Origin of the sequence: Marinobacter salinisoli, from assembly GCF_017301335.1 — a bacterium.
GTDB lineage: Bacteria > Pseudomonadota > Gammaproteobacteria > Pseudomonadales > Oleiphilaceae > Marinobacter > Marinobacter salinisoli.
The window spans coordinates 1,498,517-2,421,262 of record NZ_CP071247.1 but is presented as its reverse complement, the minus strand read 5'-3'; the positions used below and the strand labels follow the sequence as shown (position 1 = coordinate 2,421,262).

811 protein-coding genes, 17 tRNA genes, 3 rRNA genes, 2 other RNA genes and 2 pseudogenes (2 of these 835 only partly in view) are annotated in these 922,746 nt (G+C 57.4%); 289 read left to right on the top strand and 546 right to left on the bottom strand.

The window, feature by feature from the left end; all coding sequences use genetic code 11:
• Window positions 1–105, bottom strand: partial view of a DUF3336 domain-containing protein gene (locus tag LPB19_RS10980; RefSeq protein ID WP_266097042.1) — the beginning only. Its footprint begins 1,347 nt before the window's first position; only the first 105 of its 1,452 coding nucleotides appear in the window; its start codon is at window positions 103–105; its stop codon lies beyond the left edge, outside the window.
• 71 nt (window positions 106–176) lie between these two features.
• The gene (locus LPB19_RS10975; RefSeq protein ID WP_206642943.1) at window positions 177–962 is read right to left on the bottom strand and encodes an MlaA family lipoprotein; all 786 of its coding nucleotides are present in this window, start codon (window positions 960–962) and stop codon (window positions 177–179) included.
• Between the two features lie 95 nt (window positions 963–1,057).
• On the opposite strand from LPB19_RS10975, the gene LPB19_RS10970 reads away from it, so the two are divergent.
• Window positions 1,058–1,465, top strand: coding sequence for an acyl-CoA thioesterase (locus tag LPB19_RS10970; protein ID WP_206642942.1), 408 nt, complete (start codon window positions 1,058–1,060; stop codon window positions 1,463–1,465).
• Window positions 1,466–1,472: 7 nt separating this feature from the next.
• Here LPB19_RS10970 and LPB19_RS10965 read toward each other — a convergent pair whose 3' ends face one another.
• From LPB19_RS10965 to LPB19_RS10850, 24 genes are all read right to left on the bottom strand, one after another.
• Entirely contained in the window at window positions 1,473–2,594 is a 1,122-nt protein-coding gene (locus tag LPB19_RS10965; protein WP_206642941.1) for a beta-ketoacyl-ACP synthase III, read from the bottom strand.
• 133 nt (window positions 2,595–2,727) lie between these two features.
• Window positions 2,728–6,663 (bottom strand): ATP-dependent RNA helicase HrpA, encoded by a 3,936-nt coding sequence (hrpA, locus tag LPB19_RS10960; RefSeq protein WP_206642940.1) that lies wholly within the window; start codon window positions 6,661–6,663, stop codon window positions 2,728–2,730.
• A 137-nt stretch (window positions 6,664–6,800) separates the two neighbouring features.
• Complete coding sequence (locus LPB19_RS10955; protein WP_206645779.1) at window positions 6,801–8,474, bottom strand: AMP-binding protein; 1,674 nt, start codon at window positions 8,472–8,474, stop codon at window positions 6,801–6,803.
• 355 nt (window positions 8,475–8,829) lie between these two features.
• Complete coding sequence (locus LPB19_RS10950; RefSeq protein ID WP_206642939.1) at window positions 8,830–9,798, bottom strand: AgmX/PglI C-terminal domain-containing protein; 969 nt, start codon at window positions 9,796–9,798, stop codon at window positions 8,830–8,832.
• Window positions 9,791–10,279: an ExbD/TolR family protein gene (locus LPB19_RS10945; protein ID WP_206642938.1), complete on the bottom strand. Its 489-nt coding sequence runs from the start codon at window positions 10,277–10,279 to the stop codon at window positions 9,791–9,793. The genes LPB19_RS10950 and LPB19_RS10945 overlap by 8 nt, the downstream gene beginning before the upstream one ends.
• Entirely contained in the window at window positions 10,276–10,806 is a 531-nt protein-coding gene (locus LPB19_RS10940) for an ExbD/TolR family protein (RefSeq protein ID WP_206642937.1), read from the bottom strand. The genes LPB19_RS10945 and LPB19_RS10940 overlap by 4 nt, the downstream gene beginning before the upstream one ends.
• Window positions 10,807–10,854: 48 nt before the next feature.
• Window positions 10,855–11,496: a MotA/TolQ/ExbB proton channel family protein gene (locus LPB19_RS10935; RefSeq protein ID WP_228289098.1), complete on the bottom strand. Its 642-nt coding sequence runs from the start codon at window positions 11,494–11,496 to the stop codon at window positions 10,855–10,857.
• An 18-nt stretch (window positions 11,497–11,514) separates the two neighbouring features.
• Window positions 11,515–11,883 (bottom strand): hypothetical protein, encoded by a 369-nt coding sequence (locus LPB19_RS10930; protein WP_228289097.1) that lies wholly within the window; start codon window positions 11,881–11,883, stop codon window positions 11,515–11,517.
• A complete protein-coding gene (locus tag LPB19_RS10925) occupies window positions 11,884–12,363 on the bottom strand; it encodes a hypothetical protein (protein ID WP_206642936.1) in 480 nt (159 codons plus the stop codon).
• A complete protein-coding gene (locus tag LPB19_RS10920) occupies window positions 12,353–15,163 on the bottom strand; it encodes a tetratricopeptide repeat protein (protein WP_228289096.1) in 2,811 nt (936 codons plus the stop codon). The genes LPB19_RS10925 and LPB19_RS10920 overlap by 11 nt, the downstream gene beginning before the upstream one ends.
• The gene (locus tag LPB19_RS10915) at window positions 15,160–16,815 is read right to left on the bottom strand and encodes a tetratricopeptide repeat protein (protein WP_206642935.1); all 1,656 of its coding nucleotides are present in this window, start codon (window positions 16,813–16,815) and stop codon (window positions 15,160–15,162) included. Before LPB19_RS10915 ends, LPB19_RS10920 begins: the two co-directional genes overlap by 4 nt.
• Window positions 16,816–16,821: 6 nt before the next feature.
• Window positions 16,822–17,370, bottom strand: coding sequence for an AraC family transcriptional regulator (locus LPB19_RS10910; protein ID WP_228289095.1), 549 nt, complete (start codon window positions 17,368–17,370; stop codon window positions 16,822–16,824).
• Window positions 17,371–17,714: 344 nt separating this feature from the next.
• Window positions 17,715–18,893, bottom strand: coding sequence for a vWA domain-containing protein (locus LPB19_RS10905; protein WP_206642934.1), 1,179 nt, complete (start codon window positions 18,891–18,893; stop codon window positions 17,715–17,717).
• A gap of 22 nt (window positions 18,894–18,915) precedes the next feature.
• On the bottom strand, window positions 18,916–19,758 hold the full coding sequence (locus LPB19_RS10900; RefSeq protein WP_206642933.1) for an AAA family ATPase: 843 nt from the start codon (window positions 19,756–19,758) through the stop codon (window positions 18,916–18,918).
• An 18-nt stretch (window positions 19,759–19,776) separates the two neighbouring features.
• A complete protein-coding gene (locus tag LPB19_RS10895) occupies window positions 19,777–21,558 on the bottom strand; it encodes a vWA domain-containing protein (RefSeq protein ID WP_206642932.1) in 1,782 nt (593 codons plus the stop codon).
• 49 nt (window positions 21,559–21,607) lie between these two features.
• On the bottom strand, window positions 21,608–21,952 hold the full coding sequence (locus LPB19_RS10890) for a hypothetical protein (RefSeq protein ID WP_206642931.1): 345 nt from the start codon (window positions 21,950–21,952) through the stop codon (window positions 21,608–21,610).
• The gene (locus LPB19_RS10885) at window positions 21,952–22,398 is read right to left on the bottom strand and encodes a YcgN family cysteine cluster protein (protein WP_206642930.1); all 447 of its coding nucleotides are present in this window, start codon (window positions 22,396–22,398) and stop codon (window positions 21,952–21,954) included. Before LPB19_RS10885 ends, LPB19_RS10890 begins: the two co-directional genes overlap by 1 nt.
• Complete coding sequence (locus LPB19_RS10880) at window positions 22,395–22,688, bottom strand: YcgL domain-containing protein (RefSeq protein ID WP_206642929.1); 294 nt, start codon at window positions 22,686–22,688, stop codon at window positions 22,395–22,397. Before LPB19_RS10880 ends, LPB19_RS10885 begins: the two co-directional genes overlap by 4 nt.
• On the bottom strand, window positions 22,685–23,836 hold the full coding sequence (locus LPB19_RS10875) for a ribonuclease D (protein WP_206642928.1): 1,152 nt from the start codon (window positions 23,834–23,836) through the stop codon (window positions 22,685–22,687). Before LPB19_RS10875 ends, LPB19_RS10880 begins: the two co-directional genes overlap by 4 nt.
• 14 nt (window positions 23,837–23,850) lie before the next feature.
• Window positions 23,851–24,453 carry a recombination mediator RecR gene (gene recR, locus LPB19_RS10870; RefSeq protein WP_206642927.1) on the bottom strand — a complete coding sequence of 201 codons (603 nt, stop codon included), beginning with the start codon at window positions 24,451–24,453 and terminating at the stop codon, window positions 23,851–23,853.
• A gap of 41 nt (window positions 24,454–24,494) precedes the next feature.
• Window positions 24,495–24,818 carry a YbaB/EbfC family nucleoid-associated protein gene (locus LPB19_RS10865; protein WP_206642926.1) on the bottom strand — a complete coding sequence of 108 codons (324 nt, stop codon included), beginning with the start codon at window positions 24,816–24,818 and terminating at the stop codon, window positions 24,495–24,497.
• Between the two features lie 14 nt (window positions 24,819–24,832).
• Window positions 24,833–26,758 carry a DNA polymerase III subunit gamma/tau gene (dnaX, locus tag LPB19_RS10860; RefSeq protein WP_206642925.1) on the bottom strand — a complete coding sequence of 642 codons (1,926 nt, stop codon included), beginning with the start codon at window positions 26,756–26,758 and terminating at the stop codon, window positions 24,833–24,835.
• A 155-nt stretch (window positions 26,759–26,913) separates the two neighbouring features.
• Window positions 26,914–27,010: signal recognition particle sRNA small type (gene ffs, locus LPB19_RS10855), an RNA gene on the bottom strand.
• Window positions 27,011–27,120: 110 nt separating this feature from the next.
• Entirely contained in the window at window positions 27,121–27,867 is a 747-nt protein-coding gene (locus LPB19_RS10850; protein ID WP_206642924.1) for a 2OG-Fe(II) oxygenase, read from the bottom strand.
• A gap of 112 nt (window positions 27,868–27,979) precedes the next feature.
• Here LPB19_RS10850 and LPB19_RS10845 point away from each other — a divergent pair, with 112 nt between their 5' ends.
• The 7 genes from LPB19_RS10845 (at window position 27,980) to xrtA (ending at window position 38,728) form a co-directional block, all read left to right on the top strand.
• Window positions 27,980–28,900 (top strand): D-hexose-6-phosphate mutarotase, encoded by a 921-nt coding sequence (locus tag LPB19_RS10845; RefSeq protein ID WP_206642923.1) that lies wholly within the window; start codon window positions 27,980–27,982, stop codon window positions 28,898–28,900.
• 27 nt (window positions 28,901–28,927) lie between these two features.
• Window positions 28,928–29,743, top strand: a complete 816-nt coding sequence (locus LPB19_RS10840) for a lysophospholipid acyltransferase family protein (RefSeq protein WP_206642922.1) — start codon at window positions 28,928–28,930, stop codon at window positions 29,741–29,743.
• Entirely contained in the window at window positions 29,743–30,690 is a 948-nt protein-coding gene (locus LPB19_RS10835; RefSeq protein ID WP_206642921.1) for an SDR family oxidoreductase, read from the top strand. The genes LPB19_RS10840 and LPB19_RS10835 overlap by 1 nt, the downstream gene beginning before the upstream one ends.
• A gap of 50 nt (window positions 30,691–30,740) precedes the next feature.
• A complete protein-coding gene (gene prsK / locus LPB19_RS10830; RefSeq protein WP_206642920.1) occupies window positions 30,741–32,870 on the top strand; it encodes an XrtA/PEP-CTERM system histidine kinase PrsK in 2,130 nt (709 codons plus the stop codon).
• A gap of 187 nt (window positions 32,871–33,057) precedes the next feature.
• A complete protein-coding gene (prsR, locus tag LPB19_RS10825; RefSeq protein WP_266097066.1) occupies window positions 33,058–34,374 on the top strand; it encodes a PEP-CTERM-box response regulator transcription factor in 1,317 nt (438 codons plus the stop codon).
• Between the two features lie 70 nt (window positions 34,375–34,444).
• The gene (locus LPB19_RS10820; RefSeq protein WP_206642918.1) at window positions 34,445–37,141 is read left to right on the top strand and encodes a tetratricopeptide repeat protein; all 2,697 of its coding nucleotides are present in this window, start codon (window positions 34,445–34,447) and stop codon (window positions 37,139–37,141) included.
• Between the two features lie 90 nt (window positions 37,142–37,231).
• A complete protein-coding gene (gene xrtA, locus LPB19_RS10815) occupies window positions 37,232–38,728 on the top strand; it encodes an exosortase A (RefSeq protein ID WP_206642917.1) in 1,497 nt (498 codons plus the stop codon).
• Here xrtA and LPB19_RS10810 read toward each other — a convergent pair.
• From LPB19_RS10810 to LPB19_RS10795, 4 genes are all read right to left on the bottom strand, one after another.
• Window positions 38,710–39,624, bottom strand: coding sequence for a formyl transferase (locus tag LPB19_RS10810; protein ID WP_206642916.1), 915 nt, complete (start codon window positions 39,622–39,624; stop codon window positions 38,710–38,712). The two genes, xrtA and LPB19_RS10810, sit on opposite strands and share 19 nt — an antisense overlap.
• Before the next feature lie 44 nt (window positions 39,625–39,668).
• Entirely contained in the window at window positions 39,669–40,811 is a 1,143-nt protein-coding gene (locus tag LPB19_RS10805; RefSeq protein ID WP_206642915.1) for a GNAT family N-acetyltransferase, read from the bottom strand.
• A 107-nt stretch (window positions 40,812–40,918) separates the two neighbouring features.
• On the bottom strand, window positions 40,919–41,773 hold the full coding sequence (locus tag LPB19_RS10800) for a cupin-like domain-containing protein (protein ID WP_206642914.1): 855 nt from the start codon (window positions 41,771–41,773) through the stop codon (window positions 40,919–40,921).
• A 186-nt stretch (window positions 41,774–41,959) separates the two neighbouring features.
• Complete coding sequence (locus LPB19_RS10795; RefSeq protein ID WP_206642913.1) at window positions 41,960–42,496, bottom strand: GNAT family N-acetyltransferase; 537 nt, start codon at window positions 42,494–42,496, stop codon at window positions 41,960–41,962.
• Window positions 42,497–42,663: 167 nt separating this feature from the next.
• Between LPB19_RS10795 and LPB19_RS10790 the strand changes: the two genes are divergently transcribed.
• The 7 genes from LPB19_RS10790 to LPB19_RS10760 all read left to right on the top strand — a co-directional run bounded on the left by LPB19_RS10790 (window position 42,664) and on the right by LPB19_RS10760 (window position 61,214).
• Window positions 42,664–43,317 carry a 4'-phosphopantetheinyl transferase family protein gene (locus tag LPB19_RS10790; protein ID WP_206642912.1) on the top strand — a complete coding sequence of 218 codons (654 nt, stop codon included), beginning with the start codon at window positions 42,664–42,666 and terminating at the stop codon, window positions 43,315–43,317.
• 192 nt (window positions 43,318–43,509) lie between these two features.
• The gene (locus LPB19_RS10785) at window positions 43,510–50,073 is read left to right on the top strand and encodes a polyketide synthase (protein ID WP_206642911.1); all 6,564 of its coding nucleotides are present in this window, start codon (window positions 43,510–43,512) and stop codon (window positions 50,071–50,073) included.
• Window positions 50,074–50,079: 6 nt separating this feature from the next.
• Window positions 50,080–56,514 carry a non-ribosomal peptide synthetase gene (locus LPB19_RS10780; protein WP_206642910.1) on the top strand — a complete coding sequence of 2,145 codons (6,435 nt, stop codon included), beginning with the start codon at window positions 50,080–50,082 and terminating at the stop codon, window positions 56,512–56,514.
• Between the two features lie 82 nt (window positions 56,515–56,596).
• Window positions 56,597–57,403: an alpha/beta fold hydrolase gene (locus tag LPB19_RS10775; protein WP_206642909.1), complete on the top strand. Its 807-nt coding sequence runs from the start codon at window positions 56,597–56,599 to the stop codon at window positions 57,401–57,403.
• Window positions 57,396–58,295, top strand: a complete 900-nt coding sequence (locus LPB19_RS10770; protein ID WP_206642908.1) for a serine aminopeptidase domain-containing protein — start codon at window positions 57,396–57,398, stop codon at window positions 58,293–58,295. The genes LPB19_RS10775 and LPB19_RS10770 overlap by 8 nt, the downstream gene beginning before the upstream one ends.
• A complete protein-coding gene (locus tag LPB19_RS10765) occupies window positions 58,292–59,452 on the top strand; it encodes an acyltransferase family protein (RefSeq protein ID WP_206642907.1) in 1,161 nt (386 codons plus the stop codon). Before LPB19_RS10770 ends, LPB19_RS10765 begins: the two co-directional genes overlap by 4 nt.
• 214 nt (window positions 59,453–59,666) lie before the next feature.
• Window positions 59,667–61,214 (top strand): golvesin C-terminal-like domain-containing protein, encoded by a 1,548-nt coding sequence (locus LPB19_RS10760; protein ID WP_206642906.1) that lies wholly within the window; start codon window positions 59,667–59,669, stop codon window positions 61,212–61,214.
• 16 nt (window positions 61,215–61,230) lie between these two features.
• Here LPB19_RS10760 and LPB19_RS10755 read toward each other — a convergent pair whose 3' ends face one another.
• Window positions 61,231–62,376: an aminotransferase class V-fold PLP-dependent enzyme gene (locus tag LPB19_RS10755; RefSeq protein ID WP_206642905.1), complete on the bottom strand. Its 1,146-nt coding sequence runs from the start codon at window positions 62,374–62,376 to the stop codon at window positions 61,231–61,233.
• 54 nt (window positions 62,377–62,430) lie between these two features.
• Window positions 62,431–63,564: a glycosyltransferase family 2 protein gene (locus LPB19_RS10750; RefSeq protein WP_206642904.1), complete on the bottom strand. Its 1,134-nt coding sequence runs from the start codon at window positions 63,562–63,564 to the stop codon at window positions 62,431–62,433.
• Window positions 63,565–63,879: 315 nt separating this feature from the next.
• Here LPB19_RS10750 and LPB19_RS10745 point away from each other — a divergent pair, with 315 nt between their 5' ends.
• The 5 genes from LPB19_RS10745 to LPB19_RS10725 all read left to right on the top strand — a co-directional run bounded on the left by LPB19_RS10745 (window position 63,880) and on the right by LPB19_RS10725 (window position 70,042).
• Complete coding sequence (locus tag LPB19_RS10745) at window positions 63,880–64,971, top strand: polysaccharide deacetylase family protein (protein ID WP_228289094.1); 1,092 nt, start codon at window positions 63,880–63,882, stop codon at window positions 64,969–64,971.
• A gap of 95 nt (window positions 64,972–65,066) precedes the next feature.
• Window positions 65,067–66,122: a glycosyltransferase gene (locus tag LPB19_RS10740; RefSeq protein ID WP_206642903.1), complete on the top strand. Its 1,056-nt coding sequence runs from the start codon at window positions 65,067–65,069 to the stop codon at window positions 66,120–66,122.
• Window positions 66,123–66,192: 70 nt separating this feature from the next.
• Window positions 66,193–67,395 carry a polysaccharide pyruvyl transferase family protein gene (locus LPB19_RS10735; RefSeq protein WP_206642902.1) on the top strand — a complete coding sequence of 401 codons (1,203 nt, stop codon included), beginning with the start codon at window positions 66,193–66,195 and terminating at the stop codon, window positions 67,393–67,395.
• Window positions 67,392–68,555: a glycosyltransferase family 4 protein gene (locus LPB19_RS10730; protein WP_206642901.1), complete on the top strand. Its 1,164-nt coding sequence runs from the start codon at window positions 67,392–67,394 to the stop codon at window positions 68,553–68,555. Before LPB19_RS10735 ends, LPB19_RS10730 begins: the two co-directional genes overlap by 4 nt.
• A 77-nt stretch (window positions 68,556–68,632) precedes the next feature.
• Window positions 68,633–70,042, top strand: coding sequence for a lipopolysaccharide biosynthesis protein (locus LPB19_RS10725; protein WP_266097041.1), 1,410 nt, complete (start codon window positions 68,633–68,635; stop codon window positions 70,040–70,042).
• A gap of 19 nt (window positions 70,043–70,061) precedes the next feature.
• On the opposite strand, the gene LPB19_RS10720 is transcribed toward LPB19_RS10725, so the two are convergent.
• Window positions 70,062–70,652 carry a hypothetical protein gene (locus LPB19_RS10720; RefSeq protein ID WP_206642899.1) on the bottom strand — a complete coding sequence of 197 codons (591 nt, stop codon included), beginning with the start codon at window positions 70,650–70,652 and terminating at the stop codon, window positions 70,062–70,064.
• Between the two features lie 794 nt (window positions 70,653–71,446).
• Here LPB19_RS10720 and LPB19_RS10715 point away from each other — a divergent pair.
• A complete protein-coding gene (locus LPB19_RS10715; protein WP_206642898.1) occupies window positions 71,447–72,367 on the top strand; it encodes a hypothetical protein in 921 nt (306 codons plus the stop codon).
• A gap of 105 nt (window positions 72,368–72,472) precedes the next feature.
• On the opposite strand, the gene LPB19_RS10710 is transcribed toward LPB19_RS10715, so the two are convergent.
• The 4 genes from LPB19_RS10710 to LPB19_RS17200 are packed head-to-tail and all read right to left on the bottom strand — an operon-like array spanning window position 72,473 to window position 76,836.
• A complete protein-coding gene (locus LPB19_RS10710) occupies window positions 72,473–73,759 on the bottom strand; it encodes a phenylacetate--CoA ligase family protein (protein ID WP_206642897.1) in 1,287 nt (428 codons plus the stop codon).
• Window positions 73,756–75,018, bottom strand: coding sequence for a glycosyltransferase family 4 protein (locus LPB19_RS10705; RefSeq protein WP_206642896.1), 1,263 nt, complete (start codon window positions 75,016–75,018; stop codon window positions 73,756–73,758). Before LPB19_RS10705 ends, LPB19_RS10710 begins: the two co-directional genes overlap by 4 nt.
• Complete coding sequence (locus tag LPB19_RS10700; RefSeq protein ID WP_206642895.1) at window positions 75,015–76,307, bottom strand: O-antigen ligase family protein; 1,293 nt, start codon at window positions 76,305–76,307, stop codon at window positions 75,015–75,017. The genes LPB19_RS10705 and LPB19_RS10700 overlap by 4 nt, the downstream gene beginning before the upstream one ends.
• Window positions 76,300–76,836, bottom strand: coding sequence for an arsenate reductase/protein-tyrosine-phosphatase family protein (locus LPB19_RS17200; RefSeq protein ID WP_206642894.1), 537 nt, complete (start codon window positions 76,834–76,836; stop codon window positions 76,300–76,302). The genes LPB19_RS10700 and LPB19_RS17200 overlap by 8 nt, the downstream gene beginning before the upstream one ends.
• A 1,132-nt stretch (window positions 76,837–77,968) precedes the next feature.
• On the opposite strand from LPB19_RS17200, the gene LPB19_RS10690 reads away from it, so the two are divergent.
• Together LPB19_RS10690 and LPB19_RS10685 are read left to right on the top strand one after the other, a co-directional pair.
• Window positions 77,969–79,144, top strand: a complete 1,176-nt coding sequence (locus tag LPB19_RS10690) for a carboxylate--amine ligase (protein ID WP_206642893.1) — start codon at window positions 77,969–77,971, stop codon at window positions 79,142–79,144.
• Between the two features lie 7 nt (window positions 79,145–79,151).
• The gene (locus LPB19_RS10685) at window positions 79,152–80,321 is read left to right on the top strand and encodes a carboxylate--amine ligase (protein WP_206642892.1); all 1,170 of its coding nucleotides are present in this window, start codon (window positions 79,152–79,154) and stop codon (window positions 80,319–80,321) included.
• Here the strand turns inward: LPB19_RS10685 and LPB19_RS10680 are convergent.
• The 9 genes from LPB19_RS10680 to LPB19_RS10640 all read right to left on the bottom strand — a co-directional run bounded on the left by LPB19_RS10680 (window position 80,311) and on the right by LPB19_RS10640 (window position 90,659).
• Window positions 80,311–81,327, bottom strand: a complete 1,017-nt coding sequence (locus tag LPB19_RS10680) for a polysaccharide deacetylase family protein (protein WP_206642891.1) — start codon at window positions 81,325–81,327, stop codon at window positions 80,311–80,313. The two genes, LPB19_RS10685 and LPB19_RS10680, sit on opposite strands and share 11 nt — an antisense overlap.
• The gene (locus LPB19_RS10675; protein ID WP_206642890.1) at window positions 81,305–82,456 is read right to left on the bottom strand and encodes a glycosyltransferase family 4 protein; all 1,152 of its coding nucleotides are present in this window, start codon (window positions 82,454–82,456) and stop codon (window positions 81,305–81,307) included. Before LPB19_RS10675 ends, LPB19_RS10680 begins: the two co-directional genes overlap by 23 nt.
• A 95-nt stretch (window positions 82,457–82,551) precedes the next feature.
• Window positions 82,552–83,877, bottom strand: a complete 1,326-nt coding sequence (locus LPB19_RS10670; RefSeq protein ID WP_228289093.1) for a FemAB family XrtA/PEP-CTERM system-associated protein — start codon at window positions 83,875–83,877, stop codon at window positions 82,552–82,554.
• Window positions 83,878–83,890: 13 nt separating this feature from the next.
• Window positions 83,891–84,754 carry an XrtA system polysaccharide deacetylase gene (locus LPB19_RS10665; RefSeq protein ID WP_206645772.1) on the bottom strand — a complete coding sequence of 288 codons (864 nt, stop codon included), beginning with the start codon at window positions 84,752–84,754 and terminating at the stop codon, window positions 83,891–83,893.
• A gap of 46 nt (window positions 84,755–84,800) precedes the next feature.
• A complete protein-coding gene (locus LPB19_RS10660) occupies window positions 84,801–86,084 on the bottom strand; it encodes a porin family protein (RefSeq protein ID WP_206642889.1) in 1,284 nt (427 codons plus the stop codon).
• The gene (locus tag LPB19_RS10655) at window positions 86,077–86,811 is read right to left on the bottom strand and encodes a P-loop NTPase family protein (RefSeq protein WP_228289092.1); all 735 of its coding nucleotides are present in this window, start codon (window positions 86,809–86,811) and stop codon (window positions 86,077–86,079) included. Before LPB19_RS10655 ends, LPB19_RS10660 begins: the two co-directional genes overlap by 8 nt.
• Window positions 86,812–86,972: 161 nt before the next feature.
• Window positions 86,973–88,499: an XrtA system polysaccharide chain length determinant gene (locus LPB19_RS10650; RefSeq protein WP_206642888.1), complete on the bottom strand. Its 1,527-nt coding sequence runs from the start codon at window positions 88,497–88,499 to the stop codon at window positions 86,973–86,975.
• Between the two features lie 50 nt (window positions 88,500–88,549).
• On the bottom strand, window positions 88,550–89,191 hold the full coding sequence (locus tag LPB19_RS10645; RefSeq protein WP_206642887.1) for an XrtA/PEP-CTERM system exopolysaccharide export protein: 642 nt from the start codon (window positions 89,189–89,191) through the stop codon (window positions 88,550–88,552).
• A gap of 55 nt (window positions 89,192–89,246) precedes the next feature.
• Window positions 89,247–90,659 carry a TIGR03013 family XrtA/PEP-CTERM system glycosyltransferase gene (locus LPB19_RS10640; RefSeq protein ID WP_206642886.1) on the bottom strand — a complete coding sequence of 471 codons (1,413 nt, stop codon included), beginning with the start codon at window positions 90,657–90,659 and terminating at the stop codon, window positions 89,247–89,249.
• Window positions 90,660–91,396: 737 nt separating this feature from the next.
• On the opposite strand from LPB19_RS10640, the gene LPB19_RS10635 reads away from it, so the two are divergent.
• Window positions 91,397–92,125 carry a PEP-CTERM sorting domain-containing protein gene (locus tag LPB19_RS10635; protein WP_206642885.1) on the top strand — a complete coding sequence of 243 codons (729 nt, stop codon included), beginning with the start codon at window positions 91,397–91,399 and terminating at the stop codon, window positions 92,123–92,125.
• Window positions 92,126–92,186: 61 nt separating this feature from the next.
• Here the strand turns inward: LPB19_RS10635 and prpF are convergent, their stop codons facing one another.
• The 6 genes from prpF to LPB19_RS10605 all read right to left on the bottom strand — a co-directional run bounded on the left by prpF (window position 92,187) and on the right by LPB19_RS10605 (window position 100,129).
• A complete protein-coding gene (gene prpF / locus LPB19_RS10630; protein ID WP_206642884.1) occupies window positions 92,187–93,365 on the bottom strand; it encodes a 2-methylaconitate cis-trans isomerase PrpF in 1,179 nt (392 codons plus the stop codon).
• Window positions 93,362–95,959: a Fe/S-dependent 2-methylisocitrate dehydratase AcnD gene (gene acnD, locus LPB19_RS10625; protein ID WP_206642883.1), complete on the bottom strand. Its 2,598-nt coding sequence runs from the start codon at window positions 95,957–95,959 to the stop codon at window positions 93,362–93,364. The genes prpF and acnD overlap by 4 nt, the downstream gene beginning before the upstream one ends.
• 75 nt (window positions 95,960–96,034) lie before the next feature.
• Window positions 96,035–97,168: a bifunctional 2-methylcitrate synthase/citrate synthase gene (gene prpC / locus LPB19_RS10620; protein WP_206642882.1), complete on the bottom strand. Its 1,134-nt coding sequence runs from the start codon at window positions 97,166–97,168 to the stop codon at window positions 96,035–96,037.
• A 27-nt stretch (window positions 97,169–97,195) separates the two neighbouring features.
• Window positions 97,196–98,086, bottom strand: a complete 891-nt coding sequence (gene prpB, locus LPB19_RS10615; protein WP_407943959.1) for a methylisocitrate lyase — start codon at window positions 98,084–98,086, stop codon at window positions 97,196–97,198.
• A 58-nt stretch (window positions 98,087–98,144) separates the two neighbouring features.
• Entirely contained in the window at window positions 98,145–98,825 is a 681-nt protein-coding gene (locus LPB19_RS10610) for a GntR family transcriptional regulator (protein WP_206642880.1), read from the bottom strand.
• A gap of 197 nt (window positions 98,826–99,022) precedes the next feature.
• Window positions 99,023–100,129, bottom strand: a complete 1,107-nt coding sequence (locus LPB19_RS10605) for a ShlB/FhaC/HecB family hemolysin secretion/activation protein (RefSeq protein WP_206642879.1) — start codon at window positions 100,127–100,129, stop codon at window positions 99,023–99,025.
• Window positions 100,130–100,419: 290 nt separating this feature from the next.
• Between LPB19_RS10605 and galU the strand changes: the two genes are divergently transcribed.
• Window positions 100,420–101,256 (top strand): UTP--glucose-1-phosphate uridylyltransferase GalU, encoded by an 837-nt coding sequence (galU, locus tag LPB19_RS10600; protein WP_206642878.1) that lies wholly within the window; start codon window positions 100,420–100,422, stop codon window positions 101,254–101,256.
• 14 nt (window positions 101,257–101,270) lie between these two features.
• On the opposite strand, the gene LPB19_RS10595 is transcribed toward galU, so the two are convergent.
• The gene (locus tag LPB19_RS10595) at window positions 101,271–101,687 is read right to left on the bottom strand and encodes a helix-turn-helix transcriptional regulator (protein ID WP_206642877.1); all 417 of its coding nucleotides are present in this window, start codon (window positions 101,685–101,687) and stop codon (window positions 101,271–101,273) included.
• A 218-nt stretch (window positions 101,688–101,905) separates the two neighbouring features.
• Here LPB19_RS10595 and LPB19_RS10590 point away from each other — a divergent pair.
• Both LPB19_RS10590 and LPB19_RS10585 read left to right on the top strand, forming a co-directional pair.
• Window positions 101,906–101,982: transfer RNA gene (locus tag LPB19_RS10590), tRNA-Val, on the top strand.
• Between the two features lie 80 nt (window positions 101,983–102,062).
• Window positions 102,063–102,881 carry an RluA family pseudouridine synthase gene (locus tag LPB19_RS10585; protein WP_206642876.1) on the top strand — a complete coding sequence of 273 codons (819 nt, stop codon included), beginning with the start codon at window positions 102,063–102,065 and terminating at the stop codon, window positions 102,879–102,881.
• 18 nt (window positions 102,882–102,899) lie between these two features.
• On the opposite strand, the gene LPB19_RS10580 is transcribed toward LPB19_RS10585, so the two are convergent.
• From LPB19_RS10580 to dapA, 5 genes are read right to left on the bottom strand one after another with little or no spacing between them, the layout of a single operon-like run.
• On the bottom strand, window positions 102,900–103,907 hold the full coding sequence (locus LPB19_RS10580) for an NAD-dependent epimerase (RefSeq protein ID WP_323127885.1): 1,008 nt from the start codon (window positions 103,905–103,907) through the stop codon (window positions 102,900–102,902).
• A gap of 13 nt (window positions 103,908–103,920) precedes the next feature.
• Entirely contained in the window at window positions 103,921–104,664 is a 744-nt protein-coding gene (locus LPB19_RS10575; RefSeq protein ID WP_206642874.1) for a TIGR04219 family outer membrane beta-barrel protein, read from the bottom strand.
• A 35-nt stretch (window positions 104,665–104,699) separates the two neighbouring features.
• Complete coding sequence (gene purC, locus LPB19_RS10570; protein ID WP_206642873.1) at window positions 104,700–105,413, bottom strand: phosphoribosylaminoimidazolesuccinocarboxamide synthase; 714 nt, start codon at window positions 105,411–105,413, stop codon at window positions 104,700–104,702.
• Window positions 105,414–105,462: 49 nt separating this feature from the next.
• On the bottom strand, window positions 105,463–106,563 hold the full coding sequence (bamC, locus tag LPB19_RS10565; RefSeq protein ID WP_206642872.1) for an outer membrane protein assembly factor BamC: 1,101 nt from the start codon (window positions 106,561–106,563) through the stop codon (window positions 105,463–105,465).
• 37 nt (window positions 106,564–106,600) lie between these two features.
• Window positions 106,601–107,479 (bottom strand): 4-hydroxy-tetrahydrodipicolinate synthase, encoded by an 879-nt coding sequence (gene dapA / locus LPB19_RS10560; RefSeq protein ID WP_206642871.1) that lies wholly within the window; start codon window positions 107,477–107,479, stop codon window positions 106,601–106,603.
• Between the two features lie 74 nt (window positions 107,480–107,553).
• Between dapA and LPB19_RS10555 the strand changes: the two genes are divergently transcribed.
• Window positions 107,554–108,021 carry a peroxiredoxin gene (locus LPB19_RS10555; protein WP_206642870.1) on the top strand — a complete coding sequence of 156 codons (468 nt, stop codon included), beginning with the start codon at window positions 107,554–107,556 and terminating at the stop codon, window positions 108,019–108,021.
• A 7-nt stretch (window positions 108,022–108,028) separates the two neighbouring features.
• On the opposite strand, the gene LPB19_RS10550 is transcribed toward LPB19_RS10555, so the two are convergent.
• Together LPB19_RS10550 and LPB19_RS10545 are read right to left on the bottom strand one after the other, a co-directional pair.
• Window positions 108,029–109,108, bottom strand: coding sequence for an AI-2E family transporter (locus LPB19_RS10550; RefSeq protein ID WP_206642869.1), 1,080 nt, complete (start codon window positions 109,106–109,108; stop codon window positions 108,029–108,031).
• Between the two features lie 16 nt (window positions 109,109–109,124).
• Window positions 109,125–109,352 carry a sulfurtransferase TusA family protein gene (locus LPB19_RS10545; protein ID WP_206642868.1) on the bottom strand — a complete coding sequence of 76 codons (228 nt, stop codon included), beginning with the start codon at window positions 109,350–109,352 and terminating at the stop codon, window positions 109,125–109,127.
• A gap of 198 nt (window positions 109,353–109,550) precedes the next feature.
• Between LPB19_RS10545 and LPB19_RS10540 the strand changes: the two genes are divergently transcribed.
• Entirely contained in the window at window positions 109,551–110,984 is a 1,434-nt protein-coding gene (locus LPB19_RS10540) for a M48 family metalloprotease (RefSeq protein WP_228289268.1), read from the top strand.
• 7 nt (window positions 110,985–110,991) lie between these two features.
• Here the strand turns inward: LPB19_RS10540 and nadA are convergent, their stop codons facing one another.
• The 15 genes from nadA to aspS form a co-directional block, all read right to left on the bottom strand.
• Entirely contained in the window at window positions 110,992–112,053 is a 1,062-nt protein-coding gene (nadA, locus tag LPB19_RS10535; protein ID WP_206642866.1) for a quinolinate synthase NadA, read from the bottom strand.
• A gap of 170 nt (window positions 112,054–112,223) precedes the next feature.
• Window positions 112,224–112,299: transfer RNA gene (locus tag LPB19_RS10530), tRNA-Lys, on the bottom strand.
• 71 nt (window positions 112,300–112,370) lie between these two features.
• Window positions 112,371–112,446, bottom strand: a tRNA-Lys gene (locus tag LPB19_RS10525).
• Between the two features lie 87 nt (window positions 112,447–112,533).
• On the bottom strand, window positions 112,534–113,301 hold the full coding sequence (gene ybgF / locus LPB19_RS10520; RefSeq protein WP_206642865.1) for a tol-pal system protein YbgF: 768 nt from the start codon (window positions 113,299–113,301) through the stop codon (window positions 112,534–112,536).
• A 24-nt stretch (window positions 113,302–113,325) separates the two neighbouring features.
• A complete protein-coding gene (gene pal, locus LPB19_RS10515; protein ID WP_206642864.1) occupies window positions 113,326–113,895 on the bottom strand; it encodes a peptidoglycan-associated lipoprotein Pal in 570 nt (189 codons plus the stop codon).
• Between the two features lie 62 nt (window positions 113,896–113,957).
• Window positions 113,958–115,268 (bottom strand): Tol-Pal system beta propeller repeat protein TolB, encoded by a 1,311-nt coding sequence (gene tolB, locus LPB19_RS10510; protein ID WP_206642863.1) that lies wholly within the window; start codon window positions 115,266–115,268, stop codon window positions 113,958–113,960.
• A 15-nt stretch (window positions 115,269–115,283) separates the two neighbouring features.
• Window positions 115,284–116,207, bottom strand: coding sequence for a cell envelope integrity protein TolA (gene tolA / locus LPB19_RS10505; RefSeq protein WP_206645770.1), 924 nt, complete (start codon window positions 116,205–116,207; stop codon window positions 115,284–115,286).
• A gap of 80 nt (window positions 116,208–116,287) precedes the next feature.
• A complete protein-coding gene (gene tolR, locus LPB19_RS10500; protein WP_206642862.1) occupies window positions 116,288–116,734 on the bottom strand; it encodes a protein TolR in 447 nt (148 codons plus the stop codon).
• A 35-nt stretch (window positions 116,735–116,769) separates the two neighbouring features.
• The gene (gene tolQ / locus LPB19_RS10495; protein WP_206642861.1) at window positions 116,770–117,459 is read right to left on the bottom strand and encodes a protein TolQ; all 690 of its coding nucleotides are present in this window, start codon (window positions 117,457–117,459) and stop codon (window positions 116,770–116,772) included.
• Window positions 117,460–117,473: 14 nt separating this feature from the next.
• Window positions 117,474–117,911, bottom strand: a complete 438-nt coding sequence (locus LPB19_RS10490) for a YbgC/FadM family acyl-CoA thioesterase (protein WP_206642860.1) — start codon at window positions 117,909–117,911, stop codon at window positions 117,474–117,476.
• The gene (gene ruvB, locus LPB19_RS10485) at window positions 117,904–118,935 is read right to left on the bottom strand and encodes a Holliday junction branch migration DNA helicase RuvB (protein ID WP_206642859.1); all 1,032 of its coding nucleotides are present in this window, start codon (window positions 118,933–118,935) and stop codon (window positions 117,904–117,906) included. Before ruvB ends, LPB19_RS10490 begins: the two co-directional genes overlap by 8 nt.
• 151 nt (window positions 118,936–119,086) lie before the next feature.
• Window positions 119,087–119,719 (bottom strand): Holliday junction branch migration protein RuvA, encoded by a 633-nt coding sequence (gene ruvA, locus LPB19_RS10480; RefSeq protein WP_206642858.1) that lies wholly within the window; start codon window positions 119,717–119,719, stop codon window positions 119,087–119,089.
• Window positions 119,720–119,749: 30 nt separating this feature from the next.
• On the bottom strand, window positions 119,750–120,277 hold the full coding sequence (gene ruvC, locus LPB19_RS10475) for a crossover junction endodeoxyribonuclease RuvC (RefSeq protein ID WP_206642857.1): 528 nt from the start codon (window positions 120,275–120,277) through the stop codon (window positions 119,750–119,752).
• An 18-nt stretch (window positions 120,278–120,295) separates the two neighbouring features.
• Window positions 120,296–121,039, bottom strand: coding sequence for a YebC/PmpR family DNA-binding transcriptional regulator (locus LPB19_RS10470; RefSeq protein WP_206642856.1), 744 nt, complete (start codon window positions 121,037–121,039; stop codon window positions 120,296–120,298).
• Between the two features lie 68 nt (window positions 121,040–121,107).
• Complete coding sequence (gene aspS / locus LPB19_RS10465) at window positions 121,108–122,904, bottom strand: aspartate--tRNA ligase (RefSeq protein ID WP_206642855.1); 1,797 nt, start codon at window positions 122,902–122,904, stop codon at window positions 121,108–121,110.
• Window positions 122,905–123,151: 247 nt separating this feature from the next.
• On the opposite strand from aspS, the gene fabR reads away from it, so the two are divergent.
• A complete protein-coding gene (gene fabR / locus LPB19_RS10460; RefSeq protein WP_206642854.1) occupies window positions 123,152–123,784 on the top strand; it encodes an HTH-type transcriptional repressor FabR in 633 nt (210 codons plus the stop codon).
• Here fabR and LPB19_RS10455 read toward each other — a convergent pair.
• The 6 genes from LPB19_RS10455 to guaB form a co-directional block, all read right to left on the bottom strand.
• Complete coding sequence (locus LPB19_RS10455) at window positions 123,781–124,203, bottom strand: HIT domain-containing protein (RefSeq protein WP_206642853.1); 423 nt, start codon at window positions 124,201–124,203, stop codon at window positions 123,781–123,783. The two genes, fabR and LPB19_RS10455, sit on opposite strands and share 4 nt — an antisense overlap.
• Before the next feature lie 5 nt (window positions 124,204–124,208).
• Window positions 124,209–125,552, bottom strand: coding sequence for a UDP-glucose dehydrogenase family protein (locus LPB19_RS10450; protein WP_206642852.1), 1,344 nt, complete (start codon window positions 125,550–125,552; stop codon window positions 124,209–124,211).
• A 50-nt stretch (window positions 125,553–125,602) separates the two neighbouring features.
• Window positions 125,603–126,595, bottom strand: coding sequence for a UDP-glucose 4-epimerase GalE (gene galE / locus LPB19_RS10445; protein WP_206642851.1), 993 nt, complete (start codon window positions 126,593–126,595; stop codon window positions 125,603–125,605).
• Window positions 126,596–126,600: 5 nt separating this feature from the next.
• Entirely contained in the window at window positions 126,601–127,116 is a 516-nt protein-coding gene (gene tadA / locus LPB19_RS10440) for a tRNA adenosine(34) deaminase TadA (RefSeq protein ID WP_228289090.1), read from the bottom strand.
• Between the two features lie 10 nt (window positions 127,117–127,126).
• A complete protein-coding gene (gene guaA, locus LPB19_RS10435; RefSeq protein WP_206642850.1) occupies window positions 127,127–128,704 on the bottom strand; it encodes a glutamine-hydrolyzing GMP synthase in 1,578 nt (525 codons plus the stop codon).
• A 62-nt stretch (window positions 128,705–128,766) separates the two neighbouring features.
• Window positions 128,767–130,230 carry an IMP dehydrogenase gene (gene guaB, locus LPB19_RS10430; RefSeq protein ID WP_206642849.1) on the bottom strand — a complete coding sequence of 488 codons (1,464 nt, stop codon included), beginning with the start codon at window positions 130,228–130,230 and terminating at the stop codon, window positions 128,767–128,769.
• Window positions 130,231–130,420: 190 nt separating this feature from the next.
• Here guaB and xseA point away from each other — a divergent pair, with 190 nt between their 5' ends.
• From xseA to LPB19_RS10415, 3 genes are all read left to right on the top strand, one after another.
• Window positions 130,421–131,818, top strand: a complete 1,398-nt coding sequence (xseA, locus tag LPB19_RS10425) for an exodeoxyribonuclease VII large subunit (protein ID WP_206642848.1) — start codon at window positions 130,421–130,423, stop codon at window positions 131,816–131,818.
• Between the two features lie 106 nt (window positions 131,819–131,924).
• Entirely contained in the window at window positions 131,925–133,796 is a 1,872-nt protein-coding gene (locus LPB19_RS10420) for a propionyl-CoA synthetase (RefSeq protein ID WP_206645768.1), read from the top strand.
• Window positions 133,797–134,110: 314 nt separating this feature from the next.
• Window positions 134,111–134,320: a cold-shock protein gene (locus LPB19_RS10415; protein ID WP_206642847.1), complete on the top strand. Its 210-nt coding sequence runs from the start codon at window positions 134,111–134,113 to the stop codon at window positions 134,318–134,320.
• An 85-nt stretch (window positions 134,321–134,405) separates the two neighbouring features.
• Here the strand turns inward: LPB19_RS10415 and leuA are convergent, their stop codons facing one another.
• A complete protein-coding gene (gene leuA / locus LPB19_RS10410; RefSeq protein ID WP_206642846.1) occupies window positions 134,406–136,100 on the bottom strand; it encodes a 2-isopropylmalate synthase in 1,695 nt (564 codons plus the stop codon).
• 145 nt (window positions 136,101–136,245) lie between these two features.
• Between leuA and LPB19_RS10405 the strand changes: the two genes are divergently transcribed.
• Both LPB19_RS10405 and LPB19_RS10400 read left to right on the top strand, forming a co-directional pair.
• Window positions 136,246–136,743: an Lrp/AsnC family transcriptional regulator gene (locus tag LPB19_RS10405; RefSeq protein WP_228289089.1), complete on the top strand. Its 498-nt coding sequence runs from the start codon at window positions 136,246–136,248 to the stop codon at window positions 136,741–136,743.
• A gap of 172 nt (window positions 136,744–136,915) precedes the next feature.
• Window positions 136,916–138,649 carry a proline--tRNA ligase gene (locus LPB19_RS10400; RefSeq protein ID WP_206642845.1) on the top strand — a complete coding sequence of 578 codons (1,734 nt, stop codon included), beginning with the start codon at window positions 136,916–136,918 and terminating at the stop codon, window positions 138,647–138,649.
• Window positions 138,650–138,699: 50 nt separating this feature from the next.
• Here LPB19_RS10400 and murB read toward each other — a convergent pair whose 3' ends face one another.
• The 9 genes from murB to LPB19_RS10355 form a co-directional block, all read right to left on the bottom strand.
• Window positions 138,700–139,725 carry a UDP-N-acetylmuramate dehydrogenase gene (gene murB, locus LPB19_RS10395; protein ID WP_206642844.1) on the bottom strand — a complete coding sequence of 342 codons (1,026 nt, stop codon included), beginning with the start codon at window positions 139,723–139,725 and terminating at the stop codon, window positions 138,700–138,702.
• A complete protein-coding gene (locus LPB19_RS10390) occupies window positions 139,722–140,201 on the bottom strand; it encodes a low molecular weight protein-tyrosine-phosphatase (protein WP_206642843.1) in 480 nt (159 codons plus the stop codon). Before LPB19_RS10390 ends, murB begins: the two co-directional genes overlap by 4 nt.
• Entirely contained in the window at window positions 140,198–140,986 is a 789-nt protein-coding gene (gene kdsB / locus LPB19_RS10385; protein WP_206642842.1) for a 3-deoxy-manno-octulosonate cytidylyltransferase, read from the bottom strand. The genes LPB19_RS10390 and kdsB overlap by 4 nt, the downstream gene beginning before the upstream one ends.
• Window positions 140,987–141,011: 25 nt before the next feature.
• Complete coding sequence (locus LPB19_RS10380; protein WP_206642841.1) at window positions 141,012–141,200, bottom strand: Trm112 family protein; 189 nt, start codon at window positions 141,198–141,200, stop codon at window positions 141,012–141,014.
• A 40-nt stretch (window positions 141,201–141,240) separates the two neighbouring features.
• Window positions 141,241–142,269, bottom strand: a complete 1,029-nt coding sequence (gene lpxK, locus LPB19_RS10375) for a tetraacyldisaccharide 4'-kinase (protein WP_206642840.1) — start codon at window positions 142,267–142,269, stop codon at window positions 141,241–141,243.
• On the bottom strand, window positions 142,266–144,044 hold the full coding sequence (gene msbA / locus LPB19_RS10370; protein WP_228289088.1) for a lipid A export permease/ATP-binding protein MsbA: 1,779 nt from the start codon (window positions 144,042–144,044) through the stop codon (window positions 142,266–142,268). Before msbA ends, lpxK begins: the two co-directional genes overlap by 4 nt.
• Window positions 144,041–144,466: an ExbD/TolR family protein gene (locus LPB19_RS10365; RefSeq protein ID WP_206642839.1), complete on the bottom strand. Its 426-nt coding sequence runs from the start codon at window positions 144,464–144,466 to the stop codon at window positions 144,041–144,043. The genes msbA and LPB19_RS10365 overlap by 4 nt, the downstream gene beginning before the upstream one ends.
• Window positions 144,467–144,471: 5 nt before the next feature.
• Complete coding sequence (locus tag LPB19_RS10360) at window positions 144,472–145,098, bottom strand: MotA/TolQ/ExbB proton channel family protein (protein ID WP_206642838.1); 627 nt, start codon at window positions 145,096–145,098, stop codon at window positions 144,472–144,474.
• A 72-nt stretch (window positions 145,099–145,170) separates the two neighbouring features.
• On the bottom strand, window positions 145,171–147,423 hold the full coding sequence (locus tag LPB19_RS10355) for a DNA internalization-related competence protein ComEC/Rec2 (protein WP_266097040.1): 2,253 nt from the start codon (window positions 147,421–147,423) through the stop codon (window positions 145,171–145,173).
• 251 nt (window positions 147,424–147,674) lie between these two features.
• On the opposite strand from LPB19_RS10355, the gene LPB19_RS10350 reads away from it, so the two are divergent.
• A complete protein-coding gene (locus LPB19_RS10350) occupies window positions 147,675–148,220 on the top strand; it encodes a DUF2062 domain-containing protein (RefSeq protein WP_206642836.1) in 546 nt (181 codons plus the stop codon).
• On the opposite strand, the gene LPB19_RS10345 is transcribed toward LPB19_RS10350, so the two are convergent.
• Both LPB19_RS10345 and LPB19_RS10340 read right to left on the bottom strand, forming a co-directional pair.
• Window positions 148,208–148,918 (bottom strand): ABC transporter ATP-binding protein, encoded by a 711-nt coding sequence (locus LPB19_RS10345; RefSeq protein WP_228289087.1) that lies wholly within the window; start codon window positions 148,916–148,918, stop codon window positions 148,208–148,210. The two genes, LPB19_RS10350 and LPB19_RS10345, sit on opposite strands and share 13 nt — an antisense overlap.
• On the bottom strand, window positions 148,911–150,152 hold the full coding sequence (locus LPB19_RS10340; protein ID WP_206642835.1) for a lipoprotein-releasing ABC transporter permease subunit: 1,242 nt from the start codon (window positions 150,150–150,152) through the stop codon (window positions 148,911–148,913). Before LPB19_RS10340 ends, LPB19_RS10345 begins: the two co-directional genes overlap by 8 nt.
• 119 nt (window positions 150,153–150,271) lie before the next feature.
• Between LPB19_RS10340 and LPB19_RS10335 the strand changes: the two genes are divergently transcribed.
• From LPB19_RS10335 to infA, 9 genes are all read left to right on the top strand, one after another.
• Window positions 150,272–150,859, top strand: a complete 588-nt coding sequence (locus LPB19_RS10335) for a PilZ domain-containing protein (protein WP_206642834.1) — start codon at window positions 150,272–150,274, stop codon at window positions 150,857–150,859.
• Between the two features lie 107 nt (window positions 150,860–150,966).
• Complete coding sequence (locus LPB19_RS10330; RefSeq protein ID WP_206642833.1) at window positions 150,967–151,269, top strand: hypothetical protein; 303 nt, start codon at window positions 150,967–150,969, stop codon at window positions 151,267–151,269.
• Window positions 151,270–151,426: 157 nt separating this feature from the next.
• Window positions 151,427–152,428 (top strand): agmatine deiminase family protein, encoded by a 1,002-nt coding sequence (locus tag LPB19_RS10325; RefSeq protein ID WP_266097063.1) that lies wholly within the window; start codon window positions 151,427–151,429, stop codon window positions 152,426–152,428.
• Window positions 152,425–153,336, top strand: a complete 912-nt coding sequence (locus tag LPB19_RS10320) for a carbon-nitrogen hydrolase (RefSeq protein WP_323127884.1) — start codon at window positions 152,425–152,427, stop codon at window positions 153,334–153,336. The genes LPB19_RS10325 and LPB19_RS10320 overlap by 4 nt, the downstream gene beginning before the upstream one ends.
• A 7-nt stretch (window positions 153,337–153,343) precedes the next feature.
• The gene (locus LPB19_RS10315) at window positions 153,344–154,255 is read left to right on the top strand and encodes an AAA family ATPase (RefSeq protein WP_206642831.1); all 912 of its coding nucleotides are present in this window, start codon (window positions 153,344–153,346) and stop codon (window positions 154,253–154,255) included.
• Between the two features lie 133 nt (window positions 154,256–154,388).
• Window positions 154,389–155,342: a thioredoxin-disulfide reductase gene (trxB, locus tag LPB19_RS10310; protein ID WP_206642830.1), complete on the top strand. Its 954-nt coding sequence runs from the start codon at window positions 154,389–154,391 to the stop codon at window positions 155,340–155,342.
• A gap of 157 nt (window positions 155,343–155,499) precedes the next feature.
• Complete coding sequence (gene aat / locus LPB19_RS10305) at window positions 155,500–156,213, top strand: leucyl/phenylalanyl-tRNA--protein transferase (protein WP_206642829.1); 714 nt, start codon at window positions 155,500–155,502, stop codon at window positions 156,211–156,213.
• Window positions 156,214–156,927: an arginyltransferase gene (locus tag LPB19_RS10300; protein ID WP_206642828.1), complete on the top strand. Its 714-nt coding sequence runs from the start codon at window positions 156,214–156,216 to the stop codon at window positions 156,925–156,927.
• 80 nt (window positions 156,928–157,007) lie between these two features.
• Window positions 157,008–157,226: a translation initiation factor IF-1 gene (gene infA, locus LPB19_RS10295; protein WP_014421226.1), complete on the top strand. Its 219-nt coding sequence runs from the start codon at window positions 157,008–157,010 to the stop codon at window positions 157,224–157,226.
• A gap of 271 nt (window positions 157,227–157,497) precedes the next feature.
• On the opposite strand, the gene clpA is transcribed toward infA, so the two are convergent.
• A complete protein-coding gene (clpA, locus tag LPB19_RS10290; RefSeq protein WP_206642827.1) occupies window positions 157,498–159,768 on the bottom strand; it encodes an ATP-dependent Clp protease ATP-binding subunit ClpA in 2,271 nt (756 codons plus the stop codon).
• An 18-nt stretch (window positions 159,769–159,786) separates the two neighbouring features.
• On the bottom strand, window positions 159,787–160,146 hold the full coding sequence (gene clpS / locus LPB19_RS10285) for an ATP-dependent Clp protease adapter ClpS (RefSeq protein WP_206645763.1): 360 nt from the start codon (window positions 160,144–160,146) through the stop codon (window positions 159,787–159,789).
• Between the two features lie 312 nt (window positions 160,147–160,458).
• Between clpS and LPB19_RS17175 the strand changes: the two genes are divergently transcribed.
• The 8 genes from LPB19_RS17175 to LPB19_RS10245 all read left to right on the top strand — a co-directional run bounded on the left by LPB19_RS17175 (window position 160,459) and on the right by LPB19_RS10245 (window position 167,513).
• On the top strand, window positions 160,459–160,755 hold the full coding sequence (locus tag LPB19_RS17175; RefSeq protein ID WP_206642826.1) for a cold shock domain-containing protein: 297 nt from the start codon (window positions 160,459–160,461) through the stop codon (window positions 160,753–160,755).
• Window positions 160,756–160,959: 204 nt separating this feature from the next.
• Window positions 160,960–161,601 (top strand): pseudouridine synthase, encoded by a 642-nt coding sequence (locus LPB19_RS10275; RefSeq protein ID WP_206642825.1) that lies wholly within the window; start codon window positions 160,960–160,962, stop codon window positions 161,599–161,601.
• Entirely contained in the window at window positions 161,598–162,047 is a 450-nt protein-coding gene (locus LPB19_RS10270) for an NUDIX hydrolase (protein ID WP_206642824.1), read from the top strand. The genes LPB19_RS10275 and LPB19_RS10270 overlap by 4 nt, the downstream gene beginning before the upstream one ends.
• 50 nt (window positions 162,048–162,097) lie before the next feature.
• Complete coding sequence (mnmA, locus tag LPB19_RS10265; protein WP_206642823.1) at window positions 162,098–163,276, top strand: tRNA 2-thiouridine(34) synthase MnmA; 1,179 nt, start codon at window positions 162,098–162,100, stop codon at window positions 163,274–163,276.
• A complete protein-coding gene (hflD, locus tag LPB19_RS10260; RefSeq protein WP_206642822.1) occupies window positions 163,273–163,905 on the top strand; it encodes a high frequency lysogenization protein HflD in 633 nt (210 codons plus the stop codon). The genes mnmA and hflD overlap by 4 nt, the downstream gene beginning before the upstream one ends.
• Before the next feature lie 97 nt (window positions 163,906–164,002).
• The gene (purB, locus tag LPB19_RS10255; RefSeq protein ID WP_206642821.1) at window positions 164,003–165,370 is read left to right on the top strand and encodes an adenylosuccinate lyase; all 1,368 of its coding nucleotides are present in this window, start codon (window positions 164,003–164,005) and stop codon (window positions 165,368–165,370) included.
• A 16-nt stretch (window positions 165,371–165,386) separates the two neighbouring features.
• A complete protein-coding gene (locus LPB19_RS10250; RefSeq protein WP_206642820.1) occupies window positions 165,387–166,538 on the top strand; it encodes a cupin domain-containing protein in 1,152 nt (383 codons plus the stop codon).
• 9 nt (window positions 166,539–166,547) lie between these two features.
• Window positions 166,548–167,513 (top strand): GNAT family N-acetyltransferase, encoded by a 966-nt coding sequence (locus LPB19_RS10245; protein WP_206642819.1) that lies wholly within the window; start codon window positions 166,548–166,550, stop codon window positions 167,511–167,513.
• Here LPB19_RS10245 and LPB19_RS10240 read toward each other — a convergent pair.
• The gene (locus tag LPB19_RS10240; RefSeq protein WP_206642818.1) at window positions 167,502–168,509 is read right to left on the bottom strand and encodes a LysR family transcriptional regulator; all 1,008 of its coding nucleotides are present in this window, start codon (window positions 168,507–168,509) and stop codon (window positions 167,502–167,504) included. The genes LPB19_RS10245 and LPB19_RS10240 overlap by 12 nt on opposite strands.
• 241 nt (window positions 168,510–168,750) lie before the next feature.
• Here LPB19_RS10240 and LPB19_RS10235 point away from each other — a divergent pair, with 241 nt between their 5' ends.
• The gene (locus LPB19_RS10235) at window positions 168,751–169,524 is read left to right on the top strand and encodes a hypothetical protein (protein ID WP_206642817.1); all 774 of its coding nucleotides are present in this window, start codon (window positions 168,751–168,753) and stop codon (window positions 169,522–169,524) included.
• 41 nt (window positions 169,525–169,565) lie between these two features.
• Window positions 169,566–171,911, top strand: coding sequence for an ATP-binding protein (locus tag LPB19_RS10230; protein ID WP_228289086.1), 2,346 nt, complete (start codon window positions 169,566–169,568; stop codon window positions 171,909–171,911).
• On the opposite strand, the gene LPB19_RS10225 is transcribed toward LPB19_RS10230, so the two are convergent.
• Together LPB19_RS10225 and LPB19_RS10220 are read right to left on the bottom strand one after the other, a co-directional pair.
• Entirely contained in the window at window positions 171,865–172,329 is a 465-nt protein-coding gene (locus LPB19_RS10225) for a MarR family winged helix-turn-helix transcriptional regulator (RefSeq protein ID WP_206642816.1), read from the bottom strand. The two genes, LPB19_RS10230 and LPB19_RS10225, sit on opposite strands and share 47 nt — an antisense overlap.
• Window positions 172,330–172,331: 2 nt before the next feature.
• Window positions 172,332–172,757, bottom strand: a complete 426-nt coding sequence (locus tag LPB19_RS10220) for a glutathione peroxidase (protein ID WP_266097062.1) — start codon at window positions 172,755–172,757, stop codon at window positions 172,332–172,334.
• 319 nt (window positions 172,758–173,076) lie between these two features.
• Between LPB19_RS10220 and LPB19_RS10215 the strand changes: the two genes are divergently transcribed.
• The 3 genes from LPB19_RS10215 (at window position 173,077) to htpX (ending at window position 175,723) form a co-directional block, all read left to right on the top strand.
• On the top strand, window positions 173,077–174,291 hold the full coding sequence (locus LPB19_RS10215) for a pyridoxal phosphate-dependent aminotransferase (RefSeq protein ID WP_206642814.1): 1,215 nt from the start codon (window positions 173,077–173,079) through the stop codon (window positions 174,289–174,291).
• Between the two features lie 10 nt (window positions 174,292–174,301).
• Entirely contained in the window at window positions 174,302–174,745 is a 444-nt protein-coding gene (locus LPB19_RS10210; protein ID WP_206642813.1) for a hypothetical protein, read from the top strand.
• Between the two features lie 96 nt (window positions 174,746–174,841).
• Window positions 174,842–175,723, top strand: a complete 882-nt coding sequence (gene htpX / locus LPB19_RS10205) for a protease HtpX (protein ID WP_206642812.1) — start codon at window positions 174,842–174,844, stop codon at window positions 175,721–175,723.
• Between the two features lie 49 nt (window positions 175,724–175,772).
• Here htpX and pdxB read toward each other — a convergent pair whose 3' ends face one another.
• Genes pdxB through LPB19_RS10190 form a run of 3 tightly spaced genes read right to left on the bottom strand, consistent with a single transcriptional unit; the run spans window position 175,773 to window position 178,797 of the window.
• Window positions 175,773–176,927 carry a 4-phosphoerythronate dehydrogenase PdxB gene (pdxB, locus tag LPB19_RS10200; protein ID WP_206642811.1) on the bottom strand — a complete coding sequence of 385 codons (1,155 nt, stop codon included), beginning with the start codon at window positions 176,925–176,927 and terminating at the stop codon, window positions 175,773–175,775.
• A gap of 17 nt (window positions 176,928–176,944) precedes the next feature.
• Window positions 176,945–178,210: a DEAD/DEAH box helicase gene (locus LPB19_RS10195; protein ID WP_206642810.1), complete on the bottom strand. Its 1,266-nt coding sequence runs from the start codon at window positions 178,208–178,210 to the stop codon at window positions 176,945–176,947.
• On the bottom strand, window positions 178,207–178,797 hold the full coding sequence (locus LPB19_RS10190; RefSeq protein WP_206642809.1) for an elongation factor P hydroxylase: 591 nt from the start codon (window positions 178,795–178,797) through the stop codon (window positions 178,207–178,209). The genes LPB19_RS10195 and LPB19_RS10190 overlap by 4 nt, the downstream gene beginning before the upstream one ends.
• 163 nt (window positions 178,798–178,960) lie before the next feature.
• On the opposite strand from LPB19_RS10190, the gene dsbD reads away from it, so the two are divergent.
• A complete protein-coding gene (gene dsbD, locus LPB19_RS10185) occupies window positions 178,961–180,868 on the top strand; it encodes a protein-disulfide reductase DsbD (RefSeq protein WP_206642808.1) in 1,908 nt (635 codons plus the stop codon).
• Between the two features lie 7 nt (window positions 180,869–180,875).
• On the opposite strand, the gene LPB19_RS10180 is transcribed toward dsbD, so the two are convergent.
• The gene (locus tag LPB19_RS10180) at window positions 180,876–181,055 is read right to left on the bottom strand and encodes a sulfurtransferase TusA family protein (protein WP_266097061.1); all 180 of its coding nucleotides are present in this window, start codon (window positions 181,053–181,055) and stop codon (window positions 180,876–180,878) included.
• 146 nt (window positions 181,056–181,201) lie between these two features.
• Between LPB19_RS10180 and LPB19_RS10175 the strand changes: the two genes are divergently transcribed.
• On the top strand, window positions 181,202–181,492 hold the full coding sequence (locus LPB19_RS10175; RefSeq protein WP_206642806.1) for an antibiotic biosynthesis monooxygenase family protein: 291 nt from the start codon (window positions 181,202–181,204) through the stop codon (window positions 181,490–181,492).
• Window positions 181,493–181,512: 20 nt separating this feature from the next.
• Here the strand turns inward: LPB19_RS10175 and rlmM are convergent, their stop codons facing one another.
• Window positions 181,513–182,589, bottom strand: coding sequence for a 23S rRNA (cytidine(2498)-2'-O)-methyltransferase RlmM (rlmM, locus tag LPB19_RS10170; protein WP_206642805.1), 1,077 nt, complete (start codon window positions 182,587–182,589; stop codon window positions 181,513–181,515).
• Between the two features lie 117 nt (window positions 182,590–182,706).
• Between rlmM and LPB19_RS10165 the strand changes: the two genes are divergently transcribed.
• Window positions 182,707–184,554, top strand: coding sequence for a sensor domain-containing diguanylate cyclase (locus tag LPB19_RS10165; RefSeq protein ID WP_206642804.1), 1,848 nt, complete (start codon window positions 182,707–182,709; stop codon window positions 184,552–184,554).
• On the opposite strand, the gene LPB19_RS10160 is transcribed toward LPB19_RS10165, so the two are convergent.
• Window positions 184,551–185,189 (bottom strand): alpha/beta family hydrolase, encoded by a 639-nt coding sequence (locus LPB19_RS10160; protein WP_323127910.1) that lies wholly within the window; start codon window positions 185,187–185,189, stop codon window positions 184,551–184,553. The genes LPB19_RS10165 and LPB19_RS10160 overlap by 4 nt on opposite strands.
• A gap of 232 nt (window positions 185,190–185,421) precedes the next feature.
• Here LPB19_RS10160 and ccoN point away from each other — a divergent pair, with 232 nt between their 5' ends.
• From ccoN to LPB19_RS10115, 9 genes are all read left to right on the top strand, one after another.
• Window positions 185,422–186,849 carry a cytochrome-c oxidase, cbb3-type subunit I gene (gene ccoN / locus LPB19_RS10155; protein WP_206642802.1) on the top strand — a complete coding sequence of 476 codons (1,428 nt, stop codon included), beginning with the start codon at window positions 185,422–185,424 and terminating at the stop codon, window positions 186,847–186,849.
• 15 nt (window positions 186,850–186,864) lie between these two features.
• The gene (gene ccoO, locus LPB19_RS10150; protein WP_206642801.1) at window positions 186,865–187,476 is read left to right on the top strand and encodes a cytochrome-c oxidase, cbb3-type subunit II; all 612 of its coding nucleotides are present in this window, start codon (window positions 186,865–186,867) and stop codon (window positions 187,474–187,476) included.
• Window positions 187,477–187,481: 5 nt separating this feature from the next.
• Window positions 187,482–187,667: a cbb3-type cytochrome oxidase subunit 3 gene (locus LPB19_RS10145; protein WP_206642800.1), complete on the top strand. Its 186-nt coding sequence runs from the start codon at window positions 187,482–187,484 to the stop codon at window positions 187,665–187,667.
• Window positions 187,664–188,557, top strand: coding sequence for a cytochrome-c oxidase, cbb3-type subunit III (ccoP, locus tag LPB19_RS10140; protein WP_206642799.1), 894 nt, complete (start codon window positions 187,664–187,666; stop codon window positions 188,555–188,557). Before LPB19_RS10145 ends, ccoP begins: the two co-directional genes overlap by 4 nt.
• A 133-nt stretch (window positions 188,558–188,690) precedes the next feature.
• Complete coding sequence (ccoG, locus tag LPB19_RS10135) at window positions 188,691–190,121, top strand: cytochrome c oxidase accessory protein CcoG (RefSeq protein ID WP_206642798.1); 1,431 nt, start codon at window positions 188,691–188,693, stop codon at window positions 190,119–190,121.
• 46 nt (window positions 190,122–190,167) lie between these two features.
• Window positions 190,168–190,680, top strand: a complete 513-nt coding sequence (locus LPB19_RS10130) for a FixH family protein (protein WP_206642797.1) — start codon at window positions 190,168–190,170, stop codon at window positions 190,678–190,680.
• Complete coding sequence (locus LPB19_RS10125; RefSeq protein WP_206642796.1) at window positions 190,677–193,127, top strand: heavy metal translocating P-type ATPase; 2,451 nt, start codon at window positions 190,677–190,679, stop codon at window positions 193,125–193,127. The genes LPB19_RS10130 and LPB19_RS10125 overlap by 4 nt, the downstream gene beginning before the upstream one ends.
• Before the next feature lie 34 nt (window positions 193,128–193,161).
• Entirely contained in the window at window positions 193,162–193,410 is a 249-nt protein-coding gene (gene ccoS, locus LPB19_RS10120) for a cbb3-type cytochrome oxidase assembly protein CcoS (RefSeq protein ID WP_206642795.1), read from the top strand.
• Window positions 193,407–194,096 carry a sulfite exporter TauE/SafE family protein gene (locus LPB19_RS10115; RefSeq protein ID WP_206642794.1) on the top strand — a complete coding sequence of 230 codons (690 nt, stop codon included), beginning with the start codon at window positions 193,407–193,409 and terminating at the stop codon, window positions 194,094–194,096. Before ccoS ends, LPB19_RS10115 begins: the two co-directional genes overlap by 4 nt.
• A gap of 6 nt (window positions 194,097–194,102) precedes the next feature.
• On the opposite strand, the gene ttcA is transcribed toward LPB19_RS10115, so the two are convergent.
• Complete coding sequence (ttcA, locus tag LPB19_RS10110; RefSeq protein ID WP_206642793.1) at window positions 194,103–195,038, bottom strand: tRNA 2-thiocytidine(32) synthetase TtcA; 936 nt, start codon at window positions 195,036–195,038, stop codon at window positions 194,103–194,105.
• Between the two features lie 75 nt (window positions 195,039–195,113).
• Between ttcA and LPB19_RS10105 the strand changes: the two genes are divergently transcribed.
• The 3 genes from LPB19_RS10105 to LPB19_RS10095 are packed head-to-tail and all read left to right on the top strand — an operon-like array spanning window position 195,114 to window position 197,520.
• A complete protein-coding gene (locus LPB19_RS10105) occupies window positions 195,114–195,758 on the top strand; it encodes a TetR/AcrR family transcriptional regulator (protein WP_206642792.1) in 645 nt (214 codons plus the stop codon).
• Between the two features lie 19 nt (window positions 195,759–195,777).
• Window positions 195,778–196,452, top strand: a complete 675-nt coding sequence (locus LPB19_RS10100; protein ID WP_228289083.1) for a DNA-J related domain-containing protein — start codon at window positions 195,778–195,780, stop codon at window positions 196,450–196,452.
• Between the two features lie 36 nt (window positions 196,453–196,488).
• Entirely contained in the window at window positions 196,489–197,520 is a 1,032-nt protein-coding gene (locus LPB19_RS10095; RefSeq protein ID WP_206642791.1) for a polysaccharide deacetylase family protein, read from the top strand.
• Between the two features lie 9 nt (window positions 197,521–197,529).
• On the opposite strand, the gene LPB19_RS10090 is transcribed toward LPB19_RS10095, so the two are convergent.
• The 12 genes from LPB19_RS10090 to LPB19_RS10035 form a co-directional block, all read right to left on the bottom strand.
• Complete coding sequence (locus tag LPB19_RS10090; protein WP_206642790.1) at window positions 197,530–198,564, bottom strand: MalM family protein; 1,035 nt, start codon at window positions 198,562–198,564, stop codon at window positions 197,530–197,532.
• A gap of 30 nt (window positions 198,565–198,594) precedes the next feature.
• On the bottom strand, window positions 198,595–200,220 hold the full coding sequence (locus tag LPB19_RS10085) for an OmpP1/FadL family transporter (protein ID WP_206642789.1): 1,626 nt from the start codon (window positions 200,218–200,220) through the stop codon (window positions 198,595–198,597).
• A 36-nt stretch (window positions 200,221–200,256) separates the two neighbouring features.
• Window positions 200,257–201,267 carry a transporter gene (locus LPB19_RS10080; RefSeq protein WP_206642788.1) on the bottom strand — a complete coding sequence of 337 codons (1,011 nt, stop codon included), beginning with the start codon at window positions 201,265–201,267 and terminating at the stop codon, window positions 200,257–200,259.
• Window positions 201,268–201,319: 52 nt separating this feature from the next.
• Complete coding sequence (locus LPB19_RS10075) at window positions 201,320–202,120, bottom strand: C39 family peptidase (protein WP_206642787.1); 801 nt, start codon at window positions 202,118–202,120, stop codon at window positions 201,320–201,322.
• A gap of 269 nt (window positions 202,121–202,389) precedes the next feature.
• Entirely contained in the window at window positions 202,390–203,013 is a 624-nt protein-coding gene (locus LPB19_RS10070; protein WP_206642786.1) for a DUF2238 domain-containing protein, read from the bottom strand.
• Window positions 203,014–203,052: 39 nt separating this feature from the next.
• On the bottom strand, window positions 203,053–204,264 hold the full coding sequence (locus LPB19_RS10065) for an efflux RND transporter periplasmic adaptor subunit (protein WP_206642785.1): 1,212 nt from the start codon (window positions 204,262–204,264) through the stop codon (window positions 203,053–203,055).
• 49 nt (window positions 204,265–204,313) lie between these two features.
• Window positions 204,314–206,689: an ABC transporter permease gene (locus tag LPB19_RS10060; RefSeq protein WP_206642784.1), complete on the bottom strand. Its 2,376-nt coding sequence runs from the start codon at window positions 206,687–206,689 to the stop codon at window positions 204,314–204,316.
• A 5-nt stretch (window positions 206,690–206,694) separates the two neighbouring features.
• Complete coding sequence (locus LPB19_RS10055) at window positions 206,695–207,405, bottom strand: ABC transporter ATP-binding protein (RefSeq protein ID WP_206642783.1); 711 nt, start codon at window positions 207,403–207,405, stop codon at window positions 206,695–206,697.
• A 27-nt stretch (window positions 207,406–207,432) separates the two neighbouring features.
• Complete coding sequence (locus LPB19_RS10050) at window positions 207,433–207,753, bottom strand: TraR/DksA family transcriptional regulator (protein WP_206642782.1); 321 nt, start codon at window positions 207,751–207,753, stop codon at window positions 207,433–207,435.
• Between the two features lie 118 nt (window positions 207,754–207,871).
• Window positions 207,872–208,405 carry a methylated-DNA--[protein]-cysteine S-methyltransferase gene (locus tag LPB19_RS10045; RefSeq protein ID WP_228289082.1) on the bottom strand — a complete coding sequence of 178 codons (534 nt, stop codon included), beginning with the start codon at window positions 208,403–208,405 and terminating at the stop codon, window positions 207,872–207,874.
• A 185-nt stretch (window positions 208,406–208,590) separates the two neighbouring features.
• Complete coding sequence (locus LPB19_RS10040) at window positions 208,591–209,715, bottom strand: acetyltransferase (protein ID WP_206642781.1); 1,125 nt, start codon at window positions 209,713–209,715, stop codon at window positions 208,591–208,593.
• Window positions 209,716–210,090: 375 nt separating this feature from the next.
• Window positions 210,091–211,215, bottom strand: coding sequence for an esterase/lipase family protein (locus LPB19_RS10035; protein WP_206642780.1), 1,125 nt, complete (start codon window positions 211,213–211,215; stop codon window positions 210,091–210,093).
• A gap of 345 nt (window positions 211,216–211,560) precedes the next feature.
• Here LPB19_RS10035 and LPB19_RS10030 point away from each other — a divergent pair, with 345 nt between their 5' ends.
• Window positions 211,561–212,598 carry a hypothetical protein gene (locus tag LPB19_RS10030; RefSeq protein ID WP_206642779.1) on the top strand — a complete coding sequence of 346 codons (1,038 nt, stop codon included), beginning with the start codon at window positions 211,561–211,563 and terminating at the stop codon, window positions 212,596–212,598.
• A gap of 92 nt (window positions 212,599–212,690) precedes the next feature.
• On the opposite strand, the gene LPB19_RS10025 is transcribed toward LPB19_RS10030, so the two are convergent.
• From LPB19_RS10025 to LPB19_RS10000, 6 genes are all read right to left on the bottom strand, one after another.
• Window positions 212,691–214,439, bottom strand: a complete 1,749-nt coding sequence (locus LPB19_RS10025; protein WP_206642778.1) for an ABC transporter substrate-binding protein — start codon at window positions 214,437–214,439, stop codon at window positions 212,691–212,693.
• Window positions 214,440–214,597: 158 nt separating this feature from the next.
• Window positions 214,598–214,873 carry a DUF2160 domain-containing protein gene (locus tag LPB19_RS10020; protein ID WP_206642777.1) on the bottom strand — a complete coding sequence of 92 codons (276 nt, stop codon included), beginning with the start codon at window positions 214,871–214,873 and terminating at the stop codon, window positions 214,598–214,600.
• A 12-nt stretch (window positions 214,874–214,885) separates the two neighbouring features.
• Complete coding sequence (locus tag LPB19_RS10015; protein WP_206642776.1) at window positions 214,886–215,692, bottom strand: carbohydrate ABC transporter permease; 807 nt, start codon at window positions 215,690–215,692, stop codon at window positions 214,886–214,888.
• 9 nt (window positions 215,693–215,701) lie between these two features.
• Window positions 215,702–216,568 (bottom strand): carbohydrate ABC transporter permease, encoded by an 867-nt coding sequence (locus tag LPB19_RS10010; protein WP_206642775.1) that lies wholly within the window; start codon window positions 216,566–216,568, stop codon window positions 215,702–215,704.
• A complete protein-coding gene (locus tag LPB19_RS10005; RefSeq protein ID WP_206642774.1) occupies window positions 216,568–217,668 on the bottom strand; it encodes an ABC transporter ATP-binding protein in 1,101 nt (366 codons plus the stop codon). The genes LPB19_RS10010 and LPB19_RS10005 overlap by 1 nt, the downstream gene beginning before the upstream one ends.
• Window positions 217,668–218,759, bottom strand: a complete 1,092-nt coding sequence (locus tag LPB19_RS10000; protein ID WP_206642773.1) for an ABC transporter ATP-binding protein — start codon at window positions 218,757–218,759, stop codon at window positions 217,668–217,670. Before LPB19_RS10000 ends, LPB19_RS10005 begins: the two co-directional genes overlap by 1 nt.
• 339 nt (window positions 218,760–219,098) lie before the next feature.
• Here LPB19_RS10000 and LPB19_RS09995 point away from each other — a divergent pair, with 339 nt between their 5' ends.
• The 3 genes from LPB19_RS09995 to glpD all read left to right on the top strand — a co-directional run bounded on the left by LPB19_RS09995 (window position 219,099) and on the right by glpD (window position 223,619).
• Window positions 219,099–220,985: a sigma-54-dependent Fis family transcriptional regulator gene (locus tag LPB19_RS09995; protein WP_206642772.1), complete on the top strand. Its 1,887-nt coding sequence runs from the start codon at window positions 219,099–219,101 to the stop codon at window positions 220,983–220,985.
• A 188-nt stretch (window positions 220,986–221,173) separates the two neighbouring features.
• Entirely contained in the window at window positions 221,174–221,932 is a 759-nt protein-coding gene (locus LPB19_RS09990) for a DeoR/GlpR family transcriptional regulator (protein WP_206642771.1), read from the top strand.
• A 157-nt stretch (window positions 221,933–222,089) separates the two neighbouring features.
• Window positions 222,090–223,619: a glycerol-3-phosphate dehydrogenase gene (gene glpD / locus LPB19_RS09985; protein ID WP_206642770.1), complete on the top strand. Its 1,530-nt coding sequence runs from the start codon at window positions 222,090–222,092 to the stop codon at window positions 223,617–223,619.
• A 5-nt stretch (window positions 223,620–223,624) separates the two neighbouring features.
• Here the strand turns inward: glpD and LPB19_RS09980 are convergent, their stop codons facing one another.
• Window positions 223,625–224,227: a uracil-DNA glycosylase family protein gene (locus LPB19_RS09980; protein ID WP_206642769.1), complete on the bottom strand. Its 603-nt coding sequence runs from the start codon at window positions 224,225–224,227 to the stop codon at window positions 223,625–223,627.
• Between the two features lie 120 nt (window positions 224,228–224,347).
• Between LPB19_RS09980 and LPB19_RS09975 the strand changes: the two genes are divergently transcribed.
• Window positions 224,348–225,082, top strand: a complete 735-nt coding sequence (locus LPB19_RS09975) for a nitroreductase family protein (protein ID WP_206642768.1) — start codon at window positions 224,348–224,350, stop codon at window positions 225,080–225,082.
• Window positions 225,083–225,096: 14 nt separating this feature from the next.
• Here the strand turns inward: LPB19_RS09975 and glk are convergent, their stop codons facing one another.
• Window positions 225,097–226,080, bottom strand: a complete 984-nt coding sequence (glk, locus tag LPB19_RS09970) for a glucokinase (protein ID WP_206642767.1) — start codon at window positions 226,078–226,080, stop codon at window positions 225,097–225,099.
• On the bottom strand, window positions 226,077–227,897 hold the full coding sequence (gene edd, locus LPB19_RS09965) for a phosphogluconate dehydratase (protein ID WP_206642766.1): 1,821 nt from the start codon (window positions 227,895–227,897) through the stop codon (window positions 226,077–226,079). The genes glk and edd overlap by 4 nt, the downstream gene beginning before the upstream one ends.
• A 150-nt stretch (window positions 227,898–228,047) precedes the next feature.
• On the opposite strand from edd, the gene gap reads away from it, so the two are divergent.
• Window positions 228,048–229,058 carry a type I glyceraldehyde-3-phosphate dehydrogenase gene (gap, locus tag LPB19_RS09960; protein ID WP_206642765.1) on the top strand — a complete coding sequence of 337 codons (1,011 nt, stop codon included), beginning with the start codon at window positions 228,048–228,050 and terminating at the stop codon, window positions 229,056–229,058.
• Window positions 229,059–229,116: 58 nt separating this feature from the next.
• Window positions 229,117–230,565: a pyruvate kinase gene (gene pyk, locus LPB19_RS09955; RefSeq protein WP_206642764.1), complete on the top strand. Its 1,449-nt coding sequence runs from the start codon at window positions 229,117–229,119 to the stop codon at window positions 230,563–230,565.
• A gap of 65 nt (window positions 230,566–230,630) precedes the next feature.
• On the opposite strand, the gene LPB19_RS09950 is transcribed toward pyk, so the two are convergent.
• From LPB19_RS09950 to zwf, 3 genes are read right to left on the bottom strand one after another with little or no spacing between them, the layout of a single operon-like run.
• The gene (locus LPB19_RS09950) at window positions 230,631–231,281 is read right to left on the bottom strand and encodes a bifunctional 4-hydroxy-2-oxoglutarate aldolase/2-dehydro-3-deoxy-phosphogluconate aldolase (RefSeq protein ID WP_206642763.1); all 651 of its coding nucleotides are present in this window, start codon (window positions 231,279–231,281) and stop codon (window positions 230,631–230,633) included.
• A gap of 34 nt (window positions 231,282–231,315) precedes the next feature.
• Window positions 231,316–232,035, bottom strand: a complete 720-nt coding sequence (pgl, locus tag LPB19_RS09945) for a 6-phosphogluconolactonase (RefSeq protein ID WP_206642762.1) — start codon at window positions 232,033–232,035, stop codon at window positions 231,316–231,318.
• A complete protein-coding gene (zwf, locus tag LPB19_RS09940; protein ID WP_206642761.1) occupies window positions 232,022–233,497 on the bottom strand; it encodes a glucose-6-phosphate dehydrogenase in 1,476 nt (491 codons plus the stop codon). The genes pgl and zwf overlap by 14 nt, the downstream gene beginning before the upstream one ends.
• Window positions 233,498–233,701: 204 nt before the next feature.
• Between zwf and LPB19_RS09935 the strand changes: the two genes are divergently transcribed.
• Window positions 233,702–234,577: a MurR/RpiR family transcriptional regulator gene (locus LPB19_RS09935; protein ID WP_206642760.1), complete on the top strand. Its 876-nt coding sequence runs from the start codon at window positions 233,702–233,704 to the stop codon at window positions 234,575–234,577.
• A gap of 80 nt (window positions 234,578–234,657) precedes the next feature.
• Here LPB19_RS09935 and LPB19_RS09930 read toward each other — a convergent pair whose 3' ends face one another.
• From LPB19_RS09930 to LPB19_RS09885, 10 genes are all read right to left on the bottom strand, one after another.
• Entirely contained in the window at window positions 234,658–236,514 is a 1,857-nt protein-coding gene (locus LPB19_RS09930; RefSeq protein WP_206642759.1) for a SurA N-terminal domain-containing protein, read from the bottom strand.
• A gap of 141 nt (window positions 236,515–236,655) precedes the next feature.
• On the bottom strand, window positions 236,656–236,928 hold the full coding sequence (locus tag LPB19_RS09925; protein ID WP_206645759.1) for an HU family DNA-binding protein: 273 nt from the start codon (window positions 236,926–236,928) through the stop codon (window positions 236,656–236,658).
• 240 nt (window positions 236,929–237,168) lie between these two features.
• Window positions 237,169–239,586, bottom strand: a complete 2,418-nt coding sequence (gene lon / locus LPB19_RS09920) for an endopeptidase La (RefSeq protein ID WP_206642758.1) — start codon at window positions 239,584–239,586, stop codon at window positions 237,169–237,171.
• A 164-nt stretch (window positions 239,587–239,750) separates the two neighbouring features.
• Window positions 239,751–241,034, bottom strand: a complete 1,284-nt coding sequence (gene clpX / locus LPB19_RS09915; RefSeq protein ID WP_206642757.1) for an ATP-dependent Clp protease ATP-binding subunit ClpX — start codon at window positions 241,032–241,034, stop codon at window positions 239,751–239,753.
• Between the two features lie 76 nt (window positions 241,035–241,110).
• The gene (clpP, locus tag LPB19_RS09910; protein ID WP_206642756.1) at window positions 241,111–241,746 is read right to left on the bottom strand and encodes an ATP-dependent Clp endopeptidase proteolytic subunit ClpP; all 636 of its coding nucleotides are present in this window, start codon (window positions 241,744–241,746) and stop codon (window positions 241,111–241,113) included.
• A gap of 171 nt (window positions 241,747–241,917) precedes the next feature.
• Window positions 241,918–243,222, bottom strand: coding sequence for a trigger factor (tig, locus tag LPB19_RS09905; protein ID WP_206642755.1), 1,305 nt, complete (start codon window positions 243,220–243,222; stop codon window positions 241,918–241,920).
• Window positions 243,223–243,786: 564 nt separating this feature from the next.
• A tRNA-Leu gene (locus LPB19_RS09900) sits at window positions 243,787–243,871 on the bottom strand.
• Between the two features lie 68 nt (window positions 243,872–243,939).
• Window positions 243,940–244,015: transfer RNA gene (locus LPB19_RS09895), tRNA-His, on the bottom strand.
• A gap of 85 nt (window positions 244,016–244,100) precedes the next feature.
• Window positions 244,101–244,177 (bottom strand) — tRNA-Arg (locus tag LPB19_RS09890).
• Between the two features lie 33 nt (window positions 244,178–244,210).
• A tRNA-Pro gene (locus tag LPB19_RS09885) sits at window positions 244,211–244,287 on the bottom strand.
• Between the two features lie 218 nt (window positions 244,288–244,505).
• On the opposite strand from LPB19_RS09885, the gene folD reads away from it, so the two are divergent.
• The 3 genes from folD (at window position 244,506) to LPB19_RS09870 (ending at window position 248,097) form a co-directional block, all read left to right on the top strand.
• Window positions 244,506–245,363 (top strand): bifunctional methylenetetrahydrofolate dehydrogenase/methenyltetrahydrofolate cyclohydrolase FolD, encoded by an 858-nt coding sequence (gene folD, locus LPB19_RS09880; protein WP_206642754.1) that lies wholly within the window; start codon window positions 244,506–244,508, stop codon window positions 245,361–245,363.
• A gap of 145 nt (window positions 245,364–245,508) precedes the next feature.
• A complete protein-coding gene (locus tag LPB19_RS09875) occupies window positions 245,509–246,930 on the top strand; it encodes an exosortase/archaeosortase family protein (RefSeq protein ID WP_206642753.1) in 1,422 nt (473 codons plus the stop codon).
• A 3-nt stretch (window positions 246,931–246,933) separates the two neighbouring features.
• Window positions 246,934–248,097 (top strand): glycosyltransferase, encoded by a 1,164-nt coding sequence (locus tag LPB19_RS09870; protein ID WP_228289081.1) that lies wholly within the window; start codon window positions 246,934–246,936, stop codon window positions 248,095–248,097.
• A gap of 33 nt (window positions 248,098–248,130) precedes the next feature.
• Here LPB19_RS09870 and LPB19_RS09865 read toward each other — a convergent pair whose 3' ends face one another.
• The 3 genes from LPB19_RS09865 to LPB19_RS09855 all read right to left on the bottom strand — a co-directional run bounded on the left by LPB19_RS09865 (window position 248,131) and on the right by LPB19_RS09855 (window position 250,528).
• Window positions 248,131–248,415, bottom strand: a complete 285-nt coding sequence (locus tag LPB19_RS09865) for a hypothetical protein (protein ID WP_206642752.1) — start codon at window positions 248,413–248,415, stop codon at window positions 248,131–248,133.
• A 163-nt stretch (window positions 248,416–248,578) separates the two neighbouring features.
• Complete coding sequence (locus LPB19_RS09860) at window positions 248,579–248,890, bottom strand: class I SAM-dependent methyltransferase (RefSeq protein WP_206642751.1); 312 nt, start codon at window positions 248,888–248,890, stop codon at window positions 248,579–248,581.
• Window positions 248,891–249,217: 327 nt separating this feature from the next.
• Window positions 249,218–250,528, bottom strand: coding sequence for a hypothetical protein (locus tag LPB19_RS09855; RefSeq protein ID WP_206642750.1), 1,311 nt, complete (start codon window positions 250,526–250,528; stop codon window positions 249,218–249,220).
• A gap of 1,387 nt (window positions 250,529–251,915) precedes the next feature.
• On the opposite strand from LPB19_RS09855, the gene LPB19_RS09850 reads away from it, so the two are divergent.
• From LPB19_RS09850 to LPB19_RS09840, 3 genes are all read left to right on the top strand, one after another.
• On the top strand, window positions 251,916–252,836 hold the full coding sequence (locus LPB19_RS09850; protein WP_206642749.1) for a sulfotransferase family protein: 921 nt from the start codon (window positions 251,916–251,918) through the stop codon (window positions 252,834–252,836).
• A gap of 129 nt (window positions 252,837–252,965) precedes the next feature.
• Window positions 252,966–254,423 (top strand): oligosaccharide flippase family protein, encoded by a 1,458-nt coding sequence (locus tag LPB19_RS09845; RefSeq protein WP_206642748.1) that lies wholly within the window; start codon window positions 252,966–252,968, stop codon window positions 254,421–254,423.
• 220 nt (window positions 254,424–254,643) lie between these two features.
• On the top strand, window positions 254,644–255,561 hold the full coding sequence (locus tag LPB19_RS09840; RefSeq protein ID WP_206642747.1) for a glycosyltransferase family 2 protein: 918 nt from the start codon (window positions 254,644–254,646) through the stop codon (window positions 255,559–255,561).
• Here the strand turns inward: LPB19_RS09840 and LPB19_RS09835 are convergent.
• The 10 genes from LPB19_RS09835 to LPB19_RS09790 form a co-directional block, all read right to left on the bottom strand.
• Window positions 255,529–256,794: an O-antigen ligase family protein gene (locus tag LPB19_RS09835; RefSeq protein WP_206642746.1), complete on the bottom strand. Its 1,266-nt coding sequence runs from the start codon at window positions 256,792–256,794 to the stop codon at window positions 255,529–255,531. The two genes, LPB19_RS09840 and LPB19_RS09835, sit on opposite strands and share 33 nt — an antisense overlap.
• A 51-nt stretch (window positions 256,795–256,845) precedes the next feature.
• Window positions 256,846–258,732 (bottom strand): asparagine synthase (glutamine-hydrolyzing), encoded by a 1,887-nt coding sequence (gene asnB, locus LPB19_RS09830; protein ID WP_206642745.1) that lies wholly within the window; start codon window positions 258,730–258,732, stop codon window positions 256,846–256,848.
• A complete protein-coding gene (locus LPB19_RS09825; protein WP_228289080.1) occupies window positions 258,720–259,763 on the bottom strand; it encodes a polysaccharide deacetylase family protein in 1,044 nt (347 codons plus the stop codon). Before LPB19_RS09825 ends, asnB begins: the two co-directional genes overlap by 13 nt.
• Window positions 259,756–260,883 carry a glycosyltransferase gene (locus tag LPB19_RS09820; protein WP_206642744.1) on the bottom strand — a complete coding sequence of 376 codons (1,128 nt, stop codon included), beginning with the start codon at window positions 260,881–260,883 and terminating at the stop codon, window positions 259,756–259,758. The genes LPB19_RS09825 and LPB19_RS09820 overlap by 8 nt, the downstream gene beginning before the upstream one ends.
• Complete coding sequence (locus LPB19_RS09815; protein ID WP_266097039.1) at window positions 260,880–261,779, bottom strand: glycosyltransferase; 900 nt, start codon at window positions 261,777–261,779, stop codon at window positions 260,880–260,882. Before LPB19_RS09815 ends, LPB19_RS09820 begins: the two co-directional genes overlap by 4 nt.
• Window positions 261,780–261,958: 179 nt before the next feature.
• Window positions 261,959–262,576, bottom strand: coding sequence for an acyltransferase (locus LPB19_RS09810; protein WP_206642742.1), 618 nt, complete (start codon window positions 262,574–262,576; stop codon window positions 261,959–261,961).
• Window positions 262,573–263,793: a TIGR03087 family PEP-CTERM/XrtA system glycosyltransferase gene (locus tag LPB19_RS09805; protein WP_206642741.1), complete on the bottom strand. Its 1,221-nt coding sequence runs from the start codon at window positions 263,791–263,793 to the stop codon at window positions 262,573–262,575. The genes LPB19_RS09810 and LPB19_RS09805 overlap by 4 nt, the downstream gene beginning before the upstream one ends.
• The gene (locus LPB19_RS09800; RefSeq protein ID WP_206642740.1) at window positions 263,790–264,896 is read right to left on the bottom strand and encodes a GNAT family N-acetyltransferase; all 1,107 of its coding nucleotides are present in this window, start codon (window positions 264,894–264,896) and stop codon (window positions 263,790–263,792) included. The genes LPB19_RS09805 and LPB19_RS09800 overlap by 4 nt, the downstream gene beginning before the upstream one ends.
• A gap of 87 nt (window positions 264,897–264,983) precedes the next feature.
• Complete coding sequence (locus LPB19_RS09795) at window positions 264,984–265,868, bottom strand: P-loop NTPase family protein (RefSeq protein ID WP_206642739.1); 885 nt, start codon at window positions 265,866–265,868, stop codon at window positions 264,984–264,986.
• On the bottom strand, window positions 265,868–267,439 hold the full coding sequence (locus LPB19_RS09790) for an XrtA system polysaccharide chain length determinant (protein ID WP_206642738.1): 1,572 nt from the start codon (window positions 267,437–267,439) through the stop codon (window positions 265,868–265,870). The genes LPB19_RS09795 and LPB19_RS09790 overlap by 1 nt, the downstream gene beginning before the upstream one ends.
• A gap of 717 nt (window positions 267,440–268,156) precedes the next feature.
• Between LPB19_RS09790 and LPB19_RS09785 the strand changes: the two genes are divergently transcribed.
• Together LPB19_RS09785 and LPB19_RS09780 are read left to right on the top strand one after the other, a co-directional pair.
• A complete protein-coding gene (locus tag LPB19_RS09785; RefSeq protein ID WP_206642737.1) occupies window positions 268,157–269,188 on the top strand; it encodes an ExeA family protein in 1,032 nt (343 codons plus the stop codon).
• A gap of 152 nt (window positions 269,189–269,340) precedes the next feature.
• Window positions 269,341–271,974, top strand: coding sequence for a tetratricopeptide repeat protein (locus tag LPB19_RS09780; protein WP_206642736.1), 2,634 nt, complete (start codon window positions 269,341–269,343; stop codon window positions 271,972–271,974).
• 135 nt (window positions 271,975–272,109) lie between these two features.
• Here the strand turns inward: LPB19_RS09780 and LPB19_RS09775 are convergent, their stop codons facing one another.
• The 3 genes from LPB19_RS09775 to LPB19_RS09765 form a co-directional block, all read right to left on the bottom strand.
• Window positions 272,110–274,290, bottom strand: a complete 2,181-nt coding sequence (locus tag LPB19_RS09775; protein WP_206642735.1) for a malate synthase G — start codon at window positions 274,288–274,290, stop codon at window positions 272,110–272,112.
• 154 nt (window positions 274,291–274,444) lie between these two features.
• Entirely contained in the window at window positions 274,445–275,833 is a 1,389-nt protein-coding gene (cysS, locus tag LPB19_RS09770; protein WP_206642734.1) for a cysteine--tRNA ligase, read from the bottom strand.
• Window positions 275,830–277,509, bottom strand: coding sequence for a glutamine--tRNA ligase/YqeY domain fusion protein (locus LPB19_RS09765; protein WP_206642733.1), 1,680 nt, complete (start codon window positions 277,507–277,509; stop codon window positions 275,830–275,832). The genes cysS and LPB19_RS09765 overlap by 4 nt, the downstream gene beginning before the upstream one ends.
• A gap of 137 nt (window positions 277,510–277,646) precedes the next feature.
• Between LPB19_RS09765 and LPB19_RS09760 the strand changes: the two genes are divergently transcribed.
• Together LPB19_RS09760 and lpxH are read left to right on the top strand one after the other, a co-directional pair.
• Window positions 277,647–278,156 (top strand): peptidylprolyl isomerase, encoded by a 510-nt coding sequence (locus LPB19_RS09760; protein ID WP_206642732.1) that lies wholly within the window; start codon window positions 277,647–277,649, stop codon window positions 278,154–278,156.
• Entirely contained in the window at window positions 278,153–278,881 is a 729-nt protein-coding gene (gene lpxH, locus LPB19_RS09755) for a UDP-2,3-diacylglucosamine diphosphatase (RefSeq protein WP_206642731.1), read from the top strand. The genes LPB19_RS09760 and lpxH overlap by 4 nt, the downstream gene beginning before the upstream one ends.
• 46 nt (window positions 278,882–278,927) lie before the next feature.
• Here the strand turns inward: lpxH and LPB19_RS09750 are convergent, their stop codons facing one another.
• The 5 genes from LPB19_RS09750 to LPB19_RS09730 form a co-directional block, all read right to left on the bottom strand.
• Window positions 278,928–279,638: an amino acid ABC transporter ATP-binding protein gene (locus LPB19_RS09750; protein WP_206645757.1), complete on the bottom strand. Its 711-nt coding sequence runs from the start codon at window positions 279,636–279,638 to the stop codon at window positions 278,928–278,930.
• Between the two features lie 98 nt (window positions 279,639–279,736).
• Complete coding sequence (locus LPB19_RS09745; RefSeq protein ID WP_206642730.1) at window positions 279,737–280,822, bottom strand: amino acid ABC transporter permease; 1,086 nt, start codon at window positions 280,820–280,822, stop codon at window positions 279,737–279,739.
• Window positions 280,822–282,021: an amino acid ABC transporter permease gene (locus LPB19_RS09740; RefSeq protein ID WP_206642729.1), complete on the bottom strand. Its 1,200-nt coding sequence runs from the start codon at window positions 282,019–282,021 to the stop codon at window positions 280,822–280,824. The genes LPB19_RS09745 and LPB19_RS09740 overlap by 1 nt, the downstream gene beginning before the upstream one ends.
• Window positions 282,022–282,112: 91 nt before the next feature.
• Window positions 282,113–283,138, bottom strand: coding sequence for an amino acid ABC transporter substrate-binding protein (locus LPB19_RS09735; protein WP_206642728.1), 1,026 nt, complete (start codon window positions 283,136–283,138; stop codon window positions 282,113–282,115).
• Between the two features lie 265 nt (window positions 283,139–283,403).
• Window positions 283,404–284,279, bottom strand: coding sequence for a hypothetical protein (locus LPB19_RS09730; protein WP_206645756.1), 876 nt, complete (start codon window positions 284,277–284,279; stop codon window positions 283,404–283,406).
• 198 nt (window positions 284,280–284,477) lie between these two features.
• On the opposite strand from LPB19_RS09730, the gene LPB19_RS09725 reads away from it, so the two are divergent.
• Window positions 284,478–285,521, top strand: a complete 1,044-nt coding sequence (locus tag LPB19_RS09725; protein ID WP_206642727.1) for a 2-dehydropantoate 2-reductase — start codon at window positions 284,478–284,480, stop codon at window positions 285,519–285,521.
• Between the two features lie 21 nt (window positions 285,522–285,542).
• On the opposite strand, the gene LPB19_RS09720 is transcribed toward LPB19_RS09725, so the two are convergent.
• Window positions 285,543–285,935, bottom strand: coding sequence for an acyl-CoA thioesterase (locus LPB19_RS09720; RefSeq protein WP_206642726.1), 393 nt, complete (start codon window positions 285,933–285,935; stop codon window positions 285,543–285,545).
• A gap of 260 nt (window positions 285,936–286,195) precedes the next feature.
• Here LPB19_RS09720 and LPB19_RS09715 point away from each other — a divergent pair, with 260 nt between their 5' ends.
• Complete coding sequence (locus tag LPB19_RS09715) at window positions 286,196–287,971, top strand: sensor domain-containing diguanylate cyclase (RefSeq protein ID WP_206642725.1); 1,776 nt, start codon at window positions 286,196–286,198, stop codon at window positions 287,969–287,971.
• Between the two features lie 6 nt (window positions 287,972–287,977).
• On the opposite strand, the gene LPB19_RS09710 is transcribed toward LPB19_RS09715, so the two are convergent.
• Complete coding sequence (locus tag LPB19_RS09710; RefSeq protein ID WP_206642724.1) at window positions 287,978–288,748, bottom strand: ferredoxin--NADP reductase; 771 nt, start codon at window positions 288,746–288,748, stop codon at window positions 287,978–287,980.
• 158 nt (window positions 288,749–288,906) lie between these two features.
• Between LPB19_RS09710 and LPB19_RS09705 the strand changes: the two genes are divergently transcribed.
• Complete coding sequence (locus LPB19_RS09705; RefSeq protein ID WP_206642723.1) at window positions 288,907–289,788, top strand: LysR family transcriptional regulator; 882 nt, start codon at window positions 288,907–288,909, stop codon at window positions 289,786–289,788.
• 1 nt (window position 289,789) lies between these two features.
• Here LPB19_RS09705 and miaE read toward each other — a convergent pair whose 3' ends face one another.
• Window positions 289,790–290,395: a tRNA-(ms[2]io[6]A)-hydroxylase gene (miaE, locus tag LPB19_RS09700; protein ID WP_206642722.1), complete on the bottom strand. Its 606-nt coding sequence runs from the start codon at window positions 290,393–290,395 to the stop codon at window positions 289,790–289,792.
• Between the two features lie 195 nt (window positions 290,396–290,590).
• On the opposite strand from miaE, the gene LPB19_RS09695 reads away from it, so the two are divergent.
• On the top strand, window positions 290,591–293,185 hold the full coding sequence (locus tag LPB19_RS09695) for a bifunctional aconitate hydratase 2/2-methylisocitrate dehydratase (protein WP_206642721.1): 2,595 nt from the start codon (window positions 290,591–290,593) through the stop codon (window positions 293,183–293,185).
• A 59-nt stretch (window positions 293,186–293,244) separates the two neighbouring features.
• Here the strand turns inward: LPB19_RS09695 and LPB19_RS09690 are convergent, their stop codons facing one another.
• From LPB19_RS09690 to LPB19_RS09630, 13 genes are all read right to left on the bottom strand, one after another.
• Window positions 293,245–293,991, bottom strand: a complete 747-nt coding sequence (locus LPB19_RS09690; RefSeq protein ID WP_206642720.1) for a sulfite exporter TauE/SafE family protein — start codon at window positions 293,989–293,991, stop codon at window positions 293,245–293,247.
• 142 nt (window positions 293,992–294,133) lie between these two features.
• Window positions 294,134–295,627, bottom strand: coding sequence for a sodium/proline symporter PutP (gene putP, locus LPB19_RS09685; protein ID WP_206642719.1), 1,494 nt, complete (start codon window positions 295,625–295,627; stop codon window positions 294,134–294,136).
• A gap of 373 nt (window positions 295,628–296,000) precedes the next feature.
• Window positions 296,001–296,780 carry an AraC family transcriptional regulator gene (locus LPB19_RS09680; RefSeq protein WP_206642718.1) on the bottom strand — a complete coding sequence of 260 codons (780 nt, stop codon included), beginning with the start codon at window positions 296,778–296,780 and terminating at the stop codon, window positions 296,001–296,003.
• 39 nt (window positions 296,781–296,819) lie between these two features.
• Window positions 296,820–297,455 (bottom strand): dTMP kinase, encoded by a 636-nt coding sequence (gene tmk / locus LPB19_RS09675; RefSeq protein ID WP_206642717.1) that lies wholly within the window; start codon window positions 297,453–297,455, stop codon window positions 296,820–296,822.
• Complete coding sequence (gene mltG / locus LPB19_RS09670; protein WP_206642716.1) at window positions 297,452–298,519, bottom strand: endolytic transglycosylase MltG; 1,068 nt, start codon at window positions 298,517–298,519, stop codon at window positions 297,452–297,454. The genes tmk and mltG overlap by 4 nt, the downstream gene beginning before the upstream one ends.
• Before the next feature lie 5 nt (window positions 298,520–298,524).
• Window positions 298,525–299,343, bottom strand: coding sequence for an aminotransferase class IV (locus LPB19_RS09665; protein WP_206642715.1), 819 nt, complete (start codon window positions 299,341–299,343; stop codon window positions 298,525–298,527).
• Window positions 299,344–299,351: 8 nt separating this feature from the next.
• Window positions 299,352–300,599: a beta-ketoacyl-ACP synthase II gene (gene fabF / locus LPB19_RS09660; protein ID WP_206642714.1), complete on the bottom strand. Its 1,248-nt coding sequence runs from the start codon at window positions 300,597–300,599 to the stop codon at window positions 299,352–299,354.
• Between the two features lie 130 nt (window positions 300,600–300,729).
• Window positions 300,730–300,963: an acyl carrier protein gene (gene acpP, locus LPB19_RS09655; protein ID WP_097461099.1), complete on the bottom strand. Its 234-nt coding sequence runs from the start codon at window positions 300,961–300,963 to the stop codon at window positions 300,730–300,732.
• A gap of 126 nt (window positions 300,964–301,089) precedes the next feature.
• On the bottom strand, window positions 301,090–301,833 hold the full coding sequence (gene fabG, locus LPB19_RS09650) for a 3-oxoacyl-ACP reductase FabG (RefSeq protein ID WP_206642713.1): 744 nt from the start codon (window positions 301,831–301,833) through the stop codon (window positions 301,090–301,092).
• Window positions 301,834–301,848: 15 nt separating this feature from the next.
• Window positions 301,849–302,784, bottom strand: a complete 936-nt coding sequence (fabD, locus tag LPB19_RS09645) for an ACP S-malonyltransferase (protein WP_206642712.1) — start codon at window positions 302,782–302,784, stop codon at window positions 301,849–301,851.
• 111 nt (window positions 302,785–302,895) lie between these two features.
• Window positions 302,896–303,867, bottom strand: a complete 972-nt coding sequence (plsX, locus tag LPB19_RS09640; RefSeq protein WP_266097060.1) for a phosphate acyltransferase PlsX — start codon at window positions 303,865–303,867, stop codon at window positions 302,896–302,898.
• A 72-nt stretch (window positions 303,868–303,939) separates the two neighbouring features.
• On the bottom strand, window positions 303,940–304,119 hold the full coding sequence (gene rpmF / locus LPB19_RS09635) for a 50S ribosomal protein L32 (RefSeq protein ID WP_092021471.1): 180 nt from the start codon (window positions 304,117–304,119) through the stop codon (window positions 303,940–303,942).
• 81 nt (window positions 304,120–304,200) lie between these two features.
• Window positions 304,201–304,755: a YceD family protein gene (locus LPB19_RS09630; protein ID WP_206642710.1), complete on the bottom strand. Its 555-nt coding sequence runs from the start codon at window positions 304,753–304,755 to the stop codon at window positions 304,201–304,203.
• Window positions 304,756–304,884: 129 nt separating this feature from the next.
• Between LPB19_RS09630 and LPB19_RS09625 the strand changes: the two genes are divergently transcribed.
• Entirely contained in the window at window positions 304,885–305,496 is a 612-nt protein-coding gene (locus tag LPB19_RS09625) for a Maf family protein (RefSeq protein ID WP_206645755.1), read from the top strand.
• Here the strand turns inward: LPB19_RS09625 and LPB19_RS09620 are convergent.
• From LPB19_RS09620 to rluC, 3 genes are read right to left on the bottom strand one after another with little or no spacing between them, the layout of a single operon-like run.
• On the bottom strand, window positions 305,493–306,524 hold the full coding sequence (locus LPB19_RS09620) for a S49 family peptidase (protein WP_206642709.1): 1,032 nt from the start codon (window positions 306,522–306,524) through the stop codon (window positions 305,493–305,495). The two genes, LPB19_RS09625 and LPB19_RS09620, sit on opposite strands and share 4 nt — an antisense overlap.
• A gap of 34 nt (window positions 306,525–306,558) precedes the next feature.
• Entirely contained in the window at window positions 306,559–307,206 is a 648-nt protein-coding gene (locus tag LPB19_RS09615) for an HAD family hydrolase (protein WP_206642708.1), read from the bottom strand.
• A complete protein-coding gene (gene rluC / locus LPB19_RS09610) occupies window positions 307,207–308,139 on the bottom strand; it encodes a 23S rRNA pseudouridine(955/2504/2580) synthase RluC (protein ID WP_407943958.1) in 933 nt (310 codons plus the stop codon).
• 741 nt (window positions 308,140–308,880) lie between these two features.
• Here rluC and rne point away from each other — a divergent pair.
• Together rne and LPB19_RS09600 are read left to right on the top strand one after the other, a co-directional pair.
• Complete coding sequence (rne, locus tag LPB19_RS09605) at window positions 308,881–312,141, top strand: ribonuclease E (RefSeq protein WP_206642706.1); 3,261 nt, start codon at window positions 308,881–308,883, stop codon at window positions 312,139–312,141.
• A 2-nt stretch (window positions 312,142–312,143) separates the two neighbouring features.
• Complete coding sequence (locus tag LPB19_RS09600; RefSeq protein WP_206642705.1) at window positions 312,144–312,686, top strand: YecA/YgfB family protein; 543 nt, start codon at window positions 312,144–312,146, stop codon at window positions 312,684–312,686.
• Here LPB19_RS09600 and LPB19_RS09595 read toward each other — a convergent pair.
• Window positions 312,683–313,561 carry a PHP domain-containing protein gene (locus tag LPB19_RS09595; protein WP_206642704.1) on the bottom strand — a complete coding sequence of 293 codons (879 nt, stop codon included), beginning with the start codon at window positions 313,559–313,561 and terminating at the stop codon, window positions 312,683–312,685. The two genes, LPB19_RS09600 and LPB19_RS09595, sit on opposite strands and share 4 nt — an antisense overlap.
• A 118-nt stretch (window positions 313,562–313,679) precedes the next feature.
• Between LPB19_RS09595 and LPB19_RS09590 the strand changes: the two genes are divergently transcribed.
• The 3 genes from LPB19_RS09590 to LPB19_RS09580 all read left to right on the top strand — a co-directional run bounded on the left by LPB19_RS09590 (window position 313,680) and on the right by LPB19_RS09580 (window position 315,066).
• On the top strand, window positions 313,680–313,979 hold the full coding sequence (locus LPB19_RS09590) for a YciI family protein (protein ID WP_206642703.1): 300 nt from the start codon (window positions 313,680–313,682) through the stop codon (window positions 313,977–313,979).
• 123 nt (window positions 313,980–314,102) lie between these two features.
• Complete coding sequence (locus LPB19_RS09585; protein WP_206642702.1) at window positions 314,103–314,774, top strand: TIGR04211 family SH3 domain-containing protein; 672 nt, start codon at window positions 314,103–314,105, stop codon at window positions 314,772–314,774.
• A gap of 4 nt (window positions 314,775–314,778) precedes the next feature.
• Window positions 314,779–315,066, top strand: coding sequence for a PilZ domain-containing protein (locus tag LPB19_RS09580; protein ID WP_206642701.1), 288 nt, complete (start codon window positions 314,779–314,781; stop codon window positions 315,064–315,066).
• A 50-nt stretch (window positions 315,067–315,116) separates the two neighbouring features.
• On the opposite strand, the gene rraA is transcribed toward LPB19_RS09580, so the two are convergent.
• Both rraA and ppsA read right to left on the bottom strand, forming a co-directional pair.
• Window positions 315,117–315,596, bottom strand: coding sequence for a ribonuclease E activity regulator RraA (rraA, locus tag LPB19_RS09575; protein ID WP_206642700.1), 480 nt, complete (start codon window positions 315,594–315,596; stop codon window positions 315,117–315,119).
• Window positions 315,597–315,624: 28 nt separating this feature from the next.
• Window positions 315,625–317,961, bottom strand: a complete 2,337-nt coding sequence (gene ppsA, locus LPB19_RS09570; RefSeq protein ID WP_407943957.1) for a phosphoenolpyruvate synthase — start codon at window positions 317,959–317,961, stop codon at window positions 315,625–315,627.
• A 202-nt stretch (window positions 317,962–318,163) separates the two neighbouring features.
• On the opposite strand from ppsA, the gene ppsR reads away from it, so the two are divergent.
• Window positions 318,164–318,979, top strand: coding sequence for a posphoenolpyruvate synthetase regulatory kinase/phosphorylase PpsR (gene ppsR, locus LPB19_RS09565; protein WP_206642698.1), 816 nt, complete (start codon window positions 318,164–318,166; stop codon window positions 318,977–318,979).
• A 61-nt stretch (window positions 318,980–319,040) separates the two neighbouring features.
• Here the strand turns inward: ppsR and LPB19_RS09560 are convergent, their stop codons facing one another.
• Window positions 319,041–321,965 (bottom strand): insulinase family protein, encoded by a 2,925-nt coding sequence (locus LPB19_RS09560; protein ID WP_206642697.1) that lies wholly within the window; start codon window positions 321,963–321,965, stop codon window positions 319,041–319,043.
• Window positions 321,966–322,062: 97 nt separating this feature from the next.
• Between LPB19_RS09560 and LPB19_RS09555 the strand changes: the two genes are divergently transcribed.
• The 3 genes from LPB19_RS09555 (at window position 322,063) to LPB19_RS09545 (ending at window position 325,171) form a co-directional block, all read left to right on the top strand.
• Window positions 322,063–322,524, top strand: a complete 462-nt coding sequence (locus LPB19_RS09555) for a hypothetical protein (RefSeq protein ID WP_206642696.1) — start codon at window positions 322,063–322,065, stop codon at window positions 322,522–322,524.
• Window positions 322,525–322,634: 110 nt separating this feature from the next.
• Window positions 322,635–324,014: an MORN repeat-containing protein gene (locus tag LPB19_RS09550; RefSeq protein WP_206642695.1), complete on the top strand. Its 1,380-nt coding sequence runs from the start codon at window positions 322,635–322,637 to the stop codon at window positions 324,012–324,014.
• A 50-nt stretch (window positions 324,015–324,064) separates the two neighbouring features.
• Complete coding sequence (locus LPB19_RS09545; protein WP_206642694.1) at window positions 324,065–325,171, top strand: response regulator; 1,107 nt, start codon at window positions 324,065–324,067, stop codon at window positions 325,169–325,171.
• On the opposite strand, the gene LPB19_RS09540 is transcribed toward LPB19_RS09545, so the two are convergent.
• Window positions 325,143–325,673, bottom strand: a complete 531-nt coding sequence (locus LPB19_RS09540) for a nucleotidyltransferase family protein (protein WP_266097059.1) — start codon at window positions 325,671–325,673, stop codon at window positions 325,143–325,145. The two genes, LPB19_RS09545 and LPB19_RS09540, sit on opposite strands and share 29 nt — an antisense overlap.
• A gap of 212 nt (window positions 325,674–325,885) precedes the next feature.
• Here LPB19_RS09540 and LPB19_RS09535 point away from each other — a divergent pair, with 212 nt between their 5' ends.
• Window positions 325,886–326,737, top strand: coding sequence for a 6-carboxytetrahydropterin synthase (locus tag LPB19_RS09535; protein WP_206642692.1), 852 nt, complete (start codon window positions 325,886–325,888; stop codon window positions 326,735–326,737).
• A 111-nt stretch (window positions 326,738–326,848) separates the two neighbouring features.
• Here the strand turns inward: LPB19_RS09535 and LPB19_RS09530 are convergent.
• The 3 genes from LPB19_RS09530 to gltX all read right to left on the bottom strand — a co-directional run bounded on the left by LPB19_RS09530 (window position 326,849) and on the right by gltX (window position 328,605).
• Window positions 326,849–326,924, bottom strand: a tRNA-Glu gene (locus LPB19_RS09530).
• A gap of 7 nt (window positions 326,925–326,931) precedes the next feature.
• Window positions 326,932–327,007 (bottom strand) — tRNA-Ala (locus LPB19_RS09525).
• Window positions 327,008–327,120: 113 nt separating this feature from the next.
• Complete coding sequence (gltX, locus tag LPB19_RS09520; protein ID WP_206642691.1) at window positions 327,121–328,605, bottom strand: glutamate--tRNA ligase; 1,485 nt, start codon at window positions 328,603–328,605, stop codon at window positions 327,121–327,123.
• Between the two features lie 181 nt (window positions 328,606–328,786).
• On the opposite strand from gltX, the gene LPB19_RS09515 reads away from it, so the two are divergent.
• A complete protein-coding gene (locus tag LPB19_RS09515; protein WP_206642690.1) occupies window positions 328,787–329,719 on the top strand; it encodes a zinc ABC transporter substrate-binding protein in 933 nt (310 codons plus the stop codon).
• Here LPB19_RS09515 and LPB19_RS09510 read toward each other — a convergent pair.
• Entirely contained in the window at window positions 329,687–330,601 is a 915-nt protein-coding gene (locus LPB19_RS09510; protein ID WP_206642689.1) for an AEC family transporter, read from the bottom strand. The two genes, LPB19_RS09515 and LPB19_RS09510, sit on opposite strands and share 33 nt — an antisense overlap.
• Before the next feature lie 223 nt (window positions 330,602–330,824).
• Window positions 330,825–331,766 carry a hypothetical protein gene (locus LPB19_RS09505; protein WP_206642688.1) on the bottom strand — a complete coding sequence of 314 codons (942 nt, stop codon included), beginning with the start codon at window positions 331,764–331,766 and terminating at the stop codon, window positions 330,825–330,827.
• A gap of 270 nt (window positions 331,767–332,036) precedes the next feature.
• On the opposite strand from LPB19_RS09505, the gene LPB19_RS09500 reads away from it, so the two are divergent.
• Both LPB19_RS09500 and LPB19_RS09495 read left to right on the top strand, forming a co-directional pair.
• Complete coding sequence (locus LPB19_RS09500) at window positions 332,037–332,678, top strand: MBL fold metallo-hydrolase (RefSeq protein ID WP_206642687.1); 642 nt, start codon at window positions 332,037–332,039, stop codon at window positions 332,676–332,678.
• Between the two features lie 97 nt (window positions 332,679–332,775).
• The gene (locus LPB19_RS09495) at window positions 332,776–333,429 is read left to right on the top strand and encodes a hypothetical protein (protein ID WP_206642686.1); all 654 of its coding nucleotides are present in this window, start codon (window positions 332,776–332,778) and stop codon (window positions 333,427–333,429) included.
• Window positions 333,430–333,431: 2 nt separating this feature from the next.
• On the opposite strand, the gene LPB19_RS09490 is transcribed toward LPB19_RS09495, so the two are convergent.
• Window positions 333,432–334,055 (bottom strand): L-threonylcarbamoyladenylate synthase, encoded by a 624-nt coding sequence (locus tag LPB19_RS09490; RefSeq protein ID WP_206642685.1) that lies wholly within the window; start codon window positions 334,053–334,055, stop codon window positions 333,432–333,434.
• Complete coding sequence (locus tag LPB19_RS09485; protein ID WP_206642684.1) at window positions 334,052–334,408, bottom strand: BolA family protein; 357 nt, start codon at window positions 334,406–334,408, stop codon at window positions 334,052–334,054. The genes LPB19_RS09490 and LPB19_RS09485 overlap by 4 nt, the downstream gene beginning before the upstream one ends.
• 126 nt (window positions 334,409–334,534) lie before the next feature.
• Between LPB19_RS09485 and LPB19_RS09480 the strand changes: the two genes are divergently transcribed.
• The 6 genes from LPB19_RS09480 (at window position 334,535) to LPB19_RS09455 (ending at window position 344,365) form a co-directional block, all read left to right on the top strand.
• A complete protein-coding gene (locus LPB19_RS09480) occupies window positions 334,535–336,700 on the top strand; it encodes a DNA topoisomerase III (RefSeq protein ID WP_206642683.1) in 2,166 nt (721 codons plus the stop codon).
• Between the two features lie 114 nt (window positions 336,701–336,814).
• Window positions 336,815–337,555, top strand: a complete 741-nt coding sequence (locus LPB19_RS09475) for a response regulator transcription factor (protein ID WP_206642682.1) — start codon at window positions 336,815–336,817, stop codon at window positions 337,553–337,555.
• On the top strand, window positions 337,548–339,185 hold the full coding sequence (locus LPB19_RS09470) for a FecR domain-containing protein (protein WP_206642681.1): 1,638 nt from the start codon (window positions 337,548–337,550) through the stop codon (window positions 339,183–339,185). The genes LPB19_RS09475 and LPB19_RS09470 overlap by 8 nt, the downstream gene beginning before the upstream one ends.
• A gap of 30 nt (window positions 339,186–339,215) precedes the next feature.
• Window positions 339,216–341,783 (top strand): CHASE2 domain-containing protein, encoded by a 2,568-nt coding sequence (locus tag LPB19_RS09465; protein WP_206642680.1) that lies wholly within the window; start codon window positions 339,216–339,218, stop codon window positions 341,781–341,783.
• A gap of 227 nt (window positions 341,784–342,010) precedes the next feature.
• On the top strand, window positions 342,011–343,987 hold the full coding sequence (locus tag LPB19_RS09460; protein ID WP_206642679.1) for a PA14 domain-containing protein: 1,977 nt from the start codon (window positions 342,011–342,013) through the stop codon (window positions 343,985–343,987).
• A gap of 54 nt (window positions 343,988–344,041) precedes the next feature.
• Entirely contained in the window at window positions 344,042–344,365 is a 324-nt protein-coding gene (locus tag LPB19_RS09455) for a hypothetical protein (RefSeq protein ID WP_206642678.1), read from the top strand.
• Between the two features lie 165 nt (window positions 344,366–344,530).
• On the opposite strand, the gene LPB19_RS09450 is transcribed toward LPB19_RS09455, so the two are convergent.
• The 16 genes from LPB19_RS09450 to rpsB all read right to left on the bottom strand — a co-directional run bounded on the left by LPB19_RS09450 (window position 344,531) and on the right by rpsB (window position 359,343).
• Window positions 344,531–344,607: transfer RNA gene (locus LPB19_RS09450), tRNA-Met, on the bottom strand.
• Window positions 344,608–344,678: 71 nt separating this feature from the next.
• A complete protein-coding gene (gene rnhB / locus LPB19_RS09445) occupies window positions 344,679–345,377 on the bottom strand; it encodes a ribonuclease HII (protein WP_206642677.1) in 699 nt (232 codons plus the stop codon).
• Between the two features lie 5 nt (window positions 345,378–345,382).
• On the bottom strand, window positions 345,383–346,564 hold the full coding sequence (lpxB, locus tag LPB19_RS09440) for a lipid-A-disaccharide synthase (RefSeq protein WP_228289078.1): 1,182 nt from the start codon (window positions 346,562–346,564) through the stop codon (window positions 345,383–345,385).
• 18 nt (window positions 346,565–346,582) lie between these two features.
• Complete coding sequence (lpxA, locus tag LPB19_RS09435) at window positions 346,583–347,374, bottom strand: acyl-ACP--UDP-N-acetylglucosamine O-acyltransferase (RefSeq protein WP_206642676.1); 792 nt, start codon at window positions 347,372–347,374, stop codon at window positions 346,583–346,585.
• Window positions 347,374–347,811, bottom strand: a complete 438-nt coding sequence (gene fabZ / locus LPB19_RS09430; protein WP_206642675.1) for a 3-hydroxyacyl-ACP dehydratase FabZ — start codon at window positions 347,809–347,811, stop codon at window positions 347,374–347,376. The genes lpxA and fabZ overlap by 1 nt, the downstream gene beginning before the upstream one ends.
• Before the next feature lie 11 nt (window positions 347,812–347,822).
• Window positions 347,823–348,848 (bottom strand): UDP-3-O-(3-hydroxymyristoyl)glucosamine N-acyltransferase, encoded by a 1,026-nt coding sequence (gene lpxD / locus LPB19_RS09425; RefSeq protein ID WP_206642674.1) that lies wholly within the window; start codon window positions 348,846–348,848, stop codon window positions 347,823–347,825.
• Between the two features lie 38 nt (window positions 348,849–348,886).
• On the bottom strand, window positions 348,887–349,384 hold the full coding sequence (locus LPB19_RS09420; RefSeq protein WP_206642673.1) for an OmpH family outer membrane protein: 498 nt from the start codon (window positions 349,382–349,384) through the stop codon (window positions 348,887–348,889).
• 42 nt (window positions 349,385–349,426) lie between these two features.
• On the bottom strand, window positions 349,427–351,745 hold the full coding sequence (gene bamA, locus LPB19_RS09415; RefSeq protein WP_206642672.1) for an outer membrane protein assembly factor BamA: 2,319 nt from the start codon (window positions 351,743–351,745) through the stop codon (window positions 349,427–349,429).
• 44 nt (window positions 351,746–351,789) lie between these two features.
• A complete protein-coding gene (rseP, locus tag LPB19_RS09410) occupies window positions 351,790–353,139 on the bottom strand; it encodes an RIP metalloprotease RseP (RefSeq protein ID WP_206642671.1) in 1,350 nt (449 codons plus the stop codon).
• A gap of 45 nt (window positions 353,140–353,184) precedes the next feature.
• Window positions 353,185–354,369 carry a 1-deoxy-D-xylulose-5-phosphate reductoisomerase gene (ispC, locus tag LPB19_RS09405; protein WP_206642670.1) on the bottom strand — a complete coding sequence of 395 codons (1,185 nt, stop codon included), beginning with the start codon at window positions 354,367–354,369 and terminating at the stop codon, window positions 353,185–353,187.
• 6 nt (window positions 354,370–354,375) lie between these two features.
• Window positions 354,376–355,215 (bottom strand): phosphatidate cytidylyltransferase, encoded by an 840-nt coding sequence (locus LPB19_RS09400; RefSeq protein WP_206642669.1) that lies wholly within the window; start codon window positions 355,213–355,215, stop codon window positions 354,376–354,378.
• Window positions 355,216–355,239: 24 nt separating this feature from the next.
• Window positions 355,240–356,013 carry a polyprenyl diphosphate synthase gene (gene uppS / locus LPB19_RS09395; RefSeq protein WP_206642668.1) on the bottom strand — a complete coding sequence of 258 codons (774 nt, stop codon included), beginning with the start codon at window positions 356,011–356,013 and terminating at the stop codon, window positions 355,240–355,242.
• A 68-nt stretch (window positions 356,014–356,081) separates the two neighbouring features.
• Entirely contained in the window at window positions 356,082–356,639 is a 558-nt protein-coding gene (gene frr, locus LPB19_RS09390; protein ID WP_228289266.1) for a ribosome recycling factor, read from the bottom strand.
• 77 nt (window positions 356,640–356,716) lie between these two features.
• Entirely contained in the window at window positions 356,717–357,445 is a 729-nt protein-coding gene (gene pyrH, locus LPB19_RS09385; protein ID WP_206642666.1) for a UMP kinase, read from the bottom strand.
• Between the two features lie 183 nt (window positions 357,446–357,628).
• Entirely contained in the window at window positions 357,629–358,498 is an 870-nt protein-coding gene (tsf, locus tag LPB19_RS09380) for a translation elongation factor Ts (RefSeq protein ID WP_206642665.1), read from the bottom strand.
• Between the two features lie 92 nt (window positions 358,499–358,590).
• Complete coding sequence (gene rpsB / locus LPB19_RS09375) at window positions 358,591–359,343, bottom strand: 30S ribosomal protein S2 (RefSeq protein ID WP_206642664.1); 753 nt, start codon at window positions 359,341–359,343, stop codon at window positions 358,591–358,593.
• 257 nt (window positions 359,344–359,600) lie between these two features.
• On the opposite strand from rpsB, the gene map reads away from it, so the two are divergent.
• The 6 genes from map to dapE are packed head-to-tail and all read left to right on the top strand — an operon-like array spanning window position 359,601 to window position 366,741.
• Window positions 359,601–360,371: a type I methionyl aminopeptidase gene (gene map, locus LPB19_RS09370; protein ID WP_206642663.1), complete on the top strand. Its 771-nt coding sequence runs from the start codon at window positions 359,601–359,603 to the stop codon at window positions 360,369–360,371.
• Window positions 360,372–363,017, top strand: a complete 2,646-nt coding sequence (locus LPB19_RS09365; RefSeq protein WP_206642662.1) for a [protein-PII] uridylyltransferase — start codon at window positions 360,372–360,374, stop codon at window positions 363,015–363,017.
• Entirely contained in the window at window positions 363,014–364,216 is a 1,203-nt protein-coding gene (gene dapC, locus LPB19_RS09360) for a succinyldiaminopimelate transaminase (RefSeq protein ID WP_206642661.1), read from the top strand. The genes LPB19_RS09365 and dapC overlap by 4 nt, the downstream gene beginning before the upstream one ends.
• Window positions 364,213–364,560 carry an ArsC family reductase gene (locus tag LPB19_RS09355; RefSeq protein WP_206642660.1) on the top strand — a complete coding sequence of 116 codons (348 nt, stop codon included), beginning with the start codon at window positions 364,213–364,215 and terminating at the stop codon, window positions 364,558–364,560. The genes dapC and LPB19_RS09355 overlap by 4 nt, the downstream gene beginning before the upstream one ends.
• A 29-nt stretch (window positions 364,561–364,589) precedes the next feature.
• Window positions 364,590–365,618: a 2,3,4,5-tetrahydropyridine-2,6-dicarboxylate N-succinyltransferase gene (gene dapD, locus LPB19_RS09350; RefSeq protein ID WP_206642659.1), complete on the top strand. Its 1,029-nt coding sequence runs from the start codon at window positions 364,590–364,592 to the stop codon at window positions 365,616–365,618.
• Window positions 365,605–366,741, top strand: a complete 1,137-nt coding sequence (gene dapE / locus LPB19_RS09345) for a succinyl-diaminopimelate desuccinylase (protein WP_206642658.1) — start codon at window positions 365,605–365,607, stop codon at window positions 366,739–366,741. Before dapD ends, dapE begins: the two co-directional genes overlap by 14 nt.
• Before the next feature lie 7 nt (window positions 366,742–366,748).
• Here dapE and LPB19_RS09340 read toward each other — a convergent pair whose 3' ends face one another.
• Window positions 366,749–366,973: a SlyX family protein gene (locus LPB19_RS09340; protein ID WP_206642657.1), complete on the bottom strand. Its 225-nt coding sequence runs from the start codon at window positions 366,971–366,973 to the stop codon at window positions 366,749–366,751.
• Between the two features lie 221 nt (window positions 366,974–367,194).
• On the opposite strand from LPB19_RS09340, the gene LPB19_RS17170 reads away from it, so the two are divergent.
• Window positions 367,195–367,713, top strand: a complete 519-nt coding sequence (locus tag LPB19_RS17170) for a cold-shock protein (protein WP_206642656.1) — start codon at window positions 367,195–367,197, stop codon at window positions 367,711–367,713.
• A 44-nt stretch (window positions 367,714–367,757) separates the two neighbouring features.
• On the opposite strand, the gene LPB19_RS09330 is transcribed toward LPB19_RS17170, so the two are convergent.
• The 3 genes from LPB19_RS09330 to LPB19_RS09320 form a co-directional block, all read right to left on the bottom strand.
• Complete coding sequence (locus LPB19_RS09330) at window positions 367,758–368,132, bottom strand: hypothetical protein (protein ID WP_206642655.1); 375 nt, start codon at window positions 368,130–368,132, stop codon at window positions 367,758–367,760.
• A gap of 50 nt (window positions 368,133–368,182) precedes the next feature.
• Window positions 368,183–369,520: a P-loop NTPase family protein gene (locus LPB19_RS09325; RefSeq protein WP_228289077.1), complete on the bottom strand. Its 1,338-nt coding sequence runs from the start codon at window positions 369,518–369,520 to the stop codon at window positions 368,183–368,185.
• 72 nt (window positions 369,521–369,592) lie between these two features.
• Window positions 369,593–370,033 (bottom strand): VOC family protein, encoded by a 441-nt coding sequence (locus tag LPB19_RS09320; RefSeq protein ID WP_206642654.1) that lies wholly within the window; start codon window positions 370,031–370,033, stop codon window positions 369,593–369,595.
• An 80-nt stretch (window positions 370,034–370,113) separates the two neighbouring features.
• Between LPB19_RS09320 and LPB19_RS09315 the strand changes: the two genes are divergently transcribed.
• Window positions 370,114–371,043 carry a DUF1853 family protein gene (locus tag LPB19_RS09315; RefSeq protein WP_206642653.1) on the top strand — a complete coding sequence of 310 codons (930 nt, stop codon included), beginning with the start codon at window positions 370,114–370,116 and terminating at the stop codon, window positions 371,041–371,043.
• Window positions 371,044–371,110: 67 nt separating this feature from the next.
• Here LPB19_RS09315 and LPB19_RS09310 read toward each other — a convergent pair whose 3' ends face one another.
• From LPB19_RS09310 to LPB19_RS09285, 6 genes are read right to left on the bottom strand one after another with little or no spacing between them, the layout of a single operon-like run.
• On the bottom strand, window positions 371,111–372,079 hold the full coding sequence (locus LPB19_RS09310; RefSeq protein WP_228289265.1) for an NAD(P)H-quinone oxidoreductase: 969 nt from the start codon (window positions 372,077–372,079) through the stop codon (window positions 371,111–371,113).
• 33 nt (window positions 372,080–372,112) lie between these two features.
• Window positions 372,113–373,234: a tRNA-queuosine alpha-mannosyltransferase domain-containing protein gene (locus LPB19_RS09305; RefSeq protein ID WP_206642651.1), complete on the bottom strand. Its 1,122-nt coding sequence runs from the start codon at window positions 373,232–373,234 to the stop codon at window positions 372,113–372,115.
• Window positions 373,235–373,248: 14 nt separating this feature from the next.
• Entirely contained in the window at window positions 373,249–374,979 is a 1,731-nt protein-coding gene (locus tag LPB19_RS09300) for a sugar phosphorylase (RefSeq protein ID WP_206642650.1), read from the bottom strand.
• Window positions 374,976–376,202, bottom strand: a complete 1,227-nt coding sequence (locus LPB19_RS09295) for a glycosyltransferase family protein (RefSeq protein WP_206642649.1) — start codon at window positions 376,200–376,202, stop codon at window positions 374,976–374,978. The genes LPB19_RS09300 and LPB19_RS09295 overlap by 4 nt, the downstream gene beginning before the upstream one ends.
• A gap of 15 nt (window positions 376,203–376,217) precedes the next feature.
• Entirely contained in the window at window positions 376,218–377,021 is an 804-nt protein-coding gene (locus LPB19_RS09290; protein ID WP_206642648.1) for an HAD-IIB family hydrolase, read from the bottom strand.
• On the bottom strand, window positions 377,021–377,977 hold the full coding sequence (locus tag LPB19_RS09285; RefSeq protein WP_206642647.1) for a hypothetical protein: 957 nt from the start codon (window positions 377,975–377,977) through the stop codon (window positions 377,021–377,023). The genes LPB19_RS09290 and LPB19_RS09285 overlap by 1 nt, the downstream gene beginning before the upstream one ends.
• A 70-nt stretch (window positions 377,978–378,047) precedes the next feature.
• Here LPB19_RS09285 and LPB19_RS09280 point away from each other — a divergent pair, with 70 nt between their 5' ends.
• The gene (locus LPB19_RS09280) at window positions 378,048–379,502 is read left to right on the top strand and encodes a protein adenylyltransferase SelO (protein WP_206642646.1); all 1,455 of its coding nucleotides are present in this window, start codon (window positions 378,048–378,050) and stop codon (window positions 379,500–379,502) included.
• 58 nt (window positions 379,503–379,560) lie between these two features.
• On the opposite strand, the gene LPB19_RS09275 is transcribed toward LPB19_RS09280, so the two are convergent.
• Entirely contained in the window at window positions 379,561–381,075 is a 1,515-nt protein-coding gene (locus tag LPB19_RS09275) for a fumarate hydratase (RefSeq protein WP_206642645.1), read from the bottom strand.
• Window positions 381,076–381,415: 340 nt separating this feature from the next.
• On the opposite strand from LPB19_RS09275, the gene LPB19_RS09270 reads away from it, so the two are divergent.
• On the top strand, window positions 381,416–384,547 hold the full coding sequence (locus LPB19_RS09270) for a hypothetical protein (protein ID WP_206642644.1): 3,132 nt from the start codon (window positions 381,416–381,418) through the stop codon (window positions 384,545–384,547).
• 412 nt (window positions 384,548–384,959) lie between these two features.
• Here LPB19_RS09270 and LPB19_RS09265 read toward each other — a convergent pair whose 3' ends face one another.
• Window positions 384,960–387,644, bottom strand: a complete 2,685-nt coding sequence (locus tag LPB19_RS09265; RefSeq protein ID WP_206642643.1) for a penicillin acylase family protein — start codon at window positions 387,642–387,644, stop codon at window positions 384,960–384,962.
• 131 nt (window positions 387,645–387,775) lie between these two features.
• A complete protein-coding gene (locus LPB19_RS09260; protein WP_206642642.1) occupies window positions 387,776–388,855 on the bottom strand; it encodes a CaiB/BaiF CoA transferase family protein in 1,080 nt (359 codons plus the stop codon).
• 188 nt (window positions 388,856–389,043) lie between these two features.
• Between LPB19_RS09260 and LPB19_RS09255 the strand changes: the two genes are divergently transcribed.
• Entirely contained in the window at window positions 389,044–390,063 is a 1,020-nt protein-coding gene (locus LPB19_RS09255) for an AraC family transcriptional regulator (protein WP_206642641.1), read from the top strand.
• A gap of 7 nt (window positions 390,064–390,070) precedes the next feature.
• Here LPB19_RS09255 and LPB19_RS09250 read toward each other — a convergent pair whose 3' ends face one another.
• Complete coding sequence (locus LPB19_RS09250) at window positions 390,071–390,925, bottom strand: hypothetical protein (protein WP_206642640.1); 855 nt, start codon at window positions 390,923–390,925, stop codon at window positions 390,071–390,073.
• 5 nt (window positions 390,926–390,930) lie between these two features.
• Window positions 390,931–392,250: a DNA recombination protein RmuC gene (locus LPB19_RS09245; RefSeq protein WP_206645753.1), complete on the bottom strand. Its 1,320-nt coding sequence runs from the start codon at window positions 392,248–392,250 to the stop codon at window positions 390,931–390,933.
• Between the two features lie 603 nt (window positions 392,251–392,853).
• Here LPB19_RS09245 and LPB19_RS09240 point away from each other — a divergent pair.
• From LPB19_RS09240 to LPB19_RS09225, 4 genes are all read left to right on the top strand, one after another.
• On the top strand, window positions 392,854–393,243 hold the full coding sequence (locus tag LPB19_RS09240) for a hypothetical protein (RefSeq protein WP_206642639.1): 390 nt from the start codon (window positions 392,854–392,856) through the stop codon (window positions 393,241–393,243).
• 174 nt (window positions 393,244–393,417) lie between these two features.
• Window positions 393,418–394,215: an ATP-dependent zinc protease family protein gene (locus LPB19_RS09235; RefSeq protein WP_206642638.1), complete on the top strand. Its 798-nt coding sequence runs from the start codon at window positions 393,418–393,420 to the stop codon at window positions 394,213–394,215.
• Complete coding sequence (locus tag LPB19_RS09230; protein WP_206642637.1) at window positions 394,212–395,729, top strand: inactive transglutaminase family protein; 1,518 nt, start codon at window positions 394,212–394,214, stop codon at window positions 395,727–395,729. Before LPB19_RS09235 ends, LPB19_RS09230 begins: the two co-directional genes overlap by 4 nt.
• Before the next feature lies 1 nt (window position 395,730).
• Entirely contained in the window at window positions 395,731–396,678 is a 948-nt protein-coding gene (locus LPB19_RS09225; RefSeq protein ID WP_206642636.1) for an alpha-L-glutamate ligase-like protein, read from the top strand.
• Window positions 396,679–396,737: 59 nt separating this feature from the next.
• Here the strand turns inward: LPB19_RS09225 and LPB19_RS09220 are convergent, their stop codons facing one another.
• Window positions 396,738–398,327: a BCCT family transporter gene (locus tag LPB19_RS09220; protein ID WP_206642635.1), complete on the bottom strand. Its 1,590-nt coding sequence runs from the start codon at window positions 398,325–398,327 to the stop codon at window positions 396,738–396,740.
• Between the two features lie 346 nt (window positions 398,328–398,673).
• On the opposite strand from LPB19_RS09220, the gene LPB19_RS09215 reads away from it, so the two are divergent.
• Window positions 398,674–398,750, top strand: a tRNA-Pro gene (locus LPB19_RS09215).
• 510 nt (window positions 398,751–399,260) lie between these two features.
• Window positions 399,261–399,779, top strand: a complete 519-nt coding sequence (locus LPB19_RS09210; RefSeq protein ID WP_228289076.1) for an HNH endonuclease family protein — start codon at window positions 399,261–399,263, stop codon at window positions 399,777–399,779.
• Window positions 399,780–399,878: 99 nt separating this feature from the next.
• Here LPB19_RS09210 and LPB19_RS09205 read toward each other — a convergent pair whose 3' ends face one another.
• From LPB19_RS09205 to LPB19_RS09105, 21 genes are all read right to left on the bottom strand, one after another.
• A complete protein-coding gene (locus LPB19_RS09205) occupies window positions 399,879–400,244 on the bottom strand; it encodes a MerR family transcriptional regulator (protein WP_206642634.1) in 366 nt (121 codons plus the stop codon).
• Window positions 400,225–400,527 (bottom strand): integration host factor subunit alpha, encoded by a 303-nt coding sequence (gene ihfA / locus LPB19_RS09200; RefSeq protein WP_206642633.1) that lies wholly within the window; start codon window positions 400,525–400,527, stop codon window positions 400,225–400,227. The genes LPB19_RS09205 and ihfA overlap by 20 nt, the downstream gene beginning before the upstream one ends.
• A 3-nt stretch (window positions 400,528–400,530) precedes the next feature.
• Window positions 400,531–402,903 (bottom strand): phenylalanine--tRNA ligase subunit beta, encoded by a 2,373-nt coding sequence (gene pheT / locus LPB19_RS09195; protein WP_206642632.1) that lies wholly within the window; start codon window positions 402,901–402,903, stop codon window positions 400,531–400,533.
• Between the two features lie 60 nt (window positions 402,904–402,963).
• A complete protein-coding gene (gene pheS, locus LPB19_RS09190; protein WP_206642631.1) occupies window positions 402,964–403,962 on the bottom strand; it encodes a phenylalanine--tRNA ligase subunit alpha in 999 nt (332 codons plus the stop codon).
• 150 nt (window positions 403,963–404,112) lie between these two features.
• The gene (gene rplT / locus LPB19_RS09185; protein WP_206642630.1) at window positions 404,113–404,466 is read right to left on the bottom strand and encodes a 50S ribosomal protein L20; all 354 of its coding nucleotides are present in this window, start codon (window positions 404,464–404,466) and stop codon (window positions 404,113–404,115) included.
• 49 nt (window positions 404,467–404,515) lie between these two features.
• Window positions 404,516–404,707: a 50S ribosomal protein L35 gene (rpmI, locus tag LPB19_RS09180; protein ID WP_206642629.1), complete on the bottom strand. Its 192-nt coding sequence runs from the start codon at window positions 404,705–404,707 to the stop codon at window positions 404,516–404,518.
• Between the two features lie 91 nt (window positions 404,708–404,798).
• Window positions 404,799–405,338, bottom strand: a complete 540-nt coding sequence (gene infC, locus LPB19_RS09175) for a translation initiation factor IF-3 (RefSeq protein WP_206645751.1) — start codon at window positions 405,336–405,338, stop codon at window positions 404,799–404,801.
• A gap of 2 nt (window positions 405,339–405,340) precedes the next feature.
• On the bottom strand, window positions 405,341–407,266 hold the full coding sequence (gene thrS, locus LPB19_RS09170; protein WP_206642628.1) for a threonine--tRNA ligase: 1,926 nt from the start codon (window positions 407,264–407,266) through the stop codon (window positions 405,341–405,343).
• Window positions 407,267–407,419: 153 nt separating this feature from the next.
• Window positions 407,420–410,020 (bottom strand): TRAP transporter permease, encoded by a 2,601-nt coding sequence (locus tag LPB19_RS09165; RefSeq protein WP_206642627.1) that lies wholly within the window; start codon window positions 410,018–410,020, stop codon window positions 407,420–407,422.
• Between the two features lie 93 nt (window positions 410,021–410,113).
• Window positions 410,114–411,097: a TAXI family TRAP transporter solute-binding subunit gene (locus LPB19_RS09160; protein ID WP_206642626.1), complete on the bottom strand. Its 984-nt coding sequence runs from the start codon at window positions 411,095–411,097 to the stop codon at window positions 410,114–410,116.
• Between the two features lie 185 nt (window positions 411,098–411,282).
• Window positions 411,283–413,667 (bottom strand): efflux RND transporter permease subunit, encoded by a 2,385-nt coding sequence (locus LPB19_RS09155; protein WP_206642625.1) that lies wholly within the window; start codon window positions 413,665–413,667, stop codon window positions 411,283–411,285.
• 49 nt (window positions 413,668–413,716) lie between these two features.
• Window positions 413,717–414,862: a WD40/YVTN/BNR-like repeat-containing protein gene (locus tag LPB19_RS09150; protein WP_228289075.1), complete on the bottom strand. Its 1,146-nt coding sequence runs from the start codon at window positions 414,860–414,862 to the stop codon at window positions 413,717–413,719.
• 144 nt (window positions 414,863–415,006) lie between these two features.
• Window positions 415,007–416,395 carry a DUF1329 domain-containing protein gene (locus LPB19_RS09145; protein WP_206642624.1) on the bottom strand — a complete coding sequence of 463 codons (1,389 nt, stop codon included), beginning with the start codon at window positions 416,393–416,395 and terminating at the stop codon, window positions 415,007–415,009.
• 176 nt (window positions 416,396–416,571) lie between these two features.
• Window positions 416,572–419,214: an aminopeptidase N gene (gene pepN / locus LPB19_RS09140; RefSeq protein WP_206642623.1), complete on the bottom strand. Its 2,643-nt coding sequence runs from the start codon at window positions 419,212–419,214 to the stop codon at window positions 416,572–416,574.
• 79 nt (window positions 419,215–419,293) lie between these two features.
• Window positions 419,294–420,094, bottom strand: coding sequence for a DUF2797 domain-containing protein (locus LPB19_RS09135; protein WP_407943956.1), 801 nt, complete (start codon window positions 420,092–420,094; stop codon window positions 419,294–419,296).
• 35 nt (window positions 420,095–420,129) lie between these two features.
• Window positions 420,130–420,438, bottom strand: coding sequence for a YeaC family protein (locus LPB19_RS09130; RefSeq protein ID WP_206642621.1), 309 nt, complete (start codon window positions 420,436–420,438; stop codon window positions 420,130–420,132).
• 156 nt (window positions 420,439–420,594) lie between these two features.
• Entirely contained in the window at window positions 420,595–421,446 is an 852-nt protein-coding gene (locus tag LPB19_RS09125) for a rhomboid family intramembrane serine protease (RefSeq protein WP_206642620.1), read from the bottom strand.
• 38 nt (window positions 421,447–421,484) lie between these two features.
• Entirely contained in the window at window positions 421,485–422,498 is a 1,014-nt protein-coding gene (locus LPB19_RS09120; RefSeq protein ID WP_206642619.1) for a metallophosphoesterase, read from the bottom strand.
• A gap of 2 nt (window positions 422,499–422,500) precedes the next feature.
• Complete coding sequence (locus tag LPB19_RS09115; RefSeq protein WP_206642618.1) at window positions 422,501–423,385, bottom strand: NAD(+) kinase; 885 nt, start codon at window positions 423,383–423,385, stop codon at window positions 422,501–422,503.
• Between the two features lie 112 nt (window positions 423,386–423,497).
• Entirely contained in the window at window positions 423,498–424,745 is a 1,248-nt protein-coding gene (locus LPB19_RS09110; RefSeq protein ID WP_206642617.1) for a DNA repair protein, read from the bottom strand.
• 209 nt (window positions 424,746–424,954) lie between these two features.
• Entirely contained in the window at window positions 424,955–427,024 is a 2,070-nt protein-coding gene (locus LPB19_RS09105; protein ID WP_206642616.1) for an oxidoreductase, read from the bottom strand.
• 149 nt (window positions 427,025–427,173) lie between these two features.
• Here LPB19_RS09105 and LPB19_RS09100 point away from each other — a divergent pair, with 149 nt between their 5' ends.
• Window positions 427,174–428,226, top strand: a complete 1,053-nt coding sequence (locus tag LPB19_RS09100) for an AraC family transcriptional regulator (RefSeq protein WP_206642615.1) — start codon at window positions 427,174–427,176, stop codon at window positions 428,224–428,226.
• A gap of 217 nt (window positions 428,227–428,443) precedes the next feature.
• Here LPB19_RS09100 and LPB19_RS09095 read toward each other — a convergent pair.
• Window positions 428,444–428,520: transfer RNA gene (locus LPB19_RS09095), tRNA-Asp, on the bottom strand.
• 146 nt (window positions 428,521–428,666) lie between these two features.
• Window positions 428,667–429,698, bottom strand: coding sequence for an AraC family transcriptional regulator (locus LPB19_RS09090; RefSeq protein WP_206642614.1), 1,032 nt, complete (start codon window positions 429,696–429,698; stop codon window positions 428,667–428,669).
• A 256-nt stretch (window positions 429,699–429,954) separates the two neighbouring features.
• Here LPB19_RS09090 and LPB19_RS09085 point away from each other — a divergent pair, with 256 nt between their 5' ends.
• Window positions 429,955–430,839, top strand: coding sequence for a MaoC/PaaZ C-terminal domain-containing protein (locus LPB19_RS09085; protein ID WP_206642613.1), 885 nt, complete (start codon window positions 429,955–429,957; stop codon window positions 430,837–430,839).
• 17 nt (window positions 430,840–430,856) lie between these two features.
• Here LPB19_RS09085 and LPB19_RS09080 read toward each other — a convergent pair whose 3' ends face one another.
• Genes LPB19_RS09080 through LPB19_RS09070 form a run of 3 tightly spaced genes read right to left on the bottom strand, consistent with a single transcriptional unit; the run spans window position 430,857 to window position 435,552 of the window.
• Window positions 430,857–432,431: an ATP-binding response regulator gene (locus LPB19_RS09080; RefSeq protein WP_206642612.1), complete on the bottom strand. Its 1,575-nt coding sequence runs from the start codon at window positions 432,429–432,431 to the stop codon at window positions 430,857–430,859.
• A 47-nt stretch (window positions 432,432–432,478) separates the two neighbouring features.
• Entirely contained in the window at window positions 432,479–433,105 is a 627-nt protein-coding gene (fixJ, locus tag LPB19_RS09075; protein ID WP_206642611.1) for a response regulator FixJ, read from the bottom strand.
• A 38-nt stretch (window positions 433,106–433,143) separates the two neighbouring features.
• Complete coding sequence (locus LPB19_RS09070; protein ID WP_206642610.1) at window positions 433,144–435,552, bottom strand: Lon protease family protein; 2,409 nt, start codon at window positions 435,550–435,552, stop codon at window positions 433,144–433,146.
• A gap of 212 nt (window positions 435,553–435,764) precedes the next feature.
• Between LPB19_RS09070 and LPB19_RS09065 the strand changes: the two genes are divergently transcribed.
• A complete protein-coding gene (locus tag LPB19_RS09065) occupies window positions 435,765–436,175 on the top strand; it encodes a PilZ domain-containing protein (RefSeq protein WP_228289074.1) in 411 nt (136 codons plus the stop codon).
• A gap of 7 nt (window positions 436,176–436,182) precedes the next feature.
• Here the strand turns inward: LPB19_RS09065 and LPB19_RS09060 are convergent, their stop codons facing one another.
• The 9 genes from LPB19_RS09060 to pncC form a co-directional block, all read right to left on the bottom strand.
• Window positions 436,183–436,653, bottom strand: a complete 471-nt coding sequence (locus LPB19_RS09060) for a flavodoxin family protein (protein WP_206642609.1) — start codon at window positions 436,651–436,653, stop codon at window positions 436,183–436,185.
• A 92-nt stretch (window positions 436,654–436,745) separates the two neighbouring features.
• Window positions 436,746–437,030, bottom strand: a complete 285-nt coding sequence (locus LPB19_RS09055; protein ID WP_206642608.1) for a hypothetical protein — start codon at window positions 437,028–437,030, stop codon at window positions 436,746–436,748.
• A 48-nt stretch (window positions 437,031–437,078) separates the two neighbouring features.
• Window positions 437,079–438,845 carry an alkaline phosphatase family protein gene (locus LPB19_RS09050; protein WP_228289073.1) on the bottom strand — a complete coding sequence of 589 codons (1,767 nt, stop codon included), beginning with the start codon at window positions 438,843–438,845 and terminating at the stop codon, window positions 437,079–437,081.
• 95 nt (window positions 438,846–438,940) lie between these two features.
• Window positions 438,941–439,876 carry a LysR family transcriptional regulator gene (locus LPB19_RS09045; RefSeq protein WP_206642607.1) on the bottom strand — a complete coding sequence of 312 codons (936 nt, stop codon included), beginning with the start codon at window positions 439,874–439,876 and terminating at the stop codon, window positions 438,941–438,943.
• Between the two features lie 6 nt (window positions 439,877–439,882).
• Window positions 439,883–441,526 (bottom strand): acyl-CoA synthetase, encoded by a 1,644-nt coding sequence (locus tag LPB19_RS09040; RefSeq protein WP_206642606.1) that lies wholly within the window; start codon window positions 441,524–441,526, stop codon window positions 439,883–439,885.
• Between the two features lie 38 nt (window positions 441,527–441,564).
• On the bottom strand, window positions 441,565–442,365 hold the full coding sequence (locus LPB19_RS09035) for an enoyl-CoA hydratase (RefSeq protein ID WP_206642605.1): 801 nt from the start codon (window positions 442,363–442,365) through the stop codon (window positions 441,565–441,567).
• Window positions 442,366–442,420: 55 nt separating this feature from the next.
• Window positions 442,421–442,870 (bottom strand): OsmC family protein, encoded by a 450-nt coding sequence (locus LPB19_RS09030; RefSeq protein ID WP_206642604.1) that lies wholly within the window; start codon window positions 442,868–442,870, stop codon window positions 442,421–442,423.
• Window positions 442,871–443,068: 198 nt separating this feature from the next.
• Window positions 443,069–444,112: a recombinase RecA gene (recA, locus tag LPB19_RS09025; RefSeq protein WP_206642603.1), complete on the bottom strand. Its 1,044-nt coding sequence runs from the start codon at window positions 444,110–444,112 to the stop codon at window positions 443,069–443,071.
• Window positions 444,113–444,300: 188 nt separating this feature from the next.
• Complete coding sequence (gene pncC, locus LPB19_RS09020) at window positions 444,301–444,801, bottom strand: nicotinamide-nucleotide amidase (RefSeq protein WP_206645747.1); 501 nt, start codon at window positions 444,799–444,801, stop codon at window positions 444,301–444,303.
• Between the two features lie 80 nt (window positions 444,802–444,881).
• On the opposite strand from pncC, the gene mutS reads away from it, so the two are divergent.
• Both mutS and fdxA read left to right on the top strand, forming a co-directional pair.
• Window positions 444,882–447,515, top strand: coding sequence for a DNA mismatch repair protein MutS (gene mutS / locus LPB19_RS09015; RefSeq protein ID WP_206642602.1), 2,634 nt, complete (start codon window positions 444,882–444,884; stop codon window positions 447,513–447,515).
• A gap of 158 nt (window positions 447,516–447,673) precedes the next feature.
• Complete coding sequence (fdxA, locus tag LPB19_RS09010) at window positions 447,674–447,997, top strand: ferredoxin FdxA (protein ID WP_206642601.1); 324 nt, start codon at window positions 447,674–447,676, stop codon at window positions 447,995–447,997.
• 100 nt (window positions 447,998–448,097) lie between these two features.
• On the opposite strand, the gene LPB19_RS09005 is transcribed toward fdxA, so the two are convergent.
• A complete protein-coding gene (locus LPB19_RS09005; protein WP_206642600.1) occupies window positions 448,098–448,568 on the bottom strand; it encodes a phosphate-starvation-inducible protein PsiE in 471 nt (156 codons plus the stop codon).
• 125 nt (window positions 448,569–448,693) lie between these two features.
• Between LPB19_RS09005 and LPB19_RS09000 the strand changes: the two genes are divergently transcribed.
• Window positions 448,694–449,155 carry a hypothetical protein gene (locus LPB19_RS09000; protein ID WP_206642599.1) on the top strand — a complete coding sequence of 154 codons (462 nt, stop codon included), beginning with the start codon at window positions 448,694–448,696 and terminating at the stop codon, window positions 449,153–449,155.
• Window positions 449,156–449,206: 51 nt separating this feature from the next.
• Here LPB19_RS09000 and LPB19_RS08995 read toward each other — a convergent pair whose 3' ends face one another.
• Window positions 449,207–449,707, bottom strand: coding sequence for a lactoylglutathione lyase family protein (locus tag LPB19_RS08995; protein ID WP_206642598.1), 501 nt, complete (start codon window positions 449,705–449,707; stop codon window positions 449,207–449,209).
• A gap of 94 nt (window positions 449,708–449,801) precedes the next feature.
• Here LPB19_RS08995 and LPB19_RS08990 point away from each other — a divergent pair, with 94 nt between their 5' ends.
• Entirely contained in the window at window positions 449,802–450,671 is an 870-nt protein-coding gene (locus tag LPB19_RS08990; protein ID WP_206642597.1) for a LysR family transcriptional regulator, read from the top strand.
• Between the two features lie 42 nt (window positions 450,672–450,713).
• Window positions 450,714–451,271: a YqhA family protein gene (locus tag LPB19_RS08985; protein ID WP_206642596.1), complete on the top strand. Its 558-nt coding sequence runs from the start codon at window positions 450,714–450,716 to the stop codon at window positions 451,269–451,271.
• Between the two features lie 48 nt (window positions 451,272–451,319).
• Here LPB19_RS08985 and LPB19_RS08980 read toward each other — a convergent pair whose 3' ends face one another.
• The 8 genes from LPB19_RS08980 to LPB19_RS08945 form a co-directional block, all read right to left on the bottom strand.
• Entirely contained in the window at window positions 451,320–452,486 is a 1,167-nt protein-coding gene (locus tag LPB19_RS08980; RefSeq protein ID WP_206642595.1) for an ADP-ribosylglycohydrolase family protein, read from the bottom strand.
• Between the two features lie 125 nt (window positions 452,487–452,611).
• Window positions 452,612–455,518, bottom strand: a complete 2,907-nt coding sequence (locus LPB19_RS08975; protein WP_206642594.1) for a transporter substrate-binding domain-containing diguanylate cyclase — start codon at window positions 455,516–455,518, stop codon at window positions 452,612–452,614.
• Between the two features lie 176 nt (window positions 455,519–455,694).
• Window positions 455,695–458,397, bottom strand: coding sequence for an HAD-IC family P-type ATPase (locus LPB19_RS08970; RefSeq protein ID WP_206642593.1), 2,703 nt, complete (start codon window positions 458,395–458,397; stop codon window positions 455,695–455,697).
• Window positions 458,398–458,440: 43 nt separating this feature from the next.
• A complete protein-coding gene (locus LPB19_RS08965) occupies window positions 458,441–459,079 on the bottom strand; it encodes a LysE family translocator (protein ID WP_206642592.1) in 639 nt (212 codons plus the stop codon).
• Window positions 459,080–459,120: 41 nt separating this feature from the next.
• Complete coding sequence (locus LPB19_RS08960; RefSeq protein WP_206642591.1) at window positions 459,121–460,155, bottom strand: hypothetical protein; 1,035 nt, start codon at window positions 460,153–460,155, stop codon at window positions 459,121–459,123.
• Window positions 460,156–460,294: 139 nt separating this feature from the next.
• On the bottom strand, window positions 460,295–461,245 hold the full coding sequence (locus LPB19_RS08955) for a DegV family protein (protein ID WP_206642590.1): 951 nt from the start codon (window positions 461,243–461,245) through the stop codon (window positions 460,295–460,297).
• 137 nt (window positions 461,246–461,382) lie between these two features.
• On the bottom strand, window positions 461,383–462,216 hold the full coding sequence (locus tag LPB19_RS08950; protein ID WP_206642589.1) for a metal-dependent hydrolase: 834 nt from the start codon (window positions 462,214–462,216) through the stop codon (window positions 461,383–461,385).
• Window positions 462,217–462,371: 155 nt separating this feature from the next.
• On the bottom strand, window positions 462,372–463,784 hold the full coding sequence (locus LPB19_RS08945; protein ID WP_206642588.1) for an aminotransferase-like domain-containing protein: 1,413 nt from the start codon (window positions 463,782–463,784) through the stop codon (window positions 462,372–462,374).
• A 178-nt stretch (window positions 463,785–463,962) separates the two neighbouring features.
• On the opposite strand from LPB19_RS08945, the gene LPB19_RS08940 reads away from it, so the two are divergent.
• From LPB19_RS08940 to LPB19_RS08925, 4 genes are all read left to right on the top strand, one after another.
• Window positions 463,963–464,280 carry a hypothetical protein gene (locus LPB19_RS08940; RefSeq protein ID WP_206642587.1) on the top strand — a complete coding sequence of 106 codons (318 nt, stop codon included), beginning with the start codon at window positions 463,963–463,965 and terminating at the stop codon, window positions 464,278–464,280.
• Window positions 464,277–465,083, top strand: a complete 807-nt coding sequence (locus LPB19_RS08935) for a PhzF family phenazine biosynthesis protein (protein WP_206642586.1) — start codon at window positions 464,277–464,279, stop codon at window positions 465,081–465,083. Before LPB19_RS08940 ends, LPB19_RS08935 begins: the two co-directional genes overlap by 4 nt.
• 105 nt (window positions 465,084–465,188) lie before the next feature.
• On the top strand, window positions 465,189–466,244 hold the full coding sequence (locus tag LPB19_RS08930; protein ID WP_206642585.1) for an NAD(P)-dependent alcohol dehydrogenase: 1,056 nt from the start codon (window positions 465,189–465,191) through the stop codon (window positions 466,242–466,244).
• A 102-nt stretch (window positions 466,245–466,346) separates the two neighbouring features.
• Window positions 466,347–467,528, top strand: coding sequence for a BaiN/RdsA family NAD(P)/FAD-dependent oxidoreductase (locus LPB19_RS08925; protein WP_206642584.1), 1,182 nt, complete (start codon window positions 466,347–466,349; stop codon window positions 467,526–467,528).
• Between the two features lie 79 nt (window positions 467,529–467,607).
• Here LPB19_RS08925 and LPB19_RS08920 read toward each other — a convergent pair whose 3' ends face one another.
• Together LPB19_RS08920 and LPB19_RS08915 are read right to left on the bottom strand one after the other, a co-directional pair.
• Window positions 467,608–468,459, bottom strand: a complete 852-nt coding sequence (locus tag LPB19_RS08920; protein WP_407943955.1) for a universal stress protein — start codon at window positions 468,457–468,459, stop codon at window positions 467,608–467,610.
• 76 nt (window positions 468,460–468,535) lie between these two features.
• Entirely contained in the window at window positions 468,536–470,023 is a 1,488-nt protein-coding gene (locus LPB19_RS08915; RefSeq protein WP_206642582.1) for a SulP family inorganic anion transporter, read from the bottom strand.
• 292 nt (window positions 470,024–470,315) lie between these two features.
• Between LPB19_RS08915 and LPB19_RS08910 the strand changes: the two genes are divergently transcribed.
• A complete protein-coding gene (locus LPB19_RS08910) occupies window positions 470,316–471,596 on the top strand; it encodes an MgtC/SapB family protein (protein ID WP_206642581.1) in 1,281 nt (426 codons plus the stop codon).
• Here LPB19_RS08910 and alkB read toward each other — a convergent pair whose 3' ends face one another.
• The gene (alkB, locus tag LPB19_RS08905) at window positions 471,597–472,247 is read right to left on the bottom strand and encodes a DNA oxidative demethylase AlkB (protein WP_206642580.1); all 651 of its coding nucleotides are present in this window, start codon (window positions 472,245–472,247) and stop codon (window positions 471,597–471,599) included.
• A gap of 113 nt (window positions 472,248–472,360) precedes the next feature.
• Here alkB and LPB19_RS08900 point away from each other — a divergent pair, with 113 nt between their 5' ends.
• Together LPB19_RS08900 and djlA are read left to right on the top strand one after the other, a co-directional pair.
• Window positions 472,361–475,174: an HD domain-containing phosphohydrolase gene (locus LPB19_RS08900; protein ID WP_206642579.1), complete on the top strand. Its 2,814-nt coding sequence runs from the start codon at window positions 472,361–472,363 to the stop codon at window positions 475,172–475,174.
• A gap of 50 nt (window positions 475,175–475,224) precedes the next feature.
• A complete protein-coding gene (gene djlA, locus LPB19_RS08895) occupies window positions 475,225–476,010 on the top strand; it encodes a co-chaperone DjlA (protein WP_206642578.1) in 786 nt (261 codons plus the stop codon).
• Window positions 476,011–476,031: 21 nt separating this feature from the next.
• Here the strand turns inward: djlA and LPB19_RS08890 are convergent, their stop codons facing one another.
• Window positions 476,032–476,640, bottom strand: coding sequence for a methyltransferase family protein (locus LPB19_RS08890; RefSeq protein ID WP_206642577.1), 609 nt, complete (start codon window positions 476,638–476,640; stop codon window positions 476,032–476,034).
• 199 nt (window positions 476,641–476,839) lie between these two features.
• Here LPB19_RS08890 and LPB19_RS08885 point away from each other — a divergent pair, with 199 nt between their 5' ends.
• A complete protein-coding gene (locus LPB19_RS08885) occupies window positions 476,840–478,315 on the top strand; it encodes an amidase (protein WP_206642576.1) in 1,476 nt (491 codons plus the stop codon).
• Here LPB19_RS08885 and LPB19_RS08880 read toward each other — a convergent pair.
• Window positions 478,279–480,165: a sensor domain-containing diguanylate cyclase gene (locus tag LPB19_RS08880; RefSeq protein WP_228289072.1), complete on the bottom strand. Its 1,887-nt coding sequence runs from the start codon at window positions 480,163–480,165 to the stop codon at window positions 478,279–478,281. The genes LPB19_RS08885 and LPB19_RS08880 overlap by 37 nt on opposite strands.
• Window positions 480,166–480,455: 290 nt before the next feature.
• Between LPB19_RS08880 and LPB19_RS08875 the strand changes: the two genes are divergently transcribed.
• The gene (locus LPB19_RS08875) at window positions 480,456–482,333 is read left to right on the top strand and encodes a sensor domain-containing phosphodiesterase (protein WP_206642574.1); all 1,878 of its coding nucleotides are present in this window, start codon (window positions 480,456–480,458) and stop codon (window positions 482,331–482,333) included.
• On the opposite strand, the gene LPB19_RS08870 is transcribed toward LPB19_RS08875, so the two are convergent.
• Window positions 482,302–483,075, bottom strand: coding sequence for a pseudouridine synthase (locus tag LPB19_RS08870; protein WP_206642573.1), 774 nt, complete (start codon window positions 483,073–483,075; stop codon window positions 482,302–482,304). The two genes, LPB19_RS08875 and LPB19_RS08870, sit on opposite strands and share 32 nt — an antisense overlap.
• Window positions 483,076–483,188: 113 nt before the next feature.
• On the opposite strand from LPB19_RS08870, the gene LPB19_RS08865 reads away from it, so the two are divergent.
• The 4 genes from LPB19_RS08865 (at window position 483,189) to LPB19_RS08850 (ending at window position 488,931) form a co-directional block, all read left to right on the top strand.
• Entirely contained in the window at window positions 483,189–484,814 is a 1,626-nt protein-coding gene (locus LPB19_RS08865; protein ID WP_206642572.1) for a methyl-accepting chemotaxis protein, read from the top strand.
• A gap of 228 nt (window positions 484,815–485,042) precedes the next feature.
• Entirely contained in the window at window positions 485,043–486,668 is a 1,626-nt protein-coding gene (locus tag LPB19_RS08860; RefSeq protein ID WP_206642571.1) for a methyl-accepting chemotaxis protein, read from the top strand.
• A gap of 284 nt (window positions 486,669–486,952) precedes the next feature.
• The gene (ilvG, locus tag LPB19_RS08855; RefSeq protein WP_206642570.1) at window positions 486,953–488,656 is read left to right on the top strand and encodes an acetolactate synthase 2 catalytic subunit; all 1,704 of its coding nucleotides are present in this window, start codon (window positions 486,953–486,955) and stop codon (window positions 488,654–488,656) included.
• Window positions 488,653–488,931 carry an ACT domain-containing protein gene (locus tag LPB19_RS08850; protein WP_206642569.1) on the top strand — a complete coding sequence of 93 codons (279 nt, stop codon included), beginning with the start codon at window positions 488,653–488,655 and terminating at the stop codon, window positions 488,929–488,931. Before ilvG ends, LPB19_RS08850 begins: the two co-directional genes overlap by 4 nt.
• Before the next feature lie 159 nt (window positions 488,932–489,090).
• On the opposite strand, the gene cynS is transcribed toward LPB19_RS08850, so the two are convergent.
• From cynS to LPB19_RS08830, 4 genes are read right to left on the bottom strand one after another with little or no spacing between them, the layout of a single operon-like run.
• Window positions 489,091–489,534, bottom strand: a complete 444-nt coding sequence (cynS, locus tag LPB19_RS08845; RefSeq protein WP_206642568.1) for a cyanase — start codon at window positions 489,532–489,534, stop codon at window positions 489,091–489,093.
• 27 nt (window positions 489,535–489,561) lie between these two features.
• Entirely contained in the window at window positions 489,562–490,458 is an 897-nt protein-coding gene (locus tag LPB19_RS08840) for an ABC transporter ATP-binding protein (RefSeq protein WP_206642567.1), read from the bottom strand.
• A 51-nt stretch (window positions 490,459–490,509) separates the two neighbouring features.
• On the bottom strand, window positions 490,510–491,337 hold the full coding sequence (gene ntrB, locus LPB19_RS08835) for a nitrate ABC transporter permease (RefSeq protein WP_206642566.1): 828 nt from the start codon (window positions 491,335–491,337) through the stop codon (window positions 490,510–490,512).
• A gap of 2 nt (window positions 491,338–491,339) precedes the next feature.
• Window positions 491,340–492,758 (bottom strand): ABC transporter substrate-binding protein, encoded by a 1,419-nt coding sequence (locus LPB19_RS08830; RefSeq protein WP_206642565.1) that lies wholly within the window; start codon window positions 492,756–492,758, stop codon window positions 491,340–491,342.
• 328 nt (window positions 492,759–493,086) lie between these two features.
• Between LPB19_RS08830 and LPB19_RS08825 the strand changes: the two genes are divergently transcribed.
• Both LPB19_RS08825 and ilvD (LPB19_RS08820) read left to right on the top strand, forming a co-directional pair.
• Window positions 493,087–495,021, top strand: coding sequence for a sigma 54-interacting transcriptional regulator (locus LPB19_RS08825; protein ID WP_206642564.1), 1,935 nt, complete (start codon window positions 493,087–493,089; stop codon window positions 495,019–495,021).
• A gap of 228 nt (window positions 495,022–495,249) precedes the next feature.
• Window positions 495,250–496,926 (top strand): dihydroxy-acid dehydratase, encoded by a 1,677-nt coding sequence (gene ilvD / locus LPB19_RS08820; protein ID WP_206642563.1) that lies wholly within the window; start codon window positions 495,250–495,252, stop codon window positions 496,924–496,926.
• A 170-nt stretch (window positions 496,927–497,096) separates the two neighbouring features.
• Here ilvD (LPB19_RS08820) and LPB19_RS08815 read toward each other — a convergent pair whose 3' ends face one another.
• The 3 genes from LPB19_RS08815 to LPB19_RS08805 form a co-directional block, all read right to left on the bottom strand.
• Entirely contained in the window at window positions 497,097–498,278 is a 1,182-nt protein-coding gene (locus LPB19_RS08815) for an acetyl-CoA C-acyltransferase (RefSeq protein WP_206642562.1), read from the bottom strand.
• 160 nt (window positions 498,279–498,438) lie between these two features.
• Window positions 498,439–499,590 (bottom strand): acyl-CoA dehydrogenase family protein, encoded by a 1,152-nt coding sequence (locus LPB19_RS08810; protein ID WP_206642561.1) that lies wholly within the window; start codon window positions 499,588–499,590, stop codon window positions 498,439–498,441.
• Window positions 499,591–499,615: 25 nt separating this feature from the next.
• Window positions 499,616–500,377, bottom strand: a complete 762-nt coding sequence (locus LPB19_RS08805; RefSeq protein ID WP_206642560.1) for a 3-hydroxyacyl-CoA dehydrogenase — start codon at window positions 500,375–500,377, stop codon at window positions 499,616–499,618.
• Window positions 500,378–500,481: 104 nt separating this feature from the next.
• On the opposite strand from LPB19_RS08805, the gene LPB19_RS08800 reads away from it, so the two are divergent.
• The 8 genes from LPB19_RS08800 to LPB19_RS08765 all read left to right on the top strand — a co-directional run bounded on the left by LPB19_RS08800 (window position 500,482) and on the right by LPB19_RS08765 (window position 510,007).
• Entirely contained in the window at window positions 500,482–500,925 is a 444-nt protein-coding gene (locus LPB19_RS08800; RefSeq protein ID WP_206642559.1) for a MerR family transcriptional regulator, read from the top strand.
• Between the two features lie 78 nt (window positions 500,926–501,003).
• On the top strand, window positions 501,004–502,170 hold the full coding sequence (locus LPB19_RS08795; RefSeq protein WP_206642558.1) for an isovaleryl-CoA dehydrogenase: 1,167 nt from the start codon (window positions 501,004–501,006) through the stop codon (window positions 502,168–502,170).
• 169 nt (window positions 502,171–502,339) lie between these two features.
• Window positions 502,340–503,947, top strand: a complete 1,608-nt coding sequence (locus LPB19_RS08790) for a carboxyl transferase domain-containing protein (protein WP_206645746.1) — start codon at window positions 502,340–502,342, stop codon at window positions 503,945–503,947.
• A 15-nt stretch (window positions 503,948–503,962) separates the two neighbouring features.
• Window positions 503,963–504,766 (top strand): enoyl-CoA hydratase-related protein, encoded by an 804-nt coding sequence (locus tag LPB19_RS08785; protein WP_206642557.1) that lies wholly within the window; start codon window positions 503,963–503,965, stop codon window positions 504,764–504,766.
• 5 nt (window positions 504,767–504,771) lie between these two features.
• Entirely contained in the window at window positions 504,772–506,766 is a 1,995-nt protein-coding gene (locus LPB19_RS08780) for an acetyl/propionyl/methylcrotonyl-CoA carboxylase subunit alpha (RefSeq protein WP_206642556.1), read from the top strand.
• Complete coding sequence (locus tag LPB19_RS08775; RefSeq protein ID WP_206642555.1) at window positions 506,766–507,692, top strand: hydroxymethylglutaryl-CoA lyase; 927 nt, start codon at window positions 506,766–506,768, stop codon at window positions 507,690–507,692. Before LPB19_RS08780 ends, LPB19_RS08775 begins: the two co-directional genes overlap by 1 nt.
• The gene (locus LPB19_RS08770; protein ID WP_206642554.1) at window positions 507,689–508,267 is read left to right on the top strand and encodes a peroxidase-related enzyme; all 579 of its coding nucleotides are present in this window, start codon (window positions 507,689–507,691) and stop codon (window positions 508,265–508,267) included. Before LPB19_RS08775 ends, LPB19_RS08770 begins: the two co-directional genes overlap by 4 nt.
• Before the next feature lie 57 nt (window positions 508,268–508,324).
• The gene (locus tag LPB19_RS08765) at window positions 508,325–510,007 is read left to right on the top strand and encodes an AMP-binding protein (RefSeq protein WP_228289264.1); all 1,683 of its coding nucleotides are present in this window, start codon (window positions 508,325–508,327) and stop codon (window positions 510,005–510,007) included.
• Between the two features lie 140 nt (window positions 510,008–510,147).
• Here LPB19_RS08765 and LPB19_RS08760 read toward each other — a convergent pair whose 3' ends face one another.
• The 4 genes from LPB19_RS08760 to LPB19_RS08745 form a co-directional block, all read right to left on the bottom strand.
• Window positions 510,148–510,354, bottom strand: a complete 207-nt coding sequence (locus LPB19_RS08760) for a hypothetical protein (RefSeq protein ID WP_206642552.1) — start codon at window positions 510,352–510,354, stop codon at window positions 510,148–510,150.
• 109 nt (window positions 510,355–510,463) lie between these two features.
• Window positions 510,464–510,865 carry a hypothetical protein gene (locus LPB19_RS08755; protein ID WP_206642551.1) on the bottom strand — a complete coding sequence of 134 codons (402 nt, stop codon included), beginning with the start codon at window positions 510,863–510,865 and terminating at the stop codon, window positions 510,464–510,466.
• A 188-nt stretch (window positions 510,866–511,053) separates the two neighbouring features.
• Entirely contained in the window at window positions 511,054–511,518 is a 465-nt protein-coding gene (locus LPB19_RS08750; protein WP_206642550.1) for a hypothetical protein, read from the bottom strand.
• A 290-nt stretch (window positions 511,519–511,808) separates the two neighbouring features.
• A complete protein-coding gene (locus LPB19_RS08745) occupies window positions 511,809–512,555 on the bottom strand; it encodes a TrmH family RNA methyltransferase (protein WP_206642549.1) in 747 nt (248 codons plus the stop codon).
• A 191-nt stretch (window positions 512,556–512,746) separates the two neighbouring features.
• On the opposite strand from LPB19_RS08745, the gene rlmE reads away from it, so the two are divergent.
• Window positions 512,747–513,367 carry a 23S rRNA (uridine(2552)-2'-O)-methyltransferase RlmE gene (rlmE, locus tag LPB19_RS08740; protein WP_206642548.1) on the top strand — a complete coding sequence of 207 codons (621 nt, stop codon included), beginning with the start codon at window positions 512,747–512,749 and terminating at the stop codon, window positions 513,365–513,367.
• A 31-nt stretch (window positions 513,368–513,398) separates the two neighbouring features.
• Here rlmE and rluF read toward each other — a convergent pair whose 3' ends face one another.
• From rluF to LPB19_RS08670, 14 genes and pseudogenes are all read right to left on the bottom strand, one after another.
• A complete protein-coding gene (rluF, locus tag LPB19_RS08735; protein ID WP_206642547.1) occupies window positions 513,399–514,451 on the bottom strand; it encodes a 23S rRNA pseudouridine(2604) synthase RluF in 1,053 nt (350 codons plus the stop codon).
• A gap of 524 nt (window positions 514,452–514,975) precedes the next feature.
• Window positions 514,976–515,539: a dihydrofolate reductase family protein gene (locus LPB19_RS08730; protein WP_206642546.1), complete on the bottom strand. Its 564-nt coding sequence runs from the start codon at window positions 515,537–515,539 to the stop codon at window positions 514,976–514,978.
• A 137-nt stretch (window positions 515,540–515,676) separates the two neighbouring features.
• On the bottom strand, window positions 515,677–517,209 hold the full coding sequence (locus LPB19_RS08725; protein ID WP_206642545.1) for a hypothetical protein: 1,533 nt from the start codon (window positions 517,207–517,209) through the stop codon (window positions 515,677–515,679).
• Window positions 517,210–517,388: 179 nt separating this feature from the next.
• Window positions 517,389–517,628 (bottom strand): annotated as a pseudogene (locus tag LPB19_RS08720) (NIPSNAP family protein); the annotation flags it as partial.
• 106 nt (window positions 517,629–517,734) lie between these two features.
• On the bottom strand, window positions 517,735–518,730 hold the full coding sequence (locus LPB19_RS08715) for a branched-chain amino acid ABC transporter permease (RefSeq protein ID WP_206642544.1): 996 nt from the start codon (window positions 518,728–518,730) through the stop codon (window positions 517,735–517,737).
• Between the two features lie 2 nt (window positions 518,731–518,732).
• Window positions 518,733–519,620, bottom strand: a complete 888-nt coding sequence (locus LPB19_RS08710; protein ID WP_206642543.1) for a branched-chain amino acid ABC transporter permease — start codon at window positions 519,618–519,620, stop codon at window positions 518,733–518,735.
• 104 nt (window positions 519,621–519,724) lie between these two features.
• A complete protein-coding gene (locus tag LPB19_RS08705; protein WP_206642542.1) occupies window positions 519,725–520,939 on the bottom strand; it encodes an ABC transporter substrate-binding protein in 1,215 nt (404 codons plus the stop codon).
• Between the two features lie 78 nt (window positions 520,940–521,017).
• A complete protein-coding gene (locus tag LPB19_RS08700) occupies window positions 521,018–521,740 on the bottom strand; it encodes an ABC transporter ATP-binding protein (protein ID WP_206642541.1) in 723 nt (240 codons plus the stop codon).
• A complete protein-coding gene (locus tag LPB19_RS08695) occupies window positions 521,737–522,540 on the bottom strand; it encodes an ABC transporter ATP-binding protein (RefSeq protein ID WP_206642540.1) in 804 nt (267 codons plus the stop codon). Before LPB19_RS08695 ends, LPB19_RS08700 begins: the two co-directional genes overlap by 4 nt.
• A gap of 71 nt (window positions 522,541–522,611) precedes the next feature.
• Window positions 522,612–523,421, bottom strand: a complete 810-nt coding sequence (locus LPB19_RS08690) for an alpha/beta fold hydrolase (protein WP_206642539.1) — start codon at window positions 523,419–523,421, stop codon at window positions 522,612–522,614.
• 6 nt (window positions 523,422–523,427) lie between these two features.
• Complete coding sequence (locus tag LPB19_RS08685; RefSeq protein WP_206642538.1) at window positions 523,428–523,844, bottom strand: PaaI family thioesterase; 417 nt, start codon at window positions 523,842–523,844, stop codon at window positions 523,428–523,430.
• Window positions 523,841–525,479: pseudogene (locus LPB19_RS08680) on the bottom strand (AMP-binding protein). Before LPB19_RS08680 ends, LPB19_RS08685 begins: the two are co-directional and overlap by 4 nt.
• A gap of 371 nt (window positions 525,480–525,850) precedes the next feature.
• Entirely contained in the window at window positions 525,851–526,807 is a 957-nt protein-coding gene (locus LPB19_RS08675; RefSeq protein WP_206642537.1) for an adenosine deaminase, read from the bottom strand.
• Window positions 526,808–526,962: 155 nt separating this feature from the next.
• Window positions 526,963–527,730 (bottom strand): DUF5020 family protein, encoded by a 768-nt coding sequence (locus LPB19_RS08670; RefSeq protein WP_228289071.1) that lies wholly within the window; start codon window positions 527,728–527,730, stop codon window positions 526,963–526,965.
• 460 nt (window positions 527,731–528,190) lie between these two features.
• Here LPB19_RS08670 and LPB19_RS08665 point away from each other — a divergent pair, with 460 nt between their 5' ends.
• From LPB19_RS08665 to LPB19_RS08655, 3 genes are all read left to right on the top strand, one after another.
• Entirely contained in the window at window positions 528,191–528,808 is a 618-nt protein-coding gene (locus LPB19_RS08665; RefSeq protein WP_206642536.1) for a TetR/AcrR family transcriptional regulator, read from the top strand.
• A 17-nt stretch (window positions 528,809–528,825) separates the two neighbouring features.
• Window positions 528,826–530,451 carry a phytoene desaturase family protein gene (locus LPB19_RS08660; protein WP_206642535.1) on the top strand — a complete coding sequence of 542 codons (1,626 nt, stop codon included), beginning with the start codon at window positions 528,826–528,828 and terminating at the stop codon, window positions 530,449–530,451.
• 95 nt (window positions 530,452–530,546) lie between these two features.
• On the top strand, window positions 530,547–530,894 hold the full coding sequence (locus LPB19_RS08655; protein ID WP_206642534.1) for a potassium channel family protein: 348 nt from the start codon (window positions 530,547–530,549) through the stop codon (window positions 530,892–530,894).
• Here LPB19_RS08655 and LPB19_RS08650 read toward each other — a convergent pair.
• Both LPB19_RS08650 and LPB19_RS08645 read right to left on the bottom strand, forming a co-directional pair.
• Window positions 530,872–533,967, bottom strand: coding sequence for an efflux RND transporter permease subunit (locus tag LPB19_RS08650; RefSeq protein WP_206642533.1), 3,096 nt, complete (start codon window positions 533,965–533,967; stop codon window positions 530,872–530,874). The genes LPB19_RS08655 and LPB19_RS08650 overlap by 23 nt on opposite strands.
• Window positions 533,964–535,142 (bottom strand): efflux RND transporter periplasmic adaptor subunit, encoded by a 1,179-nt coding sequence (locus LPB19_RS08645; protein ID WP_228289070.1) that lies wholly within the window; start codon window positions 535,140–535,142, stop codon window positions 533,964–533,966. The genes LPB19_RS08650 and LPB19_RS08645 overlap by 4 nt, the downstream gene beginning before the upstream one ends.
• 226 nt (window positions 535,143–535,368) lie before the next feature.
• Here LPB19_RS08645 and LPB19_RS08640 point away from each other — a divergent pair, with 226 nt between their 5' ends.
• Together LPB19_RS08640 and LPB19_RS08635 are read left to right on the top strand one after the other, a co-directional pair.
• The gene (locus tag LPB19_RS08640) at window positions 535,369–536,169 is read left to right on the top strand and encodes a bestrophin-like domain (protein WP_206642531.1); all 801 of its coding nucleotides are present in this window, start codon (window positions 535,369–535,371) and stop codon (window positions 536,167–536,169) included.
• 166 nt (window positions 536,170–536,335) lie between these two features.
• Window positions 536,336–536,902 (top strand): outer membrane protein, encoded by a 567-nt coding sequence (locus LPB19_RS08635; protein WP_206642530.1) that lies wholly within the window; start codon window positions 536,336–536,338, stop codon window positions 536,900–536,902.
• A 200-nt stretch (window positions 536,903–537,102) separates the two neighbouring features.
• On the opposite strand, the gene LPB19_RS08630 is transcribed toward LPB19_RS08635, so the two are convergent.
• The 3 genes from LPB19_RS08630 to LPB19_RS08620 all read right to left on the bottom strand — a co-directional run bounded on the left by LPB19_RS08630 (window position 537,103) and on the right by LPB19_RS08620 (window position 541,146).
• Window positions 537,103–538,755, bottom strand: coding sequence for an asparagine synthase-related protein (locus LPB19_RS08630; RefSeq protein WP_206642529.1), 1,653 nt, complete (start codon window positions 538,753–538,755; stop codon window positions 537,103–537,105).
• 214 nt (window positions 538,756–538,969) lie between these two features.
• The gene (locus LPB19_RS08625; protein ID WP_206642528.1) at window positions 538,970–540,004 is read right to left on the bottom strand and encodes a proline racemase family protein; all 1,035 of its coding nucleotides are present in this window, start codon (window positions 540,002–540,004) and stop codon (window positions 538,970–538,972) included.
• Window positions 540,001–541,146, bottom strand: coding sequence for an alcohol dehydrogenase catalytic domain-containing protein (locus tag LPB19_RS08620; RefSeq protein WP_206642527.1), 1,146 nt, complete (start codon window positions 541,144–541,146; stop codon window positions 540,001–540,003). Before LPB19_RS08620 ends, LPB19_RS08625 begins: the two co-directional genes overlap by 4 nt.
• 247 nt (window positions 541,147–541,393) lie before the next feature.
• On the opposite strand from LPB19_RS08620, the gene LPB19_RS08615 reads away from it, so the two are divergent.
• The 3 genes from LPB19_RS08615 to LPB19_RS08605 are packed head-to-tail and all read left to right on the top strand — an operon-like array spanning window position 541,394 to window position 545,111.
• Window positions 541,394–543,250, top strand: coding sequence for a DUF3604 domain-containing protein (locus tag LPB19_RS08615; RefSeq protein WP_206642526.1), 1,857 nt, complete (start codon window positions 541,394–541,396; stop codon window positions 543,248–543,250).
• A gap of 22 nt (window positions 543,251–543,272) precedes the next feature.
• Window positions 543,273–544,118, top strand: coding sequence for a peptidyl-prolyl cis-trans isomerase (locus LPB19_RS08610; RefSeq protein ID WP_206642525.1), 846 nt, complete (start codon window positions 543,273–543,275; stop codon window positions 544,116–544,118).
• A gap of 15 nt (window positions 544,119–544,133) precedes the next feature.
• Window positions 544,134–545,111, top strand: a complete 978-nt coding sequence (locus tag LPB19_RS08605; RefSeq protein ID WP_206642524.1) for a HupE/UreJ family protein — start codon at window positions 544,134–544,136, stop codon at window positions 545,109–545,111.
• Between the two features lie 30 nt (window positions 545,112–545,141).
• On the opposite strand, the gene LPB19_RS08600 is transcribed toward LPB19_RS08605, so the two are convergent.
• A complete protein-coding gene (locus LPB19_RS08600; protein WP_206642523.1) occupies window positions 545,142–545,624 on the bottom strand; it encodes an NADAR family protein in 483 nt (160 codons plus the stop codon).
• A 307-nt stretch (window positions 545,625–545,931) separates the two neighbouring features.
• Between LPB19_RS08600 and LPB19_RS08595 the strand changes: the two genes are divergently transcribed.
• The 9 genes from LPB19_RS08595 (at window position 545,932) to LPB19_RS08555 (ending at window position 556,057) form a co-directional block, all read left to right on the top strand.
• Window positions 545,932–547,485 carry a phytoene desaturase family protein gene (locus LPB19_RS08595; RefSeq protein WP_206642522.1) on the top strand — a complete coding sequence of 518 codons (1,554 nt, stop codon included), beginning with the start codon at window positions 545,932–545,934 and terminating at the stop codon, window positions 547,483–547,485.
• Window positions 547,486–547,590: 105 nt separating this feature from the next.
• Window positions 547,591–547,998, top strand: coding sequence for a VOC family protein (locus LPB19_RS08590; RefSeq protein WP_228289069.1), 408 nt, complete (start codon window positions 547,591–547,593; stop codon window positions 547,996–547,998).
• A gap of 78 nt (window positions 547,999–548,076) precedes the next feature.
• Window positions 548,077–548,412, top strand: coding sequence for a zinc ribbon domain-containing protein YjdM (locus LPB19_RS08585; RefSeq protein ID WP_206642520.1), 336 nt, complete (start codon window positions 548,077–548,079; stop codon window positions 548,410–548,412).
• 266 nt (window positions 548,413–548,678) lie between these two features.
• Window positions 548,679–550,208: a phospholipase D-like domain-containing protein gene (locus LPB19_RS08580; RefSeq protein WP_206642519.1), complete on the top strand. Its 1,530-nt coding sequence runs from the start codon at window positions 548,679–548,681 to the stop codon at window positions 550,206–550,208.
• 31 nt (window positions 550,209–550,239) lie between these two features.
• The gene (locus LPB19_RS08575; protein ID WP_206642518.1) at window positions 550,240–550,404 is read left to right on the top strand and encodes a hypothetical protein; all 165 of its coding nucleotides are present in this window, start codon (window positions 550,240–550,242) and stop codon (window positions 550,402–550,404) included.
• A gap of 269 nt (window positions 550,405–550,673) precedes the next feature.
• Window positions 550,674–551,498, top strand: a complete 825-nt coding sequence (locus LPB19_RS08570; protein WP_206642517.1) for a MipA/OmpV family protein — start codon at window positions 550,674–550,676, stop codon at window positions 551,496–551,498.
• 638 nt (window positions 551,499–552,136) lie between these two features.
• On the top strand, window positions 552,137–554,059 hold the full coding sequence (locus LPB19_RS08565) for an alkyl sulfatase dimerization domain-containing protein (RefSeq protein WP_206642516.1): 1,923 nt from the start codon (window positions 552,137–552,139) through the stop codon (window positions 554,057–554,059).
• A 35-nt stretch (window positions 554,060–554,094) separates the two neighbouring features.
• The gene (locus LPB19_RS08560) at window positions 554,095–554,724 is read left to right on the top strand and encodes a hypothetical protein (protein WP_206642515.1); all 630 of its coding nucleotides are present in this window, start codon (window positions 554,095–554,097) and stop codon (window positions 554,722–554,724) included.
• Window positions 554,725–555,178: 454 nt separating this feature from the next.
• Window positions 555,179–556,057 (top strand): mechanosensitive ion channel family protein, encoded by an 879-nt coding sequence (locus tag LPB19_RS08555; RefSeq protein WP_206642514.1) that lies wholly within the window; start codon window positions 555,179–555,181, stop codon window positions 556,055–556,057.
• 52 nt (window positions 556,058–556,109) lie between these two features.
• Here the strand turns inward: LPB19_RS08555 and mmsB are convergent, their stop codons facing one another.
• From mmsB to LPB19_RS08530, 5 genes are read right to left on the bottom strand one after another with little or no spacing between them, the layout of a single operon-like run.
• On the bottom strand, window positions 556,110–557,003 hold the full coding sequence (mmsB, locus tag LPB19_RS08550; RefSeq protein ID WP_206642513.1) for a 3-hydroxyisobutyrate dehydrogenase: 894 nt from the start codon (window positions 557,001–557,003) through the stop codon (window positions 556,110–556,112).
• A gap of 36 nt (window positions 557,004–557,039) precedes the next feature.
• On the bottom strand, window positions 557,040–558,113 hold the full coding sequence (locus tag LPB19_RS08545; RefSeq protein ID WP_206642512.1) for an enoyl-CoA hydratase/isomerase family protein: 1,074 nt from the start codon (window positions 558,111–558,113) through the stop codon (window positions 557,040–557,042).
• 33 nt (window positions 558,114–558,146) lie between these two features.
• Complete coding sequence (locus LPB19_RS08540; RefSeq protein WP_206642511.1) at window positions 558,147–558,926, bottom strand: enoyl-CoA hydratase; 780 nt, start codon at window positions 558,924–558,926, stop codon at window positions 558,147–558,149.
• Window positions 558,927–558,964: 38 nt separating this feature from the next.
• Window positions 558,965–560,131 (bottom strand): acyl-CoA dehydrogenase family protein, encoded by a 1,167-nt coding sequence (locus LPB19_RS08535; RefSeq protein WP_206642510.1) that lies wholly within the window; start codon window positions 560,129–560,131, stop codon window positions 558,965–558,967.
• A gap of 60 nt (window positions 560,132–560,191) precedes the next feature.
• Window positions 560,192–561,685: a CoA-acylating methylmalonate-semialdehyde dehydrogenase gene (locus LPB19_RS08530; RefSeq protein WP_206642509.1), complete on the bottom strand. Its 1,494-nt coding sequence runs from the start codon at window positions 561,683–561,685 to the stop codon at window positions 560,192–560,194.
• A gap of 164 nt (window positions 561,686–561,849) precedes the next feature.
• On the opposite strand from LPB19_RS08530, the gene LPB19_RS08525 reads away from it, so the two are divergent.
• Complete coding sequence (locus LPB19_RS08525; protein ID WP_323127882.1) at window positions 561,850–562,725, top strand: AraC family transcriptional regulator; 876 nt, start codon at window positions 561,850–561,852, stop codon at window positions 562,723–562,725.
• 105 nt (window positions 562,726–562,830) lie between these two features.
• Window positions 562,831–563,259: an SRPBCC family protein gene (locus LPB19_RS08520; RefSeq protein ID WP_206645627.1), complete on the top strand. Its 429-nt coding sequence runs from the start codon at window positions 562,831–562,833 to the stop codon at window positions 563,257–563,259.
• A gap of 67 nt (window positions 563,260–563,326) precedes the next feature.
• Here LPB19_RS08520 and LPB19_RS08515 read toward each other — a convergent pair whose 3' ends face one another.
• The 3 genes from LPB19_RS08515 to LPB19_RS08505 all read right to left on the bottom strand — a co-directional run bounded on the left by LPB19_RS08515 (window position 563,327) and on the right by LPB19_RS08505 (window position 564,899).
• Complete coding sequence (locus tag LPB19_RS08515; protein WP_206645626.1) at window positions 563,327–563,665, bottom strand: hypothetical protein; 339 nt, start codon at window positions 563,663–563,665, stop codon at window positions 563,327–563,329.
• A gap of 288 nt (window positions 563,666–563,953) precedes the next feature.
• Window positions 563,954–564,271 (bottom strand): hypothetical protein, encoded by a 318-nt coding sequence (locus LPB19_RS08510; protein WP_206645625.1) that lies wholly within the window; start codon window positions 564,269–564,271, stop codon window positions 563,954–563,956.
• A 319-nt stretch (window positions 564,272–564,590) separates the two neighbouring features.
• Window positions 564,591–564,899, bottom strand: a complete 309-nt coding sequence (locus LPB19_RS08505) for a hypothetical protein (protein ID WP_206645624.1) — start codon at window positions 564,897–564,899, stop codon at window positions 564,591–564,593.
• Window positions 564,900–565,173: 274 nt separating this feature from the next.
• Between LPB19_RS08505 and LPB19_RS08500 the strand changes: the two genes are divergently transcribed.
• Window positions 565,174–565,908: a YebC/PmpR family DNA-binding transcriptional regulator gene (locus LPB19_RS08500; protein ID WP_206645623.1), complete on the top strand. Its 735-nt coding sequence runs from the start codon at window positions 565,174–565,176 to the stop codon at window positions 565,906–565,908.
• A gap of 205 nt (window positions 565,909–566,113) precedes the next feature.
• Here LPB19_RS08500 and LPB19_RS08495 read toward each other — a convergent pair whose 3' ends face one another.
• The 3 genes from LPB19_RS08495 to LPB19_RS08485 are packed head-to-tail and all read right to left on the bottom strand — an operon-like array spanning window position 566,114 to window position 568,889.
• Window positions 566,114–566,464, bottom strand: coding sequence for an FHA domain-containing protein (locus LPB19_RS08495; RefSeq protein ID WP_206645622.1), 351 nt, complete (start codon window positions 566,462–566,464; stop codon window positions 566,114–566,116).
• A 26-nt stretch (window positions 566,465–566,490) separates the two neighbouring features.
• On the bottom strand, window positions 566,491–567,243 hold the full coding sequence (locus LPB19_RS08490; RefSeq protein WP_206645621.1) for a PP2C family protein-serine/threonine phosphatase: 753 nt from the start codon (window positions 567,241–567,243) through the stop codon (window positions 566,491–566,493).
• Complete coding sequence (locus LPB19_RS08485) at window positions 567,243–568,889, bottom strand: serine/threonine-protein kinase (protein ID WP_228289247.1); 1,647 nt, start codon at window positions 568,887–568,889, stop codon at window positions 567,243–567,245. The genes LPB19_RS08490 and LPB19_RS08485 overlap by 1 nt, the downstream gene beginning before the upstream one ends.
• A gap of 155 nt (window positions 568,890–569,044) precedes the next feature.
• On the opposite strand from LPB19_RS08485, the gene LPB19_RS08480 reads away from it, so the two are divergent.
• The 3 genes from LPB19_RS08480 (at window position 569,045) to LPB19_RS08470 (ending at window position 572,013) form a co-directional block, all read left to right on the top strand.
• On the top strand, window positions 569,045–570,505 hold the full coding sequence (locus LPB19_RS08480) for a phospholipase D family protein (protein ID WP_206645620.1): 1,461 nt from the start codon (window positions 569,045–569,047) through the stop codon (window positions 570,503–570,505).
• 104 nt (window positions 570,506–570,609) lie between these two features.
• The gene (locus tag LPB19_RS08475) at window positions 570,610–571,011 is read left to right on the top strand and encodes a PA2779 family protein (RefSeq protein ID WP_206645619.1); all 402 of its coding nucleotides are present in this window, start codon (window positions 570,610–570,612) and stop codon (window positions 571,009–571,011) included.
• Window positions 571,012–572,013 (top strand): PA2778 family cysteine peptidase, encoded by a 1,002-nt coding sequence (locus tag LPB19_RS08470; protein ID WP_228289246.1) that lies wholly within the window; start codon window positions 571,012–571,014, stop codon window positions 572,011–572,013.
• On the opposite strand, the gene LPB19_RS08465 is transcribed toward LPB19_RS08470, so the two are convergent.
• The 8 genes from LPB19_RS08465 to LPB19_RS08430 form a co-directional block, all read right to left on the bottom strand.
• Window positions 572,000–572,548, bottom strand: a complete 549-nt coding sequence (locus LPB19_RS08465) for a class I SAM-dependent methyltransferase (protein WP_206645742.1) — start codon at window positions 572,546–572,548, stop codon at window positions 572,000–572,002. The genes LPB19_RS08470 and LPB19_RS08465 overlap by 14 nt on opposite strands.
• Before the next feature lie 208 nt (window positions 572,549–572,756).
• Window positions 572,757–573,563 carry an ABC transporter permease gene (locus LPB19_RS08460; protein ID WP_206645618.1) on the bottom strand — a complete coding sequence of 269 codons (807 nt, stop codon included), beginning with the start codon at window positions 573,561–573,563 and terminating at the stop codon, window positions 572,757–572,759.
• The gene (locus LPB19_RS08455) at window positions 573,550–574,155 is read right to left on the bottom strand and encodes an ABC transporter ATP-binding protein (RefSeq protein WP_206645617.1); all 606 of its coding nucleotides are present in this window, start codon (window positions 574,153–574,155) and stop codon (window positions 573,550–573,552) included. Before LPB19_RS08455 ends, LPB19_RS08460 begins: the two co-directional genes overlap by 14 nt.
• Before the next feature lie 18 nt (window positions 574,156–574,173).
• The gene (locus tag LPB19_RS08450) at window positions 574,174–574,566 is read right to left on the bottom strand and encodes a hypothetical protein (RefSeq protein ID WP_206645616.1); all 393 of its coding nucleotides are present in this window, start codon (window positions 574,564–574,566) and stop codon (window positions 574,174–574,176) included.
• A gap of 97 nt (window positions 574,567–574,663) precedes the next feature.
• Window positions 574,664–575,200, bottom strand: coding sequence for an RNA 2',3'-cyclic phosphodiesterase (gene thpR, locus LPB19_RS08445; protein ID WP_206645615.1), 537 nt, complete (start codon window positions 575,198–575,200; stop codon window positions 574,664–574,666).
• Window positions 575,201–575,205: 5 nt separating this feature from the next.
• On the bottom strand, window positions 575,206–575,964 hold the full coding sequence (locus LPB19_RS08440; protein ID WP_206645614.1) for an SDR family oxidoreductase: 759 nt from the start codon (window positions 575,962–575,964) through the stop codon (window positions 575,206–575,208).
• Window positions 575,965–576,093: 129 nt separating this feature from the next.
• Window positions 576,094–576,522, bottom strand: a complete 429-nt coding sequence (locus LPB19_RS08435; protein WP_206645613.1) for an organic hydroperoxide resistance protein — start codon at window positions 576,520–576,522, stop codon at window positions 576,094–576,096.
• A gap of 118 nt (window positions 576,523–576,640) precedes the next feature.
• Window positions 576,641–576,964, bottom strand: a complete 324-nt coding sequence (locus LPB19_RS08430) for a putative signal transducing protein (RefSeq protein WP_206645612.1) — start codon at window positions 576,962–576,964, stop codon at window positions 576,641–576,643.
• Window positions 576,965–577,071: 107 nt separating this feature from the next.
• On the opposite strand from LPB19_RS08430, the gene LPB19_RS08425 reads away from it, so the two are divergent.
• Window positions 577,072–578,154: an alpha/beta hydrolase gene (locus LPB19_RS08425; RefSeq protein ID WP_206645611.1), complete on the top strand. Its 1,083-nt coding sequence runs from the start codon at window positions 577,072–577,074 to the stop codon at window positions 578,152–578,154.
• Here LPB19_RS08425 and arfB read toward each other — a convergent pair.
• Window positions 578,145–578,558, bottom strand: a complete 414-nt coding sequence (gene arfB / locus LPB19_RS08420) for an alternative ribosome rescue aminoacyl-tRNA hydrolase ArfB (RefSeq protein WP_206645610.1) — start codon at window positions 578,556–578,558, stop codon at window positions 578,145–578,147. The two genes, LPB19_RS08425 and arfB, sit on opposite strands and share 10 nt — an antisense overlap.
• A 24-nt stretch (window positions 578,559–578,582) precedes the next feature.
• Between arfB and LPB19_RS08415 the strand changes: the two genes are divergently transcribed.
• Window positions 578,583–579,299: an SOS response-associated peptidase gene (locus tag LPB19_RS08415; protein ID WP_228289245.1), complete on the top strand. Its 717-nt coding sequence runs from the start codon at window positions 578,583–578,585 to the stop codon at window positions 579,297–579,299.
• Between the two features lie 13 nt (window positions 579,300–579,312).
• Here the strand turns inward: LPB19_RS08415 and LPB19_RS08410 are convergent, their stop codons facing one another.
• Both LPB19_RS08410 and LPB19_RS08405 read right to left on the bottom strand, forming a co-directional pair.
• Entirely contained in the window at window positions 579,313–579,783 is a 471-nt protein-coding gene (locus LPB19_RS08410) for a DUF4442 domain-containing protein (RefSeq protein WP_206645609.1), read from the bottom strand.
• A gap of 116 nt (window positions 579,784–579,899) precedes the next feature.
• Window positions 579,900–580,505: a LysE/ArgO family amino acid transporter gene (locus tag LPB19_RS08405; RefSeq protein ID WP_206645608.1), complete on the bottom strand. Its 606-nt coding sequence runs from the start codon at window positions 580,503–580,505 to the stop codon at window positions 579,900–579,902.
• Window positions 580,506–580,593: 88 nt separating this feature from the next.
• On the opposite strand from LPB19_RS08405, the gene LPB19_RS08400 reads away from it, so the two are divergent.
• The 3 genes from LPB19_RS08400 to LPB19_RS08390 are packed head-to-tail and all read left to right on the top strand — an operon-like array spanning window position 580,594 to window position 582,410.
• Window positions 580,594–581,469 carry a LysR family transcriptional regulator ArgP gene (locus LPB19_RS08400; RefSeq protein ID WP_206645607.1) on the top strand — a complete coding sequence of 292 codons (876 nt, stop codon included), beginning with the start codon at window positions 580,594–580,596 and terminating at the stop codon, window positions 581,467–581,469.
• An 11-nt stretch (window positions 581,470–581,480) separates the two neighbouring features.
• Window positions 581,481–582,050, top strand: a complete 570-nt coding sequence (locus LPB19_RS08395) for an NnrU family protein (protein ID WP_206645606.1) — start codon at window positions 581,481–581,483, stop codon at window positions 582,048–582,050.
• 6 nt (window positions 582,051–582,056) lie between these two features.
• Entirely contained in the window at window positions 582,057–582,410 is a 354-nt protein-coding gene (locus LPB19_RS08390; RefSeq protein WP_206645605.1) for a gamma-glutamylcyclotransferase family protein, read from the top strand.
• A 22-nt stretch (window positions 582,411–582,432) separates the two neighbouring features.
• Here the strand turns inward: LPB19_RS08390 and LPB19_RS08385 are convergent, their stop codons facing one another.
• The 3 genes from LPB19_RS08385 to LPB19_RS08375 all read right to left on the bottom strand — a co-directional run bounded on the left by LPB19_RS08385 (window position 582,433) and on the right by LPB19_RS08375 (window position 584,919).
• Window positions 582,433–583,032: a CPBP family intramembrane glutamic endopeptidase gene (locus LPB19_RS08385; protein ID WP_228289244.1), complete on the bottom strand. Its 600-nt coding sequence runs from the start codon at window positions 583,030–583,032 to the stop codon at window positions 582,433–582,435.
• Complete coding sequence (locus LPB19_RS08380; protein ID WP_206645604.1) at window positions 583,033–583,887, bottom strand: crotonase/enoyl-CoA hydratase family protein; 855 nt, start codon at window positions 583,885–583,887, stop codon at window positions 583,033–583,035.
• 135 nt (window positions 583,888–584,022) lie between these two features.
• On the bottom strand, window positions 584,023–584,919 hold the full coding sequence (locus LPB19_RS08375) for a LysR family transcriptional regulator (RefSeq protein WP_206645603.1): 897 nt from the start codon (window positions 584,917–584,919) through the stop codon (window positions 584,023–584,025).
• A gap of 116 nt (window positions 584,920–585,035) precedes the next feature.
• On the opposite strand from LPB19_RS08375, the gene LPB19_RS08370 reads away from it, so the two are divergent.
• On the top strand, window positions 585,036–585,482 hold the full coding sequence (locus LPB19_RS08370; protein WP_206645602.1) for a DoxX family protein: 447 nt from the start codon (window positions 585,036–585,038) through the stop codon (window positions 585,480–585,482).
• A gap of 45 nt (window positions 585,483–585,527) precedes the next feature.
• Complete coding sequence (locus LPB19_RS08365; RefSeq protein WP_206645601.1) at window positions 585,528–586,400, top strand: pirin family protein; 873 nt, start codon at window positions 585,528–585,530, stop codon at window positions 586,398–586,400.
• Here LPB19_RS08365 and LPB19_RS08360 read toward each other — a convergent pair.
• The gene (locus LPB19_RS08360; RefSeq protein WP_206645600.1) at window positions 586,397–587,464 is read right to left on the bottom strand and encodes a mechanosensitive ion channel family protein; all 1,068 of its coding nucleotides are present in this window, start codon (window positions 587,462–587,464) and stop codon (window positions 586,397–586,399) included. The two genes, LPB19_RS08365 and LPB19_RS08360, sit on opposite strands and share 4 nt — an antisense overlap.
• A 179-nt stretch (window positions 587,465–587,643) precedes the next feature.
• Here LPB19_RS08360 and LPB19_RS08355 point away from each other — a divergent pair, with 179 nt between their 5' ends.
• Window positions 587,644–588,063, top strand: a complete 420-nt coding sequence (locus LPB19_RS08355) for a universal stress protein (RefSeq protein WP_206645599.1) — start codon at window positions 587,644–587,646, stop codon at window positions 588,061–588,063.
• 37 nt (window positions 588,064–588,100) lie between these two features.
• On the opposite strand, the gene LPB19_RS08350 is transcribed toward LPB19_RS08355, so the two are convergent.
• From LPB19_RS08350 to LPB19_RS08340, 3 genes are all read right to left on the bottom strand, one after another.
• A complete protein-coding gene (locus LPB19_RS08350) occupies window positions 588,101–588,772 on the bottom strand; it encodes an SDR family oxidoreductase (protein ID WP_206645598.1) in 672 nt (223 codons plus the stop codon).
• An 18-nt stretch (window positions 588,773–588,790) separates the two neighbouring features.
• Window positions 588,791–589,183: a DUF2784 domain-containing protein gene (locus tag LPB19_RS08345; RefSeq protein WP_206645597.1), complete on the bottom strand. Its 393-nt coding sequence runs from the start codon at window positions 589,181–589,183 to the stop codon at window positions 588,791–588,793.
• 209 nt (window positions 589,184–589,392) lie between these two features.
• Window positions 589,393–589,797 (bottom strand): hypothetical protein, encoded by a 405-nt coding sequence (locus LPB19_RS08340; protein WP_206645596.1) that lies wholly within the window; start codon window positions 589,795–589,797, stop codon window positions 589,393–589,395.
• A gap of 189 nt (window positions 589,798–589,986) precedes the next feature.
• Here LPB19_RS08340 and LPB19_RS08335 point away from each other — a divergent pair, with 189 nt between their 5' ends.
• Both LPB19_RS08335 and LPB19_RS08330 read left to right on the top strand, forming a co-directional pair.
• Window positions 589,987–591,696, top strand: a complete 1,710-nt coding sequence (locus LPB19_RS08335; RefSeq protein WP_206645595.1) for a hypothetical protein — start codon at window positions 589,987–589,989, stop codon at window positions 591,694–591,696.
• A gap of 196 nt (window positions 591,697–591,892) precedes the next feature.
• A complete protein-coding gene (locus LPB19_RS08330; protein WP_206645594.1) occupies window positions 591,893–592,882 on the top strand; it encodes an SGNH/GDSL hydrolase family protein in 990 nt (329 codons plus the stop codon).
• Window positions 592,883–592,942: 60 nt separating this feature from the next.
• On the opposite strand, the gene LPB19_RS08325 is transcribed toward LPB19_RS08330, so the two are convergent.
• From LPB19_RS08325 to LPB19_RS08310, 4 genes are all read right to left on the bottom strand, one after another.
• Window positions 592,943–594,004, bottom strand: a complete 1,062-nt coding sequence (locus tag LPB19_RS08325) for a hypothetical protein (protein ID WP_206645593.1) — start codon at window positions 594,002–594,004, stop codon at window positions 592,943–592,945.
• Between the two features lie 115 nt (window positions 594,005–594,119).
• Window positions 594,120–595,256, bottom strand: a complete 1,137-nt coding sequence (locus LPB19_RS08320) for a hypothetical protein (protein ID WP_206645592.1) — start codon at window positions 595,254–595,256, stop codon at window positions 594,120–594,122.
• A 224-nt stretch (window positions 595,257–595,480) separates the two neighbouring features.
• On the bottom strand, window positions 595,481–596,176 hold the full coding sequence (locus LPB19_RS08315; protein WP_206645591.1) for an aspartate/glutamate racemase family protein: 696 nt from the start codon (window positions 596,174–596,176) through the stop codon (window positions 595,481–595,483).
• A 195-nt stretch (window positions 596,177–596,371) separates the two neighbouring features.
• Window positions 596,372–597,052, bottom strand: a complete 681-nt coding sequence (locus LPB19_RS08310) for a glutathione S-transferase family protein (protein WP_206645590.1) — start codon at window positions 597,050–597,052, stop codon at window positions 596,372–596,374.
• A gap of 102 nt (window positions 597,053–597,154) precedes the next feature.
• Here LPB19_RS08310 and LPB19_RS08305 point away from each other — a divergent pair, with 102 nt between their 5' ends.
• A complete protein-coding gene (locus tag LPB19_RS08305; protein ID WP_206645589.1) occupies window positions 597,155–598,033 on the top strand; it encodes a hypothetical protein in 879 nt (292 codons plus the stop codon).
• Window positions 598,034–598,063: 30 nt separating this feature from the next.
• Here LPB19_RS08305 and LPB19_RS08300 read toward each other — a convergent pair whose 3' ends face one another.
• From LPB19_RS08300 to pdhA, 5 genes are all read right to left on the bottom strand, one after another.
• Entirely contained in the window at window positions 598,064–598,564 is a 501-nt protein-coding gene (locus tag LPB19_RS08300; RefSeq protein ID WP_228289243.1) for a copper chaperone PCu(A)C, read from the bottom strand.
• Window positions 598,565–598,632: 68 nt separating this feature from the next.
• Window positions 598,633–600,927, bottom strand: a complete 2,295-nt coding sequence (locus LPB19_RS08295; protein WP_206645588.1) for a putative bifunctional diguanylate cyclase/phosphodiesterase — start codon at window positions 600,925–600,927, stop codon at window positions 598,633–598,635.
• Window positions 600,928–601,045: 118 nt separating this feature from the next.
• Complete coding sequence (locus LPB19_RS08290; protein WP_206645587.1) at window positions 601,046–602,167, bottom strand: dihydrolipoamide acetyltransferase family protein; 1,122 nt, start codon at window positions 602,165–602,167, stop codon at window positions 601,046–601,048.
• Window positions 602,164–603,156 carry an alpha-ketoacid dehydrogenase subunit beta gene (locus tag LPB19_RS08285; RefSeq protein WP_206645586.1) on the bottom strand — a complete coding sequence of 331 codons (993 nt, stop codon included), beginning with the start codon at window positions 603,154–603,156 and terminating at the stop codon, window positions 602,164–602,166. Before LPB19_RS08285 ends, LPB19_RS08290 begins: the two co-directional genes overlap by 4 nt.
• Window positions 603,153–604,244, bottom strand: coding sequence for a pyruvate dehydrogenase (acetyl-transferring) E1 component subunit alpha (gene pdhA / locus LPB19_RS08280; RefSeq protein WP_206645585.1), 1,092 nt, complete (start codon window positions 604,242–604,244; stop codon window positions 603,153–603,155). The genes LPB19_RS08285 and pdhA overlap by 4 nt, the downstream gene beginning before the upstream one ends.
• A gap of 201 nt (window positions 604,245–604,445) precedes the next feature.
• On the opposite strand from pdhA, the gene LPB19_RS08275 reads away from it, so the two are divergent.
• On the top strand, window positions 604,446–605,216 hold the full coding sequence (locus LPB19_RS08275) for a tellurite resistance TerB family protein (protein ID WP_206645584.1): 771 nt from the start codon (window positions 604,446–604,448) through the stop codon (window positions 605,214–605,216).
• A 188-nt stretch (window positions 605,217–605,404) separates the two neighbouring features.
• On the opposite strand, the gene LPB19_RS08270 is transcribed toward LPB19_RS08275, so the two are convergent.
• Window positions 605,405–605,977, bottom strand: a complete 573-nt coding sequence (locus LPB19_RS08270) for a histidine phosphatase family protein (protein ID WP_206645738.1) — start codon at window positions 605,975–605,977, stop codon at window positions 605,405–605,407.
• A gap of 161 nt (window positions 605,978–606,138) precedes the next feature.
• Here LPB19_RS08270 and LPB19_RS08265 point away from each other — a divergent pair, with 161 nt between their 5' ends.
• From LPB19_RS08265 to LPB19_RS08255, 3 genes are all read left to right on the top strand, one after another.
• On the top strand, window positions 606,139–606,591 hold the full coding sequence (locus LPB19_RS08265) for a YaiI/YqxD family protein (RefSeq protein WP_206645583.1): 453 nt from the start codon (window positions 606,139–606,141) through the stop codon (window positions 606,589–606,591).
• Window positions 606,592–606,690: 99 nt separating this feature from the next.
• Window positions 606,691–607,794: a PQQ-dependent sugar dehydrogenase gene (locus tag LPB19_RS08260; protein ID WP_206645737.1), complete on the top strand. Its 1,104-nt coding sequence runs from the start codon at window positions 606,691–606,693 to the stop codon at window positions 607,792–607,794.
• Window positions 607,795–607,914: 120 nt separating this feature from the next.
• Window positions 607,915–609,048, top strand: a complete 1,134-nt coding sequence (locus LPB19_RS08255) for a PQQ-dependent sugar dehydrogenase (RefSeq protein ID WP_407943946.1) — start codon at window positions 607,915–607,917, stop codon at window positions 609,046–609,048.
• Between the two features lie 3 nt (window positions 609,049–609,051).
• Here the strand turns inward: LPB19_RS08255 and LPB19_RS08250 are convergent, their stop codons facing one another.
• Window positions 609,052–609,465 (bottom strand): GFA family protein, encoded by a 414-nt coding sequence (locus LPB19_RS08250; RefSeq protein WP_206645582.1) that lies wholly within the window; start codon window positions 609,463–609,465, stop codon window positions 609,052–609,054.
• A 121-nt stretch (window positions 609,466–609,586) separates the two neighbouring features.
• On the opposite strand from LPB19_RS08250, the gene dkgB reads away from it, so the two are divergent.
• Complete coding sequence (gene dkgB / locus LPB19_RS08245) at window positions 609,587–610,396, top strand: 2,5-didehydrogluconate reductase DkgB (protein WP_206645581.1); 810 nt, start codon at window positions 609,587–609,589, stop codon at window positions 610,394–610,396.
• On the opposite strand, the gene LPB19_RS08240 is transcribed toward dkgB, so the two are convergent.
• A complete protein-coding gene (locus tag LPB19_RS08240) occupies window positions 610,332–611,048 on the bottom strand; it encodes a DUF6064 family protein (RefSeq protein ID WP_206645580.1) in 717 nt (238 codons plus the stop codon). The genes dkgB and LPB19_RS08240 overlap by 65 nt on opposite strands.
• Window positions 611,045–611,977, bottom strand: coding sequence for an aldo/keto reductase (locus tag LPB19_RS08235; protein WP_206645579.1), 933 nt, complete (start codon window positions 611,975–611,977; stop codon window positions 611,045–611,047). Before LPB19_RS08235 ends, LPB19_RS08240 begins: the two co-directional genes overlap by 4 nt.
• 265 nt (window positions 611,978–612,242) lie before the next feature.
• Here LPB19_RS08235 and dacB point away from each other — a divergent pair, with 265 nt between their 5' ends.
• On the top strand, window positions 612,243–613,814 hold the full coding sequence (dacB, locus tag LPB19_RS08230) for a D-alanyl-D-alanine carboxypeptidase/D-alanyl-D-alanine endopeptidase (protein WP_206645578.1): 1,572 nt from the start codon (window positions 612,243–612,245) through the stop codon (window positions 613,812–613,814).
• A gap of 64 nt (window positions 613,815–613,878) precedes the next feature.
• On the opposite strand, the gene LPB19_RS08225 is transcribed toward dacB, so the two are convergent.
• Both LPB19_RS08225 and LPB19_RS08220 read right to left on the bottom strand, forming a co-directional pair.
• Window positions 613,879–615,279, bottom strand: coding sequence for a DUF4397 domain-containing protein (locus tag LPB19_RS08225; RefSeq protein ID WP_206645577.1), 1,401 nt, complete (start codon window positions 615,277–615,279; stop codon window positions 613,879–613,881).
• 252 nt (window positions 615,280–615,531) lie between these two features.
• Complete coding sequence (locus LPB19_RS08220) at window positions 615,532–616,929, bottom strand: DUF4397 domain-containing protein (protein WP_206645576.1); 1,398 nt, start codon at window positions 616,927–616,929, stop codon at window positions 615,532–615,534.
• 284 nt (window positions 616,930–617,213) lie between these two features.
• Between LPB19_RS08220 and LPB19_RS08215 the strand changes: the two genes are divergently transcribed.
• Complete coding sequence (locus LPB19_RS08215; RefSeq protein WP_206645575.1) at window positions 617,214–618,107, top strand: DUF6279 family lipoprotein; 894 nt, start codon at window positions 617,214–617,216, stop codon at window positions 618,105–618,107.
• 6 nt (window positions 618,108–618,113) lie between these two features.
• On the opposite strand, the gene LPB19_RS08210 is transcribed toward LPB19_RS08215, so the two are convergent.
• Genes LPB19_RS08210 through LPB19_RS08190 form a run of 5 tightly spaced genes read right to left on the bottom strand, consistent with a single transcriptional unit; the run spans window position 618,114 to window position 622,767 of the window.
• The gene (locus LPB19_RS08210) at window positions 618,114–618,884 is read right to left on the bottom strand and encodes an SDR family oxidoreductase (RefSeq protein ID WP_206645574.1); all 771 of its coding nucleotides are present in this window, start codon (window positions 618,882–618,884) and stop codon (window positions 618,114–618,116) included.
• Window positions 618,885–618,903: 19 nt separating this feature from the next.
• A complete protein-coding gene (locus LPB19_RS08205) occupies window positions 618,904–619,593 on the bottom strand; it encodes a histidine phosphatase family protein (protein WP_206645573.1) in 690 nt (229 codons plus the stop codon).
• Window positions 619,593–620,657, bottom strand: coding sequence for a phosphotransferase family protein (locus tag LPB19_RS08200; protein ID WP_206645572.1), 1,065 nt, complete (start codon window positions 620,655–620,657; stop codon window positions 619,593–619,595). Before LPB19_RS08200 ends, LPB19_RS08205 begins: the two co-directional genes overlap by 1 nt.
• 28 nt (window positions 620,658–620,685) lie before the next feature.
• A complete protein-coding gene (locus LPB19_RS08195) occupies window positions 620,686–621,507 on the bottom strand; it encodes an SDR family oxidoreductase (protein ID WP_206645571.1) in 822 nt (273 codons plus the stop codon).
• A gap of 48 nt (window positions 621,508–621,555) precedes the next feature.
• A complete protein-coding gene (locus tag LPB19_RS08190) occupies window positions 621,556–622,767 on the bottom strand; it encodes an acyl-CoA dehydrogenase family protein (protein WP_206645570.1) in 1,212 nt (403 codons plus the stop codon).
• A gap of 147 nt (window positions 622,768–622,914) precedes the next feature.
• Between LPB19_RS08190 and LPB19_RS08185 the strand changes: the two genes are divergently transcribed.
• Window positions 622,915–623,808, top strand: a complete 894-nt coding sequence (locus LPB19_RS08185; RefSeq protein WP_206645569.1) for a LysR family transcriptional regulator — start codon at window positions 622,915–622,917, stop codon at window positions 623,806–623,808.
• 7 nt (window positions 623,809–623,815) lie between these two features.
• Here the strand turns inward: LPB19_RS08185 and LPB19_RS08180 are convergent, their stop codons facing one another.
• A complete protein-coding gene (locus LPB19_RS08180; protein WP_206645568.1) occupies window positions 623,816–624,172 on the bottom strand; it encodes a hypothetical protein in 357 nt (118 codons plus the stop codon).
• A 164-nt stretch (window positions 624,173–624,336) separates the two neighbouring features.
• Here LPB19_RS08180 and LPB19_RS08175 point away from each other — a divergent pair, with 164 nt between their 5' ends.
• The gene (locus tag LPB19_RS08175; protein WP_206645567.1) at window positions 624,337–625,491 is read left to right on the top strand and encodes an isocitrate/isopropylmalate dehydrogenase family protein; all 1,155 of its coding nucleotides are present in this window, start codon (window positions 624,337–624,339) and stop codon (window positions 625,489–625,491) included.
• Between the two features lie 38 nt (window positions 625,492–625,529).
• Here the strand turns inward: LPB19_RS08175 and LPB19_RS08170 are convergent, their stop codons facing one another.
• From LPB19_RS08170 to LPB19_RS08160, 3 genes are all read right to left on the bottom strand, one after another.
• Entirely contained in the window at window positions 625,530–626,099 is a 570-nt protein-coding gene (locus LPB19_RS08170; protein ID WP_206645566.1) for a DUF1439 domain-containing protein, read from the bottom strand.
• A 77-nt stretch (window positions 626,100–626,176) separates the two neighbouring features.
• Window positions 626,177–626,368, bottom strand: a complete 192-nt coding sequence (locus LPB19_RS08165) for a CPXCG motif-containing cysteine-rich protein (protein WP_206645565.1) — start codon at window positions 626,366–626,368, stop codon at window positions 626,177–626,179.
• Between the two features lie 9 nt (window positions 626,369–626,377).
• Window positions 626,378–627,604, bottom strand: a complete 1,227-nt coding sequence (locus LPB19_RS08160) for a pyridoxal phosphate-dependent aminotransferase (protein ID WP_206645564.1) — start codon at window positions 627,602–627,604, stop codon at window positions 626,378–626,380.
• Window positions 627,605–627,831: 227 nt separating this feature from the next.
• Here LPB19_RS08160 and LPB19_RS08155 point away from each other — a divergent pair, with 227 nt between their 5' ends.
• Together LPB19_RS08155 and LPB19_RS08150 are read left to right on the top strand one after the other, a co-directional pair.
• A complete protein-coding gene (locus LPB19_RS08155) occupies window positions 627,832–628,827 on the top strand; it encodes a D-2-hydroxyacid dehydrogenase (RefSeq protein WP_206645563.1) in 996 nt (331 codons plus the stop codon).
• A gap of 19 nt (window positions 628,828–628,846) precedes the next feature.
• Window positions 628,847–630,475: an FAD-binding oxidoreductase gene (locus LPB19_RS08150; protein ID WP_206645562.1), complete on the top strand. Its 1,629-nt coding sequence runs from the start codon at window positions 628,847–628,849 to the stop codon at window positions 630,473–630,475.
• Between the two features lie 85 nt (window positions 630,476–630,560).
• Here the strand turns inward: LPB19_RS08150 and LPB19_RS08145 are convergent, their stop codons facing one another.
• From LPB19_RS08145 to LPB19_RS08125, 5 genes are all read right to left on the bottom strand, one after another.
• Entirely contained in the window at window positions 630,561–631,646 is a 1,086-nt protein-coding gene (locus LPB19_RS08145; protein WP_206645561.1) for a fatty acid desaturase family protein, read from the bottom strand.
• Window positions 631,647–631,922: 276 nt separating this feature from the next.
• Window positions 631,923–632,588 (bottom strand): LuxR C-terminal-related transcriptional regulator, encoded by a 666-nt coding sequence (locus LPB19_RS08140; protein ID WP_206645560.1) that lies wholly within the window; start codon window positions 632,586–632,588, stop codon window positions 631,923–631,925.
• Between the two features lie 39 nt (window positions 632,589–632,627).
• The gene (gene acs / locus LPB19_RS08135) at window positions 632,628–634,577 is read right to left on the bottom strand and encodes an acetate--CoA ligase (protein ID WP_206645559.1); all 1,950 of its coding nucleotides are present in this window, start codon (window positions 634,575–634,577) and stop codon (window positions 632,628–632,630) included.
• A gap of 309 nt (window positions 634,578–634,886) precedes the next feature.
• Entirely contained in the window at window positions 634,887–636,425 is a 1,539-nt protein-coding gene (locus LPB19_RS08130; protein ID WP_206645558.1) for a fatty acyl-CoA reductase, read from the bottom strand.
• A 229-nt stretch (window positions 636,426–636,654) separates the two neighbouring features.
• A complete protein-coding gene (locus LPB19_RS08125; protein WP_206645557.1) occupies window positions 636,655–637,134 on the bottom strand; it encodes a hypothetical protein in 480 nt (159 codons plus the stop codon).
• A gap of 333 nt (window positions 637,135–637,467) precedes the next feature.
• On the opposite strand from LPB19_RS08125, the gene LPB19_RS08120 reads away from it, so the two are divergent.
• The 4 genes from LPB19_RS08120 to LPB19_RS08105 all read left to right on the top strand — a co-directional run bounded on the left by LPB19_RS08120 (window position 637,468) and on the right by LPB19_RS08105 (window position 643,572).
• The gene (locus LPB19_RS08120) at window positions 637,468–639,504 is read left to right on the top strand and encodes an HDOD domain-containing protein (RefSeq protein WP_206645556.1); all 2,037 of its coding nucleotides are present in this window, start codon (window positions 637,468–637,470) and stop codon (window positions 639,502–639,504) included.
• Complete coding sequence (locus LPB19_RS08115; RefSeq protein WP_206645555.1) at window positions 639,462–641,636, top strand: putative bifunctional diguanylate cyclase/phosphodiesterase; 2,175 nt, start codon at window positions 639,462–639,464, stop codon at window positions 641,634–641,636. The genes LPB19_RS08120 and LPB19_RS08115 overlap by 43 nt, the downstream gene beginning before the upstream one ends.
• Before the next feature lie 236 nt (window positions 641,637–641,872).
• On the top strand, window positions 641,873–642,526 hold the full coding sequence (locus LPB19_RS08110) for a class I SAM-dependent methyltransferase (RefSeq protein WP_206645554.1): 654 nt from the start codon (window positions 641,873–641,875) through the stop codon (window positions 642,524–642,526).
• Window positions 642,527–642,564: 38 nt separating this feature from the next.
• Window positions 642,565–643,572, top strand: a complete 1,008-nt coding sequence (locus tag LPB19_RS08105) for a DUF2156 domain-containing protein (RefSeq protein ID WP_206645553.1) — start codon at window positions 642,565–642,567, stop codon at window positions 643,570–643,572.
• Here the strand turns inward: LPB19_RS08105 and murI are convergent.
• Both murI and nudC read right to left on the bottom strand, forming a co-directional pair.
• A complete protein-coding gene (gene murI / locus LPB19_RS08100; protein ID WP_206645552.1) occupies window positions 643,550–644,410 on the bottom strand; it encodes a glutamate racemase in 861 nt (286 codons plus the stop codon). The genes LPB19_RS08105 and murI overlap by 23 nt on opposite strands.
• The gene (gene nudC / locus LPB19_RS08095) at window positions 644,407–645,234 is read right to left on the bottom strand and encodes an NAD(+) diphosphatase (protein WP_206645551.1); all 828 of its coding nucleotides are present in this window, start codon (window positions 645,232–645,234) and stop codon (window positions 644,407–644,409) included. Before nudC ends, murI begins: the two co-directional genes overlap by 4 nt.
• Before the next feature lie 140 nt (window positions 645,235–645,374).
• Between nudC and plsB the strand changes: the two genes are divergently transcribed.
• Window positions 645,375–647,843, top strand: coding sequence for a glycerol-3-phosphate 1-O-acyltransferase PlsB (plsB, locus tag LPB19_RS08090; RefSeq protein WP_206645550.1), 2,469 nt, complete (start codon window positions 645,375–645,377; stop codon window positions 647,841–647,843).
• A 2-nt stretch (window positions 647,844–647,845) separates the two neighbouring features.
• Here the strand turns inward: plsB and LPB19_RS08085 are convergent, their stop codons facing one another.
• The 5 genes from LPB19_RS08085 to ppc form a co-directional block, all read right to left on the bottom strand.
• On the bottom strand, window positions 647,846–648,670 hold the full coding sequence (locus LPB19_RS08085) for a class I SAM-dependent methyltransferase (RefSeq protein ID WP_206645549.1): 825 nt from the start codon (window positions 648,668–648,670) through the stop codon (window positions 647,846–647,848).
• Window positions 648,670–649,017 (bottom strand): UDP pyrophosphate phosphatase, encoded by a 348-nt coding sequence (locus LPB19_RS08080; RefSeq protein ID WP_206645735.1) that lies wholly within the window; start codon window positions 649,015–649,017, stop codon window positions 648,670–648,672. Before LPB19_RS08080 ends, LPB19_RS08085 begins: the two co-directional genes overlap by 1 nt.
• Before the next feature lie 78 nt (window positions 649,018–649,095).
• Window positions 649,096–649,794 (bottom strand): tRNA (adenosine(37)-N6)-threonylcarbamoyltransferase complex dimerization subunit type 1 TsaB, encoded by a 699-nt coding sequence (gene tsaB, locus LPB19_RS08075; protein ID WP_206645548.1) that lies wholly within the window; start codon window positions 649,792–649,794, stop codon window positions 649,096–649,098.
• A 20-nt stretch (window positions 649,795–649,814) separates the two neighbouring features.
• Window positions 649,815–650,468 (bottom strand): adenylate kinase, encoded by a 654-nt coding sequence (gene adk / locus LPB19_RS08070; protein WP_206645547.1) that lies wholly within the window; start codon window positions 650,466–650,468, stop codon window positions 649,815–649,817.
• Between the two features lie 419 nt (window positions 650,469–650,887).
• Complete coding sequence (gene ppc, locus LPB19_RS08065) at window positions 650,888–653,533, bottom strand: phosphoenolpyruvate carboxylase (RefSeq protein ID WP_206645546.1); 2,646 nt, start codon at window positions 653,531–653,533, stop codon at window positions 650,888–650,890.
• 102 nt (window positions 653,534–653,635) lie between these two features.
• Here ppc and LPB19_RS08060 point away from each other — a divergent pair, with 102 nt between their 5' ends.
• Entirely contained in the window at window positions 653,636–653,872 is a 237-nt protein-coding gene (locus LPB19_RS08060; RefSeq protein WP_206645545.1) for a hypothetical protein, read from the top strand.
• A gap of 102 nt (window positions 653,873–653,974) precedes the next feature.
• On the opposite strand, the gene LPB19_RS08055 is transcribed toward LPB19_RS08060, so the two are convergent.
• The 5 genes from LPB19_RS08055 to cysM all read right to left on the bottom strand — a co-directional run bounded on the left by LPB19_RS08055 (window position 653,975) and on the right by cysM (window position 659,866).
• Window positions 653,975–654,319: a pilin assembly protein gene (locus LPB19_RS08055; RefSeq protein WP_206645544.1), complete on the bottom strand. Its 345-nt coding sequence runs from the start codon at window positions 654,317–654,319 to the stop codon at window positions 653,975–653,977.
• A 135-nt stretch (window positions 654,320–654,454) separates the two neighbouring features.
• Window positions 654,455–655,306, bottom strand: coding sequence for a nucleoside triphosphate pyrophosphohydrolase (mazG, locus tag LPB19_RS08050; protein ID WP_206645543.1), 852 nt, complete (start codon window positions 655,304–655,306; stop codon window positions 654,455–654,457).
• Entirely contained in the window at window positions 655,303–657,540 is a 2,238-nt protein-coding gene (relA, locus tag LPB19_RS08045) for a GTP diphosphokinase (protein WP_206645734.1), read from the bottom strand. Before relA ends, mazG begins: the two co-directional genes overlap by 4 nt.
• Window positions 657,541–657,596: 56 nt before the next feature.
• Window positions 657,597–658,946, bottom strand: a complete 1,350-nt coding sequence (rlmD, locus tag LPB19_RS08040; protein ID WP_206645542.1) for a 23S rRNA (uracil(1939)-C(5))-methyltransferase RlmD — start codon at window positions 658,944–658,946, stop codon at window positions 657,597–657,599.
• 26 nt (window positions 658,947–658,972) lie between these two features.
• Window positions 658,973–659,866 (bottom strand): cysteine synthase CysM, encoded by an 894-nt coding sequence (gene cysM, locus LPB19_RS08035; RefSeq protein ID WP_206645541.1) that lies wholly within the window; start codon window positions 659,864–659,866, stop codon window positions 658,973–658,975.
• Window positions 659,867–660,090: 224 nt separating this feature from the next.
• Here cysM and LPB19_RS08030 point away from each other — a divergent pair, with 224 nt between their 5' ends.
• Both LPB19_RS08030 and LPB19_RS17210 read left to right on the top strand, forming a co-directional pair.
• Window positions 660,091–662,550, top strand: coding sequence for an ATP-binding protein (locus LPB19_RS08030; RefSeq protein ID WP_456319471.1), 2,460 nt, complete (start codon window positions 660,091–660,093; stop codon window positions 662,548–662,550).
• Window positions 662,447–662,974 (top strand): Hpt domain-containing protein, encoded by a 528-nt coding sequence (locus LPB19_RS17210; protein ID WP_456319470.1) that lies wholly within the window; start codon window positions 662,447–662,449, stop codon window positions 662,972–662,974. Before LPB19_RS08030 ends, LPB19_RS17210 begins: the two co-directional genes overlap by 104 nt.
• Window positions 662,975–662,991: 17 nt before the next feature.
• Here the strand turns inward: LPB19_RS17210 and pdxJ are convergent, their stop codons facing one another.
• From pdxJ to rpoE, 13 genes are all read right to left on the bottom strand, one after another.
• Window positions 662,992–663,732, bottom strand: a complete 741-nt coding sequence (gene pdxJ, locus LPB19_RS08025) for a pyridoxine 5'-phosphate synthase (RefSeq protein WP_206645540.1) — start codon at window positions 663,730–663,732, stop codon at window positions 662,992–662,994.
• A complete protein-coding gene (gene recO, locus LPB19_RS08020) occupies window positions 663,722–664,450 on the bottom strand; it encodes a DNA repair protein RecO (RefSeq protein WP_206645539.1) in 729 nt (242 codons plus the stop codon). Before recO ends, pdxJ begins: the two co-directional genes overlap by 11 nt.
• A 7-nt stretch (window positions 664,451–664,457) precedes the next feature.
• Window positions 664,458–665,375, bottom strand: a complete 918-nt coding sequence (gene era / locus LPB19_RS08015; protein ID WP_206645538.1) for a GTPase Era — start codon at window positions 665,373–665,375, stop codon at window positions 664,458–664,460.
• On the bottom strand, window positions 665,375–666,064 hold the full coding sequence (gene rnc, locus LPB19_RS08010) for a ribonuclease III (RefSeq protein WP_206645537.1): 690 nt from the start codon (window positions 666,062–666,064) through the stop codon (window positions 665,375–665,377). Before rnc ends, era begins: the two co-directional genes overlap by 1 nt.
• Window positions 666,061–666,450 (bottom strand): DUF4845 domain-containing protein, encoded by a 390-nt coding sequence (locus LPB19_RS08005; protein ID WP_206645536.1) that lies wholly within the window; start codon window positions 666,448–666,450, stop codon window positions 666,061–666,063. The genes rnc and LPB19_RS08005 overlap by 4 nt, the downstream gene beginning before the upstream one ends.
• A gap of 27 nt (window positions 666,451–666,477) precedes the next feature.
• Window positions 666,478–667,278: a signal peptidase I gene (gene lepB / locus LPB19_RS08000; protein WP_206645535.1), complete on the bottom strand. Its 801-nt coding sequence runs from the start codon at window positions 667,276–667,278 to the stop codon at window positions 666,478–666,480.
• A 14-nt stretch (window positions 667,279–667,292) separates the two neighbouring features.
• A complete protein-coding gene (lepA, locus tag LPB19_RS07995) occupies window positions 667,293–669,095 on the bottom strand; it encodes a translation elongation factor 4 (RefSeq protein WP_206645534.1) in 1,803 nt (600 codons plus the stop codon).
• 105 nt (window positions 669,096–669,200) lie between these two features.
• Complete coding sequence (locus LPB19_RS07990; RefSeq protein ID WP_206645533.1) at window positions 669,201–671,927, bottom strand: bifunctional diguanylate cyclase/phosphodiesterase; 2,727 nt, start codon at window positions 671,925–671,927, stop codon at window positions 669,201–669,203.
• A gap of 124 nt (window positions 671,928–672,051) precedes the next feature.
• Window positions 672,052–673,524: a DegQ family serine endoprotease gene (locus LPB19_RS07985; protein WP_206645532.1), complete on the bottom strand. Its 1,473-nt coding sequence runs from the start codon at window positions 673,522–673,524 to the stop codon at window positions 672,052–672,054.
• Between the two features lie 91 nt (window positions 673,525–673,615).
• Complete coding sequence (locus LPB19_RS07980) at window positions 673,616–674,065, bottom strand: SoxR reducing system RseC family protein (protein WP_206645531.1); 450 nt, start codon at window positions 674,063–674,065, stop codon at window positions 673,616–673,618.
• Complete coding sequence (locus LPB19_RS07975) at window positions 674,062–674,979, bottom strand: MucB/RseB C-terminal domain-containing protein (RefSeq protein ID WP_228289241.1); 918 nt, start codon at window positions 674,977–674,979, stop codon at window positions 674,062–674,064. Before LPB19_RS07975 ends, LPB19_RS07980 begins: the two co-directional genes overlap by 4 nt.
• Before the next feature lie 119 nt (window positions 674,980–675,098).
• The gene (locus LPB19_RS07970; protein WP_206645529.1) at window positions 675,099–675,647 is read right to left on the bottom strand and encodes a sigma-E factor negative regulatory protein; all 549 of its coding nucleotides are present in this window, start codon (window positions 675,645–675,647) and stop codon (window positions 675,099–675,101) included.
• A gap of 15 nt (window positions 675,648–675,662) precedes the next feature.
• Complete coding sequence (gene rpoE / locus LPB19_RS07965) at window positions 675,663–676,349, bottom strand: RNA polymerase sigma factor RpoE (protein WP_206645528.1); 687 nt, start codon at window positions 676,347–676,349, stop codon at window positions 675,663–675,665.
• Between the two features lie 134 nt (window positions 676,350–676,483).
• Here rpoE and nadB point away from each other — a divergent pair, with 134 nt between their 5' ends.
• The 5 genes from nadB (at window position 676,484) to LPB19_RS07940 (ending at window position 680,828) form a co-directional block, all read left to right on the top strand.
• Window positions 676,484–678,088 (top strand): L-aspartate oxidase, encoded by a 1,605-nt coding sequence (nadB, locus tag LPB19_RS07960; protein ID WP_206645733.1) that lies wholly within the window; start codon window positions 676,484–676,486, stop codon window positions 678,086–678,088.
• A gap of 47 nt (window positions 678,089–678,135) precedes the next feature.
• Window positions 678,136–678,399, top strand: a complete 264-nt coding sequence (locus tag LPB19_RS07955) for an FAD assembly factor SdhE (RefSeq protein ID WP_206645527.1) — start codon at window positions 678,136–678,138, stop codon at window positions 678,397–678,399.
• Window positions 678,383–678,844 carry a hypothetical protein gene (locus LPB19_RS07950; RefSeq protein ID WP_206645526.1) on the top strand — a complete coding sequence of 154 codons (462 nt, stop codon included), beginning with the start codon at window positions 678,383–678,385 and terminating at the stop codon, window positions 678,842–678,844. Before LPB19_RS07955 ends, LPB19_RS07950 begins: the two co-directional genes overlap by 17 nt.
• 21 nt (window positions 678,845–678,865) lie before the next feature.
• The gene (gene ygfZ / locus LPB19_RS07945) at window positions 678,866–679,879 is read left to right on the top strand and encodes a CAF17-like 4Fe-4S cluster assembly/insertion protein YgfZ (RefSeq protein WP_206645525.1); all 1,014 of its coding nucleotides are present in this window, start codon (window positions 678,866–678,868) and stop codon (window positions 679,877–679,879) included.
• 115 nt (window positions 679,880–679,994) lie between these two features.
• On the top strand, window positions 679,995–680,828 hold the full coding sequence (locus LPB19_RS07940) for an HDOD domain-containing protein (protein ID WP_206645524.1): 834 nt from the start codon (window positions 679,995–679,997) through the stop codon (window positions 680,826–680,828).
• A gap of 3 nt (window positions 680,829–680,831) precedes the next feature.
• Here LPB19_RS07940 and ung read toward each other — a convergent pair whose 3' ends face one another.
• From ung to ffh, 13 genes are all read right to left on the bottom strand, one after another.
• Complete coding sequence (gene ung / locus LPB19_RS07935) at window positions 680,832–681,563, bottom strand: uracil-DNA glycosylase (protein ID WP_206645523.1); 732 nt, start codon at window positions 681,561–681,563, stop codon at window positions 680,832–680,834.
• 2 nt (window positions 681,564–681,565) lie between these two features.
• On the bottom strand, window positions 681,566–683,098 hold the full coding sequence (gene lysS / locus LPB19_RS07930; RefSeq protein WP_206645522.1) for a lysine--tRNA ligase: 1,533 nt from the start codon (window positions 683,096–683,098) through the stop codon (window positions 681,566–681,568).
• Window positions 683,099–683,147: 49 nt separating this feature from the next.
• Window positions 683,148–684,243 (bottom strand): peptide chain release factor 2 gene (gene prfB, locus LPB19_RS07925; RefSeq protein WP_206645521.1). Its coding sequence is split into 2 segments (ribosomal slippage): window positions 683,148–684,170 and window positions 684,172–684,243, totalling 1,095 coding nucleotides; the frame shifts between segments, so codons are not numbered across the junction.
• A 99-nt stretch (window positions 684,244–684,342) separates the two neighbouring features.
• On the bottom strand, window positions 684,343–686,088 hold the full coding sequence (recJ, locus tag LPB19_RS07920; RefSeq protein ID WP_206645520.1) for a single-stranded-DNA-specific exonuclease RecJ: 1,746 nt from the start codon (window positions 686,086–686,088) through the stop codon (window positions 684,343–684,345).
• Window positions 686,089–686,094: 6 nt separating this feature from the next.
• Window positions 686,095–687,495: a threonine synthase gene (gene thrC / locus LPB19_RS07915; protein ID WP_206645519.1), complete on the bottom strand. Its 1,401-nt coding sequence runs from the start codon at window positions 687,493–687,495 to the stop codon at window positions 686,095–686,097.
• A gap of 11 nt (window positions 687,496–687,506) precedes the next feature.
• A complete protein-coding gene (locus LPB19_RS07910; RefSeq protein ID WP_206645518.1) occupies window positions 687,507–688,808 on the bottom strand; it encodes a homoserine dehydrogenase in 1,302 nt (433 codons plus the stop codon).
• Window positions 688,809–688,957: 149 nt separating this feature from the next.
• The gene (locus LPB19_RS07905; protein ID WP_206645517.1) at window positions 688,958–689,686 is read right to left on the bottom strand and encodes a thioredoxin fold domain-containing protein; all 729 of its coding nucleotides are present in this window, start codon (window positions 689,684–689,686) and stop codon (window positions 688,958–688,960) included.
• Window positions 689,687–689,819: 133 nt separating this feature from the next.
• Window positions 689,820–690,722: a site-specific tyrosine recombinase XerD gene (xerD, locus tag LPB19_RS07900; RefSeq protein ID WP_206645516.1), complete on the bottom strand. Its 903-nt coding sequence runs from the start codon at window positions 690,720–690,722 to the stop codon at window positions 689,820–689,822.
• Window positions 690,723–690,837: 115 nt separating this feature from the next.
• The gene (rplS, locus tag LPB19_RS07895; RefSeq protein ID WP_206645515.1) at window positions 690,838–691,194 is read right to left on the bottom strand and encodes a 50S ribosomal protein L19; all 357 of its coding nucleotides are present in this window, start codon (window positions 691,192–691,194) and stop codon (window positions 690,838–690,840) included.
• A 37-nt stretch (window positions 691,195–691,231) separates the two neighbouring features.
• Window positions 691,232–691,978, bottom strand: a complete 747-nt coding sequence (gene trmD / locus LPB19_RS07890; protein WP_206645514.1) for a tRNA (guanosine(37)-N1)-methyltransferase TrmD — start codon at window positions 691,976–691,978, stop codon at window positions 691,232–691,234.
• A gap of 3 nt (window positions 691,979–691,981) precedes the next feature.
• Entirely contained in the window at window positions 691,982–692,509 is a 528-nt protein-coding gene (gene rimM / locus LPB19_RS07885; protein WP_206645513.1) for a ribosome maturation factor RimM, read from the bottom strand.
• Between the two features lie 26 nt (window positions 692,510–692,535).
• Window positions 692,536–692,775: a 30S ribosomal protein S16 gene (gene rpsP, locus LPB19_RS07880; protein ID WP_206645512.1), complete on the bottom strand. Its 240-nt coding sequence runs from the start codon at window positions 692,773–692,775 to the stop codon at window positions 692,536–692,538.
• 163 nt (window positions 692,776–692,938) lie between these two features.
• Window positions 692,939–694,324, bottom strand: a complete 1,386-nt coding sequence (gene ffh / locus LPB19_RS07875; RefSeq protein WP_206645511.1) for a signal recognition particle protein — start codon at window positions 694,322–694,324, stop codon at window positions 692,939–692,941.
• A 183-nt stretch (window positions 694,325–694,507) separates the two neighbouring features.
• Here ffh and LPB19_RS07870 point away from each other — a divergent pair, with 183 nt between their 5' ends.
• From LPB19_RS07870 to LPB19_RS07855, 4 genes are all read left to right on the top strand, one after another.
• Window positions 694,508–695,314, top strand: coding sequence for a cytochrome C assembly family protein (locus LPB19_RS07870; protein ID WP_206645510.1), 807 nt, complete (start codon window positions 694,508–694,510; stop codon window positions 695,312–695,314).
• A 79-nt stretch (window positions 695,315–695,393) separates the two neighbouring features.
• Window positions 695,394–696,674, top strand: a complete 1,281-nt coding sequence (locus LPB19_RS07865; protein ID WP_206645509.1) for an HlyC/CorC family transporter — start codon at window positions 695,394–695,396, stop codon at window positions 696,672–696,674.
• A 227-nt stretch (window positions 696,675–696,901) separates the two neighbouring features.
• On the top strand, window positions 696,902–699,118 hold the full coding sequence (locus tag LPB19_RS07860; RefSeq protein WP_206645508.1) for a DUF1631 domain-containing protein: 2,217 nt from the start codon (window positions 696,902–696,904) through the stop codon (window positions 699,116–699,118).
• A 364-nt stretch (window positions 699,119–699,482) separates the two neighbouring features.
• Window positions 699,483–699,911, top strand: coding sequence for a TonB family protein (locus LPB19_RS07855; RefSeq protein WP_206645507.1), 429 nt, complete (start codon window positions 699,483–699,485; stop codon window positions 699,909–699,911).
• A 12-nt stretch (window positions 699,912–699,923) separates the two neighbouring features.
• On the opposite strand, the gene grxD is transcribed toward LPB19_RS07855, so the two are convergent.
• Window positions 699,924–700,250: a Grx4 family monothiol glutaredoxin gene (gene grxD / locus LPB19_RS07850; RefSeq protein ID WP_206645506.1), complete on the bottom strand. Its 327-nt coding sequence runs from the start codon at window positions 700,248–700,250 to the stop codon at window positions 699,924–699,926.
• Window positions 700,251–700,475: 225 nt separating this feature from the next.
• On the opposite strand from grxD, the gene argF reads away from it, so the two are divergent.
• A complete protein-coding gene (gene argF / locus LPB19_RS07845; RefSeq protein ID WP_206645505.1) occupies window positions 700,476–701,390 on the top strand; it encodes an ornithine carbamoyltransferase in 915 nt (304 codons plus the stop codon).
• Window positions 701,391–701,394: 4 nt separating this feature from the next.
• Window positions 701,395–702,468, top strand: coding sequence for an ABC transporter ATP-binding protein (locus LPB19_RS07840; RefSeq protein ID WP_206645504.1), 1,074 nt, complete (start codon window positions 701,395–701,397; stop codon window positions 702,466–702,468).
• An 8-nt stretch (window positions 702,469–702,476) separates the two neighbouring features.
• Here LPB19_RS07840 and glpK read toward each other — a convergent pair whose 3' ends face one another.
• The 8 genes from glpK to dinB all read right to left on the bottom strand — a co-directional run bounded on the left by glpK (window position 702,477) and on the right by dinB (window position 712,301).
• The gene (gene glpK / locus LPB19_RS07835) at window positions 702,477–703,958 is read right to left on the bottom strand and encodes a glycerol kinase GlpK (protein ID WP_206645503.1); all 1,482 of its coding nucleotides are present in this window, start codon (window positions 703,956–703,958) and stop codon (window positions 702,477–702,479) included.
• A gap of 259 nt (window positions 703,959–704,217) precedes the next feature.
• Complete coding sequence (locus LPB19_RS07830; RefSeq protein ID WP_206645502.1) at window positions 704,218–705,792, bottom strand: ATP-binding protein; 1,575 nt, start codon at window positions 705,790–705,792, stop codon at window positions 704,218–704,220.
• Window positions 705,793–705,858: 66 nt separating this feature from the next.
• Window positions 705,859–706,587 (bottom strand): response regulator, encoded by a 729-nt coding sequence (locus LPB19_RS07825; RefSeq protein ID WP_206645501.1) that lies wholly within the window; start codon window positions 706,585–706,587, stop codon window positions 705,859–705,861.
• 227 nt (window positions 706,588–706,814) lie between these two features.
• A complete protein-coding gene (locus LPB19_RS07820; RefSeq protein WP_206645500.1) occupies window positions 706,815–707,285 on the bottom strand; it encodes an FKBP-type peptidyl-prolyl cis-trans isomerase in 471 nt (156 codons plus the stop codon).
• Complete coding sequence (locus LPB19_RS07815) at window positions 707,285–709,495, bottom strand: acetyl-CoA hydrolase/transferase C-terminal domain-containing protein (protein WP_206645499.1); 2,211 nt, start codon at window positions 709,493–709,495, stop codon at window positions 707,285–707,287. The genes LPB19_RS07820 and LPB19_RS07815 overlap by 1 nt, the downstream gene beginning before the upstream one ends.
• Before the next feature lie 131 nt (window positions 709,496–709,626).
• Complete coding sequence (locus LPB19_RS07810) at window positions 709,627–709,947, bottom strand: hypothetical protein (RefSeq protein WP_206645498.1); 321 nt, start codon at window positions 709,945–709,947, stop codon at window positions 709,627–709,629.
• Window positions 709,948–710,170: 223 nt separating this feature from the next.
• On the bottom strand, window positions 710,171–711,208 hold the full coding sequence (locus LPB19_RS07805) for an NADP(H)-dependent aldo-keto reductase (protein WP_206645497.1): 1,038 nt from the start codon (window positions 711,206–711,208) through the stop codon (window positions 710,171–710,173).
• A 28-nt stretch (window positions 711,209–711,236) separates the two neighbouring features.
• Window positions 711,237–712,301: a DNA polymerase IV gene (gene dinB, locus LPB19_RS07800; protein ID WP_206645496.1), complete on the bottom strand. Its 1,065-nt coding sequence runs from the start codon at window positions 712,299–712,301 to the stop codon at window positions 711,237–711,239.
• Between the two features lie 116 nt (window positions 712,302–712,417).
• Here dinB and LPB19_RS07795 point away from each other — a divergent pair, with 116 nt between their 5' ends.
• The 5 genes from LPB19_RS07795 to minE all read left to right on the top strand — a co-directional run bounded on the left by LPB19_RS07795 (window position 712,418) and on the right by minE (window position 714,987).
• Window positions 712,418–712,699, top strand: coding sequence for a DUF1244 domain-containing protein (locus tag LPB19_RS07795; RefSeq protein ID WP_206645495.1), 282 nt, complete (start codon window positions 712,418–712,420; stop codon window positions 712,697–712,699).
• On the top strand, window positions 712,696–713,076 hold the full coding sequence (locus LPB19_RS07790; protein ID WP_206645494.1) for a HopJ type III effector protein: 381 nt from the start codon (window positions 712,696–712,698) through the stop codon (window positions 713,074–713,076). Before LPB19_RS07795 ends, LPB19_RS07790 begins: the two co-directional genes overlap by 4 nt.
• Window positions 713,073–713,843 (top strand): septum site-determining protein MinC, encoded by a 771-nt coding sequence (minC, locus tag LPB19_RS07785; protein WP_206645493.1) that lies wholly within the window; start codon window positions 713,073–713,075, stop codon window positions 713,841–713,843. The genes LPB19_RS07790 and minC overlap by 4 nt, the downstream gene beginning before the upstream one ends.
• A 76-nt stretch (window positions 713,844–713,919) precedes the next feature.
• Window positions 713,920–714,732, top strand: a complete 813-nt coding sequence (gene minD / locus LPB19_RS07780) for a septum site-determining protein MinD (RefSeq protein WP_206645492.1) — start codon at window positions 713,920–713,922, stop codon at window positions 714,730–714,732.
• A 3-nt stretch (window positions 714,733–714,735) separates the two neighbouring features.
• Entirely contained in the window at window positions 714,736–714,987 is a 252-nt protein-coding gene (gene minE, locus LPB19_RS07775; RefSeq protein ID WP_206645491.1) for a cell division topological specificity factor MinE, read from the top strand.
• Window positions 714,988–715,029: 42 nt separating this feature from the next.
• On the opposite strand, the gene LPB19_RS07770 is transcribed toward minE, so the two are convergent.
• A complete protein-coding gene (locus LPB19_RS07770) occupies window positions 715,030–716,037 on the bottom strand; it encodes a DUF2804 domain-containing protein (RefSeq protein WP_206645490.1) in 1,008 nt (335 codons plus the stop codon).
• A 137-nt stretch (window positions 716,038–716,174) separates the two neighbouring features.
• Here LPB19_RS07770 and LPB19_RS07765 point away from each other — a divergent pair, with 137 nt between their 5' ends.
• The 3 genes from LPB19_RS07765 (at window position 716,175) to LPB19_RS07755 (ending at window position 718,884) form a co-directional block, all read left to right on the top strand.
• Entirely contained in the window at window positions 716,175–716,903 is a 729-nt protein-coding gene (locus LPB19_RS07765) for an START domain-containing protein (RefSeq protein ID WP_206645489.1), read from the top strand.
• Window positions 716,904–716,977: 74 nt separating this feature from the next.
• Window positions 716,978–717,463 (top strand): CBS domain-containing protein, encoded by a 486-nt coding sequence (locus tag LPB19_RS07760; protein ID WP_206645488.1) that lies wholly within the window; start codon window positions 716,978–716,980, stop codon window positions 717,461–717,463.
• A 65-nt stretch (window positions 717,464–717,528) separates the two neighbouring features.
• The gene (locus tag LPB19_RS07755) at window positions 717,529–718,884 is read left to right on the top strand and encodes a PhoH family protein (RefSeq protein WP_206645732.1); all 1,356 of its coding nucleotides are present in this window, start codon (window positions 717,529–717,531) and stop codon (window positions 718,882–718,884) included.
• Between the two features lie 86 nt (window positions 718,885–718,970).
• Here LPB19_RS07755 and LPB19_RS07750 read toward each other — a convergent pair whose 3' ends face one another.
• From LPB19_RS07750 to LPB19_RS07715, 8 genes are all read right to left on the bottom strand, one after another.
• Window positions 718,971–721,154 (bottom strand): TRAP transporter permease, encoded by a 2,184-nt coding sequence (locus tag LPB19_RS07750; protein WP_206645487.1) that lies wholly within the window; start codon window positions 721,152–721,154, stop codon window positions 718,971–718,973.
• A gap of 74 nt (window positions 721,155–721,228) precedes the next feature.
• Window positions 721,229–722,206, bottom strand: a complete 978-nt coding sequence (locus tag LPB19_RS07745; protein ID WP_206645486.1) for a TAXI family TRAP transporter solute-binding subunit — start codon at window positions 722,204–722,206, stop codon at window positions 721,229–721,231.
• Between the two features lie 111 nt (window positions 722,207–722,317).
• Window positions 722,318–722,743, bottom strand: a complete 426-nt coding sequence (locus tag LPB19_RS07740) for a secondary thiamine-phosphate synthase enzyme YjbQ (protein ID WP_206645485.1) — start codon at window positions 722,741–722,743, stop codon at window positions 722,318–722,320.
• A gap of 32 nt (window positions 722,744–722,775) precedes the next feature.
• Window positions 722,776–723,840 carry a succinylglutamate desuccinylase/aspartoacylase family protein gene (locus tag LPB19_RS07735; protein WP_206645484.1) on the bottom strand — a complete coding sequence of 355 codons (1,065 nt, stop codon included), beginning with the start codon at window positions 723,838–723,840 and terminating at the stop codon, window positions 722,776–722,778.
• Between the two features lie 3 nt (window positions 723,841–723,843).
• A complete protein-coding gene (gene rimK, locus LPB19_RS07730; protein WP_206645483.1) occupies window positions 723,844–724,749 on the bottom strand; it encodes a 30S ribosomal protein S6--L-glutamate ligase in 906 nt (301 codons plus the stop codon).
• On the bottom strand, window positions 724,746–725,243 hold the full coding sequence (locus LPB19_RS07725; protein ID WP_206645482.1) for an ATP-dependent zinc protease family protein: 498 nt from the start codon (window positions 725,241–725,243) through the stop codon (window positions 724,746–724,748). The genes rimK and LPB19_RS07725 overlap by 4 nt, the downstream gene beginning before the upstream one ends.
• Complete coding sequence (locus LPB19_RS07720; RefSeq protein ID WP_407943954.1) at window positions 725,224–726,084, bottom strand: mechanosensitive ion channel family protein; 861 nt, start codon at window positions 726,082–726,084, stop codon at window positions 725,224–725,226. Before LPB19_RS07720 ends, LPB19_RS07725 begins: the two co-directional genes overlap by 20 nt.
• A gap of 45 nt (window positions 726,085–726,129) precedes the next feature.
• Window positions 726,130–726,945: a hypothetical protein gene (locus tag LPB19_RS07715; RefSeq protein WP_206645480.1), complete on the bottom strand. Its 816-nt coding sequence runs from the start codon at window positions 726,943–726,945 to the stop codon at window positions 726,130–726,132.
• Window positions 726,946–727,099: 154 nt separating this feature from the next.
• Between LPB19_RS07715 and phrB the strand changes: the two genes are divergently transcribed.
• Window positions 727,100–728,500: a deoxyribodipyrimidine photo-lyase gene (gene phrB, locus LPB19_RS07710; protein ID WP_206645479.1), complete on the top strand. Its 1,401-nt coding sequence runs from the start codon at window positions 727,100–727,102 to the stop codon at window positions 728,498–728,500.
• Window positions 728,501–728,546: 46 nt separating this feature from the next.
• Here phrB and LPB19_RS07705 read toward each other — a convergent pair whose 3' ends face one another.
• From LPB19_RS07705 to hemA, 4 genes are read right to left on the bottom strand one after another with little or no spacing between them, the layout of a single operon-like run.
• Window positions 728,547–729,296 carry a HesA/MoeB/ThiF family protein gene (locus LPB19_RS07705; protein ID WP_206645478.1) on the bottom strand — a complete coding sequence of 250 codons (750 nt, stop codon included), beginning with the start codon at window positions 729,294–729,296 and terminating at the stop codon, window positions 728,547–728,549.
• 16 nt (window positions 729,297–729,312) lie between these two features.
• Entirely contained in the window at window positions 729,313–730,173 is an 861-nt protein-coding gene (gene prmC, locus LPB19_RS07700) for a peptide chain release factor N(5)-glutamine methyltransferase (RefSeq protein WP_206645477.1), read from the bottom strand.
• Window positions 730,163–731,251 (bottom strand): peptide chain release factor 1, encoded by a 1,089-nt coding sequence (gene prfA, locus LPB19_RS07695; RefSeq protein ID WP_206645476.1) that lies wholly within the window; start codon window positions 731,249–731,251, stop codon window positions 730,163–730,165. The genes prmC and prfA overlap by 11 nt, the downstream gene beginning before the upstream one ends.
• Window positions 731,248–732,537, bottom strand: coding sequence for a glutamyl-tRNA reductase (gene hemA, locus LPB19_RS07690; RefSeq protein WP_206645475.1), 1,290 nt, complete (start codon window positions 732,535–732,537; stop codon window positions 731,248–731,250). The genes prfA and hemA overlap by 4 nt, the downstream gene beginning before the upstream one ends.
• Window positions 732,538–732,773: 236 nt before the next feature.
• Here hemA and LPB19_RS07685 point away from each other — a divergent pair, with 236 nt between their 5' ends.
• The 10 genes from LPB19_RS07685 (at window position 732,774) to LPB19_RS07640 (ending at window position 741,063) form a co-directional block, all read left to right on the top strand.
• Window positions 732,774–734,522, top strand: a complete 1,749-nt coding sequence (locus LPB19_RS07685; protein WP_206645474.1) for a tetratricopeptide repeat protein — start codon at window positions 732,774–732,776, stop codon at window positions 734,520–734,522.
• Between the two features lie 2 nt (window positions 734,523–734,524).
• Window positions 734,525–735,163: a lipoprotein insertase outer membrane protein LolB gene (gene lolB, locus LPB19_RS07680; protein ID WP_206645473.1), complete on the top strand. Its 639-nt coding sequence runs from the start codon at window positions 734,525–734,527 to the stop codon at window positions 735,161–735,163.
• A complete protein-coding gene (gene ispE / locus LPB19_RS07675; RefSeq protein WP_206645472.1) occupies window positions 735,160–736,023 on the top strand; it encodes a 4-(cytidine 5'-diphospho)-2-C-methyl-D-erythritol kinase in 864 nt (287 codons plus the stop codon). Before lolB ends, ispE begins: the two co-directional genes overlap by 4 nt.
• A 19-nt stretch (window positions 736,024–736,042) precedes the next feature.
• Window positions 736,043–736,117 (top strand) — tRNA-Gln (locus LPB19_RS07670).
• A 52-nt stretch (window positions 736,118–736,169) separates the two neighbouring features.
• The gene (locus tag LPB19_RS07665) at window positions 736,170–737,120 is read left to right on the top strand and encodes a ribose-phosphate pyrophosphokinase (protein ID WP_206645471.1); all 951 of its coding nucleotides are present in this window, start codon (window positions 736,170–736,172) and stop codon (window positions 737,118–737,120) included.
• A 169-nt stretch (window positions 737,121–737,289) separates the two neighbouring features.
• Window positions 737,290–737,934: a 50S ribosomal protein L25/general stress protein Ctc gene (locus LPB19_RS07660; RefSeq protein ID WP_206645470.1), complete on the top strand. Its 645-nt coding sequence runs from the start codon at window positions 737,290–737,292 to the stop codon at window positions 737,932–737,934.
• A gap of 21 nt (window positions 737,935–737,955) precedes the next feature.
• Window positions 737,956–738,543 carry an aminoacyl-tRNA hydrolase gene (gene pth / locus LPB19_RS07655; protein WP_206645469.1) on the top strand — a complete coding sequence of 196 codons (588 nt, stop codon included), beginning with the start codon at window positions 737,956–737,958 and terminating at the stop codon, window positions 738,541–738,543.
• 107 nt (window positions 738,544–738,650) lie between these two features.
• Window positions 738,651–739,742, top strand: coding sequence for a redox-regulated ATPase YchF (ychF, locus tag LPB19_RS07650; protein WP_206645468.1), 1,092 nt, complete (start codon window positions 738,651–738,653; stop codon window positions 739,740–739,742).
• 92 nt (window positions 739,743–739,834) lie between these two features.
• Window positions 739,835–739,911, top strand: a tRNA-Met gene (locus tag LPB19_RS07645).
• Between the two features lie 201 nt (window positions 739,912–740,112).
• Window positions 740,113–741,063, top strand: a complete 951-nt coding sequence (locus LPB19_RS07640; protein ID WP_206645467.1) for an alpha/beta fold hydrolase — start codon at window positions 740,113–740,115, stop codon at window positions 741,061–741,063.
• 50 nt (window positions 741,064–741,113) lie between these two features.
• Here LPB19_RS07640 and LPB19_RS07635 read toward each other — a convergent pair whose 3' ends face one another.
• Window positions 741,114–742,811 (bottom strand): Ig-like domain-containing protein, encoded by a 1,698-nt coding sequence (locus tag LPB19_RS07635; protein WP_206645466.1) that lies wholly within the window; start codon window positions 742,809–742,811, stop codon window positions 741,114–741,116.
• 216 nt (window positions 742,812–743,027) lie between these two features.
• Window positions 743,028–744,590 carry an Ig-like domain-containing protein gene (locus LPB19_RS07630; protein WP_206645465.1) on the bottom strand — a complete coding sequence of 521 codons (1,563 nt, stop codon included), beginning with the start codon at window positions 744,588–744,590 and terminating at the stop codon, window positions 743,028–743,030.
• Window positions 744,591–744,628: 38 nt separating this feature from the next.
• On the opposite strand from LPB19_RS07630, the gene LPB19_RS07625 reads away from it, so the two are divergent.
• From LPB19_RS07625 to LPB19_RS07605, 5 genes are all read left to right on the top strand, one after another.
• Window positions 744,629–744,967 (top strand): hypothetical protein, encoded by a 339-nt coding sequence (locus LPB19_RS07625; protein WP_206645464.1) that lies wholly within the window; start codon window positions 744,629–744,631, stop codon window positions 744,965–744,967.
• 621 nt (window positions 744,968–745,588) lie between these two features.
• A complete protein-coding gene (locus tag LPB19_RS07620) occupies window positions 745,589–746,803 on the top strand; it encodes a serine hydrolase domain-containing protein (protein WP_206645463.1) in 1,215 nt (404 codons plus the stop codon).
• Between the two features lie 81 nt (window positions 746,804–746,884).
• Window positions 746,885–748,162 carry an O-acetylhomoserine aminocarboxypropyltransferase/cysteine synthase family protein gene (locus LPB19_RS07615; protein ID WP_206645462.1) on the top strand — a complete coding sequence of 426 codons (1,278 nt, stop codon included), beginning with the start codon at window positions 746,885–746,887 and terminating at the stop codon, window positions 748,160–748,162.
• A 143-nt stretch (window positions 748,163–748,305) separates the two neighbouring features.
• Window positions 748,306–749,355, top strand: a complete 1,050-nt coding sequence (gene lipA / locus LPB19_RS07610) for a lipoyl synthase (protein ID WP_206645461.1) — start codon at window positions 748,306–748,308, stop codon at window positions 749,353–749,355.
• Window positions 749,356–749,451: 96 nt separating this feature from the next.
• Entirely contained in the window at window positions 749,452–751,968 is a 2,517-nt protein-coding gene (locus tag LPB19_RS07605; RefSeq protein WP_206645460.1) for an efflux RND transporter permease subunit, read from the top strand.
• 63 nt (window positions 751,969–752,031) lie between these two features.
• Here the strand turns inward: LPB19_RS07605 and LPB19_RS07600 are convergent, their stop codons facing one another.
• Window positions 752,032–752,475: a Spy/CpxP family protein refolding chaperone gene (locus LPB19_RS07600; RefSeq protein WP_228289240.1), complete on the bottom strand. Its 444-nt coding sequence runs from the start codon at window positions 752,473–752,475 to the stop codon at window positions 752,032–752,034.
• Between the two features lie 251 nt (window positions 752,476–752,726).
• Here LPB19_RS07600 and ylqF point away from each other — a divergent pair, with 251 nt between their 5' ends.
• On the top strand, window positions 752,727–753,665 hold the full coding sequence (ylqF, locus tag LPB19_RS07595) for a ribosome biogenesis GTPase YlqF (RefSeq protein ID WP_206645458.1): 939 nt from the start codon (window positions 752,727–752,729) through the stop codon (window positions 753,663–753,665).
• Here ylqF and LPB19_RS07590 read toward each other — a convergent pair.
• Both LPB19_RS07590 and LPB19_RS07585 read right to left on the bottom strand, forming a co-directional pair.
• Complete coding sequence (locus LPB19_RS07590) at window positions 753,628–754,389, bottom strand: helix-turn-helix domain-containing protein (protein ID WP_206645457.1); 762 nt, start codon at window positions 754,387–754,389, stop codon at window positions 753,628–753,630. The genes ylqF and LPB19_RS07590 overlap by 38 nt on opposite strands.
• Before the next feature lie 85 nt (window positions 754,390–754,474).
• Complete coding sequence (locus LPB19_RS07585; protein WP_206645456.1) at window positions 754,475–754,996, bottom strand: Mpo1 family 2-hydroxy fatty acid dioxygenase; 522 nt, start codon at window positions 754,994–754,996, stop codon at window positions 754,475–754,477.
• A gap of 214 nt (window positions 754,997–755,210) precedes the next feature.
• Here LPB19_RS07585 and fabB point away from each other — a divergent pair, with 214 nt between their 5' ends.
• Together fabB and fnr are read left to right on the top strand one after the other, a co-directional pair.
• Window positions 755,211–756,425: a beta-ketoacyl-ACP synthase I gene (gene fabB / locus LPB19_RS07580; protein WP_206645455.1), complete on the top strand. Its 1,215-nt coding sequence runs from the start codon at window positions 755,211–755,213 to the stop codon at window positions 756,423–756,425.
• 128 nt (window positions 756,426–756,553) lie between these two features.
• Window positions 756,554–757,300: a fumarate/nitrate reduction transcriptional regulator Fnr gene (fnr, locus tag LPB19_RS07575; protein ID WP_206645454.1), complete on the top strand. Its 747-nt coding sequence runs from the start codon at window positions 756,554–756,556 to the stop codon at window positions 757,298–757,300.
• 8 nt (window positions 757,301–757,308) lie between these two features.
• Here the strand turns inward: fnr and LPB19_RS07570 are convergent, their stop codons facing one another.
• Window positions 757,309–758,184: a sugar nucleotide-binding protein gene (locus tag LPB19_RS07570; RefSeq protein ID WP_206645453.1), complete on the bottom strand. Its 876-nt coding sequence runs from the start codon at window positions 758,182–758,184 to the stop codon at window positions 757,309–757,311.
• A 156-nt stretch (window positions 758,185–758,340) separates the two neighbouring features.
• Here LPB19_RS07570 and LPB19_RS07565 point away from each other — a divergent pair, with 156 nt between their 5' ends.
• Entirely contained in the window at window positions 758,341–758,697 is a 357-nt protein-coding gene (locus LPB19_RS07565) for a hypothetical protein (RefSeq protein WP_206645452.1), read from the top strand.
• A gap of 8 nt (window positions 758,698–758,705) precedes the next feature.
• On the opposite strand, the gene alr is transcribed toward LPB19_RS07565, so the two are convergent.
• The 8 genes from alr to rnr form a co-directional block, all read right to left on the bottom strand.
• Window positions 758,706–759,785 carry an alanine racemase gene (gene alr / locus LPB19_RS07560; protein ID WP_206645451.1) on the bottom strand — a complete coding sequence of 360 codons (1,080 nt, stop codon included), beginning with the start codon at window positions 759,783–759,785 and terminating at the stop codon, window positions 758,706–758,708.
• On the bottom strand, window positions 759,785–761,191 hold the full coding sequence (gene dnaB, locus LPB19_RS07555) for a replicative DNA helicase (protein WP_206645450.1): 1,407 nt from the start codon (window positions 761,189–761,191) through the stop codon (window positions 759,785–759,787). Before dnaB ends, alr begins: the two co-directional genes overlap by 1 nt.
• Window positions 761,192–761,369: 178 nt before the next feature.
• Window positions 761,370–761,816: a 50S ribosomal protein L9 gene (gene rplI, locus LPB19_RS07550; protein WP_206645449.1), complete on the bottom strand. Its 447-nt coding sequence runs from the start codon at window positions 761,814–761,816 to the stop codon at window positions 761,370–761,372.
• A gap of 20 nt (window positions 761,817–761,836) precedes the next feature.
• On the bottom strand, window positions 761,837–762,703 hold the full coding sequence (locus LPB19_RS07545) for a YybS family protein (RefSeq protein ID WP_206645448.1): 867 nt from the start codon (window positions 762,701–762,703) through the stop codon (window positions 761,837–761,839).
• A gap of 25 nt (window positions 762,704–762,728) precedes the next feature.
• Entirely contained in the window at window positions 762,729–762,959 is a 231-nt protein-coding gene (gene rpsR, locus LPB19_RS07540; RefSeq protein ID WP_206645447.1) for a 30S ribosomal protein S18, read from the bottom strand.
• 26 nt (window positions 762,960–762,985) lie between these two features.
• A complete protein-coding gene (gene rpsF, locus LPB19_RS07535) occupies window positions 762,986–763,402 on the bottom strand; it encodes a 30S ribosomal protein S6 (protein WP_206645446.1) in 417 nt (138 codons plus the stop codon).
• A 243-nt stretch (window positions 763,403–763,645) separates the two neighbouring features.
• Window positions 763,646–764,383 (bottom strand): 23S rRNA (guanosine(2251)-2'-O)-methyltransferase RlmB, encoded by a 738-nt coding sequence (gene rlmB, locus LPB19_RS07530; protein ID WP_206645445.1) that lies wholly within the window; start codon window positions 764,381–764,383, stop codon window positions 763,646–763,648.
• 15 nt (window positions 764,384–764,398) lie between these two features.
• Complete coding sequence (gene rnr / locus LPB19_RS07525; protein ID WP_206645444.1) at window positions 764,399–766,912, bottom strand: ribonuclease R; 2,514 nt, start codon at window positions 766,910–766,912, stop codon at window positions 764,399–764,401.
• A gap of 247 nt (window positions 766,913–767,159) precedes the next feature.
• On the opposite strand from rnr, the gene LPB19_RS07520 reads away from it, so the two are divergent.
• Window positions 767,160–767,246 (top strand) — tRNA-Leu (locus LPB19_RS07520).
• Between the two features lie 119 nt (window positions 767,247–767,365).
• Here LPB19_RS07520 and LPB19_RS07515 read toward each other — a convergent pair.
• From LPB19_RS07515 to mpl, 4 genes are all read right to left on the bottom strand, one after another.
• The gene (locus LPB19_RS07515) at window positions 767,366–769,255 is read right to left on the bottom strand and encodes a hypothetical protein (RefSeq protein WP_206645443.1); all 1,890 of its coding nucleotides are present in this window, start codon (window positions 769,253–769,255) and stop codon (window positions 767,366–767,368) included.
• A 142-nt stretch (window positions 769,256–769,397) separates the two neighbouring features.
• A complete protein-coding gene (locus LPB19_RS07510; RefSeq protein ID WP_206645442.1) occupies window positions 769,398–770,537 on the bottom strand; it encodes an acyl-CoA dehydrogenase family protein in 1,140 nt (379 codons plus the stop codon).
• A gap of 125 nt (window positions 770,538–770,662) precedes the next feature.
• Window positions 770,663–771,301 carry a flavin prenyltransferase UbiX gene (locus tag LPB19_RS07505; RefSeq protein ID WP_206645441.1) on the bottom strand — a complete coding sequence of 213 codons (639 nt, stop codon included), beginning with the start codon at window positions 771,299–771,301 and terminating at the stop codon, window positions 770,663–770,665.
• A gap of 27 nt (window positions 771,302–771,328) precedes the next feature.
• Window positions 771,329–772,723: a UDP-N-acetylmuramate:L-alanyl-gamma-D-glutamyl-meso-diaminopimelate ligase gene (gene mpl, locus LPB19_RS07500; RefSeq protein ID WP_206645440.1), complete on the bottom strand. Its 1,395-nt coding sequence runs from the start codon at window positions 772,721–772,723 to the stop codon at window positions 771,329–771,331.
• A gap of 156 nt (window positions 772,724–772,879) precedes the next feature.
• On the opposite strand from mpl, the gene LPB19_RS07495 reads away from it, so the two are divergent.
• The gene (locus LPB19_RS07495; protein ID WP_206645439.1) at window positions 772,880–774,142 is read left to right on the top strand and encodes a 6-phosphofructokinase; all 1,263 of its coding nucleotides are present in this window, start codon (window positions 772,880–772,882) and stop codon (window positions 774,140–774,142) included.
• Between the two features lie 236 nt (window positions 774,143–774,378).
• On the opposite strand, the gene LPB19_RS07490 is transcribed toward LPB19_RS07495, so the two are convergent.
• The 3 genes from LPB19_RS07490 to LPB19_RS07480 form a co-directional block, all read right to left on the bottom strand.
• The gene (locus LPB19_RS07490; RefSeq protein ID WP_206645438.1) at window positions 774,379–774,516 is read right to left on the bottom strand and encodes a hypothetical protein; all 138 of its coding nucleotides are present in this window, start codon (window positions 774,514–774,516) and stop codon (window positions 774,379–774,381) included.
• Between the two features lie 294 nt (window positions 774,517–774,810).
• A complete protein-coding gene (locus LPB19_RS07485) occupies window positions 774,811–775,065 on the bottom strand; it encodes a GrxA family glutaredoxin (RefSeq protein WP_206645437.1) in 255 nt (84 codons plus the stop codon).
• Between the two features lie 153 nt (window positions 775,066–775,218).
• Window positions 775,219–777,345 carry a methyl-accepting chemotaxis protein gene (locus LPB19_RS07480; protein WP_206645436.1) on the bottom strand — a complete coding sequence of 709 codons (2,127 nt, stop codon included), beginning with the start codon at window positions 777,343–777,345 and terminating at the stop codon, window positions 775,219–775,221.
• Window positions 777,346–777,399: 54 nt separating this feature from the next.
• On the opposite strand from LPB19_RS07480, the gene LPB19_RS07475 reads away from it, so the two are divergent.
• Window positions 777,400–777,834: a YqaA family protein gene (locus tag LPB19_RS07475; RefSeq protein ID WP_206645435.1), complete on the top strand. Its 435-nt coding sequence runs from the start codon at window positions 777,400–777,402 to the stop codon at window positions 777,832–777,834.
• Here the strand turns inward: LPB19_RS07475 and LPB19_RS07470 are convergent.
• The gene (locus LPB19_RS07470) at window positions 777,783–779,222 is read right to left on the bottom strand and encodes an ABC1 kinase family protein (RefSeq protein ID WP_206645434.1); all 1,440 of its coding nucleotides are present in this window, start codon (window positions 779,220–779,222) and stop codon (window positions 777,783–777,785) included. The genes LPB19_RS07475 and LPB19_RS07470 overlap by 52 nt on opposite strands.
• A gap of 254 nt (window positions 779,223–779,476) precedes the next feature.
• Between LPB19_RS07470 and LPB19_RS07465 the strand changes: the two genes are divergently transcribed.
• Window positions 779,477–780,562, top strand: a complete 1,086-nt coding sequence (locus LPB19_RS07465; protein WP_206645433.1) for a GGDEF domain-containing protein — start codon at window positions 779,477–779,479, stop codon at window positions 780,560–780,562.
• Window positions 780,563–780,565: 3 nt separating this feature from the next.
• Here LPB19_RS07465 and lipB read toward each other — a convergent pair whose 3' ends face one another.
• The 10 genes from lipB to LPB19_RS07415 form a co-directional block, all read right to left on the bottom strand.
• Entirely contained in the window at window positions 780,566–781,204 is a 639-nt protein-coding gene (gene lipB / locus LPB19_RS07460; protein WP_206645731.1) for a lipoyl(octanoyl) transferase LipB, read from the bottom strand.
• Window positions 781,205–781,378: 174 nt separating this feature from the next.
• Complete coding sequence (locus tag LPB19_RS07455) at window positions 781,379–781,648, bottom strand: HP0495 family protein (RefSeq protein WP_206645432.1); 270 nt, start codon at window positions 781,646–781,648, stop codon at window positions 781,379–781,381.
• Between the two features lie 33 nt (window positions 781,649–781,681).
• Window positions 781,682–782,842 (bottom strand): D-alanyl-D-alanine carboxypeptidase family protein, encoded by a 1,161-nt coding sequence (locus LPB19_RS07450; RefSeq protein ID WP_206645431.1) that lies wholly within the window; start codon window positions 782,840–782,842, stop codon window positions 781,682–781,684.
• A gap of 46 nt (window positions 782,843–782,888) precedes the next feature.
• Window positions 782,889–783,779 carry a septal ring lytic transglycosylase RlpA family protein gene (locus LPB19_RS07445; RefSeq protein WP_206645430.1) on the bottom strand — a complete coding sequence of 297 codons (891 nt, stop codon included), beginning with the start codon at window positions 783,777–783,779 and terminating at the stop codon, window positions 782,889–782,891.
• Window positions 783,780–783,895: 116 nt separating this feature from the next.
• The gene (gene rodA, locus LPB19_RS07440) at window positions 783,896–785,038 is read right to left on the bottom strand and encodes a rod shape-determining protein RodA (RefSeq protein ID WP_206645429.1); all 1,143 of its coding nucleotides are present in this window, start codon (window positions 785,036–785,038) and stop codon (window positions 783,896–783,898) included.
• The gene (gene mrdA, locus LPB19_RS07435) at window positions 785,038–786,933 is read right to left on the bottom strand and encodes a penicillin-binding protein 2 (RefSeq protein ID WP_206645428.1); all 1,896 of its coding nucleotides are present in this window, start codon (window positions 786,931–786,933) and stop codon (window positions 785,038–785,040) included. The genes rodA and mrdA overlap by 1 nt, the downstream gene beginning before the upstream one ends.
• Before the next feature lie 9 nt (window positions 786,934–786,942).
• Window positions 786,943–787,413, bottom strand: a complete 471-nt coding sequence (gene rlmH, locus LPB19_RS07430) for a 23S rRNA (pseudouridine(1915)-N(3))-methyltransferase RlmH (protein WP_206645427.1) — start codon at window positions 787,411–787,413, stop codon at window positions 786,943–786,945.
• A 2-nt stretch (window positions 787,414–787,415) separates the two neighbouring features.
• On the bottom strand, window positions 787,416–787,766 hold the full coding sequence (rsfS, locus tag LPB19_RS07425) for a ribosome silencing factor (RefSeq protein ID WP_206645426.1): 351 nt from the start codon (window positions 787,764–787,766) through the stop codon (window positions 787,416–787,418).
• A 69-nt stretch (window positions 787,767–787,835) separates the two neighbouring features.
• Window positions 787,836–788,486, bottom strand: coding sequence for a nicotinate-nucleotide adenylyltransferase (gene nadD / locus LPB19_RS07420; RefSeq protein ID WP_206645730.1), 651 nt, complete (start codon window positions 788,484–788,486; stop codon window positions 787,836–787,838).
• A 5-nt stretch (window positions 788,487–788,491) separates the two neighbouring features.
• The gene (locus LPB19_RS07415) at window positions 788,492–789,745 is read right to left on the bottom strand and encodes a glutamate-5-semialdehyde dehydrogenase (protein ID WP_206645425.1); all 1,254 of its coding nucleotides are present in this window, start codon (window positions 789,743–789,745) and stop codon (window positions 788,492–788,494) included.
• Window positions 789,746–789,883: 138 nt separating this feature from the next.
• On the opposite strand from LPB19_RS07415, the gene LPB19_RS07410 reads away from it, so the two are divergent.
• The 3 genes from LPB19_RS07410 to LPB19_RS07400 are packed head-to-tail and all read left to right on the top strand — an operon-like array spanning window position 789,884 to window position 793,343.
• Window positions 789,884–790,900, top strand: a complete 1,017-nt coding sequence (locus LPB19_RS07410; RefSeq protein ID WP_206645424.1) for a GGDEF domain-containing protein — start codon at window positions 789,884–789,886, stop codon at window positions 790,898–790,900.
• On the top strand, window positions 790,900–791,898 hold the full coding sequence (locus LPB19_RS07405; RefSeq protein WP_206645423.1) for a GGDEF domain-containing protein: 999 nt from the start codon (window positions 790,900–790,902) through the stop codon (window positions 791,896–791,898). Before LPB19_RS07410 ends, LPB19_RS07405 begins: the two co-directional genes overlap by 1 nt.
• Window positions 791,895–793,343: a bifunctional DedA family/phosphatase PAP2 family protein gene (locus LPB19_RS07400; RefSeq protein WP_206645422.1), complete on the top strand. Its 1,449-nt coding sequence runs from the start codon at window positions 791,895–791,897 to the stop codon at window positions 793,341–793,343. Before LPB19_RS07405 ends, LPB19_RS07400 begins: the two co-directional genes overlap by 4 nt.
• Here the strand turns inward: LPB19_RS07400 and LPB19_RS07395 are convergent.
• Both LPB19_RS07395 and LPB19_RS07390 read right to left on the bottom strand, forming a co-directional pair.
• Window positions 793,340–793,918 carry an LON peptidase substrate-binding domain-containing protein gene (locus tag LPB19_RS07395; protein ID WP_206645421.1) on the bottom strand — a complete coding sequence of 193 codons (579 nt, stop codon included), beginning with the start codon at window positions 793,916–793,918 and terminating at the stop codon, window positions 793,340–793,342. The genes LPB19_RS07400 and LPB19_RS07395 overlap by 4 nt on opposite strands.
• Window positions 793,919–793,969: 51 nt before the next feature.
• Window positions 793,970–795,223, bottom strand: coding sequence for an HDOD domain-containing protein (locus LPB19_RS07390; protein ID WP_206645729.1), 1,254 nt, complete (start codon window positions 795,221–795,223; stop codon window positions 793,970–793,972).
• A 171-nt stretch (window positions 795,224–795,394) separates the two neighbouring features.
• On the opposite strand from LPB19_RS07390, the gene ilvD (LPB19_RS07385) reads away from it, so the two are divergent.
• A complete protein-coding gene (ilvD, locus tag LPB19_RS07385) occupies window positions 795,395–797,230 on the top strand; it encodes a dihydroxy-acid dehydratase (RefSeq protein WP_206645420.1) in 1,836 nt (611 codons plus the stop codon).
• Window positions 797,231–797,289: 59 nt separating this feature from the next.
• Here ilvD (LPB19_RS07385) and LPB19_RS07380 read toward each other — a convergent pair whose 3' ends face one another.
• On the bottom strand, window positions 797,290–797,694 hold the full coding sequence (locus LPB19_RS07380; RefSeq protein WP_206645419.1) for a peptidoglycan-binding domain-containing protein: 405 nt from the start codon (window positions 797,692–797,694) through the stop codon (window positions 797,290–797,292).
• Between the two features lie 121 nt (window positions 797,695–797,815).
• Window positions 797,816–798,913 carry an AI-2E family transporter gene (locus LPB19_RS07375; protein ID WP_206645418.1) on the bottom strand — a complete coding sequence of 366 codons (1,098 nt, stop codon included), beginning with the start codon at window positions 798,911–798,913 and terminating at the stop codon, window positions 797,816–797,818.
• Between the two features lie 137 nt (window positions 798,914–799,050).
• Between LPB19_RS07375 and LPB19_RS07370 the strand changes: the two genes are divergently transcribed.
• From LPB19_RS07370 to LPB19_RS07360, 3 genes are all read left to right on the top strand, one after another.
• Window positions 799,051–799,419, top strand: a complete 369-nt coding sequence (locus LPB19_RS07370) for a hypothetical protein (protein WP_407943945.1) — start codon at window positions 799,051–799,053, stop codon at window positions 799,417–799,419.
• Window positions 799,420–799,490: 71 nt separating this feature from the next.
• Complete coding sequence (locus LPB19_RS07365; protein ID WP_228289238.1) at window positions 799,491–799,745, top strand: hypothetical protein; 255 nt, start codon at window positions 799,491–799,493, stop codon at window positions 799,743–799,745.
• A gap of 147 nt (window positions 799,746–799,892) precedes the next feature.
• Complete coding sequence (locus LPB19_RS07360) at window positions 799,893–800,792, top strand: haloalkane dehalogenase (RefSeq protein WP_206645417.1); 900 nt, start codon at window positions 799,893–799,895, stop codon at window positions 800,790–800,792.
• A 19-nt stretch (window positions 800,793–800,811) separates the two neighbouring features.
• On the opposite strand, the gene LPB19_RS07355 is transcribed toward LPB19_RS07360, so the two are convergent.
• Window positions 800,812–801,600 carry an acyl-CoA thioesterase gene (locus LPB19_RS07355; RefSeq protein WP_206645416.1) on the bottom strand — a complete coding sequence of 263 codons (789 nt, stop codon included), beginning with the start codon at window positions 801,598–801,600 and terminating at the stop codon, window positions 800,812–800,814.
• Between the two features lie 197 nt (window positions 801,601–801,797).
• Between LPB19_RS07355 and LPB19_RS07350 the strand changes: the two genes are divergently transcribed.
• The gene (locus LPB19_RS07350; RefSeq protein ID WP_206645415.1) at window positions 801,798–803,306 is read left to right on the top strand and encodes a DEAD/DEAH box helicase; all 1,509 of its coding nucleotides are present in this window, start codon (window positions 801,798–801,800) and stop codon (window positions 803,304–803,306) included.
• Here the strand turns inward: LPB19_RS07350 and LPB19_RS07345 are convergent.
• From LPB19_RS07345 to LPB19_RS07330, 4 genes are all read right to left on the bottom strand, one after another.
• Window positions 803,303–803,812: a dihydrofolate reductase gene (locus tag LPB19_RS07345; protein ID WP_206645414.1), complete on the bottom strand. Its 510-nt coding sequence runs from the start codon at window positions 803,810–803,812 to the stop codon at window positions 803,303–803,305. The genes LPB19_RS07350 and LPB19_RS07345 overlap by 4 nt on opposite strands.
• A 61-nt stretch (window positions 803,813–803,873) precedes the next feature.
• On the bottom strand, window positions 803,874–804,713 hold the full coding sequence (locus LPB19_RS07340) for a thymidylate synthase (RefSeq protein ID WP_206645413.1): 840 nt from the start codon (window positions 804,711–804,713) through the stop codon (window positions 803,874–803,876).
• Window positions 804,710–805,498, bottom strand: coding sequence for a prolipoprotein diacylglyceryl transferase (gene lgt / locus LPB19_RS07335; protein ID WP_206645412.1), 789 nt, complete (start codon window positions 805,496–805,498; stop codon window positions 804,710–804,712). Before lgt ends, LPB19_RS07340 begins: the two co-directional genes overlap by 4 nt.
• Before the next feature lie 10 nt (window positions 805,499–805,508).
• Entirely contained in the window at window positions 805,509–806,306 is a 798-nt protein-coding gene (locus LPB19_RS07330) for a sulfite exporter TauE/SafE family protein (protein ID WP_206645411.1), read from the bottom strand.
• Window positions 806,307–806,395: 89 nt separating this feature from the next.
• On the opposite strand from LPB19_RS07330, the gene LPB19_RS07325 reads away from it, so the two are divergent.
• From LPB19_RS07325 to dxs, 4 genes are all read left to right on the top strand, one after another.
• Window positions 806,396–807,169 carry an NRDE family protein gene (locus tag LPB19_RS07325; RefSeq protein ID WP_206645410.1) on the top strand — a complete coding sequence of 258 codons (774 nt, stop codon included), beginning with the start codon at window positions 806,396–806,398 and terminating at the stop codon, window positions 807,167–807,169.
• A gap of 68 nt (window positions 807,170–807,237) precedes the next feature.
• Window positions 807,238–807,495, top strand: a complete 258-nt coding sequence (locus LPB19_RS07320) for an exodeoxyribonuclease VII small subunit (RefSeq protein WP_206645409.1) — start codon at window positions 807,238–807,240, stop codon at window positions 807,493–807,495.
• Window positions 807,492–808,388 (top strand): (2E,6E)-farnesyl diphosphate synthase, encoded by an 897-nt coding sequence (gene ispA / locus LPB19_RS07315; RefSeq protein ID WP_206645408.1) that lies wholly within the window; start codon window positions 807,492–807,494, stop codon window positions 808,386–808,388. The genes LPB19_RS07320 and ispA overlap by 4 nt, the downstream gene beginning before the upstream one ends.
• A 133-nt stretch (window positions 808,389–808,521) precedes the next feature.
• On the top strand, window positions 808,522–810,453 hold the full coding sequence (gene dxs, locus LPB19_RS07310; RefSeq protein WP_206645407.1) for a 1-deoxy-D-xylulose-5-phosphate synthase: 1,932 nt from the start codon (window positions 808,522–808,524) through the stop codon (window positions 810,451–810,453).
• A gap of 72 nt (window positions 810,454–810,525) precedes the next feature.
• On the opposite strand, the gene ribA is transcribed toward dxs, so the two are convergent.
• The 6 genes from ribA to LPB19_RS07280 form a co-directional block, all read right to left on the bottom strand.
• Complete coding sequence (ribA, locus tag LPB19_RS07305; RefSeq protein ID WP_206645406.1) at window positions 810,526–811,140, bottom strand: GTP cyclohydrolase II; 615 nt, start codon at window positions 811,138–811,140, stop codon at window positions 810,526–810,528.
• A gap of 133 nt (window positions 811,141–811,273) precedes the next feature.
• Window positions 811,274–811,753 carry a cyclic pyranopterin monophosphate synthase MoaC gene (gene moaC / locus LPB19_RS07300; RefSeq protein ID WP_206645405.1) on the bottom strand — a complete coding sequence of 160 codons (480 nt, stop codon included), beginning with the start codon at window positions 811,751–811,753 and terminating at the stop codon, window positions 811,274–811,276.
• Window positions 811,754–811,831: 78 nt separating this feature from the next.
• The gene (locus LPB19_RS07295; protein ID WP_206645404.1) at window positions 811,832–812,803 is read right to left on the bottom strand and encodes a Nudix family hydrolase; all 972 of its coding nucleotides are present in this window, start codon (window positions 812,801–812,803) and stop codon (window positions 811,832–811,834) included.
• Between the two features lie 2 nt (window positions 812,804–812,805).
• On the bottom strand, window positions 812,806–814,023 hold the full coding sequence (gene argJ / locus LPB19_RS07290) for a bifunctional glutamate N-acetyltransferase/amino-acid acetyltransferase ArgJ (RefSeq protein WP_206645403.1): 1,218 nt from the start codon (window positions 814,021–814,023) through the stop codon (window positions 812,806–812,808).
• Window positions 814,024–814,128: 105 nt separating this feature from the next.
• A complete protein-coding gene (gene secA / locus LPB19_RS07285; protein WP_206645402.1) occupies window positions 814,129–816,873 on the bottom strand; it encodes a preprotein translocase subunit SecA in 2,745 nt (914 codons plus the stop codon).
• A 194-nt stretch (window positions 816,874–817,067) separates the two neighbouring features.
• Window positions 817,068–818,003, bottom strand: a complete 936-nt coding sequence (locus LPB19_RS07280; protein ID WP_206645726.1) for a M23 family metallopeptidase — start codon at window positions 818,001–818,003, stop codon at window positions 817,068–817,070.
• Window positions 818,004–818,233: 230 nt separating this feature from the next.
• On the opposite strand from LPB19_RS07280, the gene LPB19_RS07275 reads away from it, so the two are divergent.
• Complete coding sequence (locus tag LPB19_RS07275) at window positions 818,234–818,680, top strand: DUF721 domain-containing protein (protein ID WP_206645401.1); 447 nt, start codon at window positions 818,234–818,236, stop codon at window positions 818,678–818,680.
• A gap of 15 nt (window positions 818,681–818,695) precedes the next feature.
• Here LPB19_RS07275 and lpxC read toward each other — a convergent pair whose 3' ends face one another.
• The 18 genes from lpxC to rsmI all read right to left on the bottom strand — a co-directional run bounded on the left by lpxC (window position 818,696) and on the right by rsmI (window position 838,389).
• Window positions 818,696–819,613, bottom strand: coding sequence for a UDP-3-O-acyl-N-acetylglucosamine deacetylase (gene lpxC, locus LPB19_RS07270; protein WP_206645400.1), 918 nt, complete (start codon window positions 819,611–819,613; stop codon window positions 818,696–818,698).
• 210 nt (window positions 819,614–819,823) lie between these two features.
• Entirely contained in the window at window positions 819,824–820,981 is a 1,158-nt protein-coding gene (gene ftsZ / locus LPB19_RS07265) for a cell division protein FtsZ (RefSeq protein ID WP_206645399.1), read from the bottom strand.
• A gap of 106 nt (window positions 820,982–821,087) precedes the next feature.
• The gene (gene ftsA / locus LPB19_RS07260; RefSeq protein WP_206645398.1) at window positions 821,088–822,323 is read right to left on the bottom strand and encodes a cell division protein FtsA; all 1,236 of its coding nucleotides are present in this window, start codon (window positions 822,321–822,323) and stop codon (window positions 821,088–821,090) included.
• Window positions 822,324–822,357: 34 nt separating this feature from the next.
• Entirely contained in the window at window positions 822,358–823,197 is an 840-nt protein-coding gene (locus tag LPB19_RS07255) for a cell division protein FtsQ/DivIB (protein WP_206645397.1), read from the bottom strand.
• Window positions 823,190–824,155 (bottom strand): D-alanine--D-alanine ligase, encoded by a 966-nt coding sequence (locus tag LPB19_RS07250; protein ID WP_206645725.1) that lies wholly within the window; start codon window positions 824,153–824,155, stop codon window positions 823,190–823,192. The genes LPB19_RS07255 and LPB19_RS07250 overlap by 8 nt, the downstream gene beginning before the upstream one ends.
• A gap of 1 nt (window position 824,156) precedes the next feature.
• Window positions 824,157–825,602: a UDP-N-acetylmuramate--L-alanine ligase gene (murC, locus tag LPB19_RS07245; RefSeq protein ID WP_206645396.1), complete on the bottom strand. Its 1,446-nt coding sequence runs from the start codon at window positions 825,600–825,602 to the stop codon at window positions 824,157–824,159.
• Window positions 825,595–826,680, bottom strand: coding sequence for an undecaprenyldiphospho-muramoylpentapeptide beta-N-acetylglucosaminyltransferase (gene murG / locus LPB19_RS07240; protein ID WP_206645395.1), 1,086 nt, complete (start codon window positions 826,678–826,680; stop codon window positions 825,595–825,597). The genes murC and murG overlap by 8 nt, the downstream gene beginning before the upstream one ends.
• Entirely contained in the window at window positions 826,673–827,854 is a 1,182-nt protein-coding gene (gene ftsW / locus LPB19_RS07235) for a putative lipid II flippase FtsW (protein WP_407943944.1), read from the bottom strand. Before ftsW ends, murG begins: the two co-directional genes overlap by 8 nt.
• A 17-nt stretch (window positions 827,855–827,871) precedes the next feature.
• Complete coding sequence (murD, locus tag LPB19_RS07230; RefSeq protein WP_206645393.1) at window positions 827,872–829,212, bottom strand: UDP-N-acetylmuramoyl-L-alanine--D-glutamate ligase; 1,341 nt, start codon at window positions 829,210–829,212, stop codon at window positions 827,872–827,874.
• 15 nt (window positions 829,213–829,227) lie between these two features.
• Window positions 829,228–830,313 carry a phospho-N-acetylmuramoyl-pentapeptide-transferase gene (mraY, locus tag LPB19_RS07225; protein ID WP_206645392.1) on the bottom strand — a complete coding sequence of 362 codons (1,086 nt, stop codon included), beginning with the start codon at window positions 830,311–830,313 and terminating at the stop codon, window positions 829,228–829,230.
• Entirely contained in the window at window positions 830,298–831,689 is a 1,392-nt protein-coding gene (locus LPB19_RS07220) for a UDP-N-acetylmuramoyl-tripeptide--D-alanyl-D-alanine ligase (RefSeq protein ID WP_206645391.1), read from the bottom strand. The genes mraY and LPB19_RS07220 overlap by 16 nt, the downstream gene beginning before the upstream one ends.
• Window positions 831,686–833,170, bottom strand: a complete 1,485-nt coding sequence (locus LPB19_RS07215) for a UDP-N-acetylmuramoyl-L-alanyl-D-glutamate--2,6-diaminopimelate ligase (RefSeq protein ID WP_206645390.1) — start codon at window positions 833,168–833,170, stop codon at window positions 831,686–831,688. The genes LPB19_RS07220 and LPB19_RS07215 overlap by 4 nt, the downstream gene beginning before the upstream one ends.
• Before the next feature lie 4 nt (window positions 833,171–833,174).
• On the bottom strand, window positions 833,175–834,914 hold the full coding sequence (locus LPB19_RS07210) for a peptidoglycan D,D-transpeptidase FtsI family protein (protein ID WP_206645389.1): 1,740 nt from the start codon (window positions 834,912–834,914) through the stop codon (window positions 833,175–833,177).
• A gap of 33 nt (window positions 834,915–834,947) precedes the next feature.
• The gene (ftsL, locus tag LPB19_RS07205) at window positions 834,948–835,352 is read right to left on the bottom strand and encodes a cell division protein FtsL (protein ID WP_206645388.1); all 405 of its coding nucleotides are present in this window, start codon (window positions 835,350–835,352) and stop codon (window positions 834,948–834,950) included.
• The gene (rsmH, locus tag LPB19_RS07200; protein ID WP_206645387.1) at window positions 835,352–836,335 is read right to left on the bottom strand and encodes a 16S rRNA (cytosine(1402)-N(4))-methyltransferase RsmH; all 984 of its coding nucleotides are present in this window, start codon (window positions 836,333–836,335) and stop codon (window positions 835,352–835,354) included. Before rsmH ends, ftsL begins: the two co-directional genes overlap by 1 nt.
• A complete protein-coding gene (mraZ, locus tag LPB19_RS07195) occupies window positions 836,332–836,784 on the bottom strand; it encodes a division/cell wall cluster transcriptional repressor MraZ (protein ID WP_206645386.1) in 453 nt (150 codons plus the stop codon). Before mraZ ends, rsmH begins: the two co-directional genes overlap by 4 nt.
• Before the next feature lie 312 nt (window positions 836,785–837,096).
• Window positions 837,097–837,447, bottom strand: an RNA gene (gene rnpB, locus LPB19_RS07190) — RNase P RNA component class A.
• Window positions 837,448–837,501: 54 nt separating this feature from the next.
• Window positions 837,502–838,389 (bottom strand): 16S rRNA (cytidine(1402)-2'-O)-methyltransferase, encoded by an 888-nt coding sequence (gene rsmI / locus LPB19_RS07185; protein ID WP_206645385.1) that lies wholly within the window; start codon window positions 838,387–838,389, stop codon window positions 837,502–837,504.
• 132 nt (window positions 838,390–838,521) lie between these two features.
• Between rsmI and LPB19_RS07180 the strand changes: the two genes are divergently transcribed.
• Genes LPB19_RS07180 through LPB19_RS07170 form a run of 3 tightly spaced genes read left to right on the top strand, consistent with a single transcriptional unit; the run spans window position 838,522 to window position 841,378 of the window.
• Entirely contained in the window at window positions 838,522–840,390 is a 1,869-nt protein-coding gene (locus tag LPB19_RS07180) for a penicillin-binding protein activator (RefSeq protein WP_206645384.1), read from the top strand.
• Window positions 840,391–840,406: 16 nt separating this feature from the next.
• Window positions 840,407–840,778: a YraN family protein gene (locus tag LPB19_RS07175; protein WP_206645383.1), complete on the top strand. Its 372-nt coding sequence runs from the start codon at window positions 840,407–840,409 to the stop codon at window positions 840,776–840,778.
• Window positions 840,779–840,787: 9 nt separating this feature from the next.
• The gene (locus tag LPB19_RS07170; protein ID WP_206645382.1) at window positions 840,788–841,378 is read left to right on the top strand and encodes a D-sedoheptulose-7-phosphate isomerase; all 591 of its coding nucleotides are present in this window, start codon (window positions 840,788–840,790) and stop codon (window positions 841,376–841,378) included.
• Window positions 841,379–841,433: 55 nt separating this feature from the next.
• Here LPB19_RS07170 and LPB19_RS07165 read toward each other — a convergent pair whose 3' ends face one another.
• The 12 genes from LPB19_RS07165 to LPB19_RS07110 form a co-directional block, all read right to left on the bottom strand.
• The gene (locus LPB19_RS07165) at window positions 841,434–841,841 is read right to left on the bottom strand and encodes a ClpXP protease specificity-enhancing factor (RefSeq protein ID WP_228289260.1); all 408 of its coding nucleotides are present in this window, start codon (window positions 841,839–841,841) and stop codon (window positions 841,434–841,436) included.
• A 57-nt stretch (window positions 841,842–841,898) separates the two neighbouring features.
• Entirely contained in the window at window positions 841,899–842,528 is a 630-nt protein-coding gene (locus LPB19_RS07160; RefSeq protein WP_206645380.1) for a glutathione S-transferase N-terminal domain-containing protein, read from the bottom strand.
• A gap of 109 nt (window positions 842,529–842,637) precedes the next feature.
• Window positions 842,638–843,393: a cytochrome c1 gene (locus tag LPB19_RS07155; RefSeq protein WP_206645379.1), complete on the bottom strand. Its 756-nt coding sequence runs from the start codon at window positions 843,391–843,393 to the stop codon at window positions 842,638–842,640.
• Window positions 843,393–844,625 carry a cytochrome b gene (locus LPB19_RS07150; RefSeq protein ID WP_206645378.1) on the bottom strand — a complete coding sequence of 411 codons (1,233 nt, stop codon included), beginning with the start codon at window positions 844,623–844,625 and terminating at the stop codon, window positions 843,393–843,395. The genes LPB19_RS07155 and LPB19_RS07150 overlap by 1 nt, the downstream gene beginning before the upstream one ends.
• Window positions 844,625–845,218 (bottom strand): ubiquinol-cytochrome c reductase iron-sulfur subunit, encoded by a 594-nt coding sequence (gene petA / locus LPB19_RS07145; protein WP_206645377.1) that lies wholly within the window; start codon window positions 845,216–845,218, stop codon window positions 844,625–844,627. Before petA ends, LPB19_RS07150 begins: the two co-directional genes overlap by 1 nt.
• Before the next feature lie 241 nt (window positions 845,219–845,459).
• A complete protein-coding gene (gene rpsI, locus LPB19_RS07140) occupies window positions 845,460–845,852 on the bottom strand; it encodes a 30S ribosomal protein S9 (RefSeq protein WP_206645376.1) in 393 nt (130 codons plus the stop codon).
• Window positions 845,853–845,864: 12 nt separating this feature from the next.
• Window positions 845,865–846,293: a 50S ribosomal protein L13 gene (gene rplM, locus LPB19_RS07135; protein WP_206645375.1), complete on the bottom strand. Its 429-nt coding sequence runs from the start codon at window positions 846,291–846,293 to the stop codon at window positions 845,865–845,867.
• A gap of 204 nt (window positions 846,294–846,497) precedes the next feature.
• Entirely contained in the window at window positions 846,498–847,283 is a 786-nt protein-coding gene (locus LPB19_RS07130; RefSeq protein WP_206645374.1) for a TatD family hydrolase, read from the bottom strand.
• Window positions 847,284–847,304: 21 nt separating this feature from the next.
• The gene (prfC, locus tag LPB19_RS07125; RefSeq protein WP_206645373.1) at window positions 847,305–848,885 is read right to left on the bottom strand and encodes a peptide chain release factor 3; all 1,581 of its coding nucleotides are present in this window, start codon (window positions 848,883–848,885) and stop codon (window positions 847,305–847,307) included.
• A gap of 85 nt (window positions 848,886–848,970) precedes the next feature.
• Window positions 848,971–849,441 (bottom strand): ribosomal protein S18-alanine N-acetyltransferase, encoded by a 471-nt coding sequence (gene rimI, locus LPB19_RS07120; RefSeq protein ID WP_407943943.1) that lies wholly within the window; start codon window positions 849,439–849,441, stop codon window positions 848,971–848,973.
• Window positions 849,442–849,448: 7 nt separating this feature from the next.
• Window positions 849,449–850,261 carry a 2-isopropylmalate synthase gene (locus LPB19_RS07115; protein WP_206645372.1) on the bottom strand — a complete coding sequence of 271 codons (813 nt, stop codon included), beginning with the start codon at window positions 850,259–850,261 and terminating at the stop codon, window positions 849,449–849,451.
• Between the two features lie 30 nt (window positions 850,262–850,291).
• On the bottom strand, window positions 850,292–851,842 hold the full coding sequence (locus LPB19_RS07110) for a 2-isopropylmalate synthase (protein ID WP_206645371.1): 1,551 nt from the start codon (window positions 851,840–851,842) through the stop codon (window positions 850,292–850,294).
• Between the two features lie 441 nt (window positions 851,843–852,283).
• Between LPB19_RS07110 and LPB19_RS07105 the strand changes: the two genes are divergently transcribed.
• Window positions 852,284–852,928, top strand: a complete 645-nt coding sequence (locus LPB19_RS07105; protein WP_206645370.1) for a PEP-CTERM sorting domain-containing protein — start codon at window positions 852,284–852,286, stop codon at window positions 852,926–852,928.
• An 80-nt stretch (window positions 852,929–853,008) separates the two neighbouring features.
• Here the strand turns inward: LPB19_RS07105 and rrf are convergent.
• The 11 genes from rrf to LPB19_RS07050 all read right to left on the bottom strand — a co-directional run bounded on the left by rrf (window position 853,009) and on the right by LPB19_RS07050 (window position 864,749).
• Window positions 853,009–853,123 (bottom strand): 5S ribosomal RNA (gene rrf, locus LPB19_RS07100).
• Window positions 853,124–853,202: 79 nt separating this feature from the next.
• Window positions 853,203–856,095, bottom strand: a 23S ribosomal RNA gene (locus LPB19_RS07095).
• A gap of 304 nt (window positions 856,096–856,399) precedes the next feature.
• Window positions 856,400–856,475 (bottom strand) — tRNA-Ala (locus LPB19_RS07090).
• Window positions 856,476–856,571: 96 nt separating this feature from the next.
• Window positions 856,572–856,648 (bottom strand) — tRNA-Ile (locus LPB19_RS07085).
• Window positions 856,649–856,737: 89 nt separating this feature from the next.
• Window positions 856,738–858,277: ribosomal RNA gene (locus LPB19_RS07080) — 16S ribosomal RNA — on the bottom strand.
• The 16S, 23S and 5S rRNA genes sit together here with 2 tRNA genes alongside, the layout of an rRNA operon.
• Before the next feature lie 512 nt (window positions 858,278–858,789).
• Entirely contained in the window at window positions 858,790–859,341 is a 552-nt protein-coding gene (locus LPB19_RS07075) for a protein-methionine-sulfoxide reductase heme-binding subunit MsrQ (RefSeq protein ID WP_228289236.1), read from the bottom strand.
• A 101-nt stretch (window positions 859,342–859,442) separates the two neighbouring features.
• Window positions 859,443–860,417 (bottom strand): protein-methionine-sulfoxide reductase catalytic subunit MsrP, encoded by a 975-nt coding sequence (msrP, locus tag LPB19_RS07070; protein ID WP_206645368.1) that lies wholly within the window; start codon window positions 860,415–860,417, stop codon window positions 859,443–859,445.
• Window positions 860,418–860,523: 106 nt separating this feature from the next.
• On the bottom strand, window positions 860,524–861,369 hold the full coding sequence (gene pssA, locus LPB19_RS07065; RefSeq protein WP_206645367.1) for a CDP-diacylglycerol--serine O-phosphatidyltransferase: 846 nt from the start codon (window positions 861,367–861,369) through the stop codon (window positions 860,524–860,526).
• A gap of 89 nt (window positions 861,370–861,458) precedes the next feature.
• Window positions 861,459–862,475 carry a ketol-acid reductoisomerase gene (gene ilvC, locus LPB19_RS07060; RefSeq protein ID WP_206645366.1) on the bottom strand — a complete coding sequence of 339 codons (1,017 nt, stop codon included), beginning with the start codon at window positions 862,473–862,475 and terminating at the stop codon, window positions 861,459–861,461.
• 61 nt (window positions 862,476–862,536) lie between these two features.
• Window positions 862,537–863,028 carry an acetolactate synthase small subunit gene (gene ilvN, locus LPB19_RS07055; RefSeq protein WP_206645365.1) on the bottom strand — a complete coding sequence of 164 codons (492 nt, stop codon included), beginning with the start codon at window positions 863,026–863,028 and terminating at the stop codon, window positions 862,537–862,539.
• 2 nt (window positions 863,029–863,030) lie between these two features.
• Window positions 863,031–864,749, bottom strand: a complete 1,719-nt coding sequence (locus LPB19_RS07050; protein WP_206645364.1) for an acetolactate synthase 3 large subunit — start codon at window positions 864,747–864,749, stop codon at window positions 863,031–863,033.
• A 520-nt stretch (window positions 864,750–865,269) separates the two neighbouring features.
• On the opposite strand from LPB19_RS07050, the gene LPB19_RS07045 reads away from it, so the two are divergent.
• Complete coding sequence (locus LPB19_RS07045) at window positions 865,270–865,743, top strand: DUF4124 domain-containing protein (protein WP_206645363.1); 474 nt, start codon at window positions 865,270–865,272, stop codon at window positions 865,741–865,743.
• Between the two features lie 70 nt (window positions 865,744–865,813).
• Here LPB19_RS07045 and clpB read toward each other — a convergent pair whose 3' ends face one another.
• The 3 genes from clpB to rluD form a co-directional block, all read right to left on the bottom strand.
• Window positions 865,814–868,390, bottom strand: a complete 2,577-nt coding sequence (gene clpB, locus LPB19_RS07040) for an ATP-dependent chaperone ClpB (protein ID WP_206645362.1) — start codon at window positions 868,388–868,390, stop codon at window positions 865,814–865,816.
• 165 nt (window positions 868,391–868,555) lie between these two features.
• A complete protein-coding gene (gene pgeF / locus LPB19_RS07035) occupies window positions 868,556–869,308 on the bottom strand; it encodes a peptidoglycan editing factor PgeF (RefSeq protein ID WP_323127909.1) in 753 nt (250 codons plus the stop codon).
• Window positions 869,295–870,272, bottom strand: a complete 978-nt coding sequence (gene rluD / locus LPB19_RS07030; RefSeq protein ID WP_206645361.1) for a 23S rRNA pseudouridine(1911/1915/1917) synthase RluD — start codon at window positions 870,270–870,272, stop codon at window positions 869,295–869,297. The genes pgeF and rluD overlap by 14 nt, the downstream gene beginning before the upstream one ends.
• 128 nt (window positions 870,273–870,400) lie before the next feature.
• Between rluD and LPB19_RS07025 the strand changes: the two genes are divergently transcribed.
• Window positions 870,401–871,234, top strand: coding sequence for an outer membrane protein assembly factor BamD (locus LPB19_RS07025; RefSeq protein WP_206645360.1), 834 nt, complete (start codon window positions 870,401–870,403; stop codon window positions 871,232–871,234).
• A gap of 19 nt (window positions 871,235–871,253) precedes the next feature.
• Here the strand turns inward: LPB19_RS07025 and LPB19_RS07020 are convergent, their stop codons facing one another.
• The gene (locus LPB19_RS07020) at window positions 871,254–872,918 is read right to left on the bottom strand and encodes an NAD+ synthase (RefSeq protein ID WP_206645359.1); all 1,665 of its coding nucleotides are present in this window, start codon (window positions 872,916–872,918) and stop codon (window positions 871,254–871,256) included.
• 92 nt (window positions 872,919–873,010) lie between these two features.
• On the opposite strand from LPB19_RS07020, the gene LPB19_RS07015 reads away from it, so the two are divergent.
• From LPB19_RS07015 to LPB19_RS17195, 3 genes are all read left to right on the top strand, one after another.
• Entirely contained in the window at window positions 873,011–874,654 is a 1,644-nt protein-coding gene (locus tag LPB19_RS07015; protein WP_206645358.1) for a sensor histidine kinase, read from the top strand.
• Between the two features lie 56 nt (window positions 874,655–874,710).
• On the top strand, window positions 874,711–876,096 hold the full coding sequence (locus tag LPB19_RS07010) for a sigma-54-dependent transcriptional regulator (RefSeq protein WP_206645357.1): 1,386 nt from the start codon (window positions 874,711–874,713) through the stop codon (window positions 876,094–876,096).
• 107 nt (window positions 876,097–876,203) lie between these two features.
• Window positions 876,204–876,788: a GspH/FimT family pseudopilin gene (locus tag LPB19_RS17195; protein WP_407943942.1), complete on the top strand. Its 585-nt coding sequence runs from the start codon at window positions 876,204–876,206 to the stop codon at window positions 876,786–876,788.
• 7 nt (window positions 876,789–876,795) lie between these two features.
• Here the strand turns inward: LPB19_RS17195 and LPB19_RS07000 are convergent, their stop codons facing one another.
• From LPB19_RS07000 to murJ, 12 genes are all read right to left on the bottom strand, one after another.
• Window positions 876,796–877,281 (bottom strand): type IV pilin protein, encoded by a 486-nt coding sequence (locus LPB19_RS07000; protein ID WP_323127908.1) that lies wholly within the window; start codon window positions 877,279–877,281, stop codon window positions 876,796–876,798.
• A 20-nt stretch (window positions 877,282–877,301) separates the two neighbouring features.
• Window positions 877,302–880,895, bottom strand: a complete 3,594-nt coding sequence (locus LPB19_RS06995; RefSeq protein ID WP_206645355.1) for a pilus assembly protein — start codon at window positions 880,893–880,895, stop codon at window positions 877,302–877,304.
• Window positions 880,896–880,916: 21 nt separating this feature from the next.
• Window positions 880,917–881,483, bottom strand: a complete 567-nt coding sequence (locus LPB19_RS06990) for a pilus assembly PilX family protein (RefSeq protein WP_206645354.1) — start codon at window positions 881,481–881,483, stop codon at window positions 880,917–880,919.
• The gene (locus LPB19_RS06985) at window positions 881,480–882,598 is read right to left on the bottom strand and encodes a PilW family protein (protein WP_206645353.1); all 1,119 of its coding nucleotides are present in this window, start codon (window positions 882,596–882,598) and stop codon (window positions 881,480–881,482) included. The genes LPB19_RS06990 and LPB19_RS06985 overlap by 4 nt, the downstream gene beginning before the upstream one ends.
• Window positions 882,595–883,032, bottom strand: coding sequence for a type IV pilus modification protein PilV (pilV, locus tag LPB19_RS06980; RefSeq protein ID WP_206645352.1), 438 nt, complete (start codon window positions 883,030–883,032; stop codon window positions 882,595–882,597). Before pilV ends, LPB19_RS06985 begins: the two co-directional genes overlap by 4 nt.
• The gene (locus LPB19_RS06975) at window positions 883,023–883,514 is read right to left on the bottom strand and encodes a GspH/FimT family pseudopilin (protein ID WP_206645351.1); all 492 of its coding nucleotides are present in this window, start codon (window positions 883,512–883,514) and stop codon (window positions 883,023–883,025) included. Before LPB19_RS06975 ends, pilV begins: the two co-directional genes overlap by 10 nt.
• 210 nt (window positions 883,515–883,724) lie before the next feature.
• A complete protein-coding gene (ispH, locus tag LPB19_RS06970) occupies window positions 883,725–884,678 on the bottom strand; it encodes a 4-hydroxy-3-methylbut-2-enyl diphosphate reductase (protein ID WP_206645350.1) in 954 nt (317 codons plus the stop codon).
• A 38-nt stretch (window positions 884,679–884,716) separates the two neighbouring features.
• Entirely contained in the window at window positions 884,717–885,169 is a 453-nt protein-coding gene (gene fkpB, locus LPB19_RS06965) for an FKBP-type peptidyl-prolyl cis-trans isomerase (RefSeq protein ID WP_206645349.1), read from the bottom strand.
• Window positions 885,166–885,705, bottom strand: a complete 540-nt coding sequence (gene lspA, locus LPB19_RS06960) for a signal peptidase II (protein ID WP_206645348.1) — start codon at window positions 885,703–885,705, stop codon at window positions 885,166–885,168. The genes fkpB and lspA overlap by 4 nt, the downstream gene beginning before the upstream one ends.
• A complete protein-coding gene (gene ileS, locus LPB19_RS06955) occupies window positions 885,705–888,524 on the bottom strand; it encodes an isoleucine--tRNA ligase (protein ID WP_206645347.1) in 2,820 nt (939 codons plus the stop codon). The genes lspA and ileS overlap by 1 nt, the downstream gene beginning before the upstream one ends.
• Window positions 888,525–888,594: 70 nt before the next feature.
• Window positions 888,595–889,566 (bottom strand): bifunctional riboflavin kinase/FAD synthetase, encoded by a 972-nt coding sequence (ribF, locus tag LPB19_RS06950; protein WP_206645346.1) that lies wholly within the window; start codon window positions 889,564–889,566, stop codon window positions 888,595–888,597.
• A 102-nt stretch (window positions 889,567–889,668) separates the two neighbouring features.
• Window positions 889,669–891,249: a murein biosynthesis integral membrane protein MurJ gene (gene murJ / locus LPB19_RS06945; RefSeq protein WP_206645345.1), complete on the bottom strand. Its 1,581-nt coding sequence runs from the start codon at window positions 891,247–891,249 to the stop codon at window positions 889,669–889,671.
• Between the two features lie 270 nt (window positions 891,250–891,519).
• On the opposite strand from murJ, the gene rpsT reads away from it, so the two are divergent.
• The gene (gene rpsT / locus LPB19_RS06940; protein WP_206645344.1) at window positions 891,520–891,789 is read left to right on the top strand and encodes a 30S ribosomal protein S20; all 270 of its coding nucleotides are present in this window, start codon (window positions 891,520–891,522) and stop codon (window positions 891,787–891,789) included.
• 75 nt (window positions 891,790–891,864) lie between these two features.
• On the opposite strand, the gene LPB19_RS06935 is transcribed toward rpsT, so the two are convergent.
• From LPB19_RS06935 to rplU, 5 genes are all read right to left on the bottom strand, one after another.
• Complete coding sequence (locus tag LPB19_RS06935; RefSeq protein WP_206645343.1) at window positions 891,865–897,075, bottom strand: hypothetical protein; 5,211 nt, start codon at window positions 897,073–897,075, stop codon at window positions 891,865–891,867.
• A gap of 464 nt (window positions 897,076–897,539) precedes the next feature.
• A complete protein-coding gene (gene proB / locus LPB19_RS06930) occupies window positions 897,540–898,664 on the bottom strand; it encodes a glutamate 5-kinase (RefSeq protein ID WP_206645342.1) in 1,125 nt (374 codons plus the stop codon).
• A 21-nt stretch (window positions 898,665–898,685) separates the two neighbouring features.
• On the bottom strand, window positions 898,686–899,888 hold the full coding sequence (gene cgtA, locus LPB19_RS06925; protein WP_206645341.1) for an Obg family GTPase CgtA: 1,203 nt from the start codon (window positions 899,886–899,888) through the stop codon (window positions 898,686–898,688).
• 142 nt (window positions 899,889–900,030) lie between these two features.
• Window positions 900,031–900,291 carry a 50S ribosomal protein L27 gene (gene rpmA / locus LPB19_RS06920; RefSeq protein WP_206645340.1) on the bottom strand — a complete coding sequence of 87 codons (261 nt, stop codon included), beginning with the start codon at window positions 900,289–900,291 and terminating at the stop codon, window positions 900,031–900,033.
• 36 nt (window positions 900,292–900,327) lie between these two features.
• On the bottom strand, window positions 900,328–900,639 hold the full coding sequence (rplU, locus tag LPB19_RS06915; RefSeq protein WP_206645339.1) for a 50S ribosomal protein L21: 312 nt from the start codon (window positions 900,637–900,639) through the stop codon (window positions 900,328–900,330).
• A 244-nt stretch (window positions 900,640–900,883) separates the two neighbouring features.
• Between rplU and LPB19_RS06910 the strand changes: the two genes are divergently transcribed.
• Window positions 900,884–901,852: a polyprenyl synthetase family protein gene (locus LPB19_RS06910; RefSeq protein WP_206645338.1), complete on the top strand. Its 969-nt coding sequence runs from the start codon at window positions 900,884–900,886 to the stop codon at window positions 901,850–901,852.
• On the opposite strand, the gene LPB19_RS06905 is transcribed toward LPB19_RS06910, so the two are convergent.
• The gene (locus tag LPB19_RS06905; RefSeq protein WP_206645337.1) at window positions 901,845–902,831 is read right to left on the bottom strand and encodes a glutathione S-transferase family protein; all 987 of its coding nucleotides are present in this window, start codon (window positions 902,829–902,831) and stop codon (window positions 901,845–901,847) included. The genes LPB19_RS06910 and LPB19_RS06905 overlap by 8 nt on opposite strands.
• Before the next feature lie 107 nt (window positions 902,832–902,938).
• Here LPB19_RS06905 and LPB19_RS06900 point away from each other — a divergent pair, with 107 nt between their 5' ends.
• Window positions 902,939–903,850, top strand: a complete 912-nt coding sequence (locus LPB19_RS06900; RefSeq protein ID WP_206645336.1) for a LysR substrate-binding domain-containing protein — start codon at window positions 902,939–902,941, stop codon at window positions 903,848–903,850.
• Window positions 903,851–903,956: 106 nt separating this feature from the next.
• Window positions 903,957–905,483, top strand: a complete 1,527-nt coding sequence (locus tag LPB19_RS06895) for a wax ester/triacylglycerol synthase family O-acyltransferase (protein ID WP_206645335.1) — start codon at window positions 903,957–903,959, stop codon at window positions 905,481–905,483.
• Between the two features lie 46 nt (window positions 905,484–905,529).
• On the opposite strand, the gene LPB19_RS06890 is transcribed toward LPB19_RS06895, so the two are convergent.
• Entirely contained in the window at window positions 905,530–906,210 is a 681-nt protein-coding gene (locus LPB19_RS06890) for a DUF2057 family protein (protein WP_206645334.1), read from the bottom strand.
• A gap of 261 nt (window positions 906,211–906,471) precedes the next feature.
• Between LPB19_RS06890 and LPB19_RS06885 the strand changes: the two genes are divergently transcribed.
• Window positions 906,472–906,675, top strand: a complete 204-nt coding sequence (locus LPB19_RS06885) for a DUF6316 family protein (RefSeq protein WP_206645333.1) — start codon at window positions 906,472–906,474, stop codon at window positions 906,673–906,675.
• 17 nt (window positions 906,676–906,692) lie between these two features.
• Here LPB19_RS06885 and LPB19_RS06880 read toward each other — a convergent pair whose 3' ends face one another.
• The 8 genes from LPB19_RS06880 to glyA all read right to left on the bottom strand — a co-directional run bounded on the left by LPB19_RS06880 (window position 906,693) and on the right by glyA (window position 913,305).
• Window positions 906,693–907,220 (bottom strand): phosphatidylglycerophosphatase A family protein, encoded by a 528-nt coding sequence (locus LPB19_RS06880; protein ID WP_206645332.1) that lies wholly within the window; start codon window positions 907,218–907,220, stop codon window positions 906,693–906,695.
• A complete protein-coding gene (gene thiL / locus LPB19_RS06875; protein ID WP_206645721.1) occupies window positions 907,217–908,167 on the bottom strand; it encodes a thiamine-phosphate kinase in 951 nt (316 codons plus the stop codon). Before thiL ends, LPB19_RS06880 begins: the two co-directional genes overlap by 4 nt.
• 3 nt (window positions 908,168–908,170) lie before the next feature.
• Window positions 908,171–908,647 (bottom strand): transcription antitermination factor NusB, encoded by a 477-nt coding sequence (nusB, locus tag LPB19_RS06870; protein WP_206645720.1) that lies wholly within the window; start codon window positions 908,645–908,647, stop codon window positions 908,171–908,173.
• Window positions 908,647–909,123 carry a 6,7-dimethyl-8-ribityllumazine synthase gene (ribH, locus tag LPB19_RS06865; RefSeq protein WP_206645331.1) on the bottom strand — a complete coding sequence of 159 codons (477 nt, stop codon included), beginning with the start codon at window positions 909,121–909,123 and terminating at the stop codon, window positions 908,647–908,649. Before ribH ends, nusB begins: the two co-directional genes overlap by 1 nt.
• 45 nt (window positions 909,124–909,168) lie before the next feature.
• A complete protein-coding gene (gene ribBA / locus LPB19_RS06860) occupies window positions 909,169–910,284 on the bottom strand; it encodes a bifunctional 3,4-dihydroxy-2-butanone-4-phosphate synthase/GTP cyclohydrolase II (RefSeq protein WP_206645330.1) in 1,116 nt (371 codons plus the stop codon).
• 62 nt (window positions 910,285–910,346) lie between these two features.
• A complete protein-coding gene (ribD, locus tag LPB19_RS06855) occupies window positions 910,347–911,462 on the bottom strand; it encodes a bifunctional diaminohydroxyphosphoribosylaminopyrimidine deaminase/5-amino-6-(5-phosphoribosylamino)uracil reductase RibD (RefSeq protein WP_206645329.1) in 1,116 nt (371 codons plus the stop codon).
• A complete protein-coding gene (nrdR, locus tag LPB19_RS06850; RefSeq protein ID WP_206645328.1) occupies window positions 911,459–911,977 on the bottom strand; it encodes a transcriptional regulator NrdR in 519 nt (172 codons plus the stop codon). The genes ribD and nrdR overlap by 4 nt, the downstream gene beginning before the upstream one ends.
• 74 nt (window positions 911,978–912,051) lie before the next feature.
• Window positions 912,052–913,305, bottom strand: coding sequence for a serine hydroxymethyltransferase (gene glyA, locus LPB19_RS06845; RefSeq protein WP_206645327.1), 1,254 nt, complete (start codon window positions 913,303–913,305; stop codon window positions 912,052–912,054).
• A 262-nt stretch (window positions 913,306–913,567) separates the two neighbouring features.
• Here glyA and ettA point away from each other — a divergent pair, with 262 nt between their 5' ends.
• Both ettA and radA read left to right on the top strand, forming a co-directional pair.
• Entirely contained in the window at window positions 913,568–915,229 is a 1,662-nt protein-coding gene (gene ettA / locus LPB19_RS06840; RefSeq protein WP_206645326.1) for an energy-dependent translational throttle protein EttA, read from the top strand.
• Window positions 915,229–916,608, top strand: a complete 1,380-nt coding sequence (radA, locus tag LPB19_RS06835) for a DNA repair protein RadA (protein ID WP_206645325.1) — start codon at window positions 915,229–915,231, stop codon at window positions 916,606–916,608. The genes ettA and radA overlap by 1 nt, the downstream gene beginning before the upstream one ends.
• 40 nt (window positions 916,609–916,648) lie before the next feature.
• On the opposite strand, the gene LPB19_RS06830 is transcribed toward radA, so the two are convergent.
• From LPB19_RS06830 to gltB, 4 genes are all read right to left on the bottom strand, one after another.
• Window positions 916,649–917,017 (bottom strand): PilZ domain-containing protein, encoded by a 369-nt coding sequence (locus LPB19_RS06830; RefSeq protein ID WP_206645324.1) that lies wholly within the window; start codon window positions 917,015–917,017, stop codon window positions 916,649–916,651.
• A 129-nt stretch (window positions 917,018–917,146) separates the two neighbouring features.
• Entirely contained in the window at window positions 917,147–918,211 is a 1,065-nt protein-coding gene (hemE, locus tag LPB19_RS06825) for a uroporphyrinogen decarboxylase (protein ID WP_206645323.1), read from the bottom strand.
• A gap of 128 nt (window positions 918,212–918,339) precedes the next feature.
• Window positions 918,340–919,758, bottom strand: a complete 1,419-nt coding sequence (locus tag LPB19_RS06820; protein WP_206645322.1) for an FAD-dependent oxidoreductase — start codon at window positions 919,756–919,758, stop codon at window positions 918,340–918,342.
• A gap of 80 nt (window positions 919,759–919,838) precedes the next feature.
• On the bottom strand, window positions 919,839–922,746 hold the 3' portion of the coding sequence (gene gltB, locus LPB19_RS06815) for a glutamate synthase large subunit (protein ID WP_206645321.1). The gene runs 1,541 nt beyond the window's last position; the window shows 2,908 of its 4,449 coding nt (coding positions 1,542–4,449); its start codon lies off the right edge, out of view; the stop codon is at window positions 919,839–919,841.

Here is a 922,746-nt window from a genome sequence, read left to right as displayed (position 1 = left end):
GAGATCAGAGGCGAAATCCTCTTTCCAGTCGGCGTTGCCCTCAAGGATATCGAGCTCCAGCGCGGCGGCCTTCCATGCCTCGTAGTTCGGTGCTTCAGCCAGCATTTTTCTGTACTTTTTGACCCTGGGATCTCTAAACACCGAAGCCCTCCTCCATCAATTATGTCAGACACACGCTAGAAGTCTTCCAGCATGAAGTCTTCGTCGTCACCGCTGGCGAACGGATCTTCCACCACCTTGCCATCGTTGATCAGGAATTCCCTGCGCTGAAGGTAGGCGTTCCGGACGAAGGTATAGCTATCACCGGAGATAAAGCTCTCGGCAGGAATCAGGTCCGCCCGCTGGTCAATGAGCTGGACACTTCGAGCGTAGTAGTTATCAGGACTGTCTACGTTGTCCCATAACGAAGGAAACACCAGTAAATCCGTGGCGTATGCACCCAATCGCCTCGGAGTGGACGGGCCCAGCAAGGGCACCACCAGGTAAGGACCGGAGCCCACGCCCCAGTAACCGAGTGTCTGGCCGAAATCCTCAGGCCGCGCGGGCAGGTCAAAGGCCGTAGCGACGTCGAAGAAACCTGCAAGTCCGAACACCGTGTTGTAAGTGAAACGTCCGGCCGCCACCACGGCGGATTCACCCTTGAGCTGCAGCACGCTATTGATGAAGTTACGCACTTCGTTAATGTTGCCGAAGAAATTGGTAATGCCGCGATCCACGAAATCCGGTGTAACCGTGCGATAGGTTTGTGCCACGGGCTTCAGAAACCATCGATCAAGGGTGTCGTTGAACCGGTAGACCTTTCGGTTCCAGTTTTCATAGGGATCAGTGGCGTTATAGGCCAGCACTTTTTCGGTGTCTGTTTCGGCCACCCGCTGAGCATTCGCCTGAGTGGCAGCCAACATCACGCAGACGCTCAACGCGACAGACAGCAGACTCCAACGCCGCAGAAATGCTTGTTTCATTCGTTACTCTTGGGTTGTTTGGTTGGTCTCAATTCGTTGAGAATACCCGCGCCTGCTATCTGGCGGGCGTCAATCAGCTATTCGAGAGGTTAGCCATGACAATTCCCGGCAAGAAGGTCGCTACGCTTGAGGTTCCCCTGCGTTGGGGCGACATGGACGCATACGGCCACGCCAACAATACCGTCTATTTTCGATTATTTGAGGAAGCCCGGATTGCCTGGTTCAACTCCCTGCAACTGGGCGGCCCGGAAGAACCCACTGGTCCGGTTATTATAAAGACCAGCGCCACCTTTCTGAAGGAACTGTGCCATCCCGCGACTCTCTTGGTGGAAACATACGTGGGCAAGGCCGGAAATACCAGTCTTGACACCTATTACCGTCTCCGGGATGCGAATTCGGGCGAGATATATTCGGAGGGGGACGCAAAGGTGGTGTGGTTTGACCGAACAGCACGCGCCTCTGCGCCGCTGCCAGACGCACTTAGGGCACTGGCAGCGGGCTGAAGCTTATTCAACGGCGGCGAATGACCACGCTGCCGATGGAGTAACCGGCACCGAAGGAGCAGATAACGCCGATATCGCCGTGCTCAAGGTCCGCCTTGAATTTATGAAAGGCAATAATGGACCCTGCGGAGCTGGTATTGGCGTATTCATCCAGAATGACCGGAGCTTCGTCGGTCGTGGCGTCGCGCCCGAGAACCCGGCGCGCAATCAACTGGTTCATATTCAGGTTGGCCTGATGCAGCCACATCCGGCGCAGGTCATCTGGGCTCAACGACAGCGACGCCAGCTGCTTCTGGATGGTTTCAGCTACCAGCGGTGATACTTCCTTGAACACCTTGCGGCCTTGCTGGATAAACAGTTTGTCCGGTTGTCCAATTCCGGATTCATCCGCCCGGTTCAGGAAACCGAAGTTGTTCCGGATATTGTTGGAGAACTGGGTCTTCAGGCGCGTGCCGAGAATTTCGAATCCCGCACCTTCGGCCGTATCTTCCTCGCGCTCCACCAGAATGGCCGTGCAGGCATCACCGAAAATAAAGTGACTGTCGCGGTCACGGAAATTCAGATGCCCGGAACAAATCTCCGGGCTGACAACCAGTACAGCACGGGCGGAGCCGTTCTCGACCGAATTGACGGCGGCCTGCAGACCGAAAGTGGCCGAACTGCAGGCAACGTTCATATCGTAAGCAAAGCCGTCAATGCCCAGCGCCTGCTGCACCTCAATGGCGACGGCCGGGTAGGCTCGCTGCAGGTTTGAGCAGGCCACGATGACGGCATCCACATCACCCGCCGTCTTGCCGGCCTGTTCCAGCGCTTCCTTACAGGCAGCCACGGCCATTTCACACTGTACGGACGGCTCGTCATTGCTCCGCTCCGGAATAGACGGGACCATGCGCTTCGGATCCAGGATTCCTTCCCGATCAACAACGTGGCGGCGCTTTATGCCGGATGCCTTTTCAATAAAGGCCGAGGAGGACGGCTGGAGAGGCTCCAGATCGCCTCGGGCAATCTCTTCCGCATGTTCTGAGTTGAACAGTTCAACGTACTGGTTAAATGCCTCAACCAGCTCGTCGTTATCAATCGATGCGGGCGGTGTATAAAGACCGGTTCCGCTAATGACGGCTTTAATCACGCTTACTCCACGTCATGGTCATTGGAACTGAAAGCTTGGGTTTTACAGTGGCAAGAATACTAACACACTCTCCATGGATTGCCCGGCGGAACACCCCCTGCCTACGCCTAAGGTCGAAGGCGTTGCCGGGCGATTACACCCGGGTTAATTGCCACTGCTTATCGAGGCGTTTGACCGACACCGTCATCTTTGTTCCCAGCTGCTGGGCAAAGAACGATACCCGGAATTCCTCCAGCATCCACCGATACAACACCAAGGCCGGATCACGGATGCCCTGTCGCTCCTGCGCCGCGAGCTTGCTGGCATAGCGGGACCATAGTGGCTCGATAGCGTGCAAAAACTCACGTTCACGTCCCATTTCCCGCGGCATTTTCTCCATCCGAATCAGCGCCGCCTCGAAATACCGACCGTATTCAGCGAGCCATTCCGGCGGAGTGGCGACCAAAAATCCGGGATAGACAAGGTGCTGCAGCTGAAACTTGAGGTCGGCCATGCTATTGGCCAGCGCCAGATTAATCTTGCCTTTCAGCTGCTTGGCCACCTTTTGATAACCACTCATGGCCTGATACAGGTGGGTGTCTGCCTCTTCCAGGGCCGGGATGAAATCCCCGCGATGATGATTAAACATTCGCTCAAAGGCCTCGGCCGTACGAGGCACGCCTTCCCTCAAAAAATGAGCCATCGCAGTCGCGAGCAACAGGTCATCCAACAGGACCCTGGCCTGGCCGACAGGTGCGAACAACAACGCCGATTGCTTGAAATGCGGCAATTTACGTTCAAGGTCGTCGAGGGTTTTCCCAAATCGATTGATGATCAGTCGAGCCACTGCTTTTCGGGTCGTATCGTCCGCAGTGAGCGGATCGAGACAGCGAATCTGGCGGACCTTGCCCCCCAGATCCTCCAGCGCGGGGTAGACGGTTACCTGCATGCCACCCTTTTCGGTCTGTACTTCCGATGCCAGCTCGCCAAACTGCCAGTCTTCCGCTTCCGGCGTTGCAGGGCCCGATTTATCTTCATTGGATGCGCTCACCAGCGCCTGTTCCGCCTTCCCTTCCAGCTGGTCCTGAATCACCGTGGTATCACGACCTTCAGCGAGTACCTTGCCCTTGTCACCCAGCACCCGAAGCCCCATCCGCAAATGCCGGGGCAACTCGCTTTCGGGCCAGGCTTGAGGGTCGATCTGCACGCCCGTCATACGGCGCAACTGTTCACCCAACTGCAGTGCCAGGGGTTCGTTGCATGGCTCCATATTTGCCAGTACAGCATCGACAAAATCCGGTACCGGTACAAAATTTCGACGCAGGGATTTGGGCAGCCCCTTCACCAGCGCGATGCATTTTTCGCGGAGTAAACCGGGCACCAACCATTCAAGACGCCGCGCCGGAATCTGCTTCAAGGCCATCAAGGGAACTTGCAGCGTGACGCCGTCGCGCTCACTGGTGGGCTCAAACTCATACGCCAGCGGGTACCGGACACCTTCCCACTCCAGGTAATCCGGATACAGCTCACCGGCGCCTGCATCCAGGGGGCGCTGAAGAACGTCCTGCTCGGTCAATTCGAGTCGCTTCAATTCTTCGGCGGATAACCCCTTCCACCAGGTTTCAAAATGCCGTCCGCTGACGATGTCCGCTGGCAGGCGCTCGTCGTAAAAGGCCACCAGCACCTCATCATCGACCAGCAGGTCCCGACGACGGGTTTTCTTCTCGAGATTCTCAACCGTGTCCAGCATTGCGCGGTTTCTGGCAATAAACGGTGCCTTGGAGCGGAAATCCCCTTCCACCAACGCCCGGCGGATAAACAGGTTTCGGCATTCGACCGGATCGACCTTGCTGTAGGCAATTCTGCGCTTGGCCACAATGTCCAGGCCATACAGGCTCACTTTCTCGTAGCCCATCACCTGAGCACGTTTCTGCTCCCAGTGCGGCTCGAAATAATGCTGCTTAACCACGTGTCCGGCCAGCGGCTCGATCCACTCCGGTTGAATCGATGCCACCATCCGGGCAAATACCCGGCTGGTCTCTACGATCTCAGCCGCCACAATCCACTTGGGTGCGCTCTTGGCGACCTTCGATCCCGGAAAAATAAGCACTTTCCGGTTGCGGGTGGCCAGATATTCTTTTTTCTCGAATTTCACCGCCACCTGGCCCAGTAGCCCGGCGAGGATTGCTTTGTGCAGCGCTTCATAACTGGCCGCATCTGAGTTAAATGCAAACTTTTGTTCGCGACAGAGCAACGTCAGTTGGCGGTGAATGTCGCGCCACTCGCGCATCCGCATCCAGCTCAGAAAATGCTTCTGGCAGACCTTTTTCATCTGGTTCTGCGAAAGTTCCTGCCTCTGCTCTTCGTAAAAATTCCAGATATTCAGCAGCGTGACAAAATCCGACTCCTTGTCATTGAATGGCGCGTGGGCCTGATCCGCGGCCTGCTGTTTTTCCTGCGGCCGCTCGCGCGGATCCTGCACACTCAGACCGGCAATGATAACGAGGGTCTCCACCAGACTGCCCTGCTCTGCGGCGGTGATCAGCATCCGGGCAAGACGCGGGTCCAGTGGCAGTCGCGCCATGCTGCGGCCCACTGCCGTGACTCGCCGTTTGCTGTCGACAGCACCCAGCTCCTCCAGCAGTTTGTAACCATCATTCACCTGCCGGCCTTCGGGCGCTTCCAGGAACGGGAACTTGCGAATGTCGCCCAGTCCGGAGGTCGCCATCTGCAAAATGACCGACGCCAGGTTGGTTCGCAGAATTTCAGGGTCGGTATATTCCGGCCGGCTGATGAAATCGGACTCGTCATAAAGCCGATAGCAGATACCCGGTGCCACTCGACCGCAGCGACCGGCCCGTTGGTTCGCGCTGGCCTGAGAGATGGGCTCGATGGGAAGTCGCTGGATTTTCGAGCGGACACTGTAACGGCTGATTCGGGCAACGCCCGTATCGATCACATAGCGAATACCGGGCACCGTCAGGGACGTTTCAGCGACGTTGGTCGAGAGCACGATTCGTCGGCCACGATGATTCTGAAACACCCGATTCTGTTCCTGTGCACTCAAGCGCGAATAGAGCGGCAGCACTTCGGTGTGTTTCAGATCCGCATGCCGGAGCACTTTACTCATCGCCCGGATCTCTCGTTCTCCAGGCAGGAAAACCAGCACATCCCCTGGCGGTTGCTTGGCGCTCCGCTCATGCTGCTCGATTTCATCGAGCGCGCCAAGCACGCCATCCGTCCAGCCCTGATCGCGGTCATCCTCATCCCCAATCAAAGGCCGGTACTGAATATCCACCGGGAAGGTTCGACCACTCACCTCGATGACCGGGGCCTGGTCGAAAAACGAGCTGAAACGATCCACTTCTATGGTTGCTGACGTGATAATGACTTTCAGATCCGGGCGCTTGGGCAACAGCTGCCGCAGGTAGCCGAGCAAGAAGTCGATGTTCAGACTGCGTTCGTGGGCCTCATCAATAATCAGTGTGTCGTAGCGGTCCAGAAACCGGTCATTCTGCACCTCCGCCAGCAGGATACCGTCAGTCATCACTTTGACCCGGGTCTGATCCGAGGTGGCGTCGGTAAACCGCACCTGGTAGCCCACCTGCTGGCCGATCTGCTCCCCCAATTCCTCGGAAATACGTGTCGCGACACTGCGCGCCGCAATCCGGCGCGGCTGGGTATGGCCGATTAATCCACGAATACCACGGCCACCATCCAGACAGATTTTCGGAATCTGAGTGGTTTTACCCGACCCGGTTTCCCCGGCAATGATCACAACCTGGTGCTGATCGATAGCCGCGCGGATATCGTCGACCCGCTCCGAGACAGGCAAGCCTTCGGGATACCGGACAGGTTTATGCAACGAACGACGATGCTCAACAACCTGTTTGCCTCTGTCCAGCCAACGGCTCATTTTCTCCAGATCTTTCTGGCCAGGGCTGCCTTTATATCGGGCCGCCAGACGGATAATGCGCGCCGCCTCTTGCTGGTTACACGCATCCAGCTGTCCGGTGATCGCCCTGACCAACGCTTTACGGTCTGACGGTTCGCGGGAATCTTGCTTGGAATCGGCTCTGGTGCTTGTCATTTGTCCGGTGTCAGTTCAAAGATGATCGGATAGTCTATCGGCAATCGCGCCCCATACAAACGCAAAACCCCGCCGAAGCGGGGTTAGCATGCTCTGGCTCTGCCGGGCGTTACCCGGGCAGAACCGGCCTGCATGGATTACTTGCTGGCCTCGTCGCGCAGTTCACGGCGCAGGATCTTGCCAACGTTGGTTTTCGGCAATTCCTCACGGAACTCAAAGTGCTTCGGCACCTTGTAAGCGGTCAGACGCTCGCGGCAGAATTCGCGCAGTTCGTTATCGGTAACGCCGTCTTCAGCAGGCACCAGGAAGACTTTGACAGCTTCACCGCTCTTGGCATCCGGGATGCCGACAGCGGCACACTCAATTACCTTCGGGTGGCTGGTTACCACATCCTCGATTTCGTTCGGGAACACGTTGAAACCGGACACGATGATCATGTCCTTCTTGCGATCCACGATCCTCAGGTAGCCGTCTTCCTGAATCAGCGCCACGTCGCCGGTGCGCAGGTAGCCATCCTCGGTGAAGGACTTCTGAGTATCTTCCGGGCGCTGCCAGTAGCCGCGCATGACCTGTGGCCCTTTCACGCACAGTTCACCCGGCTCACCGAGCGGAGTCTCGTTCCCATCGTCATCAATGGTCTTGATTAGGGTATTGGGAACCGGCAAACCGATGGTACCGAGCTGAACCGAACCGTAGGGGTTGAAGGTAACAACCGGTGAGGTTTCGGTCATGCCGTAGCCCTCGGAAATCTCGCAACCGGTCACCCGCTCCCAGGTTTTTGCCGTGTCGCTGGTCAGTGCCATACCACCGGAAGAAGTCAGCTTCAGGTTGCTGAAATCGAGACGGCAAAACTCTTCGTTGTTGCACAGCGCCACGAACAGAGTGTTGAGTCCCAGGAACGCCGTGAAGCGGTGATTCTTCAGTTCCTTGACAAAGCCCGGGATGTCACGGGGATTCGGAATCAACACGTTGTGACCACCGGCTTCAAACATGATCCCGCAGTTCAGTGTGAAGGAGTAAATGTGGTACAGCGGCAGAGGCGCAATAACAACTTCCTGCCCCTCGACCAGCACGTCGCCCATCATTGTCCGGGTCTGAAGCAGGTTAGCGACCAGGTTTCCGTGGGTGAGCATGGCACCCTTGGCCACACCAGTGGTGCCGCCGGTGTATTGCAGAACGGCGATATCATCCTTCTTGCACTCAACCGGCGAAAACTTCTCACGCGCCCCGGCACTCAGCACGGCCGGCAGTTTGTGGGCACCGGGAATGTTGAACGGAGGAACCATCTTCTTGACGTGCTTGATCACCGCGTTCATCAATGTTCGCTTAACCGGGGAATGCAGATCGGCGATCTCGGTCACGATAACGTGTTCAATACCGGTATGAGGAACGACTTTCTCAGCGTTCTCGGCCATGTTCGCCAGCACCACCAGCGCCTTGGCACCGGAGTCATTGAACTGGTGTTCCATTTCCCGGGTGGTGTACAGCGGGTTGGTATTGACCACGATCAGGCCGGCACGCATGGCACCGAAAACGACAACAGGATACTGACACACGTTGGGCATTTGAACCGCGATGCGGTCGCCCGGTTTCAGGTCCGTTTTATTCTGAAGCCAAGCAGCAAAATTACGGCTCTGGGTGTCGAGATCACGATAGGTGAGAGTTACCCCAACAGCACTAAAAGCAGGACGGTCGGCGTATTTTTTTACTGCTTGTTCAAATACATCCACCATGCTGGTGTACTTGTCCATGTCAACGTCGCGGGATACACCAGCCGGGTATTTGTCCTGATAGAACTGCTCAAAATCCATCACAATCTCCTGTTCGGCGTTTTTATTTGTCATGCTTTTCGTGTGCCACACTGATCAAAAATCAACCCTACCAAAGTATGGGTTCGAAAAATTTGGGGAGAGAATAGCAGTTTTGTGAACGATGAGGTAGTTCTACGGATAGCCCTCTTTTCGTGCTGGTGTATCACAGAAAAGTGACGCTTTTCATGGCGCGCGAAGGCAACCGGGGAGCTCAGAGCGGGGGTTGCTGGGGACTCGTCACCATCAGTGGGCGCCGGGAATTCTGATGAAGTAAAGGGCGAAACGCAATTGCAAAGATTCGTAAATTCAACGCACCAGCCGGAGCTTAACGAGCAGACGTCGGCTGGTGATCGAATTAACCCGGAAGGAAGTCCAGAGGGAAACGGACTCGGCGTGTCTCCACATTGGCGGAGCCGAAATTGAACAAACGTACCCGCATGGCAATCCGCTTCTCCAGCGCAGGGTTGTCCAGTTCCGAACTTACCACCTGGCAATCAGAAACCGAACCGTCCGGTTCGATGACCAGTTCCAGCAGCACCGTGCCCTCAAGCGTCGGGTCTTGACGCAGCTCACGACGATACAGGGAATACAGGGCCGACTGCTGAGCGTAGAACTTCTGGCGAATACCGCTCATGGCCCGTTCGCCTCCGCCAGATTTCGAGGCCTTTGGCGTGGGCGCTGACGAAGCCGCGGCTTTGGCCACCTGCACCTTTTTAACGTCATGCCCTTCAACCCTAACCTGGGTATTCGGCAAGGCAGAATCCTGAACGCCGCCGCTGCCTTTCAGTGCGCCGACCGGTTCTGCTGGAGGCTCAGACGCATAGGCACTGCCCTCGGTATTGGCTGTCAGTTGTTGAACAGGCTCATCGTCTGCGCTTCGGAGCGAGGCCAACCGATCTTTCATCGCCAGTAGCCCGGATTGCGATGCCTTCTGTCGCGCCTGCTCAACAGTTTGCGCGGGCGCTGGCTTCGGCGTGGGCTGTGGCTCAGGTTTGGGTTCCGGCTTCGCCACCGGCTGAACTGGCTCTGGCTGGGGCGGGCTTACGTCAACCGGCTCTGGTTCGGGTTCCGGCTTGGCGGTTTCAGGCAGCGGCGGCGGGGAAATTGGCTTGGCCCGTTCGACCAGACGGGCCAGTTGGGGCGGAATTTTTTCCGCCTCCGAGCGCTCTATTTCCGGAACCTCTAGCATCGGAATCATCAGCGCTGGCGGCACCGCGAGCAACAACAAGAGCCCAAGAATAAGGCCGAAACGGCGGTTTTCGCGGCTCGAAGAACTCCAGGGCAATCCACTGGCCTGCTTGATGATCTCGCGGGAGTTAGCCACTGCTCACCTCCGGCTCAACGGCCAGCCGAACCTGGCGGAATTCTTCATCGACGCAGGTTTGCATGACTTTTCTAAGCAAGCGGTAGTCGGTGTCCTTGCCGGCCATGATCGTGACCTCGAGTCCCTGTTCGGGCACCTCTTGCCACTTTTGCCTGCGATAGGCCAACTCTTCGGACAGACCTCCAATTCGAGCGTCCGCCTCAGCGATACTATCGATCTGAGCCACCTCCCGCCCTTCCACCAGAATCGCGCCGCCAACAATCTGCAAGGTCAGATTCTCAACGGCTTGCTGTTGCGCTGTTGACTTGGGCAAAGGGACATCAGCGGTGTTTTTCATCACTTTGACGTCCGAGGAATTCACCATCAGGAAGAAAACCAGAATCGTGAAGATATCCATCAGGGAGACCAGATTAAGGCCGCCCGCCCTGTGCATCCGGCCGTAATGCCGCTGCATTCTTCGGGCTCTGCGTGACGTCTTCATGCCCCCTCCCCGGTCGCCAATCCAGCCGTAGCGGCCAGAGTGCGATCTTCCTGAGCGTCCATGAGAGCGACATCCGGGAACAACTCCCCTTCAACAACACTCGCGGCAACGACTGCAGGGTAGGAACGGACGGTATCCATCGTGCGCACCAGGGTCTGGTAATCAATATCGGGTCCGACTTCCAGAATGAGGTCGGTTTTATCGGGCATGCGCGCTTTTATCTGTCTAAGGACCAGTTGCAACTCCGGGTAATTCTGCTGTCCATCCTGGACCGGCAGGACCTTGATAACACCACGCTCACTGTCTCCGATTTCGATACCCTGGGGTATCAGCGTCACCACAAGCTTGAACTCGTCCGGGGAAAGCGTGTCGCCGGCCTGTGTTCCTGGAAAATTAAGCTCAATCATACGAACCTGACTGAACACCATGCCCAGCAGGAGGACAGGCACCAGAACAATCATCAGGTTCATAAACGCAGTGATATCGAGATCGGGGGAGCCGGTAATTCGTCGATGTCGGCGTCTCATAACTGCTTACTCATGTTGCGTGAGTTCAGTGGGCAAGCGGACTGCCGGTCAAGCGACCGCAGGCTGCTTTTGATCGGCAATCATGTTGAGCAGTTTGACGCCTGCCATTTCAAAGCTGTCGACAATTTCGTTGGTTTTGGTCTGCAGCACCGCATGGAACATGAGCAAAGGAATCGCAGACATCAGGCCGAAGGCGGTGGTGTTCATGGCAACCGAAATACTCTCGGAAAGCAGGCTGGCCTTTTGTGAAGGATCTGCGGCAGCAACTGCGGTGAAGGCTGCGATCAGACCAATAATGGTACCCAGCAGGCCCAGGAGCGTAGCAACATTGGCAAGTGTCGCCAGATACTGCGTTCGCTTTTCGAGTCGGGGCAGGACTTCCATAAGCCCCTCTTCCATCGCGTACTCAATGTCCTCCCGGCGGCTGTTATTAAGGAGGCGCCCGAGGCCCGCTCCCATGATGGCGGCAATGGCACTGTCGGAGTTGGACGCGGCCTTCATTGCCCGCTGGTAATCCCCCTTGCGGAGCAACGGAAGAATCCCAAGTTCAAAGGCCACCTTGTTGCGATGTCGCATGGAGGCCAGGTAAACGAACCGCTCGAGGGTGATGGCCAGACCAATCACCAACACCACCGCGATGGGGTACATGAACGGGCCGCCTTCCTGAAAAAAACGCACGATAGTATCCATTAACTTAACTCTCCGTTATTACTGCTTGCTCACGGCAGATTCCCGGCCGGGAATCAGTGTCAGGGGGTTGAGGGATTCCCGGAATGCTCGCTGTCGTTCGAGCGCTTCGGCATCCACAGGTTGAATCAACGCAGGTGCAGCGCTTTCCAGCTCCTGCCGCTGTCGGCGTGGCAACGTGGGAGGCTGCCAGGGCAGGATGTATAGCACCCTGGGGTTATCCTCACCCACGCTGGTCGAGATACCTTCCACCGTTAAGCCGAATTCCGCTGTCCGGGGGGCCGCTCCATCCGGGGCCGCCATGGCGGCGGGCGAAAGCAGGAACACGGCGGGTATTGCCAACCATGCACCCCGGCCAATGCCCATTGCCCTGGGCTTGCTGCTCGTCATTCAGTCCAGCCTCCGTTCCAGATCGGCAATCCAGCCGGCCACACGCTTATCTTCCTGCTCCGCCAACTCGCGATAACGTTGGTAATGCGAAAGGGCTTTCTTCAGATCCAGCAAATACAGCTCAGCGATGACAGCCAGGTTGTAATGCAGCTCCGCCACGTTGGGTGAATGCCGAATACCGGTTTCCAGCAATGTCACGGCTTCGTTGAAGTTTTTGGTTTCTTTTTTCAATAGCGCAAGGTTATTCACCACTGCGGCATCGGCAGGATTCAGCCGCACAGCCTGCTGCCAGGCCAACTCTGCAGCCTGCTTTCGGCCTTCATCAAAAGCCAGCTTTCCTTCCCTGGCATACTGAGAAGCCAACTCAGGGTTCTCCGGCTCTCGCTCGGGGGCGTGCACAGCCGGCCCCGCGCATCCGGTAGCCACGGTGATAAGCAAGGCCATCAATCCGGCCGTTAAACACTCTCGCTTAAGCACCATCGTTTGTCTCCACTGTCCAGGTCATCCAGCGGACTGTCCGGTCGTAGCGACCGGGATTCATCTGCGCCAGCGCGTCAAGACTCTTGCCTATCCAGGCGTCGTATCCGAGCGCCGTGATCCTCTGATGATTGTCCGCGTGCAACTGAATCGCTTTTTCCTCGAAAGGAAACGCTTCCTCCTCGAGAAGCATCTGATACTGCAGGGCTTCCATTTCGTTCAGATCCGCCGGAACCGCCGATGCCATCAGGTCCTGCGCGAGCGCCCGGTAAAGTTCAGCGCGACGAAAAAGCGATTCCGAACGGACAAGTTCATCACCCAGCTTTTCAGCCTCGATAAAGCGCTTGCGAGCGGCCTCCAGCGCACTCTGTTTCCGGTCCAGCGATTGCGCCAGCGGGTGCGTTAAACGGATTGCGGTAAAGGTTGCCGCGGCTCTAGCCCCTAACATCAGCGCGCTGCGCGCTGCCCAGCCCAGGGTCTCTTCGGAGTGCCACTGACTGGCAAGTTCTTTGTCCACGAGTGCTTGCTGAAGGTCCGGGGAACTGTCGCCCGACTCCATCAGTCGTTGGCGCATGGTTTGGTGCAGGATGTGTTGGTCGGCACTGTTGGCCACTGGATTTGTACCCAGATAAGCTCTGTACAGCTGATTTCGCGGCCCGGTCTCGCCGCCCTCGTGATAGAGCGCGGCGGCCTTAAGGCGAGCTGGCCATGGATTCACTTCGGTTGTTGCCGCAGACAGCAATTCCTCTGCCGCACTCGATGGGTCGCCGGCAGAGACATGGGCGTAAACCAGTTTGTCACTGATGTCTTCGGCAAGCGCATGTCGCGGGAAATCTCGCCGGAAACGAGTCAGTGCATCGATGGCGGCGGGGTATTGAAGTGCCAGCAACAGGGTATTGGCGGCATCGTAACGCCCTTTAATCGCTATCTCTGAATGTGGCAGAACGGTTTCAATCCGCTCGAAGTGCCTCACCGCAGCGTCCGTGTTTCGGGTTTCCGCCGCTTTCTCGCCCTGACGGTAGATCACTGTCGCCAACTGATTTTTTGCAGCTGATGCGGCTCCCGGTTCGGCCGCAGTCACCTCTCCGCCGGCAAGCGCCCCTAGAACACTGTTCCAGGCTTGCTCAGCAAGCTCGAATTCACCCCTCTGCTGACGTGCCTTGGCCATCACCTGCCACGCCGCGTATCGTTCCGAGCCAGTGGCAGCGTCACGGGCAACGACGTTCTGGGCATTGCCAATCGCCCGCTCAAGATTGCCTTTGTTGAACCACCGAACCGCCAGATCCGCCAGCAAACCAGTCAATCGAGGGTCGCCAACGAAATTGACTCCAAAGCGTTCGGCTTCGTGGGCCAGGGCATCGATATTGGTCACAAATCCTGGTGCCTGACGACGCCCATCCAGACCCTCGCGCAGCAGAACAATCGCGGCCCAGCCAGCATCGGCGGCCTCCGGATGACCTCCAAACTTGTAGGCCGACTGCTGAAAATCGATCAGGGCAGCGCGGTACTGACCCGACTGAAGCCGTGCGTCGCCTGCAAGACGCAACACCTCACCGGAGGCATCCGTGCGCCCCGCCAACGCCTCGTAAAAGCTCGCCGCGGTAGAAAAGGCTTCCTGCGCACGGGCATGGTCACCTGCTGCCAGCGCCTGGGATCCGACATGATAGTTAAAGTCGCCGAGTTGCCGGCTGAACTCTACCCAGCGCGACTGCTCAGCACCGGACAGTGAGTGATACAGTTCCGGAGCAGCGAACTGGGCGACGTAGTCGGCTTTTGCAGCCCTCACCTTCGCTGGCTTACCGGCCATCTGCCAGACATCGGCTACTTGTGCCATGAACGCCGGATTATGTGGATGATTGGGGAAATAACGCACAAAGGCATGATTGGCGGCAACGCTGGCTTCGTATTGGCCAAGCACCGCGTAATAATCTGCCAGACGGTCAAATACTATGTACGTCCAATGACGCTTGTCGCTGGCGTTCAGCCATGCATAAAGCCGTTCAGCGCCGTCGGTACGGGCAGCCATCATGGCCAGTACGCGCAAGGTATCGTCAATGGTGTCGATGCTGGACCTGTCCACCGTTTGCAAGCTTTCCTGGTTTGGCAGGAAACCATCCAACACGGTGATGAAATTGCCTGCGGCACGATCCCATGCGCCGACGCCCTGCTTGAATTGACTCCAACCGAGCATGAATCTGGCTTTCGAACTCAACGGGGAATCGCCGTCGACGATTTCAAGAACTGATTGATATTGGGCTTCGGCATCCCGATAGTTACCATCGGAAAATGCCGACTCCGCAACCCGGAACCTGGCTTCCGGCGCCAGTGGCGATTCTGGATAAAGCCCGGCCAGTTGCTTGAGTCGCATGATCGATTGTTCGGGCTGCCCGGTCAGCGCGTGGGCTTTGGCCATCTGGTACAGCAGTTCGTCGAGGCGTCCACTGAAGGAGCCGCGAGCGAGAATAGACTCGTAACTGACGATTGCCTCCCGATAAATGGTCGTTTCTTCCTCTGGCGTAAAGCCAATGTCTTCTCCGGATAAACTCTGGATATTGCTCAGCCGGTTCAGCGCATCTATGCGAACCTCGGGCTCATCGGAGGAACGGAACAGCTTCTGATAACGTCGCGCAACTTCTGCCGGCGAGATAGCAGGCATCGGGCGGGCTTCAAACGGCAGAAACACCGGGCGCATGTCACCAATGGTTTCACCATCCCGCCCCAGCTCAACACGGAAAGTTTCCTGCGCCAACGCGGTCACGGAAATACAAAAAGTACAGATAGAAGCCGTCAGCAGGTATTTCACGGAGCACGCCCCTCCAGCTTACTGACTGCCAGGTACTCGTACAGATGCGCAATCTGTTGCTCCGCTTTGTCCTGCACAATAACCATTCTGCGGTCCTGCTCCGCGACATACGCCAGCGCAAGACGATCAAGTTGATCCGCCGCCTCTCGCCTTAGAACGGCCAGCTTCCCGAGAAGCTTTCGAGTCGAACTTTCCTGGGAACGCGCGTTGGCAAGCTGCCGCTCAAGCATCGCAGGCTGGCTTTTGACGGATTTCCCGAAGGACTTCAGATCGGTGGCAGTCGCCGTCAGGATTTCGGTCATTGCCACAACCTGAGCCCTTTGGCCCGGCGACAATGCCATTGAAGACAGCGCCGACAGCTCTTTGTACAGCGACTTCTGACGGGCCAGCGCGCCGCTGATGACGTCGGGTGACTGCTGGGCGAGTGTGTTCAGCTGCGAACGCAGAGCGTCGGTGAATACACCCAGATCATTCGCTTGCCGATCGAGGTGACGCTCCAGCTCAGCCAACTCCACCATTCGCGCAACGGCTTTTTGGGCGTCCTCTCGCTGCAGGAATTCATGCAGGTAAGCCAATCGTGGCTGGGTTTTGATCCGGTTATCGGCAAGGAACCACTCCACCCCCTTGTCTCGGGCTTCTTCAACGAACGTAGCGTAAGCGCCGTTCTGTCGAATTTGTCCGGCGAGGTTACGCAGGGTGACCCGTTCACTCTCGAAGGCAGACGTCGCGGCCAGAAAGGCCTCACCGGCCTGGCCGAGGTAGCCCGAAAGATCGTAGCCGCGCCCCATGCCAATCCAGGCATCGGCGACCCCGGGGTAAGCCAACGGGTACTTTTTCGCCCGGTGCCAGCTTTGCATTGATGCTCGGTGACTTCCCTTCGCCGCCATTGCCAGGCCATGCAGATAAAGTGCCTGCGCGGTGTAGTTGTTGCTGCCTTCCAGCGATACTCGCTCCAGAAAGCTGATGGCCTTGTCATACTCGCCATTTTTGAACGCCAGATACCCTGCGCGAACCAACAACTCCCCTTTCAGATGTTCTCGGCGCTCTTGCAGCGGATCAGCATCGGCCATCGCCAGCGCGACACGAAGCGCCACCAGGGCACGAACCGGATTGACGTCTTCCCGGGCGTAGTCGCTGGCCAGATTCAAGTAACCCACGGCCGCCCAGTAACCCGGATCAATCTTGCCCAACACCTCACCGGCTTTATCAACACGGCCACTGGTGCGATAGCGCTCAGCAAGATAAAAGCTGGCTTCGGTTTTTGTCTCGCCCCGCCCCGTGCGGGCGACCAGTTCAAGCCACTTCGTCGCATCCGCCGCGTTGTCCTCCATAAGCGTTCGACCAAGGAGCAACGCTGCTTCCGCTCGGTGGAAATCCCCTTCGACTACTGCACCCAAGCGATGAACGGCCGCCTCGGTTTGTCCCGTTGCCAGCAAGACTTGAGCTCGATGAAAATCCGCCGAGTGCCCCTCCAGACTACCGACCTGGGCCAGAACGGGGGCCAGTTGATTACTCGCCAGAGCGAACCGAACCAGGCCATTCACTAGATTTTCAGGGGAGCTCCCTTTTGCTTGAATACTGGCCGGAGCGGCCAGAGCAAAGGCTGCCCCCAGTAGCCCGAGAACCAGTTTTTTACCGACCGAACCTTTCATGGGCAATTACTTCCACTCACGGAACACAACACGGGGCTCAAAATCGGGCGCCTGCGCTTGCAGGTTCAGTTCGACACTCAGTGAGCCCGGTTTCTTGATGAACCGAAAATCCGATTCCCGCCGGACGTATCGATCATTGGCGGCCTGACCTGCAACGACAGCCTTGAGTTCATGCTCGCCGTTAGCCAGGTTTCCGGTGAAGAGTTGCTGGACACCGCCGTTTTCAAGCGAGCCCAGTTCACGAGAGGTATAAAGGTGAGAGGCCACTGGCTTGCCATCGAGATAGAGCTCGACGGAGTCAAGATCCAGGGAAGCACTCGTTCCAAGTGTCAGAAAAACTGCCAGTTTGGTATTGGCGGGGTGCAGAACATTCTGTTGCAGGGCGAAAACATCGGCGCTGTGCTGGTAAATCTGACTTTTCAGGGCATCTATACGGGCATCCAGATCGGATGCCTGGCCTGCGGTCGAAGCAGAAATAACCAACACGAAAATAATGGACACGATACTGTGCCGCTTGGCGTAACTGGCCGTCCAATTCCAATGCGCGCCGAACATTCTCTGCCTGCCTCCCGCCTTCCTGGTGAAGGTCGTTATTTTTATGTAACGCTTCGGCAGAAATCGTAACACCTGGTAACTGGCAAGAACGGTATACAGATCACCAATTGGAAATCTACCCGTCCAAACCACGGCAGAAGTGTCGGTTAATTTGACATATCAAAAAGAAAGACGAGGAATCGATCTGGAAAGAATTACAGAAAACAGCGCTACCGAACTGTTTATTAGAGAATTTTATGCGGTGGCCTTGTAATTGCTACATCTTAGATGCGGGACTACCCATTCGGGCAACCCCGTTTGAAATGCCGAGCTTTGCCGATGCCCTCAACCGCATCGGCTTTTTTTCATTTACTCAGGTACCTCATGGCCGACTCGAGGCCGTCAATGGTCAGAGGGTGCATCTGATCATTGACCAGCTGCTTGGTCATTCCAAGAGAACCTCCGGTTCCCCAATAGCTTTCAGGCAGAGGGTTCAGCCAGACCACTTTGCGGAAATGTTCCTGAATGCGCCGGAACCAGGTCGCACCGGCTTCCTCGTTCCAGTGCTCGATGGAGCCACCGGGATGGGAAATCTCGTACGGTGCCATCGTGGCATCTCCAACAAAGATCACCTTGTAGTCAGGCGAGTACTTGTGAAGGATGTCATAGGTGCTGGTGGTTTCGTTCATCCGGCGGATGTTGTTCGTCCATACGCTCTCGTAGATGAAGTTATGGAAGTAGAAATATTCCATATGCTTGAACTCAAGGCGGGCAGCTGAAAACAGCTCCTCACATACCCGGATATGAGGATCCATCGATCCCCCGACATCAAAAAAGATCAGCACCTTAACCGCGTTATGGCGTTCCGGAACCATTTTCAGGTCCAGGTACCCTGCATTGCGCGCCGTGGAGCGGATGGTGTCGTCCATGTCGAGCTGGTCTGCAGCCCCCTGCCGGGCAAATTTTCGAAGCCGGCGCAGGGCCACTTTGATGTTTCGAATGCCCAGAGTCAGGCTGTCATCCAGATCCTTGAAAGCGCGTTTTTCCCAAACTTTTACAGCACGACCGTGGCGCCCATTCTTCTGGCCAATCCGGAACCCTTCCGGGTTATAGCCATTGGCGCCAAAGGGAGACGTCCCGCCCGTGCCGATCCATTTGTTGCCACCGGCATGGCGTTCGTTCTGCTCTTCCATACGCTTCTTGAACGTCTCGATCAGTTCCTCAAGCCCGCCCAGGGAGTCGATCTTGGCCTTGTCTTCCTCGGACAAATGCTTCTCAAATTCTGCTCGCAGCCAGTCATCCGGAATCAGCTGTTCCATGAGGTCATCCAGATTTTCAATGCCCTCAAAATAAGCCTGGAACGCTCTGTCGAACTTATCGAAATGTCGCTCGTCCTTTACCAGACAAAGCCGGGCCAGGTAGTAGAACTCCTCCATGTCGGCAAATGCCAGCCGGTTGCGCAGCGCCTCCAACAGGTCCAGGAATTCGCGCAAGCTGGCAGGCACTTTTGCCCGACGAACCTCAAGAAAAAAATCAATCAACATAACGCGAGACTCTTACTGAGTTTCAGCTGCGGCGGCGAGCCATGAATGCCAGTTTCTGCAGCAGGTGAACGTCCTGTTCGTTTTTGACAAGCGCTCCGTACAAAGGTGGCAACGCACTGCTGGCATCCTTCTCCTGCAAGAGTTTGGCGGACAGCTCGTCGGCCATCAGCAGTTTTAGCCAATCAATCAGCTCGGAAGTCGAAGGCTTCTTCTTCAGGCCAGGCACTCTGCGAACGTCAAAAAACACTTCCAGAGCATCCCGGACGATTTCCTGCTGCAGACCGGGGAAATGCACATCGACAATGTCCTGCATGGTGTTGTGATCGGGGAAACTGATGTAGTGGAAGAAACAACGGCGCAGAAAGGCATCGGGCAGCTCTTTCTCGTTATTACTGGTAATGACCACAATTGGGCGGCGCTTCGCCTTCACAAATTCCTGGGTTTCATAAACAAAGAACTCCATGCGATCAAGCTCAAGTAACAGATCGTTCGGAAATTCGATATCAGCCTTGTCGATTTCATCAATCAGCAGCACGACTTGCTCGTCGGCCTCAAAAGCTTCCCAGAGCTTTCCTTTCACAATGTAGTTGCGAATGTCATTTACTTTCTCATCGCCCAACTGGGAATCGCGAAGACGAGATACGGCATCGTATTCGTAAAGCCCTTGCTGAGCCTTGGTGGTGGACTTGATGTGCCATGGGATCAGCTTCATGCCCAGCGCCGCAGCCATTTCTTCGGCAAGGAGCGTCTTACCGGTGCCCGGCTCGCCTTTAATCAACAGCGGGCGCTGAAGCGAGATGGCTGCGTTAACGGCCATTTGCAGGTCGTCGGTGGCTACGTAATTTTCGGTACCGGTAAACTTCATGTCTCACGTTCCTGTCAGTTACTTTTTCTCAGACTCGGCGGGCTCTTCGGTCACATCGCCGGTCGGGGTTGAAGTGCGGTTTTGTTCAGGGAAATCATCAAAGTCGGACAGATCGAAATCCGCCATCCCGAACGACTCTTCAGCGTGGTTCGAATCACGTTCAGGCGAGCCCGACTGCAGATCGTCCACGGTCTCCCGTTCCGCTGCCGCCCGGGCCAGCGCGGCTTTGCGCGAACGGTGAGTTTTCACCGCCAGCAAGCCGACCACCAGTGCTGCCAGCCCGCCCAATCCGGCCGCAATCCACCAGTTTGGCCTGGTTAGTTCCGCCTTCTGATTTGAGGCCGACATCTCTCCAAGCGGCGCTGTGTCGACCACCCGTGGCTGTTCAGCCATCGAGGTATCGATTGGGTTTTCGATCACCGGGGCGGGAGCGACTTCAGGCTCTTTCGGGGCAGAAACTATCTCCTCGATGGCGTTACCTTCTTCCTGTTTTACCGGGGCTGCGCGACCGGCTTGTTCGGCGGCTCCGCCATCAACGGCTGCATCGAAGACTGCGGTAGCGCTGAATTTTCGGCCGAACGTTTTGCCGTCCGCGTGCACCTCCATAAGGTACTGGCCTGACACCGGAAGCTGGCCTATTTCGTCAGTAAACACCCCATCCTCGGGCACAGCTCCTTCTGAAAGCGTTTTGGTCCCACTGCGACCGTCCTCTGCCGTGATTTTCAGCTGAACGTCCAACACCTGAAGAAACTCAGGGTTGGTGACCTTTTCGCCTTCTTCAAAGAAGGCAATCTTAAGACTGATGGGAGACTCCGCCGAAAAGCGAGCCGGCACCGGACTCACAACCATCTTTAGATCGCTTACGACAGTGACGCGGCTACCATTTCCCAGCTCGCCGTTGATACGCCACTCACCCGCCATCGGTTCTGCCACGGTCATCAGATCGTAGCCAGCTTCCCTGGCCCAGCGCATATTGCCTGCAGCACGTTCCAGTGTGTACGTCTGCCCATCAGGGCGGACCAGCTCCAGGGTACGGGTTTCTCGGGTCTCCTGGGCACCCCAGAACACCAGAGCGGTAAACTCCTCAACCCCCTGATCCACGGTGAAGGCATTGCCTTTCAGTGGTATCTGTTCTTGCGGAACCGCGGCGTTCAGTGCGGTCAGGAAGGCGAAATTCAGCTCAGTTGCATTCTGAGCCACCTGAAAGTGTCCGCCAGAATCCGCAGCAAGCTGGCCCAGGAATTCGGTGTCGGCCTGCTCGGAAAGCGCAACCGGATAAAGAGTGGCGCCCTGCTCAACAAGTCGCGGCAGGAGGGTTTCGAGAATTCGTTTTTCCTCTGCCGCATTGGCGGAAGGGGTGTCGGAGACGTCGACTTTGCCGTCAGTCAATATAATGAAATGGGTGTTTTTCAGCGTACCCTCGCTGTAGTAAGCGTCGCTGGCCACGTCGATGGCCTCGCCCAGATTGGTGCGCAGAGCCACGGAATTGATCTGCTCAGAACGGGCCACCATCTGTTCACGCCACTGATCCGTCACCTCACGATGCGGCACCAGCATGTTCACATACTGCCCAAAGGTCCAGAGGCCTGCGCTAGCGCCATCTGGCAGCATTCTCGCCAGCAAGCGAACCGCAGGACGCCGCAGATTATCCGGGTCGTTCTCTTTCATGGAGCCGGAGATATCAACCACGATGCGGACGTCCGACTGCCCAGGAAGCGCCAACTCAGCCGCTTCCTGGGCCTGGCTCCAAACCGGCAGCAGCGCCAGGCAGCATGACGCAAGCATCAGGAATCGGCGCATAGTCGCTTCAGCGTCCTCAGTAGACAGGAATAACCCGGCGTTTCGCCGATCAGCGGCTGGTCAGCCGGTAGCGAACCAGGTCGAGGATCCAGATCAGCGCCATGATCAAGCCGGCAATGGACAGGTTAAACAGTGCCCGACCCGCCTCATCACTGTTACCAAGAATCATTTCATAGCCACCGTACAGCCAGGCCGGGATCCACCAGCCGGCGAGCTCCTGTGACTCAACCGGAGTCAGGAGGAGTGCCACAAGAGCCGCCAACAGCAACGTTTGTACAGCGTACAGCGGAACAATCCGGAACAGCCTCTTCATCATGTAAAAGAAAATGACGAAAGCGACGGCATACGCCGTCCAAAAAATGCCATAGGCAAATTGCGCATCGGTATCGATCATTAGAGAATCCAGTGAATTATGTGTTCTTCCCAGTCGTCTTCGGGCACTTGGTCATCGGGTATGACTTTCGCTCGGACGGACACTCCGGCGTTGTGAACCGATTCCGGGTCGCCGCTTCGCAACGGGTGCCAGTCCGCCAGTGGTCGCCCCTCGGCGAGGGTCCGGTACGCACAGGTGACCGGCAGCCACTGATAGTCACCAATCGTGTCCGGCGTCAGCACCGTGCAGCCGGGTACGTTCTTCAACCGCTCGGAGTATACGGTGCATTGGCAACTCTGTTCATCCATGTACCTGCACACGATGTCGGTATGATAAACCTCGCCCGTTTCTTCGTCCTCAAGCTTCAGGAGACAGCACTTGCCGCAGCCGTCGCATAAGGATTCCCATTCGGCAGGCGTCATCTCGTCCAGACGTTTCCTCTGCCAGAAGGGGATTTGCGCGATCATGGCCGATCACGCTCCAGCTTTTTACGGAATTCCATCACGTAGCCCTCCTGCTCTTCCGGCATCTGGAGGAAAAAACCTCGGTCGTCCAGCGCTTCAAGCACCTGCTTGCCGGTGGTGCGGGCCAGTTTGCGATCCGGTGTGAGTACCAGGTCCATGGAATGCACGGGGTTACCGAAAATCTCTTTCAGTGCGTCCGGCAATTCTGCCCACTCCTGTCCGCGGCGCACGAACAGGTAGGTGTCGTCTTTTTTGCTGCTTCGGAAAACAGACACGAATGCTTTGTCGGTCATGATCTTAGTAATTCCTCGATATCTCCCCGGAGCGGCGCCAGGATCTCTGCGCGCCAGCCCTGGAAAAAGTCCTGCTTTGCGATGGTCCCGTCCTGTATCACTTTTTCCAGCCGTTTTCTGGGCGCCAGGAGTTCGATCGGAACATCCGCATTTTCTGCCGACTTTTTGAAATGTTGTTTAACTTTCTTGAACAATCCCTGCTGTTCCCGTGTGAGTGGCGGAGCGATACGTTCAAAGCCCGGCTCCATTGCCACATCCCGGTCCTGATTCACCAGCTCCAGGAAAATGTCCCCGTATTTTCGCACCACCACCGCCGGTAACCCCTCGATGCTTGAGAGCGCCCGCTGGTTCGTCGGCATTTGCTCGGCAATCGTGATCAGCACCGAGTCCGCCAGCACCCGGTTTCGAGGTCGATCCAGTTTCTGACACTGTGCCTCCCGCCACAGGACCAGATCCCTGAGCACAAGCTGCTGCGACAGATTAAGCGTCCAGCCGGCGCGCAGCTTCAGATAGTGCCGGGCCGGATTGTCCAGGAGCGACTGCTCCTCGGCAAAACGCGAGGATTCCTCCTTCAATGCCTGTTCCAAACCCCTCTGCTGCAGGTGACCGACCACCCATCGATGCAACGGCTCAAGGAAGCGGATGTCTTCAATGGCATAACGCTGCTGGGCCTCGGACAACGGGCGTTTGAGCCAGTCCGAACGTGTTGCCGATTTATCCAGCGTCTCTCCAAACAACGCCTCAACTAACCGGGCATAGCCCACAGAGAACCCCTCACCAGCCATGGCCGCACCAATCTGCAAATCGATGACACCACGCGGCTCCACGCCAAGCCAATGACGAAACAACTCCAGATCTTCGCTCATGGCGTAGAGCAGTTTGGGCACTGCGGGATCGGCAAGCACGTCACGGAAGCGTGCCGAGTTCTCCGCCACTTCCGGGTCCACGAGATAAAAATCCGAGCCTGCACCGAGCTGGACAAGTCCAGGCACGGGGTAAAAGGTGTTAACCCGCTCAAACTCCGTATCGAGTGCCAGGGGTTGGCCGGACACCCGCTCGAGCCATTGATCCAGTTGCTCGGCGGAGGTCAGCCAAAGAATGCTCTCGGGGGCCGGAGGCAGGTCAACGGCCGCAGTGGTGGACACCATAGTAATTCCTGAGGCTATTCAGAGAGTGGTTTACGGCCCCGGAAGGCGTGGGTAAGGGTGAATCCGTCTACGTAGCCCAGCTCACCCCCGACCGGTATACCATGGGCAAGGCGGGTGATCAGGACGTCCTTGCCGTCCAGCCGATCCGCAATGTAATGGGCTGTGGCCTCACCTTCAACGGTTGGATTGGTCGCCAGGATGACTTCACTGACGCCCTGATGAACCACTCGATTGATCAGGCGCTCGACACCGATTTCCTCGGGACCAACACCGTCAATCGGCGAAAGGTGACCCATCAGGACGAAGTAGCCTCCGCGATAATCGCCGGACTGTTCGATCGCCAGCAAATCGGACGGACTCTCAACGACACAGAGCGTGCCATTGTTGCGCCCCGGATTTTCGCAGATGCCACAGGTTTCGGTATCGGAAAAGTTCTGGCAACTTTCGCAGCGGCGCACGCCGTCCATCGCATTGCCAAGGGCACCAGCCAGCCGAACACCCCCTGACCGGCCCCGCTCCAAAAGGTGGAAGGCCATTCGTTGCGCAGTTTTCTGACCAACGCCCGGCAAACACCGAAGCGATTCGACAAGTTCATCAACCAGTGGGCTGAACGCCATGAATGTTCCTCAAACTTCTTGATTGAGCACAGACCAAACCGTCAAAACGGCATTTTGAAGCCGGGAGGCATGCCCATTCCGGACATCATTCCGGCCATTTTATCCTTCTGGTTGGCTTCAACCCGGCGCACAGCATCATTCACCGCTGCAGCCAGCAGATCTTCCAGGATTTCCTTGTCTTCGCTCAGCAACGATGAATCGATGTCGACCTTACGCACATCGTGACGCCCGTTCATGGTTACCTTAACCAACCCCGCGCCGGCCTCACCGGTCACTTCGGCCTTGGCGATTTCTTCCTGGGCTTTCTGCATCTCTTCCTGCATCTTCTGGGCCTTTTTCATCAAATCGCCCATGTTGTTCATCATGCCCTATCTCCTGCTTAGCTCTCTGTAGGCCGGATGGTTTCTTCGACTACCCGCCCTTCAAATCGTTCAACAATGGCCTGCACTGCCGGATCCTGGCGTATCGCCTGTTCCGCAGCCTGCTGGCGTGCGATGCGCTGGCGTTCCTCGTAGGCGGCAGGCGTATGAACGCCGGTTTTACCGACCTCTACCTGCAACTGAATGGCATCTCCAAAGCGATTTCTCAAGCCCGCCAGGATCTTTTCTTCATGGCGTTCATTGAGCAACCGGAAATGCCCTTCATCAATGATCAATACGGCGGTCTGGTTCTGCCAGGTCAACGCGGACTGGCTGGCGAGATTCCCGGGCATGCCAACAATGCCGAGCGAGCGGAAGTCACGCTCCCAGACGAACTCACCATCGTTTGGGCGCTCAGGCTCAACCGCCATTGAGCCAAGGTCGTCGACCTTTTCGACGGCCGGTTCAGGAGCCGGCTCTGCAACCGCCTCAGCGTAATCCTCCTCGACCGGGTCGGCATCCGCTTGCGCGTCCAGGCTTGCGAGCCAGGCATCGTCACTGGCCTGCTCCGCGGGCAAGGACTCGACCGGATCAGACTCGGCCGACACGGGACTTTCCTCAGGCGCGGATTCCTGCGGCATTTCCTCAACCGTTGCATCCGGTGCAGCCGACGTATTTGAACCGGTTGTCTCAGCCCCATCGTTCGCGTTTGAGACTGGGCTTTCTGTCTCTATCTGAGGGGGCTCTGCCCCAACATCCACCGACGAGGCTGGCTCGATGCTGGCAGGGTCAGGCTCATCTTTGGTCTCCGGGTTGGCCGCCGGGGTAGTCGAACTCAGTTTCGGAGGCTCACGCCGTTCGGCGCCCGGCCGAAACGCAAGCATCCGAAGCAAGGTCATTTCGAAGCCCATCCGCGCATCGGGTGTGATCGACAAATCCTTTCTTCCGGTGAGCGCCACCTGATAAAACAGCTGGGCATCTTCGGCGCTCAGTTTGCGGGCCAGAGTCTGAACTTGCCGAGCGTCTCCCAGCGCATTGTCTGCGGTTCCGGGCACCACCTGCTCCGTGGTCACCCGGTGGAACAGTGACAGCAGATCCGCGAGAATCACGCTGTAATCCGGAGCAAAATCGGAAATTCTATTAATTTCAGTGAGCAGTCCCGGCCCGTCGCGCTGAACCAGTGCGTCGACCAAACGCTCAATGTCGCGTTGATCGATGGTGCCCAACATGTTGCTGACATCACTCGCTGCCAGATTCTGGTTGCCAAAGGCGATCGCCTGATCGGTAAGGCTCAGCGCGTCACGCATACTGCCATCAGCCGCGCGGGCCAGCAGCCAGAGTGCCGGCTCCTCGAATGGGATCTGCTCTTCGGTCAGAACGTGCTGAAGATGCCCGACGATATGCTCCGGGGTCATTCGCTTCAGATTGAACTGGAGACAACGGGACAGAACCGTAACCGGCAGCTTCTGGGGATCGGTAGTGGCGAGCAGGAACTTGACGTGTTCCGGCGGCTCCTCAAGCGTTTTCAGAAACGCGTTAAAGGACTGGTTGGTCAGCATGTGTACCTCATCAATGAGGTACACCTTGTAACGTCCGCGAGTCGGAGCGTACTGAACGTTGTCGGTCAATTCCCGCATGTCGTCAACACCGGTGCGGGATGCGGCATCGATCTCAATCAGATCGACAAATCGACCGTCCTGAATCTCGATGCAGCTGGAACATTCACCACAGGGCGTTGCGGTGATGCCGGTTTCACAGTTCAGGCATCGGGCCAGAAGCCTTCCGATGGTGGTCTTACCGACGCCGCGGGTGCCGGTAAACAGATAGGCATGGTGCAATCGCTGACTTTCCAGTGCATGAATAAGTGCCTGGAGCACGTGTTCCTGGCCCACCATGTCCTGGAAGGTGCGAGGGCGCCATTTTCGGGCAAGTACCTGATAGCTCATGATCCGTAAACTGCAGTGAAAAACGGGGCTTAACCATAGCACGGACCGGCCTCGATAAGAAGCAAGCTCAGCGCATGTCACCGTCGGGCCAAGGCACCCAGAAGCATTGATAAAGTCGTTGGAAAGAAGACAAAAAGAGGGGAATCTGGGGGTGACCCCACCAGCGACACTCCGGCACACAATTCCACCGCTGCGGCTGCTCCCTTCCGGGCCTGACCGGGTTCACGGTTTCATGTTGCGGAGGCACCAATGGGGCCACCATAACGCGCTTCGGGTCTGAACCCCGAAAACGGCGCGCATATTAGCAAATGGGTTTGCCGACTACAACGACATTTCATCTAACAGACCAAAAAGCACGTCAATCAGAGCGGCAATGGCACCTCGTCTTGCCTGAACCAGCACGCCAGACTGTACCGGGTCCGATTGGCAGGCAGGACCTCGTGGGGAACTTCTTCACTCAGGAAAACCGCCACACGCCCCATCTCCGGCAACACCAACCCGCATACTTCACGCTCGCTTTCGCGGTTAAAGATGCGAAGTTCGCCACCATCCTCCGGGCGCCAGTTATCATTCAGGTACAGCACGAGGCTCACCACCCGCGAAGAGCGCCCCTGGAAACTGTCCAGATGCCTACGGTAAAAGTCTCCGGAGCGAAAGGTCGCGTAATGGGTTTCAAATCGCTTCAGGCCAAGGAATAAACGCCGATTCAAGCCAGCGCGGATGGCGTCAAAGTGCTCGAACAGTGCTTTCTGAGGCTCGGTAATGCCCTGAAGCCAGGCAATTTTATCCCGGCGAATGGAGCGATCCTGAACATGGTCAGCCCCGCGCCCCACACCCGCCTTCTTGAGAGCATCCGCGCGCTCCAGCGCCTCCACTTCAGACGCAAGGGCATGCAGCAGCGGCCTACCGAGGCGATCGCTGACGTCCAACGTCGTCCAACCGTGCTCTGCCAACGCATCCGCCAAGCTGTCCAACCAGCAATCAACTTGCGGCTCGGGATCTGAGACAGCATCAAGACCAGCAAATCTGGCGCCAATCGCTTGCTCAATCACGCACGCTTCCGCCTTGTCCAGACCGGCGTCAATCGCCGTCACAATTTCCCCAGCCATCGGGCACTCCAAAAAATATTGTCTTATTTTAGGCATAGTTCTCGCGGCAGCGTGAGATTTAATTTACTCTCTTTGTACGCATGTACGCTTAACTTTTGCAGACCGAAAAAGCATGTCTGAGAGCAGTAACCGGCCTCCCCTCTCGCTGTCGCCGGGCCAATGGTCCTTCACGAGATGGAGCACAATCGGGCAACTGGAAGCCCTGAAGGTTCATCATCCTCTCTTTAAGGCAGTAATCTGCCTTCAGGGTGCCCACCTCACTCAGTTCACCCCTCAGGATGAGAAGGGCTGGCTCTGGCTGAGCAATGCGGCGCGCTTTGAATCCGAGAGAGCCATCCGGGGAGGGATCCCTGTATGCTGGCCATGGTTTGGCGACCCGAAACGCAACGCGCCGGAAGTACGCAAGCGCATTCTTTCCGATAAAGCCCATGGCTTCGCGCGTACCGCGCTGTGGAAGCTGGAAGATGTTCGGGAAAACGCTCACGAAGTGGAGATCAGCTTGTCGCTGGATGCCACTGAGGATTTTTCCGACCAATGGAGTGGTCACGCCATAGCGTTAATCACCTTCAACTTTTCCGTGCGCGGCTGTCAAATTGCCTTGACTACCACCAATCTCAGCCCGGATCCGCTGGCGTTCAGCCAGGCCTTGCACTCCTATTTCCCCACATCGGACATCACCCGAACGCGTATTTTGGGCCTCGGCAACAGCGACTACATAGACACCCTTGACCATTGGCAATACCGGAATCAGGAAGGTGCCGTTTATTTTGACGGCGAAACCGACAGGATCTACGAAAGCGGAGAACCCCTGACAATTGTGACCCCGGGTGGAAGCCGCCGGCTCAGAACCGTGGGCAGCGATTCCACCGTGGTCTGGAACCCCGGGGCGGAAAAAGCAGCCCGGCTGTCGGATTTCCCGAACCTCGCCTGGAAGAATATGCTTTGCGTTGAAACCGCCAACGCCGGCGGCGACTACCGGGTACTGAGCGAGGGCCAGAGTCACACGCTGGGCGTTCTGATAGGACGCATGTAACGGACTTTAAAGCAACAGGGAGTAGGCATGGGCCTGACGTCGTTGATCAAATCGAAACTGGTGCCTCGGGCACTTGAGCAACACATCGATCGCATTCAAAAGCCCATAGGTAGCCTCGGTTACGACCCCTGGGGTTACAACAACAATGCCATCAAATATGGCCTCGGCCTGCTCAAACCCATCTATGAACGCTATTTTCGCGTTCAGGCCCACGGAGTCGAGAACGTCCCGGCCGACGGGCCAGTCCTGCTGATCGCCAACCACAGCGGCCAGCTGCCGATTGACGGCCTGCTGATTGGCTATGCCCTCGCCGCCCGGGAAGAAAGTCCGCGCATCCCCCGCGCCATGATTGAGCGCTTTTTTCCAACCGTTCCCTGGCTTGGCAACCTGCTGAACGAAGTCGGGGCAGTGCTTGGAGACCCGGTAAACTGTGCCAAGATGCTCGCCAACAACGAGGCAATTATCGTTTTTCCCGAGGGCATTCGCGGCTCCGGCAAGCTCTACCATGATCGCTATGAACTCAAGCGGTTCGGAAATGGCTTCATGCATTTGGCCATGAAATACAAAGCGCCGATTGTGCCCGTAGGTGTTGTAGGTTGCGAGGAAACCATTCCGGCCATTGCCAACATCAAACCACTGGCCAAGGCCTTGGGTGTGCCCTACGTTCCCGTCGCGCTGCCAGTGGTTCTGCCCGCAAAGGTACACCTGAACTTCGGTGCCCCCATGTACTTTGACGATCTTGAGATTCCGGAAGAACAGGTCACAGAACGTGTTGAAACGGTCAAGGCTGAAATCAACCGCCTGATAGACAAAGGACTGAGTGAACGGACAAGGCTCTTCTGATGACAAAGCACCAAAGACCCCACATCCTGGTTACTGGCGCCGCTGGCGCGCTGGCACAACAGGTCATCGAGCGCCTCAAAGAAGACTGCGACCTGGTCGCCATTGATTTCCGCGAACAGGTGTACCTCGGCGACGATATTCCAAGTTACTGCATCGATTTCAACAAGCGCGTCTTCGAGGACCTTTTCCGGCGCTATGAATTTGATGGCGTGATCCACCTTGGGCGCATTTTATCCAGCGAAATGACGCGCATGCGTCGATACAACGCCAACGTGCTCGGCACCCAGAAACTACTGGATTTGAGCCACAAGTACGGCGTCCGGCGTGTGGTTGTTTTGTCGACGTTCCATGTCTACGGTGCGGTTGCCTACAATCCCGCTCTGATCGACGAATCGGCACCGCTGAAGAGCGCTGGCCTGAGCGCCGACCTGATCGATTCGGTGGAACTGGAAAACCTGGCCAACATTTATCTCTGGCGCTACCCGGACCTGAACATCTCAATTCTCCGGCCCTGCAATATTGTTGGCCCCGGAGTACGCAACGGCATCAGTACGCTACTCGCCGGCGAACGCGCGCCAGCGCTCGCCGGGTTTTCGCCCATGATGCAGTTCATTCACATTGACGACATGGCCGACGCGATCGTGCTGGCATACAAGAAGCCAACGCGCGGCATCTTCAACGTCGCACCGGAGGACTGGGTGGCCTACCAGCATGCGCTCAAGCTCGCGGGCTGCCGGCGAATCCCAATACCCTCAGTGCCGCCAATCCTGCCTACACTCATTCTGAGGGCCCTGAAGCTTAGAAGCTTTCCGTCTTACCTGATGGCGTTTTTCAAGTATCCTGTCGTTATCGATGGGAGAGCCTTTGCCAAAGAATTCGACTTCAAGCCGAAGCGGCCGCTCAAGGAAATATTCCGGTTCTACCGGGATAACAAGAAACCCGTTTGAGGCCCTGACGCCCGACAGGGTGATGGGCCACTTAACGCAGGAAGCGATGAATGCTAAGTGATTTTAGCGCCATCAGTTATATAGCCGCCGCCGTGACCTTCGGTCTGTTGACCGGATTGGTTGCGGCCCGCTACCTGCGGAGGGACGTTGACCGGGCGCTGCTTCTTGCCGCAAGCGTAACTGCCATCTGGGCGGGCGTGCTGGCCTCCCAGACGCTGTTTGGCACGCCTGGCTTCTTCACCCGCTATCTGCTGGAGCTACTCCGCTACGCCGCATGGATCACCCTGCTGTTTGCCATGCTGAGAAACGCTGCCCGACACGGAAAGCTGAAAGGACAGATAAAAAGAGTCCTCGGTATCTCCACCGCCCTTCTTCTGTCCCTTCTGCTCGGGGTCGGCCTGCTGGAGCTGGTCCTCGACGAATCCCTGCTGACAGGAAAAGCCCGGATTCTCGGCCAGATTGCCCTGGCACTGCTGGGTTTGTCGTTGGTAGAGCAAATCTGGCGAAACTCCCCCGGATTTGGGCGATCCAGCATCAAGTATCTGTGTATTGGCATTGCCACTCTGTTTGCCTTTGACTTTTTCATGTACGCCGACGCTTTGCTGTTCGGTCAAATTGCAGAGTCTTTCTGGAATGCCCGAGGCTTCGCAAATGCCCTTCTGGTGCCGCTTTTTGCTATCAACGTGATCAATACCCGGAAACAGCCCGTTGACTTCCAGCTGTCCCGATCGGCGGTGTTTCATGCCGGCACCCTGGTCTTTGCGGGCGCCTACCTGCTGTGCCTTGCGGTCGGTGGCTATTACGTCCGAATACTTGGCGGTAGCATCGGAGATGCGCTTCAGGTTCTGTTCTTCACCGCAGCCCTGATTTTCCTGGCCACACTGATACTTTCTCGCCGCATTCGGTCAAAGTTAATGGTGCTGATCAGCCAGAACTTCTTTGACTACAAATACGATTATCGCGAAGAGTGGCTGAAAATGACCCGGGAACTGGCCAACCTCAGCGACGACCCGCCCTTGCCCGAGCGCGTCACCCGGATTTTGGCTGGCCTGGTGGAAAGTAACTCGGGTGCTATCTGGCTCAAAAATGACCAGGGAGCCTATGTATTGCAAGCGTCGGTCAACCTTCCAGCATCTCGACACACTCTCATTGATGCCGATTCTGATCTCGTTCAGTTTTTCAAGCGCCGGGAATGGATCGTGAATCTTAACGAATACAGGGCTGATCCGGTTCGTTACGATTTGCTTGAAATACCCGATGCCATCGCAGACATACAGGGTGCCTGGCTGCTGATTCCGATGTATCTGGGCAACGAACTGTATGGCATCACTCTGATTGGCATCCCCTACGCCAAGGTAGAACTTAACTGGGAAAACTTCGATCTGGTCAAGGTTGTCGCCCGGCAAACCTGCAATCTATTGGCTCAGGCAGATGCCCAGAACCGCCTGTCCCGCGCCATGCAGTTTGAAGCGGTTAGCAAAGCCTCGGCATTCATGATTCATGACCTGAAAACAGTGATCGCACAGCTCTCGTTGCTTGTTACAAATGCTCCCAAACACCGGAATAACCCGGCCTTTATCGATGACATGATTAAGACCACCGACCACGCGGTCCGGAAAATGTCACGCCTCGTGAGCCACCTGCGCCGTCCCTCGGGTGACAATCCCGGACAACGCAGTACCCTGGACCTCACCGCGCTCACCAAAAACCTCCTTGAGCACTACATTCGGCAAGAACCAGCGCCCCAACTGGAAGGCAACCCGCCGACAGCCATCATCCAGGCGGACGAGGAACAGCTCCGGAGTGTCCTTGGGCACCTGATTCAGAATGCTCAGGACGCCACTCCTGCTGAGGGAGAAGTCACCTTGAATATCAAAATTGCCAAGGGCAACGTTGTACTTTTCATTCAGGACTCTGGCTGCGGGATGTCGGAGGAATTTATCAATGATCAGCTATTCAAACCCTTCGAGAGCACCAAAGGGTTAACGGGCATGGGCATTGGCGCTTTTCAGGCGCGCGAATACATTCAGGAACTCGGCGGAACAATCGACGTCACCAGTAAACCGGGCGTCGGCTCCTGTTTTTCTGTCATGATTCCCTTGGCCAGCGATCAGGGGGCTTCGAAAAAAGTATCGCAGGCCGACTCTCAGGCGCAGCAGGACCAGCAAAAGGTCAATTGATAGACTTTTCTGGACGATCAGCTATCAGGAACATTGCAATGAGCCTATGTTCAGTTAAGAATCATCTTTAAGGCTGTCACGGAACCGTGAGGTCTAAAGGACAAAAAAGCACACAAACAAGGGAATTGTTTCTGTCGTGACTAGACGACTCTTAATCGTAGAGGATGACCCGGGCCTGCAAAGTCAGATGCGCTGGTGTTTTAGTGACGATCTTGAGGTGACCGTCGCCTCCGATCGAGATTCAGCCCTGACCGCGCTGCGTCGCGTTGAGCCAGACGTTGTCACATTGGATCTGGGGCTTCCGCCCGATCCCGGCGGCGCCACCGAGGGTTTCAGTCTTCTTGAGGAGATTCTGCGCCTGTCCCCGACCACCAAAGTCATTGTTGTTACCGGCCGGGAAGACAAAGAAAACGCGGTGAAAGCCATCGGCATGGGTGCCTGCGATTTCTATCAAAAACCCCTCGACGCAGACATCTTGACGTTTGTCGTCAACCGGGCATTTCGGCTGGCGGAGCTGGAACGCGAAAACGAATACCTTGCGACCCAACGCAGCGGCACCAGTATTAAAGGCATTGTAGCTGCCAGCCCCCAGATGCTCGCCATCTGCAGAACCCTCGAAAAAGTTGCGCCGACCGACGTCACTACCCTGATTTCGGGGGAAACCGGAACCGGCAAGGAATTGCTGGCCCGCGCGTTACACGACTTGAGCCACCGTGCCGACAAGTCATTTGCCGCCATCAACTGTGCAGCGATTCCCGAGAACCTTCTTGAGAGCGAACTGTTCGGTTTTGAAAAAGGCTCATTCACCGGCGCGACTCATACCAAGAAAGGCAAGATCGAAAGCGCCAACGGCGGCACCCTGTTTCTGGACGAAATCGGCGACATGCCGATGGCACTGCAGGCCAAGCTGTTGCGATTCCTTCAGGAGCGCGTCGTTGATCGGGTAGGCTCGGTGCAGCCAATTCCGGTCGACGTTCGGGTCGTGTGTGCAACGCATCGAGACGTCCGCGCACTCATTGACGCCGGAGAGTTCCGAGAGGATCTTTACTATCGGATCAGCGAAATTACACTGGATGTCCCTCCGGTCAGAGAACGAGACGGGGATGCCCTGGTGATTGCCCAGTCCCTGCTCAAGTCGCTCGGAAAACAAATGGATCGGCCGAGTCTCACGTTTTCTGAGGATGCCGCAAACGCCATCAACACATACGCCTGGCCCGGCAACGTCCGGGAGATGATCAATAAGGTCAAGCGGGCCACGATAATGGCCGATGGCAAACGGGTAACGGCTGAAGATCTTGAACTGGTGAGCACAGACACGCCGGCAGGCCAAACCCAGCTCAATCTGAGACAGGTTCGCGAAACGGCAGAACGTCAGGCCATTTTGCAGGCTCTGCGGGCGTGCAATTTTAATATCGCGCAAACGTCAAGACTGCTGGGTATTACCCGCCCAACCTTATACAACCTGACCGACAAATACCGGATTAACACGTCACAGGAAACCTGATCGGATACCTGAACATACAAATCGCTTTCAGACTGTAAAGAAGGATCAGGAAAGCTAAAGGAATCGGGCTATGACACCAGCTGCTGCGTTACGCTCCGCCCTTATCTCTATCGCCCTACTCTTTTCCCTGGCGGGCTGTGGCGGCGAGAAAGAAATGAGCCAGCAAGAGATCCAGTATTTGAGTCACATGGATCAGGCACGATTTTACCAGCGACAAGGAGAGCTCAGAGCAAGCACGCTGGAAGCCAGGAGCGCCATCGAAATGCAGCCAGGCAAGGCTGACCCCTACTTCCTTATGATTAACAACCTGCTGATCGCCGGTGACGCCATCAACGCCGAGCGACAGGCGAAACAGCTGCTGCAACAAATTTCAGACAAAGATGTCAGCCCGACGGTAAACAACCAGGCAAATCTGATTCTGGCTGAGGCTTTCCTGAAACAAGAGAAATATGACGAAACCCTCGCAGCACTCAAGGGCATTACCTCGGCGGACAACCCAACCAAACTCAAGGCTGCGCTCCTGAAAGCCCGGACCCATCTTTTATCGGGTAATCTGAGTCAAGCCGAGGACATCTACAATCGGGCTTTAACGATGGATCCCGGCTCTGTTCAGGCTTTGATAGGCTTATCCAAAGTCGCCATGTTTGCCGGTGACAAGAAAAAAGCCACCGCTCATGTATCCCGGGCAGATGAGATCGATCGAAACAACGCCGAACTCTGGCTCTGGAAAGCGGAAATTGCCCAACTAGACGAGCGTTGGGAGGCAGCAGAGGAATCCTACATCCGGGCGCTGGAAGACATCGGCCAATACGATGTCATGACGGCTCAAAAGTACACCACCATCACGGCACTCATTCGGGTTCTCCGGGCCCAGAGCAAGTTCTCAGAGGCCTACGTTTATGAAGAAATTCTCGCCAAATCGCCACCTGGCCAGGTCAAAAGTAACCTTGTCGCTGCCAACAAAGCGTTTGAGGCCGGCAATTTGCGAGAAGCCGAGCGCTACCTCGAAGAGGCGTTGAAGCAAGCACCAGACCACCAACCGAGCACGTTGATGCTTGCTCTCGTGCGTTTCGAACAGGGCCGGGCCGACGACGCGCAGAAGTTACTTGCCCCCATCGTTCAACGTGGGGGATCGCCCCTGGCCAGCAAGATGTTGGCGGCCTCCATGCTCCAGCAGGGTAATCCCAAGGGAGCCCAGTCCACGCTTGCTGCGCTCGAATCGAACGACACCGATCCAGAAATCCTGACACTGGTAGCCATTGCCGCTCTTGAAAACGGTGATTGGGAAATCGGCGAGGCGCTGATGGAAAAAGCACTATTGCTGACGCCAGATAATCATGACCTCAGACTGAGATACGCCAGTTACCTGGGTGAGCATGGTGCCCACGACAGAGCCCTTGCCCAAATAGGGCTGGTCCGCTCGAAAGCTCCGGATCTGGATAAAGCCCGCAGCCTCGAAATCCAGAGCCATCTGAGGGCGCGGGACACCTCATCGGCCATCGCAGCGGCTGATTTGTGGATCACGGAAGAACCGGACAGTATCGCTGGGCTGCTCGCACGAGGTAATCTCGCCATCGCTCTCGGCGCGTCACAAGAAGCAAAGAAATACTTCACCGAAGCTCAGCAAAAAGACCCGAAGTCGGTTGCTCCGCTCATTTCTCTGGGTAGACTCTCTCTCCTGCAACAAGACCACACCCAGGCCAAGCGCGAATTCCGCCAAGCTGTGCAGATGTCACCAGACAATCCGGCTGCACTGCAGGGGTTCATCGCTGCATTTGGCAAGGAAGAAACAACAGCATTCATGCGCGCCATTGCCGGAGAACATCCCGACGCCATTGGTCCCAGACTCATCCTGTTAGAGATCGCCCTGCTTGATAGCAATATTAAAGAAGCCGAACACCTAACGGACGAGCTGCTCGAAAGAAAGGATGAAGACACACCAGCGCCAGCAACCGATCTGGTCGCAGACCTCTATACCAACGCAGTCGAAAACCTTGCTGGCGCTGCCAAACACGAGCAGGCGCGCACGATTCTGAACCGTGCCCTGGTGCTGTTCCCAGACCATGAAGGAGTCGCGATTCAGGCCGCCAAAGCTGAATTTTCGAGAGGCAGGCCGGATGAGGCGCAAGCCATTCTCGAACGGGCCAGGGAGCAACACCCTTTCTCAGCTTCATTCTACGTGATCGAAGCCGATTACTTCGAACAACAAGGCGATTACCGTAAGGCTGCTGAGCGATACAAAACGGGCCTCGACAAGCAACCCGATGAGACGCTTGTGGCCGGCTACGTACGGAATTTACAGCTTTCTGGCCAGGTGGATGAGGCGCTTTCCTATCTTGAAGCAGAGCTCAACGATCACCCACGCAACCTGAAACTTCGTCTGACCCTGGCCATGTTGCAGCAGTCCGTCGGTAAGGAAGGGGACGCCAAAGCCAACTATGAAACATTGCTGGACCATGTTCCTCATAACACTGTCATCCTGAATAACCTGGCCTGGATTTATCACAAAGAAGGTGATGACAGGGCCATTGAAATGGCCCAGAAGGCGTACGAACTTACGCCGGATAATGCGGCCGTTGCAGACACCTACGGCTGGATACTTTTAAAGTCCGGAAATCCTCAAAGCAGCGTTCCGATTCTTGAAAAAGCCTATGAATTGGAACCGGATTCCGAGGAAATTGCCAGGCATCTTGCCGAGGCTTACCAGACAGCTGGCATGGACGCAGAGGCGGACCGCATTCTGAAAAGAATTGACGAACAAGGCTGACCAACCAGAACAATAGACCTCAGCCAGTTGCAACGGACAAACGCGGTGTGAGTATAGGGCCCAGCGGTGACGTGTGGCCATAAGGACTATATGAGCAGCACTCACTCAATTTCACGCCAGGTTCTGTGGATACTTTCCATCCCCCTTATCGCTGTTGGTTTTTGGGCAGAGTGGCGGGACTTTCTGGCCCTTTGGCGCGATTCCATTGTCTATAACCATGGGTATCTCGTGCTTGCGGGCGTGGCGTATCTGCTTGTCCTCCAGAGAGATAAACTCGCCAGTTTGAATATTGTCGGCTCGCCCCTGGCGCTGACTCTGCTTACCGCCGCCAGCGTGCTGCTGGTTCTGGCTCAGGCCGCCGACATCCGAGTCATACGCCTTCTCCTTGTACCGATTGTCATCATCTTATGGGGGTGGTCTATCTGGGGGCTGCCATTCGTGAAAATAGCGGGTGGCCCACTGCTGATGCTGATCTTTGCCGTGCCCATCTGGGACGATCTGTCCCCTTGGCTGCAATTCATCACCGTATTCTTCAATAATCTATTACTGAACCTGTTCGATATTGAAGCCACCATCAACGAGTTTCTCATCGTGCTCGATGTGGGTGTGTTCCACGTTGAGAATGGTTGTAGTGGTGTCCGTTACTTGATGGTCGCCATGTTCCTCGCCGCATTCTATGGTCAGATCTACTACCAGAGCTTCACATCCAAAACCCTTCTCATCTTGATCGCAGCGCTGCTTTCCATGGTATCGAACTGGATCAGGGTGTTCGGCATTATCGTTGCCGGACACTACACGAACATGGAAACAGAACTGGTCGAGGATCACGAGTTGTTCGGCTGGGCGATATTCGTCCTCTTCACCCTGATTCCAATGTTCTTCATCACTGGCGTCCTGGCGCCACCTGCCTCGGCCTCCCGTGAACAACCGCGTAGCGTGGCGCAGAGCAAAAAGTGGGCGACCAATATCTGCCCGATTATCGCGTCGTTACTGCTCCTCTGGCCCGCCATTCTCGCTCAGGCACTGGAAACGCAAACAGAAGAACTCGCGAAGAGCTGGAATCCGTCGCTGGTGGAGCCCCCCAGGGGATGGCGGGGACCTCTGCCCCATGCATCAATTTGGAGGCCCCGATACACCAACCCGGACATTGATCTGAGTGGTGTCTATGTCTCCGATGACCTGAAGCAGGTTCAGCTCCAGATCATCGGTTACCGCCGTCAGCTTCAGAACAAGGAGCTCATCTTTCACCGAAACCGACTTTTCGATTCCAGAACCTGGCGTTTGGTATCGAGCGAAAAACGGCCTTTGGCAGGGGCGTCGACTCAAAGTCCTCCGACGGTTAACGAGACCATCCTTCAACACCGCGAGGATGATTCAACGGTGATACTCTGGTCTTGGTACGCAGTGGGTGGGTATCTCACCGACTCCAGAACGGAGGCTAAGATTGCCGGTGCGTTGAAGAAGCTGTCGGGCGACAACCGCGGTGCGCTGTGGGCGCTGGCAGGTCGGTGTTCAAGCCAAGGCGAAACGAATTGCGAGCCCCAGCGAACGGCCTTTGAACGCTTTCTTCACACGGTGCTCAATTGATCAGATCGCGGCTTAGGGGAATCCAGCTCCTGAAACTCGTTGATCAACGCCGTCTTTACTCTCTGGTCCCGCTCGGACTTGTGAGCAATGTAGTCAGCCAGCACACCGTCCTTGATCTGCTGCCACGTTCGCCGTTTGGCCTGCACATCGAACATATGGTTCAAGTACAAGTCGCCCTTTTTAACCAGAGCCGTGGCATGGCAAGACGCCTGCTCAAGGTCAGAAATCGCCTGAATCATCATACGTACCCCAAGCCTCACGACTTTCTCGTAGAGGCTGTTAGGGTTGTCTGAGCCTGAAATGGAAGGCCGTCCCTGATAAATCACGTCGCCATCGTCCACCCCCGGGGAGACGAAGTGGACGGTGGCCCCGACACACTCGGGCTCGCCGTTATGAATCGCCCAGTCCGTAGGGAACAAACCGCGATAAAATTGCGATAGGCCTCCGTGCAGATTCAACACGCCATACGTTGGTATCGCGAGCAACTCGTCCCGCATAATCGAGGCGCCGCACACGGCGATCACGTCAGGTCGCTTGTGCTTGATCCAGCTGCAGTTTTCAGCTTCGTTTATGTCATTAACGCCGCGGGTATACAGCACCTCCACCCCTTCGCGTGGGATCAGCTCCCGGTCCTCTTCACCAAAACTCAATGCGAATTCTGGGTTATTGTAGCTCTGGTGCCGATCAATGAACTTTCGATCAAGAACCTCGCCAACCTTCTTTAAAAAAACCGGCGGGTTACCTACGTATTTCATGGCTTTTTTCGCGAGCGAAGACTGGTCCTTCTCCGGTGTCTGGTTTTCGACAACTACCCCAACTACGTGCAACGCCTTCATGAGTTGATTGGCGAAAAAAATGTCCGACTTGTCCTTACTTACCACCACAACCACTCGCATAATTCCAGTCTCCGTCTCGGAACCCTACCCGGCCCTGGGGAAAGCTATGCCGCACGGACCTTTGGCCGCCTTTCAGATCCGTGTGGCCTGAACACACGCTTCAACATCGGGATGATTCGGTATTCGAGAAAGTACAGGGCCTTTAGCTTGAGGCTATCGCCGAACAATTCAATTGAGCAGAAATCCTTGTACTCCGTCGTCCAGTTACTCAAATACCAGTAGTCATCGGCACAGGTGTAATACTGCTGGTAACGGCCTTGCTCAAAGAGATGCTTGAGCGCGGAGCACTCCAGCACCGACCCCGGTGAGTAAGCTTTGTACTCACTGTCGTAGTCCGCACGAATGGGATACACCACGTTGTCGAATATGAGGTGTAATTCAAAAGCGACAGGCCGCTCTTTGTCTCGGATGACCCAGGCACTCAAACTTTCTGATGGCCCCAAAACCTTGATCAGGTTGACCAGAAATTGTCTGCTTCTGGTGTTGGATTTCAGGTCATTGCCAACGGTAGACTTCCAACTGCGGGCAGACACCGTTATCAGATCCTCCACAATCGGCTGATCCGTCGACCTGATCTTTTCTTCATGAATCGTAAATCCACCATATTTTCGAAACCGATTCATTTTGTGATTCAGGCTTTTTTTCAGGCTGCGAGGCCGGGAACGGTAGAAGTCTTCCCAGCTCTGGTTGATGTTAACCACCGGTGTCCGAAGGCTTGGTTTTTGTCCCACGCGTTTATGGGCTTTACCTCTCCCGGGATCATCCAATAAAAAATGCTGTAGCTCGCTGTCCTGTTCCACCTTCAAGAACAGACCAATCTCTCCAGCTCCCACCTGGGTCAACAGTGAAAAAGCCCTATTTCGGGCAGCTGGACTCAAGGCCGTATCGACAATGACGGACGAATACGGGGAGTGTCCGTTCGCCGCCAATTTTAAAAGCGTGACGGTAACACCCCGATACCGGTGTTTAAGGCGAACCAGTGGAGCGACCCCAACCAGTTCCGGGCCTTGATACACACATCGGAATTCCATCTCCATGCCACCTTCCAGCGAGAAGGCCTTCCACCACGACCACAACCAGGCAAAGGTCATAGGCAGAGGTACCGGGTTCACCTTCCCTACGAAGCTGTCCCACTGCTCCCTGATGCACTCAAACTCTGTTGCTGACCTGACCACGATTAATTTCACGCGGATGAATGTCCCTTTAGGTTGGATGAATAACAAGTCCGCGACCAAGTGGAGCTGTTGGAAAAGGCCAGCCAACGATGCCGACCGCATGACTGTCCCAACTTAGCTCACGCTGCGGAGACCTTGTGCTTCACTTTGCGCAGCACATCCAAGACATCAATCGCCCGTCGCTTGATCCAGAAATTCAGCAAGGGTTGATGCAACCAGTCCTTAAGGCTGTTTTGCATCCAAAAATAATTCACCGACACATTCCGTCCTTCCGCCTGGATGTAATGCCAGGTTCCGGCCGGAATGAAAAGCGCCTGCCCCTCCTCTAGCCACCCGGCCAAACCACGGGCTTGCCCTAACTTGGGAAAACTTTTGAGATCTGGTTCTACGCAGTTCACCTGACTGTCGACAACACGATTTTCCCGAATCGCTCGGAGACTGAACGGGCTGTAGGCGTACATGCAGTCGCTTTGCTCGGGCGAAAACAGAATGAATCGTTTGCGCCCCTCAAGCATCATTAGCAAACTGTGCGTTTCGTCGTAATGCAGCAGGGAGGTGTTCTTTCCAGGACCGACGTAGAGGTTGGAAACCCGAAACCCGGTTTCAGGCACAAAGCGCGGCAAGCTGACCTGGATTTCAGAGGGCAAATCGCCGGAAACACCACGCCCCTTCAGCGGTTCCAACGCATAACCATCATGAGTCGTTTCCATGATGTCGTTGAAATCGCCGATCGGAATACGCTCAAAGCCGAGATAATGAAAAATACCGTCATCGGACTTTCGCTGGATCCGGATCGTCTTCAGGTGTTTTCTGAAATAGTCGTAGCTCCATTCCCGGGTAAAGGGCAGCGCTTCACGAACACCATTCAACAGGACCGGCTGCCGGCCTCGAATGTACGGAAGCAGCCCATCTTCAGTCGTGGGAAAAGGAATAGATTCAATATCTTCTGGGCCTGCCAGATCAAACAAGTTCATATTTACGTCCCTTTGCTACGAACTGTCCTGACTATTACTGTGACGGCAGGAAACACAAGACACAACGTGACCAAAATCACAGTTCCAAATTTTCTTAAGGGTATAGGCCATGCCCCAAAAAGCTGCAAGAAGCATCGCCCGGGAAATCCCGGCGTTTAAGCTTGTGAAGCCTCGATAGCACCGGATTCACAAACCGTATTCAAGTCTGTCGAACTGCGGCTGGGCCCAGGTGAGTTTTCCATCCCTGAAGGCCATGCTCAGAATGACTCGGCCAAATACCCGACAACTCCAATAGGTAAAAAGGGGTTGGAATCCCACCCTTTTCAGGGCCGCTTTCGAGGCAGTATTGTGGCTATCGACAGCCACCAGCGCGAACCGTGTTTCCGGGCCTTTCGCCTGCATCATCATCTGTAGCAGGCTTTGAAAGTAGCCTTTTCCACGGTGTTCCTCAGGAGTCGCGCAATCCCAGATGTACAGCGAATGATCGGGCACACGCATATTCAATTCGTGCAGAATACCCACCTTTGCCCCGGGCCCAGCCATCCAGCCATAACAGACCGGAACATCGTCGACGAACAGTTCATACAGAAAGTTTCCCTGCTTACCGCGTTTCTCGAATTCATTTTTTGAGAAGGGTAAGCGCTGCCGGTACTCGTCCGTCAAAACCAGATGTCGGCCCTTGTCTTCTGCGGGACCATCGTGCCTGACCGGTTGCTGAAGCATTATTCCTATCTTGAACTCAACACGCCGGTTCAGCCAACGCTTGCCTGTCCCTAGCCAACGCCTTAATGTGCTCAATGTTCCTGCATCCTCTGGATTCTGTTGCAGTTACGGCTCAATAGTCTCAGGAGCCGAGCGTGCATACGGTGTGAACATGTCACAGACTAACTATGGCCCCTATGAGCAGCTATAGCACAGAAAACCTCGAAAAGCGTCTCACCGACTTCACTGGCACACACGTTTTCGTCGCCTCTGGGCCGCTGAACTTCGTGGAATCGCCTTACCAAGAAGAGCGAGATCTGGTGTCGCTGGCGGTTGAAAAACGCCAGATGGAGTTTTTCACCGGCAGGAAGCTGGCGCGACAAGCCTTGAGCAAGGCTAATGCGGCTGAAGGCCCAATACTCCGGGGACCAACCGGAAACCCCATCTGGCCTGACGGCATCGTCGGTTCAATCACCCACGACCGCAGCTATGCTCTGGCTGTCGTGGCGCAATCCCCCCCGCTGAAGGGTCTCGGCATAGACCTTGTCGAGAACACAGCCACCGTTACCAGTGACGTTGGTCCGCTCGTCATGCATGATGCTGAGTTCAGGCTGTTAACGGAGCTTTTTCCGAGCCAGAACATCGGCGCAGTGGCTTTCTCCATCAAGGAGTCCGTCGTCAAAGCGCTGTCGCCCCACCTAGACCGCTATCTGGACATGCTCGATATTCATCTGGCCGGTGACGGCAATGCCCTCGTCGCCACCTTATCCAACAGCCCCTACCGCTGCCGCTGCCTCGCTGTTTTCGGACCCCACGGCCTTTTTACCGCCAGTTTCTTCTGAGCACTTGCTCCAAATCAGATTTTTTCCTCTGGCAACGCCATTCTCAGCCATGCGAAATGGTCGCTTACACAGCAATGTGCTAACTTAACACGATGTAACACTCAGGCCGTTCTGCAGGGGTGGAACACGGAGTCTCGGTATGGAGTTTCGCCGGGTTGGAATCGGTATTCTCTATCTATGGAAGGCGACGAGATGAGCCCAGAAGTGTCTTCCCGCGGTGCAGCCAGTTTTCTGGCACAGTTCGAACACAACGCCGGGGCACTGGCCAGCGAGCCAGCACTTTGGCACCAAGGCAGGCCTGTAAGCTACGCGGAGCTGGATCGTAACGCTCGGATCATTCAGGCTCGCATCGAGCAAAAAGGAGCCAGCCAGGGCTCGCCGATTGCCATCCATGCACAAAATCGTGAATGGGCAATCACCGCCATCGTGGCCATTCTGCGCCACGGCTGTCCTTATCTTCCCCTCGACCCGGTCTATCCCAAGGAGAGACTGGATTACATGGCCAGCCATGCTCAGGTTGCCCTGACCATTACCGACAATGACGATTTTCGGTCTCCGGTGGGCGATCATCTGGACCTGCGCGACATTTCGTTCGCCTCGGCCCCGAGCCCCTGCCCGCAAACGAGCAAGCTCAGCGCTGAATCAAATGCCTATGTAATCTACACCTCCGGCTCTACCGGTCAGCCGAAGGGTGTCCTGATGAATCACGGTACTCTGGACAACCTGATTCAATGGCAGAATCAACGATACCCGCCCGGCACCCGCTACCGGACGCTTCAGTTCTCTGCCCTGAGCTTTGACGTCTCGTTTCAGGAGATTTTTTCTACCCTCGGCCAGGGAGGAACCCTTTACCTGATTGATGACACCATCAAACAGGATTTCCGGTTATTACTGGAGTTCATCGAAGCGCACGAGATCGAACGGGTTTTCCTGCCCTACATTGCCCTCTTGCAACTGGTCATGTGGGCCAACCGCCTGGAGCTTTACCCGGCATCTCTCAAAGAGATCATCACAGCCGGAGAGCAACTGGTAATCAGTAACGAACTCCGCTGTGCGTTCAACCAACTCAAAGGCGTGACTCTGTGCAACCAGTATGGTCCCTGCGAATCCCACGTAGTAACAGAGCACCAACTGCACTGGCCGGCCGACGCGTGGCCAGCCCTGCCGCCCATCGGTACCCCCATAACGGCGGCAGAGCTACTGGTGATGGATGAACAGCAGCAGCCTGTGTCCCCGGGTGAAGTCGGTGAACTCTTTATTTCCGGGCCGGTTCTGGCCCACGGCTACATCAACAGCCCCGAACAGACCGCCCAGCGCTTCATCGAACTGCCTGAGAAAGAAACCAAACGTGGCTATCGCACCGGTGACCTGGTCAGCGTCAATCAAGCGGGTGAGTACACGTATCACGGCCGCATCGATAACCAGGTGAAAATCAATGGATATCGGGTCGAACTCAGCGAGGTGGAAGCGCGCCTGCTGGACACGGGCAAACTCTCAGAGGCCGCGGCAGCAGTTCAGGACATCGCCGGCCAAAAGAAGCTGGTGGCTTTCGTCACCGCCCCATCCGGAAACGAGTACGACGAAGCCAGCATCAGGCAGATCCTCAGTAAAGACATGCCTGATTACATGATTCCGGCACGCTTCTACCGGGTTGAGGCACTGAAAAAGACGCCCTCGGGAAAAATCGATCGTAAATCCATGCTGGAGGCGCTCGCCCTAAACGAGCAAGGTGCCACCGTCCAAGCAAACGGCGAATCCCTGTCGGATAACTTGCTGGCCATCATCCGTGACGAGCTCAGTCACCCGGGCCTGAACCGGGATCATAACCTTCAGGATCAGGGGATGGATTCACTGGCAGCAAACCGGATTGCCGCCGCATTTTTGGCTAAAGCGGGGCTTTCGATTCCGGTCTACTCGCTTTTTCAATATCGCACCGCAGGCCAATTCCTCGAGTACGCCAGTGCCAGATACAGTGCATCTGAAGCGACCGCAATCAAACAGGACGGCGCGCCATCGTCAGCGCAGGCAGGCCGTGATATCGCCATCATCGGGATGTCAGCCCGTGTGCCCGGTGCCAACTCTGTCGAGCAGTTCTGGCACAACCTGCTGGAAGGCAAGGAAAGCGTTACCTTTTTCGAACCTGAGAACAACGCTGCGAACGTGGTGAACGCCCGGGGTGTGCTTGATGATCCGTTAGGATTTGACGCCCGTTTTTTCGGTATCAATCCGATCGAAGCCGAGTTCGTTGATCCGCAGCAGCGGCTCCTGCTGGAGTTGGCCTGGCACGCGCTGGAAAATGCCGGCATAGACCCCGAACAGTTTGCCGGCAGAATCGGCGTATTCTGCGGGGTTGGCAACAACACCTACTATCTCAACAACGTCCTGAAGAACCCCGAAAAACTGGACGATTATGGTGCGCTTCAGGCTATGGTCGCCAACGAAAAGGACTACGCCGCCACGCGTCTCGCTCACAAGCTGAATCTGGTCGGTCCCGCACTGAGCATCCATACCGCCTGCTCTACGTCCCTGGTTGCCGTTGCCGAGGCGGTTGAGGCCGTTCGTCACGGACGTTGTGATATTGCTATTGCGGGAGGGGCGGCTTTGTCATTCCCCCAGCAGCAACCCCACACCCATGAAGAAGGCAGCATTTACACCAGGGACGGACACACTCGACCATTCGATAAAAGCAGTTCCGGCACCGTGTTCAGCGACGGTGGCGGCATGGTGGTTCTGAAGCGACTCGACGAAGCCCAAAAAGATCGGGATTATGTCTACGCGGCGATTAGCGGCGTCGGCGTCAACAACGATGGCGCCGAGAAAGGCAGCTTCTCCGGCCCCAGCGTGGAAGGCCAGAAATCCGTCATCCTCTCCGCCATTAAAGATGCCAGACAAGCCCCAGGCGACATTGGTTACATCGAAGCCCACGGCACTGCAACGCCCATTGGCGATCCTATTGAGGTCTCGGCGCTGAGCGCTGCCTTTTCCCAATTCACACCGAACAAGCAGTTCTGCAAGCTTGGTTCCGTCAAAAGCAATTTCGGCCACCTGACCGCCGCCGCAGGCGTCATCGGACTTATCAAATCGGCTCTGGCGGTAGATCGCGGGATTATTCCGCAATCCATTAACTTCGAGACCGCCAATCCAGAGCTATCGTTAGACCAGACGCCTTTCATGGTCGCAAGCTCGACCAGTGAGTGGGCAGTCGAACGGGAAAATCGGGTTGCCGGGATCAGTTCCTTTGGTATCGGCGGCACCAATGCCCACGTGTTGCTCAGAGGTGTCAAAGACCCGCAGGTTGGGGATGAGCCCGATACTCCAACTTGGGTGCCTCTTTGTTTCAGCGCCCATTCCGGGGATGCTCTGGCCGACCTTATCCGCTCCCACGGGCGCCTGATCAGGGACTCTCAGACGCCCGGTTCGCGAGCCGATCTCGCCGCGGGCCTTATCCGTTTGCGGCGGTCGTTCCGCTACAGAGAAGTTCTGCCGCAGGCGGTAGACGCTGAACGTTTGCAAACCACCGCAGATGATGCGGCCGACAACGATCCGGCATTTAACGCGCCAACCATCGTCCTGGCGTTTCCGGGCCAAGGCAGCCAGGTGGCAGGCATGGGACTTCAGCTCTATGAATCCGTGCCGGCGTTCAGAACCGCCATCGACCAGTGTGCAGAATTTCTTGAGCAACAACACGCGTTTGAGCTGAAGGAACTCTTGTTCCATTCAGGCGATCCGTTGAAAGACACCCAGAAGACACAGGTTACCCTTTTCTGTATCGGCTATGCACTGGCAGAAACACTCCGTGAACTGGGGGTGCAGCCCAACGCCGGGATTGGGCACAGCATCGGCGAACTGGTCGCGGCCACCGTGGCAGGTGTCTTTGAGCTTCCCACCGCCCTTCGGATCGTCCTGACTCGTGGCGCGGTAATGCAGGCCCAGCCCTCTGGCTCTATGTTGGCTGCTCGCGCCACGATTAACGAAATTAAGCGCTTGCTGCCGACAGGCGTGGTAATTGCGGCAGAGAATACCGAGGACAGTGTCACCCTTTCCGGAGCGTCAGAAGCCGTCGAAGCCTGCGGCGAGGTGCTCGATCAGCAGGGCATCAAGTTCAGGGCGCTGAATACGTCCCACGCCTTCCACTCACCGTCCATGGATGCCGCCAGCGACTCCTTTGCTGAACAACTGGCAGACGCAGAGCTACACCCGCCCCGCTTCCGGTTCATATCCTGTGTCACAGGCGACTGGATAACCGATGCGCAGGCAACCGACATTCGGTACTGGGCGCAACAGATACGTCAACCGGTGCAATTCCGCAAAGGCTGCCAGACACTGAACGAACTCAAAGAGCTGGTCCTTCTTGAGTGTGGGCCTCAAAGCACGGTATGCGGAATGGTCATGCAGAACCTCTGCGACAAGTCCGACATTAGGCTCGCGCCCCTTGTCTCGGGTGCAGGTGATAACGAAAAGGAACTGGAATCCTTTTCTGAAGGGCTGGGAAAAGCCTGGTGTGCCGGAATCGAACTGGACTGGCCGTGCTCAGCGCCCAGTCCCGCGCTGCGGCCGAGGTTGCCCCCATACCCCTTCCAACACAAAACATACGTTATTGAACCATGGGCAGAACAGGCGGCCACGCGGGCCTCGCATGGGGTCCCGCAGGCCGACACTACGACCTTTACTTCTATTCCCGATTCTTCGAGTTTGGCTGGACAAAACATGAATGACGCCGTTCAGGAACAATTGCGCACGCTGTTTTCAGACATTTCCGGGATCGACCTGAGCAAGGCCGACGGCGATGCCACTTTCTTCGAGCTGGGGCTGGATTCGCTGCTGCTGACCCAATCAACGCTCAAGCTGAAGAAGAAGTTCAAGGTGAACCTCACATTCCGCCAGCTTCTGAATGACTGCGGAAACTTGAATAAACTGGCCGACTACCTGCTGAAAGAAGGCGTTACCACTGATGTTCCCCCTGCACCGCCGGCGGAACAGAGAGCAGCCGGAGCTCCTCAAAGCGCCCCCGGAGCAGCCCCGATGCCGCCGCAGAACACTGCCGCACTGGCCATGCCGCAGGCGCCTTCTGGCGATATCCAGGCGTTATTGCAGCAGCAGATGCAGATCATGCAGGGGCAGCTGGCGTTGCTGTCTTCCATGTCTGCACACACCCCAACCGCCTCTGCGCCTCACGCGGTCCCCGTCCCGGATCAAAAACCTCAGGAACGGACGGGCTTGAAACCGTTTGGCGCGGGCACCCGAATCAATGTCAAGCGCAGTAACGACATGACCCCCACCCAGAAGGCGAATTTCGAAAAGCTGGCGACGAGCTACAACAACCGGTTCGCGAGTTCGAAAAAATTCGCTCAGGACAACCGGAAACAACTGGCCGATCCAAGGGTGGTTTCGGGCTTCAGAACAGTCATCAAAGAAGTTATCTATCCCCTCGTGGTAGAGCGTTCCGACGGCCCCTACCTGTGGGATATCGATGGCGGGAAGCTGATCGATGTGACCTGCGGGTTTGGTTCGAACTTCTTTGGCAATTCAGCGCCGTTCATCAAAGAAGCCATCGCACGACAGCTGGAAACCGGCTACGAGATCGGTCCGCAGCATCCGCTCGTGGCCGATGCTTCCCGACTGTTCTGTCAGGTTACTGGCAACGAGCGGGTCGCGTTCTGCAACACCGGCTCCGAGGCAGTGCTTGGCGCCATGCGCCTGGCTAGAACGGTAACGGCGAAAGAAAAAGTTGTTCTATTCGAAAATGATTATCACGGCATTCACGACGATGTGATCGTCACCCGTGGCAGCAACGGTTTTGCCGTTCCCGCCGCTGCCGGCATACCCGACGCCGCTGTCGAAAACATGGTTGTCCTGGATTATGGCAGTGATGCGTCACTGGACTACATCCGCGAACACGCAGACGACATTGCAGCCATTCTGGTAGAGCCGGTGCAAAGCCGGAATCCTAACCTGCAGCCCAAGGCCTTTCTGCAAAAAGCGCGTGCGCTGTGCTCAGAGCACCAGATTGCACTGATTTTCGACGAAGTAATCACCGGGTTCCGGATCCACCCACGCGGTGCGCAGGGCTATTACGGCATTGATGCGGATATCTGTACCTATGGAAAAATCGTAGGTGGGGGGCTCCCCATTGGCGCCATTTCGGGCAAGGCACGCTTTATGGACGCGCTGGATGGTGGCCAATGGCAGTTCGGCGATGACTCGGCACCGGAAGTCGGGGTGACCTATTTTGCAGGCACCTTCGTTCGCCATCCACTGGTGCTCTCCGCCGCCGTCGCCGTGTTACAGCGACTTGTCGATGAGCCTGACCTGCAAGCCAACCTGAACGACCGTGCCAATGCGATGGTTGCGGAAATCAACCAACACGCACAGCTTGTGGGCGCGCCTCTGAAAGTCGAAAACTGCGGCTCGATGTGCAAGATCAAGATCCCCCAGGACATACCGTTTGAGGAGCTGATCTACATTATGTTGCGGGAACGCGGCATCCACGTTTGGGATGCCAGGCCTATGTTTATCACCACAGCGCACAGCGACGAGGACATTCAACGCATTGTACAGGCCTTCAAGGAATCCATGGATGACATGATTGCCATGGGATTTTTCCCCGTTACTGAAAACACGACTAAAGTCAGTAATAGCGCAAGCGTGAAGCCCCCTGTAGAAGGCGCTCGTCTGGGAAGAGACGAAAATGGCAAGGCCGCTTGGTTCGTCCCTTCCAAAACGAATAAGAATCAGTTTGAGAAATGGGCAGGGTAAGCACCTATGAACAGTGCCGTTTTCGGTTTTGCTGATCGCCACGATCCCTTTGAGTTCGGGGAGCTGGAGTGCACCATTGAAAGCACCGAGTCCCAGCGGGAGGTCTGGCTTGCAGCCCAGTTTGGCGAGGGTGCCAGCGCGGCGTTCAATGAATCTGTCTTTATTACGCTTCGGGGCAGCGTTCAGCAGGCCGCGCTCCATCAAGCCCTGAATCAACTGTGGCTGCGCCACCAGTCCGTTCGTGGATGCTTCAGTAACGATGGCGAGGAAATGGTGGTTTACCGTGACCGCCCTGCCCCCATTGAATCGCACGATTTAGCATCGCTCGCCCCAAACGAAGCCGAACGCCGGATCGAGCAGCTGTTCCGCAGCGCCGTCACAGACCCTTTCGACCTGTTCAACGGCCCCCTGGCCAGGTTTGATATCCTTCAATGCAAAGCATCAGAAACCAAAGTGTTGCTGACGCTGCACCACTCGGTTTGCGATGGTTGGTCACTGTACATTCTGGCCAGTGAACTGGGGGCACTGTACAGTCAGGCGTCCGGTCATACGAGCGCAACGGAGCTGGAGCCTGCGCCACTTTTCAGCGCTTACGCAGACTGGGAACGCGGTGAAGACATGCGCCCGCTCCGGGAGCAGAGCCTGGCTTACTGGACTCACCGGTTCGCCAAAGGAATCCCGGCCCTCGATCTGCCCTACGATCGCCCTCGGCCTGTCAGTCGTACCTTCGATGCCTTTCGCCTGGATAAAGATCTGCCACTGGCTTTACTGAGTGACATGAGAGGGCTGGCGGCTCGCAACGCCAGCACCATCACCACGACCCTGATGGCGGCCTTCGTCGCCTATCTCCACCGTATTTCCGGCTCCGAGGACATCGTTCTTGGTATTCCGTTCTCAGGCCAGATGGCCAAGGAAGAGCACAGTCTTGTCGGGCACTGCGTCAATATCATTCCTTTGTACATCAGTGTGTCCGAGTCGGATACGTTCACGTCTCTCTTGCGCAAAACCCAGCAAGCCATGCTGGAGGCGTTTGACAACCAGTACCTGACCTACGGCACCTTGTTACAGACCCTGGGAGTGGAAAGAGATCCTTCCAAACCGCCCCTGGTGTCCGTGATTTTCAACGTGGATCAGGCCAACGAATCCGATTTCGAGTTTGCCGGGCTGGAAGCCGCTTTCGACTCCAACCCCAGGGCCTTCGAGAACTTTGACCTGAACCTGAATATAACGCTTTCCGACCAGTCCGCCGTCATGGAGTGCACCCACAACCTCCAGCTCTGGAACACGGAGACCATGGACCGTCGGATGGATGAGCTTCTGATTCTGATGCGAAGCGTTCTGGCGGATCCGGAAGCCTCCATCCGGGCGCATGATCTGCTGAGGGACGAGGATCGTGCTCTGTATCAGGAACAATGGCGTCTGGGGCACCGCAACTATGAACTTGAAAACACCAGCCTGCATGGCCTGGTGGAGGCAACGGCGGACCAGTTCCCCGAACGCACCGCGCTGGTTTTCGGTGAAGACAGCCTCACCTATAGCGAGCTGGAGACCAGGGCAAATCAGCTTGCGCACTGGTTGATGGAACAGGGCGCATCATCTGAAACGATCGTTCCAATCCTGATGGATCGTTCCTTCGAGATGCTGATAGCAATCAATGGCGTGCTGAAATCCGGGGCCGCTTACCTGCCTCTGGATCCAGAGCACCCTCACGATCGCCTGGCCTTTATCGTCAATGAAGTGCAGTCGGAATTCGTACTCACCCAGAGTCACCTCGCCAATCGCGTACCGGAAGGTGCCAAACCGGTCCGGCTGGATGGTCAGGATGTGGACTTTGAGCGCTACGATAGCCATCGCCCGAAGGTGACATTCACGGCTACCCAGCTTGCTTATGTCATTTACACCTCGGGCTCTACCGGCACACCGAAGGGCGTCATGCTCGAGCACCGCTCCATTTGCAACCACATGCTGTGGTTGAAGGAGACTTTCCCACTCGGGGATGCCGATGCTGTGATGCTGAAAACACCCTATACGTTCGACGTTTCGCTCTGTGAGCTTTTCCTGCCCCTGATGTGCGGCAGCAAACTCGTCATCGCCCGGCCCGGTGGTCACAAAGATCCCAACTACATGGTGGACCTGATCAATCAGCATCAGATCTCACACATGCATTTTGTGCCCTCCATGGCGTATATGTTCCTGAATGCCTGCAGCCAGGCTCAGTGCCCCAGCCTGCGCCGCCTGATTCTGGCTGGTGAGGCGGTGAGCACCGAACTTGAGCAGCGGATCAGCACGTCCTTTCCTGACGCCGAATGCTGGAACCTTTACGGCCCCACAGAGGCAGCGGTGCACGCCAGTTTGTGGCGTTGTGGTCAGGAATCGAATCCACACACGGTCCCGATGGGAAAGGCGCCGCCGAACACCCGTCTGTATGTCGTCAATGATCAGATGCAACTGGTTGGGCCGGGCCTGATTGGAGAGCTTTTGATCGCCGGTGTTCAGGTGGCCAGGGGCTACATCAACCGTCCGGAAATGACCGCCGAGCGGTTTATCAGGGACCCGTTCTACAGTGACGCCGCAACCGCCTACCGAACCGGTGATCTCGTCAAGATGCGCTCCGATGGTGCCCTTGAATACATCGGCCGGAATGATTTTCAGGTCAAACTCAGAGGCCTGCGAATCGAGCTGGGGGAAATTGAATCCGTCATTCTGCGCTATCCAGCGATATCCCAATGCGCCGTGTTGGCCCGGGAAGACCGCAAGAACGATCAGAGACTGGTTGCCTACATCATTTCTGACCGGCCCCTGGATGAGCATCTTGCCGCGCTGAAAACGCACATCAAAGCGCACCTTCCCGACTACATGTTGCCGCAACATTTCGTGCAGCTGCAGGAAATGCCGCTAACCTCCAGCGGAAAAGTGGATCGCAAGGCTCTGCCTGCCCCTGACTTGAACCTGCCTCAGGCTGAGGAGTTCGAGGCGCCGGAATCGCGACTGGAGCAAGAACTCAGCGACATCTGGAGCAACGTTTTAGGGGTCTCCAATCTCAGCGTCACCGCCAATTTCTTCGACCTCGGAGGGCATTCCCTGCTTGGCACACAGATGCTGGCTCAGGTGAAAAGCAAGTACGGAGTGAGATTAGGGCTCGGAAAACTGTTTGAAGCACCGACCGTTCGCTCGTTGTCGCGCCTGATCGAAACAGAGCGTCAAAACGGCGAGGACATGCCCCCCATTTGCAAACATCCAAGCAATGAGCCGGTGTACGCCATTCCCCAACAACAGGTTTGGTATTTGTATGAAAAAATCGTACCCGATTCCTACGCTTTCAACCTGCCGGCCGTGTTCCGATTCTCCGGTGACCTCGATACAGCCGCCCTAGATCAAGCGCTGAATACCATTCTCTTACGCCATGAAATACTCAGGGCCAACTTTCGGGAAATCGATGGTGAAGTACAGCTGGTCATCAATGCCGACCGGAGGATTGATCTGACACCGAAACCGGTTTCAGACTACGGTGCCAGTGATATCCACACCTTGGAAGCGGCTCTCGAGGCCGAAGTAGCCGAGCCTTTTGACGTTTCTGCGGGACCGCTATTCAAAGCCTCGCTGATCAGGATGGACTCCCAAGACCACGTGCTGTTCTTCATGATCCACCATCTGGTTTTCGATGGCTGGTCGTTTGATCTGCTGTTGAAAGAGCTATGTACCCTCTATAACGCCTATGCCAAAGGGCAAGCCAATCCCCTTCCGGAACTGAATTATCAGTTCAAGGATTTCGCGTTCTGGCAACGAAGCTGGCTTCAGAGTGACGTCATGGAGGAGCACCTGGACTACTGGAGGGGAAAACTTGCGGGAGACTTGCCGGTTCTGAATCTGCCTACGGATTTCGACAGGCCGGACCAGCAGCCGCACCGATCACAGGGTATCAAGTTTGATATTGAGCAAACCAGCGTCGAGAAACTGGAGGCGCTGGCTGCGAGCAATCAAACAACCCTGTTCATGGTCATCATGTCTCTGTATGTGCTCATGCTGCACCGTTACAGCCGGCAAAACGAAATCGTCATCAATGTGCCGGTTTATGGTCGCCATCAAGACGAGCTTAAAGGCGTCATGGGGCCGATGATCAATGTAATGGTTTGCCGGTTCAGGCTTTCCGGGGTCCGGTCATTCAGCAGCCTGGTGCGCCACGTAAAAGAAACCATTCTGGAGGCCATGGACCATCAATTCGTCCCCTTCGATCTGCTGGTCCGCACCGTCAATCCTCAACGCGATCCTTCCCGAAATCCGATCGCGCAGACCTTGTTTAACTACCAGGACGTACGAAACAGACAGGATGAAATGGATGGCATCCAGCGGTCCCAGATCAACCTTGACCGTGTAGGTGTAGAGACCGACCTGGATGTCTGGTTCAAACGTCACAGTGCCGGAATCCAGTGCGGCTTCGAATACCCGGTCGAACTGTTTGAACGCGAGACCGTCGAACAGTTCGTGTCCGGCTTTCAGGAGAGCGTAAAGGCTCTTCAGGAACAGCAGGACGTCTTTGACCTGATTGTAAGCGCATCTCAGGAAGAGCAGCGCTGGATTGAACGCTGGAACGACAACCGCATCGAGTGGCCATTTGACAATGGCTTTTTATCGCAGCTTGGCCATCAGGTGTCAGCACGCCCGACAGAGACTGGATGCATCGATGCTCAGCAAAGCCTCACCTATCTTCAGCTCAATGAGAGAGCCAATAAACTGGCACGACATTTTGCTGCCCAGGGCATTGCTCGCGGAGATATTGTCGCGATTCTACTGGACCGGACGGTGGATCTCCCGCTCACTATCATTGCTCTTTGGAAGCTGGGGGCAGCCTATGTTCCGCTCGATGCGCTATTCCCTGCAGAGCGTATCAGAGCCATCCTGGCGGTCGCAGGTGCTCAGCACCTGATCACCACGTCAGGCTTTGGCAGCGCGATCAACGCCCATGAGGGAATGACGCTGCTGATTGATCAGGATGAGCAACGCATTACGCAACAGAGCAGTGAGGATATCCCACTCTCAGTGAGTCCCGAACAACTGGCCTACGTGATCTTTACTTCCGGTTCCACGGGGGTTCCCAAAGGTGTTGAGATCAGTCATGGCGCGCTGCACAACTTCTTGAAAGCGGTTGCGAAGGACCCCGGACTGGCGGCGGAGGATCGTTTGCTGGCGATCACCACCCCGGCGTTTGATATCTCCATTCTGGAGCTGTTTTTGCCTTTGAGCGTTGGAGCAACCGTGATCATTGCCTCCGGCACGCAGAACAAAGATCCGCACCAGTTAACCGCACTGCTTGAACAGCATTCGATAACCGTGCTGCAGGCTACGCCCGCGACATGGAGAATACTGCTCAATGCCGGGCTCAAAACCACGGCGGGCCTGAAGGGACTGGTCGGCGGCGAAAAGCTCCCCGCTGATCTGGCCTCAGCCCTGGTTCACAGCGGCATAGAACTCTGGAACATGTACGGCCCTACTGAGGCAACTGTCTGGACAAGTTGCTACCGGGTTGACCGCCCCAGTGAACAAGCGGCCCCACGGGTGTTGATTGGCCGTCCACTGGCGAATACCCAGCTTTACGTTCTCGACGACGATAGAAACCCATTACCTCCGGGCGTGTACGGAGAACTGTGGATTGGTGGACAGGGCCTCGCCGAGGGCTACCGCGGAAACCCCGAGCAGACGGCAGAACGCTTCGTCCCCTTTCCCGATGGACGACGGCTCTATCGTACTGGCGATTTCGCCAGATGGACCAAGGATGGCCAGGTAGAATTCGGCGATCGCCTCGATAATCAGGTGAAAATCCGAGGCTATCGCATTGAGCTCGAGGAAATTGAGATCCAGCTGAGGGCACACCCGGATGTGGCCGACGCGGCTGTCGTTGTTCAGACGCTCGGTGTCGACGACCACCGGCTCTGCGCACACGTTGTTTATCGTGACGAGCACCAGCCAACAGGCAGCGAGCTTCGCAAACACCTGCGGAATTTCTTGCCGGATTACATGATTCCTCAGCAGTTCGTTGCGCATCAGGCCCTACCACTGCTGGCTTCTGGCAAGGTCGATCGTAAATCCCTATCCCAAACCCATGGGGCGGTGGAGACACGTAAGCCGGTTCGACCACCCACCCCAACGGAGCAAAAACTGATTGAAATCTGGAAGACCCTGTTGAAACGAGAGCAGATCTCGGTTGAGGACCAGTTCCTCGACGTCGGCGGGCACTCTCTGCTGGCACTGAAGGTTATCGTTTCGATCGAACAGAGGTTTGGGGTCAGTCTCATGCCTCAGGACTTGTGGGTAAATACCCTTGAGCAGCTGGCTAACCTGGTTGACCAGAGGGCTCGTGTGGATGAAACAGCCGCTCAAAAACCAGACGACAAGAAGACGAAGAAAGTGGGAAAAACCGTATTCAAACGGCTTTTCGGTTCTTAACCCGTGATTTAATCAACTATCATGACAGTGAGAGAGGTCTGTCAAACCTCCGTTCAGGATGAGCGAATGCCAGGAGAGTCGATTGGAAGCGTTCTTTTTCGGACCATCAAAAAGCTACCTTTTTGGTGCATTTCACCCCAGGCACACCAACTTTCAGGACGAAGGGGTTGTACTATGCAACCCGTTTGGGCAGGAGTATTTAAGGGCCCATAAGTCCATTCGCCGGCTGGCCATTAATCTTGCCGAGCTGGGTTACCCGGTGCTCCGCTTTGATTACCGTGGTACGGGAGATTCCGCGGGCGATCTGACGGGGGTAACATCGCAAGACTGGATTGACGACATTGGCCATGCAATTCAGGAATTACGCGACATCGCCTCGGTTTCCAGGGTAGCGGTGGTCGGGCTTCGATTAGGCGGGCTTCTGGCGGCGAAAGCGGCCGCAGAAAATGAGGACATTTCACGGTTAATTTTGTGGGATCCCATCATTGATGGTGACGGGTACATTGAGGAAATCAAATCCGTCATCGAACGGGCCCAACACTTTGGCAGTCGTTCCAAAATTCTCGAGCAAGACGGAACCATTCATTTCAACGGCTTTTGTATGCCCAAGCTTTTCCAGGAGTCGCTGGCCAGACTCAGGCTGAACGAAACAACGTCGGACGTAACCTCGCCTATTGCCCAGTTCGTGTCCCATGAATCCGACGACTTTGCCAGCATTCAACAACATCTTGGGCAACGCCAAACCTTCCACTCGGAGCTTGCGCCAGCGCCACACGACTGGAATTACGTCGATCATGTAGGTGGAATCCTATGGCCGAAGCCCGTCATCGACGCCATCTCGCGCTATTTCAGTACCATGACCCATCAGAAGATGAGCCATTATGCGTGAACAGGTAGTCACGGTCGGGCACGAAAGGCCACTGGTTGGCATTTTCTGTGAGCCATCTTCCGCTGATATGACGGACTCCAGAACGGCCGTCATTCTTCTCAATTCGGGCGTCATTCACCGTGTCGGATCGTGCCGGCTGACGGTAACGTTGGCCAGAGCCATTGCGCAAACATCAGGCCTGAGCACGTTTCGCTTTGATTTCTCGGGTATTGGGGATAGTGAAGCCCGGCGAGGCACGCTCACCGCCGAGCAGGCTGCCGTCGAGGAGGTGCAGGAAGTGATGGACCACCTCAGCAGCTGGAAGCAATACGACCGTTTCATTCTTTATGGTCTGTGCTCCGGGGCGTTTGCTGCCTATCGAACCGCTCTTGAAGATCCGAGGGTTTCAGCGACGGTGCAATTGGACGGGTACTGCTACATGACGCCCAAGAGCTACCTGCTTCACTACTCGCGCCGACTTAGCTCTCCTGGGCGTTGGATTAAATTTTTACTGCGCAAACTGGGTCTCTTCAAAATCAAGAGAGGCGCTGAGCTGTCCGGCATTGACGAACAGTTTTTTGAGGTACCAGATTTCGCGAGTTACCCGCCAAAAGAGGACGTCGCCAAGGGGCTTGAGCAGCTGAATCTCCGGAACCTTCAAATGCTGTACGTGTTCATGGGGAATGAGCACTACAAGTACGAAACGCAGTTCCTGGACTGCTTCAGCTCGGTGCCTTTTAAAGACAACCTCAAAATTATTCACCAGCCCCTGGCGAGTCACATCCTCTCCGAGCCGGCGGATCGGCAGACGGTTGTAGAGGCGATCGCGGCTTGGGTTAAATCAACGTCAAGGAAACTCGAGTCGCATCAGGCTCCAAGAGAGCTGGATTCCCCGGTTTCCCATGGGCCATGACCACCTGGGGGGAGCTTAAAGCACTCACGTCCCTCCGCGGCATCGCTGCACTTTTTGTGGTTTTCCACCACGGCATGTATGTCACTTTTGTCGACATAGGAGCATCCATTCCCACCAAGCTTTTTTTAAACTCCTACCTGTGGGTCGATTTGTTCTTCATCCTCAGTGGCTTTGTCCTGGCCTATGTGTACGACAACCAATTCTGTGATGGCGTATCCGCTGCCCGTTATCGGCAGTTCATACGATCACGCTTTGCACGAATTTATCCCCTCCATCTTTTTACGTTAAGCCTGTTCGTGGCGTTTGAGGGCATTCAGTGGGCCTTGCATACCCTGAATGTCGAGGGCAGTGGAAAGCTGGGGACACCGTTCACCGGCAATCAGAGTATTGAAAGCCTCATAACCAATATCCTGTTGGTTCAAACGTTTCACTGGGAGGCTTACTGGAATGAGCCCTCCTGGTCAATCAGCGCCGAGTGGATCATCTATTTCATCATTCCAGCGGTCATCGCGGGGATGGCGGGCCTGACGCTCCGAAGCCAACTAGTGCTGGCATTTATTGCATTTATTCCCCTGGTGCTCATTGAGCTCTACTTTGGTGATTTGGGCCTGCTGTTCGCGGGCTGGCCGATGCTGTTTCGCTGTTTGTCCGGCGCTGTACTGGGCATACTCGTTTTCAAATGCTTCCGGCAAGATCGCCTCAAGCTCATCGGCTCGGCGAATCTGGTTTTACCAGTGTTGGTGTTGAACCTGACGATGCTGCATCTGGGCCTCCCCGATGTCGTGGCTGTCGCGGGCTTCGCCTGGTTAACGCTCTGCGCATCCCGGGTTCCAAACAACGCGCCGCATATCCTCCATCATCCCTGGCTCCATTATCTGGGCCAGATATCCTATTCCATCTATCTGATCCACTGGCTGTTTCTCGATATCATCCGCGACACGGCCATTTTCTTTACCGGGAAGCCAATCGTTGGTTTGCTAAACCTTGGGGGCCAGTGGGTCACGCTGTTTCTCATCATCGGGATGGTGGTCGCTACCTCGCACTGGACCTATCGGGCTGTTGAAGTCCCGATGAGGACAAGGCTAAAACGCCCCAGCGATCATCGCAGGTTGACCGGACACGCAAAGCCCATCAAGCAAAGGAATGAGCGTTCGTAAGCCGAAGACGATTCACCGGCCATGCGGATAGCCTCGGTTTTGCGACAGGCCCCTTCCGTCCTAACAGCTTGAGCATTTCAAATGCTTTTTGCTTATCAACGCCCGTTTTATAAAAGCAGAAAACCTAAAGCACCAAGTGCTTTATTGGCCTCATGTGCCATGCTTTCGATGTTCTCGTTACCTGCCCAGATCAAACCGTTACGAGGCTCTTCAAATGGCCAGGAATAAGAATCTTTTGCTTCTGTCTATATCAAGCTCCTTCGTCGTCGGTTGTGCAACACAGATGCCGGAGGACCTTGAGGAGTTCGAACCCACCGCAAGCGGTTTTCCGGAGCATGTGATCGACCGGGAGGACATTGGCTTTTTCTCGGACGGGGACTGGCGCATCTCAGACTCTATTTCTGGATATCAGGGAAGCGACTATCTGATCGTGAGCCCCGGCACGGGCACAAACACAGCGACCTGGAACCTCAATATCATTCGACAGTTTGATGTATTCGTTAAATGGACCTCGACACCGAGACGGGGCTCAAACGTCAAGTACACCGTCCATCACCTCGATCAGAACAACAACCTTGTCACGGAAACGGTGGTCATCGACCAGACACAGAATGGCGGGGAGTGGTTCAAGCTCGGCACTTACAAAATGTCCACCCTGACAGGCCGGGTTACCATCAATGATGATGCGGACGGCTGGGTCGTTGCCGATGCTGTCATGTTCCAGGAGCTCGGGTTCGCAGGTGATGAAGCCGAGCCCACTGGAGATTCCGATGGCGACGGCATGAGCGATGAATGGGAACTTCAGTACGGGCTTGATCCCAACGACCCATCGGACGCTGGGCAAGACTCGGACGGCGATGGCCTGTCCAATCTGGATGAATTCCTGGCTCTTACCAGCCCGATCATGCTCGATACGGATGGCGACGGAAGCCCTGACGGGTACGAGGTCGAAAGCGGACTGAATCCAACCGCGGATGATTCGACAGAGGATCCCGACCAGGATGGATACACCAACGAACAGGAATATGCCGCAGGCACAGACCCGAACGACAGCGCCAGTGCTCCCGGTGTGCAGGGCGTTTTTCTTACCTGGACTACCCCCACCCAACGCACAGATGGCAGCGCATTAGCTGAAAGTGACATCGCGCAGTACGAACTCTCCTATCGACCAGCCAGCACCGCATCTTCAGGCCAAGAAACCATTGTGGACAATGACGCCCAGGCTTTTGTTGCCTATGGCGGAGGCAGAAGCTCCTCGGGCTATGAGGGGTTCATTGGATCCGATTACTTTCTGATGGATCCGGGCACTGGTGAGGTTGTTGCGGAGTGGTCAGCCTCAGAGCTTGCGAACGGAGTGACCTATACCCTCTTTGCCCACTGGGTGTCATCTGGATTGAGGGCCTCAAACGCAACCTACGAATACACCTACACTGATAGCGCAGGCAATGAAACAACGGAGCGTTCATCGGTGGATCAGCGCAGTAACGGCGGTTCGTGGCAGGAAATTGGCACGTTCACTTCCAGTGACGGCCGGGTGGTCGTCCGAATTAACAACGATGCCGATGGGTATGTCGTCGCAGACGCGATAAAGCTATCCCCTGAGGCGGCGGCTGAAACCACTGAAACTATCGATGCCGATGGCAAAAACTCGTATTTCGTCAGAGATCTGAATGCCGGCGAGTGGCAGTTCAAGATCAGGGCGATAGACACTGACGGACTGGCGGGTGAGTATTCGGAACCGAAAACCCGTACGGTTGAGTAGACATCCGAAACAGATTCTAAGAGGCGCGATCCGCCCCACGCGGCCATTCGACCAGATACAGCTCTTTCATGATCCGCGCAATCTTGTGAATGTCGCTCTGACGAACGTCCTCGTGGCATGGGAGTGTCAGTAACCTTGACGAAAAGTCCTTCGCCACCGGGAAGTTTTTGTGGTCAAAGAGACCTTCCATGCCGTCCAGCTCTGGCAGAATTCCGCCATAGAAATTGCTGACCCCTACTCCGGCGCGATTCAGTACCAACTCTGCCTCCTCTCGGACAGCGCTGCTGGGTGCCAATACGGCGAACCTCAGCTTGGAACGCCTGGGATCCATGCCATCAGATTTGAGAAAACGCCAACCGCTGCCCCGCAGATCGCTTAATGCCTTGCGGTATTCCTCGCTCACACAAGGTCGCCAATAAAACTCACGAATACCTGCCGCCACCAACCCCGCTGGCATGACGGCTCGTCGAATACCGCGACATTCCTGGAAGCGTGTCTCGCCTATATGGAGGAATGGAACCTTTTCAACAAACCAGTAGGGCGTACGGCCCATCATCCAGTTAAAAAGTAACCGCTTAATCTTCCAGACAAATCCTACCGATCTGTGGACAAAGGGAACGCCGTCAAAGACCTTCTTTGCATGCTGCTGGAGGTCGTTTCGATAAATCAGTGCGCCTCCACCCATCAGGTTGATCGGTTTTCCACGACCGAAGCTCAGCACGATCGCATCCGCCAGAGCGGCGTTACTGCCCGAAGGCGGGAAACACTGAGCCGCATCTTCGATGAGGAAAATGTCATGCTGCCGGCATATCTCAGACAACACATCCAGTCGTTCGGGTATACCAAGAAAGCCCACAGCAATGACGGCGACACAGGCGGGACTGATGGCGTGGCGAACCTGCGCATCATCAAGCTGAGCAGTATCCGGCAAAAGATCCACAAGCACTGGTTTTGCACCCTGTGCCAGAACCGCGGCGACAAGATCAGGGCACCCATAGGCTGGCAGAATGACCTCGGGAACGGAACTGACCTGTTTGTTTTCGATAGCCATGGCAATGGCCAGTGAAAGGGCGTGTGTGCCACTCTCGAGGAATTCAGTGCGGTAGTCGTTGGTCGCCCAGGGATACCTGAAGGTTTTTTCCGTCGGTTGTGGGCGTGGCACGTGACTACCTACAGGTCTGAGCTTATTCAACATCCGCTAGTCCCTCCCTGGCTCTCAGCGCCTTGACGGTGTCCAAACCGTCATGCGCTTTCCACTGAGAAACGACACCGTTGCATGTGCTATAGCGATATTTACCTGAACGAAGAAGTACGGGATTTTTACCAGCGCCAGTTGCCGGACACTGGGCATCAGTCGGCCGATACAAACCAAGGCGTAAAAACCAAGCTGACCGAGGAGCACCAAAAAATAGAACGAGCCGGAACTGGCCAAGGCAACGGACGTGACAAATAAAAGTATCTGGAACCAGGGAACCGCCCAACGCATCAGTTTGTGGCTAAAAACCTGGAACGCGAACACTCCGTATTTAAACGGGTTCAGAACCTCTGGATGCCGGCTCAGGGCGGTCAGCCCCCGGATCACCGTTCTGATCTTCCTCTGATACTCCTTGGACGCATCGCTCACATCCTGATAGAAACCCAGAACATCCGGTGCGGTAACCGCAACAAGTCCGTTTCGAGCACAACTCAGGGCGGTGTTGAAATCACTTGGCGAAAAAATATCCCAGTCGTCCTCGCAAACTGCTCGACGGGCCGCAAAAAATGATCCAGACAGCCCTACGATTCCATCCCGTTGAGATTCAAGGCTGCGCAACCACATCTCGTAGCGAACATAAGCGCCCTCTCCCACAACCTGGCCATCACGACTGATAAAACGATCCTCACTGGAGACCGCACCGATCCTTGGATTCTCGAAGTACCGTACGAGATTGCGAATGCCGTCCTCGGGAATGGTTGTCGCCACGTCCGAGAAGATAAGAATGTCGCCGCTCGCCCGCATGATGGCCTGGAGTTGGGCATGCTCCTTACCTTTCCTTTCCTCGGCGCGAGCCAGAAAGACCTGTTCGGACGCGTATTCCCTGACGATATCGTCGGTTGAGTCCGTAGACGCATCCGACGCGACAATGATTTCCATATCCGGGTAATCAAGCTGCAGGCAGTTTTCGATCTTGGCGCGAATTCTGAGTTCCTCATTGTGAGCGGTCACAATGAGCGAAACCTTGGGCAGAGGGGCATTAGGGTCGACTGAGAACCGGTCTTTGCGCTTAGGAATAATCGAAAGAATTAGAGGGTATAAGAAATAGCTGAACACCACGCCAAAGAGTGCCAACCAAAACAGAATCACCGTCATAACCGACCGTCCATGTGAAAGGTTCTACCCGGTTACTGCGGACACTTCCAATAGACGCGCAATGTGCCGAAGGCCTATTAAAGACCGAACACTGCAAATATAGACCAGAAATGAGACGTAACCAGCACTTTGATCCGCTTATCCCCAAAAAATCTATCGGCTCGTAGCCTTACGCGGCATTTTGGGCCAGAAACAGGTGCGGTCACACCATCATTTGGAGCCGTTGGTCATCGGCTATTCCCTCACGGCTTCCGATGAAAAGCGCCTTTCCCGGAACTAGAATCAGGAAAATTTCATCGCCAACCGCACGGATTCATGGATACCAGCGGCAGGAAAGCTACAATCAAACAAAGCCATCAGGACTATCAAGGAGGCATGGTCTTGGCCCATCTACGCGCTGGATTGAAGTATTGTGCCACGGCAGTGCTCGCCTCGATGGCCTGGCTTCGAATCAAACTGTCTTCCCAGCCTGCGCTAATTATCCTGACCTATCACAGGGTTCTGCCGCCAAACGATCCCGAACGAAAGTTCGAGCAACCCGGTATGGTTACCGATCCTCAGGCTTTGCAGCGCCACATCAATTTGATGAAATCGATCGGGGCCGTACCCATTCACCTCGACGAGTGGCTCAGCAAAAGAAACCAGCAGCAGCGGCTCCCTCGCTTGTCCGTGGCCTTTACCTTCGATGACGGTTGGCAGGACAACTTCCAGCACGCGTATCCGGTGCTGAAAAAACATCGGATTCCCGCAACGATTTTCCTGGTGACACGGCTTCTCGACACAACGGAGACCTTCTGGCCGGAGCAGGTACTGAGACTGCTCACCACCGGTCATCAGCAAGCCGATAAGCCCGAGTTCCAGTGGCTGGCACCGTATCTACCCGAGGGCCATCCATCGGGAACGCCCCTGACGCTCGAGGCTGCAGACGAGGTCATTGTCCGTCTAAAACAACTCGATGACCGGACTATCCTTCGAAATCTCAGAACCATGGCAGAATCAGGCCTGTTATCGGCTTTTGCCCCTGAACGTCGCTCTATCCTCTCCGAGGAAGAGGTTAATGAAATGGCGTCTGACGGACTCATCAGGTTTGGCGCTCACACGCGTCACCATTATCGCCTGAACCGACTCGACAGCCAGGCAGCCCTTGAAGAGGAAATCAGTGGCTGCCTGAATGATTTACATACCCTGCCGCAAGGGGTTGTTCCCATATTTTGCTATCCCAACGGCGATATCACCACGGACGGAGAACAATTGGTGCGGAGGATCTACCAGGCTGCCTGTACAACGAAAACGGGATGGAACCGCTCGAACCGCAACCGCTATGACTTGCACCGCTTCAATTTGCACGATGGCAACAGCGGCAATTCCCGGTCTCTGCTGTCAACAATTGGGCGCGGTCTGCTGTGAACAGCCATCACTCGAAGACCGTGGTCACGCAGGTGATATCTGGCGATCTGTGGGCGGGAGCCGAAGTTCAGGTTTACAACCTCTGCAAAGCCTTAATGGAGTCTGCGAAGGTTGAGGTGACGGCCGTCACGTTCAATGACGGCATGCTGAGCCAAAAGCTTCGCGAACTCGGCGTAGATATTGATGTAGCGGACGAAACGGCACTCACCCCACCGCAGATGATAGGCATCATTCGCTCCCACTGTCGCCGACACAACACCACCGTGCTGCATACCCACGGCTTCAAGGAAAATGTGCTGGGTATTATTGCAAAAGTGCTGGCCAGGGTTCCCCGCTCTATCAGAACCGTTCACGGGAATCCTGAAACCCCGGCCTCCCCGAGCCAGCCTCTGAAATGGCTGATTCACCAGGCCGACCTATTTTTGGGCAGGAACATGCAACAGGCCGTCGTGGCGGTGTCTTCCCAGCTCGAAGCAGTGCTCACGCCAAGGTTTCCGGGCCAGGTCCAAAAAATATTCAACTTTGTTGACGTCGACCAAATCCGTCAGCAACCCCCTGAGCAACGCCGAAACCATCGCTCGCGTCCCAGCATTGGCCTGGTTGGACGCCTGGTTCCGGTCAAGCGCGGTGATATCTTTCTTCGAACCATCGCCCTCCTGCACCAGAAAGGGATCAGCTGCTCGGGCATCGTAGTAGGCACCGGCCCCCTTGAATCGGATCTGCGACAACTCGCCTCTGAGCTGAAAATCACCGACCGCCTGGAGTTCCACGGATTTGTTCAGCCCGTGCTCGGCGTTTTAAAGGACCTCGACGTACTCGTCATGCCATCGGATCACGAAGGCCTACCCATGGTCCTGCTCGAAGCCCTGGCACTGAAAATCCCCATCGTAGCCCATCGGGTCGGAGGTATTTCCGAGGTTCTGGCCGATGGCCGCTGTGGATGGCTGGTGGAGGATCATTCACCAGAGGGTTATGCAAAGGTTATCGCGGATGCGCTCCAGCAACCGGAACAGATGATGGAAAAATCCAGCACAGGGCTGAGACACGTACAAAAACTATTCGGAGCAAGGGCTAATATTAAATTGTACGAGGAGCTATACGGAGCATCCTATACCGGTTCGGAAGTTGGCGAACTGGGGCCCCATAGCTGAGCAATACCAGGGACGGCATTGGCTTGCTGCCCGCTGTAAATCTTCACGCACTAATTTAGGTATACGGAACATGCCAAAAATCTTGATGTTATCGGACATTACCGGGTTGGGCCCAGATTATCACGTCGGCGACGAAGCGATGGCGGAGGTCGCCATCGAACGCCTCGGAGTGATGGTGGGAAAAGATAACCTGATCCTTGGATGCACCAGCCCGGAAAGAATCCCCGCGACGTATGGTGTCAGATCCTTCGCCTTCTACCATATTCCAGACGCCAAATTCAGGAAAATGCTCTGGACCCAGCCACTGTCCTATCTTAAGAGCATCTTTACCAACATCTACCAGGTTCTGCGTTGCGACAAAGTCGTGGTGTGCGGGGGCGGAAATATGACAAGCGTATGGCCTGGGGTGTTGGAAGCACGCCTGCGATTACTCAGAGTCGCAAACTTCTTCGGCAGGGACATTGTTCTTGTCAGCCAGACAATTGGCCCCTATGAAGAACACCACCGGCGGCGTGTCGACCAGATTCTGGGGAACGCGAAATGGATTGGCGTCAGGGATTTGAATTTTTCTCACACGCAAATAAGTGCTCCAGTGAACTTTGCGCTGGATGATGCGTGCTTTCTTGAGCATCACCACAGCGACTACAGCCGCGCCATCAGCGAAAAACAGAAGCATTTTGCCTGTATTTCCATGCGTAAATTCGGCGGCATGAACGACGCGGATGTACTTCACGCTGCCAAAGCAATTGAACAGGTTGTCCGAAAGGCAGGGGTGAACACGGTATTCATTCCGCATCATGCCCCACGTGGGACCGAGGGCGACATCAAGCTTGGCAACAACGTGTCTCATCTCTGGCCGGAAGATCAGTTTCACCTGGTTGATCCCATTCCACTGGCCTCCGAGCTCAAGGCGCTGACGGCTGACAGTCAGTTCGTTGTCTCAATGCGATACCACCAGCTCATTTTTGCGTTGTCCATTGGCATTCCGGCCGTTGGCATCTACGTAGATCAGTATACCCAGGCAAAGCTAACCGGCGCGTTTGAAGCGATCGGTCTCGAACCCATGGTCACCTCCGTGAAGGAAATCGACGAAAATCTTCAAGCCCTTGTGGACAAGGCTCTGGAGGCCCGAGATAAGTTCGAGGCTGCGGCGCAGAGAATCCAGAGCAAAGAGCGGCACACCAGCCTCCGGCCCTACTATCTGTTGAAAGACGAGGACGAGACCCGTCGAATCGACCAACCTGAGCGCGTGGGCGAGGCGAAGGGTTTATGACCGCAATCCTGGTGCTCTTCCATTGCGAATCAAATCCGGGCTACGCAGCATCGAGTCATGAACACACATTTCTCGATGTTGCCCTGAAACTGGTCGGTGACTACTCCCGTGTGCATTACGCCTATTCACGCCTGGATGGCGGTATGACCCCCTCGCTGCCGAAGGCGCTGACCAACGTCATCCAGCTGGATACTCAGTGGTCGGCGCCCAGCCAGTTGGCGGATGCCGAACAATACATTCGCCAGCACAAGATAAAATACCTGCTGGGCTTCGATCAGCCTGTCTCCCGCCCGATGTACCAGGCATTACGCCGTGGCGGCGTCGAGACCTTCGTGTCGTACTGGGGCGCTCCGATGAGTTCCGTTAATACAGGGCTGAAGTTGCTCCTGAAAAAGCTTGAAGTGTCGACCAAGAAATTCGGCCCCGATCACTACATTTTCCAGTCCGCTGGCATGAGGGATACCGCCGTCAAGGGACGCGGAATTCCCAAGTGGAAAACGTCCATCGTTAAGACCGGTATCGACACCGACAAATACGCGCCTGATGAGCACCAGCACGACTATGCACACCAGGCCTTTGACATTCCCCGCAACCGTAAAATCATCGTGTTCTCGGGACACATGGAGCGAAGGAAAGGCGTTCACGTCATTCTGCAAGCCGCACAATACCTGACCCAGAAACTGGGACGCCAGGACGTTCATTTCCTCATCCTTGGTAACCGACCGGGAGAAAAGGAGCGTTTCGAGGAATTCCTGACGGATGAGAAGACGAATGACCACATAACGTTTGGCGGGTACCGGACTGACATCCCGAAGCTTTTGAAAAGCTGCACGATTGGAATGATCGCCTCAGTGGAGTGGGACTCGTTCCCAATGTCGTCCCTGGAGATGGCTTCGTCCGGTTTACCGCTGCTCGTATCAGATCTCCCCGGCCTCAACGAAGCCGTAACGCAGCAAACCGGTTTGCGCTTCCCTGTGGGGGATTACGTCCACGCGGCTAACGCGTTAAACGAACTTCTGAACAATCCAGATCAAATCAAGCTGATGGGAACACGCGGACGCCAGCGCGTGAAAAAACACTTTTCCCGGCAATCTCAGTCTCAGGGTATTACAGACATATTCGAAGAGATGAAGGAACAAAAATTGGAGCACGCAAATTGAGCAATGCTCGTCAAATGGTGACCCACTCGACGATCTATGCCATATCCAACATCTCTCGCCAGATAGTTGGATTTGTCATGCTGCCGGTTTATACCAACTATTTAACCCCGGCAGATTATGGAGTTGTCGGCCTTTTAATATTTGCTGTAAGTCTTTTTGAAATGCTGTTGGGTGCACAGATGTTCCAGGCGGTGCCAAAATTTTACCACCAGGAGACGAGCCTTTCCTCAAAAAACGCCGTGGTAACTAGTGCCCTCGTTGTCACGGGTTTATTCAGCATACTAGCGGCCGCCGCAATGGCCCTCAATTCACGGACCGTTTCATCACAGCTTTTTGGCACAATCGACTATAGGGTATATGTGGAAATCTTTTCAATACTCATACTTACCCATTCATTGGAGCAGTACGGGCTAGCGTACATTAGAATAATCCGAAAGCCCTGGACGTTTTTTTGCTTTAGTATGGCCAAGCTATTTCTTCAATTAACACTCAGCATTACAACAATCGTAATCCTTGAAATGGGCCTGATGGGATTGGCAATTAGCAGCCTTGCGTCATCACTCATTATCGCACTCATCTTAGCACTTTATACTGTGCACAAAACTGGTCTGAATATCAGTTCAGAAATAACCAAGAGAATGTTACGATTTTCTTGGCCTCTCTGGCTGACAGGGCTTATCGGGCTCTATATAGGCTCTTCAAATAGGTACTTTATAAGAGTTTTCTCATCGATTGACGACGTTGGGCTTTTTGAGCTTGCATCAAAATTTGGCTCAATCGTTGGGCTATTAATCTGGATGCCTTTTTCCCAATATTGGCAAACTGAAAGATTTTCCGTTGCTCAAAAAGAAAATCCTTATCCAGAATATTCGTTAGCATTCCGGACAATAGCCTCCCTTCTTTTAATCGGGGGGACGTTTGTGAATATTTTCTCGGACATCACAATCTCCATAATGTCAGCGCCGGAGTTCCACCCATCTGCCAGTGCTGTTCCGTATCTAACAATCTGCGGAATACTGCAGTGCATGATTTTCTTTAACAACTTCAGCTTCATGCACAAGAGTGAAACCCTCAAAATGACAAAACATAATGCCATTGCCGCCGCCATAATCACTTTATTTTATCTTATTTTGATACCTTATTTTGGCTTCGTTGGTGCCGCCGTGGCACTGATGGTTAGCACATTCATCCAATACAACTACGTTCTATCAGCAGCAAATAAAATTTACCCACTTAAGATCCCGCAAAGACCCTTCATTCTTTCTTGCGTATTACTCTTAGCAGCCTCCTTGATAAATTATCAGTTTTTGGGCACCACAATCTCATTATCGACGTTCTCAGAAAAACTGGCGCTTTCATTTATCACATCAACTATAATAGTATTCTTAATGTTCAATAAAAATGAAATAAGCACAGCAATTCGTGAATTAATGAAACTAGCAATAAAATTTAGAAAACCTCACAAAAATATAGGAAGATCGAATTAGCACTTAGTTTTGACACAAGTTAATTATACGCCCTGTCAATGCTGAGCTTTTCTTTGCACCTTTGGTAGGAGTACTCTGCTTCTTGCAATACTTGGGGAGGAATACTGAGTTCGGGGTATCCATTGGTCTCAACAATTTTTCTAGTTCGAATCTTTTCTGATCGATCACCATAGCCTGCCTTTCCGGTATTATTAAATAGATCATAACAATTAACCAGAGGCAACCTTAGTTCTAGCCAATCACTTAATTCCCTCAAAACACTATCCGTGTTATTAACCAAATCGTCGGATTCTAAGAAAAAATATTTTCCTTTCACGACTTGAGCGTACTTAACAAGATTCGTCAATCTTGAGCAATAATATACTAAGGCCTTTTGGGGATCCAAGTAGCCTTCCATACCTGGCATACGTGCCATATTTAGGATGCTCTTAAGCGTGCTTTCCGGTCTTCTTAAAAGAAAGATAACTTTAGGACAGGCAGTTTCTAATATCTCTTTTGATACTTTATGATCATCATGCAATATTTTATCTAACAAATATTTACCTCTCAGATCAACCCTCAAATCATGATACAGACCGATTCTCATTTTTAGCAGATCCATCTGGTTCATATAGGATCTATGCAACTCGCTGTACCCACACACATCAGTGTTGCTGCCCAAGATATGAGACAGGACCGACGACCTGCTCCTCATGTGACTGAAAATAAACAAATAATGCACTTGCCCACTAATTACACTAGGTTTTAATGCAACTTCGGTTAGCTTTTTAACTCTGATCAAAATAGACATCTGAGCCTCTCTTAAATAATGACGCCATCATCATCAGCGGCAGATTTTGCCGGCCGGTCGAGATTCCCAGGGCCGCAACTGACATTCCCAAAGCGAGTGGACACTTCGAGCCCAGAGTTACAGCATAGAGTGGCGTGCCCAGAGCAGCCACCGCCACACCAAGAATTCATCGTTTTGGAGGCAAGACAGGCACCACGCCGCAGGCCTCTGGATTGCGGGAAAGAAAAAACTTTAGCTCTACAGTGATCCTAGACTTCAGACTATGTCTCGTGGAACGCGAGTGGGAGCGAGTCAAATCATCAGGCGCTTCAAGATCCAGCTCGACAAACGCTGGGGCGGCCGACGCACGCAAAAGCTATTTCCCGGACTCACATTCGAATGTATGCCAGATGTGGATTATCGGAACCTGCATGAAACCGAGCGGATGTGCACCACTTCAGAGATAGCGAAACTGACCAAAATTTCATGCACGCAGGGGGGCAATTTGGCCCTTTCCGACCGATAAAATCGCTAAAGTACGGTTCGCAATTAGTTGGCTATTCCGACACACCTGAGCAGGAGCGCTCGCGAGGAAACCGACTATACTACTCGATGCACGCTTTAGGAGATACGTTATGGCCTCCCCTCTTAAGATGAGGCGTTCAAGCGCCTCTGTGTTGTTCGCTGCTTTGATCACAAGCACAGTTTCAGCAGCCCCTTTACTCGTTGACTCTTTTGAATCAGGCGATCTGTCAGCTACGAACGCTGATGGATTTCAGTGGTCATCGACAAACCGAACAGGTGTCGTCACAGAAAACGCTCTCATTTACAACAAAGGCCCCACTAATGAGGTTCCGGCATACGATTTTGACTGGGCCCCCAAACATGGCGCGCATAGCTTGAGATTTGAGTATCCTCCGGGCAAGGCATGGTCTGAACAACGTTTCAAGCTTGGAGATGCCTATCGCGACATTTGGTTCCAATATTGGGTGAGGGTTCCGGTAAATTATTATCATGGCCAAAAAAGCCCTACTAACAACAAATTCTTCTCTCTGTGGATGGACGGATACTCTTCGAAAGGAAACGGGCCCAGTATTGCTTGGGAATTTTGGGGGGATCCAGATGGGTCGAGCCGAATAGCATTTCACTACAGCTCCGGCGGCTACACCATTATGGGATCTCACCGTCAAATCAAGCCATTTATATCCGTCCCCAGAGATCGCGGACGATGGATGGAAGTTACCATTCATGTGAAGGCGGCCTCCTCCAGTTCTTCAAACGATGGCGTTATCGAGTTCTGGCGGCGGTGGGAGGACGAATCCCCGGATGCTCGGGAATTACTACATAGAACAACGAGTGCCGACATTGCGGCGCCACCAGGGGGACCGAACGGGTGGGCCGCTGGTTACCTCATGGGTTGGGCCAATGCTGAATACGCAGAGCAAACAGACTGGCTTATAGATTATTTCACCATCTCTACCGAGAGCCTCATCAACTCCCAAGGTATTGGTCCAACAGAGGCACCACCAGAGCCACCTACTTTGCGATTGCAATGAGATAAAAATCCCAACTCATTACCCGAACGACGGGCACCAAAAAATAGAGCAAGACCTGGGGGCCTGCGGTACCGAAAAGCCCCCAGGCCTCAAATAAACTTCTGCTCAAATCTGGCTCTCGAAGTACTGACGTTTCTGTTGTTTAATTTCAAACTGTTTAACAAAGTTCAGTTCAAAGGAAATATCATCGGCAAAATATCTGCGCAATTGCTGGCAGACCAAATCGCAAATATTTTTCTCATACGATCCTTCTATAAAAATTTCGACCTTCCCTTTTTCTTTTTGAACTGCCTTATAGTTCAAAAGCACACTCTCTTCCAACGCTAAATTCTTAAACACGTAATAAAATGTAAGCGCTGGATACTCCCTTTCTAGACCAAGAACTTTGCTCCCTCTTCTTCCCACAATATTCTTAATCAATGGGTGGCTTCGACCACAGGAACATGTAGCAGAATCTAATTCGACGACATCACCCAAATTGTACCGGATAATCGGAAAGGAACGAGAGGCAAGGTTAGTTACTAGAATTTCACTACTATCATTAGTTTCTACTATCAGATTTTCAATATTTATGTGAAGCCCGCCGACGGGACACTCAAACGCTATGATACCTGATTCCGCGGCCCCGTACTCACTTACAATCTTTGAGCCAAAAGCCTTGAAAGACTCTTTTTGATAAGAATCCAAAATCATTTCTGACGTTCCTTTAACCATTTTCAAAGGAACAGGCCCTAAACCAAGTTCATTAATTCTCTTAGCGACCTCAAACACCATTGAAGAGTAGCCAGATATGAATTCAGCTTGCTTCAGTTTCTTGCAGAAATCAACAATGTCATTTTCGGAGTAGTTGAAAAGCCTGAATCTATTCTGCATATAATCCAAGGCTCTAATCTTGGTCGCCTGCCGAGGTTTTATATTAAAACCCCATAAATAGCCATTTCTTTGCCATACCTTTACACCGTACCAATCGTAAGAGCGCATCATCGTGGCTCTGTTTAGGGAGTCCCAACGCTCATTCCTAAAAAACTCCAAGCCTTCACCAGAAGTTCCTGACGTCTCCGCTAGTCGCATCTTTTCTTCGTTAAAAAATATCTGAATCGCGTCTTTATTTGACACCAAGATGCTTTTATTGAGCTCAGGTAGCTTTCTCAATTCAGTAGAGCAAAAATCGCCAGAAAAATTAAAACCTGAGCTCTTGAGAATATTATTGTAAAATTTTGAATTCTCAGAAACGAATCGAAAAAACTTTTCAGCTTTCTTAGCCTGAAGTGCTCGCAATTTTTCAAGCGACCACCACTCAGTTTCTTTCAAAAAATCGTACTGCTCATTCAAGCTCGGGTTTCTTAGGCGGATCCCGGCGTGATAAATACTCTTGGCGATATTTTCATTCATTGAGACCCACCTGAAAGCCCTGCACAAGACGAATATTCTTGAATATACCTACAATAGTCTTTTCCAATTTTTTCATAATCGTATCTATCGGCTATCAATCTAGGTCCATTTTCCGTAATCGCTTCCATTAAACTTTGTCTCGCCCTCAGTTCCAGGATCTTGTCAACATAGCCTTCTGCCGTTTCAGCAAAAATCACGTTTACACTATCGGTAACATTTATTCCTTTGCACGCAAACGGGTCGGCGATAATACAACAGCCAGTAGCCAGCGCATCGAGGATTTTTAGTTTCGTGCCCCCACCAACTTTTATTGGGCAAAGATAGAATTCAGATTCCCAAAGGTATTTCCTAACATCGTCTACAAAACCGTGCACATGAATATTATTTTCTTTCTTAGAAAGCTCAACCATCTCTTTAGTTGGGTCCCTTCCAATTATGTCCACCCTGAACTCCGGAATCCTCTCTTTTAAAATTGGCCAAATATCGCTTATGAAAAACTCTACGGCTTTTCGGTTCGGGTACCATGAAAGACCACCAACAATAACTGCAGTATTCGGTTTTTTGGTCACATCTTGGGATGAATAAAAATACGAAATATCTACGCCATTCGGTATTGTTACAAATGAGCCTTTGGGAAATATATTTTTCATATCCTCCGCATCATCGTCAGAACAGCAAATATTCAGGCACGCCAACTCGCAATAGGCTCGCTCAGACGCAGATAGTCGCCTTCCCTCCTCTCGGAAATATATTTTTTTCAGGGGGTTAGACTCGGATTTCGAGCGTTCGAGTAGCATTCTCGATTCGAAGTTATGGTGATTTAGGAACACCGGCAGGTGAGAAACAATATCCCAGTAAACACATAGGCTTATGGTGTCAATATGCACCGCGTCGAACGCCCTGTTTTCAACTAACTCTGAGAGCGCTTCTGCTGCTTCCCTGGATCTTAGCCATGCCATATTGTAGGAATTGCCAGAAAATAGGGCCTTCAGAGCGGTCCGGTACCGGCCAAATTTCAACTGCTCCTCTGGAATCGTCATCACCGTTACGGACTCAACAAAGGTCTTGAGCTCCAATACGGCTGCGCCAACGGGGTCGCTTTCAACAGGCAGACTCTTTCTAAGAAAATCTGACTGATTAAAAGCAAAGAGCGTTACCTCATGCTGCTTACATACTTCTTTAAGTAAATTATAAGACCGCTGAAGAACACCACCCTTGGGCGGGTATGGAATAAGGTGTGAAAGCCAAAGAATTCTCATGCCGGCCTCTTCTTTGATGTCTTCTTCGTTTGTACACATTGTGTTAGCGCGACAAAAAGGGCGAGATGAATCCATAGGAAGGGATAGTACACGACCGAAACAAACTGGCCCGCGAATATAAATCCAAGAAGCGATATATTTAAATAAGAAAAAATATAGTAAAAAAATCCGTGCTCACCCTCTTCTTTTAGCTTCTTTCTTATGGAATTCGTCTTCCAAAAGCAATAAGCAAGCATGAGAACATAGACAATAAGGCCGGAATAACCAAGTTCAGAACCGACCTGTATAAAAATGTTGTGGGGTAATTCCGCATACTCATAGAGCATATCCTCCCTGTAAACTCGCTCATAGTATGGAATAAAATTAAAATACCCCACACCTAAGAACGGGTGGTCGTTTAACATGTCTATGCCATGCTCCCAATACAGCAACCTCTGTATAGAGGTTCTGTCGCTACCGATATTCTCAAAACGTTCTTTTTGCTCATCAGGTAAGATCGCCCATAAAACAGATACAGCCAGAGCACAAGAGATGAGAATGCGAGGCCTGAATACTGCTTTGGCATTCGAAACTATAAGCTGCAAAAAGAGGGCGATTTGTCCACCTCTAGAGCTCGCGCCGATAACGACCATAACGGCCGTTATCGGCATCATGAGAAGCACTGAATACCATTTTTTACTTACTTTCTGTTTTAAAAAATGTGCAAAAGCCCAGGCCAAGGGCCAAAAAACCAGCATCTGAATAGCAAGCTCTCCGGAATTCTGAAAAAATCCCCTTGGTCCCATCAACCCCCAGTCCGTGAAGGAAAATCCTCGAGCAGCCCACTTTAAAGTGAGTGAAAGGGAAAGCTTGAATGAGGCTAGAAAAAATATACATAGAAAAATAAAAAATCGCTTTTCGGTATTTACGATATTTATAATTAAAAAATAAATGATAAACCACGTATACGAAAATTCGAGCTGCTCATAAGAAAAAGACGGCCAGTAAGCAAAATAACTTGACAAAAGCACAATTAAAAAAAAGGCTATTATAAGTATATTGATCGGCGAAGAAACCCAGCGGACCGTTTTATCGGTGAAGCATCCTATAAGTGCCCCCAAGACAGTCAACTGCGTCCAAGGCAGAAAATCAAGCCATGTGTAGATAGATTGTGGTCGAAAATATTCAAAGAAGAAATAACCGCAAATCATCCAGAAGGCAAAAGATTCGCCTCTAAAATAACGCCATATGCGAAGTAGCTGGAGGTGATAAAAATCTTCAATAGTAACGGACTTACTTTTTTTACTCACACAGTTTCCCCACCGCTTCCATGACTTTCTGTTCACATCGAACAAAGAATTCGTCACTACAATTGAAGGGGTCGTGTATATAGGGATTTGGTGGCGAGCAATAGGAACCGGCTAGAACCAGGGCATGCTGCGGACCAATTTTTCTGTTAAAAGAATCTATGTGTGCCGGTTCCATCAAAACGATCAGATCATTTTCATAGAACTCAAAATTTTTGGCATTCACTGTTTCATGTTCATCGAGATTTAGGCCCCTGGAAGCCGCAAATTTCCGGGCCCTCGGGTCCGCGGGATGCCCCTCAGTGCAGTCCAATCCACAGGATCTTGCCTCTCTCCCGAGACTCTTTGCATATACTTCGGCTAAAGGACTGCGACATATGTTTCCGCTGCATATGAAGACCAGACGCTGGTTCTCTGCAGGTTTTTCAGCGGAATACCGACGGTATGCTCCGAGAGTTGCCAATACCCAGTGGCCAACAAAACGCAAAAGGCCATTCTTCGATCCGAAGTACTCGTAGACAAACCGGCTCACAAAACAATCTCCATATCTTCAACCTCCCGGTCCCTGAGATCAGGCTCGCTATCAAATACCAAGATGCGATCTATATCAAAAGCACTTTGACGGCCTTTGGCGTCCCGCCATGCTTTCTACTTGTCCTGACAACCTTAATTCGCTAAACCATCATAAATTTGATCAAAGTATAGTAAAGGAAATACACCAAGTTAGGCCTATAACACCTTGCTTGAAACTAATGTGATGGATTCCAATGCAATTCCACCTACACGTACTTCCCGGTAGCGCTCCACGAGTGTTTTATATACTTCCAAAAAAGCGTTACAAACCCCGCCATGCCTGCTATCAGAGAGTCAATATTTTGTAGCTTCAATAAAGAACCCGCCGGAAGAGTCTTCGTTGGCAAGGCAAAGGCACTGGTTGAATGGCAATGAACTTTATTGTGCGGGCCCGGGGTTCGCGAACACATCGGCGCAGCAATGGCCGCCATGCTTATCCTGTCGAAGCCCGACTCGGTGCTTATGGAGCGCTTCTTGAACAGCAATTGCGGAATGCGAGGATTTAACGAAGGAAATTTGGTGAGATCTGACTCAAAGACCAGTTCAATCCGACGCAGTTCCAAAAGCGATAGAAGCTTCGTTCTGGAGAGGCAAAATTTCGGGGGGACATTAGCAAGCCCACTGCCATCGTTCATCAATTCATTGAGGAGTCGGAGCACTTGTTTTTCGGCAATACAAAGCTTTCTCTTGATCCGAGTACCGAAGCGAAGGCGATTAAATCGACTCCCCGCACTATTAAGTAGTCTTATCACTAACTCCTGTGACCCATGCACCCGAGACTCCCTCCTCTTCGTTGACCGACTGATCATCCCAATCAATCAACGATCAATATAGCCTTATTCCCGGCTTTGTGCATGGAAACTCGACTGCCCGCCAACTAAAAGCGCAACCGACTGGTCGTGCCTGCATCATCCAGGGCAACCTACCAGCAAACTGAACGATTTTTCGCTATCGCAGGGGGGGGAAGATGCGTCTGCACCAACACTTTCGGGTGCAAGGCTTTCAGTTGACTTCGGTTGGTATTTCCTACGTTTTTGAAAGATAATGAAAGGGCTGCTTTAGCGATGGAACAACACAGGACGTTGCGATCCATGGAACCCAGAATTCTGGTGCTTGACGGAAACCAGAGAGCCTCTCTCGCAGCGGTCCGGTCCCTCGGAGAAAAGAAATTGTGGGTGGCGGCTGGTGATAGCTCTGACCGTTGCATGGCTGGACTATCCCGGTTTTGCCAAACGTCGATCACCTACCCCGATCCTTTTGAGTCTCCTCGCGCCTTTTTTGATGACATTCTTAGGCAAATCCGAGAACTAAACATTTCTTTCCTTCTACCCATATCGGAGGCGACTACTTACGTTATTCTTCAATATCGCGATGAACTGCCGACTAACCTGACACTCCCGTTCCCTCAAACGGAAGCTGTAGAGCAACTGGCAAACAAGAATAAACTGTTCAAATTTGCCAGCGAACAGGGAATCCCAACTCCAGACACTATCTTTTGTGAAAGCGTCGAGGATGGCCTCCAAGCAATAATGAGCATCCACGTCTACCCTATTGTTTTAAAGCCTGCAAAGTCACGAATTCTGCTGTCAGACCAAATTGTTTCGACCCGCGTCATAACCGCGTATTCTCGAGAGCAGGCGGCGTCGCTTTTGAAAGAAAACAAGTTCTTTGCTTTCCCTTATTCCATCCAATCCTTCGTAGAAGGTGAAGGTCAGGGAGTATTCGCGCTGTTCAACCAGGGCTCGCCGGTCTGCTATTTTTCCCACCGTAGATTGCGAGAAAAACCACCCTCTGGCGGTGTCAGTGTACTGAGCGAATCAGCTCCTCTTAACGAGAGTTTGAGGGCATCCGCGGAAAAGCTTCTCAGCAAGGCTAACTGGCATGGAGTGGCAATGGTTGAGTATCGAGTCTCGGAGGACGGAGTTGGTTATTTGATGGAGGTGAACCCAAGGTTTTGGGGCTCCCTGCAATTGGCCATAGACTCGGGTATCGATTTCCCATGGTGGCTTTACTTGGTCAGTACCGGGAACGCGGTACCCCAGGTTGAATATCGATACCGGCGCCTACGTTGGATACTTGGAGATCTGGACAGATTGTTGATCATCCTTAAATCACCAAGGAGCAAATATCCTAACAGAAACAAACTTATAGAAATCATGCGGTTTTTAAAACCAAACCTCACGACACGCCACGAGGTTAATCGCATTCGTGATCTAAAACCATTTCTATTCGAAGTAAAGCAATACCTTAGAGCGCTGAGAGGCTAAGCACTTCATGGAACAGGCCTATGTCATTATTCTCGCAAATGGCTTGAACGGTCTAGGCGCAGTGCGCTCAGCCGTACACGCGGGAATTAAGGCATATACGCTTGTCGCAAATGCGAAGGATTTATCCGCCTACAGCAGATACAGCAGGCCTTTTGAGCTTATCCCTAGAAATCCCACCGTTTCTGAAATCAAGCCAATATTGGACAGGATACGCGATGTTGAAGGAACGCCAGGAGTCGTTTTGGCTTGCTCGGATCCCTCAGCAGAGTTAATCGGTCAGCTGAAGGATATGGGCTACACAGCTCACCACCTTATCGGCCCAACCTCGGAAGCGACAAACATTCTCAATGACAAGAGGCGGGAATGCCTTGTCATGGAATCCGGTGGCGTTACGTTACCAAAGACTTACTATCTATTGGATGAAGAGCGCCCGGAATCATACCCTGTACTCATCAAGCCAAGATCGTTTCGCGAATATGAGGCCTTAGGCTCGAAGAACTTGGTCTTGAATGATTCGAGAGAGGCTGATGAGTTTAGAGAAAAGTTCAGGGACCAGCTGGACAAGTTCATCGCACAAGAAATCATTCCCGGCGCTGACGATAACCTCTGGGTCTGCAACGTAACTTTTGATTTGAACCAGGAATTAAGCGCTTGTTTTGTATTCAATCGGCTCGGCACTATGCCTTCTCATTACGGCGTGACATCACTGGCTATCAGCCGAGACAACCAAATTCTTCGAGAAGAGTGCGAACGCATCGGGAAGGCTCTTGGCTACACAGGCCCGGCGATGATTGAGTTCAAAAGAGACCCCAGATCGGGCAAATATTACTACATTGAGACAAATCCCCGCCTCGGTATGTGTAATTGGTTCGATACACGCTGTGGCATCAATAACGTTCTGGCATCGGCCCGAGTTGCCAATGGCGACCCGGTTGATTTCCAGCCACAAAAAAATGATCGAATCTACTGGAATTTCTTCGGAGACCTCATCGCCCGGTTAGAAAATCGTGAGAAGATTCTTACCATAGCAAGGCTTTATCTCGGGTTACTCAGACGTCACCGGGTTGGCGCTATTTTCTACTGGAGAGACCCCCTTCCGGCACTCAAGTATTCTTGGGACACGGTTCAAAATGTCATGATCCGGGTAGTCAGAGTAATCCGTAAGGCTATGGCCTGACAGCCCGAATCCGTTCCTTAAATGCCTCGAACCGGTTTACGATCTGTTTGAACTGATCGTGGCTCTCAGGTAACGAAAATCTCGGTATTTCATAAGGATTCACACCTTCCTTGACGTACCCGGGAGTGGTAGTGAAGGACATATCCGCTTCTGTGCGTTTAAGACAGTCGATAGCGGTTGAGTCGTAATCTGATTTTCGTCCCGTTGGATAGGCAAATACTCTCACCGGACCACCGATTTCGTCACTCACTCGACTAAAGGACTCCCTGATTTCAAATAGCTGTTCCTCAGGCTCCAGTGATGCCAAGATTCTGTGTGAGTATGTGTGGGGATAAACGCCATGCCCTTGTCGAACCAGGGCTCTTGCGTCTTCCCAAGACATAGGGGCGTAGTCCGCAGGAATATCCTCAGGAAACGGAACGCCCAGCTCGCTGAACAGCTCTGACTTTAACCAGGGGTAAACATCGGATTGGCACTCCTGTTTCAAACAATTTCGTAGCGCCCGGACCTGCTGACCTCGGGTCTTCACTCTCAGGTCAATACAGTACAAATCCCCTGATGGAAGTCGTAACTTTGCTTTTCTTCGCTTTGCATGCGCCAAACCAAAAGCAAGCTGGTCGTCCCAAGGCCAGAGTTTCCTATCAAGGAAGCCAGTAATAACAAAAAAATTGAGAACAAACCCAAATTCGTCGAACACCTTGGCGGCTAGGTCCGAGTGATCTGAAAACCCATCATCTATTGTAAAAGCCACAGACTTAGGCGGAACTGCCTGTCCTTCAGAGATAAATCGCCACAGTTCTCCCATTGAAAGAACGTGAAACCCGTTATCCCGCAAGTAGCTCAAATGACGCCGTAATGTATTTACCGACAACCTACCCACTGCATTTGAATCTTCCGTCGTCATCCGATGAATCATGAACACCGGTACTGACTGTGGGCAAAAAAAACGAAAAACGCCGGTTTCGGCAAGTATATTGGCAGCTTTAAGTGCGACACTTTTCATCATAGGCTCGGTACCCAAGGAGTTCCCTGTAAAGGCTCTCATATTCACGCAACATATTAGGGAGCCCGAATTTTTCCTTTGCCACTTCGGCTGCCTGTCGGGTTATCTTCTCCTTGGTATCCTGGTTTCTTAACTCCAGTAATGCAGAGTTAATCGCCTTCGGGTTCCTGATGGGGACAAGTATCCCGGTTTGATGATCGGCAATGATTTCCTCCGGCCCACCACTTCGAGTTGCAACCACCGGTGTACCTGCCATCATGGCTTCAACTGTTGATATCGAAAACCCCTCCGATACAGAAGGAAGCAGGAATACATCGGCCTGCAGGAGAATCTCTCGTATGTCTTCTCGGAAACCAAGCCAATGGATATTTGGTTGCTTTCCGGTAGACGATTCCGCTCTCTTCCGAAGTTTTTCGAATAACTCCTGTCGTTGGTGACCGACTACCACAAAATGCATTTTGGGTTCGCGAGAAGCCATATCCAAGGCAGCATCAATCAGATATTCATACCCTTTGGCAGGGCGAATATTCCCCACCGATACAATGAGGATGGAATCTTGGCCCAGTCCCAATTCCGTTCTAAGGTTTTTCTGGGGGGGGCCGAGGAATAAATCAGGATCTACACCGTTGTAGATGAGCCTTAACTTGCTCCTAGGAAGCTTGCATCGGCCTGTAAGCTCTTGCTGAAGTCGCTTCGATACACAGACGATTCGCGAAGCTCCCAAGCCAATGCAGAAAAATTTAGCACGGAGAAATCGCTCCTTCGCGGCAACATCGACCGCCCCATGGAACGTTGCAATCATGGGTTTTCTGCAAATTAACGCAAGCAGCGCGCCGTAGACATTGGAGCCAAGCAGATGCGAATGGATCAGGCTCACGTTTTCCTGCGACACAACCCTTCTGAGGGTATGAATGTAATTGAGGTTGAAGCTGCCCTTTGAGTCGATAATATGTGGCTGAATACCAATGTCACGGACTTTGTCAGCAACCCAACCCTCACCTCTCAATACAACGAGGTTGCGCTGATTGGCATTCTGAAATTGTCGAAGAAGGTTGATAAAGACGGTCTCCGCTCCTCCCGGCCCTGTGGTATCGATGAGATGCAAAACAGTCCTCTGGGAATACTCCTTCATTCCAACAACCCTCAATGGCCCCGCTAGGATAGGCCTCTTTGACCCACGGTCAACGATGCTGTTAAAGCAGTTGCAGCCTTAACCCACCAATAAGATTAGGGTAATGACTTCACGATTTTTGGACCAACGCACTTTGTGACCCAGAGCGGCAGACGCTTCCAAACTTGTATAAGCAACTTGAATTTAGGGTTATCTGGATTTAATGCCGGCAAACCGCCGGTATCTGGCACAACGTAATCCCAGTGCATAGGGATCTCCTGAGCCCCCCACTGCCTTTTGAAATTGTATGTTCCAGATTCGGGCGAACAACGACCAAAATCAAAATAGCGATATCCCTGCTGTCCGGCAAACTCAAGGATGCGCCAATACATAGCCATATTTGCACCGGTCTGGCCTACCTGGCGAAGACTGGATGCCCATGGAATCTCCATTCTGTCGCCAAAACCCGTCAGTAATGCACAGGTGACGGCCTGACCATCAATCCTGCCAATAACCAGCCAAGCTTTGTCACCAAGACTATCAAGAAGATTGTGGAAAAAATGTCTACCATAGACCGGCGTTCCCAAATCGCGCATGTTGATTGCAAACACCCGATAAAATTCATCCAGCAATTCTAATCCACCGATACTTAAGTCGTTTAAATCCCTTTGGCCACGGCGGATTTGCGCTCTCAGCTTAGGTTTGAAACTCCGCCAAAGGTCCGCAACATCATCGGGTATTGGCAGCCAGAACGTAACCTTATGACTACGTTTACGAAGACCTAGCCCACTCTCTGCCAAATGGCGCAACTCTATATGCTCAGACTGCTCGGCTACTCGCCAGGACTCAGCAGCCAAGATTAGCTTCTGCGCAACATCTCGGTTTTCTGACAATATTCCCCCGTAGTTAAAGTACGGAACAGACAACATAAAATTTCCGAACAACGCGCTCTTCAACTGAACAACCGGGAGGACTCCGACGATTTGATCACTTTTATCGGCGGCGAAAAAATAGCGCACTTTATGTCGATAAGTTGACTCAATGAACGACGTAACAGCAGGAAGATGCCATATAGATCCCGCCGGGTGACTAGCCACATACTGCTCAATAGCACCCGAATGATCGTGATTTGCAATTCCAACCTCTACAGATTCTGCAAGATCACGATCGCGGATTGCGGGAGGAACAACAATTTGCGGCGGAGACCAAGGCTTCTCAACAGTCCGGTTTTGTGTCTTTTTTACACGTTTTTTAAGAGATTTAATTTGCTTGATATTTCTCTGCAACTCGCAAAGCAGTTCGTCAGCGGGCGCCATCGACTTTCGGGCCTCATCAACCAACCGGCTAAGCCGCTTGTTCTCCTTCTGGAGGAGCGAAAGACGTGATTCCAAGTCCTCGCAAGGAATTGATGCACTCTCCAATTGCACACACTTTCCCATCATGAAATCGAAATCCTCAGACGGCAATTGGCTCTAGGGGAATGGTTGAATCTGACAACACCGACGAAACCGGAGCGAAGCTGAAGTCTCCCAATAACCGCTCCAGTCGACCATAGCAACGCTCGAGGTTGTTATAGTGCCTGAAACGCGATAGCGCCTTAACTGCCAGCCTTGGTTGAGACGGGTCGATCTCCCAGGGGTGTAAATAGAAGATAAATGGCTGTCCGAGCCTGTTGATTTGGCCTAGCCCCCATCGACTCAACCAATACGGAAACAGCCGAAAATAGCCACCACCGGCTATCGGTAAGCGATAGTTACCAATAGCGCAGGTTGAGAGAGGAAATTCCGTTAATTGGCCACCGTTCGGTGCCTGAAGTCGATACGGAGTGAAGGGAGTTCCGGGCATACCGTAACGATCATGGTGGACAGGAAAAATCGAAGAATCCCAGGTAAACCCTTCATCACACAGCACATCAAGCGCCCAGCGCGACTTCGCCGTGATGGAATAACTGGCGGCCCTATAACCGCTAACGAAAGCGCCGGTTATATCCTCCAGTATGGTCTTGGATTTCCTAGTTTCCTCACGAAAAACCTTTTCTGTCTGGGAGTAAACCAGCTGATGACTGTATCCGTGGCTCGCAATTTCGTGCCCGGCTTGCTGTATCCGCCGAACAAGACCTGGCGAACGTTCAGCTACCCATCCAAGAACGAAAAAGGTTGCTTTGGTATCAAAACGTTCGAAAAGTTCAAGCAGGCGATCGGTGTTTGATTCAACCCGGTACTCCATCTTTGGCCAGTCACTGCGTTCAACAGCTTCCGCCAAAGCGGCAACCTGAAAATAATCCTCAACATCAATAGTGAGCGCATTCTTTATATCCATACTCACGGCACGTTTCCTACCTTTGACCTTTGGGGGTCAACGAGTGTTAGAGGTTATATTCCAGTCCGAACAGGAACCAAGCTTCATCATATCCACGAGTTTCGACATCACTTGTACGTCGTTCGAATCCAAACTGGCTGATCATTTCCAGTTGACTGTTCAAGCGGAAATCAATGCCTGCTACGCCCCGAAACCCCTGATCCTCTGTCTCGTCCACGGTATAGCTTCTAGCGTCATAGGTGCCTTCAAATCGGGCGTCCATCTGTCGTGTGATGGGCTGTATATATTCAATTCGTGCGCCTTCCCCGGTTTCCTGGTTACCAATATCAAGGTAATCGGTCTGATTGGCGAACAAAACGCCCGCAAGCGAAGAGCCTGCCCCGAAACGTTTTTCCAGTTTGACCTGTATCGCGGACACTTCAACGGCACTCGTTTCCTCGAGGTCAAAAATGACCTCGCCAAAACGAACGTCAAAGTCTGATGTTTGGTCCGTCAACTCCCTGCTCGCCTCAATCGATAGAGTTGAGGTCGGATTAATATCCCTGAGTAAACTGAAGCTTCCGACGACTCCATCACTTTCCTGTACGCGATCAACAAAAGAGGTCTCTAGCTGGCTGTATCCTATCGATCCGGCTATCCGGGTGGCTGCCCACTCCTTTGTGATGGGAACCGAAACCGTGATTTTGTCGATTTCTTCATCAGTATCGAGACTTGCACGTTCGGCACTGGCGCCAAGGCCAGCAGTGAAGGATTGGCTGAACGCGTGATTCCAACCAATGTTGGCGGTGTACCTTTCCCCATCGGTGAACGAAGGTTCTCTGTACTCCGTATTTTCGTAGAACGCAGATAAGACCAGATCATCGACTGAGGTCAGCCTGAAGGTGGCGATTGGCCCGGTGCGAAAGATGTTCTTTTGGCTACGATCATCCGGTGTACCGGCAGACTGGCTACTCTGGAGTACGTCATCGAGATAGTCTTCGATACGCCAAACGACATTGCTCCCAAGACTGCAGTCGGCAATAAAATTTACATAACCCACTGTCTCAGGATCAAAAGTCTCATCGAGCCAGTACTCGTAACGAGCCTGGGCAAGAAGGTCTGAATTGCACCGCCCCGTGTCCGAGCTATGGCCTATGCCCAATAGCAATCGAGATTCAACATCGACTTCCTCGTCCTGAAAACTTTTTCGGGCGTTATTCGTCAACCTGGAATCGAAACCCAGTGATACGTTTACAGGGGCAGCGATCGCTATACCTGCCGGAACCGTGAAATACAGCAGCAAGGCCGGTACAAAACCAATGCCCCCCAAACGAATTAGCGGTTTACCCATTGATCACCGCCCCGACAAATTTTTTCGGATTGAACGCCGCTGCGGCATCTTCGACCAGGCTTGGTGTAACGCCTCCGTGCGGCACCACTAGCATCGCGTAGTCACAGATTTCAGATAATATCCGCGCATCCGGAGACTCGGTCACCGGTGCGGTGTCGAGGATAATGAAACGATCGGGATACCGTCTCCGAACAGCCATAAGAAACTGCTTCATGCGAAATGACGTAAAGAATTCCCCCGGGTTTTCCCGGCGGCTGCCTGCGGGGATAAGGCGAAGCCGAGGTATGCCCGTTGGGTAGAGGATTCTGGAGATATCCAGATCAGGCTCGTCCAGAAAATCAGTGAGTCCGGCCTCAGGCAAAACGTCGAGTGTCGAGTGAAGGGACGGCTCCCGGAGGTTGCAGTCAATAATGACCGCGGTCTTGGCCTGATCGAAGGCAAACGCAGCTCCCAAATTCAACGCGACAAAAGATGCTCCAGCTCCAGCCTTTGTTCCGCTGACAACCATCGTAAAATTATTACCGCCAGATTTCTCGAGCAGACGCGTGCGCAAATCGCGGAACCGGTTGACCAAGGCCCGGTTGTTGGATTCTGGATAGACTATACGCCGCTCATCCATTTCGTCCGGGGAAAGTCTGCGAGTTTCCTGCATCCGAACGATCTGTTTGCTGATGACATAGCGATCGACAGCCCCCGGGCCTAACTCCAAAGAGCTGGGAACAAGCATCCGGGAATCGTCCCACTCTCCGTACGGCAGGCCGTCTTTGCTCAGTTCGCCTTTTTTCCTCAACCAGGAACTACCACCCGCATTCGCTGGGCTCTCATTCCGGGGTTCTGTGGGGTCTTCGTTGATATCCCTCAGGGGGCCGGTGTTGCTTTTTCCCTCGCTCATCCGATCACTCCCATCATTCCCGCGATAGCCACAGCCAAGTATGCGACAACCGCAACGACGGCCAACAAGCCGACCATCACGGTCACGCGGCTGTCACGCCGTTTTTCAAAAGGTGTTTTGATCTCCGGTAACTGGACAAGAACAGGGATGTCTACGTCTTCCTCCAACTGCTCCCTCGCCCTGACTCTGGGATCGATTTGCAGGAGGCCGGCAATCAAGCCAAAAGGTGCGGCCAAGCCCAAAAAGATTCCCGCTACCGCAAACATGGAGAATTGAGGCCCGGTCGCAGACAGCGGAAATTGGGCCTTCTCGGTAATCCGATAATTCAGGCCCTGGCCCTCAACATCAAGATGCATGGACACCCGGGCTCTCTCTCGCCGCTTCAAAAGGTCATCGTATATTTCTTTATTGACCTCCATATCTCGAGTGAGCTCGGCGTACTGAGCATTGTTGCCCTGGATTCTCTCCATGCGATCAGCCTGCTCCTCGAGCAGACGACGGTAAGACAGGATCCGGGTATTCACGGTTTGTATATTTGCCCGTGTCGACGAGAGCTCAGACTGAATTTCCTGATAAACAGGATTGGCCACGGCTTCCCCCGCAAGCGATTGGGTCGGCTCGCCTTGCTCAATTGCCCTTGTCCGTTGTTTGCGCAGCTCCGCAAGCTGTTCGCGCAGGATAACGATGTCTGGATAGGTGTCGTGGTATTTGAGGCGCAGATTATCTAACTGTTCTTCGAGGGCGCTTATTCTGTTCTGGTAGGCGTCTGCCGACTGCCCCTGCACGATCATAGGGTTCAACCGGCCAAGTTCACTTTCAAGGCTCCGAGCCCGGGTCTCTAGCTCGGACTTCTCCATTTCCGCCAATTCCAACTGGGACCTGAGGTTCGCCATTCGGTCATTAGCTTCATCATCGGTTCCCTCAACATTTTCGGAAAGAAACTGCTTTAAACGCTCTTCCGCGGCCGCGAGTTGGACTTCATAGCTCTTCACCTGCTTGTTGATGAAGTCGTAAGCATTTCTGCTCTCGGTCCGCTTCCGTTCACTCGTTTCTTCGATAAAGAGCTGCCCGGTTTTCTGTGCAATTTGAAATGCGCGCATTGGGGATTGGGACTTGTAGGCAATTGAGAAGTAGCTGTCACCCCTCGACTCAACCGAAATATTGGTTCGCAAAGCCGCGACTCGGTCTTCCAGTTTGTCTTGGCCAACGCTGGCTGCGCCTTCCCCAAAGATATCCTCATCTCTGGCAATCTTTTCGACGACACTTCGACTCCAAAGCAGTTCCTCCGCAGCGGAGGCCCGGTCATTAATCTCCGTGGTTACCGCACTGCCCTCCATCAAGGGCTGAATGATGTTCTTGTCATCAATGAAAATAACGGTCTCAGACGTGTATTTGTAAGGCCAAAGAAAACCGGCCAACAGGACACCGAAACTCACGAGTACAAATATCAGCAGCGCAAGCCATTTTCGACTACCGACTTCCCGAAAAACTTCGCTTGGCAACTTGGAGAGAGGCATTGCCATAAGCCATTCACCCACTGTTGATTGTCTTGAAGTCGCCTGACTTTAGACGATTAAAAGCTCCGCTCAGGAATACTGAGGATATCGCCGGGACGGATTGCATAATTGGTAGACACGTCCCCATCGCTGAGGATGTCCTCTAGCCGGATAGGAATGGCAACGATTTCTCCACCCACTTTCCTGTACAGCATGGATTTGTTCAGCGCGGCGAACGGTGTTGTTCCACCCGCACTAAGGACGATATCGAGCACCGTCATGCCAGCTCGGTGAGGCATAGACACCGGCTGTTCAACCGCACCAGTAACCCTTACCCGATGGCTGAACTCGTGGCTTCCCATGGACGTTACGACAATGCTGACTTGTGGCTGGCGAATGTACCTGGCGAGGCTGCCTTCAATGTCTTCCGCCAAGGCCTGCGGCGTGCGACCGCTCGCCTGGACATCACCGACCAGTGGAACACTGATCTTCCCGTCGGGCCTTACCGGCACTTCGATACTCAGATCTTCGTTGCGCCAAACGGAAACCCGCACCACATCACTGGCACCAAGCAGATATTCATCAACGCTTGTGGTGGTATTTACACTGAGGGCTCTCTGAATTTGATCCCGAGAAGAGGCCGAGGGACCGACACAACCTGATGCCAGCGCAACCGACAACAGGACGACAGCAGCTGCGAGAGGGAACTTCCGTGACATTGATCATCCTCTTTATCAATCCTTGCTTTTCGCGATGAGAAGGTTTTCCTCCTAACTACCGCGATCCTTTTTTGAACAGTACCACTTCCACTGTTTGAATTATAATCAATAAATCAAGCAGCAGACTTTGATTCTTTATGTAGTAAAGGTCATATCGAAGCTTTTCTTTGGTGTCTTCTTCATTATCCGCATAAGCAAAACATAGCTGCGCCCAACCCGTTACACCAGGCTTGACCCTGTGACGCTCGCTGTAAAACGGGATTTTTTCTGACAGCTGCTGGACAAAGACCGGTCTTTCCGGGCGCGGGCCCACAAACGCCATGGTGCCATTCAGAACATTGAAAATCTGAGGCAACTCATCGATCCGCACCTTACGGATAAACTCGCCAACGCGCGTAACCCGGGTATCGTTCTGTCTGGCCCAAACCGCACCATCTTTCTCGGCATCGGTGACCATGGATCTGAACTTATGCACCTTGAAAACCTTTCCATTCAAGCCGACGCGCTCCTGGCTGTAGAAAATAGGAGCCTTGAGGCCATCTTCGATCTTGATAGCGATAGCGGTAAGAATCATCAGGGGTAGCGACACGCTTAGCAGTGCCAAGGACGCCAAGATATCCAATGACCTCTTACCAAATCCAAACACCGAGGACACGGTAAAGCCGTCCGTGAAAACCAGCCAGCCGTGGGTTAGCATCTCAAGCGCGACCTTCCTCGACTCACGCTCGTAGAACGACATTGCGTCAACGATTCGAACCCCCTCCATCTTGCATTCAAGGAGGTCTTCCATGGGAAGCCCCTTCCGGCGATCGTCCACCGCGACAACAATTTCACTGACCGGGTGCTTTTGGATATATCGCTGCAACGTGGTTGCAGGACAGATCAAAAACTCATCTGGCACTTCCGTTCGTTCATCCGGCAACGGAACGAAACCCGTGAGGGTAAAGCCCTTGCGGTTAAAAGGCGTCTTCAGGTCCTCAAGCAATTGGTGAGCGCGGAAACCCGAGCCCAACACCAGCACCTTGCGTTTGAATGCATCCTTGCCAGCCAGAGCGAAGAAAACATAACGCACGATACCAAGCAGAAAGAAGCCGAAGACCGAAGCTGCGGTCAGGACACCGCTAGACCCCAGGTACCAGAGCCAATCACTGGCGAGCAGATAGGAAAATCCAGACGCAGGAATACCGATGACCAGGGCCATGATGGTCCGCAGCATCATTCCGGACATCCCTTCCTCAAGCCGCGACTGGTGCACCCCAACAGCAATCATGGTCAAAAGATTGACCGATGAGAAAACCGTGGCAGAAGGAAGGATCAGTGAGAGGTTTTCGAAGAAATACCCATCGTCACCAAAATACCGAAAGAAAGTGGCAAGCAGGAAGCTGCAGATCAAGACCGAGAAATCGATCAGGCCCAGAACGACAAATGGAACGTGTATGTAATGCCTGAACAATCTGACGTGAGCCACGTCGACTCCTTTTGTAATTTCGCCACTCCGTTCGTCCGCTGCAACAGAGCTTTTTTACAGAAGTTGAGTGTAATGCAATTTTTTGTAACTGCAACAACCTGTATCACAGTTGGTACGCCGCTTCTCTAAAAGGCTAGCGTAGCTTTTCCGGGCGGGCCAGATATCGGACGGAATAACAGTAAGAAAGCTCGTCAACAAAGATTTGCTAGCGCCTGAAACAGGTTGGTTATCCCTAACAAACACCGCGTAGATAGCGCGTCCGTTGACAGAATTTCACCACCTTTTGAGCTGTAAACTTTCCTGACACCTTACTTTGAAAACATCGAATTTGCCCCGACCAGCGATGTCGAGAGGCAAAATCTGCCGCCAAAAGAGACCCAAGCCAATCCTCAGCAACCGGTTGATGTTGGCGTGGTCACTTTCGTTCTTTCACATCGCGGAAATGCAGCGAAATCAACCCACTTTTCGGTTATCAAATTAGACCGCCGCTCATCGTCTCGCCCAGAGAACCGCTCCGCGATTCAGACTCAACCGCCGAGACAGCCGTAAACCAAGAAGAACGAGAACTGCGTCACACTTTTTTACACACCCAACCAACCGCTGATCAATGGAGCACGCCGTTGAAGCCCCAACTTTCTGATTCCTAGTCACAAACTTCTCGCTGGCGTCTCACTTGCTGACAATCCCGCAGTGCGGCAGTGGCTAAACCATTGAGAACTCCAAGACGGAAGTCCAGTATGCGTCAGTTTGTTGTTAACGTATTTCTCTTCGGAACGTTGCTTACTTCAGGTGCCTATGCAGAACCCATTGAGTTAACGGACACGCTCAGCGCGTGGTCCAGCGATTCGACTGCTTCGACCAGGTTATCGGTTGGCGGCGCTGAAGCCCTTTGTGGGGAGAACGGCCCGAATAATCGCTACAGTTCAGATGCCCCGCTGTTTGCCGCTCAAGAACCGGAGCGTTGCGCCTCTCGCATCGGTCATATCAGTAGTGACAGGCAGTCTATTGATGACCCAGCTGACACGTTTATGAAACAGGCGGACCTTGTGGTTTCGACGAAGACGATTCTCGATCGGGTACCCACTATGCTTGGTTCAAGCTTCACAATCGAGAAGCGGGCTGCAGTAAATACCATCGCTCCCGAGGGATCTCTGTGCGACACCGGTACAACTCGACTGGCGCGTCCTGAGTCTCTCGGTTGCGGGGATCGCATGATGCCGCCTTTGCATCAAGCGACGTTCATTCCGTTCGAATTAGGCAGTGACAAGGATTACTTCCGTGATAGCGGATTTTTTTATGGCGGAGCGCTGGTCAGCGACGTCAAAACGGATCAGAAAAATGCAACCAAATCGGCGCTTGCGGGGATCATCAGCGTGAAAGATGTGCCGGAGCCGTCGGCCCTCGCCCTTGTGGCCTTGGGCGCCTTTGGCCTGTTAGCCCGGAGCCGGTTTAAAAACAGCGCTTGAAAAAACCAACGCCCAACCTTGCCGATCGGTCTCGGCTAGGCTGGGCGTCTTTCGTTTGTGCCTAGATCTGGCCGGCAGGTACTCTGACCCAGCCTTCCATCAGGATACGCGCACTCCGGCTCATCGACGCCTTTGCAGCGACCCATCTACCATTTTCCAGCCTGGCTGCCGCACCGACCTTTAAGGTGCCAGACGGGTGGCCAAACGTCACTTCATTGCGTTCCCCTCCGCCGGCGGCCAGATTGACAAGAGTGCCCGGCACGGCCGCGGCAGTTGCGATGGCGACCGCCGCCGTCCCCATCATGGCATGATGAAGCTTACCCATAGAGAGCGCACGAACCAGTACGTTGACGTCTGAATTTCCTATCGCTTTCCCGCTTGACGAAACATAATCCCTTGGCGGCGCGACAAACGCGACCTTCGGCGTATGCTGGCGGGTGGCCGCCTCGTCCGGGCTCTGAATAAGCCCCATTTTCACGGCACCATGGGCTCGAATGGTCTCGAACATGGCCAGTGCCTTGGGGTCTCCGTTGATGTCCTCCTGCAACTCAGTGCCCTGGTAACCGACATCCCGGGCATTGATGAAAATGGTCGGAATACCGGCATTGATCATCGTTGCACTTAACTTCCCAAGCCCCGGAACCTCCAGTTCATCAACCGCATTGCCTGTCGGAAACATCGAACCCTCACCATCGGCGGGGTCCATAAAGTCGATCAGAACCTCGGCGGCCGGGAAAGTCACCCCGTCCAGTTCAAAATCTCCCGTTTCCTGAACCTCACCATTGGCCATCGGCACATGAGCGACGATGGTTTTGCGGATGTTGGCCTGCCAGATACGAACAGTACAAATGCCATTGTCAGGAACCCTGTCAGCGTCGACAAATCCACTGTGAATGGCGAAGGCACCCACTGCAGCCGTCAGATTGCCGCAATTCCCACTCCAATCGACAAAAGGCGTGTCGATGGACACCTGACCGAACAGATAGTCGACGTCATGGTCTGGCTGGGCAGACTTCGACAGGATGACCGTTTTACTGGTGCTGGACGTCGCACCGCCCATGCCATCGATTTGCTTCTGGTACGGGTCCGGGCTGCCAATCACTCTGAGCAATAACTTGTCCCGGGCTTCGCCCGGGGCTTGAGCGGCTTCGGGCAAATCCTGCAGCCGGAAGAAAACCCCTTTGCTGGTACCTCCGCGCATATAGGTGGCAGGGACCTTGATCTGAGGTGCGTGGGTCATGCCGCACCCTCAGCTTCCAGGAAGTCCTTGGCAAAACGCTGCAAAACCCCACCCGCTGAATAGATGGATACCTCTTCGGCAGTGTCCAGGCGGCAAATCACGGGCACGTGCTCAGTGCTGCCGTTCTTGCGATGGATGACCAGGGTGAGCATCGCCTGCGGAGCGGGCGTGCCTTCCACATCGTAGGTCTCAGTGCCGTCCAGTGACAGGGTTCGGCGCGTAGTGCCCTCCTCAAACTGAAGCGGCATCACCCCCATGCCGACCAGGTTGGTTCGGTGAATGCGTTCAAACCCTTCGGCCACAATGGCTTCCACGCCAGCCAACGCAACACCCTTGGCCGCCCAGTCACGGGAGGAGCCCTGGCCGTAGTCAGCACCGGCAATGACGATCAACGGCTGTTTGCGCTCCATGTAAGTTTCAATCGCTTCCCACATCCGGGTGACCTTGCCCTCCGGCTCGATGCGGGCGAGGGAACCCTGCTTCACGTTGCCGTTTTCGTCCGTCACCATCTCATTAAACAGCTTGGGGTTGGCGAAGGTTGCCCGCTGCGCCGTCAGATGATCACCACGGTGCGTTGCGTAGGAGTTGAAGTCCTCCTCGGGCAGGCCCATCTTCGCCAGGTATTCCCCTGCCGCGCTGCTCGCGAGGATCGCATTGGACGGCGACAGATGATCCGTCGTTATGTTGTCCGGCAGAATCGCCAGCGGACGCATGCCTTTGAGCGATTTCTCACCAGCCAACGCGCCCTCCCAGTACGGCGGGCGACGGATATACGTGCTCTGCGGGCGCCACTCATACAATGGATTACTGGCGGCCTGAGCCTCCTTGGTCACGTCGAACATCGGAATATAAGTCTGACGGAACTGCTCCGGCTTGACCGAACTTTTCACGATGGCATCAATTTCTTCATCACTCGGCCAGATGTCCTTCAGAGTGACCGGATTGCCCTCCATGTCATAACCCAGAGCATCTTTTTCAATATCAAAGCGGATGGTTCCGGCAATGGCGTAAGCCACCACCAGTGGCGGAGATGCGAGAAACGCCTGCTTGGCATAGGGATGGATACGACCATCAAAGTTCCGGTTGCCCGACAGCACCGCCACCGAATAGAGGTCACGGTCGATGATTTCCTGCTGAATCTTTGGATCCAGTGCACCACTCATCCCGTTACAGGTCGTACAGGCAAACGCCACCACGCCAAAGCCCATGTTTTCCAGCTCGGGCAGCAGGTTGGCTTCTTCCAGATACATCTTGACGGTCTTGGAGCCCGGTGCCAGGGAAGATTTCACCCAGGGCTTTCGGGTCAGCCCCAGCTTATTGGCGTTGCGAGCGATCAGTCCCGCGGCCACCATGTTGCGGGGGTTCGAGGTGTTGGTACAGCTGGTGATCGCGGCGATAATCACCGCACCATCCGGCATTTTGCCTTCTTCCTGCTGCCATTCACCGGCGATGCCGCGCTGTGCCAGTTCAGACGTCGGCAAGTGTGCATGGGGGTTGGACGGGCCTGCCAGCGTGCGCTCAACGGACGAAAGATCAAACTTCAGAACGCGCTCATATTCCGCTCTGTTCAGGCTATCCGCCCAGAGACCTGTGTGCTTGGCGTACTTCTCAACCAGCTCTACCTGCTCATCATCACGGCCAGTGAGCTTCAGGTAATCAATGGTCTGGCCATCGATATAGAACATAGCAGCGGTAGCACCGTATTCGGGTGTCATATTGGAAATGGTGGCACGGTCGCCAACGCTCAGGCTGTCGGCACCCTCGCCAAAGAACTCCAGATAGGCACCAACCACGCGTTCCTTGCGCAGGAACTCGGTCAGCGCCAGTACCATATCGGTACTGGTAATGCCCGGCTTCAGCTTGCCCGTGAGCTCCACGCCAACAATATCCGGCAGACGCATCATGGAAGCGCGGCCCAGCATCACGCTTTCCGCCTCAAGGCCACCAACGCCGACGGATATGACACCCAGCGCGTCCACCATGGGAGTATGACTATCGGTGCCAACACAGGTGTCGGGGAAAGCCACGCCGTCACGCACCTGCACCACCGGGGACATTTTCTCCAGGTTGATCTGATGCATGATGCCGTTGCCCGGCGGAATGACGTCCACGTTCTTGAACGCCGTTTTGGTCCAGTTGATGAAGTGGAACCGGTCGTCGTTCCGACGGTCCTCAATCGCCCGGTTCTTCTCGAATGCGTCCTCTTCGAAACCGGCGTGCTCAACCGCCAGCGAGTGATCCACGATCAACTGAGTCGGCACCACCGGATTCACTTTCGCCGGATCACCACCCTGCTCATCAATGGCGTCACGCAGGCCGGCCAGATCCACCAGCGCCGTTTGGCCAAGGATATCGTGACAAACGACACGCGCCGGATACCAGGGAAAATCCAGATCGCGACGGCGCTCGATCAGCTGTCTGAGCGCGTCGGCCAGCATGTCGGGATTGCAGCGGCGAACCAGTTGCTCTGCCAGAACCCGGGAAGTGTATGGCAGTTTCTCGTAAGCCCCCGGCTGTAGGTCCTCAACAGCTTGTTGAGTATCGAAGTAATCCAGATCGGTTCCGGGAAGCGGTTTGCGGTATTGGGTATTCATGATCAAAACTCGTCGAAGAATTCGGTGGCAGAAAGAAGTCGGGCACCCGTATCAGAGGGGTGCCCCGTTAACCCATCAGGCCCGCTTTTCAATTGGCAGCCACTCGCAGGACTCAGGCCCGGTGTAATCCGCGCTCGGGCGGATGATGCGATTATTCGCCCGCTGCTCTTTGACGTGAGCAGCCCAACCAGAAACCCGCGACATCACAAAGATTGGCGTAAACAGCTCAGTGGGAATGCCCATGAAGTGATAAGCGGATGCGTGGAAGAAATCGGCATTACAGAACAGCTTTTTCTCACGCCACATCACTTCTTCACAGCGCACGGAGACCGGATAGAGGACGGTATCACCCACTTCCTCAGCCAATTGCTCAGACCATTTCTTGATGATCGCGTTGCGAGGGTCTGACTCACTGTAAATGGCATGGCCGAAGCCCATGATCTTTTCTTTGCGCTCCAGCATGCCGAGCAGGCCCTGCTCGGCCTCGTCCGCGGTCTGGAACTTCTGAATCAGCGCCATGGCCGCTTCGTTCGCCCCACCATGCAGAGGGCCGCGCAAAGAGCCGATGGCGCCCGTTACACAGCTGTGAATATCCGACAGCGTCGACGCGCAAACCCGAGCGGTAAACGTGGATGCGTTGAACTCATGCTCTGCGTACAGGATCAGGGAGACGTTCATCACCCGCTCATGCAACTCGCTTGGCTTTTTGCCATGCAACAGCTCCAGGAACACACCACCAATGGAATCGCTTTCGGTCTGAGCGGTATCGATTCGAACCCCCTCATGCGCAAATCGATACCAGTAGGTAATGATTGATGGGAAAACCGCCAGCATGCGGTCGATCTTGTCATCTTGCTCGCTGAAGTCATTCTCAGTTTCGAGGTTACCCAGCACGGAGCAGCCAGTCCGCATCACATCCATCGGGTGGGCGTCCTTGGGGATTTGCTCCAGCACCAGCTTCAACGCATCGGGAAGGCCACGCAGGCCCTGCAGCTTGGTTTTATAGGCATCCAGCTCCTGCTGATTGGGCAATTTTCCGCGCAGCAACAGGTACGCAACTTCCTCAAATTGGGCGTTGTCCGCCAGATCTTTGATGTCGTAACCGCGATAGGTCAGCCCGGCACCGGTTTTTCCCACCGTACACAGCGCCGTTTCACCGGCAACCTGGCCACGCAGCCCGGCACCGCCCAGTTTCTTTGCTTCTGCCATCGTCTCTCTCCCTCAATCTTTCGTGGTTTACGACTTGTTCTGTGCAAACAACTGATCCAGCTTCTGCTCGAATTCGTGGTAGTTCAGGAAATCATAAAGTTCCATACGGGTCTGCATCAGATCGACCACGTCTTTTTGATCGCCTTTTTCCAGAATGTTCTGATACACCGTCAGTGCCGCTTTGTTCATCGCCCGGAACGCACTGAGCGGATACAGCACCATACCGGCACCGGCCTCTGCCAGTTCTTTGCGGTTATACAGCGGTGTGGCACCAAACTCGGTGATATTGGCGAGGATGGGCACATCCAGCGCATCCGCGAACGCCCGGTAATCGGTTAGCTCATGCACCGCTTCGGCGAAAATGCCGTCGGCACCGGCTTCAATACAGGCTTTAGCCCGGTCAATCGCGGCTTCGAGCCCTTCCTTCTGAAACGCGTCAGTGCGAGCCATGATGAAAAAGTCCTGATCTTGCCGGGCATCGGCTGCGGCCTTGATCCGGTCAACCATTTCTTCTTTCGACACAATCTCTTTATTCGGTCGATGCCCGCAACGCTTCTGCGCCACTTGGTCTTCAATGTGAACGGCAGCCGCGCCGGCACGCTCCATCTCGCGAATGGTTCTGGCAATATTGAACGCACCACCCCAACCGGTGTCGATATCCACCAACAGCGGCAAATCCGTGGCGGCCGTGATACGGCGAACATCCTCAACAACATCGTTCATGGTGGTCATACCCAGATCCGGCAGGCCGTAAGAGGCATTGGCCACCCCACCGCCAGACAGATAAATCGCCTGATGACCAACCCGTTCGGCCATCATGGCGGCGTAGGCGTTGATGGTTCCCACAATCTGCAGGGGCTGATTGTCTTTCAGCGCCTGCCGAAAGCGGGCGCCCGGAGTCAGTGTATTTGACATGATGTAAGCCTCTTGTTTGTTCTGTGGTCAAATCGGATCCCTGTGAGCGAATCCAACCCCTCTATATGGTTAAGACACCTTCTTCGATTTTCTGCTCAATATTCTGGCGCGCGGCATTGATATGGCGCTTCATCAGGAACTCCGCCAGTTCGCCGTCCCGCTGGGCAATCGCCTCTGCAATGCGACGATGTTCTCCCAGCGCCAGATGCGGCCGCCCTGCGGAAGTACTTAACCGATAACGGTACATGCGCACCATGTAATAGAGATCGCCCAACAGCATTTGGGCCAGCTTGGTGTTTCGGCTGCCGGTTGCAATTCGGTGGTGGAAATCGTAATCGCCCTCAGCCTGGTAGTAAGCCTGCCCCTGGGCTTCGTCAATCATCCGCTCATGGCTGTCCAAGGTAGCCTGAAGGCCCGAGATTTCATCATCGGTCATCCTCTCGGCCGCCTGACGCGCCGCCAGCCCTTCCATAGCCTCACGAATCCGGTAAAGCTCGAGCAATTCACCGGCACTGAGGGAGACGACTTTAACGCCGGCGTGAGGCCGACGAACAAGAAGCCCACGAGATTCGAGCCGCCCCAGGGCCTCCCGAAGCGGACCACGAGTGAGATTGAAGCGAGAACAGAGCTCGACCTCCCCGATCTTTTCACCCGGTGCGAGATCCCCTTTTACGATGGCCGTTTGCAGACAATCAAAGGCTTCATCTGCGCGCGTTTGAGACTGAATCGCTGACTGAGACATTTTTTGTTAACAATTATGGCAAATCCAGACTGAAAACTACGCTTGGGATGTGTTTTTGTCAACAAATCACGGGAAGCAGAAATCAGCTTGTCAACAAATGGGTCGACAAGCGCGAACAAGGGCGGGAAAAGTATAGATGAAGAATGAGGCACAGACGCCGCCATAGGGCGGCGCCAGCCGGAATATAAAAAAACAACTTAGAGAGCGACGCGAACCGAGAAGGAAACGTCTGGAGACTCTGGCCGCTCGACGGAATCGCCGGTTGTCTCAACCAAACGACCCACAGACAGGTTGGTCTGAACGCTGCGCGTTTCAAACTGCAGCGAGGCTTCAACCGCGCTGGCCCGGCCAAATTCACCGGAGTTGGCCTCTTTACCCGGAACCCAGCCGCGCAGCGCAGCCAGCTGCACCCGACTTTGAACCCCTTCAGCGCCGGGAAGCCGGAACTGTGGACTATCCGCCTTCAGTTTCAGCCAACCGCCATCCGGACTCGACAACGAACTGCCGTTGAATCCGGAGATCATAGACGACGATGCCACCACAACATTTTCACTGGCTGGCAACTCAGACGGCGCGAACTGGTAATGACCATCAAGCGCAAACAACCAGTTGCGCAGCGGGCGACGAATTGAGGAAGACAAGGACGCTTTCTGAAACACCGCAGATGACTCGTCCACCCCAGCAGTGTCTTCAACCTGGTGGAACTCGGAACCAGCCGACAAGGCAAGACGCGCACTGGCTTCAAATCCGGCCGCAAGCTCCCGCTTCCCACTGGCATCCAACGTCATGGATGAGCGCTCCTCGCTGGCGCTTTCGTCCCAGTGCCCTGCCTCGAATCGCTCCTCGTATTCACTGGCATGACGAATAATGGTCTTGAAGCGAACATCCCTCCAGGAGAACAAAGAACGGGACACAGACACTGCAAGCGCTTTCTTGTCCTGACTCTGGTTAAAACGCTCACCACCGGAGGTGGTATCGCCCCGATGGTCACGCCGAAGCATCTCAACGCCAACCCGCGTATCGCCCACCGGAAAGCCATAACTGAAGCCGAGGTTATCGGAATCCTGATCCGCCAGGCGGCTGACACCGTTCTGGAACTTAACCCCGAACACATGATCGGTGAAAAAGAGACCTCGAGTATTCAGTTTAACGTGACCATTAAACTCGTCGCTGTTTTTCTCGGAGGCGCCGGAAAGCTCGATCCGGGACTGCAGCCACTTTGGGAGACCGTCGTTTGACGGCGTCGCCCATGCCTGCCCCGAGATGATGCACCAAACAAGTGCCATGACTGCAACTGTCTTCACACGCCTTCCTGATTTAGCGACCTGCCTGCACGAGTTCGCGCAGAACTGTTCAAAAACCAACCAGGCTGCAATCTATTGGCTGCACGGTCGCAAAACCAGAGCTGCTTTCCAAAAATAACAAATTGATTAACTTGGCATTATTTGCGCAAAGTTCAGCCATGATTCGACATAAAAAGATGCAGCGGTCCACATCCGGAACCAACTTGGCTACACTCGGCACAATTCGTGAATGAATTTCAGAAAAGCAGTTTTGCTGCTTACTCACTGACAAGGACCAGAGGGATATTCAGATGATTAAGAAATGCCTGTTTCCGGTAGCCGGCTACGGCACACGCTTTCTTCCTGCCACCAAGGCCATGCCCAAGGAAATACTCCCGATTGTGAACAAACCGCTGGTGCAATACGGGGTGGAAGAAGCCTCGGAAGCAGGCGTTCATGAATTCGGCTTTGTGACCGGGCGTGGCAAGCGGGCCATTGAGGATCACTTCGACATCAGCTACGAGCTTGAGCACCAGATTGCGGGCTCCGGCAAGGAAGACCTCCTGTCCTCAATCCGGGATCTGATTAACCACAACTCCTTCGCCTTTACCCGTCAAAACGAGATGAAAGGCCTCGGACACGCCATTCTCACTGGACGCAACCTGATCGGTGACAACCCTTTTGCCGTGGTGCTGGCCGATGACTTCTGCATGGGTCCCGAAGGTGAGGACGGTGTTCTGGCCCAGATGGTCAAGCTCTACAACCAGTTCCGCTGCTCGATTGTCGCTATTGAAGAAGTACCAGAGGATGAGACGCACAAGTATGGCGTGATCGCCGGCGAGCCGATGAAAGACGGCCTGTACCGCATCACCGATATGGTGGAAAAGCCCGCGCCAGAGGACGCGCCCAGCAACCTGGCGATCATTGGGCGATACATCCTGACACCGGATATTTTCGAGATTATCGAAAACACCCCAGCAGGTAAGAATGGCGAAGTTCAAATTACCGACGCCCTGCTCCAGCAAGCCAAAAACGGATGCGTGCTGGCGTACCAGTTCAAAGGTCGTCGGTTTGACTGCGGAAGCATTGATGGCTTCGTAGAGGCCACCAACTACGTGTACGAAAACGTGTACAAGAAAGGAAAGTAGATCGCCAGGGCGCTCTAACGCCCCAGTAGTTGCAAAACTTGGCGCCGGTTCTTGTCAGAAGCTTTACGGAACCGGCGCACCAACGCCGCCTCCTCGTCGGTCAGCTGAACCCGATTGATTTCCAGCTCCAGCTCTTTGAGCGCCTCGAACAGATCGTCGCTGTTACTGAACGCCAGGCCCGGCAATTCAAGCTGACCATCTCCGCCTGGTTCCTCAAGATCCAGCACGTCTTCAAGTGGCGTTTCGGTCTTGATACAGAAATCCAGTAACTCTGTGACCCCAGGATAGCTGCGTTGCCGAGCATCACCCGATTCCCAGCTCTTCACCCGAGCCTCGTCGACGCCGCACAGCTGGGCCACATCCCAGTGAGAAAGCCGGCCAGATTCCCGAACCTGACGAAGACGGCGATTGAAGGTTTGCAGGTAGCGCATTTCTACTGCCTCTCAAAGTTCGCGGACCCGGGCAGGTCCGCTCGATCATTCGATCCTGTATCCACAACATACTGAATTCTGAACCAAATGTAACCTCGCCGCGCAATTTACCCTCAGCCCATGGTGGATCGAAAGCAGCTAGCCCGTCAGCGCCAATGAGCCAAAAAGTTGTTGACCGAAAAATGGAGAATCAGTATAGTGCGTCCGCGTTACGGGATAGGACCATAGCTCAGTTGGTTAGAGCGCTACCTTGACATGGTAGAGGTCCCCAGTTCGAATCTGGGTGGTCCTACCAATCCCGCATCGAAAGTCAGTGAACTACGGAAACGTAGGAGCTGGCTTTTTTTATGTCCGGCCCCTTTCCGGAACCCGCCCATGAAAACCATCATCGATGTTACCGCCGACCACACTCAGCCAGCGGTTGACGTACTCAGCGCTGCCTCCGACCTCCCTAAACAGCGGATCAAGGACGCGATGGCCAAAGGTGCCTGCTGGTGGACGCACAAAGGCAAACGCGTTCGACTACGGAAGGCAAAGCGGGAAGTGACAGCCGGCACGCGCCTGGAACTCTTCTACGACGCGCAAGTCCTTGCTCGGACACCACCCCCGGCGCAGCTGATCGCGGATTACAAACGCTACTCCGCCTGGTTCAAGCCTCACGGGATGTTGTCACAGGGCTCGGAATGGGGCGACCACTGCAGCCTGCTTCGCTGGGCGGAAAAGGAACTGCAGCGAGACTGCTATCTGATTCACCGACTGGACGCTGACGCCTCCGGGCTGATGCTGATTGCCCACGACGGCAAATCGGCAGGCGCATTATCCAAACGCTTTTCGGAGCGGCAGATGACCAAGCGCTATCAAGCCAGGGTTGCCGGCCACCTCATCGCAGATGACCTTCTTATTGATCAGAAAATTGACGGTAAAGCAGCTATCAGCCGCGTGAGCACGCTGTCAGTGGACGACGCAGATCAAACAACCCTGGTGAGCGTGGACATAGAGACCGGGAGAAAACATCAGATAAGAAAGCACCTGGCCTCCCTCGGCCATCCAATTATTGGCGACCGGCTGTATGGCAAGGCTGCCGACCGTTGCCTGCAACTGACCGCCTGCTACCTCGAATTTGACTGCCCGCTGACGCGCAAGCGTGTGGCGCTGGCATTACCCAGCCATCTGAGTAGCACCAGCGAAAGCTGAGAGCATGGCTCTGAACGATCAGAGCTTATAGAAGTCGCGATACCAGTCGACGAACTTCGCTATCCCATCTTCAACCGATGTGTCGGGCTTGTACCCCACATCCGTAATGAGATCGTCGACATTCGCGTAAGTAGCTGGGACATCACCGGGCTGCATGGGCAGCAGGTTTTTCTGAGCCTTTTTGCCCACCCGCTCCTCTATGATTTCGATAAAGCGGGATAGCTCGACCGGGTTGTTACTGCCGATATTGTAAAGCCGGTAAGGCGCTTTTGATGTACCCGGATCAGGCGTTTCGCCAGACCAGTCCAGGTTCGGCTCCGCCACATGGTCCAGCGTCCGCACCACGCCCTCAACGATATCGTCGATATAGGTGAAGTCCCGCTTATGGTGGCCATGGTTAAACACGTCGATGGGCTCCCCGGCCAGTATCTTCTTGGTGAAGATGAACAGGGCCATATCCGGCCGCCCCCAGGGTCCGTAGACGGTGAAGAAACGCAAACCGGTGGTAGGGAGGTTATACAGATGGCTGTATGTGTGTGCCATCAGTTCATTGGCCTTCTTGGAGGCCGCGTACAGACTCAGGGGATGGTCGACGTTGTCGTGCACGGAAAACGGCATGGACTCGTTCGCACCGTAGACCGAACTGCTGGATGCATAGACCAGATGCTTTACGCCATGGTGACGACAACCTTCCAGGATGTTCATAAAGCCTACAAGGTTGGCGTCAACATAGGCATGAGGATTCTCCAGGGAGTAGCGAACCCCGGCCTGTGCGGCCAGGTGAACCACCCGCTCCGGCTTATGTTCCGCAAACAGCGCGTCCATGACACTTCGATCCGCCACATCCTGACGCACCTCGGTGAATCCGGACCGGCACGTTAACCGCGCCAATCGGGCCTCTTTCAGGCTAACGTCATAGTAGTCATTGACGTTATCAACACCGATAACCTCATCACCCCGGTCTAATAACCGGTGCGCAAGGTGTGAGCCAATGAAGCCCGCTGTTCCCGTAACGAGAATCTTCAACGTTTCTCTCTCCTCAGAACACAACGCCGGCGCTGAAAAATGGCCCATCCAGCTCTACATCCAGCCTATCGCCGCCATCTTCGTAATCGATCGCCATGTTACGGTAGCCTGCTCTGAACTGAAGCACCGCGATCTCGTACTGACCGTAGGCGTTAAAATCATGTACAGAGTCGCCATCGTAGCTAATGATATTGCCTTCAGCGCCCACGGAAACGCCACTAAACGGCAGGTCGAAGCGCGCAGCCAGGTAACCCATTGGGATTACAGCATCTATCTCGGTTTCACTGACGCCGGTACCCGCAACCTGCTGAACCAGCAGTTCACCGGAGAGATCCCGTGCGGTGATACCCAGGTCAAGGTTTACCCAGTTATCCAACACCTCGTAATACAAGGTCAGATCCAACTGTTCGAGATCAAGTTCCGACCGCACATCCGCGCCACCCACACCACCGATATCGATACCATCGAAATCTGCAGACAGACTTCCTCGCCCATCAAGCTGTATTAAAGTGTAGTTCAGACGAACGTTTGGAAGAACAGGGATCGGATGTTCCAAATACAGAGAGGTATTTGCATTGGAATCACTCTCAAGATTGAGGTCATTCTCAACGTCAACCAGATCATTTCCGCTCGCAGCCTGGCCGGAAAGCCCTGAATCCCAGTAACTCACGTTTGCGCCAAGTCCGACAACGTCCGCATGGACCTGATGAGACGCCAGAAGAACCGTTCCGGCCGCCACTACCATCAACTTACGCATAACAAATCCTTTTCGCTTGTTTTTAATTGCGAGGTTCAGTCGAACTGAATACCCAGACGGCGTCCAACCTCCTCGTAGGTCTCAATGACTTCACCAAGTCCCTGGCGAAAACGATCCTTATCCATTTTTTTCCGGGTCTCTTTGTCCCAGATTCGACACCCATCAGGGCTGAACTCATCTCCCAGCACGACCTTGCCAGCGCTGCGACCAAACTCGAGCTTGTAGTCAACCAGCAGCATTCCGGCCTGGTCGAACAAAGCTTTGAGCACATCATTCACCTGGTAGGTTAACTCTTTCATACGAGCCAGCTCGTCAGCGGAGGCCCAGCCAAAACTGACCGCCAGCGACTCGTTGACCATCGGGTCATGCAGAGCATCATCTTTCAGGAAGAGCTCGAAGGTGGGAGGCGTCAATTCCTTGCCTTCTTCGACGCCCAGGCGACGACACAGGCTACCGGCGGAAATATTTCTCACCACGCATTCAACCGGAATCATATCCAGATTTTTGACCAGCGATTCGGTATCCGACAGCAGACCCTCAAAATGGGTAGGAACCCCCGCTGCCTCAAGCTTCTCCATAATGAAGGCATTGAACTTGTTGTTCACCATGCCCTTTCGTTGCAGCTGCTCCTTCTTTTCACCGTCAAACGCTGACGTATCGTCCCTGAACTCGAGAACGAACAGGTTTGGATCATCGGTCTTGAACACAGACTTGGCTTTGCCGGCGTATAGCTCTTCGCGCTTTTCCATCGAAAATCTCCAGTGCCCCGAGTTCGCATCGGGCACGCAGTAACTGAATCTAATAAAGGTATTCGAACAGCTGACCCAACAGATCGGCGGCGTCTCGCTCGCCATCAAAGTTCGCTTCCTGAGCAGCCGTCACGACCACCACTTCAGGCGCTTCATCCAGCCTGAGCGTGTGGGTATGCTCCGGTTCGCTGCTGTCACCGAACCAGCCGAACCAACCGGAGTCACGCTCGTCCTCAGTACGGAAATCGACATGGAACCACCCGTCGCTTCGGTTCAGATCGACAACATCAACACCCGCTTCGGACAGGGCCCGGCGCATTTCTGCCCAGGAACGCCCGTAGTCCAGATCCATCCGGATCGCGACCGCTTGCTCGCCTTCAGACACAAGCTTAACCCGAGGCTCACTGACGATGCCCGACGCCGCCCTTGAGAAGGACTTTTGCTCGTCCCTACCCTTCAGGAAATCGGCCATATCGGCTAACACACGTTTCTGCACGGCCAGCTCTTCGTCCGACGGTGCCGCGGCCTGGCTCCACGGGATCAGGGTACCAGCTTCGGACCCCGCCTCCAGTCTCCGCACCTGGATTTCCGTTGTCTTGCGGCGTACACCCGGAATCATTCTGACCTGCAGTACAAGCCTTGCCTCGTCGGCGCCGGCGTCGTCTGAGAGCTCAGCCAGTTCACGGGCACGCTTGCTGAAGTTCAGCAGCTCGCTTTGCAACAGCCCCTGTTGCGGATCATCAACGCTCACACCCAGCCCGCGATCAATCATATAGGCGTTGGTCGCCGGCCAAAGCCGACCGGGAACATCATTCACCAGCAGCCAGGCCCGTCCATCAAGCTCTTCGACCACATAGTTTTCCTCCAGGATTTCGGAGGTCATATCGGGAGGCTCAGGGAGGTCGGACGGGTAGAACTTGCTGGCGTCAGCCACACTGACATCCCGAATCGGCATCGTCTGGCTGATACGCGATGAATCGGCGCCCTCTGGCAACTGCAGCGGCGGCAGCTCCTGCGCAGATACGTATTGTTCGGAACGGTCATCCATCAGACCGCAACCGGAAAGCGCCACGCTGGTCAGCAGCATTCCGGTCACGAGCGTCCTGGATTTTGGCAATAGATCGTTACGGGTTCCAGAAAGAACCGACATCAAATTACTCCGGAGATAAAGGGCCAAGTCAGACAGCTCAGAGCGCGCCTGAGGCTCTCATTGCGTCTTCCACCTCACTGTGGAATTTTTCGCTCAGCGGTGTCAGTGGAAGACGAATGCCAGCACTGATCATGCCCATGCGGCCAAGGGCCCATTTGACAGGGATCGGGTTGGCCTCGAGAAACAATTTCCGATTCAGCGGCATCAGCAACTCATTGAGGCGCTCGGTCTCTTCACGATTACCCGCAATCGCGGCCTCACACAGCTGAGCCATCGCCCGTGGCGCCACGTTGGCGGTAACGGACACATTACCCTTGGCTCCGGCCAGCATCAGTTCCGCAGCGGTCGCATCATCCCCGGAATACACCGCCAGGCGGCCATCAAGGGCTTCGATCAGCTCGGCGCCGCGCGGGATGTTGCCCGTCGCATCCTTGATGCCAACGATGTTCGGAATATCGGCCAGACGCAGAACTGTCTCGTTCAGCATGTCGCAGGCGGTGCGACCCGGAACGTTGTACAGCATCTGGCTAATACCCGGCACCGCTTCCGCGATGGTTTTGAAATGCTGATACAGGCCTTCCTGAGTCGGCTTGTTGTAGTAAGGCACGACCAGCAAGCATGCGTCTGCCCCCAGTTTGTGGGCCTCGGTCGTCAGCTCGATTGCTTCACGAGTGCTGTTACCACCGGTTCCGGCGATAACAGGAATGCGTTTATCGACACGTTTTATGATGTGGCCAATGACCCGACAATGTTCTTTCGGATCCAGGGTTGCAGATTCACCGGTGGTGCCCACAGCCACGATGCCATGGGTGCCATTTTCGATATGGAAGTCCACCAGCCTGTCCAGCTCCTCCCAGTGAATTTCACCGTCCGGAAACATGGGCGTGACCAGTGCAACAAGGCTACCCGTAATCATAAAAGCTCCGTCTCAATAAAAGCGATATGGTAATGTTGGGCTCGTACTGACACAAGGGAATTCAAGGAGAAGTCATGTCATCCGTTGAACTGGGAAACCCTGTACCAGATTTTGAAGTCCAAGCTACAGGAAACCAGACCATTCGCCTGTCCGATTTCCAGGGAAAAAACGTAATTCTTTATTTCTACCCAAAGGATAACACCCCCGGCTGCACAACCGAGGGTCAGGATTTTCGGGACCGCATGTCGGCGTTTGCCGAGCTTAACACTGAAATTCTGGGCGTCTCCAGAGACGGGCTTCGGGCTCACGAAAATTTCCGCGCCAAGCACGATTTCCCGTTCCACCTGATTTCAGACAAGGACGAAACACTGTGCAAGCTGTTCGACGTCATCAAGCTCAAAAAACTTTACGGCAAAGAGTACCTCGGGATCGACCGCAGCACGTTCCTTATTGACGGCGCCGGCGTTCTTCGGAAGGCCTGGCGCAGCGTCAAGGTCAAAGGTCACGCTGACGAGGTTCTGGAGGCCACCAAGGCGCTCTAGGACCCGGTCAGGAGTGCTCAGGTTCCGGTGGAGGCACAAAGTCCTTCACCGGCCAGGCCGCAAAAACGGCTTTCAGCATGGTTGCCAGAGGAATGGCAAAGAAAACTCCCCACAAGCCCCAGATACCACCGAAAAACAGCACCGCCACGATAATCGCCACCGGATGAAGATTATTCACCTCGGAAAACAGGATCGGCACCAGCACGTTGCCGTCCAACCCCTGGATAACGCCATAAACCACCATCACCCAGATAAAGTGACTGCCCCAGCCAAACGCAAACAAGGCAATCATCGCTACCGGGATGGTTACCACCGCTGCGCCAATGTAGGGAATCACCACACTCAACCCTACCAAAAGTGACAACAGGGCCGCATACGGCATACCAAGGAACTTGAACGCCACATAGGTGGCACCGCCCACAATCAGAATCTCGACCGCCTTACCTCGAACATAATTGGCACACTGAAGGTTCACTTCATGCCAGATGCGAAGCATCATCGGGCGTTGAGGCGGAAGCAGCCTGCCCACGGCGCCCAGCAACACCTCCCGGTCCTTCAAGAAGAAAAACACCAGAATCGGCACCAGAACCATATATATAAGCAGTGCCACCAGATCGGGAATACTGGACAGCGAAAACGACACCAACCACTGCGTCATATGACCAACCTCGGTTGATACCTGCTGATAGACGGTATTGACTGCGTCGGCGGAAATGAGATGGGGATACTCATCCGGAAGCAGCTCTAGATAAGACTGCATTTCCCGGATGATTCTCGGTGTTTCACCGGCAAGGTTGCTTACCTGTGTCCAGATCAGCGGGAGCAAGCCGAAGATGAAACCGACCAGAACGCCGAGGAAAACCAGGAAAACCCCCAGAATAGCCGCCATTTCAGGCACACCCATTTTGACCAGCTTGGTCACCAGACCCTGAAGAATAAAGGCGATAATCAGTGAGGCTATGGCCGGCGCCAACATGGCCCCAAACCAGATAACAAAGATGGTCCCCGTCACCAGGATGAGGAACAGGATTACCGCCTCCTCATCCGAAAAATACTTGTGCGCAAGACCCCGTAAAACTGTGATCATGTATGTCTCCGAAAACCTAGCCGCCGCACTTTATCACAAACCGATACTCACCCCCGGCTTCCGCCGTGCTCACCAGCGAATGCCTGGAGAGCTTGATAAAGGCAGGGATATCCCGGGCCGAGCCCGAGTCAGTGGCAACCACCTCTAACTCCTGGCCAGCTTCCATGGAATTGAGCTCCAGCTTGGTTTTCAGCAAGGGCATCGGGCACTGAAGACCCGACGCATCCAACGTACGATCAGCCATAAAACGGAAACACCATGTCTGAAATCAATGTAAAAACATTCATGCAGGCATTATGCCGAGAGTGTTAATGTATTTCACTACAATAGTATTTAATGCAACCGAACGAACTTTTCGTTGTATATGCCTGTCATTATGGCCACCGGACCAGGGGATACTTTGCAGTACATGAATCGGAAGAGACGCCTCAAATCCAGTCTGATGCCAGCCGGCCTGTGCCTGCTACTCGCCCTCCCTTTCGGCAACCCCACGGCACAGGAAAGCCAGCTACCCACGATCGGCGGCGCGGGCGGAGGATTGATTTCGGGCAAACTGGAGTCTGACATTGGCGAGCAGGTAATGATTTCTATTCGCCGATCAACCCCCAGAATCACCGACCCCCTGGTCTACGATTACCTGACTGCCATCATCTATCGTCTGGTGCCTTCTGCGCCGCTCCAAGACCGAAACCTTACCCTGACACTGATCGACAACCCCGGGATTAACGCCTTCGCGGTTCCGGGGGGTATTGTTGGCGTGAATGGCGGCCTGTTTCTCAGCGCAGCGACCGAACAACAGTTCGCCTCGGTTCTGGCGCACGAACTTGCACACCTCAGTCAGCGCCACTTCGCGCGTCGGATGGAGCAGCAGGAAGCCAACGCACCGTTGGCAATGGCCGGAATGATTGCGGGTATCATCCTGTCGGCGGCCACACAGTCAGACATCGGCATTGCCGCGATTGCCGGTTCACAGGCCATGGCCGTGCAGAACATGCTGGCCTACAGCCGCGCTCACGAACAGGAAGCGGACCGAGTCGGCCTGGATATTCTTGCCAACGCTGGCATGGACCCACGCGGCATGCCGGAAATGTTTGAAATCCTGATGCGCGAGAATCGCCTTCAGGGCAACCGGGTACCGGAGTACCTGTCGACCCACCCGCTCACCCAGAGCCGGGTGTCGGACACCCTGAACCGGGCCGAGCAGTATCCGAAGAAAACCATTGGCGACAGCCTGGAATACCATCTGATCCGCAGCCGCCTGCAGGCACGGTATACCTCGTCACCCCAGGTCGCCATTGACACCTTCGAAGCCTATCTGGAAAAGAGCAACCCTGCGCGAAGCGAGGCTATTCGCTATGGCCTTGCCGTTGCCTACCTGCGAAACAATCAACCAGAAAAGGCCATTAACCTCCTTCAAGAGCTGTTGGAACAGCAACCGGAGAGAATTACGTTCCAGGTAACACTGGCCGAAGCCCTTCTGGGTAACAACCAGATCGAAGAAGCCCGAAAACTGCTGAAAAGTGCGCTGGGCAGGAATCCCGGCAACTATCCCATAAGCTATCAACTCGCAGAAACGGAATTGGCGGCCGGCAGGGGTTCAGCCGCAGCTCAATTATTGAAAGACCTGACCCGGGATATGCCCAAACAGGAGCACCTGTGGCTGAAACTGGCTGACGCCGAGGGACTTGCAAGGAATATTGTGGGAGTACACAGGGCACGGGCAGAATACGACGTACTGATGGGAGACCTGGAAGCCGCTCAGCGACAACTCAGGCAAGCCCAGGAAAAGCTATCCGCTGGCTCTCCCGAGCGGCAGATAGTCACCGAGCGGCTGGCAGAGATCACCCGACGCCTTAACTCCCGACGCAACGGCTGACGCCCCGTCAGCCGTTGCCTGCAACCTGCAGGTCCATGTTCGCCGTGAAGTCCAACATGCGCCGCAGAGGCATCAGCGCGCGTTCACGAAGTGCATCACTCACCGAGACTTCCTGATCCCCCGCCTCAAGCACATGCAAAAGATTTTCCAGACCGTTCATTGCCATCCAAGGACAATGGGCGCAGCTGCGACAGGTAGCCCCGTTGCCTGCGGTCGGTGCCTCAAGCAGCGTCTTGTTCGGCGCCAGCTGCTGCATTTTGTAGAAAATGCCGTTATCGGTCGCAACAATAAACTTGTCGTTCGCCATGGTCTGCACAGCATGAATCAGCTGGGAGGTCGAGCCCACCACGTCCGCCATTTCCACAACAGCATGGGGAGACTCCGGGTGAACCAGGACGGCCGCCTCCGGATACAGAGCCTTCAGATCTTCCAGACCGCGATACTTGAATTCTTCGTGGACTATGCAGGAACCATCCCAAAGCAGCATGTCTGCGCCTGTCGTCTTCTGCACGTAATGCCCAAGATGCTTATCCGGTGCCCACAGAATCTTCTCGCCACGGGCATCCAGGTGCTCGACAATGGCTTGTGCGCAACTGGATGTCACCACCCAGTCGGCCCTGGCCTTTACCGCCGCTGAGGTGTTGGCATACACCACCACGGTGCGGTCAGGGTGCTGATCACAAAATGCCGAGAACTCATCCGCCGGGCACCCGACATCAAGGGAGCAGGTCGCCTCCAGCGTCGGCATGAGCACGGTTTTTTCGGGATTGAGGATTTTCGCGGTTTCTCCCATGAAGCGCACACCGGCAACCACCACGGTGGAGGCTGGATGCTCATTACCAAAACGCGCCATTTCGAGCGAGTCTGCCACGCAGCCGCCGGTCTCCTCGGCCAGTTGCTGCAGCTCTGGATCGGTATAGTAATGCGCCACCAGAACAGCGTCTTTTTCCTGCAACGCTGCTTTTATCTTCGCAATAAGACCGGCTTTCTCGTCAGCACTCAGCGGCTTGGGCTCGGCAGCGTGGGCGAGATGTTCCTGGACAAGAATGCGGTCTTCGGTACGTGTCATTACTGCGTCTCTATGTTGCGTTCAATGTGCAGATTATATCACTGCAATCCCGATTTTCGTGATCAACAGTGAGTCTCCCCGCGGAAGAGCCAACACCCTATTTGGGATCTTATACGCAAAAAAAAAGAGCCCGGAGGCTCTTTTTTTCGAACCCTTTCGGATCCGATATATGGTGGGTCGTGATGGATTCGAACCATCGACCAATTGGTTAAAAGCCAACTGCTCTACCAACTGAGCTAACGACCCATAAACAGTGACCAGCGCTCATACTGATCTGCCCAAACACAAAAATGCGACTTCGCATCCGGACTCTAATTTGGTGGGTCGTGATGGACTCGAACCATCGACCAATTGGTTAAAAGCCAACTGCTCTACCAACTGAGCTAACGACCCAAACGAGGCGCATATAGTAACGATTTTTTTTTGCTGATCAACCCCCTTTTGAAAGTTTCTCAACATTTTTTCTTCGCCGGTTAAGCTTTACCCTGCGCCAAGGAACTTGCGCGCCAACTTGGCGGCACTGCTATCCGGATAACTGTCTACAACGTTCTGCATGCGGCCCCGGGCCTGCTCGGTCTCACCCAGCTTGTCCAGGGTCACACCCAGCTTATACAACGCATCCGGCGCCTTGCGGTGGTCCGGATAGCGGGTGGCGACGATCGTAAACGCCTGCTTCGCCTGCTCCAACTGCGGCTTCACCAGATACACCTCACCCAACCAATAATAGGCGTTTACCGTCAAATCGCCTTCGGGATAGGTATCAATGAACGCGTATATCTTGTTGATGGCCGTGTCGTAATCCTTTTGATTCCGGATCAAATCCTGAATCTCAGCGTAGGCCGCACGCTCCTCGGCGTCAGGCTGGCGGTATTCTTTCTCCTCAATCACCGGTGCCGAAGCTCCGCCTGAGGACGATGCCGACGACGAGCTCCCGACCGGCTGCTCCGCCATTTTTTCCGACAGTGCCAAAATTCGCTGATCCAGATCAATGTATCGATCACGACCCTGTTTCTGGAGCCGATCAATCTGGTAACCCTGCTCTTCCACCTGCCCCCGGAGACGACGGACCTCTTCCTGCAGTTGCTGGATCATATAAAACAGCTCGGCCGAAGCCTGACTATTACCCGCGCCACGCTGAGCGGCAGAGCCACTGTTCTGGAAAGCGGGGGTAGATGATTGCGCCAGAGCCGCTCCCGCCTGCCCGAGAGCAAGCGGAAGCACCACTGTCGCCATGAGTATTTTTCTCATGGACATACCTGTCATCTTGGTTTTTTATTCGAAAACCAGCTCCACACGACGGTTCTGAGCCCAGGAGCTTTCGCTGGAACCCATAACAGCCGGCTTCTCTTCACCGTAGCTTACGGTTTCGATCTGGCCACGTGAAGCGCCGTTCACGATCAGGAAACGCTGTACCGCATTGGCACGACGCTCGCCCAGCGCGAGGTTGTATTCCTTGGTGCCGCGCTCGTCACCGTGACCTTCCAGGCGAACCTGCTGGCCAGGGTTTGAGGCCAGGAACAAAGCGTGAGCCACCAGCACGTCGCGAGCTTCAGGCTTGATTTCGGCAGTATCGAAATCAAAGTAGAAAGTGGTGATTTCGCGCAGCGCTTCCTGCTGAGCCTGCTGCTCTGCAGCCATACGCTCTTCTTCAGTCATCGAGGAAGAGGAAATTCCGCCCTCGTCGCCACCACCGTAAACAGTGGCACCACCTTCCTGGTCAATTGCCGCCACGTCAGAGCCGTACGCTCCCTCATCTACTGTTTCGCCAGTAGAGCTACATCCGGCGAAGAGGCCGACAGACAACATAACTGCAAAAGCCTTGGATTGGGCTGACAACTTCATAGTACTTTCCTTTCGGTTGGTTGACTTAATGTGTGAATCATTGAGCAGGTTTTGCGCACCTGCTACCGCACCAGCGGCCCCCACGCGGGCTCGCGCACATCGCCTTCAGACGCCGGGAGGCTATAAGCCGCGCCGCCGTCCGCAGAAATGACGGTGAGTACGCTGCTGCCCTGCTTGGTGGCATAAATCAGCATACGCCCATTCGGGGACACACTTGGGGATTCGTCGGATTCTGTCCTGGTCAGTATGGTTTCCTCACCAGTTTCTAAATCGGTTCTGGCTATATTGAACGCCCTGTCGCGCTGATGCACATAGTATACATAACGCCCACTGCTGTCCGGCCTGGGCCGGGCGTTATAACGGCTACCAAACGTAATGCGCCTGGGTGCGGCATCGAGATTTTGCTTGTAGTAGATCTGGGGGCCGCCGGAGCGATCGGAGGTGAAGAATAGCCCTTGTCCACGGGCATCCCAGCTTGGCTCGGTATCAATCGCCCAATGGTTGGTGACCTTTTTCAGTTGTCGACTGGCCAGATCCATGCGGTAAATCTCCGCGTTCCCATCCTTAGATAAGGTCATCAACAGGGAACGGCCATCATCAGACCAGGCCGGCGCGGAATTGAGCCCCGGAAAGTCAGCAACTTTTGTCCGCTGGCCGGTGGCGAGTTCATGCACAAAGATTACGGGCTTGCCGGTCTCGAAGGAGACATACGCAAGGCGCTTGCCGTCAGGCGACCAAGCAGGCGACAGGATAGGCTCCCGGCTTTCCAGCCGTATGGAAGCCCGCTTGCCATCGACGTCACTCACCTGCAACCTGTATCGCGGCTGGCCATTGGCGGTGTCAAGTGTGATATAAGCCAGCTTCGTGGAAAAAGCCCCGGGCACCCCAGTAATCGCCTCGTATACCTGGTCACTGATGGCATGCGCCAGAGTGCGGATGTTCGATGCCGAAGCCGAGCTTGTTCGCCCAAGCAGGCGCTCCTCGGTGCTTACATCAAACAGTTCATAGCGGGCGCTGACCCGGTCAGCCTGCCGTGTCATCTCGCCCACCAGCACGTAGCGCTGGCCCAGCAAACGCCAGTCCCGGAAAAACACTTCAGCCCGTTTGGACGGCAAACTGAGCATTTGCTCTGGCGGCAAAGGCTTGAACTCACCGCTCATCGCCAGGTCGCTCTGCACAATGGCGCTGACCTTATCACCGGGTGGAAATGCACCGCTTTCCGCAAAAGGCACTACCGCAATGGGAATGGCAGCATCCGCACCTTCGGTAATACGAATAACCAGCTCGGCTCTTGCCACGCCGCTGCCCAGTGCCAACAGGCACAGGACGGTAACGAAGCCACGTAAAGAGGTTGTCCAGATCCGTTGTCTCATAGAGTCATCCGTTCTTTATTGCAGCCCACCCGGGGTGAATTCGAGGGTGAACTGACGAAAATATTTTTCAAATGTCTGCCGGTCATTTGGAATCGGGTATCGTCCGACCGCCCGCGCTGCACTCAGTGCCGTGTTATCAAATGCGGCATTGCCACTGCTTCCGACCATCCGGACACTGGCCAACTCTCCGGTCGGCAACAGCGTTATACTCAGAGTAGTCTTGAGGCCCTCGGTTGCCGATGACGGTTTGTACCACTCTCGCCTCACCCGCTCATAAATCAGCGCCCGGTATTTCTCGGCTTCCGTCAGCATCTGGGCTTCTTTTGCCCTGGCAGCGGCAGCTTCCGCCTGACGGCGCGCCTCCGATTCTTCCGCTTTCCGAGCCTGCTCAGCCAAGGCCTCCAATTGCTGCTCTCTGAGCTTTCGCTCGGCCTCCTTTCTGGCCTCTTCCTCGCGTCTGCGCTGCTCTTCCTGGCGACGCTTCTCTTCTTCTGCTTTGCGCCGGGCCTCTTCTTTTCGCTTCTCTTCCTCAGCCTTCCGGCGCTCTCGCTCTTTAGCTTCCGCCTCGGCCTTCAAGCGAGCCGCTTCCTTCGCCCGCGCAGCCTCTTCTTCACGCTTGCGACGCTCCGCTTCCTGTTTTTTGCGCTCGGCTTCCTTTCGGGCGGCCTCTTCCTTGCGCTGTCTCTCTGCCTCGGCTTTGCGTCGCTCTTCCTCCCGACGCTTCGCTTCTGCTTCGCGCTTCTGCTCTTCGAGCTTGCGCTCTTGCTCACGATCAACTTGCTCAACAGGTTCCACAATCTCACTGGGAACTGGCTGTTGCTGAGTGATCAACCGGGCCGAAATGCTTCTGGGCGGCGGTTCCTCCTTCGGACTGGTCCAGGACCAGCCTGCCAGAGCCACGCCGATAATGAGCACATGCAGGCCCACCGACAGCGCGATCGGCGATTTCCACGGGGCATGACCAGTGCTGATTTCTTCGCGTTCGTGACCTATCAAAACGTTTCTGTCCGCGCCTTTTATCACTTATCCGTGGAGGGAGCTTCGGTAATCAAGCCAACACTTGATGCTCCTGCCGCCTGGAGTTCAGCCATAAGCCGAACGACAACCCCGTACTCGACATGCTCATCCCCGCGCACCAGCACCTCACTATTGGTTCGCTGAGAGAGGATTTTGGTGATCTGTTCACGGATTTCCGGCAACGACATCGGGTCACCGCCCTCATCACCGATCTCCATGTAATAGGCGCCGTTGGTATCCACCGAAACAACAATCGACTCTACGTCCTTATCGGCTTGAATCGGCTCAGACGTCGTTTCGGGAAGCTCTACTTTCACTCCCTGGGTCAGCATGGGCGCCGTGACCATAAAGATGATCAGAAGCACCAACATCACATCGATATAGGGGACGACGTTGATTTCTGACATCGGTTTGCGCCGATGTTGCGGCATCATTCCCATGCCCTTCATCGCATCACCTCAGTAAATAATCCGGAACAACTCACTTATACGCCGCTCGCGTCACTGCTGTGTACGCGCCGATGCAGGATGCTGGAAAACTCTTCCGCGAAGGTCTCATAATTCTTGAGCAACGCATCGGACATGGCCGAGAACCGGTTGTAGGCAATAACGGCGGGAATCGCGGCAAACAGGCCCATGGCGGTGGCGATCAACGCCTCCGAGATGCCCGGAGCTACGGTAGCCAGCGTCGCCTGTTGAACCTGAGCCAGGCCACGAAACGAATTCATGATCCCCCAAACGGTGCCGAACAGGCCGACGTATGGACTGGTGGAGCCCACCGTTGCCAGAAATGGCAGGTGCGTCTCCAGCCGCTCTTGCTCCCGTGAAAAAGCCACGCGCATAGCGCGTTGAGCGCCTTCCATGACGGCGTCCGGGTCCCGGCTTTGCTGGCGCAAGCGAGAAAACTCTTTGAAACCGGCACGGAATACGGACTCCATACCCGAAAACGGAGTCGGTTCGGCGCTCACCTCACGGTAGAGCTGCCCCAGATCCATGCCGGACCAGAAGCGCTCTTCAAACTCATATTGGGATTGCTTGGCCTGCCGGAATACCTTGATGCGCTGAAATATCAGCGCCCACGAAATGATGGATGCCAGTGCGAGCAACAGCATAACGAGCTGCACCAGCACACCGGCATTGGCGATGAGGTACCAAACTGAAACTTCCGATTCCACCTTTTGCTCCTGGCTTATTGTTCAATCTGAATGTGATTGTTCAGTACGTTCTGCATATCTTCAGGAAAGCGCCGCGGACGCCCGGTGTCCAGCGCTACGCAGGCCACACGGACATCCGCAGAGCAAAGCAGCTGCCGGTCCTCTGCCCGCAACACTTCCTGGCGCAGATCCATCCAGGCCCGCCCAAAACCAACGGGCTCGGCGGTCGCCAGCAACTGATCATCCAGTCTGGCCGGCCTGGCGTAACTGATGTTCATACGACTGACAACATAACTGATGTTTTGCGTCAGCCCGGCCCTCAGACCCACCCCACAACTGCGCACCCATTCGGTACGGGCACGTTCCATGTAGTGCAGATACTTGGCATGAAAAACGATGCCCCCTGCATCCGTGTCCTCAATATAAACACGCAGGGGCAATTCGAACGATTTAGCCGGGCCCCGATCAACCAAAAAGGTCGTCCTCCGCACCCGGCTTGGGTGCCACCACGCCGAAATGCTGGTAGGCACTCGAGGTCACCATCCGCCCACGGGGCGTCCGAACCATGAAGCCCTGCTGGATCAAAAACGGCTCCAGCACGTCTTCGATCGTGCCTCGCTCCTCACTAATCGCGGCAGCCAGACTATCAACTCCCACCGGCCCACCGTCGAATTTCTCAATCATTGCCAGCAGCAATCGCCGGTCCATATGATCGAATCCTTCGCCATCCACCTTTAACAGGTTGAGCGCCTGATCCGCCACTTCAGCACTGATGTGGCCGTCTGCGCGCACCTCTGCAAAATCCCTGACCCGGCGCAACAGCCGATTGGCAATTCGTGGCGTGCCGCGTGAGCGGCGTGCAATCTCAAACGCACCGGCCTGATCAATATCAACCGAAGACAGCCGTCCGGACCGCTGGATGATATGGGTCAGATCGGCCGTATTGTAAAACTCAAGCCGCTGAACAATGCCAAACCTGTCCCGTAAGGGTGATGTCAGCAAACCCGCGCGGGTTGTTGCGCCCACCAGCGTGAAGGGCGGCAAATCGAGCTTGATCGAACGAGCGGCCGGCCCTTCACCAATCATGATATCCAGCTGGTAGTCCTCCATCGCCGGATACAGCACCTCTTCCACAGCCGCACTGAGCCGGTGGATTTCATCGATGAAAAGCACATCGCCTTCTTCGAGGTTGGTCAGCATGGCGGCGAGGTCGCCCGCCTTTTCCAGTACCGGGCCGGACGTTGTCTTGATTGACACGCCCATCTCGTTGGCAATGATGTTCGCCAGCGTGGTTTTGCCCAACCCTGGCGGGCCGAAGATCAGCACGTGATCGAGGGCTTCCTGACGCCCACGGGCGGCGGAGATGAAGATCTCCATCTGCTCACGCACCGTAGGCTGCCCGACGTATTCGTTCAGGAGAGTAGGACGTATCGCCCGATCCTGTACCTCTTCGTAATCACCGGCCTGGGCTGAAATCAGTCGGTCGGATTCGATCATGGCATTGTCCGATTGGAAAAAAACAAGTAATCGCCGCCTTCGTGCTTACCTGAACGATAACCTATTGCGCCAATTGTACAAACCGGCCACTCAGTGTCACGTTACGCTCTATACAGGTTTGGCACCACAAAGGCGACATAGCAAGGAACTGCTACTTGGTTGGAATCATGCTCCGAAGGGCCAGCCGTATCAGGTCTTCGCTCGACATCCCCTCCTCAGCAATACGGCTGATAGCCCTGGCAGCTTCCTGCGGCTTGTACCCGAGCGCGATCAGAGCGGACTCTGCCTCGTCCTGCGCGTCAGCCACTGGCTCCTGATGGCTCGTTGGCGATCCCTCGGGAACAGCACCTCCGGCAGCCATAGGCACGAACTGCCCCTCTAGCTGACTGATCCGATCCGCCATATCAATCAAGAGGCGCTCGGCGGTTTTCTTGCCCACGCCCGGCAACTTCACCAGCGCATTCACATCCCGTGCTTCCACACAGCGGATGAATTGATGGGCATCCAGACCAGACAGGATGCCGACGGCCAGTTTAGGTCCGACCCCATTAACCTTGATCAGCAGGCGAAAAAGATCGCGATCGAGCCGGGAAGCAAAGCCGAACAGACTCTGGGCATCCTCCCTGACAGCGAAGTGGGTGTGCAGCGTCACTTCCTGCCCAGATTCCGGAAGGTGAAAGAAGGTGGTATAGGGTATGTCGATTTCGTAACCCAAGCCGGAACATTCAACCAACGCCTGGCCTGGCGTCTTTTCCACCAGCATTCCTCGAATACGACCAATCAACGGGAATCTCCTGTCGCTCTGCGGAGCGGTTTATTGTTGTCTTACTCGCCCACCCCGGGCGCGACCTTCGCCGCCAGCCACCTTCAGGATGCCAGCGTTCATGTGAGCATGACAGAGCGCAATCGCCAATGCATCCGCTGCATCCGCCTGGGGCTTTCGGGATAGCCCCAAAAGGGCCTGAACCATATGCTGAACCTGGGCCTTGTCTGCGCCGCCCTTCCCTACAACCGCCTGCTTTACCTGACGGGCCGAGTACTCATGCACCGGAAGTCCGCTGTTGGCTGCGCTGACAATAGCGGCGCCCCTGGCCTGCCCAAGCTTGAGAGCTGAGTCGGGATTGCGCGCCATGAACACCTGCTCAATGGCAAACTGGTCCGGCCGGTACTCGCCAATCAGGGTTGCGAGACCATGGAAAATGGCCTGCAGGCGTTCCGACATAACCTTTTCACCAACCCGGATGCACCCGCTGTCGATGTATTCGATGCGCCGACCTTCCGAGCGGATAATGCCGTAGCCAGTTATGCGGGAACCGGGATCCACGCCCAAAATTATCGCCAAGCTGGTACCCCGGCCAAGTTAGAGTGATTCCATGATGTCGGTGGATATCTCAGCGTTATGATAAACGCTCTGGACGTCGTCCAGATCTTCCAGCATATCGACAAGTCTGAGAATGGTTTCGGCGCCATCCCGGTCCAGCGGTACCTGCGTAGACGACACCCAGGTGACCTCGGCGTTATCCGGTTTCAGGCCAGCCTCAACCAGCGATTCTTTCACATCAAGGTACTGATCTGGCGTGGTGACGATCTCGAAAGAGCCGTCCTCCTGCTCTGCCAAATCATCCGCCCCGGCATTAACCGCCGCTTCCATCAGCTTATCTTCGGCCACATCCGGGCCGTAGCTGATCACACCCTGCTTCGTGAACAAATAGGCAACCGAACCATCGGTACCGAGGTTTCCGCCCATCTTATTAAAGGCATGGCGTACTTCAGCCACGGTTCGATTCCGGTTATCGGTCATCGCCTCGACGAAAATGGCAACTCCGCCGGGACCGTAGCCCTCATAAGTAAGCTCTTCGTAGTTGCTGTCGTCACCACCGCCAGCGCCTCGTTCGATAGCGCGCTCGATGGTGTCCTTCTTCATATTTGCGTTCAGTGCTTTATCGATCACCGCCCGCAAACGAGGATTATCCTCGGGATTACCGCCACCGTGCCGGGCGGCAACGGTGATCTCCCGGATAATTTTGGTGAAGATTTTGCCCCGCTTGGCATCCTGAGCCGCCTTGCGGTGTTTGATGTTGGCCCACTTGCTGTGACCCGCCATGAAACGCCTCCATCTTCTGGAAAAGCCGGCGCGCTGCCAAGCACCCCGGCTCTCCTGCCACTCTCAGCTTACTCGTCGTCGGCCTTGTTGCCCTCAGCAGGCTTTGCAGACTTGCGCAGCCGAATGTTGAGCTCACGCAGTTGTTTCTCGTCGACCTCGCCAGGTGCCTGGGTCATCAGGCACGTTGCGCTCTGGGTTTTCGGGAACGCAATAACATCCCGAATGGACGACGAACCGGTCATCAACATAACCAGACGATCCAGACCAAAGGCCAAACCACCGTGTGGCGGGCAACCGAACTTGAGTGCATCCAGCAGGAAGCCGAACTTGGCCCGGGCTTCAGTCTCACCGATACCGAGAATACGGAATACCGTTTCCTGCATGGTTTCGTCGTGGATACGGATGGAACCGCCACCAAGCTCGGTACCGTTCAGAACCATGTCGTACGCACGCGACAGGGAACCAGCCGGGTTGGCCTCCAGCTCTTCAGGCGAGCAGGATGGCGCGGTAAACGGGTGATGGATTGCGGTCAGACCACCGTCCGGGGTTTCTTCAAACATCGGGAAGTCGACAACCCACAACGGCGCCCACTCACTGGTCAGCATGCCGAGATCGTGACCCAGCTTGACCCGCAGCGCGCCGAGCGCTTCGTTGACCACAGTCGTCTTGTCAGCACCAAAGAACACAATGTCGCCATCTTCGGCACCAACACGCTCCATCATTGCCATGGCGATGTCATCACCAAGGAACTTGATGATCGGTGACTGCAGGCCATTTGCCCCGGCAGACAGATCATTGACCTTGATGTACGCCAGCCCCTTGGCACCGTAGATGCCCACAAACTTGGTGTAATCGTCGATCTGCTTCCGCGTCAGCTCGCCACCCTTGGGTACACGCAGCGCGGCAACACGGCCTTTCGGATCTTTTGCCGGGCCTGCGAACACCTTGAAGTCCACACCCTCGACCAGATCGGCAACATCCACCAGCTCCAGCGGGATACGAAGGTCCGGCTTATCGCTACCAAAACGCTGCATCGCCTCGGAATACGGCATGCGCGGGAATGCAGGAAGATCAACTTCCAGAACGTCTTTGAACAGGGAACGAATCATGTCTTCGTTCAGGGCCATCAAAGAGGCCTCGTCCACAAATGACGCCTCAATATCAACCTGGGTGAACTCCGGCTGACGATCCGCGCGCAGGTCTTCATCCCGGAAGCACTTGGCAATTTGATAATAACGATCGACGCCGGACACCATCAGCAACTGCTTGAACAGCTGAGGAGACTGCGGAAGTGCGAAGAACGACCCCTGGTGCGTGCGGCTTGGCACCAGATAATCCCGGGCACCTTCCGGTGTGGCACGGGTCAGTATGGGTGTTTCCACATCCATGAACCCGTTGGCATCGAGGTAGTTACGAATGTAGCTGGTAATCCGTGAGCGGAAACGCAGGCGATTTATCATCTCCGGACGACGCAGATCCACGAAACGGTAGCGAAGACGAACATCCTCACCCACATCCACATGCTCATCCAACGGGAACGGGGGTGTCGCAGCGGCGTTCAGAATGCTCAGGTCTTTGCACAGAAGTTCAACCTGCCCGGTCGGCATGTTGTTGTTCTCGGTGCCTGCAGGTCGACGACGCACCCGCCCAGTCACCTTGATAACAAACTCACTGCGAACCTTCTCCGCCAACCCAAAACTTTCTGGGGTGTCAGGATCCACAACCACCTGGGACATGCCATCCCGATCCCGCAGATCAAGGAAAATCACGCCACCATGGTCACGGCGGCGGTGTACCCATCCGCATAGAGTGACTTCTTGATCGATGTGGGATTCATTGATCCCACCGCAATAATGACTGCGCATACCGGTTCCCGTTGTTTCTGATATGTACTTGGTTTCTAGCAGGCAAAAAAGGACGGTGGCCTGCTTTTCGAAAACGACTCGGCCGCAATATGACGAGCAACGCGGCCTCCAGCTACTGGAAAAGCGGCCCATTATAAACACAATGACAATGAAAATCAGGCGTGATTCTACCCATCAGCCTGCGCAGGTGACTCACTAACGACAGATCGCTAAAATGCCCGCTTAATGCAGTCAACGGAGTCCCATTTTGTCGTCCAGAGCCGAACAAAAATTACGTACCCGACGGTCACTTATGGACGCGGCGCTTGCGCAGCTCAGCGCAGACCGTGGATTTGGCAGTCTGAGCCTGCGCGAGGTTGCGCGGGAGGCTGGCATTGCGCCAACGTCGTTTTATCGCCACTTTGCCGAACTGGATGAACTGGGACTTGCCCTCGTGGATGAGGGAGGGGTCGCCTTACGGCAGCTGATGCGCCAGGCCCGCAAACGCATTGCCAGCCATGGCAGCGCGATCTCGACCTCGGTAGACACTTTCATGGAATACCTGGGCAATAACGCCAACCTGTTCCGACTGATGCTTCGGGAACGCACCGGGGTATCCAAGCCCTTCCGTACTGCTGTAAAGGCGGAAATTGAGCACTTTGTAACCGAACTAACGGACGACCTCCGGCGCGTTGCCGAGGAACGGCAACGACCGCTGGCCAATGCCAGAATGGCGGCGGAAGCGATGGTTACTCTGGTATTTAATCAGGGTGCCGAGGCGCTCGACGCCACACCGAAGGAAAAAGAAGAACTGAAGGAAAAGCTTAAGGTCGAGCTACGAATGATCCTGGTTGGCGCCCAGACTCTGGCCAGAAAAAATAACCAGAAAACCCCGGGCTAACGCAGTACGCCGATAACCGGTTGCAGGGACCGCTGCATGCGATCCAATTCTGAGCTGTCGTATGGCACCGGTGGCTGCTTGCCCCAGACCGGTCCCGGCCAGGCGGGGTCGCCTTCGTGACGCACAATGTGGTGAAGATGGAGCTGGGGCACCATATTTCCAAGCGCCGCCACATTCATCTTATCGCCGGAAAACAGATCCATCATGCCCCGACTCAGCGCCGAAGACTCCCAAAGCAGCCTTTTCTGCTGAGTTTCCGAGAGCTCATAAATCTCACGGATACCAGCCACAGCCGGCACCAGGATGATCCAGGGCCAGGTTCGATCATTCATCAGGCGAATGTCACAAAGCTGGCTGCGACCCAGATCGATAGTGTCAGCCGATAACCTTTTGTGCAGAACATACCCGGCGCTGGTCATAGCCTTTACACCTGACTGAACTGATTAGTACCACGACCGATCGCGTAGTAAATCAGGTCGTAGCGGTCCAGCATTTCCGGCTCATAGAGATTCCGCCCATCGAACACCACCGGCTCGCGCAGCGCAGAGGCCACAAGCTCAAAGTCCGGCGAACGGAACTCCTTCCACTCGGTGCAAATCACCAGGACATCGGCGCCTTTGAGCGCCTGTTCCTTGGTTCCGCAAAGCACCAGGTCGTCTCGGTCACCATAGATACGCTGGGTTTCCTCCATAGCCTCCGGATCAAACGCCTGAACTTTGGCGCCCGCCTTCCAGAGATCCTCCATCAGCGTCCGTGACGAGGCCTCGCGCATGTCATCGGTATTTGGCTTGAACGCCAACCCCCACAGAGCCACAACCTTGCCGTCGAGATTGCCCTGAAAATAATGACTGACTTTATCGAACAGCACGTGCTTCTGCGCATAATTCACGGACTCAACCGCATTGAGCAGTTTCGCGTCGTAACCCACACCACTCGCCGTCCGGGCCAGCGCCTGAACATCCTTGGGGAAACACGAGCCGCCGTAGCCACAGCCCGGGTAGATGAAGTGATAACCAATACGAGGGTCAGAGCCAATCCCCTGCCGAACAGCCTCGACATCCGCACCAAGGCGCTCCGCCAGGTTGGCAATTTCATTCATGAAGCTGATCTTCGTCGCCAACATGGCGTTGGCCGCGTATTTCGTCAGCTCAGCCGACCGGATATCCATGAAGACCATCCGATCCCGCGACCGATTGAAAGGGTAATAAACCTCTTGCAGCAATTCCGCTGCCTTTTCGCTGTCCGTTCCTACCACAATGCGATCGGGCTTCATAAAGTCCTGAATGGCGGCACCTTCTTTGAGGAACTCAGGATTGGACACCACATCGAAATCGTGATCGAGCCCGCGTCGGTCGAGCTCGGCCTGAACCGCCGCCCGGACCTTGTCCGCCGTGCCCACCGGCACCGTGGATTTATCAATAACAACCTTGTAGCCGTCCATGAACTGACCGATGGAACGGGCCACGGCCGTGACGTACTGCAAATCAGCTGAGCCGTCCTCGTCTGGCGGGGTGCCAACGGCAATAAACTGCAGAACACCGTGGGCAACGGCCTCTTCGACATTGGTGGTGAATGACAGACGGCCGGCCTCGACCGTATGGCTGACGATACCCGCAAGCCCGGGCTCGTAGATGGGAATCTGACCGTTCTTCAACCGTTCGATTTTGCCCTCATCCACATCCATGCAAAGGACTTCATGGCCAACATCGGCAAGACAAGCACCGGTGACAAGACCAACATATCCCGTACCAAAAATCGTAATTTTCATGCGTTAAACCTTACAACCTTCCCTGATAGGAGCCAGACCCATTCGATGGATCAGTGATTCGAGGATTTCTTCTTCTGCCAGATGGCTTCCCACGCCAGCGCGGTGCTGACGATGGTATCGAGATCATCGTAATCCGATGACCAACCGAGCACTTCCCTGATTCGGGCGTTGTCTGCCATCAGCGCCGCCGGGTCGCCTGCCCGCCGCTCAGTCTCGGTCACCGGAAAATTGATGCCGGATTTCTGCTTCACCACGTCAATGACTTCGCGCACGGTAAAACCACGGCCATATCCGCAGTTCAGAACCTGGGATTCACCACCTTTGGCCATGTAATCCAGCGCCATGACGTGTGCCTTGGCCAGGTCTTCGACATGAATGTAATCGCGAATGCAGGTGCCGTCCCGGGTATCGTAATCGGTACCGAAAATATTCATACCCTCACGCTGACCGGTGACGCATTCGCAGGCCACCTTGATCAGATGGGTTGCTTCCGGCGTGGCCTGTCCGAGCAAGCCATCCGGATTGGCGCCCGCCACATTGAAGTAGCGCAGGATGACGTAGTTCAGACTGGATGCGGCGGACAGATCCATAATCATCCGCTCGCTCATCATCTTGGACGCACCGTAGGGGTTAATCGGCGCCAGGGGCAAGTCTTCGGTCAGCACAGTCTGCTCCGGCATACCGTAAACGGCAGCAGTCGAGGAAAAGACCATGTAGGGAACCCCATGAGCCTCCACCGCTTTCAGCAGATTCAGTGTATTACGAGTATTGTTGCTGTAGTACTTCAGCGGGTTTGCGACGGACTCGGGCACCACGATGTTGGCCGCGAAGTGAAGAACTGCCTCGAACTTATGGGCTGCGAACAAATCGTTCAGGGCCGCATCATCCGCGAGATCGCCAACAACCAGCTCGCCCGCGGTTACGGCCCACCGGTATCCGGTAGATAAATTGTCATACACGACAATGTCGTGACCCGCCTGCGCCAGCTGCCTGACTACATGGCTTCCGATATATCCGGCACCGCCGGTAACGAGAACTTTCATGAGCTTTACCACTCCTTCCCTGAGGTTCTTTTGCGCCTCTGCCGGATTTCCTTGCGCCGTGCACTAAAAAAATCGCTCAGCATCTGGCTACACCGCTGCTGCAGCACACCGCCTGCAGTCGACACCTTCCAGTTGAGATGCGGCTCTTCCAGTGTACGACGGGTCGATTCTACCGCACCCGCCTTGGGTTCTATAGCACCGTACACCAGCCGGCTTACACGACTGTGAACCACTGCGCCAACACACATGGTGCAAGGCTCCAGTGTTACATACAGTGTGGCACCAGAAAGCCGATAATTCCCGACTCTTGCCGCCGCATCCCGAAGAGCGCGAATTTCAGCGTGGGCAGTGGGATCGCACCCGGAGATCGGTGCGTTGAAGCCAGCACCGATCTCGCGCCCATCAAGCACCACCACGGCACCAACAGGAACTTCCCCGAAGCTGGCCGCCTGGGCAGCCAGTTCGAGGGCGCGCTCCATCCAACGCTGATCAGCACCAGATGAGATGGATGACGAGGTCATCGGCGCCTGATTACTCCCACTCGATCGTGGCAGGCGGCTTGGAGGATATGTCGTAGGTGACGCGGGAAACGCCCGTTATTTCATTGATAATCCGGTTGGAAACGGTCTCGAGAAGATCGTATGGCAGGTGCGCCCACCGGGCGGTCATGAAATCAATGGTTTCCACGGCCCGCAGTGCAATAACGTATTCGTATCGCCGTGCATCACCGACAACACCGACAGACTTCACCGGCAGGAAAACCGCAAAAGCCTGACTGGTCTTGTGGTAAAGATCGGCCCGGTGCAGTTCTTCAAGGAAGATCGCATCAGCCCGGCGAAGAATATCGGCGTACTCTTTCTTCACCTCGCCCAGAATCCGAACACCCAGCCCGGGCCCCGGGAACGGATGACGGTAGACCATGTCATACGGCAGGCCCAGCTCCAGACCAATCTTGCGCACCTCATCCTTGAACAGCTCACGCAGCGGCTCAACCAGCTTGAGTTTCATGGTCTCGGGCAGACCACCCACATTGTGATGCGATTTGATCACATGAGCCTTGCCGGTTTTCGAAGCGGCAGATTCGATCACATCCGGGTAGATGGTGCCCTGAGCCAGCCAATCCACGTCCGTGATCCGCGCCGCTTCGTCGTCGAACACATCGATGAAGGTGTTGCCGATGACCTTGCGCTTATCTTCAGGATCAGACACACCCTTCAGCTTGGACAGGAACAGGTCCTCGGCCTCTGCCTTGATCACCTTGACCCCCATATTGCGGGAGAACATGTCCATCACCTGCTCGCCCTCATTGAGACGCAGCAGGCCGTTGTCGACGAAGACGCAGGTGAGCTGGTCACCAATCGCCTTGTGCAGCAGGGCCGCGGTTACCGAGGAATCCACGCCACCGGACAATCCCAGCAAAACCTTGTCGGAACCCACCTGTTCGCGAATTTTTTCGACCGCATCTTCAACAATCTTGGCCGGCGTCCACAGCACTTCGCACTTGCAGATATTGAGCGCAAAGTGCTCCAGAATCCGCTTACCCTGGAGCGTATGCGTGACTTCCGGGTGGAACTGCACGCCATAGAGGTGTCGGCTGACGTCCTGCATGGCTGCAATCGGCGCACTTTCTGTGGCGGCCAGCAACTCAAAGCCTTCCGGCATGCTGACCACTTTGTCGCCATGGCTCATCCAGACATCTAGCAGCGAGGTGCCATTGGCGTCGAGATGATCCTTGATATCCTTCAGCAACGGTCCTTCGGCACGCACCTTAACCTGCGCATAACCGAACTCGCGCTTCTCAGAACTTGCCACTCGCCCGCCCAGTTGCTCGGCCATGGTCTGCATGCCGTAGCAGATTCCCAGAACTGGAATGCCTCGCTCGAACAACCCCTCTGGAGCGCGCGGCCCACCCAGCTGAGTCACAGATTCCGGTCCGCCAGCCAGAATAATCCCTTTCGGGTTGAAGTCGTTCAGCTCGTCGTCGGTAATGTCGAACGGCTTGATTTCACAATAAACGCCGATTTCCCGAACGCGGCGCGCAATCAGCTGCGTGTATTGCGAGCCGAAATCGAGAATCAGGATGCGATGTTCATGAATGTTCTGGGCCATGGATTCCTCGGGTACAGAATGAACAACGCGGCTCAGTGAGCCGCGCTTGGATGTTTCATTGATTAACCAATACGGTAGTTCGGAGCTTCCTTGGTGATGGTCACGTCATGGACGTGACTCTCACGCATACCGGCAGCGGTAATCCGCACGAATTCGGGCTTGGTCCGCATTTCATCCATCGTCGCACTGCCCGTGTAACCCATAGAGGCGCGCAAGCCACCCACAAGCTGGTGCACGATGTTGCGCATCGGGCCCTTGCAGGCCACGCGACCTTCAATACCCTCTGGAACCAGCTTCTCGATGCCTTTGCTGGCATCCTGGAAGTACCGGTCACTGGAGCCCTGCCCCATGGCGCCGAGGGACCCCATACCGCGGTAGGCCTTGTAGCTCCGGCCCTGATACAGTTCAACCTCGCCCGGCGCCTCGTCTGTGCCAGCCAGCAAGCTGCCGATCATGACGCTGTGGGCGCCCGCGGCGATGGCTTTGGCGATATCGCCGGAGAACCGGATACCACCGTCGGCAATCAGCGGAACACCGCGATCCTTGAGGGCGGCAGCGACATTGGAAACAGCCGAGATCTGCGGCACACCGATACCGGCGACGATCCGGGTGGTGCAGATTGAGCCGGGGCCGATCCCCACTTTCACCGCATCAGCGCCGGCATCTGCCAGCGCAATGGCGGCTTCGGAGGTGGCGATATTGCCACCGATGACCTGTACGTCCGGGAAGTTCTGTTTCACCCAGCGCACACGCTCCAACACACCACGGGAATGGCCATGGGCCGTATCCACGACAATGACGTCGACACCGGCTTCGGCCAGTGCTGTCACGCGTGCATCGGTGTCACCACCAGTGCTGACCGCGGCACCAACCCGCAGACGACCCTGCTCATCTTTACAGGCCAGCGGGTAGTCTTTCGCTTTCTGAATATCTTTAACGGTGATCAGCCCGCGCAGCTCGAAGTTGTCGTTAACGACCAGCACCTTCTCGATGCGGTGACGATGGAGCAACTCTTTGACATGCTCCAGGCTCGCGCCCTCTTTGACGGTCACCAGTTTTTCCTTGGGCGTCATGATGTCCCTGACCAGGGTATCCATCCGGCTTTCGAAACGGATGTCACGGCCAGTCACGATGCCCACCAGATCGTTACCATCAACCACCGGCAAGCCGGAAATGTTGTTGGCCATGGTGATATCAACCAGCTCACGCACGGTGGTGTCCGGCGCAACGGTGATCGGGTCTTTGACGACACCGCTCTCAAACTTTTTGACCTTTCGAACTGCGGCTGCCTGTTGCTCCACGGTCATGTTCTTGTGCATGATGCCGATGCCGCCTTCCTGAGCCATGGCAATCGCCAGCTCGGCTTCGGTCACCGTATCCATGGCCGATGAGAGCAGCGGGATATTCAGGGTAATGTCCCGGGTCAATTGGGTCTGGAGACTGACCTCGTGCGGCAGCACTTCGGAGTATCCGGGAACCAGCAGAACGTCATCAAACGTGAGGCCTTCTTCGGCAATTCGCAGCATTGGGATCCGCCTTTTGAACATGCTAATTTGGAAATTTCCATGCTGTCTCTGCGGCGTGACAGCAAAGCAAAAACCTTAATCGAGCTATTATAAAGTGGCTCCACGGGTCAGTAAACCGCGAAGAAACCGTCGCATCACGCTATCCTTCTGAAATAAAAGATTTTTTACTCACAAGTCTCGGCTATTGCTTATGAATCGATCCGGCTCAACCCCCCTTACACCCTCAACGACGGACACCAGACCACGCGCCCTGACCGTCAGCGAGCTGAACCATCAGGCCCGACACCTGCTGGAATCCAGCTTTATGCAGGTCTGGGTGGAGGGTGAGCTGTCCGGGTTCTCTCGCCCGTCGTCCGGGCATTGGTACTTCTCGCTCAAGGATGCCCGGTGTCAGATCCGGTGCGCCATGTTCCGGGGTTTCAATCAGCGTATCCGGAATATCCCCAAAGAAGGCGACCAGGTCAGAATCCGCGGGAAAGTTACGCTGTACGAGAACCGAGGTGATTTTCAGATCATCGTCGAACACATCGAGCCGGCAGGACTGGGCGCCCTTCAACAGGCATTCGAGCAACTGAAGGCAAAGCTCCAGGCCGAAGGATTGTTCGACGCCGGCCGGAAGAAGCCCATCCCGGCCATGCCCCGGCACATCGGCGTCGTCACCTCGCCCACGGGGGCGGCGATTCACGACATCCTGACCGTCCTCGCCCGGCGCTGCCCGGCGATTCCAGTGACACTCTACCCGACCGCGGTTCAGGGCAAAGAAGCCACGGCTGATATCGTGCGGGCTATTGATAGAGCACAAGCTCACGGCAAGGCCGATGTACTCATCGTGGGCCGTGGCGGCGGGTCTCTGGAAGACCTCTGGTGCTTCAACGAAGAAGCGGTAGCTCGGGCCATTGCCGGCTGCACGATTCCCACCGTGAGCGCGGTCGGGCACGAAGTGGACGTTACCATCGCCGACTTTATTGCCGACCTGAGGGCTCCCACCCCCTCCGCTGCCGCGGAAAAAATTTCTCCGGATCAGAGCCACTGGCTAAGACAAATTCGCGACCAGGAATTGCGGCTTGGCAACGCAGCAAGGCGATCCATCAAGCGCCTGGAGACCCAGCTCGGACATCTGAGCGCCCGACTGAGAGACCCGAGACGCAGCCTACTTGAGAAAGCCCAGCGCCTGGATGAGCTGGAGTTGCGACTGAGCAAAGGTCTGACCCAGCGTCTCGATCAACAGAACGTGCGCATGGAGCACCTCCGTCAGCGCCTCGCCATGCAGTCGCCCGCGCGCCAGCTCACCGGCTGCCAGGAGACCCTGATGAGGCAGAGCCAGAGCCTGCATCAGGCACTGCACCAGCAACTTGATCGTTACCGCAACCGGCTTGAGCACACCGCGCAGACACTCCATGTCGTCAGCCCGCTGGCAACTCTTGGCCGCGGCTACGCCATTGTTCGCGATGACCAGGGGCGCATCCTGCGCGACGCAGCCGGTCTTTCCGAGGGCGACCGCATCCGGGCCCGGCTGGCCAGCGGATCATTTGCTGCGACCGTGACCAGCGTCGACGACCAGAACGGAGCCTCCCGCCTGAAAGACTAAGCCAATGGTCTACTAGTCGCCGATTTCAAACAGCCTAGAGTTGGAGTTGTACAAGGGTTGTACAACAACAAGAAAGATAAAAGCAGGCTGAATGAAGGTGGAATGTATGGGCTATTACACGGAGTTTCGACGGTCTATCGACCATCCGGAAGACTTCTGGCGCGAACAGGCAGGAAAGATCGACTGGATAAAGCCGCCGAAAACCATATGGCAAGCAACGAGTAACGGTCACGGCGTCTGGTTTCCGGATGGCGAACTCAACTCCTCGCAAATTGCTCTGGATGCCAACATCAACGCCGGCCGGGGTGATCAGGCCGCGCTGATCTACGACTCACCGGTCACGGACACAAAGCGCTCGTACACCTACCGCGAACTGACCGAAGCGGTTGCCCTATTCGCCGGCGCGCTCAAGAATCAGGGCATCGCCAAGGGCGACCGGGTCATCATCTATATGCCGATGATTCCCGAAGCCGTTATCGGCATGCTGGCTTGCGCCAGAATTGGCGCCGTTCACTCGGTGGTCTTCGGTGGATTCGCGTCTCACGAACTGGCCGTGCGCATCGATGACGCCAAGCCCAAGGCCGTGCTGACCGCCTCTTGCGGCATTGAAGTCAATCGAGTGATCGCCTATAAGCCATTGGTCGACAGAGCCATCGACCAATCCGAACACAAGCCCGACTGCTGCATTGTCTTCCAGCGCCCGGAAGTAACGGCCGAATTCAATTCCGACCGCGATGTCGACTGGCAGGCCGCAACGGAAGCCGCCGAACCGGCCGACCCGGTGCCCGTCAAAGCAACCGATCCACTGTATATCCTGTATACCTCCGGCACCACCGGTAAGCCGAAAGGTGTGGTCCGCGATAATGGCGGGCATGCCGTCGCCATTACCTACAGCATGAAACTGGTGTACGACGCCAACCCCGGCGATGTCTACTGGGCGGCGTCGGATGTGGGCTGGGTAGTCGGCCACAGCTACATTGTCTACGGCCCACTCTTTGCCGGCTGTACGACCATTCTTTATGAGGGTAAGCCGGTAAAAACTCCTGACGCCGGTGCGTTCTGGCGCGTCGTTCAGGACCACGGCGTGAACCTGCTGTTCACCGCTCCTACCGCGTTCCGGGCAATTCGCAAAGAAGATCCGGAGGCGGACCAGCTGGCCCGTTACAACATCAACTCCCTGAAACGCCTCTTCCTGGCCGGCGAACGCCTCGACCCGCCAACATACGATTGGCTCAAGGAGCACACTAATCTCCCGGTCCTGGATCATTGGTGGCAAACGGAGACCGGCTGGGCCATCTGCTGCAACCCGGTGGGTCTTGAGATGATGAAAACCAAAGCCGGCTCCGCCACTGTGCCGTCGCCGGGCTTCAATGTTCAGATCGTCGACAGCCGAGGCCACCAGACGCCGGCCGGCCAACAGGGTCAGGTGGTGGTCAAGCTGCCCCTGCCTCCCGGTTGCCTGCTGACAGTATGGGGCGATGACCAGCGGTTTCAGCACAGCTATCTCGACCCGGTGCCGGGCTACTACACCTCCGGCGACGGCGGCTACATTGACGAAGATGGCTACGTATTCATTATGGGGCGCACCGACGACGTCATTAACGTCGCAGGCCACCGCTTGTCTACCGGGGAAATGGAAGAAGTTCTGGCATCCCATCCGGCCGTTGCCGAATGCTGCGTGGTGGGCGCCCACGACGAGCTCAAGGGCCAGATACCGATCGGACTGGTGCTCATCAAGGACGGCGCCACCATCAACCATGACGAACTGGAGGATGAGCTGGTCGAGATGGTGCGGGAGAAAATCGGTGCAATTGCCTGCTTCCGACGGGCGCTGGTGGTCGAGCGGCTGCCCAAAACACGCTCGGGAAAAATTCTACGCCGAGTCATTCGTCAGATCGCCGACGGTGAAGAGTACACCGTTCCCAGCACAATTGACGACCCCGCCATCCTGACGGAAATCAAAGAACAGCTTGGCTAATTAGTGACCATTAACCTGCCAGCCGGCTGCCAGAAGGCAGCTGGCCATTTTCCAACCATGGGAGTGGCAAATAGCTGTTTTAAATGGTGAATTTTAATGAACAAAGGAGTGAAAAATGCGTTGACGCGTAATGAAGTCGGTCTATACTGAAAATTGCTGTGAAAATACAGCGGTATTTTGTGAATGTGATTTGACGTCCTGCCGAAGTGCTTTTCGTTACTCCTTCCTCAGTACTCCCTGGTTTTCCAGCACGCGTTCCGAAAGGAATCATGAAGGTCCCCGTGAGGGAAAGATTGAAAAATACAGGAAAGATCATGTCCGATACAAAAACAGGCCACGTTAAGTGGTTCAACGACTCCAAGGGCTTTGGATTTATCGCTCAGGACGGCGGCAGTGACGTTTTCGTTCACTACAGTGCAATCAACGCTTCCGGTTTCCGCTCCCTGGCTGAAGGCCAGCAGGTGCAATTCACAATCACGCAGGGACCCAAAGGTCCGCAGGCGGAGAATGTGACCCCGGTGTGAGGTTGCCAGACCCGTCCACTGCCCCTCACGGGCATTGGAAAACCAGAAAGCCGGCATCTCTGCCGGCTTTTTTTATGCGCCCTGTTCAGGCTCCGACAGCCACCGGATCCTGCTTCTGCACGCCATAACGCTCACCCGCCACTTGGGCAACCGCTGACAGCAGGGCCTGTAACGTCGCGGACGTGGTGTCTTCGGCCAGCGCAGCGGCGCTGCAGTGCTGGTCATTCACCGTTACGCGAATGCACGCCATGGCGTTAGCCTTGGTACCCTCGCCCAAGGCAAACTCATCGTAGGCCTCGACGGCAATAGTCAGCCCGAACTGTCGTTCCAGCGCATCTGAGACAGCCTCCACCGCACCAAGGCCCTGCCCTGCCAACGACAAACAGATGTCAGGACTACCAACGGAGACCTCTGCCTTTACGCCGGAATCATCGCGCCGAAGGTCATAGGACGACAGCGCCCAGCCCGACGGAACGTTCAGATAGCGCGACTCGAAAAGACGGTGGATTGTCAGTGAGTCGATTTCGCCGCCGTTGGTCTCGGCTTCCTGCTGAACCACTTTACTGAATTCAATTTGCAGCCAGCGCGGCAGAGAGATGTCGTAATCCCGTTCCAGAACGTAAGCCACTCCTCCTTTACCCGACTGGCTGTTGATGCGCACAACTTCTTCATACCGGCGGCCCACATCAAACGGATCAATCGGCAGATACGCCACGTTCCAGGTATCGTCCGGCTTGCGGCGCGCCAGACACTTGCGAATGGCGTCCTGATGGCTGCCGGAAAACGCCGTGAAGACCAGTTCGCCCGCGTAGGGGTGGCGCGGGTGGGTAGAGATTTCGGTACAGGCTTCAACCACTTCGGTGATCTCGGCCATGCATGACAGGTCCAGCATCGGATCCACCCCCTGGGAGTAGAGGTTCATGGCCATGGTGACCAGATCCATGTTGCCGGTGCGCTCACCGTTGCCCATCAACGTGCCTTCCACACGGTCAGCCCCGGCCATCACCGCCAATTCAGCGGCCGCCACACCGCAACCGCGGTCGTTGTGGGTATGCACACTGATGCTCAAGTGCTCGCGGCGCTGAATGTTGTCGCAGATCCACTCAATCTGGTCTGCGAAAACGTTCGGGGTCGCCATCTCCACCGTTGCTGGCAGGTTAATGATTACGGGCTGCCCCTGGTCCGGGCGCCACACCTCGGTGACGGCGTTCACTACCTCTGCGGCAAAATCGAGTTCGGTACCGGTGAAGCTTTCCGGCGAATACTGGAAGGTCCACTCCGTTTCCGGGTACTTCTGGGCAAACTCACGAACCACCCGGGCACCGTTAACGGCTATGTCACGAATACCTGCACGGTCCAGACCGAAAACCTGCTCTCTTTGCACCGTCGATGTGGAGTTGTAGACATGCACGATAGCCCGCTTCGCACCCTTCAACGCCTCATAGGTACGCTCGATCAACTCCGGCCGGGCCTGGGTCAAGACCTGAATTGTGACGTCATCCGGAATCCGGTTTTCTTCGATCAACCTACGGCAGAAATCAAAATCAGGCTGGCTGGCTGACGGAAAGCCGATCTCAATTTCCTTGAAACCGAGCTTGACGAGCAAATCGAACAGACGCTGCTTCTGCTGAACATTCATGGGCTTGACCAGCGCCTGGTTGCCGTCTCGCAGGTCCACCGCACACCACATCGGAGCCTTCTCGATAACCTGATCCGGCCAGCGGCGATCGGTCTTTCGAATGGGTTTGAATGCTGCGTACTTACGGTGATCAAAAGCCATGTGAAAGATCCTTGCATGAGCGATGGCTGAATTATTCCTACTGCACTAGGTTAACCCCAAATCAGCAGAATTTGATTGCTATTTTCGTCTGATAAATCTATTTTTGGCAATACTATTCCTAATAAAGCCTAATTTGCACAATAATATGCCTTCTAAAACCGAGACCCTGGTGAAAATCGACAACACCGATCGTCGAATCCTGGAGCAGCTCCAGCAAAATGGCGCCCTGACCAATCAGGAGCTCGCGGAAAAGGTGGGGCTCTCGCCCTCCCCCTGCCTGAGACGAGTCAGGGCACTGGAGGACGCGGGCATTCTGCTCCGTACGGTGACGGTGCTCGACCACAAAAAGCTTGGTCTGTCTCTCACCGCCATCATTCTGATCGGCATGGACCGGCATACCCCGGAGCGCTTCGCGGCATTCGAGGAACAGGTATCGGAGTATCCGGAGGTTCAGGAATGCTACCTGATCACCGGGCAGGATGCGGATTACATGCTGAAGGTCGTGGTTCCGGATATGGACCACTATCATCACTTTCTGCTGAACCGAATTACCAGGATTCCCGGCGTCAGTGGCGTCCACTCCAGCTTTGTTCTTCGTCGGGTTATCGACAGCACAACCCTGCCCCTGGGATATCTGTCCTGACCGGGCTGGCAATATAACCGGACGGTTAAGAGATTCCGTCACCGTCGTCTGTACCTTGGCATACAGCCTCCGTACAATATCGCCCACACAAATTTCAGGTACAGGCCCGGCGGCACCATGTCAGCCTGTCCACGAATCCAGACACTCCTGAATTGAGCATACGGAAAACAAAATGCGAGCTAGCCGTTATCTGATTGCAACCCTGAAAGAAACGCCGGCGGATGCCGAGGTGATCAGCCACCAGCTCATGCTGCGTGCCGGGATGATCCGCAAGCTAGCGGCCGGCTTGTACACATGGCTGCCCATGGGCCTGCGCACCCTGCGAAAGGTAGAGCGCATTGTTCGCGAAGAAATGGACAAGAGTGGCGGACAGGAAGTACTGATGCCCGCGGTTCAGCCCTCGGAACTGTGGGAAGAATCCGGTCGCTGGGACCAGTACGGCGGTGAACTGCTCAGGCTCAATGACCGTCATGGCCGCGACTTCTGCTTCGGGCCGACGCACGAAGAAGTGATTACCGATCTGATCCGCAACGAATTGAAGAGCTATAAGGAACTGCCCGCCAACTTCTACCAGATTCAGACCAAGTTCCGCGATGAGCGGCGCCCTCGCTTTGGTGTGATGCGTGCCCGCGAATTCGTGATGAAGGATGCCTACTCGTTTCACCTGAACACTGAGTCACTGGGTGAAACCTACGACATCATGCACCAGACTTATTGCGCCATATTCGACCGACTGGGACTGGATTATCGCCCGGTTCAGGCCGATTCCGGCGCCATTGGCGGCAGCGCGTCCCACGAATTCCACGTGCTGGCCTCCTCCGGTGAAGACGACATCGTGTTCAGCACGGAAAGCAGCTACGCCGCCAACATTGAAAAGGCTGAAGCCGTTGCCCCTGCCGGTGAGCGTCCTGCGCCGTCCGAAGAACTGAAAGAAGTAGCCACCCCGGACCAACGCACCATCGAGGACGTGTCTAAGTTCCTGGGCGTAGACACAACCCGCACCGTGAAGACGCTTTTGGTCAAAGGCGAAGAGGACGAGAACGGCCAGGCCGGACTGGTCGCGCTCATCCTGCGGGGTGATCACACCCTGAACGAAATCAAAGCCGAGAAACTGGAAGGTGTAGCAGAGCCGCTGACCATGGCAACCGATGAGGAAATCGAGAAGGCCACCGGCTGCAAGCCCGGCTCTATCGGCCCTGTGAAGCTCAACATCCCGGTAATTGTCGATCGTAGTGCAGCCCAGCTCGCCAATTTCGTATGCGGCGCTAACAAGGAGGGCTACCACCTGACCGGCGTGAACTGGGAACGGGACGCGGTGCCAGGCCAGGTTGCGGATCTTCGTAACGTCGTGGAAGGCGATCCAAGTCCGGATGGTAAAGGTACTCTGGAAATCCGTCGCGGCATCGAAGTGGGCCATATCTTCAAGCTTGGCGACAAATACAGCCAGGCCATGAACGCCACGGTTCTCGATGAGCATGGAAAGAGCGTGGTGATGCAGATGGGCTGCTACGGTATCGGGGTTTCGCGCATCGTGGCCGCATCCATCGAGCAGAACCACGACGACAAAGGCATCATCTGGCCGGATGCCATCGCCCCCTTCGAAGTGGCGATTGTTACCCTCAATGCCCATAAATCGCCGACAGTTGCGGAAGCTGGCGACAAGCTATACGAGCAGCTGCGTCAGGCTGGTTTCGATGTGCTTCTGGATGACCGGAACGAACGCCCAGGAGTTAAGTTTGCCGACATGGAATTGATCGGCATCCCACACCGCTTTGTGGTATCCGACCGGGGGCTGACTGCGGGAACTCTGGAATACAAGGGTCGTCGCGACGAGGAAAAGCAGGATGTCGCGATCGAAGAAGCACTGAGCTTCCTGTTGAATCAGTCGCCACGCAAAGGGCTGTAAGCCTCTACCAGAAGGGCGGCCGGCAACGGCCGCTCCTGAAACCCTGCCGCCTAGCTTACAACGCCGGGTTCCATCTCCAGTTCCACGCCAAACTTCGCCTTCACTGACGCACGAATCTCGGCCGCCAGCGCCAGAATATCGGCCCCTGTACCGTTGGAATGGTTGATCAGCACCAGTGCCTGGCGGTTGTGCACCCCCACTCGGGCATTGCGGAATCCTTTCCAGCCACTCTGGTCGATCAGCCAGGCAGCCGCAAGCTTGACCCCCTGAGACTGGGGATAACCGACGATACCGGGGAACAGCGCCCTCAGGCGATCGTATTCACTGGCATCCACCACCGGGTTTTTGAAAAAGCTGCCTGCATTGGGCAGCGTGGCGGGATCCGGCAGCTTTCTTCGGCGAATCGCCATCACTGCCTCCACCACATCCATGACCTGGCACTCCGGATTCGCCTTATCGCCCAGGTACTCCTCAAGGTCTTTGTAACCGAGCTGAAGCGGCTTGGTGCGCGAAAGCCGCAACCGAATGTCGGTGATCACGTAGCGCCCGGGAACTTCCTTGAACAGGCTGTCTCGGTAGGCAAAACGGCAGTCGTCGTTGGTCAGCTCGACCATGGCACCGGAGCGACGATCCAGCGCCGATACCGATACCAGGGTGTCGCACAGCTCTACCCCATACGCACCAATGTTCTGCACCGGGGCAGCACCTGCGGTTCCGGGAATCAGCGCCAGGTTCTCAATTCCGCGGTATCCGGCCCCTGCCGCGTATAACACAGCGTCATGCCAGTTTTCACCCGCACCCAGAACCAGAGTCGCCTCACTGTCACAGAGGTCTTGCCAGTACCTTGCCCGGATACAAATGCGGATAACCAGACCTTCAAAATTTCCATCGAACACCAGATTACTGCCGCCACCCAGGATCAGTACCCTGACTCCCTTGCCTGAGGCCCACTCCAGCGCCGACTGCAGGCCTTCGGCATCCCGTGCCTCAAAGTAATAACGGGCAACCGAGCCAACATGCAGAGTATTCAGGTCTTGGAGTTCAACCTGCTCCAGCAGTCCGTTCAACTGACTCAAGACAGGCGCTCCCGGATTTCAGCCAACAAGCCCTCACCGGCCTCGTGAATCAGATCCAACACCAGCTCAAAACCGTCCTCACCGCCGTAATAGGGGTCAGGCACCTCCTGATGGCCGGAGCGCCCATAGTCAAGAAACAGGACCGGACGGGTTCCCCCTGTCTGATGCCAGACGTCGGTGACATCCGCCAGATTTTGACGATCCATGACCAGTACGTGGTCAAAACGCACGAGGTCGTCGGTCACGAACTGCCGGGCCCGAAGCCGGGTGATATCAACACCCCGCTTTCTGGCCGCCTGGACGGCCCTAGAGTCTGGTGACTTACCCACATGCCAATGACCGGTGCCGCAGGAATCCACCTCAATTTGATCCCCCAGACCAGACTGATCCACCAGTGCCTGGAAGACACCCTCAGCACTTGGCGAACGACAAATGTTGCCGAGACAGACAAACAGCACACGAACCTTGTCGGTCATTGATGCCCCCTTCCCTGCATCCATTCACGAAGCCGCGACAGGTCTGCCTCGGTATCGACACCCGCGGGCGGTGTTTCCAGTGCCACATCCACGTGAATCTGCGCGCCGTTATACAGCGCCCTTAGCTGCTCAAGCGCCTCGACCTGCTCCAGAGGCGCGGGCGGCCAGCTGACGAACTGCTCCAGAACGCTGGCCCGGTAGCCATAAATGCCGATGTGACGGAAGTACCCGATATTTTCCGGCAGGGAGACTCCGGCGCCTGGCAGTGGCGAGCCTTCCTGCCACAAATCCCGCGCCCAGGGGATGGGCGCCCGGCTGAAATAATGCGCCATGCCCTGATGGTCAAAAACCACCTTGACTACGTTCGGGTTAAAAACCTGCTCCGCATCGTGCAGCCTTTCGCACAAAGTGGCGATGGCAGCGTCCGGGTAAAGCTCAAGATTATCGGCAACCTGATTGATGACGGCCGGGGGAATCAGAGGTTCGTCCCCCTGCACGTTCACGACCCGGTGGTCGGGCTCGAACTCCAGCAAACGGGCCACTTCCTCCAGTCGGTCGGTGCCACTGGCGTGGTCCGGAGATGTCATCACCACATCCGCACCAAAGGCTTCGCAGGCGGATTGGACGCGATCATCATCGGTCGCGATAACGACCCGTTCGGCTCGACTTTCCTGTGCCCGCTCAAACACATGCTGAATCATGGGCTTGCCGGCAATATCCGCCAACGGTTTGCCCGGAAGCCGGGTTGACGCATAACGTGCGGGGATTACAACGGTAAAAGACATGGGCGCGGTATCCTGATTCGACGTTTTAACGCTTATCGAGACGTTCGTCCGTGCTGAGGGTCCGGGCCTCTCCTGCAAGCATCACCGGGATGCCTTCGCGGATCGGGAACGCCATGGCGTCCTGGTAACAGATGAGCTCGGTCCGCGGCTCATTCAGTTTCAGATCACCCTTGCACACAGGGCAGGACAGCATTGCCAGCAGTTTCTTATCCATAATCACTCTCAATAGGCTCTGTGGGTACTGATACCCGGGATTACCCTTTCAGTTTACGGGCGTTTTCGCGGATTCTCGCCATAACCGCCCCGGCGAAATCTTCTGACAATGTCGCTTGCACCGAGAAAACCCAGGCATTGTCCGGGGCAAAGCTTCGGCATTTCACGGCGTCTTTGGCCGTCATGACAATCCACTGGCTGGCACCGGACTCCAGGTCCGCAGCCTTGAACTGGTGATGGTCCGCAAACGGCGCTTCCGTCACCTCTGCCCCGAGGGCTCTCAGTGTATCGAAAAACCGCCCGGGGTTTCCGATTCCAGCAACCGCTCGCACGGACCGGCCTTGCAGGTCCGCCAGCGGACGCGACTCTCCAGTATTGAGATTAGTCAGTGACGACGGCTCCAGGGCCATCGCGTAGATATCCGGATGCTTGATGTCCTGAAACGACTCGAGTTTTTCGCCGGCTGCGAATGGACCGCCATTGATTACCATGAAATCAACCGACGATAATCGGGACACCGGCTCCCGCAGTGGCCCAACGGGAATAATAGCGCCATTGCCGATACCCCGGGCACCATCAAACACAGCCAACTCAAGGTCGCGCGGTAATTGGTAATGCTGGAGGCCATCGTCACACACCAGGACATCACCCAGCCCCTTCTCCAGCGCCCAGGCAGCCCCCCGACGACGCTGTGGATCCACCACGACGGGCATTGCCGTGGTCTGAGCCAGCATCACCGGCTCATCGCCGACCACCCGAGGATCGGAATCCGCAGTAACCAGAAGAGGGTATTGAGAAGACTTGCCGCCATAGCCACGGCTCAGAACAACGGGACGCCAGCCAGCATTTTTCAGCTCGGATACCAACCAGGCCGTCAGAGGTGATTTGCCCGTGCCTCCGGCGGTGATATTTCCCACCACAATCACCGGCACAGGCAAGTCATCGTCTTTCACGTCCCAGGCCTTTCTGCGCCGGGTACCGGACACCGCCTGGAATAGCCAGGAAAAAGGCGCCAGAAACCAGAGAGGACGACCCTCTCCGTACCAGAGCCTGTCAACCAGTGAAATCATGCCTGCTCGCTAAATTGCATCTGATGCAACTGGGCGTAGGCTCCCCCTGCGGCCAGGAGTTCGTCGTGGCGCCCGGATTCAACGATGCCGCCGTTGTCCATCACCAGAATGCGGTCAGCCTTCTCGATGGTGGACAACCTGTGCGCAATCACCAGTGTGGTGCGGCCCTGCATAACGGTCTCCAGCGCTTCCTGAATATGGCGCTCAGACTCGGTATCCAGTGCCGAGGTTGCTTCATCGAGAATCAGAATCGGTGCGTCCTTGAGCAGCGCCCTGGCGATGGCCAGTCGTTGGCGCTGCCCCCCGGAAAGCATCACGCCGTTATCACCAATCATGGTGTCCAGCCCCTCTGGCATGCGCTCAATGAATTCCAGCGCGTGGGCTTTTCTTGCCGCCTGCCGGATTTCCTCACGACTGCAGTCCCTCAATGCGCCATAGGCGATATTGGCTGCAATCGTGTCGTTAAACAGCACAACGTTCTGGGTCACCAGCGCAATCTGAGCGCGAAGCGCCTTCAGTGTGTAATCACGCAGGGCGTGGTCGTCGATAAAGATCTCGCCACCGGTGTATTCGTAAAACCGGGGCAGAAGACTGACCAGGGTGGATTTACCACTGCCGGACTTGCCAACCAGCGCCACGCTCTGGCCCTCGGGTATCTCAATCGAGATCCCTTCCAGCACATTGTCGAGCTGGTTCCGATAACGAAACGAGACATCGTCGAAGCGGATATTGCCTTTGACCCGCTCAGGGGCAAACGTGCCCGGGTCCTGCTCCGGTTGTTCATCAATGGTTTCAAACACATCGTACGCGGCGGCAACGCCTTTCTGAATCTTGGCGTGCACCGAGGTGACCTGCCTGATGGGCTTGGCCATGGTTGCGGCCGCGGTGATGAATGCCACCAGTTGCCCGGTGGTCATGCCATCACGGATGTCTGGCGCCAGCATAGTCCAGACCAGCGCGGCGATGGCGATGGCCACCAATACCTGAATCACCGGCACGCTGATGGCCTGCGTTGAGGCCATTTTCAGGCTCTGCAGGAGATTGCGATCGTTGACCTCTTCGAAACGCTGGCGTTCGTAGTCTTCGCCGCCGAAGGTTCGAACCACCCGGTAACCGGCAATAGACTCGGAAGCTACGTGGGTAATATCCCCCATCGAGCCCTGGATCCGCTTACTGATGCGCCGGAAGCGCTTACTGGCGTAACTGACCACGGCACCGATCAACGGGCCAACCGCCAGAAAGATCAGGGTGAGTTTCCAGTTGGTATACAGCATAAAGCCGAGCAAGCCGACCACCGTCAAGCCTTCCCTCAGGGTGATGGTCACGGCGCTGGTCGTGGCCTCCGCCACCTGTTCGACATTAAAGGTCAGTTTCGAGACAAGGCGCCCGGAAGCGTTGTCGTCAAAATAACGGGACGGGAGTGTCAGCAGGCGATTGAAGACATCACTGCGCAGGGCATTGATCACATGCCGTCCGACGTAGTTGATGAAATACTGGCTCATGAAGGTGCCAACGCCACGCAGGGCAAACACCGCCACAATGATCGAGGTCAGCAGTATCCGGTTGCCGTCCGTGGGGTTTTCGATGGCCTGGATGACGTATTCCATGGCCGCAGCCATGCCGGTAGACGCGCCTGCATAGATAACGTTGCCGACAATAGCCAGCGAAAACGCCAGCCAGAATGGCTTCACGTAGGCCAGCAGGCGTTTATAGGTTTCCCAGCTGCCGGGCGACACCTCCTGGCCCGCAGTGGGTAGAGGATCGCTGCTGCTCACTGAGTCTCAGTCTCCCGCTCGGTCGTGATGCTGAGTTTAGCAAACCCGAGACGGCCGGCAACGTCCATGGCCCGGACCACAAACTCGTGGGCCGTGCGGGCATCGGCCGTGATGATGTATGGCAGGGAGCTATCCCCACCGGACAATTCCTTGACCCCACGCTCCAGCGTTTCCCGACGGTTGTTCACCAGCGAGCGGCCATTCAGCATGTACTGGCCCTCAGCGTTGATGACAACATCAATCTGCTCCGCTTCGGCAGGCGACGCCGGCTCAGCGCTGGCTTCGGGCAATTCCACCTGAAGATGGCTTTCCCGGGTGAAAGTGGTTGAGACCATAAAAAAGATCAGCAACAGGAACACCACGTCAATCAAGGGCGTGAGATCGACACCGACTTCCTGACTTCTCTGGCGCTTGAACTTCACGGTGTTCAGGCTCCCTCTACGTCGATTTCACGGTCCCCGTGAACCACCTCGACCAGTTTAATGGCCTCCTGTTCCATACCAACCACCAGTTCATCCACTCGGCGGATAAAATAACGGTGGGCAATCAGGGCCGGGATGGCAACACTCAGACCGGCCGCGGTGGTAATCAGAGCTTCAGAGATACCGCCGGCCAGGTTTCCGGCATTACCGACGCCGGAAAGCTGAATTTCGGCGAACACTTTGATCATACCGATCACAGTGCCCAAAAGACCAAGCAAAGGCGTCACGGTGGCCACGGTGCCGAGCGGGTTCAGGAAGCGTTCGAGATCGTGGATCACCTGGCTGGCTTCGTGCTCGATGCTTTCTTTCATGATCTCCCGACCATGTTTGGCGTTGAGCAAACCACCAGCAAGAATGCGACCCATCGGAGATGATGCCTGCAACGCCTTCAGCTTGCGGCCGTTGAGCTCCTTCTTTTTGATCCAGCGCCAGAGTTCATTGACGGACTGGTTAGGTGCCACTCTGGAAGGACGAAGGGTCCAGAACCGCTCCAGGATAATCGCAAGTGCCAGAATGGAACAGGCAACAATCGGCACCATCAAAATGCCACCGGCTTTTAACAGCTCAAACACGCTCGGTCTCCCTGATTAATAACAAGCGGCGCTACTTTAGCATAGCTGTCACGGGAGGCCACACCCGGAATGTCACGGTATTTTACAGTCCCCGCGGGTTTGGCCTTCGCCGCCAATCCAGAACGGGGTACCTGGCCATGCCTCGCTGATCTGCAGGCCATCCTCATCAACAGAAAAGGTCAACGCGCCGGAACACGCCGTGCTGAACAGCCTTGCGCCAAATTCCCGGTAGCGGGCCGTCACCGCGCGATGGGGGTGCCCGAACCGATGCCGGTAGCCGGCCGAAAAAATCACTGCGTCGGGCCGACTGTAAGCCACCCATTCCCGGGACGACGAGGTCTTGCTGCCATGGTGAGGCGCAATCATTATCCGGGCTGCGGCGTTATCCCACGTGCCTTGTGACTGCGCCAGGTACTCCTGCTCTACCTGACGACTGATGTCCCCCGGTAAGATCCACTCAACACGCCGGTCGGGACTGCGCACCCGTAAAACACAGGACGCATCGTTCCCCTCCTGCGTCCCGGGCGAACGCCAGAATTCGACCGCCAGCTCGCCAACCCTTGCCTGCCCGGGGTCGCACCGCAGCACACGGAGACCGGGGCCCAGTTTCTCTCGGACCTCTTCGGGCTCGCCGCTCACTACTGCGCCCACATCAAACGCTTTCGCCAGCGTTGAAAGACCACCAGCATGATCACTGTCGGCATGGCTAACCACCAACGTGTCAACACGGACCACACCCAGCGCACGCAGGTTGGGCAAAATCACCGATTCAACCGCGGAAAACACACCGGGAACCTCCGGCCCGGTGTCGTACAACAACACATCGTTCTGATGACGCACCAGAATCGACATGCCTTGCCCCACGTCCCAGACACGCACTTCGGGCACCAACACCGATGCGTTAACCGTTGGTGATTGGTTTTGACAGAACCAGAGCAATGCAATGAAACCTGCCGCCAAACGGCTCGAAAGAAAAGGGCTGTGCACGACGCTCAGGATCATGAGCGCGAACAGCCCCACGACCACAATACCCGGACGAACGTCCGGAAAAGGCAGTTCAGACACCCGGCTCAGCCACCACCAGAACACGCCCAAAACCCCATCAAGCAGAGGCACAAACAGTTCAGCCAGCTCAGGTAGTAATGCCGCCGATACCCCGGCAATCATTAACAGGGGCATTACCACAAGGGATATCCAGGGAATGGCGACAAGATTCGCCAGCGCCCCTGCCAGCGGCTGGGCCTGACCAACCAGAATCAATGCAGGCCAGAGACCGGCAAACACGGCCACCTGGGCCATCAGCAAGGAGCGCACCCAGCCGAGCCGCCCCACCCGTCCGGAAAACACCCCGATAAGCACCGCCACGGCGGCGAAAGACAGCCAGAAGCCCTGATCCAGCGGAGCAAAGGGGTCCATCACCAGGGTCAGCCCCAGCGCATAAATCAGAGGCCGCCAGACGCCATCTGCCCGGGCCAGCAACAAACTCCACCCGCCTACCAGCACCATGATCAAAGCTCGTTGCGTGGGCACCGTAAATCCGGCGACCAGTGCGTAGAGCAGGCAACTCACGGCAATGGCGCTGTAAATCCATCCACGACGCGCCGATTCAGTCATCCAGGCGACTGGCACACGTCGGATCAGCCTACCCGCAATCAAATTCACGCCCACGGCGATCAGCCCGAGATGAAGCCCGGATATGGCAACAAGATGGATAGTGCCGGTGGCGCGCAGCAGCGACCACTGCGCCGGTTCCAGCTCGCCCCGATACCCGACAAGCAGCGAACCGATCAGTGAAACCTGCCGGGCCCCGGCAAATTGGTGCTGAACCCACCGGACCACCTGACCATGCTGTTTCGCGTAATGACACCGAAGGCCGCAAGGCACCTGTGTATCCGGCTCAATGGAGCGAACACTGCCAGTTGCCCGGTATCCATGCCGAAACAGCCAATCCTCGTAACGAAATCCTTCTGGGTTCAGAGCGCCGTGAGGGCGCTTCAATACAACCGTCAGGCGCAGCCGGTGATCCGGCAACCACCGCCGGTCAGCGCCATACCAGGCCAGCCGCAACCTGTCCGGCAAGGACGTTCCACTCAGCTCATCATCCGGTCGATGCCAGTGAGTCACACAGAAACTGAACTTCAGACTGTCAAAACTTCCGGGCGCCGGAACATCACAAACGTAGCCGGACACCGATACTGGAACGCCTTCAAGCTCAGCCGGCAGTCGCTGATTGAGCCGCAGCTCCGCGTGCCAGGCAACCCACGCCATACCGGCACAAAACGCCCCGACGACAAAGAGCGCCTGCCGGACCAAGCGGGAACGCACCCAGAGCAGAATGCAAAAAGCTGTGATAGAGCCCGCCAAGGCACTGACCAGAGGTGGTAACGCTGACTGCCAATACAGTATGATTGCGCCACAAGAAAAGGCGATAACGCCAAGAAGCGAAGAAAAGCGTTCAGACGCTGGCCAGACTGGGCCGAAAGAGCTTCCGGACACTCCATGTCCTCCCGGGTAAACGAACGACCGGCCGCATCCTTGCCGCCGGGGAAAGATTCTCAAGACACGCAGAGCTTCCGATGCCGAAGAAGTTCATGAAACGATATCTGCCAACCCCTGAAAGGGTTAAGGCCATGAAGTCCCTGCACTTTCTGGGCGATATCCTGCATGAACCAAACCTCTGGCACATCAATCGACACAGCGTCGCGAGGGCCTTTCTGGTCGGCATCTGGTTTTGCTTTATCCCCATGCCCTTTCAGATGGTGGCCGCCGCGTTCTTCGCGATCTGGTTCAACGCCAACCTGCCGCTGTCGGTCATGCTGGTCTGGATCAGTAACCCGATCACCATGCCACCCATGTTCTACTTCAACTATAAAGTGGGCGCATGGATCTTGGACCGACCGGTGCTGAACTTTGAACTCGAGCTCACCTGGCAGTGGATCAGCGAACGGCTACTGGACATCGGAATCCCGCTATTTCTGGGGTCACTGATCGTTGCAACCGTGTCAGCCTGCGTCGCCTACCTGAGCATTCAGTACCTGTGGCGCCGTAAAGTCCGCTCCAGCTGGCGACTCAGACAGCTAAGCCGATTGAAGCGCGGCCAGCCTGCCGATCAGACTTCCTGAACCAGGGTACCCTGCTCCAGCCTCAGCACGCGGCCCAGACTCCGCGCCATATCCATATCATGGGTCACCATTACAAACGAGATCGCCAACTGGTCCCGCAGTGATTCAATCAGCTCCCGGACACCTCTGGCGGTCTGCTCGTCCAGGTTCCCAGTGGGCTCATCCATCAATACGCAATCCGGCTCGTTGACCAGGGCCCGGGCGATCGCCACACGCTGACGTTCTCCGCCCGACAATTCACCCGGTTTGTGCTCCAGCCGGCCACCCAGGCCGACACGCTCCAGCAACGCCACAGCCTTTTGTCGGGCAGCACGGACCGACAGACCGCCCAGGGCACAGGGCATCATGACGTTCTCAACGGCAGTGAATTCTGGCAGCAGATGGTGAAACTGGTACACAAAGCCCAGATGTCCGTTTCGAAAACGCGCCCGCCCCGCCTCGGACATGCCGTGAATGTCCTGACCACAAATCAGGATATGGCCAGAGGATGGCCGGTCGAGACCTCCCAGCAGGTTCAGCAAGGTGGTTTTGCCCGCCCCGCTGCTGCCAACAATCGCGACGGTTTCACCCTTGGTAACCTGCAAGGAAATATCAGAAAAGATCGTCAACGACCCGGGCCCCTCGCTGTAGGTGCGAGTTACCTGCCGACAGTCGATGACGGTGGATGGATTCTCCATAGCTGTCTTACTCTCACTCATACCGCAGTGCCTCCGCCGGATCGACTCTGGACGCACGCCAGGCCGGGTAAACCGTTGCCAGCAAGCTCATAACAAGGCCGGAACCACTGATGATCAGTACATCCTCCCACTGAAGCTGAGACGGCAGGTAACTGATGAAGTAAACGTCTGCACTCAGGAACTGGTGGCCAAGCACCGCTTCCAGCCAGGAGATAAAGTCACTGATATTCAGGGCGCCAAGGACACCCAGAGCGGTTCCCACGAGCGTTCCGAAAATACCAATCACCGCTCCCTGAACAATGAAGATCCGCATGATACGGCCCGGTGTCGCCCCCATAGTCCGAAGGATCGCAATATCGGCGGTCTTATCGGTCACGACCATGACCAGCGTGGAAACGATGTTAAACGCAGCGACAGCAACAATGAACATCAGCAGCAGGCCGATCATGGTTTTCTCCATCCGGATGGCCTGGAACAGGTTGCCATGCGTGCGGGTCCAATCGGAGATGTAATAACGACCATCCAGCGTACGGGCGGTCTGCTCGACGACCCTTGGCGCCGCAAACAAATCATCCACCAGCAGCCGAACGCCCATGGCCTTGCCGCCCGTGCGCATCAGTTTGGAGGCATCGTCCATGTGAACGATGGTGTAGTTGCCATCCAACTCGGCCCCCACACTGAAAATACCTTTCACAGTGAACCGTTTCAGCCGTGGCAGAACGCCGGCCGGAGTAACCGACGCCTCGGGCAGAACGACGGTGACCCGGTCCCCCACCTTCAAGCGCAGGCTTGCCGCCATAAGCCGGCCAATAATAATGCCGAACTCGCCGGACTTCAGATTGTCCAGGCTCCCTTCGACCATGTGGTCTTCGAGGATCGAAACCGTCTTTTCCTCACTGGGCAGCACACCATTGAGCAAAACGCCCCGGACATTCCCTCCGCCGGTCACCATACCCTGCCCCTTGATGAACGGGGCGGCTGCCAGAACCCGGGGATGTTGCTGAACTTCCCGATCAATCGACTCCCAGTCGTCAAGGGGTCCCGCCCCCTCAATGACCGCATGGGGCACCATGCCGAGGATTCGCTGCTTGAGTTCCCGATCAAACCCATTCATGACGGAGAGCACAATTATCAGCACGGCGACGCCCAGCGTCAGGCCAATCATGGAGGTAAGTGATATAAAGGAAATGAAGTGATTACGACGCTTGGCCGCGGTGTACCGCAAACCAATGTAAAACGATAAGGGTCTGAACATATGGAGAGGCGCCTACGCTACCTTCAGATCTGTCGTGGCTGTTATTCCCCGCTGCCTTCAGGCAGCCTGGGAAACTGATAAACTTTTTCTGACAACAAAAACCCAACCCCGGAGTCAGGATGCCTTCCAACAGCTCTCATCCCGAACCAGAGCAAAGCGTCCCCGAACGCAGGGACTATTACCGGATCAATGATCGCATCGGACTGGAACTCAACAAGCTCCCATCTGCGGACATCGGTTTGAATGACGCCTTCGGCAGCGATCAATTCGACGTTCTGAAAACCGAGTTCCGTCGTCTGGACCTGGAAGTCCGCTCCCAACTTACCGTGCTTGCGGAGCGGGACAGAGCCCTGGCTGGATTAATCAAGTCATTGAACGGCAAGCTGGACACGCTGGAGCGCATTATGGCCTGTGTGCAAAATCCGTTGCAACCGGAGGACTGGCAGGAAGTGACTCTGAGCGAGGGTGGGCTGGCCTTCTCTACCGCCACCCCGGTGTGGCAGCCGGGTGACAACCTGGCCATTCAGATGACCTTGTCAACCCATCTCTATCAGCCCCGAGCAATCGCCGAGGTCCTGGAAACCGTTCCAGATCAGGCCGGTGGCACTCGAGTGCATGTTCATTTCAGCCAGATTACAGACGGTGACCGTCAGCAGATTGCAAGACACGTCATGCGCTGGCAAATTCAACAAAGGCAAAACGATTAAACTTAGGAAAGCTGGTGACTTTTACCAGAGGTTTTAAGATATTAGCATTTTCCATATCTGCCTGCGGTGTCCAGGCAGGCAGAACCCTGTATTAATGGAGCGTAGTAATGAAGAAAAACAAAATCCTGCTGAGTTCACTGGCCTTAGCCGCCGCACTGACATTGGCTCCGGCTGGCAGCGCTGTGGCGGAACAAGTGACGGTTCCGGTGGGCACCCAGGCAGACCGCTCTGGCATCAGCACCCCGTCGACAGGCATGACCCAGGCGTCCGTGCGTGCACAGTGGGGATCTCCCCTGCAAATTCAGGGTCCGGTGGGAGAACCGCCCATCAGCCAGTGGCACTATCAGAATTTTGTCGTCTATTTCGAGCACGACCGCGTACTTCATTCTGTACTGAAACCCAACCGCTAACGTCCGGCAATACATCACCAGACGATTCGTATACCTTAGGGATGGAACGCTCTATCGAAGACTTTGGCAGATTAGCGGCCAGTAAAACAAGAAAGGTGCATGTACAGTGACTTTCAGACGCACACTACCGGCTGAATGGGCACCGCAAAGCGCGGTGATGCTCACCTGGCCCCACTCCGGTACTGACTGGGCGGATTGCCTCCCGGAGGTCGAGCCGGTCTTTCGAGCGATCGCCAGAGCCGTCATTCGATTCGAACACCTGATCATCAGCTGTGAAGACGAGGCGTGCCTGCATCGTGAAGCGCAACGGCTCACTGACCACGCGCAGGAACATGGCCTGCCGGGCCGCGTGATCGGCGTTGTTGCGCCAGCTGACGACACCTGGGCGCGGGACCACGGACCACTCACCGTTAAAACGGATAGCCAGGTCCAACTACTGGACTTCGGTTTCAACGCGTGGGGCGGAAAATTCCACTGGCAGAAAGATAACGAACTGAATCGGCGGTTGAGCGAGGCTGGTGCCTTTGGTTCCGTACCGATTGAGCCCATCGATTTCATCCTCGAAGGTGGGTCCATCGAATCCGACGGGCGCGGAACCCTGCTGACGACTAGCGAATGCCTGCTGACGCCCAGCCGGAATCCGTCCTGCGACCGGACAGACATCGAGAAACTTCTCGCCAACACCCTGGGCGCGGACCGGATTCTCTGGCTTAATCACGGCTACCTCGCCGGGGATGACACCGACAGCCACATAGATACTCTGGCCCGTTTTTGCGCGCCCGATCATATATGCTACGTCGCATGCCACGACGTCGCCGATGAGCATTACAGTGCGCTGGCCGCCATGGAAGAAGAACTCCAGGAGTTTCGTCAAAGCAACGGGAAACCCTACCGGCTAACCCCGCTGCCCTGGCCTGATCCGATTTACGACGACGATGGCGAACGCCTCCCGGCCACTTACGCCAACTTCCTCATTGTGAACGGAGCCGTGCTCCTGCCGACTTACGGCGTTCCACAAGACGAAGAAGCCATTGCGGTGCTGACGGAAATATTTCCCGACCGGGAAATCATACCCATCGATTGCCGAGCCCTCATTCATCAACACGGAAGCCTGCACTGTGTCACCATGCAGCTTCCCGCCGGAGTTGTCGAACGATGACCCAGAACTTTCTGAAGCTCGCTGCCATCCAGCAATCCTGCAGCGACGACAAGGAAACAAGCCTCGCAAAAAGCGAAACACTGGTGCGGCAGGCCGCCTCGGATGGCGCCGAGCTGGTGGTACTGCAGGAACTGCACGCCACGTCTTATTTCTGCCAGACTGAAGACACCTCCGTTTTCGAACTGGCGGAACCCATTCCCGGCCCGACCAGCGAACGACTGGGCGATTTAGCCCGGGAACTGAACATCGTTCTCGTGGGTTCCATCTTTGAACGGCGGATGAATGGCGTATACCACAACACCGCCGTTGTCTTTGAAAAAGACGGCTCGATCGCCGGACTCTACCGCAAGATGCACATACCCGATGACCCGGGCTTCTATGAAAAATTCTACTTCACCCCGGGCGATGCCGAGTTCAACAATGGCAGTAGCGGTTTCAGCCCAATCCAGACCTCGGTCGGCAAGCTGGGCGTTCTGGTTTGCTGGGATCAGTGGTATCCCGAAGCCGCGAGGCTGATGGCGCTGGCCGGTGCGGAAATACTGATCTATCCCACAGCAATTGGCTGGGACGTGACCGATAGCCGGGAGGAGCAGGCGCGCCAACTGGATGCCTGGATCACCGTCCAACGCGGCCACGCGGTCGCAAACAATTTGCCAGTCATAGCACCCAACCGGGTCGGAAGCGAGCCCGACCCTTCTGGCCACAGTGAGGGCATCAGGTTCTGGGGAAACAGTTTCATTTGCGGCCCACAGGGTGAGTTTCTGGCCCGCGCTGACAATACCGGCGACAGCGTAATCAGCGCCACGCTCGATCGAACACGAACCGAGTCGGTCAGGCGTATATGGCCTTACCTGAGAGACCGCCGCATCGACGCCTACCGCGACCTGTTAAAACGAGTGAGAGACTGACTTAACCATGAAGCAACTGGTCGATTCCGTTGTCCGCGAACTGAACCAGATCCTTCTCGGCAAGGAACAGCAGGTAAGGCTGGCTGTCTGCTGCCTGCTGGCCAGGGGACACTTGCTGATTGAAGATATACCCGGCATGGGCAAGACCACCCTGTCGCACGCCCTTGCCCGAATCATGGGGTTGAGCTACCAGCGCATCCAGTTTACCAACGACCTGCTCCCGGCCGATGTGCTTGGCTATTCCATGTTCGACAAGGAAGCCGGCAGCCTGGTATTCCATCCCGGGCCCATTTTTGCGCAGGTCGTTCTTGCCGATGAGATCAACCGCGCGTCACCGCGCACCCAAAGCGCCCTTCTCGAAGCCATGGAAGAGCGACAGGTTTCAATTGAGGGCGAAACCCGCCCACTGCCCCATCCGTTTTTTGTCATCGCCACCCAGAACCCGATTGAGCAGGGCGGCACTTACCCACTGCCGGAGTCACAACTCGACCGATTCCTGATGCGGCTTCGCCTCGGCTACCCGGATCCACAAGCCGAGCGAGAATTGCTGGAAGGCGAGGACCGACGCGCCATGACCGAAAAGCTGGCGTCGATCCTCCCGCAGAAGGAACTGACCAGCTTGCAGGAAGCGGTCGAGCGGGTGTCCGCAAGCCCAGCCCTGCTCGATTATGTCCAGCGCTTGCTGGAGCAGAGCCGCCGAATGCCCGGTGTTATGTATGGCCTGTCGCCCCGGGCAGGGCTGGGCCTGCTCAGAGCCGCCAAGTCCTGGGCGATGATGCACGGCCGGCATCATGCGCTTCCCGACGACATTCAGGCAGTGTTACCCTCGGTCGCAGAACACCGCCTCGAGCAGGGCCAGTCAGGCAAAGGCGCGGAGCGGGTTCGGCAGCTGCTGAGCTCGGTTTCGGTGCTTCAGTAAATAGCGAACATTTATACAGAGAATTAACCAAAACGAATGGCACAGATAGGCTTTCATGGTAGCCTTCTGCGGTTTATTCGCAGACTGGGATATCAAGCCCCCAGCGTCGCACAGTTCGAAGGAAGAAAGACACATGAGCGAAACCCAACACTCCCGACTGATCATTCTGGGCTCCGGGCCTGCCGGTTACACGGCGGCTGTCTACGCTGCGCGGGCCAACCTTAACCCGACCCTCATCACCGGTATCGAAGTTGGCGGTCAGCTCACCACCACCACCGATGTAGACAACTGGCCCGGCGACAACGACGGCGTTCAGGGCCCAGAACTGATGCAGAGGATGCAGAAGCACGCTGAACGCTTCGAGACCAAAATTGTTTACGACACCATCAACGAAGCTGATCTGCACAACCGCCCCTTCCGCCTCAAAGGTGACGGTGGCGAATACACCTGTGATGCACTGATTATCGCCACCGGTGCCTCAGCCATGTACCTGGGCCTGGAGTCGGAAGAAAAGTTCAAGGGCCAGGGCGTTTCCGCCTGCGCCACCTGTGACGGTTTTTTCTATCGCAAGAAAAAAGTGGCCGTGATCGGCGGCGGCAATACCGCGGTTGAAGAAGCACTTTACCTGGCCAACATCGCCGAGGAAGTCACCCTGGTTCACCGCCGCGACAGCCTGCGCGCCGAAAAGATTCTGCAGGACAAGTTATTCGACAAGGCCGAAAACGGCAACGTCAACATTGTCTGGGACCACACCCTGGACGAGGTGCTTGGTGACGGAACGGGCGTAACCGGCATGCGGATCAAGAGCACCAAAGACGGCACAACTCAAGACCTGGACCTTGCAGGTGTTTTTATCGCCATTGGCCACAAGCCGAACACCGACCTGTTCGAAGGTCAGCTGGAGATGAAAAACGGTTACATCCAGATCCGATCGGGTCTGCAAGGCATGGCTACCGAGAGCAGCGTTCCCGGTGTGTTCGCAGCGGGCGATGTGGCCGATCAGGTTTACCGGCAGGCCGTCACATCAGCCGGATTTGGCTGCATGGCCGCACTGGATGCCGAAAAATTCCTGGACGAACAGGACTGAACCAAACTGACGCAGGCGAATCAATAACCTGCAGCACAGTCACAGCTCGCGGCCTTGGCAATGCGCCAAAGCCAGCAAGGCAGCCATCGGAGGTTGCGAGCTGTTTTCCCGACGGAGGCATCAGGATCACAAGTCCCTTACCAAGTTATGGAACAGGATGACTTCTCTACCCTGGCTTGATCCGGACCAGCTCTGGTTCCCCCCTGCTGAGGAGGCGCTCGACGACCCGGATGGACTTCTCGCTCTTGGCGGTGACCTGTCCACCGACAGAATCCTGCTCGCCTATCGAAACGGCATCTTCCCCTGGTACAGCGATGACCAGCCTATTTTATGGTGGTCCCCCAACCCCCGTTGCGTGCTCATTCCCGAAGAAGTTCATGTATCCCGAAGCCTGCGACGTACCCTGAACCAGCAATACTTTCGTATCACCTCGAACAAGGCATTTGGCCGCATCATCCGCCTTTGCGCCACGACCCGGGCAGAGGGCACATGGATTACCGAGGACATGATCGAAAGCTATTCGGAACTGCATCACCAAGGTATCGCCCACTCCATCGAGGCCTGGAACCCGGAGGGAGAGCTCGCCGGAGGCATGTACGGCCTGGCCATCGGGCAATGTTTTTTCGGTGAGTCCATGTTCTCACTGGAAACCAACGCATCCAAAGCAATCATGGTTCATTTGGCCAACCAGTTACGGGAGTGGAATTACCAGTTGATGGACTGTCAGGTTGAAAGCCCTCACCTGCTGACAATGGGTGCCAGAAGCATTCCCCGCCGCGAGTTTTTATCTATACTCCGGGATTGTGTAGATCAGCCACCTAGCCAACAGGATTGGGAGCTCCGCTGGCGGTGGTCAGCGCCGGAGGTGTGAATGAGCAACTTGAGAACGCTGGTTTTTTTCGCCACGCCACCACACGACTGCAGCTACCTCACAGACCGCGAAGCAACGACCATGTTTGTGGATCCGAGGGCGCGAATCGACAAAAAACTATACAGCCAACTGACAGCCCTTGGCTTTCGCCGCAGCGGCTCACATTATTATCGTCCCCACTGCGAGCAGTGCAACGCGTGCATACCGGTTCGACTCAAGATCAACCAGTTTCAGCCAGACCGGAGCCAGAAACGTATCCTGAAGAAAAACCAGGACCTCAGCTGCACACTGGTGCCTGCCCAATTCAGTGAACAGTATTACGAGCTGTACGCCGAATACATCAGCCAGCGCCACAGTGACGGCGACATGTATCCTCCCTCCCGGGAGCAGTTCAACTCGTTTCTGGTGGACGGAGCCACCGACTCCTGGTTCCTGGAGATCCGGCTAGGCAATGAATTAGTGGCGCTGGCTGCAGTTGATGTGCTGGACGATGGGCTGTCAGCGATCTACACCGTATTTAAGCCGGAACTGGAACACCGCAGTCTGGGCACCTTCGCGATCCTTTGGCAGATCGAAGACGCGGCCCGGCGCGGCCTTGCGCATCTGTACCTGGGTTACTGGATTAAAGAATGCCGTAAAATGAATTACAAGACCCGCTTCCAACCCATCGAGTTGCTTCGTAACGGCCACTGGCAGAGGATGAACCCAAACTGATTTTTGCCAAATGGCAGCAATTCAGGCAGAATTGCGCAATTTAAAATCACAGGAAACACCCCAAGCGAGGTTTCTACTTAATGGCGAAATCAGATGTCATTGAAATGGAAGGCGTTATTATCGACACCCTTCCCAATACCATGTTCCGTGTTGAGCTCAGCAACGGTCACGTGGTGACTGCACACATTTCGGGCAAGATGCGGAAAAACTACATTCGCATCCTCACCGGCGACAAGGTAAAGGTCGAGCTTACCCCTTACGACCTGAGCAAGGGCCGAATCGTTTACCGCGCCCGCTGAGTTGTCGAAGACATCTGTAAAAGTCCCGGAATTCGGGACTTTTTTCATGGCAGACAGCAACTCTGCTTACTCCCCTTAACGCTCCATCCTTCATTAGCCTGGGATGCCATTCCGCCCGAGAATGCGCTCGCACGGCGCCAATGAACAGACTGAAAACCATCTGACGTCAGCGCCAAGTGCTCAACCCCAGACCCAGGGGCAACAAAGCTCAGGCAAAAAAAAGCCACACCCCTCAGGTGTGGCTTTTCCGCGTTATGGGCCGCTACCCAAATTACAGAACCTCTGCAGGCTCATCCTCGTATTCAAAAACCAGATCATCATCCCGCAGATGAACAAACACATCGCCGCCATTTTCAGATAGGCGACCGAACAAAATCTGCTCAGCAAGCGGGCGCTTGATCTTATCCTGAATCAGGCGCGACATTGGGCGGGCACCCATGGTTACGTCGTAGCCCTTCTCTGCAAGCCACTGTTTGGCCGCATCTTCCACGTGCAGAACAACATGCTTCTCGTCCAGCTGAGCCTGCAGTTCGGTGAGGAACTTATCCACCACATGCGTGATGGTTTCTTTTTGCAGGTCGGCAAACTGGATGATGCCGTCCAACCGGTTACGGAACTCGGGCGTGAAGGTCTTACTGATAATCTCCATGCCATCGGTGCTGTGATCCTGCTCATTGAAGCCAATGGAGCGGCGCGCCATGCTCTCTGCACCGGCATTCGTGGTCATAACCAGAATGACGTGCCGGAAATCAGCCTTGCGACCGTTGTTATCGGTAAGTGTTCCATGATCCATCACCTGCAGCAGCAGATTGAAGACCTCCGGATGCGCTTTTTCAATCTCATCCAGAAGAAGCACACAGTGCGGGTGCTTATTCACCGCCTCTGTCAGCAGGCCACCCTGGTCATAACCCACATAGCCGGGAGGAGCCCCAATGAGACGAGATACAGTATGCCGCTCCATATACTCGGACATATCGAACCGCACCAGTTCAATACCCAGTACCTTGGCAAGCTGCTTAGTAACCTCGGTTTTACCAACACCCGTGGGCCCTGCAAACAGGAAAGCGCCCTCCGGCTTTTCCGGTGCCTTCAGACCAGCCCGCGCAAGCTTGATGGCAGTGGCCAGTGACTCAATGGCAGGATCCTGACCAAAGACCACCATCTTCAGATCCCGCTCCAGATTGCGGAGCAGGTCTTTGTCACTGGTAGACACGTTCTTCGGCGGAATCCGGGCGATATTGGCCACGACATCCTCGATGTCGCCAATTTCCACCACCTTTTTCCGCTTATCCTCGGGCTGGAGCCGCTGGCGAGCACCGGCTTCATCGATCACATCAATAGCTTTATCGGGCAAATGACGATCCGTGATATAGCGGTCGGCCAACTCTGCCGCTACGCGCAGGGCTTCGTCGGTGTACGTCAGTTCGTGGTGTTTCTCAAAGTTCGGCTTGAGCCCTTTGAGTATCTTGTAAGTGTCATCAACACTCGGCTCGTTGACGTCGATTTTCTGGAATCGACGCGCCAGCGCACTGTCTTTCTCGAAAATGCCACGAAATTCCTGGAAGGTGGTTGAACCAATGCAACGGATTTCTCCGGAACTCAGCATTGGCTTGAGCAGATTTGACGCGTCCATTACGCCACCGGATGCGGAGCCCGCACCAATGATGGTATGAATCTCGTCAATAAAGAGTATTGCGTGGGCCTCTTTCTTCAACTCGGCCAATAACCCTTTCAGGCGCTTCTCGAAATCACCGCGATATTTGGTGCCAGCCAGCAAAGCCCCCAAATCCAGAGAGTACACCACGGCGTCGGAGATGATCTCAGGCACCTGGCCGTCAACGATTCGCTTGGCCAAGCCTTCGGCAATGGCCGTTTTACCTACGCCAGCCTCACCCACCAACAGTGGGTTGTTTTTTCGCCGGCGCACAAGAATCTGAACGACGCGCTCCACTTCGTGCTCACGTCCAATCAGCGGGTCGATGCGTCCCTGACGCGCCTGCTCGTTCAGATTGGTCGCGTAGCTTTCCAACGGCTTGGAATGACCACCCTCTTCACCCGGTTCGTCCGGAGATACCTGATCGTGGCCATCCTGCTCCTCAGCACCCTGAACGCGGGAAATACCGTGAGACACGAAATTAACCACATCAATCCGGGCAATGTTCTGTTTTTTCAGAACATAGACCGCTTGGCTCTCCTGCTCACTAAAGATCGCCACCAGCACATTGGCGCCGGTCACCTCTTTCTTACCAGAAGACTGGACATGGAAGACCGCGCGCTGGAGAACCCGCTGGAAGCCGAGTGTCGGCTGGGTTTCCCGCTCACTGTCAGTGCTTGGAATCAATGGTGTGGTTGAGTCAACAAACTCTACCAGTTCGTCCTGCAGCCGCTGGAGGTCGGCCCCGCAGGCCTTCAGAACGCCCACCGCAGAATCGTTATCCAGAAGTGCCAGTAACAGGTGCTCCACGGTCATAAATTCGTGGCGCTTGTCACGGGCACTTTTAAAAGCGGTGTTAAGCGTTATTTCTAGATCTTTGCTCAGCATGGGCCACCCCAACGTCTGTCAGTCCGCACGTTCAATCTCGCAAAGGAGCGGATGCTCGCATTCCGAGGAATACTGGTTCACCTGGGCCGCCTTGGTTTCAGCGATATCACGGGTGTAAACACCACACACGGCTTTGCCCTGAGTATGTACGAGTAACATCACCTGTGTCGCTTTCTCCTCATTCATTGCGAAGAATTTCATGAGAACTTCAACAACAAAATCCATCGGTGTGTAATCGTCATTCAGAAGCACCACTCGATATCTCGCTGGTCGCTTCAAGGCGGGCTTTTCGGGCACAACCGTCAGGTCTTCCTGACGCCCTGGCTGATCATCCTCCCTTTGATTCAATACTAGTAGAGAATCTTCGATAGTCCGCATCATTTGTTACCGGTCTTTTTCAAAGCCCTTGATACAAGAAGGTGGTTGGCAGATACCCGGATTTCAAGTCTTTCCTGCGCCGGGCGTGAGTTAGCTATTGATACGAGCATCATACCGGTTCCGGACCGTAGAGAACCACACATTCTCGGGACGGAAATATTGACTCGGCGCCGAGTTTGGTCGAAAGTTAGGCTATATTGTTAAAAATTGTAAAGTTCGGTTTCAGTAGCGTTAACAAATCCACGTCAATTGGCTCCGGCGGAGCCATGAAAACAGTAATAATAAGACAGCACATGAACAGGGGAGTTCATCATGCCTAAAGGCAAGGTCAAATGGTTCAACAATGCCAAGGGTTACGGTTTCATTATTGAGGATGGCTGCAGTGACGACCTGTTTGCCCATTTTTCTTCAGTGCAGATGGAAGGATACAAGACACTGAAGGCCGGCCAAGCCGTCACCTTTGATAAAAAGCCAAGCGACAAAGGTGTTCACGCGATCAACATCGTTCCAGACGAGGCTGCACAGAAGCAGTCCGAGGATGGTGAAAACGCGTCAGCATCGCAGGACTCGGATAGCGAAGGATATTCTTCCCACGCCGCAAACGCCTGATTTCTGCTCCATCGCCGTTAAGACACCTGCCCACCCACCGGTGGGTCGGTTGTGGCTGTGTTCGCACGAACGTTCGTCGCCGCGCACCAAGTGCCACCAACTCGGCAGGATTGCTTGGCGAAATGCTTATTTATGGTTTGCCTGAACCATTCCATTGCGTACCCTTGCGACCCAAAATCCAAACGCCCGGGACAACCCACAGGAATGGCAAAACTGATTTTGTTCAACAAACCCTTTCGAGTGCTCAGCCAGTTCACAGATCAACAGGCCGATGCTCAAAGGTCACCCACCAGAGCAACCCTCGCCGACTGGATTACTGTTCCTCATGTTTATCCTGCGGGGCGCCTTGATTACGATTCGGAAGGTCTGCTGCTACTGACCGACAACGGCGATCTCCAGCATCGCATTGCTTCGCCCACTCAGAAGATGCCCAAAACCTATTGGGTTCAGGTAGAGGGCGATATCACGGACGCAGCGATAAGCCAGCTCGAAAAAGGCGTCCAGTTGAAAGACGGCATGACATCTCCGGCACAGGTCAATCGAATAACTCCCCCCCAGATCTGGGAGCGTGTGCCTCCGGTGCGTTTCCGCGCTTCAGTACCGACGAGTTGGCTGCAAATGACAATTACGGAAGGCCGGAATCGGCAGGTTCGACGGATGACAGCCGCAGTGAGTTTCCCTACTCTGCGACTGATTCGCTATCAAATTGGCGATTGGAACATCAACGGGATGGCACCCGGCGAATACAAAGTTACCCAGGTCCACCTTCCTGAGACAACTCCCCAGCGTCGCCGCGCATCCCCCAAAAATTCAATGAAATCGTCAAGGAGATGGCCGAAGCGATGACTTGGAAACCCCACGCAACGGTGGCCGTGATTATTGAGGACGACCAGGGACGCTTCTTGCTCGTGGAAGAAATAAGCAATGGAAAGGTTGTCTTTAATCAGCCGGCCGGGCACATCGAAGAAGACGAGGCGGTGCTGGATGCAGTTCGCCGCGAAACCCTCGAGGAAACCGGCTGGCGGGTTGAGCCTGAGTACTTTTTGGGCGTTTATACCTATAAAGCACCCGCAAACGGAGCAACCTACTACCGTTTCTGCTATTCCGCACGTGCCCTGACGCAGGAAACCGACGAGTTGGATACCGGCATCATTGCGGCCCACTGGCTCGACCTGGAGTCGGTGCGCAGCCTTGGCGACCGCTTGCGGAGCCCGATGGTGCTCCAATGTATAGAAGATTACCGAAAGGGCCGGCGCTTCCCGCTTGATGTGGTCGTTGATGAACAGACGTAACGGGCACGAAATGCTATGATTCTGGGCTTTTACGGCAAATTGAAGCAGTCATGGATAACGTAGCTAACGCATCTCTCCCAGAAAATACTCGAGTCATCGTCGGCATGTCCGGTGGTGTCGATTCCTCCGTCGCGGCGTGGCTGCTGAAGGATCAGGGCTATAACGTTGAAGGCCTGTTCATGAAGAACTGGGACGAAGACGACGGTACCGAGTACTGCACGGCGATGACCGACCTTGCTGACGCGCAGGCCGTTGCTGATGCCATCGGTATTAGGCTCCATACCGCCAGTTTTGCCGACGAATACTGGGATCGGGTATTCGAGCATTTCTTGTCCGAGTACAGAGCCGGCCGCACTCCCAATCCGGACATTCTGTGCAACAAGGAGGTCAAGTTCCGGGCTTTTTTGGACTACGCCACAACCCTGGGCGCCGATTATATTGCCACTGGTCACTACACGCGCAGACGCCCGGGCAAGACCCCATCCGACCCCGCGCTGCTCTTGAAGGGGCTCGATGGAAACAAGGATCAAAGCTATTTCCTGCACGCGGTATCCGGCGAACGGATCGCACGAACGCTTTTCCCCGTTGGCGAACTGGAGAAACCCGAAGTTCGTCGTATCGCTGAAGAACAGGGGTTTGTCACCTACGACAAAAAGGACTCCACCGGCATCTGTTTCATTGGCGAGCGCAAGTTCAAGGACTTTCTGAGCCAGTATTTGCCCGCTCAACCGGGTAACATTGAAACGCCGGACGGACAGGTCATTGGCAAGCACCAGGGGCTCATGTACCACACCATTGGCCAGCGTCAGGGTTTGGGTATCGGAGGCTTGAGCAACTTCAGCGACGACCCCTGGTATGTCGCACAGAAAGACCTGAGCCGAAACGTGCTTGTTGCCGTTCAGGGCAAGCAACACCCGCTGCTGTTTTCCCGCGGGCTCCTGTCCGGCCCCATCGATTGGGTGGCTGGAAAACCGCCCGCCACAACATTCCGCTGCACAGCCAAAACACGCTACCGCCAGCCGGACCAGGACTGCACCGTTGAAGTCTTTCCGCATGGCGTGAAAGTTGTCTTTGACGAAGCCCAGCGTGCTGTAACGCCCGGCCAGTCGGTGGTTTTTTACGACGGTGACATCTGCCTTGGCGGGGGCGTTATTGAGTACACATGGCGCGACGACGAAGCCGAGCCTGCCGGCCTGCAATCCCTTGCATCAGAGGAAACCGGGGCATGAGCCAAGCTTCCAGCGACAAGGTATTTGCTCTGGCAGGTATTTTTCAGGCTGCCAACCTTGTGCATCAAGTGGCCACCCAGGGCGAGTGCCCTGAGGAAGCCCTGGAAACCTGCGTACGCTCGCTGTTTGCGACGGATCCCGCATCCGCGCTGGATGTCTACGGTGGCGAACTGGCTGACATCCAGAATGGTCTCAGCGTTCTCGCCTCGGTGCTCAGCCGGACGGGCAGCCAGCGGGATGCCAACGTCCTGCGATACGCGCTGAATCTGATTCAGCTCGAATCCATGCTGAACCGGCGCAGCGACATGCTGGATGTCATTGGCAGTCGAATTGATCAGGCCCGCCATACCGCCAGCCATTTTGGTTACACTCACAGCAACCTGATCAGCAACCTTGCTTCGATCTACTCCGACACAATCAGCACCTTCAATCTGCGCATTCAGGTAACCGGCAACCCCACCTTGCTTCAGCAGGACGAGATTGCCAACAAGGTTCGCGCGCTGTTACTGGCCGGCATTCGCTCTGCGGTGCTCTGGCGGCAGACTGGAGGGCGTCGCTGGCAACTCATCTTTTCCCGCGGCAAAGTTGTCCGGCAAGCAAAAGCCCTGGCCAGCAAAGCCAACGCCTAAAGCTCACCCTCGCGGGACTGAATCGGACGCCTAGCTGGTGTATCATGTGGCCCCCGATTTTTTTGGCCCGATTCTTTGACGATACGAGAGGTTTTCGATGGAACTCACCGCACTGACCGCCATTTCCCCGGTGGATGGACGTTATGGCAGCAAAGTCAGCGTCTTCCGCAACATTTTCAGCGAATATGGGCTGATCAGGAACCGGGTAACCGTCGAAATCCGCTGGCTCCAGAAGCTGGCCGCACACCCGCAGATTGCGGAGGTGCCCGCGCTTTCTGCAGACGCCTCGGCATTTCTCGATCAGCTGGTCAGCCAGTTCAGCCTGGACGACGCCGAGCGCATCAAGGAAATCGAGCGCACCACCAATCACGACGTCAAAGCAGTCGAGTACTTTATCAAGGAAAAAATTGCCGGCGTGCCTGAGCTTCAGGCCATCACCGAGTTTGTCCACTTTGCCTGCACCTCGGAAGACATCAACAACCTCTCTCACGCTCTGATGCTGCGCGAAGGCCTGGACGAGGGTCTGTTGCCGGCAATGGTTCGTGTCGTCGATAAACTGGCTGACCTGGCCAAGGCGCACGCACAGCAGCCCATGCTGTCCCGCACGCACGGTCAAACGGCCTCACCCACCACGGTGGGCAAGGAGCTGGCCAACGTGGTTTTCCGCCTGCAGCGTCAGGTGAAGCAAATCCGCGCTATCGAGTTGCTGGGCAAGATAAACGGTGCCGTGGGCAACTACAACGCCCACCTGTCGGCCTACCCCCAGATTGACTGGGCAACCAACGCCCGGGAGTTTGTCGAAAGTCTGGGCCTGGACTGGAACGCCTACACCACCCAGATCGAGCCGCACGACTATATCGCCGAACTCTACGATGCCATTGCTCGCTTCAACACCATCCTGATCGACCTGGACCGGGATATCTGGGGCTACATTTCCCTTGGCTACTTCAAGCAGAAGACCGTAGAAGGTGAAGTGGGATCGTCCACCATGCCCCATAAGGTAAACCCGATCGACTTCGAGAACTCCGAGGGTAACCTGGGCATTGCCAACGCTCTGTTCAGCCATCTGTCGGCAAAGCTTCCCATTTCCCGCTGGCAGCGTGATCTCACCGATTCCACCGTGCTGCGCAACCTCGGGGTAGGTTTCGCCCACAGCCTTATTGCCTACGAGGCCACACTGAAAGGGCTCGGCAAGCTCGAAATCAACCCGGCTCGCCTCGACGAAGACCTGAATCAGGCATGGGAAGTTCTGGCAGAACCGATCCAGACCGTGATGCGCCGCTACAATATCGAGAAGCCTTACGAAAAACTCAAGGCACTGACCCGCGGCAAAGCCATGACACCGGAACTCATTCGCGACTTCGTTGAGACACTGGATATTCCGGAGGCCGCGAAACAGGACCTGATGGCTCTTACACCAGGCAATTACATTGGCAATGCCATCGATCAGGCAAACAACATCTGATGTCGGGGACACACCCATGAACATGCTTGGCGGACTTACAGCTTCGGAATTTCTGCGCGACTACTGGCAGAAGAAACCTCTGGTTATCCGTCAGGCATTTCCCGGCCTGGAGTGTCCGGTGAGCGCCGATGAACTGGCCGGTCTTGCCTGCGAGGAAGGCGTGGAATCCCGCATCGTGATAGAGAACGACAAGGGAAAGCCCTGGCAGCTCCACAACGGCCCCTTCACTGCAGATCGTTTCAGCCAGCTGCCGGAGCAGGACTGGACACTGTTGATCCAGGGTCTGGATCACTGGGTCCCCGATATCGCCGATCTGCTGGAGAATTTCCGCTTCGTTCCCAACTGGCGCCTGGACGACATCATGGCCAGTTACGCGCCCAAGGGCGGCAGTGTCGGCCCCCATTACGATCAGTACGATGTCTTTCTGCTGCAGGCACAGGGCCATCGCCGCTGGACCTTTGGCGGCCACTGCGATCATACCTCGCCCCGGGTTGAAGGCACCCCGCTGCGGATTCTCAGCAGCTGGGAAGGCCAGGAAACCGTCACGCTTGAGCCGGGGGACATGCTGTACCTGCCACCCGGAGTTGGGCATCACGGAGTGGCGGAAGACGACTGCATCACCCTGTCCGTTGGCTTCCGCGCACCCACGGTGGACGACATCCTGACCGGATACACCGATTATCTCTGCAATCAGTCAGGCGCCGACGCCCACCTGGCCGATCCTGACCTTCAGGTACAAGATAACCCGGGCTCCATTGGCCCGGGCGTCATCGACAAGCTGGAAACCATCCTGCGGCAGCAGCTCAGCGACCGTCGCCAGCTGTCCCTCTGGTTTGGCCAGTACACCACCGCTCCAAAAAACATGGACATTGTGGTTCCGACGGAAGAGCCCCTGAAGCCAGACCAACTGGCGGCGTTGATTCAGGATCAGCAGCCACTTCGCTGGAATGAAGGATCGCGGTTTGCCTACCACGACCTGGACGACGAAACCGCGCTGTTCGTGGATGGCGAACAATACCTGTTGCGTGGCGACGCGCGGCCGCTTGCGCCCGTGCTATGCGCCGGGTCCCGGCCAGACATGTCGCGGCTTGCCTCTTTTGCCGGAGACGAGGCACTGCAGGGACTGCTTTGCACCCTGTACAATCAGGGCTCTTTATATTTCGAATAAGCAGGCAGCATGAAGGTCAAGTTCAGGAAGTACAGCTGGCAACTGGCTCCGGGACACATCCGGGACATCCGTGAGCAGGTATTTATCCAGGAGCAAGACGTCCCGCCGGAACTCGAGTGGGACGATACCGACGAGATCGCCGATCACTACCTGGCCGTCATGCCGGATAACACCCCTGTCGGCGTGGCCCGTCTGTTCGGAACCTTGGGTGAAACGGCTCACATTGGCAGGATGGCGATTCTTCCTGACTTCCGCGACCAGGGTATTGGCGAGGCCCTCTTGCGACACGTCATGACCGACGCTGCCAGCTCTCACGATCAGATCATGCTTTCCGCCCAGGAATACGCCATCCCTTTTTACCAGCGCTCGGGCTTCCATGTCTGCTCTGATCTTTACGATGATGCCGGCATTCCCCACGCGGATATGCGCTGCCTGTCGCCGGATATGGTCATCAAGGCACTGGCGGAGCGCAGAAACCCTCAGGTGCTTGGCAGGGACGACCAGAGCTGGCTGTTTTCCGATGAGCACGACATGATCAGCCTGATGGATTCCGTGGCCGGCCAGGCCCGGCAACGAATCTGGCTTTATGACCGTTTCCTCGAGCACGATCTGTACGATCGCTTCCGGTTTCGTGAGCTGGTGTCATCGTTGGCACGGCGTCACCGCCAGAGTGAGGTCCGGCTGCTGATTCACGATGACAAGCCGTTGGTGAAACGCCGCCACCGACTGGTGGAACTGATGCGACGGCTGCCCAGCAAAATCGAACTGCGACTGGCCAGCGAAGACTACCCGGCGGAGGAACAACCGTTTCTGCTCGCCGACCGGGAAGGCGTGGTGTACCGGCATGATTTTTACAACCCCCAGGGCTTTGCCAAGTTTGCGGACGGGGGGCGCGTCAAGCTGCTATCGGAACGCTTTCAGAGGATGTGGGATACCGGCCGCACTTCGCTGGAATTGAGGGAGCTACCGCTCTGAGTGATAGGTAGCCACGTCACTGGATTCAAATTGCGCACCAAAGGGCACAAACTCCGCATCCACCTCTTCGGCAACTTCAACGATCAGCTTGCGCAACCATTGATGATCCGTGTTGTGTTGCAGCAATGGGCTCCAGGCCATCTTGAGCTCAAAGGGCGGGATTTCAAATGGCGGCACCTTCATCACCAGATCCTTGTTATCCCGCTGCAACCAAGCCGCACGGGACGGCAGGGTCGCAATCAGATCGTGCTGTTCGGCAAGCAACATCGCTACCTGGTAATGCCGGGTAAACACCGAAATCTGCCGTTTACGCCCCATGCGGGCCAAGGCCTCATCCACCCAGCCTAACCTCTGAACGTCTTTCGGGTTCACCCCGACCCCAACCCCGAAACCGGTTTTACTGACCCAGATATGACTGGCGTCCAGATAGGTGTCTAGGGTGAATGGCTGTGTCGCCACCGGATTCCGCGCGCTCATCAGGCAAGCGAAATATTCGGTCCAGAGGATTTTCTGATGAAATGACTGGGGAATTTTGTCGAACCGGTTAATCGCCATGTCCAGCCGGCCCTGTTCGACATCCAGAAAACTCACGTCGCTCGGCGTCAGGACATCCAGCGTTACATGGGGGGCCTCCTGGCGAATCCGGCGCAGCACCCGCGGCATCAGGCAAGACTCAGCGTAATCACTGGCCATGATCCGGAACACCCGATGGCTGTTCTGGGCGGAAAAAGGCGTTTTCTCCTGCACCGCCTGCTCAATATCCGACAGAATACCACGCACCGCCGGCTGCAGTTCCCGGCCCCGCTCTGTGGCCGTCATCCCCTCGCTCGTGCGCACCAGCAAGGGATCGCCGAACAGGTCCCGCAACCGCCTCAGACCATTGCTCATCGCTGGCTGGGTTATGCCCAGATGATTCGCGGCCTTGGTGACGTTGCGCTCCCTCAAAAGCACATCCAGATAAACCAGCAGGTTCAGATCGACTCGGGAAAGATCCATTCACTACTCCGCTTCGAGGGCCGCCAATAACCGGCGCCTGGCCCAAACACTATTCACCCGACCAATATACACAAGACTCCCAATTCACAACATCAATAACCATGCGTGGAAATGACAATTCCAAACAGATTCAGGCCGGCATTTCTGATAGCCTTTGAGCCAGTTACTGAATACTATCGGTACCCTCAAGGCCATGATGGGCACCCGCTATTTTTCTGAGTCCGGAGTTTGTGACTGACCGATGAGCACAACAACCATCGTATTCATCCTTGCCGCAGTGGTTACCGCATCCATTGTTATTATTGTCATCGCTCAAATGCGCGAGCGCGCCCGAATCGAGCGGGCCAGAAAAATCACCGCCCACGAAAACGCCTACAACCGGGCGCATCGCCTGCTGGCCGAAATCCCGGGACAGTATCTCAACACGGATCTCAAGCTGATTCTGGTCAATCAGATGGAATACGCCTGCAGGCAGCTCGGTGGTCTGAAATCCGATCTGCCGGTGCAACGGTGGCTTGAGTCGACCCTGCGGCTAAAGCATCAGGTCCTTGAAAACGAGGACCATCGCAAACCGGTCAAGATCGACTCTCCGGAACGGGCGAGCCAGGTGAAAGAGCTTCTACAGAACCTGTTCAACCTCATTGAGAGCACACACAAGAGTGGCCAGATTGATTCCGCAACGGCGAAGAAAAACCTGAAGTACGTTTTGTTCCTGGTCCACAAAACCCATGCCGACCTGCACGTGTTTCAGGCCAGGGATTTCGTCAAACAAAACCAGATCCGCAAGGCGATCCACGCCTACCATCTGGCCAGCACCGAGCTGGGTAAATCCCGTGACAACCCCAGGGCCCTGCGCGCCATCAAGAGCTTCCGGACCCGCATCAAGGAGCTGGAGTCGCTGAACGCCGAGGGCAAAGAAACCGCCAACTCGGAACTGCAGGCCAAGCTGGATCGAGAGTGGGATAACTTCCTCCACGACAACGAGTGGAAGAAGCGAGCCGATTACGACAGCTGAAGCACCTTTGAGCTGTTGCCAACCAGGGGCTGAGTAGTGCGGTGATCAAGGGATTCAAGCAACATCTGTCACACCGTCTAACCCGGGACACGGTTCTGGTCGCCATGGCCCTTGGCCTGATACTGAACCTCATTCAGATCAATCTCGAGTACTTCAAGGCGCGGGACTCCATGGAGGAGGAAATCCACGCCCTGATCGACATCAGCATCAGCCCGGCTTCCCAGATCGCCTACAACATAGACATCACGCTGGCCAACGAACTGCTGGATGGCCTACTCAAGCACCCTGCGATCATCGATGCGCGCATCATCGACAACGAGGGCTTCACGATGGCGGCTTCAACCCGAAGCAGCCCCGACTCGCCCTACCGCTGGGCCAGCGATTTCCTGTTCGAGGACATCCGGGGGTTCAGCCAGGAACTGCTGACGCCTCAACACGATGATCTGGACCTCGGGCGACTCATTCTCACCATCGACACCTATCACTACGGCATCCAGTTTCTTGAGCGCGCCACTTATACGCTCATCAGCGGATTGCTGAAAAGTCTCGCGCTTTCTGCCGCCTTGCTGGCCATCTTCTTTTTAGTCCTCACACGACCGCTGCTCAACGTCATTGGCGTCCTGAGCAAGGTCGATACCGACTCGCCGGAGAGAACCCGACTGCCAGTGCCTAAAGGCCACGAAGAGGACGAAATTGGCACCCTGGTGGACATCATCAATCAGCACCTGGACGCGATCGACTCAAGCCTGGCCCAGTTGCGGACGGCGGAAATCGTCATGAAGGACTACTCGAACGAGCTTGAGCACGAGGTCCGGGACCGCACCCGGGAAATTTCCGAGAAAAACGAGGCCCTGCAACGTGGCAACCGCGCTCTCGTGAAGGCCAAGGAAGACGCCGTGCAACGGGCTCGGGCCCGGGCCAACTTTCTCGCCAACATGAGTCACGAGATCCGCACGCCACTGAACGGTCTGCTCGGCATGCTGGCACTTACCCTCAAAGGCGACCTCGAAGCCGGCCAGCGAGAGCGGTTGGATATTGCCTTAACCGCCGGCGAAAGCCTGCTGTCGCTGCTCAATGACATTCTCGATATATCCAAGGTGGAAGCGGGCAAACTCAACCTGGAGAACATACCGTTCAGCCCCCGCGGCCTCATCGAGGAAGCGGCGGCGCTGCACGCCCAACAAGCACATGAGAAGCAGATTGAGCTGGTGTGCAGTATCGATCCCAACCTGCCAGAACACCTGATCGGAGACCCAACACGGGTCCGTCAGGTACTCAATAATCTGCTCAACAATGCGGTCAAGTTTACCGACCAGGGCTCGGTTCAGATTCAGGCCAGCCACGCCAGGGGCAGCCTGACCCTGGACATTCGGGATACGGGAATTGGCATTTCGGAAGACAGTCTTGACCGGATCTTTTCAGCCTTTTCCCAGGCCGATGCAGAAACCACCCGCCTATACGGTGGCACCGGACTCGGGCTGACTTTGTGCCAGCAGTTGGTCGAACGTATGCACGGGCGCATTCAGGTTGAATCGCAGCAAGGGCAAGGCACCCACTTTCAGGTCAGCCTGCCGCTGGCCATTCATGGACCGCATACGCCACACGAGCTACCGGACAGCGCCGCCAGACTGCGCGAACTCGGCGTCACTCTGGCGATCCCCGAAGCTAACCCGCACCGCCGCCCGATCGAACGGCAACTGCAAGCCTGGGGTATTCCGGTGCAGGATGTTCGTCAGTCCAAACAAGGGGTGCTTATCGCCCTCATCGCCGAGGGCTATTCCGGCGGTATGACCATTGCCAAGCACTGGAAAGGTAAAGGGGTGGTATTGGCGGACCGACTCGGCACACATGCGTCGGTATTGGCTGATGCTGCCATCCTTAACCTGCCTCTGCGCCGCGATGAGCTTTTGCGCTGCCTATGCCACGCCACAGGCCTGCCCTGGCATGAGCCCGATGAACCCGGCAGCAGTGAAGCGGAATCACCGGCAGCCGCGCCGTCGCTCGACATCCTTCTGGTGGAAGATAACCGGGTCAATCAGCTGGTGGCCGCCAACATACTCAAGGGCCTCGGCCACCGCGTGGTGCCAGCCCAGAATGGACGGGAGGCGATCGATGCGCTCAACGCAAAACGGTATGACCTGGTGCTGATGGATTGCCAGATGCCGGTCATGGATGGCTATGAGGCCACCCGAAAAATCCGACAGAATCCAGAATGGAAAGACCTGCCCATTGTGGCGGTAACCGCCAATGTCATGGACGGCGACAAAGAGGCCTGCCTGGCCTGTGGCATGGACGACTACCTGACCAAGCCCTACAACCGCGCCCGGCTGCAGGAAATCGTCAATCGCTGGGCGCCAGCGTCTCCAGCGATTTCAGAACATCCCTGAGCTCCTGCCGCAGGGCCTTGAGCCGGTTTTCATCGACGCCAAGACCACACATTAGTCGCTCGGGCACGGACTTCGCCTGATTCCTGAGCGCCCGGCCATGGTCGGTCAACAACACCGTCACAACCCGCTCATCCTGCTCGCTTCGCCGCCGCTCAATGAGCCCGCGGTCTGCCAGCCGCTTGAGCAGGGGCGTGAGCGTGCCCGAATCCAACCGCAACCGATGCCCCAGATCAGACACCCGGATGACATCACCTGCGCCCTCACCTTCCCATAGCACCAGCATCACCAGATACTGGGGATAGGTCAGATTCAGCTCCACCAGCAATGGGCGATAGCGGGCCGTCATTGCGCGATTAGCCGCATACAACGCGAAGCAGATCTGATTGTCCAGCGCGAGGGGGTTATCGGATTCAGCCATGTTTACAGTAACTTCTCGATATCTTCTCGAATGTCTTCAGGCTTGGTAGTGGGCGGATAGCGACGAATGACCTCACCGTCACGGCCAACCAGGAACTTGGTGAAATTCCATTTTACTTTCTCTGTTCCCATCAGGCCCTTGGCTTCCTTTTTAAGGAACTGATACAGAGGGTGGGCGCCATCACCGTTCACCTCAATCTTGCTGAACATCGGGAAGTTCACGCCAAAATTCAGGCTGCAAAACTCGCTGATGGATTCGTTGTTACCCGGGTCTTGGTTCATGAACTGGTTGCAGGGAAAACCCAGAACCTCAAGGCCCCTCTCCTGCAAATCCGAATACAGAGCCTGGAGCCCCTCAAACTGGGGTGTGAAGCCACACTTGCTGGCGGTGTTGACGATGAGCAGCACCTTTCCGCGATAATCCGCCATGCTTTTCTCATTTCCCTGAATATCACTTACGGTGAAATCATAAATACTGGATCCGGACACGTAACTCTCCTTGCAGTTGGCCGAACATTAATTTACTCCAATTAAATTGTGCACGATTAGTAAACTAAAACAACCCTGGCGAGCTCCCCACGCTCCCAGAAGCCGGCGATCATCTAATCCAAACTTTGCGCCAGACCGCACGGAATACGCCACAATTCATCATAATCGCCCTGTTGTCGGGCGCCTGTGCTCCGCTAGAATAAGGGCCTCAAATCAATAACATTGATCACAGCACACGAACCAAGGAATTGAACCTCCCATGCAGAACTACCACAAGTCCGCCAAGCTGGATAACGTATGTTACGAAATACGCGGAGTGGTTCTGCGTGAGGCGCGCCGGCTCGAAGAAGAAGGCCACCGCGTGCTCAAACTCAACATTGGTAATCCAGCGGCGTTTGAGCTGGATGTGCCGGAAGAAATCCAGCAGGACGTGATTTACAACATGCACCAGGCCCAGGGCTACGTAGAGTCCAAGGGGCTGTTTTCCGCCCGTAAAGCGGTCATGCATTACTGCCAGCAGCGAGGCATCGACAAGGTCGACATCGATGACATTTTCCTGGGCAACGGTGTCAGTGAGCTGATTGTCATGTCGATGCAGGCCCTGCTGAACACCGGCGACGAGGTTCTGATCCCGGCCCCGGACTACCCCCTGTGGACCGCAGCCGTCACCCTCTCCAGCGGTAAACCAGTGCATTACCGCTGTGACGAACAGCAGGACTGGTTCCCCGACCTGGACGACATTCGCAAGAAGATCACGCCCCGAACCCGGGCCATCGTACTGATCAACCCCAACAACCCGACCGGTGCTGTCTATTCGCGGGAGCTGCTGGAACAGGTGATTGAGCTGGCCCGCCAGCACAACCTGATTATTCTCTCCGACGAGATCTACGACAAAATTCTCTACGATGGTACCCAGCACATCTCCACGGCCGCCCTGGCCGACGATGTGCTGTTCCTCACCTACAACGGGCTGTCCAAAAACTATCGTGCTGCCGGTTACCGCTCGGGCTGGATGATTGTCAGCGGAGCCAAGCACCGGGCCCGGGATTTTATCGAGGGCATCGAGATGCTTTCCAACATGCGCCTCTGCGCCAACGTACCGGCGCAGCTTGCCATCCAGACGGCGTTGGGCGGCTATCAGTCCATCAATGATCTGGTCGCTCCCGAAGGCCGGTTGTACCAGCAGCGCGAGACGGCCTGGCGCATGCTCAACGACATCCCCGGAGTCAGTTGCGTGAAACCGCAGGGCGCGCTTTACCTGTTCCCCAAACTGGATCCGAAGCATTTCCCGATCGCCAACGACGAGAAGCTGGTGCTGGACCTGTTGCTGCAGGAAAAAATACTGCTGGTGCAAGGCTCCGCCTTCAACATTGACGACAAGCAGCACCTGCGGGTCGTTTTCCTGCCCCGCGAAGATGCCCTTGAGGACGCAATGTTCCGGCTCGGTCGATTCCTCGGCAACTATCAGCAATAACGGAGACCCCATGGCCGATATTCACGTGGAGGAATTTTACAAAGACGTTGCCATCGCGCTGGTTCAGCTGTATGGCTCGTTTCCCCGCCGGGTCAACGTGTTTGTGGAAGACATTGCCGGGCCGGATGAGCCGGACGAATTCGGGCTGCACAGCAAGCGTCACATGGCGTGTTTCAGCGCCCTGTTGTGGCTTGAGGAGGAAGGTTTGCTGCGCTATGTCGATACCATTCGGCAGGAAGCCCTGGACCAGGCGGTCCTCACTCAAAAGGCTTTTGTGCGCCTGAGCAGCCCGGCACCTGAGGCCCGGCTAAGCAATGCGGACCGCCTGCCGGAGTCGGTTCAGAAAGATTTATCCACTCACGTTCACCGCATTCGCGCGGCCATCAAAAGCGGCCACTCCAGCCGCATCAGCCAGGCCGTGCAGTCGGCTTTTTTCGAAGACACCGCTGGCTGAAACACCGCTGCAAACATTGAACAAACACGCTGCGCCCTCATATAGCAATCTGGACTTCACCCCTTCAGTGTTCGTCTAACAGTACGGAGACACGACATGCGAATTCTGTTGTTCCTGGCCACTAACCTGGCGGTTATTCTCGTCGCAAGCTTTACGTTGCGACTTCTCGGTGTGGATAGTTACCTGTCCGAGTACGGCATACAGTATGGCCCGCTGCTGGCATTTGCGGCAGTGTTCGGTTTTGCTGGCGCCATCATTTCCCTGCTGATTTCAAAACCGATGGCGAAGTGGAGCACGCGCGCCAAGGTGATTGAATCACCCCGCACCCCGGCTGAGCGCTGGTTAGTGGAGACGGTTGCTGAACTCGCGAAGAATGCCGGTATCGGGATGCCGGAGGTCGCGGTTTTCCCCGCCAGCCAATCCAACGCTTTTGCCACCGGCTGGAACAAGAACGATGCACTGGTTGCCGTCAGTGAGGGGCTCCTCACCCGCTTCGACAAAGACGAAATCAGGGCCGTTCTGGGCCACGAAATTGGGCATGTGGCCAATGGAGACATGGTGACACTGGCGTTGATTCAGGGCGTGGTGAACACCTTCGTTATCTTCGCTGCACGGGTCATTGGCTCTTTCGTTGATCGCGCCGTGTTCAAAAACGAAAGTGGCCACGGCGTGGGCTTTTTCGTCGTCAGCATCGTCGCCGAAATCGTACTGGGGATTCTCGCCAGCACCATCGTGTTCTGGTTCTCTCGGCGGCGAGAGTTCCGGGCCGATATCGCCGGCGCCCAGCTGGCAGGCCGGTCGGCAATGATCAAGGCGCTGGCGCGGCTCAAACAGGAAAGCGAGGTTCCGGACCAAATGCCGGATACTCTTCAGGCCTTCGGCATCAATCGGGGTGCCAGGGGTGGTCTCAGCGCCCTGTTCATGACTCATCCACCGCTGGAGGATCGCATTCAGGCGCTTCAGCAGGCCAAGCTCTAAACAAAAAAGCCGGGGACTCTACCCCGGCTTTTTTGATTCCCACCTGGACTCAGATCTTAAGCTTGAACCCCACGGCCCGAAAGCTGTCCTGCAGGGATTTGCTGCTACCCTTGAGCTGAACGGTCACGCTCGAGCACTCCCGACGCACCGGATAATTTCTCCGCAAGCGGTCAAACCCCGCCGCCCGTTCCTCAGCGCTACCCGTCATGATGGTTCGCAATCGGCCATCGTCCGGACGGGGGTCGTAGCAGAGTCGCAACGCGACACGAATGGCGTCGGCCTCTTCAGCTGCGCTGGTGAAAGCAACTTTGCTCAAAGCTGGCTCCGGCAGAAACTGGCCCGATTTCTTGCGTACCGGCAGGCCCAGATATTTGCTCAAAGCCTGGTAGATCATCTCGGTGCCCTGAACCTTACCCTCGAGGCTGTAGCCGGCAATGTGCGGCGTAGCGATCCAGATCCGATCCACCAAACTTGGGTCAATGCGAGGCTCCCGCTCCCAGACATCCAGCGCCACCAGAGGTGGATTTGGCTCGTCCAGCCGTGCCCGTAGCGCTTCAGTGTCAATGACTTCGCCACGACCGGCGTTGACCAGCAACTGATCGCTAGTGAGACCGGCCAACTGTTCAGCCCCAACCATATGGTAGGTGGCATGTTGCTGATCACGAGTCAGGGGCGTGTGCAGTGTGACCACATCACATGCCAGTGCCTGCTCCAGCGACACAAATTCGGGTCCGTCTTCGCCCTCAAGGTCAGCGCGGGGCGGATCGCACAACCGGACCTCGAACCCCAGCCGCTCGAGCTTGTGAGCCAGTTCACCACCCACATTGCCAACGCCGACAATGCCGACGGTCAGTTCGGTCCAGTCCTCAAGCCCTCGCTTTTCCGCGTAAGCCGACAGCACCGACAGAACGTACTCGGCAACACTGTTGGCGTTGCAACCAGGGGCAGAGGCGAAGCGGATGCCCGCCTGTTCCAACCAGTCGACATCAATGTGATCGGTGCCGATGGTCGCCGTGCCAACGAACCTGACCCGGCTACCTTCCAGCAACTCCCGCCCTACCCGGGTCACAGAGCGAACCAGTAACACATCCGCATCCCGAACCTCGGCGGCGCTCAAACCTCGCCCGGACACTCGCCGTATTTCACCGAAATCTCCGAAGAACGAATCCACTAAGGGGATATTTTCATCTGCCACGATTAACATGCTGACACCTGTCCCGATCAATTCCTTCTGGGGCGTGGGCCGCCACGCCCACCATGGCCACGACGACCGCGCTTGCGGGCGATAGGCGGATTCCCCATCGGCTCCATCAGCGATTCATCCGGCACGGTCGTTTTCAGCTTCTGGCTGATGTAGGTTTCAATAGCCGGCAAAGCGAAGGAGTCTTCCTCACCGGCGAAGCTGACGGAAACACCGCTGGTTCCGGCACGCCCTGTCCGACCGATCCGGTGTACGTAATCCTCGGCGTTCTCCGGCAAGTTGTAGTTAAAGACGTGGGTCACGCCGTTAACGTGGATGCCACGGCCCGCCACGTCAGTGGCGACCAGAACCTGAATGGAGCCCTTCTTGAACTGATCCAGGGTTTTCAGGCGCTTGTTCTGGGCAATTTCACCGGACATCAGCGCCACCTTGACGCCCTGATTGCGGAGATCTTCTTCCAGGTCCCGACACTGATCCCGCCGGTTGGCGAACACAATGGCCTTATCCACTTCCGGACGCTTGAGGTAATTCACCAGCACCTGAACCTTGTCATCGTCACCAACCAGGAACACTGTCTGTTCCACACGCTCAGCGGTTTTCTGTTCCGGCTCGATCTCCACAAATTCGGCGTTCTTGGTCCACATGGAGGCAAGGTTCAAGACGTCCTGGTTGAAGGTTGCGCTGAACAGCAAGGTCTGGCGATCCTCCTTAAGCGGACACTTGCGGATGATGCGCTTTACATCAGGAATGAACCCCATATCCAGCATGCGATCCGCTTCGTCCAAAATCAGAATATCCAGCTGATCCAGGAATACATCCTGCGACCCGAGGAAATCAATCAGGCGCCCCGGTGTAGCGACCAGAATATCAACGACCTGATTCTGCAACTGATCCCGCTGCTTGTCGTAGTCCATGCCCCCTACCACGGTTACCACGTTGTGGCCGGTGTACTGGCACAGCTGCTCGGCATCCTTGGCAATCTGCATAGCCAGCTCCCGCGTGGGCGCCAACGCCAAAACCCGAGGCTCGGATGCGAACCGCTCCTTTTCCGGAATCGGGATTTCCAGAAGCGCCTGAACCGCGGTAATCAGAAAGGCCGCCGTTTTTCCGGTGCCGGTCTGGGCCTGGCCAATCAAATCTTCGCAGGCCAGGGTCCAGGGCAGGGTTTCCGCCTGGATGGGTGTGCAGTACTCGAAACCAATCGAGGTAATGGCGTCCAGAAGGCGCTTGTCCAGATTCAGGTCACGGAAACGCAGGTCGCCGGTGTGCTTTGGGTCAGATGTCATACAGTCTCAATTTTCCTCGAAAAATTCGATGCGCACGTCAGAGGCGCTATTCGGTCGGCGTCTTGTCGCCAATCCTTAATGATGCTCTCCCTCGTGCCGTAAAATGATTGTAATGCATTAAAAAATTCGTTCGCCCGCTCAGGCAGTCCCTGAAACAGGTAACGCTCGGCCTGCGCCCTGACCTTTTGCCGGAATCCGGCTTCATCGCTTGCCCCGTCTCCGGACAAGTTATCGACGCTGATGTGGAATCGCGCACCTGCGGCAAGGGCAAACAGCCACTCAATGGCCTGAGGCTTCACCTCGACCTGTTCAAACGCGTGCTGCTGCTCTGCGGTTCGGCCATCGGGACAATACCAGTAACCGTAGTCGTGAAGTGTGCGTCGATGCGCACCGGCAATACACCAGTGACTGATTTCATGCAGCGCACTGGAAAAATAGCCGTGCGCAAACACAATCCTTGCAAACGCCTCAGGGCTCTGGGCAGGAATGTATTCAGGTTCGTAACTGCCCTTGACGAGAATTGTCCGGTATCTTTCCCGGAACACGTCATTGAACAGCATGATAAGATCGTTTGGACTGAGATTCATAGTGGATCGCTATTGTGCGGCTTTAAGCCGCTCAATACCAGAGGGAACTTAACCTGTAACCGGTTGTCCCTCGCTGCAAAATCAGGCCACTTTCCAGGCGGCCATTGCATTGGCCAAACCCCAACGGCCAATAAACAGGAACAATGAGGATCCGGAACCCTTTATGACAGCCGTACCCCAGGCACTACGACACTCTTCGTTGACCCCACTTGTGACGCTGCTGGCCGGCCTTCTGATGTTGATGGGGGTATCCACTCCCGCATCGGCCCTCGGCTCAAGCGTCAGCAGTCTATTTGGTTCCGATGACACCGGTTTTCTGCCGGTCGATGAGGCCCTGCCCTTCAGCTTCCGCACAGAAGAACAGGCCGTCGTGCTGTTCTGGGATGTCACGCCGGGGCATTACCTGTATCGCGGCCGGATAAGCATCGACTCGACGGACGACAGCGTAAAGATGGGCACGCCATCCTTTTCACAGGACGGCGAGCGCATCGAAGACGAGTTTTTTGGCGAGGTGGAGGTTTTCTACGATCCCGTGGAAGCCCGCATCCCCGTGACCTTGCCAGCCGGCGTTAGAGAGGCCCAGCTGCAAGTGACCTACCAAGGCTGTGCCAGCGCCGGACTTTGCTACCCGCCGCAAACCCGCGAGGTGTTTTTCTACCCGGGTAAGGGCGTAACGACTGCAACCAGCCAGGCGCCGGACACGCAACTGGGCAACTCCGGTGGCGACGGAACAGTCCGCGACGCAGCGACATTACCTGACACCGAGTCTGCCACCGGGCTTGCCGGCTTTCTCGAAAGCCAGTCGATCGCCGTGATAGCGGCGCTGTTCTTTCTGCTGGGGCTCGGGCTTACGTTCACTCCGTGCGTGCTCCCCATGGTGCCCATCATTTCTTCTCTGGTGTCGCACCGAAACACCCAGACCACCGGCCATGCGCTCGTGCTTTCCTGCAGCTACGTCCTGGGCATGGCGCTGACGTATGCCGCAGCCGGTGTACTCACCGGGCTCGCGGGCGCCAGCTTCAACCTGCAGGCACAATTGCAATCGCCCTGGGTGCTGAGCATTTTTGCCAGCCTGTTCGTGCTCTTCGCGCTCTCTATGTTTGACGTGTTCGAACTTCAGTTACCCCGTTTTATCCGGGAGCCTCTCAATCAGGCCAGCCACCGCATCACCGGCACCCGGGTGTTCAGCCTGTTCGGCATCGGCGCCATTTCAGCCCTTATTGTGTCACCCTGCGTGTCCGCCCCTCTGGCCGGCAGCCTGCTGTACATTTCAACCACACAGGATGCGGTCATCGGCGGTGTCGCCTTGCTTTCTCTGGGGCTCGGGATGGGTGTACCGCTGATTCTTGTGGCCGTTGGCGGCCGGAAATTCCTACCTTCCACCGGTCAGTGGATGACGGCAGTCAAACACCTTTATGGGGTGATGCTGATGGCCGTTGCCATCTGGCTGATAGAGCGCCTCGTTCCCGCATGGCTGGCACTGACACTCTGGGCTTTGCTGGTGGCCATCACCGGTGTGCAGCTGGGAGCCTTTGATGCCGCGAAAGCGGGCTGGGAGCGAACGCGAAAAGGTCTGGGGCTGCTGCTCTTTGCCTACGGCCTGGCACTACTGGCCGGTGCTATGGGCGGTGCGAGTGACCCTCTCAAACCACTTACCCCTTTCACCGCCGCAACCCAGGCAGCGATCGGTAGTAAGGTAGCCGAGCATGCAGGATTCAACCGGGTTGAGTCGCCGGCTGAAATGCAAGCCATACTGAACCAGGCCAGAAACCAGAACCGGCCCGTCATTCTCGATTTCTATGCCGACTGGTGCATCAGTTGCAAGGTAATGGAGCGCAACGTGTTCAGCGATCCCCAGGTGGCCCGGGCGATGTCCGATTTCACGCTGCTTCAGATCGATATGACCGACAACACCACCGCCCAGCAGGCGCTGCTAGACGAACTCGGCCTGTTCGGCCCGCCTGCGATTCTGTTCTTCAACCCTGACGGGCAGGAAATGACGGATCGCAGAGTGCTTGGCGAAATGGATCGTGACCAGTTCCTCAGGCATCTGCAACAACTGGGCAGCTGATTTCGCGTCAGGCCTCGCCCTTGCGAATCAGGTAGGTGAACACACCGTTCTGCTCCTGTTCGCGCACCAGCTCATGACCAAGGAACTGACAGAAACGCGGGATGTCCCGAGTAGTTGAGGGATCCGTTGCCAGCACTCTCAGCAGCTGACCCTCGGCTACATCGTTGATCCGGTTATGAAGCAACATGACCGGCTCGGGACAAACAAGTCCGCGCGCATCCAGTTCGGCGTCGTAGTGGTCAGCTGTCAAGGCAATCTCCTGTTGTTTACCTGATTGTTCAGGGAAATGTGCTAGTTTTTTCATCAAGTAAAGACGAAAAATCGAGGTGATTCATGATCCGGGTACTGATTGAACGTCACATTGCCGAAACCCTTGAATCTGCCTACGAAGAGCGCGCCCGAAAGGTCCTCCAGCAGGCGGTCAGCGCCCCCGGATTTATCTCTGGCGAAACTCTGGCAGACAGCCACGACCCCAATCATCGCATCACCCTGGCGAACTGGCGCTCCGAAGCAGACTGGGATCGCTGGTACCACTCCGATGAACGACGCGAGCTGATGGCTGAACTGGTGCCGATGATGGATCGGGAAGAAACGATTACCGTGTTGGAGCAGAGCGCTATATAAGCCAGTTTTCGGGCATTGATTCAGCCCGTGCGCTCAATGAAACAGGTGATTTCTTCCCGGTCGTGGTACAGGTGCCGGGCCCTGAAATGGAATCCCAGGTTCGCCTCCGCCAAGCCCTGCAAAATCATATCACGACAAATCAGCCATTCCTCGTAACGCTTCTTCATCGGTAATTTCAGGTTGAACACCGTGTAACGGCAGTGCCCAGCGACCAGCCAGTCGACCACCATGCGCGCCGTTTTTCGGGGCTTATCGACAATGTCACACACCATCCAGTCGACCGGGCGCTTGGGCCGCCAGCCGTAACCATCCGCCCTCACGTGTTCGACGTGGCCCGAGGCCATAAGCTCCTCGTTCATGGGCCCGTTATCCACCGCTGCCACCATCATGCCCTGACGCACCAGCTGCCAGGTCCAGCCCCCGGGGGCCGCTCCCAGATCAGCCGCTTTCTTGGCACCACCCAGGTAGTCCAGCTCCTGCTCCGGAGGCAAGAACACCTTCCACGCTTCTTCCAGCTTGAGCGCAGAACGACTCGGCGCTGACGCAGGAAGACGCAGCCGAGGAATGCCGCCGACATACCGGGCGCGGTTATCCTTCAGGCTGATGCCAATCACCACCTCCGAAAAACTGCGCAACAACACCTCGAAGCGTGCGGGTGCGGAGGCGCTCCGGTCGGCGAGCAACAGGCCGGCACCGCGCATTGCCTTCGACAAGGGCGCGACCCACTTGCGGGCGAAATTCCCCAGATCACGATCATCGTTGTTTTCAGGCAGGCGAACTTCTAACCGGGCGCACCCCGGATAGCCACGGCCCAACCCTCGAACAGCCTCGAGAACAGCACCCACCCGGTCCTGCTGAGGCAGTTCGATCCGGTCCAGCACAATCATCCAGTCCCGGACAAACACCAGTGACTGCAAGTCCAGTCGGGACATGAACGTGTCCGCCGAAAACTGGTCCACCAGGGTAAACCAGACTAAGCCTTCGCCTGTTTCCGGCTCAAAAAAGCCAAACATCCCGTGTTCAGCGGACTGGTCCATCAGTTCGCGACCGGCCTCAGCCTCAAATCCCGGTCGGCAAAATGCAAGAATCTGTTCCATGGGATACCCGTCGATTTGCAGGCAGCCTACAACTGCCCAAATTTTTGAAACTATTTAACAGTTAAATGCGCGTACTTTAGTTACACTTTGGCATCGATACGTTTTCGGGGACCAAGGATGTCGTCGGTATTGCGCCTTATCATTGCCTTTGGCCTGTGTTTTCTCCCGGCCAAGGCTCTGCCAAGCACAACCATGCCAGGAACTCACTGCCCTACCCTTGAGGTCAGTGATGGCAAAGCCCGTCAGTCCCTTATGCACTATGTGTGCTACCACACCTCTCCTCCGGGCGATCCGGCATACCAGGCCCAATCCCCAGCCGAATTACCAACTGACCTGACATGGACACCCGCCAGAGGTAACGATCTCGTATTCACCCAGACCGATTCGGTCTACTGGATACAGCTGGACCTGCAAAATTCCGCTGCAAAGACCGGATTCTGGTACCTTCGCCTGAGCTACCCACTTCTGGACGATGTCACTTTCTGGCAATCAGGCGCCAGCGAACATGCCCGAGTCGCTACCGGCGATCGCCACTCGTTTGACTCGCGGCCGGTAGATTACCGGTATTTCCTTCTGCCCGTCACCCTTGAGCAGGGCCAGAGCCGAACGATCACGTTGCGCATCAAGAGTAGTGGCGCACTTAACGTTCCGCTGAGTCTGGTGTCCGCCGATCAGGCGATTGCGCAAAGCAACCGGTTCACCATGACCCACGGCATGTTCTACGGCGCGCTGCTGGTGCTGGCGCTGTTTAACCTGCTGCTGTTTTTAAGCTCCCGCACCATTTATTACTTACACTGCGCGTTCTATATCACCACCATGGGCATGTTCATGTTCGCGATGGGCGGCTTCGCCAACCAGTACCTATGGCCTGACAGCCCGAATCTCGCCAATAACGTCATACCCATCAGCCTGGCATTGTGCGCCCTGGCCATGCTCCTGTTCAGCCGTTCCTTCCTGGAGGCCGGCCAGAACACCTGGGCCGACCGTACCATGACGACGCAAGTCTGGATCTCCGTCGGTTTTCTCAGTTTGACCATGATCCTGCCATACAGCCTGACCATTGCTATGAACACCGTGCTGGGGATTGCGGTTATCTCCAGCATGATGGCCATTGCGGTCGTTCGTTGCCGGCAGGGTTATCAGCCCGCGGTCTGGTACCTGACTGCCTGGGTCGCCATGTTGGCAGGGGTGCTGATATACGCTCTCGCCGCTTTTGGCCATATCACCCACTTCCTGGCCACGGAAGCCATGATGCAAACGGCGGTTGGCGGCCAGGTAGTGCTTCTGAACTACGCCATGGTCCAGCGCTGGCGTCTGCTGAACGAAAAACTGCTGGCCGTTGAGCACAACGCCCGAACCGAACTGGAGTCGAAAGTACATGAGCGCACGGCTCAGCTCAGAAACACCATGAAAGAACTGGAGCAAGCCAACCGACAACTGGCCGTGCTGAGCATGAACGATTCGCTGACCGGTTTGAGCAACCGGCGACACATGGACAACCGGCTGTCAGAACTCCACGCGGAAGCGCTTCGAACCGGTCATCCACTGACGATCGCCCTGATCGATGCGGATCACTTCAAGAAGATCAACGACACCTGGGGCCACAGCTTCGGCGACAACTTCCTGCAAATGATCGCCGAGATTCTGAAGCAACACGTCAAGCGCCCCAGAGACATGGCCGTTCGCTTTGGCGGGGAAGAATTTGCCCTGCTGCTTCCGGACACAGACTGCTCCGGCGCAAAGCGGGTTTGCGAGGCCATCCTCAGTGAAGTTCGGAAATCTCAGCTGGAAACGCCAGAGGGCGGAACCGCTGCCATCACTCTTAGCGCCGGCATCGCCTCACTGGCGCCCGGCGAAAGTACTGCAGATCTGTTCAAGCGAGCCGACAAAGCGCTGTACCAAGCCAAGGCATCCGGACGCGACCGCATCAATCTGGCGGAAAAACCAGTGTTGAGTGAAGCCTAAGACGCGACGATACGTTCGGCAAACCGACCGGCGGCAGTGGCTGCCTCCTTAATGAGCGCGTGCTGGCTGCTCTGTTGCTTCACCGGAGGCTGAAAATCATGGTTGCCGCCTTCAAGCCAGTAAAGCTCCGCTCCTCCCGGAAGCTGGCCTCTGGCCTCGAGCTCCTCACGCTTGCCAAACGGGTCCCGGGTGCCCTGCACCACCAGAAACGGACAGGAAACGTCGGTAAAATGCTCTACCCGCCACCTGTCGAGCTTTCCGGGTGGATGAAACGGGTACCCAAACGCAATCACGCCATCGATTCCGTCACGCTCGGATGCCAGAATGCTGGCCATGCGCCCGCCCATGGACTTGCCTCCCACCAGTAAACGGCAGTCGGCGCCCAGACTCTCCCGAAGTTCATCGACCACACTGGCATAGTATTCCAGCAACTTTGGCTGCCGGTCCGGTGGGCGTTTCCTGCCATCCTGGCGCCGCTTCTGCATGTAGGGAAACTCGAACCGAACGGTGGCCACGTTTTGTTGTGCCAGTGACTCAGAAAGGGCTTCCATGAACAGCGAGTCTGCCGGTGCGCCCGCGCCATGGGCCAGAACGAGCACAGCCTTCAAATCGCGTTCAAAACCCTGTTTTTTCATCCACTCCACAATTTTCACCTTCGCCGTTTGAGGGTCTATCATTACAGGTCACGCAGCGGCCTTTCGCCCTGAAGGCATTCTGCTTTCGAGCCTGTCTCGCCAAGGATGCCATGTTGCTGATTTGCGCGCATTTAACGGGGTTCCGGAGTTGACCTGTGTCATTGCAAAGAGCTAACGGTTTCTCCATACTTGCGCCCGCAGATTCCCTCACTCGAAACCCATTGGTAAGGCTATGAGCACAGTAAATGCAAACCTGACATACAACTATAAGGTGGTGAGACAGTTCGCCATCATGACAGTGGTATGGGGTATTGTAGGAATGGCTATGGGTGTGCTAATTGCAGCGCAACTTTACTGGCCAGCCCTCAACCTCGACCTGCCCTTTACCCACTTCGGCCGACTGAGGCCGTTACACACCAACGCCGTCATCTTCGGCTTTGGTGGATGTGCCTTGTTCGCGACCTCATATTATGTGGTCCAGCGCACCTGTCAGGCACGTCTGATTTCCGATAGCCTGGCCGCCTTTACCTTCTGGGGTTGGCAAGCCATCATTGTTTCTGCTGCCATCACACTGCCGATGGGTTTGACCACATCCAAGGAGTATGCCGAACTGGAGTGGCCGATTGACATCGCCATTGCCGTAGTGTGGGTCACCTACGCACTGGTGTTCTTCGGCACAGTGATGAAGCGCAGTACACCGCACATTTACGTGGCTAACTGGTTCTACGGCGCTTTCATCATCACCGTGGCGTGTCTGCACATCGGTAACAACCTGGCTCTGCCGGCCAGTGCTTTCAAATCTTACTCTGCCTACGCAGGGGTCACGGACGCCATGATGCAGTGGTGGTACGGCCACAACGCCGTTGGTTTCTTCCTGACCGCCGGCTTCCTGGGCATGATGTACTACTTCGTACCCAAGCAGGCGAACCGACCGGTTTACTCCTACCGCCTGTCGATCGTTCACTTCTGGGCGCTGATTGCGACCTACGTGTGGGCCGGCGGCCATCACCTGCACTACTCTGCCCTGCCAGACTGGGCCCAGACCGCGGGCATGGTGATGTCTCTGATTCTGCTCGCGCCTTCCTGGGGCGGCATGATCAACGGCATGATGACTCTGTCCGGTGCATGGCACAAACTCCGCACCGACCCGATCCTGCGTTTCCTGGTGGTTTCCCTGTCCTTCTACGGCATGTCTACGTTTGAAGGTCCGATGATGTCCATCAAGACCGTAAACGCTCTGTCCCACAATACTGACTGGACCATCGGCCACGTACACTCCGGTGCGCTGGGCTGGGTTGCCATGATCAGTATCGGTGCGGTTTACCACCTGATTCCGAAGCTCTGGGGCCTTCAGAGCATGTACAGCACCGCGCTGATCAATGTTCACTTCTGGCTCGCAACCGTCGGTACCGTGCTGTATATCGTTGCCATGTGGGTCAACGGCATCATGCAGGGGCTGATGTGGCGCGCTGTAAACGAAGACGGCTCCCTGACCTACAGTTTTGTTGAGTCCCTCGAAGCGTCATACCCGGGCTACCTGGTTCGTTTCCTTGGTGGCGTTATCTTCCTGAGCGGCATGCTGATCATGGCCTACAACGTTTATATGACCGTTCGCAAAAAGCAGCCGGCCGCCGACAACGCGGCAGCTCAGGCAGCGTAACGGGAGAGATACCAGATGCATAAACACGAAATAGTTGAAAAGAACCTTGGCCTGATGATCGTACTGATCATCCTGGCCATTAGTGGTGGCTTCCTGGTGGAAGTCGTTCCCCTGTTTTTCCTGAAAGAGACCAATGAGCCGATAGAAGGCCTTGAGCCCTATTCCGCTCTGGAACTGGAAGGACGTGACATCTACATCCGTGAAGGGTGCCACGTGTGCCACACACAGCAGATTCGTCCTTTCCGTGCGGAAACCGAGCGCTATGGCCATTACTCCGTTGCGGGCGAGTTTGTGTACGACCGCCCGTTCCTGTGGGGTTCCAAGCGCACCGGGCCGGACCTGGCACGTGTTGGCGGCCGTTATTCCGATGCCTGGCAGCGTCAGCACCTGTACGACCCGCGCAGCGTGGTACCGGAATCCAACATGCCTGCCTTCCCGTGGCTGTTTGAGAATCGCGTAGATCACACCAAGACCGCGGGTAAGCTGGAAACCCTGCAGACCCTCGGCGTGCCCTACACCGATGAACAGATCGCCAATGCGGCTGACGAGGTCAAAGGCAAGTTTGAAATCGAAGCTCTGGTCGCGTACCTGCAACAGCTGGGTACTGTGATTACAGAGAAACGGTGATTCCCATGGATTTGAACGAGTTTCGCGGAATTCACACCCTTGTGGTCATGGCCATCTTCCTTGGTATCGTCTGGTGGGCGTACAGCGCCCACCGCAAAAAGGCCAACGATGAAGCGGCGCACCTGCCCTTTGATGACGAAGACGCGGACCAGCGGACTCTTGATCAGGAAAAAACGGAGAAAAAGCAATGAGTACCTTCTGGAGCATCTGGATCAGCGTGATCGTGCTCGGTACGATTTTCGGCTGCGCGTGGCTGTTGTGGTCGGTTCGAAAGAGCCAGACAAGCGATGTCGAAACCGACCGTACCATGGGTCACTCCTTTGACGGCATTGAGGAATACGACAACCCGATGCCTAAGTGGTGGCTCTACCTGTTCCTCGCCACCTGCATCTTCGGCCTCTGCTATCTGGCCCTCTACCCGGGTCTGGGCAACTGGAAAGGCCTGCTTGGCTGGACCTCCCACAACCAGTGGGAAGCGGAAGTTGCCGAAGCAGATGAAAAGTTTGGTGAGATCTACGCCCAGTACGGCAACACACCGGTGGCAGAACTGGCCAACAACGAAGACGCGCTGAAGATCGGTCAGCGTTTGTTCGCCAACAACTGCGCCGTGTGCCATGGCACAGCCGCTCGCGGCCAGGTCGGTTTCCCGAACCTGACCGACGACGACTGGCTGTATGGCGGCACACCGGATGCAATCCTTGAGACCCTGTACAACGGTCGGATGGGTAACATGCCTGCCAAAGGCGTCATGCCCAACATGACCAACGAACAGGTTGATCAGGTCGTCAATTACGTGCTGAGCTTCAGTGGTCGTGAAAAAGACGCCGACGCAGCAGAAGCCGGCAAAGCCGTCTTCGCTCAGGCCTGCGCTGCGTGCCATGGCGCGGAAGGCAAAGGCATGGAATCGGTGGGTGCCCCCAACCTGACCGACGATGTCTGGCTCTATGGCTCGGACTACGACTGGATCAAGGATACCGTCATCAATGGTCGACAGAACCAGATGCCAGCCCAGAGCGGACGTCTGACCGACGACCAGATTCAGATTCTGGCGGCTTACGTGTACAGCTTGTCCAACGACTGATTGATCCGGCCGGGGCACCGCCCCGGCCTGGTCTTCTCCCGCCTGTATCCGAGCGTGTATCGGGTCCAGACTGGAGCGGATCAGGGCCCCTTCCCCACCTGCACCGCGCTTTGTCTTTCATTGGGAGGTTTTGATGAGCAGTGAGATACCGGTCAAACAGGTTGACCCATCTTCTGACCCCTCCAATAACAACAAAAAGACCGGAAGCGTAGACCTCTACGCCAGTCGCAAGAAGATCTACGTCAAGGAAGTCAAAGGCTTCTTCCAACGCATTCGCAACGTCAGCCTGACCTTGCTGATGGGCATGTATTTTCTGTTCGTCTGGCTTACCCTCGACGGTCAACCACTCATACACTTCGACCTTCCGGCACGGGAATTCCACCTGTATGGCGCGACCTTCTATCCGAAGGACTTCATCCTGTTATCCGGCATGCTCATTATCTGTGCTTTCGGACTGTTCTTTATAACCACTCTTTTCGGACGCGTCTGGTGTGGCTATACCTGCCCGCAAACGGTGTGGACCTTCATTTTCATGTGGGTCGAGGAGCGTATTGAAGGCAGCCGCAACAAGCGCATGAAGCTCGACAAGGCCCCGCTGTCCGGGGAAAAGCTGGCCCGCAAGTCTGCCAAGCACACGGTCTGGGTCTTGATTGCACTGGCCACAGGCCTGACCTTTGTTGGGTACTTCTACCCCATTCGTGAACTGATTGCCGATCTGTTTACCTTTCAGGCCAGTGGCTGGGCGTATTTCTGGGTGTTGTTTTTTACCGTGGCCACCTACCTGAACGCGGGCTGGATGCGGGAGCAGGTGTGCCTGTATATGTGCCCCTACGCACGATTCCAGTCCGTGATGTTTGACCCCAACACCCGGGTGGTCTCCTACGACCCGAATCGGGGCGAGCCGCGAGGGGGGCGAAAGAAAGGCGTCACCCCATCCGAAGCCGGCCTGGGCGATTGCATTGATTGCGGGCAGTGTGTGCAGGTTTGCCCAACCGGCATCGATATTCGCGATGGGCTTCAGTACGAGTGCATTGGCTGTGCCCTGTGTATTGATGCCTGTGACGAGATCATGGAGAAAATGGACTATCCGAAAGGGCTGATTCGCTACACCACTGAGAATGAGCTTGAAGGCCGGACATCCAAACTGCTCCGCCCCCGAACCTTCGGTTACGGCGCCGTGTTGGCGCTCATGATCTCAGCCGTGGTGATCACCATTGCCACCCGGGTTCCGGCACAACTGGATGTGCTTCGCGATCGGGGAGCCCTATACAGCTTCAACGGCCAGGGCCGGGTTGAAAATTCCTACACGCTGAAAATCGCCAACATGACTGAAGTACCGCAAACGTTCAGCCTTTCGGTGCGCGGACTGGAAGACATTCAGATCCTCACCCAGACCTCGCTGACCGTCGAGAGTGGCGAGAACCGCTCACTCCCTACGGTGGTGGATGTCCCGCCCGACTCGGTTGAGGCCAACAACAGCACCATTTATTTCCAGGCCAGGTCTGAAACCGACGCCACATTAGTACTGGAAACCGAAAGCCGGTTTGTCGGTCCAACCCGCTGAGTTTCCAGTTTCAAGATCTCAATGCACTTCCACGAGAACGAGCAATATGTCTGAACAAACTCCGATTGCACCCTGGTATCGCCAGCCATGGTTCTGGTTCCTGACCATCTTCCCGCTGGCCGCCATTATCTGGTGCACCGTGATGATCACCGTGGCCATGAACCTGGAAGACACCATGGTCACCGACGATTATTCCAAACAGGGACGGGGTATTAACTTTGAAATCGCTCGCGATCAGAAGGCCACGGACATGGGTCTTGAAGCAGAGCTGTCGTTCAGTGGCCGGCACGTTGCCCTGACACTGGAGGCTGACCAAGAGGCGGCAAACTTCGATTACCTGATTCTGAATCTGTTCCACCCCACGCTCTCCAAGCATGACCGTACCTTGCAGTTTCGCTCGATTGGCAACGGTAAGTACGAAGGTCAGTTGCTGGAGGACATTGACGGTCGTTGGTATTTCGATCTGCGCGGGCCGGACAACCAGTGGCGCCTGAAAGGTGAAGCCTGGCTTCCGAGTGATTCCCTGAGCATTCAGGCCAAGGGTACTGACCAGGAGTGAGCTCACCGGCGTGCTTCCACTGCGGTGAGCCGGCTATCGGCGAGCCGCCCATAACCCTTGAGCTGGATGGACAACCGCGCAAGTTCTGTTGCCAGGGCTGCAAAGCGGTCTGTGAAACCATCCACGCCGAGGGTCTGACGGGCTTCTACAACTTCCGCACCGAGCCTGCGGTCACGCCTAAACAGCTGACCACATCGGAGCTTGAGCGCATCCGTGAGCTGGACCACCCGCTGATTCAGCAAGCGTTTGTGTCTCCGGTAAAGGGCGGACAGGAAGCACAGCTACTGATTGGCGGCATCACGTGCGCTGCATGCATCTGGCTGCTTGAAAACCACATGAAAAAGCAGCCCGGTGTGCTGTCATTTTCGGTCAACCACAGCACCCAGAGAGCCCGCCTCGTCTGGGCCCAAGACCAGACGCGCCTCAGTGATTTGCTGATTGCCATTCACGAACTTGGCTACACCGCCCGGCCCTATCAGGCCGACGAAGTCGAGCAACAGGTGCGCACGGAACATCGCTCCATGCTGATCCGGCTGGCTCTCGCCGGCATCGGATCGTTTCAAAGCATGATGCTGGCGTTCCCGCTCTACTTCGAGATGGTGAACGACATTTCCCCGCAGTTCATCACCTTCTTTCGATGGTTCAGCCTTCTGATTGCCACGCCCGTTGTGTTTTACAGTGCTGCACCTTTTTTCCGCAATGCACTGCGAGATATGCAGGCCCGACACCTGACCATGGATGTACCTGTGGCCATCGCGATCGGACTGGCTTACCTGGCCAGCGCCTGGGTCACGGTCTTCGGTGGCGAGGAAGTGTATTTTGAGTCGGTTTGCATGTTTACCTTTTTCCTGCTGCTCGGGCGTTATGTGGAAGTCCGGGCCCGCTTCAGGGCCGGCCTGACCGGCAACGCGCTCGCCGGTTTCCAGCCCACCGTGGCTACTCGCGTTGTTAACGGCGAGGCCAGCGTGGTTCCGGCGCACGAAATACAGCCCGGTGAAACCGTTCGCATACGGCCCGGGGAAACCCTGCCGGTCGACGGTGTGATTGTCAGCGGCCAGTCCACCCTCAACGAGGCCGCGCTGACGGGTGAATACCTGCCGGAGACTCGGATTGCGGGAGACACGGTTCATGCGGGCAGCATCAACGGCGAAAACCCGATCGATGTTGAAGTAAGCCGCTCGGGCTCCCAAACCCGACTTTCCGGCATTCTCAGGGTTCTTGACCGGGTTCAGTCCGAAAAACCGCCGGTGGCCCGCATGGCGGATGAGATGGCAGGCAAATTCGTCGGGCGCGTTCTCATTTTGGCCCCGGTGGTCTGGATTGGCTGGTGGCTGGCCGGCGCAGACAACGCTTTCGACATTACCCTGTCCGTCCTCGTCGTAACTTGCCCGTGCGCCCTGTCGCTGGCAACACCAACCGCCATCACCGCTGCCACCATGAAGCTACGGCGCCTGGGCTTTCTGCCAACCCGTGGACACACGCTGGAATTCATGAACGCCATCGACACGGTGATATTCGACAAAACCGGCACCTTGACCGAAGGCCAGCTCAGACTTGCCTCGATACGGGTGATGGGAAGCCAGAGTGAATCCAGCTGCCTGAAGCTGGCAGCCGGGCTTGAGCAGCATTCCGAGCACCCCATCGCACGGGTTTTCCACGACCGGGCAGGCGCCCACGTGACTGGCGTCCAGAACCACCTCGGTGGCGGGCTTTCAGGCACGCAAGGCGATCTCGCGCTGTTCATCGGCCACAAAGATTTTGTGCAATCCCAAACTGGCCTGCCCAGCCCAGATATTGGCGAGTCACAGGGTATGGAAATCTGGCTGGCCTCCGAGAACGAATGGCTGGCCTGCTTCCGGCTGGACGATCAGCCCAGAGACGACGCGCAGCAAGCCATCAAAGCCCTGAAGAGCCTTGGCATTCGAATTGTGCTGCTCAGTGGTGACCGATCGAGCCATGTACAGCACGTGGCCAATACCCTCGGTATTGACGAAGCGATTGGCCAGGCATCGCCCGAGCGGAAACTCGAGGTGCTGCGGGATCTGACTGACCAGGGCCATAAGGTTATGATGGTCGGGGACGGAATCAATGACCTCCCCTCAATGGCAGGCGCGGGCATTTCAGTTGCCATGGGCTCGGCCGCGGATCTCACCCAGTTGCACGCGGATGCCGTTTTGCTGAACGGCCAACTGAGGCAAGTCGCCGAAGCAATCAAAACCAGCCAGAATACGCGCAAGGTCATTCGGCAGAACCTTATCTGGGCACTGGTTTACAACGTGACGGCGCTGCCCCTGGCCGCCGCCGGTCTTGTCCCGCCCTGGCTGGCGGCCCTCGGCATGTCCGCCAGCTCGCTGGTGGTGGTACTGAACACCCTGCGCCTGGCCCGGTCACCGGCCAATCAGCCCCCGGAGTCCAGTACCAGAGTTGGCGCACAGCTTGTGTCCTGATACCTTAGCCGGATAGCGTCCAAGAGGTTAGCTCGTGCAGATAGTCCTTATTCTCGTTCCCCTGGTGCTGCTTGTGGTGGCCATCGGAATCCTGCTTTTTTCCTGGGCGGTGAAGAGCGGGCAGTACGATGACCTTGAAGGCCCCGCACACCGCATCCTCTACGACGACGATGAGGACCGTATTCCCGACGAGGCCCGCGTCGACAAGCCATCGTCCGGGTCAGCGGCCAGCGCCGGTGACAACGCCCCCCCAGAAAAATCGGACACGCGACAAGGCGAATGAGCCCGGAGCTTTTCCTCAGTTACCCCAGTGCGTTTCTGATCGGGCTGCTTGGCAGCGCCCATTGCCTTGGTATGTGCGGAGGTATCAGTGCATCGCTCTCCATGGCACTGCCGGTTGGGCCGGGCTTTCGTGGTCGCCAAACCCTGATGCTGCTCGCGTTTAACGGCGGTCGTATAGCCAGCTATGCACTGATTGCGGCGCTGATCGCCCTGGTGAGCACATCGGCCGCCGAGCATTGGTCGCAGCTTGCTCCCCTGCTCCGAACCCTGGCAGGTGTTCTGCTGATACTGATGGGTTTATCAATGGGGCAATGGTGGCAAGGGATCCGATATATCGAGCGCGTGGGCGCACCAGTATGGAAAGGCCTGTCGCCACTCACACGGAGCCTCCTGCCCGTGCACCAGGCCCGACAGGCCCTCGCGCTTGGCGCGCTCTGGGGCTGGTTGCCCTGCGGCCTGATCTACAGCACGCTGGGCTGGGCCGCACTGCAGCCCTCGGTGGGTTCGGCCGCATTGACCATGGTGTTTTTCGGGCTGGGCACCCTTCCCTCCATGCTGGCGACGGGCTACGCCGCCGGATGGATCAAAGAACTGCAGGGGCGCACCGGCCTGCGCCAGGCCGCGGGCGTTTTTCTGGTTGTTTTCGGCCTGTGGACCCTACCGATTCCCTGGTTTGCAGGCCACTGATCCCGGCTAAATGTTGAGCACATCCAGACGCCCGAAATCGGACGTTTCGCTTCCATCAACACTTTCGCTTCCATCAACACTTTGAACCGCCGCCTGGCGCTTGCCGCCCAATCGTTTACCCTCACGGAAATCGTACAGATCGTTATCTGCCAGGTGCGAGGGTTCTACGTTGCACAGTGCACGGAACATGGTTTCCAGCCTTCCGGGATGCTGCTTGTCCCAGGTCTGGAACATCTCCTTGATCACCTGCCGCTGCAGGTTTTCCTGAGAGCCGCACAAGTTACAAGGAATAATCGGAAATTGCCGCAGGGCCGCATAACGGGCGATATCCTTCTCACGGGCGTACGCCAGAGGCCGAATAACCGTGTTCCGGCCATCATCGCTATGCAGGACCGGAGGCATGGATTTGAGCTTTCCGCCGTAGAACATATTCAGGAACAGGGTTTCCAGAAGGTCATCGCGGTGATGGCCCAGGGCAATCTTGGTAACCCCGTGCTCCTCGGCAAAATTATAGAGAATTCCGCGACGTAGACGAGAACAAAGGCCGCAGGTGGTCTTCCCTTCGGGCACTTTTTCCTTAACAATACTGTAGGTGTCTTTCTCGATGATGTGGTATTCGATTCCCAGCGTTTCCAGATACCCTGGCAAGACGTCTTCCGGAAATCCCGGCTGTTTCTGGTCGAGGTTTACGGCGATGAGCTCGAAGGAGACCGGCGCGCTTTTTTGCAGGTTCAGCAGAATGTCCAGCATGGCATAGGAATCCTTGCCTCCAGACAGACAACACATGACTTTGTCGCCGGCCTCAATCATCGAGAAATCGGCAATGGCCTGCCCCATCTCGCGGCGCAGACGCTTTTGAAGTTTGTTGAGCTCCAGCTTTTGTCGGCGCTCCAGCTCGGAGCCCTGCGTAGTTTCGGGACTGGCAATCATTGCTTTGGACATACCCAATAGATTCAGAATTTGACGAGCGACGGATTATACTCGTCACAAGGATGCAGTGACATACAGGAAAACAACATGGATATGTTGCCAGTAAGCAGGAAGCTGCCAGGGAAGCGGGAGCTGAACCGGATTCGAAACAGAAAAGCCATTCTGAATGCCGCTCGGGAGTGCTTCAGCGAGCTTGGCTACGATAATGCCACCATTCGGGATATCATCAAACGCACCCAGCTCGCCGCCGGCACTTTCTACAATTACTTTGCGAGCAAACAGGACATTTTCGTCGCCCTGCTGACTGATTTCCTGTCCCAGATGAACCGGGATCTCACCCACAGCCGACGCTCCGCCGACACCACCATAGACTTTATCCACCAGGCTTACCTGGCGCTTTATTCCGCCACAGCCAGAGACCCTCTCATTTACGAACTCGCCCATAAGAACGACCAGGCACTGCAAAAGCTGTTCGGCTCCGGACTGCTCAGGCTGAGCATGTTGTCGCTGGAAGAAGATGTTCGCGAAGCCAAGGAGCGAGGCCTACTCCCCGATGTTGATACCGAGTACCTGTGTGCCGCCTTTTTTGGTGTTGCCTACGAGCTGAGCCTGAAAGTGGCCAGGCGGGCGCATCAGAAACCGGAAGCCGGGGAGGCCGAAGCGCAACGAGCCGCCCAATTCTCGACGGCTCTTTTCCTGGGAGGTATTCCGGAATTAACCAAGGTTCCCTGACGAGCCCAAGTGCCCTAACATGGGCGCCATGAACGAACCCTGCCAGCTCACAACATGCCGCGCTACTAGAACGAGCGCTCAGCATCACGCACTGGAACAGCAGATTCAGCACCTGATGGTGGCGGTCGAACACGAATTACGACAGGCGCCAGAGGGACTGAGCGAACTGTACCTGCTCAAAGCCCTTCAGGCCGAGCCCTGGAAACTCTTTGGCGAGATCAGTTTCAGTGAACCGGAAAAACTGTATCCGGTTCATTTTTTGCTGTTCCATGTCCTATATCGACTGCGTGACACTCTGTCTGGAGCGGGCTTAGCTCTGGAAATATCACCGCTGACGATCCGGCTGGAACTCTGTCCAGTGGTGAGTTCAACCGGGCTGCCGCAGGGTAACGACAAGCTGCGTGCGTTCTATCTGGATCTGTCCCATTACCAGCTTGATGACGCCGTCATCCTTCAGATGATGGATAATTTCTGGGCGGGACAATCGGGCACCGCCCCGGCAGAAGCTGACGTCCGGGAAGCGTCCGAGCTTCTGGGCTTTGACTCCATTCCGCAAACCTTTGCCGAGGTGAAGCAGCGTTTCCGCAGAGCCGTCATGCAGGCCCACCCTGATCGTGGCGGAGACACCGGGGAAATCCAGCGGCTGAACCAGGCATTCGCCGTTTTCAAAAACCATTTCAAGCTCGCCAACTGATCAAGCTCCATTGCTCAGCCAATTCGAGGAAGCTCCATGTCCCTTCGATCGATTTCTCAACGCATCCTGTTTTCCGGATCTCTACTGATTTCACCCTATCTGGCGGCGGATCTTGTGGTCCTTCAGTATCACCACGTCAGCGATCGCACACCTCCTGCCACCAGCACCTCGGTTGCGCTCTTTGACGCTCAAATGGACATGATCTCGCGTCTGGAGATGACGGTCGTGCCTTTAGAGGAGGGCACCCGGGATGCCCTTTCAGGCAGTCTGGGTGAACAAAATCAAATCGCCCTGAGTTTTGATGACGCCTACGAGTCCGTTTATACCAATGCCGCCCCAATCCTGTCGGCACACGGCTATCCGTTCACCATATTCGTGAACACCAATGCTGTAGGCTCACCTGGCTACATGACCTGGGAACAGCTGGAGGATCTGGCCGCCAATGACCAGGTGACGCTGGCCAATCACAGCACCGACCACGGCCATCTTGCCCGCAGACCGGATGAACCGAAGGCCACATGGCGCCAACGTATCGAAGTCAGCCTGGATCAGGCGCAAGAAACACTGGCGACTGAGCTTGGTACCACCGAACCGCTGTTCGCCTACCCCTATGGAGAATTCGATCAGGCACTGGAAAAGGAAATTGCGCACAGGGGTTGGTTTGGCTATGGGCAACAGTCCGGAGCCATTGGCCCCGCGTCATCATCCACGCGCCTGCCACGATTTCCCATGGCTGATGCCTATGGCCAGTTGAACGGGCTGAAAGACAAATTGATGAGTCGAGCGCTTCCGGTGCCTGCCGATCAGCTCCCTGACGGAGTGATCGGCCAGAACCCGCCCGCACTGACATTCGACCTGCCGCCATCCATCAGCGCCGATCGCTTGAACTGCTTTGCTTCGGGGATGGGAAGGATCGATTTCGAGGTGAAAAATGGCCGGGCGAAAATTCAGGCGCCCAGGGCTTTTAACAGCCGGCGGTTCCGATACAACTGCACTCACCCGGCGGGAAACGGCCGCTTTTACTGGTTATCGCAGCAATGGCTGGACCTCAGCAAACCCGAGGATTAACCGGGTTGGTCAATCCTCTTCCACCATCATCAAGCCCAATTCGCCTTCGCCCACGTGGGGTATGGCGCGCGGACCTCGCCGGTCTTCGACAACGGTCTGGCCGTCCAGATCCTGTTTGCGCGTGAAAATGACCATCCAGCGCTCACCCTCGCCGGGGAATACCGGTATCCAGGCCTCCAGAAATCCCCGGCGACTCCAGGATTCGGGGGTGTAGGCACTGACGATATCGGTCACCAGGCGGAGCGGCCGAAAATCCCGATCCAGAAAGAGTAATGATGGGACAAAGACGCCATCGGACTCGTAAGATCTCAGTCGCATGATGAAATCGGGCACACTGAACACACTGGACAGGGCGATCAGGTGGTAGGGGCTCCTTCCCGACAGAAACGGATGCGCCGGCGATTCGTCCGTGATGTCGACGCCAAATTCCCTGCCCTGCTGCCACTCGGAAAATTCCTGGCTTTTCAGCTCAACACAGCAGGATTCGGCAAAACGCGCCAGATAATCCTCTTCGCTGTCGGCGATCCCAAGGATGGCAAATGCCTCGGGATCTGCCCCCTCAACAGGAGCTTCGGAAACAGTTGCCAGGGCTCCCGCCTGGTAAATACTCGAAGGAGACAGCTCAACCGGCGGCGCGGCTTTGCCTCTTTCGATGTCGGTGCGTGTGTCAGGGCGAAAATAACTGACCCGAATATTTCCTTCGGCATCGCGCCAGGTGAAATAGGGCAAAGGCTCTCCCGGACGAATGTAGCCGTCCCGCTCCAGCTGATTGCCATCCGGATAGTTTTCGAGGGTGTACTCGGTTTCTTCGTCGAGCGACTGGGAGCTGGACTCGGTGCCATGAGCCGTCGTCGATTCGTCGATTGCATCGGCCCCCGTATCCGGATCTTTCACGATCCGTGAGTACTGGACCCGACCCATCTCATCGACCCAAGTGAAATACCCGTCTTGCTCAGCGACAGGAGCCCCACCAAGCTGGCAACCCGAGAGAAGAATACCGATGAAAGGCGCCAAACCCGCTTTTTTAACCACTGCTGACCTCATTATGCCACCCGGAAACGCCAGCCCTTCCGATCAGAACTTGGTTCGGAAACTGAGGCCGGCGATCACAACCCTGAACGAAGTCTTAATGTCTAATCCCGCGTAGGGGTTATAGATGATGTTCGTGAGATTGTCGCAGTTTACGTTACAACTGGTATCGGCCGGGATGGTTTCGATGCTTTGCATATAGCTCAGGTTCAGATCCACTTCGGTGTCCCTGTCCCACCTATACCCCATACCGACGCTGTACAGTTTGGCACCGCCCAGCGGGGCAAGAACCTGCATCTGATCCCCGGGTATTGCCGAATCCCGAATTTCCACACCAGCCCTCAGATCGAGACGGCTGGAAGCGTGGAATTCTGCGCCGAACCCCCAATTCCACTGACTCGTGAAGCCCAAAGGCAAGCGGAGCGAATTGGGCGTCGCATTGTCTGGCGAGAGAATTCGGGCAGCGCTCAGGAACTCCAGGTTCCGGTCAAAGGTGAATTCAAAGGCATCCCACTGCGCGTAATCGGTCCAGCCGATGTCGGCGTTCAACGTCAGTTTCGGATGAACGTCTACGCTGATGCCTGTCTGAAAGTGCTGCGGATAAACCAGATCCAGGCTGACGTTGCCGGCTTCTCGCGGGGCACCAGACGGCAGACTAAGAATCGCAGCGCTGATTGCCCCCAGCACCGAACTGTTGAGCCCCTGCCAGAAACCCGACCAGTCTTCGGTATACTGAATCTCAAAGGTGCCTTTGAGATTCATATCCGCTTCCGACGAGTAGCTGGCGCCCCAGGTGAACCAGTCCGTGGGCTCCCACATCACACCCAGTGTGTAGGTGGGCGATATGGTTTCCTGGACCTGAATGCTCAAGGCACCGATATCATCCCAGGGGCCGATGTTACCGCCACACAGTGCAATCCAAGGCGCAAGCGGCTCATTGCCGCTTTCGCAATTGAACGCATCCTGCAAAATTTCGGCGACGCCCAGCAACATATTGGGAGCCCGCATGAATTGATCGGCGGCAACCCCCATGTGAGACAAATGGATACCGGCACCCACCGACCACTCATCGTTGATCTCATAGCCAACGGTCGGTGAGAGATAGGTGACGCGCTGAAGAGCGTTGGCCTGAGCCTGATACCGGCCAGGGTCGTCTTTATCCCTGTAGTAGCCCGCGGCGAAAGGCAGGTAAAAGGCGTTCCCGAATGTCAGCTTGGACCCCGGGGGATTGATGCTGATGCCCGTTGAGGGCAAAACACCAGGCCCAGGCGGCATCCTCAAAATCCCATACCCGGGAACAAAAATGGCGAGGTTATTGGTGTGACTGTGTGTATTGGCTACCGGGTCTTTTTGCTTACCCGTCGCCGGATCGATTTCCAAGCCGTCAATGCCGAAAATCTCATAGCCCTCTGGCGCGAAAAAATCCGCGTCTATGTCGAGGTATACGTTCAGAAGGTTCACTTCCAGCTGACGATCATCCAGCTTGGTCAAGCCTGCAGGATTGTAGTGAATCGCCATCATCCCCGGGGGATCGGCAGTCACCGCATTGCCCAGTGCCAGTGCCTTTGGATGGATCGTAAGGTTCTGCGCAAGCTGAGCATCGGCACCGCCCGAGATGGACGCAGCCACCAGAGCCGCGAGTACCTTCCGCTTGTGGCTAAAGTTTCCCATGAAGTCCTTCCCTTTCCCTTAAAACGTCGGAGCTCATCACTCTTTGAGGCCAGAGAAATCAATGGGCAGAGACACCCCTAGGGAGAAGTCCGGCGCATCTTCGGTCAAGCCGATCCCTACGCTGGTATTTACAATGGTTGTGTCGCTCACCCGTGTTCCGAGCGACATACTGAGGAAGCCGGACATTTGATCCTGAGCGACGGCCCGGCCACCCTGGCTGAAGGTAAGCACGGTTTCGTCGCTGTAGCTGAACTGGGTAGAAACGCTGAGCGAGATATCGTAGGACAGGGAGTAGGCAAATCCGGCCGAGCCAGAAAGGCTGAAGCCTGGATCGACAGCGATCAAGCGGCGGGCACCTCGCACCTGATCGAGGCCGTCCACGGAGAAATTGTAAGTCACACTGAGAGAGCCAAAAATAACAACGGGATCCAGTACCTTAGAAACACTGGCACCACCAGCAATGGAATAATAGCCACTGCCGGTAGACAACTGTTCCTTGATATCAATTTCGTACGGGCTTACCCCTGTCTTGGTGGTGAAGGTGCCAAAGAAGGTTGTCGACATCCGCCCCGGCACGTACGCAAACGGCTGCCAGCGAGCAGTAACGGAAATGTCGCCGAAATCGTAAACGGAAAGTTCATCCTGCGTATCGTACTTGACCACCAACGGGATACGGGTTCCGATCGTAATATTGTTCAGTAGCCCGTAGTCGTATGAAAAGGAATTCGTGAAACTGTGGGTCGCAGAGGGAACGACATCAAGATTTCTGATTGAACCGTCAATCAGATCCAGATCCAGACGCTGATCGCCGGTGTAGGAGTAATCAAACGAGTAATTGAGTGAGTGAGTTCCCTTCTGCTGGAGCGAGTAGTTCTTCTCGGCAGCCTGAAATACCTCCTCGAGCTGGCTTGAAGAATCCTCATCCCCCTCCTGTTTGGCCAGAGCCTCACGGGCCTGATCGACACTGGATTCCTGCGCCAGTGCCACACACGGAAGCAAGCCTGCCGTGGAAACAAGGATAACGCCTCGCACAAACCAACGATTCATCCTGACTCCCTTTCCTTATGATTTTCCTGATCCGGATGCGCGACCCGGCAAATTAATGGCGACGGTAATGCAATTGTTTTCGGGTGTTTTCAACAGTACCGTCCGGATTATTCTTCTGCCGCTCCAGCAAGTTCTGGATGCGCCGTTCTGTCGCCTCATGAAATTCGGGTATCTGCTCCCAGGCCAGCAGAGTTAGTGTCTGGTCATCCACGAAGCGAAGGTCTTCTTCTTTGAGTTCGAGGTTATCGAGGGGCTTGTCGCTGCCGGGGAACACGATGAACAGGACGTTGTCGTCCCACTTTTCTTCAAATTCAGCCAACGGAAAGGAGATATTCCCAACCGAGGGATCCGCGAGGAATACCCGCCCGTCACGAATGGTCCTGAGCACAACGAAATGTTTGAAACCGGCGTGGTTGATCGGAACGATCGCCGGGTGATCGAGGTCTTTCAGGTCTTCGATTCCAGCCCGGAACCCGCCTGCCGGGTAACCAAGGGCGGTGACCAGCCGTTTCATGTCCAGCATGGAAAAGGCGCGGCGCTCAACGATTCGCTCACTTTCACCATAATGGAGCAGGCCTTCCATGACCTGCCGTTCTGTCAGCTGCCGTCCGATGTAGTAATTCAACACGGTGGTCAGGGCCGCGCTGCCGCAACTGTAGTCGTAGGCCTGACGCACAATGTTTCGGTATTTCTGTTCCACCAGGGGCTCAACCCGAACATCGGAGCGCAATTCGACAGGGCCCGAATCCACATTTTGCTCAATCACAACCACCCCTTTCTCGAAGGGTTCAACCACGGTCGCTTCCTGGACTATGGTGAATGTGAGGATGGATCCGGCGAGCACCAGCAGCATGTGAAAAGACGTCCCTGTTTGTTATTCGCCAAGCGATTTATGGGGTTACACGTTGTTACGGTAAGATACCGAAAAGGCAGTGCGCTTAAAGATAACTGTGCCTCAAATCTGTCCCTGCAGAAGGGGCCTGAAAAAGCAGCGATGAGAACTGGTTCAAGGGTTGCCGGAGATTTGCAGAAGGGCACCAGAATGGCCAGAGGAAACGGTCCGCTCTGACCGGGGAGGAAGTTCAGTCCCAAGCGGTTGCGCCGCTGTTCAGGGTGGTTGGTTTACCTGATTGCTGGTCGTAATGAGGCCAACTGCTGGTCGTGCACACGGGCGAGAACGAGCAGCGCAATGACTGCACCGGAGAGCGCCCACGCCATGTCCGACTGGGTATCCCAGACATAACCCTGGGTTCCCAGAAACGCATCCGCAGCCTCGTCGCTGGCCAGTGCAACCCACCATTCGATCAGCTCGTAAAATGCGCTCAAGGCCAGGCAGAAACACACCACGAAAAAAGACATCCAGCCCCTGCCATGGAACACGTCGAATCGGATCACCAGCTCGCGGGCAATGAGCGCAGGCACAAAGCCCTGAGCAAAATGCCCCAGCTTGTCATAGTTATTGCGTTGCCAGCCGAACCAGTCGCGGAACCAATCAAACAGCGGTACTTCCGCGTAAGTGTAATGACCGCCGACCATCAGAATGACGGCGTGAATCAATATCAGCCAGTAAACGAGCGGCGTGAGGGGAAAACGGACAACACACCAGGCCACCAGGCACAAACCAATCACCGCAGGCAGCACTTCCAACATCCAGGTCACCCGGTCTTTGGGTTCAATAGCCGACCACATCAGCACGGCAAGAAAAATCACTGCCCAGACAATCCCTGAAACCGATACCCGCGTCATAACCGCCCCCCCTTCCCTGTCTGAATAATTGTTCGAAGCTTAACGCGAGCGGTAACGGACCCGGTCGCCGTGTTCAAGTTGACGATCCGGATGACGAATGACCAGATTCCCTTCCCCAAGTCCCTCTTCGATAACCGTGTGCAGGCCATTGCTCTTGCCCACCGTCACCGGCACTAACCGTGCAGTTGCATCGTCTGCCCTGAAGACATAAGTGCCCTCATCAGCATAAAAAACCGACGAAGCCGGGACCTGTAACACCTTATCCGCCGACCAGAGTACAAAGGTGGCATCGACACGGTAGCCATCCCCGAGGGTATCCCAGTGTTCGGCAGGGCTCACGATATCCGCCACCACCTGGACACGCTGTTCCTTGACGCCCAGGGCCGACACATCCTCAAAACCAACCGGTTCCACCCGCTGCACCACAGCCTGCAACGATGACCCGCCCCAGCCGTCAAGCCGGACCTGCACGCCCTCAGACAAGTTGACGGCATCAAAACTCAGCACATCAACAACGACCTCCAGAGCTGTCGGATCACCCACTTCAAGAATGGGCTCGCCGGCCTGAATGACCCCCTCGCTGGTGCGCACGATCCCAAGCACCGCACCCTTGACCGGCGAACGTACGCCAACACGGTCAAAGGCCTCGCCACCGTTTGACTGGGCAGCGGACACTTCAAGCCGTGTACGGGCTGCAGCCAGCTCGTGGGCCATCACTTCTTCATCGAAGCGGGCTGAATTGAGGAAAGCCTGAGCCCGATTTTTTGCCGCCAATGCCTGTTGCAGGCGATCCTCGGAGATAAAGTGCTTGCTGCTCAGCGACTGCAGGCGGACCAGTTCGTCGGCCGTAAACTGGGCCTCAGCCTCCGCTGCGGCCACCTTCTGCCGTGCCGAATTCAGTGCCGACCGGGCTGCCCCCACACGTGCCTGCGCTTCGGCACGGCTTCGGGCATCGAGGATCCCCGCCGGCATGGGCTCCACCTCGGTGAGCAGCTGGCCAGGCTCTACAGGGTCGCCGATCTCGAGGCTTACCCGATGCAGGTACCCTGCAACCGGGGACGACACCAGGTACCGGTCTTTCACTCGTGTCTTGCCCTCCTCGGTGATCGAAACCTCAAAGCTGCCAGTGACGACCGGCGCCAGATCAACCCAGACCGGCTCCGGGCGGGCCGCCCAATAGACGGCGCCGATAACGAGTCCGGCAAACAGTGTCCAGAATATCCATTTTCCGACAGAACGCTGATCAGTCATGCTTTACCCATTTCGCTGTTTGTTGCCTCCGGGCAGGCCGCTCCCGGAGTTACTCCCTCGTTTTCAAGACCGCTACCAGATCCAGCGTTTGCAGCCGCCGCCAGGCGATGGCACCGGAAACCAGAGCGGACACCAGCACTACCGCTGCAGATATACCGAACGTCTGCCCCGTGATAATCAGGGGCACCCGGTACAACTCCGTTTGCATAGCCGTCGTCAACCAGTAGGCAAGCCCCTGCCCGATCAGCCATCCAGCGCCAATCCCTGCGATCAGCAACACGGCGACCTCGCCGAAGAGAATATGAGCCGTCTCCTGGCGGGTATACCCCAGCACTCTGAGGCTGGCCAATTCCCGCCCTTTTTCCGCCAGCGAGATCCGGATGGTGTTGTAGATCACCCCAAAGGCAATGACGCCACCCAACAGGCTATTGAAGAAGGTAAAAGTCAGAAATGTCTTTCCCAATGTTTCGTAGAAGCTTTCCAGCATGGCATGGCGTTTCGCCACTCCAAGCACACCAGGGGTGTCTTTGAGCTCACGAAAGATCTGCAATTCCTGATCCGGATGATTTGTCAGCAGCACCTGATTGATGAGTGGTCCGTCCCGCAGCACACGATTCAGCGCATCCAGTCTCATATAGGCGCCGGTGCCGAGAAACTCTCCGGTCACAGCAGCAACCGGGATCGATACCCTGCGCCGCTCTCCCTCCAGTATCTCAACCGTTAAGCGATCGCCGGGCTGAACCTGCAGTTCACGAGCGAGATAATCCGTCAGCAGCAAGCCGCCGGCCGGCAAGCCGACGGGCATGAGTCTCTCGTTCAGCACAAACTGCAAAGATGCGTCCTCGGGAATGCCCATCAACGCGCTACGCCATTGACGGTGTCCGTTGATCAGCTTGGCCGGCACCACCCGACGCCCTTCGGCATAGCGCACCCCTGGCTGACGCTGCAGCCCGTAAAGCGCAGCCGCATTGACGGGCTCCACCAGCGTTGCGGTCATGTCCTGCTGCTGAATGGAGGCAAACTGGGTCTGAACCATCAGGGCGACGGAATCGAACTGAAAGTTGCCTACCAGCACTGTTGCCGTTGCCATCGCAATCCCGATGACCGACAGGAAAGCGCGTATGGGACGTCGGGCGAGCTGCCGCACGATCATCCGTGACGGCTGGCTCCACCGAAACCCAGAGAACCAGGTTTCTACGGTCGTTACCGTATAGGCGGCCGGCCCTTCCGGTCGCATGGCTTCGGCAGGAGGCCGCGCCGTCCCCTGCCGGATGGCCCGCCAGCCACCCAGTAAAGACACCACAAAGGTCAGCAAGACCAGCAATACCAGCCAGACGGCCGGGAGCTGAAAAGTAAGCCCCGGGAACCGGTAAAACTCCATGTACAGTTCGCTGAGGGCTCGCCCGAGCCATAGACCGAGCCCGATTCCAAGTGCCAGGCCCAGGGCGGCAATCACCAATACCAGCTTGCTGTAGTGAATGGCGATCTGGCGTGTGGTATACCCGAACGCCTTCAGAACCGCGATGATATCGCGCTGAGTATTCACCAATCGTGAAATAACGACGTTAAGAAGGAACATCGCAACGCTCATGAAGATAGCCGGCAGCATCGTTGCCATGATTTTGAGCTGCTCGAGATCGTCGTTGAGGAATCGGTGGGAGGTCTGGTCCTCCCGGGCAAAAGCCCCTGTTGTGCCAAACCGGGCAAAAACACGGTCCAGCGCATCAATCACACCATTCTGCGAAGACCCCGGCTGAATCCGGACTACCAGACTATTGAACGCCCCCTCCATATCCAGGGCCGCAGCGAGATCAGCACGACTCATCCAGAGCACGCCAAAGCGCTGAAAGTCCGGTAACAGACCACCGGGGGGAATCACAAAGATGAACTCGGGTGATTCCACCACGCCAGTCAGTGTAAGCATCTGCTCCCTGCCGTTGATGATGGCCGGAAAACGGTCACCGGGTTCTAGCTTGTGAGCTTCCGCAAAAGACCCGATCACTGCCACTTCGGCACTGCGTCCAGGCGCTGGCAGACGCCCCCGGTGAACGAACAGTCGGTTGAGCGAGGGCTGCCCGGTTTCGGGCAACGAAATGACCCGGGCTGACACGGGCTCATCAAAGCCCGCCATGCGCAATTTGGCGCCACCTTCAACGCGATCACTGACGTCAGCGATACCCGGAATCTCTGCCACTCGTTCCAACAAGTGACGCGGCGCCCGCTTGAGCGTGGTGAATACTTCGGCAAACCGATACTCGTCGTAATATTGAGCACGGGTGGTCGAGAGGGTGCTGTAGGACAGAATGGACATCACGCACACGGCCACACCACCGGCGATAACAAAGGCAATCGCCAGAACCGGACCCTTCATCTGCCACAATTCCCGGAACACCTTTTTATTCAGGACACTGGGTAACGGACGCATCGGAGTTACCAGTTCAACGATCGCGGATCGGCCCGTGTGGCATTGCGTGTCTCACCACTAATCATGCCATCAGAAAGCGTGATGACCCGATCCGCCATCTGGGCGATCGAGGCATTGTGCGTGATGATAACCGTTGTGGTTCCGGTTTCACGGTTGGCGGTTTCCAGTGCTTCAAGCACCAGTATGCCGGTACTGGAATCCAGGGCTCCGGTGGGCTCATCACACAAAAGCACCTCAGGGCATTTCGCGATAGCCCGCGCAATCGCAACGCGCTGCTGCTCACCCCCCGACAGCTGGGCAGGGAAATGATGCATGCGTTCTTTCAGCCCGACGAGGCCCAAGGCGTCTCCCGGCGGCATGGGATGTTCGGCAATCTCGGTGACAACAGCCACGTTTTCCCACGCCGTGAGACTGGGTATGAGGTTATAAAACTGAAAGACAAAGCCGACATAGTCCCGTCGGTAGGCGGTGAGCGCCCGGTCGTCGGCCTTGCTGAGGTCAATGTCCCGGTACCAAACCTCGCCGGATGCAGGGACATCCAGCCCACCGAGGATATTCAGTAAAGTCGACTTTCCGGATCCGGAGGCGCCCAGCAGTACCACCAACTCGCCGGCATACAGGTCGAGGTCGACGCCCCTCAAGGCCCAGATGCGGACGTCGCCTTCACCATAGGATTTGGTGAGGCTGCGGGTACGAAAAACCGATTCGGCAACCATCGGCACCGTCCGTGGCCAGAGGGGCGGTCAGTCTTCGGCGCAATCCACACAAACGGTCGTGTAAGGCAACACCTGCAAACGGCGGGGATCTATGGGCTCTCCACAGGACTCGCACTCATCTCCGATGCCATGGGCGATGCGCTCAAGCGCGCGCTCAATCTGGACCAGCTCCACCCGGACTTCGGATTCCAGGGAATCAACCACCTCGTCGTTCTGGGTTTGAGTGGCCTGCTCTTCAAAATCCTTGTCCAACGCGCCGTCTTCCCGATGCTGATGAGCCTCATAGCGCGCCAATCGGGCTTGCAGGTCTGCCCTGAGGGTTTCAAGCTCTGCCTTGCGGTTACTCATAAAACGCCTCCTGCCTGTCAAAGTGTCCGGACAATCCGATCTTGCATATCACCCTAAAGCATAAGCCTAACCCGGGCTTGATGCTTATCAAGTTTAAGCCCAGATAAAGAAAGGAAGATCAGCGCTCGGACAGCGACTGCTCATGATCCAGAAGCGCTTTTTTGCGCTGCAGACCCCAGCGGTATCCGGAAAGGCTTCCATCACTTCGGAGCACTCTGTGGCACGGGACCAGCACGGCGACAGGATTGGCGGCACAGGCACCGGCAACGGCCCGGGAACCCGACGGAAGGCCGACGCGACGGGCCACCTCGCTGTAACTGGCGCAACTGCCCGACGGAATTTCCCGTAAGGTATGCCAGACCCGGCACTGGAAATCGGTACCTCGCAGATCAAGACGAACGCTCGGCTGCTTTCGGCTATCTACCAGATAGTCCATCACCCCCTGAAACCAGTCCTCCCGGTGGCTGTCGCAATGCTCAAAGGTTGCCCCCGGAAAGCGATCAGCCAACTCCGTCAACAATTCCTCGGTGGAATCTCCTGGAAGAACCGCGCAAATTCCCTTGGACGTTCGGGCCACCATGACAGTACCCAGATAACAGCGGCCTACCTGCCACACAATTGGTTCACCCTGGAATTCGCGTTTTCTCATCATTGCTCTGCCCTCATAAGCTCCCGACTGCCGCCAGCCAAACCAGTCAGTTGCGGGCAAGATTGAACACAACTGGGTAGCCTAGTATGAACCAAAGATGACGCCGGTGTGAAATCAAAGGTGACACATAAAGAAAAGGCCGGCACCCAAAGGGCCGGCCTTGTTTACTGCGGGTTATTCCAGGAACTTCAGTGCCCGCGATCGGCTATGTAGTCCGTGATAGCGGCGTAAAACTCCATTTCATCAAAGGTATCCGGACCCACCCCAATCACATCCAGATGGTCCTGATTAATGACGTAAGTGGAGGACGTCGCCTGGGTGCTGTTGGGGTGACTGATATCAGATACGTAGCCCAGCTCAGTCCGTTCCCAAACGTAATCCAGACAGCCTAAACATTCATAGTACTGCAGGCGATAGCCCTGCTGCTGGCTGTTGATACCGACGAGACCGTCATCATCACGCTCGTTCGGATTCCCATCACCTTGGCCCGCGGCACCATCGTTGTTGCAGTCTTCGTAACAGTAACCGTCACCATCAATGTCGTAAATCAGTTCGCTCAGCAGCCACAGCGCAGGGTTCACGCTGGCACCATCCTGCGCCGTGAGGAGAGACGCAGAATGCTCTATGTAACTACTGCTCACCGGATATTTCTGATTGAACGCCTTCAACCCCGTGGTCACGCCATCGTTCGGGTCGTAATCGTTGAACACCAGCTGTTTGGCACCCGCGATGGCGTCGTTGCCATTGTTATAGATGATGTTGCCAAAGTAATTCGCCAGTGTCTCAGTGACCTGATTGGCGTAATGGTCCAGGATGTATTTTGCGACGGGTGAACCGCGGTGTGGCGAGGATACGCTGACGTGGGTTTTCACCACACGATAGCCCTTGCGTTCACGCAGCAGCCGGGCGGCCTTACGGGCATCAATTCCCCCCTGGGAGTGCGACACGATGTTTACGTAACTCTGGCCCGACGTGGCCATATAGCTTTCGATGTTGTTGGCGAGCTGAAATCCACGAACTTCAGAACTCTCAAACGGCGTTACTGCGGAAACATAGCTTTTCTGATTGTTATTGATGTTGCCGTTGCAATTGGATTCCAGGAATTTGTCACATTGATCCAGCACGTAGGTTCCATAATCGTCTCCCCAGTAGTCGTAACCGAGGATGTCATCGAAACCGGCCATGCCATGAGCAAACACAATCGGGAATTGGGTCAGATTTGCATCGCGTGCGAGGGCGTGCGAAGAAGTCGCTGCAGCGCCGACGAAGCAGGCTGCCAGCCCAAGGGATTTCAGGGTTTTCAGATTTTTCACGGTTGTTAGCCTCTTGTTTTTTTTGTGAGCCTAACCACGGTACTAACTGACTGGGATGGTCTCCCCTCGGCATCCCCCGGGATTCAAACGTCCTTATTCAGTGATGGCCTCTTCCGTAAGTACCCCGACGATGCAAAAGGAACGTACGAGCATCCAGCCAACCGGGCTGTCTAAAAAATAGACAGACCTTTTTGTATCGCATTTGCACACATATTTTTGAGACGCCCATCACATGTGCACTTTTTGACCGATGCTCGCTCACTCGCCGGCCGGGGGAACCAGAGATTAAGTGCATGTGAAATCACGGGCGACAGTGAAAGAAAAGGCCGACACCCGCAGGGTCGGCCTTGTTTGCAGCTAAAGATCGGCCACTGATCAGTGACCGCGATCGGCTATGTAGTCGGTAATTGCGGCGTAAAACTCCATTTCGTCAAAGGTATCCGGGCCAACACCAATCACATCCAGGTGATCCTGGTTGATCACGTAGGACGAGGACGTGGCTTGTGTGCTATTTGGATGATTGAGATCGGATACGTAACCGAACTCCGTCCGATCCCATACGTAGTCAAGACAGCCAAAGCACTCGAAGTATTGCAGGCGGGTACCCTGCTGTTGACTGTTGATACCGACCAGACCATCGTCATCTCGATCGTCCGGATTGCCGTCACCCTGACCGGCCGCGCCATCATTATTGCAATCTTCGTAGCAGTAACCGTCGCCATCGATGTCGTAAATCGCCTCTTTGAGCAGCCAAAGAGCGGGGTTCACACTGCCTCCCCTCTGCGCCGTCATCAGCGCAGCCGAATGCTCGATATACGATGGGCTAACCGGGTACTTCTGATTGAATGCCTTCAAGCCGGTAGTGACGCCATCGTTGGGGTCATAGTCGTTGAAGACCAGCTGTTTGGCACCGGCAATGGCGTCATTTCCGTTGTTGTAGATCACATCGCCAACGTAGTTTGCCAGGGTCTCAGTGACCGCATTGGCGTAGTGATCCAGGATGAATTTTGCGACGGGTGAACCGCGGTGTGGCGAAGAGACACTGACGTGGGTTTTCACCACACGGTAGCCCTTGCGCTCACGCAACACCCGGGCGGCTTTGCGGGCATCAATTCCCCCCTGGGAGTGCGACACGATGTTCACGTAACTCTCCCCTGAGGTCGCCATATAGCTTTCGATGTTATTGGCAAGCTGGTGTCCGCGAACTTCAGAGCTCTCAAAGGGGGTCACGGCGGAAACATAGCTTCGCTGATATCTATTGATGTCGACATTGCAGTTGACTTCGAGGAACCGGTTGCATGCGTCCAGAACGTAGGTTCCGTAGTCATCCCCCCAATAATCATATCCGAGGATGTCGTCAAATCCGGCCATGCCATGCGCAAACACGATCGGGAACTGCGTTCGGTTTGCGTCGCGGGCCAGGGCTTGCGATGCGGTCATTGAAGCACCAACAAAGCAGGCAGCCAGCCCTACTACTTTCAGGGTTTTCAGATGATTCATGGTTGTTAGCCTCTTGTTTTTTTTGTGAGCCTAACCACGGTAACTACTGACTGGAACCGATCTCCCCTCGACATCCCTCAGGCGTCAGAACTGCTGTTTCAGACGACGTCTTTCCTGAGTCCCCCAAGAATTCGGGAGTAACTCACGGGTATCCAGATAACCGGGTTGTCTAAATTTTAGACAGCCCATTTGTATCGCATCCGCACATATAATTTTGTGATACAAATCACACATGAACCTTTTAACCGGTCACTTTTTATTCTGCTGTCTTGGCATACAAAGGTGCTCACGGCACCCTTAAAGCCAACCACTTAAGAAGTACAACAATAAAGGGAGATTCCCCGCGTGAACAAAAAAAAGCTTCACGGACTGGCGCTTGCCGGTTTGGTCACTGCCACCGCCGCCTATCTTTGGTACAACGCCCAACCCGTTGAACCACCCCAGCAGGCAGCTGCACCGGCCGATAAGGCAGAGCCACCCCAGGCCTCTGCTCCCATCACAGCGACCACCTCCGTCCCGAAGCCGACAGCCACCGACGACGCACTGCAAGAAGTAAGGCAGACTTTGCAGGATCGCTACGGCGACCGTCTGAACCAACCCACGGCCCAGATCAAGTTGCTCGAAGAGATGATGCGTTACCTCTCCGGCATTGACCCCGAGCACTGGCAGGAAAACCTCCTGGCACTGCTGGAGCTGTGGTTCCCGGATCACAGCAGCGCGCTGACCGATAAACTCACCGCCCTGCTGGCGTATCGGGATTTTATGGAGCAGGAACGCTACACCCTGCGCACGATGGGACCGGAAGAGCGCCGGGACTTCCTCTGGGCCAAACGGCAGGAACTCTTTGGTGACGATGCCGAGCTTATCTGGCAGGCGGAAATCCGGAATCACGCTCTGGCCCAATCCCTGAAGCAAATCAATGCGGCCAACGGTTCCCCGGTCGATAAAGCCCGCTCCTACACCGATGCCATCCAACAAACCTACGGCGATCAGGCCAGCAGTGTTCTCGAGCAGCGCCGGCAGGAACTGACCGATCGCTTCCTGATCCAGCCATCCATTCAGGCAACGTTGAGCCAACAATCTGAGTCAGAGCGCTATCGCACCTTGCGGACCATTCGCTCGGAACTGGGTATGGACGAAGAGGCTCTTGAACGATGGACCGAGCTCGACCAAACCCGGGACCAGCGCTGGAGCAAAGGCGAGCAATACCAGGCCCAGCGCAACGCCATTGTTCAGAGCTACGAAGCAGGGCCTGAGCGTGATGCAGCGCTCGACCAGGCGGCCAAGGACATTTTTGGCGATGGGATGGCGGAAGTGATTCGGTCGGAAGAAGCCACCGGTTACTACCGGTTTGATCAGGAACGCGTGTACGGCCAAAACTGAAGCGAGAGTCTTGCAGGCTGCTATGCAGCCACCAATAAAAAGGCCCGCAACTCCGAATAAACCACTGGAGTTGCGGGCCTTTTCCCAGTGGATTAGCTCTGGCGAGCGTCCTCCCAGGTTTTCAGCAGTTCCTGATACGGCACGGTCTTGCCCTGAGGCTTTTCATTGTCCAGCTTGGCCTTGGGTGATCCCGGCTGATCCAGCCAGTACTGGGGGTCCCGCGGCTCGTTCAGTTTCGGACCACAGGTCGCCATCACGTTGGCACGTTCCAGGCGCTCCAGCACACGATCCTGCGCCTTGGCCAGTCCATCCAGGGCTTCCTGTGGGGTCGCCTCACCACTGGCGGCCTGGGCAATATACTGCCACCACAGCTGAGCCAACTTCGGATAATCCGGTACGTTGGTGCCCGTTGGCGACCACTGGACCCGGGCAGGGCTGCGGTAAAACTCAACCAGCCCCCCGAGCCGTGGTGCGGCCTCGGTCATCTCTTCCGAATTGATGTCAGATTCGCGAATTGGCGTCAGGCCCGCCAGCGTTTTTTCCAGCGATACGGTCTTGGACACCGTGAACTGGGCATACAGCCAGGCCGCCAGCCGACGCTTTTCAGGTGTCGAATCGAAGAACGTCCAGGAGCCAACGTCCTGATACCCAAGCTTCATGCCTTCTTCCCAGTAAGGGCCACGGGGAGACGGCGCCATTCGCCACTTGGGCGTACCATCGTCGTTCACCACGGGCAAGCCGTCTTTCACCATGCTGGCGGTAAAGGCGGTGTACCAGAAGATTTGCTGCGCCACATTGCCCTGAGCCGGCACCGGCCCGGCCTCAGAGAACGTCATCCCCTGAGCTTCGGGTGGGGCGTATTTCTCCAGCCAGTCAACGTACTTGGTGGTGGCGTAGACTGCGGCCGGACCGTTGGTGGCACCGCCACGGCTCACGCTGGAACCCACCGGGTGACACTCATCCACACGAATACCCCACTCATCTACCGGCAAGCCATTGGGCAAGCCCTTGTCGCCGGCACCCGCCATGGAGAACCAGGCGTCGGTAAAGCGCCAGCCCAGTGACGGGTCTTTTTTGCCGTAATCCATGTGGCCGTAGACACGTTCACCGTCAATCTCTTTCACGTGAACGGAGAAGAACTCGGCAATGTCCTCGTAGGCGGACCAGTTCACCGGTACACCGAGGTCATAACCGTAGATTTCCTTGAACTGCTGCTTCAGGTCATCCCGCTCGAACCAGTCGGCGCGGAACCAGTACAGGTTGGCGAACTGCTGGTCCGGCAACTGGTAGAGGGTGCCGTCCGGTGCGGTAACAAAGTCCAGGCCAATAAAGTCGTCCAGGTCCAGGGTTGGCAGAGTCAGGTCCTTGCCCGCCCCTTCCATGATCGACTGCACCGGCACCACCTTACCGTACCGGAAGTGGGTACCGATCAGGTCGGAATCGTTGACGTAAGCATCGTAGATGTTACGTCCCGACTGCATCTGTGTTTGCAGTTTCTCAATCACATCCCCTTCCTGAATCAGGGTGTGAGTCAGGTTGATGCCTGTGATCTCGGTAAAGGCCTTGGCCAGGACATTGGCTTCGTACTCGTGGGTCGCGATGGTTTCCGAGACCACGTTGATATCCATACCCCGGAACTGCTCAGCGGCTTTGGTAAACCAGGCAAGCTCTTCAAGCTGCTCTTCCTTGCTCAACGTCGACCGTTTAAACGACTCATTCACCCACTTCTCGGCTGCATCCGAGTACTGGTCAGCACTGGCGGGCAAGCTGGTTGCAAGCCCCGCAGCGCCGACGGCAGCGCTGAGCAAAAGAGCGCTCGGATAGTTATTGTTCTTGAACATATCCAACCTCATTTTTCGTCTATTGGATGGAACGAAACAGTCTCCATTTCGTTTCCCTGTCATAGCGTTTTAACGCTATCCCTCACTCCAAAACCGGCGAACCACCGGTTCCGAATTCTTAAACCTCTGTCGCGCATTCCGATCGTCTTGTCACCCGGCTAGCCCCAGCGCAACAGCACCAGCAACCAGATCACGGAAATGGCCAGGGCGACCCACAGGCTGACCTCGCTGACTGCCAGAAACGCCAGGTGGATGTACGCCGCCGACAGAAGGCCAATGAACAGGCGGTCGCCACGGGTGGTGGCAATGGGCAGGAAGCCCTTGCGCTCAACGCAGGGCGACACCAGTTCGTAGATGGTCATGACCAGCAGAATGGCGGCGATGACACCAAAGAAGGTGGCAACCGCCGGCGTCCAGTTCATCCATGCAAGCATCTCAGTTCTCCCTCAAACCCGTCCGAGGGCAAAGCCCTTGGCCACGTGATTGCGCACAAACCAGATCACCAGCAGGCCGGGCACAATGGTCAGCGTTCCGGCTGCTGCCAACACGCCCCAGTCAATACCGCTGGCGCCTACCGTTCGGGTCATGATGGCGGCGATCGGTTGGGCGTCGACTGACGTCAGCGTGCGGGCCAGCAACAGCTCCACCCAGGAAAACATGAAAGCGAAAAAGGCGGTCACCCCGATGCCGGAGCGGATCATCGGCAGGAAGATCTTCACGAAAAACTTCGGGAAGCTGTAACCATCGATGTAAGCCATTTCGTCGTATTCCCGTGGCACGCCGGACATAAAGCCCTCAAGAATCCAAACCGCCAGTGGCACGTTGAACAGGCAATGGGCCAGCGCCACGGCAATGTGAGTATCGAACAAGCCTATGGAGGAATAGAGCTGGAAGAACGGCAGCAGGAAGACCGCCGGTGGTGCCATGCGGTTACTGAGCAGCCAGAAGAACAGGTGCTTGTCGCCCAGAAACTTGTAACGGCTGAAGGCATAGGCCGCGGGCAGGGCCACGGTCAGGGTAATGACTACGTTCATGGACACGTAGATCATCGAGTTGATGTAGCCGTTGTACCAGCTGGGATCGGTGAAGATGACCTCATAGTTGTGCAGGGTGAAGTTCTCCGGCCACAGCGTCAGCCCGCCCAGGATCTCCTGGTTGGTCTTGAAGGACATGTTCAGCAACCAGTAAATCGGCGTCAGCAACAACACGATGAAGATGGTGATGCCAATGTTCTTGCCTCGACTGTTATCCATCATGGCCTCCTATTGTTTCTTGTCCGCGTGGGTGATGGCGGTGAAGAACAACCAGGACACCAGCAACACGATCAGGAAATAGATCAACGAGAAGGCCGCTGCCCGGCCCAGATCAAACTGGCCGATGGCCATGGTGGTCAGGGTCTGGCTCAGGAAGGTCGTAGAGCTGCCCGGGCCGCCGCCAGTCAGAACAAACGGCTCGGTGTAGATCATGAAACTGTCCATGAACCGCAGCAGCACGGCGATGATCAGCACGTTCTTCAGGCGCGGAAGCTGGATATACCGGAACACCGCCCACTTGGAGGCGCGGTCAATTTCCGCCGCCTGGTAAAAGGCCTCCGGAATCGCCCGCAGACCGGAGTAACACAGCAACGCCACCAGCGGAGTCCAGTGCCAGACATCCATCAGCAGCACGGTGAACCAGGCATCCCCGGTATCGCCGGTGTAGTTGTAGTCAAACCCCAGTTCGTTCAGGCCCCAGCCGAACAACCCGATATCGCCACGGCCAAAGATCTGCCAGATGGTACCGACTACGTTCCAGGGAATGAGCAGCGGAATCGCCAACAGAATCAGGCACAGGGACGCCTTGATACCGGATTTCGGCATCATCAGTGCCACCGCAATACCGAGCGGAATTTGAATCAGCAACACCGCACCGGAAAAGATAAACTGCCGTATCAGGGAGTCCTGCAGCCGCTCGTTGGTCAGCACCTCACGAAACCATTCGGTACCGACGAAGTACGCCTGACCTGGCCCGAAAATGTCCTGCACCGAGTAGTTCACCACCGTCATCAGCGGCACCAGGGCGGAAAACGCCACCAGAATGAACACCGGCAGCACCAGCCACCAGGCGCGGTTATTGGGTATCTTGTCCATCACCCGTGCTCCTGTACCAGAAATTCATCCACGTACAGCTTCAGCCATTGCCGCGGAAAAGCGACGTGGGTCGTCCCGCCGACCCGAACCTCAAACTCCTCGTTCTGGCGGACCTTGATCTGAGCAGAGCCCAGTTGCACCGTCACAATCTTGTAGGTGCCAAGATCCTCCACATCCAGCACTTCGGATGCGTAGGTGTCATCTGCCGGCTGGGCTGAAAGTTCCACGAACTCCGGCCGGATGCCGATCTTGACGTTGTTGGTCTTCAGCCGTTGCAGCACCTCAATCTGCCAGGGCTCCAGCGGGATCACCGTATCGCCAAAACGCCCACCCTGCTCGCAGCGGGATACCTCGATGAGGTTCATACCGGGGCTGCCGATGAAAAAGCCAACGAAGGTGTGGTTGGGCTGCTCGAACAGCTCGGTTGGAGTGCCGAACTGGACAATCTGGCCGTCATACATCACCGCGATCTTGTCGGCGAAGGTGGATGCCTCCAGCTGATCGTGGGTGACATACACCATGGTGATGTCGAACTGTTCGTGGATTTGCTTCAGCTTTCGGCGCAGCCGCCATTTGAGCTGGGGATCAATGACCGTCAGCGGCTCGTCAAACAAAATGGCAGACACATCCTCACGGACCAGTCCCCGGCCCATGGACACCTTCTGCTTTTCATCGGCGGTCAGGTTCTTCGCTTTTCGATAAAGCTTGTCCTCAATTTCCAGAACCTCGGCGATTTCGTGCACCCGGGCCTTTATTTTCGACGCAGCCACCTTGTTGTTCTTGAGCGGGAATGCCAGGTTGTCGTACACCGTCATGGAGTCGTAGACCACCGGGAACTGGAACACCTGGGCAATGTTGCGCTCCCGCGGCGACAGTTCGTTCACCCGGCGCCCATCGAACAAGACCTCACCCTCCGAAGGCTCCACCAGACCGGAAATGATGTTGAGCATGGTGCTCTTGCCACAGCCTGAGGGCCCCAGTAACGCATAGGCACCACCCCGTTCCCAGACATGGTCCAGTTGGCGGATGGCATAGTCTGCCGGGCCAGTGGGTGTGGAGCTGTAGCTGTGCGCCAGTGATTTCAGCTCAATCTCAGCCATCAGTTGCCTCCTGCGGCCTGGGCGGGGGTCAGCACCAATTGCTCGTGGTCATCGAACACAAACAGTTTGTTGATGGGCAGGTAAACCTTGACCGGCGCCCCGGTGTGGTACTGATGCACGCCCATCAACTGAAGCACCATTTCGAAATACCGGTTCTGCACGTGCATGAAGGTTTCCGAACCGCTGATTTCGCTGAGCGCCACCTCCATGGCCATTTCCAGGTCATCGTCATTGGCGGGTACCAGGCCAATGTGACTGGGACGAATGCCAAACCAGTAATCACCGGGCTTCAGAGCGGCCAGTTCCTGAGTCAGGGCATGGTGGGAATATTCATCGAAGGTGACCTCGGTATCGGTCACCCGGCCGCGGATCAGATTCATCGGCGGCTCGCTGAACAGCTGTGCCGCCAGGGTACTGACCGGTGCCCGATAGACATCCATCACCGGCCCGGTCTGGACCACCCGGCCTTCGTGCAACAAGGTTGTGGTGCCGCCCAACGCCAGCGCCTCATTCGGTTCTGTGGTGGCATACACTGCGATGCACTGACGTTCGCGGAACAGGCTTCTTAATTCGGCCCGCAACTCCTCCCGCAGCTTGTAGTCCAGATTGACCAGCGGCTCGTCAAACAGAATCAGAGTGGCATCCTTGACCAGTGCCCGGGCCATGGCCGTGCGCTGTTGTTGCCCGCCGGACAACTCCAGAGGGTGGCGTTTCAGCAACGGCTCAATGTGCAGCATCGAGGCGGTTTCTTTCACCCGACGGTCGATCTCGCTGTCCGACATCTTCGCCAGCCTCAGAGGAGAGGCAATATTCTCGTACACCGTCAGGTTTGGATAATTAATGAACTGCTGATAAATCATCGAGATGTTGCGCTGTTGAACGGACTGACCAGTGACATCGTCACCCCGGTACAACAACCGGCCGGTGGTCGGCGTATCCAGCCCGGCCATCAGGCGCATCAGTGACGTCTTGCCCGCCAGGGTTCGGCCCAGCAGCACATTGAACGAACCTGCCTCGAACGTCAGATTGGCGTCACGGATATAGTCCACGCCATCAGCGACACGGGAGATGTTCTCCAGTGTTAGGGACATAGGCTTTCCTTGTTATTTTTTTCGTCTGTCTACAGGGCACCGAGTGCCAACATCCACCCCTGCAAATGACGTCGGTGCCTCCCAACGCGTCGCAAAGCTCATACCATCTTTGTCACAACTGCGCTGCGGCGAATCGCAACACTCTGTTTTCAATCCAACTTTTTTTGGCCAGAGCGCCAATACAGAGGCAATGCCAATACTTTCGTTTCCGCAAACCTTGTCTAGACTGAACACAACAATGAACAGTGCCTGAACAACGGATTGAACACTTCTGGTGTTTCGAATGAGCACAGATCTGATAACGGGCAATAACAACAACCCACCCGAAAAAGGCTGTCCATGGGAAGCAACGACGGTTTGAACGAGAGCCAGGTCATACAGGAATCATGGAATCGATGCATCGCCTGGGGACTGGAACACAACTCCCGCCCATCCCCCGCTCTGGGTCAGTCACTTGGCGAAAGGGTCGACCATGGAACACTCACCAACCTCATCGCCGCTGCCGATGCGGAGGTGGCACCCTACTACCGGAATGTTCTTTCCAGTAGTCGCTGCCTGATCCTTCTGACCGACGCTCAAGGCACCGTCGTGCGGCGCTGGGGCGATGACGCCATGGCGGGCCACCATTTGAAAGCCTGGTTTCAGAACGGCGCCAACTGGCGGGAACAAACGTGCGGCACCAATGCCATTGGCACCGCCATCACCACAGGCTTCGCGGTTCAGGTGCAGCGCAACGACCACTTCCTCAAACTGCACCGGCAACTCATAGGCTCCGCCGCCCCGATTTACGATGCAAATAACGAACTGATGGGAGTCCTGAGCGTGTTCACCGATGCCTACCTGCCCCAGGCTCACACCCTGGGTATGGTGCGGCTGCTGTCGCAATCGGTGGAAAACCGGCTGATCTGCAAGCGATTCGAACACAGCCACTGCTTGATCACGCTGAATACCAACGCCGACAATTTTGATAGCCCATGGTCCGGTATTCTGGTGTGTGATGATCGGGGAACGGTGATCGCGAGCAACCAGCGTGCTGGCCAGTTGCTCGGTCGGAATCCATTGAACCACTCGCTCGATTCACTGATGACCACGCCAGGAAAGCGGGTTTTGCAGCATCCGGAGCGAACACCACTGACTTTGATCACGCTCAATAAAGTGCGCCTGAGCGCGCGGGTAACCCATCCGAACGCTGCTGATCACGAGCTTTCCGTTGGCAAATCCGCCCGACAGGAACCGCGCCCAAACAGCCGTGAGTCCAATCTACCGGTGCTTGAGCTGGGCGACAGCGCCGTTCGCCGGTGTGCCGATCAGGCGGCCAAGGTTCTGAGACGCAAGGTGCCGCTGATTATTACCGGCGAAACCGGCGTGGGTAAGGAGGTGTTGGTCAAAGCCTTGCACCAGTCCAGCGAACGCCGCAATCAGCCGTTGGTTTCAGTGAATTGTGCGGCGATTCCGTCCGAACTGGTGGAATCCGAACTGTTCGGGTACCAGCAAGGGGCCTTTACCGGCGCCCGCGCCCAGGGTTCGGTGGGGCTGATTCGCAAAGCCGACAAAGGCATTTTGTTTCTCGATGAAATCGGTGAAATGCCTATGGCCGCACAATCCCGTTTGCTCCGGGTGCTGCAGGAACGGGAAGTGACGCCGGTCGGCTCCACGGAAAGCCTGCCGGTGGACATTCTTCTTGTCACCGCCACCAACCGCTCACTGCAGTCGCGCATCGAACTGGGCCAGTTCAGGAGCGATCTGTTCTACCGGATCAATGGCCTGAGCGTCGCTTTGCCCCCCTTGAGGGAGCGTTCCGACAAGCAGGAACTGATTCAGCACATCTACCGCGAGCATCGGGACCCGGAGCAACCCGAAACACTGTCCGCCCCGGTGCTGTCCGCGCTGATCAATCACCCCTGGCCGGGCAATATCAGGCAACTGGTGAACGTGATCAGCGTTGCCGTGGCCATCGCAGATGGCGAACCGATTCAACTCTGGCACTTACCCGAAGATTTTCTGTCGCAAATTGATCAAGCTGGATCCCACCCGGACCCTGTGTCGGTCGCGAAACAGCCAGGATCTAATCCTTCGGCACACGAATCGCCCGCCATTTCCGATGGCCTGTCTCAAACGTTAAAGGCCTACCGCCAGTGCATGGGCAACATTTCCCGCACCGCCCGGGCATTGAGCATCAGCCGGAACACCGTTTATAAGCGGCTTCGGGAACTTGGCGTGCGCTAGAGCCTGGCCACGCCAGTGTCCAGAATACAGAAGGTTGCTTCTGACAACGTTCCCGCCTGACATTCAGGCCTATGCGACCGCTTCGAAAATCTGACACTGTATAAGCCATTGAAAAACGGTACACTCAAGTTCGTTTTCGCATCACGAACATTCGTTTCATACCAAACGAACATCAATGGGGCACAGCAATGGCGCAGCGGCATCGCAAGGACCTGATTCTGGAGCTGATTCAGGAAACCGGATTCGCAACCACCGATGAACTGGTTGAGCGTTTCAACGTGACGCCACAAACCATCCGCCGCGACCTGAATGAACTCGCCCGCGAAAAGAAGCTGCGCCGTCATCACGGTGGCGCGGGCATTGATTCCAGCACCATGAACACCGCCTACCAGGCGCGCAAAATCATGGACCTCGAAGCCAAGGAACGCATTGCCAAGGCACTGGTGAACATGGTCCCGGACGGCTCATCCATGTTCATCAACATCGGCACCACCACCGAAACCATTGCCCGGGCGCTGCTGATCAAAAACAACCTGCAAATCGTTACCAATAACCTGCACGTGGCGTCCATCCTGTCGGCCAAAGAGGATTTTCGTGTCATCGTTGCCGGCGGTGAGGTCCGGACCCGGGATGGCGGTATCGTCGGTGAGGCCACCCGGGACTTCATCAATCAGTTCAAGATGGACTTCGGCATTATCGGCATCAGCGGCATCCACGAGGACGGTTCCCTGCTGGACTTCGACTACCGGGAAGTCCGGGTGGCCCAGGCCATTATTGCCAATTCCGGCCAGGTCCTGCTGGCTGCCGACCACACCAAGTTTGGCCGTAACGCGATGGTCAGGCTGGGCAATATCACCCAGGCTGACCATGTCTTCACCGATCAGCCGCCACCTGCCCCGATCAAGCGCCTGCTGGGCGAGCACAACGTCGAACTGCACATCGTTTAAGACCCGATCGGGCATGTTGTGACATGCCCTTGCATTTTCGGTTTTATTCGTTTTGTTCCTTTACGAACTTTCGCTTCTTTCGCATAATGCTCTGTATCGCTCAAAAAGCACCCAATCACGGACGATATTTTCGAAATCAATCAGGAGATGACTCGCCATGGGCAAGGGGCAAGATCAGTATGACGTTGTGGTCGTCGGTGGTGGCGTAAATGGCACCGGCATCGCCATGGACGCCGCCGGCCGAGGTCTGAAGGTGTTGTTGTGTGAGATGAACGATCTCGCCTCAGCGACCTCATCAAGCAGCAGCAAGCTCATTCATGGCGGACTGCGCTACCTGGAGCATTACGAGTTCCGCCTTGTGAGGGAGGCACTGGCGGAGCGGGAATCCCTGCTACGCAATTCGCCACACATCATGTGGCCGATGCGGTTCCGCCTGCCCCACCGCCCTCACCTGAGGCCCGCCTGGATGATCCGCACGGGGCTGTTCCTGTACGACCACCTGGCCAAGCGCGAACTGCTGCCCGGTTCCCGTTCCATCCGGTTTGACTCAACCGATCCATTGAAGCCGGAACTCACCAAAGGTTTTGAGTATTCCGATGGCTGGGTGGACGATGCCCGGCTCGTGGTGCTGACCGCCAAGAAGGCGGAACAATGCGGTGCAACGATTCTGACGCGGACCAAATGCGTCAAGGCAGACCGGGGCGCCGATGAATGGAGGGTGACCCTGCGCGATATGCAAAACCAATCCGAGCGCACCATCAGTACCAGGGCAATCGTCAATGCCTCCGGCCCCTGGGTAAGCAAGCTGTTCGGTGAGGCACTGGAAATGCCGGCCCCCAAGATGATTCGCATGGTCAAGGGCAGTCACATTGTGGTGCCGCGACTCAATAAAGAGAAGGAAGCCTACATTCTGCAGAATGAAGATCAGCGCATCGTGTTCGTGATCCCCTATGAAGACGAGTTTTCCCTCGTGGGCACCACGGACGTGGAGTATGAGGGTGATCCCAGGAAGGCAAAAATCTCTCCGGAAGAAACCGCGTATCTGCTGAACATCGTCAACGCCCACTTCCGGCGGCAACTGGCCGAAGACGATGTGGTCTGGTCATACTCCGGTGTTCGCCCGTTAATGGACGGTGAAGAACAAAACGCCCAGAAGGCGTCGAGGGATTACTCCTTCGATATCAGTGCCGAACCGGGCAAAGCACCCCTGCTTTCAATTTTCGGGGGCAAAATAACCACGTACCGGAAACTCGCCGAATCCGCCACGAACACCCTGTGCAAGTTCTTTCCAGACGCCCGCGGTCCGTGGACCAAAACAGCCGAATTGCCCGGCGGCGATTTCGCGAACCAGGAAGACCTGACAGCGCAGTTGCAAAACGACTTCCCATGGCTCCCGGACTCCATCATCAGTCGTTATGTCCGCACTTACGGCACTTGCGCCTACGAACTGCTTGCCGGCTGTCAGTCCGTTGCTGATCTCGGCCAGCACTTTGGCGGCACTCTGTACGAAGCAGAAGCCGCGTACCTGAGGGATGCCGAGTGGGCAGCGGAGGCAGAAGACATTCTATGGCGCCGGACCAAGCAGGGTTTGTACGTTGATGAAGACGGCGCTCAGAGGCTGCAGGCGTTTCTTCACCCCGCGGGCATCGGGCAAAGCTCAGCATCGGCCACTACCCGACACGCCTGAGCACGTCAGCTTCCGGAAAGAACCGCAGCAACCCGCTCACGCAGGGCGGGTACCGCCTCTGTCTCGAACCACGGGTGGCGTCTCAGCCACAAATTATTGCGCGGACTGGGATGCGGCATCGGCATTACCTCCGGCCAGTATCTGCGCCACTGACTGACATTCTCGGCCACCGTTTTGCCGCCAGCCGGCAAATGCCAGTTCTGGGCGTACTGGCCGATTAACAGTGTCAGCTCGATATTGGGCAACCTGTCCAGAAGCACCTGACGCCAGGCCGGGGCACACTCGGGGCGCGGTGGAAGATCGCCGGATTTGCCCGTGCCAGGGTAACAAAACCCCATGGGCAGGATGGCCAGTTGCTGCTCGTCGTAAAAGGTATCTCGGGTGATGCCCATCCACTCACGCAAACGATCGCCACTGGGGTCGTTAAAGGGCAACCCGGTTTCATGCACCCTTCGTCCCGGGGCCTGGCCGACCACCAGAATGCGCGCAGCCTCGGACAGCTGGATTACGGGCCTCGGGCTGTGCGGCAGCACCTCACGGCACAGGGTGCAGGCACGGACCCTGCGCACCAGCTCATCAAACGCCAATTGACCAGGATCGTCCGCCATTACCAGCCACCTGAAGGTTGCATAGCCCCATGATTCCCGTAACCATAAGGCGTCTGAACACACTCAACAAGCCAGAGTCATCAGCAACAGACGCCGGTCTTCGGCGCCCAAGGACAGAGCATGAACGCAAAGGCCGGTGCGTTACCGGATATCAATCTGGAAGAATTTCGCAAGGTGGTTCGCAGCCGCCGCTCAATCCGCCGATTCAAAGACGAACCGGTGCCAAAGGAAGTGCTGGACGACTGCCTGGAACTGGCTACTCTGGCGCCCAACTCCAGCAACCTGCAGCCCTGGGAGTTCTACGTGGTGAAGACCCCCAAGCTGAAAACCAAGCTGGCCGATGCCTGTCTGGGGCAAAATGCGGCCAAGACCGCCCCGGTGCTGATTGCCATCGTCGCCCGCCCCGACACCTGGCGCGAAAACGCCCGGCTTGCGCTGGAGGAGTGGCCCGAAAACAAGATGCCCTCCATCGTCGACAAGTACTATCGCAAGATTGCACCAATCCACTACAACCAGGGCCCCTTTGGCGTTCTGGGGATGGCCAAAAAAGCGGCCGGTCTGGTCGTTGGTCTGTCGCGACCAGTGCCCCGCGGGCCTTATTCACCTAATGAAATGAAAATCTGGGCAACCAAGTCCACCGCGCTGGCCGCCGAAAACCTCATGCTGGCGCTCCGGGCTCATGGCTACGATTCGTGCCCGATGGAGGGCTTCGATGAGTGCCGGGTACGGAAGCTGTTACGCCTGCCCCGAAAAGGCCTGGTCACCATGGTACTGGCTGTCGGTAAACGCGCCGAGGATGGCGTTTATAACCAGCAGTACCGGTTCGATCAGTCTCGTTTCGTGCATTACCTGTGAACAGCGCATGAACTTCAGGAGGTACTGTCTGGCGCTCCCCTCAGGGCCGCGGCAGCGCCTCGCAAGCCCGTGTATTTGTCGGTGATGACATACACGGGCATTTGCTCGACCAGGGCCCGCATTCGCCCCTTGTCTGCAAAGGCAAGCTGGAACCCACTGGCCGACAGGAATTCCAGCATCCGCGGCAATATACCGCCACACAAATAAACCCCACCGGTGCTTCCCATCGTCAACACCGCATCACCCGCCACCCGGCCAAGGATTTGGCAAAAGCGGTTCAACGTGTCCACCGCAAGCGCATCACTGCGTGCCAGCGCGGCTTCGACAATCTGCTCGGGGGCGCCAAAGCGCGCGGCCGTGCGACGGATGTGCGCCATGGCCTGATACAAATTGACCAGCCCAGGCCCACTGAGAATCCTCTCCACAGACACTCGGTGGAAGCGTGCTTGCAATACCTCGAGCACAGCGATGTCGGTTTCATCCGAGGGAGAGAACCCAACATGACCACCCTCGCTTGGCAGGGTAACCCAGCCACCACCGGCCGGCACCAGCCCGGCCATTCCCAACCCGGTTCCCGGCCCCATGACCAGCCTCGGCGCACGGGGGTCGACCTGGCGGCCTCGCCCGGCAGACAACTGCCAACAATGATCGGCGTCAATGTCCAGGGAACCGAGCGCCTGGGCCGAAAAGTCGTTGATCAGCTGGAACTCCCGCCAGCCGAATCGGCGTCGCACGTCCTCAACACCAAAGCGCCAGGCGTTGTTCGTCATCTGAATGTGTGAACCACCCACCATCGCGGCCACGGCGAAACAAGCTATCTCTACGCGCTTACCCTCGATACCCCCAAGATAATCCGCAATGGCATCTTCGATGCAACGGTAGTCCGCGCAAGGCAGGCTGCGGATCAGGCACAGCGGCCCACCATTCAGCGCCGCCAGCCCGAAGCGCGCATTGGTCCCGCCAATGTCACCAACCAGTGCGTACGGGGGCTCGCTCATGCATCGTGATTCCAGAAGAAACTGGCGCCTTCTTCCGGTGTGCTCACCGCCCTGCGCATCCAGCCGAACAGCTCCCGGCCGTATCCGTGACGATTGCCAGAAAGGTCGGGCTGTTGTGGTTCTCGCTCGGCCAATTCAACCTCAGATAACGCAACGCTCAGGCTACCGCTGCTGGCATCCAGACAAATCAGGTCGCCGTCCCGGAGCTTTGCCAGCGTTCCGCCATCCAGCGCTTCCGGGTACAGGTGGATGGCCGCCGGCACCTTCCCTGAAGCACCAGACATCCGACCATCCGTAACCAGCCCGACTTTGAATCCCCGATCCTGCAGCACGCCCAAATACGGCGTGAGCTTGTGCAATTCCGGCATCCCGTTAGCCCGCGGGCCCTGAAAGCGCACCACGACCACGCAGTCCCGATCTAGGTTTCCGGCTTCAAATGCCGCCTTTAATTCATCCTGGTCATTGAATATCACCGCCGGTGCTTCCACTTTGTGATGCTCCGCGGCCACCGCCGAGACTTTGATTACCCCGCGGCCCAGGTTGCCATCCAGCACTCTCAGGCCTCCGTCAGGCGCAAAGGGCTCGGAGGCGGCACTCAACACTTCCGGGTTGCCGCTTGTCGCCGGGGCCGGCATCCAGGTCAGCGAATTGCCATCCATAACGGGGGTGTTGGTGTAGCGCTCCAGCCCGGCGCCCACGACCGTTTGCACCTCGTTGTGCAGATATCCGCCTGCCAGCAACTCTCTGATCAGGAAAGGCGTGCCGCCCGCCTCGTGGAAAGCATTCACATCTTCCTGGCCGTTCGGGTAAATGCGGGTCATGGAAGGCACCACCGAGGACAGATCGGCAAAGTCGTTCCAGTCGATGATGATGCCAGCCGCCCGGGCAATGGCGATCCAGTGCATGGTGTGGTTGGTGGAGCCCCCGGTTACCAGCAACGCAACAAGGGCATTCACGATGCTCTTCTCATCCACCATGTCCGCCAGCCCCAGATTACCGCCATTGGGCCTGGACAGGCGAATCACCTGCTCGGTGGCCTCGCGGGTGAGTTCTTCCCGAAGCGTCGTGCCGGGATTGACGAATGCCGCGCCGGGCAAGTGCAGGCCCATCACTTCTACCAGTAACTGGTTACTGTTCGCTGTGCCATAAAAGGTGCAGGTGCCCGGGCTATGATACGACTTGCTCTCCGCCTCGAGGAGTTCATCCTTGCCGATCTTGCCTTCGGCAAACAGCTGTCGAATGCGCTGCTTTTCCTTATTCGGCAGCCCGGAAGGCATCGGGCCGGCTGGAACCAGAATGGTCGGCAGATAGCCAAAGCTCAGGGCACCGATCAGCAAACCCGGAACGATCTTGTCGCAGATACCCAGCAACAGTGTGGCATCAAACATGTTGTGACTGAGCGCCACTGCCGTGCCCATGGCAATGGTGTCACGGGAGAACAGGCTCAGCTCCATACCCGGCTGGCCCTGGGTCACACCGTCACACATGGCCGGCGTACCGCCTGCAACCTGGGCAACCGAGCCCATCCCCCGGGCCGCCTCCCGAATCATATCGGGGAACTTTTCATAGGGCTGGTGGGCCGAAAGCATATCGTTGTAGGCTGTTACGATCGCCACATTAGCCTTGTTCATAAACCTCAGCGTGTCTTTGTCGCCGGGGCTACAGGCGGCAAATCCATGGGCCAGGTTGCCGCACGACAGGCGGCTACGGTGCGGCGACTGCTCCTTCAGCGCAGCCATTCGGTTCAGGTAGTCTGCCCGAGTTGCCCGACTTCGTTCGATGATCCGCTGAGTAACTTTCTCAACCACTGGCTGCATTGGTGAACTCCCTTCAATCGCTGGCAGAAATCGTACTTTTACAACATTTAATCGATCAGGACACGAATAAAGCCACCAAAAACCGTATCATGTTAGTATGTTTACTACATAGATACGGATAAGAGCGCAAGAACGCCAAGGAGGCCGATCATGACAATCCGCGTAGCCATCAACGGTTTTGGCCGAATCGGCCGAAACATCGTGCGGGCATTGTACGAGAACCAATACCGGAAACATCTTCAGGTTGTCGCAATCAATGATCTGGCCGACGCCAGCGCCAACGCCCATTTGCTCAAATACGACAGTGTCCACGGCCGTTTTGCTGGCGACGTATCCGCCGACAACGAATCACTGACCGTCAACGGTGACCGAATCTCGGTATCCGCCATCACCAATCCCGAGCAGCTTCCCTGGCAGTCGCACGGCGTGGACATCGTTTTCGAGTGCACGGGGCTCTTCACCACCCGCGCCGATGCCGCGGCACACTTAAAGGCCGGGGCGAAGAAAGTGATTATCTCCGCACCATCCCCGGACGCCGACGCCACGATCGTCTTCGGTGTAAACGAGCATACCCTGTCACCCCGACACGACATCATTTCCAGCGCCTCCTGCACCACCAACTGCCTGGCGCCGGTGGCCTTGGCGCTGCATAACGCCGTTGGCATCAAGAGCGGACTGATGACAACCATTCACGCCTACACGAACGACCAGAAGCTCAGCGACGTCTACCACCCGGACCCTTACCGCGCCCGCTCGGCCACGCAATCGATGATCCCGACAAAAACCGGCGCTGCCGCCGCCATTGGCCAGGTCATCCCAGAGCTGGATGGCAAGCTCGACGGCCTGGCGGTTCGGGTGCCCACCATTAACGTATCACTGGTGGATTTTGGCTTTGTGACCAACCGAGACACCACTGTTCAAGAAATAAACAACGCAGTCAAGGCGGCGGCGGATTCCTGTCCGGTACTGGGGTACAACACCGAAAAACTGGTCAGCATTGATTTCAATCACAACCAACTGTCCAGCATTTTCGATGCCAACCACACGCGGGTGCGTGGGCGTCATGCAAAAGTCATGGCCTGGTACGATAATGAGTGGGGCTTCTCCAACCGTATGCTGGATAACGCCATCGCCCTGCAGCGGGCCAGCCGAGAAAGCTGACTGCCCGGAGCAATTCCATTAACCTGAGAAAGACACACGCACAATTAAGGACCCCAACATGCTAAGGCGCACCAAAATCGTCGCAACACTCGGGCCAGCAACTGACTCGCCGGAATCGCTATCCGCCATTATTGCCGCCGGTGTTGATGTAACGCGACTGAACTTCTCCCACGGAAGCGCCGAAGAACACATCAACCGGGCCAGACTGGTTCGCGAAGCCGCCGCCGCCAATGGCCGCGTCGTCGCGATTCTCGCCGACCTGCAGGGGCCCAAGCTCCGCATCGCCCGCTTCACCGATAATAAGGTGACCCTGACTGCGGGACAGACCTTCGTTCTCGACGCCAACATGGACAAAGAGGCCGGAACCGCCGAACGGGTCGGCATCGATTACGAACAGTTGATCGATGACGTCAAACCCGGCGACATTCTGGTGCTGGACGATGGCCGGATCGAGATGGAAGTTCAATCGGTTGACGACCACAGCATCACGTCAACAGTCCTGATCGGTGGCCCGCTGTCCAACAACAAGGGCCTCAACAAGCGCGGTGGCGGCCTATCGGCCGATGCACTCACCGAAAAAGACAAGCAGGATATCGTCACCGCCGCGCGCCTGGATGCGGATTATGTCGCCGTCTCCTTCGTCCGCACCGCCGAGGACATGCACATCGCCCGCCGCCTTCTCAGCGATGCTGGGTCGAGCGCCGGGCTGGTCGCCAAGATCGAGCGGGCGGAACTCGCTCACGACGATGCCGCCCTGGATGCCGTGATTGAAGCATCAGATGCGGTCATGGTGGCCCGTGGCGACCTCGCGGTGGAAATCGGAGACGCCGAACTGGTGGGCGTGCAGAAGCACATCATTGCCCGCGCACGAACCCTCAACCGCGCCGTGATCACAGCCACACAGATGATGGAGTCGATGATCACCAACCCCATGCCCACGCGGGCAGAAGTATCCGACGTGGCAAATGCGGTGATGGACTACACGGATGCGGTCATGCTGTCGGCGGAAACGGCTGTGGGCGATTACCCCAGGGAAGCGGTAGAGGCCATGGTGCGAATCTGCCTCGGCGCCGAAAAACACCCGTCCATGCACCAGTCCAAGCACCGCATCCACGAGAGCATGGAAAAAGTAGACGAGGCCATCGCTCTGTCTGCCATGTATGCCGCCAACCACCTCGAAGGCGTCGCAGCCATCATCTGCATGTCAGAGACTGGCGCCACCCCGCGCCTGATGTCCCGCATCAAATCGAGCCTGCCCATTTTCTCCTTCTCCCGCCATCACTCCACCCAGCACCGGGTTGTGCTGTTCCGGGGGGTGCAAACCGTACCGTTCGATTCAGCGACCGTTCCGAACGAGCGCACCAACGCCCTGGCCATATCGGAACTGGTGAATCGGGAAATCGTGAAGGACGGAGATCTGGTGGTGATCACCAAGGGCGACTACGTCAATGCCCAGGGCGGCACCAACACCATGAAAATCGTTCGGGTCGGCACCGACATACGCTGATCGTTTTGTCCGGCGCCCTCTGCGGGCGCCGGCACCGAAGCCTGTAATTGCAATTGCGATAAAGGCTATTTGAGATCGCCCAGACTTCCCCGGGCAATGTCGGTTATTCGGCCCCAATCCCGGGACGCAACAACATCCTCCGGCGTCAGCCAGGACCCTCCTACAGCCTGAACATTCGCCAGCCGCAGATAGTTCGCCGCGGTATCCCGGCGAATGCCCCCCGTGGGGCAAAAAGTCACATCCGGGAAAGGCCCACGAAATGCATTCAGGGCGGGCACCCCACCGGCCACTTCTGCCGGAAAGAACTTGAACTGCCGGTACCCAAGCACATACCCCATCATAAGCTCAGACACCGTTGCCACTCCGGGCAGCAACGGCGATTCAGAGGTCACGCCGAATTCAAGGATAGATTCGGTCACCCCGGGGGTGATCACAAACTGTGCGCCGGCACTTTCCGCCTGACGGTACTGCGCCACACTGGTCACCGTCCCTGCCCCCACCCAGGCGTCTGGCAGCGCTTGTCGCACCTTCTCAATCGCTTTCAGTCCGTGCCGGGTGCGCAGGGTAATTTCCAGCACCCGAATACCACCGTCGACCAGCGCCTGACACAAAGGAACCGCGTCATCCAGCTCGTTAACCGAGATGACCGGCACCAGCGGTGAGGCTTGCAACACGCTCTGAATGCGCTCGCGATGAAAATCGGAAAGTTGAGTCATGATTGCTCTCCATAGCAAATAAATCGAACCAGTTTCAGGGACTCCAGAACACCTGAAGCCCTGGTTTCAGAAACGCACGTATTGGCATCGCGAGCACATCGTCAGTATCGGACAAGGCACGCTGCAGTGTTTCGAGCTTGTCTCGCCCCTTCAGGTGCAGAGCCGTAAAGCGGGCAGTTCCGAGCACCGGACGGGACAGAGAAATTCTTGGATGAGGTTGCGATGGGGGCGTCATAGCCACCACGAGCTCGGACAACAGAGCATTCATTCCCCGGGCAAGCTCCGGGGCATCGGGAAAGAGTGACGCCGTGTGACCGTCATTGCCCATACCCAGAATCACTACATCCAGCGGCAACGTGAGACCCTGAAGGCCAGCCAGTACCTCAGCAAGCCCATCGACCGGTGTTCGACCACCCCGCTTCAACGGCAGAAAGCGCGCAGCAGAGGCTTGCCCGGTGAGCAGGCGCTCGCGAACCACCCGAGTGTTACTGGCCGGATCATCTTCCTCTACCCAGCGCTCATCGGCGAGTAATACGTCCACCCGCTCCCAGTCAAGCTCTTGTTCAGACAGAGCGGCAAAGAACGGCACCGGCGTAGAGCCTCCGGAGACCACCAAACTGACCCGGTCGGCGCTGACCAGCCGCTGACGCAGGAAAGCCGCCACCGCGACCGCCAGCGATTGGGCAACGGATTCCGGGGTTTCACCAAAATGGCGTTCAACACCCTCAGGCAGATCAATATCAGGCGTCTTCATACCAGCTCCTTCCGTCCCGGGTAATCATGGCGATGGACGCCACCGGCCCCCAGGTGCCCGCCGCGTATCGTTTTGGGGGCTCGTTGCTGTCCTGCCAGTTTTGAATAACCTGATCCACCCAGCGCCAGGCGTGCTCCACCTCATCCCGGCGGACAAACAGGTATTGATTACCCTTCATCACCTCCCACAACAGCCGCTCATACGCGTCGGGGATACGGTCGGTATCGAAGGTTTCAGAGAAGGTGAGTTCCAGAGGCCCCTGCCGCAACCGCATCCCCTTATCGAGCCCCTGATCCTTGGTCAGGATTTTCAGCGCCATACCTTCATCAGGCTGCAGCCGGATAATCAATTTATTGTTGGCCAGATGCTTCTGGTCCGGATCAAAGATGTAATGGGGCGCGGGCTTGAAGTGAATGATGATCTGCGACAGCTTCTCGGGAAGCCGCTTGCCGGTGCGAATGTAAAACGGCACACCAGACCATCGCCAGTTATCGATTTCGACCTTGAGGGCTACGAAGGTTTCCGTACCGCTCCCCTTGTTGGCGCCCTCCTCCTCTAAATAACCCGGCACGGGCCGGCCATTACTGGTGCCCGCGACATACTGGCCACGCACCACATACTGCTCCATCATGTCGGGCGTGATTCGGCGCAGCGCCTTGAGAATCTTTACCTTTTCATCCCGGATGCTATCGGCTGACAGATCGGAGGGCGGATCCATCGCAATCAGGCACAACAGCTGCAGCAGGTGATTCTGGATCATATCCCGTATCTGACCCGCTTTATCGAAATAGCCCCACCGGCCTTCGATGCCGACACTCTCAGCCACGGTGATTTCAACGTGGGAAATATGATTCTGATCCCACTGCGACGCAAACAGGTTATTTGCAAAGCGAAGCGCGATCAGGTTCTGCACCGTTTCCTTGCCAAGGTAATGGTCAATCCGGAACAGCTGGCTTTCGTGGTACACCTCCCCCAGCTCATCGTTGATGACCCGGGAGGACTCCAGATCGTGACCAATCGGCTTCTCGACCACCACCCGGGTTTTTTCGATGCAGCAATCCGCCGATCGTAAATTCCGGGCAATCACGCCATACATGGCCGGTGGCGTCGCCATGTAGACAATCAATTGGTTATGGGCGCTGTTCCGCCAGTCATTGAGCTCTGAAAAGCCGCCCGGGTCCGTAAAATCCAGCTGCTTGTATTCGACCCTGGCAAGAAACGCCTGCGCCACCGACTCATCAAACTCAGAGGCCTTGATCTGCTGCTGAAGCTTTTCCAGCAGCCGGTTCCGGACCTCAGGCGTGTCGGCCTCCGTGCGGGCGATGGCGAGGATCCGGCTACCCTCTGCAAGCAGATTGGCGCGCTCGAGCTGATACAGCGCGGGGAACAGCTTTCGTTGCGCAAGGTCACCCAAAGCGCCGAATAGCATCAGGTCACAACGGGTGTCGATATGGTCAGCCATCGAAGCCTCTCTCCTTGAGATCTGGCGAGCGTAAGGGTGTTTGCCCCGGCATGCGTAGTAATTTTAGGAAAAACAGCGCAAGCGAGAACCGACAGAGCCAGGTCATTGGGGCACACTTGATACGTTTACTACACATTGGCCCCAAAAAACACGGTATACTGCCGATATTCTCATAATAATGCGCCAAGCTTTGGAGTACCTGCAATGGCCGGGAACCGGGCACATCGTGACGACAACCTGCTCGAAGACATACAGGCCCGACTGGATGGTCTGAACAAATCAGAACGCAAGGTGGCCGAAGCCATTCTTCGCGACCCCAGTGCAGCAACCCGCTACAGCATAGCGGCCCTGGCCCGCGCCGCCGATGTCAGCGAGCCCACCGTCAACCGGTTTTGCCGTGGCTTCTCGGCCACCGGCTTCCCGGACTTCAAAATCCGGCTGGCTCAGAGCATCGCCACCGGAACGCCTTACGTGGGCCAGAACGTCGAGCCGGACGATACTGTCGCTGAGTTCTCTGACAAAATCATGCTGAGCACCATCGCAAGCCTCGACAAAGCCCGGCAAGCGCTGGATCCAAGGGCACTGTCGCAGGCCATCGACTATCTGATTCAGGCCAAGCAGATCAACTTTTTCGGCATGGGCGGATCCGCCTCAGTCGCACTGGACGCCCAGCACAAGTTCTTCCGGTTCAACATCCCGGTGATGTCTTATGATGACGCGCTCATGCAGCGCATGGTGGCAGCCGGCTCAACCGTCGGTGACGTGATCGTCGTAATATCCTATACGGGCCGCACCAAAGAAGCGGTGGAAGTCGCTCAGGCCGCCCGCGCAAACGGCGCGACCGTCATCGGTATCACCAATCCAGACTCGCCGCTCGCAGCGACCTGCAGCGTGGTGCTGGGGGTCACCGCCGAGGAAGACACCGAGGTGTACATGCCCATGTCCTCGCGCATTATTCATCTGACCGTGATCGACATTCTGGCGACAGGCGTCACCCTGAAGCGAGGTACCGACTTCCTCGACCACCTGAAAAAGATCAAGGAAAGCCTGAAGCCGACCCGCTTCCCCCCTGCCGAGTGACCCTCGCCAACAAAAAAGCCCGGGACCAGGCCCGGGCTTTTTTGTTGGCGGGAAGCATAACCCGCCAACCAACACAGACTTTATGGACGCTCTACGTCGGCCTTGTCGCGCAGAAGCTGCTGATAAGCCGCGTATTCACGCTGACCTTCCAGGGACGCCAGGAACTGACTGAGCTGCTTGAACTCAGCGCCCTGCTCGGCAACATCGCCGTCGTTCACCGCATCCAGCGCAATCACCGTTGCGGTATCGCCACTGACAGAGTGAGCATAAACCACGCCATCCGAATCCGGACGCTGCATGGAGAAGGCTTTCTGCACAACACCAAGCTCAAACCCGGATGCGCTACGGGCGACAGACTCATTCGTCACCCAGTCATCAGAAGCCCCCAGATCTTCCAGAGACTGCCCGGACTCCAGCCCTGCAATAAGCTGCTCGGCCCGGGCTTCCAGCGCCTCACGGGTCTTCTGGGCAACCAGCTGGGCGCGGATTTCATCCGCCACGTCGTCCAGTGCCAGTTGCTGGGCTTCACGGTAGTCGCGAACCCGGGCAACCACAGAAACACTGTCGCCCACATCAATCAGCTCGGTATTGTAGCTGTCTTCCAGCACATCGGTAGAGAACAGCTGACGCACCAGACCCTGGTGATCGAAGGGCGCGGGGCCGCCATTACGCGTCACACCTTCCGCGACACGAATCTCCAAACCCAGCTCTTGCGCCGGGCCGGCCAGGTCGTCGGCGGCGTATGCCGCATCGGCCAGACGAGTCCGCACTTCAATAAACTTGTCTTCGGCACGTTCACGGGCCAGCTCATCGCGCAATTGCGACTCGATCTCAGCCAGCGCCGGCACCTCGGAACGACGGATATCCTCCAGTTTGATCAGGTGCACACCGAAACTGGTTTCAACCGGCTCCGACACTTCCCCCTCTTCCAACGCGAACAGTGCGTCCTCGAAGGCCTCGTCATAAACGCCACGACCGGCATACCCCAGGTCACCGCCGTCTTTTGCAGACACGGTGTCGGCCGAAAACTCCTGCGCCAGATCGGCAAAAGACTCGCCCGCGGCCAGCCGCTCCTGAATAGTTGCCATGGTTGCGTCAGCCGAGTCACCATCCTCAATCAGGATATGAGCTGCACGACGCTCCTCTCGGGCCAGATCGCCGGAGCGCTGCTCATAATAGGCTTGAAGGTCCTCATCGCTGACTTCAATACCTTCTGCCAGGGCGCCAAGTGACAGCGTGATATACGCAGCATCTACCTGCTCTGGCTGCTGGAAGGCCTGACGGTTCGCCTCATAGAAGTCTTCAATTTCAGCCTCTGTGACCTCAACGTCATCCGCCACGGCATCACCCGCAATACTCAGAGTGCGGAAATCGCGAGTCTGATTCTGAATGCGCATCAGCTGCTCAACGTTTTCGTTCGGCACCATGCCACTCTGAACAATGCCCGCGCGGATCTGATTGATCACATACTGCGTGCGCAGGGCCTCGCGGAATTCCTGAACGCCCATTCCCATGTTACGCACGGTTGAAGTGAAGCGTTCGGCATTAAACTCGCCGTCCACCTGAAACTGAGGCATTTGGGTAATCAGCGCATCGATGTCGGCCTTGCTCAGCGCCAAGCCCTGCTCGTCGGCATCCTGGGTGAGCACCTGCTGCTGGATTAATGACTCCAGCACGTCCTGGCGAATCCGATCCTCGTTAAGCAATGAGGGATCCGGCGTTTCCATACCGGACAGACGGCGCTGGCTTTCCATCTGGACAACGCGCATGAATTCCCGCTCTGTAATGTCCTCACCGTTAACTGTGGCCACCTCTGGCTCACCAACGAAGCCGCCGATGATGGCATCCACACCCCAGAGGGACAGCGTCACTATCAACAGGCCGACAATAACCTTGGCAATGGTGCTCTGGGCGTTCTCGCGAATATCTTGAAGCATGTTTCTCCCGAATCCCCGTTCAAGGACGTGCAGTGTCTTTCATTTATTGTTCGGCTGAACGTAAAAAGGCGCACCCTGTTCGGAATGCGCCTCGAATTCTTCTCAGCAGACCCGGAGCCGGGACTGCCTTAGAAAGAACCGTTACTTAACGGCGTCTTTCAGGGCCTTGCCTGCTTTGAAACCAGGCACTTTAGAGGCCGGAATCTTGATCTCGGCACCGGTCTGCGGGTTGCGGCCAGTACGAGCAGCACGCTCTTTAACAGAGAATGTACCGAAGCCGATCAGGGTTACCTGATCACCTTGCTTCAGTGCATCGGTGATGGAGTTGGTCATCGCGTCCAGAGCACGACCAGCGGCTGCCTTGGAAATGTCTGCGGACTCTGCAATTGCATCGATAAGTTCGGACTTATTCACACTAAACCCCTTCGATTTCAGGTTGAAGATGTTATAGGTTGGTTTGTTTTTTCTTGGAAGTTCCCGACTATCGCACAAGCGACCCGAGAATTCCATTTTCACTTTTTTTATTTCCTGACGGTGTCTAACCAGTGAACGGAAAAAACACTCTTACTGCGCGGGAGCCCTTGGTATTGGCTGCTTCACGGCGAAACAGTTATACCAACGGGCTCTCAGGCATGTCAACAACTCATCCGGGCTTTAATGTGTATTTATGCGTTCTGCAGCCTCGCCCTCATCATCGCGAGGCTTTCCGCTGGCCGACGAACCAGCCTTATCTTCCGCCCGGGGCTCAGGTGGATAGGCCAGGGCAAGATCCAGGACCTCATCGATCCATTTCACCGGCCGGATCTCCAGAGACTCCTTGATATTTTCAGGTATCTCTTTGAGATCACGAACATTTTCATCCGGAATCAGGACCGTCTTAATGCCACCCCGATGAGCCGCAAGGAGCTTTTCCTTGAGCCCGCCGATGGCCAGAACACGACCACGCAGCGTGATCTCCCCGGTCATGGCGACATCAGCACGAACCGGAATCTTGGTCAGCGCAGAAACCAGCGCGGTGCACATTCCGATACCGGCACTGGGGCCATCTTTCGGGGTCGCGCCCTCAGGCACGTGAACGTGCAGGTCGTGTTTTTCATGGAAATCGTCGGCCACACCAAGGCCGGCCGCACGACTACGAACCACCGTCAACGCGGTCTGAATAGATTCCTGCATGACATCACCGAGGGACCCGGTCTTGACCACGCGTCCCTTACCCGGGGTCAGCGCGCACTCGATGGTCAGCAGTTCGCCGCCCACCTGGGTCCACGCCAGGCCAGTCACCTGGCCGATCTGGTTCTTTTCCTCCGCAAGCCCGTACTTGAACCTCTTCACGCCGGAGTACTCCTCCAGCATGTCGGGCTTCAGGGTCACGGCCGCCTTGCTATCGACTTCCACGTGCTCGCGAACCACCTTGCGGCAGATCTTCGCAATCTCCCTCTCAAGGCCACGGACACCGGCCTCGCGGGTGTAGTAACGAATCAGATCCCGCAGGGTTTCTTCGGGCATTTCCAGTTCGTCTTTACGCAGCCCGTTGGCCTTGATCTGCTTCGGCAGCAGGTAGCGCAGGGCGATGTTTACCTTTTCATCCTCGGTGTAGCCCGGAATGCGAATGATCTCCATCCGATCCAGCAGCGCCGGCGGTATATCCATGGAGTTAGACGTACACACGAACATCACATCCGACAGGTCGTAATCCACTTCCAGATAGTGATCGTTGAAGGTGTGGTTCTGTTCCGGATCGAGCACTTCCAGCAGCGCCGAAGCCGGGTCGCCACGGTGATCCATACCCATCTTGTCGATTTCATCAAATAGGAACAGCGGGTTTTTCACCCCTACCTTAGACAGCTTCTGCAGCAACTTGCCCGGCAGTGCGCCAATGTAGGTCTTGCGGTGGCCACGGATTTCCGCCTCATCACGGACACCACCCAACGCCATACGCGTGTACTTGCGGTTGGTTGCCTTGGCGATGGACTGCCCCAGAGAGGTTTTACCAACACCAGGCGGCCCCACCAGGCAAAGCACCGGCCCTTTCACCTTTTTCACGCGGCTCTGCACGGCTAGATATTCAAGAATGCGCTTCTTGACTTCGTCCAGACCGTAATGATCCCGATCGAGGATTTCACGAGCTTTCTCGATGTCATGACGGACCCTGCTGCGCTTTTTCCAGGGGATAGCGAGCATCCAGTCAATATAGCCGCGAACGACCGTCGCCTCGGCGGACATGGGCGACATCATCTTTAACTTGTTCAGTTCCGCTTCGGTTTTCTTGCGGGCCTCTTCGGGCAAACCGGCTTCTTCCAGCTTCTGCTCGAGTTCTTCGAAATCGTTATTACCCTCCCCGAGCTGGCCCATTTCTTTCTGGATGGCCTTCATTTGCTCGTTCAGGTAGTACTCGCGCTGGCTCCGCTCCATCTGCTTCTTAACCCGGCCGCGGATGCGCTTCTCGACCTCAATCAGATCGATTTCGCCATCGAGTTTGCCGAGCAGAAGATCAACACGCTTGCCAACGTCCAGCGCCTCCAGCAATTCCTGCTTTTCCGGAATGCGCATTTCGAGGTGCGCTGCCATGGTATCCGCGAGGCGCTCGAGCTCTTCGATGCCATTCAGCGAATTGGACACCTCGGACGGGACTTTCTTGGACAGCTTGACGTACTTTTCAAACTCGTCCATCAGAGACTTCACCAGCACTTCCTGCTCACGCTCAGGCAGGTTTTCCTCTTCAAGCATGGTCGCCCGGCCTGTGAGGTAGTCCCCTTCTTCAATCTGCTCGATGCCAGCCCGAGCGTTGCCTTCGACCAGTACCTTTACCGTGCCGTCCGGCAGGCGCAGCATCTGAAGGACGGTCGCCAGCGTGCCCATGTCGAAGACATCTTCAGGGCCAGGCTCATCGGTGGACGCATCGCGCTGGGCTACCAGGAGGATTTCCTTACTTCCTTCCATTGCCGCTTCGAGGGCCTGAATGGACTTTTCTCGCCCCACAAACAGCGGGACCACCATGTGCGGAAATACCACCACATCACGCAACGGCAACAGCGGGTAGTCTTGCACAGAATTCTCGGGTATGCGGGTCATAGGGAATCCTCAGACGGTGTTTCTTTCAGCATATCATTCTTCATTGGGGCGCCCGCAAAAAATGCAATCGTTCCGCCGGCGCGCCGACACGAAATATCCAGACACGAAAAACGCGAAAAGGGGCGAAATCGCCCCTTTTCCCTGGTCGGAATTCCGAACGCCTTTCAGTCCTCCGGAACCGCCTTGGCATGATCGCTGCTCGCGTAAATCTTGAAGGGCTCGGAGTCACCCTCGATCACGCTCTCATCGATGACCACCTTGGAAACATCGTGCTCGGACGGAATCTGATACATGGTGTCCAGCAGTGTGGCCTCCATGATCGATCTCAAACCACGAGCGCCGGTTTTCCGCTCCATGGCCTTGCGCGCTACTGCACGCAACGCATCATCACGGAAGTCCAGCTCAACACCTTCCATATCAAACAGCTTCTGGTACTGCTTGGTCAGTGCGTTCTTCGGTTCGGTCAGAATCTGCACCAGCGCGGCTTCGTCCAATTCGGTCAGCGTCGCCACAACCGGCAAACGGCCAACAAACTCAGGTATCAAGCCGAACTTAACCAGGTCTTCGGTCTCGACTTCCTGAATCATGTCAGCAGCGCTCTTGCTGTCATCCTGACTGACCACGGAGGCGGAGAAACCAATCGAGCTACGCTCGGTGCGCTCCTGGATTACGCGCTCAAGGCCCGCAAACGCACCACCACAGATGAACAGGATATTGCTGGTATCAACCTGCAGGAACTCCTGCTGCGGATGCTTGCGCCCGCCTTGCGGCGGCACCGACGCGACCGTTCCCTCAATCAGCTTCAGCAGTGCCTGCTGAACGCCCTCACCCGACACGTCACGCGTGATCGAGGGGTTGTCTGACTTACGGGAGATCTTGTCAATCTCATCGATATAGACAATGCCTCGCTGGGCCTTGTCGACATCGTAATCGCATTTCTGCAGGAGCTTCTGGATGATGTTCTCGACATCCTCACCCACGTAGCCGGCCTCGGTCAGCGTGGTGGCGTCTGCAATCGTGAACGGCACATTCAGCATGCGCGCCAGGGTTTCGGCCAGCAGGGTTTTACCACTACCGGTCGGCCCGATCAGCAAAATGTTGCTCTTGCCCAGTTCCACATCAGCCTTGCCTTCGCCGTAGCGGAGGCGCTTGTAGTGGTTGTAAACAGCAACGGACAGCACCACCTTGGCCCGGTCTTGGCCAATCACGTACTCGTTCAGAGTGTCACGGATCTCGGCCGGTGCCGGGAGGCGATCACTGGCCTCTTCCTGCGCGTTATCCTGAATTTCTTCGCGGATGATGTCGTTACACAGATCGACACACTCGTCGCAGATGAACACCGAGGGCCCTGCGATGAGCTTACGGACTTCATGCTGGCTCTTTCCGCAAAACGAGCAGTAGAGCAACTTGCCGTTATCGTCGCCTCTGCCGTTTCTTTCATCAGCCATTGAATTACCTCTGATCCTGGAAAGCCGTCGTTATTGGCTTCTACGACGGCCAAGAATGATGCGATTACTGCAAGTATTATTTATTCGGTACGCGCTTATCAAGTATCGAATCGATGAGCCCGTAGTCTTTTGCCTGGGCCGGGTCCATGAAGTTGTCACGGTCGGTATCCTTGGCAATCGTCTCGATGTCCTGCCCCGTATGATGCGCCAGGATCGAATTCAGCGTGTGACGAATTTTCAGAATTTCACGGGTGTGAATTTCGATATCCGTCGCCTGGCCCTGATAGCCACCCAGCGGCTGATGAATCATCACCCGGGAGTTCGGCAGGCAAGCACGCTTACCTTCGGCACCGCCGGCCAGCAAAAACGCACCCATGCTGGCCGCCTGACCGATGCACAGGGTCGCCACGTCCGGCTTGACGAACTGCATGGTGTCGTAGATCGACATACCGGCCGTTACCGACCCACCTGGACTGTTGATGTACAGGTGAATGTCCTTATCGGGATTTTCTGATTCCAGGAACAGCAGCTGGGCCACGACGAGATTGGCCATGTGGTCCTCGACGGGACCCACGAGAAAGATCACCCGCTCCTTGAGCAGTCGTGAATAGATATCAAACGAGCGCTCGCCACGAGCAGTCTGTTCGATAACAATCGGCACCAGACCGGAACTGGTTACCATTGCGGGGCCATCAATCGGTTTCTGCGTCATCTGCGCCTGAACTCCTTCTGGACAGTAGGTCGTGGACTCGCACCACGGCTTTCATTGTAGGTGTTATTGCACCCTATACTTTGCCAGCACCGGACCCAGAAGAAAACAGCCGGACAAGCCGGCTGTATTCGGGGTCACCAGTAGAGCCGGCGATCACACCGGCTTGCCTACTCAGCGCTGGGGCTGACCAGCCTGAACCGCTTCTTCGTACTTAACCTTCTTCTCCTTGACCTTGGCCTGCTCGAGGACAAAATCAACGACAGCATCTTCCAGTACAGAGGACTCAATCTGAGCCTTCTGCTCGGCGTTGCTGTTGAAGTGGGCAATCACCTCTTCAGGCTGTTCATACGTAGAAGCGATCTCCTGGATCTTTTCCTCTACCTTGGACTCGTCCGCCTTCAGGTCGTTCTTCTTGACCACTTCCTGGAACAGCAGACCGGTCTTAACGCGACGCTCAGCCTGCTCCTGGAAAATTTCCTTGGGCAGCTGCTGGAAGTCGACCTGACCGCCGAAACGCTGAACGGCGTCCTGACGCAGACGATCGATTTCTTGGTCAACCAGAGCCGCCGGAACGTCCAGCTCAGTGCTCTCGAGCAGACCGTCAACAACATCGTTCTTGACCTTGTTGGAAATCGCCTGCTTCAGCTCGCGCTCCATGTTCTTCTTCACTTCCTCGCGGAAGCCAGCTTCATCTTCGGCCTCAATGCCGAACTTCTGGAAGAACTCGGCATCCAGCTCAGGCAGCTGCGGCTCTTCAACCTTGTGGATCTTGATTTCGAACTTGGCAGGCTTACCGGCCAGATCTTCGTTGTGGTAATCCTCCGGGAAGGTTACCTCGATTTCCATGTCTTCACCGGCCTTACCGCCCTGAATGGCTTTCTCGAAGCCCGGGATCATCTGACCAGAGCCCAGAGTCAGGCGGTGACCTTCAGCCGCACCACCTTCGAACTCTTCACCGTCGATGAAGCCCTTGAAGTCAATGGTCAGCACGTCCTTGTTTTTGGACTTGCGCTTCACTTCTTTCATGGTGGCCTGCTGACGACGCAGATTGTCCACCATATTGTCGATGTCTTTTTCGCCGATTTCGGAAGTCAGTTTCTCGATGGAAACCTTGCTCAGGTCACCCAGCTCGATTTCCGGCAGCACTTCAAAAACAGCCACGAACTCAAGGTCTTTGCCCTCTTCCATTGTCTTGGGCTCAAACTTCGGCCAGCCTGCAGGGTTGATGTCCTGCTCCTGAAGTGCCTTGATGTACTGGTCGCGCATTACCTCTCCGACCACTTCCTGGCGAACGCTGTCACCGAAACGACGCTTGACCACGCTCATGGGCACCTTACCCGGGCGGAAACCATTCAAACGCACGGTGCGTGCAGTTTCCTGCAGGCGTTTCTGAACCGCCTGGTCAATTTCCTGGGCGGGCACACCAATCGTCATGCGACGCTCGATGTTGGAGGTCGTTTCAACAGACACTTGCATGGAAGATCCTCAAATTACACGTTCGGTATGTGAATGAAATAAAAGTAAAAGTCCTGTTCCGGACGGTTCCTCACGGGGCGACCGAAATTTTAAAAGCCCGTAGTTTATCACGGTTTGCACTGCCGAGAGAATCACCTGTAGGGCTGCATTCCAGCACTCCTAAGCTACTCCCGGTGCATGAAAACAGATATGCGGGTAAACCGCTAAATTGAAAGGCCAAAAAAACGACGACCGAACAGAAACAACGACGACACCGTTACGGCGCCTGCATGACAAATGGAGGGCTCTCGTAAGTCCCAACGGGTTACGTGCGCGACGCCGCACCTGACGGCAGCATGACCAGAACCGCGAAAAGCAAAAGCAACCTGAGCACCAGCTGACACTTCCGATGCGCGAACCATACTCACTCCCCCACGCAAATGGGCCAGACCCGCTCAACCCTGCAAAGGTTAGTTCAGGCCGAACTAAAAGGAGAACGCCACGTGTGCGGAGAGCAACAGATCAATTAAGCGAGAAGCCCGAGCCGGGAGAACAAACAGGGAGAGAAAATCAAAAGGAAGAAAATGGTGCGAGCGGAGAGACTCGAACTCTCACGGGTTGCCCCACTGGAACCTAAATCCAGCGCGTCTACCAGTTCCGCCACGCTCGCATACTGCGCACTGAATACAAAGAGCCACCAAGGGCGCAAAGTTCAGCAAAATGGAGTACAGAGAAAAGTGGGGTGGACGAAGGGGTTCGAACCCTCGACCGCAGGAGTCACAATCCTGAGCTCTACCAACTGAGCTACGTCCACCACATCGGGACATACCTTTCGGTATTTCGATCACTTAACCTTGCTGATTTGATCGACACTGGAGAAATCCAAACCGACCGCTTAATGGCACGCCCGGCAGGACTCGAACCTGCGACCCACGGCTTAGAAGGCCGTTGCTCTATCCAGCTGAGCTACGGGCGCATTACCGTTCACCCACCTGAACATTCAGAAAAATGGTCGGGGTAGAGAGATTCGAACTCCCGACATCCTGCTCCCAAAGCAGGCGCGCTACCAGACTGCGCTATACCCCGATTCGACTGAACAACAAGTGCCTCAGCAAAGTTGGCGCGCATATTACCGGCGCTTCGGCACCGCGTCAACACACAATTCCAAATTCGCTCAAAAGGCATTCCCAGCTTTGTTCCAGAACCACACCAAAAGTTCCCGCCGCACAGGAATTGGCCTTCACCCGGAAGCATGAGACAATTCGCAACCTTCATTTACTCACGCCCAACCGACAAGACGAAACATGAGCGCCAAACTGATTAACGGAAAAGAAATTGCTGCGAAGGTTCGTCAGCAAGTGGCTGCCGGCGTTGAAGCCCGCAAGGAACAGGGCTTGCGCGCTCCGGGGCTGGCTGTAGTTCTGGTAGGTAACGACCCAGCGTCCGAAGTGTATGTTGGCAACAAGCGCAAGGCCTGTGACGAAGTCGGATTCCTGTCACTGTCTTACGACCTGCCCGAAGATACCACCCAGGAAGCGCTGGAAGCGCTGATTGACGAGTTAAACGAGAACCAAAGTGTGGATGGCATTCTGGTTCAACTTCCCCTACCCCCACATCTGGATGCCGACCCCATCCTGCTGAAAATCAGACCCGACAAAGACGTGGACGGCTTCCACCCGTACAACGTCGGCCGACTGACCCAGCGGTCGCCGACACTGAGGCCCTGCACCCCTGCGGGCATCATCACCCTGCTCGACAGCATCGATACGCCCTATAAAGGGCAGCACGCTGTCATTGTCGGTGCCTCCAATATTGTGGGCCGGCCAATGGCGATGGAATTGCTCCTGAAAGGTGCCACTATCTCCATATGCCACCGATTCACCCCCGATTTGGAAAAGTTTGTTCGCGACGCGGATATTCTGGTGGCAGCTGCGGGCAAGCCTGGCCTGATCAAAGGAGAATGGATTAAGCCTGGCGCCACAGTGATTGATGTCGGTATCAATCGCATGGACAACGGCAAACTGACTGGTGACGTGGAATTCGAAACTGCCGCAGAGCGTGCAACTTACATCACGCCGGTTCCCGGGGGTGTAGGCCCGATGACCATCGCTACGTTGCTGGAGAACACCCTGCATTCGGCGAATGTTTTGCACAAGGACTGAGCCACCGACAGCTTAAGCCGTTCAATCTTTTTTTGCCGAACGGCTTAACCAGTCCACAATAAACGCCGCTTAACAGAAACGCCTATTTTCCGATCATGTAATAAATTGTATCCTGCCTAATATATAAGCAGTTGGCGGATGCAAGATGTTAAGGAAGACGCTAGACAACCTACCGGGATCCAGGCCCTACCTCATCGTCACGGCGATGGTCGCCCTCCTTTTTTACCCGACTTCGGTCAGGCTAGGAAAAGCGTGGCTTGAGTTTGAGCAAGTTCTGGCTCACGGTCTGGCAACAGCAGCCATCTTTCTAGCATTGCTACTTATCCACCCCCCAAAGTTCTCGAACGACCAAGAATCCACTAAGCCCTATCGTCCTGCCGGCGCACTGATGCTGATTGCCACAACGATGATCTGGGCCCTTCTGGAACTGGTTCGGCTCGACACCCTTACCTACCTGATGCTGCCAACCGGCCTCGCGGCAATGGCCTGGGCCCTTCTTGGACTGCCGGCAGCGCTTGCCTTTATACCCCACGTTCTACTCTTTTCCCTGTCACTGCCCATATGGGCAGATATCGTTCCATTCCTTGTTGAGCTCGCAAGCATCGTTGTAGGTTCCTGGGTGAACTTGCTGGGCATGACTGCCCTCATAGAAGGCAACAGCATCACCCTACCCTATGGCCGAATGGTTATTGCAGATGGCTGTTCCGGCATCCGTTATTTCGCCATCTCCATCTTGCTCGCCATGATGACATCCATCCTGAACGACTACCGCTGGCGTGGGTGGCTGATCACCTTGGTGATCGCCGCAACCATCGGCCTTGTCGCTAACTGGGTCCGAATAACCATCCTTGTGGCGGTTGGCTATGAAACCCACATGCAAAGCGAACTGGTAAGAGATCACGAAACCATGGGGTGGATAGTCTATGGCTGCTTCATCCTGCCAGCACTTTACTTCTCGCCGGTACAGAGAAGAGCGTCCGCCACTACCCTCACACCCCAATCACCAATATTCACCAGCACCAGCTTCATCGCCGTCGCCCTGGCTATTGCATTCGGCCCACTTGCCCTGTCCATCGTCCAAAGACCCAGCCAACCGGCCACCCCCTGGACGCTTGAGCTACCTCGGGCCATGCCAACAAATGCCTCAAACTTCCCGATAGTGCTCGACCTTCCGCAATCACTGAGTCAGAAAGCCTGGCGCGCAGGCGATCTATGGATACTGCTGGCGCAGAGCCAGAAATCCACAGCAGATGAAAAGCTCGTACCTTACCTGCCCCGGATGTTTGACACCTCGAAGTGGCAGTTGCAGGAAACTGTTGAGCCGGGCCTCCGCCGCTATCGCAACATAAAGACCAACGAACAGGTCATCGCCGGCCAGTGGTTCCAGATTGGATCCCATCGTGGATGGACTTATAAGGAAGCCAAGCTCCTGCAGATTCCCGCACTCCTGGCACAAGAAAAACAATTTGGGCTCATCGCCCTCCAGAATAAGTGCGCGCCAAGGAACTGCGATATGGCCACGGAAAGCGTCCAACACGCCATGACCTCGATTCGATTGGCCAGATGACCCGTGAACACATTAAACGACACGCCGCAAAAAGACATTAGCCCAAGCGCGGGGCACCAAAAGCCGATCCGAATTCTTCACGTCACGTTCAATATGGGCTTCGGCGGGACGGAACAGGTAATTCGCCAAGTGGCGACCAACCTGGACAAAGACCGCTTCGAGTGCGAAATCGCCTGTATTGACGGAGAGATTGGCGCCATTGGCCGGGCTATGGAAGCCGAGAACGGGACAATCATCCATTTCCGACAGCGGCGACCTGGCCTGGACTGGAAAATCATTTACTGGCTAAGGCAACTAATCAAACATCGCCACTTCGATATCGTCCATTGCCACCAGTATTCACCATACACGTACGGCTGGTTTGCGCATTGGGGGACCGGAGCAAAAGTGGTATTTACGGAGCACGGCCGCTTCCACCCAGACCGATATCGCAAGAAAGCTCGGCTCATAAATCCCCTCATTGCACATACCACGCACGCTTTGGTCGCGATCTCCAGCGCAACAAGGGACGCACTCGTTGAATACGAGTATTTTCCGAGAAAAAAGATCGACGTTATCTACAACGGAATTGCGCCGTTAACCGTAAACCCTGAAAGGCGAGAGTCACTCGCCAACGAACTTGGCATCCAACCAGGGGAAATCGTCATCGGCACCGTGGCCAGACTCGATCCCGTAAAAAATCAGGCGCTAATCCTGAAGGCGACGCGCGCTCTTTTGGACGAAGGTTACCCCATCCGCTTACTGTTAGTAGGTGACGGCCCGGAACGAAGAAACCTCGAATCCCTGACTAAAGATCTAAAGCTGGATGAGGCTGTTATTTTTGCAGGATTCCAAGAGAATCCAGCTGATTTCCTGAGCTTGATGGATATATTTCTTTTACCGTCCTTCACGGAAGGCACATCCATGACGCTACTAGAGGCAATGAGCCTTGGCATACCAACTGTGGCCACTCGCGTAGGGGGAACACCGGAAATAGTCGCAGAGGATAAAACAGGGATCTTAGTGGAGAGCAATGACTTAAGTGAATTTGCCATCGCTATCAGAACTCTGCTCGACCACCCCGGTAAGAAGAAACGAGCAGAAATGGGCGCCAAAGCCCGGTTTGAAAACAAATTTTCAGCGAAGGAGATGGTTAAGCAGTATCAATTCATTTACACAGTACCCTAAAGCCTGTCGCTGACGGAACGACTCTATTCGTCACTATTCTGCTTTCTCGAAAAGAATGTGAATCCAGTTTGGGTGCGGCTTAGCTAAAGGCTTTTGTGCTCTCTGTAGATACGATGCCACCCTCGTAAATATCTTCTGAGCTAAATTACGCTCTGGCGGAATCTTTAACATTTCACCACAATGGATACACGCTTCTTCCTGATCATAAGTACCGTATGGATTGCCAGCTAGATCCATAAAAAATACCGCCATCGCATTTGTACTCGCATCTGCTTCACCGACATACGTTACTTCTCTGCAGCTGAACAACGGAAACATATTAATCAACCTTTGTTTATCAAAGCTATTGACATGCCCCCAAGGCGGGTTCCGCTCACCACAAGAGGGACATGTCGTCCGCCCAACTCGAATGTCTTGCTTATAGGGAACACCAACTAGCAAGTATTTCCGCGACACCCGGCTCAATTCGGAAGCAGCGGTATCAAGTAGATGAGGGGGGAATGTGTTCAAGCACCTCTGCACACAACACCAAATCAAAAGTGTCGTCGTCGAAGCTCAAACCAGAGAGATCACCCTCGACACAACTAACTTTATCATTTTGTATTTCTGGTTTTTTTAAATCTAGTGCAGTTACCTCATCGAAATACCCTGTCATCAGCAAAGAGAAATAGCCATCTCTCGCACCGATATCAAGCGCCTTCCCCCCACCTGCAGCTATTTTTTTTATATGGTCCACCAAATCCTCTGCTCTCTGTCGCTCTGAATCACTTTCTCTGTACTGTGACAAATCCATTGATAAACCAACCTATTATAATTTTGGCCATATATAAGGGCGGACTCAAGCACCGACGCGAGCGGCCAACCCAGCTCGTTAGGTCGAGGGCCATATGAAGTTCCGAGCCCCCTTGCATACTTCCAGTTAGGATTCTTTGCTAGACGCAACTGGATTGCTCGGAGTTTCTGGAACTGCCAAGCAAATGCCCCTCCCAACCAATGGCTTTGTTAAAGAAATAACCTCCGCACCGAGACGAAAAGGCTCACTGCCCGTGTAGCACGCCGCTTCCCGCCGCGCGCACCTAATAACAAAACGCCTACTTTACCGAGCATGGCCAAATCAATATCACTGAACATCTACGCTGCTTGGCGCGCCTGGGGGGCTTTCGGAGCCAGCCCCCTCGCCCCGTAAACTTATTCGATATGCTATTAACAACGGAGCAGCCTCGTAATTGCTTTGTAGGGTATCTGCTTTACCAAGCATAAAGAAAACAGTGCTAGTGGCTGGATTAAAATCGGCACCAATTATAAGCTTCGGCTTCCCCCCTTGATCTTGGAAAGGCAGCAAAAGCTCGCCATACTCGTACGGACGGACATCATGAGGGAGCATTTTTCCCTGAAACACGGATATCATATCGTTGATGTCGTACAGCCAGTAATAATTGTATATATCTGAAGCTTTGTAGGGGCAGAATCCCGGGCAGACGGTTCCATCATCTTGAGTTATTTTGTAACCAACACCTGAGTTGTGCCCCCCGCTAGTGCCGAAAACAGCATATGTTTCGGTACCGGGAACTATAAACCCCAAAAATGCTCTCGACTCTTCAGTCCAAAGATTGTTTTCTCCCGTTTCGTTATTTGAATCTTCTGCCAGAGGGTTAGCTAAAGAGTAGTCGATTAGCGAGGTGGTTGGTATTTCATCGCCCGGATTTGAATTAATTATAGATGCAAGACCAACTCCGAATGCCGACGGACCGATACTATGCCGACTATTGATTGGCGTGTTGTTTGCGTAACCAAATATATATTCCTTCTCAAATAAACCATATAATTCTTGCGGTACCTCTGTCATCCAGCCTGACACATGGACTCGCGCCTCAAGCTTTCTAAAACCAGAAACCGAACTTGAACCTAACTGGCTCGCATCTTGAATAAAAAATGTTGTATCAGTATTGTCTGCCGCCGCGTCATAATACTCAATTCCGTTTACAATTAGCCGTTCCTCAATAAACAACAGCCCTGTTATACGATTTATTCCCTGCGGATTTCCATCGGGAATCCGGTCAAATACAGTAACAAATGGCTGCTTGTTTTGCGCCATCGGCAATTCCGATATCTCCTTGGCAAGCGAAAAGGGAGGCAATGAGAATTCAGCGACCGCTTGATCTTTGGTATGCCCGACCATAAAGGAGGATGACTCATCATCCATAACCTCAAATGGCCCCTGAGCATACCCCATACGACTATCTCCATAGGTTCCGATAGGAACTCTGATTGCTCCCTTATAAACCATATCATTAGTCGAGAACATCGTCTGAGCCCCCACCAATTGGGGCGTGACTAGCACTAACAAACCAGCACATAACTTCTTGGATATCATTGCACCCCTCCTTTGAACCATCGCGACTTGCGCAAAAATCTTAATCGCGTTCGTCACGCCCTATCTCCAACAGAAAGTTCAGTCTCCAGAGAAAATTAAGCATTCTTTTCCGCAATCACGCGCTTCGCCATTCATCCCTCGAATCAAGTTGCAGAATCCTATGCCCCACAGCATCCAATTGATTTCTTGCAAGAAGCACGAAAAAACTAAGCAATAGCAAATCCGAGCCGCGCCCCCAACAAAAATAAAGCATAGGAAGAACTCCTTTAAGTGGCCAGCCATAGTGATGCGGACCGTCAAAGCAATCCCGCCCTTCATCGCAAAATCGCAGTCCATTTGTTGCTGTGTTTGTCGAGAAGCCTGATGCTTATCCCGGAGTCCAGGTATTTCTCAACACACATACCGATTGAGTTAGTGCTTGGTCCTGCCCACCCCAACGCTGGCATTCTCTGTGACACTCACCACTCCCGGGATGAGCTCTCGTGACGCACCCGTCAGTGAGCTTACCGAATGAGACACACCATCAACCTATCGCGGGTGAATGTGCACGGAGTGAAGAAGCAGATTATGTAACCGCGCTCCCAACCCCAGCAGTCGCAACCTTTTGACTGAACTCAGCCCCGCCTTTTATCTGCAAGCATTCGAATATAGTCTAAAGCGTGCTAACACGATCAGGATTCACTGAAGATATCTGCGCTGTTAGCTCCGCCCCTCTGATAGCCCAAAGCAAACTCAGATTAATAGAAAGCGAAGCCGGCGGACATCCATCTCTACACCCGAGGCGAAAACCTACCCTCCTTCCGAATGCGCAGCAAACCTCTTCGAGGGTCCTCTACTGTTGGCCACTGCGTTTCTCCCAGCACGCCTCGGAAAAGTGACTGCAGTGTATAGGACCGAGCCATCCTCACTTACTCGTCGACGTTGAAAAAATTTGCCCCCCCCCTTACAAGGCCAACTTTGTCTGGAACTCAGATACCTGCGCACCCAATCCAGTTTAGTGCAACACTAAGACTTCATGCTCCTGAGTCCACCGAAATCTCCTATGTCAGCATGATCGCGAATTATGCGTTGACCATGCGCCAATTTTTGATTTTCTGCATGAACCTCAATCCACGAAGTGCCCAATAGCCACCGATACGACACAGGCTCATGCATCCTTAGCAAGCCCCCTTCCCTAGATCCTACAGAGAAGCTAAAGTGAGGATCGGCCCGCATATTTGTTGCCACCAACGAAATAAACTGTTTCCTAATTAACGCGGCGCACTACCTTTGGTGCTTAAAGTTGCTCCATAATCAATTGAAATCGGTTTTTCCAATCGAAAAGGCGGCCCAATACACCCCTTTCCGAGAATTCCACTACAAGGTGAGAATTTCTACCACCATCCTTTCAACAGCCTGCCAATAGCGTAAGAGGCCTATTCATTCAGCCATCACGAGGAAAGACATGGAAAGCAAACAGCTATTTATCCTTGGAGCGCCCCGATCTGGAACAACATTTTTAGCGTCAATACTGGCCGATACGTCTTTTGGTTCGCCAATCGAAACACACTTCATAACAAAGTATTTTAAGAAACTAGAAAGATATGGAGAGCTTTGTGAAAGAAGTAATTTCAAAAAACTGATCAAAGACATTTTGGCAGAACGCCCCATCCAGCAATGGAAACTCGCTCTTGATATCGATCAGTTCTTTGATGATCTATCGCCTGACTACTCTTATGCCACCATCGTCCATGCATTAATGACGCGTTTCAGATTGGCAGATCCTGACGCAAGCTGGGGAGACAAAACACCACACTATCTTGGCGATGTGGAAATTCTATTGGAGCTTTTCCCAAATGCCAGATTTATCTACATTGTCCGGGATGGTAGAGACGTAGCACTATCTCTCTTGAAAAAACCATGGGGGCCAAACAACGTTGTCTCTTGCGCCGAGTATTGGAAGATACTCAATAGCAAAGAACTTGAACTGTCAGAAATCGCCAAGAAATCGAATCTATTTTCTCTAACCTACGAAGAACTTCTAAATAATCCCACCGAACTAATTAGAGAAATTTACCAGTATTTAGGAGAGGAACTTCCGAAATCACGGATTATAAAAGTTCAGAAAAACACAAAAATAGGAAATAAAGAAAAATGGCGAACAGAGTTGACAATAGACCAAATACGCCAATTTGAAGCGATTGCCGGAAATAAGCTAATGGAGCTCGGCTACCCGGTATTAACTTCGAGCCCGAAGATTTCTCTAATGGAGAGATTTTATTTCAAAACGCATGAGTTTATTTCAAAAAACATTTTCCTCTTCCACACAAACGTAATTGACGGAATTTTAATTAAATTAGGAAAAAAGGAGCCATTTTCTGACTAGAGTATAAAAAACCATCAAATTATTTGTTAAAATACGTGCAAGAACTTACAAGCCAGACCCATAATAATTCAAACCTTAAAACCGAAGACTCAATCCTTAATACTACAGCACCACCTAGCCGAGAAAACTATGAGCGGAATTAGAAAGGCACTTCTGCACGCCAACTTAATGCACTACTCGCTACGTTTTATCGGTCTAATATCGACCATGGTGATTTCCCGGCTACTTACGCCGTCGGAAGTTGGAACATTTGCGATCGCAAGCGCTAGTGCTTTTATGCTTAACGAGTTTAAGCTTCTAGGCGCCAATGCTTGGTTAATTCGGGAGAAAAATTTATCTTCCGATAAAATTGGCCAAGCGCTAGCACTAACGATCTTAGTATCCTGGGCAATAGGTTTAGGCATGTTTGGCTTTGCTCAAAAATTGTCTGAGTATTTTAATATAGGTGCTCTTGAACAACTTTTCAAAATACTTTCTATTGGCTTCTTCTTAGCGCCGTACATAAGTATTCCGATGGCTCTATTGTCGAGAAATTATGAATACAAGCAACAGATGATAATTACAGTTTCCGGAAACATAGCAGGGTTATTTATTGTTGTAATACTTATCAAGAACGGCTTTAGTTATTATTCTTTAGCCTGGGGATACAGCGCGAGCATGATCATTCAGTTTATGCTAGTCCGCTTTTACATACCCGAAGATTTTACTCCCATTCCCAATTTCAAGGGCATTTCGACCGTAGCGAGATTTGGGATCATAAACTCGCTATCAGGAATGATGATGCGTGCAAGCACAAGTATTTCCGATATTATAATCGGAAAGCTAGGGACGACATACCAAGTTGGTATCTTTTCGAGGGGCCTTGGTTTTGTCGATTTCGTAACCAGTACACTTGTAAATGGACTAAGCTCCGTAGCTCTTCCCTACTTATCGGCCGAAAAAAGAGCAGGCGGTGACATCGGCGATGCGTATATCAGAGCCAGCACGCTCACGGGCGCTTTAGTATGGCCAGTGCTAGCAGTTATAAGTATTGCTTCACTCCCAGCAATTCGTCTTTTTTTCGGCGACCAATGGGATTTTGCAGCTACACTGTCTTCTGCACTGGCAATTTGGGCGATGCTTAAAACGCCCCACTGGTTTGCCAATCAGCTCCTAATAGCAAGTGGAAAAGAAGGAATGATGCTGCTCAAAGAATCGTGCCTATTCGTACTACTAGGATTTGGAATAGCAACCCTCCATGAACGAGGTCTGATTTACATAGCATATGTTTTTATTTTTATAGGATTTTTAGATTTCACCCTAAGCTCGATTATCTTGAAGATCACAAATAACATACTATTTTGGAAGTTCGTTGGCTCGTGGTGGAAGAACATTATCCTTACGACAGTTTGCTCAATAGCAACCCTAGTAATCGGAACCTTTATCCAGCTCGACGACACACAGGCATGGAAACCAATCATCTGCATCACTCTATTAGTACCATTTATTTGGCTGGCCACCTTACACCTTATAAAGCATCATCTCTATAACGAATTGTTTACCTTATTTAACGGCATACTTCCCTTGCCTCGGCGACGAAATTTATGACACACCATGGCCAATGCACATAGTGCCCAGGCCACCTAGAACAACCGAACTTCGGCGATGATAAAACAGATACTTACATCCCATTTTATCATCCAACCTATATGCATCTTTTTCTATTAGACCCCGAATTTTTCACTTTAAATTACACCCCATCACATTGATTCCGATTCAATTACGTATCATAATAAAAAAGCCGTCCTCCAACCTTCGGTTAGTCACAATGAAACACCTTCCCTTAGTTTCAGTCGTAATGCCTGTATACAACAACGAGAGATTTATCAGTGAATCGATTTTAAGCGCTCTCAATCAATCGCATAGAAACATTGAGATCATTGTCGTTGATGATGGCTCCACGGATCTAAGCGCAAAAAAAGCTGAAGCTTTTGGCGAAAAAGTAAGAGTTGTAACACAAAAGAATTCTGGAGCCGCAGCGGCTCGCAATCGGGGGGTTTTAGAAAGTCAGGGCGAGTTTGTTGCTTTCTTGGACTCTGACGATATATGGGAGCCGGAAAAGCTAGAATCACAGCTCAAAAACATGAAAGACTTTAGGTGGTCATACACCGATGCTATTTTTTATGGTGGTATTAATGACGGTTTAACTGATAGCCATTTCACAAAAAAGTATGACGGAGTTATTTTAGATAAAATTATTACCTGCAACTTCATTGGAACTTCTAGCGTTTTATTAACCAAAGAGCTTTTCCTAGAAGCCGGCGGCTTTGATGAATCCTTACGTAGCATTCAAGATTGGGATTTTTGGTGTAGAGTGTCGGCTATATGCGCAGTTAAACACATCTCTGAACCCTTGGTAAAATATCGAGTTCACTCTTCGTCAATCTCTCGAAATGCCAGAAAAAATATAGTTAACCATATAAAAGTTATTGAAAAAATATTTGGCCAAGAAGGCCCTGGCAGTCACTTTACCCACTTAAAACGTGTAGCTAAATACAACTCTTACTCAATAGTTTCTCATATTGCAGAAGAGGAAAATGATTATTTATTTTCTTTTTTCTGCCGTTCACATGCGCTTAAGTGTCAACCCTTAAAACCCGAAGCCATAAAATCTGCGATTAAGTCTTTAATAAAATTACCCCTTGCCATGAATTCAATTTTTTTTAATACGATCCCAAGAAACTAAATTAATTAAAAATGCCAAATATAGCGGCTCAAAAATTATCAAATCCAAAAAGATAGAGCAGACGAAACAGCCAAGAATTGCTATAGATGACGACAGCAAGGCGTAATAGGCTGGATCTCTGAAATGAATCTCTTTTCGGCCAACCGACCAAACTCTTTTAATAACCCAATACACTAAGAGCAAAAACAAAAAACCCGACAACAAACCTGAATTAACTGAAAAATTAAGAAACGTATTGTGCGCGACGTGCGAGGTTTCTCCCGAGAAATAAGCATTAGAGGCAGCTTCGAATTTTTGAACTCCAACCCCAATAAACGGATGAAGTGAAATTATCTTAAGACCAACCTTCCATGACAATATCCGCGGATCTATGGGCTCGTGTTCGACCGCTGCGCTATCAACCGTTTCACTAGTCCGCTCAATTAGGGTTGCGCCCTGAACAACAACAAAGATTAGAAATGAAACAAAAATCATCGCACTGAATATTTTTGACTTGATTAAGTACGAAATCGAGAGTAAGCAAACAGCAGTCGCAAGAAATGCACCTCTCGAACTAAACAAAACTAAGGCATGCCAAAGAAATATTATGATGACCACCACTCCAATGGTCACCCACTTATTGTCTTTATATAGTGCAAAAAATATAAAAAAAGGCATACTCATGACGAGCAACACTGATAAGATATTCCCGTCGCGATAGGGCCCGTCAACTGGCCCCTCCAGCCTACCATTTCTGAAAAGGTACCAGTCCTGACCAAAATATGCAGAATTTGCCCATAAAATATAAAAAACACCAGAAAACATAAACCCAAAACACAAGAACAATATTGATTTATTAGAATTAAACATCGGCAATGCTACAAAGTACATTATTACTATTACATTTATCGTATCTAACACGACCGTCGGTGGTACTGAAGCCCACTCATCTGGAAAAGGCGTCAGTTGATGAGAAATGTGCATTAATATTAAAATCCCCAGTATTGCCAAGCTTTGCTTTGACTTATATAAACTGAAGTTAGCCTTCCCACTAATGATGCTTATTCCGAGCCCAATAATTGATAATGCGGCCGTAATTTTAAACACTGGAATTTCGGGAAATGTCCACGGGTAAACATATTGAGGCTGGACAATACTATTCAAAAAATATATAAAAGCTGAAACCCACGGGGCGAGAGGCAAACTTAATGCAGCAACAGCTATTAAAATATAAACTAGGGCGGTCAACTTCATATTACTTAACCCTTAATTTAAGTGCGTAAATTTTTTCTCAAGAGTCAGAATTTAATATTCCAAAGCGACTACTCGCTTCCACCATATCTCATAAATTAGCATTCCCCATAGGATTGCAGCGTGGTCGAACACTCCGCTCTGGTGCTGATCCCATACATACTTCACAGACTCCTTACGAAATAACTGGGCCAAACCGTGACCATTTTTGAAAATATATATCTCGGCGATATCTTTAAGCTCGCCGCGAAGCCATTGCGCCAGCGGAGTAGAAAACCCCATTTTCTTTCTATTCAATATTTCCTTGGGTAATAAAGGACTGAGCGCTTCACGCAACACAATTTTCTTTTCACCCTTGTCGAACTTGAGGTGGGATGGAAGTCGGTTAGCGAATTCAATTATTCGGTAGTCCAGCAATGGCGACCGGAGTTCCAGGGAGTTCGCCATACTCATGCGGTCCGCCTTTACCAGAATGTCGCCCGGCAAATAAGTGTGCATATCTGTATATAACAGGCGGGACAAGTGGTCCTTCGAGTCGCACTGGTGATAGGCACGTTCCGTCAGTTGGCTTGGGTGGTAATCCCCTAGCGTTTGGCGAAAATCATCGTTCAGCAACAGTTGCCAGATGTGGTCATCCAGTGATGTATTGGTGACATAAAACGCTTTGGCCGGGTCCAAGCTGAGGCTGTGCATCAATGAGCCAGCCCGGCGGAGATGTTTGTTGGGAACCCTGCGTAACGCGGGTGCAAGCTGGCCCATGACTGTTCGGAACGCGGAAGGGAATTTGTTGCGAAGCTGGTTCTCCCGCCAGTCCGTAGCGTACTTTTGATATCCGGCGAAGATTTCGTCTCCACCGTCTCCGGTTAAGGCAACAGTTACGTCCTGTCGGGCGAGCTCAGACACGAGGAACGTGGGCACCAGGCTGGAATCCGCAAAGGGCTCATCCAGAAAACGGCAAATGTCCAGCAAGCGCTCGGCCACGCCATCTCTCACCGTGTGGACACGGTGATCAGTGAGGTATTGATCCGCCACCGCCTGAGCGAATTCAGTCTCATTAAAGTCTTTTTCTTTGAAGCCTATGGAACAGGTGGTAACGGTTTGGCCACCTTTGGCCATCATGGCTACAACGCCACTGGAGTCCACTCCACCACTCAAAAACGCGCCGAGGGGAACGTCGCTGATCATGCGTTGCTTCGTGGCGTCTTCAATCAATTCCAGTAACTGGGCCTTGGCGTTTTCCATGCTTATTGGCTCGGGCTCACCTATCTCCGGTGACCAGTAACGCCTCGTTTTGATCAGACCAGCCCTGGTGCGGTGTAAATGGCTTCCAGGCTCCAGTTTAAAGACATCCTTGAAGATGGTTTTCGGGTCCGGCACGTACTGGTAGGCAAAGAAATCGTAAACGGCGTCCGGCCGGATCTCCCGGGGTACATTAGGGCATTCCAGAATCGCCTTCAGTTCTGAAGCAAAGATCAGTTGTCCGTCCTGCTCGGTGTAATACAGGGGCTTCTTGCCAATTCTGTCCCGGATGAGATCCAGGGTGCCGGCCTCGTTATCCCAGAACGCGATGGCAAACATGCCATTAAGTTTTTCGATTGCGTTCACACCCTCATGGATCAGCAGTGCCAACACCACTTCGGTGTCGGTTTGTGTTCGGAAACGGATACCCTGCTCTTCCATCTGCTTGCGCAAGATTTGGAAATTGTAGATTTCACCGTTGAACACCAGGGCATAGCGCCCATCCTCCGATACGAAAGGCTGATTACCGGCTTCTGAGAGGTCAATGATGCTCAACCGTGCATGGCCCATTACGGCGCCGTGCAGCAGCAACGCGCCTTGAGCGTCGGGACCGCGATGATGCATGGCGCTAACCATCGACTTGACCATGTCGAGTTCGGCTTCGGACGGGTTATTGGTTGTAAAACCAGCTATTCCGCACACGCTGATGGTCCCTTTAATCGGCTGGATTCACGCTCGGAGCACAGCGGTTTGGCATGGTCTTTTATTACCCCCTGATTCCGGAGCGCGACGGCAGCAGAAGTAATCGTCTCCGCGTTCAAATTGCATTGCGTACGGAGAAAACTCACGACCTTGTCAATTCGTCTCATAAGCCGGGCCTTGTCACTCTCCGATCTCACATACCGCGTTGAACCCGGCAGCAAACTGGAACTGTGCAGGTACATATGAATCACAGGGCAGTCCATCTGCAGAATCTGCTTGCACAAGGCGATCATGTCTCTGGACGATGATAGCTCCGGGCTGAGATAGATCTTTCTGTGCATTCTGAGCGCCCACAACGCACCAATTACCCGGAAGCGTGCCCAGGACGGATGCTCGAGCTTCTGGTGCAGGCGCTGTGCCCTGGAAAACGGCCTGTGATTGAAGCCCGCAGACACAGGGAGTTCGATCAACTCTGGTGAGGTTCCAAGGTGCGACATGGCCAATGGCCAACTGTCGTAATCGGTACAGCTGAACCATTCCGTTTCATAGAACGGGTAAATACTGGAATCAACCAGATAGCCCTGATCAGAAAGAGCTCGCAGTATTTCATCAGTGATGCCCCATCGCCCTGAGCGGAACGACGTTGGTTTTTGGGCTGTTACGTCTTCAATCGCTTGGGTCAGAGTTCGGAGTTGCGCAGCCACCGTGCCGATCGGCAAGTTCACGATGTGTGAATTGGCCTCAGATCCGGCCGGCACAACAGGCGGCGTAACCCAGGGATGCAGGTGGGCACCGTATTCGATTGCTGGTTCAGCCTGGTAAAGGTCGGTCAGAATCCCCCTCGAAACCGGATTTTCAAGAACGGCGTAATCGAGGAAATAGGTCGTGCGCAGGCCCAGGCCTTTCATTTGCTGCTGGAAAGCCGGCAGGTGATTGACGTTTTCCACAGAGACAGAGCGGTTTGGAAAGGGGCCTTCCCAGTCCCATTCCTCTTCAGTGTCAACGCTGAGTACGAACTTGATCTCACGCATCTTGGGCCACGGTTCTTCTTGTTAGTTCGTGAAAAAGTGCTGCGTATTCTTCCGCCATCGCCTCGGCAGAGAATTTACGGTAAACCCAGGACTGGCCTGCTTCAGCCAGGCCCGTTCTCAACTCCCTGCTCTGCAAAAGATCCGACCATGCCTGCGCCAAGGCCTCGCTATCACCAAAAGGAACCAACACCCCCGTCTGGCCCGGTTTCACCAGCGCGTCCACCCCCGGGATGTCGAACGCGGTCACGCAAACCCCCGCCGCCATGGCTTCCATTAAGCATCTTGGAATGCCTTCAAGCGAAGAAGTCAACGCGAAGGCATCAAAGGTGGGAAGAAATGCAAGCCGGTCGTCGCGAAACCCGAGGAACTCCACCGAACCGGAAAGGCCCCGCCGTTCAACCCGGCTCTGCAGCGGTGCTCTTTCCTCACCATCGCCGATAATGACCAGCCGGGCGCTGGCATATTGGTGCTGAAAACGCTCGAACGCGTCAATGGTGGCGGCAAGGTTCTTTCGGCTGATTAACTGGCCGATATAACCGATGGTAAAATCCGATGCGTCGCGGGTTTTGGGCTCCGATATGGCCCTTTCAACCTCCGTGAGATCCACGCCATTATTGATCATCCGCACTTTGCGATGGTTAACCCGGTAGCCGTCGACTACCGTCCTCTCAATTCCTTCAGACAGTGGGCATACCCGGTCAAACCAGCGAAAAGCCTTGCCACCGAGCCACATGTACGCTCTCAGGCGTGTATCGTCGGCATTTTCGAAACCGTGTGGGGTGCAGACCGAGCGGACACCTGCAAGCTTTGCCGCAGCAATGCCCAGAATATCGGATTTGTAGCCATGGCTGTGGAGCGCATCAATCTGATGTTGCTTTAGCAGTCTGGCAAGAGCGACGATCGCCCGGAGGTCAAATTTTGAACCCATTGGCAAACGGTGCTGCCGACTTTCGGGCAGTTTGGATCGTCTAAGTATTTCGTCGGAAGAGCCGGGCTCTTCAGTGATGGCGATGTGATATTCCACATCAGAATCGGTGTTTGCAGATATCAGCGCATTGATCCATCTTTCGGCACCGTAGTAGCCGGTAGGACAGATAAACTGCAGCACTCTGATACTCATTCCGTGAGATTCCTTCTCAACAAAAGCCTCGCTCCCTTTACGGTGCCTGCAGCACGAGCCACAAAGTACACCGAATAAAACAGCACGAGAAAATGCAGTGGCTCATGGTTGGACTGTTGAACATACAGCCTCCCGCCATAAAGAAGTATGGGCAACAACAGCATAATGAGGCCAATCAGGAAGGCTGTCTGTGAATAGAAGCCCAATACAGTCACGACAAGCCCCAGAAGCATCCACACAGGCAGCAGGATGCTGGGCCATTCCCGCAGTGGCAAGGTGCGGCCAGAGATGGAAGAGAGATTAGACTCCGAGCGCCAGATTTCCTTGGTAAACGTTTGCCTGAGCGTCCTGTCTTCGCCCAGGTGCACATAGTAGGTTTGGGAGGTGTAATAGAGCTCCCCTAACCGGGAGAGTTTTTCCGTGTAGACATAGTCTTCGCAGGTTTGCAGGTGCTCGGGGAAACCTCCCACTTTGTCGTGGGCTGAGCGTGTTACCAGCAGATTCCGGCCCGGGAGAAATTGAACCGGTTTATCGAGGCTTACGTTACTGAGCGCCGTCCTGAGTCGCTCTACCCGCCCGGCATTGTCGGACGACTTCTGCATCGCGCTGACCAAAACTCGCCCTGACTTCTCCGCCAGCAAGGCTGTGCAGGTTTCCAGCCAGTCTCCGGCCAACCGTATATCGGCGTCGAGAAATGCGATCAGCGGCGCGCGCCCGGCCGCGACCCCAATATTCCGTTGTTCGGAAATCGTTGCGGCGCCGGGCACCTGAATAATGGTGAGCTTTTCGTGTCGCGAAACGGGCAGCCGGCTCTCGTTCTTTGTTACCACGGTAATCGTGGCAATTCGCTCGGGGCAGTTTTGCGCGAATATGGAGTCAAGCGTCGCTACCAGCATCTCCGGCCTGCCCATGTGTGGTATTACAAAATCAACAGCATCCATACTGAACCTCACCGACCACTCGAGCGCCTCTGTCTTCACCGGTTTTCAACGTGAAACAAGAGGAACGCACGTCGTTCAGGGCTTTCTGTCGTCCGATTTATCTGTGCGCTTTGTCATAAACGAAAAGCCGCTTATCATGTCTCTGAACTCGTCGGTTCTCCGGCGTATCGCGACCGCACGACAACACCAGGATTACCTACCACGATTGAACCAGCCGGAATTTCATTCGTCACAACCGCGCCGGCACCGATGATACTGTCCCTGCCTATGCTCGCCATGATGATCGCCCCGTTGCCTACCCAGGAATTTTCCCCCAGCGATATCTGCTGATACTCGCCCCCCTGCAATCGCAGCGGTGTTTGGAGATCATCAAACCGATGCTGCCCTTTCCCACTCAGAACGTGCACACCGCTGCCGATGAGACAGTTAGTTTCGATGGTCGACAAACCGATGTTGCACTGAGGGCCAATGTAAACGCCGCTATATATTTCCGTACCGCGATGGGAAAAAACGCTACCAAAACCAATAACGCTGTCCGTCGCGCAGTGCTTCATGATGCACCGGTAGAACGCCACCCTCAGATAACTGCCGGATAGGCCCGGTATTAGGGAAAAAAGTTGCGAAAACCCTGAAAACAAATGGTCCTCACGACTAAACGGTTTTAACGCCCAGAAAAGCAATAGAAGCGGGCTAACGAAAAGCTGCGAGAGCCACGTTACTGCCCTCTTCGTAACTTCCCTGAGATCGGTCAAACGAAATCCCTTGTCTCCAGGGCGGCAGCCAGATCCGCAAGAATCCGCTCCCAGCTGTGATTACGCTCGATATACTTCGGGCTCCGCTCGGAAAAGCGTTTTGACAATTCCTCATCCTGCAGTAACAGTCGAATCGCCTCGGAAAACTCTTCATCGGTGTTAGCGACAAGAACTTCCTCGCCGGGCTTCGCATTGATGCCTTCAAGCCCAAGCTGGGTCGTAATAACCGGCAAGCCACAGGCAAGAGCCTGCAAAATTTTGTTTTGTACCCCCCGGGCAAACCGGAACGGAGACACGAACACATCGGCTTGCTGGTAATAGGGCACGATATCCTCGACGAAGCCGGTTACGACAATGCCCGGCTTCTTGCCTAACTCCTTAATTTTGGGCGATGGATCCATGCCCGCAACCACAAATTGGGCGTCCGGCCATTCCGCTTTTATGTCGTCCCAAATGGAATCGACGAACCATTGGACGGCGTCTTCATTTGGTTTGTAGTTCATTACGCCAGTAAACAGGAATACCGGTTTGTTGGGCCGGTCGGCACGGCGGCGCGGGAAGAAGAGATCGGTATCTATGCCGTTTCCCAACACCCTCAACCTGCTGCTCTCGGGCAGCTGTGCAGAAAACAGATCGATTTCGTTGGCCGAGACAAAAAAGCACTCGTCAAACACCTCGTAGCTTTGCTTTTCGATTTCGCTGACCAGTTTTGCTTCTCGTCCATATATAACACTCATTGGCGGGGCCGAACTCGCCTGGTACTGCTTCCATTTATCTGAATCCAGATCCATGAAGTCCATAAGCAACCGGGGGCGGGATTGCGGACCAGATTGCTGTAGCTCCGGATTACGGAATACGTAGGGAGCCATCGCAGAGCCCGTGCAGAGCACCGCATCAAAGCTTCCCGAACCGATCAGTTCATCAAATGCTTCTTGCAATTTCCTGCTGTAAAAGCACGAAGCAGTCAGTGCCTGATTCGTAGTGAATCCTCGAGCCAGCCGAAACCATTTGCTTTCAAGAGGAAACATTTGAACTTCTATTGGCAGTTTTTTTTCCAAGGCTGCGGCGTGCTCCAGTTCCTCCGCACACTCGTAGGGCGAGAGCACAACCACGTTGTGCCCGCGAGAGGCAAGATACTGAATCTGATGAAACGTCCGGATCTTTTCACCCTTGTTGGGGGGGAATGGGACCCGGTGCGACAGAATGATAATCTTCACGTTCGACACCATCCGTTTTTAATGGTCCGTACTGCACGCTCTACCCTGAATTTCACGCGGTTTCTTTGTAATTCCAGCTGAACCAATTGTTGATGTGGCTCAGCCAGCTGGACTTTGTAGCGATCCTGACCACCCATGAAATCGTAAAAATCTGCGCCCCGATCGGCGTAATCCTCTATGCACAGGCTATGGCCGAGCAATCCTGGCTTTAACTTGTTATCTTGCTCCGCCCGAATACCTGCCAGATAGAAATAAACGCGGTTCTGATAAACGAGGTTGTAGAACACTGCAATCACCTCGCCTCCGGCCTTCATTGACACAAGATCCGCACCCCCTTGCTGCCAATACTTCCGGATGTAGGCCTTGTGAAAGCGCAGGAATTCAGGGTTTGCAAAACCGCTCTCGCCGGGGCCACTGCCCCAGCGCAACAGGTGCAACGGTGCGATAGACTCGAAAACGGATTCTGCCTCGTCCACCGACGCCGGCCGCTCCAGAACCACCGGCCCCAACATTTCGTACCGTCGAAGCGAGCGACGAATCTGGTGACGGGTATTGCGTGACATCGTATCGAGGTAATTCCGGCCCGTGGATCGTAACGCCCGCAAATCAACCCCATAACACGGCACATCCCAGATAATATGGGGAGTCAGAGCAGATGCCCGGGTCAGCCTGTGCGCGTATTCGGTTTCTACCCCTCCAAACACGACCTCATCCCAGCCCGTCCGTGTTCGTTTCAGGTAGTCAATACCAGCCTTGGCAATCTCGGCCTCCAGGCCTTTTTCAGCCAGAAACCCGTTGTATTCAATCCAGATCTGATCCTCTGATGGACATCCTGTCTGGTGCAGACGAAGGCGGCGCGATCGCAGTATTCGGTGTCTGCGCTCCGCGGACTCCGTCAGCAACCCTAAACCCACCAGCTTGCCGCGGTTTTTTACTCTCAGCACAATGAGCTTCGGCTCATAAACCGACAACCAGGTGCCTATCCACTGCCACGACAAAAAAACCTTCGGCTGAGCAAGCGTTTCCAGGGATTGCCAATCGTCGGCGAGAAGCCCCTGATCTATATCGGCTTCTTCACAGTGAACTTCTAGAACCACAACCATAATTCCGGTTCGGGAAAACCATGGTTGACGCACAGCTTGGGAATAAGATGGTCATTTCCCACATATGCTGACCTGTTTTCCATAGGGTTATTCCTGAAAAACCAGCCCGGAGAATTTGTCAGACCCAAGTGCGCCTACCGAGTCAGTAATCACTTGTCCGGTGACTTCTCCGAATGGAACACCGAAAACAATCTGATCGGCAAAACGCTCCAGAATCCGAGCTTCCGCATTAGTACGAAACGGTGGCGCATTTAGCACAATGCAACGATCTGGATATCGATCTTTTAATTCAGCGATCAGGTCTCGCATGCGCACTGACGCAAACAGCTCAACCGCCGAAGATGCCTGAGTCCCAGCGGGTATAACGGACAGGCGCTCGACGCCACTGGGATAAATGATGGACTTGATGGCTTGCGATCGATCGGCAACAAAATCCGTTACGCCTGCATCCATCGGCACGGAGACCAGGTCCGTCAACTCATGATGATAAGGGTCGCAATCAACAAATAACGCCGAGGTGTGAGAATCCAGAGCGAAGGCAGTCGCAAGGTTAAAGGCTGTCAGAAGTCCACCGGGAGCGTTGCCCAGGCTACTGAACATCACCGTGAAATTGCCTTCCCCGGCCCGCTTACGGAGCTGAATACGAAGCTCGCGGTAGGCGTCCATCACTTCCTTGTCGGGCATACCAGAATAGATGATTTTCCGTTCGCGGAGTTGCTCGCGTGACCAGGGCTTCGGGTTGCGAATGAGCGCCAGAGAGACCGAGGGATCATAGATTTCCGGGGGGTGTGCGCGCTCTTGATCGCCCTTATCGACCCGCACCCAATTCGGTTTACCGTCCTCAGACGAAGAATAGTGACGCTCTTTGCGCGGCTCCTCTTTGACAACTGCGGGGCGCTCGCGGTCGTGACTGGACTGCCGCCGCTCATCCCGGCTTTTCAATAACGCATTATAAAGTTTGCTGTCGTCCATCAGTTGCCCCCGAATCCGGCGAATGCGCTCACTTGCTCCATAAACTGTTCAGGAGCCATACCCAGTACGCTAAAGAGCAGAACGGCAATGTACCCGGCCATGAATACACCGAGAAAGACCCATGTGAAGAGAACATCCTTGCGGAACAAACTGTCCTTCCAGGTACTGCGATAATGGGGAATCGTTGTCAAAACTGAAATGGACTCAGGCACAGCCAGTTGCAGCGCCCGGGGCGAGCGTACTCGTTGATCAAACATCACTAGCATTACCAGCAAGCCCAGCACAGCGGCGCTCCCCAGGAAGGGGCCCGCTATGCCAATTTCATAGAGCTGCAGACCATCCCAGGTCGTGGGGTAAGAAGCCGGCTCCTGGATCTTGTAACTGACGCCTTCACCCTGCACGTCCAGGGTCATTGATAACCGGGCCTTTTCCCGCCTTTGCAGCATGTCTTCATAAACTTCACGGGTGACATCGTAGTCCCGGGTGAGTTCTGCCAGTTCTGCCTCGTTCTCGGCAACTCGTTCTGAGCGCGCGTATTCTTCGTTAAGAAGACGCTCAAGCGAAGCCAGGCGGTTTTTCTGAACGGCCAACTGAGTGGTGCTGTCGGAGAGCTGAATTTTCAGGTTTTCGTAGACCGGGTTTTCCAGCACCTCGACAATGCTGCCCTCCCGATCCTCATCGGTTTGTGTGGAAATTCGTTTTTCCAGATCGGCAATCTGGGCCCGGATGTTGATCACATCCGGGTGGTATTCACTGTACTTTAGTAATGCCGAGTCCAATGCCTGACGCATCATTACCAACTGCTGCTCAGCGGCAGACTTCCCTGGGTCCACTGTGATGCGCAGCACCGGCTCTTCGTTGTTGAGCTGACGACGCGTAAGCTGAACTTCGGATTCTGTTTGCTGAATTTCCAGCTTGAGATTTTCAATATCATCACGAAGTTTTTCTATCCGCGACAGCACGCTACTTTCGGTACCGTCCTGATTGGCCGTTTTGAACTCTTTTAGTCGCTGCTCAGCGGCTTCCAGCTGGCGCTGATAGGATTTAACCTGAGAATCGATAAACTGAAATGCGCCCTGGCTTTCCGACCGCTTCTTTTGCACCGTGCGCTCCACAAAACGATCAAGCACAGCACTGAGAACTTCGAAAGATTTGTCGGGGCTATCACTGGTGTAGCTCAGTTCCAGGAAGTTCTGGTTTGACACCCGGATACGCACCTGATCACGCAGGTCGCTTATCTTTCTGTTTTGTGCAGCGTCGGTTTCTCCGCCATTGATTAGCCCGGTATCCATCGACACACGTTTCAAAAACGAACGGCTTTGAAGCATCTCTCTGGCTTCGTTTATCCGATCAATCTGAGTAACTTCGGCCTTGCCACGAAGCAGCGGCTGCAAAATATTGGATTGATCGGCGTAAAGAACGGCTTGAGAGGTATAGGTCTTCGGCGTTATGTAGCCGAGCGCCAGAACACTTGCAGTCACAACCATGAATATTATGGCGACAACAAATTTGTGCCGGTATAACTCAAGCTTTACAGCGCGGAGCGTATCGAGAATGAATTGAATGTCCATCTAGGTTCGTCCCTGAACAGTGACTTGCAGTGAATGCCGGTGCTGACAGTAAGACTGGTAAGCAAGCAGATGCCATTCACGCCGCGCAAGCCACAACAGCAAACCAGTTCGAATGCGTTTCAGGGGGGCGGTCCACACAGCGAACTTGCAGACGGGCACGACTTCGATAGCCAAAAAGCCGCGAGCAGCCACCGGGCAAACTGCCAAGGACAAGGAGCCACGGATGGGAGTGAGCGTGCCTGGCCCCTGGCGAGGACTGGTGACACCTTCGCTTTTGAACCCGCTGCACGACACACCAAACATCCTTGTCGTCATGTTCTTCCCCATGGCCTTTGCGCTAAATGAGCACTAAGCCAGCGTTCAGCCAACACCGAGCTGAAAGAGAAAAAAGTATTTTCCGCTTCTATTCTGATAGCAGACATCTTGCGCCCGGTCCAAACTAACCTCAAACACAATGTATACTTTTGTGACACCAATTACACTACTTTACGTACTTGCACTATTTTCGATACAGAAGCATTGTGTTTCTCTTTACAGTGAGTGAGACTCAAAGCATAGGAATCGCATGGGACAGGAAGGTCAATGTTGCGCCCGATTCCTACGGACACCAAGAGATGGCGTCACCGCCGACCGCTCCGGCTACCAATAGCAGGGCCTGTTGGGCGCGCAGCCACAACGTGAGCTCATAGGCGTAAAGCTCCGTCGAAGGAAATGACGATGTACTTGGAATTCTTCGGCCTGCACAGGCACCCCTTCCGAATAACGCCGGAAGATGACTTCATCTACATGAGCCGGCAACACTCCCGGGCTTATGTGTACATGTCCTCGGCGATCTGGACGTCGGAGGGCTTTGTGGTTATCAGTGGCGAAATTGGTTCCGGAAAGACCACGCTGCTAAAGAAAACCATTCGCAGTCTCGAAGCTGATCTCCAACTCCTCAACATTTCTTATACCAACCTGGAATCCAAGGATCTGTTTAGCCTGATTCTGAGAAAGGCTGGCGTAAAGGTCGAAGACGACAGCAAGGTGGCCATGCTGTTCCAGATTACCGAATATCTTGAACGGATGGCTGCTGCGGGCACCCCGGTTGTCCTGGCGATTGATGAAGCGCAAAACCTGACTCGGGAAAACCTGGAAGATGTCCGCATGCTGACCGCGATGGATAACATGGGCGGTCCTGCGATGCGTGTCATTCTGCTTGGTCAGCCAGAACTCAAACAGGCTGTCACCGCTATTCCCCAGCTTGCCCAGCGAGTCAAACTGTTCTTTCACCTCCAAGGGTTAACGCTGACAGAGACTGCCGAGTACATCGACTACCGCCTGCTCGTCTCCGGGCACGGTGGCAATAAGTTGTTTGATGAAGACACCGTGCGCGAGATTCACAAACTCAGCCATGGCATCCCACGCCTCATCAACAAGCTCTGTGATGGCATGATGATGTGCGCCTATGCCGAGGACCGACCCTTCATAGATCCTCATGACTTGGAAGGTATCCGCAAGGATCTGCTTGGAGAGGAAGATCTCTTAGAAGTGCCTCCCGTGCTCATTGCAGACCAGGAAAAAGCCGCCAGTACATCGCTATGGAGCCCCGAAAAGCCTCACTACGATATGGCCAAGGCGCTGTCACGCATCGCCGATGCCTTGGAAAGAATTGATTCCAGACTGGAAAAAGCATTTCCAGAAGAAGCACCCGAGCGCAGCGACGCCGAGGTACCCCGTGAGAACGTAAAGCCGCTGGGCAAACGCTGATCACGCAAGCTCAATCGCCTGGCAGGACGCTCATTTGGAAACCCATCCGGACAGAAAACAGTTACACGGGCGTCAATATGCCAACAAAAACCCAGAACCAGAGGCCAAAAAGCCAGATAATCTCAGAAGATGCAGTCCAAGGAGTAGGATAAATGAAAACAAAAAACAGGTCCTTCAACTTGCTACCAAGGATCATCCTGTTTGGCAGTCTGCTATTGACTGTACTGCACCTTACTGGGTGTAAAGACCAGGTTACGACATCGGATGCCAGCTCTCACATAACACGGGCGGAAACCTACGCAAAACAGGGACAGTACCGCTCTGCGTTTATTGAAGTGAGAAACGCTATCCAGGCAGAGCCGGACAATGTTGACCACGTCACCCGACTTGCAAGCCTGTATCTTGATGTCGGAGCAGCGAAAGAAGCGGCGGACCTGCTTGAGCCATGGCTTGAAGACCATTCAGAGGCGGTTGCCCTGATCCTTGCTCGCGCCTACGTGCAGCAGGGAAAGCATTTATCAGCAACCGAGACGCTGGCCAAGCAAACACCGACGTCAGGAACCGAACAACTCGATGCGTCTCTCATTCGCGCCGAAGCGCGCCGCCAGTCGGGCGAATTCGCAGAAGCCCTGGCGATGTTCGAACAGATAGCCGAGAGCCACCCGTCCAACGTTGAAGCCATCGAAGGCCAGCTTAAAACCCAGCTAGGCCTCGAACAGCCGGCAGAAGCAACCCGTACTGCCGACGGCTGGCTTGAATCCAATGAAGCTGCGCCGGAAGTCCTCTACTGGAAAGGTATCGCCCAATACCAACAAGGCGAGCTTGAGCAGGCAGCGGCGACCCTGACCGATGCGGTAACTGTCGTTCCGACTTCCGACTTATTGCTCCCCATTCGCAGAAGTATCCTGACAGCTCTCTCGCAGGTTTTAACCGCTCAGGGACGAACCACAGAAGCTCAGATCTACAATCGCATTCTTGCCGAGAACACCGATACCGAATCAAAACAACAATTCGAGGCGGCCATGTCTGCCCTCAAAGAAGGGGAAATTGAAACGGCCAAGGGCAAATTGCGAGACTTGCTGGCTGCGAGCCCGGACAACGAACAGGTCGCACTGATGCTTGGCGCATTGAGCGCAAGCACTGGAGAGCTTGACGAAGGCGTGCAACTTTTGACAGCGAATCTGGACCCTGAAACAGCTTCTGCCCCCCTGCTCAGAGCGGCCACGATTGCTCAGGTAGACGCAGGGGAACGCGAAGCGGCCCTGAAAAACCTGGAGCGATCCATCGAAGCGCGCCCCAAAGCCCCGGAACTCCTGGCAATGCATGGCATTCTGGCCCTGAACGTGCCCGGCCAGGAGGAAGCAGGTGTCGAAAGCCTGAACAAAGCCATCGATATCGACCCGACCAATACCCGCCTGCACCTTGCTCTGGCCCGGCACTTTCGCCAGAACGCCCAAAAGGACCAGGCCCTGAGTCACCTGCGCACAGCCTTTACCAAGGCCCCGGACGACTGGCTTACCACCGCCTATTACCTGGACTCTCTGGTAGAAGCTGAAGCCCGCCCCGAGGCAGAAGAAATCCGCGACTCTTTGCTCAACGGCTATCCCAACGATCGCCAAGCGGTGCTGCTTGCTAGCATGACGGACGCGCGCCTCGATAATCACGCTATAGCCAGTGAGCGGCTGGAGGCCTTGGTAGAAAACAATCCAGACTGGCAACCGGGGCTACGAGCCCTGGGTAGCACCTATCTGAATAACGGCGAACGCGAGAAAGCGCTGAAAACCATGATCGAGGTTGCCCGCTTGAATCCGGACGATGTCACGCCGTTGATGCAAGCCGCGAGTCTCTATGCCCGGGATCACTCGACAGCCGAGGTGCAGGACTGGCTGGCGAAGGTAGGCCAACAGCATAGCGAGCTGGAACCCCTGGCCACTGGGCTCGCCGCGCAGGTTAATATTCGCGAGGGCAATCTGGACGTTGCGGCCAGGCAACTCGAAAGCCAACCCGATAGCCATGCGTTCATTCGGGACGTAACCGCCAACCTGTTAGCCGCCGAAACCAGGCGGGCATTAATGGCAAAGGACTTCGAGACAGCCCATCAAAAGATTACTGAGGCCCTCGCCCTCCAGCCTGAAAACCTCAACCTGGCCCTGATCCCGGTCCGCATCGCCGAACTGGAAAAAGGCAACCAGCATGCGCTGGATACCCTGGATGAAGTAGAGGACACATTCGGCGAACAGAGCATCACCGTACGCGCACGGGCCGGTTTATTGCTCAGAAGTGAACGTCCGGATGAGGCTATCGAGCTACTGTCATCCTATTACGACAAAACCAAGGATATTCCGACGCTGTCTTATCTTGTAAGTGTTGGTCAGGCAACCGGATCAGACAGAACCGATGAATGGACCGAAGAATGGGTCTCGAAGGCGCCAGATAGCCCGGCCGCCCATCTGAAGCGGGGTGATATCCTTCTGCAGCACGGCAACGAGGCCGAGGCGGAGACCCACTACGAAAAAGTCCTGGAACTACGAGCCGGCAATGTTACCGCCCTGAACAATCTTGCATGGCTATTACGTGAGCGCGACCGCAAACGAGCCCTGGAGCTGGCGGGAAAAGCGGTCGAACTGGCCCCCCAGAGCGCTGCGATTCTGGACACCTACGGCTGGATACTTCATCTGGATGGACAGCACCAGGCCGCTGCCGAACAGCTGGAAAAAGCGGTTATGCTGGATCCCGAACAGGAAGAGATTGCTGAGCACCTGGAACAAGTACGAAAAGTTCTCTGAGGCCCAGCATACTCTCTGAGCTGGCGATTAAGCGCCGAAGCGGGGCCTACAACCAGCCACGCAGACAAAAAAGGCCGGTGGAAAATTCCACCGGCCTTTTTTCAGCCCTGTCCAGGTGTCGCGACAGGCTTAACTTTAACCGCCGAACTTGGCCTTCGCCTTCAGGCGGTAGGCATGGAGCAGCGGCTCCGTGTAGCCGTTGGGCTGCGCACGACCCTTAAGAACCAGATCCATCGCGGCCTGGAAGGCAACGCTGTCATCGAAGTTCGGGGCCATGTTGCGGTAGGCAGGATCGCCGGCATTCTGCTGATCAACCACAGCCGCCATACGCTTCATGGTTTCTTCGATCTGCGCTTCGGAGCAGATACCGTGGTACAGCCAGTTGGTCAGCAGCTGGGAAGAGATACGCAGGGTCGCGCGGTCTTCCATCAGGCCAACGTTGTTGATGTCCGGCACCTTGGAACAGCCCACGCCCTGGTCTACCCAGCGAACCACGTAGCCCAGAATACCCTGTGCGTTGTTGTCCAGCTCCTGCTGAATATCTTCGGCACTCAGGGCGCTCGGGTCTTCCATCACAGGCACGGTCAGGATGTCATCGAGACTTGCGCGCGCGCGGCTTTCAAACTCTTTCTGCACGTCAGCCACATTCACCTGGTGGTAATGGGTGGCATGCAGGGTGGCCGCAGTCGGGGACGGAACCCACGCGGTGTTGGCACCCGACTTCGGATGGCCAATTTTGGCTTCGAGCATGCCGGCCATCAGATCCGGCATCGCCCACATACCTTTACCAATCTGGGCAACGCCACGGAAACCGGTTTCCAGACCGATATCCACGTTCCACTGCTCGTAGGCATTGATCCACGCAGCTTGCTTCATTTCTCCCTTGCGAATGAACGGCCCCAGCTCCATGGAGGTATGCATTTCATCGCCGGTACGATCCAGGAAGCCGGTGTTGATGAACACGGCGCGTTCCTTGGCGGCATGGATGCAGGCTTTCAGGTTAACCGTGGTGCGACGCTCTTCGTCCATGATACCCACTTTCAGGGTAAAGCGCGGCAGACCCAGAGCGTCCTCGACGCGTCCGAAGAACTCATTGGTGAAAGCGACTTCTTCAGGGCCATGCTGTTTGGGCTTAACGATGTAGACAGAACCCTTGGTGCTGTTCTGGAACTTGCTGTCGCCCTTCAGATCGTGAATGGCGATCAGTGAGGTGATCAGGCCGTCCAGCAGACCTTCAGGTACCTCAGCGCCATCTTCCAGCAGGATAGCCGGATTGGTCATCAGGTGGCCGACATTACGGATGAACATCAGGCTGCGACCTTTCAGGGTCAGCTCGCTACCGTCAGCACCCGTGTAGGAGCGGTCAGCATTCATCTTCCGGGTCAACTGCTTGCCACCCTTTTCGAAGGTTTCCTGCAGATCGCCCTTCATGAGGCCCAGCCAGTTGCGGTAGGCCAGCGCCTTATCATCGGCATCAACTGCAGCAACGGAATCCTCGCAATCCATGATGGTGGTCAGCGCGGACTCCATCAAGACGTCCTTGACGTTGGCTCCGTCATCTTTACCGATTGGATGGCTGGCATCGATCTGAATTTCAAAGTGCATGCCGTTCTTAACCAGCAGAACGCCGGTGGGCGCATCCGCAGCACCGGTGTAACCCACAAAGCCCGACTCATCCTTCAGACCAGTTGTTTCGCCGTTCTGCAGCTTAACAACCAGCTTGCCACCATCAACGGAGTACTTGGCGGCGTCTTTATGACTGCCCGAGGCCAGCGGCGCAGAGCTATCCAGCAGGTTGCGCGCCCACTCAATAACCTTGGCACCGCGAACCGGATTGTAACCGGCACCCTTGTCGGCACCACCTTCTTCTGAAATCGCATCAGTGCCGTACAAGGCGTCGTAAAGGCTGCCCCAGCGAGCGTTCGCTGCGTTCAGCGCGAAACGGGCGTTCATGATAGGCACAACCAGCTGCGGACCGGCCAGAGTGCCCACTTCCGGATCCACATTGGAGGTGGAGATCTTGAAGTCGGCCGGCTCTTCCACCAGATAGCCGATGTCTTTCAGGAACGACTTGTACTCGGCCATATCGAGCTTCTGGCCTTTGTGGTCACGGTTCCAGCTGTCCAGTTTTTCCTGAATCGCGTCACGCTTCGCCAGCAGCTCCCGGTTGCGCGGAGCAAGTTCGTTCACAATCTTGTCGAACTCGGCCCAGAATTTGTCCGCATCGACACCGGTTCCCGGAATCGCTTCGTTATTCACGAAATCATACAGATTCTTCGCGACCTGAATGCCGCCGATTTGTACGCGTTCTGTCATCGTTGTCTGCCTCAATGGGTTACGTTTTCCGACCACCGCTGGTTGCCAAGGGGGTCTTCCAGTTCTAATTTGAGGGCCGCATTGTAAGGGAAAATGCCTACCAGGTCATGTCCACAGGTTCAATGCAGCTGTACGAGCCCTGGCGCGGGGGCAACTAGCCCCGACGCCAGGTGGTTCCTTCTCGGGAGTCATCCAGAATGATGCCGTTGTCCGCCAGCTCATCGCGAATGCGGTCCGCCTCTGCGAAGTTCTTCCCCTTACGGGCGTCATTCCGCGCCTGAATCATTTGTTCAATGTCATCAGCACTGAGTTCACCGCCAGTATCGGCCTGAAAAAACGCTTCGGGATCCTGCTGAAGCAGTCCCAGGATCGCTCCAAGGCGCACCAGCACGGCGGCGCTGACCTTCGCCTCATCCTCCCGCCCTTCACGACGGTGCTGGTTGATATCGTTCGCTACCGCATGGAGTACGGAAATCGCGCCCGCTGTGTTGAAGTCATCATCCATCATTTCAATGAAGCGGCGGTCGTGCTCAGTTTCCGGGACCTCGTTTTCTTTGGCCGGCATCACGCCACGCAGCGCCAGGTAAAGCTTGGTCAGCGTCCGCCCTGCCTCAGCAAGGTTTTCCTCGGAGTAGTCCACCTGACTCCGGTAGTGACTGGACACCAGGAAATAGCGAACCACTTCGGCCGGATAACTCTCCAGGATCTCGCGAATGGTGAAGAAATTGCCCAGGGATTTGGACATTTTTTCTTTATTCACTCGAATGGCGCCGGCGTGCATCCAGGCCCGGGCAAACTCATGACCGGTGGCGCATTCTGACTGTGCGATCTCGTTTTCGTGGTGGGGAAACAGCAGATCCGGACCACCACCGTGGATATCAAAGGTATCCCCCAGGCAGCAGGTGGACATGGCGGAGCACTCAATGTGCCAGCCAGGCCGCCCTTCGCCCCAGGGCGAGGGCCAGCTCACCTCGCCTTCCCCGGCCGCCTTCCAGAGCGCAAAATCCGCCGGGCTGCGCTTGGTCTCGCGCACATCAATACGGGCGCCGGCGACCAGATCTTCCAGCTTCTTCTTGCTCAGCTTGCCGTAATCCTCAAACGAATCCACGGCAAAATAAACATCACCGTTGTCCGCCGCGTAGGCGTGTCCGCTGGCCACGAGCTTATGGATCATGGCGATGATTTCATCAATGTAGGCGGTCGCCCTCGGTTCTTCGGAGGGCGAGAGCACGCCCAACCGGGCCTCGTCCTCGTGCATGGCTGCGATCATCCGATCAGTCAGATCGGTAAAAACCTCGCCATTTTCGTCGGCACGACGCAGGATCTTGTCATCAATATCGGTGATATTGCGCACGTAGTGCACATCGTAGCCCCGGTGGCGCAGATAACGGGTGATCACGTCGAACGCCACCAGCACCCGGGCGTGGCCCAGGTGGCAGTAGTCGTAGACCGTCATGCCACACACATACATGCGCACCTTGCCGGGCTCGATGGGCTGGAACTCTTCCTTCTGCTGCGTGAGCGTATTGTAGATGCGAATCACTTGCCCCCCTTACCCCAGGAATCGCGCAAAGTAACGGTGCGGTTAAACACCGGGTGCCCGGAACTGGCCGTGAGCGCCTGGTCGCAAAAGAAATAGCCCTCACGCTCGAACTGGTAAGGGATGTCGGTGCGCGGCTCTGCCAGTCCTTTCTCGACGCGAGCACCCTTGAGCACAACCAGGGACTCGGGATTCAGGTGATCGACGAAGTTACCCTCTTTGTCGCTGTCCGGGGATTCGTGGTTGAACAGGCGATCGTACAGATTGATGTCTGCCTCGACACTGTCGGTAGCCGATACCCAGTGAATTACCCCGTTGGGCTTGTAGCCTTCCGGATTAACACCGAGGGTGTTGGGATCGTATTCGCACTTGAGTTCAACAATGTCGCCACGTTCATCACGGATGATTTCACGACAGGTCATCACGTAACCACCGCGCAGACGCACCGCCTGATCCGGAGCCAGGCGCTTCCACTTGCGCGGCGCTTCCTCGACGAAATCTTCGCGGTCGATGTACAGCGTCTGGCTCCAGGTCACTTCCCGCTCACCCATTTCCGGGTTCTGGGGATGAACCGGAAGCACCAGCGTTTCGCTCTTGTCCGCCGGATAATTGGTCAGCGTCACCTTCAATGGGCGCATCACGCACATAGCCCGGGGTGCGCGAACATTGAGGTCTTCGCGAATCGCATACTCCAGCATGCCCACATCGACGGTACCGCCGGCCTTGTTCACGCCCACCATATCGCAGAAGGTGCGGATGGATTCGGGCGTGTAACCGCGGTGACGCATTCCGGAAATGGTCGGCATCCGGGGATCGTTCCAGCCATCCACATGACCTTCATCCACCAGCCGCTTGAGTTTGCGCTTGCTGGTGATGGTGTAATTCAGGTTCAGGCGCGCAAATTCGATCTGACGCGGCTGGCACGGCACGGACACGTTTTCCAGAACCCAATCGTACAAGGGCCGATGGTCCTCGAACTCCAGAGTACACAGGGAATGGGTGATTCCCTCCATGGCATCCGAGATCGGGTGGGTGAAGTCGTACATCGGGTAGATACACCACTTGTCGCCCGTCTGGTGATGGTCCGCGTAACGGATGCGATACAGGATCGGATCACGCAGGTTGATGTTAGGGGACGCCATATCGATCTTGGCCCGCAAGACCAGTTCGCCGTTCTGGTATTTGCCCGCCCGCATGTCGCGGAACAGCTGCAGGCTTTCCTCCACCGGGCGATCCCGGTGCGGGCTGTTGCGGCCGGGCTCTTTCAGGGAGCCGCGATACGCAGCCATCTCATCGGCGGTCAGGGCGCAAACGTAGGCCTTGTCCTTTTCGATGAGTTCCTCCGCGAAGTTGTAGAGGACGTCAAAGTAATCCGAGGCAAAGCGAATATCACCGGCCCACTCGTAACCCAGCCATTCAACATCCTTCTTGATGGAGTCAATGTATTCCTGGCTCTCTTTCTCGGGGTTGGTGTCGTCGAACCTCAGGTTGCATTCGCCGTCGAACGTGTCCGCAATCCCAAAGTTCAGACAAATGGACTTGGCGTGACCAATATGCAGATATCCATTTGGCTCCGGTGGAAAACGGGTAACGACCTTTCCGGTGTGCTCGCCCTTGGCGATGGCGTCTTCGATCAGGCTCTGAATAAAGTTATGGGCTTTCTTCGATTCGGCGCTCATACGGTCTCTGTTAAACGAAGGTGGATCAGAAACCGGCTATTATACTCACAAATCCCGGCCGGACTCATGCATCGCCGAAAACTCTTAAGTACAATAGGCGCCTCAACTCACACCCCCCTTCTGGACAGGTACTCCTGATGATTCTGCTGCAAACCAATCTCGGTAACATCAAGCTTGAGCTCAATTACGACAAGGCACCGGAAACCGCAAAGAATTTCGAACAGTATGTCCGCGACGGTTTTTACGACGGCCTTATTTTTCATCGTGTAATCAGTAACTTCATGGTCCAGGGTGGCGGCTTTGAGCCGGGCATGCAGCCCCGGAAGACCCGCGATCCCATTCAGAACGAAGCCGATAACGGCCTGAGCAACATGCAGGGCACCATTGCCATGGCCCGCACTATGGACCCCCATTCGGCCACCGCTCAGTTCTTCATCAACGTTGAAAACAACGGCTTTCTGGACCATACCGCCAAGAACATGGAAGGCTGGGGTTACTGTGTGTTCGGCAAGGTCGTCGACGGCATGGACACCGTGAACAAGATTCGTGCGGTACCAACCACCATGCGTGCAGGCCATCAGGACGTTCCCCACGACGACGTCGTGATTGAGAAAGCGGAAGTCCTGGAGGACGGAGGCGCGGCGTGACTACGCTGTTCATCTCTGATCTGCATCTGGAGGAGTCCCGCCCGGACATCACCGATGCCTTCCTGGCATTCCTCAAAGACAGAACCTTCGGCATTGACCGGCTGTTTATCCTCGGCGATTTCTTCGAGGCCTGGATTGGTGACGACGAACGCACCCCGCTTCAGGAGCTGGTGGCCGGTGCGCTGCGTGAGGTTGGCGAGAGTGGCACCGAGATCTTCCTGATGCATGGCAACCGGGACTTTCTGATAGGCGAGGATTTCTGCAAGCGGGCCAGCGCCACTCTGCTGGATGATCCAACAGTCGTTGACCTGTATGGCACTCCGACCCTGCTGATGCACGGTGACAGCCTGTGTACCGCAGACGTCGAGTACCAGAAGTTCCGCGCCAACATGCGCAACCCGCAGTATCAGAAAATGATTCTGCAACGACCCCTGAAAGACCGGCAAACCATGGCCCGGCAGCTCCGCGAAATCAGCATGGCGAAGAATCAGGGCAAAGAGGAAAGCATTATGGACGTGACGCCGGAAGAGGTGGTTCGGGAGATGGAAGCGCACAAAGTTCAGCGCCTGATCCACGGTCACACCCACCGGCCGGCGATTCATGACCTGGAAGCAAATGGCGAGGCCGCCAGAAGGATCGTGCTGGGCGACTGGCACAGCCACGCTTGGTGGCTCACTGCTGAGGCCGGCAAAGAGCCGGTTCTGGACAGCTACCCATTGCCGTAGCGCACCCTGAAACGCAAAAGGCCGGGCAAATGCCCGGCCTTTTTATTCAGTGCTGCAGTATTTGCTGCAGGAACTTCTGGGTTCGCGGTTCCTGCGGATTGTTGAAGAACTCCTGCGGTGGAGCCTCTTCCACAATCTCTCCCGCATCCATAAAGATCACGCGGTCGGCCACGGTCTTGGCAAAGCCCATTTCGTGGGTCACACACAGCATGGTCATACCACTACCAGCCAGTTCGACCATGACATCCAGCACTTCCTTGATCATTTCAGGGTCGAGAGCCGAAGTCGGCTCATCAAACAGCATGATCTTCGGTTTCATACACAGCGCGCGCGCAATGGCCACACGCTGCTGCTGACCACCGGAGAGCTGGCCGGGGAACTTGTGCGCCTGGTCCGGAATTTTCACCCGCTCCAGATACTCCATTGCTGTCGCTTCAGCTTCCTTGCGCGGAACCTTGCGCACCCAGATGGGTGACAGACAGCAGTTCTCCAGCACAGTCAGATGCGGGAACAGGTTAAAGTGCTGGAACACCATACCCACTTCACGGCGCACGGTGTCGATGTGACGAACGTCGTCGGTCAGTTCGACATTATCAACGATGATCTTGCCTTGCTGGTGTTCTTCCAGCCGGTTGATACAGCGGATGAAGGTGGACTTACCCGAGCCAGAAGGGCCACAGATAACGATACGTTCGCCCTGCTTTACGTTGAGATTCAGATCCCTCAGTACGTGGAAATCCCCGTACCACTTGTGCATGCCCTCAACCCGGATGATTGCCGGATTCTGACCTTTGTCGTCCTGAGAAGAAGCCTGAGCTTCAGGAGTTTGGGATTGTTCTGTCATTGGATTACCCATCAGGTTTTATGACCGGTGTCGAGTTTTCGTTCAAGATTCTGGCTGTAACGGGACATGCCGAAGCAGAAGACCCAGAAACAGAAAGCCACGAAGACATAACCCTCACTGGCGACGTTTTGCCACGCCGGGTCGGTGACCGTGGACTGGACCGTGCCCAGCACATCGAACAGGCCGATAATCAACACCAGTGTTGTGTCCTTGAACAGAGAAATAAAGGTATTCACGATGCCCGGAATAACCAGTTTCAGGGCTTGCGGCAAAATTACCAGCCCCATCTTCTTCCAGTATCCGAGACCCAGCGCGTCAGCCGCCTCGTACTGCCCTCGAGGTATAGCCTGCAGGCCACCACGGATCACTTCCGCCATGTAAGCAGACTGCCAGAGCGTGATACCAATCAGCGCACGGGACAGCTTTTCGAAGTTTACGCCCTCAGGCAGGAACAACGGCAGCATCACCGAAGCCATGAACAGAACGGTAATCAACGGAACCGCCCGCCAGACTTCGATAAACACCACACACAAGCCACGAATAATCGGCATTTCTGACCGGCGCCCCAGCGCCAGCAAGGTACCGATTGGCAGTGACGCCAGTATCCCGATGTAAGCCAGGATAAGGGTCAGCATCAACCCACCCCACTTGGTGCTCGGAACCTCTTCAAGGCCGAACGAACCGCCAGGGATCAGGAAGTAGCCAATCAGTGGCAAGCCGGTCATGCCGAAAATGCCAAGCCACTTGCGACCCGGGAAGCCCTCAATGAACTGGGGCACGAAGGCAATGGCCAGCAGTGCAAACATTACGTCCACACGCCATTGCAGCTCATCCGGGTAAAACCCGTAGATAAAGAAGTTCAGGCGCTGGCTGACGAACAGCCAACAGGCGCCGGCACCGGTGCAGTCGTCCGGCCCGCTGCCGGTGAAATTGGCCTCAAAGAAAAGCCAGTTCAGCAGCGGCCCCATGGAAGTCAACAGCACGTAGCCAATCACGGCGGTCAACAGGGTGTTGTACCAGGAGGAAAACAGATGCTCCCGCATCCAGGCGATCGGACCGAGAGTCTTCTTGGGTGGTTTCATCATTGCCTCAGCCATCATCGCTCCTTAATCGCCACAGCTCGGTTGTATATATTCATGAACAGGGAGATCAGCAGACTGATGGTGAGATAAACCGCCATGGTAATGGCAACGACCTCAACGGCCTGACCCGTCTGATTGAGGGTTGTCCCCATGAATACCGCGACCAGATCGGGATAACCGATGGCGGTTGCAAGCGAAGAGTTCTTGACCAGGTTCAGGTACTGACTGGTCAGCGGCGGAATGATCACACGCATGGCCTGGGGAATGACCACCAGACGCAGGGTCAGCCCGTTCGGCAAACCAAGCGCATGGGATGCCTCAGTCTGACCTTTACTCACGGACAAAATCCCTGAACGGACGATTTCAGCGATGAAGCTGGCCGTGTACAGAGACAGCGCAAGCCAAAGTGCCGCAAGTTCCGGAATGATGGTGATACCACCACGGAAGTTGAAGCCTTTCAGAGCCGGCACGTCCCATTCCAGCGGGCTTCCGGCCACGAAATAGGCCAACACGGGCAGCAGCACCAGGATAGAAACCCCAACTTTAAACGTGGGGAATATCTTGCCTGTGGCGAGCTGGCGCTTCTTGGCCCAGAGACGAAGGCCGATGACAGAGGCAATTGCGATCGCGATCGCACCCCACACCAGGCCGAAGCCGTCCTGCGTAACCGGATCGGGCACATAGAGGCCCCGGTTATTCAAAAAGGCGGATCCGCCTACCTCGATGCTCTGCCGGGGAGTCGGCAGCGCAGCCAGGACAGCGAAATACCAGAAAAAGATCTGCAGCAGCAGAGGAATGTTACGAATTACCTCGACGTACACCAGTGCAATCTTCGCCACCAGCCAGTTGCTGGACAAACGAGCGACGCCGATGATGAATCCGAGGATAGTCGCGGCAACCACACCCATTGCGGAAACAAGGAGGGTGTTGGTCAGACCGACCCAGAAGGTACGGCCGTAGGACATGGTGGCATCATAAGGCACCAGGCTCATGATAATGCCGAAACCGGCAGATTCTTCGAGGAATCCAAAACCGGTGCTGATTCCGCGGCTCTCCATGTTGGAAAGCGTGTTATCAACCAGCGTGTAACCACCCCAAAATACCAGGGCAATCGCTACGATCTGGAAGAAGATGGATCGAACCCTGGGATCATACCAAGGCTTTGGCCCAGCGGGCCTCGAATCATTTGATTGAGTAATTGTTTCAGTCTTCATGGGAGTTCCTGGAAAGCGTCCCTGCGGCTCACTACTCAGAGATAACAAAGGGCGCCCCCTCATGAGGAGCGCCCTACCGTGCTTTCAGGTTTTAGCGAACGGGGGGAGCGTACAGAACGCCGCCGTTGTTCCACAGGTTGTTAACGCCACGCTCAAGACCCAGCGGGGTGTCCGGACCTACGTTGCGGTCGTACATTTCACCGTAGTTACCTACGTGCTTGATCACCTCGTAGCCGAAGTCGTGTGCCAGCCCCAGCATCTCACCCAGGTTACCGTCTGAACCCAGCAGACGCTGGATGTTCGGGTTATCCGACTTCAGCATGTCGTCAACGTTTTCACTGGTAACGCCCAGCTCTTCCGCGTTGATCTGCACGTTCAGAACCCACTTAACGACGTTGAACCACTGGTCGTCACCCTGACGAACCACCGGGCCCAGCGGCTCTTTGGAGATGGTGTTCGGCAGGATTACCGCGGAGGCAGGATCGGCCAGCTTGGAGCGCAGAGCGGCCAACTGGGAACGGTCGGAGGTCAGCACGTCACAACGACCCGCAGAGAAGCCCTGTACGGTCTGCTCAGAGGTATCGAATACGATTGGCTTGAACTCCATGCCCTTGGCACGGAAGTAGTCAGACAGGTTCAGCTCGGTAGTGGTACCAGACTGAATACATACAGTGGCGCCGTCCAGCTCGGTTGCATCGGAAACACCGATGTCCTTGTTCACCATGAAGCCCTGACCGTCGTAGTAGTTTACGCCAGCAAAGTTCAGACCCAGGGAGGCGTCACGTGTCAAAGTCCAGGTAGTGTTCCGGGACAGTACGTCGATTTCGCCAGACTGCAGCGCGGTGAAACGCTCTTTGGCAGTCAGCGGAGTGAATTCTACGGATTTCGCATCGCCAAATATCGCGGCTGAAATTGCGCGGCAAGTATCGACATCAATGCCCGTCCAGTTACCATCTTCATCTGGCTGGGAAAAGCCTGGCAGACCGTTGGTCACGCCACACTGCAGATGACCTTTTTCCTTGACGTTCTCAAGGGTAGTCGCAGCCATCGCATTGCTCGCTGCAAACGTACCAGCGGCAAGCGCCATCCCCAGGGCAATCGATTTCGTTTTCTTCATTATTGGATCTCCAAACTTGAGTTTGTTTTGCGCCATCGCCCAAAGCAGATAGCGGGCCAAACTCTATAAGTTTATGATTATATTGATTTATTCTTATCAGTGCCGGTCTAAATCATTGCTCAGACTGGCACATCCGTACAATAACGCACTCATTCAGTGCGTTGTGCGGGGTACCATGCCTTGTTATGAGCCAAAATGAAAGACCACTTCTACAAGGTAGAACAAAATCGGGAATAAAAACCAGTTTTTTAGAATTCAGAGCTGGCTAGAACATCTTCGAAGGTTCCCGATAGGTCATCAGACGCTTGCGCCAGCCAGTTAGCCAGCGCTCTTTTTCGATGGACTTGGGCGCATTTTCCGCCCGGCGGGTGAGGACCTGGTCGGCAGCGTCACGAAATTGCACCAACGCGGGCAGGCTCTGATTCTGCTCTTCCATTGCCAGTAGTACCTGAAGCAGTCCCCAGCGTTGCCCTTTATATTGCTCGTCGGGAGACAACCCCTCCCCTTTGAAATTTACGTAGTCAATTACGGCGTAGAGACCGCCCGGTGTCGCAGCGAGGGCCTTCAGACGCGCCATCACAGAGCGCCGCTGACTTTCCGGCGCGCTTGCCACCACCGCAGCCAGTGACTGATCGGCGCGGGCGACAATAAACTCGGCCTGAAGCCCTTGCGTGCCGGCCAGGAACTCCCGCAGTTCGGCCACCTCGGGTGAGTCCTGCGCGGCCATAAACGCTTCCCGGGTCGGCCACGGCGCGTCGAACTCCTCCAGCCGGCGTAACCAGTCCGGAACCGAGGCCTGCCGTTGCTTCATGTATTGAATCAATGCTGGAAAGCTCTCAACGAAACGCTCATCCACGCCTTCCGGATACCAGATGAAATGCCCGATCCCAAGGGACGGGAAGCGCTCCCCCTCATTCCAGTGCACGAGGCACTTCAACTGCCCCGCACATTCGTTCTGAAAAATCTGGGCGCCAATCCAGTCCATCTGATTCGCCTCGAGATCAATGGAAAGTTCTAGTGCATCGACATCCAGTCCCGCCCCGGATTGGTGCGCGCCGAGATTCACCTCCCCCTCACCTTCCGAGTCGCACCCGGCCACCGCCAAGACGATCAGAAACAAAACTACCAAACGACGGAACATTGCCACGCCAACTACCTCCTTTTGGAATCAGGGGACTGAAACTCCTGAAAATTCACCTGCATTGGGAATGCGTCAAGTATGGGTCAACAAGTAATGAATAAAAGGCTGATTTGACTTACAAAATGGACAGAAACGGCACCTACGTATCAGAATCAGGTTGTGCAACTGCCACCCACAACCACAACGGACCTTACGCTCATGGCCACTGAAGCCCCCGAAAGCTCACCGAAATCCCCGCGAATCCTGGTATTCGGAGCCGGCAGCGTGGGCTGTTATGTCGGTGGCCGGTTGATGTCAGCGGGCGCGGACGTTGTCATGGTGGGGCGCGCCCGTTTGCGCAAAGTTTTTGACGAATCACCGCTGGTGCTCACAGACTACGAAGGCTTTCACTTCGAAACCCGATTGGCGCCGGATACCTTTACTGAGGATCCTGCAGCGGCTGCAGACGCCGACCTGGTTTTGATCACAGTGAAATCGGCCGCCACCGCAGAAGCTGCCGAACACCTGGCCAAATACCTGCGCCCGGGCACACCGGTCGTCAGCCTGCAAAATGGCATCTCAAACGCTGAGACACTTCGAACCAGGCTACCTCAAACCCGGGTGTTAGCCGGGATGATTCCGTTCAACGTGCTACAGAAAAGCCCCGGAAACTTCCACCACGGCACCGAGGGCCACCTGGTGGCGGAACAGCACCCCGGGCTCGAGCCCTTCCTTCCCGCATTCGAGCGCTGCGGGTTGCCATTCGAACTACGGGAGGACATGACCGCGGTCATGTGGTCCAAGCTGCTGCTCAACCTCAACAATCCCATCAACGCCCTGTCCAACGTGCCATTGCTGGAAGAGTTGTCAGACCGTAATTACCGGCTCTGCCTGGCGCTGGCGCAACAGGAAACACTGGGATTACTGAAACAGGCCGGAATACCCACCGTGCAGCTGACCGCCATTCCGACGCCGCTGATCCCCAAAGTCATGAGCCTGCCGAACTGGCTTTTTAAACGGCTGGCCCAGAAGATGCTCGCGATCGACCCCATTGCCCGTTCCTCCATGTGGGAGGATCTTGAGGCCGGCCGTCCTACCGAAGTGGACTGGATTAACGGAGAAGTCGTGCAACTGGCCTTGAGCCAGAATCGCAAGGCACCCGTGAACCAGCGCCTGACCGAGCTGGTGCACGATTGCGAACAGTCACGGCGACGCTGGGCGGGCGACGAATTGCTGGCCGAATTGCGCTCTGCCAGCAAGTAACAGGAAGACGGCCGCCCGCCGTCAGTCAATCAGTTGCTGGGCAAGCTTTTCGCGTATGTCAGCAGGGATCGGCAGCGCCTGTTCATTGGCGTAATCGAAATGAATCAACACTGCAGTTCCACGGGCGACCTGCTTTCCACCCTGCCAGGCTTCCTGAACCACGTGGAATGACGAGTTCCCGATCTTGCCCACGCCCGTGCGAACCTCAACCGGCATGTTCCAGTAACTCTGGGCGAGCAGATCCACCTCGATCCGGGCGATGATCAGCGGCCAGGTTTTCACGTCCAGACTGGGATGAAAGATCTGAAAAATGGGTTTTCGGGCTTGCTCGAACCACACGGGGAAAGCGGTATTACTGATATGCCCCAGCGCATCGGTATCGCAGAAACGAGGCTCTATCTCGAGTTTGAACATCAGGGCTCTCCAATCGTTGAAAGCGCCCAATCATACACGTCCGATGCACCGGAAAAACTAAGACTTCCCGCTGCCAGCGCGCCGGAAAATTAAAAACATTGTGTAATTTTTGTTTCAGGCGTGACGCGAAAGGCGAAAACTGGATTAGGATATCGGCTCTAATATCCGCGGTAGTCTGGGCCTAAGGCCTTCAAATGACATGTAAGACACGATCTGGCTGTACGTTTTTTACTTGCTTGCTGCTTCTGGCAACCCTCGTTATGGCGCCTTGGCTCCATGCCGAAGACGCGGTGATCGAGCAGCCGGACTTTGGCTCTCTCGAGCTCGGCATCCACGGCGAGTTTCTGGAAGACCCTTCCGGAACGCTCAAGATTGAGTCGCTTCACCGGGCCTCGCAGCCCTGGGAACCATTAGGCTCAGCCCACCTGAACGCCCGCTTCTCATCCGGTTCGCTCTGGCTCAGAGCCAGCCTTATCAACCAGAGTGACGATCGCCTGTCCACCGTACTCGATTCGGGCAGCGCACTGGCGGATTACATGGACATCCATGTCGTCCGCAATGACGAGACCACCGAAACAGTTCTGTCTGGCGATCGCCGGCCTTTTCACGACCGGCCAATCAATACCCGCACCGTGACCCTGCCTCTTGACCTCAAGCCGGGAGAACGTGTCACCGTCTATATGCGCCAGTCCAACTACGATGGCCTGCACGAAACCCTTACCCCAACACTCTGGGCGGCCGAAACCTATGACGCCGAGCTGCAAAAAGACGGACTGGTATTCGGTTTTCTGTACGGAACCCTGGGCGCACTGCTGCTTTACAACCTGTTCCTCGCGTTTTCCACCCGGCAACGAGGATTTGTACGATATGCGCTACTGGTTGCCTGCATTCTGGGCTGGAGTTTTATTTTTCGGGGTTACGCCTTCCAGTACCTCTGGCCGGACGCGCCGGACCTGAACAATCAGATGCTGGCGATCTTTGCCCTCGCAGGCCACGCCGCATTCGGTCTGTTTGCCATCGAGTACATGAACATCCGGCGGCTGGCGCCCCGATGGATGTACCTCGCCAATTGCATCCCGGTGCTTCTCAATACATTGCTGATACTGTTTCCGTTACTGGGTTTCTACGCCGTCAGTTTTGCCAGCTGGTTCCTTGTCGGCGCCCTCACCCAGATCACGGTAGCAGCAACCGGCATCCGGCTGATCAAACGGGGATCCCGGCCGGCCGCCTACTTTATGCTGGCGTTCGGAGCGCTTGGAGCAGGCATTGCCATCTACTACCTGCATCTCGCCGGCTGGCTTGAGGCAAACCTTCTGACTCAGTACGGCATACAGGTCGGCGCAAGCCTGCAAGTACTGCTGCTTAGCCTCGGCCTGGCTGACCAGATGAACACCCTCAGAGCCGACAAACTGAAAGCTGAGCAGGCGGCACGCGCGGCCCAGCTGGCACTGAACTCGAAGCTCACGGAAGAAGTAAAACGGCGGACGCTGGAGCTGGAGGAGCTGAACCAAAAACTGAGAGAACTGTCGATCACAGACGAACTGACCGGCTGCTTCAATCGCCGTCATTTTAATCAGGTGTTCGAGGAGGAGCTGACCCACCACTTGCGACAGGCCCTACCGCTGGCGTTCTGCATAATCGACATAGACAACTTCAAAGCCTACAACGACGCCCTCGGACACCCTGCAGGCGATCAAGTGCTACAGCGAGTCGTCCGCTGTCTGCAGGAAAACCTCAAAAGAAGACAGGATCGTTTGTTCCGGCTAGGCGGGGAAGAGTTTGGTGTACTGCTCCATATGGACCAACCGGTTGAAAAGGCGGTGCCGTTTATCGAGCAATTGCGAAGAGCCATAGCCGACCTCGGCCTGCCCCACCCGGGCAACCCCGATGGCGTGGTAACCGCCAGCTTCGGTCTCGTTCTGCGCAGACCCGGCTCTGCAATTACCACGTCGGAGGATATCTATGCCCGTGCGGATAGCCTTCTGTACCACGCCAAATCCGAGGGTCGGAACCGGGTTGTTTACGCCATTGAATGAGCCGACTTACTGCTCAACGAACGCCCGCTCGATCACGTAGTGACCCATGTCGCCACCGCGGGCTTCTTTGAAGCCCATGTTGTTGAGAATGGCGCAGGTGTCTTTGAGCATGCTCGGGCTGCCACAGATCATGAATCGGTCTGTATCCAGGTTGAACTCGGGCAAACCGAGATCCCGGGTGATCTTGCCGCTCTCCATGGCGTCAGTCAGGCGGCCTTCGGTGCGGAAGGGTTCCCGGGTCACCGTCGGGTAATACAGCAGCTTGCCGTCGACCATCTCACCAAAGAACTCATTGCGTGGCAGCTCCTCGATTTCCTGCTGATACGCCAGTTCGGAGACATACCGGACGCCGTGAGTCAGGATGACCTTATCAAAAGCCTCGTAGACATCCGGATCTTTGATGATACTCATGAACGGGGCCAATCCGGTGCCGGTGCTGATCAGCCACAGGTTTTTACCCGGGAGAAGGTTATCCAGAACCAACGTCCCCGTCGGCTTACGACTCACCAGGATTTCATCACCCACCTGGATTTTCTGCAGGCGCGACGTCAGGGGGCCATCCGGGACCTTGATGGAGAAGAACTCGAGCTCCTCTTCATAGTTCGCGCTGGCAATACTGTAAGCGCGCATCAGCGGCTTACCGTCAGTCTCCAGGCCAATCATCACAAAGTGGCCGTTCTTGAACCGGAAACCGGGATCCCGACTGGTTTTGAAACTGAACAGGGTGTCGTTCCAGTGATGTACGCTGGTGACGGTTTCTTTCATCAGGTTGCTCATGTAAGCCCCTTGCCTGTCCGGATCGCTTGTTGCGAAAGAGTGGTAACTTTGAATTGCTTAAAGTTTAACGCACCGCTAACCTATCCATAAAATGGGATATTCACATAACCTTATTCGCTTTTATCGATATAAGGTGCTTTCGGATCAATAGGCGCTTCATGAGATACAGCTTTCGGCAACTGGAGGTCTTCCTGGCTGCCGCACACTTCCAGAATATCACCCGGGCTGCGGAATCTCTGGCAATGTCCCAATCAGCGGCCAGCAGCGCCCTGAAGGAGCTGGAGAATCAGTTTGATATTCAACTGTTTGACCGGGTGGGCAAGCGCCTCCAGCTCAACGAGCTGGGGCGCCTTTACCGCCCCAAAGTGGAGGCGGTGCTGGCGCAGGCAACCGAGCTGGAGCAAGCGTTCAGCAAGCACTCCGAAGTCGGCGCCCTGAAGGTGGGCGCCACTCTCACCATTGGCAACTATCTGGCTGTGGGGGTAATGGCCCAGTATATGAACACCCCCACGCACCCAAAGGTATCGCTGGAAGTGGCCAACACCCGAACGATTGCGCAGAGGGTCAGCGATTTCGAGCTCGACATCGGTCTGATCGAGGGCGAACTTCACGCCTCGGAACTGGAAGTACTGCCCTGGCGCGACGATGAGCTGGTGATCTTCTGCTCCCCTGCCCACCCCTTGGCCAGCAAAGGGACACTGACCGACGACGACCTGCGTCAGGCGACCTGGATCATGCGGGAACAGGGTTCCGGAACGCGTCAGAGCTTCGAGCGCGGCATGCACGGGTTGCTGTCAGACCTGAACATCCTCTTGGAGCTCGAGCATACCGAAGCCATCAAACGGGCGGTGGAAACCAACCTGGGCATTGGCTGTCTGTCGCGAGTTGTTCTCGAAGACGCCTTCAAACGCGGCAGCCTGATCGAGCTGACGGCACCGGAACATCGCCACTTTGACCGGCAGTTCTATTTCATACTCCACAAACAGAAATACCGCAGCGCCGGCATTGATGCCTGGATGGAGCTCTGCCGCCAGCTCTGACCTAATTCACCGGCCCACTGTGGAAACGGAATTCCGCATCCGGTTCAGTAATCAGACGCTGCTCAATGGCCAGGAACTCGGCCACACGATCGTCGACAGCTGCCCTGTTGGCCTGCTCCGCGAGTTTGAGGTAATCCTGGTAATGACGCGCCTCTGACTTGAGCAGGCTGTTGTAAAAATCCGCCAGTTTTTCATCCAGATGCGGGGCCAGCGCGGCAAAGCGCTCGCAAGAACGTGCCTCGATGATCGCCCCGACGATCAAGACATCCACCAGACGACCGGGATCCTCACTCCGAACCAGCTGCCTCAAACCAGCCGCATAACGGGCAGGCGTGAGATGGTCATAGGTGACTCCGCGCGTCTTCATGATCGCCAGCACTTGTTCGAAATGGCGCAATTCTTCCCGGGCCAGTCTGGACATCTTGTTCAGCAGGTCCGTGTTATCCACATAGCGGTACATCAGGCTGAGCGCCGTTGATGCGGCTTTCTTCTCACAGTGAGCGTGATCGATAAGAAGCAGGTCCTGATGGGCCAGCGCGTTCTCGATCCATTGCTGCGGCGTCCTGCAGGGCAGAAAGTCGTGAATCTCTTGCAGTGCGGTGTTCATGGTCATTCCCGGGCGATCTAACAGGGTGCCGGATTATAACGCACATAGCAGAGGAGTCCGACCGCTGTCCAACTTAACTTTATAAGGGGTTTCCTATAGAATGCGGCGCCAGTTTACGGCTTTTCTGCCATATAAACTCCCGCCAGGCATGGCTGCCGCGAATGCGGGACATTTCAACTGATGAGGGTCCAAATCGTGTTAGAAGCATATCGTGAACACGTTGCCGAACGTGAAGCCTTGGGTATTCCTCCCAAGCCCCTGAATGCGGAACAGACTGCCGCTCTGGTTGAGCTGCTGAAGAACCCGCCCGCAGGCGAAGAGGAAACCCTGGTTTACCTTCTCGAAAACCGTATCCCGCCGGGCGTAGACGAAGCGGCTTACGTAAAAGCAGCTTTCCTGACCGCCATCGTTAAAGGCGAAGCCACCTCTCCTCTGGTGGACAAGCAGAAAGCGGTTGAGCTTCTGGGCATGATGCAGGGCGGCTACAACATCGCCACTCTGGTTGACCTGCTGGACGACGCCGACCTGGCCGAACTGGCCGGCAAGCAGCTGAAGAAAACCCTGCTGATGTTTGACGCCTTCAACGATGTGAAGGACAAGATGGACGCCGGCAACGCCGTAGCCAAGTCCGTGATGGAGTCCTGGGCCAACGCCGAGTGGTTCACGAACAAGAAAGCTGTGCCTGAAAGCATGAAGATGGTCGTGTTCAAGGTCACTGGCGAAACCAACACCGACGACCTGTCCCCGGCTCCGGATGCCTGGTCCCGCCCGGACATCCCGCTGCACGCCCGCGCCATGTACAAGATGGAGCGTGACGGCCTGACCCCGGAAGAGCAAGGCGTCACCGGCCCGATCAAGCAGATCGAAGAAATCCAGTCCAAGGGCCTGCCGGTTGCCTTCGTGGGTGACGTTGTAGGTACCGGTTCTTCCCGTAAGTCCGGCACCAACTCCGTACTGTGGTACTTCGGTGAAGATATCCCGGGCGTGCCCAACAAGCGTGCCGGCGGTGTCTGTATCGGTAACAAGGTTGCCCCGATCTTCTTCAACACCATGGAAGACGCCGGCGCCCTGGTATTCGAAGCCCCCGTCGACGATATGAACATGGGCGATGTAATCGAAATCCGTCCATACGACGGCAAGATCCTGAACGAAGCCGGTGAAACTATCTCCGAGTTCTCCTTCAAGTCCGAAGTCATCCTGGACGAAGTTCAGGCTGGTGGCCGTATCCCGCTGATCATCGGTCGTGGCCTGACCAACAAGGCCCGCGAAGCACTGGGTCTGGGCGCGACTGACACCTTCCGTCTGCCGAAGGATCCGGAAGCTGGCACCAAGGGCTTCACCCTGGCCCAGAAGATGGTTGGTAAAGCCTGCGGCCTGGAAGAAGACCAGGGCGTTCGTCCGGGCACCTACTGCGAGCCTGAGATGACCACCGTGGGTTCCCAGGACACCACTGGCCCGATGACCCGTGACGAGCTGAAAGACCTGGCCTGCCTGGGCTTCCAGTCTGACCTGGTCATGCAGTCTTTCTGTCACACCGCCGCCTATCCGAAGCCGGTTGACGTTGAAATGCAGCACACCATGCCGGACTTCATCCAGACCCGCGGCGGTGTTGCCCTGCGTCCGGGTGACGGCATCATCCACTCCTGGCTGAACCGTATGCTGCTGCCGGACACCGTGGGTACCGGTGGTGACTCCCACACCCGCTTCCCGATGGGTATCTCCTTCCCGGCCGGCTCTGGCCTGGTTGCCTTCGCAGCCGCCACTGGCGTTATGCCGCTGGATATGCCGGAATCCGTTCTGGTTCGTTTCAAGGGCGAAATGCAGCCGGGCATCACCCTGCGTGACCTGGTACACGCGATCCCGCTGTACGGCATCAAGCAGGGCATGCTGACCGTTGAGAAGAAAGGCAAGATCAACGAGTTCTCTGGCCGCATCCTGGAAATCGAAGGCCTTGAGCACCTGACCGTTGAGCAGGCGTTCGAGCTGTCTGACGCGTCCGCTGAGCGCTCTGCGGCCGGTTGTACCATCAACCTGTCGGAAGAGTCCGTGGCCGAGTACCTGCGTTCCAACATCACCATGCTGCGCTGGATGATTGCCGAAGGTTACGGCGATCCGCGCACTCTGGAGCGTCGCGCCCAGAAGATGGAAGAGTGGCTGAAGGATCCGAAGCTGATGCGTGCCGACAAGGACGCAGAATACGCTCACGTGATCGAAATCGACCTGGCCGACATCAAAGAGCCGATCGTGTGCTGCCCGAACGATCCGGACGACGCCAAGTTCCTGTCCGAAGTGGCTGGCGACAAGGTCGACGAAGTGTTCATCGGCTCCTGCATGACCAACATCGGTCACTTCCGTGCCGCGGGCAAGCTGCTGGAGCAGCACAAGGGCGCCCTGAGCACCCGTCTGTGGATGTCTCCGCCTACCAAGATGGACCAGGCGCAGCTGATGGAAGAGGGTTACTTCAACACCTACGGCACCGCCGGTGTTCGCACCGAGATGCCGGGCTGCTCACTGTGCATGGGTAACCAGGCACGTGTGGCGCCGAAGTCGACCGTTCTGTCCACCTCCACCCGTAACTTCCCGAACCGTCTGGGCGATGGTGCCAACGTGTACCTGACCTCTGCCGAACTGGCTGCGGTAGGCGCAGTACTGGGTAAGCTGCCGAGCCCGGCAGAGTACATGGAGTACGCGAAGGACCTGAACAGCATGTCGAAAGAGATCTACAAGTATCTCAACTTCGACCAGATGGAGGAATACACCAAGAAGGCGGCTGAAGCCACTGTCGCTTAAGCTCCTTCCGGGTTAAACCTCGAAAACGCCAGCCTCCGGGCTGGCGTTTTTTTATGGCCTCAGTACAGCAGTAGTCTGAGCAGAATCAACGACACCATCAGCAGCGTCAGATACTTTACCCACTGTGCACCCTGCTCGCTAAGATTCACTTTCACCGCCACGTAAGCCCCCGTGACATTACCGGCGGCGAGCGTCAGACCCACCAACCACCGCACCTGCCCGTTTACGGCAAACACCAGCAGGGCGACGGACGTGAACAACAACACTATGGTCACCTTCAGCACGTTCACCTGGGGCAGGTCCACTTTCAGCATGTGGTACAGCACCACAATGAACAAGACCCCGACCCCCACCTGTATGAAACCGCCATACAACCCCACCACAAACATGGCGAGGTAAATCGCCGGCCCCAGACGTTCGGGAGTCAGCGGACGAGTGTCCAGCTTTGGCTGAGGCAGCAGCATAAAGACCGACGCCCCCACCATCGCCATAACAAGCACCAGCTCAAACACCGCATCAGGCACACCGGTGGCAATCCAGGCACCGATAACGGCGCCGAGCACCGCCGGTATCGACAACAACCCACTGACCACCAGATTGCCATGCCCCATGCGATAGAAACTGCCGACGGCAGTGATGCTCTGCAATGTGATCGCAACACGATTGGTACCATTGGCCACCTGCGGGGGTAACCCCAGGAACATCAGCATGGGCAGCGTCAGCATGGAGCCTCCGGCCGACAGCACGTTAATAAATCCCGCTATACCACCGATGAACAATAACGCCAGAACTTCGTTTAACGTCACCTGGACACATCCTCGAAAAGGCGCTGAACGCGCTCACCACTCGTAAACGGCCTCTCGTCTGAGGCGCCGAACAAAAAAAGGGCTCCACTAAGGAGCCCTTTTCAAAACGGAACGCCGATCAGCGACCGGCGCCTGACCCGTTTTAGGGAAGGTTATGATAGCGGGCCTTAATGGCCTTATCGAAGCCTTCCAGGATCTTCGCATGCGGCTCATCACCAAATTTGGAGACAACCACGATAGCGATGGTAGCGAACAGGAAGCCCGGGATGATCTCATACAGATCAAGGATACCGCCGGACATATTGCCCCAGATCACCACGGTCGCACCACCGATAATGATCCCGGCCAACGCGCCGTTACGGGTCATGCCACGCCAGAACAGGGACAGGATCAGCGCCGGACCGAAGGCGGCACCAAAGCCGGCCCAGGCGTAGGACACCAGTTCCAGCACCTTGCTGTCCGGGTTCAGGCCGAGAATACAAGCCACGATCGCAATACCCACTACCGCAAGGCGACCGACCCATACCAGCTCTTCCTGAGACGCTTCCTTGCGGAACAGCGCCTTGTAGAAATCTTCCGCCAGAGCCGACGAAGATACCAGCAACTGGGAATCCGCAGTACTCATGATCGCTGCCAGAATAGCTGCCAGCAGAACCCCTGCAATCACCGGGTGGAACAGGGCGTCCACCAGCAGCATGAAGGCACGTTCGCCGTCTTCAAGCGGGGTTTCGAAGTAGCCGATGGCGGCAAAACCACACAGCAACGCACCCAGCAGACCCAGACCACTCCAGGTTACGGCGATACGACGCGCCGTCGGAACGTCGTCTTCGCTGCGAATCGCCTTGAAGCGCGCCAGAATGTGCGGCTGACCGAAGTAACCAAGACCCCAGCCCAGCAGGGACAGGATAGCCAGAACACCCAGCGCGTTGCCGTCGGTGTCGGTCCAGGCACTCAGGAACTCGGGGTTCTTGGCCTCCATCGCCGCGGTTGTCGCGGCCCAGCCACCATCGGCGTTGATCGCCATGATGGGCACCAGAAGCAATGCTGCGAACATCAGCAAACCCTGGATTACGTCGGTCCAGGTCACCGCGAGGAAGCCGCCGAAGAAGGTGTAGGAAACCACGGCGATGGTGCCCACAATGACTGCCACGGTGTAATCCAGACCGAAGACCGTTTCAAACAGCTTGCCACCTGCAACCAGGCCGGAGCTGGTATAGAACAGGAAGAAAAGCAGGATAAAGAACGCGCAGACCACCCGCAGGATGCGGCTGGTATCGTGGAAGCGGTTCTCGAAATAGGACGGCAGGGTCAGCGAATCACCCGCTGCCAGCGAGTAAGTGCGCAGACGGCTCGCTACGAACAGCCAGTTCAGCCAGGTACCTGCCAGCAGGCCCACGGCAATCCAGATGGCTTCGTAACCGGCAGCGTATGCGTAGCCCGGAAGGCCAAGCAACAACCAGCCACTCATGTCGGACGCGCCGGCACTGATTGCCGACGGCATGGGACCAAGACTCCGGCCACCAAGAATATAATCCGACAGGTTTGACGTGCGTTTCCACGCCACATAACCCACACCCAGCATCAGCAGGATGTAGGCTATAAAGGTGATACTTATTCCAACACTGTTTCCAATCATTTTGATTATCTCCCCATGCGCTAGTCTGGGTTGGGTTTTTGTTGGCGTTTAGAGGGCTCTCCGCCTGCACCCTGCGAACAGGATGAGAGGGACAACCTGAAACCAGCCACCGGTAAAACCAGGCGCAAGACGCCGGGATTTTTCCACGTCCATGTTCACTGTGACTGACTGTCCACGGTCAGAGGCGACACACAGCCAGCCTCAACTGCCTGCCCGGATTCTTTCCTGAGCCCAAACCGGGCAAGGCATGACACACACCGGGTCATCCTGACATGCTCAGGATCGACTAACTTATTACTACTGCAAAACAACGGCTTACAAATTCCTACGATTCTTTTGCAAATTCATCCAGAAAACCTGAAACCTTGTCAAATCAGGCTACTTTTTCACCAAATCGTAATTTTGTCGGGGTTATACCCCTGTGTTTGCGCAGAGCATTGGTGAGCGCGCTATGGGATGAAAATCCCGTGCGGTAACTGACTTCCGAAACGGAAAGAGATGAAGAGGCCAGCAGTTTGCAAGCCTGGTCGAGGCGAGTCTGCAACAGGAACTGGTACGGGGTCACACCGGTGACCTCCCGGAAAATTTCATGAAAGCGACTTACGCTGAGACACGCCACGCTCGCAAGATCACTGACGGTGATCTTGTGGTGTAGATTGTCGAGGATGTACCGGCGAATGATGCCCGGATGCAGCACGTTACGATTACTCGTGACGTCTCGTTCCTCCTGCAGGCGATCGGCCATGCAGTGCAGGATACCCGCGGCCAGGTGGCGCTGCATGGGCGCGTTGTCCGGAGACCGGTCGAACTCTCCGGCGACGAACTGAACCAACCCCTGCATCTTGCTGTCCATTGCCAGGGTTCGGGGTTTTTCAAAGAGTGGAGCAAGACGATCATAGTCGCCGTGAGCCGGGGAACTGAGCTCAGGCAAGGAGGGATCAAGGTTGATAACCAGGACATGGTTGCGGTCGTCACCACAATAATCATGAGTGGCTTCGGTGGGCACCATGCACGCATTCCAGTTATCCAGACGCGCATCGGTTCCCTCAACAGTCAGGTCAGCCGTCCCCTGTACGCCCACAACCACCTGATGATGCTGGTGGTTGTGCTGGTGAGCAGCGACCGGCAGTTTGAGCAGTTGAGCATCCAGCATAAATGTCGCATCACCCTAAATCCCGAGAATATGGGGAAATTAAAGCAGATTAGAGTGAAACTTGCACATCAGGGCCCGGATCTGCTCCGAAACGTTTTCCAGCGAGTCGACCGCATTCACCACATGATATCGGCGCGGGTCAGTGTTCGCCCGCTGCAAATAACAATCCCGGATTCGCTGGAAAAACGACACAGCCTCCTGCTCGAACCGGTCCAGCTCACCGCGGTTCTTCGCCCTCGCCATTCCGGTTTCCACCGGTGCGTCGAGCAGCACCACGTGGTCCGGACGAATCTCGCCCTGAACCAGTGTTTCCAGCTGGGCGATGCGGTCTTCACTTACGCCGCGGCCACCGCCCTGATAAGCAAAGGTTGCGTCTGTGAAGCGATCGCACAGCACCCATTGCCCGCGCGCCAGCGCCGGCAATATCCGCGTGTGCAGATGCTGGGCCCGGGCCGCAAACATCAGAAGCAGCTCGGTGGTTTCGTTCACCGATTCCTCACGAGGCGTCAGCAGAAGCTCCCGGATGGACTCCGCCATTGGGGTGCCGCCGGGCTCCCGCGTCTGGATGAAGTCGACACCCAGGGAAGCCAGGGTGTCAGCAGCGGTGGCCAGCTGGGTCGACTTGCCAACGCCTTCGGTTCCCTCGAAGGTAATGAACAGACCGCGCTGAGTCATCCGGCGCCCCCATTTCCACCGTCGGCTTCCTGCACCGGCGGTGAAGAACGGTAATCCTTGCGGCGATTGAGCTGGTATTCCCGCACGGCTTTCTGGTGCTCATTCAGGGTTTTGGAGAACTTGTGAGTACCGTCGCCACGGGCCACGAAATACAGCGCCTCGCCTTCAGCCGGATTGAGCGCCGCATGAATCGCGCCCCGGCCCGGCAGGGCAATCGGCGTCGGCGGAAGCCCGTTGATGCGGTAGGTGTTATACGGCGTGTACTCGCGCAGATCGCGGCTTCTGATCCGGCCATCGTACTTATCCCCCATGCCGTAGATCACGGTTGGGTCCGTCTGCAGGCGCATGCCCTTTTGCAGACGCCGGACAAACACGCCCGCCACCTGATCCCGCTCATAAGGCACACCGGTTTCGCGCTCCACAATGGAGGCCATGATCAGAGCCTCGTAAGCCGAATCGTAAGGCAATCCTTCTTCCCGAGCCGCCCACTCCTTCGCCAGCACGTCTGACATGGTGTCAAAGGCGCGCTGGAGCAGATCAAGATCCGATTCGGAGCTGGTAAACAGATAGGTATCCGGGAAGAAGCGGCCTTCTGGGTGCTCACCTTCAGCTCCCACTGCCTCCATGATCTGCTCATCCGTCCAGTCCGTGGTTTCTTTTTTCAGGCGCTCGTGGCTGGCCAGTGCCGCACGCATGTCCGCGAAGGTCCACCCTTCAATAAACTGGACCGCCCACTGTTTGGTATCGCCGGCCACCATGGCCGACAGCATCTCCCGGGGTGTCATGCCAGAGGTGAATTCATACTCACCGGCCTTGATCTGCGCCTGATCGGGGTTCAGTCGTCCGTGTACCCGCAACCAGAGCCCCCGCTCTATCAACCCCTCACTCTCGAGCTTGCGGGCAACCTGAACAAACGCAGCGCCTTTGGGAACGTTGAACAGAACCGGCTCGTCGAGAACGACGGGCTGTTCGAGTGTGTTTAACCCCTGTGATAGCCACAGGCCGGTTCCGGTTACGGCAAGAATGACCGCACTGACTAAGCCAATAAGTAACTTCTTAAACAAAAGATTTATTCCAGTAATTCGTTGAGGTCGAAGATTGTCGCAAGTCCGCTATATACAGGCAACTCGTGGTCTGCGACGCCGCGCACCGGTACCACTCCCAGCACGCTGTTGAGCAAAAACAGGCCGCGGCAATCCGGGCCAACCACGTCGGACACAGCCAGCGGGCGCTCGGCCACCGTCTCACCCCGACTGCGAAGCTGCTCCAGAAGCCATTCACGCAAGACTCCGGCGACCGCCAGTGACGTGCGCGGGGGCGTCACCCAGCCCTGATCAAACCGTACAAGAAGGTTGGTTCGGGTCCCTTCCACCAGCTGCCCTTCACTATCGAGCATGAGCATTTCAAACCGATCATCGGTGAGATCCCGGGCGGCCATCACCTGCTCAAGACGATTCAGGGATTTAATGCCCGCCAACAGCGGGTTCACCGTCAGCTTCACGGGTGAAAAGTCCGCCCAGACACCCTCGGGCGAAGGAATCGGCGGGAGACCGGATGCCGCAACCAGAAGATTGGGTTGTGCCGTGGGTTCAGGGCGGTAGCCCCGCCCTCCGGTGCCTCGGGTGAGGGTCAGTTTGAGCACCCAGCCCTGATCATCAGGACCGGCTCCAAACCGGTCTGCGGCTTGTCGGCAGACCGAGATAAGTTCTTGACGGGTAACCGGTATAGCCAGGCGGCCGGCATCTCTGACCATACGCTCGACATGGCGCCCGAGCAGTACGCCTTGCCGACCTTTCATGCGGATCGTTTCGAACAGGCCATCACCGTAGGCAAGCCCACGATCACCGGCGGGCAGACCGGATTCGTCTGCCCAGTAAAGCTTGAGCATCGGAGGGGTCAGTCCTCGTAACGCTTGAAGATCAGCGTTCCGTTAGTTCCGCCAAAGCCGAACGAATTCGACAGCGCAACGCGGACATCCGACTTGCGGCTCTGATTGGCCACAAAATCCAGATCGCAACCCTCGTCTGGGTTATCCAGATTAATGGTGGGCGGCAACACGCCATCCCGAACTGCCAGCACCGAGAAAATACCCTCGACGGCGCCCGCGGCACCCAACAAGTGACCGGTCATCGACTTGGTACTGCTCATCGCCAGCTTGTCCGCGTGGCCACCGAATACACTCTTGACCGCCTTGACCTCGGCCACATCGCCAACTTGTGTTGAGGTTCCGTGCGCGTTGATGTAATCCACCTCATCCGCACTCATGCCGGCATCTCGCAGTGCGCACTGCATTGAGCGGGCTGCACCCTCGCCGTTTTCCGGAGGCGCGGTGATGTGATGTGCGTCATCACTCATGCCGAAACCAACCACCTCACCGTAGATTGTCGCGCCACGCTTCCTGGCATGCTCGAGTTCTTCAAGCACCAGAACACCGGCACCATCGCTCAGAACAAACCCGTCACGGTCTTTATCCCACGGACGGCTGGCTTTTTCTGGCTCGTCGTTGCGCGTCGACAGCGCCCGTGCTGCCGAAAATGCCGCAATACCGGTGCGGGTGGTGGCCATTTCAGAGCCGCCTGCCAGCATTACATCGGCGTCGCCGTAGGCAATGGTACGCGCGGCGTAGCCGATATTATGCGTGCCGGTGGTACAGGCCGTGACGATCGCAATATTGGGCCCCTGAAAGCCAAAACGAATCCCAGCATTGCCTGAAATCATATTGATCACGGACGCGGGCACAAAGAACGGCGACACTTTGCGTGGCCCGGACTTGTCCATACTCAGGACGTTCTTCTCGATAAATTCCAGCCCGCCAATCCCCGAACCGATAGCGATACCTGCGCGCTGCTTGTCGAGCTGGTCGTAATCGCTCAGCCCGCTATCATCCACTGCCTGCTGGGCCGCGATCAGACCATAATGAATAAAGGCATCCAGCTTTCTCGCATCCTTGGGCGACAGCCACGGTTCCAGATCGAGATTCTTCACGGCGCCGCCGATTCGCGTGCTGTATTCGGAAGCGTCGAAGCGATCGATCATGCCGATGCCACTGCGCCCAGCCTGAATACCGGCCCAGGAGCTCTCAACGTCATTTCCCAGAGGGGACAGCATGCCCATTCCCGTAATGACAACCCGTCGTTTACTCATAACCCATTTCACCTGAAGTTCTGTGTCGATGCGGCCACTGATTGAACCGGATTTCAAACCAATAAAAAAGCCGCCCTTTAGTCTAACGAAAGGACGGCTTTATGCCTGGCTCTAGTAAAGCAGCGGGATATCAGGTATGGGCGACGATGTAGTCAATCGCGTCCTGAACGGTCGCCAGCTTTTCGGCTTCTTCGTCAGGAATCTCAGTCTCGAATTCCTCTTCCAGAGCCATAACCAGCTCAACGGTGTCCAGTGAGTCAGCGCCAAGATCTTCAACAAAAGAAGAGGTGTTCTGAACTTCGGACTCTTTCACGCCCAGCTGTTCACAAACAATCTTCTTCACGCGCTCTTCAACTGTACTCATAATGTCCTCACTTTGTGTTTCTACCAAGCAACTTTAGTGCTGCAAGTTTAGATTAAACCCTACCCGCAAACAAGCAGGGAGCCGGTTAAACATCTTGTGCGACAAGGGCTTGCGCCCTGGTCGAAATTATCCCATGTACATTCCGCCGTTCACGTGAATGGTTTCACCACTCACATAGCCGGCTGCGTTCGAAGCCAGGAAAGCCACCACAGCCGCGACTTCGTCCGGTTCACCGAGACGCCCCGCTGGTATGATTTCCAGCATAGCCTCACGCTGCTTGTCGTCCAGTTTTTTTGTCATGTCGGTGTCAATAAAGCCCGGAGCCACACAGTTTGCGGTAATTCCCCGGTTTGACATCTCCTTGGCGAGGCTTCGGGTAAAACCTTCAACCCCTGCCTTGGCTGCGCAGTAGTTGCCCTGCCCCGGGTTCCCCATGCCGGCAACCACCGAACTGATATTGATGATCCGCCCCCAGCGAGCCTTCGCCATCCCGCGCAACACAGCCTTGCTGGTGCGATAGACACTGGACAGGTTGGTGTCGAGCACCGAGGTCCAGTCATCGTCTTTCAGGCGCATCAGCAGATTATCACGGGTAATCCCTGCGTTATTGACCAGGATCACCGGAGCGCCGGATCTCTCGGCAACCTCCTTCAACCCGGCATCGATACTCGCCGGATCTGCGACATCCATAACGATACCGTAGCCCTTCAGGCCAGCATCACGCAGCGCCTTGGAAATGTTCTGGGCGCCCTCTTCACTGGTGGCCGTGCCGATCACCTCTGCACCCTGGCTGGCCAGCGCGTGAACAATCGCCTTGCCAATCCCCCGGGTTCCTCCGGTGACCAGTGCGGTTTTACCTTCAAGCGTCATGTATTGCTCCACCCGTTATGACTTGTTGAATGCGCCCAGCGCGCCATCAAACGCCTCCGGATTTTCCAGGCCGTGCACAGCCAGGCTGCGGTCTATACGCTTGGCAAGTCCGGCTAGTACCTTTCCGGTACCGCACTCCGCTGCAACCGTGACGCCCTCTTGCACCAGCCTGCGAACCGAATCGGTCCAGAGCACCGGAGAGTACAGCTGTTTCACGAGATTCGCACGGAGCGCTGCCGCGTCGGTTTCTGGCGCTGCGTGGACATTCTGGACAACAGGTATGACAGCGTCATTAAACGAGACGCCCTCAAGAGCTTCGGCCAGCTGTTCGGCCGCGTCCTTCATCAAGGCACAGTGAGACGGCACACTCACTGGCAACGGCATAGCCTTGCGCGCGCCCTTCTCCCGACAGGCGTCGATGGCACGATCCACTGCTGCCGCAGAACCGGCTACCACGACCTGACCGGGCGCGTTGAAATTAACCGCTGACACCACGTCGCCCTGTGCCGCGCCTTCACAAGCGGCAATCACGTCCTGGTCTTCCAGCCCGAGAATCGCCGCCATTTTTCCTTCACCGGCGGGTACTGCGCCCTGCATCAGCTCGCCACGAAGACGAACGAGCTTGACTGCTTCGGCAAACCCCAGACTTTCAGCCACCACCAGAGCACTGTACTCGCCAAGACTATGCCCGGCCACCAAGTCTGGCCTCGGACCGCCCGCCTGGCACCACTGACGCCAGAGCGCAACACTGGCTGTCAGCAATGCCGGTTGCGTAACGGTGGTCTGGTTGAGTTCTTCAGCGGGGCCATTCTGGCATACCTGCCAGAGATCAAAACCCAGCGCTGACGATGCCTCGGCAAACGTCTCGGTCACCACCGGCCATGCCGCAGCGTCCGATAACATACCAACAGACTGGGAACCCTGTCCTGGAAAGATAAATGCAGATTTCATAAGCGAGATCTTAACGTGAATGGGGATTTCAGAGGATTAGCGATTAGTAAAAGTTGGCGCAATTATGCTCAAAATAAGGCGCGGAGCCAGACAGACTTTAGTCTCAGTAGGCTATATCAACAGGTCGTCAAGACGCTCATTGATGCGCCGGGGAACCTCCATATCCACCTCCCTGACGGCCTGACGGATGGCCGCCAGCATGGCGCGCTCATTGGCGTTTCCGTGACTCTTGATAACCACCCCCTGCAAACCGAGAAGACTGGCTCCGTTGTGGCGCGCCGGATCCATCAACCTCAGCAGCCGGCCAATTATCGGGCGGGCCAGAAATCCGACAAATCGCCCGTAGAGGCCGCGACTGAAGGCCTGCTCTATCAAATCAATCAACAAACCGGCGACGCCTTCGCCGGTTTTCAGGGCAATGTTGCCGACAAAGCCATCACACACCACGACATCGGCGACATCCCGGAACAAGTCGCTGCCCTCAACGTACCCGATGTAATTGACAGTATCGCATTGGGCGAGAAGGTGAGATGCCAGGCGCACCTGCTCGTTACCCTTGATCTCCTCTTCACCGACATTCAGCAACGCCACACGCGGTTCGGATTGACCCGAGATGGCGGACGCCATCAGAGATCCCATCAAGGCGAACTGGTACAGATTCTCGGCGCTGGCATCGACATTGGCACCAAGATCAAGGACGTGGCAACGACCACGCAGGGAGGGAATCAGCTTGCAGATCGCCGGACGCTCGATACCTGGATGCATCCGGATCACGGACCGCCCGAAGGCCATCAAGGCTCCGGTGTTGCCGGCACTGACACAGCCCTGGGCCTCGCCATCACGAACCAGCCCAAGCGCAATCGCCATCGAGGAGTTTTTCTTGTGGCGAAGAGCATGAGACGGACGCTCATTCATCTGCACCACATCGGCCGCCTCCACAATACGGATACGACTGTGCTCTCCAGACAACAAAGCCTCGAGTTCACTCCGGACACCTACCAGAATGAGACTCAAGGCTTCATTTTCGCGGACCGCATCCAGCGCTGCAGTTACCACAACGCCGGCGCCGCGATCACCACTCATGGCATCTAATGCGATGGTAACCGGTTTCACCGTTTATCCATCCGATACCGGGCGGCGCAACTCATACGGGACTTACTCGTCGCGCGCTTCTACTACCTGCTTGCCACGGTAAAAACCGTCCGGAGAGACGTGGTGACGACGATGCACTTCACCAGTTGTCGCATCGGTGGACAGAGTGGCGGCGCTCAGAGCGTCGTGGGAACGGCGCATGCCACGCTTGGAACGGGTCTTTCGGTTTTGCTGTACAGCCATGATTTTGCTCCTGACCTTTTATTACGTAAAGCTAGTGTGTGTTCGTACCGATGCGCGCCCCACTGAGGAGCACACACCTGCTCAATGTTTCGTTTTCTTGAGATCCGCCAGCACGCTGAAAGGATTCTCCTTGGCCGGGGCGTCGCCTTGCTCAGGCGCTCCCTTGGGCTCCAAGGCCTCCAGATCTTCATCAGCCGGGCATTCAGCCCGTTCGTGCAGCGGAAACGGCGGCAGAACCAGCAACAGCTCGTCTTCCACCATCGACCACAGATCCGCACTGAAGTCATCCGTCAGAAACGGCTCGAGATCCTTCGGCAACCGTTGCGCCTGCTCGTCGCTGGTAACCAGCCCGAGCGTGAACCGAGAAGTCAGCGTGGTCTGCATGTGCCCCATGCACCGCTGACATTCCAAGGTTGCTGGCGCTTCCAGCTCACCCGAAACAATACGTCTTCGCTCGCCATCCATATAAAAAGACAGTTTGACGCTGCACACAGCCGCTTCCCCCACTTCCAGGACAGCTTCCCGGAAACGAGACAAAGCACTGAGAGGAATCTCTCCCTCCAGAGTGCTGTTCTGTTCCGCCAACTTGTAAGGGTCGACAGATTTTGGCAAACCGGCGCAAGACGCTTTTGACATAGGCGCGCAATTTTAGGGGGGTGATCCCCCGGTGTCAAAGACTTCGTTATGTTTTCACCGGGGTTTTCGCGTGGGTAGGTGTATTCTACGATGACGCCATCCCCGTTAACGACCGAAGAGCCATTCACCATGACCGAACGCCCATTAATGCTGGCCTCCTCCTCACCTTACCGCAGGGCCTTGCTTGCTCGCCTGGAACTTCCCTTCCAGTGCGCCAGCCCGGATATTGACGAGACCCCGCAGCCCGGCGAAAACGCCGAACAATTGGCCACCCGACTGGCGGAAAGCAAAGCCCGGGCGCTGGCCGCCCACTACGACAACCACTGGATTATCGGATCTGACCAGGTAGCCTGCTTACCCGATGGCACACTTTTGAACAAGCCCGGCTCACACCAAAGCGCTGTCGAACAGCTAAGGCAAAGCAGCGGCCAATGCGTTCAATTCATGACCGGGCTGGCCCTGCTGGACACCAGCACCAGCAGTCTTCAGGTGCATTGCGAAACCTTCTCGGTAAACTTCCGAGATCTCAGCGAAGCGGAAATAGAGGCTTACCTCCGAAGGGAAGAGCCTTACGACTGCGCGGGAAGTTTCCGAATGGAAGGACTCGGCATCACGCTTTTCAAGTCAATGGCCGGACGCGACCCCAACAGCCTGATCGGGCTGCCACTGATCGCCCTGATCGATATGCTGAGACAATGGGGCCGCAACCCTCTGCTGGAGCCAACAGCAATCCAGCGTTAACGCAATTCCAAGCGGGAATCCAGAATCCGGGCCGCGAATCCCTCACCAAAAGCGACACCCAACTGGTCAACCAGGTTCTGCAGCGGGGATTTACGGTGGCTGTAATCCACCAACTCCTCCTCCCCCACCAACTGGCGCGCCACCCACGACGTACTCCCCAAGCCATCGACCAGACCTAATTCCACGGCCTGCTCACCCGACCACACCAGACCACTGAACAGACGCTCGTCCTCCGCAAGACGCTCACCGCGGCCGGTTTTCACCGCATCAATAAACTGCTGATGGGTGTTTTCAAGCACATCCTTCCAGAATGACACCTCCTCTTGCCGCTCAGGCGAGAAGGGGTCCAGAAACGCCTTGTTCTCGCCCGCAGTGTACAAGCGACGCTCAACACCGATTTTGTCCATTACATCCGTAAAACCAAAGCCGCCGGCCACCACACCGATAGACCCGACCAGGCTGGCGCGATTGGCGTAGATTTCATCCGCGGCAGAGGCAATGTAATAGGCACCCGAGGCACCAATATCGGAGATAACCGCGTACACCTTTTTGTCCGGGTACTCCTCACGTAGGCGGCGAATTTCATCGTATATGTAGCCGGACTGGACCGGGCTTCCACCAGGACTGTTTATGCGCAGTACCACGGCTGCTGAATTCTCCGCCTCAAACGCAGTGCGCAAGGACCCGACGATGTTGTCAGCACTGGCCAATTCATCGGCAGCTATGGGCCCATCCACCTGAACCACAGCGGTATGCTGCCCCGTTGCCCCCTCGATCGTGTCACTTACCGGCAATTTAAACAGCAGGAGCAAGCCAAACAGGTATGCAAAGGTCAGGAACTTGAAGAAGATTCCCCAGCGGCGACTCTTGCGCTGCTCCGCCTGCATTGACAGCACCAGCTTTTCGATCAGCTTCCAGTCACGACTAGATTCCGGCGACACTCTTCCACCATCAGATGCCCCCGAACGCCCAGAAGCAACAGGCTTATCCCCCCACTCCGGCGACTTTTCAGATTCCCAATCACTCATGCACTCACTCCATCAACCACAAAGTAGGGGTTTCTTATAATCCAAGTGCCACTCTCAGATCCGGCACGCTACTCACGATCGCGTGTGGGTCGTAGGCGCCCAAGACATCACGCTTATGCACGCCCCACTCCACGCCGATAGCAGGCATACCGATTCGCTGCGCCATTTCAAGATCGTAACGCGTATCTCCAATCATCACAGCATCCGCCGGCTCAAGCCCATAAAATTCAAGAATTTCCTCAAGCATTTTGGGATCCGGCTTGGAACGCGTCTCGTCAGCACAGCGGGTAATATCAAAATGCGCCCCCAGACCACTGGAGGTAAGCGCACTCTCGAGCCCACGGCGACTTTTTCCGGTCGCCACCGAACAGCCCAGCCCAGACCGGCGGATGTCCGACACGACATCCGCCATGCCCTCGAACACATTCTGCGGCGTTGTCACCTTGCTGAAAAAATAGGCTGCGTAACGCTCGCGGATCGCCAGCATTTCGTCCCGATCAATCCCGGGGTAGAGCCGCCCCAGCGCCTCTATCATCCCAAGCCCGATGATATCCCGGTAGGCCTCCCGCTCAAGCTCAGGGTAACCGAGCTCGGTCGCCGCCTGGTGCAGGCTGTCCGCAATGTGATCGACGGAGTCCACGAGCGTACCGTCCCAATCGAAAATAACTGCCTTAATATCCATTCACTGATTCCTGTTGCGCGCCTCGAGCAGACGCAACATCTGCTCGAACGCCTCATCGTAAGGCGCCTCTAATTTCAGAGCCTCCCCGCTATCGGGCAACCTGAACTCCAGCGCCCGGGCGTGAAGCATTAACCGCTGGCCACCAGCTCCGCGAAACGCTTTTAAACTGACATCATCCATATACTTGTCATCACCGGCGATTGGATGACCTTCGAAAGCGCAGTGTACGCGAATCTGGTGGGTTCGGCCGGTGACCGGAGAAGCTTCCACCAGACTGTAACCAGCGAACCGGCGCAGACACCGGAAGGTGGTCAGCGAAGCCTTACCCCCCTCATCGACCTTTACCCGCCGCTCCCCGTTGGGCATTTCGTAGCGCAGCAAGGGGGCATCCACCTTGCGGATTTCCTGCGACCAATCCCCGGCCACCAGGGCATGATAGGTCTTCTGAATCCGCTTCTGGCGCAGCTCATCCTGCAGAAACCGGAGTGCAGAGCGTTTTTTTGCGACCATCACCAGACCCGACGTATCGCGATCCAACCGGTGAACCAACTCGAGAAACCGCGCCTCCGGCCGCGCCGAACGGAGCACTTCGATCAACCCAAAGCTCAGCCCGCTTCCACCATGCACCGCAATGCCGGACGGCTTATTGACCACAAGCATCTGCTCATTCTCAAAAACAACCGCCTGCTCCATAACACCCTGGACCCGATTGCCGGGAGCCACCTGCGGTGCTTTTTCCTTCCGGATCACCGGAGGGATTCGTACCTGATCCCCCTGCTTCAGGCGGGTGTCCGGCTTGACCCGCCCTTTATTGACCCGGACCTCCCCCTTTCGGACAACACGGTAAATGATGCTCTTTGGCACGCCGCGCAGCTGCGCCAGCAAAAAATTATCCACTCGCTGTCCTGCGGCATCCTCATCAACCGTTACCATCTGCACACCCTGATGCACCTCACCCCCTTTGCGGGGTTCTTGACGCCCCGCAGATGCAACCGCTTGCCGGGGTTCGCGCGAGATCGGAGCGGCCTTTTCAGGGCGTTTGTGGGCAGGCTTTTTCGGCCGGGGATGGCGAGCCATGAAATTCCTTTATTGACAAATAAATGCAGGATTGATCAGCACCTGGAATACTGTTATATTCCGGCGTGCTTTGCCGAATGTCTACGGGCTGGAAACACACACCAGAAACCGCAGCGGCAGAAGTATACAGAGACTACTCGAGAGTTTGAACGCCGCGCCCCATTCGCTATCGGGGCCCGGCAAAGGAAGTACCCCCGGTATTTCAGGTTGGACCAGCAAGAGCCGTCCCCCTGCCCCGGGTGGAAGACACAACCGTGCGGAAAACCGACGGGCAACATAGCGAAGAATCATTGTCGCGCAGGGCCGGGCCGTCCAGAGATGAAATACGACGTGAGACCCAGGCACCTGAGTGAACCTGAAAACGGATAACATGCGTCAACAGACAAGCAGTTCTATCGACCTCTCACTGCCACAGGGCAGTCGAACCGTCGGCGGTGGTTTAACACCAACGGAATCAACGGCCCAGGGGGCCTGATTCGTCTGGCCGCCGACCCGCGCCCAAAGGGCGCGTTCGTCCGCGGCACGCACATCCCGCTTCGCTGATGCGAGCCCCTCCGGTTTTCTGTCAACACTAAACGACAGGAATCCGTTCTCTCCATGAAAAGAATGCTCATTAATGCAACTCACCCCGAAGAGTTGCGCGTTGCACTGGTTGACGGCCAGCGCCTGTTTGATCTCGACATCGAGTCCAGCTCCCGCGAGCAGAAAAAGGCCAACATCTACAAGGGTCGCATCACCCGCGTGGAACCCAGCCTGGAAGCCGCTTTTGTCGACTTCGGTGCTGAACGGCACGGCTTTCTGCCCCTGAAAGAAATCTCCAAAGAGTATTTCAAGAAATCGCCGGGCCAGATCGAAGGCAAGATCAACATCAAAGACGCGGTTTCCGAAGGCCAGGAAGTGATTGTCCAGGTCGACAAGGAAGAGCGCGGCAACAAAGGTGCAGCACTCACCACGTTCATTTCACTCGCCGGGCGTTACCTGGTACTGATGCCCAACAACCCGCGGGCCGGAGGCATTTCCCGCAGGATCGAAGGCGAAGAACGCACGCAACTGAAGGAAGCCATGAACGACGTGCAAGTCCCTAAATCCATGGGGATCATTGTGCGCACGGCGGGTATCGGCCGGAATACCGAAGAACTTCAGTGGGATCTGGACTACCTGGTGCAGTTCTGGGAAGCCATTACCCAGGCTGCCAGCGAGCGCAAGGCACCTTTCCTGATTCACCAGGAAAGCAACGTCATTATCCGTGCGGTGCGCGATTACCTTCGCCAGGATATCGGCGAAGTTCTGATTGACGCCGCCAACGTGTACGAAGACGTACTGAGTTTCGTCCGTGCGGTGATGCCCACCTTCGAGAACAAGATCAAGCTCTACAAGGACGAGATCCCGCTGTTCAGCCGGTACCAGATCGAAGGCCAGATCGAAACCGCTTTCGAGCGCGAAGTAAAACTTCCGTCCGGCGGCTCGATCGTCATCGACCCGACAGAAGCCTTGGTGTCCATCGACATCAACTCCTCCCGCGCCACCAAGGGCCAGGACATCGAAGAAACCGCCCTGCAAACCAATCTGGAAGCAGCCGAAGAGATTGCCCGTCAGTTGCGCCTGCGGGACATGGGCGGCCTCATCGTGATCGATTTCATCGATATGACGCCTGCCAAGCATCAGCGCGAAGTGGAACAGAAAATCCGCGAAGCCCTGGAGATTGACCGGGCACGAGTGCAAGTTGGCAAGATTTCTCGCTTCGGCCTGCTCGAAATGTCCCGTCAGCGCTTGCGCCCGTCTCTTGGCGAAACCCGCAGCGAAGTCTGCCCCCGCTGTGAAGGCCAGGGCACAATCCGCGGCATTGAATCACTCGCGCTGAGCATCATGCGCCTGATTTACGAAGAGTCCTCCAAAGAGAAAACCGGCGAAGTCCGCGCGGTCGTTCCAGTCTCTGTCGCCACCTTCCTGCTGAACGAAAAACGCAAACAGCTCGCCGATATAGAGAGCCTGCAAAAAGTCAGCGTTGTGGTTGTACCAGTACCGAACATGGAAACGCCACATTTCGAGGTACTTCGTCTTCGCGAAGACGAAACAACACCCGAGCACGTTTCCAGTCACCAGGTAGCCCTGGAATACAACGAGCGCGAAGAAGAAACCTTAGTTACTGCATCGCCTGAGCGCCCGGTACGCGAACAAGCTGCCGTTAAGGCCATTCGCCCCAAGGCACCAGCACCGGCAGCAACCGCAAGCGAGGCAGCGCCGGCACAGGCCGCAGAACAGGAAACCGGCCTGTTCCGTCGTCTTGGTCGCAAGATCGCCAACTTCTTCGGGGCTGAAGATGAACAGCCCCAAGAGGCTCAGCAGCAAGGCAGTGCTAGCCGGGAAGACCGTCGGAACCAGCACCGCCAAGACCGTCGGAAAACCCGTGTAGCACGAGACGACCAACGCTCGGGTGGTAAGCGGAGCGGCAGTGAGCGTCGCCAGGGCGGACAGCAAAGCCGCACCGATGACAGCCGTGAGCGCAACCGCAATCGCAGCGAAGATCAGAGTCGCAAGCCACAGAGCCGTCAAAGCGCGGAAAAGGGTCCCGAATCCAAGAGTGCGGACGGTCGCAAGGACGGCCAAAGTCGCGGACGTAACCGCAACAAGCAGCAGCGGGAACAGAAAGACAACCGCGAGCAGAAGGGCCAGCAGGAAACTGCCAAGAAGCCCGCAAGTGGCGAAAAGCAGGGCGCTGAAAATAAGCAGCGCAAGCCGCGACGCCAGCGCGGACGCGATGGCACGCCGAGCGAAGCGCCCTCCACAACGCCAGCGGAGCGTAAAAACGCACGCAGCGAAAAGCATCAGCGCGACACTCAGCCAGAAAAACCTCGCAGTTCAGACGAGACTGCCCAGACTGCCGTGAATGAGGCCCCACAGCCGCAACAAGCGCAGGCACCTGCGCCGCAGGAAAAACCCGCGGCAAAAGAGCCAGCCAAGGCCGAAAAAACGGAAAAAACAGAAAAGCCCGAACAGACACCGACTCAGAAGCCATCCGACCAGGCCCCGGAGGCCAAGCCGGCGAACACGGCCGAGAGCGGCGAACAGAAGGCAGCCAAAACCGACGAGACGACAAAAGCGCCCGAACGTGCTGAGAAACCTCGTGCTCAACGCAGAGCCAAATCCGAGGCGACCGGCAAAAACGCCAGCCAGCCGAAAGACGGCGGAGACACCAAGCCCAGACGGAGTGACGATAAGGCACAGGACGGCGCAGTAGCCCCAGAGGCACCCGTGAAAGCCGAAGCGCCGAAGACGTCAGAGCGCGTCGACGGGAACAAGGCTCGGGACGAGGCGGCAGCGTCGAAGACAGCGACGGACAAGGCGAAGACTCCCGCCAAATCTGAGGGCGACACAGACGCCTCCGCGGCAACGGCAAAAACCCCTGCCGCCGAGGCCAAGGCACCGGCCAGAGAACAGGCTCCTGAAGCCAAGCAGCAGCCCGCCCCGGCTCCCAAGCAGGAACCGGTCAGCGATAAAGCACCCTCGAAACCGACTGCTGAGACCGATAAGACGGGGGCCGCTGAAGCCACACAAACGGTCGACACTGCGAAACCGGCTGAAGGGCAAACCAAGGAAGCGCCGGCTAAATCTTCGGCACCCGAGCCAAAGCCGACAGCCCAGGAAAAGCCGGCGGCCCAGGAAAAGCCTGACCCGAAGCCCGAAAAGCAGGAACCGGCTGAAAAACAGCAAGCGAAATCAGCCGAAAAGCCCACTGAAACGTCGAAGCCAGCAGAGCCCGACGTTCCAGTGACGCCGGGGCGGGCCTACAATGACCCAAGGGAAGTTCGCAAACGCCAACGGGCCGCAGAAGCGGCGAAAAAGGCCGGGAGCAACTGAGCATGCTATCCAATTCCGACATCGAAGCACTGGAAGACATTCTGTTTGCTGAGCCCTGGGGCGAAGACGCCCTCGACTTCTTTGGCCTGCACGGGGTGGTATGTGCCAGTGTCGTCGGCCCGGTGACGCTATCAGCAGAAGACACCTTCCGGCTCGCCACGGGCAGTGAACACGTGCCCGACAATGGCGTTCCGGAAACCTTCAAGCGGTGCGCTGAGCAGCTCAGCCAGGGTATGGCCCATGCCCTTGATATGGGCCAATCACTGGAACTGCCGGAGCCCGAAGACGGTGATCCGATGAACGCACTGGAGAACTGGTGCGCGGGCTTTGTTGACACCTTCCTGGAATACGAGGAGGAGTGGCTGGAAGTTGCATCCGAAGAGGAAATCGCGGATCTGCTGGTGCCAATGCTGACACTGTCAGGGTTGTTCGAGGACGAAGACTTTGAGAACGCCCGCAAGAGCGAAAAGCTGTCGCAGCAGATGGCCGATGCGATTCCTGACGCTCTGACCGACCTCTACCTGCAATTCCACGCCCCGGATTAAACCGGTTCGGGTACTCCCACAGGCGCTTTGAAATAATGCCAGACCGGCTCCAGCCCGTCTGGCATTTTCATTATCCGGCCCAGCTCACACCAGGGCGCGCCGGGAAAGTGAAAGTCACTGCCCTGAGAAGCCAGCATACCCTCGCGACGGCACAGCTCTGCCAGGAAACCCAGATCACCGCTCGACTGACCCGAGGTGGACACCTCGAGTGCGCGACCACCAGCCCGACGGAAATCACCCGTTAACTGCCGCAATTTGGTTGCGGTCATCTGGTACTTCCTCGGATGGGCCAACACCGCGATTCCCCCGGCTGCGCTGATCCAGCTCACCACTTCTTCCAGCTCAGGCCAAAACGCCTTCACATCGCCCGGCTTACCAGCCCCGAGGTGGCGCTTGAACGCCTGAGCCTGATTACTCACCACACCGGCCGCAACCAGGGCTTGCGCAAAATGAGGGCGGCCCGGCACGTCGCCAGCGGAGAACTCCGTGGCGCAGCCGAGAAGATCGGTAACCCCGAGCTTGCTCAGCCGATCAGCAATCTGGCGGGCCCGGGCCCAGCGATTGGACTTCTGCGTTTCCATGGCCTTGAGGAACAACTCGTTCGACGGATCAAAATCCAGGCCCACAATGTGGATCGTCCGACTCTTCCAGATACAGGAGAGCTCAACCCCGGGCACCAGCCTGACCCCAAGCCGGCTGGCCGCCGCCTGAGCCTCTTCAAGTCCATCAATGGTGTCGTGGTCAGTGAGCGCCAGATGAGTGACACCCCTACCCGCCGCACGCTCAACCAGATCGGCCGGGTGCAAAGCGCCATCCGAGGCCGTGCTGTGGCAGTGCAGATCAATGCACAACTGGGGGTCTTGCGGTATAGTCACAAACAGTCCTGAATCAGTTGGAAAAGCGCACCGAGCGCGCACTAGTCGTCATCCTGCCGGCTCGGGGCACCGCCTGTAAAGTCAATTCCACTGCAAATACCACCAAACGGAGACCCGCATGTACTACGCCATTATCAGCGAGGATATTGAGAACAGCCTCCCTCTCCGCCAGACAGCACGGCCAGCGCACCTTGACCGGCTCAACCTGCTGAAGAACGAAGGCCGCCTGCTGGTTGCGGGCCCCCACCCAGCCATTGATACACCCGATCCCGGCGAAGCGGGATTCACCGGCAGCCTCGTTATTGCAGATTTCGACTCACTGGAGGATGCCCAGGCCTGGGCCGATGCTGACCCCTACATTGAAGCCGGTGTTTACAAGCACGTTGTTGTGAAGCCTTTCAAGGCCGTTCTGCCTTAAAACGGCGCAGGCTCCATGAGCTTATCGTAATGGCGGCAATATTGATCATGCCGCCATCTGTGACAGAATTGCAGGCTGTTGATCTGTCATATTTAACTCTGTTCACATTAGGGAAACGAACCAGTGACAACCTTCCGCGTCTTCTTCAGTGTGCTTCTTGTCCTAGCTTGTACGGCACAGGCCCAGGCGAAAACTGCATGGGTTGATGACCAGATTTATCTGCCAGTCCGCGCTGGCGCAGGCACTCAGTTCCGCATTATCGAAAATGCCGTTCCCAGCGGCACCCCTCTGGAAGTGCTTGAAACGACCGACAGCGGTTACACACGGGTCCGCACTCCCAAGGGCACGGAAGGCTGGGTTTCCAGCCAGTACTTGAGCGACACCCCGATCGCCGCAGACCTGCTACGCCGGGCGAATCAGGAGCTGGAACAGGCTCGCAACGAACTGAATCAGGTCAAGGAACAGCTCGCCACCACCACCAAAGAGCGGAATGCTCTGGAATCGTCTGAAGCCTCTCTGTCTGACCAGTCTCAGAACCTGAAAGAAGAGCTTCAGCGCATCAAAAGCATTGCCTCGGACTCCATAAATCTGGAGCGCCGTAATAAAGAATTACTGCAAGAGAACCAAAAAATCCGGAACGACCTTGAAGTGCTGACGGCCGAAAATGAACGGCTCGAAGCCGGCAAGGAATCAGACTTCATGCTCTTGGGAGCAGGCCTCGTGCTGGCTGGTGTGGTGCTCGCACTGCTTATCCCGATGCTCAAACCGACACGAAAAACCGACAACTGGGCCTAACCGCATGAAGGACTACTCGGAGAAACGGGACTTTCACCGCATGCAGGTGAACTCTGAGATCGAGATTTCCGATGCGTACGGCAACCGCTTCACCGGGGTCTGCCGGGACCTGAGCGCCGCAGGGATGAAGGCTCAGGTAGAACGCGAGGTAAAAGTCGGAGAGGAACTGACGACAGTCCTGCGCTCGAATGGCGACACAATCCCGGCGCTGGAAACTGTCTGTGAAGTGCTTTGGTGTGAGCAAAGCGATCAAGGCTACATGTTGGGGCTGACCATTCAGGAAGTAAGCTAATCAAGAATTAGCGACCCGAAGCGGGTGGTCAGCCGCTTCGGGTTTATGGTTCACACCAGAGGCTTCTCGGACACAATAATCCCATTGTTGTCCGCGTAGACGTACTGACCCGGCTCGAAGGTAACACCTCCAAAAGTCAGGGTTACATTCAAGTCCCCCAACCCCCGCTTTTCGCTCTTTCTTGGCTGAGTACCCAACGCCTGAACGCCCAGGGGCGTCTTGCGAATCTCGTCCACGTCTCGGATACAGCCGTAGATGATAATGCCTGCCCAGCCGTTGTTCGCGGCTTTCTCTGCCAGCATATCGCCCAGCAGGGCATGGCGCTTGGAAGCGCCACCATCCACCACCATCACGCGGCCGTTTCCGGGCAGGCCTACCTGCTCCTTGACGACCGAATTATCCTCATAGCACTTCACGGTGACGATCTCACCGCCAAAGGCACGGTTACCACCGTAGTTGATGAAGCCGGGCTCTACGACCTTGACCTCGGGAAACTCATCACACAGGTCCGGAGTAATAATGTCTGCCACGTCTTGCTCTCCTTTTCTTGATACAGACTCAGTCGATTTTTTCGTCCGCGAGGAAGAACCAGGTATCCAGCACGGAGTCCGGATTCAGCGACACGGTATCGATACCCTGATCCATCAGCCACTTGGCCAGATCCGGATGATCTGAAGGCCCCTGTCCGCAAATGCCGATGTATTTCCCGGCCTTCTTGCACGCCTGAATGGCATTGGACAGCAGCGCTTTAACGGCGTCGTTCCGCTCGTCAAACAGGTGCGCGATGATTCCAGAGTCGCGGTCCAGCCCCAGAGTCAGCTGAGTCAAATCGTTAGAGCCAATGGAGAAGCCGTCAAAGTGCTCCAGGAACTGATCTGCCAGCAAGGCGTTCGCCGGAAGTTCGCACATCATAATCACACGGAGGCCGTTGTCTCCGCGCTTCAAACCGTTTTCAGCCAGCAGGTTCACGACCTGCTCAGCCTCACCCACGGTGCGTACAAACGGAACCATCACCTCAACGTTGGTCAGGCCCATCTCGTCACGTACCTTCTTCAGTGCACGGCACTCAAGCTCGAAGCAATCGCGGAAGGTATCGGAGATGTAGCGGGAAGCCCCGCGGAAACCGAGCATGGGGTTTTCTTCATCCGGCTCGTACAGGGTGCCGCCAATCAGATTCGCATATTCATTGGATTTAAAGTCGGACAGGCGCACGATGACTTTTTTCGGGGCGAACGCCGCAGCCAATGTGGAAATGCCCTCGACGAGCTTGTCGACATAGAAATCAACCGGAGAGCTGTATCCGGAAATTCGCTTTTCTACCGTCTGCTTGACATCCCTCGGCAGACTGTCGAAGTTCAGCAACGCCTTGGGATGCACGCCGATCATTCGATTAATGATGAATTCCAGGCGGGCAAGACCCACACCTTCATTCGGCAGAGCCTGAAAATCGAACGCCCGGTCCGGGTTGCCCACGTTCATCATGATTTTGAACGGAATGTTGGGCATGGAGTCGACAGTATTTTCCCGCAGCTCAAAGTCCAGAGCGCCCTCATAGATCATTCCGGTGTCGCCTTCGGCACAGGATACCGTGACGTCTTGACCATCTTTCAGGATCTCGGTCGCATCGCCGCATCCAACCACAGCGGGAATACCCAACTCACGGGCGATAATGGCCGCGTGACAAGTACGCCCGCCACGGTCGGTCACAATGGCCGACGCCCTTTTCATGACGGGTTCCCAATCCGGGTCAGTCATGTCGGTGACCAGCACATCCCCGGGCTGTACCCGATCCATTTCGTTAATGCTGGTAATAATTTTGACCGGCCCGCTGCCAATCTTGTGGCCAATACTCCGCCCTTCCACGAGCACCTTGCCAGTCTCTTTCAGCAGGTAGCGCTCCATAACGTTGGCCGAGGCCCGGCTCTTGACGGTTTCCGGTCGGGCCTGAACGATGTAGATCTTGCCGTCGTCACCGTCTTTCGCCCACTCAATGTCCATCGGACGCTGGTAATGCTGTTCGATGATCATGGCCTGCTTGGCCAGTTCTTCAACCTCGGCATCATTGATGCTGAAACGGTTACGGTCTTCCTGCTCGACTTTGACAGTTTCAACAAACTCACCGGCATTGGGATCGGTATGGTAAACCATCTTGATGGCTTTGCTGCCCAGATTGCGGCGCAACACGGACGGCCGACCGGCTTGCAGAGTCGGCTTGTGAACGTAGAACTCGTCCGGATTCACCGCACCCTGCACCACCGTTTCACCCAATCCATAGGACGCGGTAACGAAAACCACGTCCCGGAAACCGGATTCGGTATCCAACGTGAACATCACGCCACTGGCAGCGGTCTCGCTACGAACCATTTTCTGAATGCCGGCGGACAGCGCCACCAGCTTGTGATCAAAACCGTGGTGTACACGATAGGAAATGGCGCGATCGTTGAACAAGGATGCAAACACTTCCTTTACGGAGGTCCGGACCTGCTCCAGGCCAACCACGTTCAGGAAGGTTTCCTGCTGTCCGGCAAATGACGCATCGGGGAGATCTTCCGCCGTCGCAGATGAGCGCACGGCAACGGCCATGTTCTCGTTACCGGCCTGAAGCATGGCGTAAGACTCTTTCAGGGCTTGCTCCAGTGGCTCGGGGAAATCGGTGTCAATCACCCACTGCCGGATCTGGGCCCCGACCCGGGCCAGCTCGTTAACGTCATCGACGTCGAGCGCATCCAGGGCACTGTCGATTTTGTCCTTCAGCCCGTCGGTGGCCAGAAATTCGCGGTAGGCGTAGGCTGTTGTGGCGAAACCTCCCGGGACCGTAACACCTGCGTTGGCGAGATTACTGATCATTTCACCGAGAGAAGCATTCTTGCCACCAACCCGGTCTACGTCGGACATTCCCAGGTGATCAAACCAGATGATGTAATCTTCCAAAGCGCATCTCCCTTAAGTCTGTGAAGCGAAGAATAAACCGGGCCAGCGGTAACCAGCAAAAAAACGGGTGAAATCCACTGCGGAGCCTCTAAGTTGGCGTGTATGATACTGTAACCTGCGCTGATTACCTAGGGAACCTGTCAAATCGGGAACGGGATATTACCCCATGAAACGTACCGCTTTTTTCATATCCGACGGCACCGGTCTGACCGCCGAGGCACTCGGACATAGTTTGTTGGCTCAGTTTGAAAAAATCGAATTCGAGCGTGTCACCGTGCCTTACATCGCGGATGAAGATAAGGCCCGGGACATGGTCAAACGAATCAACAAAGCCGCTGAGGTGGATGGCGCCCGGCCACTGGTATTCGACACCATTGTGAACAGCGACATCCGCGACATCATCTCCACTGCCGACGGCTTCATGGTGGATATCTTCGGAACCTTCCTGAGCCCCATGGAGCAGGAGCTGAACTCATCCTCGTCTTACACCGTCGGCAAGTCCCACTCGATCAATCATACCGGCAGCTACGAGCGCCGTATCGATGCGGTCAATTTCGCTCTCGACAACGACGATGGCGCGCGCACCCGCCAGTACGATGAGGCTGACCTGATTCTCGTGGGCGCATCACGCAGCGGGAAAACACCGACCTGCCTCTACCTGGCGTTACAGTACGGTATCAAGGCGGCCAACTACCCCATCACAGAAGAAGACCTGGAAGACCAGAAGCTGCCCAAGGCATTGAAACCGCACAAGGAAAAAATCTTTGGGCTCACCATCGAACCAGAGCGCCTGGCTACGATCCGAAACGAACGGCGACCCAATTCCCGTTACTCCTCGATGAAACAGTGCATGCACGAAATCGAAGAAATTGAACTGATGTACCGGCGCGAGCGCATCCCCTTCTTGAACACCACGGCTTATTCGGTCGAGGAGATTTCCACCCGCATCATGTTGGCTACCGGGCTGAAGCGAAATCGCTAAGCCGATCTGCAGATACAAAAACGGAGGGCCGAAGCCCTCCGTTTTTTGTTTTCATCAATGCCTACATTTCTTCGATGGCCAAGCCCAGGTCCCCAACTACCTTACGGTTGTCCGGACTGGTGACCACGGCCACGCTGGCCTTCTCCGGCACCAGCCAGGTACTGGCCACGCGCTTGAGATCTTCTAGCGTGGTAGCCAACACGCGCTCCCGGAAGCGGGCGCGCTGTTCCGGACTGCGGCCAAAGAGCTTGTTGTGGAAGGCATGGCGGGCAGCGCCGGCCGGTGAACGGGGCTTATCCAACTGACCAATCACACCGAGGATGGACTCCTCCAGTTCCTGATCGCCATGCTCTGCGGTATGCAGCCACTCCAGCGCCTTATCGAAGTCGTCCAGGGTTTCCGCCAGACGGGGGTCTCGATAGGAGAAGAAGCGGAACGCGCCATTCACGCTGTCCTGCCCGGCACCGCCACCGTAGGCGCCGCCTTTTTCACGGATGGCCCGATGCAGGTAACCGTTGCGCAGGAAGCCGCCAAGGACCGTCAGGGCGGCCGCATCCGGGTGATCCACCGATACCGTCTTGTAGGCCTTGGCGCAGAAGTTCACCTGGGTTGAGGTCAGCCAGGCTTCACGGGCGGTGTAATCCACCGGAGCCATGACCCAGCTTGAGGATCCGGCACTGCCCACGTCCTTCCAGCAGGATTTCAGGTCATCCACCATAGCCGGCAGCTGCTCTTCTTCGCCAATCACCAGGAACTGCCGTGCCTGCTCACTCACCTTGGTGTGAAGATTGGCCAGCTTGTCACACAACGCCGTCAACGCCTTGGGGTCCTTCAGGGAGCTGTCCAACTCTTTGGTACCCCGAATACCGGCCAGGCCGCCGAGCCGGAACGACAGCCAGCCACCCACGCTCATGCCCTGAGAGGCCGCCCCCATCGCCAGGGCGTGACCACTGCCGGTGACCGCCTGTTCTCGACGAGCACGAATCTGTGCGATGATTTCCCGCACCCGCTCTTTCTCATCAAACCGGGCTCCGGTGAATACGTCCCTGAGCAGGCGGGTCAAGGCAGAGCGGTTGCGCGCCAGAGCCTTGCCGTTGAACACGATATAGCCAGACACATCCTGTACGTCGTCGATGCGCCCCTTTGCACTAAAAGAGGCGCCAATTCCGCCGGATTCGGCGGAAATCCGATCCTGCATCTGCAGGTAATCCAGATCACCGCAACCGACCTCGGAAATAAGGGCGGTGTAATACGGCAGCAGAAGCAACTCTTCTTCGGTCAGTTCCGGTACCGGCACCACAATCTGCTCGTAAATCAGGCCGTTGGTGCCCCGGGCGTAAATCGCGGCAGACAAATCACCATCAAACCGGCACTCCGGCTCCGGCATTTGCAGCGGCACGTCGGACAGGTCCACCTTGGGCAGAATGGAATCGTCGTCCTTGCGCATCTGGCGCTCTTCCAGCGCCGCCGCCCGCTCAACGAGGTGCTGAACCTCCTCTGCGGTCAGGCTGGCCTTCTTCTTGGCCAGCGCCTGATGAATCGCTTCCTGCCGGCGAGCTTCAAGCTGCTCATCGGGGCGCAGAGTTAAAGTCACCCGATGCGGATTGTCGAGAAGGTTGCGGCGAATCAGGTCAGGCACAAACTGCGGATCACGAATTTTCTCCCGCAGCTTGGCCAGCACCGGTTCGAGATCCAGCAGTTCTACCGGATCGCCACCATGAACCATGGGTGAGATGGCGCTCATGATCAGCTGAAGGCCATAGGGGAAATGGTCGCCCGCGATCTCGCGCTGATGCAGCTCGAGCTGGTGCAGAATCGCTTCCAGACGTTCCTCGCTCACACCTTCCTCGGCAACCTTGGCCAGCGTCGATTCGATCAACGCTTCAAGTTCTTGCTGTTTCTCCGGCTCACTGCCCTCGATGCCGCACACAAACGTCATCTCGCGGTTGGAATCTTCCAGCCCGCACATGGGAGACGGCGCATGCCCCAGGTCGGTAGTTTCCAGCGCATGCATCAAAGGCGACGCACTGTTTTCCAGAAGAATGGCTGAGAGCAATTGGGCCTCAAGATTGGACTGAAGATCGAAGCTCTGACCCAGCAACCAGCCCATCACGATGTGAGTTTTGCGCTCGGAACCCTCACCTTCGTTAATCGCATAGGCCTCTTCGACGCGAACGGGAGCAAAGATGCGCTTCTCATCATGCACCGGAAGATCGATGTCCAGATGATCAAACCGCTTGAGTGCGAGCTCTTCAAAACGCTCGTGATGCTCTTGGGCCGGAATGTTGCCGTAGGTGGCAAAAATCGCGTTACTCGGGTGGTAGTGGCGACGGTAAAACGCCATCAGCTCGTCGTAACTGAGATCGACAATGTGATCGGGTTCACCACCGCTGTTGTAGTGGTAGGTGGTGGTCTGGAAAAGGTGACTGCTAAGGCGCTGCCACAGCTGCGAGGTCGGCGAACTCATCGCTCCTTTCATTTCGTTGTACACCACGCCCCGGTATACCAGGTCGGTGTCGGGGTTATCCGGCGTGTCGAACTCCAGCCGGTGACCTTCCTGGGCAAAATCCAGGGGATCCAGCTTTGAAAAGAACACCGAATCCAGATAAACCGACAGCAGATTGTCGAAATCCTTGCGATTCATGCTGGCAAAGGGATATGCAGTCCAGTCGCTACTGGTGAATGCGTTCATGAAGGTATTCAGGGAACGACGGATCATCATGAAGAAAGGATCACGCACCGGAAACCGCTCACTGCCACAGAGCGCGGTGTGTTCGAGAATATGGGCAACCCCGGTAGAGTCCATCGGAAAGGTGCGAAGCGCCACGAAAAACACATTCTCGTCATTGTCCGCCGCCAGGTGCAGATGCCTCGCTCCGGTCTTGCGGTGCCGATACTCCTCCACCTCCAGATTGAGAGTGTCGATCCGGTGACTGCGAAGCTTTTCAAAGGCCGGATGGGTTGCGTTGTCGATCACTGCAGCCATTCACACTATCCTGTCGTTAACAAATGAGAATTGTAGGGTAACACGTAGTATCGATTATCATGCATTGTCCAGACGCCACAAGGTAGTGCACCTATCCATGAGCATATACACACCACCGGTAAAACACGTCGATGCCCCAGAAGTCGCGGCCTATTGGGCAGAGCGCAGAAGATACCTGGAACGGGTTCGCAAGGTTCCGGAAATCAGACAGCGTTTCTGGAAGGAAGTTGCCATGTACCTGCTCCGGCGCCTGCTGTGGTCATTTGGCTTCTTTCCGGTTTTCATTGCGTTCTGGATTCCGCTGGTCCTTTCCAGCTTCAATCCAGTGGTCATGGCCTCTGACTTCATTCCCATGCTGCAGGATTTCGTGAATTCGAATCCGGAAGTGCAGGCAACCACGATCAGCACACTGACCATTGCCTGGGCGTCCATTGGCTTCATCTTTCTGGTGTTCGATTTCGTGCTGACTCCGTTCCGGTCACCCTATGAATATGAAGCCGATGTGTACATGAGATCATGGGAACAACTTAACCATGAACAACTTCCGGACAAAGTGTGATTTGGCCAGCAATCTGGTTAACTTCAGACACTTTATGTTACATACGGCCACATCCACTGGGTAATATGAGGAGCTAGACAGGAATCGAAGAACAAGAAAGGGATTGAACCATGGTCGATGTCAGACCACTTCTGTTCGCCAACGCACTGGCTTTTATGCTTCTGGTTACCGCGGGCTTTGCCTCTGTACGTGAAGACACCGAACAGACAATCACCGACCAGGTGCCCAGCATGGAAGCAACGGTCGCGGCCGTTACCGAGGAAGCCCGGATAGCCCAGTGGGATTCAACCGTCTTTGCCGAAGCGCCCGTATTTGCCGAGCCGGCTCTGGAACAAACGGCAACCGTAAATCAGGCTCCCGACTCTGGTTCCGATGCCGCCGACGAATCCACGCGGGATACCTCATCCGCTCTCTCGGCCCCTGCTCCCTTTGAACTGCTCCCGATGCAGGAAGAGCCTTCCTTGCTGGCTTACGCCGAGCCCGTCATGGCAATGAATTCCGGTACAGATATCGCCCCGGCACCGGAAACCCGGAAAGAGCCCGAACCCGAACCTCCTGCCACGGGCAAACTGATTCTCCGCTCCAACGTGGTTGGTGATGACGTCACTATCAACGGCAAGCATTACGGCCAGACCCGACTGGACCTCGAAATGAAACCCGGCCGCTACGCCATAACCATCAGTAAGCCGGGCTACCAGGACTGGAGCCAGACCGTCAGGCTGGAAGCCGGAAAAGAAATGACGCTGATTGGCAGGCTCAAGGCGTTCACCAACGTGGACTTCCGCAAAGGCACCTGGGTTGGCGGCGTAAAAACCGGTGACGGAACCTATCAGGGCAAAGATGGGCTGCGTTACGAAGGGCACTTCATCAATGGCAAATTCCACGGCGAGGGCACGGCCTGGTATCCGGACGGCACCCGCTACGATGGCCAGTGGAATAACGGCCTGCGGCACGGTGACGGCACCTGGAGAAGCGCTGATGGTTCTATCTACAGCGGCGAGTTCGCCGCCGACCAGTTCAACGGCAAAGGCACTCTGACCATGGCCAGCGGCGACATCCTGACTGGCCACTGGCAGGACGGACGCCTGAACGGCCAGGGCTCACTGACCACCGCAGAAGGCATGCTTTACGTCGGTGGTTTCCGCAGCGACGAATTCCACGGCCAGGGCGCCCTGACCTATCCGGACGGTCGTCACTACGAGGGCCAGTTTTCCAATGGCACCTTCCACGGCACAGGCACGGAAGTGTTCGCCGATGGCAAGAAATACGAAGGCCAGTACATAGACGGAAAGTTTCACGGCAAAGGGCTGCTGCTTAATCCAAATGGCAGCTCTATTGAGGCAACTTTCCGCCACGGCGAACCCTATGGACAGGTTCGCCTGACCACGGCGGCCGGTGAGATCTTCACCGCCCGCACGTCCGAGCCCGGCGTCTGTTATCGGGACAAAAGCTATCGGGCCACTCAGTGCCCGAAATTGGAAGGCTGGTAATACACAAGCCCGACACATTTATATTTGCTGTACACAGTTGAGGTAGTGACATGGCGATCAAAAACGCGCTGCTGGTAGACGACTCCAAGGTGGCCAGGTTTGCTCTGAGCAAACTGCTTGAGAGTCGCGACATGGAAGTCAACATGGCGGGTTCGGCCGAAGAGGCACTGGACTACCTGAGCAAATCCGAGCGTCCCGATGTGATCTTCATGGATCACCTGATGCCCGGCATGAATGGCGTGGAAGCCACCAAGGCCATCAAGGGCGACCCGACAACGGCCGGCATTCCGATCATCATGTGCACCTCCAAGAAATCGTCCAGCTTCACGGAAGAAGCGAAGAACTTCGGTGTCTACAACATTCTCACCAAGCCGCCCCATAATGAGGGGCTGAACCAGGTGCTGGACGACCTGGCGCGAGACGTGACCGAGGGCACCCTGCCCGATTCGCCGCTGACTGACCCTGTCCAGGCAGCCAATCAGGAAGACGAAGAGCCTTTCAACATTCCGACCAATGCCGCCGTCGATATGGCACCAAAATCCGGTGAGACCGACATGCTGAATGGCCACACCGCGTCCTCCAACCTGGTGCCCCTGACCAGCGATCTGATCGAGCAGATCTCACGATCGGCAGTGAAGACCCATATCAACAACCGCCTGCACGAACTGCTTAGCTCCCTCTTCGACGAACAGTTCGATCACCTCAAACGCGCACTCGACGAAACCCGCAACAAGCAGGAAGCGGTCCTTGACGAGCGGTTGGATGCGATGTCCAAGATGCTTGAGGATCGGACCAAGAACCTGCGCGATGAGATTGCGGCCGAGGTCAACCTGCACGTGGGCCTGGAACTCAAAGAGCTGAAAAGCGAACTGAAGAAAAATTCCGGTTTCACATCCGATCACATGGCGGAACTGAAGGATCACATCACCAGCGTTCAAACCATTGATACCGAGTTCTGGCAAACCCTGCAGTCCGAAGCCATACAGCAGGCCCACGAAATCTCCAGAGAAACAGCGGAAGACATTGCCCAACGAACGATTGACCTGTTCATCGCGCAACAACGGGCGGCTACGTCCCGCATCTACACCATCGGGCTGGCCGTCAGCCTCGGCATCTTCAGCGCCGGCGTCATCTGGCTGTCGGGCCTGTTTGGCTGAGCCTGTCCCGAAGCACGAGCCAATCTTCAACGGTGTCCACATCCTCGTGGACACCGGGAATCTCCACTTTTGTCGCTCCCGCCTCTGCCAACAACTTGCCCGCGCCCTGATCTCCCTCTAGCGCCATGATGCCCGGCCACAGGGCTCGTGGCAGATACGCAGGCACCCCCGGGCGCCCATCGTAATCGGCGGCAATAGGCATCCTGGGCAGAGCCCTGGCCGCTTGTGCCAAGGCGTGGAGCGCACTCTCGCCGAGTCGTGGCTGATCCGCCAGCAATATAAAAACGCCTTGCGCCGCAGGCCCCACACTTTCCAGCCCCGCCTGCAGCGACGCGGACAGTCCGGCCCGCCAGTCCGGGGATTCAACCCACAAGGAAGGCTGTTCTCGACACCTGAACCGTATCAACGGGTACCTGGCTCCGTGAACAACCCGAACATCCGGGCTCAAAATTCTGCCCAAGCGAATTGCCCTATCGAGAAGAGTTCCCTGGTTGCCCGGCATCGGAACCAGCAGTTTGGAACGTCCGTAGCGGCTGGACGCGCCCGCTGCCATAACCAGAACAGGAATAGCCGGTTTTTCATGCACTGCATTTAAGACGATGATAACGCCTCCTCGAAACTCCTGAATGCACCGGCCTGAATGCCGAACTGCCTATAACGGTGATTTTTGCTAGAATTCTGGCGTCAATCAACTTCACCCTCCCCGGATGTTCAATGAATCACCTTTTTGTCGATAACCTGACTGTCATCGATTTCGCCTACCTCGACCCCGTCCGCGGACTGGTAGGCGAGAGCTGGATTGCCGACGTCGTCCTTGGTGGCGAGCTGGATGAACAGGGGATGGTGTTTGATTTCAGCAATGTGAAGCGCACCATCAAGCAGGTCATTGATGAACGCGTCGATCATCGACTGGTCATTCCACGAGGCTACTCCGGCCTGTCCTGGGATGAGGATCAGCCCGACACCTTCCAATGGCTACTGCAGGACGGTTCAACCATCGTTCACCGCTCCCCTGACGAGGCGGTTGTCTGGCTTTCCAGCGAACGGGTGCTTCCTTCTGCCGTGGCAACACTGCTGGAGAATGAACTGAAAGCAGTACTGCCTGCCAACGTTATTTCGGTCGAGCTGAACCTGCGAGAAGAAGTTATCCAGGGTGCCTACTACCACTATGTTCACGGACTGAAGAAACACCTGGGCAACTGTCAGCGTATTGCCCACGGCCACCGCTCACCGATTCGTATCGATCGCAACGGCCTGCGCGACGAAGCCCTGGAGCAACGCTGGGCGAAGCTGTGGCAGGATATTTATGTAGGGTCGGAGGAAGATGTGGTCCGGCGGCATGTGGGCGAAGACGGCGTGTCGTACGTGACCTTCGAGTACGAAGCCAATCAGGGTGAATTCGAACTGACCCTTCCGGAAGTCCGCGTCTACATGCTCGATACCGACACAACCGTTGAGCTGATTGCTGCGCACATCGCAGACGAACTCAAGAAGGAGTTCCCGACGGACTCCATTCGAGTGAAGGCATTCGAAGGCGTGGGAAAAGGCGCTATCGCCGCCCGGTAAACCAATACCGGGCCCAATCCCATCCAGCCAACATTTCTTCCAGACACAAAAAAACCGCCCGAAGGCGGTTTTTTTGATGGCTTTCCGGTGGACTAAACCGTCAAGCCGTATTGGCGTCCCCTAGGGGGTTCGAACCCCTGTTGCCGCCGTGAAAGGGCGGAGTCCTAGGCCACTAGACGAAGGGGACTAGAAATTGGTGGAGCCAGGCGGGATCGAACCGCCGACCTCAACACTGCCAGTGTTGCGCTCTCCCAGCTGAGCTATGGCCCCTCAACGGCTGCGTATATTAAGGATCCGACCTATGGGCGTCAACCACTAAAATGCACTTTTTTTCAGTTTTCTGAACATCCCTGTTCACGCCGTTCAATCCGTGATCAAAACGGTTATTCGGCGCTCAATTGGGCGTATTCTTTTTCCAGCCGCTTGGTCTCTTTCTTGGACACGCCGCCCAGAACTTCCAACGCATGGCGCAACCGGGAGCGGGTCATGTCCGGCCCCAACAGCGCCATGGAGTCCATCACCGACCAGGAGTTGGGTGTACCGGCAATGGCCACGAAGATCGAGAACATGAAGTCCCCCATCTTCAGCTCCATGGCCTTGGCCAGGAACTTGATGTCGGCAAAAATGTTGTCCTTGCTCCAGTGACGCTGGGCCTCCAGCTTCCATAGTGCAAACTGCAACACCCGCTTGATCTGGGCGTGGTCCAGCTTGTTGTGCTCGAAGTCTTCGGCAGTCAGGTCGAGCATGCCCGAGAACATGAACTGAGCCATCGGTGCGACATCGGAAAACACCTCCGCCCTGCCCTTGATATGAGGAATCAGCGCCGCAAGAGCATCTGGATTGAACCACCACTGCCCCATACGCGCCATGAACTGCTCATCAGAGAGCTCTTCCCGAAGCCACTGCCCGTTCAGCCAGCGCAGCTTTTCCACATCAAACACGGGCCCGCCGAGGGATACGCGCTGAATGTCGAAGTTTTCGATCATCTCATCCAGCGAGAATTTTTCCCGCTCGTCGGGCATCGACCAGCCCATGCGGCCCAGATAGTTGGTCACCGCTTCGGGCAGAAACCCCATCCGCTCATAGAAGTTGATGCTGGTGGGGTTCTTGCGCTTGGACAACTTGCTCTTGTCTGGATTGCGCAACAACGGCAGGTGACACAGCTCCGGCATCGCCCAGCCGAAGTATTCATACAGCAGCTTGTGCTTGGGTGCCGAGTTGATCCACTCTTCACCACGCAAGACATGGGTAATGCCCATCAGGTGGTCATCCACCACGTTGGCGAGGTGATAAGTCGGCATACCATCGGATTTCAGCAGGATCTGGCAATCCACCTGGGCCCAATCAATCTCGATGGTGCCACGGAGCATATCCTGAATCTCGCAGACACCCTCATCAGGAACCTTCATCCGAATAACATACGCCTCCCCGGCGTCCAGACGACGCTTCACCTCTTCGTCGGGCAATTCGAGATCACCCTTGATACCCGGATTCAACCCCTGCGCCTTGCGTTCCTCCCGGATTGCGTCCAACTCCTCTGGGGTCCGGAAGCAGTAAAACGCATGACCGGCAGTCACCAGATCTTCCGCGTACTGACGATACATATCCTTGCGCTCTGACTGCCGGTATGGCCCGTGGGGCCCGCCAACATCCGGACCCTCGTCCCAGTTCAGCCCAAGCCAACGCAGCGCCGTCAGAATATCCTGCTCCGATTCGGCGGTACTCCGCGCCTGATCGGTATCCTCAATGCGCAGGATAAACTGTCCGCCGTGCTGGCGCGCAAAGCAAAGGTTGAAAAGGGCCACGTAGGCGGTACCAACGTGAGGATCACCTGTGGGTGACGGAGCAATTCGGGTACGTACAGTCATGAAACCTTCCTGAAAAATCGGTGGCCGTTGAATAAAGGCGGCATTATAGCGGCCTGATTGTAATTTCGCATGAGTGGCACGGGGCAAATGGCGTCTATCTGGCCCGCGAAAACGAGGTGCTTTTGCCCAGCCCCAAAAATGTTATATTATAACGTTTCAATTAATCCGTTTTGGACTTCCCATGCCCCAACGCAACGCTTTTCTCCTGAGCGCAATAATGGCCTTCGCCAGCCTGGCCATTGCCCCGAGCCATTCCGCAGCCACCGAAGTGGTCACCTCAATCAAGCCGCTCACCCTTCTGGTACACGCAGTAGCGGGTGACACGGTAGAGATCACAACCCTGGTTCCCGAAGGGTCCAGTCCGCACACCTATACCATGCGCCCATCACAACGGAGGGCTCTGGAGAGCGCCGATGCCATTTTCTGGGTGGGGCCGAGCATGGAAAGCTTTCTCACTCGTCTGTTAGACAGCGAAGATTTCCATGGCCGGGTAACCGCCCTGTCCACCGAAGAGGTCGGTGACGACCACCACCATGGACATCACGCCGAGCACGGGGATGGCCACCACCACGAAGCCGGAGAGGATCCGCACATCTGGATTGATCCCGCACTGGCGCTGGAAATGGCGCACACCATCCGTGACACACTGGCCAATCTCGAGGGCATGGATTCCCAGCGCCTCGATCAGAACCTGGCCGATTTCGAAGCGAGCCTGGCCGAGACCGAAGCGGACATCCAGTCGCGCCTGGCGGTTTTGGAGGGCGTCAGTCTCTTCGCCTACCACGATGCATTCACCCGGTTTGCCGAACATTTTGACCTCGACCTTCAGGGTGTACTTACACTTAACCCCGCTCTTTCGCCGGGCGCGAGGCACATTCAAGAAGTTCAATCCAAGCTTGAGGCCGCAGGCAACGCGTGCATTCTGACCGAGCCCCAATTCAATCAACAATGGTGGTCATCCATTACCGACGGGCTGGACGTGCGTTTCAGCAGCTGGGACCCCCTCGCCAGCGATATCGAGCCTGGTGCGGATGGGTATGAAGCATTCCTCGCAGGCATTGCCGAGGCCGCAATCCATTGCCTACCAAAGGATGCCGAGCATCAGGGGAATTGACGCCATCGCCAGCAGGGTTTGGCCACTGATGATCCCCGCCATCAGCGGCGCATCCCCACCCAGCTGGCGAGCCAGAATGTAAGCCGAGGTAGCGGTCGGCAGGCTCGCCAGCAACACCACCACCTGCACCAGAGTTCCTTCAAGGCCGAGCGCCAGTGCCAAGCCGGCTGTCATCAAAGGAAACGCCAGCAACTTCAGGACGGAAGCAACCAGGAATGGCGTTGTGCCGCCGCGCAGCGCCTTCAACTGCAACCCGGCGCCTACGGTCATCAATCCCATCGGCAGAGCCAGATTACTCAGTGGCGACAAGATGCCGGCTAGCAAGGGATGAAAGCCAATCTGAAAAAAACTCCAGAGCACGCCGAGCACCGATCCGACAATTAATGGATTGGTCGCTATGGCCTTCAGTACCGGCCGCAAACGCACCGATCCCTCGGTGGCCACCAGCGAAAACATCAGGATGCACATCAGATTTAGCAACGGCACCATGACCGCGACGGCGATTGCGGTCAGTGACAGCCCCTCATCACCCAGCAACATGCCCCCGGCCGCCAACCCCACGTAGGAATTGAAGCGAATCGCCCCCTGATACACCGATGAAAAAACAGGACCACTCCAGCGCCAGAACCACTGGGCGACGGCCAACATGGCGGTCATGGACAGCAGCATAGCGATGATGATCATTGCTATGTCGGCATAAGCCGATGGCGGCAGCTTTGCTTGCCCAAGCTTAAACACCAGCATGGCCGGGAACAGCACGTAATAGGTAAAACGCTCGGCCTGCGGCCAGAAATCCACGCTGGGAAATTCAAGGCGCCGGAACAGGTGCCCCAACATGATCAACGCGAATACAGGCACCAGGGCCTGAACCATGACTGGCATTCAACAAAACTCCAAGAAGAGGGATCGCCCGTAACAAGAACGCAATCATCGTTGGCCAGGAGGCCAAGTTCAAGGGAGCGTCAGGAGAATGATGGGCGAGGCCATCTTGAGTCGTCGAAACCGGAGGGGCAATTTGTCTCAGAATAGCCAGTGGTGAGACGATTCGAAAGACGAAGGGGCCGGCGATTTGCAGACGCCAGCCCCAATTCACTGGAAGCAGAATCTAGAACGGAAGGTAGGAACTGCAGCTGTCAACGTACGCGACTTCACTGCCGTTCAATAACACTTCGACGCCAACGCCACGACCAGAACTCGCGCCATAGCGAATCTCGAGCGTGCCATCCCCTTCCAGCATCAGATGTCCATCACTCGGGCAACTCTCGCCTTCACCACGAATCAACGTCGACGGTGTAGTGAAGGAGAGCGATCCACCCTGAACAGAACTGATCACGTCGGCATTCCAGGCAAGCCAAATCTGGCCATCAATTTCGAGATAGTCATAATACGAATCCCGCAGCGCGAAATAGTCGTCTCCGACTATCACCTCAAGCGCCGGCCAGTAGACGCTCACGTCTACCTGCGTCTCGCTCCGGTAATCACTCTCGTTGACCAAGCTGCCGTACACCTTGAAATCCCGGCTCTCACCCTCCGAGTTCAACTGTTGGCCGGACAGGTCGAATTGCAACGTGATATCGATCTCGCTGCCGGTGCTCGACACGGTATAGCTGCCACTTTGTATGCCATTGAGCACATAGGTACCGTAAGAGGACGTATCGACCCGGCAATTATCGAAAGAGTACTGGTAACTGCCCCTGGCCTGATCACCGCTCTCGCTGTACGTGACGCCTCCCTCTGGATTGGCGCAAGCAACCGCCCCGGCGTCAGTAGACTGCGCGCTCAGAGAGCTCTCGATGTCCTCGAATAAAACCACAATACTGCTGACCACCGAATACGTCTCCATTGTGACGGAAAAGTCCGACTCTTCCCGGAGCGCAACTTTCTGATCAGCCAGCCCGCTAGTGTCCAGAGTAAGTGGTGTCGATGTCTGTACCGTCTGATTCTGAGTACTTGCGCCATCATTACCACCGCCACCGCCGCCGCCACAACCCATCACCATCAGGGCCGCTAACGCCATCGGGTATAAACCCGGTTTCGCCATATCCATATGAACCACCTCTCCGCAGGATACATCCTTGAGGTCCGCTGAATTGGCCAGCGAACGGCAACTCTTGCGTACCTCTAATTCCAAGAAGTAATAGCTTTCATTTCAATTATCGGCCAGATGGATGTGCCGGTATGAGGGGTAAGTCACAGCCTTCGCCCTTTTTTCCATACCCACAAAGCACCGTTGCGCGTGCCCCATTGGTTCTCTGCTTGCATGAACCGCTCCAAGCATTACCCTGTGCCATTATTTTTTTCAGAAAGGCGACAACTGATGAAATACCGCATTGTTCCTGTCACCCCATTTCAGCAAAACTGCTCCCTGCTCTGGTGCGAGGACACCAGAAAAGCGGCCGTGGTAGATCCTGGCGGTGATCTGGAGCGTATCCGGGCGGCGATTGAGGAGGAAGGGCTTACCGTTGAGACGATCCTGTTGACCCACGCCCACATTGATCATGCCGGCGGTACCGCCGAACTGGCAAGGGCACTGGGCATTTCCATCGTCGGGCCTCATGAGGGCGACAACTTCTGGATCGTTGGCTTGCCACAACAGGCGCAGATGTTTGGCTTTCCAGCGCCGGAATCCTTCACCCCCGACCGCTGGTTGCATGAAGGCGATCAGGTCACCATCGGCAACCAGACGCTTGAGGTGCTCCATTGCCCCGGGCACACGCCTGGCCACGTTGTCTTCTACCACGCACCCAGCCAGCTCGCTATCGTGGGCGACGTGCTGTTCCAGGGCTCCATTGGCAGAACAGATTTCCCCAAGGGCGACCACGCCACTCTGGTTCGCTCTATTCAGGAAAAGCTGTTCCCTCTGGGCGATGAAGTCGCCTTCATTCCCGGCCATGGCCCTATGTCCACCTTTGGACAGGAGCGCAAAACCAATCCGTTTGTCTCTGACCATCGAGGCTAAGACAAGACCGCGACGAATCTGGCCCAAAACCTGCTTTCAGAGTCCTGACCATTCAATTTGGCAAACGAGAACGTAAGCCGCTGGAGGACTCTCAGTTATGTCTCTGCTGACATCCCTGATCCGGGCAGGCGCCCAGTTTCAGCAAGCGTTGGAAAAGCGACCGGCCAATCAAGCCAACGCCCGTCCCGTGCCGTCGAAAGCGCCCGACGCGGTGACGGGCCCCGGCGATGACCGCTTCACGCCTTCCGGTAACGACATTGCCGACCTGGCGAAAGTTAAATCCCGGAAGCTGACGGTTGACGAATACAAGCAGAACGTGGGGCAGGACCTTGCCATGCTGCGAGAAACCCTGCGGCACAAACTTGCCGAGTTCGACCTGCACCCGGCCACCAAGCTGGATGTCGGCAAAGGAGAGCAAGGCACTATTCAGCTCAGCGGCGATGCGCCGCAAGACAAACTGAAGCAGATCGGCCGCGATCTGAATCTGAACAAGCCATTCAAAGAGGCATTCAACCGGCTGAGCATCAATGAACCTACCTTACACTTCGTCGATAACGCCATGAAACTAAGCCAGGCCTACGGGGTGAATAATCACCTGCTGGAGACCCTGGTCAGCGATCAGGAGCAGTTCAACGGACTACAGGACCTGGTCCACCGTTACGACAACCTGCGTCGTTCGGTAGCCAGCGGACCGCTTGAGAACGCCAGCGAGCAACGCGGCTACGCATTCAGCCTGAACGCCCGGGCCTGAGGCTAGATTTCAAAGGGAGATGGATCGCCCTTGCCGACCCTCGTAACGACCGGAGCATCTCCCGTAAAGTCGACCACGGTCGTCGCTTCCATGCCGCAGAACCCGCCATCGATAATCAGATCGAGCTCATGCTCCAAAGTCTCACGAATGTCGTAGGGATCCGTCATCGGCTCGGTTTCGCCCGGCAGGATCAGCGTGCTGCTCATAATCGGTTCACCCAACTCCCCCAGTAACGCCTGAACGATAGCGTTATCCGGAACCCGGACCCCGACGGAACGACGTTTGGGATGCAGCAAGCGCCGCGGCACCTCTCCGGTGGCATCCAGAATGAAAGTGTACGGCCCCGGGGTGAAGTTCTTGAGCAACCGATACTGGGTGTTATCCACCTTGGCGTACACGCCGATATCCGACAGATCCCGGCAAACCAGCGTGAAGTTGTGTTTGTCATCCAGCTTCCGCAGGCGTTTGATGCGATCCGCCGCTTGTTTGTCGCCCAGATGGCATCCAACTGCATAGGCGGAATCGGTCGGATAGACGACAACGCCGCCGCGGCGAAGAATTTCCACCGCCTGGTTGATCAGCCGCTTCTGGGGCGTCTCAGGATGAATCTGAAAAAACTGACTCATACGCTTTCCCCCTGATCAGCCCGGGACGCCATCGCAGGGTCCTTTTTGGAACCTCCCAGACAATTGGGCGAGTCTGGGGCGGCCTGACCTGCGGCTTGCCACTCTGCCGGTGAATACAGGTGCAGCGCCAGCGCATGGACCTCTCCCGCCAACTCCTCGGCCAGTACTTGGTAAATAGCCTGGTGACGTTTCACTTTCATCTGGCCCTCAAAGTCAGGGCAAACGAGCGTGACCTTGAAGTGCGTCTCCGAATTGGGCGGCACGCTGTGCTTGTGGCTTTCATTTTCCACCTGCAAGACTTGGGCGCTGAACGCCTGCTTTAGTTTCGTCTCAATGGAATTCTGGATTTTCATGGCCCGACGGCTCCCCTACTGGTGCACTTTCCCCTCAGTCTACTACACAACCGACAGGCACCCGAGCCTTGACACCAAACTGGCAAGGGGCCACATTCCCAAGCCGATTCACACGCACGATGTACCATGCAGCTTTATATTGCCGAAAAACCCAGTCTTGGTCGCGCCATCGCTGCCGCCCTGCCCGGCCCCTATCACAAGGGCCAGGGATGGATCCGATGCGGTCAGGGGGAAAGTGCCACCGTTGTCAGCTGGTGTATTGGACACCTGCTGGAGCCGGCAGAACCGGCCAACTACAACCCAGCGTGGAAGAAATGGAGGCGGGAAGACCTGCCGTTGTTTCCCGAGCAGTGGGAGACATCGCCAAAGGACGGAGTACGCCAGCAGCTGAAGGTGCTTGAGTCGCTGGTTGAAAAAGCTCAAACCATTGTTCACGCCGGAGACCCGGACCGGGAAGGGCAACTTCTGGTCGATGAAGTGCTGCGATACTTTGGCACCAACGTGCCAGTGCAACGAGTACTGATCAACGACCTCACGCCCGCAGCCGTGGCCAAGGCCATCCAGAGCCCCCGGGATAACCGTGAATTTCGCAGACTGTCCCACTCCGCCCTCGCCCGGCAACGAGCCGACTGGCTGTACGGAATCAACCTGACCCGATTTTATACCCTGAGCTATCAGCAACAGGGCGAAAAGGAAGTCTATTCGGTGGGGCGGGTGCAAACCCCGGTTCTCGGCCTGGTGGTTGAGCGGGACAACACCATTGAGAACTTCGAGCCGAAACCCTACTTCCGAGTTGAGGCTGTCTTTACCGCGCAGGACGAGGACGCGGATCAAAGCCCCTTCAAAGCCACCTGGTTGCCGGACGAGTCGCTCGGGGATCACCTGGATGACGACAACCGGCTTCTGGACCGTGCCGTTGCGGAGCAGATTGCCAGCAGTGTGCAAGGGCGCCCCGGCAGCATCACCGAAGCCCGATTCCGGGACCGCCCCGAAGCGCCGCCTCTGCCGTTGTCGTTGTCAGCACTTCAAATTGAAGCCGGGCGGCTGTTCCGCATGGGCGCAAAAGCGGTACTGGATACCGCCCAGGCACTCTACGAACGGCACCAGCTCATTACCTATCCGCGTTCCGATTGCCGGCACCTTCCCGAAGGTCACTATGAGCAACGGGAAAAGGTCGTGCGCGCCATCGGCCGAGTGCAGCCTGACCTCGCCGATGCCTGTGACCAGGCCAATCTCAACCGGCGAACCGCAGCGTGGAACGACAAGAATGTAGACGCTCACCATGCCATCATCCCGACCTCGCGCCCTTCGCCCAATGGCAAGCTCACGCCGGCAGAGGAAAACATATACGGGCTGATCAGTCGTTACTACCTGATGCAGTTCGCCGAAGACGCCGTTCACCGGGAGGGCAAACTCACGGTTAAGGTCGGTGAACATCGGTTCCGCGCAACGGAGACGGCCATCCTGACACCCGGATGGAAATTCCTGGAACTGAAGCTTCGGGAAAGCCGGAGCGAAGCACCAAAGGCACCGCTGCCTCGCCTCGCTACCGGTGACCCAGTCCTGTGCAATGACACATCGATTGCCGAACGCAAAACGCAGCCGCCCCAGCACTTCACGGACGCCACCTTGCTATCGGCGATGACCAATATCGCCCGATTCGTGACCGACACGGAATTGCGCAAAACCCTGCGGGAAACCGACGGTCTGGGCACCGAGGCCACCAGAGCGGCCATCATCGACACCCTGTTCAAGCGCAATTACCTCTACCGGGAAAGCCGTTTCATCCGTGCTACCGACAAAGGCAAAGCACTCATCGAGGCCTTGCCGGACTCGGTGAGCAAACCGGATCGAACCGCCGTATGGGAAGCCACGCTGGAGAGCATTCGCCAGGGCGAGGCAGATCCACGGGCGTTTCTGGATACACTGAAAGACGAAATCCGTGGTTTTATTGATCACCTGAGCCCGGCCCCGGCGGATTCAACCGAAGCCCCGCAGCACGTGCACTGCCCCAAGTGCCGCGCCCCGATGACCGAGCGGGATGGGAAATTCGGCCGCTTCTTCGCCTGTACACGTTACCCAGAATGCAAGGGAACCCGCCCGCTGGAAGACGCCACCCCGCAGGATGGAACCAGCCAGGCGCCGATTCCCTGCCCGCACTGTTTTGCCCCGCTGGTCAGGCGGAAGGGCAAAAAGGGTTGGTTCTGGGGCTGCAGCAGCTTTCCGGGCTGTCGCCATACGGTTGACGACGTCGACGGGCAACCTGCAACTCGTTTACGCAACTCTACATAACGAAACGGTAATACGTTTTTACATTTGCGAGAATCGGCCAGTGACAGTCAGTAGTTCGCTCAACGCTCAGGTTTTCGAATGATCATACCCGCCACTACATCACGGAGCAGTTTTATGCGAATCGCCCTGCTTGAAGATGAATACGAGCAAGCACAGCGCGTGCAAACGATCCTCTGTGAACGCGGGCATCACTGCGACACCTTTCCGACCGGCCAGGGATTTCTGAGCGCCGTACTGCATCGCAGCTATGACCTTTTGATTCTCGACTGGCAGATACCGGACATGACCGGCATTGATGTGCTGGCCAGTGTCCGGGCCCAACTGAACTGGCAGATTCCGGTGGTTTTTCTGACCCAGCGAGACAGCGAACAAGACATCGTCCGGGCACTCGATGCCGGCGCCGATGACTTTCTTGCCAAACCGGCACGGGCGGCCGAACTGGTCGCCCGAATCAACGCCCTGGCGCGCCGCAGCAACCCGGATGCAGAAAAAGAAGTGCTCCGGTACGGCCCCTTCGAGGTCAACACCCAGCAACGCTCGATTATTCTGCATGGCGAAGAACTGACGCTGACCGACAAAGACTTTGACCTGACCCTGTTCCTGTTCCAGAACCAGGGTCGGCTCCTGACCCGCGAAATGCTGCTGGAGCGGGTATGGGGGCTGGCGAGGGACATCAACACCCGCACCGTCGACACCCACATGAGCCGTCTGCGCCGGCGCCTCGGGCTGAATCCCGAGAATGGCTTCCGGATCAAGACGATCTATCAGCGCGGGTACCGGCTCGAGGCCATAGAGGCCACAGATTCGGGATCGGTCGTTGAAACACTCAATCCAGACCGGGCGGCTAATGGCTAATAACGGTGTGACCCAGCTTCTTCGAACCCTTGGCGCGCCACTGCTTCTGATGACGGCTCTCGGGGCACAGGCAGAGCTGTCCATCACCCACGGGTCGGAGCCATCGCGAGCTGGCCAGCCAACTGCCACCACCTCGGACTGGATTTACACCCTGCGCTCTGGCGACACTTTCAACCAGGTCGCCAGCGAATTACTCACCGCGAACGTAAGCGCAAACCGACTCCGGCAATACAATAACCTTGCAGACGATACCCCTCTTGCCGAGGGCGACCGGCTGCGAATTCCGCTGTCCTGGCTCAAACGCCAACCGGAACCGGCGCGCATCAGCAGCGTGTCTGGCATGGTTCAGGTAATCTCCGGCGCAGACGGGCGTAAACAGCCAGTGACCCGCGATACCCTTATCCGGGTTGGTGACGAAATACTGTCCGGCAACGGCAGTGCAACCGTTCGTCTGGCAGACGGGTCCGAGATCCGGATCTCGCCGGATTCACGCCTGACCTTCAACCGCCTGACTCAGTTCGGCAAGTCCGGCATGGTGGATACCCGGTTGCGTCTGAATCGTGGCGAAATCCACACCCGGGTGAAGCCGGTGATGGAGGGCGGTGCCCGGTTTGAAATCGAGACCCCTTCAGCGGTGGCCGCCGTACGGGGAACCGTATTCGCACTGCAAACCTCCGGTGAGGCCACCAGCCTCCAGGTGACGCACGGTGCCGTCGATTTCGGCAAGCCCGGACTGACCCAGCGCATTCCTGCCGGCTACGGCGCTGCGGTCTCCACTGGTGGCACCTCGGGCATGAGCATCCGCCGCCTGCCCCCGGCCCCGGAAATCCAGCCGCTACCGACCAAGCTCACCCAACTGCCGACGACCCTGAAATGGGTCGATAATCAGGCCCCCAGCTATCAGCTCGATATCTTTGATGCCGAAAACGGACGCTGGGTAGAAAGCAGACAAGTGAGAGAAAACCAGCACAAGCTCAGTCTGCTGGATAACGGCAAGTATGACGTGCATGTGGCCGCCGTTGGCTATGACGGTGTGGCAGGCATGCCAGCGGTGACCAGGATCGACATCGACCTGCAGGCCCAGGTTGCCAACCTGGTGGCGCCGGCCGACGGCGCCGCTGCCAACGACGACATGCCGGAATTCCAGTGGTCACTGAACGGCAAGAACGAATTGGCCCGGGTAGAAATCGCCGAGGACGAAAGCTTCAACAACCTCATCACCACCAGTGAGTGGGCGCCCGAAAACGCGGCCCTGCCCTCTCGCCCGCTGGGTCCCGGCCACTATTATTGGCGCGTGGTTACCGAAGCCGGCGGCAACTCGGTCGCAATCAGCAAGCCCCGAAAACTGACGGTTAATGGCAGTCTGCCACCGGCGCGCATCATCAGCGTGAACTACCTGGACAGCCAGGTCAGGGTGTTCTGGGAGCGCGTGGCCACCGCAAACCAGTACCTGCTGCAATTGTCCGAAGAACCGGACTTCGACAACGTAATCAAGGAAGCCACTCTGGCAGATACGTCCGCGGCCTTGCGCCTCATTCCCGGTAGACGGTATTTTGTGCGGCTGAAAGCTCTTTCTGAGGGCCCCCTCACCAGCCGCTGGGGACCAGGTAGGGAGCTCTACCTGGAATAACCCCAACCACAGGACACCACCGCAAAGCCCATGAACCGGGACTGGCTGCACATAAAAACAACGCCGTGGACTCTGGCCCTGATTCTGCTGTCATGCACTCTGCTGCTTGAGCTTTCCAGCCTGCCCAGACACCTGGATTACTGGCTCTACGATCAAACCATCACCACCTTTCCCGGCGAACCGGCTGACGATGTAGCCATCGTGGCGATCGACGAGTTGAGCCTGGACCGGCTGGGCCGCTGGCCCTGGCCCCGTTCCAATCACGCCGCACTGATTCGCAGCCTCACGGAAGCCGGCGCCGAAACCATAGTTTTTGACATCCTGTTTCCAGAACCATCGCCGGATGACGCAGACCTGGCGAACGCCATGGAAGCGCACGGCAACGTCATTCTGCCCGTTTACCTGGCGCCTTCGGAATCCCGCCAGTTGCTTAGCGAGCAACTCCCTGCCCGCGCGCTAGCAAACACGGCCGCCCGTATCGGACATGCCCATGTCGAACTGGACAGTGACGGCGTCGCCCGCGGGCTGTATCTGTACAACGGACTCGGCCAGCAGCTCTGGCCGAGCCTCAGCCTCGCCGCCTTCGCCCCTGAGGCCACGCCGCCCAATTACGAACAGGCGCCGGCATTTATGAACATTCGAGACGAATACCGGGCAGTACCCCTGGCTGGGGGAGCGGGAACCGTAGCAACCTACTCCTACACCCGCGTTCTGGAGCAAACCACGCCTGCCGAGGCGTTTCGGGACAAGACGGTATTTGTCGGCGCGACGGCGGCAGGATTCGGTGACGTTTTGCCAACACCGTTTTCCGGCTTGAGCCGCCCCATGTCGGGCGTGGAATTTCACGCCAGTACCTTTTCAGCGCTCGCACAAAACCAGCTGGTTGAGCCAGCCCCCCGATGGTTATCTTCAGTGATCACCCTATGCGTCATTCTGGGCCTGGCGCTGAGCCTTCCCCGCATGCGCCCATCACACACCCTGTTTACCTGCCTGCTCAGTACTGCGGTGCTGTTTGTAGCCTTTGTTTTGGCGCTGCAGATCGGGCGAATCTGGGTGCCGGTCATTGATGCCGCTTTGATAGCGCTGCTGGCTCTGCCTATTTCCAGTGGATTCCGACTATCCCAGACCAACCGGTTTCTCAACCGTCAACTCGATAACCTGGCGCAAAGCCCCTATGTGACCATGCCGGATCACGGCACATACCACCCACGCCTGCTGCTGGAACACATTCAGGAGCTGTTTGAGCCAGAAGGCTGGATCCTGTGTGACGGAGCTCACTGTCTGACTTCGCGCTTTCTCAGCCCACAGGATGTGCCATCCGACCTTACCCCCCGGCAATGGGATCACAGGCTCAATGACAGCTGGCTGAAGCTCGAACAGGGCGACAAGACCTTTGTCCTTGGACTTCAACTCTCCAACGATCTTCAGGGCCAGGCTATTCAGCGTTACCTCAACCACCTCCGGCTGGAAATTCCGGACTCCATACAACAGGCCCGCAGTCCGAAAGAAAACATCTCGGCCCGCATTCAGAAAGTGCGCTTCGCCACCGAACGACTGAACCAGATGCAACAGTTCATCCGGCGCAGCTTCGAGCACATGCCTGACGGCATCATCGTGACCGACGAACTGGGCGTGATCCGTTTCGCCAACCGGCATATTGAACACTGGTTCCGGGAGCCCATGCCGAGCCTTAACGGCCTACCTTTGCCACGCTTGCTGGAAGGCTACGACCCCAGGGAATCGCCGCGCTGGAACGAGATCATTGCCGAAACGCTCACGCTTCAACAGAGCCGGACCATTGACCTGCAAATCCATGGCAAGGATTTCCTCATTCATATCGCCCCCTTCTCGCTGCCAGACAACGAGCAGTCGGGCCTCATCGCCAATATCTCTGACATCTCGGAGCTGAGGGAGCAGCAACGTCAGCACCGGGAAGCGGTGGACTTCATCTCCCACGATGTTCGCTCACCTCTGGTATCCCAACTGGCGCTGATTGAACAGCTCAAGCGCGATCCGGCCAACATTGCCCCGCAACAGCTGGAGCAACTGGGCCGACTGGCGCGGCGGAGTTACAACCTGGCCGAAGAATTCGTGCAGCTGGCCCGCGCAGAACAGTTAACGGAAACCCGTTTTTACGAATGCGAATTGCTCGCTATCGCAGAGAACGCCCGGGACAGCGTGATTGAACAAGCGGTGGAAAAAGGCATCGATCTTCAGCTGCAGGGCACCGAGGACCTGTGGCTGAAAGGTAATCCGGAGCTGCTGGAAAGGGCCCTGATCAACCTGCTCACCAATGCTGTGCAATACAGCCCGAGCGGCTCGGAGGTGGATATTCAGGTGTATCAGGCGGGGCATCAGGCCGTGGTCACCATCAGCGATGAAGGCAGCGGCATTGACCCCGAGGAACTGCCCCACCTGTTCGACCGCTACCGCCGTCAACGGCGAACCGAGCTGTCCGGGGTGCAGGGAACGGGCCTGGGCCTGTCGTTTGTAAAAACCGTTGTAGAGAAGCACTTCGGCACCATCGCGGTAGCCTCAATACCAGACCAGGGCTCCACCTTCACCCTGAAACTCCCGATCCTCGACCCGCTTCCCTGAGCCAAACCGGCAACGAGGCATAGCGACCCCGGAGCAAATGACTGTACCCACAACGTTGGCCGAAGGCTCGCGACGGCGGTATCTGTTGCGCTGATAAGAATAAAAAGCTCCCTGATATAAATACCTGAACTAGAGTAGTTCTTTGCTTATCCGCAATATCTGCCATTCTTAACCCTGACTCGCACGCGGTACGGCATTCAAACACTACGCTCCTCAAGGGTATGGTCATGGCAAAGACCCAAACGGTTCTAATTCTGGCTGTGGTGGTTTCCTTTCTCGCTGGCTGCTCCTCAGTAGCCATAGATCTGCAGGATCTGCCGCCTACCGCCGTGGTACCTTCAACCAGTGAGCCGGGCGTTGTCGAACTGCGTTACTACGACAATATCAGTGGCTCCAGCGTGTCCGACCTGACGGGCAGCGCCGCGTTTCCGGACAACCCGGACGTGGTCACGTCCCTCACATCACTGCAAACCGGGACATCCCGGGGCGACAACTATGGCGCCTGGGTTCGGGGCTTCATTGTCCCGCAGGTAACGGGTGACTACCGCTTTTTCGTCAGTGGCGACGACCAAGCCCAGCTCCTCCTGAGCCCCACCGATCAACCCGACCAGGCTGCAGTAATCGCGTCAGTGACCGGGAGCACACTCCCCAACGAGTACGGAAAATACAGCGCCCAGACCTCCGCTTACCAGAGACTCAGCGAAGGGCAGCCCTACTATTTCGAAATTCGCTTCAAAGAAGGCGGAGGTAATGATCATTTCAGCGTTGCCTGGGAAGGACCGGGCGTGGCACAGCAGGTGATCGGCGCGGACTACCTGTACAGCTGGGCCCAATCCGGCTTTGGCAACGGCGAGACCACGCAGGAGGCATACTCACTGGGTTACCGCGTCGGGTACACCGACGGCAGCGAAAACCTTGCATTTAATCAGCTTTACCCGCCTCTGGACGGGGACGGGGACGGGCTCTATGACAACTGGGAGGTCGCCAATGGCCTGGATCCAAACAACCCGAACGACAGCAACAACGATCCTGACGGCGACCTAATCTCTGCGGCGGACGAATTCCTGATCGGAACCCGGGAAAACAATCCCGACACGGACAACGACGGCATTACCGACGGCTATGAATACGCTGCCGGGCTCGACCCGCTGGATTCCGCGGATGCCAGCCTCGATTTGGATAACGACGGTTACTCCAACCTTGAGGAATACCAGGCCGGCACCTCTGTGGTTGATCCGGACAGCTCCCCAGCGCCACAGGAATCCATGGTTGCCGGGTTTATTGGCCAGTACTTCGATGGCATGAACTTCGAGCGGTTTGTTGGTTACCGCGAAGACAGCAACATACAGTTTGACTGGTCTGGTGGCACACCACACCCAGACCTTGCGTCAGACAGGTTCAGCGTACGCTGGAGTGGCACCTTCACAGCCCCCCACAGCAGTGGAGCGCGAAGCTATCAATTCGACGCTCGCTATGACGATGGTGTTCGCATGTCACTGAACGGCCAAACCGTCGTGAATGACTGGAGAAATGGAGGAACCAGGACAACCGGCGGCGCCCTGACGCTGCAGCCACAAGAGACCGTGAACATCTCCCTGGAATTTTATGAGAACGGCGGGAAAGCGGTTGCCATGCTTATGATTACCGATACCGCCTCCGGAGCGTCGGTGGCCGCTGACCGCACGGTGACCGCACTCAGCCCGGATGCCGACTCCACACAAGACACTGACGTAGACGGGATTCCAGATACCTGGGAGCTTAGGTACGGCCTCAACGCCTTCAGTGACGATGCCAGTGCCGTCAATAACAACAGTGGTGTTACCAACATAGAAGCCTATAACTCCGGCCTTCACCCCTTCACGCTGGCAACGGTGTCCGTTGTTGGCGCGGGCGGGGGCGGTGATGGCGATGGCTCGTCTACGGTTGATCCTGAACCTTCCACCGGAACCGCTATCGTAAGCTGGACAGCGCCCACCACCCGCGTTGATGGCAGCTCCATTGCCTTAAGCGAAATCAAATCCTACGTAATTAACTACGGGACAAACGAAACCGCCCTTGACCAGTCCGTTACCGTCCCGGGAGATCAAACTTCCGTAACGATCGATGGCCTGAGTACCGGCACCTGGTATTTCACCGTGCAGACAGAGGACATGAACGGACTACTCAGCCCGGCATCGGAAGTGGTGGCAACAACATACAACTAGCAGCTTAAAGCCCTGCCTGCCCGGGCCGCTGACATCACAGTCGAGGAGATAGAAATGAAAACGCATTCGACGCACCTCGCCCAGCTCATCGGTTCCGGCGCAGCCGTCCTGCTGATGAGAGGTACCGCACCCGCCCTGGCCAAGGACGATACGGCCTTCAACTGGTCGATCACGCCCTATCTCTGGGGCACCGATACTGCGGGCGACCTGACGTTCAGAGACAGCAATACTGGCTCTGGCAAGGTCAGTTTCGGCGAATCAAAGGGCACCTCGCTTGCGCGCGCGCATTTCGGCTACGCCGTCGGCGAACGCAAACAAACCGTATTCTGTTTGGCTGCCAGTTCAAGCAAGCCGAATTTAAAAGCGGCGATCTCGTGAGCGACTTCACCTATAAAGCGGCAATAGCGGGAGTCAACCTTCACTTGTCCACTTCTGAGACTGACTCCGGCAATCCCGGGCGCCACTTCCGAGTATGATCGACCCCGCCGTGCGCACAAACGAAAAAAGCCAGATCAGTGTCCACTGATCTGGCTTTCTCTTATGTGGTAGCGGGGGCTGGATTCGAACCAACGACCTTCGGGTTATGAGCCCGACGAGCTACCAGACTGCTCCACCCCGCATCAAAACTGGTTGTTGTCCGGGGCAACCCCGATCAACGTGGCGCGTATCTTAAGGATTGGAGGAATGGGTGTCAATCTCTATTTTCAAATAGATCGACCGAAAAATGAAGATACTCTTCGCCGTCAGCATTTTCGTCCGGTTGCGCCTTCCAGTAACCTGCCTGATCAATGGCTTCCCGTACCGGGCGAAATGATTTGCGGTGCTCAGGCGTGGCGCCCAGCCTCATCAGCGCTTCCAGGTGCACCGGAGTTGGGTAGCCCTTGTGCTTTGCCAGGCCGTAACCGGGAAACTCCAAGTCCAGGGCTTCCATTTCGCGATCCCGCACGACCTTGGCCAGAATGGATGCCGCACTGATCGCCGCTACCCGGCTATCGCCTTTTACCACCGGCTCTGACCGCCAGCGCCATTTCGGGCACCGGTTTCCGTCCACCAGCACATACTCCGGCTCTACACTCAGGCCGGCCACCGCGCGCTCCATGGCAATCATCGTGGCCTGGTAGATATTGAACCGGTCAATTTCATGGGCTTCACAGCGGCCCAGACTCCAGGCCATGGCGTTCTCGATGATTTCATCGAACAGGGCCAGGCGTTTTTTTTCAGTGAGTTTTTTGGAATCGGCCAATCCGGCGATGGGCTTGTCCGGATCGAGAATCACCGCCGCAGTGACCACCGCACCGATCAGCGGCCCTCGCCCAACCTCATCGACTCCAGCCAGGAGGTGCCCCTGATAGGCGCACTCAAATGGAGGCAACGCTTTTTTGCCAGCCATAATCTCTATCGACTCTCCAGCAGACCGGATATCGCCGTGGCTGCCTTTTCATCTGCGTCTTGCCTGAGGGTCTCATGCAACTCAGAAAAGGCATCCACCAGCCGCTGTCTCTCGCTGTCATTTTCCAGTCGCTCCAGGACCGCGCCGCCCAGGCTTTCAGGCGTGGCATTATCCTGCAGCAACTCGGGGACCAACTCCTGGCGAGCGAGCAGGTTTGGCAGAGCGACATAAGGTACTTTCACCAAACGGGACAATAATTTGTAGCTGAAGTTACTCAGCCGGTAACCCACTACCATCGGCTTCTTTAGCAGCATGGCCTCCAGCGTGGCCGTCCCGGAGGCCAACAGCACAACATCCGAAGCGGCCATCACATCCCGGGACCGGCCACGGACAATGGTCACCGGAAGTTTTACGTCCAGCGTTTCGACCAACTCACGGACCTGCCTTTCCCGCTCACTATTGACGCAGGGAATCACCAGCTGAACATCCGGACGCCGCGTCTGGATCCACCGGGCCGCTTCCAGAAACAGTGTCCCCAGTCGCTCGATTTCTCCGGCCCGGCTGCCTGGCAACACCGCCAGCAGAGGTGCCTTTTCGTCCAGGCCCAAATCCCGGCGAGCCTTACCGGTTTCAGGAGTCATCGGAATACGATCTGCCAAAGGATGCCCCACAAAAGCAACGGGCACCTGATGCTCCTGGTAAAAACGGGCTTCAAACGGAAAGAGTGTCAGCATCAGGTCAACCGACTTGGCGATTTTGAAAATACGCTTCTGCCGCCACGCCCAGACCGATGGACTGACGTAGTGAACGGTGGGAATTCCCGCTTCACGACAACGACGTTCCACGGTGAGCGTAAAATCAGGGGAGTCGATACCAATGACCACATCAGGAGGCGTGGCGAAGAAGTAGTCAAACAACCGGGCACGGATGTCGAACAGTTCGCGAATTCTGCCCAGCACCTCGACCAGCCCCATCACGGATAGCCGCTCCATGGGCACCAGGGAGTGAAAGCCTTCGGCAATCATCTCGTCGCCACCGATACCGACAAAACGGGCGTGTGGGTAACGGATACGAAGGGAACGAATCAGGCCGGCACCCAGTATGTCACCGGACGCCTCACCGGCCACTATGCCAAAGGTAATGTTGCGGGTGCTGACAACACCCGCCTGTAACGCAGTTTCTGACACCAAGTGGCTCCCGCCGGATTAGCGGATAATGCCGCGATGGGCGTGCCGCAGAGAATCAATGAGCGGCTGGACTTCGACCACGTCACCATAACTCTTGCTGAGCTCTTCGACAGCCTGCTCAGTTGTCAGCCCTTGTCTGTATATCACTTTGTAGGCGCGGCGCAGGGTCAGCAATACCTCTTTACTGAAGCCTCGACGCTTGAGGCCTTCGACGTTCAGGCCATGAGGCTGGGCCGACTGTCCGCTCGCCATCACGTAGGCCGGGACATCCTTGAGCACGATGCTGCCACCGGCCGACATGCTGTGCTGACCGATGTTGCAGAACTGATGCACCATGGTGCCGCCACCAAGAATGGCGAAATCACCGACGCTGACGTGCCCTGCCAGGGTCGCGCAGTTCGCCAGAATGGTGTTGTCGCCAACCATGCAGTCATGGGCCACGTGAACATAGGCCATCAGCAGATTACCGCTGCCAATGCAGGTTCGCCCTTCATCCTGAATGGTGCCGCGATGAATGGTGCAGTTCTCACGAATCACATTGTTGTCGCCAATCGTCAGGGTCGTCGGCTCGCCGGCGTATTTCTTGTCCTGGCATTCCTCGCCAACGCTGGAGAACTGGAAGATCCGATTATTCCGGCCGATCACGGTGGGACCCTTGACCACCACATGGGACATGATTTCCGTGCCCTCACCGATTTCCACGTCCGGCCCGATATAGCTCCAGGGGCCAACCGTCACACCTTCAGCCAGCTTGGCAGAAGGGTGAACAATCGCTTGGGGATGAATACCTGACCAGTCACTCGTCGACATCAAACTTCTCTCTCAGCGGTCATGATCTCAGCCACGCACACGACATCACCGTCGACCAGTGCCCGGCAGTTAAACTTCCAGATTCCCTGCTTGCCTGAGACAAACTCCGATTCCATGCACAGTTGATCCCCGGGTAACACGGGACGCTTGAACCGGACTTTGCTGGAACCAGCCAGATACTGCACCACACCATCGGCGGGCTTACGGTCAACCGTGATAAAGCCGAGGATTCCGGACAATTGGGCCATGGCCTCGATAATCAGCACACCAGGCATGATGGGGTTGCCTGGGAAGTGCCCCTGAAAGAACGGCTCGTTGAACGAGACATTCTTGTAGCCCTTGATGGTTTTGCCTTTCTCGACTTCCGTTACGCGGTCGACCAGCAGAAACGGGTAACGATGGGGAAGGTATTCCAGAATCTCGTGAATCTTCATCATAGCGACAAGCCTCAGCCCTCTAATTTCTTTTCAAGTTCCTTCACCCGTCGGGCCAACACATCAAGCTGACGGAACCGCACGGCGTTCTTGCGCCACTGTTTGTTGGTATCGGTCCCGGTGCCGGAGGAATATACACCCGGCTCTTTGATGTCGCCGGTAACCAGGGTCATACCGGTCAGGTGAACCTGATCCGCAATGTTCAGGTGACCGGCAATACCGGATGCGCCACCGAAAATGCAGTGCCGGCCAATGGTGGTACTGCCAGCAATGCCGACCATGGCGGCCATCGCACTGTGATCACCGATCTGAACGTTGTGGGCAATCTGAATCAGGTTGTCCAGCTTGACGCCATCGCCAATAACCGTGTCATCCAGAGCGCCACGATCGATGGTGGTGTTAGCGCCCACTTCCACGTCATTGCCCAGAACCACACGCCCGATCTGTGCAATGCGATGCCAGACACCTTTCTCGTTGGCGAACCCGAAGCCGTCCGAACCAATAACCGCACCACTGAGGATGTGGCAACGCTCACCAACAACAACATCGTGTGCCAGCGTTACCCGCGGCCGGATCACGGTGCCCGCGCCAATACGGACCCGGGCACCGACAACCGTTCCAGCGCCGATCACTACGCTGTCCGCAATCTCTGCACCCGCTTCCACAACCACGTTGGGGCCTACAGAGGCGGTATCAGCAATACAGGCCGTTTCATCAACCACTGCCGAAGGGTGAACCCCGGGCGGCGCCACCGGCTCGGGGTTGAACCAGTGGCTCAAGCGGGCATAGCCCAGATAGGGGTTATCCAAAATCAGAACGTTGGTATCGGCCTGGTCTGCCACCGTAGGCGACAGGATGACGGCCGACGCCTCGGTTTCAGCAAGGTATTTGGCATAGGAAGGGTTGGCCAGAAAACTGATCTGGCCCGGGCCAGCGGCCTGCAGCGTCGCCAGGCCGTTGATGCGCGTATCGGGGTCACCCCGGAAGTCGGCGCCCAGCGCCTCCGCTATTTCTTCGAGTCGGTAGAGCCTGTCTGGCATTACGCACTCCAAACGTTTCCGGGCATGCCCCGTGGCGATTAACGGTTCAGTTTTTCAAGCAGCTGCTGCGTCAGATTCATTTCCGGCTTGACGTACACCACGGCCTCGCTCGGGAGAATCAGATCCAGGTCGTTCTCTTTCAGAAGCTCTTGAACCGCCGCATCCACTTCCGGGCGGGCCTGCTCAAGAAATGCCTGCTTGCGCTGGGCCACGGTGCTGTCCAAGCGTTGCTTCATAAAATTGAACTCTTTGACCTTTTCCTGGAACTCACCCGCCAGCTTGTTGCGCTCAGTCTCGTTCATCATAGCGCCATCTTTTTCCAGACGCTCTTTGAGCTTGCGGGCTTCCTCCTGTACTTCCCGCACCTGGGCCTCGTCTCCGGCAAAATCCTTCTGAAGCTTTTCGCTAAAGCTCTGGGCGTCGTTAGAGGAAAACAGCGCCTGACGCAGGTCAACCACACCAATCCGGGTTTCGGCCATAGCCGGCAAGGAAAGGGCCATCATGGCCGCAGCAATTACCACTAGCAATCGGGACATCGTGTTTCTCCTATTGTTCATCCATTAATCATACGGTTCTTATCAGAATGTTTGCCCGAGCGAGAACTGGAAGACTTGGGTTTCATCTTCAGGCTTTTCATTAAGCGGTTTTGCCAGGCTGAAAGCCAGGGGACCCACGGCTGTGATCCACTGGAACCCAACACCCGCCGACAGCCGAACCTCGTTCAGCGCCGGATCAAAGCCCCGGTCGGTATCAAACACTTGGCCGGCATCCATAAAGAACGCCGTGCGCATGGTCCGGCTATCGCCTGCAAACGGCACCGGGAAGATCAGCTCAAGGCTGCCTTCGGTCAGCAGATTACCGCCAAACGGATCCGGATCCGAAAAATCATTTTCCGCGTTGGTTGCCCGCGCACCCAGCGAGTTGGCTTCGTAGCCGCGGACCGAGCCGTAGCCACCGGCATAGAAGTGTTCATAAAACGGCATCTGCGTGCGATCGCCATAACCGTCACCGAACCCAAGCTCGGTGCGGGCTCTCACAACCCAGCTACCGGTGCTGGTGACCGGGAAATAGAAATCGGTCTTGTGGGTTGCCTTGTAAAAGGTCAAATCACTGCCGGGGACCGCGACATCGAGATTCAAAGAGTGGCTGTAGCCGTCGGTGGGCAGAACCCCCCGATTAAGCGTGCTGCGGCGCCAGCTACCAAACAGGAAGTAGTTATCGAACGAGTCACCCTCGTCGAGAATGAAATCCCGGACTTCCTGAGAGGTAAACACCCCCTCTTTAATGTTCGAGCGCGTGTAACCCACACCAAAGTTCAACCGCGTCACACTGTCAGTCGGGTAACCGAAGGTAAGACGTCCGCCATACTCATCCAGCAGGTAAGAGGAAATGTCCTCTTCCTCGTAATCCGTTTCGCGGGCAAACAGACTAAACCCCCGGCTCACACCATCCACGGTGTAGTATGGGTCCAGGTAGGACACGTTCGCGCTCTTGACCGAATCACTGACGTTCACGCCAAACGACACGCGCTTGCCGCTGCCGAAGAAGTTGTTCTCCGACACGTTCACGCCGAGGATCACCCCGGAATCCTGAGAGAAGCCAACGGATGCAGACAGGCTGCCGGTTGGCTGCTCTTCAACCGAGTAGTTCACGTCCACCAGGTCGTCGGTGCCCGGCACCGGCACCGTCTCAACATCTACTGACTTGAAGAAACCAAGCCGTTCCAGCCTTGTCTTGGAGAATTCGATCCGATCGGACGAGGCGATGCCGCCTTCCATCTGGGTCATTTCCTGACGCAGAACATCATCGCGGGTGGAAACATTGCCGTCGAAGTTGATGCGCCGGACGTAGGCTCGCTTGCCCGGTTCCACGAAGAAAGTCACTGCCGCAGTGTTACCTTCGCCGGGCTCTGGAACCGCGTTCACGTTCGCGAAGGCATACCCTTCCCGACCGAGCCGGAACGACAACGCTTCAGAAATAGCTGTCGTGGTCGCACGGGAAAAAACATCGCCTTCTTCGATGGGGATCAGCTTACGCAGCTCCTCCTCACCCACAATCAGATCGCCACGCAGGTTTACCTCGGAAATGGTGTACTGAGGGCCTTCGTTCAGGGCAATGGAGATGAACACCTGCTGCTTGTCCGGGGAGATCGATACCTGGCTGGAGTCTACGTTGAAATCCAGGTAGCCACGGTCGAGGTAAAACGAACGCAGGGTCTCGAGATCGCCGCTCAAGCGCTCACGGGCGTACTTGTCGGCACTGGTCAGCGAAGTCCACCAGCTGCTGGTCTGGAGTTCGAACAGATCCAGCAAGGCCTCATCGGAGAAGTCCCGGTTGCCGACAATATTGATGTGCTGGATTGCGGCCACCGAGCCCTCGTTGATATCCAGCTGAATAGCCACACGGTTACGGGGCAACTCCTCAGCGCTCGCCTTGACCCGTGCGTTATAGCGGCCCTGAGCGATGTAGGATCGCAGGATTTCCAGTTCGAGACGCTCGAGGGTAGCCCTGCGGAATACCTGCCCTTCCTGCAGCCCGGCGCCGGACAGGGCGTCCATGAGCATGTCGGTCTCGATGTTTTTGTTGCCTTCGATATCGATGGAACTGATGGAGGGCCGCTCGCGCACGGTCACGATCAGGACATTGCCATCGCGGCTGGCCTGAATATCCGTAAACAGTCCGGTCCGGAACAGAGATTTCAGGGCATCGGCAAGATCACCCTCATCGATCTGCTCACCAATGTTGACCGGCAACGCCGAAAACACGGTTCCGGCAGAAACGCGCTGCAAACCTTCTACTTCGATATCCGCAACCGAAAATTCATCCGCAATTGCTGGCCCCATGCCGGTTGCGGCAACAGCAAGGCCAACGGCCATACTCAGAAGAGAACGTCTCATTCAGTTATTTCGCCTGGTTAATGCGCGTAAAGAGCCCGCAATTCTCACAACCGCATCAGGTCGTTGTAAAGGGCAAAGATCATTAATGTCAGAATCAGTGTCATTCCAATCCGCAAGCCAAAGAGCTGAGCCTGCTCTGAGAGCGGCTTCCCGCGGATTGCTTCAATGGTGTAATAAACAATGTGGCCGCCATCGAGTACCGGGACGGGCAACAAATTAAGCACACCGAGGCTGATACTCAGGTATGCGAGAAAACGAATAAAATCTTCAAACCCTGAACTCACACTGGCTTCGGCGACACGGGCGATAGTGATCGGCCCGCTCAGGTTACTGGGTGAGAGCAGCCCGGTGACCATTTTCTTGATGGCGACCAGCGTCAGGCGCGTATCGGCCCAGGTTTCGTTCAGGGCGTTGGGAATAGCTGAAAAGGGGCCATAGCTCACATCCCTGAGGACTTCCTCCGGCCAGGAGAACGGCTCCACGCCAGCGCCCACAAAGCCAATGGTCTCGCCATTTTCCAACGTTTTCGCTTCGGGCCGGACCTGAATCGTGCGCTCACTCCCCTCACGCGCAATGGTCAGTGACAATACCTCTTCCGGTGCGGCCTTGACCGCTTCCACTAACTCGAACCAGGAACCAATCGCCTCGCCGTCAATGGCCAGAATTTCGTCGCCAGGCCGGAGGCCGGCTTGCATGGCGCGGCCGGAATCAACGACCTGCCCAAGAATCGGGGGCACGTCTGGGCGCCAGGGCGTGATGCCGAATTCGCCCAATGGATTGGGCGCTTCGTTGCTCAGCCGCCAGCCTCCGAGCTCACCGGTAATGGAGCCCTTCGCCCCCTGATCCGACACTTCCATCGATACCGGCCCGTGCTCGCCGGCACGCTCCAGAAGCCGCATATTCACATCGCGCCAGGACGTCACCTGATAACCATCCACGCCATGGATTTCCATGCCTTCCTGCAGTCCCATCTGCTCCGCGATACTGCCCTGCCCCACCTGACCGACAATGGGGGCAACATGAGTCACACCGACAATGCCCAGCAGCCAATAGGCAAAGACCGCAAAGATGAAGTTGGCAGCAGGCCCGGCAGCGGCGATGGCAATACGTTGCGAGGGGGGCTTTGACGTAAACGCCTGGCCTTTCAGATGGTCGGGTACCGGCGCTTCACGCTCGTCCAGCATCTTGACGTAGCCACCCAGCGGAATGGCGGCAATGGCAAACTCGGTTCCGTGACGGTCATACCAGGAAAACATGGGCTTGCCGAAACCAACTGAAAATCGCAGCACCTTCACGCCACAACGACGAGCCACCCAGAAGTGACCGTACTCATGAAGCGTCACCAGAATGCCCAGGGTCAGTGCCAGTGCCAGTATGGTTTCTATCAATTGCATAGCTTTCCCGATTGGTCGTTCAGCGGCCGCCTCGCGTCAGGCGATTCAGACCGCCAACAGACTTATCTGTTCCCGGGCACGGGTTCGTGCTTCCGAGTCTTTCGCAAAGATGGTGTCAAAGCTGTCTGCCGGCACCACGGCCGTCCCAGACAGCGTTCGCTCTATAATAACGGGGATATCGGCGAAACACAGGTTACCCGCAAGAAATGCCGCTACCGCCTCTTCATTGGCGGCATTGAGCACCGCCGGCGCCGTTCCTCCGGCCTCAAACGCCTCCGCCGCCAGCCTCAGGCACGGGAAGCGCACCAGGTCGGGACGTTCAAAATGGAACCGGCCGATGGAGAACAGGTCCAGAGGCGGCACGCCTGCCTCAATACGCTCCGGCCAGGCCAGGCCATTGGCAATCGGCGTTCTCATGTCCGGACTTCCCAGCTGGGCCAGCACCGAGCCATCGGCGTACTCAACCATGGAATGGATGATACTTTCCGGGTGCACGTGCACCTCAACTTTATCTGGCATGATGTTAAACAGCCAGCAGGCTTCGATGAGCTCCAGCCCCTTGTTCATCAAGGTGGCAGAATCCACGGAAATCTTCTGCCCCATGGACCAGTTCGGGTGGGCACAGGCTTCCTCCGGCGTGACATCGCGCAAAGCATCCGCACTGTGCTCCCGGAAAGGCCCGCCTGATGCGGTGAGCAGGATACGGCTTACCCCGGCACCATCCGGATCACGGATTTTGTCGGCAGGCATGCACTGAAAAATCGCATTATGCTCGGAATCAATGGGCAAGAGCTCCGCGCCGGAATCCGCCACAGCGTCCATAAACAGCTTACCTGACATCACCAGCGCTTCCTTGTTCGCCAGCAACACGCGCTTGCCGGCACGGACTGCCGCCAACGTCGGCGACAGACCGGCCGCGCCAACAATCGAGGCCATGACGGTATCCGCTGCGGCAGCCTCAGCGACTTCGCACAGCGCGCCGGGTCCTCCCAGAACCCGGATATCAGGCATATCGGAAAGCAGATGTGACAGCTCTGTAGCAGCCTCAGCACTGGCCATGACCGCCACCTGGGGCCGGAACTCGCGGCACAGAACGGCAAGCTCGGAGGCCCGGGTGCCCGCTGTCAGAGCATAAACACGGAAACGCTCAGGGTGACGCCGGACAACATCGAGCGTGCTCAGGCCAATGGAGCCGGTTGCTCCGAGAATAGTGAGATGACGCATCGGCATACTAACTCACCAGTGTCCGCCGGTGAGCCAGCCCGCCAGAGTGATGATGAGCGCAAACACCGGGATAGCGGCGGTCAGGCTGTCGATCCGGTCGAGGATACCGCCGTGCCCCGGCAACAACTGACTGCTGTCTTTGACGCCCCGAAAACGCTTGAGCATGCTTTCAAACAGATCGCCCAAGACCGAAACGAAGCCGGTGAACAGACTGGCGAGGATCAACAAAACCGTCTCTGAAGCGGACGCCGCGGCAGCCAGGCTCACCAGCAGGGCAAACAAGCCCACCGCCGCGAGGCCACCCCACACGCCGGCCCAGGATTTCCCCGGGCTGACTCTCGGGGCTAACTTGGCTTTGCCAAAGGCACGACCGGCAAAATACGCACCGATATCCGCAACCCAGACCACGCAGAAAATATACAGAATGGCCCACAGGCTGTTGCTTACTTCGCCGAAGGCCAGGGTGCCCGTTCTCAGGTAATTCAGGCCAACCCACGCCGGCACCAGAACCAGAAGCCCCATCAATGCCCTTGCGGGCAAGTTACCCCAGGTCTCTGAACCCCTCGGATACGCTCTGACCAGCAAAAAGCAGGCAACCCACCAGATCAGTGCCAGCCAGAACACCGCCACCGCAGGGACGTTGAGCAGGCCGTACAGAATCAGCGCGACCACACCCGCGTAAATCACGCGCCCCACCTGCCCCGAGATGCCAGACAGATTCGCCCACTCCCAGGCGCCAAGGGTAATAATCAGCCCGGTGAACAGAGCAAAGCCCAGAGGCGGCAAAAAGAAGATCCCGCCGATCGCGATGGGAGCAAGGATGAGCGCGGTAATTATTCTGGTTCTGAGCACGGCTGAAAATCGCTTTTGAGGTCGTTAGGAGTGGGAGGACGCCTGGGCGGCAATCTGGTCATCGGTCTGACCAAACCGGCGCTGACGTCCGGCATACGCCGCGAGCGCCTTGCGCATCTCGTCTTCTTTGAAATCCGGCCAGTAGACCGGTGCAAAATACAACTCGGAATAAGCCAGGTGCCAGAGCATGAAGTTGCTGATGCGCTGCTCACCGGCGGTACGGATCATCAGATCCGGCATGGGCAGATCGCCAATGCTCAGGTGCTGCTGCAGCAGGTCATCGTTGATGTCACCCGGCTCGAGCTCGCCGGCACGCACCTTCGCCGCGACCTGACGGGTCGCCTGAGTAATATCCCAGTGCCCGCCGTAATTGGCGGCAATGACCAGGGTCATCAGGGTGTTGTTCTTGGTCAGCTCTTCCGCCTCGGCCATTCGTTCTTGCAGCGTGGCGTTGAAGGCCGACCGGTCACCAATAATTCGAAGCCGGATATTATTGCGGTGCAGCTTCCTCACCTCCCGTTCCAGGGCGAACAGGAACAGTTTCATGAGAGCGGAGACCTCATCTTCCGGACGCCGCCAGTTCTCACTGGAAAACGCGAACAGGGTCAGCACCTCGACACCCTCCCGGGCGCAGGTTTCGACGACCGCCTTTACCGCATCTACGCCGGCCTTGTGGCCAGCAACGCCTTTTTGCCGACGCTCTTTGGCCCACCGATTATTGCCATCCATGATGATGGCGACGTGCCGGGGCCTACTCTCTGCAGACACCGGAATTTCTGCGGATACGGTTTCCGTCATGAAATCCTCTACTCGGGCCGGACAAAGTGCGGCCGACCCTCTATGACTCACTGCAAACTCAATGTCGGTTACACCGACATCAAATCCTCTTCTTTCGACTTCAGGGCCTTGTCCACTTCTGCAATGTAGCGGTCAGTCAGCTTCTGAATTTCATCCTCACCGCGACGCTCGTCGTCTTCGGTGATTTCCTTTTCTTTCAGCAGATCCTTGATCATGCTGTTGGCATCGCGACGGACGCTGCGGATAGACACCCGGCCCTGTTCAGCGTCGGCCTTCGCCTGCTTGACCATTTCCCGACGGGTTTCTTCGGTCAACATCGGCATGGGAACCCGGATGACGTCGCCACTGGTTGCAGGGTTCAGCCCCAGATCGGAGGTCATGATGGCCTTTTCGATGGTCGGAACCAGGTTCTTCTCCCAAGGCGAAACCATCAAGGTCCGGTTGTCTTCTACGGTGATGCCGGCAACTTGCTTCAGCGGTGTTTCCTGGCCGTAGTAATTGACCATCACGCTGTCGAGGATCGCGGGATGCGCCCGACCGGTGCGAATTTTGTTAAAGGCCGCATGCAGAGCCTCCAGGCTCTTTTGCATTCTCTTCTCGGCGTCAGCTTTGATGTCGTTAATCACTTCAGCACCCTCAATTCGTTCCAGAAAACAGTCCATTCGTTTCCGGGGCATGGCAACGGGCCGCGCCCCGGCATCAATTATTCAATCAGTGTACCTTCTTTTTCGCCGGTGACGATGCGGGTCAGCACACCCGGGCTATTCATATCAAAAACCCGCAGCGGCATACCATGGTCACGAGCCAGACAGATTGCGGTCAGGTCCATAACACCCAGTTTTTTATCCAGCACTTCATCGTAGGTCAGGTGGTCATACTTCTCAGCTGAGCTGTCCAGCTTCGGATCAGCCGAATAGACACCATCAACCTTGGTTCCTTTAAGCACGGCATCCGCTTCGATTTCAATCCCTCGCAGGCAGGCTGCCGAATCGGTTGTAAAGAAGGGATTGCCGGTGCCGGCACAGAAGATGACCACGTCGCCGTCCTTGAGGTCACGAACCGCTCGACGGCGATCATAGTGCTCCACGATGCCACTCATGGGGATCGCAGACATAACCCGAGTACGGATGTTGGAACGCTCGAGCGCGTCACGCATCCCCAGAGCATTCATCACGGTGGCAAGCATCCCCATGTGATCGCCGGTGACCCTGTCCAGTCCAGCGGCACTCAGGGCCGCGCCACGGAACAGGTTGCCACCACCGATGACCAGTCCCACCTGAACACCAATGCCGATCAGGGCACCAATCTCCAGCGCCATACGATCGAGGACTTTGGGATCAATACCGAAATCGTGCTCCCCCATCAGGGCTTCACCGCTCAGTTTGAGGAGAACGCGCTTATATCTGGGCTGGGTTTTGGAAGAAGTCGGCATGATGATCCCCTTTTCGTCTGTTGGCGGCGATGCGGCGTGTTGCGCGCCGCAGGCTTGTATCTGACATACTCCTCAAAAAGGGGTATCTCAGATACAAACCCGCCACGAAAGCCAGGAAAACCTGACTGACGTGGCAGACTGAGATGGCGCGACAAGCCCGAGGCTGTCGCGCCTGACGAAGAATCAGGCCTTGCCAGTGCCGGCTGCGGCAGCAACCTCGGCGGCGAAGTCCACTTCTTCCTTCTCGATACCTTCACCCACTTCCAGGCGAACGAAACCAACCAGCTCACCACCGGCAGACTTGATCAGTTCGCCTACGGTCTGATCCGGGTTCTTGACGAACGGCTGTTCAACAAGGCTGTTTTCCTTGAGGAACTTCTTGATGCGGCCGCCCATCATTTTCTCAATGATTTCGGCAGGCTTGCCTTCCATGTCCGGCTGAGCCTTGATGATTTCCTTTTCTTTTTCCACCTCTTCTTCCGGCATTTCTTCCGGCTTGCCAACACGCGGGTTTACCGCAGCAGCGTGCATAGCCACATCGCGCGCCACCTCTGCATCACCGGCAGAAATCGCTACGACCGAAGCGATCTTGTTGGTGCTGTGAACGTAACCGCCAACTACCGGGCCTTCTACCTTCACGATGCGACGAACAGTGATGTTCTCGCCGATCTTCTGAACCAGCGCTTCGCGCTTGGCTTCCAGATCGCCTTCCATCAGCTTGGCAACGTCAGCCTCGCCTTTCTCGAAAGCAACTTCCAAAACGTTGTTGGCGAATGCGAGGAAGTTGTCATCGCGGGCAACGAAGTCAGTCTCGGAGTTCACTTCCAGAATGTAAGCAACGGTGTTGTCGTCTGAAATCTTGATCAGAGACACGCCTTCTGCAGCAGTACGACCAGCCTTCTTTGCGGCTTTCAGGCCAGAAGACTTACGCAGCTCTTCAATCGCAGCATCAACATCGCCGCCAGCCTCAACCAGTGCCTTCTTGCACTCCATCATGCCAAGGCCGGTACGCTCGCGCAGCTCTTTGACCATTGCAGCGGTAATTGCAGCCATGTTCAATCCTCTCAATAATTACGAATTCGGTAGGACAAGTGTGCCCGAATCAGATCCGGGCACACCTTAACTTCAAAGCGTGGTTCTGACGCTTATTCGGCAGCCGGAGCGGCGCCTTCCGCGTCTTCGCTGACTTCAACAAACTCGTCAGCGCCTGCACCAGCAGACTGAGCTGCTTCAAGGCAGGTGTCGGCAACGGCCTTCACGTAGATCTGGATCGCGCGGATGGCGTCATCGTTACCCGGGATAACGTAGTCAACACCGTCAGGATCGCTGTTGGTATCAACAACACCGATAACCGGGATACCCAGCTTGTTGGCTTCCTTAATCGCGATGCGCTCGTGGTCAACGTCGATCACGAACAGTGCGTCCGGCAGGCCACCCATGTCCTTGATACCGCCGATGGAACGCTCAAGCTTCTCCATCTCACGGGTGCGCTCAAGCGCTTCCTTCTTGGTCAACTTGTCGAAGGTACCGTCTTTGCTCTGGGCATCCAGGTCACGGTAGCGACGAATTGACTGACGGATGGTCTTGTAGTTGGTCAGCATCCCGCCCAACCAGCGATGGTTAACGAACGGCTGGCCGGAGCGCTCTGCTTCTTCCTTGATGATTTTGGCCGCGGCACGCTTGGTGCCTACGAACAGAATCTTGTTCTTGCTCCCTGCCAGCTGCTGAATGAAATTCAGCGCATCGTTCATGGCAGGAACAGTCTGCTCCAGGTTGATGATATGAATCTTGTTGCGGGCGCCGAAGATGAACTTCGACATTTTTGGGTTCCAGTAGCGAGTCTGGTGACCGAAGTGAGCACCTGCCTTCAGCAGGTCGCGCATATTTACCTGAGCCATGTAGTTACCTTTTTAGCTTCGGGTTAGTCCTCCACGTATCCGATTGCCCCAACCCACTTCCATGCGTTTGTTGATGGAAGGGAGCACCCTGGGACAACGTGCCGATACGTGTGCGAATTTGCCGGATTCGTTTCCGGCGGCCGCGTTTATACCACAAACGCCTTCCCAAAAGCCATAATTTTTGCGCCAACCGTTCCTTGTACCGCGGCACTCAGCCCCTTAAAATGCCGGGCTGATGCAATTTAATGGGAAGCCCGATGCAAGTATCGATTAAGACACCGGAAGAAATCGAAAAAATGCGCGTTGCCGGCCGCCTGGCCGCCGAAGTTCTCGAGTTGCTTGATGAGCACATCAAGCCCGGAATCACCACCGAGGACATCAACCGCATCTGTCACGATCACATCGTGAACGTCCAGAAGGCAATCCCGGCTCCCCTCAATTACAAGGGATTTCCGAAATCCGTCTGCACGTCGGTCAATCACGTAATTTGCCACGGCATTCCGACCGAGAAAAAAGTGCTCAAAGAAGGTGACATCATCAACGTCGACGTCACCGTCATCAAGGATGAGTACCACGGTGACACGAGCAAGATGTGGATTGTGGGAAAGCCCAAGCCTGGCAGCGAACGCCTGATCAACATCACCCAGGAGTGCCTGTACAAAGGTATTGAACTGGTGAAACCCGGCACACGACTGGGCGATATCGGCCACGCCATCCAGCAGCACGCTGAAAAGCATCGCTATTCCGTGGTTCGCGACTATTGCGGCCACGGAATCGGAAAAGTGTTCCATGAAGAGCCGCAAGTAATGCATTACGGCAAACCCGGCACCGGCATGGAACTGCAGGAAGGCATGACCTTCACCATTGAGCCGATGATCAATCAGGGCAAATACCAGACCAAGCTGCTGCCCGATGGCTGGACCGTTGTCACCAAGGACCACAAATTGTCGGCGCAGTGGGAACACACCATCCTCTGCACCGCTGATGGGTACGAAGTTCTGACCAAGCGATCGGAAGAGCCGTTTTAAGTGGACTTAAACCAACTGGAGTCCCGCATAAGCAAGGACGTCTCGCCGGTATCCGCCGCCAGAGCACTGCTGGAAACCCGCTATCAGGCCGATGCCGAAGCTTTCCGCCAGGGCGCCGATGTACGCGCCCTGGTGCACGCCCGCGCCGACACCGTCGACACGGTCCTGAGGCTGATCTGGCAACGGTACCCTTTTGCTGACTCGGCAGACATCTCGCTCATCGCGGTGGGTGGCTATGGCCGTGGGGAACTTCACCCCCATTCCGACATTGATCTACTGATTCTGACCCGAGCCGGGGTCGAGGATAGCTGGCACGAAGACCTCAGCGCCTTCGTAACCCTACTCTGGGATCTCAAGCTGGATATCGGACACAGCGTCCGGAGCATTAACGAAGGCATAGAGGCTGCCCGGGAAGACATCACCATCCTGACCAACCTGCTGGAAACCCGGACTATTGCCGGCCCTGACAGCCTGCGCCAGGAACTGACCGAGCAAATCTATTCCGACGACGTCAGCACCGATCGGGAATACTTCATCGCCAAACGCCAGGAACAGCAGGCCAGGCACCAGAAGTATGGCGACACCGAATACAACCTTGAGCCGAACGTAAAGGGCTCTCCGGGCGCCCTGCGCGACATCCAGACCATCGGATGGATCACCAAACGGCATTTCGGCCTGCAGGATATTTCCGACCTGGTGCGCTCCAACATCCTGATGGAAGAGGAGTATCAGATCCTCTACCAGGGTGAAACCTTCCTGTGGCAATTGCGGTACGGCCTGCAACTGATCGCTGACCGGAACGAAAACCGGCTGCTGTTTGACCATCAACGTGCCCTTGCCCAGATGCTGGGCTACAAAGATGAAGGCAAGCGCCTGGGCGTAGAGCTGATGATGCAGTCCTATTACCGGACTGTGCTGGCCCTGGCCGAATTGACGGACGTCATCCTTCAGTACTATGACGAGGCCATCCTCGTCTCCGGGCAGTCAGATGAGATTTGCCCCCTGAACAAACGCTTCCAGATTCGCAACCGCTATATCGAGGCGGTCAACAACCAGGTCTTTGCCTGGGCGCCCTACGCCATCATGGAAATCTTTGTCCTGATGGCCCAGCACCCGGAAATCAAAGGTATCCGAGCAACGACCATCCGCTCACTCAGGGCACACCGGCACCTGATTGACGACGCGTTCCGTTCAGACCTGGGGGTCACTACTCTGTTCATGGAGCTGCTGAGAACCCCTCACGCCCTGGAGCAGACCCTGTCTGCGATGAAGAAGTACAACGTGCTGGGGCGCTACCTGCCGGAGTTCGGCCAGATCATCGGGCAGATGCAGCACGACTTGTTTCATATCTACACGGTTGATGCCCACACGCTCCGCGTCATTCGCAACATGACCCGCCTCCGCAGCTCTGACGCAAAAACCGAGTATCCGCTCGCTTGCCGCCTGATTCACCAGTTACCGAAACTGGAAAACCTGTTTATCGCAGGCCTGTACCACGACGTGGCCAAAGGCCGTGGCGGCGACCACTCAGAACTGGGCGCCATCGATGCGGAAGATTTCTGCGAGCGGCATCACCTGAGCGAACGGGACACCAAGCTCATCTCGTGGCTGGTGGAGAATCACCTGCTGATGTCCATGACCGCCCAACGCAAGGACATCTCAGACCCGCACATCATTCACAATTTCGCTCAGGCGGTGCCGAGCCAGACTCACCTGGACTACCTGTATGTCCTGACGGTGTGCGACATCAGCGCGACCAATCCGAAGCTCTGGAACACCTGGCGCGCCTCTTTGCTGCGCCAGCTGTATATCGAAGCCAAGCGAGCCCTGCGCCGCGGCACGGAAACCCCGATCAATCGCGATGAGTGGATTCAGGCCACCAAATCCGAAGCACGGGAAATACTCCAGGCCCAGAACATGACGAACGAGCAGATCGACCAGCTCTGGGACACCGTTGACGAAGATTATTTCCTTCAGGATTCCACCGTTGATATCGCCTGGCAGACGGCGGCCATTATTCGTCACGGTGACAACCCGGACCCGATGGTACTCATCCGGGACACCCGGGGCGGCCCGACCGACGGATACTCGCAAATCACCATTTACCTGAAAGACCGGGTCGCGCTGTTCGCTGCCACCACGGCGGTACTCGAGCAACTGAACCTGAACATCGTGGATGCACGGATCAGCTCAGGCAGCGGCGACTACGCCATCAGTTCGTACGTGGTTCTCGATGAAAGGGGTAAGCCCCTGGGTACCGATCCGGCCCGGAAAGAGCGGGTTCGCAAACGACTGATTGAGGAACTGGACGATCCGGAGGATTACCCGGACATCATTCATCGCCGGACACCACGACAGCTGAAGCACTTTGCCTTCCCAACGGAAGTCACCTTCTCCAACGACACCATCAATCAGCGTACCGTGATGGAAGTCATCACCCCGGACAGGCCGGGGCTTCTGGCCCGTATCGGACAGGTACTTCTGGACCACCGGGTTCGCCTGACAAACGCCAAGATCGCCACGCTGGGCGAGCGGGTCGAAGACGTATTCTTTATCACCGACGAACAAGGCGATCCGATAAGCGACGCTGCCCTGTGCCGGGATTTGCAGCAGGGACTCTGTAAAGCGCTGGACGACATCCAATGAACCCCAATCTGAACAAACTGCATCCTTACCCGTTCGAAAAACTCGCCAAGCTTAAAGAAGGCATTGAGCCCCCGGCTGGCATTCGCCCTATCTCACTGGGCATAGGTGAGCCGAAGCATCCCTCACCCGAATTCGTCAAACGGGTCATCGCGGACAACCTCGAAAAGCTGGCGAACTACCCCACCACCAAAGGCACCGACGAGCTTCGCCAGGCCATCAGCGCCTGGGCAACGACTCGCTTCGAGCTCGCCGAAGGCGCACTGGATCCCGCCCGCCATGTCGTGCCGGTCAACGGCACCCGGGAAGCCATTTTTTCGCTGGTTCAGGCGGTGATCGACAGTGACCGCCCGGCTACCGTGGTCAGCCCAAATCCGTTTTACCAGGTCTACGAAGGCGCTGCTCTTCTGGCCGGCGCGACACCGGTGTACCTGCCCTGCGACGGCACCAACAACTTCATTCCGGATTTCGATGCCGTGCCTGAATCGGTCTGGCGGGACTGCCAGATCCTGTTCCTGTGCTCGCCGGGCAATCCCAGTGGTGCGGTGATTCCGAGAGCAACGCTGACCCGGGTTATCGAGCTGGCTGACAAGCACGACTTCATCGTTGCATCAGACGAGTGCTACTCAGAACTCTACCCGGACGAAGCCCAACCACCGGAAGGGCTGCTTCAGACCTGCGCAGCGATCGGCCGAGACGATTTCGCCCGCTGCATTGTGTTCCACAGCCTGTCCAAGCGCAGCAATCTGCCCGGGCTCAGGTCCGGCTTTGTGGCCGGCGATGCGAATGTCATCCAGGGTTACCTCAAATACCGCACCTACCACGGCTGTGCCATGCCCATTCAGAACCAGTTGGCCAGTATCGCTGCCTGGCAGGATGAGGATCATGTAAAGGAAAACCGGGCAGCGTACCGGGCCAAGTTCGAAGCGGTGGTGCCCATTCTTCGTGAAATCATGACCGTGGACTTTCCGGATGCCGGATTCTACCTCTGGCCCCAAACTCCGATGGACGACGAAACCTTTGCCCGGGAACTGTCGGCCCAGCAAAACGTGCACGTGCTGCCCGGCCGTTACTTGTCACGTACAGTCGCTGGCCACAATCCGGGCGAGAACCGGGTACGGATGGCTCTGGTAGCCCCCATCGAAGAATGCGTGGAAGCCGCGCATCGCATCGTTGACTTCGTTAAGGCAAATACCCGATGAAACTCTACGGCATCAAAAACTGTGACACGGTGAAGAAAGCCCGCAAATGGCTGGACGAAAGAACCATCGCCTACGACTTTCACGACTTCAAGAAAGACGGACTCGATGACGCGCTTCTGACCCGCTGGGAACAAGCGGTGGGCTGGGAGGCCCTGATCAACCGCCGCGGCACCACCTGGCGAAAACTTCCAGACGAGGTTCGTGATAACATTGGCGCCCAATCTGCCCATGAGATCATGCTGGACAACCCCTCTATCATCAAACGACCGGTTGTGGAGCATCGAGGGTCCGTCTCTGTCGGATTCAAGGACGACGACTGGGCACAACAATTCGCTGACGCTTAAGCCTCACCAGACAAAGGAGCAATCACCTGATGAGTTTCGCATTCGGAATCGGTATCGGCAGCCAGAACAAAAAGGGCGACTGGCTGGAAGTGTTCTACCAGCAGCCGGTCATGGCGCCCGGCAGTGTTCTGATGGAAGTGGTGAGCAACACCCTGGGCTACCAGGGGGGCAACCAGGCCATTCACGCCAAAGCAGAACAGCTTTCCCAGCTGGCAACCGCCTTGCGTCAGGCTGGCGAAACTGAGCAGGCGATTCTCGCGGAGAAAGCCACACAGAGCTCACGCCCTGTTGCCGTAACCATCCTCGATACGGACGATGCCGCATCCAGCACCCCCGAGGTGTACCTCAAGCTGCATTTGATCTCCCATCGCTTTGCCAAGCCCCACAGCCTGAAACTGGACGGTATTTTTGGTTTGCTGCCCAATATGGCATGGACCAGCGAAGGCGCCATCGATCTGGACGAACTGCCTGCCCGCCAGCTGCAGGCCCGGATTGAAGGCCGCACCCTGGAAGTGAAATCGGTCGACAAGTTCCCTCAGATGACCGATTACGTTGTACCCAAGGGCGTGCGTATTGCTGACACCGCCCGCGTGCGCCTGGGTGCTTACGTGGGAGAAGGCACCACCGTCATGCACGAAGGCTTCATCAACTTCAACGCCGGCACCGAAGGCACCAGCATGATCGAGGGCCGGATTTCCGCCGGCGTGATCATCGGCAAAGGCTCCGACCTTGGCGGTGGCTGCTCCACCATGGGCACCCTCTCTGGTGGCGGCAACATCATCATTTCGGTGGGCGAGAATTGCCTGATCGGCGCGAACGCCGGCATCGGCATTCCGCTGGGCGACCGCTGCACCGTGGAAGCAGGCCTGTACATCACCGCCGGAACCAAAGTCGCCCTGCTGGACGACCACAACGAACTGGTGGAGATCATCAAGGCCCGCGATCTGGCCAACAAGCCCGACCTGCTCTTCCGCCGCAACAGCCAGACCGGTGCGGTGGAATGCAAAACCAACAAGTCTGCCATCGAGCTAAACGAAGAGCTGCATGCAAACAACTGATTCCCCCACCCTCGAGCTCGCCAAGGACCTGATCAGCCGGCCATCGGTCACCCCCGAAGACGCCGGTTGCCAGGACCTCATGATGTCACAACTGGCGCCCCTGGGCTTCGCCGAGGAAAAACTGCGCTTCGGTGACGTCGATAACCTTTGGGCCCGCAAAGGCAAAGACAGCCCCGTGCTGGCCTTTGCCGGGCATACCGACGTGGTTCCCACCGGCCCGGAGAAAAACTGGGATCACTCACCCTTCGACCCAGTGGTTGAGGACGGCTATCTCTGGGGCCGCGGCGCTGCAGACATGAAGGGCAGCCTGGCAGCCTTTGTCACCGCCTGTGAGCGTTTCATCGCCGCCTATCCGGATCATCGGGGCTCCATTGCCCTGCTCATCACCAGCGATGAGGAAGGTCCTGCGCTGGATGGCACCGTCAAAGTGGTGAAAGCACTGGAAGATCGGAATGAGAAGATCGACTGGTGCCTGATTGGCGAACCGTCCAGCACCAAGGTTGTCGGGGATGTGATCAAGACCGGCCGCCGCGGCTCATTGCACGGGCACCTCACCGTGCATGGAGTTCAGGGCCATGTCGCTTACCCGCACCTGGCGGAAAACCCCGTTCACTCGGTTGCCCCGGCCCTTGATGCCTTGGCGAACGAATTCTGGGACGGCGGAAACGACTTCTTCCCACCGACGACCTTCCAGATCACCAGGGTAGAGGCCGGCACCGGCAGCAACGTTATTCCAGGCGAATGCCTGGTGCACTTCAACTTCCGCTACTGTACCGAAAGCACGGCGGAAAGCCTTGAAGAGCGGGTAGTGGCCATACTCGATCGCCACAACCTGAAATACGACCTGACGTGGCAGCTCAGCGGACGCCCATTCCTGACCGACAAAGGCGCTCTGGTGTCCGCCACACAGGCGGCCATCAGTAAGGTCACCGGCCGGGACACCGAACTATCCACGTCCGGCGGCACCTCGGATGGTCGGTTCATCGCGCCGACCGGAGCCCAGGTGGTGGAGCTGGGCCCGATCAATGCCACCATTCACAAGGTAAACGAATGCGTGAGCATTGACGATCTGGACACGCTTTCGAAGATCTACGAGCAGATCCTGATCGAACTTCTGGCCTGAGCCAGGCTCAATAGTGGGGAGGCGGCGTTTCGTCTTCCTCACTCTTGATGTTCGACGGCGATAACTCCTTAACCTGTTTGTGCAGTAACTGCTTGGCTTCCCATAACTCGCGCAGCTCCAGTTCCTGTTTCGCCAGCTGATCACTCAGCGTGTTGATGAGGTCATCCTGAAAGGCCAGACGCACTTCCAGTTCGTCCATTCGGGTTTCAAGGTTTTTATCAGTCGTAGCCATACAAACACTCACTGGAAAGGATCGATGGGTAACGTAATCGCTTATAACAGCAGCGATTATCCCCTTGGTCAGCGCTCGGAATAATCTGGTATCATGCCGCTTTTGCCCGCCAGTGTCTCCAAGGTTCGGATGGCCGGCGGTTTCCACCGACCGAGTGTCAAAGTTTACCCGACATCCGGTTTTTTATCGTTAGCGTTACAAAAATGGAGAAAGTTCAGTCAATGCGTAATCCAGCCAAAGCGATCCTCGTTGCCATCCTGATCGCCATTCCAGCACCACTGATCCTGGCTACCCTGCTTTCCTTTACCCCCGAACCCCTTCGACTGATTGCCGCCGGCGACCTCGTCGAGGCACTGGGCAGCAACCGGGGCATCGTAGCCTACCTGATTGGTTTTGTTCTTTTTGGCATTGCCGGTTTCCTCGCGGTTGCCCTTACTGGCAGGCAATCAGCCGGACGCAAAACTACATCCCGAGACGCACAGCAAAGCTATCAGGATGACGACGACGACTACGACGACAGCACCCCCGAGGGTGACGAGGAAGGCACTGTTAAGTGGTTTAACGTGAAAAAAGGCTTCGGTTTCATCGTGCGCGACAGCGGCGACGAGGTTTTTGTCCATTTCCGCGCCATTCGTGGCCGTGGTCGACGCGTTCTGCGCCAGGGCCAGTTGGTTCGCTTTAACGTGGTTGAGGCGGACAAAGGTTTGCAGGCAGACAACGTGTCTATTCTGAGCGACTGATCGCTCGAGGCACCACGAAAAAGGCAGCCCCTGGGCTGCCTTTTTCAGTTCCAGACGACTTTATGTTCCCCTCGGTGGTCGAGGCGCCACCACTGGCCATCCTCGACGGGATCCCCTTCCCTCCACTCTCCTGGACTGCATCGTATTTCCGTCGCCATCGCCCGCCAGGCGCTGCGCGCGCATTCCAGATCGGAGGCCCACGGCAGGGCCGCCCCCTCAATAACCAGAGAGGTAAAACGCTTGCCAAACGCGCCGGGGTAAAGGGTTATCCGCAAACGCGCTCCTTCAAACCGGGCGCTTCCCTTGACCACGGTCTCCACCTGGCTGTCATCCAATTCCAGCTGATCCACCTGCCCTTCCAGCCATTCGGACACCGCGCCTGCCTTGAGGTCGCGAACATAGATTTCCAGATCGTTCACCGGTTAAATCTCCAACCTGAATCGTTTTAATGCCGGCAATACTGAACCGGTCAATGCTTCGCTGCAACCCATCGTTCAAGCTCAGCGCGCAAATCGGCCACACAAAGTTGCCTCAGCGCTCCAGCTGCCTGACGCTCATGCCACGCAACTTCAACAGCGGTTTTCTGCAAGTGTAAATCGTCAAGAGAGGCCGCGGCGGCACCCTCCGACTCCCCGCGAGCCAACGCGACGAGACTTTGACGATGTATGGTTGCCGCTTGTCCGGCAAGCGCCAGTGCCTGCGTGGGGCCGCGTCGGGCGAACAGGTTCAACCGGGCAGCCGCCTTCTCGACCCACCGCAAAAGGCCGCCAGGCGTATCCAACCCCGGCGCCCGGCAATGCGCCGCAAAACGAATCACGGAGACGGGAATTTCTACCTGCCAGCGTTTTTCGATAACCGGCTGGTGGGCCGTAAGAATGGCCTCTTTCTGGCCCTCACTGGTATCCGGCATATCGACGATGTCGAGCGATCGCCCCAGCCAGTGCTCAAGATGCGCGCATTCCTGATGACTCGCCTGATCACCCACCAGCAGGATCGCACCGGCCCAGCTTGAAAGCATCTCCGGCAATCCTGACGACTCGCGAGTGATCAAAAGCAGGACATCGGCAGGCGTACAATTGTCCAGAACCAGCACCGTTGTTTCCGAATCGTGGCATACGGCTTCCTCCCGGGATGACTGCACGCCCCCCGGATCGAGCCCGCCGGCCAGATTTCTTGGATCGACTACACGGTAGTTGTGCTCCAGCGCCGCTAGAGTGAGCCTGAGAAGACTCGATTTCCCGGCACCTCGCTTGCCCCTTAACCAGACCAGTGCGTTCGCTGACGCTGCGACACTGATGGCAATGTCTTCCGCCACCGACAGCCAGTCACTGTCCGTGACCACCAGTGGCATGCTCTGAAGCTCACTCTGGGAAACCGGTAACAGCGGCGGGGTATCTGGCCAGCTGGCAACGAGCTCGAGCACGGCCACGTAGGCCTTGTCACGCAGACGCTCCATGCCAGAGGCCAGTACACGGAGCAAGTCACTCCAATCCAGCCACGGCTTGTCACAGACTTCACGCGCGGCTGATAACCAGGAAAGTAACTGGGAGGAGAGAATACCCTCGCTACCGACTTCGGTCACCACTGGCTGCTCGCACTGAACGGTTCTGATCAGCTCGTCCAGATCCACACCAGCACTTTGCAGAAAACCGGTGGTTGCGGCACACGAATCGAGTAGCGCAAGCAGGTAATCTTCGACGGTGACGACCGTACCGCCCCGTTCGTGCACTCTGTCCCTGGCCTGTACCAATGCCAGCTGGCATTCGGGGGACAGGCATCCTTGCCAGTCTTCCAGAAAACGTTCCATGTTTTTAACGCATCTCCCTGATGTTGCGTTGTCCGTTGAAAAGAACCGCAGCCGCCCAACGCGCGCGATTGCTTACCAGGTGCCGGTATTGTCCATACTGGCCCAGGACTCTTTGGGCGGTAATGCATCGCCTTTTTGAAGTAGCTCTATCGAAATATTATCCGGCGTACGCACAAACGCCATGTGCCCGTCCCGGGGAGGACGGTTGATGGTGACGCCATTAGCCTGCAAATGCTCGCACAGTGCGTAGATATCATCGACGCGATAGGCCAGATGACCAAAGTTGCGGCCACCCGAGTACTCCTCCGGATCCCAATTGTAGGTTAACTCGATCATCGGTGCCTTATCCTGCCGGGCTCGTTCTTCATCGTCCGGCGTGGCAAGAAAGACCAGCGTAAACCGGCCTTTTTCACTGCTCTTCCGACTGATCTCCTTCATGCCCAGAAGGTCGCAGAAAAAGTGTAGCGTGTCCTCGAGGTTCGATACTCGGATCATGGTGTGAAGGTATTGCATATCACTACGCCCCATCGTTGGCTTTGTTCCGGACTTTAAACGCCCCTTACCAACACCACAGTTTAGGGTATTCTGAAGGCATGGACACGCGCGATCAGCCCCTGAACCTCTTCGATTTTCATCACCCAGCCGTCCGGCATCTGGCATGGCTGTGCACAGCGCCGCAGCTGATTGCGGGGCCATCTGTCTTTAGACCGGCAGAGCACCTGCCCCCGGGCTACGACAAAATGCTCAGACGCTGGGATCAGAGCCTTTCAAGCATGCCCGAATTACTGCGCATGGAATCGCCGCCCAAACGTCTGGGTTACTACTTCGAACGCCTCTACGAAGTGCTGCTGACCGACCTGCTCGGCTGGAAGGTCCTGCTCAAGAATCTGCAAATCCAATCGGAAGGCCGAACCCTGGGCGAGCTGGATTTTGTGGTCCACAACATCGTCGACGACCGGATCGAGCACCACGAAATTGCCATCAAATACTATCTGGGGGTTCCGAATGGGGATAGCGATACCAAGTGGTTTGGGCCAAACGCCAAAGACCGCCTGGACCTGAAGCGGGATTTGCTGCTCAATCACCAGAGCAAGCGCACGGACGCGCCCGAGGCGATAGCAACTCTGGCCACACACGGCATAGCAGGGCCCCTGCCGTGCCGCATCTTCATGCCAGGCTATCTGTTTTACCCGCTGGGGCTGTCCCTGGCGCCACCCGGAGACGCACCGACGGATCACCTGAGAGGCTGGTGGGTCTACGCCAACGACGCGCAAACGATGGATACATCAAACTGGATCGAGTTGCGCAAGCCGCATTGGGTGGGCCCCTGGCGGCAAAAACAGGCACCTTGCCCTGCCGAAACCACCAAACGGCTTGACTCGATCAACGAACTCCGTGTGCCACGGTTATTTGCACAGCTCGAAAGAGCCGAGACGACAGGTGAGTGGCGCGAGATCCGGCGAATTTTTGTGGTTCCACAAACCTGGCTCAGCCAGGATTGCCCAGAGCTTGCAGTTGGCTGAGAAAGCCCTCCCGTGTTCGTGGCTGGCAAGCATGACTGAGCCACCCCCGGAAGGCGCATTACCCTGGCTAATCGGACACTTTCAGCAGTACTTTGCCTGTGTTGCGATTTTCGGTGACATAAGCCATTGCCTGCTCGGCCTCGGTAATCGGCCAGTCGCAGTCGATCACAGGCTCAATCTGTCCGGCACTCAGCAGAGGCCAGACCCGCTTGTGCAGTTCCTGCATAACCCGGCCTTTATCTTCCACTGTCCGCGACCTGAGGGTCGACCCAATCAATTGGTGGCGTTTTACCAGCATCAGGCCCAGATCCACTTCGGCCATCCGGCCACCCATCAAGCCGATGAGGACAATCCGGCCATCCACATTGAGCACTTTTTGATCCTCGGCGATGTACTTGCCACCGACCGGATCGAGCACCATGTCGACACCGCCTCCCCAGGCTTTCACCGCATCCACAAAGGAACCCTCATTGCGGTTCCACAGGCCCGAGGCACCCAACTGCTTACACACCTCGAGCTTCTCGCTCCCGCCTGCGGTCGCGAATACCGGGTTACCGAACGCGGTAGCCAGCTGAATGACGGCGGTTCCCAGCCCACTCGCTGCGGCATGCAACAGAACCCGTTCCCCCGGTTTCAAGCCCGCTTCCATGTACAGGTTGAGCCAGGCCGTGGCAAAGACTTCCGGAATTGCAGCCGCCTGCCTGAGGGTGTAGCCCTTGGGAACGGGCAGCACCTGCACCGCAGGCACCACAACTCGCGTGGCGTAACCGCCACCGGTAAGCAGTGCACACACCTCATCACCCACGGCAAATTCACTGACAGAATCGCCCACCGCCGCAATACGACCACTGACCTCCAGCCCCAGTATGTCGGAGGCGCCGGGCGGAGGGGGATAGAGTCCTGCGCGCTGCATCAGGTCGGCCCGATTGATGGCGGTCCAGACAACCTCGATTTCCACATGGTCGGCGGGTAATTCGCTCTGGGCTTCGCAGTCCTCCCAGCTCAATTGTCCGTCAGTTACCCTGATTGCTTTCATCATGTCTGAGTTCTCGGATTTTGAGACGTTGGTTCAGGATACCCGATGTTTTTCCAGCGTTGTATTGATGGCTTTCTCATAGGTTGTCAGTAACCGGCTCATCCGCCATTTTTCGGGCACCGCGGCGGCACTTCCCGACCCCAGTAAGGTCCGCAGGCACCGGGCGGCGCCCCGGGATTCCTCATCGGGCCGATCCGGCGCACTCGGGTAGAGCTGCCCCTGAGGAACATACTCCGGATACGCAAGGCGCCCGGGTGCCAGCGCCAGACAACCTGACGCCATCGCCTCAAGCATCGACAGGCCCTGAAAATCATGCACTGCGGTGGACAACACCACATCGGCGTCCTGCAGCAGGCGATCATACTCGCCACGGTCCGGCAAGAACCCCCAGTGCACGACCCGGTGCCTGTGCCGCTCAAGAATAGCCTTGAATTCATCGGGCTGCTGCCTGAACTGCTCCCCCACCACACTCAACCGGAAATCCTGCCCGTGGGCCGCCAGCTCATCCAGTAGCATAAGCAACCGATCCGGGCCTTTGTCGTATTCCCAGCGATGGTTCCAAAGCAAGTGCGGGCAAGCAGAATTCAGCGCGCGGCGCTCGGTCATGAACAAGCGATCCTCAACCGGAACCGGCACAACTGAGGACTTACTCGCAAGCTGCTCGTAAACGCCGGCGGGGATCTCGTCCGGGAGTTTTCGAAAAAGCCCCTGCACACCGGCCAGAAAACTGCGCCGGTTCCAGTCACTGTTAAACAGAACAGTGGTGGCCGCAATGGCGCTGAAAAGATTGACCACCTGAGGGTCCACGCTTGCGTGCTGCCCTTGCGATTCGGGATAGGCAAACTGGTTCTCATGCATGTACAGGATGGCCGGGGTAGATGCCAAATGGGCGTGAAAGCCCCGGAGGGAGGCGAGATCCACCATGGACGTGGCAACAAGCAGATCCCAATGCTGTTGCAGAAGCGGTTCGTTCAGCCAGGACAATGCGTTACCCCGAATCCGCCAGCGGAAATAGCGCGGCGGTAACACCAGACTGTGCCATTCAAATGACTCGAGACCAGTGATCAGCTGCTCCCGCCAACGCCGGTGGCTACCGGCGTCGTAGGCAGATAAAACAAGTATTCTGGGTTTGCGATGGGCGGTCGAATCGGACATGCGGGCATTGTGCCCTAGTCCCGATTCGACAACCAAACGCACTGATACGGTTTCAGGGTGATGGTGCCGGACTGATCATCGATGGTCATACCGGAAATCAGGTCCTGCCAATGATCTGTACCGATCAGGTTGATGGAACTCAGAGGTACCTGCTGCACCTCGTCACTGATGTTGTGGATGCAGAAAATGGACTGATCCCGGCGCATGCTCTGGCGCCAGAACCCGAACAACTGCAAGCCAAGATGCAGGGTGAACTGGGTGGCATTGGGATGGAAGGCCGATTGCCTGCGGCGGATGTCGATCAGGCGGGTCAGCTCATGATAAGCCTTGCTGTGGTGGCTCAGAGGATTTTCCAGCTCGGTCTCCAGTTTGTCGATCTCCCACTGGCTGCGGTTGATCGAACGCAACCGGCCGGTGTTTTCCATCCGCTCAAGATCGTTTTCCGACGCCAGCAGACTGTGCATATAGAACGCCGGAATGCCCTCCAGGGCCAGCATGATCGTATGGGCGCAGATAAACCGCTGCAGCTGCCAGTGGTCCGCGCCGCCCTCAACGGTTCCTTTCAGCGCATCGTAAAGCGAGATATTGATCTCGTAAGGCTGATCGCGGCCGTCCGAAGTTCGACGATAGGATACCTTGCCACCAAATGACTCCATGGCATTGATCAGGTGCTGTTTCTCTTCCTCATCCAGCAAACCGTCCGTCGGGCGCATCCCCACGCCGTCGTGGGAGGCAATGAAATTCAGGTAGGTGGTGCCAAGCTGAGCCGGTGGCATGCTCATCAGCCAGGTTTTCAGGTGCCGACAATCACCAGTGACCAGAGTGTTAATCAACAACGGCGGCAATGAGAAGTTATAGATCACATGGGCTTCGTTGGCGTTACCGAAATAGGTCAGGTTTTCCCGGTTGGGCACGTTGGTTTCCGTGATGATCACGGCATCGGGCGAGTAATGCTCGATGAGCAGGCGCAGAATCTTGATCAGCTCGTGGGTTTGTTGCAGATGGATGCAGGGAGTCCCCGGCTCTTTCCACAAAAACGCCACCGCATCCAGCCGGAACAAGAGCACGCCACGCTCAAGGTAATAGCGGATGATCGCAGCAAATTCGATCAGCACCTGCGGGTTGGCGAAGTTCAGGTCAACCTGGTCCTCACTGAAGGTACACCAGACATAACGCTCGCCGTCATCGGTCTGCACCGGGGTGAGTAGCGGCGAGGTGCGCGGGCGAACCACGGCACTCAGGTCGTCCCTGGGATTGCCCTGAAAAAAGTAATCCTTGCCCGGATCCACTCGCTTCTTGAAGTTTTCGAACCACCGGCTGCGCGCGGACATATGGTTGATCACCAGGTCCGCCATCAGCTTGTACTCCCGGGCGATGGCTTCAATGTCCTCCCAGCTGCCATGGGATTCATTGACGGCCAGGTAGTCCATCACGGAAAAGCCATCGTCAGAGCTGTAGGGGAAGAACGGCAGGATATGCACCGCCGAGATGGTGTCTGACAGGCAGTCGTTCAGGAACTGACGCAGCGTCACCAGGGGCTTCTGCCCTTCCTTCTGGACTGTGTCGGCGTAGGTAATGAGAATAATGTCCGACTCATCCCAATTGTTCTGATGGGCCGGCGGGGGCGGCATGTCCGGCTCCAGGCCCATCGTCGATAGCAGTTGATCGGCCAGGAACTGACAATCCAGCGCGGGATAAACGACGTCCAGCATGGCCACCAGTTTGTCCCTGAGGGGCTGAGTCATGGGCGGAACTCCTCGTTATCCCGCTCAACCGCCTCGAACAGCTGCTCCTTGATGTCCGGAATCGCACTGGTGACCCGGTTCCAGCTCGGGATGAACGGTGTATCCATGGGGTTATCCAGAAAATACGCGCCCGCCCGCATCACGTTCTGGGCGAACAGCTCCACCGCTTTCTCTTCTTTGTGTCGATCGAAGGTGAGGCCGTTAATGATGGCGTCATTCTGGTAAGTTTCGACAAAGTCTAGTGCAATCCGGAAATAGGTTGCCTTGATGGTGCGGAATTTTTCACTGGAGAAGATCTCACCATTGGTGGCCAGTTTTCGGAACAGGGCCTTGGCGATATCCATGCTCATCTTCGACAGGCCGCGGCTGGCGTCTTCCGGCGACAACTCCTGATGCTTGTGATCGTAGACATCGGCGATGTCCACCTGGCACAGGCGGTTGGTGGCGTAATTGCGCTTCATTTCTGAGAGCACGCCAATTTCCAGGCCCCAGTCGCTGGGGATGCGCAGGTCGTTGATGACGTCGGTCCGGAAGGAGAATTCCCCGGCCAGCGGGTATCGGTAGCTATCCAGATAATCCAGGAAGTCGTTGGCGCCGCATACCTTTTTCAGCGCCCGGATCAGCGGCGTCACCAACAGACGGCTGACCCGGCCATTCATCCGGTTATCCGCCACGCGGGCGTAATAGCCTTTACAGAACATGTAGTTAAAGCCCGGATTGGCCACCGGGTAAATCAAGCGGGCAACCAGATCACGGGAGTACGTCAGAATGTCGCAGTCGTGCAGCGCCACGGACTTGCTCAGGCCGGCGGCCAGCACATAACCAAAGCAGTACCAGACATTCCTGCCCTTCCCCATTTCCGTCGGTGCCAGGTTCTGTTCGCGCAACGCCAGGTCGATGGCGCGCAGGCGCGGACCGTCGTTCCAGAGCACTTTGACATCGCTTTGCGGCAACTCTGAAAAGTATTCCAGTGCATGCCGGTACTGCTCTTCATCGGCACGGTCCAAACCAATGACGACCTGTTGCAGATACGGGACCTTGGTAAGCTCATGAACGATATTCTTCAGCGCCGGCCCTTCCAGCTCGGAATAGAGCGACGGCAGGACCAGGGACATGGGCCGCTCCTTGCTGAACCTCATCAGGTCACTTTCAAGGTCTTCCACCGGCCGCTCGACCAGGTTATGCAGTGTTGTAATTATTCCGTTCTGGTAAAAATCGCCCACGGTGGCTCTCCTGTATCAATACCCGTACTCAAAGAGAAGATTCAGTACGCACTCGTTCCAGCCCTCCGGGCCAGGCTTGATCGAGCGCATGGCGTGTCGGGCCGAGGGCAGCTGCACCTCGTCGCTGTGAACGCCCCGAATCACCACCGGAATGTCAGCGGATTCCAACATGTGCTGATCGTTCGGGCTGTCTCCGAGGGCAATGGCAACCAAAGGCTGGTCGCCATACTGCTCACGATATTTGTCCAGCAAAAAGCGGGCCCCATCCGCTTTATCGAAGACGCCCATGGCGTGAAAGAAGCGCCCACCCTGCACCAGGCGAAGGTTTTCCGCCTCCAGGCCCGCACGAAACGCTTCCAGCTCGGCATCGGTGCCGTCCCACAGCAGAGGTTCAGTGCCCAGCCGGTCTTTGGCCCGCTCCGCAGACGCAACATCGAGCCCCGTGATGTCTGCCAGAGCCTCGGCGGACAGATCATTAAAGCCCCGGAATTGGGCACCACCCTGGCGAAGGCTACCCAATACGGCCAGTACCCGCGCCCGGGATGCCCCAAAATTCATCACTTCTTCATCCGGGTTACCGAAGGTCTGTGGCGGAATGACTACAGCGGCCCCATTTTCGACAATAAACGGCGCCTGATTGCCAAGATCCGCCCTTACCTGCCGCACCTCCGGCGCCGTCTTGCTGGAGTTGAGGACCAGCGGAATATCTGCCTGTCGCAACCGCTCAAGCGCTGGTCCTGCGGCTTCCCAGCGGTAGTTGTCATGATTGAGCAAGGTGCCATCCAGGTCTGAAATGACCACGAGTCTGGGCTTGTTCATCAAGTTCTCCCTTCCTGATCGTTAAAGTGGGGCAGGCTGAGGCTGTGATCCTCAGCCACATCAATCAGCGCATCCGCCCGGGCCGGCATCTCGCTCAGGCAGAACCGGGTCACCCGCTCGTAGTGCATGATGAAACGCTGCACCTCTTTGTCGCTCATAATGCGCAGAGTCTGTGCGCCGCCAGATGCACTGCCCATCTTTGGTGCATTTTTCAGCTTTTCAGCCAGCTTGTGTTCCTGCAAAGTGCGCCATTCAAGCACGCTTTCCATCGATGGCGCCTTCAACATCACCAGAAAGTCCATCGGATCAAAGAACCGGTGGTATGCCCCTTTCAGACACTCATTCACGTAGCGCCGCCAGATCCCCTCCGGATCCTCGACAGCTTCCAGCGAATTGATCGGCTCCTCGAGCGCTTCTTCAGGTTGCGGGCGCGCCCCCAGGCACCAGCCCTCCACCAGAATCACGCGGGCCGGCCCCTCATACAGCGGCCACTGCTCACGGGGAACGCGATCATCAATAGACTTGTCAAAGCTGGGAATCGGGGTAACGTCGCCGGTATCGGCGGCCCGCAGCTGGGCAATCACCCGCTGCCCGAGCGCGATGTCGTGGGTTCCCGGCACGCCCCGGGTGATGAACAGAGGATGCACCGACTGCGCGAGCTGTTGCCGCTCAGCCCGCGTCAGGTACATATCGTCCAGTGAAAAACTGGCGGTCGGGCACTGGTGATGGCGGGTCAGAATTTCCCTCAGGAACAGCGTCAGCGTGGACTTTCCGGTACCCTGAGCCCCGTGAATACCAATGACCACGCTGGCCTGTGTCTGCGATTGCAGGGCCACGATATGCTGCACCAGCGGCATGATGGTCCGTTCGACCGTATCGGCGTAGGTACTGGGGAGGGCCTCCTGCGTGATCAGGCCGGTGACGGTTTGCTTCAGCGATGAGTCTGACACGTGCATTTCCCGGTTGCGTGGTTTCCTGATTAAACAGTAGCAGCAGTTTTCATACCAAAGGGAGAACGGGTACTTTATGAGCGGTAACGAATGGCAAGTGGAACATCGCTATCTGGACCTTCCGGAACGCTTCTATACCCGCGTCCATCCTACCCCGCTACGCGGCGCCAGGCTCGTCTGCTTCAACCACACGCTGGCAGACCAGATGGGCTTTAGCACCCGCGATCAAGACGAATGGGCTCAGGTAGGTGCCGGCGCAGAGCTGCTGGAGGGCATGGAACCGGTGGCGATGAAGTACACCGGCCATCAGTTCGGTGCTTACAATCCGGACCTGGGCGATGGCCGCGGCCTGCTGCTCTGGGAAACCATCGGGCCCGATGGCCGCCGCTGGGACTGGCACCTCAAAGGTGCCGGGCAGACCCCCTACTCCCGTTTTGGTGACGGCCGCGCGGTATTACGCTCGACCATCCGGGAATACCTGTGCAGCGAAGCCATGGCGGGCCTCGGCATTGCCACCACCCGAGCGCTGTTCATGACCGCCGCATCCGACCCGGTGCAGCGCGAGACGGTGGAAACCGCCGCCACGCTGATGCGCGTCACCCCGAGCCACATCCGGTTCGGCCACTTCGAATTTGCCTCCTATCACTTGGGGGCCGGCGCAGTGAAAACCTTGCTGGACCATGTCATCAGCCTGCATTTCCCGGAGCTGGAAGAACTTCCGGAACAAGAGCGCTACCTGCGCTGGCTTGAAACCGTGGCGCAGCGCACCGCCCGACTCATCGCCGACTGGCAGGCCGTGGGTTTCTGCCACGGGGTGATGAACAGCGACAACATGTCCATCCTTGGCGAAACCTTCGACTATGGCCCCTTCGCCTTCCTGGACGACTTCAACGCCGGCTACATCTGCAACCGGACCGATCAGGGCGGACGCTACGCGTACAACCGACAGCCCCAGATCGGTTTCACCAACTGCCAGTACCTGGCCAACGCGCTGCTGCCGATCATGGACGAAGACGCGCTTCGCCGAAGCCTGCGCCACTACGAAACCGCCTACAACGAACGATTCATGCGGAACATGCGCGACAAACTCGGACTTTTGATGGCACAGGAAGACGACCTGCAGCTGGTGATGGACACCTTTAACTTGTTGCACCAGCACAGTGTCGACTACACCGGATTCTTCCGGGCACTGTCACACCTGCACAGCCGCGGCCCATCCCCAATACGGGATCTGTTTGTAGAGCGGGAAACGGCCGATAGCTGGCTCGAAGCCTACCAGCAGAGACTGGAACGCGAGGAGCAATCGGCCGAGGACCGCGAACAGGCGATGCTTTCGGTGAACCCGAAATTCATCCTGCGTAACTACCTGGCACAACAAATCATCGATGCCGCGAAGAATGAGGACTACCAACCCATGCAGGATCTGCTCAAGGTTCTGGCCAAACCATTTGATGAGTGGACGGAGTTCGAGCATCTGGCCGCACCACCGCCGGATTCCGGGAAAGGATTGGCGCTGAGCTGCTCGTCCTGAGCCAAAAAGAAAAAGGGGAAGCCGAAGCTTCCCCTTTTTTGATCATCAAGCCAGAGACTTAAACGGCTTTGGCCGCGATGATCTTCTCATGCCATTCGGCAGGGCCAGTCTGGTGCACGGAGGAACCGCGAGAATCCACGGCCACGGTTACCGGCATGTCTTCCACTTCAAACTCGTAGATCGCTTCCATACCCAGTTCCGGGAAGGCGACAACTTCGGCATCCTTGATCGCCTTGGACACCAGGTACGCGGCGCCGCCAACGGCCATCAGGTACACCGCGCCGAATTCCTTGATGGCATCGATCGCCACCTGGCCGCGCTCAGCCTTGCCGATCATCCCGGCCAGACCGGTCTTTTCCAGCATGGTGTGGGTGAACTTATCCATCCGGGTTGCGGTCGTCGGGCCGGCAGGGCCAACCACTTCTTCGCGCACCGGATCAACCGGGCCCACGTAATAGATGAAGCGGCCTTTCAGATCGACCGGCAGCTCTTCGCCCTTCTCGATCATATCCACCATCTTCTTGTGCGCCGCATCGCGGCCTGTCAGCATCTTGCCGGACAGCAGAACGGTTTCCCCCGGCTGCCATTCTCTCGCTTCTTCCGGAGTCACCGTATCCAGGTTCACCCGGCGCACGTTTTCGCCCACTTCCCAGGTAATTTCCGGCCAGTCGTCCAGGCTCGGCGGCGTCTGCAGGGAAGGCCCTGTGCCGTCGAGGGTAAAGTGCGCATGACGGGTGGCCGCGCAGTTCGGGATGATTGCCACCGGCTTGTTAGCGGCGTGCGTCGGGTAATCTTTGACCTTCACATCCAGAACGGTGGTCAGGCCGCCCAGGCCCTGGGCGCCAATGCCCAGGTCATTAACCTTCTCGAACAGCTCCAGACGCAGCTCTTCCGAGCGGTCGGACGCGCCGCGCTCCTGCAGCTCGTGGATATCAATCGGGTCCAGCAGCGCTTCCTTGGCCAGCTCCATCGCTTTCTCCGCGGTGCCACCAATGCCGATACCCAGCATGCCCGGCGGACACCAGCCAGCGCCCATCTGCGGCACCATCTTCAGCACCCAGTCCACCACCGAGTCAGACGGGTTCAGCATGGCAAACTTGGACTTGGCTTCAGAACCACCACCCTTGGCGGCCACGTGCACTTCAACCGTATCGCCCGGCACCAGTTTGTAGTGAATGATGGCCGGCGTGTTGTCCTTGGTGTTCTGACGCTTGCCGTCCGGGTCAGCCAATACCGACGCTCGCAATACGTTGTCCGGGTGGGTGTAAGCACGGCGAACACCTTCGTTGATCACGTCGTCCAACGGCATGTCGCAATCCCACTGCACGTTCATGCCCACGTTCACGAACACGGTGACAATCCCGGTGTCCTGGCAGATCGGGCGGTGGCCCTGGGCGCACATGCGCGAGTTGATCAGAATCTGAGCCATGGCATCTTTGGCCGCCTGAGACTCTTCTTTCTTATAAGCCTCATAGACACCCTGGATAAAATCCTTCGGGTGGTAATAGGAAATGAACTGCAACGCGTCCGCGACGCTTTCAATCAGGTCGTCCTGGCGGATTACGGTGGTCATAGGCCCCTCATCAAGCTTGAATTCGATCTGTTCTTTGAGTGATCAGAAAAATAAGAGGCGAGAGTTTAGCAGAAATTCCACGAAACGAGTGAGCCGCCCGGGATAAGCCCGCGTTCTGGGAAGGACCAGCGGGGTGCAGAATCACACTTTCGGCTGATCAACACTTTGTACTTGTCTCGCTATAGTCGAGGATACAGAAATTGGATTTAGCGCTGGCTACATTCTGAACTTCCGACAACCAATTTGATCAGAACAGGCCGCTGGCAAAGGGCTTACCGGGTAAGACCGGCCCCGTTAGCAGCCGACAATAACGACACAACAACAGGAAAAGGTTCCACACATGTTTAAGAAAACACTAATAAGCGTTGCCGTGGCATCTTCCCTTGGACTCACCGGCTGCTTTGACAGCGCCGACTCAGGGGCGAATGCGAATCCGGATTATAAGATTAACAACCCGGCTATCGATGGTAAGACCTGGCCGCAGTTCAATCCTGTTACCGGTCAGCTTCCACTTCCGAACGACCTTATCTTTGATTCCGAGCAGGGTGACGGAACCTTTGGTGTAGCGGACACCACACCTCCTGTAACAAGCGCGCTTAACGAGCTGAGCGGAGCATCCACCGTTGCTCCAGCTGTGATTCAGTTTAACGGCATGATTGACGCCGATTCGGTTGACTCCCGCGAGTTTATTCTTGCGAATCCGGAAGATCCGACAAGCCTAATTCCAAACCCGAATCAAAACGTATTCCTGATTGAGCTTGATTACGCGAGTGGCGACCCACTGCGCGGACTGAGCAACAGCGAACCACCCACTATTCCGCTGGCGCTTACCGCTCAAACAGCCCTTGGCGGTGACGAGACCGCATTTGGTGAGCTGCTGGGCCGCGTGTCATCTCCTGCATACCGAGCTGATGTCGTCGAACTGGACGGCCAGTCCGCCATCCGCATCCTGCCTCTGAAGCCTCTCGATCCGCAAAAGCGTTACGTTGTTGTGGTGACCAACGAGGTTCTGGACATCAACGGTGATCCGATCGCACAGTCTCCGTCCTACGCCAACATCACCGACGAAAATCAGCCACTGGGAAGCTCATCACTAGCGCCGGTTCGCGCTATTATGAACGGGCTGTGGGAAGCCATTGCGACAAATTACTTCCAGGTTACGAACGGTGCACGCCCGGACAACAAACTGACGGCCGAAAATATCGCATTGTCATACAGCTTCACCACCTCAAACGATGAAAAGGTACTGCAATACATTGCAGAGCCTGCTGCATGGTTCGCTGATCAGTTGACTGCCTCGGTGAAAGTCGAGACCGCCAAAAAGACTGTTGGCGCAGCCAAGTTCGCCGCGAACCCTAAAGACCCATCACTAACGGTTGAAGCCGGCTACGATTTCAATGGCGACGGCGAGATCACAGCAGCCGACTTTGACGTCAACGCCGATGGCGAATTTAACGCCAGCGACTTTGACTGGAATGGGGATGGAAAATTTGATTATGCAGATACCACCGCATCCACAACTTTCGCCGTCCAGGCTTTCCCTATCGTAGCCGGTCCGGCAGTAGACCCTGAAGGAAACTGCCCAATCAGCCCTGGAGAAGATTTCATTAACTGCGTGGCAACAGGTGTCGCAGCACAGCTTTCGGCAGCCCTACCCACACCAACTCCGGACAATCGGGACGCAGAAGACTTTGTTTTCGGTGACAATACTCCAAAGCCTGTTGCTCTGGTTTCATCTGCGGCCGCTTCTGTATATCAAAGCGTTGCTGGTCAGATTGCCGCCGCAGGTGGCACCCCCCCGACAGTACTGGCCTTAGAAGGCACCGTATCCCTGCCCTACTACCTGGGTACCTCAGGTAGCGACATCCTGACCAACTCGTGGAAAGCGGATAATGCTCTTGCAGCTGGCTTGAACGCTGTGTTTGAGGACCTGGGTCTCAGCATCCCGCAAGCCGACCCCACCAACAGCACAGCCGTTAACTACATCTTCCCGTTCCCGAAGAAGACAACGGACGTTGATGTACCTGCGCTGTTCATTTACCCGCAGAGCGCAAGCACCAAGGGCGTTATCATGTTCCAGCATGGCATTACGACCGATCGGAGTGCTGCTCTGACGTTCGGTACCGCCATGGCGACACTTGGCTACACCGTAGTCGCAATCGATCAACCGCTGCATGGTGTTGCTGCCTTCACCACTGAAGATCAGCAAGAGTGGGCGGAACGCATTCTTGCAGGTGGCCAGAACGTGAACCCTGCACTGCCGGCCCCAACCGAACAAAACATTGCGGCTTTAATTGAGGGACAACTCAACGTTGGCTTTGTCATTGCGGCAACAACTACCGACCCTGCATCTCCGACTCCGGCTGAAACAGCCCAGGCAATCATTGACGCCGTTCTGGGCGGTGGCACTAGCGCGAGCTTTGGTGTACCAACAGACGATGGAATGGGAGGTAACCCTGCAGCTAACCTAGACTCTGCTATCCAGTTCCTCGAAGGCGCCGAGAACTCGGTTGCAAATGCAGGAAGCACCATCCCTGGCCTGGCACCACAGGAAGGTAACGAGCGTCACTTCGGCGTCTACGCGCCGGCGCCTGGCCAAATCGCAGCGATTGACTACGAGGCTGGCAAAGGCGATTCGGGCAGCCTGTTTATTAACTTGCTCAACTTCCTGAACACCCGTGATAACAACCGTCAGAGTGTCGTGGACCAGATGAACCTGCGAGTCAGCCTGAACGATCTGGACCTGACCGGGTTCGGTGGTGCAAACTTGAGCACTGCTCAGTTCAACTTCGCTGGTCACTCTCTGGGCACTATCACCGGCGCTCCGTTTGTTGCAAGCGTTAACGCAAACCAGCTTCCGGTCATTCAGACATCAGTAGGTCTGGCACCGTCCTCCTACAATGACATTTCTGCCGTAAACATGCTCACGCCGGGCGGTGGCATTGTGCGCTTGCTGGAGAACTCTCCGACCTTTGCACCGCAGATCCTGGCAGGGCTTGGAGGAAATGGCCTAGCACAGGGCGACGCGAACCTGGAGACTTTCTTGAATGTGTTCCAGGCAGCTGTTGATACAGTTGACCCGATCAACTTCGCTGACAACCTGAACTTAAGCACCCCTGCCTACCTGATCTCTGAGGTAGAGGGTGATACGGTCATCCCGAACGCGGCCGACGAGGCGCTCTGGGGCATTGCTTCTCTGACTGGCACCTTCAACGTGGAAGGCCCAGATGGAACCGAGTTCCCTGTTACCGTGGATAGTTTCAACGCACCGCTGGCAGGTTCTCGCCCACTCAGCCTGATCTTTGAAGAAGGCGTAGAGAGCGATCTGTTCTTTACCTACACTCAGGAAGCTTTCCCAGCGCAGGAAGGCGAAGACCAAGTGAACCACGGCACGCCAGTGTCTGGTGCACCGGCAAGCGCGTTTAGCCGGATGGTTGGAGAAGCAGACGTGCTATTCACTCCAGTACCGTAATTACACAGCCCGCTGTGTAGCCAAAAGCAAAAGCCCCCGCCCCGGCGGGGGCTTTTCTTATTGCCCTATCTAAACACTTGTTCAAGCCCTCTCCCGCGCACTCACTTTTTACCCAATCCAAGATACAGAGATAGACATTCAATCATGGTTACGTGATGCTAATCCGTTATTGCCCCCTACTTTAATGGCGTGAGTTAATGAGGCTTAGGCAAACAGTTAGCCCTCTGATCTGGCAGGCACAAGGCTTCGAACGAAAGCACTCTTGATCGTGCTGAGTATCCAGCGATGCACTGGTAGTTCGGGATGTCACTCAGGAGCCAACGCATCTTAAGCGCCGCAACAATCAAGAGAAAAAAGAATCACCTAAGAAAAAGGGCCCCGAAGGACCCTTTTCAATCTATGAGACGAGTTTTTACTGAACTTCGCCAGTAAGTTGCAACTCATCAATCACATTTGCCTCAATTTCTGCCTGATCAAGGTACAGCTTCCGATAATCTTTGCTCGAGTAGCGCTCGGACTGGTTTGTAAAAAACTTAGAAAGGCTATCCGTCGACTGAGAATAACTTACCAAGCCATAGGCCTCTGGGCCATTATCAGTAAACTCCAGCCCAAAATGCCAACTGGTACCCCGAGCAATCAACCAGCCATCAATGTTGTTCACATTGGCCGCACTGTTGACGTCAGCAAGCCCCGCAGTATTGGGAATGACCACATCTGTTGACGGCCCAATTCGAGGAAAGACCGTGTCTTCCATGACTTGCGAAGTCACAACCCCAATGGCGTTGAATGCCCCATCAATATTGCCATCACCGCCATGCCAGGGAATTCGCTCACTCTGAAACAGAGGGTCACCACCCGGGGGCACATCACCGGATGGCCGATAATATTGAATACTTCCAAGCTCGGCTTCAGGCGCAATCCCCTGCCCTTCAAGAGCAGTTACACCCGCTGCCAATGCTCTGAGCATGCGATCCCCGGCCGTTCCTCGGTCAACCTCCGAAGGACCTGTCGGTGTATTAACAGGGTCAGCTGGGTCGAAATCTACGGTCAGATCAGAATCGGTCGGGTCAGAATCGATAAAGTCGGCCTGATAGTTAGCGATGAATACCCGGAAAATATGAGCCCCCACGCTATCGAGGTCATAGAGACTGTCCCAAGTCTGAAGCTGCGCGCACCAGGGTGTAAGATCAACATCGTCCACCAAAACCAGCGGATCAGTAATCAATGAACAGCGCTCGCGAAGTTCGGGAAGGAACTCTTCGGCATACCACGCACGGTTGTTCCAGATTACGTTGATGAGGTCCACGGCACCAAATTTCCCGTCATCTCCCGCTGGCGCCAAGGCATCTCCCAAGCCCTGATCCATTGGATCCTGCAACATCTTTATACCAAGCCTGGTTCGCGGATTCAGCTGCGCATTCTCAGCCCCGAACATGGGTGAATACCCCGTCAGAAATTCTGCAGGGTTAGTAGCCCAGTAACTGGAATTTGAATTCTGAACCCAATCAGTTCTTAGTAGCTTGGGCCTCTGGTCGTAGGTAACGAGTCCACCACATTCGGTCTCGACCCAGTCATCACGAGAGGTATTGCCATCAAGCAAGGTCAGCCCTGCACTGAATAGTGTGTCGTATTCAGGACTAAGCTTACGCTTGAACTCGATTAAACCGAGGGCCTCGGGCGATAAATTTGGAACAGAGCTACTGTCGATATAAAAGGCATTCCCATCTGCATCTGCATATGTGGAGTTTGTCCACAGGGTTGACCCACAGTTTTTGAAAACCTCTTGGAACTCTTGCAGGTTAGAGGCCCGACTCATACCCAACCAGGTATCCAGCAGTCCGCTTGTGTTGGCGTTTGCATCTCGGTAGGTGTAGGCGGTGTTCGCCTCTCCCCATTTAGGTAAACCTTCGATGCCTTCATCCGGATTAGCTGTGATGGCATTGCCAGAAAGCATGGGACCGTACTCAGAAAAATAGAAAGTTCTCTCCAAGACCACTGGGGCGGGCCCACCCAGGTTTGCTTCAATCTGGAACTTCTCCTGAGTGATCGGAACCTCTTCGCCATCTTTGATATAAGTCAGAGGATCCCCATCTTTCAGTGTCAGTTCATAAACGGTAAACCTTCGACTTGTAGTTACAGTGTGGGACCAGGCGAGATTTTCGTTGAAGTTGATTAACGGAATCGCAGTGCCCAGCAAACCTGCACCGTTAATGTTGAGATAACCCGGCACGGTCATCTGCACCTGATAAAGGCGCCTGTGACCGGTGTATGGGAAGTGCGGATTTGCCAGTAGGGCTCCGCGCCCTTGTTCTGTCATATCCTTACCAATACCCCAAGCGTTACTGGCGAGCCCCATATCCTTAAAGTTGGTCCGGGAAGTTGCGAGAATACGCGCACTCTCAGCTACACCGCGAGGCAACGGCTCATTCGTCTGGGCAATGACAGGCTCTGGTTCAGCTGCAACCGGATCCTCCCCGGGAATGGCGATGAAAATAGCGCCGGTAGCAAACAGAGCACCGCTGGCGTACTGACCGACGATGCGATAGTGAGCAAGCAGGTCAGTTGGCTCAATCTCGGTAACCCAAGGCTGATTTCGACACTCCTGAGGAAGATCTGCCGGATCCGTTTCAGCCACATACTTATTGTAACCGGCGGTAAAACCCTCAACCAAGGCCTTGGATTCGTCGCTCAGAGAGTCAAACTCCGCTTCTGCACCACTGAGAATCTTTTGGGCCTTATAACTGAAGTCGTTGATGATGTTGATGCTGCCGGGGCCAGGCCCGAAGTATTTAGCCCGCTCACTGCGGGCCTTTACAATGGCCTCTGCGAGCAAACAAACGTTATCTTGTGCCTGAGCGTAGCCATTGCCGAACGCGGCTGATTGTAGGTTATCTGCAGTGATGTGAGGCACACCATCAGTAGTGCGGCGAATGTTGGCCTCAAGCTTCCCATCTTTCGGGAACAGGTTTGGGTTTTCCAGGGCGTCCGGATTGACGGTGATTTCGCCGTCAGAACAGCCACCCAGGACTGCAGCTCCCACCAAGGCCAAGGCGAGGCCTCGCATTCGGTGCCCCGCGGGAGAGGTCAATAATTTCATAAGGTCATCCTTATTGTTGTTTATGTCGGGCGTTTGGCCCACTGGAAATATAGCACCCTTACTTGCACAAGTTTCGCTTCGGTATGTCCGTTCCGAATGAATACGGTTTCAGAACGTAACCGTCGTCGGTTTTATTCGCTTGAACCATCAGCCGGGCGGAATTTGATCGGCACTCCCAACTGGCTCTGCGGCTTGCCATCCCCCCGATCCACCTCAACCACCATGGCCCTGGCCCTCAGTTGGGGATGCTCCGCGGCTTCGGAGAGGCTCAGCACGGGCTCAACACAGGCGTCCTGTTCGCCAAACACCGCCTGCCAATGCGCGAGGCTCTGCTGCGCGATTTTTTCCTTCAGGGCGGCTTTGAGGGTTTGCTGCTGTGCTGGGTTCTGGCTCAGCGCCAGGCTTTTCATCTCCGCCAACCCCAGGGCATCGAGCAGTCGGGCGGAAAACTGGGGTTCCAGGCTGCCGACCGACAACCATCGGCCATCACTGGTCTGGTAGTAATCGTAGAAAGAGCCCCCGTTCAGCAACGCCCCTTCCCGCTCCTGCTCCTGACCACCCGCCAGGCAAGCCGCGCCGGCCATGGCGTTCAGGGCAAAGGCAGCGTCGGTCATGCTGATATCCACGAAACAGCCCTTGCCGGTTTGCTGGCGCTGAATGACGGCGGCAAGAATACCCATGACGGCGTGGTGCGAGCCTCCGGCCACGTCGGCCACCTGAATGCCCATTGGTGGCGGGCCGCTGTCGGCCCGGCCGCAATGGCTGGCCACACCGGACAAGGCCAGATAGTTGATGTCGTGTCCCGCTCTGTCCCGGTAGGGCCCGGTCTGCCCGTAGCCAGTAATGGCGCAGTAGATCAGCGCAGGGTTGCATGCTTTCAGCACGTCATACCCGATACCCAGGCGATCCATCACGCCCGGTCGGAACTGTTCGACCACGATGTCGTAGTCCTGAACCAATGCCTTCACCCGCTCCACGGCCCCCGGCTCTTTGAGGTTAAGTGTCAGGGTTTGTTTGCCGCGGCTCAGATAAGAAAAGGTGGTACTGAATTTGCCGTCATACGGTGGCATTACCTTGGCCAGATCCACCCTGTCCGGCGCCTCTACCCTGAGCACCTCCGCACCCATATCGGCAAGCATCATCGTGGCGTAGGGTCCGGGCAACAGGGTACTGAAATCGAGCACTCGCAATGAGCTCAAGGGGCCAGGCATCGTTCTCTCCTTCGCGTCCAGGCAGTTATCTTTGTTGGTATTTCATGCTGCCCGCTTTCCGAGTCCGGGCCAACTGCCAGAGCGTTCAAACCAGTTGGCCGATTCTTCCATTCCGCCAGTCTTCCAGACATTGCATTGTTCTTTCAGGGGCTTATGATGGGTTTCGGCTTTATTGAATGGCGAGCGGGATGTCCAACCTCACGGTTTCAAAGCACTTTGTTCAGGCGGCGCTGGGCGGGGCGCAATCTTTGGGATTCGACACGACACAGCTGCTCCGGGAAGCCGGCATCTCACCGGAACTCCTGCGCATCGACATGGCGCGAGTCAGTAGCGACCAGTTCAGCGAACTGATGCGGGTCATCTGGCATCGCCTCGACGATGAATGCATGGGCATGGGCCCCCGCCGGGCCCGCGTGGGTACCTTTGCCACCATGTGCGCTCTGGTGATCGATTGCCCCACTCTGGAGGCGGTTTACCGCCGGGCCTACCAGTTTTCCCGTCTGTTCGAGCCGATGATTGCCATGGAGTTGATCGTCAACGGCGATCAGGCGCGTCTGGTAACCCGGATCGAGGGGGAACTGCGGGATCCTGACTATTTCCTGCGGGAGAGTCTGCTGGTGATCTGGCACCGCCTGGGAAGCTGGCTGATCGGCCAACCGGTGGAACTGGAACTCGCGGAGTTTGACTACCACAAACCTGAACACGCCGATGAGTACCGGCACATTTTCCGTTGCCCGCTATCGTTCGACGCTGGGCACACCGCTATCACCTTCGACACTCGCTTTCTATCGGCACCGGTGATTCGCGACAAATCGGAGATGCGGCAGTTCCTGAAGACATCCCCCGCAGACCTTCTGTCACGGCCAGATGAAAGCAACACCTTTACCGGCCGGATCCGTGCCCTGATCGGCCGTGACTTCTCCAGCCCGATGCCCGATTTCGAATGGATTGCAGCCGAACTGCACACCAGCCCCCAGACCCTGCGCCGCAGGCTGAAGCAAGAGAATACGTCGTTTCAGGAGATCAAGGATTTGCTGAGGCGGGACATGGCCATTTACTACCTGAGCCGGCAGGAACTGCCCATCAACGAAATTGCCGGCATGGTGGGCTTCACCGAGCCCTCGACCTTCCACAGGGCGTTCAAAAAGTGGACCGGCGTCACCCCCGGTGCGTACCGGGAGGGTGAACGCGGTAATCTGTCGAACTAGGGGCTGATCAGGAACCCGTCGGGGTCTGCAGGTTACGAATCAATTGCCCCAGAGTACGGGCAATCTCGCGGGTCTGATCCCGGTTCTGGGACAGCTGAAGCAGCCGTGAGCCGTCACGCGGGTCATACACCCAGCACGCGCCCACTGTTGATTCACAGCCCCACTGTATCTGCGGGTTAACGCCAAACACCGGTAGCGACTGGGCTTTACGGACCACCTGATCGTCAGCGTTGCGACGAATTTCCTGGATACTGACCGCATCGGCGCTTGCGCCAATCCGGTACTGCACATCCGCAGGCTGATCAACTTTCACAATGGTCTGGTCTTCACGCCAGCCCGCCACTTCCAGCAGGCTGTTCAGGTGCATGACCAAGGCTTCCCGATCGGAATCCACTAGGTAAAGTTCTCGCAGCGAGTTGATTCTCTGTCCGCCGGCGGGCTCGATTACGGCGATCTTACCGGCTTCGCCGCCTCCTGCACCGTTTGCCGGTGTCTGGCTACGGGCTTTTTCAACTTCCGTGATCAGCTTCAGGGCTTGCTGATAGTTATCGCCGTCAGTGCCCGCGTTGTTGACGTAAGTTTCCAGCGCCGACTGCGCCTCGTTTAGGTGCTTGGCCTGATACATCACCAGGCCACGGAAGTAGAAATAGTCTGCGGGCTTGTTGCCCTCGAGCTGCTGCAGGCGGTTCAGGTACTCGCCGGCATCGCCCCAATTTTCCGATTCCACCGCCTCTTCGGTTGCCAGCATCAGGCGGCGCATTTCATGCTCCGGAGCCAACGCAAAGGCTTGCCCAGCCATCAATGCGGTTATTAGAACCAACCCCCGCAGCGGGTGCCGACTTTTCCGTTTCGCTACTGCCATGACATTCACTCCTGCTGATTATCCGCGCCTATCGCCTGCGCTTCTGCTTCCGGTCGCTCAACGTTTCCTGGTTCGGAATCATCCTCTCCGGCATCCACATCGGCCCGCTCGGTGACGGACCTGGGCAACTCCTTCTTGACCCTCACACCCAACTCCACAAACCGGTTGGCCTGTGAAATCAGGTTGCCCTTTCCACGGGTCAGGGTGTTCATTGCTGAATCGTAAGTGCCCTGAGCTGTCTGCAACTGATTGCCCAGTTTTTCCATCGCATCCACAAACACCCTAAGTTTGTCATAGACCGCGCCGGCACGATCCGCAATAAGGCGGGCATTCTGGCTCTGCCGCTCGTAGCGCCAGATGTTCTCGATGGTTCTGAGCGTGGCCAGCAAAGTGGTGGGTGTTACCACGATAATCTTTCGCTCAAAGGCTTCTGCGAATAGGTTCTCGTCCTGCTGAAATGCCGCCACGAACGCCGGTTCGATCGGCATAAAGAGCAGAACAAAATCCGGTGACCGAAGGCCGTTCAGCTGGCTGTAATCCTTCTCGCTGAGGGTGCGGATGTGGTTGCGAACGGCCTCGACGTGTTCCTTCAGAGCCAACGCGCGAACGTCTTCCTCGGTTTCATTCACCCATCTCTGATAGGCCAGTAGCGACACTTTGGAATCGATGATGAGGTTGCGTTCGTCGGGCAGGTGTACCACAACGTCCGGACGCAGCAACTGGTTATTCGCGTCCCGATAGCTTCCCTGGGTTTCGTATTCGTCACCTTTGCGCAAACCGGATTTTTCCAGCACCCGTTCAAGGATCAGCTCGCCCCAGTTACCCTGAATTTTCTTGTCCCCTTTCAGGGCCTTGGTGAGGTTGGAGGCCTCTTCAGTAATCTGGCGATTAAGCTCCTGCAAGGACTTGATTTCGCTTCGCAGTGCCTGCCGGTCCCGGGTTTCGGTGGTATAAACATCTTCCACCCGTTTGCGGAAATCCTGCAACTGATCGCGGAACGGGTTCAGCAAGGTGTCGAGGCTGGTTCGGGTCTGCTGAGTGAAGCGTTCGCTCTTCTGCTCGAAAATCTTGTTGGCCAGGTTTTCGAACTCCTGCTTCAGCGCGTCGCGATTGCGCTCGAGCAAGTCCAGTTTTTCCGACGTCGCGCGACGCTCTTCATCGAGCGTCACTTCCTGTTCGCGCAGGGCGATTCGGGCAGCGTGCAGATCCTGGCTCAGCTGGTCCGCTTGCTGCTTCTGAATCCGGTAGTCGCCCTCCAGCTCCTCGGAGCGACGCTTACGGCCCTCGATATCGGATTCGAGGCCTGCAACGCGCGTCTCCAGCATGGTTGAACGTTGCCGCCATTGCTCCAGATCCTGCTCATAGCGGGCGATACGCTGATGCTGCTCTTCAAGCGATTGCGCCAGATGCTCCGCCTGCTGCTGATCCAGTGCAAGCTGATGGTTGGCATCCTGCAATTCGCGTTCGGCTTCCTTCCGGTAGAACGCCTGATCTTCCACCTCGGCCGTCAGCTCACGCGCGACGGATTTCGTTCGCGCCAGCATAGCCGCCAGAAAAACAATCAGGAACAACGCGAGCGAGGTGAGTCCAGCCATCAACTGGGGGTTAGCTACGATCCATCCGGTGACAGCTTCGGGCACTGCGTTTTCTCCTGAAGTCGGTAAATGTCTCAACGGCCAATAAAAATGTCTGTGCGGGTATCAGTCTACCTCATCAGGGATGCTTTTTTCGCGCCAAGCCACGATTCGCCGTTGCAGATCACTGCGCAAATCTCGACCAGGTTGCAAAACCACCAATCCAGCGAATCTGCTTATGGACTGCCCACGTAAGATCAACTAAAACGGACCTAGGTCGCTCCCTCGAAGTGTGCTGTGTTTACAACCGGCCTTAGAATTCCACTGAACAAGACGGACAACGGACTGCAGAACATGCTGAAAGAACTCTGGAGAAGACTGGGGACTGACTTTGCGTCCCCGGACTGCAGCGACTCGGATTATGAGGGGTTCCGGTCGTTTGGCGATGGCGGCCATAACAGTTCAGACCGATTCAATGTCTGGGCGCAGATTACCCATACCGGCCACTTTCACCTTGAGCGCCTGACAGGTTTACTCCAGTCCCGCTACGGAAAATCCTATCAGCTTGATCACCAAAAAGGCCGCAACCACAGGCTCGGAGAGCTGATCAGTTACGCCGCCCGCATTCAGGATCAGGATATTCAGAGAGAACTCCTGCTGTTTTACCTCAACTGCTCGCCGGCCGTTCAGGATTTTCTTCGCAGTGAGACAATGCTCGGCAAAGGGCCACTGCTGCCCGGCTAGCTGTCGGACTGTCCGATCACCAGAGCAAAATTTATTCCTTTTAACCATCTGTAAAGCAACGTCACACGTTGCTTGTTGTATACTTCTGCTCCACATACCTTCAGTAACACTCACACAGATCGCCGCGCAATTTAATGCCTTCGGCGTGACCGGCTGCCATCTCAGGGGTATTTGATGAGCTTACGACCGATGCGGGCCAACGTCCCGTTCCGTCAAGTGTTGTTGGTTTTCGGCATGATTTCCGTGCTGACAGGCTGCTCCTTTAACCGGTATCTGATGGTGCCGAAACAGGACATGAACGAATTAAGCAGTTCCATTCAGACACAGCGGGTCACTCTGGTGACCATGGAAAACAATGCCGGTATAAGACACGAAACTACGCTGGAGCGGCAGGAAGAATCCACTCAAGCCATTCTGGACGCCATCCAGACCCAGGTTCAAAAACCCCAGTGTCCGCCGGTGCGGCCGGAGAAGGTCTGCCCCGCTACCGAGGCATCTGGCGGCCTGACCGAACGCATGCAAGGCAAGCTCATTGTCGGCGAACTGGAGAGGATCTTTCTGGCCGAACCCGGGCAGGTCTATACCGCACGGATTGACAGCGGTGCCGAGACATCCTCCCTGGATGCCCGCAACATCACGCGCTTCGAACGGGATGGCAACAACTGGGTGCGCTTTGATGTGCCCATTCCGGGCACAGACGAACTCATCACCCTGGAAAAAGAAGTCGCCCGGCGGGTGAAGGTCTTTCAGGCCAGCGCTGAAGATGCTGAGCGTCGGTTGGTGGTGGAGCTCCAGTTCGCGATTGGCGACCACCAACAAGTTGCAGAGTTCACCTTGACGGACCGGGCAGACCTGACCTACGAAGTATTAATAGGCCGTAATATCCTTCGCGACGTGATGTTGATTGATATAGGCAGGGAATTCGCCACCAAATTACCGGAATCAATTCTCCAGAACAGGAATGACTCGTGACGTCCCGATCGCGCCTGCCGTTTTTCATTGGCGTTTTTCTTCTCATTGCAGCAGGGATTGCTCTGGCTGTATGGCGACATATTGAACTGGGCATTCCCTGGCTGGCCGGGGAGCAACGCCCGGTCTGGATGATTGAAGCCCGAGTCGATTTTGAAGGCAATGAAGACCCTGTTGTTGCCAGCCTTCATGTACCAGAACAGCCACCGGGATTCCGCGTGCTGAGCGAACAGGCCGCCTCCCCGGGCTACGGTTTCTCCATTCTGGGAAAATCCGGCAGTCGGCGCGCGGAGTGGACCAAGCGCGCCGTGTCCGGACCGCAGACGCTCTACTTCAAGGCACAGTTCATCCCGGACGATACCGCCAAGAGCCCGCCCCCGGATCGTGAGCCCAAAGCGCGCCGAGTGTTCTGGGAAGAGCCCCAGGCAACCGCCGTGCGCGAGATTCTGGAACGCGCTGAAGCGCGCTCCAGCACGCCGGAAAGCATGACCCGGGAACTGATTCGCCTGATGCAGCCGGATACCCGCACTCAGAACACCACGCTGCTGGTTGCCGAGGAAGACTACCTCAACCTGCTGGTGGACATGCTGAACCATTCGGGCATCCCGGCCCGAACCGCGGACGGATTAAAGCTAAGGGACGCGCGGCGGCGCCAATCGCTGATGCCATTCCTGCAAATTTATGATGGTTCGGAGTGGCTGACCTTTGACCCGGAGTCGGCGAACCAGGGCATTCCGGACAACCTCCTGTTGTGGCGCCAGGGCTCGGACTCCCTGCTTGATGTGATTGGCGGCGACAATTCCGAGGTCAGCTTTTCCATGCTCCGACAGACCGTTCCGGCCCTGCAGCTGATGACCATGGAACTTGAAACCAACGGCCTTGGGCTGATCAGCTTCTATGAACTGCCCATCGAAGAGCAAAGCATGTTCCGCATGCTTCTGTTGCTGCCTCTGGGCGCCTTGATCGTTGCCTTCATGCGGATCGTGATCGGGATTCGAACATCGGGCACGTTTATGCCCGTGCTCATTGCCGTAGCCTTTGTGCAAACCACGCTGATTCCCGGCCTGATTGCCTTCCTATCTGTGGTAAGCATCGGCCTTGTCATGCGGGGCTATCTGTCGAGCCTGAATCTGCTGTTGGTCTCGAGAATCTCCGCTCTGATCATTCTGGTTATCTTCATCACTGCGGGCTTGAGCATCCTTGGCTATCAAATGGGTTTCAACACTGGCATGACCGTTACCTTCTTCCCCATGGTCATCATCGCGTGGACCATTGAGCGGATGTCGATTCTCTGGGAAGAGGAAGGTGCCCGGGAAGTTATCATCCAGGGTGCGGGCAGCCTGTTTGTCGCCATCTGCGCTTACCTCGCCATGAGCGCACCACTGGCCGGCCACCTGACCTTCAACTTTCCCGAGCTGCACCTGACCATCCTCGGGATCATCCTGCTCATGGGTCAGTACACCGGCTACAAGCTTACCGAGCTGACACGCTTCCACCCTATGAAGGTGTACGACTGACATGGGCTGGATATCCCCCAGGCGCCTGAACCGGCTTGGCATGCTCAACATGAACCGGCGCAACGTGGATTACATTGCCCGCTATAACGAGCGTGCCTCCTATCCTCTGGTCGATAACAAGCTGAAGACCAAGCTCGCAGTGGCCGAATATGGCGTAAAAACCCCCAGCCTGCTGCAAGTGGTACGTCAGCAACACGAGATTTCTCATTTCCGGGAAATGGCGGAGGATCTCGGCGGCTTCGCCATCAAACCGGCGAAAGGCTCAGGCGGTAAAGGTATTACGGTGATTACGGGGCGCGATGAAGATCAATACATCAAAGCCTCCGGGGCCCGTCTGGCCGGTGCCGAGCTGGAACGGCACCTGACGAACATTCTGGCCGGACTCTACTCGTTAGCCGGAACGCCCGACGTCGCGATTGTCGAGAGCCTCGTGGAGTCCGCGCCATCGCTGGCAAAATACTCCTATCAGGGCGTACCTGATATCCGGATCGTGGTATTTCAGGGCTATCCGGTAATGGCGATGCTGAGGCTCGCCACGAAAGCCTCTGACGGCAAAGCCAACCTGCACCAGGGGGCCATTGGCGTTGGCCTCGATGTGGGCACAGGAAAGAGTCTGAACGCCGTTCAGTTCAACCGCCCGGTCGCCCTGCACCCAGACACCGGACTGGCCATTGATAACATCAAGATCGATGCCTGGGACCAGATGCTCGAAATGGCTTCCCGCTGCTACGAAGCCACTGGGCTTGGCTATATGGGCGTAGATCTCGTGGTGGACGCGAATCAGGGCCCGCTGCTTCTGGAACTCAACGCCCGCCCCGGGCTCGCCATCCAGATGGCCAATGGGCTCGGCCTGCTTCCCCGCCTGCGAACCATCGAAGATCTCAAGCGCCCCCACTTCACGCCCTGGGAACGCGCAGCTTTTGCCATGGATACCTTCTCGGCCGCCTGAAAATCACGCAAAAAAAAAGCCGGGCACAAAGGCCCGGCTTGGTTTTCAGCGCACTAAGCTCAGAGTTCGCCCTTGGCGATCAGTAGCTTGCGCTCATGAGCGAGGCCCTTCAGCAGCCCCCAGGTCATGATCAGCAGGATCGCCGTGAAGGGCAAGCCGGCACTGATTGCAGTCGCCTGGATGGCCCCAAGGGCATCTTCACCACCACCAAAGATCAGCGCGGCAGCGATGGCGCCTTCCATTACAACCCAGAACACCCGCTGGGAAGTCGGTGCATCAGTTTTACCGCCGGCGGTGATGCTGTCGATCACGAGAGAGCCGGAGTCCGAGGACGTTACGAAGAACACCAGCACCAGAATAATTCCGACAAACGAAATGATGCCGGTGAGCGGCAGGTTCTCGAACATCTGGAACATGGCCAGAGACACATCTGTCAGGCCATTTTCAGCCAGTGCACCGATACCGTCGCGGATTTGCTCCAGGGCGGAACCACCAAACGCACTCATCCACACAACGGTAATCAGGGTCGGAATGATCAGCACTGCAGTCACGAACTCCCGCACGGTACGACCTCGCGATACACGCGCGATGAACATGCCAACGAACGGTGACCAGGAAATCCACCAGGCCCAGTAGAACACAGTCCAGCCCTGGAACCAGGCTTCATCTTCCCGGCCGAACGGATTGCTCAGTGGCACCACATTGGCAACATAGCTGGAAGAGGTCACCCACAGGGTCTCCAGTATCGACATGGTTGGCCCTGCGAAGATAATGAAGAACAACAGCAGTCCAGCCAGAGCCATGTTGATGTTACTGAGCACTTTTACCCCGCCATCGAGGCCCCGCAACACGGAAATCAGAGCAACCGCTGTCACACCGACGATGATGGCCATCTGGACGTTAACACCGGCCGACGTATCAAACAGGTAATTCAGGCCGGAGGCCGCCTGCTGAGCCCCGAAACCAAGTGATGTCGCCAGACCGAAGATAGTAGCGACCACCGCCAGGATGTCGATGATGTGGCCCGGCCACCCCCAGACTTTGTCCTTCAGAAGCGGAAAGAAGGCCGAGCGAATGGTCAGTGGCATATTCTTGTTAAACGCAAAGAACGCCAACGACAGCGCGACCACCGCATAAATCGCCCAAGGATGCAGGCCCCAGTGAAACATGGTGGCGCCCATGGCCATATCCGCCGCCGCTGGCGAATTTGCCTCTACGTTAAATGGCGTCTCGTACCAGCCCGTGTAATACGCCACCGGCTCCGCCACCGCCCAGAACATCAGGCCGATACCCATACCTGCGGCGAACAGCATGGCAAACCAGGACATGGTCGAAAATTCCGGTTTGGCATCCATTCCGCCCAACCGGATTTTTCCAACCGGCATAAAGATCAGTGCCAGGCATACAACCACGAAAATGTTGGCACTGAGCAGGAAAAACCAGTCGAAGGTGGCAATAATGTCCCACTTGGCGCCATCCAGCATGGATTTTGCCTCGTTGGGGAACATCATCGTACCCACCACGAAGAGAGTCACCAGTATCGCCGTGATCGGAAATACCGGTGCGTGAATGTCCAGACCTAAAGGATGAATATTATCCTGGCCTGCGACGTAATCCGTTTGATATTCGTCTTTGACTACCTCGCCCACGTTCGAAGTCTCCTTAGTTGGAAAGTCCCATTTCGTATCGGTGCTCAAACGTTACAAGCGCGACATGATATTGCTTTGAGTTCTAAACATCAAAAACGGCGCACATCGCCAAAACCTTTCCTTCAGCATAGACCATGCTCACACTCTAGAAAGTTCCGTTGTCACAACCGGCTACAGGGGCCTAATCGCCTACCGAATTCATCTTGAAACAGGGCTAACCCAGGCCCGGTCGAAGAAACCGAAACGACGATTAAAATGCCTGTTTATTTTTTTCTAGGCCTGGTGTAGACTCGCTCCCGCTAAGCCAGTGAGGAAACCGTCCGGTTCCCTTTGGCCCAGCGTAAGTCGGGGCGTAGCGCAGTCTGGTAGCGCACCTGTATGGGGTGCAGGTGGTCGCAGGTTCAAATCCTGCCGTCCCGACCACTTTTCTTTCCTTATCTCATTATTATTCGCTGGCAAGCGCCCGATCGCAGGCGTCTGTTCTGCACATTTTCGGCCTTCACGACCAACCCGCTTCTACTGCAATAATTGAAATATTACCTGTTGGCCCGACCGGCTTTCCGGCTCCTCGCAGCTCATTCAACAAGTACGATTTTTCGAACAACTTAAAACGCCATTCCCGCGCTTACCATCGCTGACAGAAACGCTACAAAAAGCCTGAATCAGCCAACCATCCCCGTTTGCAATAATTCTCTCGTTTTCCATTCAAAATCCGTCCCTTAGGCGATTACCATCATGCAAATGCTGTATAACCGATCCTTATCGGTTTTATTTGCGGTTTTACTTCTCGGTGCCAGCCAGACCGCAGTTTCGGATCTGGTCAAAAAATCCAGTTCAGGTATCTGCCACCCGCCCGAAAGCGCCCATTACTCCCGGACCAAAGCTTTCACAGGTTTTGAATCGGTCGCCTCGTGCCTCGCAAGCGGCGGTCGAATGCCAAAAGGACTCAGCGCCCCGCTGTCCCTGGAGAACAGTACAGACTACCAGCGCAAAAAGTTCGGTCACGGCTGGGACGACTCCGACGGGGACTGTCAGAACAGTCGTGCGGAAGCCCTGATTGCGTCATCAACAACCAGCGTTCGATTCTCAGACCCGCGTCGATGCCGGGTCACCTCGGGCCGCTGGATCAGCCCGTTTACCGGCAAGGTGATCCAGAACGCAGCAGAGATCGACATCGATCATGTGGTGCCACTGAAGTGGGCCTGGAAATACGGCGCAAAGAGCTGGAGCGACAACAAGCGAGAAAGCTTTGCCAACGACATGAATAACCTGTGGAGCGTAGAGCTGTCTCTGAACCGCCAGAAAGGCGCAAAGGGCCCCGAAGAGTGGCTACCGCCGGCCGGACAGTGCCAGTATGTCAGCCGCTTTGTACGACTGATCAAAACCTACGACCTGCAGCCCCCGTCCGACAAACTCACGACTTACCGGAATCTGCTGAAGCAGCACTGCTAGATCCCATCGAGGCTTGAGCAACATCCGGGCACGCACAAAAAAACCGAGACGGGAAACGTCTCGGTTTTTTTATTTCGGACAGCAGTCCAGCGAGGAAGGTTATTTTGCCGGAGCGTTCAACACCTCAAGAACCTCTTCCAGCTCCGCAATCATCTGGCGGATGAGCTGTTTGTACTGAGACGTGTCTTCTTTCGCCTCACTACTGCTCAACTTCTGCTTGGCACCACCAATGGTGTAACCCTGCTCGTAGAGCAAGCTGCGTATCTGACGGATGGTGATAACATCTGCGCGCTGGTAATAGCGCCGGTTTCCGCGTCGCTTCACCGGTGACAGCTGGGGAAATTCCTGTTCCCAATAGCGCAGAACGTGAGCCTTGACCGCACACAGATCGGCTACCTCACCAATGGTGAAATAGCGCTTTCCGGGGATCGCAGGGAGTTCGTTGTTATGACTCGGTTCCAGCATAGGCTTCCACTTTCTGTTTCAGTTTCTGTCCCGGCCGGAAGGTCACCACACGACGAGCGCTGATAGGAATTTCTTCCCCAGTTTTCGGGTTCCGTCCCGGTCTTTGTTTTTTATCGCGCAGGTCAAAGTTGCCAAAACCTGACAACTTCACCTGCTCGTTGTGGCTGAGCGCGTCTCTGATTTCGTCAAAAAAAGCTTCTACCATCTCTTTGGCTTCCCGCTTGTTGAGGCCCAACTCCTCGTACAAACGCTCCGCCATGTCCGCTTTCGTTAACGCCGCCATGTCTCAGCTCCTTAATGTTGCCCCCAGCTCTTCTTTCAAAGCGTCGATGACGCCGTTGAAGAGCGAATGCACTTCATCCTCGTTAAGCGTGCGTTTGGGGTGCTGCCAGAACAGACTGAGCGCAAGGCTTCGATTTCCCTCACCGATGCTCTCACCCTCGTAGACATCAAACGCACGCAAATCTGTCAGGCATTCTCCGGCATGCTTTCTGGCTACACGCTCTACGTCGGCAAATGCCACGTCACTTCCGATAATGATAGCCAAATCCCTACGAACTTCAGGGAATTTTGAAATTTCTTTGAAATTAGGCACATATCCGGTGACGATTGAATCCAAGAATAGCTCAAACATCAGGGTTGTGCCATTAAGTTCAAGCTTTTTCTGCACTTGCGGGTGCAAGGTACCCAGCCAGCCAATGTGCTCCCCATTGCGAACGAGCTCAGCAGTCTGACCCGGGTGCAACGCCGGATGCTTTCCGGGCAAAAACTGAACATCGATACCGAGCAATCGGAAAAGGCTTTCCAACTCGCCTTTAGCATCGAAGAAGTCTGCGGCCCTGCGACCGTTCACCCAGTTTTCCGGGTACTGTCCGCCAACGATGACGCCGGCCAACATAGGCTGCTGATCTATGCGCTGACCGTCCTTTTCGAACCGAAGGCCGGTCTCAAACAGACGAATACGCCCCTGCTGACGGTTCTGGTTGTAGGCGACCGTCTTCAGGAGCCCACTCCACAACGTGGTCCGCATGACGGAAAGATCTGAGGAGATCGGGTTCGCCAGGGCAATACCATCACGCTCGGGATCAACCAATTTCTGAACTTTGGGGTCCACGAAGCTATAGGTGATCGCTTCCTGGTATCCCTGACCGACGAAGAAATTTCGGATCAGCGACACCGGACGCTGAGCCTCGCTCTGAGGACGAAGTCCCAGGGCCCCCTCGGGCTCGGTGACTGGAAGGTTGTTGTAGCCAAAAATTCGACCAACTTCCTCAATCACGTCTTCTTCAATGGAAATGTCCGGTCGGTAGCTGGGGACGCTCACCTGCCAGCCATTCTTGAGCAACTTATCGATCTGCAGACCAAGCCGGGTCAGGATCTCTTCAACCGTGGTGCGATCGATCTCCATGCCCAGCACGCTCGCAAGGCGGTCAGCGCGCAGAACGACGACTTGATCCTCTGGCAAGGAATCGCTGCTCATCACTTCCACAATCTCGCCGGGTTCACCACCAACGATATCCATCAGCAGCTGGGTCGCACGCTCCATGGCGTCCCGCGCCAGCTTGAAGTCAACACCACGTTCAAAGCGATGGGAGGCATCGGTGTGCAGGCCATAGTGGCGGGCCTTACCGGCCAGGGTAATCGGATCGAAGTAGGCGGATTCCAGCACCAGGTCCCGGGTCTTATCACTGACGCCAGAATGCTCACCACCCATAACACCGGCAATGGCAATGGGCTTCTGATGATCGGCGATCACCAGCGTCTGATCGGTCAGTTCGACTTCCTGGCCATCCAGCAGGACCAGCTTTTCACCGGCCTTGGCCATACGCACAACGATACCGCCCTTGATCTCTTCACGATCAAACGCGTGCATCGGCTGGCCCAGTTCCAGCATGACGTAGTTGGTGACATCGACCGCCGGGTCGATGGACCGGATACCACAACGGCGCAGCTTCTCACGCATCCACAGTGGCGTTTCCGCCTGCAGGTTCACGTTACGCAGCACACGGCCCAGGTAACGCGGGCAGCCGGCCGGATCCTCAACCCGGATATCGGGCACCTCGGAGTGCTGCGCTTCAACAGCGGCGATTTCGGGCGCTTCAACAACCTGGCTATTCAGAACGCCCACTTCCCGGGCAATGCCCTTGATAGACAGGCAGTCACTGCGGTTTGGAGTCAGGTCCACATCAATAGTAACGTCATTAAGGTGGAGGTATTCACGCAAATCCTGGCCAACCGGTGCATCTGATGGCAACTCCATCAGGCCATCGCTGGCATCAGACAGGCCCAGCTCGGACTCGGCACACAACATACCTTCGGAAGGCTGGCCACGGAGCTTGGCCTTCTTGATTTTAAGATCCCCCGGCAGAACGGCCCCAACCACAGCAAAGGGTACCTTCAGACCATCACGCACGTTGGGTGCGCCACACACCACCTGCACGGTTTTATGACCATCATTGACCTGGCAGACACGGAGCTTGTCGGCATCGGGATGTGGCTCAACCGTCACCACTTCACCTACGATCACGCCGTTGAAGTCGCCAGCCACTGGCTCAAAGCCATCCACTTCCAGACCAGCCATGGTGACCTGATCCATCAATTCCTGGGTACCGATTTCCGGGTTTACCCACTCGCGCAGCCACTGTTCACTGAATTTCATGCTTGTTGCCTTGTCCTGATGCGGTTTCGCCTGATGATTTGAATTCCTGAAAGCGCCGGATTAACGGAACTGGCGCAGGAAACGCAGATCGTTCTCGAAGAACATCCGCAGGTCGTTGACGCCGTAACGCAGCATAGCCAGACGCTCCACGCCCAGGCCAAATGCAAAGCCACGATACTCTTCGGCATCAATACCGCAATATTCAAATACTTTTGGGTGCACCATGCCGCAACCCATCACTTCAAGCCATTTGATGCTGCCATCAGCTTCCCGGCCCCATTCAATATCCACCTCGGCGGAGGGCTCGGTAAACGGGAAGTACGATGGACGAAATCGAACTTTCAGATCTCGCTCAAAAAAGACACGGAGAAACTCTTCAACGGTGCTCTTCAGATCGGCGAAGCTGACGTCTTTCTCGACCAGCAACCCCTCAACCTGGTGAAACATAGGGGTGTGCGTCATATCAGAGTCGCACCGATAGACACGCCCTGGGCAGATCATGCGAAATGGCGGCTTACCCGCTTCCATGGTGCGGATCTGGACCGGTGAGGTATGGGTCCGCAGCAACGTGCCCGGATTAAAATAGAAAGTGTCGTGCATGGCACGGGCCGGGTGGTGCCCTGGAATGTTAAGGGCTTCGAAGTTGTGATAGTCATCTTCGATTTCCGGCCCCTGTTCGACGGTGTAACCCGCCCGCGCAAAGAACTGTTCGATACGCTCAAGGGTACGGGTTACCGGGTGCAGGCCACCCAGATCCTGACCTCGCCCCGGCAGCGTGACATCAATGGATTCGCTTGCCAGTTTCTGCTCAATGGCAACGCGCTCCAGATCGGCCCGGCGAGCATTGATGGCCTGCTCTACCCGCCCTTTGGCTTCATTAATCTTCTGGCCTGCAGCGGGACGCTCTTCGGCAGAAAGCTTGCCCAGCGTCTTGGCCTGCTGGGTGATAACACCTTTTTTACCAAGGTACTCAACACGAATTTGATCAAGCGCCTGCAGGCTGTCTGCACTGCCTACCGCAGCCAACCCGTCCTGAACCAGTTGCTCCAGGTTTTCCATTGACCCTGCTCCAAACCAGAAATGGGAGTAGTAATACGAATTCTTGAAACAAAAATAGGGGAAGAGCATGCCCTTCCCCTATTGAAAGAGCGTCAACATGATGCCATGAGACGCCCTGATCGATCAGCAATCGATGAAGAGCTTAAGCGATCACAGAGACGCTTTGGCTTTCTCGACAACAGCGGCGAACGCCTGCTGCTCGTTCATGGCCAGATCGGCCAGAACTTTACGATCGATTTCTACGTTCGCCTTCTTCAGGCCAGCAATCAGACGGCTGTAGGACAGACCGTTTGCACGCGCGCCAGCGTTGATACGGGCAATCCACAGAGCGCGGAATGCACGCTTGCGGTTACGACGGTCACGGTAGGCATACTGCCCGGCCTTGATAACCGCCTGCTTGGCAACGCGAAACACACGACTGCGGGCACCGTAGTAACCTTTAGCCTGCTTGAGAACCTTCTTGTGACGACGGCGTGCGATCACACCACGTTTTACACGAGCCATAACTTAATCCTTCTACCTTAAAAACCTTTGCAAGAATGTTCGCGGTGCCTTAGCACGCGGTCATACGCTTGATGGACGCCACGTCAGACTTGGCGATCATCTTGGTGCCACGCAGCTGACGCTTACGCTTGGGGCTCTTCTTGGTCAGGATGTGACTGGTGAAGGACTGCTTGTGCTTAAAGCCGTTGGCGGTTTTCTTAAACCGTTTAGTGGCTCCGCTTTTGGTTTTCATCTTGGACATTTTTTAAAACTCCGCATTCTATTATGGAAAAACAATATGCCCCTGAACGACAAATCCCCCGCATACGCGGGGGACCATCACCCGGTCAGGTTCACTTCTTCTTGCGGGGCGCCACCAACATGGTCATTTGACGGCCCTCCATCTTGGGCCTCATCTCAACCGTTGCCAGCTCTTCAATATCTGCTTCAATTCGGTTCATGAGTTTCATACCAATTTCTTGGTGTGCCATCTCACGCCCACGGAAGCGGATAGTGATTTTGCCGCGGTCCCCGTTTTCAAGGAAACGTATCAGGTTGCGTAGTTTGACCTGATAATCCCCTTCTTCAGTTCCGGGACGGAACTTCAGCTCTTTGACCTGCGTCTGCTTCTGTTTCTTTTTAGCAGCCGCCTTGGCCTTCTTCTCGTCGAAGATTTTCTTCCCGTAGTCCATTATCTTACAGACGATCGGATCGGAATCCGTAACCTGGACCAGGTCAAGGGACGCTTCTTCTGCCTGCTTCAAGGCATCCGCAATAGGAACCACTCCTACCTGATTGCCTTCCGCGTCAATCAGCCGGACTTCTGTTGCGTCAATATTCTCATTGATCGGCGCCTTAGGAGCGCGCCCACCCCGATTCGTTCGCTGTTTGATAATTAGATCTCCGTCTTGGTTTTGCCTTTACGTTCAACCTCTTCAGCCAGAAGCTGTTCGAACGCGTCAAGCGAAAGGGTTCCCAGATCCTCACCTTTGCGGGTACGTACCGCTACGGCGTTGTTCTCGACCTCTTTGTCGCCTACGACGACCAGATAGGGAACCTTGTTTAAAGTATGCTCGCGGATTTTAAAGCCGATCTTCTCGTTTCTCAAGTCAGCATTAACCCGATATCCAGAAGATTCCAGTTTTCTGGTCAGATTCTCACAATATTCACGCTGATTATCCGTGATATTGAGGACCGCTACCTGCACCGGAGCCAGCCAGGTCGGAAACGCGCCTTCGTATTCTTCGATCAGAATTCCGATGAAGCGCTCGAAGGAACCGAGAACTGCACGATGCAGCATGACCGGCGTCTTTCGCTCGGAATCCGCCGCAACGTACTGGGCACCCAAACGACCGGGCATGGAGAAATCCACCTGAATGGTACCGCATTGCCATACCCGGCCAATACAGTCTTTCAGAGAGAACTCGATCTTAGGCCCATAGAAGGCGCCTTCGCCGGGCAACAACTCCCAGTCGACGCCTTCGCGGTTCAGGGCTTCTTCCAGTGCGGCCTCCGCCTTATCCCAGACTTCGTCCGAACCGACCCGCTTTTCCGGGCGGGTAGACAGTTTGTACAGGATTTCGTCAAATCCGAAGTCCTGGTAGACCTCGTGCAACAGATCAATAAAGCGTGACACCTCTGCCTGGATGGCGTCCTCTTCACAGAAAATATGCGCGTCATCCTGGGTAAAACCACGCACCCGCATGATGCCATGCAAGGCACCCGAGGCTTCGTTACGGTGACACGAGCCAAACTCGGCCAGACGCAGCGGGAGATCCTTGTAGCTCTTGAGCCCCTGATTGAAGACCTGAATGTGGCATGGACAGTTCATCGGCTTGATCGCGAAATCGTGTTTCTCAGACTCCGTGGTGAACATGTCATCGTGGAACTTGTCCCAGTGACCAGACCGCTCCCAAAGCGTTCTGGATACCACCTGCGGCGTTTTGATTTCCTGATAGCCATGCTTGCGGAGCTTGTCGCGCATGTACTGCTCGATGCTTTGATAGACCTCCCAGCCATTGGGATGCCAGAACACCATGCCCGGCGCCTCTTCCTGCATGTGGAACAGGTCCAGCTTCTTGCCAATCTTGCGGTGATCCCGCTTCTCGGCCTCTTCCAGCCGGTGCAGATAGGCCTTCAGATCTTTCTTGTTGCCCCAGGCGGTACCGTAAACACGCTGCAATTGCTCGTTAGAGGTGTCACCACGCCAGTAAGCTCCGGCCACCTTGGTCAACTTGAAGGCCTTGAGTTTGCCGGTGCTGGGCACATGCGGCCCACGGCACAGGTCAATAAAATCGCCCTGCTGATAAAAGGAGAGGTCTTCTGCGCCCGGGATATCTTCAATAATCCGAACCTTGTACTCCTCACCCATTTCGTCGAACAGCTTCACGGCCTCATCGCGGGACAGAACCGAGCGTGAGACCGGGATGTCCTGCTTGGCCAGTTCTTCCATGCGCTTTTCGATTCGGGCAAGGTCTTCGTTGGTGAACGGGCGCTCGAACTTGAAATCGTAGTAGAACCCGTTATCAATCACCGGACCAATCGTAACCTGAGCAGACGGGAACAGTTCTTTGACGGCCATCGCCAACAGATGCGCAGTCGAGTGACGAATGATGTCGACACCATCCTCATCTCGGTCGGTCACAATCGCGAGGTCGATGTCTTCCTCAATCCGGTAGCTGGTATCCACCAACTGACCATTCACACGGCCGGCCAGGGCAGCCTTGGCCAGACCAGCGCCGATATCAGCGGCCACATCATGAACGGTAACGGCTTCGGCAAAACTGCGATGACTGCCATCAGGCAGGGTTACGACGGGCATAAACACACTCCGGTTGGTTACTCAGCGGTGATCTATACCAGAGATCACTTGTGACGGCTCATCACGATACAAACCGTGGGCCTGTTGGAGCGGGAGTCTACCAGAAAAAAACCCGGCGGGTTAATGCCGGGTTTCCTCATACTCATCAGCTACTCAGGCAGGTTGAGCAGCGGCGTTTTCGCGGGCTCGCCTGCGATACTGCCCAACCCCGAGCACCACGAGCAACGCAAGGGCCGGTATAAACATCAGCTCCTTGGGCGGCCGATCAGTGCCGACCTGAACACTGTCAATCGTCCAGCCAAAACTGATGCCCGCCTGTTCGGCCACGCTGCCGAAGTTGACGAAGTCCACCACCATCTGATCGCCCTGAGGTGATACCTCCAGCCCAGCCTGTGCCAGCCGCTGCTCGGGCGACTCGCCGGCGGGCAACATCAGCTGCAGATACTTGGACACCTCGTCACCGTCAAGCGACATGCCGGAGGCCTGGATAACGATAGGGTCCCCGGTCGGGACATCGTCCACATGCTGGAACAGCTCGGAGCCCGGACGATCCTGAGTGGGCGGATACACCATATCCCACCAGAAACCCGGCCGGAACAGTGTGAACGAGATCAGCAGAAGCGCGACGGTCTCCCACCACCGGGTCCGGGTCATCCAGAATCCCTGCGTGGCAGCAGAAAACACCAGCATCGCCATCACGGCACTGAAGATGGTCACCAGCAGATCAAACCACCCGGTCAGCCCGATCAGCAGAAGCTGCGTGTTGAAGATAAACATGAACGGCAGGATGGCGGTCCGGATATCGTAGGTGAACCCCTGAATCCCCGTTCGGATCGGGTCCGCACCGGATATGGCCGCCGCCGCATAGGCGGCAAGCCCCACCGGGGGGGTGTCGTCGGCCAGAATCCCGAAATAGAACACGAACAGATGAACGGCAATCAAAGGCACCAGCAAGCCATTTTCGGCCCCCAATGTCACGATGACGGGCGCCATCAGAGTGGACACCACAATGTAGTTGGCGGTCGTGGGTAGCCCCATACCAAGAATCAGACTGATCAGGGCGGTGAAGATCAACATCAGCAGGAGGTTACCGCCGGAGATAAACTCAACAAACTGCGTCATCACCAGTCCGATACCGGTCAGCGTAACAGTGCCCACCACGATACCCGCCGTGGCAGTGGCCACCCCGATCCCCACCATGTTCCTGGCACCCGTGACCAGAGAGTGGGCAAGATCGACCACTCCCTGCTTGAGCTTCGCACCGTATTGCCCGTGCCCGTGGAAAAAGGCCTTCAGTGGTTGCTGGGTAATAACGATAAAGATCATGAATACCGTCGCCCAGAACGCTGACAACTGGGGCGAAAACCGTTCGACGGTCAGACACCAGACCAACAGCACCACGGGCAACAGGAAATACAACCCGGTCTTGACGGTGGGACCGACCGGCGGCAGTTCGTCCATGGACTTGTCCGGGCTGTCCTCTTCCAGTGCAGGGAAGCGTGTGGCGTAGCCCACCAACCCGATATAAACCAGCACCAACAAGGGGCCAAGCACCCAGATCGCAGCGGCACCCAACCAGTCTTTCATCCAGCCAATGCCGTAATAAACCGCGAAGGTCAGTACACACAAGCCCAACAGGATCACCACCCAGTTGAGCATGCGCTGGGCCAGGGTTGGGCGATCGAGGCGCTCAATGCCCTGCATGTTCAGTTTGCAGGCTTCGAGATGAACGATGTAAATCAGCGCCACGTAGGAAATCATGGCCGGCAGGATGGCGTGCTTGATGACCTCCAGATAGGAGATCCCCACGTACTCCACCATCAAAAATGCCGCCGCGCCCATGATGGGCGGGGTTAGCTGGCCATTGGTGGAAGCGGCCACTTCAACAGCGCCGGCCTTGGTCGCCGGGAAGCCAACCCGTTTCATCAACGGGATGGTGAAGGTCCCCGTGGTAACAACGTTGGCGATTGACGACCCGGAAATGACACCGCTCAGGCCGCTGGACACGACGGCAGCTTTTGCTGGCCCACCGCGCATGTGACCAAGCAAGGCGTAGGCGACCTGGATGAAGTAGTTACCTGCACCCGCCCGTTCAAGCAAAGCCCCGAAGAGCACGAACAGGAACACAAAGCTGGTGGAGACTCCCAACGCAACACCGAACACACCTTCCGTACCCAACCACTGGTGCGACGCAAGCTTGCTCAGACTCGCCCCCTTGTGGGAGATCACATCCGGCATGTACGGGCCGGCCAGGGAGTAGATAATGAAAACGCCGGCGACAATCGTCAGTGGCAACCCCAGCGCACGGCGGGTCGCCTCCAGAAGCAGCACCAGGCCACCCAGCGCGACAATCAGATCCTGAGTATTGGGCGCACCGGGGCGAGACGCCAACTCTTCGTAGAACACGAACAGGTAAGAGGCCGCAAAGGCCGCAGCCAGCGCCAGCACCCAGTCATAAATGGGCACATGGTCCAGATGCTTTCCGCGAATCATCGGGAATGCCGAAAATGCCAGGAAGGTGGCAAAGGCCAGATGAATGGAGCGGGATTCGGTGGAGTTAAATACCCCGATTTCGAAGATATAAGGGAGCGGTGAAGCTATCCAGAGCTGAAACAGGGACCAAAGCAGTGGTACCACGAACAGAACGACAGCGGCGGCCCCTGATGCGGCCCTCCCGCCGGACTCAGTCTGCACAAACTCTTCGACCTTCGCACGGTCGACACTATCCCCTGCTCGCGGGTCGCTATCGCTCATAACGTAGTCCTTCAAGAAAACGAGGGGTAAGGCAGTAAAAACAAATGCAATGCCGCGGGCATACTCTGCCCGCGGCGTCACTACACCAGCAGATCAGTCGATCAGGCCGGCCTCTTTATAGTACTTGGCGGCGCCAGGGTGCAGGGGTGCACTCAGGGCGTCAGATACCATCTCTTCCTTCTTCAGGTTGGCGAAGGCCGGATGCAGTCGCTTGAAGCTATCGAAGTTTTCAAACACCGCTTTGACTACTTCGTAAACCACTTCGTCCGGGACTTCGGTGGAGGATACAAAGGTGGCAGCTACACCAAAGGTGGTCACATCCTGATCGGAACCACGATACATGCCGCCCGGGATGGTCGCCTCCCGGTAATACGGGTTGTCGGAGATCAGCTTCTGCGTGGCAGCATTATCGACATTCACGATCACACTGTCACAGGATGTGGTTGCTTCCTTGATGGCTCCAGATGGGTGGCCAACGGTGTAGAAGAAGGCATCGATGTTGCCATCACACAGGGCCTGGGACTGCTCGGCAGCTTTCAGCTCTGCAGCCAGGGAGAACTTGTCCATGCCCCAGCCCATTTCCTCCATCAGCACCTCGGCCGTGGCGCGCTGGCCTGAGCCCGGATTGCCGACAGATACACGCTTGCCTGCCAGATCTTCAAAGGAAGTGATGTTCGATCCCTTGCTGGCGACAACGGTGAAGGGCTCGGGGTGCAGGGAGAAAACCGCACGCAAGTCCTTGTTGGCGCCATCGCTTTCAAACTGGCTGGAACCGTTATAGGCATGGTACTGCCAGTCCGACTGTGCCACAGCCAAATCCAGCTCACCCTGACGAATCGCATTCAGGTTGTAAACAGAGCCACCGGTACTCTCTACCGAACAGCGAATACCATGCTCTTTACGATCCATATTTACCAGACGACAAATAGCACCGCCGGCCGGGTAGTAAACACCGGTCACACCACCCGTACCAATTGTCACGAAACGCTGTTCCTGGGCCAATACTGACGTGGACGCAGCACCAACACTGACTGCCGCAGCAACAGCGAGAGCAGATACCTTGGATTTTAGTGTCATGTTTTTTATTCCTTATTTCGACCGTTAGGTTTGATAGCCCGTCTGTTCCCGAGGGCTAATTTTGGCTCGTATTAGAACATAGACCACAATACGCCATAAATAAAGTTGCGGAAGATCAGCTAACCAATTGACCTTAAAAACAAAAAAGCCCGCGAAGCGGGCCTTTTTGCGAAACCTTGAAAGGTTTACTTGGCGGCGCGGGCCTTCGCCAGCATGCGGTCCGGCCGCAGCAGGAAGCGAGCCAGTGCCGGCAGCAGCCAGATGGCTCCTACCATGTTCCACAAGAACATGAAGAACAACAGCAGCCCCATATCGGCCTGGAACTTGATCGGCGAGAAGATCCAGGTCACAACACCCAGGCCTAGCGTAATGCCGGTAAAGATAACGGCCTTACCTGTGGACTTCAGGGTTTCAAAATACGCATCCTGAAGCGTCTTGCCTTCCAGCAGGAACTTCTCCAGTTTGCTGTAAATGTAGATACCGTAGTCAACCCCGATACCGACACCCAGCGCGATCACAGGCAGCGTAGCCACTTTGATGCCGATGCCAGATACCGCCATGATCGCTTCACACAGGATCGAAGTCAGACCCAGAGGCACCACGATACACAGAACCGCACGGATCGAACGGAATGTGAGCAAGCAAAGCAAACTCACCACACCGTAAACCATGATCAGCATCTTGTCCTTGGCGGTGGAAATGACCTCGTTGGTGGCCGCTTCCACACCGGCGTTACCGGCTGCCAGCAGGAACGTGTGCTGATCGCTGCTGTTGTTGCTCGCGAATTCCTCGACCCGGTCAACCACAGTCTGCAGGGTTTCTGCTTTATGGTCTTCCAGGAACACCAGTACCGGTGTCAGGCTACAGTCCGTGTTGATCAGACCAGACGGTGCGTTGCGGATCGACGCATTGATGATGGTTTGGTTGCGGGAGATCTCGAACCACTTCCAGTTACCCTCGTTCAGGGCCTTGGTCACGATCTTGGACACGTCCGCCAGAGAAGCGGAGGACTGCACACCCGGAGTGTTCTGAAGTTCCCACTGGAGGTTGTCCATGGCACGCAGAACGCTGTACTGGGTACACTCTTCCTGGGGCGTCTTCACCATGACCACGAGCACGTCTGCACTGGTGGAATAGTTGTCGATGATGAAGGCGTTGTCCTTGTTGTAACGGGAGTCCGGACGCAGCTCCGGTGCACCCTGATCCAGGTCACCAACCTTCAGGTCCTGCTTGTAATACAGGCCCAGACCCAGGCCGATCACCGCAATCAGCAGGGAAATCGGCGCAACACTCGGGTGCGAGAAGTAAGACAGGGTACGCCACTTGCGATCCTGTTTTTCACTGCGATTCTGCACATGACGCACGCCACCTTTGGAGATGCCCAGGTAAGACATGATCAGTACGTGCATCACCAGGTTGGTGATGATCACAAACGCCACACCGATACCGGCAGCAATCGCCAGATCACGGATGACGTCGATCTCGATGAAGAACAGCGTCAGGAAGCCGAACGCATCAGAAATCAGCGCCAGCATGCCCGGGATGTAGAGGGCCCGGAAGGCCAGACGGGCCGCGGTCACGGAATCGAAGCCCTTGGCAGCCTCCACCGCCATCGCGTTGACGATCTGAACCCCGTGACTGATACCGATCGCGAACACCAGGAACGGAACCAGTACGGAATACGGATCCAGACCATAGCCCAGCAGGCGCAGAGTACCCAGCTGCCAGAACACCGCCACGATGGACGTGAACACTGGCACCAGGGTGCCGGTCAGGGAACGCGAGTACCAGAACAGGAGCAGTGTGGTCAGGCCAATAGTGATCGCGGCGAAGTAAGCGATAGAGCCAATGCCTTCGATCAGGTCACCCACTTTCTTGGCAAAGCCGACAATGTGGATGTCTACGTTGGCGTTCTGATCTTCGTACTTCTGACGGATCTTTTCTTCCAGCTGACGGGAGAACTCTCCGTAATCCAGCGGTTCGCCGGTCTCGGGGTTTTTCTCGTAAAGCGGCGCATAAACAATCGTGGACCGGAAATTGTCAGCAATCAGGCGACCCACCTCGTTGGAGCGCAGAACGTTCTGGCGCAGCTGTTCCAGGCTGGGTTCGGAACCATCGTAGTTATCCGGAATCACCGTACCGCCCTGGAAGCCCTGCTCGGTCACTTCCACCCAGCGAACGTTCGAAGTCCAAAGCGACTTCAGCCCGGAGCGATCGACCCCGTTCAGATAGAACACCTCATCAGTGATCTGCTTGAGGGTTTCCATGTACTCGGGGGTAAAGATATCCCCTTCTTTTGTTTCTACCGCAATACGAACGAAGTTACCGAGGTTCTGCAGATCGTCCCGGTGTTCGAGCATGTTCACGATGTACGGGTGCTCAAGCGGAATCATCCGCTCGAAACTGGCATCTGGCTGAATCTTCACCGCGTTGTAACCAAGGAACACGGTTACCAGCAGGAAGAAAAACAGGATGCCAGCGCGATTGTTGAAAATCAGGCGTTCCAGAAACGGTTCAGCCTTTGGCGTTGTTATGTAGTGCTCGCCCTTGTCATGCATAGGGTTGGACATTCAAAAAGCCCCTCTATCTTCAATGTTCCGTTGATGCCGCGTCAGGGCGTTACTGAATATTTTTGCCTTTGGCATCGGTCAGCTCTGCGCCGCCTTCACCAACCAGCAGGAGATCCGTACCTGACACTGGCACGACGCTCATGACGCCCTGCCGGTCACCGCGAACATAGGCGCGGAACGTATCACCGGCATTACCACTGACCAGCACAGCGCCTCCGGTCCCAACCAGAACGATGCGAGAATCATCCGCGAAGCCGTCGTTCAGAGTTGCCGTCGTACCGCTGTTGAGCACAGTCCAGTTTTTTCCAAGATCCGTCGACATCAGCAGAGTGCCGCGCAGGCCGAAGGCCAGGATTTCATTCACGCGACCGGTGCCGATAACGCCGAAAAGCGAGCCGGGATAGGGCCCCTCGCGACTCTCCCAGGTCTCACCATCGTCGACAGAGACGTGAATCTGGCCAGCTTCACCGACAATCACCATGGCTCCGCCGGCGATTTCAGCGATACCGTTCAGGTGGAAGTTCTGGGGATTCTCCATTCGAGGCGACCAGTCCTGCCAGCTTTCACCACCATCAGCAGTGTGGAACAGCATGCCGTAGGCGCCGATGACGAATCCACGGTCTTCATCAAGAAAGAGGACATCCAGGAACGGATTCACCGGGCCAATGTCCAGATCTGCCTGCATGTTCTCCAGTGAGAAATACAGATCATCCAGAGCCCATTCCAGGTCTGATTTCTCATCACCGGATGCAGCCTCTACCTTCTCTTCCATTTCCGCGATGGCTTCTTCCTGGCTTTCGATAGCCAACTCGGCGGCCTGAATACCGGTAAACTGCACCTCCCAGCTGGAACCGGAATCATCTGAGTGCAGCACAACTCCGCTGTGGCCAACCGCCCAACCATGGGTTTCGGATGCGAAATCAAGCGCGGTCAGGGTCACGGACACGGGCACCTCTGCCTGAGTCCAGCTCTGGCCCTGATCATCAGAGACAATGATATGGCCACGTTCGCCAATGGCCACCATACGGTCGCCAGCCCGTTCAACGTCAGTCAGAAGATTCTCGGGTGCCAGATCGGTTGCCCGCGCCGGTGTCTCGATCACGTCCGCAAGCGCAAATGCAACGGGGGACGCACAGGCCATGGAAAGCCCAAGGCTCGCAGCGCCCAGGGTTTTACACATTAAGCTTGTAGCCATTCGAATTGCCTATAAGTTGTTTTTACTGGGTGACTCTGGCCAGCAAAGCTGGCTCCAACTGTGAACATACCGGCAACCTCACGGCAGCCGGTATGTCTAGCGCCAACTCCGTCTGGCGCGGAATAATGCATTAAAACCTGGTTGTTAGCGAACACTCCGACGACGCAGAGATGCCGGGGAGAAGTAGCGCTTGTTCGGAACTTCGTCGGTGAAGATCCGGGTGTTTGGCTCTTCGTTGTCCAGACCAAGTACGTGGTAGCGACGGGCCTGAAGGTCATGGAACACTTCCAGACCGGTCCAGACGCCCGGCAGCTCGTAGTAGTTTTTCAGGATACCGTGGGTAATCCGCCACAGCTCGCCACGACCGTCGTACTGGTCAACCAGTGCCACGTTCCAGCTGTCGGCATCGACATAGAAGCGACGCTTGCCATAAATGTGGCGCTCACCACCTTTCAGGGTTGCGGTGACCACGTGCACGCGGTGCAGTTCCCAGCGCATGTAGTCCGGGTTCAGGTGCGCCAGACCCAGAACGTCGTCATAGGAGAGCTTGTTACTGGTGATCTCGTAGTTGTTATACGGGATGTACACCTCACGCATGCCTTCGTACGTCCAGTTGTAACGATCCAGAGCACCGTTGAAGATATCGGTGTCATCCGCGGTACGCAGGTTATCCGCTGCCGCAACCGGGCTGTCGTAACCCAGGTTGGGAGCACGGCGCACCCGCCGCTGACCAGCGTTGTAACCCCAGCCGTTACGCGGATTGATGATCTGGTTCAGGGTTTCGTGAACGAGGATCGCACCACCGGCGAGACGGGGCGGAGACTGGGTGAAAGACAGGTAGTAGAAGATAACGTTATCAAGGTCTTTCTCGTTGCCTTCTGGATTGTAGAAGTTAAAGAAGGCCTCTTGCTGGGAAGTAACCAGCGTGTAATCGCCGTTCTGCTGGACAGCCACCTCACTGGAGCGACGCGTGAGGTAGACACCGCGCCAGCGGGTCAGGTGGTTCCAGATCACCTGCCATGCTTTTTGTTCGTCATTGCCGTGCAGGATCGGGAACGGATAACCACCGAAAGCGCCGTCCAGGCCTTCCCCTTGACCCACAACTTCAGCGTTTGTGGCGTTCTTGCGAATATTCTTTTCAACCCAGGTCGGCAGCGCATGGGTACGACGCGACTGGTAAACCGGGATTTCGAAAGTGGTCGGGTATGCCTTCAGCAGTGCATTGAGGCCATCGGTCAGATGCTCGGAGAACTGATCGGCGTTAGCCCCATTAATGGTAAACAGTACTTCATCATCCGGGAACGGATTGATGTGGTGCTGGCCACTGCCTTCGTAGCCAACTGGCGGCTCGGTCAAACCACCGTCCCACGCAGGAATGGTGCCGGAAGCGTTGCCTGCTTTCACCGAACCGAAAGGCGTCAGATCCTGACCAAGACGATTCGCCTCATTTTGAGAGACTGCTGCCGAGAGCGGAGTAGCAGCGACAGAAAGGGCCATAAGCCCGCCGAGAATAGCGTTCTTGTTGTATTTCATATCCAACCTTAATCCGTCTGGAGGCCTTTGATGGGCTCTTTATTATTGCCTGATGGGAGTTCAGACTTTCAGACAGATTAACGTCTCGCGCTAACAAGTCTATCGACCGAAAGTGCGATTTTGTATCCGGCTGTCACGCAAGATTACAAAGACAGCCGGATAGACAAGAACTTAGCTCAATCCGCAAGGCTCTTGTGGACGACTTCATAAACGTCCTTGGACAATCCGGACTTATCCCGAACCTGTTCCAGAGCTGATTTCATCTGGCTGCGATAGGCCGGCGCAAACTTTTTCCAGCGGGTCAGCGGAGTGACCAGTCGCGCAGCAATCTGCGGGTTAATGTCATCCAGTCGACACACCTGCTCGGCAAGGAAATCGTACCCGGAGCCATCGACTGCATGAAATCCGGGCAGATTCTGGCCAGCAAAAGCACCGATGACCGACCGCACCTTGTTCGGGTTGCGCCAGTCAAAGGCCTCGTGCTCAAGCAGTGCTCGAACCTTGGGCAACTGCCCCGCAACCGGGCTGGAAGCCTGAACCGAGAGCCACTGCTCCACCACCTGTGGATCGGTCTGGAAACGCTGGTAAAAGTCGTCCAGTACCTGCTCACGATCCGACTCGTAGTCGGAGTTCACCAGCGCCCGAAGCGCACCCATGCGGTCGGTCATGTTGTCAGCTTCGCGGTACTGCCGCAGGGCCAATTCGCGCCCTTCTTCGTCATTAATCACCAGCAGCCAGGCCAACGCGGTATTCCGCAAACTGCGGCGCGCGACCTGTTCCGGCGTTACTGCGTAATCCTCGCCACTCGCGTTGCGGCGGTAACAGGCCACCAGATCGTCCCGCAGTGCAATGGCCAGATGCTTCAGGACCCGCTCGCGGGCGGCATGGATTGCCGGCACGTCGGCCTCACGGGCAAGTTCAATCAGGTACGCTTCGGATGGCAACTGCAGCATCTTGGCAACAAGCGCCTGATCCAGCGAGGAATCCGTCACCAGGTGGCGATAAGCAGTCACCAGCCGGGAATCCAGAGGCGTATCTTTCGGCTCGCCGACCAGAGACTGAATCACATCCACCGCCAGCCGCTGACCAGCGTCCCAGCGGTTGAAACCGTCAGGGTCGTGGCTCATGAGGAACAACAACTGCTCACGGGTCCAGGGGTAATGCACACGCACCGGTGCCGAGAAGTGACGCAGCAGTGACGGCGTCGGTTTCTGCGCCAGGCCGTGGAACTCAAACACATGGGATTCGTCCGTCAGTTCCAGCACGCGTTCAACGGGCGCATCCTGCTCATTGGCGGACAGACGCAACGGCAGAGCTTTGCCGTGCTCATCCAGCAGGCCCAGGGCGAACGGTGTGTGTTGGGGCTGTTTGTCAGTTTGTCCCGGGGTGTCCGGAATGCTCTGGCGAACAGTCAGGCGGTATACTCCCCGCTCTGCGTCAAACTCATCCGCTACGTCCAGTACCGGCGTCCCGGCCTGCTCGTACCACAGACGGAACTGGGACAGATCGCGTCCAGACGCATCCTCCATCGCTTTGACAAAATCATCGGTGGTAACCGCCTGGCCGTCGTGGCGCTCGAAGTAGAGGTCACTGCCCTTGCGGAACAGGTCTTCGCCCAGCAAGGTGCGAATCATGCGCACCACTTCCGCGCCCTTTTCGTAGATGGTCAGGGTGTAGAAGTTGGAAATCTCGATGTAAGAAGACGGGCGCACCGGATGCGACATGGGCCCGGCATCCTCCGCGAACTGCGCAGTGCGCATCAGGGTAGCATCTTCAATGCGCTTGACCGTATCGGACCCCATATCCGCCGAGAACTGGGCATCCCGCAGCACGGTAAACCCTTCTTTCAAGCTGAGCTGGAACCAGTCACGACAGGTAACGCGGTTCCCGGACCAGTTGTGGAAGTACTCGTGGGCGACAATGGCTTCGATGCGCTGGAATGCCACATCCGTGGCGGTCTCCTTGCTGGCCAGCACGCAGGACGAATTGAAAATGTTCAACCCCTTGTTCTCCATGGCACCCATGTTGAAGTCGTCCACGGCCACGATCATAAAGATGTCGAGATCGTACTCACGACCGTACACGTCTTCATCCCAGCGCATGGAACGCTTGAGCGAATCCATGGCATGGGCACACTTGTCAGCGTTGCGGGGCTCGACATACATCCTCAGGTCGATGTCACGACCCGAGCAGGTGGTAAACGTATCGCGTTTTTCCACCAGGTCACCGGCAACCAGGGCAAACAGATAGCAGGGTTTGGGAAAAGGGTCTTCCCAGGTAACGAAGTGGCGGTCATTGTCCAGATCGCCGGACTCAACGGGGTTACCGTTGGACAACAGCACCGGGTAGGCGGTTTTATCGGCCTCGACACGGGTCCGGAATCGAGCCATGACATCCGGCCGATCCGGGAAGAAGGTAATGCACCGGAAGCCTTCGGCCTCGCACTGGGTACAGAACATACCAGAAGACTTGTACAGCCCTTCAAGACGGGTGTTGTTCTGGGGCTCAATCCAGGTCACCACGGATAGCTTGAACTGCTCTGGTACCGAGTTAACGATGAGCCTGTCGCCACGATCCTCAAACGCGTCGTCCGCCAGGACCTCACCATTCAGGGCAACGGATTCCAGTACCAGGCTGTCACCATCCAGTTCAAGCGGAGCTGCGCCGGCATCGGACTCGGGATTACGGCGGATGGCCAGAGTGCTGTGTACCCGCGCGCCGTCTTCAAACAGTTCAAACCGGAGATCGACGTTATCCACCAGATACGCTGGAACACGATACTCACTCAGGTAAATAGTCTGTGGCTGGTTGGTGCGCATACTTTTCTCCAGATGGCGCTGCCGCAGATGAGATACAGTGCGGCAGCCGAGTCATTCATTCACCCAACACAAGGTCGTTTCAGTTGTCCATGACGCGAAAACGAACTTCGTAACCGGTGAATTTACGAATATTGATCACGCCGGTGTCGAGAATCAGATACTGGCCTTTTACCCCCTCCAGCACACCCTCGACCTCCGGATTCTTGTCCAGATTGTGGGTTTTCACCTTGGCCGGCCAAACCTCAACCGGATAGCTCAAGCCGAGCCCTTTCTCACCCACTTCGCGGATGGAGTCCTCGCCGTGAGTCGCTCTCAGGGATGCCAGATCGTCGCCTATCAGCGACAGCATCCGGCGCCGCTCCGCCTGAAGATCCAATTCAGGAACGTCGCCCTTGAGCATGGCTCGCCAGTTGGTGCGATCCGCGACATGGCTTTTGCAGGCGACTTCCACCAGCCCGGCCAGGTATCGAGAAGAGACCCGGACCATTGGAATGGCATCCACCGCACCCTGGTCAATCCAGCGCGTCGGCACCTGCGTCGCCCGCGTGATGCCCACTTTCAGGCCCGAAGAGTTGGCGAGGTAGACCACATGCTCCACCATGCAGTGAGTTTCGCCCCACTCCGGCTCGCGACAGGTGCCCAGATGAAAATGACATTTTTCCGGGCTCATGATGCAGCTGTCGCAGGCCGCCAGCTTACGGAAGCAGGGATAGCAGTAACCCTGGTTGAAGCTTTTCTTGGTGCTGCGATCGCAGTGGATACAACGAATGACACCCTCAAAATCAATCCGTATGGCCTTGCCCAGCAGGTCATTCAGCGGTAAGCGGCTGTCACCGACGGCCAACTGGTAGGCCACTGGCTCCCCGGCTTCAGCCGGCATCTTGCGCAGGCGGCCGGTCAGATCCACGGAAGTGCTCAAGACTTGACCTCAAAGAACTGATCCGAATCAGCTGACTCGCCTTCATTGCCGGCGCTTTGCCCTCCCATCATGCCGACGGTAGGATCACAGGCCGTGCCTGCTTTGCTGCCCCGATCAATGTAGCCGGTTCGCTCCTGCGCAGGCACCCCGTGAAGGTCCTCGTAGTGGATAATCGCCTGCAGGCTGATTTCCCGCTGCTCACGTGTCAGCGGGCGCCCATCCGGCCACTTCCCGAGCTCAACGGACTGACGCAGGTTCCGGTATACCATTGGATCCAGCCGCTCAATCAGCTCATCGTAAGTCATTCGACTCCCCCACAATAGAAAACGTCATAAACCGTTTGACAAACGCAAACGATAATAATTATCATTTAACCACCAAATGACACAGGTCGTATCATTTGGTCTCTCTCATCAGGAGCAATACGCTTCTTTTATGCCCCGCCATCTGGCGGGGTCTTTTTACTTTCTTACGGGCAGCACCAAAGCTGCGACCACTCCAGCCAAAAACCCGCCCAGATGCGCTTCGTTCGCCATCCGGCCCAGCCCAACCATTTCAGTCAGCGGGGTAAAACCGACCACCATCCAGATCACAGCGAAGGTCACCAGAGCGGGCGGAAAATGGAACCGCGGAGCCTTACGCTGGCTCAGCCAGCAGTAGCCAAGGATACCGTAGACCACACCCGACAATCCTCCGAACAAGGGTCCGGAAACCAGATACTGAAGTCCATTCGAGAAAATACTGGTAGCGAGGAACAGCGTGATCAGCCGACCCCGGCCATCAAACCACTCTACCTGGCTTCCCAGAAACCACATCATGACCCCGTTAAAAATAATGTGGGTCCAGCTGAAGTGCAGAAAATCCGGTGTAATCAGGCGCCAGACCTGCCCCTGGCCGAGGCTTTGCGCCAGGGCGCTGACCCGATCCGACATACTCATCCAGTCAAAGGCCCGGGGATCGACGACCATCATGGCAGCGGCAAACTCGTTACGCCCCATGGCTGTGAGCCAGACCATGACAACGGCCATCACGACAATGCCCAGTACGACAGGCGCATGCCGGGGAGACGGTTGCCAGCGCCCCCCGACGAAAACCGGTGAACGGTCCATTCGGTTGACCGCCTCTCGCAATTCCGGCTCCGTCAGAAATCGCTCCAGCGCCACCAGCACCGGCTCGGCATGTTCAGGATTCTCGAGCCAGAGCACCTGGGAGCCGCCCTCTTCCGTGATTTGGTGACGCACGCCCTGGCCAGTCAGCCAGCGGCTGAAGCCCTCCAGGTTTTCCGTGGTTTCAAGCTGTTTAACGCGGTACACAAACGTCCTCGCTGAAGAAATGCCGCAGACCGGACTGGTCAGCGGGCAACGCTGTCTTCCATTCCGGGATAGCCGGGCGCTTCCGGCCGCTCCACATCCACCCAGACAAACTTGTCCGGCGACAGCACCGTTTCGCCGTCCATGCGGTACGCCACCAGCTTGCCGTATTTCACCGCGCTGTAATCAATACACGCTACATTGTGTTTCAAAGGCGCTGGCGCCCCTTCCATCCAGTAGTGCCCAACAAACACCGGGGGCGCGTCCAGCGGATAGCTGATCAACTGAGCCCTTTCGTGCTCACGAAGCGGCCGGCGAGCCACTTCCTCAGGCAGCGGATCGGGCTGGAACACCACATCGGCATAGGTCTCCGGCTCGTCGGCCCAGAATTTGGTTCGAAAGAATTCCCGGACATAGCCATCGCTGCCTGTAATGGACATCCCTTCCGGCAGCCTCAGATCGGTGCCCCTGAGCAGGGTATCCATCACCTGTCCGGCAAAGGAATCCAGGGCGGCCGACGCATGAAGAAAGTCCTCGTCAATGCAGGCGCCGCCCTGGGACTGTTTGAACTTCTCGATCAGATCGCCATCCCAACAGGCGTGCACGACCCGAAAGCCGTCTTCATCAATAAACAAAGGAATGGTGTAGAACCACTCGAGGAAGTCATTCCACTCGTGGGGATGAGCATCGAACTGATCCAGGGTTTCCCGGATCAGGCGATCGTGGCGGGCGTTGTGCTCGCGCAACCATTTTTTCCCACTGCCCGGGCGGGCACGGGTGCAGTACCCCAGCGCGTTGTATTCATGATTCCCCATGACAATACGCGCCGAGCCATGCTCGACCATATCACGTACCAGGTGCAGGGCCTCCCGGATGCGCGGCCCGCGATCAATGATATCCCCGATAAACACGGCCTGGCGGCGGGTGTGCTGGTATACACCGTTTACTTTCCGGTAGCCCATCTGCTCCAGCAACCGGATCAGCGTATTGGCGCAACCATGGATATCCCCAATAACGTCGTAACCGCGATTCGCGGCCTGAGTACCAACAGCCATGATCAACCCGCCGAAATCTCGCTCGCCCAGCCAAGTTTGTCACGGCAGGTAGCGTAAAAATTGTGATCCGTTGGGTGAATCAGACGAATCTTGAACGGCTTTTTCGTAATTCGGATGATATCCCCCGGCGCGCACGCAATGTTCATCTGGCCATCGAACGAGATCTGCGGATAGGTTTCGTTGGTTTCACCGATCACCAGTTTGATTTCGCTCTGGCCATCTACAACGATCGGGCGGCTACTCAGGGTATGGGGAAACATGGGCACCAATACAATGGCATCCAGCTTGGGATGCATGATGGGGCCACCGGCAGACAGGGAATAGGCGGTTGAACCGGTTGGCGTAGCGACAATCAGGCCATCCGATCGCTGGCTGTAGACAAAATGCCCGTCGATGAAGAGATCGAACCCGATCATTCGCGTTGATTTACCGGGATGCAACACCACATCGTTCAGAGCGGTACCAAACCCCAGCGGCTGACCGTTGCGCTCAACGTTGCCATCCAGCAGGAAGCGGGTTTCCTCAATGTAGTCCCCCTCAAGCACACGGCCCAGACGCTCCTCGAGGTCGGAGGGTGCGATATCGGTGAGGAACCCCAAGCGCCCGCGGTTCACCCCAAGCAAAGGAATCTTGGATTTGGCCAGTTCTCTTGCCGCCCCGAGCAAGCTACCGTCACCGCCCACCACGATCACCAGATCACAGATCTCGCCCAGCAGTTTCTTGCTGGCCACCTGAAGGCCATGGCCGGGCAGCATGCCTGCTGTGTCTTCTTCAAGAATGACGTGATAGTTATTGGATATGAGGTATTGCTTGAGCTGGCGCAGCGACTCGACCACCTTGACGCTGCCCAGCCGGCCGATGACGCCGATATTCCTGAACTGATCCATGAGGCTTCCTGTGGTGTCTGGGTGCCAAGGGGAGTGACCTGTCCGCTGGCTCCCTAGGGTTTGGCACTCAGTTTAACGAAACTTCGCCCGATTCTGAAAAAAGTTCGCTACTTCAGGCCGGATGCAGCTCGCATCGGTCGTCGATACCGGCCCGGAATTCCCCGGGCTGACTGACGCGCATGATCGGTTCGCCACAGGCTTGGCCGCCATCGCCCAGATGCTGGCAGGTTGGATTTTCGTAGTGCTCCAGCCACTCGCGGTAGGCAGGCTCATTCATGCCACAACGGTCTGCGGCGTAGGCCACCGGGTTGTCGAAATAACCCTCAATGTCGTCAAACGGAAGGGTGACGTGACCGATGCCGTGGTGGTACGCCACCAGAAACACCGACTGCTTCCGGAGCTGTTCCATGAGGGTGCCCTCAGTGGGTTCACGATGACGGAGTTCGTGATTTTCCTGCTCCAGGGCAACGATTTTCTCATCCCGGCTCTCCAGTTCCCGCTGCCGGCGCTCCAGTTGCTCGCGCAACAGAACCAGCTCGGCCCCCGATTTGGCGTCATCGCGCTGCTGGGCCTCCCCCTCGGACGCCACCTGTTCCTGCAGGGAAAGATACTGCTCATTGCGCTCCGACAAGCGCTTCTTGAGTTGCTCGTTGTTCAGGCGCATGCGCTCGAACTTCTGTTCGAGTTCAGTAATTTCGTTGCGCAGGGTTTGCAGTTCAACCCGATGCTCACGCTGAACGTCCGCCAGCGAGTCGCGATGAACACTCTGAAGGGTCTTGATCCGCAGGCGCTGCTCGCGAATCAACTGAGCAAGGCGGGCCCGCTCTTTTGCACTGGCATCGTCTTTGGGTTCCGGCTTGGGCTCGGGAGCTGCAGCCAGAACCGGGATTTCTTCGGCTTCTACCGGTTCGATCTTTCTGAATTTCAGCGAGTTGGCGTCAACAGCCTTGCGAATAGACTGGAAGTGATTGTTGCCGGGCGTCATATCAGGGTCCCACAGCTCCTCCGCGAAATGAGGCTCCGGACACTGACTGCGACATACCAGACGAATCGATCCGCCACCAAGGTCCGGGCCTTTGGCACCGCGCCTGGCAAGATCTTCGATGGGAACATTCCAGCTCGAATCGGCCCGACCTTCCTCATCGAACCAGATACGGAAAAACACCAGCGCCTGAACGGTGAGCTCACCGCTCAGTTCAACCAACACGGCTTTGACGTCAGATTCGGCCAGATCAGACAGACCGACATATCCGTCCAGGAAAGCGCCGAACTCTGTCGCGCGCATCTGCCGCGCCACCCGGCTTCCGTCCATGAAAAATACCGCCGAATACCCCTCTGTTGCCTGGTCGGCAGATACCATCTGTAACTCCCCTCACGCCGAAATCTTGGACACTCACACGACGAACACCCTGGTAGTGTTCCATCCATTACAAGAGCCGACGGGCCGCCCCGGGCGGCATACACCAGGAGAAGCCCGTCGCTGGCTATTTCTTTGAGTACTAGTCTAGCCAGTCCGCTGTCTGTGCACAGGAGAAAACTGCAACGTTTTGTGTCACGCGGAACCGCGTCTCACAGCTCCGCTGCCAACTGCGTGCCCTGACTGATAGCTCGCTTGGCGTCCAGCTCTGCAGCCACGTCGGCGCCACCGATCAGGTGCACCGGCACGCCAGCTGACTCAAGGCCCGCCTGCAGCTCGCGCAACGGTTCCTGGCCCGCACAGATAATGATGGTATCCACCGGCAGCACCCGATCCTCACCCAACTCCGCGCCTTTGGGCGTGATGGTGATATGCAGGCCTTGATCGTCGATTTTCCGATAGGTCACACCCGGCACCATTTGAACGTTGCGATGCTTCAGCGACGTCCGGTGAATCCAGCCGGTAGTTTTCCCGAGGTTTTTACCAACCTTGGATGCCTTGCGCTGCAGCAGGTAAACCTCGCGCGCCGGCTCAGGCACTTCCGCCTGCACACCTTTGATGCCACCGCGGTGCCCGACGCTCAGGTCGACACCCCACTCCCGCATGAAGTGGTCGGTATCCAGAGACGGTGACTCGCCTTTGTGAACGATGAACTCGGACACGTCGAAGCCGATACCGCCGGCGCCGATAACCGCAACTTTCTGCCCAACCGGCTTGCGACCGAGCAGAGCATCCAGGTAGCCAATCACCTTCGGATGGTCGACACCCTCAATATCCGGCGTGCGGGGCTCGACACCAGTGGCCAGAACCACCTGATCGAATCCGCCGCTTTTCAGGTCTTCCACACCAACGCGGGTATTCAGGCGAACGTCCACGCCGTACTTGTCGAGCATTACGCGGAAGTAGCGCAGGGTTTCGTAAAACTCTTCCTTGCCCGGAATGCGCTTGGCCACGTTGAACTGACCGCCCACCTCGCTCCCGGCGTCAAACAGGGTCACCTTGTGCCCACGCTCAGCCGCCGTGGTGGCAAACGCAAGCCCCGCAGGACCAGCACCCACCACAGCAAAGGACTTCGGATTGGCGGTTTTCACCCAGGTGAGTTCGGTTTCGTGACAGGCACGGGGGTTAACCAGGCAGGACGTCAGCTTGCCGCTGAAGGTATGGTCCAGACAGGCTTGGTTACAGCCAATGCAGGTGTTGATTTCGTCAGCGCGATCTTCCGCGGCTTTCAGGACCAGATCGGCATCGGCCAGGAACGGACGCGCCATGGACACCATGTCAGCATCCCCTTCGGCAAGAATCTTCTCAGCCACATCGGGCATATTGATGCGGTTGGTTGTCACCAGAGGGATGCTTACCTCACCCTTGAGACGCGCGGTGACCTTGGTGAAAGCCCCGCGCGGCACAGAGGTGGCAATCGTCGGCACCCGCGCCTCATGCCAGCCGATGCCGGTATTGATGATGGTCGCGCCGGCCTTTTCGATCTCTTTGGCGAGGTGGACCACCTCCTCCCAGGTGCTGCCATCCTCAATCAGATCCAGCATGGACAGGCGGTAAACCAGAATAAAGTTCTCGCCCACTTCCTCACGGACACGACGGACGATTTCCAGCGGCAGACGAATCCTGTTTTCGTAACTGCCTCCCCAGCGGTCGGTACGCTGGTTGGTATGGGACACGATAAACTGGTTAATAAAGTAGCCTTCCGAGCCCATGATCTCTACGCCATCGTAACCGGCTTTCTGGGCCAGGGCCGCGCAGGTCACGTAATCCTGAATCTGCTTTTCGATCCCCTCTTCATCCAGCTCTTTGGGCTTGAACGGATTGATCGGCGCCTGAATGGCAGAAGGCGCGACCAGCTCCGGTGAGTAGGCGTATCGACCGGCATGCAGAATCTGCATGCAGATCTTGCCGTCGGCCTGGTGAACGGCGCGAGTGATGACCTTGTGCTTTTCCACCTCGTCGTCGGTGGTCATCTTGGCGGCATGCTGAAACACTCCACCCTCAACGTTCGGCGCAATACCACCGGTGACAATCAGACCGGCTCCGCCACGAGCACGCTCGGCGTAAAAGGCGGCCAGGCGCTCGAAACCGTTCTTGGCTTCTTCCAGCCCCGTGTGCATGGAACCCATCAGGGTGCGGTTACGCAGCGTGGTAAAGCCAAGATCCAGTGGCTTCAGCAAGTTCGGGTACTTGGCAACGCCCGGTGTGGTGGTATCGGTCATGTTTGGTCTCCTTTATTGTCGTATCCCCCGCGCGCCGAAGCACCTGCGGGGGCCGGAATGTCGATTAAATTACTCGGCTTACCGGCAACCAACAATATCCCGAAATAACAAATTGCTATCCCTGACCAACTTGTCTGACAATACCACCCATGACGGACACACTTTTGAAGCCACCCACACCACGCAACGCACTTGGTGACATCAGCGTTTTTTACGCCTCGGTCCTGCTGCGCGCGGCCGCCGCAGAGGGCGTGAACACCAAAGCGCTCATGGACGAATTCAGCCTGAGCGAACAGACGCTGAATTCGTCGGCCGCCAGGATCAGCATCCCCCGCTTCATGCGCCTGGGGCAGGCTGCAATAGCACGCAGTGGCAACCACGCCCTGGGCTTGCGCATGGGCGCGCTGACACGCCCGCTTGACGCAGGCATTGCCGGCCTGGCTGGCCAGTCCGCCAGCACCGTGGGTGACGGCCTCCAAACACTGATCCGCTACGCACTTCTGACCAGCCAGAACAGTCGCGGACGGCCATCAGTTCGGGTGGGGAACCATCAAGCCGCGTTTTATTCCATCCGCCCCTACAACGCATTTAACTACTTTGTGGTGGATTCGGTGTTGGCGGGCTGGACCCAGTTTGTCCGCACCATCACCGGCCGATATGAAGTTCTGGAGAGGGTCGACATCGAATATCGCTCAATCGGCCAGGACGAGGTGTTTGAAAGCTGGTTCCGGTGTCCTGTTCTGTTCGGTGCGGAAGAAAACGCCATCACCCTGAAACCCGAGATCTGGAGCACGCCCTCGCTCCAGGCCCAGCCAGCCATGCACGCATATCTGATTGACAACTGTGAGCGCGAACTGGCTCTGATTGAACGGGGCTGGAGCATGGCCGACCGGGTTCAGCATTTGCTGACCCCTCTGATGCAGGGTGAGACACCGGACCTGGACACCATCGCCACCAAACTTGGCCTGACGCCGTGGACACTGCAACGCCACCTGGCGGCAGAAGGTACCGGATTCCGGGAGTTGGTGAACCGCACGAGAAAGCAACTGGCGGCCGATTACATTCGGGAAACCAACACGTCGCTGGCCGAGATTGCCTGGCTACTGGGTTTCGCCAACCCGCCGGCATTCCACAAGGCTTACCGGCGCTGGTACGGCATCAGCCCCGGTGAGCATCGGAATCGATTGGAAAGGAAAATCTAGATTTCGACGGCATCATCACAGCCTTCGTCGTCATCAAACTCTTCAAATTGACTTTCGAGCAACTCCTCAATGTAGTCGGACATGCCTTGTCTCCTGACGCTTTGTACACAGGAAAGTCTAGACAAAGATCATGACGATAGCGTGACGTTTTGAGGAAATGCTCAAGAAAAATTGACCTGGGCCAATTGAGCAAGAAAAGAAATTCGGGAAGTAAAAATGGCGGAGCGGACGGGACTCGAACCCGCGACCCCCGGCGTGACAGGCCGGTATTCTAACCAACTGAACTACCGCTCCGCGTTGATCACCACCGTGCCCCTGTCCGGGCCTGCAATCTCGGGCGAGAGTGCTCGGTGACAACGAGGGCGCATTATAAAGACGCCCTTAATTATGTCAACGCTTTTCCAGAAAAAAATTCTCACGCGCTGTTTGCGGCCGTGTTGTTACATGGCATCTACCAGCGCGTCTTTCCCCTGCGCGGTTTTACGGTACTCGATCGGTGTCATGTTTGACCACCGCTTGAACGCACGATAGAAGGTGCTGGGCTCGGAAAATCCGGTCAGGTAGACAATCTCGTCAATGGACTCGTCGGTAGTCGCCAGCAGCTGTCGCGCAAGCCGGTAGCGAAACTCCGCCAACACCTGGTTGAAGCTGGTTTCTGCTTCGGTCAGCCGGGTGCGCAGGGTCCGGGCCTTGATACCCAAGCGCTCCGCGACCGCATCGAGCGTCACCTCACCGCTATCGAGCAGCTCCGCAACAATGCGCTCCACCTGCCCGACAATATCTTTCTTCTCCAGACGGGCCACCTGCTCGCTGGCAAAGCGCTCGTGCAGGTCCAGAAGCTCCGGCTCAGCATGGGGCGACGGATGGGCCAGCGCACTGGCCGGGAAATACAGGCGATTTTCCGGGGCGCCAAACGTCACCTCACAACCGAGTACTTCGGCGACGTGGTCCTGACGTTCATCCCGGTCGTGTTCAAACTCAACGCGCGAGGGCTGGAAGGAACCGTCGGTGATGGAGCGGAAGAAGGTGATCAGCCCCAGAACGAAGCATTCGTTGAAGTGTTTCAGACGCCGGACATCTTCCGAGGCTGTGTCCAGCACCATGCAGGCGTTTTCACCCTCAATAAAGAAGTCAGTTTTTGCCGCGTCACTTAACAGGCGTTGATAGTTCTGGGCCCGACGCAATCCCTCGCCAAAATTGGGGCTACTCAGGAAAAGATACTCGAGCACCTGGCCTTTGTAGGCCGGCAATCGCTGACCGAGGTGAAGACCGATGTCGGGATCGCCAGACACGTCCTCAACCACCTGCCAGAAGTAGAGCTGCGCGCTGTGGGGGGTACGCAAATGCTCGGTATAAACATAATTTTCGTCCACGCCCAGGCGTGTGAAAATCGCATCGGTATCCACACCGTGCTTTTTCATCGCCTCGTAAATCAGGCGCAACATCACTCCTGCGTCACGAAGTTCCTGCATAAGATCCCGCTTTTTTTTGTTTAATTCCACTTTGACCCGACAGACCTATGCCGGGGCACGCCAAGTCAATGCTCGGCCTGACAACCTTTGCCAGACTGAAGGTCATTTGCTTTGAAGCTTTCAGGACTCACGCCCGATATTAGAGCATATCAGGCCACAGACGCACAGTTGTACCAGAATAACAACACGACCGGTACTGAGTGGTCAGCACAGCCCGCACAGTTTGGAGAAAACCCGCAACCCGGAGAACATGGCCATGCCTGATACCCGCACTTACCAGTTCACCTCGCCCGGCCTCCTGCCCCTCTACACCAGGGCCCTGAGGCCGGGCCGCAGTGCTCCCAGCAGTGACATTCAACTGCCCCGGCTGTCCGCCTCGCTGGTCGGCGCACGCAGCGCGGGCTACAACCTCACCCGCTATGCCCGAGTTTGCGGTTTCGCCCCGAGCCTGAATCTGCCGATCACCTGGCCTCACGTCATGGCCTTTCCGCTGCAGATGAAGGTGCTGACGGAAAAGGAATTTCCGCTTCCCCTGCTGGGCTTGGTTCACCTGCGCAACAGCATTACTCAGCACCGGGCAATCGGAACCGGAGAGCCCCTGGATCTGCGTGTCTGCCTCGGCGAACAGAGCAGAACCAGCCGCGGTATCGAATTTGAATTGCTCACTGAGGCCATCGCCTGCGGTGACAAGGTGTGGGAGGAGTGCAGCACACTCCTGTTCCGGATTGCGAACCAGGACTCGCGCAAAGCCTCATCCACTCGCCACCCCCCCGAAATGCCAGATTACCCGCATCAGCAGACAATCAACGCACCGGCGGATACTGGACGGCAATACGCCCGGGTATCGAGCGACAGCAACCCGATACATCTGTACGCCATGACCGCAAAAGCCTTTGGATTCCCGCGGGCCATCGCCCACGGCATGTGGAGCAAGGCCAGGGTGCTGGCAACGCTTCAAAGTCAGGAAGGCTGGAAAGAGGGTCCGGTACGGGTGAACTGCCACTTCAAGAAACCGCTGTTCTTACCGGGGCAGGCACAACTCCAATGGCAAGCCGGCCCTTCGGAATGGCCATTTCAGCTGGTAAACGAGAAAGGCGACGCTCCGCACCTGAGCGGGAGCATCGAATGGCTGCAGGCCTGAGGCTGTGAAGGGCAGCCTTAACGCGCGCCGTCTGCGGCCGCGCTACCAGTGCCCTCGCCTGCTACAGGAAGCGTGAAGTAAAAACAGGCACCGCCGTCTTCCGGGCGATCGAATCCGATATCACCGCCCTGGGCCTGAATCAGGGACCGACAGGTTGCCAGACCAATACCCATGCCATCGGACTTTGTGGTGTAGAACGGCAGAAAAAGATTGTCCTCGGCATCCGGTGGCAAGCCGACTCCGTGATCCCGCACCTGAACCCGCACAGTACCGGCTCCATCCAGGCTGGCGCTGACTTTCACAGGCTCGGCCACATCGGCACTTCGGGTCGCCTCAAGGGCGTTACGGATCAGGTTAAGCGCCACCTGCTGGACCTGAACGGGGTCCGCCATGACGTCCGGCAGAGACTCCGGCAACAGCAGCTCAATGCCACCTTCATTATTTCGCATGTCAACTTCGGCAAACTGCCGGGTGTCCTCAAGCAACGCCGGCACGGAGAGCACTTCCTTGCCCGTCGCAGGCTTTTTCACGAACCGTCGGATACGACGAATAATCTCGCTTGCCCGGTGCGACTGCGCCTCGATCTTGTCCATCGTTTCGCCCAGCAGAGTGATGTCCGGCGCATCCTGCTTGCTCATGATGCGCTTCGCGACACGAGCGTAGTTAGTGATGGCGGTCAGAGGCTGGTTCACCTCATGGGCGAATCCGGCCGCCATTTCCCCCATGGTGGTTAACCGCGAGGTATGAGCCAACTGGTCCCGCTGCTCCTGCACCAGCGCCTGGGCTTCTTCCAGCGCGGCTTCGTTTTCGAGGTCCGCAGTGATATCCCGGAACACCACCACAGCCCCATGCAATTCTTCATTGTCCAGCTTCGGGGTAGCGCGATATTCCGCCGGGAAGCTGGTGCCATCAGCCCGGGACATAGGAATGTTGCGCTGATTTTCTGCCACACCCTGTTGGCAGGTAGCGTGCACGGGAAGGTCTGCAGCCTCGGATGCATCCGGGAAATGTAGCTCGAAGAAGTTCCGCCCGATCAGCTCATCTACCGAACTGCGGACAATCAGTGCTGCGGCCGGGTTTACGAATTCGATATTACCGCGCTCATCCAGACCATAAATGCCCTCACTGATTGAGTTCAGTATGCGGGTCTGATCACTCTGGAGTTCACGATTGCGGGCCTGGAGCTGGCGCTCAAGCCGGATGACCTGGGCGTGGGTTTTCACCCGGGCAATGACTTCCAGAGACTGGAACGGCTTGGAGATGTAATCGGCCCCTCCCAGCGAGAAGCCTTTTACCTTGGCTTGCAGATCATCAAGGGCAGAAAGGAACACGACGGCACAGTCGGCGGTTTCCGGATTGGCTTTCAGGCGCTGACACACCTCATAGCCGTCCATTTCCGGCATCATGATGTCCAGCAGAATGACTTCCGGATGGTGGCGGTGCGCGAGATCCAGAGCTTTCTCGCCTTCATTGGCGATTAGCAGGCGATAGCCTTTGTCTTTCAGGGTCTCATAGAGAACTTTGAGGTTCTGTGGGTTGTCGTCCACCAACAGAACCGTGATCTCCGAGTTCGCACTGTCAGATTCAGTCATATTAACGGGGGCCGGATTAGAAACGTCTCCGTATCATGACGGCAACATTACCGCGCGTCGATAAGGTCCTTTACGGACAATACCATACGAACCAAATGCGCTAGCGAATGAGTCCCCATTTTGTGCATCACACGGGAACGGTGAATCTCAACCGTGCGCTGACTGATTTCCAGCTCAATGGCAATAACCTTGTTCGCCTGACCGGCGATCATTCGATCCATGATCTCGTGCTCACGCGGCGTGAGGGTTTTGATCCGGCGGATGATTTCCTGTTTTTCGTCGAGGGATTTGCGCTGCTCGCGATCCTGCGCCAGTGCTGCCTCAATCTTTTCCAGCAGAGCTTCCTCCCGGTAGGGCTTCTGGATGAAGTCCACCGCGCCCTCTTTCATGGCATCCACCGCCATGGGCACATCGCCGTGTCCGGTCACAAAGATAATGGGCAGTATGGAGTGCTTGTCGTTAAGCTTTTTCTGAAGCTCCATACCATCCATGCCTGGCATACGAATATCCAGCACGATACACCCGGCCATTTTGTCGGAGTACTCTTTGAGAAATGCGGTCGCATTCTCGAAGGTTTCTACCGATTTTCCGTCGGATTTCAGCAGCAGCTCCAGTGAATCACGAACCGCTTCATCGTCCTCTACTACGTATACCGTCTGCTGGATATCAGTCATCTGTGTGATCTCTCCTGTCCCTTTTTTTATTGGGTCCCTCAATGAATAGAGGGATCCTTGTGTTCATCACGGGCGTTTTCCTGCCGTTCATGTTCGCGCATTTTTTCCAGCCGCTGCTGAATGATGCCAAACACACTCTGTTTCGGATACCGCCCGTTCTCGTCGGCCTTACCCGCCGGTTTGCCGAGCATCAGGCTAACGGCCTCCTCCAGATGGCTGACCGCATACACCACAAACTTCCCTTCGCGAACCGCCTGCACCACCTCGCGATCCAGCATGAGATTCTGCACGTTACTGTGCGGAACAATGACGCCCTGCGTACCGGTGAGCCCGCCTTTTAACTCACAGGTGGCGAAAAAGCCTTCCACTTTCTCGTTCACACCGCCGATGGGCTGGACATCACCAAACTGGTTTACGGAGCCGGTCATCGCCAGATCCTGCCTGACCGGAATACCCGCCAGCGAGGAGATCAGGGCACACAATTCAGCCATCGAGGCGCTGTCGCCATCGACCTCACCATAGTTCTGCTCAAAGGTGATACTTGCCGAGAGATGCATAGGATCATTAACGGCAAAATGCGACGCCAGCCAGGAAGTGAGTATCATCACCCCCTTGGAATGGATGTTACCACCCAGCTTTGCATCCCGCTCAATATCCATCACTGCCCCATCTCCATAGTAGCAGGTTGCAGTGATACGGTTTGGCAGGCCAAATTCGAAACCTCCGGTGGACAGCACCGACAGCGCATTGACCTGCCCAATGCGGGTTCCGGCGGTATCCACCAGCGTCGACCCATCCCGGATCGAATCGTAAAGCTGATCGCGGATCCGGCTGCTGCGGTAACGGGCACTTTCCAGCGCCTGTTCCACATGCTGGTCACCGATCAGCTTCGCGCCGGCCTGGCGCGCCCAGAAATCAGACTCCCGCAACAGGTTGGCGATATCGGCCGCATGCAGCGAGAGCCGGTCCTGGTGCTCGGCGACCCGGGCACTGTATTCGATCACCCGGGCCACGGCCTTGTTGTTGCAGTGCAACAGTTTTTTCTCACTCACCAGGCTGGCAATGAACTTTGAGTACAGCAGCTGGCTCTCATCGGAGCGGTGCATTTCGTTTTCAAAATCCGCCGTCACCCGGAACAACTCGGAGAACTCAGAATCGTATTCCTGCAACAGCATCCAGGTTTCCCGGTCACCGAACAGAACAATTTTGACATCCAGGGGCACCGCCTCGGGCTCAATCGAGATGGTGCCCGACAGGGTCATCTCACGCTCAAGGGAGTTGATCTGCAGGGAACGGGAGCGCAGGGCCCGCTTGAGCCCGTCCCAGACATAAGGCTGCTCAAGTACCTTAATGGCATCCATCAGCAGGTAGCCGCCGTTGGCCCGGTGCAGGCTGCCGGGACGAATCAACGAGTAATCGGTAAACACCGTGCCTTTGTAGGTCACGTTCTCCACGTAACCGAACAGGTTGTGGTAGTTAGGATTGTCCTCCACCACCACAGGCACTTCGTTGGTCTTCTGATGCACCAGCAGGTTGATCAGATAGCGCCGGGGCATTTTCTTGTCGAGCGATGCGTAGGCGATGGCCGCCTGCTCGTCGTTCTCGTCGAGAAAAACATCGAGGTTTTCGACCAAATCTTCCCGAACGGATTCGAAAAAGGCACCAACATCCGGGAGATCACGGTATTTTTCAATCAGCTCATCAATCTGGTGCCCGGAAACACTTTCCAGGGTTTCCTTATTCAGCGCCTGGTACTTGTCGGCGTACTCCTGTTCCCAGTCCGCCAATTTCCGCAGGCACTGACGGAGCTTCTTTTCCAGGTTGTTGATGTCGTCTTCGAACTTGGCACGCTGCTCGTCGGTCAGCGCCTGAAAGCTTTCCGCGGTATGGGGCTCATCACCGTTCATCGCCACCAGACGGTACCCGCCGGGCGTCGTCACCGTCAGGCTGACTTTCTTGCGTTTGGCCTGGGCGGCGATCTTTTCCAGTTCGTCTTCCTGCTTCTTGGCCAGCTCGTTTTTGAGCTGTTCCGAGCGTTCGAGAAAGCTGTCGCTGTCAAAGGTTTGCGGAATCACCTTGACCAGCCGGCTCATCAACTTTTCCATGTCCTGCCTGAGTTGAGCGCCCTTGCCGGCGGGCAGCTTGAGCAGGCGCGGAACCCTGGGGTCTTCAAAGTTAGCCACATAGCACCAGTCATGAGCCATCTGGTCGGTGTCGACGTGGTGCTCGAGATAGCGCAGCATCATTGTGCGCTTACCCAACCCGTTCCGTCCGACCGCGTAGACGTTGTATCCGCCTTGCGGCATCGCAAGAGCGAATCGCACCGCCTCCTGAGCACGGTTCTGCCCGACAATCTCGGACAACGGCTCTAACTGCCGGGTGGTTTTGAAAGGCAGGTCTTTGAGAACGCAGGCTTTATACAGCTGGTGCAGGGGCAATGACTTCAAGGTTTGATCCTGTAACGTTTGTCGCTTTGGCCGGACATTGTAGAGTCTGCAACGGCTTGTGTCGCGTGTGGCCGGGTAATTCAGGCTTGGTTAGCCTGCTCATCATAAATGACAAGTGTTTCACACTTTCAGCAAGACGCATTTTCAGACAAATGTTCCAGATCTACACTTTGATTTCGGTCTCCGTTTCAACTCCGGGAGGGCTCCTGCCGGTGAGAACAACAACGAGCAATGGAATCGCCGTGATGACCAAGGACACCAAGGATCGCAGAATCAAGCAGCGCTATCCGGCATCCTGCCTGAAAGTTCAGCTGCGCGAACGGAGTTTTTTCGGCCGAAGCAAAGCGCCGACGGCCGTTACCTGCCTGGATCTGAATCGCTACGGCATGGCCGTCCTCTGCCCTCGGCCCATTGACGCGGGTGTTCGCTTAAGCCTCGATTTTGACGGCAAATACATCAACGAGTCCCGCGTTTCTGCCAGGGTTGTACGGTGCCAGCGCTTCCAGACCGGCTACCGGTTAAGCCTGCAATTCAGCTACTGCCTTGAGCAGAAGAGCTATTCCCGGGCGGTCGACAACGCCCTGTCCCGGATCGAAGCGTTCTATAACCGCTACGCCAGTTGATTGACGATCAAATCAGGCCAGCGTCCAGGCTGGCGGCCATGTACAGGCCCAGTTCCCGGCACTGGTCTTCGAACTCGTCCCGATATTCGCCCCGACAGATCAATGGCTCCTGCATCCGCTTCCAGCGCAATCCGGTTGCGATACTCTCTATAGCGCGACGGGTACCGGTTCCGTCATGCCCGGCTCGAATGTAATAGGCAAAAGGCAGGGCCTGGGTCTGCTCCAGACAGGGGTAATAGCTGCGGTCGAAAAAGTCTTTCAGCGCGCCACTCATGTACCCCAGGTTCTCGCTCGTTCCGAGAATAATGGCGTCGCAAGCGAGCACGTCTTCCGGTCCGGCATCAAGGGGGGCCAGAACGGTCACATCGACGTTCTCAATGTCTTGGTGGCGAGCGCCTTGCTCTACTGCCTCGCGGAGTTTGAGCGTATTCGGGGAAGGCGCATGGGCCACGACCAGAAGCTTTCTGCGATTTCCCATGGTGACTCCTGAAGTCCTCGTGATGCCAGTACCCTACGCCGTAGATCAGTGCGTTACAACGGCCCCTGACAGCCCCATAAGCCTTTGGGTTCTCAGACCAGCTGTCCGATCAGATCGCCAAAGGCCCAGATAATCGTGCCGTAACAGGTCAGAGAGATGGTCACCCGGGTGGAGGTGTGTATGGATTGCCGGAATTCCCGCGACACCGTCTCGACCGATGGGGTTCGCAACAGGGGCCAGTACTCCACAAGAAGCCCCATGACAACGATGATCGCTCCGGCCCGGGGCAGCAGGGTCCAGTCGTCGTAATAGACGCTGGCGGCGGCAAACCCCATGGTCAGCGCCGCCGCCATCACGATACAGAGTAAATGCCGCACGGTTGTGCCCTCCGATCGCTGTGCATTAAATACCGAAATTCGCTCTTTTTACTGACCCAGAACTTCCGCCAGTGTTTCACCCGTCGCCCCGGACGGCTGTTTGGCGCCAATCAGAGCGGAAAGCGTGGGCGCAATGTCGTAGGGTGTGATCGCCCGGCTGATGGTCGCGGGCTTCAAGCCATAGCCGGCAAAAATCACCGGGACGTGGGTATCGTAACGCCAGGGGGAGCCGTGCACCGACGCCACTTCCAGGCCATCAAAATCATTGATGAACACATTGGGCTCGAACACCACGTAGATATCGCCGGAGCGTTTCGGGTGGTAGTTATGAAGCACGGAATCGATCACCGGAATACCGGGAAAGGCGCCTGTGCGCAGCGCCGAACTGGGTATGGCCGCCGCAATTCCATCAAGCTGCATCAGCGCAGAGGCGAACGCTTGCTCAACCCGCCCCCTATCCACACCCTGCTCCGCCATGAGCTGCTGATCGAGGTAAATGTACGGTTGGAAAAACGCTTCCACCAACTGACCTTCGATGCCCAGAGTTTTTTTCAACTCTGAGAAGACCGGCAACTTGTCCACGCCCTCGACATCGAAATAGGCCGCCCCCTGGAAACCCCGGGCATGGAGGTGTCCGGGCACCTCTGGCTGGCCGTGGTCCGCAGACAGCACAATCAGCGTGCGCTCAAGACCAACCGCATCATCCACGAAGGCCAGCAGGTCTGATAAGGTCCGGTCCAACCTGGCCAGGTTGTCTTCCGATTCCAGACTCGACGCGCCAAAAACGTGGCCCACGTAGTCGGTGGACGAAAAGCTCACCGACAGGTAATCGGTAAGACGATCCTGGCCAAGCGCTTCGGCGCGGATCAGCGCCTTGGTGAAATCCAGTGTGAGCTCATCACCGGCAGGGCTTAGGGTCAGGCGGGTGGTGAAATACTTGTCATCGCCCTCCCCCCATGGGTGCGGGAAGGTGCGGCCGAAACCCGGGAAATCGGTTTCATAATCCTGATCGTCGGCCTTGCCGAACAGGTATTCGCTCGCGCTGTGAAGCAGGCTCCAGGACTTACCTGCGTAGGTTTGCGCGAGCTGCTTTTCGTTCCACTCCCGTACCCAATCGGGGTATGCGTCGTAGTAATAATTGCTGGTAACGAACTCGCCGCTGGCCTTGGAAAACCAGAACGCCTTGCCGGTTTGCCCCGCCAGGGACACGGCTCCACGGTCTTTGACCGACACTCCGAAGATCCTCGACTGACCATTGAAGTGCAGCGCCAGCTCGTCACTGAATGTCGACGTCAGAATCGCCTTGGGAGAACGGCCATCTGCCGAGGCCGCCTTCTGTGTCGGATCAATTTCCGTTTGGTCGTCTACGTCTGCCCCGGCCGTCAGCAGCCGGTAGTCTGCATCCTCTATGTTGTATACCAGACGTTCCTGCTCACGATCGAACCAGACATTGCCGATCATGCCATGACGCGAAGGCGTGGTACCGGTGGCCAACGACACATGGCCGACGATGGTTTCGGTGTTGGCGTGCTGGTAGTTGGCGTTGTTGTAGGTGATGCCGTTATCCCAAAGCCACCGGAATCCGCTTTCGCCAAGTACTGCCCGATACCGCTCAGGCATATCGGCCCGCAAGGCATCCACTGTGATTTGCAGGATCAACCTCGGCGGTTCGCGCTCTTCTGCCAGAACAGGCGCCAAGGGGAAAGCACTGAAAAGACAGCTGATCAGAGCTGCCTGTGAGAGAAGACGGTGTGACCGAATCATGCGGATACCCTGCGTGGTGAAGCGTCCCTTGAACGCAATCGCTACCACCACTCCCCCTACCAGACGGAAACACCAACGCGATGCGTGTATTCAGTAAATCAGAGAATGACCGACATTCAAGTAACCCCCAAAGCCTGCCGACAGGTTCAGGCTAAGCATGGCTGGTCCGCCTCTTCCAGCAACCAATCGCGGAACAGTGTCGCTATGGGCCGCTCGGTCCCGGCGCCGGCACTGACCGCGTAGTATGCTTGGCCGCAGCTGAGTCGCTGATCCAGGGCGACCACCAGTTTTCCGGCAGCCAGCTCGGCCTGGTGGAGTTCCGGGCTGCCCAGCAATACACCTTGACCGGCAATGGCGGCTTCCAGCGTCAGCAATCCGTTTCCGAAGCGCAGCTCCCGAAACGGGCCACTCTCGCTGCCTTGCTGAGCAAACCAGGCCTTCCAGCCGCAGGGCTGATCCAGCCGGGTGAGCGTGCTGTCACTGAGTAACGGCAAACCGCCCAATTCATCGATTCTCGCGACCTTGCTGGCAAGTTCGGGCGCGCACATGGGGCTCAGTTCCACGTCCATCAGATGCTGGACCGAGAGCCCGCTGTACCGGCCAAAGCCGAGGCGAACCGAGACGTCGATGCCCGCGCGTTTGAGATCGTTCACACCAAAGCTGGTATCCACTCCCCGGTCAACGGTGTGGAGGCTCGCCTGCAGGCGCACTTCAGCCTCGGGGCAACGGGCGTAGAACCGGTGCAAACGCGGCACAATCCACTTTGTGGCAAACAGGGGCTCGGAACAGACGGTGACAACCAGGCTTTGCTCGCCATGGGAACGAATCCGGTCTACTGCCCGGCCCAGGGCCTGAAATCCCTCCTGCAGATCGGGCAGAGCCACTCGCGCGGCTGAGGTCAGGGTGACCCGGCGGTGGTGGCGAACAAACAGCTCTATGCCCAGATAGTCTTCCAGTGCCTTGATCTGATGGCTGATGGCTGCCGGCGTGACGTTGAGTTCCTTGGCCGCCGCAGCGAAACTGCCGGTTCGCGCAGCGACTTCAAAGTAAGACAGCGCTATCAGTGGCGGGAGTCGGGACAAAACCAATCAGCCCGGCGAGGTCCCAGTGCCAAGCTGCTGGCGCAACAGGAACTTCTGGATTTTGCCCGTCGAGGTGGTCGGCAGCGGGCCGAAGATGACTTTTTTGGGCACCTTGAACCGGCTGATGTTGTCCCTGCAGAAGGCAATCAGCTGCGCTTCGTTCAGTTCTGCGTCAGGGCGCAGCTGCACAAAGGCGGCAGGAACCTCTCCCCACTTGGCGTCCTCCATGGCAACCACCGCGGCGAGGGCAACATCCGGGTGCCGGAGAATGACCTCCTCTACCTCAAGGGACGAGATGTTCTCCCCGCCTGAGATGATGACATCTTTCAAGCGATCACGAATCTTGATGTAGCCGTCCGGTTCCATCACGGCCAGGTCGCCGGAGTGAAACCAGCCACCGGCGAATGCTTCTTTGGTGGCCGCCGGGTTGCGAAGATAGCCCTTCATAACGATATTGCCCCGGAACATCACCTCGCCCATGGTTTGCCCGTCGGCAGGGACCGGTTCCATGGTCGCCGGGTCGAGGACTGCGACGTCTTCTTCCAGCGGATAGGTCACCCCCTGACGTCCGTTGAGCCGGACTTGTTCGTCGAGCGGGCGTTGCGCCCAATCATCCTGCTTCGCACAGACCGTAGCCGGGCCATAGGTTTCTGTCAGCCCGTATACATGGGTGAGCGCCACACCGATTTTCTCCATACGCTCCAGCACCGTGGCAGGCGGCGCAGCGCCTGCGATCAACCCGGCAACCGGACGATCGAAGGTGGTGCCCGCGGCACGGGCGGCATCGGCAATCATGGCATGGACAATGGGAGCACCGCAGTAATGGCTGACCTGGTGTTGTGGAATCAGCTCAAGGATAAGCTCGGGGTCAACGCGCCGCAGGCAGACGCTGGTACCCCCGATGGCCGCGAGGGTCCAGGGAAAACACCAGCCATTGCAATGGAACATCGGCAGCGTCCAGAGATAGGTAACGCTGGCGGGCAGGGTCCAGGACAGCACGTTGCTGACGGCGTTCAGGTAGGCACCACGATGATGAGTAACCACGCCTTTGGGATTGCCGGTAGTGCCCGAGGTGTAGCCCAGCGCAATGGCGTCCCATTCGTCGGCGGGCAGGCGCCAGTCGAGTGTCTCGGGCTGGCCGGCCAGCAGCGTTTCATACTCGTGGTTGCCAATGAGCGTCTGCGCACCCTGGCTGGCGTCAGGCACATTGATAATGACCGGAGCGGCCCCGTTCATCCGGGCAAGGGCCATCTCGACAACATCGGCATACTCCGGGTCGACCAGCAGAAACCGTGCGCGACTGTGATCCAGGATAAAGGCCACGGTTGCCGCATCAAGCCGGATATTGATGGCATTGAGCACAGCCCCGGTCATCGGCACGCCAAAATGAGCCTCATACATCGCCGGGACATTGGGCAACATCACGGCCACCGTATCGCCCCGCGAAACGCCGAAATCCTGCAGCAGCGACGCCAGCTGGCAACAGCGAGCGTAGGTCTGTTGCCAGGTGTAGCGTGTGTCGCCGTATATCAGAGCTGTTCTGTGGGGATAAACGGCAGCGGCGCGCCTTATGAAACTCAGGGGGGACAGAGGTACATGGTTGGCGGCGTTTTTACCCAAGCCCTCATCGAACTGACTGACGTCATTCATCACTTATGCTCCCACCTTGACCGCGCCGCACGCCATCGCTATCGGCCCGGCTGCTCCCACGTTGGTTTACGCTTTTCAAGAAACGCGTCGATGCCTTCTCCGGCATCAGGACTCATCATGTTGTCCGCCATCACGGCGCCTGCCAGCTCATAGGCATCAGCCAGCGGCATTTGCAGTTGGCGGTAGAACATCGTCTTGCCAAATCGAACCGCTGCCGGGCTCTTGCTCAGGATCACCTCAACCTTTTCAGCGACGGCGGCATCCAGATCGGAGTCCTCCGCCACACCGCTCAGGAGGCCCCAGCCCATCGCGGTGTCCGCATCGATAAAATCCGCCGTAACCAGCATGTCAAACGCGCGCTTCGCGTTGATATTGCGGGACAGGGCCACCGCGGGGGTTGAACAGAACAGCCCGACGTTGATGCCAGACACCCCGAAAGTGGCCGATCGGGCCGCAATAGCCAGATCACAGCTGGCCACGAGCTGACAGCCGGCCGCCGTGGCCATGCCCTGAACCCTGGCAATCACGGGCACCGGCAGGTTGACCAGGCCCTGCATCACCCGACTGCAGCGCCGGAATAACCCCTGGTAATAGTCGTGATCGGGATGGGCGCGCATTTGCCGCAGGTCGTGTCCCGCACAGAAACCTCGGCCATTGGCGCCGATGACCACACATCGCACCGAGGGATCGGACGCGATGTTATCCAACTCGTGTTGCAATGCATCCAGCAAGGACTCGGAGAGCGTGTTGAATTTGTCCGGGCGATTTAACGTCAGATAGACCGCGCCCTCCTTATCCTCTCGGAGAAGCTCGGCCGCCACTGACTGGGTGTCACTCATAAGTTATCTCCGCCAAGCGCCCCCTGGTAGCGACGCCTGATTAAGAATAATTGTTCTAAAGATAGTTGATTTTGACGTCCGCAGTGATGGAGTTGCGAATGAAACAGTTGCTGTGAGCACTGCTGTGCATTCGTTCGAGCGCCTTCTGGTCAGGCATCTTGTCACCACCGAACGTGATTCGCGGTGACAGCTCAATGCGGGTCACCGCCTTCCCCTTCTTTTCCATGTTTTCCAGGTAGCCTTTGGGGTCGTCCTCATAGGATTCCACCCGATAGCCCTGAAAATCCGCGATGGCGAGGAAAAACAGCATGTGGCAACTGGATACCGCGCTCACCAGCATTTGCTCCGGGTCCGCGCATTGCGGATCACCCTTGAATTCTTCGGAGGCCGAAACACAGATTTGCTGGCCGCCGTTCAAGATGACGTGGTGGTTGCGAGAGTAGGTGTCTGACTCTGATTCGTGGTCAGCACGCTGCCAGCGGATAGCGGCCTGATGGGTGGACATGACGTCGGCTCCTGTGGGTTCTGAGCCTTCATCATAGAAACGGTTAAGCCGGGCGTAAAACGAGGATTACTATCCGGTTGCATTAGCCAGGCTAATGCAAATCAACTGACAGGGGGGGGCAGACAACTGGTGCCATGCGGATGTGCGCCCTGCGCATCGCCCCTCAGACGGAACGAATACGCAGGGTTGATCACGATTTTAGAGTAACTCGCCGTTCGCTTCGGCCGGCGCCTCGGCCACTTTCTTTTCCGTCTTCGGCATCAGCTTGTCACGGACCTTGGCTTCGATTTCGGTGGCCAGATCCATGTTTTCTTCCAGGAACTTGCAGGCATTCGCCTTGCCCTGGCCGATCTTGTCGCCGTTGTAGGAATACCAGGCGCCGGACTTGTCCACAAAGCCCTCTTTCACGCCCATGTCCAGAACTTCGGCCATGTGATAGATGCCCTTGCCGTACATGATCTGGAACTCGGCCTGACGGAACGGAGGGGATACCTTGTTCTTAACCACCTTCACGCGGGTTTCGTTACCCACCACTTCGTCGCCTTCCTTCACAGCACCGATGCGACGGATATCCAGACGAACGGAGGAGTAAAACTTCAGCGCGTTACCACCGGTGGTGGTTTCCGGCGAACCGAACATGACACCGATCTTCATACGGATCTGGTTGATAAACACCATCAGGCAGTTGGCGTTCTTGACGTTGCTGGTCAGCTTACGCAGCGCCTGGGACATCAAACGCGCCTGCAGGCCCACGTGGCTGTCACCCATCTCGCCTTCGATTTCCGCCTTCGGCGTCAGTGCCGCAACCGAGTCCACGATGATCACGTCTACCGCGTTGGAGCGCACCAGCATGTCGGCGATTTCCAGCGCCTGCTCACCGGTGTCCGGCTGGGATACCAGCAGGTCGTCCACGTTTACGCCCAGTTTTTCGGCGTAGATCGGGTCAAGCGCGTGCTCGGCGTCGACGAAGGCACAGGTCTTGCCCTGCTTCTGGGCTTCCGCAATTACTTGCAGTGTCAGCGTGGTTTTACCGGAGCTTTCCGGTCCGTAGATTTCTACGATACGACCATAAGGCAGGCCACCAATACCCAGCGCCACATCCAGCCCCAGAGAGCCGGTGGATACCGCAGGAATGGCCTCGCGGGGCTGATCGCCCATTTTCATCACGGCGCCCTTGCCAAACTGGCGCTCGATCTGGCCCAGTGCTGCGCTTAATGCTTTCTTGCGGTTATCGTCAGACATCAGTGCAAAACCCTCTGTTGCTGTTACCACCTGTCAACCAGCCGGACCGGTAGTGGATTCCAATGGTGGGGAAGCTGTACAGCAGATACAGTAATTCCCTGTATATTTGAACAGTATTAAAACACAACCCGAAAAAGAGACCAACCCCCTTTGCGTGTCTTCCTGTATATCCTTTTTCAAAATCGGTATCAGGCATCCTGTAAATAGCCGTGCACCTGCTGAAGGCCATACACGACAGCCTGCCGACGCACCTGATCGCGATCTCCGGAAAACTGTTTCAATGCTGTCTGTGTAGACTCGGCATTAGACCCCCAGGCGAACCACACTGTCCCTACGGGCTTGTCCGGACTTCCACCCCCGGGGCCTGCTACACCGCTAATAGCCACCGCGACGCTGGCACCTGACTTGGCAAGGGCGCCGGCCACCATCTCTCGCACCACCGGCTCACTAACGGCACCGTGCATCTGTAACGACTCGCTGGTAACTCCCAGCCAACCGTGCTTGGCCTCGTTGCTGTAGGTCACCAGCCCGCCAAGCACATAGGCCGACGAGCCTGCCCGATCGGTCAGAACCTTGGCCACCCAGCCACCGGTGCAGCTTTCCGCGGTGACAATGGTTCGCCCCTTCGACTCCAGCAGCTCTCCCAGCCTTGCAGCCGCCTGGTTCAGTTCCTGATCGCTGGTCACCATCATGCTCTCCTCATTTCATCCCGACGGTTATTTTCTTACAATTGCCCACCTCATCCAAAGCAGTCAATCCGGAAGCCTCCATGTCAGCAGCTCAAACCGACCTGTCCCAGCACACGCCCATGATGCGGCAATACCTCAAGATCAAGGGTGAACATCCAAACGAGATGGTGTTTTACCGCATGGGGGACTTCTACGAGCTGTTTTATGACGACGCCAAGAAAGCCGCGGAGCTCTTGGATATTACGCTGACGGCCCGGGGCCAGTCCGGCGGCAATCCGGTCCCCATGGCCGGCATTCCGTTCCACGCAGCCGAAGGCTACATCGCCCGCCTGGTGCGCGCCGGCGTGTCCATTGCCGTTGCTGAGCAGATTGGCGACCCGGCCACCAGCAAAGGACCTGTCGAACGCCAGGTCGTGCGCGTCGTAACACCGGGCACCCTGAGTGACGACGCCTTTCTGGAAGACCGGCGTGACAACCTTCTGGTGGCGATTTACAGCCACCGGGAACAGTTTGGCTTTGCCTCACTGGATATCTCCAGCGGCCGTTTTTCGGTTTCTGAACTGGAAAACCTGGAGGCCCTGCAGGGCGAATTGCAGCGCCTGCGCCCGGCCGAAATCCTGATCAGCGAAGACTTCCCTTATGAGGAAATCCTTGAGGGCTTCACCGGCATCCGCCGTCAGGGGCCGTGGCTGTTCGAAGCCGACACGGCGCGCCGGGTGATTACCTCGCAGTTGCAGGTTCGCGACCTGACTGGTTTCGGCTGCGAGGACCTCAACCTCGCCATTTGCGCTGCCGGCTGCCTGCTGCAATACGCCAAGGAAACCCAGCGTACCGCCCTGCCGCATATCCGCAAACTGACCCGCGAACGTCGGGACGAAGCGGTGATTCTGGATGCGGCCAGCCGGCGCAATCTGGAAATCGACACCAACCTCATGGGCGGGCACCAGTACACGCTGGCCTGGGTGATGGACCGCACCGCAACCGCCATGGGTGGACGGGAACTCAAGCGCTGGCTGAACCGCCCCCTGCGCGATGTGACCATAGTCAAGCAACGCCAGCAGGCGGTTTCGGCACTGCTGGATGGTTTCCATTACGAACCCGTTCATGACCACCTGAAAGCCGTCGGCGATATCGAACGGGTGCTGTCCCGTGTGGCCCTGCGCTCGGCCCGCCCGAGGGACCTGGCCCGCCTGCGCGACGCGTTTCAGGTGCTTCCGGACCTGCAGGAAACGCTCAAGCCGGTGAACTCCCACCACATTGTCAAGCTAGCGACGATCGTCAGCGAGTACCCACAGCTGGCCGATCTGTTGGAGCGGGCGGTGATCGACAACCCGCCCGTGGTGATCCGCGACGGTGGCGTTATTCGTGAGGGCTTCGATGAAGAACTGGACGAACTGCGCAACATCAGTGAAAACGCCGGCCAGTACCTGCTCGATGTGGAAACCCGCGAGCGCGAACGCACTGGCATCAGTACTCTGAAAGTCGGTTACAACCGGGTCCACGGCTACTACATCGAAATCAGCCGGGCCCAGTCCGACCAGGCGCCGGCGGACTATATCCGCCGACAGACCCTGAAAAACGCCGAGCGCTTCATCACCCCGGAGCTGAAAGAATTCGAAGACAAGGCGCTCAGCGCCAAAAGCCGGGCACTGGCCCGGGAAAAGGCTCTGTACGACGAGGTTCTGGAAACCGTGGCGGCCGAACTGGCGCCGCTGCAGGATGCCGCCCAGGCGCTGTCAGAACTGGATGTGCTGGCCAACTTTGCCGAGCGCGCCACCAGCCTGCGCTTTACCCCGCCGGAATTCACTGAAACTCCGGGCTTCGACATCGAGGAAGGCCGTCACCCGGTGGTGGAGCAACTGCTGGATGAGCCATTTGTGCCCAACAACCTGCTGATGGACACCAAACGCCGCATGCTGGTGATCACCGGCCCGAACATGGGCGGTAAGTCGACCTACATGCGCCAGGCGGCACTGATTGCCCTGCTGGCCTACACCGGCAGCTTCGTCCCGGCCAACCGGGCGGTGCTGGGGCCGGTAGACCGGATTTTCACCCGGATGGGTTCCTCCGATGACATCGCCGGCGGACGCTCCACCTTCATGGTAGAGATGACCGAAACCGCTAATATCCTGCACAACGCCACCGAATACAGTCTGGTGTTGATGGACGAAGTCGGCCGTGGCACGAGCACCTTCGATGGTTTGTCACTGGCATGGGCCACGGCCGAACACCTGGCGAAGAACATCCGTTGCTACACCTTGTTCGCGACCCACTATTTCGAGCTGACCCAGCTGGCTGACGACCTCGAACACGCCGTGAACGTTCACCTGACCGCCACCGAGCATGATGACAACATCGTGTTCCTGCATAACGTGCACGAAGGCCCCGCCAGCCAGAGTTACGGGCTTCAGGTCGCCAAGCTGGCCGGTGTTCCCCAGGACGTCATCCGGAACGCCAAGGACCAGCTGGCACACCTCGAAAGCAGCACCGTGCCGGCCAGTGGCGAGTCGTCTGCCGGGCAGCCCGTTCCAAGCGTGGAAGCGGCCACAGCGAAACAACCGGCAGCGTCCGAGCCCGCCTTCCAGGGCGACATGTTCGCCTCACTGGAGCCGAGCGCTGTCGAGGAAGCACTGAAGAGCGTCGATGTCGACGGGCTAAGCCCCAGAGAAGCGCTCAACCAGCTCTATGAGCTGAAACAACTGCTGCGCAAATAGCGGTGCGCCACACAGTTTTCGGGCCAGGCATAAACATATGCCGGCCCGGCGCTTGCGGCCCTTGAAGCCGCTCCCTACAATATCGCGCAGAAAAACATAACCTTGGAGCCTGTTTTCAAGCTCCCGATGAGATAGACCACTGGACCAGGGATCTGATTATGGCGTTTATCGTTACTGATAACTGCATCAAGTGTAAGTACACCGACTGCGTAGAAGTGTGCCCGGTAGACTGTTTCTACGAAGGCCCGAACTTTCTGGTAATAGACCCGGACGAGTGCATCGACTGCGCCCTGTGTGAGCCGGAGTGCCCGGCGGAAGCAATCTTCTCTGAAGATGAATTGCCGGCAGATCAGGCCCAGTTCGTGGAAATCAACGCGGATTTGGCCGGCAAGTGGCCGAACATCACCGAGAAGAAAGACCCGTTGCCTGATGCCGAGGAATGGGATGGCAAGCCGGACAAGCTTCAGTATCTGGAGCGCTGAGTCCGCACCAGCATCGGCGCAGAAAAAGGGAAGCCTCGGCTTCCCTTTTTTAATGGCGGGTCTGCGAACGCTATGTCTGGGACAGACCGGCTGCCCGGGGTTACTCGTTGGCGCCTTTCGAATCCAGCTTGGGTATCGGCGGCGACGGATAGCGATGGGAACCGAACCGGACAGCGAGATTGGCCAACGCCAGCAAGAGAATGGAACCGGTGATGTACAGGAGCTCGATACCGGGATCGTGATGGTGAGCCTGGATATCGCCGATCAGCATTCGGGTTAATGCCGTGATGCCCACATAAATCAAAAACCGGGTCGGCATGTGGTTGGTCTTGAAGTAGATTCCAACCATGGCACCCAGTTCGAGATAGATGAACAGCAACAGGATATCCGAAATCGACGCGCCACCCTCACTCGCCATGTCGATAAAGGCCATGACCGCAGACCAGAAGATGGCGCCGCCGATGGCAAACAGGGCAATGTAGTGAAACAGGTCCACCATGAGGTTGCCGAACGGATCCGTTACCCGGCGCAGCTTGTTGTCGATTTCCTCGGATTTTTGTTCGTAGCTCATCTCTATCCCTTCATTCAACACGCAACACGCCTGAATTCAGGCCCCGGGCCACAGATCATGATTAAACGCAGTATAGGCAACGGCACAGCCCTTGGGTGGATTCCAGCTGGCACCCGGAGCACACCATGAGAAAATCGATAGCACTGGCAACGCTCATCGCTCTGTTGCTGACAGGAATCGCATTCCAGCACTACATCACGTCGCTACCTGACCTGGAAGAGCCGGTCACCATCAGCCAGGCGAGGTTCAGTCCGGATGGAAGCTCGATATCGGTTTCATTCAGGGATAAAGACGGCACGGTTTTCCAGTTTGGCATCCGGGGCAGTACCGGCGACAACCCCGAGTCGTTTCCTGTGTTTTATATCCGCAATCCAGAGCTGGTGCCCTACGTTTACTGGCCCGGCATCGGCGGCCCCGATGAAAGAGCCCTGTTACGGATTCTGGACGGCTGGATCGAACGACATCTGGCGCCGGAACTGAGGGCCAGGCTCGAGCAGAACGACACTGAAGGCTTCGACCAGTCCGAGATGGAACTGGCGGCGGTGTATGAAATCTATGACATTCTGCGGCAAAGGCACCCCCGCTGATCGGTGGGCTGGCCGTGGCCGGCAGCCCACCCCGTGCTGTTACGCAACGGATCAGTACGCGCCCTCGCTGTAAATCAGCTCATAGCTGTGGCTGTAGATTTCCAGGATGTTGCCAAACGGGTCTTCCATGTAAATCATGCGATAAGGCTTCTCGCCAGGGTAGTAGTAACGAGGCTTTTCCATGCGCTTCTTGCCACCGGCGGCGACAATGCGCTCAGCCAGCTCTTCCACGTTCGGGTCCTGTACGCAGAAATGGAAAACACCGGTTTTCCAGTATTCGAAGTTGTCTTCCGGGTTGGTCTGGTTTTTGAACTGAAACAGCTCGACACCGATCCGGTCCCCGGTCGAGAGGTGAGCAATTCGGAAGCTGCCCCAACCGGGGCCAAACACGTCCGTGCACATTTCCCCGATGGCACTGTCGTCTTCCTCGATGTCGGTGGGCTCCATAATCAGGTACCACCCCATTACCCCGGTATAGAACTCAACCGCTTTTTCCAGATCCGGAACGGAAATACCGATGTGTGAAAAGTTGCGCGGGTACACGTTGCTCATGACTTCTCCTCCTGTGTGAACGTTGGGAGGAGCTTACAAAGCACAGATAATTACGTAAAATTATCATTTGTCATTTAAATGAGTATTTTTTGTGATGTTTAATACCACATGGTTGCGAACCTTCTGCACCCTGATCGATGTTGGAAATTTCACCAGAACGGCGCAGCGGCTTCACATGACGCAATCGGGGGTCAGTCAGCACATCCGCAAGCTGGAGGAGCAACTCGGTGTGGAGCTGCTGGTCAGGCAGGGCAAACAGTTTTCCCTCTCCGATGCCGGTGAACGACTCTTCCGTGAAGCCAGTGATGTCCTGTTGGCGCTTTCTAACCTGGAGCACAAAGTCACCGATGACCCCGCCTATGAGGGCCGTGTGCGGCTGATGTCGCCGGGTAGCGTGGGGCTCAAGCTTTACCCCCACCTGCTTGCTTTGCAGGGCAAGCATCCTGAACTCATCATCGATTACCGCTTTGCCCCCAATTCGGATGTAGAGAACGCCATTGCCGATGCCGCTGTCGACATTGGCTTTATGACCGCCCCTTCCACACTGGCTGACGTGGAGTGCCAACCGGTTGCCGAGGAACCGCTGCTGCTGGTCACCCCTGCGACTGTAGAAGACCCGAGCTGGGACACCCTCGCCGCGCTCGGTTTCATCGACCACCCGGACGGCAGCCATCATGCGAATTTGCTTCTGGGCGCCAACTATCCGGAGTTCCAGCACAGCGATCTGCTTACCCACAAAGGCTTTTCAAACCAGATCAGCTTGATTCTGGAACCGGTGAGCATGGGATTGGGGTTTACCGTGTTACCGTTGTACGCTGTAGAAGCATTCCAGAAGCGCGAGCGGATCAAGGTACAGCAACTGTCAAACCCAGTTCGTGAAACGCTTTATCTCTGTACTCATCGCAAAAGGGCGCTGCTGCGCCGGATGAATACGGTCATCGCTGAAGCCCGGAAGTGGCTGTAAAGTGACGGCAACGAACCACGTCATATCCAGAGGTTATGCGGCATGAAAAAGGACGAAACGCCGAACAAGGCTCGCCACCAGGACATTGAAACCCGCTTCGAGTCGTTTCTCTGGCGCTCACGATTACTGGTGATGCTGGCCGTCGTGCCCAGCCTGCTTGGCGCGGTAATACTTTTCCTGATCGGCACGATCGATATTATCAAGGTGTTTCTCGATGCCTTTGCCTACTATTTCTCCAGCGGCGCCGGGGATATTCACGACACCGTTGTGCCCAATATCATTCTGGCCGTGGATATCTACCTGATTGCGATCGTTCTGTTGATTTTTGGCTCCGGCGTTTACCGGTTATTTGTGTCCCCGATTGATCAGGCCGAAGCGTCTGAACCCAGCCACCCCTTTAACGTGCAGTCCTTTGACCAGCTCAAAGACAAGATTGCCCGTGTCGTTATCCTGGCGGTCATCATCGAATTCTTCCGGGCGGTCGTGGACATCCGGTTCCAGACGCCCCTGGATGCCATTTACCTCGCCCTGTCCGTGCTGGTTCTGGCCGGCGGCCTGTACCTGATGAGCCATGCCCAGCGCAAAGACAGCGGCCACTGACGCCCTACCGATACCCTCGCATCAACGGAGGGCTTACCGGAAGTCCTGCTACACCAGGGCTTCCAGATCTGCATAAAGGTCTGCCGCATCCGTCACACGGGCCAGCCAGCTCAGCGGTATGCCCTGCTTGAAACCGACACCATGGATAGCCGCCATGACCGGGCCAATGATCCAGGCCCGCCCGCAGGAATCACCCCCACACTGAATGTTGGCCCGGATGGCCTCGGTGTAGGACTTGGCCTGGCTGACGATATGAAAGATGACCGGCATGGCCTCGTGGAGATAGCAGGTGCGGCCGAAGGTGTCTCCGGCCTTGATCGGATCGAGGGCTGAGTCCGCGCAGGCCAGATCGATGTTGCGCCGATCTGGCGCCTTTTTCGCAGCGCTCTCCATCGCCTCCGACAGTGGACGCCCCAGAAACACTCCTTCCAGAAGCTGCGCTGCACAATGGGCCCAGGCGACCGCCTCATCGCTGTTATTGGTCACCCGCACTGCCGCTTCGACACGCTTCATCAAATCAGCGTGTCCGGCACAGCAGGCAACCAGAGGCGCCAGCTTGGAGACCGCAGGCAACTGAGTGTCGTCCGCGCCGCTCTCCGGCGACAGTTCCCGATCAATGGTTTCCGCGAGAAACACGCCCGCGTCCTGAATCCGGGTTTCCTGATAGGTCAGATTGATGGCTTCACGAACGGGCGCCGCCAGCTCACTGCCACTGAGACGCCGGACATAGGGCATGACCTTCTGCACAAGAACGCGTTTCTGCTTATCCGTCAGCTCCGTATCGAGGGACGAATAGGCCTGCTCGATCGCTTTCTGCTCGTTGGTGGCGAGATTGATGAGTGTCCATCGGGTCGGGTTATCGATAAAACCCTGCCACTGCCCGCCCGGGCCAAAATGGTTCACGAAGCGACGCTGGTAATCCCGGGTGTTCAGTTCGCCATGATTGGCAAGTAGGCTGTCGGTGAGCACTTTGGTTGCCGCACCGTAATGACTCACATCACCGGCCGTCTTGCCTTCGTGGGCGAAGAAGCCGAACACACCTTCGAAGTAGTCCGCCCGGGGCGGGAGGAACTCGGGTTCCTGACCGCCCACCTCCAGAATGCGATTGCTGTTGTAGAGCCAGTGCAGGCCCAGGCTTGCGGCGTCCGCCACCCAACCTCCGGCTACCGCAGCAATCATTCGGGTTCGCCTGTCTTCACGCTGTTCTTCGTTCATCAGGAGCTCCCTTCAGGTTCAAAACCACACGTCACACACCATAACGCAGCCAGGCGTTGTGCTTCGACTGTTCTTCGCCGGCTGGCCGAACACCGGAAACCGATCTGCCGTGCAGGCTTGGGTGTCTAGTTCAGTTGATGCCACTCCAGCCGGTTTCTTCCGTTCTGTTTGGCCTCATACAGTGCCTCATCCGCCCGCTTCACATACTCCTCGGGAGACTCGTCTTGAGAGGGCTTTCCGAACGCCACCCCCATGCTGACGGTAAAGCGTATTTCTGCGTCTTCGGTCACCACCGTGTGCTTTTCGATCGCTTTTCGCAGTTGTTCCAGGCGCGCCAGAACCTCATCGCAGTTCCGGCACGCCGTGAAAATCACGAATTCTTCGCCACCAAACCGCGCCAACCCGTCGACTTCTCTGCGGAAGTTCTCCTTCATCAGGCTGGCAATCGCAATCAGGCACTTGTCCCCGGCGTCATGGCCATAGGTGTCGTTGATCGACTTGAAAAAATCGGCGTCTATCATCGCGACCGCGAAACCCTGGCGGTCGCGCTTGCACCACTCGAAGCTCTTGACCAGTTCCTCATCAAAATAATTCCGGTTACCGACCTGGGTCAGGGGATCGGTGGCGCTCATCCGCTCCAGTTTTCCGTTGGCCTCGGCCAGTTTTGCGTTCACGCGCCCCAGCTTCCGATTCCAGTAGGTCAGCGCCAAACCGATCAACAGGGCCACACCGAAGACCTGCAGCAACAGGGAGTAATCGACCGACTGCTCGATACGAATATTGCGCCAATAGTCTTCCAGACGAGTCCTTTCCTCCTCGGTGAGGCTGGCCACCAGTTTTTCCATGATACCCAGTTCAACCCAGTGGCCCTTCGATACCGCGACGGAAAAGAACCATTGTTCGGAAATAGAACCCAGCACTTTCGCCCCCATGATTCCTTCCTGGTGCAGAACATGGCCCAGGCGGGCCAGGGACATGATGTACCCGTCCAGTTCCTGTTCCTGCATCATCTCCAGGCCCTGCTGCTCATTCTCGACTTCCACAAAATTCACCCGTGGATACCGGTATTGAAACAGTTCCAACAGCGCATAGGATTTCACCAGTCCCAACCGCTTTCCGCGAAAGTCGCCAAGGCTGTCGATATACCGGGCGTCCGAGGGCCCGACAACAACGTTTGGCACCTGAAGATAGGGCTCGGTAAAACTCAGGAAGCTGGTCCGGCTGGGGGTTTTCATCGCCATGGGCAGAATATCGCACTGACCTTCACGCACGGCTTCCAGGCTCGCGGCCCAGGATTCTGTGGGAATAAACTTGAATTTGACGTCCGACTTGCGGCCAAACAGAAGCAGCAACTCTGCTGCTACCCCCGTGGGCACGTTGTCATCGTTGACGCCTTCGAGTGGCAAGGCATCGGGCGCAATGCAGTAAGTGATTTGCCACTGGTTATCCTCCAGCCACTCTCGCTCCCGGGCGCTGAATTCCAGCCCAGATCCGACACGCACGTTGGTCAAAGAAACCGGCCCAAACCAATGGTTTTCGATCATCCTTCGTTCGATGGGGCTGATCGCCGCGAGCGCCTGATCGAGAATGTCAGCCAGTTTTGCGTACCGCTCCGGCACGCCGAATCTCAGGTCATCACTGGTTTCCCCGGCAATCTCCACCTCACCGACGATTGTCACACCAGTAATGCCCAGTTCGTTGACCCAGTAATTCCCCCCATGCAAATCGGCCAGTGCGAAGTCGATTTCCCGGTCCGACAGGGCCTGAAACATCGCCTCCTGAGTGTCGTACAGGGCCGCCTGACCACCCAGGATAGCAACCGCCCGGTTCAGGTAACTGGCGTCCGATTGCATACCGACCCGGTGTTCTCTGAGACTTGCCAGGTTGCTGAAACCAGACCGACCAAGCCGACTGAACACCACCTGCGGGATGTGGTGATAGGGCTCGGTGAATTTGATCGCCGAGAGGCTGTCATCCGAGGTGGACGCATCGACGAGTAGTTCAATCTCCGAATTCTGAAACATTTCCTTGAGGTCGGACATCTGGCCGGTCACCGGAATAATCCGGAGGTCGGTGAGTTCCGCCAGGCGATTGAGAATATCGACCGACAGACCACGCAACGCGCCGCCATCCTTGAAACTGAACGGCGCGCCATCGGTTCTGAAGCCTACCCGCACAGGCCCGAGCCGGGCGAGGAAGATCCGGTCGGTGTCGCTCAGCCGCAGTCCCGGCGAGCGGCCATAGACGGAGCCGCCATAATCCGCCCACCGTCGCTGCAACTGGTCCTTCCGAGCGTCAGGAATGGCTTTCAGCCCTTCCTGAAGCTTGCGGAAGAGTTCCGGTTTGTCCCGGCGCACGCCAATTCTCAGTTCCTCCCTCCCCCGCTCGCCAAGCGGGGCCCGTCCGTTCACGTTCAAAAAGTGGAAGCCCGCTTCATTGGCGTGAAAACTCATGCTCAGCCGGGGCCCGAAAATAACGTCCACCCAGCCAAAAGCCAGTGCCTCCACCATGCGCGGAACCGACGGGTAAACAACTACCTGTATGCCCTGATCCTTCAGAAAGGGGATGTAGGAGCGGCCTTCTTCCACGCCGACAATCAGACCCTCCAGTTGCTGCAGAGACTCAATGGCGCCCACAGGATCGCTGCCATCCTCCATCATGTACGTCTGTCTGATGTGGTAGGGATCGGTGAAAAACAGTTCGCCGGCGAGATTGTCGGTAGCGGAGATTTCGTCGATGGCATCAATGCTTCCGCTCAGCAAGGCATTGACCAGCTCGCGCCGACTGCCTCCGCGGAAATCGACACTGATCAAACTGTTCGACACGATATCGTTGACCAGATCCACGGCATAGCCGGATGCTGTACGCCCCTCGAAAAACGAAAAAGGTTCGTGACCAACGGTAATTCCGATCACGGCCGTGTCGGAATCGCGGAGGCCCTCTGCGGGCTGGGCAGCCAATGCAGTGTGCACGATCAGGAGCGCACAGGCGCTGATCCGCGTGAGAAAACGAACAGTACGCCATCGAATCATGTTTTGGGCCGTCTGCCTGAGTTATGTCCTGTTAATCCTAGTTGTCGACTCGGGTATTTCCATCCGACGGCAGGCCAGGCGCCCGAAAATGAAGCCTAGACACTTTTCCATGGCAGCTGCCAAGGTTTCAGGCGTCAACATTGACCGGGGCTTTGCCGGCCCGCGACTCTGCCCAGTCAGGGACGATCGCCACGAACGCGAAACCTCACCTGCTTTTCAATCTCCAGGATCACCAACAGGACCACCCCCACCAGAGCAACCAAAGCAACATCCACCAACGCCAGCGCTTCGGTATGGAAAACCGCCTGGGCCACCGGCCAGTAGGTGATGACACACTGCCCGATCACCACGCTGACTACCGCAAGCCAGACCACCGGCGTGCCGCGCACCATGGACCAGTTCAACGTCCGCACATCCATGTTCCGGATGAAGAACAGGTAGAAAATTTCCAAGGCAACCAGGGTGTTCATTGCCATGGTGCGGGCAAGCTCCACGGTATAACCGGATTCGATGGCAAAGGTATAGATACCGAATACCCCGCACAGGAACAGCAGCGACACCAGGATGATATGCCACAGCACCCCGGCGCCAATCAGCGGATCGTTACGGGGTCGTGGCTTGCGCTGCATGGTGTTGTCACTGGTGGGTTCAAAGGCCAGGGCCAGCCCGAGCGAGACGGTGGTGATGAAATTGATCCACAGGATCTGAACCGGCGTTACCGGCAGAGCCACGCCCACCAGCAATGCGACAATAATGGCAAAGGCTTCTCCGCTGCTGGTGGGCAGCGTCCAGGCAATCACCTTGCGGATATTGTCGCGCACGGTTCGCCCTTCACGGACAGCGGCGACGATGGAGGCAAAGTTGTCATCCGCTAACACCAGATCCGAGACCTCCTTGGCCGCCTCGGTACCCTTGCAGCCCATGGCGATTCCGATATCCGCCCGGCGCAGAGCGGGCGCGTCGTTCACACCATCTCCGGTCATGGCGACGGTCATGCCTTCTGACTGCAGGGCCTTGACCAGCCTCAGCTTGTGCTCCGGGCTGGTTCGGGCGAATACGCTGACTTCCCGGGCGGCGACGGCCAATGCGTCATCGCTCAGCTTGTCCAGCTCGGCCCCGGTGAGGGTTCGCTCATGGTTGGCCAGGCCAATCAGCCCCCCGATGGCCGAGGCGGTGCTGGCGTGATCGCCGGTGATCATTTTGACCCGTATTCCGGCAGCCTGACACTCGGCAACGGCCTTGACGGCCTCTTCCCGTGGCGGATCCATCAAACCGACAATGCCAACGAACACCATTTCATGAGTGACATCATCCAGGTTGATCACGGTTTTGTTCGCAGGCACCTGACGGCAGGCGAACGCCAGCACCCGCTGCCCCTGCGCTGCAATCGTATCCGAGCGCTGCTTCCAGAAGCTGGCATCCAGCGGCACCGGTTCTCCGTCATCCCCCATCTGTGTTGCGCACAAACCAATAACGGTCTCCGGGGCGCCTTTGAGGAAGACCATGCCATGGCCCTGATGGTCGTGATTCAGGGTCGCCATAAACCGGTTGGCGGTATCAAACGGGATAACGTCGGTTCGCGGCCAGGCTTGCCTGAGCTCTGCCGGTGCCTCGTCCACCTTTCCTGCCAGTGCCAGCAGCGCGCCTTCCATGGGATCACCCTGTACGTCCCAATCCTGACCCTGCTTCGATAGTTCCGCGTCATTGCAGAGGGCGGCACTCCGGACCAGCATGTTCAGGGGCGCGGGCACCGACTCGGAGCCAACAGGTTCTCCGTTGAGTCTCACGGTACCGAACGGGGCGTAACCCGAATCATCGACGGTGTAGGACGCCCGATCCGCCACCACACTGACCACGCTCATCTCATTGCGCGTCAGGGTGCCGGTCTTGTCGGTACAGATTACCGAGACCGAGCCCACCGTTTCGATAGCGGGCAGGCGGCGAACGATGGCATGGCGGCGCGCCATGGTCTGCACGCCGACGGCGAGGGTAATGGTCAGAACTGCGGGCAGGCCCTCGGGAATGGCCGCCACCGACAAGCCCACCACCGCCATAAACACCTCGGCAAAAGGCTGCTGCAGAACAAAGTAGCCGTAGAGCAGAATCAGCCCGGCCACCACACCAATCAACAAGGTCAGCCAGCGAGCCAGTTCGGACATCTGTTCGATCAGCGGTGTCGTGAGGGTGGCAACGTCGGTCAACATCCCGCTGATACGTCCGACTTCCGTCGCCTGGCCAGTGGCCACTGCCACACCGGTGCCCTGCCCTCCGGTCACGGTGGTACCGCTGAAGGCCATGCAATCCCGCTCCGCCAGCAAGGTGTCGCCCGCGACCGGTTCGGTCTGCTTGCTCACTGCGACCGACTCACCCGTCAGGATGGCTTCCTGTATCTGCAAGCTGTGCACTTTGATCAGTCGCAGGTCTGCGGGTACGCGATCCCCGGCGTCCAGCAGGACAATATCACCGGGAACCACGTGTTCACCGGCAATGGACAACCGCTTCCCATCGCGGATGACTGTCGCCTGTGGCGCCAGCATGTGGCGAATGGCGGAAATGGCCCGGGCGGCTTTGCCCTCCTGAACGTAACCAACCACCGCATTCAGCAGGACCACCGCCACAATGACTGCGGTATCCAGCCCGTGCCCGAGCAGAAAAGTGATAGACGCCGCCGCCAGCAACACGTAGATGAGTATGTTATGAAATTGCCGAAGAAAACGGATCACGGGGCTCTGAGGCCGCTGTTCCGGCAAGCGGTTCGGCCCGAAACGCGCCAGCCGTGCCTCGGCTTCGGCGTTGTCCAGGCCAGAGCGGCCTGAAGTCAGGGCGCGTAAGACTGCTTCCGTGCCTTGCTGATGGAAACCGGTTCCCTGTTGTTCCATACCGGAGATCTCCCTGGCTCCTGTCATCAGGCCATGTCAGTGTTCAGGCCTGGGTCATTGCCACCTTGGCACCAATGCCTACAAAGATGCCACCGGTTATTCCGTGCATCATCCGGGCCACCCATGGTGGCGCGTTCCAGTGCCGGGACCGGGATACCGCCGCGGCCACCGCACACTGCCAGAGCATGGCCAGAACAAAATGAACCCCGGCCAGTAACAGTGACTGCGACAACACATGCCCCTGGGGGTCAACAAATTGCGGCAACAACGCCATGTAGAAGAGCGCGGCCTTGGGGTTGAACAGGTTGGAAAGCAATCCCTCACGAAAATCCCGCCAGCGGCCGGGCGATTGCGTTACGGCATCGCTCATCACCGGTCGGGCCGGGGAACGACGACTAGCCAGGCGAAGGCTGGATAGCCCCAGCCAAATCAGGTAGCAGGCGCCGGCCCACTTCAGCAGGGTGAACGCCCAGGCGGTCTGCACCAGAATCAGTGAAATGCCGACCGCAGAGAGTGCCGCATGCAGGAAAAGACCACTGCAGATACCCAGGCTGGTCACACACCCCGCCTGCAGATCGGTACGCGTGGTATTACGAATTACCAGTAAGGTATCGACGCCGGGGGTAATGGTCAGTAGCGTAATGGCGACCAGAAACGCCCAGAAAAGCTCGCCGGTTGGCATGACACACCTGAAATGTCCGGGGAAGCCTGGGCAACAGCGGTTCAGGCTTCCGGTTCAAGGATCTTTTTCACCGCTGCCGACCGGTAGAATGACGACAACCGGCGCCGCAGTGCCTCCTCAAGATAACCTTCCTCCCGGAGAACGTCTACCAGGGGCAGCACCAGGGTTTCCACTTCCGCCACAACCATGGTTTCTGTGACCCCCACATCCTGCAACAGCTCAGCAATGGGCCTGTCACCGTATTGCTCAAACAGGTGATTCACCACCGCTGCACAACAGGCTTCAAAATAAGGGGTTTCGCGGAAACTGAGCCAGAATTCGTAACCCAGCACGACAAATTCCTGCAGCTGAATATCGCCGAGCCCTTCGTTGAGTTCCTGAATGCTGAGATCTTCGACGCCAATCCAGGCGGCCATGACCGTATCCCGCACCTCGTCATCGGTGAGCGCCCGATGCAGAAAGGCTTCACTGCGGCTGATCAGCCCGGGCAGGCTGTCGGATAACCAGGTCTTGATGCGGCGTTCGAAGCTTTCGTCCAGCCCTGGCACCGCTTTATTGGCCATCTTCTTGCCGAACTTCATCATCGAGCCGACACCCGGGACCGACTTGGTGATCAGATTATCCTCGTAGAGATACGTCACCAGCCCCTGATACACCACATTGGCAACCAACTCCTGATACACCGGGTGAGCCATGATGCCACTGATCATTCGTTCACGGTGCTGCTTGAGTTCCAGCGCCTCCTCAACGAATCCCGTGACCTGATCGCGACTGAGAATTTCCTTCAGCCGGGTGTGAGATTGCATCGGAGCGTTGAGCACCTGCGCCGCCATCTCGCCCGCGATCTCGGGGATACCGGCATCCAGATCCATATCGATCACCAGCCGGCGAATCACACCCAGAATCTGGTCCGGTGAACTGAGCCGGTTCAATGTCACCCGGTCCGCGTAGGTAAACAGGGCCGCCACCTCGCGCGCCAGATACTTCTGGAGCTTGGCACCTTTAAAATGGGCCAGCTCATGCTTTACGTGTTGCTCAAGAAGGGCATTCGCCAGGTCGGTGACGGCGGTGGTCATGATTCGGTGTCCTGAACGTTGGAGAGGCTTGATGGGATACAGCACAGGCTAACACGAAGCCGCACCGCTCCGAATTGCCCCAGCGGCTGATTTCTGTCGCGGTGCGGCCAAGTGATGATGGTCGGGCTGCGTGCAGGGGTTACTGAAAGTCGCTGAAGGTATGGGGCTCAGCACCGAGGGCCAGGCACAGACTCCCCTGCCCAATATAGATACTGCTGGTTATTCCCATCTGGGACAGCAAGAGTTCTACACCGTGCTGGTCACAGGTTTCCCGCAACCGGTCCAGGCCCGGAAGTGTGTCGATCTCTTGCCAGGATAAGCCACAGGACAAACAGACATAGGGCGTCAGCAGGCCGGCCTCAATTCGGCCAATGGCGTAGTTCATGACCTTTTCCACCGCCAGTTCGAAACTTCGCGTTTTCGCGACCGGTTTCGCGTCGGCGCCCCGACCGAACAGCACGGGTGTAATGTTCAGCGCCTTACCGAGAAACGCGACCAGGGCCGATACACTTTTGTCACCGCGCATGCGGGCACGCTCACGGATGTAGTGCAGGTCCCGCGGGATGACACAGGTGTAGATCTTATCGGTGAAGGTTTCGATTTCGTGCCGCAGTGCGTTCTTGGACAGCTTCTTGTCGAGCAGGGTCAGCGTGTGGGCGGCGAGCAATCCCTGGCCCGCGAAGAGCTGCTTACTGTCAACCACCCTCATGGTGAAATTACCTTGCACACCGGCCGCTTCGCGTGCCGTGTGGTAATGCACCATGACGCTGTTCATGGCTTCGGTGGCATTCTGATACACCAGGCTGCGGGATCGGGTGACCGTTTCACAAATGGCAAAATCATACTGGGTGACGATTTTCTCCATGAACAGGTCATGGATCTGGGCCGGGGTAAACGCCTGGGTTTCAGCGTGGTGGCCCTTTTGCAGCAACCCGTTGTGGTAAAACTCCCGGGTCTGTTCGGGATTGTGGTCGTCAATGTAGGTGTGGTGGTCGATGGTTGCCGTCACCGGCAGGATGAATACATCGTTCTTTTTGCTGAATTCATGCGGTAAATCACAGGCCGAATCCACGATCAGACCAACTCGCATAACTGCCTCCGAACGTCGGCGTTCCCTGGACGGTCGCACTGTTGTCATTATTTTCAGTGATATGTGATAGCCAAACATGTAATTTTTGGCAACACTTCAAACCCAAAACTGCTGACTGGTGCATATTTAACCAGTCATCAGGCCGACGACACTCCCCCATCAAGCTCTGCCAGATTTTGGCTCAGCAAATCGCGGTTGTCCTGCTGCCAGGGATGGAAGCCCTTGCGGAAATAAGCCAGAAAATCCGGCAGGCACCGGCGAAGAACTCCGGGCCGGCCCCAGAGGAAATTAAGGCCGCCCAGCCAGGTCCGAAGGCTCCACAATTTGCCGTCGGTCTTCAGCAGGCTACAGGTGTTAATCAAGGTGTATTTGAAGAAGTTGTAGGTGACAAACACGAACACAATTCGCCGCAGCCGCTCATTTCCTACGCAGTGCCGGTAGACGTCAAAGGCCACGGATTTGTGCTCAGTTTCCTCAATCGCATGCCAGCGCCAGAGCAGCTGCATCTGTGGCGAGGCACCGGCCATCCACTCAGGATGCCGGAGGATGGCATTGGCCAGCACCGCCGTGTAATGCTCAGCCGCGCAGGTGCCAGCTAACTGACGATCTCTGGGCAGTGAACCTACCCACTGCATGTGCTTTTGGAATCGGGCATCCAGAGTGTCAATCTCGTAGCCACGGGCTTTCAGGGCCTCGTTGTAGTGGCGATGTTCCCGGCTGTGCAAGCCTTCTTGCCCGATAAATCCGCGGATTTCCTCTTTCAGCTTCGGGTCGTCAATCTGGTCGCGATAATGACGCACCGCATTGATGAACTGTTGCTCACCGTCAGGGAACTGCAATGAAAGGGCATTGAAGAACGCGGTGCGGAACGCATCGTTGCCGTGCCACCAGGTTTTCAGATCCTCGGACACATCGAAATGCATATGCCGGGGTTGGACAGACACATCCTCGGGGGTGTGGCTGATGGTCATCACTGCCTCCTGCCTTTGTTCTGGTTATTCACAGAGGTCCATGTGTCAGTGCTAACGGTAGAGTAGCCACCAACAGACTGTACATAAGTTAACCAGTTAACGGCCCAAATTGACAGGGGGTTGGCCCCAGCACCCCGAGCAGCGCGCAACTTGGCCTAAGAGCCCTTCAACATCTCGCTGGCCAGGGTTCCCAGGCGCCGGATGGCAAACTCGACTCGCTCGGTCCAGGGATTGGCGGCGTTCAATCGCAGGTAGTTTTCATACTTGTCGCTGATGGAGAACATCCTTCCGGGTGCGATATTGATGCCTTCTTCCAGCGCCTTCCGGTAAAGCTGGGTGCCGGACACATTCACCGGCAACTGCACCCAGAGCACAAAGCCCCCCTGCGGCCGGCTGACCGCCGTTCCCTCGGGGAAAGCGTGGCCCACGGCCACACGCATGCGCTCCACCGCATCCCGGTATTGTTGTCGGGCAACCCGCAAATAACGCTCGTAGCCACCCTGCTCCAGAAAGCGGGAGACGGCCAGCTGCGGCAGGCTCGCGGTCGCCAGATTGCTGAAGTATTTCTGTTGTTTCGCCTGCGGAAAGTAGCGCCCGGGCAGCATCCAGCCCAGGCGCAACCCTGGCGAGATGGTCTTGGAGAACGAGCTGCAGTAGATCACGTTGCCGGAGCGATCGAAGGCCTTGGCGGGCCTGGGCCGATGATCACCGAAATAGAGGTCGCCATAGATATCGTCATCGATCAACGGCACGCCCGCCGCATTGAGCATGGTCACCAGCGCCTGCTTGCGCTCGTCGCTCAGTTTTGCTCCCAGGGGGTTGCTGTGATTGGTAACCACCAAACAGGCCTTAACCGGCCACTGCTCCAGAGCCAGTTGCAGACCCTCGAGACTGAGGCCGTCAGTGGGGTGGGAGGGAATCTCGATCACCTGCAACCCCACCACTTCCAGTGCCTGGAGAATACCCGGGAAGCACGGCGACTCGATCGCCACGATATCCCCCGGCGAGGTCACCGAGCGCAGGCCAAGAATCATCGCTTCCTGCGCCCCGTTGGTGGTCAGTACATCGTCGGCGGTGCACAGGCAGCCCAGTCCGTTCATCCGTTGGGCAATCTGGCGCCGGAATTCGGCCTTGCCCGGAAAGGCATAGTCCAGAACCTCGGTTCCGTGGCGGGCCGCCCACAAGGTCGCCTGCTGTATCTGCCTGACGGGCAGAAAATCGGGATGGGGTATGGCCGCGGCCAGGGGAACCGAACGGGTTCGCTCGTCGGAGCAAAGCTCCAGGGCCATTTCCCGGGCGGTGGCGGGCATCGGCTCGGCGCGAGTCAGCTCCATCTTCGGCTCTGGCGTGTCCAGCCTTGGCAAACGCACAAAGTAGCCACTGCGTTCGCGCGCCTCCAGATAACCCCGGCCTTCCAGGGTCTGGTGAGCCTGCAGAATTGTGGACACACTGACACCGAATTGCCGGCTCAGAACGCGAACGCCGGGCAGCCGCTCGCCTTCCCGGTAAACGCCCTCGTGAATCAGCGTCTGAAGCTGGTCTGCCAGGTGGTTGTATAACATTCCCATAGCGCCATCCTGCCATAAGCCCGGCGCATGGCTGCAGCACAGTTACCGGGCGATCGATGCAGTACAGTTGGCAAAACTTTAAAACTGTACCGGTTCAATCTAATAGTAACTGAATCTGTATCGATATACCCGGCAGCGCGACAATGGTGTCACGATAACCGGAGAAGGAATCCCGATCATGAACACCCATGACATCCCCGCAAACCGTCCTCGGGACAGGCACGTATCCCGCAAAGACGTTCTTGGCCTGTCCCAGGCGAATGCGGAAACACAGGGAAGCTGGGCCGCAATTACCAGGAGCCTCAAACTTTTGCATGAGCTCGGTTTCGAGGTACTTCTGGCGGAGCCTCACCACTGGATTTTGCGCTGCAATGGTGCACTGCCGGAATACCATCTCTACAGTACTGAGGAACTCGCCGTTTTTGCCCAACGCAGGCTCGCCGAATCGAGCAGACAGGCAAACCAACAACACGGAATCATGAGGAAAGAAGCATGAGCACCTACCCGATCTACCAAGTCGATGCATTCACTAGCAAAGTCTTCGGTGGCAACCCGGCAGCCGTGATGCCGCTCACCAAGTGGCTGCCGGACGACGTCATGCAGCAACTGGCGAAAGAAAACAATCTGGCGGAAACCGCCTTTATCGTTCCGGAGCCCGAGGGTGCGGAACAGGATTTCCATATCCGCTGGTTTACGCCCGGAGCCGAAGTGCCGCTGTGCGGCCATGCCACACTGGCCACGGCCTGGGTGCTGTTCAACAAACTGGGATTCCCCCGTGCGCAGGTCAGCTTCCGCTCCAAGAGCGGCCCCCTGGGTGTAAGCCAGCAGGACGATGGCTGGCTGGAACTGGACTTCCCGAATCTGGCCTTTGAGGAGCGCCCGACGCCTGCCCTGCTGCGCGACGCCATGCCCGAAGCGGGGGATACGGTGCTCTTTGTGCCCAACGACACCAACTACCTGGTTCTGGTTGAGGACGAGACCACCGTACGCAACGCCAACCCGGATTTGCGGTTACTAAAGCAGCTGGGCAACCAGGGCGTGATCATCAGTGCGCCGGGCCAGAGCGCCGACTTCGTTTCCCGTTATTTCGTGCCGGCCGTGGGCATCGACGAAGACCCGGTCACCGGCTCGATTCACAGCGTGCTCACGCCCTACTGGGCGAACAAGCTGGGGCGCAGCACACTGCTGGCGCATCAGCTGTCCGATCGGGGCGGCGTCTTGAAGTGCGAGCTACGGGGCGACCGGGTCGGCATTGCGGGTCAGGCCGCCTTTTACATGGAAGGCACTGTTCACCTGTGACCACCCTCGTTCGGCAAGATTACGAAATGGCAACTCGCTGAAGTGATAGCTGCAACATGAACGTGCGTATGGGTCTGATTGGATCTGAACTTCAGGAGGAATCCCATGACAGCTACAAAAGCATTCGCAGCACAATCCGCCACATCCGGAATGGGGCCTCATGACATCGAGCGCAGGCCATTGCGCAAAGACGATGTTGCCATTGAAATCGATTACTGCGGGGTCTGCCATACCGACATTCATTTCGTCGAAAACGATTGGGGAGTAACCGTCTATCCCGTTGTTCCCGGCCATGAAATTGTGGGTAGGGTGACCGCGGTCGGGCCGGATGTGCGGGCATACAAAGAAGGCGATGTGGTTGGTGTGGGTTGCATGGTCGATTCCTGCCGGACCTGCTCGGCCTGTGAAGCGGGGCTGGAGCAATATTGCTCGGGGGGCATGACGGCCACTTACAACGGTGAAGACCGCCATGATCACTCCGTCACCTATGGTGGTTACTCCGAACGTATCATTGTCAGCGAGCGCTTTGTGGTTCGGATTCCGGAAAAGCTGGACACGAAAAAGGCAGCGCCCCTGCTCTGTGCCGGCATCACCACTTACTCGCCCCTGAGGCACTATGGCGTAAAGCCGGGCCACAAAGTCGGTGTCATCGGCATGGGCGGCCTCGGCCACATGGGCGTCAAGTTCGCCAAGGCCCTGGGTGCAGAGGTCACCATCTTCACACGGTCGGAAAGCAAGGTAGCCGAAGCCAAAAACCAAGGTGCGGACCACGTGGTCATTTCCTCCGACGAGGACCAGATGGCCGGGGTCGCCGAAACCTTCGACTTCATGCTTGATACCGTTCCGGTACAGCACGACCTCAATCCTTACCTCAATTGCCTCAAGTTCGATGGCACCCACATCATCGTGGGCCTGCTGGAGCCCATCGAGCCAGCGCTGGAGGCCGGAGCCCTGGTGTTCAAGCGTCGCGTACTGGCCGGCTCGCTGATTGGCGGTATGCCGGAAACCCAGGAAGTGCTCGATTTCTGCGCTGAACACGACATCAGCTGTGATGTTGAGATGCTCGACATTCACAACATCAACGAGGCGTACAAGCGGATGAAGAAAGGTGACGTCAAATACCGCTTTGTCATCGACATGAAATCACTGAAGGACAGCTGACGAACCACCTGCCCGGTACCGTTTTATAGGTGCCGGGCACGATTTCTCTCACCTTCGCAGCCACGTATAATGCGCGATCCATTCCAACCGCTGCGATGATTCATGGCCTCGGACTTCGACGTAATAATTATTGGTGCCGGCGCCGCCGGCTTGATGTGCGCGGCCACTGCGGGCTATCGCGGCCGCCGGGTACTGGTCATCGACCACGCCAACAAACCGGGCAAGAAAATCCTGATGTCCGGCGGCGGGCGGTGTAACTTCACCAACCTGAACAGCACACCGGCCAACTTCCTGTCTGATAACCCGCATTTCTGTATCTCGGCGCTCAGACGTTACACCCCCCAGCACTTTCTGGAACTGGTTGACCGGCACGGCGTGGAGTATGTGGAAAAGGCCCCGGGGCAGTTGTTCTGCGAAGACAGTGCCAAAGACATCCTGAACCTGCTGATCACCGAGTGTGAATGGGCCGGTGCCGAAATCCGGATGCGCACCTCGGTGTCATCGGTCACCGAAAGCGATGAGGGCTACCGGCTGGCCACCAGCTCTGGCCCACTCACCTGTCGGTCTCTGGTCATCGCCACCGGAGGGCTGTCCATTCCCACCATGGGCGCCACCGGCTTCGGGTATCAGATTGCCGAGCAATTCGGGCTGCAAGTGCTGCCGACACGGGCGGGCTTGGTGCCATTTACCCTTCAGCCGGAACTCAAGGACCAGTTATCGCCGTTGTCCGGCGTCAGCTGTCCGGTGGAAGCCAGCTGCAACAACCAGCATTTCCGCGAACCCATGCTGGTGACCCACCGGGGGCTAAGCGGCCCCAGCATGTTGCAGATCTCCAGTTTCTGGAACCCAGGCGATGAACTGGCCATCAACCTCCTGCCAGCGCAGCGCGTGATGGAAGATCTGCTGGCCCTGCGTCGGGATAGGCCGCAAAGCACCCTCGCGCACTACCTGGCCCAGCACCTGCCCAAGCGATTCGCGCAGGCCTTCAACGAGCTGCAAGGCTGGAGCGGCCCGTTGCAGGGCCACAAGAACAGCGACCTCGAACAGATCGCGCGTACGTTGGAGCAGTGGACTATCAAGCCAGCTGGCACGGAAGGCTACCGGACGGCGGAAGTGACGCTCGGCGGTGTCGACACCCGTCAGCTGTCATCCAAAACCATGGCCACCATTGACCGCCCCGACCTGTACTTCATCGGTGAAGTGGTGGACGTTACCGGTCATTTGGGCGGACATAATTTCCAGTGGGCATGGGCGTCTGGCGTGGCCGCGGGGAACGCAGCCTGAAGACGCCAGAAGGGGTGATTCCGGCGACAACGCAGGAGGGCAACCACGAGTAGATTGCCCCCGCCACCAGAAGTCCGGGTCAGCGCAGAATCACCAACGGCGTCGTTGCCGTCCTGAGCATCTGGGTGGTCGTGCTTCCGACCAGGAACTGACGGATTCGTGAGTGCCCGTAAGCCCCCATCACCAGCACATCGATATTGTGCTCCCGCTGATACTCGTGCAGCGCCGGCTCGACATCCCCGGCACGGATGGCCATGGTGATCTCGGACCCGAGCGGCTCAAGCATTTTCTTGGCCTGTTTCAGTTGCTCCCAGCGATCATTGGTATCAGCCCCGATCATCACCAGATGCAGAGGCATTCCCTTCACCACTGGACTATCGGCCAGGATCTCGACGCCTTTGAACGCCGTTGCACTGCCATCGAACGCCAGCATGGCGCTCTTCGGTGCGGTGAATTCATCCGGCACCAGCAAGATCGGCCGGTGCACACTGCGGATCACCGTTTCCAGCTGGCTGCCGATGTGAACGTCGCGGTCGGAGCTGCTCTCACCATGCAGCCCCATCACCAACAGCCGGGTCTGGCTTTCCAGTGCCAGCAGCGACGCGGTCAGGTCGTCGTGACGCTGGCGCTGCGTCACGTCTTCAACACCCGCTTCCCGAACCCGGCGCTCGGCCTCATCCAGCATGTTATGGCCATGCTCAAGGGCCAGCTTGGCGCGCTTGCGATCGAGCTCGGCGAGTTCTTCCAGTAACTGCTCCCGGCTGCCCAGGCCGATGTTACCGGCCAGATCCGGCTCTGCCGGGTAGCGTTCTTCATCCAAAACGTGCAGTAGCGTCAGGGGCGCTTGCATGTGCCGGCTCGCCCAGGACGCATAGTCACAGACGGCGGGCGCAGCGCGGGAACCGTCGATACAGGCCACAACTCGTTGCATGTTCACCTCACCTTGCTGATCGTTCTGATTATTATTCTGGCTGCGATCTTCCGCGGATTCCTTGGCGTGGGTCATATCAGTGCCCCATCAGTTGATCAATGGCATCCGGCTTGTCGTGGACCCCAAAGCGATCGATGATGGTGGCGCTGGCCTCGTTCAGCCCTTTCACCTCAACATCCGCGCCTTCCCGACGGAACTTGATGACGGCCTTGTCCAGCGACCCCACCGCCGTAATATCCCAGAAATGGGCACGACTCAGATCAATCACCACCTTATCGACTGCTTCCTTGAAGTCAAAGGACTGAAGGAATTTTTCCGACGAACTGAAGAACACCTGGCCGATCACCTTGTAGGTGCGGGTGTTGGTCTGATCGTCCAGCTCGGAACGGACCACCATGTAGTGGCCGATCTTGTTGGCAAAGAACAGGGCCGCCAGCAGAACGCCGGCCAGCACACCATAGGCCAGGTTGTGGGTAGCCACCACGACAATCACGGTCACCAGCATCACCACGTTGGTGGAAACCGGATGTTCCTTGAGGTTGCGGATAGAGTCCCAGGAGAAGGTGCCGATGGACACCATGATCATCACCGCCACCAGCGCAGCCATGGGGATCTGAACCAGCACGCTGTCCAGCACCAGTACCATGATGAGCAGAAACACACCGGCGATCAGCGTCGACAAGCGGGTACGACCGCCGGACTTCACGTTGATCACCGACTGGCCAATCATCGCACAGCCGGCCATGCCGCCGATCAGGCCGGAACCGATGTTGGCGATGCCCTGACCTTTGCACTCGCGGTTACGGTCACTTTCGGTATCCGTCAGATCATCGACGATGGTGGCCGTCATCATCGATTCCAGCAGGCCCACAATGGCCAGCGGAATGGAGTACGGCAGGATGATCATCAGGGTTTCCATATTCAGTGGCACGTCCGGCCACAGGAAAATCGGCAGGGTATCCGGCAGCGCCCCCATGTCGCCAACGGTGCGGATATCCAGCCCCATCAGTACGGAGACCAGCGTGAGTACCACGATACACACCAGTGGCGATGGAATGGTCTTGCCCACCTTGGGCAACAGCGGGAACAGGTAGATGATGCCGAGGCCGGCCGCCGTCATGGCGTAGACGTGCCAGGTTACGTTGGTCAACTCCGGCAACTGGGCCATGAAAATCAGAATCGCCAGCGCGTTCACGAACCCGGTCACCACTGATCGGGAGACAAACCGCATCAGGCTGCCCAGCTTCAGGTAACCGGCAACAATCTGGATCACACCGGTCAGAATGGTGGCCGCCAGCAGGTACTCAAGCCCGTGTTCCTTCACCAGCGTCACCATCAGGACCGCCATGGCCGCGGTGGCTGCCGAGATCATACCCGGACGACCGCCCACAAAGGCGATGATGACCGCAATACAGAATGAGGCGTACAGGCCGACCTTGGGATCAACGCCGGCGATGATGGAAAAGGCGATGGCCTCCGGAATCAGCGCCAGCGCCACCACGATACCGGAGAGAATGTCGCCTCGAATGTTGGATAACCATTCGTTTTTCAGTGTATTAACCATGTCGGGTTCCGTTTTTTGGTAAAGCGGGTCAAAACTCGCTCGCCGAGCGGGCCGGAGAATCGCAACGAAGATCCGAAGACAGGGAAAGCGGCAATAGGTTACGCGCCGGAACAACGGGAGCTTCGGGATGCCGGTGGGCTTTGACCTTACAGGATAGTAAGCAAGGGCGGCGAAGCTTATCAGATTCACTAATGGCGCGTAAGGTAAGGGATGACCGGTGGGTTTATGATTGCAGCCACAGGGCGCTACAATAAAAACAGTTTTTTCCAACACTTAGGGAAGCCCCGCGCCCATGGATGAGGTTACCAGCCAGTTCATTACCACCAACCAGACCACGATCAACCTGGCGGTGGCCCTGTTGCTGGGTGCCATCATCGGGCTGGAACGGGGATGGGATGCCCGGGACCAAAAATCCGGTGAGCGCATTGCCGGCATCCGGACGTTTGCCCTGGTCGGGCTGCTGGGCGGGGTGTCCGCCGTTCTTTCGGACGCCATTACTGTCTGGGCATTTCCCGTGTTACTGGCCAGTGTGGTGGCCATGAACGTGGTTGGCTACAGTCAGCGCCTGTCCCATATCCGCAACTTCAGTATCACCAGCATGGTGGGCATGGTACTCACGTTCTGTTTCGGCGCCATTGCCGTGGCGGTTGATCCGGTGATGGCCACCGCCGCTGCGGTGGTCACTGCGGTTATTCTGGACAACAAGGAAGACATTCACGGCTGGGTCAGCAAACTCAAGGAGCACGAACTGGATGCGGCCCTCAAGCTGCTGCTCATTTCCGTGGTGCTCCTGCCACTCCTGCCCAATGAGAAGATGGGGCCCGGTGGCGTGCTCAACCCGCGGGAAATCTGGTGGATGGTGGTGCTGATTGCCTCGATTTCCTTCGTTGGATACTTCGCGATGCGCGTCGCCGGCACGCGCAAGGGTATCCTGTTTACCAGCCTGTTTGCCGGGCTAAGCTCGTCCACCGCGCTGACCCTGAACTTTGCCCGCCAGTCTGCCGACAACCCCCAGCTTGGGCCCCAGCTGGCTGCGGGCATCCTGATCGCCTGCGGCACCATGTTTCCCCGCATTCTGATGTACGGCTTCGTGATTAATCGCGACTTGCTGCCGTTGCTGGTGGCGCCGGTCATCACCATGGCAGCGCTGCTGTACATCCCCGCCTGGCTTATCTGGCGACAGCACTCAGACAAGCCAGCCCTGAGCCAGATGGAACTCAAACAGAACCCGCTGGACCTGCCTTCAGCGATGGTTTTTGGCCTACTGCTCACGGCTATTCTGCTGCTGGGCGAACTCTTGAAGGAGTGGCTGGGTACCGCGGGTGTTTACATGCTCGCCTTCGCCTCCGGCATTGCCGACGTGGACGCCATCACCCTGTCCCTGACCCGCATGTCCCACGACCGGCTGGCGCTGGATGTCGCCGCATTGGCGATTGTGATCGCAGCAGCGACCAATAATCTGATGAAATCCGCCATGGCCTGGGGCCTTGGCGATCGCAAGGCTGGCAAGCTGGTGGCCGCGCCCATGCTGCTGTCCATGGCAGCAGGGCTCGCAGTCGCCTGGTTTCAGTAATTACCGGGCGCGCCGGAACGTCAGGTTGTACCGGCAGCGGCCGGTCAGTGGGTGTTCACCTTCTTTCAGGCGCAGAACGCCGTGGTAGAACAAGCGGGAGGGGCCGCCCCATACCACCACGTCACCATGCCCGAGCGGAATATTCACCGGTCGCTCATTCCGCCTCGCCCCGCCAAACTGAAATACCTGAGGCAAGCCCAACGAAACCGACACAATCGGCTGACCGAAGTCCTGCTCGTCCTTGTCCTGATGCAAGCCCATCTTCGCCCCGGGCTGATAACGGTTGATCAGGCAGGCATCCGGCCGGAAATCCGGATAACCGGCCTCGGCGGCCGCCTCTTGTGCAAGCCCCAGCATGGGTTCGGGAATCGCCGGCCAGAGTTCGCCGCTCAGCGGATCCTCCTGTTGGTAGCGGTAACCGCGTGCGTCGGTCACCCAGCCCAGCTGCCCACAACAGGTCATGGCGGCCGACATGGTATGGCCACTGGGGGTTTGCATATGCCTGAACGGAGCCTGCCGGGCCACCCGCGTGATGGCGTTGAGCAAGGCCTGGTCCGAGTCGCAGGCCAGCCCCCGCAGCACCCGAGCGCCCTCGCCGACCTCTTCGGTGAAGCGCGCCACAGGCTGATTCTGAAACAGATCCATGGTCATGATGGTGCACCCTGCGCTATGCCAGAAAAATACCCGGTCTGGGTCTACCCTTTCTAAGGTAATACCAATCAACGGCAGGCCCAACCCCAGCCCCGGCCTCACAGGATTACCACATGCCTCAACGCCACCCTGCTTCCCGAATTTCGCTGGCGCTGCTGATCGCCGGCATGGTCAGTTTGGGTATGCTGCTGTTAACTCTTGTCATGGTCGGGCAGAGCTTTCTGGGTATGGAGCGGGCCAAGGTCACTGCCGCCAGCTCAGCCGCGCACCAGTTGCTGATAAACGTCGACGATCGGCTGCGCACGTTGACCACCCCGTCCGCCGCCACCATGGCGCTGTTAAGTCATGATCCACTGGGCCGGGCCGTCACCCTGGCCGAGCGGCTCGAGCGGTTGCCGGCCATCAGCAGCATCCTGCAGGCCAGCGATGTCGCCAGCGCGATCTACGTCGGCTATCCGAACGGCGAGTTCTTTCAATTACGTAAAGTCAAAAGCTCAGGTTCCGTTCAATTCCCTGACGCACCACCCGGCGCGGCCTATTTTGTACAGGGATCGGCCGCCCACGGCAGCAGCGAACAGAGCCTGCGACGATTCTACGATGCACAGATGCGCCCCCTGGCAGATCGCAAGCTTGAGGGCCAGATTTACGACCCCCGCACCCGGGATTGGTTCAGGAACGCCATCCGATCCACCCAGTCCGAACTCGCCCCACCCTACGTCTTTTTCACCACGGGAGAAACCGGCATCACCTTCTCCCACATGGCCAGCGAAGGTGGCGCGGTGTTTGGCATGGACGCCTCCGTCAGCGATATCACGGACCAGTTATCCGAACTCAAACCTACGCCCAATACCCACGTTGCCATCTTGAATGATGACGACAAGATTCTGGCCCACACCGGCCAAGGCGAAACCAACCACCCGGTCCTGCTGGCCGCCGTCCATCAACAAGGACAGACCATTGCCGACAGCTCGGTGCGGCGTTTCAAGGTAAATGACCAGCACTGGTATGGCACCACACGAACGTCCTCTCTGCTTCCGGGAGAACAGCTGACCGTTGCCGTGGTGATACCTGCCGAGGAAATTCTGAAACAGGTCTGGGAGCTATTGACCCGACAAGCGCTGATTGCCGGTTTGATCGGGCTGGTCATGACCATTCTTGGCTGGATCCTTGGCCGGCGAGTGGCCAAGCCGCTGGAGGCGCTGACCGATCACGTGAGCCAGTTGTCGCAGTTTCGTTTCGATACCTGGGAAGCGCCTGCCTCAAAAGTTCGCGAGGCCCACAAACTGGGCTCGGCCCTGGATAATATGGCCAGTTCCATCAGCAGCTTTCAGCGTATTGCCAATGTCCTGAACCGGGGCCAAAACCTCGACGGGCTGTTACACGACATCCTGACCCAGATCATCAGCATCGTTGGGGAGGAGCGCGGCGGTGTCTATCTCTTTCGCCGGCAGTCGGAAACCCTGGGCCTCGCCGTCGACAAAGACCCAAATCTGCCGAGACAGATCGGCGGTATTGCCGCGACACAGGACGATGCCAGCGTTATCCAAAACCTGCGCCAACGGCTGTCCGGCAACCCCCTCGTGACCATACTGCGAAACCGGGACGGGAAGCTGGTCGGGGCGCTGGTGATTGAAATGGAACGTGGCGATCACGAACGCCTGAGCGATGAGCTCATTGCCTTTGTCCAGCAGATCTCCGGCTCCGCCGCGGTGGCTATCGAGACGCAGGAACTGATCGAAAGCCAGCAGGCCATGCTGGACGGCACCATCCAACTGGTGGCCAATGCCATTGACTCGAAGTCCCGACACACCGCAGCGCACTGTTCCCGGGTTCCGCAACTGGCCGAAATGCTGGTAGACGCCGCAACCGCCAGCAATAAGGGTGTTTTCGCTGACTTTACGATGAGCGATGAGGAACGTTACGAGTTCAGGCTGGCAGCATGGCTGCACGACTGCGGAAAGATCACCAGCCCCGAGTATGTGATCAACAAGGCGGTCAAGCTGGAAACCATTCACAATCGCATACACGAGATTCGCACCCGCTTTGAGGTCCTGCATCGGGACGCTGACATTCGCTACCTCAAGCGGCAACTCAAGGGCGATGACGAAGCCGCCGCCCGACAGGAACGCAACGCCACCCAAAAGCGACTGCAGCAGGAGTTTGCTTTCATCGCCAGCATCAACCACGGCAGCGAAGCCCTGTCCGCCTCCGACATCGATCGCATCCACAACATTGGCCGGCAAACCTGGCAACGCCACTTCAGCGACCGCCTCGGACTGTCCTGGGACGAAGAGCAGGCTGCCGCCGAACACCCGGAGCCCATCCTGCCAGCGGCCGAACCCCTGCTCAGCGACAAACCCGAACACACGCGCCCCTGGGGTGAACACCGCCCGCCCGTTCAGCGCGACGATCCCCGTAACCGCTGGGGCTTCGACATGACACTGCCGGATTTCGCCGCCAACAAGGGCGAACTGCATAACCTGACCGTTGCCCGGGGCACGCTGACCCCCGAGGAACGCTTCCGGGTGAACGAGCACATTGTGCAGACCATCTGCATGCTCGACGCCCTGCCCCTGCCGGATCGGCTGGCAAACGTGCCCCGGTTGGCGGGCACCCACCACGAACGCATGGACGGCCAGGGATATCCGCGCCGGCTGACCCGAGACCAGTTGAGCATTCCAGAACGCATTATGGTGCTGGCCGACGTATTCGAAGCTCTGACGGCCTCCGATCGCCCCTACAAGGAAGCCAAGTCTCTCACCGAATCACTGGGCATCGTGGCCAGAATGGTCAGTAACGGCCATATCGATCGGGACGTTTTCGAACTGTTCATCCGCTCCGGCACCTACCGGCGGTACGCCCAACGGTTTCTTGATCCGGAACAGATCGACCGGGTGGATGAACGGCTGTTCATGACCCCGGACTGAAAACCCCGTATATTGAACAGACACTTAAACGACATATTGAGGAATTGCTGATGCTCGTTGCGCTGTTTTTCGGCGGCATGATTGGCTACGCGTTCGGCCGGTTTCCAGGCCTTCTGATTGGTGCCGCTCTGGGTGCCTTCGCCTTCAACCTTCTGAAAAGTCGCCTGCTGGGCAAACTTCAGGATATCCAGGCCGGATTCGTGGAGTCGGTCTTTGCCGTTATGGGGGCTCTGTGCAAGGCCGATGGCCAGGTCACCCGCGATGAAATCCAGGTGGCCGAAGCCATGTTCGTGCGGTTTCGACTGAATGAAGCGGCCAAGGCGAAAGCGAAGGACGCGTTCAGCCGCGGCAAATCACCGGATTTTGATCTGGACGCCGAACTGGCGCACTTTCTGAAAATCAGTGGCCGACAACCCGCGCTGTTACAGATGTTCCTGCAGGTTCAGGTCTCTGCGGTGGCGGCCGACGGCGTTATTCACCCGGCGGAACACGCCATGCTGGTTCGGATTGCCCGCGGGCTGGGGCTGCCAGAGAGCCAGGTGGATCAGCTCGAAGCCATGTTGCGCGGCTCCTTCAGCGGGCACGCCGGCGGTGGCGCAGCGCAGCGTTCAAGTTCCCAGCAACTGGAAGACGCCTACAAGGTTCTGGGCGTTTCGCCGACCGCCTCTGACGACGAGCTCAAAAAGGCTTACCGTAAACTGATGAGCGAAAACCACCCGGACAAACTGGCCGGAAAAGGCCTGCCGGAAACCATGCGGGAAATGGCGGAAGAACGGACCCGGGAAATCAGCCACGCCTACGACATCATCAAGGACGCACGCAAAAAGGCCAGCTGATGGGCGGTTGATGGGCGCGGCTCAGAACCAGCGGGGCACACGGGCGCGATACTGCTCGTAGGCCTCGCCGAACTTTTGCAGCAGGTCTTTCTCTTCCTCCCGCGCCTGGCGCGAAACCACCAGCATTCCCACCACCAGACACACCAGTGAAAACACACTGGGCAGTGCCAGGAAAAAGCCCCATTGTCCGGTCATCACGGCCAGAAACAGCGGGTTCCGGGATTTTTCGAAAGGACCACAGGTAATCAGGGTGCGTTTGTCCTGGCGCGGATCGATGCCGGATCGCCACTCTTCGTGCATGAACGCCTGCAGATAGTTCACCGAGGTATAAGACACCAGCATCAGCGCGAGCCCCAACAGGAGCACTGGCCACTGGTAGAGGGCATCGAAAACTCCGAGCCAGTCATCAATATCAACAAATATCCGGGTCAGACAGACCGCCAGAATGAGCGCCCGAAACACATTGAATGTGTGCCGGTGCCACCAGCTCGCCGCGCCCCGGGCGCCGTAATTGATATGGGAAAACCCCATACGCCGGAACAGCCCTATGCTGCGACTGGAAAACTGCAAGCCGATCATCAGAAAGAAGATACCCAGAAAATGGCGTACCAGCGGTTCGATCACATCCATGGAAGTCGTATCCGGTTTCAGTCGTGTTTTGAGTTTATTGTCATTATTCCCTTGTGCAACGGGTCTGGGAACCAGGCACACCTGGATTATTGACACCATCTGTGCGCTCTTTCCCCAAATGACATACTCCTGGCGAACCCGATGCACTACAGTACGGAAACGCAGCGATCCGCCTGCTTCAAACACCACAGGAGTTTGCATGTCCGAGCCGGTTCACGCTTTCACAGACGATGCTCTGCAGACCGATGACGCAACCGCTCTGGCCCAGCGCATCCGCCAGGGCGAGCTGTCCGCCACCGAGCTGACGAAGGCCGCCATCGACAGGGCTCGGGCAGTCGATGGCCAGCTGGGCACGTTCGCAAGCACCGCCTTTGAACAGGCCGAAGCCGTCGCGCTGCGCATAGACTCAGGTTCTGACAGTAAGGGACAGACGTTCTTTCGCGGGGTTCCAATCGCCATCAAGGACAACACCGACATCAAAGGGCTGCCAACCCAACACGGCTCCGATGCCGTGCCTGCGTGCCCCGCATCCCGCACCAGCCCCGTGGCCAAACAGCTGCTGGCACAGGGAATGATCTGCCTGGGCAAGAGCAGCATGCCCGAATTTGGATTCAATGCAACCACCGAACCACCGAATCAGCCCGTCGCCCGCAATCCCTGGAACCCGGATTATTCCACCGGCGCATCCTCGGGAGGCTCCGCCGCGCTGGTGGCTGCAGGGGTGGTTCCCATGGCCCACGCCAACGATGGTGGCGGTTCCATACGAATTCCGGCCGCCTGCTGTGGACTGGTCGGGCTGAAACCGTCACGGGGGCGCCTTGTCAACAATGACGCCGCGACTGCGCTGCCCATTAACATTTTGAGCGATGGCATCGTCAGCCGGTCAGTTCGGGATACGGCCAATTTCTACCGTGAGGCAGAGCGTTACTTTCGCCGGCGCAGGCTTCCGGCAATCGGCACCGTCAGCGGGCCGTCAGGCAAGCCCCTTCGAATCGGCGTGGTGGAAGATTCCATCACCGGCCACCCCACCGATCAGGAAGCCCGGGAGGCGGTTGCGAGCACCGCCCGCCTGCTGGAAAAGCTGGGACACAGGATCGTGCCTATGGAGGTGCCTGTCGCGGCCACCTTCGCTCAGGACTTCGCCCTGTACTGGGCCTTCCTGGCGTTTGGCGTCACCACCAACGGCCGGCTGATGTTTCATCGCGAATTCGACCGGCGAAAAGTCGACGGCCTGACTCGTGGACTGGCGAAAAAGTTCAGGAAGGAATTCCACCGATTACCCTTGGCCCTGTGGCGGCTTCGCCGCTCTGCACAGGAGTACGAAACGGCCATGGCCGGGCTGGATGCTTCCCTGACGCCGGTACTCGGCCACGCCACTCCGCCCCTCGGGCACCTGAGTCCGAACGTGCCCTTCGATGACCTGTTCGATCGCCTGATCCGTTATGTGGGATTTACTCCGCTGGCCAACACCACCGGGGCTCCGGCCATCTCACTCCCGGCGGGTCTGGGCAGCAACGGGCTGCCGCTGTCGGTTCATTTCATGGCCCGTCACGGCGACGAACGCACCTTGCTGGACCTTGCCTATACGCTCGAGGCAGAGCGACCCTGGGCAATTCTCCCGGGCCGCGCGCCAACGCGTTATGCGGGGGTTAAAGGGGGATTGTCGACGGGCTGACCCGAGGCCCGCCAGGGAACTACGCGGTTCCGGCCGTCGCCCTTGGCTTCGTAAAGCGCCTCGTCCGCCAGACGGAACAGTTCCTTGGTGGCGTCGGCCTCCGTGGGCAGCATCGTGCAAACGCCGATGCTGACCGTCAGATGGACCGTTTCCCCGGACACCCGAAAGCCCGTGTTTTCTACCTCGGCACGAATCCGCTCCGCCACTCGCAGGGCACCTTCCTCGGGAGTATTCGGCAACAGGATGACAAATTCCTCGCCACCATAGCGAGCCGCCAGATCCTGTGGCCGGGTCACGTGCTGACGGATGGTACTGGCAACCATCTTCAGGCAATCATCGCCCACCAGGTGGCCATAGGTGTCGTTAAACTTCTTGAAGTGGTCGATATCCAGCACCAGCAGAGACACCGGTTCCTCAAACCGGAAACCATGCACCACCGCGGACTGGAAGGCCGTGTCGAAATGCGCCCGGTTTTTCAGGCTGGTCAGGCCGTCGGTGGCGCTCAGCTCAAGCAGTTGAGCGTTCAGTTTTTCCAGGTCACGGGTCCGCTCCTGAACCCGTGCTTCCAGCTGCGCGTTGGCTTCCTGCTGGACGTGAAGGGATTTTTCCTGCGCCAGCCGGACTTTACGCTCCTCCCGCAATAACCGCTGCTGGGCCAGGAAAGCCGCGCGCTTTTCTTTGTTCAGGCGATCCGCCAGCGCGATCGACAGCAGGATGACACCCAACGCAGAACCAATCTGGGTTGCGTTTTCGGTAAAGAAATTACGCGGCAGGAGCGTGAATTTACTCAATCCCAGAATCACCCCTCCGGACAACCAGAATACCCACGCCACTGTGTAGAAACGCGCCGCGGGGTGCTTCTGATACCAGCGGATGCAACCGAACACCAGCATCAACACGCAGTAAACGAAAGCCATGATGATGGTCGGAACAATCAGGCCACTGTACGGAAGCACCAGACCCGCCAGGGCCATCAGGCCGGACAGGACGGTAAGCGGCAACGAAACCCGGTACATCACGGGCGTGGACGTCGCTCTGATCGACAGGAAACGGACGGTAAAGACGGCTCCGAAACACATGGTCAGATTAAGGAACACAATGATCGCCTGGTCATTCCACCAGGTGGCCTCGGGCCACAGGTACTGGAATCCGGTGCCACGCAGGCTGGCCATGAACAGCGGCATGGCGGTGATGTAGCACACGTAGTACAGGAAGCTGCGTTCCCCCATCGCCATGTAGACGAACAGGTTGTACAGAATCATCACCAGGAAGATCCCGTAATACACACCTTCAAAGATGTTCACTGACTGGTCCGAGGTGTAAAACGCATCCTCGCTCCAGAGCGTCAACGGCACCTGCATCGAACTGGTGGTATCAACCCGCAGGTAGACCGTGGTTGTCTCTCCTGGCCAGAGTTCGAGCGGAATAACGAAGTTACGGTGGTTGATCGGGCGGTCATAGAAGGGCTTCTTGTCGCCCATCGTGTATTGCCCGGCGACGCTCTGGCCCTGAACCACGTATGCCTGGACGTCATCCAGCACCGCGTAAGCGATTTCAAGGAAGGTTGGGACAATCGTCGGCGTTCTGGAAACAACACTCAGCCGGAACCAGTAAACGTCGCTGCCATAACCCAGACTGACAGTATCCGCGGTATTTTCCGTCCAGGTCTGTTCCGGCAGTTGCCGGACCTCAGCAAAGGACAGGCCAGCCGGGGGTTCCTGCACGTAATACACGTGCTCCGCGACATTCAGGCGCTGATTATGGACCTGCCAGTCCACCGTTCCCGCCCAGGCATAACTTACAACGAGCCAGCCGAAGAGCACCCACACCGCCGCCAGAAGTTGTCTCACACTCAACACCATTACTTTGTTGTAATTTTTCAGTTTGAGTATCGCCCACTTCCGTGGCGCAGGTCCGCACGAACAATAAAAAACAGCATTTTAATACAAACGGATACAGTGCCCCTCTCCTACACTGTTCCATAGATGCTGACTCGAAATACGGTTGGACAGGACGGGCACAAATTGCCATCATTAGCCGACCATTTTTCAAGTACTTACAAGCACCTATCGTGCCAGACGTGCCATGAGAAGGAATTCTTGAGCCAGGTTCGGCGTACCCGGAACAGAAAACGAGAGCGATGTCAGAGAACCGATTGTTTACGGATTTTCACGAGCGACTGATGAAGCTCAGCCACAGCCCCGAATTCATTCAGGATGAGCGGGAGCAGAAACTGGCTGCGCTGACCGAACTGTGTGCGTCAGCGCTTGAGGTAGAGCGGGTCAGTATCTGGCAACTCAGTCACGGTCACGAACAGCTCACCTGCGAATACCTGCATGATGCGAAAGCCGAGGCATCCGGCGCTCCGCGCTACGATTCAACCCATCCTCTGGTCCTGCTCGGCGACGAGCATCCGCGCTACTTTGAAGCGCTGTGCAATGCCCGCGTGATTGACGCCTCTGATGCGCAAACGGATGAACGAACCAACACCTTCTCCAAGGGCTACCTGACGGCGCTTGGCATCCAGTCCATGCTCGACGCGCCCATTTTTGACGGCTCACGCCCAAGTGGTGTCATCTGCCTGGAAGCCATGCATCGCCGGACCTGGACCTTGCCCGAGCTGTCCTTTGTTGCAGCACTGGCAGACACCGTCAGCCTTATCAACACCCACGAAGCGTGGGTGGAATCCAAGCGCAAGCTGGATTACGTGACCCACTTCGACACATTGACTGGCCTGGCCAATCTCAACACCCTGCGCGAGCGCATGGGATACCAGATCAGCAAGGCGCGCCGACACGGGCACCATCATTTCCTGCTGATCTGGACCGACCTGGACCGGCTGAAAACCATCAATGACGGCCTGGGCCCCCAGATTGGCGATGCCGTCATTGCAGAGATTGGCCGGCGCCTCGGTGAAATGCACGTACCTGGCAAGGATGTACTCGCCCGTATCGGCGGCGACGAATTTGCCCTGCTGCTGACCACCGTGCCCAGGGGTCAGGAGTTAGACAAGCTGAACAGGCGCATTCTGGAAACGATCAGTCAGCCGATCGAAACACAGGGTCAGAGCATCAATGTGACGGCCAGCCTGGGCACCTGTCGATTCCCCGGCGATGGCCGCGATGTCGACGACCTGCTCCGAAGCGCTGAAGCGGCGATGTACCATGCCAAGAGCCAGGGGCCGAATCAGGCCCGCCCGTTCGACAACTCGATTCAGGCAACGGCGCGCTCAAGATTCGCCCTGGAACGGGAGCTGAGACTGGCGATTCATGAACGAAAACTGGACGTCTTCTACCAGCCCATCTTCGACAATTCCGGCAAGCAGATGGTCGGTGCCGAGGCGCTGGTACGGTGGCACCACCCGGAACGAGGGCTGTTGCCACCCATTGAGTTCCTTGAGGTGGCCCGGGGTGCGGGATTGATGCGGGAACTGGGCGAGTGCGTGCTGCACCGGGTATGCCAGGATATCCAGCATGCCAGCCGGCAAAAACTGAACCTGCCCGTGATCAGCGTTAACTTGGCTTCGGAGCAGGTCCTGGCGCCCAACCTGCCCGAAGACATCCAGGCCATCTGCGCCGAATATCGGGTGTCACCGGGCCGACTGCACTTCGAAGTGACCGAGGACGCCATCCAGGGCGACTCCCAGATCCTGCGCAACACCCTCACAAAACTGGTGGAAGCCGGCTCAGCCCTCTCGATCGATGACTTCGGCACCGGCTACTCCTCGCTCTCGCGGCTCAAGTCACTGCCATTCTCACGCATCAAGGTGGATCGCTCATTCATTCGCGACATCCCCGGCGACGAGGACGACTGCGCCATTACCTTATCGATTATCGGTCTGGCCCGCGGGCTGGGGCTGGATATCGTGGCCGAAGGTGTGGAGTCCGAGGAACATGAACGCTGGCTGCGGGCCCACGACTGCCAGTTTCTTCAAGGCTTTAAATACAGCAAACCGGTTCCTTTCAACGAATTGGTCAGCAAATTCCTCAGTCCTGCGAACGCCCCGGCACACCACTGATCCGGTGCATCAGTTCGTCAATCGCTTCACGATCCGGAAAAATTGAAAGCACCTGCCTGAACGATTCCTCAGGCGGGGCTGAAATCGACAGCCACGCACCCGTTTCAGGGTGAGGAAACCGGATGCAGGTCGCGGCCAGCATCAGCCGCGCTGCGCCAAACCGGTCCGCGAAGTACCGGTTGTGCCGCCCTCTCCCATGGTTCGCATCCCCGATGATCGGGTGGCTGATGTGCTTCATGTGGCGGCGCAACTGATGCTTTCGACCGGTCTTCGGTTCCAGTTCCACCAGGGCGTAGCGGCTGGTGGGGTATTTCTCGATGGTCACATCCAGCTGTGTCGTGGCCAGGGTTCTGTACTGCGTTAGCGCATCCCGAACGGTCTGCTCTTCGCCTTTCCGGCGCCGATCTTCCGGCTCGTCCCGCAATGGATGGTCAATGGTCCCCTGCCCTGCCGGCCAGCCCCGCACAACCGCCAGATACTGTTTCTGTATGTCCCCCGCCATCATCCTTAAGCCCAACGTTCGGGCGACATCCGGGTCACGTGCAAACACCAGCACTCCGGAGGTGGGCCGATCCAGCCGGTGTAACGGGTAAACGTGTCTGCCACCGTTGATTGCCCGGGCATATTGCAGGGCAAACTCGGTTTCATGCTTATCGATAGGGCTTCGGTGCACCAGCAGCCCTGCGGGCTTGTGGACGGCCAGCAGGGCATTGTCTTGGTATAGCGGTACGAGAGGGTTCATTGCTTAAAGCCCGAAGAGAAAACTACAAAATTTAACAAAAACAAGGACATAAAAACCGAAAAACTGTAATAAATTTGAAACAAAATGGTAAACAAGGTACAGGGACGTCTTATATGAAGTGGTATTCACGAAGTATATTAAGCAAAGTACTCACCTGCGTTTTACTGACCAACCTCATCATCGCAATCTCCGCGGTATTATATCTCCAACCTTCGATCGACACCCAAAAGGGTTATCAGGAGCTGATTCAGAACGAAGCCCGGCACTCGCTTGAGTCACTGGATATCCTCGTCAACTTCAAGACCCAGGTTCAGGAGTGGAAAAACGTTCTGATTCGGGGTTCAGACAACAGCCAGCTGGACAAATACTGGGGCCGCTTTCAGCAACGGGAGGCCGACATCCAGGCCAGCCTGGACCGCCTCATTCCGCAACTGCAGGATACCGAAGCCAAAAATCTGCTGACCCAGTTCCGCGATGCTCACCAGCGCATGGGAGCCGCCTATCGCCGAGGCTATCAGAGTTTTGTCAGCGCCGGTTTCGACTCGGGCGCGGGCGATCGGGCAGTATCCGGCATCGACCGGGAGCCAGCCGAACTCATTGAGCGGGCAACGCAAAGAATCCGAGAGCGCACGGCGATCGACGCCAATGCGTTGGCGTCATCGATGACCGACAGTGTCTGGCTGATCGGCGGACTGATGTTTGCGGCCATTATTTTCGGCACCCTGGCGTGCGTCATCATCCTGATCCGTGCGGTGGTCGAGCCTGCGAAACGTCTCGCCCAGCAACTCAACAAACTCAGCCGAGGCGACCTGTCCGAACCGATTGCCCTGAACCGGCACGATGAGCTTGGCCAGGTTGCCGACAACGCGAGGATTCTGCACGGCTTCCTGTCAGAAATCGCGGACCTGCTGCAGAACAACTCGACCCAGCTTGATCGGACCGGTCAGGTTTTCCGGACCAACAGCAACCGAGTGGCTTCCCAGTCACAAGAAGCCCACCAGCGAATCGACCAGATTGTCGCCGCGATGGAAGAAATGTCCGCCACCTCTCTGGAAGTGGCCAGGCATGCGGCGGGGGTGGCCACCGAAATTGAAAAAATTACGGTAGAAACAAAAACAGCGGACAGCCAGATCAACCTGGCGGCGGAAAGTGCCGAACGCCTGACGTCCCAGATCCGTAACTCTGCCCAGACGGTCAATCAGTTGGCCAGTGACGGACGCCGGGTCGGTGATGTCATGCGGGTCATCCGCGAAATTGCCGATCAGACCAACCTGCTGGCGCTCAATGCCGCCATTGAAGCGGCCCGGGCTGGCGAAGCCGGACGCGGCTTCGCGGTGGTGGCCGACGAAGTGCGCACCCTCGCAGCCAAGACTCAGGAAGCGACGGTTGAGATCGACCAGATCATCGGCGCCATTGGCTCGGCCTCCGAAGTCGCCACCGAGTACATGGAACAATCCGAGACGATCGCCCGCTCGAGCAGCGAATCCGTTGAAGCGGTGCGTCGCACTCTCGCAGAAATCACCCGCCGCATGGTCAGTGTAAACGACGCCACCACGCAGGTGGCCACCGCAGCCGACCAACAAACCAGCGTGACCGAAGACGTCAATCGAAACGTCACAGAGATTGCCCGGATGTCTGAGTCGATGAATCAGGCGGCCAGCGAAAATATGCAACGTATTCCTGAACTCGACCGTATGGCGAGCCAGGCCAGCGAACTGGCGAGCCGGGTCCGCGCCTAGTCCGGCACAGGGTACCCGTCGCCAGACCGGTACCCATTCCTTCCCCTTCTCCTGTCCTCGCGTTACCAGCGCAAACGTCCTTCAAACCGTTACCCTGCTCGGTACCGAGGGCGGCAAGCCATGACCCTCTTTCTGTCACGCGTACGACCGCCCCGGTAAAGAAATTAAACATTATTAATGGGGCATCTGTGGATAATGCCGGAATACCCCACTAGCAGGACGACAACAATGAAGTGGTATGCACGCAGCATTCTGAACCGGATACTGACCGCCGTTCTGGTCACCAACCTGATCATTGCCGTCGCGGCAGTACTTTTCTTCCAGACATCGTTATCTACCCAGAACGGCTACCAGGACCTCATCAGCATCGAGGCCAGGCATTCCCTGGAAGCTCAGGACATCCTCATCAGCTTCAAGACCCAGGTTCAGGAATGGAAAAACGTGCTGATTCGCGGCGCGGACGATAGCCAGCGTGAAAAATACTGGGAGCGTTTCCAACAGCGGGAAGCCGACATTCAGGCGAGCCTGGACCGCCTCATTCCGGAACTTCAGGACCCCGAGGCCCGAAAACTGCTGGCGCAGTTCCGCGACTCCCATGCACGCATGGGCACCGCGTATCGCAAGGGCTTCCAGCATTTCGTTGAGGCGGACTACGACCACGAAGCGGGTGATCGAGCGGTGAAGGGCATTGACCGAGAGCCCGCCAAATTGATTGAAGCGGCGGCGACTCAAATCCGAGAACAAACGACGGCCCATGCCAGCGAACTGGACACCACCATGGCAAGCAGCTCGTGGTCTATTGGCGGCCTGATGTTCGCGGCGATCATCATCGGCACTGCGGCCTGTGTCGTCATCCTCATCCGTTCGGTGGTCACGCCAGCCAAGGTGCTGGCCCGCCAGTTGCACAAACTGAGCAAGGGCGACCTGTCCGAACCGGTTTCTTTGCGGCGGGAAGATGAACTCGGCTGGGTCGCTGAAAATGCCCGCGTGTTGCACGGTTTCCTGACCGAAATTGCCACGCTCCTGCAACACAACGCGAACCAGCTTCAGCAAACGGGGCAAATTTTCCGTACCAACACCAGCACAGTTTCCAGTCAATCCGGCGAGGCACATCAGCGCATTGATCAGATTGCAGCGGCCATGAATGAAATGTCTGCCACCTCGGTGGAAGTGGCCAATCATGCCGCGGCAGTGGCCACACAGATCAAGGAGACCACGGAAGAAACCAGGATGGCAGACCGACAAATCAATCAGGCGGTGGAGAACGTCGAACTTCTCACCGGCCAGATCCGCTCATCGGCCGAAACCGTCAATCAACTGGCCAGTGACGGGCGCCGCGTCGGTGGTGTCATGCAAGTCATCCGGGAAATTGCCGATCAAACCAACCTGCTGGCGCTGAACGCTGCAATTGAGGCCGCCCGTGCTGGCGAGGCTGGCCGTGGTTTTGCCGTGGTGGCCGACGAAGTGCGCACCCTCGCGGCCAAGACTCAGGAAGCCACGATTGAGATTGATCAGATCATCGAAGCCATTGGCTCTGCCTCGCAAGTGGCCACCGAGTACATGGAAGAATCTGAATCCATTGCCAAATCAAGCAGCGAATCGGTTGAAGCCGTGCGCCACACTCTCGCGGAAATCACCCGCCGCATGGTCAATGTAAACGACGCCACCACGCAGGTAGCCACGGCGGCAGAGCAGCAAACCAGCGTGAGCGAGGAAGTGAACAGGAATGTCACCGAGATTGCCCAGATCTCGGAATCCATGAATCAAGCGGCTCACGAAAACCTGCTGTCGATCCCGGAACTGGATAGCATGGCCGCTAAAGCGGGCGAACTTGCAAGTCGCGTTCGTGCCTGAGTTTAAAAAACTTTCGGTAAACGCTTGCGCCCCACTTAACGGGTGGGGTAGATTTTGGCCATACGATTTATTTCGAACTCAGAGCAGATTGTTCAACGCATGAATCTCAACGCTGTAATCGTCCTAGTGAAGCTTGTCCTGGTGGTCGTGGTGCCATCCGGGGGCTTCTGCGTGGACAAGCAGGTGAGATAGAACAACCAACCTGACAAGACACCAAAAGCCCCCGGCACCGAAAGGTCCCGGGGGTTTTTCTTTATTGGGCAAAGCAAAAGGACACATCGACCATGAACGGCGCACAACACATTCTGGACGCGTTCCACCAGCACAACATCAGCACGGTGTTTGGCTACCCCGGCGGCTGCATCATGCCGCTCTATGATGCGCTAGTGGACGACGGGAATGTGGAGCACGCGCTGTGCCGCCATGAACAAGCCTGTGCCCTGGCCGCCGACGGCTACGCTCGTGCCAGTGGCGAGATCGGTGTCTGCATCGCCACCTCGGGCCCCGGTGCCACCAACCTGATCACCGGCGTTGCCAACGCCCACCGCGACTCCATCCCCATGCTGGTGATCACCGGCCAGGTGCCTTCCGGCCTGATTGGCACCGATGCGTTCCAGGAAACCGACGTTCTGGGCATGACCCTGGGAATCGTCAAACATTCCTACCTGGTCGACTCTGCCGACGAACTGCCCGGCATCATGGCAGAAGCTATTGAATTGGCTCAGACCGGCCGCCCCGGGCCGGTGTGGATCGACATTCCCAAAGACGTCTTACTGACCGAAGCCAAGCCAGTCGCGACACAACATCCGGCGCCACCGGTCCAGACCGTACCGCCGGATCTGTCCACGGCGGTTACTATGCTGCGCAACGCGAAGAAGCCGCTGTTGTACAGCGGGGGCGGCGTCAGTCTGGCCCACTGTGAAGACGTTTTTCGACGGTTTGCCGACGCCTCCGCTTTGCCCAGCGTGGTCACGCTCAAGGGCATAGGCAACGGCGGCAAACACGACCCGAACCATCTGGGCATGCTGGGTATGCACGGCTCCCGTGCTGCCAACCGGGCGGTGGATGAATGCGACCTGTTACTGATCATCGGCGCGCGCCTCGATGACCGCGCCACGGGCAAGCTGGATACCTTTGCCCCCAACGCCCGCGTGATTCACATCGATGCTGACGCGGCCGAGATCAGCAAACTGAGACCAGCCGACCTCGCCTTGCGCGGTGACCTGAATGGCATCCTGTCGGAGTTCGCCAGAGAGTTCCGGGCAAAGCCCCTGTCGATTGAAGGCTGGCGTAAACAGTGCCGGACCTGGCACGCCACCGGCGGCTTCAACACCGCCGACAACGAAGAACCCCTGGCCCCGATTACCGGCCCTGCCTTCGTCCGCCAGCTGTCCCGCATCGCACCGGATGACACCGTCATTGCCTGTGATGTGGGCCAGCACCAGATGTGGGTCGCCCAGTACTACCAGTTCGACCACCCCCGCCACCACCTGTCCAGCGGTGGTTTGGGCACCATGGGCTTTGGCCTGCCTGCGGCTATCGGTGCCCAGTTTGCCAGTCCCGGCAGCACCGTGATCAACGTCGCCGGCGACGGCTCCTTCATGATGAATGCTCAGGAGCTGGCCACCATTCGCCGGTATCGGCTGCCGCTGAAACTGATCATTCTGGACAACCAGTGCCTGGGCATGGTTCGCCAGCAGCAGGAGCTGTTCTACAACAACCGGGAAAGCCACATTGATCTGGACGATAACCCGGATTTCGTTGCCATGGCCCGCGCCTTCGACATTCCTGCCCTGCACATTGACCGCACCGACCAGATCCGCCGCGGCATCGAAACCATCCTGGCCTACGACGGCCCCATGCTGTTGCACGTCGCCATTGCCCGGGAAGAGAACGTCTGGCCGATCGTGAAACCCGGCGCCAGCAACCGCGACATGATTGATGAATCCCAGCGCAACCGAAACGCCAACAAGGAGCACGTTGCATGAATCCGACCACGCACCCAAGCACCAACGGCAGCTACGCCATCGCCTGCACCATGACCCACGAAGCCGCTGCCATGGAGCGGCTCTGCCAGGTGATTCGTATTCGGGGTTTCCGGATTGTTCAGATGGCCGTGGATGCAGCGGGCGAGCAGCTGAACATTGCCATGACCCTGGAAGGCACCAGGCCAATAAGCATGCTCAAATCACAGCTGGAGAAGCTGCATACGGTAGCGGAAGTGGTACTGCAGGAGCCGATGGCAAGGACCAAAACCGCCTGAGGTTTTTCAGGAGGAAACGTCCTCCGGTCTGCAAGCGAAAGCAAACCTCTGCAGGGTGTGGGTAGGTCGGTCTTTTCTGCCGGGAAAAGCTGTCCGAGCGCAGCGAGTTTCTTTTCCCAAAAGAAAAGACCGACCTCCCCGCACCCGGACTCCGTCAAATCACCATGCTTTGTAAGGCAAGAACTTCCCGTTCATGGTCACCACCACCCGGTCCCCCTTCGGATTCTCTTCCTTATCCACCTCCATTGAGAAATCGATCGCACTCATGATGCCGTCACCAAATTTCTCATGAATGATTTCTTTCAGGGTATCCCCGTAAACCCCCACGATTTCGTACAGGCGGTAAATGAGCGGGTCCTGCGGGACGGCACCGTCCCACGCCTTCTTCGGACAACTCTGCAAGGCTTCCGCCACCTGCTTGTCGAGCCCGAGGGTCTCGCACAGCGCGAAGGCCTTGTCCTCCGCCATGCTGTTCATGCCAAGGCACGCCGAGGTGGTGAATACCGGCGACATATCAACCGCCTCGGCAATCGCTTCCCAGGTCATTCCCTTGGTGACTTTTGCTTCCAGAATCTTCGCCGTCATCAGTTCCTTGTTCATCATGCTTGTATCCTCACTTGTTGCGATGGTTCAGGCATTGACCGCTTTGGCGGGCGATGCAGATTGAGCGTTGTCATCCGGGCTCGGGGTGACGCCGCTGGCAGGCGCTACAGCACGGGGCGCGCCGTTCTTCTCAGGCAGCGCGGTACTGCTTCTGTTCACCAGGAAGTCCACCAGGTAATCCCGGATCTTGTGATAAGCAGGGTTCTGGAAAATCGTCGCCCGGGCCCGAGGATGAGGCAGCTCGACACTGACACTCTCGGCAATGCGGGCATTGGGGCCGTTGGACATCAGGAAAATGCGGTCCGACAGCAGGATCGCCTCGTCCACATCGTGGGTAATCATGAATACCGTCTGACGGGTTTCTTCCCAGATCTTCACCAACTCATCCTGAATAACACCCCGGGTCAGCGCATCCAGCGCGCCGAAGGGTTCATCCAGCAACAGCAGTTCCGGCTGAGTGGCGAAGGCCCGGGCGATACTCACCCGCTGGCGCATACCGCCGGACAACTGTGACGGTTTGCGGTGCATGGCGTGATCGAGCCCAACCATTTTCAGGTAACGTTCGCTGTGTTCACGTACCTGGTCCTTCGACCAGGCGGGCCAGCGAGCCTGCACGGCAAAGGTGATGTTCTTCAGGGCCGACTTCCAGGGCAGCAGACTGTAGTTCTGGAACACCACGCCCCGGTCCAGACTCGGCCCTTTGACCTCTTTGCCACTCATCACGAGGTTGCCCTCGGAGGCTTCGTCCAGGCCGGCAAGCACATTCAGGATGGTGGATTTTCCGCACCCCGAGTGCCCGATAATGCAGACAAACTCGCCCTTCTCCAGGCTGAAGCGAATGTCCTCGAATACCGTCAGCTCGCCGCCCTGCCCGTCCGGATATACCCTGGACAAGCCATCGACTTCCAGAAAGGACTTACTCATAACTGTTCTCCCTCAGGAGGATTGGGGACGACCCATGGCCGCCCCACCCGTTCATTCCTTGTACTCCACCAGGCGCTGCGCCCGGCCCAGAATCAGATCCAGCACCATGCCGACCACCCCGATCATCAGGATGGAGAAGATCACACTCGCCAGATCCAGGTTGTTCCACTCGTTCCACACGTAGTAGCCAATGCCAGTGCCACCCACGAGCATTTCGGCGGCCACAATCACCAGCCAGGCAATACCGATGGAGATGCGCATGCCGGTGAGAATCGTCGGCGCCGCTGCGGGCAGGATCACGGTGAGCGCGGTGCGTAGCGGCCCCAACTCGTGGGTGCGCGCCACGTTGATCCAGTCCTCCCGCACGTTGGCCACACCAAAAGCGGTATTGAGCAACATGGGCCAGATGGAGCAGATGAAAATCACGAAGATGGCCGAGGCATCGGAATCCTGAATGATGAACAGGGCCAGTGGCATCCAGGCCAGCGGCGAGATGGGCCGCAAGACCTGGATGTAGGGATTCAGCGCCTTGTACATCAGCGGCGACATGCCGATCAGAAATCCAATTGGCAAGGCGATAGCCATGGCCGCCAGATACCCGGTCAACACCCGATAGATCGAGTAGGCCAACTGAATGCCGATGCCCTTGTCGTTGGCACCCGCATCGTAGAAGGGGTCAGACAATTCCTCCCACGCCAAGGCAATCACCTTGGACGGGGGTGGCACCCGGGACTCCTGATCAGCCCCGCCCATCAGACGCTCGTACTCGGTCATCGCCGTTTCGGCTTCCGGTGCCTGGGCAGACATCTCCCACATGCCCAGCACCAGAATCAGGAACGTGATGGAAACGACAGCAGCCCGAACGTTCAGGGACGCCATGGTTACACCCTCCCGATGGCAAAGCTGCGGGCATACTCTTCCGGTTTGGCCGGATCAAAGGTTTTGCCCATGATGGTGTGGGTCTTGTAGGTTTCGCTCGGCGCGGAGTAGCCCATCTCCTGCATCAGCTTGCCAGTCTCGCCGGCCAGATAGACCTGCTCCGCAATGGCCTTGTAGTCCACGTCGCCCTCGATATAACCCCAACGCTTCATCTGGGTCAGTATCCACACGCCCATCGAGTGCCAGGGGAACGGATCGAAATCGATGCGATCGGGCACGTTCTGCACCTCGCCCAGGCCATCGGCGTAGTAACCGGTCAGCACCTGCTGAATCACCGGCACCGGCTGGTTCAGGTAATTCTTCGGGGCAATAGCCTCGGCGATTTCCTTACGGTTTTCGGTGCTCTGGGAGTACTGGGTGGCGTCGATGATTGCACGCAGCAGGGCGCCGTAGGTATTCGGGTTCTCGGTCGCGAACTTCTGGCTGCAGGCGAAGGCGCAGCACGGATGGCCTTCCCAGATGTCCTTGGTCAGGATGTGGATGAAGCCGACTTTCTCCCACACCGCACGCTGGTTGAACGGGTCTGGCGACAGATAGCCATCCAGATTACCGGCGCGCAGGTTGGCCACCATCTCGGGCGGTGGAACCACCCGAATCTGCACGTCTTTGTCCGGATCCACTCCGTTCTCGGCCAGGTAGTACCGCAGCAGGAAGTTGTGCATGGAGTATTCGAACGGCACACCGAACTTGAAGCCTTTCCAGTCTTTCGGATCTCGCTTGTCCTTGTGGTCAACGTGCAGCACGATGGCCTGACCGTTGATGTTCTCAACCGCCGGCATGATGTAAGGCTCGGGGGTGGAACCGGCGCCCATGGTCATCGCCAGGGGCATGGGGGTCAGCATGTGCGAGGCGTCGTATTCGCCGGCCAGGGATTTATCCCGGGCGACCGCCCAACCGGCGGTTTTGGTAACGGTGACATCAAGGCCGTAGCGCTCATAGAAGCCCATCGGGTGGGCCATGATGATGGGCGTGGCGCAGGTGATCGGCACGAATCCGACGTTCAGTTTGGTTTTCTCCAGCTTCCCCAGGGATTCCTTCACAGCCGCCTTGGCCTTGTCCATCGGGAAAACGCTGCCCAGCAACGCAGCGGCGGAACCGGCGCCCATCATTTTCATGAAACTGCGGCGATCAAAATCGTTGTGGCCGAATACCGAACGAACCACCGCGCTCTCAATGGCACGATCCAGCATGGCCTCCGAATCGGTCGGCGCATCCGAGGCTTTGGCTTCCTGCACCTTTTCGGTTGCTGGCATCAACAAGCTTGCACCGGTGCCTGGCTGGCAGGTCGGGCATTCGCAGGTTTTCGAGTGAATCAGGGACTGATCACCATCGAACGGGTTTCCGAGGCTGTTCATGGTCATGGGCACGCTCCTTTATCTTTTTGGTCATTCACCGCGCCATTTCGGTGCAACTGACAGGTTTCGCCCCAATGCGAGCAACACTCGCGTTCAGGCATACCCGCCAAAGCTTCCGGCGCTCCTTCTGAGGTTCTCTAACGCAGAGTTCGTGCCAGCGAACCAGAAAACACATAGAAAACTGTTTTTATTAACTTATTTTTTAAACTCGGAAGGTCACGCCAACTACGATTTTTCGTACTCGACGATTTTTCGTAGTCAATGGAACGAATTTTCGTAGTTGGCACGCCCCTTGTTTCTATCTCACTGATTCGTACTCAGGGAAGGACAAGCGATGCAGCCCACACAGCCGACACCCGTTCGCCATCAGCCGGTAACCCGTGCGCCATCCTCGGGCTGGATCGAGCAGTTGCCCGAGGCAGCTTTACTGGTCGATGCAGACAATGACCGGATTCTTGCCGCCAACAGCGCCATGGCCCGCCTGGCAGGCATTGACCGGCAGTCATTGATTGGCAGTGCCTGCACCGGCCTTTTCCCGGGACAACGGCCCTCGCTCATCGCGTTCACGGAAGAAACCCTGTTCCGCAACCAGGGCTGGAGCCGGGATTTCAGTCTCCGGCACCGGGACGGTCACTCCGTGGACCTGGAAATCTCTGCCGCCCGTACCGGCGGCGGGGAGTCGCTCACCCTGCTGCTGTTGCTGCGGGACAGTCAGCAGCTGCGCACCCTTCGCGAACGCCACGAGGTGAATCGCTACCATCAGGGCGGCCTGCTCGAGTGGCGTCGGGTGGAGGAACTGTTCCGGGATATGGAGCGGGAGAACCAGCTGATTCTTCATGCGGTCGGCGAAGGCATCTACGGTGTCGACGCCGAGGGCCGGACCACCTTCGTGAATCCTGCCGCTGAACGGATGCTGGGGTGGCGGGCGGATGAGCTGATGGGCCGGGTGATGCACCGGGTCGCCCACCATTCCCACGAAGACGGTTCCCTGTATCCGCTTAAGGACTGTCCGATCTATGGCGCTTTCCGCGAAGCTGCGGTGCGGCGGGTCGATGAGGATTATTTCTGGCGCAAAGACGGCACCGGGTTTCCGGTGGAATACACCAGCACCCCGATTCTGGACAGCGGACACCCCATTGGCGCGGTGGTCGTGTTTCGGGATATTTCGGCCCGGCTGGAGGCCAGAGACGAACTGAAACAGGCGCTGGAAGAAGTAGAGAGTCTCAAGCGCCGCCTGGAAATGGAGAACGCTTATCTTCAGGAAGAGCTGAGCGCCGAGCACCATTTCCATGAGCTGGTGGGCCAGAGCGAAGCCATCAAAGGCATTGTCCGGCGGATCGGACTGGTGGCGCCCACCGACGCCAACGTGCTGATTACCGGCGAATCCGGCACCGGCAAAGAGCTGATCGCCCGGGCTATCCACCAGGCCAGCGAACGGCGGGATCGTCCGCTTATCCGGGTAAACTGTGCCGCTATTCCCAAGGACTTGTTTGAAAGTGAGTTTTTCGGGCACATCAAAGGGGCATTTACCGGCGCCGTCAGCGATCGGGTCGGCCGCTTCGAGCTGGCCGACGGCGGCACCCTGTTCCTCGACGAAGTAGGCGAAATCCCTCTGGAGCTTCAGGGCAAGCTATTGCGGGTTTTGCAGGATCAGCAATTCGAACGCGTGGGCGAGAACCGCACTCGTGCGGTGGACGTGCGGGTGATTGCCGCCACCAACAGGGACCTCAAAGCCGAGAGCCGGGAGCGCACGTTCCGGGAAGACCTCTACTTCCGGCTCAACGTCTTCCCCATCGAATCGGTGCCTCTGCGCCGCCGTGTGGAAGACATTCCCCTGCTGGCGCAGGAGTTTGTGAACCGTGCCAGCCAGAAGTTTAACCGGCCCTATTTTCAGCTGCGCAACCGCGATGTGGAACTGCTGTCAGCCTACAGCTGGCCGGGCAATGTCCGTGAGCTGGAAAACGTGATTGAACGCCTGGTGATTACCGGGGACACCAAGCTGGATGTCGAGCTTTCCGGCGCTGACGAGGATTCAGCGTCCACCCCCACGCGCCCCCCGGCCCGTCATTTCAGCGGCGAACTGATGACAGAACAGGAGCTGCGACGACTGGAAAAGGACAACCTGATACGGGCCCTGCAAATGACCGGAGGCCGTGTTTTCGGCGACGATGGCGCCGCTGTTCTGCTGGGGGTCAAACCCACCACACTGACCTCACGCCTGAAGAAAATGAAAGTCGACTGTCGGGCTTTCCGTGACGCAGCTGAGTGACTCTTCGGATCACTTCTGAGAACACGGATGCGCGGTCTCCGTGTCTCGGCAACGGTATGGGACTCACTCGCTGAGCATCTACACCGGATGCGAACATTGGAGGGTTCACGGCCAGTTGCTATGCTTCAGTTTCAGTTGGAAAAACTGCATGCCGGGGCAGGTGTTGAGCTGATGCCAGTAGCTGTGACACCGCTCCGGACAGCTTGAACGGACCACGAGGAATTGACCATGACGACGGACAAACGGCGCCAGCATTCCGCACCGGTAGTAGATGGCATCAACAAGTCCGCCAGCCGGGCCATGTTGCGGGCGGTCGGCTTTACCGATGAGGATTTCCAGAAACCCCAGATCGGTATCGCCTCGACCTGGAGTAACCTCACACCGTGCAATATGCACATCGATGGCCTCGCCCGCGAAGCCTCCAAAGGTGCCGATGCGGCCGGTGGCAAAAGCCTGATTTTCAACACCATCACCATCTCAGACGGCATCGCCAACGGCACCGAGGGCATGAAATATTCCCTGGTTTCCCGTGAAGTGATTGCCGATTCCATCGAAACCGTCGCCGGCTGCGAGGGCTTCGATGGCCTGGTGGCCATCGGCGGCTGTGACAAGAACATGCCCGGCTGCATCATGGGCCTGGCCCGCTTGAACCGGCCCGCAGTGTTTGTCTACGGCGGCACCATCATGCCCGGCGACAACCATACCGACATCATTTCGGTATTCGAGGCAGTGGGTGCTCACGCCCGCGGCAACATGGATCTGATCGAAGTCAAACAGATCGAGGAAACCGCGATCCCCGGGCCCGGCTCCTGTGGCGGCATGTACACCGCCAACACCATGGCCTCCGCCATCGAAGCCATGGGCATGAGCCTGCCCGGCAGTTCGGCGCAGAATGCCGTCTCCGACAGCAAGCTGGCCGACTGCGAAGCCGCCGGTGCCGCCGTGCTCAAACTGCTCGACGCAGATATCAAACCCTCGGACATCATGACCCGGGAAGCCTTCGAGAACGCGATTACCGTGGTCATTGCACTTGGGGGCTCAACCAATGCGGTGCTGCACCTTCTGGGCATGGCGAGCACCATGGGCGTGGAGTTGTCGCTGGACGATTTCGTGCGCATCGGTAAACAGGTACCGGTACTCGCAGACCTTCGCCCGTCCGGGCATTACATGATGTCGGAACTGGTGGCCATCGGCGGCATCCAGCCACTGATGAAAATGCTGCTCGACAGGGGCCTGCTGCATGGCGACTGCCTGACAGTGACCGGCAAAACCCTGGCCGAGAATCTGGCCGATGTGACGCCCTACCCCGAAGACCAGCAGATCATTCATGCCTTCGACAACCCCATCAAAGCCGACAGCCATTTGCGCATTCTCTATGGCAATCTGGCGCCGGAAGGCGCGGTCGCCAAGATTACCGGGAAAGAAGGCACTCATTTCTCTGGCCGGGCACGGGTGTTTCATTCCGAAGAGGAAGCCCAGGAACGCATCCTGGACGGCACCGTGGTAGCCGGCGATGTACTGGTCATTCGCTATGAAGGCCCGAAAGGTGGCCCCGGCATGCGGGAAATGCTGAGCCCCACATCCGCCATTATGGGCAAGGGTCTGGGCAGCGACGTGGCACTGATTACCGACGGCCGCTTCTCTGGCGGCAGTCATGGCTTCGTGGTTGGGCACATCACGCCGGAAGCCGCGGTGGGTGGGCCGATTGCACTGGTGGAAGATGGCGACAGCATCACTATTGATGCCGTGAACAACACCATCTCCGTGGACGTTCCCGAGGCGGAAATGGAACAGCGCCGGAAGGCGTGGCAGCCCCCCGAACCCCGGTTTACCCGAGGCGTGCTGGCGAAATACGCCCGCACCGTCAGTTCGGCCTCCACCGGGGCGGTGACGGATTTGCCCTGACCTTCGAGATGCATCCAGATCGTCTGGTTTGAATCCGACCTGGCTCTATCAGTGACGGAAAAGTGGGGAGGTCGGTCTTTTCTGCCGGGAAAAGCTGTCTGAGCGCAGCGAGTTCCTTTTCCCAGAAGAAAAGACCTACCTCCCCGCGCCAAGCACCCTGTTTCCGGCGACTACAGCAACTCGATTGCCACGGCAGTCCCCTCACCACCGCCAATACACAGCGACGCAATACCCCGCTTCAGGCCACGCTGTTTCAGCGCATTGATCAGGGTCACGATGATCCGGGAACCGGAGGAGCCAATCGGGTGCCCCAGCGCACAAGCGCCGCCGTAAACGTTCACCTTCTCTTCCGGCAGATCCAGCGCCTGCATGGCGGCCAGAGTGACCACGGCGAAGGCTTCGTTGATCTCGAACAGATCCACATCTTTGACCGACCAGTTGGCCTTTTCCAAGACCTTCTCAATAGCGCCAATGGGCGCCAGAGTGAACTCCGACGGCAAGCGAGCGTGGGTGGCATGGGCCACGATACGGGCCTGCGGGGTCAGGCCGCGGGACTCGGCTTCGGCGGCAGAAGCCAGCACCAGAGCCGAGGCACCATCGCTGATGGAGCTGGAGTTGGCCGCAGTCACGGAACCGTCTTTCGCAAAGGCCGGTTTCAAGTGAGGAATCTTGTCCGGACGGGCGTTGCCCGGCTGTTCGTCGGTATCGACCACCGTTTCACCACCACGACCAGAGACCGTCACCGGTGCCATTTCATCCCGGAACCAGCCATTCTCGATGGCCGCGAGGGACTTGTTCAGTGAGCCGATGGCGAACTCGTCCATGGTCTCGCGGCTGATATTCAGCTTGTCCGCCGTGCGCTGGGCGAACACCCCCATCAGGCCGCCTTCGTAGGCATCTTCCAGCCCGTCCAGGAACATGCTGTCCATGACCTGTCCGTGGCCCATGCGCATGCCGGCGCGGGCCTTAGGCAGCAGATACGGCGCCTGGCTCATGTTTTCCATGCCACCGGCAATCATGATGTCGTTGGTGCCGGCTTTGATCTGGTCATGAGCCATGATCAGGGCCTGCATGCCAGAGCCGCACATTTTGTTGATGGTGGTGCAGCCGGTGCTGTCGGGAATGCCAGATGCCCGGGAAGCCTGTCGCGCCGGTGCCTGGCCAAGGCCCGCGGGGAGTACGCAGCCCATGACCACATCCTGCACGTCAGCCGGCTGGAGGCCGGCCTTTTCGATAGCCGCCTTGATGGCTACCGCGCCGAGGTCCGGCGAGCGCACGGAGTTGAGGGCGCCCATCATGCCGCCCATGGGGGTTCTTGCGGAGCCTGCGATGACTACGTCGATTTTATTCATCTCTCTGTCCTCAAATCTTGGTGCTTGAGGGCGCGGAAAGGTCATTCAGGCACTCGCTGTGAATACGTCCGTGTACGCTCGACCAAAACATCCATGTTTTGGACGGTCCCTGAATGACCTTTCCACGCCCTCGGCATAGTGTGGAGTTGGCCGTCCTTACTCAGGCCTTACCCAGTACTGAGCGCGCAATAATTTCCTTCATGACCTCGGAGGTGCCGCCATAAATCCGCTGTACCCGGGCATCCATGAACGCCCGCGAAATCGGGTACTCAGTGGTGTAGCCGTAGCCACCGAACAGCTGCAGGCAACCATCGGCCACCCGGCACTGCATTTCGGTGGCGCTGTACTTGGCCATGGAGGCAGTGGGGGCATCCAGCTCGCCGCGTTCGTAGGCTTCCACGCACTCCTGTACAAAGGCCCGGTTTACCCGGTAATCGGTTTCCATGCGGGCGATTTCAAACCGGGTGTTCTGAAGCTGGGCGAGCTTCTGGCCGAACAGTTCGCGTTCCTGGGCGTAGGCAATGGTCAGATCGAGCGCGCCTCGGGCCGCCGCAACGCCAAGGGCACCGATCACCAGCCGCTCACGGGGCAGCTCACGCATCAGGTACATGAAGCCCTGTCCCTCTTCACCCAGCAGGGCGGAGGCCGGAACCCGCATGTCGGAGAAAAACAGTTCGGAGGTATCGCCGGAGTGCTGGCCGATTTTGTCCAGGTTGCGGCCCTTGCTATAACCCGGCAGCGAGGTATCCACCAGGAACAGGCTGATGCCCCGGGCGCCGGCACTCGGGTCGGTTTTGGCGGCGACAATCACCATGTCGGCATGCTGGCCGTTGGTGATGAAGGTCTTGGAGCCATTCAGGATGTAGTCGTCGCCATCTTTCACCGCGCTGGTGCGGATGGCCTGCAGGTCACTGCCAGCCCCTGGCTCAGTCATCGCGATGGCGCCCACGGCCTCGCCGGAGACCATCTTCGGCAGCCATTGCTGGCGCTGTTCGTCGTTACCGATGTGCGTCAGGTAGGGGGCGACGATGTCGGAATGCACCATCACGTTGGTGGACAGCGCGCCGAAGCCCAGACGGGCCATTTCCTCGCCCACCACCACCGAATACTGAAACGGTGCGCCGCAGCCCCCGAGGTCTTCGGGCACATCCACACACAGCATGCCGGCGTTGCCCAGGATGTTCCACAGCTCCCGGGGCACCAGGCCGGACTTCTCCCAGGCCTCATAGTGAGGCGCCACTTCGGTTTCCAGCGCCTTGATAACGGAATCCCGGAACAGGGCCAGCTCTTCTTGATCAACAGAGGTTGTCATTGTTGTCTCCTGCCGCTCGCGGCTGTCACTTTGGGGCCATGCGCAGGGCACAGTCCAGGCGGATCACTTCGCCGTTCAGGATGGGGTTGCGCACCATCTGGTCCACCATCATGCCGAATTCTTCCGGCTTACCCAGGCGCTTGGGGAACGGCAGTGTGTTGGCCAGGCTCTGCTGAACCTCCTCCGGCATGCCCGCCATCATCGGGGTCATGAACAGCCCCGGAGCGATGGTGTTCACCCGAATACCTTCGCGGGCCAGTTCACGGGCGGCCTGCAAAGTCAGCGACACCACTCCACCCTTGGAAGCACTGTATGCCGCCTGCCCGATCTGCCCTTCATAAGCGGCCACGGATGCGGTGTTAATAACCACACCCCGCTCACCATCAGCGTTGGGCTCGCGCTGGGCCATCTCCGCCGCCGCCAGCCGAAGCATGTTGAAGGTGCCAATCAGGTTGACCTCAATCACCTTGCTGAAGTTCTCCAGCGGCATCACACCGTCGCGCCCCAGAATCTTCGCCGCTGGCGCAATGCCGGCGCAGTTCACCAGAATGCCACAGGGGCCGTGCGCTTCACGGGCGTTAGCAAAGGCGGCCTCTGCACTGCTGGTGGAGGCGACATCGCACTGGGCAAATACCCCACCAATCTCGGCGGCAACCTGTTCTCCACGCTCGGCGTTCATGTCGAAAATCGCGACCTTACAGCCTGCTGCAGCCAGTGTGCGGGCTGCGCCTTCGCCAAGCCCGGAAGCACCGCCGGTAACGATGGCGGGTACGTTTTTGAATTCCATCATCTTCTCCTGTTTTCGCTATTTGTTTTTGTGCTCAAGATGGCCCAAAAATTCTTTACGTTTACGTAAACTTTATCTAACCTAGACAAAAAAAGGAACTCAACATGACCACCAAAGACACCTACAGCATCAGCGAACTCGCGAAAGAATTTGACGTGACAACCCGGACCATCCGTTTTTACGAGGCGGAGGAACTCCTGAAGCCCGCCCGCCGCGGCCAAACCCGCATCTTCAGCAAAGGTGACCGGGTCCGGCTGAAACTGATCCTCCGGGGTAAGCGCATGGGGTTTTCGCTGGCAGAAACCCGGGAACTGTTCGACCTCTACGACAACAGTCTGAAAGGCAGCGAGAACCAGCTTTTACTCATGCTGGAAACCCTGGCACGCAAACGTGAGCAGATCGAACAGCAGAAGAAAGACATCGAAATGATGGAGCAGGAAATGGACGCCGCCGAAGCGCGGTGCCGTGATGCACTGGCGGAACTCCGCGGAAAAACCGACCGGAAACCGGGTGCCTCCAGGAAATCGAAAACAATTGAGGCGGGCTAAGCGACACACCACGCGGTGAGCACACCCGCCCGGACCGATCAACGTTTTTTGAAGATACAGAACAAGAAGGTAAGCCCGATGAAATCACAGTACTCAGAGCTCAACTTTGGCCTTGGCGAAACCCCGGACATGCTGCGCGAACAGGTGAACGCCTTCGCCGCCGCCGAAATTGCGCCCCGCGCCGAAGAAATCGACCGCACGAACGAGTTCCCCATGGACCTGTGGCGGAAATTTGGTGACATGGGCCTGCTGGGCATTACCGTTAAAGAAGAATACGGCGGTTCCGACATGGGCTACCTGGCCCATGTGATCGCCATGGAAGAAATCAGCCGGGCCTCGGCCTCCGTGGGCCTGTCCTACGGCGCTCACTCCAACCTGTGTGTGAACCAGATTCACCGCAACGGCACCGAAGAGCAGAAGCAGAAATACCTGCCCAAGCTGGTGAGTGGCGAGCACGTCGGCGCCCTGGCCATGTCCGAACCCAACGCCGGTTCCGACGTTATCTCCATGAAGCTGCACGCCCGCGACGAAGGCGACCACTACGTGCTGAACGGCAACAAAATGTGGATCACCAACGGCCCGGACGCGCATACCTTCGTCATCTACGCCAAGACCGACCCGAAGGGCGGCTCCAAGGGCGTGACCGCCTTCATCGTTGAGCGCGACTACCCCGGCTTCAGCCGCCACCAGAAGCTGGACAAACTCGGCATGCGCGGCTCCAACACCTGCGAACTGGTATTCCAGGACTGCAAAGTGCCCAGGGAAAATGTACTGGGCGGTGTCGGCAACGGTGCCAAGGTTCTGATGAGCGGCCTCGACTACGAACGCCTGGTGCTGTCCGGCGGCCCGCTGGGCCTGATGCAGGCCGCCATGGACGTGGTGGTGCCATACATCCGCGAGCGCAAACAGTTTGGCCAGGCCATCGGCGAGTTCGAGCTGGTACAGGGCAAAGTGGCGGACATGTACACGTTCATGAACACCGCCAAGTCCTACGTCTACATGGTCGCCCAGTCGGCAGATCGCGGCGAAACCACCCGCAAAGACGCCGCCGGCGCCATCCTCTACTCCGCGGAAATGGCCACCAAACTGGCGCTGGACGCTATCCAGTTGCTGGGCGGCAACGGCTACATCAACGACTACCCGACAGGCCGGCTGCTACGGGACGCAAAACTGTATGAGATCGGCGCGGGCACTTCCGAAATTCGCCGCATGCTGATTGGTCGGGAACTCTTCCTGAACAAGTAAGGCTCCAGGACTTTAACTCCCAAGTACGTCGAGGGGGTGGTGAACGGAACTCGCGGGAATGTTTAAGGCCAGGGATGGCCTGAATCAAGCGCACATGGATGTGCCCGAAGCGTTTCCCGCGAGTTCCGTTCACCAGCCCCGGATGCCCGAATCAAAGAAGGCCGGGAAAATGACCATACTCCAGAACAAAATAAACCCAAGATCGGAAGAGTTTCAGGCCAACCATGACTCCATGGCGGCCGCCGTCGCAGACCTGCGGGAAAAAGTCGGCACCATCCAGCAAGGTGGCGGCCCCACCTACCAGGAACGCCACACCGCCCGGGGCAAGCTGCTACCGCGCGAGCGCATCAACCGCCTGCTCGACGACGGCTCCCCGTTCCTCGAAATCGGCCAGTTCGCCGCCTACAACGTTTACAAAGACGAAGTCCCAGCCGCAGGCGCCATCGCCGGCATAGGGAGAGTCTCCGGCGTTGAGTGCATGATCGTCGCCAACGACGCCACGGTCAAAGGCGGCAGCTACTACCCGCTGACGGTTAAAAAGCACCTGCGGGCCCAGGAAATCGCCCACCAGAACCGCCTGCCCTGCATCTATCTGGTGGACTCCGGCGGCGCCAACCTGCCCCATCAGGACGAAGTCTTCCCGGACCGGGACCACTTCGGCCGCATCTTCTACAACCAGGCCCGCATGTCCGCCGAAGGCATTCCCCAGATTGCCGTGGTCATGGGCCTGTGTACCGCCGGCGGCGCCTATGTCCCGGCCATGGCCGACGAATCCATCATCGTTCGCAACCAGGGCACCATCTTCCTGGCCGGCCCGCCCCTGGTGAAAGCCGCCACCGGCGAAGTGGTCACTGCCGAAGAGCTGGGCGGTGCCGACGTGCACTGCAAAACCTCCGGCGTGGCCGACCACTACGCGGAAAACGACGCCCACGCGCTGGAAATCGCCCGCCGCTGTGTGTCCAACCTGAACCTGCGCAAGCCGGTGCCGGTGGAAGTGAAGAAGCCCAGCGAGCCACTGTACGACGCCAAAGAACTGTACGGCATTGTCGGCACCGATCTGCGCAAGCCGTTCGATGTGCGCGATGTCATCTCCCGCATTGTCGATGGTTCCGAGTTCGACGAATTCAAACGCTACTACGGCCAGACCCTGGTCACCGGCTTTGCCCACATTCACGGCTACCCGGTGGGTATCATTGCCAACAACGGCATCCTGTTCAGCGAAGCCGCCCAAAAAGGCGCGCACTTCATCGAACTGTGCTGCCAGCGCAACATTCCCCTGCTGTTCCTGCAGAACATCACCGGCTTCATGGTGGGCCAGAAATACGAGGCCGAAGGCATCGCCAAGCACGGCGCCAAGATGGTGATGGCGGTGGCCTGCGCCAACGTGCCGAAGATTACCGTACTGATCGGCGGCTCATTCGGTGCCGGCAACTACGGCATGTGTGGCCGCGCCTACAACCCGGACTTCCTGTGGATGTGGCCGAACGCCCGCATCTCCGTGATGGGCGGCGAACAGGCCGCCGGCGTGCTGGCGCAGGTGAAGCGTGAGGGCATGGAGCGCAAGGGCGAGCAATGGAGCGCCGACGAAGAAGCCGAATTCAAGCAGCCCATCGTCGACAAGTACGAGGAACAGGGCCACCCCTACTACGCCAGCGCCCGCCTGTGGGACGACGGCGTGATTGACCCGGCCCAAACCCGGGAAGTCGTCGCCCTGAGCCTGTCGGCCACCATGAACCGTCCCGCCGAGCCGACGCGCTTCGGCGTGTTCCGCATGTAATCGAGGAGACATCCTATGTCAGAACAAGAAACAGCGGTTCTGCTCAGACGTCGGGACGCGGGTGTCACCGAAATCGTGCTGAACCGCCCGGACAAGCGCAATGCCTTTGACGATGTGATCATCCAGCAGCTCATCAGCGCGCTGGAAGAAACCAACGCTGACCCGGACACCCGGGTAGTCATCCTTCGCTCCGAGGGCAAGCATTTCTCCGCCGGCGCCGACCTGGGCTGGATGCGCCGCATGGCCGACAACAGCCATCAGGAAAACCTGGATGACTCGCGGGAACTGGCGCGGCTGATGAACGTGCTGAACCACCTGTCCAAGCCGGTCATCGGTCTGGTCCAGGGCGCCGCCTTCGGCGGAGCAGTCGGCCTGGCGGCCTGCTGCGACATCGTCATTGCCACCGAGAAATCCAGCTTCTGCCTGAGCGAAGTGAAGCTCGGCCTGATTCCTGCCGTGATCAGCCCCTATGTGGTCCGGGCCATCGGCGAGCGTCAGGCCCGCCGGTACTTCCTGTCCGCCGAAATATTCTCCGCCCGACAGGCACAGGATTACGGCCTGGTGCATATCGTCTGCAACGACGTGGACGCCATGGATCAGCACTGCAACGAGCTGATCCAGCAACTCGCCCACAACGGCCCCAACGCCATGACCGCCGCCAAGGATCTGATCTTCGCGGTCAGCCAGAAACCGATTGACGCCGCCGTGATTGACGACACCGCCCATCGCATCGCCGACATCCGCGTGAGCGACGAAGGCCAGGAAGGCCTGGGCGCCTTCCTCAACAAGCGCAAGGCCAACTGGGTTCCGGAGGTATAGCAACCATGTTCAGCAAAATCCTGATAGCCAACCGGGGCGAAATCGCCTGCCGGATCATCCAGACCGCCCACCGCATGGGTATCCGCTGCGTCGCGGTCTATTCCGACGCCGACGCCAACGCCCGCCATGTCGCCATGGCCGACGAAGCCTTCCACATCGGCCCGGCACCCAGCTCGGACAGCTACCTGCGCAGCGAAAAGATCATCGACGTCGCCAAGCAAAGCGGCGCCCAGGCAATTCACCCGGGTTACGGCTTCCTGTCGGAAAACACCGAATTCGCTGAAGCCTGCGAAGCCAACGATCTGGTGTTCATCGGCCCACCCTCCTCCGCCATCGCCGCCATGGGCTCCAAATCCGCCGCCAAGGCGATCATGGAAAAAGCCGGCGTGCCGCTGGTGCCGGGTTACCACGGTGATGATCAGTCACCGGATACCCTGCGCAGCGAAGCCGAGAAGTGCGGTTTTCCATTGCTGCTCAAGGCCGTCGCCGGCGGCGGTGGGAAGGGTATGCGAGTGGTTGAAAGCCTGTCCGAGTTCGATGACGCACTGGCCGCTGCCCAGCGGGAAGCGCGCAATGCCTTCGGCAACCCGGACATGCTGATCGAGCGCTACCTGACCCAGCCACGGCACGTGGAGATTCAGGTGTTCTGCGACCAGCAGGGTAATGGCGTTTATCTGGCCGAGCGGGACTGTTCTGTTCAGCGCCGCCACCAGAAGGTTCTGGAAGAAGCACCCGCGCCCGGGCTGAGCGATGAAACCCGCCAGGCCATGGGCGAAGCCGCCGTGCGCGCGGCCCAGGCCATCAATTACGTGGGCGCAGGCACCGTCGAATTTCTCTACGACGTGGACGGTTCGTTCTTCTTCATGGAGATGAATACCCGCCTGCAGGTGGAGCACCCGGTGACGGAAATGGTGACCGGCCAGGATCTGGTGCAGTGGCAGCTGAAGGTGGCGTGGGGCGAGCCCCTGCCCCTGGCTCAGGAAGACGTCAAAACCCGTGGCCATGCCCTGGAAGCGCGCATCTACGCGGAAGATCCGGACCACGACTTCCTGCCCGCCACCGGCCATCTGCGTTACCTGCGCACCCCCGATGAAAACACCCATGTGCGGGTGGACACGGGCGTGACCGAAGGCGATGACATCAGCATCCATTACGACCCCATGATCGCCAAACTGATCGTCTGGGACGAGAACCGGGATCAGGCCATCAACCGCATGGTTCAGGCCCTGGAGAACTACCGGATTGCCGGCGTGAAAACCAACGTTCGCTTCCTGCACGCACTGGCCGATGCCCAGCCATTCCGTGAAGCGGACCTGACCACCGGCTTTATCGAAGACCACCGCACACTGCTGTTCCCGGCACCGAAACTGGATGCCCACAAGGCGCTGGTGCTGGCCGCGGGCTTCATTCAGGAGCACCGCAAGCCCAGCGAGTCAGGCACCACCGATCCTTTCTCACCGTTCGGCCGTCGTAACAGCTGGCGCATGAACTCCGAATACGCCCAGCCGCTGCAGTTGCAGGTGGGTGACGACATTCATGAGCTCAAGATTCTGGAGCGTGGCGACGACTATCAGGTGTTTGTCGGCGGCAGCGTCTACACGCTGACGGCAAAGCTGGACGACGACTACCTGCAGGCGGTGATCAACGGCCATCGCATCAGCGTTCATGGCAACCTGCACAACGGCCAGCTGGTGCTGTTCTGCGAGGGTGAAACCTTTCAGTGCACGCTTTACCGGGAAACCTACCAGCTGGAAGACGCGGCCGGCGAAGGCAGCCTGGCAGCGCCCATGAACGGCGCCATTGTTGCGGTTCAGGCGGAAGTGGGTGATGCCGTGACCGCGGGCCAGACCCTGGTCATCATGGAAGCCATGAAAATGGAACACGCCATCAAGGCCCCGGCCGACGGCGTGGTCAGTGAGATCTTCTTCGCCGAGGGCGATCAGGTGTCCGAGGGTGCTGAACTCATCGCCATCGACATTCAGGAAGAGGAGGCAGAGTAATGGCCCTACCCCAGAAAGTCAGACTGGTGGAAATGAGCCCCCGGGACGGACTGCAGAATGAACCCGGCCCGGTGATCGCCACCGACATCAAAACCGGGCTGATCGACCGGCTGGCCGGCTGCGGGCTGACCCACATCGAGTCCGCCAGTTTTGTGTCCCCGAAGTGGGTTCCGCAGATGGGCGACGCGGCCGAAGTGATGGCCGGCATCCAGCGCAAGCCCGGCGTCTGCTATTCCGCCCTGACGCCAAATCTGAAGGGCTTTGAGAATGCACTGGCTGCCGGAGTGAACGAGGTAGCCGTCTTTGCCGCCGCCTCCGAATCCTTCAGCCAGAAGAACATCAACTGCTCCATCGCCGACAGCCTGGAGCGGTTTGTACCGGTGATCGAACAGGCCCGGGCGAACGGCATGCCCGTGCGCGGCTACGTATCCACCGTGCTGGGCTGTCCTTACGAGGGTGACATCGCGCCGGAGCAAGTCGCCGAAGTGGCCCGGGACCTTTACCAGATGGGTTGCCACGAAATTTCCCTCGGCGACACCATCGGCGTGGGCACACCGCTGAAGGCCAAGCGCATGATCGATGCGGTCGCCCGGCACGTTCCCGTCGAGCATCTGGCCGCCCACTTCCACGACACCTACGGCCAGGCCCTGGCCAATCTGTATGCCGTGCTGGAACAGGGCGTAGCAGTAATTGATGCCTCCGTGGCCGGCCTGGGCGGCTGTCCTTACGCCAAGGGCGCGTCCGGTAATGTCGCCACCGAGGATGTGCTCTACCTGCTGCAGGGTCTGGGTATCGAAACCGGCGTCGATCTGGACAAACTGGTCGCCACCGGCAATTGGATCTGCGGCCAGCTGAATCGGCACAACGGCTCGAAAGTGGGCCAGGCACTCGGCGGCAAAGGCAAACAGCAAGGAGAAACGGCATGAAGCTGAACAAGGACGTCGTCGCCCTCGATCTTCCGATCCCGGAATATTCTGACCTGCCCGAGGACACCCGGAAGTACTTCGATATCTGCCAGGAAAAGCTGGGCATGATCCCGAACGTGCTGACCGCTTACAGCCAGAATCTAGGTCAGCTAGACGGCTTTAGTCGCCTATACAACGAGCTGATGCTGGGCGAGAGTGAACTCAGCAAGCTTGAGCGGGAAATGATCGCGGTGGTGGTCTCGTCCGAGAACAAATGCTTCTACTGCCTGGTAGCCCACGGCGCTGCCGTGCGGGTACTCAGCGGCGATCCGGCCCTGGGCGAGCACCTGGTGATGAATTACCGGAGCGCCAAGTTGAACGACCGCCAGCGGGCGATGCTGGACTTTGCATCGGAACTGACCCGCGCACCCGCAGGCGTGAGCGAAGAGCATGTCCAGGCCCTGCGCGACGCCGGTCTGAGCGACCGTGCCATCTGGGACCTGAGCAATCTGATCGGTTTTTACAACATGTCCAATCGCGTTGCGATTGCCAGTGATATGCAACCCAATCCTGAATATCACAGCCAGAGTCGCTAGCAGGCCCAGCCCTGCTTGCCCTCGACTACAACAACAATGGAGGCAAAGACAATGAGCATGACGTTACCAAGCTACACCAGCGGCATTTCCGAAGCTCCGCTGCTGGGCATGACCATCGGCGAAATGCTGGACCGCACCGCCGAGCAATATCCGGACACCGAAGCCCTGGTGTGCCTGCACCAGGACATCCGGTGGACCTACAAAGAGTTCGTTGAAAAAGTCAACGAGGCTGCCCGGGCATTCCTCGCCATTGGCGTCAAGCGTGGTGACCGTGTGGGTATCTGGTCACCCAACCGGTATGAGTGGACAGTCACCCAGTTCGCCACTGCCAAGGTCGGGGCGATTCTGGTCAACATCAATCCCGCCTACGGCATGCACGAGCTCGAATACGCCATGAACCTGGCGGGCATCAGCGTGCTGGTCACGGCTGACTGCTTCAAAGCCTCCGATTACCGCAAGACGCTTTATGAACTGGCACCGGAGCTGAAAACCGCTCAGTCTGGCGAACTCAAGTCCAGCCGCCTGCCGGACCTGCGTGCAGTGATCAATCTCGATACCGAAAGACACGACGGCATGTGGACCTGGAACGAGTTTGTCCAGCTCGCCCACGATGTCAGTCAGGACGAACTGGACAAAGTTCAGGGCCAGCTCCAGTTCGATGATCCGATCAACATCCAGTTCACCTCGGGTACCACGGGCAACCCCAAAGGCGCCACCCTGACCCATCACAACATCCTGAACAACGGCTACTTCGTGGCCAAGAGCCAGCGCTTCACCCATGAAGACCGGCTGGTCATTCCGGTGCCGCTGTACCACTGTTTCGGCATGGTGATGGGCAACCTCGGCTGCATTACCCACGGTGCGACCATGATCTACGCGGGCGAAGCCTTCGAGCCCAAGTCCGTGCTGCAGGCCGTCCACCAGGAAAAGGCCACGGCCCTGTACGGCGTGCCCACCATGTTCATCGCCGAACTGGCGGAGCCGGAATTCGAAACCTATGACCTGTCTACCCTGCGCACCGGCATCATGGCGGGCTCCATCTGCCCGGCCGAGGTCATGAAGAAGGTCAATGGCAAGATGCACATGAAAGAGGTTCAGATTGCCTACGGCATGACCGAAACCAGCCCGGTGTCGACCCAGACCAGCTCCCTCGACCCGTTCGAGAAGCAGGTCACCACCGTGGGGCGGACCCAGCCGCATCTGGAAAGCAAGATCGTCGACCCGGCCACCGGCAACGTGGTGCCACGGGGTGAAATCGGTGAGCTGTGTACCCGCGGCTACAGCGTGATGCTGAAGTACTGGAACAACGATGAGAAGACCCGCGAAGCCATCGACGACGCTGGCTGGATGCACACCGGCGACCTGGCCACCATGGACGAGGACGGCTACATCCAGATTGTTGGCCGCATCAAGGACATGGTCATTCGCGGCGGCGAGAACATCTACCCGAAGGAGATCGAGGAGTTCCTTTACACCCACCCGTCCATCGAGGAAGTCCAGGTGACCGGCATTCCCGATGAGAAATACGGCGAGGAACTGATTGCCTGGGTGAAGCTGCGCCCGGAGGCTGAACAAGTCAGCGCAGACGACCTGATCGCCTTCTGCAAGGGCCAGATCGCCCACTTCAAAATCCCCAAGAACTACAAGTTCGTGGACGAATTCCCGATGACCGTCACCGGCAAGATCCAGAAGTTCAAAATGCGGGAAATTTCCATCGAGGAGATGGGGCTTAGCAAATAACGCCTGCCATCAATCCGCAAACAAACCCCGGCACCGTCCGGGGTTTGTTATTTGGAAGTCACACCACGATAAGGTCGGAGTGGTCGCAAAGAGGACATTGGATCTGAGGGCCACCGCACTTGTTAAATGACCCTATGGAATTACTTAAAACTCAAAACCCGATATTCAGAAGCTTCTGAGAGCAACAAACCTACCTGCTCGGAAGCTGTAGGCTTTAGGTCGGGATACTCCTCGTTCAGATAATCCACAGTTTCCTGAATACCCCAAGGCCCAAGAGAAGAAGTGTAACCATGAAATTCATCCTGAACTTCCCGCCAAGACTGGTATTGCTTTTTGGAAATCAGCATCGAATTTTGCGTGTAGATGATGAAGATGCACATTTTCTCTTTGCCACTTAAAAGCTGATCGCACAGGCGCCTGCGTTATGGCCGTCTGAGCTCCGTAAGCCGCTATTAATTACATGCGCTTGATGGTTTCGAGTGTATACACATTTACATCATACACACCGGCATTTTCACTATTCACATCGATCAGAATACGCACCGTCTCATCGTCTACTTGAACAATCGCTTCCGGGAACATATTCAGGGATTTGTTAGGATACCAGAGCGTCTTCCACTGGAGAGACTCTTCCGCCAATCGATGGGGCTCAAATGGAGGCTTCAGGTAATAAATAACGATTCCTTGACCGCCCGTAACGACCCATTTCTCATGAAAATCGATGCACCCGCACTCCAATGGGAAAGGAAACTCCGCGACGACCAAAGGCTTTTCGAATTGGCCACCTTCTAACGTCGCTGACTCATACCGAAAGCAAAGTTTGTAAGAGTCGGAACCAGCCAATACCGCCTTTTTCATACTACGCCCTGCATAACCTCTTATTATTTGAATCCGCATTAAACCCCAAGCGGTTCTGGGGAGCAAAGAAGGAAGCGCCGGTCGCAAAGCGGACATTCAGGCGTCGCGACCACAGCCTTGGTAAGCCGCCGCTTGGAGCTCCAGGGCAAACCGGTCGATTTGACTCATTCGAGTGCAAAAAGAGAGCATTAATCGGATACTAAAATCCATTCCGCTCCAAAGAAAACTATGGAGGGGATAACAACCTCAACATCACTGTCAGGAAACGCCACGGTGAATTCAAACCCACCTCGATTCCATGATTTGAAGAGGACCCATCTTTCAAAAATAGAACCTTCTTTCGGGCTCGAATATTGTGTTTCTCGCTCAAAGTAGCCAAGCCAGTTTTGGTAATCCAACGTACTTTCCGTTGACGCATTGGGCGAAACAAATTTCAGGTAGGTTCCGGGACCTATGACGAAATCAGTTCTTATAGACCGACCATTACTACCACCGAAAATTCTTCTCATAAGTTTGGTCTTTGGTTTCCAAAACTGCTTTCCATTTTGAAAGTCGATAGGAGCCATTCCGTCCACGAAGGCCATATGATTCCAGCCGTATTTATCCTGGAGTATCTGTCGAATTGACTTCGCCTCAGTACCAATCTCGTCCATAGAGCAGCATTCCTTCTTTCCAGCCTTCTTGAATTGATCTTAACGCTTAACGATTTACATCTTAACCATAGAATAGCCTTCAGGGTGGCTCTACAGCGTAACTTTTGACTGAATCCGAACGCCGCGGCAGATCATGATTACCGACATACCAAAAGATGGGAGGCCTGAAGTACATTGCAGGGAAAATGAGCGAAACGTGAGCAGCGCGAATACCCGCTTTTGTTCAAGGATCCTGAGAGGCTGCGCGGGTCGCAAAGCGGACATTCAGGACGCTCGAACCATGACCGGTGCTAGCGGTTCAGTTCGTACGCACAAATATTAACGGCCGTGGCTAGATTCAGGGATTCCAGAACGCCCCCGCCGTGAATGGAGTAGGCCGTCACATCGAGCCTGGCCAGTTCTTCATGGGGTACACCGCGCGCTTCATTACCGAAGACAAAGCACTGTTGTTTGTTAAAGCCTTCACTGGCAATCGGTGCGCCTTCAATATCCAAACACGCAAAGCGATCAAAGCGCGTTTGTAACTCGGCGATGCTCACATCCAGCTCAATGGGCAAATGAAAAATCGCCCCCATGCTGGCGCGCACTACTTTCGGGTTATACGGGTCCACACTATTCGGGCTTAATACACAGCGGAAACCACCGAACCAGGCCAACGTGCGCAAAATAGTGCCCAGGTTGCCCGGGTCCTGCACTTCGTATAGATAGATGGTTTTTTCTTTCGCCGTTGCACCCTTTTCAGCAGCAGGCGCATGCAGTGGCTCAGCTGAGTGAAACGGCACCACCGCGATAATGCCCTGCGGGGTTTGCGTATCGGCAATCTTCTGCATTTGCTTGTCGGTGATACGCACCTGCTCGAGCTGTGTATGCACGTCGCCATAGCTGTCACTGACATAGACTTTGGCCTGCCGGAATGCTGGGACGTTTCTAGCCGCCTTTTCGAGCTCTAGAATCAGGTGTTCACCCTCCACCAAAAAGCAGCCAAATTCATTGCGGCCCTTTTTTTTGTGCAGTTTTTTTATGTCATCTAATTTCATAGTGCATTACTCAACAGACAAAGTGCGCATCACTCAATGCCGTGCTATTCACCCGCCAGCATGGCCAATCAGAGGCAATTGTACCTGCAAAGCAAGCGAGTACTAGCCTGTCTGGGGCTTACCCGTGTTACAGGCACGCCCCTGAGCAGGTATAATCAGCGCATCCTTCGGGCCCGATTCAGAGCAAAGACATGGCAAGATCCAAAAGCAGCAAACAATGGCTTAACGAACACGTCAATGATGTGTATGTGAAGCGCGCGCAGAACGAAGGCTATCGTTCCCGCGCCAGCTACAAGCTGCTTGAGCTGATTGACAAGGACAAGCTGGTCCGCCCCGGCATGGTGACCATGGACCTTGGCAGTGCACCGGGTGGCTGGTCACAGGTGTTGGCGTCGATTGTCGGCGATAAGGGCCGTGTCATCGCGTCCGATATATTGCCCATGGATGCCATGGCCGGCGTGGACTTCATTCAGGGCGACTTCACCGAAGATGACGTCTTTGATGAGATCATGGCCATCTTAGACAACGCCCCGGTGGACTTGGTGGTATCGGACATGGCACCCAACATCAGCGGCATCAACGCCGCCGACCAAGCATCCTCGATGTATCTGGTGGAATTGGCGCTGGATATGGCCCGTCAGGTCCTGAAACCCGGTGGCAGTTTCGTTGCCAAGGTGTTTCAGGGCGCTGGCTATGATGAGTATTTAAAAGACGTGCGCTCATCCTTTGATAAAGTATTGATCCGTAAGCCTGATGCATCACGTCCTCGCTCCCGCGAGGTGTACCTGGTGGCCAAAGGTTTCAAAGGCTAGCAGGCCGCCTGGCATGCCGGAAAACTGGCCGCTAGTGGCGGCCTTTCTTCACACTTGGCTTACCCGGCCGTTTTGACTTTGGCCCTGTCCTTTTACCGACGGGTTTACCGCCAGGTTTGCCACCCGGTCTATTCTTATCGCCGCCCTTACCGGGTTTCGCAGGTTTGCCTGATGGTTTTCTGGGCGCATGTTTCGTATTCGGGTCACCGCCTGGCTTTTTGCCTTTAGGTGGGCCACCGCGTTTGGGGCCATTCTTGCTGTTGCCGGCTTTGGCACCGGCCGCGTTACCGCCCGAAGCGGATTTCTGACCGGGCTTTTTACTGGGTTTTTTCTGCGTGGTTTTATGCCCGGCAGGCGCCTCAGACGATGAGTCTTTGATGGCGTCAAAAATACCGTTCAGCTCTTTTTGCGTGAGATCACGCCAATCGCCAACGGCCAGGCCTTTTATATCCACGTTCATGATGCGAACGCGCTCCAGTGCCACCACATCATAACCAAAGTGCTCACACATACGGCGAATCTGCCGATTTAAGCCTTGCACCAAGGTAATTCTAAAGACATTGGGTGCTTCCTTCTGCACCTTACACTTTTTGGTCATGGTGCCCAGAATCGGCACGCCATTGGCCATGCCCTCAATAAAACTATTGGTAATGGGCTTGTCCACTTCCACGAGATATTCCTTTTCGTGGTCATTGCCTGCGCGCAAGATCTTGTTCACCAAGTCGCCGTTATTGGTTAAAAAGATCAAGCCCTGGGAATCCTTATCCAGGCGACCAATGGGGAAGATGCGGGTACTGTGGCCAACAAAGCGCACGATATTGCTGGGCTCGCTGCTGTCCGTCGTACTGACTACCCCCACCGGTTTATTCAGTGCAATGAAAACAAAATCTTCGGGCTCTGGCGGCTCAATGAGTTGCCCATTAACCTTCACCGTATCGCCGGGCATCACACGGTCGCCCACCTGAGCACGCTTGCCATTCAGATACACGTTACCCTGCTCTATATACCGGTCCGCTTCGCGGCGCGAACACATACCGCTCTCGCTGATGTACTTGTTGAGACGGGTCGATGAGGTATTCAACATAGGTAATGGCTTATCCGAATGATTTGGACAACAAAATAACACGGAGCACGGGCACGCAGCGACCGCAGCAAAAAGCTCGCAATGTTGCGCCCATTAATCGTGGGGTATTCGCGCATTCGGCTCGGCGTTTAGCTCGCTGGTTTCAAGCGCCAGGCTGGAGCCGGGAAGCGGCGCGTGTCACGCATCCGCCTTCCGTGACTTGTCAGGCCCACCCCAAAACCAAGTCATCAGAAAGGGCCACGTATACCTGATGATGGGAGGAATTCACCAATGCTTGGAGCCTCTCAAGAATTTCGGACTCGCTTGCTTGATAGCCCCACTCAAGAACTAATTCGTGGACCCACTTCAGATGTTCTCTAATTGCAGCGTTCATCGAAACTTCCATATTCACTTGGGAGCCCTAACGCCTTGCACACGGGCGAAGGGCAGCCAGATCGATTTGCTCAAGGATTGGCGAAGCCAAGCACAAATAGAACTGGCGGAACGGAATCCGAGCACCCAAGGTTCGTTTGTGCTGCAACTTGTTATAGGTAATCGACATCGTACCTCACCTGAACAAAGTCGTTGGGGAATGCTGTTGCTTTAGCGTTTGTGAGTTTTACTTCTTTGAAAATATCACCAAACAATGGCTTGCCAGACCCCAGTAATAAAGGAGCTTGAGTGATGGTTATTTCATTAATAAGTTGCTCATTAAGGAAAGAGGTAATGGTTTCGCCGCCATCTATGTAAGCGTGTTTAAAGTTTGAACTTTCAAGCTCCTTAATGAGTTGACGAATATCACCTGAATACATTTCGATTTTACCTGCCAGATTTTTCGGGGGCTCGGTGACTGTTTTACTTAGCGCAATAATTCGAATGTCTTTATAAGGCCACTGGTCATCGGTAAGGTTAAAGCTAGCTAGCTTTTCCATGCAGTTACGACCCATGATCATGCAATCGACTGAAGCAATATAATCGTTGAAGCCCATGTCAGCCTGACCACCAAGGTCGACATTAGGTTTTCCAGCTGTTTCAAGCCACTCAACACTATCGTCAGCGGTTGCGATGTAACCGTCAGCACTTGTAGCGATGAATACTGAGCATTTCATTTAGATGACCTATAACGTTAGCGGCAGGGGCGCGACCTCAGGAGGGGGGCTGAACGCCCGTATAACACGGGCGCTGCCAATGCTTTGCGTCCTTCACGTTGGGGTGGACCGTTCTTTGAACTCAGGTTGTTGTCAACCTATCTCGCCGGCGCGGCGATACGTACCGGGCCGAAAAAGCCATTGATATACAGGCCGCCATCGGACAAAGGGGTCACGAAGGTTCCGCCGGTGTTGAACTTGACGCTCTTTCCAAGCGTGATCGTGCCGATTACCTTACCCGTGTCCCAATCAAGACCAGTCAGCGAGTACAGGCCGTCCTTGGCTGTGTTGAGATAGACGGCGTTATCGACGGTGGAGATGGGGGACAGCTGCCACGCCAATCCTTTGTCGTTGTACACCCAGGCACTTTCGAGACGGTTGGTTTCGGTGTTCCACTGGAACTTCTCGGCGCCCCGCGGGCCCGGCACCGTGGTGCCCATGGTCATAACGGTAGAGAGAAGGTCCAGACCTTTGTCCGCCGGAATCACTCTCGGGAACTCGGATCCCATCACCATGGTGCCGTAGCCATAAACATGCGGAGACCATTCGATGGTGGTCTTGACCGGAAAGGAGATCGCCGCTGATCCCGCGGTGCGTTTGCTTGGAGCGCCTTGCACCGCTACTGCGTCATCCGGAATCTCATCCCGCCAGAACGCCACCACCTTTACCGGGTCGCCCTGATCCACCGTCAACACCAGCCGGTCGTTGCCCTCACCAAAGCCCATCAACGTCGGTGTGGTTCCCGATCCACGGGACAATGAACCCTTTTTCTTGACCCAGTCGTAGGGCTCCTTCCAGGCACCGTCGGCCTCATCCAGAGAAAGCTCATCGCCTTTCCACACCAGCTTGCGCATGAACTTGTCGGTGACTACGTAAATGCCATTGTTTTCGTCAGCAATAACGCCATTGTCGAGGGCCTCACCGGGAATTGGCGCCAACCAAGACTTGGTGAGATCCCGGTCGAGGATGCCAATCACACCCGAGAGCGCCACCACCACATGACCGTCGTAAGTCATGTTCACGCCAAGAAAGCGGCTGACCTCTGCGGCCAATTCCTCGGGCAGGTCATTCTTGATGTCACGCTTGGCGACGACCACAAGCTCCGACCCTGCATCTCCTGGAGTCTTGTCGCCAAACTTGTACAGAACCGTCCCGAAGCCGGCATAGAAGTAACCATCCCGATCCATCATCCCGTACATGCCATTTGGCCAACTCTCCGAGGAAATCCCGGTCTTCTTGGCGACCGCCTGGGTGATGGCCAGGAACTCTTCGTCATTGGTACCGACCGCGTCGAGTTTCGCAACCAGTTCGGCCAGCTCCTTGCCTGACATGTAGTCGGACTCATGCCCGGGGATCTTGATTTCATTGATCAGTTCGAGTCGCCCCTCGTCGAAACGATACTTGGCCACCCGGCCGGGGCCCGAAACGCAGATGGCCTCCCGACCATCCTGATAGCGACGGTGGGCCAAGCCGGGATTCCCCATCCCACCGGGTTGGAAATTGACCTCCTCGGGCTTCACCACCCGGCCACCACCTCCGTAGCTATTCTCCACCACATCCGTCTGGGCCGAATTGTAATGAACCATCGGGAAGAAGCTGTCTTGAATGAGGAAGGGGTTCTTGGGTGGCATTTGGTTGTTTTGCTGGGCATGGGCCCCTGCTGAAACGAGTAACACAGCGATTAGTGCCCCACCGATGGGGTTTAAAAATGCTGTTAGTTTCACGGTTTAGCTCTCTCCTGGCAGTTGGGCTGATGTGCTCTCATCAGCTAACCCTTGGCCGGAGCAGACTTAATGCACTTGTTACAAGTTCACTCAAAAACCGGCCTCATAAAACTGCGCTTACAGCTTAGTACACAACGAGTTTCTCCGGCGTATTTGAAGGCGGCTTGTCAGGCTGAGTCGTGCAACGAGGCCTCACGGTATTCTTCATAGGCTGCCAGCGACTCGAACGTGAATAGTGCGATAGCGATCTTGTTGGCACCTTCCGACGGCAGAAAATACCCATGATGCTGACCGCCGAATTTCTCGACTAGGGGTATCCACACCTTCGGCATCGTCGTTCTCCTGTTTCGGTGGACTTTCCCCCGAGGCATCGGACACGCACAAAAAAGCCGCTACGGACAGCGGCTTTTTTGACCCTGGCAGGCTTTGGGCCTAGCCCATGTTTTTCCGGAGGAACTTCTGGATCTCGCCGACGATACCGCTGCGGAAGGCCAGCACCGTCAGGATGAAGATGCCCCCCAGAATCGGGTCGACCCAGTCGCGCAGGGAGCCCTGCGACAACTGGTACTCCACGTTCACCACGAAGGTGGCGCCAACGACGGGGCCGAGCAAGGTGCCCATGCCGCCCACCAGCGTCATCAGGATCACCTCGCCTGACATGTGCCAGTGGGCATCGTTCAACGAGGTCAGCTGGAACACCACTGACTTCATTGACCCGGCCAGGCCCGCCAGGGCGGCCGAGATCACGAACGCCAGTATTTTATAGCGGTCGACGTTGTAACCCAGCGAGACCGCACGGGGTTCATTCTGCTTGATGGACTTGAGCACCTGACCATACGGGCTGCTCACGATCCGCTGGACCAGCAGATAACAGCCCAGGAACACCGCCAGCACGAAGTAGTACATGTTCAGGTTATCCTCGAGATTGATCACCCCGAACAGGTGGCCCCGGGGAATACCGTGCATGCCGTCTTCACCGCCAGTGAACTCGGACTGAACGAAGAAGAAGAACACCAGCTGCGCCAGTGCCAGGGTGACCATGGCGAAATAGATGCCCTGCCGGCGAATAGACAGCAGGGCAAAGGCCAGGCCCAGGCCCGTGGCCACCGCGGTCCCCGCGAGAATGCCAACTTCGGTGGTCAAACCGGAATAGTTACTGAGCAAATACCCCGTGGTGTAGCCACCGGTAGCCAGAAAAGCGGCGTGGCCGAAGGACAACAACCCGGTAAAGCCAAACAGCAGGTTAAAGGCCACCGCGAACAGGGCGAAGCACAGGATCTTCATCAGGAAGACCGGATACATGACGAATGGTGCTGCCATCAGCAGCAGCACCAGCACCCCGTTGAGCAGCATTTTCTTGCGGTCCTGAACCTTCTGCTGTTCGAGGATTGCGTTATGGATATCGGCCGGATTGAACGACTGGCTCATGGTTAAGCCTCCTTACCAAACAGACCCGCAGGCCGGAACATCAGCACCACCACCATGACCAGGAAGATCACGGCGGATGAGGCCGGCGGATAGAAGGTTTTGGTGAGACCTTCAATCACCCCCATCAGGATACCGGTGATGATCGCGCCCCCGATGGAACCCATGCCGCCGATAACAACAACCGCGAACACGGTAATCAGTATGTGGGAGCCCATCACCGGCGTAACGGAATAAATCGGCGCCGCCAGAACCCCGGCGAAGGCCGCCAGCATGACCCCGAAGCCGTAGGTAAGGCTGACCAGCAAAGGCACGTTGATGCCGAAACCCTGCATAAGCTCGGCATCTTCTGTGCCGGCCCGCAGGTATGAGCCCAGCTTGGTCTTCTCAATCATGAACCAGGTACCGAAACAGACCAGCAGGGCAATCACGATAACCCAGGCCCGGTAGTACGGCAGGAACATGAAGCCCAGATTGACCCCGCCCTTGAACAGATCCGGCATGGAGTAACGCATACCCGACACGCCATAGATGTTGGTCAGTACCCCTTGCAGCAGCAGGGCGATACCGAAGGTCAGCAACAGGCTGTAAATGTGGTCCTGTCCGGCAATGCGACGCAGCAGGAAGTATTCGATCAGCACCCCGACTACACCGACAAGCAGCGGCGCCATGATGAGCGCAACCCAGTAGCTGACACCCAGAACGTCGAACAGGATGACGGTGGCCATGGCACCGAGCATGTACATCGCCCCGTGGGCGAAGTTGATAATCTTGAGCAAACCAAAAATAACGGCCAGCCCGAGACTCAACAGCGCATAGAACGCGCCGTTAATGACCCCGATCAGAAGCTGGCCGGACAGCACGGCAAGGGGGACACCGAAAATCATCGACATGTTGCTAACTCCAAAAGCAGCGCAGACGTATTCGCTAAGAGCGCCGTTGCGGATTCCGGAAGCTCGCCGGCCATGCGGGCCGGAGAGCCCCGGAGGTTACGCTCTTACTTGCTGGTTACCAGTGGGCACTTGCTCTCAGAAAGCGGACGATAGGCTTCATCGGCCGGGATGGTCCGCAGAATCTTGTACAGATCCCACTCGCTTTTCGACTCATCCGGAGTTTTCACCTCGGCCAGGTACATGTCGTGCACCATCCGGCCGTCTTCGCGGATTTTGCCGTTGCTGGCGAACATATCGTTGATCGGGGTAGCCATCATCTGCTTGCGCACGGTCTGGGCATCGTCGGAACCGGTTTCTTCAACCGCCTTCAGATACTGCATGGTGCTGGAGTAGATACCCGCGTGAACCATGGTCGGACGCACGCCGGTCTGCTCCATGAAGCGATCCGACCATTCGCGGGTCTCGTCGTTCATGTCCCAGTACCAGCCCGTAGTGAGCTGGATGCCCTGGGCCGCTTCGACGCCCAGAGCGTTAACGTCGGTCAGGAACAGAAGCAGCGCCGCCAGCGTCTGGCCGGACTGGGTCAGCCCGAATTCGCCAGCGGTGTTGATGGCGTTGGTGGTGTCGGCGCCGGCGTTGGCCAGTGCCACGACGTCAGCGCCGGAGGCCTGGGCCTGCAGGATGAAGGAAGAGAAGTCCGGAGTCGGGAACGGATGGCGCAGCGTGTCAACCACTTCGCCACCGTTCTCCTGAACCACGCTGGATACATCACCCTCAAGGGCATGGCCGAAGGCGTAATCGGCGGTCAGGATGAACCAGCTTTTGCCACCCTCTTTGACCACTGCACTGGCGGTACCGTTAGCCAGCGGATAGGTGTCGTACACATAGTGGATATGGTTCGGGGTGCAGTGCTCGTTGGTGATGCTGGAGGCTGCGGAGCCGGAAATGATCCCCAGCTTGTCGTTCTCTTCAAGGATATCGCTGACGGCAATGGATACAGAGGAGGCTACAAGCCCGGCCACCAGATCGACCTCGTCGTTTTCAACCCAGCGGCGCACGGTGCTGGAGGCCACGTCCGCGCTGTTGCGGTCGTCAGCGCTGACCACTTCAATCTTGGCGCCATTTACCTTGCCACCGAAGTCGGCAATGGCCATTTCCATCGCTTTCAGACCGTTGGGGCCCGCCAGATCCCGGTAGGTGCCTGACATGTCCGCCAGGTAACCGATCTTGACGGTATCGCCGGAAATGGCGGCCTGGGCACCACCGGCCATCATGGCTGAGGCAACGGCTGAAGTCAGAAGCTTTTTCATCATTGTCATTGTTGTATCTCCGCTACTGTTTTTGCGTTGGTTCGGGTTTGTTGTTGCTCTTGTTCTCTCGGTCTTGCCTGGCTGGGATCACACCCCCAGATAGCTGTCCAGCACTGACTGCTTGGCGCTCAGTTCGCCAGCGCTGATTTCCTCCACAATCTGCCCGTGTTCCACCACGTAATGGCGGTCGGCCAGCGGCGCTGCGAAGTGGAAATTCTGTTCGACCAGTACGATGGTCAAGCCCTTTTCCTTGAGCCTGACCAGCACCTCACCCAGTTTCTCGACAATCACCGGGGCCAGGCCTTCGGTGATTTCGTCCAGCAACAGCATATTGGCGCCGGTGCGCAGAATGCGGGCCATGGCCAGCATCTGCTGTTCACCACCGGAGAGCTTGGTGCCTTGGCTGAAGCGCCGTTCGTAAAGGTTGGGGAACATCTCGTAGATTTCTTCGAGGCTCATGCCGCCGCTGCGCACCACCGGTGGCAGGGTGAGATTTTCCTGCACGTTGAGGGCGGAAAAGATGCCCCGATGCTCGGGGCAATACCCGACACCCAGCCGGGCGATGTGGTGCGGGGCACACGACATCGTCTCTTCCCCGTTGATCATGATGGAGCCGGTGCGGCGGCCCACCATGTTCATGATTGACTTGAGCGTGGTGCTGCGCCCCGCCCCGTTGCGGCCCAGCAGCGTCACCAGCTCGCCGCGGTTCACCACCAGATCGATGCCATGCAGGATGTGGGATTCGCCGTAAAAGGCGTGCAACCCGGACACCCGCAGCTGTTCGTATTCTCGGTCCGCACGCTGGCTCATTGGGCGGCCTCCTTCTGGCTTTCCACCGCGCCCGTGCCGCGCTCACCGCTGTCACTGCTGCCCATATAGACTTCCCGGACGCGCGGGTCGGCCGACACCGTGTCGTAATCGCCTTCGGTAAGCACCGCCCCCTGGGCCAGCACCGTAATCCGGTCACACAGTTTGCTCACCACGCTGAGGTTGTGCTCGACCATCAGCACCGTGCGCCCCTGTGCGGCCTTGCGCACCAGTTCGACAACACGGTCAACATCCTCGGCGCCCATGCCCTGGGTCGGCTCGTCAAGCAGCAACAGCTCGGGCTCCATGGCCAGGGTTGTCGCCAGCTCGAGCGCTCGCTTGCGGCCATAGGCAAGCTCCACCGTGGTGGTATTGGCGTACTCAGCCAGGCCCACGGCATCGAGCAGTTCCATACAGCGTTCGTTGAGCTTGTTCAGCGAATTCCCCGATTTCCAGAAACTGAAGGACGTACCTTCGAAGCTCTGCAAGGCAACACGGATGTTCTCCAGCGCCGTCATGTGCGGGAACACCGCCGAGATCTGAAAGGAGCGCACCACCCCTTTACGGGCAATGGCGGCCGACTTCATGGCAGTGATGTCCTGGCCATTGAACAGGATCTGGCCACGGGTCGGGATGAGGAATTTGGTGAGCAGATTAAAGACCGTGGTCTTGCCTGCACCGTTGGGGCCGATCAGGGCATGGATATGGCCCTTCTGAATCTTCAGATTCACGTCGTCGACCGCAACAAACCCCTTGAATTCTTTGACAAGGTTGCGGGTCTCCAGAACGTACTGTTCACTCATGAGCCAGTCTACCTTTGTTATTGTTGTACATTAAAACTACTTCACAGACTAGTTTGACGTACACGTAAACGTCAACTCATTACTGCACTTTTTCGGGCCAGTTCACTAGGCAAAAAGTCGCATATCAAATCCCCAACCTGAGCTGGTTTTTCCAGATGCGGAGCGTGGCCCGTGTCCGCCATGAACACCGCCCGGGCCGTGTCCCCGATGCCTTCGGCAATGTCCGTCACCTGCTGCGGCAGCCCGTATTCGTCGTTGTCACCCTGAATGATCAGAGACGGACACGTGATTGCCGCCAGCGCCCCACTGAAATCCAGATGGCGCTGAAACGCCTCATCCAGCCATACGGTGTGCCAGGCGGTGAACAGCTCGTCAGTGCGGGCACCGTGGTAGCGCCACAGCTTGTCGCGCAGATCGGTTTCCCGGTACTTCACTGTCATGTCCCGGATGCCTTTTAGGGTCAGGTGATCGGCGTAGGTGTGCGCCGCCATGGTCACCAGCGCCCGGACACGCTCCCCAAGCGCGCCCGCGGCAAACAGCGCGATAGAGCCCCCGTCGCTGTGCCCGACAAGCACCACCTGATCGATCGCCAGGGTGTCCAGAAGGCGGGGCAGCCAATGTTCGCCATGCTGTTGCAGGTAGTCGTAGGGCCGCGGCAGGACTTCATCCGACGACCGCCCATAGCCAAGACGGTTGAAGACCAGGGCATCCAATCCGGTGGCCTCAGCCAGCTGTTCCGGGAACCGGCGCCACAGGGCAATGCTGCCCAGGGATTCGTGCAGGAAAACCAGCGTTGGCCCCGAAGGCTTGTTGTGGCGGATACGTCGCGCCTCGACCGAGACGCCGTCGCCAAGAGAGACCATCGTGTCTTGGATCTGCATGAGGCCTTACCGCCTGGGTGGAATCGAGTAGGTCATGGTGGAATGGGCAACCGGCGCTTCGGCACCTTCGGAGTAAACGAACACTTCGCCGACAGCCATGGTCCGGCCCACCTTCAGCATCGTTGCCTTGGCCCAGATGGGCTTATGGGCGACCGGTTTGCGCAGGAAGTTGATGTTCAGGTTGGTGGTGACCGCCAGCGGCACGAGACCAATCTGGCTCAGGAGTGCGGCGTAGAGGGTGACATCGGCAAGCCCCATCATCGCCGGCCCCGAGACGGTTCCGCCCGGCCTGAGGTGCTCTTCATCCACCTCCAGCTTCATTTCCGCCCAGCCGTCTCCGAGCTTCTGCAGGGTGCCGAACGCGGCGCCCTGCGGAAACTGCTCATCGAGAAAAGCCTGCAGCTCTTCAAAGGTGATGATCATGGATTTTGTTCATCCTGTGCCCGGTTGCGAAGAACAAAACGCTGGATCTTGCCACTCGGCGTTTTCGGCAACTCGTCGACAAACTCGATTTCGCGCGGGAACGCGTGAGTGGACAACCGGCGACGAACCAGCTCCTGCAGTTCATCTTTCAGCGTCTCGTCATCCGCCGCAGCCTGATCGCCTTTGATCACCACGTAGGCCTTGATAATGGAGCCGCGCTTTTCGTCCGGCTTGCCCACCACGCCGGACTCGGCCACAGCGGCATGCTCCAGCAGAGTGCTTTCCACATCTGCCGGCCCGACGCGGTAGCCCGCGGTGGTGATGATGTCGTCATCCCGGCCGCTGAAGGAGAAGCTGCCATCACCGTGGCAGATCACCATGTCGCCGGTGAGGTAGTAGCCGTTCACGAACGGGTCTTTCTCACCCCAGGTGTAACCATCGAAATGGAACAGCGGCGATGCCGCCACATCGACCGCCAGCTGCCCTACTTGACCAGCGCCGACTTCTTGGTTTTTCTCGTTCAGCGCAACCACCTTGTGGCCGGGGGCAGCGTAGCCCATGGAGCCCTCGCGAACCGGATGCTCAAGGCCGTGAAAATTGCAGCAGGTCATGCCGGTTTCGGTCTGGCCGTAATGGTCTTTCACCGGGCAGAAATGACGATTTTTGATCCAGTTCACCACCTCGGGATTCAGCGGCTCACCCGCACTGCTGGCAACCCGGAGGCCCAGGTTCTCGCCCTCGGGCAGAACATCGTCGTTGGCCTTGAGCAGGCGGTAGGCCGTGGGCGCCGCGGCAAGGTTGGTGATCTTGTACTTGCGGATCATGTCGTAGGTGGATTCAGGGGTGAAGCCGCCGGGATTGAAGTGGGTGGCATGCCCCATCAGCAACGGCCCGACCACCGCGTAATACAGGCCATAGGCCCAGCCGGGATCCGCCACGTTCCAGTACCGGTCGTCTGCGCGCAGATCGATGGCGTGCTTCATATAGACATAGAACGCCAGCAGAGCCCGCACCGGCACGGCCACACCCTTGGACTTGCCAACCGTGCCGGAGGTAAACATCTGCAGGAAAGGGTCATCCCCGGTTACCAGCACCGGCTCAAAGTCACTGGACTGCTCCGCCAGAATAGCCCCGAAATCGGCCACATCAGCGGCGATTGCACCGGCATTCAGCCCCACCACCGGCGGACATTCCCTGACCTCTCTGAGCTTGGGGTAGTTTTCCGGGTTGGTGACAACCAGCTTGGTATCGGCGCGCTCAAACCGGTATTCGATGGCACCGGACCCGAACGCGGTAAACAGTGGCTGGTAGACCGCACCGGCACGCAGTGTCCCGGCGATAACGATCAGCAATTCAGGAGTACGCGGCAACAGGGCGCCCCTTGCCGATGCCTTGCGAGGTCAGGTAGTTGGCAAACCGGGCAGAGGCGTCCTTCAGTTCGGCAAACGTCAATGCGCCCTCGCCACCCTCTTCTTTCTCGTAAAAGAGCGCGACTTTCTGAGGGTCGCCCGCCCACTTGTCACAAATCTCGTGGCAGACGTTCAGACCGCTATCAAGACGCCCGTCCAGGACCTCCGCTTCCAGTGCGGCGGGGTCGAAGCTGTTGTACACGGCGGTGTATTCCGGAAGGCTCATGTTCAACTCCTGTTGTTGTTATTTCGTGAAGTACCTAGCAATGAGTAGCACACGATTTCACTTTACGTAAAGGTAAACTTTAGGCCAATACGGTGGGATCAGCGGAGTTTCCGGGCCACCCAGTCAACGGAGAAACAGAAAGCGTTCGGTGTGAAAAGTACCTGAGCGGAAGCGGGCGCCAACGAGAGCCCAAAAGGCAGCCACAACCACCCCCGTGATGAACCCGAGGTGATGGGCCTGGTGAACAACCCGAAAGTCCTGTGTCGATCCGCCGCCCACAAAAACAACATCCTTGCAGGCTCGCGGAGCTTCATCCTATACCGATCACCTGCCTGCCTCAGCGGCAAAAGCCAGACCAGCGCACAGAAACGTTACGACGTCGGCACCAGCGCCGCATCAAACCCGTTTTGTGCCAGACGCCGGGCCTGATCGTCGGTCATTGCCAGATCCTTGCGCAGCGCCTCGAAGTTTTCCGTCATATAACCGCCGAAATACGCCGGGTCGTCGGAATTGACCGTCACTTTCAGGCCATCTTCCAGCAGCTTCAGGATCGGGTGCTGGCTCATGTGGTCGTACACTTTCAGCCGAACGTTGGACAACGGACACACCGTGAGCGGGATCTGCTCGCTGCGCAGGCGCGCCATCAACGTCGCGTCCTCGGTGGCGCGGACACCATGGTCTACCCTTACCACGCCCAGCTCATCAAGCGCCTGCCAGATGTACTCGGGCGGCCCTTCTTCACCAGCGTGCGCAACCGGCAGCAGCCCCATGTCCCGGGCGCGGCCGAATACCCGCTTGAACTTGGTCGGCGGGTGTCCCATCTCGCTGCTGTCCAGCCCTACCCCGATAAAGTGATCGCGGAACGGCAACGCCTCATCCAGGGTGCGCTGGGCCTCATCCTCGGACAGGTGCCTGAGGAAACACAGAATCAGGCCGTAGCTCAGCCCCCATTCGGCCTTCGCTTCACTCAATGCCCGGGTGATGCCGTTGACCACCGTGGTCATCGCAACGCCGCGATCGGTGTGGGTCTGGGGATCGAAGAACGGCTCCACATGGGTCACGTTCTGCGCGCGGCAGCGATCCAGGTAAGCCCGGGTCAGATCGTAAAAATCTTCCTCCTGCAACAGCACCTTGGCGCCACTGTAATAAATATCCAGAAAATCCTGGAGACTCCCAAAGTCATAAGCCTTGCGCAGGGCGTCCACGCTGTCGTAGGGAAGCTCGATGCCATTCCGTTCGGCCAGACGGAACATCAGCTCCGGCTCCAGGCTGCCTTCCAGGTGAATGTGCAGTTCCGCCTTGTTCAAAGCGTTAAGATCGAGGGACATGTTGAACTCTCTTCGCTGAAGGATTGACCGTTACAGAGGGGCACAACCTTACCGGGTACCGCCGCTACCACAGGGTAACCTGACTATAGCCGCTGCCGCATCAGGGATTGACCGGAGAAAGGGGAGCCGGGCGGATGCCAGGCTCCCAGACAGGATCAGAAGTGGAACTTCACCAGTGCGCTGACGACGTTTTCCGTACCGTCGACCAGCGGGAGGTTGCGATCCAGACCGAACTTGTTGCGCCAGTAGGAATACTCGACACCGGCATAGAGCACGCCCGGGTTATTGGAGAAGGCACCCAGATCCAGTTTCAGCTGCGGGTTGATGTGCATTTCCGCCTTGTGGTCGCTGGCCGCAGAGGAGTAATCCATAAAGCCATCAAACAGGAAAGCCGCCTGACCAACACTGAACGGCAGGCCCCAGGTGACGGTCAGCTGCCAGTCGTCAGCGGTTTCGTCGTTGTTGGCGTAGTAGACGTTGGTGTCGACATACTGGAAGCCCGGCACATCCCAGCTCAGGCCAATACCGGCGAGGTGGTTGTCGAACGCGGATACGAACGGGTTGTCGTTAACGCCGAACTCGTAGGTGTAAGCGAACAATACGTCCTTCACCGGCCCGAACGTCATCGGCTGTCCGGTCAGCCACCCCATGCTGACACGCGGTGAGAACTCACCGTAGGTTTCCTTCAGCCGCTCACCGTCACCGCGGGACTGCAGGCGATCGATGAAGAAGAACGTATCACCCCAGTTGTGGGCGGTGACGTTTTCGAAAGTGAAGGTCACCAGCTCTTCAGGCGTTACCTTGTAGTTGGTGCCATACAGCGCCGAAACGCTGGAGCTGCTGAAAAATTTCTCCGCGTGGGCAGCAGGTGCCATTGCGCTCGCAACAAAAGCGGCGGCAACCGCTTTACCGAATGTATTCAAGACCAGGTCCTCACAAAGTTCATTGTCAGGCAGTGATGCGCCTTCCTGGACCCATCCCTTCCGGCATGACCGGGCTGTTCCGCTGACCAACAACAGCGCTGCCGTCACCGGACGCACGGCGGCTGTCGGCGTGTTTCAGCGGAAAAAGCAAAGCCACAGCTCTCGACCAAGAACTGGCTCAGGATCAATCTGGGGAAGGTGCAACTGCCTGGGGTATCAGTACCGCGTGGTTTATCGGGGTTTCCTCCGACACCGCCCCGGATGGGACGACGCTCATCAGCTTCCGGTCGGTGCCCGCATCCGTCATTCAGAACGGCGCCGGCCCGGAGCGGCGCGGATTCTAGCACACCCGGTTCGCCCATCGCGAGGTCCGCTGCCGCCTTCCTGAACAACAAATTCGTTGACTATCACACGCACGCTGCTATGTTATCACCGTAAACATTGTTATCGGCGTTAACTTATGAAGCCAGAAGCCTCCTCGCGAGCAGCCTCTTATCACCACGGCAACCTGCCCGAACAGGCACTTCAACTGGGGCTGGAGACCGTGCGCGAGCAGGGCGACACGGCCATCGCGTTGCGGGCCCTGGCCAAGCAACTGGGTGTCAGCGCCCCCGCGCTCTACCGGCATTTTTCCGACCGCGACAGCCTGCTGGCCGAACTGGCCATTTTCGGCTTCAAAGCACTCCGCCGGCGCCTTCAAACCGTAGACCAAACAGACCCTGAACAGGCGCTGGTGAATATCGGCCTGGTGTACGTTGCCTTTGCCCAGGACGAACCCAATCTGTACCGACTGATGTTTGGCGGCCGTGTACTGCCCAAAGGTGCCCACCCGGGGCTCGATCAGGCCGGTCGCGATGCGTTTCAGGTACTCGAAGACACCATTGCCGGTGCCCAGAGCCTGGGCTTGCTCAAGCCCCTGCCGCTGTCACTGATGACAGCCGCAGCCTGGTCGCTGGTACACGGACTTTCCCAACTCACCATTGACGGCCATCTGCCGCTGGCCGACGCAGAACCACAACTGGCAGAGGGCGTGCTTGGCCTCCTGCTGGACGGTTCCCGAAACCGACACCAACAATAACCCCAAGGACCCCTGATATGAGCAGCCCCAAACCCAGCACCATCCGAGTCGGCCGACGCTACCGCGCCAACCGCCTTGAAGGCCCTTACGATGCCATCGTGATCGGCTCGGGCATCGGCGGCCTGACTGCCGCCGCCTGCCTGAGCAAGATGGGCAAGAAAGTGGTGGTCTTCGAACAGCACTACACCGCCGGTGGTTTCACCCACAGCTACGACCGCAACGGCTACGAATGGGATGTCGGGGTGCACTACATCGGCGACATGGGGGCCGACCACACCTTGGGCAAACGGCTGTTCGATTACATCACCGATGGCCAGCTGCACTGGGCGCCGATGGACAACCATTTCGACCGTATCTTCCTGGCCGACCGGCACGTGGATCTGGTGGCCGGCCCGGACGCCTTCAAAGCCGAACTGCTCAAGGCCTTTCCCGGCGAAGAAGCCGCCATCGACACCTACCTTGATTATCTGCGTAAGGTCTCCAAAGCCATGCCCGGGCTGGTGCTCGGCAAGGTCCTGCCGGACATTGCGTCAGGCCCGCTGCGTAAACTGGTCAGCAAAGCGGCCCCGGATTACCTGAACAAGCCCACCCGGGACGTGCTGGAAAGCCTGACCAGCAACCAGGAACTGATTGCGGTCCTCACCGGCCAGTGGGGCGATAACGGCCTGCCACCGGCCGAATCCAGCTTCATCATCCACGCCCTGATCGCCCGGCATTACCTTTATGGCGGCTACTACCCCATTGGCGGGGCGTCAGAAATGGCCAAAACCATCATTCCCGTTATTCAGGAGAGCGGCGGCGAAGTCTTCACCTACGCGGATGTAAAAGAAATCCTGATCGAGAAAAACAAGGCCGTTGGCGTGCGGATGGCGGACGGCGAGGAAGTTCGTGCGCCGCTGGTAATCAGCAATGCCGGGGTGTTCAATACCTTTGGTCCCCTACTGCCGGATTCCGCCAAGGAAAAGCTCCACTACCTGGACAAGCTACAGACTGTAGAGCGGTCGATGGCCAGCAATTGCCTGTACATTGGCCTGAAAGACACGGCAGAAAACCTGCAACTGCCCAAGACCAACTACTGGATCTATCCGGGCGCGGATTACGAGAAGCACCTGGCCGACTTTATGGCAGACCCCGCCAACAGCGATATCCCCCTCACCTACATCTCCTTCCCCTCGGCCAAGGACCCGAGTTTTGCCGAACGCTACCCCGGGCGGGCCACCATCGAGATCGTCGCTCCGGGCCCCTACGAGTGGTACGCCCAATGGGCCGACAAGCCCTGGGGCAAGCGCGGTGAAGAGTACGAGGCAGAGAAGGAAGCCTACGCCCAGCGCCTGCTGGCCAAGCTGTACGAGAAATTCCCGCATCTGGAAGGAAAGGTAGATTACTACGAGCTGTCTACGCCGCTGTCCACCGATTACTTCTGCCGGTACAGCAAGGGCGAGATCTATGGCCTGAACCATACGCCAGACCGTTTCGAACAGGACTGGCTGAAGCCGAAAACCCGCATCCCCGGGCTCTACCTCACGGGTCAGGACATCATGACCTGTGGTGTGGTGGGCGCGATGATTGGTGGCCTGCTAACCACCATCGCCGTCAGTGGGCTGAAGGGATTACCACTGGCCAAGAAAATGTTCGTTGGCTAAAGGCCCCGCGCATGCGACCCAGGTGACCGATGGTTGATGCGAGGATGGTTTACACTGATTTTGATCGGTAAACCATTCTCAACCATCGGTTATCTATGAAATTCACGCTCGATTTTCTGGACGCCTTCCTCACTATCGCCTGGCTAACGCTGCCGCTGCTGGGATCTTTCACCTGCGTGGTTGCCGGGCTTGGGCTGGTGGTGGGCCGCATCGAGAACTGGACGCCATTCAACGCCCTCTACTGGTCCTTCATCACCGCCTCTACCGTTGGCTTTGGCGATATTCGGCCGAGCCAAAAGCCGTCCAAAATCCTTGCCGTCGTGATTGCCTTTGTCGGCCTGATGTTTACCGGCATTGTCATTGCCATCGCGGTAGAGTCGGCCACATACGCGTTTGACAGGAACGTGGATATCCACAAACTCACGCGGCCCGTCGGTCCCTGACCGCCTGAATCCAGCGGTAGAAAACCGGCACCAGCAAGGTCCCCAGAATGGTGGCGGTTATCATGCCACTCAGCACCGTGATACCCAGGCTAATCCGACTGGCTGCACCCGCGCCGCTGGCAAACACCAGAGGGAGAACGCCCAACACAAACGAGAAAGCCGTCATCAGGACGGCCCGGAAGCGCATAACCGCCGCTTTATGGGCGGCATCAACGGCCGCCAGGCCAGATGCCCGCAGCTGCATGGCGAACTCCACGATCAGAATCGCCGTTTTGGTCGACAACCCTACCAGCAGCACCAGGCCCACCTGAGCGTAGATGTTGTTCGCCAGCCCCACCAGCCAGAGCCCCCCCATCGCGCCCAGCAACGCCAATGGCACCGCGCCAATGACCGCGAAGGGCAAGCTCCAGCTTTCATACTGTGCTACCAGGAAAAGATACACGAACACAATCGCCAGCAGGAAAATGGCGGTCGCAAGATTGCCGGCCTGTAGCTCCTGAAGACTCTGCCCTGCCCAACTGAACTCGTACCCCTGAGGCAAGGTTTCAGACAATTCCTCCATGGCTCCCAGGGCATCGCCACTGGCAAATCCAGCCGCTGCCTCACCGGTGATCGTCACCGACCGTTTGAGATTGAAATGCTGGATGCTGGACGGCCCAAGCACCGGCCGCAGCGTAGCCAGTGTCGTCAGCGGCACCATTTCCCCGTCCCGGTTACGGACAAAGTAGTGAGACAGGTCTTCGGGCCGTTGCCGGAACTCACCTTCGGCCTGCAGAAGCACCCGGTAGTTCCGGCCAAACCGGGTGAACTCATTGACGAACAGAGAGCCCAGCTGGGTCTGAAGCGTTGAGAAGATATCCGACAACTCGATACCCAGTACCTTGGCCTTATTGCGATCGACTTCCAGCAGGTACTGGGGAATATTGGCGCGATAGGTACTGTAGACTCGTGCAAGCTCCGGGCGCTGGTTCGCTTCGAAGATCACGCCATTCATGACCTGCGCCAGCTCCGACACGTCGCGCCCCAGATTGTCCTGAAGGCGATAATCGAAACCAGCAGATGTGCCCAGGCCCGGAATCGGCGGTGGGTTGAACACCATAATCTGAGCTTCCGGAATGGACCATAATCCGCCATACAGCCGTGGCAACACCTCACGAAGCCCCAAGCCGGGTTCGGTCCGCTCTTCCCAATCTTTCAACATGGCGATGCCTAAACCGTTGTTCGAGGCCGCACCACCAAGCAGGGAAAAACCGGACACAGTAATAATATCCGTGACCGCCTCATCCTCCAGAATCCGTTCAGTTACCTTGGCCAATACGGCATCGGTGCGCTCCAGAGACGACGCATCAGGCAACTGAACATCCACGAACAGGAATCCCTGATCCTCCGGCGGTACGAACGCATTGGGAACTGCCCGAAAAAGTCCGAAAATGGCAGCGACCACCAACAACAGCAGAAGGGCAACCACCAGGCTCTTGCGCAGGAGCCGCCCCACCACCTTCGCATAGCCGCCGGTGCTGGCGTCGATGGCTTTTTCGAACGGCCTCAACCAACCGATCGTGCTGCTCCCCCTGCCAAGCAGAGAGACGCACAACGCCGGGCTCAGGGTCAGCGCGTTAATGGAAGAGATGATGACGGCCACGGAAATCGTCACGGAAAACTGCTGGTAGAGAGTGCCTGTAATGCCGGGCATAAAGCCCACCGGCACAAACACCGCCAGCAACACCAGCGTGGTGGCAATCACCGGGCCGGAAACCTCCTCCATGGCTTTGGTCACCGCCTCCTGGATAGACAGCTGCTCCTCTTTCAGGATTCGCTCCACGTTCTCGATGACCACAATCGCATCGTCCACCACGATGCCGATGGCCAACACCAAACCAAACAGCGTGATGGTATTGATGGAATACCCCAGCAGCGCCATCACCGCGAACGTGCCGATCAGGGACACCGGAATGGCGATGGAGGGAATCAGCGTCGCCCGCCAGTTCTGCAGGAACAGGAACACCACCAGAATGACCAGCCCGATCGCCTGGTAGAGCGTGATGATCACTTCATCAATGGAACGGGTAATGAACTCGGTGGTGTCATACAGGATCGCGTGGGAAACGCCGTCAGGGAAGCTCTCGGCTACAGCGTCCACAACCCGTTTTACCTCGGTCGCCACATCAAGAGCGTTGGCATCAGGCAACTGGTAAATAACCACGAACGCCGTATCACGATTATTGAGTTTGGCGGTGGATGTGTAGGAACGGGACCCCAATTCAATTCGACCAACATCCCTCAACCGCAGGAAACCACCATCTGGAGTGGCCCGGAGAATCGTATTGGCAAATTCCTCGGGATCCGACAGCCGTTCCCGGCTCTGGATGGTGTAAACAAACTGCTGTCCCTTGGGCACGGGTGCCTGCCCCAGCTTGCCGGCCGCCACAATCTGGTTTTGCTCCCGAATGGCAGCCGCCACCTCTGATACCGTGACCCCCAGTGACGCCATACGCCGGGGATCCAGCCATACCCGCATGCTGTAATCCTTGGCACCCATCACCTCGGCAGACGCGACGCCAGGCACCCGGCCAAGAGTATCCACGAGATTGTTGGAGGCATAGTTGCTCAGGAAAATACCGTCCAGATCATCCCGCTCAGAGATCAGGTTAATGCCCATCAGCATATTGCCGGACTGCTTGCTGACCACCACACCTTGTCTGCGAACCTCATCAGGCAGGAAGGGCTCGGCCAACGCCACCCGGTTCTGGACATTCACCTGAGCGATATCGGTATCGGTGCCGCTCTCAAACGTCAGAGTTATGTTGGCCGTGCCATCACTGGAGGCCGTGGACTCGATATAAATCATGTCCTCGACACCATTGAGCTGCTGCTCAATAGGTCGGGTTACCGCCTCTTCCACCACCTCGGCACTGGCGCCGGGAAGCGTCGCCGTTACCTGAACCTGCGGTGGAGCCATGTCCGGGTACATATTGACCGGCAGAATCCGCAATGCCAGCAGGCCCGCCAAGGTAATCAGAATGGAAATAACAAAGGCGAATTTGGGGCGGTAAATGAAGACCCGACTGATCATTGAGCCGCCTCTTCCTGATCCATCAGAGCGCCGGTCTGAGTATCAATCTGCTTCTGTACCGGGCTCACCTTTGTTCCGGTCCGAACCTTCTGAAGCCCTTCAACGATCACCTGATCACCAGCGTCCAGACCTGCCTCCACAGCGACCATCGCACCTTTTGGAGCACCCACCTGCACGAATCGCTGTGCGACTTCCTGGTCCTCATTCACCACCAGTACAAACTTGCCCTCAAGGGTCTCCTGCAAGGCCATTTGAGGGACCAGAACCTGCATAGCACCAGACTGGCCTTCAATCCGGAGCGTCACGTACAGTCCGGGCAGAAGCAGTGCATCCGGATTGGGAAAAACAGCCCGGATGGCTACCGTGCCCGTGTTGCCCTCGGTTCGAACATCGGCGAAATCCAGGGTTCCGTCGTACGGGTAGGTTTCGCCGTCGGGCAGAGTCAGGGCAAGGTCTAGCTGATCAGATGCCACCTGGGGGGATGTTCGATAAGTTCGCCGGAATGCCACGTAATCGGCCTCATTGACCTCGAACTGCACGTAGATCGGGTCAGTTACAAGAACTTCTGCAATCGGACCACTGACCGGTTTAACCACCGCGCCCACATCAAAATTGAGCTTGCCGATCCAGCCATCAAACGGCGCCTTGATCTCTGCATAATCAAGATTCGTCGACGCCTTATCGACGGCCGCCTTCGCGGTTTTCAGCCGCCCCTCGGCGGCACTGAACCGGTCTTTCAGTTGGTCAAGATCTGCATCTGACAAAAAGCCCTTGCTGGCCACTTCCTCTCCACGACGCAGATTCTTTCGGGCAGACTCCAGTTCCGCTCTGGCTGCGGCCAGCTCGGCCTCCGCCTGATCAAGGTTGGCCTTTACGGTGGTATCTTCCAGGCGCACCAGTACATCGCCCTTCTCCACTCGCGCCCCCTCCTGGAACAGCACTTCCTGAATCTCTGCTTCGATTCGCGCCGTCAGATCCGCCGTGGCTGACGCTTCCGTTCTGGCAACGAACTGCCGGCCGGGCCGAACCTCGGCCTCTTCAACCGCAATCACCGACACAGAGGCAGGTTCAGCGGGCGCGGATTGTTCGGGTTCGGAACAGGCCGACAGAAAAGCCATCACAATCAGACAAAAGACCGGGAGCCATCCCGGCCGTTGGGAAAGTTTAACGGGCACCATCTTCGTCCTTTTCTGGCGACGTTAACGAACCCAGCCCTCACGGCTGGACAGGTGTTTTAAGACTAGACGAGCATCGCTAACACGCCACGAGCAGGCGCATTTTTTGGTGACTTCCGGCTTCCCCTGCGGACGAAATCACCGGGCTGAAAAAATAATCCGGAATGTCTATTTGCGCTACAGAGAGTGACTATACTTCTTGAGGTCACGCACAGGGGGTACTCAGATGCAGTTCCAGGCACTGCTCGACTCGGTCCCGCTCTCGATACTTTTCTTGATGTTTGTCCTCTCAGCGATGCTGATATCGGAGGCAGGCTACCGCGTCGGACACTGGTGGCAGAGAGAAACGCCGGAGGAAAAAGAAGGGCCGACCAACATGATTGTTGGCTCGCTGCTGGGGCTATTGGCCTTTATGCTGGCCGTGACCATGGGGATGTCGTCAGATCGCTTCGATACCCGACGCGCCATGACGCTCGCCGAGGCCAACAGCATCGGAACCACCTACATGCGTGCGGGCTACCTGGCAGAGCCAGCCGCCACTCAGTCACGAACCCTGCTCAGTGAATACGCCCCATTGCGGGTCGTCTCTAAAAACCCCGATCCCAATGACATCATCGCGGGAATCGCCCGGTCGCAGGAAATACATACAGAACTCTGGTCCATCGCCGAGGAACTGGCGCGGGAAAATCCCAACTCCCCGCTGATTGCCCTGTACATTCACTCCCTGAATGAAACCATCGACCTGCACGAAACACGAGTCACTGCGGGCATCTACGCGCGCCTGCCGATCACCGTGTTCATCCTGCTGCTGGCCACCTTCGTGCTGACCCTGGGCATGGTAGGCTACAGCGCCGGCCTTACTGGGCGCCGAAGTCCGCCCACCGCGGTGGTGCTGATCGTTGTGCTTGGCGGCGTACTCAGCCTGCTAGTGGACCTGGACCGTCCGGCCCAGGGACTGGTCATCGTTAACCAGCAACCACTGATTGATCTGCTTGAGCAGATCAATACCCAGACCCTCAGTGAATAATGCCCCCGGCTCTCAGGAGACCGCGCTGAAACCCCGTCCCAAAAAAGCTAATCAATTGACAAATAACATTATTTTACCAACAAACGCTTACTCTCCGAGCACACGACCGATAGAATTCTGCCTCCAGTTCAGGAGTGCCTGAAATTCAAAAAATAAGGGTCGTACCATGAAAAAAGTTCTGATCGCATCCGCCATCGCCTCTGCACTTGCCGCAGCTCCCGTTTCTGCGCAAGAGGCACAAAACACCGTCGATTTCCTGAAGCAGGATAGCTATTTCAAAGCCTTGATTGGTTTTGCCGACCTGGGACTGGACGACGCTGCCCTGGCGGTAACCGGCACCTACGGTAAACGCCTGCCACAGGTGCATCAGAACTTCCGTTTTGAAGCGGATCTCGGATTCAGCCTGAGCGATGCGGAAAGCTCCTTCAACGACGGTTTCGGTAACAACGTCAAGACATCCGCCAGCTACTTCCTGCTGGGCGGTTACGGCGTGTACGAGCACCCGCTGGACGACAAGATCTCCGTTTACGGTCGCGGTGGCCTCGTTTACGTGTCGTCTGACGTGGAAGTCAAATCCGCTGGCCTGAACTCAAGCGGGTCGGATTCCTCCATTGAGCTGGGTATCGGTGCCGGTGCCAAGTACCAGTACACCCAGAAAACAGCCTTTATTGTCGACCTGTCCAAGATCGACGACTACGAGGCCTTTTCTGTCGGCGCTCAGTTTGAATTCTGAGGCCTGAGCCAGTAAGGCTGGCCATTGACGGCGCCAGCCAGCCCGCGCCAAACCAGCGCGCACGAAAAAGGGAGTCCGAAGACTCCCTTTTTTCTGCCTTTCAAAACGCCAACGTTCATCGGGCACCAATGAGAACCAAAGCCAGCACCATGGCTGCGCCCATCGCCGCGACGACATTCAGTGCCAGAACAAACATCGACTCACCCGCAGCCGGGAACCGAATCAAACATCTGCTGGTCGGAGTCAGCAGCCGCCGCAACGCGATTCGCAAGGTAAGCCAGATTGATCGATGACCAAATTTGTTCCGCGCCCTTCGCGCCAGGGTAGCGTTGAATGCCAGAAACCGCGTCGACATGGCTTACCCACTTCCTGAAGGGAATAGAAAACCCAAGCTTTTTCAGGTAGATGGCATCAGGCTCGATAAATTCACACGCCAGCGCCTTTAACAATGGCTTCACGTCGCCGTCCGTCCGTTGCCTGAAGTTTCTCCGAACACTTACACCACTGGCGCCAAACATCTGGCGGGTTGAGAGACGGTTTGATAACGCCATCATTCGTCCGTTGTAGAAAGGCGTTACCACGGTTTTGCCCAGTAAAAGCGCGCTTGTTTCAATTTCAACCATGTGCTGACAGCAGTCATTTCTCAGGTTGCATTCGATACCCGAAATCCGACTGAACGAGGCGGCTGATTCAGTGTTCGGTTTTTTCGCCATGCCAACCCCGAGGTGCGCCAGGCACCTCTCTACAAACCCTTCATCCATCCCCGAGATATCAACCAGCTTGTTCGTCGTCACACGCTCAATGCTCGGTGCGATCTCCCGGATCCGCCGGGGTAGGAGAATTCCGGGAATCCATCGGAGCATCGCGGAGTACGTCTGGTCGATCATCCCTGACTTGATGGCGAAGCTGCCAAACAAGGTGTCTGCGTACTCGCCATAAATGATCTGACGCTCGGAAATCGCCTTGAACAAGGCGTGAATTGTCAGTGAGCTGTAGTTTCGGACCGGGACTCCGTTCGCTTCGATCATCTCGAAAAAACAGGTTTCGAAATCTTCTGCTGCAACGGTAATGACCCGGTGTTCAATATCCAGTTGCCGGGCAAAGCGAACAGCCCGTTGCAACTCGGGGTTCGGCTCATCAGCCCATGTTGGCGTGTAGGCAATCAGTCGGGGAATAGATTGTTTTGCCAGTGCCGTCAGAACGAACGAATCGACTCCCCCGCTCAGCAAAATGGCAACAGGTTGTTCTGTGTCGAGCTGCTGATAGGATTCCAATATGCTCGCTTTGATCTGGCTGATTGCCTCGCCATCGCTGAGCCTGCACCGGGACTCCCTGACCGTGAGCTCCTCAGCACCCGTTGCAATTTCCACCAATCCCACCGTCTGATCGAAGGTTAACCCGTGCCACAGTGGCAGCACCGAAACCCCCTCTTCCAGTGCCGCCTCCGTGAGCATCCGGGAGATGATCGCCTGACGAACCACTTCCGGATTCCAGCGCGTGCTCTGATCTCGCACCAGCCAGGGATTGGTTGTTACCAAGAGGCCGTGTTTTGTGGTTGTCATCAGAACTCGCTGGCTGCCGTAGCGATCACGCACCAGGGTCCAGCTTTGGCCCTCGCCTCGCCCGGTCACAAACACGGCAATAAAGTTTTGTTCCGCGTTAACAACAAAGCGCCAGTCCCGCCTGACGATATGGTCGACCACGTCGTCGGCAGACATATTTGCCGGCAATCGCGTGTAATAAAGTACCCCCGGGTTTGAGCCTTCAGACCGGTACTGGAAGGGGGCGTCCACCATGACAGAGGCACCCTGTTCACTTGCCGGCCCCCTTTCAACCCTAACGGTAAGGTACATACATGCCACTCCATCACTATGGTTCGGCGGGAACCATTCAGGCACGCAGTCCTGGTCAGAAAAGAAACTGTGCCTGGTCCCTGGCAATTCAAAAACCGCCCGTGTCGTTACCAGTTTGGACCACAGAGGTGCAACGCACTGTGAACCAGGCCACTGATTCGATGCATGCAGCGGTGCTCAGAATTAGCAGCCCGGGCAACCCTGGCAGTGCTGCTCACGACTCGCCGAGAATCGACAGCAGCGCCCCGCACTCCACCATCGGATCCTCGCAGTTCACCACGATATCGGATCGTGCGATGACATAGCTCCTTCCGGTGATGGTGTTCTTCACCACCGAATAGTCTCCCTGCGGTTCGGCACGGGTAAACCGGCCAATAAAGCGGGTCTGTCTCAGGGAAACGGTTTCCAGCTGGTCGCCGGGCTGGATCCGGCCCTCATAGTGCATCAGCGCAAGACGGGCGGAAGTACCGGTGCCAGTGGTGCTGCGGCAGATGACACCGGGGTGTACGTAGGTCGCGGAGCGGGAGCGGTACTGGCCGGGAGCCACCTGCTCCACTGGCCCCATAAAGTGCAGGAACGGCAGTGGCCCGACGTCGCCCAGGGAATAATGGGAAAAACTGCGCTCGGCCCGAATCGCTTCCACGATAGCATGGGCGGTGTCCGCCAGCCGCCGTTCCTCGGTTAGATTCAGCGCAAAACCAAGCTCTGCTGCCTCCACCAGCGCGTAGAATCCACCGCTGTAGGCAATGCTGTAGTCCACGTCACCCAGGCCTGGCACATGCACTCTGGCCCGGTAGGTATCGATGTAGCTGGGCAAGCCCTCACAGGTAACGCTTTCCACCACGTTATCCCGCACCTCCGCCTCAATCTGCACCAGTCCGGCGGGTGATTCCAGGAGGAACGTCTGGTGGCCCTCCTGCTTGGCGACGATGCCGCTTTCCAGCACCGCTGTCGCGGTACACAGGGTGTTGGACCCTGAATAGATCGGATACCCCATGACTTCCATGATGATGTAACCGGCCGCAGCTTGTGGATCGGTGGCGGGCACGAGCAGATCCACCGACATTTCCGGGATGCCATAGGGTTCCTCAAGCAGCAGCCGACGCAGCCCGTCTGCCTGGTCACGCAGGTACTCCATCTGGGCCCGGACCGTAGCCCCGGGTAGCGGCGCAATACCACCGGTGACGATCCGGCTCACATCGCCACCGGCATGGGTGTCCATTAACTGAATGACTGGCGCGTTAGTCATGCTGCCCCCTCGATCGCATAGGGCTTGCCATGCTCGTCCCATTGCGCATCGGGAACGATGACGATCTTGCCCAGATAGTTGCTGCCCCGGTTCACGAAATAACGCTCGGCCGCGTGCAGCTCGGAGAGCCGGAAGGCACCATGCAGCACCGGCTTGAGCTGGCCTTCGCGAATCCAGGCAATCAGCTGTTCGGCCTCTGCACGGGTGCCATGAGAAACCCCGAAAATCTGCACCTGATACAGATAGATGCGAGTCCACAAAATTTCACTGATGTTACCGCCACTGGCCCCGGCGATACTCAATCTCGGGTAGGTAGACCGGGCGTTCATGTCGAAAATCATGGTGTCGATGAACTGATCGGTCATGTCTCCGCCCACCAGATCCATCACCGCATCCATGGGTTTGCCCCCGGTGGCTGCGCGAACCTGCTGCTGGAACTGATCCATATCGGACCGGTCCAGCACCGCTTCAGCCCCCAAATCCAGCAGGGCATCGGCCTTGTCAGGCTGGCTGAGCGCATAGGGAACGGCGCCGATAATCCGGCACAACTGGATCAGAGCGGTGCCCACGCCGCCACTGGCTCCGCTCACCAGCACCCGCTCACCCGCAGCGAGGCTGGCAGAGGTGACCATATGCATGGCGGTTTGATAGGAACACATGCCCATGGACGCCACTTCGGCATCGCTCAGCTCCGGATTCGGGATGTGATGAAACTGGTCCGAGGGCAGAACCACGTACTCGGCAAAGCCGCCATCGGCGCCGTGGCCGTAATAGTCCGGCGTCAGATTGATATCGCGCCGGTCACTGGCATAGAGGTTAAAATCCAGCAGCCCCCGCTGGCCGACACGCGCCCGATCAACGCCCTCACCTGCCGCAACAATCCGGCCGGCGATGTCGGCCCCCTGAATCCTAGGAAACGTCAGCGTCGGCTTGCCGCCCATCATGAACGATTTCACCTCACCTTTTTTGGTGGGGTACAAACCTTCCCGTGCTTTACGGTCGGTGTTGTTCTTGGCGGTCGCCGTTACCTGCACCAGCACCTCGCCTGGCCCTGGCCGGGGCGTGGCAACCTCCTGGTACTTGAGCATGTCCACACCGCCGTGGCCGGTCAGGACCATCGCTTTCATGCTGTCTGGAATCATGGCTGGCTTACCTCCCGTTGGCATTCGGATCCCTGCACTCAGGATAGGTCAGTTTCATCGCTTTCAAAGACCGGGCTGGCCTGCTATACCTTTTAGGATCTTTCTCGCCTCAGGCCAGACTTACGAGGCGACGAGTCCAGGCCATGGAACGGTGTTCGAATCCGCCCTGAACCACGCCGGTGCTTTCCGTCACTTCTTTGTCGTCAGCCCAAATGACGGGACTTACACCATTGAAGCGGAGTCGCCAATGAGCACCCATCACACCCTCTGCCTGGCAGTTCTGGCCTCAGCCCTTGCGCTGACCGCCAACGCCAGCTCCCATTCAGAAATGGAATCAGGCACCGACTACCCCCGCCAGGCCCTGTTCGGTGACACCCATGTTCACACCGGCTGGTCCGCTGATGCGGGTATGGACGGCGCGATCACCTCACCCGAAGATGCCTACCGCTTTGCCCTTGGCCAGGAGGTAGAGTCCAACTCCGGGCTGAAAGCCAAGCTATCGCGCCCCTTTGATTGGTTCATGGTGACCGACCACTCCGATGGCATGGGCACCATCAATGAAATCGTCGCCGGCAATCCGGAAATGATGGAAAACGACATTTTGAAGCGCTTCAAAGCCGCGATCGAGGAAGGTGGCGAAGCCGCTGCCTCCGCCAAGAGCGAGCTGATCCGTATGCAATCCAACGGTGAGTTGCCGGAAGAGATCATGGACCCCAAGTGGATGAAATCCGCCTGGGAAAAAACCATAGAAGCCGCTGAGAAATACAATGAGCCCGGACAATTCAGCACCTTCATTGCCTATGAGTGGACGGTGAATTCCGACGGCGGTGACAACCTGCACCGCAATGTGATCTTCCGGGATGGCGCCGACAAAGCCGGGCAAGTACTGCCACTCACCACCTTTGTGACACAGGATTCCTACAAGCTCTGGCAATGGATGGCGGAATACGAAAAGAAAACCGGTGGCCAGGTGCTGGCCATTCCCCACAACGGCAATATGTCCAACGGTCGCATGTTTGAACTGCAGCAGTTCGACGGTTCCGCCATGACCAAGGAATGGGCTGAAATGCGGGCGAAATACGAACCACTTTACGAACTCACCCAGATCAAGGGCCAGAGTGAATCCCACCCGAGCCTGTCCCCCAACGATGAGTTCGCTGACTGGGACCTGTGGGATCGGGGCAACCTGATTCTCAAGCCCAAACCCGAAGGCGCAATCCAGTATGAGTACTGGCGTGAAGCCCTGAAAAACGGGCTTCGCATCAAGGAGGAGCTGGGTGTTAACCCCTTCCAGCAAGGCGCTAATGCAGCCACCGATACCCATACCGGGCTCTCCACTCCGGACGAAGACAACTTCTACGGTAAGTTCAAGACCGTGGAGCCCCGGGCAGAGCGCTGGGATTTCCCGCTGCTGGAAGGCATCGACAGCAACTACATGGGCTGGGAGCAGGCGGCATCTGGCGTGATGGGTGTGTGGGCAACGGAGAACACCCGGGAAGCCATCTGGGATGCCATGGCCCGCAAAGAAACCTTTGCCACCTCCGGCCCGCGCATGGAAGTGCGTTTCTTCGGTGGATTTGATTATTCCGAAGAGGATCTCACCGGTGATCTGGTCGCGGCAGGCTACGACAAAGGCGTGCCCATGGGCGCCAACCTATCCGCTAACGGAAACAACAAAGCCCCAACCTTCCTCATCGCTGCCAAAAAAGATCCGGAGAGCGGCAACCTGGACAGGGCTCAGGTGATCAAGGGCTGGGTCGATGACAGCGGCGAAACTCATGAGAAGGTCTTTGATGTGGTCTGGTCCGGCGAGCGCAAAATCGGCGACGACGGCAAACTGCCTGCGGTAGGCAATACCGTTAACATGGAAACCGCCGAGTACAGCAACTCCATTGGCGCCGCGGAACTCATGGGCTACTTCACAGACCCATCGTTCGACCCGGACCAGCCCGCGTTCTACTACGTGCGGGTGCTGGAAATTCCAACACCACGCTGGACGCTGTACGACAAGGTTCGGTTCGATGTCTCCATGCCAGATGAGGTACCGCTGGTGCATCAGGAGCGCGCCTTCTCCTCGCCCATCTGGTACACCCCGGAAGATTAATCAACACAGAGGACGTTGAAACATGGCCATGCCCCATCGGCTGACAACCCTGGCGAAGGAACCGCTTATCCAGATTCTTCTGATTGGCGCGCTGTTGTTCGCACTCTACAGCGCGCTCAATCCGCAAGCCATGCAGGACGACAAACGCATCCTGGTTGACCAGGGCCAGATCAACAGCCTGGAGCAGCAGTTCGCCCGGGCCTGGCAGCGCAAACCCACCGAGGAGGAACTGCAGGGCCTAATTGAAAACTTCGTGATCGAAGAGATTTACTACCGCGAAGCACTGGCCCTCGGCATTGACAAGAACGATCCGGTGATCCGTCGCCGGCTGCGCCAGAAGATGGAAATCTACACCGACAACCTGGCCAACGCGCTGGCCCCCAGCGACGAACAGCTTACCGAATATCTGGAGCAGCACCCGGACAAATTCCGCACCGATGACCACTACTCCTTCCGCCAGGTGTACCTGAGTATCGACCAGCCACAGCCTGAACTGCGAAAGCGAGTGGCGGAAGCAGAACGGGCACTGGCCGAGGGAGAGTCCGTGTCGGGCGATCCGTCACTGCTGCCCACGGAATTTGAGAACGTGAGCGGGCGCATGCTGGACAAAACCTTCGGCCAGGGATTTGCGTTACAGCTGGAGGGGCTGGGTAAAAAAGCCTGGCAAGGGCCTATTCGATCCAGCATGGGAATTCATTTCATCCGGCTTGAGGAGCACACTCCGGGTGGTCTACCGGAACTCGCCAGCATCCGTGGGAAAGTCGAACGGGAGTGGCGTTTCGATCGGGCGCAGGCGCTGGACGCATCCTTCCGGGAAGGCCTGCTGGCCAACTACGACATCACCGTTGTCACCGACAAAAACCAGTAAACCGGAGCGGCACCCATGAGAATCTGGCTACTTTTGTTGGCTCTGATGGCGGTTTCCTTCGCCCGGGCCGACGAACTGCGCCCAGCCTACCTGCAACTGACCGAACAGTCTCCGGGCACCTACACCGTTTTGTGGAAGGTTCCGGCCAGAGGCGAGCAACGGCTCGCCCTGCAGGTCCGCTTTGAACCCGCGCCCGCTGACACTTCAGAGCCGGTTGAAGGTTTTCTGAACGGCGCCCACCTGCAGCAGTGGTCACTCACCCGCGAGCAAGGCCTGGCCGGCACCAGGGTAAGCATCGAAGGATTGCCACGCACCTCCACCGAAGCACTGCTGCGGGTGGAATACCTGGACGGCTCCAGCGTCACCCATCGGCTGACTCCTGCTGCGCCAGAGGTCACCCTGGCCGCCCAGCCGACCCTGCTGGACACCGCCCAGACCTACCTGGTGCTCGGCATCGAGCATATTCTGCTGGGCATTGACCACCTCCTGTTCGTGCTGGCCCTGCTGCTCCTGATCAACAGCACCCGCAAGCTGATCCTGACCATCACGGCATTCACCATCGCCCACAGCATCACCCTGTCGCTGGCCTCTCTGGGCATCATTCGTATTCCGGTCCCACCGGTTGAGGCTGTGATCGCGCTGAGCATTGTGTTTGTGGCGGCCGAAATACTGCGTGCCCAGCGCGGGCAGCCGGGCATCACCCAGCGCAATCCCTGGCTGGTGGCGTTCAGTTTTGGTTTGCTGCACGGGCTGGGTTTCGCAGCGGCATTGGGCGAGATCGGACTGCCCCAGAACGCGGTGGCACTGGCACTGGTGTTCTTTAACGTGGGCGTTGAGGTGGGCAATTTGCTGTTTGTCTTTGCCTTTCTGGCGTTGACGGCCCTGGCCAGGAAGCTCGCCTTTCAGCCAGGACGGATTCTGCAGAAGGTGCCGCCCTATTTCATCGGTTCCCTGGCCTCATTCTGGCTGTTCGAGCGGGTAGCGGCGTTCTAGCATCAGCCCGCCGCTGCAGAAACGGCGCAATCAGCCGGCTTCGGCCGCCTGCTCCTGCCGCAGCTTGGTGCGAACGTTCATCAGCACCTTGCCGTAGCGGTTTTCACCGCGCCGGTCCCGGCCGCAGCCCCAGAAGTAATCGTAATTGCTGTTTTCCATGATGATCTGGTCGCCGGTGGTGAGCAGGGCTTCCGCCAGCTCACCGTGGGTGCGGGCACGAATATAGACACCGCGCGTCATCACTGTTTCACGCACTTTCTTCCAGTCTTTCCGGAAACTCTTGTGGCGCTTCCGACCGAGCTTGCGGGCCCTTTCCGGCGAACTGGCGTTACGCACCTCTTCCTGCCGCGCCTCATCGGTGAATTTCATGCCCTGGAAGTAATGCTCCACCGTGGGCCAGTGTTTGCCCTCCAGCTCGAATCCATAAGGGGCATAGGTGCCCAGCAGGTTGTCCAACTCTGAACGGGTTACGTACAGGTTGCTTTCGCCATTGTCATCGGGGAATAAAGCCATAGTCACCGTCGAAAAAAATAAGGGTTGTCACGCGCTTCTGATCTGCCTCTGGGGCAACGCTGTGGCGCCAGATGCTGGCGCCAGCTGGCACCGCCACGCCAATTTAGCACGAATTCAGTAACCTGAATGCCCTTTGCGCCAACGTACCCTGATGTAGCGGCTCTCGCGCCCTGCTTTGCGGCTACACTTCGTGGGTGGGGATAGCCTGCCTATCCGTGCTGGTCACGCGAGCGGTGACCGGATACACGTCGATACCATTTAGCGTTCATATCGGCAAACGTCAGAGCCGACGAAAGAGGCTGAAACCATGACAGCCAAATCCTCTACCCACCCGTTCGATGTCATCGTTATCGGGTCCGGCATTGGCGAAATGACAACCGCCGCAGCCCTTTCCCAACTGGGCCACAGCGTCCTGTTACTCGAGCAGGCGCAACAGATTGGCGGGCTCACCCACACCTTCACGCGCGAGGGATTCACCTGGGATGTCGGCCTCCACTATTGCGGCACATTCGGCCATGACCAGCTTGCAGGCCGGATACTGGACTGGCTGAGCGACGGAACGATCGAGTTTCGCTCGGTCGGCACAGTTTATGACACCCTGCACTTCCCGGATGATTTCGAGATCTCCGTCGGGCGTCCGGCCGACGCCTACAAGATGGAGCTGAAAGAACGCTTTCCCGACAACGCGGCCGAAATCGATGCCTACTTCGAGGCGTTGCTGTCAGCGGAGGAAGCCGGTCACATGGCCGGCGCCGAGCGAGCCATGCCCGAGCCCTTTCGTTCCGCCCATCGCTGGTGGAACAAAAAGAAACTTCAGCGTTGGTGCAACCGCACGACGGGCGAGGTTATCGCGGAACTGATCAGCAACCCGCAGCTGGCCGCCGTATTATCGGCGCAATGGGGCACCTACGGCGGCAAGCCGAAAGACGCCAGCTTTGCCATTCATGCCACAATCATCGGCCACTACCTTGAGGGCGCCGGTTATCCCGTTGGCGGTGCCGCCGCCCTGGCCCGGGGACTTGTTCCGGTGATCGAAGCGGCGGGAGGCAGCGCGCGGGCCGGCACAGCGGTTGATGAGATCTTGCTTGAAAATGGCACAGCCGTGGGTGTGCGCACGAAAGCCGGTGAAGTATTCCACGCACAGACCATTGTTTCGGCCATCGGCGCCGGTGAAACCGTGAAGCACTTGCTGCCGGAGGAGATTCGGCGGCAGGACTGGGCTCGTCAGATTGCCAGTTTCAGGCCATCGATCTGCCACTTCGATCTGTTTCTCGGCTTTGAGGGCGACATCAACCAACACGGAGCGACGCGTTCAAACCACTGGTTCTACGAAAGCTGGGATACCAGCGATGCCATCTGGGGTGCGAAAGACGGCGAGCCGATTCAGATGATGTTTGTGTCGTTTGCCTCCCTCAAAGACCCGGCGCACGATCCCGGCCCGAGAAACAAGCACACCGGTGACGTGCTGATCTGGGCCGATTGGTCCTCGGTGGCCGACTTCGCGGATGGCGGTGCGGCCAAGCGCCCGGACGAGTGGGCATCGTTCAAGCAGCGCGTCGAGGCCAGGATACTGGATTTCTTCAAACAGAAGTTTCCGGACCTGGCTCCGCTTATCACCTACCATGAACTGGGCACGCCACTGGCCACCGCCTTGTTTACCGGCCATGAAAAAGGCGCCTTCTATGGTATCGAAACCAGCCCACGCCGGCTTTTGTCCGAGGCGCTGAGTGCCCGAACCCCCGTGCCGGGCCTGTTTCTGTCCGGCCAGGACGTCCTTATTCCCGGCATCGCCGGAGCGCTGACAGGAGCCATGCTGGCCGCGGCGGCAATTGACCCGCACGTGTTCCTGAAATTGAAATAAACCCGCAAATTCCACCTGTGCGGGAAGCGGGCGTTGCGGTTTAATACCACACCAAATGAATGAGCCGCCCGGCGTCAGATGGAAGGGCCTCCGATGAAACCAAGAATGAGCATGATCACATTGGGCGTGGACGACCTGAATCGCTCGATTGAATTCTATGAGCAAGGATTGGGTTTCCCCCGTTACGGACATGAAGAGAACGTCGCTTTCTTCAATCTGAATGGAACCTGGCTTGGACTTTACGGCCGACAAGCGCTCGCTGAGGACGCGGGTGTGCCAGCGGAAGGCAGTGGCTTTAACGCTTTCGCGATCGCCCACAACGTAGAGTCGCCAGCGGAGGTCGAAGCTGTCATGAACGAGGCACTCAGAGCTGGCGCGACTCTGGTCAAGAGACCCCAGAAGGTGTTCTGGGGTGGTTTCAGCGGTTACTTCAAGGATCCCGATGGGCACCTGTGGGAAATTGCACACAACCCATTCGCCTGGATAGGCCCTACCGATGACACAGACGCCTAGCAAGCCGATCAAGCCGCACTGCATTTCCGCAGATACAGCACCACCAATCACACCACATGAATTCAGAGATCCAACGCCATGTCACATCCCCCTTGCCCCAAGTGCAAATCCGAATACGTCTATGAAGACCAGTCGAACCTTATCTGCCCCGAGTGCGCCTACGAGTGGAATCCTTCGGAAGTAGCCGGGGAAGATACGTTCGAAGTCAGGGATGCCAACGGCACGGTTCTGGAAGTTGGCGATAAAATCACTCTGATCAAGGACCTCAAAGTAAAGGGCAGCTCGCAGGTGCTCAAAATTGGAACCAAGACTGCGATACGGAGAATTGTGGAAGGAAAGGACCACGAACTTGACTGCAAACTCCCCGGGGTGGGCGAAATGATGGTCACCGCCAAATTTGTGAAGAAGGTTTAGCCCTTCACGAAAAACGGTCAGCAATAGCGGCAGGCTTGGCTGGGAGCCCTCTTCGCAGCCTGCCGCGACTCCCCGGCTCTTCCTAAACAGAAAGCGGACATTCGAGTCTGACTAAACCTTCAGTGACTTCGGGCCAACTGACGATACTTCATAACGTGCGCCTGCTGGAGCAAACCACAAACGTCAGACGATTACATGTAAACGAAGCCAGGCCTTGGATAGGCTAATGTTTTAGAGACACCAGGAAAACGAAATCGAAGTTAAGTATGAATATTCATCTGACTTTTCTCTCACGACGATGGTGTTGCCTGGGCCTTTTGATTCTGATTGGGGCGGGTTGTTCCTCGCTAAAACCCATTGAGCGTCCACCGGAGTACACGGCTCCGCCAGCACACACCGCATTTTGGGACGCGGTCGACCCCACGGCCTCTGTGAACTGGCACTCCTTGCTTGATCATGGGCCGAGGGCATTAGACGTGCGACTTAAAGCGATCGATAGTGCGGCTGAAAGCATCGATTTCCAGACCTTTCTTTGGTTCTTCGATACCGCAGGTGCGATGGTTCTGGATCATATTGTCCGAGCGGCGGATCGTAATGTCACTGTGCGGATTCTTGTCGACGATACGTTTCTGGTTCACGAAAACGAACTGCTTTTGGCGCTCGCGGAGCACCCGAATATAGAGTATCGCGTTTTTAATCCTTTCAAGCGTCGCTCGGGTGGGCTGGTAACACGCCAACTACTGAACCTATCAGAGTTCCGACGGCTCGATCACCGTATGCACAACAAAGCGATGGTGGTTGATAACCGTATTGCAATCGTAGGCGGTCGGAATATCGCCGATGAGTATTTTGGTCTCAGCGATACATTTAACTTTCGCGATTTGGAGTTGCTGCTTGGCGGCCCAATCGTTCAGGAAATCAGCGCTACTTTTGATGACTACTGGAACGACCAATGGTCGTTTCCGATCGAGACACTGAGCCACAAGAAGGCATCACAGGAACAACTCGCCGAAGCCCGGCGCGTGACCGACTTGTCGCAGCATCTGCATGTCGAAAAGCCGGCTGAAGATCTGATGGTTATGTGGCGCGAGATTATCAGGCAGGCAGATACGGGCAAGACACTTCTCTATTCGGACGACCCGCCCGACGGTAACCCCAAGAACCGGGAGGAGGAACCGATTCAGGTAGCGAATGAACTGGTCCATCTTTTCGACAATGCGGAATCGGAGATTTTGATTGTTTCGGCTTATCTAATACCGACGCCGGATCTTCAGGGGGCAGTTAAACGCGCTCTCGATCGCGGCGTTCGCGTGCGGATACTGACCAATTCAATCGGTTCTAACAATCATTTGGCCGCGCACAGCGCCTATCGCAATCATATCTACACGCTGCTCGACATGGGGGCGGAACTGAGCGAGGTGCGCACAAATGCTCGTGACCGACAACGATACATGCTGACACCGATAGGCCGGAAAAAGCTTGCTTTGCATGCGAAGGCATTAGTTATCGACGATGACAAAGTATTCATCGGCAGCGCAAACCTGGATCCACGTTCATTGCGCATCAATACTGAAATGGGGTTGCTTGTCATAAGCAATCAGTTCAACAAAACAGTTCGTGACGCGGTGGAAGGTGATTTCTTAACCGCAAACGCGTGGCATTTGGAACTGCGGGAAAATGGCAAGATCTACTGGGTAGCCGATGACCGGACACTTGAATTTCAGCCAGCTACATCGTTCATGCAGCGCATCGAAGATTGGTTCTTCTCGCATTTGCCAATTGAGGGCGCGCTTTGATGTTCGAGACAAGTTTCCCCGCAACCAGCACATGCATACGCTCGGAGAAATTCTGACCGAATACGTGCCGAACAGTTTCAAGCTGCAGAAATTTACGGAGCATCCGCACCTGAATCGCGGGGTGGAGTACAAGGTTTACGAAAACCGCCCAGCGCAAATTCCCATGTGCTATACGCTGACCGCTCAAGCGGTTTGAGACCTCTGCGACCGTCGAGGCCTCCAAGTTTTCTAAACAAAAGCGGACCTTTCACAGCCAGAAAAAGTCTTCTTGGATTCGATCAATGTCCAACGCGGTCTCGACATCGGGTGTCCCGGCCGCTGTTAAATGAAAATTTGAGTATTTTCGTTTGCGATGGGGTCACAGAACGATGGTGGCGCAGGCGCTTTAGAGCAAATGAAAGCCAGTGATCTATGATGTAGGTGAGTGAGTCGGATCACCACTTGCCGGTTCATAGGAAAGACACAATGAAAAAAATCGTCTTCCAAGTCGCCCCATTTCTTGGCGCTCTTTCGTGTTTTGGATCGGTACATGCGACAGAGACGAGAACCCCTCTCGTTCCGCTTCCTTCTATCGTCGATTTTACAGATGGCGATGGTTGGGGTGTTGGGTTGGGCCTCGGCATTGAATATGAGTCTGCCTATGAGGGTTCAGAAGAATTCGAGCGTGAGGTCGATCCGGCTGGGGGTGTTCAGTGGCGAACTGGCGACAACGTTTTTTTCTGGGCAGGTGAAGCCATTGGCTGGCGAACAGTTGCCAGGGATCCCTGGTTGTTTCAAACCTCTTTAGGCTACGAAGAAGGCCGTGAAGAGGGCGATTCAGAAGATGGCAGACTGGATGGGTTAGGCGAATCGAATTCCGGGGTGACAGTGCTGCTGGAAGTGCGTCGTGCCCTTGCAGAAAACTGGCGTTACTTTCTGGATGGCCGTGTATTGGCCGGAGAAATCGGTACGCTCGGGATTTTCGGCGCAGGAACGTGTTTGGGTTGCCAGCCCAACGGCACTGGCTGGGAAGTAGGCGCTGCTGTCACTTTCCACGATGGTAAACTAGCCAACCGGGACTTTGGTGTGAACACACAGCAGTCCATCGACTCAGGCCTTCCAGAAACCGATATTGATAGCGGGTACAGGTCAACCGGTTTCAACGTTAACTATCGGAATTACCTGAACGAGAGCTGGCAGATCTTCGGTGAAGCTCTTTACGAAATCTACGGCAGTGATGTCAGAGACAGCCCGATATCTCGAAACGATTATGAAGCGGAAATCGGGGTTGGCTTCATTTATGTTTTTTGATGTTCCTGCCTGAGTTCCTTTTGATTTTTCTTTGATGGCAAGCATGGCCCTGCTTTTTGCAGGCCTCCAAGTCAGAGTGTCTCTTTTCCGGGGGATGCTTGGATTATTGACAGCTTACTGGCTCCCAACTTCACATGACTTCCGTGTCCGCTTTGCGACCGTCGAGGCCTCCGAGGTTTCTCAACAAAAGCGGACATTGGCGTGCCTCGATTTCTCCCTTGATTTAATAGTATGTGAACTATAGTAATCGATACGTCTGCAATCTTGACGGCCAAGGAAGGCTGTCTGGTCGAGCCAACACCAGATACTGGACTAGGCGGTCTACGATGACCAGAGCGCCTTGCCTCCGATTTTCTGGATCTTTGGTGTTGGCGTTATTTGCACTGAGCGTCAATGGCTAGAACCTCCTGAATTCCAGAGAAGAAGCAAACGCCCAAAATTCCAAACCAACCGCAACTTGGTTACCTGCAATCCAACAGAACAACGCATCAGATGCTAGATTCATATTTACTGCCGGCTTTTGGGGCTTTTGATGTGCCGCCCTCTGACGTGTGGTTTTGTACGCTTCCGGCGCAAGACCGTAAACCTGCCCTTGGCCGCCGGCCAATGTAGGCAATACCAATCACGGAATGAAAACAATGCCAAAGAATGTGTCCCGCCTTTCTTTATTCATTGCTTCCGCTTTTTTGCTTCAAGGGTGTCAAAGTCTGAACTCGGCGCGAACCGCCAATGTTGATGAATCACTTCTAGCGCCAGAGGTGCTTCAAATGAATGTGGCTCTGAAGGTTGAGCCTTATGCGGATCCCGAAATTCTCAAAAATCTCGCGCCGATTCGTGCTCGTTTCGATAACCTCGCGGTTACTGAGCCAGCGGACACAATCAATCCGCGAATGACGAGTTTTGCCCAACAGCAAGCGAAAACCATTTATGAGCCGGTAAAAGATAAAGCATTCTTGATGTCTGGCTGGCAGCTCACATCAACGCTCATTGTCGTCGGGGACGACGGCCTGATTGTGGTTGACCCGGGAGAGAGTGATGAAGCTTCTGAACGGATACTCGCGGATTTTCGGGCGACTACAGGCATTAATCTACCGGTCACCGCGATCATTTACAGTCACCGCCATCCAGATCACTCCTTTGGCTCGGCGGGAATGGGGGTCACGAAGGAGGATGTGGAAAGCGGAAAAGTGCGTGTTTTCGCCCACCATCAATTCATGGAGTATTTGGCGAACGATGCCAGTGTCGTGGGTGAAATTCTCACGGAACGCACTGCATATGGCGGTGCCAGCTATCTAGGACAAAACCCAGAAGGGTTGGTTCATGCCGGTCTTGGGCCGACCTTCGCTGGTGGAAAAATTTCTTTCTATGCCCCCACCGACCTCGTTGATGACAAACTGGAAGTCAATGTTTCTGGCGTAGACATGGTGCTTTTCGAAGGGTACGGAGATGCCGAGGACGAGATTGACGTTTTCTTTCCAGGGCTGAAGCTAGTTCATGGGTCTGAGACGATCCAGGGTGAATCCTTCCCAAACCTTTACACGCTGAGAGGAACCAAGTACCGGGACCTCGTCAAGTGGTACAAGGGTGTTGATCGCTTGCTCGAGTACGCGAAACAAAGTGACGCGTACACTCATTCACACATGCGTTCATGGGTTGGAAACGACTTCATTGTTGAGCGAATTCAGAACTACAGGGATGCCATCCAGTACGTTCATGACCAGTCTATCCGCTACATGAACAAGGGCGCGACTCGTGAGGAGCTGGTCGGTCTCGTAAAGCTGCCGGAAAATCTGCAAAACGATCCCTGGCTTCAAGAGTTTTATGGCAGCGTCGCGCACGTTGTTCGAAACGTTTATAACGGCTATTTAGGTTGGTATTCAGGTGATGCGACTGAACTCGCTACGCCAGAGTTCCAACGTAAAGCCAAGCTGTACGTTTCGGCAATGGGGGGCAGGGACAGCGTGCTTGAACTGGCCCGCCAGGCGATCGAGGCAGAGGACTATGGCTGGGCGATGGAAGTGCTTACTCATGCGGTGCGCAGCAATCCTGACGACCAGGCCGCAAAGCTGCTGAAGTCGCAAGCCATGCGCGAATGGGGGTACGACCAGGCGAACATTTATTATCGGAATTTTGCATTAAGTGGTGCAGCAGAGCTCGATGGTAGCCTGGACCGCTCTGGTGCATTCGATTTTGCGAACCCGGTTATCATTGAACAATTCGGCATTGGCACCATTCTCGAAAATCTACGAGTGAAGGTCGATGCAGCCAAAGCGGTTGATGCCAATTTGCGGGTGGGCTTCATCATCGAAGACCGAGATGAGAGCTATGGCTATCATGTTCGCAACGGAATCGCAGCCTTTTACGAGCAAGTCCCGGAACGATCTGACGTTGTTCTGAGGTTGCCCAGCCAAGTGATTTACGATTTTGTGCTCGGCAGATCAACGTTGCGCCAGTCTATCGAAGACGGCGTGACGACCGTAGAGGGTGATCCCGATGCGCTCGGAGCTTTCGCCTCGATTTTCGATTTCTCGAAACCGGAAATCAAACTGTCAGGTCGATGAGTTGAGGACCGATGCTTCTCCACAGAGCTGCCAGCATGCGTAAGAATCAATTCGATGTCGGGTCATTGCTTGATAACCATCGAAAGGTTTTCTTGCCTAGCATTAACTCAATCCCTGAAAAAATCGTTTACCTGGCAGCCGTTGTCATATTCTCATTCGCCTCCTTCTATCACCCGAATGGCAGGGCTTGCGCATTGGAGGCACCCCTCGGCCTTGATGCTTTCTCGGTGAGTCACAAAGGCGTTATATCCGTCGCAATCGCCACGAGAGAAGCGGTTGAACGCAACATATTATCGGGTTTGCCTCAACACGAGGTAGCGCGGCGGTGGGTTCTCACCAAGATAAGCCACAGAGCTGCAGCGCATATGTCTGCGCTTTCCAAGCAGGCGGCGTCAGGGCCAACGATTTCGGTGCTCTTGACGCAGACTGGGGCGTGGATGCGCTTGAATGATCCGACCAATGGCGCTGAATATCACACCTCTCGGCCCTCTGAAGACGAACTAACCGTGCTTATCCCAGATCTTGCTTACGCAGAATTGCTGGATGGCAAGCTTACGATAGAGGACTTGTTAAAACTCAAGTTGCTTAAGCTTTACGGCAATAGCGAGAATTCTGAAGCCGAGGCTTTAGAGGTGTTTAGATCAGCTTTCCAGCAACGTAGCTGACTGAAATTCAGAAGAGTCGCGTATGTCTGTGTCTCGATTTGTTCCTCAGATCAGCGATTTGTTTAACGACGAATGGACTGTTCATTATTTCCTTGGAGATATCGAGGAAGGGATCTGATTAATAATTCAGCCTGGGCAAACTGACGCTGAACGCACAGCTCACCCCGTCGCTTGCGTTTTAAGTCGACAAAAGTTCGCACTCTCAATGTCCGCTTTGCGACCTGAACAGCCAGAATTGGAAGCCCATATTAGCCACTTAATGAGTGCGGTGATTCCCTGATCTCCAGCTGTTCCCTGCTCAGATAAAAAACCTACTGAGTCATTGGCAGGCATCACACGCGCCTCGGAACTGGCTCAGTTCTCCAACCGGTATCAACAGCCAAACAGCGCAACGCCGAGCCTCTCCTCGCGCCTGACTGGGCTACATTGATGAGATTCACCGAGGAGACCCTGGATGGACATCAACGTCGCACCGCTCGACATCATTGAATCCCGCATTGAAGGCATATCCCAGCAGTTTGTCCAAGCCCTTCCCAACCTGGTCGCAGCACTGTTTTTTCTGGCTCTGGTCTGGGTGGTCAACAGGCTGGTGATCATGCTCTACCGCAGGGTTCTGGCGAAGACCAGACTGCGCCCTTCCCTGCAAAGCGCGCTGCTCACCCTGACCAAGGTCGGCATCTGGATCAGCGGCATCTTGATTGCCGCTACCATCGCGATGCCCAACCTGACTCCCACCAAACTGCTGGCCGGGCTTGGGTTGGGTTCACTGGCTATCGGGCTGGCGTTCAAAGACATCTTTGAGAACTTCATGGCGGGCGTGATGGTGCTGCTCAGAGAACCCATGCGAATCGGTGACTTTATTGAAGTGGAAGGCATCGAGGGGGAAGTCACCCAGATTACGCTTCGGGATACCTACATCAGGCAGGTGAACGGTGATCTGGTTCTGCTTCCGAATTCGACGCTGTATAAGAATGCGGTCTTCATTCACACCGATCGCACCAAAAGGCGCATCACCGTCATTTGTGGCATCGCTTACGGCGAAGACATAGCGCAAGGCCGCGAGATTATACGAACTGCACTGACGGGTCTTGAGTCGGTTGACGCCTCAAAAGGTGTAGAGGTCTTCGCAAGGGAATTTGGAAGCAGTTCGATTAATTTTGAAATCACCTGGTGGACCGGCTCACGCCCCATCGATATTCGGACATCCAAAGACGAAGTGATTGAAGCCGTCAAAGCCGCACTCGACAAGGCCGGCATAGAAATCCCTTTCCCCTATCGCACGCTGACCTTCAAAGAGCCCTTGCCCGTGACGCAAACCAAGTCAGCCAGTTGAGAACCCCGGGGAAACCGGGGTCCATCAGGCATTGACCGCAGTTGAAGGCTGCTTACTTGTCTTCCGGGCAGTAAAACCGCTGGATGCTGGAGAAATCCAGCTCCCCATTGCCCTGCCCTGCGTGCAATTCGAACAGGTTTCGGGCCAGCGCGCCCATGGGAATCGGAGCGTGGTTTTTCACGGCATTGTCGAAGGCCAGGCCCAGATCTTTGTTCATCAGGTTCACCAGGAAGCCACCCTGGTAATCCCGTGAGGCCGGCACACCATCCATCACACCCGGCCAGGGGTTATAGACGTTCAGCGCCCAGTTGCCACCGGAGCTCTGTTTCATGATCTCTGACAGCACCGCCGGATCCAGCCCGTTTTTCACCCCCAGCGCGAGGGCTTCGCTGGTGCCGGCCATAAGAATCGCCAGCATCATGTTGTTGCAGATCTTGGCCACCTGCCCTGAGCCATGATCACCGGCGTGGAAGATGTTTTTGCCCATGCCTTCGAGGATCGGTTTTGCCTTATTGAAGGTATCCTCGCCTCCGCCACAGATGAACGTCAGGATGCCGGCCTTGGCGCCACCCACCCCGCCGGAAACAGGCGCATCGAGGAACGGAATGTTCCGTGCGCGGGCCGCTTCGGCCACACCACGGGCAGTTTCCGGCGCTATGGTGGAGGAGTCGATCACCAGCGTGCCTTCCGGCAGATGCGCCAGCAGTCCACCCTCACCCAGGTAAACGGATTCAACGTGCTGGCCGGCAGGCAGCATGGTAATCACGCACTCGGCGCCTCCAGCGGCCGCCCTAGCGGTGCCGGCGGAGCTTGCGCCGTCTGCTTCCAGCGCCTTCACCGCGGCGTCGGACAGATCAAATACGGTGACGTCGTGCCCGGCTTTCACCAGGTTGGCGGCCATCGGGCCACCCATGTTGCCCAGGCCAATAAATGCAATCTTCGCCATATCTGTGCTCCTTGTTGTTGTGTCTGGCTTTAACAATCAGGCGGTAAAGAAATCTTCCAGCCAGGCGTCGTCGATTTCACGCAGCGTGGCGTAGTGCCAGCGGGGCTGCTGGTCTTTATCGATCAGTAACGCCCGGATGCCTTCGGCAAACTCCCCCTTGCTCAGTCCTTTTCTGGACATCGCCAGCTCCTTCTCGAACACCTCGGTCAGGCTGTCGCGCCGGCACCGTTCAAGGTGGCGCCAGAACAAGGCCAGAGACGTCGGGGATGCATTGCCCAGAGAAGCAACCGACGTGGCCAGCCACCCCTGGCCACCGGCCAGTTCGCCGAGCTGACTCACTATGGCTTCCAGCGAGTCACCGTCCGTTGCCCGGTTAATTTCATCAAGATGGGTCCGTACCGGGGATTCTGGCAGGGCGTCGCTGCTTTGCTGCTCAAACTGGCGCAGCACGCTGCCAACCACTGCGCTGGGCTGTTCACCCTGCCAGTGGCGCTGGCACAGTTCGCCGATCACCTCCGCCTTCAGCTGATGCTTGATAAAGCGGTCGGCCAGGCCGGTAAACAGGGCATCTGCGGCGTTCATGCGGGCACCGGTAAGGCCCAGGAACAGGCCAGTGCGGCCGGGCGTTCGATTCAGAAACCAGCCCGCCCCAACATCGGGGTACAGGCCGATGGAAACTTCCGGCATGGCCAGTTTCGAGCCTTCTGTCACCACCCGGTGAGAAGCCCCCTGGAACAGCCCCATGCCACCGCCCATGACAATGCCATGGCCCCAGCACACAATGGGCTTCGGGAAGCTGTGGATCAGCTGGTCCAGCTCGTATTCCTCCGCGAAAAAGGCCTCGCCCTCGCTCGCCGCATCGGGCTCGGTCATGCTGCGGTACAGGGCAACAATGTCGCCGCCGGCACAGAATGCCTTGTCACCCTCAGCCTCAAGCCATACCGCGCACACCCGGGCGTCGTCGGCCCAGCGCCGGAACTGGGGCGTGAGCAAACGGATCATCTCAATCGACAGGGAGTTCAGCGCCTTGGGTGTATTCAGGCGGGCAACGGCGATCAGGCCGCCGTCCGCGGTGCTCCACTCTTCAAATACAATCGGGTGGTCAGTCATACAAAGTCCTTGTCCCGGTGCCCTGCCGGGAAATTATCGGTTTTTCCACTCGGGCGAACGCTTTTCAAGGAAGGCATTCACGCCTTCTTTCTGGTCTTCCGTGGAGAACAGCTCCACAAAGAGTTCCCGCTCCATACGCCAGCCATCTTCATGGCTGCGCCCGTCCCGGGCACTCATGATCAGCTGTTTGCAGCGAGCGGTCGACGACGGGCTCTGCTTGCAGGCACCCTCCGCCAGCTTCAGGGCCGCGTCGAGACTGGCACCGGAGGGCACAACTTCTTCCACCAGGCCGATTTCCAGAGCCTTATCGGCTTTCACCCGCTCGCCGCACAGAATCATGCGCTTGGCCCAGCCCTCGCCCACCAGCCAGGGCAGATTCTGGGTTCCACCGGCACAGGGCAGAAGGCCAACCGTGGCTTCCGGCAGGGCCATCTGAGCGTGCTCTTCAGCGATGCGGATATCGCAGGCCATGGCACATTCAAGGCCACCGCCCATGGCGTAACCGTTAATGGCGGCGATCGACACACCCCGGAATTCGCTCAGGGTGGCGAAGGCTTCGCCGAACAGCTGGGCCATGTCGTTGGCGCGGGCCTTGTCGCCGTCGGCAAAGGTTTTCAGATCAGCACCGGCGGAGAAGAACTTCTCACCCTGCCCGGTCACCACCAGGGCGAAGATGTTGGTGTCGGCGTTGAGTTCCCGCACGAGATCGCGCAGGGCCGGCAAGGATTCCGCCGTCCAGGTGTTGGCCGGCGGGTTGTTGATGGTCAGTACCGCAATGTGTCTGCGTTTTTCGATCTGGATCAGATCACTCATGGTTGGTCTCCCCTGTTCCTTGCGGTGTTATTGATTATTTACTGTATGGCCTCGGCCACGCCGTCCTCGAGAATGCGACGGGCGACGATCAGGCGCATGATTTCATTGGTGCCTTCAAGAATCTGATGCACCCGCAGGTCACGCAGGTATCGCTCCAGCGGGTATTCCCGGATGTAGCCATAGCCACCGTGCAGTTGCAGGGCGTCGTTCACCACTTCGAAACAGGCGTCGGTGGCGAAGCGCTTGGCCATGGCACAGTGCAGCGTGGCTTCCGGGTCGCGGTTGTCGAGCTTGTAAGCACCCAACCGGACCATTTGCCGGGCGGCGACCAGGTTGGTGGCCATGTCGGCGATTTTGAACTGCAGGGCCTGGAAAGCAGCCAGGGGCTTGCCGAACTGTTCCCGCTCGTGCAGGTAGTTCCGGGCCCGCAACAGAGCTGCCTGGGCGCCACCGAGCGAACAGGTGGCGATATTCAGGCGGCCACCATCAAGGCCTTTCATGGCAATGGCAAAACCCTCGCCCTCGGCACCGATGCGGTTGGATGCCGGGATACGAACGTTTTCCAGGCTCACCATGCGGGTCGGCTGGCTGTGCCAGCCCATCTTGTCTTCGTTCTTGCCATAGGAGATGCCGTCGACGTCGGCCGGCACCACAAAAGCGGTAATCCCTTTGGAGCCGCTGTCGGCATCGCCGGTTCGAGCCATCAGCACCAGCACGTCGGTGCTGCCGGCGCCGGAGATAAACATTTTGCTGCCATTGATCACGTAGCTGTCGCCATCGCGAACGGCCTTGGTTCGCAGGCTCGCGGCATCGGAGCCGGCGCCCGGCTCGGTCAGGCAGTAGGATGCAAGCCACTCGCCGCTGGCCAGCTTGGGCACGATTTCCTGCTTCAGGTCATCGGAGGCGAAGCTCGCCACCATCCAGGTGGCCATGTTGTGGATGGTGATAAACGCCGCTGTAGATGGGCAGGCCGCGGCCAGCTCCTCAACAATCACCGAGGTATCCAGGCGGGACAGCCCCATGCCGCCATAGGCTTCCGGGGTATACATGCCCATGAAGCCCATTGCGCCGGCTTCTTTGAGCACATCGACCGGAAAGATATGTTCGTCATCCCAGTGCGCTGCATAAGGCGCCATGGATTTTTCGGCGAAGGCCCGGGCGGCGTCGCGAAACGCCAACTGATCTTCATTCAGGTCAAAATTCATGCTTTTACTCCCGGAAGCGGGAACCGGGCCGGGCTGGCCCTGCCCCGCTCCCCAGGTCTATCAACGCAACTGGATGGAGAAGTTGGCTTCGGTGGACGCCACCTCGTTGGAGAACCAGCGTGAGGTGACGGTCTTGGTTTCGGTGTAGAAACGAACCGCCTGCTTGCCGTAGGCGTGCTGGTCACCGTAGAAAGAGCCCTTCCAGCCGGTGAAGGAGAAGAACGGCAGGGGTACCGGAATGGGTACGTTCACACCCACCTGACCCACGTCGATCTCGTGCTGGAAGCGACGGGCACAGCCACCGGAGGAGGTAAAGATGGAGGTGCCATTGCCGTACGGGCTTTCGTTGATCAGCTCGATGGCGTCACCCAGGGTATCCAGTTCCATGCAGGACAGGACCGGGCCGAAGATTTCTTCCTGGTAGATGTCCATGTCGGTGGTTACGCCGGAGAACAGGGTCGGCCCGACCCAGTTACCATCGGGATAGCCCTCCACGGTGCAACCGCGGCCATCCAGCAGCAGGTTGGCACCCTGGGCCTCGCCGGCAGCGATCAGTGATTCAATTCGGTCCTTGGCCTGCGGGCTGATCACCGGGCCGTAGCTGGCGCCGGCATCATCCCAGGCACCCGGGCGTACCTTGGCCATGGCTTCTTTCAGCTCCGGGATCCACTCCTGGGCCTGGCCCACGAACACGGCCACGGAGATGGCCATGCAGCGCTGGCCGGCGGCACCCACAGAGGCGCCGACCAGAGCGTTGATCACCTGCTGTTTGTCCGCATCCGGCATGATCACCATGTGATTTTTGGCGCCGGCGAAGCTCTGGACCCGCTTCATGTTGCGCGTGCCGGTCTCGTAGATGTAGCGGCCGACCGGCACTGAGCCCACAAACGACACCGCTTTGATAGCGGGATCGGTCAGCAGGGTATCGACCTGCTCTTTACCACCGTGAACCACCTGCAGGACGCCTTTGGGTGCGCCGGCCTCTTCAAACAGCTCGGCCAGCCGCATCGGTGTCAGCGGATCCTGTTCGGACGGTTTGAGAATAAAGGTGTTGCCGCAGGCAATGGCCATCGGGAACATCCACAGCGGAATCATCGCCGGGAAGTTGAATGGCGTGATACCGGCGCACACGCCCAACGGCTGGGTCCAGGAGTGGGTATCCACGCTACGGGCGACGTTTTCGACGGTTTCACCCATCATCAGGGAGGCTACGTTGGCGGCGTGCTCGACCACTTCGATACCGCGCCAGACATCGCCTTTGGCATCTTCGAAGGTCTTGCCGGTTTCCTGGGCGAGGATCTCAGCGATGTCGTCATGATGCTCTTTCAGCAGCGCCTGGTAACGCAGCATGACGCGGGCACGTTCGGACACCGGCACTTCTTTCCAGGTTTTGAACACTTCACCGGCGTATTTGATGGCCTGCTCCATCTCGGCATGGGTGGCGCAGGGTGCTTTGGCAATCACTTCGCTGGTGGCGGGATTGGTGACGTCAATCCACTCACTGGTCTGGCTCTGAACGAACTCGCCAGCAAGGTACAGAGGTACGTTTTTCATGTTAATGATCCCTGTTTGTTGTTGTGCGGGAATGAAGCCGAAACCGATTCCGGTTTCGTCCACGATTGAAAACAGACTAGCACGGGCTACCCGCACCGATGATTGACTAAATTTCGCTCGTAATGGACTATCTTTCGATTCAACAGCAAGACTTTGGTCGAACTATGATTAAAACATCACAATGGCCGGTGCCTCGGGACAGCGTGCGTTATGTGGTTCCAGAGCCCACAATAAAGCGGCTGGCCGCCCACCCGCTCACCCGGGATCTGTACCCACTGGCGTTTGGCCACTATCGTCGGGCGGCCGGACACCACATGCACCGCGAGCATCATAGCGACAATCTTTTGATTTACTGCACGGAAGGGAAAGCCTTTCTGAGTGTTGGCGGAGAACCCTACACGGTGGGTGCCGGAGACCTGCTCCTGCTGCCCGCCGGGGCAGAACATCGCTACACCGCCGACCCGGACAACCCCTGGACCATCCACTGGGTGCACTACACCGGCCCGCTGGCCGAGGACTTCCGGCACTACATGGGCTTCGCCGGCACCACCCGCATCCGGCATCTGGGCCGACAGCCACGCCTGCTGGTCGACTTCAACGGGCTCTTGTCCGTCCGGCAGACCGGGTTCCGAACCGCCGGCCTGATCCACGCCGCCAACCGCCTGCGCCAGCTGATGACCGCCATCCCGCTGACGATCGACGACGCCAGCCAGCGGCGCAGCGAAGAACTGGACACGATTCATAACTATATGCGCGAACATCTGGACGAACGGCTGTCGCTGGAACAGCTGGCGGAACTCACCGGGCTCTCGCCTGCCCACTTCGCCACCCGCTACCGCCAGCAGACCGGCACCTCCCCGATTCAACATTTCCTGCATCTGAAGGTGGAACGCGCCTGCCAGCTGCTGGACAGCACGGATGTGAGCTTTGCCGAGATCAGCCGGCGGCTGGGCTACGATGACGCCTACTACTTTTCCCGATTGTTCAAGAAAGTGATGGGGCAGTCGCCGCGCGATTACCGGCATACCGCCAGACACTGACCGGGCAGCTCGGGCCAAGCCCCGGGTGTGTCTATACTTACGACTGTTGTTGCCGTTGGGAAAGGGATACCCTTGGCATTCATAACGTATAAAAAGAGCAACCTCATGGCCGCCTATAACATTGAAATCATAGAGACTATCAACGCCCCCCGGGACAGGGTGTTTGCGTTGTTTGCCGATCACTACACGTTCGGGAAATTGCTGGGCGCCCCCATCAAACGGGTCAAGGACAGCGATCAGGCCGACCCCAACGGCATCGGTTCGGTAAGGAAGATTGGCTTTGGCCCGGTTGGGCTTGAAGAGACGGTTCTCAACTTCGAGCCGGATTCATTGATTGAGTACAGCATCACCAGCATCAGCCCGATCAAGAATCACGTTGGCCGTATCTGCTTTGCCGATACGCCGGAAGGCCAAACCCGCATCAACTACACCATCAGCTTTGAAGACGTCGTCCCGTTCACCGGGAAGATGCTGAGCTCTGCGCTGGAACAGGCGATTCGCAGGGGCATCAAAAAGGCGCCAAGTCTGGCGTAGACGCGCCAGACAAACCCTCTCACGGGTAGCCATCAGCTACCCGGGCGAGGCAGGCCTGGAGGCATGGTTAATGGTAAAAACCACGTTCCAGCTGCATCCTGCGAGTGTCTTCAACCGCATCCCAGTCCATACTTGCCGGCCTTACCGATGCGTCAGTTTCCGGGCTGCCAGCTGCGGTCGGCGGCAGGCTTTCGATATCAAACTCCTGATACAGCCCCCGTTCCAACTGCATCCGGCGGTCATTTTCCACCATGCCTGGATTCAGGCCGACCGGGTTGGTTCCACCCATGCCCTGTTCGGTCATCACCGCTTCTACGCTTGGGTGCTCCTCCCAGTACTCGCCGTAAGACGGCGATACCGCCAGCAGCAACGTCAGGGATGCGGAATAAGTGAATAGACGTTTCATGATGTGTCCTCCTCAACTTCTTCCCGATGGGTATCACCGGGTCAGACTGAGCAGGCGGACATATTGTAATTGATCGGGCCCGCCACCTCGTTTACTCGCGTTTCCCTGACTGATAACGCTAAGTGTTAGAGACACGGCGGCAGGAAAAGTTACAGGCCATCGGAAAAATAGCCGGAGCTCCCGAATTCGGAGCAAGGAATACAGAGGGGCAGCACAAGCAAAGTGTTTGAAGTTTTGAGAGAAAGGCGACGGCCGACCGGGTAGGCCCGCCGTCGGAGTTGGGAATAATCAGTATTCCGAATCCGATTCTTCCTGGCTCAGGTCCTCGGGATCCGTTTCGTCGGGCGGTATGCCCGGGCCGTCAAACAGCTCATCGTCGATGCTACCCTCGGACTCATCTCCCGCAGCCGTTGGCGGTAGGTCCTCGACATCAATGCCCTGCTCCGTACCGCGGTCCATCGCCTCTTTACGTTGCTCCTCCAGAGCCGCGCCATCCTTGTCCATGGAGTCCATGCCTTCGTCATGCCCGTGGCTGGACCCGTAGGCCGGCATAAAAGCCAGCGCGAGAGTCAACGATGCCGCAGAAATCAGCAAGCGTTTCATCATGCGTTCTCCCACAATCAATAACAGCTCCATACTGGGCTGTCAGTCGGTTGGAAAAGGCAGGCACCGCTTCGAACCACACCTACCCATGAGCACAGCTTCTGCCGGTGTAACTCGCGATTCGTGTGAGGGACGTGGACACGATTAGTTTCATCGGTTTGCGTTATTGGATGAGGCTAGCCAATCACCCAAAGCTATTTACCGTGGCGACCGTTTCACTGTCCCCAGCCCGGCAATTCCATGGGCTTGCCGGGATTGCGCGGAACAGCAGCAGGTCCATGGATGGCAGTGGGCGACCTGCCCACTGCCGCGTTAAAACCAGTTACATCTCTGAGCCCGGCTCCTCCATGTCCATCCGGGGATCACCTTCACCGTGCTCTTCCATGCTGTCCTGCATGGTGTCATCCATTTCGCCCCCAGACTCAGGCCCTGCTTCCGTTGGCGGGAGGGCCTCAACATCAACACCTTCCTCAGTGCCACGATCCATCGCTTCTTGCCGATGCTCCTCGAGCGCCTCACCATCCTTATCCATGGAATCCATGCCTTCGTCATGCCCGTGGCTGGACCCGTAAGCCGGCGTGAAAGCCAGCGCTAATGCCAGAGATGCCGCAGAAATCAGTACTCGCTTCATCGTGAATTCCTCTCAAAAAGTCGGCTCTGCACAGAGCCTTCTGGATTTCGTGAACGAAACAGGCTGAATTCAGGACCACCTGTGCGATTAAGTTCAGCACTTCCCGCGATTACGTCAAGTTGGTACTCATTCCAGCCTGTAACGGGCGGAGGGCGGCGATGCTTTCCGGCCCGGGATCGCCAGGTGGACCTCCATGCCAGCAATCAGGCCTGTCCCGAACGCCGATTGTTGAGTAAAATCCCGCACTTTCCGTATCAAACAAGAGGCAGCGAAGATGGGCAGAGCCTACCAGAATCGCAAAGAATCCATGGCCAAGACGGCCGCAGCGAAAACCAAGGTGTACAGTCGATTTGGCCGTGAAATATACATGTGCGCGAAGTCCGGCGGCATTGACCCGGATGGCAACCTGGCGCTGCGGGGCCTGATCGACCGGGCCAAGAAAGCACAGGTACCGGCCCATGTCATCGAGAAGGCCATCGACAAGGCCAAAGGTGGTGGCGGGGAAGACTACGCAGCCGCTCGCTACGAAGGCTACGGCCCGGGTAACTGCATGGTGATCGTCGACTGCCTGACCGACAACCCGAACCGCACCTTCGGCGACGTTCGCTTCGCCTTCACCAAGACCAAGAGCAAGATCGGCACTCCGGGCGCTGTGGCCCATATGTTCGATCACTGCGCGATTTTTGCTTTCAAGGGCGAAGATGAAGAAGCGGTTCTGGAAGCCTTGATGGAAGCCGATGTCGATGTCACCGATATCGAAAGCGAAGACGGCACAATCACGGTGTTCACCCCGAATACCGAATACGCCAAGGCCCGCGAAGCCCTGGTGAACACCTTCGAAGGCATCGACTTCGACACTGACGAAATCCAGTTCCTGCCCAAAACCACCACCCCGGTGGAAGGCGACGACATTCCCATGTTCGAGAAGTTTCTCGACATGCTGAACGAGCTGGACGACGTACAGAACGTCTTCCACAACGCCGAACTGCCGGAACAGGCGGAGCAGTAACCGCCAGCCGGAGAGCCAGCATGAGCGAACCACGCCCTGCCCGTCGTCCAGCCCGGGTGGTCATCCTCAAGACAGGCACCACCTACCCGTCTATCCGGGCCCAATATGGTGACTTCGAGGACTGGTTCGTTCGTGGCCTCCGGGCTGCTGCAGCGTTTTTCGGATCTGGTGGTGGGCAGGCTGAACTGAGCCGGCAGCGGCTGGCTCAATCCAGAATGTACGCGGTTTTTTCCAGTGCGTTTTCTTCTTCGTCCACGAACCGGAACTCGTTCCAGCCGACCCGGACCATGTCGTTGCTGTTGAGCCTCTGGCGGGCACCAATGCGAATGTCGTTCACGAAGGTGCCGTTGGTGCTATCCAGATCAGTAATGTAGTAATCCACCGTACCTTCGAGATACGCATTGGGCACACTCTCAATGATGGCGTGCTGACCGCTGACCGAGATTTCATCAATCTGGATATCGTTGCCGGCAGCACGGCCGATACGGATTTCGGACCGGTCTAATTCAAACGTGTTCACGACCACGCTATCAACCAGTTGGGAAAACGATGCCATATCAGGCTCCTATGTTGCGAAAAGGGTTACTTCAGAGTCAGTAAAACAACCGACACATTGTCGGAGGCCTGGTGCTCCAGGGCCGCTTCGATCAATGCGTTCACTGCGCTCTCCCTGCTGTCACATTCCTTCAAAATCTGCTCCCACTCGGCTTCGGGCACGGAATGGGTGAGCCCATCCGAGCACAGAAGCAAGCTATCGCCGCGGCGCACGGGGTGGCTGCAGAACGTCAGTTCCAGCGGTTCCATCGCCCCGATTGCCCGGGTCAACACATTGCGAAACGGCACATTGGCCACATCGGCCTCGTTGATGCTGCCATCCTCAAGCATGTTCTGGACCACGGTGTCATCCCGGGTCAGGCAGGTCAGTTGGCCGTCACGAACCAGGTAACAACGCGAGTCCCCGGCGTGGGTGATGTGCGCTGCCCCGTTTTCCACCCAGGCCACCACCAGCGTGGTGCCCATTTTGTCCAGACGTTCATCGGTTCGGCGCCGTTCCAGAATCCGGTCATTCGCCAGTGCGAAGGCCGTCTCAAGGCAGTCGCCCGGGTCAGACTCGCGTTTTGCTTCCTCACTCTGAAACAGCACGGGAATCAGCACTTCCATAACCGTATCCGCCGCCAGCCGGCTGGCTATTTCACCGCCCTGATAGCCGCCCATGCCGTCCGCCACGAGTAACACCGCGGCGTTGCCGTCATCCGTGAGCTGCCAGGCCACCACGTCCTGGTTGGACTCCCTGACGGCACCGGTGTGACTGATACCAGCGACTTCCATCTTCATCAGGACAACTCCTTGGCTTCCTTTTCGGCCAGTCTGCGGATGGATTCAGCGAAATTGGTTGCGGAGGAAAACCGCTTGTCTGGCTCCCGCTGTATCGCTTTGTTGATCAGCCGCACCAGCCCGCCAGGCAAGTCAGCGTTGAACTCGCGCACACTGCGGGGGCGCTTGTTGAGGATCTGGTAGGTCAGGTTCGCCAGGGTATCGCCCTGGTAGGGAGTCTCGCCACTCACCAGCTTGTACAGCGTGACCCCGAGGCTGTAGATATCCGATGATCCGGTTACCTTCTGCCCCTTCAGCTGTTCGGGGGACATATAGAGCGGGCTGCCCATGACGCTCCCGGTGCGGGTGCGGGAGTCGTCGGAAATCTTGGCAATACCGAAGTCCGTGATCTTGATCCCCCCGGTATCCGGGTTATAGATGATGTTTCCGGGCTTGATGTCGCGATGCACGATTTTCTGGCTGTGGGCATACGCCAGCGCCTCGGCAACCCGGGCGACCAGTTCCAGCACCGTCGACAGGGGCAGCAGCTTGCCTTTCCTGGCAAACTCGCTCAGTGGCCGGCCCTGGACATAGTCCATCGCGATGTACGCCAGATCAGCTTCTTCGCCCACGTCGTACACGGTCACGATGTCCGGATGACTGAGCCGTCCGGCCGCCTCGGCCTCGCGGAAAAAGCGGGCTTTCAGCTCCTGGAGCTGGCCCTCATCGAAGGCCTCATAGCTGAGGGTTTTGATCGCCACGGTGCGGGCTATTTTCGGATCAGTTCCCAGATACACCACACCCATGGCGCCGCGGCCGATTTCGCGCTCAATCTCGTAGCGGCCCAGCGTTGGCCGACTGACCGATTGCTGGGGCATCAGCAAGGTGCGAGTGGCATCCAGGCTGCTGGCCGGGGCAGAAGGAGCGCTGGCAGACAGTTTCTCCAGGGCCGCCAGCCGCTCCTCGGTATCGCGATAACGTTTCTTCCGCGCCAGGATGCTGCGGTAGGTGCGCACTGCTTTGTCGTACTGGCGCTTGCGCTCCTGCTGTATGGCCACCTCGTGACGCACGCCCAGGGCGTCATCGCAGGCCGGACAGGCATCAATGGCCTCCAGTGCCTCATCGGTCTGGCCCTGCTGCAGCAGCAGTTTGGCCAGTCGTACGCGAGCCGCCCGGGCGTTGTCGGTCAGGGCGCGTATTTCCCGGTGCGGCTGCAACCAGAACAGCATCACCACAAAGCCGGCTGCCAGCATCAAGACCACTTCGCCCAGCGGCAGCCATTCGTGCCGGGTAACCGACAGCGCAGCCTGCAGAACCACCAGAGAACCGCCAATCAGCAGCGTCACCGGTAGAGCCACGGCTGCGCCCATCCGGGGAACGGCCAGCATCAGATAGCCAGCCGCCAGCAGCAGCCCAGAATGGACCGCGAGGTCAGACCACAGCGGTTCCGACCAGCCCTGGCTGCCCAGCAAAGCCGGTACGACGTATGCCGGTACCGGCATAGCGGCCAGATTGGGGTCGCCCGCGGCCATCCAACCGAGCAGCACGCGATCCACCCAGCCCAGAAAGGCCAGGCTTTCGCCGTACACCACAGCCAGCACGGAGGCCACCAGAATGAGCAGCCTGAGACTGAATAAATGGGACAATAAAAATGATATAAGCTTCACGAGCAACTTTGTTCTAAACCTTTGATCTTGCTAGTTTAGAAACACGCGTCTCGCGGAGATACACGTTACTGATTGTTTTTTGTAAGGGTTTGTTGACCTGCGAAAGGGCGCACGCCGCGAGACTGCCCCAGCCACCGAATGATGGACCCACCGGGATGATGCTGAAGTTACTGTTCACACTGGCCGGCGTGTTTCTGCTGGGCACCGGGATTTACCACAGCCACAAGGCACTGCCCTCTGGCATCAGCTATCAGGGCAAGCCAGTACCGCTGGTCGATCCGACCCTGCATACCGACACCACCGAACACTATCCGGATGGCACGGAAGTTCGCCAGCACGAAATCTTCGATGAGGTATTCCGGCTCATTGCCGGCGCGAAACAGTTCGTTCTGCTGGATATGTTTCTGTACAACAGCACCAAACCGGAAGGCGTCCCCCACCGGCCACTGGCGCAGCAGTTGACCGACGCCCTGATAGCCCGGAAACAGGCGTTGCCAGACATCGAGATGATCGTTATCTCAGACCCACTGAACACCATGTACGGCGGCACCAGCTCGGACTGGTTCGAACAGCTTCGACAAGCCGGCATCACGGTGGTGGTGACCGACCTGCGCCCGCTCCGGGACAGCAACCCCACCTGGTCGGCACTGTGGCGGGTTGTCTTCCAGTGGTTTGGCAATAACGCCGAGAATGGCTGGCTGGGCAACGCACTGGGCGAGCAGCCGGTTACGCTGCGAAGCTACCTGGCGCTGCCGAACTTCAAAGCCAATCACCGGAAACTGCTGGTGACGGACCAGGCCGAAGGCTTTCGGGCCCTGGTCACCTCAGCCAACCCACACGATGGCAGCAGCCGGCACAGTAACCTTGGCGTCAGCTTTAGTGGCGCTGCGGTCGCCGATGTTCTGCTGAGCGAGCAGGCGGTCATGGCGATGTCGGGTGCTGACGCTTCAGTCCTGAATCCCTGGATTGACCGCGCCCGGGCACTCGGAGCCAAAGCGAGTGCAGGAGACGCCACACCGGACCAAGGCGTGATCCGCCTGCTAACCGAATCTGCCATCCGGGACCAAGCGCTGGACATGATCAACCGCGCCGGCAACGGTGACCGGATCGATCTGGCAATGTTTTATCTGGCCCACCGGCCGGTCGTGCAAAGCCTGTTGTCTGCCCGGGCGCGAGGCGCCCGGCTTCGGGTGCTGCTGGACCCTAACAACGAAGCATTCGGCCACGACAAAAGCGGCATCCCCAATCGACAGGTGGCGATGGAGTTGCATCGGGCCGGGGTACCGGTTCGCTGGTGCAACACAAAGGGGGAGCAATGCCACAGCAAGCTCCTGATACTGCGACCGGCGGCGGGCAATACCGAGGTGCTGCTGGGCTCGGCCAACTTTACCCGTCGTAATCTGGACGATTTCAACCTGGAAACGAATGTCTGGATATCGGCATCATCAGCCACACCCACCGCCCGAAAGGCTGTAGACTTCGTTGAACGCCAGTGGCAACACGGCCCGGATGCGGCGCCCGTGCTCAGCCTGCCCTACGAGGTCGGCGCAGACGAATCGCGCCTCAAGTACTGGCGTTATCGACTGATGGAAGCCAGCGGGCTGTCAACGTTCTGAGCCGTAGCAGGAGCACGCCCGCCAACCATGAACGCTTTTTATGTTGAACCATCAACAGCCTGTGATTTATTGTTTTCAGTCAACCAGTTAAAAGGGAGCTCCCGATGTCCGGCATAAGACAACATCTGAAACACATTTCATTCGTCATGACCCTCGTACTGGCCCTCGGGACAGTCTGGTCCTCCGCCGCCACCGCGGCCATGGTGGGCACCGGGGAGATGATTCATGGCCAGCAACAGGAGCTGGACCGCCAACAGCTGATGGAGATGCTCGACACCCAGGCCGTTCAGGACAAGCTGGTGGAGTTGGGCGTCAGTGACGATCAGGTGCGGGAACGTATCCAGAACCTGACCCCATCGGAACTGGCCGATTTTGAACAGCAACTGGCCGAGGCGCCCGCCGGTCAGGACGTGGTCGGTATTATCGTGCTGTTCCTGCTGGTGTTCATTGTCACGGATATGCTGTGCGCCACCAACATCTTCAGTTTCATAAACTGCATCCGGTAAGTGCTCGTCCTGTTCCCCAGTAAACAGCTCAAGAACATCGCCGGCGTCCTGCTGGCGATGTTTTTAACCGGGTGTGCCTCAAACAACCTCTGGCCCGAACCGGGCGCCGGGACATCTGCCCTGCCCTCGCGAGTGTTGCTGGACGACGTCCCGTTTTACCCTCAGGAGCGTTTTCAGTGTGGCCCCGCGTCACTGGCCATGACATTGAACAGCCAGGGGCTGACGACGCACCCGGACATACTGCGCGAACTGGTTTACATCCCCGGCCGTGAAGGTACCTTGCAGGTAGAGCTGGTGGCCGCAGGCCGGGCTCACAACCTGCTGGTCTATAAGCTTGATGGCAGCCTCGACAGCCTGTTGCAGGAACTGGCAGCGGGCCACCCGGTTCTGGTGATGCAGAACCTGCGTTTCGGCTGGTGGCCGCAGTGGCACTTTGCGGTCGCGGTGGGCTTCGACGCCGACGAGCGCACCCTGATCCTCAACACCGATACCCGGCAACACTACGAGGCTCCCATTCGGGCGTTCGCCAACACCTGGGGCCGCGCCGATAACTGGGCGGTAGTCATGCTGCAACCGGATCAGGTGCCGGCCACCGCAGAGCCACTCAGGTTCCTGGCTTCCGCAAACGACCTGGAAACCACCGGGCAAACCCGTGCCGCCATGACGGCCTACCAGACTGCCGAGCAGCAGTGGCCGGATCAGCCGGCCGCCATTTTCGGACAAGGCAACCTGTCGTATGACCTGGGCAACCGGAAGGAAGCGGTACGCCATTTCAGCCGCATGGTCGGGCGCTTTCCCGGCATTGCCGAGGGTTGGAACAACCTCGGCCACACGTTGTCGGAACTGGGCTGCGGCCAACAGGCCAGGAACGCTCAGCTCTGCGCATCCCGCCTGGCACCGCTGCGGTTTTCGGCGCCTGCCGACGTGGAGCCACCCGATGAGATTGCCCCGGGTTACTGCGCCATCCCCGCTTGCCCGCCTCCCCCGGTTACGCCTGAGTAGGCGGCTTGCGCATCAGCGCCACGTCTTTTCGGGGAATGTCCAGTTGCCAGCCGAGCTGGCTGGCAACAACGCCGAGCGTTTTTTCCCGATAGAACACCACGTGGGTGGGGTCGCGGCGATAGTGCCAGTTGGCAAAGCGGTCGTCGTCGGTCTGAAAGCAGGTCATCACGCCAAGCCAGCCACCGGGTTTCAGCAGCGCGTCCAGGCGTCGAAAGACCTCGGCTGGCTGATGCAGGTGCTCCACCACTTCGGTACAGGTGATGAAATCGTAGGTGCGTGACAGCGCATCGGTGTCCGGGCAGAAAAACGGATCGTACAGCGACATCGACATACCCGCTTCAGTCAGCATGTCCGCCAGCGCCGGCCCGGGGCCACAGCCGAAATCAAGGCCCGACAGGCCCGGTTCCAGGCGGGCCAGCAGCGGGTCAAGGAGTTTGGCCAGGAAGCGCCGGTATCCCGGGTCTGCGGCGTCGTTTTCGTGGCAGTCGTAAATACCCCGTTCCTCATCTGGCGTGAGCCGGCAGTGTTCCGCCATGACCGTGGCCTCGCAAACCGGGCACCGCAGATAGGTGTGTTGCTTGATGGTTTGGAACCTCACCAGCTGTGTTTGCTCACATACCGGACAGTCACTCACGCGTCACTCCTGCTAGAAAACCAGTGCTTAATTCTGTGCCATCAACGAACCCGATGCCGGCTCGCTACAACGGATTCTCTGTAAGGTCTCAGGCCGCCCCTGTCGGGACCTAGCGCCCGCCAACGCGGATCAAGCGGTCAAGCCTGAGCCGCTCGCGTTCATCGAAGAGTCGCCGGCCACCCCAGGAGACGGCCATCAAAGTGCCGAATCCGGTTCCAACGGTAATGGTCAGCATCACCAGTATCTGGTACTTGACCGCCACCGCCGGCGGGCTGCCCGCCAGAATCTGGCCGGTCATCATGCCGGGCAGACTGACAATACCCGCTGCCGCCATGGCATTGATGGCGGGCATCATACCGCTTCGCATGGCATGGCGACGGATATCCTCAAGCGCTTCGCGCCAGGTTTCGCCCAGCATCAACCGGTTTTCGATCACCGCGCGCTGATCCCAGACCGACTCGGTGAGCCGGTCAAGGCTCAGCGCCACGCCGGTCATGGTGTTGCCGAGCATCATGCCCAGCAGCGGTATCGCATACTGAGGGGCATACCAGGGCTCGGGGCCGATCACCACCACCAGGGTCAAAACCGTCACGGTAAACGAGGACACAAACATCGCCCCGGTACCGATACCGAAAGACCATATCCCCCTCAGGCGCCGCTGCTGCCGCGCCATGACTTCCCGACCAGCCACCAGCAGCATGATCAGCGCAAGCAAAGCGATCCAGTAAAATTCAGCCGAGGCAAATAGCGCTTCCAGCACCAGGCCAATCAGTGCCAGCTGGATCACGGTGCGGCTGGCGGCAATCAGCAGGCTGCGCGTAATGCCGAGCCGGGCGGCAAGACTGACACCGGCCAGTGCCAGAACAAGGAGCGCCACAAGGGCGAGTTTCCACCAGGCCAGATCAATGACTTCCATGCGCCACCTCCAGTTGGTGACCCACCAGCCGGTAGTGGCGGTCGGCCACCCGAAGAATCTGTGCCGAATCGTGCGCGACCCAGAACACGATGATATTGCGCCGTCGGATCTCGGCCTTCAGCCAGGCCTCCACCCGCTCGACCATTTCTTCGTCCAGATTGGCCGTGGGCTCATCCAGCAGCAGAACGGCGGGTTTACGGGCCAGCGCCCGCAGCAATGCCAGACGCTGTCGCTCACCGGATGATAACCGGACGACCGGCCAGGCCAGCACATCCGCAGGAAAGCCAAGGGCATCGGGCACTTGCGGTAGCGTCGGCTGAAAGTGCTCGCCAACCTGCTCGAACCACCACTGGCTGTCCGCCGGCACCATCATGACCCGCTGACGCCAGCGATGCCCTGGCACAGTTCCCTGCTCCATATCGTCCAGCCGAACCTGCCCCTGGTGAGGATCAAGATCGGCTATTGCCCGCAACAGGCGGCTCTTGCCACTTCCAGACGGGCCGGACAGGCATAGGATTTCGCCACCCTGCACCGCCAGACTCACGTCCCGCAGGGCGCCAACCGAAACCTGTTCCAGCGTCAATGTTGACAAGGGATTCCTCCCTGGTGGTCAGGACAGATCGTCCTGCCCCAGAAACAGTCGGATCATGCGGTCCGACAGAAAGACATGAGCAAAAGCGGGATAGGGCAAATAGTGAGACAACAACGTGGCGATGGCCAGCGTGTCGAGACCACTGACCGAATAGACCCAGGCGCCAAAAGCGGCAAATAACGCAGCCAGGAAACCACCGTAAATCCAGAGCATTCGTGATCGCTCTTCGGCGGTCGGCTCCCGCTTCAGTAGCCTGGCCACTGAAAACCCCATGTAGGCGGCAATCATCAGCGCGATGAGCACGGAGGCCAGCACGCCGGAGAATCCAAGCAGATAACGGCACAGATAGTTGGCCAAAAAGAACAGGACAACACCCGTTGCCGCGATCAGTGTGATTCGTGTTGTTTCCATAGCACCCTGCGTCATGAAGAGATCGACCCCACCAAAAATTCGCCTGTTAACGGTAAGTTACCAGCACGCTATCAGCCGAAGAATGGCAAAATCGAGGCTAACCTTCCAGCGCAAATCGCTCCAGAACGGTATACACGGAACCGCCACCGCCCTGTGTGCTCTGATACAGCACAAACTCCTGCACCGGAAAGGCACCAAAATTGGTGCTCTGGTGATCATCCAGCAGCGCCGCCACCGAACCACGCTGTTTCTTGAATCGGGCCAGGGTGACGTGGGGCCGAAAGGCACGTTGATCGAACTCGAACCCGAGCCCTCCAAGCACATCTTTTAACGCGGCCTGTAGTGCCAGCAGTGAGTCGCACGGGCTCACCCCCGCCCACAGATTGCGGGGTGACGCCGGTTGTCCGAAACACCCTATCCCGGATACCTCCAGATCAAATGCGGGCATCGCCAAGGCACGGACTTCGGCACAGACCTCAGCCACCCTGTCATCAGAAACCGGCCCCAGGAACAGCAGGGTCAGATGCAACTGCGCCGCGCTCTGCCAGCGGGCACCAGCCACGGGGGCCCTGACTTGCAGCAGGCGCTGCTTGATCTGGACAGGTATTTCGATCGAGAAGAACAGCCTCGGCACCGGGCTCACTCCTCGTAAATCATTTTGCGAACCATGCCGCCGTCAATGACAAAGTTCTGGCCGGTCACAAAGCCTGCCTGCGGGGAAATCAGAAAGCTCACCAGTGCCGCGACGTCGTAAGGCGTCCCCACACGACCCGCCGGATGCTGCTGATGATCAGGCTTGGTCAGCGGCTCAACAGGCTCGGAACCGCCCTGAAAGGCACGGGTGTCAATCCACCCGGGGCTGATGCAGTTGACCCGGATGTCGGGGCCAAGACTGATGGCCAGACTGTGTGTCAGCGCCACAATTCCGCCCTTGGTGGCGGCATAGGCTTCCGTGTTGGGCTCGGACTGTAACGCACGGGTGGAGGCCATATTTACGATGGCACCTCGGTGCTTGCGGAGCAGCGGCACCGAATGCTTGGCCACGAGAAAGGGCCCCGTGAGATTCACGTCCAGGCGTCGCTGCCAGCGATCCAGCGCCAGCTCCTCCACCGGCCCGGTTTCCGGATCGGCAATACCGGCGTTGTTGATTACCGCATCCAGACGGCCACCCCATTGATGCGCCAGCCGAACCATCTGCTCGACATCCGTCTCGCTGGCCACATCGCCGTGAATGAATTTCAGCCTGCCCTCGCCGGTTTCGGCCAGAGCTTCGCCCACCGGCGCATCGACATCGCTGAACGCCACCTTCCAGCCGTCGTCGGCCAGATGGCGCACAATCCCCCGTCCGATACCTTTGGCACCGCCGGTAACCAGCGCTACGCGTTCAGAGTGATTCATGGCAACTCCCACGGATTCATAGCGACGTATCTATCGTCGCGGCTTGTCGCCTGGCTGGCAAGCGATGACAGGAAATGAAGACAGGAAGGGTAAGCCAGCCGGGCGTGCGACTGGCTAATGGCGCTGACTTCAGTCGACGCGAGTGAGGGTCACATCGATGTTGCCACGGGTGGCGTTGGAGTAAGGGCATACCTTGTGCGCCTCATCGATAACCTTCTGGGCATCACCGTCGTCCATGCCCGGGAGGCTGATCTTCAGCTCCACTTCAATACCAAAGCCGGCTGGAATCTGGCCGATGCCGACAACCCCTTCGACGGACACCTCTTCAGGCAGCTTGATGCTGTCACGGCCGGCAACGAACTTCATGGCACCGATAAAGCACGCCGAATAACCCGCGGCAAACAATTGCTCGGGATTGGTTCCCTTACCGCCGGCACCACCCAGTTCCTTTGGTGTTGTCAGCTCAACATCAAGAATGCCGTCAGAGGAAATGGCGCGTCCGTCGCGGCCACCGGTGGCTTCGGCATAGGCACGATACAGAACCTGTTCAATCGACATGTCTTTCTCCTTTTCGCTTTGATTAATTCAACAACGCTCAAAAAAATTACGCACAACTAAATTGTCCACAACTTAAAAATAACAATGCGGCAGCCATTGTGCAAACAAAACCGCGGAATCATCCGCCGGCGTGGATCGCCGCGATGGCCAGAACCACGAGGGCGAACAGGAACCACCGGGCGTAAAAATCAGCCCTGCCCTCCCCGTCGCTTGCGGAAACCAGAGCCTGAGGTGCGCCCGTTTCGTACTCGCGAACCAGCTCCCGGGCACGGAACAGGTCCTCATCGTTGACGTGTACGTTGCTAAAACCGGCTGCCCCAATCTCCCCCATGGCGCCCTGAAGGTAATGACCGCCCACAAATGCCTCCACGCCATGGGCGCCGAGGAAACCGGCAACAATATGCGCTTCGGTAATGTCGCGGGCCCGATAGGCTATTTGCATGCAGCGGCTCCTTCTGTGATCTTTAAAGGCACCACCCTTTGTATGCCGGGTGTGCTTTTCAGCATAGTTCGCCCCATCACGAGGGGCCAATTCAACGAGGACCGCCCATGCTCTGGTTCCTTCTCGCACTGCTGCTGTTAGTGATCGCCGCCACCTATTTCCTGTTCCGGGTCGAGGACCTGTCGCACCTGGACGACCCACACCAACCCTTTCGGGGCGGGCCACCCAGTGACGAGCATCGGTACGTGCTTGGCCGCATACGCGAACTCGGGCAAAGTTCACGCGGGCTGCGGGGAAAGGCAAGGTTGCAGGCCCTGCGCACACACATGGACGCACTCAGCGACGGCCTGACGCTGGAATCGGAGTTCCGCCCGGTATCCCATCCACGGGGCGAGTGGGTTATCGCGCCCGGTGTGGATACCCGCCGACGGGCGCTGTACATCCATGGCGGGGCCTGGGCCGCCGGCAGCCCGAAGAGTCACCGCGCCATCACTGACCGTTTTTCCCGCATCGCCAATGCAGCGGTGTTTGCCGTGGATTACCGCCTGATGCCGGAACACCGCTACATGGATGGGGTACGCGACTGCCGGAAGGCCTATCGCTGGCTGCTGGAGAACGGGCCGGATGGTGAGTCGCCCGCGTCTTATTTGCTGATTGCCGGCGATTCTGCCGGCGGCAGCCACACCCTCGGGCTGCTGGGCTGGATCAAACACAAAGGGTTGCGTCAGGCAGACGCGGCGGTTGCCTTGTGCCCATCCACCGATCTGACCCTGACCGCCCCCAGCAATCGCGCCAACATCCAGACCGATCCCCTGTTAGGCCCCGCCTTCGGTGGCTTGTCGAAGGTGCCCCTGCCGGTAATCTGGTGGGCAACCCTGGCGGCGTTCCGGGTCTCGCCTCTGAGCCCGGTGGCCTCACCCTTGCGGGGCGATCTGCACAACCTGCCGCCGGTGCTGATTCACGCCAGTGATTCAGAAATGCTGCTTGATAATGCCCGACGCTACGCCGCCAAGGCGCGAGCCGAGGGATCGCCGGTGACCCTGCATACCTGGTCTGGCATGGTGCATGTGTGGCACATTTTTGTCCCGAAGCTGCCCGAGGCCGAGGAAGCCTTCGAGGACATTCAGGCATTCCTGCAGGAAGCGAAGTCTGACCAATCGGCCAACGAGGCGCGTGCGGCTCAGAGCTGAACCTTGCCGCGTAACGCCTTGGTTCTGCCTTTCTGGGTTTTCTTATCCAGGCGCTTTTTCTTCGCCGATTTGGAGGGTTTGGTGGGACGCCGGACCTTCTCGGTTTTGACCGCGTCCAGAATCAGTGCTTTCAGGCGTCGTAGCGCATCGTCCTTGTTCTTCTCGAGCGTGCGAAAGGTTTGCGCTTTAATAATGATGACGCCTTCTTTGCTGACGCGCTGATCGCTCAGCGCCATCAGGCGCTCCTTGTAAAACGGCGGCAGGCTGGAATGCAGCACATCAAATCTCAGGTGCACGGCAGAGGCGACTTTATTGACGTTCTGGCCGCCCGCGCCCTGGGCACGAATCTGGGTGATCTGGAGCTCCCAGTCCGGAATGGCAACGTTGTTGGATAATTTCAGCATTCGGACAGGGTACCAGAACCCGCAATGCAACGCCCTGAAACCAAGGAAGAAACCACAATGTGCGGACGTTTTACCTTCTACACGCCACCCGAAACCCTGATCGCGCGTTTCTTCCCCGACGGGCTGGACGTGGATGGTCATTTTGAGCCCAGCTACAACATCCCGCCCGGCGTCGCGATCCCGATGATTCGGATGACCATGGGCGGTCACCCCATCCTGGTAAAATCCCACTGGGGCTTCCAACCCGCCTGGGCCACCGGCAAAGCGCCGGCGCCGATCAACGCGCGGGCCGAAACTGTGGCGACATCACGGTATTTCCGGGACGCCTTCGCTCATCACCGCTGCCTGATTCCCGCCAACGGCTGGTACGAATGGCTTCAGACCGAGCACGGCAAGGAGCCGCACTATATCACGCCGGTGGATGCTGAGCAAAACCCGGCGATTTTCTTGGCAGGCCTGTGGACGCCCCGCGAAGGCGACGAAACCTCCACCTGCGCCATCATCACCGAGCCGGCCTGCGATTCCCTCAAGCACATCCACGACCGGCAACCGGTGGTGCTGGACCCGGGGTGTCTGCACGGCTGGCTGGATCCATCAACGACCTCTCGCGAGGCGATCCGGGCTGTCACGCAGCGGCTGCCCATGGAGCAGTTGAGAGAGTTTCCGGTGTCGGATGCGGTCAATAACCCCAGGCACAATTCCGAAGAGCTGATCGGCGGTGCCGGCGAACCGGCGTCCTGAACTAAACGTCGGATCAGCGCTTCTTGCGCACGTACAGCACCTTATGCACCCGGGCCACCACCTCTCCGTCTTCGTTCAGGACATCGACGTCCCATTCCGGCAGGTGTTTGTCGCCGCCTGCGGTGGCCTCACGAATCTCGTTAAGTCGTTCGTCGGTGAGTGAGAACCTGGCCGTGACGGTACCGGTTCCCGGGCGGATGAAGTCGATGCTCGCGAACTTGTCCCACACGATGTAATCGTTGCCCAGGCGCCGCATCAGCAGCAACATGTACATGGGGTCCACCATGCTGTAGAGGGAGCCGCCGAAGTGAGTGCCGACATAGTTGGTGTTGAACCGGTACTTGCGCATCTCGACGGTGGCAGAACTGAAATCCTCAGCGATGTGGGTGACTCGGATACCCGCGCCACGGTAGGGAATAAACGTTGCCAGCAGCAGGCGCATCCCCTTCGCACTGGAAAACCATTGGCGGATGTTTCGATTCATGGGTGGCTCCGACACACGGGGAAAATCAGGCATTTCAATCAGCAGCCTATGTTCCTCAAGCCGGACGCCCGTTGCAATGAAAACTTAAACGACCGTTTGAATTATCCGCACGCCTGTCACAAGCCGCTGACAGCCAACTGAATGGCAATGGCGGCCATCATCAGGCCAATCGCGCCATCAATGATGCGCCACGCCTTGGGACGCGACAGGATGGGAGCCAGGGCCGAGCCGCCCCACGCCACTAACGAGAACCAGAGCACAGAGGCGCTGCTTGCGCCCGCCACGAAGGTGGCCGGGTTCTCCTGCTGTGCCCCGATGGCCGGAATCAGCAGTAACGTATCCAGATACACCTGAGGATTCATCAAGGTCACGGCCAGGGTGGTAAAAAGCACGCCTCTGAGGCTGCGTTTGGTAATTTCACCCGCCTCCAGTGCCGCCCGCCCCCGACTTGCGCGGGTCAGCGCCTGCACCGCCATCCAGGCAAGAAACGCCACCCCGAGCCAGCGCATGATCTCAAGGGCCTCAGGCATGGCCAGCAGCGCGGCGCTGACACCAAACATGCCTAACGTCAGCAGCGCCACATCGGCCACCATGCAGAAGCCGGCCGACCACCAATGATGCTCACGGCGAATCGCCTGCCCCAGGATATAAGCATTCTGGGCGCCAATCGCCACGATGATGCCACCACACACAATCAAACCCGTCAGATAACTTTCCAGCACTGCGCAACCTCCCATTCAGAGGGCGCCAGCATATCGATTTCCCGGTATACTAAAAATTCATATTGATTATGCTGCATAAGATTATCTAATGATCGATTACAAACTGCTTGAAGCGCTGACAACGGTGATCGAGTGTGAGGGATTTGAGCGTGCCGGTGTGGTTCTGGGTATCAGCCAGTCTGCCGTATCACAGCGCATCAAAACGCTGGAAATCCGGCTCGGGCAACCGGTGCTGGTGCGCAGCCCTGCCCTCCGGGCAACCCCCGCTGGCCAAAGGCTGCTGAACCACGTTCAACAGGTCCAGCTACTGGAACGGGACCTGGCCAAATCGCTGCCCGCCATTTCTGAGCCCTCTGCCCGGCTGCGTGTCGCACTCAATGCCGACAGCCTGGCCACCTGGTGGGCCGACGTGGTCGGAGCATTCTGCAGTGACGAAGATGTGTTGCTTGACCTCGTCATCGAAGATCAGGATGTCGGCCTGCGACGCATGCGTGAGGGCGACGTCGCTGCCTGCCTGTGCAGCGCACCGCAACCGGTTGCCGGCGCCCGCAGTGTGCACCTGGGCAGCATGATCTACCGGCCGCTGGCCACCCCGGGGTATGTCCGGCGCCACTTTCCCCGGGGGTTCAATACCCGCGAGCTGGCGGAGGCCCCCGCTATTGTCTTTGGCCCCAACGATCAACTGCAGAACCGGTTTCTGTCTCAATGCGGATACCACGGCAGCGTTCCGCACCACCTGTGCCCGTCCTCTGAAGGTTTTGTAAAACTGGCCCTGGCGGGGATGGGATATGGCATGATTCCGGAAATGCAGGCGCAACAGGAACTTGAAGCAGGTACACTGGTAAGTATCACACCGGATCAGCCGCTGCAGGTTGAACTGTACTGGCACTTCTGGCGCCACAGCGGCGGCGTGATGGATCGCCTGACCCAGACACTGACAAGCGCAAACAGACTGAACTCATAAGGAGCCACGGAATGCTGACACTCATTGCCGGCCTGATCCTGTTTTTCGGGGTCCACTCGCTTTCGATCATCAACGAGCCCCAGCGGGATCGCTGGTGCGCCAAGCTGGGCGAAAACGCCTTCAAGGGGATAGTTTCCCTGCTGTCGCTGGCCGGACTGGTATTGATTGTGATCGGCTACGGCGCGGCCCGCATGGATCCGACCGTACTCTACACCCCGCCCACGGGGCTGCGGCACCTGGCCATGCTGCTGCTTGTGCCCGTCTTTCCGCTGCTGGTGGCCACCTATGTGCCCGGCCGCATCAAAGCCGCGGTAAAGCATCCGATGCTGGTGGCAGTCAAGCTGTGGGCACTGGCGCACCTGCTGGCCAATGGCATGCTGCACGATGTGCTGCTGTTCGGTTCGTTCCTGGCCTGGGCGGTGGTCGATCGTATTTCCATGAAGCGCCGCACCCAGCGGCAGGTGACCAAAGTAGCCGCCAGCAACAAGAACGACATCATCGCGGTGGTGGTTGGTCTCGCGCTGTACGTGCTCACCGTCATGTGGGCGCACCAGTGGCTGATCGGTGTGGCACCGGTCTAATCCGCGATGGATCATCTGGTCGCTGTCTACGGAACCCTCAAGCGTGGCCACTACAACAGCCACCTGCTTGAGGATGCAGTCTTTTTGGGAGAGGACACCCTTACCGCGCTGACGCTTTATGATCTTGGCGCCTTCCCCGGGGCATTGCTGCATCCCTCGTCAGGGGTGCAGGTGGAGGTCTATTCCGTTACCCGGGGCATCCTGTGGCAACTGGATGCCCTTGAAGTTTTTCTCCCGGACGCCCCGGAACAGAGTCTGTACTTGCGTGAGCAACTGCCGACACGCCATGGCACCGCCTGGACGTATATCTACAACCGGCCGGTGGAGAACCATCAGCGGATTGTGTCAGGCCTCTGGTGACTGGCCGGAACACTCCGGTTATTCAGTTGGGGTGCTTGGGTGCGAGGCCGAACCAGTGCGGGAAGCGCAGCAAACAGAACAGCGCAATCATGTCGTACACCGCATGCCAGACCATCACCAGCGACAGGCTGCCGGACACCACATACACGCTGCCGAGCAAAAGGCCCAGCCCGGTGGCGACCAGGAAATAGCTGAAGGACACGTAGTGGGCCAGGCCGAACAGAACCGAGGCGAGCCCCACCGCGGGATAAAGGCCAAGCTCGCCGGCCAGCCAGCCCTGCAAGGCAGCTCGGAACAGCAGCTCCTCGCCCACCCCGGCAAGAATACACAAAGCCAGAAGGGTCGGAGCGCCCAGCCCAAGCGCGAACGCACGGAGGGCGCGCATCTGCCGTTCCAGGTCATCTGGAAACAGGCCGGGGACTCGGGTGAGCAGGATCAGAAAAAGATAGGTGGCCAGGGCGCCCAGACAGCCCCAGAAAACACTGGCCGTGCCAGCGAGGCCATCGTTCTGCACGGGAATGTCGAGGATCAGAATAGCCAGCAGCCCCACGACACCGATACCGCCCTGAAACACCAGGGCGGTGCGCGATGACATGGCGCCGCGGGACTTACCGGCCGACATTCAGGACTCGAACAGACCCTTCACCGGGAACAGGTCGTCGTATTCCGGCTGCTGTTTCTGAGCCTTGGCCTGGAACGTTTTCATCATATCCCCCGGGCGGAACATGCCCGCTTGCCAGGTGGCCATGTAGCGCAGGCTGTCTTCCACCGAATGGTCACGGGTGAAGTTGATCATTTCCTTGCAGCCCGTCACCGCCAGCGGCGAATTGGCCGCGATCTGACGGGCAATGCCCATCACCGCATCCAGCAGCGCTTCCTGAGACGGATACACAGCATTGACGAAGCCCAGGTTCCGGGCTTCCTGGGCAGAAAACTTGCGGCCGGTATACGCCAGCTCACGCACCACGCCCTCGGGCATCAATTTGGGCAGCCGCTGCAGCGTGCCCACGTCGGCGGTCATGCCCAGTTCGGTTTCCTTGATGGTGAAGTAGGCGTCGTCGGTGCAGTAACGGCTGTCGGCCGCACACACCAGATCCAGCGCGCCACCAATACAGCCACCGTGAATGGCCGCCAGAACCGGCAGGCGGACTTTTTCCAGAGAGCTCACGGTGTCCTGAATCTGCAGCACCACCCGACGCAGGTTCTCGGCCATGCGGCCGGGATCGCCGGTCATGGGAATAGATTTGGTATCGCTGAACACGCCCAGATCCATACCCGCAGAGAAATGCTTGCCAGTGCTTGAAATCACAATGACCCGCGCGTCGGTGTTGGCCTCGATGTCCTGCATGCAGCGCGGCAGCTCAAGCCAGAACGCCTTGTTCATGGTGTTCAGCTTATCCGGACGGCTGAACTGAACGTGCGCGATGTAATCGTTCACTTCGACGTTGAAGCTTTCGTAGGTAGCGAGCTCAGACAAGACAGGACTCCTTATCGATGATGTTGTTTCCGCCAGGGCACCCCGGCCTTTTTGGCAATACCGCATGATGTCCCAGCCAGTGGCCCACTAACAAGCCGGGCCGATCAATTTTTTCCGCCGCTATCGTCGCGACCGTCAGTCTGAGGCCGCCGCGCACGCCGACAGAATTTCATCGGCCAGAGCCCGGGTGGCAGGCCCGGCGCTGTCCCTGTCGGCAAACACCAGAAACAGCGGTTCGGTCCGTCGGGCGCCTTCGGCGAGAGGAATTGGGCGCAAAGCGCCGCTGGCCAGTTCTTCCCGGATGTGCTCCTGCGGTAACCACGCGAACCCCAACCCCTGTTTCACAAACTGAATAGAGGTTTTCAGATGGGACACGGTCCAGCGCTGCTCGGCACCAAGCCAGCCGCTGTCCTGGCTGCGCTTGAGTCCGGAATCGCGAACCACAAACTGACGATAACGCGCCAGGTCTTGATGGGTAAGGCGCCCTTTCAGCTCAAACAGCTCGTGATCGGGGCTGGCCACAGCCACAAATTCCAGATTGAGAATTTCGGTCCCCCAGAACCCCACAGGGGGCCGGTGCACCACGGCGAGATCAGCCTGCCCGTTCATCAACGCCTCCTGGGTGCCGGACAATACAGATTCGGTCAACTGAACCCGGGTAGGGTTGTCGCGGGTGACAAACCGCTCCATGGCCGACGCCAGCCTGGCCGGAGGAAACACCACGTCGACGGCCAGGCGAACCTCTGGCTCCCACCCCTGATCAATGCCCGCGGCCAGTCGCTCGAGGCTGTCCATTTCCGTCAGCAAGGCCCGGGCACGGCGCAACAAAACCTCGCCGGCGCTGGTCAGTCGGGCGCGTCGCCCCTGCTGCTCCAGCACGTCTGCGGGCAACTGTTCCTGCATGGTTTTCAGGGCGTAACTGACCGACGACTGGCTTCGGTTTAACGCCTCGGCAGCTCGGGCAAAACTGCCCTCATCCACCACGGCAGCCAGGATCGCCCATTGCTCAAGCGTGGTTTTTGGTAGTCGCACAGCTCATCCCATCGGATTTTTTGATATTTATAACGCAATAATAGCGCCATTCAATCCGTTTTTTACAGATATTCTAGCTGCATCTTCCCTATGAATGAGCAAGCAGGAGTTGAGAAATGACCAACGCAATGATTCAGAAAACCCTTTCTACCTCGGCCGGCTTTGCGCCCCTGGCCCTCAGAGTTCCGGCCGGCATTATCTTCATGGCCCACGGTGCCCAGAAGCTGTTCGGCTGGTTCGACGGTTACGGGCTGGAGGGCACCGGGCAGTGGATGGCGTCGATTGGCCTGGAGCCCGGCTGGTTGATGGCACTCGGTGCAGGTAGTGCGGAATTTTTTGGTGGCCTGGCCCTGTTGCTGGGCCTGCTGGTCCGCCCCGCTGCAGCCGTTCTGGCGCTAACCATGCTGGTGGCCATTTTTGCCGTACACATTGGCAATGGACTCTTCATGAGCAACAACGGCTACGAGTTCGGTCTGGCTCTGCTGGCGGTCTCTGTTTCCCTGCTGCTCTCCGGTGCGGGCCGGCTGTCGGTAGACCGAACACTGGACAAACTTGCCGTATAACGGGGGCCGGCCCATGCTAAGGAGACACCTGATGGATGCAGCGCGATGGCACAGCTTTTAAAGGCAAGAAACGGAGAAGTGGGCGGCATTCCCGTCGCCCGCTGCCTCCCCACGGTCGGGCGGCGGCAGATTGGCGCCTGGTGCTTTCTCGACCACATCGGGCCCGTGACTTTTGGCGAAGCCGAAACCGGGCTTCGAGTGGCGCCTCATCCCCACATCGGCCTGCAGACCTTTACCTGGATGATTGAAGGCGAGCTGCTGCACCGGGACAGCTTGGGCACCACCCAACCCATTCGCCCGGGTCAGGTGAACCTGATGACCGCCGGGCACGGCGTCAGCCACACCGAAGAGTCCTTGTTCGGGGAGCGCGCCCTGCACGCCGCGCAACTCTGGATTGCCCTGCCCGAGGCCGACCGCAATATCCCGGCACGCTTCGACCACTACGACTCTCTGCCATCCTGGCAGGCTCAGGGGGCGAGCTGGACCCTGCTGACCGGACAATATGGATCCCGCTGCGCTGACACACTCCAGTATTCGCCCCTGATCGGCTTGGACATCGACTGCGAACTGGCGCAGGAGATCGATTTAATCCTGGAACCGGGTTTCGAGTACGGCATCGTGCCCCTGACCGGTGCCTGCACCATCAACGATGAACGCTTCAACACCGACGAACTCGCCTATATCGAAGGCAATCTTGACCAACTGAGGGTAACCTGCGAGCCACTGACCCGCCTTTTGCTGATTGGCGGCCTGCCGCTTCGAAAGGAGGTCGTCATGTGGTGGAATTACGTGGGTTATGAAAGAGCGGAAATTGTTGAAGCGGAAACCGACTGGGAAAACCAGAGCCCCCGCTTCGGCGAGATTCCCGACTGGCCGGGAGAACGCACCGAGGGGCCGCCATCGCCCTGGCGTCGCTAGGCCTCGCTGGGTTCCTCGGTATCCACGAGCCGGGCACGCACCCGCGGGAGGTATTCGGGGTAGTGCTCCTGCACAAAGGTGATCAGTCCTTCCCGGACGGCGCATCGCAGGTCCCAGGTCTGGCTGGAGTTCCGGGCGCTCATCAGAAAACGCACCTGCATGGTCCGATCGTCGGTATCCGTGACCTGGACCGTTTCCACCTGGCCATCCCACTCCGAGGTCTGGCGTAGCAATCGGCCAAACTCCTCCCGCAGCGGATGTATTGGCATGTGATAATCCACCCGGATAAACACTGTTCCCAGCAACTCTGAGGAATTCCGGGACCAGTTCTGGAACGGGTTTTCGATGAACCACTGCAGCGGCACCACCAGCCGGCGCAGGTCCCACACCCGAAGCACGACGTAGGTAGCCGTTACCTCCTCGACCCAGCACCACTCCCCCTGCACGTAGAGCACATCGTCAATCCGAAAGGGTTGCGTCAGGGCGATCTGCATACCCGCCAGCAGGTTACCCAGCACCGGCCTGGCCGCGAAGCCCAGAATGATGCCACCAACACCGGCCGACGCCAGCAGAGAACCGCCCACATGCCGGACCGGCTCGAAGGTCATCAGCGCGGCGCCCAGCCCGACAATGACGATCAGTATGTTCAGCGCGCGCACCAGAAAGCGGGTCTGGGTTTCGACTTTCCTGGCCCGCTTCCACTCCCCCTCAAGCACGGGGTTGAGCATGACGATAACGTCCCCGATCGCCGAGGTGCACCGAACCAGAGCCCAGGTCACAGCCAGAATAAGCAGCAGTGTGGTGATGTGCAGTATCTGGGACAGCCAGATCAGTTCCGGCGGCGATGACCCCAGCACCACGTTGAGGACGAGCAGGCAAACCACCACACTGAGCGCGCGGGATGAGGCATCCAGAAACAGGCGGGGCACGGTTTTCCGGTGGGTGAGCCGGTGGATAAGCGCCAGCGTCAGGTGAAACAGCCCGTAGGTGACGATGACAGATAATACCGCCGTCAAAGCGGGATAGAACCACGCGGTCGCACCCGCCTCAAAGTAATCCAGCATATCTTCTTCCGTCCGCCTGCTTTGTTGTTGAAGATAGCAGCCAGCGCACTGCGCTGTAGCCAAAACCCGGGTAAGATTTCACTCAAGCCCTTAATTTTTGGCAGACTTCACAATCCACTGCCATGCTTAAGGCACACAGTGAATAAAATGAAACCAACAGGGATCACGCGGGGGAGCTCATGTACAGCAAGATACTGGTACCAGTGGATCTGGAACACTTGGACAAGCTATCCAAAGCTCTGAGCACAGCCATTGATATCGCCAAGCACTACAACGCGGCGCTTTGTTACCTCTCCATTACCAACACAACGCCCTCGGCTGTCGCGCACAATCCCGAGGAGCTGGCCGAAAAAATGGAAGAATTTGCCGAAGAACAGGGCAAGTCCCATGGCGTTCGGACCAGCAGCATGGTGATCACGACACCAGACACCGCGGTGGAGCTGGACAAAAAACTGCACCAGGCTGTGAAGGACACCGGTGTCGACCTGGTGGTGATGGCCTCCCACCCGCCGGGCCCTGGTGATCGTCTACACGTGCTGCATTCCAATGCCGCTAATCTGGTCAAGCATACGGACGTCTCGGTATTTGTCGTACGCTGAAGGCACCTATTCGGCTTTAAACCGGCCCTGGTAGCGATTACCAGGGCAGCTCCTCACCGTTGCTGTGCCAGAATGAGCCGGAATTTTCCAGGTCCAGCTGTCCGATGCGCTCGGCCAGACCTTTAGCCGCCTCTTCTGGCGTAATCAAACCACCGAAGTTCACCATCCGGGTCTTCACATAGCCCGGGTGCAGCTGTGCGACAGCGATGCCCTTCGGTTTCAGATCGACCGCCAGGGACTTCCCAAAGGCGTTCAGCGCCGCCTTGGACGCCCGGTAGCCGTAGCGGCCGCCCGAATCGTTGTCGGCGATGGAGCCCATACGGCTGGTGATGTTGGCGATTTTGCCGCCGGAAGGGATCTGGGAAACCAGGGCTTGTGCAACCCGAAGCGGTGCGTAGGCATTGATTTCCATCTGGGTTCGAATGGAGTCGAAATCGATGCTGCCGAGCTGCTCATCCTGCAACAAGCCCGCGTTGTTGATCAGCAAATCAATCTGCTCACCTTCGAGCGCGGTCTTCAGTGTATTGATGCCGTTTTCGGTGGTTACATCCACGCCATCGATCACTCGATCGGCAACCTCCGAAAGCTCATCCGATGGCGACCGGCAAACGCCGATCACGGCGCAGCCGGCACCTGCGTAATGCCGCGCCAGCTCCAAACCAATCCCCCGATTGGCCCCTGTAATCACGACTGTTTTGTTCTCGGACACAACAACCTCCTTCCGTTTTCAGCGGGGCCGAACCAGAAACCAGCTGGCCAGAACCAGCGCCCCGAACAGTGAATAGACGACGATGAACACCCACTCTGGCGCATCGTAATAAAGAATGGCGTGCAGCCAATGCTGGACGAACGAGCCGTCGTAGGTGGCGGCCCCCGCCTTCCGGCGCAGAGCCATTTCCCAGGTGGTCAGCGGGCAGATAACACCAAGCCAGGACTGCAGCACTACCACGCCGATGGCGACAAGATGGGCCCGTCGAAACCAGACGTTTCGTACCCAGTGCCAACGAAGCGCACCACCAAGCAGAATCAGCACCAGTCCGAGCACAACAAACGCCACGAACAACACATGCAACACCAGCAGCGCATCCGCCAGAATCAGGTAAAACTGCTCAGTTACCATCTCAACCACACCCGCGTCGGGTCAATAAGGGATCGGACGATTGTCAGGCATCGGATACCCCCGCCCTCACCGAAATGCGTACGTTGGCCAACAGATACGAACGCTGGCGACCGGTCACAGGCCTGAACCTGTCCCGACACACCCAAGTGTAGTTGATGACCGGATTGCGCCGCCGGCGGCTGTCAGGGGATATCCGGGCAGGGGCTGCGTCAGCGGTGGGAAATCTCGGCTTCAAGGGAACGGGCCAATTGCTCCATCCGCTCCAGGCTGATGTCGGCCTTCTCGATAAAGTCCGGTTCAAACTGGGAAGCATCGGCCCAGTAGCGGCCGGAAATATCGCACCGCTTGGCCAGCTTGATCAGCCCAAGGTCGCGCAACTCGAATCCGAGGCGGGTCCACTGTTCCGACAGCCTGGCCTCGGTGTCATGGGACGGTTGGCCGGTTTCACGAACCTGACGCAGGTAGGTTGCGGTGCTTCGGGACGCGACGATCACAGATCTCAGCGCATCCACCGACTGCTGCTTCCGTTGCTCACCCGCCCGGTTGAGATTCGCCAGCCAATGCCGGAGATGTTTGATCAGTTCCCAGAGACTGCGCCCGGTTAACGGCTCCATCCAAACTCCCTTTGATTTCCTGAGGTAACCGTCAGGCAGTGTACCTCGAACCGCCGGAAAATGGCGGCGACGAGTCACGCTTGCCTGCCAATCACTCAGACCGTGAGCCACGCCATGGAACGGTTGTGCAGTTTTCACTATTTTTGTCGGACAATTAAGGATTCAACACCAACAATAACGATGGATCGAATGCGCAGAATCAACCGCCGGCGTTTACTTTCGGCCGCGGTGTGCACATGCCTTCTGGTGCTGGCCACGGGCGTGGCGCAGGTTTCAGGAGCCGAACCCGCGCCGGATTTTGACCTCCGTGACAAGCGCTGGGGTGCGGGCGAGGTGCATACCCTGGATGGCCACTGGCAGTTCTCGCGGGGAGCCTTTATTGATCCGTCGGCCCCGCACCGTGATCCGCAGGCAAGACCCACTGATTTTGCGGTACCGGGGTTCTGGAATGAGCCCCCTCTGAATCAGGAAACCTTCGGCTTCGGCACTCTGCACACACGGGTCCAGGTGCCACCTGACCAAACGCTTTACCTCGCTGTATCGGATATTCCCGCGGCCTACCGGCTGTTCGTCAATGGTGAACTCCTCACCGCCGTGGGGCGACCTGCGCGCACGAAAGAACAGGAAATCCCCCAGTTTCTGCCCCGTGTGGTCCCACTGGAAACCGGCGAAGGGCTTCTGGATATCGTCATCCACCTGTCCAATCACCATTACAAACAGGGCGGCATCCGCCGAAGCGTGCAGATCACGGACGAAAGCGGGTATCTCTGGCTCAAAGACTGGCCGCTGGTTTTCGACCTGTTTCTGAGCAGTTCCCTGATCACCATCGGGCTGGTTCTGCTGGCCCTGCGGCTCAGGGGCAACGGGGCCAGGGCCGCGCCGCTGCTCGGGTTATTCAGCATTGTGATTGGCACCCGGGCCTTGCTGGTGGGCGAACGGATTCTGTACCGGGTGGACTGGCTGTCGTGGCAATGGTTGCAGAAGCTGGAACACGTGTTGCTGTATTTTGGTGTCTCCGCCTTTACCGGCTACCTGTTCCTGCTGTACGCCGGACATATGCACCGGGCCCTGCCAAGAGTGACCCTTCTGTGCTGCGGCGTGCTGGCCTTGTTTACCATCGCACTACCAACCCACCTGGCCACACAGACGGTTACGCCCTTCAAGTGGGGCGCACTGGCGCTTTGCGGCTGGTTTATCGCAGTCTACCTGCCCCGCCTGCGTGAACTGGGCCCCGGCTGGCCGTGGTTTTACCTCAGCATGGCCGTACTGACCCTGACGCTTCCTCTGGATCTGATCATGAACCACTGGCAGATCCATAATCGCCCGGTCATGCACTGGAGCCTGATTCTGTTTGTCGTGTTCCAGGTGGTTTACCTCTGGCGTTTGCAGGATGCTGCGCTGCGCCCATCGCGTTTGCCGTCCGGAAACGTCATGTCATGGCTCGATCCAGTGCTGCCCCGCCCGGCACTTCAGACCAGCGCCCTGGCCGGACAACATCCGGAACAGCCGCAACGCGATACCACTCCGGCAGCAGACGCCCGCTCGTCGGTCGCGCCCGGCGCCGCCGCCCGAAAAGCACCATCGAACACGCCAGAGGATACCCGGGCGGTGCTCGTGGAGCTGCTGCGCAGGTCGCTCAACCTGTGGGAACGACACAGTGGCAAAAGCAAAATCCAGTTGGCTGAAGACAGCGGTTGCTGGCGCGTGTACCTGGACGGCAGCACCCCGAAAACCCGCACACTCGACAAATACCTGAACGAACGCACCCTGCCCCGAAACCCACGATGGCGGCTGGTGGTTCGAACCGCCAACCACGTCATTGCCCAGTGCCCACTCGCCCCGCAGGAGCGCTCCGAACTGGAACGCCTGATCGCCAGAGTCGAGCACAACCTGAACTGAGCAACCGCCTGGCGCACCGTGAACAGGATCACAGCGCCCGTTGAATTTGACCTGTTTTTGCCCTTTTTTGACCGGTTTTCCCAGTGCCGTTGCGGCTCCCAGACCAGACACTGGCATTGCGCCCTAGCAATCAACAGGGCCGTCCCGCCCAGCGGGACCAACCTCTAAGACCGTTCACAATAAAAGGACACGATTCATGAAAACGGCCATTGAACGCCTGACGTATGCTGCCATCCTGTGGTTTTTCGTGCTCAGCGGCAGTGCCCATGCCCAATACAGCCAGATCTTTGTATTTGGCGACAGCCTGTCGGATAACGGCAACCTGAAAGCCTTCCTGCAATCACCCACCCTTCCGGAGCGCTTCACCAATGGCCCGGTCGCGATGGAACTGGTCGCCGCGCAGCTGGGCCTGAGCCTCAAGCCCTCGTTCCATCTGCTGCCACCTGCAGCAGTTGGCGGACAATACGGCAACAACTACGCCGTTGCTGGCGCAATTGCCATTGACGAAGATGGCGACGAAAGCACCTTTGATATCAACCTGCCCACCCAGGTGAACCTGTTCCTCGCCCTGAACGGCAATTACGCACCAAGTGATGCTCTGTATGTGGTGTTCATTGGTGGTAACGATCTGTTCGACATTCAGGACCTCTTGCTCACCGAAGGCTTCAACGGCCCGGCCAAGGCTCTGGAACGCCTGGATGAAGCCGCCCGTTCGGTAGACAGCCAGATCCGCAAGCTCGCCAGCGCCGGTGCCCGTCACTTCCTGCTGGTCAACGCTCCGGATGTCGGCGCCACCCCGCTGACCGACATCAAGGTTGCCCAGGCTCTGCCGCTGGCGACCAACAAGTATCAGCGCCGGTATATTGAGAAGCTTCCGTCAATCAGCCGCCTGGTCGCTCAGATCTACAACACCGGCCTGGCCTACATTGCGGAATCCGCCCGCTACGATCTTGGCGTTCAGGTAACCGAATTCAGCCTGTTTGGATTCCTCGATGACACCATCGCCAACGCGGTTGAGTACGGTTACACCAATACCGAAGACGCCTGCATCTTCCTCAACACCCAGGGTGGTGCCCCCAACCCGATGTGCGACGTCAACAGCTTTGTGTTCTTCGATGAGATCCACCCAACGGCCGTCACCCATCAGCGTGCAGCCGCGGCGGTTCTGGAAGCCCTCGCCAACTGAGTATTGCCCGCAAACAAAAAGCGGCGCCCGGGGCGCCGCTTTTTTTTGCTCCATCTGTTATCAGTTATTCAGCGTTTCATACACCACCCGTGACAGGTTGTAGCGAGAGCCCCACTGGCCGTTGAACCGCACCCAGCGGACCTTGGTGCCCCAACTCCACCACTTGGACTCGGTCTTGGTCTGGAAGTCCACAGTGATGCCATTGCGGCTGAAGTTGTTCTTCACCGTGGTGAACTCGCTGCCGGTGTCATTATTGATCACGCCACTGTGGTTGGTTTTCTCGCCCATGATTACCGGGAAGTGGTTGTACCAGATACCGGCCGGCGACTTGCTCACGGTTTTCAGCTCGCCGTTATTGGCAACGTTCCGGTCACAGGTGTCGTAGGCGCCTGCTGTGGTTGCACCACAAGCGCTGTGCAACGGCACGACGCTGTCATCCATGCCTGACAGAAAAGGCTTGGTGGCACCCGCGTACTGCCAGCCGGTACCCACAAAACGCATTCTGGGCACACCGCTGTTTGCGGTGGCGAGATTCCGGGCCCGGCTGGGCTGCAGGTCGTACAGCACCCCCAGCTGGCCTCTCTGAGGATCAAAGCCCAGGAAGGTGCGAATGGCTGAGCGCTGGGCACTGTTCACCCAGCCTTCGCCTTCAGACACTCCAACGGCCACATCCGCCAGTTCGGTACCACCACCTGCGCCAGCAAAATCCAGTACCGCCAGCACCTTGATCTTGGAGCTCAACCCCCAGGCCCCAAGGTTACGGATGGCATAGCGCGTCACAAGATCGCCCGTGGAGTGCGTGACAAACACGCAACCATTAGCGCAGGTGCCCGCGTTGGCGATGCCGGTCAGCTGACGGCGAATGTCGTCCTTGATGCCGCCGGTAACCCGCTCGGCGGATGACCAGTAAAGCACCTTCTCGGCACGTCCGGACTGGTTCCAGTATTCCGACCAGTAACTGTTGGCCAAGGACTGCAAGCTGCTGTCGCTGGGCCGGTTTTCGATGTCACTGGCGCGAAATCCATGAACCAGTACAACGTTCTTCCCGGCAAGCTTGGCTTGGGAGAGACTGGCCATGGCCAGCAAAATGGTAAAAACGCATAGTCGTTTTATTGTTCTCATTAACGGTTCCCTGTGTGGTAACTATTGGCTTTGTTGTTCGCGCATCCTGCGCACTACCACTTCCCTTGGGGACCAATGAGCGTTATTGGAACAGATTAATCAGCAATAACCGCCTCTACAGCCGGCCCAGCGACCTGAGGAATTCCAGGCGCTCCTGCTGCAACGGATCTTCATAGGGCACATCCTTGAACGCCCCAAATTCAAAACCCTCAACAGCAAAACTACTGCGGTCAGGCATTCCATACAGATCAAATGCCTCCCCGATTTCTGCGGCACGAGTGATCGAAACATCGTTCAACAAGTAAGGCCCCTCATCGCCGGCCACTTTCAAAGCAGCGATATGGGCTTTCAGCGATAGCTGGGCAGACGGCGACCCAAGCGGGCCTTCGGCCTCCAGGTGCACCAGCGGTTCACCGGTGCTCTGGCTGTAAAGGTTGACGCCGATGAAGTAATAACCGGGGCGCTGCACACTGAAATCCAGGGGAATCACCAGGTACTCCCCGCTGACCCGGCTGGGCTGAACCCCGGTTAGGCGTGCAACGGCGGACTGGTAGCGAATGGGGGTGGAGACAAACAACTGCTCGCCGGAAACGGTCACCACCGCCTGTACCTGCAGCTCCTCGGGCCATTCGTCATTACGCACTCGCCGCGTGTCCAGCGCCGTCAGCCACTGGCCCCGGTAGTCGGTCACTTCCTTGCTCATCAACACATTGCCCTGACGGTCCGCCAGCCGCACGGTCATGGCGGAGGCTTCCACGCCCTTGTCTGATATCACCGTGACCGCCACGGGAATCAGCTCATCGGAGAAGTACACGTACTTGTCCAGATCAATGCTCAGGCGCACGGTTTCGTCATTCATCAACTCGAACGGCAACGCGGTACTGGAGGGGCTTCGATCAGCGCGGAATTCGTTGAGATCGGCACCTTTGGGAATGGGCCGGGAAAACGGCGGGAAAGCCATATTCTGCGCGTACAAATCCGCCACCTGCATGAGATGGGCTTTCAAGGCCTCATCCTCATAAGGGTTGGCCTCTTCCTCAGGGTCGGTTCCAGCGGTTTGCGGCGCGCCCGGCTGTGAAGCGGGGGCGTCAGGCTGGTTTTTGGCGGGCGCAGCGGAAGCGGCCGGTGTGGGCGCGGTCATCGTTTGATGGGACGTTGGGGAAGAATCGGCAGCGAAGTAAAACGTTGCAGCCACCAACAGGCACAGAGAGCACACTGCAGTCGCCAGAAATTGCCATTTCCGTCTGGTCATGGGAGTCCGCCTTTTCGTTGTTTTTGTATTCCCTTACAACAGGCCATCTCACCTGCTGGCAGGTGGACTCCGTGTGGCGCTTACAGCAGTTTGACGCTAGGGCAAAGCGCCCTACCCATCAAGGTCAAAATAGGTAAATTCCCCGAACTCAGTTTAGAAACAAGAAGATAAAAAGAGCCGACAGTGATGGAAGCAAGGCCTGAGCCGACTGATTGTCACCGACCTCACGATCGCAGAGCCCACTCCACCGCCTTGGCGGCATGAATTCTGGCGGTGTCATACAGCGGGATGTCGGTATCGTCCGGTGTAACCAGCAGACCGATTTCAGTGCAGCCGAGAACAATGGCCTCGGCACCGGACTCAGTGAGTCTTTCCATAATGCCCAGGTACTGCTGACGGGACTCCTCCCGAATCCTGCCCTGGCATAACTCCTGAAAAATAATCCCGTGCACCAGCTTCCGATCCGCAGGCTCCGGCGTGAGAACCTCGAGCCCGTGTCGGGCTGCCAGGCGCCCTTTGTAGAATGACTGTTCCATGGTGAAGGAGGTACCCAGCAGGCCAACGCGCCGGACCCCCTCCGCCAGAAGCACCTCCGCCGTGGCATCGGCGATGTGCAACACGGGCACCCGAACCGACTGTTCAACCTCGGAAAATACCCGGTGCATGGTGTTGGTGCCCATCAGGATAAAATCCGCACCGCCCTGCTCCAGTCGGCCTGCCGCCTGGGCCAGTTCCTCTGCGATACCGTCCCAGTTTCCCTCGCGCTGCATTACTTCCAGCGGCGCAAAGTCCAGGCTATTCAGCAGCACGCGGGCGGAGTGAAGCCCGCCCAGAGCAGACTTCACCAGCTCATTCATCACCCGGTAATAACTCGCCGTGCTTTCCCAGCTCATGCCGCCAATCAGGCCAATGGTTTTCATGACTGCTCCCTATGCTCGATCCACCCGAGGATCACCACGTTATACAACCTGCGCAGGCAGACGCATACCCATCGGCACACCCCTGGCCCCGGCATCCGGGACCTGGATATTCTTGTTAACAACCTCGGTATTTTCAATCCGACGCCGTTCGCAGACATAGACGACGCAACGTGGCCAGGGCATCGCCCCCGCTGCTTATTGGCGAAAGTCGGCGGTAATCCGGCCGAGGGCATTTAGCTCGGCCTCGTGCGGCTCATCCCTGAAGGTTTCCTGCAGGGCGTCCTCGTACCAGGCGACCATCGCCGGGTGCGCCAGCATTCGCTCAACGTAGGCCGTGGCTTGCGGACTCACAGAGATACCAAAGGTTTGAAAACGAAAGACCACCGGCGCATAGAAGGCATCCACCGCCGAAAACTCCGGGCCAGCCAGGAACGGGCCGCCAAACCGGCTCAGCCCCTCCTGCCAGAGCGCATCGATTCTGGCGATATCGCGGCTCAGAGCCGGCGTCACCTCATGCAGCTCAACCCGTTGGCCGCAGGTCATGGTGCATTTGCTACGCAGCTCCGCAAACCCCGAGTGCATTTCCGCACTGGCGCTGCGTGCCCAGGCCCGGGCTTGTGAATCGGCTGGCCAGACACCCTCGTGTTTTTCGGCAAGATACTCGATGATGGCCAGCGAATCCCACACCACCAGATCGCCATCAAACAGGCACGGTACCAGCCCAGAGGCATTGAGCTTGCGGTATTCCGCCCAGTCCTCTTCCATGCCAAACCGGTGCAGTACCTCTTCAAACGGAATGCCCAGCGCTTTCACCAGTAGCCACGGGCGAAGTGACCAGGAGGAGTAATTCTTGTTTCCGATGTGCAAGGTGTACATTAAGGTGATCCTTTCCCTGTTCGATGGCTGTAAATAGTAGGCCCGGACGCATACCGGCACCTACCCTTGACTCAAGAGACGAGACGATTCATGGAGAATCCCGTGCTCAACCGCAAAGCTTCCCTCAGGCTGAATGTCTGCACCTCATTATTGGCCCTTCTGCTTTCAGTCGCCGTCGCGACCGAAGCCAGCACTGCCTGCCAAACAGGCGACCCCATGCCGTCGGAAATGGCCGGCGGTATGGTCAACGATGGTTCCTGCCCGGAGGGTAGTATCGCGCACATAGGTACCAACGAAGTCTGGGATCGCGACGGCCAGGACATCCGCATCCGCCGACCCTCCGCGAGCACGACCGGTGACCTGCTGATACTCGTTCTGCACCGCACGGACGATATCCTGCCGTTCGCCGTCAACGGATGGCAGAGGGCCGCCGAATGCTACAAAGAAAACAACGGCTACGACTGCCTGACGGTGGCTGACTGCACCGAGATCAAGGGCTCCTACTGTTATCGCTTCGAGAATAAATACCGTGGCCGTGATCTGGCTCAGGTGGTGTTTATCCGCCAAGTAAGCTCCAGCGAGCCTGACACCTACACCTTCGACCTGGACACGGATGCCGGCGGCCAGCCTGGCTGGGCTATCCTCACCGCCGTTCGCGGTGCTGATCCCAGAAACCCGGTGCGGGACTGGTCCCACGAAGGTTGTGACCAGAACGCAGACAGCGCCTTTCCATCGGTCTATGGCCTCAAAGGCGACATGGTGCTGCTGTCCCAGTCCTTTGACGACGCTGTCAGCCAACGTCGATTTGGCGCACCCCGCGGCACGACAAGCTTTGGGTACGTCAGCAACAGCGATGAGGCCGGCTTCCTGTTTGGCGGTATTCTGTCTTCCGATGGACCCACCGGCGTCATGAAAACCCGTGGCGACGGCGCGTCCGACTGTAAAGACGCTCTGGTGTCACTGACCATCCGGCCGCAGTGATTCCTGCGCCGACCATGATCACCGGGTGGATCAGTGCATGGAGTGATCCATCTCCTGATCCATGCTTTGCTTATCGCCCATCGGCTCTTCATCGAGGGATTCCACGGACAGCTCGACGTCCATGGTGTCCGCTCCCTTGAAGTGCAGTTTCAGCGGTAAACGCTCCCCTTCTGCCAACGGCGCGTTCAGCTGTTCCAGCATCAAGTGGTGACCGTGCGGTTTCAGCTCAACCGTCGTGCCGGCCGGAATCACCAGCCCGCCATCAACCGGCTGCATCTTCATCATGCCGTCTTTCATGGTGGTTTGGTGAATGGAAACACGCGCCGCCCGTGGCGTTTCAGCACCCGTCAATGTGATGTTTGCTGAACCGGTGTTGGTGATCACCAGATAACCCACCCCTATCGGGGTGCCCGGCGGTGTTGGCCGGCTCCAGGGGTGATCGATACGAAGCGCGTCAGCCTGGTACTCATGGGCGTGGGCAAAAGTGGCAAGCAACATCAACAATACAGCGGCGATGGGTTTGGCAGTCACGGGCACAGAATCCTTGGTGTCGGGAATTGGTCTGAGCCTAATGCAAGTGCCTGAAAAGAACAAAGCTTTTAGCGGTGCTGCTCACTCATGGAATCGGATAACGAAGTAAGCAGGGCCTGCACCTTGTCCATACTGACCGGCCGGCTGTAGTAATAGCCCTGTAAGCGCCCGCACCCCATGTCGATCAGCCTGTCAGCCTGGTCTTTCTGCTCGACCCCTTCGGCCACCAGGTCCATGCTGTGCGTGCGCGCGATGGCGACAATGCTCTCAATCATGTTGCAGGCTTTGATGTCGTCATTGATGTGATCAACAAAGCTTTTGTCCACCTTTAACTCGTCGATGGGCAGGGCCCTTAACAGACTCAGAGACGAATAGCCGGTACCGAAATCATCCATCGCCAACCGAATGCCCATGGCACGAAGCCGGTTCAACACCGGGAGTATCTGGTTCCGGCGCGACATAAACAGCGACTCGGTGATTTCCAGCGTCAGATCGGACGGCGACACCTGATGTTCCCTGAGCTTTTCCATCACTGTGTCGGCAAAATCCGGCTGCATGAACTGAAGCACCGAGATATTCACCGCCAGTTCGCAGGCGGGAAGATTCGCCCGCAACAGCTGGCTGAACTGCTTCAGGCTCCTGTCGAGAATGTAGTTACCCAGCTGAACCATAAGCCCGGAGGACTCCGCCACTTCCACGAACTCGCTGGGCGGGACATCACCCAGCTCCTCATCATGCCAGCGGGCCAGCGCCTCCACCGCCAGCACATTGCCTTCGGCATCGAACTGGGGTTGATACGCCATCACGATTTCGTTTCGTTCCAGCGCCCCCCTGAGCCGCTGTTCGATATGGACACGGCGCAGGTAGCTGGATTCAATATCAGGCTGAAACAGGCAGATATCGTTGCGGTTCTTCTTGGCCCGGTACAGCGCCAGGTGCGCGTTGCGAAGAATGGCGTCAAAGGAATCACCATGTTCCGGAAAGATCGCGGCCCCGGCACTGGCACCCAGCTGAAGTTCAAGCCGCCCCTTCGCCATCAGCAGACCCGTTTCCACCAGCAGGTTTCGGCAAAACGCATCAAGGTCGTCAGGGCGGGTCAGTTCTGTGACCACCGCAAACTCATCGCCGCTGAGCCGGTTGACCAGGTTACCCTCGCCGGCGGCCTCACAGAGGCAGCGGGCCATCTCGATCAGCACCGCGTCACCGAACTCCTGCCCAAATCGGTCGTTAACGCCGCGGAAATTGTCGATATCAACCAGTATCAGGCTGAACCTTCGCTCGTCATCCACTTTCCGCTGGATGGAATCCATCAGCCCCAGCCGGTTTTTCAGGCCGGTCAGTTCGTCGCTGCGCGAGCTTCGGAACAGGCTATCAATCCGCTTCTTCTCAATCCGGTCAATCAGGCTGAACAGGTAATAGAGCAGTGCCGTCAGGCAGAGGAATAGAATCAGGTGGACCATTAATTTGTTCAGATACGTCTGAAGGACACGCTGAGATTCGGTTTCCGAGATAATCCACAGCTCGAAGCGAGGCTCGAAGACCGCGGCCCCAATGTAACGACCACTATCCCTGCTGGAAAAATAAGTGACCGCGTCACCACTGCTGCGCACTTCCGAAATGGACTTGCCGCTGTTCTCGACTAACAGCTGGACGTCGCCATGAACCTCCTCCTGAGTACGGCGGATGGTGGTATAGATTTCCGGTCCAACCCCGGCCCTGGAGACATACTGCAGATAGCCATCACGTTCACGGAAGAGCATGATGCTGTCGTTCTCGCCTTCATGCAGCACGCTCCGGAAAATGCCGCTTTCGCCGTCAATCCGCACGCCGCCGGTCATGACCGCCAGCACTTCGCCCTCGCGATTCCGCAGGGCTTTGCGAACGGGAATCACCCATTCCTGAATGGACTCGACGAAATACGTCCGGCCCAGAACCATTTTTTTCTCGTCCAGGGCCCGCTCGAAGTCAGCCCGGGTTTGCTCGAATTCGCGCAGGTTGGGTACCCGTTCCGGGTCCAGATTGGAGCTCAGCGCCACCAGCTCACCGTCCACGTTTGCAAGCCCAAGCCCGACAAGGGAAGCGCTGGACGCGACGATGCTGTCCAGCAGCGGCATGGTGTGAGGCTCGCGCTCGAGTTCGCCGTGCCGTATCAGTTCACGGCCGATGACATCCAGTGCCATCTCCTGCGTGGTAAAAATGCTGTCGACGGCCTGGGCAAACAGCTCGGCACGGGACTCGTGTCGACGCTCGTACTCTGAAACCGTGTTTTTCCAGGATGCAAAAAGAAGCACCAGCAGGAACACGAAGGCAACCGCATAGACCAGTAAAAACAGTTTCCAGATATTGCGTTTGGGTATCGCCACGCTCACTCCCGGGCCGTTCCCGAGTCCACCAATCAAGCCGGATGATTGTGTGATTATAGGCGGAGCCTGACGTGAACTCCGCCAGATTGACCCGATTTAATGCTCTGAACAGGTTTGCTCAGGGCTCGGAAAGCGCCTCGACCAGGCCACCGAGAAAGCGCGATGCCTCGCCGCCCGTAGCGGCCCGGTGATCAAAGGTCAGTGACAGGGGCAGTATCCGCCGGATGTCGGGCCGGCCCTGCCAGGGCACGACTTTCTCACGGATAGTTCCGGCCCCGACGATGGCTACTTGAGGAGGAGTTACGATGGGATTGGCATATTGGCCCGTCATTGTGCCGAAATTGGACAGGGTAATGGTCGCGCCCTGCATTTCCTTCGGCGGGATCTTGCGGGTCGCCACGGCCTCACGGAGGTTTTCCAGCCCCCGGCGCAGATCTTTCTGGCTGCGATGGTTTACATCCCGCAACACCGGTACAAAAAGTCCCTCGGGCGTATCGACCGCAATCCCAACGTGCACCTCATTCAGCAGACGCCGGCTGAGGTTGTCGCCGTCAAACCAGGCATTGAGTTCCGGTACGTTGTCACACGCCGATGCGATGGCCTGAACCAGGCGCATGGTGATGTCGGTTCCGGCTTTCCAGTCGCCAATGTCTGCGTCTTCGTAGATGGACACCGGCACCACCTGGGCGTGCGACAGGGCCATATTCTTGGCCATGGTACGACGTGGTCCCCGCAGCATCTCCGCCTCGCCCAACTGCTTCTGGTGGCTGGCCTGGCGGTGCACATCGTCGTTGGTGATCAGCCCCCCGGGGCCGCTGCCTTTGATGGTTTCCAGGCTTACCCCGAGTCGCTCGGCCAGTGCTCTTACACCCGGCGTTGCCCGGTTGGCCCGGGCCCGCTTGCTGGACGCAGCGGCACCGACGATAAATTGATCCTGCTGCGATTTTCCGCCCTTGCCGGCACCGGAGGTTTTCAGCTCGCCGACTACCGTTCCGCTGTCTCCGCCCTCACCCTCGAACGCCAGCAAGGGTTCGCCAGTGTGGATGATGTCGCCCGGCTCACCAAACAGTTTGGCGATGGTGCCCGCGTCCGGTGACGGCACTTCCACGATGGCCTTGGCGGTTTCAACGGACACCAGCACCTGATCCACTGCCACGGTATCGCCGACCTTGACGTGCCACTCCACAATTTCGGCTTCCGGCAGGCCTTCCCCCAGATCTGGCAACTTGAAGTTCTTCATAGCGCGATCACCTGTTCCACGGCCTCGACAATGTCCTGCACCTGAGGCAGATAGGCCTGTTCGTTCCGGTAGTAGGGCATGATGGTGTCGTAACCGGTCACCCTGACCACCGGGGCCTGCAGGTCCAGAAAGGCACCTTCGGCGATCGACGCGGCGATCTCCGCCCCCACGCCGCCGTTGCGACAGGCCTCGTGCACAATCACCGCCCGGCCGGTCTTGGCGACGGAACATAGCAGCGTTTCCCGGTCCAGCGGGCTCACCGTCGCCACATCAATAACCTCGGCCAGCACCCCCTGTTGCGCCAGCGTGTCAGCGGCCTGCAGGGTTTCCATGACGCAGGCACCCCAGGTAACCAGGGTGACATCGTCGCCCTCGCGCAGGGTGTAACAGGTATCCAGAGGAAGTGACTCACCGTTATTCACCACGCTCTGGGTCACCGCCCGATAGATGCGCTTGGGCTCCAGAAACAACACCGGGTCGGGATTGCGGATTGCCGCCAGCAAAAGCCCGTAGGCCCGCTGGGGAGAGCTGGGCACCACCACACGCAGGCCGGGAATGTGCGCAAACAGGGCTTCGGTGCTCTCGGAATGGTGCTCGGGTGCGTGTATCCCCCCGCCGAAGGGAGCCCGGTAAACAATCTGACAATGCAGGCGCCCACGGGTTCGATTTCGCATGCGTGCAGCGTGGCTGATGATTTGTTCCATGCCGGCGTAGATAAACCCCATGAACTGGAATTCCGCCACCGGCTTGAGGCCCTGGGTTGCCATGCCGATGGCGGTTCCGGCTATCAGGTTCTCCGCCAGCGGGGTATCCATAACTCGCTTGTAGCCGAAACGCTCTCTGAGCCCCACCGTGGCGCGGAAGACACCGCCATTGGTCGCGACATCTTCCCCCAGCACAATGACCGACTCGTCCTGCGCCATTTCCCACGCCAGAGCCATGTTGACGGCTTCCACCAGAGTGACTTCACGAACATCGGCACGGCTCATAACGCGCTCCCATCAGCGCCGGTTGCCGATTTTCGGACAATGCGCTCCCGCTGCTCCTGCAAAGAAGCGGGCAGGGACTCAAACAGATAGTCCACCATGGCTGTATGAGGCTCCGGCTCTGTGGCCAGGTACTCGGCAACCGCCGAGTCGACCGCGGCCTTGCACTCGGCCTGCAAGGCCTGTTCTTTGTCGGCAGCCCACAAGCCGCTGTGATGCAGGTAGCTCTGCAGCCGCTTGATGCCATCGGCCTCCCAGGCTTTCTTTAGCGCCTCGGCAGTTCGGTAACGGGTGGCATCGTCGGCCGTGGTGTGGTCCCCGAGCCGGTAGGTCACCGCCTCGATAATGGTGGCGCCCTTCCCGCCCCGGGCCCGCTCCAGGGCGGTATCCATGGCCTCGATGCTGGCAAAGTAGTCGTTACCGTCGACAATGTGCCCGGGCAGCCCGGCACTGATGGCTTTCTGCGCAAGGGTTTCGGCCCCGCTCTGCAGGTTTCGGGGTGTCGAGATCGCCCACTGGTTATTGATCACCACAAACACCACCGGCAAGTGCCAGGCACCGGCGAGGTTAATGCTTTCCAGGAAATCGCCCTTGGATGTCCCTCCGTCGCCGACGCAACAGACAACGGCCCGGTCCTCGCCTCGTATTTTCATTGCCGACGCGACCCCTACCGCGTGGCAACACTGGGTGGCGATGGGCACCGCAATGGGCAGATCCTGCGGGCAGTTTTGCCACGCACTGCCCCGCTCATCTCCGCCCCAATAGAGCAGCATGTCACACAGTGCAACGCCCCGGAGGATATGAGCCGCCTGATCTCGGTAATAAGGAACAAACACATCGGATGGGGCAAGGCTCTGGCCGATGGCCGTACCAATCACCTCATGGCCCAGGACAGAAGGATAGGTTCCGCATTTTCCGGTGCGCTGAAGGGCAATGGCTTTTGCATCGAAGGTGCGGGCCAGCACCGTGTTTCGGTAAGCCGACAGGATTCGTTCAACATCATTGGCCTGGGCAGGGAGGTCATCGAGCGGCCGGCCCTGCTCATCCAGATAGCGGGCGCTATCTACATGAAATTCCTGGCGTTGCTTCATTCAGTCCTCCTGCTACTGCTGTTGGAAAGCACCGAAGGCCTTTCTGTCTAATACTTAGTCGATGCCGAAAGAATGAGCAAAGGAACTAACCGCCCCGTCTCGGGAACCAAGGGTATCCGAGATACGCGTCAATACAGCCGGAATGGACGACCAAACGGCCCCGGGGCACCCCTTTCAGAGTCCAGTTACAGGAGCTCAGCAATGAACGTGACATCGATTCTCAACGAAATCATGAAGCAGGCTCAGGGCGCTTCACCGCAAGCCAGAGGCAGAGGCGGAAGCGGAGTCGATCTGGGTAGAATGATGCAGGATCTCGGCAACCAGATGCGAGGCGGCGCGGGGAAAAGCGGCGTGGACCTGAAGAGCATGCTTGGCGGCGGCCTGCTGGGCATGCTTCTGGGTTCCGGCCGGGGCAGAAAGATGGGAGGCAAGGCGCTCAAATACGGCGCACTGGCTGGCATTGGCGCGCTGGCCTGGAAGGCCTATCAGAACCATCAGGCCCAGGCGCAAGGCCAGGGCAACACCCAGGGTTCTTCGTCTTCCCTGGGCGCCTCGCTGGGGCCCTCTTCCATGGCGTCCGAGCAGGGTCAGCCGATCGAACAGCTCCACGGCCGTGAACAGGAACAACGGGGGCTGGAAATATTGCAGGCCATGATCATGGCCGCCCGAGCCGATGGCCACATCGACGAAAACGAACAGGTATTGCTGGTGCAGGAAATCGAAAAACTGGGAGCAGACGCAGAGCTGCAGGAATGGATTCAGCAGCAGCTGCGGGCCCCGCTGGATGCGCAGGCGGTAGCGCGCAACGCCGATTCTCCGCAGGCCGCGCGGGAAATCTATCTGGTCAGTGCCGCCATGATCGACGAGCAGAATGATCTGGAGCGGGCCTGGCTGAACCAGCTGGGTGCGGCGCTGCAACTGGAACCAGCGATGACAGAGGAACTTGAGCGGCAGGTTCAGGCCGCCGCCTGACAAACGCGGCGGGGCTCGGGTGATCAACTGCCCGAGCCCCGCCAATAACAAGCCTGGTCAGGCTTTCGTTACCACCTCCGACTTGTGCTCCACCGCACCCACTGCCCGGAGCCCGCAATCGCAGGGCCGTACGGTGGCTCGGAGGAAGCCGGGACATGTCGAGTTACCGTGTAACCGGCTCTGACCGGCTACTCCCCGGGCGACACCCTTGCCAGCACCCGGGCCGGCTCGGAGAGAGGCAAAGCAAGGATCACCCCTTCATTCGAGGCGGGATAAACGCCCGTCAGGCCAGTGATATTGACTTGATGGGAAACCAGAACGACCGGCGCACCGGCGGGCATAGCGTTAACAGCCTCGATGGTTTCCCGGGTTTGGCCCGGTCCGTCCGAGCGGTTCCGGAAGAACGAGTTGATCGGTGGCAAGGGGGTCACCTCGCCCATCGCCATTTCCCGCGCCGTATCCATGCAGCGGCACCACTGACTGGCGTATAAGCGCACTTCCGCAATGCCCTGCTCCGCCAGGAACGGTTTCCATGAACGGGCCTGAGCCCGCCCCTCGTCGTTCAGATTCCGCTGCGTACTGCAGTCACCCAGTTGAAAATTCGCCGGATCGCCCGTTCCGGGCGCCAGGGCGTGTCGCATCATCAGCACCGCCTCGCCATTGCGCAGCGCAGCCCAGGCTGCCTGATCCGACTCGTCGGCCACTGCCAAACCACTGATCAACAGGACCGACAGAACAGAAACCAGAAACCGGATGGCCATCATCTTTTCCCCCGTTGTCGCCACCTTGGTGCCACAGCAATTCCCATGCACGCCAGGGACACCTCGCTTTTTGGTACTAACCGATACGCCCCAGGCATCTATCGGGCTCACACCAACCCCGGGTAAACTTCGATCTGGAAAACCACCAACAGGACTTCAACATGCCAATCTGGGTCGACGCCGACGCCTGCCCCGTTCCCATCCGCGAGATTCTGTGCCGGGCCGCCGAGCGCTGGCAGATTCAGACCACCTTCATCGCGAACCACGCAATCAACCTGCCGCCGAGCCCGTTCATTCAGCGCCGCCAGGTGCCGCAAGGCTTTGATGTGGCCGACAATGAAATCGTGGACCAACTGACGTCCGGCGACCTGGTCATTACCCAGGATATTCCGCTGGCCGCCGAAGCCATTGAGCAAGGGGCCGACGTGTTCAATCCCCGGGGGCAGGCCTTTACTAAAGAGAATATCCGCCAGCGCCTGGCCATGCGCAACTTCATGGAAGAAATGCGAAACGCTGGCCAGGTCACCGGTGGGCCGCCGCCGTTCAGCAAGCAGGACAGGAAAGAATTCGCGGACAAGCTCGACCGGTGGCTGCAGCGCAACCACAAGCGCTGAGCCGGCCACGGCAACCACACGTCCGCGCTGCTATCCTGAAGTCACTAGTCTGACTCCATCCTTTGCTGCCGAGAGGTTGTTGTGCCCGTATTCAAATACATGCTGATTCTGGGCACTCTGATCCTTGGCACCAGTGAACTGACCATAGCCCAGACCTTCTCGTCACAGCGGGCCGATTTTAAACTGGAAGAGGTGGCGTCCGGGCTTTCCAATCCCTGGAGCCTTGCCTTCCTGCCCGACGGCTCCATGCTGGTCACGGAGCGGGCCGGTCGCCTGAGGATCATCCGGAACGGCGAGCTGGACCCGACCCCGATAGCGGGCACACCGGAACTGGTTGCCAGCGGCGAGGGCGGCCTGCTTGATGTTCTGCTTCACCCCGACTTCGCACAAAACCAGACCCTGTTCCTGAGCTATGCCCACCGGAACAGCGAGGGCATGACCACCCGAGTCGCCCGCAGCCGGTTCGTTGATGGCCGGCTTCAGGATACGCAGGTCATTTTCGAGGCCCTGCCACGCTACGGCTCCAGCAACCACTTCGCCGGTCGGCTGGTGATGGACGCCGACGGTCTGGTCTACATTTCGGTGGGCGACCGACTGGACAGGGACCAGGCCCAGGATACCGCCGATGACGTCGGAGGGATCCACCGTATCACCCAGGAGGGAGAGCCCGCCCCTGACAATCCCGGGCTGGGCAACAGCGCCATCAACGATACCCTGTTTACCTGGGGCCACCGGAACCCTCAGGGCCTGACCGTGCATCCAAGCACCGGGGAGGTATGGAGCCACGAGCACGGCCCCCAGGGTGGCGACGAAATCAATATTCTGCACGGCGGCACCAACTACGGCTGGCCCGAGATCAGCTACGGCATTGCCGATTCCGGCGAGCTCATCACGCCCTATACCCACAGGAAGGGCATGGCCCAGCCACTGTACTACTGGACCCCTTCCATCGCGCCCTCAGGCATGGCTTTCTATACGGGCACCCTGTTTCCGGGCTGGAGGGGGGACCTGTTCATCGGCGCACTCAAGATGAGACGACTGGTGCGGTTGCGCATCCTCAATGGTGTGGTCATTGAAACGGAAGACCTGCTGACCGATCTGGGCCAGCGCATCCGGGATGTCCGCATGGGCCCGGATGGCGCTCTCTGGATTCTGACCGACACCAAAAAAGGCGGGGTCTATCGGCTCGCGTCTCCGTATTAAACGGCACGCCCTCGTAACCAACTCACCTGCAGGCACCGGCGATCCGAACACGGCAGTGCTATGCTGATGGCTCCCCCACGCCAGGGATCACGTGACTGGTTCAAACCCCGGAGACTAGCCGTGCCGTTACTCAGACACCTGACCGTCGCTACCAGCCTGGTTGTCGCTGGCCTGCTCAGTTTCGGTTGCAGTGCCGAGCGCCAGCTCTTTTCGTCCGATAAGACAGACTTTCAGCTCAAGACAGTGGTTCAGGGGCTGGAGCATCCCTGGAGTCTGGCCTTTCTGCCCGATGGCTCCATGCTGGTGACCGAACGCGACGGACGGCTTCGAATCATCCGCAACGGGGAACTGGTGCCGGAACCGGTCCGGGGTGTGCCCGAGCACGTGGTAGCCGGCCAGGGCGGCCTGCTGGATATGGTGCTGCACCCCGAGTTTACGGACAATCGGACCTTGTTCCTGAGCTACGCCCACAGAAATGACGACGGCATGACCACCCGGGTTGCCCGGGCAACCTTGAGTGACGATCAACTGGAAAACGTGGCAGTGATCTTCGAAGCCCTGCCCCGATCCGGCACTAGCCGCCACTTTGCCGGCCGCATGGCCTTCGATGCTGACGGTTTTCTGTATGTCGCGGTGGGTGATCGAGGCAATCGCCCGCGAGCCCAGGATACCGCCGACGACGCGGGAGGCGTGCACCGAATCACCATCGCTGGCGACCCGGCGCCCGGTAATCCAGGCCTGCAAGACGACGACATCCGCGACACCCTGTTTACCTGGGGCAATCGCAACATTCAGGGCATGACGGTCCACCCGGATACCGGTGAAGTCTGGAGCCACGAGCACGGCCCACGGGGCGGCGATGAAATCAATATTCTGCGCGCAGGCACCAACTACGGCTGGCCAGAAATCACCTATGGCATCGCCTATTCCGGCGCCGAGATTACCCCCTACACCGAAAAACCGGGGATGGCACAACCTCTGCACCACTGGGATCCGTCCATCGCGCCCTCGGGCATGGCCTTTTACAGCGGCTCACTGTTTCCTGACTGGCAGGGAGATCTGTTTGTCGGCGCCCTGAAACTGCAGAAGCTGGTGCGGCTGAGGATTCGCAACGAACAAGTGATGGAGGAAGAAGACCTGCTCGCCGATCATGGCGAGCGTATCCGGGATGTGCGGATGGGGCCCGACGGTGCCCTGTGGCTACTGACCGATGACTCTGACGGCAAAATCTACCGGATCGTGCCTGGCCAGTAGCTATCAGTGCGGGTCGTTGGTGCGCTCGGTTTTCTGAAACTGGGGCAGGTCGTCGGTGATTTCGTACCAGTCGGATTTGGAGCCCACGAACTCGTGGCGGGATGCGCTTTTACCAAGCGGCTCGTTGATGACACCGGCCAGCAGGCGCAGGATGCCGGGAATGGCGTCGACACGGCTGAAGAGATGGCTGCCGCAGTGGCTGCAGAAGGCCCGGTATTTGCCCGGTCGTGATTCAAACTCGGTGACCAGCGACTCGCCGGTCAGAAAACGGAAGCGAACACGCTGCACCGGCGCGCTGGCCGAAAACGCGCTGCCGTGAGCGCGGCGGCACTGGCTGCAATGGCACAGGGTAATCGGGCCAATCGGACCATCGTATTCGAACGTAATGTCACCACACAGACACTGACCTGTATACATAGCTCTCACTCGGGCTGGCATGTCGGATGAATCGAGTCAGCGGGGCATGATACGCCGCGGCCACTTGAAGAACCAGCCGACAGGCTCTATCTAAGATACAGGCATCGAGCAGGAGGAACGTATGTCATTCAGCTCAATTCCCAGAATCGGCATGGGTACATTCCGTCTCAAAGACAATGACGCGCGGGATGCCGTGAAAAGCGCCCTGTCACTCGGATATCGCCATATCGACACCGCCCAGATGTACGAGAACGAGGCGGCGGTGGGTGATGGCATCACCTCCAGCGGTATTCCCCGGCGGGAAGTCTTCCTGACCACCAAGATCTGGCACGACCAGCTTCACGCCAGCGATCTGATCAACAGCCTGCACGACAGCCTGACACGCCTGAAAACCGACCACGTGGACCTGTCACTCATCCACTGGCCATCGCCGGATGGCGAAGTGCCCATGGAAGAATACCTGGGCGCCCTGCGGGACGCACAGCGAGAGGGCCTGACCGAGCACATAGGCGTGTCCAATTTCACCTGTGCCCAGATGGATCAGGCGGTGGATATCCTTGGCCGGGACGCCCTGCTTACCAACCAAGTTGAAGTACATCCGTTCCTGGCCAACCGGAAGGTCGTGGAGCATGCACAGTCTCTGGGAATCACCGTGACCGGCTACATGCCCCTCGCCGTTGGCAAAGTGATGGAAGACGAGACGCTGCTGCGCATTGCTCAGCAACGTAACGTGACACCGGCCCACATTGCGATTGCCTGGGTGGCCTCCCGAGGCGTTGTACCGATTCCGTCATCGACCCGTCCGTCGCACCAGAGAGCAAACATCGAAGCCCTCGACATTGAACTGGGCGAGGAGGAAATCCGGGCTATCGACGCGCTGGATCGTGGCGAGCGGATCGCAGACCCGGGCTTTGCGCCGGACTGGGACTGAGCCAGAATCCCAATACCAGCATCAGCAGGCCGGCAACGGGCACAGCCAGTAACCAGTAGGTCTGTAAAACCCAGAAGGTCGCAGCACTGAAGGCCATCCACAACAGTGGAATCGGGACAAGCAGCCAGCTCAGGCGTTGGTTCAGCAGGCCCGGCAAGAGGTTAGTGGCGGCCACCGTCACTCCCGGTGCCAGCCCGAACAGGGCCACGGCCCTTGCACTGCCGTATTCCAGCACCGTCACACCGGGCAGCAGCAGAATCGCCAGCCACCACAGCGAAGCGAAAGCCCCCCGCCGCTGAACCTTTGACACGGGCTCGCCCGCACGGAGTCCAATGAACGCGAACAGCACACCCTGCGCAACAAATGCCCACCCGAAGCCCATTGCCGGCCAGTTGATCTGGCTGTAGTACTCCATAAGAAAGCCGACACCACTGCAGCACCAGGCTCCGGCGATCGTGAACCAGGCCAGGCGACGTAAACCGCGCTCCGGCCTTTGCAGCAGGACAGGAACCAGCAGCCCCAGTAACAGAACCGGCCACTGCCAGGGCCAGAAATCTTGGTTGATACGGACGTACAGCCGGAGGTACGCCTCCGGACCGAACATCAGAAGGTCCTGCAGGGAATAGCTCAGCCAGACACTGGACGTGCTCACAGGGCCCTCACGTGGGCCGCCAGTTGTTGCCGCTGGGATGGAGTCGGCAGGTTGCCGTACAGGGCCGCCATATTCTCTTTCATATGCTCGACCTTCGAGGTGGCCGGAATGGCGCAGGTCACCGCGGGATGGGAAATGACATACTTGAGGAACAGTTCCGCCCAGCTGTTAATGCCCGCCTCAGGTGCCCATTCCGGTAGCGGCTCTGCGTCATAACGCCGGAACAGCTGGCCGCCCTGGAAGGGCCGATTAACCAGAACCGCAATACCGCGCTCCTGCGCGACAGGTAACAGCCGCTCTTCTGCCTCCCGGTCCAGAACGTTGTAGGTCAACTGCACAAAGTCCAGTTCCTCTGTTTCCATGATGCGGACGAGGTCCTGGTGGCGCCTGCCATGGGAGGTGGTGATTCCCAGATAGCGTATGTCGCCACTGGCCTTCATTTCCCTGAGGCGGTCGAGGTGGCCCTGCCAGCCCACCAGATTGTGAATCTGCTGAAGATCAAAGCGGTCCACGCCCCACTTTCCAAGCGACATCTCCGTTTGCTTGCGGGTTGCCGACTCGTCGGCCGTCCAGACTTTCGATGCTGAGAACACTCTGTCGTGCGCCTGCAGTGCTTCCAGCGCCCTGCCCACCACCTGCGCGGAAGAGCCATACATGGGCGAACAATCGACAACACTGCCGCCGGTATCCAGGAAGGCTTCCAGGACCCGGGTACGCTGGTCGATCAGGTAAGGGTCGCTGCCGACATTGAAAGTAATCCAGGTTCCCATACCGATGACAGGTATCTTTTCGCCAGACGAGGGAATCGCCCGCATTATCGTGGCTGCCGGGGCAGAACCCTGTTGATTCGCCAGCACCGGACAGGTCGTCAGCGCCAACCCGGAGAGTGCGGTGCCGATGACAAATTGCCGCCGGGTCATTCCTGCCATACATCCTCCTTCACGTGGCTGAACTCTGGGTAAAGACAGACGCCAAACAAGACAGTTCCAGAGACCGGTTTCGCGCTTTGCCAACGCTTTCAGAACGGCATTTTCAACCGCTGCTTACAGGCCGTCACAAAGGTGCCTACAAAATTGCGTGCGAACTGCCATTTTTTAACGTCATGTATATCGTTTCTGCATAGTACGCCGTCTGAAAGTGGGCTATGTTCTATGTATAACAACTTAACGAACATTCTTGATGGTAGTTTGGGGTATGCGACGGGTTCATAAATCAGCTGGCAATGGGCAGGTTTCACGGCCATCTTTTTTCCGACGGTCCGCATTAGCTGTTTGTACGGCACTGGCGATTGCCGGCAGCCCTGCATTGCAAGCGGAAAACAGTGAAAAAAGCGGGCTCTCCGGCAGCAAAGTCTGGAGCACAAAAGTGCGGGACTATGCCCAGAAGTCGCTGCATGATGAAAAAGCCCTGAGCGTAGCAGCCATTCCGCTGAATGGCCCTGGCATCGAACAGTACATTAATGCCGATGCACTGATGAGCCCCGGCTCCATCATGAAGCTGGTCACCACCTTTGCCGCTCTGGAAATTCTTGGTCCAACCCACAGCTGGGACACGGACTTCCTGACCGATGGCGACATGGTCGGTGACACCCTGACCGGAAACCTCTACGTGCGCTTTGGCGGCGACCCCAAGCTGTCCATTGAGCGCCTGTGGAGTACCCTGCGCGAGCTTCGCGGCATGGGAATCACCCGGATTGACGGAAACCTGGTACTCGACGGTCAGTATTTCCGGGTCGATGGCGGTTTCCCCACCTTCGAGGACAATGGCGATAACCCCCATGCGCCCTTCCTGGTGGAACCCTCAGCCTATCTGACCAACCTGAACCTGCTGCACTTCCAGGTTCGCGCCGATGAACGCGGCACCCAGGCCTGGAGTACGCCAGCGCTGGACGAAGTCATCATCGATAATCGGGTTATCGCAACCGAAGAGGGCTCCTGCCCCGGCCGTCGTCGGTTTGAGTGGCAACCCATCTTCCACGATGACAACAGGGTGACCATCCGGGTAACGGGCGAGCTGCCTCAGGGCTGCCGCACCACGCGCTACCTGTCACTGCTGCCTCACCAGCAGTACAGCGCCTCGCTGATCCGCTCCATTCTTCAGGAAGTCGGGGTAACCGTGACCGGTGAAGACCTTACCGGTGCGACACCGGAAACGGCTCGCCTGGTGATGAAAACCACCTCTCCAGACCTTGTATCCATGGTGCGCGACATCAATAAGTGGAGCAATAACGCCATGGCGCGTCAGTTGCTGCTGACCATTGGCGCCGAGAACCGCCTGGAAGACGAAACCGATGACCGGGTTGCCGGCATCCGGGTGATCTACGAGTGGATGGAGCGCAAGGGCATCAATACCACAGGCATGGTGATCGACAACGGTGCCGGCCTGACCCGCCACGGCCGCGTCACCGCCCGTCAGGGTGTGCAACTCCTGCAACACGCCTGGAACAGCCCATTTGCCATGGATCTGCTCGCTTCCATGCCGATTATCGCAATGGATGGCACCATGGCCCGCCGCCTGAGAAACAGTGGTATGGATGGCACGGGCCGGATCAAGACCGGTTATCTGGAAAACGTCCGCTCCATCGCGGGCTTCACCCGGGACGAACACAACACCACCTGGGCGGTGGTGGGCATGGTGAATAACGATCCGGCCTGGAATGGCCAGGCCGTGCTCGATCGCGTGCTTTACTCCCTGCACTACCGACCGCCGACGGGAACCGCCATTTCCAGGGCTGACTCTGGTTCGTCTAGTACAGCCGTTCAGTAATCGGCAAGAAAAAACCCCGGCGATTGCCGGGGTTTTGGTTTTAAGCCCACGTGATGCCGGGGACTTAGGGAGTTAAGAAATCATCCAACAGTGTCAGCCCTGCGACGTTGTTATCGTCTTCCGGAGCCGCTCTCGCAATCGCCGTGTATACGCTGCCTGCGGTGAGCGTAATACTGCCGGTTTTCAGAAACTCACTGCCGTCGGTGCTTGTGATGAACACCACGTAGTCGCCTTCGGGCACTTCCACATAACCGGAGGACTGGCCAAATTCGAAGTCATCCAGCGCCGGCTCGGCACTGTTGATCTCAGTAGCCGCCGCACCGCCTTCGGCCGTTGGCAGAAGATACACATCGACCGTGTCTGCTTCCTCGGCACCATGGATAACCCGAAGTTTCGCAGCCGTTACAACGCTCCGGCTGTCATCCTCGAACACCAGAGCCTGAACACTACCCTGTGCGACCGTGCCCGCAGCAACAATCGTTGTAGCCGATCCGACCGCCAGATCAAGGGTGGCGTCAATGACCGGAACGGTGCCGTCAGCGCCGGTTACGGCCACCTGATTCTCACCAGCCTCCAGCGCCACGTATGCGCCTGTTACCGCAGCTTCCGGGACTGTATCTGTAAACGCAATGTCCTCGACGGTTGCCGGATCTGAACCCGGTGTCGCGTTGACATAGAGATCCACCAGTCCAGCGTCAGAGGAGTTATGCACTGCCCGAATGCCCGAACCTGCACTGGCATCGACAATTTCGCTGACGTCAGCACCATTAATGGCCAGCAAACTGATCGGCGACTCCCCAAAAACAGTGTTGTCTACCGCCGCGACAAGCAAATCAGCACCGGCCGGCAGTGGCACTGTTCCGCTGTCATACACAATGGTGTCGGTTCCGGCCGGGGTGACCCTCACCTGATATTCGCCTGCGGGCACTTCCAGGGGGCCAACGCTTTCTTTGAAGCTAAAGCTGAAGGTCGCCTCTTCCGGCAACTCGGCCCCGGCGGCGGTCACATACACGTCAACGGGACCGCCCGCTGCTTCCTGCGCATCCGGGGACAGGTGCGCAACGCGCAGACGGACCGAATCTGCCGAATCGCGCTGTCCGTCGTCAGTCAGCACGAGTGGTTCGATGGTCTCATCGCCCACTTTGCCCACAGCAATGACGTCATAACTGGTGTCGAAACGCAGAGCCGCGTCTGTGTCTATAACGGTGGCTGTTTCACCGCCGGGCAGTAAACCATCGATGGACAGAGAGGCCTGGCCGGCATTGGGCGTCAACACAGCCGCTTGCTTGTAGTCGGCGCCTGACACAACAGTCTGGCCGTTAACATTCACGTTAACGGCTGGCGCGTCAGAAGACGCATGAATAACCCTGACATTGGATTTCTGCGGATCATCATCGTCATCAAAGCAGCCAGTGAGCGCAAAGCCACTGACAACCACTAGGGGTAATGCGAGTAAGTTTTTCATTGTGTTATTTCCTCAATCTTTGGCCTTGGTGACCTGATTACCTGAGCGTAGTGGTTCGAACCCGCATCTGTTCATTCCCTGAACGATGCAACACTTGTTCCTACGGGCTGCTGATGAAAACGGATTATCGGCGTCGCACAATCAGCGCACACTTGTGCGCTCTATCTCCAAAACCGGTAAAAAGTGGGTGGCCAAGACCAAGAAAACCCCGGACATGCCGGGGTGAAGGGATGGTGCATCAGAAGCTGTCTGTCAGGGCAAAGGCGCAGGGTTGTCATCCAGCTCGATAAGCAGCGCGCGATCACCGGCGGCGGTATCCGTCACGAAGAACGTATGGATGCCACCTGCCCGGAGTCCAATCAGCACGGGCCCGATCCTGACGTTGCCATCCGCATCCCGAACAAACAGGTTATAGTTTTCCGGGGTGATGGCCAGGTAGCCGGATTCTGTACCGAACGGCACATCCCGCAGGATCGGTACTGCAGACGACACATTGGTCCTGTCCTCTGGGAGCAGGTAAATATTAACGGGGCCGGCGATCCCGGCAACGCGGGAGCCGTGCACGACTCTCAGGCTTGCCTGAGAGGCTATCGAGCGCACCGAATCGTCCAGAACCAGTGACTTGACCACCCCTGGACGGTCGTACGCGATAACAGTCTTGCCCTCGCCTGTGCCGAGGCTGAGACTCTCGCTGATGAGTTCCCGGGAGCGATCACCGGCAACGGTTACAGTCACGTTCTGCGTACCTGGTGCCACCGTTGCGTAACTGTCACGCTCTGCGGAGGGGGCAACGCTTGCGAAAGCCAACTCAGACACTGCCTGTTGATCGTTTGCAAAAACATCAACCGGTGGCGCGCCGGGGGAGCCGTGAACAACGCGCAGCCCGGAACGCTGGTTAACGTCGTAGACGTCGGAGACATCGTCGTCGTTGATTACCATCAAACTGACCGGACTGCGGCCTGCTGACCCAGCGCTGTTACTGACGGCGGTGTTATCGACCGCTGCAATGAGTAGATCCGAGCCTTCGGGTAATGACAGCCCCCTGCTCTCGAATACAACATCAGCGGTGCCGGCTCGGGCGACCCGAATCTTGTATTGACCCCCGCTAACCTGGGTTGGCCCCTCGACATCCTGCAGCCCCAACCTGAAGGCGGGCCCAGCCGCAAGCCAGTCGTCGTCATCGACCTCGCTCAGGTAAATGTCGACATTCCGGGACACCGCCTGAGCATCAGGTGACAGATGCACAACCCGCAGTCGAACCGAAGCGCCGATCTCAAGCTCTTCGTTGTCGGCCAACAAGATGGGTTTGATGGAGCCGTCCGCGACCCTGCCGGCCGCTATAAAGTCATACCGGGTGTCCTGCCGAAAGGAGTAGCTGGAGGTCAGAATGGTTTCACGCGCGCTACCTGGAAGATCCGCGTTGATCGATAACTGGGCAGTGCCAGCGTTGGGGATGAAGCGAACGGCCTGCTTGTAATCCAATCCCTCTCTCTCAAAGCTCCGGCCAAGTCTCACATCAACGGGCGGAGCATCTGACGAAGCGTGAATCACACGAACGTAACTTTTGCTCGGATCATCCTCTTCAAAGAAACAGCCCGACAGGGCAACCGTTCCCGCCAATAGCAGCGGCAACACACGTGTCATTTCCATGGTTATGTCCTCGAATCCTGAGGTTACTTTCCTGTTTGTAAGCTCTCCGTACCCACGCAAATGCACGCTCCGGCCGACGCATTACCGGAGTCTGCGGGAATCGAATCCAATCCAGATCAACAGTCAGCGCCGTCGGGCACTCACCGTGAAATCCCTGTTTAAAAACCAAGTATGGCCAAACCGAGCGCTTTTTGCTCATTTTCGTGCGACCAAACGACGTCCACAGCGCGAGAATTATCGTAGGCTAAACTGTCACTGTGGTTGTGGTTCGATGACGGCGGATTATGAACATTCTTCCCACATTGCTTGGTCGCGCTTTCAAAACCAGCCTGGTCGCCTTGGCTCTCCTGGCGCTCGCTGCCTGCAGTTCCAATAAAATGGCCTATCGCTACGCGGACTGGGGGATCGTCTGGTGGGTCGATGACTTCATCCCCCTTACCGGTGACCAGCGTGCGCAACTCAGCCGCGATATCGAAGAATTTCGTCAGTGGCACTGCAGCAGTGAACTGCCGCGCTATCAGGCGTGGCTGGACAGCCTGATGCTCGATGTGAGCGAGCGGGATCTTGCCTATCGGGATGTCGAGCTTCACCAGCAGGACTTGTTTGAGCTGTTCCCTCCGTTACTCGACCGTGTCGTTCCGATCGCCACACGCTTGCTGTCCAGCTTATCGGAGCAGCAGGTGGAGGAACTTGCACGCAACTTGCGGGATAACCAGCAAGAATACCGGGAGAAATATCTGGGGGATTCGCCGGTTCGGACCGTTGAAGCGCGGGCGGAGCGGGCGGAGAAACGCATCGAACGCTGGTTCGGCGATTTGAATGACGAGCAGAAGACCATCGTCAGGCGCTGGGCGGAAAACCGGGGTCGGCAGACCGAGATCTGGTTACAGGGCCGAAGAAACTGGCAGGAGGCACTGCTGGCAGCGCTGGACCGGCGGAATGATCCCGGGTTCGATCAGGAGGTGGCACGGCTGATCAAGCAATCCGAACAGGTTCGCGGAACCGCCTATGAATCTATGATGGAAGACGGCCGATCAGCCCTGACTGCCTTGCTGCACGAGCTGATCGAAGCATCCGGGCCCCAGCACCTGGCCCACTTGCAGCAGCAAGCGGCCAGCCTGGATGGCGACCTGGAGGCGCTGACCTGCACACCCAGCTCCAACGTCGCTTCCGGTTAATGGCGTTTACACCGTCAGGTAACCACCATCGGCGTTGATGCAGGCGCCAGTGGTGTAACTGGAGGCATCAGACACCAGGTACAGAACCGTCCCAGCCATTTCGTCAGGATCGGCGACCCGCTTCATCGGAATGTGAGCCATCGCCTGTTTCTTGATCGCTTCGTTGGTGGTCAGTGCGCTGGCGAACTTGGTGTCTGTCAGCCCCGGTAACAGGGCATTCACGCGGATGTTCTGCTGCCCCAGCTCCATTGCAAACGACTTGGTCATAGAAATGACCGCGGCCTTGGTAACGGAGTAGATCCCCTGGAAGTGGCCCGGAATAACACCGTTGACCGATGCCACGTTCACGATCGCGCCACCACCGCTCTTTTTCATCAGCTTCGTGCCCTCGGCACACATGAAAAAGTAGCCGCGAATGTTCACATCCACCGTCTTGTTAAACGCCGCCAGGTCGGTGTCCTCCACCGGGCCAAAGTACGGATTCGATGCGGCATTGTTCACCAGGATATCCAACTTGCCGTGGGTCGTTTCGATATGCGCCCAGATGGCTTCGATCTGGTCCATTTCGCCGATATGGCAGGCAAAGGCCTCGGCACTGCCGCCGGCTTCACGAATACTGCTGGCGACCGCCTCGCAGCCATCGATTTTCCGGCTGCTGACGATCACGTGGGCACCCTTGCCGGCCAGGGTGCGGGCAATGCTTTCACCGATCCCGCGGCTGGCGCCGGTCACCAGGGCAACCTTACCGGTCAGGTCAAACAGGTCTTTGCTACTCATGGATTCACCTCAAACACGATTATCGGAATGTCACCAGGGCAGGGTTTTCCGCCTCCAGGTGGCTGTAATTATTGAAAACGGACAGGCTGCGCCGCGCGCCCGAGTACAACACCCGGCTAACGCTGGTGTTGGCAATGACCTCGTTCAGTGACAGCGCCCGCGCATCGTCCAGATCCAGCAGGTGCTGGCAGATCACCGAAATCGGACCGCCCGAGGTGGCAACCAGAACATCGCCGCCATCGGCATACTCGATCACGTCCTCAAAGGCTTGCAGAACGCGGTTGCGAAACGCCGGCCAGGTTTCGTCGTAGTCCTGGTCATGGTCTCCGGCAACCCAGCGTTGAACCGCGTGCACGAAGGACTCCTGAAATGCCCTGGCAGGCTTTGGGAAGGCTTGAAGGTCCCGGGCCATCACGCTGCGGTCTGCCCATTCCGGGCGGAACCGGGTCAGTACGGCGTTGTGGTCGAACTCATTGAATCCGGGCGCAACCTGCATGTCCGGAAACTGGCTGCCGAAACCCGAAGCAATGGCCTCGACGGTCTCCCGGTGGCGTTCCAGATCCCCACCGTACACCACGTCCGGCGTGATTCTGCCCACCATCCAGCGCCCGAGCACTCGCCCCTGTTGCCAGCCAGTCTGCGACAGCTGGTCGTAGTTTTCCTTGCCAAAACTGGCCTGTCCGTGACGCACCAGGTAAATGGTTGCCATCAGAGCGTGCTCGCTTCAATAAGTTTCAGGCAACGCTGCTCCAGATAGTTGGCCGCATGGCCGAAAGCCGCGAAACGCGTGTCTTTGGTCTGGCCGTGGTAGAAACGGTAGTAAATCTGCTGGATGATGACCGCGAGTCGGAACAGTCCGTAGATCTCATAGAAATCGAAGTTATCGACGCGGAAACCGGATTTCTCCATGTAATACGCAACCACCTCGTTCCGGGTAAGCATGCCCGGACGGTGGGTCGGCTGGCGGCGTAACATCTGGAACGGGCCCTCGTCGTCGGCCTGAATCCAGTAGGCCAGACTGTTGCCCAGGTCCATCAGGGGGTCGCCAATGGTGGCCATTTCCCAATCCAGCACGCCAATCACTTCGAACGGGTTGTCCGGGTTGAGGACCACGTTGTCAAAACGGTAGTCATTGTGAATGACCACCTGCGCCACGTCCTCGGGCATCTTGTCGTTCAGCCAGGTCATCACGGTTTCAAAGTCACCGACGTCTTCAGTGCGCGACTTGCGAAACCGATCACTCCAGCCACCAATCTGACGCTGGACATAACCCGCGCCCTTGCCCAGCGAATCCAAGCCCGCTGCCTTGGCATCCACGCGGTGCAGATCCACCAGTTTGTCGATCACACTCAGGCACAGCTTGCGGGTGTCCTGCTCGCTCAGATCGAACCCTTCGGGAAAGTCCTGACGCAGAATAATGCCCTTGAGGCGCTCCATGACGTAGAAATCACAACCCAGGACGTCATGGTCGTCGCAGACAGCGATGATGTCAGGCACGTACGGGTAGACGGGCTTGAGTGCCTGCATGACCCGGGCTTCACGCAACATGTCGTGGGCAGATTTGGCAATCTTGCCGAAGGGTGGCCGGCGCAGAACGAAAGACCGACCGCCGTAATCCACCTGGTACGTCAGGTTTGAAGCCCCACCCGGGTACTGACGAATCGTCGGCTCACCGGCCAGATCCGGAATGGCCTGTTTCATGAACCGATCGACGGCCGCTGCATCCAGCTCCTCACCCTCGCGAACCCCCTTCGCCTGGTCAATCTGCGTCATCTCGGTATTTCCTCCTCGTTGCAGGCGATCAGGCCTTGGCCTTGCCACCCATTTTGCTCATCCAACGTTTGCTTTCCTGATGCATAAGCCAGTCAAAGGCTTTTGGCGCATGGCGCTTGAGCATCCACATCCGGCGCTCCTTGGCGTGGGGCAATACCCAGAAACTCTTGTTGTCGACGGAACGCACGATGTCCTCCGCCACATCCTCAGCGGTGATGGACGAACGCTTCATCAGCTTGTTCACGTTTTGCTGGACGCCGGGAATGTCCGAACGCATGGTGGACGCCAGATTGGTCTGGAAAAAGGCCGGGCAGACACAGCTCACATGAATGCCATCATCCCGCAATTCCTGGCTCAGGGTTTCCGACAACGCAATCACCCCGGCTTTGGACACATTGTAGCTATCCATCAGCGGTGCAAGCATCAATCCGGCCATGGAAGCGATGTTCACGAAGGCACCGGACCCCTGCTCTTTGAACTGGGGGGTAAACGCTTTGCAGCCCCGAACAACCCCCAGCACGTTGATATCCAGAATCCACTCCCAGTCCGCTATGGAGGTTTCTTCAATGGAACCGGCCGAGGCCACGCCTGCGTTGTTGATCACTACATCCACGCCGCCCCACTTCTCGACCACGGCATCACGAGCCTTCTCAAGATCGGTCAGACGGCGGACATTACACTCGATGAAAAAGCCTTCACCGCCGGCTGTATTGATCTCCTGCTCGACACCCGCACCCTGTTCCGGGTTGATGTCACCAATACAAACCCTGGCACCGTCTTTGGCATAGCGCAGCGCCAAAGCGCGCCCCAACCCACTTGCACCGCCTGTGATGAATACTCTCTGTGTCATGGTGTTTCCCGTTGTTCTGTTGAATTTTTTCGCCTGACTACATCCGCCTCACTGCTTGTACTTGCGCATCTCAAGACGCGCCACCATCGCACGATGCACCTCATCCGGCCCATCCGCCAGGCGAAGAACCCGCGCATAGGCAAACAGCTGGGTCAGCGGGAAATCGTCATCACTGACTCCGGCGCCACCATGAATCTGAATGGCCTGATCCACGATGGTCTGCAGCATGGAGGGAATCACAGCCTTGATCATCGAGACTTCCTGCAACGCCCCCATGATGCCCTTGGTATCCAGCGCCCAGGCGCATTTCAGAGTAAGCAGTCGCGCCTGTTCGATGGCCATACGGGCGTTGGCAATAATGTCTGGATTACCGCCCAGCTTGGCGATTGGCCGGCCGAAGGCTTCTCGGGTCATTGCCCGCTTGATGAGGATTTCCAGAGTGCGCTCGGCAGCGCCAATCGCCCGCATGCAATGATGGACACGTCCCGGCCCAAGACGTCCCTGGGCGATTTCAAAACCCCGACCCGGGCCTGCTATGAAGGCACTCTTGGGCAGGCGAACATTGTCGAACACCACTTCACCGTGACCGTAAGGCTCATCGTACGCGCCGAACACCGGCAGCATGCGCTCGACCTTCACCCCCGGGGTATCCATCGGCACCAGCACCATGGAATGCCGGCGGTGCTTGTGGGCATCCGGATCCGTCAGCCCCATGAAAATGGCAACCTTGCAGTCCGGGTGACCAACGCCGGTGCTCCACCATTTGCGACCGTTGAGGACCACTTCCTCGCCTTCGACGATGGCCGTTGCTTCCATATTGGTTGCATCGGAAGACGCCACGGCGGGCTCGGTCATGCAGAAGGCTGAGCGGATTTCACCACTGAGCAAACGCGGCAGCCACTCGGCTTTCTGCTCTTCGGAGCCATAATGAATGAGCACTTCCATGTTGCCGGTGTCTGGCGCATTGCAGTTGAAAATTTCCGGCGCAATGAAGCTTCGGCCGGTCTCTTCGGCGATCAGGGCATAGTCGGAATTGAGCAGACCACAGCCATACTTGTCGTCCGGAAAAAACATGTTCCAAAGGCCCTGCGCCCTGGCCTTCTCTTTCAGCTCCCGAATGACGGGTAACTCTACCCAGCGATTGTCCAGAGCAGCCATGTCTTTGTAGTACTGCTCCTCAATGGGAAAAATCTCCTCCGCCATAAACTTTTTCACGCGGTTGAGATAGTCCTGACCTTTCTCGGAAATATTGAAGTCCATTGCCGTGTCCTCACTGAATCGGCACTTCGGGAGTGCGCCTTTATCTTCACGTTGAGACCAGTCTAGGTGGCGTACATCTATTACGCGACTGAATTTTACTTATCGTTTATCATCAATAATTCTTATGCGTATTAACTGGAGCTTCCCGTGGCACTGAACCGACTGGACCTGAACCTGCTGCACGTGTTTGACACCATTTACCGGGAAGGAAGCCTTACCCGCGCCGCGCAGGCCCTGAACCTGACACAACCGGCGGTCAGCCACTCGCTGTCACGCCTGCGGGACCACTTCGACGATCCGCTGTTTACCCGTCAGGGCCATCAAATGGTGCCAACGCCGCTGGCGCGCCGCTTTCGGGACTCCATGCGGCCAGGCCTGACCCAGATTCAGACCGCCGTGAATCAGTTTCATGCCTTCGATCCGGCCAACCATCGGAAAACCTACGCGCTCGGATTGCGGGATATTCTGGAATCAACATTCCTGCCGCCACTGATGCAGCGCCTGGAACCGTTCAGAGAACTGGAGATCGTCAGCCAGCGGGTGGCCAGGCGGGAGATGGAGAGCCAACTGGCAGCTGGCAAGCTGGACTTTGCGGTGGATGTGCTGTTACCGGTCAGCGACCAGACCGCTCATCAGCTGTTACGGAAGGATCGCCTGGTGGTGCTGGCGCGAACCGGCCACCCGTTTGTTTCATCGCCCATGACCATGGCCGACTACCTGCGCCATCAGCATGTGCTCGTGTCCTCACGCTCTGAAGGCCCGGGCATTGAGGACTTTGAGTTATCCCGGTTGGGAGTACAACGCAACATCCGGCTCCGCTGCCAGCATTATTACGCCGCCTGCCGGGTAGTTGAACAGAGCGACCTGCTGCTGACCATGCCCGAAGCCTACGCCCGGATCATTGCCGAGCGCGCGGATATCCACATTCTGAAGCCGCCGGCGGATATGCCTTCCATCGATGTGTACCTTTACTGGCACAAGGCCTACGAACGGGAGCCGGCGCTGGTGTGGTTTCGCGATCAATTGCAGGCCATCTCCTAGGCCAGGCTCAGTAAGCGCCGACGGCTTTGAGAAACAGCAGAAAGCCAATTGAAGTAATGCCCAACGAGGCCACGACAATTCCGAATCCCCACCAGATGGCGGCGCCATCTGACACCGGCACATCGTGCCCCCGCAGAGTACGGTAGAACGCCCAGGGGCCGACAATGAAGGCGCCAACCACCGCCAGCAGCAGCCCCACACTGATGCCGGCAAAGGTCCAGGAGGCTAAAACGGTTGCCCGGTCAGAGACCTGGTCGGTGACGCCATGATGCTGCAGGAACTTTTTACAGAAGAACCACAACAGCCCGAACAGGGCCACGACAAACACCAGCGCGCCAATCACGGTAATGATACGGTAGAGCAAGGCAACCATCCTGTTTGTTGTCTCTGGAACCGTCACTATAACGCCCGGGAAAGGGCTGGTAAAACAGGCATCAACACGCGGACCTGGTGGTGGCATAGATACTTGAGATGACTACACTGGGGTTGTCATTTATCGACGCGCCAATTCAGAAAAGGAGTACCAGAATGGCCGACAATACCCGTATCGCTGTCACACCGGGCGATGGCATTGGCCCCGAAGTCATCGGCGAAGCCATTCACTGCCTTGAAGCCCTCCGAGCCAAACATGGGCTGGCTGTGGAATGGACCCGTTTTCCCTGGCCATCCCATGCCTGGCATGAGGCGCACGGCGAGTCCATGCCCGCCGACGCGCTGGAACAACTCAGGGCTTACGACGCCATTCTTCTTGGAGCGCTTGGGGATCCAGGCCCTGTGGATGACAAAGACCGCTATCTGCTGCCAGACAGCATCTCCCTCGCCCCCCTGCTGGACATGCGCAAGGGATTTGACCAGTGGGTGTGCGAACGGCCTGCGCGCCTGCTACCCGGCGCTCGCCAGTATCTGGCGGATGAGCGCGCCCGTGACATCGACATGCTCGTAATCCGCGAAAACTCTGAAGGTGAGTACGTCAGCCAGGGTGGCCGGCTGCGCAAAGGCACATCCGACGAAGTGGCGACACAAATGGAGGTGTTCACCCGCAAAGCCACCGATCGCATCATCCGGTACGGTTTTGAGCAAGCCCGGCTAAGGGCCGCCGAACGGGTGAAAGAAGGCCGAACCCGAAGCTTCCGGACACTCGACGGGCGTACCTGTGAGAGCCAGGTGTGCCTGATCACCAAGCGCAACGCCCTGCGTCATTGGGGTGACATGTATACCGAAGCGTTCGAGGAAATCAGCGAGGAGTTTCCGGATGTGGCCATCCATCACGAACTGGTGGATGCCGCGTGCATGAAGTTCGTGCAGAGCCCCTGGGCCTTTGACGTGGTGGTGGCCAGCAATCTGCAGGGCGACATTCTCACTGATCTGGCGGCGGTGCTTTCCGGTGGCATGGGCGTCGCGCCGTCCTGCAACCTGAACCCGACCGATCCGGATGTTCCGTCCATGTTCGAACCCACCCACGGCAGCGCGCCAGACATTGCGGGGCAGGGACTGGCAGACCCCACGGCGATGCTGTTCACGACCGCTCGTATGCTGGAATGGTTGGGCCGGAAAGATCCCGCCCTGGCCGCAGCAGGCAAGGAGTTGCACGACGCCGTTGCGGCCGATCTCGCGGAGAGTGGCGAAAGCCAGCGAGGCACCCAGGAAATTGGTGCCGCCATTCGTCGCAGAATTTCAGGATAGGCGGGCGCGCTCAGGAGGCGGCCACCGCGTGGGCCGCCTTACTCACCGTCCATGATGAATTCCAGACGCCCCGGCGCAACCCGCACATCCACCGGCATGGCGCCAAACATGCGTTGCGCAAAATCGGTTTCATCCAGCCGGTAGACCGGCATGACCTCGAGCATCTGCGCCACGGCACGCATCACGTTATCGGTCACGGGTTTCAGATCGCCCTTGAACAGTGGGGAATCAATCTCGCTCTCCAGCAGCTGGAGCCGGCGCAAATAAATCGCCTTTTCGGTGCTGTCGTACACCGGCGCCCCTTCCACCTTGAGGGAAATATCCACTGGCAATCGCGCCAGAAGTGCGTTTAACGACACCTGCCCTTTCACATCTATCACCGCCACATCGCGGCCGTCGGGGCCGAGCGTAATATCCGCGTCATCAAGACTCAGACTTAGCGGAGAACCTGCTCTGAGTTGTTCGCGATCGAAATCTCGCACCGCCTCTTTCAGATGCTTTTCGATCTCACGCTCGGAAACGGAGTAAGGCGAAAAACTCGCGCACCCACTGGTGAGGGCCAGAATGGCCAGCAGCAAAAATGAAAGCCCTCTGAAGGCGTGGAACATGTTGCGTCTCCATATAAATTGCAGATGGCCACAACCCGGCGGCCATCCCGGGGCGCGTGGCGTAAATCGGGCGCGGATTAATCGTTTTCGGCCCGAACGTCCACGTGGGGCGTCAGGTCAACATCAATGGTTATTGAGAGTACGATCGGACGACAGCACACCTGGCAGTCTTCAACATACTCCTGCTCTGAAACCGAGGGATCAATGGCTATCTCTTGCGTCTCCCAGCAATAGGGGCACTGGATGAGCATCAATTCCAGAGCAGGCATGGCAATCCCCTAGAACTTCTGTTTCGCCATCCAGGGAATAATACGATCAAACGCTTCTTCCAGTTTCTCGCAGGTTGTTGAGAAACTGATACGCAACGCATGCGTCGACTCTTCACCGAAGGCGTCTCCCGGCACCACACACACGCCAGTTTCTTTCAGCATGCGCAAGGCCAGATCAGACCCATCGACATGTCTGGGCAGATCCGGAAATACGAAGAAGGCTCCACCAGGCTTGTATCCCTGCATATGAGGCGTCTGTGCCACCAGCTCAACCACCTTGTCGCGGCGTTCCCGATAGATATCAACCATATCCCGGACGCACTGCTGATCCCCGGTCAGCGCGGCAACCCCCGCATACTGAGACGGCGTGTTGGCAACGGATGTGGTGAACATGTGATAGCGTCGCAGGGACTTGATGGTCGCCTGGTTGGAAATCACCCAGCCAACGCGAAGACCCGCCATGCTGTAGGTTTTCGAGAAGCTGCTGATGCACATGATGTTGTCCAGGTCGACCGAACAGTTCAGGACGCTGGCAAAATCATCGTCGTCAAAAATCAGGTGGTCGTAGACCTCGTCGGCATAAACCTGAATGCCGCGAAAGGCACACTCTTCCAGAATGGTTTCCACGGTGCTGCGCGGATAGACCGCTCCGGTCGGGTTGTTGGGGTTGTTCAGTATGATCGCAAACGTACGCGGTCCCATGGCCGCGATCACTTCCTCCGGGTCGAGCTGATGGTCGTTCTCCACCCGGGTGGGAACGAATTTCACCTCGCCGCCGTTCATCCGGATCAGCGGCGCGTAGAGCAGAAACGAAGGATCAGTAACGATGAACTGGCGGCCGGGGGCAGAGGTTGCCGAAATGGCCAGGTACATCGCCTCTGTTGCACCGCTGGTGATCAGGATGTTGTCCCGGGTGAGCTTTCGGTTGTAGCGCTTGCTGTAGTAGTCCCTCAGTGCCACCAGCAACTCGGGCAGCCCTGCATCCATGGTGTACCCGGTTTGCCCGGCGTTGAGCGCATCGATATAGGCATCCACGATGTGCCGGGGCGTTGGCAGATCTGGCTGGCCAATGGAAAGATGCAGAACATCTTTCATGGTCGCCGCCATATTCACCATACGGCGAATGCCTGGCACCGGGATGGAGTGCATGGCAGGGTTCCAGCTGGCCTTCGTCTTCCGATATTTCACTTTCCGGGGTATCGACTGACCGGTTTCCTGATTAGCACTCTCTGCCATAAACACCTCCTGCATACAGGTCAGAAATGAACCGTTTCATGCAGAGTAGCTAGTTCGCCAAGGCCACACAAGGCAAAAGATCACAAAGATTTTTTGCTCCGGAAACGCCGGTTCCAACAACAAGAATCTGCCGGCGCGACGGCCAGTTGACCCGAGCGCGCCGGCAGACCAGACTGTTTTCAAGCCTAGCGGCATGCCCGACAGTCACATTATCAGGTGGAGGTTTAATGACACAGCCAAGCAAGCCCGTCGTAACGGTCCTGACAGCCCCCGGCGAGCAGGAACCACCCGGCATGGATGCAGTCAGATCCCGTGCCGAAGTTCGCTTTGCCTGCGACGAACAGACGCTCAGGGACACCCTGCCCGGCACCGATATAATGATGGTGACCGACTTCCGGACCGAAGCCCTGAAAGCCGCCTGGGGCTCAGCCGATAAGTTACGCTGGATCCATGCCACCAGCGCCGGTGTCGATGCCCTGATGTTCGATGAACTGGTCAGCAGCGATGTCGTGGTGACCAACGCCCGGGGCATCTTTGACCGTTCCATCGCCGAGTATGTGCTGTGCACGATCCTGATGTTCGCCAAGGATTTCCCCGGCTCTTTCCGTCTGCAAACGCGGCACCATTGGAAACATCGGGATACCGAAAGGGCCCAGGGCAACCAGGTACTGGTGGTTGGCGCGGGCTCCATTGGCCGCCAGATCGGCCGACTGGTCACCGCTATTGGCATGACCGCCCACGGTATCGCCCGCACACCGCGTAACGACGACCCTGACTTTGTTGCTGTCCATGGCCACGACAGCCTTTATGAGCAGCTTGGCCACGCCGATTTCGTTGTCATCGCCGCGCCGCTCACCCCCCAGACGGAAGGGCTGTTCGACGCCAAGGCATTCCGCGCCATGAAGAGCACCGCACGCCTGATCAACATCGGCCGCGGGCCCATCGTGAAAACCGACGATCTCATCCTCGCACTCAGAAACGGTGACATCGCCGGCGCAGGATTGGATGTGTTCGAAAAGGAGCCGCTGCCAGAGGATCACCCACTATGGGATATGGAAAACGTCATCATGACGGCCCACATGGCTGGCGATTTCATCGGCTGGAAACGCGCCCTGACTGACCAGTTCCTCGAAAACTTTGACCGTTGGCACAGCGGGCTGGAGCTGTTCAATGGCGTGGATAAAACCCTGGGGTATGCCGGATCGCCAACCACGCCGGCCTGATACTTAAGGGACAGCCAATTTGGAAACAGTAGCGGACTTCCTTCGGCGCAAGTATTGGGGCTGGGGGTATCAGAAAGGCCCTTTGGACGCGTCCCTGACTGATACCCTGATCGCGTTCTTGAGGGCGGGCTTTGGCATAGAGGCGGAAGCGCCTCTGGCACTGCCCGATCAGAACAGCATCACCCTGCCCGAGCCACGATTTCCGCTACCTGCGGCCTTGGCAAACTGGATCACCAGCGAACAAGAAATCCGGTTACATCATTGCTTTGGCAAGTCGTACCGGGATGCCTGGCGATGCGCCCATGGGCAGTTTGATAACCCTCCCGATTACGTGGCGTTTCCCACCAGCGAAGAGCAGCTCATTGAGTTAATGGCGTTTGCCGGTGCGAACCGGATTAAGCTCATCCCCTACGGTGGCGGCTCCAGCGTGGTGGGCGGTATTGAACCACCGGCAAGAAGCCGCTCGGGTGGGGTCATCACGGTTAACATGCTGCACTTCAACAAGGTGCTGGAAGTCGACACCGAGTCACGCTGTGCCCGCATTCAGGCCGGCACCTACGGCCCGGACCTGGAACAGCAATTAAAACCCCACGGCCTCACCCTCAGACACTTCCCGCAAAGCTTTGAGTTCTCCACTCTCGGCGGCTGGATTGCGACCCGAGCGGGCGGCCATTACGCCATGCAGTACACCCACATCGATGACTTCGTTGAATCGGTTCGCGTGGTTACCCCCAAGGGGGTTGTTCAAACCCGCCGCCTGCCCGGCAGCGGCGCCGGCCCCAGTGAAGAGCGTTTGTTTTTGGGCTCAGAAGGCACCCTGGGCATCATTACCGAGGCCTGGGTCAGGCTTCAGTCCATTCCGAAGTACAAGGCTTCTGCCACGGTCGGTTTTCAAGACTATGGCGACGGGGTCGAAGCCTGCCGGCAACTCAGCCAATCCGGCCTGCAACCGTCCAACGCCAGGTTCATTGGCCGTGGCGAAGCCCTGTTCATGGGACTGGGGGACGGCAGTCTGGACATCCTGATTCTGGGCTGTGAATCCAGCACCTTCCCGGTCAGTCAGAAACTGAACGACTGTCTCTCGATCACCACGGCGTGCGGCGGCATTAACCTGTCCGCCCCAGCCCCCGAAACTGGTAACCAACGGGACGATAAGGCCGATACCTGGAAGCAGGCCTTTATTACCGTGCCTTACCTCCGGGATGAACTGGTCCGCCGCGGCCTGATTGTCGAGACCTTTGAAACCGCAATCACCTGGGACAAATTTGAGCACTTCAATACGCAGATCCTGACTGCCGCCAATCGTGCAATCGAAAGGTTGTGTGGCAAGGGGTTTATTACCTGTCGATTCACTCACCTTTATCCGGACGGCCCTGCGCCCTATTACACGGTGATGGCTCAGGGCAATGGCAAGGATGATTTGCAGCGCTGGGATGAGATCAAACGTGCGATTTCGGATGTCATCATCAACGAAGGCGGCACGATTACGCACCATCACGCTGTGGGCAAAGATCACCGGGAACACTATCTGCGTCAGGCGTCGCCGCTGTTTGTCGCCATGCTGGAAAGTGCAAAAACGTCGGTCGATCCGGACCAGATTCTGAATCCCGGCGTGCTGCTGAAAAGCCCGGGAAGCCAGGCGGATTGAACCGGAAAGCAACACGGGGAGGCCGAAGCCTCCCCGATTAGGGGCATTCCCTGCCGAGGATGTCAGACTCGTCCGTTCCCCAGGCTTAACGCGTACTGGCGGCGAACTGTTTCTGCAGCGGCAACAAATCAAACACCCGCTCCGGACGATTCGGATCCACCAGTTCGGTCGGGGACTTGTAAACCCGGGGTGTGGTGTAAAGCAGCTTGAGCGCCGTGCTGTGGGGCATGGCCATGTAGCGCTCGCCGTGATGTTGTTCCAGCCATTCCCGTACCCGCGGCGCCATATTGGACGACATCTTCGGGAAGAAATGGTGCTCGATATGGTGGCTGAACCGGAAGTGCAGACGATCCAGCACCGGCCCCACCCGCAAGCTCATGGAGTTATCCAGAGGATTATTGGTCGGCGTTTGCGGGCGCAGGAAGTGATTGGTCAGGATGTAGCCCTGCCCCAGCGCATTGGCCACCATGAACGGAATCAGCACGGTGAACACCGCCAGCGGCCCGGACAACACTGCCAAAACACCCCAGACGGCAACACACGCGAAAGACTGCACGATTGCCTTCGTCCGGTTAAAGCCCTTGAACTGTTTGCGACGTTTGGCCTGGAACCAGAGCACCAGCTGCGCATGGAAAGTGAAGGAGTAAAACAGAAAAAGGTAGCTGTACCAGGTGCCTGACCCGGGAGCCAGCTTGGTGAACTTTTTCTGTTTCGGGTCCACCTTGTAGCGGCGAAGTGTACCGAAGCTGTCCGGGTCGGTGTCACCGGAATTGGTGTTCCCGTGGTGCACCACATTATGCCACTTGCGCCAGAACTCGGGCGGCACGATCAGAGGCCCGAAACCCAGCCAGCCGAAAAAGTTCTGCCAGCCCTTACTCATACCCAGCGCCCCGTGCATCACCTCGTGAGCAAGCAACGCCTGACAACCCAAGGTGTGCCCCACCAGTAATGCCAGCCCCAGGTTCGCGTACCAGGGCAAACCGGCCATCAGGATGGTGGCGATACCGCCCCAGATAACCAGTTGCAGAGGCAAGAACCAGATCACCCGCCAAGGCTTGGCCTTGAAGGTATCCGCAGGCAAATCCTTTTTCATTTGATCCCTGAGCTCACGCTCATCGGCCTGTCCAAACACGACCTTTTCCAGCGGTTCGGGCTTCACAGCTGCATTCATCTTTCACCTATTTGCTTCTTCAGCGTCTCGCACGAATTTTAGAGTACATGTGTACGCTGAAACTTACATCACCGACGAACAAATAACAACCGAAACCTATAGGTAACGGCCCCTAAGGACACCGATTGCGCACAGCCGTAATCTTTAGCCAGTGACAGAAGCGATAGTAAGCGGCCAGAAACACACAATGAGAACGCGATGCCCACCGGCCACGAACGCAAAAAAAACGGGAGCACAAGGCTCCCGTTTCTTCACAGACGCTAACCAGCGTTGTAACTACCCCCCGGACAAGGACTGATCCGTGGGATCAATCTCCATCTGCTGGATCGCAATGACCGCCTGAGTGCGATTTCTGACTCCGAGTTTGCGAAAGACCGCAGTGATATGAGCTTTGATGGTTGCTTCGGATACATCCAGATCGTAGGCAATCTGCTTGTTCAGCAATCCTTCGGCAAGCATGCCCAGAACCCGGAACTGCTGAGGCGTCAGGGACGCAAGCCGCTCCGAGAAGTCGGTAGTTTCAGAGTCCATGCGTTCGATTTTGTCCGCGACGCCGTCCGGCAACCAGACATCGCCCTCCAATACCGCCTGAATTGCTTCAGTGATGGTGGGCAGGGGTGCAGACTTTGGAATAAAACCGGACGCACCGTAATCAATGGAACGACGCATTACCTGGAGCTCTTCGGAACCCGAAACGACCACCACGGGCAATCCGGGATACTGGCCCCGCATAAAGACCAGTCCGGAAAACCCGTGGGCACCCGGCATATTGAGATCCAGCAACACCAGATCCGCATCCGGGTGCGACTCCACCGCCGCCTGCAGGGCCTTGATGCTATCGACTTCAACGGTTTCGGCATCCGGCACTGCCTGACTGACCGCCTGCTTCAATGCAGCTCGAAACAGCGGATGGTCATCAGCGACGATGATTGTCTGTGCCATTCAATTCCTTCCTCTCTGGTTCAAGGCCCTTGCCAGGCCCTACTTAAACTCACGGTTACTGATCAGCTCGTCCACCACCCCTGGATCGGCCAGAGTGGAGGTGTCACCCAGCTGTTCATGCTCATTCGCAGCAATCTTACGCAAAATCCGACGCATTATCTTACCAGAGCGGGTCTTAGGTAGCCCGGGCGCCCACTGTATTACATCCGGAGAAGCAATCGGGCCGATCTCCTTGCGCACCCACTGAACCAACTCCTTCTTGAGCTCATCAGACGGGTCCTGCCCCTGAACCAGGGTCACGTAGACATAAATACCCTGCCCTTTGATCTCGTGCGGGTATCCGACCACGGCAGCCTCAGCCACCTGACTATGAGCCACCAGCGCGCTCTCCACCTCGGCGGTGCCCAAGCGGTGGCCGGACACGTTCAGCACGTCATCCACCCGGCCGGTGATCCAGTAGTAACCATCCTCATCACGTCGGGCGCCGTCACCGGTGAAATAGCGGCCCTTGTAGGTGCTGAAATAGGTCTGCTTGAAGCGCTCGTGATCCCCGTAGATGGTGCGCATCTGTCCGGGCCAGCTGTCGAGAATCACCAGATTGCCCTCAGCAGCGCCCTCGAGAATGTTGCCATCGTTGTCCACCAGCGCCGGCTGGACGCCAAAGAATGGCAAGGTAGCTGAACCGGGCTTCAGATCAACAGCGCCAGGCAACGGCGTAATCAGGATACCGCCGGTCTCCGTCTGCCACCAGGTATCGACGATCGGGCACTTGCTGTTACCGATCACCCGGTAATACCACTCCCAGGCCTCCGGATTGATCGGCTCGCCCACCGACCCCATCAGTTTCAGGGAGTCCCGTGAACTGTCATCCATGCAGGAATCGCCCACCGCCATCAGTGCACGGATGGCCGTCGGCGCAGTGTAGAGGATACTGACCTTGTGCTTATCGACCACCTTGCCAATCCGGGACGCGTCCGGGTAATTCGGCACGCCCTCGAACAGCAGCGTTACCGCACCGTTGCACAGCGGCCCGTACAGGATGTAACTGTGGCCAGTGATCCAGCCAAAGTCAGCCGTGCACCAGTACACATCACCGTCATGGTAATCGAACACATATTCGTGGGTCATCGAGGCGTAGACCAGGTAGCCACCGGTGGTGTGCAGCACCCCTTTCGGCGCCCCCGTGGAACCCGAGGTGTAGAGCATGAATAACGGATCTTCAGCATTCATGGGCTCTGGCGGGCAATCGGCGGAGGCCGATGCCATCAAGTCCTCGTAACGTTCGTCACGACCATCGTTCCAGGGCACACCCTTGTTTCCAGTGCGAGTTACAACAACCACTTTGTCCACGTGACCGGCACTCTCGTTCTTCAGGGCGGCATCGACGTTCTTCTTCAACGGGATCACGCGGCCACCGCGAACTCCTTCATCGGCCGTGATCACGAAATGCGACTTGCCGTTCGCGATCCGGGCGGCCAGTGCTTCCGGCGAGAAGCCACCAAAAACCACGGAGTGGATGGCACCGATTCGGGCGCAAGCCAGCATGGCAACTGCAGTTTCAACAATCATGGGCATGTAGATCGTCACCACATCCCCTTTCTTGACCCCAAGCCCTTTCAGGACATTGGCGAACTTGCAGGTCTCTTCGTACAGTTCCCGGTAGGTAACGTTGCGGGAATCTGAAGGCTCATCGCCTTCAAAGATAATGGCGGTCTGATCGCCCCTCTCTTTGAGATGACGATCCAGACAATTGGCCGAGGCATTCAGTTCCCCGTCCTCAAACCACTTGATTGACAGGTTATCAAAGTCGTAGGTGGTGTTTTTCACCTTGGTGTAGGGCTTACTCCAATCCACACGCTTGCCGTGTTCACCCCAAAAGCTGTCCGGATCCTCAACTGACTGACGGTACATATCCTCGTACTGTTGCCGGTTGATCAGTGCCCTATCGGCAACCTCGGGGCTTACCGGAAAAATGTGTTTCTCAGTCATGGTGCTCTCCCTTTCGTTGGCATCTCTTGTCATTGTCATTTCACGCAATACGGGGCATCAGACCTGGCGATCTTTTCCTGCGAATAGTCTTAGTTCACCATGTGTTCAAAGGAACAATGAATTAGACCAACGTCCAAACTGCGGGCAAGCCAGCCCCACCATCAGGCGCCGTACATCTCTGCGGGCACACATGGATACAGCATAGAACAGACACAACGAAACACAGCCGGGGAACCAACCCACCCGACCGTGTTGTTTGACGTGCAGAAAAGGCGCCCGACCGGAATGCGCAGCCGGCCGGGTCGAGGATCAGGCTGCGGCTTTGCGAGCCTTTGCAGAGCGCAGGCTATACACCTTCCGCTTTTTGAGGGCATACCGGTTGAGCCCGGCAAGATGGATGTCACGCAGATAGGTGCGCCAGTCGATGGCTCGTGCGTCGACAGGGAACAACGTCTGGTCAACGCTACCCATACGCCGGGCCAGCGCTTGCAGACGGTCGCTATGGAAAACATAGTCCGGCGCGGTATAAAACCCGAAAATGGTGGCCAGCGAGCGGGTGGTGTCGAGATTTCGAAGCACCTTTAGCTCACGGCTGTTGCCCAGCATCTTGAGCACCCGATCAGTCACGCTGAGGGGCAAGCGTGCACCACCAACCACCAGATCGAAGAGTTTGCGATCCACCGCAAAGAAGGGCTTGGACGGCTCGCGATAGAAGAGATGATCGTACTTGGCGTAGTTTTCCCTGGCTTCGTCCATGACATGGTCAATGAACTCACCCAGACGGATCGGATTGGTGCCACCGCTGCACGACTGATAAATGCGCTGCTCTCCAGGCTCGGCAAGTGCTTCCGCCAATGACAGAATGATGGCGTTGGCCACCAGATCCACCGGAATCACATCGATAATGCCCGATCGCTTTCCGGGGAACAGAGTGACCTTCTCGCGGGCGTAGGCCAGGATAATGGCGTCAGCCACTTTCACACCCTCAATCCAGCCTCTTACAGGCTCTTCCAGCGCACTTTCGATGATGGAGGGGCGCACAATCGTCAGAGAGCGACCGGACAAGGCTTTCATCAGCAACTGCTCACCCAACCACTTGGTAAAGGTGTAGGTGTCGCTCCAGCCATAATGGTTGGCTTCCCGAATCCCCAGATCCACCAGTTTCTTCTGCAGGGCGCTACCGGAATACCGCGAGCGCACATCAGCAATCTTGTCTTCGAGAAGCCGGACCAGCTCCTCAATTTCAAAGTAACCTTCATCGCTTTGCGGGATTGCAGCACCGGCTGGCTTGATCACCGCCTCACCGACGTTTCCGGCATTCTTGCCATTCACATAGCAGGTGGATACCTGAATGACACCCAGATGGTGATTGCGGAATGCCAGCTCAGCAATGTTGTACAGACACAGTGTGTTGATGGATAACGCTTTGTCGAGTTCTTCCCGGAAGTTCACGCTGGCAGCGGAGTTGATGACAGCATCCAGCGTGCCCGCGAGCTGGTCAAAAGCCTGTTCCGAAAGGCCAAACATGGGCTCGGTGACTTCACCGGTAATGCAGTGGATGCGTTCCTCGAGAAAGGTCTCAAACGCTTCGTTGTCATCGTGACGCAGTCGCTCGAACACCGATGAGGTAGCAATTTCTTCCAGGAATCGGCCGCGAGCCTCCGGATGACTCTTGTTGCCCCGGATAAGAAGGTGAATGCCGGCTATATCGGGGACGGCCCGGATAAGCTTCTCAAGAACCACTTTTCCCAGAAACCCGGTTGTACCGGTGATCAGTACATGCTTGCCTCGGAGCTGTTCAAGAACTTTTGATGACGTCTCTCCGGACTTCAACTGCTGTGTTGCCATGGGCGAACTCCTTCTCATAACTTTTCAAACATCGGCCACTTACTTCCTGTGGCCCTAAGTCGGCGTAAAATGTGTACACAGATGCCTTTGCATAATGCGGGCCACGATCACACCTTTTCGATCAATAATTGCACAACCATCGTGACAGCAAGGTGACAGTGAGCATAGTTACGGGACCGTAACTGCCCGATGAGAATTGCAAAAGGCAAAGACTTTTGGCCTTCGCGTGCTAAGACCGATCGCCCGAGCCGTGCATCAGGGAGTCCAGCAATCGCTGCAAGGACATATCGGCGGGCGTCTCCTTCAACGCCTCAACGAGGCGCGACTGCTCTCCGAAGCGCTGCTGGTCGTAAGCCTCATCGGCAGGCGGTATCTGGCGGGTGTATTCGGGCGCGGAAACCTGCCCGTGAGAGGCAGACTGCTCGGGCGCATCCGGCTTCAGGCCTGCAATGACCGGAGGGGGCGGATCGACCGGCAGGGGCGAAACCTGATCCGCCAGATGCCGCAGGTGGTCAGCAAAGCGTTCCCGGTCCTCGGGTAGCAACTGCTCCCATTGGAGCTCGCCCAGCCCTGTCTGAATGATTTCAACAGTGTCTCCGTCAGGCATGCTCCCGAGCAGTGCAAGCAACCGGGTGAATGCCTCATAACGCAGCATGCTGTTGCTCGCGATAGTGGGGAGCACCGTTTCCAGCTCCCGGACGGCGGTCATACAACGATCTCCCGGACGCGCCGAGGGCTGACTCGATGTATCTGTGTTCCGGCTTTCGGCGTCAGCAGTGCCATGCGACCGGTGGGCCGACGATGCCCGCGACTGATTCCCTGTCATTTCAAACTCCCTGCATCCATTCAGCAAAGCGGTGGCTTACATGCCTCCAAAATTCAACGCGTTTCACAAGTCCGACAAGACGGGGCCGGAAATGCGCTCTGTGCGGTTTAATCGACATCGATTATTGTCTAAGCTCGAGCCTCGTTACAAAAGTAAACAATCCGTTAAGCATTAACTGCTTCTCAAAATCTCTGAAATACAGCGGCAGGCAAGCGTATGGATCTAGCTCCAGATCTTCAGTTACCGAGTCTTCCTGAGATCATTCTGCGTGTACTGGAAGCCTGTCGCCAGAACGACAGTCAACGCTCGATCAGCGAACTGGTGTGTATGGACACTGGGTTGGTGGCCCGCATACTTTCCCTGGCCAACGCCTCCAGCCAACCGCCTGCAAGCATTACCTCGATCGAGCAGGCTCTGGCACGCCTGGGTAGTCGACGGTTCCGCAACCTTGTTCTGACCGCCGCGCTGCAGCAACTACCCCTGCAACTGGGGCGTGAAGAGTGGCTCCAACTCAGGGATTTCTGGCGGCATTCGCTGAGCACCGCGCTGACTGCCCGCGCCCTCGCGACCCTGACCCAATACCAGGAACCCGACCTGGCCTTTGTTCTGGGCATGCTGCACAACGTGGGCGAACTGCTCGCCATCAAGACCCCCACGCCCGAGGGCAAGCAATACTACTTCAACAACCTGGCCACGATCGCTGCCAAGCTGACAACAGACTGGGGACTGGGCGTCGTCCCGGCCGATGCCATGCGTTACCAGCAGGCATTACCGGACGAACTCAGGGATGCCGGACATCTGGTCAAACTGATCAGCGTAGCCACCCGGCTGGCTTTATCGGATGCCGCCGGCATCAAAGCGGCGTCAACCGTTTTTGGGCTTACCGAGGAACTGGTCAGGGAGCTGAACCGTCGCATTGCGCATGAGGTCGCCACCGCCGCAACCCGGTTTGGCATCACACTCGATGGCGACTATCACGGCGATGAGACCGCTCGACAACTGCAGGCAACCGTGCTGCGCGAGAGCATGGCCAACCAGGTTCTCCGCCTGTCGGACCTGAATAGCACCATGGACGAGATTCTGTCCGATACAGTCCAGAGCCTGGCCATGGTGACCGGCCGCCCCGCCCTGTGTTTTACCCATCGCAACGAGACCCTTGAATTGCTGGCCGGCACAATCGGTGCGCTTCCCGCGCTTTCGGTGTCCAGCAAGCCCGGTGGCAGCGTGCTAACAGAAGCCTGCAATACCGGAGGCCTGGCCCAGCTTCATGATCGTGCACTCACGGTTCTGGACCGACAGATCCTTGCCATACTTCGGACCCCGTCTTTGGTTGCCATTCCGCTGCTCACAAACAGTGGTTGCGTAGCGGTCTACATCCTGGGCACCGATAATCAGACCCCGGATGACACATCAGAGCTGGCAACACTGTTCACCAGCCTGCTCGCAACAGCGCTCAATGAACAGCCTGGCAACAGCGGCCAAGGCATGCCCTTCGCTGCCGAACTTGTCAGAGACCAGATCCGCAAACAGGTGCATGAAATTAACAACCCCCTGACGATTGTTCGCCAGTACTTGCACCAACTGGGTCGCCAGGTCCAAACCGATAGTGTTCGTGAGAACCTGGCCGTCATCAAAGAAGAACTCCATCGGGCCGGACAGCTTCTGGACCAGTTGGGCCGCGCGGAAGAGTACCCTCACGAAACCGTCGAGATCGAACTAAACAGCGAACTCAGAAGTGTGGCACGAATTCTGGACGACACCCTGTTCGCCAATACCAAGCACCAACTCCAGGTTCACCTCTGCGAATACCCGGCCCACCTCTCCGCAGACGCGTCGGCCATAAGACAGGTGGTGATCAATCTGGTTCGTAACGCGGCCGAAAGCTTGCCGGAGGAAGGCGGCAAAGTTGAGATCCGAACAGCGTCCCCGGTTTGGCATGACCACCGCACCTGGGTGGAGCTGGAGATTTCAGATACAGGCCTAGGCATCCCGATTGACGTTCGAGAAACGTTGTTCAAGCCCGTGCAAAGCACAAAAGGAGAAGGCCACAGCGGATTGGGCCTGAGTATCGTGAAAAACGTCATTGATGACATGGAGGGCATCATTGCGTGTCGCACGGGTCTGGAGGGCACGTCCTTCCGGATCCTGCTGCCAACGATAAGCCGCGAAAAACCCATTACTGATGATGCAAAAACAACGGAAACAGCCCAATGGCATCTGACTTCACTGCCGAGCAACTCAGCGGTCAACTGACGGCACACATTCTGCTGGCCGACGACGAACCCAGGCTGCTGAACATGCTGGCCCACCTCCTGCGCGAGGCAGGCTACCAGGTTACCGAAGCACAGGGCGGCAAAGAGGCCTGCGACCTCGTGTTGAAGCAGGCCTTTGATTTAGCCCTGCTGGACCTCAGGATGCCCGAGATCGACGGTTTCGACACCATGGCGCACATTGCCAGGGTTCAGCCTGATTGCGGCGTTGTCGTTGTCAGCGGCGAAAGCTCGTTCAGCGCCGTCAGCCGGGCGCTGCGACACGGCGCCTTGGATTACCTCCGTAAGCCCTACGACCCGGACGAATTACTCACGACCGTCGCTCGAGTGCTCAAAAAACGTTCATTACTGCGCGCCCACGAACAAATTCAGCAACGGCTGGAAAAGTCCGAGGCCCTGCACCGCTATATAGTTAACAACTCCCCAGACATCGTGTTCATGCTCGATGCCGATGGGCGATTCTGCTTTATCAACCGAAAGGTTGAGGGGCTACTGGGCTACGACCCGAGCGAACTCTGCGGCGAGCATTTTCGTCACCTCATCGACGACCGGGACTTCGCCTGGGACAAATACTCCCTCGCGGATCCCCATATCTCAGCCGATAACCCGAAAACTCTTGAGCTACGGCTAAAAGCCCGCGGCGGCCGCCGCGCTACGCGGCATTTTGAAGTGACCGCCTTCCCCATCGATCCACAAAGCTGGCCACACGCCGACGACGCCCAGACCAATCTGAGCAGCAAGAGTGCACGCTATTACGGAACCGCCCGCGACGTAACCGAACGCAAGGAGGCCGCCGAATTCATCAATTATCAGGCCTACCACGATTTACTGACCCGGCTGCCAAACCGCACGCTGTTCCAGGATCGACTCGACCTCGCCATTACCCACGCCCGGCGGGACGGAACCCGACTGGCTGTGATGTTCCTCGACCTTGACCGGTTCAAGGTGATCAACGACACACTTGGTCACGGCATGGGCGACCGCCTATTGCAGGCGGTTGCCCACCGACTGGAGCAGTGCTTGCGCAAGGGCGACACGCTGTCCCGGTTTGGTGGCGACGAGTTCACCCTGCTACTACCGTCGATTCATGACGAGGAAGACGTCCGGGGAATCGCCAGAAAACTCATTGACGCCATGCGGGCACCATTCCAACTGGGCGACCATGAAGTATTTGTTGGCATCAGCATTGGCATCTCAATATACCCCGATGTGGGGTCGAGTATCGCCCAGCTGATCCAGAGTGCGGACATTGCCATGTACCACGTCAAAGCGTCCGGAAAAGACGGCTACCGTTTTTACAAAGCCGACATGAGCATCGATGCCACCAGCCGTCTGCAGATGGAACGGGATCTCCGGCTGGCACTGAAGCGGAATGAATTGAAGGTGTTTTACCAACCCCAGGTCTGCTCAAAAAGCAATCAAATCGTTGGCTTTGAAGCGCTGGTACGCTGGCAGCATCCGAAACGCGGCCTGCTTTACCCGGGCGAATTCCTGCCACTGGCAGAGGAAACTCGGCTCATCAGTCAGCTCAGTGAGCGGGTACTGGATCAGGCCTTTCAGGACGCCGGCCGATGGATCCGCGGCGGACACCCGGATTTGCGCCTGGCAGTCAATTTGTCGCCGGTGCAGGTTGAGCACCCCAGGTTCGTCGAGACCCTGCTTGAAAAGGTGAAAACTCATGACTTCCCGACCAGAAACCTGGAAATCGAGATTACCGAAAACGCCATCATGAGCGATCTCGATCAGATCAGTGAAAAGCTCCGGGAACTGGCCGCAACGGGCATTCGCATTGCTATTGATGATTTTGGCACCGGCTATTCATCGCTGAACTATCTGCACAAACTTCCGATCCACACCCTCAAGGTGGACCAATCCTTCGTTAAAGCGATCCGCAGCGGAGAGGACGGCGCCTGTATCGTCAACGCCATCGTTGCCATGGCACATGGTCTGAAACTTGAGATCATTGCCGAAGGCGTGGAAACCGGGGAACAGCTTTCCTACTTGCGTCGTCTTGGCTGCCATCAGGTCCAGGGTTTTTACTATGGCCCTGCCAGACCACCCGCGAAAATTACCCGCTCCCTTGGCGACACACGAACTCGCGCCGAAGCCATCTAGTTATCCTTTATCGATTGTCGAACACTCAGTTTCAGAATATTGATAAGGTTTGCAAAGCTTGTTTTTGCGTTACCGTTTGTATACCGAAATGCGGATTCCTGCACATCTTTCAGCCACCCTGTTCTCTAAGCTCGAATGTACCAGGCGTTGATCACCGAAACCGATACAGCTGTCAGGCCAACAATGACAAGAAACGGTGACAACAACCCGAGAAACAAGAACAGGCAGCAGTCATCATGCGCGATAAATACAAGTACATCGGACCGGCATACGATTTTCTGAGCAACCTCTACAGCGGCAAAAATATCCATCGATGCAAGACGGCGATGCTGGATGTGGAAACGGTGAAACCCGGCGATCGAATTCTGTTTGCCGGTGTCGGTCATGGTCGTGATGCAATCCGCGCCGCCGAGCTGGGCGCGGATGTGACGGTCGTCGACCTGTCCGAAACCATGCTCCGCAAATTCGCTGCCGCCCAGCAGAAGGAAGCCCCGCTGCTGAAGATTCGTCGCATCCACAGCGACATCATGAAAGTCGAGGAATTCGAGCAATACGACATGGTCATTGCCAACTTCTTCCTCAATGTGTTCGACGAGGACATGATGCTGCGAGTACTCGAACACCTGATTCGTCTTGGCAAACCGGAAGCACGCGTGGTGGTCGGGGACTTCTGTTATCCCAGTGGCAATCCTCTCGCCCGCCTGTTCAAGAAAATGTATTGGTATTTCGCGGTGTTTATTTTCTGGGTCTTTGCCAACAACGCCTTCCACAAAATCTACAACTACCCCGAGCACATGCAGCGCCTGGGTCTGCAAGTGACCGAGAAGAAACACTTCAAGCTGCTCAACATGGACTGCTACTGGTCCATCCTCGGTCGGAAGCAGGCCTGAGCTGGCCACCCTACGAACAAACATCGGGAAGCAGACCCATGTCGGATCAGACTCTTGCCCTGGATGGGCTCCAATCACTGGCCAGCGGCTCTTTCACCTTTGCTGAGCGGGTAAATTACCTGAAAAAATACGGGGTACACTCCCAGGCTTTTTCCACCCTCCAGCCGGGCATGCAGTATTTCGACATGCCCGGAGTCGGGTACATCGCTTACATGCGCAAATGGGGAGGAACGTTCGTGCTGTCTGACCCGGTGTGTGCTCCGGACCAGTTCGCGGTCATTCTGGAACAGTTTCACAACCGGTTCCCGAACGCCTCGTACATCCAGGTGTCAAAGGCTGTTGTAGACGTCCTTCACCTGCGTTTTGGCCTCTACGGCACCCAGTTCGGCTGCGAGTCCCGTATCGACCTTCGCAAATGGTCCCTGAGCGGCAAGAAGAAACAGATTCTGCGCACCGCACTGAACCAGGCCAAGAAGAAGAACATTACCGTCAAGGAACGCTTCAGCGACGACCACACCCGGGAAATTTCCGAAGCCTGGATTCGCACCCGCAAGTGCAAGAGCAACGAAATTCGCTTCCTGATCCGACCGATGGAAATGGATTACCGGGAAAACGAGCGGCACTTTTACGCCTACGAGGACGGCAAGGCCGTTGGCTTCATCTATTTTGACCCGATTTACCTGAACAACGAGATCATCAGTTACGTGCCCAACATCTCCCGGGCCAATGCAGATTTCAAACAGGGTATTTTCTACACCCTCATGCTGCGCGCGATGGAGGTGTTCAAAGCGGAGGGCGTTCCCTTCATTGACTTGGGGCTGATCCCCATGTCTCTCGATCGGGCCATCGAACACCAGGAAAGCCGGATGCTTAAGAAGCTCGAGCATCTGGTGTATGAGAAAGGGAACTTCCTTTACAACTTCAAGGGCCTTGAGTTCACCAAGTCACGCTTCCGTGGCGAGCAGTTCAAAACCTATTGCTGTCACAAGCGGGCCATACCGGCGCTTGAGTTTCTTGCCATGTTCAAGCTAACCCGACTGATCTGACCCGACCGTCCCGGCTCGGCCAGTTCGCCAGAATACTGCGGGCTGGCAAGCCAAGCCCAGCCATGAAACCCGCCACACCCTCGGGGGCCGGGCCGGAGAACAGCGCACAGCGCACCGGCCACGGGATTCCCTGCTCTGGCGCCAATGCCCGCTCAATGCCTCCCAGCTCGGTCAGCCAGTAAGCTACACGTCGAGCGATGGCCTGACCGGAATCCACCCAGTGGTGCACACCCGGTAACACTTCACGAAGCGCCGCGCCAAGCAGCGGGTAGTGGGTGCATCCCAGCACTACGGTATCGACATCGACTCGCCGGAAGCCGGCGACCGAGGCGGCCAGCGCCTCCATCGGTACCGGGACACCGCGAACCAGGTCTTCGGCCCAGCGCACGAGTCCGGAGTGGCCAATACGCTCAACCTGACAATGGGCCGCGAACTCGTTCACCAGACTGTCCAGATAAGGGCGCCGAATGGTGGCTGGCGTTGCGAGCACACCAATACGTCCGTTCTCGGTCTTGGCCGCAGCCGGCTTGATCGCTGGCACCACGCCCACGACCGGCACATCAGTCATGGCCCGAAGGTGCGGTAAAACAACGGTACTGGCGGTATTGCAGGCCACAACGATCACATCACAGGGTACTGTCTCAAGTACTGCGGCAATCAGGCTCAGGCACCGTTCCACCACCACCGATTCTGGCTTGTCACCATAAGGGAAGCCGAGGTTGTCAGCGAGATACACCAGCTCGATGCCCGGCAGCTCCTCCACAATGCAGGACGCGACACTGAGGCCTCCAACACCGGAATCAAAAACAAGCACTCTGGGTGCCGGTTGATCACTCACAAGCTGGCTCCTTTGCGAGCTATTTCGCACGCCATGGCCTGAATCAGGCGACCAGCAATGGTAGTGTCCGGCGGCACCGGTGGCATTTGCCCGGGCACAAACCAGTCTGCATCCACCAGCTCATCCTCCTGCAGAATCAGCTCGCCGCCGGCATAGTCTGCAAAAAAACCCACCATCAGTTGATGAGGAAATGGCCAGGGCTGCGAGGAAAAATACCGAATATTGGTGACATCCAGCCCGGTTTCTTCTTTGACCTCCCGGCCAACGGCAGACTCGAGGCTCTCCCCGGGCTCGACAAAACCCGCAATCAGACTGTAGAAGTGCCGCTTTACCCGGGATGACTTGGCGAGCAGCATGCGATCGTCTTTCCGAATCACCACGATCACACAGGGCGCCAACCTGGGGTACCAGGGAATGGCGCAGGGCTCGCACCACTTCGCTCGCTCCGTCGCGTGCATCCCGGTTTCTGTTCCACACCGACCGCAATAGCGATGGTCGTGCCACCACTGCCAAAGCTGGAATCCGGTGCTTAACAGGCCGGCTGGCACGTCCTCAGCCATAAGCAGTGCATCACGCAGGCTCACGGCCTCAAGCTCGGGGCTGACACCCGCCTGATTCCCGGCAACGAACACCGGCTGCCCGCCCAGAGTACCCAGCGAAACCGCTGCTCCCTGCTCGGCAGAAAACTCGGGCTTACTGACGGGAACGAGCCACCCCTCTGCCGGTTTCAGGATCTCCGTCCCGGACACCAGCAGGAGCCAGTCACCCGGTGCAGGAGAATCGGTAGTCCAGCCCGGAAGCCATTCGTTGTCGAGGGTTGCCATATCCGCCTTTCAAATACTTTAGGGATGCGCCACGCTGAAATGTATCATACCGGGCGGAAAACCAAGTATTGCCTCTGGCTTTCCGCACCGAACGCAACCAAGTAAAATTAGCCCCTTTACGTTCACCGGAGCACGAATGTATGCGATTTTTCCAGGGCATTCATAGCCTGATACTGGCCTTTTTCAGGAAGATCCTGTTTCTCTGGGTCAGAACCGATGCCAGTGGTAACAGCGTTGAGGCGCTGGGGCTGGATCTGGAAAAACCGGTGTGTTACGTACTCCCAACCAGCTCCCTGTCCAGCCGGCTGGTACTCGAACACGAAGTCATCCGCGCCGACCTGCCCGGGGCCACAGAGTCCCTCCCGGTCAAGAATGGTCCGGCTCATTCCTTCTTCTTTCTTTACGATCGCCCGGGCGGTCTGTTCCGGCGCCGGCCAACGCCAACAGTCACGTCTGAATTTGAGGCCTTGATTCAATACGGCCTGGCGCACCCCGATCAGGACGTCCAGATTGTGCCCGTTTCCCTGTTTTGGGGCCGCTCCCCCGACAAGGAAAAATCCCTGGTCAAACTGCTGCTGTCGGACACCTGGAACGTCGCCGGACGACTTCAAAAGTTTCTGATCATCATGGTTCATGGCCGCAGCACCTACGTTCAATTCAACCAGCCGCTGTCCCTCAAGCAGGTGATCGACGAATATCGCCACTCCGAGGAGCGGGCCCAGCGTAAGCTGGCAAGGATTCTGCGCACTCATTTCGGTCGCGTGCGACAAGCGGTACTCGGACCTGACCTGTCTCACCGGCGGACCCTGGTAGGCAGCCTGGTACGAACGACTGCGGTGAAAGAAGCGATACGGGAAACGGCTGCCAAAGAGGGTGTTGCGCCGGAAAAAGTGCGCGCCAAAGCCTGGAAGTACGCGGATGAAATCGCCGCCAACATGTCCATCGTCACCATCCGCTTTCTGGAAGTCATTCTGTCCTGGTTGTGGAACCGGATTTACAACGGCATCGCTGTCAATAACATCAAGGTGGTGAAAGAGGTGGCGCAGGAAAGTGCCGTCGTCTACGTGCCTTGCCACCGGTCGCACATCGACTATTTGCTGCTGTCTTACGTGTTGTATAAAAACGGCCTGATGCCGCCGCACATCGCCGCCGGGATTAACCTGAACATGCCGGTCGTCGGCCCGATTTTGCGCCGCGGCGGAGCCTTCTTCATGCGCCGGAGCTTCAAGGACAACCCCCTCTACGCCACCGTTTTCAACGAGTACATGCACGTGATGTTTTCCCGTGGGTACTCGGTCGAATACTTTGTCGAGGGCGGACGCAGCCGGACCGGGCGAATGCTGCAGCCGCGCCCGGGCATGCTCGCCATGACCGTGCGCAGTTTCCTGCGCAACCATCGAAAGCCCATCGTGTTTGTACCTGTCTACATCGGGTATGAGAAAGTCATGGAAGGCCGAACCTATCTGGGCGAACTCCGGGGCAAGAAAAAGCAGAAGGAGAGCATCTTCACACTGGCCAGAACCGCCCGTAAGCTGAGCAATTCGTTCGGCCGGGTTGCGCTGAATTTCGGCGATGCCATTCCGCTAACGGAAGTGCTGGATGACGTTCACGACAGCTGGCGTGAGGAAGCCTACGACTCCGAGTACCGTCCAGCCTGGCTCAACACCGTGGTGGATCGGCTGGCCCAGCGTGTGGCCTCGAATATAAACGCGGCCGTGGCGGTAAACCCTATTGGCATGACCGCCACGGTTTTGCTGGGTACGGAACGGCTGGCGATGGACGAGAAACAACTGATCCGGCTGATGGATCAGTACGCCGACCTGCTCAAGGCTTACCCCTACGCCGACACCGTTACCCTGCCCGAAGGCAGCGGTAAAGACTGGGTCGCCTACTGCGAAAACATGGGCCTGGTGGAGCGCCAACCCCAGAAACTGGGTGATATAATCGCCCTTGAAGGCAGCAATGCCATCCTGATGACCTACTATCGGAACAACATCCAGCACCTGTTCGCCCTGCCCGCCCTCGTCGCCAGCCTGTTCGAAAACAAGGATGCCCTTCGCAGGGATAAGATCCTGTTCCTGGCCGGCGTCGCCTACCCCTATCTGCAGGCCGAGCTGTTCCTCCAGTACGATGCCGACGACGTCGAAAAGGTCATCAGTCGCTGGGTTGATGTGCTGATTGATCAGGGCCTGCTGACCGAGCTGGACGATGGCCGCATCGCCCGGCCGGCAGAAGGCACCGAGGAAATGCTACGACTGCGGGTGCTGTCACGCTTCATCATCCAGACCCTGGAGCGCTACCACATTGCCCTGGGCATCCTCCGCAAGAACGGCTCGGGCAAGCTCACCGCCGTAGAACTGGAAGAACAGAGCACCCTGCTGGCCGAGCGCATGTCGATTCTGTTCGGCCTGAACGCTCCGGAGTTCTTCGACAAATCCCTGTTCCGTAACTTCATCGCCCATCTCAAGAAGAATGGCGTGATCACCACGGACGAAAACGGATTGATCAGTTACGGAGACGGTCTGGATGAGGTCGCAGAAGATGCCCGGCTGGTTCTGGGCCTTGAGAAACGCCAGGCCATTCAGCAAGTCACCATGATGGACGCCTGAGTTTACTGGGCCGGCAGCGCCTTGACCGGGTAGATGTCGTAACGACTGCTTTTACCCTCAACCACCGTTGCCGGCGCCGTCCCTTCGATCGCAGGAGCCTTCCGCGGGCGTTTCACTACGACCCGGTAACGGACACACTTAAGAGCAGCATGCAGTAGTTCGGCCGAGTCGTCGTCATCACCTACGATGCGCCGAAAGACCTGCATTTCCTTTTTGACCAGAGCAGACTTATCCCGGTGCGGGAACATCGGATCCAGATACACCACATCCACCGACTCCGGGTCTGCTTCGGCCAGCCACTTTATGCTGCTGCCCGATTTCAGCGTCATACGCCGAATGATCGGCGCACAATCCACGTTTAGCGCCGCTCGAGCAAGGCCATCTGCCAGCAAGGCATGAATCACCGGGTTTCGCTCGAATAACGTCACCGTGCAACCCAGACTGGCCAGCACAAACGCGTCCTGACCCAGGCCAGCCGTGGCATCCAGAACATGCAGTGCCGCCCTGGTTTTCTGCAAGCCCACCGCTTTGGCCACCAACTGCCCCACACCCCCGCCGTGCTCACGACGATACCCCATTTTCCCGGCCACGAAATCAACACGAACCGGGCCCGGAGCCCCCTTGCCCGTTATTTGCAGGCAAAGCCCCTGATCGTCGGAATAGAGCAGGACTGCACAATCACGCACATCTTTGGGCCGGACCACACCAAGATCAGGCAGCCCCAGAGTGTCCCGAAGCGAGGCAGTGAGCGCGGCATCGCCGAGTGGACTGCGCCCAAGGGCCAGTTCAGCGAGTTTTTTGTCCAGATCAGACGTTGCTGGTGCCATCAAACCAGTATATCAATGCCGGCTAAGGGGGCTTCGTTTTCGAAACCCTGCCCGGCGGCGGCAACCACCGCAAAGGTGGACAGCGCCTGGGCAGCAGGGAGGGGGATCTGGTCTGCGCGGAAACGCTCAAGACGGACATCTTCGGCGGCACGGCGCGCTTCGATTCGGCGTTCCGCGTTATCAGTCAGAACCGGCTCCGGTGCCTGCTTTGCCATATCCTGGCGAGCGGCGGCCGGATTCTTGTCCGGCATCAAGGCGGGCGCACCAACCGCATCGGAGCGCTCCCTGACGGGACCGCCTTTGCCAGGCTGAACGTTGTGGGTACCGGGCTGAATGCCACCAATCATGGACAAGAACCAAAACCTGAGAGAGAAGGATTCGCTAGCGGCAAGTATGGTCGATGCGAGGACAGAAGCAAAGTCGTGTTATTCCCGTCCCGGCAGCTTCTTCCAGGCCACTTCATCGCGGATATACACCGGCTGGGCCTGGTGTGCTGGAACCCCTTGCCCCTGGCGGGCGCCATGCTCTGCCAGCCGGGCTACCCAGGCAGCCCGCGGCACCAGGGTTTCATCGGTCGCATGAACCTGACTGGCCACCGCCTCCGGCATCTGCTGCCGGAACTTCCAGCCCGCGCCGGCACCAAACCACCGCCCTGCGTTTCCTTCAAGGTCGACCAAGGAAGGCGGACAAACCCGCTCTTCACCCTGCAGTATCGGCAAGCCTTGCTGACACGCAAAGCAGCCCCAGTAGACCTCGCTCATGCGCGCATCGAAGGCCACGGCAACAGCGTCTCCCTCACCAAGCTTGCCGGCGTCAATCGCAGCCATCGCCACCGCCTGCAGGGAGGATACCGGAACAACCGGCACCTCGAGTCCCCAGGCCAGCCCCTGAATAACGCCCGTGGCGATGCGCAGGCCGGTAAACGATCCCGGTCCGCGAGCAAACGCCAGCGCATCAAGATCCGACGGGGACAGATTGGCCTCTGCCAACAGCTCACGAACCATGGGCATCAAAAGGCGGGTATGGCCTCTGGGCGCTATCTCAAATCGTTCAGACAGCGCGCCATCGACCAAGAGGGCTGCCGAGCAGCCCTCCGAGGAAGTGTCCAGTGCCAGCAGTTTCACGTGGGTCAAATTCCGAAGTATTACTTGAGTTCAGACAGGATCTGATCGCGGATGCTGTCGAGGCTGCCAACACCTTCCACACGAACGTAGCGGGGCGCGGCTTCAGCATCCCTGGCTGCCCAATCCTGGTAGTAGCCCACCAGAGGAGCGGTTTGGTCATGGTAGATGCTCAGACGCTTGCGCACGGTGTCTTCTTTGTCGTCTTCGCGCTGAACCAGAGGCTCTCCGGTTTCATCATCCTTGCCCTCCACCTTGGGCGGATCGTATTTAACGTGGTAAATCCGCCCGCTGCCCTCGTGCACACGGCGGCCCGACAGACGGCTGACGATTTCTTCGTCATCAACGGCGATTTCAACGACGTAATCAATGGCGATGCCCTGATCTTTCAGAGCCTCAGCCTGAGGGATGGTGCGCGGAAAGCCGTCCAGCAGGAAGCCGTTCTTGCAGTCCGGCTGCTGGATGCGTTCTTCGATCAGGGCAATGATGATGTCATCGGACACCAGACCACCGGTCGCCATCACTTCCTTCACCTGCTTGCCAAGGTCGGACTCGGCCTTGACCGCAGCTCGCAGCATGTCACCGGTAGAAATCTGGGGAATGTCGAAGCGCTCGGTAATAAACTGGGCCTGAGTCCCTTTACCCGCGCCCGGCGCGCCTAACATGATGATCCGCATAACGTTGTGCTCCCATTTAAGTCATATCGTGTGAAAAGTTGTTGCAAAAGCCCGAGCCTTTGCGACAACTTCTCCATCAGCAGACACCGGCTGACCTCGGGATTCAGAGAACGCGCATTATACGAAGTCAGCCTCCATAGAGAAAGTCGACCTCCGTACCATATCCGGGCGAGCAAGGGTTCGCCGGGGCAGCCGCGAGTTCAGGGGAAAGGGAAGACGCCAGTGCATCCAGGTCAGCCGGCTCTGGAATGAGCCGCTGGAGCGGGCGTGCGGACACGGACTCAATAGCCCGCATCCAGTTCTGCACCGAACTCACGAACCACGAGTACGACACCGCCAGGGTCCATCAGCAAGCCGGCCGGAAGTGCGTCCGAGGTGGGTAGGCCGGAATTCAGCACGAGCGCTGCAAAACGCGCCGCCTAGCCGGTGTTTCTCATGCCGGCCGAAATACCGGCCATAGTGACCTTCAGGGCCCGCTCGACCAGTTCGGGAACCTCGCCCTTATCCTCCCCTTCCCGGCTGCGGCGAAGCAGCTCTGCCTGCAGGAAGTGAAGCGGATCTGTGTAAGGGTTACGTACCCGCATGGAATGGGCGAATACCGGCTCCGCTTCCAGCAGCTCTTGCTGTTGCTTCAGCTCCAGGAGACGCTGGATACAGCGTTGCAGACGATTGCGGAGGTCGGCGCCCAGTTGCCTGAGTTCGTCATCATCCACCAGTGTCTGCTCGTAGTAGCTGGCGATACGCAGATCAGCCTTGGCCACCACCATTTCCAGCATATCCACGTAGGTCCGGAAGAATGGCCAACCCCGCATCATTTCCCGCAGTGCAGGCAGTCGCTTGTCCTTAGCCGCTGCCTCAAGGGCGACATCACTGCCCAGCCAACTGGGTAGCATCAGCCGCATCTGGGTCCAGGCAAAAATCCACGGGATGGCACGCAAACTTTCCACCCCGCCTGTTGCCTTGCGTCTCGCCGGCCGGCTGCCGAGCGCCAGCTTGCCCAACGCCTGTTCCGGCGTCACCTGCCGGAAGTAAGGCACGAAATCCGGGCGTTCCCGAACCACTTCACGATAGGCTTTCAGCGACCGTTCTGTCAGCCAGTCCATAGTGTCCCGCCAGTCGGGTTCCGGCTGGGGCGGTGGCGCCAGCGTGGCCTCAATCACCGCAGTGGTATAGAGCGTCAGGCTCTGAACCGCCAGATCGGGCAGGCCGAACTTGAAGCGGATCATTTCCCCCTGCTCGGTAATCCTGAAACTGCCATTCACCGATCCCGGAGGCTGCGACAGAATCGCCCGGTTAGCCGGCCCGCCACCGCGACCGACAGTACCGCCACGACCATGGAACAAGGTCAAATGCACGCCGTACTGACTGGCGACCTCGGTCAGTTTTTCCTGCGCCTGGTACTGCGCCCAGGCCGCCATCAACTGCCCTGCATCCTTGGAAGAATCGGAGTAACCGATCATCACTTCCTGGCGCCCCTGAGCATACTGCCGATACCAGTCCACCTGATACAGCGCCGCCATGCTCTCCGGCGCGCCCCGCAAGTCGTCGAGGGTCTCGAACAGGGGCACCACCCGCATGGGGTGCTTCATGCCGGCTTCGCGCAACAACAGAATGACGCTCAGCACATCCGACGGCTTACTGGCCATGGAGATAACGTAGGAGCCCAGTGCTTCCGGTGTCTGGCCGGCGACCACCTCGCAGGTGGCCAGCACTTCCCGGACGTTGTCGGACGCTTCCCAGTTGCGGGGAATCAGCGGACGGCGCCCCTGCAATTCCTTGATCAGAAAGGCTTGCCGTTGCTCTTCCGGCCAGGACAGGTAATCCCCGAGACCGAGGTAACTGACCATCTCGGCCACCGCCTCCGCATGGCGGGAGGCCTCCTGCCGGATATCAAGGCGGATCAGCGGCAGGCCGAAGGTGTGTGCCCGACGAATGGTATCCAGCAGCGGCCCATCTGCGATGCTCTCCAGACCACAGGCCACCAGCGACCGGTAACACAATTCCAGCGGTGCCGTCAGATCTTCGTTTTCGAACAGGATGTCGGTGGTGTCTGCGGGCTCGCCGCTGATTCGAGCTTCTGCCCACTTGCGGGTTTTCAACAGGCGCTCGCGCAGGGTCCCGAGTACCTCACGGTAAGGTTCCCTGGCGTCGCCCACCACGTTCTTCAGTTCATCGCTGGCCTGCCACATGGACAGTTCTGCCCGCAGCACCTTGATGTCGCGCAGGAACAAATCGGCGGCCATCCAGCGCCCGAGCAGAAACACCTGGCGTGTCACATCGTGGGTCACGTTGGGATTACCATCCCGGTCGCCCCCCATCCACGAGGCAATGCGAATGGGTGAAACCTGCATCGGCAGGCCGGTACCCGTTGCCTCCTCCAGGGAAGCGTCAAGGCTGCGCAAGAAGCGGGGCAATGCGTGCCACAGACTGTTCTCGATAACGGCAAATCCCCACTTGGCCTCGTCCACCGCCGTTGGACGCTCATGACGAATCTCGTCGGTATGCCAGGCTTCGGTAATCAAGCGCGACAGACGCTCGATCAGTTCCTCCCGCTCCGCGGGCAAAAGATCATCGTGATCCAGTTGCGCCAGGCACTGGGACATCTCGTCGTATTTCAGGATCAGGGTGCGGCGGGCCACTTCCGTGGGGTGCGCGGTTAACACGAATTCGATCCTCAGATCCGAGACACGCTCGTGCAACTCGGCCGGACTGACACCACCGGCTTTCAGTCGGCCGAACACCTCGCTTAGAGACTCAACAATCAGGTCCGACTGATGGCCTCGTTTACGGCGGATGCCATGATACTGCTCGGCCAGGTTAGCCAGGTTCAGGAACTGGTTGAAAGCGCGAGTCACCGGCAGAAGCTCATCGTCACTCAGCTTGCGCAACAGGTTGACCAGGCGCTGGCCGGAGTCATCTTCCTGCAGTCGATCGCTCTTGGCCGCTGCGCGGATTTCTTCAATCAGCTCAAAACAGTCCTGGCCCGGCGATCTGCGGATACTCTGGCCCAGCAGTTCGCCCAGCAGGCGGACATTCTCACGAAGGTCGGGGTGAAGTTCGGTCACGGTTACGTCCTTTTAATTGACGGAGGCGAACGAAACTTACGATACTAAGGTTTGGTTCAGAAAGTCTATTGGCGAAGCGCGCCAGCGGTCACAGGAGTCCAAATGAAAGTCACTGATCTGCCGAAGCATTGGGAAAACGACAAGCAAACTGTTGAGCGTACTCATGACTACAATCTGAGGCTTCCGCTGGAGGACGCAGCAAGGATTGCGGCGCTGGCAGAGATTTATCCCGACCGCAGCGAAAGTGACATCCTGAACGACATGATCAGCGCAGCGCTGGATGATCTGGTGCGCCAGACGCCACTGAAGGATCGCCTGGAAGGCAAGAAATCGAAGTAAGGATGCGTGCACTGCCGAAGTTCGGCTTCAGAGCGCAGCAAACAGGAGCGTCTCAACGACGCTCCTGACTCGGGAGCCAGGAATTACCTCAAACCTGATCCGTCAGGCGACGGATTCTATCTGGCGAGCCTTGAGGCGCTGAATGTGCTTCTGGCTCAGGCTGACAAACTTCGGGGTCAGGCCCTGATCCTCGTAGATCTCGAAGCCATCCTCGTCGTAAGCCACCACCTTGGTGCCCTGAACGTAGGGAAAACTGGTTTCCATCTCATCCAGAGCTGCAGAGATCAGGTCTCGCATCAGGTCCTGCGGGGATTTCATCGGGTAAAGTGCCGCCAGTTTTTCGAGGCGGCTGTGATGCTGGTCAGACAGTGCCAGAAAATAGGCGTCGCGAGTTAACCTTCCCCGCGCATGTTTATCCCAGTAATTGACCAGATCCTTAATTTTCATCGTGCCCTCACTTCTGCATCTTTTTGGTCGCTAACGACATCTGCACGCCGTTGCGAAGAAGTTTAGACGAACCAGCAATTCAGGGGGCCATGAAATTGGTAACGGATTGTACTTACCGCATTTTTTCAGCCTGCCTTAGGTGCCGGCGCTGCCGTTTTCGACACCCTTGACCGACTGCCAGACAGCGTCCAGGGCTTCCAGAGTTTCGCCATCCATGTTGCGACCCTCCCGCTCCAGCACCTGCTCGATTGCCCGGAACCGGGCTTCAAACTTGTGATTGGTGCGTTTCAGAGCCTGCTCAGGATTTACGCCAAGAAAACGCGCGAGGTTCACACACACAAACAGAAGATCGCCCAGCTCATCTTCAACGGCATCGATGTCACCCGAGCCATCCTGCGCGGCTGAAAAAGCCTCCTTCAGCTCGTCGATTTCCTCATGCAGCTTGTCAAATACCGGTGCGATATCCGGCCAGTCGAAACCGTGCCGGGCAGCTCTTTTCTGAAGCTTCTCCGCCCGGGCCATGGCCGGAAGAGTTCGGGCAATGCCATCCAGCCGGCTTGGCGTCTCATCGGACGGCGGCGCTGAAGCGCGCTCCTCCGCTTTGATGCGTTCCCAGCTTTCCTTGATCCAGGCTTCATCGGGTCGGTTATCCGGATCGACGCGGCTGTCCAGCGAACCGTCCGGAAACACGTGGGGGTGGCGGCGAAGCAGCTTGCGAACCAGGTTGTCCACCACCTCCTCGAATTCGAATCGGTTTTCCTCACGGGCAATCTGGGCGTAGAAGATCACCTGGAACAACAGGTCGCCGAGCTCATCCTTGAGATGGCCGTAGTCGCCACGCTCGATGGCATCAGCGACCTCGTAGGCTTCCTCAATGGTATGGGGCACGATGCTGCCGTAGGTTTGCCGGGCGTCCCAGGGACAACCGGTGTCCGGGTCACGGAGGCGGGCCATCAGTGTCTTGAGATCGTCAATTGAATAACTCATCCGCGCCTGCGCCTTACGTCGATAATATTCGGTAGATTACGAATCTGGGCCAGCAATCGGGCCAACTGCTCAAGACTCGATATCTCCACAGACACGGTCATGGTGGCTGTGTTTTCGTCTTTGTTGGTCTGGGTATGGAGCGCCAGAACGTCGGTCTTGGAGGCCGACAGAACCTGGGTGATGTCTCGCAACAGGCCCGATCGGTCGTAGGCCTCGATCTCGATGTCGACCGGATAGACCGCCCTGGGCTGGCCGCCCCAGCTGACTTCAATGATACGGTTCGGTTCATACTCCCGCAGATGCAGAAAGGTCAGGCAATCCAACCGGTGCACGGTAACGCCTCGACCAACGGTGATGTACCCGCCGATGGGATCGCCCGGCAGCGGCTTGCAGCACTTGGCCACCTGGGTCTTGAGCTTGCCAACGCCGACAATGTGGATGTCAGAATCCGCCGGAATCGGCGCGCGACGCTGAGGAGTCAGCTTCAGGTCCAGCTGCTCGGACTTGGGCTCCAGCAACTGCTGGGCAACGTTTGCAACATGAGCAGGACGAAGATCGCCGGCACCAATGGCGGCGAACATGTCATCGGCGCACAGATAGTTCACCCGCTGAGCCAACTCGTTCAGACTCACGTCGTAAAGCGAAAGGCGCTTGAACTCGTCCTCCAGGATGGCCCGACCATCGACAATATTCCGGTCACGATCCTGCTGCTTAAACCAATGGGTCACCTTGGCCCGCGCGCGCGAGGTCTGAATGTACCCCAGACTCGGGTTGAGCCAGTCCCGGCTTGGCGCCGGATTATTCGAGGTGAGGATAAAAATCTGATCGCCGGTTTTCAGCGGGTACGTCAGCGGTACGATGCGGTTATTCACCCGGGCGCCCCGACAGGCATGACCGATCTCAGTGTGAACCCGATAAGCAAAATCCACTGGCGTCGCGCCCTGGGGCAAATCGACCACATGTCCCTCTGGTGTGAAGACATAAACCCGGTCGGAAGCGACGTCTGACTTCAGATGGTCCGCCAGACCAGACAAGTCCCCGAGTTCTTCCTGCCACTCCAACACCTGACGCAGCCAGTTGATCTTGGCGTCGTAGCCGGTGGACTTGTTGCCCTTGTCGGTACCTTTGTACAGCCAGTGCGCACAAACCCCGAGTTCCGCTTCCTCGTGCATCTGGTGGGTTCGGATCTGCACTTCTACCACCTTGCCTTCGGGCCCGATGACGGCCGTGTGCAGCGACTGATACCCGTTTTCCTTGGGGTTGGCGATGTAATCGTCAAATTCGTTCGGAATGTGGCGCCATAGCGTATGGACAATCCCGAGCGCCGCGTAGCAGTCCCGGACTTGCGGGACCAGAATGCGCACCGCCCGGACGTCGTAGACCTGAGAGAAATCGATATCCTTGCGGCGCATCTTCCGCCAGATGCTGTAGATGTGCTTGGCCCGACCCGACAATTCTGCCTTGATTCCAGACTCTTCGAGCTGTTGCTGAAGCATATCGATGACACTTCGGATATAGCTGTCGCGCGCCAGGCGTTTTTCATCCAGCAACTTGGCGATTTTCTTGTAAGCGCTCTCGTGCAGGTAGCGGAAAGAAAGATCCTCCAGCTCCCACTTGATGTGCCCGATGCCCAGCCGATGCGCCAGGGGTGCGTAGATATCAAACACCTCCCGGGCCACGCGCATGCGCTTTTCCTCAGGCGAGTTTTTGACCGCCCGAATGACACTGGTTCGCTCAGCGAGTTTGATCAATGCCACGCGAACATCATCGATCATGGTCACCAGCATTTTGCGGACGTTGTCCAGCTGGCCTTCACTCTGACCGAGAACATTGCCTTTGAGGGGGTGGTGAATCGAGGAGATCGCCGCCATCTGAAGGACACCCTTGATCAGGCCGGCAATCTCGTCGCCGAACTCCCGGCGCGCGTTTTCCAGTGGCAAGCGTTCCTCGCGCACGGCCCGGTACAGCATGGCCGCCACCAGGCTGGCCTGATCCAGGTGCAGCTCCGCCAGCACCTGCACTATTTCCAGCCCGATCCGGAAACTGCTGGCGCCCTGGGTCCACTGCTGGTCGTCACGAATAGCCTGCAGGTCGGCCTCCGCCGCCCTTTCGCAAGCTTTCCGGAACTGATCGATGTTCTCCAACTGGGTCAGGCCGGCGATATGCTGAACGCAACGTTCAATATCGACCTCGCCCTCGTCAGTTACGGCATAATCTTCGCGGACTTTTACCATATCGCTTTCGCAGTCCCTGTTTGCTATCACCCACAATCCTATGGGGCGAACAACCTTTAGGAGGAATCGCGCTCAAACAGAGCGATCGATTCAACATGCGTGGTATGAGGGAACATATCCATCACACCGGCACGCACCAACCGATAGCCATTGCGCACCATCACTCCGGCGTCGCGGGCGAGCGTGGCCGGGTTACAGGAAACATAGACGATTCTGCGGGCGCCGAACGCCGTCAGATATTTGCAAATTTCCTCGGCACCGGATCTTGGCGGGTCGATCAGAATCTTGTCGAAGCCTTCTTTCGCCCAGCTCTGACCGGTGAAATCGCCGTGCAGATCGGCGCCGTGAAAGCTGACGTTATCCAGCCCGTTGAACTGCGCGTTCTCGCGCCCGCGCACGACCATGGTGTCGTCACCTTCCACGCCCACTACCTGCCCGCCCCTGCGGGCCAGCGGCAGCGTAAAATTGCCCAGACCACAGAACAGATCCAGCACTCTCTCGCCCGGCTGGATATCCAGCCATTCCACCGCTCGGTGCACCATCTTCTGGTTAATGCCCGCATTGACCTGAGTAAAGTCCATGGGGTGAAACCGCATGGTCAGGTCAAACTCTTCCAGCCGATAGCTCAGGCGTTCGTCGTCAGAGCCGGAAGACTCCGGCCAGATGCGATGCACCGTATCCGGCCCCTTCGGCTGCAGATAGATATGCAATTCGTGGGCCTGTCCGAACTCGATCAGACGCGCGCGATCCGCCTCGCTCAGCTCATCCATGTTCCGGAAGACCATAGCAGCCGCGTCGTCGCCACAGGCGACTTCCACCTGGGCAATGCGCTTGTAGGCATCCAGTTCATGCAGCATCTGCCGAAGCGGCATGATCCGCTCGCCAATGCGGGGATCCATCACCACGCACTGGTCGATATCGGTCAGGAAGCTGTTGCGTTTCTCGCGAAAACCAACCAGCACCGATTCACGCGCCGGCACGTAGCGCACCCCTAACCGGGCCTTGCGGCGATAACCGAGGCTGTCATCGGAGCGCATGGGCTCGATCCACTCCTCCGGCTCTATGCCTCCGAAGTGGGCAAAATGCTCTCTCAGGGTGTCTTCTTTGAACCGTATCTGGGCATCGCCACTCATGTGCTGGAGACTGCATCCACCGCACAGATCGGCAAATTTGCAGGGCGGCGTCTGACGCTCCGACACCCCTTCAATCACTTCGAGAGTCCGCAGTTCATCAAATTTGCTGCGGGTGGACACCATTTTTGCCATCACGGTCTCGCCCGGCAGGGCCCCATCGACAAACTGGGCCTTGCCGTCCTGACGGGCAATGCCCCGGCCATCATGACTCAGGGACTCGATGCTACAGCGCACAGGCTCTGAGGGAAGAGCCTTGCGGCGTCGTCTGCTCATAAACGTACTCTCGGTTAAACGGTGGTTCAGGCGCCCGGAAAGACGCCGGTAGAAAGGTATCGGTCGCCTCGATCACAGATAATGGCAACAATAACCGCGTTTTCAACCTGGGCGGACAGTTTCAGGGCAGCGGCAATGGACCCGCCAGAGGAAACGCCGCAGAAGATGCCCTCCTGAGCGGCCAGCGCCCGCATGGTGTCCTCGGCCTCCTGCTGGTCAATATCCATGACCTGGTCCACACGGCTCGCGTCGTAGATTTTTGGCAGGTAGGGCTCGGGCCAGCGGCGGATACCGGGGATGGACGCCCCTTCCTTCGGTTGCAACCCCACGATGCGGATATCGGGGTTACGCTCTTTCAGGTAGCGAGACACGCCCATTATGGTGCCTGTGGTGCCCATGGAGCTGACAAAATGCGTGACTCGACCGCCTGTCTGCTGCCAGATCTCCGGGCCAGTGGTGCGGTAATGGGCCAGGGGATTGTCCTGGTTACTGAACTGATCCAGCACCTTGCCCTTGCCCTCGGCCTCCATCGCCTGAGCCAGGTCCCGGGCTGCTTCCATCCCTTCTTCCTGGCTCACGGTAACGATCTCGGCTCCATAGGCACGCATGGACGCACGGCGCTCTTCGCTCATGTTGGCTGGCATGATCAGCACCATCCGGTACCCCTTGATGGCGGCCGCCATCGCCAGAGCGATCCCGGTATTGCCACTGGTGGCCTCAATCAGCGTGTCGCCTGGCTGAATAGCGCCGCGGCGCTCCGCTTCCTGAATCATGCTGAGCGCTGGCCGATCCTTGACCGATCCAGCAGGGTTGTTGCCTTCCAGCTTGGCGAGAATGATATTGGACGTCTCACCCGGCAGACGCTGCAGGCGAACCAATGGGGTATGCCCGACATAATCTTCTATTGTGGGGAAATTCATCTCATTACCCTGTGGTACACTTTTGAGGTAGGCATGATACGCGTTATGAGCGCCGTCTCCCAATAAAGCTTCTAGCTATATCCATGACTGGCAGCTATAACTGTATCGACTTTTAGGCAGGCACAGGAGGCCGTGGTTCAGGCGGCCGCCTGCCGCTAATCAGTCAAGACAGGGAAGGCAGGCCCACCGAATATCGGGGCCAGACAAGAATTCGGGATCAGACTATGCGACGCTGGGGCATTCGCAAAAAAGTGCTGGTGGTAACCCTGGTTCCCACCCTGCTGACCACGCTGATGCTGGGGATGTTTTTCACCTACAGCTGGGTCACTAACATTGAAAGCCTGCTGAAGGACCGCGGCGAATCCCTGTCCCGCCAGCTGGCTGCCGGCTCAGAATACGGGCTGTTTACCGCCAACCGCAGCCTGCTCAACAGCCTGTCCAAGGCGCTGCTCGAAGAGCAAGATGTCCGCTCCATCACCTTTTTTGATCGCGAGGGCAACCGGCTTCTGCATACCGGCCCGGTAGGTTCCGATACCGTCACTGCCACCGAGCTGTCTGCGGAAGCCGCGACCAATCTCCGTTTAGAACACAGCACCCGGTTCATAACACCGGTTTTCCTGCAGGACCTGATGATTGAGACCATGCTGGCACCCGATGCCCGACAGTCGTTGTCTCAGCCACAAGCCCCGATGGGCTGGGTCGCGGTCGAGATGTCTCACGTTAGAACAGAAAAGGAAACCTACAAGGCCCTGCTGATCTCGCTGCTGCTCGTGCTGGCCGGTGTGGGGCTGAGCCTTGCGGTAGCGCTGCGACTCAGTCGCGCCTTTACCAGTCCGATCTTCGAGCTGAACGAAGCGGTGGTTAAACTCAAGGAAGGCGAGCTGGACACCCGGGTTTATACCGAAGCCGGCCCCGAGTTCGAGCAACTGGAATCAGGCCTGAACGCCATGGCCGCCGAGCTTAGCAAGGCCCAGGCCGAGATGCAGCAAAACATTGACCAGGCCACGGAAGACCTCCGGGAAACACTGGAGACCATCGAAATCCAGAACATCGAACTGGATTTCGCACGTAAGGAGGCGCTTGAGGCCAGCCGCATCAAATCGGAATTTCTGGCCAACATGTCGCACGAAATTCGCACACCGCTGAACGGCATCATCGGCTTTACCGAGTTGCTACTGAAAAGCCCTCTGCCGAGGCAACAACGGGACCATCTGAACACCATACGCAAGTCATCAGAAATCCTGCTGACCATCATCAACGACATCCTGGATTTCTCCAAGATTGAGGCTGGCAAGCTGATTCTGGACAGAGTCCCGTTCCAGATTCGCGACATCGTCGAAGAAGTCATGACCATGCTGGCGCCTGCCGCCCACGCCAAGAATCTCGACCTGGTTCCGCTGGTCTACCACGATGTGCCTGACGGTATTCTCGGCGATCCGCTGCGGGTGAAGCAGGTCATCACCAATCTATTGAACAACGCCATTAAATTTACCCAGACCGGCGAAGTGGTGCTGCGCGCCAGCCTCGAAGACGAAAGCGAGACCGCCGACGGCAGCCAGGTGACGCTGCGTCTCAGCATTACCGATTCTGGTGTCGGTCTTTCCCGAGCCCAGCAACAGTCGCTGTTCAATGCCTTCAGCCAGGCCGATGCCTCGACAGCGCGGCAATATGGCGGCACCGGCCTCGGGCTGGCCATTTCCAAACGTCTGGTGGAGGAAATGGGCGGCAAGATCGGACTGGAAAGCGAACTGGGCAAAGGCTCCACCTTCTGGTTTACCCTGAGCTCCGAAATCGCCGCCGGAAGCGACAGCATCGACCCCAAAGACTCGCTGCGCGGCGAGCGTGTTATCTATCTGGAACAACAGAAGACTACGGGCCTGGCCGTTGAGCATCTGCTGCGGGACTGGGGCATGACCGTGGACCGGGTCAACTCGCCGGCCGCCCTGCAAGAACACATTGAGGAGGCACAGAAGGATCAGACGGGTTACGCGGTCGCCATTATTGGCATCACCCGGCACCTGCTCAACTCAAGCCAGTACTGCAGCCTGGTGCGCACGCTGGAGATCGAGCGGGATTGCCGCACCCTGTTGCTGACCCCTACCCTGGAAACCCAGGAGCCGCCGTTGTCAGGGCTCGCCAGCGGACATGTCACCAAACCGGTGTGCCGGGATGCCTTCTATGACGAGCTGGTGCTTCTGGTTCACGGTATCAGCGCCGCAGGCCGGACTTCCATGGCATCCCACGCAGCACCCCAGTCACTGCCGGGCGGCGCCGCCCCGAGAGTGTTGGCGGTGGATGATAATGACGCGAACCTGAAGCTCATCATGACGCTGCTGAACGACTACCGAATCGAGGCCATTGGTGCATCCAATGGGTTCGAAGCCCTGAGCAAGAGCCGCGGCAAACCCTTCGATCTGGTGTTTATGGATCTGCAGATGCCCGGCATGGACGGCGTCGAGACGACAGCCCGACTCCGGGAAATGGACCCGGCCGCACACCGGACTCCGATCATCGCGCTGACGGCTCATACCCTTGCGGATGAGCAGGAAAAAGCTGGCCTCACAGGGGTTCGATGGCTACATGCCCAAGCCCATCAGCAGCTCGCAGCTGGTGGAGGTGATTCGGGAATACACCGGTTACGTCTGCCAGGGTGGCCCCGCAAGCGACCGTTTCCGCTTGCCTGACCCGAGGGATAGCCGACTGTCGATACGCCCCTCGGCCCGCAAGAAGCAGCAGGACTGCGTCAGCATTGAGGAAAGTATTCAACTGGCAGCCGGCAAAGCCGACCTGGCCGAAGAACTCTTCAGCATGCTACTTGAGCAAATGCGCTTCGATCACGATCGGGTCGAGGAGCTCTGGCAGGATCAGGACCTGGATGGCCTGCTCGATTGCGTCCACAAATTGCACGGCGCAACCCGCTATTGCGGCGTTCCCGAGCTGCGCACTGCCGCCAATAGGCTTGAGACAGCGCTAAAGCGCGAAGCTCCGGACCTCGGGCATCACAAGGAACAACTCGTGTCGGCCATGGAACGCCTGCAGATCTGGAGCGACCAGACCGACTGGCAACAACTGTTTCGGGAACAGAGTCCACAGGCGGAAACAACCTGAGGGTCTGAGCGACCTGATCAGGCCAGCCCGCGAGCCTGATCCAGGATTGCCTTCATGTCACGGACGGCATCCTTCAGGCCGGTAAACACCGCTCGCGCAATAATAGCGTGGCCAATATTCAGTTCATTGATGTTGGGTATCGACGCCACACGCTCGGTGTTGTGGTAATGCAAGCCATGCCCGGCATTGACGATCAACCCCTGGGAGTGGGCATAGGCCACGGCATCCGAGATCACCGCCAGGCTTTTTTCAACCGCTTCAGGTGCGCTTGCTTCGGCGTACTCGCCGGTATGCAGCTCAATCACGGGAGCCCCACACCGGACCGCCGCATCAATCTGGGCCGCATCTGGATCGATGAACAGGGACACCTCCGCCCCGAAGCCAGCCAGGCGCTCGCAGGCGCGGGCAATCCGGCTCTCCTGCCCGAGGACATCCAGCCCACCTTCCGTTGTAAGCTCCTCGCGCTTTTCGGGTACCAGGCACACGCACTCCGGCCGGACTTGCTCCGCAAACGCGAGCATGGCGTCGGTAACGGCCATTTCCAGATTCATTTTGGTTTGCAGTATCTCGCGCAGCAGCAACACATCGCGATCCTGAATATGACGCCGATCTTCCCGCGGGTGGATGGTAATTCCATCCGCGCCGGCCTCCTCTGCCATAATGGCGGCCTGCACCGGATCCGGATAGCGGGTTCCACGGGCCTGCCTCAGTGTTGCCACATGGTCAATGTTTACGCCAAGTAAAACTCTAGGATTCATGCCGTTCTCCGCGAAGGTGAGTAAAAAGTGTCCGGCTGTGCAAGGGTTTTCCCTGCAGAAGATGGTCCGTCAATACCCGCATAATCCGTTTGGCCGTTTGCCGGCAGGCCGCCTCATGCATATTTCCCTGTGCCAGTGCCAAAAGCACCTCACCGGGCAAGTTCTGCAGCCGGGTATCCGACCCCGGGTTCAGGACGATCCCCTGCTCTGGGTTGTAGGCATAGTGCTGGCCAGTCAAAACAGGCTGCCCGACATCGGTTGCAAGATCCCACGCAAAACCATAGCCCATCGCCTCGGCAAATGCCGACTCGAATTGGCGCAATACCGGTTCCACGTCTGCCGTATCGGCCAACTCCGCAATCGCATCGATGTAGGCACCAAATAGGGCTGGGTGGGGGTCTGCAACCGGAAGGATACGCTGGAGAAGTTCGTTGATATAGAGGCCGCTATAAAGCGACGCCGTGCGCCTCAGCTGGGGACCCGTGCGCACATCCACATTCGTCAATGTCTTCAGGTCGCCGCGCCCCGCCCAATCCAGCAGCAACGGCTGAAACGGCTGGAGCTGAGCCTTGAGGGGGCTCTTGGAGGAGCTGGCTCCGCGTGCGATCACCGCCAGCCGCCCGGCATTGAGCGTAAATAACTCCACCAGGAGACTCGATTCACGCCAGGGCCGGCGATGAATCACATACGCCGGCTCCTGATGCACCGCTCCCTGCATCGCAGACTCAGTTGGAGTTCATGCCGAGGCTTTTCAGGGCCCGGTCACTGTCCGCCCAGCCACGCTTGACCTTAACCCACAGGCGCAACATGATTTTGCTGCCAAACAGGCGCTCCATGTCAGCCCGGGCTTCCTGACCGATGCGGCGCAGTCGCTCTCCCTTGTCACCGATCATGATCTTCTTCTGGCCTTCCCGCTCGACCAAAATCAACGCCGAAATGTGCAGAGTCTTGCCCTCGTGCTTAAACTCCTCGATTTCAACAGCCACCGAGTACGGCAGCTCGGCACCCAGCTGACGGGTAATTTTCTCCCGAACGATTTCGGATGCGAGAAAACGCTCGCTTCGATCCGTAATCTGATCATCCGGGTAGAAATGAATGCTTTGCGGCAGAAACCGTCCAACTGCTTGTTCCAGCGGCTCAAGGTTGTCCTCCTTGAGCGCCGATAGCGGAATAATCTCGGCGAAGTCTCGCTTTTTCGACAACATCTCGAGGTGCGGCAGCAGGCTCTCACGCTTCTCGAGTTTATCGACTTTGTTCACCGCAAGGATGACCGGGCACTTGAGACGGCTAATCTTTTCCAGAACCATCTCATCGCCGGCCGTCCAGTTCGTCTGATCAACAACGAAGACCACCACATCGACATCAATCAATGCCGAGGTTGCCGCCTTGTTCATGTAGCGGTTCAGTGCCCGCGGTTCTTCCTCGTGCATGCCGGGCGTATCGACATAAATCGCCTGCACCGGACCAACCGTCTTGATGCCCAATACCTGATGCCGGGTGGTTTGCGGCTTGCGAGAGGTAATGCTGAGTTTCTGCCCGAGGATATGATTCAGCAGGGTGGACTTGCCAACATTCGGGCGACCAACAATCGCGACGAACCCACAACGGCTGTCGGGATCCTCAGGTCGGGTAATATCATTCATCAGGAATTCTCCACGCCCAGTTCTTTCAGGGCATTGCGGGCCGCCTGCTGTTCGGCGATCCGGCGGCTGCTGCCGGTACCGGTGGTTTTCCGATCCAGCGATGGCAAGGCACAGGAGACATGGAAGGTCTGGTTGTGCGCCTCGCCGTCAACGGAAATAACGTCGTACCGAGGCAACGGGAATTGTCGAGACTGCAGATACTCCTGCAGCCGGGTCTTGGGGTCCTTCTGGGTATCCTGCAGGTCCAGATTTTTCAGGCGCTGAGCAAACCACTGCAGCACCTTTTCCCGACAGGTTTCAAAATCACTATCGAGGTATATGGCGCCGATAATGGACTCAACCGCATCCGCCAAGATCGATTCCCGGCGAAAACCTCCGCTTTTAAGCTCACCGGAACCGAGCCGCAGGTATTGCCCAAGTTGAAACTCGCGCCCAATCTCCGCAAGCGTCACCCCTTTTACCATTCTGGCGCGCAGCCGGCTAAGTTGCCCTTCGCGCGCTTTTTCAAAATGGCAATACAGATACTCGGCAATGACCATATTCACGATGGAGTCACCAAGAAACTCTAATCGCTCGTTATTCTGGTTGCCGTAACTGCGATGGGTAAGCGCAAGCATGAGGCGCTCCGGCGACTTGAACTGGTAGCCGATGCGACGCTGGAGCTGGTCAAGATCCTGCTGTGAACTCACTGGCCCTTCATCTCATAGTCGTGTTTGAAGTGAACAACCGCATCCACGTTCCGGAACAGATTCTCTCTGACCTCGTAATCAACGCCCAGCAGGACCAGCTCACCGCTCTTCTCAACCGTGATGGCTTTTTTGTCGAGCGTTCGAACGTTATTTACGCTCAGGCGTTTATTGATCAGAGCGTGGACCTGTGCAGGCCCCATCTGGGAAAGCCCCTCGGTTCCATCCAGACCTTCCAGCGTCTGCTGAATAGTGTAGTCGTCCAGATAGGCCGGGCCCAGCTTGATCACCAGTGTCAGCAGGCTGCCAAAGAAAAGCACCATGACCAACATGGTCAGGCCCGACGCACCACCCTGTCGCCCCAGACCAGAGAGTTTATTTTTTTTCATGATTACTGCACTCCAGACTCGTTGGAATTACTCGATACCACCCACACGATCGAAAGACGGCAAACTGGTCAGGGATTTCCAGTGCATCCAGATCGCAAATGCTTTTCCAACCACCAGCTCGTCCGGGACGGTTCCCCAGTAGCGGCTGTCGTTGCTGTTATCCCGGTTGTCGCCCATGACAAAGTAATGCCCCTCCGGCACAACCCACTCTCCCTCACCGCCGGCACCGGGACGCCCCATGGTGAGGAAAATATCATGTTCAGTATCACCGAGGTCTTCCCGGCGAAGTTCCACCGGCGGCAATCGGGCAATAAAGTCGCTCTCTACTTTTTCACCATTGATAAACAGCTGTTTGTCCCGGTAACGAACCTCGTCTCCGGGCAGACCGACAACCCTTTTGATGTAGTTGGTCGAGCCGTCCTTGGGGTAACGAAACACCATGACGTCACCGCGCTCCGGATCTCCCATTTCTACAACTTTGGTTCCCGCCACCGGCAGCCGCAGGCCATAGGCATACTTGTTGACGAGGATGAAATCACCCACCTCCAGAGTTGGGAGCATGGAGCCGGAGGGAATCTGGAAGGGCTCGACCAGGAACGAACGAAGAACCAGCACAATCGCCAGAACAGGAAAGAACGAGCGGCTGAGGTCAACCAGGTAGGGTTCCTTGGGCTCGTCAGTTTCTCCGGGCGCTCCAGCGGCCCCCGGTTCATCACCCGCACGAGCAGCAGCAAGCCGCCGCTCCCGCAAAAACAGTTTATCCGCCAGCCAGATCAGACCCGTTGCAAAGGTCAGAACCACCAGAACCAGGGGAAAATCGATATCCATCCAGGAGCCTTTTGTTATTTGTCGACTTGCAATACCGCGAGAAACGCTTCCTGAGGCACTTCAACATTGCCCAGCTGCTTCATGCGTTTCTTACCTTCTTTCTGCTTCTGAAGAAGCTTCTTCTTCCGGCTGACGTCACCGCCGTAACACTTGGCGGTTACGTTTTTGCGCAGGGCTTTGACGGTAACCCGCGACACGATCTGGGTACCGATCGCCGCCTGAATGGCTATATCAAACATCTGGCGCGGAATCAGTTCTTTCATCTTCTCGATGAGCTGACGCCCTTTGTAGTGAGCCTGTTCCTTGTGCACGATCAGCGCGAGCGCATCCACGCGGTCACCATTGATCATGACATCCAGACGGACCAGGTTTGCTGACTGAAACCGCACGAACTGGTAGTCCAGGGAAGCAAAGCCGCGACTCGCGGACTTGATACGGTCGAAGAAATCCATCACCACTTCGGCCATCGGCAGCTCGTAAACCACCTGAACCTGCGAGGACATGAAGTGCATGTTCTTCTGGACGCCCCGCTTCTCTTCGCACAGGGCGATGACGTTGCCCAGATGCTGCTGGGGCACAAGAATGCTCGCCTCAACAATGGGCTCGCGCATCTCTTCAATGGAGCCAATATCCGGCAGCCGCGAGGGGTTATCCACCGATAGTGTCTGCCCCTGCTTGGTGACGACCTCGTAGATAACCGTCGGTGCCGTGGTAATCAGATCAATGTCGTATTCCCGCTCAAGCCGCTCCTGGATGATCTCCATGTGCAGCATGCCGAGGAAACCACAGCGGAAACCAAAGCCAAGGGCGTCTGAATTTTCCGGCTCGAAGAACAGCGATGCATCGTTCAGGGTCAGCTTTTCCAACGCATCCCGGAAATCATCGTAGTCATCAGCACTGACGGGGAACAGGCCGGCATAAACCTGCGGCTTGACCTTCTGGAAGCCTGGCAACATCGGCGTATTTTCGGCGTGCTTCTGATGCACGATGGTGTCGCCCACCGGCGCACCATGAATATCCTTGATGCCGGCGACCACAAAACCAACGTCACCCGCTTCCAGGATGTTGGTATCTTTCGGTTTCGGATTGAAGATACCGACCTTGTCCACGCCCCACACCCGGCCGGTGGATTTCATGACAATCTTGTCGCCCTTGCGCAAGGTGCCTTCTGTCACCCGCACCAGTGAGACCACCCCAAGGTAGTTATCGAACCAGGAATCAATGATCAGCGCCTGAAGCGGTGCACTGCGGTCGCCTTTGGGCGGCGGAATACGCTTGATCAGGTCTTCAAGGACGTCCTCGACGCCCATCCCGCTCTTGGCACTGCATTTGACTGCGTCCGAGGCTTCGATGCCGATGATGTCCTCGATTTCCTCCGCGACCCGCTCGGGCTCGGCCTGGGGCAAATCCATTTTGTTCAGGACCGGCACCACTTCCAGGCCCTGCTCGATGGCGGTGTAGCAGTTGGCCACCGACTGCGCCTCGACTCCCTGGCCGGCATCGACCACCAGCAGCGCGCCTTCACAGGCGTAAAGCGAGCGGGAAACCTCATAGGAAAAGTCCACGTGCCCGGGCGTGTCGATAAAGTTCAGCTTGTATTCTTCGCCGTCCCTCGCCTTGTAATTGAGCGTTACGCTCTGGGCCTTGATGGTAATTCCTCGTTCGCGCTCCAGATCCATGGAGTCCAGCACCTGCTCGGCCATTTCCCGGTCGGTCAGGCCACCACAGATCTGAATAAAGCGATCTGCAAGGGTCGACTTACCATGGTCAATGTGGGCAATGATGGAAAAGTTACGGATTCGGCTCAGTTCAGTCACAGACAACGAGTACTCACGATTAGACGAAGGATTTGGCCCTCGAGGGCCACAGCCGGAGGCCGGCAACGGCGTGATTTTACCGGTTACCGTCACGCATTGCCATGATCAGGAGATGAGGGGCTTCTCGTACTGGCGGATCAGGAATCCAATCAGGGTATCCTCATCGAGGGGATAACTGAACAGGTTACCCTGACACTGCGTGCAACCAGACGACTTTACGAAACTCAACTGCTGAGGTGTCTCGACGCCCTCGGCAACGACGGTGAGATGCAGTTTGTGGGCCAGCGCAATGACCGCCGATGCGACGTCGGTGGCGCTGACGTTGTAGGGAATATCCCGAATGAACTGATGGTCGATCTTGACCACATCAAGCGGTAACTGCTGGAGCGCCACCAGAGAACAGGTTCCGGTTCCGAAGTCATCGAGGATCAGACACACACCGATGTCATGAAGCGCTACCAGCACCTCTCTGACCGCACGGGCATCCTCATTGAGCAGTTCGGCGGGCATTTCCAGTTCCAGCCGATCCGGCGACACCCCGGTTTCGGTGATGACCTGTCGCACCATATCAAGGAACCCCGGTTCCATCAGTTGCCGGACTGACAGGTTGACGGCCATCTTCAGGGCTTCAAAACCCGCCCTTTCCAATGCCTGGACCTGAATGCAGGCTTGCCGCAGCGCCATTTCGCCCAGCTTTATGATCAGGCCGGTTTCTTCCACCAGGGCGATGAACCGACTGGCCGGAACCAGGCCTTTCTCGGGATGATGCCAGCGCAGCAGCGCCTCAACACCTACAACGCGCTCCGAGGCGAGATCCACTTTCGGCTGGTAGTGCAAAACAAAGCGATCTTCATCCAGCGCAGACGTCAGCTCTTCCTGCTGCAGTAGGCGGCGAGCCGCCTTGATATTCATAGCCTGGGTGAAGAACTGGAAATTATTGCGGCCGAGCTCCTTGGCCTTGTACATGGCAAGGTCGGCGTATTTCATCAGGGTCACCGGGTCTTCACTGTCCGCAGGAACCATGGTGATACCGATACTCGCCGTCACCCCGACTTCGTGATCGTTCAGGCGGATGCGCTGACACACGCGGTTCAGAATACCTTCAGCTACCCGGGCAGCGTCTTCCGGACCACCCACACGGGAAAGCAGGACCACAAACTCGTCACCCCCCAGGCGAGCCACGGAATCATCTTCACGAACCCCGCTCTCCAGCCAGCGGGCCACATTGCACAGCAACTCATCACCCGCATCGTGCCCCAGCGTGTCATTAATGCGCTTGAACCCATCCAGATCCAGCAACATGAGTGCGGCGGATTCGCCCGATCGGCGGCTGCTGACCACCGCATGCCGGAGCCGGTCACGCAGTAACTGCCGGTTCGCCAGCCCGGTGAGGGGATCGTAGAACGCCAGCCGATGCAGTTCCGATTGCGCCGCCTTGAGTTGCGTGAGGTCACGCAGGCTCAAAACCACCCCGTTAACCCCGGGCTCCGTCAGCATGGAGGTATAGGTGCCTTCCATGTCCCGCCACTGCCCCTCGGCATCACGGATTCGAGCACGGGTCACCGGCACCTGCCGACCCGCGTGCCCGACGGCCTCATCAAAGCTCTGCTGCATCTTTGGCCAATCGTCAGCATGCACAAGCGGGGCGAGTTCTAACGAGGGCAAGTGCGCCGGATCGAAGCCGAGAATGTCGTAACTGGACGGGCTGGCAAAGGTAACTCGGCCTTCACGATCCATCACGAGGGTGACATTTGCCGCACCCTCGGTAATGGCGCGGTAACGCCCTGCACTGACCTGAGCCATAAGTCGGGAGCGAATCAGCGTCAGCACCAGCAGAAACAGCAACACACTGATGGCGGCACCGCTACCGAGAACAATAGGCGGGCGGGGATCGGAAGCGAGATAATCGAACGCCGGCGTCGAGCGGGTTTGCAGCAGCCAGTCCCGACCGCCGGCTGAAACCGACTGACTCATCTGGAAACTGAAATCTTCATCCAGGGATCCAAGATTGGAGCCATACATCAGGAAATCCCGCTCCGGAACCCCTTCGTCGTATATCCGAACATCCAGAAACGGCGAAATCAGCCCGACGATACCATCAATCAGATTATTCATCCGGAAGGCGCTGAAGACATACCCGGCCAGCATCATCCGGCGCTCGGTTCGATTGCTTGGCACCTCGCCACCCTGATACACCGGGTAGTACATCAGAAAGCTTGCCTGATCCTCCGCCAGCTCTTCCTGCACCAGAACCAGCTTGCCGGTGACCGTCGGCGTTGCTTCATCCCGCGCCCGCTCCATGGCATCACGATGTACCGGGTCACTAAATGCGTCATAGCCGAGGGCCCGCCGATTGCGATCGGTGCCCGGCTCCAGGTACACCATCGGGTAGTAATCCGGCCCGGTGCCCAGGGGCCTTACAAGGTAACCGGGAATACCATTGGCGCGAACGAAAGCGATATGGTCGGCCATGTCCCGAACATCAATTCGGCGCACATAGCCGATACCCTGAATTCCCGGGTAGTAGCGGTTGATATCGACCTTTTCGATGTATTCCCGCCATTCGTCACGGGAAACACTGCCCGCTACCGAGAACAGGCCAGCACCACCGGCCAGCACCTGCTCGTAATTGAGCAAACGCTCTTCAATGGCTGTTCTGAGCTGCAGGGACTGGGTACGGAAGCGGGCCTCGGTGCGGTCTTCGACCAGGCGAATAGACAACTGCCACAACAGGAAGGTAGCGCCCAGAGCGACAGCCAAAACCAGCCAGGCTGCCCATCCATGACGCAAGGACAGCAGTTGCCCTAAGGTGAGATCCTTTTTCTTCTTCATTTGGTCCGATCCAGTCCCTGGCCGCTCTAATTGAAGTGCGGGCAAGTATAACAAAAAGCCCCCGGAAGTGTCGTGTTTGACACCACCGGGGGCTTGGGAACCGGCTACTTTTCGGACGGTTTTGTCAGGGCTTCATGACCAGATACAGGGCTCTGCCCTCTCTGACCACACGAACCGACACGGCCTTATCCTCCGGCAGAGAAGCAACCACGTCCCGGAACTCCGCTACCGAGGACACGGACTCCCGGTTGATTTCAGTAATCACATCGCGCCGGCGTATACCCGCCTCGAAAGCCGGCCCTCGCGACACCTCGGTGACCAGCACACCTTCACGAACCCCCAGGGAGTCCGCCAGCTCGGCGGGCACTGGCTCCACCGTCAGCCCCAATGGCGCAGACGATGAGGCCGGGCCACCGTCTGCAGGTGCCGAAGCCAGCTGGCCGCCCTGCTCGGGCAAGGCACCAATCTTAACGCCCAACTCCATTTCCTCGCCACGACGGAGAATGGTCAGATTGGCAGTTTCGCCAATCGCCGTTCGCCCTACTTTCGGCGGCAGGTCGGACGACAAATGGATATCCTCGCCCTCGTACTCGAGCACAATATCACCTGACTGCAACCCGGCAGCCTGTGCCGGAGAACCGTCAATTACCTCGGCCACCAGCGCACCACGAGGACGCTTGAGCCCGAAGCTCTCGGCCAGATCCCGGTTCACTTCCTGAATCAGCACACCCAGCCAGCCTCGGGCAACACGACCGTTGTCACGGATCTGACGAAAAACGTTCATCGCATCGTCAATGGGAATGGCAAAAGACACCCCCATAAAGCCTCCGGAGCGGGTGTAGATCTGGGAGTTGATACCGATCACCTCACCGTCCAGATTGAACAGCGGCCCACCGGAGTTGCCGGGATTGATTGCCACGTCCGTCTGGATAAACGGCACGTAGTTTTCCGATGGCAGGGAGCGCCCCAGCGCACTGACAATACCCGCCGTCACCGTATAGTCGAAGCCGAAGGGCGAGCCAATGGCAAACACCCATTCACCAACCTGCAGATCCTCTGAGCGGCCAACCTGAACAACGGGCAAATCGTCACCGTCATTCAGTTTCAATACCGCCAGATCGGATCGGGGATCGGTACCGACGATCCGGGCTGGCAGCTCTCGGCGATCGCTCAGACGCACAATGATTTCATCTGCACCTTCAACAACATGGTTGTTGGTCAGGACATACCCGTCGGACGAAACAATAAATCCGGAGCCCATGGACTGACGGGGCTCATTACCGCCAGGGCCACCAAAGCCGCCCCGGGGGCCGCGCCGGAAAAAGTCCTGGAAGAATTCGGGCAGCTCCTCGAACTCCCGTTCATTGAACGGCAGGCCAAAGGTATTGCCCTGCTTGGGTGCACTGGTGGTACTGATGTTGACCACCGCGCTGGAGTTGTCTTCCACCAGCTCGGTGAAGTCCGGCAACCCCCTGGCGCCAGCGTAAGGACTCCAGGCGCTCAGAAGCATCAGGGACAGCATCAACAGTACCCCGAGAGCGGTTTGGGCTTTCAGGGCCGGCACTGACTGTGCAGCCGCTATGGTTGGTCTCGGCATGGCAAACTCCCTTGTTTTCAATAGCCTGAAATTTATTTTGAGCTGGAAGGGCCGTTTTTCAACTTACAAAACGGTAGGGTTCAGACAGGCGTTAACGAACAGCGCCCGACGGGATTCGGTTCACCCTCAACACCCTGGGCTCGTAGGCATCATCCGAGCGAGACTGCAGCCCGCGCCCGACCATAAAACCACCAGCCAGCCCGATCACCGCACCGGCCATGGCCCACAAATTCGCGCCCCCGGACAGACGATGCCCGGCCACCGTGGCAACCACCATCAACACCAGTGGCAACGCATACGCCAGCACCGAAGCCCCTAGCAGGGCCTTTTCGTCAATGCCCAATGTAACTTCATCGCCCACCGCCGCATTCACCGAATTCCGGACCAGCACCTGATTGGCCCTGCCGGACGTCGCCGCGGCGAGTGCCCGTTGCCCGCAGCCTTTGCGGGCGGAGCAACTGTTGCAAGCGCTTAGGCGAATGGTTTGCACCCAGGCGTGGTCACCTTTCACCGCTACCACTTTGCCTGTTTCGGTAATCATCCACTCTCCCCATTGAGCGCCAGAACATCCTCGACGCGAACTGACTCCGCCACCAGACGAGCCGTCTCGGGCGGGATTTCGCCAACGACGGTCACCATGTAGCGGCCATCGCCAACCGCCAGCGCTTTCATGTATACTGTTGTGGCACCGATCCGCGACACTCCCGTCGGCATGCGGACCTTGCCTTCCGGCTCGACAAAGACTGAGAAAGCGGCAATGCCGTCAGAGTACGCCACCGCCTGCCCCCGTCCGGACCGGGGCGTGGCAGCCGCCATAAAGCCCTCGGGGTGCCACCCCAGGTTCCAGCCACCCACGACCGGCAAGCGTTCATCGGATTCACGGCCACCATCAAGCGGCATCGTAACTTCTTTGCCCCGACTCTGGATTTCAAACTCCTGATCGGCAATGTCGTCGGTAATCTCAAGACTGGTGAACTGGAAATGCTCCAGCACCTTGCCATCGGGATTGGCTATCTGGCTTTTCACCAGCAGCCCCGTGCTTTTCTCAAGCCAGAGTTTGTGGCTGTATCGGTGGGCATCTTTTGCCGTGAGCGCAATGACCACCACCGGATATCCTGCAACACGCCCGTCGCCCTCAAGTTTGGCGGTGTACCACCGGTTCATCGGCACGCCGGCGCCCGCGTAGGCTTCGGCAAACGGACCGGAGGGAATGATCTGATCCAGCCTGACCTCGCCACGACGGGGCAACACACAAACGACTTCCATGCCCTTGCGAACGATTTCCCCACTGCCCCCGTCCTGCAGCACCAGCCGTTCCTGAACCATGCCATCGTGATAACGATGGACAATCCTCAGCGAGTGCATCTGGCTGCCGCGGCCATAAACGAAGACACCCCGGTACGAGGTCATATTGAGCGCTGGCCCGAGGCGTTCCAGCCATTGGCCTGCGGTCATCGCCTCCGCCCGAAGGGGGAAAATCAGAAAAAAAAGAAGGGTAAACAGCGACCAGCTCGCGCACGATTTAGTGAGTTCCTGTCCCTCGCCTCCTGACACCCGCTCCATGCTCGACCCCATCAATAATCAGCGCCACCCGACGCGCTCACCAGACGCGCATAGCCCACAGCACCTCGACCGGCGGCTACACTGTTGTGCTGAGCGTGCTCCAGCAAGTATCGGCTCATGTATTCCCACTGGTCCTGATCCAGACCCTGCAGCGCCACCTCCGGCGTCGTTCCTACTGACTGCTCAGACGCGACCACGGCCGGCACTGAGGGCGACTCAGTTGACTCCCAGCCAGAACCGACACCAAAGCCGACCGCAAGTGCCGCAACCACCATGGCAACGGCCGGCCATTGCCAGCGCGAAACCGATGCAGCTGTGCCGGCATCTGGCGATTTACCGGCGTGAGAGCGGCCTTCGATCGCCTGCCAGACGCCGGAACTGACATCGAAGCCATCGACCGGCGAGGGTCGGCTGTGCATCAGGCAACGAACCTGCTGCCAGCGCTGCCACTGATCCCGGACCTGGTCTTGTCCGTCATGAGACAGCAAGCGCCGAACCGACAGTTCGTCCGCCTCGTCATCCATCATCGCCGAAAGTGTTTCTCTAAGACGATCATCCATAGGAAGCAACCTTGATCATGTCACCGGGTGGTTGAGCAATGGCCCGAGATGTCGGTCCACCGCGTCCCGCGCCCGGAAAATCCGGGAGCGCACGGTGCCGATCGGGCACTCAAGAATCTTTGCAATATCTTCGTAACTTAACCCCTCATACTCCCGAAGCAGAAACGCCGAACGCAACTCTTCCGGCAGGTGCTCAATGGCCTTCTGTAACTCTGCCTGCAGCTCCTGACGTTGCAGGATACGCTCCGGAGAGGCAAGGTCACGCAGCCGCTGGCCATCTTCAAAGGTCTCGGCCTCAGCCACGTCAGCGCTGCCCTGAGGGCGACGGCCACGGGATTCGAGGAAATTCTTGGCGGTATTCACCGCGATCCGGTACAGCCAGGTGTAGAAAGCGCTGTCGCCTCGAAATCGATCCAGAGCCCGATAGGCTTTGACAAAGGTTTCCTGGGTCAGATCCATGACCTCCTGACTGTCATACACATAACGACTGATGATGGAGGCAACCCTGGACTGGTACTTCAATACCAGCAGATCAAAGGCAGACCGATCGCCGTTGCGCACCTTGCGCACCAGTTGCAAGTCGGTCTGACTTTCGGTGGCACCACTCTGTCGCTGGTCTTTGTCGGGAGTCATGGAGGATGCGCCGGGCTTCCCTGTTATCCTGACCGGCTCGCCGGCCTGAATGAGCGTTTTTTGAATCATATTGGCTGTCCGGCATTTCTCGAATGAGTGATTCTGACACCACTTCAACGGCCTGTTACTGTCAGGCCAAATAGACAGCACGCACAAAGTTTAGTTCAATAGGCATCCACATTATGCCCCTCGATCCTAACCCGATGCCACAGTCCTACGAATACGATGTTCTGATTATCGGCAGCGGCGCAGCCGGCCTGACCGTCGCACTCAACCTGCCAGAGCATCTGCGCGTGTGCGTGCTCAGCAAAACCGACATCACCAGCGGTGCCACGCTGTGGGCTCAGGGCGGAATTGCAGCCGTTCTGGACGACGATGATTCCACCGAGGACCACGTCAAGGACACCCTGGCCGCAGGCGCAGGTCTGTGCCACGAGGACGCCGTTCGATTCACCGTTGAGAACGGTCGCGACAGCATCGATTGGCTGATCAATTCCGGGGTCAACTTCACCAAAGATGAAAATGCCCATTTCCATCTGACTCGCGAGGGCGGCCATAGCCATCGCAGAATTATCCATGCCGCCGATGCTACCGGACACGCAGTCTCAACCACACTGGCGGAGCAGGCCGCGGCGCAAAGCAACATTGAGCTCAAGTCCGGCCGGGTGGCAATCGACCTGATCACCCACCGCAAACTGAACCTGCCTGGCAATCGCTGTGTTGGCGCTTACGTGCTCAACCTGGAAGACAACCACGTCGAGCTGTTCCGCGCCCGCTTTACGGTGATCGCCACCGGCGGTGCGTCGAAGGCTTACCGCTACACCACCAATCCCGATGGTGCTTCCGGCGATGGCATTGCGATGGCCTGGCGGGCCGGATGTCGGGTCGCGAACATGGAGTTCAACCAATTTCACCCGACCTGTCTGTACCATCCCCATGCCAAGTCCTTCCTGATTACAGAAGCGGTTCGTGGCGAGGGTGGCCTGCTGAAACTCCCCGACGGCAGCCGGTTTATGGATCGCTTTGACGAGCGCGCGGAACTGGCGCCACGGGATATTGTGGCTCGCGCGATTGACCATGAGATGAAGCGCCTGGGTGCCGATCACCTGCTCCTGGACATCAGCCACAAACCCGCCGACTTCATCCGCCAGCACTTCCCAACCATTTACGAGAAGTGCCTCGGTTTCGGCATCGACATCACCAAGGACCCCATCCCTGTGGTGCCCGCAGCCCATTACACCTGCGGCGGCATCATGACCGACGAGTCCGCCCGTTCTGACGTCAACGACCTGTACGTGGTTGGCGAGGCAGCCTTTACCGGCCTGCACGGTGCCAACCGGATGGCCAGCAACTCCCTGTTGGAATGCCTGGTCTACGGCCGCTCAGCCGCAACCGACATCGCTCAACGGGAAGCCCAGGTCCCGCCAGCGCCCGAAGCCCCGGCCTGGGATGAAAGCCAGGTCCGGGACTCCGATGAAGACGTGGTGATCTCTCACAACTGGGACGAACTGCGCCATTTCATGTGGGATTACGTAGGCATTGTCAGGACGACCAAGCGCCTTCAGCGTGCCAAGCACCGGGTTGATCTGCTTTCCAGTGAAATCGGAGAGTTTTACAACAATTACCGGGTCTCCAACGATTTGCTGGAACTGAGAAACCTGGTGACGGTGGCTGACTTGATTATTTGCTCGGCACTGCAGCGCAAAGAAAGCCGGGGCCTGCACTATACCCTCGACTACCCCGGCCTGAGCAGCGAAGCCAAAGACACTGTGTTGGTGCCAACAACCTACCGAACACTCGCACCTTGAATTGGCGACGCGATCCAGTGAATTCATTCAACCCAACGGAAGTAACTATGTCCGCTCCCACAGACAACACTGAATTCAACCGCCTCTGGTGGCATAGCCGGCGAGGCATGCTTGAACTCGATGTGCTGCTGATTCCCTTTATCGAACAGGTCTACCGTGATTTGCCGGCCGAAGACCAGGCCCGATACCAGAAGCTCCTCAGCTGCGAAGACACCGACATGTTCGAATGGTTTATGCAGCGCAGCCGGCCCGACGACCCCGATCTGCAGCGCATCGTGGACATGATCCTTAACCGTGTTCAGCCGGATTGAGATTCCGCTAGCCCCGTCCGTGCCCGCCGGGATAATCGCCTCACTGCCCTGGCTGGCGATCAGCATTTTTTTGCTGGGCGTTGGGGCGACACGTTATCCCTGGCTGGTGGCTGGCGTCCCACTGACGCTGGCCGGGGCAGCTGTGGTGTTCCGCAAAACCGGCCTGCTGCAAGGCAAGTCAGCGGTGACCTCGCTCTTGCTGGAACAGGGCCAGCTGTATGCTCAGCTGGGCTGTGGTCAGCGTGAGCCGGTCTCCCCCTCCCCCGCCAGCCGGCTGGGCCCGCACCTCACCCTCTTGAAACTCAGCGCCAAAGACTCCACTGTCAGGTCGTACTCGGCGATTCTGATCGGCAGTAACCCTTGCTGCCAAGGCAACGTACCTGGCAACGAGTATCGTCGACTTCGCGTATGGCTGAGACTGGGCCAGCAAGCGCCATCCTCGTAACAACCTGACCTGGAGCACCGAATGACTGACACAGATGCGACCGCCTCAGCGGTGAATTCTGACGACCGAGCCACCGCTCATCTGCCGCGGCCGGCATCCGGCTGGTCGGCGCTGACGGACAGAGTCATTGTCCGTGTCAGCGGCCCGGGCACGGAGCCTTTCCTTCAGGGTCAGTTCAGCCAGAACCTGACCGAAGTGATCTCAAGCCGCTCTCTCCGGGCGGCCGCTTCGACCCCCAAAGGCCGCGCCTACTGCCTGACGCGTCTGGTGCGCGATGGTGACGACATTCTATTTGATTTGCCGACTGCCCTGGCCGACCCCACCATGGCACACCTCAAGAAATACCTGATGCTGTTCCGGGGCACCACCGCCAGCCAGGTTCCGGAGAGTCGTATTCTGGGGCTGTTTGGCACCGACACTGCGTCCGTTCTGGCCGGTGACCGAATCTCGGAACTCACCGCCCCCGGCGACACCCTGAGCACGGATTATGGCCGGCTGATCCGGGTAGAGCCCACGTCAGATGGATTGGCCCGGTTCGAACTCTGGGCCCTCACCGCCGAATCGCCGCTTTCGGCCGATTCCGAACGGCCGCTGGCTGACTGGCACGCAGCCGAAATCGCAGCAGGGATTGCCTCACTCTCGAGCGAAACTCAAGAGCAGTTCGTACCACAGATGCTCAACTGGCAACATGTGGGCGGGGTTCATTTCAAGAAAGGCTGCTACACCGGGCAAGAAGTGATCGCCCGAATGCATTTTCTGGGGCAACTTAAAAAAAGCCTGTTTCGATTTGCTGTGGAGCAGGCACCAGCACTTCCGTTGCCCGGCTCATCGCTGCTGAGCGAGGATCGCTCTGTCGGCACGGTGGTGAATTCCGTGCGCTATGAAAACGGCAGTGTCGAGTTGCTGGCTGTGGTCCGGCACGACGCCAGACTCGACGACCTTCACGCGGAGGCGACACCCGACCAGAAACTGGAACGCCGCCCCCTTCCCTATGCCGTTCCAGAGCAGAATCCCCCTGTAAAGACAGATACATAAGTTGACAGGCAAAGCCCGCTGAATTTGCTATAACGTACGCTTCTTTCAGGAATTAAGCAGGCGGCGACACGTCCGTGCCCGGCGCCTGCGTATAACAACCGGACAGCCACTGAACATGTCGAACATTGTCGAAACCATCAAGACTGACCTGATCACCGCCATCGAGAGCGACAAGCTGCTGCTTCCCACCCTGCCGGAGGTTGCGCTGGAGGTTCGTGAGATCGCCGAGTCTGAGGACTCCTCGATTATGGACCTGGTGAAAGTCATCTCCAACGACACGGCTCTTTCCGCCCGCATCATCCGGGTTTGCAACAGTCCGCTCTTTCGGGGTTCGAGAGCCATCGAAAACCTGAACATGGCGGTAAGCCGGCTTGGCATGGCGTACACCAGCAACCTGGCGATGGGGCTGGCGATGGAACAGATGTTTCAGGCAACCTCGGACATGGTCGACAAGCGCCTGCGCGCCACCTGGCAGACCAGCACCGAAGTGGCTGGCATCTGTCACGTCCTGGCGCAGCACTACACCCGATTGAGACCCGACCAGGCCACACTCGCCGGCCTCGTGCACCTGATCGGTGTGCTGCCGATCCTCCGCTATGTCGAGGATCAGGACATCCAGATCAGCAGCATCATGCTCGACAACGTCATTGAACAGCTGCACCCGAGAATCGGATCCATCATTCTGGAGAAGTGGGACTTTCCGAAAGAGCTTCAGAATGTGCCGCTGGAATACGCCAACTTCCAACGCAAGGTGCCGTCGGCCGACTACGCGGATCTGGTTATGGTTGCCAACCTGCAGCTGGTCGCCGGAACCGGGCATCCTTGGACGGACATGGACTGGAATGGCATTTCCGCCTTTGACCGTCTGGGCCTGGATCCGAACATCGATATGAGCGAAGAAGAGGATCTGAACGCGCAAATGGAAGCCGCCATGGCGCTGCTGCAGTAAGACTTATCCCCGGTAGCGGGCCATGAGCTCGGCCCTGGAGGGCAGCGCCCAGTTGATAGGTTGCTGCCCGTTTTGTTGCAGCCAGTCGTTGGCACGGGAGAAATGCCTGCAGCCGAAGAAACCGCGGTAGGCACTCAGCGGCGATGGATGCGGACCTTCCAGAACCAGATGCCGGTTGCGATCAATATGCTGGCCTTTCTTGCGGGCATAGCTGCCCCAGAGCAGGAAAACCACACCATCACGCTCCCGGTTGATGGTTTCCACCACTTTGTCGGTAAAACGCTCCCAACCCTGCCGCTGGTGGGCGCCAGCCTGCCCCTGCACCACCGTCAACACGCTGTTGAGCAGCAGCACGCCCTCTTCTGCCCACGGCTGCAGACAACCATGATCAGGCGGTTCGATCCCGAGGTCGGACTGGATTTCCTTGAAAATATTCACTAGGGATGGGGGCGTGGCCACGTCCGGCCGTACGGAAAAACACAACCCGTGAGCCTGCCCGGGCCCGTGATAAGGATCCTGCCCCAAAATCACCACAGACACATCGCTCAAAGCGGTGGTATTCAAGGCATTGAAGCAATGCTGACTGGCGGGGAACAACACCTTGCCCGCCCGCTCTTCCCGGGCCAGAAAGTCCGCCAACTGCTGCATATACGGCTGACGGAATTCCGGGCCAAGGTGTTCGGACCAGCCCCGGTCGGGCCTGAGCTGGTTAGCCAGAACCTCAACCGGGGACACGGTTACTCCTCTTCCTTGTGCTGCTCGGCCTTGTGCTCAGGACGCATGGCCGGGAACAGGATCACGTCGCGGATGGACGGGCTGTCGGTCAGCAACATGGCCAGGCGGTCAATACCGATTCCTTCGCCAGCCGTCGGCGGCAGGCCGTACTCCAGCGCCATCACGTAGTCTTCATCGTAGAACATGGCCTCGTCATCCCCGGCGTCTTTCTCGGCTACCTGGGCGTGGAAGCGCTCGGCCTGGTCCTCGGCGTCGTTGAGCTCTGAGAAGCCATTGGCCAGCTCACGACCACCCACAAAGAACTCAAAGCGCTCGGTGACAAACGGATCGCTGTCCTTGCAGCGGGCCAGCGGCGACACTTCTTTCGGGTAATCCGTGATGAAGGTCGGCTGGATCAGTTTGTGCTCAGCTGTGGCCTCAAAAATCTCAATCTGGACCTTACCCAGCCCCCAGTTATCTTTGAGCGGGATGCCGAGCGAGTCGGCCACACGGCGAGCGCTGGCTTCATCACCCAGCTGGCCTGCCTGAATGTCCGGATTGTGCTCGAGGATGGCTTCAACCACGGTCATACGGTGGAATGGCTTGCCGAAGTCGTACTCCACGGTTTCCGTTTCGCCATTGGCCAGTTCACGGGTGTTGACCACCATGGTGGTACCCAGAACCTCACGGGTGATCTGGCGTAGCATGTCCTCGGTGAGATCCATCAGGTCGTTGTAATCGGCATACGCCTGGTAGAACTCCACCATGGTGAACTCGGGATTGTGCCGGGTGGACAGACCTTCGTTACGGAAGTTGCGGTTGATCTCGAACACCCGCTCGAAGCCACCAACAACCAGACGCTTCAGGTACAGCTCGGGGGCAATCCGCATGTACATGTCACGCCCCAGCGCATTGTGGTGAGTCACAAACGGGCGCGCCGTGGCACCGCCCGGAATCACCTGCAGCATCGGCGTTTCCACTTCCATAAACCCGCGAGCATTGAAGTAGTTGCGCATACTGTTGATCAGCTGCGTGCGCATCTGGAAGGTTCTGCGCGTGTCCTCGTTGACCATCAGGTCCACATACCGGTGCCGGTAGCGGGCTTCCATATCGGTCAGGCCCTTGTGCTTTTCCGGCAGCGGACGCAGCGACTTGGTCAGCAGCACGTACTCATCCATCATCACATACAGATCGCCCTTGCCGGATTTGCACAGGGTGCCGCGTACGCCGACGATGTCGCCCATATCCCAATGCTTGGTGTCCTTCTGCACATGCTTGGAAGCGTAGATCTGAATACGCCCGGTCATGTCCTGAACCACTTTGAATGCCTTCCGGTCCAGCATCATGCGGCCAGCAATGGCCACTTTGATATCAAGCTGTTCCAACTCTTCCTTACTCTTCTCACCGTATTTTTCCTGCAGCTCGGCTGCCGTGGCGTCACGGCGGAAGTTATTGGGGAAGGGATTGCCCTGAGTGCGCATGTCCGCCAGCTTGGCGCGACGCTCGGCAATCAGCTTGTTGTCCTCGTGCTGTGCATTCTGAGTCTGTTCAGTCATGTTGGCTCACTAAAATCGGGGATGTCCGGGTTCGTCTGGCGCTGAATAATTACAGCGCCATCTTCAGGCTGGCTTCGATGAACTTATCGATATCGCCGTCCAGCACGGCCTGGGTGTTACTGGTTTCCACCTTGGTACGCAGATCCTTGATCCGGCTGTCATCCAGCACGTAAGACCGGATCTGACTACCCCAACCGATGTCGGCTTTGGCGTCCTCGGCCTTCTGCTTCTCGGCGTTGCGCTCCTGCATCTCGCGCTCGAATAGCTTGGCCTTCAGCTGTTTCATGGCCTGGTCTTTGTTCTGGTGCTGGCTTCGGCCAGCCTGACAGGCCACAACAATGCCGGTGGGGTTGTGGGTCAGACGAACCGCCGATTCGGTCCGGTTAACGTGCTGACCACCGGCACCGGAGGCGCGGTACACGTCGACACGCAGATCCGCCGGATTGATTTCAATCTCAAAGCTGTCATCGACTTCCGGGGACACGAATACCGACGAAAACGACGTGTGACGACGGTTACCGGAATCGAACGGCGATTTACGGACCAGGCGGTGCACGCCGGTCTCGGTGCGCAACCAACCGTAGGCGTAGTCGCCCTGGATGTGAACGGTGGCACTCTTGATGCCGGCCACTTCACCCTCCTGCAGTTCGACGATCTCGGCCTTGAAGCCGCGACGCTCGGCCCAGCGCAGGTACATCCGCAGCAGCATGTTGCCCCAATCCTGGGCCTCGGTGCCGCCGGAACCGGCCTGGATATCCAGGTAGGCGTTATTGGCGTCCATTTCGCCGGAGAACATCCGGCGGAACTCGAGCTTCTCAAGGTCCTGATCCAGACCACCAAGATCCGACTCGATTTCCTCGACGGTGCCTTCGTCGTCTTCCTCTACCGCCAGTTCCAGCAGGCTTTCTGCATCGGACAGCCCGTTGGTCAGATTGTCGATGGTCTTGACGATCAGCTCCAGGTCGGACCGCTCCTTGCCCAGCGCCTGCGCCCGCTCGGGATCATCCCACACCGTGGGCTGCTCCAGTTCACGCTCTACTTCAACCAGTCGCTCACTACGATGGTCGTAGTCAAAGATACCCCCTAAGCGCTTCAGTGCGCTCACGGAGTTCTTTAATCTTCGTCACAATGGGATTGATTTCCATGAAACCCTTACTCGCTCTCGAAAATGATGAGTAAAAACAGTGGCGGGATTCTACCGGAAAACGGTAGTCAAATCAGCCGCGGCAAACCGATACGTGGCCTTAGAGGCGAGCACCGGACAGCGGCTCAAGATGATCCACCAGTAACTGCAGAGTTGTTCGACCGCGGAAGGTGTTGGCGTCCGGTTTGTAAACCACCCGCGCACCGGTGCGGGTGTAATCCGGAACTTCGGAGCCGGTATTGAACGCAATGCCATCTACGATGTCGCCGCCGGCCACCGGCTTCAATACCAGTTTCAGGTGGTTTTCACCCACGATCCGCTGGCTGACCACGTGGAATTCACCATCGAATACAGGCTCGGGAAAATGCTGCCCCCAGGGCCCCGATCGCTTGAGCAGCAAGGCTGTATCCAGGCACAACTCATCGACGCTCAAGGGCCCGTCCGTGACGATTGTGGCTTCCAGATCGTCAGCACTCAGGCTTGTCCGCACTGCGTCATCAAAGGCCTTTGAAAACCGATCAAGGTCACTGCGCGCCAGGGTCATGCCAGCGGCCATCGCGTGTCCGCCGAACTTTTTAATCATACCCGGGTGCAGCGCATCCACCGAGGCCAGCACATCCCGGATATGCAAGCCGGGGATCGACCGGGCCGACCCCTTGATATCCTCGCCATTGTCGTCGCCGGCAAAGGCAATGGTGGGGCGGTGGGTTTGCTCGCGAATACGGGCCGCCAGAATGCCGATAACGCCCTGATGCCAGTCCGGGTCGAACAACGCCAGTCCCCAGGGCAAGCCATCAACATCCAGGGACATGGAGGCAAGCAACTCCTGCGCCTGGGCCTTCATATCCCGCTCGATATTCCGGCGCTCACGATTGAACGTATCCAGCTCTCTGGCAAGCCGTTGAGCTTCCTGATCGCTGTCCGCCAGCAAACAGGCAATACCGACACTCATATCGTCCAGGCGGCCCGCCGCGTTCAGCCGTGGCCCAACCACAAACCCCAGATCGGAAGAACTGATGGCGGAGTGGTCTCGACCGGCCACCTCGAGCAACGCCAGAATGCCGGGCCGTGCAGCACCCTGCCGAATTCGCCGCAGCCCCTGCTCCACAAAAATCCGGTTGTTGTGATCGAGCGGAACGACATCGGCCACAGTACCCAGTGCCACCAGGTCCAGAAGCGTGCCTAGATTCGGCTCCGGCGTGGGCAGCAGCCCCGCCTCGCGCAGGCGCTTTCGCAACCCGGTAAGCACGTAAAACATGACCCCAACACCCGCCGCGTGTTTACTGAGGAATTCACAACCGGGCTGATTGGGATTCACGATGGCGTCAGCATCGGGCAACTCCTTGCCCGCCAAATGATGGTCGGTGACCACCACCTTTACGCCGAGATTGCGGGCGACCCGAACCCCTTCAACGGCGGAGATGCCGTTGTCCACTGTCACCAGCAGATCCGGCAGATCTCCATCCTGCTGCAAACGCTCGATGATTCCCGGCGTCAGACCATAACCGTCAGAGAACCGGCTAGGCACGCGAAAATCGACATCACGCAGACCCAGCATGGACAACCCCAGCATCGCCACCGCGGTACTGGTCGCACCATCGGCATCGAAATCGCCAAGAACCAGCACCCGCTGCTGCTGTTCGACTGCCTCTGCCAACAAGGTAATGGCGCGATCCATGCCCTTGAGAGCCATGGGGGAAGCCAGCGACCGGAGGGTATAGTCAAGCTGCCCGTCCGAGGTGACCCCTCGGGCGGCGTAAAGACGGCGGAGTAAAGGTGGGAGCGACGCCCCCCAGGCCGGCGTCGAATCCGGCAGGGGGCGTCGAACAATCTTTTTAGCAGTCATGCCGGATCAGGCGTTCTTCCAGTGGGAGGCGATAAACTCCTGGACACCGGCAATGTTGTTGTCCAGTACCGTATAGCGCTCCTCACGATCGAACAGATCCGCCATATGAGATGGCAATTCTGGCTTCACCGCCAGCCCGGAGGCTGCGATGGCATCCGGGAATTTGGCCGGATGCGCAGTACCCAGCGTGATCATGGGGACCTTGTCATCACGCCGGCAATTGCGTGCGGCCCGCACGCCAATGGCGGTGTGAGGGTCAAGCAGGTATTCATTCTGCTCGTAGATTTCCCGAATGGTGTCACAGGTCGCCTGATCATCCACCGTATCGCTGTCAAACAGCTTCCGGGCATGCTTCCAGCGGTAGTCCTCAATACTCACCGGGCCCTTGGCAGCATCTTCCAGCAACGCTTTAACCGCTTCGCCGTCACGGCCATGAAGATCGAACAACAGCCGCTCGAAGTTGCTGGACACCATGATATCCATGCTCGGGGACAGGGTATGTTCCAGCGTGCGTTGCTCGTAGCGATTACCACTCATGAAACGGTGCAGAATATCGTTTCGGTTGGTGGCAATAACCAGCTGCGAGATCGGCAGCCCCATCTTTTTCGCCAGGTAACCGGCGAAAATATCACCGAAGTTTCCGGTGGGCACCGAAAACGCCATGCTCCGATCGGGCCCACCCAGCGCCAGTGACGCCTCGAAATAGTAAACGATCTGGGCCATGATCCGGGCCCAGTTGATGGAATTCACCGCGGCCAGCTGAGTCTTGCCGCTGAGAAACCCCTGATTACCGAAGCTTTCCTTGACCATCCGCTGGCAGTCGTCGAAATTGCCCCGCACAGCGATATTGTGGATGTTGTCGCCATGCACCGTCGTCATCTGGCGGCGCTGAACCTCGGAAACCCGTTCGTGGGGATGCAGAATGAAAATATCGACGTGCTTGCAGCGACGACAGCCCTCAATCGCAGCCGAGCCGGTGTCCCCAGACGTGGCCCCCATAATGACCACGTGTTGATTGCGCTTTTCCAGCACGTAATCAAGCAGACGGCCTAACAGCTGTAGAGCGAAATCCTTGAACGCCAGCGTTGGGCCTCGGAACAATTCCTGAACCCACTCGTTCGTATCCAGCTGCACCAGCGGTGCCACCGCCTTGTGGTTGAATACCGCGTAGGTTTCTTCCAGCATCTGGCGGAAGTCATCCTCTGGGATGGCATCGTCCACAAACGGATACATGACATTGAATGCCAGCTGGCTGTACGGCAGTCCACGCCAGCTTCGAATCTCCTCCAGGCTAAAATGAGGCAGAGATTCAGGCACATACAGCCCCCCATCCGAGGCCAGACCGGTCAGCAGAACATCTTCAAAGCCCAAGGCGGGGGCTTCACCCCGCGTACTGATATATCTCACTGGGGTACCTGTCAGTTAAAGTTTTCAGCGCGGATGCGAACAACCTGACCATCCGTGTCGGCCAGAGCTTCGAGCTCTTCGATGGCTCGATTCATCTGCCGCTCCTGAACCGTGTGGGTCAGGATAATCACCGGAATGCGGCCATCCTTCAGCTCAGACTCCTTCTGCATAATGGACTCAATATTGATCCCATGTTCGCTGAGGATGGACGAAATGTTCGCCAGTACGCCCGGACGATCCAGAGCCGTAATGCGAAGGTAATAAGCCGAATGCACATCTTCCATCGGCAGAACGGAGAGATCCTCCACCGCGTCCGGCTCGAAGCCGAGGTAAGGAATACGCTGCTCACTGCCAGCAGATACCGCCCGAGCGACATCCACGATATCCGCGATCACCGCGGAGGCAGTCGCTTCGTCACCGGCACCGGGTCCGTAATACATGGTCTGACCGACAGCATCGCCATCAACCAGCACGGCGTTCAGAACGCCATCAACCTTGGCGATGAGATGACTTTGGGGAATCAGCGTCGGATGCACTCGCAATTCGATACCATCATCTCGGCGACGGGCAATACCCAGATGCTTGATCCGGTAACCAAGCAGTTCAGCATGAGCAATATCGTAAGGCGTAATCTTGGAAATCCCTTCGGTAAAGGCTTTCTCAAACTGCAAGGGAACCCCGAAACCGGCGGATGCCAGAATGGTCAGTTTGTGGGCCGCATCGATGCCCTCAACGTCAAACGTAGGATCTGCCTCGGCGTAACCCAGGTCCTGGGCCTCTTTCAGCACTTCGGCAAATTCCCGACCGGCACGCATTTCGGTCAGGATATAGTTGCCGGTGCCGTTGATGATGCCGGCAATCCAATCGATACGGTTGGCGGCCATGCCCTCGCGAATCGACTTGATCACCGGAATGCCGCCGGCAACACCCGCCTCATAAGCCACGACGACACCGGCCTTTTGAGCCGCGTCGAAGATTTCATTGCCATGCACGGCAATCAGGGCCTTGTTAGCGGTAACAACGTGTTTGCCATTGCGAATGGCGGCTAATACCAGTTCCTTGGCGGTGTCGTAGCCACCAATCAGCTCGACAACAATATCTACGGCAGGATCGTTCACGACATCGAAGATGTCGGTGGTAAAAGGGATGTCCCCCAGATCCATATCCGTACGCGGACGACGGCTGGCGATTCGGCTGATGCGAATCCCGCAGCCTGCCCTGCCGGCAATCAGCCGGGCATTACGGGTCAAGACATTGAATGTACCGCTACCAACGGTCCCCAGTCCGCAAATTCCGACGTTAACGTCCTTCAAACTATCACCCTCTGATCCCGAAAAGTTCACTAAACAATCACTAAAGAGGAGGCATAGTATACCGATTAGGGTGCCACTGATAAGCCCCGGCCAGGAAACGACTCAAATCGGTGAACCGCCCCCGGGCGAGTGTGAGAAGGCCGAAAAAATCAGAGCAGCCCCAGGCCCTTGGCGAGGTTGCTGGCAGGCACGTAGCCACGCACCATATTGCCATCTTCCAGCAGGATCGCCGGGGTGCCAGTGACGCCCACTCGACCACCAAGCTGGAACTGTTCCAGCACCGGGTTATCACAGGTCGATGCGGTCACCGAGCGGCCACCTTTGGCAGCGTCCATGGCCGCCTGCTGGTCGTCGGCACACCAGACAGACACATACTTGTTGAACGACGGCGTACCCGGCCCCGAACGCGGGAAGCCATAGTAATTCACGGTAATTCCGTACGCATTAAGCTCAGGGACTTCGTCGTGGAGTTTACGGCAGTAGGGACAGTCGATATCGGTGAAGACATCAATCACCGCCTTTTCCTCACCCTCGGCCGGGAACTGAATAACCCCCTTATCGCCGAATTCAGCCATCAGCCTGTTCCGCCGGTTGGCCCGCGCCTCTTCCGTTACATTGGCAACACCGGCGTCAGTCAGTCTCAACAGATCGCCACTGAGCACATGTTTGCCATCGGCTGTGCTGTAGATGGTCTCACCACTGCGGGTTTCTACCGTATACAGCCCTTTCGCTTCGGACTCGGTCACTGACTCAATCTGCAAGCCAGGAACCGCCGCCGCGAGTCGCTCCGCGATCAGATCCTCCACCTCACCGGCCACGGCAGGGGCCCCGAAACCGGCGACCAAACCAAGCACCGCGATAACTCTTCGCACATTCATTCTGGCAACCATAAAAAACGATCCAATTAGATGAATTCAAACCCAGCCCGATCCGGCGGGCCTTGAGAAGCACGGAACTGCGACACGGGCATCCCGCGAAAGTTCAGCCCAACCTTACCCAAAAACACCGAAATCAGCCACGGGGATGATGGGATTGGTGCAGGGACTGCAGCCGCTGGCGCGCCACGTGGGTGTATATTTGCGTCGTGGACAGGTCGGCATGCCCCAGCAACATCTGAACAACGCGCAAATCCGCCCCGTGATTAAGCAAATGAGTCGCGAAGGCATGCCTGAGCGTGTGCGGGGACAAATGCTTCCGAATCCCGACTCGCGCTGCATAGTGCTTGATTCGGTACCAGAAAGTCTGTCGTGTCATAGCCGCAGCACGACTGCCCGGAAACAGGGCGTCACAGGACTTCCCTCTCAGCAGCTCACCACGGCCCTCTCTCATATAGCGCAGCAACCAGTCGACGGCTTCCTCACCGAGCGGCACCAGACGCTCCTTGTTCCCCTTACCGGTAATGCGGACCACGCCCTGGCGCAGATTGACCTGATCCACCCGGAGCTCAGTCAACTCTGACACCCGCAACCCGCAACCATACAGCACCTCGAGCATTGCCCTGTCTCGCAGCTCAATGGGAACCCCCGGGTCCGGCTCGCTGAGCAGAGCATCCACCTCTTCTTCTGTGAGGGCGTCAGGCAAGCGCTTGGGCAGACGGGGGCTCTCCACACGGAGGGTCGGATCTTCCTCAATAAGCCCCTCCCGCAACAGGAAGCGGTAGAACCGGCGCAAACCGGACAGGCGCCGGGCCGCTGTGGATGCCTTCACACCCTCCACCAACCCGCGAGATACCCAACCCAACACATCGGTTCGCTGGACGGCGGCCAGCAACGGCCGCCCCGGACGATGCTCCAACCATTGAGCGAAGCGAGCAAGATCACTCCGATACGCGGAACGGGTCTTTTCACCCAGACCATCCTCCAACCAGAGCGCATCGGTAAAACGGGCGATAACCGCCTCATCGTCGGGTCTCAAAGCACCACCTCAAACAAATGAAAACTGCGCAGAAGCATGCCCCACTTTTTCATCGGACACAAAAAAGGCAGCCGTGAGGCTGCCCTTTTTTTCGAGTCTGTTCAGCAAGTGCTGATCAGCCCAGCTTCTCCTTGATACGAGCTGCCTTACCAGACAGGTCGCGCAGGTAGTAAAGCTTGGCCTGACGCACGTCACCGCGACGCTTCACACTGATGCTGTCGATCAGCTTAGAATGCGTCTGGAACGTACGCTCAACACCGACACCGTAAGAAATCTTACGCACGGTGAAGGCAGAGTTCAGACCACGGTTACGCTTACCGATCACCACACCCTCGAACGCCTGCAGACGCTCACGGTTTCCCTCGGTAACACGTACCTGAACAACCACGGTATCACCCGGCGCGAACGCAGGGATTTCCTTGGTCATCTGTTCTGCTTCAAGTTGACTGATGATGTTGTTCTTGCCGCTCATCGTAATGCTCCTGATACCCAATCTATCAATGCCCTGATTATTCAGAGGCACCCGGTTCGTTCAAAATCTCATCCAGTAGCTGGCGCTCTTCTTCCGTAAACACCCGCCGTTCCAGCAGGTCGGGGCGCCGCTCCAGAGTTCGCCTCAGCGACTGCTTCAGCCGCCAACGCCGGATCTGATCATGGTGACCGCCCAATAAAACATCCGGCACCGCCTGACCTTCATAAACTTCGGGCCGAGTGTAGTGCGGACAATCCAGCAAACCGTCAGCAAAAGAATCCTGCTCCGCTGACTGCGCATGACCCAGCGCTCCGGGGATGAGGCGCGTAACCGCATCAATGACTGCCATGGCAGCCAGTTCGCCACCGGATAGCACAAAATCACCCAGCGACACTTCCCGATCCACCTCAGAGGCAATCAGGCGCTCATCAACACCCTCGTACCGACCCGCGACCAGGATCAGCGATTCGCTTGAAGCCAGTGACTCCACGCCAGACTGATCCAACCTCTCGCCCTGAGGCGACATGTACACCACGCAAGCCTTTCCAGGTGCTGCCTGCCGTGCCGCATGAATCGCGTCCCGAAGCGGCTGAATTTTCATCAGCATGCCAGGGCCACCACCATAGGGCCGGTCATCCACGGTGCGATGACGGTCATGGGTGAAATCCCTGGGATTCCACGCACTGAAGGTGAGAAGCTCATCCCGAACTGCTCTACCCGTTATTCCATAATCCGTTACCGCACTGAACATCTCCGGGAACAGACTGACCGCGCCAATCCACACCCGTCAGAACTCCGGATCCCAGTCAACCACCATACGACCCATCGCCAGATCAATGTCCTGAACAACCTGACCCGGCAAGTAGGGAATCAAACGTTCCCGCTGATCGATGGACGCCGCAGATGCGTGTATGACCAACACATCATTGGCACCGGTTTCCATCAGGTGATGCACCTTACCCAAGGGCTCACCCTCAACCGTGAACACGTCCAGGCCTTCGAGCTGGTACCAGTAGTATTCCCCAGCGGGAAGCTCCGGCAACTCATCAATACCTACTCGAACTTCTGCACCGCAGTAAGTCCGAGCGACGTCACGATCATCTATACCTTTCAGCCTGACGACGATCCCCTGCCCCTGGCGACGACCTTCCTCGAGCTTTATCGGAACACGCCTACCGTCCAGGTCGAGAACCCAGTCCCGGTAATTCAATATTCCTTCTTTGGGGTCTGTATAGGAGAAGACCTTCAGCCATCCCTTGACCCCAAACACCGAGGTAATCCGGCCGATCACAGTTTCCTGCGAATGCTGTGTCATGACCAGGCCCCGGCTCTAGAACGAAATTACTTAGCAGCCTTCAGCAGCTGTGCGACGCGCTCGCTGGCCTGGGCGCCTTTACCCAGCCAGAAGTCGACGCGGTCTTGATCGACACGCAGACGCTCTTCCTGGCCACGAGCAATCGGATTAAAGAAACCAACACGCTCAATGAAACGACCGTCGCGGGAGTTCCGGCTGTCAGTGACTGTCAGATGGTAGAACGGGCGCTTCTTGGAGCCACCACGAGCCAAACGGATAGTTACCATTTAACTAATATCCTGTCCTGTTGTACGAACTTTGTACGCCCCGCACCACACCAAACACGGCTGACGCGAGGACCCATACTCGAAAGGGCCGCTATTCTATGCTAAAAACCCGGCAATGAAAACAGGGAAACGCGTTGTTTACCCGTTTTCGGTATACGGCATTTTACATACGCCCGAAGGGCGGCATGCCACCACCGCCGCCGGGCGGCATCATACCACCCATGCCGCGCATCATGTTGGCCATGGCGCCTTTTTTACTGAATTTCTTCATCATTTTCTGCATCTGCTTGTGCTGCTTGAGCAGCCGGTTCACATCCTGAATCTGAGTACCGGAGCCTGCCGCGATTCGACGCTTGCGGGAGTTATTGATCACGTCAGGGTAACGCCGTTCTTTTGGCGTCATGGAACTGATGATCGCTTCCATCTGGCCAACAGACTTATCATTCACCTGCTGCTGGGCCATCTGCGCCATTTGGCCCATGCCAGGCAGCTTGTCCAGCAGGCCGCCAATACCCCCCATATTCTTCATCTGCTGCAACTGATCGCGGAAGTCTTCCAGATCGAAGCCTTTGCCCTTCTTGATCTTCTTGCTGAGCTTCTGCGCTTTCTCTTTATCGAGTTTGCGCTCCGCCTCCTCTATAAGAGAAAGCACATCCCCCATGCCAAGAATTCGGGACGCGACACGATCCGGGTGAAACGGCTCCAGGGCATCTGACTTCTCGCCCACACCCAAAAACTTGATTGGCTTGCCGGTAATGTGGCGAACCGATAGTGCAGCACCCCCGCGGGCATCGCCATCGGTCTTGGTCAGCACCACGCCGGTCAGCGGCAGCGCATCATTGAACGCCTTGGCGGTGTTGGCAGCGTCCTGACCGGTCATCGCATCAACAACGAAGAGCGTCTCGACCGGCTCGACCGCCTTGTGCAGTCTTCCGATCTCGCCCATCATCTGCTCATCGATATGCAGTCGGCCGGCGGTATCCAGAATCACTACGTCGATGTGTTTTTTGCGAGCGGCATCGATAGCGCCTTCAGCAATATCAACCGGGTCCTGATCGCCGGTACTGGGGAAAAACTCAACACCCACTTCACCCGCCAGGGTTTCAAGCTGCTTGATCGCAGCCGGGCGGTAGATATCAGCGCTCACCACCAAAACCGATTTCTTTTCCCGCTCTTTAAGGAAGCGCGACAGCTTGGCGACGGTTGTGGTTTTACCCGCGCCCTGCAAACCGGCCATCATGATCACTGCCGGCGGGCGCGAGGCCAGATTGAGCGAAGCATTGCCCTCGCCCATCACACGTTCCAGCTCTTGCTGGACCACTTTCACAAACACCTGACCCGGCGTCAGGCTGCGCTGAACTTCCTGGCCAATGGCTCGCTTTCTTACGCCCTCAACAAAATCCTTGACCACGGGCAGGGCGACATCGGCCTCAAGCAAAGCCATGCGCACTTCGCGGAGCGTGCTCTTGATGTTGTCATCGGTTAACCGCGCCTGACCAGAAATCTTACGCAGGCTACCGGAAAGTCGGTCTTGGAGATTCTCAAACATTTCGCTCTTCCGTACCCCGGATAAATTGAGTGCATGGTCCTCAGAGCCAGCCACGGCTCCTTGATTCCAGTTGCATAATCGAGACATTATAAACAGACTATCGCCCTGAAACGACCGGCTCGGTCAAATCGGTGCACCAGAAACACCGATTCTCTGTTTGTACAGCATTTAAATAAGGACATCATGGGAACGCTGATTCTCGCGGTCACCTCTCTCCTTTTATACAGCGTTGGTACCGCACTGCAGGCGCTCCAATTCAGAGGCCGCTTCCACAGTAACCTGACCGTGACAACGGTTATTGGCGTGCTTGCGCTGATCAGCCACGGTCTGATGATCACCCAAAATCTTTATAACGACGGCGGCTTTGACTTCAGCTTTTTCAAGAGCTCTGTCCTGATTTCCTGGCTTGTGGTTGCATTACTGGTCGGTCTGAACCTGCGCAAGCCAGTGCAGAACCTGTTTCTCGGTGCTTACCCGCTCGCCGCACTCACCATCATTCTGGCGCTCATCACGCACACCCCATCCCGACTGGTTCCAGGTGACAGCTACGGCATGCTGTCGCACATCGCGCTGTCGGTAACCGCATACAGTCTGTTCACATTGGCGGCCCTGCAAGCAATCCTGCTCCACATCCAGAACCGGCAACTGAAGCACAACTACAACAGCCTCCTGGTACGCAACCTGCCGCCGCTGCAGACTATGGAGTCACTGCTGTTTGAGCTGGTGTGGACAGGCGTGGTCGTGCTGGTACTGGCAATCGCAACCGGCGCCTTGTTCGTCGAGGATCTCTTTGCCCAGGATCTGGCGCACAAAACGGTGTTCTCTCTGCTCTCACTGGCGGTTTTTGTTGCCCTGCTGATTGGCCGATACACCAAGGGCTGGCGGGGTATGACGGCAAGCCGGTGGACACTTGCCGGCTGCGCTCTTCTGATGCTTGCCTTTTATGGCAGCAAATTCGTTCTGGAGTTGCTCTTCCAACGAGGCGGCTAACAGCCTGAGGCGCTCAACTTGACACCAACCGCCGGCACCCCTATTTTCCGAACTTGTCAGTAACATAAGGACACCTCTCTTGAACGAAACATCGCTTACCGCGCTGTTTATTCTCCTTGTCGGTCTCATCCTTCTTTCCGGTTTCTTCTCCAGTTCTGAGACCGGCATGATGTCCCTGAACCGGTACCGGCTTTCGCACCTGGCCAAAACTGGCCACAAAGGAGCCAAGCGTGCCCAGCGTTTGCTGCAGCGCACGGACCAACTGATTGGGATCATCCTGATCGGCAACAACTTCGTGAACATCCTGGCGTCATCCATCGCCACGGTTATTGCCATCGAGCTTTGGGGCGATGCTGGTATTGCCATCGCCACCATCCTTCTGACCCTCGTCATCCTTGTGTTTGCCGAAGTAACGCCGAAAACCCTGGCGGCATTGTTTCCGGAGAAAATCGCCTTTCCGGCCAGCTATATCTTGGGCCCGCTGCTGCGAGTCCTCTATCCGCTGGTATGGGCAGTAAACCTCTTTACTGGCGCCATCCTCAAATTGCTCCGGATATCACCGGAAGAAGCCGCCAGCGACCACCTGAGCCGCGAGGAGTTGCGCACTCTGGTCAACGAGGCGGGCAGCCTGATACCCGCCAAACACAAGGACATGCTGGTCAGCATTCTGGACCTGGAGAAGGTCACCGTTAACGACATCATGGTGCCGCGAAACGAGGTCGTTGGCATCGACCTCGACGACGATACCGACACCATCCTGCGCCAACTCAGAAGCAGCCAGCACACTCGGCTGCCGGTATTCAAAGGCGACATCAATAACATCCAGGGGATTTTGCATCTGCGCAGCGCCTCCAAACTGGTTCAGCAGGAGGAGATCAACAAAGCCATGATCATGCAGCTGTGCCAGGAGCCCTATTTCATCCCGGAGAGCACGCCACTCAACACTCAATTGATCAATTTCCAGAAGGGCAAGCGCCGCTTTGGTGTAGTCGTCGATGAGTATGGCGATGTTCTTGGTCTGGCCACCTTGGAGGACATACTGGAAGAGATCGTTGGCGAGTTCACCACAGACTATGCCGCCACCAGCCCGGATATCATTCCACAGGAAGATGGCACCTATATCATCGATGGCACAACAGCGGTTCGGACCATCAACAAAACTCTGGGCTGGAAACTGCCCACCGACGGCCCCAAAACCCTGAACGGACTGATCACCGAGGCATTGGAAAACATCCCCGAAGCCAACGTGTGCCTGCGGGTAGCCGGACACCGGCTTGAGGTTCTCCAGATCAAGGACAACGTGGTCAAGGCCGCCATCATGCACCCCCGGAAACGACGCAAACAACCCCGGATATCGTGATCAGCTTTTAAACCACGGTTCGAACATCGGTTTCACAAGCTTGCGGCGCCCCACAAGCCTGACTGAAAACACCGATACCCCTACACCGGCAATATATGACGGGCATCCCAGCTCAACGTTAATTCATGGGAAGTTTGGTGAAAATGGGGTAAATTTAACCAATAACTAAAACATAAGGAATGCAAGCTCGGTCATGTATCCGGTTGAGGCGCAAACAGGAGTCTGCCATGAATAAGCAGCCCGGCATACATTACCTCCGTGAACACCAGGACGCAGGCACAGCAAAGGCCCTGCCTGCAGAGGTAACCCGAATCCGGGACACCGTTGTCGCCGGCCTGAGCGATTTGCTGCAAGGCGCGTTCGACGCAGTGGACGACTCGATATTTGAACTCGCCAACAATGCCCGTAGCAACAACGAGCAAAACCGGCACTTCGAGGCGATGCGGGAAATCCGTATCAAGCGCAAGGGCGTGGAGAAGCAGTTCCAGAGCGCCGTCATCTCACTATTTTCTGACCCGCCTCAAAGCGGTCAACCGACCACTGATATTTCTCGGCCCACAGATACGGCCGAATCGCTGTCGCTTCTGGAGAATGACGCGCTTGAGGAGCAGGTTGCCCTAAACGCCATGGCCAACAAGGCAAGGGTGCACTTTCAGGGCCCACTGCTGCAACTCCAAACACGCTTTAGCCAGATTTACCCTGGCGCAAGCGACCAAACGCCCGTCAACCCGCTGGCTCCGGAACATCTTTGCGAAGCGTTCGCGAATGCCATCGAAGGACTCGATATCAACCTTCGTGAGCGACTGATACTCCTCAAGCAGTACGATCGCTACGTTATCTCCAATCTGGGCATGTTGCTGGACGAGGCCAACCGAATTTTGATTCAGGCTGGCGTCATCCCCAACTTCCGCCATCACGGGAAAGTCAGCACGCAAAAAACTGCCCGCGCAGGTACCGACCGGAATAGCGAGCCCACTACGCAGGTGGCTCAAAGCGAACAGTCGGATGGTCGGGATAACAACGCGCTGTTCGACCAGATCCGGCAAATGCTGGCCAACCAGCGCACCAGTGCCGACATGCCTGTGCGGTCATCCGATCCCAACCTCCGGGTGGTTGCCGATCATGAACTGGTGGATTTGCTCAATCGCATGACATCTGCCGCCCCTCGCCCCATCAACGGCAACCTGAGCGACGGCGACCCCATCGTTCTGGACCTTCGACACCTCGTTCAGCAGATGATTGCCAAAGCAGATGCGGGCGGCGATGGACGGGAACCAGCACTGAACGAAGCCGACGAAGATCTGATCAATCTGGTCTCGATGCTGTTCGAGTTTATCCTTGACGATTACAACCTTTCCGCCCCCGTACAGGTTCTGATCAGTCGCCTGCAGATTCCGATTCTGAAAGTCGTCCTGAAAGACAAAGGCTTCTTCAACAAGTCCACGCATCCGGCACGTCGCCTGCTGAATTCCCTGGCACGCTCCGGCATTGGCTGGAGCTCCAGTGACGAGAAAGCCAAGGACAAGCTCTACAACCAGATTCACACCACGGTACAGCGCATACTGGACGACTTTGATGGCGACATCAGCCTGTTCGAAACCCTGAACGAGGAGTTTGAAGCCTTCCTTGAGAAAGAGAACCGCCGGGCATCACTGGTCGAGCAGCGGACCCGGGAATCCGAGCGCGGGCGCATCAAGTCCCAGAAAGCGCAGGAGACGGTCGACCAGCTGCTGAAAGAGAAAGTGGCTCGCTACAAGCTACCCAATACCATCGACAACATTCTGATCAATGGCTGGAGCCGCGTTCTTTTTCTTGCTTACCTTCGGGATGACACGGAGCACCGCTGGAAGGACCGCGTCCGGGTTGTCGATGACCTGATCTGGTGTCTTCGCCCTCACCGTGACGATCACGAGCGTGACCAGTGGGTCAGACTTGTTCCCAAGCTTTTGAAGGAAATCCGCTCCGGACTCGAGGAAGTGTCCTACAACTCCTCACGCCTCGATGACATGATGGGCCAAATCAAAGTGGAGCTAACCGAAGCGTTCCGCACCAACGCTGATATCGAGGCATCCCCCAAGTCTCTCTCAGGTCCCGACCAGCCGGAGGCAGGCGCCGCTCAAAACAAGCCCCGCCCAGGGCAGCAGTACTTTGAGGACGCAACAATGCCAGAATACATCGGCCAGATTGATAATTTGTCGATCGGGCACTGGGTGGAGTTCCGCCTGATCAACGGCGCCAGCTTTCGCTGCAAATTATCTGCGGTCATAGAAGAAGCTGACACATTCGTCTTCGTGAACCGCATGGGGCTTAAAGTGATCGAAAAGAACCGGACTGAACTCGCCCAGGAGATGCGGCGCGGCCGCCTGACGCTCTTGGCGCAGGGCGCCCTGATCGATCGAGCACTGAATGCGGTGGTCGGCAATTTAAGGAACAAGACACCCTGATCGAATGTGGGAATCATCCAGCCTTAACCAAAGCGTTCCGCCGCAGTACCGTATAGGCTTGGCCCTTTCGACGGCCATTTTGGTACACACGGTGATTTTGTCGTTCGCGCCCGCTCCCGATCTCGAACCCGAAGGACACCGACAGAAGATGAGCTTTGAGCTTGTACCTGCCGCAAGCCGCGCTGATGCTCCGCCAGCAAACTCATCAAGGAACCATGAAAGGAATCCACAGTTCGCAATCCCGCCACTGCAGGAGGCGCCACCGGCCTCCCTTCCCGACATCAGATCAACAGCGTCACCGGAAAAGATCACCATTGCTCAGCCGGTGAAAGACCTCTCAAGCGCCAAAAAAACAGCCCCCAAGGTGCCCCAACCCTCATCGAACCAGCAGAGCGGCAGCAGCGAAAACGCCAGCGCTCCTGACACCCGGAATGAACTTGCGGTCGCGCAAGCCGATGGGCGGGATACCGTCAATCAGGTCACCAGCACCCCTGCTGAGCAGGACCCGTATATCGTGACCCTGGCTATCCATCTGGGCCAGCAAATCGAGAGGATGCCGATAGCCGGGATCAACCAGCTCCGGGAGAAAGCATCACTTGAGGTGGAGCTGCAACTACTGGACAACGGCGCGCTGACCAGATCGAGATTGCTGAAGTCATCGGGAAATAAACGGCTGGACAATGCGGTTTACCACGCATCACTGGCGGCCAGTCCTTACCCGGCACCACCAGAGCACTACCAAGGCCAGAGCCGCTTCGAGATTCAGTTAATCTACTCCCCGAAACGACTCTGACGGCAGATCAGGTCAGGCTTCAGCCTGCTTGGCAGCTGCTTTAACCATATTGGCAAGCTCGCCACTTTCTGACATTTCCAGAACAATGTCGCAACCGCCGACCAGCTCACCATTAACGTACAGCTGCGGGTAGGTTGGCCAGCTGGAGTAAACTTTCAGAGCCTCACGCAGCTCCTGGTTATCCAGAATGTTAACGAAGGCGAAACGCTCGCCGCATGCCATCAGCGCCTGCACGGTCTTGGCAGAAAAACCGCACTGAGGTGCCTGCGGAGTCCCCTTCATATAGAGGATGATCGGGTTTTCGTCGAGTTGGCTTTTGATGGTTTCGTTAATATCCATGAGCAAAGACCTCTTACGGTAAACGGAATTGCCCGAAGGCAAGTGGACTGAGTGCATTGTACACGCCCGGCAAACTGCGCACCAAACCTGCAAGAGCACGTCCGTAGAAGCACGGAGTACGCCGTTGTCTTCCTTTTTACGAGGGGCTAGACTTGGAGCCCATTTTTTCCCCGATTTTTAACCTACCCTCGCAAATTGGGTTACGCAGATATGAAGGACCATTGAATGGCGGCACGGCACTTTCTTACGCTGAATGATATGACGGTTGCTGAACTGGATGACCTGGTGAACCACGCCAGCAAACTCCGGACTGAGTGGCGCGAGGGAAAAGTCAGGGAATCTCTGAAGAACCGGGTCCTGGCCATGATTTTCGAAAAATCCTCGACCCGAACCCGCGTGTCCTTCGAGGCCGGCATGACACAACTGGGCGGCTCCGCCCTGTTTTTATCACCACGGGACACCCAGCTCGGCCGTGGCGAGCCGATTGAAGACTCCGCCATTGTGATCTCCAGCATGGTCGATGCGGTCATGATCCGCACCTTTGCCCACAAGACAGTGGAGCAATTCGCGGCGGCCTCCCGTGTGCCTGTCATCAACGCGTTAACTGATGATTTCCACCCCTGCCAGCTGCTTGCCGACATGCAAACGTTCCGGGAGCACCGGGGCAGCATCAAGGGCGCGACCGTGGCGTGGATCGGGGATGGCAACAACATGTGCCACTCTTACATGAACGCGGCCGCCCAGTTTGGTTTCCACCTTAACGTGGCCTGCCCAGAAGGCTATGAACCAGATTCCGAACTGATGGCTACCCAGCGAAGCCATGTCACTCTATTCCGGGAGCCTGCGGATGCGGCCAGGAACGCCAACCTTCTGGTGACCGACGTCTGGGCATCCATGGGACAGGAAGAAGAGCAGCAGGCTCGCGAGCGGGCTTTCAAGCGTTATCAGATCAATCGTGAACTGATGAAACTTGCTGACAAAGATGCCCTGTTCATGCACTGCCTCCCAGCCCATCGCGGGGAGGAAATTTCTCACGATATGCTGGAACATCCGAGCTCGGTTGTCTGGGATGAAGCGGAAAACCGCCTGCATGCCCAGAAAGCGCTGCTTGAATTCCTGATTCTGGGAAAGCTGGACTGATTCAATGACCCCAAGCACTACGGTAACCGGCGACTGGCTGCTCGAAGTCAACAATCTGTCTTGCGGCTATGGCGGCGACTCCGTCATCCGGGACATCAGCTTTGCGCTCAGTCATGGTGACATTGGCTGCCTCCTCGGCCCGAGCGGTTGCGGGAAAAGTACCATCCTCAGGGCGCTGGCGGGATTTCTGTCACCCAACACCGGCGAAATCCGGCTTCAGTCTCAGGCCATTAGCCTGCCAGGCCGGACACTCCCCCCGGAAAAGCGCAAGATTGGCATGGTATTTCAGGACTATGCCCTGTTCCCTCACCTGACCATTGCGGACAACGTTGGGTTTGGCCTGAAGGACCTTGCCAAATCGGAAAAACGCCAGAAGGTCATGGAGCTTCTCAAACTGGTTCATCTTCAGGACCTGGCCGATAACTACCCGCACGAACTGTCCGGCGGTCAGCAACAGCGCGTTGCTCTTGCCCGGGCACTGGCGCCGGAGCCTACGCTGATCCTACTCGACGAACCGTTCTCCAACCTGGATGCGGATCTGCGCCGCCGGCTCAGCCTGGACGTTCGGGAAATCCTCAAGACCCTCGGCATCAGTGCCATTCTGGTCACCCACGACCAGCAGGAAGCCTTTGCCATGTGCGACCAGGTGGCCGTGTTGCGAGACGGCCAGATTCAGCAATGGGACGTGCCCTACAACCTTTACCACGAACCGTCCAACCGGTTCGTCGCAAGCTTCGTTGGCCAGGGAGGATTTATTCCGGGCAGAACACTGGGGCCGGACGCCATCGACTCCGAACTCGGCGTTATTCATGGGAACCGGGCCTACAAGTGGGAACCCGGCACTCTGGTTGATGTCCTGATTCGTCCGGATGACATCGTCTACGACCCGGACTCCGACCTGCGCCCAAAGGTAATAGAGAAAACCTTTGCCGGCACCTCTACTCTCTACCGGTTCCGCTGTTCGGAAGAAACCGAATTCGAGGCACTGTTCCGTAGCCATCTGGATTTTCATCTGGGCGAATCCGTGCCCGTGCGCGTGGAGGCGGATCACCTGATCGCCTTCGAGCGCACAGGTTGAGACCCGATTCAGTTATTACAGATCCGCTCTACGGCGACAAGCCAGCCCGAGTACAGGGATTCGCGCAGGGCAGGAAGCATCACAGGATGAAACTGACGCTCGCACTCCCAGAGCGCTGAGAGTTCGTCCAGACTTTCGTACACGCCCGTTTGCAGGCCAGCCAGAAACGCCGCACCCAATGCGGTTGTTTCTGTCACTCGCGGACGATCGACCGTCACATTCAGGATGTCGGCGAGGAACTGCATGACCCAGTCATTGACCGCCATTCCACCATCAACCCGCAGCCCCTCAAGGGGCGCACCATCATTCTTAATGGCACGAACCAGATCCTTGGTCTGATAACACACGGATTGAAGCCCGGCCGTCACGATTTCGGCAATGCCAGTATCGCGGGTAAGCCCCATGATCGCTCCCCGGGCATGGGGATCCCAGTGCGGCGCCCCTAGGCCCGTAAAGGCCGGCACCAAATACACCGGATTATTGACGCCAACGGCTTCGGCGTGAGCGGTGGATTCACTGGCGTGATCAATCAGCTTTAAACCGTCCCGCAGCCACTGCATGGCCGCCCCGGCCACAAAGATACTGCCCTCCATGGCATAACACGGCTTGCCGTTGAGACGATACGCAACCGTGGTCAGCAGCCGGTTTTCGGATCGAAGTGCCTGATCCCCGGTATTGAGTATCAGAAAACATCCGGTGCCATAGGTACTCTTGGCCATACCCGGCTGAAAACAGGCCTGGCCAACCAAGGCCGCCTGTTGATCACCGGCAATACCGGCAATGGGGACGGGCGCCCCCAGCCAGTCCGTCTCGGTCGTGCCGAAATCCGCTGCGCTATCCAGGACCTCTGGCAACAGGGCCTCAGGCACACGGAACAGCTCAAGAAGCTCTTTGTCCCAGTCTTGAACGTGGATATTGAAAAGCGCGGTTCGCGATGCATTGGTCGCGTCAGTGAAGTGGGATTGCCCACCGGTCAAGTTCCACAACAACCAGCTATCAACCGTTCCGAAGGCCAGTTCACCTGCTTCCGCGCGCTGCCGGGCACCGTCTACGTTATCCAGAATCCACGCCGTTTTGGTTGCGGAGAAATACGGATCAATCAATAAGCCGGTCTTTTCCACCACCAGATCTTCGTAACCATCGGTTTTCAGCTTGGTACACAGTGACGCCGTTCGACGGTCCTGCCAGACAATGGCCCGATAGATCGGCTCTCCGGTCTTCCTGTCCCAGACCACGGTGGTTTCACGTTGATTAGTGATGCCAATACCGGACAAATCCGAAGCCTGAATACTGGCCTTAACCAGCGCACCGCGACAGACCGAGAGTGTGCTCTCCCAGATCTCCGTGGCGTCGTGCTCTACCCAACCATCTTTAGGAAAAAACTGACGAAATTCCTGTTGATCAACACCAATGATGGTGCCCTTGTCGTCAAAAACAATAGCGCGCGAACTGGTCGTTCCCTGATCGATGGCAAGCAAATAGCGGCTCATGGGTTCCTCCGATGGTTTTTACCGGATTCTAACAACCAGCGCACAATTGAGGGTGGAATCAGCACAAAAAACGGAAGGAAAAGCAAAAAAAAGGGCCGGAAAACCGGCCCTCAAATGACGAATGAAACAAGGAAAGTTCGTAAGAACTACAACCTCAAAAGTCATCCCTTACACCTGCTAGTATTGGCAAGCACCCCCGCCAAATCAGTAGCGGTTGTGTAGTGGCTTTGTTACATAAGGTGAGACGGAGAGACCCAGCTCACACTATGGAGTCGACAGGCTTCTTGCGTGGCCAAACCAGGCTAAAACGAGCCCCGCCCAACACCTCGGAACGTCCGACAAACGCCTGCCCCCCATGCCAATAGAGAATGCGGCGGACAATGGACAAGCCCAGGCCATAGCCGCCCGAGGTGCGGGTTCGGCTGTCATCCAATCGCGCAAAGGCGGTAAAAACCTTTTCCCAGTCCTCTTCGGGAATACCCGGCCCATCATCTTCAACGTCGACCCGGCAGTTATCTTCATCAATGTGGCAATGCACCCGTACACGCCCGGCTGCATAGCGCCCGGCATTACCCACAAGATTCTGAATGGCCCGGTGAATGTACCGGGGCTCGATATCCGCCATGGCCCATTGTTCCGCGCCCTCATCGATGTCGGCGTCAATCGTCAGGGCCGGACGAATCAGCTGCTGCTCGGACACCACCTGCCGAACCAGATCCGTGACCGATGCTTCCTGCAGGGAAAATACCGGCCCCCCCTGCTCCAGCCGGGCGTAGGTCAGGATTTCATCAATCAGCTCATCCAGCTCCTGGATATCGCCATCAATCCCTTCCAGCTGCTTTTCAAGCTTCTTCTCATCTTCGCAGCTTTCAATCATCTGAACACCAAACCGAATCCGAGCCACAGGCGTTCGCAATTCATGGGACACCGCGTGAATCATTTCCCGCTGCACCTGAACCAGTCGCTGAATGTGTTCCGCCATGCCGTTGAAAGAGGCCGCAAGTCGCGAAACCAGGGTGCCCGAGCCAGACTCAACCCTGGCTCCCATTTCGCCCCTCGCGATACGCACCACCACGGACTCAACCATTCGCAAATTGTTATCGACCTCCCTTAGCGCGAGCACCAGCACCGCCGCCAGCACACCACCTACCGCGATCACGAGAAGAAAAATAACGGGCAACGCCCAGGGGTCAAACGGTGCGGCCATGTCAAGACGGAACAATTCGCCGTCCGACAACTGCATTAAGACATGGCCCCGGTCGTCCGAGTCATCCTCGAAGAAAACAACACCCCGGCGAAGCACCTGTTCCAGAACCTCATCAGAAGGCAGGGACTCCGGTTCGGCAACCCGCCTTATATCGACGGCGAGCGCATCAGCCAGCTGCTGGGCCAAGGTAGCCCGATCGGCCGACATGGCGGAATCCAGATGGCGAAGCGTGATCATGGCCGTCGCCTCGGATACACCCCGGTATAGATCCGGAAAGCGAACTTGAATGACACGTCCATCGTCGGTCTGGGCAAGCACCCGATAACCGACACCGGTTTCCAGAGAAACAACCTGGTTGTAACCAAGGCGCTCCATAATCACCGGCTCCAGCCCCGCCTCCTCCGGACTGAGAATCCGAAAATCATAGCCGGCATGCAGCCAATGTTCCGGCGCATTCAGGTCGGGATCACCGATCAGCCAGCGCATGAGAGGTTCCGGGAAGTGTTCATGCCAGGCCATCGAGCGCACTGCATTGACGCCCACGAAGAGAGCGACACACAGCAGCATGACCAGCACCATCAGGCCGGCAAATCGGGCATAGAGTTTGAGAAAAAACGTCAGGGACATGTCACAAACCCTGCTGGGAGCGGCCGATGAAGACGCATTTCCTCATCGGCTCTGGCGGCAGCGGACTCAGGCTTCCTTAACGAACAGATAGCCTTTGCTGCGAACGGTCTTAATACGGCGCGGGTGAATGGGATCATCGCCGATCTTCGGACGAATCCGCGATACCCTGACGTCAATGGAACGATCCTGCCCGTCGTACTCAATGCCGCGCAGGGCTGTGAAGATTTCCTCCCGGCTCAGTACTCGGCCGGCATTGCTGGCGAGCAGCCAGAGCAAATCGAACTCGGCACTGGTCAGGTCGATGCTTGCGTCGTTAAGCCAGGCCTCGCGCATGGAACGGTCAACCACCAGGTCGTTGAACTGAAGCCGAACCGGCTCTTCACCACTGCCTTTGTCTTCACCTGCCTGCCCGGACTCGGTGACACGACGCAACATGGCGCGGATACGTGCCAGCAGTACGCGAGGTTTGACCGGTTTACCGATGTAATCGTCTGCGCCCATTTCCAGGCCGAGTACCTGATCAAGGTCATCGGTGCGGGCGGTCAACATAATGATGGGGCCATTGAAGAACGGGCGCGCCCGGCGACATATGGACAACCCGTCTTCCCCCGGCAGCATGAGATCGAGCACCACCAGGTCCGGCTGCTCATTCCGAATACGTTCTACCGCTGCGCCTCCATTGGTCTCAAGAGACACTTGCAGGCCATTGCTCTCCAGATACTCTCTGGTCAACTCTGCCAGTCGTTCGTCGTCTTCGACAATGAGAATTCGCCAACTTTCGTTCGTCTGTTCCACGCCGTCGTCTCTGATTTTGTTATCGCGGGTTTCGAGGATCTACCTGCCACCAGGGGCCGATAGCCTGATGTTTCAACAATTATACATGTTGCCCCAGAATATACATGGAACAACGCTCCCGTTACACCCCGTGACAGAGCATAAACAAGATAAGTACCCAAAGCGGGTCACAAATATGTCGTTGATAGGGTCACTCACGGGCCATAAACGCAAGTGGCCGCATTGCTTCAGAAAAGAGGGCGACCCTGAGCCACCTCTTCTTCGGTCGCCTCCCGGCGCCCGACGATCTCCAGATCGAAATAAAGGGTGTATCCAGCCAGGGGATGATTGGCGTCGACCTTCACCAGATTGCCATCAATGGCAACCACCTTGACGATCTGGGCTTCGTCCCCGGTGTTGGTCTGGAACTTCATCCCGACCTCAAGCTTCTCAATGCCCTCGAAAAGCGACCGGGGAACCTTGCGAATCAGTTCCGGGTTGTGATCACCGTACGCCATCGCAGGCGGGACCGTCACCTCGAGGCAATCCCCGACACTGCGATCTTTCACGGCTTGCTGGATGCCCTCAATGATGCTGGGACTGCCGTAGAGGAAATGCAGAGGCTCGCCGCCTTCTGAAGTATCGACCAGCTCACCAAGCTTATTCTTCAGAATGTAGTGAACCGTGAAAACGTCGGGTTTGGCATTTGCGTCAACCATTAGCCGTTGGTCTTTCCTGTGTTGGTGGGTGGATCAGTGATTTGCAGGCCATGCATCACCAGCCGCTGATCCAGCGTCTGCTTCAGCCCCTTCGGATCAGCCAGGTCCATGCGCTCTAGCAGCGGACGGTAAATGCCCTGTTCATCCCGGGCCCGTATGGCCTGCAATATGACGCGCAGTTTACCACGACGGCTACCGGTTTCGGCCTTCAGCGCTTTAAGGGCTTTCCCTAACCTCAATTCATCGTCGGTAAAATCACAACCGAACGGGAACGCCGGGAACAGGTCTGGCCGGCCCGGAGCCGACAATGCCCCTCGAACCGTATCGGGCGTGTTATTGCACCAGGAATCCGGCAACCGGAAGGCGGCGTCGACTTTACCAGCCTTCTGCGCCTGCTTTAACAAGGAAGGCTGGAAGCGCGAATCGGCAATACGGATCAGACGCAGATACACCTGCTCATCGGATTGCCCTCGCAGATCGGCGATACCATATTCGGTGATCACTATATCCCGCAGATGCCGGGGAATCGTGCAGTGTGCATAGTTAAAGACAATATTGGACAGGGTCTCTCCGCCCGATTTACGGGTAGCCCGCATGGTGAGGATGGAACGACCACCGGGCAATTCATGAGCCATGGCAACGAAATTGTACTGTCCCCCCACGCCACTGACCACGCGGCCGTCATCCAAGCCATCGGACACCGCCGCGCCATTGAGGGTGTACATCATGGCTGAGTTGATAAATCGTCCATGAACCCGCTGGGACGCTTTCAAACGCTGATTGCCATAGCGGTGATCATACAGCTGGTTGATGTAGTTCACACTGGTCATACAGATCTGGGACCGCTGCTCTTCGCTCATTTCCCTCAGCGCCTGATAAAAACGCTCCGGGCCCACGTAGAAGCCACCGTGCATGATGATACCGCCCCGCAAGCGATCGCCAAGAAGATACGCAGCGATGGCCTGGCGTGCATCGGGGTTATCCAGATTACCTTCGACCGAGTGTTCACCGATCACCAGCCGACCACCACGGAATTCCACTGAACCTTTCAGCACCCCCACACTCACGAGCCAACTCACGTCCCGCGCCCTGAGCGGTGAATCGATCAACTGGTGCTTGCGAAGCACATCCAGTGACTCGATGGTGATGCTTTCGGACAGCTCGCCTGTGTTGATCAACTCCTGCAGGTCGGCATTGTCATAGACCTGACGGCGCAGAACCCCCGCCTGCATCAGATACAAAAAGCCGTCCACCATCATCTCGCTGCAGCCGTAGAGACCTTCTTCAAACGTCCCGGTCCCACCGTCAGTCGCGGCTACGGGGAACTGACCCGCGACATCAAGATGCTGATACACGGCCTGCCAATCGTCGTTCTGGGTGTGGCGAAGAATAGTGCTGTACACCAAAGCAGCGCCAAGGGAACCGATGCCGACCTGCAGGGTACCGCCATCGCGCAGCAGCGTGCTGGCATAGAACCCAATCAGGTGATCCTCGGGACTGATCGCCAGGGCGGGCGCTGAGAACAGGGGGTAATCCGTGGAGGGCTGTTCGAACACCACATCGAAATCCGTCTCTTTAACCGCAGCGTGGTGCCCCAGGTAAGGAAGGTTGCGATTGAGCTCTGCAACCAGAGCCACTGACTGCCCGCCGGCCTCACGTTCACGCATCAGCGGAATCAAATCCAGCGTCAAATCCGGGTTACAACTAAGGCTCACCCGCCCCGGCTCGCCCGAGCGATCGCCCGGTGACACCATCTGAGCCACGACATTAATGCCCTGTGCCATCAGGTCGCGCACCGCGTGGGTGTAGTTACTACTCACGTAATGGCGTTGTTGGGAGCGGTTATTCAGGTAGCTGCCGGCCTTGAAGAAGAACTCCGACACAGTGACGTTGGGCGGCAGCGTATTACTCGATACGGCCCTGGCATAGGCCAGCTCTGGGATGTCGCCATACAGGCGTTTGGTGAAAGGTTCGAGGAAACGTTTTTCGAGAGAGGAGCCGCCTTTCGGTGCCAGCAACGACAGCGCCGTAACGATATGCAGTTTGATCTCCGGGTCCGCTTTGGCGCGCTCATAAAGCGCATTGGCAAAACGCACCGGTTTTCCCAACCCAAGTGGCATGCCAAGCGTAACGTTCTTGCCTACCCGACGAATGACCTCGTCGACACAAGCCTCGACATCGTTCAAACGACGACCGCTTTCCTGCGCCATCTCCAAGCTCCTTTCTTGTTTTCAGCCCGTTGTTTGAGCAACGATCATCACACGGGCGATCAGGAGTGGCAACGTATCAGGAAGGCTTTTGTACTTTTTTCAGGGAGAAATCAACGAAAGACTGACGTGGATCAGAAGTTCCACTTCAAATTCAGGCAGGCGCCCTCGTTCAGCAGAGCCAGACCATGATCCGGCTGGGCCGGCTCAGAGGCAAACCGCTTGCCGGAGTCAGTGCGGGAAAAGGTCCAGGTCAGGAGGCGAGAGCCAAGTTCGGAAAACACGCCGATCGAGCTGTCGTCCGGGTTTCCGGTCAGGCGCTCCTGCGCTCCCAATACCTGCTCGACAGTACTGGCTTCCGCCCTATCATCGAACACAAGCTCATCGGCTTCGGCACGCACCACAAAGGCGACCAGGTTGAGAGCAAGCAATACGACAAATATGCGAATAATCATGAAACTTCGGCAACCTAAAATGCGAGATGTAAGCCAATATCGAATAAGTCTAAAGTCTAATGATTGTGCGCGGAAAAGGTGTGAAGTTGTACACAAACCAGTCATTTATTTGTCATTGTTTAACTTTCTTTTTGTCAAAAAATAATCCCAAATATTTCGACGTGTAACCAATCCAGGCTCTGCCCCGGCCGCTGGCCAGGGCAGAGACACCCGAAGAAGGTCTTCAGGGGCAAGGATAAGTATATGTTTGATGCAGTTTTTCTATTGACTCCAGAACTTCATCGTCCAACTTTATGCTGGCAGACCCGAGGTTTTCCCGAAGCTGTCCCATTGTCGTCGCGCCAATGATGTTACTGGTGACAAAACTCCGACTATTTACATAGGCCAAGGCCAGTTGCACGGGCGACAGCCCATGCCCTTTGGCAAGATCCACGTATGCCCGTGTCGCTTCCATTCCTCTGGGCCCGGTGTAACGGCTGAAGCGCTCAAACAGAGTCAAACGCCCCTTCTCTGGCCAGACATCGCCGAGATATTTGCCCGACAGCATGCCAAACGCCAGTGGCGAGTAGGCCAAAAGCCCGACCTGTTCACGATGGGCGACCTCAGCCAGCCCCACCTCAAACGAACGGTTCAGCAGGTTGTAGGGATTCTGGATACTGACCGGCCTCGGCCACTCGTTTTCCCGAGACAAACGCAAGTACTCCATTGTCCCCCAGGGTGTCTCGTTCGACAGGCCGACATGGCGGATCTTGCCTTCCCGAACCAGCTCATCCAGGGCACCCAGAGTTTCCTCTATGGGAGTGAAGTGTTCGTCCGGCTTGTGCTGGTAGCCTAATTTGCCAAAGAAATTGGCAACACGATCCGGCCAATGCACCTGATACAGGTCAATGTAATCCGTCTGCAAGCGTTTCAAGCTGGCCTCGCAGGCTTGTCGAATGTGTTCCCGGGTCAGCCGGGGGCCCCTGCGCAGATAGCTCAGACCATTGCCGGGTCCGGCGACCTTGGAGGCAATCACCAGATCGTCCCGTCGCCCCCGCCGAGCCAGCCAGTTACCCAGATAGGTCTCGGTCAGACCTTGAGTTTCCGCCCTCGGGGGAACCGGATACATTTCGGCGGCATCAATGAAATTCACACCCTGGGCAGTGGCGAAATCCAGCTGTTCAAAGGCCTCGACCTCGGTATTCTGTTCGCCCCAGGTCATGGTTCCGAGGCAAATCAAACTGACATCGAGATCGGTATTACCAAGTTTTCGGGTTTCCATTCAGTCCTCCTGTTGTTTATAACCACTATCAGTCAAACAGTCTCAGTTGAGTCACCGGCGCCTCGTCATTGCGAAATCGCACGCCCAGACCAAGCAACCTGACAGGACGGTCCCGGCCGGACACCAGTTCTCTGAACAGTGGTAGATAGTCATCGGTTTCCGGAGCCTCAATGTGCTCCCTGACGCGCTCCAGCGTGTGGGTGGAAAAGTCACTGTAGCGAACTTTGACGAACAGCTTGTGGATGGGTTTCTTCCGGGCCTTTCGGGCCAGGCGCTGTGTGAGATCAGCCACCAGCGAGGCCATCACGGATTCACAGGCCGCCCGATCCGGCAAATCCTGAGAAAAAGTGCGCTCGACACTGATGGATTTCGCGACCCGGGAGACCACCACGGGCCGCTCGTCCCGACCATTGGCCATTTCGTGCAGTCGATAGCCCTGCTTGCCGAAGCGATCAATCAACACCTCCGGTGCCAATGTTCGCAAATCGCCACAGGTTTTCACGCCCAGAGCGTGCAGCTTGTTAGCCGTCACTTCACCGACACCAAAGAGCTTCTCAACCGGCAACTCGAGCACAAACCCGTCAACATCCTCGGGCCGGATGACGAACAGGCCGTCAGGTTTCTGCCAGTCACTGGCGATCTTGGCCAGAAACTTGTTGGGAGCCACACCCGCCGACACCGTAATGCCAACCTGCTCACGGATACGCTCCCGCAGCTGGCGAGCCATCAAGGTCGCGCTGCCCTTGCACTCCGTTACTTCGGTCACATCCAGGTAGGCTTCATCCAGCGACAAAGGTTCCACCAGATCGGTGAGTTCTCGAAGAACTGCCATGACCTGTTGCGACGCAGCCCGATAACGCGCCATGTCCGTCGGTACGGTTACCAGGCCCGGGCACAGACGCCGGGCTTCACTGCCGGGCATGGCGGAACGGACCCCAAAGGCTCGGGCTTTATAGTTGCACGTGGTGATGACGCCTCGCCCGCCCTCGCCGCCCACTGCCAACGGAACTTCTCGCAGCGTTGGGTCGTCACGCATCTCGACGGCGGCATAAAAACAGTCGCAATCAATGTGAATGATTTTGCGCTGGCGCATGGCTCAGAGGCTCGCCTCACGGTATATGTACATTTATACAGCCTTGTATCTTAAGCTAACATACTGAGAATGTCAGGAAGCGCAGTGATAGCTACACAAAAATATCGTGAGGCCCCATGAGCAACCCTATTCCAGAATCCCGTCGCACCGAAATAGAAGCGGCCGCCTTCCGCCGCCTGGTCAAGCACCTGCAGGAGCATACCGATGTCCAGAACATCGACCTGATGAACCTGGCCAGCTTCTGCCGGAATTGCCTGTCCAAATGGTACCGCGCTGAAGCGCTCGAACGCGGCTTCGAAATTTCCGACCCGGATGCCAGGGAAGAGATTTACGGCATGCCCTACGAAGAGTGGAAGAGTCGATATCAGACCGGGGACAAGCAGGCTCACAAACAGTGACCGTCAACGAAGCAGTGCGCATCCATCTGGCGTCACTGGCGGCGGGGCATGCTGATTTTGCCGAAACCCTGGCTCTGATCGAACGGCATTTCGACTATCAGCCCACAGCGTTTCACAACGGCCCGCTGACCAATGCCCCCGGCGAAAACGCCGGTTCCTGCCGGGTTTTCGCCCTGGGGCGCTATTGCAACCTGGCAGAGTCCGATACGCTAAGGCTGTTTGCCGAGCACTATCGGCAAGTCGTCGAAGACCCGTCCGGCAGCAGTCATGCCAACATTCGGCAGTTTATCAGCACTGGCTGGTCGGGCATTCGATTCGACGCCGACCCCCTCAGGCCGCGACAAACGCAAAATACCACGGAAGAGAAACACCCATGACCGATAACGCCAACACTGGGGTTACACAGGTTTTTCAGCTCAAAAGCGCCAACCTTTCAATGACCGCACTGGAGCTGCACTTTTTCGATAACGATGAGTTTGAAGCCACACTTCGGGACAAAATCAGTCAGGCTCCCGGTTTCTTCAAGGATATTCCGATCATCATCGGCCTGGAAAAGTATCAGGGCCCGGACAGCGAGCTGGATTTCTTCAAAATCATCGGCATTTGCCGGCGCCACCACATGCATGTCGTGGGTGTTCGTGGTGGAACCGACGACCAACGCCGGCTGGCGCGGGGAGCGTCACTCGCTCTGTTGCCGGCGGCGGCGCAGCGTGAACGCGTCGAAGAACCAAAACCTGCCGCAGAGGACACCAGCAATGAAGAGGTTGCTGTCACTCAGCCGGTGGTTGAGACCAGGTCCGGCGAGGCAGTGCCCGCCCGGGTGGTGTCGCAGCCGGTACGTTCCGGCCAGCAGGTTTATGCGCCCGAGGGCGACCTGATTATTCTTGCCTCGGTTCAGCCAGGGGCTGAAGTGCTCGCGGCAGGCAATATTCACGTTTACGGACCGCTGCGCGGCAGAGCCCTGGCCGGCATTCACGGCGCGGAAAACGCGCGCATATTCTGCCAATCTCTGGAAGCGGAGCTTGTGTCCATTGCCGGACACTATAAAATTTCAGAAGATCTTCAGAACGACGGCTGGAAAAGCGCCGTTCAAATCCAGCAAAAGGACGATTTGCTGGTGGTAATGCCACTAGACAAAGCCTGACAGTAAGACAAAATACAACAATAGAATCTTTCATTCGGCATATACGACGAACTCACCGTGATACAGGAAACGAACCTTGGCTAGAATCATTGTCGTCACCTCAGGAAAAGGCGGCGTTGGCAAAACCACCACCAGCGCCTCAATCAGCACCGGTCTTGCCAAGCGCGGCCACAAAACGGTTGTTATCGATTTTGATGTGGGCCTGCGCAACCTGGACCTGATCATGAACTGCGAGCGACGGGTCGTTTACGACTTCGTCAACGTCATTCAGGGTGAGGCCTCCCTGACTCAGGCCCTGATCCGCGACAAGCGGGTCGAAAACCTGTACATCCTGCCGGCCTCTCAGACCCGCGAAAAGGAAGCCCTGACCAAAGACGGTGTGGAACGAGTGATTAACGAACTGTCCGACAGTTTCGACTACATCGTGTGCGATTCGCCGGCTGGCATCGAGCACGGCGCCCTGATGGCCCTGTATTACGCCGACGAAGCCGTTGTCGTCACTAACCCGGAAGTCTCATCGGTACGGGATTCGGATCGCATTCTCGGGATTCTCCAGAGCAAGTCCCGCCGGGCCGAAATGGGCCAGGATCCGGTTAAGGAACACCTGCTGCTGACCCGCTACAACCCGGGACGAGTAGAGCGCGGCGAAATGCTATCTGTCGCCGATGTCGAAGAAATTCTCGCCATCCCGCTACTGGGTGTCATCCCGGAAAGCCAGGTTGTCCTGAACGCTTCCAACCAGGGCGTTCCGGTCATCCTTGAAGAAGAGAGTGACGCCGGACAGGCCTATGATGACGCAGTAAGTCGCCTGCTGGGTGAGGAGCGCGAACACCGCTTCATGACCGCGCAGAAGAAAGGCTTCTTCTCGCGCATGTTCAAGGGAGGTTAAGGCATGAGCTTCCTTGATTACTTTCGGGGCAGTAAGAAGAACACGGCCAACGTGGCCAAGGAGCGTCTGCAAATTATCGTCGCGCACGAGCGCGGCCAGCGCGAGCAACCGGACTATTTACCCCAGCTGCAGCAGGAGCTGCTCAATGTCATCCGCAAGTACGTTCAAATCAGTGATGACATGGTACAGGTCGAGGTTGATCGCAACGACAACTTTTCGGTTCTGGAATTAAACGTCACTCTGCCGGAACGTTAACTCCCCGGCTCCCTTACCTTTGCTGATGGCCCCACCCGGGGCCTACCAGCGGGCGTAATGGTCTTCCATCAGGCCGCGCATTGAGGCAATGGCGAGGCGCTCGCCGCCCTCGTGGGTAATAAAACCGCTGAAGGTGCCGATGAACTGCCTGAAATTGGACGCCAGCACGAACACGTTCAGCCGCTCCTGACGCACACCTGCTGGCTCAAACATGAGATCAACCCGGCCATCGTCCGTTGTGACGCGCCATTGCTTGCCGGGCTGTTGGCGATCAAAGTCGAAGCGGGCGATCCCTAACTTGAGGCAGCGGCCGTCCAGCCACAGGGCGTTTTCCGTCACCCCGGTTTCATTAACTCCCGCAGCGAGATTCAGCCCCAGAGATCGCCCGTCAGGCAACTGCCCCGCCATACAGGCCCAGTTCCATGCCGTCTCCCGGCGCATGAAACCACAGCTCCAGTCAATTGAGCCCCGGGTGCCCTCGTCGCAGCGCCAGACTTCCTGCCCCCAGCGCACCTGCCCTGTCACCGGGAGTCCCGCCGATTTTCGGGTGAAGACCCAGCCGTTATAGCCCGCCGGCGACACCAAACGCAGTGGATCGTCATCGTTGTGCAGGGTCAGGTCTACCCGAATGTCTCCGGGCGCCTTCACCCGGACTGATCTGCCTTCGCCACCGGGGAGGATACTGAGTACCGCATCGCCCTTGGCGAAAACCGAAGCTCCCTGCTCCGGCCTGGGCTCGATTCGGGCGCCCCGAGCCAATGGCGCGAGAAAGGACTGTTCGTGCAACGTTCCGGAGGCAAAGTCGTACAGATAGAAAAAACCGTTGGCGACCAATTTAAGATCGACAATCGCCATGCCGAACACCCAGTCTGGCGCCATGGCACTGACAAACTGGAACTGATTGAACCGCCAACGCCTCGCAAGCCGCGAGCGCGGCTTATCCATCGCATTGCGCAGGTCGAATGCCTGGTAGTTGATCTCGTCTACCACTCCGTCGCACAGGCCCGGCGCGATCCTGCCGCTCTCATCCACCAGTTTTTTGACCATCATTGAATCCGTCAGCTTGGGCCATTTTTTGCCAGGGCATCGTCAGTGAGATACCTGGTTCACAATCCCCAGTTTAAGAGAACAGAACCGCCCAAACCTCATGCTAGACTCGGGCCACAAATGTCAAGGAAGCTTACTTCATGAGAACTACCAAAGCCCATAGCATTACGGGCTGGATCGCGGCGATGGGCGCCACCTTACTGGCCACTGTTTTCTCCGCCTCCTCTGTCAGTGCGCAATTACCCGCGGAAGACGCCAAGGACTGGAAACTCCGCGAAGAAGTCGGCAACATCCGCGTATACACCGTCGACCAGACCGACTCAAGCTTCAAAGCATTCAAAGCAGAAGCCCTGCTGGACACGCCCATCGAAAACCTGATGGCCGTGATGATCAACCCCGAGTCTTGCCTGGAATGGGTCCACAACTGCATCGAATCCTACGCTTTTGGTGAGGGCAACTTCCACGATCGCTACGCTTACTCCGTCAACAACATGCCCTGGCCGGTGACCGACCGCGACTACGTACTTCGCATCCAAACCCGAGGCAACCGGGCATCCGGCGAAGTGATCATGGACCTTAACGCTATACCCAACCAGCGGAGAGAATTTGACGGTCGCATCCGTGTCGACCGCTCAGACACCTTTTATCGGTTTATTCCCAGGGGCGACCAGACCAAGATGATCTGGATTCAACACACTGACCCGAACGGCTCGCTGCCGGGCTGGCTGGTCAACTCTCTGCTGGTGGATATTCCCGTTCGCTCCTTGCAGGCCCTGGAGAAAGTTGCGCAGAAGCCTCACTACCAGGGTTTCGAACTGGTGTACGACGACGCCGGACAGCTAATCAGCGTTCGTCATTCCACCGAATAGCAGGAAGGGGATGACTCGCCTTCTGCAAGACGATAAGCTCTAGCAAAAGAACCACAAAAGGCAGGCACCGATCCATGACGGTTCTCGCTTACGAGATCATGACTCCCAGTATCAAGGCGGTCCCTCAGGCCTGGACGATGGACCGGCTCGCCCGCTTCCTCATCGACAATGAAATCACCGGCAGCCCGGTCACCAACGACCACGGCGACATCGTCGGGATAGTCACCCTGAAAGACATTACGGAATTTCGCTGGAATGCCAATCGATCTGACACCGACTGCAAACTGACTCCGGAAGAAGAGGAAGAGGCCCGGCGCCTTCGAATGTTCATTTTCGAGGAAATGAGCAAAGTCCCGGTGGAAGTACGGGACATCATGACCCCCAGCGTCCTTTCCGTTGACGAACAGACTCCGGTGCACGACATCGCCGACACCATGATGCGCGAACACCTGCACCGGATTTTTGTTAAAAAGGGAAAAAAAATAATCGGGATAATAACCACATACGATATGCTCAAGTTAATCTCAGACAAGGAACTGATGCAGCGATGTGCCCTGTAGTAACTGCTTGATTAACCAGAGAGGTAGCGCGCCCTATGCCCGGAGCACCCGAAGCTCGCAAAAAGATGTATGTCCTCGACACCAACGTCCTGATTCACGATCCCAACGCCCTCCTGAATTTTGAAGAACACGATGTCATCATCCCGATGACCGTCCTTGAAGAACTCGACAACCTCAAATCCGGTAAACAGGCCGTTGCCGCGGACTGCCGCCAGGCCATCCGGAACATCGACAAGCTGCTTGGCGATGCCACCCCAAAAGACATTGAAAAAGGCGTCCCCATTGTCCGGGCCGAAAAAGCAGAGCCACTGGGTCGACTGCTGATTCTGATGAGTGCGCAACAGTCGGAAACCCATTCGCTGCCCGAACACCTGAACGACAACAAGATCATCAACACGCTCGCGGCCCTGCAGGACAAGCACGAAGGTCACGAGATTATCCTGGTCAGTAAAGACATCAATATGCGCCTGAAAGCGCGCGGCTTTGGCGTCGAGGCACAGGACTACCACAACGACCAGTTACTGGACGACATTGATCTTCTGCCCAAGGGCTACCACGAGTTCCCCAATTCCTTCTGGGACACGATTGAAAAGGTCGAAACCGTCCAGCGCGAAGGCATCACCGAGCACATTCTCAAGCGTGAGGGCACGCTGGCCCTGCTGCATATCAACGAATTCGTGATCGACGAACAGGGATTCGTCGGCCGGGTCACCGACTTGTCGGCGGACCAGATTGTCATCCGCGACCTTCACCAGCATGACCTTATGGACGAGGAGGTCTGGGGTCTGGTGCCACGGGACATCTACCAGTCTCTGGCGCTGAACCTGTTACTGGATCCGGATGTCCATCTGGTCAACCTGACCGGCTCCGCTGGCTCAGGCAAAACCATTCTGGCGCTGGCAGCCTGTATTGAAATGACCGTGGCGAGCAAGCTCTACAAGCGCATCATAGCCACCCGTTCCACTCAGGGCCTGGATGAGGACATTGGCTTTTTACCGGGTACAGAAGCCGAGAAGATGGAGCCTTGGCTGGGTGCGATCGTGGACAACCTCGAAGCCCTGCACGAGGACGACGAGAACATGACAGCGAGCGTGGATTACATTCTCAGCAAGGTGCCGCTGCACTTCAAATCGATGAATTACATCCGCGGCCGCAGCTTCCAGCACAGCCTGATCATCATTGATGAATCGCAGAACCTGACGCCCCACCAGATCAAAACCATCATTACCCGGGCGGGTAATGGCTCTAAAGTGATCTGCCTGGGCAACCTGGCGCAGATCGATACCCCGTACCTGAGTTCGCTGAGCTCGGGCCTGACTTACATGACAGAGCGTTTCAAGAACTTCCGTCACGGCGGACACATCCACTTGCAGGGTGTCCCCCGTTCGGCTCTGGCCGAATACGCCGAAGCCAACCTTTGATGCATCGCACCCCAACCGGACCTTCCCGGGTTGGGGTGCGTTCTTGGCGTTCGTGTTGCGAGCTTTGTCCCGGCGACGGTCTGGACTCAGGCGGTCGCTACCTTTGCCGCCCGCTGGCGCTGTAGCAGGAACGCGACAACCGCGAGCGCGATACCACCCAGATCCGTCCAGGCTCCGCCCTCAATCATCAGCAGGGCCGATGCAATCAGCAAAATCCTGACCAGCCACGGCGCCGCCGCCCGGCCGAACCAGCCCAGCACCCCACCCGAGAGCAAATACACTCCAAAGGTTGCTGTCACCAGTGCGCGCAGGGTTTCAAACCAGCCGGCATCCATCAACAGTGCGCTGTTGTAGAAGAACATGAATGGCACGATAAACGCCGCAATGCCGATTCGGAACGACGCCACCGAGGTTTCCATGGCATTGGCACCGGAGATACCTGCGGCCGCATAGGAAGCCAGAGCCACCGGCGGCGTAATCGCCGAGACCACGGCGAAGTAGAACACGAAGAAATGCGCGGTCAGCGGGTCAATCCCGAGCTGCACCAGCCCCGGCGCCACCACCGAGGCAGCTACCGCGTAGGCAGCGGTGGTCGGCATCCCCATGCCCAGCAGGATCGAGATCAGCATGGCAAAAATCAGCGCCAGCAGCTGACTGGCTTCCGCCAGATCCAGTAACAGTACGGAAAAACGGGCGCCGACCCCGGTCAGCGAGATCACCCCGACGATCACCCCTGCCGCAGCGCACACCGCGATGATCTGCACCGACATGTAGGAGGCGATCTCCAGGGCATTGAGAATGCCACGCAGCCCCATTTTGTTGGGCGACAACCAGCTCACCACAGCCGCAGAAACCGTGGCCAGTGTTCCGGCTCGGATCACCGAATAGCCCTGGAATAGCGCCACGATCAAAATCACGATCGGGATAAACAGATAAACCTGTTTGAGTAAGCGCCGCAGATTCGGCAGCTCATCCTCACGCATGCCACGCATGCCGAGCTTCTTGGCCTCGAAGTCCACCATGAAGAACACGGATGCGAAATAGAGAATAGCGGGAATAATGGCGGCAATGGCAATCTCGGTATACGGAATACCGGTGATCTCGGCCATGATAAAGGCGCCGGCGCCCATGATCGGCGGCATGATCTGCCCACCGGTTGATGCTGCCGCTTCGACCGCGCCCGCGGACTTCTTGCTATAGCCCACCCGTTTCATCAGCGGGATGGTCAGGGACCCCGTGGACACCACGTTACCGGCACTGGTGCCGTTGATCATCCCCATCAGGCCAGAGGCAAAAATGGCCACCTTGGCGGGGCCGCCACGGGATCGGCCCGCTGCGGCAAAGGCGAAGTTGACAAAGTAGTCCCCCACCTTCGACGCCTGAAGAAACGCCGCGAAGATGATGAACAGAATGATATAGGTCGACGACACGGCTGTCGTCGGCCCCAGAATACCGGCGTCCGTGTAAACCTGACTGAAAAAGCGCTGCACAGACAGCCCCGGATACCCCAGAAAGCCGGGCAGATAGGGCCCGGCAAAGACATAGGTCAGAAAAACCAGGCCAATCACGACCAGAGCCAAGCCCGCGACCCGACGGGTAAGCTCCATGATAAGCGCCGTGCCGGCGACGGCGGCAAACGAAATGCCGATCGGCGCAAAGGATGTCCCCGTCGACATCCGCATGGAGGTGTTGTACACCACCAGCAGGTAGCCTGCCACGACCAGGGAGCACACCACCAGAACCAGATCCGGCAAGCTGAAACGGGCACGGTCGCGCTGATGAAACCAGCTCAAGATAATGCCCAGCCCGGTAGCCGCCAGCAGGGGCCAGCCGAAGTGCCAGCCTTCCAGTTCCGCGGGAATCCGCAGCGTGCCGCTCTGAACCATGCCGTAGAAAACGTAGACCTGATACCCCGCGTACAAGGCCGGCAACATCAATACGGCACCTCCCCAGGTGGTCCAGCGGCGACGATGCCATTCCTCTTCGATGGTGACAAAACGGGCACCCGCGTAAAGGATAAAACCCAGCACCAACGCGCCAGCGATGTGCACAATGCGGAAGGACCAGGTTTCCAGCGGGGCGATATTCAGGGTGTACAGGTGAAATGCGGAGTAAGCGACGGCGAGAAAGGTCACCAGCTTGAGCAACCCGCCAGTAAACAGGCGTCGATTGGCCTCCACCGGCTCCTCGTCCACATCGTGGGCCAGCATATGATCACTGTCTTCGGGCAAAGGGGTACTGGTGTCTTTCGGATGCGTGTCTGCGGCCATAAATCAACCTTGCTGTGCGAGAACCGACATCGATAAAGCAAGGGGCCACGAACGTGACCCCTTGCTTATCCTGGTTACTGCTTGATCTGGCTTTCCTCGATGGAGTAGCCGTTTTCATTGAACCAGCGAGCGGCTCCCGCGTGCCACGGCAGCACGTTGTTCTTGTCGTAGTTCTCGGGCACGGAGTGGCGCGCCGCCTTGTGGATGGACACCATCTTGTCATTGTTTTCCATGGTCAGCTTGGTGATCTCGTACACGAAGCTCTCCGGAACATTACAGTTAACCATGGCGAAGTTCCACATGGAGACAACCCGGGAGGGCTCCTCGAGGGACTGGTAGGTACCTGGCTGGATCTCGAACTCAGAGACTGGGAAAGCCTCGAGGATTTTCGCCGCTTCCTCGTCAGTCATGCTGATAATGTTCACATCCGTCTGGGCCTCAAGCTGGCTCACTGCCGGTACGGGAACTCCGGCAGCAAAGGCCACCACATCAATCAGGCCATCCTGAAGCTGACCGCCCAGATCCGACCAACTGCCATTACGGCGTTCGAAATTAACACCGAGGGTTTCCATCATTCGTGGGAAATAGGTGTCCGAGGTGGACCCTGCCGGGCCAAAGCCAATGGTGGCGCCATCGGGGATATCGGAAATCGATTTGATGCCGGAACTGGCCAGCGCGGTAACCGAAAACGGGGTTTCGTACATGGGGAACATGGCGCATACGTTGTCCATTTTCATCCCCGGGGCAAGCGGGCTGTTGCCCTTCATGGACTCGCTGGCCGGACCAAGGGTGGTCAGGCCGAACTTCAGATCACCGGTATGTACCAGGGCCATGTTCTGCATCGGGCCACCGGTGATTTCTCCACCGCCGGACACTCCCAGGTTCTCGGCAACGAAATTTGCCCAGCCAGACCCATACGCAAAATAGGTTCCCCCCTGGCTGGCTGTACCCACGGTAAAGCTCTCCGGCCAGCCGTCGCGATCCTGAGCAGAGACAGAGGTTGCAACAACGAGGGTAGACGCGAGCGCCGCCAAAATGGCTTGTTTTTTCATTGTGGTTGATCTCCCTTTCATTATTGTTAGTCAGTTGGCTGACGAGGATTTTCCCCAATTTAGTCTAGTCTTGGATTCGGCAAAGCGTAGTTGGACAAAAGTCGAAACCGGTTACCTGCGCCCCTGCAGGGTGGCAACAATGCGCCGGCCTCCGGCGCTGTCCCGATGTTCACAAAGGTAGATACCCTGCCAGATACCGAGCGCCAGCCGGCCACGGTGGATGGGGAGGGTCAGCGACGGCCCGATCAGGATACTTTTGATGTGCGCCGGCATGTCGTCGGGGCCTTCCATGACATGGGCGTAGTGGGGTGCGTTTTCCGGCACCATGACATTGAAATGCCGCTCCAGATCACCACGCACATCCGGATCAGCGTTTTCATTCACCGCCAGCGAAGCCGAGGTGTGCTGGATAAACAGATGCAGCAACCCGACCTCACAGCAGGTCAGGTCGGGAGCCTGAGCCAGTACGTCATCCGTCACCAGATGAAAGCCTCGCGGCATGGGCGAAAGCTCAATTGTGGCTTGATCCCAGATCATCGGTGCTCCTGTGATGGGTGTGATGGGCGGATTTATCGTTGCAGGTCATCCCACGGGTGCACCGGCACCACGGCCTCGGAGCCCTCGTTCTCAAACGAACTGCGGAAATAGTCCATCGCCTTCTCCGCTTCCCCGAGTTCGTCGAAACGGGCGATGTGGTAGATGGCCTCGCCCTCATTCACCAAGGGCAGGTTATTCACACAGATCACAATGCCGGAACAGGGTGACAGCACAGCCGCTTCTGACTCTCCGAAGGGGTCAGCGACCATGGCAAGCCGCTGCCCCTTGCGGACTTTCTGCCCCAGCCAGGCAATCGGCCGCATGATGCCGTCAATGTCGGCCCGCACCCACTGGGAGGTCGCAGCGGTTTCGGATCGGCTTCTGGGCGCTTTCGGCGCCTTTTTTATCGGGATCATACCCAGCTCCCGCATCACCCGGATGACCCCCTTCGAACCGCTACTGATCACCACCTCATCGAAGCGCAGGGCCTCGCCACCCTCGAAGGTGATCACAGGGATGTCGAGGGAATCGGCGTAGGCCCGCAGGCTTCCCTCGCGCAGACCCGCCTTGATGATGATCGGAGCGCCGAAGGCATTCGCCATTCGCTCGGTTTCTGAGTTGTTCAACTCGGCACGAATCTGGGGCAGGTTGAAGCGGTGAATGGCCCCGGTGTGCAAATCGATGATGTGCGTGACCTTCTCCATGATCTGCGTGCGCAGCAGATAGGCGATACGACCGCCGAGCGAGCCGCTCTCGCTGCCGGGGAAGCAGCGGTTGAGATCGCGACGGTCGGGCAGGTAGCGGGTGCGCTGGACGAAACCGAAGATATTGACGATGGGAACCGCCACCAACGTTCCCCGCAGGTGCCGGAGCGCCGAATTTTTGAGCACCCGGCGGATGATCTCCACACCATTGATCTCGTCGCCGTGAATCGCCCCACAGACCATCAGTACAGGGCCGTCACGACGGCCATGAATCACCTCTACCGGAATATGCAGGGGCGTGTGGGTGTAGAGCTTTGCAACCGGAACTTCCACCGTTTCCCGGGTACCCGGCTTGATCTGCGTTCCTGCAATTTCAAATGGCTCACGAGCCATAAATTATCCCCGTCCTTTGGTTCTTGTTTTCCAAGGTTTGTAATTTTTTTCAGTCCAGTTGATGATCATGGCAGCCACGTTCTTGCCGGTGGCGTTTTCAATCCCTTCCAGCCCGGGCGAGGAGTTTACCTCCATGACCAGCGGGCCACGGCTGGAACGCAGCAAATCCACACCCGCCACATTCAGGCCCATGGACTTCGCGGCCATCACCGCGGTACGGCGTTCCTCCGGCGTGATCCGGACCAGCGAGGCGGTACCCCCTCGGTGCAGGTTGGAGCGGAACTCCCCCTCTGCCCCCTGACGCTTCATCGCCGCGATAACCTTGTCGCCGATCACGAAGCACCGGATATCGGCGCCACCGGCTTCCTTGATAAATTCCTGTACCAGGATGTCGGCTTTCAGCCCCATGAAGGCCTCAATCACACTCTCTGCCGCCTTGCGGGTTTCCGCCAACACGACACCAATGCCCTGGGTGCCTTGCAACAACTTGATCACCACCGGGGCGCCACCCACCATCTTCAGCAACTCAGGCACGTTATCCGGCTTGTTGGCAAAACCGGTCACCGGCATACCGACGCCCTTTCGTGCCAGCAACTGCAGCGAGCGCAGCTTGTCCCTTGCACGGGTGATGGCCACCGACTCATTGACCGGGAACACCCCCATCATCTCAAACTGGCGCAACACCGCTGTGCCGTAATAAGTCACGGATGCACCAATGCGGGGAATCGCCACGTCGAAACCCTCGAGGACCTCCTCGTGGTAATGGATCTGCGGTTTGGCGGATGTGATGTTCATGGAACAATGAAGGCAGTCGATGACATGCACTTCGTGGCCCCGGTTTATGCCTTCTTCCACCAGACGGCGGGTGGAGTAAAGGTTCTTATTTCGCGATAAAACCGCAATTTTCATTTTTCATTCCTTAGGTCCGGCTCTCCGGCAAGATAGGATGCTTCCGGGTGAACCATGGCACGCCCGGCCATGGCTGTGCGCCCCAGTAACATCCGAAAGCGCATGGAGTCACGATTGGTCAGCGTCATTTCAATCGGCCATCGATTTGCCCCGACAACCACGGTAGTTTCAATCACCAGGCGATTTTCCTGATGGCCCCCGGAATCGGTCACCAGACGCTCATCCAGCACCCGGGCGTCACATTCAACCATCTGATGCAAATCGTTCTGCACCGGATGCACCCAGAACCTGACTCTTCGCTCCCCGTTTTCGGTATAGGGTTCTGCACGGAAGGCGTGCAGGCAGGACGTTCTCGCCCCGGTGTCGACCTTCGCTTTGATTCGATTGATGTCCAGGTCGGGCAACCCGACCCATTCCCGCCAGCCAAGGCCGATCTTTTCGTCACCACTGGCTGACGTCGATGGCTTGATGCCATCATCCTTCTTTGTCGACATCCAGAATTTCCTTATTGGGTTTTGTGTCCGGGCTCAGGAGCTGCACGCGGAACGGCTCCGAATGACTACCCGCGTAGATACTGGTGTGCGGGAACGGAATCTCGATACCTTCGCGATCAAGCATTTTCTTGATCGCCACCATGATGCTGCTGCGGCCGTCCAATACCTTGTCCTTCGGCACCCAGAACGAAAACTGAACATCCACCGACGATGGACCAAATGCAGTCACCAACACAAAAGGCTTTGGTTCTTCAAGACAGACCGGCTCTTCCTCGGCCAGTTTCAGCAGGAGCGTTTCCACGCGCTCTACATCTTCAGCGTAGGCAATCCCAACGGTCAGGTCGAGCCGCCGTATCGGGAACCTCGACCGGTTCACCACCCGGGTTTTGATGAGTGTTTCATTGGGGATACGGACAAACAGGTTATCCGGCGTGCGCAGTTTGACACTCAGCAAATCAATGGCGACCACCTCACCGGTGGTGGCATCCACCTCGATCACGTCGCCAATCTCGAACGGTTTTTCCATCAACAGGAACAGCCCGCTGATGATGTTGGAGGCCGAAGTCTGCGACGCGAAGCCGAGGGCTACCGTCAGGATACCCGCAGCACCCAGCACCACATCCAGAGAAAAACCGGCTTCTCGAAGGGCGGCCACCACAAACAGCAGCACCACGCCATAAAACACCAGCCGCCGCACCACCGCACTGTGATGCCGTGACGTGCGATCGCCGATCAAACGGGACACACTGCGTGCGGCCAGAGAAGCAAGCACAAGGCCAAGCCCCACCAGAAAAGCAGCGTTCAGCCACTGGCCAAGGTCAGTACTTATCCATCCAAGCAGCGCGTTGGTACCCGAATTTTCACTCACCCATCAGACTCCCAAAAGTTATCCGAACATGCGGTCGAAGGCGCGAATCAACCGTCCGCGGGATACACGCTCCCGGGCCGGGCCGACCTGCTGGCACTCGCCCGCCGCCGGCAGCAGGGCGTCGTCAACCCGCAGGGTGGCCGAGTTCATGTCAGTCTCGCACTCCACCGTCACGCCCGGCGTCCATAACTGGCCCCGGCTGTTCAGGTGCAGCGAGAGCAATGGTGTCGGCAGACTGAAGCGCTCCAGCAGCAGGGGCTCTTTGCGTCGGTTGATGATGGTGACCGGCGTGATTGCCCGCCATGGCCGTTTCGGCACCGCTTCCAGCACCAATCGGGCGAAACTGGCCGATGAATAGCAGATTTCACCTTCCATGGTATTGGGGCCTACCCAGGTCAGCGCAGGCACCGCCAGGGGAATCTCCGTCAACACCGTCTTGCTGTCGCCAACGCAGACCTGCATCCACACCAGGGTACCCACGTAGATGACGCAGCGTTCGCCGGCTGGAATGGTCATCGACTGATAGGGCCGAATCACCGTTGGCAGCGAAGCAACGGTCGGTACAAAGGTAACGGTTTCGGTATCGGATTCTGCTGCCCGGATGAAACGCTGAAGCGGCACATCGGTGGATGGCAAGACGTGGCTGACGCCTTCGGTCCAGGTGACTGGCTCAGTGCCCGACTCCAACGTTTGGGTCCGAACCTGCCATTCCCGGTCCAGCAGCGTCACCCACAGGCGCACCTGGCCGAGCTCGTGATGCTGGGTTTGCCCGGACGACAGACTGTAGGGCTGCGCCCACACACCGTCTCGCTGTCCCTCGGTTACTGATTCCATGTTTGCAGGGCATCTCCCGGAAGGGTGAACAATAATAACGCCTACTATAATCCAAACACGCATCCTCAGCGAATATCCAAGTCTGTGATTTTATTGGATCAATTAGTCGTATTTACGCCTATTCAATGGCCCGGAACGGGCAACAGGACAACCGATGAAAGAACTGGTCTGGTTTCGTAACGACCTGCGAATCGCTGACAACCCCGCCCTCACTGCCGCGTGCAAGCAGAGCGATGGTGTACGGGCCTGTTTTGTCGTCACCCCGGAACAGTGGCTGGAGCACGACTGGTCTCCGGCCAGAGTGCAGTTCGTGATCGCACACGCCAACGCGCTGGCCAAAGAGCTGGCCGAGCTGGGCATTCCCCTCAGTTTCCTGCACGCCCGAACATTCGACGACAGCCTCGAACGACTCGACGCATTCTGCCGGGAGCATGGCATACAACGAATTCACTTCAATGAGGAATACGGCATCAACGAACGCCGGCGGGACAAGCGGCTCAAGCAGAAACTGGGCGACGCCGGCGTCGACGTGTGCAAATACCGGGATCAAACCGTTGCCCCCGTTGGTGAGGTACTGACCAAGCAAGAGGAACCCTATTCCGTATTCACCCCGTTCTCGCGCCGATGGCGGGAATGGATCGAGGAAAACCAGCCAGTGGTATTGCCGCGTCCGTCCTCGCAGGGAGCCTCGCTGGAGCCCGAGCAGCTGACCGACATCCCGTCGCCGTTCCAGGACGCACCACCCCAACTGGTTGAAACCGGTGAATCCGCCGCGCACCAGCAACTCGAAACGTTTCTCGAGGAAACGGCCGGGCAATACAAAGAGGACCGGGATTTCCCGGCCATTGATGGCACCAGCCAGCTATCGCCCTACCTGGCCAATGGCGTACTTTCCGGGCGGCAATGCCTGCTTGCCGCCCGGGAAGCCCAGGGCCGCGGCGGTAATCAGGAGGGTTTTGTTACCTGGATCAGCGAGATTGCCTGGCGGGATTTCTACATCAACATCCTGTATCACTACCCCCGCATCAGTATGCACCGGGCCTTCAAACCCGAAACCGAGGCCCTGATCTGGAACGATCCCGGCGATGCGTTTGAGGCCTGGAAAACTGGTAACACCGGCATCCCAATCGTAGACGCCGCCATGCGCCAGCTCAACGCAACCGGCTGGATGCACAACCGCCTGCGCATGATTACCGCCATGTTCCTGACCAAGAATCTGTTCATTGACTGGCGATTGGGGGAAGCCTACTTCATGTCGAAACTGGTGGATGGCTTTCTGGCCTCGAATAACGGCGGCTGGCAATGGAGTGCTTCCACCGGGACGGACGCCGCGCCCTACTTTCGCGTATTCAACCCGACCACTCAGAGCGAACGGTTCGACCCGAAGGGACACTTCATTCGCCAGTGGGTGCCGGAACTGGCCAAGCTGGATAACAAGAAAATCCACGATCCGGGTAAAGGTGGCGTGATTCCAAAAGGCTACCCAAGGCTGATCGTCGATCTGAAGGAGAGTCGAAAAGAAGCAATTGCCAGGTTTCAGGCGCTCAAGGATTGAGGTTGAGCAAGGCCTGCCGGACCACCGTCGCCAGGCAACAACCGGTTTAATGACCCGGACACACCGGACATTCGGGATCACGGGCCAATGTCATTTCACGCCACTGCATTGTCCAGGCATCCAACACCAGCAGGCGCCCAACGAGGGCCTGCCCCACGCCGGAGATTACCTTGATGGCCTCCATGGCCTGGGCCGAACCAATCATGCCAACCAGAGGCGCAATGACTCCGGCCTGTGAGCAGGTCAGATCCTCATTGCCCTGCTCCGGATAAAGGCAGTGGTAACAGGGGCTATTTTCAACCCGCGGGTCAAATACCGACAACTGGCCTTCGCCCCGGATGGCCGCACCAGAGACCAGTGGCACGCCGGCTCTGACACAGGCACGATTCAGTGCAAAGCGGGTGTGGAAGTTGTCACTGCAGTCCACCACCAGGGTAGCGCGGGCGACCTGCTCTTCCAGCGATTTGCCGTCCAGGCGCTCGGCAATGGCGATCGCCGACACATGCGGATTAATCCGTGTCACCCGCTCAGCCAGAGCAGCCGCTTTCAGCTGTCCCAACTGGGCTTCCTCGAACCCGATCTGGCGCTGCAGATTGGCCAGCTCGATGGTGTCATCATCCACCAGCGTCAGGTGTCCCACACCGGCTGCCCCCAGATAGAGAGCGACCGGACAACCCAATCCACCGGCACCCAGCACCAGAACCCTGGCCTTCTGAAGCTTTTCCTGGCCGGCCACATCAAACCGGGGCAGCAATAGTTGCCGGCTGTAGCGAATCAACTCCTCGTCAGTGAGCATGCACCCTTCCTTTTTGTTATTGGTGGATTCTGTTGGCGGACCATCGCCCAAGCGTCATGCGCTCACGGTCACCATAGTCCTTGCGGCTCTCTATCGCACCAAACCCCCGTTCCCGGAACAGCCTTTGCACCGCCTCGGCCTGGTCATACCCATGCTCTACCAGCAGCCAACCACCGTCATTCAGCCAATCCGGCGCCTGATCGACAATCAGCCTCAGATCATCCAGCCCATCCGGGCCAGCCACCAGGGCCGAGGCTGGCTCATAACGCACATCGCCTTCATCGAGGTGACGATCGTCTGCAGCAATATAGGGAGGATTCGAAACGATGAGGTCAAACCGCCCGGGCGGAAGCCGGGTAAACCAGGAACTCTGGATGACCTTAACCGGCAGGCCCAGCTGTCGGGCGTTGCTCTGGGCCAACTGGACGGCATCGTCAACACAGTCGCAGGCACTGACCTGCCAATCGGCGCGCTCGCTGGCCAGCGCCAGGGCGATGGCTCCGGTTCCCGTTCCCAGGTCCAGGACATGAGCCGAGCCCGGAAGCGGCAACGTGAGTGCCACTTCCACCAGGCATTCGGTGTCGGGGCGCGGGATGAGTGTGGCCGGGCTGACCCGCAAAGGCAGCGACCAGAATTCCTGATGCCCCAGCAAATGAGCAATGGGCCGGCCCTGCGCCCGCTCGAACACCAACCGGTCAAACTCGTCACATTGTTCCCCGGGCACTTCCCGTTCGGGCCAGGCACGAAAACTGGTCCGACTCAGGCCGGTGACATGACCGAGCAGCAGCTCGGCATCGAGCCGAGGACTGTCACCGCCAATGCGTTCAATGGCTTTTGTTAACAGCCTTTCACAGGTCAGTGAGGATTTACTGGTCATCAGACAGCGTGGCAAGCAGCTCGGCCTGATGTTCCTGCTGCAGAGGAACAACCACAGCGTCGAGATCGCCTGAGACGACTTCGTCCAGCTTGTACAACGTCAGGTTGATCCGATGATCAGTCACCCGCCCCTGCGGGAAATTGTAAGTGCGGATGCGTTCGGAGCGGTCGCCGCTGCCCACCAGGCTCTTGCGGGTTTCGGCCACTTGCTTTTGCTGGCGCTCAATCTCGGCGTTCTGCAACCGGGACGCCAGCAGGCTCATCGCCTTGGCCCGGTTCTTATGTTGCGAGCGCTCTTCCTGACACTCCACCACAATGCCCGTCGGCAGGTGGGTAATCCGGATGGCGGAATCGGTTTTATTCACGTGCTGACCGCCGGCACCAGAGGAACGAAAAGTATCCACCCGAAGGTCTGCCTTGTTGATATCGACCGCTTCGGCTTCATCGGCTTCCGGCATCACAGCCACGGTACAAGCCGAGGTATGAATGCGCCCCTGGGATTCGGTTTCCGGCACTCGCTGCACCCGGTGTGCACCGGATTCAAATTTCAGCGTGCCATACACACCATCGCCCCCCACCCGGGCAATCAATTCTTTATAACCACCGTGTTCGCCTTCGCTCTCGCTCAACACCTCGACCTGCCAGCGACGCTTTTCCGCGTACCGGCTGTACATGCGAAACAGATCCCCGGCGAAGATGGCGGCCTCGTCACCGCCGGTTCCGGCGCGAATCTCCAGAAACACACTCTTCTTATCGTTGGGGTCTTTGGGCAACATCAGGCGCTGCAGTTCTTCGTCCAGTTCCTCGCTCTTTGCCTGGGCAGTCTCCAGCTCTTCCGCCGCCATTTCGCGCATGTCGGCATCGCCATCCTCCGCGAGTTCCCGAGCCGCGTCGATATCCGCAAGAGACTGACGCCAGGCTTTGAAACACTGAACAATCGGCTCAATCTCGGCAAATTCCCGGGACAGATCCCGGAACTTGCCCTGATCGGAGATGACCGAGGCATCGCTTAACAACGCGCTGACTTCCTCGTAACGATCACTCAGATGATCGAGGCGATTTTCAATCGATGGCTTCATAGTTTTTCCGTGGGGGTTGGCTCGTCGGCTTCCAATGCGTCCAGCTGGTGCAGCTCACGCAGCCATTCCGTTACCTCGGGGCGCCCTTCGGTCGTCGCCTTGCGAACCTGAACCGAGGGCTCATGGAGAAGTTTGTTGGTCAGGCCACGGGCGAGGCTTCGCAGAATGGTCTCTGGATCGCCGCCGTTGCGCAGCGCACGCAAGGCTTTTTCGGTTTCCAGATCGCGCAGTATCTCTGCCCGGCGCCGGAACTGCTTCAAAGTGGAGACGGCGTCCAGTGCCCGCAGCTGGTTCTGGAAATCCTGAACCCCGGCCGCCACCAGATTTTCAGCCTCACGCGCGGCTCCTTCGCGGGAACGGATATTTTCTTCGATGACCTGCCGCAGGTCATCCACGGTATAAAGGTATACATCATCCAGAGACGCCACTTCCGGTTCGATATCTCTGGGTACCGCAATATCCACCATGAAATAGGGTTTGTGCTTGCGGACTTTCAAGGCCCGCTCAACCGCGCCTTTGCCCAGAATGGGCAGCGGACTGGCCGTGGATGAAATGACAATATCCACTTCGGCCAGGTGGGCAGGAATATCCGATAGTAAAATACCCTGGCCACCGTATTGAGCGCCCAGATTCTGTGCCCGTTCCAGTGTTCGGTTGGCTACCAGGAACTCAGTAACGCCCGCATCAGCAAGATGCCGGGCCACCAGCTCAATGGTTTTACCGGCACCAATCAACAGAGCCCTGTTACGGGAGAGATCCGAGAAAATATGCTGCGCCATACTCACGGCAGCGTAGGCAACGGACACTGGATTCTCGCCGATGGCGGTCTGGGTCCGCACTCGCTTGGCCACCGAGAAGGTGTGCTCAAACAACCGCGACAGGAAGGAACCACTGGCCTGGTTTTCCCTCGCCAGGGCATAGGCGTCTTTCAGCTGGCCCAGAATCTGGGGCTCGCCCAGCACCATTGAATCCAAGCCTGCGGCAACCCGCATCATGTGACGGACCGCATCGCCATCCCGGTGCACATAAAAGGACTGCTCCAGATCCGCGACATCCACGTCATGGAAGCCGGCGAGCCAGCGCAACACCAGGGGCGCACAATCATCATCGCCTGCAAGGTACAGTTCTGTGCGGTTGCACGTAGACAGGATGGCCGCTTCACTGGCTCCCGAGGCAGCTCTGAGCTCGGCGAACGCGTCGCCCATGCGATCGGGCGTAAACGCCACGCGCTCGCGCAGCTCCAGGGGAGCAGTTCGGTGATTAATGCCGAGCGTAACCAGTGCCATATCGGAGGTGAACAACCTTACGAATTCGGGGGATAATTTCGGGCATTTTAGCGGCCAGCGCCCGCCACTGCCACCATATATGCTCCGCCCATTCGGGAAGTGCGGACAGGTTGGGCAATATGAAGTGCTTATGCCATTATAGGGACTCGGCCCGGGCTGCATGCCATCGCAGCGCATAACCGTTGTCCATGGGCCGTTACGCTTGATGCGCTGTCGACATAATCACGGGAAGATGCATGTACAAATTCGCACCGTTGCTGACAACCTGCCTGATCGGATTTTCTCTGGCTGGCTGTGCCAGTCTGACCGGTTCCGACAAGAAACAGGCGGAACCAACCACACCGCCGCCTGCCCAGTCAGCAAATAAGCAAAAAGAAAACATCGAATACGCCGACTTCGAACCGGAAGTGCTTTACCTGCTTCTGTCAGGCGAAATCGCTGCCCAGCGCGGCCGGTACGACATCACCCTGGTCAATTACCTCCAGGCCGCGAAGATCTCCCGCGATAAAGGCGTCATCGCGCGCGCCATGCGCATTGCCCAATCACTCAATGGCGACAACGCACAGCAGCAACTGGCCAACCTTTGGCTTGAGGTAGAACCGGACAGCCTGGAAGCGCACCGGGTTGCAGCCATCCAAGCCGTGAAAAGAAATGAACTGGAAGCCGCTCTGGGGCACATGGAACAACTGATGGGCATGGGCGCCGACGCCGACTTCGACGCCCTCGCGCTGATGGCCCGCAATCTCCCGCCGGAACGGCAGGCAGAATTGCTCAACCTTTACAAGGAGCTCTCCCAACGCTACCCAGACTCGGTTGAACTGGACTACAGCACCGCCTTGCTGCTGAAAATGTCCGGCAACACTCAGGAAGCACTGGATCGGATAAACGGCCTGATGGACGACAACCCGAACTTCCAGCCGGGCATCGTTCTGCGGGGCGACCTGCTCTATGAAAGCGGAAAAAAACGAAAAGCTCTGGACTACCTCCTGACCAACACCCGACGCTTTCCGTCAAACCGACAGATGGGCACGCTGTATGGCCGCATGCTGATCTCCGAAGGCGATTTGCGAGCGGCTCAGGATGAGTTTGACCGCCTGATCAATGAACACCCGGACGTTCCGGGGCTGCGCCTGTCCCACGCCCTCGTGGCCATCGAAAACCGGGAAAACGATCTGGCCCGGGAAGACCTGACCCAGTTGATCGAAGAAGGCCACCACATCAACGAGGCTAACTACTACCTCGGGCGCATTGAAGACAGCGAGGGCAACATCCAGCCCGCCATCAATTATTACAGCCGGGTGGAAGGGGGTGACTTTTATTTCTCGGCACTGGCAAGAAAAAGCGCACTACTAGCCGGTAATGATCAACTCGATGAAGCCGTAACTGACATTCGCAACCTCAGAGGCGAAAATCCGGCTCAGGACGAAAACTACCGGCTACTGGAAGTGAACCTGCTGATGGAACACGGGCAGGAAGAGCAAGCACTGGACAGCGCGTCCGAGGCGGTGGGCCTCTACCCAGAAAACATTCAGATCCGGTACGCCCGTGCCATGCTGCTGGATATGCGGGGCCAAACCGAACCCGCTGAAGAGGACCTGAAACTCATCATCAATCAGGATCCCGGAAACTCGGTAGCCCTGAACGCGCTCGGCTACATCCTGACCACCAAGACCAACCGGTTGGATGAAGCCCGCAATTACATCGAGCGCGCCCTCGCACTGGACCCGGAAAACCCGGCGATTCTCGACAGCATGGGCTGGGTTCTCTTTAAAGAAGGCGAGCTGGAATCGGCTCTGGACTACCTGGCTCGTGCCTGGTCCGATTACACAGATCCGGAGATTGCCGCCCACTATGGAGAGGCACTGTGGGTCAGTGGGGCTCGTGAGCAGGCACGGATCATCTGGAAAGAAGGCCTGGAAAAGGATCCAGACCACGAAATTCTCAGGGAAACCATTCAACGGCTGACACAAGACAGCGAGCTGTAATCATGCCCCGCTTTCGCCTCTGGCTTATTCTGCCCCTGGCCGCCATGCTCGCTGCCTGCACCACCATTCAGGTAGAGCCCTTGCCAGAGGGCATGACCGACCAACCACCAGCCGACTGGGCCGACAAAAGCGAGCAGCTGCGCCAATTCGACCACTGGCAACTGGTGGGCAAGCTGGCGATCCGCCAGCCCTCAGACAGCGGCACCGCACTGATCAACCACTGGATACAAAATGGTGACCAGTACAACCTGGCCCTGTCGTCATCCTTTCTCGGCATGGGCAGCACCCGCTTGCAGGGCACGCCGGGCTTTATCGAGCTGACCCTGCCCGATGGCGACACCTATCGATCCGGTGACCCGGAGTCCTTGCTGGAAGCTGCAACCGGCTGGCAATTGCCGCTAAACCAACTGGTCTGGTGGATTCGCGGGCTTCCCGCGCCGGGAGATGATTTCCGCCTGCTATTTGATGCCAACCAGCAACTGGCCATCATCCGGCAATCCGGCTGGGAAATTCGTTACGATCGCTGGCAACGTTTTCTGAACAGCCACCCCAGCCTGCCGGCAAAAATCACCGCCCTGAAAGACGGCAAACGAGTTCGGCTCGTTATCAGCGACTGGCAAGACCTCGGAACAGCGCAGTGAGCACCACCATTACCCTGCCCTCTCCGGCAAAACTCAACCTCTTTTTGCATATCGTCGGTCGTCGCGCTGACGGTTACCATGAGCTGCAAACACTGTTTCAGTTTCTGAATTACGGCGACGACCTGACCCTTACTCTTACGCCGGAACAGCCGGGCGCTCGTCTAAGCGAGCCGGTTACCGGCGTTGCCGACGACGACAACCTGGTGATCCGCGCGGCCAACGCACTGGCCCGGCGGGCCGGTAAAACCCTCCCGGGTGTGACCATCAACTTGCAAAAACGGCTGCCCATGGGCGGTGGTCTTGGCGGTGGCAGTTCCAACGCAGCCACCACCCTGGTCGGGCTCAATCACCTCTGGCGCCTGAACCTTTCAACCGACGAGCTGGCCGACATCGGCCTCGCACTCGGTGCCGACGTACCGGTATTTGTTCGCGGACATGCCGCCTTCGGCGAAGGCGTCGGCGAGCAGCTTACCCCTGTCACACCTCCCGAAGACTGGTTTGTCGTTCTGAAGCCAGAATGCAGCATCAACACCGGCAAGATTTTTTCCGAGGAAGGGTTGACAAGGAACACCCCGAGAATCAAAATAGCGCCCGCTTTTGAGGGAGACGCCTCGAGGTACCGAAACGACTGTGAGGATGTAGTTCGCAAACTGTATCCTGAGGTTAATAGAAGCCTGGACTGGCTTGCACAATTCGGACCTGCAAGATTAACCGGAACCGGGGCTTGCATTTTTGGACGTTTCCCGACAGAATCCGCAGCCCGGATTATCTGGGAAAGCAAACCCTCCGGCATCACGGGGTTCGTAGCTCAAGGGGTGAATATTTCACCTCTTCACAAAAAGCTGACTGAGCTAAACTGATGCCAAGAAAGCACGATACTGGGGTGTCGCCAAGTGGTAAGGCAACGGGTTTTGATCCCGTCATGCGCAGGTTCGAATCCTGCCACCCCAGCCACCTCTCTCCCGCTCGCTCTGAATCAAACGCTGATACTGAGAAGGATGCCGTCGTGTCCAAACTGATGATTTTCGCTGGCAACGCCAATCCGGAACTTGCCAAGGCCATCGCGCAGAAACTGCACATCCCCATGGGCCAGGCCACCGTTGGCCGTTTCAGCGACGGCGAAACCGCTGTCGAAATCAACGAGAACGTCCGCGGCCATGATGTCTTCATCATTCAGCCGACCTGTTACCCGACCAACGACAACCTGATGGAACTGATCGTCCTGGCCGACGCACTGCGCCGCGCGTCCGCAACCAGGGTCACTGCGGTAATCCCCTACTATGGATACGCACGACAGGATCGCCGGGTGCGCTCGACCCGGGTAGCCATCAGCGCCAAAGTCGTTGCCGACATGATCTCCAGCATCGGCGTGGATCGGGTCCTGACCGTTGACCTGCACGCCGACCAGATTCAGGGCTTCTTCGACATCCCGGTGGACAACATTTACGCCACACCGGTCATGCTCGAAGACATTGAGAAGCAGCGCTTTGAAAACTTCGTTGTGGTTTCTCCGGACGTCGGCGGTGTGGTTCGCGCCCGCGCCGTGGCCAAGAAGCTGGACGATGCCGACCTGGCCATTATTGACAAGCGTCGGCCGAAGGCGAACGTTGCTCAGGTCATGCACATCATCGGGGATGTCAAAGACAAGACCTGTATCCTGGTGGACGACATCATCGACACCGCCGGCACTCTGTGCAAAGCCGCCAACGCTCTCAAGGAGCACGGCGCCGCCCGCGTGGTTGCCTACATCACCCACCCGGTTCTGTCTGGCCCGGCGATAGATAACATCAACGCATCCACCCTGGACGAACTGGTTGTCTGCGACACTATCCCCGTGGATGACAAAGCCAAGAATTGTGATAGAATCCGCGTCCTCAGCATGGCTGGGCTACTGGCAGAGTCCATTCGTCGCGTCAGCAACGAAGAGTCTATCAGCGCCATGTTTGACAACGCCTGAACGAAGTCCGGACACCCGGATTCAGGCCGGTAACGCATTACACGGATCGGGAGCCTACCATGGGCTCCCGATCCTTTTAGTCGGTCGGGAAAAGATTCCCGGCTTCATTGAACCATCATCTGAACCGAGCCTGGTCGCGGGCCGCTCAGATGACAAGTGAGGTAATACCATGTCTCAGGATTTTGTGATTGAAGCATTTCCTCGTGACGACCAGGGGAAAGGTGCGAGCCGCCGCCTGCGTCGCGAAGAACGTAAGATTCCGGCCATCATTTACGGTGGCGGCAAAGACGCGACTGCCATTTCCATCTGGCACAACGAGCTAAAGAAGGCCCTCGAAAACGAAGCTTTCTTCTCCCACGTTCTGACCGTTGATATTCAGGGCAAGAAAGAGTCTGTAATCCTGAAGGATCTGCAGCGTCACCCGTACAAGCCGATTCTGACTCATGCGGACTTTCTGCGCGTCGACAAGGACCACGACATCCACGTCAACGTACCGCTGCACTTCATCAATGAAGAAACAGCGTCTGCCGTGAAGAATCAGGGTGGTATCGTGACTCACCAGATGAACGAAGTAGAAGTGATCTGCCGTCCGCAGAACCTGCCTGAGTTCATCGAAGTGGACATGCAGGACGTTGAGATGGACCAGGTAGTTCACCTGAGCGATCTGAAACTGCCTGAAGGTGTTGTTATTGCTGCATTGCAGCAAGGTGAAGACCACGACCTGCCGGTTGTTGCTATTCACATGCCGAAGGGCACCAAGGCTGACGAAGCCGAGGACGCCGAAGGTGAAGGCGAGGAAGGCGGCGAGGAGTAAGCTCTCCAAGGGCGACGGATTATGGCACAGGACATTCTCATGGTGGTGGGGCTGGGTAACCCCGGTTCCGACTATGAAAATACCCGCCATAACGCCGGCGCCCTGTTCGTCGAAGCACTGGCCCGCCAAGCGGGCCAGTCGCTGCGCCCCGAGCGCAAATACCACGGGCTCTACGCCCGCATCCATTGGCAGGGCATGGACCTGCATCTCCTGAATCCCACCACATTCATGAACCGCAGCGGCCTGTCCATCAAGGCTCTGGCGGATTTCTTCAAGATTTCTCCCGAACAGATTCTCGTCGCCCACGACGAACTCGACCTCCCACCCGGCACAGCCAAACTGAAGAAAGGCGGTGGTCACGGCGGACACAACGGACTGCGCGACGCCATCAGCCACTTGGGCACCCGGGATTTCCAGCGCCTGCGCCTTGGCATAGGCCACCCCGGCGACAGCCGGCAGGTCACCGGTTACGTACTCGGCCGGTTCGGCAAGCGAGAGCACGAACAACTGGATGCCGTCGTTGACGAAGTCATGCGGGTACTGCCCGATGCGGCCAACGGCAAACTGGCCGCCGCCATGAACCGGCTGCACAGTTTCAAGCCCGAGTAACCCGACTGCCCGGCCAGCCGTCCAACTCCGTATTCCTCCTACTCGCACCCTGCCCGCTCGACCGGTATAATCCGGCCACATTTTTTTCGCATCAGCAGAGGCATTCCATGGGCTTTAACTGCGGCATCGTTGGTCTTCCCAACGTCGGCAAATCCACCCTGTTCAACGCACTGACCAAAGCCGGCATTGGCGCTGAGAACTTCCCGTTCTGCACCATCGAACCCAATGCAGGCGTGGTCCCCATGCCGGACCCGCGCCTGAACAAACTGGCTGACATCGTCAAGCCAGAGCGGGTTGTGCCCACCTCCATGGAATTCGTGGATATTGCCGGGCTGGTCGCCGGCGCCTCCAAGGGCGAAGGTCTGGGCAACCAGTTCCTGGCCAACATTCGCCAGACCGACGCCATCGCCCATGTTGTGCGGTGCTTTGAAGACGAGAACGTAATCCACGTCGCCAACAAGGTGCATCCGGCGGCCGACATCGAAGTGATCAACACCGAACTGGCGCTGGCCGACATGGACACTGTCGAGAAAGCCATCAAGCGGGTGCAGCGGGTCGCCAAGAGTGGCGACAAAACCGCCAAAGCACAGCTGGAGGTGTTCGAAAAGTTGCTGCCGGTACTGAACGAAGGCAAGCCAGTGCGCGGTATGGAGCTGTCTGACGACGAACAGGCGCTGATTCGGGAACTGTGCCTGTTGACGGTCAAACCAACCATGTACATCGCCAACGTGAGCGAAGATGGGTTCGAAAACAACCCGTACCTGGATGAAGTAAAGGCGATCGCAGCGGAAGAAGGCGCCGTTGTCGTGCCGATCTGCAACAAGATCGAAGCTGAAATCTCCGAACTGGAAGACGACGAGAAGTCCATGTTTCTGGAGGAAATGGGCATGGAAGAGCCTGGCCTGGACCGGGTCATCCGGGCCGGTTACAACCTGCTGGGTCTGCAGACCTACTTCACTGCCGGCGTAAAAGAGGTTCGTGCATGGACCACCAAGATCGGCGCCACAGCACCTCAGTCAGCGGGTGTGATCCACACCGATTTCGAACGCGGCTTTATTCGAGCTGAAGTGGTCAGCTACGACGATTACGTGGCCGGAAACGGTGAAGCCGGGGCCAAGGAAGCCGGAAAATGGCGCCTCGAAGGCAAGGATTACATCGTGAAGGACGGCGACGTTATCCACTTCCGCTTCAACGTATAAATTTGGACGAAAAAGCATTGCGAAGGCCTTGACAGCCCCCGCACAAATGCTGAAAATACGCGCCTCGTTTGGGGCCATGCCTGAAACGATTTGGCAAGGTAGCTCAGTTGGTTAGAGCACAGCACTCATAATGCTGGGGTCGGCGGTTCGACTCCGCCCCTTGCTACCAGTATTCGATTAAAAAAGGCTCATCGCGAAAGCGGTGGGCCTTTTTTAATGGCCGCTCAATCCCCAGGATGAACCCGGGAAACGCCCCAAACACGCAAAACATTGAACCACCGCTGAAAAGCGAACGCCCGGTATAGGCTTTCCGGTGCGCCGAGTCTACGATTGCAAAGGATAAACTCACGCGTGGAATGGATGCCCGCCTATGCCCCAAACGATCAGCGGCCCCAGGGTGATAGAACTGCCGGGATATACCTGCCTGGCGTTCAACGAAGACAGCAAGGGTGAGCCTGTCGTTCTGATTCACGGGTTGATCAGTTCGGTGTATTTCTGGCACCCGCCGCACCTCAGCGTTTTTGGTGACCGTCCGGTCTACGCCATCGCCCTTCCCGGCCACTACCCCTCTGCGAGCCTATCCGGCTCTGAGCGGATTGACGCAGAACGCCTGACCGACGCCCTGTTCGAACAGATCCACGCACTGATCGGTAACCGGCGCTGTGTCCTCGTCGGTCATTCCACCGGCGGACAGGCGGCACTTTTTGCCGCAACCCGACGTCCCGGGCAGATCCTGGGAGTTGTCGCGATGGGTAGCGCCCTGACAGGGCAGGAAGATAACGGCGTGTATGCAGCCTTTCAGTGGCTGGCTACGCGCATGGGCCGGACCGGGCGAAGCCTGGTGGCCACGGTTCTGAAACTGAATGCGCTGGCAGAACCGATCCACCGGTTGTTTATGCGTGACGTCGTGGCCTCACCCAGGATATTTTTCGCGCACGCCGATTTTCCAGCCTACTTGCAGGCTTACTTCCCCGCCATGCAGCGAATCTGCCGACGATCTATGGGCATCTATTTCCGCGATCTGGTGGCACTGGATCTGACCCCTCACCTGGCATCGCTCCGATGCCCTACCCTGGTGCTTTGCGGAAACCAGGACCCCTACGTTTCGATCCAGCGCACCCATCAACTCGCCGATGCGATTCCGGGCTCCGAGAAGGTATTTATCGACGGCAGCGGACATATGCCAATGTTCGAGAACTGGCCGGAATACTCGAAAGCAATGGCCAGCTTCATGCAACGTATTGAAGACGCTTGCCAGACCAAGCCACAGGATTTGGCGGATCGAGGATACCCACCCATCTCCGCCGCGCTGAGCAGTTAACAGACCATGCAGTTGGCGATGCTCGGGGTGACCAACAACTGATCTGCTGCCTAGTAATAACGATTGGCCAACAGATCCCGTTGTCCGCCATTCGCCTGCAACCAGATTGCCGTCGCATCTCCATCAGCCTCCAAGGCAATGGCAGGTTCGAACGGAGCACCGGATGCGTCGCTGATACGCTCTACCTCTCCCCAAGCACCCTCGCTGAGGTCAAACGATCGGGCAGTGACAAAATAGCCGCCACCCCCGCGTTGCGTCCAAACCACCAGGGCGTCGCCTCCCGCATCCGCCGCAACCTTGGGGTAGTCCGCCCGGTCCGTTGTGCTCTGAATCGCAGTGACACCCCGCCAGGCGCCAGTGTATCGGTTGACCTCGATGACATAGCGGCTGCCTGCGTTCCGACGCCAGACGGCATAAGCGTTGCCCTGGCCATCCACCGCTATATGAGGCTGAACACCGCTGGTGCCGGCCGAGCCGATTCTTTCTGCGCCAGACCAGCTGCCGGAGCCGCTTAACCGACTGGCATAAATATTCTGATTACCACCGTCGGACTGGCGCCAGACCACGAAGGCGGTCCCGGAGGCAGACATTGCCAGCTCCGGCGGTGCGGCGGAATTTACACTGGGGCCGACAGCCTCAGCCCCCCGCCACCCGGAGCCCACAACGTACCGATTCGCATAGACGGTGAAGGTATTGAAGATATTGAAAAAGCCTACCCGTTGACGCCAGACAACGACCGCGTTGCCATTCGAATCCATGGCGACTTGCGGTTGGCGGCTCTGATCTAACAGGGTTTCAAGGCGAACCGGTTCGCCCCAGCTGCCGCTGTCCGGCGCGAACCGACTGGCGTATACGTTGCTCGCCAGCGCGTCCCGTTGTTGCCATACGGCCACAGCCCGCCCCCGGGCATCCACAGCAACTCTGGGATTGCTCGCATCAGCACCGCCGATTCGGGTGTCTTTATCCCAACGGCCACGTCCGGCATCGAATCGGCGGGCATACACACGGTCGTCGTTTTTCTTACTCCACACCACCAGCGCATTGCCTCTGGGGTCCATGGCGACATGGGGTCTGGCGCTGCTTTCGACCTTTCCCTTGATCCGTTCGGCCCCGCGCCATGCACCGCTATCCGCCTCAAATCGCCGGGCATACAGATCTCCGCCCTGAACCCAGACGGCAATGGCATCACCACGGGCATTACCGGCCAGCTCCGGCTCACTTACCGGCCCGGAACCGCCGTCGATCGCGGCCGCATCGCCCCAGAACGCACCGGCGGTGGTAAACGACCAGCGGTACGCCTGTCCGAGACTATTACCCGCCAGATCCGCAACCTGTCCGTCCACCACCGCCTCGATCTGCACCGATTTGGGCAGCCGATCCTCAGGCGAAAAACTCATGACGCTGGACTCTGCATCGAACCGGACGTCCCCGGGAACTGCGCGGCCATCGGCGGTAAGCGACAGGCTATTGCCGGATATGCTGGTGCCCAGAATGTCTTCACTGAAGCGAACACTGACATCGGCGGTTCGATCTACCCCATCGGCGCCGTTTTCCGGCGTGGTGGCAAGGACCCTCGGCGGACTGACGCCGGGCTCTGGCCCAGCTGTTGGGTCCGGAGAACCCACCGCTGGCGCCTGAGCAACCCCGGGGCCGCCATCACCTTTGAAGGTTGTTTCACTCTCGGTACAGCCAAACGCGAGTGCGGTGAGCACGAAAATTAGGGCGCTGCGCGAGGGTTTGGTGTTCATGGCTCGGCTTCCTTGATCTGGCCAGGCGGAAGGCTTCTCTGTGTCCAATTACCCAAGAAGTATAGAAACAATGTGATACATCGCACATTTTTCACCTCCATCCGTAAGGTTTCGACACTCCATTGCCAGCGAATGAGGCCCCACGGGCTGAGTGCTGACCGGCCCCGCCCACAGAGCGGGAATCCGGTCAGCCTCCGTGAAAACGGGGAGACAGGCTCAGTAATACCGGCTGGTAAACAGGTCTCCCCGACTATCAATTGCCTCTATCCAGACAGCCACGGCATCGCCAGCGGCACTCATCGAAATCCCCGGTACAAACGGCATACTGGAGGCGCCACTGAGCCGGGCGGCCTTGCCCCAGGAACCGCCACTGGCGACAAACGGCCGGGCTTCGGTGAAGAACTCACTGCCGTCCCGTTGACTCCAGACAACGAAGGCATCGCCATTTGAGTTAGCCGCAATCCTCGGCAAGTCAGCGCTTTCCAGACTGCTGTGAAGGGCGATGGCGCCCTGCCAGGCAACGCTGAAACGGTTAACCTGAACGGTGGAACCGTTGCTGCCGTACTGACGCCAGACGACAAAGACGTTACCCCGACCATCGGTTGCAACATCCGGCTGAGTAACGCTGGTACCCGCGGTGCCTATTTGCTCCGCTCCGGACCAGGAACCAAAATCACCGGCATGGCTGGCGTAGATATTCTGGGTTCCCCCGTCATTCTGACGCCACACCGCGAAGGCCTGGCCCTCCGAGTTCACCGCCACTCGCGGCACACCGACAGAGTTTGCACCGGTGCCAACGGCAATCTGGCCCTGCCAGGTACCGGCCTCCATTCGGTTTGCGAAGACGCGGTAGGTATTCAGGTTGCCAAACACAGACACCCGTTGACGCCAGGCAACCACCGCATTGCCACTGGCGTCCATCGCGATCTGCGGACGGTGGCTTTCATCGGTGTGGGCATCGATGCGCTCGACACCGGTCCAGACTGTGCGACCGGCAGCCAGACGACTGGCGTAGATATTCAACGCCGAGCCCTCGCTTTGCTGCCAGACAGCCACGGCGTTGCCGGCGCTATCCATGGCGACCTGCGGGTAGCGACCTTCGCCATTGGGGTTGCCGATACCGACAGCGCTGCCCCAGGAGCCAACACCGGCATTGAAACGTCGGGCATATATCCTGGCATCGCTGCCATTGATCCAGACAGCCACGACATTGCCCTCTGGATCGACGGCCACCTGAGGGCTCGCGCCCCGGCCGGCGTTCGCAGCCACACGCTCCTGGCCCGACCAGTGCCCTGTGGCCGCCTCAAAGCGGCTGGCAAACACCTGCTGATCCTGCACCCAGACGGCCACTGAATCGCCACGAGCATTGGCAGCCAACTGAAGCTCCGCTACCGAACCGGAGCCACTTTCCAGGGCAGTCGCCTGGCCCCAGGACGCGCTTTCGGTGGTGAACGACCAGCGGAAATCGCTTCCGAGGAGGTCGCCATCCAGATTCGCCACCGTTCCATCCACGGTGGCTACAACCGTCGCCGAGCTCGGCAGCCGGTCTCCGGAAGCAAAGCTCAGGGTGTTGGTCTGAGCATCAAATTGCACCGCCCCGGCAACAGCCCTGCCATTGGCGCTGAGTGTCAGGCTGTCTGCATCGATACTGGTGACCATCATGTCCTCACCAAACCGCGCACTGACACTTTCCGTTCGGCTCACTGCCACGGCACCATTCTCTGGCGTTGTGGTCATTGGGATGGACGTCGGGATGTCGGCCACGGACTGCTGAAACACGATGGGCTCAATTCCGAAAAACTGCGCCTGGACCAACTGTGAACCCGTGGGTGATCCAGCGCCATCCGGCTCGCTGGCGCCCGGTTCGGTCGAACCAGTCCCACCCGGAGCCGGCGCTGGCTCCGGCTCGGGCTCTGGCTCGGGCGGTGGTGGCGGAGGCGCAGGCGGCTCCGGCTCAGGCTCCGGCTCAGGCGGTGGTGGCGGAGGTGGCTCGGGCTCGGGCTCAGGCTCGGGCGGTGGTGGCGCAGGCGGCTCCGGCTCCGGCTCCGGCTCCGGCTCGGGCTCTGGCTCAGGTGGTGGAGGCGGAGGCTCTGGCTCTGGCTCTGGCTCCGGCTCCGGCTCCGGCGGTGGAGGTGGAGGAGGCGGCGGTGGAGTAGGAGGCTCCGGCTCTGGCTCCGGTTCAGGCTCCGGCTCTGGCTCCGGCTCTGGCTCCGGCTCTGGCTCCGGCTCTGGCTCCGGTTCAGGCTCCGGTTCAGGCTCCGGCTCTGGCCCCGGTTCTGGCTCCGGCTCCGGTTCTGGCTCACTCGGGAAAGGCATCCGAGGCTCACCTGGCGGCGGAGCAATCCTGGGAGGAGGAGCCGAATCCGGATCCTCCTTGAATGTGGTATCGCTCTCGGTACAGCCAAACCCGAAGGTGACAAGCGTCAGCATCGTGGCGCTGAACGACGGTTTGGTTTTCATTGCTCGGCTTCCTTGATCTCGCCAGGCGCGGGACATCTTTGTCCCCGGGTAATCATGAAGTATAGAAAACGTGTGACGTACCGCACGTTTTTGCGACAGATAAACGGCCTTCGGGACACCGACAGCAACCCGGATTTCGCCACCAAATCTGAGTCCCATCAGGCTCTTCCGGCCACTCCATCCAGTCCACCACCCCAATCATCAATCACTTCAGGCAACCATCAGCCAACCACGGTGGCCTGCTTTGCCTGACTCAACGCCCCCTTCTCGTGCCCTTAACATTGGCATAAGCTCCCAATTCAGCCAGAGGAGTTGCCATGTCTGCCCACGATGTTGTCGCTGGTTTTTCCGTCCAGCGTCTTGAACAGATTGCCGATCATCTTGATGACCATTACCTCAAGCCAGGCAAACTGCCCTGCGCGGTCACCCTGGTGGCCCGCCATGGTGAGATTGTCTGGCAGCGGGCCCAGGGCTGGATGGACGTTGAACGCCAGAGGCCCGTGACCGACGACACCATCTTCCGCATTTACTCGATGACCAAACCGGTCACCTCGATCGCGATGATGCAACTGTATGAGCAGGGGCGCTTCCAGCTGGACGATCCTGTGCATCGCTATATCCCCAACTGGGATCGCCTTGCTGTCTATGAAACCGGGCACTGGCCCGACTTCGGAACCCGGCCCGCCGGCACTGCCATGACCATCCGGGACCTGATGACGCACACCTCCGGCCTTACCTATGGCTTTCTGGAGCAAACACCGGTCGACGCCGCGTACCGCCGCCTGAAACTCGATGGCAGCGGCACCCTGACGCTGGACAAGCTGATCGAGCGGCTGGCCGACCTGCCGCTGGAGTTCGCCCCCGGCACTGCCTGGAATTACTCGGTCTCTACGGATGTACTGGGTTACCTGGTACAACAGCTCTCCGGCCAGCCGCTGGACGACTATTTCAGGGACCACATTTTCCGCCCACTGGGCATGGACGACACCGGCTTTCACGTTGCCCCGGAAAAACAATCGCGGCTTGCTGCCTGCTACCTGCATCAGCCCGGTGACCAGATGAAACTGCAGGACGACCCGGAACGGTCGCGCTATCTGCGGGAGCCTCGTTTTCTCTCCGGCGGCGGTGGACTGGTGTCTACCCTGCAGGACTACCACACGTTCGCGCAGGCTCTATGCCAGGGCGGGGAGTACCGTGGGCAGCGCATTATCCGGCGCGACACCCTGGATCTTATGCGTCAGAATCACTTACCAGATGACAAGGATATTCCCTCCCTGTCCATCGGCCCTTTTAGCGAGTCGTCCCGGGCGGGCAACGGCTTCGGGCTGGGCTTTGCGGTGCGAATTGGTCCGTCGCCCCACTCCTCTGCGGGCTCAATCGGTGAGTTCGGCTGGGGCGGCCTGGCCGGAACCTATTTCCAGGTTGACCCGGCCAGGGATCTGGTGCTTATTTTTATGACACAACTGATGCCCTCCTCGGCGTACCCCGTTCGGGAGGAAATTCGCTCGCTGGTATACGATGCGCTGATCTGACCCAAGGCCGGTGACGCGCTCCGGGCGCCATCGAAAGTAAATAGAAAACAACTCCAACAACCAACCTGCAGGGAAGTTGCAATGAAACCTGAAACGCTCGCGCTCCACGCCGGCTTTAACGGCGACCCGACCACCCATGCGGCTACCACGCCGATTTACCAGACCACCTCGTTCACCTTCGATGACACCCAGCACGGTGCCGATCTGTTCGACCTCAAGGTGCAGGGCAATATCTATTCCCGCATCATGAACCCCACCAACGCCGTGCTGGAAGAGCGCATGACCCAGCTCGAAGGGGGCATCGGCGCGCTTGCCCTGGCGTCCGGTATGGCCGCGATCACCTACACGCTGCAAACGATCTGCAAAGTCGGCAACAACATTGTCAGTACCAGCCAGCTTTACGGCGGCACTTACAACCTGTTTGCCCACTCCTTGCCAAACCAGGGCATCGAGTGCCGAATGGTCGCTCACGACGATTACTCCGCCGTGGAAAATGCCATCGACGAGAACACTCGCGCGCTGTTTTGCGAGTCCATCGGCAACCCGGCCGGTAATGTGGTCGATATCCAGCGCTGGGCTGACATTGCCCACCAGCACGGTATCCCGCTGATCGTCGACAACACCGTGGCCACGCCGTTCCTGTGCCGGCCGATCGAATACGGCGCGGATATCGTCGTGCACTCACTGACCAAGTATATCGGCGGGCACGGCACCACCGTTGCCGGCATTGTCGTCGACTCCGGAAAATTTGACTGGAAGGCCAGCGCCGATAAATTCCCGATGCTGAACGAGCCGGATCCGTCCTACCACGGCGTGGTGTACACCGACGCCCTTGGACCGGCGGCCTTTATCGGCCGCTGTCGGGTGGTACCGCTGCGCAACACCGGGGCAGCGCTGTCCCCGTTCAACGCTTTCCTGATCATGCAGGGCCTGGAAACCCTGGCGCTGAGAATGGAACGGCACTGCCAGAATGCTGAGAAAGTCGCGGCCTTCCTGCAGCAGCACCCCTCCGTGGCGTGGGTCAATTACGCCACTCTGGATGACAGCCCCTACAAGGCCACCTGCGAGAAAATCTGCGGTGGAAAAGCCTCCGGCATCCTCAGTTTCGGCATCAAGGGCGGCCGGGAAGCAGGCGCCAAATTCATCGATGCACTGCAGCTGATCTATCGACTGGTGAACATCGGCGACGCCAAATCCCTGGCCTGCCATCCGGCCACCACCACCCACCGCCAGCTGGGGCCAGAAGAGCTCCGCAGTGCCGGCGTGAGTGAAGATCTGGTGCGGCTGTCCATCGGCATTGAACATGTCGACGACCTGATTGCCGACATCACACAGGCACTGGAGGCATCCCAGGCCTGAGGCCTGAGGCCTGAGCCCTGCACCGGGTACGACCAATGTCGTGCCCGGCCCCTCCCCGTGATTGCCCGTACCTGCCTTGTATCTACCGGGGCCGGACATTACTCTTAAAGCCCCGCAAGCCTCAACAAAAGAGTCCGGTTGGAATGAGCGACAGCGCAAAACCCCGCATCACCAGTGGTTCCAAGTTTCGCAGTGAACACGGTTTTTCTGCCATCAAAGATGGTGTCAAACGGTCATCCGGTGACACCAGCGAGAACCGGCCGCTGGAGCGCAAGCCCAAGTGGTTGCGGGCACGCATGCCCGGAGGGGAGCGCTATGAGGCCGTGCGTCGCAACGTTCAGGATCACCGGCTGAGCACTGTGTGCCAGGAGTCCCACTGCCCCAACATCGGCGAGTGCTGGACCGCCGGCACGGCAACCATCATGGTGATGGGCTCCGTGTGTACCCGGGCCTGCAAGTTCTGCGCCGTGGACACGGGCAATCCGAAAGGCTGGCTCGACCCGGAAGAACCGGACAACACCGCCAAATCCGTGGAACTGATGGGCCTGCGTTACATCGTGCTGACCTCGGTCGACCGGGACGACCTGCCCGACGGCGGCGCCAGCCACTATGCAGCCTGCGTATCCGCCATCAAGCAACGCACGCCGGAAGTGGCGGTGGAAGCCCTGACGCCCGACTTTGACGCGGTCATGGCCGACGTCGAGAAGGTGGTGGATTCGGGGCTGGATGTGTTTGCCCAGAATGTGGAGACCGTAGAGCGCCTGACGCGCCGGGTTCGGGACCCGAGAGCGGGGTATCAGAAAACCCTGAGTGTCCTGAAACATGCCAAGGAACACCGCCCGGACGTTCTGACCAAGACCAGTCTGATGCTGGGTCTGGGCGAAACCGAGGAAGAAATCCTGCAAACCATGGACGATCTGCGCGCCATTGGTGTCGACATCCTCACCCTGGGCCAATACCTGCGCCCGACGCCCAACCACCTGCCTGTGGAGCGTTACGTGCCCCCGGAGGAGTTCAATCGCTACCGGGAAATCGGGTTGGAAAAGGGCTTTATGGAAGTGCCGTCCGGGCCCATGGTTCGCTCAAGCTATCGAGCCGACAAGGTGTTCGACAAGAACAACCTGGGGCTGACCGTGCCGGACGTCCCGGCATCGTCGAACGCTCTGCAAATTCCTGTTAAATCACTCGACTGACAGCGCTTCGAACACCGATAGTCAGCGACACAAGGTCACAGTTTACCGGCATTTATGGCAAACTCTGCGCTCGTTTTAGCGCAGGGTTGTCCATTCATGAACCGGTTTTCCGCACTGTACGATCGCCTGATACTGCCGCACCCCCTGATGGTGCTGGCTGTCCTCGCCATTTTCCTGGGCCTGGCCGCCCTCCGTTTTGATCAGTTCCGGCTGGATGCCTCGGCAGAATCCCTGGTTCTGGAAAACGATCGCTCACTGGAACAGTACCGCCAGGTAAACCGGCGGTTCACTACCTCCGACGATTTCCTGGTGGTGACCTACACGCCTCGCGATGAACTGTTTACCGAGCAGGGGTTGTCCGATCTGCGCCGGCTCAGAGACGAGCTGCAGGCACTGGAGGCCGTCGGTTCCACCAACAGTATTCTGAACGTTCCTCTGCTTCACAGCCCAAGCCTGACGCTGGATACCGTCGACTCCGAAATCAAAACCCTGGATGCTGACGAGGTTGCCCCGGAAACCGCCCGCGACGCCCTGCTCAGCAACCCGCTGTACCCCAACCTGTTGATCAGCGAAGACGCGCAAACCACCGCCATTCAGGTCAACCTGCCCACGCCGGAGCGGTATTTTGAACTGCTCAGGGAACGCAACCGGCTGCGGGATCTGGTGGCGGCGGGCGACGCCAGCGACGAGCAGCACCTTGAGCTGGAACAGGCCCGCGACGCCTTCATCCGCTACACGGAAACCCTGGGTAAAGAGCGGGATATCACCATCAATCGCGTCCGCGATATCCTCGATGAACATCAGGACAAGGCCGAGATTCACCTCGGCGGTGTGCCGATGGTGGTGTCCGACATGATCCGGTTTATCCAGAACGACCTGTCCACTTTCGGCCTGGGCGTCCTGGTGTTCCTGCTGGTGACCCTGGCGATTATCTTCCGCCAGTGGCGCTGGGTACTGGTGCCCCTGCTGTGCTGCGGTTTCACGGTGTGGTTGATGATTGGTTTTCTGGGCTGGGCCCAGTGGCCGGTCACGGTGATCTCGTCCAACTTCGTGGCACTGCTGCTGATCATGACTCTGTCATTGACCATTCACCTGATTGTTCGCTACCGGGAGTTTCAGCATGACGACCCCGGCGCCGCCCCGGGCGAGACCCTGCGCCGGACGGTCTACGCCATGGTCAAACCCTGCTTCTACATGGCCATCACCACCATCGTGGCATTTGGCTCGCTGACCTTCAGCGGCATCCGCCCGGTGATCGATTTTGGATGGATGATGACGCTGGGGCTGGCCGTGGCCTTCCTGATTACCTTCGTTGTTTTTCCGGCCCTGCTGGCCCTGCTGCCGCCGCCGCTGGACGCACGTGTCACGTCCGACCGCATTCCTTTCACGGATGCCTTTGCCCGCTTTACAGAGCGTTTCGGACGCGTCGTACTGACCGGTTCTTTGGTGATTGCGGTACTGTGCGCCATAGGTATCAGCCGGCTGACGGTGGAGAACAGCTTTGTGGATTACTTCAAATCTTCCACCGAAATCCATCAGGGCATGGTGACCATCGACAATCGGCTGGGCGGGACCACGCCCCTGGATGTGGTGATCACTGACGACTTGCCGCCGGAAGCATCCGGCGTCGAACAAGATCCCTTTGCCAGCAGCTGCGACCCGTTTGTTGACGACTGCGGCGAAACGGAGGAATACCGGGACACCTGGTACACCTTCCAGAAGATGAACCGGCTCGAAAAGGTTCATGATTATCTCGACAGCTTGCCGGAAACCGGCAAGGTGCTGTCGATCGACACCACGCTGGCCATTCTGGCTCAGATCAATCAGGGTGAACCGCTGGACGCGCTGGAACTGGCGTTCGTGCCGGCCGCTGTACCGGATGACCTCAAGGACATCCTGCTCACGCCGTACATTTCCGAAGAACATGACCAGGCCCGTTTCAGCATCCGTATCCTGGAAACTCAGCCAGATCTGCGCCGCCAGGCATTGCTGGAGCGCATCCACACTCACCTCACTACCGAACTGGGCTTCAGCGACGATCAGGTCCTCTTCACCGGCATGACAGTCATGTACAACAACATGCTGCAAAGCCTGTTTGATTCCCAGATCAAAACCATCGGCGTGGTGTTACTGGCCATCCTGAGCATGTTTTTGGTGCTGTTCCGGTCTTTTAAACTGGCGCTGGTGGGCATTGCGCCCAACATCATTGCGGCCGGTTCAGTGCTGGGGCTCATGGGCTGGCTGGGTATACCGCTGGATATGATGACCATCACCGTGGCGGCCATCACCGTGGGCATTGCGGTGGATGACACCATCCACTACATCCACCGGTTCAGAACCGAGATTGCCAAGGACGGGGACTACCTGGCCGCCATGCACCGCTGCCACCGCAGTATTGGCCAGGCGATGTTCTACACCTCGCTGACGATTATTTCAGGGTTTTCCATTCTGGTGCTGTCGAACTTCATTCCAACCATCTACTTCGGCGTATTCACCGGCTTTGCCATGCTGATGGCGCTGGTTGGCGCGCTCACGTTACTCCCCAGACTGCTTGTCCTGACCAAGCCCTTCGGGCCGGACAGCGGCTCCGGCGATCGCCAGGGCAGCCACTAGAACCAAAAAAGGCCGCATCAAACGATGCGGCCTTTTCGTACTGATCATGCAACCACTGCGGTCTTACTGAGCCGGCTGCATCATCTGGCGCTGTTGCTGCATCTGCTGCTGCATCTGCTTCATGCGGCGGTCCAACTCATCACGCTGTTCATCGGTGAACACGCTGTCCACTTTGGCCTGCATCAGGGTCGACAGCGCGGCGATTTCGCCGGTCAGGTCACCCAACTCCTCGGCGCTTTCACGAATTGCCGCCTCGTCGTAATCTGCCTTGATTTCGGCCTGCATCGCCTGCTGCAGAACGCGCGCTTCCTGCTGAAGTTCGCCAATCTGCCCCTGCATTTCTTCAATAATGCCGCGGATCTCTGTTTGCTGATCATCGGACAGGCCGACCATCTGCGCCAACTGATCCACCTGATCAGGCTGACCGCCGGCCTGCGCCTGCGCATACACCGGCGCGGACAGACTCAGAGCGACCAGTGCCGAACCAATCAATTTACCGAGCTTCATAACCATCTCCATTAACGATGTGGCCCACTGCAAAATGGCCACGAACATGCATTTTCCTCTTCACAGGTCGTACACCCTAAAACATACGGGCACGCCTTTGCATCCTATTCCACCCCTTTTGTGTCGGATTTCCCGTATCCATAACCATGAAAAGCGCTCCGGTTCGGGCGAAAAGAACCGTCCGCAGCATGTGAAAATTTGACCAATCCCCTTCATAATGGCGCCGGTCAGTCACCGGCGGAGTAACAACAATGGCAATTAACTGGTTTCCAGGGCACATGCATAAGGCCCGAAAGGAGATCAAGCAGGTCATGCCCCAGATGGATCTGATCATCGAAGTGCTCGATGCGCGGATTCCGTTCAGCAGCGAAAACCCGCTGGTACCCGCCCTTCGCGGCGACAAGCCGGTGATCAAGGTACTCAATAAACGAGACCTGGCAGACCCGGAGATCACCGAACGCTGGCAGGCCCGGCTGGAGCGTGACCAGGGTGTACGAACCATCACCCTGACGCACAACCAGCGCAGCGAGGCCCTCAGCATCCTGCAGTTGGCGCAGGACATGACACCGGATCACGATCGCCAGAAAAGCGCCCTGCGGGTGATGATCCTCGGCATACCCAACGTCGGCAAATCCACCATCATCAACACACTGGCCGGCCGGCCTGCGGCGAAAACCGGTAACGAGCCTGCCGTCACCCGGGCACAACAGGCCATCAAGCTGCCCGACAATATCCTGCTGTACGACACGCCGGGGTTTCTGTGGCCCAAGCTGTCACCGGAAGCCTGCGGTTACCGGCTCGCCGTCACCGGTGCCATTCGCAGCGCGGTGCTGGATTTCGAGGATATCGCCCTGTTTGAGGCGGATTACCTGATTCAGGCTTACCCGGAACTGGTGCAGGCCCGGTACGGACTCTCATCCCTGCCTGAAGACGGTCTTGGGCTGATGGACGCCATCGCAGCCAAGCGGCGCTTTTTTGGGCGCGGAGGCATTCCGGATCTGCACAAGGTATCGGAGGTGTTGCTCAACGAATTCCGCAGCGGCACCCTGGGGCGGATTTCTCTGGAAACACCAGAGATGGTGGAGCGCGAGGCCGAGCAAGCCGAACGCGAAGCCGCCGAAAAGGCCGCTGAGAACGCCGCGGCCGGAGAGACTAAGGGGAAGAAGAAAAGCCGCAGCGGCAAACGGTAAACCAGCCGGTGGTGACGTATTCCGACGGCAGTGCGTCGAACATGTCCCGAGCGGTGCGAACGAAATGGGGCTGGTCATAAAAGCCCGCATCCATGGCCAGTTGTGACAGGGATTTTCCCCGCTCCCAGTGGGCCAGCACGCGGCTTACCTTCAGATGCAACAGGAACCGGCGCAAGGGCACACCAACCTGCTGGCGAAACAAGTGACTGAGCCGGGACGACGACAACCCGACCAAGGCCGCCAGCGAGCCCACCTGAATCTTCTCCGGCAACTCCGCCCTCAGCAAGTCACACACCTGCTGAATCCTCGGGTCCAGGGGCGCAGGGTCCTCGCCCACCCGCTGGAGTACGTTCAGCAGAGCTTCATGCACCTCGGCGCAGCCGATCTCGGAGCCTGCCGCCACGGCTTGAAAAACGCCGGATACATCCACCGATCTCTGGTCACCCAACAGGTGCCTCAGCGCACGCCAGTAGTCACTGTCCGGATCCAGCTGCGCACACCACATTCGAGTGTTGCCCGGCTTCAGGGATTGCTCCACGTCCGGGGCAACCAGCACGGCCCGACTGGCGCGCCAGTGACCATCGACCTGGATCTGGAAATCACCATCCAGCCCCACCAGCCAGGACGCGCTGATGTGCCGATGAGGCCGGTTGGGCATCAGTCGCCCGACCAGCTGCCAGTGGTCGGGCCAGAGAAACAAGGTGCCGTTCTGAGATCGCTGCATAGCCTCGGTCAGTCGTGAGTTGCCTTACGAGGCAAAGCATACCGCAGGCCGATGCATTCGCCATCCTCCGTCAGCACGAGCCGGCTTAATGGTTCTGGGCCGGTGTATTGCCACCAGCGCCCTGAGCGTGAGGCACCGGGAGCCCCAGCTTGGCGGCAAATTCAATACTGACGAAAATGGGACCGATCAACAGAAACACCAGGTCCTCAACGAACGAAGGTTTCTTACCCTCAACTTTGTGGCCGTAGACCTGGACGGCCCAGGCCACCACCCAGACAATCAGACTGGTCCAGAACAGCGACCAACCCGCCGACTGGACACTCTGTATCGCCCAGACGGACACCGCGAACCAGCCCACCATCAGCAGGAAGACCCAGAACGACAGCCGCAGATACAGGATGCCGGACAAGACGCCCAGCACAGTGGCGCCGTTCAGCCACTCGGCCGCAGCCCCACTCAGCCCCAACCAACTGCCAAGCGGAACCAGCCACAAGAGGCCCAGCGTCGAGATCAGAATGGCAGGCACACACACGATATGAATCCACTGATTCAACGGATTCTGATGACTATCCCCGTAATCACTCAAAAACTGCTGTAACGATCGCATCTCAATGCTCCTTATTGTTGTCCTTTCTGGTGCCCACTTTATCAGGGCCAGTCACCCCCGGCTTGTACGAAACGGCTATCCGATTTCGGACACTGCCAACCAATGCCTCTTACCAAGGTCAAATATCCCATGAGCAGAACAAGGCTTAAACTGTCATCACTTTAAAGAGTCAACCACTCCCGAGGCAACGAAGGGGGTGCAACAGGAGGAGCGTATGAGACGCGTTGTCGTCACTGGCATGGGCATTGTTTCCTGTCTTGGAAACAGCCTGGATGAGGTGGTTGAAAGCCTGAAACAGGGGCGATCTGGTATTGGCTTCAACCAAACCTACGCCGACAAGGGCTTCCGAAGCCAGGTGTCCGGCTCCCCCGATGTCGACACATCAATGATCGACAGGAAGCTCCGGCGGTTCATGGGCCCCTCGGCCATGTACAGCTTTCTCGCCATGGAACAGGCCATTGCCCAGGCCGGGCTGAGCGAGGACCTGATTTCCAATGACCGGACCGGGCTTATTGCCGGTTCCGGTGGCGCCTCCTGCTCGAGCCAGGTCGAAGCGACCGACATCATGCGGGAGAAAGGCGTCAAGCGCATTGGCCCGTACATGGTGCCCCGCATCATGACCAGCACCGTATCGGCCTGCCTGGCCACCGCGTACAAGATCCGTGGCGTGAACTATTCCATGTCCTCGGCCTGTGCCACCAGCGCCCATTGTATTGGCCACGCCATGGAGCAAATCCAGGCGGGCAAGCAAGATATCGTGTTTGCCGGCGGCGGGGAGGAAGAGGACTGGAGCCTGACCATGATGTTTGACGCCATGGGCGCGCTTTCAACCAAATATAACGATGCGCCCGAGACGGCTTCACGCCCCTTCGACAGCGGACGTGACGGGTTTGTCATCGCCGGAGGCGGCGGCATGATGGTTCTGGAGGAACTGGAACACGCCCGCAAGCGCGGCGCCACCATTCTCGCTGAACTGACCGGCTATGGCGCCACATCAGACGGTTACGACATGGTAGCGCCGTCCGGAGAGGGTGCCCAACGCTGCATGCGACAGGCGATGGCGACCATTCGTGGCAAGGTGCAGTACATCAACGCCCATGGCACCAGCACGCCGGTCGGCGATGTTGCCGAAATGGGCGCACTGCGCAACACCTTCGGCGACGACATTCCTGCCATCTCCTCAACCAAGTCCCTGTCCGGACATTCACTGGGGGCCGCAGGCGTGCATGAAGCCATCTATTCCCTGCTGATGATGCAGAACGGATTTATTGCCGGTACCGCCAACCTGGCCCATGTGGATGAAAAGCTCCAAGGACTGCCAATCGTTGGGCCCGAATCGCAGGACGCCGACCTCTCGACGGTGATGTCCAACAGCTTTGGGTTCGGCGGCACCAACGCCACCCTGGTCTTTGAAAAACTGCAGGACTGAGCCAAGACAATGACCGCCGGGCCGGCGTCTCATGGCCCGGCATTGATTTCAAGCGGTGATTGGCAAAGCAGGGTTTCCGTATTAAGGTACGGGTTTATCAGGGATATGAACGAACGGACTGTCTCGCTATGGCTCAACCTATCCGGCTCCACCGCGCCACCTCACCACTGAAAGCCTCCTGCCACCAATGCAGCCTGAGCAATTTGTGCCTGCCGCTGGCCATTGAGGAAAACGAACTGGATCGCCTTGAGGACATTGTTCAGCAGGGCCGTATGTTCAATCGTGGCGAGCACATCTTCGAGCAAAGCACCGCTTTCCGAGCCTGTTACGCGGTGCGTAGCGGGTCGGTCAAGACGTCCATCATCACCGAAAGTGGCGAAGAGCAGATTACCGGTTTCTTCATGCCCGGCGAGCTTATCGGGCTCGACAGCATGAGCAACACAACCTATGCCTCTACAGCCAAAGCCCTTGAGCGCACCAGCGTGTGTGAATTTCCGATTCACAAGCTTGAGGAACTGACCGGCAAAATGCCGGAACTCCAGCATCACATGTACCATCTGATGAGCCAGGAGATTCAGAACGGTCACCAGCTGGCCATGTTGCTGAGCAAGAACACCGCCGAGGAACGCATTGCGGCACTGCTGCTGTCGCTGTCCAGCCGTTTTCAGCGTCGGCGCATGTCCGGCACCAATTTCTGCCTGCCCATGGCCCGCAGTGACATCGCCAACTTCCTGGGGCTGGCTGTAGAAACGGTGAGCCGGGTCTTCACCCGGTTTCAGAATCAGGGCCTGATCAAGGCCCGGGGACGCGAAGTGGAACTGCTGGACGTGGACGCACTGCAACTGGTGGCGCGGGACTCAAGTTGTCAGGGCTGAGAGCCGGCCTAGCCGGCCGACGCTCGCTCTGCCTTCGCGGCATCATCCTTCAGCATCACGGCCTCGTCTGCGAGGAATGAGCGCCAGGGCTGCTGTTTGATGCCGAAGGTGTTCCTGATCTTGGTGCAGATGAGCGTGGTATTCAGTGGCTCCAGCTGGGCCCAGTCGGGCACCTCATCCACTACCCGAGTGCTTTCGGGAATACCCGGCAAACCGACAATCACCTGCCCCAATTCGTACAGACTGACTTCCTCGGCCCCCGCATACTGATAGGTTCCCCAGACTTCTGCGCCGCAATCAATCTGTATGATGACCGCCGACATCACCCGGGCGAGATCCGCCACCGCAACCGGCAGCCCGCGGCATCGTCCGGGCATTGACACTGTAGGGCCGGCCGACGCACTGGCCTGAACCTTCCGAATAAAACGCGACAAGCTCCATCCGGTACGCAAAATAATATGCCTTGGCAGCAGTGTTCGCAGGGCCTGTTCACACTCCCACTGCCAGTTCCCGAGTTCATTAAACGGCTGGCCGGGGTTCGACGTTATGTACCCTCGCTGCTTCCGGCCATCGAACACGTAACAGGACGACAGCTGGAACAAGGCAATGCCACGATCACGGGCACACTCAGCCAGAGCCACCGGCAGAGAGAATGCTGCCTTGTGCGTGTCTTCCGGGTCCTGCTGGGCGTCCTCCGGATCAACCAGCCAGAGCGCGTTGACGATCAGGTCAATATCCTCGGGAACCCAGTTCTGCACCGCGTGCAAATCTGCGCTCGCCGGATCACTGACCAGCAGCGGCGTAACCTGCAACGGGGTGTTGCGCAGACGTTCGAGCAGTAACTTCCCGAGTGGGCCATAATCATGAACAACGAGTACGTGCACGAGGAATTAGCGCCTCCAGACTTTTACAGATGTGACGGCAACCCAAAACCGGTCGGCCAATGGCTTGCAGTATACGGGGCATACAATACCAGCTTGTCCGGGATGCCGGCAGTTTATGTCTTTTTCTTCACTTTTGAGCAGGTAACAGGAATCAAGATGCTGAAACAACAGAGTCACATTGTGGCGCCGATCCCGGATGAACTACGCACCCGAGCTCTGTACACAGTCAGCGAGCTCCGTAGCCGGGGCAAGGCCGACAAGGAAGCCATCGATCAGCTCTACGCCCTGATCGTCGAACTGACCGAGAACGGGCTCGACTTCTTCTTCATAGAACCACTGCGCCGCCTGCGAGCGGGTAACATGATGATGGGCATGGCCAACATGGGCATCAGCAGCATGCTCAAAGGCAGCAAAATGGTGGTCCACAAAGTACTCAAGAAGCTCGACGACAAAAGCCTGGCCGCCATACTCGACTTCGTCGAAGAGATCATCCACGAACCCGAGCAGGGCTGATTACGGTCTCACCTACTGTACAGCCTGGGCACCCGGGCTGTAATGCCGGTCAGCAGTTCGTAGGAGATTGTGCCGGCGCAGCTGGCGACCTCATCCACGCTGACCGTCGCGCCCCAAAGCTCAACCGTATCACCTTCGGCGGCATCGGGAGCCCCACTCAGATCCACCGCCAGCATATCCATGGACACCCGGCCAATCAGGCGAATCCTCTGCCCCCGAATCGCTGCTGGCGTTCCGGTCCCTGCATGGCGCGGATAACCGTCGCCGTAGCCAACGCTGACCATCCCCATCCGCATCTCCCGATCAGCAACGAAACCAGCGCCATAGCCGACGGCCTCGCCTTTGCGAAGGGTTCGGGTGGCAATCAGTTGTGCCTCAAGGGACATCACTGGTTTCAAATCCAGTTCCGGCCCGGTACGCCCCATCATGGGTGATCCGCCGTACAACATGATCCCAGGCCGGCTCCAGTCAAACAGAGGTTGCCCGGGAAAAAAGTGCGCCGCTGAATTGCCGACGCTGCGCATGTACTCTGGCCAGGCACTGGTGGCTTCCAGAAACGTGGCCGTTTGACGGGCTGTCATCGAATCGGACTCATCATCCGCACAAGCAAAGTGGGTGACAAAACCCAGTAGATTGCGCTTTGCCCCCATCGCCTCCAGACGAGACATGACACTCGCAAGATCGGTGGGAGCGAAGCCCAGGCGATTCATACCTGTGTTTACTTTCAGCCAGAACCGGGCCTTACTCGCACTCGCGTCCAGCCAGTCGAGTTGCTGCCCGCTATGCAGCACCGGCTCAAACCCTTGCTCTGCGGCCACATCAAGATCCGCGGGAGCATGGGGCCCCTGCAACAACACCACCGGTTGATGCTGACCGGAGGCCCGGACGGCTTGCGCTTCCTGCAGGCTGGCGACGGCATATTTGGGCGCCAGATCGGCGAGCGCCGATGCCACCTGGGCAATCCCGTGCCCGTAGCCATCAGCCTTGATCACGGCCATGGCCCGGGCCGGGCCGGCCCGCTCGGAGGCCAACCGGTAATTGGAACGCAACGCGTCCAGGTCCACTCGTGCAACGGTACTACGCGACATCAGTACTCTCCGTCGTAATCGCCATACTCACCATGAGCGAGGTCTTCAAACTTGGTGTATTTGCCAATGAACGCCAGACGCACCGTTCCGATGGGTCCGTTCCGTTGCTTACCGATGATAATCTCGGCAATGCCCTTATCGGGGGTATCCTCGTTGTAGACCTCGTCCCGGTAGACAAACATGATGACGTCGGCGTCCTGCTCGATCGCACCGGATTCCCGGAGATCCGAGTTCACCGGGCGCTTGTTCGGACGCTGCTCCAGACTCCGGTTAAGCTGCGACAGGGCCACCACCGGACAGTTAAGCTCTTTCGCGATGCCCTTGAGCGAGCGGGAGATTTCCGAAATCTCGGCGGTACGGCCTTCGGTGTTCCCGGGCACCCGCATGAGCTGGAGGTAATCCACCATGATCATGCCCATGTTGCCGTCATTTTCGCGGGCAACACGGCGAGCACGGGAGCGCATTTCCGTGGGGCTGAGACCTGGCGTATCGTCGATGTACAGTGGTTTGTCTTTCAGCAGGCTCACCGCAGACGTGAGCCGGGGCCAGTCGTCCTCTTCCAGTTTACCACTTCGAACCTTGGTCTGATCGATTCGACCAAGGGAGGACAGCATACGCATGGCCAGCGAATCCGCCGGCATCTCCATACTGAACACCAGCACAGGCTGTCCGGTGCTGATCAGCGAGTTTTCCACCAGGTTCATGGCGAACGTGGTCTTACCCATGGATGGCCGCCCTGCCACGATGATCAAATCCGAGGGCTGCATACCGGATGTTTTTTCATCCAGATCCCGGAAACCGGTGGTCAGACCGGTGGTCTGTTCCCCGGACTCAAACAGTTCCTCAATGCGACTCAGAGCCTTGGTCAGAATCGGATTGATGGTCTGTGGACCCGAGCCCTCTTTGCTCCGGGCTTCAGCGATCTGAAACACGCTGCGCTCGGCCTCGTCCAGGACTTCGTCACTGGTTCGCCCCTGGGGATTGAACGCCGAATCAGCAATGTTGCCAGAGACTTCAACTAACTGGCGCAACACCGAGCGCTCTCGCACGATGGTTGCATAGGCCTTGATGTTGGCCGCGCCCGGGGTTTTTTCGGCCAGTTCAGCCAGGTAAGAAAGCCCCCCAGCATCTTCGATATCACCGGCCCGTTCCAGGAACTCGGCGAGCGTCACGACATCCAGAGGCTCACTGTCGCTGGCCAGTCGCTCCACTGCACCAAAAATCAGCCGGTGGTCCTGTCGGTAAAAATCCGCCGCAGAGATCAGTTCCGAGACTTCATCAAAGCGTCGGTTATCCAGCATCAGGCCGCCCAGAACCGCCTGTTCCGCCTCTATGGAATGGGGCGGCACTTTGACACGGCTGGTTTCAAGGTCAGTAGTGGAGGATTTCAGATTGGACTTGGCCATAGTGACATCTTCAGTTTGGTACCACGAAGCTGACAGTTTACGGGGAACGCTCCGGGATTGGGAGAGGGTCTCATCAAAGGGTGCCCAGACGAAAACGGGCCCGAAGCCGTTTCCGGCTCGGACCCGTTCACATCAAGCGTGGCCAGCGTTTTTCAGCCAGCCCGCACTGACATTCAGATTACTCTGAAACCACTGCCAGCTTGATGGTGACTTCAACGTCAGAGTGCAGTTGAAGCTCGATGTCGTACTCGCCAGTCACCCGGATCGGGCCTTCTGGCAGACGAACTTCGCTCTTTTCTACTTCGTTACCACCAGCGGTGATCGCATCTGCGATATCACGCACACCGATAGAACCGAACAGCTTGCCTTCGTCACCCGCTTTGGAGGTGATGGTGAAGGACGCGCCTTCCAGCGCCTCTGCACGGGCCTGGGCAGCGGCCAGCTTCTCAGCGGCAGCCTTTTCCAGTTCGGCACGACGCTCTTCAAACGCCTGTACATTTTCCTTGGTAGCAGGAACCGCTTTGCCGTAAGGAAGCAGGAAATTACGGCCGTAACCGGCCTTTACCTTAACCTTGTCACCCAGTGAGCCAAGGTTTGCAACTTTCTCGAGCAGAATAACTTCCATCTCGTTAACCTCTTCGTGCTTTATTCAGCCGGCCCGGCAGGCTTTATACGCCCCCGGAAATCCAGCCAGCTATCCACAAAAGCCAAAAACACCAACAGAATCATCAGGCTTGGACCCAACAGTACCAGTGCAATATAAAACATCACCAGCCACTGGGCACTCAGCTCTTTACGCCCTACAACACCATGAACCAATGCCACGCCGGCAACGAACAACGGAGTTCCCGCCACCCAAACCAGCAACATGGCGTTCAGCCCCAACATCGGGCCTACCACCATCAGCACTGCACACACCACTGCAACAGAGGGTGACAGCCGCAGAGCATGAAATTCCTTGCGGAATCCGCCGGGGTTATACAACCCCGCCTGCCAGGCTCTGGCCAGCATTGTCATGGCGATACCCGTTGCCAGGTAGGTGCCTGCCATACTGGCGTTCATGGTATCCCGAACCACTTGCTCGAGGTTTTCCCCGAGGGTCTGGGCTACCTGGGCATTGTAGTCTTCGTAAAAGCTCACCCCGGCGCGGACCAATTCGTCCAGCAACCCGGGGTATACCACGGGCAAGATCAGACCCGTGACAACCGCCAGAAAGCTCCCTGCCAGCAGGGCCCTTTCCCAGGACAGCGTTGTTCTGAGCACTGACGCCATCAGCATCACCTGCAGCAGTACTGCCAGAGCGGTCGGGTCCTGCCCGAACCAGCTCCAGCCGAGCGCCGGAAGCAATGCCCAGAGGCCAATATTGAACCCCTGACTGATGCCGAGCCTGAGAATCACCAGGCCGACAACCGCAGCGCCAATCCAGAACAGCAAAGGCAGTGCAGTCGTGACCGCTGCTACCCCGCCGGCCTGCAGGGGACCGCGCATTACATACTGTGCCAGTGCACGCATGGTCCCAAGTCCTGTTTATCTGTTCTTAGTGATCGTGGCTGTCCGAGTACGGCAGCAGTGCCAGGTAGCGGGCACGCTTGATAGCGGTAGCCAGCTGACGCTGATAACGTGCTTTGGTGCCGGTGATGCGGCTGGGCACGATTTTGCCGGTTTCAGTGATGTAGCCTTTCAGGGTGTCCAGATCCTTGTAATCGATCTCTTTAACACCTTCTGCCGTGAAGCGGCAGAACTTACGACGTCTGAAAAAACGAGCCATAACAGTAACTCCTCAACTCCGGTTAATTACTCTTCTTCGTCCTGGGTCTCGGCCTTGCGGCTTTCTTCGCCTTCGGCTGAGCGACGTGGACGATCATCTCCGCCACCACGACGGTCTTCGCGAGACTCGGCGGCTTTCATCGGAGACAGATCGGTTACTGCCTCATCGCGACGCAGAATCAGATCGCGAATGATGGCATCGTTGAACCGGAAGTTGTGAGTCAGCTCGTCCATAGCGGCTTTTGAACATTCGATGTTCATCAGCACGTAATGAGCCTTGTGAATCTTGTTGATCGGGTAAGCCAGGTGACGACGGCCCCAATCTTCCAGGCGATGAACCTGACCACCATCTTCACTGATGATGCTGGTGTAACGCTCGATCATCGCGGGCACCTGCTCGCTCTGATCCGGGTGCACCATAAATACGATTTCGTAGTGACGCATGAGTTCTCCCTACGGTTTTAACAGCTTCCTTTTCGGCACCGGGTCAATTCCACAGAGCCAAACATGAAAGCAAGGAGGAAACAGCCGAAGCTGTCGGTTTCAGTTTTCGTCTTCAGAACAAGCCTTTATCACAAGAGCCTGGATGAAGACTGGACATGGAACGCCTGTTATTCAGACAAAAACATGCCACCCCCAGAAAAAGGGGTGACGTATTCTAGGCGCCCAGATTCAGATGTGCAAGCATTAACCAAGGCGCTGACGCAGCGCCTCGTACAGGCAGACGCCGGTCGCGACCGACACGTTCAGACTGTCCACATGGCCCGACATGGGGATATGGATGAGCTGATCACAGTGCTCCCGGGTCAGGCGCCGCATGCCCTTCCCTTCGGCACCCATAACGAGCGCCACGGCGCCCTTGAAGTCGGCCTGGTAGAGAGTGGCCTGCGCTTCACCGGCGGTCCCGATCAGCCAGACGCCCTCATCTTTGATCGTCCGCAGAAACCGTGCCAGATTGGTCACTCTTACAAACGGTACGGTCTCCGCCGCCCCGCAAGCCACCTTGCGCGCCACCGGCGTCAGGGAAGCTGACTTGTCTTTCGGCACGACTACTGCCTGAACACCCGCCGCGTCTGCGGTACGCAGACAGGCGCCGAGGTTATGCGGATCGGTTACCCCATCCAGCACCAGCAGAAAAGGCGGCTTATCGGCAGACTGCAGCATGGCCAGCAGGTCATCTTCGGTCCACTCACGACTTTCACTCACCGCCGCGACGATACCCTGATGGACGCCGGATACGCGCTCATCGAGTTCGCGCCGATGCACGACTGTCCAGGCGACGCCCAGACCATCCAATGCCTCGGTGATCTGCCCCACTCGTTTGTCCTGCCGGCCAGTCTGGATCCAGACCCGTTGCAGCCGCTCCGGCTCGCGCTTCAATACGGCCTCCACCGCGTGCCAGCCAAATACATACTCTGTCGCCACGATTTGCGTTTCCTGTTATCGGGAAGTTTTACGGGGTCGACGCAATCCATCTGAGGATTTCCCCCGCCCACCCTTCTGTTTTTTCTGGGCTTCCTGGGCCGCCTCAGCCACCAGCTTCTCTCGGGCACTGCCCGATTTCGGCTTCTGTCCTTCGGTGCGCGAGGGTGCGGCCTTGCCCTTGGATTTTTTACGGCGCCCACCCTTCTTGGCGGGGCCCTTTTCTCCGGACCGTGCCTTTTTTCCAGACTCCCGGCGGGACATTTCAAGCGCCTCCAGGTCTCCGCGGCGGCGGCGCGGCTGGCTGACAAGTTCCAGATCGATTTTCCGGTCCTCAAGATCAACGCGCACCACTTTTACCCGGACCTCATCTCCAAGCCGGAAACTCACCGCCGTGCGCTCACCAATCAACCGATGTTTCGCGGCATCGTGGTGAAAATAATCCCCGCTCAGGGTGGAAACATGAACCAGCCCTTCGATGTAGACATCCGCCAGTTCCACAAAGAACCCGAAGGGCACCACCGCAGCGATGACACCCTGGTATTCCTCGCCAACATGATCCTTGAGAAACTCGCACTTCAACCAGGCCATCACGTCCCGGGTCGCATCATCGGCCCGGCGCTCGGTCATTGAGGTGTGCTCGCCCAATTGCTCCATCTGACTGTGGTCGTAGGGATACTCAGCCAGATCAGAGTCCTGAACCGGCGGCGAGACCACATCTTTGGTGACATCCGGACTATGAATCCGTGATTTGATGGCCCGATGGACAATGAGATCCGGATAACGCCGGATCGGCGACGTAAAGTGGGTGTAACTGGCAAAGCCAAGCCCGAAGTGTCCGCCTTCATTTGGGCTGTAAACGGCCTGACTGAGCGAACGGAGCATCACGGTCTGAATCACGTTCGCATCGGGCCGGTCAGCCACCTGCGCCAGCAACGCCTGATAGTCCGCTGACGTCGGCTTGTCACCACCACTCAGAAACAACCCGAGCTCGCCAAGGAAAAGGCGTAACGCAATCAGGCGCTCCTCGGACGGCCCGTCATGCACGCGGAAAAGCGCTGGCATCTTGTGCTTTTTAAGAAAACGGGCGGTTGCCACGTTGGCGCACAGCATGCACTCTTCGACGATCTTGTGCGCGTCGTTCCGGTGGACCGGTACAATCTCTTCAATCTTTCGCTCGGCATTGAACACAACCTGAGTTTCGGTTGTCTCGAAATCAATGGCGCCGCGCTCCGTCCGGGCCTGACGCAGCAATTTATAGAGCGCATACAGATTGTGTAAATGGGGCAGGAGTTCCGAATACTGGGCCGCCAGCCGATAACCGGGCTCGGAATCCGGCCGCTCGAGCATGTCGCTGACCTTCGTGTAGGTCAGACGGGCGTGACTGCGCATAACAGCCTGATAGAAGGTATACCCGCTGATATTTCCGGCCGCGCTGATGGTCATATCCGCCACCATGCAAAGGCGATCAACATCCGGGTTCAGCGAGCAGAGCCCGTTTGACAATTTCTCAGGCAACATCGGCACAACGTAATCCGGGAAGTACACCGAATTACCTCGCCGCACGGCCTCTTCATCCAGCGGTGTGCCAGGACGGACGTAATGGGAAACGTCCGCAATAGCGACAACCAGGCGGTAGCCACCCCGTGGGCGGGCCTCGCAGTATATGGCGTCGTCGAAGTCGCGGGCGGTCTCGGCATCGATAGTGACCAGGGGCAAATTCCGGATATCGACCCGATTGGCTTTGTCTTTCTCCTCGACTTCATCGGGGATCGCCGCCGCTTGCTCGCCCAGCGCCTGCGACCAGGCATGGGGAATGTCGTAAGAACGGATGGCGACGTCAATCTCCATCCCCGGCGCCATGTGTTCGCCCAGGACTTCAACAACGCGGCCGGTGGGCTGGCGACGTATCGTGGGCTGGCGCAGAATCTCTACCACCACATACTGGCCATGCATGGCCTCACCCGCATGTTCATCGGGCACCAGCACCTCGTGGTTGATCCGGCTGTTTTCCGGAACGACAAAATTGATTCCGCTTTCCTTAAAGAAGCGACCGACCGTTTGCTGGGTACGGTACTCCAGCACCTCCACGATAACGCCCTCACGACGACCGCGATCGTCCACGCGATCCACCCGAGCAGCCACCCGATCACCATGGAACACCTGCCGCATCTGACGAGCGGTAAGAAAGAGATCACTTCCGCCATCGTCCGGAGACAGAAAACCAAACCCGTCTTTATGGCCGATGACCTTACCCGTCACCAAATCGGCTTCGTCGATCGGAAGGTAGGCGCCACGTCGGTTACAAATCAACTGTCCATCCCGGCACATCGCGATCAGACGCCGGCGCAACGCCTCAATACCATCAGCCGAGGCCTGACCCAGTTCGGCACACAAGGTTTCGTGTGTCGCTGGTGCCCCTCGCTCCTTAAGATGAGCGAGAATGAACTCACGACTTTGAATGGGGTTGTCGTACTTCTGAGCCTCACGATTTGCGTGAGGATCCCGGGGGGACTTTTTCCTGGAGACCATTCGAATCCTTGTTAAATATCGGCACAAGTGTGTCGTTTGGCGTGAAGTATAACGCTGCTGAGGCACTCCTGCCCAACAAGGCAACGCGCCGTTTTACTGCAGGAGGGAATTGCCCAAACTTTTCCGAAAAAAATGTTTGACAGGTTTTGAGTGAATCATTAAAGTACGCGCCATCGGTTGAGGGGCACTCCTCAACAGCGGCAGAAAAGCGACGTTCTAAGTAACCGAGCGGCTCTGCAAATCACCTGCCGAGGTGGTGAAATTGGTAGACACGCTAGCTTCAGGTGCTAGTGGGGGCAACCCCGTGGAGGTTCAAGTCCTCTCCTCGGCACCATTTCTTTCCTCAAGAAATGGCACGTTTTCAAACCGATCCCCCTTTGAATTCAGACCCTATCCAGGTTGCTGATTTCCGTTCGTTGTCGGGCCGTCGTTCACCAACAGCAATGCTGTCATCTACCGAATCAATCCGATCAGATGATCTGACAAACTCTGATAGCTGTACCTGACGGACGCGAACAGCCCGCCACCCGCCCTCTCAATCGCTTCACCACAGCCCTTGCTGCCGCCGAAGCGCAACAGATCAGCAACCGCAATCAGGTTCGGCTGGCCGGGAACAAATTCAGCACTACCGACCGTTGCGTAAAACATCTGCCATTCAAAACCGGCGTCCGCAATCACATTGGAAAAGCCCGCCATATCGTCATTGAGAAATCCGAAACGCAACAGACGATGAAGCTGATCGTCGCCGTCGGACCGCACATCGAACTCCAGGGTCAGATTTTCGAAGTTGGCGGGCTGCGGCTCATACCCGGAGACGCTGTATCCCTGAGTCGCACTGACCAGCTGCCCCACCACTGGATCGAGACCTGACACCCCAGAGCATGCCGACATATCGCCGGACAATGCCAGCGATACTTGCTCCACTGCATTTTCAGTCAGCGAAAACCCTGAAATGGTACCGTTAGACCACGTCGGGTCTGAAGAATACTGCCGAGTGATCACCGAATCGTTTGCCCCGCGCATGCGGGCGGTCAGATTCACAACGCCATCGATAACATCCCAGGTGTAAGTGACCTCCGCAGCGCCACCGAGCTCTGAGCCCGCCTCAATGCCCAGTTCCTGATGGCAGGTTGTTGCGCTGTCGAACAGGATGGTCTGATTGTCCCAGTCAAACACCAGGCGCTCGTCTACGTCCCGATCGTTCGTGAACTGCAAAAGACTCTCATTGAACGCCAGAGAAACCGAGGGCAGCCACTGGGTGCCCAGATTCGCCATGTAACCACCGTGCCGAACTATCCGCGCCAACTCGGCCATCGAGGGGAAAATACATCCGTTCACATCAACTGACCGGACCCGCCCGTCCTCGCTGTAAAAAAACTGCAGCCCGGCTGACTCATCCACACGCGTGCCGGAGACCGGCAAATTACTCTGATTTCCGGGATGCGCATAAATGCGCTGACTGGTCACCAGTACCGGGTCATTCAGATTGATCGGAACCTCAGGCAAGCTCAGGAGCTTGGCATCGACACTGGCGTAATTGCCGTAGGCTGCGGCCTCATCAACCATTTTAACGATGGTACTCGCGTGCTTGACCAGAGAGACCCCTAGCAGATGCGCGGCTTCCTGGCTCAACAAGCGCTCGGTCCCGTCCGCGTTGGCCTGCGCCAGAACCCCGTTGTAGGTTTCCGGGAACTGGCTGGTGAGAAACCTGACGAACGCACGAGCATAGGCGTGCGCCTGCTCATCCTGCGCCTGAATGTAGTCACGAACCAGGTTCAGGCTCGCCAGCCCCTGGGGCAAATCGCTGTTTGTGCCACTGGTCAAGAACAGCATGCTACGGAAACGGGACAGCATACTCAGTGGCGAAATAACACGAATACCCGGTGCCGCAGACAAGAGATAGGCGCTCTCCACCGGCACATCCCCGCTGTAAGTTTCTTCGAGGGTTTTACCCGGCAGAGTCAGCGCAAACAGCGGGTAGTTGCTCGGATTCAGGTCGGGCCCCACTTCGGTAGGCACCTGTAACTCAGCGATGTCGAGAGAAAATTCGCCGCCCGGCCCACTCATGGCCGTGGGCTCGCCGGACTCCAGAACCACCTGGTTACCGTTATCCAGCGTTACGGTCATCGGGCCGGGCGTGTACTGACTGTCACCATCCATATCCAGCCATACCCGAGCGTTTTTCAGGTAACCGTCCATCACCTTGCCTGAATAGGGTGCCGGCTCTGAGTACGCCACGCCATCGAAGTCACGACCATCCAGGGGCGACTGAGCGGACTCTTCACCACAACCAGCGAGAGCGAGGACAAATACGGGAACGGAGAGAACTGGAATGCGAGTCATTGCGGCAACCATTTATCCTTTTTAGAGGTTGTGCCGCTACTTTAGGGGAAGTGACTGCCGGAGACCTTGACTGGCTTGGCAAATTGTAAACTTAAGTATCGGAATCGTTACCGGAGCCCCGGAGAGCCGGGGCTCATGGCACCTAGAAAGAACGAGCAACGATCTCCTTCATGATTTCGTTGGTACCGGCGTAGATACGCTGCACCCGGGAATCGGCCCAGGCCCGGGCAATGGGGTATTCCCACATGTAGCCATAGCCACCGTGGAGCTGGACACATTCATCCATGACCTTGCACTGCAGGTCCGTGGTGTGTTGCTTGAGCATGGCCGCGGTCGGGATATCCAGCTTTTTTTCCAGATGAAGCTCAAGGCAGCGGTCGGTAAAAACCCGGGCCGCGGTGATCTCAGCCTTTAATTCCGCCAGCTTGAAGCGTGTGTTCTGGAAAGCGATAACCGGCTTGTCGAATGCTTTTCGCTCTTTGACGTAATCCAGCGTCCATTGCCATGCTGCCTCGGCGGCCGCTACGGCGGCAATTGCTACCTGCAGACGTTCGGCCGGAAGTTCCTGCATGAGCTGGAAAAAGCCTTGCCCTTCCATCGGTCCCAGCAGGTGGGTCAGCGGCACACTGACATCCTGGAAGAACAGCTCGGACGTATCCTGCGCCTTCATCCCCACCTTGTTCAGGTTCTGTCCTTTTTCGAACCCATCCCACTCGGACTCAACCAGCAGCAGGCTGATACCCTTGGCCCCCTCCCGCGGATCTGTCTTGGCAACCACGATGACGAGATCGGCCAGCTGGCCATTGGTGATAAAGGTCTTGGAACCGTTCAGGATGTATTCGTCGCCCTGCTTTACCGCGGTAGTTTTAATGCCCTGCAGATCCGACCCGGCTCCTGGCTCTGTCATTGCAATCGCGGTAATCATCTCGCCGGAAACAAGCTTGGGCAGGTAGTGCTTCTTCTGATCATCCGTCCCGTGGTTCAGGATGTAGGGCGCCACAATGTCGGAATGCAGCCCCCAGCCAATGCCGGACAAACCGGCCCGTGAGATCTCCTCCATGACGACGGCACTGTACCGAAAATCGGCACCGACACCGCCATACTCTTCGGGAATCGTCGGACATAGGAAGCCAAGCTCACCGGCTTTGCGCCAGAGCTCACGGCTTACCTGGCCATCTTTCTCCCATTGCTCGTGGTAGGGGGCGGCTTCCTGCTCCAGGAACTTTCGTACGGAATCCCGGAAACTTTCCAGATCGGCATCGAAGAGAGTGCGTGGAATCATGAAGGAACCTCGGTACTTGGCCAGTGTTATGTTGGTATAGCACCAAGTCTCTGCCGAGGTGGGTCATGGCTCAATGATGAAAACCATCAATCGGGCTGACCAAAAGCATCGCCCCTGCCCGCAGGTCAGGTTTCGCGTTTCTTCTGCGACCGGGCTTCACCCCAGCGAGGCATAAGGGTTTGGGGAATCTCAAGATGATCCAGCAAACGGGCAACCACGAAATCTACGAGATCCTGGATTGATTCCGGTTTGTGATAGAAGCCGGGACTGGCAGGAACGATCACCGCACCCATTCTTGTCAACTTGAGCATGTTCTCCAGATGCACTTCCGAGTATGGCGCTTCCCGGGGCACCAGTATCAGCTGACGACGTTCCTTGAGCGCGACGTCGCCGGCCCGTTCGATAAGGTTGTTGCTGGCTCCGGTGGCCAGGGCAGACAGCGTGCCCGTACTGCACGGACAGACAATCAGCGGCGCCTTCTCACCCGAACCGGAGGCCGGCGGGGCAAACCAGTCTTCGCGCCCGAACACCAGCACCTGCCCCGATTCCGCGCCAGCCCATTCACTGAGCACAGCCTGCATGGCCGGCGGGGTCCCCGGGAGTTTCAGGTCGGTTTCGGTGGCAATCACCACTTGCGCCGCCCGGCTGACCATGACGTTGATGCTGCACCCGGCCGCGACCAGACATTCCAGAAGCCGCAGCCCATATTGCGCGCCGGAAGCCCCGGTAATGGCCAGATTAATGGTTCGCCCCTGTTCAGACATCCTGTTCCCCCCCCCGCGCCTGCACGCTCAGCCCAGCCGACGCTTCAGCTCGTCCACCAGTTTGCCGTGAATTCCGCCAAAACCGCCATTGCTCATGATCACGATGTGGCAAGGCCCCGGAAGATTCGCCAGCGCTTTGTCAATCAGCCCCTCAACCGTCGTTTCGACGCGGTGCTGATCGGAGGCCGGTCCATCTGGCTGCCAGTCGGTTACCAGAGAATCCAGCCAGTCCATGCCATTCAGGTTGGCCCAGAGCACCTGATCCGCCGACTCTGCGCTGGGCAGCAGGGTTTGCTCATGGACACCCTGTTTCATGGTGTTGGAACGGGGCTCGATCAACGCCACGATGGGCTCGTCCCCGACCTGCGCACGCAACCCCTCGAGCGTGGTCGCAATGGCGGTGGGATGATGGGCGAAATCATCGTAGACACGCACGCCTTCCACGTCCGCCAGGAGTTCCATTCGCCGTTTCACCCCGGAGAATCGACAGAGTGCGGCCACCGCATGATCCGGCGTAACCCCCACATGTCGGGCGGCAGCTATGGCAGCCAGGGCATTACGCACGTTGTGCAGCCCGGTTTGTGGCCAGCTTACCGTTGCCACTGGCTGTTCATGGTGAATCACCATGAATCGGCTGCCGTCTTCCGATAGCAGTTCGGCGCGCCAGTCCGAGGCCCGGGGGATTTCGCTGCCAATCGCGGTATCCTGGACCGGGCTCCAGCACCCCATGGCCAGTGCCTTATCCAGGTGCTCATCCAGCGCCGGGCGGACAATCAGTCCTCTGGAAGGCACGGTGCGGACCAGGTGGTGGAATTGTCGCTCAATGGCCTCCACGTTGTCGAAAATGTCAGCGTGGTCGAATTCCAGGTTGTTCAGAATCAGGGTGTGCGGGCGGTAATGAATAAATTTCGAGCGTTTGTCGAAAAAAGCGCTGTCGTACTCATCCGCTTCAATGACAAAGAAATCGCTGTTACCCAGACGGGCTGACACCGGAAAATCGTTTGGCACGCCACCAACAAGATAGCCAGGCTCAAAACCGGCCTGCTCCAGTATCCACAACAACATGGACGTGGTGGTCGTCTTGCCATGAGTCCCTGCCACGGCCAGCACCCAGCGGTGGCGCAGAACCTCGCGGGCAAGCCATTCGGGGCCGGACATGTAATCAATATTCTGGTTCAGTACCGCTTCAACTTCAGCGTTGCCACGGGACATGGCATTGCCGATCAGCACCAGGTCCGGCGTCGGATCCAGATGGTCAGCGCTGTAGCCTTCCATCAGTTCGATGCCCTGAGCCTCAAGCTGTGTGCTCATCGGCGGGTAGACACCTTGGTCTGAGCCAGTGACGGTGTGGCCAAGCTCCCGGGCCAGGACAGCCAAACTGCCCATGAAGGTGCCGCAGATGCCCAGAATGTGAATATGCATGCCTGAATAGTTCCTTAGCTGTAAAGTCCGACAAGCCTCCCGTATCCGCCCAACCCCGTCAAGAGCCGCGCTATCCGCAATCCTGCTCATGAAAATTCGCGCCTTTTGGCGTATCATCTGCGCGATTATCGAACCAGCAGGAGGCTTCAGCCCAAGATGGCCATCAAGAATGCATTCTACGCTCAGTCTGGCGGTGTTACCGCCGTTATCAACGCCAGTGCCTGTGGCGTTATCGAGACCGCCCGCAAACATCCGGACAAGATTGGCAAGGTGTTCGCCGGTCGCAATGGCATTCTGGGTGCCCTGAAAGAAGAGCTGATTGATACCAGCCTGGAAAGCGACGACGCAATCCGCGCGCTGATCCATACCCCAGGCGGCGCCTTCGGCTCCTGCCGGTACAAGCTCAAGAACATCTCCGAAAACCGTCGCGAGTACGAGCGGCTGATCGAGGTGTTCCGGGCTCACGACATCGGCTACTTCTTCTACAACGGCGGTGGCGATTCCCAGGACACCGCCTACAAAGTGTCCCAGCTTGCCGACAAGATGGGCTACCCGATTACCTGCATTGGCATTCCCAAAACCGTCGACAACGACCTGCCGTTCACCGACTGCTGCCCCGGCTTTGGTTCCGTTGCCAAGTACATCGCCACGTCCACCCTGGAAGCCAGCCTCGACATCAAGTCCATGTGCGAAACTTCCACCAAAGTATTCATTCTGGAAGTGATGGGCCGCCATGCCGGATGGATTGCCGCCTCCGGTGGCCTGGCCGGTCAGGGTGAAGGCGAGCCACCGCATATCATCCTGTTCCCGGAAATTCCCTTCGACCGGGAGGCGTTCCTGGCGCGCGTGGATCACTGCGTCAAGGAATATGGCTACTGCGTGATCGTGGCTTCCGAAGGTGCCCAGTACGAAGACGGCCGTTTCCTTGCCGACGCGGGCGCCAAAGATGCGTTTGGTCATACCCAGCTGGGCGGGGTCGCTCCGGCACTGGCCAACATGGTCAAACAGGCTCTGGGCCACAAGTACCACTGGGCCGTGGCCGACTACCTGCAGCGCAGCGCGCGCCATATCGCGTCCGGTACCGACGTGAAGCAGGCCTATGCCGTTGGCGAAGCTGCGGTGGAAATGGCCATCAGTGGCAAGCAGGCGGTCATGCCAACGATCGTCCGCACGCAAGGTGGTGCATACCAGTGGAAGATTGGCGAGGCGCCGCTGAGCGAAGTGGCGAACCAGGAGAAAAAGATGCCCATCCACTACATCACGGATGACGGCTTCGGCATTACCCAGGACTGCCGCGAATACCTTGCTCCGCTGATCGCCGGTGAAAGCTTCCCACCGTTCGATAACGGCCTGCCCCGGGTGGCAAAGCTGAAAAACCAGCTGGTGGACAAGAAGCTGAAAGCCGGTTTCGAGGTCTGACCAGACCGAGCTTCCAGTTCACCTGACAAGAGTGAACCTGGTGCTTAGACAAATGGCCCCGCGATCGCCCAGATCCGGGGCATTTTTTTGCGACAACGCTGCAGCCAGGGGTGAATCGCTACAACCGTTGGTTCTTGATCCGGGTGGAAAGCCGCGTCTGCAGCGACATTGCCATAAAGAGCAGTACGATCGCGAAATGACCACAACGATGCTGATCCCGATGCCCAGCCAGAAGCTCAGCCCGCCAGTTTCTTTTCTTCCTGCTGGATCGAACCTTCATCGCGCTGGAGATCCTCCAGTTCATTGGCCTGTATCCGTTTGCGGAAGCTAAACTTTTCTTTTTCCAAATGCTCCAGAGAGCCTTCGGAGCTCACATCGAGTTTTCGTCTCAGCTCCCTTTCGGACTCGTCAACCAGGCCCCAATCGTTAGCCGGGTATCCGAGTCGCGTTGCTGATGAGGAGGTTGGCTTGGCGTTTGGTCGGTTGACATGCAATCGTCCTCAAGCTGGCTGCCGGTCAGAGCTGAGGTGCTGTCCAATGACGCAAAGGACGCCCACACCCCGGGAAGTTCTCCCATAATAAAAAAACCTCCCCGAGGGGAGGTCTTCATCAACGAACGCACGTTCTCTGACCTGGCGCAGGGCAATCCCGCCCCCGCCCTCTGGCAATCAGCTCGCCAGTTCGGCCTCGCGCCCACGCACGAATGCGAAAAAGTCGTCGCAACCGCCGATGTAGCGATCACCCACGAGAATCTGTGGCACCGTGTGAACGGGACGACCGATTTTTGCAGCGATGTCCTGCTTACTCAGCCTCTCTTCCACCATATCGACCCAGGTATAGGGTAAGCCCTTGGCCTCGCAGAGCGCTTTCGCCCGGAGGCAGAAGCCGCAGCTGGCGCGGCCATAAATGATTACTGGTTCCATTGGACCTCCTGCACGACGACAACCGCGGTGCTGACCGAAAATTTGAGGTGAATGATCGCATGACGCCGCGGAATCAGAAAATTGAGGCTTTAAATTACAACCATAGGGCAGAGCGATGGGCCGCGGATGCTGGCACTGTGCTCAGCGACTATCTCAGGTTTTCAAACGCCCCAACTCTTCATCCAGCACTTGAACCTGCTCGTCCAGAGAAGCACCACTGCTCTTAACTCGGGTGGCGAGATCACGCAGATCACTGGCCGCATCACCAATCTGGGTCAGGTTTCGGTTGATCTCCTCACTGACGGAACTCTGTTCTTCCGCTGCCGTCGCCACATGGGTCACATGTTCCACGATGGTTCCAATCCGTTCAACCACGGAGGCCAGAGAATGCGCCGCTTCCTGGGTACCCTCCACCGCGGTCGAAGCCCGGCCCACGCCATGTTCGATGACCGATACCGCGCCGTCGACGTCTTCCTTCAGGCCATCAATCATCTGGCTGATTTCATCGGTGGACTCCCGGGTACGCGAGGCCAGGGTGCGAACCTCATCGGCCACCACCGCAAAGCCCCGGCCCTGCTCGCCGGCACGTGCCGCCTCGATGGCTGCATTCAGGGCCAGCAGGTTGGTCTGTTCGGCGATACTGCGAATAACGTCCAGAATGCGGTTGATCTCTTCGCTGCGGCTGGCCACGTGGCTAATCGCCGTGCTGGCCTGCCCCATATCCGTGGACACCGCATTCACCTCTTGAACCGCGGCCTGCAGCACCCCCTGAGTGAAGGTGATGCCATCCTGGGCCATGCGAGCGTTGTCAGCAGCATCGGTGGCGAACCCCGCCACTTCGCCCGCGGCCGCCGCCATTTCATTCATGGCAGTGACCACACTGTCGATATCCTGGTGTTGCCGCGACGTCTGCTCATCGGTGTCGAGGGCAATCGCCCCTACATCGCGGGCCTGGGCACGAACCTGGCCGTTCACCGCTTTGAGGTCACCGATCATCTCCCTGAGCCGGCCCAGGAAGGTGTTGAACCCACGCGCCAGGTCAATCAGCTCGGCGTGGGTGTCGATGGTCAGCTCACGAGTCAGGTCGCCTTCGGCACTGGCCAGGTTCTGCATCCGGTCACGGATCTCATTCAGCGGCCGAACCACGGAACGCACCAGGAAAACCAGCGCCAGCAGCGCGAGCGCAACAACCACTACCCCAACAATCGTCTGCCCGGTAGCGGTGGCAGCCACCTCCTCCGACATCAGGCCGGAAATATCACTCACGCTGGCCAGCGCCGCTTCCCGGGGCAATTCGATCAGCAGTGACCACTGGGCACCAGCTACCTCGATGTCCACGGGGTAGGACACCACCAGCGTCTCTCCGTCATCGAAGGTGCCCGCGCCCTGGTGCAAACTCCGGAACTCCTCGGCAAGTTCTGGCACTGCTTCCTTTAACGGCCGCCCGAGCTGATCCTGATAATGGCTCGATACCGCAATCAGGCCCTCCTGGCTCAGCAGCGTTACCCGGGACTGGCCGTCAAACAGTTTCTGGCTCACCGTGCCAATGGTTTCCTGCAGAGTGGACAGGCTGATGTCTGTCCCTGTCACGCCGGCAAGCTGGTCGCCATTCATGATCGGCACCACCAGGCTGGTCATCAGCCTCTGCCTGCCACTGCTGTCCTCGGATCGATAGGGCTCCAGAATGCAGGGCCGGGCTGACTCGCTGGCACACAGGTACCACTCGCTGTCACGCACCCCGAATTCATTACGACTGTCGAGGTATTTCGCCGCCGGATCCGCCATTCTCACAAACCGCGTCTGACCACTGGCGTCACGGTCGTAACGAATTTCCAGGGTGCCCTCGTCACTGCTGTGATCTTCCACACCATCGGTAAAGTAGCGGTCCTGGCCATCGTAGGCGTCCGGTTCGAAATGCGCGTAGATCGCGCTCAGACTCTGCTGCTCTTCCAGCATCGCGCCGATGGTTTCCTGCATATCCGGGCGGCTGATCCGGGAATAACTTTCCGCCTGAATGTTGCGGGTGATGATACTGCGCACGACTTCCGGCGTCCGGAAAGCGGTGTCGAACTGGCCGCTGACCAGCTCGCCATACATGCCCGCCGTGGCTTCGAGCTGTTCCATCACGGCGCCTTTGACCGTGGTCGTGGCCTGGTTGGTCAGCCGATCTTCCATGTTGCCCAGTGAGACCTGCGCGGTAACAACAATGCTGATACCCAGCGTCAGGAGCAACGCGATCACAAAGGCATAAAGTTTGAATTGGAGGGAGAGCTGTTTCATCGTATGCGATAACTTTCGTGAGGAAATTTAGAACTTGCCTGCAAGGAGACCCTATTGGCGTATTTCACACTCTTTCTGACCGCCTTTGCCGCCGCCACACTGCTGCCGGCGTACTCGGAAATACTGCTGGGCACACTGGTCAGTCAGGGGCTGTCGTATTGGTGGCTCTGGTTCTGGGCCACACTGGGCAATACCCTGGGTTCCGTCGTTAACGGGGTTATCGGCCGACAGGTGGATCGCTTTAAAGAAAAACGCTGGTTTCCCGTCACCGAGCAGCAGTTAACGCGAGCGCGGGAGCGCTTCAATCGCTACGGTCAATGGTCCCTGCTACTGGGCTGGCTGCCGCTGGGCGGGGACGCACTGACGCTGGTGGGCGGCATTATGCGGGTGCCCTGGCTGAATTTCATTATTCTGGTGGGCATTGGGAAAGGCTTGCGCTATGCCTTCGTGCTCTGGCTGGTGGCCGAGGCATCGTCGGCCGGGTCCTGATACAGATATTTGCGCAACAGGTGTTCACCATTGAATTCCGACTGCAGCACGGCAATGAAGGTGTATACGCCGATCAACTTCCGATTGAGGAACACAAACTCCTTCGGGGGAACCCGAAAGTAACGGCTGATGGCCGATCGGGCGGCCCTGCGAGCGACCCGAGATGGCAGATCGCTCTGCTTCCAGCGGTACTCGCCATCGGCATTGGTCGCGTAGTCCGGCCATTCGCGGTGGTCCGGCGCCAGCGGCTCAAGCACGGACATACAAACGGCACCAAAGGTTTCCAGTACCTCGTGCGGCCAGTCGCGGCTCATGAACCGGAGCTTTACACCGCCGTCAATCACGGCCTCCAGATCGTTCTCGTAGGACGCCCGAATCATCTGTCGCACAGGATCGAGGAATTCATCGGTGTAGGATTGCACGGCACCAAAATCCAGCAGGACGATACGGTCGTAACCGGGATCTTCCCCCTCTTCGCCCGCTATGCGAATACGGTAATTACCAAAGTTAGGGTCGGTCTGAATCTCACCCCAGACAAAAAGTTCCCGGAAAAACAGCTCCAATGCGGCCTTACCCAGCTCACTTCGCCGCGCCAGAGGCAGGTCCTTCACGGGTTGCGAGTTGAGCGAATGACCATGCTCGTAGGTGGACGCGATGATGTGGGCGGTCGAGAACTCCGGCAGAACACGGGGAACGATGAAGCGTGGATCGGAAACCAGCATCTGACGGAACTTCTCGGTTGTTCTGGCTTCCAGTCCATAGTCCACCTCGCGATGCATCATCTCGCGCACTTCTTCCAGCCAGTCATTGAACTCCGGACCGATACTGACCAGCCTGGCGACCTTCAGCAACTGGGCAACGGCATTCAGATCGCTGTCCACGGCGTCCGCCACCCCCGGATACTGGACCTTCAGAACCAGCTCCAGGCCGTCGCTCCGACGCACAGCCCGATGCACCTGCCCCAGTGACGCCGCCCCAATGGGCTCCGGATCGACGTCCAGCTCGGCCAGGCGCTCGCTGCCCAATTCATCGGCAAGCACTTTTTCGATCGCGGGCCATTCCAGCGAGGTGGTCTGGTCTTCCAGTGTGTGCAGGGCCTCAGTCACCTCTTCCGGCAGGAAGTGCTCACCGTAGAGCGCCATCACCTGGCCGATTTTCACCACACTCCCCTTCAACTGACCAAGCTCATGCACCAGAAAACGAGCCTGGTTGGATAGCATCGCACGATGCTTTGCATCCCGCTTTTCCTTGCTGCCTATCCAGTTGGTGGCCATGTGAGAGGCCATGCGGGTGCCGGCGAAAAGCCCCGCGCGTGTCAGGCTCAACCTGCGCTCGAAGCTGCCAGTTTTGATGCGGGAGACCGATTTTCCTGAGCGTCTGGATGACATGAGCGACCTATCCGGTTCCAAGAATTTTGCCGTTGCATTCGGCTTGGACCATTATACGAAGAGTGGCGCGGAGTAACCTAACCGCGCCGCCAGCCGAAATTCGACCGTCGGGCCAATGAATTCGAAAGCCTGATTCTTTAGACCTATACATCGGTTAGAGTGTACGCGTGCATACCGGTTCTGGCCCAGCCTTGAGGATCAGTGCCGAGCTAACCGGCAGTTACCAGCCCATGACAAAAACAACAAGACACCTAATGACCAGAGACGCCAAGACAATGGCCAGCGCCGGCGACCGCCCGGTGCAGGGCGAAATTCCCGTACCCACCCTGATCAACTGGCTGACGGCAGCCGCCATCCCGCTGCTGATTTTCTTTGCTTTGCGACCGGGTTTTCAAAGCGAATGGTTCACCTCGCCCCTGCTGATTACGATTGCCGTTCTGCTGGCCTTCAACAGCCTGCTTTACTGGACGCTGGACAGCGTCAAGCTGCTACGTCGGGGTTTCCTCGCACTGATCACCGCGCTGTTCATCTATCTGGCGGTGCAGGGCGTCGAGAATGGCGCTGCCATTCTCTGGCTCTTTGCTTATCCACCTGTGGTGTTCTACATCCACGACGCCAGAACCGGCATCATCGCCTGCGCCGGGGGTTTGATCGGGGTGGCGCTGCTGTTCAGCCCGATCGGTGACGCCCTGTTTGCACCGCCCTATGATACGAGTTTTCGGCTGATGATGATTGCGGCGCTCGGATTTGAGATGTTCACCTGTTTTATTCTGGACCAGAGCCGTCGCCGCGCCCGCCAGGAACTGATTCGACTGGCCTCCGACTTTGAATACGCGGCCAAGCACGACACCCTGACCGGACTCGCCAACCGGCGGGAAGCCATGACACAGCTCGAACAGGAGTTTGCCCGTTACCGCCGCAACGCGCGCACCTTCGCCATTCTGCTGATGGACATCGACCTGTTCAAATCGGTAAACGACACCCATGGCCACCACATCGGAGATCAGCTGATTGTGCTGGTCGCCCAGACGCTTCGTGACCAGTGCCGGAAAATCGACACTCTGGCTCGCTGGGGCGGCGAGGAATATCTGGTGGTGTTACCGGAAACCGAAACTGGTGAAGCCCTGAATATGGCTGAGCGGATCCGAAAGGAGATTGCAGCCGCGTCCATCGACGCAGAGGGCGCGACAGTGACCGCAACCATCAGTATCGGTGTGGCCAGCATTCATCCATCCGAGGGCATTGATGGACTCCTGCAGCGAGCGGATCAGGCCTTGTACCAGGCAAAATCCCTGGGCAGAAACCGGGTCTGCGTCCACGAAGCGGAAGCGCCGGCCTGAGCCCTACCAGCCTTGCTGATACACAACCTCAGTCGCACCAAGACCCAGGCACAGATGGGAAACCAGGCGCTTCTCCACGTCCGCCAGAGAGACACTGGGGACAAAGTCCCGGACCTGACTCATGGCCATCCCGGCGTAGCCGCAAGGATTGATGCGAGCAAAGGGTTCCATATCCATGTCGATATTCAGCGCCAGCCCATGGAACGAGCAACCCCGCCGGACCCTCAGGCCCAGCGACGCAATTTTGGCGTCACCGGTGTAAACCCCGGGTGCATCAGGCCTGGGCGCGGCGGCGATATCCAGGTCGGCCAGCGTGCGCACAATGGCCTGCTCGATTTCGTCCACCAAGGCGCGGACACCCAGTTTGCGCCGGTTCAGATTGATCATCAGATAGATCACCAGCTGCCCCGGGCCGTGGTAGGTGACCTGACCACCGCGATCAACCTGAACCACCGGAATATCGCCCGGGGCAAGGATGTGCTCTGCCTTCCCTGCCTGCCCCTGCGTGTAGACAGGCGGATGTTCCAGGCACCAGAGTTCGTCCACAACGGCATCATCGCGTTCTGCCGTGAACGACTTCATGGCTTCCCAGGTTTCCAGATAGGGCTGCTGCCCCAGTGAACGAACGATCAGGTCCTTCATATCGTGATGGCGCAACCAGCCCTCAAGAAACATGCTCTCGCCTGGGACAACGACGAGCCCAACCGTGGAAGTAGGTGCTCGGGACAACCCCTGCGATGAATTGCAAAAAACCGGCCAGACACAACCTGCCTCTGGCCCTCTAAAGCAGGCTTGCGCCCGTGGCGCGGCAACCTGTCAGAGCACCATATGGACTCGACCGCTGGCCTTTAGTTCTTCAAACAGGGCCTTGAGCTGGGGTTCTCCGGTGGCGACGATTTTCAGCTGGACGGAGGAAAACCGGCCCTTGCTGCTCTCGTTTACCGAAATGCGGCTGTCATCAATACCCGGCGCGTGCCGTTCCACCACCTGTACCACAAAGTCGGTGAAATCCGGTGCGGCATCCCCGATCACTTTGATGACATAGTCACAGGGAAATTCGATTTTCGGTGCTTTCGGCTCACTCATGCCGTGATACTCCCCGGGGGACGCAGGCCACCCTTATTGAAATAGCTGGTAAAAGAAGAGCTTGATCGCATCCCAGATACGTTTGAAAAAGCCACCTTCCGGGATATCGGTGAGCGCCAGCACCGGCTGGTCGACCAGCACCTCATCCTCCAGGGATACCCGAACGCGCCCAAGCTCGTCACCGGCTTTAATTGGGGCCTTGATCACAGAATCCAAGTCAACGACGGATTCCAGGCTGCCACGGGAGCCCCGGGGGATGGTGACAAACACGTCTTCGTTCAGACCAACGGACAGCTGATCAGACTTGCCACCCCAGACTTGAGCCTCCATCAACTCCTGGCCGCTGCCGAACAGGCGTTCGCTTTCGTAGTAGCGGAAGCCGAAGTTGAGCATCTTCTGCACTTCCTGGGCACGCGACTCCGCACTGCTGGTTCCCATCACCACAGCGATAAACCGGGTGTCATTGCGTTTGGCCGACGCTACCAGGCAGTACCCCGCTTCTTCGGTGTGACCGGTTTTCAGGCCATCCACACTGTCATCACGCCACAGCAGGCTGTTGCGGTTGGGCTGACGGATGTTGTTGTAGGTGAACTGCTTCTCCGCATATAGCGGATAGTTTTCGGGATAGTCGTTGATGATCGCTTTGGCCAGCAGTGCCAGGTCGAAAGCGGTGGAATAATGATCATCCGCAGGCAAACCAGTGGCATTGGCGAAGCTGGTGTCTTTCATGCCAAGCAGTTGAGCCTGCTGATTCATGATGTCGACAAACGCTCCCTCGCTTCCGGCGACGAACTCGGCCAGCGCCACCGACGCATCGTTACCCGACTGGATAATCACCCCCTTCAGCAGGGTTTCCACGGGAACACTGGTGCCCTCGCGGACAAAGGTGCGGGACCCTTCGGTTTTCCAGGCGCGCACACTGATGGGCACCATGTCGGTCATACTGATGCGCCCTTCGTCCAGCTCACGCTCAACGATGTAGGCCGTCATCATCTTGGTCAGGCTCGCCGGCGGCAGCCGCTCATGGCTGTTTTCTTCCATGATGATCTGACCACTTTTCGGGTCCATGAGTACGTAGGAGCTGCCGGCAATCTGCGGTGGCGACGGAATCAGCACAGCCTGCGCCGATGCGTTAGCCGCCATAAGCAGAATGAGGATCACGGAGAATGAGCGAAGCAATAGTTTCAGGGCCATGAGTCTTCTTTCGTTCGTCGTCAGGTGTATGTGATTAAATTCGGTATCAGTGGTGATCGGTCAGCAAGATGGTCTGGGAAAATCCCCGGGCTTCCAGCATATTCTGTATGCGTCGGGCACTGTCCTCATCGCTGAAGGGGCCAACCTGAACCCGGTGAAAGCGTCCGGCACCGGTATCAATGGAACGCACCCGCATCGGATTCTGCAGAATGGCCCGGGCCTCGCCAAGCAGCCGCTCCGCCGGATCCCGGCTACTGAAAGAGCCGAGCTGCACAAATAACGCCGGGTTGCCAGAGCCTACCTGCCCGCCAGCGACCACCGGGCTTTCCAGCGACGGCACCGGTGCGCCCGGAACGAAGGGCTTGCCGGCAACAAACATGGCGCCGTCCGGTCGAACCGTGATGGCAGCCACTTCAACCCGGGCCGTTCCCCGGGCCTGGTAGCCAAGTTTCTTGGCCGCAGCGTAAGACAAGTCAATCACGCGATCGCTGTGAAAGGGCCCGCGATCATTCACTCTGACAATGACCGAGCGACCGTTATCCAGGTTCGTTACCCGGGCATAACTGGGTATGCGCAGCGATTTGTGCGCGGCCGTCATGGTGTACATGTCAAAGACCTCACCGTTGGAGGTCTTGTGACCGTGGAACTTTTCACCGTACCAGCTCGCCGTACCCCGGACCACATACCCGTCGTTACTGTCGAGTACGTGGTATTGCTTTCCCCACACCGTGTAAGGCGATTTATTGCCCGCCCGCCTCGGTTGTTCGTAAACCGGCCGGGCATCCGCCAGCCCCGATGCGTCAAAGTTACCGGACGGCGCGCGATCCTGAGACAAGGTATACCGTGACGAATGATCCGGCTCCGGTGCCGAGGCACAACCACCCAGTGCCAGCGCATTTAACGCCAAAAGCCATGAAAGCAGGAGCCTGTTATTCACCGTCCGGATACCCTCTTGTTCGAATCCAGCTCAAAACCACGACAGAATCAGCCATTATTGTAACGGGTTATAACGCGGATTCACCATTACCCTGCCGCCACGATTCCGCCTGAGGCTCAGGCAGTAATCATTCTCCGGTGGGTCTGGATGGACATCAACACGCCAAAGGCCGCCATCAATGTAACCCCGGAGGTCCCGCCGTAGCTGATCAGCGGCAACGGCACGCCCACCACCGGCAGCAGACCGCTTACCATCCCGACATTGACAAAAATGTAAATAAAGAACGTCATGGTCAGGGCGCCCGCCAGCAGGCGGCTGAACGAATCCTGAGCTGTAATCGAAATGTACAGGCAACGCAGGATGATCAGGAAATAGAGAATCATCAGCACCGTGACACCAACAAACCCAAACTCCTCCGCCAGCACGGCCACGATGAAGTCGGTATGGCTCTCGGGCAAAAACTCCAGGTGCGACTGGGTGCCCTGCAGCCAGCCCTTTCCCTCGATACCGCCGGAACCGATGGCCGTTTTCGACTGAATGATATTCCAGCCGGCACCGAGCGGATCGCTCTGGGGATCCAGCAAGGTCAACACTCGCTGTTTCTGGTATTCCCGCATTACGAAGAACCACATGACCGGGGCGGACACTCCCACCATGGCCACAAACGCGGCGATCAGTTTCCAACTGATGCCGGCGAAAAACACCACAAAGATCCCGGCCATTCCCACCAGCAGGGAAGTCCCCAGATCCGGCTGTTGCATGATCATCCCCATCGGGACCAGCACAATACCCAGGCCGACAAAGACATGCCGGGTTCGTGGCGGCAAATAGTGCCGCGACAGATACCAGGCGGCCATCATGGGCACCACCAATTTCATGATCTCTGAAGGCTGAAAACGAGGCAGGCCCGGCAAGGCCAGCCAACGCTGGGCCCCTTTCGCGCCGACCCCGACCAGCAAAACGGCCACCAGTGCCGCGATCCCTGCAACGTACAACCAGGGCGCCCAACGCCTGAACACGGCAGGATCCAGCTGGGCGAAGACCAGCATTACGATGAACGCGACACCGAGTCGGATACCCTGGGCTTTGACGACTTCAATGTTCCGGTCGGCACCACTGTACAGGATGAACAGCCCACCGCAGACCAGAAGAACCAGCAACAACAACAGGAGTGGATCCAGATGCAGCGTTGACCAAATGCCTCTGGGGCGGCCCAGCCGGCCTTCCGATGAAGCGTCGACGAAATCATTAACAGCCATTACTGCGTCTCCGCGGCCTGAGTGGTACTGACCAGAGGCTGCTGCTCCTGGCCATTCAGTTCCAGCAGCCAGGCGTCAAACAGCTCGCGAGCCACCGGCGCAGCGGTACTGCTGCCGCCGCCGCCGTTCTCAACAATCACGGCCACTGCGATTTGCGGGTTATCCAGAGGCGCGAAGCCCACAAACAAGGCGTGATCCCTGAGGCGTTCACGGATTTCCTCGGCGTCGTATTCCTCATCTTCCGCCAGACTGAACACCTGAGCTGTCCCGGTTTTCCCCGCCATCCGGTAGGGTGCGTCAGCGCCTGACTGGCGAGCGGTGCCTTTACGGCCATGCATGACTTCCGCCATGGTTTTGACCACAAAGTCCCAGTCGCTGGGGTCTTTCAGTTTCAGCGGCTCGTGCGTGCTGTCCGGTAGATACGTCTCCACCGGAGTGTCGCCCTCAATATCCATCAGCAGTCGGGGCTCGGACCAGACACCGCGGTTCGCAATCAGGGATGTCGCTGTCGCCAGCTGCAACGGCGTTGCCAGCATAAAGCCCTGGCCAATGCCCAGATTCACTGAATCCCCGGGATACCAGGGCTCATCGCGCATGGCCCGCTTCCACTCACGGGACGGCAGCAAACCACTGAGGGCGCCAGACACATCCAAAGCCGCGTCTTCCCCAAAGCCAAAGCGGGACAGGTAATTGTGCATAGTGTCGACGCCCATTTTCACCGCGATCTCGTAGTAATAAATGTCGCAGGACTCCGCCATGGCGTCCATCAGGTCGACCCAGCCATGACCGCCCCGCTTCCAGTCGCGGTAACGGCGACCGGCGTCGTTCAGCCGGAAGTACCCCGGATCCCAGATGGTGTAGTCCCGAGTCGTCGCGCCGCTGTCCAGCGCGGCGATGGCCAGCATGGGCTTGAGCGTTGATCCCGGCGGGTACTGCCCTCGCAGCGCCCGGTTGAACAGGGGCTTGTCCCGGCTCTCACTCAGCGCCCGGTAGTCTTTGACACTGATGCCGGTCACGAATTGGTTGGCGTCAAACCCCGGCACACTGGCCAACGCGAGTATCCCGCCAGTGGCCGGCTCAATGGCGACGATAGCGCCACGTCGTCCGTCCAGCAATTCGTGGGCACGTTGCTGCAGTCTTAGATCCAGATGGAGCTTCAGGTCCTCGCCGGGCACCGGATTTTCCCGTTCCAACACACGCAGTGTGCGGCCCCGCGCATTGGTTTCAACGTGCTGGTAACCCACCTGACCGTGCAGGATTTCCTCGTAGAAACGCTCGATGCCGGACTTGCCGATATAGTTGGTGCCGGCATAGTTGACCGGATCAATGCGCTGCAACTCATCCCGGTTGATGCGCCCGACAAACCCGAGAGCGTGGGCGGTCAATTCACTGTGGGGGTAGTAACGGACCAGTTCGGCCTTGACCTCAACGCCCGGCAGTTCATGGCGGTGTACCGCAAGGCGGGCCATTTCGCCATCAGTCAGGTCGTAACGAAGGGGGATTTCCTGAAAGGGACGCCGCGGTTCTCTGAGCCGGCGCTGAAATCGTTCAATGTCTTCCTCGGATACATCGAGAATGCCACCAAGCTCGGCAAGCGTGTCATCCATGCTGGCGACTCGCTCGGGAACCAGAGTAACGCTGAATACCGGACGGTTCTCAGCCAGCAGAATGCCGTTGCGGTCGTAGATCAATCCGCGCGGAGGTGCCACCGACTGGACCTGAACCCGGTTCTTGTCAGACAAGGTGGTATAAATGTCGTGTTCCAGAACCTGCAACTGATACATCCGGGCCAGCAGGCCACCCAGGCACACCAGCACCAGAGTCAGCATAACGGTGGCCCGGCGCTGGAACAGCCGGCGCTCGGCAGCAGTATCCTTGAACTCACCCCACGGCATAATAACGTCCTAGGCCCGGTGATAAGGATGGTTTCGGGTGATCGACCAAGCCCGGTACAGCTGCTCGGCCAACAGAATTCGCACCAGGGGATGCGGGAGGGTCAGTGGCGACAGCGACCACTGCTGATCCGCCCTTTGTCGGCAGGCATCGGCCAGCCCGTCCGGGCCGCCCACCAGAAAACTGACGTCGCGACCGTCCTGTTGCCAGCTTTCGAGCTGACTGGCCAGCTTTTCAGTCGTCCACGGACGACCGCCAACCTCAAGCGCGACCACCCGGTCTTTCGGGCCGGCCGCTGCCAGCAAGGCGTCACTTTCCCGTTGCATCAGTCTGGGGATATCCGGATTCTTGCCTCGATGGGGCATGGCAATTTCCACCAGCTCCAGAGGCAGTTCCGGCGGCATCCTGCGTGCGTAATCGCTATACCCCGTACTGACCCAGTCGGGCATCTTCTGCCCCACGCAGATCAGACGTAAACGCATGGTTATTCGCTGCCTGCAGCACCCAGGTCCGGAGCATCTCGCCAAAAGCGTTCCAGATCATAAAACTCCCGCGTTGCGGGCATCATGACATGAACAACAACGTCACCAAGATCGACCAGAATCCAGTCGCTGGTGGCGCCGCCTTCGACATTACTGGCTCGCACGCCTTCTTCCTTGGCGTCCGACACCACTGAGTCGGCCAGAGATTTTACATGACGGTTGGACGTTCCGGATGCCAGAACCATGAAGTCGGTAACGCTGGTTCGGTCACGGACATCAATGACACTGATGTCCTGTGCTTTCACCTCTTCAAGTGCATTAACGACGAGATCTTTCAGTTGTTCTGCCTGCATAATCACCCTGTTAGACGGGGCCTGCCAGAATGACAGCCCCAAAAGCCCTATTCAGACGCGATTGTAGCACTAAAAGTTCCGGTCAGGGCAGGCGCCATAGAGCCGCTGTTGACGAATTTCTCGCCAGACCGCATCGGGAAGCAGATATCGGGGCGATCGGCCTTCTGCGATGCGGGCCCGAATTGCCGTGGCAGAAATATCCAGCAGCGGAAGATCCAGCTCCAGCACCGCGCCGCACGGGCGCTCAAACAGCTCTCTTGGCTCGCGGGCGCCACGCTCCGACAGCAACCGGCCCGGTTGGCCGTCTGGGTCCACCCGATGACCGGAACGCCGGACCACGACGATATGGGCCAGTTCCGGAATGACCTGCCACTCGCGCCAACGGTCAAAGCCAGCAAACGCATCCGTTCCAACCACCATAGCCAGCGGCGTATCAGCGCCCAGCTCGTCGCGCAGTTGACGCAGGGTGTCGGCGGTGTAGGACGCCCCACCGCGCCGCAATTCCCGGGCATCCACACGCAGTTGCGCTTCGCCATCCACCGCCAGCTCCAGCATTCGCAGACGCTGTTCGGACGTCGCCCCTGTGCCGTCACGATGGGGCGGAATATGACACGGCATCAGGCTGACCCGCTCCACACCCAGGCGGTCGCTGACCTCCAGCGCCATGCGCAGGTGACCGTTGTGGACCGGATCAAACGTGCCGCCGTAGACGATGTGCATGGCCATCAGTTGCGGATATGACCGTCCCCGAACACCACGTATTTCTGGGACGTCAGGCCCTCAAGCCCCACCGGTCCGCGGGCGTGGATCTTGTCCGTCGAGATGCCGATTTCCGCCCCTAGGCCATACTCGAAGCCGTCCGCAAACCGGGTGGAGGCATTGACCATGACCGAGGCCGAATCCACTTCGGTCAGGAAGCGACGGGCCCGGGTGTAGTTTTCGGTCACAATACTGTCAGTGTGCTGCGAGCTGTAGCGGTTGATGTGCTCGATGGCTCCGTCCAGACCATCCACCACCCGCACCGCCAGGATCGGTGCCAGGTACTCGGCCTCCCAGTCACTTTCCTCTGCGGCCACGGCTTCAATCACTTCCCGCGTCCGCTCGCAACCGCGCAGTTCGACCCCCTTGGCAAGGAACTCGGTCGCCAGCAAGGGCAGCATATCCCCGGCAATCTCCGCATCAACCAGAAGGGTTTCCATGGTATTGCAGGTGCCGTACCGCTGGGTCTTGGCGTTAACCGCCACATTGATGGCCTTTTCCGGGTCTGCATGACTGTCGATGTAGACATGGCAGATGCCGTCGAGATGCTTGATCACCGGCACTTTGGCATCGCGACTGATGCGCTCAATCAGCCCCTTGCCACCACGAGGCACAATCACGTCCACATAGGCAGGCATGGTAATCAGCTCACCCACAGCGGCCCGATCGGTGGTCTTGATGACCTGCACCGCGGTTTCCGGCAACCCGGCCTCAGCCAGCCCCTGCGCCAGACACCGGGCAATGGCCTGATTGGAACAAATGGATTCAGACCCCCCGCGCAGGATCGCCGCATTGCCCGACTTCAGGCACAGGCTGGCAGCTTCGACCGTGACGTTGGGGCGCGATTCGTAAATGATGCCAATCACCCCCAGTGGCACACGCATTTTGCCCACCTGAATTCCGGAGGGGCGATAAGTCATGTCGGTAATCTCGCCCACCGGATCCGGCAAGGTCGCCACCTGCCGCAGCCCTTCAATCATGGTATCGATGCGCTCCGGCGTCAGCTCCAGACGATCCAGCATGGCCCGGTCCAGCCCTCGCGCCTGGCCATCTTCCAGATCCTTTGCATTCGCCGTGGCAAGCTCAGCCCGAGCCGCATCCAGCGCGTTCGCCGTCGCCAGCAAAGCCTGATTTCGCACCGCCGTGGTAGAACGCGCCACGAGGGTTGCGGCCGCCCGGGCCTGCTGCCCGATGTCAGCCATGTAAGCTGCTATATCCATCCGATTACCTTCGTGTTTTCGAGCAAAATTCACAAATAAGAGCTAACTTTACCTTGCCCGTTTCAAGTACGCACCCCAAACGGATATGATAGCGTCGCAACACCGCCATCACGCCAGGGAGCAGAGAGGAAGGACGCCATGGCCCAACTGGCCGAGAAATTCCTGTTGAGCAGATTGTCCCGCGCCGGTTTTGCGGCTCTGATTGCCATCGCTGCATTGGGTGTGTTTTCAGGAAACCCCATGACCGCCGCCGCTGCCGCCGCCGCAGCCGGGATTGTCATCTGTGCCAGAACCTTCCACCTGAACCGTCAGGATTCACCCTGGCCCCGTATCCAGCAACTGTTCTACGCGGCATTTCTGGGGCTTCTGATCGTCAGCCTCTGGACCGGCCCCTGGGAACTCCGGCACTGGCTATATGTCATGCCCCTACTCAGTTTTGCCCTGCTGCCACTGGGCATTGCCTCAGCCATTAACGTTATCATTCTGGGCCTGCTGGCTCTCACCCTGCCACTGGCCGAGGGCCTGCCGGAACGCCATCAGATGATCAGTGCCTTTCTGCTCACGGTACTGCTATCGGCGCTGCTGATCTTTCTCCGCGAGTACAAAGCACAGCAACTGGTGCCGCTGCGCCGGACCGACGAACTGACCCAGGCCGCCAGCCGGGAATACCTGTCAGCCGATTTGCACAAGGAAATCCAGCGCAGTGAACGAGAAGGGATCGACATGTCGATCATCATGATCGGACTGGACACCCACCTCACCGACCAGGCACCCCCGGACAAGGACATCCGCTCCATATTGCCGAGAGTCGGACGTTACCTGCATTCGCAACTCAGAGACTTTGACACCTACTATCGGGTGGCCGACCTTCAGTTCCTGATCATACTTCCCGGCGTATCCACCTCCGATGCCATTATTCGCTCGGACATCATTCGCAAGGGGCTGAACACGCTGCTGGAATCCTATGGCATGCAGCTGACGGTCAGTGCCGGCATTGCCGGGCTGAACATCGGCGATGACGCCGACAGCTTGCAACAGAGCGCTGCCAATGCCCTGCGCCGGGCCCAACAACAGGGCGGCGACCGCACCCAGGCCTACAGTGCCTGGAGCCAAGCAGGAACCGCGGGACCAGCTTCCGCCGAGGGAACCGCCTGATGACCGAAACCCAACTTCGTACCTGGACTCACGGCATCGGCTACGGACTGGCCACCGCATTTATCTTCATGCTGGCCCTGCAGAACCTGAGATACGGCTTTTACGATTTGTTCTACCTTGCCGCCACCCTGTCTGCCCTGACGCTCATCGGCCTCGCCTATACCATTCTGTGCCGCAGGAGCCAGCTCTCCGCCAAAGGCCATCTGCTGATCCTGATCGGCCTCAACAGTGGCCTGCTCACCGCACTGCTGACCCTCGACACGCCGGGCATCATTCACTGGGCGATGCCTCTGCTGGTACTTAACCTGCTGATTCTGCCACTCCGACAAGGTGTGGCGCTGTCCCTACTGCTGGTGCTGCCGGCCTCCGCCATCCTGCTGTTTGAGGCGCCTCTGCTGGAAGCCATTACCCGGATTGCCGGACTGTTCATCCTGCTGACGGCAGCGGCGCTTTATATCTGGCATTACGACCACATGGCACAGTCCGCGGAAGACCTGGCCATCACCGATCCGGTTACCGGTGCCCACAATGCACGCTTCCTGGACGAATCCCTGCAGAAGGAAATCAGCCGGGCCATCGCCACCGGGCATCCATTGTCGGTGATCAATCTCAGCATCGACTACGTCGATGGCCTGGCAGACCTGCACGGCAAGAACAGCCTGCAAACCCTGTATCAGAACATGACCGAGCACCTGTTCACCGTGATTCGGGCGGGCGACACCCTGTACACACTGAACGACACTGAATTCTTCCTCATTCTTCCGTTCACACCGGAAGAAGGCGTCCGGGTCATTGCCGAGCGCATTCGTCGCACCATCGCCGAGCATCAGTGGCCCAGTATCGGCCGAGCCACGGTATCTATTGGCGCCACCACTCGCGGCAACGGCGACACGCGCACCGACGCACTGCGCAAGCGGGCCCACCAAGCGATGCTCGATGCCAGGAAGCGCGGCGCGGATTCAGTCTGGTTCAGTGCGGGAGAGACCGTAACGGCATGAACGAAGGCTGGCTGAGCGAACTGTCCGCCTGGCTGTCGCTGCACCCGGGCTGGCTGGCCCTCGCGCTGTTCATGACGGCCTTCGTCGAGTCCCTGGCCATCGCCGGGGTGATCGTCCCCGGGGTCGCCATCCTGTTTGCCTTTGCCGCGCTGGCCGGCAAGACCGGCATGCCTATAGCCGAGGCATTGGCCTGGGCCGGGCTCGGGGCCATTGCGGGCGATGTTTTGAGCTTCGCCATCGGCCGGAAACTTCAGGGCCGGCTTGATGCCGTCTGGCCCTTCAGCCGCTACCCCTACCTGATCGCCAAGGGCGAATCCTTTTTCCTCAGGCACGGCGGCAAAAGTGTGGTCATCGGCCGTTTCGTGGGGCCGGTCCGGCCGGTCATTCCACTGGTGGCGGGCACCCTGAGCATGCCCTGGCGACGCTTCCTCACGTTCAACATTTTCTCTGCCATTGGCTGGGCACCGGTGTACATCTTGCCGGGGTTTCTGGTGGGCAGTGCTCTGGCCAGCGAGATCAAACCGCCGGCGCATTTTTACCCGGTGATGGGAATCAGCCTCGCGGTCGTCGCACTGGTTTACCTGTTAATAATCCAGTTCCAGCTCAGACTGACCGACGGCGGGCGTTTGTATCACTGGCTGGAAGGCAAAATGGCCGGGTACGACGCCACTCACCGCTTCTGGCGCCTTTATACCAACCACCGCCCCGCCCGCGCCGGCGAATTTCCCCTTGCCTCACTGATCATGGCGGTTGGCGCGCTGGGGCTGCTCATAATCTGGGGCCAGCTCGCGACACAAACCGATGTACTGTCTCCGTTCGACGAACAAGCATTGCTCTGGTTCCAGCAACTTCGCCAGCCCTTATTCGACGGCCCGGCGATTACCGCGACCCTGCTGGGCGATACACCGGTATTGCTGGCAGGTGCCGCACTCGCCTGCCTGACGCTGGCCTTTCGGGGATACTATGCCGCAGCACTGCATATCACAGGCGCGGCGGTGCTGACCTTTGCCCTGGTCTGGCTGGCAAAATCAACATTGGGGGTCGTTCGCCCGGACACCGTGGTCAGTCCGCCCGGTTCCGGGGCTTTCCCCAGCGGCCACAGCACGGGCATCACAGTGTTCACCCTTCTCCTGGCAAGCTTCGTGGCCGCCGAAAGCAAACCGGGGAAACGCTGGCAGGTTTACACCCTGTGCTCGCTGCCATTGATACCCGTCGCCCTGAGCCGGCTTTATCTGGGGGTACACTGGTTTACGGACGCCGTCGGAGGGATTCTGCTGGGGCTTGCCATCACCGGCATGGTGCGCGCCAGCTACAGTCGCTATGACCGGACTCATCTAACATCCGAGGTTTTTACGCTGCTGGCAGCCGGTGTCTGGCTGGCATTCACCATAGGTTACATGGTCGTCAACTGGCCCGACGCCGAGGCCAGTTTTCGCCCGCTCTAACCCTCTTCGAGTGCTTCCAGCAACTCCTGCAAGCGGCTCAGACGCTCCAGAGGATCCTGCAACTCAACGAGCCGCTGTTTCTCCTGCTTATCGAAGGGCAGCAGTTCGGTCAAGCGCCAGCCGACCTCGCGGGCATCGCCGAAGTCGACATCCATGTCCAGGTCCCGCACCACGGGGTGCCGGAACAACGCCTTGAGCACGGACGGCAGCTCCCCGAAACACTCGGGAACATCGCTGTCGGCCTCATCAAGCAGCATTTCCACATCGCCAATATTCAGGCCATCCTCCTGCTGCCAGCTGCGCACTACGGTCACCTTCGCCACGCCCTCTGCGGTGATACCCAGAAGGCCGTTATCCAGCTGCTGGAAATCAATGATCCGCACGTAGGTGCCGATGTCGTAGAAAGCAGCCGCAGCATCGGTTTCCCGGCCGTCCCGGAGCAACACCACGACAAAGCCGCGATCCTCCTTCAGGCAGCTAGTGAGCATATCAATGTAGCGTGGTTCAAACAGTTGCAGGGGAATTCTGCCTTTGGGGAGCACGATCGAGTTGAGCGGAAAAAGAGGTACATTCATAGTTGGCTTGGGACCAATCAGCAATATTCAACAATTAGACGCACCGGATCGTCAGCGAATGGACAGCAGTTGCTGCACATCCTCAACCCGAGTCCGCGCCTCCGTCAGAACCTGAAGACTTCTCGATGCATTCAGCCCCAGCGCGCCGAGTCTGCGATAGGCCGGCACTTCAGCAAAGGGCGGCAGCTCGGCACCCTGATTCGAGCCAATCATAGAGTGCATTTGCGCGACAATCACCACATCCGCCAGCTGGGGGGAGGCTTCCCGACTTTCGAACTGCCAATCCTCGGCATGCCGGGCGGATTCGACAAAGGCTGGCGAAAACGACCAGCTTTCCAGCACTGAGGCCCCCACATCCGCGCGAAGTTCCCGCACCACCTCGGCAAGCAACGACTCGTCTCTACTTAGACTAGCATGCCGTTCGGCATGAACCAGCAAAGGCACCGAACCGATATCGTGAAGCAGGCCGGCCAGCATCGCTTCTTCCGGATTAAGCCGGGTCGCCCGATCCGCCAGCACCCAGCAAAGCGCCGCCACTTCCCGGGAGTGCCTCCACAAGGACTCCATGGCGGCTTTGAGGGTTGGGCTCTGAGCCCGGAACACTTCGCGCATGGAAAAAACCGTCACCAGCTGACGAGTCGTCCGCATACCCAGGCGCACGACGGCATCCCGCACACTATGGACCTCGCTGAAGCCGCGATAAAGCGGGCTGTTGCAGGCCCGGACCAACTTCGCGGCCATGGCCGGATCCGCCGATACGGCCATGGCCACGTCGTCTGCCGAGGACTCATCGCTGTCCACCGTCCGGCAGACCTTCCAGGCCACATCCGGAAGACTGGGCACGGCCACCTGATTCGTCCGCAGCTCGGCATAAAACGCCATAAGCAGCGCGTGCTCACGGTCTTCCTCGAAAGCGTCAGAACGCTCGCCGCGGCCGTCCGGGCGAACCACCGGAGCCTCCCGCAGCATCTGATTCAACGTGCGCTGATCGATCGACACAATCTCGCCGGCAGCCACGGCGGTCACGTCATATAACCTCGGCTGCCGCCGCGCAATGGCGACCTTCGCCTGGGGAGAATGGGCCTCCACCAGCGTTTTCTGTCCATCCATGGTCGCCAGCTCCAACTTGCCCTCAAGCAGGAACACGTCTCTGCCGTCCCGGCCACCACGCTCTGCCACTTTCTGACCAGCACCAATCCGCCGGCGCTCAACCCGGCTGGCGAGCAGCACCAGTTGATCGTCGCCAAGCCGATCCAGCGGCTGAAACTCCCTGAGCCGGCGGAGCAATCCGTCTTCCGCCGCCATCGGCGAGCTTATGCTCCGGGTCTGATTCATTAAGTGGCTACTCCCATTGAAACTGCTCGAAAATTTCGACGCTTAAAACATCCTGCTAGGGAATTCTAATCTGGTATCCTTCTGTTTTGCACACGCTATAACCATAACGTTTAACTGGAATCAAAGAGAGATCACAGCACCATGCCACAGTATCGTTCGCGGACATCCACCGCCGGCCGCAACATGGCCGGCGCCCGGGCCCTCTGGCGCGCCACCGGTATGAAGACCGAGGACTTCGGCAAACCCATTATCGCGGTTGCCAATTCCTTCACTCAGTTCGTACCCGGCCACGTTCACCTGAAAGATCTGGGCCAGCTGGTGTGCCGCGAAATCGAAGCCTCCGGCGGCGTTGCCAAAGAGTTCAATACCATTGCCGTTGACGATGGCATCGCCATGGGGCACGACGGCATGCTCTATTCCCTGCCATCGCGAGAGATCATCGCAGACTCCGTCGAGTACATGGTCAATGCGCACTGTGCCGACGCCCTGGTGTGCATTTCCAACTGCGACAAAATCACCCCGGGCATGCTGATGGCGGCCATGCGTCTGAACATCCCGACCATTTTCGTCTCCGGCGGGCCAATGGAAGCCGGCAAAACCAAACTGTCTGAGCACAAGCTTGACCTGGTCGATGCCATGGTCATCGCAGCCGATCCAAACGCCGACGATGAAACCGTGGCCGAATACGAGCGCAGCGCCTGCCCGACCTGCGGTTCCTGCTCCGGCATGTTCACCGCCAACTCCATGAATTGCCTGACCGAAGCCATTGGCCTGGCGCTGCCCGGCAACGGCTCGATGCTGGCCACCCATGCCGACCGCGAACAACTGTTCCTGAAAGCCGGTCGCCAGATTGTGGAGAATGCGCGCCGGTTTTACGAGGAAGACGACGCCAGCGTACTTCCCCGCAGCATTGCCTCCATGGCTGCGTTTGAAAATGCCATGATTCTGGACATCGCCATGGGCGGGTCGACCAATACCATCCTGCACCTGCTGGCCGCAGCCCAGGAAGGCCTGGTTCCGTTCACCCTGAACGAAATAGATCAGCTCTCCCGGCGTGTCCCCCAGTTAAGCAAGGTGGCCCCCAACTCGCCGAAATATCACATGGAAGACGTTCATCGTGCCGGCGGCATCATGGGCATTCTGGGCGAGCTTGAGCGCGGCGGGCTGATCAACGCCGACCTGCCCACGGTTCACAGCAAGACACTGAAAGAAGCGCTTGATACCTGGGACATCATGCGTTCCCCGTCGGCCGACGTGGTGGAATTCTACAAGGCTGGCCCCGCTGGCATCCCCACCCAGACCGCCTTCAGTCAGAATACACGCTGGCCCACGCTGGACGGCGATCGGGAAAACGGCTGCATCCGCTCCGTGGAGCACGCCTACTCCTCCGAAGGTGGCCTGGCCGTTCTGTACGGCAACATTGCCCTCGACGGCTGCGTGGTCAAAACCGCCGGCGTGGATGAGAGCATTTTCGTATTTGAAGGCACTGCCCGCGTTTTCGAAAGCCAGGATTCCGCAGTGGCCGGCATTCTTAGTGATGAGGTGAAACCGGGTGACGTCGTGATCATTCGCTACGAAGGCCCGAAAGGTGGCCCCGGCATGCAGGAAATGCTGTACCCGACCAGCTACCTGAAATCCAAGGGACTCGGCAAGGATTGTGCGCTGCTGACTGATGGCCGTTTCTCGGGCGGCACCTCGGGCCTTTCCATCGGGCACGCTTCCCCGGAAGCCGCAGCCGGCGGTGCGATCGGTCTGATTGAAGATGGCGACCGGATTCGCATCGACATTCCAAACCGCAGCATCAACGTGGAGCTGGATCAATCAGAGCTGGATCGTCGCCGGGCAGCCCGGGACGCCAAGGGCTGGAAGCCGGAGCTGGCGCGGGACCGCAAAGTGTCAGCCGCCCTCAAGGCCTATGCCCTGCTGGCCACCAGTGCCGACAAAGGCGCCGTCCGGGACCTTTCCAAACTGGACTGACCGCCCGGCGATAAAAAAGCCCGCCAGATTGGCGGGCTTTTTTTGATCCTCAAAACCGGTTACCAGAGCGACCAGCCTTCGTCTTCATCTTTGTCAGTCGAAGCGTCGTCCCCGGCGTCGGCGGTTTTCGCCGGTGCGGCGGCCTGCTCTTTCTTGGCCGGAGCGCTGGCCTTGTCAGCGGCGGCGGCCACCTGAACAGACACCATGCCCAATGCCTTCTTGGTGGCATCATCCACGACGCCGGTTACTGCAATACCGCTGTCTTGCTGGAATTTTTTGAGCGACGCACGAGTCGCCTCGTCCATCTGCGGACTCACGTTTGCAATGCTATAGCCTGCGCCGTACAGCGCGTTCTTCAGTGCAACGGTTTCATCTGCGGCAAACGCTGCGGGTGCGAACCCAAGCATTACCGCCGCTCCCACCGCGACAGCCATTCGGCTCATAGAGTTATTTGTTTTTTTCATGCTACTCACCTGCTTACTCCTGATATCTTAGCGATACCCATTCTTTATTGTTATGTGGCGCCGATCTCCACAGGCTTGGGCAAAGTGTGAACATCGTATCACACTTTCCGAGAACGTCATCTCAAACGGATTTGTCAACATCCGACGCCTCCCCCACGGGGGTTTGCACCACGTCTGACCCCTCGCCAAACTCGCGAATAAAGATACCCCAGAAGGCCATGAACAGTGCCGCCACCAGCGGCCCCATGACAAACCCATTAATCCCGAACATAACGAGTCCGCCGAGCGTCGACAACAACACAATGTAATCGGGCAGCTTGGTGTCCCGTCCGACCAACACCGGGCGCAAGAGATTGTCCGCCAGCCCGATCACCAAGACACCAAAGGCGGTCAGGATCACGGCTTCAACAACGTCACCAACAGCGGCCAGGTAGATGGCCGCCGGCACCCAGACCAAACCGGCGCCAACCGCCGGCAGCAGCGAAACAACCGCCATCACCACGCCCCAGAGCAGCGCACCGCTGATACCCAGCATCCAGAAAATCAGCCCGCCCAAGGCACCCTGGATGATGGCGATCAGCAAGTTGCCCTTGACGGTGGCACGGGTCACCTCGGCAAACTTGGCAAACAGCAAGCGCTCGCGCTCATCTCCCAGGGGCAGTGCACGGATGATCAGCTCCACCAGCTTGTCGCCGTCACGCAGGAAAAAGAACGCCAGGTACACCATCAGCGCCTGACCGAGGAAGAACTGAAACGTATTCTGCCCGACCCCAATCGCCTGCTTGGCCAGAAACTGACTACCGCCGACGAAAAGACTGACTGCCCGGTCCCGAAGCTCTGCAAAATCGATCCCGAACGGAGCAAGGAACGCCTCGATCGCCGGGAAAGAATCGGCCACCTGGTCAATGTAATCGCCCGGACGAATCTCCCCGCTCTGAATACGCTGATACAGCCCCACCCCTTCTGCGACCAGCGAGGTCACCAGCACCAGCACCGGAATCACCACGATCACCATGCAGCAAACCAACGTAATCAGCGCGTTCAGGTTTGGCCGGTCACCCAGCTTGCGGATCACCATTTGCTGTACGGGGTGAAAAATAAGGGCAATGGCCACAGCCCAGAAAATAGGCCCGAAGAAGGGTTTCATCAGAAAGACAAAGGCCAGAGAGACCCCGACAAGCAGAGCCAGAAAAGTCCGTGTTTCCAATTTTGCGTACATACCGTGACGGTTCCTCACAAACTGAAGCAGAGAAGGCCCTTCTTTACGGGGGCCAAGTCGATCGCAGCAACTGGCTTAGCCTACCATGGCATCGTGGCCATCGCAGGCCACTTCAGGTTATAGTGATCGGCTGTTGATTGAGATTTGAACAGGTTGTTCTGGTGGATTTGGAGCAATTTAACGAAGAAACGGCCCTGGAGGCCGCAGTTGAACTTCGCCGGGTTCTGGCCGCCCGCACCCACCGCCGCAAGGTGATGGGTCACGAGGTCGTCGTTCCTGGCCAACTGGGTGAAGCACTTCACTTACCCAGGACAATCAACCGTTTACAAAGCAAACAACAAAAACAGCGGGACCTGGGTCTGGACGATTTCCACGAGCTTTGGCCGACCCTTTCCCCGGCTACCCGGGAAAAGGTCCTTGGCGCCATCGGCTGGTACGATCCGAAAGAGCTGGACTGGGAGGACAAACGCTCCAACCGCCGGCCGGTGGTCGACCCCGGCGACTAGACCGTATTACATCCCGCAGACTTTAAACCGTCACATCCTGTCCCTATTGTGGATTGAACAGGAGGATTTTAATGAGTATGAACGAACAACAAATCTTTAACGCCGTCGCGGCCGAGAACAGTGCGGTCCCGACCCTGCTTTGTGGCCATTGCCACTCGACCCTGTCACGGGCCAAAATTTTCCGGACTGAGGGCGGCGAATTGCCGAATGTTAACTGCCAGACAATTGGCTACTGCTCGGCCGACGATTGCGGCGCCGTCAACTGCTGTGACGAGGCCATGAGCGCCTTCGAAAATAGCGAACAGCTACTCGGCCTTGCCAGTTGACGCAAACCGGCAACGCACTGTTACGCAAGTCAAACACATAAAACGCCCATCTGAATTATCCTTCCTTTTTACGATTGCTCCGGAGGCTTTTCGCCTCTAGGCAGCCTCCGGCAATCACGCAACCAATCAGTCAGGACAGTCGATGGCATGCGTATTCTGAGAACCGATGAAGGTCGTTTTACCGACCTCCCGGACTACCCGTTTGCGCCAAATTATCTGGATGTGGCTCCGGACCTCAGGATGCACTATGTCGACGAGGGACCGGCCGATGCGCCCCCGGTTTTGATGCTGCACGGTGAGCCCTCCTGGTCTTACCTGTACCGGCACATGATCCCTCTTGTCGCCAGTGCCGGCTACCGGGTGCTGGCGCCTGATCTCATCGGATTTGGCAAATCAGACAAACCGGCAGCCGTGGAAGACTACAGTTACGATCGCCACATGGACTGGCTGGTGAACTGGGTGGAACAGCTGGACCTGAGCAACATCACACTGGTGTGTCAGAACTGGGGCTCGCTGCTCGGATTGAGACTGGCGGCAGAAAACCCTCACCGATTCGCCCGGATCATTGTCGGCAACGGCATGCTGCCCACGGGCGAAAACCGGGTGACCACCACGTTTACGCTCTGGAAGGCCTTCGCGTCCTACAGCCCCTGGCTGCCCATCGGTCGGGTGGTTCAGCTGGGCACGGACCGCATGCTGTCCAAAGGCGAGCTGGCGGCATACGAAGCCCCGTTCCCGTCTGACCAACATAAAGCCGGTGCGCGGGCGTTTCCCAAGTTGGTACCGGTGTCCAGTGAAGATCCGTCCAGCGCGGCCAACCGGGAAGCCTGGCGCGCCCTGGAAAAGTGGCGCAAGCCGTTTATTACCTGCTTCAGCAGTGGAGACCCGATTACGCGGGGCTGCGATCGCTACATGCAGAGGCGCATTCCCGGCGCTTACGGCCAGCCCCACACCACCCTGCGTGGCGGGCACTTCCTGCAAGAGGACTCACCCCGGGAATTTGCGCGCATCATCATCGATGCACTCAAATCACAGATGGCGGCCTGACCAGCCGCCGTTGATGGCATCAGGCAAAAACCGTGACCGTCTGCCGACTGAGCGCCACCAGCTCGCCGCTGGCCGTCCAGATGCCCGCGTGGGTGTGTCCGTAACCAGCTCCCGCCTGATCAATGCCAGCGCGGTATAGCAGCCAGTCTCCCGGCTCCAGTGCCGGACGGGGATGCAGGATATCCAGCGCCCAGCTCAGGGAACTGGCCGGTGCCGGCGCTTTCAGATGCGGCAACAGTGCCGGCGGCCAGGCGTCCACCAGGGCCACGATGTGCGCATCGGACACAACCTCAGGGCGATCCCGGAACTGCATCCAGCCGCCCATCTCGCGCCCGCCCTTGCCGGTGAAGGGCATGTGTCCAAACGCCCATCGCATTTCAATATGGCGGGTAAACGCCGGCGTCACACCTTCGATGTAGGGCAAATCCTGACACAGCTCAACCGACGCGGCCTCGGGTGCGGGCAACGCATCCACGCGCACTGCCGATTCCCGTTCGCCGCCAAAGCTGGCCAGACAGACCAACCGGACTTCACCATTCTGGACAATCCGCCCCTGAACCTGTGTCACTGCGCGACCTTCCCTGAGCAGCTCGGACTCAAAGCGTGCCGGAACACCCGGCTCCACGGGGCCGACGAAAGACGTTTGCAAAGACCGCATGGCTCGTTCTTCTGGCACCAGCGCCGCCATGCGCTCAAATGTCAGGGCCGCCACCAGACCACCGAACGTTGCCCGCCCCTGGCCCCAGCTCTGGGGAAGCACCAGTTCGTTGTCTGAGCGAATAGCCGCAAGCAGCTGATCGAACGTCATCGTAATTTCCTGTTAGCAACCTACTGAAAAGCTCAGAGACTGCCTCAGACGACGGTTAAAAGCAATGCCCGGCCACCGGCAACTACCTACAGCGCTCTGGCAAGGCCTCATATCAAACAAGCGCCAAACCGACTATACTCCGTTCACGCCATGCATTGCCCGACAATGCGTTACCCTCCTGAATTCCGAGTGAATAAATGTCAGATATCTCCTTTGCCGAGCTGGGCCTTGACCCGGCGGTGCTTGAAGCCGTAACCGAAGTGGGCTATGAAAAACCGTCGCCCATTCAGGCTCAAGCCATTCCAGCACTGCTTGCCGGCAACCACCTGCTGGGCGTTGCCCAGACCGGCACCGGAAAAACCGCCGCCTTTGCCCTGCCGCTGCTCAGCCGCATTGATGCCTCGAGCCGTGAGCCCCAATTGCTGGTACTTGCCCCGACACGGGAACTGGCAATCCAAGTAGCGGAAGCGTTCACCACCTACGCGAGCAAATTCCGCCATTTCCATGTGTTGCCGATCTACGGCGGCCAGGATTTCCAGCCTCAGATCCGCGGCCTGAAGCGCGGCGCCCAGGTCATTGTGGGCACCCCCGGCCGGATGCTGGATCATCTGCGTAAAGGCACACTGAAGCTGAACAACCTGAAGGCGCTGGTGCTGGATGAAGCAGACGAAATGCTTCGGATGGGATTCATTGATGACGTAGAAGCCATTCTCGCCAAGACGCCGGACGACTGCCAGCGCGCGCTGTTCTCGGCCACCATGCCGCCGCAGATCAAGAAAGTGGCGCAGACCTACCTGCAAAATGCCACTGAAGTGAAAATCGAAAGCGCAACCCGCACGGTGGAGCGCATCGCGCAGTTTGTTCTGCCCGTCTATGCCGAGCGTAAACTGGATGCTCTCACCCGGATTCTGGAAATCGAACCGTTCGATGCGTCCATTATTTTTGTTCGCACCAAGGCTGAGACCACCCTGCTGGCCGAAAAGCTGTCGGCTCGGGGCCATGCCGTCGCACCGCTCAATGGTGACCTGAACCAGCGTCAGCGTGAACAGACGGTTGAAGATCTCAAGCGCGGCAAGAAAGACATTATCATCGCCACCGACGTGGCCGCGCGCGGGCTCGATGTACCCCGGATTACCCACGTCATCAATTACGACGTACCGTACGATACCGAGGCCTATATTCACCGGGTCGGACGCACCGGTCGCGCCGGCCGCACCGGTAAAGCCATTCTTCTGGTGACGCCGAGAGAACGCAGCTGGCTGCGAACCCTGGAGCGGGCCACCAATTCGCCCATGCAGGGATACGAACTGCCCTCGCCGAAAGAGCTCCTGGAGATGCGGGAGCAGCAGTTCGAAACGCAACTGCTGGCATTCAGCGACGACAAAAAACTGGCCAAGGCCATCGCCCTGCTCGACGACATCGCTGAGCGAAACGACATGGATATGGCCATGGTCGCCGGTGCACTGGCGTGCTGGATGGAAGCGGCCCAGCCCGGATCACTCCCGCTGGAGCAGCCCGAAGCACTGCCGGTGGTCTCCAATAAGCCTCCCCGCCGGGATAGCAAAGGCGGCCGCCCGGGCGGCGATCGCCGCAAGGGTGGCTTCAAGAAAGGCGGACCGAAAGGTCAGGGCCGCGACGGAGGCCGCGGAAAGTCTGTCGGCAAGGGCGGCAAGCCGGCAGGCAAGCGCCCGCCACGCAAGGCTTAAGACCGGCGCTGGTAAACGACGAAACTGTAGTCGTACGGATTGTTATCGGACGCGGAGAAATCCTCCCGTCCGATTTCTTCCCAGCTGTCCCAGTTCACTTCCGGAAAGTAAGCATCGCCCTCCACATCGGCGTGAACCAGCGTGATGTACATGCGATCCACCTGCGGCAAGGCTTCGGCGTAGATCTGCCCGCCACCGATGATCATCACTTCATCCACCCCATCCAGCTGGGCCTGAGCGCCCGCCTTCAGTAACGCGGCCTCCAGTGACGCCACACGCACAGTACCTGCCGGCGCCTGCCAGTCATCATTGCGGGTGATGATCAGATTCATTCGTCCGGGCAACGGCCGCCCGATGGAATCCCAGGTTTTGCGCCCCATGATAATGGGCTTGCCCATGGTCGCCTGTTTGAAATAGCGAAGATCTCCTGGGAGATACCAGGGCAGCTTGTTGTTGCGGCCGATGACCCGGTTTTGGGACATGGCGACGATGAGGGCTTTACGCATGTCTATATTCCTATGAGGCCGAGGCTGCAAGGGAGCGAGACCTTGCGTCGGTCCGCTTAAATCAGATAGCAATCGGCGCCTTGATTCCCGGATACGGGTTATAGCCTTCAAACTCGAAGTCCTCCAGCTCGTAATCGAAGATCGAATCCGGCTTGCGCTTGATCACCAGCTTCGGCAGTGACCGGGACTCACGCTTGAGCTGCTCGAACACGATGTCGTCGGTCAGGTGGTTCTGGTACAGGTGGCAATCGCCAAAGGTATGCACAAACTCGCCCACGTCCAGATCACACTGCTGGGCGATCATGTGCGTCAGCAGTGCGTAGGACGCGATATTGAACGGCACCCCCAGGAACAGGTCCGCACTGCGCTGGTAGAGCTGACAGGAGAGCTTGCCGTCGGTCACATAGAACTGAAACAGACAATGACACGGGGCCAAAGCCATGCGCCCCTCACGAACGTTATCCTGTGGGCTGATGCTTTCGTCTGGCAACTCCGCTGGATTCCAGGCCGAGACAATCAGGCGGCGGGAATTGGGCTTGGTGCGAATCTGCTCGATCACCTCGCTGATCTGATCCACCACGCGACCATCCGGGCATTGCCAGCTGCGCCACTGCTTGCCGTAGATTGGCCCCAGATCACCGTCCTCCAGTGCCCACTCGTTCCAGATGGAGACCTTGCGCTCCTTGAGCCAGTTGTTGTCGGTCGAGCCCTTCAGGAACCAGAGCAGCTCGTAGATGATGCTGCGCAGGTGTACTTTCTTGGTGGTCACCAGAGGAAAGCCTTCCTGCAGATTGAAACGGATTTGGCGCCCGAAGACCGAGCGGGTACCCACGCCGGTTCTGTCGCCCTTATCAAATCCATTGTCAACAACGTCCTGCATCAGATCGAGATAGGCCTTCATTCAGCAGTTCTCCGGTAAGCAATCAACATCAGGGCTGCGCCCGCAATAATCATCGGCGTCGACAACACCTGCCCCATGGTCAGCCAGTCAAACGCGAGGTAGCCAAGCTGCGGATCCGGCTGGCGTACGAATTCCACGATAAACCGGAACAGCCCGTAGAAAATCAGGAAAGCCCCGGATACCGCCATTCGAGGCCTCGGCTTGGCCGAGAACCACCAGAGGATAACGAACAGGGCCACGCCCTCGAGGGCGAACTGGTATAGCTGGGAGGGGTGGCGCGCCAGGCTGTCCGGCGCGGTACGAAAAACCATACCCCAGGCCACGTCGGTCGGCTTGCCCCACAATTCACCATTGATAAAGTTACCAATGCGGCCAGCACCCAGACCCACCGGCACCAGCGGCGCCACGAAATCAGCAATACGCCAGAATCCGGCGCCAACCTTGCGGCCATACCACCACATGGCGAGCATTACGCCCAGCAGGCCACCGTGGAACGACATACCGCCTTCCCACACCCGGAACAACCACAGCGGGTCGGCCAGGAACGAATCGAAGTTGTAAAAAATCACATAGCCAAAGCGACCACCGAGAATGACACCAAGGGCGATGTAGAAAAGCAGGTCGCCCATTTGCTCTTCAGTTATGGGCGACCAGGGCTTGCGGGTGCGTAACCGCCCCAACCACCAGCCAACGACAAAACCGACCAGATAGGTCAGCCCATACCAGTGAATCTTGAAAGGGCCGATGGCAATCGCCACCGGGTCAATCTGGGGATGCTGCAGCATCAACAACCTCTCAACTCAGAAGAAAACGAAGCCCGACAACCATCAGGAACACGGCGAAAACCCGCTTCAATACTTGGGCGTTAAGCCTATGCGCGAGCGCAGCGCCCACTTTGGCAAACACCACGCTGGTGGCAATAATGCCCAGCATCGCGGGCAGATAAATAAAGCCCAAACTGTATTCCGGCAAAGCGGCATGATTCCAGCCGGTTCCGACATTGCCCAGGGCGCCGGCCACGGCGATCGGTAAACCGCACGCCGCCGAGGTGCCAACCGCGCTCTGCATGCGCACGTTACACCAGCTCAGGAACGGAACCGTCAGGGTGCCTCCACCGATACCAAAGATGGCGGAGGCCCAACCGATCCCGCCTCCGGCCGTCGCCAGCCCGGTACTGCCCGGGACATCGCGCCCGGGTTTCGGTTCGGCACCCAGCAGCATCTTGATGGCCACGAGAATCACAAACACCCCAATGACCAGTTCCAACACCGGCCCACTGAGCAAGGACGCGGTCCAGGCACCGAGGATAGCGCCCATGACAATTCCCACCGCCATCGGCCGGAACACATCCCAACGCACCGCTCCACGACTGTGATGCGAGCGAATCGAACTGATCGAGGTGAACACAATCGTGGCCAGCGAGGTGCCCACTGCCAGGTGTGCCGCCACCTCGGGGCTCACGCCCTGGATACCAAAACTGAAAATCAGCACCGGCACGATGATCAGGCCACCGCCAATGCCAAACAAACCTGCCAAAGTGCCCGCCAGGGCGCCAAGCGCCAGATAGGAAGCTACTACATACAACAGACTCATCGGCGTATCCCTAGCCCACGAAAACAAGGCTGGTATGATACACACCGCAACCGCCAACTTCATTACTTCCCGGAGCACCAAACAGCAGCATGTGCCTGATTGCGTTTGCCCTTCGCCAGAGCCCTGATTTCCCGCTGGTGGTCGCCGCCAACCGTGACGAGTTTTTCCGACGCCCGACCACCCCGATGGACTGGTGGACCACCGACAACGGCACGGCAGTGCTTTCCGGGCGCGACGAAGAAGCCGGCGGCACCTGGCTTGCCATCACCCCAAACGGCACTGTCAGCGCTGTCACCAATGTGCGCGAAGGCTCGCCCGAGCGCGGTCAGAAGAGCCGGGGTGAGTTGCCACTGCGGGCACTGGAAGAGCCCGCAGAAGCCCTCCAATCTGAGCTCGTCAGTGCTACCGACCAATACGCCGGGTTTAACCTGATTCGGCTGAACGATACAGCCGGCTGGTATTTCAGCAATCGCGATGCCGCCCCGGGCCGGCACGTTCATCGCGGCGTCTACGGCTTGAGTAATCACCTGCTGCAAACGCCGTGGCCAAAACTTCTTCGCCTGCGGGAATCGCTCGCTGCGACCGTTGCCTCTGCAGCCCCGGACGCCACGACACTGCACCGACAATTGCGAGCCCTGCTTCAGGATACGGCGCCAGCCCCCGATCACCTGCTGCCCGACACCGACGTAGGCCTGGAGACCGAGCGCTTCCTGTCCTCACCATTCATCGTCGGCGAGACCTATGGCACCCGCTGCACAACAATTGTCACGGTGTCTTCCCAGGGGCACATTACGGTCAGTGAGCAGACCTGGGGGCCAGAAGCGCGCCCACAGGACTGTCGCCATTTCCACTGGCAGCGATAACCGTAAGGCTCTGATATAATCCGCCAGATTCCAACACCCATTTTCTGCCACCCTTTCGGAGACCCCTAATGGCCGAAGAGCAAAGTGCGACCACCATTGCCGATTTCGAAAAGTCTCTGGACGAACTCGAAAAACTGGTCCGGGACCTTGAACAGGGCGAACTTTCTCTGGAGCAATCCCTCGCGGCCTTCGAACGTGGCGTCAAGCTGACCCGGGAATGCCAGCAGGCGCTCAAGAACGCCGAGCAGCGTGTCGAGCAACTGGTGCAAAACAGTGACGGCTCCCTCGAAACAAAACCGTTTACCCCGGACAACAACGGCCAATGAGTACACAGCACCACCTGCTCCAGGACTTCCTCGACAGCTGCCAGACCCGAATCGACGAGGAACTGAATCGCTGCCTGGACCGCAGCAGTGCCTCGGACAGGCTGCTGGAGGCCATGCGCTACAGCGTGCTGGGTGGCGGCAAGCGCGTGCGCCCGGCTCTGTGCCTCGGCGCTGCCCGGGCAATGGGACACACCAGCGACAACGCCCTGGTGCCGGCCTGCGCCCTGGAACTGATCCACGCCTATTCGCTGATCCACGACGACCTGCCGGCAATGGACGACGATGATCTGCGGCGCGGGCGACCAACCACCCATATCGCTTTCGACGAGGCCACCGCCATTCTTGCCGGTGATGCCTTACAAACCCTGGCATTCGGCTGGCTGGCCGACGCGGGCGATTTTGCCGCCCAGACCCGACTTTCCATGATTCGGGAACTTGCCCGGGCCAGCGGGCACTGCGGCATGGTCGGCGGACAGGCGATTGACCTGGAATCGGTAGGCCAGACACTGACCCTGGCCCAACTGGAATCCATGCACCGGCACAAGACCGGGGCATTGATCGAGGCCAGCGTGACACTCGGTGCCCTGTCCAGCGGTGAGGCATCAGCCGCCAAGGTGAACGCGCTGACCGAATACGCCAAAGCTCTCGGCTTGGCCTTCCAGGTACAGGACGATCTGCTGGATATCGAGGGCGACACCCAGGTTATCGGCAAACCGCAGGGCTCAGACGCGGCCCGCGACAAGCCGACCTACCCGGCTTTACTGGGAGTGGCTGGCGCCCGCGAACACCTCGATGCCCAGCTTAACCATGCCCTTCACAGCCTTGAAGACTTCGGGCCCGAAGCGGACCCTTTGCGGGCCATGGCCAATTACATCGTGGCAAGGACCCATTGATCAGGAGTGGCCAAAAAGCGCACACTCCATCCTTATAATGTCGCAATAACTGGACCGTTAAGTGTGAAACAGCCCAGCCTGTTCCCTTATAATGCCAGGCTGTTGCCGAACACTCCGGAATAGACCCGAGCAGATGCAGGACACCTACACATTCAAGGAAATCCCGTCGCAGCGGCCCAACACCCCTCTGCTGAACCGGATCGATTCACCGGCCCAGCTCAGGGACCTGCCGGCGGAGCAGCTCTCCCAGCTCGCCAGGGAGCTCAGGGCTTTTCTGCTATGGTCAGTCGGCCAGACCGGCGGCCACTTTGGCGCAGGCCTCGGCGTGCTCGAGCTCACCGTTGCGCTGCACTATGTCTTCAACACCCCGGAAGACCGACTGATCTGGGACGTGGGCCATCAGGCCTACCCGCACAAGATTCTGACCGGTCGCCGCGAACAGATGGACAGCATACGCCGCAAGGACGGTCTGGCCGGCTTCCCCAAGCGCGGTGAGAGCGAGTACGACACCTTTGGTGTCGGCCACTCCAGTACATCCATCAGTGCCGCCCTGGGCATGGCCATCGCCGCCCGCATGCAGAGCACCGGGCGCAAGAGCATTGCCGTGATTGGCGATGGCGCCATGACCGCCGGTATGGCCTTTGAGGCACTGAACCACGCCGGCCATCTGCACGCTGACATGCTGGTCATTCTGAACGACAACGACATGTCGATTTCCCACAACGTCGGTGGCCTGTCGAATTACTTCGCCAAGCTGCTCGCCAGCCGAACCTACAACCAGGTCCGCGACAGCAGCAAGAAGGTGCTCCAGGGCACGCCTCACCTGATGGCGCTGGCGAGAAAAACCGAGGAACACTTCAAGGGCATGATCGCGCCCAGCACGCTGTTTGAGGAGCTTGGGTTCAATTACATCGGGCCCATTGATGGGCACGACCTGCCTTTGCTGGTAGAAACCCTGGAAAACATACGGGAACTCGAGGGTCCCCAGTTTTTGCATGTGGTCACCACCAAGGGTAAGGGTTTCGCTCCGGCGGAAGCCGACCCGATTGGCTATCACGCCATCAACAAAATCGAGCCGGTACCGGCCAGCAAGCCGGAGCCCGTCCCACCTCAGCCCGCGCGCCCGAAATACGCCAACGTATTCGGCCAATGGCTGTGCGATGCTGCCGAGCAGGATGACCGGGTGGTTGGCATTACCCCTGCCATGTGCGAAGGCTCGGACCTGCTGGCGTTTTCCAAGCGCTTCCCCGAGCGCTATTTCGACGTTGCCATTGCGGAACAGCATTCGGTGACGCTGGCCGCCGGCATGGCCTGTGATGGAGCCAAACCGGTCGTCGCCATCTACTCGACGTTCCTGCAACGTGGCTACGACCAGCTGGTGCACGACGTCGCCATTCAGGACCTCGACGTGCTGTTTGCCATTGACCGGGCCGGCCTGGTGGGCGAAGACGGACCGACACACGCCGGCGCCTTCGATATCAGCTACCTGCGCTGCATTCCCAATATGGTGATCATGACGCCATCGGATGAAAACGAAACCCGCCAACTGCTGCACACCGGCCTGATGCACCAAGGCCCTGCCGCGGTCCGCTATCCGCGGGGCACCGGCCCGGGCACCGAGATCCAGCAAGCACTGACGGAACTGCCTCTCGGAAAAGGGCGCCGCATCCGTGACGGCAAGAACATTGCCATTCTGAACTTCGGCACGCTGCTGCCCTCTGCCCTGAAAGCAGCGGAAGCATTGGACGCCACCGTGGTCGATATGCGGTTTGTAAAACCGCTGGACGAAGCCCTGGTACTGGAACTGGCGGAGCAACATGAGCTGTTGGTGACACTGGAAGAAAACACCATTGCCGGTGGTGCGGGCAGTGCCGTGACCGAGTTCCTGAACCGCCAGGAAGTGCTGATGCCAACGCTGCAACTGGGCCTGCCGGACCTGTTCATTGACCACGGCAAACACGGTGAACTGCTCCATGACTGCGGCCTCGATGCCGAGGGCATCCACAAGGCCATCGCAGAGCGAATGGAGCGGCTTCAGCGTCAAAGCCTGAAAGCGGTGAAATAGACCAACCTCAGCCAGAAACGCAAAAGCCCACCAGATTTGGTGGGCTTTTTCATGCAGAGACCGGAAGCGGGCTCAGATCTCCGGATCGTCATCCTGGTGAGTGTCCAGCCAATGTCCCAGCTTGTTCTGCTTGGTAGCCAGATAAGCCTCGTTGTGCGGGTTGCGCCCAACATGGAGCGGCACGCGCTCGGCGATGGCAATACCGAAGGACGACAGTGCCTTGACCTTCCGGGGGTTGTTGGTCATCAGCCTGAGGCTTTTGATCCCCAGATGCGCCAGCATGTCCTTGCACATACTGTAGTCACGCAAATCGGCAGAGAAGCCCAGCTGTTCGTTGGCCTCGACGGTATCTGCCCCCTGATCCTGCAGATGATACGCCCGGATCTTGTTCAGCAGACCAATACCTCGGCCTTCCTGGCGCAGGTACATCAGAATGCCGCGACCTTCGCGCGCAATACTGCGCAATGCTTCTTCCAACTGATAACCACAGTCACACCGCATGCTGTAAAGCGCATCGCCGGTCAGGCACTCCGAGTGAGTCCGGGCCAGTACGGGCTCCTCACCACCCAGGTCGCCCAGGGTGAGGGCCACGTGCTCTTTACCCGTGTCCGGTTCCTCGAAGCCGTGCATGTCAAACACCCCGAACGGGGTTGGCAACCGGCAGGTCTGGATGTAACGAACAGCCACAGTCGTTCCTCGTGGTTCAGTCAATCGGGCGCGCATTCTAACACGCACGCCTTCGCTTGGCGTAGTCCCGCCGATGCCGGTGCAAGGGCTGGGCGATAACGTCCGGAGGTTACGTCACTCAGCAGCGAACAGATTATTCCTGGGCGACCCAGTGGCCACTGCGACCGCCCTTTTTCTCCAGCAACCGGACCGAACCGATTTCCATACCCCGGTCCACGGCCTTGCACATATCATAGAGCGTCAGCGCCGCCACACTGGCAGCGGTCAGCGCTTCCATCTCGACACCGGTCTGGCCGGACAGTTTGCAACGGGTCAGCACGTGAACCGAAGCGCCATCATTGCCCGGGCTCAGCTCAACCTTCACCGACGTCAAATTCAGGGAATGACACAGCGGAATCAGCTCGTGGGTTTTCTTCGCCGCCATGATGCCCGCAATCCGGGCCACCGCCAGCACATCACCCTTGGGATGCTGGCCATCAACAATCATGTCCAGAGTCGCAGGCGCCATGCGAATGGTTGCTTCCGCTCGCGCTTCACGTTCGGTCACGGCCTTGTCGGTGACATCCACCATGCGGGCGTCGCCCTTGTCGTCCAGATGGGTCAGTTTGCTCACATCAATCCCTCTTCCCAATCGAAAAAATGTTGGTCATGCGCTCAGCACGCTCAACCCTCAGGGCCTGCGGGCTTTTCGTCAATCCCCAGGCCACCAGAACCGGATGCCGGCCACACCCTGGCCACCGGCCCGACGCGCCCTGGGCACATCCGCCGCAACCAGCCCCCCCAAGGCGAATACCGGCACTCGGGCCTGCGCGGTGATCTGCTCAAACTCGTCCCAGCCAATGCCGCGCGCCTCAGGATGGGTCGGCGTTGGCCTGACCGGCCCGAGAGTGACGTAGTCCGCGCCCAGCTTTTCGGCCTGAGCAATCTGCTTCGCGCTGTGGCAGGAAACCCCAAGCCAGACGTCGGCAGGCACCGGCCGGCAACCGAGCAGCTCGGCCTCACGCCAAGGAAGATGCAGGCCCGCCACACCGGGTGCCACGGCGAATCGATCCGGGCCACCATGGACGATCAATCCAACACCCGCGGCACGACACACTGGCAGCACGGACTCAAGCAACGCCCGATAATCGCCGTCTTCAAGCTCCGGCGCCCGTAACACCAGCAGTTCCGGCCGGCATTGGCCGAGCGCACCGGCAAACCCGCCTGCGTACTCACGAACGGAACTCAGCGATGGGCTGATCGCCAGCAAGCTGGGCAAGCGAACGGCGCGGATGATCGGCCGGTTGGCCGCCGGGAAGTCCTCGTCCTGAAGCTGCTCGGGGCGAATCCAGTCAATGGGCTGCCCCTCACACCCCTGCGGCGCGCCCTGAGCCTCACAGGTGCGCCAGACATCCAGAAAGACGCGCTTGTCACCGTAGTCATGGCGGATACCGATCACCGGCTCCAGTGACACCTCAGGCACCACCAGTGCGGTTTCTTCCGCAATCTCCCGCACTAGCGCCTGCTGGACGGTTTCGCCCGGCTCCACTTTGCCACCGGGAAATTCCAGCAGGCCGCCCTGATGGGCGTGATCCGGACGTCTCGCGATCAACACCCGGCCATCGCGTTCGATGACCGCAACGGCGACATGGACTTCCCTCTTCGCTGCGCCAGCCTCAGACATGGTCAGGTGCGATACTCCGCATTGATCGTGACATAATCGTGCGACAGGTCGCAGGTCCAGACGGTCTCACTGATCGCGCCCCGCTTCAGATCAATCGTGATAACAATCTCCTCCTGATCCATGACGGCCTGGCCCCGCTCTTCCGAGTAATCCGGTGCCCGACCGCCATGACGCACCAGACAAACGTCGCCAAGGAAGATCTCAAGCGCATCCAGGTCCAGGTCCGGCACACCCGCCCGGCCAACGGCAGCGAGAATACGCCCCCAATTCGGGTCCGACGCAAACAGCGCCGTTTTCACCAATGGCGAATGGGCAATGGTATAGGCTACATCGAGCGCCTCTTCAGGGCTTGATGCCCCCTTTACCTCGATGGTGACAAACTTGCTGGCGCCCTCCCCATCCCGAACAATCGCGTGCGCCAGCTCCAGGTAGACCGCCCAGAGCGCTTCCCGCAGCCGGGGCAGGTCAGCACTGTCCGCGGTGATCTCCGGCCCCGAGTACTGGCCACTGGCCATCAACATGCAGCAGTCGTTGGTGGAGGTATCACCGTCAATGGTAATGCGATTAAACGATTTCTCGCCCAGTTCAGACGCCAAGGTTTGCAGCAAGCCTGGCTCAATACGGGCATCGGTGGCGATAAATCCGAGCATGGTTGCCATGTTCGGGCGAATCATTCCAGCCCCTTTGCTGATGCCGGAAATCGCCACCTTGTGCCCACCCAGGCTCACCTCACGAGTCGCACCTTTAGGGCGCGTATCGGTGGTCATGATGCCGGCAGCCGCCTGCGCCCAGTGATGCTCATCGCCGTTTGCCAGTGCCTGCGGAATGGCGCCGGTGATACGGTCAACGGGGAGCGGCTCGCCAATAACCCCGGTGGAAAACGGCAACACTTCTTCCCGGCTCACGCCGGCTGCCGTGGCCAGCGCCTCACAGCAGGTCTGGGCATCGTGCATACCCTGCTCTCCCGTCCCCGCATTGGCATTACCGGTGTTGATCAGCAGATAACGGGGCGCCTTCGCCGCCAGGTGCTCGCGACTCAAAGTGACCGGGGCGGCACAAAACTGATTGCGGGTGAAAATACCGGCCACCCGGCTGCCCGGTGCCAGCTCGAAAACCACCAGATCTTTCCGACCCGGCTTCTTGATCCCCGCACTGGCAATGCCCAGGCGCACACCTTTCACGGGCAAAAAATTCGGCAATTCTCCGGGGCCTACTGCCATTGTCTCTCTCCTCTGACGATCCCAAACCAGACGATGTAGAACGGAAAAACCCGCAGCCTGACAACATCAGGGTGCGGGCTTGATGCGGCGAGTCAGTGTCGAAAATCAGCTGACCTTGCCATGGCACTGCTTGTACTTCTTTCCAGAACCGCATGGGCATGGCTCATTACGGCCCACCTTGCGACCCTCACGCACGAAAGTTTCCGGGGTCGCCGGCTGGGCCGCCCCGTCGCCGGATTCGCCGCCTGCCCCGTGACCGGCCGCAGCACTGGTTTCATCGTGACGCAATTTTGCTTTCGCCAGCTCTTTTTCCAGGGCTTCCTTGCGGCGGCGCTCGACCTCTTCCATTTCTTCCTGGCTCTGGACGCGGACATGACTCAGAATCCGGGCCACATCACGCTTCATCGCCTCAAGCATATCCTGGAACAGGTTGAACGCTTCGCGCTTGTACTCCTGCTTTGGATTCTTCTGCGCGTAGCCACGCAGGTGGATACCACGGCGCAAGTGATCCATATTGGACAGATGCTCTTTCCAGAGCGTATCCATCACCTGCAGGAACACCTGCTTTTCAAACTTGCGCATTGGCTCGGAACCGGCGATCTCTTCCTTCGCCTTGTAGGCCGCCACGATCTCGTCCAGGATTTTCTGGCGCAGGGTCTCTTCATGCAGTTTGCTGTCTTCGTCCAGCCACTTCTGAACCGGCAGTTCAATAGCCATTTCAGACTGCAACTGAGCCTCAAGACCCGCAACATCCCACTGCTCGGCCATGCTTTGCGGCGGAATATACTCGCTGATCAGGGAATCGATGACGTCGGCGCGAATGACGTCAACCATGTCGGAGATATCGTCTGAGGACATGACCTCGTTACGCTGCTCGTAGATAACGGTGCGCTGATCGTTAGCGACGTCGTCATACTCGAGCAGAGTCTTACGCATATCGAAGTTACGACCTTCCACCTTGCGCTGGGATTTCTCGATCGCGTTGGTCACCATCCGGTGCTCAATGGCCTCGCCCTTCTTCATCCCCATGGCCTGCATCAGGTTCTTTACCCGCTCAGGCGCAAAGATACGCATCAGGTTGTCTTCAAGGGACAGGAAGAAGCGCGAGGAGCCCGGATCACCCTGACGACCGGCACGGCCACGCAGCTGATTGTCGATCCGGCGGGATTCGTGGCGCTCGGTACCGATGATGTGCAAACCACCGGCTTCCAGCACCTGGTTGTGCAGCCCGGTCCACTCGGCCTTCATCCGTGCAACTTCTTCCTCGGACGGATTATCCATGGCCGCCACTTCGTATTCCCAGTTACCGCCAAGCACAATATCGGTACCCCGACCCGCCATGTTGGTGGCAATGGTCACTGCCCCCGGCCGACCGGCCTGGGCAATGATCAGGGCTTCGGATTCGTGCTGCTTGGCGTTCAGGATTTTGTGGTCGATCCGGGCCTTTTTAAGCAGCATGGACAGCAACTCGGACGCTTCAATCGACGCAGTGCCTACCAGGATTGGTCGCCCGTCCGCCGTAACGTCCTTAATCTCATCGATGATGGCGTGAAATTTCTCTTCCTGAGTCAGATAGATCAGGTCGTTGTAGTCGATACGCTGGATCGGCTTGTTAGGCGGAATCACGACCACGTCCAGGCCATAGATCTGGCGGAATTCGAACGCTTCGGTATCGGCTGTACCGGTCATACCGGCAAGCTTTTCGTACAGACGGAAATAGTTCTGGAAGGTGGTGGAGGCCAGAGTCTGACTTTCAGCCTGAATATTGACACCCTCTTTGGCTTCAATCGCCTGATGCAGGCCTTCGCTCCAGCGACGCCCCGGCATGGTCCGGCCCGTGTGCTCATCAACGATCACAACCTGGCCACCCTGGACGATGTAATCCACGTCTTTCTGGAACAGGTGATGGGCGCGCAGCGCGGAATGGACGTGATGCAGCAGACTGAGGTTGGCGGCCGAGTACAGGCTCTCACCTTCGCGCAGCAAGCCCTGCTCAAGCAGCAATTGCTCGACCTTTTCGTGACCGGCTTCGGTCAGCTCCACCTGGCGGGATTTTTCGTCCAGAGTGAAGTCACCGCTGGCTTCACCTTCTTCCGAAACCTCGCCTTTCTCCAGCATTGGAATCAGCGAGTTGACCGCTTTGTAGAGCTTTGAGCTGTCCTCGGCCGCGCCAGAAATGATCAGTGGCGTCCGGGCCTCATCGATCAGGATGGAGTCCACCTCATCGACAATGGCGAAGTTCAGGCCGCGCTGTACCTTATCCTCGGCACTGAAGGCCATGTTGTCCCGCAGGTAGTCAAAACCAAATTCATTGTTGGTTCCGTACGTGATGTCAGCCTGATAGGCCGCACGTTTTTCCTCGGGAGATTGGCCCGATACGACTACACCAACCTGCAGGCCGAGGAAACGATAGAGTTTGCCCATCCATTCGGCGTCACGGCGCGCGAGGTAATCGTTCACGGTAACCACGTGCACGCCCTTACCTGATAGCGCATTCAGGTACACGGCAGCGGTCGCCACGAGGGTTTTACCCTCACCGGTCTTCATCTCGGCGATCCGGCCTTCGTGCAGGGTCATACCGCCGATCAGCTGCACGTCATAATGACGCATGCCCATAACCCGTCGGCTGGCCTCTCGAGCCGTCGCAAAGGCTTCTGGCAGAAGGGCATCGAGCGTTTCGCCTTCTTCAAGACGACGACGGAACTCGGCAGTCTTGCCTTGCAACTCGGTGTCGGACAGATTACCCAGCTGTTCTTCAAGTTCGTTGATGCGAACGACCTCTTTTCGCATCCTCTTGATTTCTCTGGCATTTTTACTGCCGAACATCTTCGTCGCAAGCTTTGTGAACATAAACCACTGCTTCTTTGATTAAACGGGGGAGCCGGCATTCTAACCTTATTTAGCAACAGGAAAAAAGACGACCCTGTTTGCCTCGGCCAACGCCAACCAATTGGTACGCGGATTCCGCTGGGTCGGGCCTGATGAGCCCACCCAGCGGCAAGAAATTCAAAACCGGGGAAACGTCCGATGCAACAACACCCGCCTCACTTGCTGGAGCGGGCGATATATTTGACCGGGTCCTTGGAACGACCGTTGTGCAACACTTCGAAATGAACGTGGGGGCCGGTTGAGCGGCCGGTACTGCCCATCAGCGCAATAACCTGACCCTTCTGAACCACATCCCCTTTATTGACTACAACGTCTTTGCAATGCCCGTAGCGGGTAACCAGACCATCGCCGTGATCGATCTCTACCAGTTTGCCGTAGCCGTACCGTTCACCAGCCCAGGTCACAACGCCGCCGGCCACGGAAATAATGTCACTGCCATCCTTGCCGGCCAGATCAACGCCATCATGCCAGGTGCGCTTGCCGGTAAAGGGGTCGGAGCGATAACCATATTTGGAAGAGAGCCAGCCCCAGGTAATCGGCCGCCCCTCAACGTACATCTCTTCATCCAGCTTCTGGCGGGAAGCCAGCTTATCCAGTAGTCGTAACTGCTTTTCCCGGTCTTCGATCAGCGCTTCCAGCCGACCTATCATGGCCATCAGATCAGGCGCAGAAAACGACTCCTTGGAACCTTCATCTTCGGGCCCACCCATGGCGGCCGGCTCACCAAAGCTGAATTCTTCACTGCCCACCAGGCCCGATTCAACGAAGCGCTGGCCAAGAGCGTCCAACCGCAGCAAACGGCCCTGCATTTCACCAAGGCGCAAAGTGAGGGCATCGATTTGCTGCCTGGTTGCCTGCTCGACGGCCGCCAATTCAGACTGTTGCTCGTCCAGCCGCGCCTGCCAGTGCTCCACCATGCCTGACGGACTGCCCTTCATGGCATCGGCCTGATGCAGGGCGAATTGATAACCGGCCACGCCGGCAGCACCGATCGCTGCCAGCAACAGACCGACAACTCCTACCATCAGAATGCCGTTCAGTGCCAACACACGGGATTTTCCGTGGTGCTTGCCAACAAGGATTATGTTCATATTATCGTTTGATTCGGTCATTGAGCTGCAACCTCCCTTCCATGTCGTTGCGCTCGGGAACTATCCACGGGGCTTGCCATCCATGACAAAACAGCGCGTGGCAAGAGGCACGCACCCGGGTACAGCTGTTAAGTTACCCTGAAAGTAAAAGAAGTCTAAACTAGGGACTACGCACAAACCGTGCCTAAAGTGTAACCAAACGTTAATGAATCCGCGAGAAAAAAGCCGACATGTCGCGAAAAAACGCTCAAAAGACGGGCATTGACAGCCTCAGCGGAGCGCCCGGCCTCAACGAACTGCTCAAAAAAGCAGATCTCCACCGCCGCGCTGAAGCCCAGGTCCTATCTGCCATTCCGCAGGAACTCGCTCAGGGCACGCGGTTTGTCAGCTGCCACGAAGGCGAGCTTATTTTGTCAGCAGAAAATGCCAGTAAAGCATCCCGGATTCGGTTCCGCCAGCATGAAATAATGGAAAGGGTGCGAGAGAACGAACTGTTCCAGTACGTCTGGAAACTGAAGGTGAAGGTGGCACCACCGCGCTCTAGAGAGCGACCAGTGAACAAAAAGGAACCCCTCAGCCAAGAAAATGCCCGACTCCTTAAAGAAGAAGCCGGGCACACGAAGGATGCAAAACTACGCGAGGTTCTCGAAAAACTCGCAAGTCACGTCCGTGACTGATTCAGACGCCTTACCTCAAGCCTGGGCCGCCAACACAGGCTTCATATAGGAGATCGGGGCCGTGGCTTCGTCATCAAACGTGACCACTTCCCAGGCGTCCTCTTCCGCCCGCAGCTTACGCAGCAGCTTGTTGTTCAGGTCGTGACCGGATTTGATGCCACGAAACTCACCAATCAGGCTATTGCCCAGCAGATACAGGTCGCCGATGGCGTCCAATACCTTGTGCTTTACGAACTCGTCATCGTAACGAAGGCCGTCTTCGTTAAGAATCTTGTAGTCGTCAACCACAATGGCATTGTCCACGCTGCCACCGAGCGCCAGATTCATCGCCCGCAGTTTCTCAATGTCGCGCATGAAACCGAAAGTCCGTGCGCGGCTTACTTCTTTCACGAAGGATGTGCTTGAGAAATCCACAGTGGCGGTCTGTGCACGCCCCTTGAAAACAGGGTGATCGAAGTCGATGCCAAAGCTGACTTTAAACCCTTCAAACGGAAGGAAAGTCGCCTTCTTATCGCCTTCTTCAATCGTCACTTCGCGCTTGATGCGAATGAACCGCTTGGCGGCTTCCTGCTCGGCAATGCCGGCAGACTGAAGCAGAAATACGAACGGGCCAGCGGACCCATCCATAATCGGCACTTCAGCGGCGCTGAGTTCAACAAAGCAGTTATCGATACCGAGACCAGCCATGGCGGACAGCAAGTGTTCTACCGTCGCAACGCGAACACCATCTTTCACCAGGGTTGTGGACAACGTGGTCTCACCCACATTTTCCGCGCACGCACGAATCTCGACTGCTGGTTCGAGATCGGTTCTGCGGAAGATGATGCCCGTATCAACGGGTGCAGGCTTCAGGGTCAGGTAAACCTTCTCCCCGGAATGCAGCCCCACACCGGTGGCACGGATCGTGTTTTTAAGTGTCCGTTGTCTGATCATCGATTCATTATTCCGTCACAAAAATTCGGTATCTATAGCGAAAAGCCTGCTCGCAGGATACCAGAAAGCGAAACTGAACACCATTTGACCAATCCGGCTTTGCGTCAACTTTACAATAAGCCAACGAATGGTAATCAGTGCCTGTTGCCCTGCCGGAAGGCCCTACTACATGTGTCCGGGCCTTCTCAGGGATGCTCTGACGACACGCTATCAGTCAGCCTGCCGACGGAGGAATGCGGGAATATCGAGATAGTCGACTCCCTGCTCTTCGCTTTCCTTGCGCTGATCAATCGCCACATTCCCCTGAGAAGAAGCACGACGGCGCAGAACCGCAGGACGGTCCAGCTGGTTGTAATCCGTTGTACCATCCAGGGTACGGGTATTGTCGACCACCTTGGTCGGCTTCTCACGCTCGCCACCGAGACCGGTCGCAACCACAGTGACCTTAAGTTCGTCGGTCATTTCCGGATCGATCACGGTACCGACAACCACCGTTGCCGCGTCGGACGCAAACTCACGAACGATGTCGCCCACCTCAGAGAACTCGCCAAGGTTCAGGTCCATACCGGCAGTGATGTTAACCAGAATGCCTTTGGCGCCTTGCAGGTTGATGTCTTCAAGCAGCGGGCTGCGCACGGCTGCTTCGGCAGCTTCGCGAGCACGGTTTTCGCCGGTGGCGCGGCCAGTGCCCATCATCGCCATACCCATCTCGGACATCACCGTTTTCACGTCGGCAAAGTCGACGTTGATCATACCGTTACGGGTGATCAGATCTGCAATACCCTGAACCGCGCCAAGCAGGACATCATTGGCCGCCGCAAAGGCATCCAGCAGGCTGGTCTTCTTACCCATCACCGCCAGCAGCTTTTCGTTCGGGATAGTGATGAGCGAGTCGACGTTTTCTTCGAGCTCCCTCAGGCCAGCTTCCGCCACGCTCATCCGCTTGCCGCCCTCGAACATGAACGGTTTGGTGACCACCGCCACGGTCAGAATGCCCAGTTCCCGGGCCACGTCAGCGACGATAGGCGCTGCACCAGTACCCGTTCCACCACCCATTCCGGCAGTGATGAATACCATATCGGCACCGCTCAGGGACTCGGCGATGCGATCACGGTCTTCCAGGGCTGACTGGCGGCCCACTTCCGGATTGGCCCCCGCACCCAGACCTTTGGTGATGTTACCGCCCAACTGAATAATCTGGCGGGCGTCCAGGTCCGTCAGGGCCTGGGCATCGGTATTGGCGCAGATAAACTCCACACCTTCCACGTCACTGTGGAGCATGTGGCGAACGGCGTTTCCACCGCCACCGCCCACACCGACGACTTTTATCACAGCGCTCTGCTGGACGTTATCTACAAGTTCAAACATTTCCCCAACTCCTTCGTGTGTTTTGCAGCCTTTTCAGACTTTTATTCACGATTATATTTTCGAGATACCTTCGTTTTGTACTGCGTTTACTGCTGGCCTGGTGCGGTCAGAATTGACCGGTGAACCAGGCTTTCATCCGCTCAACCAGCGACGGTGTTTCTTCGCTTTTGAGCACCGGCGACCTCCCCAGGTCCATCTGCCGGAAGCCATGAATCAACAGCCCGACGCCAGTGGCGTAGATCGGGTTATTGACTACCTCGGTCATGCCTGAGACCGCCTGTGGACAGGCGAGCCTGACTGGCATGTGAAAAATCTCCTCGGCCAGTTCCACCACGCCTTCCATGGTGGAAGAACCGCCAGTAATCACGATGCCCGCCGGGATGAGGTCTTCGAACCCAGACCGGCGCAGCTCGGACTGCACCAGGGTAAACAGTTCCTCATAACGGGGCTCCACCACTTCCGCCAGCGCCTGGCGGGACAGATCCCGGGGCGCCCGGTCGCCAACACTGGGGACCTTGATGGTTTCATCCGCACCGGCCAGCTGGGTCAGTGCGCAGGCATACTTGATCTTGATTTCTTCCGCGTTCTGGGTCGGCGTGCGCAGGGCCATGGCGATGTCGTTGGTGACCTGGTCACCAGCGATGGGAATGACCGCCGTGTGACGAATGGCGCCGCCGGTGAATACCGCGATGTCGGTCGTCCCTCCACCGATGTCCACCACACAGACGCCCAGCTCCTTTTCATCTTCAGTCAGAATCGCATGGCTTGAGGCCAGCTGCTCAAGGATGATGTCATCTACCTCGAGCCCGCAACGCATCACGCACTTCTCAATGTTCTGGGCTGCATTCACCGCGCAGGTGACCAGATGCACCTTGGCCTCCAGACGAACTCCGGACATGCCCAGGGGCTCCTTGATGCCCTCCTGGTTATCGATCACGAACTCCTGAGGCAGGATATGGAGGATCTTCTGATCCGCAGGAATCGCCACCGCCTGCGCGGCGTCGATAACCCGATCGATATCCGCCTGGGTCACCTCGCGATCGCGAATCGCCACGATACCGTGGGAGTTCAGGCTCTTGATGTGGCTTCCTGCAATGCCGGCATAGACCGAATGGATGCGACATCCTGCCATCAGCTCGGCTTCTTCAACCGCGCGCTGGATTGCCTGGACGGTGGTTTCAATGTTCACCACCACGCCACGCTTGAGCCCCCTTGAGGGATGGGAGCCAATGCCCACCACCTCAATGGTGCCGTCCATTTTGCGCTTACCGACAATCGCAACTACCTTGGATGTGCCGATATCAAGGCCGACAATCATATTTTCCGTTTCAACCGATGACATGTATCTCACCAAACCGTGGTCTGAATTAACCTTCTTATGATCTCGGACTGGAAGCAGGCTCCACCGCCTTCCACTGCACTGCCACACCGTTGGTGTAACGTGCGTCCACCCGACTGACTTCTTCCGACCGCGCTACCAGCCGGGTTTCGTAAACGGTGATAAACCGTTCAAACCGCTCTTCCACCTGGTCACGGCCAAGCACCACTTCGATGCCGTTACCCAGTTTCAGGGTCCATGCCCCGCGCTCTTCCAGGGCAAGTCCCGCAAGGCCAAGCCCGTGTTCGACCAACCGCTCACTGAGCGTGCGGGCCATCTGAATCACATCGCGTACTCGCTCATCCGGTCCGGCCAAATGCGGGAGCCGGCCTGCCACCTCGGGATTGGCGGGCGAAAAGACCTCACCCGTCCTGCTGACCAGGCGACCGTCGCGCCAGTACGCCAGAGGCTTTTTCTCGCGGATGTCGATTTCCAGCCGATCCGGCCAAACCCGCCGAACCGCAGCCGATTCCACCCAGGGCCGCTGTTCCAAAAACGTTTTGATTTCGGAGAGATCGGTAGCGAAATAGCTCTTTCCGATCCAGTTACCGGCCGCGCGCTCGATGGCAACACGGCTGTCCCCAATGAATTCACCCTTTACGTCTACCGCCAGGATCTGTTGATCCATGGCCCCCAGCACCTTGCCGGTGCCCCAGGGCACCAGTGCAGCCAACAGGACAATCACCGCGCCCATGCCAACCTGCAGCCAGGGAATGGCTGCCAATACCGCCGCGAACACACCGAACCGGTCCCGCTCAGGCTCCAGGGAGGTTGCCCCCCTTCGCCGCGGGGGATCGGGCGGAACCGCCCGACTCCGGATCAGCAGGCTCTCAAGCATCAGCATCCCCCAGGGTGTCTTCCAGGATCCGGACCACCAGTTCCTCGAAGCTGATACCGGCTGCTTTTGCCGCCATCGGTACCAGACTGTGATCCGTCATGCCGGGGACAGTATTCACTTCCAGCAACCAGAACTGCCCATCGGCATCCTGCATAATGTCGACACGCCCCCAGGTCCGGCAGCCCACAACCCGGAAAGCGTCAAGCGCCAACTGTTGAAGCTGCAACTCATCCTCCGCCGACAGGCCGCATGGAATCCGGTAGCGGGTGTCGTCGGCCAGGTATTTGGCGTCATAGTCGTAAAACTCGTGATCGGTGCTCAGCCCTATGGCGGGAAGCGCCTGATCCTGCAGCACGCTCACGGTAAATTCGGGCCCCTCGATCCATTCCTCAACCAGCACCAGTGAGTCGCGTTCAGCAGCCGCCCGATAGGCGCTCACCAGCTCCTCGACGGTACGCACCTTGCGAATACCAATACTGGAGCCTTCCCGGGAAGGTTTGACGCTCAACGGCGTCCGGAGCTCGGAGACAATCTGCTCGGCCTCCTTCTCTGAGGCCATGGTCCGGAATTTGGGCGTCGGCAATCCGCAGCCTTCAAACACGTACTTGGTGCGCAATTTGTCCATCGCCAGTGCCGATGCCAGGGTCTCGCTACCGGTGAACGGAATGCCAGCCTGGGACAAGATCGCCTGCAGGGTGCCATCTTCGCCGCCGCGACCATGCAGTGCGATGAAGACGCGATCGAAGCCCGGGTTCTCCACGGTCTTCAGCAAACAGCCACGCACGTCCGTTGAAAAGGCATCAACGCCGGCGGACAGCAGCGCGGACAGCACGGCCTTGCCGCTGTTCAGGGACACATCTCGCTCAGCCGAGTCCCCGCCCATAAACACAGCCACGCGCCCCAGTTTCCGAACCAGTTCCGGATCAGCCTGGTAGGCCTTTGGCTCAGGGTGTTGCATATCACTCACCAGAAATCACTCCCGCTGCGGCCAGTCTTGCAGCTACACCGCCAATATCACCGGCGCCCTGCGTGATCAGCAGGTCGCCATCCTGGAGCACGTTTTTCAACAGGCTCTCGATTTCACTGTTCTCCTCAACGAACACCGGCTCGACCTGCCCACGCTGGCGAATACTGCGACACAGCGCACGGCCGTCGGCTCCGGTAATCGGGGGCTCGCCGGCGGAATAGACCTCCATCAGCAACAGGCCATCCACTTCCGACAGCACCCGTACGAAGTCTTCATAGAGGTCGCGAGTTCGGCTGAACCGATGCGGCTGATACAGCATGACCAGCCGACGCCCGGGCCATGCATCGCGGGCCGCCCGGATGACCGCTTCAACTTCCGTGGGATGATGGCCGTAGTCATCCACCAGGGTGATTGCGCCATTGGGGGTCTGATAGTCGCCGTACACCTGGAAGCGGCGTCCCACGCCGGCAAAACCGGACAGCCCCTGGCAGATGGCGTCATCGTCGACCCCCTCGTCTGTCGCAACAGCGATCGCCGCCAGCGCATTCAGAACGTTGTGTCGACCTGGCATTTTCAGGGCCACCGCCAAGTCACTGCGCCCACCCGGACGCTTGACCACAAAGCGGGTGCTCAGCCCATCGGACTGGATCTGCTCGGCCCGGTAATCGGCGTCAGGGTTGTCGATGCCATAGGTGATGATCGCCCGGGAGATGCGCGGAATGATTTCCCGCACGTAGGCATCATCCACGCACATCACCGCAACGCCATAGAACGGCAGGTTGTGGAGGAAATCCACAAACGTCTGCTTCAGCTTTTCCACATCGCCGCCGTAAGTGTCCATGTGATCGGCCTCGATGTTGGTCACCACGGAAATCACCGGCGTCAGGTGCAGGAAGGACGCATCGCTTTCATCGGCCTCAGCCACCAGGTAGCGGGAACCACCCAGCTGCGCATTGGTACCGGCGCTGTTCAGCTTGCCACCAATCACAAAGGTCGGGTCCATGCCCGCCTCGCCCAGAACCGACGCGATCAGGCTGGTGGTGGTTGTCTTTCCATGGGTTCCAGCCACGGCAATGCCGTGGCGATAACGCATGATTTCGGCCAGCATTTCAGCGCGCGGAACGATTGGCACACGACGGCTGCGGGCCGCCGCCACTTCAGGGTTGTCCGCCGCCACGGCGGTGGACACCACCACCACATCGGCCTTGGCACTGTTTGCCTCTTGATGGCCGATATAAATTTCCACACCCATGCCCTCCAGACGCGCAGTAACCGCGCTTTCTTTCAGGTCAGAGCCGGAAACGTCGTAGCCCTGGTTCTTGAGTACCTCGGCAATACCGCTCATGCCGGCGCCACCGATACCGACAAAATGGATATGGCGGATACGGCGCATTTCGGGCACCTGATAGACCAGTGGCTGATTGTTGGCATCAGTCATTGGCGGCCTCCAGACAGTAATTCACGACTCTCTCCGTTGCATCAGGGCGGGCCAGAGTCCGTGCGGCCTTCGCCATATTCATTACCCGGGCGCGATCCTTTGCTAACCCCATCAGCGTTTCGGCAAGACCTTCTGCCGTCAGCTTGCTCTGGGGAATCAGAATCGCCGCACCGGCGTTTACCATTTGCTGCCCGTTCTTGGTTTGATGGTCGTCCACGGCATGGGGAAATGGCACCAGGATCGCACCGGCGCCAGCCGCGCACAGTTCGGACACCGTCAATGCACCAGACCGACACACCACGATGTCCGCCCAGGCATAAGCTGCAGCCATGTCCTTGATAAAGGGCTCGACGCTCGCCTCAACACCGTGACGTTCATAGGCTGAACGGGCCTGCTCAATGTTCTTCTCGCCACACTGGTGACGAACCTGAGGACGATCGCCCTCAGGAAGTCCCGCCAGCGCCTCTGGCAGGGTTTCGTTGAATACCTGGGCGCCAAGACTGCCGCCGACCACCAGCACCCGTAAGGCACCCTGACGGTTAGCCAGGCGCTCTTCGGGCGCAGCAATGGAGGCCAGCCCCTCGCGGATCGGGTTACCGGTGCATCGGGTAACCACTCCCGCCTCAAAGCTGCCGGGAAAGGCTTCGAGCACCGTTTCGGAAAAACGAACCAGCAGCCGGTTTGTCATGCCCGCAATGGCGTTCTGCTCGTGTATCACCAGAGGCGTCTTAGTCAGCCATGCGGCAACACCGCCGGGGCCGGTTACAAAGCCGCCCATCCCCACGACACAGTCGGGCTTGATGTGGCGTACGGTGGTGAAGGCCTCTCCCAACGCCCGCATCAAGCGAAATGGTGCCAACAACAGGGCCAGCTTGCCCTTGCCACGCAGGCCAGAAATATGAATGAGCGACAACGGAATGCCGGTGTCGGCAATCAGGCGCTCTTCCATGCCGCCTTTGGCCCCCAGCCAATGAACTTCGTGGCCTCGCTGTTCCAGCGCCCGTGCAGTTGCCAGCGCTGGGAAGACGTGACCGCCAGTTCCGCCAGCCATCATCAGGAAACGACGCGGTTCAGTCATACGCCGCACCTCCCCGCGCCTTGCTGGTGTCTTTCTTACTGGCCAGTCGCACTTTATCCAGTCGCTCCATTTCCACTCGCGCCAGAACACCAATGCACACGCACATGATCATCAAACTTGAACCGCCGTAGCTGACCAACGGAAGCGTCAGCCCCTTGGTGGGCAACAATCCCGTGCTGACCGCAATATTGATGGTGGCCTGCAGGCCGATCAGCAGCGTTAGTCCGTAGCCAAAGCAGGCGCCGAAGGGCATGTCGGCCTTTTCTGCCCGGCGGGCAATAACAAAGCCACTCACCACCAGCAATGTGAAGAGCGCCAGCACCGCCAGTGAGCCCAACAGACCGAACTCCTCGGCAATGATTGCAAAGATAAAGTCGGTGTGGGCCTCGGGCAGATAGAACAGCTTCTGGATGGAATTGCCCAAGCCAACGCCATCCCAGTCACCGCGACCAAAGGCAATCAGCGACTGGGTCAACTGGTATCCGCTATCAAACTGGTCTTTCCAGGGATCCAGATAGCTCACTACCCGCTTCAATCGGTATGGCTGAGTAACAACCAGCAGCGTTCCCAGGCCGGCCAGAACGACAATCAACGGCACGAAGCGTGTTAATCGGACGCCGCTCAGGAAAATCATGCCCGCTGCTGCGGTGACCAGAACTACGGTGGCGCCAAAATCCGGCTGGATGACCAGCAGCACAGAGGCCACCCCCAGCACAAAGAGCGGCTTGAAGAACCCCATCCAGGTATTGAGCAGTTCGTCGCGACGACGCACCACATACCCGGCCAGGTACGCAATCAGGCACAGCTTGGCCACTTCCGACACCTGAATATTGAACAGACCGAAGGGAATCCACCGGGTAGAACCGTTCACGGTCCGCCCTAACGGTGTCAACACCAGCATCAGCACCAGCAAACCAACACCCAGTAGCAACCAGCCACTGCGCTCCCACCAGGCAATGGGCACATTCACCGCCACCAGTGCCATAACACAGCCCATCGTGGCGAACAGAATCTGGCGAATCACGTAGTGATAGCTGTTGCCCATGGTTTCGGCGGCCATATCCATGGAGGCAGAGGAAATCATCACCACGCCGAGTACCAACAGGGCGACAGCACTGATCACCAGCATCGGCAGAGGACGAATCTCACCCAGCCACTGTTGGTGATTTGGCATAGCTGCTGCTGCCTGCATCACAAGGCCTCCACCCGAGCGCGAAACTGATCGCCGCGGTCGGCATAATCACGAAACATGTCGAAGCTGGCGCACGCCGGAGAAAACACCACCCGGTCTCCCGACGTCGCAAGTTGGTGGGCCTCTGCCACCGCACCCGCCAGAGCATCGGCAAAGCGAATGTCCACGCCGTCACCGACAGCCTCGGCGATGAGGCCAGCATCACGGCCAATCAACACCAGCCCCCGGCAGTGCTGACGGATCGGCGCCTGCAGCGGAGAAAAATCAGCGCCCTTGCCATCGCCCCCGGCAATCAGGACCACCTTGCCCTGTTGGGGAACCAGGCTTTCAATGGCCGCCACGGACGCGCCGACGTTGGTGCCCTTGGAGTCGTTGATGTAGTCCACCCCGTCCAGTTGACGAACGAATTCACATCGGTGCGGCAGACCGCGAAACTGCCGAGCCACCTCGAGCATCACCTCCATCGGCAGCCCCGCCGCCATCCCCAGCGCAAGCGCGGCCATGACGTTGCTCAGGTTATGGTGCCCCATCAGCTTCAAGTCACTGGCGAGCAGAAGGTTATCCAGGCCGTAAGTTATCCAGGTTCCCCGGTCATCGTCCCTGGTGCTGAACGTTCCCGGATTCACCCGATTGAAGCCGAAACAAATGAACTTCAGGTTGTCGCGCGCCATCGGCGTGCTCAAAGCATCATCAAGATTCACCACGGCATTCCGACAGCCCCGGAAAATCCTCTGTTTGGCCTGGTAATAGGCCATTTTGTCCGGGTAACGATCCATATGGTCGTCGCTGACGTTCATTACCGTCGCAGCCAGTGCATTCAGTTCTTCCGTGGTCTCCAGCTGGAAGCTGGACAGCTCCAGCACATACAAGTCCGCGCCCTGGCCCAGAAGGTCAAGCGCCGGCGTCCCGATGTTGCCTCCGACGGCCGCATTGCGGCCAGCCGCTTTGGCCATCTCGCCCACCAACGACGTTACCGTGGTCTTCCCGTTCGAGCCGGTAATCGCAACAATGGGTGCATCGGCCGCTTCAGCAAACAGGTCAATATCGCCACGGATTCGCGCGCCCTGGGCCGCCGCTTGGGCGATCGCCGGCTCTGCGATGCTGATACCCGGGCTGACCACCAACTCGTTGAAACCCTGGAACAGGTCGACATCAAACGGCCCAAGATGGACCGGAACATCCGGCCATTCCGCCTTCAGCTCATCCAGCCCCGGCGGCACCAGGCGACTGTCCGCCACCGCAATCTCCCGGCCCTGCTCGGACAGGTAACGCACGCAGGAAAGCCCGGTTTTACCGAGCCCTACCACCAGCGTGCGACGATCCGAAACAATGACACTCATAATCGATGCGAACCCTTAACGAATCTTGAGACTGGCAAGGCCAATCAGAACCAGAACCACGGTAATCACCCAGAACCGGACGATCACTCGGGGCTCCGGCCAACCCTTCAACTCAAAATGGTGATGCAGCGGCGCCATGCGGAAAATACGACGCCCAGTGAGGCGGTAAGAACCGACCTGGAGAATCACCGAAATGGTTTCCATCACGAACACACCGCCCATGATGAACAGTACGATTTCCTGCCGGACAATCACTGCGACCACACCCAGTGCAGCACCCAGGGCCAAAGCACCCACATCGCCCATAAACACTTGCGCGGGATAGGTGTTGAACCACAGGAAACCCAGCCCCGCACCGACAATCGCGCCACAGAACACAATCAGTTCACCGGTACCCGGCAAATGAGGAATCAGCAGGTAGTCAGCAAACTGGGCGTGGCCCGATAGATAGGCAAAAATCGCCAGGGCCGCCGCTACCATCACCGTAGGCATGATAGCGAGGCCGTCCAGGCCGTCAGTCAGGTTCACCGCGTTACTGCTGCCGACAATCACGAAATAGGTCAGCAGGATAAACACCACCGGCCCCAGGGTCAGGGACACCTGCTTCACAAAAGGCACATACAGTGACGTTTCCTGAGGCAGGCCGGCGCTCATATAGAGCGCAATCGCCGCGGCAGCACCGATAACCGACTGCCAGAAGTACTTCCAGCGCCCGGGCAAACCGCGGGGATTACGCTCGACGACCTTGCGATAGTCATCGACCCAGCCAACGGCGCCAAACAGCAGGGTCACCAGCAGGGTCACCCAGACGTAGCGATTGGTCAGGTCCCCCCACAGCAGGGTACTGATGCCGATCGCCACCAGAATCAGCGCGCCACCCATAGTCGGGGTCCCGGCTTTGCTCAGATGGGTTTGTGGGCCGTCATCCCGGACGGCCTGACCAATCTGGTATTGACTGAGTTTGCGGATCATATACGGACCAATGATCAGCGAAATCAGCAGGGCCGTAAGCGTACCCAGTATCCCGCGCAGGGTGAGGTACTGAAATACGGTCAGAGCCGAGAAATACTGTGATAAAACCTCTGTTAGCCAGAGCAGCATGAGCTATTCACCTTTTTTCGAATCCCCTCTACCACGCGATCCATGGCAGAACTGCGAGAACCTTTCACCAGCACCGTCACCGGAGACTGCCGACTGGCAACAATCGCCGCCACGGCCTCGTCGTGAGTCTGGAAACTTTCCGCTGCCGAACCGAATCCCTGGACATAGCCCTCGCAGCCAGGCCCAACGGTTAGCAAGCGATCAATGTTCTGCTCGTGGGCGAACTCACCCACCTCGCGATGCAAGGCCAGGGCATCATCCCCCAGCTCGGCCATCGCACCCAGCACCGCAATACGGTGCCCGTCTCGCGCAGCCAGCACACTCAGCGCGGCTTTGATCGACGACGGGTTCGCATTGTAACTGTCATCAATGACCGTGAGCGCCTGAGTCAGATGAAGATTCTGTAAACGACCTTTTACCGGCTGCAATGCACCGAGACCGGCCACGATGGCATCGTTATCCGCACCGAGTTCACGGGTGGCCGCAACCGCCAGTGCCACGTTGGTCAGATTGTGCTCCCCAGCCAGGGCAAGGTGGAGCTTGCAAGACCAGCCATCGGGCCCGTTAACAACGAGGCGCTGACCATCACCGTCAACGCTTTCTGCCTCGCAGGTGTAGTCGGCGTCCGGATGGTTGGTGCGACTGACGCTGGCGACGCGCCGATCACCTGCCCGCTGTTTCCACTGATCGAACGCGGGATCATCCCGGTTCAGGACGACCAGACCACCTTCTGCAACGCCATCAATGATCTCACCCTTCGCCACCACGATGTTCTGGTAACTACCAAAGCCTTCGAGGTGGGCCTCGCCGGCGTTGGTCAGGATGACCGCCTCGGGCCGGGTAATGCTGACGGTATGGGCGATTTCCCCGAGCCCACTGGCACCGAGCTCGATAGCGCCGTACTGATGCTCCGGCGACAAGCCAAAGAGTGTAAGCGGCACACCAATGTGATTATTCAGGTTGCCACTGGTCGCCAACGTTGGCCCCATGCGCGAGAGAATGGCTGCGGTCATTTCCCGAACCGTGGTCTTGCCGCTGCTACCCGTGACCGCAATCAGTCGGGCTGAGCTGGCGTCACGGTTTCCTGCCGCCAGCTTCGCCAGGGCATCGACGGTATTCGCCGCTTTCAACTGCGGCAGCCCAACCTGGGCATCCTCGGTGTCTACGACAGCAGCCACCGCGCCCCGCTCCTTTGCTTTCTGCAAGAAGCGATGGCCATCGAAATTGTCGCCACGAAGCGCGACAAACAGCTCTCCGGGCGCCAGTGCGCGGGTGTCTGTCGAGACGCCAGTGAAGCTGATTTGACCCAAGCCTTCGGTGGCACTGGCTGCCCCCATCCAGGCCAGAGCTTCTTGCAGGGAAAACGCGCGCATCATGCCGCACCTCCTTTTTCTCTCAACGCCAGCTCGACCTGCTGGGCGTCATTGAAGGGATGGCGAATACCGGACACTTCCTGATACGCCTCATGCCCCTTGCCCGCAACCAGCACCAGATCGTCCGGACCTGCCATTTGCACAGCAGCCCGGATCGCCTCTGCCCGGTCGTGAATGACGGTTGCCCGCTCTGCGGATGCCAAACCGCCCAGAATACCGCGGACGATTACTGCCGGATCCTCATTGCGCGGATTGTCATCGGTGACAATCACAACATCCGCGCGCTGCTCCGCTTCACGCGCCATCTCCGGCCGCTTGCCCGAATCCCGGTCGCCACCGCAGCCGAACACACAAATCAGTCGGCCGGAAACGTGGGGCCTAAGTGCCGACAGGGCATTGGCCAGCGCGTCCGGGGTATGGGCGTAATCCACCACAACCCGAACACCGTCAGCCCCGGTAAAGGGTTCCAGACGTCCCGGCGGTGGCGTAAGGGTTTGCACGGCCTGCCGCACCTGATCGACGGAAACGCCGAGGTTCAGCACAGTCGCCATTGCCGCCAGCAAATTGCTGGCGTTAAAACTGCCCATCAGCGGGGCGCGAATGTCGAAGGCGCCCCACAGGCCATCCACGGAGGCCCTGAACCCGTCATCCGTGGGCGCAAATTCGGTCAGCCAGAGTTCAGTCTGCGACTCATGGAGACTATAGCGAATCCGGTCACAGCGGCCTTGGAGCTGCTCGTACAGCTGCCGGCCAAAGGGATCGTCAAAATTGATTACCGCAAAGTTCAGGCCCTCGCGGAAAAACAGTCTCGCCTTGGCCTCGCCATAGGCCTCCATGGTGCCGTGGTAATCGAGGTGGTCCCGGGTCAGGTTGGTGAACACCGCAGCCCTGAACATCAAATCGTCAACCCGCCCCTGATCCAGGGCATGGGACGACACCTCCATCACGGCGGCACGCCCACCCTCGGCCACGATTCGGGACAGTTCCCGGTTTACCCGAACCACATCAGGCGTGGTATGGGTGGCCGGCTTGAGCGCACCCGGCATTCCGTAACCCAACGTGCCGAGGAGTCCGCACGGCATCCCGGTGGCGTTAAGCAGGCCCGCTACGTATTGGGTCACAGACGTCTTACCATTGGTTCCGGTCACACCTACCAGAGCCAGGCCCTGCGACGGATGCTCGAAAAACCGGTCGGCAATCTGGCCCAGCAATCCACGCAGCCCTACGATCGGCACCACCAGCGCGCCGCGATGCTCACGGCACTCGCCGGCCTGCTCCGATTCCAGCAACACCACGGTGGCACCTGCCGCAACGGCATTATCAACGTAATGATCCGCCGGCGTGGCGCTACCGGTCAGCGCGACAAACGCATCGCCGGCTTTTATGTCCCGACTGTCGGTTTTAAGACCGTGGATGGTGACATCGAAAACCGATGGAACGGGGACAATGTCGTGTAGAAGCGTGTTGAGCGATGTGATGCACATAGGATTACCCTCGCGCCCCCGCCAGATGTCCGGCCGTTACAGCACCGCCGACCTCAAGCTCGGGCTTAACGTTCAACAGGCGGAGCGCATCACTCATAACCCGCGAGAAGACCGGCGCGGCCACCTCACCACCATAGTACTCTCCTGATTGCGGCGCATCGACTGCCACAACGGCAACAATTCTGGGATTATCAATCGGTGCCATGCCGGCAAATATTGCTTTGTACTCGCTGTCTTGATAGCCGTGATCACCCACCAGGTGCACCGTTCCTGTCTTGCCGCCAGCCGAATAAAAACCGGGCTGGGCGCGTTTTCCGGTACCGTTTTCGACCACTTCTCGCAGCATGCCGCGGACTTCGTGAGTCACTCGTTCAGAAATAACCCGCTGTCCCAGCGGCTCTCCTTCCAGCTTGATCAGGCTCAAGGGGTAGCGGATGCCTCCGTTGGCAATAACCATATACGCCTGCGCCAGCTGTAAGGCGTTAACGCTCATGCCGTATCCATACGACAGGGTTGCTTCTTCGACCGGCCGCCACTTCGGGGGGGACGGCAATACACCCACAGCCTCACCTGGGAAACCGATCCCGGTAGGCTGGCCAATCCCCAGCCGGCTATACAGATCGCGAATCACATCGCCACCGATATCGGTGGCGATCTTGCTGATACCCACATTGCTGGACTTGGCAATGATATCGGTCAGGTCAATCACTCCATAATTGCGGTGATCCCGAATCGTAAAACGACCAAAGCGCCGGAACCCCGGCGCCGTGTCGATCGTCGTTTCCATCCTGTATTTGCCCGACTCCAGCGCCGCCGCCATGGTTATCGGCTTCATCGTCGATCCGGGTTCAAACAGATCCGTGATCGCCTTGTTTCTCAAGTTTTCCGGAGCTAGCTGGCTGCGGTCGTTCGGGTTGTAAGCCCCCTGATTCACCATGGCCAGGACCTCGCCGGTGTCCGAGTCGAGCATCACCAGTGTGCCACCCCGGGCCTTGTGAGCTTTCACTACCGCCTTCAGCTCACGATAGGCAAGGTACTGAAGCCGCAAGTCGATACTCAGCTGAAGAGCGTTTCCGGGTCGCGCATCGCGGATCAGCGTCAGGTCTTTGATGATCCTGCCGCGATTGTCCTTGAGCACTCTCTTTTTACCGGGCTCGCCTGAAAGCCACTGGTTATAGGCCAGCTCCATACCTTCCTGGCCACGCTCGTCGATATTGGTGAACCCGACAACGTGAGCGGTCACTTCGCTGGCCGGGTAGTAACGACGGTATTCCTGACGGGCATAGACGCCGTCGATGTCGAGCTCTGCCACCTTTCTCGCGAGTCCGGGCTGCACTTTCCGGCGCAGGTAAATAAACTCCTTGCCGGCATATTGCTTCAGGCGCTTGCGCAGGCTTGCCTCATTCAGACCAAGCATGCGCGCCAGATGCGTCAGACGTTCCTGATCGGAATCGATTTCAGAAGGGTTTGCCCAGATGGTCTGGACGGGCGTACTGACGGCCAGTGGTTCGCCGTGGCGATCGGAGATAACGCCGCGGTGCGCGTCGATGGTTTCCACGCGAATCGTACGGACATCGCCCTGCTTGCGGAGAAACTCGTTATCAACGACGTGGAGGTCAACCAGACGCCAGCCGAGCATGCCCACCACCAGCAGGAAAACACCCAGCACGGAGCCGTAGCGCCAGGCCTTCAAGCCGGACGCGAGCCGCTGACTCCATGTCGTTGTTGTTCCCTGACCGGACAAATCAACCACCCCGACGATTGTTATTATCGCAATTTATTTTTGGTATACAGGTGCAGCCATTGGCACCAAAACAATATCCTCACGCCCCGGAACCACCATGCTGAAGCGTTCCGCAGCCAGCTTTTCGACCCTGCCATGGGCACTCAGGGCGCTTTGCTCCAACAGCAACTGACTCCATTCCCGCTGATAGAGGTCGCGCTCGTTCTGTAGTTGGGACAGCGTATTAAAAAGCTCACGGTTTTGATGGGCACTCACGACAACGCCGATGGATGATGCAACCAGCACCACCACCAACGCCAGTGACACAACCACGCTCCGCTCCCTGGTCGCACCAAAGACCTGCCGGGAAATACGGACAGCCGTCGCAACACCGTCTCGAACCCGTAGTTTGCTTGACCTAGCGGCCTTTGCAGGCTGCTCTATGGCTACAGCACCCATCAAGCCACCCCCTGTGGACTCTTATCGTTCTTAACGCGCTCAAGTACTCTCATGACCGCACTTCTGGCGCGTACGTTGTCGTTGATTTCGCCAGCACTGGCCTTCATGGCCTTGCCAACCAACCGGAACTCAGAAGCTTCCTGCTCCGCAGTGACCGGCACGCCTTTGGGCATCCTCGGCCCCTTTGCGAGGTCCCGCATAAAACGCTTGACGACCCGATCCTCAAGCGAATGAAAACTGATCACCACCAGGCGACCGCCAGGCAACAAGCGCTCTGCAGCGATCTTGAGTCCCCGCTCCAGGTCTTCCAGTTCGCGGTTGATAAAGATGCGAATCGCCTGAAATGTCCGGGTCGCCGGGTGTTTGTGCTTTTCCTTTTTAGGCACCGCCTCCGACACCAGCTCGGCCAGTGCGCGGGTAGTTTCGAGCGGCTCCTCATCGCGACGGGCAACCACCATTCGGGCAATTCGCCGGGAAAACCGCTCTTCGCCATAGCGCCAGAGCACATCGGCGATATCCGCTTCATCCGCCTCGGCCAGCCACTGAGCCGCACTCGGGGATTGGGTCGGATCCATGCGCATATCCAGTGGTCCATCGCGCAGAAAGCTGAAGCCGCGGGAGGCATCGTCTAGCTGTGGAGAAGACACTCCCAGGTCCATTAACACTCCGCTCACTGTTTCCCAGCTACGCGACTGCAGTGCCTGATCGAGATCCGCAAAGGAACCGTGAAACCACGCAAACCGGGCATCACCTGCCGCCAACTGCTCCGCCGCGCGGATGGCCTCGGGATCCTTGTCAATTCCCAGCAGCTGCCCGTGCTCACTCAGGCGCTCCAGAATCAGCCGGCTATGCCCACCACGCCCGAACGTGCCATCGACATAGCTGCCCTCCGGATCACTGACGAGATAGTCGACCGCCGCGTCCAGAAGGACCGATCGGTGAGCAAAAGCCGCCCCTTCCTTCTGGGTGCGATCGTCCGTCATAGGCTGAGCGCCTCCATTTCAGGCGGCATGTCATCATCGTCCGATGACTCATCGAGCCAGGCGAACCAGCGCTCTTCACTCCAAAGCTCCAGTTTCTTTCCCTGGCCAATAAGCATGAGTTTTTTCTCTAGATGGGCATAACTTCTGAGCGTGGGCGGAACTAAAATCCGCCCGGCCGAGTCCAATTCCATGGGTGCCGCGTTTCCGAGCAGCAGCCGCTGCAGGCGACGCGCAGCCCTATTCATGTTCGGCAACGCCTCAATCTTGGGGCGCAGCTCCTCCCATTCGGGCTCGGGGTAAATGAGCAGACACCGCTCTTCGTCTGCGTTAGCAGTCACTACAATGCGGCCACCACAGAGCTGTGCGAGCTCTTCTCGCACCTTGGAGGGGATCGCCAGGCGCCCCTTCGCATCCATGTTGATGGCATGACTGCCCAGAAATCTGCTCATTTATACCGTCTTTTGAGCTGCTAGAATCCACAAAAAACCACTGGAAACCACTTTTTCCCACTTTTGCACACTATAGAAACCAACCCTATACAATGCAAGCGCCGGAAATGGCGTCACACCACAAAAAAACCCACTTAAGACAATAAGTTACAGAACCAGGTTCAGGAGAAAGAGAAAAACAGAGTAGAGAAAGCAATAAAAATCAGTCACCTGCAGAATAAAACGAACGTACAAGGTGAGCTTCAAGAATTTTTGGCTATATTGAGAACTGTCTTCAAAAGACGCATGTCGCATCATCGCGAAGATTGGAGGGGAGTGAGCTCGCCGATAAGCCGGGTTCTGTCGTGGACAGTCATTCATCTAGGACCTGCGTCACCACAGGTCTCAAGCAACCTACCCGAATCCAGCGCGGGCCACGCCATTGGATTCCTATTTGGTCTTGCTCCAGGTGGGGTTTACCATCGCCGTGGACTGTTGCCAGCCACGCGGTGCGCTCTTACCGCACCATTTCACCCTTACCGGCGCCAAGAGGCGCTTAGGCGGTATACTCTCTGTTGCACTTTCCGTCGGCTCGCGCCGCCCAGGCGTTACCTGGCACCTTGCCCTGCGGAGCCCGGACTTTCCTCCCCCGGATAAACCGGCGGCGACTGTCTGGCGAGCTCGGGCGAGACGATACTCCGGCCACCGGAGCCTTGCAAGCGAAAGTCGCGCGAGTATTTAATCGTCTTTCAATTCAAGCGCCCGCTGGTACAACTCATTTTTCGACTGGCCCGACAGTTCTGCCACCACCTTGGCCACTTTCTTGACCGGCAACTCCGGCAATAACAACTGCAAAAGGCGATCAACATCAAGCGCGGACTCCGCACCCGCAGCCGCCGCCGACTCTGCTCCGCGAACCATCACCACAAACTCGCCGCGACTACCATGGGGATCCACCTCCAGCTGTTGCCGCACCTCAGTGATCGATCCTGCGTAAAACGTTTCGAAGGTTTTGGTGAGCTCACGCCCGAGCACCAACTCTCGTGCCTCGCCAAACACTGCCTCCATATCGGAGACGGCATCCATAATCCGATGAGGCGATTCGTAGAACACCAGAGTCGCCGTTTCACGACGCAGAGCATCCAGCGCCGATCGCCGGCCACTGCGCTTGGCCGGCAAAAAACCCGCAAACAGGAAGCGATCCGTCGGCAAGCCGGCCGCACTGAGCGCCGCCACCAGAGCGCAAGGGCCCGGCACCGGACTGACACGGAATCCGCGCTCTCGGGCAATGCGCACCAGGACATACCCGGGATCGGAAATCAAAGGCGTGCCGGCATCGGATATCAGTGCCACGTCATGGCCTTTGTCGAGATAGCTGATCAGCGCCTCAGCACGATCCTTTTCATTGTGATCATGCAGCGCAATCATCCGCTTCTGGATACCCAGGTGCTGCAGAAGCCGGCCACTGTGCCGGGTGTCCTCCGCAGCCACTACGTCCACCGACGCCAACGTCCGGGTAGCCCGCGGTGACAGGTCATCCAGATTGCCTATGGGCGTCGCCACAATGTAGAGCGTACCCTGTGCCTGCGCCGCTTGCTTTTCCGGCCTTTCCGCCTTTGAACTCAATGTTTACGCCCCACTGTTGCTTTAAGCTACACGATGACACGAACGTCATGTGAATCGATTCGGGAACTGTTAAACTTGCCACCGTTAGAACGGTGCCACAAGCCCAATTATCCGGAGTATCCAGAGCCTGCCATGATCAGAACCCGCATCCACCACCGAGCCCTCGCCACCGCTTTTACCATGGCCCTGCTATCGGCCGGCTGCGCTGGCGTCAATTTGCAGTCCCACACTGCGCAGACACCGGAACAGGCACTGGAGCTGGCAGAGCAGGAAGCGAACCGCGAAACCGCCCAACGCTATCTGTTGCGCACCGCCAGCGAATTCCAGCAGACCGGAGACCATACGGCCGCCCGCACCTTACTCCAGAACCAGCAACTGAGCCAGCTGCCACCGGAACTGGCGAACCAGCAGCGACTACTCGCCATGGCCAGCGCAACCGCACTGACCGATAGCGAGTGGGCACGAACCCTGACACAGGATCTGAGCCCACAAAGCATTACCAGTTACGAAGCCGAGCTGATTCCACAGGCGGCCGACCTGCAGTCACAAACGTTTGCACTGGCTGGCGACCCCATCTCGGCGGCGATGACGCTGGTTCTGCTTGGCCAGACCGACAGCTCCACCAGCCCCCAGCGTATTCATGATCAGGTATGGATGTATCTGAAAGAGGTTCCGGACCAGACTCTGGAAGCTGCCGCCAGCGTGGCCATTGGCTATGAAGAACAGGGCTGGCTCGAACTGGCAGCAGCACGCCAGCCAGGCATGGAACTGGACGATCAGGGCCGCGTGATCCGTCGCTGGCAGAATGACTGGCCCGGCCACCCCGCGGCACAAGTATTACCAAGCGAACTCAGCCTGATCGCGAGCCTGGCAGAAAGCCGCCCCGAAAGTATCGCCCTGGCATTACCATTGAGTGGCACGCTCGCAACAGCCGGGGCAGCCATTCGCGATGGTTTTATCGCAGCGTACTACCAGGACGAGTCCGTCGATCACAGCACAACCGACATTCGCGTAGTGGACACCGCCGATGCGCCGTTTAGCGAGATCTACCAGAAGCTATCCGAACAGGACATTGACCTGATCGTTGGCCCGCTCGAGAAAGACGCGCTGAGCACGCTTGGATCGATGACCACCCTGCCGGTTCCGACACTGGGCCTGAACTACCTTCCTCCCAGCACCCGTGTTCCGGACGGACTTTACCAGTTTGGCCTCTCTGCCGAGGATGAAGCCCGCCAAATCGCCGACCGCCTGAGCGCCGAAAATATTCGTAACACTCTGGTACTGATTCCCCGCGGTGAGTGGGGCGATCGGGTCGAGAGCGCGCTCCGGACGCGACTGACCGAAAATGGCAGTACCGCTCTGGATATTCAGCGCTTCTCCCGCGAAGACAACCTCCGGGCCGTGACCGCCGATTTGCTGGGCATTACGGTGTCCAGAGATCGCGCCGTCGCCGTTGAGCGCACCATCGGTATGGACATCGAGTTCGAACCCCGCCGCCGCCAGGACGCTGAAGCCATTATCATGGTGGCAGACCCGACCATTGCGCGGCAGTTCAAGCCACTGTTCGCCTTTTACTTCGGCGGCGAACTCCCGGTGTACTCGCCGTCAATCATTTACGAAGGCAGCCCCGATCCAGCCCGGGACCGTGACCTTAACCGGGTCATTTTTACCGACATCCCCTGGATTCTGACCGACAGCGATCTGAAGACCAACGCCGACCAGCACCTGAGCAACACCCGGGGACAACTCGGCCGTCTGTTCGCCATGGGATCGGACGCCTGGCAACTCAGCAAGCGACTCCCCCTGTTACGGCAGGTAGAAAACTCGACGCTGCAGGGACAGACCGGCACGCTCTCAATGACCGACACAGGAAGCATTCAGCGCAAGCAACTGTGGGCGCAATTTCAGAATGGGGCACCGAGACTGCTGCCCGAACTGGAATCAGCAGCCGGCGAAGAAGCCCTGATGGACAATGAGCCCGGAACTCTTCAGGCCCAGTAAACCCAAGGACTGAGATATGGCCAAGGACGGCGCCAAAGCCATCGGGCATCACTTTGAAGGTGTCGCTGAACGCTATTTGAACCACAAAGGCGTTGACGTGTTTGAGCGTAACGTGACGAGCCGCGGCGGCGAGATCGACCTGATTGGCTATGACGGCCACACCCTGGTGTTTTTCGAGGTCCGTTACCGGGGACATGGCAGCCTGACCGATCCCGCCAGTTCAGTAACCCCAAGGAAGCAACATAAACTTCTGAACGCCGTGTCCTTTTACCTTCACAAACACCGACTCTGGGAAACCGACACCCGCATCGATGTCATCGCCATAAGCCCGGGAACGGTCAGAAAATACCGGGTACAATGGATCAAAAACGCAATTCAGGCAGGTTAACGACACACCATGACGGACACCGAGCAACAGATCAATCAATGGTTCGCCAGCCATATGGAACACACGGCCCAGGCCGCGAGTACCGCAGGGCCAGCCATCGAAGCGGTGGCTGACGCCTTTGTAAACACCTTGCTTCAGGACGGCAAGATCATTACCTGCGCCAATGGCACCTCAAACATCTTGGCACAGTATTTTTGCACCGCCTTGCTCAACCGATTTGACCACGACCGCCCCGCCCTGCCGGCAATCAATCTGGGAGCAGACTCCACCACCTTTTCGGCCATCTGCCGGGACAACCGCTTTAACGAAACCTTCTCGCGCCAGGTTCGAGCCGTGGGCAAGCCCGGCGACCTGCTATTCGTCATTGCCGACGACGGCCACAAAGCCAACCTGATTCAGGCGATCCAGGCCGCCCATGACCGGGAGATGAACGTTGTTGTTCTGAGTGCCCGCGAGAAATCCGACATCACCTCTCTGATGCATCCGGAGGATCACGAAATCGCGCTCAACGATGTGCCAACCACGGAAGCCGCGCCGCTGCTGCTGGTGGTAATCAACGCCCTTTGCGGCCTGATTGACGCCAAGTTGTTCGGGGGATAAAGAAAAAGCCAGCAAACGCTGGCTTTTATGGTCAGTACTGATGACGGGACCGCTATTACTTCACCACTTTCAGGGTAGGACGCCCGGAAGGCCGCTCCTCTTCACCCTGTCTGGGCTCGAACTTGCCGCCCGGACCATCGGGGTCTGGCGTACCTGGCTCACTACCAAACACCATACCCTCTCCGTTTTCCTTGGCATAGATCGCAATGACCGCATGCAAAGGAATAAACACCTGCATCGGAACGCCACCAAATCGCGCACTGAACTCCAGAGCGCCATTACCAATGACGAGACTACGCACCGCACCCGGACTGATATTCAATACGATCTGTCCGTTAGCCACATGCTCCGTTGGCACCTGGACGCCCTGTACACTCGCATCCACCAGAATGTAGGGGGTGCAATCGTTATCCAGAACCCACTCATTGAACGCACGAACAAGATACGGCCTGCTGGATGTCATGGTGATGTTACTGTCTGCCACGAACACTCTCCTGGCCCCCAATAGGGTGCCGATCAATCAGCCACGCATATCTTCTTCAACATCGGAAAGGCTTGCTTTAAAGCTTTCACGACTGAAGATGGAGTCCATGTATTTCTGCAACGGCTTGGCCTGCTTATCATTCAGATCAATACCCAAGGCAGGCAGGCGCCAGAGGATCGGAGCAATGCAGCAATCAACAATGGTGAACTCTTCGGACAGGAAAAACGGCATTTCGCCAAACAGTGGCGCGGCAGCCAGCAAGCCCTCACGCAACTCCTTGCGGGCCGCATCGGAAGCCTTGGCATTGGGTTCCGCCAGAATCTTATCCACCAGACCACACCAGTCCTTCTGAACGCGATGAATCATCAGGCGACTGTTGGCGCGGGCGACCGGGTACACCGGCAGCAGCGGCGGATGCGGGAACCGCTCGTCAAGGTACTCCATCATGATGTTCGGCTCATACAGAACCAGATCACGATCCACCAGGGTTGGCAGCGCGTTGTAAGGGTTCAGGTCTGCCAGCTCTGCCGGCGGATTGTCCGGATCGACGTCGACGATATCGACGGTAACACCCTTTTCGGCCAGAACAATGCGAACCCTGTGGCTGTAATGACTGGCCGGGTCAGAGAAAAACGTCATTGATGACCGCTTGGTCACAACGCCCATAGAATTACCTCACGAGTAAACAAACCGAAATCTTCCCGAAAAACGCAAAAACTCCAGCAGGACAGAATCTGCCTGCTGGAGACCAAGGCCGGGAATTATACCCTATTTCTTAGTGCACGTCCTTCCAGTACTCGCGGTTCAGCAAGTACGCGAAAATGAAGAAAATCGCCACAAAGATTAGGACAAACACCCCAAGGCGCTCACGCTCGACACGAATCGGGTCAGCCATGTAGGACATGAAGTTGGTCAGGTCGTACATCGCCTGGTCAAACTCCGCTGCCGACATGCTGCCCTCAATCGCGTACTCCGGGCAAACATCGCCGTTGTTGATGTTGCCGGACAGAGGTTCAACATTGGCGTCGACACCGATGTTAGGCTCCACCGCACACAACCCCTGCATGTCGACCAGCACATGAGGCATACCAACGTTGGCGAACACCACATTGTTCACCCCCAGCGGCCGGCTCTCGTCCTTGTAGAAGCCACGCAGATAAGAGTACACCCAGGACTCGCCGCGCAGACGGGTCTCCAGAGTCAGATCAGGCGGCGGCGCGCCGAACCAGTCGGCCGCCATGTCCTTGCTCATCGAGTTCTTCATCAGCTCACCGATTTTGGCACCGGTGAAGATCAGGTTTTCCTCGTACAACTCCGCAGGGATCTCCAGGTCATCGGAAACGCGCTTGTAACGCGCGTATTCCATGGAATGACAAGCCATGCAGTAGTTGGTGAACAAGGCCGCACCGCGCTGCAACGATTCCTTGTTGGTGTGATCCGTCTCGATGTGATCAAGCGGAACAGATGCTCCAGCCGCCAGCCCGAGAGCTGGCAGGGCTGCGATGAAAAGACCAAAAATCAGCTTTCTCATTATCCTGTCACCCTCTCTGGCACTGGCTTGGTTGTTTCCATGCGCGTGTAGAACGGCATCAGAATGAAGTAGAGGAAGTACAGCACGGTCAGGATCTGCGCGACTATGGTACGACCTTCTGTTGCCGGCACCAGGCCGAGGTAACCGAGCACCACAAAGCTGACCACAAAGATCGCCAGGGCAATCTTGCTCAGGATGCCCTTGTAGCGCATGGAGCGAACGGGGCTGCGGTCAAGCCAAGGCAGGACAAACAGGATGGCAATCGCGGCACCCATAACGACCACGCCCCAGAACTTCGCAGACAGACCGAACAAATCAACCGTCACCGCACGCAGCATGGCGTAGAAGGGCGTGAAGTACCACACCGGCGCAATATGCTCGGGCGTCTTCAGCGGGTTAGCCGGCTCGAAGTTTGGTTTTTCGAGGAACAGACCGCCCATCTCCGGGAAGAAAAACACCACAATGAAGAAGATAAAGAAGAACACACCCACGCCGAGCAGGTCGTGCACGGTGTAGTAAGGGTGGAACGGAATGCCATCTTTCGGAATACCGTTTTCGTCCTTGTTTTTCTTGATGTCGATGCCATCTGGGTTGTTGGAGCCCACTTCGTGCAGAGCCAGGATGTGGAGCACGACCAAGCCAAGCAGAACAATTGGCAACGCCACCACGTGCAGCGCAAAGAAGCGGTTCAGGGTAATGCCGGACACCAGGTAATCGCCCCGAATCCACAGAGACAGGTCCTCACCGATGACCGGAATTGCACCAAACAGGTTAACGATAACCTGGGCGCCCCAGTAGGACATCTGACCCCACGGCAGCAGGTAGCCCATAAAGGCTTCTGCCATCAGTACCAGATAAATCAGCATGCCGAAGATCCAGATCAGCTCACGAGGCTTCTGGTAGGAGCCGTACATCAGGCCACGAAACATGTGGAGATACACCACCACGAAGAAGGCCGAGGCACCGGTGGAATGCAGATAGCGGAGCAGCCAGCCCCACTCAACGTCACGCATGATGTATTCGACAGAGGCGAACGCACCTTCCGCGGAAGGATTGTAGCTCATGGTCAGCCAGATACCGGTGATCAACTGGTTAACAAGCACCAGCATCGCCAGCGAACCGAAGAAGTACCACATATTGAAGTTCTTCGGCGCGTAGTACTTGCCAACGTGTTTGTTCCAGGCGTCTATGACGGGCAGACGCTCATCTACCCAATGAAGTAGCTTTTGCATCACGCCGCCTCCGGATCAAGACCAATGGTGAGAGTCGCGTCATCGTCAAAACGATAAGGCGGAACCTCCAGGTTATCGGGAGCAGGCTGCGCGCTGTACACGCGGCCAGCCAGGTCGTAGCGAGAACCATGGCACGGACAGAACAGGCCACCCAGCCAGTTATCGCCCAGATCCGCAGGTGCAACCTCCGGACGGTAGGATGGAACACAACCGAGGTGAGTGCAAAGCCCAACCAGCACCACGAACTCCGGCTTCAGTGACCGGTAGATACCGTCAATGTATTCGGGCTGCTGGGGCGACTCGGACTCAGGATCCTTGACCGCATCGTTAAGCTTTTCAATGTTCGCCAGCATTTCTTCAGTGCGACGGATAATCCACACCGGCTTACCGCGCCATTCGACGGTAATCTGCTGCCCTGGTTCAATCTTATTGACATTAACGGTCACCGGCGCACCTGCCGCTTCCGCTTTCGCACTGGGATTCCAGGACGCTACAAACGGAACTGCTGCACCGACAGCACCGACGCCACCTACCACGGACGTAGCGCCGATCAGAAACCGACGTCGACCTTGGCTTACGTCGCCATTACTCATTATGGTCTTCTCCCATCAGGCGATGTCACAGCCTGCAAGAAAGCCGGCACTGTGCATCAAAAAGGACTTCACAACCCAAAAATATAAGCGCCCAAATGGTAATGAAATTAACAAGTGCTTACAAGTCGGACACCCACACAGAGGCGCCTCAGAAGCGCCTCTGAAATTGCCTTACCTCAAACAACGAACACAAAAAAACCCGGCCAAACTGACCGGGTTTTCGAAGTCTGCTCCAGCGATTTTAACGCTTGGAGTATTGCGGACGCTTACGCGCCTTGCGCAGACCAACTTTCTTACGCTCAACTTCACGAGCATCACGGGTAACGTAACCCGCTTCACGCAGAGCCGGACGCAGAGTCTCGTCGTAATCCATCAGCGCGCGAGTCAGGCCATGACGAATAGCGCCGGCCTGGCCACTGATACCACCACCTTTAACGGTGATTTTGATATCAAAGCGGTCAGCCGATTCAGTCAGAACCAGCGGCTGACGAACGATCATTCGCAGAGTCTCACGACCGAAGAAATCTTCGATAGAGCGACCGTTGATGGAGATGTTACCGCTTCCCGGCTTGATAAACACCCGAGCCGAGGATGTCTTGCGGCGACCAGTACCGTAATTTTGTGCTACAGACATATCCGCCTTCCGTTAAATGTCGAGTTCTTTGGGCTGCTGGGCAGCATGAGGATGCTCAGCGCCGGCATAGACTTTCAGCTTCTTGAACATGGCGCGGCCGAGCGGACCCTTCGGAAGCATGCCTTTGACAGACTTCTGGATGATTTGCTCGGGAGCCTTGTCGACCAGCTTCTCGAAGTTGATGGACTTGATTCCACCCGGAAAGCCGGTGTGACTGTAGTACATCTTGTCAGATGTCTTGTTCCCAGTAACCCGGACCTGGCCTGCATTGATAACAACAATATAATCGCCAGTGTCTACATGAGGGGTGTACTCAGGCTTATGCTTGCCCCGCAGACGACGGGCGATTTCGGTTGAAAGACGACCCAGCGTCTTGCCGGCTGCGTCTACAACGTACCAGTCACGTTTTACTGTTTCTGGTTTCGCACTCAGAGTCTTCATTGATTCCGCCTTGAACGCTATAAAAGAAACGTTAAAAACACCACCACCGGTAATTGAGACAACATCCGGAGGAGGCTCGATATCTTAACTTAAAATTGGCAGTGACACCGTTCGGGGCTGAGACAGTGACATCGCCTTGAAAAGCCAGGGCGCGAAGTATACTCGAACGCCCCAGGAAAGCCAACCCTAACGCCCCGGGTTTCGTTATTCCCCTACTTCTCCGGATTGCCAGCCGTAGAGCCGGCGCGCATTGTCCAGTAACTGCGGCGCCAGCGACGCGGCCGAATCGCCCCTCAACTCGGCCAGCGAACCGAGAACGCGCCCCAGATACGCCGGCGAATTCTGCCCGTGGGCGATGCCCTCAGGCGCCATGTCGGGCGCGTCTGTCTCGAGGACCAGGCTCTCCAGCGGCAACCTCGCGACGGCATCCCGCGTTTTCTTGGCCCGAGAATGAGTAATTATCCCGCCAACACCCAGCACACACCCCAGATCCACGAGCTTCTTCCCCTGTTCGTAGCTACCGGAGAAACCGTGAATCAGAGCCCTGCCGGCCCAACCTGAACGCTTCAGAACGCTGTGCACTTCATCGTGGGTGCGAACCGAATGAATGATCAGCGGATACCCTTGCTGCGCGGCAATCTGAACCTGCGCCTCAAACCAAGGCAACTGCTGGCTGAGCTCGCCCTTCAAACGATCCAACCCACATTCGCCCACCGCAACGCACCGCGCCGGATGTTCCCGCAGCGCTGCGTCAAGAAACGTCAGATCGTCGGGATCGTGCTCGGACACAAACCAGGGATGAATCCCTAAGCAGTAGAACACATCATCGAACGACCGGGCCACGTCCTGGACTCGACGCCAGTCGTCACGCCGGACGCCCGGAATTACCAGCCCGACAAGCCCGGCCGCCCGAGCCTTTGCAAGCTCCTCTCCCCGACACCCATCAAAGCGCGGGAAGTCCAGATGACAATGGGCATCTACGAATTGCACGGTACCCCCCGGACGGGCGCGTCAGTGCTCCCGGGTTTTATGGAACTGAATATCCGGATAGCGCTCTTGGGCCAGATTCAGATTCACCATAGTCGGAGCGATGTACGCAAGCCGGTCACTGCCATCCAGTGCCAGGTAGTCGTTGCTCTTGCGCTGGAACTCGTCGAGCTTGCGCTCGTCCGAACAGGTCACCCAGCGGGCAGTGGCTACATTGATCGGCTCGTAGATGGCCTCTACCTTGTATTCACTCTTGAGCCGGGCAACCACCACGTCAAACTGGAGCACACCGACCGCACCAACGATCAGGTCGTTGTTGCGCATCGGCCGGAACACCTGCACGGCACCCTCTTCCGAAAGCTGAATCAGCCCCTTCTGAAGCTGCTTGGCTTTCAGCGGGTCCTTGAGGCGGATACGGCGGAACAGTTCCGGCGCGAAGTTCGGGATGCCGGTGAACTTCATGTCCTCACCCGCCGTGAAGGTATCCCCCAACTGGATGGTGCCGTGGTTATGCAGCCCGATAATGTCGCCGGCAAAGGCCGCATCGGCGTGTTCCCGATCACCCGCCATAAAGGTCAGAGCATCCGAGAAGCGCACTTCCTTGCCGATACGAACATGGCGGGCCTTCATGCCCTGAGCGTAATTTCCGGAAACGATCCGGACGAACGCGATCCTGTCCCGGTGCTGGGGGTCCATATTCGCCTGAATTTTGAAAACAAATCCGGAGAAACCATCTTCCGTTGGCTCCACCTTGCGCTGGTCTGTTTCCCGGGGCTGAGGCGTCGGTGCCCACTCCACCAAGCCATCCAGCATGTGATCCACACCAAAGTTCCCCAGCGCCGTGCCAAAGAACACCGGCGTCAGTTCGCCGGCAAGAAACGCCTCCAGATCAAACTCATGGGAAGCCCCTTTGACCAGCTCGATCTCGTCCCGCAGATCCCCCGCGTAGGCGCCGATCGCCTCATCCAGCTCGGGGTTATCGAGCCCCGAAATAATGCGCTTTTCCTGGATGGTATGGCCTTGCCCGGACTGATAAAGAATCACCTCATCTCGCAACAGGTGATACACGCCCTTGAAGTTCTTGCCCATACCAATCGGCCAGGTGATTGGCGCACAGGCAATCTTCAGGACATCCTCAACCTCGTCCATCAGCTCCACGGGATCCCGGGTGTCCCGGTCAAGCTTGTTCATAAACGTAAGAATCGGCGTGTCTCGGAGGCGAGTTACTTCCATCAGTTTGATGGTTCGCTCCTCGACACCCTTTGCACTGTCGATCACCATCAGACAGGAATCCACAGCGGTCAGTGTCCGGTAGGTGTCCTCGGAGAAATCCTCGTGTCCCGGAGTGTCCAGCAGGTTGACCAACTTGCCACTATAAGGGAACTGCATCACAGACGTGGTCACAGAGATACCACGTTCTTTCTCCATCTCCATCCAGTCTGACTTGGCATGCTGGCCCGACTTCTTTCCTTTCACGGTCCCGGCTTTCTGGAGCGCCTGCCCGAAAAGCAAGACCTTTTCGGTGATCGTCGTTTTACCGGCGTCCGGGTGCGAGATAATCGCGAAAGTGCGGCGCTTGGCCACTTCCTGGGAAAGGTTCGACATAGCTAAAAGGTAACCTGAATCAGATGAGCTTAAGGGCGGGTATTATAGGGGCTAAGGGGAGCCGACGCGAACCAGCGAGAATAGGTTAATCCCGCAGTTCGAGGGCCATCACACGGGCGTCTTCACGCCCGTCTGCGGCAGGATAATACTCGGGGCGGGTGCCAATCTGGCGAAACCCCTCGCTGCGATACAGATGAAACGCCGACTCGTTACTGACCCGAACCTCCAGTATGACCCGCCAGATATGGTCCAGAGCAGCCTCGCCCAGCAGATATCTGAGCAACTTGCGCCCGATGCCCTGCCCGTGTAACTCCGGTGACACGCACAGGTTAAGCAAGTGAGCCTCATCAAACAGGTACGCGACCACCGCAAACCCCACCAGACGCTCCCCATGCCAACCGGTCCAGAGTCGATAGTTACCGCGAAAACTGTCCAGGAAGATGGTTTCGGTCCACGGAAAGGCGTGTCCCTGACGCTCGATTTCCAACACGTCCGGGAGGTCGGCCTCTTGCATGGGCTTGATCACGAGTTCGGGCGCAGCCGGGGAATTCACCACAGAGCATTCAATCCACGAGCGGTTTGAGCATCTGCCACAGAGCTCGCTTCTGATTCGGATCTGAAGCGAGCTCTGTCAATGTCATTGGGAACAAGACATCCGACCGCCGGCCCGCCAGATCATGTAGCCAGTCACCCTCGGCGTCGCGCGGTACCGTTCCCAGAACGATCACTTTCTGGCCCTGCACCTGGGACAGCGCATGGGACAGCACGGAACGCAGGTCTGCCATCGAATTCCCGGGGGCACGGACGTTATTGAATACTGGCCAGCCAATCGGGCCAACCGTTTCGAGCGTCTCTTCGCCGACACTTCTCAGGATATTCTCGGCCAGGCTTTCCTGCAGCTTGAGACTGGCGTCGCTGGACAGGTCAGAAACCAGAACAAAGCGCTGGCCCATCCAAAGCTTCAGGGCCAGCTTGACGGCAGCGGGCTTCGAAACCGTTTTTGTGTTCTCAGCGTCTGACGGCGCCGCCGACTGATCAGCGTCCGGCAGCGGTGAGCTGACCGGCTCTGGCGGCTCCTGCGCAGGGGTGGCCGGCGTAGCCGGAGCAGTTGCTCCATCCACCAGCGCCTGAAGGTTGGAAACCCTGGCCTTCGCCTGCACTCTGTCGGCATGGGCCGGCTTGCTCGGTTGGGCCATCGGCCGATCCGACAGTTGAGGGGCGACGAGCGCTTCGGCATCCATCTCTCCCTCGGACTCGGGCTCATCAAACACGAACTCCGGGCTTGGGGCGGCTCCGGGCAGCGGTTCTCTGGCATACCACAGCCGCACTCCAGCCATACCAAGATAATACTGTCGTTCGTTTTCCGTCTGAATCATAGCGACTGCTCAAACACCGGCGCGATCAATTTATACGTCAGATACCTGAGGATGCTGGCGAATGCCGCCCCGACTGATCAGGTTCAGCGCCTCAATGTACGCTTTCGCGGACGCAATGATGATGTCCGTATCCGAACCAACACCGTTCACAATCCGGCCCCCTCGCTCGAGACGCACCGTGACTTCGCCCTGGGCATCAGTACCACTGGTAATGTTGTTGACCGAGTAAAGCTGCAGGTTGCAGCCGGAATCCACGAGGGACTCAATGGCTTTGAAGGTAGCATCAACAGGGCCACTGCCCTCTGCTTCCACCTTGTGCTCCTTCCCGTCTACCGTCAACGTCAATTCAGCCTTAGGAATCACGCCCGTTTCGGAACACACCCGCATGCAGACCAGCCCGAACCGACCAATATCTTCCTTTTGCCGGGTATCACTGGCGATCGCCTGCAGGTCCTCATCGAAGATCTCATGTTTCAGATCGGCCAGCGCCTTGAAGCGAGTGAAGGCTTCGTTCAATTCGGTTTCTGTCTCGAACTGAATACCCAATTCCAGCAGACGGGTTCTGAAGGCGTTACGCCCGGAATGCTTGCCGAGGACCAGACTGTTGGTATGCCAACCGACGTCTTCCGCGCGCATGATCTCGTAGGTTTCCCGATGCTTCAGTACGCCATCCTGGTGAATGCCGGACTCATGGGCAAAGGCATTAGCACCGACAATGGCCTTATTCGGCTGCACGGGGAACCCGGTAATGGTAGAAACCAGGCGAGAAGCCGGAACGATATGGGAGGTATCAATACCGGTATCGATGTGGAACAGATCCTGACGAGTCCGCACGGCCATCACAATCTCTTCCAGAGAGGCATTGCCCGCGCGCTCCCCCAAACCGTTAATCGTACATTCGACCTGCCGTGCACCGTGGGAAACGGCCGCCAGGGAGTTTGCGACGGCCAAACCGAGATCGTTATGGCAATGCACGGAAAAAATCGCCTTGTCAGCGTTCGGAATCCGGTTCAGCAATTGGCCAATGGTTTCCCCAAACTGTTCTGGAATGGCGTAGCCCACCGTGTCCGGAATATTGATGGTACGGGCACCGGCATCGATGGCGGCCTCGATAATCCGGCACAGAAAATCCAGTTCCGAGCGGCCAGCGTCCTCACAAGAAAATTCGACATCGTCTACATGACTGCGGGCCCGTTTAACCGCCCGAACTGCCTGCTCAACCACCTCATCCGGCTGCATCTGCAATTTATGCTTCATATGGATAGGAGAGGTGGCAATAAAGGTGTGGATACGACCTCGGGCGGCAGGCTGAATGGCCTCCGCCGCGCGGTCTATGTCTTTATCCAGAGCTCGGGCAAGACTACAAACGGTAGACTCCTTGATGGTCTCGGCAATGGCCTTTACCGCCTCAAAATCACCCTGGCTGGCGATCGCGAAGCCTGCTTCGATAACGTCCACCCGCAGTTTCTCCAGCGCTTTGGCAATACGGAGCTTTTCCGTCTTGTTCATCGTCGCGCCGGGGCTCTGCTCCCCGTCCCGGAGAGTGGTATCAAATATAACCAGGTGATCGTTGGTGGACATTCCTCGACTCCATCAAAAATACTGTCTCATGATCGCAGGAGTATATCACTGAGGAGACATTCCTGCGGCACATCAAAAGTAAGCGCTGGATTGAAGCCGACAGCATCTTAACTCCCTGGACCAACAGCCTTAATAAAATCCCGGAAGTGCACTGACCGGCATTACTTCAGTTCAGGTCGAATGGATGGCTCGTCCAGGCCCAGCAACCGCACAATGCAGACGCCCCCACCCGACACCACGGCTTTACAAGTTTGTGAACCCTTTCGCAGTCAAGATCAACCACCGCCTAAAATATGTACTAGAGTTATACACGCAATACCAAGACAACCTTTAACCCGAATTTGCCACCAAACGAACTCTTCGGGAAAAATATCTGCCACTGCCATCCCTACACGGAAGTACTGAGGTCTTGCTAGGTTATGGCCATTGAGAGGCCCCATCATGGACAAGGCACCCAAAGCCATCACAGCGTCTCAGACCGCTGTGATATTCATCTCAACGTTGTTACTGAGCAGCAACCTGCCAGCAGCCGTCATCATTGACTCCATCCGGGCCGATTACCAGACTGGGGCCTACTTCAAACTCAATTTCGATGACACTCCCTACGGTCCGTTACCCTATGGCCCCGATGACATCGACCTCACCACAGTGACCAGCCTTGAGTGGACCTTCCCCACCCCAACAGGCGGTAGCGTTCAGGTTGACATGGCCGACTTTACCAACGGTTATATCGGTGCGCGCATTGAATCAACAGGGGAAGTGTCAATCACCAGCTTTTTCCTCACCTTTGCCCAGGGCGACCTAACCAGCGTCAACGACTACTACCTTGATATCACCAACGCCGGCATGGCACTCGAATTCTGCCCACCGCCCTTCGGCTGCACCAATGGCACGTCGTCCGCCTATTGGGAGGCCCCCTCGCCGGCCTACACGGTGGCTTCCAGAGCAGCCCCCACCTCAGATGTACCAGAACCCAGAACGCTGGCATTACTTGGGCTAGGGTTATTGGCCTTGGGAGCAACACGTACTTTTTCGAGGGACAACAACCGACGACTCTTCGGCGAACCGGCCTTGGCAAAAATCTAAACCGAAAGGCTCTCCAAGCCTTTTCTCCCGGCAATAAAAAACCCCCGGCAGCGGAGCTGTCGGGGGTTTTGGTATTAAGAGTCTGACGATGACCTACTCTCGCATGGGCAATGCCACACTACCATCGGCGCAGGCCTGTTTCACTTCTGAGTTCGGGATGGGATCAGGTGGTTCCGGGCCGCTATGGTCGTCAGACAAAACGGTTGATCACTGGGAAGGACGAGATGGACTGTGATGTTGATTTCGCGTTATCCGCAATTGTCTTGGGTGTTATATAGTCAAGCCGCACGAGCAATTAGTACCGGTTAGCTCAACGCCTCGCAGCGCTTACACACCCGGCCTATCAACGTCCTGGTCTTGAACGGCTCTTTAGGGACCTCGAGGGTCCAGGGAGATCTCATCTTGGAAGGGGCTTCCCGCTTAGATGCTTTCAGCGGTTATCCTGTCCGAACATAGCTACCGGGCAATGCGTCTGGCGACACAACCCGAACACCAGAGGTTCGTCCACTCCGGTCCTCTCGTACTAGGAGCAGCTTTCCTCAAATCTCCAACGTCCACGGCAGATAGGGACCGAACTGTCTCACGACGTTCTAAACCCAGCTCGCGTACCACTTTAAATGGCGAACAGCCATACCCTTGGGACCGGCTTCAGCCCCAGGATGTGATGAGCCGACATCGAGGTGCCAAACACCGCCGTCGATGTGAACTCTTGGGCGGTATCAGCCTGTTATCCCCGGAGTACCTTTTATCCGTTGAGCGATGGCCCTTCCATACAGAACCACCGGATCACTATGACCTGCTTTCGCACCTGCTCGACGTGTCTGTCTCGCAGTTAAGCGGGCTTGTGCCATTACACTAACCGCATGATGTCCGACCATGCTTAGCCCACCTTTGTGCTCCTCCGTTACGCTTTGGGAGGAGACCGCCCCAGTCAAACTACCCACCACACAGTGTCCTCATCCCCGATAAGGGGACCAAGTTAGAACCTCAAACATGCCAGGCTGGTATTTCAAGGTTGGCTCCACCACCACTGGCGTGATGGTTTCAAAGCCTCCCAGCTATCCTACACAAGCATGCTCAAAGTTCACTGTGAAGCTATAGTAAAGGTTCACGGGGTCTTTCCGTCTAGCCGCGGATACACCGCATCTTCACGGCGATTTCAATTTCACTGAGTCTCGGGTAGAGACAGCGCCCCCATCGTTACGCCATTCGTGCAGGTCGGAACTTACCCGACAAGGAATTTCGCTACCTTAGGACCGTTATAGTTACGGCCGCCGTTTACCGGGGCTTCGATCAAGAGCTTCGCACGAATGCTAACCCCATCAATTAACCTTCCGGCACCGGGCAGGCGTCACACCCTATACGTCCACTTTCGTGTTTGCAGAGTGCTGTGTTTTTAATAAACAGTCGCAGGGGCCTGGTATCTTCGACCGGCTTCCGCTCCACCCGCAGGGGCTTCACGTACACACCGGCGTGCCTTCTCCCGAAGTTACGGCACCATTTTGCCTAGTTCCTTTACCCGAGTTCTCTCAAGCGCCTTGGTATTCTCTACCTGACCACCTGTGTCGGTTTGGGGTACGGTCTCGAATCACCTGAAGCTTAGAAGATTTTCCTGGAAGCATGGCATCAATGACTTCCCGCTCAATGAGCAGTCGTCGTCACGTCTCGGAATTGAGGACCCGGATTTGCCTAAGCCCTCTTCCTACTCGTTTAAACCGGGACAACCGTCGCCCGGCTCACCTAGCCTTCTCCGTCTCTCCATCGCAGTGATCCAAGGTACGGGAATATTAACCCGTTTCCCATCGACTACACCTTTCGGTCTCGCCTTAGGGGCCGACTCACCCTGCGCCGATTAGCGTTGCGCAGGAACCCTTGGTCTTCCGGCGTGCGGGTTTTTCACCCGCATTGTCGTTACTCATGTCAGCATTCGCACTTCTGATACCTCCAGCATGCTTCTCAACACACCTTCGCAGGCTTACAGAACGCTCCCCTACCCCGCATACAAAGTATGCAGCCGCAGCTTCGGTGACCAGTTTGAGCCCCGTTACATCTTCCGCGCAGGCCGACTCGACTAGTGAGCTATTACGCTTTCTTTAAAGGGTGGCTGCTTCTAAGCCAACCTCCTAGCTGTCTGAGCCTTCCCACATCGTTTCCCACTTAACTGGTACTTGGGGACCTTAGCTGGCGGTCTGGGTTGTTTCCCTCTCCACGACGGACGTTAGCACCCGCCGTGTGTCTCCCGGATAGTACTCACTGGTATTCGGAGTTTGCATGGGGTTGGTAAGTCGAGATGACCCCCTAGCCCAAACAGTGCTCTACCCCCAGTGGTATTCGTCCGAGGCGCTACCTAAATAGCTTTCGGGGAGAACCAGCTATCTCCGGGCTTGATTAGCCTTTCACTCCGATCCACAAGTCATCCCCTGGCTTTTCAACGACAGTGGGTTCGGTCCTCCAGTGCCTGTTACGGCACCTTCAACCTGCTCATGGATAGATCGCCCGGTTTCGGGTCTATGCCCAGCGACTAAGTCGCCCTATTCAGACTCGGTTTCCCTACGGCTCCCCTAGATGGTTAACCTCGCCACTGAACATAAGTCGCTGACCCATTATACAAAAGGTACGCCGTCACCCAACAAGTGGGCTCCGACTGCTTGTACGCATACGGTTTCAGGATCTATTTCACTCCCCTCACAGGGGTTCTTTTCGCCTTTCCCTCACGGTACTGGTTCACTATCGGTCAGTCAGGAGTATTTAGCCTTGGAGGATGGTCCCCCCATATTCAGACAGGATATCACGTGTCCCGTCCTACTCGATTTCACCAGACTCAGGTTTCGGATACGGGGCTATCACCCACTATGGCGGCACTTTCCAGAGCCTTCTCCTACCAGTTGTCTAGCTTAAGGGCTAGTCCCCGTTCGCTCGCCGCTACTAAGGGAATCTCGGTTGATTTCTTTTCCTCGGGGTACTTAGATGTTTCAGTTCCCCCGGTTCGCCTCTTACACCTATGTATTCAGTGTAAGATACCGACCCGAAAGTCGGTGGGTTTCCCCATTCAGAGATGTCCGGATCACAGCTCGTTTGCCAGCTCCCCGAACCTTATCGCAGGCTTCCACGTCTTTCATCGCCTCTGACTGCCAAGGCATCCACCGTATGCGCTTAGTTGCTTGACTATATAACCCCAAAACAACTGATCACGACCGAGCATCACCACCAGGCAAGCCTGATATTGATTCCCACTCGAGACCGTCATTCGAAGCTATAAACAACCACTTCAACGACACACCGGATAACGCTTGAAATCGTTATCACTTTGAACATTTTCTCTCGGAGATAATGAGAGAAAAATATTCGTCTATCTCGTCCAATTTGTTAAAGAGCAAATCTGACCCAGTGATCAGAAAGAAGAGCTTCACAGTGGAAACGCTTGTTTCTGGACACTGCCAATCCGGCGCCGCCGAATCGATCAGTTAAGTTTGGTGGAGCTAGGCAGGATCGAACTGCCGACCTCCTGCGTGCAAGGCAGGCGCTCTCCCAGCTGAGCTATAGCCCCAATTCAGCTACTGCGAAAATTGTGTAGATCCAGGCGTCGTTTGGTGCCGCCTAGCCTGCTAGGCAAGCCATTCGACAACGACGAGCTACGCAATTTTGGTGGGTCTGGGTGGACTTGAACCACCGACCTCACCCTTATCAGGGGTGCGCTCTAACCACCTGAGCTACAGACCCAATGGCATGGGCCTGCTAGACCCGTTGCTCTCTTTAATTAGCCAACCAAGTAATTCGTGTGGACTCTGACCGAAGCGTTCGGCTTCGTTTAAGGAGGTGATCCAGCCGCAGGTTCCCCTACGGCTACCTTGTTACGACTTCACCCCAGTCATGAACCACACCGTGGTAATCGTCCTCCCGAAGGTTAGACTAACTACTTCTGGTGCAATCCACTCCCATGGTGTGACGGGCGGTGTGTACAAGGCCCGGGAACGTATTCACCGCGACATTCTGATTCGCGATTACTAGCGATTCCGACTTCACGCAGTCGAGTTGCAGACTGCGATCCGGACTACGATGCGTTTTGTGAGATTAGCTCCCCCTCGCGGGTTTGCAGCCCTCTGTACGCACCATTGTAGCACGTGTGTAGCCCTGGCCGTAAGGGCCATGATGACCTGACGTCATCCCCACCTTCCTCCGGTTTGTCACCGGCAGTCTCCCTAGAGTTCTCAGCCGAACTGCTAGCAACTAGGGATAGGGGTTGCGCTCGTTACGGGACTTAACCCAACATCTCACGACACGAGCTGACGACGGCCATGCAGCACCTGTCACTGCGTTCCCGAAGGCACCAATCTATCTCTAGAAAGTTCGCAGGATGTCAAGGCCAGGTAAGGTTCTTCGCGTTGCGTCGAATTAAACCACATGCTCCACCGCTTGTGCGGGCCCCCGTCAATTCATTTGAGTTTTAACCTTGCGGCCGTACTCCCCAGGCGGTCTACTTAGTGCGTTAGCTGCGCCACTAAAGATTCAAGATCTCCAACGGCTAGTAGACATCGTTTACGGCGTGGACTACCAGGGTATCTAATCCTGTTTGCTCCCCACGCTTTCGCACCTCAGTGTCAGTGTTGGTCCAGGTAGCCGCCTTCGCCACTGGTGTTCCTTCCTATATCTACGCATTTCACCGCTACACAGGAAATTCCACTACCCTCTACCACACTCTAGTCTGACAGTTCGAAATGCCGTTCCCAGGTTAAGCCCGGGGCTTTCACATCTCGCTTATCAAACCACCTACGCGCGCTTTACGCCCAGTAATTCCGATTAACGCTTGCACCCTCCGTATTACCGCGGCTGCTGGCACGGAGTTAGCCGGTGCTTCTTCTGTAGGTAACGTCAAGCCTCACGAGTATTAGTCGCAAGGTTTTCCTCCCTACTGAAAGTGCTTTACAACCCGAAAGCCTTCTTCACACACGCGGCATGGCTGGATCAGGGTTTCCCCCATTGTCCAATATTCCCCACTGCTGCCTCCCGTAGGAGTTCGGGCCGTGTCTCAGTCCCGATGTGGCTGATCATCCTCTCAGACCAGCTACGGATCGTCGCCTTGGTAAGCCTTTACCTCACCAACTAGCTAATCCGACTTAGGCTCATCTGATAGCGCAAGGTCCGAAGATCCCCTGCTTTCCCCCGAAGGGCGTATGCGGTATTAATCCGAGTTTCCCCGGGCTATCCCCCACTACCAGGCAGATTCCTAAGCATTACTCACCCGTCCGCCGCTCGTCAGCGGGTAGCAAGCTACCCCTGTTACCGCTCGACTTGCATGTGTTAAGCCTGCCGCCAGCGTTCAATCTGAGCCATGATCAAACTCTTCAGTTTAAATCATATAGCGATCCGAAAATCGCAAATCTTGCTCAAGACAAAACTCAATTTCGACGAGTCACTGTCCTGATATTTCATGTCCGAAATACCTCGGCCAGCGCCCACACGAATTACTTGGTTAACTTTTTAAAGAACGTTGAGCCGTTGCTCAATCAAGGCCGCGTATTCTACATCGAATCCCGACCCTGTCAACCGTTGTTTTGAAGTAATTTTCGAAGCTCTCAACAAACTTCCAAACCACTCAAACCGTCCGGCTTGCTCCGAAGAGCGAGGCGCGCATTCTACAGTGAATCGCCACCTTGTCAATCGCTTTCTTGAAGAATCTTTAAAACCATTTTCTTCAACAATTTCAATCAACTACCTCTGAAAATCCGCGCCTTGCCGGCGCCGTGTCCCTCAGAAGTGGTGCGCATTCTACAGGCCACAGGCAGACTGTCAACGCGCTTTTTTAACATTTCTTACGATGCTTCGGTTTCCCCCTATACCCACCCCGCCAAACCGATCAAAGATCACCCAACTCGGTCACTATTTGCCCGACTATTGCTCGCTGTAAGGGGTAACAAACCTCTCCAGCCATTCCAGCGCCAGCGAAACCACAGGAGAACCGCGATCAAAAGCCCATAAACCAGCATTTCGCCGATATCACTCCGGGCCTGCCAGACAAAATGCACCCAAGCTGCGACAACGGAGAGGTAGGCAAGACGATGCAACCTTTTCCAGTTCGGACCCAATCGCCTCATCATGCCCCTGGTCGAGGTCAACGACAGCGGAATCAGCACAAGGAACGCAACTGACCCCGCAATAATGTAAGGACGCGTGGTGAACGTCGCCCAGAGGTCTTGCCACCCCACCATAAACTGGAGAAACGACAAAACATGCAGACAGGCATAAAAGAAAGCACATAGCCCGAGCATCCGGCGAATACGCACCCAACCAACCCATCCGGTCCAACGCTGCATGGGCGTCATACACAGGGTTGCGATGAGCAACTGCAAGGCAGCAAGCCCCAGAGCCTGAGTAAGCTCCTGACCCGGATCCGGCCCGAGGAGCCCTGCTGCCATCCGCCACACCAACCAAGCCAGGGGAAGCAATGCGACCAACGCCGCGGATAAACGAAAGCCCAATAAAAACCGCCGGCTTCGCACCAAGCCAGTTGATCGCATCAGTAGTTTTGCCGCAGGTCCATACCCTTATACAGGTGCGCAACCTGCTCACCGTATCCGTTGAACTTTTGCGTCTCTACCCAGTTAGGACTGAGCAAACCTGAAGGCAACCGACGCTCCCGCTTCTGGCTCCAGCGGGGGTGATCCACTTCTGGATTCACGTTCGCGTAGAAACCGTACTCCTGAGGGGCGATCATTTCCCAGGTCGTTGCCGGCTGCTCCTCCTGGAACCGTATTCGGACGATGGACTTGATGCTTTTAAACCCGTATTTCCAGGGCACCACAAGCCGGAAGGGTGCGCCGTTCTGGTTTGGCAGTGTTTTGCCGTACAAGCCAACGGTAAAGAAGCTAAGCTCGTTCATCGCCTCATCCATTCGGAGGCCTTCCCGATAGGGCCAGTCAACGGTACTGAACAGAGACCGCTGCCCGCGCATTTGATCAGGATCGTGCAGGGTTTCGAAATAAACGTATTTCGCCCGGGAATTGGGCTCAAAACGCTTGAGCATGTCCGCCAATGGAACACCAATCCAGGGAATCACCATAGACCAGGCTTCAACACAGCGAAGGCGATACACGCGCTCCTCCAGTGCATGGGGCTTCAGCAGGTCCTCCAGAGCATAGGTGCCAGGCCGGTCACACTCACCATCAACCTGCACCGACCAGGGGTCCACGCTCATCTCGTGCGCATAGCGCGCAGGATCGTCTTTAGCGGTTCCGAACTCGTAGAAATTGTTGTATCGGACTACGTCTTCGAAGGGCGTCTTGTCCTCATCCGTCGAAAAGGCCGGTGCCGGTGTGTACTCGAGTTCTTTAAGATCGGCGGGGCGAAATGCTGCGGACAATCCGAGGGGCGCGCAAAGCCCCGCAGTGCCAAGGGCCAAGCCAGCCATAAATTTCCGGCGATTCAGAAATACGCGCTCGGGGGTGACTTCAGAGTGAGAGATGGTCCAGGAAGGGCGCCTGGGGATAAGCATCGGCATTCTCCGGTTCAGCCATTCGATTTACACGAACTGACGCAGATAACCGGAGCCTGCCTGCAACAAACTCCCGACCAGCAATCGTCGGGAATGCACTTTTCAATCAGCCAGTCGCTGAGCGACGTGGTTTTTTCCGAAAGATGGCTCGGACAGGCCCGGACAGCGCATACGCCAGGAATATGCTGAACAGTACGGTGGCGGGATCCAGAGCGACCACTACAAAGATCAGCACAACCAACAGAATAGCAGCAAAAGGCACACGCCCTCTGAGATCCAGATCTTTGAAGCTTCTGTAGAAAATATTGCTGACCATCAATATGCCGGTACCACCGACAACCAACATGGTTAACAACGTCAGCCACGAGGCCGGCTCAAACTGATGGAAACACCACACCAACCCCGCCACGCAGGCTGCCGCTGACGGACTCGCCAGGCCGACAAAGTACTTTTTGTCCACGGAGCCGATCTGGGTGTTAAAGCGAGCCAACCGAAGGGCGGCCCCGGCGACATAGATGAAGGTAATTGCCCAACCGACCTTGCCGAGGCTATTCAGGGACCAGAAAAAGGCCACCAGCCCGGGCGCCACACCAAACGCGACCATATCCGCCAGCGAATCGTATTCTTCGCCAAACTTGCTCTGCGTATTGGTCATTCGCGCTACGCGACCATCGAGCCCATCGAGAATCATCGACACGAAAATCGCAATGGCGGCGTTGTCGAATACCCCATTGGCCGCAGAGACGATCGCATAGAAACCGGAAAACAACGAAGCTGTTGTCAGCGCGTTGGGCAACAAATAGATGCCTTTGCGGCGAACCGGGGCACCTTCAACCAACTCTTCCTCGACGACTTCACCTACTTCCAGCTCATCTTCTGCGGCTTGCTTTTCTGCGTTTGCCGACGGAGCGTTTTCAGGCTCCAGATCGGCGGATTTCTTTTCGTCAGTCATTCCCATCACTCCGGAAAGCGTTCGGGCGGAGTATATACGAAAAACGCGGCTACCCGAGCCGCGCTTTCCCGAACTGTTCGAATTCCCGATCAGTTCTTTTCTTTATCTACGATCTTGTTCGCAGAGATCCACGGCATCATGCCACGCAACTTCTCACCCACCACCTCAATTTCATGGGCAGCGTTCTGGCGACGGCGAGCCGTCATGGACGGATAGTTCAGAGCCCCCTCAGAGATGAACATCTTCGCGTACTCACCGCTCTGGATACGCTTGAGTGCGTTGCGCATGGCTTCGCGAGACTGCTCGTTGATGACCTCTGGGCCAGTCACGTACTCACCATACTCCGCATTGTTGGAGATGGAGTAGTTCATGTTGGCAATACCGCCTTCGTACATCAGGTCAACGATCAGCTTAAGCTCATGCAGACACTCGAAGTACGCCATTTCCGGTGCGTAGCCCGCTTCGGTCAGGGTTTCGAAGCCGGCCTTGACCAGCTCAACTGCACCACCACACAGAACCGCCTGCTCACCGAACAGGTCGGTTTCGGTCTCGTCCTTGAAGGTGGTTTCGATAATGCCGGTGCGGCCGCCACCTACGCCAGAAGCGTAAGACAGAGCCAGGTTCTTGGCGTTGCCAGAGGCATCCTGGAAGATGGCGATCAGGTCAGGAATACCACCGCCCTTGGTGAACTCGGTACGAACGGTATGGCCGGGCGCCTTGGGTGCAACCATGATGACATCCAGATCCTTACGGGGAACGATCTGGTTGTAGTGGATAGCAAAGCCGTGAGCGAATGCCAGGGTAGCGCCCTGCTTCAGGTTCGGCTCGATTTCGGCTTTGTACAGCTGGGCCTGGAATTCATCCGGAGTCAGGATCATGACCACATCAGCCGCCGCTACTGCAGACGGTACGTCACTGGTCTTCAGGCCATAGGCTTCAGCCTTGGCGATGGACGAAGAACCCGGGCGCAGGCCCACGGTGACGTCAACACCAGAATCTTTCAGGTTGCACGCGTGCGCGTGGCCCTGAGAACCGAAACCGATGATGGCAACTTTTTTGCCCTGGATGATGGAAAGATCGCAATCCTTATCGTAATAAACCTGCATGTGAAACCTCTATTCTTAATATTGCCCTCACCGGGCCACGTGTTAAATTTTTTGCAACTGGTTAAAGGCTAAGCACTTTCTCGCCGCGCGCGATGCCAGAAACCCCAGTTCTCACCACTTCCAGAACGCCAGAGGTGCCGACCGCCTGAATGAAACCATCCAGTTTTTCGCTGTCGCCCGCCAGCTGCACGGTGTACACCGAGCTGGTGACGTCAACGATCTGACCCCGGAAGATATCCACGGTGCGCTTGATCTCCGCACGCTGGGAGCCGGTGGCCTTGAGCTTGATCAGCATCAGTTCCCGCTCGATATGAGCGCCTTCAGTCAGGTCGACCAGCTTAACCACTTCAATCAACTTGTTCAGCTGCTTGGTGATCTGTTCGATAACCTTGTCGGAACCGGTTGTGGTCACGGTCAGCCGGGACAGAGTTTCGTCTTCTGTCGGAGCTACCGTCAGGGTTTCAATGTTGTAGTTGCGCTGGGAGAACAGCCCCACTACTCGGGACAGCGCACCTGGCTCGTTTTCCAGCAAGACAGAAATGATTCGACGCATGATCACACCCTCTCCGTCTTGCTGAGCCACATGTCTTTCATCGAGCCGCGCGCTACCTGCATCGGGTAGACGTGTTCAAACCGGTCTACGTAGATGTCCACGAACACCAGGTCGTCCTTCATGGCCAACACTTCCTTCAGCTTCGACTCCAGATCAGCCTTGCTATCAATCCGCACGCCCTTGTGCCCGTAGGCCTCTGCCAACTTGATGAAATCCGGCAGGGATTCCATATAGGACTGCGAATGGCGGGACTCGTAATTCATGTCCTGCCACTGCTTCACCATACCCAGGGCCTGGTTATTGAGGTTGATGATCTTCACCGGGAGATTGTACTGCTTGCAGGTGGACAGCTCCTGAATGTTCATCTGGATACTGCCTTCACCGGTGATGCACAAAACCTCGTCGTCCGGGTGAGTCAGCTTGACCCCCATGGCCGCTGGCAGGCCAAAGCCCATGGTGCCCAGGCCACCGGAGTTGATCCAGCGGTTAGGCTTGTCGAACTTGTAGTACTGCGCCGCGAACATCTGATGCTGGCCAACATCGGAGGTGACGAACGCCTCACCGTTGGTGAGCCTGTGCAGGGTTTCGATCACCTCTTGCGGCTTGATGACATCGTCACTGGTTTCGTAACGCATGCCGTGGAAGGCACGCCATTCACCAATCTGCTTCCACCAGGCAGCCAACGCGTCCGCATCGGGCTTCTGCTTGGCTTCTTTCACCAGCGACAGCATTTCCTTCAGAACCGCATCAACCGGCCCCACAATGGGCACGTCCGCTTCTACGGTCTTGGAAATCGACGCCGGATCAATATCGACATGAATGATGCGGGCACCGGGACAGAACTTCTCGGTGGCATTGGTCACCCGGTCATCAAAGCGTGCACCGACCGCCAGGATAAGATCGGAATGGTGCATCGCCATGTTGGCCTCGTACGTGCCGTGCATACCGAGCCAGCCCAGGTGCTGTTTGTCGCTGGCCGGATAACAGCCAATGCCCATCAGGGTATTGGTGATCGGGTATCCGAGCATGCGAACCAGCTCAGTCAGCTGATCGGATGCCTTGCCCAGAATCACGCCACCACCGGCGTAGATGATCGGCCGGCGCGCCGCCAGCAGCATGTCCACGGCCTTCTTGATCTGGCCTGCATGGCCACGAATGGCCGGGTTGTACGAACGCAGCTTAACCTTTTTGGGATAAGCGTATTCATAACGCTCGTTGGGCGTGGTCATATCCTTGGGGATGTCCACAACAACAGGGCCAGGACGGCCGGTTGCCGCAATGTAGTAGGCCTTGCGGATCACTTCCGGAATCTCTTCAGGATGACGCACGCTGAGGTTGTGTTTCACCACCGGACGAGAGACACCGATCATATCGGTTTCCTGGAAAGCGTCTTCACCGATCAAAGTGGATGCCACCTGACCACACAGGACCACCATGGGGATGGAGTCCATGAACGCTGTCGCGATACCGGTAATAGTGTTGGTGGCTCCAGGGCCGGAGGTAACCAGAACGGTTCCTGGCTTGCCGGTTGCCCGAGCATAGCCGTCCGCCATATGAACCGCCGACTGCTCATGCCGCACCAGGATGTGTTTGACCTTGTCCTGCCTGAACAGCGCATCATAGATATGAAGTGCCGCACCACCCGGATAGCCGTATACGTATTCAATGCCTTCGTCCTGCAACGAACGGATCAACATATCGGCGCCAGACAATAACTCCACAGTTTTCTACCCTCTTCTAATTGTGAATGATCCGGACTCCTGCCCGGCTGCCTGGATTCACGGTTTCCTTGCTTCTTGTGAAAGCGGAACCGAATGCTCCTCCACACCCTGATCAGAGGTTGTCTCCTGGCCAGCCGCCCTCCTGAGGGTTGCGGAGAACGACCAATCAACGGGTTGCATGTCAGCAACAACCACCCTGCGACATCAAGCGCAGAGCGTTCGGTGTGGTGTGTGATGGGGGATACTTGCTCGGGATTGCCTGCCGTATTGACCCCAGTCCTCAGGCAAACGGTAATTCTGACAGCGGGAAACTCCCTGTCAATAGGTCAGTTAGCTTTGATTGGCCGGGAAAACGATAGCCCGGCCACACACAGAAACAAAACCAGAACAGAGTTTTGAAACAGATTAAAGAAATCCGACGTCGTGAATGGCATGATAGCAATCAGAAATTGCAGAACAGGACCCGGCCTTTCAGCTTCAAACCTGAACCGGGAGCAGTAACCACCGAGTGGATGTACCCATGAACAAAAAGATTCTGACGCTGGCGACCCTGCTGGCCATTGCACCGGGCATTTCAATGAGCGCATCAGTTTACAAGTGGACTGATGAAAATGGGGTAACGCACTTCGGGGACCGGCAGCCCACCGGCAAGTCAGCGGAACGCCTGAATGTCCGCGCCGGGGTTCCCGCCAGCGCTGCCAGCAAGAAGGCCAGTCCGCAGGAGCGGCTGACGGAGATGGAGAAAGAAAAGGAAAAGGAATCCCTCACCGCCCGGGAGCGCGCGGAAATGGAAGCGCGTGAGAAACAACGTGTCGCGAACTGCGAAACGGCGCGTACCAACCTGAAGGTGATTGACAGCAACGCCCGAGTTCATGTCGAAGAAGATGGTGAGCGTCGCTACCTGTCACCGGAAGAGATTGCCGAACAGCGCCAGAAGTTCCAGCAGGTCGCCAACGAGAATTGTGGCCCGGCACAGGCGACAGCGGCCAATTAACAGGCGGTTGAGTAAGTAAAGCGGGGCATCCGAATCGGATACCCCGCTTACGTTTTACGCTTTTACGCTTTTACGCTTTTACGAACTCCAGAGCGTGATCCTTGACGGTGCCGCGAATCGTATCACCGGACACAAACGCGCCCTGCAGCAATTGCTGGGCCAGCGGGTTCTCGATCAGCCGCTGAATGGCACGCTTCAAAGGACGCGCGCCGTACACCGGGTCGTACCCGACCTCGGCCAGAAACTCCATCGCCGCATCGTCCAGTTCCAAAGCAATATCCTGCTCCTTCAAGCGCTTGCTCAGCGATTCGATCTGAATCCGGGCGATACCCTGAATCTGGTTTTCCGCCAGCGGATGGAAGACCACCACTTCATCAACCCGGTTGATAAATTCCGGACGAAAGTGCGTTCCGACCACTTCCATCACCGCGTTCTTCATTGACTCGTAGTTTTCCTCACCCGCCTTTAGCTGAATGATGTCCGAGCCCAGGTTGGAGGTCATGACGATCACCGTATTCCGGAAGTCCACGGTGCGGCCCTGACCATCGGTCAGGCGGCCGTCTTCCAGCACCTGCAACAGAATATTGAAGACATCCGGATGAGCCTTCTCCACTTCGTCCAGCAGCAACACCGAGTAAGGCCGACGACGCACGGCCTCCGTCAGGTACCCCCCCTCCTCGTAGCCGACATAGCCCGGGGGAGCACCGATCAGGCGGGCCACCGAGTGCTTCTCCATGAATTCGGACATATCGATCCGAACCATGGCTTCTTCCGTGTCGAACAAGAATGAGGCCAGAGATTTGCACAGCTCGGTTTTACCCACACCAGTCGGGCCAAGGAACAGAAACGAGCCGTTCGGCCGGTTCGGATCGGACAGCCCCGCGCGCGACCGGCGCACCGCATTGGCAACCGCTTCTACGGCTTCATCCTGGCCGATGACCCGCTCATGCAGCGCTTCTTCCATCCGCATCAACTTGTCCCGCTCACCTTCCAGCATCTTGGACACGGGAATGCCGGTCCACTTGGAAACGATTTCCGCGATTTCCTCATCGGTAACCCGATTACGCAGCAGCTTCATTTCCATCATTTCTGCCTGGCTGGCCATATCCAACTGACGCTCCAGCTCCGGAATCTGGCCATACTGCAGCTCTGACATGCGGCCAAGATCACCCGAGCGGCGGGCGTTCTCCAGATCTATCCGGGCCTGCTCCAACTGACTCTTGATCTTCTGGGAGCCGTGCAGCGCGGCCTTTTCGGTGTTCCAGATCTCCTCCAAGTCTGCGTATTCTCGCTCGGTACCAGCGATCACGCCCGACAGTTCATCAAGGCGTTTCTTGGAGGCTGCATCGGTCTCCTTCTTCAGCGCTTCACGCTCGATCTTGAGCTGAATCAGTCGACGCTCGAGCCGATCCAGCGCTTCCGGCTTGGAGTCCATTTCCATCCGGATCTGACTGGCCGCTTCGTCTACCAGGTCGATGGCCTTATCGGGCAACTGCCGATCGGCGATGTAGCGGTGGGACAGTTTGGCGGCAGCAATAATGGCACCGTCAGTCACTTCCACCCCGTGGTGGACTTCATAGCGCTCTTTCAAGCCTCGGAGGATGGCAATGGTGTCTTCCTCGTTCGGCTCACTCACCAGCACCTTCTGGAAACGACGCTCCAGGGCCGCATCCTTCTCTATGTTCTCGCGGTACTCATCCAGCGTGGTGGCGCCCACACAGTGCAGTTCACCCCGTGCCAGTGCCGGCTTGAGCATATTGCCCGCATCCATGGAGCCTTCGGCTTTACCGGCACCGACCATGGTGTGGATTTCGTCGATGAACAGGATGATCTGACCTTCCTGCTTGGCCAGCTCGTTCAATACCGCCTTCAGGCGCTCTTCAAACTCACCGCGGAATTTCGCCCCGGCAATCAGGGACCCCATGTCCAGCGACAGGACCTTTTTATCTTTCAGGCCTTCCGGCACCTCGCCATTCACGATGCGCTGCGCCAGCCCTTCAACGATCGCGGTCTTCCCGACACCGGGTTCGCCGATCAGGACCGGGTTGTTCTTGCGACGACGCTGAAGCACCTGAATGGTCCGACGAATTTCATCGTCCCGACCAATCACCGGGTCAAGTTTGCCGGATTCGGCCCGTTCGGTGAGATCAATGGTGTACTTCGACAACGCCTGCCGGCTTTCCTCCGCACCGGGATCGCTCACCGACTCGCCGCCACGCACCTCGTCGATGGCCTTTTCCAGAGCAGCCTTATCCAGCCCCTGCTCCTTCAGCACCCGACCGAGCGTACCCCGATCATCCAGCGCCGCCAGCAGCATCAGTTCGCTCGAGATGAACTGATCCTTGCGCTTCTGGGCCAGCTTGTCTGCAATATTGAACAAACGCCCCATGTCGTTCGACATCGCGACGTCGCCGGCAGATCCCTTGACCTCCGGTAAATTTTCAAGCTCCCGGGCCACGGCCTGACGGACACGGCCGGGCTCACAACCCGCTTGTTTCAGCAGCGGCTTGATGGAGCTGCCTTCCTGATCCAGTAACGCCTGCATCAAATGCAACGGCTCGATAAAGTTGTGGTCCTTGCCCACCGCGAGGGACTGGGCGTCGGCTAACGCCGTCTGTAAGCGGCTGGTCAACTTGTCAATTCTCATAGACTTCTATCCCCAATTCAGTTGCCTGGGTGCTGGTACCATGCGCCAGCAACACCGGCTTGCTTTGAAATTAAATGTAGGGGCGAGCGGAGCGACTTCAAGCAGGCACCGGATCAGGCTGCTGAAAAATTGATCGACATCATACTCTTGGCGAGCGGCTTTTTATCAGGCGAGCCAGATCAGGCTGGCCATGCGGCCGGTCTGGCCGTCTCTTCGATAGGAATAAAACCGGGCAGGATCGGAAACAGTGCAGCAGGGCGCGCCATGTATTGATTCGACTCCCAGGCTGGTCAACCGGATCCGGGCCAGCTGGTAAAGGTCCGCCATGAAATGGCCAGGCCGGGCAGCACTGGGATGGAAAGCCACGTCAGCGAGAGGATTTGTAGCCAGAAAGGCATCGCGGACTTCCGGGCCGACTTCGAACCGGTCAGGCCCGATAGCCGGCCCCAGCCAGGCCATAAGCTCATCGGGTGAAGCCTGAAATCGGCCAACCACCTGATCCAGAACACCATCACACAGGCCCCGCCACCCGGCATGAGCGGCGGCCACCTGTGTGCCACGGCGATCACAGAACAACACCGGCAGGCAGTCTGCCGTCATAATGGCACACACTGCCCCGGGTACCGAAGTCATCGAGGCGTCGGCGGATGGCGCCACTCCCTTGCAGGGCAGCTCAACCACATCGGTGCCGTGCACCTGATTCAGCCAACCAATCGCTGGGGCATCCACCCCCAGGGCCGATGCCAGGCGCTGACGGTTGTGCTCAACGTCAGAAGGCGCATCGCCCACGTGCAAGGCAAGATTGAGCGACTGCCAGGGCGGCCGACTCATACCCCCGTCGCGGGTCGTGCTGAAGGCCCGCACCCGGGAGGGGGCCGGCCAGTCAGGAACGACCAAGGGAAGCTCAGTAGGCATCATTGGCCAAGTCTTCAACGTGCTTGCGCAGAGCCTTAAGCAACACCTGCATATCCTCTGGCATGGGCACCTCCCAGGACAGGATTTCGCCGGTTTCCGGATGCTCCAGGGTGAGCTGCCGGGCATGCAAGGCCTGTCGGTTGAAGGCCGCCAGAGCTTCCCTCAACTCCTCAGTGGTGCCTTTTGGCAAACGCAGGCGACCGCCATAGAGAGGATCGCCCACCAGGGGGTGTTTCACGTGCGCCATGTGGACACGAATCTGATGGGTTCGACCACTTTCGAGCTTGCACCGCACATGGGTATGGGCGGCAAAGCGTTCGGCCAGACGGTAATGCGTCACCGCCGGTTTGCCGGAGGCCACCACCGCCATTTTTTTACGTTCGCGTGGGTGGCGGCCGATGGGCGCATCCACGGTGGCGCCTCCGGTCAGAGCCCCCACCACGACGGCATCATACTCCCGGCCCATGGTACGCGTTTGCAGCTGATCCACCAGCGAGGTGTGGGCCACCAGACTGCGCGCCGCCACCATGATCCCCGAAGTATCTTTATCGAGCCTGTGCACAATGCCTGCGCGGGGCAGGTTTTCCACTTCCGGCGCATAGTTCAGCAATGCGTTCACCAGGGTTCCGGCGGCATGCCCGGCGGCGGGATGAACCACCAGGCCGGCCGGTTTATTGATCACCAGCAGGTGCTCGTCCTCGTACACGATGTCGAGGGTGATGTCCTCGGCCTCCCAGCTGACCTGCACTTCCGGCTCGGCATCCAGTTCGATGTGGTCATCAAGCATGACCTTGTCTCGCGGCTTACGGGTCTGGCCATTGACGGTCAGCGCACCGCTCTTGATCCAGTTTTGCAGCCGGGACCGTGAGTGCTCGGGCATGAGTTCGGCTGCGGCCTGGTCCAGGCGACGGTCGCTCAGTTCCGGTGGCACCACAAAACTGGCAGTTATTCGGTTTTCAGATGACATTGAGCCCCCAGGGCCGATGTGGTTTTCGGAAGATTGTTTCAAAAGGAATGCACACTCTGCACATCCGGCGACATCCCCGCTACAATGACGTCTCTTTTGAACTTATCAACATTATACGGGATTCCGGCATGAGATCAGTTGTCCGTTCACTGCTACTGGCCACCATGGTGATTCTGGTCAGTGCCTGCGCTTCCAACCAACAGGAAGAAGTGCTGCCGGAAAAGACGTACTACGAAAACGCCCGTGAAGCGATGAACTCGGGCAATTTCAACGAGGCAGAGGAAAATCTGAACGCGCTGGAGACCTACTACCCGTTCGGCCGTTACGCCGAGCAGGCGCAGCTCGATCTGATCTTCGCCCGCTACCAGAACCTGGATCTGGAGGGTTCCCGGGCTGCCGCGGATCGTTTCCTGCGCCTGAACCCTCAGAGCGATCACGCGGATTACGCGCTCTACATGCGCGGGCTGGCGTCCTACAATCTCGACATTGGCCTGGCCGCGCGTTATTTCCCGGTGGATGTCGGCGCCCGCGACCCGGGCGAACAGCGCCAGGCCTTCCGTGATTTTTCGGAACTGCTCAACCGCTACCCCGAGAGCGAATACGTGGCCGATGCCCGGCAGCGGATGGTCGCCATCCGCAACCGGATGGCTGAACTGGAGATCTTCGCGGCGCGTTATTACGTCAAGCGGAATGCTTACGTAGCGGCGAACAATCGTGCCCGGTATGTCGTGGAAAACTTCCCGACAACGCCATCGGTTGAAGAGGCGCTGGTCATCATGGCCGAAACCTTCCGGGCGCTGGAGTTGCCCAAGGATTCACAGGATGCGGTGGCGCTGCTGAAGAAGAATTTCCCGGACAGCAACGCTTTCAACCAGCGGGGCGAATTCCAAGCCAACCTGCTAAACGCGGAAAGCCGTTCGCTGTCGAATGTGGTGACCTTTGGACTGATCGGCGACGACTGAGTCGTCGCCCGGCTTCGATTTACTTGCCGCTCTTCCAGCCATTGGTGATGGGATAGCGGCGATCCTTGCCGAACCCCCGCTCGGTAATCCGCACCCCGATAGGCGCCTGCCGGCGCTTGTACTCATTCACATCCACCAGCCGTATCACCCGCTCCACATCCGCTCGATCAAAGCCCTCGGCGACAATCGCATCGGCGCTGCAGTCCCGCTCGACATACCGGTTCAGAATCTGGTCCAGCACGTCATAGCCCGGCAGGCTGTCCTCATCTTTCTGGTCGGGTGCCAGCTCCGCCGATGGCGGGCGGGTAATGACCCGCTCCGGAATCACCGCAGACACGGTGTTGCGGTAGCGGGCTAACTGGAACACGAGGGTCTTGGGCACATCCTTGAGCACGTCAAAACCTCCGGCCATATCGCCGTAGAGCGTGGAATACCCCACCGCCATTTCACTCTTGTTGCCGGTGGTGAGCACCAGCGAGCCGAACTTGTTCGACAACGACATCAACAACACGCCGCGAAGCCGGGCCTGCAGGTTTTCTTCCGTGGTATCCGGCCGAGTGCCTTCGAACGGTTGCTCGAGGGCGGCCATAAAGGCATCGTACATGGGCTCGATGGAGAATACATCGTAGCGCACATCCAGTGCCTTGGCCTCGGCCTCGGCATCTTCCAGGCTCATGCTGGAGGTATATCGGAAGGGCATCATCACGGCCCGCACACGCTCTTTACCCAGGGCATCAACGGCAACCGCCAGAGTGACCGCGGAATCGATTCCTCCGGACAACCCAAGCACTACGGACTTGAATCCGTTTTTGTTGACGTAATCCCTGACGCCCATCACCAAGGCACTGTAGACCTTGGCCTCCAGACTCTGCGCCTCCGGAAGCGGTTGCGAGATAGGCTGGCAGTGATGCTCGAACAAGAAATCAACCGGGAACAGTCCCTCGGCAAATTGCGGCGCTTCAACCGCCAGCGCGCCGGAGTGGTCGTACACCATGGAGCCGCCGTCAAACACCAGCTCATCCTGGCCGCCCACCAGGTTCAGGTAAACAATGCTCACCATGTTTTCCCGCGCCTTGCGTTCCAGCAAAGCCTGACGGCGCTCCTGCTTGTCGACATCGAAAGGCGAGGCATTGATGTTTAGAATCAACCGGGCACCGGAAGCCGCGGCGTCCTCTACCGGGCCCTCACGCCAGATATCTTCGCAGACGGTGATGCCAATAGGCACACCGCGAATATCCATCACAACCACATCGCGACCATCGGCGAAGTAGCGCTTTTCATCAAAGACCTGGTAATTGGGCGGAAAACGCTTGAAATAACGCCCGGTGATTGCGCCGCCTTCAATTACCAGCGCCGCGTTATAGAGCAGCGCTCCCTCCCGGACCGGGGCGCCAAGCACGATCGCCGGCCCCAAGCCTGCCGCCTGAATGCGCTCAAGCGCCTCTCGAATGCGAACATCCAGGCTTGGACGCAGCAAAAGATCCTCGGGCGGATAGCCCGTCAGACATAATTCCGGGAACACCACGATGTCGGCCTGGTGCTCACTCTCTGCACGGCGGACTGTGTCAATCACCAGGCCCGCATTACCGGGGATATCCCCCACCAGAAAGTCCTGCTGTGCCATCACCACCCGCAGCTTTCCGGGGGCTGTCGGTGAAGGTTTTCGGGTCCCGGACGTGGACATAAATCGGCTCCTGTAACTCATTGCCACTAAAAGGCTATTATAACCCCGCGAGAGCGAGGATTTCTTCCAACAAACAGCGGACTTCCAACCCGATGGCAGTTGATAAACCGTCCCAGAACGTCCCCGGGCTTATACAACCGGCAATGCCCCAGCAGATCAAACTGTTCCGCATCTACAACCACTACCGCCTTGTGGTCAGCATCATGCTGCTGGCACTGCTGCTGATTGATCCGTCCAGCTTCGAGACCCGGTTCCGGCTTCTTGATTATTACCTGACGGGAGCAGCCGGCTACCTGGCGCTGAACGCGTTCATTGCGCTGATTATTCTGGCAGGTATGCAGCCGAGCCGCAGACACATCATTCTGTCCATTCTGCTCGACATTCTGGTCATCCACTGGCTGCTGTTCACCAGCACGGGCATCACCAACGGTCTGGCCAACCTGGTGATCATTTCGGTCGCCGCCGGAAACATCCTGACGCCCAGCCGGGTGGGCACCTTCTATGCCGCGCTCGCAGCGCTCTGCTCGCTGGGCATTTCAGTCTGGGCCATGCTGGTGCTCAATGCCTCGGTCGATGACCTGGTCCGCGCCGGCTCGCTGGGCATTCTGTACTTCGCCGCCGCGTTTTCGCTGCAGTATATTTCACGGCGCATGATGCGCAGCGAGGCGCTGGCCACCAGCCGGGCCAGAAGCCTGGCAGAACTGGAACAGATCAACCAACAGATTATCCAGCGCATGCGCACGGGGATTCTGGTGCTCGACCGCTCTGGCCATATTCGCCTGGCAAACGCGGCCGCAGAAGAGCTGCTGTTTGGTGCGCCGTTCAGCACCAACCGGCCCCAAGAGCCTGACCGAGCCCTGCCCCCTGCGCTGAAGCAAGGCTTTGAGGCCTGGATGCACGACCCCGGGCAACGGATTGAGCCCTTTCAACCGTTCCCAACGTCTCCGCTCCTCCAGGCCAACTTCACGCAACTGGACGTCAGCAGTCAGGACCATATTCTGGTGTTTGTTGAAGATATGGGGAAAGTGACTCAGCAGGCCCAGCAGATGAAGCTGGCGTCACTGGGCCGCCTGACCGCCGGCATCGCCCACGAGATCCGCAACCCGCTCGGTGCTATCAGCCACGCAGCCCAGTTACTCGAAGAATCACCCATGCTTTCGCAAGGTGACCATCGTATGCTCGACATCATCCGCCGACATTCACGGCGGGTGAACGGCATTATCGAGAACGTCCTCGACCTGTCCCGACGACAGGTCGCCCAGACCGACCAGATCGATCTCCCGAACTGGCTACCGGAATTTGTCTCCGACTATCAACAAACTCAGGAAGGCGAACGCGCGGCCGCTTCGGTAACGCTGACCTTCGACACTAACCTTCCACCGGCGCGTTTCGACAAAAGCCAGTTTGAGCAGGTAATGATCAACCTGTGCGACAACGGGCTGCGATACAGCCACCAGCAGACCGGCCACTATTCCGTTCGCATCCACGCCGGCACCACGGCAGATGGCGAACGAAGCTATGTGGATGTCCGCGACGAAGGGCCCGGCATCCCGGACGTGCACCGCAGTTCGATCTTCGAGCCGTTCTTCACCACCGACAAGAGCGGAACCGGCCTTGGGCTTTATCTGGCACGGGAACTGTGCGAGTCTAATCAGGCCCATTTATCCCTGCTGGATGATGGCCAGCCTGGCTGCTGTTTTCGCATCACGTTTGCCCACCCCGGCCGCCTGATTTAACGGTAGACTTGGAAATGATTGCGTCTGAATTTCGACCAGGAACCAACACCAAAACAATGACCACGCCCCCGTCCGCACTGATTATTGATGACGAACCGGACATCCGGGATCTGCTGGAAATTACCCTTACGCGAATGGGTATCGAGGTGACGACGGCAGCAGACCTGTCACAGGCCTACGCGGCGCTGAAACATCAGACCTTTGATCTGTGCCTGACGGACATGAACCTGCCGGATGGCAATGGCATAGAGCTGGTTCAGTGGATACAGGAACAGGCGCCGGCCACACCCGTTGCAGTGATAACCGCCTACGGCAGCATGGACACGGCCATTGAATCCCTCAAGGCTGGCGCCTTCGATTTCGTCTCGAAGCCGGTGGAACTGCCCCGGCTGCGTGAACTGGTTAACAGTGCATTGAAGCTCGCCTCCCCGCATCCGGAACAACCCGCGACGGAAGGCGATCCGGGGCTGATCCTGGGTAACTCTGCCCACATTCGCAAACTCCGAAGCCAGACCCGAAAGCTCGCACGAAGTCAGGCTCCGGTGTTCATCAGCGGTGAATCCGGCAGCGGTAAAGAACTGGTCGCCCGCACCATTCATCTGCAGGGCCCTCGAAGCGATGGCCCCTTCATCGCGGTAAACTGCGGCGCCATCCCCTCGGAACTGATGGAAAGCGAGTTCTTCGGCCACAAAAAAGGCAGTTTCACCGGCGCGGTGGAGAACAAAGACGGCCTGTTCCGCTCAGCCAACGGCGGTACGCTGTTCCTCGACGAAGTGGCGGATCTGCCGCTCGCTATGCAGGTGAAGCTGTTGCGGGCCATTCAGGAAAAAGCCGTGCGCCCGGTGGGCGAAACCAAAGAAGTTCCGGTCGATATCCGTGTGCTGAGTGCTACCCACAAGAACCTGGCCGAACTGGTGCAGGAAGGTCTGTTCAGACAGGACCTGTTCTACCGAATTAACGTCATTGAACTGGCCGTGCCGCCTCTGCGTGAACGCAGCGACGATATCCCACTGCTGGCCAACCACATCCTGAACCGCATCGCGCGCGAATACGAGTGCTCAGCTGCCCGACTCACCGCAGCAGCGCTGGAGCGCCTGCAAGGCTATGCCTTTCCCGGCAACGTGCGTGAACTGGAAAACGCACTGGAACGCGCGTTCACCCTGTGTGACGACGACACCATTGACGCCGGCGACCTGCAACTGGGCAACGGCAAGCAACCCCCGGTTCCGGGATTGACGCCCGGCGAGCGCCAGCCGCTGGCAGCAGATATGACCATCCCCGAAGGCGACATTGACCTCGAAGGATACCTGGAAACGATCGAACGCCAGACCATCGAAAAGGCCCTGGAAGCAACGCGATGGAACAAAACGGCGGCTGCCAAGAAGCTGGGAATCACCTTTCGGGCGCTGCGCTATCGGCTGAAAAAACTGGGCATGGAGTAATCGGAAAACGCGTTGAGTCAACGATTCGCCGGCCGCCGGACTAGCTGATCAGCCCGCTACTACGCTAATATCCGCGGTAGCGCAGGAAGCGCCGTAAAACCTCATGTATGTCAAACGGAGTTTCAAGGATGAAACACCCTAACTTTTCTGCGGGCTTCACGCTCGTCGAGCTTGTATTAACGCTGGCTATTTTGGCCATTATCACAGTCTACGCGCTTCCCTCAATGGAACGCTTGGTTAAAAAAGGCCGACAACATTCCTCAGTGAGTGAGCTGATCGCCCTCATTAACCTAGCCCGAAACACGGCTATAACAGAGAGAGTCTCAGTGACCCTATGCCCGATAACGGCCAACAACAAGTGCGGGTCAGATTGGACCGAGCCCTTGGTTGTATTCAGAGATCCTCTTCGCACCAAAACCATTTCAGATACAGACCAGATCATCCGAATTCTGGCTCTCCCAGCCTCAGGCTCATTACAGGGAAATACCGGAATCAGAAACTACTTCCGTTTTCGGCCAACCGGGCTCGCGAAAGAAGCCATCGGTAATATCGTCTGGTGCCCGTCAGACGGGGACACCAGATACGCTTCGCAAATCAGAATTAATATGGGCGGAAGGCCATTAATCTCTCCAGATACCGACGGAGATGGCATCCCGAACGGAGCTAATGGCTTGCCGATTACATGTAGCTAAACGAGTATCATTTGGACCAGGTATCTTCTCCGGTACCTATCGCACCGGAATTATCCTGGTCCCATCCCCTGATGCCATTTGAGCGCAACTCAATCAACCCATCCCCAGCCTGTGGCCCACCTGCAATAGGCACTGCGCGCAACTGGAAACTGTTAGCGGTCAAATTATAAATTCGCAGGTTGTACACCGCAGTTCCATCACGAGGTGACGTACTGTGGTAAACCGAGGAATCCGGCGCGGTCAACGTTGTGGTGATCGCTGCCGTGCCTCCATCTGCACCGATGTAGCTGTTATTTTGGGTGTAATATCGTTCCATTGCGTTCGCAAAGGATACCAGATCGCCCTGTACATCTGCCCTCCGGGCATTTTTGACGTGGTCGAGATAACTTGGGTAGGCAACTGCAGCAATGATCCCGATGATCGCAACCACGATCATCAGCTCAATCAGCGTAAAACCAGACTGGCCCATCACGTTTTTATTACGTATTGCCATGGCACTCATACCTTTATTGATTATTCTTCAAAAACTTCTCTCCAGCCGGAGCGTCCGAGCTTCTTTCCATTACCAAGGTTGGTCTTAACTTGGCTGAGATCGCCCTTTGAACCCTGCAGGTATAGGTTGTCACCCAACATGTTTTTGCCAAGGACAAGGGTTCCCAGCTTCATACCTGCGATAACCGGGTCGTCTGAATCGACCTTGCCGTCTTTGTTGGCGTCAAGGACTTCGGTATCGGGTGTAATCCCATCAAACTTGAGAACCATGATCCAGCTTTGACCACCGAAGTCACAGGCATTGGAAGTCGGAACGATGGTATTAAACACGACATGGCCATCCCGTACCATCAGGTTTGTCGCGACTCGCTCACCAGCCTCTGTAGTGATATCAAAATCAACCAGCCAGCCCTTTTTCGCAGTCTCGGAGGTGTCGGTCCAATCGATAGAATCCCCCCCAACATTTCGGACTGCGCGCGCCCTGTCATTCCCTTCCGCGTCGGTCCACGAGAAGTCTGTCTGAGTAATGGACCGTGTAGCCAACTGCGATCGAGCCACCGTTGTACCGGTATCCCAAATCCCGTAAAAACTCTGCACGGCTTTACTGGCAGGATCAGTCGGGCTGATGTATCGACCGGTCCCCAAAAACACGAGGAGATTAGGTTCGTCCCCCTGGGTATTGAAGGCATTTCGACTCATGATCGGAGCGACTGTTATAGGCTGCCGGTTCCCATCACTATCTGTCGCAACAAACAGAGGAGCCGCGACCGCACTTGCCCCTTTACCTGAGCTGTAAGCACTAGCCCAAGATGACTTTCCGTCTGTCAAATCAATAGCCCAAAGGTTTCCGTCGAGGTCCCCGGCGTAGACACGGTCAGCCACACCATCGGTCACCATGTTGTCAGACTCATCTTTGTAATCGACGATGCGGGCCGGCGACAGGCCTTCTCCGTCCGCATCCAATTCTATAAACACATAATCCGTGCCTTCGATCCAGCCGTTCTGACCGCCTTGGATATCCAGAACGAACAATCCTGATTTGCCGTTATCACTGTTATAACCGTTAGAGAATACTGCACTCCAGCGATAATCGTTATTTGCCCACTTAACCATTGTAATTAACGGGGGCTCAGTGATGTAACCAAGGTCCGGATGGGAAAACTCCCACATCACCAGATTCGCAGCAGCCGTTGAAGTCCTGTCAAAGCGTGCCGGATTGGTCACATCAAGGGCAAAAATGCCTCGGCCGCCTGACCGCATCCCCCCTAGCAGAATGGTTTTCCATCCGGCGCCGCTCCCAGTCGCGCTACCGATATATACATCGGCTACGGTGGGCGACAAGTCCACATAATGACGATGCTTGTAGGCCGGATCCGTAAGATAGTGAAGCCCCTGTTTTTCCTCACTTGAGAATGCAAAGCTCGGAATGTAGGCCATCACCTCTGCACCGGTATCCGCGTTGAATCCGTGAAGCATGCCATCGTTGGCTCCAGCGTATACAACCTGTGTGCGATTCGTTTTATTCTGTTTGAAGTATGAATACCGTCCTTGAGCAGTATTCACACCGAAAGGATCTCGATCCGGCCAGCCACTGGCAGGCTTACCAACAAAGACCGGCGAGGAATTAATGACATCGCCAAGCGGCGTCGACCGCTTGCGGAATAGCGTGGTTTCTTTCGTTTGGTCACCGCGAATATAGGCCAGGCGGTCCTGCCCTAAGTTATCGTCACTTGTGCCGTTGAGGTCATCGATCTGAGCCGAAGACAAGTTACCCCACTGAAACAGGACCCCTCCGTTGTTATTAGTTACGATGAACCGCTCAGACGTAGCCTGTGTTTTCAACGTTTCCGCTGCATCCCAGAGTTTGGCGCCAATCGCCCCGTTTGTGGAATCCAGGCTCCGCGCGGCAATAGAACCAGACCAGTCCGCGGCGCTGAACGACGCCGTGTAAACTTCGCTGCCCTGCTCCAAAGTGGCCGTATTAAAAGTGACGTTAGTCGCACTGCCAGTCGAACGGATAATATCCTGAATCGCGGCCGTAATTGACTTCCGCAGTTCGTCTACGTTGGATGCGTTGTAAAACTCTCCACGCCCGTTGACGGCGGCATGCAGAAGATCATCAACCTGATCTTCATCCCAGTCTGTAACCTGTTCGAGCTTACTCCAGTCAGGAGGAGTGTCATAAACGTCCTGGACACTGGAATACCCATTACCAACGAACTCTTCACCAGCCGCACCAAACCCCACAGTGTAGGTATTCATATGGAGGTTGCTGTTGCAGTCGACGCTCGCGTCATAAGACGCGTCGGTTGACTCAACTCGCTTTTCTACCAGAGGATCATATCCTGGATCGCCAGGCTGCTTGTAACACCCTTCAGGCAAACGAACCTTGCCCGCGTCGTACTTGGTGGCGCGCAGTCGGGTGCTGTAATACTTCATGGCAACGTCGGCCAAAGTATTGGAAGCCGTGTCCGCGTAGGGGGAACCTGACTCTCCGTCCGCATTGCCAATGCCCGAGACAGCGCTGTCGTTAAAACCATCGGTAAATAGGAGCGTGAAATTTTTCTGGCACTCGGCAGTAATCAGATTAGCGTTAGTATCGAACTGATTACCCGCGTGATTCAACGTAGCCCGAAGGGGAGTCCCACCCCCGGAGTACGTGCTGCCAAACCGCTTGTAAGTATCCTCAAGGAAGTCCTTCTTTTCGGTATCCAGATCCTCCATCGGAATATCCCGAAGATTATGGATCCAGAATGTCCCTACACGGATTCCGTAAAGCCCATCCAGAGATTCAGCAATCGCCGCCCGGGTTGTATGATGCAAACGACGATAGTAGGAAAACCAGTTTGCAAAATTCTGCATTTCCGGTGTTCCCGCCGAAAGTTCAGTCTTTTTGAGGCAACTATCGTCAGGACCAAAGCCGTCAACACCATCCCCAAAACTAAAAGTACTCGAAGAGTTGGCGAGTGAGGTCAACCACGCCTCGTAGACACCCGTAACGTTATCCGAGCAGCTATACGCGGCGCCGTTTCGTGTATAGGTGCCGGTATCAGTTTTTTCAAAGTACGTTGCTGGATAAAACGAATTGTTATCTGAATCCGTTGTGTTGGTCGTCAGATCGAGTGTTTTGCTCGATGCTGAAGTGGGCTCGTATTTGGCAGCCTGCGCGGAAGCATTGGAAAAGGTCAGCGTAGTGGAGTCTGGCCAGGGATTATAAGTAGAGTCAGGGTTGTAATAAGCGGCGTTGTAATCTGATGATCGAAGGTAATAGTAAGCCGGTACAAAGGGAACTTGTCCTTCAGCTTGACCTGTATTGCCAAGCCAGCCGCCAATATTGCTGTCTGACTTTTCTCCGACATTAAACAGATATCGATATTTTTTGGTTTTACAATCAAGACCGAGGGCATTACAAACGGGAACACCGTCATACAGTTCGCTTACGATCTCAAAATCCATCGAACCCGAGTCGTCCACCGCGTAAACCAGGTTGGGCTTAACCGATCCGGACACAAAAATCGGAACATCCCCGAACGGAACTTCCGCGTAACTGGCAGCTGGCAAACATATAAAAAGCCCAGCCAGAACATGACATGCTCTTTGGTACCACTCTTTCATCACACTCGCTCCTGCCAGGACTTAAAAGTCGCGCCGATAGTATTCTTCTAGAATTCGTTGACCCGCACCTGTAGCGCCTGTGCCCTTTGCAATAATGCGAAACGCCTTGGCCACCGAAGCGCCAGTCTCATGGGTATAATTGGTCACATTTATATCGGAGAAAGCACCACCAATACTGAGCTGAGCATCTCCGATGTATTCCACGATGTAACGCGGGGACTCGGGGAATAACGGGGCACCACCAACCGTTGGGACTGTGACAGTGACGGATTTATTTCCCGCCCACTCATCGGGGTCAAAAATTTCCACACCACGGGGGGCATCGCCAATATCGTAAAAGCCATCAATGGCGTTAAAGCCGGACGGACTGGCCAGAGCATCAATGGCTCTCTCCGCCTCTCGCAAGGCAAGTTCTGCCCCCTCCATCGCCATATAACCTTCCCGGTGGGCTGACACCATCCGCTCTTGCATACTACTGTTCTGCATGCTGGAAACAGCAAGCAAACTCAGAATTAGAAGAATCAACAAACTGGTGAGCAAAGCCGCACCTTGTTGACGTTTTTTCGTTATTGCGGTACTCGCCATCATTGTTGTTCAACCCTCAAAATCCGGTTTCTAATGGTAGCGGTGGTTGTGTAGACCCGATAAAGGTGACGCGAGTCCGCGCCAACTTTTGTCTCAACATCATAGTTAGGACCCGCTGAGCAATCAGCCCAGGACGGATAACAAAGCTCCATCGGCTCATCGACAATATTGTTTTCAGGGGAGCGAGCCAGAAGGGACATTTCGACCGCGACCACATCTTCTGCGGCTGAAGAAGTCAGCGCGTTAAGCCCGTCGATGTTTGTCCATTGCGTAACCTTTCCGTTAGACAGCCCTGAATCGATGCCCACTCGAATCTGCAGGTCCCAGACACCATCCATGATTTCCTGAGCGGCATCACTTCCATCTTTGCGGAAAAGGGCGCGGCGCCCGCTCGCATCAGCCGCCAAATAGAACTGATAAAAATAAGGGGTGAAAATTTGAGCCGCGCTATCGTATTGCTTCGAAAGACAGTTCACTGCCCCACCCGGGCAATTGTTATCAACAACAACATCGACGCCCTCTCGCGGCTTTCCGTTACCAGGCACTACGGAGCCACCGGTGTTGTGGTTGATACCCGGATTTGCACCACTTTGTAGCCCCGTCACTTGAAAAATATCCCCAGCAATACAATCGCTGATCAGCAGAATATCGGACTCCTCAAGACCATTGACGGTATTGACCTTGAGATTCGCGGACGAGTTTGGCATTTCTTCGGTAATCTCAATGCCACCAGCACCACCCACTCCTCTAAGGAACAGTGCATCTGTACCCGATAAACCCAGCGCTGTGCCATCGCTTTGATACGCCATGAACCCTTCGCTGTAGCTAAACAACGCCTCGGACGCTTGGTATGCAGGGTGATTTTCATCGAGCTTATTCGCTACGTTATCCCGGGGAATGCAACCCCAGTAGTCAGCATTGCGGACAGAACGGTTCAGAAACTCGGTCGTCATGCGAGCCGTTTCCTGCAGACGCATGCTAGCTTCAGTAACGGTAAAGGATTTCGAGTTACTTACAAAAATCTGCGCAAGACCAGCAGTCAGAATCAGCCCCAGGGTCATGGCGACCATCAACTCAACAATCGAGAGGCCCTGCTGCCTCTTGAAGCTCAACATCATCTCAGCCTCACGAAAAGCGTGTAACTTTGGGCTACGGCATCATTCCCTAAATCCCTTTCCGTCCAATCAACCGTTATTTCCGCAACGGTACTGTTTGCCCCCTCAGTGACGTCCACAGTAGATTCCGCACTTGGGATACTGTTCACCAGTCGGTTGTGCCAAGCCGCGAGCCTGCTGTCGCAACCGGTGCAGGTAGCCGCCTTGTTTTTATCAAACACGGTCACTTCCTCAATTTCCGACCGCATAATTTCAGACAAGTCGTAAGCGTGCATGGTCACAAGTGAGCGTAATGCTGAGTTATTGGTTTGCTTGAGGGAAAGCGCCTGCACGCCCGCGACGCCGAGCAAGCCAATGGCCAAAATAATCATCGCAACCAATACTTCAATCATGGTGAAGCCACTCTCAGAGTTGACGTCAATCTGCCTTAACTGCATGTCTTTTCCTCTGCCCGAATCCGTCCACCCAATGTTACGGCGATGCTACTTCCTTGCTCACCAGCCCGAGAGTCGCACACATCAATCGTCACGGCCGCAGAAGCTCTTAAAAGCCCCGCACCGGAAAAACCGAAATTGGATGTTGAAGAGATAGAGACGTCACCGGGCGCAGACGTTGTTTGGCGCAGCACTTCCGACGAGTCCATTTCGGTATCAGCGTCAGCATCCACCCATACACTGACTCCGTTGGCCCAGTCAGAGCCATCGGCAGGGCTAACAACAACGATACGGCCCGTTTTCACCGCTTCGTTTCTGGCATAGTTGAGCAGCCCGACAATATCATTGGAGGCGCTGGCCAAACGGCTGTTGGCAACCATAGAGCTGAACGACGGCACCGTGATTGACGCGACAATAGCTACGATGGCCATCGTAATCATGAGCTCGACGAGAGTGAACCCGAGAGTTCTTTTCATATAAGACATGGGGAGACTTCCAAAATGACCTAGCGTTAACCTAAAGCGCTGGACAAATCGACTCCACAGCCGTCAGACGAGCGGTCGCTCAGGTGGGATAAGCGGATGGAAACACTATAATTTTGAGATCGGCTTCACGATCTTTCGAATGAGAAAATTCATTTCCAGTGGCACGGGGAGGGGGGGGACCTTCAGTCCTCCCACCGACAGTTTGAGCAATCAGGACAGTTCAACCACGTCGATTCGCAACTCTTTCGGCATCGAGAACACGATATTCTCCTCGCGGCCAGACACTTCCTCGGGCGCTTCACCACCGAGCTCGCGAAGGCGGTGAACGACGTCATTCACCAGCACTTCCGGGGCGGAAGCGCCGGCGGTCACGCCAATTGAGGTTTTGCCGTCCAGCCAGGCCGGATCAATCTGAGAGGCGTCGTCGATCAGGTGAGCCGGCGTGCCCATGCGCTCTGCGAGTTCGCGGAGTCGATTGGAGTTGGAACTGTTGGGGGATCCAACCACCAGCATCAGGTCGCAGTCGCCCGCCAACTGCTTGACCGCGTCCTGCCGGTTCTGGGTGGCGTAGCAGATGTCATCCTTGCGGGGCCCCTGAATCTCCGGGAACTTGGCGCGCAGGGCTTCAATCACCCGGGCGGTGTCGTCCATCGACAGGGTGGTCTGGGTGACGTAAGCAAGGCGGCCGGGATCACGCACTTCCAGCGTAGCCACATCCTGCTCGTTCTCCACCAGGTAAATGTCGCCACCATTGCTGTGGTCATACTGTCCCATGGTGCCCTCAACTTCGGGGTGACCATGGTGACCGATCAGGATACATTCACGGCCATCGCGACTATAGCGCATGACTTCCATGTGCACCTTGGTGACCAGCGGGCAGGTCGCGTCAAACACTTTCAATCCACGCTGGGCGGCTTCATTCTGAACAGCCTGGGATACACCGTGGGCGCTGAAAATGACCAGCGTGTCGTCCGGTACCTCATGCAGCTCGTCTACGAAGATAGCCCCGCGATTGCGCAGGTTATCGACCACGAATTTGTTGTGGACCACTTCGTGACGCACGTAGATGGGAGCGCCGAACACATCCAGGGCACGGTTGACGATTTCGATGGCGCGATCAACGCCGGCGCAAAAGCCACGGGGATTGGCGAGTCGAATCTGCATGCTGGTATCCCGCTGATAATCGATGGGAGAATGTGAACTCAGTGAGTCGGTTTCGCTGGTTCGACGTCGAGTATTTCGACTTCGAACGTCAGTGTACGCCCGGCCAGCGGATGATTGAAGTCCACTTCTACCTCATCGCCTTCCACGCGCACCACCACACCGGGCAGCTCGCTCTGGCTGGCGTCGGCAAAGGAAATCACCACACCCGGTTCCAGCACCATGTCGGCACTGAACTCGTGCCGTTTGAAGGTCTGCAGGTTGTTCGGATTACGCTGGCCGAACGCCTTCTCCGGTGGCACCTCGAAGGTGTCGTGGTCGCCGGCCGTCATATTCATCAACAGGCTCTCGAAGCTCTCCGGCAGATTGCCGTCACCGATCTCAAGCGTGGCGGGCTCTTTGTCAAAGGTGGAGTCAATGACGTCACCGTCATCCATACGCAGGGAAAAATGCAGTTTTACCCGGGTGCCCTTGTCTACAGGAAGCTCTTTCATTGCGACTGTTCGCTCCTTTGCGCATCCCCGCCGTCTTCGCGGTCGGAGTTACGAAACATGTCGAGAATCATCATGGCAGCGCCGATGGTGATGGCGGTGTCGGCAAAGTTAAACGCCGGGAAATGCCAGTCACGCCAGTAGAAATGCAGAAAGTCGACTACATAACCGTGCACCACACGGTCATACACATTCCCCAGTGCACCACCAAGGATGAGTACGATAGCGACGGCCATCCAGGTTTCGTGACGTTTCAGGCCTTTCAGCCAGTACACCAGCACACAGCTGACACCCAGCGCCAAAACCACAAAAAACCAGCGCTGCCAGCCATCGGCCTGGGCCAGAAAACTGAACGCTGCGCCGGTGTTATGCAGCAGCGTCAGATTGAACATGGGAAAGACCGGCACCGGCGTGGCGTAGGTCAGCATCGCCGAGGCCATCGCTTTGGTGCCGAGATCCACGACAATCACCAGCGCCGCCAGCCACAGCCACTTCAGTTTGTTTCCAGTCACCTGATCTTCAGTCATTACGGCATCCATCAGGCGAACGAGCGAGCCTCACCCGGCCCCTCAATGTTGGTCACGCAGCGGCTACACAGATCCTTGTATTTGGCATTGCGGCCCACGTCCTCGCGGTGGTGCCAGCAGCGCTCGCACTTGTCGTGCGAAGCCGGGGCAACTGCGACTCTCAGGCCTTCGTAACCGGTCAGTTCTGCATCACCCGCCTCGGAGGCCGGCTTGACGGTCGCCTCGGAGGTAATCAGCACGAAACGCAGCTCGGAGCCCAGATGCTTCAGGTTGGCGGCCAGGTCGCCTTCGCAATACAGGGTGACTTCGGCACTCAGGGAACCCTTGATTTCGCCCCGGCCCCGAGCCTCCTCCAGACACTTGTTGACCGCTTCCTTCACGTTGAAGATCTCGCGCCAGTACTCCCGGCCCAACTCGGCATTATCGGGCAGCTCCTTCAAGCCCTCGTACCAGGTCTCGTAGAACACGGTATCACTGCGCTCGCCGGGCAGGTGCTGCCAGATCTCATCGGCGGTGAAGCTCAGAATCGGCGCAATCCAGCGCACCATGGCTTCAGCGACATGATAAAGCGCGGTCTGACAGGAGCGGCGCGCCAGGCTGTCCGCCGGTGTTGTGTACTGGCGATCCTTGATGATATCGAGGTAGAAACCACCCAGAGTAGCTTCACAGAAGTTGTACACTTTCTGATAGATCCGCAGGAACGCGTAGTTCTCGTAATCTTCCTGCAATTCGTTCTGCAACTGCAGGGTGCGATCCACCATCCAGCGGTCGAGCGCGATCATCTCTTTTGGCGCCACCATGTGCTGCTCCGGATCAAAGCCGGTCAGGTTACTCAGCAAAAAGCGCGCGGTATTACGGATACGACGGTAACCGTCGGCGGTCTGCCGCAGGATGTCCTTGGACACCGTCATCTCACCGCTGTAGTCGGTCGCGGCAACCCACAAACGCAGGATATCCGCACCCAGCTCGTTCATGACTTCCTGGGGCGCAATGACATTCCCCAGGGACTTGGACATTTTGTGCCCCTTGCCGTCTACGGTGAAGCCGTGGGTCAGCACTTGCTTGTAGGGCGCAACGCCGTTCATGGCAATGGACGTCTTCAGGGACGACTGGAACCAGCCACGGTGCTGATCCGAGCCTTCCAGATACATGTCCGCAGGGAACCGGCCCAGCTCCGGCCGTGCCCGAAGGACTGAATCGTGAGTGACCCCGGAATCGAACCAGACATCCAGAGTGTCAGTAACTTTTTCGTACTGGTCCGCGTCATCACCCAGCAGCGTAGCGGCGTCCAGGTCATACCAGACGTCAATGCCGTCGGTTTCGATCTTCTCGGCCACGCGCTCGATCAGACGCTCGGTGTCCGGATGCAAATCCTGCGTCTCCTTGTGAACGAACAAGGTGATCGGAACGCCCCAGGTACGCTGGCGGGAAATACACCAGTCCGGAGACTGCTCGAACATGGCCTCAATACGGTTCTTGCCCCAGGCCGGAACCCAGCGAACGCCCTGAATGGCCTCGAGCGCGTCGGCACGCAGGTATTTCTTGTCCATGCTGATGAACCACTGAGGCGTGGCCCGATAGATCAGCGGCGTTTTGGTCCGCCAGCAATGCGGGTAGCTGTGGCGGAACTTCTCGGAACGCACCAGCTTCCCTTCACGCGCCAGCGCGGCGCATACCGGCTCATCGGCTTTGTAGACGTGAACGCCGGCAAGCTCACCGGCGGCGCTGGTGTAGGTACCATCCGCCTGCACCAGATTCAGCGTATCGATGCCGTAGGCCTTGCCCACTTCAAAGTCTTCCAGACCATGATCGGGGGCGGTATGAACCGCACCGGTACCGGCATCGGTGGAAACGTGGTCGCCCAGAATCACTGGCACCTGCTTGTCGTAGAACGGATGCTGCAGGGCCAGTTTTTCAAGATCAGCACCGGCACAGGTGGCCAGCACTTCGAAATTGTCGACGTCCCAACGGCTCATGATGCCGTCGACCATATCCGCGGCCAGAATCAGGCGCTCAGGGCCATGGCCAACATCGGTCTGCACCAGGGCATACTGAAGTTCAGCGTTCAGGGACACCGCCTGGTTGGCCGGGATGGTCCAGGGGGTGGTGGTCCAGATCACAACGGAGACACTGCCCTCACCTCTATCCGTACCGAATAAGGCCAGCGCCTTGTCTTGATCTGCTGCGGTGAAACGCACGTCGATCTGGGTCGACGTTTTATCCTGATACTCCACCTCGGCCTCTGCCAGTGCAGACTGACCAACGACACTCCAGTAAACCGGCTTGTAACCACGAACAAGGTGACCATTGGCCACGATCTTACCCAGGGCGCGAACGATACCCGCCTCAACCTTCGGATCCATGGTCAGATAGGGCTTGTCCCACTCACCCATCACGCCGAGTCGGATAAAGTCGGCTTTCTGACCTTCAACCTGCTTGGCTGCGTAGTCTCGGCACGCCTGACGGAAGGTTTTGTAGTCCACCTTCACGCCCGCCTTGCCAATTTCCTGCTCCACCTTGTGCTCGATCGGCAGACCGTGGCAATCCCAACCCGGCACGTAGGGCGCATCAAAGCCCATAAAACCACGGGATTTGACGATCATGTCCTTGAGAATCTTGTTGACCGCATGACCGATATGAATACTGCCGTTGGCGTAGGGAGGGCCATCGTGAAGGATAAACTTGTCCCGACCTTCCCGCTGCTTGCGCAGGTTGCCGTAGACATCCAGGTCCTGCCAGCGCTTGAGCATCTCGGGCTCGCGCTTGGCCAGGTTACCGCGCATGGGAAACGCAGTTTCCGGCAGATTCAGGGTATCTTTGTAGTCGCTCATGGTCTCTGTGCGTACTCTTATCAGGTCAATGTCGATCGGTCATCAAAGGTGCCGGCGATGCCGGCGTTATTCAGTTCGCTGTCCGCGCGGCACCGTGTCCGGCAAGCCAGGCCCGGCCAGCTTCAAAATCCCGCGCAATCTGTTGTTTGAGCGCATCCACGGATTCGAAGCGGATTTCTTCGCGCAGCCCGTGCCGGAAAACCACCTCAATCTGGCGACCATAAAGTGTGCCAGTAAAGTCGAACAGGTGCACTTCAAGGGCTGGCTGTTTGCCATCCACCGTGGGGCGCAGGCCAATGTTGGCGACGCCATCGTATACCGAACCGTCGTCCAGTGTCGCGCTCACCACATACACCCCCTGCAGAGGCGCAATGCGCTTCAACCGGATGTTCGCCGTCGGCGCGCCGATTTCACGCCCCAACTGGCGTCCGTAGACCACCTTGCCACGAATCCGGTAAGGGTGCCCAAGCAGCGTTTCCGCTTCTTCCAGACGGTTCACGTTCAGGCACTCGCGAATTCGCGTGCTGCTTACCCGCTCACCCTCAAGGGTCACCGTGCGGGTATTTTCGACAGTAAAGTTCTTGTGCCGGCCGGTCTCCCGCAGCAGCATGAAATCGCCGGTCCGGTCGCAACCAAAACGGAAATCATCCCCCACCACCAGATGGCGAACCGCCAAACCATCGACCAGCACCTCGTCGATAAACGCCTGGCTGGTCAGGCGGCGAAAACGACCATTGAAGTTAAGACACAGTACGTAGTCCACACCGGCATCGGTCAATGCCTCGAACTTCTGGCGGAAAGACATCAGACGGGGAGGTGCCTGGTCGCCCTGGAAAAACTCCCGCGGCTGCGGCTCAAACACCATCACCACAGACGGCAACCCCAGACTGGCCGCCTTATCCTTTACCTGCTGAAGGATCGTCTGGTGACCGATATGAACGCCATCAAAATTGCCAATGGTGGCCACACAGCCACCGGCCAGTGGCGAGTCCGCCTGTCGGGCGAATTGTGTCAGGTTGGCGAGACCTCGGATAAGACGCATGCAATGCAAACCTTCAATTACCAGCTGGCTTGTGGTGTTTTCGCTTCCCTGCCTTCAAGCCCGGTCAACGGGCCCACTGGTGAGAAAACGCGCGATTATACCTTACCCGTGGCGAAATTGTCTTACCCGCACCCCAACCAGGGCAAGGACAAGGAAGTAGGCCCCAACACCGGCCACCACCAGCACCGCCATATCGGCCGCGCGGTCCAAACCGCCGGCATTCAGCCAAACCTCCAGCGGCGCTTTGAGCCAAAGGATCACCGCCGCCAGTACACCATTTGCCAGCAACAACTGGAGGAAGAACTTTGGCCAGCCAGACTGGCTCTGCCAGGCACCTTCCTTGCGCAACCCTCGCCACAACAGGAAACCGTTCAGCCAGGCCGACAAAGAGGTAGCCAGCGCCAATCCGGCGTGTGCCAGCGGGAAAATCAGCATTAAGTTGAGGGCCATATTTGCCACCATGGCGATGATGCCGATCTTGACCGGTGTGCGGGTGTCCTCCCTGGCGAAGAACCCCGGTGCCAGCACCTTGATGAGCATGAAGGCCAGCAGGCCCGCCGAGTACGCCCGGAGACTCTGGGCCGACATCATCACATCCCGGTCAGTCACGGCGCCGTAATGGAACAAGGTGGCAATCAACGGCTCCGCCAACAGAGCCAGGGCCAGCGCGGCAGGCAAACCGATCAACAGAACCGCCCGAACCGCCCAGTCCAGCGTCGCCGCAAACTGGTCCGCAGACGCTGCCGCGTGCTTGCGCGACAAACTCGGCAGAATCACCGTGGCAATGGCGATCCCAAAAACCCCGAGCGGCAACTCCGACAACCGGTCGGAGTAATACAGCCAGGACACACTGCCGGTTTGCAGAAAGGACGCCAGTACGGTATCCAGCATCAGATTGATCTGACTGACAGAAACACCGAACAGCGCCGGTGCCATCAGCTTCAAAATTCGGGAAACCCCCTCATGCCGGTAATCCACCCGAGGACGCGGCAACAGGCCAAGCCGCATCAAAAACGGCAACTGGAAGAATAACTGAAGCGCGCCGGCGATCAGCACTCCCCAGGCCAATGCCAGAACCGGCTCGCCCATTACTGGGGTCAGGAAAATCGCCGCGCCAATCATCGCCAGATTCAGCAGAACCGGAGTAAAAGCCGGTATCGCAAAACGGTCATAGCTATTGAGAATGCCGCCGGCAAAGGCGGTCAGGGAGATAAGCAGTAAATAAGGAAAGGTGATCCGAAGCATGTCACTGGTCAGGGCAAACTTCACATCATCATCAAGAAAGCCCGGCGCAAACACCGCCGTCAGCACGGGCGCCCCCAGCATGGCGACGAGCGTCACCGCCAGCAACACAAGCCCGAGAGAACCCGCGACCGCGTCCACCAGACGCTTTACGTCCGAGATATCCTGCTTTTCCCGATACGACGACAGCACCGGCACAAAGGCCTGGGAAAACGCGCCCTCAGCAAACAGGCGACGGAGAAAGTTCGGAATCTTGAACGCGACGAAAAAGGCATCCGCCCCGGCACCGGCGCCGAAATAGCGGGCGATGACCATGTCCCGAACCAGCCCCAGCACCCGCGACAGCATCGTCATAATGCCTACCACACCGGAGGATTTCAGCAGCCCGGGCGCCTTGGGTGGTTGTTGTTTTTCGGCGGAATTCTCTGATTGCGATGACATGGGTGCGTCGGTCTGGTCCTGACGTTCATAAAAATGGGAAATCCGGGCAGCATTTCGGGAATTACGTGCTTTTGCCCAACCCCCGCCTCGGCGTGCGGCGAGTGTAACACAGGCCTTGCGGGCCGCGGCATGAATTGGGTTTTAGTCTTGACATTTGGGGGGCGCAACGGCATAGTTCCGCGTCATTTATTTCGACGCGCTGTTTTTGTAGCGCGCCCGTGATGTAACGAATCACTCAGCAACGAATTCAGAACTTTTAGGAGTTTTACGGTGGCAAATTCCCCGCAAGCCAAGAAGCGCGCTCGTCAGAACGAGAAAAACCGCAAGCACAACGCAAGCCTGCGTTCCATGGCTCGTACCTACGTGAAGAAAGTACAGGCGACTATCGAAGCCGGTAACTACGAAGAAGCGCAGGCCGCTTTCCAGAAGGCCCAGCCTATCCTGGATAGCATGGTCAACAAGGGCATCTTCGCCAAGAACAAGGTTGCTCGCAGCAAGAGCCGCCTGAGCGCCAAGATCAAGGCTCTGAAGAGCGCGTAAGCGAGCTTTCCTTCAGAACTGAAAAAACCGGCCGAATGGCCGGTTTTTTTATTATCGCAATAAAACCCAATACCACTAGGGTGATTCGAAGCCGCCCCGCTTGGGCCCCTGATCTCCTACCACCTCAATATCAATCTGGAAATCAATCTTACACGAGCCTGTATTCACAATATCCTCCGCATCGCTGCCGACCAGAGTCTGTCGACCAGAGGAATTAGCCAGATCGGAATAGTCATAACGCTTTCTCAGTCTCTGGTAAAAATTGCTGGCCACGAGTGTCGGCGGAATGAAACGCGGAGGCAGGCCACAGTCTTGCGACACGTTGTCGTTATCGAGTTCAATGAAGACCCCCTCCACGGAGAACGAGTCACCCGGGGACATGGTGAAAACCCGTGAGCGCTTGTCAAACCGCAACCATGCATTGTCGAAACCGTTAGAGCGCTTGTAATAGCAGGCCCGCGGCTCCAGAGAGAACCAGAAGGGAACATCCGTCCTCCCCCCATAGTCATTACCAACATAGGTTGTCGGCGTCAGGAACCAGGCTCCATCAAGAGGATCGTCATCGATGATGTCGAGATACTCTGCATCCAATGCGTCTGAGAGCAGAACCCGCTCACCGGTTTGTGGATCAGTCAGCACTACCCACCACATGACCTCACCGTCGAAGTTATCGTCATTATTGGTCCCATCCGAGCAGGAGCCGTTGTGCAGAATGTCACGCATGACCACCTGAAAAGCGACGTCAGGAATCAGCGGATCAGTGCCTACCAGAACCTCTGCGCCGTCCTTACGACCATCACCATCGGTATCTGCATTGGTCGGATCCGTCTGAGCAGCAATCTCATCACCATCGTGCAGGCCATCCAGATCGGTATCTTCGAAAATGGGCGACGTGAAAACCGTGGTTGCCATAGTTTCTCCGGGCAAGCTAAGCCTCGACCCCGTAATCAACTCCACTTGATCGGACAAATCATCATTGTCCGTATCTGACTTTGTGGGGTCCGTACCATAGCCACCGGTATTGGCCGATATGATGTTCATATTCGGATACAGCGCTGCAATACTGAGGTACTTGGACAGATCAGCAACTTCGTCGTAATCACTGATGGTGTCACCATCGGTGTCTACGCTACGCGGATTGGTGCGGAGATCACGCTCGACGAAATCCGGCAAGCCGTCGAAATCAGTATCTGGCAACGACTTGCTGGAGGTAACTTGGAACCCGGCCCCACCGTTTACCGAAACCAGCCAGCCTAAATCCTCCTCGCCATCCGTCAAACCATCCTGATCCGCGTCAAAGAAATCCGCCCTATCGTCCACAGTCGGATCAGAACCGCGAACAACTTCACTGCCATCTGCCACCGAGTCATCATCGCTATCCCGGCGAAGCGGATCGGTCAGAACTGTCTGGGCTTCGCGCAAGATATCATCCCCTGCAGGGGTGCTATCGATAAAGGAGTTGGCTCCCGGCAGGATAATGACGTTGCCGGAAGGCACCGGATTGTTGATGAAAGCGCGCTGGATATCGTCGCCGGTGGCGAGGGACTCCGCTGCACCGTTGCCACCGTCGACGATGGCCAGCAAGGCATCGAAACCATCAAGCTCCGTGAAATCCGAAACGCCATCCCGGTCGGTATCCGGCTCAGCCGGGTCGGTCGCGGGCGGAATACTGGATACGGCCTCGTAGACATCGTCGCCAGCAAGCGCCGTATCCAACAATCCATTAGGGCCAGGCCCGACAACCGGCGTACCATAGGCCAGGCCAGCCGCTTGCGGTGGTGTCAATTGCTCATCATCACCCACGGCCGTGGTGTCCGCAGTCTTGTTTGCGCCCGCAATAATACCAATGGCGTCCGCCTGAATGACCGGATCGTCGCCCTGGAAGGCACAAAGTGCTTGCTTACGGCTGTCATCAGGCTCGCAAAAGCCCCGCAGATCCTGTTCTTCAATATCCCAAAGACCATCGCCATCGGTATCGCCGAATCGGGGCGAAGAAAAGGTCTGGCGCAAGGCGCCGCCGTCTACGGCAACCTTCCAGCCAACAAAGACTTCCGCGAAATCGCTCAAACCGTCCTGGTCGCTGTCCACGGAATCCGGCACAACATCAGTACCCGCCGGCTCTCCCGCGAAATCCGGGCCAAAAAGCCTGTTGTCAAAACGGTTACGGTCGCTGTCGGTCGACCCAAACAGGAACTCGTTGCGGGCAAACAGGCCGTCGCGATCCAGATCCTGCAAAAAGGCCAGACTGAGGTTGTCGCCCGGTTCAACGGTAATCTGATCAAAATCGGCGGCATCCGGCAGCTGGCCGGAGGTAAGAATCACCCAGCCCCGGTTAAAATCGCCATTGCGTAGGGATTTGATCCGCGCCAGCTTCTGGGGGCCGCTGCACGAGCCGCTCAGGCATTCACCGTCGACCCGGCAAATTGCCCCCGCGTTGTCTGAAAATGCCGAGCACGTGCGACTGGTTTCAAAACCACCTATAAAATCAACAATATCGTCCTCTTTGGCAGGCGTATCCAGCACACCGTTCTCTCCGGGACCAATAACAACCGTACCGAGACCGACACCACTCGTACCCACAGGAACCAGCTGGATATCATCCCCTTGGGCAATACTGTCGGCGGTCTTATTCAGGCCCGCAATAATGCCGCTGACACCGGTCGGATTAGCGATGTAGTCGTCGCCGGCTGGTGGCGTTTCGAGCCAACCGTTGGCGCCTGCCCGAATCACCTGAGCACCCGCATCCAAAACGTCATCACCCTGGGCAGTCGTATTCAGAACGCCGTCAAAGCCGGCGGAAATGTAGTCCTGAGTGCTCTGGTGGCGGGGCAAGCCAATCGTCGATTCCAGCAGGTAACTCAGAGGCAGCCCCAGCGCCCGCCCAGATGGGCTGAATCCGCCGAGGTACTGATCGTCCTGCAAGACGCCCGCCGTGGCCAGCAGGTAATTTTCAGCGGCGCCGGCGTCACCATAATCCAGTACGATACTGCCGGTGCGGTCCCGGGCAACCTGACTGATAAACGTATAGTTGCGCCCCAGCTCATCCTCGACATCGTAGTTGGCGACGCGAAACACCAGCGAAGCCGGGTTGCGCATCAGACTCTCGACCAGATTCGGGAACACTTCGCGACTGGTGAACAGGAAGGGCCCACGCTCGTTTGTGCCACCGCCCAGATTAATGGTCAGCGGAGACCCGGTGGCGAGTTCGGAACTCGATACCAGCGTGGCCACCGGTAAAAACCTGTCGCGACCACCAATTTGCTGCAACACGGTCACTTCCAGATTGCGAAGGGTAAACGGAACATTTCCCTCGTTGGTGATACTCAGAGGGACATCAATACTGGCCCCGATCACTTCGCGCGACACGGTTTGAGTACTGCTCAACTCCTGGCCCTTCGTCTGTGATCGTTCATAGGCCTCTTGCGATTCCTTTGCCGATGCTTTGTCTGTCTGCCAGTTGGTGTTATTGGTATCAAACACATAGCCAGTGACCTCGATCCCACCGGAAACGCCTTTGTCCCCGCCAAAAAAACTGCCATTACCAAAGCCTGTTCTAAAGCCACCGCCACCTCCCCATTCATCTGTGCCGCCATCGGTTCTCGTGAAGGAAGTATTTTCACTCTGGGTCAACGTTGTGCTGGTGTTGGACTCTTCCGTAATCACCTCACCGGTTTCATCCGTGTAACTGAACCGCTCGTCAAGCTGAAGCCGAACGTCACCCACGCTGATGGCTAGCCTGGGCACGTCGGCAATCCGCGGATCACGATTCAGTTCGAACAACTCCCGATAATCATCCAGCTGATCGCCATCGGTATCTGCCAGTACCGGCGATGTTTTGAGATCAAAATGCTCGAAACCATCCTGCAAACCGTCCAGATCACTGTCCTGGGCAAATGGGTTGCTGTAGACCTTGTTCAGCTCGAGATTATCGTGAATGCCGTCCCCATCGGTGTCGGTAGCCCGGGGGTTCATGCCGAACTGCAGTTCCAGGAAGTCGTCGAGGCCATCGCCATCAGTGTCGGCGAGGCTGGGGTCGCTGGTTACCTGCCGGGTAATGATTTCACCGTTCGCCATCTCCACCACGACAATGGTGCCGGCCTGCTCCTCACTGTCGTACAGGCCATCGCCATCGGAATCCACAAGCTCAGCCGCACCAGCAGGCGTTCCGGCAAAGATGGCCGTATTGGCGGTCCCGAATGAGACCACGCCATCGTTAACCTTCAACTGCTGGCCATACATGTCGGTGGCGTTGGTCACGGCAACCTGGTAGGTCAGCTCACTCTGGGATCGAGTGGTAAGCTCAATAACTCGCTGATCCGCGCTGGCAAAGCGAGCTTCCAGCACCTCAAGAACGCCAGATTCCGGGTTCACATTGGCCTGAGTAATAGAGAAGGTTGCAGAGCCTGGCGTCTGCTCGCTCATCGGCTTGCTGAAGGTGACCCGCACATGGGTGTTATCCAACGATGCCGCGCTGACCACGGACGGAGGTTCCGCGATTGCGGTTTCAAGGGACATGCCAAGGAAAGTCTTGTCGGAAGGCAGCATATACAGCGGCAAGCTGCTAACGAGTCCTGTCACTTTGCTCAGTTCCAGATTGTAGTAGGCATCATCCTGCGACTCCGTGGTCAAGACAACGGTATCGGCCTCAGCGCCCAAGACAACCTGGGTAATTTTGAGACCGTTGCCGGCATTGGATGTCAGGCGATAGTTCTTGATGTCACCGGCCGCATCCGAAACCGGCTCACTGAAGCGCAAAATCACAACGGTGTCACTGAGGGACGTGAGCGCCAGCAGCCGCGGCTCCTCGCTGCCATCACCGATGAACAGAACGGGCTCATCGTTAACATTTGCGAGATCCAGCTGAAGAGTTCCGTTCGGAATCAACTGGATATCTTCTTCCTCCGGAGCAAGCTGAAGCAGAACGGTTTTACCTTCCGCTCCCGGGTAGGCAGCGACCACCAACACCCGGTTACCGTTCGATAACGTGACGTTGTAGTGCAGAGGATTACTGGAGACTTCGGTGTCCGCTGAGTGAGCGAACTCAACCTCAACGTAGTTGCGACTCAGGGAGGCAACTTTGGAAATCGCTGGCAATTCCCCGGCAGTCACCTCAACCGAGCCAGAATCAGCTCCGTCGGCGGATTCGCCGGAATCCCCACCGCAAGCAGACAGCGCAAGAGCCAGTAACAGCACGAATACAACACTGATTCCCTGCGCCACCTGGCAACTGGAATTTACAAACCGGCACTCTTCAGCACCCGACAGGCCTTCCGTTAGAGTCGACATATTCCCTCACGTCATCTTACCGCCTGCCAGCAACCGCCCCTTATAGCCTCAAATTCGAGGACATCTACCGGTTAGGCCGCACGCAGTCCATTGTTAAATTTTTGTTACAATTGAAAGGTATAGTGTAAAGAACGTGCAGGGTCAGCAGGCAAAGGCAATAAATCGAAGCAACGCCTATAAAATGAGACGCAGTTCATACTATTGCTCAATGCTGTTGATCAGACGCTACTTAACGACGGCGCCAGGCATGCTCTGCGGCAAGTGGATAAAAAATTGTGCTTGCAGGGCCAATGATGGAGAAAGCTCAATACGCTTCTTTGGGGGGATCAGGAAAACCTAAGACCTGAGGCTTGACCGGGAGGTGACGTGAAGGGCTTGAGAATATGAGCTGACTGCGAACTAGGCTAACAGGATGCTTAAATAAGAGCCGCTGGAACCGTCAGGTGGACGACTCCAAAGACCTATCAGACAACCACCAGATTATCGCGATGAATCATCTCCTCACCCGACGCATAGCCCAGAACCTCAACAATGCGGTCACTGGATTGGCCCGCAATAGACCGGGCTTCAGCCGCGTCATAATTGACCAGCCCCCGGGCCACCTCCTTGCCCGAGGAGTTCACACACGACACCATTTCACCCCGGCGAAATGCGCCCGACACCTCTTTCACACCCACCGGTAACAGACTGCGCCCGTTGAGGCAGACCATCCGTACCGCGCCGTCATCCAGAATCAGCCGGCCACGGGTTTGCAGATGACTCGCCAGCCACTGCTTGCGAGCGGCAGTGCGCCCCTGCTCTGGCAACAGCAAAGTGCCCAGCACCTCGCCGTCTCGCAACCGGGTGATCACATGCTCAATGCGCCCGCCAGCAATCACCGTAAAGGCACCCGAGCGCGCGGCCAGCCGAGCCGCCCGCAGCTTGGTCAGCATCCCGCCCCTACCCAGGGCACCAGCGCCGCCCCCTGCCATGGCATCGAGCGATGCATCGCTGGCCTTGCACTCGGTGACCAGCGAAGCATCGGCGTGCTTTCGGGGATCCTTATCGAAGAGCCCAAGCTGGTCGGTCAGAATGACCAGCCCGTCAGCCTCAATCAGGTTGGCCACCAAGGCTCCTAGAGTATCGTTGTCGCCAAAGCGGATTTCATCGGTGACCACGGTATCGTTTTCGTTCACGATGGGAACGACCCCCACGTCGAGCAGCGCACGGAGTGTGCTACGACCGTTGAGGTAGCGCTTGCGATCGGACAGATCATCGTGAGTCAGCAGTATCTGCGCACTGTGCAAGCCGTGACGCTTGAACTGCGCTTCCCAGGTCTGCACCAGCCCCATCTGACCGGTCGCTGCGGCAGCCTGCAAAAGATGCAGCTGCTTTGGCCGCTCAGACCAGCCCAGCCGGCTCATACCCTCCGCTACGGAACCGGAGGAAACGATCACCACCTCAACGCCGCCGCTGATCAGCTCGGCAATCTGATCCACCCACAAGCCCAGCGATGCCACGTCAAGACCCTTACCATCGTTGGTCAGCAAGGCGCTTCCGATCTTGATCACCAGACGACGGGCCTGGCGCAGCTGGGTACGTTCACTCATGATGCGTGCGTGTCTCTCAGATCATTCTGGGGCGTAAACCACTTCAACGTCGTAATCATCGTCATCGAAGTCGTCGTCATCATCGTCATTGCCATCTTCGCGAGCTGCCCGGCGAGCCTCGCGCTCGGCCTGAATACGGGCTCGCGACTCTTCATCCATCTGACGGCGTCGCGCCGCTTCGCGCTCGGCAATCTCCGGATTCTGGGCCTCTTCCTCGGCCTGCTCTTCAATCCAGCGCATCACCGCCTGAACCAGAGGCTTGGTGCCTTCGCCGCTAAGCGCGGAAATACGGAACACTGGTCCCTGCCAGTCAAGCTCGTCAACAATGGCCTGGCACTGGGCGTCGCGATCTTCCTCCGCCACCATATCGACCTTGTTGAGCACCAGCCAGCGATCACGGTTTGCCAGGGTTTCGCTGAACTTTTCCAGCTCATGCTCAATGGCCCTGACCGACTCCACCGGGGACGAGCCGTCATAAGGCGCCACATCCACCAGATGCAGCAGCAGCCGGGTTCTCACCAGATGCTTCAGGAACCGGATACCGAGTCCAGCGCCCTCGGCTGCCCCTTCGATCAGACCGGGAATGTCGGCAATGACGAAGCTCTGATGAGCCTGCACACTGACCACACCCAGATTGGGAACCAGCGTGGTAAACGGATAATCCGCCACTTTGGGACGAGCCGCCGATACGGACCGGATAAAAGTGGATTTGCCCGCGTTGGGCATCCCCAGCAAACCAACATCCGCCAGCACCTTCAGCTCCAGCCGAAGGTTACGCAGCTCGCCTTCCGACCCCTTGGTGGTCTGACGCGGCGCCCGGTTCACCGAGGACTTGAAACGGGTATTGCCCAAACCATGAAAACCACCCTGAGCGACCTTCAGGCGCTGACCAATCTTGGTCAGATCACCGAGTACCTCGTGGGTATCCATATCGACCACCGTGGTACCGACCGGCACCGGCAAAACCAAATCTTCGCCTTTTGTCCCCGTGCAATTGCGCCCGGAGCCCGGCTCACCATTCTGAGCCTTGTGCTTACGCTGGAAGCGGTAATCGATCAGCGTATTGAGCGCCTCATCCGCCTCCAGATATACGGAGCCGCCATCCCCACCGTCGCCGCCGTCGGGGCCACCCTTGGGGACATATTTTTCACGCCGGAAGCTGAGGCAGCCGTGCCCGCCTTTTCCGGCCTCAACGATGATGGTGGCTTCGTCTACGAATTTCATGGATAAACCCTTTGCGCTACGCGCATAAACTAAAAAGCCCCGCAGCCTCAGTGAAGCTTTGCGGGGCTCCGGGCATCATTGATACTGACTATATCAGCATATCAACGCTACCCAAGGTTCGACAGAACCGGATCGCCGCTGCTTACGCAGCCGGAACGATGCTCACGAACTTGCGGCTCTGCGGGCCTTTGACTTCGAACTTCACCTGGCCGTCTGCTTTCGCAAACAGGGTGTGGTCCTTGCCAATGCCTACGTTGCTACCAGCGTGGAAACGTGTGCCGCGCTGACGAACGATGATGCTGCCTGCAGATACAGCTTCACCGCCGAAGCGCTTGACACCAAGTCGTTTCGACTCGGAATCGCGACCGTTACGGGTACTACCTGCTGCCTTCTTATGAGCCATTACCAGCCTCCTTATTTAAGGGGTAATTCGAGAGCCTTAGCCCTTGATACCCGTGATCTTGACTTCAGTGAACCACTGACGGTGGCCCTGACGCTTCATGTGATGCTTACGACGACGGAACTTGATGATGTTCACTTTGTCGTGACGACCGTGGCTAACCACTTCAGCGGTAACCTTGGCACCGTCAACCACCGGAGCACCAACCTTAACGTTGTCACCGTCGGCGACCAGCAGAACGCGATCGAAATCAACGCTGGCACCGGTTTCAACTTCCAGCTTTTCCAGCTTCAGAGTTTCGCCTTCTTTCACACGGTGCTGCTTACCACCGCTAACAATAACTGCGTACATTTACCTTCTCCGCGATTGACCCATCCCTGCTCTTATCCACCTGGTTCTAAGGGAAGCACTTCGGCAACCCTATAGCAGGGAGCGCAGGTTGGGATGAGTTGGGCGCGTGATTGTACGAAAAGCCGCCGGCCAATACAAGCCAAGTTGACACTAAAGCCGGTAATACCTAGCATTGCCGCGACCTGCCCTGTTTTTTGCTTACTACCAGTACCACCTAACGCAGCATCAAGGATTCACAAGCCGCATGACAGCCCAGCGTATATACGACACCGTGGCCGAGGACTTCAGCCGGGTAAACGACCTGATTCTCGAGCGGCTTGGCTCCAACGTCCCCCTGGTGGAAAAGATCGCCCAGTACCTGATCGAAAGTGGCGGGAAACGACTCAGACCCCTTCTGGTACTGCTTTCCAGCCAGGCAGCCGGCTATGACAAGGACGATCACCTGAAGCTGGCGGCGGTGATTGAATTCCTGCACACCGCGACGCTGCTGCACGATGACGTCGTGGACACCTCGGACATGCGCCGGGGCCGCAGCACGGCCAACGCCCGCTGGGGCAACGCGCCCAGCGTTCTGGTCGGCGATTTCCTGTACGCACGGGCGTTCGAGATGATGGTGGAACTCAAGAGCCTGGCCATCATGGACGTGCTCTCCCACGCCACCGCGGTCATCGCCGAGGGCGAGGTGATGCAGCTGATGAACGTCAAGAACCCCAACCTGACGGAAGACCAGTACCTGAAGGTCATCCACGACAAAACCGCCAAGCTGTTCGAGGCTGCCTCCCATTCCGGCGCCCTCCTGGCCGGCGCCAGCGATACACAGGTTCAGGCACTGAGAGATTATGGCCGGCACCTCGGCCTGGCCTTTCAACTGGTCGATGACGTTCTGGATTACCGTGGTGATGCGCAAACCATGGGTAAAAATGTCGGCGACGACCTGGCCGAAGGCAAAGTAACCCTGCCCCTGATCTACGCCATGACGAATGGCAGCGACAGCGATGCGAACCTCATCCGCCAGGCGATTCGCAAGGGTGGCCTGGAGGACCTGTCACGCATCGGCGAGATTGTCGAAACCTCCGGCGCCCTTGAGTACACCATGCAGAAAGCCCGGGATGAAGCCGCGAAGGCAAATGAGTGCCTGAACACCCTTTCGGCCTCACCCCACAAAACCGCGATGGAGTTACTCAGCGAACTCGCGGTCGCGCGCGTTAACTGAGTCGATCCCGACCGTGCGGGGCCTCCAGGTCCAACGCGGGCCCTTTGGGCACCACCTGAGTGGGGTTGATCATGGTGTGACTGAAGTAATAGTGACGCTTGATCTGCCCCATATCGACCGTATCCGCCACGCCGGGCACCTGATAAAGGTCCCGCAAATAAGCCGAGAGCACCGGAAAGTCCGCGATTCTGTTGCGATTACACTTGAAATGCCCGAAATACACGGCATCGAACCGAATCAACGTGGTAAATAGCCGCCAATCGGCTTCCGTCAACTGATCTCCGACCAGATAGCGCTGGTCACTCAGCCGCTGCTCAAGCCAATCCAGGGTTTCAAACAGCTCATCATAGGCTTGCTCGTATTTATCCTGGGCAGTAGCAAAGCCCGCTTTGTACACACCATTGTTGACGGTGTGGTAAATGCGCTCGTTGACCAGGTCGATGTCTTCGCGCAGTGACTGCGGCGAAAAATCCAGGTCAGCCCTCACCCCTTCAAGATCGTTGAATGCCGAATTGAACATACGGATGATCTCGGCAGACTCATTGCTGACAATGGTTTCCTGGTGCTTATCCCAGAGCACCGGCACTGTCACGCGCCCGGTGTAGTCGGCAGCGGCCTTGGTGTAGATCTGATGCAGGAAGCGACTGTCGTACAGGTGATCACGGTGCGCCTCATGGTCCGACAGGAATTCCCAGCCGTTTTTGAGCATATCAGGGCTTACAACCGATACCGATATGTGACGTTCAAGAGCCTTCAGCTTTCGGAACACCAGAGCACGGTGCGCCCAGGGGCACGCCATGGACACGTACAAGTGGTAGCGGCCGCTTTCGGCCGCAAATCCACCGTCACCGTCCGGGCCCGGGCGGCCGTCGTCGGTCACCCAGTTGCGAAACCGTGCCGACTCGCGCTCAAATTTTCCGCCGGTTTTATCCGTGTCGTACCACTTGTCCTGCCATTTCCCATCGACGAGCAGGCCCATCAGCCACCTCCATACTGTTCATATCAGGAATTTAGCAGCAGAATACCGGCGACCCTGCTAACCTCTCAAACAAGCATTTCTGGCCAACTTCCTCAGATAATTCGAACATGCATACAGCCATCACCATCGACGCGCTGAAGGTGCTCGACGCTATTGACCGCAAGGGCAGTTTCGCAGGGGCCGCCGGCGAACTGTTCAGGGTACCTTCAGCCATCAGTTACACCGTCCAGAAACTGGAGGAGGATCTGGACGTTGCGATCTTCGATCGAAGCGGCCATCGGGCCGCACTCACCCCCGCTGGCCGCTACCTCCTCGAGGAAGGGCGGGGCCTGCTTGAGGCCGCCGAAAACCTGGCCCATGCCACCCGGCAGGTGGCCCAGGGCTGGGAAACCCGTCTGCGCATCGGCATCAACTCGCTGCTGCCCGCGCAGAGCCTTTTTCCCGCTTTGAAGGCGTTCTGCGAGCTTGGCGTACCGGTTGATGTGCAGGTTGTCGAAGAAGTCTTTGCCGGTGCCTGGGATGCGCTGAAGGACCATCGCGTCGACCTGGTTGTGGGCGCCGATCATCTGAGCAAGCCGGCGGGCCATTACACCACCCACATACTGGGCGAGATGCCGTTTGAGTTCGCCGTAGCCGCCAGCCATCCCCTGGCCGGCCTCAGTGAGCCGCTGACCGAGGAAAACATCGCCCGATACCCGGCCGCGGTGGCGGCAGACACCTCCCGCTCGCTGCCCCACGGGCACGCAGGCATCTTCAGCCGGCAACGGACCCTGACGGTTGCCAACGTCGAGCAAAAGATCGCCCTGCAGGAGGCCGGACTGGCTGTGGGCTGGCTGCCCCGAGGCCGCATACAGGAGCAGCTGGAGAGCGGCACCCTGGTGAGCAAAGCCGTGGCCGAACCACGCCCCCCGGTTGTGCTGCACCTCGCCCGACACAGCGAGGCCAAAGGCAAGGCTCTGATGTGGTTCTGGGACCGATTGAGCACCGATCCGGCCATCACCACCTGGCTGGCGAGTTAAAACTTCGCATCACTGCACAAACAAGGACAATCAGACGCCCAAGCCAACCGAAAAATCACATGACTCGTTTATACTGCGCGAACGCAAATCGTAAGGGAGTTCATTGATGCGTCAGCTGTCGGAACTGGATGCCTCGTTTCTGTATCTGGAATCAGAAACCACCCCGATGCATATCGGCGGAATTTACCTGTTTGATGCCAGCGAGCAGACAACCCCGCTGACCTACAGCACGTTCGTGGCCTACCTTCGCAGCCGGCTGCATGTCGTCCCGGTGTTCCGCCAGCGGATGAAGGAAATCCCCATGCGCCTTGGCCGTCCCTACTGGATTGATGATGCCGATTTCAGTATCGAGCGCCATCTGGCCTACGTAAATCTGGGCGGCAACAGCAGCCGCGCCAACCTGACCAGCCTGGCGTCGAAAATCATGGAAGAACCGCTGAAGCGGGATCGCCCCCTTTGGCACATCACCTTTGTGGATGGCTTCCATCTGGACGAAGCATCCGAAGGCCAGGGCTTCGCCCTGATCGTCAAACTGCACCACGCCGCTATCGACGCCTTCAGCGGCGAAGACATCATCAGCAAATTGCTCGAGTACACCCCGGAGCCCCGCCCTATCCATCCACCACGGCCCTGGCACCCACGCCCGGCACCGTCAGAGGAGCGGGTAATGATACAGGCCGGCGCCAACCTGCTGAAAACACCGTTCCAGCTCACATCACTGGCGTTCAATGCCATGGAGGCCACGACACGGGGCGTAATCCAGAAACAGTTGCGCAAACTGCCCATGCCGTTTCCGCTGTTTTCGGCGCCCCACAGCCCGTTTAACCGCCAGGTGACCGCCAATCGTCAGATCATCTCGGTCAGCGTGGCGCTGTCGCGACTCAAAGCCATCAAGGCGAACCTCGGCAGTGTGACTCTCAATGACGTCGTATTGGGTCTGTGCGCTGAATCCTTGCGGCGCTACATGAACGCTCAGGGCGCGGATGGCAGCAAGTCTCTGGTGGCGATGACCCCGATTTCCGTGCGCTCCAGCAGCCTGCGCAGGGCGACCGGCAACCAGATGTCGGCCATGCTGCTCGACCTATCCACCACCGAGCACAATCCGGCAATCCGGATTCGCAATATCCATCGCAATGCGGTGGTTTCCGAGCCCTACCGTGAGGCTATTGCGGCAGACCGGCTGACAGAGTTACTGCCCTCTACCCTGCTGGCGTTATCGGCTCGACTCTACTCAGAACTGCAGGTGGCGCAGCGCTATCAGCCAGCCTTCAACCTGCCGATCACGAATGTGCCCGGGCCTCAGGTTCCCCTGTACCTGCAGGGCGCCCGCCTGATCCAGCAGTACAACACAGCCCCCCTGTTCGACGGGCTGGGACTGGTAATCGTCGCGGTCAGCTACCAGGGTCAGCTGACGGTCAACTTCACGCTGTGCCCGGACGTGGTACCGGAAGGGGAATCGCTGGCGTCGTATGTGGAGCAAAGCCTGTCGGCAATCGAGGCGGCCGCTGCCGATCTCGGCAACGAAGACAGTCAGGAAACAGCGGCGGATCACGCTCAGTCGACGCTCACCGATGACGTGCTGAACGCACTGGAAGGGGCGCTAAAAAAGGCCATTCACCGGATCAGGCCTTAACGGTGCCTGCCCGTGAAAGGGCAGGCAAAAGGTTTTTTCTCGAAGCTTATTCGAAAGCCCAGCGCAGGAAGGCCTTCTTCTCTTCTTCTGAGGCGGTCTCCCACACGGCCTTCAGCGTGTCGAGGGCGCTGGCATCACCCGCACTGATCTGGGCAGCCGTGGCAGCGGGAATCGGCGTACGCCCGGCAACCTGAGCCGGATCCCACTCAGAGGACTTGGCAACAGGCGCACCCTCGCCCCCTACAACCGTTGCGGAGAAAGCCGCCGCCATCTGCTCGGCTTCAACCTTGGTGCCCGGCTTATCGAACAGGAACGTATACACCTCGTTGGGCTGGGCATCAAAACGAACCACTTGAGGCTCACTTTCGACCACGTGCACTTTGGACTCACCGTTATCGACCACTTCCGTCTTCGCCCAGATGGTTTTGTACGTAAAGACAACCTCGTTCTGGCCGGGCAACAGCGCGTAATCCAGTGCCAGGTCATCCATCAGGAAATTGCCAACGGTGCGGCCGTTCACCTCTGACACCTGAATTTCCCCTGGCGCCTTGAGCGTTGCGGCATCCGCCGCGCCAGCCGGGCTCCCTTCCCAGGTCTCGACACGGGACATGCTCGACGCGCAACCGGTGATAGCCAGCGCCAGCAATGCAACGACAAGCCCCCGGGCACCCTGAATCGGGGCCCGCAGGCACCGCCACAACTCTGCCGAAATATGAAAGGTACGCATTCATTCTCCTTGAAAGAGGCAAAACATGGGATTGAAGAAAAATCGAAGAAACATTCTGACGAGTGAACCTGACGAGGGCAAGCGAGCGTATGTTTAAGTGAGTGCATCGAACCTGAGCCGGCACGTCCGAGAACGGGCGCATCCAAAAAACGGACGAAAAAAGTTGAAGACCGGTTTTTTTGGATTAGATTTTAAGAAAGAGCCTGAAAAACGGCAGAAACGCTCGGCTCCTTAGTTGTAACAACACAAACTGGAGGAGTTATGGAATCCCATCGCAGAACCGGCGAAGCCGGCCCGGCACCATTCAGAAGCAGTCGTTTTTTCAATGTTGGCAGCCAGTGGTATTTCGCCACCCGAGAAGGGTTCGAGAGTGGCCCCTTCGCCAGTCGTGAACGGGCCGAGACAGGCCTTCGCCGCTTTCTTCACGTTGTTAATCTGCTGCCCGAAGACGCGGTTACCCACTGAGGGTGACCGCGGCGCGGCTACGCCAACCCAGCGATTAACCACCGATCGATGGCGTACAGACTGACCAGCGCCATCGCCCCCGCAACCACGTCATCAAACATGATCCCGAGCCCTCCGGGTAACCGGGCGTCCAGCCAGCCAATGGGCCAGGGCTTGGCAATATCAAACAGGCGGAAGAGCACAAACGCCATCAAGACACCGATCACGTTGGACGGAAACAAGCCCAGGGCAATCCACATGCCCACAAACTCATCCCAGACAATGCCGCCGTGGTCGTGAACCTTCAGATCCTCTGCAGTTTTTCCACACAACCAGATGCCCACCAGAAACGCCGCTAACACAACAGCCCAATAGGCCGCAGCCGGCAGCCAGGCAAAGGCGTACCACAAGGGAATAGCGGCCAGACTGCCCCAGGTTCCGGGAGCCCGCGATGTCGCGCCGCTTCCAAAGCCGAAGGCCAGAAGGTGCACCGGATGCTTCAGAAATCCGGGGGGTAACAGGACCTGTGGAACCTCTGGTTCCTCAGCGGGGGATTCCCGGGTCATGACATACTCCTGAAATGATCAAATCCGTTGCTGCCGGCAGCTCCCTGCCAGCCCTGAATTCTCAGCCCCGGTTCGCGCTCTACTACGCCAATGACCGTCAACTGGTTTCGGATGTTCGGTGGCAAGCGGCCCCAGTTTTCCGGTGAGAGGGTGACACACAATTCGTAATCGTCGCCGGAGTGCAGCGCGTAGCTCACCGCCTGTTGGCCCTTGAGTCGCGCCAATGGCGATGACACCGGAATGTCCGCGGCGCGAATCGTTGCTCCCACACCGGAAGCAGCCAGAATATGTCCAAGATCGGCTTTCAGGCCATCCGAGATATCAATGGCAGACGAGGCGACATCAATCAGCTGATGTCCCAGCTCCAGCCGGGGCTGGGGCTGATGGTAGCGCTGCAAAACCGATTGCACATCATCCTCGGGATTGCTCACCGTCAGGTATTCCAGTGCCGCGCCCGCATCTCCGAGACAACCGGACACACACACCAGATCGTCAGCCTCGGCGCCGCTTCTCAGAAGCCCCCGGCCTTCCGGCACGGTGCCATGCACCTGAATCGTCAGCACCAGAGGCCCCCGGGTGGTATCTCCGCCGGCCAGCGCCAGGCCAAAGTTCGCGGCGGCATCGGCAAGGCCTTCGGCAAATCCCGACAACCAGTCCTCGTCAGCTTCCGGCAGTGTCATGGCCAGGGTGAAGCACACAGGGTGTGCGCCCATAGCAGCCAGGTCACTGGCCGCTGCGGCCAGAGCTCGCCAGGCCAGAATACGGGAGGGATAGGCTTCGGGGAAGTGGACCCCCTCTACCAGAGTATCCACCGAAAAAACGAGATCGTTCCCGGCCGGCACGCGCTGGATCGCGCAATCATCTCCGGGCCCCAGAACCAGACAGGGAGTAGCAAGCCGTGCCGCCATCGGCTGGAAATAGCGGCGGATCAGCTCGAACTCACCCATCATCTAGCGAGCGCGTGTCTCGGCAAGCCGCAGGCGACGGCTCAGCTTGTCCAGCACACTATTGACGAACTTGTGCCCTTCGGTACCACCGAAACGCTTGGCCATCTCAATGCCTTCGTTGATGACGACCTTGTAGGGAACGTCCATCCGGTGCTTGAGCTCGTAGGCGCCCAGGCGCACGATGGACATTTCGATGGGATCCACTTCAGCTAGCGGCCGATCAAGAAACGGCTCGATCAGGGAATCCAGATCCCCCTGCTCCCGATGCACACCCCGCAGGAGGTCACGGAAATACAGCAGGTCGACTTTGGTCATGTCGTTGTCGACCATGAACTCCGCTTCAATATCGGAAATGGAACTCTTGCTGAAGTGACGCTGATACAGCCCCTGCATCGCCAGCGCACGAGCGCGGCGACGGTCTCCAGCCTTTGGCTTGCTGCCCGGTGCTGGCCCGGAGGTGTTATCGTCGGTTGTGTTCATCACTCACCCAGTTTCTTGAACAGGCTGACCATCTCCAGCGCGGTTACGGCGGCTTCCCCGCCCTTATTCCCGGCTTTGGTGCCGGAGCGCTCAATGGCCTGCTCGATGGAATCAACGGTCAGAACACCGAAGGCGACCGGAACGTCGGTTTCCAGGCTCACGGCACCCAGACCACTCGACGCTTCGCCGGCAACATAGTCGAAGTGCGGCGTGCCGCCACGAATCACCGCACCCAGGGCGATGATTGCGTCGTAATCCTGTGTCTCCGCCACACGCTTGACCGCCAGCGGCATTTCGTAAGCACCCGGCACCCGGATGATCGCAATATCGTCGTCGGAGATACCGTGGCGACGCAAGGTATCCACCGCACCCTCCACCAGGCTCTCAACTACAAAACCGTTAAACCGGCCTACAACAAGCGCATAGCGACCGCTGCACTGAGTAAAGTCGCCTTCGATTACTTTGATATCTGCCATGCATGGCTCCTTGTCAGGCCAGGGCCAACACCCTGACCAGGTTACTTATTCAGGGGTGTAGGGAACATACTCCACCACTTCCAGATCGAACCCGGAAATAGCAGAAAACTTGATGGGCGGGCTCAGCAGGCGCATTTTGCGAACGCCCACGTCCCGCAGGATCTGCGAGCCCGTTCCCACGGTAAAATAGACGCCCGAGCTGCCTTTACCGGCAGAGCCGCGCTCCTCTCCGAAAAAATCGTGGATGCGATCTTCCAGATTGTAGCTGTCCTCGCCACTGTTCAGCAGGACCACGACGCCCTCGCCTTCGGCGGCCACTTTCTCCAGTGCACGATGCAGCGGCCAGCTGCGGGAGTCTTTACGGCGCGCGCCCAGCAAATCCCGCAGGGTGTCGGTGATGTGAACGCGCACGTAGGCTGGCTCGTCTTCACGAATATCGCCCATCACCATGGCCAGGTGGGTGGAACCCTGGATGTTGTCCCGGTAGGTGCGCAGCTTGAACACACCGTATTCGGTGTCGAGCTCGTTCTCTTCCACGCACTCAATGGTGCGCTCATTCATGGTGCGGTAGTGAATCAGGTCGGCGATGGTACCAATCTTCAGGTCATGCTCTTCGGCAAACCGTTCCAGATCTTCGCGACGCGCCATGGAACCGTCATCGTTCATGATTTCACAAATCACACCAGCCGGCTCCGAACCCGCCAGCGCGGCGAGGTCGCAGGAGGCTTCGGTATGCCCCGCCCGGCTCAGTACGCCACCCGGATCGGACATCAGCGGAAAAATATGGCCGGGCTGCACCAGATCGGATGCCTTGGCATCACGAGCCACTGCGGCCTGCACGGTACGGGCGCGGTCTGCCGCGGAAATGCCGGTGGTCACCCCTTCTTTTGCCTCGATCGACAGGGTGAATTTGGTGCCAAAACCCGACGCATTCTGCTGAACCATCAACGGCAGGCCAAGTTGTGCACAGCGGTCACGGGTCATCGGCATGCAAATCAGCCCTCGCCCGAAGCGGGCCATAAAGTTGATCGCTTCCGGAGTACAGTGTTCCGCCGCCATGACCAGATCGCCTTCGTTCTCACGATCTTCGTCATCCATCAGGATGACCATCTTGCCCCGACGAATATCTTCAATGATGTCTTCGATGGTATTCAGTGCCATACGGTCTTGTACCCTTGCGGTTGAGTAACAGCCTTGCTGCCTTTCACCGTGAATTTAGAAAATTAGCGCCGCGCCAGTATCAGGCGCTGGTCTTCGCCCACCTGACGTCGGTCGAGAACCGTCCAACACACCTTGTCGGCCATGCTGTCCAGTGGAATATGAGCCGTGGGACGCCCGGTACTGCCCATGAACACCGGCGCCTGATAAAGCCAGAGCTCATCGACCAGCTGCTCCTGAATAAAGGTCCCGGCCAAAGTTGGCCCGGCCTCTACCAGCAACTCATTAATGCCAAGCTCTCCCAGTGCATCCAGTAACTCGGACAAATCAATGCCGTTGTCTTTCCAGGCGACGCCGTTAATGCTCACCCCCAGCGCTGCCAGATCCTGTGCCGGTTCGGTCGGCAAGGTCGAGGACGCGCAAAACAACTGCACGTTTCCACCTTGCAGAATCTTGGCGGACGACGGTGTACGCGCATCCCGGTCGGCAATGATCCTGAGCGGCTGACGGGAGGGCTCGGTTGCGTCACCGATGTCTCCCAGTTCGGGCCGTCTTACGGTCAGCGAGGGATCATCGGCCAGAACCGTACCCACCCCGGTCAGGATGGCATCACTGGTTGCCCGCAGGCGCTGAACATCCTTACGCGCTTCCGGGCCGGTAATCCACTGACTCTCGCCGGAAGCCATCGCGGTTCGTCCGTCCAGACTGGCCGCCATCTTCAGCCGCACAAACGGCCGTCCGGTATTCATTCGTTTCATGAAACCGGGGTTGAGCCTGGCAGCCTCTTCCGCCAGCACGCCTTCCTGCACCTGAATGCCGGCCTCGCGCAACAACTCCAGGCCCCGGCCCGATACGGCCGGATTCGGATCCTTGGTTGCGACAACCACGCGCGCCACTCCGGCATCAATCAACGCCCGGGCGCAAGGTGGTGTGCGACCAAAGTGACTGCACGGCTCCAGGGTGACATAAGCGGTTGCCCCCCGTGCCGACGGACCGGCGTGGCTCAGCGCACGGATTTCCGCATGGGCTTCTCCGGCGCGTTCGTGCCAGCCCTCGCCCAGAATCTCGCCCCCCCTGGCAATGACACAACCGACCCGGGGGTTGGGGTGTGTCGAATAGCGGCCGCGCCACGCCAGCTGCACCGCGCGAGCCATCAGGGTTCGATCAGAAGCGTCGTTCATGCCTTGCCTTTCGGGGCGCGGTTATCAGCCAGCGCCTTCGCCACATCCACGGGATGTTCGCCATTCGCCTCTGACAAGCGTTCGATCTCTTCCTTGAATTCGTTGATGTCCTGAAAACTCCGGTAAACCGAGGCGAAGCGGACGTAAGCCACCTGATCCAGCTGACGCAATTCGGTCATCACTTCCTCGCCCACCTGCATGGACTTGACCTCGCGCTCACCGGTCGCCCGCAGGCGATGTTTGATCCGGTTCAGGGCGGCATCGATCTGCTCGATGCTGACCGGCCGCTTTTCCAATGCTTTCATCAAGCCGGACCGGAGTTTCTCTTCGTCAAACGGCTGCCGGACGCCATCCTGTTTGACCACCCGGGGCATCACCAGTTCGGCGCTTTCAAAAGTGGTAAAACGCTCGTGACAGGACAGACATTCCCTGCGGCGGCGAACCTGATCACCCTCGGCCACCAGCCGGGAATCGATCACCTTGGTGTCAGCTTCACCACAGAACGGACAATGCATAATTCAGAGACTCCAGAACGGAGGCCGGGCCGTGTGCCTGAAACACGCGGCCCGGCAGGGTCTTGACGGAAAGTTTAGCCGTAGACCGGGAATCGGGCACACACGGCCTCAACCTGCTCACGAACCCGTTCAATCACGGATTCATCACCCATGTTGTCGAGGATGTCGCAGATCCAGCCGGCCAGGTCACGACACTCGGACTCGCCAAAGCCTCGGGTGGTGATCGCCGGAGTACCGATACGCAGACCGGAGGTGACGAACGGCGAGCGCGGATCGTTGGGCACGGCGTTCTTGTTCACGGTAATGTGCGCGCGGCCCAGAGCGGCATCGGCATCTTTACCGGTGATGTCCTGTTTGATCAGGCTCAGCAGGAACAGGTGGTTTTTGGTGCCACCGGATACCACGTCATAACCGCGCTCAACGAAGACCTGCGCCATGGCGCCGGCGTTCTTGACCACCTGCTGCTGGTACGCCTTGAACTCGTCGCTCATGGCTTCTTTAAAGCATATCGCCTTGGCCGCGATCACGTGCATCAGCGGGCCGCCCTGGCCACCGGGGAATACGGCCGAGTTCAGTTTCTTCTGCAAATCGGCGTCGTCGCAGGCCAGAATCAGGCCACCGCGAGGACCACGCAGCGTCTTGTGGGTGGTGGTCGCCACCACGTGGGCGTGAGGCACCGGATCCGGGTATACGCCCGCCGCAACCAGGCCAGCCACGTGGGCCATGTCGACAAAGAGGTACGCGCCGACCTTGTCGGCAATCTCACGGAACCGGGCAAAGTCCAGCTCCTGAGAATACGCAGAGAAGCCAGCAATGATCATCCGCGGCTTGTGCTCAAGCGCCAGGGCTTCCACTTCGTCGTAGTCGATCAGCCCGGTGTCCGGATTCAGGCCGTACTGCACCGCGCTGTAGATCTTGCCGGAGAAATTAACGCTGGCACCGTGCGTCAGGTGGCCGCCGTGAGCCAGGCTCATACCCAGCACGGTATCACCCGGTTTGAGCAGAGCCATGAACACCGCCGAGTTGGCCTGGGAGCCGGAATGGGGCTGCACGTTGGCGTAAGCCGCGCCGAAAAGCTGTTTGGCGCGATCGATGGCCAGCTCTTCCGCGATATCCACGAATTCGCAGCCACCGTAGTAGCGCTTGCCCGGATAGCCTTCAGCGTACTTGTTGGTCAGAACGCTGCCCTGGGCTTCCATTACGCGCGGGCTGGTGTAGTTCTCCGACGCAATCAGTTCGATGTGAACTTCCTGACGCTTCTCTTCCGCCTGCATGGCGTTCCAGAGTTCATCGTCAAAGCCGGCGATTTTCATATCACGGTTAAACATGGATGCGCTGCCCCTGTATGTTTGTCTGGTACGGGGGCATTTCGCCCGGCCGTACACCCTGAAAAATTGGGCCGCCATTCTATCTTAGATGGCGGTCAAAAATCACCTTTTTGCCGCCGCCGGCGGCTCCGGATAAACCCTCACCCCCCAAGGGTTCGAGTTTCCCTCAATTGCTATAGCAGTGTGGTTTCGCTACCTTACGTGCCTAATCCCCAAGTCGTATTTTGATCACCTCCGAATTCAACAGAGGACACAGCCTGTTATGGCCCAATACGTATACACCATGAACCGCGTGGGCAAAGTGGTTCCGCCCAAGCGTGAAATTCTCAAAGACATTTCTCTGAGCTTCTTCCCAGGCGCCAAGATTGGTGTGCTGGGTCTGAACGGTGCCGGTAAATCCACCCTGCTGCGGATCATGGCGGGTGTGGACCAGGATTACATCGGCGAGGCACGCCCTCAGCCAGGCATTAACGTCGGCTACCTGCCGCAGGAGCCGGAACTGGACGACAGCAAGACCGTCAAGGAAATCGTCGACGAAGCCGTATCTGGCGTGCACGATGCCCTGGCCGAGCTGGACAAGGTTTACGCCGCCTACGCCGAGCCGGATGCCGACTTCGACGCACTGGCCAAGAAGCAAGGTGAACTGGAAGCCTATATCCAGGCCACCGACGGCCATGACATTGAGCGCAAAATGGAAGTGGCGGCCGACGCGCTGCGCCTGCCGGCCTGGGATCAGCCGGTGAAAAACCTGTCGGGTGGTGAACGCCGCCGCGTGGCCCTGTGCCGCCTGCTGCTTTCGGGCCCGGACATGCTGCTGCTGGACGAGCCTACCAACCATCTGGACGCCGAATCCGTCGCGTGGCTGGAGCGCTTCCTGCACGACTACGAAGGCACCGTGGTAGCCATCACCCACGACCGTTACTTCCTGGACAACGTCGCCGGCTGGATTCTGGAACTGGACCGGGGCCACGGCATTCCGTTCGAGGGCAACTACAGCCAGTGGCTGGAGAACAAAGAGAAGCGCTTGGAGATGGAAGCCAAGCAGGAGGCTGCCCACCAGAAGGCCATCAAGCACGAACTGGAATGGGTGCGCTCCAACGCCAAGGGCCGACAGTCCAAGAGCAAGGCCCGCCTGTCTCGCTTCGAGGAAATGTCCTCGCAGGAATTCCAGAAGCGTAACGAAACCAACGAGCTTTACATTCCACCCGGACCGCGCCTGGGCGACAAGGTCATCGAAGTGGACGGCATCAGCAAGTCCTTCGACGACCGCCTGCTCTATGAAAATGTCTCGTTCAACGTACCGCCCGGCGCGATTGTCGGCATCATCGGCGGCAACGGCGCCGGTAAGTCCACCCTGTTCCGCATGATCTCCGGCAAAGACCAGCCTGACAGCGGCTCCATTACCGTGGGCGAGACGGTCAAACTGGCCTACGTGGATCAGATGCGCGATCTCGAAGGCGACAAAACCGTCTGGGAAGAACTGAGCGACGGCCAGGACATCATCAAGGTCGGCAACTACGAAACCCCGTCCCGGGCCTATGTTGGCCGCTTCAACTTCAAGGGCTCCGACCAGCAGAAGCGGGTTGGCGACCTGTCCGGTGGTGAGCGCAACCGCCTGCACCTGGCCAAGCTGCTGAAAGAAGGCGGCAACGTTCTGCTGCTGGACGAACCGACCAACGACCTGGACGTGGAAACCCTGCGCGCCTTGGAAGAAGCCCTGCTCAACTTCCCCGGCGCAGCCCTGGTAATCTCGCACGACCGCTGGTTCCTGGACCGGGTCGCCACCCACATCCTGGCGTTCGAGGATGATGGTGAAGTGGTGTACTTCGAAGGTAACTTCAACGAATACGACGAAGACCACAAGAAGCGCAAGGGTGACTCCGCGATGGTGCCCCAGCGCATGAAGTACAAGAAGCTGGCCTGATGGCAAAGACCAAAACGTCATACGTCTGCACCGAATGCGGTGCAGATTACTCCAAGTGGCAGGGCCAGTGCAGTGCCTGCCACGAATGGAACACCATCAGCGAAGTTCGCGGTGTTGGCAGCCAGCCCAAGGGCGCCCGTGGCGCCCGCTTTGAAGGGTTCGCCGGCAGCCTGGCCGAAATCCAGCGGCTGGATGACGTAAGCCTGGCCGAACAGCCCCGTATCAGCACCGGCATGCAGGAGTTCGACCGGGTTCTTGGCGGCGGTCTGGTAGAGGGTTCCGCAGTTCTGATGGGCGGACATCCCGGCGCGGGCAAGAGCACGCTTCTGCTGCAGGCGGTCTGTCATCTGGCGGAGAGCGTTTCCGCGCTGTACGTTACCGGTGAGGAATCCCTGCAGCAGGTGGCCATGCGCGCCAAGCGGCTGGGCTTGCCCACCAAAGATCTCAACATGCTGTCCGAAACCAGTGTCGAGCGGGTTATTCAAATCGCCGAGACTGAAAAACCCCGCATTCTCGTGGTCGACAGTATTCAGGTTATGCACATGGCCGACATCGAATCGGCCCCGGGCTCGGTCTCCCAGGTTCGGGAAAGCGCCGCCTTTCTGACCCGCTTCGCCAAGCAAAGCGGCACCATCCTGTTTCTGGTGGGTCATGTCACCAAGGACGGCAGTCTGGCCGGTCCGAAGGTGCTCGAACACATGATCGACTGCTCCATCCTGCTGGAGGGCTCCAGCGATAGCCGATACCGCACCCTGCGGGGCATCAAGAACCGCTTCGGCGCGGTCAATGAACTGGGCGTATTCGCCATGCTGGAGCAGGGCCTGAAAGAAGTGAAAAACCCCAGCGCGATTTTCCTGAACCGGGGCGAAGAAGCCGCCCCCGGCAGCGTGGTGATGGTGGTCTGGGAAGGCACTCGCCCCATGCTGGTGGAAATCCAGGCATTGGTGGACATGGCGCAGGGCGGCTACCCCCGTCGTGTGGCCGTGGGCCTCGACCAGAACCGGCTGGCCATGCTGCTGGCGGTCCTGCATCGACACGGCGGCATGCATGTGTCCGATCAGGACGTGTTCGTGAATGTGGTGGGCGGCGTCAAGGTGGCGGAAACCAGCGCCGATCTGGCGTTACTGGCAGCGATCGTGTCGTCGTTCCGGGATCGGGCCTTGCCGCAGGATCTGGTCATTTTCGGTGAGGTGGGGCTGTCCGGGGAAATCCGTCCGGTGCCCAGCGGCCAGGAACGCATCTACGAGGCGGCCAAACATGGCTTTACCCGGGCCCTGGTGCCGAAAGCGAACGCGCCGCGCAAACCTATTGAGGGCATGAAAGTCACGGCCGTGACCCGCCTCAGTGAGGCACTTGCCGCGCTGGAAGACTTCCAGTGAGCCATCGAACTACGAGCGCGATGTCGTTCAGCGGCATCGCTCACTCGATCAGGTGAGCGAATTCCCGCTCAAGAAGCGCCTGATCCCCGAGATTCAGCTCCACCAATCGCTTCAGGTGGCTGGCACTCTCAAGATCAATGTATTCACATTTGAAGCCGAGGCGATGGGGCTCGATGTGCCGCAGGGCCACGGCCATCACGATCCCCGTTTCGTTGTCGTTCAGGTGAACCACCACCTCGCAAGGCTCTTTCAGCGGCACATCCCAGGCATCCGGGCGCACCACCAACACTCCCTTGAGCGAGATATCCAGAACCTGCGTCTCCCAGACCTGATCCTGCCAGTGCAGCTCACAGGGCGCATCAAACTCAATGCGATGGAAGCGTCGTTTTTCGGGCGTGTTATCAGACAAGCGGTTACTCCTGTTGACCCATCTTGCTCTCCGAGACTATAACCCTGCCCTGAGCATCCCGCCAGCCGGCGGACGGGAGCGAGTCGCGGCGGCAGTTGAACCAGCACCGCGACTCAGACAACAGATGCCTTACCGGTGGTACTCCGGGCTCAGCTCGACCACTGCCTCGATAAAGGCACCGGCGTGGGCCGGGTCGACATCCGGGGTAATACCATGCCCGAGATTGAAAATATGACCGGGGCCGTTACCGAAGCGCCGCAGGATATCCGCCACTTCCTGCCGGATGCGAGCGGGCGGTGCGTACAGCATGGCCGGATCCATGTTGCCCTGCAGGGCTACCCGATCACCAATCCGGGCCCGGGCATTGCCAATGTCGGTGGTCCAGTCCAGCCCGACGGCATCGGCGCCGGCATCCGCGATGGATTCCAGCCACTGGCCACCGTTCTTGGTGAACAGGATGACGGGCACGCGGCGCCCTTCGCTCTCACGCTGGAGCCCGGCCACGATCTTCTTCATGTAACGCAACGAGAACTCCTCGTACGCCCAGCTGCTTAGCACCCCGCCCCAGGTATCGAAAATCTGTATCGCCTGAGCACCGGCTTCGATCTGGCCATTGAGGTAGTCGATCACCGAGTCCGCCAGATGATCGAGCAGACGATGCATTACCTCGGGCTGCCCATACATGAGTTTCTTGGCTTCACGGAAGTCCTTGGAAGATCCGCCTTCGATCATGTAGGTCGCCAGCGTCCACGGACTGCCCGAGAAACCAATCAGCGGTAGACGACCGCCGAGGGCGCCGCGGATTGTCGACACGGCGTTCATGACGTAATCCAGATCCACCTTGGCATTCAGTGTCGGCAGGGCCGCCACATCGGCTTCGGAGCGAATGGTTTGCCTGAACTTGGGGCCTTCGCCTGTCTCAAAATACAGACCGAGACCGAGAGCATCGGGGATGGTCAGAATGTCTGAGAACAGGATGGCCGCATCCAGTGGATAACGTTCCAACGGCTGGAGCGTCACCTCACAGGCCAGCTCCGTGTTTTTGCACAGGCTGAGGAAGTCGCCGGCCTTGGCCCGGGTCGCCCGGTACTCCGGCAGGTAGCGACCCGCCTGGCGCATCATCCACACCGGCGTACGGTCCACGGGCTGGCGCATCAGGGCGCGCAGAAAGCGATCGTTCTTCAACTCAGTCATAGACATTCCAGCATTCTTGGTCATTGAGTGGTTCTATACGAATGGGGAGCAATGATACCCCGTTTGCAGCAATAAAAAAGGGCGGCTTACCACGAGTAAGCCGCCCTTTTTTTCCGGTCAGACCGGAATCAGACTTCCAGGTAGTCCAGAATACCTTCGGCGGCCTGACGGCCTTCCCAGATAGCGGTCACCACCAGGTCGGAACCCCGGACCATGTCCCCTCCGGCGAAGATCTTCGGGTTGCTGGTCTGGAAGGCAAACGCGGACTGCTCCGGTGCCACCACACGGCCGGAGTCGTCGGTGCCGACCTCCAACTCGTCGAACCAATCCGCCGGGCTTGGACGGAAACCGAAGGCGACCAGTACGGCGTCGGCAGGAATGACCTCTTCACTGCCGGGCACCACTTCCGGCCGACGACGACCATTTTCATCCGGGTCGCCCAGGCGGGTCGACACAACCTTCACGCCCTCCACCTGATCCTCACCAATGATGGCGATAGGCTGACGGTTGAACAGGAACTTCACGCCCTCTTCCTTGGCGTTGGCCACCTCACGGCGAGAGCCCGGCATGTTCTCTTCGTCCCGACGATAGGCACAGGTCACGCTTTCCGCCTGCTGACGGATAGACGTACGGTTGCAGTCCATGGCGGTATCGCCACCGCCGAGCACAACCACGCGCTTACCCTTCATGTCGATGAAGTCAGCCGGGTCCTGCTCGAACCCCAGGCGACGATTGACGTTGGAGATCAGGAACGGAAGTGCGTCGTGAACGCCCGGCAGATTTTCACCGGGGAAACCACCCTTCATGTAGGTGTAGGTGCCCATGCCCATAAAGACCGCATCGTATTCGTCGATGATGTCCTGCAGCATGACGTCCTTACCCACCTCGGTAGCGAGGCGGAATTCCACGCCCATCTCTTCGAACACCTGCCGGCGGCGGCTCATGACCGATTTTTCCAGCTTGAATTCGGGGATTCCGAAGGTCAGCAGGCCGCCAATTTCCGGGTAGCGATCAAAGACCACCGGCTTGACGCCGTTGCGGACCAGAATGTCGGCACAGCCCAAGCCGGCAGGGCCGGCACCAATGACCGCGACTTTCTTGTCGGTCCACTTGACCGCAGACATATCCGGCTTCCAGCCCAGCGCAAAGGCGGTATCGGTGATGTATTTCTCCACCGACCCGATGGTCACTGCGCCATAGCCATCGTTCAGGGTACACGCACCCTCACACAGACGGTCCTGCGGGCACACCCGGCCACACACTTCCGGCAGCGAGTTGGTCTGGTGACACAGCTCCACCGCCTTCATGACGTTGCCCTCAGACACCAGCTTCAGCCAGTTGGGGATGTAGTTGTGCACCGGGCACTTCCATTCACAGTACGGGTTACCGCACGCCAGACAACGATGAGCCTGTGAAGACGCGGCGTTGGCCGTGAAAGGATGATAAATCTCGCCAAACTCCTGCTTGCGCTTCTTGGCGGGGACTTTTTTCGGGTCAACCCGGCCCACCTCAACAAACTGGAAGTCGTTACTCAGTCGTTCTTTCATCTTGCTACTCTCATCAGCTCAATTTCGACCAGGGCAGCCCTCCTTGGGCCGCCCTTAAACCCTGTCTCTCCGGGGGGACCTTATTCCGGTCTTGCCCGGGTGCTCGCCAGCAGGCTGCGAAGATTGGCAGCCTTGGGTTTAACCAGCCAGAAACGGCCGATGTAATCTTCGAAATTTTCAAGGATGTGCGCGGCCCACTCGCTGTTGGTTTCCGAGATGTGCTCACGTATGACGCCACGCAGGTGATTCCGGTACGACTCCATGTCTTCACTGGAAATCCGCTGGATCTCTACGAGCTCGTGGTTGTACTTGTCAACGAACGTGTTGTTCATATCCAGCACGTAGGCGAATCCGCCGGTCATGCCCGCGCCGAAATTATGGCCCGTGTTGCCCAGAACTGTCACCAGACCGCCGGTCATGTACTCACAGCAGTGGTCGCCAGCGCCCTCGACCACCGCATGGGCGCCGGAGTTACGCACGGCAAAACGCTCACCCGCGGTGCCAGCTGCAAACAGCTTGCCTCCGGTGGCGCCGTACAGGCAGGTGTTACCGACGATCGAGGTTTCCTGAGTCTTGAATGCGCTGCCCCGGGGCGGCTTGACCACCAGCTTCCCGCCGGTCATGCCCTTGCCGACGTAGTCGTTGGCGTCACCTTCCAGAATCAGATTCAGGCCACCAACGTTCCACACGCCAAAGCTCTGGCCGGCGGTGCCGGTGAGGTCCAGAGTAATCGGCGCATCCGCCATGCCCTGGTTACCATGCTGCGCAGCGATCTCACCAGACAGACGCGCACCGATCGAGCGATCACAGTTGGTCACGCGGTAGGACCAGGCGCCGCCGGAGGCGTTTTCAATGGCCGCCGCGGTATCCTTGATCATCTGCTCCGCCAAAGTGCCCTTATCGAAAGGATGGTTGTGTTCAACCTGGCAGGTGTGCGGTTTGTCGGCCGGAATATGCTCGTTGGACAGCAGCCGCGACAGATCCAGCTTCTTCTGGCGCTCGGTATCGCCCGGCAGCCGCTCCAGCAGGTCAACACGCCCGACCAGCTCCTCGAGGGTTCGGACGCCCAGCTTGGCCATCCACTCGCGGGTTTCCTCCGCTACGAAGCGGAAGAAATTCATGGCCATTTCCACCGTGCCCTTGAAGTGCTCTTCACGCAGGTGCTCGTTCTGGGTTGCAACACCGGTGGCGCAGTTATTGAGGTGGCAGATGCGCAGGTATTTACAACCCAGCGCGACCATCGGCGTGGTTCCGAAACCAAAGCTTTCCGCACCAAGGATGGCGGCCTTGACCACATCCAGACCGGTCTTGATACCACCATCGGTCTGCAGGCGAATCTTGCCACGCAGATCATTGGCGCGCAGCGCCTGATGGGTCTCAGTCAGGCCCAGCTCCCATGGGGAACCGGCGTAACGGATGGAAGTCAGCGGGCTCGCTGCGGTGCCACCGTCGTAACCGGATACGGTAATCAGATCGGCGTATGCCTTGGCCACACCGGCCGCAATGGTTCCGACGCCCGGCTCGGACACCAGTTTCACCGACACCAGCGCCTCAGGATTGACCTGCTTGAGATCGAAAATCAGCTGGGCCAGATCCTCAATCGAATAGATATCGTGGTGTGGCGGCGGTGAAATCAGCGTGACACCCGGCACCGAGTATCGCAGGCGAGCAATCAGGTCGTTCACCTTACCACCCGGCAACTGGCCACCCTCGCCCGGCTTGGCGCCCTGAGCCACTTTGATCTGCATGACGTCAGCGCTACGCAGGTATTCCGCGGTAACACCAAAGCGACCGGAAGCCACCTGTTTGATCTTGGAACGTTTTTCCGTGCCGTGGCGGGCCGGGTCTTCCCCGCCCTCACCTGAGTTGGACCGCCCACCGAGCGTGTTCATTGCTACTGCAAGCGCCTCATGCGCCTCGGGCGACAACGCCCCCAGAGACATGGCCGCAGAGTCGAACCGGGGGAAGATCTTTTCCACCGGCTCAACGTCCGACAGATCAATCTGCTTGAGGTCGCCACGCAGTGCGAGCAGGTCCCGCAACGTGGCGACCGGGCGCTCGTTCACCAGGGCCGCGTATTCTTTGTAGTGCCCATAATTACCGCTGGTTACCGCTTCCTGCAGCTTGCCGACCACATCGGGGTTGAAGGCATGGTATTCCTGTCCATGGACATACTTGAGCAAACCTCCCGGAGTGATAGGTTTGCGAGAACTCCGTGCCAGAGCGGCCAGTTGTTCCTGATCCTGCTGGAAATCAAAGAAACCCGCACCCTGGATACGACTGGGCACGCCCCTGAAACAGAGGTCGACAACTTCGTCGGCCAGACCAATGGCTTCGAACAACTGTGCGCCACGATAAGAGGTGATGGTGGAAATCCCCATTTTAGAGAGGATCTTCAGCAGCCCCTTATTGATACCCCGGCGGTAATTATTCTTGGCTTCGATGGGATCCATCAGCATTTCGCCGGTACGGATCAGATCGTTCAGGACCTGGTAAGCCAGGTACGGGTAGACCGCTGTTGCGCCGAAACCGAACAACACAGCAAAGTGATGGGGATCGCGCGCCCAGCCGGTTTCAACCACCAGATTAGAATCGCAGCGGAGCCCGCGCTCAACCAGATGGTGATGGACGGCGGCCGTGGCCATCATGGCATTCACGGGCAGCTCACCATCGTTGAGCTCACGGTCAGTCAAGACCAGAATCACCTTGCCATTGCGGGCGGCCTGCTCGGCTTGCTCACAGACACTGCGAATCGCACCCTCGAGGCCCATCTCAGGTCGGTAACTCAGCTGAATCCGCTCGACCTCGAAGCCCGAGCGCTCATTGTTCACCACCTTCAGGAACTTCGCCGGCGACAGAACCGGTGTCGACAAAATGATTCGATTGGCGTGATCCGCGGTTTCCAGGAACACGTTCTTTTCCGCGCCCAGGCAGGTCTCCAGTGACATCACGATAGACTCACGGAGTGGGTCGATGGCCGGGTTGGTT

Bases quoted from the DNA above. Each gene is read 5' to 3' on its own strand.
- LPB19_RS10975 (WP_206642943.1), bottom strand. From the start codon at position 962: ATGAAACAAGCATTTCTGCGGCGTTGGAGTCTGCTGTCTGTCGCGTTG.
- LPB19_RS10970 (WP_206642942.1), top strand. From the start codon at position 1,058: ATGACAATTCCCGGCAAGAAGGTCGCTACGCTTGAGGTTCCCCTGCGT.
- hrpA (WP_206642940.1), bottom strand. From the start codon at position 6,663: ATGACAAGCACCAGAGCCGATTCCAAGCAAGATTCCCGCGAACCGTCA.
- LPB19_RS10955 (WP_206645779.1), bottom strand. From the start codon at position 8,474: ATGGATTTTGAGCAGTTCTATCAGGACAAATACCCGGCTGGTGTATCC.
- LPB19_RS10945 (WP_206642938.1), bottom strand. From the start codon at position 10,279: ATGAAGACGTCACGCAGAGCCCGAAGAATGCAGCGGCATTACGGCCGG.
- LPB19_RS10940 (WP_206642937.1), bottom strand. From the start codon at position 10,806: ATGAGACGCCGACATCGACGAATTACCGGCTCCCCCGATCTCGATATC.
- LPB19_RS10935 (WP_228289098.1), bottom strand. From the start codon at position 11,496: ATGGATACTATCGTGCGTTTTTTTCAGGAAGGCGGCCCGTTCATGTAC.
- LPB19_RS10930 (WP_228289097.1), bottom strand. From the start codon at position 11,883: ATGACGAGCAGCAAGCCCAGGGCAATGGGCATTGGCCGGGGTGCATGG.
- LPB19_RS10925 (WP_206642936.1), bottom strand. From the start codon at position 12,363: ATGGTGCTTAAGCGAGAGTGTTTAACGGCCGGATTGATGGCCTTGCTT.
- LPB19_RS10915 (WP_206642935.1), bottom strand. From the start codon at position 16,815: ATGAAAGGTTCGGTCGGTAAAAAACTGGTTCTCGGGCTACTGGGGGCA.
- LPB19_RS10910 (WP_228289095.1), bottom strand. From the start codon at position 17,370: ATGTTCGGCGCGCATTGGAATTGGACGGCCAGTTACGCCAAGCGGCAC.
- LPB19_RS10905 (WP_206642934.1), bottom strand. From the start codon at position 18,893: ATGTTGATTGATTTTTTTCTTGAGGTTCGTCGGGCAAAAGTGCCTGCC.
- LPB19_RS10900 (WP_206642933.1), bottom strand. From the start codon at position 19,758: ATGAAGTTTACCGGTACCGAAAATTACGTAGCCACCGACGACCTGCAA.
- LPB19_RS10895 (WP_206642932.1), bottom strand. From the start codon at position 21,558: ATGCGCCGATTCCTGATGCTTGCGTCATGCTGCCTGGCGCTGCTGCCG.
- LPB19_RS10890 (WP_206642931.1), bottom strand. From the start codon at position 21,952: ATGATCGATACCGATGCGCAATTTGCCTATGGCATTTTTTGGACGGCG.
- LPB19_RS10885 (WP_206642930.1), bottom strand. From the start codon at position 22,398: ATGATCGCGCAAATCCCCTTCTGGCAGAGGAAACGTCTGGACGAGATG.
- LPB19_RS10880 (WP_206642929.1), bottom strand. From the start codon at position 22,688: ATGACCGACAAAGCATTCGTGTCTGTTTTCCGAAGCAGCAAAAAAGAC.
- LPB19_RS10875 (WP_206642928.1), bottom strand. From the start codon at position 23,836: ATGGTGTCCACCACTGCGGCCGTTGACCTGCCTCCGGCCCCCGAGAGC.
- recR (WP_206642927.1), bottom strand. From the start codon at position 24,453: ATGGCGTTCAGCCCACTGGTTGATGAACTTGTCGAATCGCTTCGGTGT.
- LPB19_RS10865 (WP_206642926.1), bottom strand. From the start codon at position 24,818: ATGATGAACAACATGGGCGATTTGATGAAAAAGGCCCAGAAGATGCAG.
- dnaX (WP_206642925.1), bottom strand. From the start codon at position 26,758: ATGAGCTATCAGGTACTTGCCCGAAAATGGCGCCCTCGCACCTTCCAG.
- LPB19_RS10850 (WP_206642924.1), bottom strand. From the start codon at position 27,867: ATGGCTGGGGAAATTGTGACGGCGATTGACGCCGGTCTGGACAAGGCG.
- LPB19_RS10845 (WP_206642923.1), top strand. From the start codon at position 27,980: ATGTCTGAGAGCAGTAACCGGCCTCCCCTCTCGCTGTCGCCGGGCCAA.
- LPB19_RS10840 (WP_206642922.1), top strand. From the start codon at position 28,928: ATGGGCCTGACGTCGTTGATCAAATCGAAACTGGTGCCTCGGGCACTT.
- LPB19_RS10835 (WP_206642921.1), top strand. From the start codon at position 29,743: ATGACAAAGCACCAAAGACCCCACATCCTGGTTACTGGCGCCGCTGGC.
- prsK (WP_206642920.1), top strand. From the start codon at position 30,741: ATGCTAAGTGATTTTAGCGCCATCAGTTATATAGCCGCCGCCGTGACC.
- prsR (WP_266097066.1), top strand. From the start codon at position 33,058: ATGCGCTGGTGTTTTAGTGACGATCTTGAGGTGACCGTCGCCTCCGAT.
- LPB19_RS10820 (WP_206642918.1), top strand. From the start codon at position 34,445: ATGACACCAGCTGCTGCGTTACGCTCCGCCCTTATCTCTATCGCCCTA.
- xrtA (WP_206642917.1), top strand. From the start codon at position 37,232: ATGAGCAGCACTCACTCAATTTCACGCCAGGTTCTGTGGATACTTTCC.
- LPB19_RS10810 (WP_206642916.1), bottom strand. From the start codon at position 39,624: ATGCGAGTGGTTGTGGTGGTAAGTAAGGACAAGTCGGACATTTTTTTC.
- LPB19_RS10800 (WP_206642914.1), bottom strand. From the start codon at position 41,773: ATGAACTTGTTTGATCTGGCAGGCCCAGAAGATATTGAATCTATTCCT.
- LPB19_RS10795 (WP_206642913.1), bottom strand. From the start codon at position 42,496: ATGCTTCAGCAACCGGTCAGGCACGATGGTCCCGCAGAAGACAAGGGC.
- LPB19_RS10790 (WP_206642912.1), top strand. From the start codon at position 42,664: ATGGCCCCTATGAGCAGCTATAGCACAGAAAACCTCGAAAAGCGTCTC.
- LPB19_RS10785 (WP_206642911.1), top strand. From the start codon at position 43,510: ATGAGCCCAGAAGTGTCTTCCCGCGGTGCAGCCAGTTTTCTGGCACAG.
- LPB19_RS10780 (WP_206642910.1), top strand. From the start codon at position 50,080: ATGAACAGTGCCGTTTTCGGTTTTGCTGATCGCCACGATCCCTTTGAG.
- LPB19_RS10770 (WP_206642908.1), top strand. From the start codon at position 57,396: ATGCGTGAACAGGTAGTCACGGTCGGGCACGAAAGGCCACTGGTTGGC.
- LPB19_RS10765 (WP_206642907.1), top strand. From the start codon at position 58,292: ATGACCACCTGGGGGGAGCTTAAAGCACTCACGTCCCTCCGCGGCATC.
- LPB19_RS10760 (WP_206642906.1), top strand. From the start codon at position 59,667: ATGGCCAGGAATAAGAATCTTTTGCTTCTGTCTATATCAAGCTCCTTC.
- LPB19_RS10750 (WP_206642904.1), bottom strand. From the start codon at position 63,564: ATGACGGTGATTCTGTTTTGGTTGGCACTCTTTGGCGTGGTGTTCAGC.
- LPB19_RS10745 (WP_228289094.1), top strand. From the start codon at position 63,880: ATGGATACCAGCGGCAGGAAAGCTACAATCAAACAAAGCCATCAGGAC.
- LPB19_RS10740 (WP_206642903.1), top strand. From the start codon at position 65,067: ATGGAGTCTGCGAAGGTTGAGGTGACGGCCGTCACGTTCAATGACGGC.
- LPB19_RS10735 (WP_206642902.1), top strand. From the start codon at position 66,193: ATGCCAAAAATCTTGATGTTATCGGACATTACCGGGTTGGGCCCAGAT.
- LPB19_RS10730 (WP_206642901.1), top strand. From the start codon at position 67,392: ATGACCGCAATCCTGGTGCTCTTCCATTGCGAATCAAATCCGGGCTAC.
- LPB19_RS10725 (WP_266097041.1), top strand. From the start codon at position 68,633: ATGCTGCCGGTTTATACCAACTATTTAACCCCGGCAGATTATGGAGTT.
- LPB19_RS10720 (WP_206642899.1), bottom strand. From the start codon at position 70,652: ATGAACCAGATGGATCTGCTAAAAATGAGAATCGGTCTGTATCATGAT.
- LPB19_RS10715 (WP_206642898.1), top strand. From the start codon at position 71,447: ATGGCCTCCCCTCTTAAGATGAGGCGTTCAAGCGCCTCTGTGTTGTTC.
- LPB19_RS10710 (WP_206642897.1), bottom strand. From the start codon at position 73,759: ATGAATGAAAATATCGCCAAGAGTATTTATCACGCCGGGATCCGCCTA.
- LPB19_RS10705 (WP_206642896.1), bottom strand. From the start codon at position 75,018: ATGAGAATTCTTTGGCTTTCACACCTTATTCCATACCCGCCCAAGGGT.
- LPB19_RS10690 (WP_206642893.1), top strand. From the start codon at position 77,969: ATGGAACCCAGAATTCTGGTGCTTGACGGAAACCAGAGAGCCTCTCTC.
- LPB19_RS10685 (WP_206642892.1), top strand. From the start codon at position 79,152: ATGGAACAGGCCTATGTCATTATTCTCGCAAATGGCTTGAACGGTCTA.
- LPB19_RS10680 (WP_206642891.1), bottom strand. From the start codon at position 81,327: ATGATGAAAAGTGTCGCACTTAAAGCTGCCAATATACTTGCCGAAACC.
- LPB19_RS10675 (WP_206642890.1), bottom strand. From the start codon at position 82,456: ATGAAGGAGTATTCCCAGAGGACTGTTTTGCATCTCATCGATACCACA.
- LPB19_RS10670 (WP_228289093.1), bottom strand. From the start codon at position 83,877: ATGATGGGAAAGTGTGTGCAATTGGAGAGTGCATCAATTCCTTGCGAG.
- LPB19_RS10665 (WP_206645772.1), bottom strand. From the start codon at position 84,754: ATGGATATAAAGAATGCGCTCACTATTGATGTTGAGGATTATTTTCAG.
- LPB19_RS10660 (WP_206642889.1), bottom strand. From the start codon at position 86,084: ATGGGTAAACCGCTAATTCGTTTGGGGGGCATTGGTTTTGTACCGGCC.
- LPB19_RS10655 (WP_228289092.1), bottom strand. From the start codon at position 86,811: ATGCTTGTTCCCAGCTCTTTGGAGTTAGGCCCGGGGGCTGTCGATCGC.
- LPB19_RS10650 (WP_206642888.1), bottom strand. From the start codon at position 88,499: ATGGCAATGCCTCTCTCCAAGTTGCCAAGCGAAGTTTTTCGGGAAGTC.
- LPB19_RS10645 (WP_206642887.1), bottom strand. From the start codon at position 89,191: ATGTCACGGAAGTTCCCTCTCGCAGCTGCTGTCGTCCTGTTGTCGGTT.
- LPB19_RS10635 (WP_206642885.1), top strand. From the start codon at position 91,397: ATGCGTCAGTTTGTTGTTAACGTATTTCTCTTCGGAACGTTGCTTACT.
- prpF (WP_206642884.1), bottom strand. From the start codon at position 93,365: ATGACCCACGCACCTCAGATCAAGGTCCCTGCCACCTATATGCGCGGA.
- acnD (WP_206642883.1), bottom strand. From the start codon at position 95,959: ATGAATACCCAATACCGCAAACCGCTTCCCGGAACCGATCTGGATTAC.
- prpC (WP_206642882.1), bottom strand. From the start codon at position 97,168: ATGGCAGAAGCAAAGAAACTGGGCGGTGCCGGGCTGCGTGGCCAGGTT.
- LPB19_RS10610 (WP_206642880.1), bottom strand. From the start codon at position 98,825: ATGTCTCAGTCAGCGATTCAGTCTCAAACGCGCGCAGATGAAGCCTTT.
- galU (WP_206642878.1), top strand. From the start codon at position 100,420: ATGATTAAGAAATGCCTGTTTCCGGTAGCCGGCTACGGCACACGCTTT.
- LPB19_RS10595 (WP_206642877.1), bottom strand. From the start codon at position 101,687: ATGCGCTACCTGCAAACCTTCAATCGCCGTCTTCGTCAGGTTCGGGAA.
- LPB19_RS10585 (WP_206642876.1), top strand. From the start codon at position 102,063: ATGAAAACCATCATCGATGTTACCGCCGACCACACTCAGCCAGCGGTT.
- LPB19_RS10575 (WP_206642874.1), bottom strand. From the start codon at position 104,664: ATGCGTAAGTTGATGGTAGTGGCGGCCGGAACGGTTCTTCTGGCGTCT.
- purC (WP_206642873.1), bottom strand. From the start codon at position 105,413: ATGGAAAAGCGCGAAGAGCTATACGCCGGCAAAGCCAAGTCTGTGTTC.
- bamC (WP_206642872.1), bottom strand. From the start codon at position 106,563: ATGTCGGTTCTTTCTGGAACCCGTAACGATCTATTGCCAAAATCCAGG.
- dapA (WP_206642871.1), bottom strand. From the start codon at position 107,479: ATGATTACGGGTAGCCTTGTTGCACTGGTCACGCCCATGTTTCCGGAC.
- LPB19_RS10555 (WP_206642870.1), top strand. From the start codon at position 107,554: ATGTCATCCGTTGAACTGGGAAACCCTGTACCAGATTTTGAAGTCCAA.
- LPB19_RS10550 (WP_206642869.1), bottom strand. From the start codon at position 109,108: ATGATCACAGTTTTACGGGGTCTTGCGCACAAGTATTTTTCGGATGAG.
- LPB19_RS10545 (WP_206642868.1), bottom strand. From the start codon at position 109,352: ATGGCTGATCGTACGTTGGATGCGTCGGGTCTTCAGTGCCCGATGCCC.
- LPB19_RS10540 (WP_228289268.1), top strand. From the start codon at position 109,551: ATGCCAGCCGGCCTGTGCCTGCTACTCGCCCTCCCTTTCGGCAACCCC.
- nadA (WP_206642866.1), bottom strand. From the start codon at position 112,053: ATGACACGTACCGAAGACCGCATTCTTGTCCAGGAACATCTCGCCCAC.
- ybgF (WP_206642865.1), bottom strand. From the start codon at position 113,301: ATGAGAAAAATACTCATGGCGACAGTGGTGCTTCCGCTTGCTCTCGGG.
- pal (WP_206642864.1), bottom strand. From the start codon at position 113,895: ATGAAGTTGTCAGCCCAATCCAAGGCTTTTGCAGTTATGTTGTCTGTC.
- tolB (WP_206642863.1), bottom strand. From the start codon at position 115,268: ATGAGACAACGGATCTGGACAACCTCTTTACGTGGCTTCGTTACCGTC.
- tolR (WP_206642862.1), bottom strand. From the start codon at position 116,734: ATGAAGGGCATGGGAATGATGCCGCAACATCGGCGCAAACCGATGTCA.
- ruvB (WP_206642859.1), bottom strand. From the start codon at position 118,935: ATGATCGAATCCGACCGACTGATTTCAGCCCAGGCCGGTGATTACGAA.
- LPB19_RS10470 (WP_206642856.1), bottom strand. From the start codon at position 121,039: ATGGCGGGTCACAGCAAGTGGGCCAACATCAAACACCGCAAGGCGGCT.
- aspS (WP_206642855.1), bottom strand. From the start codon at position 122,904: ATGCGCAGTCATTATTGCGGTGGGATCAATGAATCCCACATCGATCAA.
- LPB19_RS10455 (WP_206642853.1), bottom strand. From the start codon at position 124,203: ATGACCAGCGCCGGGTATGTTCTGCACAAAAGGTTATCGGCTGACACT.
- LPB19_RS10450 (WP_206642852.1), bottom strand. From the start codon at position 125,552: ATGAAAATTACGATTTTTGGTACGGGATATGTTGGTCTTGTCACCGGT.
- galE (WP_206642851.1), bottom strand. From the start codon at position 126,595: ATGAAAGTTCTCGTTACCGGCGGTGCCGGATATATCGGAAGCCATGTA.
- tadA (WP_228289090.1), bottom strand. From the start codon at position 127,116: ATGACCTCGTCATCCATCTCATCTGGTGCTGATCAGCGTTGGATGGAG.
- guaA (WP_206642850.1), bottom strand. From the start codon at position 128,704: ATGGCCCAGAACATTCATGAACATCGCATCCTGATTCTCGATTTCGGC.
- guaB (WP_206642849.1), bottom strand. From the start codon at position 130,230: ATGCTGCGAATTGCCGAAGAAGGCCTCACGTTTGATGACGTTCTGCTG.
- xseA (WP_206642848.1), top strand. From the start codon at position 130,421: ATGAATCGATCCGGCTCAACCCCCCTTACACCCTCAACGACGGACACC.
- LPB19_RS10420 (WP_206645768.1), top strand. From the start codon at position 131,925: ATGGGCTATTACACGGAGTTTCGACGGTCTATCGACCATCCGGAAGAC.
- LPB19_RS10415 (WP_206642847.1), top strand. From the start codon at position 134,111: ATGTCCGATACAAAAACAGGCCACGTTAAGTGGTTCAACGACTCCAAG.
- leuA (WP_206642846.1), bottom strand. From the start codon at position 136,100: ATGGCTTTTGATCACCGTAAGTACGCAGCATTCAAACCCATTCGAAAG.
- LPB19_RS10405 (WP_228289089.1), top strand. From the start codon at position 136,246: ATGCCTTCTAAAACCGAGACCCTGGTGAAAATCGACAACACCGATCGT.
- LPB19_RS10400 (WP_206642845.1), top strand. From the start codon at position 136,916: ATGCGAGCTAGCCGTTATCTGATTGCAACCCTGAAAGAAACGCCGGCG.
- LPB19_RS10390 (WP_206642843.1), bottom strand. From the start codon at position 140,201: ATGACCGACAAGGTTCGTGTGCTGTTTGTCTGTCTCGGCAACATTTGT.
- kdsB (WP_206642842.1), bottom strand. From the start codon at position 140,986: ATGTCTTTTACCGTTGTAATCCCCGCACGTTATGCGTCAACCCGGCTT.
- LPB19_RS10380 (WP_206642841.1), bottom strand. From the start codon at position 141,200: ATGGATAAGAAACTGCTGGCAATGCTGTCCTGCCCTGTGTGCAAGGGT.
- lpxK (WP_206642840.1), bottom strand. From the start codon at position 142,269: ATGATTTCACTGGTTGACAGGCTCTGGTACGGAGAGGGTCGTCCTCTC.
- LPB19_RS10350 (WP_206642836.1), top strand. From the start codon at position 147,675: ATGCCGAAGAAGTTCATGAAACGATATCTGCCAACCCCTGAAAGGGTT.
- LPB19_RS10345 (WP_228289087.1), bottom strand. From the start codon at position 148,918: ATGAGTGAGAGTAAGACAGCTATGGAGAATCCATCCACCGTCATCGAC.
- LPB19_RS10340 (WP_206642835.1), bottom strand. From the start codon at position 150,152: ATGTTCAGACCCTTATCGTTTTACATTGGTTTGCGGTACACCGCGGCC.
- LPB19_RS10335 (WP_206642834.1), top strand. From the start codon at position 150,272: ATGCCTTCCAACAGCTCTCATCCCGAACCAGAGCAAAGCGTCCCCGAA.
- LPB19_RS10330 (WP_206642833.1), top strand. From the start codon at position 150,967: ATGAAGAAAAACAAAATCCTGCTGAGTTCACTGGCCTTAGCCGCCGCA.
- LPB19_RS10325 (WP_266097063.1), top strand. From the start codon at position 151,427: ATGCTCACCTGGCCCCACTCCGGTACTGACTGGGCGGATTGCCTCCCG.
- LPB19_RS10320 (WP_323127884.1), top strand. From the start codon at position 152,425: ATGACCCAGAACTTTCTGAAGCTCGCTGCCATCCAGCAATCCTGCAGC.
- LPB19_RS10315 (WP_206642831.1), top strand. From the start codon at position 153,344: ATGAAGCAACTGGTCGATTCCGTTGTCCGCGAACTGAACCAGATCCTT.
- trxB (WP_206642830.1), top strand. From the start codon at position 154,389: ATGAGCGAAACCCAACACTCCCGACTGATCATTCTGGGCTCCGGGCCT.
- aat (WP_206642829.1), top strand. From the start codon at position 155,500: ATGACTTCTCTACCCTGGCTTGATCCGGACCAGCTCTGGTTCCCCCCT.
- LPB19_RS10300 (WP_206642828.1), top strand. From the start codon at position 156,214: ATGAGCAACTTGAGAACGCTGGTTTTTTTCGCCACGCCACCACACGAC.
- infA (WP_014421226.1), top strand. From the start codon at position 157,008: ATGGCGAAATCAGATGTCATTGAAATGGAAGGCGTTATTATCGACACC.
- clpA (WP_206642827.1), bottom strand. From the start codon at position 159,768: ATGCTGAGCAAAGATCTAGAAATAACGCTTAACACCGCTTTTAAAAGT.
- clpS (WP_206645763.1), bottom strand. From the start codon at position 160,146: ATGCGGACTATCGAAGATTCTCTACTAGTATTGAATCAAAGGGAGGAT.
- LPB19_RS17175 (WP_206642826.1), top strand. From the start codon at position 160,459: ATGCCTAAAGGCAAGGTCAAATGGTTCAACAATGCCAAGGGTTACGGT.
- LPB19_RS10275 (WP_206642825.1), top strand. From the start codon at position 160,960: ATGGCAAAACTGATTTTGTTCAACAAACCCTTTCGAGTGCTCAGCCAG.
- LPB19_RS10270 (WP_206642824.1), top strand. From the start codon at position 161,598: ATGACTTGGAAACCCCACGCAACGGTGGCCGTGATTATTGAGGACGAC.
- mnmA (WP_206642823.1), top strand. From the start codon at position 162,098: ATGGATAACGTAGCTAACGCATCTCTCCCAGAAAATACTCGAGTCATC.
- hflD (WP_206642822.1), top strand. From the start codon at position 163,273: ATGAGCCAAGCTTCCAGCGACAAGGTATTTGCTCTGGCAGGTATTTTT.
- purB (WP_206642821.1), top strand. From the start codon at position 164,003: ATGGAACTCACCGCACTGACCGCCATTTCCCCGGTGGATGGACGTTAT.
- LPB19_RS10250 (WP_206642820.1), top strand. From the start codon at position 165,387: ATGAACATGCTTGGCGGACTTACAGCTTCGGAATTTCTGCGCGACTAC.
- LPB19_RS10245 (WP_206642819.1), top strand. From the start codon at position 166,548: ATGAAGGTCAAGTTCAGGAAGTACAGCTGGCAACTGGCTCCGGGACAC.
- LPB19_RS10240 (WP_206642818.1), bottom strand. From the start codon at position 168,509: ATGGATCTTTCCCGAGTCGATCTGAACCTGCTGGTTTATCTGGATGTG.
- LPB19_RS10235 (WP_206642817.1), top strand. From the start codon at position 168,751: ATGAGCACAACAACCATCGTATTCATCCTTGCCGCAGTGGTTACCGCA.
- LPB19_RS10225 (WP_206642816.1), bottom strand. From the start codon at position 172,329: ATGGCTGAATCCGATAACCCCCTCGCGCTGGACAATCAGATCTGCTTC.
- LPB19_RS10220 (WP_266097062.1), bottom strand. From the start codon at position 172,757: ATGGCGGATTATCGCGGAAAGGTGCTGCTCATCGTCAACACCGCCAGC.
- LPB19_RS10215 (WP_206642814.1), top strand. From the start codon at position 173,077: ATGCAGAACTACCACAAGTCCGCCAAGCTGGATAACGTATGTTACGAA.
- LPB19_RS10210 (WP_206642813.1), top strand. From the start codon at position 174,302: ATGGCCGATATTCACGTGGAGGAATTTTACAAAGACGTTGCCATCGCG.
- htpX (WP_206642812.1), top strand. From the start codon at position 174,842: ATGCGAATTCTGTTGTTCCTGGCCACTAACCTGGCGGTTATTCTCGTC.
- pdxB (WP_206642811.1), bottom strand. From the start codon at position 176,927: ATGTTAATCGTGGCAGATGAAAATATCCCCTTAGTGGATTCGTTCTTC.
- LPB19_RS10195 (WP_206642810.1), bottom strand. From the start codon at position 178,210: ATGACATCTGACCCAAAGCACACCGGCGACCTGCGTTTCCGTGACCTG.
- LPB19_RS10190 (WP_206642809.1), bottom strand. From the start codon at position 178,797: ATGAATCTCAGTCCAAACGATCTTATCATGCTGTTCAATGACGTGTTC.
- dsbD (WP_206642808.1), top strand. From the start codon at position 178,961: ATGACAGCCGTACCCCAGGCACTACGACACTCTTCGTTGACCCCACTT.
- LPB19_RS10180 (WP_266097061.1), bottom strand. From the start codon at position 181,055: ATGTTGCTTCATAACCGGATCAACGATGTAGCCGAGGGTCAGCTGCTG.
- LPB19_RS10175 (WP_206642806.1), top strand. From the start codon at position 181,202: ATGATCCGGGTACTGATTGAACGTCACATTGCCGAAACCCTTGAATCT.
- rlmM (WP_206642805.1), bottom strand. From the start codon at position 182,589: ATGGAACAGATTCTTGCATTTTGCCGACCGGGATTTGAGGCTGAGGCC.
- LPB19_RS10165 (WP_206642804.1), top strand. From the start codon at position 182,707: ATGTCGTCGGTATTGCGCCTTATCATTGCCTTTGGCCTGTGTTTTCTC.
- LPB19_RS10160 (WP_323127910.1), bottom strand. From the start codon at position 185,189: ATGAAAAAACAGGGTTTTGAACGCGATTTGAAGGCTGTGCTCGTTCTG.
- ccoN (WP_206642802.1), top strand. From the start codon at position 185,422: ATGAGCACAGTAAATGCAAACCTGACATACAACTATAAGGTGGTGAGA.
- ccoO (WP_206642801.1), top strand. From the start codon at position 186,865: ATGCATAAACACGAAATAGTTGAAAAGAACCTTGGCCTGATGATCGTA.
- LPB19_RS10145 (WP_206642800.1), top strand. From the start codon at position 187,482: ATGGATTTGAACGAGTTTCGCGGAATTCACACCCTTGTGGTCATGGCC.
- ccoP (WP_206642799.1), top strand. From the start codon at position 187,664: ATGAGTACCTTCTGGAGCATCTGGATCAGCGTGATCGTGCTCGGTACG.
- ccoG (WP_206642798.1), top strand. From the start codon at position 188,691: ATGAGCAGTGAGATACCGGTCAAACAGGTTGACCCATCTTCTGACCCC.
- LPB19_RS10130 (WP_206642797.1), top strand. From the start codon at position 190,168: ATGTCTGAACAAACTCCGATTGCACCCTGGTATCGCCAGCCATGGTTC.
- LPB19_RS10115 (WP_206642794.1), top strand. From the start codon at position 193,407: ATGAGCCCGGAGCTTTTCCTCAGTTACCCCAGTGCGTTTCTGATCGGG.
- ttcA (WP_206642793.1), bottom strand. From the start codon at position 195,038: ATGTCCAAAGCAATGATTGCCAGTCCCGAAACTACGCAGGGCTCCGAG.
- LPB19_RS10105 (WP_206642792.1), top strand. From the start codon at position 195,114: ATGGATATGTTGCCAGTAAGCAGGAAGCTGCCAGGGAAGCGGGAGCTG.
- LPB19_RS10100 (WP_228289083.1), top strand. From the start codon at position 195,778: ATGGGCGCCATGAACGAACCCTGCCAGCTCACAACATGCCGCGCTACT.
- LPB19_RS10095 (WP_206642791.1), top strand. From the start codon at position 196,489: ATGTCCCTTCGATCGATTTCTCAACGCATCCTGTTTTCCGGATCTCTA.
- LPB19_RS10090 (WP_206642790.1), bottom strand. From the start codon at position 198,564: ATGAGGTCAGCAGTGGTTAAAAAAGCGGGTTTGGCGCCTTTCATCGGT.
- LPB19_RS10085 (WP_206642789.1), bottom strand. From the start codon at position 200,220: ATGGGAAACTTTAGCCACAAGCGGAAGGTACTCGCGGCTCTGGTGGCT.
- LPB19_RS10080 (WP_206642788.1), bottom strand. From the start codon at position 201,267: ATGAATCGTTGGTTTGTGCGAGGCGTTATCCTTGTTTCCACGGCAGGC.
- LPB19_RS10075 (WP_206642787.1), bottom strand. From the start codon at position 202,120: ATGCTGCTGGTGCTCGCCGGATCCATCCTCACATTCACCATAGTCCAG.
- LPB19_RS10070 (WP_206642786.1), bottom strand. From the start codon at position 203,013: ATGACGCGGGTATCGGTTTCAGGGATTGTCTGGGCAGTGATTTTTCTT.
- LPB19_RS10065 (WP_206642785.1), bottom strand. From the start codon at position 204,264: ATGACTGATCAGCGTTCTGTCGGAAAATGGATATTCTGGACACTGTTT.
- LPB19_RS10060 (WP_206642784.1), bottom strand. From the start codon at position 206,689: ATGCGTCCGTTACCCAGTGTCCTGAATAAAAAGGTGTTCCGGGAATTG.
- LPB19_RS10055 (WP_206642783.1), bottom strand. From the start codon at position 207,405: ATGGTTGCCGAATCGGTTTTTCGTACCCGCAGCCTCACCAAATCCTAT.
- LPB19_RS10050 (WP_206642782.1), bottom strand. From the start codon at position 207,753: ATGAGTAACCGCAAGGCAGAGCTTGAAACCCTCAGGGCAGACCTGCAA.
- LPB19_RS10045 (WP_228289082.1), bottom strand. From the start codon at position 208,405: ATGATGAGAAAACGCGAATTCCAGGGTGAACCAATTGTGTGGCAGGTA.
- LPB19_RS10035 (WP_206642780.1), bottom strand. From the start codon at position 211,215: ATGAATCATCTGAAAACCCTGAAAGTAGTAGGGCTGGCTGCCTGCTTT.
- LPB19_RS10025 (WP_206642778.1), bottom strand. From the start codon at position 214,439: ATGTTCAAGAACAATAACTATCCGAGCGCTCTTTTGCTCAGCGCTGCC.
- LPB19_RS10020 (WP_206642777.1), bottom strand. From the start codon at position 214,873: ATGCTTGCATGGATGAACTGGACGCCGGCGGTTGCCACCTTCTTTGGT.
- LPB19_RS10015 (WP_206642776.1), bottom strand. From the start codon at position 215,692: ATGGATAACAGTCGAGGCAAGAACATTGGCATCACCATCTTCATCGTG.
- LPB19_RS10010 (WP_206642775.1), bottom strand. From the start codon at position 216,568: ATGGACAAGATACCCAATAACCGCGCCTGGTGGCTGGTGCTGCCGGTG.
- LPB19_RS10005 (WP_206642774.1), bottom strand. From the start codon at position 217,668: ATGGCTGAGATTGAGCTGAAATCACTGGCGCACAGCTACAGCTCCACA.
- LPB19_RS10000 (WP_206642773.1), bottom strand. From the start codon at position 218,759: ATGTCCCTAACACTGGAGAACATCTCCCGTGTCGCTGATGGCGTGGAC.
- LPB19_RS09995 (WP_206642772.1), top strand. From the start codon at position 219,099: ATGGGAAGCAACGACGGTTTGAACGAGAGCCAGGTCATACAGGAATCA.
- LPB19_RS09990 (WP_206642771.1), top strand. From the start codon at position 221,174: ATGGCGCAGCGGCATCGCAAGGACCTGATTCTGGAGCTGATTCAGGAA.
- glpD (WP_206642770.1), top strand. From the start codon at position 222,090: ATGGGCAAGGGGCAAGATCAGTATGACGTTGTGGTCGTCGGTGGTGGC.
- LPB19_RS09980 (WP_206642769.1), bottom strand. From the start codon at position 224,227: ATGGCGGACGATCCTGGTCAATTGGCGTTTGATGAGCTGGTGCGCAGG.
- LPB19_RS09975 (WP_206642768.1), top strand. From the start codon at position 224,348: ATGAACGCAAAGGCCGGTGCGTTACCGGATATCAATCTGGAAGAATTT.
- glk (WP_206642767.1), bottom strand. From the start codon at position 226,080: ATGAGCGAGCCCCCGTACGCACTGGTTGGTGACATTGGCGGGACCAAT.
- edd (WP_206642766.1), bottom strand. From the start codon at position 227,897: ATGCAGCCAGTGGTTGAGAAAGTTACTCAGCGGATCATCGAACGAAGT.
- gap (WP_206642765.1), top strand. From the start codon at position 228,048: ATGACAATCCGCGTAGCCATCAACGGTTTTGGCCGAATCGGCCGAAAC.
- pyk (WP_206642764.1), top strand. From the start codon at position 229,117: ATGCTAAGGCGCACCAAAATCGTCGCAACACTCGGGCCAGCAACTGAC.
- LPB19_RS09950 (WP_206642763.1), bottom strand. From the start codon at position 231,281: ATGACTCAACTTTCCGATTTTCATCGCGAGCGCATTCAGAGCGTGTTG.
- pgl (WP_206642762.1), bottom strand. From the start codon at position 232,035: ATGAAGACGCCTGATATTGATCTGCCTGAGGGTGTTGAACGCCATTTT.
- zwf (WP_206642761.1), bottom strand. From the start codon at position 233,497: ATGGCTGACCATATCGACACCCGTTGTGACCTGATGCTATTCGGCGCT.
- LPB19_RS09935 (WP_206642760.1), top strand. From the start codon at position 233,702: ATGGCCGGGAACCGGGCACATCGTGACGACAACCTGCTCGAAGACATA.
- LPB19_RS09930 (WP_206642759.1), bottom strand. From the start codon at position 236,514: ATGCTTCAAGATATTCGCGAGAACGCCCAGAGCACCATTGCCAAGGTT.
- lon (WP_206642758.1), bottom strand. From the start codon at position 239,586: ATGACCCGCATACCCGAGAATTCTGTGCAAGACTACCCGCTGTTGCCG.
- clpX (WP_206642757.1), bottom strand. From the start codon at position 241,034: ATGGCTGATGAAAGAAACGGCAGAGGCGACGATAACGGCAAGTTGCTC.
- clpP (WP_206642756.1), bottom strand. From the start codon at position 241,746: ATGACGCAGAAACCGATTGATGGCCCCGCAATGGTAACCAGTTCCGGT.
- tig (WP_206642755.1), bottom strand. From the start codon at position 243,222: ATGCAAGTGTCTGTTGAAACGACCTCCAACATCGAGCGTCGCATGACG.
- folD (WP_206642754.1), top strand. From the start codon at position 244,506: ATGAGCGCCAAACTGATTAACGGAAAAGAAATTGCTGCGAAGGTTCGT.
- LPB19_RS09875 (WP_206642753.1), top strand. From the start codon at position 245,509: ATGTTAAGGAAGACGCTAGACAACCTACCGGGATCCAGGCCCTACCTC.
- LPB19_RS09865 (WP_206642752.1), bottom strand. From the start codon at position 248,415: ATGTTTCCGTTGTTCAGCTGCAGAGAAGTAACGTATGTCGGTGAAGCA.
- LPB19_RS09860 (WP_206642751.1), bottom strand. From the start codon at position 248,890: ATGGATTTGTCACAGTACAGAGAAAGTGATTCAGAGCGACAGAGAGCA.
- LPB19_RS09850 (WP_206642749.1), top strand. From the start codon at position 251,916: ATGGAAAGCAAACAGCTATTTATCCTTGGAGCGCCCCGATCTGGAACA.
- LPB19_RS09845 (WP_206642748.1), top strand. From the start codon at position 252,966: ATGAGCGGAATTAGAAAGGCACTTCTGCACGCCAACTTAATGCACTAC.
- LPB19_RS09840 (WP_206642747.1), top strand. From the start codon at position 254,644: ATGAAACACCTTCCCTTAGTTTCAGTCGTAATGCCTGTATACAACAAC.
- LPB19_RS09835 (WP_206642746.1), bottom strand. From the start codon at position 256,794: ATGAAGTTGACCGCCCTAGTTTATATTTTAATAGCTGTTGCTGCATTA.
- LPB19_RS09825 (WP_228289080.1), bottom strand. From the start codon at position 259,763: ATGCGTGAGATCAAGTTCGTACTCAGCGTTGACACTGAAGAGGAATGG.
- LPB19_RS09820 (WP_206642744.1), bottom strand. From the start codon at position 260,883: ATGAGTATCAGAGTGCTGCAGTTTATCTGTCCTACCGGCTACTACGGT.
- LPB19_RS09815 (WP_266097039.1), bottom strand. From the start codon at position 261,779: ATGCTGGTAGCGACGCTTGACTCCATATTCGCGCAAAACTGCCCCGAG.
- LPB19_RS09800 (WP_206642740.1), bottom strand. From the start codon at position 264,896: ATGGTTGTGGTTCTAGAAGTTCACTGTGAAGAAGCCGATATAGATCAG.
- LPB19_RS09795 (WP_206642739.1), bottom strand. From the start codon at position 265,868: ATGGACGACAGCAAACTTTATAATGCGTTATTGAAAAGCCGGGATGAG.
- LPB19_RS09790 (WP_206642738.1), bottom strand. From the start codon at position 267,439: ATGGACATTCAATTCATTCTCGATACGCTCCGCGCTGTAAAGCTTGAG.
- LPB19_RS09785 (WP_206642737.1), top strand. From the start codon at position 268,157: ATGTACTTGGAATTCTTCGGCCTGCACAGGCACCCCTTCCGAATAACG.
- LPB19_RS09780 (WP_206642736.1), top strand. From the start codon at position 269,341: ATGAAAACAAAAAACAGGTCCTTCAACTTGCTACCAAGGATCATCCTG.
- LPB19_RS09775 (WP_206642735.1), bottom strand. From the start codon at position 274,290: ATGACAGAACGCGTACAAATCGGCGGCATTCAGGTCGCGAAGAATCTG.
- LPB19_RS09765 (WP_206642733.1), bottom strand. From the start codon at position 277,509: ATGAGCGCCGAATCGAAGAAAGCCCATAACTTTATTCAGAGCCTGATC.
- LPB19_RS09760 (WP_206642732.1), top strand. From the start codon at position 277,647: ATGATTCTGCTGCAAACCAATCTCGGTAACATCAAGCTTGAGCTCAAT.
- LPB19_RS09750 (WP_206645757.1), bottom strand. From the start codon at position 279,638: ATGCACAAGTGGTACGGGGATTTCCACGTACTGAGGGATCTGAATCTC.
- LPB19_RS09745 (WP_206642730.1), bottom strand. From the start codon at position 280,822: ATGGCTGAGGCAATGATGAAACCACCCAAGAAGACTCTCGGTCCGATC.
- LPB19_RS09740 (WP_206642729.1), bottom strand. From the start codon at position 282,021: ATGAAGACTGAAACAATTACTCAATCAAATGATTCGAGGCCCGCTGGG.
- LPB19_RS09735 (WP_206642728.1), bottom strand. From the start codon at position 283,138: ATGAAGAAAACGAAATCGATTGCCCTGGGGATGGCGCTTGCCGCTGGT.
- LPB19_RS09730 (WP_206645756.1), bottom strand. From the start codon at position 284,279: ATGTTCCGTCGTTTGGTAGTTTTGTTTCTGATCGTCTTGGCGGTGGCC.
- LPB19_RS09725 (WP_206642727.1), top strand. From the start codon at position 284,478: ATGGCCACTGAAGCCCCCGAAAGCTCACCGAAATCCCCGCGAATCCTG.
- LPB19_RS09720 (WP_206642726.1), bottom strand. From the start codon at position 285,935: ATGTTCAAACTCGAGATAGAGCCTCGTTTCTGCGATACCGATGCGCTG.
- LPB19_RS09715 (WP_206642725.1), top strand. From the start codon at position 286,196: ATGGCGCCTTGGCTCCATGCCGAAGACGCGGTGATCGAGCAGCCGGAC.
- LPB19_RS09710 (WP_206642724.1), bottom strand. From the start codon at position 288,748: ATGAGCAACCTGATGAAAGAAACCGTCACCAGCGTACATCACTGGAAC.
- LPB19_RS09705 (WP_206642723.1), top strand. From the start codon at position 288,907: ATGAGATACAGCTTTCGGCAACTGGAGGTCTTCCTGGCTGCCGCACAC.
- miaE (WP_206642722.1), bottom strand. From the start codon at position 290,395: ATGAACACCGCACTGCAAGAGATTCACGACTTTCTGCCCTGCAGGACG.
- putP (WP_206642719.1), bottom strand. From the start codon at position 295,627: ATGATTGGAAACAGTGTTGGAATAAGTATCACCTTTATAGCCTACATC.
- LPB19_RS09680 (WP_206642718.1), bottom strand. From the start codon at position 296,780: ATGCTGGATGCTCAACTGCTCAAACTGCCGGTCGCTGCTCACCAGCAC.
- tmk (WP_206642717.1), bottom strand. From the start codon at position 297,455: ATGACTCAGCGCGGTCTGTTCATTACCTTCGAGGGAACCGAAGGCGTT.
- LPB19_RS09665 (WP_206642715.1), bottom strand. From the start codon at position 299,343: ATGCTCAAGCTTTACTGGGCAGACGAATCCGGTCTGCCCGCCGGTGAT.
- fabF (WP_206642714.1), bottom strand. From the start codon at position 300,599: ATGAGTAAACGACGGGTTGTCATTACGGGAATGGGCATGCTGTCCCCT.
- acpP (WP_097461099.1), bottom strand. From the start codon at position 300,963: ATGAGTACAGTTGAAGAGCGCGTGAAGAAGATTGTTTGTGAACAGCTG.
- fabG (WP_206642713.1), bottom strand. From the start codon at position 301,833: ATGACGCTTGAAGGTAAAACCGCACTGGTCACCGGAGGAACCCGGGGG.
- fabD (WP_206642712.1), bottom strand. From the start codon at position 302,784: ATGAAATCTGCATTTATCTTTCCAGGACAGGGTTCCCAGTCTGTTGGT.
- plsX (WP_266097060.1), bottom strand. From the start codon at position 303,867: ATGAGTGGTGATCGCGGCGCCGGCGTTGTGGTAACTGCAGCGCTGGAT.
- rpmF (WP_092021471.1), bottom strand. From the start codon at position 304,119: ATGGCTGTACAGCAAAACCGAAAGACCCGTTCCAAGCGTGGCATGCGC.
- LPB19_RS09630 (WP_206642710.1), bottom strand. From the start codon at position 304,755: ATGTCAAAAGCGTCTTGCGCCGGTTTGCCAAAATCTGTCGACCCTTAC.
- LPB19_RS09625 (WP_206645755.1), top strand. From the start codon at position 304,885: ATGACCGAACGCCCATTAATGCTGGCCTCCTCCTCACCTTACCGCAGG.
- LPB19_RS09620 (WP_206642709.1), bottom strand. From the start codon at position 306,524: ATGAGTGATTGGGAATCTGAAAAGTCGCCGGAGTGGGGGGATAAGCCT.
- LPB19_RS09615 (WP_206642708.1), bottom strand. From the start codon at position 307,206: ATGGATATTAAGGCAGTTATTTTCGATTGGGACGGTACGCTCGTGGAC.
- rluC (WP_407943958.1), bottom strand. From the start codon at position 308,139: ATGGTAACGGTTGATGAGGATGCCGCAGGACAGCGAGTGGATAATTTT.
- rne (WP_206642706.1), top strand. From the start codon at position 308,881: ATGAAAAGAATGCTCATTAATGCAACTCACCCCGAAGAGTTGCGCGTT.
- LPB19_RS09600 (WP_206642705.1), top strand. From the start codon at position 312,144: ATGCTATCCAATTCCGACATCGAAGCACTGGAAGACATTCTGTTTGCT.
- LPB19_RS09590 (WP_206642703.1), top strand. From the start codon at position 313,680: ATGTACTACGCCATTATCAGCGAGGATATTGAGAACAGCCTCCCTCTC.
- LPB19_RS09580 (WP_206642701.1), top strand. From the start codon at position 314,779: ATGAAGGACTACTCGGAGAAACGGGACTTTCACCGCATGCAGGTGAAC.
- ppsA (WP_407943957.1), bottom strand. From the start codon at position 317,961: ATGTCCGACGTAGACCGGGTTGGTGGCAAGAATGCTTCTCTCGGTGAA.
- ppsR (WP_206642698.1), top strand. From the start codon at position 318,164: ATGAAACGTACCGCTTTTTTCATATCCGACGGCACCGGTCTGACCGCC.
- LPB19_RS09560 (WP_206642697.1), bottom strand. From the start codon at position 321,965: ATGGCTGCAGTGATCGACAACGCAACCCATCCGGCCTTTGAAAAGCTT.
- LPB19_RS09555 (WP_206642696.1), top strand. From the start codon at position 322,063: ATGAGCATATACACACCACCGGTAAAACACGTCGATGCCCCAGAAGTC.
- LPB19_RS09550 (WP_206642695.1), top strand. From the start codon at position 322,635: ATGGTCGATGTCAGACCACTTCTGTTCGCCAACGCACTGGCTTTTATG.
- LPB19_RS09545 (WP_206642694.1), top strand. From the start codon at position 324,065: ATGGCGATCAAAAACGCGCTGCTGGTAGACGACTCCAAGGTGGCCAGG.
- LPB19_RS09540 (WP_266097059.1), bottom strand. From the start codon at position 325,673: ATGCCGGGCAACCAGGGAACTCTTCTCGATAGGGCAATTCGCTTGGGC.
- LPB19_RS09535 (WP_206642692.1), top strand. From the start codon at position 325,886: ATGAATCACCTTTTTGTCGATAACCTGACTGTCATCGATTTCGCCTAC.
- gltX (WP_206642691.1), bottom strand. From the start codon at position 328,605: ATGACTGTACGTACCCGAATTGCTCCGTCACCCACAGGTGATCCTCAC.
- LPB19_RS09515 (WP_206642690.1), top strand. From the start codon at position 328,787: ATGCCCCAACGCAACGCTTTTCTCCTGAGCGCAATAATGGCCTTCGCC.
- LPB19_RS09510 (WP_206642689.1), bottom strand. From the start codon at position 330,601: ATGCCAGTCATGGTTCAGGCCCTGGTGCCTGTATTCGCGTTGATCATG.
- LPB19_RS09505 (WP_206642688.1), bottom strand. From the start codon at position 331,766: ATGGATATGGCGAAACCGGGTTTATACCCGATGGCGTTAGCGGCCCTG.
- LPB19_RS09500 (WP_206642687.1), top strand. From the start codon at position 332,037: ATGAAATACCGCATTGTTCCTGTCACCCCATTTCAGCAAAACTGCTCC.
- LPB19_RS09495 (WP_206642686.1), top strand. From the start codon at position 332,776: ATGTCTCTGCTGACATCCCTGATCCGGGCAGGCGCCCAGTTTCAGCAA.
- LPB19_RS09490 (WP_206642685.1), bottom strand. From the start codon at position 334,055: ATGAGTCAGTTTTTTCAGATTCATCCTGAGACGCCCCAGAAGCGGCTG.
- LPB19_RS09485 (WP_206642684.1), bottom strand. From the start codon at position 334,408: ATGAAAATCCAGAATTCCATTGAGACGAAACTAAAGCAGGCGTTCAGC.
- LPB19_RS09480 (WP_206642683.1), top strand. From the start codon at position 334,535: ATGCAGCTTTATATTGCCGAAAAACCCAGTCTTGGTCGCGCCATCGCT.
- LPB19_RS09475 (WP_206642682.1), top strand. From the start codon at position 336,815: ATGCGAATCGCCCTGCTTGAAGATGAATACGAGCAAGCACAGCGCGTG.
- LPB19_RS09470 (WP_206642681.1), top strand. From the start codon at position 337,548: ATGGCTAATAACGGTGTGACCCAGCTTCTTCGAACCCTTGGCGCGCCA.
- LPB19_RS09465 (WP_206642680.1), top strand. From the start codon at position 339,216: ATGAACCGGGACTGGCTGCACATAAAAACAACGCCGTGGACTCTGGCC.
- LPB19_RS09460 (WP_206642679.1), top strand. From the start codon at position 342,011: ATGGCAAAGACCCAAACGGTTCTAATTCTGGCTGTGGTGGTTTCCTTT.
- LPB19_RS09455 (WP_206642678.1), top strand. From the start codon at position 344,042: ATGAAAACGCATTCGACGCACCTCGCCCAGCTCATCGGTTCCGGCGCA.
- rnhB (WP_206642677.1), bottom strand. From the start codon at position 345,377: ATGGCTGGCAAAAAAGCGTTGCCTCCATTTGAGTGCGCCTATCAGGGG.
- lpxA (WP_206642676.1), bottom strand. From the start codon at position 347,374: ATGTCGACGAGTGACTGGTCAGGTATTCATCCCCAAGCGATTGTTCAC.
- fabZ (WP_206642675.1), bottom strand. From the start codon at position 347,811: ATGATGAAGATTCACGAGATTCTGGAATACCTTCCCCATCGTTACCCG.
- lpxD (WP_206642674.1), bottom strand. From the start codon at position 348,848: ATGCCAGACAGGCTCTACCGACTCGAAGAAATAGCGGAGGCGCTGGGC.
- LPB19_RS09420 (WP_206642673.1), bottom strand. From the start codon at position 349,384: ATGTCCCGATTGCTAGTGGTAATTGCTGCGGCCATGATGGCCCTTTCC.
- bamA (WP_206642672.1), bottom strand. From the start codon at position 351,745: ATGAGACGTTCTCTTCTGAGTATGGCCGTTGGCCTTGCTGTTGCCGCA.
- rseP (WP_206642671.1), bottom strand. From the start codon at position 353,139: ATGCAATTGATAGAAACCATACTGGCACTGGCACTGACCCTGGGCATT.
- ispC (WP_206642670.1), bottom strand. From the start codon at position 354,369: ATGCCGATGCGTCATCTCACTATTCTCGGAGCAACCGGCTCCATTGGC.
- uppS (WP_206642668.1), bottom strand. From the start codon at position 356,013: ATGACGGAAACCGTATCCGCAGAAATTCCGGTGTCTGCAGAGAGTAGG.
- pyrH (WP_206642666.1), bottom strand. From the start codon at position 357,445: ATGCCGACTTCTTCCAAAACCCAGCCCAGATATAAGCGCGTTCTCCTC.
- tsf (WP_206642665.1), bottom strand. From the start codon at position 358,498: ATGGCTGCAATTACCGCTGCAATGGTCAAAGAGCTGCGCGAGCGTACC.
- rpsB (WP_206642664.1), bottom strand. From the start codon at position 359,343: ATGGCTCAGGTAAATATGCGCGACCTGCTGAAGGCAGGTGCTCACTTC.
- map (WP_206642663.1), top strand. From the start codon at position 359,601: ATGCAAGTATCGATTAAGACACCGGAAGAAATCGAAAAAATGCGCGTT.
- dapC (WP_206642661.1), top strand. From the start codon at position 363,014: ATGAACCCCAATCTGAACAAACTGCATCCTTACCCGTTCGAAAAACTC.
- LPB19_RS09355 (WP_206642660.1), top strand. From the start codon at position 364,213: ATGAAACTCTACGGCATCAAAAACTGTGACACGGTGAAGAAAGCCCGC.
- dapD (WP_206642659.1), top strand. From the start codon at position 364,590: ATGAGTTTCGCATTCGGAATCGGTATCGGCAGCCAGAACAAAAAGGGC.
- dapE (WP_206642658.1), top strand. From the start codon at position 365,605: ATGCAAACAACTGATTCCCCCACCCTCGAGCTCGCCAAGGACCTGATC.
- LPB19_RS09340 (WP_206642657.1), bottom strand. From the start codon at position 366,973: ATGGCTACGACTGATAAAAACCTTGAAACCCGAATGGACGAACTGGAA.
- LPB19_RS17170 (WP_206642656.1), top strand. From the start codon at position 367,195: ATGCGTAATCCAGCCAAAGCGATCCTCGTTGCCATCCTGATCGCCATT.
- LPB19_RS09325 (WP_228289077.1), bottom strand. From the start codon at position 369,520: ATGGAACGTTTTCTGGAAGACTGGCAAGGATGCCTGTCCCCCGAATGC.
- LPB19_RS09320 (WP_206642654.1), bottom strand. From the start codon at position 370,033: ATGCAATACCTTCACACCATGATCCGAGTATCGAACCTCGAGGACACG.
- LPB19_RS09315 (WP_206642653.1), top strand. From the start codon at position 370,114: ATGGACACGCGCGATCAGCCCCTGAACCTCTTCGATTTTCATCACCCA.
- LPB19_RS09310 (WP_228289265.1), bottom strand. From the start codon at position 372,079: ATGAAAGCAATCAGGGTAACTGACGGACAATTGAGCTGGGAGGACTGC.
- LPB19_RS09305 (WP_206642651.1), bottom strand. From the start codon at position 373,234: ATGTCCGATTCGACCGCCCATCGCAAACCCAGAATACTTGTTTTATCT.
- LPB19_RS09300 (WP_206642650.1), bottom strand. From the start codon at position 374,979: ATGACTCAGCCCCTCAGGGACAAACTGGTGGCCATGCTGGACGTCGTT.
- LPB19_RS09290 (WP_206642648.1), bottom strand. From the start codon at position 377,021: ATGAACAAGCCCAGACTCGTGGTCATTTCAGACCTGGATGGCACCTTG.
- LPB19_RS09285 (WP_206642647.1), bottom strand. From the start codon at position 377,977: ATGCACGTGTCAGACTCATCGCTGAAGCAAACCGTCACCGGCCTGATC.
- LPB19_RS09280 (WP_206642646.1), top strand. From the start codon at position 378,048: ATGAGCGGTAACGAATGGCAAGTGGAACATCGCTATCTGGACCTTCCG.
- LPB19_RS09275 (WP_206642645.1), bottom strand. From the start codon at position 381,075: ATGACCACCGTAATCCGCCAGGACGACCTGATTGAAAGCGTCGCGGAC.
- LPB19_RS09270 (WP_206642644.1), top strand. From the start codon at position 381,416: ATGTTTAAGAAAACACTAATAAGCGTTGCCGTGGCATCTTCCCTTGGA.
- LPB19_RS09265 (WP_206642643.1), bottom strand. From the start codon at position 387,644: ATGAAATTATTGACCTCTCCCGCGGGGCACCGAATGCGAGGCCTCGCC.
- LPB19_RS09260 (WP_206642642.1), bottom strand. From the start codon at position 388,855: ATGCCTGGCCCCTTGAGCTCATTGCGAGTGCTCGATTTCAGTACCCTG.
- LPB19_RS09255 (WP_206642641.1), top strand. From the start codon at position 389,044: ATGTCCAACCTCACGGTTTCAAAGCACTTTGTTCAGGCGGCGCTGGGC.
- LPB19_RS09250 (WP_206642640.1), bottom strand. From the start codon at position 390,925: ATGGCAGTAGCGAAACGGAAAAGTCGGCACCCGCTGCGGGGGTTGGTT.
- LPB19_RS09245 (WP_206645753.1), bottom strand. From the start codon at position 392,250: ATGCTGGAGACGCGCGTTGCAGGCCTCGAATCCGATATCGAGGGCCGT.
- LPB19_RS09240 (WP_206642639.1), top strand. From the start codon at position 392,854: ATGCTGAAAGAACTCTGGAGAAGACTGGGGACTGACTTTGCGTCCCCG.
- LPB19_RS09235 (WP_206642638.1), top strand. From the start codon at position 393,418: ATGAGCTTACGACCGATGCGGGCCAACGTCCCGTTCCGTCAAGTGTTG.
- LPB19_RS09225 (WP_206642636.1), top strand. From the start codon at position 395,731: ATGGGCTGGATATCCCCCAGGCGCCTGAACCGGCTTGGCATGCTCAAC.
- LPB19_RS09210 (WP_228289076.1), top strand. From the start codon at position 399,261: ATGCCAAAAGGACTCAGCGCCCCGCTGTCCCTGGAGAACAGTACAGAC.
- LPB19_RS09205 (WP_206642634.1), bottom strand. From the start codon at position 400,244: ATGCTGGAACCGAGTCATAACAACGAACTCCCTGCGATCCCCGGAAAG.
- ihfA (WP_206642633.1), bottom strand. From the start codon at position 400,527: ATGGCGGCGTTAACGAAAGCGGACATGGCGGAGCGTTTGTACGAGGAG.
- pheT (WP_206642632.1), bottom strand. From the start codon at position 402,903: ATGAAATTCAGTGAACAGTGGCTGCGCGAGTGGGTAAACCCGGAAATC.
- pheS (WP_206642631.1), bottom strand. From the start codon at position 403,962: ATGGAAAACCTGGAGCAACTGGTTCAGGACGGGTTGGCTGCGGTAGGC.
- rplT (WP_206642630.1), bottom strand. From the start codon at position 404,466: ATGGCTCGTGTAAAACGTGGTGTGATCGCACGCCGTCGTCACAAGAAG.
- rpmI (WP_206642629.1), bottom strand. From the start codon at position 404,707: ATGTCCAAGATGAAAACCAAAAGCGGAGCCACTAAACGGTTTAAGAAA.
- thrS (WP_206642628.1), bottom strand. From the start codon at position 407,266: ATGCCCGTCGTAACCCTGCCTGATGGCAGTCATCGCAGTTTTGCCGAA.
- LPB19_RS09165 (WP_206642627.1), bottom strand. From the start codon at position 410,020: ATGAGCGATAGCGACCCGCGAGCAGGGGATAGTGTCGACCGTGCGAAG.
- LPB19_RS09160 (WP_206642626.1), bottom strand. From the start codon at position 411,097: ATGACACTAAAATCCAAGGTATCTGCTCTCGCTGTTGCTGCGGCAGTC.
- LPB19_RS09155 (WP_206642625.1), bottom strand. From the start codon at position 413,667: ATGTCCAACCCTATGCATGACAAGGGCGAGCACTACATAACAACGCCA.
- LPB19_RS09150 (WP_228289075.1), bottom strand. From the start codon at position 414,862: ATGGCTACAAGCTTAATGTGTAAAACCCTGGGCGCTGCGAGCCTTGGG.
- LPB19_RS09145 (WP_206642624.1), bottom strand. From the start codon at position 416,395: ATGAAATACAACAAGAACGCTATTCTCGGCGGGCTTATGGCCCTTTCT.
- pepN (WP_206642623.1), bottom strand. From the start codon at position 419,214: ATGCGCACCAACCAGCCACAGACTATTTACCTGAGTGAGTATCGTGTT.
- LPB19_RS09135 (WP_407943956.1), bottom strand. From the start codon at position 420,094: ATGCCGGCTGAAGCCGGGGAGCCAGTGGCCTACCAGTTGGCCGTCGGT.
- LPB19_RS09130 (WP_206642621.1), bottom strand. From the start codon at position 420,438: ATGACTTACGATGAGCTGATTGAGCGGCTGGATCCAATGGTATACCGG.
- LPB19_RS09120 (WP_206642619.1), bottom strand. From the start codon at position 422,498: ATGGCTGTTGGTACTCAGGCCGCGAATCGCGGTTACGACGTTATTGGG.
- LPB19_RS09115 (WP_206642618.1), bottom strand. From the start codon at position 423,385: ATGGATCAGTTCAGGAATATCGGCGTCATCGGCCGGCTGGGCAGCGTC.
- LPB19_RS09110 (WP_206642617.1), bottom strand. From the start codon at position 424,745: ATGGTATCTGCCGACCAGGCAACAGAGGGGTATTCGGCGGTATTTTTC.
- LPB19_RS09105 (WP_206642616.1), bottom strand. From the start codon at position 427,024: ATGACCGATACCACCACACCGGGCGTTGCCAAGTACCCGAACTTGCTG.
- LPB19_RS09100 (WP_206642615.1), top strand. From the start codon at position 427,174: ATGACGGACACACTTTTGAAGCCACCCACACCACGCAACGCACTTGGT.
- LPB19_RS09090 (WP_206642614.1), bottom strand. From the start codon at position 429,698: ATGCAGGAACTTCGTGACGCAGGAGTGATGTTGCGCCTGATTTACGAG.
- LPB19_RS09085 (WP_206642613.1), top strand. From the start codon at position 429,955: ATGCCTGATACCCGCACTTACCAGTTCACCTCGCCCGGCCTCCTGCCC.
- LPB19_RS09080 (WP_206642612.1), bottom strand. From the start codon at position 432,431: ATGACTGAATCTGACAGTGCGAACTCGGAGATCACGGTTCTGTTGGTG.
- fixJ (WP_206642611.1), bottom strand. From the start codon at position 433,105: ATGACTGATATCCAGCAGACGGTATACGTAGTAGAGGACGATGAAGCG.
- LPB19_RS09060 (WP_206642609.1), bottom strand. From the start codon at position 436,653: ATGGGAAATCGCAGAAAGCTTCTGGTCGTGGCCCATGCGCCTTCCCCG.
- LPB19_RS09040 (WP_206642606.1), bottom strand. From the start codon at position 441,526: ATGAATGACGTCAGTCAGTTCGATGAGGGCTTGGGTAAAAACGCCGCC.
- LPB19_RS09035 (WP_206642605.1), bottom strand. From the start codon at position 442,365: ATGAGTGACACCCAGTCAGTGGCGGCCGAGCTTCTCCGAGAGGATAAG.
- LPB19_RS09030 (WP_206642604.1), bottom strand. From the start codon at position 442,870: ATGTCCACCCATCAGGCCGCTATCCGCTGGCAGCGTGCTGACCACGAA.
- recA (WP_206642603.1), bottom strand. From the start codon at position 444,112: ATGTCTGACGATAACCGCAAGAAAGCATTAAGCGCAGCACTGGGCCAG.
- pncC (WP_206645747.1), bottom strand. From the start codon at position 444,801: ATGGTGACCAGCGATCAGGAACTGAACCAGGCGGCTGCAAGGCTGGGA.
- mutS (WP_206642602.1), top strand. From the start codon at position 444,882: ATGTCAGCAGCTCAAACCGACCTGTCCCAGCACACGCCCATGATGCGG.
- fdxA (WP_206642601.1), top strand. From the start codon at position 447,674: ATGGCGTTTATCGTTACTGATAACTGCATCAAGTGTAAGTACACCGAC.
- LPB19_RS09005 (WP_206642600.1), bottom strand. From the start codon at position 448,568: ATGAGCTACGAACAAAAATCCGAGGAAATCGACAACAAGCTGCGCCGG.
- LPB19_RS09000 (WP_206642599.1), top strand. From the start codon at position 448,694: ATGAGAAAATCGATAGCACTGGCAACGCTCATCGCTCTGTTGCTGACA.
- LPB19_RS08995 (WP_206642598.1), bottom strand. From the start codon at position 449,707: ATGAGCAACGTGTACCCGCGCAACTTTTCACACATCGGTATTTCCGTT.
- LPB19_RS08990 (WP_206642597.1), top strand. From the start codon at position 449,802: ATGTTTAATACCACATGGTTGCGAACCTTCTGCACCCTGATCGATGTT.
- LPB19_RS08985 (WP_206642596.1), top strand. From the start codon at position 450,714: ATGAAAAAGGACGAAACGCCGAACAAGGCTCGCCACCAGGACATTGAA.
- LPB19_RS08980 (WP_206642595.1), bottom strand. From the start codon at position 452,486: ATGAACGAAGAACAGCGTGAAGACAGGCGAACCCGAATGATTGCTGCG.
- LPB19_RS08975 (WP_206642594.1), bottom strand. From the start codon at position 455,518: ATGATTCGATGGCGTACTGTTCGTTTTCTCACGCGGATCAGCGCCTGT.
- LPB19_RS08970 (WP_206642593.1), bottom strand. From the start codon at position 458,397: ATGGAACAACAGGGAACCGGTTTCCATCAGCAAGGCACGGAAGCAGTC.
- LPB19_RS08965 (WP_206642592.1), bottom strand. From the start codon at position 459,079: ATGCCAACCGGCGAGCTTTTCTGGGCGTTTCTGGTCGCCATTACGCTA.
- LPB19_RS08960 (WP_206642591.1), bottom strand. From the start codon at position 460,155: ATGACCACCGCCGTCACCGACCTGGCGAATGCCCTTCTTGAGCAACAC.
- LPB19_RS08955 (WP_206642590.1), bottom strand. From the start codon at position 461,245: ATGCGAGTTGGTCTGATCGTGGATTCGGCCTGTGATTTACCGCATGAA.
- LPB19_RS08950 (WP_206642589.1), bottom strand. From the start codon at position 462,216: ATGACCATCAGCCACACCCCCGAGGATGTGTCTGTCCAACCCCGGCAT.
- LPB19_RS08945 (WP_206642588.1), bottom strand. From the start codon at position 463,784: ATGGGAATGTTATACAACCACCTGGCAGACCAGCTTCAGACGCTGATT.
- LPB19_RS08940 (WP_206642587.1), top strand. From the start codon at position 463,963: ATGAACACCCATGACATCCCCGCAAACCGTCCTCGGGACAGGCACGTA.
- LPB19_RS08935 (WP_206642586.1), top strand. From the start codon at position 464,277: ATGAGCACCTACCCGATCTACCAAGTCGATGCATTCACTAGCAAAGTC.
- LPB19_RS08930 (WP_206642585.1), top strand. From the start codon at position 465,189: ATGACAGCTACAAAAGCATTCGCAGCACAATCCGCCACATCCGGAATG.
- LPB19_RS08925 (WP_206642584.1), top strand. From the start codon at position 466,347: ATGGCCTCGGACTTCGACGTAATAATTATTGGTGCCGGCGCCGCCGGC.
- LPB19_RS08920 (WP_407943955.1), bottom strand. From the start codon at position 468,459: ATGCAACGAGTTGTGGCCTGTATCGACGGTTCCCGCGCTGCGCCCGCC.
- LPB19_RS08915 (WP_206642582.1), bottom strand. From the start codon at position 470,023: ATGGTTAATACACTGAAAAACGAATGGTTATCCAACATTCGAGGCGAC.
- LPB19_RS08910 (WP_206642581.1), top strand. From the start codon at position 470,316: ATGGATGAGGTTACCAGCCAGTTCATTACCACCAACCAGACCACGATC.
- alkB (WP_206642580.1), bottom strand. From the start codon at position 472,247: ATGACCATGGATCTGTTTCAGAATCAGCCTGTGGCGCGCTTCACCGAA.
- LPB19_RS08900 (WP_206642579.1), top strand. From the start codon at position 472,361: ATGCCTCAACGCCACCCTGCTTCCCGAATTTCGCTGGCGCTGCTGATC.
- djlA (WP_206642578.1), top strand. From the start codon at position 475,225: ATGCTCGTTGCGCTGTTTTTCGGCGGCATGATTGGCTACGCGTTCGGC.
- LPB19_RS08890 (WP_206642577.1), bottom strand. From the start codon at position 476,640: ATGGATGTGATCGAACCGCTGGTACGCCATTTTCTGGGTATCTTCTTT.
- LPB19_RS08885 (WP_206642576.1), top strand. From the start codon at position 476,840: ATGTCCGAGCCGGTTCACGCTTTCACAGACGATGCTCTGCAGACCGAT.
- LPB19_RS08875 (WP_206642574.1), top strand. From the start codon at position 480,456: ATGTCAGAGAACCGATTGTTTACGGATTTTCACGAGCGACTGATGAAG.
- LPB19_RS08870 (WP_206642573.1), bottom strand. From the start codon at position 483,075: ATGAACCCTCTCGTACCGCTATACCAAGACAATGCCCTGCTGGCCGTC.
- LPB19_RS08865 (WP_206642572.1), top strand. From the start codon at position 483,189: ATGAAGTGGTATTCACGAAGTATATTAAGCAAAGTACTCACCTGCGTT.
- LPB19_RS08860 (WP_206642571.1), top strand. From the start codon at position 485,043: ATGAAGTGGTATGCACGCAGCATTCTGAACCGGATACTGACCGCCGTT.
- ilvG (WP_206642570.1), top strand. From the start codon at position 486,953: ATGAACGGCGCACAACACATTCTGGACGCGTTCCACCAGCACAACATC.
- LPB19_RS08850 (WP_206642569.1), top strand. From the start codon at position 488,653: ATGAATCCGACCACGCACCCAAGCACCAACGGCAGCTACGCCATCGCC.
- cynS (WP_206642568.1), bottom strand. From the start codon at position 489,534: ATGATGAACAAGGAACTGATGACGGCGAAGATTCTGGAAGCAAAAGTC.
- LPB19_RS08840 (WP_206642567.1), bottom strand. From the start codon at position 490,458: ATGAGTAAGTCCTTTCTGGAAGTCGATGGCTTGTCCAGGGTATATCCG.
- ntrB (WP_206642566.1), bottom strand. From the start codon at position 491,337: ATGGCGTCCCTGAACGTTCGGGCTGCTGTCGTTTCCATCACGTTCCTG.
- LPB19_RS08830 (WP_206642565.1), bottom strand. From the start codon at position 492,758: ATGACCATGAACAGCCTCGGAAACCCGTTCGATGGTGATCAGTCCCTG.
- LPB19_RS08825 (WP_206642564.1), top strand. From the start codon at position 493,087: ATGCAGCCCACACAGCCGACACCCGTTCGCCATCAGCCGGTAACCCGT.
- ilvD (WP_206642563.1), top strand. From the start codon at position 495,250: ATGACGACGGACAAACGGCGCCAGCATTCCGCACCGGTAGTAGATGGC.
- LPB19_RS08815 (WP_206642562.1), bottom strand. From the start codon at position 498,278: ATGAATAAAATCGACGTAGTCATCGCAGGCTCCGCAAGAACCCCCATG.
- LPB19_RS08810 (WP_206642561.1), bottom strand. From the start codon at position 499,590: ATGACAACCTCTGTTGATCAAGAAGAGCTGGCCCTGTTCCGGGATTCC.
- LPB19_RS08805 (WP_206642560.1), bottom strand. From the start codon at position 500,377: ATGGAATTCAAAAACGTACCCGCCATCGTTACCGGCGGTGCTTCCGGG.
- LPB19_RS08800 (WP_206642559.1), top strand. From the start codon at position 500,482: ATGACCACCAAAGACACCTACAGCATCAGCGAACTCGCGAAAGAATTT.
- LPB19_RS08795 (WP_206642558.1), top strand. From the start codon at position 501,004: ATGAAATCACAGTACTCAGAGCTCAACTTTGGCCTTGGCGAAACCCCG.
- LPB19_RS08790 (WP_206645746.1), top strand. From the start codon at position 502,340: ATGACCATACTCCAGAACAAAATAAACCCAAGATCGGAAGAGTTTCAG.
- LPB19_RS08785 (WP_206642557.1), top strand. From the start codon at position 503,963: ATGTCAGAACAAGAAACAGCGGTTCTGCTCAGACGTCGGGACGCGGGT.
- LPB19_RS08780 (WP_206642556.1), top strand. From the start codon at position 504,772: ATGTTCAGCAAAATCCTGATAGCCAACCGGGGCGAAATCGCCTGCCGG.
- LPB19_RS08775 (WP_206642555.1), top strand. From the start codon at position 506,766: ATGGCCCTACCCCAGAAAGTCAGACTGGTGGAAATGAGCCCCCGGGAC.
- LPB19_RS08770 (WP_206642554.1), top strand. From the start codon at position 507,689: ATGAAGCTGAACAAGGACGTCGTCGCCCTCGATCTTCCGATCCCGGAA.
- LPB19_RS08765 (WP_228289264.1), top strand. From the start codon at position 508,325: ATGACGTTACCAAGCTACACCAGCGGCATTTCCGAAGCTCCGCTGCTG.
- LPB19_RS08760 (WP_206642552.1), bottom strand. From the start codon at position 510,354: ATGCTGATTTCCAAAAAGCAATACCAGTCTTGGCGGGAAGTTCAGGAT.
- LPB19_RS08755 (WP_206642551.1), bottom strand. From the start codon at position 510,865: ATGAAAAAGGCGGTATTGGCTGGTTCCGACTCTTACAAACTTTGCTTT.
- LPB19_RS08750 (WP_206642550.1), bottom strand. From the start codon at position 511,518: ATGGACGAGATTGGTACTGAGGCGAAGTCAATTCGACAGATACTCCAG.
- LPB19_RS08745 (WP_206642549.1), bottom strand. From the start codon at position 512,555: ATGAAATTAGATGACATAAAAAAACTGCACAAAAAAAAGGGCCGCAAT.
- rlmE (WP_206642548.1), top strand. From the start codon at position 512,747: ATGGCAAGATCCAAAAGCAGCAAACAATGGCTTAACGAACACGTCAAT.
- rluF (WP_206642547.1), bottom strand. From the start codon at position 514,451: ATGTTGAATACCTCATCGACCCGTCTCAACAAGTACATCAGCGAGAGC.
- LPB19_RS08730 (WP_206642546.1), bottom strand. From the start codon at position 515,539: ATGAAATGCTCAGTATTCATCGCTACAAGTGCTGACGGTTACATCGCA.
- LPB19_RS08725 (WP_206642545.1), bottom strand. From the start codon at position 517,209: ATGCCACCCAAGAACCCCTTCCTCATTCAAGACAGCTTCTTCCCGATG.
- LPB19_RS08715 (WP_206642544.1), bottom strand. From the start codon at position 518,730: ATGAGCCAGTCGTTCAATCCGGCCGATATCCATAACGCAATCCTCGAA.
- LPB19_RS08710 (WP_206642543.1), bottom strand. From the start codon at position 519,620: ATGTCGATGATTTTCGGTGTCCCCCTTGCCGTGCTGTCCGGCCAGCTT.
- LPB19_RS08705 (WP_206642542.1), bottom strand. From the start codon at position 520,939: ATGACAATGATGAAAAAGCTTCTGACTTCAGCCGTTGCCTCAGCCATG.
- LPB19_RS08700 (WP_206642541.1), bottom strand. From the start codon at position 521,740: ATGAGCCAGCGTGCGGACCGAGAATACGAACAGCTGCGGGTGTCCGGG.
- LPB19_RS08695 (WP_206642540.1), bottom strand. From the start codon at position 522,540: ATGAGTGAACAGTACGTTCTGGAGACCCGCAACCTTGTCAAAGAATTC.
- LPB19_RS08690 (WP_206642539.1), bottom strand. From the start codon at position 523,421: ATGCAGATCCAAGACACGATGGTCTCTCTTGGCGACGGCGTCTCGGTC.
- LPB19_RS08685 (WP_206642538.1), bottom strand. From the start codon at position 523,844: ATGATCATCACCTTTGAAGAGCTGCAGGCTTTTCTCGATGAGCAGTTT.
- LPB19_RS08675 (WP_206642537.1), bottom strand. From the start codon at position 526,807: ATGTCCCTCGATCTTAACGCTTTGAACAAGGCGGAACTGCACATTCAC.
- LPB19_RS08665 (WP_206642536.1), top strand. From the start codon at position 528,191: ATGAAGCCAGAAGCCTCCTCGCGAGCAGCCTCTTATCACCACGGCAAC.
- LPB19_RS08660 (WP_206642535.1), top strand. From the start codon at position 528,826: ATGAGCAGCCCCAAACCCAGCACCATCCGAGTCGGCCGACGCTACCGC.
- LPB19_RS08655 (WP_206642534.1), top strand. From the start codon at position 530,547: ATGAAATTCACGCTCGATTTTCTGGACGCCTTCCTCACTATCGCCTGG.
- LPB19_RS08650 (WP_206642533.1), bottom strand. From the start codon at position 533,967: ATGATCAGTCGGGTCTTCATTTACCGCCCCAAATTCGCCTTTGTTATT.
- LPB19_RS08640 (WP_206642531.1), top strand. From the start codon at position 535,369: ATGCAGTTCCAGGCACTGCTCGACTCGGTCCCGCTCTCGATACTTTTC.
- LPB19_RS08635 (WP_206642530.1), top strand. From the start codon at position 536,336: ATGAAAAAAGTTCTGATCGCATCCGCCATCGCCTCTGCACTTGCCGCA.
- LPB19_RS08630 (WP_206642529.1), bottom strand. From the start codon at position 538,755: ATGTACCTTACCGTTAGGGTTGAAAGGGGGCCGGCAAGTGAACAGGGT.
- LPB19_RS08625 (WP_206642528.1), bottom strand. From the start codon at position 540,004: ATGACTAACGCGCCAGTCATTCAGTTAATGGACACCCATGCCGGTGGC.
- LPB19_RS08620 (WP_206642527.1), bottom strand. From the start codon at position 541,146: ATGATTCCAGACAGCATGAAAGCGATGGTCCTGACCGGCCACGGCGGT.
- LPB19_RS08615 (WP_206642526.1), top strand. From the start codon at position 541,394: ATGAGCACCCATCACACCCTCTGCCTGGCAGTTCTGGCCTCAGCCCTT.
- LPB19_RS08610 (WP_206642525.1), top strand. From the start codon at position 543,273: ATGGCCATGCCCCATCGGCTGACAACCCTGGCGAAGGAACCGCTTATC.
- LPB19_RS08605 (WP_206642524.1), top strand. From the start codon at position 544,134: ATGAGAATCTGGCTACTTTTGTTGGCTCTGATGGCGGTTTCCTTCGCC.
- LPB19_RS08600 (WP_206642523.1), bottom strand. From the start codon at position 545,624: ATGGCTTTATTCCCCGATGACAATGGCGAAAGCAACCTGTACGTAACC.
- LPB19_RS08595 (WP_206642522.1), top strand. From the start codon at position 545,932: ATGACAGCCAAATCCTCTACCCACCCGTTCGATGTCATCGTTATCGGG.
- LPB19_RS08590 (WP_228289069.1), top strand. From the start codon at position 547,591: ATGAGCATGATCACATTGGGCGTGGACGACCTGAATCGCTCGATTGAA.
- LPB19_RS08585 (WP_206642520.1), top strand. From the start codon at position 548,077: ATGTCACATCCCCCTTGCCCCAAGTGCAAATCCGAATACGTCTATGAA.
- LPB19_RS08580 (WP_206642519.1), top strand. From the start codon at position 548,679: ATGAATATTCATCTGACTTTTCTCTCACGACGATGGTGTTGCCTGGGC.
- LPB19_RS08575 (WP_206642518.1), top strand. From the start codon at position 550,240: ATGCATACGCTCGGAGAAATTCTGACCGAATACGTGCCGAACAGTTTC.
- LPB19_RS08570 (WP_206642517.1), top strand. From the start codon at position 550,674: ATGAAAAAAATCGTCTTCCAAGTCGCCCCATTTCTTGGCGCTCTTTCG.
- LPB19_RS08565 (WP_206642516.1), top strand. From the start codon at position 552,137: ATGCCAAAGAATGTGTCCCGCCTTTCTTTATTCATTGCTTCCGCTTTT.
- LPB19_RS08560 (WP_206642515.1), top strand. From the start codon at position 554,095: ATGCGTAAGAATCAATTCGATGTCGGGTCATTGCTTGATAACCATCGA.
- LPB19_RS08555 (WP_206642514.1), top strand. From the start codon at position 555,179: ATGGACATCAACGTCGCACCGCTCGACATCATTGAATCCCGCATTGAA.
- mmsB (WP_206642513.1), bottom strand. From the start codon at position 557,003: ATGGCGAAGATTGCATTTATTGGCCTGGGCAACATGGGTGGCCCGATG.
- LPB19_RS08545 (WP_206642512.1), bottom strand. From the start codon at position 558,113: ATGACTGACCACCCGATTGTATTTGAAGAGTGGAGCACCGCGGACGGC.
- LPB19_RS08540 (WP_206642511.1), bottom strand. From the start codon at position 558,926: ATGAGTGATCTGATCCAGATCGAAAAACGCAGACACATTGCGGTACTG.
- LPB19_RS08535 (WP_206642510.1), bottom strand. From the start codon at position 560,131: ATGAATTTTGACCTGAATGAAGATCAGTTGGCGTTTCGCGACGCCGCC.
- LPB19_RS08530 (WP_206642509.1), bottom strand. From the start codon at position 561,685: ATGAAAAACGTACCTCTGTACCTTGCTGGCGAGTTCGTTCAGAGCCAG.
- LPB19_RS08525 (WP_323127882.1), top strand. From the start codon at position 561,850: ATGATTAAAACATCACAATGGCCGGTGCCTCGGGACAGCGTGCGTTAT.
- LPB19_RS08520 (WP_206645627.1), top strand. From the start codon at position 562,831: ATGGCCGCCTATAACATTGAAATCATAGAGACTATCAACGCCCCCCGG.
- LPB19_RS08515 (WP_206645626.1), bottom strand. From the start codon at position 563,665: ATGAAACGTCTATTCACTTATTCCGCATCCCTGACGTTGCTGCTGGCG.
- LPB19_RS08510 (WP_206645625.1), bottom strand. From the start codon at position 564,271: ATGATGAAACGCTTGCTGATTTCTGCGGCATCGTTGACTCTCGCGCTG.
- LPB19_RS08505 (WP_206645624.1), bottom strand. From the start codon at position 564,899: ATGAAGCGAGTACTGATTTCTGCGGCATCTCTGGCATTAGCGCTGGCT.
- LPB19_RS08500 (WP_206645623.1), top strand. From the start codon at position 565,174: ATGGGCAGAGCCTACCAGAATCGCAAAGAATCCATGGCCAAGACGGCC.
- LPB19_RS08495 (WP_206645622.1), bottom strand. From the start codon at position 566,464: ATGGCATCGTTTTCCCAACTGGTTGATAGCGTGGTCGTGAACACGTTT.
- LPB19_RS08490 (WP_206645621.1), bottom strand. From the start codon at position 567,243: ATGAAGATGGAAGTCGCTGGTATCAGTCACACCGGTGCCGTCAGGGAG.
- LPB19_RS08480 (WP_206645620.1), top strand. From the start codon at position 569,045: ATGATGCTGAAGTTACTGTTCACACTGGCCGGCGTGTTTCTGCTGGGC.
- LPB19_RS08475 (WP_206645619.1), top strand. From the start codon at position 570,610: ATGTCCGGCATAAGACAACATCTGAAACACATTTCATTCGTCATGACC.
- LPB19_RS08465 (WP_206645742.1), bottom strand. From the start codon at position 572,548: ATGGCGGAACACTGCCGGCTCACGCCAGATGAGGAACGGGGTATTTAC.
- LPB19_RS08460 (WP_206645618.1), bottom strand. From the start codon at position 573,563: ATGGAAGTCATTGATCTGGCCTGGTGGAAACTCGCCCTTGTGGCGCTC.
- LPB19_RS08450 (WP_206645616.1), bottom strand. From the start codon at position 574,566: ATGGAAACAACACGAATCACACTGATCGCGGCAACGGGTGTTGTCCTG.
- LPB19_RS08440 (WP_206645614.1), bottom strand. From the start codon at position 575,964: ATGAATCACTCTGAACGCGTAGCGCTGGTTACCGGCGGTGCCAAAGGT.
- LPB19_RS08435 (WP_206645613.1), bottom strand. From the start codon at position 576,522: ATGTCGATTGAACAGGTTCTGTATCGTGCCTATGCCGAAGCCACCGGT.
- LPB19_RS08430 (WP_206645612.1), bottom strand. From the start codon at position 576,964: ATGCAAATAGCCTATCGGGCCCGCGACATTACCGAAGCGCATATTGTT.
- LPB19_RS08425 (WP_206645611.1), top strand. From the start codon at position 577,072: ATGCTCTGGTTCCTTCTCGCACTGCTGCTGTTAGTGATCGCCGCCACC.
- arfB (WP_206645610.1), bottom strand. From the start codon at position 578,558: ATGCTGAAATTATCCAACAACGTTGCCATTCCGGACTGGGAGCTCCAG.
- LPB19_RS08415 (WP_228289245.1), top strand. From the start codon at position 578,583: ATGCAACGCCCTGAAACCAAGGAAGAAACCACAATGTGCGGACGTTTT.
- LPB19_RS08410 (WP_206645609.1), bottom strand. From the start codon at position 579,783: ATGAATCGAAACATCCGCCAATGGTTTTCCAGTGCGAAGGGGATGCGC.
- LPB19_RS08400 (WP_206645607.1), top strand. From the start codon at position 580,594: ATGATCGATTACAAACTGCTTGAAGCGCTGACAACGGTGATCGAGTGT.
- LPB19_RS08395 (WP_206645606.1), top strand. From the start codon at position 581,481: ATGCTGACACTCATTGCCGGCCTGATCCTGTTTTTCGGGGTCCACTCG.
- LPB19_RS08390 (WP_206645605.1), top strand. From the start codon at position 582,057: ATGGATCATCTGGTCGCTGTCTACGGAACCCTCAAGCGTGGCCACTAC.
- LPB19_RS08385 (WP_228289244.1), bottom strand. From the start codon at position 583,032: ATGTCGGCCGGTAAGTCCCGCGGCGCCATGTCATCGCGCACCGCCCTG.
- LPB19_RS08370 (WP_206645602.1), top strand. From the start codon at position 585,036: ATGACCAACGCAATGATTCAGAAAACCCTTTCTACCTCGGCCGGCTTT.
- LPB19_RS08365 (WP_206645601.1), top strand. From the start codon at position 585,528: ATGGCACAGCTTTTAAAGGCAAGAAACGGAGAAGTGGGCGGCATTCCC.
- LPB19_RS08360 (WP_206645600.1), bottom strand. From the start codon at position 587,464: ATGCTGGATTACTTTGAGGCGGGTGCGACCGCGTGGTTCTATCCCGCT.
- LPB19_RS08355 (WP_206645599.1), top strand. From the start codon at position 587,644: ATGTACAGCAAGATACTGGTACCAGTGGATCTGGAACACTTGGACAAG.
- LPB19_RS08345 (WP_206645597.1), bottom strand. From the start codon at position 589,183: ATGGTAACTGAGCAGTTTTACCTGATTCTGGCGGATGCGCTGCTGGTG.
- LPB19_RS08340 (WP_206645596.1), bottom strand. From the start codon at position 589,797: ATGGAGCCGTTAACCGGGCGCAGTCTCTGGGAACTGATCAAACATCTC.
- LPB19_RS08335 (WP_206645595.1), top strand. From the start codon at position 589,987: ATGCGCAGAATCAACCGCCGGCGTTTACTTTCGGCCGCGGTGTGCACA.
- LPB19_RS08330 (WP_206645594.1), top strand. From the start codon at position 591,893: ATGAAAACGGCCATTGAACGCCTGACGTATGCTGCCATCCTGTGGTTT.
- LPB19_RS08325 (WP_206645593.1), bottom strand. From the start codon at position 594,004: ATGAGAACAATAAAACGACTATGCGTTTTTACCATTTTGCTGGCCATG.
- LPB19_RS08320 (WP_206645592.1), bottom strand. From the start codon at position 595,256: ATGACCAGACGGAAATGGCAATTTCTGGCGACTGCAGTGTGCTCTCTG.
- LPB19_RS08315 (WP_206645591.1), bottom strand. From the start codon at position 596,176: ATGAAAACCATTGGCCTGATTGGCGGCATGAGCTGGGAAAGCACGGCG.
- LPB19_RS08310 (WP_206645590.1), bottom strand. From the start codon at position 597,052: ATGTACACCTTGCACATCGGAAACAAGAATTACTCCTCCTGGTCACTT.
- LPB19_RS08290 (WP_206645587.1), bottom strand. From the start codon at position 602,167: ATGAAGAACTTCAAGTTGCCAGATCTGGGGGAAGGCCTGCCGGAAGCC.
- LPB19_RS08285 (WP_206645586.1), bottom strand. From the start codon at position 603,156: ATGAGCCGTGCCGATGTTCGTGAAGTCACTCTGGTGGAAGCCGTCAAC.
- pdhA (WP_206645585.1), bottom strand. From the start codon at position 604,244: ATGAAGCAACGCCAGGAATTTCATGTAGATAGCGCCCGCTATCTGGAT.
- LPB19_RS08275 (WP_206645584.1), top strand. From the start codon at position 604,446: ATGAACGTGACATCGATTCTCAACGAAATCATGAAGCAGGCTCAGGGC.
- LPB19_RS08270 (WP_206645738.1), bottom strand. From the start codon at position 605,977: ATGGCCATCCGGTTTCTGGTTTCTGTTCTGTCGGTCCTGTTGATCAGT.
- LPB19_RS08265 (WP_206645583.1), top strand. From the start codon at position 606,139: ATGCCAATCTGGGTCGACGCCGACGCCTGCCCCGTTCCCATCCGCGAG.
- LPB19_RS08260 (WP_206645737.1), top strand. From the start codon at position 606,691: ATGCTGATTCTGGGCACTCTGATCCTTGGCACCAGTGAACTGACCATA.
- LPB19_RS08250 (WP_206645582.1), bottom strand. From the start codon at position 609,465: ATGTATACAGGTCAGTGTCTGTGTGGTGACATTACGTTCGAATACGAT.
- dkgB (WP_206645581.1), top strand. From the start codon at position 609,587: ATGTCATTCAGCTCAATTCCCAGAATCGGCATGGGTACATTCCGTCTC.
- LPB19_RS08235 (WP_206645579.1), bottom strand. From the start codon at position 611,977: ATGGCAGGAATGACCCGGCGGCAATTTGTCATCGGCACCGCACTCTCC.
- dacB (WP_206645578.1), top strand. From the start codon at position 612,243: ATGCGACGGGTTCATAAATCAGCTGGCAATGGGCAGGTTTCACGGCCA.
- LPB19_RS08225 (WP_206645577.1), bottom strand. From the start codon at position 615,279: ATGAAAAACTTACTCGCATTACCCCTAGTGGTTGTCAGTGGCTTTGCG.
- LPB19_RS08220 (WP_206645576.1), bottom strand. From the start codon at position 616,929: ATGGAAATGACACGTGTGTTGCCGCTGCTATTGGCGGGAACGGTTGCC.
- LPB19_RS08215 (WP_206645575.1), top strand. From the start codon at position 617,214: ATGAACATTCTTCCCACATTGCTTGGTCGCGCTTTCAAAACCAGCCTG.
- LPB19_RS08210 (WP_206645574.1), bottom strand. From the start codon at position 618,884: ATGAGTAGCAAAGACCTGTTTGACCTGACCGGTAAGGTTGCCCTGGTG.
- LPB19_RS08205 (WP_206645573.1), bottom strand. From the start codon at position 619,593: ATGGCAACCATTTACCTGGTGCGTCACGGACAGGCCAGTTTTGGCAAG.
- LPB19_RS08200 (WP_206645572.1), bottom strand. From the start codon at position 620,657: ATGACGCAGATTGACCAGGCGAAGGGGGTTCGCGAGGGTGAGGAGCTG.
- LPB19_RS08195 (WP_206645571.1), bottom strand. From the start codon at position 621,507: ATGACACAGAGAGTATTCATCACAGGCGGTGCAAGTGGGTTGGGGCGC.
- LPB19_RS08190 (WP_206645570.1), bottom strand. From the start codon at position 622,767: ATGGACTTCAATATTTCCGAGAAAGGTCAGGACTATCTCAACCGCGTG.
- LPB19_RS08175 (WP_206645567.1), top strand. From the start codon at position 624,337: ATGGCCGACAATACCCGTATCGCTGTCACACCGGGCGATGGCATTGGC.
- LPB19_RS08170 (WP_206645566.1), bottom strand. From the start codon at position 626,099: ATGTTCCACGCCTTCAGAGGGCTTTCATTTTTGCTGCTGGCCATTCTG.
- LPB19_RS08165 (WP_206645565.1), bottom strand. From the start codon at position 626,368: ATGCCTGCTCTGGAATTGATGCTCATCCAGTGCCCCTATTGCTGGGAG.
- LPB19_RS08160 (WP_206645564.1), bottom strand. From the start codon at position 627,604: ATGGCAGAGAGTGCTAATCAGGAAACCGGTCAGTCGATACCCCGGAAA.
- LPB19_RS08155 (WP_206645563.1), top strand. From the start codon at position 627,832: ATGACACAGCCAAGCAAGCCCGTCGTAACGGTCCTGACAGCCCCCGGC.
- LPB19_RS08145 (WP_206645561.1), bottom strand. From the start codon at position 631,646: ATGAATGCAGCTGTGAAGCCCGAACCGCTGGAAAAGGTCGTGTTTGGA.
- LPB19_RS08140 (WP_206645560.1), bottom strand. From the start codon at position 632,588: ATGGCACAGACAATCATCGTCGCTGATGACCATCCGCTGTTTCGAGCT.
- acs (WP_206645559.1), bottom strand. From the start codon at position 634,577: ATGACTGAGAAACACATTTTTCCGGTAAGCCCCGAGGTTGCCGATAGG.
- LPB19_RS08130 (WP_206645558.1), bottom strand. From the start codon at position 636,425: ATGGCAACACAGCAGTTGAAGTCCGGAGAGACGTCATCAAAAGTTCTT.
- LPB19_RS08125 (WP_206645557.1), bottom strand. From the start codon at position 637,134: ATGACCGCCGTCCGGGAGCTGGAAACGGTGCTCCCCACTATCGCGAGC.
- LPB19_RS08120 (WP_206645556.1), top strand. From the start codon at position 637,468: ATGGATCTAGCTCCAGATCTTCAGTTACCGAGTCTTCCTGAGATCATT.
- LPB19_RS08115 (WP_206645555.1), top strand. From the start codon at position 639,462: ATGGCATCTGACTTCACTGCCGAGCAACTCAGCGGTCAACTGACGGCA.
- LPB19_RS08110 (WP_206645554.1), top strand. From the start codon at position 641,873: ATGCGCGATAAATACAAGTACATCGGACCGGCATACGATTTTCTGAGC.
- LPB19_RS08105 (WP_206645553.1), top strand. From the start codon at position 642,565: ATGTCGGATCAGACTCTTGCCCTGGATGGGCTCCAATCACTGGCCAGC.
- nudC (WP_206645551.1), bottom strand. From the start codon at position 645,234: ATGGCAACCCTCGACAACGAATGGCTTCCGGGCTGGACTACCGATTCT.
- plsB (WP_206645550.1), top strand. From the start codon at position 645,375: ATGCGATTTTTCCAGGGCATTCATAGCCTGATACTGGCCTTTTTCAGG.
- LPB19_RS08085 (WP_206645549.1), bottom strand. From the start codon at position 648,670: ATGGCACCAGCAACGTCTGATCTGGACAAAAAACTCGCTGAACTGGCC.
- LPB19_RS08080 (WP_206645735.1), bottom strand. From the start codon at position 649,017: ATGATTGGTGGCATTCAGCCCGGTACCCACAACGTTCAGCCTGGCAAA.
- adk (WP_206645547.1), bottom strand. From the start codon at position 650,468: ATGCGGATCATCATGTTAGGCGCGCCGGGCGCGGGTAAAGGGACTCAG.
- LPB19_RS08060 (WP_206645545.1), top strand. From the start codon at position 653,636: ATGAAAGTCACTGATCTGCCGAAGCATTGGGAAAACGACAAGCAAACT.
- LPB19_RS08055 (WP_206645544.1), bottom strand. From the start codon at position 654,319: ATGAAAATTAAGGATCTGGTCAATTACTGGGATAAACATGCGCGGGGA.
- mazG (WP_206645543.1), bottom strand. From the start codon at position 655,306: ATGAGTTATTCAATTGACGATCTCAAGACACTGATGGCCCGCCTCCGT.
- relA (WP_206645734.1), bottom strand. From the start codon at position 657,540: ATGGTAAAAGTCCGCGAAGATTATGCCGTAACTGACGAGGGCGAGGTC.
- rlmD (WP_206645542.1), bottom strand. From the start codon at position 658,946: ATGAGCAGACGACGCCGCAAGGCTCTTCCCTCAGAGCCTGTGCGCTGT.
- cysM (WP_206645541.1), bottom strand. From the start codon at position 659,866: ATGAATTTCCCCACAATAGAAGATTATGTCGGGCATACCCCATTGGTT.
- LPB19_RS08030 (WP_456319471.1), top strand. From the start codon at position 660,091: ATGCGACGCTGGGGCATTCGCAAAAAAGTGCTGGTGGTAACCCTGGTT.
- LPB19_RS17210 (WP_456319470.1), top strand. From the start codon at position 662,447: ATGCCCAAGCCCATCAGCAGCTCGCAGCTGGTGGAGGTGATTCGGGAA.
- pdxJ (WP_206645540.1), bottom strand. From the start codon at position 663,732: ATGAATCCTAGAGTTTTACTTGGCGTAAACATTGACCATGTGGCAACA.
- recO (WP_206645539.1), bottom strand. From the start codon at position 664,450: ATGCAGGGAGCGGTGCATCAGGAGCCGGCGTATGTGATTCATCGCCGG.
- era (WP_206645538.1), bottom strand. From the start codon at position 665,375: ATGAATGATATTACCCGACCTGAGGATCCCGACAGCCGTTGTGGGTTC.
- LPB19_RS08005 (WP_206645536.1), bottom strand. From the start codon at position 666,450: ATGAAAAAAAATAAACTCTCTGGTCTGGGGCGACAGGGTGGTGCGTCG.
- lepB (WP_206645535.1), bottom strand. From the start codon at position 667,278: ATGGATATCGATTTTCCCCTGGTTCTGGTGGTTCTGACCTTTGCAACG.
- LPB19_RS07990 (WP_206645533.1), bottom strand. From the start codon at position 671,927: ATGAAGAAGAAAAAGGATCTCACCTTAGGGCAACTGCTGTCCTTGCGT.
- LPB19_RS07985 (WP_206645532.1), bottom strand. From the start codon at position 673,524: ATGCCGAGACCAACCATAGCGGCTGCACAGTCAGTGCCGGCCCTGAAA.
- LPB19_RS07980 (WP_206645531.1), bottom strand. From the start codon at position 674,065: ATGATTACCGAAACAGGCAAAGTGGTAGCGGTGAAAGGTGACCACGCC.
- LPB19_RS07975 (WP_228289241.1), bottom strand. From the start codon at position 674,979: ATGACCGCAGGCCAATGGCTGGAACGCCTCGGGCCAGCGCTCAATATG.
- LPB19_RS07970 (WP_206645529.1), bottom strand. From the start codon at position 675,647: ATGGATGATCGTCTTAGAGAAACACTTTCGGCGATGATGGATGACGAG.
- rpoE (WP_206645528.1), bottom strand. From the start codon at position 676,349: ATGATTCAAAAAACGCTCATTCAGGCCGGCGAGCCGGTCAGGATAACA.
- nadB (WP_206645733.1), top strand. From the start codon at position 676,484: ATGCCACAGTCCTACGAATACGATGTTCTGATTATCGGCAGCGGCGCA.
- LPB19_RS07955 (WP_206645527.1), top strand. From the start codon at position 678,136: ATGTCCGCTCCCACAGACAACACTGAATTCAACCGCCTCTGGTGGCAT.
- ygfZ (WP_206645525.1), top strand. From the start codon at position 678,866: ATGACTGACACAGATGCGACCGCCTCAGCGGTGAATTCTGACGACCGA.
- LPB19_RS07940 (WP_206645524.1), top strand. From the start codon at position 679,995: ATGTCGAACATTGTCGAAACCATCAAGACTGACCTGATCACCGCCATC.
- lysS (WP_206645522.1), bottom strand. From the start codon at position 683,098: ATGACTGAACAGACTCAGAATGCACAGCACGAGGACAACAAGCTGATT.
- recJ (WP_206645520.1), bottom strand. From the start codon at position 686,088: ATGACTGCTAAAAAGATTGTTCGACGCCCCCTGCCGGATTCGACGCCG.
- LPB19_RS07905 (WP_206645517.1), bottom strand. From the start codon at position 689,686: ATGAATGTGCGAAGAGTTATCGCGGTGCTTGGTTTGGTCGCCGGTTTC.
- rplS (WP_206645515.1), bottom strand. From the start codon at position 691,194: ATGAGCGGCAAGAACAACATCATCAGTCAACTTGAAGCAGAACAGATG.
- rimM (WP_206645513.1), bottom strand. From the start codon at position 692,509: ATGACACAGCATTCGCAGGAAACTGTGATCGGCCGGATTACCTCGGTG.
- rpsP (WP_206645512.1), bottom strand. From the start codon at position 692,775: ATGGTAACTATCCGTTTGGCTCGTGGTGGCTCCAAGAAGCGCCCGTTC.
- ffh (WP_206645511.1), bottom strand. From the start codon at position 694,324: ATGTTTGAGAATCTCCAAGACCGACTTTCCGGTAGCCTGCGTAAGATT.
- LPB19_RS07870 (WP_206645510.1), top strand. From the start codon at position 694,508: ATGGGAACGCTGATTCTCGCGGTCACCTCTCTCCTTTTATACAGCGTT.
- LPB19_RS07860 (WP_206645508.1), top strand. From the start codon at position 696,902: ATGAATAAGCAGCCCGGCATACATTACCTCCGTGAACACCAGGACGCA.
- grxD (WP_206645506.1), bottom strand. From the start codon at position 700,250: ATGGATATTAACGAAACCATCAAAAGCCAACTCGACGAAAACCCGATC.
- argF (WP_206645505.1), top strand. From the start codon at position 700,476: ATGGCGGCACGGCACTTTCTTACGCTGAATGATATGACGGTTGCTGAA.
- LPB19_RS07840 (WP_206645504.1), top strand. From the start codon at position 701,395: ATGACCCCAAGCACTACGGTAACCGGCGACTGGCTGCTCGAAGTCAAC.
- glpK (WP_206645503.1), bottom strand. From the start codon at position 703,958: ATGAGCCGCTATTTGCTTGCCATCGATCAGGGAACGACCAGTTCGCGC.
- LPB19_RS07830 (WP_206645502.1), bottom strand. From the start codon at position 705,792: ATGTCCCTGACGTTTTTTCTCAAACTCTATGCCCGATTTGCCGGCCTG.
- LPB19_RS07820 (WP_206645500.1), bottom strand. From the start codon at position 707,285: ATGGTTGACGCAAATGCCAAACCCGACGTTTTCACGGTTCACTACATT.
- LPB19_RS07815 (WP_206645499.1), bottom strand. From the start codon at position 709,495: ATGGCGCAGGAAAGCGGTCGTCGTTTGAACGATGTCGAGGCTTGTGTC.
- LPB19_RS07810 (WP_206645498.1), bottom strand. From the start codon at position 709,947: ATGATTATTCGCATATTTGTCGTATTGCTTGCTCTCAACCTGGTCGCC.
- LPB19_RS07805 (WP_206645497.1), bottom strand. From the start codon at position 711,208: ATGGAAACCCGAAAACTTGGTAATACCGATCTCGATGTCAGTTTGATT.
- dinB (WP_206645496.1), bottom strand. From the start codon at position 712,301: ATGCGCCAGCGCAAAATCATTCACATTGATTGCGACTGTTTTTATGCC.
- LPB19_RS07795 (WP_206645495.1), top strand. From the start codon at position 712,418: ATGAGCAACCCTATTCCAGAATCCCGTCGCACCGAAATAGAAGCGGCC.
- minC (WP_206645493.1), top strand. From the start codon at position 713,073: ATGACCGATAACGCCAACACTGGGGTTACACAGGTTTTTCAGCTCAAA.
- minE (WP_206645491.1), top strand. From the start codon at position 714,736: ATGAGCTTCCTTGATTACTTTCGGGGCAGTAAGAAGAACACGGCCAAC.
- LPB19_RS07770 (WP_206645490.1), bottom strand. From the start codon at position 716,037: ATGATGGTCAAAAAACTGGTGGATGAGAGCGGCAGGATCGCGCCGGGC.
- LPB19_RS07765 (WP_206645489.1), top strand. From the start codon at position 716,175: ATGAGAACTACCAAAGCCCATAGCATTACGGGCTGGATCGCGGCGATG.
- LPB19_RS07760 (WP_206645488.1), top strand. From the start codon at position 716,978: ATGACGGTTCTCGCTTACGAGATCATGACTCCCAGTATCAAGGCGGTC.
- LPB19_RS07755 (WP_206645732.1), top strand. From the start codon at position 717,529: ATGTATGTCCTCGACACCAACGTCCTGATTCACGATCCCAACGCCCTC.
- LPB19_RS07750 (WP_206645487.1), bottom strand. From the start codon at position 721,154: ATGGCCGCAGACACGCATCCGAAAGACACCAGTACCCCTTTGCCCGAA.
- LPB19_RS07745 (WP_206645486.1), bottom strand. From the start codon at position 722,206: ATGAAAAAACAAGCCATTTTGGCGGCGCTCGCGTCTACCCTCGTTGTT.
- LPB19_RS07740 (WP_206645485.1), bottom strand. From the start codon at position 722,743: ATGATCTGGGATCAAGCCACAATTGAGCTTTCGCCCATGCCGCGAGGC.
- LPB19_RS07735 (WP_206645484.1), bottom strand. From the start codon at position 723,840: ATGGCTCGTGAGCCATTTGAAATTGCAGGAACGCAGATCAAGCCGGGT.
- rimK (WP_206645483.1), bottom strand. From the start codon at position 724,749: ATGAAAATTGCGGTTTTATCGCGAAATAAGAACCTTTACTCCACCCGC.
- LPB19_RS07725 (WP_206645482.1), bottom strand. From the start codon at position 725,243: ATGTCGACAAAGAAGGATGATGGCATCAAGCCATCGACGTCAGCCAGT.
- LPB19_RS07715 (WP_206645480.1), bottom strand. From the start codon at position 726,945: ATGGAATCAGTAACCGAGGGACAGCGAGACGGTGTGTGGGCGCAGCCC.
- phrB (WP_206645479.1), top strand. From the start codon at position 727,100: ATGAAAGAACTGGTCTGGTTTCGTAACGACCTGCGAATCGCTGACAAC.
- LPB19_RS07705 (WP_206645478.1), bottom strand. From the start codon at position 729,296: ATGCTCACTGACGAGGAGTTGATTCGCTACAGCCGGCAACTATTGCTG.
- prmC (WP_206645477.1), bottom strand. From the start codon at position 730,173: ATGACCAGTAAATCCTCACTGACCTGTGAAAGGCTGTTAACAAAAGCC.
- prfA (WP_206645476.1), bottom strand. From the start codon at position 731,251: ATGAAGCCATCGATTGAAAATCGCCTCGATCATCTGAGTGATCGTTAC.
- hemA (WP_206645475.1), bottom strand. From the start codon at position 732,537: ATGGCACTGGTTACGCTCGGCATTAATCACCGAACTGCTCCCCTGGAG.
- LPB19_RS07685 (WP_206645474.1), top strand. From the start codon at position 732,774: ATGTACAAATTCGCACCGTTGCTGACAACCTGCCTGATCGGATTTTCT.
- lolB (WP_206645473.1), top strand. From the start codon at position 734,525: ATGCCCCGCTTTCGCCTCTGGCTTATTCTGCCCCTGGCCGCCATGCTC.
- LPB19_RS07660 (WP_206645470.1), top strand. From the start codon at position 737,290: ATGTCTCAGGATTTTGTGATTGAAGCATTTCCTCGTGACGACCAGGGG.
- pth (WP_206645469.1), top strand. From the start codon at position 737,956: ATGGCACAGGACATTCTCATGGTGGTGGGGCTGGGTAACCCCGGTTCC.
- ychF (WP_206645468.1), top strand. From the start codon at position 738,651: ATGGGCTTTAACTGCGGCATCGTTGGTCTTCCCAACGTCGGCAAATCC.
- LPB19_RS07640 (WP_206645467.1), top strand. From the start codon at position 740,113: ATGCCCCAAACGATCAGCGGCCCCAGGGTGATAGAACTGCCGGGATAT.
- LPB19_RS07635 (WP_206645466.1), bottom strand. From the start codon at position 742,811: ATGAACACCAAACCCTCGCGCAGCGCCCTAATTTTCGTGCTCACCGCA.
- LPB19_RS07620 (WP_206645463.1), top strand. From the start codon at position 745,589: ATGTCTGCCCACGATGTTGTCGCTGGTTTTTCCGTCCAGCGTCTTGAA.
- LPB19_RS07615 (WP_206645462.1), top strand. From the start codon at position 746,885: ATGAAACCTGAAACGCTCGCGCTCCACGCCGGCTTTAACGGCGACCCG.
- lipA (WP_206645461.1), top strand. From the start codon at position 748,306: ATGAGCGACAGCGCAAAACCCCGCATCACCAGTGGTTCCAAGTTTCGC.
- LPB19_RS07605 (WP_206645460.1), top strand. From the start codon at position 749,452: ATGAACCGGTTTTCCGCACTGTACGATCGCCTGATACTGCCGCACCCC.
- LPB19_RS07600 (WP_228289240.1), bottom strand. From the start codon at position 752,475: ATGAAGCTCGGTAAATTGATTGGTTCGGCACTGGTCGCTCTGAGTCTG.
- ylqF (WP_206645458.1), top strand. From the start codon at position 752,727: ATGGCAATTAACTGGTTTCCAGGGCACATGCATAAGGCCCGAAAGGAG.
- LPB19_RS07590 (WP_206645457.1), bottom strand. From the start codon at position 754,389: ATGCAGCGATCTCAGAACGGCACCTTGTTTCTCTGGCCCGACCACTGG.
- LPB19_RS07585 (WP_206645456.1), bottom strand. From the start codon at position 754,996: ATGCGATCGTTACAGCAGTTTTTGAGTGATTACGGGGATAGTCATCAG.
- fabB (WP_206645455.1), top strand. From the start codon at position 755,211: ATGAGACGCGTTGTCGTCACTGGCATGGGCATTGTTTCCTGTCTTGGA.
- fnr (WP_206645454.1), top strand. From the start codon at position 756,554: ATGGCTCAACCTATCCGGCTCCACCGCGCCACCTCACCACTGAAAGCC.
- LPB19_RS07565 (WP_206645452.1), top strand. From the start codon at position 758,341: ATGCTGAAACAACAGAGTCACATTGTGGCGCCGATCCCGGATGAACTA.
- alr (WP_206645451.1), bottom strand. From the start codon at position 759,785: ATGTCGCGTAGTACCGTTGCACGAGTGGACCTGGACGCGTTGCGTTCC.
- dnaB (WP_206645450.1), bottom strand. From the start codon at position 761,191: ATGGCCAAGTCCAATCTGAAATCCTCCACTACTGACCTTGAAACCAGC.
- rplI (WP_206645449.1), bottom strand. From the start codon at position 761,816: ATGGAAGTTATTCTGCTCGAGAAAGTTGCAAACCTTGGCTCACTGGGT.
- LPB19_RS07545 (WP_206645448.1), bottom strand. From the start codon at position 762,703: ATGCGTGCACTGGCACAGTATGTAATGCGCGGTCCCCTGCAGGCCGGC.
- rpsR (WP_206645447.1), bottom strand. From the start codon at position 762,959: ATGGCTCGTTTTTTCAGACGTCGTAAGTTCTGCCGCTTCACGGCAGAA.
- rpsF (WP_206645446.1), bottom strand. From the start codon at position 763,402: ATGCGTCACTACGAAATCGTATTTATGGTGCACCCGGATCAGAGCGAG.
- rnr (WP_206645444.1), bottom strand. From the start codon at position 766,912: ATGGTCTCCAGGAAAAAGTCCCCCCGGGATCCTCACGCAAATCGTGAG.
- LPB19_RS07515 (WP_206645443.1), bottom strand. From the start codon at position 769,255: ATGACTCGCATTCCAGTTCTCTCCGTTCCCGTATTTGTCCTCGCTCTC.
- LPB19_RS07510 (WP_206645442.1), bottom strand. From the start codon at position 770,537: ATGATTCCACGCACTCTCTTCGATGCCGATCTGGAAAGTTTCCGGGAT.
- LPB19_RS07505 (WP_206645441.1), bottom strand. From the start codon at position 771,301: ATGTCTGAACAGGGGCGAACCATTAATCTGGCCATTACCGGGGCTTCC.
- mpl (WP_206645440.1), bottom strand. From the start codon at position 772,723: ATGCATATTCACATTCTGGGCATCTGCGGCACCTTCATGGGCAGTTTG.
- LPB19_RS07495 (WP_206645439.1), top strand. From the start codon at position 772,880: ATGGCCATCAAGAATGCATTCTACGCTCAGTCTGGCGGTGTTACCGCC.
- LPB19_RS07485 (WP_206645437.1), bottom strand. From the start codon at position 775,065: ATGGAACCAGTAATCATTTATGGCCGCGCCAGCTGCGGCTTCTGCCTC.
- LPB19_RS07480 (WP_206645436.1), bottom strand. From the start codon at position 777,345: ATGAAACAGCTCTCCCTCCAATTCAAACTTTATGCCTTTGTGATCGCG.
- LPB19_RS07470 (WP_206645434.1), bottom strand. From the start codon at position 779,222: ATGTCATCCAGACGCTCAGGAAAATCGGTCTCCCGCATCAAAACTGGC.
- LPB19_RS07465 (WP_206645433.1), top strand. From the start codon at position 779,477: ATGACCAGAGACGCCAAGACAATGGCCAGCGCCGGCGACCGCCCGGTG.
- lipB (WP_206645731.1), bottom strand. From the start codon at position 781,204: ATGAAGGACCTGATCGTTCGTTCACTGGGGCAGCAGCCCTATCTGGAA.
- LPB19_RS07455 (WP_206645432.1), bottom strand. From the start codon at position 781,648: ATGAGTGAGCCGAAAGCACCGAAAATCGAATTTCCCTGTGACTATGTC.
- LPB19_RS07450 (WP_206645431.1), bottom strand. From the start codon at position 782,842: ATGGCCCTGAAACTATTGCTTCGCTCATTCTCCGTGATCCTCATTCTG.
- rodA (WP_206645429.1), bottom strand. From the start codon at position 785,038: ATGGCTGTTAATGATTTCGTCGACGCTTCATCGGAAGGCCGGCTGGGC.
- mrdA (WP_206645428.1), bottom strand. From the start codon at position 786,933: ATGCCGTGGGGTGAGTTCAAGGATACTGCTGCCGAGCGCCGGCTGTTC.
- rlmH (WP_206645427.1), bottom strand. From the start codon at position 787,413: ATGCGTTTACGTCTGATCTGCGTGGGGCAGAAGATGCCCGACTGGGTC.
- rsfS (WP_206645426.1), bottom strand. From the start codon at position 787,766: ATGCAGGCAGAACAACTGAAAGATCTCGTCGTTAATGCACTTGAAGAG.
- nadD (WP_206645730.1), bottom strand. From the start codon at position 788,486: ATGCACATCGTCTACGGCGGCACGTTTGATCCGGTCCACAACGGTCAC.
- LPB19_RS07415 (WP_206645425.1), bottom strand. From the start codon at position 789,745: ATGGATATAGCAGCTTACATGGCTGACATCGGGCAGCAGGCCCGGGCG.
- LPB19_RS07410 (WP_206645424.1), top strand. From the start codon at position 789,884: ATGGCCCAACTGGCCGAGAAATTCCTGTTGAGCAGATTGTCCCGCGCC.
- LPB19_RS07405 (WP_206645423.1), top strand. From the start codon at position 790,900: ATGACCGAAACCCAACTTCGTACCTGGACTCACGGCATCGGCTACGGA.
- LPB19_RS07400 (WP_206645422.1), top strand. From the start codon at position 791,895: ATGAACGAAGGCTGGCTGAGCGAACTGTCCGCCTGGCTGTCGCTGCAC.
- LPB19_RS07395 (WP_206645421.1), bottom strand. From the start codon at position 793,918: ATGAATGTACCTCTTTTTCCGCTCAACTCGATCGTGCTCCCCAAAGGC.
- LPB19_RS07390 (WP_206645729.1), bottom strand. From the start codon at position 795,223: ATGGCGGCGGAAGACGGATTGCTCCGCCGGCTCAGGGAGTTTCAGCCG.
- ilvD (WP_206645420.1), top strand. From the start codon at position 795,395: ATGCCACAGTATCGTTCGCGGACATCCACCGCCGGCCGCAACATGGCC.
- LPB19_RS07380 (WP_206645419.1), bottom strand. From the start codon at position 797,694: ATGAAAAAAACAAATAACTCTATGAGCCGAATGGCTGTCGCGGTGGGA.
- LPB19_RS07375 (WP_206645418.1), bottom strand. From the start codon at position 798,913: ATGTACGCAAAATTGGAAACACGGACTTTTCTGGCTCTGCTTGTCGGG.
- LPB19_RS07365 (WP_228289238.1), top strand. From the start codon at position 799,491: ATGAGTATGAACGAACAACAAATCTTTAACGCCGTCGCGGCCGAGAAC.
- LPB19_RS07360 (WP_206645417.1), top strand. From the start codon at position 799,893: ATGCGTATTCTGAGAACCGATGAAGGTCGTTTTACCGACCTCCCGGAC.
- LPB19_RS07355 (WP_206645416.1), bottom strand. From the start codon at position 801,600: ATGACGTTCGATCAGCTGCTTGCGGCTATTCGCTCAGACAACGAACTG.
- LPB19_RS07350 (WP_206645415.1), top strand. From the start codon at position 801,798: ATGTCAGATATCTCCTTTGCCGAGCTGGGCCTTGACCCGGCGGTGCTT.
- LPB19_RS07345 (WP_206645414.1), bottom strand. From the start codon at position 803,812: ATGCGTAAAGCCCTCATCGTCGCCATGTCCCAAAACCGGGTCATCGGC.
- LPB19_RS07340 (WP_206645413.1), bottom strand. From the start codon at position 804,713: ATGAAGGCCTATCTCGATCTGATGCAGGACGTTGTTGACAATGGATTT.
- lgt (WP_206645412.1), bottom strand. From the start codon at position 805,498: ATGCTGCAGCATCCCCAGATTGACCCGGTGGCGATTGCCATCGGCCCT.
- LPB19_RS07330 (WP_206645411.1), bottom strand. From the start codon at position 806,306: ATGAGTCTGTTGTATGTAGTAGCTTCCTATCTGGCGCTTGGCGCCCTG.
- LPB19_RS07325 (WP_206645410.1), top strand. From the start codon at position 806,396: ATGTGCCTGATTGCGTTTGCCCTTCGCCAGAGCCCTGATTTCCCGCTG.
- LPB19_RS07320 (WP_206645409.1), top strand. From the start codon at position 807,238: ATGGCCGAAGAGCAAAGTGCGACCACCATTGCCGATTTCGAAAAGTCT.
- ispA (WP_206645408.1), top strand. From the start codon at position 807,492: ATGAGTACACAGCACCACCTGCTCCAGGACTTCCTCGACAGCTGCCAG.
- dxs (WP_206645407.1), top strand. From the start codon at position 808,522: ATGCAGGACACCTACACATTCAAGGAAATCCCGTCGCAGCGGCCCAAC.
- LPB19_RS07295 (WP_206645404.1), bottom strand. From the start codon at position 812,803: ATGTCTGAGGCTGGCGCAGCGAAGAGGGAAGTCCATGTCGCCGTTGCG.
- argJ (WP_206645403.1), bottom strand. From the start codon at position 814,023: ATGGCAGTAGGCCCCGGAGAATTGCCGAATTTTTTGCCCGTGAAAGGT.
- secA (WP_206645402.1), bottom strand. From the start codon at position 816,873: ATGTTCACAAAGCTTGCGACGAAGATGTTCGGCAGTAAAAATGCCAGA.
- LPB19_RS07280 (WP_206645726.1), bottom strand. From the start codon at position 818,003: ATGAACATAATCCTTGTTGGCAAGCACCACGGAAAATCCCGTGTGTTG.
- LPB19_RS07275 (WP_206645401.1), top strand. From the start codon at position 818,234: ATGTCGCGAAAAAACGCTCAAAAGACGGGCATTGACAGCCTCAGCGGA.
- lpxC (WP_206645400.1), bottom strand. From the start codon at position 819,613: ATGATCAGACAACGGACACTTAAAAACACGATCCGTGCCACCGGTGTG.
- ftsZ (WP_206645399.1), bottom strand. From the start codon at position 820,981: ATGTTTGAACTTGTAGATAACGTCCAGCAGAGCGCTGTGATAAAAGTC.
- ftsA (WP_206645398.1), bottom strand. From the start codon at position 822,323: ATGTCATCGGTTGAAACGGAAAATATGATTGTCGGCCTTGATATCGGC.
- LPB19_RS07255 (WP_206645397.1), bottom strand. From the start codon at position 823,197: ATGCTTGAGAGCCTGCTGATCCGGAGTCGGGCGGTTCCGCCCGATCCC.
- LPB19_RS07250 (WP_206645725.1), bottom strand. From the start codon at position 824,155: ATGCAACACCCTGAGCCAAAGGCCTACCAGGCTGATCCGGAACTGGTT.
- murC (WP_206645396.1), bottom strand. From the start codon at position 825,602: ATGACTGATGCCAACAATCAGCCACTGGTCTATCAGGTGCCCGAAATG.
- murG (WP_206645395.1), bottom strand. From the start codon at position 826,680: ATGACTGAACCGCGTCGTTTCCTGATGATGGCTGGCGGAACTGGCGGT.
- ftsW (WP_407943944.1), bottom strand. From the start codon at position 827,854: ATGCCAAATCACCAACAGTGGCTGGGTGAGATTCGTCCTCTGCCGATG.
- murD (WP_206645393.1), bottom strand. From the start codon at position 829,212: ATGAGTGTCATTGTTTCGGATCGTCGCACGCTGGTGGTAGGGCTCGGT.
- mraY (WP_206645392.1), bottom strand. From the start codon at position 830,313: ATGCTGCTCTGGCTAACAGAGGTTTTATCACAGTATTTCTCGGCTCTG.
- LPB19_RS07220 (WP_206645391.1), bottom strand. From the start codon at position 831,689: ATGATGCGCGCGTTTTCCCTGCAAGAAGCTCTGGCCTGGATGGGGGCA.
- LPB19_RS07215 (WP_206645390.1), bottom strand. From the start codon at position 833,170: ATGTGCATCACATCGCTCAACACGCTTCTACACGACATTGTCCCCGTT.
- ftsL (WP_206645388.1), bottom strand. From the start codon at position 835,352: ATGGGTGCTGTAGCCATAGAGCAGCCTGCAAAGGCCGCTAGGTCAAGC.
- rsmH (WP_206645387.1), bottom strand. From the start codon at position 836,335: ATGACGGACGATCGCACCCAGAAGGAAGGGGCGGCTTTTGCTCACCGA.
- mraZ (WP_206645386.1), bottom strand. From the start codon at position 836,784: ATGAGCAGATTTCTGGGCAGTCATGCCATCAACATGGATGCGAAGGGG.
- LPB19_RS07180 (WP_206645384.1), top strand. From the start codon at position 838,522: ATGATCAGAACCCGCATCCACCACCGAGCCCTCGCCACCGCTTTTACC.
- LPB19_RS07175 (WP_206645383.1), top strand. From the start codon at position 840,407: ATGGCCAAGGACGGCGCCAAAGCCATCGGGCATCACTTTGAAGGTGTC.
- LPB19_RS07170 (WP_206645382.1), top strand. From the start codon at position 840,788: ATGACGGACACCGAGCAACAGATCAATCAATGGTTCGCCAGCCATATG.
- LPB19_RS07165 (WP_228289260.1), bottom strand. From the start codon at position 841,841: ATGACATCCAGCAGGCCGTATCTTGTTCGTGCGTTCAATGAGTGGGTT.
- LPB19_RS07160 (WP_206645380.1), bottom strand. From the start codon at position 842,528: ATGGGCGTTGTGACCAAGCGGTCATCAATGACGTTTTTCTCTGACCCG.
- LPB19_RS07155 (WP_206645379.1), bottom strand. From the start codon at position 843,393: ATGAGAAAGCTGATTTTTGGTCTTTTCATCGCAGCCCTGCCAGCTCTC.
- LPB19_RS07150 (WP_206645378.1), bottom strand. From the start codon at position 844,625: ATGCAAAAGCTACTTCATTGGGTAGATGAGCGTCTGCCCGTCATAGAC.
- petA (WP_206645377.1), bottom strand. From the start codon at position 845,218: ATGAGTAATGGCGACGTAAGCCAAGGTCGACGTCGGTTTCTGATCGGC.
- rpsI (WP_206645376.1), bottom strand. From the start codon at position 845,852: ATGTCTGTAGCACAAAATTACGGTACTGGTCGCCGCAAGACATCCTCG.
- rplM (WP_206645375.1), bottom strand. From the start codon at position 846,293: ATGAAGACTCTGAGTGCGAAACCAGAAACAGTAAAACGTGACTGGTAC.
- prfC (WP_206645373.1), bottom strand. From the start codon at position 848,885: ATGTCGAACCTTTCCCAGGAAGTGGCCAAGCGCCGCACTTTCGCGATT.
- LPB19_RS07115 (WP_206645372.1), bottom strand. From the start codon at position 850,261: ATGATTCAGACGGAAAACGAACGACAGTATTATCTTGGTATGGCTGGA.
- LPB19_RS07110 (WP_206645371.1), bottom strand. From the start codon at position 851,842: ATGTCCACCAACGATCACCTGGTTATATTTGATACCACTCTCCGGGAC.
- LPB19_RS07105 (WP_206645370.1), top strand. From the start codon at position 852,284: ATGGACAAGGCACCCAAAGCCATCACAGCGTCTCAGACCGCTGTGATA.
- LPB19_RS07075 (WP_228289236.1), bottom strand. From the start codon at position 859,341: ATGGCAGCAGGGCTCCTCGGGCCGGATCCGGGTCAGGAGCTTACTCAG.
- msrP (WP_206645368.1), bottom strand. From the start codon at position 860,417: ATGCTTATCCCCAGGCGCCCTTCCTGGACCATCTCTCACTCTGAAGTC.
- pssA (WP_206645367.1), bottom strand. From the start codon at position 861,369: ATGACTGACGAAAAGAAATCCGCCGATCTGGAGCCTGAAAACGCTCCG.
- ilvC (WP_206645366.1), bottom strand. From the start codon at position 862,475: ATGCAGGTTTATTACGATAAGGATTGCGATCTTTCCATCATCCAGGGC.
- ilvN (WP_206645365.1), bottom strand. From the start codon at position 863,028: ATGCGTCGAATCATTTCTGTCTTGCTGGAAAACGAGCCAGGTGCGCTG.
- LPB19_RS07045 (WP_206645363.1), top strand. From the start codon at position 865,270: ATGAACAAAAAGATTCTGACGCTGGCGACCCTGCTGGCCATTGCACCG.
- clpB (WP_206645362.1), bottom strand. From the start codon at position 868,390: ATGAGAATTGACAAGTTGACCAGCCGCTTACAGACGGCGTTAGCCGAC.
- pgeF (WP_323127909.1), bottom strand. From the start codon at position 869,308: ATGATGCCTACTGAGCTTCCCTTGGTCGTTCCTGACTGGCCGGCCCCC.
- rluD (WP_206645361.1), bottom strand. From the start codon at position 870,272: ATGTCATCTGAAAACCGAATAACTGCCAGTTTTGTGGTGCCACCGGAA.
- LPB19_RS07025 (WP_206645360.1), top strand. From the start codon at position 870,401: ATGAGATCAGTTGTCCGTTCACTGCTACTGGCCACCATGGTGATTCTG.
- LPB19_RS07020 (WP_206645359.1), bottom strand. From the start codon at position 872,918: ATGTCCACGTCCGGGACCCGAAAACCTTCACCGACAGCCCCCGGAAAG.
- LPB19_RS07015 (WP_206645358.1), top strand. From the start codon at position 873,011: ATGGCAGTTGATAAACCGTCCCAGAACGTCCCCGGGCTTATACAACCG.
- LPB19_RS07010 (WP_206645357.1), top strand. From the start codon at position 874,711: ATGACCACGCCCCCGTCCGCACTGATTATTGATGACGAACCGGACATC.
- LPB19_RS17195 (WP_407943942.1), top strand. From the start codon at position 876,204: ATGTCAAACGGAGTTTCAAGGATGAAACACCCTAACTTTTCTGCGGGC.
- LPB19_RS07000 (WP_323127908.1), bottom strand. From the start codon at position 877,281: ATGGCAATACGTAATAAAAACGTGATGGGCCAGTCTGGTTTTACGCTG.
- LPB19_RS06995 (WP_206645355.1), bottom strand. From the start codon at position 880,895: ATGAAAGAGTGGTACCAAAGAGCATGTCATGTTCTGGCTGGGCTTTTT.
- LPB19_RS06990 (WP_206645354.1), bottom strand. From the start codon at position 881,483: ATGATGGCGAGTACCGCAATAACGAAAAAACGTCAACAAGGTGCGGCT.
- LPB19_RS06985 (WP_206645353.1), bottom strand. From the start codon at position 882,598: ATGATGTTGAGCTTCAAGAGGCAGCAGGGCCTCTCGATTGTTGAGTTG.
- pilV (WP_206645352.1), bottom strand. From the start codon at position 883,032: ATGCAGTTAAGGCAGATTGACGTCAACTCTGAGAGTGGCTTCACCATG.
- LPB19_RS06975 (WP_206645351.1), bottom strand. From the start codon at position 883,514: ATGTCTTATATGAAAAGAACTCTCGGGTTCACTCTCGTCGAGCTCATG.
- ispH (WP_206645350.1), bottom strand. From the start codon at position 884,678: ATGCAGATTCGACTCGCCAATCCCCGTGGCTTTTGCGCCGGCGTTGAT.
- fkpB (WP_206645349.1), bottom strand. From the start codon at position 885,169: ATGAAAGAGCTTCCTGTAGACAAGGGCACCCGGGTAAAACTGCATTTT.
- lspA (WP_206645348.1), bottom strand. From the start codon at position 885,705: ATGGATGCCGTAATGACTGAAGATCAGGTGACTGGAAACAAACTGAAG.
- ileS (WP_206645347.1), bottom strand. From the start codon at position 888,524: ATGAGCGACTACAAAGATACCCTGAATCTGCCGGAAACTGCGTTTCCC.
- ribF (WP_206645346.1), bottom strand. From the start codon at position 889,566: ATGCGTCTTATCCGAGGTCTCGCCAACCTGACACAATTCGCCCGACAG.
- murJ (WP_206645345.1), bottom strand. From the start codon at position 891,249: ATGTCATCGCAATCAGAGAATTCCGCCGAAAAACAACAACCACCCAAG.
- LPB19_RS06935 (WP_206645343.1), bottom strand. From the start codon at position 897,075: ATGTCGACTCTAACGGAAGGCCTGTCGGGTGCTGAAGAGTGCCGGTTT.
- proB (WP_206645342.1), bottom strand. From the start codon at position 898,664: ATGAGTGAACGTACCCAGCTGCGCCAGGCCCGTCGTCTGGTGATCAAG.
- cgtA (WP_206645341.1), bottom strand. From the start codon at position 899,888: ATGAAATTCGTAGACGAAGCCACCATCATCGTTGAGGCCGGAAAAGGC.
- rpmA (WP_206645340.1), bottom strand. From the start codon at position 900,291: ATGGCTCATAAGAAGGCAGCAGGTAGTACCCGTAACGGTCGCGATTCC.
- rplU (WP_206645339.1), bottom strand. From the start codon at position 900,639: ATGTACGCAGTTATTGTTAGCGGTGGTAAGCAGCACCGTGTGAAAGAA.
- LPB19_RS06910 (WP_206645338.1), top strand. From the start codon at position 900,884: ATGACAGCCCAGCGTATATACGACACCGTGGCCGAGGACTTCAGCCGG.
- LPB19_RS06905 (WP_206645337.1), bottom strand. From the start codon at position 902,831: ATGGGCCTGCTCGTCGATGGGAAATGGCAGGACAAGTGGTACGACACG.
- LPB19_RS06900 (WP_206645336.1), top strand. From the start codon at position 902,939: ATGCATACAGCCATCACCATCGACGCGCTGAAGGTGCTCGACGCTATT.
- LPB19_RS06895 (WP_206645335.1), top strand. From the start codon at position 903,957: ATGCGTCAGCTGTCGGAACTGGATGCCTCGTTTCTGTATCTGGAATCA.
- LPB19_RS06890 (WP_206645334.1), bottom strand. From the start codon at position 906,210: ATGCGTACCTTTCATATTTCGGCAGAGTTGTGGCGGTGCCTGCGGGCC.
- LPB19_RS06885 (WP_206645333.1), top strand. From the start codon at position 906,472: ATGGAATCCCATCGCAGAACCGGCGAAGCCGGCCCGGCACCATTCAGA.
- LPB19_RS06880 (WP_206645332.1), bottom strand. From the start codon at position 907,220: ATGACCCGGGAATCCCCCGCTGAGGAACCAGAGGTTCCACAGGTCCTG.
- thiL (WP_206645721.1), bottom strand. From the start codon at position 908,167: ATGGGTGAGTTCGAGCTGATCCGCCGCTATTTCCAGCCGATGGCGGCA.
- nusB (WP_206645720.1), bottom strand. From the start codon at position 908,647: ATGAACACAACCGACGATAACACCTCCGGGCCAGCACCGGGCAGCAAG.
- ribH (WP_206645331.1), bottom strand. From the start codon at position 909,123: ATGGCAGATATCAAAGTAATCGAAGGCGACTTTACTCAGTGCAGCGGT.
- ribBA (WP_206645330.1), bottom strand. From the start codon at position 910,284: ATGGCACTGAATACCATCGAAGACATCATTGAAGATATTCGTCGGGGC.
- ribD (WP_206645329.1), bottom strand. From the start codon at position 911,462: ATGAACGACGCTTCTGATCGAACCCTGATGGCTCGCGCGGTGCAGCTG.
- nrdR (WP_206645328.1), bottom strand. From the start codon at position 911,977: ATGCATTGTCCGTTCTGTGGTGAAGCTGACACCAAGGTGATCGATTCC.
- glyA (WP_206645327.1), bottom strand. From the start codon at position 913,305: ATGTTTAACCGTGATATGAAAATCGCCGGCTTTGACGATGAACTCTGG.
- ettA (WP_206645326.1), top strand. From the start codon at position 913,568: ATGGCCCAATACGTATACACCATGAACCGCGTGGGCAAAGTGGTTCCG.
- radA (WP_206645325.1), top strand. From the start codon at position 915,229: ATGGCAAAGACCAAAACGTCATACGTCTGCACCGAATGCGGTGCAGAT.
- hemE (WP_206645323.1), bottom strand. From the start codon at position 918,211: ATGACTGAGTTGAAGAACGATCGCTTTCTGCGCGCCCTGATGCGCCAG.
- LPB19_RS06820 (WP_206645322.1), bottom strand. From the start codon at position 919,758: ATGAAAGAACGACTGAGTAACGACTTCCAGTTTGTTGAGGTGGGCCGG.